This window comes from Enterobacter wuhouensis (assembly GCF_035835995.1).
Classification (GTDB): domain Bacteria; phylum Pseudomonadota; class Gammaproteobacteria; order Enterobacterales; family Enterobacteriaceae; genus Enterobacter; species Enterobacter wuhouensis.
The window spans coordinates 572404-1495149 of sequence record NZ_CP142124.1 but is presented as its reverse complement, the minus strand read 5'-3'; the positions used below and the strand labels follow the sequence as shown (position 1 = coordinate 1495149).

General features: G+C 56.5%; 839 protein-coding genes, 22 tRNA genes, 3 rRNA genes, 1 other RNA gene, 14 pseudogenes, 1 riboswitch and 2 other annotated features (2 of these 882 cut by a window edge). Of the genes and pseudogenes, 398 read left to right on the top strand and 481 right to left on the bottom strand.

Annotated elements, in window-relative coordinates; translation table 11 throughout:
- A protein-coding gene (locus VPX56_RS07155; protein ID WP_326470771.1) for a pyridoxal phosphatase crosses the window boundary here: on the top strand, nt 1-276 show its 3' end. The gene continues 543 nt to the left of window position 1, outside the view; 276 of the gene's 819 nt are visible here — the last part of the coding sequence; its start codon lies beyond the left edge, outside the window; it ends in the stop codon at nt 274-276.
- Here the strand turns inward: VPX56_RS07155 and modC are convergent, their stop codons facing one another.
- The 4 genes from modC to VPX56_RS07135 form a co-directional block, all read right to left on the bottom strand.
- On the bottom strand, nt 277-1335 hold the full coding sequence (gene modC, locus VPX56_RS07150; protein WP_326470769.1) for a molybdenum ABC transporter ATP-binding protein ModC: 1059 nt from the start codon (nt 1333-1335) through the stop codon (nt 277-279).
- 2 nt (nt 1336-1337) lie between these two features.
- Nucleotides 1338-2027 carry a molybdate ABC transporter permease subunit gene (gene modB / locus VPX56_RS07145; protein ID WP_131633007.1) on the bottom strand — a complete coding sequence of 230 codons (690 nt, stop codon included), beginning with the start codon at nt 2025-2027 and terminating at the stop codon, nt 1338-1340.
- Nucleotides 2027-2800 (bottom strand): molybdate ABC transporter substrate-binding protein, encoded by a 774-nt coding sequence (modA, locus tag VPX56_RS07140; RefSeq protein WP_326470766.1) that lies wholly within the window; start codon nt 2798-2800, stop codon nt 2027-2029. Before modA ends, modB begins: the two co-directional genes overlap by 1 nt.
- Nucleotides 2801-2978: 178 nt before the next feature.
- On the bottom strand, nt 2979-3128 hold the full coding sequence (locus VPX56_RS07135; protein WP_042321036.1) for an AcrZ family multidrug efflux pump-associated protein: 150 nt from the start codon (nt 3126-3128) through the stop codon (nt 2979-2981).
- Nucleotides 3129-3255: 127 nt separating this feature from the next.
- Here VPX56_RS07135 and modE point away from each other — a divergent pair, with 127 nt between their 5' ends.
- The 7 genes from modE (at nt 3256) to gpmA (ending at nt 11074) form a co-directional block, all read left to right on the top strand.
- Nucleotides 3256-4044: a molybdenum-dependent transcriptional regulator gene (gene modE, locus VPX56_RS07130; protein WP_326470764.1), complete on the top strand. Its 789-nt coding sequence runs from the start codon at nt 3256-3258 to the stop codon at nt 4042-4044.
- Nucleotides 4045-4111: 67 nt separating this feature from the next.
- On the top strand, nt 4112-5584 hold the full coding sequence (gene modF, locus VPX56_RS07125; protein ID WP_326470762.1) for a molybdate ABC transporter ATP-binding protein ModF: 1473 nt from the start codon (nt 4112-4114) through the stop codon (nt 5582-5584).
- Nucleotides 5585-5784: 200 nt separating this feature from the next.
- Complete coding sequence (gene galE, locus VPX56_RS07120; RefSeq protein ID WP_131633011.1) at nt 5785-6801, top strand: UDP-glucose 4-epimerase GalE; 1017 nt, start codon at nt 5785-5787, stop codon at nt 6799-6801.
- Nucleotides 6802-6810: 9 nt separating this feature from the next.
- Nucleotides 6811-7857, top strand: a complete 1047-nt coding sequence (galT, locus tag VPX56_RS07115) for a galactose-1-phosphate uridylyltransferase (protein WP_326470759.1) — start codon at nt 6811-6813, stop codon at nt 7855-7857.
- 3 nt (nt 7858-7860) lie between these two features.
- A complete protein-coding gene (gene galK / locus VPX56_RS07110) occupies nt 7861-9009 on the top strand; it encodes a galactokinase (protein WP_326470757.1) in 1149 nt (382 codons plus the stop codon).
- Nucleotides 9003-10046, top strand: a complete 1044-nt coding sequence (galM, locus tag VPX56_RS07105) for a galactose-1-epimerase (RefSeq protein ID WP_326470755.1) — start codon at nt 9003-9005, stop codon at nt 10044-10046. The genes galK and galM overlap by 7 nt, the downstream gene beginning before the upstream one ends.
- Before the next feature lie 275 nt (nt 10047-10321).
- Nucleotides 10322-11074, top strand: coding sequence for a 2,3-diphosphoglycerate-dependent phosphoglycerate mutase (gene gpmA, locus VPX56_RS07100; RefSeq protein WP_131633015.1), 753 nt, complete (start codon nt 10322-10324; stop codon nt 11072-11074).
- Nucleotides 11075-11135: 61 nt separating this feature from the next.
- Here gpmA and aroG read toward each other — a convergent pair whose 3' ends face one another.
- Complete coding sequence (aroG, locus tag VPX56_RS07095) at nt 11136-12188, bottom strand: 3-deoxy-7-phosphoheptulonate synthase AroG (RefSeq protein ID WP_326470752.1); 1053 nt, start codon at nt 12186-12188, stop codon at nt 11136-11138.
- A gap of 304 nt (nt 12189-12492) precedes the next feature.
- On the opposite strand from aroG, the gene VPX56_RS07090 reads away from it, so the two are divergent.
- Both VPX56_RS07090 and zitB read left to right on the top strand, forming a co-directional pair.
- The gene (locus VPX56_RS07090; RefSeq protein WP_263610588.1) at nt 12493-12873 is read left to right on the top strand and encodes a YbgS-like family protein; all 381 of its coding nucleotides are present in this window, start codon (nt 12493-12495) and stop codon (nt 12871-12873) included.
- A gap of 100 nt (nt 12874-12973) precedes the next feature.
- The gene (gene zitB / locus VPX56_RS07085; protein ID WP_326470750.1) at nt 12974-13912 is read left to right on the top strand and encodes a CDF family zinc transporter ZitB; all 939 of its coding nucleotides are present in this window, start codon (nt 12974-12976) and stop codon (nt 13910-13912) included.
- On the opposite strand, the gene pnuC is transcribed toward zitB, so the two are convergent.
- From pnuC to mngA, 20 genes are all read right to left on the bottom strand, one after another.
- Complete coding sequence (gene pnuC / locus VPX56_RS07080; protein WP_326470748.1) at nt 13909-14628, bottom strand: nicotinamide riboside transporter PnuC; 720 nt, start codon at nt 14626-14628, stop codon at nt 13909-13911. The genes zitB and pnuC overlap by 4 nt on opposite strands.
- A 22-nt stretch (nt 14629-14650) precedes the next feature.
- The gene (gene nadA / locus VPX56_RS07075) at nt 14651-15694 is read right to left on the bottom strand and encodes a quinolinate synthase NadA (protein WP_263610566.1); all 1044 of its coding nucleotides are present in this window, start codon (nt 15692-15694) and stop codon (nt 14651-14653) included.
- 233 nt (nt 15695-15927) lie between these two features.
- Nucleotides 15928-16003 (bottom strand) — tRNA-Lys (locus VPX56_RS07070).
- Between the two features lie 23 nt (nt 16004-16026).
- Nucleotides 16027-16102 (bottom strand) — tRNA-Lys (locus VPX56_RS07065).
- Nucleotides 16103-16248: 146 nt separating this feature from the next.
- Nucleotides 16249-16324: transfer RNA gene (locus VPX56_RS07060), tRNA-Lys, on the bottom strand.
- A gap of 3 nt (nt 16325-16327) precedes the next feature.
- Nucleotides 16328-16403 (bottom strand) — tRNA-Val (locus tag VPX56_RS07055).
- 27 nt (nt 16404-16430) lie between these two features.
- Nucleotides 16431-16506: transfer RNA gene (locus VPX56_RS07050), tRNA-Lys, on the bottom strand.
- 161 nt (nt 16507-16667) lie between these two features.
- Entirely contained in the window at nt 16668-17456 is a 789-nt protein-coding gene (gene cpoB, locus VPX56_RS07045; RefSeq protein ID WP_326470746.1) for a cell division protein CpoB, read from the bottom strand.
- Between the two features lie 9 nt (nt 17457-17465).
- Complete coding sequence (gene pal, locus VPX56_RS07040) at nt 17466-17987, bottom strand: peptidoglycan-associated lipoprotein Pal (RefSeq protein ID WP_003858578.1); 522 nt, start codon at nt 17985-17987, stop codon at nt 17466-17468.
- A gap of 35 nt (nt 17988-18022) precedes the next feature.
- A complete protein-coding gene (tolB, locus tag VPX56_RS07035; protein ID WP_131633022.1) occupies nt 18023-19315 on the bottom strand; it encodes a Tol-Pal system beta propeller repeat protein TolB in 1293 nt (430 codons plus the stop codon).
- A 129-nt stretch (nt 19316-19444) separates the two neighbouring features.
- Nucleotides 19445-20698 (bottom strand): cell envelope integrity protein TolA, encoded by a 1254-nt coding sequence (gene tolA, locus VPX56_RS07030; protein ID WP_326470744.1) that lies wholly within the window; start codon nt 20696-20698, stop codon nt 19445-19447.
- A 28-nt stretch (nt 20699-20726) separates the two neighbouring features.
- Entirely contained in the window at nt 20727-21155 is a 429-nt protein-coding gene (gene tolR, locus VPX56_RS07025) for a colicin uptake protein TolR (protein WP_003858589.1), read from the bottom strand.
- Nucleotides 21156-21158: 3 nt separating this feature from the next.
- Entirely contained in the window at nt 21159-21851 is a 693-nt protein-coding gene (gene tolQ / locus VPX56_RS07020; RefSeq protein WP_089598919.1) for a Tol-Pal system protein TolQ, read from the bottom strand.
- Nucleotides 21848-22252, bottom strand: coding sequence for a tol-pal system-associated acyl-CoA thioesterase (gene ybgC / locus VPX56_RS07015; protein ID WP_003858593.1), 405 nt, complete (start codon nt 22250-22252; stop codon nt 21848-21850). The genes tolQ and ybgC overlap by 4 nt, the downstream gene beginning before the upstream one ends.
- Before the next feature lie 148 nt (nt 22253-22400).
- Nucleotides 22401-22691 carry a cyd operon protein YbgE gene (gene ybgE, locus VPX56_RS07010; protein ID WP_119935039.1) on the bottom strand — a complete coding sequence of 97 codons (291 nt, stop codon included), beginning with the start codon at nt 22689-22691 and terminating at the stop codon, nt 22401-22403.
- Nucleotides 22691-22804 carry a cytochrome bd-I oxidase subunit CydX gene (cydX, locus tag VPX56_RS07005; protein WP_006177208.1) on the bottom strand — a complete coding sequence of 38 codons (114 nt, stop codon included), beginning with the start codon at nt 22802-22804 and terminating at the stop codon, nt 22691-22693. The genes ybgE and cydX overlap by 1 nt, the downstream gene beginning before the upstream one ends.
- Before the next feature lie 14 nt (nt 22805-22818).
- A complete protein-coding gene (gene cydB / locus VPX56_RS07000) occupies nt 22819-23958 on the bottom strand; it encodes a cytochrome d ubiquinol oxidase subunit II (RefSeq protein WP_131633024.1) in 1140 nt (379 codons plus the stop codon).
- 15 nt (nt 23959-23973) lie between these two features.
- Nucleotides 23974-25542, bottom strand: coding sequence for a cytochrome ubiquinol oxidase subunit I (gene cydA, locus VPX56_RS06995; RefSeq protein ID WP_131633025.1), 1569 nt, complete (start codon nt 25540-25542; stop codon nt 23974-23976).
- A 674-nt stretch (nt 25543-26216) separates the two neighbouring features.
- The gene (gene mngB, locus VPX56_RS06990) at nt 26217-28850 is read right to left on the bottom strand and encodes a mannosylglycerate hydrolase (protein ID WP_326470740.1); all 2634 of its coding nucleotides are present in this window, start codon (nt 28848-28850) and stop codon (nt 26217-26219) included.
- Nucleotides 28851-28870: 20 nt separating this feature from the next.
- Nucleotides 28871-30778 (bottom strand): PTS 2-O-a-mannosyl-D-glycerate transporter subunit IIABC, encoded by a 1908-nt coding sequence (gene mngA, locus VPX56_RS06985; RefSeq protein WP_326470738.1) that lies wholly within the window; start codon nt 30776-30778, stop codon nt 28871-28873.
- A 171-nt stretch (nt 30779-30949) separates the two neighbouring features.
- Between mngA and VPX56_RS06980 the strand changes: the two genes are divergently transcribed.
- Nucleotides 30950-31666, top strand: a complete 717-nt coding sequence (locus VPX56_RS06980; RefSeq protein WP_263610561.1) for a GntR family transcriptional regulator — start codon at nt 30950-30952, stop codon at nt 31664-31666.
- A gap of 83 nt (nt 31667-31749) precedes the next feature.
- On the opposite strand, the gene sucD is transcribed toward VPX56_RS06980, so the two are convergent.
- The 8 genes from sucD to sdhC form a co-directional block, all read right to left on the bottom strand.
- Entirely contained in the window at nt 31750-32619 is an 870-nt protein-coding gene (gene sucD, locus VPX56_RS06975) for a succinate--CoA ligase subunit alpha (protein ID WP_008501094.1), read from the bottom strand.
- Nucleotides 32619-33785 carry an ADP-forming succinate--CoA ligase subunit beta gene (gene sucC / locus VPX56_RS06970; protein WP_023310791.1) on the bottom strand — a complete coding sequence of 389 codons (1167 nt, stop codon included), beginning with the start codon at nt 33783-33785 and terminating at the stop codon, nt 32619-32621. Before sucC ends, sucD begins: the two co-directional genes overlap by 1 nt.
- 117 nt (nt 33786-33902) lie before the next feature.
- Entirely contained in the window at nt 33903-35123 is a 1221-nt protein-coding gene (odhB, locus tag VPX56_RS06965; RefSeq protein ID WP_025912846.1) for a 2-oxoglutarate dehydrogenase complex dihydrolipoyllysine-residue succinyltransferase, read from the bottom strand.
- Nucleotides 35124-35137: 14 nt separating this feature from the next.
- A complete protein-coding gene (sucA, locus tag VPX56_RS06960; protein WP_131633029.1) occupies nt 35138-37945 on the bottom strand; it encodes a 2-oxoglutarate dehydrogenase E1 component in 2808 nt (935 codons plus the stop codon).
- Between the two features lie 269 nt (nt 37946-38214).
- Nucleotides 38215-38931: a succinate dehydrogenase iron-sulfur subunit SdhB gene (gene sdhB, locus VPX56_RS06955; RefSeq protein ID WP_010428707.1), complete on the bottom strand. Its 717-nt coding sequence runs from the start codon at nt 38929-38931 to the stop codon at nt 38215-38217.
- A 15-nt stretch (nt 38932-38946) separates the two neighbouring features.
- On the bottom strand, nt 38947-40713 hold the full coding sequence (gene sdhA, locus VPX56_RS06950; RefSeq protein ID WP_131633030.1) for a succinate dehydrogenase flavoprotein subunit: 1767 nt from the start codon (nt 40711-40713) through the stop codon (nt 38947-38949).
- Nucleotides 40713-41060, bottom strand: coding sequence for a succinate dehydrogenase membrane anchor subunit (gene sdhD / locus VPX56_RS06945; RefSeq protein WP_008501088.1), 348 nt, complete (start codon nt 41058-41060; stop codon nt 40713-40715). Before sdhD ends, sdhA begins: the two co-directional genes overlap by 1 nt.
- Nucleotides 41054-41458, bottom strand: coding sequence for a succinate dehydrogenase cytochrome b556 subunit (sdhC, locus tag VPX56_RS06940; protein WP_020684965.1), 405 nt, complete (start codon nt 41456-41458; stop codon nt 41054-41056). The genes sdhD and sdhC overlap by 7 nt, the downstream gene beginning before the upstream one ends.
- Before the next feature lie 639 nt (nt 41459-42097).
- On the opposite strand from sdhC, the gene VPX56_RS06935 reads away from it, so the two are divergent.
- Nucleotides 42098-43381 (top strand): citrate synthase, encoded by a 1284-nt coding sequence (locus VPX56_RS06935; RefSeq protein ID WP_010428698.1) that lies wholly within the window; start codon nt 42098-42100, stop codon nt 43379-43381.
- A 99-nt stretch (nt 43382-43480) separates the two neighbouring features.
- Here the strand turns inward: VPX56_RS06935 and nei are convergent, their stop codons facing one another.
- The 7 genes from nei to VPX56_RS06900 form a co-directional block, all read right to left on the bottom strand.
- The gene (nei, locus tag VPX56_RS06930; protein ID WP_326470733.1) at nt 43481-44272 is read right to left on the bottom strand and encodes an endonuclease VIII; all 792 of its coding nucleotides are present in this window, start codon (nt 44270-44272) and stop codon (nt 43481-43483) included.
- A 21-nt stretch (nt 44273-44293) separates the two neighbouring features.
- Nucleotides 44294-45031: a 5-oxoprolinase subunit PxpA gene (pxpA, locus tag VPX56_RS06925; protein ID WP_326470731.1), complete on the bottom strand. Its 738-nt coding sequence runs from the start codon at nt 45029-45031 to the stop codon at nt 44294-44296.
- On the bottom strand, nt 45018-45950 hold the full coding sequence (pxpC, locus tag VPX56_RS06920) for a 5-oxoprolinase subunit PxpC (RefSeq protein WP_326470729.1): 933 nt from the start codon (nt 45948-45950) through the stop codon (nt 45018-45020). The genes pxpA and pxpC overlap by 14 nt, the downstream gene beginning before the upstream one ends.
- Complete coding sequence (pxpB, locus tag VPX56_RS06915) at nt 45944-46600, bottom strand: 5-oxoprolinase subunit PxpB (protein ID WP_326470727.1); 657 nt, start codon at nt 46598-46600, stop codon at nt 45944-45946. Before pxpB ends, pxpC begins: the two co-directional genes overlap by 7 nt.
- A 14-nt stretch (nt 46601-46614) precedes the next feature.
- Complete coding sequence (locus VPX56_RS06910) at nt 46615-47358, bottom strand: type 2 GTP cyclohydrolase I (protein ID WP_326471982.1); 744 nt, start codon at nt 47356-47358, stop codon at nt 46615-46617.
- 10 nt (nt 47359-47368) lie between these two features.
- The gene (phrB, locus tag VPX56_RS06905; protein ID WP_326470725.1) at nt 47369-48781 is read right to left on the bottom strand and encodes a deoxyribodipyrimidine photo-lyase; all 1413 of its coding nucleotides are present in this window, start codon (nt 48779-48781) and stop codon (nt 47369-47371) included.
- Nucleotides 48782-49382: 601 nt separating this feature from the next.
- Nucleotides 49383-49589, bottom strand: coding sequence for a YbfA family protein (locus VPX56_RS06900; protein ID WP_028019445.1), 207 nt, complete (start codon nt 49587-49589; stop codon nt 49383-49385).
- A 309-nt stretch (nt 49590-49898) separates the two neighbouring features.
- Here VPX56_RS06900 and kdpF point away from each other — a divergent pair, with 309 nt between their 5' ends.
- From kdpF to potE, 9 genes are all read left to right on the top strand, one after another.
- Nucleotides 49899-49988, top strand: coding sequence for a K(+)-transporting ATPase subunit F (kdpF, locus tag VPX56_RS06895; RefSeq protein WP_015386886.1), 90 nt, complete (start codon nt 49899-49901; stop codon nt 49986-49988).
- Entirely contained in the window at nt 49988-51667 is a 1680-nt protein-coding gene (gene kdpA, locus VPX56_RS06890; RefSeq protein ID WP_326470722.1) for a potassium-transporting ATPase subunit KdpA, read from the top strand. The genes kdpF and kdpA overlap by 1 nt, the downstream gene beginning before the upstream one ends.
- A gap of 17 nt (nt 51668-51684) precedes the next feature.
- Nucleotides 51685-53733: a potassium-transporting ATPase subunit KdpB gene (kdpB, locus tag VPX56_RS06885; RefSeq protein WP_131633038.1), complete on the top strand. Its 2049-nt coding sequence runs from the start codon at nt 51685-51687 to the stop codon at nt 53731-53733.
- A 12-nt stretch (nt 53734-53745) separates the two neighbouring features.
- Nucleotides 53746-54321, top strand: a complete 576-nt coding sequence (kdpC, locus tag VPX56_RS06880; protein WP_263610553.1) for a potassium-transporting ATPase subunit KdpC — start codon at nt 53746-53748, stop codon at nt 54319-54321.
- Nucleotides 54322-57009, top strand: coding sequence for a two-component system sensor histidine kinase KdpD (gene kdpD / locus VPX56_RS06875; protein WP_326470719.1), 2688 nt, complete (start codon nt 54322-54324; stop codon nt 57007-57009).
- A complete protein-coding gene (gene kdpE, locus VPX56_RS06870; protein ID WP_326470717.1) occupies nt 57006-57683 on the top strand; it encodes a two-component system response regulator KdpE in 678 nt (225 codons plus the stop codon). The genes kdpD and kdpE overlap by 4 nt, the downstream gene beginning before the upstream one ends.
- Nucleotides 57684-57961: 278 nt before the next feature.
- Nucleotides 57962-58066 (top strand): leader peptide SpeFL, encoded by a 105-nt coding sequence (gene speFL / locus VPX56_RS06865; protein ID WP_003858645.1) that lies wholly within the window; start codon nt 57962-57964, stop codon nt 58064-58066.
- A gap of 253 nt (nt 58067-58319) precedes the next feature.
- Entirely contained in the window at nt 58320-60518 is a 2199-nt protein-coding gene (speF, locus tag VPX56_RS06860) for an ornithine decarboxylase SpeF (protein ID WP_326470715.1), read from the top strand.
- On the top strand, nt 60515-61828 hold the full coding sequence (potE, locus tag VPX56_RS06855; RefSeq protein ID WP_326470713.1) for a putrescine-ornithine antiporter: 1314 nt from the start codon (nt 60515-60517) through the stop codon (nt 61826-61828). The genes speF and potE overlap by 4 nt, the downstream gene beginning before the upstream one ends.
- A 90-nt stretch (nt 61829-61918) precedes the next feature.
- Here the strand turns inward: potE and pgm are convergent, their stop codons facing one another.
- Both pgm and seqA read right to left on the bottom strand, forming a co-directional pair.
- The gene (gene pgm / locus VPX56_RS06850; RefSeq protein WP_326470711.1) at nt 61919-63559 is read right to left on the bottom strand and encodes a phosphoglucomutase (alpha-D-glucose-1,6-bisphosphate-dependent); all 1641 of its coding nucleotides are present in this window, start codon (nt 63557-63559) and stop codon (nt 61919-61921) included.
- Nucleotides 63560-63583: 24 nt separating this feature from the next.
- On the bottom strand, nt 63584-64132 hold the full coding sequence (seqA, locus tag VPX56_RS06845; RefSeq protein ID WP_326470709.1) for a replication initiation negative regulator SeqA: 549 nt from the start codon (nt 64130-64132) through the stop codon (nt 63584-63586).
- 183 nt (nt 64133-64315) lie between these two features.
- Here seqA and ybfF point away from each other — a divergent pair, with 183 nt between their 5' ends.
- The 4 genes from ybfF (at nt 64316) to fur (ending at nt 66929) form a co-directional block, all read left to right on the top strand.
- Nucleotides 64316-65089: an esterase gene (gene ybfF / locus VPX56_RS06840; RefSeq protein WP_131633046.1), complete on the top strand. Its 774-nt coding sequence runs from the start codon at nt 64316-64318 to the stop codon at nt 65087-65089.
- Nucleotides 65090-65217: 128 nt separating this feature from the next.
- Nucleotides 65218-65505 carry a LexA regulated protein gene (gene ybfE, locus VPX56_RS06835; RefSeq protein ID WP_131633047.1) on the top strand — a complete coding sequence of 96 codons (288 nt, stop codon included), beginning with the start codon at nt 65218-65220 and terminating at the stop codon, nt 65503-65505.
- Nucleotides 65506-65660: 155 nt separating this feature from the next.
- Nucleotides 65661-66191 carry a flavodoxin FldA gene (gene fldA, locus VPX56_RS06830; protein WP_003858653.1) on the top strand — a complete coding sequence of 177 codons (531 nt, stop codon included), beginning with the start codon at nt 65661-65663 and terminating at the stop codon, nt 66189-66191.
- 291 nt (nt 66192-66482) lie between these two features.
- Entirely contained in the window at nt 66483-66929 is a 447-nt protein-coding gene (gene fur / locus VPX56_RS06825) for a ferric iron uptake transcriptional regulator (protein ID WP_003858655.1), read from the top strand.
- 142 nt (nt 66930-67071) lie between these two features.
- Here fur and chiQ read toward each other — a convergent pair whose 3' ends face one another.
- From chiQ to nagE, 4 genes are all read right to left on the bottom strand, one after another.
- On the bottom strand, nt 67072-67398 hold the full coding sequence (chiQ, locus tag VPX56_RS06820) for a ChiQ/YbfN family lipoprotein (protein ID WP_131633409.1): 327 nt from the start codon (nt 67396-67398) through the stop codon (nt 67072-67074).
- A 47-nt stretch (nt 67399-67445) separates the two neighbouring features.
- Entirely contained in the window at nt 67446-68861 is a 1416-nt protein-coding gene (gene chiP / locus VPX56_RS06815; RefSeq protein ID WP_326470706.1) for a chitoporin ChiP, read from the bottom strand.
- Nucleotides 68862-69308: 447 nt separating this feature from the next.
- Nucleotides 69309-70976 (bottom strand): glutamine--tRNA ligase, encoded by a 1668-nt coding sequence (glnS, locus tag VPX56_RS06810; RefSeq protein ID WP_131633049.1) that lies wholly within the window; start codon nt 70974-70976, stop codon nt 69309-69311.
- A 169-nt stretch (nt 70977-71145) separates the two neighbouring features.
- Nucleotides 71146-73167, bottom strand: coding sequence for an N-acetylglucosamine-specific PTS transporter subunit IIBC (gene nagE / locus VPX56_RS06805; protein WP_326470704.1), 2022 nt, complete (start codon nt 73165-73167; stop codon nt 71146-71148).
- 328 nt (nt 73168-73495) lie between these two features.
- Between nagE and nagB the strand changes: the two genes are divergently transcribed.
- The 12 genes from nagB to VPX56_RS06745 all read left to right on the top strand — a co-directional run bounded on the left by nagB (nt 73496) and on the right by VPX56_RS06745 (nt 80368).
- Nucleotides 73496-74296 (top strand): glucosamine-6-phosphate deaminase, encoded by an 801-nt coding sequence (nagB, locus tag VPX56_RS06800; RefSeq protein ID WP_010428635.1) that lies wholly within the window; start codon nt 73496-73498, stop codon nt 74294-74296.
- A 56-nt stretch (nt 74297-74352) separates the two neighbouring features.
- On the top strand, nt 74353-75501 hold the full coding sequence (gene nagA, locus VPX56_RS06795) for an N-acetylglucosamine-6-phosphate deacetylase (RefSeq protein WP_326470701.1): 1149 nt from the start codon (nt 74353-74355) through the stop codon (nt 75499-75501).
- 8 nt (nt 75502-75509) lie between these two features.
- Nucleotides 75510-76730 carry a DNA-binding transcriptional regulator NagC gene (gene nagC, locus VPX56_RS06790; RefSeq protein ID WP_131633053.1) on the top strand — a complete coding sequence of 407 codons (1221 nt, stop codon included), beginning with the start codon at nt 75510-75512 and terminating at the stop codon, nt 76728-76730.
- A gap of 45 nt (nt 76731-76775) precedes the next feature.
- Nucleotides 76776-77528, top strand: coding sequence for a ribonucleotide monophosphatase NagD (gene nagD, locus VPX56_RS06785; protein ID WP_131633054.1), 753 nt, complete (start codon nt 76776-76778; stop codon nt 77526-77528).
- Nucleotides 77529-77777: 249 nt separating this feature from the next.
- Entirely contained in the window at nt 77778-79442 is a 1665-nt protein-coding gene (gene asnB / locus VPX56_RS06780) for an asparagine synthase B (RefSeq protein ID WP_326470698.1), read from the top strand.
- A gap of 227 nt (nt 79443-79669) precedes the next feature.
- A tRNA-Met gene (locus VPX56_RS06775) sits at nt 79670-79746 on the top strand.
- Nucleotides 79747-79754: 8 nt separating this feature from the next.
- Nucleotides 79755-79839, top strand: a tRNA-Leu gene (locus tag VPX56_RS06770).
- A gap of 23 nt (nt 79840-79862) precedes the next feature.
- Nucleotides 79863-79937, top strand: a tRNA-Gln gene (locus VPX56_RS06765).
- A gap of 32 nt (nt 79938-79969) precedes the next feature.
- Nucleotides 79970-80044 (top strand) — tRNA-Gln (locus VPX56_RS06760).
- A 17-nt stretch (nt 80045-80061) separates the two neighbouring features.
- A tRNA-Met gene (locus VPX56_RS06755) sits at nt 80062-80138 on the top strand.
- A gap of 44 nt (nt 80139-80182) precedes the next feature.
- Nucleotides 80183-80257 (top strand) — tRNA-Gln (locus VPX56_RS06750).
- A gap of 36 nt (nt 80258-80293) precedes the next feature.
- A tRNA-Gln gene (locus VPX56_RS06745) sits at nt 80294-80368 on the top strand.
- A 110-nt stretch (nt 80369-80478) separates the two neighbouring features.
- On the opposite strand, the gene ubiF is transcribed toward VPX56_RS06745, so the two are convergent.
- Complete coding sequence (gene ubiF / locus VPX56_RS06740; RefSeq protein ID WP_326470696.1) at nt 80479-81654, bottom strand: 3-demethoxyubiquinol 3-hydroxylase; 1176 nt, start codon at nt 81652-81654, stop codon at nt 80479-80481.
- A 135-nt stretch (nt 81655-81789) separates the two neighbouring features.
- On the opposite strand from ubiF, the gene miaB reads away from it, so the two are divergent.
- The 10 genes from miaB to rihA all read left to right on the top strand — a co-directional run bounded on the left by miaB (nt 81790) and on the right by rihA (nt 92055).
- Entirely contained in the window at nt 81790-83214 is a 1425-nt protein-coding gene (gene miaB, locus VPX56_RS06735) for a tRNA (N6-isopentenyl adenosine(37)-C2)-methylthiotransferase MiaB (RefSeq protein ID WP_263610541.1), read from the top strand.
- Between the two features lie 152 nt (nt 83215-83366).
- Nucleotides 83367-84413: a PhoH family protein gene (locus tag VPX56_RS06730; RefSeq protein WP_131633058.1), complete on the top strand. Its 1047-nt coding sequence runs from the start codon at nt 83367-83369 to the stop codon at nt 84411-84413.
- Nucleotides 84410-84877 (top strand): rRNA maturation RNase YbeY, encoded by a 468-nt coding sequence (gene ybeY, locus VPX56_RS06725; protein ID WP_131633059.1) that lies wholly within the window; start codon nt 84410-84412, stop codon nt 84875-84877. The genes VPX56_RS06730 and ybeY overlap by 4 nt, the downstream gene beginning before the upstream one ends.
- An 89-nt stretch (nt 84878-84966) precedes the next feature.
- Nucleotides 84967-85845, top strand: a complete 879-nt coding sequence (corC, locus tag VPX56_RS06720) for a CNNM family magnesium/cobalt transport protein CorC (protein WP_131633060.1) — start codon at nt 84967-84969, stop codon at nt 85843-85845.
- A 5-nt stretch (nt 85846-85850) separates the two neighbouring features.
- Complete coding sequence (gene lnt / locus VPX56_RS06715; protein WP_326470691.1) at nt 85851-87389, top strand: apolipoprotein N-acyltransferase; 1539 nt, start codon at nt 85851-85853, stop codon at nt 87387-87389.
- Nucleotides 87390-87791: 402 nt separating this feature from the next.
- Entirely contained in the window at nt 87792-88697 is a 906-nt protein-coding gene (locus VPX56_RS06710; protein ID WP_182274114.1) for an amino acid ABC transporter substrate-binding protein, read from the top strand.
- 156 nt (nt 88698-88853) lie between these two features.
- Nucleotides 88854-89594, top strand: coding sequence for a glutamate/aspartate ABC transporter permease GltJ (gltJ, locus tag VPX56_RS06705; protein WP_010428609.1), 741 nt, complete (start codon nt 88854-88856; stop codon nt 89592-89594).
- Nucleotides 89594-90268 (top strand): glutamate/aspartate ABC transporter permease GltK, encoded by a 675-nt coding sequence (gltK, locus tag VPX56_RS06700; RefSeq protein ID WP_131633063.1) that lies wholly within the window; start codon nt 89594-89596, stop codon nt 90266-90268. The genes gltJ and gltK overlap by 1 nt, the downstream gene beginning before the upstream one ends.
- Complete coding sequence (locus VPX56_RS06695) at nt 90268-90993, top strand: amino acid ABC transporter ATP-binding protein (RefSeq protein WP_131633064.1); 726 nt, start codon at nt 90268-90270, stop codon at nt 90991-90993. Before gltK ends, VPX56_RS06695 begins: the two co-directional genes overlap by 1 nt.
- Nucleotides 90994-91113: 120 nt before the next feature.
- Nucleotides 91114-92055 carry a pyrimidine-specific ribonucleoside hydrolase RihA gene (gene rihA / locus VPX56_RS06690; protein ID WP_326470685.1) on the top strand — a complete coding sequence of 314 codons (942 nt, stop codon included), beginning with the start codon at nt 91114-91116 and terminating at the stop codon, nt 92053-92055.
- A 52-nt stretch (nt 92056-92107) separates the two neighbouring features.
- Here rihA and VPX56_RS06685 read toward each other — a convergent pair whose 3' ends face one another.
- Complete coding sequence (locus tag VPX56_RS06685) at nt 92108-92590, bottom strand: zinc ribbon-containing protein (protein WP_131633410.1); 483 nt, start codon at nt 92588-92590, stop codon at nt 92108-92110.
- Between the two features lie 214 nt (nt 92591-92804).
- Here VPX56_RS06685 and leuS point away from each other — a divergent pair, with 214 nt between their 5' ends.
- From leuS to lipA, 14 genes are all read left to right on the top strand, one after another.
- Entirely contained in the window at nt 92805-95387 is a 2583-nt protein-coding gene (gene leuS, locus VPX56_RS06680; RefSeq protein ID WP_326470684.1) for a leucine--tRNA ligase, read from the top strand.
- Between the two features lie 14 nt (nt 95388-95401).
- On the top strand, nt 95402-95971 hold the full coding sequence (gene lptE / locus VPX56_RS06675; RefSeq protein WP_131633067.1) for an LPS assembly lipoprotein LptE: 570 nt from the start codon (nt 95402-95404) through the stop codon (nt 95969-95971).
- Nucleotides 95971-97002 (top strand): DNA polymerase III subunit delta, encoded by a 1032-nt coding sequence (holA, locus tag VPX56_RS06670; protein WP_131633068.1) that lies wholly within the window; start codon nt 95971-95973, stop codon nt 97000-97002. The genes lptE and holA overlap by 1 nt, the downstream gene beginning before the upstream one ends.
- Nucleotides 96995-97660, top strand: a complete 666-nt coding sequence (gene nadD / locus VPX56_RS06665) for a nicotinate-nucleotide adenylyltransferase (protein ID WP_263610537.1) — start codon at nt 96995-96997, stop codon at nt 97658-97660. The genes holA and nadD overlap by 8 nt, the downstream gene beginning before the upstream one ends.
- Before the next feature lie 270 nt (nt 97661-97930).
- Nucleotides 97931-98248, top strand: coding sequence for a ribosome silencing factor (rsfS, locus tag VPX56_RS06660; RefSeq protein ID WP_131633070.1), 318 nt, complete (start codon nt 97931-97933; stop codon nt 98246-98248).
- Between the two features lie 3 nt (nt 98249-98251).
- The gene (rlmH, locus tag VPX56_RS06655; protein WP_003858701.1) at nt 98252-98719 is read left to right on the top strand and encodes a 23S rRNA (pseudouridine(1915)-N(3))-methyltransferase RlmH; all 468 of its coding nucleotides are present in this window, start codon (nt 98252-98254) and stop codon (nt 98717-98719) included.
- Between the two features lie 28 nt (nt 98720-98747).
- Entirely contained in the window at nt 98748-100649 is a 1902-nt protein-coding gene (gene mrdA, locus VPX56_RS06650; protein WP_263610535.1) for a peptidoglycan DD-transpeptidase MrdA, read from the top strand.
- Nucleotides 100650-100651: 2 nt separating this feature from the next.
- A complete protein-coding gene (gene mrdB, locus VPX56_RS06645) occupies nt 100652-101764 on the top strand; it encodes a peptidoglycan glycosyltransferase MrdB (protein ID WP_131633072.1) in 1113 nt (370 codons plus the stop codon).
- Nucleotides 101765-101780: 16 nt separating this feature from the next.
- Nucleotides 101781-102887, top strand: coding sequence for an endolytic peptidoglycan transglycosylase RlpA (gene rlpA / locus VPX56_RS06640; protein ID WP_326470677.1), 1107 nt, complete (start codon nt 101781-101783; stop codon nt 102885-102887).
- A 138-nt stretch (nt 102888-103025) separates the two neighbouring features.
- Nucleotides 103026-104237, top strand: coding sequence for a D-alanyl-D-alanine carboxypeptidase DacA (gene dacA, locus VPX56_RS06635; protein WP_131633074.1), 1212 nt, complete (start codon nt 103026-103028; stop codon nt 104235-104237).
- A gap of 106 nt (nt 104238-104343) precedes the next feature.
- A complete protein-coding gene (gene ybeD / locus VPX56_RS06630; protein WP_006177135.1) occupies nt 104344-104607 on the top strand; it encodes a DUF493 family protein YbeD in 264 nt (87 codons plus the stop codon).
- A 94-nt stretch (nt 104608-104701) separates the two neighbouring features.
- Nucleotides 104702-105343 carry a lipoyl(octanoyl) transferase LipB gene (gene lipB / locus VPX56_RS06625; RefSeq protein ID WP_131633075.1) on the top strand — a complete coding sequence of 214 codons (642 nt, stop codon included), beginning with the start codon at nt 104702-104704 and terminating at the stop codon, nt 105341-105343.
- Between the two features lie 291 nt (nt 105344-105634).
- Complete coding sequence (locus VPX56_RS06620; protein WP_326470672.1) at nt 105635-106588, top strand: YbeF family transcriptional regulator; 954 nt, start codon at nt 105635-105637, stop codon at nt 106586-106588.
- Nucleotides 106589-106795: 207 nt separating this feature from the next.
- Nucleotides 106796-107761 carry a lipoyl synthase gene (gene lipA / locus VPX56_RS06615; protein WP_131633077.1) on the top strand — a complete coding sequence of 322 codons (966 nt, stop codon included), beginning with the start codon at nt 106796-106798 and terminating at the stop codon, nt 107759-107761.
- 82 nt (nt 107762-107843) lie between these two features.
- Here lipA and tatE read toward each other — a convergent pair whose 3' ends face one another.
- Nucleotides 107844-108047 carry a twin-arginine translocase subunit TatE gene (gene tatE, locus VPX56_RS06610; protein WP_014069320.1) on the bottom strand — a complete coding sequence of 68 codons (204 nt, stop codon included), beginning with the start codon at nt 108045-108047 and terminating at the stop codon, nt 107844-107846.
- 126 nt (nt 108048-108173) lie between these two features.
- Nucleotides 108174-108962, bottom strand: coding sequence for a deaminated glutathione amidase (locus VPX56_RS06605; protein ID WP_326470669.1), 789 nt, complete (start codon nt 108960-108962; stop codon nt 108174-108176).
- A gap of 67 nt (nt 108963-109029) precedes the next feature.
- Between VPX56_RS06605 and crcB the strand changes: the two genes are divergently transcribed.
- On the top strand, nt 109030-109413 hold the full coding sequence (gene crcB, locus VPX56_RS06600; protein ID WP_326470667.1) for a fluoride efflux transporter CrcB: 384 nt from the start codon (nt 109030-109032) through the stop codon (nt 109411-109413).
- 219 nt (nt 109414-109632) lie between these two features.
- Here crcB and cspE read toward each other — a convergent pair whose 3' ends face one another.
- The 7 genes from cspE to VPX56_RS06565 form a co-directional block, all read right to left on the bottom strand.
- A complete protein-coding gene (gene cspE, locus VPX56_RS06595) occupies nt 109633-109842 on the bottom strand; it encodes a transcription antiterminator/RNA stability regulator CspE (protein WP_002439184.1) in 210 nt (69 codons plus the stop codon).
- Nucleotides 109843-110032: 190 nt separating this feature from the next.
- Complete coding sequence (gene pagP, locus VPX56_RS06590) at nt 110033-110650, bottom strand: lipid IV(A) palmitoyltransferase PagP (protein WP_326470665.1); 618 nt, start codon at nt 110648-110650, stop codon at nt 110033-110035.
- Nucleotides 110651-110771: 121 nt separating this feature from the next.
- Entirely contained in the window at nt 110772-113888 is a 3117-nt protein-coding gene (locus VPX56_RS06585) for an efflux RND transporter permease subunit (RefSeq protein ID WP_326470663.1), read from the bottom strand.
- On the bottom strand, nt 113885-115090 hold the full coding sequence (locus VPX56_RS06580; protein ID WP_326470661.1) for an efflux RND transporter periplasmic adaptor subunit: 1206 nt from the start codon (nt 115088-115090) through the stop codon (nt 113885-113887). The genes VPX56_RS06585 and VPX56_RS06580 overlap by 4 nt, the downstream gene beginning before the upstream one ends.
- Entirely contained in the window at nt 115087-116343 is a 1257-nt protein-coding gene (locus VPX56_RS06575; RefSeq protein ID WP_326470659.1) for a TolC family protein, read from the bottom strand. The genes VPX56_RS06580 and VPX56_RS06575 overlap by 4 nt, the downstream gene beginning before the upstream one ends.
- Nucleotides 116344-116354: 11 nt before the next feature.
- Entirely contained in the window at nt 116355-116648 is a 294-nt protein-coding gene (locus VPX56_RS06570) for a copper-binding protein (RefSeq protein ID WP_263610527.1), read from the bottom strand.
- A gap of 55 nt (nt 116649-116703) precedes the next feature.
- The gene (locus tag VPX56_RS06565) at nt 116704-117105 is read right to left on the bottom strand and encodes a hypothetical protein (protein WP_263610526.1); all 402 of its coding nucleotides are present in this window, start codon (nt 117103-117105) and stop codon (nt 116704-116706) included.
- 346 nt (nt 117106-117451) lie between these two features.
- On the opposite strand from VPX56_RS06565, the gene dcuC reads away from it, so the two are divergent.
- From dcuC to ptsP, 7 genes are all read left to right on the top strand, one after another.
- Nucleotides 117452-118819, top strand: coding sequence for an anaerobic C4-dicarboxylate transporter DcuC (gene dcuC, locus VPX56_RS06560; protein ID WP_263610525.1), 1368 nt, complete (start codon nt 117452-117454; stop codon nt 118817-118819).
- Between the two features lie 94 nt (nt 118820-118913).
- Nucleotides 118914-119723: a ribonuclease I gene (gene rna, locus VPX56_RS06555; protein ID WP_326470657.1), complete on the top strand. Its 810-nt coding sequence runs from the start codon at nt 118914-118916 to the stop codon at nt 119721-119723.
- 171 nt (nt 119724-119894) lie between these two features.
- Nucleotides 119895-120218: a PTS fructose transporter subunit IIB gene (locus tag VPX56_RS06550; RefSeq protein ID WP_131633088.1), complete on the top strand. Its 324-nt coding sequence runs from the start codon at nt 119895-119897 to the stop codon at nt 120216-120218.
- Nucleotides 120219-120245: 27 nt separating this feature from the next.
- Nucleotides 120246-121496, top strand: coding sequence for a PTS fructose transporter subunit IIC (locus tag VPX56_RS06545; protein ID WP_326470655.1), 1251 nt, complete (start codon nt 120246-120248; stop codon nt 121494-121496).
- Between the two features lie 13 nt (nt 121497-121509).
- On the top strand, nt 121510-122595 hold the full coding sequence (gene ypdF, locus VPX56_RS06540) for an aminopeptidase (protein ID WP_326470653.1): 1086 nt from the start codon (nt 121510-121512) through the stop codon (nt 122593-122595).
- Complete coding sequence (gene ypdE / locus VPX56_RS06535) at nt 122595-123635, top strand: aminopeptidase (protein WP_131633091.1); 1041 nt, start codon at nt 122595-122597, stop codon at nt 123633-123635. Before ypdF ends, ypdE begins: the two co-directional genes overlap by 1 nt.
- A gap of 22 nt (nt 123636-123657) precedes the next feature.
- On the top strand, nt 123658-126153 hold the full coding sequence (ptsP, locus tag VPX56_RS06530; RefSeq protein ID WP_326470650.1) for a phosphoenolpyruvate--protein phosphotransferase: 2496 nt from the start codon (nt 123658-123660) through the stop codon (nt 126151-126153).
- Between the two features lie 3 nt (nt 126154-126156).
- Here the strand turns inward: ptsP and VPX56_RS06525 are convergent, their stop codons facing one another.
- The 3 genes from VPX56_RS06525 to VPX56_RS06515 all read right to left on the bottom strand — a co-directional run bounded on the left by VPX56_RS06525 (nt 126157) and on the right by VPX56_RS06515 (nt 128544).
- Complete coding sequence (locus VPX56_RS06525) at nt 126157-127002, bottom strand: helix-turn-helix transcriptional regulator (RefSeq protein ID WP_263610520.1); 846 nt, start codon at nt 127000-127002, stop codon at nt 126157-126159.
- 1 nt (nt 127003) lies between these two features.
- Nucleotides 127004-127624: a flavin reductase family protein gene (locus VPX56_RS06520; RefSeq protein ID WP_131633094.1), complete on the bottom strand. Its 621-nt coding sequence runs from the start codon at nt 127622-127624 to the stop codon at nt 127004-127006.
- 89 nt (nt 127625-127713) lie between these two features.
- The gene (locus VPX56_RS06515; protein ID WP_326470646.1) at nt 127714-128544 is read right to left on the bottom strand and encodes an alpha/beta fold hydrolase; all 831 of its coding nucleotides are present in this window, start codon (nt 128542-128544) and stop codon (nt 127714-127716) included.
- A gap of 254 nt (nt 128545-128798) precedes the next feature.
- Between VPX56_RS06515 and rnk the strand changes: the two genes are divergently transcribed.
- Both rnk and yldA read left to right on the top strand, forming a co-directional pair.
- Nucleotides 128799-129209 (top strand): nucleoside diphosphate kinase regulator, encoded by a 411-nt coding sequence (gene rnk / locus VPX56_RS06510; RefSeq protein ID WP_024907006.1) that lies wholly within the window; start codon nt 128799-128801, stop codon nt 129207-129209.
- Between the two features lie 71 nt (nt 129210-129280).
- Nucleotides 129281-129436 carry a small membrane protein YldA gene (gene yldA / locus VPX56_RS23010; RefSeq protein ID WP_396127631.1) on the top strand — a complete coding sequence of 52 codons (156 nt, stop codon included), beginning with the start codon at nt 129281-129283 and terminating at the stop codon, nt 129434-129436.
- Nucleotides 129437-129446: 10 nt separating this feature from the next.
- Here yldA and VPX56_RS06505 read toward each other — a convergent pair whose 3' ends face one another.
- Entirely contained in the window at nt 129447-130685 is a 1239-nt protein-coding gene (locus VPX56_RS06505) for a zinc-dependent alcohol dehydrogenase (protein WP_131633096.1), read from the bottom strand.
- 180 nt (nt 130686-130865) lie between these two features.
- Here VPX56_RS06505 and uspG point away from each other — a divergent pair, with 180 nt between their 5' ends.
- Complete coding sequence (gene uspG, locus VPX56_RS06500; RefSeq protein ID WP_131633097.1) at nt 130866-131294, top strand: universal stress protein UspG; 429 nt, start codon at nt 130866-130868, stop codon at nt 131292-131294.
- A gap of 39 nt (nt 131295-131333) precedes the next feature.
- On the opposite strand, the gene VPX56_RS06495 is transcribed toward uspG, so the two are convergent.
- The 6 genes from VPX56_RS06495 to ahpC all read right to left on the bottom strand — a co-directional run bounded on the left by VPX56_RS06495 (nt 131334) and on the right by ahpC (nt 138020).
- Entirely contained in the window at nt 131334-132101 is a 768-nt protein-coding gene (locus tag VPX56_RS06495) for a dimethyl sulfoxide reductase anchor subunit family protein (RefSeq protein ID WP_326470642.1), read from the bottom strand.
- Complete coding sequence (locus tag VPX56_RS06490; RefSeq protein ID WP_131633099.1) at nt 132101-132658, bottom strand: 4Fe-4S dicluster domain-containing protein; 558 nt, start codon at nt 132656-132658, stop codon at nt 132101-132103. The genes VPX56_RS06495 and VPX56_RS06490 overlap by 1 nt, the downstream gene beginning before the upstream one ends.
- On the bottom strand, nt 132655-134931 hold the full coding sequence (locus VPX56_RS06485) for a molybdopterin-dependent oxidoreductase (RefSeq protein ID WP_326470640.1): 2277 nt from the start codon (nt 134929-134931) through the stop codon (nt 132655-132657). Before VPX56_RS06485 ends, VPX56_RS06490 begins: the two co-directional genes overlap by 4 nt.
- Entirely contained in the window at nt 134928-135503 is a 576-nt protein-coding gene (locus VPX56_RS06480; RefSeq protein ID WP_326470638.1) for a TorD/DmsD family molecular chaperone, read from the bottom strand. Before VPX56_RS06480 ends, VPX56_RS06485 begins: the two co-directional genes overlap by 4 nt.
- 200 nt (nt 135504-135703) lie before the next feature.
- Nucleotides 135704-137269 carry an alkyl hydroperoxide reductase subunit F gene (ahpF, locus tag VPX56_RS06475; protein WP_326470636.1) on the bottom strand — a complete coding sequence of 522 codons (1566 nt, stop codon included), beginning with the start codon at nt 137267-137269 and terminating at the stop codon, nt 135704-135706.
- 187 nt (nt 137270-137456) lie between these two features.
- Nucleotides 137457-138020, bottom strand: coding sequence for an alkyl hydroperoxide reductase subunit C (gene ahpC / locus VPX56_RS06470; protein WP_010428492.1), 564 nt, complete (start codon nt 138018-138020; stop codon nt 137457-137459).
- Nucleotides 138021-138643: 623 nt separating this feature from the next.
- Here ahpC and citR point away from each other — a divergent pair.
- From citR to VPX56_RS06455, 3 genes are all read left to right on the top strand, one after another.
- Nucleotides 138644-139543: a DNA-binding transcriptional repressor CitR gene (citR, locus tag VPX56_RS06465; RefSeq protein ID WP_131633102.1), complete on the top strand. Its 900-nt coding sequence runs from the start codon at nt 138644-138646 to the stop codon at nt 139541-139543.
- A 166-nt stretch (nt 139544-139709) separates the two neighbouring features.
- Nucleotides 139710-140933: a phosphoadenosine phosphosulfate reductase gene (locus VPX56_RS06460; RefSeq protein ID WP_131633103.1), complete on the top strand. Its 1224-nt coding sequence runs from the start codon at nt 139710-139712 to the stop codon at nt 140931-140933.
- Nucleotides 140918-141544 (top strand): IbrB-like domain-containing protein, encoded by a 627-nt coding sequence (locus VPX56_RS06455; protein WP_131633104.1) that lies wholly within the window; start codon nt 140918-140920, stop codon nt 141542-141544. Before VPX56_RS06460 ends, VPX56_RS06455 begins: the two co-directional genes overlap by 16 nt.
- Here VPX56_RS06455 and VPX56_RS06450 read toward each other — a convergent pair whose 3' ends face one another.
- Complete coding sequence (locus VPX56_RS06450) at nt 141545-142705, bottom strand: pyridoxal phosphate-dependent aminotransferase (RefSeq protein ID WP_326470631.1); 1161 nt, start codon at nt 142703-142705, stop codon at nt 141545-141547.
- A 122-nt stretch (nt 142706-142827) separates the two neighbouring features.
- Here VPX56_RS06450 and VPX56_RS06445 point away from each other — a divergent pair, with 122 nt between their 5' ends.
- Genes VPX56_RS06445 through VPX56_RS06435 form a run of 3 tightly spaced genes read left to right on the top strand, consistent with a single transcriptional unit; the run spans nt 142828 to nt 144667 of the window.
- Nucleotides 142828-143442, top strand: a complete 615-nt coding sequence (locus VPX56_RS06445) for a methylthioribulose 1-phosphate dehydratase (protein WP_326470629.1) — start codon at nt 142828-142830, stop codon at nt 143440-143442.
- The gene (gene mtnC, locus VPX56_RS06440; protein ID WP_326470627.1) at nt 143439-144128 is read left to right on the top strand and encodes an acireductone synthase; all 690 of its coding nucleotides are present in this window, start codon (nt 143439-143441) and stop codon (nt 144126-144128) included. The genes VPX56_RS06445 and mtnC overlap by 4 nt, the downstream gene beginning before the upstream one ends.
- A complete protein-coding gene (locus VPX56_RS06435; protein ID WP_015571163.1) occupies nt 144125-144667 on the top strand; it encodes a 1,2-dihydroxy-3-keto-5-methylthiopentene dioxygenase in 543 nt (180 codons plus the stop codon). The genes mtnC and VPX56_RS06435 overlap by 4 nt, the downstream gene beginning before the upstream one ends.
- A 340-nt stretch (nt 144668-145007) precedes the next feature.
- Here VPX56_RS06435 and mtnA read toward each other — a convergent pair whose 3' ends face one another.
- Entirely contained in the window at nt 145008-146024 is a 1017-nt protein-coding gene (mtnA, locus tag VPX56_RS06430; RefSeq protein WP_326470625.1) for an S-methyl-5-thioribose-1-phosphate isomerase, read from the bottom strand.
- Nucleotides 146025-146127: 103 nt separating this feature from the next.
- Here mtnA and mtnK point away from each other — a divergent pair, with 103 nt between their 5' ends.
- Entirely contained in the window at nt 146128-147327 is a 1200-nt protein-coding gene (gene mtnK, locus VPX56_RS06425) for an S-methyl-5-thioribose kinase (RefSeq protein WP_326470623.1), read from the top strand.
- 52 nt (nt 147328-147379) lie between these two features.
- On the opposite strand, the gene VPX56_RS06420 is transcribed toward mtnK, so the two are convergent.
- The 4 genes from VPX56_RS06420 to VPX56_RS06405 all read right to left on the bottom strand — a co-directional run bounded on the left by VPX56_RS06420 (nt 147380) and on the right by VPX56_RS06405 (nt 152289).
- Nucleotides 147380-148621 (bottom strand): LVIVD repeat-containing protein, encoded by a 1242-nt coding sequence (locus VPX56_RS06420; protein ID WP_207389436.1) that lies wholly within the window; start codon nt 148619-148621, stop codon nt 147380-147382.
- 89 nt (nt 148622-148710) lie between these two features.
- On the bottom strand, nt 148711-149775 hold the full coding sequence (locus tag VPX56_RS06415) for a sugar ABC transporter substrate-binding protein (RefSeq protein WP_131633111.1): 1065 nt from the start codon (nt 149773-149775) through the stop codon (nt 148711-148713).
- 19 nt (nt 149776-149794) lie between these two features.
- The gene (locus VPX56_RS06410) at nt 149795-150790 is read right to left on the bottom strand and encodes an ABC transporter permease (RefSeq protein ID WP_326470620.1); all 996 of its coding nucleotides are present in this window, start codon (nt 150788-150790) and stop codon (nt 149795-149797) included.
- On the bottom strand, nt 150787-152289 hold the full coding sequence (locus tag VPX56_RS06405; RefSeq protein ID WP_326470618.1) for a sugar ABC transporter ATP-binding protein: 1503 nt from the start codon (nt 152287-152289) through the stop codon (nt 150787-150789). The genes VPX56_RS06410 and VPX56_RS06405 overlap by 4 nt, the downstream gene beginning before the upstream one ends.
- A 160-nt stretch (nt 152290-152449) precedes the next feature.
- On the opposite strand from VPX56_RS06405, the gene VPX56_RS06400 reads away from it, so the two are divergent.
- From VPX56_RS06400 to VPX56_RS06385, 4 genes are all read left to right on the top strand, one after another.
- Nucleotides 152450-153538 (top strand): oxidoreductase, encoded by a 1089-nt coding sequence (locus tag VPX56_RS06400; RefSeq protein ID WP_326470616.1) that lies wholly within the window; start codon nt 152450-152452, stop codon nt 153536-153538.
- 57 nt (nt 153539-153595) lie between these two features.
- On the top strand, nt 153596-154339 hold the full coding sequence (locus tag VPX56_RS06395) for an SDR family NAD(P)-dependent oxidoreductase (RefSeq protein ID WP_326470614.1): 744 nt from the start codon (nt 153596-153598) through the stop codon (nt 154337-154339).
- A 183-nt stretch (nt 154340-154522) separates the two neighbouring features.
- Complete coding sequence (locus VPX56_RS06390) at nt 154523-154828, top strand: type II toxin-antitoxin system RelE family toxin (protein WP_159513636.1); 306 nt, start codon at nt 154523-154525, stop codon at nt 154826-154828.
- On the top strand, nt 154800-155204 hold the full coding sequence (locus VPX56_RS06385) for a helix-turn-helix domain-containing protein (RefSeq protein ID WP_326470608.1): 405 nt from the start codon (nt 154800-154802) through the stop codon (nt 155202-155204). The genes VPX56_RS06390 and VPX56_RS06385 overlap by 29 nt, the downstream gene beginning before the upstream one ends.
- On the opposite strand, the gene VPX56_RS06380 is transcribed toward VPX56_RS06385, so the two are convergent.
- Both VPX56_RS06380 and cstA read right to left on the bottom strand, forming a co-directional pair.
- A complete protein-coding gene (locus VPX56_RS06380) occupies nt 155201-155398 on the bottom strand; it encodes a YbdD/YjiX family protein (protein ID WP_006809671.1) in 198 nt (65 codons plus the stop codon). The two genes, VPX56_RS06385 and VPX56_RS06380, sit on opposite strands and share 4 nt — an antisense overlap.
- Nucleotides 155399-155508: 110 nt before the next feature.
- Nucleotides 155509-157614 carry a pyruvate/proton symporter CstA gene (gene cstA, locus VPX56_RS06375; protein WP_131633117.1) on the bottom strand — a complete coding sequence of 702 codons (2106 nt, stop codon included), beginning with the start codon at nt 157612-157614 and terminating at the stop codon, nt 155509-155511.
- A gap of 268 nt (nt 157615-157882) precedes the next feature.
- Here cstA and VPX56_RS06370 point away from each other — a divergent pair, with 268 nt between their 5' ends.
- The 3 genes from VPX56_RS06370 to VPX56_RS06360 are packed head-to-tail and all read left to right on the top strand — an operon-like array spanning nt 157883 to nt 160192.
- The gene (locus tag VPX56_RS06370; protein ID WP_326470604.1) at nt 157883-158605 is read left to right on the top strand and encodes a nucleoside recognition domain-containing protein; all 723 of its coding nucleotides are present in this window, start codon (nt 157883-157885) and stop codon (nt 158603-158605) included.
- Nucleotides 158602-159066 (top strand): YjiG family protein, encoded by a 465-nt coding sequence (locus VPX56_RS06365; RefSeq protein WP_263610498.1) that lies wholly within the window; start codon nt 158602-158604, stop codon nt 159064-159066. The genes VPX56_RS06370 and VPX56_RS06365 overlap by 4 nt, the downstream gene beginning before the upstream one ends.
- A gap of 13 nt (nt 159067-159079) precedes the next feature.
- Nucleotides 159080-160192: a M20 family metallopeptidase gene (locus VPX56_RS06360; protein ID WP_326470600.1), complete on the top strand. Its 1113-nt coding sequence runs from the start codon at nt 159080-159082 to the stop codon at nt 160190-160192.
- Nucleotides 160193-160311: 119 nt separating this feature from the next.
- Here the strand turns inward: VPX56_RS06360 and entH are convergent, their stop codons facing one another.
- The 5 genes from entH to entC are packed head-to-tail and all read right to left on the bottom strand — an operon-like array spanning nt 160312 to nt 165139.
- On the bottom strand, nt 160312-160725 hold the full coding sequence (entH, locus tag VPX56_RS06355; RefSeq protein ID WP_326470599.1) for a proofreading thioesterase EntH: 414 nt from the start codon (nt 160723-160725) through the stop codon (nt 160312-160314).
- A gap of 1 nt (nt 160726) precedes the next feature.
- Nucleotides 160727-161479, bottom strand: coding sequence for a 2,3-dihydro-2,3-dihydroxybenzoate dehydrogenase EntA (gene entA, locus VPX56_RS06350; RefSeq protein WP_407655121.1), 753 nt, complete (start codon nt 161477-161479; stop codon nt 160727-160729).
- Nucleotides 161479-162333, bottom strand: a complete 855-nt coding sequence (locus VPX56_RS06345; protein WP_263610495.1) for an isochorismatase — start codon at nt 162331-162333, stop codon at nt 161479-161481. Before VPX56_RS06345 ends, entA begins: the two co-directional genes overlap by 1 nt.
- A 10-nt stretch (nt 162334-162343) precedes the next feature.
- Nucleotides 162344-163954 (bottom strand): (2,3-dihydroxybenzoyl)adenylate synthase EntE, encoded by a 1611-nt coding sequence (entE, locus tag VPX56_RS06340; protein ID WP_131633124.1) that lies wholly within the window; start codon nt 163952-163954, stop codon nt 162344-162346.
- Between the two features lie 9 nt (nt 163955-163963).
- On the bottom strand, nt 163964-165139 hold the full coding sequence (gene entC, locus VPX56_RS06335; protein WP_326470594.1) for an isochorismate synthase EntC: 1176 nt from the start codon (nt 165137-165139) through the stop codon (nt 163964-163966).
- Nucleotides 165140-165326: 187 nt separating this feature from the next.
- On the opposite strand from entC, the gene fepB reads away from it, so the two are divergent.
- A complete protein-coding gene (gene fepB / locus VPX56_RS06330; RefSeq protein WP_326470592.1) occupies nt 165327-166286 on the top strand; it encodes a Fe2+-enterobactin ABC transporter substrate-binding protein in 960 nt (319 codons plus the stop codon).
- A gap of 46 nt (nt 166287-166332) precedes the next feature.
- On the opposite strand, the gene entS is transcribed toward fepB, so the two are convergent.
- Nucleotides 166333-167580, bottom strand: a complete 1248-nt coding sequence (gene entS / locus VPX56_RS06325; protein ID WP_326470590.1) for an enterobactin transporter EntS — start codon at nt 167578-167580, stop codon at nt 166333-166335.
- A gap of 109 nt (nt 167581-167689) precedes the next feature.
- Here entS and fepD point away from each other — a divergent pair, with 109 nt between their 5' ends.
- From fepD to fepC, 3 genes are read left to right on the top strand one after another with little or no spacing between them, the layout of a single operon-like run.
- Nucleotides 167690-168694: a Fe(3+)-siderophore ABC transporter permease gene (fepD, locus tag VPX56_RS06320; RefSeq protein ID WP_326470588.1), complete on the top strand. Its 1005-nt coding sequence runs from the start codon at nt 167690-167692 to the stop codon at nt 168692-168694.
- Nucleotides 168694-169683 (top strand): iron-enterobactin ABC transporter permease, encoded by a 990-nt coding sequence (gene fepG / locus VPX56_RS06315; protein WP_326471976.1) that lies wholly within the window; start codon nt 168694-168696, stop codon nt 169681-169683. The genes fepD and fepG overlap by 1 nt, the downstream gene beginning before the upstream one ends.
- Nucleotides 169680-170480 (top strand): iron-enterobactin ABC transporter ATP-binding protein, encoded by an 801-nt coding sequence (gene fepC, locus VPX56_RS06310; RefSeq protein WP_326470586.1) that lies wholly within the window; start codon nt 169680-169682, stop codon nt 170478-170480. Before fepG ends, fepC begins: the two co-directional genes overlap by 4 nt.
- 94 nt (nt 170481-170574) lie before the next feature.
- Here fepC and entF read toward each other — a convergent pair whose 3' ends face one another.
- From entF to fes, 3 genes are read right to left on the bottom strand one after another with little or no spacing between them, the layout of a single operon-like run.
- A complete protein-coding gene (gene entF / locus VPX56_RS06305) occupies nt 170575-174432 on the bottom strand; it encodes an enterobactin non-ribosomal peptide synthetase EntF (RefSeq protein WP_326470584.1) in 3858 nt (1285 codons plus the stop codon).
- Nucleotides 174429-174641: an MbtH family protein gene (locus VPX56_RS06300; RefSeq protein WP_326470582.1), complete on the bottom strand. Its 213-nt coding sequence runs from the start codon at nt 174639-174641 to the stop codon at nt 174429-174431. Before VPX56_RS06300 ends, entF begins: the two co-directional genes overlap by 4 nt.
- A 10-nt stretch (nt 174642-174651) precedes the next feature.
- Entirely contained in the window at nt 174652-175854 is a 1203-nt protein-coding gene (fes, locus tag VPX56_RS06295; protein WP_326470580.1) for an enterochelin esterase, read from the bottom strand.
- Nucleotides 175855-176000: 146 nt separating this feature from the next.
- On the opposite strand from fes, the gene VPX56_RS06290 reads away from it, so the two are divergent.
- Together VPX56_RS06290 and entD are read left to right on the top strand one after the other, a co-directional pair.
- Nucleotides 176001-178250 (top strand): TonB-dependent siderophore receptor, encoded by a 2250-nt coding sequence (locus VPX56_RS06290; protein ID WP_131633133.1) that lies wholly within the window; start codon nt 176001-176003, stop codon nt 178248-178250.
- A 61-nt stretch (nt 178251-178311) separates the two neighbouring features.
- Nucleotides 178312-178983, top strand: coding sequence for an enterobactin synthase subunit EntD (gene entD / locus VPX56_RS06285; protein ID WP_326470577.1), 672 nt, complete (start codon nt 178312-178314; stop codon nt 178981-178983).
- On the opposite strand, the gene VPX56_RS06280 is transcribed toward entD, so the two are convergent.
- The 4 genes from VPX56_RS06280 to VPX56_RS06265 are packed head-to-tail and all read right to left on the bottom strand — an operon-like array spanning nt 178937 to nt 182338.
- Complete coding sequence (locus VPX56_RS06280; protein WP_131633135.1) at nt 178937-179776, bottom strand: metal ABC transporter permease; 840 nt, start codon at nt 179774-179776, stop codon at nt 178937-178939. The two genes, entD and VPX56_RS06280, sit on opposite strands and share 47 nt — an antisense overlap.
- Nucleotides 179773-180621 (bottom strand): iron/manganese ABC transporter permease subunit SitC, encoded by an 849-nt coding sequence (gene sitC, locus VPX56_RS06275; protein ID WP_326470575.1) that lies wholly within the window; start codon nt 180619-180621, stop codon nt 179773-179775. The genes VPX56_RS06280 and sitC overlap by 4 nt, the downstream gene beginning before the upstream one ends.
- Nucleotides 180618-181424 carry an iron/manganese ABC transporter ATP-binding protein SitB gene (gene sitB / locus VPX56_RS06270; protein WP_326470573.1) on the bottom strand — a complete coding sequence of 269 codons (807 nt, stop codon included), beginning with the start codon at nt 181422-181424 and terminating at the stop codon, nt 180618-180620. Before sitB ends, sitC begins: the two co-directional genes overlap by 4 nt.
- 2 nt (nt 181425-181426) lie before the next feature.
- The gene (locus VPX56_RS06265; protein ID WP_326470571.1) at nt 181427-182338 is read right to left on the bottom strand and encodes a metal ABC transporter substrate-binding protein; all 912 of its coding nucleotides are present in this window, start codon (nt 182336-182338) and stop codon (nt 181427-181429) included.
- A gap of 212 nt (nt 182339-182550) precedes the next feature.
- Here VPX56_RS06265 and VPX56_RS06260 point away from each other — a divergent pair, with 212 nt between their 5' ends.
- Genes VPX56_RS06260 through VPX56_RS06250 form a run of 3 tightly spaced genes read left to right on the top strand, consistent with a single transcriptional unit; the run spans nt 182551 to nt 183961 of the window.
- Nucleotides 182551-183111 carry a type IV secretion protein Rhs gene (locus VPX56_RS06260; protein ID WP_326470569.1) on the top strand — a complete coding sequence of 187 codons (561 nt, stop codon included), beginning with the start codon at nt 182551-182553 and terminating at the stop codon, nt 183109-183111.
- A complete protein-coding gene (locus tag VPX56_RS06255) occupies nt 183108-183464 on the top strand; it encodes a putative T6SS immunity periplasmic lipoprotein (protein WP_080327955.1) in 357 nt (118 codons plus the stop codon). Before VPX56_RS06260 ends, VPX56_RS06255 begins: the two co-directional genes overlap by 4 nt.
- The gene (locus VPX56_RS06250; protein WP_131633139.1) at nt 183464-183961 is read left to right on the top strand and encodes an Hcp family type VI secretion system effector; all 498 of its coding nucleotides are present in this window, start codon (nt 183464-183466) and stop codon (nt 183959-183961) included. Before VPX56_RS06255 ends, VPX56_RS06250 begins: the two co-directional genes overlap by 1 nt.
- 169 nt (nt 183962-184130) lie before the next feature.
- Here VPX56_RS06250 and betT read toward each other — a convergent pair whose 3' ends face one another.
- Nucleotides 184131-186164, bottom strand: a complete 2034-nt coding sequence (betT, locus tag VPX56_RS06245; RefSeq protein WP_326470566.1) for a choline BCCT transporter BetT — start codon at nt 186162-186164, stop codon at nt 184131-184133.
- A gap of 128 nt (nt 186165-186292) precedes the next feature.
- On the opposite strand from betT, the gene betI reads away from it, so the two are divergent.
- From betI to VPX56_RS06205, 8 genes are all read left to right on the top strand, one after another.
- A complete protein-coding gene (betI, locus tag VPX56_RS06240; RefSeq protein WP_238459114.1) occupies nt 186293-186880 on the top strand; it encodes a transcriptional regulator BetI in 588 nt (195 codons plus the stop codon).
- Between the two features lie 13 nt (nt 186881-186893).
- Nucleotides 186894-188366 (top strand): betaine-aldehyde dehydrogenase, encoded by a 1473-nt coding sequence (gene betB / locus VPX56_RS06235; protein WP_326470564.1) that lies wholly within the window; start codon nt 186894-186896, stop codon nt 188364-188366.
- A 13-nt stretch (nt 188367-188379) separates the two neighbouring features.
- Nucleotides 188380-190044 carry a choline dehydrogenase gene (gene betA, locus VPX56_RS06230; RefSeq protein ID WP_326470562.1) on the top strand — a complete coding sequence of 555 codons (1665 nt, stop codon included), beginning with the start codon at nt 188380-188382 and terminating at the stop codon, nt 190042-190044.
- 155 nt (nt 190045-190199) lie between these two features.
- Complete coding sequence (locus tag VPX56_RS06225; RefSeq protein WP_119935158.1) at nt 190200-190763, top strand: fasciclin domain-containing protein; 564 nt, start codon at nt 190200-190202, stop codon at nt 190761-190763.
- A 43-nt stretch (nt 190764-190806) separates the two neighbouring features.
- The gene (locus tag VPX56_RS06220; RefSeq protein ID WP_131633144.1) at nt 190807-191361 is read left to right on the top strand and encodes an RNA polymerase sigma factor; all 555 of its coding nucleotides are present in this window, start codon (nt 190807-190809) and stop codon (nt 191359-191361) included.
- Nucleotides 191358-192005, top strand: a complete 648-nt coding sequence (locus VPX56_RS06215; RefSeq protein WP_326471973.1) for an anti-sigma factor — start codon at nt 191358-191360, stop codon at nt 192003-192005. Before VPX56_RS06220 ends, VPX56_RS06215 begins: the two co-directional genes overlap by 4 nt.
- Nucleotides 192006-192320: 315 nt before the next feature.
- On the top strand, nt 192321-193061 hold the full coding sequence (locus tag VPX56_RS06210; RefSeq protein ID WP_326470558.1) for an SDR family oxidoreductase: 741 nt from the start codon (nt 192321-192323) through the stop codon (nt 193059-193061).
- Nucleotides 193062-193094: 33 nt separating this feature from the next.
- On the top strand, nt 193095-194789 hold the full coding sequence (locus VPX56_RS06205) for a thiamine pyrophosphate-binding protein (RefSeq protein ID WP_326470556.1): 1695 nt from the start codon (nt 193095-193097) through the stop codon (nt 194787-194789).
- Between the two features lie 34 nt (nt 194790-194823).
- Here VPX56_RS06205 and VPX56_RS06200 read toward each other — a convergent pair whose 3' ends face one another.
- The gene (locus tag VPX56_RS06200) at nt 194824-195522 is read right to left on the bottom strand and encodes a GNAT family N-acetyltransferase (protein WP_131633147.1); all 699 of its coding nucleotides are present in this window, start codon (nt 195520-195522) and stop codon (nt 194824-194826) included.
- Nucleotides 195523-195722: 200 nt separating this feature from the next.
- Here VPX56_RS06200 and VPX56_RS06195 point away from each other — a divergent pair, with 200 nt between their 5' ends.
- The 5 genes from VPX56_RS06195 to VPX56_RS06175 all read left to right on the top strand — a co-directional run bounded on the left by VPX56_RS06195 (nt 195723) and on the right by VPX56_RS06175 (nt 200797).
- Nucleotides 195723-197291 (top strand): ABC transporter substrate-binding protein, encoded by a 1569-nt coding sequence (locus tag VPX56_RS06195; RefSeq protein ID WP_326470528.1) that lies wholly within the window; start codon nt 195723-195725, stop codon nt 197289-197291.
- 139 nt (nt 197292-197430) lie between these two features.
- Entirely contained in the window at nt 197431-198444 is a 1014-nt protein-coding gene (locus VPX56_RS06190; protein WP_326470526.1) for an ABC transporter permease, read from the top strand.
- Nucleotides 198444-199277, top strand: a complete 834-nt coding sequence (locus VPX56_RS06185; RefSeq protein WP_326470524.1) for an ABC transporter permease — start codon at nt 198444-198446, stop codon at nt 199275-199277. The genes VPX56_RS06190 and VPX56_RS06185 overlap by 1 nt, the downstream gene beginning before the upstream one ends.
- A complete protein-coding gene (locus VPX56_RS06180; protein ID WP_326470522.1) occupies nt 199270-200106 on the top strand; it encodes an ABC transporter ATP-binding protein in 837 nt (278 codons plus the stop codon). Before VPX56_RS06185 ends, VPX56_RS06180 begins: the two co-directional genes overlap by 8 nt.
- The gene (locus tag VPX56_RS06175) at nt 200093-200797 is read left to right on the top strand and encodes an ABC transporter ATP-binding protein (RefSeq protein WP_326470520.1); all 705 of its coding nucleotides are present in this window, start codon (nt 200093-200095) and stop codon (nt 200795-200797) included. Before VPX56_RS06180 ends, VPX56_RS06175 begins: the two co-directional genes overlap by 14 nt.
- Before the next feature lie 69 nt (nt 200798-200866).
- Here the strand turns inward: VPX56_RS06175 and VPX56_RS06170 are convergent, their stop codons facing one another.
- The 4 genes from VPX56_RS06170 to budA form a co-directional block, all read right to left on the bottom strand.
- Nucleotides 200867-201340 carry a cold-shock protein gene (locus tag VPX56_RS06170; RefSeq protein WP_119935168.1) on the bottom strand — a complete coding sequence of 158 codons (474 nt, stop codon included), beginning with the start codon at nt 201338-201340 and terminating at the stop codon, nt 200867-200869.
- Nucleotides 201341-201471: 131 nt separating this feature from the next.
- On the bottom strand, nt 201472-202242 hold the full coding sequence (locus VPX56_RS06165) for a (S)-acetoin forming diacetyl reductase (protein ID WP_326470518.1): 771 nt from the start codon (nt 202240-202242) through the stop codon (nt 201472-201474).
- 20 nt (nt 202243-202262) lie between these two features.
- Nucleotides 202263-203897 (bottom strand): acetolactate synthase AlsS, encoded by a 1635-nt coding sequence (gene alsS, locus VPX56_RS06160; RefSeq protein WP_242673392.1) that lies wholly within the window; start codon nt 203895-203897, stop codon nt 202263-202265.
- A 57-nt stretch (nt 203898-203954) separates the two neighbouring features.
- On the bottom strand, nt 203955-204734 hold the full coding sequence (gene budA, locus VPX56_RS06155; RefSeq protein ID WP_326470516.1) for an acetolactate decarboxylase: 780 nt from the start codon (nt 204732-204734) through the stop codon (nt 203955-203957).
- Nucleotides 204735-204839: 105 nt separating this feature from the next.
- On the opposite strand from budA, the gene VPX56_RS06150 reads away from it, so the two are divergent.
- From VPX56_RS06150 to VPX56_RS06140, 3 genes are all read left to right on the top strand, one after another.
- The gene (locus tag VPX56_RS06150; protein WP_326470514.1) at nt 204840-205721 is read left to right on the top strand and encodes a LysR family transcriptional regulator; all 882 of its coding nucleotides are present in this window, start codon (nt 204840-204842) and stop codon (nt 205719-205721) included.
- Nucleotides 205722-205960: 239 nt separating this feature from the next.
- Nucleotides 205961-206416 carry a hypothetical protein gene (locus VPX56_RS06145; RefSeq protein ID WP_326470512.1) on the top strand — a complete coding sequence of 152 codons (456 nt, stop codon included), beginning with the start codon at nt 205961-205963 and terminating at the stop codon, nt 206414-206416.
- Nucleotides 206417-206675: 259 nt separating this feature from the next.
- A complete protein-coding gene (locus VPX56_RS06140; RefSeq protein ID WP_131633158.1) occupies nt 206676-207008 on the top strand; it encodes a nitroreductase in 333 nt (110 codons plus the stop codon).
- A gap of 135 nt (nt 207009-207143) precedes the next feature.
- Here VPX56_RS06140 and leuE read toward each other — a convergent pair whose 3' ends face one another.
- On the bottom strand, nt 207144-207788 hold the full coding sequence (gene leuE / locus VPX56_RS06135; protein ID WP_326470509.1) for a leucine efflux protein LeuE: 645 nt from the start codon (nt 207786-207788) through the stop codon (nt 207144-207146).
- A 169-nt stretch (nt 207789-207957) separates the two neighbouring features.
- Here leuE and VPX56_RS06130 point away from each other — a divergent pair.
- Nucleotides 207958-208044, top strand: a pseudogene (locus tag VPX56_RS06130) (AraC family transcriptional regulator); the annotation flags it as partial.
- Here VPX56_RS06130 and VPX56_RS06125 read toward each other — a convergent pair.
- Nucleotides 208041-208931 (bottom strand): oxidoreductase, encoded by an 891-nt coding sequence (locus VPX56_RS06125; protein ID WP_326471971.1) that lies wholly within the window; start codon nt 208929-208931, stop codon nt 208041-208043. The pseudogene VPX56_RS06130 and the gene VPX56_RS06125 overlap by 4 nt on opposite strands.
- Before the next feature lie 105 nt (nt 208932-209036).
- On the opposite strand from VPX56_RS06125, the gene VPX56_RS06120 reads away from it, so the two are divergent.
- Nucleotides 209037-210158 carry a YbdK family carboxylate-amine ligase gene (locus VPX56_RS06120; protein WP_131633161.1) on the top strand — a complete coding sequence of 374 codons (1122 nt, stop codon included), beginning with the start codon at nt 209037-209039 and terminating at the stop codon, nt 210156-210158.
- On the opposite strand, the gene VPX56_RS06115 is transcribed toward VPX56_RS06120, so the two are convergent.
- From VPX56_RS06115 to VPX56_RS06105, 3 genes are all read right to left on the bottom strand, one after another.
- Nucleotides 210088-213243 carry an efflux RND transporter permease subunit gene (locus VPX56_RS06115; protein ID WP_326470505.1) on the bottom strand — a complete coding sequence of 1052 codons (3156 nt, stop codon included), beginning with the start codon at nt 213241-213243 and terminating at the stop codon, nt 210088-210090. The two genes, VPX56_RS06120 and VPX56_RS06115, sit on opposite strands and share 71 nt — an antisense overlap.
- 9 nt (nt 213244-213252) lie before the next feature.
- Nucleotides 213253-214317, bottom strand: coding sequence for an efflux RND transporter periplasmic adaptor subunit (locus VPX56_RS06110; protein WP_326470503.1), 1065 nt, complete (start codon nt 214315-214317; stop codon nt 213253-213255).
- Between the two features lie 121 nt (nt 214318-214438).
- Nucleotides 214439-217147 (bottom strand): cation-transporting P-type ATPase, encoded by a 2709-nt coding sequence (locus VPX56_RS06105; RefSeq protein WP_326470501.1) that lies wholly within the window; start codon nt 217145-217147, stop codon nt 214439-214441.
- A gap of 488 nt (nt 217148-217635) precedes the next feature.
- Between VPX56_RS06105 and VPX56_RS06100 the strand changes: the two genes are divergently transcribed.
- Complete coding sequence (locus VPX56_RS06100) at nt 217636-217884, top strand: DUF1158 domain-containing protein (protein WP_010428319.1); 249 nt, start codon at nt 217636-217638, stop codon at nt 217882-217884.
- On the opposite strand, the gene VPX56_RS06095 is transcribed toward VPX56_RS06100, so the two are convergent.
- Nucleotides 217870-219438, bottom strand: coding sequence for an alpha/beta hydrolase-fold protein (locus tag VPX56_RS06095; protein ID WP_326470499.1), 1569 nt, complete (start codon nt 219436-219438; stop codon nt 217870-217872). The genes VPX56_RS06100 and VPX56_RS06095 overlap by 15 nt on opposite strands.
- Before the next feature lie 123 nt (nt 219439-219561).
- On the opposite strand from VPX56_RS06095, the gene VPX56_RS06090 reads away from it, so the two are divergent.
- Nucleotides 219562-221706, top strand: coding sequence for a TonB-dependent siderophore receptor (locus VPX56_RS06090; protein ID WP_326470497.1), 2145 nt, complete (start codon nt 219562-219564; stop codon nt 221704-221706).
- Between the two features lie 93 nt (nt 221707-221799).
- On the opposite strand, the gene VPX56_RS06085 is transcribed toward VPX56_RS06090, so the two are convergent.
- A complete protein-coding gene (locus VPX56_RS06085; protein WP_119935465.1) occupies nt 221800-222141 on the bottom strand; it encodes a RamA family antibiotic efflux transcriptional regulator in 342 nt (113 codons plus the stop codon).
- Nucleotides 222142-222173: 32 nt separating this feature from the next.
- Nucleotides 222174-223277, bottom strand: a complete 1104-nt coding sequence (locus tag VPX56_RS06080; RefSeq protein WP_131633167.1) for an MBL fold metallo-hydrolase — start codon at nt 223275-223277, stop codon at nt 222174-222176.
- Nucleotides 223278-223468: 191 nt separating this feature from the next.
- Between VPX56_RS06080 and VPX56_RS06075 the strand changes: the two genes are divergently transcribed.
- From VPX56_RS06075 to nfsB, 3 genes are all read left to right on the top strand, one after another.
- Nucleotides 223469-224059: a TetR/AcrR family transcriptional regulator gene (locus tag VPX56_RS06075; protein WP_131633168.1), complete on the top strand. Its 591-nt coding sequence runs from the start codon at nt 223469-223471 to the stop codon at nt 224057-224059.
- Nucleotides 224049-224417: an MmcQ/YjbR family DNA-binding protein gene (locus tag VPX56_RS06070; RefSeq protein WP_119935193.1), complete on the top strand. Its 369-nt coding sequence runs from the start codon at nt 224049-224051 to the stop codon at nt 224415-224417. The genes VPX56_RS06075 and VPX56_RS06070 overlap by 11 nt, the downstream gene beginning before the upstream one ends.
- A 120-nt stretch (nt 224418-224537) precedes the next feature.
- Nucleotides 224538-225191 carry an oxygen-insensitive NAD(P)H nitroreductase gene (nfsB, locus tag VPX56_RS06065; RefSeq protein ID WP_326470491.1) on the top strand — a complete coding sequence of 218 codons (654 nt, stop codon included), beginning with the start codon at nt 224538-224540 and terminating at the stop codon, nt 225189-225191.
- Between the two features lie 36 nt (nt 225192-225227).
- On the opposite strand, the gene VPX56_RS06060 is transcribed toward nfsB, so the two are convergent.
- From VPX56_RS06060 to VPX56_RS06045, 4 genes are all read right to left on the bottom strand, one after another.
- Nucleotides 225228-225515 (bottom strand): helix-turn-helix domain-containing protein, encoded by a 288-nt coding sequence (locus VPX56_RS06060; RefSeq protein ID WP_326470489.1) that lies wholly within the window; start codon nt 225513-225515, stop codon nt 225228-225230.
- Complete coding sequence (locus VPX56_RS06055) at nt 225496-225825, bottom strand: type II toxin-antitoxin system RelE/ParE family toxin (RefSeq protein WP_266178596.1); 330 nt, start codon at nt 225823-225825, stop codon at nt 225496-225498. Before VPX56_RS06055 ends, VPX56_RS06060 begins: the two co-directional genes overlap by 20 nt.
- 139 nt (nt 225826-225964) lie before the next feature.
- A complete protein-coding gene (locus tag VPX56_RS06050; protein ID WP_326471969.1) occupies nt 225965-226990 on the bottom strand; it encodes a DUF2157 domain-containing protein in 1026 nt (341 codons plus the stop codon).
- Nucleotides 226987-227856, bottom strand: coding sequence for a helix-turn-helix transcriptional regulator (locus tag VPX56_RS06045; protein ID WP_326470484.1), 870 nt, complete (start codon nt 227854-227856; stop codon nt 226987-226989). The genes VPX56_RS06050 and VPX56_RS06045 overlap by 4 nt, the downstream gene beginning before the upstream one ends.
- A 107-nt stretch (nt 227857-227963) precedes the next feature.
- Here VPX56_RS06045 and VPX56_RS06040 point away from each other — a divergent pair, with 107 nt between their 5' ends.
- Together VPX56_RS06040 and VPX56_RS06035 are read left to right on the top strand one after the other, a co-directional pair.
- Entirely contained in the window at nt 227964-229400 is a 1437-nt protein-coding gene (locus VPX56_RS06040) for an MFS transporter (RefSeq protein WP_326470482.1), read from the top strand.
- Nucleotides 229401-229465: 65 nt separating this feature from the next.
- Nucleotides 229466-230710: a mechanosensitive ion channel family protein gene (locus VPX56_RS06035; RefSeq protein ID WP_326470480.1), complete on the top strand. Its 1245-nt coding sequence runs from the start codon at nt 229466-229468 to the stop codon at nt 230708-230710.
- On the opposite strand, the gene VPX56_RS06030 is transcribed toward VPX56_RS06035, so the two are convergent.
- From VPX56_RS06030 to VPX56_RS05990, 9 genes are all read right to left on the bottom strand, one after another.
- A complete protein-coding gene (locus VPX56_RS06030; RefSeq protein ID WP_326470478.1) occupies nt 230711-231682 on the bottom strand; it encodes a LacI family DNA-binding transcriptional regulator in 972 nt (323 codons plus the stop codon).
- Nucleotides 231683-231757: 75 nt separating this feature from the next.
- Nucleotides 231758-232900 carry a Gfo/Idh/MocA family protein gene (locus VPX56_RS06025; RefSeq protein ID WP_131633177.1) on the bottom strand — a complete coding sequence of 381 codons (1143 nt, stop codon included), beginning with the start codon at nt 232898-232900 and terminating at the stop codon, nt 231758-231760.
- On the bottom strand, nt 232893-233918 hold the full coding sequence (locus VPX56_RS06020; protein WP_326470476.1) for a sugar phosphate isomerase/epimerase family protein: 1026 nt from the start codon (nt 233916-233918) through the stop codon (nt 232893-232895). The genes VPX56_RS06025 and VPX56_RS06020 overlap by 8 nt, the downstream gene beginning before the upstream one ends.
- Before the next feature lie 15 nt (nt 233919-233933).
- On the bottom strand, nt 233934-235172 hold the full coding sequence (locus VPX56_RS06015; RefSeq protein WP_326470474.1) for an MFS transporter: 1239 nt from the start codon (nt 235170-235172) through the stop codon (nt 233934-233936).
- Between the two features lie 255 nt (nt 235173-235427).
- Nucleotides 235428-236816 carry a phenylalanine transporter gene (pheP, locus tag VPX56_RS06010; protein WP_131633180.1) on the bottom strand — a complete coding sequence of 463 codons (1389 nt, stop codon included), beginning with the start codon at nt 236814-236816 and terminating at the stop codon, nt 235428-235430.
- Between the two features lie 104 nt (nt 236817-236920).
- Entirely contained in the window at nt 236921-239107 is a 2187-nt protein-coding gene (locus tag VPX56_RS06005; protein ID WP_326470470.1) for a TonB-dependent receptor, read from the bottom strand.
- Nucleotides 239108-239160: 53 nt separating this feature from the next.
- A complete protein-coding gene (locus VPX56_RS06000; RefSeq protein WP_326470469.1) occupies nt 239161-240237 on the bottom strand; it encodes a YncE family protein in 1077 nt (358 codons plus the stop codon).
- Between the two features lie 280 nt (nt 240238-240517).
- Nucleotides 240518-240982, bottom strand: a complete 465-nt coding sequence (locus VPX56_RS05995) for a hypothetical protein (RefSeq protein WP_263610951.1) — start codon at nt 240980-240982, stop codon at nt 240518-240520.
- Nucleotides 240969-241727, bottom strand: a complete 759-nt coding sequence (locus tag VPX56_RS05990; RefSeq protein ID WP_263610952.1) for a winged helix-turn-helix domain-containing protein — start codon at nt 241725-241727, stop codon at nt 240969-240971. The genes VPX56_RS05995 and VPX56_RS05990 overlap by 14 nt, the downstream gene beginning before the upstream one ends.
- Nucleotides 241728-242299: 572 nt before the next feature.
- Here VPX56_RS05990 and VPX56_RS05985 point away from each other — a divergent pair.
- The 3 genes from VPX56_RS05985 to VPX56_RS05975 all read left to right on the top strand — a co-directional run bounded on the left by VPX56_RS05985 (nt 242300) and on the right by VPX56_RS05975 (nt 245565).
- Entirely contained in the window at nt 242300-242740 is a 441-nt protein-coding gene (locus tag VPX56_RS05985; RefSeq protein ID WP_131633185.1) for a winged helix-turn-helix domain-containing protein, read from the top strand.
- A 132-nt stretch (nt 242741-242872) separates the two neighbouring features.
- On the top strand, nt 242873-244795 hold the full coding sequence (locus VPX56_RS05980; RefSeq protein WP_326470468.1) for a methyl-accepting chemotaxis protein: 1923 nt from the start codon (nt 242873-242875) through the stop codon (nt 244793-244795).
- Complete coding sequence (locus tag VPX56_RS05975) at nt 244795-245565, top strand: EAL domain-containing protein (RefSeq protein WP_131633187.1); 771 nt, start codon at nt 244795-244797, stop codon at nt 245563-245565. The genes VPX56_RS05980 and VPX56_RS05975 overlap by 1 nt, the downstream gene beginning before the upstream one ends.
- Before the next feature lie 45 nt (nt 245566-245610).
- Here VPX56_RS05975 and yahO read toward each other — a convergent pair whose 3' ends face one another.
- The 5 genes from yahO to VPX56_RS05950 all read right to left on the bottom strand — a co-directional run bounded on the left by yahO (nt 245611) and on the right by VPX56_RS05950 (nt 250089).
- Nucleotides 245611-245886: a DUF1471 family periplasmic protein YahO gene (yahO, locus tag VPX56_RS05970; protein WP_131633188.1), complete on the bottom strand. Its 276-nt coding sequence runs from the start codon at nt 245884-245886 to the stop codon at nt 245611-245613.
- A 140-nt stretch (nt 245887-246026) separates the two neighbouring features.
- Nucleotides 246027-247067 carry an ABC transporter ATP-binding protein gene (locus VPX56_RS05965; protein WP_131633189.1) on the bottom strand — a complete coding sequence of 347 codons (1041 nt, stop codon included), beginning with the start codon at nt 247065-247067 and terminating at the stop codon, nt 246027-246029.
- A gap of 1 nt (nt 247068) precedes the next feature.
- On the bottom strand, nt 247069-248643 hold the full coding sequence (locus tag VPX56_RS05960) for an ABC transporter permease (RefSeq protein ID WP_165500687.1): 1575 nt from the start codon (nt 248641-248643) through the stop codon (nt 247069-247071).
- 24 nt (nt 248644-248667) lie between these two features.
- Entirely contained in the window at nt 248668-249684 is a 1017-nt protein-coding gene (locus VPX56_RS05955; protein ID WP_326470467.1) for an iron ABC transporter substrate-binding protein, read from the bottom strand.
- Between the two features lie 328 nt (nt 249685-250012).
- A tRNA-Arg gene (locus VPX56_RS05950) sits at nt 250013-250089 on the bottom strand.
- A gap of 256 nt (nt 250090-250345) precedes the next feature.
- Here VPX56_RS05950 and VPX56_RS05945 point away from each other — a divergent pair.
- The 3 genes from VPX56_RS05945 (at nt 250346) to fimZ (ending at nt 253216) form a co-directional block, all read left to right on the top strand.
- On the top strand, nt 250346-251044 hold the full coding sequence (locus VPX56_RS05945; RefSeq protein WP_326470466.1) for an EAL domain-containing protein: 699 nt from the start codon (nt 250346-250348) through the stop codon (nt 251042-251044).
- A gap of 23 nt (nt 251045-251067) precedes the next feature.
- Nucleotides 251068-251784: a helix-turn-helix transcriptional regulator gene (locus VPX56_RS05940; RefSeq protein ID WP_326470465.1), complete on the top strand. Its 717-nt coding sequence runs from the start codon at nt 251068-251070 to the stop codon at nt 251782-251784.
- Nucleotides 251785-252583: 799 nt separating this feature from the next.
- Nucleotides 252584-253216 carry a fimbria biosynthesis transcriptional regulator FimZ gene (fimZ, locus tag VPX56_RS05935; protein WP_131633194.1) on the top strand — a complete coding sequence of 211 codons (633 nt, stop codon included), beginning with the start codon at nt 252584-252586 and terminating at the stop codon, nt 253214-253216.
- A gap of 51 nt (nt 253217-253267) precedes the next feature.
- Here the strand turns inward: fimZ and sfmF are convergent, their stop codons facing one another.
- The 6 genes from sfmF to fimA all read right to left on the bottom strand — a co-directional run bounded on the left by sfmF (nt 253268) and on the right by fimA (nt 259295).
- Complete coding sequence (sfmF, locus tag VPX56_RS05930) at nt 253268-253789, bottom strand: fimbria assembly protein (RefSeq protein ID WP_326470462.1); 522 nt, start codon at nt 253787-253789, stop codon at nt 253268-253270.
- A 9-nt stretch (nt 253790-253798) separates the two neighbouring features.
- Nucleotides 253799-254803, bottom strand: coding sequence for a type 1 fimbria D-mannose specific adhesin FimH (gene fimH, locus VPX56_RS05925; protein WP_326471967.1), 1005 nt, complete (start codon nt 254801-254803; stop codon nt 253799-253801).
- 13 nt (nt 254804-254816) lie between these two features.
- Nucleotides 254817-257378, bottom strand: a complete 2562-nt coding sequence (locus tag VPX56_RS05920) for a fimbrial biogenesis usher protein (protein WP_326470460.1) — start codon at nt 257376-257378, stop codon at nt 254817-254819.
- 14 nt (nt 257379-257392) lie between these two features.
- Complete coding sequence (gene fimC / locus VPX56_RS05915) at nt 257393-258085, bottom strand: type 1 fimbria chaperone FimC (RefSeq protein WP_131633198.1); 693 nt, start codon at nt 258083-258085, stop codon at nt 257393-257395.
- Between the two features lie 34 nt (nt 258086-258119).
- Nucleotides 258120-258662, bottom strand: a complete 543-nt coding sequence (gene fimI, locus VPX56_RS05910; RefSeq protein WP_131633199.1) for a type 1 fimbrial protein subunit FimI — start codon at nt 258660-258662, stop codon at nt 258120-258122.
- Nucleotides 258663-258731: 69 nt separating this feature from the next.
- Entirely contained in the window at nt 258732-259295 is a 564-nt protein-coding gene (fimA, locus tag VPX56_RS05905; protein WP_131633200.1) for a type 1 fimbrial major subunit FimA, read from the bottom strand.
- A gap of 310 nt (nt 259296-259605) precedes the next feature.
- On the opposite strand from fimA, the gene folD reads away from it, so the two are divergent.
- The 5 genes from folD to VPX56_RS05880 all read left to right on the top strand — a co-directional run bounded on the left by folD (nt 259606) and on the right by VPX56_RS05880 (nt 264119).
- Entirely contained in the window at nt 259606-260472 is an 867-nt protein-coding gene (gene folD / locus VPX56_RS05900; RefSeq protein WP_263610959.1) for a bifunctional methylenetetrahydrofolate dehydrogenase/methenyltetrahydrofolate cyclohydrolase FolD, read from the top strand.
- A gap of 1 nt (nt 260473) precedes the next feature.
- Nucleotides 260474-260686: a ribosome-associated protein YbcJ gene (ybcJ, locus tag VPX56_RS05895; protein WP_010428256.1), complete on the top strand. Its 213-nt coding sequence runs from the start codon at nt 260474-260476 to the stop codon at nt 260684-260686.
- A gap of 235 nt (nt 260687-260921) precedes the next feature.
- Nucleotides 260922-262421: a PTS transporter subunit EIIC gene (locus VPX56_RS05890; protein WP_263610960.1), complete on the top strand. Its 1500-nt coding sequence runs from the start codon at nt 260922-260924 to the stop codon at nt 262419-262421.
- Between the two features lie 83 nt (nt 262422-262504).
- Nucleotides 262505-263521, top strand: a complete 1017-nt coding sequence (malI, locus tag VPX56_RS05885) for a Mal regulon transcriptional regulator MalI (protein ID WP_131633203.1) — start codon at nt 262505-262507, stop codon at nt 263519-263521.
- A gap of 73 nt (nt 263522-263594) precedes the next feature.
- Nucleotides 263595-264119, top strand: coding sequence for a metal-dependent hydrolase (locus VPX56_RS05880; RefSeq protein ID WP_326470452.1), 525 nt, complete (start codon nt 263595-263597; stop codon nt 264117-264119).
- A 90-nt stretch (nt 264120-264209) separates the two neighbouring features.
- Here the strand turns inward: VPX56_RS05880 and cysS are convergent, their stop codons facing one another.
- Entirely contained in the window at nt 264210-265595 is a 1386-nt protein-coding gene (cysS, locus tag VPX56_RS05875; protein ID WP_326470450.1) for a cysteine--tRNA ligase, read from the bottom strand.
- 174 nt (nt 265596-265769) lie between these two features.
- On the opposite strand from cysS, the gene ppiB reads away from it, so the two are divergent.
- The 7 genes from ppiB (at nt 265770) to mnmH (ending at nt 270496) form a co-directional block, all read left to right on the top strand.
- On the top strand, nt 265770-266264 hold the full coding sequence (gene ppiB, locus VPX56_RS05870; protein WP_010428247.1) for a peptidylprolyl isomerase B: 495 nt from the start codon (nt 265770-265772) through the stop codon (nt 266262-266264).
- Nucleotides 266265-266267: 3 nt separating this feature from the next.
- Nucleotides 266268-266990 (top strand): UDP-2,3-diacylglucosamine diphosphatase, encoded by a 723-nt coding sequence (lpxH, locus tag VPX56_RS05865; protein WP_326470448.1) that lies wholly within the window; start codon nt 266268-266270, stop codon nt 266988-266990.
- A gap of 152 nt (nt 266991-267142) precedes the next feature.
- On the top strand, nt 267143-267352 hold the full coding sequence (locus VPX56_RS05860) for a YdgH/BhsA/McbA-like domain containing protein (protein ID WP_131633207.1): 210 nt from the start codon (nt 267143-267145) through the stop codon (nt 267350-267352).
- A gap of 68 nt (nt 267353-267420) precedes the next feature.
- Entirely contained in the window at nt 267421-267606 is a 186-nt protein-coding gene (locus VPX56_RS05855) for a hypothetical protein (protein ID WP_131633208.1), read from the top strand.
- A 160-nt stretch (nt 267607-267766) separates the two neighbouring features.
- Nucleotides 267767-268276, top strand: coding sequence for a 5-(carboxyamino)imidazole ribonucleotide mutase (gene purE / locus VPX56_RS05850; RefSeq protein WP_326470445.1), 510 nt, complete (start codon nt 267767-267769; stop codon nt 268274-268276).
- Nucleotides 268273-269340: a 5-(carboxyamino)imidazole ribonucleotide synthase gene (purK, locus tag VPX56_RS05845; RefSeq protein WP_326470443.1), complete on the top strand. Its 1068-nt coding sequence runs from the start codon at nt 268273-268275 to the stop codon at nt 269338-269340. Before purE ends, purK begins: the two co-directional genes overlap by 4 nt.
- A gap of 85 nt (nt 269341-269425) precedes the next feature.
- Complete coding sequence (gene mnmH, locus VPX56_RS05840) at nt 269426-270496, top strand: tRNA 2-selenouridine(34) synthase MnmH (RefSeq protein ID WP_326470441.1); 1071 nt, start codon at nt 269426-269428, stop codon at nt 270494-270496.
- A gap of 90 nt (nt 270497-270586) precedes the next feature.
- On the opposite strand, the gene VPX56_RS05835 is transcribed toward mnmH, so the two are convergent.
- The 3 genes from VPX56_RS05835 to ybbA all read right to left on the bottom strand — a co-directional run bounded on the left by VPX56_RS05835 (nt 270587) and on the right by ybbA (nt 275012).
- A complete protein-coding gene (locus VPX56_RS05835; RefSeq protein ID WP_131633212.1) occupies nt 270587-271732 on the bottom strand; it encodes a porin in 1146 nt (381 codons plus the stop codon).
- Between the two features lie 182 nt (nt 271733-271914).
- Nucleotides 271915-274329: a putative ABC transporter permease subunit YbbP gene (gene ybbP / locus VPX56_RS05830; protein WP_326470438.1), complete on the bottom strand. Its 2415-nt coding sequence runs from the start codon at nt 274327-274329 to the stop codon at nt 271915-271917.
- Complete coding sequence (gene ybbA / locus VPX56_RS05825) at nt 274326-275012, bottom strand: putative ABC transporter ATP-binding protein YbbA (protein WP_131633214.1); 687 nt, start codon at nt 275010-275012, stop codon at nt 274326-274328. The genes ybbP and ybbA overlap by 4 nt, the downstream gene beginning before the upstream one ends.
- Between ybbA and tesA the strand changes: the two genes are divergently transcribed.
- From tesA to VPX56_RS05810, 3 genes are read left to right on the top strand one after another with little or no spacing between them, the layout of a single operon-like run.
- Nucleotides 274983-275606, top strand: a complete 624-nt coding sequence (gene tesA / locus VPX56_RS05820; protein ID WP_326470436.1) for a multifunctional acyl-CoA thioesterase I/protease I/lysophospholipase L1 — start codon at nt 274983-274985, stop codon at nt 275604-275606. The two genes, ybbA and tesA, sit on opposite strands and share 30 nt — an antisense overlap.
- Nucleotides 275596-276405: an SDR family oxidoreductase gene (locus VPX56_RS05815; protein ID WP_165500688.1), complete on the top strand. Its 810-nt coding sequence runs from the start codon at nt 275596-275598 to the stop codon at nt 276403-276405. Before tesA ends, VPX56_RS05815 begins: the two co-directional genes overlap by 11 nt.
- Nucleotides 276406-276463: 58 nt before the next feature.
- Nucleotides 276464-277318 carry a co-chaperone YbbN gene (locus tag VPX56_RS05810; RefSeq protein WP_131633217.1) on the top strand — a complete coding sequence of 285 codons (855 nt, stop codon included), beginning with the start codon at nt 276464-276466 and terminating at the stop codon, nt 277316-277318.
- Between the two features lie 87 nt (nt 277319-277405).
- Here the strand turns inward: VPX56_RS05810 and fetB are convergent, their stop codons facing one another.
- Both fetB and fetA read right to left on the bottom strand, forming a co-directional pair.
- Nucleotides 277406-278188: an iron efflux ABC transporter permease subunit FetB gene (gene fetB, locus VPX56_RS05805; RefSeq protein ID WP_326470433.1), complete on the bottom strand. Its 783-nt coding sequence runs from the start codon at nt 278186-278188 to the stop codon at nt 277406-277408.
- On the bottom strand, nt 278181-278852 hold the full coding sequence (fetA, locus tag VPX56_RS05800; protein WP_131633219.1) for an iron efflux ABC transporter ATP-binding subunit FetA: 672 nt from the start codon (nt 278850-278852) through the stop codon (nt 278181-278183). Before fetA ends, fetB begins: the two co-directional genes overlap by 8 nt.
- Nucleotides 278853-279008: 156 nt before the next feature.
- Between fetA and VPX56_RS05795 the strand changes: the two genes are divergently transcribed.
- The 3 genes from VPX56_RS05795 (at nt 279009) to VPX56_RS05785 (ending at nt 281392) form a co-directional block, all read left to right on the top strand.
- Complete coding sequence (locus VPX56_RS05795; RefSeq protein ID WP_131633220.1) at nt 279009-279872, top strand: hypothetical protein; 864 nt, start codon at nt 279009-279011, stop codon at nt 279870-279872.
- A gap of 156 nt (nt 279873-280028) precedes the next feature.
- Complete coding sequence (locus VPX56_RS05790) at nt 280029-280943, top strand: SPFH domain-containing protein (protein WP_131633221.1); 915 nt, start codon at nt 280029-280031, stop codon at nt 280941-280943.
- On the top strand, nt 280940-281392 hold the full coding sequence (locus VPX56_RS05785) for an NfeD family protein (protein ID WP_131633222.1): 453 nt from the start codon (nt 280940-280942) through the stop codon (nt 281390-281392). Before VPX56_RS05790 ends, VPX56_RS05785 begins: the two co-directional genes overlap by 4 nt.
- On the opposite strand, the gene cueR is transcribed toward VPX56_RS05785, so the two are convergent.
- Nucleotides 281389-281799: a Cu(I)-responsive transcriptional regulator gene (gene cueR, locus VPX56_RS05780; protein WP_131633223.1), complete on the bottom strand. Its 411-nt coding sequence runs from the start codon at nt 281797-281799 to the stop codon at nt 281389-281391. The genes VPX56_RS05785 and cueR overlap by 4 nt on opposite strands.
- A 108-nt stretch (nt 281800-281907) precedes the next feature.
- Between cueR and copA the strand changes: the two genes are divergently transcribed.
- The 3 genes from copA (at nt 281908) to ybaK (ending at nt 286033) form a co-directional block, all read left to right on the top strand.
- Nucleotides 281908-284406, top strand: a complete 2499-nt coding sequence (gene copA / locus VPX56_RS05775; RefSeq protein ID WP_326470427.1) for a copper-exporting P-type ATPase CopA — start codon at nt 281908-281910, stop codon at nt 284404-284406.
- A gap of 153 nt (nt 284407-284559) precedes the next feature.
- Nucleotides 284560-285354 carry a TraB/GumN family protein gene (locus VPX56_RS05770; RefSeq protein ID WP_131633225.1) on the top strand — a complete coding sequence of 265 codons (795 nt, stop codon included), beginning with the start codon at nt 284560-284562 and terminating at the stop codon, nt 285352-285354.
- Nucleotides 285355-285553: 199 nt separating this feature from the next.
- On the top strand, nt 285554-286033 hold the full coding sequence (gene ybaK / locus VPX56_RS05765; protein WP_131633226.1) for a Cys-tRNA(Pro)/Cys-tRNA(Cys) deacylase YbaK: 480 nt from the start codon (nt 285554-285556) through the stop codon (nt 286031-286033).
- 96 nt (nt 286034-286129) lie between these two features.
- Here ybaK and ushA read toward each other — a convergent pair whose 3' ends face one another.
- Nucleotides 286130-287782 (bottom strand): bifunctional UDP-sugar hydrolase/5'-nucleotidase UshA, encoded by a 1653-nt coding sequence (gene ushA / locus VPX56_RS05760; protein ID WP_326471965.1) that lies wholly within the window; start codon nt 287780-287782, stop codon nt 286130-286132.
- A 164-nt stretch (nt 287783-287946) separates the two neighbouring features.
- Here ushA and VPX56_RS05755 point away from each other — a divergent pair, with 164 nt between their 5' ends.
- Together VPX56_RS05755 and ybaL are read left to right on the top strand one after the other, a co-directional pair.
- Nucleotides 287947-289167 carry an MFS transporter gene (locus tag VPX56_RS05755; RefSeq protein ID WP_326470422.1) on the top strand — a complete coding sequence of 407 codons (1221 nt, stop codon included), beginning with the start codon at nt 287947-287949 and terminating at the stop codon, nt 289165-289167.
- 232 nt (nt 289168-289399) lie between these two features.
- Entirely contained in the window at nt 289400-291076 is a 1677-nt protein-coding gene (gene ybaL, locus VPX56_RS05750) for a YbaL family putative K(+) efflux transporter (RefSeq protein WP_326470420.1), read from the top strand.
- An 80-nt stretch (nt 291077-291156) separates the two neighbouring features.
- Here the strand turns inward: ybaL and VPX56_RS05745 are convergent, their stop codons facing one another.
- The 9 genes from VPX56_RS05745 to VPX56_RS05705 all read right to left on the bottom strand — a co-directional run bounded on the left by VPX56_RS05745 (nt 291157) and on the right by VPX56_RS05705 (nt 300557).
- Complete coding sequence (locus VPX56_RS05745; protein ID WP_131633229.1) at nt 291157-292461, bottom strand: inosine/guanosine kinase; 1305 nt, start codon at nt 292459-292461, stop codon at nt 291157-291159.
- A gap of 62 nt (nt 292462-292523) precedes the next feature.
- Complete coding sequence (hemH, locus tag VPX56_RS05740; RefSeq protein ID WP_326470418.1) at nt 292524-293486, bottom strand: ferrochelatase; 963 nt, start codon at nt 293484-293486, stop codon at nt 292524-292526.
- A 124-nt stretch (nt 293487-293610) separates the two neighbouring features.
- Nucleotides 293611-294255: an adenylate kinase gene (gene adk / locus VPX56_RS05735; protein WP_259389109.1), complete on the bottom strand. Its 645-nt coding sequence runs from the start codon at nt 294253-294255 to the stop codon at nt 293611-293613.
- Between the two features lie 228 nt (nt 294256-294483).
- Complete coding sequence (htpG, locus tag VPX56_RS05730) at nt 294484-296358, bottom strand: molecular chaperone HtpG (RefSeq protein ID WP_263610809.1); 1875 nt, start codon at nt 296356-296358, stop codon at nt 294484-294486.
- Between the two features lie 110 nt (nt 296359-296468).
- Nucleotides 296469-297074, bottom strand: a complete 606-nt coding sequence (recR, locus tag VPX56_RS05725; protein ID WP_059346267.1) for a recombination mediator RecR — start codon at nt 297072-297074, stop codon at nt 296469-296471.
- Nucleotides 297074-297406 (bottom strand): YbaB/EbfC family nucleoid-associated protein, encoded by a 333-nt coding sequence (locus VPX56_RS05720; protein ID WP_003858972.1) that lies wholly within the window; start codon nt 297404-297406, stop codon nt 297074-297076. Before VPX56_RS05720 ends, recR begins: the two co-directional genes overlap by 1 nt.
- Before the next feature lie 53 nt (nt 297407-297459).
- Nucleotides 297460-299388, bottom strand: a complete 1929-nt coding sequence (gene dnaX / locus VPX56_RS05715; protein WP_326470415.1) for a DNA polymerase III subunit gamma/tau — start codon at nt 299386-299388, stop codon at nt 297460-297462.
- Nucleotides 298066-298130, bottom strand: a sequence feature (DnaX frameshifting element). Its footprint overlaps the gene before it by 65 nt.
- Before the next feature lie 88 nt (nt 299389-299476).
- Nucleotides 299477-300028, bottom strand: a complete 552-nt coding sequence (gene apt / locus VPX56_RS05710; RefSeq protein ID WP_000127359.1) for an adenine phosphoribosyltransferase — start codon at nt 300026-300028, stop codon at nt 299477-299479.
- Nucleotides 300029-300179: 151 nt separating this feature from the next.
- Entirely contained in the window at nt 300180-300557 is a 378-nt protein-coding gene (locus tag VPX56_RS05705) for a DUF454 family protein (RefSeq protein WP_263610808.1), read from the bottom strand.
- Between the two features lie 50 nt (nt 300558-300607).
- Here VPX56_RS05705 and priC point away from each other — a divergent pair, with 50 nt between their 5' ends.
- Both priC and rsmS read left to right on the top strand, forming a co-directional pair.
- Nucleotides 300608-301135 (top strand): primosomal replication protein N'', encoded by a 528-nt coding sequence (gene priC, locus VPX56_RS05700; RefSeq protein ID WP_131633234.1) that lies wholly within the window; start codon nt 300608-300610, stop codon nt 301133-301135.
- Between the two features lie 14 nt (nt 301136-301149).
- Nucleotides 301150-301323 carry a pleiotropic regulatory protein RsmS gene (rsmS, locus tag VPX56_RS05695; protein ID WP_131633235.1) on the top strand — a complete coding sequence of 58 codons (174 nt, stop codon included), beginning with the start codon at nt 301150-301152 and terminating at the stop codon, nt 301321-301323.
- 33 nt (nt 301324-301356) lie between these two features.
- On the opposite strand, the gene mscK is transcribed toward rsmS, so the two are convergent.
- Nucleotides 301357-304719: a mechanosensitive channel MscK gene (gene mscK / locus VPX56_RS05690; protein ID WP_263610806.1), complete on the bottom strand. Its 3363-nt coding sequence runs from the start codon at nt 304717-304719 to the stop codon at nt 301357-301359.
- Between the two features lie 99 nt (nt 304720-304818).
- The gene (acrR, locus tag VPX56_RS05685) at nt 304819-305472 is read right to left on the bottom strand and encodes a multidrug efflux transporter transcriptional repressor AcrR (RefSeq protein ID WP_326470409.1); all 654 of its coding nucleotides are present in this window, start codon (nt 305470-305472) and stop codon (nt 304819-304821) included.
- A 141-nt stretch (nt 305473-305613) separates the two neighbouring features.
- On the opposite strand from acrR, the gene acrA reads away from it, so the two are divergent.
- From acrA to VPX56_RS05655, 6 genes are all read left to right on the top strand, one after another.
- Nucleotides 305614-306807, top strand: a complete 1194-nt coding sequence (acrA, locus tag VPX56_RS05680; protein ID WP_326470407.1) for a multidrug efflux RND transporter periplasmic adaptor subunit AcrA — start codon at nt 305614-305616, stop codon at nt 306805-306807.
- A 22-nt stretch (nt 306808-306829) separates the two neighbouring features.
- Complete coding sequence (gene acrB, locus VPX56_RS05675; RefSeq protein WP_263610804.1) at nt 306830-309976, top strand: multidrug efflux RND transporter permease subunit AcrB; 3147 nt, start codon at nt 306830-306832, stop codon at nt 309974-309976.
- 502 nt (nt 309977-310478) lie between these two features.
- Nucleotides 310479-310853 (top strand): Hha toxicity modulator TomB, encoded by a 375-nt coding sequence (tomB, locus tag VPX56_RS05670; protein ID WP_008499288.1) that lies wholly within the window; start codon nt 310479-310481, stop codon nt 310851-310853.
- A gap of 27 nt (nt 310854-310880) precedes the next feature.
- Nucleotides 310881-311099 (top strand): HHA domain-containing protein, encoded by a 219-nt coding sequence (locus VPX56_RS05665; RefSeq protein WP_131633240.1) that lies wholly within the window; start codon nt 310881-310883, stop codon nt 311097-311099.
- A gap of 208 nt (nt 311100-311307) precedes the next feature.
- Nucleotides 311308-311859: a maltose O-acetyltransferase gene (maa, locus tag VPX56_RS05660; RefSeq protein ID WP_326470404.1), complete on the top strand. Its 552-nt coding sequence runs from the start codon at nt 311308-311310 to the stop codon at nt 311857-311859.
- Nucleotides 311860-311965: 106 nt separating this feature from the next.
- A complete protein-coding gene (locus tag VPX56_RS05655; RefSeq protein WP_326470402.1) occupies nt 311966-312433 on the top strand; it encodes a YlaC family protein in 468 nt (155 codons plus the stop codon).
- On the opposite strand, the gene pdxR (VPX56_RS05650) is transcribed toward VPX56_RS05655, so the two are convergent.
- The gene (gene pdxR / locus VPX56_RS05650) at nt 312405-313865 is read right to left on the bottom strand and encodes a MocR-like pyridoxine biosynthesis transcription factor PdxR (protein WP_326470400.1); all 1461 of its coding nucleotides are present in this window, start codon (nt 313863-313865) and stop codon (nt 312405-312407) included. The two genes, VPX56_RS05655 and pdxR (VPX56_RS05650), sit on opposite strands and share 29 nt — an antisense overlap.
- Before the next feature lie 100 nt (nt 313866-313965).
- Between pdxR (VPX56_RS05650) and VPX56_RS05645 the strand changes: the two genes are divergently transcribed.
- Nucleotides 313966-314676, top strand: a complete 711-nt coding sequence (locus VPX56_RS05645) for a GNAT family N-acetyltransferase (RefSeq protein WP_326470398.1) — start codon at nt 313966-313968, stop codon at nt 314674-314676.
- Here VPX56_RS05645 and ykgO read toward each other — a convergent pair.
- Together ykgO and VPX56_RS05635 are read right to left on the bottom strand one after the other, a co-directional pair.
- Nucleotides 314673-314813, bottom strand: coding sequence for a type B 50S ribosomal protein L36 (gene ykgO / locus VPX56_RS05640; protein ID WP_003859006.1), 141 nt, complete (start codon nt 314811-314813; stop codon nt 314673-314675). The two genes, VPX56_RS05645 and ykgO, sit on opposite strands and share 4 nt — an antisense overlap.
- 2 nt (nt 314814-314815) lie before the next feature.
- Nucleotides 314816-315076: a type B 50S ribosomal protein L31 gene (locus VPX56_RS05635; protein WP_131633245.1), complete on the bottom strand. Its 261-nt coding sequence runs from the start codon at nt 315074-315076 to the stop codon at nt 314816-314818.
- A gap of 232 nt (nt 315077-315308) precedes the next feature.
- On the opposite strand from VPX56_RS05635, the gene VPX56_RS05630 reads away from it, so the two are divergent.
- Nucleotides 315309-316874, top strand: coding sequence for an EAL domain-containing protein (locus tag VPX56_RS05630; protein ID WP_326470396.1), 1566 nt, complete (start codon nt 315309-315311; stop codon nt 316872-316874).
- 5 nt (nt 316875-316879) lie between these two features.
- Here the strand turns inward: VPX56_RS05630 and VPX56_RS05625 are convergent, their stop codons facing one another.
- The 3 genes from VPX56_RS05625 to yczE form a co-directional block, all read right to left on the bottom strand.
- Entirely contained in the window at nt 316880-319972 is a 3093-nt protein-coding gene (locus tag VPX56_RS05625) for a beta-galactosidase (RefSeq protein WP_326470394.1), read from the bottom strand.
- Between the two features lie 103 nt (nt 319973-320075).
- Nucleotides 320076-321146 carry a LacI family DNA-binding transcriptional regulator gene (locus VPX56_RS05620; protein ID WP_131633248.1) on the bottom strand — a complete coding sequence of 357 codons (1071 nt, stop codon included), beginning with the start codon at nt 321144-321146 and terminating at the stop codon, nt 320076-320078.
- Nucleotides 321147-321223: 77 nt separating this feature from the next.
- Complete coding sequence (yczE, locus tag VPX56_RS05615; RefSeq protein WP_326470392.1) at nt 321224-321835, bottom strand: membrane protein YczE; 612 nt, start codon at nt 321833-321835, stop codon at nt 321224-321226.
- Nucleotides 321836-321922: 87 nt separating this feature from the next.
- Here yczE and yczR point away from each other — a divergent pair, with 87 nt between their 5' ends.
- A complete protein-coding gene (gene yczR / locus VPX56_RS05610) occupies nt 321923-323344 on the top strand; it encodes a MocR-like transcription factor YczR (RefSeq protein ID WP_326470390.1) in 1422 nt (473 codons plus the stop codon).
- Between the two features lie 61 nt (nt 323345-323405).
- Here the strand turns inward: yczR and VPX56_RS05605 are convergent, their stop codons facing one another.
- The 3 genes from VPX56_RS05605 to ffs all read right to left on the bottom strand — a co-directional run bounded on the left by VPX56_RS05605 (nt 323406) and on the right by ffs (nt 324224).
- A complete protein-coding gene (locus VPX56_RS05605) occupies nt 323406-323621 on the bottom strand; it encodes a hypothetical protein (RefSeq protein ID WP_131633251.1) in 216 nt (71 codons plus the stop codon).
- Nucleotides 323618-323869: a hypothetical protein gene (locus tag VPX56_RS05600; RefSeq protein ID WP_326470387.1), complete on the bottom strand. Its 252-nt coding sequence runs from the start codon at nt 323867-323869 to the stop codon at nt 323618-323620. The genes VPX56_RS05605 and VPX56_RS05600 overlap by 4 nt, the downstream gene beginning before the upstream one ends.
- A gap of 258 nt (nt 323870-324127) precedes the next feature.
- An RNA gene (gene ffs, locus VPX56_RS05595) (signal recognition particle sRNA small type) lies at nt 324128-324224 on the bottom strand.
- A 166-nt stretch (nt 324225-324390) separates the two neighbouring features.
- Between ffs and VPX56_RS05590 the strand changes: the two are divergent.
- Nucleotides 324391-324705: pseudogene (locus tag VPX56_RS05590) on the top strand (MGMT family protein); the annotation flags it as partial.
- Between the two features lie 37 nt (nt 324706-324742).
- Here the strand turns inward: VPX56_RS05590 and VPX56_RS05585 are convergent.
- Nucleotides 324743-325270, bottom strand: a complete 528-nt coding sequence (locus VPX56_RS05585) for a YbaY family lipoprotein (RefSeq protein WP_131633254.1) — start codon at nt 325268-325270, stop codon at nt 324743-324745.
- 203 nt (nt 325271-325473) lie between these two features.
- On the opposite strand from VPX56_RS05585, the gene tesB reads away from it, so the two are divergent.
- A complete protein-coding gene (gene tesB, locus VPX56_RS05580) occupies nt 325474-326334 on the top strand; it encodes an acyl-CoA thioesterase II (RefSeq protein WP_326470386.1) in 861 nt (286 codons plus the stop codon).
- Between the two features lie 97 nt (nt 326335-326431).
- Here tesB and amtB read toward each other — a convergent pair whose 3' ends face one another.
- From amtB to VPX56_RS05555, 5 genes are all read right to left on the bottom strand, one after another.
- Nucleotides 326432-327718: an ammonium transporter AmtB gene (gene amtB, locus VPX56_RS05575; RefSeq protein WP_131633256.1), complete on the bottom strand. Its 1287-nt coding sequence runs from the start codon at nt 327716-327718 to the stop codon at nt 326432-326434.
- Nucleotides 327719-327753: 35 nt separating this feature from the next.
- A complete protein-coding gene (gene glnK, locus VPX56_RS05570) occupies nt 327754-328092 on the bottom strand; it encodes a P-II family nitrogen regulator (RefSeq protein WP_119935278.1) in 339 nt (112 codons plus the stop codon).
- 222 nt (nt 328093-328314) lie between these two features.
- Nucleotides 328315-330096 (bottom strand): SmdB family multidrug efflux ABC transporter permease/ATP-binding protein, encoded by a 1782-nt coding sequence (locus VPX56_RS05565; RefSeq protein WP_326470385.1) that lies wholly within the window; start codon nt 330094-330096, stop codon nt 328315-328317.
- On the bottom strand, nt 330089-331843 hold the full coding sequence (locus VPX56_RS05560) for a SmdA family multidrug ABC transporter permease/ATP-binding protein (RefSeq protein WP_263610795.1): 1755 nt from the start codon (nt 331841-331843) through the stop codon (nt 330089-330091). Before VPX56_RS05560 ends, VPX56_RS05565 begins: the two co-directional genes overlap by 8 nt.
- A gap of 30 nt (nt 331844-331873) precedes the next feature.
- Nucleotides 331874-332332, bottom strand: coding sequence for an Lrp/AsnC family transcriptional regulator (locus tag VPX56_RS05555; protein ID WP_131633259.1), 459 nt, complete (start codon nt 332330-332332; stop codon nt 331874-331876).
- 115 nt (nt 332333-332447) lie between these two features.
- On the opposite strand from VPX56_RS05555, the gene VPX56_RS05550 reads away from it, so the two are divergent.
- The gene (locus tag VPX56_RS05550) at nt 332448-333494 is read left to right on the top strand and encodes a PLP-dependent cysteine synthase family protein (protein WP_131633260.1); all 1047 of its coding nucleotides are present in this window, start codon (nt 332448-332450) and stop codon (nt 333492-333494) included.
- A 40-nt stretch (nt 333495-333534) separates the two neighbouring features.
- Here VPX56_RS05550 and cof read toward each other — a convergent pair whose 3' ends face one another.
- Nucleotides 333535-334353, bottom strand: coding sequence for an HMP-PP phosphatase (cof, locus tag VPX56_RS05545; RefSeq protein ID WP_326470380.1), 819 nt, complete (start codon nt 334351-334353; stop codon nt 333535-333537).
- A 101-nt stretch (nt 334354-334454) separates the two neighbouring features.
- Here cof and VPX56_RS05540 point away from each other — a divergent pair, with 101 nt between their 5' ends.
- Nucleotides 334455-336155, top strand: coding sequence for an SgrR family transcriptional regulator (locus VPX56_RS05540; protein ID WP_131633262.1), 1701 nt, complete (start codon nt 334455-334457; stop codon nt 336153-336155).
- Nucleotides 336156-336221: 66 nt separating this feature from the next.
- Complete coding sequence (gene queC / locus VPX56_RS05535) at nt 336222-336917, top strand: 7-cyano-7-deazaguanine synthase QueC (protein WP_326470377.1); 696 nt, start codon at nt 336222-336224, stop codon at nt 336915-336917.
- Between the two features lie 2 nt (nt 336918-336919).
- Here queC and VPX56_RS05530 read toward each other — a convergent pair whose 3' ends face one another.
- The 11 genes from VPX56_RS05530 to bolA form a co-directional block, all read right to left on the bottom strand.
- Nucleotides 336920-337249 carry a helix-turn-helix domain-containing transcriptional regulator gene (locus VPX56_RS05530; protein ID WP_263610792.1) on the bottom strand — a complete coding sequence of 110 codons (330 nt, stop codon included), beginning with the start codon at nt 337247-337249 and terminating at the stop codon, nt 336920-336922.
- Nucleotides 337221-337586 (bottom strand): type II toxin-antitoxin system RelE/ParE family toxin, encoded by a 366-nt coding sequence (locus VPX56_RS05525; RefSeq protein WP_326470375.1) that lies wholly within the window; start codon nt 337584-337586, stop codon nt 337221-337223. Before VPX56_RS05525 ends, VPX56_RS05530 begins: the two co-directional genes overlap by 29 nt.
- A gap of 48 nt (nt 337587-337634) precedes the next feature.
- Nucleotides 337635-338033 carry a YbgC/FadM family acyl-CoA thioesterase gene (locus tag VPX56_RS05520; RefSeq protein WP_326470373.1) on the bottom strand — a complete coding sequence of 133 codons (399 nt, stop codon included), beginning with the start codon at nt 338031-338033 and terminating at the stop codon, nt 337635-337637.
- Between the two features lie 99 nt (nt 338034-338132).
- Nucleotides 338133-338513 (bottom strand): helix-hairpin-helix domain-containing protein, encoded by a 381-nt coding sequence (locus VPX56_RS05515; RefSeq protein WP_326470371.1) that lies wholly within the window; start codon nt 338511-338513, stop codon nt 338133-338135.
- Between the two features lie 148 nt (nt 338514-338661).
- The gene (gene ppiD, locus VPX56_RS05510; RefSeq protein ID WP_131633265.1) at nt 338662-340533 is read right to left on the bottom strand and encodes a peptidylprolyl isomerase; all 1872 of its coding nucleotides are present in this window, start codon (nt 340531-340533) and stop codon (nt 338662-338664) included.
- 212 nt (nt 340534-340745) lie between these two features.
- Nucleotides 340746-341018: a nucleoid-associated protein HU-beta gene (gene hupB, locus VPX56_RS05505; protein ID WP_002444653.1), complete on the bottom strand. Its 273-nt coding sequence runs from the start codon at nt 341016-341018 to the stop codon at nt 340746-340748.
- A gap of 210 nt (nt 341019-341228) precedes the next feature.
- On the bottom strand, nt 341229-343583 hold the full coding sequence (gene lon, locus VPX56_RS05500) for an endopeptidase La (protein ID WP_089599338.1): 2355 nt from the start codon (nt 343581-343583) through the stop codon (nt 341229-341231).
- A 183-nt stretch (nt 343584-343766) separates the two neighbouring features.
- Nucleotides 343767-345041 carry an ATP-dependent protease ATP-binding subunit ClpX gene (gene clpX / locus VPX56_RS05495; protein ID WP_131633266.1) on the bottom strand — a complete coding sequence of 425 codons (1275 nt, stop codon included), beginning with the start codon at nt 345039-345041 and terminating at the stop codon, nt 343767-343769.
- 126 nt (nt 345042-345167) lie between these two features.
- Nucleotides 345168-345791 carry an ATP-dependent Clp endopeptidase proteolytic subunit ClpP gene (clpP, locus tag VPX56_RS05490; RefSeq protein WP_010428105.1) on the bottom strand — a complete coding sequence of 208 codons (624 nt, stop codon included), beginning with the start codon at nt 345789-345791 and terminating at the stop codon, nt 345168-345170.
- A gap of 260 nt (nt 345792-346051) precedes the next feature.
- Nucleotides 346052-347350, bottom strand: a complete 1299-nt coding sequence (gene tig / locus VPX56_RS05485) for a trigger factor (RefSeq protein WP_326470366.1) — start codon at nt 347348-347350, stop codon at nt 346052-346054.
- A 331-nt stretch (nt 347351-347681) separates the two neighbouring features.
- Nucleotides 347682-347999, bottom strand: coding sequence for a transcriptional regulator BolA (gene bolA / locus VPX56_RS05480; RefSeq protein WP_119935294.1), 318 nt, complete (start codon nt 347997-347999; stop codon nt 347682-347684).
- Nucleotides 348000-348304: 305 nt separating this feature from the next.
- Between bolA and VPX56_RS05475 the strand changes: the two genes are divergently transcribed.
- The 8 genes from VPX56_RS05475 (at nt 348305) to VPX56_RS05440 (ending at nt 357178) form a co-directional block, all read left to right on the top strand.
- The gene (locus VPX56_RS05475; RefSeq protein ID WP_263610789.1) at nt 348305-348883 is read left to right on the top strand and encodes a lipoprotein; all 579 of its coding nucleotides are present in this window, start codon (nt 348305-348307) and stop codon (nt 348881-348883) included.
- 45 nt (nt 348884-348928) lie between these two features.
- Nucleotides 348929-350404: a muropeptide MFS transporter AmpG gene (gene ampG / locus VPX56_RS05470; RefSeq protein ID WP_326470364.1), complete on the top strand. Its 1476-nt coding sequence runs from the start codon at nt 348929-348931 to the stop codon at nt 350402-350404.
- Nucleotides 350405-350881: 477 nt separating this feature from the next.
- Nucleotides 350882-351829 carry a cytochrome o ubiquinol oxidase subunit II gene (gene cyoA / locus VPX56_RS05465; protein WP_089600911.1) on the top strand — a complete coding sequence of 316 codons (948 nt, stop codon included), beginning with the start codon at nt 350882-350884 and terminating at the stop codon, nt 351827-351829.
- Nucleotides 351830-351845: 16 nt separating this feature from the next.
- A complete protein-coding gene (gene cyoB, locus VPX56_RS05460) occupies nt 351846-353837 on the top strand; it encodes a cytochrome o ubiquinol oxidase subunit I (protein WP_119935297.1) in 1992 nt (663 codons plus the stop codon).
- Nucleotides 353827-354441 (top strand): cytochrome o ubiquinol oxidase subunit III, encoded by a 615-nt coding sequence (locus VPX56_RS05455; protein ID WP_119935298.1) that lies wholly within the window; start codon nt 353827-353829, stop codon nt 354439-354441. The genes cyoB and VPX56_RS05455 overlap by 11 nt, the downstream gene beginning before the upstream one ends.
- Nucleotides 354441-354767, top strand: a complete 327-nt coding sequence (locus VPX56_RS05450; RefSeq protein ID WP_006809888.1) for a cytochrome o ubiquinol oxidase subunit IV — start codon at nt 354441-354443, stop codon at nt 354765-354767. Before VPX56_RS05455 ends, VPX56_RS05450 begins: the two co-directional genes overlap by 1 nt.
- A gap of 11 nt (nt 354768-354778) precedes the next feature.
- On the top strand, nt 354779-355666 hold the full coding sequence (gene cyoE / locus VPX56_RS05445) for a heme o synthase (protein ID WP_131633273.1): 888 nt from the start codon (nt 354779-354781) through the stop codon (nt 355664-355666).
- 150 nt (nt 355667-355816) lie between these two features.
- Entirely contained in the window at nt 355817-357178 is a 1362-nt protein-coding gene (locus VPX56_RS05440) for an MFS transporter (protein ID WP_131633274.1), read from the top strand.
- A 33-nt stretch (nt 357179-357211) separates the two neighbouring features.
- Here the strand turns inward: VPX56_RS05440 and VPX56_RS05435 are convergent, their stop codons facing one another.
- Nucleotides 357212-357703 (bottom strand): YajQ family cyclic di-GMP-binding protein, encoded by a 492-nt coding sequence (locus VPX56_RS05435; protein WP_042320808.1) that lies wholly within the window; start codon nt 357701-357703, stop codon nt 357212-357214.
- Nucleotides 357704-357827: 124 nt separating this feature from the next.
- Here VPX56_RS05435 and panE point away from each other — a divergent pair, with 124 nt between their 5' ends.
- Nucleotides 357828-358739 carry a 2-dehydropantoate 2-reductase gene (gene panE, locus VPX56_RS05430; protein WP_263610785.1) on the top strand — a complete coding sequence of 304 codons (912 nt, stop codon included), beginning with the start codon at nt 357828-357830 and terminating at the stop codon, nt 358737-358739.
- On the top strand, nt 358702-359292 hold the full coding sequence (yajL, locus tag VPX56_RS05425; protein ID WP_131633276.1) for a protein deglycase YajL: 591 nt from the start codon (nt 358702-358704) through the stop codon (nt 359290-359292). The genes panE and yajL overlap by 38 nt, the downstream gene beginning before the upstream one ends.
- A 67-nt stretch (nt 359293-359359) precedes the next feature.
- Here the strand turns inward: yajL and thiI are convergent, their stop codons facing one another.
- On the bottom strand, nt 359360-360808 hold the full coding sequence (gene thiI, locus VPX56_RS05420; protein WP_131633277.1) for a tRNA uracil 4-sulfurtransferase ThiI: 1449 nt from the start codon (nt 360806-360808) through the stop codon (nt 359360-359362).
- A gap of 178 nt (nt 360809-360986) precedes the next feature.
- Between thiI and xseB the strand changes: the two genes are divergently transcribed.
- Genes xseB through VPX56_RS05400 form a run of 4 tightly spaced genes read left to right on the top strand, consistent with a single transcriptional unit; the run spans nt 360987 to nt 365051 of the window.
- Nucleotides 360987-361229 (top strand): exodeoxyribonuclease VII small subunit, encoded by a 243-nt coding sequence (gene xseB, locus VPX56_RS05415; RefSeq protein WP_326470357.1) that lies wholly within the window; start codon nt 360987-360989, stop codon nt 361227-361229.
- On the top strand, nt 361230-362129 hold the full coding sequence (gene ispA, locus VPX56_RS05410) for a (2E,6E)-farnesyl diphosphate synthase (protein ID WP_326470355.1): 900 nt from the start codon (nt 361230-361232) through the stop codon (nt 362127-362129). It begins immediately after the preceding gene.
- A gap of 24 nt (nt 362130-362153) precedes the next feature.
- Nucleotides 362154-364016, top strand: coding sequence for a 1-deoxy-D-xylulose-5-phosphate synthase (gene dxs, locus VPX56_RS05405; RefSeq protein ID WP_263610783.1), 1863 nt, complete (start codon nt 362154-362156; stop codon nt 364014-364016).
- 60 nt (nt 364017-364076) lie between these two features.
- Complete coding sequence (locus VPX56_RS05400; protein WP_326470353.1) at nt 364077-365051, top strand: aldo/keto reductase; 975 nt, start codon at nt 364077-364079, stop codon at nt 365049-365051.
- A 100-nt stretch (nt 365052-365151) separates the two neighbouring features.
- Here the strand turns inward: VPX56_RS05400 and thiL are convergent, their stop codons facing one another.
- From thiL to nrdR, 5 genes are all read right to left on the bottom strand, one after another.
- Entirely contained in the window at nt 365152-366123 is a 972-nt protein-coding gene (gene thiL, locus VPX56_RS05395; RefSeq protein ID WP_326470352.1) for a thiamine-phosphate kinase, read from the bottom strand.
- A gap of 77 nt (nt 366124-366200) precedes the next feature.
- The gene (gene nusB, locus VPX56_RS05390) at nt 366201-366620 is read right to left on the bottom strand and encodes a transcription antitermination factor NusB (protein ID WP_131633282.1); all 420 of its coding nucleotides are present in this window, start codon (nt 366618-366620) and stop codon (nt 366201-366203) included.
- A gap of 21 nt (nt 366621-366641) precedes the next feature.
- Nucleotides 366642-367112: a 6,7-dimethyl-8-ribityllumazine synthase gene (gene ribH / locus VPX56_RS05385; protein WP_006176874.1), complete on the bottom strand. Its 471-nt coding sequence runs from the start codon at nt 367110-367112 to the stop codon at nt 366642-366644.
- Nucleotides 367113-367199: 87 nt separating this feature from the next.
- Entirely contained in the window at nt 367200-368303 is a 1104-nt protein-coding gene (gene ribD, locus VPX56_RS05380; RefSeq protein WP_326470348.1) for a bifunctional diaminohydroxyphosphoribosylaminopyrimidine deaminase/5-amino-6-(5-phosphoribosylamino)uracil reductase RibD, read from the bottom strand.
- A 4-nt stretch (nt 368304-368307) separates the two neighbouring features.
- Nucleotides 368308-368757 carry a transcriptional regulator NrdR gene (gene nrdR, locus VPX56_RS05375; protein ID WP_006176872.1) on the bottom strand — a complete coding sequence of 150 codons (450 nt, stop codon included), beginning with the start codon at nt 368755-368757 and terminating at the stop codon, nt 368308-368310.
- 152 nt (nt 368758-368909) lie between these two features.
- Between nrdR and VPX56_RS05370 the strand changes: the two genes are divergently transcribed.
- On the top strand, nt 368910-369449 hold the full coding sequence (locus VPX56_RS05370; RefSeq protein WP_326470346.1) for a SadB/YajI family lipoprotein: 540 nt from the start codon (nt 368910-368912) through the stop codon (nt 369447-369449).
- Between the two features lie 271 nt (nt 369450-369720).
- Entirely contained in the window at nt 369721-370599 is an 879-nt protein-coding gene (locus VPX56_RS05365; protein WP_131633285.1) for a nucleoside-specific channel-forming protein Tsx, read from the top strand.
- Nucleotides 370600-370709: 110 nt separating this feature from the next.
- On the opposite strand, the gene VPX56_RS05360 is transcribed toward VPX56_RS05365, so the two are convergent.
- The 7 genes from VPX56_RS05360 to queA all read right to left on the bottom strand — a co-directional run bounded on the left by VPX56_RS05360 (nt 370710) and on the right by queA (nt 377376).
- Nucleotides 370710-371390 carry a helix-turn-helix transcriptional regulator gene (locus VPX56_RS05360; protein WP_263610778.1) on the bottom strand — a complete coding sequence of 227 codons (681 nt, stop codon included), beginning with the start codon at nt 371388-371390 and terminating at the stop codon, nt 370710-370712.
- A gap of 14 nt (nt 371391-371404) precedes the next feature.
- Nucleotides 371405-371770, bottom strand: coding sequence for a VOC family protein (locus VPX56_RS05355; protein WP_263610777.1), 366 nt, complete (start codon nt 371768-371770; stop codon nt 371405-371407).
- Nucleotides 371771-371912: 142 nt separating this feature from the next.
- Nucleotides 371913-372884, bottom strand: coding sequence for a protein translocase subunit SecF (secF, locus tag VPX56_RS05350; RefSeq protein WP_131633288.1), 972 nt, complete (start codon nt 372882-372884; stop codon nt 371913-371915).
- A gap of 10 nt (nt 372885-372894) precedes the next feature.
- Nucleotides 372895-374742 (bottom strand): protein translocase subunit SecD, encoded by a 1848-nt coding sequence (gene secD, locus VPX56_RS05345; protein WP_131633289.1) that lies wholly within the window; start codon nt 374740-374742, stop codon nt 372895-372897.
- Nucleotides 374743-374769: 27 nt separating this feature from the next.
- A complete protein-coding gene (gene yajC, locus VPX56_RS05340) occupies nt 374770-375102 on the bottom strand; it encodes a preprotein translocase subunit YajC (RefSeq protein ID WP_003021544.1) in 333 nt (110 codons plus the stop codon).
- 22 nt (nt 375103-375124) lie between these two features.
- Nucleotides 375125-376252, bottom strand: a complete 1128-nt coding sequence (tgt, locus tag VPX56_RS05335) for a tRNA guanosine(34) transglycosylase Tgt (RefSeq protein ID WP_089599266.1) — start codon at nt 376250-376252, stop codon at nt 375125-375127.
- A 53-nt stretch (nt 376253-376305) separates the two neighbouring features.
- On the bottom strand, nt 376306-377376 hold the full coding sequence (queA, locus tag VPX56_RS05330) for a tRNA preQ1(34) S-adenosylmethionine ribosyltransferase-isomerase QueA (RefSeq protein WP_326470339.1): 1071 nt from the start codon (nt 377374-377376) through the stop codon (nt 376306-376308).
- A 92-nt stretch (nt 377377-377468) separates the two neighbouring features.
- Here queA and acpH point away from each other — a divergent pair, with 92 nt between their 5' ends.
- Together acpH and VPX56_RS05320 are read left to right on the top strand one after the other, a co-directional pair.
- Nucleotides 377469-378050, top strand: a complete 582-nt coding sequence (gene acpH / locus VPX56_RS05325; RefSeq protein WP_326470338.1) for an ACP phosphodiesterase — start codon at nt 377469-377471, stop codon at nt 378048-378050.
- A 127-nt stretch (nt 378051-378177) separates the two neighbouring features.
- Complete coding sequence (locus VPX56_RS05320; protein WP_131633292.1) at nt 378178-378780, top strand: peroxiredoxin; 603 nt, start codon at nt 378178-378180, stop codon at nt 378778-378780.
- A 55-nt stretch (nt 378781-378835) separates the two neighbouring features.
- On the opposite strand, the gene malZ is transcribed toward VPX56_RS05320, so the two are convergent.
- The 5 genes from malZ to phoB all read right to left on the bottom strand — a co-directional run bounded on the left by malZ (nt 378836) and on the right by phoB (nt 385983).
- Nucleotides 378836-380653, bottom strand: coding sequence for a maltodextrin glucosidase (gene malZ / locus VPX56_RS05315; protein WP_326470335.1), 1818 nt, complete (start codon nt 380651-380653; stop codon nt 378836-378838).
- Nucleotides 380654-380792: 139 nt separating this feature from the next.
- On the bottom strand, nt 380793-382166 hold the full coding sequence (proY, locus tag VPX56_RS05310; protein WP_131633294.1) for a proline-specific permease ProY: 1374 nt from the start codon (nt 382164-382166) through the stop codon (nt 380793-380795).
- Between the two features lie 81 nt (nt 382167-382247).
- On the bottom strand, nt 382248-383567 hold the full coding sequence (gene brnQ / locus VPX56_RS05305; RefSeq protein ID WP_263610772.1) for a branched-chain amino acid transporter carrier protein BrnQ: 1320 nt from the start codon (nt 383565-383567) through the stop codon (nt 382248-382250).
- A 409-nt stretch (nt 383568-383976) separates the two neighbouring features.
- On the bottom strand, nt 383977-385272 hold the full coding sequence (gene phoR, locus VPX56_RS05300; protein ID WP_131633297.1) for a phosphate regulon sensor histidine kinase PhoR: 1296 nt from the start codon (nt 385270-385272) through the stop codon (nt 383977-383979).
- A 21-nt stretch (nt 385273-385293) separates the two neighbouring features.
- Nucleotides 385294-385983, bottom strand: a complete 690-nt coding sequence (gene phoB, locus VPX56_RS05295) for a phosphate response regulator transcription factor PhoB (protein ID WP_003859122.1) — start codon at nt 385981-385983, stop codon at nt 385294-385296.
- A gap of 186 nt (nt 385984-386169) precedes the next feature.
- Between phoB and sbcD the strand changes: the two genes are divergently transcribed.
- Nucleotides 386170-387375 (top strand): exonuclease subunit SbcD, encoded by a 1206-nt coding sequence (sbcD, locus tag VPX56_RS05290; RefSeq protein ID WP_326470330.1) that lies wholly within the window; start codon nt 386170-386172, stop codon nt 387373-387375.
- A complete protein-coding gene (sbcC, locus tag VPX56_RS05285) occupies nt 387372-390503 on the top strand; it encodes an exonuclease subunit SbcC (RefSeq protein WP_326470328.1) in 3132 nt (1043 codons plus the stop codon). Before sbcD ends, sbcC begins: the two co-directional genes overlap by 4 nt.
- Nucleotides 390504-390682: 179 nt before the next feature.
- On the opposite strand, the gene mak is transcribed toward sbcC, so the two are convergent.
- A complete protein-coding gene (gene mak, locus VPX56_RS05280; RefSeq protein ID WP_326470326.1) occupies nt 390683-391588 on the bottom strand; it encodes a fructokinase in 906 nt (301 codons plus the stop codon).
- A gap of 123 nt (nt 391589-391711) precedes the next feature.
- Here mak and rdgC point away from each other — a divergent pair, with 123 nt between their 5' ends.
- Nucleotides 391712-392626 (top strand): recombination-associated protein RdgC, encoded by a 915-nt coding sequence (rdgC, locus tag VPX56_RS05275; RefSeq protein WP_263610768.1) that lies wholly within the window; start codon nt 391712-391714, stop codon nt 392624-392626.
- Between the two features lie 49 nt (nt 392627-392675).
- On the opposite strand, the gene ppnP is transcribed toward rdgC, so the two are convergent.
- The 5 genes from ppnP to VPX56_RS05250 form a co-directional block, all read right to left on the bottom strand.
- A complete protein-coding gene (ppnP, locus tag VPX56_RS05270; RefSeq protein WP_131633302.1) occupies nt 392676-392963 on the bottom strand; it encodes a pyrimidine/purine nucleoside phosphorylase in 288 nt (95 codons plus the stop codon).
- Nucleotides 392964-393034: 71 nt separating this feature from the next.
- Nucleotides 393035-393712 (bottom strand): AroM family protein, encoded by a 678-nt coding sequence (locus VPX56_RS05265; RefSeq protein ID WP_131633303.1) that lies wholly within the window; start codon nt 393710-393712, stop codon nt 393035-393037.
- 236 nt (nt 393713-393948) lie between these two features.
- Nucleotides 393949-394140: a protein YaiA gene (gene yaiA / locus VPX56_RS05260; protein ID WP_131633304.1), complete on the bottom strand. Its 192-nt coding sequence runs from the start codon at nt 394138-394140 to the stop codon at nt 393949-393951.
- A 44-nt stretch (nt 394141-394184) separates the two neighbouring features.
- On the bottom strand, nt 394185-394709 hold the full coding sequence (aroL, locus tag VPX56_RS05255) for a shikimate kinase AroL (RefSeq protein WP_263610767.1): 525 nt from the start codon (nt 394707-394709) through the stop codon (nt 394185-394187).
- Nucleotides 394710-394854: 145 nt separating this feature from the next.
- On the bottom strand, nt 394855-395313 hold the full coding sequence (locus VPX56_RS05250) for a YaiI/YqxD family protein (protein WP_131633306.1): 459 nt from the start codon (nt 395311-395313) through the stop codon (nt 394855-394857).
- Nucleotides 395314-395418: 105 nt separating this feature from the next.
- Between VPX56_RS05250 and proC the strand changes: the two genes are divergently transcribed.
- Nucleotides 395419-396228 (top strand): pyrroline-5-carboxylate reductase, encoded by an 810-nt coding sequence (proC, locus tag VPX56_RS05245; protein WP_131633307.1) that lies wholly within the window; start codon nt 395419-395421, stop codon nt 396226-396228.
- A 16-nt stretch (nt 396229-396244) separates the two neighbouring features.
- Here the strand turns inward: proC and adrA are convergent, their stop codons facing one another.
- The 6 genes from adrA to VPX56_RS05215 form a co-directional block, all read right to left on the bottom strand.
- A complete protein-coding gene (gene adrA / locus VPX56_RS05240) occupies nt 396245-397348 on the bottom strand; it encodes a diguanylate cyclase AdrA (protein WP_326470319.1) in 1104 nt (367 codons plus the stop codon).
- A 103-nt stretch (nt 397349-397451) separates the two neighbouring features.
- Nucleotides 397452-397772, bottom strand: coding sequence for a phosphate starvation-inducible protein PsiF (gene psiF / locus VPX56_RS05235; RefSeq protein ID WP_326470317.1), 321 nt, complete (start codon nt 397770-397772; stop codon nt 397452-397454).
- A gap of 92 nt (nt 397773-397864) precedes the next feature.
- Entirely contained in the window at nt 397865-399280 is a 1416-nt protein-coding gene (gene phoA / locus VPX56_RS05230; protein ID WP_326470315.1) for an alkaline phosphatase, read from the bottom strand.
- A 99-nt stretch (nt 399281-399379) separates the two neighbouring features.
- Nucleotides 399380-399640: an anti-adapter protein IraP gene (gene iraP / locus VPX56_RS05225; protein WP_131633311.1), complete on the bottom strand. Its 261-nt coding sequence runs from the start codon at nt 399638-399640 to the stop codon at nt 399380-399382.
- Nucleotides 399641-399851: 211 nt separating this feature from the next.
- On the bottom strand, nt 399852-401066 hold the full coding sequence (locus VPX56_RS05220; RefSeq protein ID WP_326470313.1) for a multidrug efflux MFS transporter: 1215 nt from the start codon (nt 401064-401066) through the stop codon (nt 399852-399854).
- A 170-nt stretch (nt 401067-401236) separates the two neighbouring features.
- On the bottom strand, nt 401237-401920 hold the full coding sequence (locus VPX56_RS05215) for an extensin-like domain-containing protein (protein WP_326470311.1): 684 nt from the start codon (nt 401918-401920) through the stop codon (nt 401237-401239).
- Nucleotides 401921-402021: 101 nt separating this feature from the next.
- On the opposite strand from VPX56_RS05215, the gene ddlA reads away from it, so the two are divergent.
- Nucleotides 402022-403122, top strand: coding sequence for a D-alanine--D-alanine ligase (gene ddlA / locus VPX56_RS05210; protein ID WP_326470309.1), 1101 nt, complete (start codon nt 402022-402024; stop codon nt 403120-403122).
- Here ddlA and VPX56_RS05205 read toward each other — a convergent pair.
- On the bottom strand, nt 403119-403346 hold the full coding sequence (locus VPX56_RS05205; protein ID WP_326470307.1) for a DUF2754 domain-containing protein: 228 nt from the start codon (nt 403344-403346) through the stop codon (nt 403119-403121). The genes ddlA and VPX56_RS05205 overlap by 4 nt on opposite strands.
- A 247-nt stretch (nt 403347-403593) precedes the next feature.
- Here VPX56_RS05205 and VPX56_RS05200 point away from each other — a divergent pair, with 247 nt between their 5' ends.
- A complete protein-coding gene (locus VPX56_RS05200) occupies nt 403594-403896 on the top strand; it encodes a YaiY family protein (RefSeq protein WP_131633316.1) in 303 nt (100 codons plus the stop codon).
- Here the strand turns inward: VPX56_RS05200 and VPX56_RS05195 are convergent.
- Complete coding sequence (locus tag VPX56_RS05195) at nt 403893-404990, bottom strand: DUF1615 domain-containing protein (protein WP_326470305.1); 1098 nt, start codon at nt 404988-404990, stop codon at nt 403893-403895. The genes VPX56_RS05200 and VPX56_RS05195 overlap by 4 nt on opposite strands.
- Nucleotides 404991-405004: 14 nt before the next feature.
- Nucleotides 405005-406225, bottom strand: a complete 1221-nt coding sequence (sbmA, locus tag VPX56_RS05190; RefSeq protein ID WP_131633318.1) for a peptide antibiotic transporter SbmA — start codon at nt 406223-406225, stop codon at nt 405005-405007.
- A 352-nt stretch (nt 406226-406577) separates the two neighbouring features.
- Between sbmA and ampH the strand changes: the two genes are divergently transcribed.
- Nucleotides 406578-407738: a D-alanyl-D-alanine-carboxypeptidase/endopeptidase AmpH gene (ampH, locus tag VPX56_RS05185; RefSeq protein WP_326470303.1), complete on the top strand. Its 1161-nt coding sequence runs from the start codon at nt 406578-406580 to the stop codon at nt 407736-407738.
- Nucleotides 407739-407740: 2 nt separating this feature from the next.
- Here the strand turns inward: ampH and VPX56_RS05180 are convergent, their stop codons facing one another.
- Together VPX56_RS05180 and VPX56_RS05175 are read right to left on the bottom strand one after the other, a co-directional pair.
- A complete protein-coding gene (locus VPX56_RS05180) occupies nt 407741-408364 on the bottom strand; it encodes a helix-turn-helix domain-containing protein (protein WP_131633320.1) in 624 nt (207 codons plus the stop codon).
- Nucleotides 408365-408451: 87 nt separating this feature from the next.
- Nucleotides 408452-411226, bottom strand: coding sequence for an autotransporter outer membrane beta-barrel domain-containing protein (locus VPX56_RS05175; protein ID WP_326470301.1), 2775 nt, complete (start codon nt 411224-411226; stop codon nt 408452-408454).
- A gap of 450 nt (nt 411227-411676) precedes the next feature.
- On the opposite strand from VPX56_RS05175, the gene hemB reads away from it, so the two are divergent.
- Complete coding sequence (hemB, locus tag VPX56_RS05170; protein WP_131633322.1) at nt 411677-412651, top strand: porphobilinogen synthase; 975 nt, start codon at nt 411677-411679, stop codon at nt 412649-412651.
- Between the two features lie 72 nt (nt 412652-412723).
- Nucleotides 412724-414448, top strand: a complete 1725-nt coding sequence (locus VPX56_RS05165) for a bifunctional ornithine lipid synthase OlsF (protein ID WP_326470298.1) — start codon at nt 412724-412726, stop codon at nt 414446-414448.
- 69 nt (nt 414449-414517) lie between these two features.
- Here VPX56_RS05165 and tauD read toward each other — a convergent pair whose 3' ends face one another.
- Genes tauD through tauA form a run of 4 tightly spaced genes read right to left on the bottom strand, consistent with a single transcriptional unit; the run spans nt 414518 to nt 417930 of the window.
- Nucleotides 414518-415369 (bottom strand): taurine dioxygenase, encoded by an 852-nt coding sequence (gene tauD, locus VPX56_RS05160; protein ID WP_326470296.1) that lies wholly within the window; start codon nt 415367-415369, stop codon nt 414518-414520.
- A complete protein-coding gene (tauC, locus tag VPX56_RS05155) occupies nt 415366-416193 on the bottom strand; it encodes a taurine ABC transporter permease TauC (protein ID WP_326470294.1) in 828 nt (275 codons plus the stop codon). The genes tauD and tauC overlap by 4 nt, the downstream gene beginning before the upstream one ends.
- Nucleotides 416190-416957 (bottom strand): taurine ABC transporter ATP-binding subunit, encoded by a 768-nt coding sequence (gene tauB / locus VPX56_RS05150; RefSeq protein ID WP_131633326.1) that lies wholly within the window; start codon nt 416955-416957, stop codon nt 416190-416192. The genes tauC and tauB overlap by 4 nt, the downstream gene beginning before the upstream one ends.
- A 10-nt stretch (nt 416958-416967) precedes the next feature.
- Nucleotides 416968-417930 carry a taurine ABC transporter substrate-binding protein gene (gene tauA / locus VPX56_RS05145; RefSeq protein ID WP_326470292.1) on the bottom strand — a complete coding sequence of 321 codons (963 nt, stop codon included), beginning with the start codon at nt 417928-417930 and terminating at the stop codon, nt 416968-416970.
- A gap of 240 nt (nt 417931-418170) precedes the next feature.
- On the opposite strand from tauA, the gene VPX56_RS05140 reads away from it, so the two are divergent.
- The 6 genes from VPX56_RS05140 (at nt 418171) to fbpC (ending at nt 425968) form a co-directional block, all read left to right on the top strand.
- The gene (locus tag VPX56_RS05140) at nt 418171-418800 is read left to right on the top strand and encodes a response regulator transcription factor (RefSeq protein ID WP_326470290.1); all 630 of its coding nucleotides are present in this window, start codon (nt 418171-418173) and stop codon (nt 418798-418800) included.
- The gene (locus VPX56_RS05135; protein WP_131633329.1) at nt 418800-420341 is read left to right on the top strand and encodes an MASE1 domain-containing sensor histidine kinase; all 1542 of its coding nucleotides are present in this window, start codon (nt 418800-418802) and stop codon (nt 420339-420341) included. Before VPX56_RS05140 ends, VPX56_RS05135 begins: the two co-directional genes overlap by 1 nt.
- An 85-nt stretch (nt 420342-420426) precedes the next feature.
- The gene (gene uhpC, locus VPX56_RS05130) at nt 420427-421728 is read left to right on the top strand and encodes an MFS transporter family glucose-6-phosphate receptor UhpC (protein WP_263610752.1); all 1302 of its coding nucleotides are present in this window, start codon (nt 420427-420429) and stop codon (nt 421726-421728) included.
- Nucleotides 421729-421741: 13 nt separating this feature from the next.
- Nucleotides 421742-422773, top strand: a complete 1032-nt coding sequence (locus VPX56_RS05125; protein ID WP_033487712.1) for an ABC transporter substrate-binding protein — start codon at nt 421742-421744, stop codon at nt 422771-422773.
- A gap of 65 nt (nt 422774-422838) precedes the next feature.
- A complete protein-coding gene (locus VPX56_RS05120) occupies nt 422839-424917 on the top strand; it encodes an ABC transporter permease (protein WP_131633331.1) in 2079 nt (692 codons plus the stop codon).
- 4 nt (nt 424918-424921) lie between these two features.
- Nucleotides 424922-425968 (top strand): ferric ABC transporter ATP-binding protein, encoded by a 1047-nt coding sequence (fbpC, locus tag VPX56_RS05115; RefSeq protein WP_326470284.1) that lies wholly within the window; start codon nt 424922-424924, stop codon nt 425966-425968.
- A gap of 98 nt (nt 425969-426066) precedes the next feature.
- On the opposite strand, the gene mmuM is transcribed toward fbpC, so the two are convergent.
- Nucleotides 426067-426999 carry a homocysteine S-methyltransferase gene (gene mmuM / locus VPX56_RS05110; protein ID WP_326470282.1) on the bottom strand — a complete coding sequence of 311 codons (933 nt, stop codon included), beginning with the start codon at nt 426997-426999 and terminating at the stop codon, nt 426067-426069.
- Complete coding sequence (mmuP, locus tag VPX56_RS05105) at nt 426986-428386, bottom strand: S-methylmethionine permease (protein ID WP_263611517.1); 1401 nt, start codon at nt 428384-428386, stop codon at nt 426986-426988. The genes mmuM and mmuP overlap by 14 nt, the downstream gene beginning before the upstream one ends.
- 166 nt (nt 428387-428552) lie before the next feature.
- Here mmuP and VPX56_RS05100 point away from each other — a divergent pair, with 166 nt between their 5' ends.
- Together VPX56_RS05100 and VPX56_RS05095 are read left to right on the top strand one after the other, a co-directional pair.
- Nucleotides 428553-429662 carry an AI-2E family transporter gene (locus VPX56_RS05100; protein ID WP_326470280.1) on the top strand — a complete coding sequence of 370 codons (1110 nt, stop codon included), beginning with the start codon at nt 428553-428555 and terminating at the stop codon, nt 429660-429662.
- Nucleotides 429663-429774: 112 nt separating this feature from the next.
- A complete protein-coding gene (locus tag VPX56_RS05095) occupies nt 429775-431559 on the top strand; it encodes a diguanylate cyclase (RefSeq protein ID WP_326470278.1) in 1785 nt (594 codons plus the stop codon).
- Nucleotides 431560-431587: 28 nt separating this feature from the next.
- Here VPX56_RS05095 and VPX56_RS05090 read toward each other — a convergent pair whose 3' ends face one another.
- Entirely contained in the window at nt 431588-432229 is a 642-nt protein-coding gene (locus tag VPX56_RS05090) for a hypothetical protein (RefSeq protein ID WP_326470276.1), read from the bottom strand.
- Between the two features lie 14 nt (nt 432230-432243).
- Nucleotides 432244-433002 carry a PDDEXK-like family protein gene (locus VPX56_RS05085; RefSeq protein WP_263611512.1) on the bottom strand — a complete coding sequence of 253 codons (759 nt, stop codon included), beginning with the start codon at nt 433000-433002 and terminating at the stop codon, nt 432244-432246.
- Nucleotides 433003-433356: 354 nt separating this feature from the next.
- On the opposite strand from VPX56_RS05085, the gene VPX56_RS05080 reads away from it, so the two are divergent.
- Nucleotides 433357-433614, top strand: coding sequence for a YjhX family toxin (locus VPX56_RS05080; RefSeq protein WP_326470274.1), 258 nt, complete (start codon nt 433357-433359; stop codon nt 433612-433614).
- Between the two features lie 9 nt (nt 433615-433623).
- Nucleotides 433624-434334 (top strand): SAM-dependent methyltransferase, encoded by a 711-nt coding sequence (locus VPX56_RS05075; RefSeq protein WP_326470272.1) that lies wholly within the window; start codon nt 433624-433626, stop codon nt 434332-434334.
- A gap of 94 nt (nt 434335-434428) precedes the next feature.
- Here the strand turns inward: VPX56_RS05075 and VPX56_RS05070 are convergent, their stop codons facing one another.
- The 3 genes from VPX56_RS05070 to VPX56_RS05060 all read right to left on the bottom strand — a co-directional run bounded on the left by VPX56_RS05070 (nt 434429) and on the right by VPX56_RS05060 (nt 438587).
- Nucleotides 434429-435049, bottom strand: coding sequence for a LysE family translocator (locus VPX56_RS05070; protein ID WP_131633343.1), 621 nt, complete (start codon nt 435047-435049; stop codon nt 434429-434431).
- 104 nt (nt 435050-435153) lie between these two features.
- A complete protein-coding gene (locus tag VPX56_RS05065; RefSeq protein WP_326470269.1) occupies nt 435154-438156 on the bottom strand; it encodes an autotransporter outer membrane beta-barrel domain-containing protein in 3003 nt (1000 codons plus the stop codon).
- Between the two features lie 116 nt (nt 438157-438272).
- On the bottom strand, nt 438273-438587 hold the full coding sequence (locus VPX56_RS05060) for a putative periplasmic lipoprotein (RefSeq protein ID WP_326470267.1): 315 nt from the start codon (nt 438585-438587) through the stop codon (nt 438273-438275).
- A gap of 175 nt (nt 438588-438762) precedes the next feature.
- Between VPX56_RS05060 and VPX56_RS05055 the strand changes: the two genes are divergently transcribed.
- From VPX56_RS05055 to VPX56_RS05045, 3 genes are read left to right on the top strand one after another with little or no spacing between them, the layout of a single operon-like run.
- Complete coding sequence (locus VPX56_RS05055; protein WP_131633346.1) at nt 438763-439395, top strand: response regulator transcription factor; 633 nt, start codon at nt 438763-438765, stop codon at nt 439393-439395.
- Nucleotides 439392-441179 carry a hybrid sensor histidine kinase/response regulator gene (locus VPX56_RS05050; RefSeq protein ID WP_326470265.1) on the top strand — a complete coding sequence of 596 codons (1788 nt, stop codon included), beginning with the start codon at nt 439392-439394 and terminating at the stop codon, nt 441177-441179. The genes VPX56_RS05055 and VPX56_RS05050 overlap by 4 nt, the downstream gene beginning before the upstream one ends.
- A gap of 30 nt (nt 441180-441209) precedes the next feature.
- The gene (locus VPX56_RS05045; protein ID WP_326470263.1) at nt 441210-442106 is read left to right on the top strand and encodes an alpha/beta hydrolase; all 897 of its coding nucleotides are present in this window, start codon (nt 441210-441212) and stop codon (nt 442104-442106) included.
- A gap of 24 nt (nt 442107-442130) precedes the next feature.
- On the opposite strand, the gene VPX56_RS05040 is transcribed toward VPX56_RS05045, so the two are convergent.
- On the bottom strand, nt 442131-442622 hold the full coding sequence (locus tag VPX56_RS05040; protein WP_326470261.1) for an Hcp family type VI secretion system effector: 492 nt from the start codon (nt 442620-442622) through the stop codon (nt 442131-442133).
- Nucleotides 442623-443451: 829 nt separating this feature from the next.
- A pseudogene (locus VPX56_RS05035) lies at nt 443452-443670 on the bottom strand (hypothetical protein); the annotation flags it as partial.
- A 168-nt stretch (nt 443671-443838) separates the two neighbouring features.
- Here VPX56_RS05035 and VPX56_RS23005 point away from each other — a divergent pair.
- On the top strand, nt 443839-444078 hold the full coding sequence (locus VPX56_RS23005) for a phage polarity suppression protein (protein ID WP_370968218.1): 240 nt from the start codon (nt 443839-443841) through the stop codon (nt 444076-444078).
- Nucleotides 444079-444200: 122 nt separating this feature from the next.
- On the opposite strand, the gene VPX56_RS05030 is transcribed toward VPX56_RS23005, so the two are convergent.
- The 5 genes and pseudogenes from VPX56_RS05030 to proB all read right to left on the bottom strand — a co-directional run bounded on the left by VPX56_RS05030 (nt 444201) and on the right by proB (nt 450428).
- Nucleotides 444201-446609, bottom strand: a complete 2409-nt coding sequence (locus VPX56_RS05030) for an SIR2 family protein (protein ID WP_326470259.1) — start codon at nt 446607-446609, stop codon at nt 444201-444203.
- Nucleotides 446610-446675: 66 nt separating this feature from the next.
- Nucleotides 446676-447693: pseudogene (locus VPX56_RS05025) on the bottom strand (tyrosine-type recombinase/integrase); the annotation flags it as partial.
- Between the two features lie 178 nt (nt 447694-447871).
- Nucleotides 447872-447947: transfer RNA gene (locus tag VPX56_RS05020), tRNA-Thr, on the bottom strand.
- Between the two features lie 112 nt (nt 447948-448059).
- Nucleotides 448060-449313 carry a glutamate-5-semialdehyde dehydrogenase gene (gene proA / locus VPX56_RS05015; RefSeq protein WP_326470257.1) on the bottom strand — a complete coding sequence of 418 codons (1254 nt, stop codon included), beginning with the start codon at nt 449311-449313 and terminating at the stop codon, nt 448060-448062.
- A gap of 11 nt (nt 449314-449324) precedes the next feature.
- Nucleotides 449325-450428 carry a glutamate 5-kinase gene (gene proB / locus VPX56_RS05010; protein WP_131633377.1) on the bottom strand — a complete coding sequence of 368 codons (1104 nt, stop codon included), beginning with the start codon at nt 450426-450428 and terminating at the stop codon, nt 449325-449327.
- Nucleotides 450429-450733: 305 nt separating this feature from the next.
- Here proB and phoE point away from each other — a divergent pair, with 305 nt between their 5' ends.
- Nucleotides 450734-451786, top strand: coding sequence for a phosphoporin PhoE (phoE, locus tag VPX56_RS05005; RefSeq protein ID WP_263611503.1), 1053 nt, complete (start codon nt 450734-450736; stop codon nt 451784-451786).
- A 111-nt stretch (nt 451787-451897) separates the two neighbouring features.
- Here phoE and crl read toward each other — a convergent pair whose 3' ends face one another.
- From crl to gpt, 3 genes are all read right to left on the bottom strand, one after another.
- Nucleotides 451898-452299, bottom strand: a complete 402-nt coding sequence (crl, locus tag VPX56_RS05000) for a sigma factor-binding protein Crl (RefSeq protein ID WP_131633379.1) — start codon at nt 452297-452299, stop codon at nt 451898-451900.
- 57 nt (nt 452300-452356) lie between these two features.
- On the bottom strand, nt 452357-453601 hold the full coding sequence (gene frsA / locus VPX56_RS04995) for an esterase FrsA (RefSeq protein ID WP_131633380.1): 1245 nt from the start codon (nt 453599-453601) through the stop codon (nt 452357-452359).
- A gap of 104 nt (nt 453602-453705) precedes the next feature.
- Nucleotides 453706-454164, bottom strand: coding sequence for a xanthine phosphoribosyltransferase (gpt, locus tag VPX56_RS04990; protein WP_326470252.1), 459 nt, complete (start codon nt 454162-454164; stop codon nt 453706-453708).
- Between the two features lie 261 nt (nt 454165-454425).
- Here gpt and pepD point away from each other — a divergent pair, with 261 nt between their 5' ends.
- Entirely contained in the window at nt 454426-455883 is a 1458-nt protein-coding gene (pepD, locus tag VPX56_RS04985; protein ID WP_326470250.1) for a cytosol nonspecific dipeptidase, read from the top strand.
- A 52-nt stretch (nt 455884-455935) separates the two neighbouring features.
- Here the strand turns inward: pepD and dinB are convergent, their stop codons facing one another.
- Nucleotides 455936-456994: a DNA polymerase IV gene (gene dinB / locus VPX56_RS04980; RefSeq protein ID WP_326470248.1), complete on the bottom strand. Its 1059-nt coding sequence runs from the start codon at nt 456992-456994 to the stop codon at nt 455936-455938.
- 158 nt (nt 456995-457152) lie between these two features.
- On the opposite strand from dinB, the gene VPX56_RS04975 reads away from it, so the two are divergent.
- On the top strand, nt 457153-458016 hold the full coding sequence (locus VPX56_RS04975) for a glycerophosphodiester phosphodiesterase family protein (protein WP_326470246.1): 864 nt from the start codon (nt 457153-457155) through the stop codon (nt 458014-458016).
- Nucleotides 458017-458047: 31 nt separating this feature from the next.
- On the opposite strand, the gene nqrM is transcribed toward VPX56_RS04975, so the two are convergent.
- The 7 genes from nqrM to VPX56_RS04940 are packed head-to-tail and all read right to left on the bottom strand — an operon-like array spanning nt 458048 to nt 464100.
- On the bottom strand, nt 458048-458263 hold the full coding sequence (nqrM, locus tag VPX56_RS04970; RefSeq protein ID WP_263611499.1) for a (Na+)-NQR maturation NqrM: 216 nt from the start codon (nt 458261-458263) through the stop codon (nt 458048-458050).
- Nucleotides 458263-459486, bottom strand: coding sequence for an NADH:ubiquinone reductase (Na(+)-transporting) subunit F (nqrF, locus tag VPX56_RS04965; RefSeq protein ID WP_326470243.1), 1224 nt, complete (start codon nt 459484-459486; stop codon nt 458263-458265). The genes nqrM and nqrF overlap by 1 nt, the downstream gene beginning before the upstream one ends.
- Before the next feature lie 10 nt (nt 459487-459496).
- A complete protein-coding gene (gene nqrE, locus VPX56_RS04960) occupies nt 459497-460093 on the bottom strand; it encodes an NADH:ubiquinone reductase (Na(+)-transporting) subunit E (RefSeq protein WP_063451768.1) in 597 nt (198 codons plus the stop codon).
- Between the two features lie 6 nt (nt 460094-460099).
- Nucleotides 460100-460738 carry an NADH:ubiquinone reductase (Na(+)-transporting) subunit D gene (locus VPX56_RS04955; protein WP_131633386.1) on the bottom strand — a complete coding sequence of 213 codons (639 nt, stop codon included), beginning with the start codon at nt 460736-460738 and terminating at the stop codon, nt 460100-460102.
- Nucleotides 460731-461525: a Na(+)-translocating NADH-quinone reductase subunit C gene (locus tag VPX56_RS04950; protein WP_326470238.1), complete on the bottom strand. Its 795-nt coding sequence runs from the start codon at nt 461523-461525 to the stop codon at nt 460731-460733. The genes VPX56_RS04955 and VPX56_RS04950 overlap by 8 nt, the downstream gene beginning before the upstream one ends.
- Nucleotides 461518-462753, bottom strand: coding sequence for an NADH:ubiquinone reductase (Na(+)-transporting) subunit B (locus VPX56_RS04945; RefSeq protein WP_131633388.1), 1236 nt, complete (start codon nt 462751-462753; stop codon nt 461518-461520). Before VPX56_RS04945 ends, VPX56_RS04950 begins: the two co-directional genes overlap by 8 nt.
- A gap of 3 nt (nt 462754-462756) precedes the next feature.
- A complete protein-coding gene (locus VPX56_RS04940) occupies nt 462757-464100 on the bottom strand; it encodes a Na(+)-translocating NADH-quinone reductase subunit A (protein ID WP_263611495.1) in 1344 nt (447 codons plus the stop codon).
- A gap of 299 nt (nt 464101-464399) precedes the next feature.
- Between VPX56_RS04940 and dpaA the strand changes: the two genes are divergently transcribed.
- Nucleotides 464400-465140, top strand: coding sequence for a peptidoglycan meso-diaminopimelic acid protein amidase (gene dpaA / locus VPX56_RS04935; RefSeq protein WP_326470235.1), 741 nt, complete (start codon nt 464400-464402; stop codon nt 465138-465140).
- On the opposite strand, the gene VPX56_RS04930 is transcribed toward dpaA, so the two are convergent.
- Complete coding sequence (locus VPX56_RS04930; protein ID WP_010427885.1) at nt 465111-465878, bottom strand: class II glutamine amidotransferase; 768 nt, start codon at nt 465876-465878, stop codon at nt 465111-465113. The genes dpaA and VPX56_RS04930 overlap by 30 nt on opposite strands.
- 48 nt (nt 465879-465926) lie before the next feature.
- Complete coding sequence (lpcA, locus tag VPX56_RS04925) at nt 465927-466505, bottom strand: D-sedoheptulose 7-phosphate isomerase (RefSeq protein ID WP_010427884.1); 579 nt, start codon at nt 466503-466505, stop codon at nt 465927-465929.
- A gap of 239 nt (nt 466506-466744) precedes the next feature.
- Between lpcA and fadE the strand changes: the two genes are divergently transcribed.
- The 3 genes from fadE to VPX56_RS04910 all read left to right on the top strand — a co-directional run bounded on the left by fadE (nt 466745) and on the right by VPX56_RS04910 (nt 470946).
- A complete protein-coding gene (gene fadE / locus VPX56_RS04920; RefSeq protein ID WP_326470232.1) occupies nt 466745-469189 on the top strand; it encodes an acyl-CoA dehydrogenase FadE in 2445 nt (814 codons plus the stop codon).
- Nucleotides 469190-469594: 405 nt separating this feature from the next.
- The gene (locus VPX56_RS04915) at nt 469595-470689 is read left to right on the top strand and encodes a DUF8093 domain-containing protein (RefSeq protein ID WP_326470230.1); all 1095 of its coding nucleotides are present in this window, start codon (nt 469595-469597) and stop codon (nt 470687-470689) included.
- Complete coding sequence (locus tag VPX56_RS04910; protein ID WP_248228459.1) at nt 470686-470946, top strand: MarR family transcriptional regulator; 261 nt, start codon at nt 470686-470688, stop codon at nt 470944-470946. The genes VPX56_RS04915 and VPX56_RS04910 overlap by 4 nt, the downstream gene beginning before the upstream one ends.
- A gap of 318 nt (nt 470947-471264) precedes the next feature.
- Here the strand turns inward: VPX56_RS04910 and VPX56_RS04905 are convergent.
- Nucleotides 471265-471513: pseudogene (locus VPX56_RS04905) on the bottom strand (Tn3 family transposase); the annotation flags it as partial.
- Between VPX56_RS04905 and VPX56_RS04900 the strand changes: the two are divergent.
- Nucleotides 471513-471665 (top strand): annotated as a pseudogene (locus tag VPX56_RS04900) (IS4 family transposase); the annotation flags it as partial. The pseudogenes VPX56_RS04905 and VPX56_RS04900 overlap by 1 nt on opposite strands.
- A 95-nt stretch (nt 471666-471760) precedes the next feature.
- The gene (locus VPX56_RS04895) at nt 471761-472531 is read left to right on the top strand and encodes an amidohydrolase (RefSeq protein ID WP_326470224.1); all 771 of its coding nucleotides are present in this window, start codon (nt 471761-471763) and stop codon (nt 472529-472531) included.
- Nucleotides 472532-472582: 51 nt separating this feature from the next.
- Here the strand turns inward: VPX56_RS04895 and VPX56_RS04890 are convergent, their stop codons facing one another.
- The 9 genes from VPX56_RS04890 to dnaQ form a co-directional block, all read right to left on the bottom strand.
- Nucleotides 472583-474184 carry a gamma-glutamyltransferase family protein gene (locus tag VPX56_RS04890; RefSeq protein ID WP_326471963.1) on the bottom strand — a complete coding sequence of 534 codons (1602 nt, stop codon included), beginning with the start codon at nt 474182-474184 and terminating at the stop codon, nt 472583-472585.
- Nucleotides 474185-474193: 9 nt separating this feature from the next.
- Nucleotides 474194-475069, bottom strand: coding sequence for an ABC transporter permease (locus VPX56_RS04885; RefSeq protein WP_048957588.1), 876 nt, complete (start codon nt 475067-475069; stop codon nt 474194-474196).
- Between the two features lie 2 nt (nt 475070-475071).
- Nucleotides 475072-476013 (bottom strand): ABC transporter permease, encoded by a 942-nt coding sequence (locus VPX56_RS04880; RefSeq protein ID WP_263611488.1) that lies wholly within the window; start codon nt 476011-476013, stop codon nt 475072-475074.
- Between the two features lie 18 nt (nt 476014-476031).
- The gene (locus tag VPX56_RS04875; RefSeq protein WP_326470219.1) at nt 476032-477546 is read right to left on the bottom strand and encodes an ABC transporter substrate-binding protein; all 1515 of its coding nucleotides are present in this window, start codon (nt 477544-477546) and stop codon (nt 476032-476034) included.
- Between the two features lie 2 nt (nt 477547-477548).
- Nucleotides 477549-478631, bottom strand: coding sequence for an ABC transporter ATP-binding protein (locus tag VPX56_RS04870; RefSeq protein ID WP_217480243.1), 1083 nt, complete (start codon nt 478629-478631; stop codon nt 477549-477551).
- Nucleotides 478628-479641: an ABC transporter ATP-binding protein gene (locus tag VPX56_RS04865; protein WP_326470214.1), complete on the bottom strand. Its 1014-nt coding sequence runs from the start codon at nt 479639-479641 to the stop codon at nt 478628-478630. The genes VPX56_RS04870 and VPX56_RS04865 overlap by 4 nt, the downstream gene beginning before the upstream one ends.
- A complete protein-coding gene (locus tag VPX56_RS04860; RefSeq protein ID WP_119935402.1) occupies nt 479638-480357 on the bottom strand; it encodes a FadR/GntR family transcriptional regulator in 720 nt (239 codons plus the stop codon). The genes VPX56_RS04865 and VPX56_RS04860 overlap by 4 nt, the downstream gene beginning before the upstream one ends.
- 386 nt (nt 480358-480743) lie before the next feature.
- A tRNA-Asp gene (locus VPX56_RS04855) sits at nt 480744-480820 on the bottom strand.
- Between the two features lie 131 nt (nt 480821-480951).
- Nucleotides 480952-481683 carry a DNA polymerase III subunit epsilon gene (gene dnaQ, locus VPX56_RS04850; protein ID WP_326470211.1) on the bottom strand — a complete coding sequence of 244 codons (732 nt, stop codon included), beginning with the start codon at nt 481681-481683 and terminating at the stop codon, nt 480952-480954.
- Nucleotides 481684-481747: 64 nt separating this feature from the next.
- Between dnaQ and rnhA the strand changes: the two genes are divergently transcribed.
- Complete coding sequence (gene rnhA, locus VPX56_RS04845; RefSeq protein WP_131633397.1) at nt 481748-482215, top strand: ribonuclease HI; 468 nt, start codon at nt 481748-481750, stop codon at nt 482213-482215.
- Here rnhA and VPX56_RS04840 read toward each other — a convergent pair whose 3' ends face one another.
- Nucleotides 482216-482932, bottom strand: coding sequence for a class I SAM-dependent methyltransferase (locus VPX56_RS04840; protein ID WP_326470209.1), 717 nt, complete (start codon nt 482930-482932; stop codon nt 482216-482218).
- Between the two features lie 32 nt (nt 482933-482964).
- On the opposite strand from VPX56_RS04840, the gene gloB reads away from it, so the two are divergent.
- Both gloB and mltD read left to right on the top strand, forming a co-directional pair.
- Complete coding sequence (gloB, locus tag VPX56_RS04835) at nt 482965-483723, top strand: hydroxyacylglutathione hydrolase (RefSeq protein WP_326470207.1); 759 nt, start codon at nt 482965-482967, stop codon at nt 483721-483723.
- Nucleotides 483724-483791: 68 nt separating this feature from the next.
- Nucleotides 483792-485156: a murein transglycosylase D gene (gene mltD, locus VPX56_RS04830; RefSeq protein WP_131633400.1), complete on the top strand. Its 1365-nt coding sequence runs from the start codon at nt 483792-483794 to the stop codon at nt 485154-485156.
- A 51-nt stretch (nt 485157-485207) separates the two neighbouring features.
- Here mltD and VPX56_RS04825 read toward each other — a convergent pair whose 3' ends face one another.
- The 3 genes from VPX56_RS04825 to VPX56_RS04815 all read right to left on the bottom strand — a co-directional run bounded on the left by VPX56_RS04825 (nt 485208) and on the right by VPX56_RS04815 (nt 488173).
- Nucleotides 485208-485981, bottom strand: coding sequence for a class I SAM-dependent methyltransferase (locus tag VPX56_RS04825; RefSeq protein WP_263611481.1), 774 nt, complete (start codon nt 485979-485981; stop codon nt 485208-485210).
- A gap of 78 nt (nt 485982-486059) precedes the next feature.
- Complete coding sequence (locus tag VPX56_RS04820) at nt 486060-486860, bottom strand: endonuclease/exonuclease/phosphatase family protein (protein ID WP_047653284.1); 801 nt, start codon at nt 486858-486860, stop codon at nt 486060-486062.
- A gap of 137 nt (nt 486861-486997) precedes the next feature.
- Nucleotides 486998-488173, bottom strand: a complete 1176-nt coding sequence (locus VPX56_RS04815; protein ID WP_326470204.1) for an MFS transporter — start codon at nt 488171-488173, stop codon at nt 486998-487000.
- Between the two features lie 104 nt (nt 488174-488277).
- On the opposite strand from VPX56_RS04815, the gene yafC reads away from it, so the two are divergent.
- Nucleotides 488278-489183, top strand: a complete 906-nt coding sequence (gene yafC / locus VPX56_RS04810; protein WP_263611479.1) for a DNA-binding transcriptional regulator YafC — start codon at nt 488278-488280, stop codon at nt 489181-489183.
- Between the two features lie 29 nt (nt 489184-489212).
- On the opposite strand, the gene dkgB is transcribed toward yafC, so the two are convergent.
- From dkgB to gmhB, 8 genes are all read right to left on the bottom strand, one after another.
- Nucleotides 489213-490016: a 2,5-didehydrogluconate reductase DkgB gene (dkgB, locus tag VPX56_RS04805; protein ID WP_326470202.1), complete on the bottom strand. Its 804-nt coding sequence runs from the start codon at nt 490014-490016 to the stop codon at nt 489213-489215.
- Between the two features lie 163 nt (nt 490017-490179).
- A tRNA-Asp gene (locus VPX56_RS04800) sits at nt 490180-490256 on the bottom strand.
- 55 nt (nt 490257-490311) lie between these two features.
- Nucleotides 490312-490427, bottom strand: a 5S ribosomal RNA gene (gene rrf, locus VPX56_RS04795).
- A gap of 71 nt (nt 490428-490498) precedes the next feature.
- Nucleotides 490499-493404, bottom strand: a 23S ribosomal RNA gene (locus VPX56_RS04790).
- Nucleotides 493405-493577: 173 nt separating this feature from the next.
- Nucleotides 493578-493653, bottom strand: a tRNA-Ala gene (locus VPX56_RS04785).
- A 109-nt stretch (nt 493654-493762) separates the two neighbouring features.
- A tRNA-Ile gene (locus tag VPX56_RS04780) sits at nt 493763-493839 on the bottom strand.
- Nucleotides 493840-493908: 69 nt separating this feature from the next.
- Nucleotides 493909-495448 (bottom strand): 16S ribosomal RNA (locus VPX56_RS04775).
- The 16S, 23S and 5S rRNA genes sit together here with 3 tRNA genes alongside, the layout of an rRNA operon.
- A gap of 369 nt (nt 495449-495817) precedes the next feature.
- Complete coding sequence (gene gmhB, locus VPX56_RS04770; RefSeq protein WP_131633858.1) at nt 495818-496384, bottom strand: D-glycero-beta-D-manno-heptose 1,7-bisphosphate 7-phosphatase; 567 nt, start codon at nt 496382-496384, stop codon at nt 495818-495820.
- A gap of 188 nt (nt 496385-496572) precedes the next feature.
- On the opposite strand from gmhB, the gene metN reads away from it, so the two are divergent.
- From metN to proS, 6 genes are all read left to right on the top strand, one after another.
- Nucleotides 496573-497604 (top strand): methionine ABC transporter ATP-binding protein MetN, encoded by a 1032-nt coding sequence (gene metN / locus VPX56_RS04765; protein ID WP_326470198.1) that lies wholly within the window; start codon nt 496573-496575, stop codon nt 497602-497604.
- The gene (locus VPX56_RS04760; RefSeq protein ID WP_008501881.1) at nt 497597-498250 is read left to right on the top strand and encodes a methionine ABC transporter permease MetI; all 654 of its coding nucleotides are present in this window, start codon (nt 497597-497599) and stop codon (nt 498248-498250) included. Before metN ends, VPX56_RS04760 begins: the two co-directional genes overlap by 8 nt.
- A 40-nt stretch (nt 498251-498290) precedes the next feature.
- Complete coding sequence (gene metQ, locus VPX56_RS04755; RefSeq protein WP_063145201.1) at nt 498291-499106, top strand: methionine ABC transporter substrate-binding lipoprotein MetQ; 816 nt, start codon at nt 498291-498293, stop codon at nt 499104-499106.
- Nucleotides 499107-499212: 106 nt separating this feature from the next.
- A complete protein-coding gene (rcsF, locus tag VPX56_RS04750; RefSeq protein ID WP_010426664.1) occupies nt 499213-499617 on the top strand; it encodes an Rcs stress response system protein RcsF in 405 nt (134 codons plus the stop codon).
- The gene (tsaA, locus tag VPX56_RS04745; RefSeq protein ID WP_326470194.1) at nt 499614-500321 is read left to right on the top strand and encodes a tRNA (N6-threonylcarbamoyladenosine(37)-N6)-methyltransferase TrmO; all 708 of its coding nucleotides are present in this window, start codon (nt 499614-499616) and stop codon (nt 500319-500321) included. The genes rcsF and tsaA overlap by 4 nt, the downstream gene beginning before the upstream one ends.
- A gap of 112 nt (nt 500322-500433) precedes the next feature.
- On the top strand, nt 500434-502152 hold the full coding sequence (proS, locus tag VPX56_RS04740) for a proline--tRNA ligase (protein WP_131633860.1): 1719 nt from the start codon (nt 500434-500436) through the stop codon (nt 502150-502152).
- 50 nt (nt 502153-502202) lie between these two features.
- Here the strand turns inward: proS and nlpE are convergent, their stop codons facing one another.
- From nlpE to VPX56_RS04725, 3 genes are read right to left on the bottom strand one after another with little or no spacing between them, the layout of a single operon-like run.
- Entirely contained in the window at nt 502203-502901 is a 699-nt protein-coding gene (gene nlpE / locus VPX56_RS04735; RefSeq protein WP_131633861.1) for an envelope stress response activation lipoprotein NlpE, read from the bottom strand.
- A 34-nt stretch (nt 502902-502935) separates the two neighbouring features.
- A complete protein-coding gene (gene arfB, locus VPX56_RS04730) occupies nt 502936-503358 on the bottom strand; it encodes an alternative ribosome rescue aminoacyl-tRNA hydrolase ArfB (RefSeq protein ID WP_131633862.1) in 423 nt (140 codons plus the stop codon).
- A complete protein-coding gene (locus VPX56_RS04725; protein WP_131633863.1) occupies nt 503355-503900 on the bottom strand; it encodes a YaeQ family protein in 546 nt (181 codons plus the stop codon). Before VPX56_RS04725 ends, arfB begins: the two co-directional genes overlap by 4 nt.
- 195 nt (nt 503901-504095) lie before the next feature.
- Between VPX56_RS04725 and VPX56_RS04720 the strand changes: the two genes are divergently transcribed.
- Nucleotides 504096-504296, top strand: a complete 201-nt coding sequence (locus tag VPX56_RS04720; RefSeq protein ID WP_008501889.1) for a YaeP family protein — start codon at nt 504096-504098, stop codon at nt 504294-504296.
- Nucleotides 504283-504543 carry a Rho-binding antiterminator gene (rof, locus tag VPX56_RS04715; RefSeq protein WP_006173581.1) on the top strand — a complete coding sequence of 87 codons (261 nt, stop codon included), beginning with the start codon at nt 504283-504285 and terminating at the stop codon, nt 504541-504543. The genes VPX56_RS04720 and rof overlap by 14 nt, the downstream gene beginning before the upstream one ends.
- Before the next feature lie 28 nt (nt 504544-504571).
- Here the strand turns inward: rof and tilS are convergent, their stop codons facing one another.
- The 20 genes from tilS to rpsB form a co-directional block, all read right to left on the bottom strand.
- Complete coding sequence (tilS, locus tag VPX56_RS04710; RefSeq protein WP_326470189.1) at nt 504572-505858, bottom strand: tRNA lysidine(34) synthetase TilS; 1287 nt, start codon at nt 505856-505858, stop codon at nt 504572-504574.
- A 58-nt stretch (nt 505859-505916) separates the two neighbouring features.
- The gene (locus VPX56_RS04705; protein ID WP_131633865.1) at nt 505917-506306 is read right to left on the bottom strand and encodes a VOC family protein; all 390 of its coding nucleotides are present in this window, start codon (nt 506304-506306) and stop codon (nt 505917-505919) included.
- Between the two features lie 65 nt (nt 506307-506371).
- Nucleotides 506372-508504, bottom strand: a complete 2133-nt coding sequence (locus VPX56_RS04700; protein WP_263610078.1) for a lysine decarboxylase LdcC — start codon at nt 508502-508504, stop codon at nt 506372-506374.
- A gap of 100 nt (nt 508505-508604) precedes the next feature.
- On the bottom strand, nt 508605-509564 hold the full coding sequence (gene accA, locus VPX56_RS04695) for an acetyl-CoA carboxylase carboxyl transferase subunit alpha (protein WP_131633867.1): 960 nt from the start codon (nt 509562-509564) through the stop codon (nt 508605-508607).
- Nucleotides 509565-509576: 12 nt separating this feature from the next.
- Nucleotides 509577-513059, bottom strand: a complete 3483-nt coding sequence (gene dnaE, locus VPX56_RS04690; protein ID WP_131633868.1) for a DNA polymerase III subunit alpha — start codon at nt 513057-513059, stop codon at nt 509577-509579.
- A gap of 38 nt (nt 513060-513097) precedes the next feature.
- Nucleotides 513098-513694, bottom strand: coding sequence for a ribonuclease HII (rnhB, locus tag VPX56_RS04685; RefSeq protein WP_263610076.1), 597 nt, complete (start codon nt 513692-513694; stop codon nt 513098-513100).
- Nucleotides 513691-514839 (bottom strand): lipid-A-disaccharide synthase, encoded by a 1149-nt coding sequence (lpxB, locus tag VPX56_RS04680; protein ID WP_263610075.1) that lies wholly within the window; start codon nt 514837-514839, stop codon nt 513691-513693. The genes rnhB and lpxB overlap by 4 nt, the downstream gene beginning before the upstream one ends.
- A complete protein-coding gene (gene lpxA, locus VPX56_RS04675) occupies nt 514839-515627 on the bottom strand; it encodes an acyl-ACP--UDP-N-acetylglucosamine O-acyltransferase (RefSeq protein WP_131633871.1) in 789 nt (262 codons plus the stop codon). Before lpxA ends, lpxB begins: the two co-directional genes overlap by 1 nt.
- A gap of 3 nt (nt 515628-515630) precedes the next feature.
- The gene (gene fabZ, locus VPX56_RS04670; protein WP_010426706.1) at nt 515631-516086 is read right to left on the bottom strand and encodes a 3-hydroxyacyl-ACP dehydratase FabZ; all 456 of its coding nucleotides are present in this window, start codon (nt 516084-516086) and stop codon (nt 515631-515633) included.
- A gap of 104 nt (nt 516087-516190) precedes the next feature.
- On the bottom strand, nt 516191-517216 hold the full coding sequence (gene lpxD, locus VPX56_RS04665; RefSeq protein WP_326470182.1) for a UDP-3-O-(3-hydroxymyristoyl)glucosamine N-acyltransferase: 1026 nt from the start codon (nt 517214-517216) through the stop codon (nt 516191-516193).
- 3 nt (nt 517217-517219) lie between these two features.
- The gene (gene skp, locus VPX56_RS04660; RefSeq protein ID WP_131633873.1) at nt 517220-517714 is read right to left on the bottom strand and encodes a molecular chaperone Skp; all 495 of its coding nucleotides are present in this window, start codon (nt 517712-517714) and stop codon (nt 517220-517222) included.
- A gap of 122 nt (nt 517715-517836) precedes the next feature.
- Nucleotides 517837-520269: an outer membrane protein assembly factor BamA gene (bamA, locus tag VPX56_RS04655; protein ID WP_131633874.1), complete on the bottom strand. Its 2433-nt coding sequence runs from the start codon at nt 520267-520269 to the stop codon at nt 517837-517839.
- 31 nt (nt 520270-520300) lie between these two features.
- Nucleotides 520301-521653 carry a sigma E protease regulator RseP gene (gene rseP / locus VPX56_RS04650; RefSeq protein ID WP_326470178.1) on the bottom strand — a complete coding sequence of 451 codons (1353 nt, stop codon included), beginning with the start codon at nt 521651-521653 and terminating at the stop codon, nt 520301-520303.
- An 11-nt stretch (nt 521654-521664) separates the two neighbouring features.
- Nucleotides 521665-522522, bottom strand: coding sequence for a phosphatidate cytidylyltransferase (gene cdsA / locus VPX56_RS04645; protein ID WP_326470176.1), 858 nt, complete (start codon nt 522520-522522; stop codon nt 521665-521667).
- Between the two features lie 12 nt (nt 522523-522534).
- The gene (ispU, locus tag VPX56_RS04640) at nt 522535-523293 is read right to left on the bottom strand and encodes a (2E,6E)-farnesyl-diphosphate-specific ditrans,polycis-undecaprenyl-diphosphate synthase (RefSeq protein WP_131633877.1); all 759 of its coding nucleotides are present in this window, start codon (nt 523291-523293) and stop codon (nt 522535-522537) included.
- Between the two features lie 186 nt (nt 523294-523479).
- The gene (ispC, locus tag VPX56_RS04635) at nt 523480-524679 is read right to left on the bottom strand and encodes a 1-deoxy-D-xylulose-5-phosphate reductoisomerase (protein ID WP_131633878.1); all 1200 of its coding nucleotides are present in this window, start codon (nt 524677-524679) and stop codon (nt 523480-523482) included.
- Between the two features lie 93 nt (nt 524680-524772).
- Entirely contained in the window at nt 524773-525330 is a 558-nt protein-coding gene (gene frr, locus VPX56_RS04630) for a ribosome recycling factor (RefSeq protein WP_131633879.1), read from the bottom strand.
- A gap of 167 nt (nt 525331-525497) precedes the next feature.
- On the bottom strand, nt 525498-526223 hold the full coding sequence (gene pyrH / locus VPX56_RS04625) for a UMP kinase (protein WP_131633880.1): 726 nt from the start codon (nt 526221-526223) through the stop codon (nt 525498-525500).
- Between the two features lie 150 nt (nt 526224-526373).
- On the bottom strand, nt 526374-527225 hold the full coding sequence (gene tsf, locus VPX56_RS04620; protein ID WP_028015579.1) for a translation elongation factor Ts: 852 nt from the start codon (nt 527223-527225) through the stop codon (nt 526374-526376).
- 117 nt (nt 527226-527342) lie between these two features.
- The gene (gene rpsB, locus VPX56_RS04615) at nt 527343-528068 is read right to left on the bottom strand and encodes a 30S ribosomal protein S2 (RefSeq protein WP_003856207.1); all 726 of its coding nucleotides are present in this window, start codon (nt 528066-528068) and stop codon (nt 527343-527345) included.
- Nucleotides 528069-528387: 319 nt separating this feature from the next.
- Here rpsB and map point away from each other — a divergent pair, with 319 nt between their 5' ends.
- From map to dapD, 3 genes are all read left to right on the top strand, one after another.
- Complete coding sequence (map, locus tag VPX56_RS04610) at nt 528388-529182, top strand: type I methionyl aminopeptidase (RefSeq protein WP_326470169.1); 795 nt, start codon at nt 528388-528390, stop codon at nt 529180-529182.
- A gap of 63 nt (nt 529183-529245) precedes the next feature.
- Entirely contained in the window at nt 529246-531921 is a 2676-nt protein-coding gene (gene glnD, locus VPX56_RS04605) for a bifunctional uridylyltransferase/uridylyl-removing protein GlnD (protein WP_131633881.1), read from the top strand.
- Between the two features lie 32 nt (nt 531922-531953).
- Nucleotides 531954-532778 carry a 2,3,4,5-tetrahydropyridine-2,6-dicarboxylate N-succinyltransferase gene (dapD, locus tag VPX56_RS04600; protein WP_008501915.1) on the top strand — a complete coding sequence of 275 codons (825 nt, stop codon included), beginning with the start codon at nt 531954-531956 and terminating at the stop codon, nt 532776-532778.
- 47 nt (nt 532779-532825) lie between these two features.
- Here dapD and VPX56_RS04595 read toward each other — a convergent pair whose 3' ends face one another.
- A complete protein-coding gene (locus VPX56_RS04595) occupies nt 532826-535114 on the bottom strand; it encodes an FdhF/YdeP family oxidoreductase (RefSeq protein WP_326470166.1) in 2289 nt (762 codons plus the stop codon).
- Between the two features lie 251 nt (nt 535115-535365).
- On the opposite strand from VPX56_RS04595, the gene VPX56_RS04590 reads away from it, so the two are divergent.
- The gene (locus VPX56_RS04590; protein ID WP_010426739.1) at nt 535366-535755 is read left to right on the top strand and encodes a DUF3461 family protein; all 390 of its coding nucleotides are present in this window, start codon (nt 535366-535368) and stop codon (nt 535753-535755) included.
- A 63-nt stretch (nt 535756-535818) separates the two neighbouring features.
- On the opposite strand, the gene cdaR is transcribed toward VPX56_RS04590, so the two are convergent.
- The 3 genes from cdaR to dgt all read right to left on the bottom strand — a co-directional run bounded on the left by cdaR (nt 535819) and on the right by dgt (nt 540217).
- Nucleotides 535819-536976: a DNA-binding transcriptional regulator CdaR gene (cdaR, locus tag VPX56_RS04585; RefSeq protein WP_326470163.1), complete on the bottom strand. Its 1158-nt coding sequence runs from the start codon at nt 536974-536976 to the stop codon at nt 535819-535821.
- A 154-nt stretch (nt 536977-537130) separates the two neighbouring features.
- Nucleotides 537131-538570 (bottom strand): serine endoprotease DegP, encoded by a 1440-nt coding sequence (gene degP, locus VPX56_RS04580; protein ID WP_131633884.1) that lies wholly within the window; start codon nt 538568-538570, stop codon nt 537131-537133.
- Between the two features lie 132 nt (nt 538571-538702).
- Nucleotides 538703-540217 (bottom strand): dGTPase, encoded by a 1515-nt coding sequence (gene dgt, locus VPX56_RS04575; RefSeq protein WP_131633885.1) that lies wholly within the window; start codon nt 540215-540217, stop codon nt 538703-538705.
- 82 nt (nt 540218-540299) lie between these two features.
- On the opposite strand from dgt, the gene mtnN reads away from it, so the two are divergent.
- From mtnN to VPX56_RS04560, 3 genes are read left to right on the top strand one after another with little or no spacing between them, the layout of a single operon-like run.
- The gene (gene mtnN, locus VPX56_RS04570; protein WP_326470161.1) at nt 540300-540998 is read left to right on the top strand and encodes a 5'-methylthioadenosine/S-adenosylhomocysteine nucleosidase; all 699 of its coding nucleotides are present in this window, start codon (nt 540300-540302) and stop codon (nt 540996-540998) included.
- Entirely contained in the window at nt 540991-541791 is an 801-nt protein-coding gene (gene btuF / locus VPX56_RS04565; RefSeq protein WP_326470159.1) for a vitamin B12 ABC transporter substrate-binding protein BtuF, read from the top strand. The genes mtnN and btuF overlap by 8 nt, the downstream gene beginning before the upstream one ends.
- A 30-nt stretch (nt 541792-541821) precedes the next feature.
- Nucleotides 541822-542439: a TRIC cation channel family protein gene (locus VPX56_RS04560; RefSeq protein WP_131633888.1), complete on the top strand. Its 618-nt coding sequence runs from the start codon at nt 541822-541824 to the stop codon at nt 542437-542439.
- A 92-nt stretch (nt 542440-542531) separates the two neighbouring features.
- Here the strand turns inward: VPX56_RS04560 and erpA are convergent, their stop codons facing one another.
- Entirely contained in the window at nt 542532-542879 is a 348-nt protein-coding gene (erpA, locus tag VPX56_RS04555; RefSeq protein ID WP_119938428.1) for an iron-sulfur cluster insertion protein ErpA, read from the bottom strand.
- Between the two features lie 86 nt (nt 542880-542965).
- The gene (gene clcA / locus VPX56_RS04550) at nt 542966-544366 is read right to left on the bottom strand and encodes a H(+)/Cl(-) exchange transporter ClcA (RefSeq protein WP_326471961.1); all 1401 of its coding nucleotides are present in this window, start codon (nt 544364-544366) and stop codon (nt 542966-542968) included.
- Nucleotides 544367-544544: 178 nt separating this feature from the next.
- Between clcA and hemL the strand changes: the two genes are divergently transcribed.
- The gene (gene hemL / locus VPX56_RS04545; protein WP_326470155.1) at nt 544545-545825 is read left to right on the top strand and encodes a glutamate-1-semialdehyde 2,1-aminomutase; all 1281 of its coding nucleotides are present in this window, start codon (nt 544545-544547) and stop codon (nt 545823-545825) included.
- A 93-nt stretch (nt 545826-545918) separates the two neighbouring features.
- Here the strand turns inward: hemL and fhuB are convergent, their stop codons facing one another.
- From fhuB to hrpB, 10 genes are all read right to left on the bottom strand, one after another.
- Nucleotides 545919-547901 (bottom strand): Fe(3+)-hydroxamate ABC transporter permease FhuB, encoded by a 1983-nt coding sequence (gene fhuB, locus VPX56_RS04540; RefSeq protein ID WP_326470153.1) that lies wholly within the window; start codon nt 547899-547901, stop codon nt 545919-545921.
- On the bottom strand, nt 547898-548785 hold the full coding sequence (fhuD, locus tag VPX56_RS04535) for a Fe(3+)-hydroxamate ABC transporter substrate-binding protein FhuD (protein ID WP_326470151.1): 888 nt from the start codon (nt 548783-548785) through the stop codon (nt 547898-547900). Before fhuD ends, fhuB begins: the two co-directional genes overlap by 4 nt.
- The gene (gene fhuC, locus VPX56_RS04530; RefSeq protein ID WP_326470149.1) at nt 548785-549582 is read right to left on the bottom strand and encodes a Fe3+-hydroxamate ABC transporter ATP-binding protein FhuC; all 798 of its coding nucleotides are present in this window, start codon (nt 549580-549582) and stop codon (nt 548785-548787) included. Before fhuC ends, fhuD begins: the two co-directional genes overlap by 1 nt.
- Before the next feature lie 50 nt (nt 549583-549632).
- The gene (gene fhuA, locus VPX56_RS04525; protein ID WP_326470147.1) at nt 549633-551882 is read right to left on the bottom strand and encodes a ferrichrome porin FhuA; all 2250 of its coding nucleotides are present in this window, start codon (nt 551880-551882) and stop codon (nt 549633-549635) included.
- Between the two features lie 205 nt (nt 551883-552087).
- Nucleotides 552088-553083, bottom strand: coding sequence for a fimbrial protein (locus VPX56_RS04520; protein WP_326470145.1), 996 nt, complete (start codon nt 553081-553083; stop codon nt 552088-552090).
- Complete coding sequence (locus tag VPX56_RS04515) at nt 553080-555557, bottom strand: fimbria/pilus outer membrane usher protein (protein ID WP_326470143.1); 2478 nt, start codon at nt 555555-555557, stop codon at nt 553080-553082. The genes VPX56_RS04520 and VPX56_RS04515 overlap by 4 nt, the downstream gene beginning before the upstream one ends.
- A gap of 20 nt (nt 555558-555577) precedes the next feature.
- Nucleotides 555578-556291 carry a fimbrial biogenesis chaperone gene (locus tag VPX56_RS04510; protein ID WP_326470141.1) on the bottom strand — a complete coding sequence of 238 codons (714 nt, stop codon included), beginning with the start codon at nt 556289-556291 and terminating at the stop codon, nt 555578-555580.
- Nucleotides 556292-556334: 43 nt separating this feature from the next.
- Nucleotides 556335-556943 carry a fimbrial protein gene (locus VPX56_RS04505; protein WP_407655115.1) on the bottom strand — a complete coding sequence of 203 codons (609 nt, stop codon included), beginning with the start codon at nt 556941-556943 and terminating at the stop codon, nt 556335-556337.
- Between the two features lie 309 nt (nt 556944-557252).
- Complete coding sequence (gene mrcB / locus VPX56_RS04500; RefSeq protein WP_131633897.1) at nt 557253-559778, bottom strand: bifunctional glycosyl transferase/transpeptidase; 2526 nt, start codon at nt 559776-559778, stop codon at nt 557253-557255.
- A gap of 154 nt (nt 559779-559932) precedes the next feature.
- Nucleotides 559933-562362 carry an ATP-dependent helicase HrpB gene (gene hrpB / locus VPX56_RS04495; protein WP_326470136.1) on the bottom strand — a complete coding sequence of 810 codons (2430 nt, stop codon included), beginning with the start codon at nt 562360-562362 and terminating at the stop codon, nt 559933-559935.
- A gap of 73 nt (nt 562363-562435) precedes the next feature.
- On the opposite strand from hrpB, the gene thpR reads away from it, so the two are divergent.
- The 16 genes from thpR to VPX56_RS04415 all read left to right on the top strand — a co-directional run bounded on the left by thpR (nt 562436) and on the right by VPX56_RS04415 (nt 576620).
- Entirely contained in the window at nt 562436-562990 is a 555-nt protein-coding gene (thpR, locus tag VPX56_RS04490; RefSeq protein WP_131633899.1) for an RNA 2',3'-cyclic phosphodiesterase, read from the top strand.
- Entirely contained in the window at nt 562980-563684 is a 705-nt protein-coding gene (sfsA, locus tag VPX56_RS04485) for a DNA/RNA nuclease SfsA (protein WP_131633900.1), read from the top strand. Before thpR ends, sfsA begins: the two co-directional genes overlap by 11 nt.
- Nucleotides 563685-563860: 176 nt before the next feature.
- Nucleotides 563861-564316 carry an RNA polymerase-binding protein DksA gene (gene dksA / locus VPX56_RS04480; RefSeq protein ID WP_001155232.1) on the top strand — a complete coding sequence of 152 codons (456 nt, stop codon included), beginning with the start codon at nt 563861-563863 and terminating at the stop codon, nt 564314-564316.
- A gap of 59 nt (nt 564317-564375) precedes the next feature.
- On the top strand, nt 564376-565266 hold the full coding sequence (gluQRS, locus tag VPX56_RS04475; RefSeq protein WP_263610056.1) for a tRNA glutamyl-Q(34) synthetase GluQRS: 891 nt from the start codon (nt 564376-564378) through the stop codon (nt 565264-565266).
- A gap of 43 nt (nt 565267-565309) precedes the next feature.
- A complete protein-coding gene (gene pcnB / locus VPX56_RS04470; RefSeq protein ID WP_131633902.1) occupies nt 565310-566707 on the top strand; it encodes a polynucleotide adenylyltransferase PcnB in 1398 nt (465 codons plus the stop codon).
- Complete coding sequence (folK, locus tag VPX56_RS04465) at nt 566704-567183, top strand: 2-amino-4-hydroxy-6-hydroxymethyldihydropteridine diphosphokinase (RefSeq protein WP_326470130.1); 480 nt, start codon at nt 566704-566706, stop codon at nt 567181-567183. The genes pcnB and folK overlap by 4 nt, the downstream gene beginning before the upstream one ends.
- A gap of 121 nt (nt 567184-567304) precedes the next feature.
- Nucleotides 567305-568096 (top strand): 3-methyl-2-oxobutanoate hydroxymethyltransferase, encoded by a 792-nt coding sequence (panB, locus tag VPX56_RS04460; RefSeq protein ID WP_131633904.1) that lies wholly within the window; start codon nt 567305-567307, stop codon nt 568094-568096.
- An 11-nt stretch (nt 568097-568107) separates the two neighbouring features.
- A complete protein-coding gene (panC, locus tag VPX56_RS04455; protein ID WP_131633905.1) occupies nt 568108-568959 on the top strand; it encodes a pantoate--beta-alanine ligase in 852 nt (283 codons plus the stop codon).
- A gap of 32 nt (nt 568960-568991) precedes the next feature.
- On the top strand, nt 568992-569372 hold the full coding sequence (gene panD, locus VPX56_RS04450; protein ID WP_263610053.1) for an aspartate 1-decarboxylase: 381 nt from the start codon (nt 568992-568994) through the stop codon (nt 569370-569372).
- 250 nt (nt 569373-569622) lie between these two features.
- Nucleotides 569623-570231, top strand: coding sequence for a fimbrial protein (locus tag VPX56_RS04445; protein ID WP_131633906.1), 609 nt, complete (start codon nt 569623-569625; stop codon nt 570229-570231).
- A gap of 73 nt (nt 570232-570304) precedes the next feature.
- The gene (locus VPX56_RS04440; protein WP_326470124.1) at nt 570305-571048 is read left to right on the top strand and encodes a fimbrial chaperone; all 744 of its coding nucleotides are present in this window, start codon (nt 570305-570307) and stop codon (nt 571046-571048) included.
- 79 nt (nt 571049-571127) lie between these two features.
- Nucleotides 571128-573725, top strand: coding sequence for an outer membrane usher protein (locus VPX56_RS04435; protein ID WP_263610051.1), 2598 nt, complete (start codon nt 571128-571130; stop codon nt 573723-573725).
- Nucleotides 573726-573753: 28 nt separating this feature from the next.
- Entirely contained in the window at nt 573754-574329 is a 576-nt protein-coding gene (locus VPX56_RS04430; protein WP_326470121.1) for a fimbrial protein, read from the top strand.
- A gap of 26 nt (nt 574330-574355) precedes the next feature.
- Entirely contained in the window at nt 574356-574919 is a 564-nt protein-coding gene (locus tag VPX56_RS04425; RefSeq protein ID WP_131633910.1) for a fimbrial protein, read from the top strand.
- Nucleotides 574920-574932: 13 nt separating this feature from the next.
- Nucleotides 574933-575541, top strand: a complete 609-nt coding sequence (locus VPX56_RS04420) for a fimbrial-like protein (protein ID WP_263610048.1) — start codon at nt 574933-574935, stop codon at nt 575539-575541.
- 8 nt (nt 575542-575549) lie between these two features.
- Nucleotides 575550-576620 carry a fimbrial protein StkG gene (locus VPX56_RS04415; RefSeq protein WP_326470119.1) on the top strand — a complete coding sequence of 357 codons (1071 nt, stop codon included), beginning with the start codon at nt 575550-575552 and terminating at the stop codon, nt 576618-576620.
- Between the two features lies 1 nt (nt 576621).
- Here VPX56_RS04415 and VPX56_RS04410 read toward each other — a convergent pair whose 3' ends face one another.
- The 4 genes from VPX56_RS04410 to VPX56_RS04395 all read right to left on the bottom strand — a co-directional run bounded on the left by VPX56_RS04410 (nt 576622) and on the right by VPX56_RS04395 (nt 580171).
- Nucleotides 576622-577869, bottom strand: a complete 1248-nt coding sequence (locus tag VPX56_RS04410; RefSeq protein WP_326470117.1) for a polysaccharide deacetylase family protein — start codon at nt 577867-577869, stop codon at nt 576622-576624.
- 63 nt (nt 577870-577932) lie between these two features.
- Complete coding sequence (locus tag VPX56_RS04405; RefSeq protein ID WP_131633914.1) at nt 577933-578373, bottom strand: PTS sugar transporter subunit IIA; 441 nt, start codon at nt 578371-578373, stop codon at nt 577933-577935.
- Between the two features lie 104 nt (nt 578374-578477).
- On the bottom strand, nt 578478-579248 hold the full coding sequence (locus tag VPX56_RS04400; protein ID WP_131633915.1) for an ABC transporter permease: 771 nt from the start codon (nt 579246-579248) through the stop codon (nt 578478-578480).
- A complete protein-coding gene (locus VPX56_RS04395; RefSeq protein ID WP_131633916.1) occupies nt 579245-580171 on the bottom strand; it encodes an ABC transporter ATP-binding protein in 927 nt (308 codons plus the stop codon). Before VPX56_RS04395 ends, VPX56_RS04400 begins: the two co-directional genes overlap by 4 nt.
- 107 nt (nt 580172-580278) lie before the next feature.
- Between VPX56_RS04395 and can the strand changes: the two genes are divergently transcribed.
- A complete protein-coding gene (can, locus tag VPX56_RS04390; RefSeq protein WP_131633917.1) occupies nt 580279-580941 on the top strand; it encodes a carbonate dehydratase in 663 nt (220 codons plus the stop codon).
- Nucleotides 580942-581028: 87 nt separating this feature from the next.
- Here can and hpt read toward each other — a convergent pair whose 3' ends face one another.
- Nucleotides 581029-581565: a hypoxanthine phosphoribosyltransferase gene (hpt, locus tag VPX56_RS04385; protein WP_165500707.1), complete on the bottom strand. Its 537-nt coding sequence runs from the start codon at nt 581563-581565 to the stop codon at nt 581029-581031.
- A gap of 207 nt (nt 581566-581772) precedes the next feature.
- On the opposite strand from hpt, the gene VPX56_RS04380 reads away from it, so the two are divergent.
- The gene (locus VPX56_RS04380; RefSeq protein ID WP_131633919.1) at nt 581773-584163 is read left to right on the top strand and encodes a glucose/quinate/shikimate family membrane-bound PQQ-dependent dehydrogenase; all 2391 of its coding nucleotides are present in this window, start codon (nt 581773-581775) and stop codon (nt 584161-584163) included.
- Between the two features lie 85 nt (nt 584164-584248).
- Here the strand turns inward: VPX56_RS04380 and cueO are convergent, their stop codons facing one another.
- On the bottom strand, nt 584249-585808 hold the full coding sequence (gene cueO, locus VPX56_RS04375; RefSeq protein ID WP_326470111.1) for a multicopper oxidase CueO: 1560 nt from the start codon (nt 585806-585808) through the stop codon (nt 584249-584251).
- A 145-nt stretch (nt 585809-585953) separates the two neighbouring features.
- On the opposite strand from cueO, the gene VPX56_RS04370 reads away from it, so the two are divergent.
- The 3 genes from VPX56_RS04370 (at nt 585954) to speD (ending at nt 588066) form a co-directional block, all read left to right on the top strand.
- Nucleotides 585954-586301 (top strand): YacC family pilotin-like protein, encoded by a 348-nt coding sequence (locus VPX56_RS04370; RefSeq protein WP_014882582.1) that lies wholly within the window; start codon nt 585954-585956, stop codon nt 586299-586301.
- A gap of 100 nt (nt 586302-586401) precedes the next feature.
- The gene (speE, locus tag VPX56_RS04365; RefSeq protein ID WP_131633921.1) at nt 586402-587271 is read left to right on the top strand and encodes a polyamine aminopropyltransferase; all 870 of its coding nucleotides are present in this window, start codon (nt 586402-586404) and stop codon (nt 587269-587271) included.
- Nucleotides 587272-588066: an adenosylmethionine decarboxylase gene (speD, locus tag VPX56_RS04360; RefSeq protein WP_263610042.1), complete on the top strand. Its 795-nt coding sequence runs from the start codon at nt 587272-587274 to the stop codon at nt 588064-588066.
- Between the two features lie 31 nt (nt 588067-588097).
- Here the strand turns inward: speD and yacL are convergent, their stop codons facing one another.
- Nucleotides 588098-588460 (bottom strand): protein YacL, encoded by a 363-nt coding sequence (yacL, locus tag VPX56_RS04355; RefSeq protein ID WP_126545086.1) that lies wholly within the window; start codon nt 588458-588460, stop codon nt 588098-588100.
- Nucleotides 588461-588645: 185 nt separating this feature from the next.
- Complete coding sequence (acnB, locus tag VPX56_RS04350) at nt 588646-591243, bottom strand: bifunctional aconitate hydratase 2/2-methylisocitrate dehydratase (RefSeq protein WP_131633923.1); 2598 nt, start codon at nt 591241-591243, stop codon at nt 588646-588648.
- Between the two features lie 896 nt (nt 591244-592139).
- Here acnB and VPX56_RS04345 point away from each other — a divergent pair.
- Together VPX56_RS04345 and VPX56_RS04340 are read left to right on the top strand one after the other, a co-directional pair.
- The gene (locus tag VPX56_RS04345; protein ID WP_326470104.1) at nt 592140-593660 is read left to right on the top strand and encodes a DUF3300 domain-containing protein; all 1521 of its coding nucleotides are present in this window, start codon (nt 592140-592142) and stop codon (nt 593658-593660) included.
- A gap of 10 nt (nt 593661-593670) precedes the next feature.
- Complete coding sequence (locus tag VPX56_RS04340) at nt 593671-594462, top strand: DUF2950 family protein (RefSeq protein WP_326470102.1); 792 nt, start codon at nt 593671-593673, stop codon at nt 594460-594462.
- 43 nt (nt 594463-594505) lie between these two features.
- Here VPX56_RS04340 and traT read toward each other — a convergent pair whose 3' ends face one another.
- The 5 genes from traT to pdhR form a co-directional block, all read right to left on the bottom strand.
- On the bottom strand, nt 594506-595237 hold the full coding sequence (gene traT / locus VPX56_RS04335) for a complement resistance protein TraT (protein WP_263610038.1): 732 nt from the start codon (nt 595235-595237) through the stop codon (nt 594506-594508).
- 195 nt (nt 595238-595432) lie between these two features.
- Complete coding sequence (gene lpdA, locus VPX56_RS04330; protein ID WP_119935509.1) at nt 595433-596857, bottom strand: dihydrolipoyl dehydrogenase; 1425 nt, start codon at nt 596855-596857, stop codon at nt 595433-595435.
- 175 nt (nt 596858-597032) lie between these two features.
- Complete coding sequence (aceF, locus tag VPX56_RS04325; protein ID WP_263610037.1) at nt 597033-598931, bottom strand: pyruvate dehydrogenase complex dihydrolipoyllysine-residue acetyltransferase; 1899 nt, start codon at nt 598929-598931, stop codon at nt 597033-597035.
- 14 nt (nt 598932-598945) lie between these two features.
- Nucleotides 598946-601609, bottom strand: a complete 2664-nt coding sequence (gene aceE / locus VPX56_RS04320) for a pyruvate dehydrogenase (acetyl-transferring), homodimeric type (protein WP_131633929.1) — start codon at nt 601607-601609, stop codon at nt 598946-598948.
- A 122-nt stretch (nt 601610-601731) separates the two neighbouring features.
- Nucleotides 601732-602496, bottom strand: a complete 765-nt coding sequence (gene pdhR, locus VPX56_RS04315) for a pyruvate dehydrogenase complex transcriptional repressor PdhR (protein ID WP_131633930.1) — start codon at nt 602494-602496, stop codon at nt 601732-601734.
- 537 nt (nt 602497-603033) lie between these two features.
- Between pdhR and aroP the strand changes: the two genes are divergently transcribed.
- The 3 genes from aroP (at nt 603034) to VPX56_RS04300 (ending at nt 606926) form a co-directional block, all read left to right on the top strand.
- Nucleotides 603034-604404 (top strand): aromatic amino acid transporter AroP, encoded by a 1371-nt coding sequence (gene aroP / locus VPX56_RS04310; RefSeq protein WP_131633931.1) that lies wholly within the window; start codon nt 603034-603036, stop codon nt 604402-604404.
- Nucleotides 604405-604567: 163 nt separating this feature from the next.
- Nucleotides 604568-605965, top strand: a complete 1398-nt coding sequence (locus VPX56_RS04305) for an MFS transporter (RefSeq protein ID WP_326470097.1) — start codon at nt 604568-604570, stop codon at nt 605963-605965.
- A gap of 10 nt (nt 605966-605975) precedes the next feature.
- Nucleotides 605976-606926, top strand: a complete 951-nt coding sequence (locus tag VPX56_RS04300; protein ID WP_326470095.1) for a glycoside hydrolase family 43 protein — start codon at nt 605976-605978, stop codon at nt 606924-606926.
- An 18-nt stretch (nt 606927-606944) separates the two neighbouring features.
- On the opposite strand, the gene ampE is transcribed toward VPX56_RS04300, so the two are convergent.
- Together ampE and ampD are read right to left on the bottom strand one after the other, a co-directional pair.
- Nucleotides 606945-607799 (bottom strand): beta-lactamase regulator AmpE, encoded by an 855-nt coding sequence (ampE, locus tag VPX56_RS04295; RefSeq protein WP_131633934.1) that lies wholly within the window; start codon nt 607797-607799, stop codon nt 606945-606947.
- A 9-nt stretch (nt 607800-607808) separates the two neighbouring features.
- Nucleotides 607809-608360 (bottom strand): 1,6-anhydro-N-acetylmuramyl-L-alanine amidase AmpD, encoded by a 552-nt coding sequence (ampD, locus tag VPX56_RS04290; protein ID WP_326470092.1) that lies wholly within the window; start codon nt 608358-608360, stop codon nt 607809-607811.
- A gap of 87 nt (nt 608361-608447) precedes the next feature.
- Here ampD and nadC point away from each other — a divergent pair, with 87 nt between their 5' ends.
- The 4 genes and pseudogenes from nadC (at nt 608448) to hofC (ending at nt 612520) form a co-directional block, all read left to right on the top strand.
- Nucleotides 608448-609341 (top strand): carboxylating nicotinate-nucleotide diphosphorylase, encoded by an 894-nt coding sequence (gene nadC, locus VPX56_RS04285; protein ID WP_131633936.1) that lies wholly within the window; start codon nt 608448-608450, stop codon nt 609339-609341.
- A gap of 174 nt (nt 609342-609515) precedes the next feature.
- Nucleotides 609516-609952, top strand: a pseudogene (ppdD, locus tag VPX56_RS04280) (prepilin peptidase-dependent pilin).
- An 11-nt stretch (nt 609953-609963) separates the two neighbouring features.
- Nucleotides 609964-611346, top strand: coding sequence for a type II secretion system protein GspE (gene gspE, locus VPX56_RS04275; protein ID WP_326470089.1), 1383 nt, complete (start codon nt 609964-609966; stop codon nt 611344-611346).
- Complete coding sequence (gene hofC / locus VPX56_RS04270; protein WP_326470088.1) at nt 611336-612520, top strand: protein transport protein HofC; 1185 nt, start codon at nt 611336-611338, stop codon at nt 612518-612520. The genes gspE and hofC overlap by 11 nt, the downstream gene beginning before the upstream one ends.
- A 43-nt stretch (nt 612521-612563) precedes the next feature.
- On the opposite strand, the gene VPX56_RS04265 is transcribed toward hofC, so the two are convergent.
- Entirely contained in the window at nt 612564-613607 is a 1044-nt protein-coding gene (locus VPX56_RS04265) for a GMP reductase (protein WP_263610032.1), read from the bottom strand.
- Between the two features lie 228 nt (nt 613608-613835).
- On the opposite strand from VPX56_RS04265, the gene coaE reads away from it, so the two are divergent.
- Genes coaE through yacG form a run of 3 tightly spaced genes read left to right on the top strand, consistent with a single transcriptional unit; the run spans nt 613836 to nt 615403 of the window.
- Complete coding sequence (gene coaE / locus VPX56_RS04260; RefSeq protein ID WP_326470085.1) at nt 613836-614456, top strand: dephospho-CoA kinase; 621 nt, start codon at nt 613836-613838, stop codon at nt 614454-614456.
- Entirely contained in the window at nt 614456-615199 is a 744-nt protein-coding gene (gene zapD, locus VPX56_RS04255) for a cell division protein ZapD (protein WP_131633942.1), read from the top strand. Before coaE ends, zapD begins: the two co-directional genes overlap by 1 nt.
- A gap of 9 nt (nt 615200-615208) precedes the next feature.
- Complete coding sequence (yacG, locus tag VPX56_RS04250) at nt 615209-615403, top strand: DNA gyrase inhibitor YacG (RefSeq protein ID WP_010426960.1); 195 nt, start codon at nt 615209-615211, stop codon at nt 615401-615403.
- Nucleotides 615404-615437: 34 nt separating this feature from the next.
- On the opposite strand, the gene mutT is transcribed toward yacG, so the two are convergent.
- The 23 genes from mutT to leuO all read right to left on the bottom strand — a co-directional run bounded on the left by mutT (nt 615438) and on the right by leuO (nt 642613).
- Nucleotides 615438-615830 carry an 8-oxo-dGTP diphosphatase MutT gene (gene mutT / locus VPX56_RS04245; RefSeq protein ID WP_326470080.1) on the bottom strand — a complete coding sequence of 131 codons (393 nt, stop codon included), beginning with the start codon at nt 615828-615830 and terminating at the stop codon, nt 615438-615440.
- A gap of 57 nt (nt 615831-615887) precedes the next feature.
- A complete protein-coding gene (gene secA / locus VPX56_RS04240; protein WP_326470078.1) occupies nt 615888-618593 on the bottom strand; it encodes a preprotein translocase subunit SecA in 2706 nt (901 codons plus the stop codon).
- Between the two features lie 59 nt (nt 618594-618652).
- Nucleotides 618653-619156: a secA translation cis-regulator SecM gene (secM, locus tag VPX56_RS04235; RefSeq protein WP_326471957.1), complete on the bottom strand. Its 504-nt coding sequence runs from the start codon at nt 619154-619156 to the stop codon at nt 618653-618655.
- Nucleotides 619157-619434: 278 nt separating this feature from the next.
- Nucleotides 619435-620352, bottom strand: coding sequence for a UDP-3-O-acyl-N-acetylglucosamine deacetylase (gene lpxC, locus VPX56_RS04230; protein WP_061099229.1), 918 nt, complete (start codon nt 620350-620352; stop codon nt 619435-619437).
- A gap of 101 nt (nt 620353-620453) precedes the next feature.
- Complete coding sequence (ftsZ, locus tag VPX56_RS04225) at nt 620454-621605, bottom strand: cell division protein FtsZ (protein ID WP_131633946.1); 1152 nt, start codon at nt 621603-621605, stop codon at nt 620454-620456.
- Nucleotides 621606-621666: 61 nt separating this feature from the next.
- Entirely contained in the window at nt 621667-622923 is a 1257-nt protein-coding gene (gene ftsA, locus VPX56_RS04220; RefSeq protein ID WP_010426970.1) for a cell division protein FtsA, read from the bottom strand.
- Nucleotides 622920-623762: a cell division protein FtsQ gene (ftsQ, locus tag VPX56_RS04215; RefSeq protein WP_131633947.1), complete on the bottom strand. Its 843-nt coding sequence runs from the start codon at nt 623760-623762 to the stop codon at nt 622920-622922. Before ftsQ ends, ftsA begins: the two co-directional genes overlap by 4 nt.
- 1 nt (nt 623763) lies before the next feature.
- Entirely contained in the window at nt 623764-624684 is a 921-nt protein-coding gene (locus tag VPX56_RS04210; RefSeq protein WP_131633948.1) for a D-alanine--D-alanine ligase, read from the bottom strand.
- The gene (gene murC, locus VPX56_RS04205) at nt 624677-626152 is read right to left on the bottom strand and encodes a UDP-N-acetylmuramate--L-alanine ligase (RefSeq protein WP_131633949.1); all 1476 of its coding nucleotides are present in this window, start codon (nt 626150-626152) and stop codon (nt 624677-624679) included. Before murC ends, VPX56_RS04210 begins: the two co-directional genes overlap by 8 nt.
- Nucleotides 626153-626210: 58 nt before the next feature.
- A complete protein-coding gene (gene murG, locus VPX56_RS04200; protein ID WP_131633950.1) occupies nt 626211-627275 on the bottom strand; it encodes an undecaprenyldiphospho-muramoylpentapeptide beta-N-acetylglucosaminyltransferase in 1065 nt (354 codons plus the stop codon).
- Complete coding sequence (ftsW, locus tag VPX56_RS04195; RefSeq protein WP_131633951.1) at nt 627272-628516, bottom strand: cell division protein FtsW; 1245 nt, start codon at nt 628514-628516, stop codon at nt 627272-627274. Before ftsW ends, murG begins: the two co-directional genes overlap by 4 nt.
- On the bottom strand, nt 628516-629832 hold the full coding sequence (gene murD / locus VPX56_RS04190; RefSeq protein WP_326470069.1) for a UDP-N-acetylmuramoyl-L-alanine--D-glutamate ligase: 1317 nt from the start codon (nt 629830-629832) through the stop codon (nt 628516-628518). The genes ftsW and murD overlap by 1 nt, the downstream gene beginning before the upstream one ends.
- Nucleotides 629833-629834: 2 nt before the next feature.
- On the bottom strand, nt 629835-630917 hold the full coding sequence (gene mraY, locus VPX56_RS04185; RefSeq protein ID WP_003856353.1) for a phospho-N-acetylmuramoyl-pentapeptide-transferase: 1083 nt from the start codon (nt 630915-630917) through the stop codon (nt 629835-629837).
- Nucleotides 630911-632269, bottom strand: a complete 1359-nt coding sequence (gene murF / locus VPX56_RS04180; protein ID WP_326470066.1) for a UDP-N-acetylmuramoyl-tripeptide--D-alanyl-D-alanine ligase — start codon at nt 632267-632269, stop codon at nt 630911-630913. Before murF ends, mraY begins: the two co-directional genes overlap by 7 nt.
- Nucleotides 632266-633753, bottom strand: coding sequence for a UDP-N-acetylmuramoyl-L-alanyl-D-glutamate--2,6-diaminopimelate ligase (gene murE / locus VPX56_RS04175; RefSeq protein ID WP_326470064.1), 1488 nt, complete (start codon nt 633751-633753; stop codon nt 632266-632268). The genes murF and murE overlap by 4 nt, the downstream gene beginning before the upstream one ends.
- Complete coding sequence (locus VPX56_RS04170) at nt 633740-635506, bottom strand: peptidoglycan glycosyltransferase FtsI (protein WP_119935539.1); 1767 nt, start codon at nt 635504-635506, stop codon at nt 633740-633742. Before VPX56_RS04170 ends, murE begins: the two co-directional genes overlap by 14 nt.
- Nucleotides 635507-635521: 15 nt before the next feature.
- Nucleotides 635522-635887: a cell division protein FtsL gene (gene ftsL, locus VPX56_RS04165; RefSeq protein WP_119935540.1), complete on the bottom strand. Its 366-nt coding sequence runs from the start codon at nt 635885-635887 to the stop codon at nt 635522-635524.
- Nucleotides 635884-636825: a 16S rRNA (cytosine(1402)-N(4))-methyltransferase RsmH gene (gene rsmH, locus VPX56_RS04160; protein ID WP_131633955.1), complete on the bottom strand. Its 942-nt coding sequence runs from the start codon at nt 636823-636825 to the stop codon at nt 635884-635886. The genes ftsL and rsmH overlap by 4 nt, the downstream gene beginning before the upstream one ends.
- Nucleotides 636826-636827: 2 nt before the next feature.
- A complete protein-coding gene (gene mraZ / locus VPX56_RS04155) occupies nt 636828-637286 on the bottom strand; it encodes a division/cell wall cluster transcriptional repressor MraZ (RefSeq protein WP_014882537.1) in 459 nt (152 codons plus the stop codon).
- 601 nt (nt 637287-637887) lie between these two features.
- Nucleotides 637888-638892 (bottom strand): catabolite repressor/activator, encoded by a 1005-nt coding sequence (cra, locus tag VPX56_RS04150; RefSeq protein ID WP_125914447.1) that lies wholly within the window; start codon nt 638890-638892, stop codon nt 637888-637890.
- A 179-nt stretch (nt 638893-639071) separates the two neighbouring features.
- Nucleotides 639072-639563 carry an acetolactate synthase small subunit gene (gene ilvN, locus VPX56_RS04145; protein ID WP_014068890.1) on the bottom strand — a complete coding sequence of 164 codons (492 nt, stop codon included), beginning with the start codon at nt 639561-639563 and terminating at the stop codon, nt 639072-639074.
- Nucleotide 639564: 1 nt separating this feature from the next.
- The gene (ilvI, locus tag VPX56_RS04140; protein WP_131633956.1) at nt 639565-641289 is read right to left on the bottom strand and encodes an acetolactate synthase 3 large subunit; all 1725 of its coding nucleotides are present in this window, start codon (nt 641287-641289) and stop codon (nt 639565-639567) included.
- Between the two features lie 379 nt (nt 641290-641668).
- Complete coding sequence (leuO, locus tag VPX56_RS04135; protein ID WP_131633957.1) at nt 641669-642613, bottom strand: transcriptional regulator LeuO; 945 nt, start codon at nt 642611-642613, stop codon at nt 641669-641671.
- 637 nt (nt 642614-643250) lie between these two features.
- Here leuO and leuL point away from each other — a divergent pair.
- The 5 genes from leuL to leuD all read left to right on the top strand — a co-directional run bounded on the left by leuL (nt 643251) and on the right by leuD (nt 648109).
- Nucleotides 643251-643337 (top strand): leu operon leader peptide, encoded by an 87-nt coding sequence (gene leuL, locus VPX56_RS23000; RefSeq protein WP_071786497.1) that lies wholly within the window; start codon nt 643251-643253, stop codon nt 643335-643337.
- Nucleotides 643338-643427: 90 nt separating this feature from the next.
- Entirely contained in the window at nt 643428-644999 is a 1572-nt protein-coding gene (gene leuA, locus VPX56_RS04130) for a 2-isopropylmalate synthase (protein ID WP_131633958.1), read from the top strand.
- Nucleotides 644999-646090 carry a 3-isopropylmalate dehydrogenase gene (gene leuB, locus VPX56_RS04125; protein WP_131633959.1) on the top strand — a complete coding sequence of 364 codons (1092 nt, stop codon included), beginning with the start codon at nt 644999-645001 and terminating at the stop codon, nt 646088-646090. The genes leuA and leuB overlap by 1 nt, the downstream gene beginning before the upstream one ends.
- A gap of 2 nt (nt 646091-646092) precedes the next feature.
- Entirely contained in the window at nt 646093-647493 is a 1401-nt protein-coding gene (gene leuC / locus VPX56_RS04120; RefSeq protein WP_131633960.1) for a 3-isopropylmalate dehydratase large subunit, read from the top strand.
- 10 nt (nt 647494-647503) lie between these two features.
- The gene (leuD, locus tag VPX56_RS04115) at nt 647504-648109 is read left to right on the top strand and encodes a 3-isopropylmalate dehydratase small subunit (RefSeq protein ID WP_131633961.1); all 606 of its coding nucleotides are present in this window, start codon (nt 647504-647506) and stop codon (nt 648107-648109) included.
- A 266-nt stretch (nt 648110-648375) separates the two neighbouring features.
- Here leuD and VPX56_RS04110 read toward each other — a convergent pair whose 3' ends face one another.
- Nucleotides 648376-649554 (bottom strand): sugar efflux transporter, encoded by a 1179-nt coding sequence (locus tag VPX56_RS04110; RefSeq protein ID WP_326470051.1) that lies wholly within the window; start codon nt 649552-649554, stop codon nt 648376-648378.
- A gap of 119 nt (nt 649555-649673) precedes the next feature.
- Entirely contained in the window at nt 649674-649826 is a 153-nt protein-coding gene (gene sgrT / locus VPX56_RS04105; RefSeq protein WP_131633964.1) for a glucose uptake inhibitor SgrT, read from the bottom strand.
- Between the two features lie 88 nt (nt 649827-649914).
- On the opposite strand from sgrT, the gene sgrR reads away from it, so the two are divergent.
- From sgrR to thiQ, 4 genes are all read left to right on the top strand, one after another.
- On the top strand, nt 649915-651570 hold the full coding sequence (sgrR, locus tag VPX56_RS04100; RefSeq protein ID WP_326470048.1) for an HTH-type transcriptional regulator SgrR: 1656 nt from the start codon (nt 649915-649917) through the stop codon (nt 651568-651570).
- A 36-nt stretch (nt 651571-651606) separates the two neighbouring features.
- Nucleotides 651607-651707, top strand: a riboswitch (TPP riboswitch).
- 31 nt (nt 651708-651738) lie between these two features.
- Entirely contained in the window at nt 651739-652722 is a 984-nt protein-coding gene (gene thiB / locus VPX56_RS04095) for a thiamine ABC transporter substrate binding subunit (protein WP_326470046.1), read from the top strand.
- Nucleotides 652698-654308 (top strand): thiamine/thiamine pyrophosphate ABC transporter permease ThiP, encoded by a 1611-nt coding sequence (gene thiP / locus VPX56_RS04090; protein WP_326470044.1) that lies wholly within the window; start codon nt 652698-652700, stop codon nt 654306-654308. Before thiB ends, thiP begins: the two co-directional genes overlap by 25 nt.
- Nucleotides 654292-654993, top strand: coding sequence for a thiamine ABC transporter ATP-binding protein ThiQ (gene thiQ, locus VPX56_RS04085; RefSeq protein ID WP_326470042.1), 702 nt, complete (start codon nt 654292-654294; stop codon nt 654991-654993). The genes thiP and thiQ overlap by 17 nt, the downstream gene beginning before the upstream one ends.
- Before the next feature lie 44 nt (nt 654994-655037).
- Here thiQ and VPX56_RS04080 read toward each other — a convergent pair whose 3' ends face one another.
- Entirely contained in the window at nt 655038-655805 is a 768-nt protein-coding gene (locus VPX56_RS04080; RefSeq protein ID WP_326470040.1) for a DedA family protein, read from the bottom strand.
- 118 nt (nt 655806-655923) lie between these two features.
- A complete protein-coding gene (gene araC, locus VPX56_RS04075; RefSeq protein ID WP_131633969.1) occupies nt 655924-656769 on the bottom strand; it encodes an arabinose operon transcriptional regulator AraC in 846 nt (281 codons plus the stop codon).
- A gap of 336 nt (nt 656770-657105) precedes the next feature.
- Here araC and araB point away from each other — a divergent pair, with 336 nt between their 5' ends.
- From araB to rluA, 6 genes are all read left to right on the top strand, one after another.
- The gene (gene araB, locus VPX56_RS04070) at nt 657106-658815 is read left to right on the top strand and encodes a ribulokinase (RefSeq protein ID WP_326470034.1); all 1710 of its coding nucleotides are present in this window, start codon (nt 657106-657108) and stop codon (nt 658813-658815) included.
- A 10-nt stretch (nt 658816-658825) separates the two neighbouring features.
- The gene (gene araA, locus VPX56_RS04065) at nt 658826-660328 is read left to right on the top strand and encodes an L-arabinose isomerase (RefSeq protein WP_326471955.1); all 1503 of its coding nucleotides are present in this window, start codon (nt 658826-658828) and stop codon (nt 660326-660328) included.
- 86 nt (nt 660329-660414) lie between these two features.
- Complete coding sequence (gene araD, locus VPX56_RS04060) at nt 660415-661110, top strand: L-ribulose-5-phosphate 4-epimerase (RefSeq protein WP_039260840.1); 696 nt, start codon at nt 660415-660417, stop codon at nt 661108-661110.
- A gap of 116 nt (nt 661111-661226) precedes the next feature.
- Nucleotides 661227-663584: a DNA polymerase II gene (polB, locus tag VPX56_RS04055; RefSeq protein ID WP_326470031.1), complete on the top strand. Its 2358-nt coding sequence runs from the start codon at nt 661227-661229 to the stop codon at nt 663582-663584.
- A gap of 128 nt (nt 663585-663712) precedes the next feature.
- Nucleotides 663713-666619: an RNA polymerase-associated protein RapA gene (gene rapA / locus VPX56_RS04050; RefSeq protein ID WP_263610011.1), complete on the top strand. Its 2907-nt coding sequence runs from the start codon at nt 663713-663715 to the stop codon at nt 666617-666619.
- Nucleotides 666620-666631: 12 nt separating this feature from the next.
- Entirely contained in the window at nt 666632-667291 is a 660-nt protein-coding gene (gene rluA / locus VPX56_RS04045) for a bifunctional tRNA pseudouridine(32) synthase/23S rRNA pseudouridine(746) synthase RluA (RefSeq protein WP_326470029.1), read from the top strand.
- Between the two features lie 31 nt (nt 667292-667322).
- Here rluA and djlA read toward each other — a convergent pair whose 3' ends face one another.
- On the bottom strand, nt 667323-668138 hold the full coding sequence (gene djlA / locus VPX56_RS04040) for a co-chaperone DjlA (protein WP_131633975.1): 816 nt from the start codon (nt 668136-668138) through the stop codon (nt 667323-667325).
- Nucleotides 668139-668376: 238 nt separating this feature from the next.
- Between djlA and lptD the strand changes: the two genes are divergently transcribed.
- From lptD to apaH, 6 genes are read left to right on the top strand one after another with little or no spacing between them, the layout of a single operon-like run.
- Nucleotides 668377-670755 carry an LPS assembly protein LptD gene (gene lptD / locus VPX56_RS04035; RefSeq protein WP_326470027.1) on the top strand — a complete coding sequence of 793 codons (2379 nt, stop codon included), beginning with the start codon at nt 668377-668379 and terminating at the stop codon, nt 670753-670755.
- Nucleotides 670756-670808: 53 nt separating this feature from the next.
- Complete coding sequence (surA, locus tag VPX56_RS04030) at nt 670809-672095, top strand: peptidylprolyl isomerase SurA (protein WP_131633977.1); 1287 nt, start codon at nt 670809-670811, stop codon at nt 672093-672095.
- Complete coding sequence (pdxA, locus tag VPX56_RS04025; RefSeq protein ID WP_407655108.1) at nt 672095-673081, top strand: 4-hydroxythreonine-4-phosphate dehydrogenase PdxA; 987 nt, start codon at nt 672095-672097, stop codon at nt 673079-673081. The genes surA and pdxA overlap by 1 nt, the downstream gene beginning before the upstream one ends.
- Complete coding sequence (gene rsmA / locus VPX56_RS04020; protein ID WP_131633979.1) at nt 673078-673899, top strand: 16S rRNA (adenine(1518)-N(6)/adenine(1519)-N(6))-dimethyltransferase RsmA; 822 nt, start codon at nt 673078-673080, stop codon at nt 673897-673899. Before pdxA ends, rsmA begins: the two co-directional genes overlap by 4 nt.
- A 3-nt stretch (nt 673900-673902) precedes the next feature.
- A complete protein-coding gene (gene apaG / locus VPX56_RS04015) occupies nt 673903-674280 on the top strand; it encodes a Co2+/Mg2+ efflux protein ApaG (RefSeq protein ID WP_131633980.1) in 378 nt (125 codons plus the stop codon).
- Nucleotides 674281-674284: 4 nt separating this feature from the next.
- Complete coding sequence (gene apaH, locus VPX56_RS04010) at nt 674285-675133, top strand: bis(5'-nucleosyl)-tetraphosphatase (symmetrical) ApaH (protein ID WP_131633981.1); 849 nt, start codon at nt 674285-674287, stop codon at nt 675131-675133.
- Nucleotides 675134-675168: 35 nt separating this feature from the next.
- Here the strand turns inward: apaH and folA are convergent, their stop codons facing one another.
- The 8 genes from folA to VPX56_RS03970 form a co-directional block, all read right to left on the bottom strand.
- Entirely contained in the window at nt 675169-675648 is a 480-nt protein-coding gene (folA, locus tag VPX56_RS04005; RefSeq protein WP_263610008.1) for a type 3 dihydrofolate reductase, read from the bottom strand.
- A gap of 114 nt (nt 675649-675762) precedes the next feature.
- On the bottom strand, nt 675763-677628 hold the full coding sequence (gene kefC / locus VPX56_RS04000; protein WP_263610007.1) for a glutathione-regulated potassium-efflux system protein KefC: 1866 nt from the start codon (nt 677626-677628) through the stop codon (nt 675763-675765).
- Nucleotides 677621-678151, bottom strand: a complete 531-nt coding sequence (gene kefF / locus VPX56_RS03995; RefSeq protein WP_131633984.1) for a glutathione-regulated potassium-efflux system oxidoreductase KefF — start codon at nt 678149-678151, stop codon at nt 677621-677623. The genes kefC and kefF overlap by 8 nt, the downstream gene beginning before the upstream one ends.
- 105 nt (nt 678152-678256) lie before the next feature.
- Entirely contained in the window at nt 678257-678490 is a 234-nt protein-coding gene (locus VPX56_RS03990; RefSeq protein ID WP_003856439.1) for a YgdI/YgdR family lipoprotein, read from the bottom strand.
- A gap of 188 nt (nt 678491-678678) precedes the next feature.
- Nucleotides 678679-681903, bottom strand: a complete 3225-nt coding sequence (carB, locus tag VPX56_RS03985) for a carbamoyl-phosphate synthase large subunit (RefSeq protein ID WP_039260850.1) — start codon at nt 681901-681903, stop codon at nt 678679-678681.
- A gap of 18 nt (nt 681904-681921) precedes the next feature.
- Nucleotides 681922-683070 (bottom strand): glutamine-hydrolyzing carbamoyl-phosphate synthase small subunit, encoded by a 1149-nt coding sequence (gene carA, locus VPX56_RS03980; protein WP_326470017.1) that lies wholly within the window; start codon nt 683068-683070, stop codon nt 681922-681924.
- Nucleotides 683071-683524: 454 nt separating this feature from the next.
- On the bottom strand, nt 683525-684346 hold the full coding sequence (dapB, locus tag VPX56_RS03975) for a 4-hydroxy-tetrahydrodipicolinate reductase (protein ID WP_326470015.1): 822 nt from the start codon (nt 684344-684346) through the stop codon (nt 683525-683527).
- Between the two features lie 132 nt (nt 684347-684478).
- Nucleotides 684479-685486 (bottom strand): LacI family DNA-binding transcriptional regulator, encoded by a 1008-nt coding sequence (locus VPX56_RS03970; RefSeq protein ID WP_248272753.1) that lies wholly within the window; start codon nt 685484-685486, stop codon nt 684479-684481.
- A gap of 187 nt (nt 685487-685673) precedes the next feature.
- Here VPX56_RS03970 and VPX56_RS03965 point away from each other — a divergent pair, with 187 nt between their 5' ends.
- The 5 genes from VPX56_RS03965 to VPX56_RS03945 are packed head-to-tail and all read left to right on the top strand — an operon-like array spanning nt 685674 to nt 689978.
- Nucleotides 685674-687416: a class I mannose-6-phosphate isomerase gene (locus tag VPX56_RS03965; RefSeq protein WP_326470010.1), complete on the top strand. Its 1743-nt coding sequence runs from the start codon at nt 685674-685676 to the stop codon at nt 687414-687416.
- A gap of 2 nt (nt 687417-687418) precedes the next feature.
- On the top strand, nt 687419-687847 hold the full coding sequence (locus tag VPX56_RS03960; RefSeq protein ID WP_131633990.1) for a PTS sugar transporter subunit IIA: 429 nt from the start codon (nt 687419-687421) through the stop codon (nt 687845-687847).
- A 10-nt stretch (nt 687848-687857) separates the two neighbouring features.
- On the top strand, nt 687858-688352 hold the full coding sequence (locus tag VPX56_RS03955) for a PTS sugar transporter subunit IIB (protein ID WP_131633991.1): 495 nt from the start codon (nt 687858-687860) through the stop codon (nt 688350-688352).
- Nucleotides 688353-688362: 10 nt separating this feature from the next.
- Complete coding sequence (locus tag VPX56_RS03950) at nt 688363-689160, top strand: PTS mannose/fructose/sorbose/N-acetylgalactosamine transporter subunit IIC (protein WP_131633992.1); 798 nt, start codon at nt 688363-688365, stop codon at nt 689158-689160.
- A complete protein-coding gene (locus tag VPX56_RS03945; protein WP_131633993.1) occupies nt 689160-689978 on the top strand; it encodes a PTS system mannose/fructose/sorbose family transporter subunit IID in 819 nt (272 codons plus the stop codon). The genes VPX56_RS03950 and VPX56_RS03945 overlap by 1 nt, the downstream gene beginning before the upstream one ends.
- A gap of 27 nt (nt 689979-690005) precedes the next feature.
- On the opposite strand, the gene VPX56_RS03940 is transcribed toward VPX56_RS03945, so the two are convergent.
- The 8 genes and pseudogenes from VPX56_RS03940 to VPX56_RS03905 form a co-directional block, all read right to left on the bottom strand.
- Nucleotides 690006-690776, bottom strand: coding sequence for a glucose-6-phosphate isomerase family protein (locus VPX56_RS03940; protein WP_248272758.1), 771 nt, complete (start codon nt 690774-690776; stop codon nt 690006-690008).
- Nucleotides 690769-691323, bottom strand: coding sequence for a glucose-6-phosphate isomerase family protein (locus VPX56_RS03935; RefSeq protein ID WP_326470001.1), 555 nt, complete (start codon nt 691321-691323; stop codon nt 690769-690771). The genes VPX56_RS03940 and VPX56_RS03935 overlap by 8 nt, the downstream gene beginning before the upstream one ends.
- Nucleotides 691324-691479: 156 nt before the next feature.
- Nucleotides 691480-692430: a 4-hydroxy-3-methylbut-2-enyl diphosphate reductase gene (ispH, locus tag VPX56_RS03930; RefSeq protein WP_017383814.1), complete on the bottom strand. Its 951-nt coding sequence runs from the start codon at nt 692428-692430 to the stop codon at nt 691480-691482.
- 1 nt (nt 692431) lies between these two features.
- A complete protein-coding gene (gene fkpB, locus VPX56_RS03925; RefSeq protein WP_131633996.1) occupies nt 692432-692881 on the bottom strand; it encodes an FKBP-type peptidyl-prolyl cis-trans isomerase in 450 nt (149 codons plus the stop codon).
- A gap of 122 nt (nt 692882-693003) precedes the next feature.
- Nucleotides 693004-693504 (bottom strand): signal peptidase II, encoded by a 501-nt coding sequence (lspA, locus tag VPX56_RS03920; protein WP_131633997.1) that lies wholly within the window; start codon nt 693502-693504, stop codon nt 693004-693006.
- Complete coding sequence (ileS, locus tag VPX56_RS03915) at nt 693504-696320, bottom strand: isoleucine--tRNA ligase (protein WP_131633998.1); 2817 nt, start codon at nt 696318-696320, stop codon at nt 693504-693506. The genes lspA and ileS overlap by 1 nt, the downstream gene beginning before the upstream one ends.
- Before the next feature lie 34 nt (nt 696321-696354).
- Nucleotides 696355-697293, bottom strand: a complete 939-nt coding sequence (gene ribF, locus VPX56_RS03910; RefSeq protein WP_326469997.1) for a bifunctional riboflavin kinase/FAD synthetase — start codon at nt 697291-697293, stop codon at nt 696355-696357.
- Nucleotides 697294-697300: 7 nt separating this feature from the next.
- A pseudogene (locus VPX56_RS03905) lies at nt 697301-697519 on the bottom strand (DUF2575 domain-containing protein).
- Nucleotides 697520-697620: 101 nt separating this feature from the next.
- Here VPX56_RS03905 and rpsT point away from each other — a divergent pair.
- Entirely contained in the window at nt 697621-697884 is a 264-nt protein-coding gene (rpsT, locus tag VPX56_RS03900; RefSeq protein ID WP_003856458.1) for a 30S ribosomal protein S20, read from the top strand.
- Between the two features lie 57 nt (nt 697885-697941).
- Here the strand turns inward: rpsT and nhaR are convergent, their stop codons facing one another.
- From nhaR to dnaK, 4 genes are all read right to left on the bottom strand, one after another.
- Nucleotides 697942-698841 carry a transcriptional activator NhaR gene (gene nhaR, locus VPX56_RS03895; RefSeq protein ID WP_131634000.1) on the bottom strand — a complete coding sequence of 300 codons (900 nt, stop codon included), beginning with the start codon at nt 698839-698841 and terminating at the stop codon, nt 697942-697944.
- A gap of 58 nt (nt 698842-698899) precedes the next feature.
- A complete protein-coding gene (nhaA, locus tag VPX56_RS03890; protein ID WP_131634001.1) occupies nt 698900-700075 on the bottom strand; it encodes a Na+/H+ antiporter NhaA in 1176 nt (391 codons plus the stop codon).
- A 174-nt stretch (nt 700076-700249) separates the two neighbouring features.
- Nucleotides 700250-701398, bottom strand: a complete 1149-nt coding sequence (gene dnaJ, locus VPX56_RS03885) for a molecular chaperone DnaJ (RefSeq protein ID WP_326469993.1) — start codon at nt 701396-701398, stop codon at nt 700250-700252.
- An 85-nt stretch (nt 701399-701483) separates the two neighbouring features.
- The gene (dnaK, locus tag VPX56_RS03880) at nt 701484-703397 is read right to left on the bottom strand and encodes a molecular chaperone DnaK (protein WP_326469991.1); all 1914 of its coding nucleotides are present in this window, start codon (nt 703395-703397) and stop codon (nt 701484-701486) included.
- Nucleotides 703398-703693: 296 nt separating this feature from the next.
- Here dnaK and satP point away from each other — a divergent pair, with 296 nt between their 5' ends.
- The 4 genes from satP to VPX56_RS03860 all read left to right on the top strand — a co-directional run bounded on the left by satP (nt 703694) and on the right by VPX56_RS03860 (nt 707495).
- Nucleotides 703694-704260, top strand: a complete 567-nt coding sequence (satP, locus tag VPX56_RS03875) for an acetate uptake transporter (RefSeq protein ID WP_131634004.1) — start codon at nt 703694-703696, stop codon at nt 704258-704260.
- 238 nt (nt 704261-704498) lie between these two features.
- On the top strand, nt 704499-705572 hold the full coding sequence (locus tag VPX56_RS03870) for a FecCD family ABC transporter permease (protein WP_263609994.1): 1074 nt from the start codon (nt 704499-704501) through the stop codon (nt 705570-705572).
- The gene (locus VPX56_RS03865) at nt 705569-706345 is read left to right on the top strand and encodes an ABC transporter ATP-binding protein (protein ID WP_326469988.1); all 777 of its coding nucleotides are present in this window, start codon (nt 705569-705571) and stop codon (nt 706343-706345) included. Before VPX56_RS03870 ends, VPX56_RS03865 begins: the two co-directional genes overlap by 4 nt.
- 19 nt (nt 706346-706364) lie before the next feature.
- Nucleotides 706365-707495, top strand: a complete 1131-nt coding sequence (locus VPX56_RS03860) for an ABC transporter substrate-binding protein (protein WP_326469986.1) — start codon at nt 706365-706367, stop codon at nt 707493-707495.
- 43 nt (nt 707496-707538) lie between these two features.
- On the opposite strand, the gene VPX56_RS03855 is transcribed toward VPX56_RS03860, so the two are convergent.
- From VPX56_RS03855 to tal, 3 genes are all read right to left on the bottom strand, one after another.
- A complete protein-coding gene (locus tag VPX56_RS03855; protein WP_326469984.1) occupies nt 707539-708828 on the bottom strand; it encodes an MFS transporter in 1290 nt (429 codons plus the stop codon).
- 122 nt (nt 708829-708950) lie between these two features.
- Nucleotides 708951-709538: a molybdopterin adenylyltransferase gene (gene mog, locus VPX56_RS03850; RefSeq protein ID WP_326469982.1), complete on the bottom strand. Its 588-nt coding sequence runs from the start codon at nt 709536-709538 to the stop codon at nt 708951-708953.
- Nucleotides 709539-709648: 110 nt separating this feature from the next.
- Nucleotides 709649-710602: a transaldolase gene (tal, locus tag VPX56_RS03845; protein ID WP_119935604.1), complete on the bottom strand. Its 954-nt coding sequence runs from the start codon at nt 710600-710602 to the stop codon at nt 709649-709651.
- A 262-nt stretch (nt 710603-710864) separates the two neighbouring features.
- Here tal and VPX56_RS03840 point away from each other — a divergent pair, with 262 nt between their 5' ends.
- Nucleotides 710865-712295, top strand: coding sequence for an alanine/glycine:cation symporter family protein (locus tag VPX56_RS03840; protein WP_131634010.1), 1431 nt, complete (start codon nt 710865-710867; stop codon nt 712293-712295).
- Between the two features lie 66 nt (nt 712296-712361).
- Nucleotides 712362-713135, top strand: coding sequence for a peroxide stress protein YaaA (yaaA, locus tag VPX56_RS03835; RefSeq protein ID WP_131634011.1), 774 nt, complete (start codon nt 712362-712364; stop codon nt 713133-713135).
- A gap of 32 nt (nt 713136-713167) precedes the next feature.
- On the opposite strand, the gene VPX56_RS03830 is transcribed toward yaaA, so the two are convergent.
- From VPX56_RS03830 to yjjY, 7 genes are all read right to left on the bottom strand, one after another.
- Nucleotides 713168-713470, bottom strand: coding sequence for a DUF2502 domain-containing protein (locus VPX56_RS03830; RefSeq protein WP_326469977.1), 303 nt, complete (start codon nt 713468-713470; stop codon nt 713168-713170).
- 290 nt (nt 713471-713760) lie between these two features.
- Nucleotides 713761-715047, bottom strand: coding sequence for a threonine synthase (thrC, locus tag VPX56_RS03825; protein WP_326469975.1), 1287 nt, complete (start codon nt 715045-715047; stop codon nt 713761-713763).
- 3 nt (nt 715048-715050) lie between these two features.
- Nucleotides 715051-715980: a homoserine kinase gene (gene thrB / locus VPX56_RS03820; RefSeq protein ID WP_131634014.1), complete on the bottom strand. Its 930-nt coding sequence runs from the start codon at nt 715978-715980 to the stop codon at nt 715051-715053.
- Between the two features lies 1 nt (nt 715981).
- Entirely contained in the window at nt 715982-718444 is a 2463-nt protein-coding gene (gene thrA / locus VPX56_RS03815; protein WP_326469973.1) for a bifunctional aspartate kinase/homoserine dehydrogenase I, read from the bottom strand.
- A gap of 24 nt (nt 718445-718468) precedes the next feature.
- Nucleotides 718469-718586, bottom strand: a sequence feature (Thr leader region).
- Nucleotides 718525-718593, bottom strand: coding sequence for a thr operon leader peptide (gene thrL / locus VPX56_RS03810; protein WP_072039575.1), 69 nt, complete (start codon nt 718591-718593; stop codon nt 718525-718527). (Overlaps the previous feature by 62 nt.)
- 211 nt (nt 718594-718804) lie before the next feature.
- Nucleotides 718805-719491, bottom strand: a complete 687-nt coding sequence (locus VPX56_RS03805) for a tRNA/rRNA methyltransferase (RefSeq protein ID WP_131634016.1) — start codon at nt 719489-719491, stop codon at nt 718805-718807.
- Nucleotides 719492-719890: 399 nt separating this feature from the next.
- Nucleotides 719891-720031: a YjjY family protein gene (gene yjjY / locus VPX56_RS03800; RefSeq protein ID WP_001541509.1), complete on the bottom strand. Its 141-nt coding sequence runs from the start codon at nt 720029-720031 to the stop codon at nt 719891-719893.
- 95 nt (nt 720032-720126) lie between these two features.
- Between yjjY and arcA (VPX56_RS03795) the strand changes: the two genes are divergently transcribed.
- Entirely contained in the window at nt 720127-720843 is a 717-nt protein-coding gene (gene arcA, locus VPX56_RS03795) for a two-component system response regulator ArcA (RefSeq protein ID WP_039078271.1), read from the top strand.
- Between the two features lie 46 nt (nt 720844-720889).
- On the opposite strand, the gene creD is transcribed toward arcA (VPX56_RS03795), so the two are convergent.
- The 4 genes and pseudogenes from creD to creA form a co-directional block, all read right to left on the bottom strand.
- Complete coding sequence (creD, locus tag VPX56_RS03790) at nt 720890-722242, bottom strand: cell envelope integrity protein CreD (RefSeq protein WP_326469967.1); 1353 nt, start codon at nt 722240-722242, stop codon at nt 720890-720892.
- A 56-nt stretch (nt 722243-722298) separates the two neighbouring features.
- A pseudogene (gene creC / locus VPX56_RS03785) lies at nt 722299-723723 on the bottom strand (two-component system sensor histidine kinase CreC).
- The gene (creB, locus tag VPX56_RS03780; protein WP_326469965.1) at nt 723723-724412 is read right to left on the bottom strand and encodes a two-component system response regulator CreB; all 690 of its coding nucleotides are present in this window, start codon (nt 724410-724412) and stop codon (nt 723723-723725) included. The pseudogene creC and the gene creB overlap by 1 nt, the downstream one beginning before the upstream one ends.
- Nucleotides 724413-724426: 14 nt before the next feature.
- Nucleotides 724427-724897 carry a protein CreA gene (gene creA, locus VPX56_RS03775; protein WP_032642647.1) on the bottom strand — a complete coding sequence of 157 codons (471 nt, stop codon included), beginning with the start codon at nt 724895-724897 and terminating at the stop codon, nt 724427-724429.
- Between the two features lie 211 nt (nt 724898-725108).
- Between creA and robA the strand changes: the two genes are divergently transcribed.
- Nucleotides 725109-725978 (top strand): MDR efflux pump AcrAB transcriptional activator RobA, encoded by an 870-nt coding sequence (robA, locus tag VPX56_RS03770; protein ID WP_131634020.1) that lies wholly within the window; start codon nt 725109-725111, stop codon nt 725976-725978.
- Here robA and gpmB read toward each other — a convergent pair.
- Nucleotides 725975-726622 (bottom strand): 2,3-diphosphoglycerate-dependent phosphoglycerate mutase GpmB, encoded by a 648-nt coding sequence (gene gpmB / locus VPX56_RS03765; protein ID WP_008502057.1) that lies wholly within the window; start codon nt 726620-726622, stop codon nt 725975-725977. The genes robA and gpmB overlap by 4 nt on opposite strands.
- Nucleotides 726623-726671: 49 nt before the next feature.
- On the opposite strand from gpmB, the gene yjjX reads away from it, so the two are divergent.
- Nucleotides 726672-727187 carry an inosine/xanthosine triphosphatase gene (yjjX, locus tag VPX56_RS03760; protein ID WP_131634021.1) on the top strand — a complete coding sequence of 172 codons (516 nt, stop codon included), beginning with the start codon at nt 726672-726674 and terminating at the stop codon, nt 727185-727187.
- A gap of 7 nt (nt 727188-727194) precedes the next feature.
- Here yjjX and trpR read toward each other — a convergent pair whose 3' ends face one another.
- Nucleotides 727195-727524: a trp operon repressor gene (gene trpR, locus VPX56_RS03755; protein ID WP_119935618.1), complete on the bottom strand. Its 330-nt coding sequence runs from the start codon at nt 727522-727524 to the stop codon at nt 727195-727197.
- A gap of 55 nt (nt 727525-727579) precedes the next feature.
- Entirely contained in the window at nt 727580-729517 is a 1938-nt protein-coding gene (gene sltY, locus VPX56_RS03750) for a murein transglycosylase (RefSeq protein WP_326469961.1), read from the bottom strand.
- Nucleotides 729518-729743: 226 nt separating this feature from the next.
- Here sltY and ettA point away from each other — a divergent pair, with 226 nt between their 5' ends.
- Nucleotides 729744-731411: an energy-dependent translational throttle protein EttA gene (gene ettA / locus VPX56_RS03745; RefSeq protein ID WP_131634023.1), complete on the top strand. Its 1668-nt coding sequence runs from the start codon at nt 729744-729746 to the stop codon at nt 731409-731411.
- Nucleotides 731412-731502: 91 nt separating this feature from the next.
- On the opposite strand, the gene VPX56_RS03740 is transcribed toward ettA, so the two are convergent.
- On the bottom strand, nt 731503-732402 hold the full coding sequence (locus VPX56_RS03740) for a LysR family transcriptional regulator (RefSeq protein ID WP_131634024.1): 900 nt from the start codon (nt 732400-732402) through the stop codon (nt 731503-731505).
- Nucleotides 732403-732510: 108 nt separating this feature from the next.
- Here VPX56_RS03740 and VPX56_RS03735 point away from each other — a divergent pair, with 108 nt between their 5' ends.
- On the top strand, nt 732511-733512 hold the full coding sequence (locus VPX56_RS03735; RefSeq protein ID WP_326469958.1) for a zinc-binding alcohol dehydrogenase family protein: 1002 nt from the start codon (nt 732511-732513) through the stop codon (nt 733510-733512).
- A gap of 99 nt (nt 733513-733611) precedes the next feature.
- On the opposite strand, the gene nadR is transcribed toward VPX56_RS03735, so the two are convergent.
- From nadR to serB, 3 genes are all read right to left on the bottom strand, one after another.
- A complete protein-coding gene (gene nadR / locus VPX56_RS03730; protein ID WP_131634026.1) occupies nt 733612-734844 on the bottom strand; it encodes a multifunctional transcriptional regulator/nicotinamide-nucleotide adenylyltransferase/ribosylnicotinamide kinase NadR in 1233 nt (410 codons plus the stop codon).
- Nucleotides 734845-734881: 37 nt separating this feature from the next.
- Entirely contained in the window at nt 734882-736267 is a 1386-nt protein-coding gene (gene radA / locus VPX56_RS03725; RefSeq protein ID WP_119935623.1) for a DNA repair protein RadA, read from the bottom strand.
- A 74-nt stretch (nt 736268-736341) separates the two neighbouring features.
- Nucleotides 736342-737310, bottom strand: coding sequence for a phosphoserine phosphatase (serB, locus tag VPX56_RS03720; protein WP_131634027.1), 969 nt, complete (start codon nt 737308-737310; stop codon nt 736342-736344).
- A gap of 117 nt (nt 737311-737427) precedes the next feature.
- Here serB and VPX56_RS03715 point away from each other — a divergent pair, with 117 nt between their 5' ends.
- From VPX56_RS03715 to VPX56_RS03685, 7 genes are all read left to right on the top strand, one after another.
- Nucleotides 737428-738072: a YtjB family periplasmic protein gene (locus VPX56_RS03715; protein WP_131634028.1), complete on the top strand. Its 645-nt coding sequence runs from the start codon at nt 737428-737430 to the stop codon at nt 738070-738072.
- A gap of 39 nt (nt 738073-738111) precedes the next feature.
- Complete coding sequence (lplA, locus tag VPX56_RS03710) at nt 738112-739128, top strand: lipoate--protein ligase (RefSeq protein WP_326469953.1); 1017 nt, start codon at nt 738112-738114, stop codon at nt 739126-739128.
- Between the two features lie 247 nt (nt 739129-739375).
- A complete protein-coding gene (locus VPX56_RS03705; protein ID WP_326469951.1) occupies nt 739376-740077 on the top strand; it encodes a DUF1120 domain-containing protein in 702 nt (233 codons plus the stop codon).
- A gap of 53 nt (nt 740078-740130) precedes the next feature.
- Nucleotides 740131-740814 (top strand): DUF1120 domain-containing protein, encoded by a 684-nt coding sequence (locus VPX56_RS03700; protein WP_131634031.1) that lies wholly within the window; start codon nt 740131-740133, stop codon nt 740812-740814.
- 77 nt (nt 740815-740891) lie between these two features.
- Nucleotides 740892-741599 (top strand): fimbria/pilus chaperone family protein, encoded by a 708-nt coding sequence (locus VPX56_RS03695; protein ID WP_263609972.1) that lies wholly within the window; start codon nt 740892-740894, stop codon nt 741597-741599.
- A 25-nt stretch (nt 741600-741624) separates the two neighbouring features.
- On the top strand, nt 741625-744045 hold the full coding sequence (locus VPX56_RS03690; protein ID WP_407655106.1) for a fimbrial biogenesis usher protein: 2421 nt from the start codon (nt 741625-741627) through the stop codon (nt 744043-744045).
- Nucleotides 744042-744614 carry a DUF1120 domain-containing protein gene (locus VPX56_RS03685; RefSeq protein ID WP_131634034.1) on the top strand — a complete coding sequence of 191 codons (573 nt, stop codon included), beginning with the start codon at nt 744042-744044 and terminating at the stop codon, nt 744612-744614. The genes VPX56_RS03690 and VPX56_RS03685 overlap by 4 nt, the downstream gene beginning before the upstream one ends.
- 38 nt (nt 744615-744652) lie before the next feature.
- On the opposite strand, the gene deoD is transcribed toward VPX56_RS03685, so the two are convergent.
- The 4 genes from deoD to deoC form a co-directional block, all read right to left on the bottom strand.
- The gene (deoD, locus tag VPX56_RS03680) at nt 744653-745375 is read right to left on the bottom strand and encodes a purine-nucleoside phosphorylase (RefSeq protein WP_010427122.1); all 723 of its coding nucleotides are present in this window, start codon (nt 745373-745375) and stop codon (nt 744653-744655) included.
- 124 nt (nt 745376-745499) lie between these two features.
- Complete coding sequence (deoB, locus tag VPX56_RS03675; RefSeq protein WP_120159178.1) at nt 745500-746723, bottom strand: phosphopentomutase; 1224 nt, start codon at nt 746721-746723, stop codon at nt 745500-745502.
- 53 nt (nt 746724-746776) lie between these two features.
- Nucleotides 746777-748099 (bottom strand): thymidine phosphorylase, encoded by a 1323-nt coding sequence (gene deoA, locus VPX56_RS03670; RefSeq protein WP_326469945.1) that lies wholly within the window; start codon nt 748097-748099, stop codon nt 746777-746779.
- A 100-nt stretch (nt 748100-748199) separates the two neighbouring features.
- Nucleotides 748200-748979: a deoxyribose-phosphate aldolase gene (deoC, locus tag VPX56_RS03665; RefSeq protein WP_326469943.1), complete on the bottom strand. Its 780-nt coding sequence runs from the start codon at nt 748977-748979 to the stop codon at nt 748200-748202.
- 261 nt (nt 748980-749240) lie between these two features.
- Between deoC and VPX56_RS03660 the strand changes: the two genes are divergently transcribed.
- Nucleotides 749241-750776 carry a YjjI family glycine radical enzyme gene (locus VPX56_RS03660; protein ID WP_326469940.1) on the top strand — a complete coding sequence of 512 codons (1536 nt, stop codon included), beginning with the start codon at nt 749241-749243 and terminating at the stop codon, nt 750774-750776.
- Nucleotides 750751-751611, top strand: a complete 861-nt coding sequence (locus VPX56_RS03655) for a YjjW family glycine radical enzyme activase (RefSeq protein WP_326469938.1) — start codon at nt 750751-750753, stop codon at nt 751609-751611. Before VPX56_RS03660 ends, VPX56_RS03655 begins: the two co-directional genes overlap by 26 nt.
- Here the strand turns inward: VPX56_RS03655 and VPX56_RS03650 are convergent.
- The 8 genes from VPX56_RS03650 to VPX56_RS03615 all read right to left on the bottom strand — a co-directional run bounded on the left by VPX56_RS03650 (nt 751606) and on the right by VPX56_RS03615 (nt 757975).
- Entirely contained in the window at nt 751606-752388 is a 783-nt protein-coding gene (locus tag VPX56_RS03650; protein WP_326469937.1) for a TatD family hydrolase, read from the bottom strand. The two genes, VPX56_RS03655 and VPX56_RS03650, sit on opposite strands and share 6 nt — an antisense overlap.
- Nucleotides 752385-753437: a patatin-like phospholipase family protein gene (locus VPX56_RS03645; RefSeq protein ID WP_263610088.1), complete on the bottom strand. Its 1053-nt coding sequence runs from the start codon at nt 753435-753437 to the stop codon at nt 752385-752387. Before VPX56_RS03645 ends, VPX56_RS03650 begins: the two co-directional genes overlap by 4 nt.
- A gap of 122 nt (nt 753438-753559) precedes the next feature.
- Nucleotides 753560-753721 (bottom strand): DUF1328 domain-containing protein, encoded by a 162-nt coding sequence (locus tag VPX56_RS03640; RefSeq protein ID WP_003856556.1) that lies wholly within the window; start codon nt 753719-753721, stop codon nt 753560-753562.
- 127 nt (nt 753722-753848) lie between these two features.
- Nucleotides 753849-754466, bottom strand: a complete 618-nt coding sequence (osmY, locus tag VPX56_RS03635) for a molecular chaperone OsmY (protein ID WP_131634041.1) — start codon at nt 754464-754466, stop codon at nt 753849-753851.
- Between the two features lie 304 nt (nt 754467-754770).
- On the bottom strand, nt 754771-756360 hold the full coding sequence (gene prfC, locus VPX56_RS03630) for a peptide chain release factor 3 (protein ID WP_131634042.1): 1590 nt from the start codon (nt 756358-756360) through the stop codon (nt 754771-754773).
- Nucleotides 756361-756451: 91 nt separating this feature from the next.
- Nucleotides 756452-757129, bottom strand: coding sequence for a pyrimidine 5'-nucleotidase (gene yjjG, locus VPX56_RS03625; RefSeq protein WP_131634043.1), 678 nt, complete (start codon nt 757127-757129; stop codon nt 756452-756454).
- Between the two features lie 20 nt (nt 757130-757149).
- Entirely contained in the window at nt 757150-757593 is a 444-nt protein-coding gene (rimI, locus tag VPX56_RS03620; RefSeq protein WP_326469932.1) for a ribosomal protein S18-alanine N-acetyltransferase, read from the bottom strand.
- Entirely contained in the window at nt 757562-757975 is a 414-nt protein-coding gene (locus tag VPX56_RS03615) for a DNA polymerase III subunit psi (protein WP_131634045.1), read from the bottom strand. The genes rimI and VPX56_RS03615 overlap by 32 nt, the downstream gene beginning before the upstream one ends.
- A 102-nt stretch (nt 757976-758077) precedes the next feature.
- Between VPX56_RS03615 and rsmC the strand changes: the two genes are divergently transcribed.
- From rsmC to VPX56_RS03595, 4 genes are all read left to right on the top strand, one after another.
- A complete protein-coding gene (rsmC, locus tag VPX56_RS03610) occupies nt 758078-759106 on the top strand; it encodes a 16S rRNA (guanine(1207)-N(2))-methyltransferase RsmC (RefSeq protein WP_131634046.1) in 1029 nt (342 codons plus the stop codon).
- Nucleotides 759107-759280: 174 nt separating this feature from the next.
- A tRNA-Leu gene (locus tag VPX56_RS03605) sits at nt 759281-759367 on the top strand.
- Nucleotides 759368-759395: 28 nt separating this feature from the next.
- Nucleotides 759396-759481 (top strand) — tRNA-Leu (locus tag VPX56_RS03600).
- 32 nt (nt 759482-759513) lie between these two features.
- Nucleotides 759514-759600: transfer RNA gene (locus VPX56_RS03595), tRNA-Leu, on the top strand.
- 51 nt (nt 759601-759651) lie between these two features.
- Here VPX56_RS03595 and VPX56_RS03590 read toward each other — a convergent pair.
- Nucleotides 759652-759921 (bottom strand): DUF1435 domain-containing protein, encoded by a 270-nt coding sequence (locus VPX56_RS03590; protein ID WP_326469928.1) that lies wholly within the window; start codon nt 759919-759921, stop codon nt 759652-759654.
- Between the two features lie 215 nt (nt 759922-760136).
- Here VPX56_RS03590 and VPX56_RS03585 point away from each other — a divergent pair, with 215 nt between their 5' ends.
- Nucleotides 760137-761201 carry a GGDEF domain-containing protein gene (locus VPX56_RS03585; RefSeq protein WP_131634048.1) on the top strand — a complete coding sequence of 355 codons (1065 nt, stop codon included), beginning with the start codon at nt 760137-760139 and terminating at the stop codon, nt 761199-761201.
- A 94-nt stretch (nt 761202-761295) separates the two neighbouring features.
- Entirely contained in the window at nt 761296-762084 is a 789-nt protein-coding gene (fhuF, locus tag VPX56_RS03580) for a siderophore-iron reductase FhuF (RefSeq protein ID WP_326469926.1), read from the top strand.
- A 140-nt stretch (nt 762085-762224) separates the two neighbouring features.
- Here the strand turns inward: fhuF and VPX56_RS03575 are convergent, their stop codons facing one another.
- Nucleotides 762225-763571, bottom strand: coding sequence for a PTS sugar transporter subunit IIC (locus VPX56_RS03575; RefSeq protein ID WP_131634050.1), 1347 nt, complete (start codon nt 763569-763571; stop codon nt 762225-762227).
- 328 nt (nt 763572-763899) lie between these two features.
- Here VPX56_RS03575 and VPX56_RS03570 point away from each other — a divergent pair, with 328 nt between their 5' ends.
- Complete coding sequence (locus VPX56_RS03570) at nt 763900-764358, top strand: YbaK/EbsC family protein (protein WP_131634051.1); 459 nt, start codon at nt 763900-763902, stop codon at nt 764356-764358.
- A 37-nt stretch (nt 764359-764395) separates the two neighbouring features.
- On the opposite strand, the gene bglJ is transcribed toward VPX56_RS03570, so the two are convergent.
- A complete protein-coding gene (gene bglJ, locus VPX56_RS03565) occupies nt 764396-765031 on the bottom strand; it encodes a DNA-binding transcriptional activator BglJ (RefSeq protein ID WP_131634230.1) in 636 nt (211 codons plus the stop codon).
- Nucleotides 765028-765765, bottom strand: coding sequence for a helix-turn-helix transcriptional regulator (locus VPX56_RS03560; protein WP_131634052.1), 738 nt, complete (start codon nt 765763-765765; stop codon nt 765028-765030). The genes bglJ and VPX56_RS03560 overlap by 4 nt, the downstream gene beginning before the upstream one ends.
- A gap of 409 nt (nt 765766-766174) precedes the next feature.
- On the opposite strand from VPX56_RS03560, the gene VPX56_RS03555 reads away from it, so the two are divergent.
- From VPX56_RS03555 to VPX56_RS03470, 18 genes are all read left to right on the top strand, one after another.
- A complete protein-coding gene (locus VPX56_RS03555; protein WP_131634053.1) occupies nt 766175-766951 on the top strand; it encodes a threonine/serine exporter family protein in 777 nt (258 codons plus the stop codon).
- A complete protein-coding gene (locus tag VPX56_RS03550; RefSeq protein WP_131634054.1) occupies nt 766942-767415 on the top strand; it encodes a threonine/serine exporter in 474 nt (157 codons plus the stop codon). Before VPX56_RS03555 ends, VPX56_RS03550 begins: the two co-directional genes overlap by 10 nt.
- A gap of 59 nt (nt 767416-767474) precedes the next feature.
- On the top strand, nt 767475-768116 hold the full coding sequence (locus tag VPX56_RS03545; RefSeq protein ID WP_326469920.1) for a TetR family transcriptional regulator: 642 nt from the start codon (nt 767475-767477) through the stop codon (nt 768114-768116).
- A 41-nt stretch (nt 768117-768157) separates the two neighbouring features.
- The gene (locus tag VPX56_RS03540; RefSeq protein WP_326469918.1) at nt 768158-768610 is read left to right on the top strand and encodes a MarR family winged helix-turn-helix transcriptional regulator; all 453 of its coding nucleotides are present in this window, start codon (nt 768158-768160) and stop codon (nt 768608-768610) included.
- A gap of 83 nt (nt 768611-768693) precedes the next feature.
- Nucleotides 768694-769122, top strand: coding sequence for an organic hydroperoxide resistance protein (locus VPX56_RS03535; RefSeq protein WP_119935649.1), 429 nt, complete (start codon nt 768694-768696; stop codon nt 769120-769122).
- Nucleotides 769123-769271: 149 nt separating this feature from the next.
- Nucleotides 769272-769817 carry a primosomal protein DnaT gene (gene dnaT / locus VPX56_RS03530; protein ID WP_326469916.1) on the top strand — a complete coding sequence of 182 codons (546 nt, stop codon included), beginning with the start codon at nt 769272-769274 and terminating at the stop codon, nt 769815-769817.
- Nucleotides 769814-770551 (top strand): replicative helicase loader DnaC, encoded by a 738-nt coding sequence (dnaC, locus tag VPX56_RS03525; RefSeq protein WP_131634058.1) that lies wholly within the window; start codon nt 769814-769816, stop codon nt 770549-770551. Before dnaT ends, dnaC begins: the two co-directional genes overlap by 4 nt.
- An 84-nt stretch (nt 770552-770635) precedes the next feature.
- A complete protein-coding gene (locus tag VPX56_RS03520; protein WP_131634231.1) occupies nt 770636-771118 on the top strand; it encodes a YjjA family protein in 483 nt (160 codons plus the stop codon).
- Nucleotides 771119-771387: 269 nt separating this feature from the next.
- The gene (opgB, locus tag VPX56_RS03515; protein WP_326469913.1) at nt 771388-773679 is read left to right on the top strand and encodes a phosphatidylglycerol--membrane-oligosaccharide glycerophosphotransferase; all 2292 of its coding nucleotides are present in this window, start codon (nt 771388-771390) and stop codon (nt 773677-773679) included.
- Nucleotides 773680-773860: 181 nt separating this feature from the next.
- Nucleotides 773861-774499 carry an EAL domain-containing protein gene (locus tag VPX56_RS03510; RefSeq protein ID WP_131634060.1) on the top strand — a complete coding sequence of 213 codons (639 nt, stop codon included), beginning with the start codon at nt 773861-773863 and terminating at the stop codon, nt 774497-774499.
- A complete protein-coding gene (locus VPX56_RS03505) occupies nt 774496-775044 on the top strand; it encodes a helix-turn-helix domain-containing protein (protein ID WP_326469911.1) in 549 nt (182 codons plus the stop codon). Before VPX56_RS03510 ends, VPX56_RS03505 begins: the two co-directional genes overlap by 4 nt.
- A gap of 23 nt (nt 775045-775067) precedes the next feature.
- A complete protein-coding gene (locus tag VPX56_RS03500; RefSeq protein ID WP_131634062.1) occupies nt 775068-775562 on the top strand; it encodes a Csu type fimbrial protein in 495 nt (164 codons plus the stop codon).
- Between the two features lie 2 nt (nt 775563-775564).
- Nucleotides 775565-776341, top strand: coding sequence for a fimbrial biogenesis chaperone (locus VPX56_RS03495; RefSeq protein WP_326469908.1), 777 nt, complete (start codon nt 775565-775567; stop codon nt 776339-776341).
- The gene (locus VPX56_RS03490; protein ID WP_326469906.1) at nt 776322-778553 is read left to right on the top strand and encodes a fimbria/pilus outer membrane usher protein; all 2232 of its coding nucleotides are present in this window, start codon (nt 776322-776324) and stop codon (nt 778551-778553) included. The genes VPX56_RS03495 and VPX56_RS03490 overlap by 20 nt, the downstream gene beginning before the upstream one ends.
- Nucleotides 778544-779497 carry a Csu type fimbrial protein gene (locus tag VPX56_RS03485; protein ID WP_326469904.1) on the top strand — a complete coding sequence of 318 codons (954 nt, stop codon included), beginning with the start codon at nt 778544-778546 and terminating at the stop codon, nt 779495-779497. The genes VPX56_RS03490 and VPX56_RS03485 overlap by 10 nt, the downstream gene beginning before the upstream one ends.
- Nucleotides 779498-779626: 129 nt before the next feature.
- The gene (locus VPX56_RS03480) at nt 779627-780370 is read left to right on the top strand and encodes a winged helix-turn-helix domain-containing protein (protein ID WP_131634066.1); all 744 of its coding nucleotides are present in this window, start codon (nt 779627-779629) and stop codon (nt 780368-780370) included.
- A 3-nt stretch (nt 780371-780373) separates the two neighbouring features.
- On the top strand, nt 780374-780847 hold the full coding sequence (locus tag VPX56_RS03475) for a hypothetical protein (RefSeq protein ID WP_131634067.1): 474 nt from the start codon (nt 780374-780376) through the stop codon (nt 780845-780847).
- 29 nt (nt 780848-780876) lie between these two features.
- Nucleotides 780877-781383 carry a GNAT family N-acetyltransferase gene (locus tag VPX56_RS03470; protein ID WP_263610087.1) on the top strand — a complete coding sequence of 169 codons (507 nt, stop codon included), beginning with the start codon at nt 780877-780879 and terminating at the stop codon, nt 781381-781383.
- 58 nt (nt 781384-781441) lie between these two features.
- On the opposite strand, the gene tsr is transcribed toward VPX56_RS03470, so the two are convergent.
- Entirely contained in the window at nt 781442-783106 is a 1665-nt protein-coding gene (gene tsr / locus VPX56_RS03465) for a methyl-accepting chemotaxis protein (RefSeq protein ID WP_131634068.1), read from the bottom strand.
- 84 nt (nt 783107-783190) lie between these two features.
- Nucleotides 783191-783631 carry a homoprotocatechuate degradation operon regulator HpaR gene (gene hpaR, locus VPX56_RS03460; protein ID WP_263609953.1) on the bottom strand — a complete coding sequence of 147 codons (441 nt, stop codon included), beginning with the start codon at nt 783629-783631 and terminating at the stop codon, nt 783191-783193.
- A gap of 270 nt (nt 783632-783901) precedes the next feature.
- Between hpaR and hpaG the strand changes: the two genes are divergently transcribed.
- The 15 genes from hpaG to VPX56_RS03385 all read left to right on the top strand — a co-directional run bounded on the left by hpaG (nt 783902) and on the right by VPX56_RS03385 (nt 799091).
- Nucleotides 783902-785179: a 4-hydroxyphenylacetate degradation bifunctional isomerase/decarboxylase gene (hpaG, locus tag VPX56_RS03455; protein ID WP_326469900.1), complete on the top strand. Its 1278-nt coding sequence runs from the start codon at nt 783902-783904 to the stop codon at nt 785177-785179.
- A complete protein-coding gene (gene hpaE, locus VPX56_RS03450) occupies nt 785176-786642 on the top strand; it encodes a 5-carboxymethyl-2-hydroxymuconate semialdehyde dehydrogenase (protein ID WP_326469898.1) in 1467 nt (488 codons plus the stop codon). Before hpaG ends, hpaE begins: the two co-directional genes overlap by 4 nt.
- Nucleotides 786643-786644: 2 nt before the next feature.
- Nucleotides 786645-787496, top strand: a complete 852-nt coding sequence (gene hpaD, locus VPX56_RS03445; RefSeq protein WP_326469896.1) for a 3,4-dihydroxyphenylacetate 2,3-dioxygenase — start codon at nt 786645-786647, stop codon at nt 787494-787496.
- Nucleotides 787497-787505: 9 nt separating this feature from the next.
- Nucleotides 787506-787886, top strand: coding sequence for a 5-carboxymethyl-2-hydroxymuconate Delta-isomerase (locus VPX56_RS03440; RefSeq protein WP_326469895.1), 381 nt, complete (start codon nt 787506-787508; stop codon nt 787884-787886).
- Nucleotides 787887-787993: 107 nt separating this feature from the next.
- Nucleotides 787994-788797: a 2-oxo-hept-4-ene-1,7-dioate hydratase gene (gene hpaH / locus VPX56_RS03435; protein WP_326469893.1), complete on the top strand. Its 804-nt coding sequence runs from the start codon at nt 787994-787996 to the stop codon at nt 788795-788797.
- Between the two features lie 10 nt (nt 788798-788807).
- A complete protein-coding gene (gene hpaI / locus VPX56_RS03430; RefSeq protein ID WP_326469891.1) occupies nt 788808-789605 on the top strand; it encodes a 4-hydroxy-2-oxoheptanedioate aldolase in 798 nt (265 codons plus the stop codon).
- A gap of 21 nt (nt 789606-789626) precedes the next feature.
- Nucleotides 789627-790973 (top strand): 4-hydroxyphenylacetate permease, encoded by a 1347-nt coding sequence (hpaX, locus tag VPX56_RS03425; protein WP_326469889.1) that lies wholly within the window; start codon nt 789627-789629, stop codon nt 790971-790973.
- Nucleotides 790945-791850, top strand: a complete 906-nt coding sequence (gene hpaA / locus VPX56_RS03420; RefSeq protein ID WP_326469887.1) for a 4-hydroxyphenylacetate catabolism regulatory protein HpaA — start codon at nt 790945-790947, stop codon at nt 791848-791850. Before hpaX ends, hpaA begins: the two co-directional genes overlap by 29 nt.
- Before the next feature lie 179 nt (nt 791851-792029).
- Nucleotides 792030-793592 (top strand): 4-hydroxyphenylacetate 3-monooxygenase, oxygenase component, encoded by a 1563-nt coding sequence (hpaB, locus tag VPX56_RS03415; RefSeq protein ID WP_014168483.1) that lies wholly within the window; start codon nt 792030-792032, stop codon nt 793590-793592.
- Nucleotides 793593-793609: 17 nt separating this feature from the next.
- A complete protein-coding gene (locus VPX56_RS03410) occupies nt 793610-794122 on the top strand; it encodes a 4-hydroxyphenylacetate 3-monooxygenase reductase subunit (RefSeq protein WP_326469886.1) in 513 nt (170 codons plus the stop codon).
- A gap of 121 nt (nt 794123-794243) precedes the next feature.
- Nucleotides 794244-794501: an HTH domain-containing protein gene (locus tag VPX56_RS03405; protein ID WP_326469884.1), complete on the top strand. Its 258-nt coding sequence runs from the start codon at nt 794244-794246 to the stop codon at nt 794499-794501.
- Nucleotides 794502-794718: 217 nt separating this feature from the next.
- The gene (locus tag VPX56_RS03400) at nt 794719-796872 is read left to right on the top strand and encodes a carbon starvation CstA family protein (protein ID WP_326469882.1); all 2154 of its coding nucleotides are present in this window, start codon (nt 794719-794721) and stop codon (nt 796870-796872) included.
- A 116-nt stretch (nt 796873-796988) separates the two neighbouring features.
- Entirely contained in the window at nt 796989-797192 is a 204-nt protein-coding gene (locus tag VPX56_RS03395) for a YbdD/YjiX family protein (protein WP_003856610.1), read from the top strand.
- A gap of 10 nt (nt 797193-797202) precedes the next feature.
- Nucleotides 797203-798156 carry a GTPase gene (gene yjiA / locus VPX56_RS03390; RefSeq protein WP_131634079.1) on the top strand — a complete coding sequence of 318 codons (954 nt, stop codon included), beginning with the start codon at nt 797203-797205 and terminating at the stop codon, nt 798154-798156.
- Between the two features lie 389 nt (nt 798157-798545).
- Complete coding sequence (locus tag VPX56_RS03385) at nt 798546-799091, top strand: YfaZ family outer membrane protein (RefSeq protein WP_326469880.1); 546 nt, start codon at nt 798546-798548, stop codon at nt 799089-799091.
- 150 nt (nt 799092-799241) lie between these two features.
- Here VPX56_RS03385 and VPX56_RS03380 read toward each other — a convergent pair whose 3' ends face one another.
- Complete coding sequence (locus tag VPX56_RS03380) at nt 799242-800612, bottom strand: NAD-dependent succinate-semialdehyde dehydrogenase (protein ID WP_263609943.1); 1371 nt, start codon at nt 800610-800612, stop codon at nt 799242-799244.
- Between the two features lie 156 nt (nt 800613-800768).
- On the opposite strand from VPX56_RS03380, the gene VPX56_RS03375 reads away from it, so the two are divergent.
- Together VPX56_RS03375 and VPX56_RS03370 are read left to right on the top strand one after the other, a co-directional pair.
- The gene (locus VPX56_RS03375) at nt 800769-801512 is read left to right on the top strand and encodes an AraC family transcriptional regulator (protein ID WP_326469878.1); all 744 of its coding nucleotides are present in this window, start codon (nt 800769-800771) and stop codon (nt 801510-801512) included.
- A gap of 47 nt (nt 801513-801559) precedes the next feature.
- On the top strand, nt 801560-802198 hold the full coding sequence (locus VPX56_RS03370) for a LysE family translocator (RefSeq protein ID WP_326469876.1): 639 nt from the start codon (nt 801560-801562) through the stop codon (nt 802196-802198).
- Between the two features lie 30 nt (nt 802199-802228).
- Here VPX56_RS03370 and VPX56_RS03365 read toward each other — a convergent pair whose 3' ends face one another.
- Together VPX56_RS03365 and VPX56_RS03360 are read right to left on the bottom strand one after the other, a co-directional pair.
- The gene (locus VPX56_RS03365) at nt 802229-802531 is read right to left on the bottom strand and encodes a BrnA antitoxin family protein (RefSeq protein ID WP_326469874.1); all 303 of its coding nucleotides are present in this window, start codon (nt 802529-802531) and stop codon (nt 802229-802231) included.
- Nucleotides 802518-802805 carry a BrnT family toxin gene (locus VPX56_RS03360; RefSeq protein ID WP_010427219.1) on the bottom strand — a complete coding sequence of 96 codons (288 nt, stop codon included), beginning with the start codon at nt 802803-802805 and terminating at the stop codon, nt 802518-802520. The genes VPX56_RS03365 and VPX56_RS03360 overlap by 14 nt, the downstream gene beginning before the upstream one ends.
- Nucleotides 802806-802975: 170 nt before the next feature.
- On the opposite strand from VPX56_RS03360, the gene VPX56_RS03355 reads away from it, so the two are divergent.
- Nucleotides 802976-804274 (top strand): DUF445 domain-containing protein, encoded by a 1299-nt coding sequence (locus VPX56_RS03355; RefSeq protein ID WP_326469871.1) that lies wholly within the window; start codon nt 802976-802978, stop codon nt 804272-804274.
- Here VPX56_RS03355 and VPX56_RS03350 read toward each other — a convergent pair.
- The 5 genes and pseudogenes from VPX56_RS03350 to VPX56_RS03330 form a co-directional block, all read right to left on the bottom strand.
- Nucleotides 804244-805320, bottom strand: a complete 1077-nt coding sequence (locus VPX56_RS03350; RefSeq protein ID WP_326469870.1) for a DUF2955 domain-containing protein — start codon at nt 805318-805320, stop codon at nt 804244-804246. The genes VPX56_RS03355 and VPX56_RS03350 overlap by 31 nt on opposite strands.
- A 4-nt stretch (nt 805321-805324) precedes the next feature.
- A complete protein-coding gene (locus VPX56_RS03345) occupies nt 805325-806392 on the bottom strand; it encodes an HlyD family secretion protein (RefSeq protein WP_131634087.1) in 1068 nt (355 codons plus the stop codon).
- The gene (locus VPX56_RS03340; RefSeq protein WP_326469868.1) at nt 806389-806859 is read right to left on the bottom strand and encodes a MarR family winged helix-turn-helix transcriptional regulator; all 471 of its coding nucleotides are present in this window, start codon (nt 806857-806859) and stop codon (nt 806389-806391) included. Before VPX56_RS03340 ends, VPX56_RS03345 begins: the two co-directional genes overlap by 4 nt.
- A gap of 277 nt (nt 806860-807136) precedes the next feature.
- A pseudogene (locus tag VPX56_RS03335) lies at nt 807137-807269 on the bottom strand (antibiotic biosynthesis monooxygenase family protein); the annotation flags it as partial.
- 206 nt (nt 807270-807475) lie between these two features.
- Nucleotides 807476-808891: an aldehyde dehydrogenase family protein gene (locus VPX56_RS03330; protein ID WP_326469866.1), complete on the bottom strand. Its 1416-nt coding sequence runs from the start codon at nt 808889-808891 to the stop codon at nt 807476-807478.
- Nucleotides 808892-808991: 100 nt separating this feature from the next.
- Here VPX56_RS03330 and VPX56_RS03325 point away from each other — a divergent pair, with 100 nt between their 5' ends.
- Entirely contained in the window at nt 808992-809894 is a 903-nt protein-coding gene (locus VPX56_RS03325) for a LysR family transcriptional regulator (protein WP_326469864.1), read from the top strand.
- Here VPX56_RS03325 and VPX56_RS03320 read toward each other — a convergent pair.
- Complete coding sequence (locus VPX56_RS03320) at nt 809881-810360, bottom strand: carboxymuconolactone decarboxylase family protein (protein WP_010427243.1); 480 nt, start codon at nt 810358-810360, stop codon at nt 809881-809883. The genes VPX56_RS03325 and VPX56_RS03320 overlap by 14 nt on opposite strands.
- 101 nt (nt 810361-810461) lie before the next feature.
- On the opposite strand from VPX56_RS03320, the gene pdxR (VPX56_RS03315) reads away from it, so the two are divergent.
- Nucleotides 810462-811850, top strand: coding sequence for a MocR-like pyridoxine biosynthesis transcription factor PdxR (gene pdxR / locus VPX56_RS03315; RefSeq protein WP_326469861.1), 1389 nt, complete (start codon nt 810462-810464; stop codon nt 811848-811850).
- A gap of 56 nt (nt 811851-811906) precedes the next feature.
- Here pdxR (VPX56_RS03315) and VPX56_RS03310 read toward each other — a convergent pair whose 3' ends face one another.
- The gene (locus VPX56_RS03310; protein ID WP_023334364.1) at nt 811907-812068 is read right to left on the bottom strand and encodes a DUF1127 domain-containing protein; all 162 of its coding nucleotides are present in this window, start codon (nt 812066-812068) and stop codon (nt 811907-811909) included.
- A gap of 176 nt (nt 812069-812244) precedes the next feature.
- On the opposite strand from VPX56_RS03310, the gene VPX56_RS03305 reads away from it, so the two are divergent.
- Nucleotides 812245-813660 (top strand): aminotransferase-like domain-containing protein, encoded by a 1416-nt coding sequence (locus VPX56_RS03305; protein ID WP_326469859.1) that lies wholly within the window; start codon nt 812245-812247, stop codon nt 813658-813660.
- A gap of 61 nt (nt 813661-813721) precedes the next feature.
- Here the strand turns inward: VPX56_RS03305 and foxA are convergent, their stop codons facing one another.
- From foxA to VPX56_RS03290, 3 genes are all read right to left on the bottom strand, one after another.
- Entirely contained in the window at nt 813722-815830 is a 2109-nt protein-coding gene (gene foxA / locus VPX56_RS03300; protein ID WP_326469857.1) for a ferrioxamine B receptor FoxA, read from the bottom strand.
- A gap of 121 nt (nt 815831-815951) precedes the next feature.
- Nucleotides 815952-816911, bottom strand: a complete 960-nt coding sequence (locus tag VPX56_RS03295; RefSeq protein ID WP_131634097.1) for a helix-turn-helix transcriptional regulator — start codon at nt 816909-816911, stop codon at nt 815952-815954.
- A gap of 201 nt (nt 816912-817112) precedes the next feature.
- On the bottom strand, nt 817113-817346 hold the full coding sequence (locus VPX56_RS03290; RefSeq protein WP_131634098.1) for a DUF2171 domain-containing protein: 234 nt from the start codon (nt 817344-817346) through the stop codon (nt 817113-817115).
- Nucleotides 817347-817565: 219 nt separating this feature from the next.
- Here VPX56_RS03290 and VPX56_RS03285 point away from each other — a divergent pair, with 219 nt between their 5' ends.
- Nucleotides 817566-817751 carry a hypothetical protein gene (locus VPX56_RS03285; RefSeq protein ID WP_010427252.1) on the top strand — a complete coding sequence of 62 codons (186 nt, stop codon included), beginning with the start codon at nt 817566-817568 and terminating at the stop codon, nt 817749-817751.
- A gap of 38 nt (nt 817752-817789) precedes the next feature.
- Here the strand turns inward: VPX56_RS03285 and VPX56_RS03280 are convergent, their stop codons facing one another.
- Both VPX56_RS03280 and VPX56_RS03275 read right to left on the bottom strand, forming a co-directional pair.
- Nucleotides 817790-818911 carry a ribosomal protein uL16 3-hydroxylase gene (locus tag VPX56_RS03280; protein WP_326469853.1) on the bottom strand — a complete coding sequence of 374 codons (1122 nt, stop codon included), beginning with the start codon at nt 818909-818911 and terminating at the stop codon, nt 817790-817792.
- A 135-nt stretch (nt 818912-819046) separates the two neighbouring features.
- Nucleotides 819047-819649: an ATP-dependent Clp protease proteolytic subunit gene (locus VPX56_RS03275; RefSeq protein ID WP_131634100.1), complete on the bottom strand. Its 603-nt coding sequence runs from the start codon at nt 819647-819649 to the stop codon at nt 819047-819049.
- Nucleotides 819650-819737: 88 nt separating this feature from the next.
- On the opposite strand from VPX56_RS03275, the gene VPX56_RS03270 reads away from it, so the two are divergent.
- Both VPX56_RS03270 and VPX56_RS03265 read left to right on the top strand, forming a co-directional pair.
- Nucleotides 819738-820124 (top strand): VOC family protein, encoded by a 387-nt coding sequence (locus VPX56_RS03270; protein ID WP_326469850.1) that lies wholly within the window; start codon nt 819738-819740, stop codon nt 820122-820124.
- A gap of 182 nt (nt 820125-820306) precedes the next feature.
- The gene (locus VPX56_RS03265; protein WP_326469848.1) at nt 820307-820924 is read left to right on the top strand and encodes a response regulator transcription factor; all 618 of its coding nucleotides are present in this window, start codon (nt 820307-820309) and stop codon (nt 820922-820924) included.
- A gap of 2 nt (nt 820925-820926) precedes the next feature.
- Here the strand turns inward: VPX56_RS03265 and VPX56_RS03260 are convergent, their stop codons facing one another.
- From VPX56_RS03260 to VPX56_RS03240, 5 genes are all read right to left on the bottom strand, one after another.
- Nucleotides 820927-826512: a trifunctional serine/threonine-protein kinase/ATP-binding protein/sensor histidine kinase gene (locus VPX56_RS03260; RefSeq protein WP_326469846.1), complete on the bottom strand. Its 5586-nt coding sequence runs from the start codon at nt 826510-826512 to the stop codon at nt 820927-820929.
- Nucleotides 826513-826521: 9 nt separating this feature from the next.
- Complete coding sequence (locus tag VPX56_RS03255) at nt 826522-826902, bottom strand: response regulator transcription factor (protein ID WP_131634104.1); 381 nt, start codon at nt 826900-826902, stop codon at nt 826522-826524.
- 23 nt (nt 826903-826925) lie between these two features.
- Nucleotides 826926-827186, bottom strand: a complete 261-nt coding sequence (locus VPX56_RS03250; protein WP_131634105.1) for a XapX domain-containing protein — start codon at nt 827184-827186, stop codon at nt 826926-826928.
- Entirely contained in the window at nt 827183-827404 is a 222-nt protein-coding gene (locus tag VPX56_RS03245) for a DUF1427 family protein (protein ID WP_326469844.1), read from the bottom strand. The genes VPX56_RS03250 and VPX56_RS03245 overlap by 4 nt, the downstream gene beginning before the upstream one ends.
- A gap of 61 nt (nt 827405-827465) precedes the next feature.
- Complete coding sequence (locus VPX56_RS03240; RefSeq protein WP_326469842.1) at nt 827466-828152, bottom strand: hydrolase; 687 nt, start codon at nt 828150-828152, stop codon at nt 827466-827468.
- Between the two features lie 220 nt (nt 828153-828372).
- Between VPX56_RS03240 and VPX56_RS03235 the strand changes: the two genes are divergently transcribed.
- The 6 genes and pseudogenes from VPX56_RS03235 to VPX56_RS03210 form a co-directional block, all read left to right on the top strand.
- Nucleotides 828373-830244 carry an amidohydrolase gene (locus VPX56_RS03235; RefSeq protein WP_326469840.1) on the top strand — a complete coding sequence of 624 codons (1872 nt, stop codon included), beginning with the start codon at nt 828373-828375 and terminating at the stop codon, nt 830242-830244.
- Nucleotides 830244-830651, top strand: coding sequence for a DoxX family protein (locus VPX56_RS03230; RefSeq protein ID WP_032643915.1), 408 nt, complete (start codon nt 830244-830246; stop codon nt 830649-830651). Before VPX56_RS03235 ends, VPX56_RS03230 begins: the two co-directional genes overlap by 1 nt.
- Nucleotides 830648-832267: an MFS transporter gene (locus VPX56_RS03225; RefSeq protein WP_326469838.1), complete on the top strand. Its 1620-nt coding sequence runs from the start codon at nt 830648-830650 to the stop codon at nt 832265-832267. The genes VPX56_RS03230 and VPX56_RS03225 overlap by 4 nt, the downstream gene beginning before the upstream one ends.
- 30 nt (nt 832268-832297) lie before the next feature.
- The gene (locus tag VPX56_RS03220) at nt 832298-833119 is read left to right on the top strand and encodes an alpha/beta fold hydrolase (protein WP_326469836.1); all 822 of its coding nucleotides are present in this window, start codon (nt 832298-832300) and stop codon (nt 833117-833119) included.
- A 125-nt stretch (nt 833120-833244) separates the two neighbouring features.
- The gene (locus VPX56_RS03215; RefSeq protein WP_326469834.1) at nt 833245-834486 is read left to right on the top strand and encodes a hypothetical protein; all 1242 of its coding nucleotides are present in this window, start codon (nt 833245-833247) and stop codon (nt 834484-834486) included.
- Between the two features lie 88 nt (nt 834487-834574).
- Nucleotides 834575-834775: pseudogene (locus VPX56_RS03210) on the top strand (alpha/beta fold hydrolase); the annotation flags it as partial.
- A gap of 92 nt (nt 834776-834867) precedes the next feature.
- On the opposite strand, the gene VPX56_RS03205 reads toward VPX56_RS03210, so the two are convergent.
- Entirely contained in the window at nt 834868-836265 is a 1398-nt protein-coding gene (locus VPX56_RS03205; protein ID WP_326469832.1) for an MFS transporter, read from the bottom strand.
- A gap of 50 nt (nt 836266-836315) precedes the next feature.
- The gene (locus VPX56_RS03200; RefSeq protein WP_326469830.1) at nt 836316-837404 is read right to left on the bottom strand and encodes a cellulase family glycosylhydrolase; all 1089 of its coding nucleotides are present in this window, start codon (nt 837402-837404) and stop codon (nt 836316-836318) included.
- A gap of 185 nt (nt 837405-837589) precedes the next feature.
- Here VPX56_RS03200 and VPX56_RS03195 point away from each other — a divergent pair, with 185 nt between their 5' ends.
- Nucleotides 837590-838597, top strand: a complete 1008-nt coding sequence (locus tag VPX56_RS03195) for a LacI family DNA-binding transcriptional regulator (protein ID WP_326469828.1) — start codon at nt 837590-837592, stop codon at nt 838595-838597.
- Here the strand turns inward: VPX56_RS03195 and fosA are convergent.
- Complete coding sequence (fosA, locus tag VPX56_RS03190; RefSeq protein ID WP_326469826.1) at nt 838583-839008, bottom strand: FosA/FosA2 family fosfomycin resistance glutathione transferase; 426 nt, start codon at nt 839006-839008, stop codon at nt 838583-838585. The two genes, VPX56_RS03195 and fosA, sit on opposite strands and share 15 nt — an antisense overlap.
- Nucleotides 839009-839207: 199 nt before the next feature.
- On the opposite strand from fosA, the gene trpS reads away from it, so the two are divergent.
- Nucleotides 839208-840209 (top strand): tryptophan--tRNA ligase, encoded by a 1002-nt coding sequence (gene trpS / locus VPX56_RS03185; RefSeq protein ID WP_326469825.1) that lies wholly within the window; start codon nt 839208-839210, stop codon nt 840207-840209.
- A gap of 43 nt (nt 840210-840252) precedes the next feature.
- Here trpS and VPX56_RS03180 read toward each other — a convergent pair whose 3' ends face one another.
- The 4 genes and pseudogenes from VPX56_RS03180 to VPX56_RS03165 form a co-directional block, all read right to left on the bottom strand.
- The gene (locus tag VPX56_RS03180; protein ID WP_326469824.1) at nt 840253-840708 is read right to left on the bottom strand and encodes a SymE family type I addiction module toxin; all 456 of its coding nucleotides are present in this window, start codon (nt 840706-840708) and stop codon (nt 840253-840255) included.
- A gap of 337 nt (nt 840709-841045) precedes the next feature.
- Nucleotides 841046-841123, bottom strand: a pseudogene (locus VPX56_RS03175) (type VI secretion system tube protein Hcp); the annotation flags it as partial.
- A gap of 1 nt (nt 841124) precedes the next feature.
- Nucleotides 841125-841643, bottom strand: coding sequence for a hypothetical protein (locus VPX56_RS03170; protein WP_326469823.1), 519 nt, complete (start codon nt 841641-841643; stop codon nt 841125-841127).
- Nucleotides 841624-842138: pseudogene (locus tag VPX56_RS03165) on the bottom strand (DUF2778 domain-containing protein). The gene VPX56_RS03170 and the pseudogene VPX56_RS03165 overlap by 20 nt, the downstream one beginning before the upstream one ends.
- A gap of 638 nt (nt 842139-842776) precedes the next feature.
- Between VPX56_RS03165 and VPX56_RS03160 the strand changes: the two are divergent.
- Together VPX56_RS03160 and VPX56_RS03155 are read left to right on the top strand one after the other, a co-directional pair.
- Nucleotides 842777-843790, top strand: a complete 1014-nt coding sequence (locus VPX56_RS03160) for an HNH endonuclease family protein (RefSeq protein WP_326469821.1) — start codon at nt 842777-842779, stop codon at nt 843788-843790.
- The gene (locus VPX56_RS03155; protein WP_326469819.1) at nt 843790-844407 is read left to right on the top strand and encodes a class I SAM-dependent methyltransferase; all 618 of its coding nucleotides are present in this window, start codon (nt 843790-843792) and stop codon (nt 844405-844407) included. Before VPX56_RS03160 ends, VPX56_RS03155 begins: the two co-directional genes overlap by 1 nt.
- Before the next feature lie 33 nt (nt 844408-844440).
- Here the strand turns inward: VPX56_RS03155 and VPX56_RS03150 are convergent, their stop codons facing one another.
- The 10 genes from VPX56_RS03150 to VPX56_RS03105 form a co-directional block, all read right to left on the bottom strand.
- Nucleotides 844441-846618, bottom strand: a complete 2178-nt coding sequence (locus VPX56_RS03150; protein WP_326469817.1) for a Z1 domain-containing protein — start codon at nt 846616-846618, stop codon at nt 844441-844443.
- A 6-nt stretch (nt 846619-846624) separates the two neighbouring features.
- Nucleotides 846625-848139, bottom strand: a complete 1515-nt coding sequence (locus VPX56_RS03145) for an ATP-binding protein (RefSeq protein ID WP_326469815.1) — start codon at nt 848137-848139, stop codon at nt 846625-846627.
- Nucleotides 848140-848159: 20 nt separating this feature from the next.
- On the bottom strand, nt 848160-849521 hold the full coding sequence (locus VPX56_RS03140) for a DNA cytosine methyltransferase (protein WP_326469813.1): 1362 nt from the start codon (nt 849519-849521) through the stop codon (nt 848160-848162).
- A gap of 556 nt (nt 849522-850077) precedes the next feature.
- On the bottom strand, nt 850078-851085 hold the full coding sequence (locus tag VPX56_RS03135) for a restriction endonuclease (RefSeq protein WP_004108748.1): 1008 nt from the start codon (nt 851083-851085) through the stop codon (nt 850078-850080).
- A 76-nt stretch (nt 851086-851161) separates the two neighbouring features.
- A complete protein-coding gene (locus VPX56_RS03130) occupies nt 851162-851992 on the bottom strand; it encodes a DUF4942 domain-containing protein (protein ID WP_326469811.1) in 831 nt (276 codons plus the stop codon).
- Between the two features lie 113 nt (nt 851993-852105).
- Entirely contained in the window at nt 852106-852426 is a 321-nt protein-coding gene (locus tag VPX56_RS03125; RefSeq protein ID WP_096982830.1) for a TA system toxin CbtA family protein, read from the bottom strand.
- Nucleotides 852427-852461: 35 nt separating this feature from the next.
- Nucleotides 852462-852785 (bottom strand): type IV toxin-antitoxin system YeeU family antitoxin, encoded by a 324-nt coding sequence (locus VPX56_RS03120; protein WP_096982829.1) that lies wholly within the window; start codon nt 852783-852785, stop codon nt 852462-852464.
- Nucleotides 852786-852797: 12 nt separating this feature from the next.
- Nucleotides 852798-853268: a RadC family protein gene (radC, locus tag VPX56_RS03115; RefSeq protein ID WP_326469808.1), complete on the bottom strand. Its 471-nt coding sequence runs from the start codon at nt 853266-853268 to the stop codon at nt 852798-852800.
- A 70-nt stretch (nt 853269-853338) separates the two neighbouring features.
- Entirely contained in the window at nt 853339-854160 is an 822-nt protein-coding gene (locus VPX56_RS03110; RefSeq protein WP_326469806.1) for a DUF932 domain-containing protein, read from the bottom strand.
- Nucleotides 854161-854308: 148 nt separating this feature from the next.
- Nucleotides 854309-855265, bottom strand: a complete 957-nt coding sequence (locus VPX56_RS03105) for a hypothetical protein (RefSeq protein WP_326469804.1) — start codon at nt 855263-855265, stop codon at nt 854309-854311.
- A 544-nt stretch (nt 855266-855809) separates the two neighbouring features.
- Between VPX56_RS03105 and VPX56_RS03100 the strand changes: the two genes are divergently transcribed.
- Together VPX56_RS03100 and VPX56_RS03095 are read left to right on the top strand one after the other, a co-directional pair.
- Nucleotides 855810-856457: a YagK/YfjJ domain-containing protein gene (locus VPX56_RS03100; RefSeq protein ID WP_326469802.1), complete on the top strand. Its 648-nt coding sequence runs from the start codon at nt 855810-855812 to the stop codon at nt 856455-856457.
- A gap of 94 nt (nt 856458-856551) precedes the next feature.
- Nucleotides 856552-856770: a helix-turn-helix transcriptional regulator gene (locus VPX56_RS03095; protein WP_326469801.1), complete on the top strand. Its 219-nt coding sequence runs from the start codon at nt 856552-856554 to the stop codon at nt 856768-856770.
- A 216-nt stretch (nt 856771-856986) separates the two neighbouring features.
- Here VPX56_RS03095 and VPX56_RS03090 read toward each other — a convergent pair whose 3' ends face one another.
- The 16 genes from VPX56_RS03090 to rraB all read right to left on the bottom strand — a co-directional run bounded on the left by VPX56_RS03090 (nt 856987) and on the right by rraB (nt 873627).
- Nucleotides 856987-857772, bottom strand: coding sequence for a hypothetical protein (locus tag VPX56_RS03090; RefSeq protein ID WP_326469799.1), 786 nt, complete (start codon nt 857770-857772; stop codon nt 856987-856989).
- 12 nt (nt 857773-857784) lie between these two features.
- Nucleotides 857785-858789, bottom strand: coding sequence for a GTPase family protein (locus VPX56_RS03085; protein ID WP_326469797.1), 1005 nt, complete (start codon nt 858787-858789; stop codon nt 857785-857787).
- 38 nt (nt 858790-858827) lie between these two features.
- Nucleotides 858828-859511, bottom strand: coding sequence for a WYL domain-containing protein (locus tag VPX56_RS03080; RefSeq protein ID WP_110146077.1), 684 nt, complete (start codon nt 859509-859511; stop codon nt 858828-858830).
- Nucleotides 859512-860086: 575 nt separating this feature from the next.
- Nucleotides 860087-860716, bottom strand: coding sequence for a hypothetical protein (locus VPX56_RS03075; protein WP_326469794.1), 630 nt, complete (start codon nt 860714-860716; stop codon nt 860087-860089).
- Nucleotides 860717-860773: 57 nt separating this feature from the next.
- Nucleotides 860774-861493, bottom strand: a complete 720-nt coding sequence (locus tag VPX56_RS03070) for a M48 family metallopeptidase (RefSeq protein ID WP_096982822.1) — start codon at nt 861491-861493, stop codon at nt 860774-860776.
- A gap of 18 nt (nt 861494-861511) precedes the next feature.
- The gene (locus VPX56_RS03065; protein ID WP_326469792.1) at nt 861512-864790 is read right to left on the bottom strand and encodes a type I restriction endonuclease subunit R; all 3279 of its coding nucleotides are present in this window, start codon (nt 864788-864790) and stop codon (nt 861512-861514) included.
- A complete protein-coding gene (locus VPX56_RS03060; RefSeq protein ID WP_326469790.1) occupies nt 864787-865833 on the bottom strand; it encodes a virulence RhuM family protein in 1047 nt (348 codons plus the stop codon). The genes VPX56_RS03065 and VPX56_RS03060 overlap by 4 nt, the downstream gene beginning before the upstream one ends.
- Entirely contained in the window at nt 865830-867092 is a 1263-nt protein-coding gene (locus VPX56_RS03055) for a restriction endonuclease subunit S (RefSeq protein WP_326469788.1), read from the bottom strand. The genes VPX56_RS03060 and VPX56_RS03055 overlap by 4 nt, the downstream gene beginning before the upstream one ends.
- A complete protein-coding gene (locus VPX56_RS03050) occupies nt 867082-868605 on the bottom strand; it encodes a type I restriction-modification system subunit M (RefSeq protein ID WP_326469786.1) in 1524 nt (507 codons plus the stop codon). The genes VPX56_RS03055 and VPX56_RS03050 overlap by 11 nt, the downstream gene beginning before the upstream one ends.
- Nucleotides 868606-868611: 6 nt before the next feature.
- Nucleotides 868612-869190 (bottom strand): restriction endonuclease subunit S, encoded by a 579-nt coding sequence (locus tag VPX56_RS03045; protein WP_326469784.1) that lies wholly within the window; start codon nt 869188-869190, stop codon nt 868612-868614.
- A 55-nt stretch (nt 869191-869245) separates the two neighbouring features.
- Nucleotides 869246-869512 carry a hypothetical protein gene (locus VPX56_RS03040; RefSeq protein ID WP_326469783.1) on the bottom strand — a complete coding sequence of 89 codons (267 nt, stop codon included), beginning with the start codon at nt 869510-869512 and terminating at the stop codon, nt 869246-869248.
- A 473-nt stretch (nt 869513-869985) separates the two neighbouring features.
- Nucleotides 869986-871245 carry a tyrosine-type recombinase/integrase gene (locus VPX56_RS03035; protein WP_326469781.1) on the bottom strand — a complete coding sequence of 420 codons (1260 nt, stop codon included), beginning with the start codon at nt 871243-871245 and terminating at the stop codon, nt 869986-869988.
- A 198-nt stretch (nt 871246-871443) separates the two neighbouring features.
- A tRNA-Leu gene (locus tag VPX56_RS03030) sits at nt 871444-871528 on the bottom strand.
- A gap of 106 nt (nt 871529-871634) precedes the next feature.
- Complete coding sequence (locus VPX56_RS03025) at nt 871635-872366, bottom strand: topoisomerase II (RefSeq protein WP_131634120.1); 732 nt, start codon at nt 872364-872366, stop codon at nt 871635-871637.
- A gap of 30 nt (nt 872367-872396) precedes the next feature.
- Nucleotides 872397-873155 carry a tRNA isopentenyl-2-thiomethyl-A-37 hydroxylase MiaE gene (gene miaE / locus VPX56_RS03020; protein ID WP_131634121.1) on the bottom strand — a complete coding sequence of 253 codons (759 nt, stop codon included), beginning with the start codon at nt 873153-873155 and terminating at the stop codon, nt 872397-872399.
- A gap of 46 nt (nt 873156-873201) precedes the next feature.
- Nucleotides 873202-873627 carry a ribonuclease E inhibitor RraB gene (gene rraB, locus VPX56_RS03015; protein ID WP_119935749.1) on the bottom strand — a complete coding sequence of 142 codons (426 nt, stop codon included), beginning with the start codon at nt 873625-873627 and terminating at the stop codon, nt 873202-873204.
- A 99-nt stretch (nt 873628-873726) separates the two neighbouring features.
- On the opposite strand from rraB, the gene argL reads away from it, so the two are divergent.
- From argL to xynR, 3 genes are all read left to right on the top strand, one after another.
- Nucleotides 873727-873822 carry a putative translational regulatory protein ArgL gene (gene argL / locus VPX56_RS03010; RefSeq protein ID WP_233606871.1) on the top strand — a complete coding sequence of 32 codons (96 nt, stop codon included), beginning with the start codon at nt 873727-873729 and terminating at the stop codon, nt 873820-873822.
- Nucleotides 873792-874796, top strand: coding sequence for an ornithine carbamoyltransferase (gene argF, locus VPX56_RS03005; RefSeq protein ID WP_023299201.1), 1005 nt, complete (start codon nt 873792-873794; stop codon nt 874794-874796). Before argL ends, argF (VPX56_RS03005) begins: the two co-directional genes overlap by 31 nt.
- A gap of 180 nt (nt 874797-874976) precedes the next feature.
- Entirely contained in the window at nt 874977-875738 is a 762-nt protein-coding gene (gene xynR, locus VPX56_RS03000; RefSeq protein WP_131634122.1) for a DNA-binding transcriptional repressor XynR, read from the top strand.
- Here xynR and VPX56_RS02995 read toward each other — a convergent pair.
- The 5 genes from VPX56_RS02995 to VPX56_RS02975 form a co-directional block, all read right to left on the bottom strand.
- Nucleotides 875723-877333, bottom strand: coding sequence for a glycoside hydrolase family 43 protein (locus VPX56_RS02995; RefSeq protein WP_326469775.1), 1611 nt, complete (start codon nt 877331-877333; stop codon nt 875723-875725). The genes xynR and VPX56_RS02995 overlap by 16 nt on opposite strands.
- 11 nt (nt 877334-877344) lie before the next feature.
- Nucleotides 877345-878727 carry an MFS transporter gene (locus tag VPX56_RS02990; protein WP_131634124.1) on the bottom strand — a complete coding sequence of 461 codons (1383 nt, stop codon included), beginning with the start codon at nt 878725-878727 and terminating at the stop codon, nt 877345-877347.
- Nucleotides 878728-878955: 228 nt separating this feature from the next.
- A complete protein-coding gene (gene yagF, locus VPX56_RS02985; protein ID WP_326469773.1) occupies nt 878956-880923 on the bottom strand; it encodes a xylonate dehydratase YagF in 1968 nt (655 codons plus the stop codon).
- Nucleotides 880924-880937: 14 nt separating this feature from the next.
- Complete coding sequence (yagE, locus tag VPX56_RS02980) at nt 880938-881846, bottom strand: 2-keto-3-deoxygluconate aldolase (RefSeq protein WP_326469771.1); 909 nt, start codon at nt 881844-881846, stop codon at nt 880938-880940.
- A gap of 236 nt (nt 881847-882082) precedes the next feature.
- Nucleotides 882083-882535, bottom strand: coding sequence for a YhcH/YjgK/YiaL family protein (locus tag VPX56_RS02975; RefSeq protein WP_326469769.1), 453 nt, complete (start codon nt 882533-882535; stop codon nt 882083-882085).
- 675 nt (nt 882536-883210) lie between these two features.
- Between VPX56_RS02975 and arcA (VPX56_RS02970) the strand changes: the two genes are divergently transcribed.
- The 5 genes from arcA (VPX56_RS02970) (at nt 883211) to VPX56_RS02950 (ending at nt 888494) form a co-directional block, all read left to right on the top strand.
- Nucleotides 883211-884431: an arginine deiminase gene (gene arcA, locus VPX56_RS02970; RefSeq protein WP_326469767.1), complete on the top strand. Its 1221-nt coding sequence runs from the start codon at nt 883211-883213 to the stop codon at nt 884429-884431.
- A gap of 10 nt (nt 884432-884441) precedes the next feature.
- Entirely contained in the window at nt 884442-885353 is a 912-nt protein-coding gene (locus VPX56_RS02965; protein ID WP_326469765.1) for a carbamate kinase, read from the top strand.
- A gap of 126 nt (nt 885354-885479) precedes the next feature.
- On the top strand, nt 885480-886484 hold the full coding sequence (gene argF, locus VPX56_RS02960) for an ornithine carbamoyltransferase (RefSeq protein ID WP_326469763.1): 1005 nt from the start codon (nt 885480-885482) through the stop codon (nt 886482-886484).
- A 46-nt stretch (nt 886485-886530) separates the two neighbouring features.
- Nucleotides 886531-887934 carry a YfcC family protein gene (locus tag VPX56_RS02955; protein WP_326469761.1) on the top strand — a complete coding sequence of 468 codons (1404 nt, stop codon included), beginning with the start codon at nt 886531-886533 and terminating at the stop codon, nt 887932-887934.
- Nucleotides 887935-888014: 80 nt separating this feature from the next.
- Nucleotides 888015-888494, top strand: a complete 480-nt coding sequence (locus VPX56_RS02950; RefSeq protein WP_003863366.1) for an arginine repressor — start codon at nt 888015-888017, stop codon at nt 888492-888494.
- A gap of 3 nt (nt 888495-888497) precedes the next feature.
- Here VPX56_RS02950 and VPX56_RS02945 read toward each other — a convergent pair.
- Nucleotides 888498-888615: pseudogene (locus tag VPX56_RS02945) on the bottom strand (hypothetical protein).
- Between VPX56_RS02945 and VPX56_RS02940 the strand changes: the two are divergent.
- The 5 genes from VPX56_RS02940 to gbpA all read left to right on the top strand — a co-directional run bounded on the left by VPX56_RS02940 (nt 888595) and on the right by gbpA (nt 892191).
- Nucleotides 888595-888699, top strand: a complete 105-nt coding sequence (locus VPX56_RS02940; protein ID WP_022646880.1) for a pyrBI operon leader peptide — start codon at nt 888595-888597, stop codon at nt 888697-888699. The pseudogene VPX56_RS02945 and the gene VPX56_RS02940 overlap by 21 nt on opposite strands.
- Nucleotides 888700-888733: 34 nt before the next feature.
- On the top strand, nt 888734-889666 hold the full coding sequence (gene pyrB / locus VPX56_RS02935; protein WP_131634131.1) for an aspartate carbamoyltransferase: 933 nt from the start codon (nt 888734-888736) through the stop codon (nt 889664-889666).
- A 12-nt stretch (nt 889667-889678) separates the two neighbouring features.
- The gene (gene pyrI, locus VPX56_RS02930) at nt 889679-890140 is read left to right on the top strand and encodes an aspartate carbamoyltransferase regulatory subunit (RefSeq protein ID WP_003863370.1); all 462 of its coding nucleotides are present in this window, start codon (nt 889679-889681) and stop codon (nt 890138-890140) included.
- A gap of 74 nt (nt 890141-890214) precedes the next feature.
- Nucleotides 890215-890601, top strand: coding sequence for a 2-iminobutanoate/2-iminopropanoate deaminase (ridA, locus tag VPX56_RS02925; protein ID WP_014882305.1), 387 nt, complete (start codon nt 890215-890217; stop codon nt 890599-890601).
- Nucleotides 890602-890739: 138 nt separating this feature from the next.
- The gene (gene gbpA / locus VPX56_RS02920; RefSeq protein WP_326469758.1) at nt 890740-892191 is read left to right on the top strand and encodes an N-acetylglucosamine-binding protein GbpA; all 1452 of its coding nucleotides are present in this window, start codon (nt 890740-890742) and stop codon (nt 892189-892191) included.
- An 83-nt stretch (nt 892192-892274) separates the two neighbouring features.
- Here the strand turns inward: gbpA and VPX56_RS02915 are convergent, their stop codons facing one another.
- Both VPX56_RS02915 and mgtA read right to left on the bottom strand, forming a co-directional pair.
- On the bottom strand, nt 892275-894659 hold the full coding sequence (locus VPX56_RS02915) for a beta-N-acetylhexosaminidase (RefSeq protein ID WP_326469756.1): 2385 nt from the start codon (nt 894657-894659) through the stop codon (nt 892275-892277).
- A 216-nt stretch (nt 894660-894875) separates the two neighbouring features.
- A complete protein-coding gene (mgtA, locus tag VPX56_RS02910) occupies nt 894876-897584 on the bottom strand; it encodes a magnesium-translocating P-type ATPase (protein WP_326469754.1) in 2709 nt (902 codons plus the stop codon).
- Between the two features lie 389 nt (nt 897585-897973).
- On the opposite strand from mgtA, the gene treR reads away from it, so the two are divergent.
- The 5 genes from treR to nrdG all read left to right on the top strand — a co-directional run bounded on the left by treR (nt 897974) and on the right by nrdG (nt 905280).
- Nucleotides 897974-898921, top strand: a complete 948-nt coding sequence (treR, locus tag VPX56_RS02905; protein WP_326469752.1) for a trehalose operon repressor TreR — start codon at nt 897974-897976, stop codon at nt 898919-898921.
- A gap of 128 nt (nt 898922-899049) precedes the next feature.
- Nucleotides 899050-900468, top strand: coding sequence for a PTS trehalose transporter subunit IIBC (gene treB / locus VPX56_RS02900; RefSeq protein WP_326471945.1), 1419 nt, complete (start codon nt 899050-899052; stop codon nt 900466-900468).
- 51 nt (nt 900469-900519) lie between these two features.
- Nucleotides 900520-902163: an alpha,alpha-phosphotrehalase gene (gene treC / locus VPX56_RS02895; protein WP_326469750.1), complete on the top strand. Its 1644-nt coding sequence runs from the start codon at nt 900520-900522 to the stop codon at nt 902161-902163.
- A 373-nt stretch (nt 902164-902536) separates the two neighbouring features.
- Nucleotides 902537-904675 (top strand): anaerobic ribonucleoside-triphosphate reductase, encoded by a 2139-nt coding sequence (nrdD, locus tag VPX56_RS02890; protein WP_326469748.1) that lies wholly within the window; start codon nt 902537-902539, stop codon nt 904673-904675.
- A gap of 140 nt (nt 904676-904815) precedes the next feature.
- A complete protein-coding gene (gene nrdG, locus VPX56_RS02885; protein WP_131634139.1) occupies nt 904816-905280 on the top strand; it encodes an anaerobic ribonucleoside-triphosphate reductase-activating protein in 465 nt (154 codons plus the stop codon).
- Between the two features lie 3 nt (nt 905281-905283).
- On the opposite strand, the gene VPX56_RS02880 is transcribed toward nrdG, so the two are convergent.
- The 12 genes from VPX56_RS02880 to VPX56_RS02825 form a co-directional block, all read right to left on the bottom strand.
- Entirely contained in the window at nt 905284-905568 is a 285-nt protein-coding gene (locus VPX56_RS02880) for a type II toxin-antitoxin system RelE family toxin (RefSeq protein ID WP_326469744.1), read from the bottom strand.
- Nucleotides 905558-905800: a type II toxin-antitoxin system RelB/DinJ family antitoxin gene (locus VPX56_RS02875; protein ID WP_131634141.1), complete on the bottom strand. Its 243-nt coding sequence runs from the start codon at nt 905798-905800 to the stop codon at nt 905558-905560. Before VPX56_RS02875 ends, VPX56_RS02880 begins: the two co-directional genes overlap by 11 nt.
- A 77-nt stretch (nt 905801-905877) precedes the next feature.
- On the bottom strand, nt 905878-907788 hold the full coding sequence (locus VPX56_RS02870) for a BglG family transcription antiterminator (RefSeq protein WP_326469740.1): 1911 nt from the start codon (nt 907786-907788) through the stop codon (nt 905878-905880).
- A 19-nt stretch (nt 907789-907807) separates the two neighbouring features.
- Nucleotides 907808-908944, bottom strand: coding sequence for a lactonase family protein (locus VPX56_RS02865; protein WP_326469738.1), 1137 nt, complete (start codon nt 908942-908944; stop codon nt 907808-907810).
- 124 nt (nt 908945-909068) lie between these two features.
- The gene (dagF, locus tag VPX56_RS02860; protein ID WP_326469737.1) at nt 909069-909809 is read right to left on the bottom strand and encodes a 2-dehydro-3-deoxy-phosphogluconate aldolase; all 741 of its coding nucleotides are present in this window, start codon (nt 909807-909809) and stop codon (nt 909069-909071) included.
- Nucleotides 909806-910924 carry a DgaE family pyridoxal phosphate-dependent ammonia lyase gene (locus VPX56_RS02855; protein ID WP_326469735.1) on the bottom strand — a complete coding sequence of 373 codons (1119 nt, stop codon included), beginning with the start codon at nt 910922-910924 and terminating at the stop codon, nt 909806-909808. Before VPX56_RS02855 ends, dagF begins: the two co-directional genes overlap by 4 nt.
- Complete coding sequence (locus tag VPX56_RS02850; RefSeq protein ID WP_326469733.1) at nt 910908-912041, bottom strand: amidohydrolase/deacetylase family metallohydrolase; 1134 nt, start codon at nt 912039-912041, stop codon at nt 910908-910910. The genes VPX56_RS02855 and VPX56_RS02850 overlap by 17 nt, the downstream gene beginning before the upstream one ends.
- A gap of 42 nt (nt 912042-912083) precedes the next feature.
- Nucleotides 912084-912725: a DUF4310 family protein gene (locus tag VPX56_RS02845; RefSeq protein WP_006179056.1), complete on the bottom strand. Its 642-nt coding sequence runs from the start codon at nt 912723-912725 to the stop codon at nt 912084-912086.
- A gap of 13 nt (nt 912726-912738) precedes the next feature.
- Entirely contained in the window at nt 912739-913515 is a 777-nt protein-coding gene (locus VPX56_RS02840) for a DUF4311 domain-containing protein (protein ID WP_263611407.1), read from the bottom strand.
- Nucleotides 913516-913537: 22 nt separating this feature from the next.
- Nucleotides 913538-913837: a DUF4312 family protein gene (locus VPX56_RS02835; RefSeq protein ID WP_023324060.1), complete on the bottom strand. Its 300-nt coding sequence runs from the start codon at nt 913835-913837 to the stop codon at nt 913538-913540.
- 2 nt (nt 913838-913839) lie between these two features.
- Entirely contained in the window at nt 913840-914202 is a 363-nt protein-coding gene (locus VPX56_RS02830) for an SFCGS family glycine-rich protein (protein ID WP_010427372.1), read from the bottom strand.
- Nucleotides 914203-914212: 10 nt separating this feature from the next.
- Complete coding sequence (locus VPX56_RS02825) at nt 914213-914551, bottom strand: glycine dehydrogenase (protein ID WP_108417867.1); 339 nt, start codon at nt 914549-914551, stop codon at nt 914213-914215.
- Between the two features lie 299 nt (nt 914552-914850).
- On the opposite strand from VPX56_RS02825, the gene VPX56_RS22995 reads away from it, so the two are divergent.
- On the top strand, nt 914851-915123 hold the full coding sequence (locus VPX56_RS22995) for a Hok/Gef family protein (RefSeq protein WP_333902812.1): 273 nt from the start codon (nt 914851-914853) through the stop codon (nt 915121-915123).
- A gap of 72 nt (nt 915124-915195) precedes the next feature.
- Here the strand turns inward: VPX56_RS22995 and cybC are convergent, their stop codons facing one another.
- Together cybC and pmbA are read right to left on the bottom strand one after the other, a co-directional pair.
- On the bottom strand, nt 915196-915582 hold the full coding sequence (cybC, locus tag VPX56_RS02820; protein ID WP_131634148.1) for a cytochrome b562: 387 nt from the start codon (nt 915580-915582) through the stop codon (nt 915196-915198).
- Between the two features lie 38 nt (nt 915583-915620).
- Nucleotides 915621-916973, bottom strand: a complete 1353-nt coding sequence (gene pmbA / locus VPX56_RS02815; RefSeq protein WP_326469728.1) for a metalloprotease PmbA — start codon at nt 916971-916973, stop codon at nt 915621-915623.
- Nucleotides 916974-917068: 95 nt separating this feature from the next.
- On the opposite strand from pmbA, the gene yjgA reads away from it, so the two are divergent.
- Nucleotides 917069-917620, top strand: coding sequence for a ribosome biogenesis factor YjgA (yjgA, locus tag VPX56_RS02810; protein ID WP_131634150.1), 552 nt, complete (start codon nt 917069-917071; stop codon nt 917618-917620).
- 104 nt (nt 917621-917724) lie between these two features.
- Here yjgA and mpl read toward each other — a convergent pair whose 3' ends face one another.
- Entirely contained in the window at nt 917725-919104 is a 1380-nt protein-coding gene (gene mpl / locus VPX56_RS02805) for a UDP-N-acetylmuramate:L-alanyl-gamma-D-glutamyl-meso-diaminopimelate ligase (protein WP_326469726.1), read from the bottom strand.
- Between the two features lie 198 nt (nt 919105-919302).
- On the opposite strand from mpl, the gene fbp reads away from it, so the two are divergent.
- Together fbp and VPX56_RS02795 are read left to right on the top strand one after the other, a co-directional pair.
- Nucleotides 919303-920301 (top strand): class 1 fructose-bisphosphatase, encoded by a 999-nt coding sequence (fbp, locus tag VPX56_RS02800; protein WP_131634153.1) that lies wholly within the window; start codon nt 919303-919305, stop codon nt 920299-920301.
- Nucleotides 920302-920452: 151 nt separating this feature from the next.
- Complete coding sequence (locus VPX56_RS02795; protein WP_326471943.1) at nt 920453-920809, top strand: helix-turn-helix domain-containing protein; 357 nt, start codon at nt 920453-920455, stop codon at nt 920807-920809.
- On the opposite strand, the gene VPX56_RS02790 is transcribed toward VPX56_RS02795, so the two are convergent.
- The gene (locus tag VPX56_RS02790) at nt 920781-922352 is read right to left on the bottom strand and encodes a methyl-accepting chemotaxis protein (protein ID WP_131634154.1); all 1572 of its coding nucleotides are present in this window, start codon (nt 922350-922352) and stop codon (nt 920781-920783) included. The two genes, VPX56_RS02795 and VPX56_RS02790, sit on opposite strands and share 29 nt — an antisense overlap.
- 93 nt (nt 922353-922445) lie before the next feature.
- Nucleotides 922446-922746, bottom strand: the 3' portion of a protein-coding gene (gene yjfF / locus VPX56_RS02785; protein ID WP_326469724.1) for a galactofuranose ABC transporter, permease protein YjfF. 701 nt of this gene lie beyond the right edge of the window; only the last 301 of its 1002 coding nucleotides appear in the window; the start codon falls outside the window, past its right edge; the stop codon is at nt 922446-922448.

Genomic DNA, 922746 nt, shown 5'->3' with positions numbered 1-922746 from the left:
GAGTGCGAGTGGTCCTGGCACGATCAGGTGGACATCGCCCGTAAAGGCAACAGCAAAGGCAAGCGCCTGACGCAGTTTGTGGAATCAAAAGGCTGGTCGATGCAGGATGTGGTCGCCTTTGGCGATAACTATAACGACATCAGCATGCTGGAAGCCGCCGGAACGGGCGTGGCGATGGGCAATGCTGATGACGCCGTGAAAGCACGCGCTAACGTGGTGATTGGCGATAACACCACCGACAGCATCGCGCAGTATATCTACACCCACCTGCTGTAATCAGGCGGTGATGGAGACGCTCTTGATTTGCGCGTAAAGCCACAGGCCGGGTTTGATGCCTAACTCATCCCTGGCCCACGGGCTGATGCGCGCCCAGAGCGTCCTGCTGCCGACCTCAAGCTTCACCTCTACCTGGCCGTTGTCATCAAAACACTCCGCCACTTTGGCGCGCAGGATATTTCGAATACTGGTTTGCAGCGGCGGCTGCAGCACCAGCGAAACATCCGATGCCTGAATGCGGATCCGCAGCGCGGACTGCAGCGGTTTGTCGATCTTATTGACCCAAAGATGCTGGTCGCCCAGCGCCAGGGCAGTCATCGCGTAGTGTGGATGGTGTTCCAGAACGCTCACTTTCAGAATGCTGCTCTGCTGTTCCCGGGGCAACCAGGGGTGCATTACGCTGCTGCCCCACACCTCCTCCAGATTGCCAAAGGCCTTGACGCTGCCCTCTTCCAGCACCAGCACCTTGTCGGCAAGATGGAGGATCTCATCCAGCGAATGGCTGACGTAGAGCATGGGTATATTGATTTCACGCGCCAGACGCTGCAGATACGGCAGCAGCTCGCGCTTTCGCGGGATATCCAGCGAGGCCAGCGGCTCGTCGAGCAACAGCAATTCCGGCGCGGTCAATATTGCCCTGCCGATCGCCACGCGCTGCTTCTCACCGCCCGAAAGCGAAGAAGGCAGCCTGTCGAGCAGCGGTTCAATGCCTAAAAGCGCCACCAGCTTATCAAACTGCGCAGCCATGCCTTTCGCCATCCCGTAGCGCAGGTTGCCGCGCACGCTGTAGTGCGGAAAAAGCCGCGCGTCCTGAAAGACATAGCCAATACGGCGCTTATCCGGCGAGAGATAAATCTTGTTCTCCACGTCATTTAAGACGCGGTTATTTAAGACGATCCGGCCCGACTGAGGGCGCGTCAGGCCGCTAATCGCATTGATTAGCGAGGTCTTCCCCGCGCCCGACACGCCGAAGATGGCGGTGATACCGCTCGCGGGCAGCGTCTCGTTAAGCGTGAGGGTATGCGTTCCCAGCGTCTGGATGAAGTTAAGCTCAAGCATGATTATTTCCCCATCCGCTCGCGGCTAAGACGCGCCAGCCACTCAGACACCAGCAGAGAAACCAGCGCCAGCACGATTGAGATGATGCACAGCCGCGCCGCAGCTCCTTCACCGCCCGGCGTTTGAATCAGGGTATACATTGCCGAGGGAATGGTTCGCGTCTCGCCGGGAATATTCGACACAAACGTGATTGTTGCGCCAAACTCGCCCAGCGAGCGGGCAAAGGCCAGCACCGTACCCACAATAATGCCGGGCAACGTCAGGGGTAGCGTGATGGTAAAAAAGACGCGCCAGCGCCCGGCGCCCAGAGTGCGGGCCGCCTGCTCAAGCCGGATATCGACGCCTTCCAGCGCCAGGCGGATCGCCCTGACCATCAGCGGGAAAGACATCACCGCCGCCGCCAGCACCGCCCCGCGCCAGCTAAACGCGAACGTCAGGCCAAACCAGTCGTAAAGCTTCTCGCCGATAAAACCGCGTCGTCCCATCGAAATGAGTAGCAGATAACCCACCACAACGGGCGGTAAAACCAGGGGAAGATGGAGAACACTGTCCAGCAGGGCTTTGCCCGGAAACTTACAGCGGACCAGTAGCCAGGCAAAGAAGATCCCGAAGGGTAAACTCAGCACCACTGCCAGGGAAGAGACTTTAAGGCTCAGCAGCACGGCCTGCCATTCAGGATCGGTCAATATCATCAGCGAGTCGTAAATCCATAACGTTTAAAGATTGCTGACGCTTCTGGCCCCTTCAGGTAGTCATAGAAGGCCGTCACGGTCGCATTTTTATGTCCATCAACAATCGCAGCAGGGTATTCCACTTTTTTATGGGAGTCTTCCGGGAAAGTACCCACCACCTTCACGCCCTTGCTGGCAACGGCGTCGGAGCCGTAAACAATCCCCAGCGGCGCTTCGCTGCGCTCGACCAGCGCCAGCGCGCCGCGAACGTCTTCCGCGGGAGCCAGTTTAGGTGAAAGCGTCTCCCAGGCGCCCAGCTTTTGCAGCGCCTCTTTTGCGTAAATGCCTGCCGGAACATGATCCGGATCGCCAACCGCCAGGCGGCCACCGCTTAACAGACGGGTCCAGTTTGTCGCTTTGTTGATGGTGATATCGCCCTGCGCGCTGGCCTTTGGTGCAACCACAACCAGGCTATTGCCGAGCAGCGTTTCGCGGGTTGTCGTATCAATCGATTTCTTCTCAACCGCGTAGTCCATCCACTTCTGATCGGCAGAGATAAACAGGTCAGCAGGTGCGCCCGCTTCAATCTGGCGTGCCAGCGTAGACGAAGAGGCGAAAGAGGAGACCACGTCCACTTTTTGCTCTTTCTTGTACGCCGCGGCGATATCCTGCATTGCGTTGGTCAGCGATGCCGCCGCAAAGACCGTAATTTTACCTTCGTCGGCCAGCGCGTGTCCGGTAAGGGAAAGCGTCAGCGTTGCGCCTGCGAAAAGGCGTACCCATGTACGTGCCATCTGTAGCTCCTGTGAGTTTCGTTATATACACACAAATATAACGACAACTCCGGGGATATCCTAGCGTTATATCGTACCGATTAATGAGTAAATCGACACAATGCTACAGATAATATCGGCGAGAGAGGGAAATACTTGAGAGCAAAACGCCCGGGCTAGCCGGGCGTTTTACGAGGAATCATTGCTGCTTTTTAGGCTGGTCTCTGTGACCAATGTTCGAAAAGACGTTGAACACTTCACCCAGGCCGTAGATGGCACCGAGGATGATGGCCATCACTACTGGTACCATGATTACCGCGAATACCAGACTTTTCAACAACTCTAACATGGTTTTCTCCAGTTATTGTGAATAGCGTATTCTACCCTGAAAAGTGAGAAAAACATCCCCTTTTGTGCGGTGCACTTTGCGCCCTGCACCATTTGGGTCACAATAGACTCTTTGCCAGGACACTGTTATGCAGGCCGAAATTCTCCTTACCTTACGACTTCAGCAGAAGCTTTTCGCCGATCCGCGACGTATCGCCCTGCTTAAACAAATAGAACAAACGGGCTCAATTAGCCAGGGGGCTAAAAACGCCGGCATCAGCTACAAAAGTGCCTGGGATGCCATCAACGAAATGAATACCCTGAGCGAACAAACGCTGGTTGACCGCGCCACGGGCGGCAAAGGCGGCGGCGGCGCGGTGCTTACCCGCTACGGGCAGCGTCTGATTCAGCTTTACGATCTGCTCGCTCAGATCCAGCAGAAGGCCTTTGACGTGCTGAGCGACGATGACAACCTCCCGCTGGACAGCCTGTTAGCCGCCATATCCCGCTTCTCGCTCCAGACGAGCGCGCGTAACCAGTGGTTTGGTACGGTAACGGCTCGCGACAATTCGCAGGTACAGCAGCATATCGACATCCTGCTGGCGGATGGCGCGACCCGCCTGAAAGCGGCGATTACCGCGCAAAGCGGGCAGCGCCTCGGGCTGGACGAAGGCAAAGAAGTGCTGGTCTTACTTAAAGCCCCGTGGGTCAGCATCACCCTTAATCCCGAGCGCGCTATAGATGCCGATAATCAGCTGCAGGGCGCAATCAGCCATATTGAACGCGGCGACGAGCAGTGTGAGGTATTGATGACGCTGCCGGACGGGCAGATGCTCTGCGCCACCGTCCCCGCAGCCCAGGCGACTGAACTAGAAGAAGGTGCTGAAGTTACCGCATATTTCAATGCAGACCGGGTGATTATCGCCACGTTGTGCTAAGCGCATTGACAATCGTGCCGACAGTGAGTATCCCTGACGTTAATTGCTGCAAAAAATGGGATAAATCATGTCATCATTGCATATTTCGCAAGGCACGTTTCGTCTTAGCGACACCCGCACGCTCACGCTTCCTGATTTAACACTGCGCGCGGGCGAAAGCTGGGCGTTTGTCGGCACTAACGGAAGCGGCAAGTCCGCGCTGGCGCGTGCCCTGGCCGGTGAGCTGACTCAGCTCAAAGGCGAACGCCATACCACCTTTACCCGCCTGACCCGCCTCTCGTTTGAACAGCTGCAAAAGCTGGTCAGCGACGAGTGGCAGCGCAACAACACCGATTTGCTTAGCCCCGGTGAAGAGGATACCGGCCGCACCACGGCAGAAATTATTCAGGACAGCGTCAACGATCCCGCCCGCTGCCAGCAGCTGGCAGCGCAGTTTGGCATTACCGCCCTTCTCGATCGGCGCTTTAAGTACCTCTCGACCGGCGAGACGCGCAAAACGCTTCTGTGCCAGGCACTGATGAGCGAGCCCGAGCTGCTGATCCTGGATGAACCTTTCGACGGACTGGACGTGCAGTCCCGCGCCCAGCTGGCAACCCTGCTCGGTTCGCTCAATCAGGAGGGATACACCATCGTGCTGGTGCTTAATCGCTTCGATGAAATTCCGGCGTTTGTGCAGAACGCGGGCGTGCTGGCGGACTGTAGTCTGACCGAAACCGGTGAAAAAGCGGCCTTGCTCAAGCAGGCGCTGATTGCCCAGCTCGCGCACAGCGAGAAGCTGGATGGCATCTCGCTTCCGGAACCCGATGCCCCGTCGGCGCGTCATGGGCTCGAGCCCCACCAGCCGCGCATAGTGCTACACGACGGCGTAGTGTCCTATGACGATCGTCCGATTCTCAATCACCTGAGCTGGACGGTTAACCCGGGTGAACACTGGCAGATTGTTGGCCCTAACGGCGCGGGTAAATCTACCCTGCTGAGCCTGATTACCGGCGATCATCCCCAGGGCTACAGTAACGATCTGACGCTGTTCGGCCGCCGTCGCGGCAGCGGCGAAACCATATGGGACATCAAAAAGCACATCGGCTACGTCAGCAGCAGCCTGCATCTGGATTACCGCGTCAGCACCACGGTACGCAACGTGATCCTCTCCGGCTATTTTGACTCTATCGGCATTTATCAGGCGGTATCGGACAAACAGCACAAGCTGGCCCAGCAGTGGCTGGATATCCTGGGCATAGATAGCCGGGTCGCCGATGCGCCGTTTCATAGCCTGTCGTGGGGACAGCAGCGGCTGGCGCTGATCGTGCGCGCGCTGGTGAAACACCCGACGCTGCTGATCCTGGATGAGCCGCTTCAGGGGCTGGACCCGCTTAACCGCCAGCTGATCCGCCGCTTCGTGGACGTGCTGATAGGCGAAGGCGAAACGCAGCTGCTTTTTGTGTCACACCACGCAGAAGACGCCCCTTCCTGCATCACCCACCGGCTTGAGTTTGTCCCGGACGGCGAAAGCTATCGCTACCTTCTGAGCAAGATTGACTAAACCCGGAGGGCGCTGCCCTCCTCTTTTCAGATAACCTGCAGCATTACATTCCTATCTCTTTGATTTAGAATGCCGCTATCGCTGCAAAAATGGCGAGTGAAAATCGGTGTAAACGATTCCACTATTTTATCCCATGTCACACTTTTCGCATCTCTGTTATGCTATGGTTAATTCATACCATAAGCCCAATGGAGCGAAATATGCGAGTTCTGGTAACAGGTGGTAGCGGTTACATTGGTAGTCATACCTGCGTGCAGCTACTGCAAAACGGCCATGATGTCATCATCCTCGACAACCTGTGCAATAGTAAGCGCAGCGTGCTGCCTGTGATTGAACGTCTTGGCGGTAAACAACCTACTTTCGTGGAAGGCGACATCCGCAATGAAGCGTTGATGACCGAAATCCTTCACGATCATGCGATCGATACCGTTATCCACTTCGCGGGCCTGAAAGCGGTCGGCGAATCGGTGGCAAAGCCGCTTGAGTATTACGATAACAACGTCAACGGCACGCTGCGTTTAATCTCCGCCATGCGCGCTGCCAACGTGAAAAACTTCATCTTCAGCTCATCCGCCACCGTCTATGGCGATCAGCCCAAAATCCCTTACGTTGAAAGCTTCCCGACCGGTACACCGCAAAGCCCGTATGGCAAAAGCAAGCTGATGGTGGAACAGATCCTGACCGATCTGCAAAAAGCCCAGCCGGAGTGGAGCATTGCGCTGCTGCGCTACTTCAACCCGGTCGGCGCCCATCCGTCGGGCGATATGGGCGAAGATCCGCAGGGTATTCCCAACAACCTGATGCCGTACATCGCGCAGGTGGCGGTAGGCCGCCGCGACTCGCTGGCGATTTTTGGCAACGACTATCCCACCGAAGACGGCACCGGCGTGCGCGACTATATCCACGTCATGGATCTGGCCGACGGCCACGTTGCGGCGATGCAGCAGCTGGCGGACAAACCGGGCGTGCATATCTACAACCTCGGCGCGGGTATCGGCAGCAGCGTGCTGGACGTCGTTAACGCGTTCAGCAAAGCCTGCGGTAAGCCGGTGAACTATCACTTCGCGCCGCGTCGCGATGGCGATCTGCCGGCGTACTGGGCTGATGCAACCAAAGCCGATAAAGAGCTTAACTGGCGTGTGACGCGCACGCTTGATGAAATGGCACAGGATACCTGGCACTGGCAGTCACGCCATCCGCAGGGCTATCCGGACTAAGGATCCGTCATGACGCAATTCAACCCCGTCGATCATCCGCACCGTCGGTTTAATCCGTTAAGCGGACAATGGATTTTGGTTTCCCCGCATCGCGCCAAGCGCCCCTGGCAGGGGGCGCAGGAGACGCCTGCAAAACAGACGCTGCCACAGCACGACCCGGACTGTTTCCTCTGTCCGGGCAACACGCGCGTTACCGGGGATAAAAACCCGGACTACAAGGGTACCTTCGTCTTCACCAACGATTTCGCCGCACTGATGACCGACACGCCGGATGCCCCACAAAGTGACGATCCGCTGATGCGCTGCGAAAGCGCGCGCGGTACCAGCCGCGTGATCTGCTTCTCGCCCGATCACAGCAAAACGCTGCCGGAGCTGAGCGTGGACGCGCTGAAAGAGGTCGTCAGCACCTGGCAGGCGCAAACCGCGGAGCTGGGCCAGACCTATCCGTGGGTGCAGGTATTCGAAAACAAAGGTGCGGCGATGGGCTGCTCTAACCCGCACCCGCACGGTCAGGTCTGGGCGAACAGCTTCCTGCCTAACGAAGCCGAGCGTGAAGACCGTCTGCAGAAAGCGTATTACACGGAAAACGGCTCGCCGATGCTGGTGGACTACACGCAGCGTGAATTGAAAGACGGCAGCCGTACCGTGGTGGAAACCGAACACTGGCTGGCGGTAGTGCCTTACTGGGCCGCGTGGCCGTTTGAAACGCTGCTGCTGCCGAAAGCGCACGTGCAGCGCATTACCGATCTCAGCGACGCGCAGCGTGACGACCTTGCCCTGGCGCTGAAAAAGCTGACCAGCCGCTATGACAATCTTTTTCAGTGCTCTTTCCCCTACTCTATGGGATGGCACGGCGCGCCGTTTAACGGCGAAGAGAATCAGCACTGGCAGCTGCACGCCCATTTCTATCCGCCGCTGCTGCGCTCTGCGACGGTGCGTAAATTTATGGTGGGCTACGAAATGCTGGCGGAAACCCAGCGTGACCTGACGGCAGAACAGGCTGCAGAACGTCTGCGTGCCGTTAGCGATGTCCATTACCGCGAATCAGGAGTCTAAAAAATGAGTCTGAAAGATAAAACACAATCCCTGTTTGCTGAAAAATTTGGCTACCCTGCCACCCACGTTATCCAGGCGCCCGGTCGCGTTAACCTGATCGGTGAACATACCGATTACAACGACGGCTTCGTGCTGCCGTGCGCCATCGATTATCAGACGGTCATCAGCTGCGCAAAGCGCGACGATCGCAAGGTGCGCGTCATTGCTGCCGATTACGACAGCCAAATTGACGAGTTTTCCCTCGATGCTCCGATTGTGACGCACGACAGCCAGCAGTGGTCCAACTACGTGCGCGGCGTGGTGAAGCACCTGCAGAAGCGAAACAAGAACTTTGGCGGTGCGGATTTAGTCATCAGCGGCAACGTGCCGCAGGGCGCGGGCCTGAGCTCCTCTGCATCACTTGAAGTGGCCGTGGGCACCGTCTTCCAGCAGCTTTATCATCTGCCGCTGGACGGGGCGCAAATCGCGCTGAACGGCCAGGAAGCGGAAAACCAGTTTGTGGGCTGCAACTGCGGCATCATGGATCAGCTGATCTCCGCGCTGGGCAAAAAAGAGCATGCGCTGTTAATTGACTGCCGCTCGCTGGGCACTAAGGCGGTTCCGCTGCCAAAAGGCGCGGCGGTCGTGATTATCAACAGCAACTTCAAACGCACTCTGGTAGGTAGCGAGTACAACACCCGCCGCGAGCAGTGTGAGACCGGCGCGCGCTTCTTCCAGCAGCCTGCCCTGCGTGACGTTTCGCTCGATGAGTTTAACAAGGTGGCGCACGAGCTGGACCCGGTCGTGGCGAAACGCGTTCGTCACATACTGACGGAGAATGCCCGTACCGTTGAAGCGGCAACTGCCCTCGCGGAAGGCGACCTGAAGCGCATGGGCGAGCTGATGGCGGAATCACACGCGTCCATGCGCGATGATTTTGAAATCACCGTTCCGCAGATCGACACCCTGGTAGAGATTGTCAAAGCGGCCATCGGCGATAAGGGCGGCGTGCGTATGACCGGCGGTGGCTTTGGCGGCTGCATCGTCGCGCTGGTCCCGGAAGAGCTGGTCCCTGCCGTTGAGGACGCCGTAGCGAAACAATACGAAGCCAAAACGGGTATCAAAGAAACCTTCTACGTCTGCAAAGCATCACAAGGAGCCGGACAGTGCTAAACGAAACGCCAACCCTGGCACCGGATGGTCTGCCGTATCGCCTGTTAACCCTGCGCAACAGTGCAGGGATGGTGGTGACGGTAATGGACTGGGGAGCTACCCTTCTTTCCGCCCGCATACCAATGCCGGACGGCACCGTGCGCGAGACCCTGCTCGGCTGCGCCTCGCCTGAGCAGTACGTCAATCAGTCCGCCTATCTGGGCGCGTCCGTTGGGCGCTATGCTAACCGCATCGCGAAGAGCCGTTTTGAGCTCGACGGCGTGCAGTACCCCCTGCTTCCAAGCCAGGGTGAGAACCAGCTGCACGGCGGCCCGGACGGGTTTGATAAACGCCGCTGGAAAATTGTGCGGCAAAATGACGCCGAAGCGCTGTTTTCTCTGGACTCACAGGATGGCGATCAGGGCTTCCCGGGCAATCTTGCCGCAACGGCGCGTTTTACCCTGACCGAAGATAACCGCATCGCCATTGAGTATCGCGCAACGGTTGATAAGCCGTGCCCGGTCAATCTGACCAACCACGCGTACTTCAACCTTGACGGCAACCAGTGCGACGTGCGTAACCACAGGCTGCAAATCCTTGCGGATGAGTATCTGCCGGTAGATGAGATGGGGATCCCCTATCAGGGGCTAAAATCGGTAATCGGCAACAGCTTTGATTTCCGTGAGGCAAAAACCATTGCCCGGGATTTCATGAGCGACGATGACCAGCGCAAGGTGAAAGGTTACGACCACGCATTTCTGCTGCAGGCCAAAGGTGATGTCACCCAACCCGCCGCACAGGTCTGGTCTGCAGATGAGAAGCTGCAGATGACGGTCTACACCACCGCGCCTGCCCTGCAGTTCTATTCGGGCAATTATCTCGGCGGAACAACGGCGCGCGAGCACGAGGAGTACAGCGACTGGCAAGGTCTGGCGCTGGAAAGCGAGTTCCTGCCCGACAGCCCGAATCACCCTGAATGGCCGCAGCCTGACTGCGTGCTGCGCCCCGGCGAAGAGTACGTGAGCGTCACAGAGTATCATTTCATTCCGCACGCTTAATGCCCGGCGGCGCTACGCCTGCACGGGCCTACGGGTAGGCCGGATAAGCAAAGCGCCATCCGGCAAATAACGCCAGCCCTCACATCGAGGGCTTTTTTCTGTTCGCCTTGCTGAAAATAGCGCCGATCGCAGACAAAATCATAACCCTGGATTCACAAGCACCTTACACTCAGAGACTATTTTCGCTATGGTTAGGGTTAAGCGTTGCTGCTGGCAGGTCCACGGCAATATAATGAGAATTGTTATCATTCAATAAAGCTTATGAGGAGTACGATATGGCTGTAACTAAGCTGGTTCTGGTGCGTCACGGCGAAAGCCAGTGGAACAACGAAAACCGCTTCACCGGTTGGTACGACGTTGATCTGTCCGAGAAAGGCGTAAGCGAAGCCAAAGCGGCAGGCAAACTGCTGAAGGATGAAGGCTTCACCTTTGATTTTGCTTACACCTCTGTGCTGAAACGTGCCATCCACACGCTGTGGAACGTGCTGGACGAGCTGGATCAGGCCTGGCTGCCGGTTGAAAAATCCTGGAAGCTGAACGAGCGCCACTACGGTGCGCTGCAGGGTCTGAACAAAGCGGAAACCGCTGAGAAATACGGCGACGAGCAGGTTAAGCAGTGGCGTCGCGGTTTTGCGGTGACCCCACCTGAACTGAGCAAAGATGACGAGCGCTATCCGGGCCACGATCCACGTTACGCAAAACTGACCGATGCCGAGCTGCCGCAGACTGAAAGCCTGGCGCTGACCATCGATCGCGTTGTGCCATACTGGAACGAAACCATTCTGCCACGCCTGAAAAGCGGTGAGCGCGTGATCATCGCCGCTCACGGTAACTCCCTGCGTGCGCTGGTAAAATACCTGGACAACATGGGTGAAGACGAGATCCTCGAACTGAACATCCCTACCGGCGTACCGCTGGTGTATGAGTTCGATGAAAACTTCAAACCGATCAAACACTACTACCTCGGTAACGCTGACGAAATCGCTGCTAAAGCAGCGGCTGTCGCGAACCAGGGTAAAGCGAAGTAATTTTCGCAAGGCATAAAAAAAGCGCGGAGCCTTCCGCGCTTTTTTATTTGTGCTGCAGGAGTTAGCCCCGGCGCGCTTTTACCGCGTTCGCCAGCTGGCGCAGGAGCGTATCGGTATCGTCCCAGCCGATGCAGGCATCCGTGACGCTCTTACCGTAAACCAGCGGCTCGCTGCCTTCCAGGTTCTGATTGCCTTCCACCAGGTGGCTCTCGATCATCACGCCAATCACCGCCTGCTCGCCGCCGGCGATCTGCTGGCAAACGTCCGCGCCCACTTCCATCTGCTTCTTAAACTGCTTGCTGGAGTTAGCGTGGCTGAAGTCGATCATCACCTGCGGTGACAGGCCCGCTTTTTCGAGGCCCGTTTTCACTTCGGCCACGTGTTTCGTGCTGTAATTCGGCTCTTTGCCGCCGCGCAGGATGATGTGGCAATCGCCGTTACCGCTGGTGTTAACAATCGCTGAGTGGCCCCATTTGGTCACAGAGAGGAAGCAGTGCGGCGCGCCCGCGGCGTTGATCGCGTCGATGGCGACTTTGATCGTACCGTCAGTGCCATTTTTAAAGCCAACCGGGCATGAAAGGCCGGAAGCCAGCTCGCGGTGAACCTGGGATTCCGTGGTACGCGCGCCAATTGCGCCCCAGCTCATCAGGTCGGCCAGATACTGCGGCGTGATCATATCCAGGAATTCGCCCGCGGCCGGAAGGCCGCTGTCATTGATTTCCAGCAGCAGCTTGCGCGCGATGCGCAGTCCGTCGTTGATCTGGAAGCTGTTGTCCATGTGCGGGTCGTTAATCAGCCCTTTCCAGCCCACCGTGGTACGCGGCTTTTCAAAGTAAACGCGCATTACGATTTCCAGCTCGTCTTTCAGCTCCTCGCGCAGGGTAAGCAGACGCGCTGCGTACTCTTTTGCCGCTGCGGGATCGTGAATAGAGCACGGGCCAATCACCACCAGAAGACGATCGTCGTTACCTTTGAGGATCTTGTGGATCGCTTTGCGGGCATGAGACACCGTATTTGCAGCATTTTCAGTGGCGGGGAATTTCTCAAGGAGTGCTACAGGAGGTAATAACTCATTGATCTCTTTAATGCGTAAATCGTCGTTCTGATAATTCATCTTCTTTCCAGCTCTGCCATATCTTTCGTAAGGAATGCAATCCTTTCAATCTATCTCGTCGGCCTGGAAGTGTAAACTGGCTTTTACACTTCGCGCAGATAATTCCTGGAATTGACCTAATAAACGCCACAAAATAGCGAAAAATGAGATCTGCTCTAGACTTTTTAATTGTAACAACCAACTTTTATTGCTTATACGCGATTCCATACTGACGTAAGTCAGAATGGTGGAATCTTTCGCCACTGCACGAGATGCACTGTTGGAAAATGTTATCCAGCATAACGACCAGAACAGGAGCACCATGATGAAAATGACGAAACTGGCCACACTCTTCCTGACAGCAACCCTTACCCTGGCAAGCGGCAGCGCCCTTGCGGCCGATTCGAGCGCTTCTGGCAGCAACGGCGATGCCAATGCCGCCGCAGAAGCGGGCCAGGTCGCTCCGGATGCCAAACAGAATATTGCCCCAAACAACGTTGATAACAACAACATCAACACCGGCAATACCAACACCGGTGGCACAATGCTGCATCCGAACGGGACCGATTCAGGGACGATGAATCACGATGGCATGACCACCGATGAAGTGCACAAAAACTCCATGTGTAAAGACGGTAAATGCCCGAACCCAAATGACAAAGTGGGTAACGATGCCGATACCAAAACGGACGGCACTACGCAGTAATCATAAGCTGCCGTGAAAAAAGGAGAGCCTGTGCTCTCCTTTTTTATTTAACTCATTAAAAACGCTACACTCAGGAGATCAATCAATCAGGGAATAAGATATGTCGCACTCGCATTCACACACCGCTACTCCCGGGGATGACAACGCAAAACGTCTGCTGCTGGCCTTTGGCGTCACCGCGACGTTTATGGTCATTGAGGTTATCGGGGGATTGGTGTCAGGCTCTCTGGCTCTGCTGGCTGACGCCGGGCATATGCTTACCGATGCCGCCGCCCTGCTTTTCGCATTATTAGCCGTGCAGTTCGCGCGTCGTCCACCCAATGCTCGTCACACGTTCGGCTGGCTCAGGCTCACTACGCTCGCCGCCTTCGTTAACGCTATCGCACTGGTCGCGATCACCATTCTTATCGTTTGGGAGGCTTTCCAGCGCTTCAGGCATCCGCAGCCCATAGCCGGATGGACGATGATGATAATCGCCATTGCCGGGCTGCTGGCCAACATTCTCGCCTTCTGGGTACTGCATCGCGGAAATAGCGAAAAGAACCTTAACGTGCGCGCAGCGGCGCTGCACGTTCTGGGAGATTTACTGGGCTCGGTTGGCGCAATAGTTGCGGCACTGATTATTCTCGGCACCGGCTGGACGCCCATCGATCCGATACTTTCGGTACTGGTGTCGTGCCTTGTGTTGCGCAGCGCCTGGCGTCTGTTGAAGGAGAGCGTCAATGAGCTGCTCGAAGGCGCGCCTGCGGCGCTGGATATCGGTGAACTGAAGCGTAACCTGTGCCGCTCCATACCGGAGGTGCGAAACGTTCACCACGTTCACGTCTGGCTGGTGGGGGAGAAACCGATCATGACGCTACACGCCCAGGTGATACCGCCCCACGATCACGATGCGCTGCTTGAACGTATCCGCCACTTTCTCGAACATCACTATGAGATTGCGCACGCAACCATCCAGATGGAGTATCAACCCTGTAACGGGCCAGACTGCCACCTGAGCGAGGCGCAGTCCGGCCATTCACATCATCATCACCATTAGCTGGAAAGCGCGCGAGAGCCACGCTCGCGCGCGCTGTTAATCCACATGCGGCTGCCGTTCAGGGCGATGAAGGTCAGGAGCAGATACTCCAGCGACATCGCATACACGCCCTGCAACGCAAAGATAACGACGCTGATGACGTTAATGATGACCCACAGCAGCCAGTTCTCAACGTACTTACGGGTCATGAGGACCATCGCCGCAATCGACAGCACCATCATGCAGGAATCCCAGAACGGGAAGGCATCTGGCTGAAGCTCAGGCATGGTCACGTTCAACCCGACAGCGGACATCACCGACACCGCAATGCGCGTCAGGAAGGCGAATACCGGGTTTATAAAGACGGTCATGAGTCCGATCGCAACCACACAGGCCGTTAGCCAGCCGATGGCCTTGGGCAAAGGCAGCCAGCGGATCTGCAGTTCCGTCTCCTGCTGACCGTTCTGCCGCGACCAGGCGTACCAGCCGTAAATATTTGCCGCGAAGAAAAACAGCTGCAAAAGCAGGCTGGCGTATAGCTGGATCTGGAAGAAGATGATTGCAAAGAGCGTAACGTTAATCAGTCCGAACGCGTAATTGCTGATTTTCTCAAGACTTGCCAGCCAGATACAGAGTAAGCCCGCCAGGGTGCCGACGGCCTCAATCCATGACAGGTCATAGCCACCTGCACCAATCGGTATATGAACCAGGATGTTCTGCGTGCTAAAAAAATCCATCTTTTCCCCAGAGCGTATTGAATTAAGTACGTAGTGTAGCCGCAAAATCCAGCATGCGGTTAAGCGGAATTAACGCCCCTTCGCGCAGGGCAGCATCCACGTGGATTTCATGCGCGGCGCCGCCGGTTTCTAACCCTTCAGCAATGGCCTTCAGCCCGTTCATCGCCATCCACGGACAGTGCGCGCAGCTGCGGCACGTCGCCCCCTCTCCTGCCGTTGGCGCTTCCAGGAGCTCTTTTTCCGGCACCGCCTGCTGCATCTTGTAGAAGATCCCGCGATCGGTCGCCACGATAAGCTGCTTGTGGGGTAGCGTTTTTGCCGCGTTGATAAGCTGGCTGGTTGAGCCGACCGCATCCGCCATATCGACAATCGACCGGGGTGATTCGGGGTGCACCAGAATAGCGGCGTCAGGGTAGAGCCCCTTCATCCGGGTCAGCGCCTGCGTTTTAAACTCATCGTGAACGATGCACGCCCCCTGCCAGCACAGCACATCCGCACCGGTCTGCTTTTGCACGTAGCTTCCCAGGTGGCGATCCGGCGCCCAGATGATTTTTTCTCCCAGGCTATCCAGGTGCTCAATCAACTCGACGGCAATGCTGGAGGTTACCACCCAGTCCGCACGCGCTTTTACCGCCGCAGAGGTATTGGCATAGACCACGACGGTGCGGTCGGGATGCGCATCGCAGAAGGCGGTGAACGCATCAATAGGGCAGCCAAGGTCGAGCGAACATTCGGCGTTGAGCGTCGGCATCAGGATGGTTTTTTCAGGGCTGAGAATTTTTGCCGTTTCCCCCATAAAACGCACGCCGGCAACCAGAAGCGTCGAAGCGGGATGCTTTGCCCCAAAGCGCGCCATCTCCAGCGAATCGGAAATGCATCCACCCGTCTCTTCCGCCAGCTGCTGAATTTCAGGATCGGTGTAATAATGCGCCACCATCACCGCATCGCGTTCTTTGAGAAGGCGCTTGATCTTCTCGCGGTAGAACTGCTTTTCATCCTGACTTAGCGGGACGGGTTTTGGCGGGAAGGGATAAATTGCGACTTCTGGATCAAACATCACACTCATTATGGCTTCTCGTTTTACTGGCTTAACAATATTGCCTTTCTTTTGCGCAACATAGCAAAACGGATGGCAATTGTGTTTTGTATACTAAACAAGATAGCGAACTTGAGGAAAAATGTCACCGGGATTAGGTGCGGATAGCATTTGTCGGGTGGCGGCTTCGCCTTACCCGACCTACAGGATGGGTTTCTGAACGCCAGATAGCAAAAAAGCGCCTTTAGGGCGCTTTTTTACATTGGTGGGTCGTGCAGGATTCGAACCTGCGACCAATTGATTAAAAGTCAACTGCTCTACCAACTGAGCTAACGACCCCTTGCGGGATTTTTTCTTCGAAGTGGTGGGTCGTGCAGGATTCGAACCTGCGACCAATTGATTAAAAGTCAACTGCTCTACCAACTGAGCTAACGACCCATTCGGGTGCTGACTTCGAAGATTTTTACTCGGTACCACCAGAAAGTGGTGGGTCGTGCAGGATGACTCGGCTTCGCCTCGCCCTTCGGGCCGTTGCTGAAGCAACGTTATCCTTCACGTTTAATATCTGAGTAAGATATTAAAATTGGTGGGTCGTGCAGGATTCGAACCTGCGACCAATTGATTAAAAGTCAACTGCTCTACCAACTGAGCTAACGACCCGAGTGGTGGGTGATGACGGGCTCGAACCGCCGACCCCCTCCGTGTAAAGGAGATGCTCTACCAACTGAGCTAATCACCCACTCTGTACTACTGGTTTTGCGTTAAGTGGTGGGTCGTGCAGGATTCGAACCTGCGACCAATTGATTAAAAGTCAACTGCTCTACCAACTGAGCTAACGACCCACTTTTACGCTGTTTTCACGTTGTTTGATATCCCGTGGCAACGGCGGCATATATTACTGATTTAAGAATTCTGCGCAACAAAAATTTCGATGAAGATCACTTAACTGCTTAGTAATCATGCTGCACGACCAGAAATAACACGATTTCTGGTCATGCGATAATCATCCCATCGAACTCAGACGTTTTTGCGCCTGTTTAGCACCTTCGGTGCCCGGGAATTTTGTGACCACCTGCTGATAGACCGCTTTGGCTTTCGCAGTGTCACCTTTGTCCTGCATGATTACGCCGACCTTAAACATCGCATCGGGCGCTTTTGGCGATTTAGGGTAATTTTTCACCACAGAGGCAAAATAAAACGCCGCATCGTCCTTTTTACCCTTGTTGTAATTCAGCTGACCAAGCCAGTAATTTGCATTTGGCTGGTAAGTGGAATCAGGGTATTTCTTCACGAAGTTCTGAAACGCAACGATAGCATCGTCCTGACGAGATTTGTCCTGCACCAGGGCAATGGCCGCGTTGTAGTCCGTATTCGCGTCACCGCTCTGTACAGGCGCTCCTGTCGAGGCAGAAGCATCAGCTGACGGCGCTGGCGTAGCTGCACCGCTCTGATCGCCCGCTGCTGGCTGTGCTGCCGCACCGCCGCTGCTCAGGCTATCCATCTGCTGTAGGATTTGCTTCTGACGCTCCACAACCTGGTTCAGCTGGTACTGGCTTTCCTGAATCTGACCGCGAAGAGAGTCAATATCGCTTTGATTGTCGGAAAGTTGTTGCTGAAGCTGGGTTAAAAGCTGGCTGTGAGCGTTAGAGATACGCTCGAGTTGAGTGACCCGGTCTTCTACCGAGCCTGAGCCGACACTACTGATTGGTGCCTGAGCAAAAGCGGCCCAGGGGGCCGCTATTCCAACCAGTAACGACAGACTCAACAGATGATGTCTGAAGTTACTGCTCATGCAATTCTCTTAGTAAACCAGTACGGCACGACGGTTTTTGGAGTAAGCCGCTTCGTCGTGACCCAGTACTGCAGGTTTTTCTTTACCGTAAGAAACGATGGAGATCTGGTCAGCAGAAACGCCTTTACCCTGCAGGTACATTTTAACGGCGTTAGCACGACGCTCACCCAGGGAGATGTTGTACTCTGGAGTACCACGTTCGTCCGCGTGACCTTCTACGGTGACTTTGTAAGACGGGTTGCTACGCAGGAAGTTAGCGTGAGCATCCAGCATCGCAGCGAAGTCAGAACGGATGTCGTATTTATCCAGATCGAAGTAAACGATGTTGTTCTGCTGCAGCTGCTGCATCTGAAGACGCGCTTGCTCTTCAGAAGACATGTTGCCATTGCCGTTCGCGTCCATACCGGTGCCGGCACCCATCATGCCTTCGCCGCTCTGGTCATTGCTTGCATTCTTGTTAGAAGAACACGCCGCGATTGCCATTACAGGCAGAGCGATCATCAGCCCCTTCAGCACTTTGTTCAGTTGCATTTCTAAGATTCCTTTAGTAATCAATTAATTATTATTTACAGATACGGCGACCAGGCAGGTGATTTTACCTGTCCATCAGTTGCCGGAATACGCGCTTTGAAACGCCCATCTGTAGAAACCAGATTCAGCACAGATCCCATCCCCTGAGAAGAGCTGTAGATTACCATAGTGCCGTTAGGTGCCAGACTTGGCGTTTCATCCAGGAACGTTGACGAGAGAACTTGCACGCCACCCGCTACCAGATCTTGTTTGGCAATGTGCTGCTGCCCACCGTTGGAGCTGACCATTACCATAAACTTACCGTCGCTGCTTACGTCTGCGTTCTGGTTCTGTGTACCTTCCCAGGAAATACGCTGCGCTGCACCGCCGTTAACATTAATTTTGTAGATTTGTGGACGGCCTGCCTGGTCAGAGGTAAAGGCCAGGTTCTGACTGTCCGGGAACCAGGTTGGTTCGGTGTTGTTGCTGCGACCATCCGTTACCTGACGGATCTGACCGGAACCAATATCCATCACGTAGAGGTTCAGGCTACCGGTTTTAGACAGTGCGAACGCCAGCTTGGAGCCGTCAGGAGAGAACGACGGTGCACCGTTGTGACGCGGGAACGAAGCAACCTGACGAACAGCACCGTTAGCCAGCGTCTGGATTACCAGCGCAGAACGACCGCTTTCAAAGGTCACGTAGGCCAGCTTAGAGCCGTCCGGAGACCAGGCTGGGGACATCAGCGGCTGAGAAGAACGCTTCACCAGGAACTGGTTGTAACCGTCGTAATCAGATACGCGCAGCTCGTAAGGGAACTGGCCGCCGTTGGTCTGCACCACGTAGGCGATGCGGGTACGGAACGCGCCCTTAATGCCGGTGAGCTTTTCAAATACCGCATCGCTGGCAGCGTGAGCCGCATAGCGCAGGTACTGTTTGGTGACCTTGTACGAGTTCTGAGCCAGAACCGTACCCGGCGCACCGCCGGTATCAACCAGCTGCCATGCAACGTTGAACGAACCGTCCGGATTAGGCGTAACCTGACCCACAACCACGGCATCAATACCCAACGCAGACCATGCGGCAGGCTGTACTTCCTGCGCGCTGCCCGGCTGCTGCGGCAGACGAGAACGATCCAACGGGTTGAATTTACCGCTGTTACGCAGGTCCGCCGCTACGATGCCGCCGGCATCTTCAGGCGCAGCGCCTGGGCCAGCCCACTGGAACGGAACAACACCGATTGGGCGCGCCGAGTCCACCCCCTGGGTGATCTCGATACGTACTTCTGCGTGCAGCACAGCTGCCCACAGCATTAAGAAACTAAATGCTACGCGTAATGCCTGCTTCATCATATCTCCCTTATCTGGGTAACCTTACCCACGATAATTTAGCAGAATGTTAACAAACCCAAATATACAAAACTACTTATCCCAATTACGACAATAGACTGTTTTTCATACTTCCGTAAGAAGAGATGATTACAGCTTAAAGTCCAGTTTGGCATCTTTTATCTTTTCGTAAACAGCCTCACTAGGCGGTTTAGGAATGTTCGCCGATCTTGCTGCAGCCAGCGCAGCCTGACAAAGCGCAGGATCGCCCCCTTCAGACGTCACGTTTTTCAACCTGCCGTCTGGCGCAAGGTTGATATGCAAGACGCATTGCTTGCCCTGATACAGGCCTGCGTCAAAGAGTCGGCTCTGAATCGCAACCTGGATCTGCTTCGCATAGGCGCTGATATCTGCACCAGTCGCACCACCGTTAGCACCGGACGTACCGCTGTCTTTCGACGGCTGGCCGCTACCTTTCGCTCCTCCGCCGGTTTTCGGCGCATTCTTACCTGAACTCAGGTCGCCCAGCAGATCGTCAACACCGGCGGCAGCGGCAGCTTTTTCAGCGGCAGCCGCCTTTTTGGCTGCGGCTTTTTCAGCAGCCGCTTTCTTATCGGCAGCAGCCTTCTCAGCTGCAGCTTTTTTGTCAGCGGCGGCTTTCTCCGCGGCAGCCGCTTTTTCCGCCGCAGCCTTCTCGGCAGCAGCCGCTTTCTTCGCAGCATCAGCAGCAGCTTTCTTCTCTGCTTCCTGAGCGGCTTTCTTCGCGGCTTCCGCTTCTGCTTTCTTCTGTGCATCGGCAGCGGCTTTTTTCGCGGCTTCCGCTTCGGCTTTCTTCTGCGCATCAGCAGCGGCTTTTTTCGCAGCTTCCGCTTCCGCTTTCTTCTGAGCATCGGCTGCGGCTTTTTTCGCCGCATCCGCCGCTAGCTTCGCCTGGGCATCAGCCTGCGCTTTTGCGTCCGCTGCTGCTTTAGCCGCCGCTTCTTCAGCCTGCTTTTGCTGTTCCTGCGCTTTCTTCGCGGCAGCTTCAGCCTGCTTCTGCTGTTCCGCCTGCTCTTTCGCCGCTTCCTGCGCCTGCAAACGTTCTTTCTCAAGCTGCTTCAGGCGTTCCTGCTCGGCGGCCTGCTTTTCACGCAGCTCTTCCGCTTGCTGTTGCGCCTGTTTTTCACGCTGCTCTTCAGCACGTTTGGCACTCGCCTGCTGCTGTTGCTGACGATTATAGTTCTGCACTACCGCACCGGGATCCACCATAACGGCGTCGATGGACGAACCACCGCCGCCGCCCGATGCATCAATGTGCTCGTCGAACGAACTCCAGATCAGCGCTGCAAAAAGAATAACGTGCAGCACTGCGGAGACGATTATCGCTCGCTTAAGCTTGTCGTTCTGTTCGGTTGCCTTTGACACTATCGGTTCCCAAAAACTACGCAGATGATCAAATAGGCTGAGTCATTAAGCCAACCGACTTAACGCCCGCGCTATGTAGCAAGTTCAGCGCTTTAATGATTTCATCGTAAGGTACGTCTTTCGCACCGCCGATTAAGAAGACCGTTTTCGGATTTGACTCCAGGCGACGTTGCGCTTCGGCAATAACCTGCTCAGGCGGCAGTTGATCCATACGATCTTTCTCTACCACCACGCTGTACTGCCCTACGCCGGAAACCTCAATGATGACCGGAGGATCGTCATTGGTGCTTACCGCCTGTGATTCAGTCGCATCCGGCAGATCCACTTCCACGCTCTGGGTAATGATGGGTGCCGTCGCCATAAAGATCAGCAGCAGTACCAACAGTACGTCCAGCAGCGGGACGATATTGATTTCGGACTTGAGCTCGCGACGACCTCGTCCACGCGATCTGGCCATGGTTTACCCCTTGTTGCTCTCGGTGCTGGTAAACGCCTGACGGTGCAGAATCGCAGTGAACTCTTCCATAAAGTTGTCGTAGTTCAGTTCCAGTTTGTTCACGCGCTGGTTCAGACGGTTATAAGCCATAACCGCCGGGATAGCGGCAAACAGACCGATAGCGGTCGCAATCAGTGCTTCTGCAATACCTGGCGCAACCATCTGCAACGTCGCCTGCTTCACCGCGCCAAGCGCGATAAAGGCGTGCATGATCCCCCAGACCGTACCAAACAGACCGATATACGGGCTGATGGAGCCGACGGTACCCAGGAAAGGAATGTGCGTCTCAAGAGTTTCCAGCTCACGATTCATGGAAATACGCATCGCACGCGACGCACCTTCAACGACCGCTTCTGGCGCATGGTTATTGGCGCGGTGCAAACGCGCAAACTCTTTGAAACCGCTATAGAAAATTTGTTCGGAGCCTGAGAGGTTATCACGGCGTCCCTGGCTTTCCTGATACAGACGAGAAAGTTCGATACCAGACCAGAACTTATCTTCAAACGCTTCGGCTTCACGGCCTGCCGCATTGAGGATACGAGTTCTCTGGATGATGATGGCCCAGGATGCGATAGAAAAACCAATCAAAATCAACATGATAAGTTTAACCAGAAGGCTTGCCTTCAGGAACAAATCAAGGATATTCATGTCAGTCACTGCTTAAACTCCGCGACAATAGACTTAGGAAGCGCACGAGGCTTCATTATGGTTGGATCAACACAGACAATCAGTACTTCAGCTGAGTTCAGTACGGTGTTCTCTGCATTGACTATCCGCTGCGTGAACACCAGTGAGGTCCCGCGCATTGATGTAATTTCAGTTTGGACTTCGAGCATATCGTCGAGTCTGGCAGGCGCAAAATACTCAAGCGTCATCTTGCGTACCACAAAGGCAACTCGCTCAGCCAACAGCACCTGTTGGCTAAAGTGATGATGGCGCAGCATCTCTGTGCGTGCCCGTTCATAAAAAGCAACGTAGCTGGCGTGGTAGACCACACCACCGGCATCGGTATCTTCGTAGTAGACACGAACCGGCCATCGAAACAGCGTTGTATTCACTTTACATCCCGGTAATACAAGAAAAGTTGGAGCTTTCAAACTTCGCTACTATACGCGCGGGAATGATGGTTTGGAATGGGAGAAAGTAAACGGAGAGTAAATTTTTATGGGCTCGGGTAAGCCCATAACGTCAACGGACATTTCTTATTCAGGAGAAGAAGAAAATCAAACCTGCGAGGAGTACGAGGTCGGCAATCAGCGGGCAAAAGATCCCCTGCCAGTGAAGCGCTTTCGGACGAAAGCCCACGCCGTGAATTACCCCAGCGCACACCGCCCACATAATGAGGAAGCCGTGCCAGATTTCCAGCTCGCTGGTCTTTGCCGCGAAGCGCGACGGATCCCAGAAGATACAGCCTGCCAGCAGTAATGCCATCACTAAAGAAAGCGCCCGTAACGGGCGCTTATCCATTACCGCATATAACGTTGCGATAATGTTCATTAGTGTTTTTCTTCACCTGCTTTAGACGCTTCAACGTGCTCAAGCGCCAGGGCAGTGATGACACCAAATGCACAAGCAAGAAGCGTCCCTAAAATCCATGCGAAATACCACATATTCAGCTCCTTACTTAATACAGTGAATGAGTGTTGCTTTCGATATCTTCTTTCGTGATACGACCGAACATCTTCCAGTAACACCAGGTGGTGTAGAGCAGGATAATCGGTACGAACACACAAGCAACATACGTCATCAGGTTCAGCGTCAGCTGGCTGGAGGTCGCATCCCACATCGTCAGGCTGGCATTCATCATGGTGCTTGACGGCATCACGAATGGGAACATGGCAATACCGGCCGTCAGAATGATGCACGCCAGGGTCAGTGAAGAGAACACGAACGCCAGAGCACCTTTTTCAAGACGAGACGTCAGCATGGTCAGCAGCGGCAGCAACACGCCCAGAGCCGGGATAGCCCACAGCGCAGGGGTATTGTTGAAGTTCACCATCCAGGCACCCGCCTGACGCGCCACTTCTTTGGTCAGCGGGTTAGACGGTGCGGCATGGTTAATCGCCGACGTAATCACGTAACCATCAATACCGTACACGACCCAGACACCGGCCAGTGCGAAGCAGACCAGCGTGACCAGAGCGGCAACCTGGGCGGTAGCGCGGGAACGCAGGTGAAGTTCGCCCACGGTACGCATCTGCAGATAGGTCGCGCCCTGAGTAATGATCATCGCGACGCTCACCACGCCCGCCAGCAGGCCAAACGGATTCAGCAGCTGGAAGAAGTTACCGGTGTAGTAAAGACGCATGTACTCGTCGATGTGGAACGGCACGCCCTGCAGCAGGTTACCGAACGCCACGCCAATCACCAGCGGTGGAACGAAGCTACCGATGAAGATGCCCCAGTCCCACATGTTGCGCCAGCGGGTGTCTTCAATCTTAGAGCGGTAGTCGAAACCAACCGGACGGAAGAATAAAGACGCCAGCACCAGAATCATCGCCACGTAGAAACCAGAGAACGCAGCCGCATAGACCATCGGCCAGGCGGCGAACAGCGCGCCGCCCGCGGTGATCAGCCACACCTGGTTACCGTCCCAGTGCGGGGCGATGGAGTTGATCATGATTCGACGCTCGGTGTCATTACGGCCGAGGAAACGGGTGAGCATGCCCACGCCCATGTCGAAACCATCCGTGACCGCAAAACCGATCAGCAGAATACCGACCAGCAGCCACCAGATAAAACGCAATACTTCATAATCGATCATTTGATGACTCCTGTCTTAGCGTGCCGGCTGAGTAGTCACGGTGGACTGCTCGTAGTGATAGCGACCGGTTTTCAGGCTGCTTGGGCCAAGGCGCGCGAACTTGAACATCAGGAACAGTTCAGCTACCAGGAACAGGGTGTACAGACCACAAATCAGCAGCATGGAGAAGATCAGATCGCCCGCCGTCAGGGATGAGTTCGCTACCGCGGTTGGCAGCACCTCACCGATCGCCCACGGCTGACGGCCATACTCCGCAACAAACCAGCCGGATTCAATGGCAATCCACGGCAGCGGGATACCGTACAGCGCCGTACGCAGCAGCCATTTCTTCTCACCGATACGGTTACGAATCACTGACCAGAAGGACGCCGCGATAATCAGCAGCATGATGATGCCGCAGCCCACCATGATGCGGAACGCGAAGTACAGAGGCGCAACGCGTGGAATAGAGTCTTTGGTTGCCATCTGAATCTGTGCTTCCGTCGCGTCGGAGACGTTCGGGGTATAGCGTTTCAGCAGCAGACCGTAGCCCAGGTCTTTCTTCACGTCGTTGAACTGGTCGCGAACGGCCTGGTCGGTTGAACCAGAGCGCAGCTGTTCCAGCAGCGAGTAAGCCTTCATCCCGTTACGGATACGCTCTTCGTGCTGCACCATCAGATCTTTCAGGCCAGTGACCTGCTTGTCGACGGAACGCGTCGCGATGATGCCCAGCGCGTAAGGGATTTGAATAGCGAAGCGGTTTTCCTGCGCATCCTGATCCGGAATACCGAACAGGGTAAAGGCAGCCGGAGCCGGTTGCGTTTCCCACTCGGCTTCAATCGCAGCCAGTTTGGTTTTCTGCACGTCGCCCATTTCGTAACCGGATTCATCACCCAGAACAATAACGGACAGAATCGCAGCCATACCGAAGCTTGCAGCGATAGCAAAGGAGCGTTTTGCAAAAGCGAAGTCGCGACCGCGCAGCATGTAGTAGGAGCTGATGCCCAGCACGAACATGGCGCCGCACACGTAGCCCGATGCCACGGTGTGAACGAATTTAACCTGTGCAACCGGGTTCAGGACCAGCTCGGCAAAGCTGACCATCTCCATACGCATGGTTTCGAAGTTGAAATCAGAGGCGATGGGGTTCTGCATCCAGCCGTTCGCGACCAGGATCCACAGCGCGGACAGGTTAGAGCCTAATGCGACCAGCCAGGTCACTGCCATATGCTGGACTTTGCCCAGACGGTCCCAGCCGAAGAAGAACAGACCTACAAAGGTGGATTCGAGGAAGAAGGCCATCAGACCTTCAATGGCCAGCGGCGCACCGAAGATATCCCCTACGTAGTGGGAATAGTAAGACCAGTTAGTCCCGAACTGGAACTCCATGGTTAAACCGGTAGCCACGCCCAGCGCGAAGTTGATACCAAACAACTTGCCCCAGAACTTGGTCATATCTTTATAAATCTGTTTGCCGGAGAGGACGTAAACCGTTTCCATGATCGCCAACAGGAACGCCATACCGAGCGTCAGTGGTACAAACAGGAAGTGGTACATCGCGGTCAAGGCAAACTGTAAGCGCGACAGTTCGACTATGTCTAACATTATGACTCCTTGCTCATCGCATGAAGACTCCGAGAGTGAACCCCGTCAGAAAGAGATTCACACGCATGCCCCAATACAAATTATTCGCATCCCTGTCGTCGTTATTACCCTTAGGGAGGATAAAAACGATGACGTCAGGTTACAAATACGTTAAAAAAAACCAAAATTGATCCCGTAAATATAATACGCTGCAAAACCCTTACAATAAACAGGTTTTTATTGAATCACATTTACGTTTTACGACGGTGATCAACTTATAGCAAAACTACCGCTTTTCGGCCATTTTGATCGGGGACAATTTAGCGCCTTTTGAAGGTTTTTTCCAAGGATTAAACATTGATTTAAATCAAAAACGGCTCTCAATGTTAACCATGTTTAATCATGGTGAGAATGGTAAAAACCATGTTAATGATATGTACATTTGGAGGTGTTGTTAGTTATCAATCGCAAGAGGAAATATAAACAGAAGTGATTTTATTTAACGCCCAAAGAAAAATGCCGGACTGGCCGGGTAAACATTTAATGATAGTCCCCTCACCCTCATTTTACGCGGGCAAACTGTACCTTGTGGAATTACTTTTATTTTACTTTTACGCCCCTTTAAATTAACACCACTGTGTGACTATTTAATGAAAAAAGGCTGCAGGGCCTACAGCCTTTTCTCTTGTCGTCGGTTATGAGTCGAACAAAATGCTAAACGTGCGCGACGCGCCCGGTTTGAACGCCCACATCATCCCCTGCACATTTTCCCCGGTTTTTATCTGCTCGTTCATGTCTGTTTCGCAGCACCGTCTTACGGACTGATTTATTGCTAACTGGGCATCATTCACACTGGTTATGGAAGGGTTAAACAGACGCAGGATCAGCTCATCGCGTTCTTCCGCCTTTTTGACTGCGCTGAGCACGCACCCCGTTGGCGAAAGAGAAAACAGGCTGTAGCTCAGTGGCGTCATGAACGTCGAACGATTGAGCTTCATCGCATCCCAGGGGATTTTGTTATAGCACTGCACCGGCGTTAACCATGACTTTGCCTGCTGCGCTACGCCGGCGCTTTCAGGCGTTCCGCTGAAGCTGTACAGGCTAAACCGACTGGTTAACGCCCCCCGCATCTGCGAATCAGGAACGGGCATTTTAATACCCGACGGTCTGCCGGGACGCAGGAGCAGATCTTCTTTCCCGAGCAGCCCAACGCCGCGAAGCAGGGTCAATGCAAAGGCTTTTTTGTCATCCCCCACTACTTCAAACTCACGCAGCCCCTCGGTGAACAGGGCGAGTCCGTTGCGTCTCTCCCGAAGGACGGCGTAGTTGAGCAAATTCCAGACGGGCACCGGCGCTTCTTTCCAGCCTTCCTCCTGCCAGATTTCCATTGCCTCATCCTGCACCGGACGGGTAATGGAACCAAACTGCGTATCCGCTAACACTTCCTGCGTGCTAAACGGCGTGGGGATCAGCACGCGAATGCGGTGGTCATCAGCCTGATTATCCAGGCGTACCTCCACGTCAATGCGTCTGCTGTTGTGGCTGAGCGTGACCGCAATCTCGGCACCGAGCGCGCCATTCTGCTGGCGGGCCGAGCGCTCGGTGAGGTTTGCCGGAACGGCCATGCGGTGACGGATAACCGCCCTGCTCTGCCAGCCCTCATGCGTGACCTCAACATCATGCTGCCCTTGTGCTGAAGTGAGTCTCCACTCTTCTCGCGAAGGCGAGTAGTCGTACTCGTCCCCGTCATCCGAGCTTTCCTCCATTTCCAGCACGCGGTCATAAATGAGCCCGGTCTCTTTATCCCGCAGGCGCAGCGTGCCGTCGGCGTTTAAATCAATCAGCCAGAAGGCATTTTCCAGCAGCGCGTCGGTCCCTTTTGCCGGAGCGAGCACGTTCCCGGCAACATGCGGCTCGATAAAGAGCGTGCGATAGCCCATCGACGGCAGGATCTGGCTGACCTGAATATCGAACTCCATAAAAGGTTCGTAGTTCCCGTAATGGACGATTTGTCGGTCAATCAAGCCAGGGTCAAGCTCGCGCGCGCCGCGAATGAAATACGGGATCTCGTTGCCTTTGTCATCCACCAAACGAAAACGGCTGGCGCGCAGACGGAGAGTCGTGTTGATGACCTCTTCCCGCGGCCAGGGCATCAGGTTGAACATCACCAGCTTATCGGCATCACTTTCCGGCATGTTGTCGACAATCTTGCGCATGTAGAAAGCGACCAGATTGTCAGCCATATCCTCAGCCAGCTCAAAGCGGGAGACAATTTCGCGATGCACCTTGTCGCTGCAGCAGCAGCCGATGCTGTCGTGCGCGTGGTTTTTCAGGATCTCTTTCCACATTTTTTCCAGCAGGCCGTGGTGATACTCAAAGCCCAGCGTCCAGGCGAGCGTCGCCAGCGGCTCGAGGAGGTTGACGATTTTATTTTCGATACGGGCATGGGCAATTTTGATATCCATCCGCGTGGAGCCAATCGTTCGGTGCACACGCATGTACTTCCCGTCGATAAACTCGCCTTTCAGCGTCGCCAGCGCCTCCCGATGGGCGTCGATATGGTCGAAGACCTCCTCAAAGCGGCTCATCACGAATTTTCGCTGCGGGTAGATTTCGCGAAGCTTATCCATCACCGCAAAAATGTTCTGCTGCAGCGGCATCTGGTCATGGCCGTTAGGCAGCAAAATTTCGTTAGTCACGGAGGCGCTTTCCAGCACCTCAAAGTAGCTGTCGAGGCGTTTACGCAGCCCGGCTTCATCCTCCGGTAAGTACTTACCAATCGCGTAGCCCAGCGGCAGCACCTGCGCCGTTACTTCACTGCCGTCCTGGCTCTGCCAGAGAAACTCGGTTTTATCTGTCCCGTGACGTTCCGAGCAGCCGCGCCAGAACATCGTGCGCGTAATGCCGAAACCGTTATAAATGTGTGGAAGCTGGCCGGACATACCAAACGAATCCGGCAGATAGCCAATTTTCATCGGCTCGCCGAACGCCATGCAGTCGCGAATGCCGTACATCAGGTTACGCACAATCGACTCGCCGGAGACAATCGTGGTATCCGTCTGCGTATACCAGGGACCAATAATGAGCTTTCCGGCCTGGACCAGCGCCTTCACGCGGGGGCGGTTTTCCGGTTTTACCGCAAAGTAGTCCTCCAGCACCGCCGTCTGGCCGTCGAGGACGTAGTATTTATATTCCTCGTCCTGTTCAAGGCGGGTGAGGATCTCCTCCATATTATTGACCAGGAGAATACGTGACGCTTCGGTGGTGAAGTACCACTCACGGTCCCAGTGCATATGCGGCGTGATATGAACGCGAGATACAGCTTTCATCTTCGTTTCCTGTGTGCGTGTTATGGCGTAACGTCTTCAGTGACGTACTTGCCGCGCTTAACGGCCTGACGTCGCCAGATAAGTAAAATGAGAGTGGAGATAGCGGTTCCCACCAGTGCCGCGCCAAACCAGCCGGCCGCAGCGATTGCGCCGCCCATTCCGGCGTGATGCAGTAAAAAGAGGGAGAAAATCCCTGCCCCTGGCGTAGATAGCCCTAACCCCATGGCACCGACAATCGCGCCCGTCGCCATCGAGCCGAGAACAAACGAGCCTATCACTCTCAGCGGATCTTCAATCGCCATCGGGATTGCCCCTTCGGTAATACCCGCCAGGCCAAGCAGCCACGTCGATTTGCCGGTTTCGATTTCAAACTGTTTGAAGAGATGCGGAGCCAGCATCGTCGAGGCGGTGACGGTAAAGGCCGACACCATTTTGACGGAAGCAAAGATCGCGTACGGACCATACACGCCATTCGCCATCGCCCCGAGACAGAACGCGTAGGCTGCCTTGTTTACCGGGCCACCTAAATCGAACGAACACATAAAACCAAGAATGACGCCCAGCAGCAGCGCGTTTGCCCCTGACAGCCCGTTAAGCCATGCCGTCAGCGCGTTGTTGATCCATGCCACCGGTTCGCCAATCACAAACAGCATCAGGCTGCCCGCCCCCAGCACGCCGATGACCGGATAGAGGTAATAGGTTAAAAATCCGTTGTAGCGGTTGTTGAGGCGAATATGGTTTTTTACCCAACGCATCAGGTAGCCGGCGATTAATCCGCCCGCGACGGCCCCCAGAAACCCCGAGCCGATCATGTTGGCGGCAAGACCGGCCGCAAAGCCCGGCGCCAGCGCGGGTTTGTCCGCCAGCGAGTAGGCGGTATAGGCCGCGAGCACCGGCACCATCAAAATGCCGAGCATGCCGCCGCCGAGCTTGCGGTACATCCACAGCCATGAATTTTCCTGATCGAAAAGATGCTGCAGGCCGAGTATCTGCGCCAGCAGTACCGACACGGCCAGCACCGTTCCTCCGGCGACGATCAGCGGCACCGCAAAGGAGATACCGCTTAAAAGCGCCTGCTTGAGCTCCGTTTTAACGCTCTTTCTCTCTCCCTGCACCGGCCGTTCATCGGGCGAGGACGGTAACGCCAGGGCACGCTCAATTAACGCTTCGGCATGACGCAGCGGTTCCGCCACCGGCACCGAAATAGCGGGGATACCGTTGAAACGTTCACCCTCCTTGATCGCCACTTCCGCCGCAAAAATACAGGCCCGCGCCGCCTTCAGCTGCTGCGGGGTGATGCGACCTTCAATGCCGTTCGCCCCCTGCTTTTCGACCACCACGTTGATACCCAGCCTGCGCCCTGCTTTTTCCAGGTATTCAGCGGCCATGTAGGTATGGGCAATACCGGCCGGACAGGCGGTGACGCAGACGACGGTTGGCGCATTTATCAGGGTTTTCACCGCGTCGTCCTGCGGAGCATCTTCAAGCGCCGCTAGCAGATCTTCCGCGCTGGTCGCCGCCATCACGCGGGCCCGGAGCGCGTCATCCGCCAGGCGAGACGTCAGCTCGGTCAACACCTGAATATGCGTCGATCCCGCTTCGGCGGGCGGAATGGCAAGCAGGACGATCAGCTCAACCTTCTCCGGGCCGTCCACCCCTTCCCACTCCAGCGGCTGGCTCAGCGTGGCAACGGCGAAGGCCGCTTCCGCCACCGCGCTCGATTTGCCATGCGGAACAGCCAGCCCTTCGCCCAGCGCGGTGGGCCCCAAAGATTCGCGATGAAAGACATCCGCTATAAACGCATCGCCGTCGGTAATTTTTCCCAGCGACGCGAGCCGCGCCGCGAGCTGGCGGATCGCCTCATCACGACTGGCATACTGCGCCTGCACACAAACCGCGCTGGGGTGGGTCAGGGTCGTCAGGTTCATCAAGATCCTCACACTTATGTTGTTATTGTCTGAGCGCGATTGTGGCAGACCAAAAAATACATTTATGTGATCACTTTCTCTTTATCTTATAATTTGTATTTAAATTGTATTATTTACAAATTATGAACGGCAGGCATAATTCCGTGAAAAGGTATTAGAAAGGCAGAGTTCATGGGCAACAAACCGATGTATCGGCAGATCGCCGACGCGCTTCGTGAAAAAATTAACGCCGGTGAGTTAAAACCCGGTGATGCGCTGCCGACGGAATCCAGCCTTCAGGAGGCGTTCAGCGTCAGCCGGGTAACGGTAAGGCAGGCGCTCAGGCTGCTCACGGAAGAACAGATTATCGAGAGCATCCAGGGCAGCGGCTCCTATGTCAAAGAGGAGCGCGTGAATTACGATATTTATCAGCTCACCGGCTTTTACGAGAAGCTGGCCGACCGGAACGTGGATACCCACAGCGACGTGCGCATTTTCGAGGTGCTGAAAGCCGACGTAAAACTGGCCGATAAATTAGCGATCGCGCCGGATGATAAAGTCTGGCACGTAAAACGCGTGCGCTTCATCAAGCAAAAGCCGGTGAACCTGGAGGAGACGTGGATGCCGCTGGCGATGTTCCCCGACCTTACCTGGGAAGTGATGGAAAATTCGAAATACCATTACGTTGAGCAGATTAAAAAGATGACGATCGATCGCAGCGAGCAGGAGCTTGCGCCGGTTATGCCATCGCAGGAGGCCATCGCCGCGCTGGCGCTCGATCCGACACGGCCGATTCTGGAGAAAGTGTCTCGCGGATTTTTGAAGGACGGGCGGGTGTTTGAATACAGCCGCAACGTCTTTAACAGCGACGACTATAAATTCACCCTCATCGCCAAACGCAGGCAATAAAAAAGGCCGCTATTCAGCGGCCAACCATGTCGAAACGGACATTTAGTTATATCAACGCTCCCCTTTCGGGGAGCAGAGAGGACTTACTTAATGATGGATTTCAGTGCTTCGCCGATATCCGCCAGGCTGCGAACGGTCTTCACGCCTGCGGCTTCCAGCGCTGCGAATTTCTCATCTGCCGTACCTTTACCGCCTGCGATAATCGCGCCTGCGTGACCCATACGCTTGCCTTTCGGCGCGGTCACGCCCGCGATATAACCCACAACCGGCTTGGTTACGTGTTCTTTGATGTAAGCAGCCGCTTCTTCTTCCGCGCTACCGCCGATCTCACCGATCATCACGATCGCTTCGGTCTGCGGATCTTCCTGGAACAGCTTCAGGATGTCGATGAAGTTAGAGCCCGGGATCGGGTCACCGCCGATGCCCACGCAGGTGGACTGGCCGAAGCCGTAGTCGGTGGTCTGCTTAACCGCTTCATAGGTCAGGGTACCGGAACGGGACACGATGCCCACCTTGCCCGGCTTGTGAATGTGGCCCGGCATGATGCCGATTTTACATTCGCCTGGGGTGATAACGCCCGGGCAGTTCGGGCCGATCATACGCACGCCGGCTTCGTCCAGCTTCACCTTCACGGTCAGCATATCCAGCGTCGGGATACCTTCGGTGATGGTGATGATCAGCTTGATGCCTGCGTCGATGGCTTCCAGAATGGAGTCTTTGCAGAACGGGGCCGGAACGTAGATCACGGTCGCGGTTGCGCCCGTCGCTTCTACCGCTTCACGCACGGTGTTGAACACCGGCAGGCCCAGGTGCGTGGTGCCGCCTTTACCTGGCGTTACGCCGCCAACCATCTGCGTACCGTAGGCAATCGCCTGTTCGGAGTGGAAAGTCCCCTGGCTACCGGTGAAGCCCTGGCAGATAACCTTGGTATCTTTATTAATTAAAACGGACATTATTTCCCCTCCACTGCGGCAACAACCTGCTGAGCTGCATCCGTCAGACTTTTCGCTGCAATAATATTCAGGCCGCTGTCAGCCAGTTTTTTCGCGCCGAGTTCAGCGTTGTTACCTTCCAGACGCACAACAACCGGAACGTTAACGCCCACTTCTTCAACCGCACCGATGATACCGTCTGCGATCAGGTCGCAACGCACGATACCGCCGAAGATGTTCACCAGAACCGCCTTCACGTTATCGTCAGAGAGGATGATTTTGAACGCTTCGGTTACGCGCTCTTTGGTTGCGCCACCGCCCACGTCGAGGAAGTTTGCTGGCTCACCGCCGTGCAGCTTAACGATGTCCATGGTGCCCATTGCCAGGCCCGCACCGTTAACCATGCAGCCGATGTTGCCATCCAGCGCCACGTAGTTCAGCTCCCACTGTGCAGCCTGCGCTTCACGCGGGTCTTCCTGAGACTGGTCGCGCATTTCGCGCAGATCGGACTGGCGGAACAGCGCGTTGCCGTCAGCGCCCAGCTTGCCGTCGAGGCAGATCAGGTCGCCCTGGGTGGTGATCACCAGCGGGTTGATCTCGATCAGCGCCAGATCGCGCTCCAGGAAGATGTTCGCCAGACCCATGAAGATCTTGGTGAACTGCTGAACCAGCTTGCCTTCCAGACCCAGCTTGAACGCCAGTTCGCGACCCTGGTAAGGCATTGGGCCCGCCAGCGGATCGATTGCTACTTTGTGGATCAGGTGCGGGGTCTCTTCCGCCACTTTTTCGATTTCCACGCCGCCTTCGGTAGACGCCATGAACACCACGCGACGGGAGCTACGGTCAACAACCGCGCCCAGGTACAGTTCTTTCGCGATGTCGGTCGCCGCTTCAACCAGGATCTGGTTTACCGGCTGGCCGTTTGCATCTGTCTGGTAGGTGACCAGGCGCTTGCCGAGCCAATGTTCAGCAAAGGCGCGGATTTCTTCTTTGCTCTTAACAACCTTCACACCGCCCGCTTTACCACGGCCACCAGCGTGAACCTGACATTTAACTACCCACGGGCCGGAACCGATTTTAGATGCGGCTTCTTCTGCTTCACGCGGGGTAGTACAGGCATAACCCACCGGAGCCGGTAAGCCATACCGGGCAAACAGCTGTTTGGCCTGATATTCATGTAAGTTCATGTGTTCTATCCATCCTTCAGGGTAATCGTTATCTTCAAACCTGTAGACCGGCGCGATCTGTGTGCCGGATGGCGCTACGCTTATCCGGCCTACAGGGCAGGTGATGCTAAATAGTTACTAGACGTCCAGCAGCAGACGCGTTGGATCTTCCAGCAGCTCTTTAATCGCGACCAGGAAGCCCACGGACTCGCGGCCGTCGATCAGGCGGTGATCGTAAGAGAGCGCCAGGTACATCATCGGCAGGATCTCCACTTTACCGTCTACCGCCATCGGGCGATCTTTAATGGCATGCATACCCAGGATCGCGCTCTGCGGCGGGTTAATGATCGGGGTAGACATCAGCGAGCCGAATACGCCGCCGTTGGTAATGGTAAAGTTACCGCCGGTCAGGTCGTCTACGGTCAGCTTGCCGTCGCGGCCTTTCACAGCCAGCTCTTTAATGTTTTTCTCGATGTCAGCCATACCCAGGGTATCCACATCGCGCAGAACCGGGGTCACCAGGCCGCGTGGAGTAGACACCGCCATGCTGACGTCGAAATAGTTGTGGTAAACCACGTCATCGCCGTCGATAGAGGCGTTCACTTCCGGGTAGCGTTTCAGCGCTTCAACCACCGCCTTCACGTAGAAGGACATAAAGCCCAGACGGATACCGTGACGTTTTTCAAACGCGTCACCGTACTGCTTACGCAGGTCCATGATTGGCTTCATGTTCACTTCGTTGAAGGTGGTCAGCATCGCGGTGGAGTTTTTCGCTTCCAGCAGACGCTCGGCCACGCGCTTGCGCAGGCGGGTCATCGGCACGCGTTTTTCGCTGCGGGCGCCCAGAGCAGGCTGCGCTGCCGGTGCCGCCGCAGGGGCTTTCGCTTCTGCCTGAGCAGGCGCTTTCGCCAGGTGCTTGTCGATGTCTTCGCGAGTCAGACGACCGCCCACGCCGGTGCCTTTGATGGCGGCCGGGTCAAGGCTGTGTTCAGCCAGCAGGCGACGGATCGCCGGGCTCAGCGCATCGTTTGTCTGCTCTTCCAGAGAGGCCTGCTGGCGCTGCGCTGGGGTAGACGCTTTTTCTTCAGACTTGGCGCTGGACTCTTTGCCCGCGCTGTTGCCTTCACGCAGGCGGCCCAGGATCTGACGAGAGGTGACGGTTGTACCTTCATCTTCCAGCACCGCGTCCAGAACGCCATCCGCCGAGGCCGGTACTTCCAGTACCACTTTGTCAGTTTCGATTTCTACCAGCACTTCATCGCGCTTTACGGCATCGCCCGGTTTTTTGTGCCAGGTGGCGACGGTCGCATCTGCTACGGACTCAGGCAGGTCGGGAACAAGAATATCTACGCTACTCATTATGTATCCTTTAATTAATCGACGTTCAGCGCGTCATTGACCAGATCTTGCTGCTGCTTCTGGTGAACGGACATATACCCTACCGCCGGAGAGGCGGAGGCCGGGCGACCTGCATAACGCAGGGCAGACCCAAATGGAATCACTTCACGGAAATGATGCTGGCTGCAGTACCATGCGCCCTGGTTGAGCGGCTCTTCCTGGCACCAGACAAAATCATGTACGTGAGCATACTGTTTCAGCACGTCCTGCATCGCCTGATGCGGGAACGGATAAAGCTGTTCGATACGCACGATGGCGACATCTTTCTGATCGTTCTTGCGGCGCTGTTCCAGCAGGTCGTAATAAACCTTACCAGAACACATTACAACGCGCTTAACGCCTTTCGGGTCCAGCTCGTCCACTTCGCCGATGGCCGGCAGGAAGGTGCCGTTAGCCAGCTCATCCAGGCTTGAAACCGCCAGCGGATGACGCAGCAGCGATTTCGGTGACATCACCACCAGCGGACGGCGCATACCGCGAAGCGCCTGACGACGCAGCATGTGGTACACCTGAGCCGGGGTAGACGGCACGCAGACCTGCATGTTCTGCTCGGCGCAAAGCTGCAGATAACGTTCCAGACGCGCGGAGGAGTGCTCCGGACCCTGCCCTTCGTAACCGTGCGGCAGCAGCATCACCAGGCCACACATACGGCCCCACTTCTGTTCGCCGGAGGAGATGAACTGGTCGATAACCACCTGCGCACCGTTGGCGAAGTCGCCGAACTGCGCTTCCCAGATGGTCAGGGTGCGCGGTTCAGCGGTGGCGTAACCGTATTCGAAGGCCAGCACCGCTTCTTCAGACAGCACGGAGTCCCAGACCTTGAACTGGCCCTGACCGTTGTGCACGTGCTGCAGCGGGGTATAGGTTGAACCGTTAGACTGGTTGTGAACCACCGCGTGACGGTGGAAGAAGGTGCCGCGGCCCGCATCCTCACCGGACAGACGAACGGGAATGCCCTCGTCAACCAGCGTTGCGTAAGCCAGGGTTTCCGCGCCGCCCCAGTCGAACAGCTTCTCGCCTGCCGCCATGGCCTGACGGTCGCCGTAGATTTTCGCTACGCGAGACTGCATTTCGATAGCGTCCGGTACGGTGCTGATGCGTTTAGCCAGCTCCTGCAGGCGCTTCATCTCAACCTTGTTCGGGTAGCTCTCATCCCACTCGTGGTTGAGGTACGGCGACCAGGTAAAGGAGTGCATGTTCATTGGGCGCAGCTCTTTCACTACGCACTCACCCGCGTCCAGCGCGTCGCGGTAAAGATTGACCAGCTCGGTCGCATCTTCCAGCGTCGCCACTTTTTCGCTTTCCAGCTTGTCAGCATAGATTTTACGCGGCGTCGGGTGCTTTTTGATTTTCTGATACATCAGCGGCTGGGTTGCGCTTGGCTCATCCGCTTCGTTGTGGCCGTGACGGCGATAGCAGAACAGGTCGATCAGCACGTCGCGTTTGAAGGTATTGCGGTAGTCCAGCGCCAGACGGGTGACGAAAGCAACGGCTTCCGGATCATCCGCGTTTACGTGGAAGATTGGCGCTTGCACCATTTTACCGATGTCGGTGCAGTACGGGGTTGAACGCGCGTCCAGCGGGTTAGAGGTGGTGAAGCCCACCTGGTTGTTGATCACGATGCGAACGGTACCGCCCACTTCGTAACCACGCGCTTTCGACATGTTCAGGGTTTCCTGAACCACGCCCTGGCCGGTAATGGCCGCATCACCGTGAATGGTGATTGGCAAGACTTTGTTGCTGCTCGGCTCGTCCAGACGATCCAGACGCGCACGAACGGAACCGATCACCACCGGGCTGACGATTTCCAGATGCGACGGGTTAAACGCCAGCGCCAGGTGAACCAGGCCGCCATCGGTTTCGATATCAGACGAGAAGCCCATGTGGTACTTCACGTCGCCGGTGCCGAGGTGTTCTTTATGCTTGCCCGCGAACTCGTCGAACAGGTCCTGCGGTTTTTTACCCAGCACGTTGACCAGCACGTTCAGACGACCGCGGTGCGCCATGCCCAGCACCACTTCACGGGTACCGCTGTTACCCGCATGGCGGATCAGCTCTTTCAGCATGGGCACTAATGCGTCGCCGCCTTCCAGCGAGAAGCGTTTTGCACCCGGGAATTTCGCACCCAGATAACGCTCAAGGCCTTCTGCTGCGGTCAGTTCGTTCAGGAAGCGTTTTTTCTCTTCCGTCGAGAAGTTGGCGTGACCCGCCACGGATTCGATACGCTGTTGGATCCAGCGTTTCTCTTCGGTGGAGGTAATGTGCATATATTCCGCGCCGATGGAGCCGCAGTAGGTCTGCTTGAGCGCGTCAATCAGCTCGCCCAGCTTCATCGTGTCTTTGCCGATAGCAAAAGAACCTACGTTAAAGCTTTCCTGGAAATCGGCCTCGGTCAGATCGTGATACGCCGGATCGAGATCCGCGACACGATCCTGCTGCCACAGTCCCAGCGGATCGAGATTTGCATGCTGGTGACCGCGGAAGCGATAAGCGTTGATAAGCTGCAGGACTTTAACCTGCTTCGCATTGGTGTCAGGGTCGGAAATCGCAGAAGAGTAACGTGAGGCATCCTTCGCCAGACGGCGGAAATAATCACGTGTTTTGGAGTGGAATTGATCCGGTTTGACTCCCGTGCCAGGCAACTCCTGGAACATGGAACGCCAGTTTGCGTCCACTGAGTCAGGATCGGTTAAGAAGTCTTCATAGAGCTGTTCAATCCAGCTCTGGTTTGCACCAGAAAGGAAAGAAGAGTCCAGCCAGGCTTTCATTGCGCCGTTCTGCATCGTGATCCCTTAAGCATTTTTATGCTTACTTTCGCCGTAGAAACTACCACGCACACCGCGTGTACGTGCCGGGGTTCACCTGCGAGCTCTTTTCATTTGGCCCGCGAAGGAACCTTTAGAAACTGTCTTAAGGGTTTCCCCTCACCCCGACCCTCTCCCGTGGGGAGAGGGGGAAGGTCGTCGGCAGTTTTTAAAGATTTCCTGCAATCTGTTCCCTCTCCCTTAGAGAGAGGGTTAGGGTGAGGGGAACAGCGCTCCCCTCTCACTACTTACGCACTGCGCTGCAGCAGCATCGACTTAATATGGCCGATAGCGCGCGTCGGGTTCAGCCCCTTAGGACATACACTGACGCAGTTCATGATGCTATGGCAGCGGAATACGCTGAAAGCGTCACTCAGTCCTTCCAGACGGTTATCGGTTTCGGTGTCGCGGCTATCGATCAGGAAGCGATAGGCAGCCAGCAGGCCGGCCGGGCCGATAAACTTGTCCGGGTTCCACCAGAACGACGGGCAGGACGTAGAACAACATGCGCAGAGAATACACTCGTACAGCCCATCGAGTTTTTCACGCTGCTCAGGAGACTGTAGGTGCTCACGAGCGGGTGGATTTTGCCCATTATTCAATAAGTAAGGCTTAATCTTCTCATATTGTGCATAGAATTGCCCCATGTCTACCACCAAATCACGCACGACCGGCAGGCCTGGCAGAGGACGGATAACAATTTTCTGACCAGGACGCTGTAGCGCCGAAATTGGCGTGATGCAGGCCAGACCGTTTTTGCCGTTCATGTTCACGCCGTCAGAGCCACAGACCCCTTCACGGCAGGAGCGGCGGAACGACAGCGTTGGATCTTTTTCCTTCAGCTGCATCAGGGCATCCAGCAGCATCATGTCGCGACCTTCTTCCGCTTCCAGGGTGTAATCCTGCATACGCGGAGCGTCGTCTACATCCGGGTTATAACGATAAACTGAGAATTCGAGTTTCATTGTCCTGTCTCCGCATTAATAAGTACGAATCTTCGGCGGGAACGCCGGACGCAGTTTCGGTTCCATGTTGACGCTACGACGCGTCATGGATTCCGACTCTGGCAGATACAGGGAATGGCACAGCCAGTTTTCGTCATCACGATCCGGGTAGTCGAAGCGGCTATGCGCGCCACGGCTCTCGGTACGGAAGTTTGCCGACACCGCAGTGGCGTAGGCGGTTTCCATCAGGTTATCCAGCTCCAGACACTCAACGCGCTGGGTGTTGAACTCGCTGGAGGTGTCGTCCAGACGGGCATTTTTCAGACGCTCGCGGATCGCTTTCAGCTGCTCAAGCCCTTTCGCCATCGCGTCACCTTCACGGAACACCGAGAAGTTGTGCTGCATACACTCCTGCAGCGCCTTGCGGATTTCCACCGGATCTTCGCCGTTACGGTTGCCGTTCCAGCGGTTGAGGCGCTCAAGGGAAGCGTCAATTTCTGCATCAGTTGCGTCCAGCAGGTCACCCTGCTCGGCAATGGATTCCTGCAGGTGCAGACCCACCGCGCGACCAAACACCACCAGGTCCAGCAGGGAGTTGCCGCCCAGACGGTTTGCGCCGTGTACGGATACGCAGGCAATTTCGCCTACCGCGAACAGGCCAGGAATAACCACGTCTTCGCCCTGCTCGTTCACGGTCAGCGCCTGACCGGTCACTTTGGTCGGAATACCGCCCATCATGTAGTGGCAGGTAGGGATAACCGGAATCGGCTCTTTCACCGGGTCGACGTGTGCAAAGGTGCGGGACAGCTCAAGGATGCCCGGCAGACGGGATTCCAGAACCTCTTTACCCAGGTGGTCAAGCTTCAGCTTGGCGTGTGGGCCCCACGGGCCGTCACAGCCGCGACCTTCACGGATTTCGATCATGATGGAACGCGCCACCACGTCACGACCCGCCAGGTCTTTCGCATTCGGGGCATAACGCTCCATGAAGCGCTCGCCGTGTTTGTTCAGCAGATAGCCGCCTTCACCGCGGCAGCCTTCCGTGACCAGAACGCCCGCACCGGCGATACCGGTTGGGTGGAACTGCCACATCTCCATATCCTGTACCGGCACGCCCGCGCGGATAGCCATACCGACGCCGTCACCGGTGTTGATGTGGGCGTTGGTGGTAGACTGATAGATACGGCCTGCGCCGCCGGTCGCCAGCACGGTTGCACGCGCTTTGAAGTAGACCACTTCACCGGTTTCGATGCACAGCGCGGTACAGCCGACGACGGCGCCATCGGCGTTTTTCACCAGATCCAGCGCGTACCACTCGGAGAAGATGGTGGTATGGTTTTTCAGGTTTTGCTGATACAGGGTGTGCAGCAGCGCGTGACCGGTACGGTCAGCCGCTGCCGCGGTACGCGCCGCCTGCTCGCCGCCGAAATCTTTCGACTGACCGCCAAACGGACGCTGATAGATGGTGCCATTTTCCAGACGGGAGAACGGCAGGCCCATATGGTCCAGCTCCAGAATCGCTTCCGGGCCGGTCTTACACATATATTCGATGGCGTCCTGGTCACCGATATAATCGGAACCTTTCACCGTATCGTACATGTGCCATTCCCAGTTATCTTCATGGGTGTTACCCAGCGCAACGGTAATACCGCCCTGCGCAGACACGGTGTGGGAACGGGTTGGGAAAACTTTAGAGAGCAGCGCACAGGTCTGGCCGCTCTGGGAAATTTGCAGCGCTGCGCGCATACCTGCGCCACCAGCACCAATCACAACAGCATCAAATTCTCTGACTGGCAGTTTCATTACACACCCCACACCACAACGAATCCATAAATAACGTAAACCACCAGTGCAACGACAATAGCCAGCTGCAGAGGAAGGCGAATCGCCAGCGGTTTAACGTAATCGGTCAACACCTGCCACATGCCGATCCAGGCATGAATAAGGATGGAGAACAGCGCCAGCAGGGTGAACACTTTGGTGAAGGCCGATCCGAAGAAACCGCTCCAGATCTCCCACGTCAGCGTGCCGCTGGTCGCGAAGAAACCGATCATATAGATGATGTAAAGGGTGAGAACGATGGCGGTAGCACGGACCAGGATGAAGTCATGTACGCCGTTGCGTCCTAATGCCGAGGCGTTGCTTACCATACGAGAACTCCTGCGAGAAGTGAAAGCACGACAGTAATCACAAATGAAATGTTAGCGGAGCGTTTCCCGGCTTCGAATGTCTCTTCCAGGTAGCCAAAGTCCATCAGCATATGGCGAACACCCACTACAACGTGGTACGCCAGCGCGGTCAGAATGCCCCACATGATAAATTTCACGAAGAAGCTGTTCATAATGGCGGAGGCCTGGAGGAATCCTTCAGGGGACGAGAGGCTGGTTCCCAGCAACCACAGCAGAATACCGACCGCCACAAACGTAATCACACCGGATACGCGGTGCAGAATGGACGCTATTGCTGTTACAGGGAACCGGATCGTTTTGAGATCCAGATTGACAGGTCTTTGTTTTTTCACATTTCTTATCATGAATAACGCCCACATGCTGTTCTTATTGTTTCCTTCCTCCGGACTGCGATGCGGGTCAAGCAGCGTTCCTTTTCTATAACTGCGCGTCATGCAAAACATTGCTTCCAAATGCTAAAACGACACGTTACAACGCTGGGTGGCTCGGGATTGCAGGGTGTTCCGGAGACCTGGCGGCAGTATAGGCCGTTCACAAAATCATTACAATTAACCTACATACAGTTTGTCGGGTTTTCTCTGGAACAGTGATCAGGGTCACGATAACAACATCTTTTTAATTTTTAATCATCTGATTTGACAAATGTTAAACAATATTGTTACAAACGTCATCAGAAAAGGCATATAATGCGCAAAAGTTATGAGGTCTCTCTTTCACCTGACAAATAGTTATGTAACAGTGTGATGGTATTGACCGAAGTTATCAGGACAGTTATTAGTGATATACAGGTTTGAATAATTCGGACTGCAAAAACGCTGATTTGCTGTTATTTCACTGATATTTCATCCGTTTACCTGCAAGGCGCCATAGCTCTGTACCCTGGTTTCTCCTCGTGAGCTGAGCGGTAAGCCAAATAACAATCTGGTAACGGTGATTAACAGCTGAAGGCAAATCCGGTGAACAGCAGTCTTAAGCATAAGGCGCTAAGGAGACCGTAAATGGCTGATACAAAGGCAAAGCTCACCCTGGGTGGTGACACTGCTATTGAACTGGATGTGCTAAAAGGCACGCTCGGTCAGGATGTTATTGATATCCGTACGCTGGGTTCCAAAGGAGTTTTCACCTTTGACCCTGGATTCACCTCTACCGCATCTTGCGAATCCAAAATCACCTACATTGACGGTGACGAAGGTATCCTGCTCCATCGCGGCTTCCCCATCGATCAGTTAGCCACCGAATCCAACTATCTGGAAGTGTGCTACATCCTGCTGAACGGCGAAAAGCCGACGCAGGCGCAGTACGATGAATTCAAAACCACCGTGACCCGTCACACCATGATCCATGAGCAGATTACCCGTCTGTTCCATGCGTTCCGCCGTGACTCTCACCCGATGGCGGTCATGTGCGGGATTACCGGCGCGCTGGCGGCGTTCTACCACGACTCCCTTGACGTGAATAACCCGCGCCACCGTGATATCGCGGCGTTCCGCCTGCTGTCCAAAATGCCGACCATGGCAGCGATGTGCTACAAATATTCCATCGGCCAGCCGTTCGTGTATCCGCGCAACGACCTCTCCTACGCCGGTAACTTCCTGCGCATGATGTTCTCCACGCCGTGCGAAGAGTACGAAGTGAACCCGGTGCTGGAACGCGCGATGGACCGTATCCTGATCCTGCACGCTGACCATGAACAGAACGCCTCTACCTCTACCGTCCGTACCGCGGGCTCTTCAGGCGCGAACCCGTTCGCCTGTATCGCTGCGGGCATCGCCTCCCTGTGGGGACCGGCGCACGGCGGCGCGAACGAAGCGGCACTGAAGATGCTGGAAGAGATCAGCACCGTTGAGCACATTCCTGAGTTCGTGCGTCGCGCGAAAGACAAGAATGACTCCTTCCGCCTGATGGGCTTCGGTCACCGTGTTTACAAAAACTACGACCCGCGCGCCACCGTCATGCGTGAGACCTGCCACGAAGTGCTGAAAGAGCTGGGCACCAAAGATGACCTGCTGGAAGTGGCGATGGAGCTGGAACACATCGCGCTGAACGACCCGTACTTCATCGAGAAGAAACTCTACCCGAACGTCGATTTCTACTCTGGCATTATTCTGAAAGCGATGGGCATTCCGTCTTCCATGTTCACCGTCATCTTCGCCATGGCCCGTACCGTAGGCTGGATTGCGCACTGGAACGAAATGCACAGCGAAGGCATGAAAATTGCCCGTCCTCGTCAGCTGTATACCGGCTACGAGCAGCGTGATTTTAAGTCTGATATTAAGCGCTAACAGGAGTTGGGTGCGGCCTGATGCCCTCACCCCGCCCCTCTCCCACAGGGAGAGGGAGAAAACCTTGAAAACGGTAACCCTTTGGTTACCGTTTTACTTTTATTTCTGGCAGTGTGGACACCAGTAAAAAGGTCGGGAAGAGAGCATAATCCTGTCGATAATCCCGCCGCACCGCTCGCATTTCTTTCCCGCCCGATGAAACACCTTAAAGCGAAACAGCGCCCCGTGATGCTTGTTCTCATCCACCAGGCCGCGCGTGTTGTACGACAGCCGCGGAATATCCAGCAGCGCGTGGGATAACGCCTCCAGCTGTTCATCGCTCAGCTGCGACGCTTTATGCTGAGGTGCCAGCCGGGCTTCCCAGAGGATCTCTACCCGCAGGTAGTTGCCCAGCCCGGCAAGAAAGGCCTGATCGAGAAATAAACCTGAAAACTGCCGGTTGCGGAATTTTGCCGATAACAGCCGGGCCTTCACGTCGCTCGCCGTCAGGCGCATGTCCAGCACGTCCGGACCTACCCGCTGCAAAAACGGGTGAGTGAGCAGTTGCTCCGGCGTTAACATTTCGATATCCGACGCACTGTAAAGCAGGATCGCTTTATCCGCCGTTTGCAGCCTGACGCGCAGCACGCGCGTGGTTTGCGGCTGCTCGTCCGCATCAACCACCCGCCAGACGCCGTAAAGCTGGTTATGGCTATATAACGTAAGGTTATGGGAAAAGTGCGTCAGCAAGGCCTTGCCGCGCGTTTCAATATGGGTCACCGTCTGCCCTACCAGCTGGGATTCAAACGGCTTCAGTTGAGGATAGGCAAACCAGACGTCCGTCAGGGGTTTGCCCTTTATCGCCGCCTCCAGGCTATCCGCCGCGCGGCGGATCTCCGGACCTTCAGGCATCTTTTCGTCCTTATTGTGATTTCAGGCGCTGACGCAAATACCCTGCTCCGCAAATGCCGCCCGCAGGCGGCGTGCGAACTGCAGCGCATGCTCGCCGTCGCCGTGTAAACAGACCGTTTCAGCCTTCACCGCCGCAGACGTGCCGTCAATCGCCGTGACGTGTCCAGAGCGAACCATCTCCAGCGTCTGCGCCAGCGCCTGCTCTTCATCGGTAATCAGCGCGCCCGGCTGCGTGCGGGGAACCAGACTGCCGTCAGGCTGATAGCCCCGATCGGCAAAGACTTCCTGCCGGGTGGTTAATCCCAGACGCTCTCCGGCGCGAATCAGTTCGCTCCCCGCCAGTCCGACCAGAATCAGCGCCGGATTGCAGTCCCGCACCGCGCGGGCGATGGCGTCCGCAAGCGCCGGATCTTTTGCCGCCTGGTTGTAAAGCATGCCGTGCGGCTTCACGTGGTGCAGCACGCCGTTCTCAGCGCGAACCATCGCGTCCAGCGCGCCAGTCTGGTAGAGCACCTGAGCGTAGACCGTCTCAGGCGGGAGATCCATCGACGTGCGGCCAAAGTTCTCCCGGTCAGGAAAGCTCGGATGAGCACCTATCGCGACGCCATTTTTGATGGCATTGCGCACGCTTGCGAGCATGGTATGCGCATCGCCCGCGTGGAATCCGCAGGCAATATTGACTGACGACACCAATGTCATCAGTTCCGCGTCGGCGGTGCCGCCCTCCCCCAGATCGGCATTCAAATCAATCTTTGCCATCGAGCCTCCACGCCAGCTGTTCGAGATAACGCTGCCGATCCTGTCGCGCCTTTAGCGCCTCCTCGAGCGAACACTGCACGAAGTGAATCGGCTGTCCGAGGGGAATTTGCGCGAGATGGTAGCGATCGGCTTCGATAATGCAGGCAATTCGCGGATAGCCGCCCGTTGTCTGCGCATCGTTCATCAGCACAATCGGCTGTCCGTTACCCGGCACCTGAATCACGCCGGGCAGCAAACCGTGGGAAAGCATTTCCCGATCCGTGGTGCGGCTCAGCGGCTGGCCCTGCAGACGGTAGCCCATGCGGTTACTTTGCGGGCTGATTTTCCACGGCGAGCGCCAGAAGGACTCCTTAGAGGCCTCGTCGAACTCATGATATTCCGGCCCGGGCAAGGCGCGGATGCGGTTTCCCCACAGCAGTTGCTTAACGCCCTGAGCCGTCGAGAAATGGCGCGCTGAGGGTTTGATTGCCAGCCGATCGCCGTCGCGCAGCAGGCGTCCTTCATGACCGCCTATTCCCGCTTTCTGGTCAGTGCTGGATGAGCCCAACACCTCCGGCACGTCAATACCGCCCGCAACCGCAAGATAGCTGCGCACCCCGTGCAGGGGGCGCTTGAGCGTCAGACGCTGCCCGGCTTTTGCCCGCAGCCGCCAGCCTGTCCACACCGCTTTGCCGTCCAGCGTGGCATCGCACCCTGCCCCGGTTAAGGCAAACCAGGTTTCCTGACTAAACTCCACCACGCACTGGCCCAGCGTAATTTCCAGCGCTGCCGTATTGCCGGGGTTGCCCACCAGCACGTTGGCGATTTCAAGCGCAGGACGGTCCAGCGCGCCGCAATAGCTCACGCCAGACTGGCGCATGCCAAAGCGACCGGCATCCTGCACGGAGGTGTAAAGCCCTGCGCGAATAAGCGTTAACATATCCCCTCCTTCTGCGGGATAAAGCGCAGCGTATCGCCAGGTCTAAGGAGGATTGGTGCATCCTGCCCCGGTTCAAATAACGGCGTGGACGTGTGCCCGATAAGCTGCCAGCCGCCCGGTGAGGCGAGCGGATAAATGCCGGTCTGTTCGCCGCCAATTGCCACCGTACCCGCAGGGACGCTCAGCCGGGGTTCAGCGCGTCGCGGCGTATGCAATCTGGATGATAAGCCGCCCAGATACGGGAATCCCGGCTGGAACCCCAGGAACCAGACCACGTAATCCACTGAGCTGTGCAACTCAACCACCTGTTTTTCCGTCAGGCCACAATGTTCAGCCACCACGCCCAGATCGGGCCCACTCGTTCCGCCATAGACAACCGGGATCTCAATGGTACGGGATTCCGGCTCCAGCGCCTCGCTCTCCTCCCACCAGCGCTGCAGACGTTCGATGGCGTCCAGCGCCAGCGTGTGCGGATTACGCAGCACCACGGTGACATTGTTCATTCCCGGAATGGCCTCAACCACTTCCGGAATATCGGCCAGACGCTGCGTCAGCCGCCAGATACGCTTCTGCGTAGCAAGCGTAACGGGCGGCTCCAGCTCCAGCACCACCGCGGTTTCCCCCAGAAGATAACAACGCGCTCGCTGCACTTAACTACCTCTCATCAGGCCGGGTTAGGGATATCGATAAAGGTCACGTCCAGATCGGTATTTTCCTTCAGCCATTCGCTGAGGGCACGAATACCGCCGCGCTCGGTAGCGTGATGACCCGCCGCGTAAAAATGCAGGCCCTGCTCGCGGGCGGAATGAACCGTCTGCTCGGAGACTTCACCGGTAATAAACGCATCCACGCCAAAGCGCGCGGCGCTGTCGATAAAGCCCTGGCCGCCCCCGGTACACCAGGCCACACGCTTCACGGTATCTGGCCCGGTGTCGCCGCACCACAGCGGACGACGCCCCAGGCGCGCTTCGATCCACGAGGCCAGCTCAAGTCCCGGCACCGGCATCGCCAGCTCGCCCCACGGCACCAGCGGCTCGATCTCGCCCATCACGGTAATACCGAGCAGCTGCGCCAGCTGCACGTTATTGCCCAGTTCCGGGTGCGCATCCAGCGGCAGGTGGTAACCGTACAGGTTGATGTCGTTCGCCAGCAGCGTTTTCAGGCGGTTACGCTTCATGCCGAGGATAATCGGCGATTCATTTTTCCAGAAATAACCGTGGTGAACGATGACCGCATCGGCCTCCTGACGTACGGCTTCGTCCAGCAGTGCCTGGCTTGCCGTCACGCCGGTGATAATTTTCTGCACCGCTTCACGGCCTTCGACCTGCAGGCCATTCGGACCGTAGTCGCTGAACGCGGAGACGTTGAGTTTGTCGTTTATCAGGCTTTCCAGTTCGCTGTTTTTCATCATCACTCTCTTATGCTTTGCGGGCGGCTTCGTACGCCGCCAGCGTGGCGACGCGCGCCTGTTTGTGGTCGACTATCGGGCGGGGATAATTGAGCGTTACGCCCTGCTTATCCGCCCATGCCCAGGGGTCGTGGATCGCTTTCGCGGGCACGTCCTGAAGCTCAGGCACCCACTGGCGAATAAACTCGCCGCCAGCGTCAAAGCGTTGCCCCTGGGTCGTCGGATTAAAAATCCGGAAATACGGCGCCGCATCGGTTCCGGTAGAGGCAGCCCACTGCCAGCCGCCGTTATTCGCCGCCAGATCGCCATCGATCAGCTGAGAAATAAAATAGCGCTCCCCGACGCGCCAGTCGATAAGCAGATCTTTTACCAGGAAGCTGGCGGTAATCATTCGCAGACGGTTGTGCATCCAGCCGGTTTCGTTGAGCTGGCGCATCGCGGCATCGACTATCGGGTAGCCCGTTTGCCCGGATTGCCAGGCTTTCAGCTGCCGGTCATTCGACAGCCACTTAACATTATCGGTCCAGCGAATGAAGGGACGATATTTACATAAATCAGGGTGATACGTCATCAGATGACGATAAAACTCGCGCCAGATAAGTTCATTCAGCCAGACAGCACCCGCCCCGCCGTCCAGCGCCTGCGGCTGCTCCGCCAGCAGACGATGCAAACACTGGCGCGGAGAGAGCGCGCCCAGCGCTAAGCAGGCTGATAAACGGCTTGTGCCTTCAATCGCGGGGAAATCCCGACGCGCTTCGTAGTCGGCCGCACCCTGCCTGCAGAACTGGCGCAGCTGGGCGATAGCCGCTTTCTCATTCGCGGGGAAAAGGGTTTCATCAAACGGCTCCTGGGGGTAATCAAACGTCAGCGCAGGCAGATCCGTAAGGGGCTTGCCCCGCCCGGCGGGTGCGGCAACGCACTCCGGCAGCGCCTCCTTAAGGCGTTTAATGAAGGCATTTTTGAACGGCGTGAAGACTTTATACATCTCGTGGTTGCCGGTCATGACGCTTCCCGGCGCCAGCATCACGCTGTCGTCAAACCCTTCGCAGACCACATCGTCCAGCATTTTCTCCAGCTGGCGGTCACGCTGCTGCTCGTTGTATTCGTACTGGTAGTTGTAGAAGAGATGCGTGACGTCGTGCTGCCGACACGTCTCCTGCACCGTCCCCAGCTGTGCCGCAAAATCCCCCACCTCTTTGTAGATCAGCGGAATGCCCTTCTCGGCGAGCGTTTGCTGCAAATCATTCAGGTGCGAGAGGAGATAAGCCGCCTGGCGCGGCGCCATATTATGCTGCTGCCACTGCTCGGGCGTAGCGATGAACAGGGCCAGTACGTTTGCATTTTTGTCGCGGCAGGCGGCCGCAAGGGCGATGTTGTCATGTACGCGCAGGTCCGCGCGAAACCAAACCAGATGGGTGGGCATAAAACTCCAGGCAATTGTCCATTATGTCCGTAAGGGCATGCCGTAAAAGGAAAAAGCATGCATTGAACTACTTTGCCATGAAGTGTAGACGGGATGAAATAAAAAAGGCCGCACGAGGCGGCCTTAACGCTACTTGTCCTGCGCTATCGTGGAAAATGCAACAAACGCGGTCGGTTCATCACTTTTTACAACGAATACGCTGGCGACAATGAACGCAATGCAAAAATAGCGTTTCATTATGCGGTCCCTGCAGCTAACCGCTCCACCGTTCACCACCGGTGATAAGTCGGTGGACACAAGCTCTGACGAGAGCCTGACTTACGGTTGTGGTAACACCTCTCCCGGGACCGGTGCCCATGTGCGAGATGGCGGAAAGGGACGCCGCATAATAGTTGGCCCAGGGGTAAAACGTCATCTACTGAAATGTGTTTTAAGAATATATTTAGGGCGTTATGGTTTAATTACTTAAGGACAGGAGATATTCTTGTAAGCCTCTGACGAGAGCCTGAAGTTCACCCAACGGACCGCGAATCCCGAGGGAAAAAAACCGCCACATTGCTGTTGGCGGTTTTTTTATTGCTGTGTGTAATCTTTCTTTTTTTTAGTAGAAATCGCAGGTCGCTTTCTCGGCCTGGTCCATCCATACCGGCTTCTCGCTGGTTTTCGCCCAGACGCGGTGCAGATAGCTGTAAAAACGTGCGCGATCTTTCCAGAACAGCATTACCGGCAGGGCCAGCACGCCAGCCACTACGGCGAAGGTGCGGCGCATGAAAACGATATGAGCCGGAAACTCTTTATAAAGATCCATAATTTTCTCCCCTATAGTTGGCCGGAAACGTCATCCGGAAAATGCAAAATCTGTGACCTGGCTAAAATAATATCGCTTTGTTTGTAATTTTACTACTCATCCGACCACTTATTTTCATCCATTTAGTGAATATTTACATTTCCGCCGTAACTAAGTTACAAAAAAGTTAACGATTTACATATCAATAGTTAAATTGTGGGCTTTGCCATTTTTATACTTTTTTTACACCCGCCCTTCTGATTTTTGCGAAATCTTTGCGCCATAAATCCTACCGTTAGCACAAATACAAATGTCACCCGGAGGTGGATTGTGAGTGCAGGTCTGATTACCGGCATCGTGCTGGTGTTCCTGTTATTGGGTTATCTGGTCTACGCCCTGATTAATGCGGAGGCATTCTGATGGCTGCTCAGGCGTTTTTGCTTATTGCCAGCTTTTTACTGGTGCTGTTTGTACTGGCAAGGCCGTTAGGCGCGGGGCTGGCGCGGATGATCAACAACGTGGCCTTACCTGGTACGGAACGTGTTGAAAAAGGGATCTGGCGCGTTCTGGGGACAAGCGATTCGGAGATGAACTGGCGTCAGTATCTGATGGCGATCCTGCTGCTGAACGTGGTTGGCCTGGTTGCCCTCTTTGCCATGCTGATGCTGCAGGGCGTTCTGCCGCTCAATCCCCAACAGCTTCCGGGCCTCTCCTGGCACCTGGCGCTGAACACGGCGGTGAGCTTCGTGAGCAACACCAACTGGCAGTCTTACGCCGGTGAAACCACGCTCAGCTACTTCAGCCAGATGGCCGGATTGACCGTGCAGAACTTCCTTTCTGCCGCGAGCGGGATCGCGGTGATCTTCGCCCTGACGCGCGCGTTTGCACGTCAGAACTTCAGCACGCTGGGCAACGCCTGGGTGGATTTAACCCGCATTACGCTGTGGGTCCTGCTTCCCATCGCGCTGCTTATTGCGCTGTTCTTTATCCAGCAGGGCACGCTGCAAAACCTGCTTCCTTACGCGCCGTACACCTCGCTTGAAGGGGCAAAACAGCTCCTGCCGATGGGGCCGGTGGCCTCGCAGGAAGCGATCAAGATGCTGGGTACCAACGGCGGCGGCTTCTTCAACGCCAACTCGTCGCATCCGTTTGAAAACCCAACTGCGCTCACTAATTTCGTCCAAATGCTGGCGATATTCCTGATCCCTACCGCGCTCTGCTTTGCCTTCGGCGACGTGGTTAACGACCGCCGTCAGGGGCGAACCCTGCTGTGGGCGATGTCATTCATCTTCGTCATCTGCGTCGCGCTGGTGATGTGGGCCGAATGGCACGGCAACGGCCACTTTATGCCGCTCGGCGCCAACAGCAGCATCAATATGGAAGGCAAAGAGAGCCGCTTCGGTATTCTTGCCAGCAGCCTGTATGCGGTGGTGACCACGGCAGCCTCCTGCGGGGCGGTGAACGCCATGCACGACTCCTTTACGGCGCTCGGCGGCATGATCCCGATGTGGCTGATGCAGATTGGCGAAGTGGTGTTTGGCGGGGTCGGTTCGGGCCTGTACGGCATGCTGCTGTTCGTTCTGCTGGCGGTGTTCATCGCCGGGCTGATGATTGGGCGCACGCCGGAATATCTGGGTAAAAAAATCGACGTGCGCGAAATGAAATTAACCGCGCTCGCGATTCTGGTTACCCCAGCCCTCGTGCTGCTCGGCACCGCGCTGGCGCTGATGACCGAGGCCGGACGCAGCGGCATCTTCAACCCCGGCATTCACGGCTTCAGCGAAGTGCTTTACGCCGTCTCGTCTGCCGCCAATAACAACGGCAGCGCCTTTGCGGGCCTGAGCGCCAACTCGCCGTTCTGGAACTGCCTGCTGGCGTTTTGCATGTTCGCTGGCCGCTTCGGCGTGATTATTCCCGTTATGGCTATCGCGGGCTCTCTGGTGAGTAAAAAAATCCAGCCGACCACCACCGGTACATTGCCCACCCACGGCGCGCTGTTTGTTGGCCTGCTGGTTGGCACCGTGCTGCTGGTGGGTGCTCTGACCTTTATCCCCGCCCTCGCGTTAGGCCCGGTCGCGGAAACCCTCTCTTTACGCTGATTTGCGGAGAATTTGACATGAGTCGTAAACAACTCGCCCTGCTCGAACCGACGTTAGTTCGTCAGGCGCTCATGGATGCGGTGAAAAAGCTAAGTCCGCGCGTTCAGTGGCACAACCCGGTGATGTTTATCGTCTGGATTGGGAGCGTGCTGACCACCGCACTGGCGATTGCCATGGGAACCGGCCACCTTTCAGGAAATGCGGCCTTTACCGGCGCCATCAGCCTGTGGCTGTGGTTCACCGTGCTGTTCGCTAACTTCGCCGAAGCGCTGGCAGAAGGCCGCAGCAAGGCCCAGGCCAACAGCCTGAAAGGGGTGAAAAAAACCGCATTTGCCCGCAAATTACGCGAACCAAAATACGGCGCGCAGATGGACCACGTTCCGGCAGATGAGCTGCGCAAAGGCGACGTGGTGCTGGTGGAAGCGGGTGACATTATCCCGTGCGACGGGGAAGTGATTGAAGGCGGCGCCTCGGTTGACGAGAGCGCCATCACCGGTGAATCCGCGCCGGTTATCCGCGAATCGGGCGGTGACTTTGCCTCCGTGACGGGCGGGACGCGCATTCTCTCCGACTGGCTGGTGATCCAGTGCAGCGTCAACCCGGGCGAAACCTTCCTCGACCGGATGATCGCCATGGTCGAAGGCGCACAGCGCCGCAAAACGCCGAACGAAATTGCCCTGACCATTCTGCTGGTCGCCCTCACCATCGTCTTCCTGCTGGCAACCGCGACCCTCTGGCCGTTCTCTGCGTATGGCGGCACGGCAGTCAGCACCACCGTACTGGTCGCCCTGCTGGTGTGCCTGATCCCCACCACCATCGGCGGCCTGCTGTCCGCCATCGGCGTGGCCGGGATGAGCCGTATGCTCGGTGCCAACGTGATCGCCACCAGCGGACGCGCCGTTGAGGCCGCGGGTGACGTCGACGTGCTGCTGCTCGATAAAACCGGGACCATCACGCTGGGCAACCGTCAGGCCTCTGACTTCTTACCGGCACCGGGCGTGGATGAAAAAACGCTGGCGGACGCGGCGCAACTGTCATCCCTTGCCGATGAAACCCCGGAAGGCCGCAGCATCGTGATTCTGGCGAAACAGCGCTTCAACCTGCGCCAGCGCGACGTGCAGAGCCTGCACGCGACCTTTGTACCGTTTACCGCCCAGACCCGCATGAGCGGTATTAACATTCAGGACCGGATGATCCGTAAAGGCTCCGTTGACGCCATCCGTCGCCATATTGAAGCCAATAACGGCCACTTCCCGCCCGAGGTGGACAAACTGGTCGAAAGCGTTGCCCGGCAGGGGGCCACGCCGCTGGTGGTGGCAGAAGGCTCGAACGTGCTGGGCGTTATAGCCCTGAAGGATATCGTCAAAGGCGGCATCAAGGAACGCTTTGCGCAGCTGCGCAAAATGGGCATCAAAACGGTGATGATCACCGGGGATAACCGCCTGACCGCAGCCGCCATCGCCGCCGAAGCGGGCGTGGACGATTTTCTCTCCGAGGCCACGCCGGAAGCCAAGCTGGCGCTGATCCGCCAGTATCAGGCGGAGGGCCGTCTGGTGGCGATGACGGGGGACGGTACCAACGATGCCCCTGCCCTGGCGCAGGCCGACGTGGCGGTGGCGATGAACTCAGGCACCCAGGCGGCAAAGGAGGCGGGCAACATGGTCGACCTCGACTCTAACCCGACCAAGCTGATTGAAGTGGTGCACATCGGGAAACAGATGCTGATGACGCGCGGCTCGCTGACCACGTTCAGCATCGCCAACGACGTGGCAAAGTATTTCGCCATCATTCCGGCGGCGTTTGCGGCAACCTATCCGCAGCTGAACGCGCTTAACGTGATGCACCTGCACTCTCCGTCATCGGCCATTCTCAGCGCGGTGATCTTTAACGCCCTGATCATTGTCTTTCTTATTCCGCTGGCGCTGAAAGGGGTGAGCTATAAGCCGCTGACGGCGGCCGCCATGCTGCGCCGCAACCTGTGGATTTACGGTCTGGGCGGGCTGGTTGTGCCCTTTATTGGTATTAAGGTTATCGACGTGCTCCTGACGCTGTTTGGGCTGGTCTAAAAGGTGAATCAAATGACGATGTTACGCCCCGCTATACTTCTGTTTATTCTACTGTCTCTTATTACCGGCGGGCTGTACCCGCTGGTGACGACGGCGCTCGGCCAGTGGTGGTTTCAGGACCAGGCCAACGGCTCGCTGATTATCCAGAACGGCGAAAACCGGGGCTCGCGCCTGATTGGGCAGAACTTTACGGACGCTCGCTACTTCCAGGGACGCCCTTCCGCCACTGCGGAAAGCCCGTATAATCCGATGGCATCGGGCGGCAGCAATCTGGCCGGCAGTAATCCTGAGCTGGATAAGGCCGTTGCGGAACGCGTTGCTACCCTGCGCGCCGCCAATCCGCAGGCCAGCCGCGAAGTACCTGTTGAACTGGTCACCGCCTCGGCCAGCGGGCTGGACTATAGCCTGACGCCGGAAGCCGTGGCATGGCAGATCCCGCGCGTGGCCGCAGCCCGCCAGCTGTCCGTCGAGCAGGTGAGCCAGCTGGTCGCCGAGCACACGCAAAAGCCGCTGGTCAGCTTCATCGGCATGCCGGTAGTGAACATTGTTGAGCTGAATCTGGCGCTGGACGCGCTAAGGAAAAACTAAATGACCGACGAGCCCATGCGCCCGGACCCGGACAGGCTGCTCGAACAGACGGCTGAAGCCCACCGCGGCAAACTGAAAATTTTCTTCGGCGCCTGCGCGGGCGTCGGGAAAACCTTCGCCATGCTGACGGAAGCCCAGCGGCTGCGGGCGCAGGGGCTTGATATTCTGATCGGCGTGGTGGAAACCCACGGACGGAAAGAGACGGCGGCGCTGCTGACGGGGCTTGCCACCCAGCCGCCCCGCCGCATCAGCCATCGCGGGAGGCTGGTGACAGAATTTGATTTGGATGCCGCCCTCGCCCGCCGCCCTGCCCTGATCCTGATGGACGAGCTGGCGCACAGCAATGCCCCAGGCTCGCGTCATCCGAAACGCTGGCAGGACGTGGAAGAGCTGCTGGACGCCGGCATCGACGTGTTCACCACCGTCAACGTTCAGCATCTCGAAAGCCTGAACGACGTGGTGAGCGGCGTGACCGGCATTCAGGTGCGGGAAACCGTCCCCGATCCGTTTTTTGATTCCGCCGACGAGGTGGTGCTGGTCGACCTTCCTCCCGACGACCTTCGCCAGCGCCTGCACGAAGGCAAAGTCTATATTGCAGGCCAGGCCGAGCGCGCCATCGAACATTTCTTCCGCAAAGGCAACCTGATTGCCCTGCGCGAACTCGCCCTGCGCCGTACCGCCGACCGGGTTGATGACCAGATGCGCGCCTGGCGCGACCTGCAGGGGCAAGAACGCGTCTGGCACACCCGCGACGCCATTCTGCTGTGCATCGGGCACGGCAGCGGCAATGAGAAGCTGATCCGCACCGCCGCGCGGCTTGCGGCGAAATTTGGCAGCGTCTGGCACGCGGTGTATGTCGAGACGCCGCAGCTTCACGCCCTGCCTGAAAATCAGCGTCGCGCTATCCTCGGCTCGCTGCGGCTGGCACAGGAGCTGGGTGCGGAAACCGCCACCCTGTCCGACTCTCAGGAAGATAAAGCTATACTGCGCTACGCCCGCGAGCATAACCTGGGGAAAATTGTCATAGGCCGCCGCCAGCATCGGCGCTGGTTTAGCCGCGAATCCTTTGCCGACAGGCTGGCCCGCCGCGCGCCGGATCTGGATCTGGTGATCGTGGCGCTGGATGACAAGCCCACGCCGTTACCCAACCGCGCGCCGGACGCCCGCGCCTTCGGCGATAAATGGCGGATTCAGATCCGCGGCTGCCTTGTCGCCGTCGTGCTCTGCGCCCTGATTACCGTCATTGCCAGCCAGTGGCTGATCGCCTTCGACGCCGCCAACCTGGTGATGATCTACCTGCTCGGCGTGGTGGTGGTGGCGCTCTTTTACGGACGTTGGCCGTCGGTGCTTGCGACGGTTATCAACGTGGTCAGTTTCGACCTTTTCTTCATTGCCCCGCGCGGGACCCTCGCCGTTTCCGACGTGCAGTACATTCTTACCTTTGGCGTCATGCTCACCGTCGGGCTGGTGATCGGGAACCTGACGGCGGGCGTTCGTTACCAGGCGCGTATCGCGCGCTATCGCGAGCAGCGCACGCGACATCTGTATGAGATGTCAAAATCGCTGGCGGTGGGCCGGACTCAGCAGGATATCGTGCAAACCAGCGAGCAGTTTATCCGTTCGACGTTTCACGCCAGTAACCTCATCCTGCTTCCGGACGAGCATGGCACGCTTCGTCCGCTCACCTCCGCCACGGGTATGACGCCCTGGGATGAAGCTATCGCGCGCTGGAGTTTTGATAAGGGATTACCGGCGGGTGCGGGAACCGACACCCTGCCCGGCGTGCCGTACCAAATATTGCCGCTGCGCAGCGCGGATAAAAATCAGGGGCTGGTCATCGTCGAACCAACCAATTTGCGCCAGCTGATGATCCCCGAGCAGCAGCGCCTGCTGGAAACCTTCACCCTGCTCGTCGCCAGCGCGCTGGAGCGGCTGGCGCTGACCGCCAGCGAAGAGCAGGCGCGGCTGGCAAGCGAGCGCGAGAGCATCCGAAATTCACTGCTGGCGGCGCTTTCTCACGACCTGCGCACCCCCCTCACCGTCCTGTTCGGGCAGTCGGAAATCCTGACGCTGGACCTCGCGGCTGAAGGGTCAAAACACGCAGTGCAGGCCAGCGAGATCCGCCAGCACGTGCTCAACACCACGCGCCTGGTGAATAATCTGCTCGATATGGCGCGCATTCAGTCCGGCGGGTTTAACCTCAAAAGAGAGTGGCTTACGCTTGAAGAAGTGGTGGGCAGCGCGTTGAAAATGCTCGAGCCGGGGCTGGGTGGCCGCCACATTGCGCTGAATATGCCTGACCCGCTGACGCTGATCCACGTTGATGGGCCGCTGTTTGAACGCGTGCTCATTAACCTGCTGGAAAATGCGGGCAAATATGCGGGCGCAAAGGCACAGATTGGCGTGAATGCCTCGGTGGACAATCAGGTGCTGCAGCTTGAAGTCTGGGATAACGGACCCGGCATTCCTGCAGGGCAAGAAAATGCAATCTTTGAAAAATTTGCGCGCGGTAATAAAGAGTCAGCTATTCCCGGCGTGGGGCTGGGGCTGGCAATTTGTCAGGCGATCGTCGAGGTGCACGGTGGCACCCTTTCAGCAGAAAACCGTCCGGAAGGCGGCGCGCGTTTTTGTGTTAAACTTCCACTCGATAACCCTCCAGAACTCGATGAATTACCAGAGGATTTGTGATTAACGTTCTGATTGTTGAAGATGAACTTGCTATTAGCCGATTTCTGCGCGCCGCGCTGGAAGGCGACGGCCTGCGCGTTCATGATGCGGGCACGCTTCAACGGGGATTAATTGAGGCCGCCACGCGCAAGCCGGACCTGGTGATCCTCGATTTAGGGCTACCGGACGGTGACGGCATTGATTTTATCCGTGAAGTTCGCCAGTGGAGCCAGATGCCGATTCTGGTTCTCTCCGCCCGAACTGAAGAGACGGATAAAATCGCGGCGCTGGACGCCGGGGCGGATGACTATCTGATCAAACCTTTTGGCATTGGCGAACTGCAGGCTCGCCTTCGCGTGGCGCTGCGCCGCCATAGCGCAACCGCGCCCGCTGATCCCACCTATGCGTTTGGGGATATCCGGGTTGATCTGGCCGCCCGGCGCATAATGCGCGGTGAAGATGAGATTCACCTCACGCCAATAGAATTTCGACTGCTCGCCGTGCTGCTCAATAACCACGGTAAGGTCCTCACCCAGCGCCAGCTGTTAAGTCAGGTGTGGGGACCCAATGCGGTGGAGCATAGTCACTATTTACGCATATATATGGGGCACCTTCGTCAGAAACTGGAAGTTGACCCCGCGCGCCCTCGTCATTTATTAACTGAAACCGGTATCGGTTATCGGTTTATGCTTTGAATAGTTATTCAAATTAACTCTTAAAATAACTTAAACCCTCCCGAAGCAATATTCAAAAATAATCAATCCGGTATTTCCTGAATTATTCCCGCACCTTTAAAACATTAATAATACAACCTGTTAACGCATAAACAACAAAACAGCATTTTGATCTGCATTATGCACTCATGGCGACTAATTATTTCTGAAATGATCGGTTAACGGTGATCTTCTTCACAGTTAATCATCCCTTCATGGATAAAATGACCATGCTTTCAATTACTGAAAGGAAATTAAGCATGGAAAACAACAATCGTTTAATGCCCCATATAAGGCGAACAACGCATATCATGATGTTTGCCCACCGTAACTGTTTTGACTTTCATCTCTTCAACGCCCGGTAGTCCTTCGACTTCTGGCGCACCCGCTCACAGGTTATCCTGAAATACGTTATTTAACAGGCAATTGCCTGTAGAGACGTGCGCTCATTTCTCTTGTTCCAGACGCATCCGCAGCCGGGCGGACTGGATTTTACTTAAAAAAAGCAATTAGCTGATTTTTTATCAGCGGCCTCACTTTGCTTTTTTTCCGGTGAATATCGATTTCTTTTTTTACGAGAAATCGAGGGACTCCTGTTTTCAAAATAAAGAGATAAAGATGAAAAATTTAAAAATCGCCGCCAGCCGTACCTGCCCTGATTGTTTTACGACTCACCGCGAGATAGTTGATGCCCGCGCGACTGACTATATTGACGTTGCCGCCGTCGTAATGGCCGTGAGCGATATTGCCGAAGGCGCTATAGAAGAATTAGAAGCCACCGGATTTGGTATTCCGGTTTTTATTGCCACCCACAAAGAGGAGATTGTCCCGGCGGATTATTTGCCGCGTATTCAGGGCGTTTTCGAGCACTCGGATACCAGCAATGAATTCTATGGACGCCAGCTGGAAGCCGCAGCCCAGAAGTACGAAACCCAGCTGCGGCCGCCTTTCTTCCGCGCCCTGGTCGATTACGTAAAGCAGGGCAACAGCGCCTTTGACTGCCCGGGTCATCAGGGCGGCCAGTTCTTTCGCCGCCACCCGGCCGGTAATCAGTTTGTCGATTTCTTTGGCGAAACGCTTTTCCGCTCGGACTTGTGTAATGCCGACGTGGCGATGGGGGATCTGCTGATCCATGAAGGCGCGCCATGCATCGCCCAGCAGCATGCGGCAAAAGTCTTTAACGCCGATAAGACCTACTTCGTGCTGAACGGCACCTCATCGTCAAACAAAGTGGTGCTTAACGCCCTGCTCACCCCGGGCGACCTGGTGCTGTTCGACCGTAACAACCACAAATCTAACCATCACGGTGCCCTCCTCCAGGCTGGCGCAACGCCGGTGTATCTGGAAACGGCGCGCAACCCGTACGGTTTCATCGGCGGGATTGACGCGCACTGCTTTGCGGAGAGCTATCTGCGCGAGCTGGTTTCGGAGGTTGCTTCAGGCCGCGCGCGCGACGTACGCCCGTTCCGCCTGGCGGTGATCCAGCTGGGTACCTACGACGGCACCATCTATAACGCCCGTCAGGTGGTGGATAAGATTGGCCATCTCTGTGACTACATCCTGTTTGACTCCGCCTGGGTGGGCTATGAGCAGTTTATTCCGATGATGGCCGACTGCTCGCCGCTGCTGCTGGAGCTGAACGAGAACGATCCGGGGATCCTGGTCACGCAATCGGTGCATAAACAGCAGGCCGGCTTCTCGCAGACCTCGCAAATCCATAAGAAAGACAGCCATATCAAAGGGCAACAGCGCTATGTCCCGCACAAGCGTCTTAACAACGCCTTTATGATGCACGCCTCCACCAGCCCGTTTTATCCGCTGTTCGCTGCGCTGGACATCAACGCCCGTATGCATGAGGGCCAAAGCGGCCGCAACATGTGGATGGACTGCGTGGTGAACGGTATCGAAGCGCGCAAGCTGATCCTGGAGAACTGCCGGTATCTGCGCCCCTTCGTGCCGGAAACGGTGGATGGCCGCCCGTGGGAAAGCTGGGACACGGCGGAAATTGCGACCGATCTGCGCTTCTTCCACTTCGTACCGGGTGAACGCTGGCACGCTTTTGAAGGCTACGCTGAGCATCAGTATTTTATCGACCCGTGCAAGCTGCTGCTGACCACGCCGGGCATCAACGCCCGCACCGGCGAATATGACGACTTCGGCGTGCCCGCCACGATCCTCGCCAACTTCCTGCGTGAAAACGGCATCGTGCCGGAGAAATGCGACCTCAACTCGATCCTGTTCCTGCTCACGCCTGCGGAGGACATGGGCAAACTGCAGCAGCTGGTGGCGCAGCTGGTGCGCTTCGAAAAGCTGCTTGAGAGCGATGTGCCGCTGAAGGAGGTTCTGCCCTCTCTCTACAAACAGCATCCGGAACGTTATGCGGATTACACCCTGCGCCAGATCTGTCAGGAGATGCATGACCTGTACGCCCGCAACAACGTGAAGCAGCTGCAAAAAGAGATGTTCCGCAAGTCCCACTTCCCGCGCGTGATGATGAGCCCGCAGGAGGCGAACTATGCGTATCTGCGCGGAGAGGTCGAGCTAGTCTCCCTGCGCGACGCGGAAGGCCGCATCGCCGCCGAAGGCGCGCTGCCTTACCCACCGGGAGTGCTGTGCGTGGTGCCTGGCGAAGTCTGGGGCGGTTCCGTGCTGCGCTACTTTGCCGCGCTGGAAGAAGGGATCAATCTTCTGCCGGGCTTTGCGCCGGAGCTGCAGGGCGTATACATCGAAGAGTGCGACGGTCGCAAACAGGTTCGCTGCTACGTGATCAAACAGCCCGCCGCTCAGCCTGCGCTGCTGAAAGGAGAAAAATTATGAGTAAGTCCAATAAGATGGGCGTAGTGCAGCTCACCATCCTCACCATGGTGAACATGATGGGGTCCGGGATTATCATGCTGCCAACCAAGCTGGCCGAAGTAGGGACCATTTCGATTATCTCCTGGCTGGTGACGGCGGTCGGCTCAATGGCGCTGGCGTGGGCATTCGCCAAGTGCGGGATGTTCAGCCGTAAGTCTGGCGGGATGGGCGGCTATGCCGAATACGCATTCGGCAAGTCGGGCAATTTTATGGCCAACTACACCTACGGCGTGTCGCTGCTGATCGCCAACGTGGCGATTGCCATCTCCGCGGTGGGCTACGGTACGGAGCTGTTTGGCGCCACGCTCAGCCCGGTACAGATTGGGCTGGCAACCATCGGCGTGCTGTGGATCTGCACCGTGGCAAACTTTGGCGGCGCGCGTATCACCGGGCAGCTCTCCAGCATCACCGTCTGGGGCGTGATTATTCCGGTTGTCGGTCTGTGCATCATCGGCTGGTTCTGGTTTAGCCCAACGCTGTACGCCAACTCCTGGAACCCGCACCACGTGCCGTTCTTTACCGCAGTAGGCTCTTCTATTGCCATGACGCTGTGGGCCTTCCTCGGGCTCGAATCCGCCTGCGCGAACGCGGAGGTGGTAGAGAATCCGGAGAAGAACGTGCCGATTGCGGTCCTCGGTGGCACGCTGGGCGCGGCGGTGATCTACATCGTCTCAACTAACGTGATTGCAGGCATCGTACCCAATATGGATCTGGCTAACTCCACGGCGCCGTTCGGGCTGGCCTTCGCGCAGATGTTCACGCCGGAAGTCGGGAAAGTGATTATGGGTCTGATGGTGATGTCCTGCTGCGGTTCCCTTCTCGGCTGGCAGTTCACCATCGCCCAGGTGTTCAAATCTTCGGCTGACGAAGGCTACTTCCCGAAAATCTTCTCCCGCGTGAGCAAATCTGACGCGCCGGTGCAGGGCATGCTGGCGATAGTCATCTTCCAGAGCGGCCTGTCGCTGATGACCATTAGCCCGTCGCTGAACAGCCAGTTCAACGTGCTGGTCAACCTGGCGGTGGTGACGAACATCATTCCGTATATTCTGTCGATGGCGGCGCTGGTGATCATCCAGAAGGTGGCGAAGGTTGATCCGCGCAAGGCGCGTGTGGCCAACATCGTGGCGCTGATAGGGGCAATCTACAGCTTCTATGCGCTCTACTCGTCCGGCCAGGAAGCGATGCTCTACGGCGCGATGGTGACCTTTATGGGCTGGACGCTGTACGGTCTGGTATCGCCGAGATTTGAATTGAAGAACAAGCATAGTTAAAAAAAAGCCCGGTGGCGCTAGCGCTTACCGGGCCTACGATCGTTGTTGTAGGCCGGGCAAACACTGTGCCGCCCGGCACACAAACCGCACTTACGCGTTTTTCAGCACTTCGCTGACAATCTCTACCGCTTCTTTTTCAATCTGCTGACGGTGCTCAGCGCCGAGGAAGCTTTCGCAATAGATTTTGTACGCATCTTCGGTACCGGATGGACGCGCGGCGAACCAGCCGTTTTCGGTCATCACTTTCAGACCGCCGATAGACGCACCGTTACCCGGCGCCGCCGTCAGACGCGCGGTGATCGGGTCGCCCGCCAGGGTGCTTGCGCTGACCATCTCCGGAGAGAGTTTGGACAGAGCGGCTTTCTGAGCAGAGGTCGCACCGGCCTGAATGCGGTTATAGCTTGGCGCACCAAAACGCTCCGCCAGCTCGTTGTAATGTTCCTGCGGGTTCTTACCGGTGACCGCGGTGATTTCCGCCGCCAGCAGGCACATGATGATGCCGTCTTTATCGGTTGACCACGGCGTGCCGTCGAAGCGCAGGAAGGACGCGCCCGCGCTCTCCTCACCGCCAAAGCCAAAGCTGCCGTCGTGAAGGCCGTCAACGAACCACTTGAAGCCCACCGGCACTTCTACCAGCTTGCGGCCCAGCGCCTCGACCACGCGGTCAATCATTGCGGAGGAGACCAGCGTTTTACCGACGGCTACCTCTTTGCCCCACTGCGGACGGTGCTGGAACAGGTAGTTAATCGCGACGGCCAGATAGTGGTTCGGGTTCATCAGCCCTGCCGGGGTGACGATGCCGTGACGGTCGTAATCCGGGTCGTTAGCAAACGCCAGATCGAATTTGTCGCGCAGCGCCAGCAGGCCCGCCATCGCGCACTCGGAGGAGCAGTCCATGCGGATCGCGCCGTCTTTGTCCAGGTGCATAAAGCGGAAGGTCTGATCGACGTGATCGTTCACGATGGTCAGATCCAGCTTGTAATGCTCGGCAATGCGTTTCCAGTATTCGATACCGGAGCCGCCCAGCGGATCCACGCCCAGCTTCAGGCCGGCTTTCTGGATGGCCGCCATATCGACGATTTCCGCCAGCCCTTCTACGAACGGCTGCACCAGATCCTGCTCTTTCACGTGACCGGACGCCATGGCGGCATCGAGAGAAATGCGCTTAACGCCTTTCAGATCGTTGGCTAACAGGGCGTTGGCGCGGTCTTCCACCACTTTGGTGACGTTGGTGTCTGCCGGGCCACCGTTAGGCGGGTTGTATTTAATGCCGCCGTCATCCGGCGGGTTGTGGGATGGCGTGATAACGATACCGTCAGCCAGCGCACCGCCTTTTTTGTTGTGCACCAGGATGGCGTTAGACACCGCAGGCGTTGGCGTGAAGCCGTTGTTCTCCTGAACAATCATGTCTACGCCGTTTGCCGCCAGCACTTCCAGCACGGAAATGAACGCCGGTTCAGACAGGGCGTGGGTATCTTTCCCCACGTAGCACGGACCGGTAACGCCATTTTTGGCGCGCTCTTCCGCGATAGCCTGGGCAATGGCCAGAATGTGCGGTTCGTTAAAGCTATGGCGCGCCGCGCTGCCGCGGTGACCTGATGTACCAAACTTCACTGCGTGTTCTGCGTTGCCCACGACCGGCTTCAGCACGTAATACTGGGAGGTCAGTTGAGCGACGTTAATCAAATCGCTTTGTTGTGCAGGTTGGCCTGCACGGCTGTGATTTGCCATTGCCTGGTCCTTCTGATGCAAGGGTTAAATTGTACCGCAAACCTTTTCAATCAATTCCGCCGGGAACTGCATAGACTGCATGATGTGTTCAACCATGCTGCACTTACGCCCCGTATTGGTATTGGTGATGACCCAGTACGGTGTGCCCGGGACATGCTTAGGTTTGGTTTGGTTGCCATTTTGCAGCAGCGTCTGCTCGTCGCCCGCGAAATAGACCCGCGTGCGGCCGTGCAGCGACTCGGTCGCTTCAGCAAACGCATTGTTATCCAGTGAATAAAGTGTAGACAGCACCAGCATGAAGCGATTAACCGCTTTTTTCTGCTCGGCGTATTCATCGGAGAGCAGCAGCTCGCGCATCGCGCGCACTTTATCTTTTACCTGCGCCGCGGCCGGTTTAGCTTGCGCGACAACGCTCGGCTGAGACACGACATCTTTAGCGACAGGGGTGACAGGCTGTGAGGCGGCGGAAATTTTAAGCATACGCCGTAAAATGTCGGACGCGCTCTCCCCGATATGCCGCGTTTGGCTGGCAATAAACTGATAGAGTTCGTCATCAACTTCGATTGTTTTCATCTTAATCCAGTGCGATATCTTATCTGAATACAAGTCGTTGGGATTATAGGGTCAAATCCCAACAGCGGATAGCGTCAAACCCGGTTGGCGGCAAAAGTCAGATTAAACTGGAACCTTGCAGCCGGGCGGCAGAATGGTCAACATGATACCCTAACCTGACATACGTAAAAAAAGAACTTTGCCATGAAATTGAATACCCGAGCGCAATCTGCACAATCGCCGAACAATAATCCTCCCATCGTACTGGTTCACGGGCTGTTTGGTAGCCTGGATAACCTGGGCGTGCTGGCGCGCGATCTGGTAACCGATCACGATATTTTACAGGTTGATATGCGCAATCACGGCCTTTCCGGGCGTTCCGACGAGATGACCTACGCGGCGATGGCGCAGGATCTGCTGGATACGCTGGATGCACATAACCTGAAGAAGGTAACGCCGATCGGGCATTCAATGGGAGGCAAAGCGGTAATGGCCCTGACGGCGCTTGCGCCGGAGCGTATCAACGGGCTGATTGTCATTGACGTCGCGCCTGTGGATTACAACGTCCGCCGTCACGATGAGATCTTCGCCGCCATTAATGCGGTCACAGAAGCGGGTGTCGCGACGCGCCAGCAGGCTGCCGCCGTGATGCGTGAGCATCTGGATGAGGAAGGGGTCGTGCAGTTCCTGCTGAAGTCGTTCGTCGACGGGCAATGGCGTTTTAACGTGCCGGTGCTCTGGGAGCAGTACAACAACATCGTGGGTTGGGAAAGCATTCCCGCCTGGCCGCACCCTACCCTGTTTATCCGCGGCGGGAACTCACCTTACGTCACCGACGCGTACCGTGACGCCCTGCTGGCACAATTCCCGCAGGCGCGCGCCCACGTTATCGCCGGTGCCGGACACTGGGTTCACGCCGAAAAGCCTGACGCCGTACTGCGTGCCATCCGTCGCTATCTCACTGATACAGCGAATTGATTAAAAAGACAGCGACTGGAAGTCTGCGGGCTTCCAGTCGTTGGCGTGCCGTTTTCGCTGATGTATGATGGCGCGCTTATCGCCCGGGCATTAGCAGGGCGGCGTGTTTCCCCCGAAGTCTCAGAATCATGGCCAAAGAACAAACGGACCGTACGACACTAGATCTGTTCGCGAATGAGCGTCGACCGGGACGACCGAAAACGAATCCGCTTTCGCGCGATGAACAGCTGCGTATTAATAAACGCAACCAGCTTAAACGCGATAAAAATCGTGGGCTTAAGCGTGTCGAACTGAAGCTCAATGCCGATGCCGTCGATGCACTGAATGAGCTGGCCGAGGCGCGTAACATCAGCCGCAGCGAGCTGATTGAAGAGATGTTAATCACCCAGCTTGAGACATTGCGCGGCAAGGCATAAGTCTGAAAATCTCCTTTATTACCCTTTTCATGTAGCACAGAGTGCAGTCCTGCGCGATAGCTGTTTCCGCAGGGTTGCCTGTTCTGCTATTATTGCCCTTATCCGTGGACAAATTGCGCCACCATACCATTAAGTTTCAAGAGGTTATTTTACTCATGGCAATCATCGGCATTTTCTTCGGCAGTGATACCGGCAATACCGAAAATATCGCAAAAAACATTCAAAAACAGCTCGGTAAAGACGTTGCCGATGTGCACGACATCGCCAAGAGCAGCAAAGAAGATCTCGAAGGCTATGACATCCTGCTGCTGGGCATTCCCACCTGGTACTACGGCGAAGCGCAGTGCGACTGGGATGATTTCTTCCCAACCCTGGAAGAAGTGGACTTCAACGGCAAGCTCGTTGCCCTGTTCGGCTGCGGCGATCAGGAAGACTATGCAGAGTACTTCTGCGACGCGCTGGGCACCATCCGCGACATCATTGAGCCGCGCGGTGCTGCTATCGTAGGCCACTGGCCGACGGCGGGTTACCACTTTGAAGCGTCCAAAGGCCTGGCGGATGACGACCACTTCGTGGGTCTGGCTATCGACGAAGATCGCCAGCCGGAACTCACCGCTGAGCGCGTTGAAAAATGGGTTAAGCAGGTTCGCGAAGAGCTGAACCTGGACGACATCCTTAACGCCTGATACTCCTGCGGCGCAGCTCCGGCTGCGCCCGTTTTCCAGGTAAAACCGATTAAATTAATTGCTACAAACTTTTAACTTTTTCGCTCAGACCTGTACAATATCCCCCTGGTAAAAAGTGGGTGCCATCGAACAAGTTTGTTGGTGATACCACGTTTTTATAAGCATACTTTGCTTGAGACTTGCAGTTTTCATTTAGGCATGGCAGTTCTATAATGAGACGCATTATCCCAAGTGCATTTTCTGTCACTTCTTCTTTAGAAGTGAATCGTTTAGCAACAGGACAGATTCCGCATGACTGACAACAATACCGCATTAAAGAAGGCTGGCCTGAAAGTAACGCTTCCTCGGTTAAAAATCCTTGAAGTGCTTCAGGGGCCAGACAATCACCATGTCAGTGCGGAAGACCTTTACAAGCGTCTTATCGACATGGGCGAAGAGATTGGGCTGGCAACCGTGTATCGTGTGCTGAACCAGTTCGATGACGCGGGCATTGTTACCCGTCATAATTTCGAAGGCGGTAAATCCGTTTTCGAACTGACCCAGCAGCACCACCACGATCACCTGATCTGCCTCGATTGTGGCAAGGTCATTGAATTCAGCGATGATTCAATCGAATCACGCCAGCGTGAAATCGCCGCGCGTCACGGCATCCGCCTGACCAACCACAGCCTGTACCTCTACGGTCACTGTGCAGAAGGCGATTGCCGCGAAAATGAACATGCGCACGACGCAAAATAAGTGAGTGTTCATACTCTGAGCCAGCCGTAAGGTTGGCTTTTTTTTGCCTGAAAAAAGCCCGGTGGCGCTGCGCTTACGGGGACTACGGGCTGTGACACCGTTGTAGGCCCCGTAAGCGCAGCGCCACCGGGCGTAAAGCAACTTATTTATTGTTATTGCGGATCTCGTCCCAGATCTTATCGCAACGCTTCGCTACGTCCTGATCGTTACCGGTTTTACGCGCCTGAATGCAGGCCTGATAATCCATTACGCGGACGTTCTCCTGCGTCGCGAACTGCTCATGCGCTTTCTCTTTCTTCAGCACGTTAAGCACGCTCTGACAGGCCTCGATTTTCTCCGGCGATCCTTGTGCAGTGTTGATGCAGGCGCTGTACGCCTCTTTAAGACGTGAATCCTCTTTCTGCGCCCGATCCTGCGCACACCCCACCAGCCCCGATGCCAGCAGCGCGACGATTACCATTTTTTTCATCATGTGCAGTCTCCATGTCGGCGGGACATAGCCCGCCGGCGCGTTCATCAGAAGATAGTGAATGGTGCGATAACCATGAATTTCACGTCACGCTCATCCTGGAAGATGTTGTTGTAGCCACCGCCATAGCTTGGCAGATCGGAATGGTTGTCATACTGCGTGAAGTGCAGCTTGAACATCGTGCCCTTGGCTCGACCATCCTGCAGTACATATGCTGCATCCAGGCTGTAGGCAGATTCTTTCAGGCGCTGGCTCTGATCGTAGATTGGTGCACTGCTTGGTTTTGCATCCCAGCCGTAAGCGTAGGAAGCGCCAACCGACCAGCCTGCGAGGTTCCAGTTTTTGAGATCGTACATCGCGCCGAAGAAGACCGCTTTTTCACCATTGGCGTTGAAGTCAGAGCGGTTATCCCACCAAATATCTAAGCGTCCGTTTGAGGAAGCGTAGGTTGGCGTCATGCGCTGCAGGAAGAAGCCCTGATTACCGTCTGCTTTAACCCAGGTACCTTCCAGACGAAGATCGACCTGGCCAATTTTGTAGCCAAAGGTTAAAGCCTGCAGCCAGGCCGTGCCGTCATATAAATCGTTGGCCAGCGCGACGTCATCGTTAGTCTTTAAGTTATTTTGCGCATCGGCTTTATCACGTGCGCCATAGAACTGATAGCTGGTTGAAAGCGGGCTGCCAGCGATATCAAATTTATACGATGCCTTAGCAAAATACTGATCCATATAGCCTTCAGCCTGACCAAACGCCGCTTCCAGGACAAGGTCATTTTTAAAGTCGTACTTCACACCCAAAGAGTGGAGATAATCCACTTTGGTTTTACGATCGCCCTGATAGAACTTGTCCATCTCGATGTGCCACGGCGCTTTGTACTCGTTGGTCCACATATAGGAGAAGCTCAGCGCGCCCGCATCGCCGTAGTCAAAATTCGCCCCGGCTTCTGCGCCCTGATAGGTGCCCGGCATAAAGCTCCAGTGCGGGGCTAACAGCGTCTGGCCGGTTGGCTGAATATAGCCCCCGCGCGCCCAGACCGGACCATATTTGAATTTCGCTGCGGCCTTGTACAGGCTGATACCGCTTTTATCGCCGGACCAGTCTTCTTTATAGGCTTTGTTGCTGGAGGAGAAGGCAATTTCGTTCGGGTGTGCGCTGTCGCCGTTTTCAGCCATTTCAATGGCCGTAAACGCGGCGATATCCAGACCAAACATATCGGCGACATAACCCGACTGGAAGTCCAGGTTGGCGTTCCAGGTGGAGTGAGAAAGGTTGGTTTTATATTTATCTTCTGTGACGTCTTTACGGTCACGCTCACGCTGCCAGTAATAAATACCGCCCGTGAGGGTAGAATCATCGATGAATCCTTCTGCCTTAGCTTCTGGGGTAATTACCAGGCTCGACATTGCCGTCACGCCGGCGATAGCCAGCGCCAGCGCACTACGTTTGCCACTGAACGTACGCATAGATTATTCCTCTTTGACGAATTAAAACGCCTAAAACGGCGAAAATATAAAAGACCTAATGGTCAGGGGTAGTTAGAAATACCCTCGAATTAACTACCGCCTTTAGGTTATTTTTCGCGACGCGAATTATCAATGCTTTTTAATAAGCAAAAGTCAGGATTATGACGAAGTGCACATAATTAGTAGTGCTTTGTAACATTTGCGGTGAAGCGAGGAATGACGGGATATAGCGAGATTTTTCAGGCAGTAACGCCGAAATTTTATGCCTATTTTTTGACCTTATGTAATTTGATAAATACACAAACTTTTTTTAGAAAAATAAGTAGCACCTCATTGACCTGTTTTTTGGGGAAATAGTATTTCAACAGTCCGTTAATGACATGATCGATAAATAAAAAAAACGCCGCTTACCGCGGCGTTTGTTTCTCATTGACCAGAGCAGCGATATTATTCGCCGATTTTAGCCCAGGTGTCACGCAGACCTACGGTACGGTTAAATACCGGTTTTTCTGCTGTGCTGTAGCGGCTGTCGAGACAGAAGTAACCTTCACGCTCGAACTGGAACGCTTTACCGGCTTCCGCGGCTTTCAGTGACGGTTCAGCGAAGCCCTGCTTGATAACCAGTGACTCAGGGTTAATGGTCGCCAGGAAGTCTTCTGCAGCACCTGGGTTAGGCACGCTGAACAGACGGTCGTACAGGCGGATTTCTACAGGCAGCGCATGCGTCGCGCTCACCCAGTGAATAACGCCCTTCACTTTACGACCATCAGCAGGATCTTTGCTCAGGGTCTCTGCATCGTAAGAGCAGAAGATGGTGGTGATGTTGCCTTCCGCATCTTTCTCCACGCGCTCGGCTTTGATTACGTATGCGTTACGCAGACGCACTTCTTTACCCATCACCAGACGCTTGTACTGCTTGTTCGCTTCCTCGCGGAAGTCAGCGCGATCGATCCAGATCTCGCCGCTGAACGGCACGTCGCGGGTGCCCATCTCCGGCTTGCTCGGATGGTTAGGCATAGACACCAGCTCGCTCTCGCCCTGCGGGTAGTTTTCGATTACCAGCTTAACCGGGTCGATAACCGCCATCGCGCGCGGAGCGTTTTCGTTCAGGTCTTCACGGATGCAGGACTCCAGTGAAGCGATCTCAATGGTGTTGTCCTGCTTGGTGACGCCGATACGTTTGCAGAACTCGCGGATAGACGCGGAGGTATAGCCGCGACGGCGCAGACCGGAGATGGTTGGCATACGCGGGTCATCCCAGCCTTCAACGTGCTTGTCGGTGACCAGCAGGTTCAGCTTGCGCTTGGACATCACGGTGTATTCCAGGTTCAGACGAGAGAACTCGTACTGACGTGGATGCACGGGAATGGTGATGTTGTCCAGCACCCAGTCGTACAGGCGGCGGTTGTCCTGGAACTCCAGCGTACACAGGGAGTGCGTAATGCCTTCCAGCGCATCGCTGATGCAGTGGGTGAAGTCGTACATCGGATAGATGCACCACTTGTTGCCGGTCTGGTGGTGTTCAGCAAACTTGATGCGGTACAGCACCGGATCGCGCATCACGATGAACGGAGACGCCATGTCGATTTTCGCACGCAGGCACGCTTTGCCTTCTTCGAAGCCGCCGGCACGCATTTTTTCAAACAGCGCCAGGTTCTCTTCCACGCTGCGATCGCGGAACGGGCTGTTTTTGCCCGGCGCGGTCAGCGTACCGCGATATTCACGGATTTCATCAGCAGACAGTTCGTCAACATACGCCAGACCTTTATTGATCAGTTCAACCGCGTAGGCGTACAGCTGATCGAAATAGTCAGAGGAGTAGCAGATATCGCCAGACCAGTTGAAGCCCAGCCATTGCACGTCGTTCTTGATGGACTCAACGTATTCGATGTCTTCTTTTACGGGGTTGGTGTCATCGAAACGCAGGTTGCACTGGCCCTGATAGTCTTGCGCAATACCAAAGTTCAGGCAGATAGATTTCGCATGCCCAATATGCAGGTAGCCGTTCGGCTCCGGCGGGAAACGGGTATGAATTGTGGTGTGCTTACCACTGGCCAGATCTTCATCGATGATCTGACGAATAAAGTTACTCGGGCGGGCTTCTGCCTCACTCATCGTGGATTCCTCAAAGCGTAAACAACGTATAACGGCATATGATCTTATAAGCCGGACGTAGTGACAACCCTTAAAACGTCTCTTGAGAAAATAATGGGGGCATTTGCTGCAAAAAAAAGCGGCGGAGGAAATCCCCCGCCGCTTAAGGCATGACTCTACTCAGGAGCGATTACTTGCCTTTAATCTCATACAGTGGCGTTTGGCCCGCAACAACCTGACCTTTTGCCTGAATAACCAGGCCGCTGAAGTCGTCGATGTTGCTGCACACGACCGGGCTGATCATGGAGCGCGCGTTGGCGTTCAGGAAGTCCAGATCCATTTCCAGAATCGGCTGGCCTGCCACCACTTCTGCACCCTCTTCCACCAGGCGAGTAAAGCCCTGACCGTTCAGCGCAACGGTATCAATACCCATATGGACAACGATCTCCGCGCCTTTCTCGGTTTCGAGGCAGAATGCGTGGTTGGTGTTGAAGATTTTAACGATGGTACCGGCAGCAGGAGACACAACGGTTTTATCCGTTGGCTTCACGGCCACGCCGTCACCGACCGCTTTGCTGGCGAAGGCTTCGTCTGGCACCTGCTCAATGGCAACCACGTCACCGGTGACCGGGGAAACCAGCGCGGCAATAGTCACGGCATTTGGCACAGCCTGCGGTTTTGCAGCGGCTGGTGCAGCAGCAGGTGCGGCAGAGGCTTCTGCTGCGGCGACCGGACCGGTGGTTTTCATGGCGTTAGCAATTTTCTCAGCCACGAAGCCGACGATAATCTGCACGCTGGTTTTGTTCAGGCGAATAACGCCGGAGGCACCCAGACGTTTTGCCAGCGCTTCGTTCACCAGAGAAGAGTCTTTCACGTTCAGACGCAGACGGGTGATACAGGCGTCGATACCGGTCAGGTTGTCAGATCCGCCTACTGCGGCGATGTACTGACGCGCCAGACCCGCAACATCCTGCTCTTTATCTGCGCTCACGTTCACGTCCTGACCATCCGCTTCGCTACCGGCAACCGCCAGTTCACGACCCGGAGTCATCAGGTTGAATTTAGTGATGGTGAAGCGGAACACCACGTAGTAGATAACGAAGAACACCAGACCCTGTGGGATCAGCATCCACCAGTGGGTCGCCAGCGGGTTACGGGACGACAGCACCATATCCACCAGACCGGCGCTGAAGCCGAAACCGGCAATCCACTGCATGCTTGCAGCGATGAACACGGAGATACCGGTCAGCACGGCGTGGATCACGTACAGCACTGGCGCAACGAACATGAAGGAGAATTCCAGCGGCTCGGTGATACCGGTGAAGAAGGCCGCGAACGCACCTGCCATCATGATACCCAGCACTTTCGCTTTGTTCTCTGGACGCGCGCAGTGGTAGATAGCCAGCGCTGCACCCGGCAGGCCGAACATCATGATTGGGAAGAAGCCTGCCTGATAACGACCGGTGATACCCACAACCGCTTTACCTGCTTCGATGGACTGTGCGCCACCCAGGAAGTTAGGAATATCGTTAATACCGGCAACGTCGAACCAGAACACGGAGTTCAGCGCGTGGTGCAGACCGACCGGGATCAGCAGGCGGTTGAAGAACGCGTACACGCCCGCACCGACGGAACCCAGCTTCTGGATGTGTTCACCGAAGTTCACCAGACCGTCGAAGATCACCGGCCAGATGTACATCAGGATGAACGCAACGAAGATCATCACGAAAGAGGTGAGGATCGGCACCAGACGACGGCCGCTGAAGAACGACAGCGCTTTCGGCAGCTCAACGCTGCTGAAGCGGTTGTACAGTTCCGCAGAGATAATACCGACGAGGATACCCACGAACTGGTTGCTGATCTTACCGAACGCGGCAGGCACCTGGTCCGCCGGGATCTTCTGGATCATGGAAACCGCAGCCGGGGAACAGAGCGTGGTCAGCACCAGGAAGCCCACGAAACCGGTCAGCGCCGCAGCACCGTCTTTGTCTTTGGACATACCGTAAGCCACACCAATGGCGAACAGCACGGACATGTTGTCGATGATGGCGGAACCAGACTTAATGAAGAACGCCGCTAACGCGTTGTCTCCACCCCAGCCTACCGGATCAATCCAGTAACCGACACCCATTAATATCGCTGCCGCTGGCAGCGTGGCAACCGGCACCATAAGCGCGCGGCCAACCTTTTGTAAATAACCTAGAATACTCACTTTCTTCCCCCTATGAGACCCCGTTTCAGGCACGTTCTCAGCTGTGTTTTTTATTGTGTCACTAACTATAAATACAGTTGATGATTCACTGGCATTGTGAGTGTGTGGAAAATTAATTCGTATCGCAAATTAAACACCCATTTTTTGTGATTTTTGTCACCAAATATCGTAATTAACCCTCCCTTTCACTGGCTAACAGCGAAAACTTATTTTATCATTCAAAAAATCAAGACGGATTGATCCGGCCTGAAAGGTTCCAGGTTACGCTAAAGTATCAGGCTGCAAGAATCATCCGCCCACGTTTCTACTTAAACTTTAGAGGTGAACAATGAGACTGATTCCCCTGGCAACAGCTGAACAAGTCGGTAAATGGGCTGCTCGTCATATCGTTAACCGCATTAACGCATTCAAACCAACTGCCGATCGTCCGTTCGTTCTCGGCCTTCCAACCGGCGGCACGCCGCTGACCGCCTATAAAGCACTGGTTGAGATGCACAAAGCAGGCCAGGTTAGCTTCAAGCACGTTGTGACCTTCAACATGGACGAATACGTCGGCCTGCCGAAGGAGCATCCGGAAAGCTACCATAGCTTCATGCACCGTAATTTCTTTGATCACGTTGATATTCCAGCTGAAAACATTAACCTGCTGAATGGTAACGCGCCTGATATTGACGCAGAATGCCGTCAGTACGAAGAAAAAATCCGTTCCTACGGTAAAATCCATCTGTTCATGGGCGGCGTGGGTAACGATGGTCACATCGCCTTTAACGAGCCGGCGTCTTCTCTGGCTTCCCGTACCCGCATTAAAACGCTGACCCATGACACCCGCGTGGCAAACTCCCGCTTCTTTGACGGCGACGTGAACCAGGTTCCAAAATACGCCCTGACCGTTGGCGTAGGCACCCTGCTGGATGCCGAAGAGGTGATGATTCTGGTGCTGGGCGGCGTGAAGGCGCAGGCGCTCCAGGCTGCCGTTGAAGGCAACGTTAACCACATGTGGACCATCAGCTGCCTGCAGCTGCACCCTAAAGCCGTCGTTGTGTGTGACGAACCGTCCACAATGGAGCTGAAGGTGAAAACGTTGAAATACTTCAACGAGCTGGAAGCAGAGAACATCAAAGGTCTGTAACTGAATAACCGCCTCTCAGTATAGAGGCGGTCGCTTTTTTTAAACCGGGGGTCGTTATGTACGCTTTAACCCACGGTCGGATTTATACCGGCCATGAAATTCTGGATGACCACGCGATTGTTATCGCGAATGGCCTGATTGAACGTGTTTGCCCGCTGGCCGAGCTGCCGCCGGAGATGGAACAGCGCTCACTCAATGGAGCAATAATCTCCCCCGGTTTTATCGACGTACAGCTTAACGGCTGCGGCGGCGTGCAGTTTAATGACACAGCCGATGCGGTGACGGTTGAAACGCTGGAGATCATGCAGAAAGCCAACGAGAAATCGGGCTGCACCAGCTATCTGCCCACGCTGATTACCAGCAGCGATGACCTGATGAAGCAGGGTATCCGCGTGATGCGCGAATATCTGGCGAAACATCCTAACCAGGCGCTGGGTCTGCACCTCGAAGGACCGTGGCTGAACATGGTCAAGAAAGGTACGCATAACCCGGACTACGTCCGCAAACCGGACGCTGAGCTGGTTGACTACATGTGTGCTAACGCCGATGTCATCACCAAAGTGACGCTTGCACCTGAAATGACCGGCACTGACGTTATCAGCAAGCTGGCTGCCGCCGGTATTGTAGTGTCAGCAGGTCACTCAAACGCCACGCTGAAAGAAGCCAAAGCGGGCTTCCGCGCAGGTATTACCTTTGCGACCCACCTTTATAACGCTATGCCGTATATTACGGGCCGCGAACCGGGTCTTGTCGGGGCAATTCTGGATGAGCCAGACGTTTACTGCGGCATTATCGCCGACGGCCTGCACGTCGATTACACCAACATCCGCAACGCCAAGCGCCTGAAGGGCGACAAGCTCTGTCTGGTGACAGATGCCACAGCGCCAGCAGGGGCAAATATTGAGCAGTTCATTTTTGCTGGTAAAACAATATACTACCGCAATGGACTCTGTGTGGATGAGAACGGCACGCTGAGCGGTTCTGCCCTGACGATGATTGAAGGGGTGCGTAACCTGGTCGAGCACTGCGGTATTGCCCTTGATGAAGTGCTGCGTATGGCAACGCTTTACCCGGCTCGCGCAATGGGCGTGGATAAACAGCTTGGCGGAATTGCACCGGGTATGGTTGCAAACCTGACGGCGTTCACACACGATTATAAAATTATTAAGACCATCGTTAATGGTAACGAGGTCGTCACTGAGTAAGTAAAAGTATGACACCAGGCGGACAAGCTCAAATCGGTAATGTCGATCTCGTTAAACAACTTAACAGCGCGGCAGTTTATCGCCTGATTGACTCACACGGGCCAATCTCACGCATTCAGATAGCCGAACAAAGCCAGCTTGCTCCCGCCAGCGTGACAAAAATAACGCGTCAGCTTATTGAGCGCGGCCTGATCAAAGAAGTCGATCAGCAGGCCTCCACCGGGGGGCGCCGCGCCATCTCCATCGTGACTGAAACCCGCAACTTTCAGGCCATTGGCGTCCGTCTTGGTCGTCATGACACCACCCTTACGCTCTACGATCTGAGCAGCAAAGCCATCGCCGAAGAGCACTATCCCCTGCCGGAACGCACCCAGGAGACGCTGGAACACGCGCTGCTGAACACCATCGAGCAGTTTATCGAGAGCTGTCAGCGCAAGATCCGCGAACTCATTGCTATCTCCGTGATTCTACCGGGCCTTGTCGACCCGGAAAGCGGCGTTATTCGCTATATGCCGCATATACAGGTGGAGAACTGGGGGCTGGTGGACGCGCTGGAAAAGCGCTTCAAGGTCACCTGCTTTGTGGGTCACGACATTCGCTCGCTGGCGCTGGCAGAGCACTACTTTGGTGCGAGCCAGGACTGCGAAGACTCTATTCTGGTGCGCGTTCACCGTGGTACGGGCGCGGGCATTATCTCCAACGGCCGCATTTTCATCGGCCGCAACGGCAACGTGGGCGAGATTGGCCACATTCAGGTGGAACCCCTCGGCGAGCGCTGCCACTGCGGCAACTTCGGCTGCCTTGAAACGGTAGCTGCCAACGCCGCCATCGAACACCGCGTTCGTCATCTGCTGGAACAAGGCTACCAAAGCCGCGTAACCCTGGACGACTGTAAGATCGGCGCCATCTGCAAGGCCGCCAATAAGGGCGATGCGCTGGCCTGCGAGGTTATCGAGCAGGTTGGGCGTCACCTGGGTAAAACCATCGCCATCGCCATCAACCTGTTCAACCCGCAGAAAGTGGTGATCGCCGGTGAAATTGTCGAAGCAGAAAAAGTCTTACTGCCCGCTATCGAAGGCTGCATCAATACCCAGGCGCTGAAGGCGTTTCGCCAGGGCTTACCGGTGGTGCGCTCTACGCTGGATCACCGCTCCGCGATCGGTGCTTTTGCCCTAGTAAAACGCGCCATGCTCAACGGTATTCTCCTGCAACATTTGCTGGAAAGTTGATCGGACCTTATAGTAACGCCTTCTTTTTTTGATGTCGGGAAGTCCATGACCATTAAGAATGTAATTTGTGATATCGACGGCGTGCTGATGCACGACAACGTTGCCGTGCCGGGTGCTGCGGAGTTTCTTTACCGCATCATCGACAAAGGAATGCCACTGGTTCTTCTCACGAACTACCCTTCCCAAACCGGTCAGGATCTGGCAAACCGCTTTGCCACCGCGGGCGTCAACGTCCCGGACAGCGTGTTTTATACCTCCGCAATGGCGACGGCAGATTTTCTGAAGCGTCAGGAAGGGAAAAAAGCCTACGTGGTCGGTGAAGGCGCGCTGATCCACGAACTGTATAAGGCAGGCTTTACCATTACCGACGTGAACCCGGACTTTGTGATCGTTGGCGAAACGCGCTCCTTTAACTGGGAGATGATGCATAAAGCCGCGTACTTTGTCGCCAGCGGCGCGCGTTTCATCGCCACCAACCCGGACACGCACGGCCGTGGGTTTTATCCGGCCTGCGGCGCGCTGTGCGCCGGCATCGAAAAAATCTCGGGCCGTAAGCCGTTTGTGGTCGGTAAGCCGAGCCCGTGGATCATCCGCGCCGCGCTGAACAAGATGCAGGCCCACTCCGAAGAAACCGTGATTGTCGGCGACAACCTGCGCACCGATATTCTGGCCGGTTTCCAGGCGGGTCTGGAAACCATTCTGGTGCTTTCCGGCGTCTCGCAAATTGATGACATTGACTCCATGCCCTTCCGCCCGAGCTGGATTTACCCCTCCGTCGACGAAATCGACATCATCTGATCCCAAACCACGCCTCAGGGCGTGGTTTTTCATTTTCAGCCCATAAAAATAAACACCCATCTAACGAAAGGTGCATTTTATTGCATAACCATCAATAAAAACGCTCATGACGTACTCTTTTTTCACTATTCAACAATCGCCATTGCACTTTTTTCGTTTTAGGCTGCAAAACCCTTGCGTGCCCTGCCCCTTTGCGGCATTTTCATAAGCAAGCAACATTACAAAGCAACAGGGTTAACGGAGAAGGTTATGTGTTCAATTTTTGGCGTACTGGATATTAAAACTGACGCGGGCGAACTGCGTAAAAAGGCACTCGAACTGTCCCGCCTGATGCGCCATCGCGGTCCGGACTGGTCCGGCGTTTACGCCAGCAATAAAGCGATTCTGGCTCACGAACGTCTGTCCATTGTTGACGTCAACGCCGGTGCACAGCCGCTGTATAACGAGAAAAAAACGCACGCGCTGGCCGTCAACGGTGAGATCTACAACCATCAGGCGCTGCGCGCCGAATACGGCGACCGCTACGCGTTCCAGACCGGTTCCGACTGTGAAGTGATCCTGGCGCTGTATCAGGAGAAAGGTCCGGAGTTCCTGGACGATCTGCAGGGCATGTTTGCCTTCGCCCTGTACGACAGCGAAAAAGACGCCTATCTGATTGGCCGCGACCACATCGGCATTATCCCGCTGTACATGGGCCACGATGAGCACGGCAACTTCTACGTTGCCTCCGAAATGAAAGCCCTGGTCCCGGTGTGCCGCACCATCAAAGAGTTCCCGGCGGGCAGCTACCTGTGGAGCAAAGACGGCGAGATCCGCCAGTACTACCAGCGCGACTGGTTCGACTATGACGCGGTGAAAGACAACGTGACTGACAAAGCCGAGCTGCGTCAGGCGCTGGAAGATTCCGTAAAAAGCCACCTGATGTCAGACGTGCCGTACGGCGTGCTGCTCTCCGGCGGGCTGGACTCCTCCGTGATCTCTGCGATCACCAAGAAGTTCGCCGCGCGTCGCGTGGAGGATCAGGAGCGCTCTGAAGCCTGGTGGCCGCAGCTGCACTCCTTCGCCGTGGGCCTGGAAGGCGCACCTGACCTGAAGGCCGCGCAGGAAGTGGCAAACCATCTCGGCACCGTGCACCATGAGATTCACTTCACCGTGCAGGAAGGCCTGGATGCGATCCGCGATGTGATCTATCACATTGAAACCTATGACGTGACCACCATCCGCGCCTCTACGCCGATGTACCTGATGTCGCGTAAGATCAAGGCGATGGGCATCAAGATGGTGCTCTCCGGTGAAGGTTCCGACGAAGTGTTTGGCGGCTATCTTTACTTCCATAAGGCGCCAAACGCCAAAGAGCTGCACGAAGAAACCGTGCGTAAGCTGCAGGCGCTGCATATGTTTGACTGCGCGCGTGCCAACAAAGCAATGTCCGCCTGGGGCGTGGAAGCGCGCGTGCCCTTCCTGGACAAGGCTTTCCTCGACGTGGCGATGCGCATTAACCCGCAGGATAAAATGTGCGGCAACGGCAAAATGGAAAAACATATCCTGCGCGAATGCTTCGAATCCTACCTGCCGGCAAGCGTTGCGTGGCGTCAGAAAGAGCAGTTCTCCGATGGCGTTGGTTACAGCTGGATCGACACCCTGAAAGAGGTAGCGGCAAAACAGGTTTCTGACCAACAGCTGGAAACCGCAAGCTTCCGCTTCCCGTACAACACGCCGGGTTCCAAAGAAGCGTATCTGTACCGCGAGATTTTCGAAGAGCTGTTCCCGGTTCCGAGTGCCGCGGAGTGTGTGCCGGGTGGCCCGTCCGTCGCCTGCTCTTCCGCCAAAGCCATTGAATGGGATGAATCGTTCAAATCCATGAACGATCCGTCAGGACGCGCGGTAGGCGTTCACCAGTCAGCCTATAAATAAGGTTCAGAATGCAATCAGGCCCTCCGGGGCCTGATTTTTTTTTGCCTCACTTTTCATCGCTTAAAACCGATTAATAACCAATAATTGTCGAATATTCGGCCTCGCTGTTCGCAACCTAACCAAACGATCGCATTCCGGCTATTTTCGTTGAAAAAGGTGTTGACGCTGCAAGGGTCTATACGCATAATGCGCCCCGCAACGCCGATAAGGTAACGCGAAAAAAAGATGGCTACGTAGCTCAGTTGGTTAGAGCACATCACTCATAATGATGGGGTCACAGGTTCGAATCCCGTCGTAGCCACCATCTTTTTTGCGGGAGTGGCGAAATTGGTAGACGCACCAGATTTAGGTTCTGGCGCCGCAAGGTGTGCGAGTTCAAGTCTCGCCTCCCGCACCATTCCCAGGTAAGCGTTGCACGGATGGGGTATCGCCAAGCGGTAAGGCACCGGTTTTTGATACCGGCATTCCCTGGTTCGAATCCAGGTACCCCAGCCATATTTCTTCGATTTTGCGGTTCTCCGCGGTATTGGGGTATCGCCAAGCGGTAAGGCACCGGTTTTTGATACCGGCATTCCCTGGTTCGAATCCAGGTACCCCAGCCATCGAAGATTGCAGTACTGGCTACGTAGCTCAGTTGGTTAGAGCACATCACTCATAATGATGGGGTCACAGGTTCGAATCCCGTCGTAGCCACCATATTAGTAATCTGTCGAATGTTTCGATAGACTAGAAAAAATTGTTGGGGTATCGCCAAGCGGTAAGGCTCTGGTTTCTGATACCAGCATTCCGAGGTTCGAATCCTCGTACCCCAGCCAATTTAAAAAGTCGTTAAGCAGTCTGTTTAACGCAATTGGGGTGTCGCCAAGCGGTAAGGCACTGGTTTCTGATACCAGCATTCCGGGGTTCGAATCCCTGCACCCCAGCCACTCAAGTAACAAAAAAGCCCGCTCTGCGGGCTTTTTTGTTTTTGTCGTTCAGAATAGTGCGGCCTGATGCCCTCACCCTGGCCCTCTCCCACGGGGAGAGGGAATAAAGATTAAAGTCCTAAGGCGTATTTCAGCGCCTGACGCTTCAAACCACCCGCACGCTCTGCCGCCATCAATCCAATATTACGCAAAATGCGCACCGGCCCCAGGTCGTTGCTGAATCCGGCGTAGAACAGATCCATCCCCGACTGCATGATGAAGTTATCCGCCATGCGCCGCGTCTGGTAGCGCTTCAGCACCTGATGGCTGGCCCAGGTTTCCGCATGGCCGCGCGCGTTGCTCAGCACGTCCAGTAAGGCGTCAACGTCACGGTATCCAAGATTTACGCCCTGCCCGGCCAGCGGGTGAATGGTGTGTGCCGCATCACCCACCAGCGCTAACCCCTCGCGGGCATACTGCAGGGCATGGCGGCGCGTGAGGGGAAATGCCCCAGCCGCAACCGGCGTGACGCGACCCAGGCGGCTCGGGAAATGCAGCATAATCTCACGCTGTAATTGTTCCATCGAAAGCCCCTGCAGCTGGCGAATGCGCGCCGGTTTGTCGTACCACACCAGCGACGCCCAGCTATCAAACAGCGGTAAAAACGCGTGCGGGCCGTTCGGGGTGAAGTGCTGCCAGGTGCTTTCGCCGGGCGCATTTTCAGACTGAACGGTGATCAGCATGCAGGACTGCTGATACTGCCAGGCGTGAACGCCAATTCCGGCCATCTGTCTGACCTGCGAGTTGGCGCCATCGGCTCCCACCACCAGCTTCACGGCCAGCTCGTCATCGTTGTCCAGCGTCAGAATATAGCCACCGTCATGACGATGCAGCGCCTTGAGCGAGGCAGGCACGCGCAGCGTCACCTTTGGATGCGCCTCCAGCGCCTGCCAGAGCGCGAGCTGGAGCACGTTATTCTCTACCATATAGCCCAGGCGCGGCAGCTTCAGCTCGGCGGCATCAAACGCGACGTGGGCATTTTCCCACTCCCAGGTTTCGAGGCGGCTATAGGGATGCGCACGCATCGCCAGCACCGCCTCCCAGACGCCCAGCCCGCGCAGCAGATCGACCGACGCCGCGCTGATGGCAGAAATGCGCACGTCAGGTTTGCTGGCAGGATCGAAGGCCGGCGGAGCAGCCTGTTCAATTACCGTTACCTCGAATCCCTGCTGTGCCAGCCCCAGCGCCAGCGCGCCGCCGACCATACCGCCGCCGACAACGGCAACTTCGGTGTGTTGGAGTGTCATGGTCATTTTTCCTTATTGGAGAATCCCTTAAGTTTACCGGATTTTTGTGGTCTTGAGACGCATAACCTTCACACTGGTCACAACCCCACCAAAGCATTACAATACGCGGCTTGCAATCCTGAGCTGAGCAAGTCGATGACTAAAAAACTCCATATAAAAACCTGGGGCTGTCAGATGAACGAATACGATTCATCCAAGATGGCCGATCTGCTGGATTCAACCCACGGATACCAGCTGACAGAAAACGTGAAAGAAGCGGACGTGCTGCTGCTTAACACCTGTTCGATCCGTGAAAAAGCGCAGGAAAAAGTCTTTCACGTATTAGGCCGCTGGAAGCTTCTCAAGCGTAAAAATCCGGACCTGATCATCGGCGTGGGCGGCTGCGTCGCGTCGCAGGAAGGTAAGCTGATCCGCCAGAGAGCCCCGTATGTGGACATTGTCTTTGGCCCTCAGACACTGCACCGCCTGCCTGAGATGATCAACAAGGTTCGCGGCAGCCGTAGCCCGGTCGTTGACGTCAGCTTCCCGGAGATCGAAAAGTTTGACCGTCTGCCAGAGCCGCGCGCCGATGGCCCGACCGCCTTCGTCTCCATCATGGAAGGCTGCAACAAATACTGTACTTACTGCGTGGTGCCTTACACCCGTGGTGAAGAGGTCAGCCGCCCGGCGGACGATATTCTGTTTGAAATCGCGCAGCTTGCCGCGCAGGGCGTTCGCGAAGTTAACCTGCTGGGCCAGAACGTTAACGCCTGGCGCGGTGAGAACTACGACGGCACCATCGGCAGCTTTGCCGAACTGCTGCGCCTGGTAGCCGCGATTGACGGTATCGACCGTATCCGCTTTACCACCAGCCATCCAATGGAGTTCACCGACGACATCATTGACGTGTACCGCGATACGCCAGAGCTGGTGAGCTTCCTGCACCTGCCGATTCAGTGCGGCTCCGACCGCGTGCTCAACCTTATGGGCCGCCCGCATACGGTGCTGGAGTACAAATCCACCATCCGCAAACTGCTTGCCGCGCGTCCGGATATTCAGATCAGCTCCGACTTTATCGTCGGCTTCCCTGGCGAAACCACCGACGACTTCGAACGCACCATGAAGCTCATCGGCGAGGTAAACTTCGACGTCAGCTACAGCTTCATCTTCTCTGCGCGTCCGGGAACCCCAGCCGCAGATATGGTTGACGATGTGCCGGAAGAAGAAAAAAAGCAGCGTCTGTATATTCTGCAGGAGCGCATCAACCAGCAGGCCAACGCCTGGAGCCGTCGGATGCTCGGAACCGTCCAGCGTATTCTGGTAGAAGGCACCTCGCGCAAGAGCATTATGGAACTGTCCGGTCGTACCGAGAACAACCGCGTGGTGAACTTTGAAGGCACGCCGGACCTGATCGGTAAATTCGTGGACGTCGAAATTGTCGACGTGCTGACCAACTCCCTGCGCGCGAAGCTGGTACGCACCGAGGACGAAATGGGCCTGCGAATTGCTGAATCGCCGGAATCCGTTATTTCTCGCACCCGCAAAGTCAACGATTCTGGCGTGGGCATTTACCAGCCGTAATCCTTCAGGCCTGCCTTTCCGGCAGGCCTTGTATTTCCTCTCATCGTCCCCAATATGCATAGCAATGCTTGCGCCTTTTTTCTCAGGCGTGAATACTTTCGGTATGACAGTTTTATGATGCCAGGCCTACAAAACACTCAAAGAGGAACGGTTTGAATATAGACACGCGTGAAATTAGCCTTGAGCCTGCAGACAACGCTCGCCTGCTGAGCCTGTGCGGGCCGTTTGATGACAACATCAAGCAACTGGAGCGACGTCTGGGTATCGAAATCAATCGTCGCGATAACCATTTCAAACTCACCGGACGCCCTATCTGCGTCAACGCGGCGGCGGATATCCTGCGCAGCCTGTATGTCGATACCGCCCCGATGCGCGGCGAGACCCAAGATATCGAGCCGGAACAAATTCACCTCGCCATTAAAGAAGCGCGCGTGCTTGAGCAGAGCGCGGAAAGCGTGCCGGACTACGGCAAGGCGATCAATATTAAGACCAAGCGTGGCGTGATTAAGCCGCGCACGCCGAACCAGGCGCAGTACATCGCCAACATCCTCGACCACGACATCACCTTCGGCGTGGGCCCGGCGGGTACGGGTAAAACCTATCTGGCGGTTGCCGCTGCGGTGGATGCCCTGGAGCGTCAGGACGTGCGTCGTATTCTGCTGACCCGCCCTGCCGTTGAAGCGGGTGAAAAGCTCGGCTTCCTGCCGGGCGATTTAAGTCAGAAAGTGGACCCGTATCTGCGTCCGCTCTACGACGCGCTGTTCGAAATGCTCGGCTTTGAGAAGGTTGAAAAGCTGATTGAGCGTAACGTGATCGAAGTTGCGCCGCTGGCCTACATGCGCGGGCGCACGCTTAACGACGCGTTTATCATTCTTGATGAGAGCCAGAACACCACCATCGAACAGATGAAGATGTTCCTGACGCGTATCGGCTTTAACTCAAAAGCGGTTATCACCGGCGACGTCACCCAGATCGACCTGCCGCGCAGCACCAAGTCTGGCCTGCGCCACGCTATCGAAGTGCTCGCTGAAGTCGACGAAATTAGCTTTAACTTCTTCCACAGCGAAGACGTGGTGCGCCACCCGGTGGTCGCGCGCATCGTTAACGCCTATGAAGCCTGGGAAGAGGCAGATCAAAAACGTAAGGCCGAACTGGCCGCGGAACGCAAGCGCGACGCGCAGGAGCAAGAGAATAAATGAGTCAGGCGATCCTCGATTTACAGCTGGCCTGTGAAGATAATTCCGGTCTGCCAGAAGAGGCACAGTTTCAGAAATGGCTGGATGCGGTTATCCCCCAGTTTCAGGAAGAATCAGAAGTCACGATTCGCCTGGTGGATGAAGCAGAAAGCCACGAGCTTAACCTGACCTACCGCGGGAAAGATAAGCCGACCAACGTGCTCTCTTTCCCGTTCGAAGCGCCGCCCGGGATTGAGATGCCGCTGCTGGGGGATCTGATCATCTGCCGTCAGGTGGTTGAACAGGAAGCGAAAGAGCAGCAGAAGCCGCTTGAGGCCCACTGGGCGCATATGGTGGTGCACGGCAGCCTGCACCTGCTGGGCTACGATCACATTGAAGATGACGAAGCGGAAGAGATGGAGTCCCTCGAGACAGAGATAATGCTTGCTCTGGGCTATGAGGATCCGTACATTGCCGAGAAAGAATAGTCAGTCTATTGACCGACTACCGTGCCGCCGCGTAAGGACATCACGCGGCGGCAAACGTTGAACTCACAAGAGAACCCTTAACAAACGCCATGAGCGACGACAATTCACACAGTAGCGACACGACAAACGGTAAAAAGGGATTTTTCTCCCTCATTCTGAACCAGCTTTTCCACGGCGAACCGAAAAACCGTGATGAACTGCTGGAGCTGATTCGTGATTCCGGGCAGAACGACCTTATCGACGAAGATACGCGCGAAATGCTCGAAGGGGTGATGGACATCGCCGACCAGCGCGTCCGCGATATTATGATCCCCCGCTCGCAGATGATTACCCTGAAACGTAACCAGACGCTGGACGAGTGCCTCGATGTGATCATCGAATCCGCCCACTCGCGTTTCCCGGTCATCAGCGAAGACAAAGATCACATCGAAGGGATTTTGATGGCCAAAGATCTGCTGCCGTTTATGCGCAGCGATGCCGAAGCCTTCAGCATGGAAAAAGTGTTACGCCAGGCGGTGGTTGTGCCGGAAAGCAAGCGTGTGGATCGGATGCTGAAAGAGTTTCGCTCTCAGCGCTACCACATGGCGATTGTTATTGATGAATTTGGCGGCGTGTCCGGTCTGGTCACGATCGAGGATATCCTTGAGCTGATCGTCGGCGAAATCGAAGACGAGTATGACGAAGAAGAAGATATCGACTTCCGTCAGCTCAGCCGCCACACCTGGACCGTGCGCGCGCTGGCCTCCATTGAGGACTTCAACGACGCTTTCGGCACCCACTTCAGCGATGAAGAGGTTGATACCATCGGCGGGCTGGTGATGCAGGCCTTTGGTCATCTTCCGGCGCGCGGTGAGACCGTTGACATCGACGGTTACCAATTCAAAGTCGCCATGGCCGACAGCCGACGTATTATTCAGGTTCACGTCAGAACACCGGACGACTCACCGGTGCCAAAACTGGAAGATTAATGTAAATGGCATTTGCCCCATTACTTGAACGCCAGCGCGTCCGTTTGCTGCTGGCGCTGTTGCTCGGAGCCAGCGGTACGCTGGCTTTTTCTCCTTATGACATCTGGCCCGCGGCCATTCTCTCCCTGATGGGGCTGCAGGGCCTGACCCTGAATCGTCGTCCGGTACAGGCTGCCGCCATCGGCTACTTCTGGGGGCTGGGGCTGTTTGGCTCAGGCATCAACTGGGTCTACGTCAGCATCGCGCAGTTTGGCGGCATGCCGGGGCCGGTTAACGTCTTCCTCGTTGTGCTGCTCGCGGCGTATCTCTCGCTCTATACCGGCCTGTTCGCCGGCATTCTCTCCCGCCTGTGGCCTAAAACCACCTGGCTGCGCGTGGCCATTGCCGCGCCGGTTGTCTGGCAAATTACCGAGTTCCTGCGCGGCTGGGTACTCACCGGCTTCCCGTGGCTGCAGTTCGGCTACAGCCAGATTGACGGCCCGCTGAAAGGGCTGGCACCGGTGATGGGCGTTGAAGCGATTAACTTCCTGCTGATGGTCGTGAGCGGCCTGCTGGTACTGGCGCTGGTGACGCGCTGCTGGAAGCCGCTGGCCGTGGCGCTGGTGCTGTTCGCCCTGCCCTTCCCGCTGCGCTATATCCAGTGGTATACCCTCGTTCCGGAACGCGCCATGCAGGTATCCATGGTGCAGGGCGATATCCCGCAGTCTATGAAGTGGGACGAAAAAGAGCTGTTGAATACGCTGAAGATCTACGCCAACGCCACCGAAAAGGTGATGGGTAAATCGCAGCTGATTATCTGGCCGGAGTCCGCTATTCCCGATCTGGAAATTAACCAGCAGCCGTTCCTCAACATGATGAACGACCTGCTGCTGGCGCGCGGCAGCACGCTGATCACCGGGATTGTTGACGCACGCCTGAATCAGCAGAACCGCTACGATACCTACAACACCATCATTACGCTCGGCAAGGATAGCGAATACAGCTACGGCTCCACCGACCGTTACAACAAGAACCACCTGGTGCCGTTCGGTGAATTCGTGCCGCTGGAGTCAATTCTTCGCCCGCTGGCACCGTTCTTTGACCTGCCGATGTCCTCATTCAGCCGCGGTCCGTACGTTCAGCCTCAGCTGCACGCCCACAACCTCGCCCTGACGGCGGCTATTTGCTACGAGATCATCCTCGGCGAGCAGGTGCGCGATAACTTCCGTCCGGATACCGACTTCCTGCTGACCATCTCTAATGATGCATGGTTTGGTAAGTCTATTGGCCCGTGGCAGCACTTCCAGATGGCGCGCATGCGTTCCCTGGAGCTGGCGCGTCCGCTGCTGCGCAGCACCAACAACGGCATCACCGCCGTGATTGGTCCGCAGGGTGAAATTCAGGCGATGATCCCGCAGTTTACCCGTGAGGTACTGACCACGAAAGTCACGCCAACCACGGGGCTGACGCCGTACGCCCGCACCGGGAACTGGCCGCTGTGGATTTTGACCGCACTGTTCGGCTTTGGCGCCGTGCTGATGAGCCTGCGTCAGCGTCGTAAATAACCTCACCTTCTGTTGCCGGGTCGCGCTGACGCTTACCCGGCCTACTTTCCCCTTGCTGTAGGTCGGGTAAGGCGTAGCCGCCACCCGACAATCCCTCCCAATTTTTAAATCTGGCACGCCTATTGCTTTGTTTATTCACGAAAACGCAGTTACGGCTTAACGTGCAACCTTGTCGCACCAGCGTAGTTCGTCGGTAGCACCGAAACGGTGCAACGAGAGATTATTGCCTCTGAATGGTGCGGCGCGCTTCGCAAAAATAAACAATAACGCAGCAAAATCTTTACATTAAGCCAGACTAAATGTTAACAAGCTTGCATAACACTGCACTCGCATCGCGCGAGATATAACAACATCACAATGGGTATCAATGCGTCACTGGCGCTGATAAGAAAGGAGTTGGGTATGCAATTACGTAAACTGGCCACAGCAATGCTGGTGATGGGGATGTCTGCAGGCGTCGTTCACGCTGAAGACGCTCCGGCAGCAGGAAGCACTCTCGACAAGATTGCCAAAAACGGCGTGATCGTGGTCGGCCACCGTGAATCTTCTGTCCCGTTCTCTTACTACGACAACACGCAAAAAGTCGTGGGCTATTCACAGGACTACTCCAACGCCATCGTTGAAGCTGTGAAGAAAAAGCTGAACAAACCTGACCTGCAGGTGAAGCTGATTCCAATCACCTCGCAGAACCGTATTCCCCTGCTGCAGAATGGCACTTTCGATTTTGAATGCGGTTCTACCACCAACAACCTCGAGCGTCAGAAACAGGCCGCCTTCTCCGACACGATCTTCGTGGTAGGGACGCGTCTGCTGACCAAGAAAGGCGGCGAGATTAAAGATTTTGCTGACCTGAAGGGTAAAGCCGTCGTTGTGACGTCGGGTACCACGTCTGAAGTGCTGCTGCATAAGCTAAACGACGAGAAGAAAATGGATATGCGCATCATCAGCGCGAAAGACCATGGCGACTCCTTCCGTACTCTGGAAAGCGGCCGTGCCGTCGCGTTTATGATGGATGATGCCCTGCTGGCAGGTGAACGTGCAAAAGCGAAGAAACCTGACAACTGGGAAATCGTCGGCACCGCGCAGTCTAAAGAGGCCTACGGCTGTATGCTGCGTAAAGATGACGCTGACTTCAAAAAGCTGATTGATGACACCATCGCGCAGGCGCAGACCTCCGGCGAAGCGGAAAAATGGTTCGACAAGTGGTTCAAGAACCCGATTCCACCCAAAAATCTCAACATGAACTTCGAACTGTCTGACGACATGAAAGCGCTGTTCAAATCACCAAACGATAAAGCTCTTAACTAATTAGAACGACAGGGGCGGGATCTCCTGCCCTCTCGATTGTCGGGAAGCATGGACAGACTATACGTTGAGTGGATCGTTCCCCACTCGGCGCGAAAAATGAGCTTCTCACCAATCTTCGAGGGTAGCGCTGCTACCCTTTTTTTTCTGGAGTTTATTATGTCAATTGACTGGAACTGGGGCATCTTTCTGCAACAAGCCCCGTTCGGCAACACCACCTATCTTGGCTGGCTGTGGAGCGGCTTTCAGGTTACCGTCGCGCTATCGATAACGGCGTGGATCATCGCGTTTCTTGTCGGATCGCTGTTCGGTATTCTGCGCACCGTCCCTAACCGCTTTCTTTCAACGCTCGGCACGCTTTATGTGGAACTGTTCCGTAACGTTCCGCTGATCGTGCAGTTCTTTACCTGGTATCTGGTCATTCCGGAACTGCTGCCGGAAAATATCGGCATGTGGTTCAAGGCGGAGCTTGACCCTAACGTCCAGTTCTTCGTCTCCTCCATGCTGTGTCTGGGGCTGTTCACCGCCGCGCGCGTCTGCGAGCAGGTGCGTGCCGCCATTCAGTCACTGCCGCGGGGGCAAAAGAATGCTGCGCTGGCGATGGGGCTGACGCTGCCGCAGGCCTACCGCTACGTGCTGCTGCCAAACGCGTATCGCGTTATCGTGCCGCCGATGACCTCAGAGATGATGAACCTGGTGAAAAACTCGGCCATCGCCTCGACGATTGGCCTGGTGGATATGGCCGCACAGGCGGGCAAGCTGCTGGATTATTCCGCCCATGCGTGGGAATCCTTCACGGCGATCACGCTCGCGTATGTTCTGATTAACGCTTTCATCATGTTGGTGATGAACCTGGTTGAACGCAAAATTCGCCTGCCGGGCAATCTGGGGGGCAAATAATGTACGAGTTTGACTGGAGTTCTATCGTTCCATCCCTGCCTTACCTGCTGGATGGCCTGGCGATCACCTTAAAGATCACCGTAATTGCCATCATCATCGGTATCGTCTGGGGCACCCTGCTGGCGGTCATGCGCCTGTCGAGCTTTAAGCCGCTCGCCTGGTTCGCCACCGCCTATGTCAACGTCTTCCGCTCCATCCCGCTGGTGATGGTGCTGCTGTGGTTTTACCTGATAGTGCCCGGTTTCCTGCAGAACGTGCTGGGGCTGTCGCCGAAAACCGATATCCGCCTGATCTCCGCCATGGTGGCGTTCTCGATGTTCGAGGCCGCGTACTATTCCGAGATTATCCGTGCGGGTATTCAGAGCATCTCACGCGGGCAGTCCAGCGCTGCGCTGGCGCTGGGGATGACCCACTGGCAATCCATGCAGCTTATTATTCTGCCGCAGGCGTTTCGCGCCATGGTTCCGCTCCTGCTGACCCAGGGCATCGTGCTGTTCCAGGATACTTCGCTGGTTTATGTCCTGAGCCTGGCAGACTTCTTCCGTACCGCGTCCACCATTGGCGAGCGTGATGGTACGCAGGTTGAGATGGTGCTCTTCGCGGGTGGAGTCTATTTTGTGATTAGTTTAAGCGCATCGCTGTTGGTCAGCTGGCTGAAGAAAAGGACTGTGTAATGATTTCCCTGAAAAATGTTTCTAAATGGTATGGGCACTTTCAGGTGCTGACCGACTGCTCCACCGAAGTGAAAAAAGGCGACGTGGTGGTGGTGTGTGGGCCCTCCGGCTCCGGTAAGTCGACGCTGATCAAAACCGTGAACGGCCTCGAGCCGGTGCAGCAGGGTGAGATCGTCGTCAACGGCACCAAAGTGAACGACAAGAAAACCAACCTGGCCCAGCTTCGCTCCCACGTCGGCATGGTGTTCCAGCATTTTGAGCTGTTCCCCCACCTCTCTATTATCGAGAACCTGACGCTGGCGCAGGTGAAAGTGCTTAAGCGCGATAAAAAAGCGGCGCGCGAGAAAGGCTTAAAGTTACTGGAACGCGTGGGGCTTTCGGCACATGCCAATAAGTTCCCGGCACAACTTTCCGGCGGACAGCAGCAGCGCGTGGCGATCGCCCGCGCGCTGTGTATGGATCCGGTGGCGATGCTATTTGATGAGCCAACGTCGGCACTCGATCCAGAGATGATCAACGAAGTGCTGGACGTGATGGTCGAGCTGGCGCACGAAGGGATGACCATGATGGTCGTAACCCACGAAATGGGCTTCGCCCGTAAAGTGGCCAACCGCGTCATCTTCATGGACGAAGGGAAAATTGTGGAAGACTCTCCGAAAGAAGAGTTCTTCGCCAACCCGAAATCCGACCGCGCCAAAGACTTCCTCGCCAAAATTCTGCATTAATCTTCCCGGTGCGCAATCTGCGGATTGCGCACTGCTTCACGCTTTCACACTCTGCTTCTCGTCGGCGTCACACTGCAGCGTTAACCTTGTCACAAAATAACGCTACGTATGGAGAACGCTATGGCACAGCCTATTATTCTCGATTGCGATCCGGGTCATGATGACGCGATCGCCCTCGTCCTCGCTCTTGCCTCCCCTGAACTCGACGTGAAAGCCGTCACCTCGTCCGCCGGAAACCAGACCCCTGAAAAAACCCTGCGCAACGTGCTGCGCATGCTCACGCTGCTCAAACGCACCGATATTCCTGTCGCCGGCGGGGCCGTGAAGCCGCTGATGCGCGAGCTGATCATTGCGGACAACGTCCACGGGGAAAGCGGGCTGGACGGTCCGGCACTGCCGGAGCCAGGCTTTGCGCCGCAACGCTGCACCGCCGTAGAGCTGATGGCAAAGGTGCTGCGTGAAAGCGCTGTACCCGTGACGCTGGTGGCGACAGGCCCGCAGACCAACGTTGCGCTGCTGCTTAACAGCCATCCGGAACTGCACGATAAAATCGCCCGTATCGTCATAATGGGCGGCTCAATGGGGCTGGGTAACTGGACCCCTGCGGCGGAGTTCAACATCTTTGTCGACCCGGAAGCGGCGGAGATCGTCTTTCAGTCAGGATTACCGATTGTGATGGCGGGACTGGATGTTACCCACCGCGCGCAGATTATGGCAGACGATATTGCGCGTTTCCGCGCCGTGGGTAACCCGGTTGCGACAACCGTGGCCGAACTGCTCGACTTCTTTATGGAGTATCACAAAGCCGAGAAGTGGGGCTTCCGCGGCGCGCCGCTGCACGATCCGTGCACCGTTGCCTGGCTGTTAAAACCGGAAATGTTCACCACGGTCGACCGCTGGCTTGGCGTGGAGACGCAGGGGAAATATACGCAGGGCATGACCGTGGTGGATTATTACTCGCTGACGGGGAATAAACCGAATACCACGGTGATGATGGACATCAATCGGGAAGCGTTTGTGGATTTGCTGGCGGAAAGGCTGGCTTATTATTCTGCGGCCTGATGCCCTCACCCCGGCCCTCTCCCACAGGGAGAGGGTGCAACCCACGCGTTACCTAGGGCTCAAACGGCCGGCGCTGGAACTGATCGTGCCCGCACTTCGGACACAGCGGCAGCACGTCCGGCGTGTAAACCGCAATGTGGTGATGGCACTTCTCGCACACCAGATTCCCCAGCCCAACCACCTCACCGCTGTGGTAGACCCCGTGGTGGTTCAAATCCTGGAACACCTCGCGCCACTCCAGCTGGGTTTTATCGGTGATATCCGCCAGCTCCTGCCACAGGCTCTCTTTGATGACCCGCATAAAGACGCTGTCGGCGACTTCATCCTGGCTCTCTTCGTAGCTGCGGGCAAACTCCTCCAGGTCGCGGCGTACCGCGCGCGTCACCTCTTCAATTTCGGTTCGCGTTAACTCACCCGTTTGCGCCACCCGCACGCGCGCCTGTTCAACCAGCGCATCGATATCGCGCTCGCCGTTACGCAGCCGTTCCGTCAGTGTCGCCACCAGTTCGCGGTAAAATTGAGCAACCTTGTTCATCATTTTGCCTCCCGGGTAAGTAACTATTTCTAATAATAGACCTTATTTCGCCGCCGCTTTGTCAGGTGAAGCACAGACCCGGTAAATTCCTGCAAAGTGCATTTGTGCGAAAGGCTGTTTTGACGCGGGCGTTTGGGCTATGCTATGCGGATCTGAATTACCACATCCATTGGCTACATTTGTAGCTGTATTGAAAACAGGACCACTGGCTGCCATGCAAGAGCAATACCGCCCGGAAGAGATAGAATCAAAAGTCCAGCAACACTGGGACGAGAAGCGCACCTTTGAAGTAACCGAAGACGAGAGCAAAGAGAAGTATTACTGCCTGTCGATGCTTCCCTATCCTTCTGGTCGACTACACATGGGCCACGTGCGTAACTACACCATCGGTGATGTGATTGCACGCTACCAGCGTATGCTGGGCAAAAACGTGCTGCAGCCAATCGGCTGGGATGCTTTCGGTCTGCCTGCGGAAGGCGCGGCGGTAAAAAACAATACCGCCCCGGCGCCGTGGACGTACGACAACATCGCGTACATGAAAAACCAGCTCAAAATGCTGGGCTTTGGCTATGACTGGAGCCGCGAGCTGGCAACCTGCACCCCGGAATACTACCGCTGGGAACAAAAATTCTTCACCGAGCTGTATAAAAAAGGCCTGGTGTACAAGAAGACCTCTGCCGTTAACTGGTGCCCGAACGACCAGACCGTGCTGGCGAACGAACAGGTTATCGACGGCTGCTGCTGGCGCTGCGACACCAAAGTTGAGCGTAAAGAGATCCCTCAGTGGTTTATCAAAATCACCGCCTACGCTGACGAACTGCTGCGCGATCTGGATAACCTGGATCACTGGCCTGACACCGTTAAGACCATGCAGCGCAACTGGATCGGACGTTCTGAAGGCGTAGAAATTACCTTCAACGTTGAGCACTACGACCAAACTCTGACCGTCTACACCACCCGTCCGGACACCTTCATGGGTGCGACCTACCTGGCCGTGGCCGCAGGTCACCCGCTGGCGCAGAAAGCAGCCGAAAACAATCCGGAGCTGGCGACCTTCATCGACGAATGCCGCAATACCAAAGTGGCCGAAGCCGACATGGCGACGATGGAGAAAAAAGGCGTGGATACCGGCTTTAAAGCGATCCACCCACTGACCGGCGAAGCCATCCCTGTCTGGGCGGCGAACTTCGTGCTGATGGAGTACGGTACGGGCGCGGTCATGGCCGTACCGGGCCACGATCAGCGCGACTATGAATTTGCGTCCAAATACGGCCTGAACATCAAGCCGGTGATCCTGAACGCCGACGGTTCTGAACCCGACCTGTCTGAGCAAGCGCTGACTGAAAAAGGCACCCTGTTCAACTCCGGTGAGTTCAGCGGCCTGAGCTTTGAAGAGGGCTTCAACGCCATTGCCGACAAGCTGGCCTCTCTGGGCGTCGGCGAGCGTAAGGTTAACTTCCGTCTGCGCGACTGGGGGGTTTCCCGCCAGCGTTACTGGGGTGCGCCAATCCCGATGGTGACTCTGGAAGACGGCACCGTGATGCCAACGCCAGAAGATCAGCTGCCGGTGATCCTGCCGGAAGACGTAGTCATGGACGGCATTACCAGCCCGATAAAAGCCGATCCTGAGTGGGCGAAGACCACCGTCAACGGCCAGCCTGCGCTGCGCGAAACTGACACCTTCGACACCTTTATGGAGTCCTCCTGGTACTACGCGCGCTATACCTGCCCGCAGTATCAGGAAGGCATGCTGGATTCCGATGCGGCAAACTACTGGCTGCCGGTAGACATCTACATTGGCGGTATCGAACACGCCATCATGCACCTGCTCTACTTCCGCTTCTTCCACAAGCTGATGCGTGATGCAGGCATGGTGAACTCTGACGAGCCGGCTAAGCAGCTGCTGTGTCAGGGAATGGTACTGGCGGATGCCTTCTATTACGTCGGCGAGAACGGCGAGCGTAACTGGGTTTCTCCGGTTGATGCGATTGTCGAGCGCGACGAGAAAGGCCGTATCGTTAAGGCGAAAGACGCTAAAGGTCATGAACTGGTTTACACCGGCATGAGCAAGATGTCCAAGTCCAAAAACAACGGCATCGACCCGCAGGTCATGGTTGAACGCTACGGCGCAGACACCGTACGTCTGTTCATGATGTTTGCTTCTCCGGCTGACATGACCCTTGAGTGGCAGGAATCCGGCGTGGAAGGCGCGAACCGCTTCCTGAAGCGCGTCTGGAAACTGGTTTATGAGCACACCTCTCAGGGCGAAGCTCCGGCCCTCAACGTGGCTGCACTGACTGAAGATCAGCAGGCCCTGCGTCGTGATGTTCATAAAACGATTGCAAAAGTCACCGATGATATTGGTCGTCGTCAGACCTTCAATACCGCAATTGCGGCTATTATGGAACTGATGAACAAGCTGGCGAAAGCACCGCAGGAAGGCGAGCAGGATCGTGCCTTAATGCGTGAAGCGCTGCTGGCCGTCGTTCGCATGCTGAACCCGTTCACTCCGCACGTTAGCTTTACCCTGTGGCAGGAGCTGAAAGGCGAAGGCAATATCGACAACGCGCCGTGGCCGGTCGCAGACGAAGCGGCAATGGTGGAAAACACCACGCTGGTCGTGGTACAGGTTAACGGCAAGGTGCGCGGTAAAATTACCGTGGCCGTAGATGCAAGCGAAGAGCAGGTTCGCGAACGCGCAGGCCAGGAACCGCTGGTTGCGAAATATCTTGAGGGCGTTACCCTACGTAAAGCGATCTACGTACCGGGTAAATTGCTGAATCTGGTCGTTGGCTAAGCGCGGGAGGAAACGTGCGACAACTGGCAACAATACTCTTATCTCTGGCGGTGCTTGTCACCGCTGGCTGCGGCTGGCACCTGCGCAACACCACGGCAGTGCCTGCCCAGATGAAAACGATGATTTTCGACTCATCGGATCCGAATGGCCCGCTCAGCCGTGCCATTCGTAATCAGCTGCGCCTGAACGGCGTTGAGCTTGTCGAGAAAGATACGCTGCGCCAGGATGTACCGTCTCTCCGTGTTCTGGGTATGACCCTGAGCAAAGATACGGCTTCTATCTTCCAGGACGGGCGTACCGCTGAGTACCAGATGGTCATGTCGGTTAACGCGGCAGTGCTAATCCCGGGTAAAGACATCTACCCAATCAGCACCAAAGTGTACCGTTCGTTCTTTGATAACCCGCAAACGGCTCTGGCGAAAGATGCCGAGCAGCAGATTATCATCAACGAAATGTACGACAAGGCTGCGGAACAGCTGATCCGCAAACTGCCGAGTATTGCCGCATCAACGAAGCAGGGCTCTGACATCATCGAAAAACCGGATGCCGATGCGTCTCCTGTTTCTACCTCCATGGGTAACTGATGATCAGGCTGTATCCTGAACAACTCCGCGCGCAGCTCAATGAAGGGCTGCGCGCGGCGTATCTGCTTCTCGGAAACGATCCGCTTTTACTTCAGGAAAGCCTTGATGCCGTTCGCCATGTGGCGGCGACTCAGGGCTTCGATGAACATCATACGTTCCAGTTGGATAACAGTACCGACTGGAATGCCCTCTTTTCGCTCTGCCAGGCGATGAGCCTGTTTGCGTCGCGCCAGACGATCCAGATCCTGCTTCCGGAAAATGGTCCTAACGCGGCTATCAATGAACAGCTTGCTACGCTGGTTAGCCTGTTGCACAGCGATCTGCTGCTGATTGTACGCGGCAACAAGCTCACCAAAGCGCAGGAAAACGCAGCATGGGTTACCCAGCTGGCGACTCACGCAGTGCTGGTTACCTGCCAGACGCCTGAACAGGCACACCTGCCAAAATGGGTCGCCGCGCGCGCAAAACAGCATAACCTGCAGCTGGATGACGCAGCGAATCAACTGCTTTGCTACTGCTATGAAGGCAACCTGCTGGCGCTGGCACAGGCGCTGGACAGGCTCTCCCTGCTGTGGCCTGACGGTAAACTGACCTTGCCGCGCGTGGAGCAGGCCGTAAATGATGCTGCGCACTTTACCCCTTTCCACTGGGTGGATGCCTTGCTGTCGGCTAAGAGCAAACGTGCCCTGCATATTTTGCAGCAGCTGCGGCTGGAAGGCAGTGAACCCGTCATTTTGCTGCGCACGCTGCAGCGCGAACTGCTGCTGCTGATCAATCTCAAACGTCAGTCGGCCACTACGCCGTTAAGATCGCTGTTTGATAAACACCGCGTATGGCAAAACCGCCGGGCGATGACCACTGAGGCAATCAACCGCCTGAGCCACGAGCAGCTTCGTCAGGCAATTCAATTGCTGATGCGCGCTGAGCTTACGTTAAAACAAGATTACGGCCAGTCAATCTGGGCGGAGCTGGAGAGCCTTTCACTTCTGCTCTGCCACAAGGCGCTGGCTGACGTATTTATCGATGGATAGTATGCATTCACTACAGGCGTTGTACGGCGGGACTTTCGATCCGGTCCACTACGGGCATCTTAAGCCCGTCGAAATACTGGCAAATTTAATTGGCCTGAAGCGCGTAACCATCATGCCTAATAATGTCCCGCCCCATCGCCCTCAGCCTGAAGCAACCAGCGAGCAGCGTAAAGAGATGCTCGCGCTGGCAATAGCGGATAAACCGCTCTTTAGCCTGGACGAGCGGGAACTGCGCCGCGATACCCCTTCGTGGACATCGCAAACATTGCAGGAGTGGCGGGCAGAGCAAGGGCCACACAGGCCGCTGGCCTTCATCATTGGCCAGGATTCGCTGCTTAACTTCCCCAGCTGGCACCAGTATGAAACCATTCTGGATAACAGCCACCTTCTCGTCTGCCGCCGCCCGGGCTATCCGTTAACCATGCGGGAAGAGCAGTATCAGGACTGGCTTGAGGCCCATCTGACCGACAATGTAGAAGATCTGCATACCCTGCCCGCCGGCAAGATTTATCTGGCGGAGACGCCGTGGTTTGATATTTCTGCGACCATTATTCGTGAGCGGCTGCAGAATGGGCTGGCCTGCGACGATCTGCTGCCATCCTCAGTGCTGGCGTATATTCACGAGCATGGGCTGTATCAGAAAAGCGCAGACGCATAGCCGGGCAGCACGAAATAGCGCCTTATTGATTATCCTGCCTTGACAGAGTAAGCCATACTGTTATCCTCCGCTGCCAGACTTTCCCGCCGTTCATTGCTTTACAGAAATTGTTTTACAAAAATGGCGATGCAATCTCAGGCGGAGGGTGGGATGATACCCGCCTTCAAAAGCCCGGCCGGCGACATTTGTCCCGACACTGGCGTCAGTTCAGGTATACTGTCTGGCCACAAATTCATAGTTGCACCATCTTATTCACCCCAGGGGGAAAACTTGCAGGGTAAAGCACTCCAGGATTTTGTTATCGACAAAATTGATGACCTGAAAGGTCAGGACATCATCGCTATCGACGTAAAGGGTAAATCCAGCATCACCGATTGCATGATTATTTGCACCGGGACATCCACTCGCCATGTAGTTTCTATCGCTAACCACGTGGTTCAGGAATCACGCGCTGCAGGGCTTTATCCGCTTGGCATGGAAGGCGAAGCCACGGCTGACTGGGTGGTAGTCGATCTCGGCGATGTGATTGTCCACGTCCTGCAGGAAGAGAGCCGTCGCCTGTATGAGCTGGAAAAACTCTGGGGTTAATGCGTGAAGTTGCAGCTGGTCGCCGTCGGCACAAAAATGCCGGACTGGGTACAAACCGGTTTTACCGAGTATCTGCGCCGTTTCCCGAAGGATATGCCGTTCGAACTGGTGGAGATCCCAGCAGGCAAGCGCGGCAAGAACGCGGATATTAAACGTATTCTCGATAAAGAGGGAGAGCTGATGCTGGCTGCCGCAGGCAAAAACCGCATCGTGACCCTCGATATTCCAGGAAAACCCTGGGATACGCCGCAGCTGGCGCACGAACTGGAGCGCTGGAAGCAGGATGGCCGTGACGTCAGTCTGTTGATTGGCGGGCCAGAGGGGCTATCCCCCGCCTGTAAAGCGGCAGCAGAACAAAGTTGGTCCCTCTCCGCGCTGACGCTTCCCCACCCGCTCGTTCGGGTTCTGGTGGCAGAAAGCCTCTATCGCGCGTGGAGCATTACTACCAACCACCCATATCACCGCGAGTAGTGAATGACCAGGGTAGATTAAGCAGCGGATGAAACTACAGAATTCTTTTCGCGACTATACGGCTGAGTCCGCGCTGTTTGTGCGCCGGGCGCTGGTCGCCTTTACGGGGATTTTGCTGCTGACCGGCGTGCTGATCGCCAACCTTTATAATCTGCAAATTGTCAGATTTACCGATTACCAGACGCGCTCGAACGAAAACCGTATCAAGCTGGTGCCTATCGCGCCCAGCCGCGGCATTATTTATGACCGCAACGGCACGCCGCTGGCGTTAAACCGCACCATCTACCAGATCGAGATGATGCCGGAGAAGGTCGACAGCGTGCAGGATACGCTGGAAGCGCTGAAGGGCGTTGTCGATCTCACCGACGACGATATCGCCGCCTTCAAGAAAGAACGCGCTCGTTCGCACCGCTTTACCTCTATTCCCGTTAAAACAAACCTGACCGAAGTGCAGGTGGCCCGCTTTGCCGTAAACCAGTACCGTTTCCCGGGCGTGGAAGTAAAGGGCTACAAGCGCCGCTTCTATCCTTACGGCTCTGCGCTGACGCACGTGATTGGCTACGTTTCCAAAATTAACGATAAAGACGTTGACCGCCTCGATAAGGACGGCAAGCTGGCGAACTACGCCGCGACGCACGATATCGGCAAGCTGGGCATTGAGCGCTATTACGAAGATGTCCTGCACGGACAAACCGGCTACGAAGAGGTTGAAGTCAACAACCGTGGCCGCGTGATCCGCCAGCTGAAAGAGGTTCCACCTCAGGCGGGACATGACGTCTATCTGACGCTCGATCTTAAGCTCCAGCAGTATATTGAAACCCTGCTGGCCGGCAGCCGCGCTGCCGTTGTGGTCACCGATCCGCGTACGGGCGGCATTCTGGCGATGGTATCCATGCCAAGTTACGACCCTAACCTCTTTGTCGACGGCATCTCCAGCAAGGACTATTCCGGCCTGCTTAACGATCCCAATACGCCGCTGGTAAACCGCGCAACCCAGGGCGTTTATCCTCCTGCATCGACGGTCAAACCTTATGTCGCCGTGTCTGCGTTAAGCGCAGGGGTGATCAACCGCAATACCAGCCTGTTTGACCCGGGCTGGTGGCAGCTGCCGGGCTCAGAAAAGCGTTATCGCGACTGGAAAAAATGGGGCCATGGCCATCTGAACGTGACCAAATCGCTGGAAGAGTCCGCGGATACCTTCTTCTATCAGGTCGCCTATGACATGGGGATTGACCGCCTGTCCGAGTGGATGAGTAAATTTGGCTACGGGCATTACACCGGGGTCGATCTCTCAGAAGAACGCTCAGGCAATATGCCCACCCGCGAATGGAAGCTCAAGCGCTTTAAAAAGCCGTGGTATCAGGGTGATACCATTCCGGTAGGTATCGGCCAGGGCTACTGGACCGCCACCCCGCTGCAGATGAACAAAGCCATGATGATCCTCATCAACGATGGCGTGGTAAAAGTGCCGCACCTGCTGCAGAGTACGGTTGAAGACGGTAAAAAAGTGCCGTGGATGCAGCCGCACGAAGCCCCGGTGGGCGATATTCATTCCGGCTTCTGGGAAATCGCTAAAGACGGGATGTACGGCGTAGCAAACCGCCCTAACGGGACGGCGCATAAATACTTTGCCGGTGCCCCTTACAAAGTGGCCGCCAAATCAGGTACCGCGCAGGTCTTCGGCCTGAAGGCAAACGAAACCTATAACGCACACAAAATTGCGGAACGTCTGCGTGACCACAAGCTCATGACGGCGTTTGCCCCTTATGATAACCCGCAGGTTGCGGTGGCGATGATCCTGGAAAACGGCGGTGCAGGTCCGGCTGTGGGTACCATCATGCGTCAAATCCTCGACCATATTATGCTGGGCGACAACAACACCGACCTGCCGGCAGAAAACCCGGCAGCCGCTGCGGCGGAGGACCAATAATCATGACGGATAATCCGAATAAAAAATCGCTGTGGGACAAAATCCACATCGACCCAGCCATGCTGCTGATCCTGCTGGCTTTGCTGGTCTACAGCGCTCTGGTTATCTGGAGCGCCAGCGGCCAGGACATCGGCATGATGGAGCGCAAGATTGGCCAGATTGCGATGGGCCTGGTCATTATGGTGGTCATGGCGCAAATCCCGCCGCGCGTCTACGAAGGCTGGGCGCCTTACCTCTACATATTTTGTATCGTGCTGCTGGTTGCGGTAGATGCCTTTGGTGCCATTTCCAAAGGTGCGCAGCGCTGGCTTGACCTGGGTATTGTCCGCTTCCAGCCGTCGGAAATTGCTAAAATTGCCGTGCCGCTGATGGTGGCGCGTTTTATCAACCGCGACGTCTGCCCGCCTTCGCTTAAAAATACCGCGATCGCGCTGGTGCTGATTTTCCTGCCAACCCTGCTGGTTGCGGCGCAGCCTGACCTTGGCACCTCGATTCTGATCGCGCTCTCCGGCCTGTTTGTGTTGTTCCTGTCGGGGCTGAGCTGGCGTCTGATTGGCATCGCCGTAGTGCTGGTTGCGGCCTTTATTCCCATCCTGTGGTTCTTCCTGATGCATGATTATCAGCGCCAGCGCGTGATGATGCTGCTCGATCCGGAAACCGATCCGCTGGGTGCGGGCTATCATATTATTCAGTCAAAAATTGCCATTGGCTCCGGCGGCCTGCGCGGTAAAGGCTGGCTACACGGCACGCAGTCTCAGCTGGAGTTCCTGCCAGAGCGCCATACGGACTTCATCTTTGCAGTGCTGGCGGAGGAACTGGGGCTGGTTGGCATCCTGATCCTGCTGGCGCTTTACGTGCTGCTGATCATGCGAGGGCTATGGATTGCCGCACGCGCGCAAACCACCTTTGGTCGCGTCATGGCCGGTGGATTGATGTTGATTTTATTCGTTTATGTCTTCGTAAATATTGGTATGGTGAGTGGTATTCTGCCGGTTGTAGGCGTACCGCTGCCGCTAGTGAGCTACGGAGGCTCGGCACTGATCGTGTTGATGGCCGGGTTTGGTATCGTGATGTCGATCCACACCCACAGAAAAATGTTGTCAAAAAGCGTATAAAAATAAGGGGATCGCAATGCGTAAGCAGTGGCTGGGGATCTGCATTGCAGCGAGTTTACTTGCTGCATGTACAAGTGATGATGGTCAGCAGCAGGCGACCGTTGCGCCGCCGCAGCCTGCGGTCTGTAATGGCCCAATCGTTGAGATTAGCGGTGCCGAACCGGTCTATGAACAGCCGAACGCAACGGCAAATCAGGATTACCAGCGCGACGGCAAAAGCTACAAAATCGTTCAGGACCCGTCCCGCTTCAGCCAGGCTGGCTTTGCCGCTATCTATGATGCGGAACCCGGCAGTAATCTGACCGCGTCTGGCGAAGCCTTCGACCCAACGCAGCTGACGGCTGCACATCCAACGCTGCCTATCCCGAGCTATGCCCGCATAACAAACCTGGCGAATGGCCGAATGATCGTGGTGAAAATTAACGATCGCGGCCCTTACGGTAACGATCGCGTGATTTCACTCTCTCGTGCGTCCGCCGATCGCCTGAACACCTCGAACAATACCAAGGTCCGTATCGACCCGATTATTGTGGCGCAGGATGGTTCGCTCTCCGGGCCAGGCACAGCCTGTACGACGGTGGCAAAACAGACTTACGCCCTCCCCGACCGCCCGAATCTGGACGGCGGAATGGGAAGCGTGTCTTCCCCGGCTGAGCCTGCTCAGCCCGGGGGAGAAATTCGCCCCATCAGCAACGACACCCTGCAAAGCGATGACAGCACGGGTGCTCCGGTAAAAAGTAGCGGCTTCCTGGGCGCGCCGACGACCTTAGCCTCGGGCGTGCTGGAAGGCAGCGAGCCAACGCCCGCTCCTGTAGCCACGCCGGTTACTCAGCCAGCGCCCGTAACGGCTCCGACTACCGCGCAAAGTGCGCCAGCGTCTGCTCCGGCCACCTCTGCGGGCGGCTTTGTGGTGCAGGTTGGCGCGGTGAGCGATCGGGCACGTGCGCAGCAGTATCAGCAGCGCTTGACCCAGCAGTTTGATGTCCCGGGCCGCGTTGAGCAAAACGGCGCGGTCTGGCGTATCCAGATGGGGCCGTTTGCCAGCAAATCGCAGGCAGTCGCCCTGCAGCAACGTTTGCAAAATGAAGCGAAATTGCAGTCATTTATCACTGTTGCGAAGTAATTAATCGGCGGTATCCGAATTGTCAATTTGTGTAACTTACATTCACAAAGTCGCACTGAAAGTCGGATGCCTGCCTGTATAGCTTTTGCTATAGTAAGGCACTTTTTTTAATTCCATCACGGATGTCGTAGTTCGACCATGAAGACCACTTTCTCTGCTCGTTTTGTGCAGCGCATCGCGCTCACCACGGCCCTTTGCGCGGCTGCACTCTCTGCAGCGCACGCGGATGACCTGAACATCAAGACCATGATCCCTGGCGTTCCGCAAATCGACGCGGAATCCTACATCCTGATCGATTACAACTCTGGCAAAGTTCTGGCTGAACAGAATGCCGATGCCCGTCGCGATCCGGCCAGCCTGACCAAAATGATGACCAGCTACGTTATCGGCCAGGCCATGAAGGCGGGTAAATTCAAAGAAACCGACCTGGTGACCATCGGTAACGATGCGTGGGCAACCGGTAACCCGGTGTTCAAGGGTTCATCGCTGATGTTCCTGAAGCCTGGCATGCAGGTACCCGTTTCTCAGCTGATCCGTGGTATCAACCTGCAGTCCGGTAACGATGCCTGCGTGGCAATGGCCGATTTCGCCGCGGGCAGCCAGGACGCGTTTGTTGGCCTGATGAACAGCTACGTTTCTGCGCTGGGCCTGAAAAACAGCCACTTCCAGACCGTACATGGCCTGGACGCAGACGGTCAGTACAGCTCCGCACGTGACATGGCCCTGATTGGTCAGGCCCTGATCCGTGATGTGCCAAACGAATACACTATCTACAAAGAAAAAGAGTTTACCTTCAACGGCATCCGTCAGACCAACCGTAACGGCCTGCTGTGGGATAACAGCCTGAACGTTGACGGTATCAAGACCGGCCATACCGATAAAGCGGGCTATAACCTGGTGGCTTCCGCCACTGAAGGCCAGATGCGCCTGATCTCCGCCGTGATGGGTGGTCGCACCTTCAAAGGCCGCGAAACCGAAAGTAAAAAACTGCTGACCTGGGGCTTCCGTTTCTTCGAAACCGTGAATCCGCTGAAAGCGGGGAAAGAGTTCGCCTCTGAGCCGGTCTGGTTCGGTAATAACGATCGTGCTTCGCTGGGCGTGGATAAGGACCTTTATCTCACCATTCCTCGTGGCCGCATGAAAGATCTGAAAGCGAGCTACGTGCTCAACACCACCGAGCTGCACGCACCGCTGCAGAAAAACCAGGTTGTGGGCACCATCAACTTCCAGCTGGATGGCAAAACCATCGACCAGCGCCCGCTCGTAGTCCTGGATGAAATTCCGGAAGGCAATTTCTTCGGCAAAATCATTGATTACATTAAATTGATGTTCCACCACTGGTTTGGCTAAAAATTGAACACTTGAAAGTGTGATTTTGATCCCCATATACTAAGTATCCTGATAACTCCCACCTGACGTGGGAGTTATTATTTTTTGACGTTACGCCGGAGCTGACATGAAAACCAAACTTAACGAACTGCTTGAATTCCCTACCTCATTTACTTACAAAGTGATGGGTCTGGCGAAACCTGAGCTGGTTGATCAGGTGGTTGAAGTGGTACAGCGCCATGCGCCGGGCGACTACTCTCCGTCAGTAAAACCAAGCAGCAAGGGCAACTACCACTCGGTTTCTATTACCATCACCGCGACTCACATTGAGCAGGTTGAGACGCTGTACGAAGAACTCGGCAATATCGAAATTGTTCGTATGGTGCTGTAGTCCCTCTGCGGTTACCCGGTTTACCGGGTAACCCGCCTCCCCGCTGTGATATACTCCCTCCCATCTTTTGTCCCTCGTCTTCGGAGACGTTGTTGTGTTCCAGGATAAAATTCTCGTCCGTCAACTCGGGCTTCAACCTTACGAGCCTGTCTCCCAGGCCATGCATGACTTCACCGATTCACGCGACGACACCACCCCCGATGAGATCTGGCTGGTTGAGCACCTTCCCGTGTTTACGCAGGGCCAGGCAGGGAAAGCCGAGCATTTATTGATGACGGGCGATATCCCGGTGATTCAGAGCGACCGTGGCGGGCAGGTGACGTATCACGGCCCCGGGCAGCAGGTGATGTACGTTTTGCTTAATCTGAAACGCCGTAAGCTGGGCGTACGCGAACTGGTTACCCTGCTGGAACAAACCGTGGTTAACACGCTGGGTGAATACGGTATAGAAGCCCATCCGCGTGCCGATGCGCCGGGCGTTTATGTTGGTGAAATGAAGATCTGTTCTTTAGGCCTGCGCATCCGTAAAGGCTGCTCGTTCCACGGGCTGGCATTGAATATAAATATGGATCTCACGCCGTTTCAGCGCATCAATCCTTGCGGCTATGCCGGAATGGAAATGACGCAAATGCGCCAGTGGGTTGAGACCGCTACGCCAGATAATATTCGTCCTGTACTTTTAAACAACTTTTTAGCGCTGCTTAACAATCCTTCCCACGAATATATCCCTGCTTAATACATCATACATCCTGGCTCGATTATTTGACGGGCCACTGCTTATTTGCCGCTTTTATACTTTACAATAATCCGCAGATTCTATATTTTCGAAGCGCCCGAATATTGGCGTTACATATTATTTACTCTACAGCCATTGCTGCCTGCAGAACCTATGTAACTTGCGTGATAATCACACAACTTTTTGTTTTTGATAAACAAGTGAAACACAACCAGCACTTTACGAATCTCTACAAGCATAATAAATAAATTCAACTATCATTCATACTATGAATGAATACGGAGTGAACGCGTGGAGTCTACTAATTTACCAGCCAAACGCCTGAATGAACCTGGTGGACAAGATAAGCCGCAAATTTTTCGGACTTTACGTAATATTGATCTCAATTTGCTGACTATTTTTGAGGCGGTATATGTCCACAAGGGTATCGTTAACGCTGCGAAAATTCTTAATCTCACGCCATCGGCAATTAGCCAGTCAATTCAAAAATTGCGCGCGATATTTCCTGACCCCTTATTCATTCGTAAGGGTCAGGGGGTTACGCCAACCGCCTACGCCACGCATCTTCACGAGTACATCAGCCAGGGGCTGGAATCGATCCTGGGGGCACTGGATCTAACCGGTAGCTATGACAAACAGCGGACCATCACCATTGGCACCTCCCCTTCTCTGGGGGTTCTGGTGATGCCGGCCATCTACCAGGCCATAAAACAGCATGCGCCGCAGCTGCTGATTCGCAACGTTCCCATAAATGAGCCGGAAACTCAGCTGGCGCAATTCCAGACCGACCTGATAATCGACAGCAATAGCTTCACTGCCAGAGCCTTAGGGCAGAATGTTCTCTATGCCGACCATCTGACACTCGTGTGTCGGCAGCAGCATCCAGCGTTCAGCGAACCTTTAACCCTGGAAAGCCTGCGCAAGTATGAGCATTCGTCGTTCATGACCGAGGGCCATGGGCAGAACCCGCAGCGTCAGCGTTTAGACGAACTCTTCCCTGAACGCCAGATCAGCTTTAGCAGTTACAATATGTTTACCGTAGCAGCCCTGATTGGCAGCAGCGACATGCTCTGCGTGATGCCTGTCCGCCTCTTCAATCTGCTGCGCAAATGCTGGCCGCTGCAAAGTATTCCGCTGAGCCAGCTCAATGCAGAAACGGTTGAAATATCCTTGCATTACAACAAGCTAAGCCTGCGCGACCCGGTGCTGGAAAACGTCATTAACGTCATCCGTCAGGCCTTCTGACAGCGACGTGCAGCATAAGCCCCTGCGCCATGCAGGGCAAAAGGCACAAAACAACAACTATTTTACAAATTGGCGACCCGGCAGGCTGCTTTATCGACCGTTTCAATGATATACTGCCTGTCGTTCGTTCAAAAATAGTTGATAATTACAACATTCCCTTGAATTGAAACGCTTTCCTTCGATATTCGCAACTGGAACACGCACGCTATGAGTAAACCCATTGTGATGGAACGCGGTGTTAAATACCGCGATGCCGATAAAATGGCCCTTATCCCGGTTAAAAACGTGGCAACAGAGCGCGAGGCGCTGTTAAGAAAACCGGAATGGATGAAAATTAAACTTCCGGCTGACTCTTCGCGTATCCAGGGGATCAAAGCGGCGATGCGCAAGAATGGCCTTCACTCCGTGTGTGAAGAAGCTTCTTGCCCGAACCTTGCTGAATGTTTTAACCACGGTACCGCGACGTTTATGATTTTGGGTGCCATCTGTACCCGCCGCTGTCCGTTCTGCGACGTTGCGCATGGCCGCCCCGTTGCGCCTGACGCGAACGAGCCGCTTAAGCTGGCCCAGACCATCGCCGACATGGCCCTGCGTTATGTCGTCATCACCTCCGTTGACCGTGATGACCTGCGCGACGGTGGAGCACAGCACTTTGCGGATTGCATTACCGCCATCCGTGAAAAAAGCCCAAGCATTAAGATTGAGACGCTGGTGCCTGACTTCCGCGGCCGTATGGACCGCGCGCTGGACATTCTGACCGCAACGCCGCCAGATGTGTTTAACCACAACCTTGAGAACGTGCCGCGTATCTATCGTCAGGTCCGTCCGGGCGCAGACTACAACTGGTCCCTGAAGCTGCTGGAGCGCTTTAAAGAAGCTCATCCGCATATTCCGACCAAGTCCGGCCTGATGGTTGGCCTCGGCGAAACGAATGCCGAAATTATCGAAGTGATGCGCGATCTGCGCCGCCACGGTGTGACCATGCTCACGCTGGGCCAGTATCTGCAGCCGAGCCGCCATCACCTGCCGGTACAGCGCTACGTCAGCCCGGATGAGTTCGATGAGATGAAAGCCGAGGCGATGGCGATGGGCTTCACCCACGCGGCCTGCGGTCCCTTCGTTCGCTCGTCTTACCATGCCGATATGCAGGCGAAAGGCGAAGAAGTTAAATAAACCTGTAATATCCTTTTACACTAATACAAAAAAACCGGCCTCATGTGCCGGTTTTTTTTTCGCAAGCCCGCAGGCATTGCCGTTACTCTTTGTGAGAAAGCTTCTCTGCAGGAACGTCATCCTCGGCGCTTTTCTTCGCAGCCGCATCATCGTCGTTCATCGCCTTCTTAAAGCCTTTAATGGCTGCACCCAGATCTCCACCCAGCGTGCGTAACTTCTTGGTACCAAACAGCAGGACGACCAGTGCGGCAACCACCAGCAGTTTGGTAATACTAATCTCACCCATAGATACCTTCTTTACATAAAACAGGCTGCATTCAGCCCCAAAAACCCGATCGTATTAACGGTCATTTGGCGCGTGCACACAATAGCAATCTGTAACGAGATGAATCAAGCATTGTTGAAAAAATCATCATAATAATTGCGGTGGCGCAAACCGCCGGTTACGAAGAACGGGTAATTGCTGGCGCGCAAGCGCAATTCTTTCTGAAATTATCTCCGCCATCAATAAAACCGGCGCTTCCGCCGCCGCCGCGACCGTCACGCCCAGCGGATCGACCACCCTGCTCTGGCCAATATTTTTATTTCCGCACTCGCCTGCCGCGACCACATAGCAGGTTGTATCCAGAGCCCGTGCGGCCAGCAGCGTTGCCCAGTGATGCTCCTTTAACGCCCCCCTGACCCAGGCGGCGGGTAAAACCAGAATATCCGCCCCCTGTAGCGCCAGGTTCAGTGCCAGCTCGGGGAAACGCAGGTCGTAGCAGGTCATCAATCCAATCCTGAACCCACACACGTCCAACAGCGGCGGAACGGCGTCTCCCGGATCAACGAGCCTTGATTCCTGAATACTGAATGCGTCATAGAGATGTAGCTTCGCATAGCTTGCGATAACTGCCCCCGCCCGCAGGACTACCAGCGTATTCACAGCTCGTCCTGGCGTAGAGGGTACATGAATAGTCAGAACGGTGGTCAGGGCATTCCCGGCACTCTCCTGACACAGCATGCGTATAAATGCCCCGTCAAGCGGCTGCGCTGACTTTACCGAGAGATCGGGCTCGTTGTCATTCCTCGCCAGAAGGGCTTCCGGGAGAACCAGTAAAGATGCGCCTTTCAGCCGTGCCTCCGCCATCAGGGAGATACATTTTTGCGCATTAACCTCCCAGTCGGGCGTCACCGCAAACTGCCCTACCGCAACATACATATTTGTCCCCTGGTTATAATCGGCGTTAAACTCGATGATCTTATAGATCAAATAGCAGGTATTTAGCGTGTTACAACTACTTATAGCCGTTTTTATCGGTGGGGGCACGGGTAGCGTTGCGCGATGGCTTTTAAGCATGCGGTTTAATCCCCTGCATCAGGCTATTCCGATGGGAACCCTGGCAGCAAACCTGATTGGCGCATTTATCATCGGCATGGGGCTCGCCTGGTTTAACCGTATGACCCATATTGACCCCATGTGGAAAGTCCTGATTACCACCGGTTTTTGCGGCGGCCTGACGACATTCTCAACCTTCTCTGCCGAAGTGGTTTTTCTGATTCAGGAAGGGCGAATCGGCTGGGCGCTGACCAACGTTGCGGTTAACATGCTCGGCTCTTTTGCGATGACGGGGATCGCATTTTGGCTATTTTCTTCCGCCAGTGCGCACTGACCATCGGGACGTTAATGTTGGCTTAATTTTTCTCTGTCACTCTGAGGGCAATACTGAACGAGGGTGACAGAATGAAAGAGAGCTTGATGAGTGCGGGAATGGTGTTGTTAAGCGTCCTGATTATCGCCAGCTTCCTGAAAATGTATCTGCTGGGTTGATTCAAAACGAAAAAAACCCGCTCAGTGAGCGGGTTTTGAAATTCTTGCTGACGCGTCTGAATTACAGAGCGATTACGTTAGCAGCAGAAGGGCCTTTGGCACCGTTAGTGATTTCAAACTCAACGCGCTGACCTTCAGCCAGGGTTTTGAAACCATTAGACTGGATTGCAGAGAAGTGTACGAACACATCTTTGCTGCCATCTTCAGGAGTAATGAAACCGAATCCTTTGGACTCATTAAACCACTTAACGTTACCTTTAATCTTAGACATCAAAATTACCTTTACATTAAAAAACGACACAAATGCTGTGTCGGGTATCAGTACACCAATTGCGGGACCTTTTGTCCAGCGGTTCTTTGATAAAAAGTGACAAAAGTCGCGTTAATTTTTGCCGGGCGTTTTTTATCCTATCGGTTTCAACGTCAGTGCATTTTTTCACCAACACGTCACGTTTTTTCAGTTAAAACTGAAAACGCATCCACGCGAAGTAAACGTTACCGTTGTTATAGGTTCCGGGTATGTAAGTCATCTGGAAAGTTGCCGGTCCATAGCCAATGGAGGCCAGCGGCAAGAGCACCGGAATCGGAATGTACTTCCAGTTATCGCGCGCGGTAAAGCCAGCGGTATAGCCCAGCCCCAGGCGGAAGTTATCGTCAGCCAGCGGCCGCCAGGTTTTCTCCCAGCCGTAACCGCCGATAGGCTCCCACTTATTGTATGAGTCCTTAAAGGCCATCAGATAGAGCCCGTGCCAGTTGCCCTTTTCATCCCAGCGAGACTGGCCAAAACCCGCGCCCCACGGACGTTCGTTATAGCGATCCGTTTTTTCTTTGTCGTACGCGAAACGCGCGTGCCAGGTTATGGCTGGAATATAGAGATCATAGTGTTCTGGCTCCTTCCAGGTTTGCGAAACATTGTCCGTAAAGGTAGAGAACCAGCCATTATCGGCCTCGTTACCTTCTGCCTGCGCAACAGAAGAGAAGGTTAACTGTCCAAAAATAAACAATAAAATGAGAAAAAATCTATTCCGTGCGATCACAATGCAATTACCATTCTTAGTATTCAAAGCAAAGTTTACCATAGAATACTTGAATGAAGTCTTAACAACATCAGCGTTATTCTTAATTAATGACGGGAGTTATGGGAATATTCCGATAGGTAACTTCCTGCACACCAAAATAAGCATATGCAGGAATGTACATTTAACGTTGATGTAACAATTTATACAGGGCGGGAATAACCAGCATCGACAGTAAGGGGGCCGTCACCATTCCACCGATCATCGGCGCAGCGATGCGTTGCATCACCTCAGAGCCGCTGCCGCCGCCCCACATGATGGGCAGCAGCCCCGCCATGATGGTTGCCACCGTCATCACTTTTGGACGCACGCGCAGCACCGCGCCCTCATGAATAGCCCGCATCAATACCGCATTTCCACCGTCAGGATCGCGACTTCGGTATTTATCCAGCGCATGATTTAGATAGAGAATCATAATTACGCCAAATTCCGCGGCAACACCAGAAAGAGCGATAAATCCTACCGCTCCCGCCACAGAGAGATTATATTCAAGCAGCCACAGCAGCCAGACTCCACCAATAAGAGCGAAGGGTAATGTCCCCATTATTATCAGGACATCCGTCACCCGCTTAAACGTCAGCCAAAGCAGCAGAAATATAATCATTAGCGTTAGCGGCAAAACTATTTTGAGCTTCGCCGTTGCGCGTTCGAGATATTCAAACTGACCGGACCAGGAGAGCGAAACGCCCTGGGGCAAAACCACATTTTCCGCTACCCGTGTTTGCATTTCATCCACGGCGGACTTCAGATCGCGTCCGCGCAAATCGACATAGATCCAGTTGGACAGGCGGGCGTTTTCACTTTTCAGCATCGGCGGCCCCTCGGTAACGACGATATCGGCCAGCTCTCCCAGCGCCACCTGGCTACCGTTCGCCGCAATCACCGGTAATACCCGCAGCTTGTCGACGTTATCGCGCAGATCGCGCGGGTAGCGCAGATTGATCGGGTAACGCTCGCGTCCGTTGAGCACCTCGCCAATGTTATCCCCACCCACCAGCGTCGAAACCATGCTCTGCAGTTCATCAACGGAAACGCCATAGCGGGCGGCCTTCTGCCTGTCGATTCGAATGTCGACGTAGCGCCCGCCCGCCAGCCTCTCCGCCAGCGCAGACGTCACGCCGGGAACGTGCTTCACCACCTGCTCAATTTGCTGCGCCACGCGCTCGATATCCGCAATATTATTGCCGTTCACCTTAATGCCTACCGGGCTTTTAATCCCGGTTGCGAGCATATCAAGACGGTTGCGAATAGGCGGAACCCAGACGTTAGCAATGCCGGGCAGCGATACCGTTTTATCCAGCTCCTCGACCAGCTTCTGCGGCGTCATGCCGGGCCGCCACTCCTCGCGAGGCTTAAAGTGGATGGTGGTCTCCAGCATGGTTAACGGCGCGGGATCGGTTGCCGACTCCGCGCGTCCGGCTTTACCAAACACGCTTGCTACCTCCGGAACGCTTTTGATTAGCCTGTCCGTTTGCTGCAACAGACGCGAGGCCTCCCGGGCAGAGATACCCGGCAAGGTAGACGGCATATACAGCAGATCCCCTTCGTCCAAAGGCGGCATGAATTCACTCCCCAGGCGGCTTAGCGGCCAGAGCGTGGCGAGTAAAAGCGCGAACGCCAGCACCAGGGTGGTTTTGGGGAAGGTCAGTACTTTATCCAGCAGCGGCTCATACAGGCGGATCAGCGCGCGGTTAATCGGATTGGCTTTCTCATCCGGGATTTTCCCGCGGATAAAATAGCCCATCAGCACGGGGACCAGGGTGATCCCAAGCCCCGCCGCCACGGCCATTGACCAGGTTTTGGTAAACGCCAGCGGCGAGAACATCCGCCCTTCCTGCGCTTCAAGCGAGAACACCGGGATAAACGACAGGGTGATAATCAGCAGGCTGCAAAAAAGTGCCGGCCCTACCTCTACCGCCGCACGCTCCGCCAGACGCCAGTACTCTCCCGACGCCGGCTCTTTGCCCGGATTATCATGCCGCCACTGCTCCAGCACCTTGTGCATGTTCTCAATCATCACAATCGCCGCATCCACCATCGCGCCGATGGCGATGGCAATACCGCCCAGCGACATAATGTTCGCGTTGATCCCCTGATAGTGCATCACCACGAATGCGCCCAGGATGCCCAGCGGGAGCGAAACGATCGCCATCAGAGCCGAGCGGAAATGAAACAGGAACAGCGCGCAGACCACCACCACCACGGCAAACTCTTCAAGCAGCTTGTGGGTCAGGGTTTTGACGGACGCCTCAATGAGCGTGGAGCGGTCATACACCGGGACAATCTCAACGCCCTGCGGCAGCGTTTTCCGTAACGCTTCCAGCTTCTCCTTCACTGCATGAATGGTCTCCTGAGCGTTCTGCCCGTAGCGCATCACGACGACGCCACCGGCGACCTCGCCTTCCCCGTTAAGCTCCGCGACGCCACGGCGGATTTCAGGGCCGAAGCCAATTGTCGCGACATCCTTGAGAAGGATGGGTACACCGTCGCGACTGGTGATAACCACGTTGCGGAAATCGTCCAGCGAGCGCAAATAGCCGGTGGTTCGCACCATATACTCCGCCTCGCCCATTTCCAGCAGCGCACCGCCGCTCTCCTTATTCGCTGCCTGAACGGCACCGGAAAGCTGGCCGTGGGTGATATTAAGCGCGCGCATCTTCGCGGGATCGGCCACAATCTGATACTGGCGCACCATGCCACCGATACTTGCCACTTCCGACACGTTAGGCACCGCCTTAAGCTCAAATTTCAGCGTCCAGTCCTGAATGGCCCGCAGATCCGCCAGGCTATGCTTGCCGCTGCGATCGACCAGGGCATACTCGTAAATCCAGCCCACGCCGGTAGCGTCCGGCCCCAGGGACACCTTAACGCCGGCAGGAAGCTGCGATTGCACCTGACTCAAATACTCCAGGACTCTGGAACGCGCCCAGTAGAGATCGGTGCCATCTTCAAACAGCACGTAGACGTAGGCATCCCCAAACATGGAAAAGCCGCGAACCGTTTTCGCGCCGGGCACCGAGAGCATGGAGGTCGTCAGCGGCCAGGTCACCTGATCCTCAATCACCTGTGGCGCTTTACCCGGATAGCTCGCCTTGACGATAACCTGCACGTCCGACAGATCGGGAAGCGCATCCAGCGGCGCACGCTGCACCGACCACACTCCCCAGCCGGCCATCACCAGCGCGACCAGGATCACCAGCAGTCGGTTTCGTAACGAAGCCCGAATAATAGCCGCAATCATGGCGTCACCTCCGGCATTACGCTCCGCAGGCTGGCTTCAGAGTCGATCAGGAACTGCCCGGAGGTCACAACGCTGTCGCCCTCTTTCAGCCCCGAGCGGATCTCCGTCCACCCCTGCGCCGTTAGCCCCGTCTCGACATTCACCGGATGGAAATAGCCGTCGCCCGTGGCAATAAGAAGACGTGAAGATCCCCCGCTATGAATCACCGCCTCTTCGGGCACGGCGAGCACGGGCGGACGTTTGGATTCTTCCGCACGGGCAACGGTGAGATACATTCCCGGTTTGAGCTTTTGCCCGGGATTCTCCAGCACCACGCGCGCTTTTAGCGTTCGGGTGGTCGTTTCCATCTGCGGCAACAGCTCGCTGACGGTGCCGTGGAACTGCTCGCCGGGCCAACTCTCGCTGGTAGCGACCATCTTATTGCCCACCGCAAGAGACTGTGCCTGCGTCTGGGGGTAATCAATGACCAGCCAGACGGGATCGAGGCTGGCGACCTCAAAAAGGGGCGCAGTTGCGGTAATTTGCGCACCTTCCCGCACGTCCAGCTTCACCACGTATCCCGCCTGAGCGGCACGAAGCGTCATTGCCGTTTGGGGCTTTCCGCTGCGCTCCAGCATTCTGATGACCTCTTCCGGCATAAACTGCAGCGCAAGCCGTTCGCGCGCCGCCTGCGTCAACCCGGCATCGCCAAGCTGGCGAACCGCCAGATACTCCTGCTGCGCCGTCGTCCACTGCGGTATCCACAGCTGCGCCAGCGGTTCCCCGGCTTTCACCTGCTGCTGAGGCGCGTTGACAAACAATTTCGTTACCACCCCGCTGGCCGGAGCCGAGACGACCGACACGCTGCGTTCGTCCGTGGATACCGTGGCAAAGGCCGAGAAAGGCGATACCAGCTGGCGCACCTGCGCCCTGGCCGTTTTCATCCCCAGATTTTGCTGCTGCTGCGTGCTGATGCTAACGCCAGCCGCGGCTTTCTCTTCATCGGCATAGCGCGGTACCAGATCCATATCCATAAAGGGCGATTTGCCCGGTTTATCGAATCGCTGTCCGGGCACCATGGGGTCGTACCAGTAAAGCACCTTGCGTTCAGCGGGTTGAGAAGGCGTTGCTGTTTGATGGGGCCGTTTCGTTCCCGCGTAGTAGCCACCGCCGGCGGCCACGATGACGGCGATCGCGACGGCCGTTAAGGTTGTTGTTTTCATTGGGCAAGCTCCTGCGGTATCAACCAGTTCACGGCGGCCCAGGTTCGCGCCATCTCGCGCTCGGCCTGATTGACCGCCAGCGCCGTGTCCAGCACGCCGCGGCGTGCCTCCAGCAGCGTCGAGAGATCTGACTGTCCGGAGCGATACTGTGCCGTCAGCACATCCAGCCGCTGGCGCTGTAAAGGCAACACCTCATCCCGCTGGCGCTGCCACAGGGTTTGTGCCGCCTGATACTGCGCCACCAGCGTCTGGACCTGCGCAACGTGCTCGCGCTTGAGGAGCGTGAGCTGGTCGACCGCCTGCATAGAGCGGGAAACATCGGCGGCATAATCCTTGTCCTGACGTCTGGACTGGAAAAGAGGCAGATCCACGCTGAACATCACCCCTGCCATATCGTCATAGCCTTCGGCACGGTGGGCGTAGAACACCTCGACATCCACGTCGGGGATCGCAGCCACTGCGGATTGAGCAGAACGGGCTTTCGCCGTCTCCGCCTCGCGGCGTGCCGCTTCCACTTCCGGATGCTGAGCAATGCCTTCCTCCAGCGTTATCTCCTCTGCCGGGAGCCGTTGATAGCGTGGTAACGGGCCGCGCACGTCTGAAATCGCTCGCCCCGTCAGCTGCAGGAGACGGCTTTGCGCCAGCCGTACGTCACGCTGTGCAAGCGTCTCTTTATCGCGCATGGCGCTCAGGGTCATCTGCAGCGCCAGCACGCTGTCCGGGTTCGAGCTGCCCGCGCCGACGCTCGCCTTCTGCACCCCGCGTTGACGCTCGGTTTCGCTGACCAGATTTTTAGCCGTGCCAAGCGCCTGCTGCGCGAGCGCCAAATCCAGCCATGCCTGAGCGGTATCGCGCTGAAGGGCGGCACGGATGGCCTCCGATTTCGCCAGCACCCCTCTCGCCTGCGCCTGTAAAGTCTGTGCCTTACGGTCCCGCTTTTCTGAACTGACGTAGCGTTGCATGACGCCAATCTTCTGCATGGTCATGCCTTCACGCGTCATGCGCCCGTCGTTATTGCCCTGTACAGGAACGTTTTCTATGCCGAACTTCAGCTTCGGATCGGGTAACTGCGTGGCGGAATCCGCCATTGCATCCAGCGCCTGCGCTTCGTTGCGGCTGGCAGATAGCTCCGCCGAATAGCGCTGTGCCTCGGTCAGGGTCTGTTCGAGCGTCCACGGCTCCGCCTGCACGGCGGAGCTGAGAAGGCCGAACAACACCCCACCGAGCCACAGGCTCAGTGTGTGTTGTTTCATGGCGTCCTCGCTTAGCGCTTTGGCGTCAGCGAGACGATCCGGAAGCCGTCACCTGCACGCTCAAGCGTGAAGGTCACCTCGTCACCCGGTTTCGCACCGTTCAGCTTTGCATCCGGGGATAAGGTGAACGGCATGGTCATCGGAGGCCATTTCAGTTCGGGTATGGCGTCGTGCTGGAGCATGACGGAACGATCGGAGACGGACTGAAGCACGCCGTGGCCCTGCCAGCTCTGGCTGGCCTGAACGGAAAAAGAAGCAACAGAAACGGACGCGCCGAACAGCGCGGAAAGGAATAAAGCACGCATGATAAAACTCCTGTTAAACGTTAATTGAATAAAAACAACGGATTAACAGGGTTATTTACTCTCTGAACCGGCAATAACGTATCGTTGCCGGCGGCCCTACTGCTGGAGGGGTTACTGACCACGCAGAATGGCTCGCGGAGGTGCATTCTGGTGAATTCAGGGTGAGGGTCATGGCGGCAGGGATCGCCACCAGCTGCGGTTGGGCAGGATCTTTTTGTGCCTGATCCGGCACGCAGTGTTTCTCACAAAGCGGTGAAGCATCAGCAGCGCTGTGAATCCCCGGCGTCGCCATCATATCCATATGCTGGATAGCGGCCACCTCGCCACGCACGTCGATGGTGCAGCTGTGAGACGCGACGGCAACCTGACTCTGGATCATCAGCCAGCCAAACGCCATCAAAAACATCAACAGATGCTTTTTGAGAAAGCGCAGGCGATAGGTCCAGCTGGCGTGCATAGTGGGATCGTCAGGTTGAAAAAAGTGGCGAGAGTATAGGCAGGCAAAAGAATGAATGAAAAGCGCTTTTAACGAGTTTTACGTTACATCTCCTTCCCGGGGAAAATCACCTCCAATGCATTAACAGTTGACTATCAATTTAATGACATATAATGGTGTCTTAGCGGGTCAATATCGATATGGCATAAATGTTAGTGCGGTGGCAAAAATATCGTCGATATCTCCTTTAGTAGTATCTTTATTGATTTTAATCAGCAAGGACTGGCCATTAATTCGGCACATTCTCACCCTTCTTTTATTTTATTGATTTTTTGTGCTCTCGGGCAGCAAGGATACAGGGGAAACCATGCTTACGTTTATCGAACTCCTTATCGGAGTCGTCGTCATCGTCGGTGTAGCACGCTACATCATTAAAGGATACTCGGCCACCGGAGTGTTATTTGTCGGCGGCTTAACGCTGCTGATCATTAGTGCCCTAATGGGCCATCCGGTTTTACCTGCCAGCGAAACCAGCACGGGCTATACCGCGACGGACATTGTTGAGTACATTAAAATTCTGCTCATGAGCCGCGGTGGCGATCTGGGCATGATGATTATGATGCTGTGTGGTTTTGCGGCCTATATGACCCATATCGGCGCGAACGATATGGTCGTGAAGCTGGCGTCCAAACCGCTGCAGTATATTAACTCCCCTTATCTGCTGATGGTTGCGGCCTATTTCCTCGCCTGCCTGATGTCTCTGGCCGTTTCATCGGCCACCGGTCTGGGCGTGCTGTTAATGGCGACCTTATTCCCGGTGATGGTTAACGTCGGCATCAGCCGCGGCGCGGCGGCGGCAATCTGTGCGTCCCCGGCGGCCATTATTCTTTCCCCGACGTCCGGTGACGTCGTGCTGGCTGCAAAGGCCGCTGAAATGTCGCTCATTGACTTCGCCTTTAAAACCACGCTGCCTATTTCCATTGTGGCTATCGTGGGAATGGGGATTACCCACTTCTTCTGGCAGCGCTACCTGGATAAAAAAGAGAACATCAGCCATGAGATGATGGACGTGAGCGAAATCACCACTACCGCGCCGGCGTTCTACTCTATTCTGCCCTTCACCCCTATTATCGGCGTGCTGATTTTCGACGGCAAATGGGGCCCGCAACTGCACATCATCACCATTCTGGTTATCTGCATGCTGCTGGCCGCGGTGCTGGAGTTTGTACGCGGTTTCAACACGCAAAAAGTGTTCTCTGGCCTGGAGGTCGCCTATCGCGGGATGGCCGATGCCTTCGCGGGCGTGGTCATGCTGCTGGTTGCCGCGGGCGTATTTGCGCAGGGCCTGAGCACCATTGGCTTTATCCAGAGCCTGATCTCCATCGCCACCTCGTTTGGTTCAGCCAGTATTATTCTGATGCTGGTCCTGGTGGTGCTGACCATGCTGGCGGCGATGACGACCGGTTCCGGTAACGCGCCGTTCTATGCGTTCGTGGAGATGATCCCGAAACTGGCGCACTCCTCCGGCATTAACCCGGCCTACCTCTCCATTCCGATGCTGCAGGCGTCCAACCTTGGCCGCACCATTTCTCCGGTATCTGGCGTGGTGGTTGCGGTTGCGGGGATGGCAAAAATCTCGCCGTTTGAAGTGGTTAAACGCACCTCGGTGCCTGTACTCGTCGGGCTGATCATCGTCATCATCGCCACGGAAGTGCTGGTTCCCGGCGCGGCCTAAGCGAAATTCCTGCTGTTCCAAAAGCGCCTGCGGGCGCTTTTTGTGCTTTAATAACTTCCAGAAATAAATCGCACCCCACCGATCAGGAAATCAAATGTTCAGGAAGGATATCGTTATCCCGTCTGGCGCAATGGCGCTTGCACTCTGTGTATTCTCCGCACAGGCAGACCCACTCAAGGCAACGCAATATGGCGATTTCGATCGCTACGTTCTGGCCCTTTCCTGGCAGACCGGTTTTTGCCAGAGCATGGTCGAACGCAATCGCAATGAACCTGACGAATGTCGTCTGCAAAAAGAGAGCAACACCAAAACTGATTTTTTGACCGTCCACGGACTGTGGCCGGGCCTGCCGAAATCTATCGCGGCGCGCGGCGTGGATGAACGCCGCTGGATGCGCTTTGGCTGCGCGACGCGCCCTGTCCCGTATATGCCGGAGGCGAAGGCCAGCCGTAAATGTTCTGCTGCCGAAACGGGGCTATCGCTGTCAGGAGCCGCAAAGCTCAACGGCGTCATGCCCGGGGCGGGTGGTAACTCGTGCCTCGAACGCTACGAATATGCCAAACACGGCGTCTGCTTCGGTTTTGATCCTGACGCTTACTTCGGCACCATGGTGCGTATGAACCAGGAAGTGAAAGCCAGCGCCGTGGGCCAGTTCCTTGCGGCAAACTACGGTAAAACCGTCAGCCGCAACGATTTTGACAACGCGGTGGCTAAGGCCTGGGGTAAAGATAACGTCAGAGCCGTTAAGCTCAGCTGCAGCGGTAATCCTGCTTATCTGACCGAAATGCAGATCTCCCTGAAAGCCGACACCATCAATAATCCGCTCTCTGCCGCATCCTTTGCGCCACAGCCTCATCCGGGCAACTGCGGTAAACGATTTACCGTCGATAAGGTCGGCTATTAACCCCCGCCGGGCACCCTTTGCCCGGCTTGTCATTCATTTCCGTTATATGACGATTCGCGTCACACTTCCGCACACCTGCATCATTTATCCAGCCATTGCATTATTTATCCGGTAAACACAATCGAAAACTCACCGCCATAATCGTTCCGTCACCTACAGGAGGAATTTCACATGGCTAAAAAATTGATTGCACTGTGCGCGTGCCCGATGGGCCTGGCGCATACCTTTATGGCCGCTCAGGCGCTGGAAGACGCTGCGGTTGAAGCAGGTTACGAGGTCAAAATTGAAACCCAGGGCGCGGACGGTATTCAGAATCGCCTGACGGCGCAGGATATTGCCGACGCCGACATCATTATCCACGCCATCGCCATTACGCCAGAAGATAACGAGCGCTTTGAAACGCGCGACGTCTACGAGATCACGCTTCAGGACGCCATTAAAAATGCGGCGGGCACCCTGAAAGAGATCGAAGAGATGATTGCAGCAGAACAATAATAATCCTCAACCTCAGGGGTTTTCGTCATGGCAATTAAAAAACGCAGTGCGGTTCGCCCGGAAAGTCACGAGGGCGACACGCTCGCAATCAAACCCGCGCCGGTCGCCGCGGGCGGTACCTTCTGGAAAGAGCTGCCCCAGCACATTATGTCGGGCATCTCCCGCATGGTGCCGACGCTCATTATGGGCGGGGTGATCCTCGCTATTTCACAGCTTATCGCTTACGTCTGGCTGGAAATCCCGCCGGATACCGGCATTATGGATGCGCTGAACTCGGGCAAATTCACCGGGTTTAACCTCTCCGTTCTGAAGTTCGGCTATCTGACGGAGTCCTTCGGCGGGCTGCTGTTTAGCTTTGCGATCCCGATGTTCTCGGCGTTTGTCGCCAACTCCATCGGCGGCAAGCTGGCCTTCCCGGCCGGATTTATTGGCGGCCTGGTCGCTACGCAGCCCACGCTGGTGCTGAACTTCGATCCTGAAAAACTGACCTGGCTTGCCACCAAACCGGTGCCTTCCACCTTTATAGGTGCGCTGATTATCGCTATTGCCGCTGGCTATCTGGTGAAATGGCTGAATGCCAAAATCAGCGTGCCGCAGTATCTGCTGGCCTTCAAAAGCACGTTTCTGATCCCGATTATCTCGGCCCTGTTCGTGATGCTGGCAATGTACTACGTCATCACCCCGATTGGCGGCTGGTTAAACGCCGGCATGCGCGCCCTGCTGCTTGCCGCAGGCCAGGCAGGCTCGATGATGTACGCTATCGGCATGGCCGCCGCGACGGCCATTGACCTCGGAGGCCCCATCAACAAGGCGGCGGGCTTTGTTGGGCTGGGATTAACCACCGACCACGTGCTGCCGATTACGTCACGCGCCGTCGCCATTGTCATCCCACCGATTGGTCTGGGGCTGGCAACGCTTATCGATCGCCGCCTGACCGGTAAACGCCTGTTTAGCCCGCAGCTTTATCCGCAGGGAAAAACCGCGATGTTCCTCGCCTTTATGGGCATCAGCGAAGGGGCGATCCCGTTCCTGCTGGAAAATCCGCTCGCAACGCTGCCTGCCTACATGATCGGCGCCATCGCCGGGGCGATGACCGCGACCGCGCTGGGCGCCGTGCAGTGGTTCCCTGAATCGGCCATCTGGGCCTGGCCGCTGGTGACCAATCTGGGTGCCTATATGCTGAGCATCCTGGTCGGCGCGGTGATTACGGCGCTGCTGGTGGTGACTATTCGGAACGCCCTGCACAAGCGCGGAAAACTCGCCATCAATACGCTGTAACGGAGTAAAAAAGATGGATTTACTGACAACGCTTCGCGGCTGGCTCACGGCAGAAAAACTGGACGGCGTTCTGATCGCATCGCGTCAGAACAAACAGCCGCATCTGGGCATTTCAACCGGGTCGGGCTACGTGCTGGTCACGAAAACCCGCGCGCATATCCTCGTCGATTTTCGCTACTACAACGATATCGCGTCGCGCGCGGCGGGCTACCAGATGCATCTGCTCGATGCCGCAAACCCGTTTACCGCGGTGGTGAACCGGATCGTTGCCGACGAAGGCCTCACCGCGCTGGGGTTTGAAGGCGAACACGTCAGCTGGCAAACGGGCTGCCGGTGGCGCGACACGCTGCATGCGACGCTTTGCGGTATCTCCCTCGACGCACTGCGGCAGATAAAAACGGCGGATGAAATTGCCCGCATTCGCGCGGCCTGCCGCATTGCCGACGGCGCGGCGCAGCATATCCGGCGCTTTATTCAGCCGGGCATGCGCGAGCGCGACGTCGCCGCCGAGCTGGAGTGGTTTATGAAGCTGCAGGGGGCGGACAAGCCCTCTTTCGACACCATCGTAGCCAGCGGGCCGCGCGGCGCACTGCCGCACGGTAAAGCCTCTGACAAAGTGATTGAGGCAGGCGAGCTGGTCACCCTCGATTTTGGCGCCCAACACCAGGGATACTGCTCGGACATGACGAGGACCTTCCTTGTCGCCGGGCAACAGCAGGCGCCTGAGGACCACCCGCTGTATGCGATCTACCAGATCGTGCTGGAGGCGCAGCTCGCTGCGATCCGGGCGATTCGCCCGGGCGTTCCGTGCCGTCAGGTGGATAGCGCCGCGCGCGAAATTATTGAACGCGCAGGCTATGGCCCGCAGTTTGGCCACAACACCGGCCACGCCATCGGCATTGATGTGCATGAAAATCCGCGCTTCTCGCCCACCGATACTACGCTGCTGCAGCCCGGTATGCTCTTGACCGTCGAACCGGGCATCTACCTTGACGGCGTGGGCGGCGTGCGGATTGAGGACGTCATTCTGGTGACGGAAACGGGCGCCGAGGTGCTTTACGACACCGATAAAACGCTGCTGCTGACGGGGGAACGCTGATGGACCATGAATTACTGCGCGCGCTGAGCGAAGCCGATGCCATTGCGGCGTCAGAGCAGGAGGTGCGCGATATCCTGATCGCGGAGGCACAGAAGTACCATAAAGAGGTGCAGTTTGACGGCCTCGGCTCAGTGCTCATCCGCGTGAACCAGAGCAGCGGGCCGAAGGTGATGGTTTGCGCCCACATGGATGAAGTCGGTTTTATGGTGCGCAGCGTGTCCCGGGAAGGCGCGATTGACGTTTTACCCATCGGCAACGTGCGCATGATGGCCCGCACGCTACAGCCCGTGCGCATCACCACGCGCGCCGGCGCTAAAATCCACGGCCTGCTGGATGGGGATGTTAAAGGCGATACCGTAGACAATCTGCGCGTCGACACGGGAGCGACCTCAGCGGAAGAGGTCTTTGCCAGCGGCATTGACGCAGGCGATCGCGTGACCTTCGATACGCCTTTTCACGCCCTTCCCCACGGCCGGGTGATGGGCAAAGCCTTCGACGACCGCCTGGGCTGTTACCTGCTGATTAGCCTGCTGCGCGAGATGCATCAGGCTCCGCTTGAGTGTGAACTGTGGCTGGTTGCCAGCTCCAGTGAAGAAGTGGGATTGCGCGGCGGACAGACCGCCACGCGAGCGATTAACCCCGATATTGCGCTGGTGCTGGATACCGCCTGCTGGTCAAAAAACTTTGATTACGGCAGCGCGAATCACCGGCAAATCGGCGCGGGGCCAATGCTGGTGCTGTATGACAAAACCCTTATCGCCCCGCCGAAACTCACCGCCTTCATCGAAAAAGTGGCGCGCCCGTTAGGCATCCCGCTGCAAAAAGATATGTTCAGCAACGGCGGTACGGACGGTGGCGCGGTGCATCTTTCCGGCACGGGCATCCCCACCGTGGTGCTCGGCCCCCCAACCCGGCACGGGCATTGCGCCGCGTCCATTGCCGATGAAAAAGACATTGAATACACCCATCAACTGCTTGTCGCGCTGGCGGCATGCATGAACCGTGAGACCGTGGCTCACCTGACGGACTTCAGGTGCTGATCTCACGCGGTAAGGAGAAAATATGCTTTCGATTGAGTTTTTCTGCCCGCTGCCCAACGGCCTGCACGCGCGGCCAGCCTGGGCGTTAAAGGAGCAGTGCAGCGCGTGGCGCAGCGATATTCGTTTTATCAATAAGCGGCTAAACACCCACGCGGACGGCAAAAGCTCGCTGGCGCTCATCAGCACCGGCACGCTGTTTAACGACAGCTGCGTGCTGGAAATCAGCGGCAGCGATGAAGAGCAGGCCAGACGCGCGCTTGATCAGTACCTCAGTTCAGAATTCATCGACAGCGACAGCATTCCCTCCGGCGATGCGCCGCACGTTGCGCATCCCCTTCCGCGTTCGCTCGTGCGGCTCAACCCGCAGCTACAGCACGGCATCACGCTGGCCAGCGGCATCGGCGCCGGTACGCTGCGCGGCTGGCAGAGCGACAACCTTCAGCGTTATCGCCAGCGTCCAGCCTCCCCGGAGGACATTACTCGCCTGGAGCACAGCCTTGCCACGCTTGCGGAGCAGCTTAACCATCGCCTGCGCGGGCTGGACGGCGAGAGCAAAACCATCATCAGCGCTCACCTGTCGCTGATTCAGGACGATGAGTTTGGGGAAAATATTCGCCGCCTGATCGACGAAGAGCGGCTTAGCCTGGCCGAGGCGATCATTCGCAACATGGAGCAGATCTGCAATAAGCTCTCGCTCTCGGCCAGCGATTACCTTCGCGAGCGCGTCAGCGACATCCGCGACATCAGCGAGCAGCTGTTGAGTATCACCTGGCCTGAGCTTCAGCCAACGTCGGCCTTCACCCTGGATACGCCCACCGTTCTGGTGGCGGAAGATTTAACCCCAAGCCAGTTCTTAAGCCTTGATACCCGCCATCTGAAAGGGATGGTGCTGGAGAAAACCGGGCGCACGTCGCATACGTTAATTCTCGCGCGCGCCGCGTCGATACCCGTACTGAGCGGCCTAAAGGTCGCCTCGCTGGAGCCGTACGCGGGCAAAAAGGTGATACTGGACGGCGTGTGCAGCGTACTGGTCACCGAGCCGGATGAGGCCGTTAATCATTATTACAGCGTAGCGCAGCGCCTTGCCGACAAACGCCATCAGCAGCAGATCAAAGACGCCGGGCTGCCGGCGCTGACCCGGGATAACGTGCCGGTAGATATTGCTGCCAATATCGGCAGCGCGCTGGAAGCCCCCGGCGCATTCGCCAGCGGCGCGCAGGGCGTGGGTCTGTTTCGAACCGAAATGCTCTATATGGATCGCGATACCGCGCCGGACGAGCAGGAACAGTTTGAAGCCTATCAGCAGGTTTTACTCTCCGCCGAGGGCAAACCCGTTATCTTCCGCACGATGGATATCGGCGGCGATAAGCAGATCCCGTATCTCAACATTCCGCAGGAAGAGAACCCGTTCCTCGGCTATCGCGCGGTACGCATTTACCCGGAGTTTGCCCATCTGTTTCGCACCCAGCTTCGCGCCATTTTGCGCGCGGGCGCCAGCGGCAACGCGCTTTTGATGATCCCGATGGTGCATAGCCTCGATCAGATTTTATGGGTCAAACAGGAGCTGCAGAAGGTTCGCGAGGCGCTAACGTCGCAAGGGCTACGCCATACCCCGCACCTGCCGCTGGGGATTATGGTCGAAGTGCCTTCGGTGTGCTTTATCATCGATCACTTCTGCGACGAGGTGGATTTCTTCAGCATCGGCTCGAACGACATGACCCAGTACCTGTACGCGGTCGACCGCAACAACCCGCGCGTGTCGCCGCTGTATAACCCGATTACGCCGTCGTTTTTACGCATGGTGCGCCAGATTGTCGACGCGGCCCATCGCCACGGAAAATGGGTTGGCATCTGCGGCGAGCTGGGCGGCGAGCGCCGCTATCTTCCTTTACTGCTGGGCCTGGGCATTGATGAGTTCAGCATGAGCGGGCCGCGCATTCCTGCGGTCAAGGCGCAGCTTCGCCAGCTGGAAAGCGATGCCTGTCGGACGCTGGCGGAGCAGGCCTGCGAATGCCGCAGCGCTGAGGAGATAGAAACGCTGCTGGCGGACTTCACGCCGGAAGAGCCGCCGCGCCCGCTGCTGGCGCTGGAAACCATCGTCTTTAACGAACCGCTCACGTCAAAAGAGCAGGTGCTCCAGTTTCTGTGCGGCAACCTGGCGATTCAGGGGCGCACCGAAAATCCGCTGGAGCTGGAGGAAGATGTCTGGCAGCGCGAAGAGATTGTTACCACCGCGGTCGGGTTTGGCGTCGCGATCCCGCACACCAAATCCCAGTGGATACGCCATTCCAGCATCAGCATCGCCCGTCTGGAAAAACCTATCGACTGGGAGTCAGAGATGGGTGAGGTCGAGCTGGTGATCATGCTGACGCTCGGCGCGCAGGAAGGGAATAACCACGTTAAGGTCTTCTCCCAGCTGGCGCGAAAGCTGGTGAACAAGGCGTTTCGGGAGGCGCTCTTCGCAGCAGACTCGCCGCAGGGCCTGCTTGACCTGCTGAATGCCGAAATCAGCTTCTGATCGCTACTGAAAACGCGCCCGGTATTCACCCGGCGTCAGCCCAAACTGGCGCCGGAACAGCCTGGAAAAATAGTCGCTGTCGGGATAGCCGCAGCGCTTCGCCACCTCGCCCACCGGCAGGTGGTATTTTTGCAGGATGGTGCGCGCTTTTCCCATTCGTACCCAGCGCACGTAATCGACAAAGCTCATCGTTCCATGCTGAGAAAACAAACGCGACAGATGGTTAGGCGAAATGTTAAATAACGCGGCGACGCCCTCGCGCGAAACGGGTTCCGCGTAGTTTTCCTGCAGCCAGCTGCAGATACTCTGATAGAGAAAATCCCCGCGAGACAGCCCCGGTTCAGGATGCAACCCGGCAACCTTGCGACACCAGTGCAGGAGGCTCAGCGCCAGCGGCTGAATGATATCCTGATCCTGCGCAGAGGCGCTCAGATGGGTCAGCGCCATCAGCATAGCGGCACACTCCCCCCGTTCGGGGTGCGGAAGCTCAACGTTCCGCTGGGGCTGTCCATTGCCGGGAGCCTGAAACGCCAGCCCCAGCCAGGACGGGGCAAAAACAATACTCAGCAGCATGACCGTTTTTTCAAACATCGGCACGTTTGCCGCCCGAGCGGGCAGAAACAGCATCTCTCCCTGACGAATCGCCTTTTGTTCAGGAATAAGCGCGTTGCCATAAACGCCGCGCAGCACCACGTCGAGCCGTGGCCACTCTGCGCGAAAACATCCGGCAGGCGCTGACGCAGGCGAGTGCGCGAACCAGACGCGCCCCAGCTGCTGCGGATTCAGCACCAGCCCGCTGAGCAGGTCTGCAAAAAACTGCCGATCGGCGGGAAGCCGGTTATCAATCATTTTATCCTCTGCGGGCATCCGGGCGAACCAGATCAAAGCGGTGGGTGTCGCTGATGCCGTAGTACGCCGTCGGTCCACCTGCCCGCAGAATCGGCTGCGCCTTCGCGGTTTGGTAAATCCCCTCTTCCAGCAGCGTGTCGGCAATATGGATCCCAATCACTTCCCCCAGCACCAGCCAGGTGTCGACAGGCGTGCCGTCAGCGCCCGTCAGCTGAATGCACTGCGACAGGCGGCACTCAAAGTTCACCGGGCTTTCCGCCACGCGCGGCGCGTTCACCAGCCTGCTGGCAGCCGGCGTTAATCCGGCAAAGGTAAACTCGTCCTCACCGTGGGGCAACGTAACGGAGGTTTCATTCATCGCCTCGGCTAAATCCCGCGTTGCCAGATTCCAGACAAACTCGCCGGTTTCGGTGATATTACGCACGCTGTCCTTCCAGCCGTTGCTGGAAAAACCGACGATCGGCGGACGATAGTTAAAGCAGTTAAAAAAGCTGTAGGGCGCCAGGTTTAGCTGCCCGTCTTTATCACAGGAGGAGATCCAGCCAATCGGACGCGGGCCGACAATGGCGTTCAGCGGGTCATGCGGCAGGCCGTGCCCCTGAGACGGTTGATAGAAGTACATTTGGCTCTCTCATTGGTGGGGCAGACGCGAAATGCGTTTCGCTCATCGCCCTGATTCAGGACGCTCAGCGTAACGCATTCCGCCAGAAATTAAGACTGAATAAATTTCAGCAAATCGTCATTAATCTGGTGCTTATGGGTCGTGCAAATGCCGTGCGAACCGCCGGCATACACTTTCAGCTCGGCATCAGGCAGGATCTCGGCCGCCACGCGCCCGCAGGTGTCGATCGGCACGATTTGATCGTCATCACCGTGGATCACCAGCGTTGGGATAGTCATCCTTTTCAGATCGTCACGCAGATCGGTTTCTGAGAAGGCTTTTACGCAGTCGTACAGCGCCTTGATGGAACCCTGCAGCCCCTGCTCAACGAAGCTTTCACGTACCGCCTTCGACTCTTTCGCGCCGGCGCGGTTATAGCCATAAAAGGCCGCGCTCAGCTCATAGAAGAAGGCTGCACGATCGTTCACCACTCCTTCCCGAATACCATCAAAGACCTCTTTCGGCACGCCGTTCGGATTGAAATCGGTTTTGATCATAATCGGCGTAACGGCACCAATCAGCGCGGCTTTTGCCACGCGCTGCGTTCCGTGGCGGCCAACGTAACGCGCCACTTCGCCGCCGCCCGTGGAATGGCCAACGTGTATGGCATCCTTAAGGTTAAGATGCTCGGTCAGCTCGGCGAGATCGTCAGCGTACTGATCCATATTATGCCCGTCCCACGGCTGCGCGGAGCGACCGTGCCCACGTCGGTCGTGCGCTATTACGCGAAATCCTTTTGACCCCAGAAACAACATTTGATCTTCAAAGGCATCTGCCGTCAGCGGCCAGCCGTGGCTGAACACCACCGGCTGCCCACTTCCCCAGTCCTTAAAATGCAAATAACTGCCGTCTTTCAAGGTAAGTTTGTCGTAATCGCTCATGAGATCTCCTGATAAGGAAGGCTGAATGCGGGTAGTCGCCGGATGAGGGCGCTTAAAAAGGATAATTCAAATTTGCGGAGCGTCACGTTTTTCGCCAAAAATTCATAAGACGGATGAATGTGACCGACATCACTTCAAACCTGGTCGCGCAATGAGTATCATCAGGGGAGTTAAACCCTCGCTGCCAGACGGCGAGGGTTTTCTTTTGGATTGGTTTCTGCGTTACACGCAGCATTAACGACATGGAGTAATAAATGTCCAGACCCACAATTATCATTAATGAACTCGACGCAGAACGCATTGACCGACTTCTGGAAAAAGCTGAATTCGCTTCGCTCCCGGTAGCCGACGCGCTGAACGAAGAACTCGACCGGGCGCAAATGTGCACGCCGGAAACCATGCCGCATGACGTGGTGACCATGAACAGCCAGGTCAAATTCCGCAACCTGACCACCGGGGAAGAGCTGACCCGCACGCTGGTCTATCCGGCGCAGATGACCGACAGCAGCGCGCAGCTTTCCGTACTGGCACCGGTAGGCGCAGCCCTGCTTGGCCTGCGCACGGGCGATACCATCCACTGGGAGCTACCGGGCGGCGCCTCGACCCATCTGGAAGTGCTTGAGCTGCTCTACCAGCCCGAAGCCGCAGGCGATTATCTCCGTTAATCCCTTCTGAACAAGCGCCCCCGCTTTGCACAGAGGATGCGCCTGCATCCTCTTTCCGCAATTTCACCCGAATGTCCTATATCACCCAAAATCCCCTTAATCCACGCTTAATCTGTTTTGGTGCCGCGGGGACGGTCATGGGTGAGATACTGAGTATCACACTAATTTTCATGTGTATTTTGGCGATTATCGTCGCGGCAGTGCTGTATCTCGAGCGTCACTGGTAGGCGTGCTACATCACACCACGCCGCCGGGAAAGGCGTTGACCAACCCCTTCACCTTCTGCTCCGCCGCCTCCGGACTTTCTGCACCGGGCACCAGGATCACCTTGCGGCACTCCTCTTCCCGCTTCTCAAAAATCCTGTAGGCGCGTTCGGCATCCGCCAGCGGCAGGTAATGCGTAACTATCTCCTCCGGGGTAAGCAACCCTTTTTCAATGAGCGGCAGCAGCTCGCCCAGCCACGCGTGAACGTGCGTCTGCCCCATCCTGAAGCTGAGTCCCTTATCAAACGCATCGCCGAACAGAAAACCGTGTATAAATCCGGCATAAACGCCGGGTACGCTCACCACGCCGCCGCGACGCACGGCAGCAATGCACTGGCGCAGCGCTTTACCGCTGCTCCCTTCAATTTTCAGGTTGCTGAGGATAGTTTCCGTGGTGCTGCCTTTGGCTTCAAACCCGACGGCGTCAATCACCGCATCCACGCCGCGCTGCCCCGCCGTCTGCTCGATAATTTTTTCCGCCGCGTCGTTGTCATCATCGAAGTTAATGGGGATTGCGCCATAGCGCTCCTGGGCAAAGCGCAGGCGGTACGGGTGATGGTCTATGACGAAAATCTGTTCTGCGCCGAGCAGCCGGGCGCAGGCTATGGTCAGCAAGCCGACCGGCCCCGCCCCGAAAACGGCGACGCTGGAGCCTTTTTCAATCTGCGCGTTTTTTGCCGCCTGCCAGGCGGTTGGCAAAATATCAGAGAGGAACAGCGCCTTGTCATCAGAGAGGAGCTGCGGCACCTTGAACGGCCCGACGTTCCCTTTCGGCACGCGGACGTACTCCGCCTGCCCGCCCGGCACGCCGCCGTAGAGATGGCTGTAGCCAAACAGCGCGGCCGGTGCCGGAATTTGCTTTTTATTCAGGGCCGCACCCTGCCCGGCGTTGGTTTTCTCGCAGGCGGCATACTGCTGCAGACGGCAAAAGAAGCAGTCCCCGCAGGCAATCACGAAGGGGATCACCACCCGATCGCCTTTCTGTAAATTCTTGACATCCCTTCCGCTTTCGACCACTTCACCCATGAATTCGTGGCCAAAAATATCGCCGTGCTCAACTTTGGGGATCTTGCCGCGATAGAGGTGCAAATCGGAACCGCAAATCGCCGTCGCGGTGACGCGCAGGATGATGTCATCGGGTTGTTCAATAACGGGATCGGGAACATTTTCGACGCGAACATGGTGTGGACCGTGGTACGTGAGTGCTTTCATGCAACCTCCGAAAGGATGTGAGCAGCTTCTAAAAGGGTAGCGTCCTCTGAAGGTCTGCCCTGAAATCGGGGCGTTTTGAGATTTATCCTGGCGAGATAAAAAAGTGCTGTTGAGGTTACAGAAACCGATAATATTTTATGTTTGAATGAATTCAGCGTTTATAAACAAGGAGAAACGGGTATGTATAAGACAATCATTATGCCGGTTGATGTTTTTGAAATGGAACTGAGCGACAAGGCCGTACGCCACGCCGAGTTTCTGGCGCAAGAAGACGGCGTTATTCATCTTTTGCACGTATTACCGGGTTCTGCCAGCCTGAGCCTGCACCGCTTTGCCGCCGACGTGCGTCGCTTCGAAGAGCATCTGCAGCACGAAGCCGAAACGCGCCTGCAAACCATGGTTGAGCACTTCAGCATTGATCCTGCCCGCATTAAAACCCACGTCCGGTTCGGCAGCGTGCGTGACGCCGTGAACGAACTGGCAGGCGAATTGAAGGCCGATGTCGTGGTTATCGGCTCGCGTAATCCGTCGATCACCACGCACCTGCTGGGATCTAACGCGTCGAGCGTGATCCGCCACACCCACATCCCGGTGATGGTCGTCCGCTAAATGCAGACAAAAAACCCCGCGCTCGCGGGGTTTTTCCTGTCAGTACAGGTGGCCAATATTCACGATAGTGCTGACGGTATCGCCGAAGAAGGTCAGGCGACCGAGCACCAGCCCCACCAGCAGGATCGCAAACAGCATTTTCTGTTTTGGCTGACGCATCAGCGTGAGCGCAAACCCTACCGCGCAGCACAGAAGGCTTCCGAGATACAGCGGCGAGCTTAGCCAGGCATGGGCGGTCATTTTCATGATGGTGCCGCCGCTCAGCCAGATAACCGGGGCGGCAATCATCAGCACCACCAGCGTGAGAATGCCCTGGCGCAGCGCGGCCGTGGCGGGCTTCAGCCCAATCAGCGGCGTGGCGGCGCAGCCCATTACCCAGACGGTCGCAAAGAACAGCATCATCGTCATGCCGTTGGCAATGGCCTGCATCGCAGGCGCCGCATAGGTCATTCCCTGCACGACCACCAGCAAAATGCCGAACAGAGAGGCCAGTAGCGCAGCCCCCTTATTGCTTTTGCTGAGAAACGCCAGGCCGATGGTGCCGCCATACAGCGTCGCGCCAAGAATTTCTCGGCTCAGCCATGCGTGCTTGAGGTTGATCAGCGCGTTATAGGCGTGCTCCGGATGCGCCAGATGGAGGATTGCCGCCACGGACGCCGCCCCCAGAATCAGCCCGGTAATCAGCCACTGAATACGGTTGCCGTGTACGTCACCGCGCAGCGTGCGCCAGGTGAGCAGCAGCGTCATCCCGACGGACAACTGGCTCAGCACGGTAAAAATAACCAGCGGAATTTCGTAATTTTCCATTATTTATCCCCCGGCTGTTTTGGCTGACGGGCCAGAATAAAGCGCGTGCCCGGATTGAGCTGCGGCATTTTCGGGAAACCCGGCGGATACTGCACGGCATTGTTCGGCAGCGGATCGGCATCCAGGTCAATAATGGTCAGCGCCCCGACCGGGCACGCATTTACGCAGGCAGGCGCCATGCCGACATCCAGACGCTCGTAACACATGCTGCACTTCTCGGCCTTTTTGGTTTCCTCGTTGAAGCGCGGCGCGCCGTAAGGGCAGTTGCGGATGCAGTTTTTGCAGCCGATGCAGCGTTCAGGGTTGTGCACCACGATGCCATCATCACGTTTGGTGTAGGCTTCTACCGGACACGCCGCGAGGCAGGCCGGATTTTCGCAGTGGTTACAGGCCAGCGAGAAAAATGCCCGCTCCTCGTGGGGATAAATTTCTTTATCCAGCGGGTAAACGTAGCGCCAGAAGCGATCCGGCTCAAGCTGGTTAAAGCTCTTGCAGGCCATCGCGCATCCACGGCAGCCGATACACTTGTCACTGTTCACTAAAAATGCGCGTCTCATGCGTCTGCTCCTTCATTCGCGATAAGGGCAATATCAACAAACTGGCTGTGGATCGCCGCGCCCGGCGCGCCGGTTGCCATCTTGCCCATATCGGCTGGCGTGTCTTTCACCACGTTCTGCACGTTGTGTTTGAGTTTGTTAAACCAGGATTCATACATCACCAGGAAATCTTCCGGTATGTTGGTGGTGATCTTCGCCCGCAGCGTCACCTCACCCGCTTCGTTAAATACCCGTACGGTCGCCAGATCGCGGATGCCCTTTTTCTGCGCCGCGGCAGGATGGATATACACAAACGGCTCGGGCCAGAAGACCTGCATCCAGTCAAGGTTCACAAACTGGGAGTGCAAACCGTACTGCAAATGCGGCGTGAAGAGGTGGAACGGCAGCTTGCCTTCTGCGGCCGGCAGATACTCCGGCAGCGCTTTGTGCCCGTTCTTTTCACACAGCTCAGAGAGGAACTCATATTTGCCCGATGGCGTTTTAAACTTGCGATCGTGCCAGGCGGCGGTGCTGACCATTTTTGCCTTGGCCGGGCCGTCAAGCAGATCGTCCCACGAGCGGATGCCGAACTGCTTCGCCATGCCGTCGTTAAATTCCAGATCCAGCCATGTTTTCTGGTCGATATCCTGCGGGAAGGTGCAGGCACCCGGCTCCATTTTATTGATGGTGCGCGAGAGCAGCGCGGCAATGTCCAGATCGCTCTTACACTCGTACATCGGCTTAATGGCCGGCTCGTTCACCGAGAGCCAGTAGTGCCAGTAAGAGGACGAGAGATCCCAATGTTCAAAGGTGGTGGTGACCGGCAGAACGATATCCGCATGCTGAACCGTCTCGTTGAAGAACTGATCGACACACACCACCATCTCTAGCTTGCTAAAGGCTTTTTCCATTTTGTTGCGGTCAAAGTCCTGCGCGAACGGGTTCTTGCAGGCCACCCACAGCATGCGGATTGGCGGATCGTTGGCGTCCAGAATACTCTGCGCGGTCTGGTTAAGGTTCAGCGCACGGTCGGCGTACTGGCTCTTTTCGCCGCTGTCGCTGACGAACTCGCCCACCGGACCGCCGGCCCCCTCCATCCCCACGGACCCCGCCGGTGGCTTCTGCGTCATTGCGTGATAGTTATAGCCCCAGGTCTGCAGATGGCCGTAGCGGGCTCCGCCCCCTTCCACGCCGATGTTGCCGGTCATGGCGACAAACGCATCAATGGCGCGCACGTTTGCCCCGCCGTTGACGTGGCGCTGCATCCCGTAGCCAATCCAGACGGTGGCGGGTTTCACGGCGGTGAACTCTTCCGCCAGCTGACGGATCACATCCGCCGACAGGCCGCAGATCCCCGCCGCCCACTCGACGGTAACGTGACTGCGCAGGTACTGTTCGAACTCGGGGTAGCCGTGGGAAAAGTTGTTCACAAACGCCTCGTCGACGCGCCCAATATCCAGCAGGTGGCGCGCCATCCCCAGCGCCAGCGCGCCGTCTGAGCCCGGGCGAACCCGCAGATAGAGGTCGGCCTTAGCGGCGGTTTGCGAGAACAGCGGGTCAATGACCACCACTTTCGCCCCTTTCTCACGCGCCTGGTAGATGTACTTCATGGAGTGCATGGAGCACCACGCCGGGTTAGCGCCCCAGAGGATGATGTATTTGGCTTTCACCATATCTTCCGGGTCGTTACACCACATGTCGCCCATATCGTAGTGCTGGGCATCAATCCCCGCAGGCCAGCACGGCGTACCCGCAAAGCGCGTGGTGTAGCCGAGGGAGGACATCATCCCCTCAACCGCATAGCTCATCACGCCGAGGTTGCCGGAATACTTCGACAGCGCGAGGCCAAGCATGGAGCCATCTTTCTTTTTGATCTCCAGCATCTTGCTGGCGATGCGCTGCATGGCCTCATCCCAGGAGATGCGACGCCATTTCCCGCTACCGCGCCCGTCCTGAATCATCGGGTATTTGATACGGTCAGGAGAATAAACGCGGCGCGGATAGGTCAGCCCTTTCACGCACGGCGCGCCGTGGGTGAATGTGGATTCGCTCGCACCGTCGACGAAGGCGATCACATCGTCTTTGACCCAGGTTTTTAAGCTGCAGGTGTCGTAGCAGTTACGCGGGCAGGCGTTGCGGAAAATTTTGTAGGTTTTCGGGTTAAACGGAATGGGCGGCTGCGCCATCGCACAGCGGGACGATAATAATCCACCGGGCAAGGCGGCGACGGTGCCTAACGCAATCAGCCCTTTTAAAAAGGAGCGCCTGTTTAGCTGCCCTTTATCAATGCTCATAATATTACTCTCGTTTTTAATTCATCAAACCAATTGGTTAATTGCAATGCGAGACGTTTAATTGCGGGTGTTGTCGCACGTTGATTTATTTTTTCAATAAAAGCAGGAAGCCATAATTCGAGATGCCCCGTCACAAATCGGGCGAGCGCGTCATGATAGTGCGGAGATGTGCGGGCATGCGCGCAGAGCATCACCGCCAGCTCAAGCTCAACGCTGATGTGATCGTCAGGCACCGCATTTTCATCGGTGACGACAAGCCCCATGCTCTGCAAAAACTCGCGCACGCTAAGCGTGGTAGCGCCCATCAACAGCGGCTCATCGCCCAGATAGACAGAGGCGTAAGGGGGCGCCAGCAGCGTCGCAGGCCCGACAAACAGCGCGTTGAAGTCATACTCAACCTCTAACGCCTCATCTTGCTGCAACGGTTCGCTATCCGCGCATAAATGGCGCAGGGAGATCTGTCGTGACGAAATATCTGCCGCGTTAAAAAAATCGCGAAGCATTAATCCATTTATTTCAAAAGGGGTTAACGCTTTATATATTGAAGTTGTGAATATATCTTTATCATTCATGTTAAATATAAATATCAATCAACAAAAAACGACGAGATATTATCAGCAGGCTTATTAATTTCTTTGATCGGAGCAGGCAATTACCGCAAGCAGTAGGCGGTGACGAAAATAATTGAGAGGAAAAAGAGTCTTAAAATAGGTATAAAAAAAGCCACCTCATAAAGAGGTGGCTGCTGCAGGTGTAGTCTTACTTTCTTTTATTATGCTGTTTTGGTGCGAATCAGGTAGTCAAACGAACTCAGTGACGCCTTCGCACCTTCGCCAGTGGCGATGATGATCTGTTTGTAAGGCACGGTCGTACAGTCACCCGCCGCAAACACGCCCTTCACGCTGGTTTCGCATTTGGCATCGATGATGATTTCGCCCATGCGGTTGCGCTCAATCGCGCCTTCCAGCCAGGTAGTATTTGGCAGCAGACCAATCTGCACGAAGATCCCCGCCAGCGCCACGCTGTGAACATCGCCGCTTACGCGGTCGCGGTATTCCAGACCGGTCACTTTGCTGCCGTCGCCCTTCACTTCCGTGGTCTGCGCGTTCAGCACGATATCGACGTTTTTCAGGCTGCGAACCTTATCCTGCAGAACCTGGTCGGCCTTCATTTCAGGTGCGAACTCCAGCAGGGTCACGTGTTCAACGATACCCGCCAGGTCGATAGCCGCTTCCACGCCGGAGTTACCGCCGCCGATCACCGCCACGCGCTTGCCTTTGAACAGCGGGCCGTCGCAGTGCGGGCAGTAGGTTACGCCTTTGGTGCGATACTGATCTTCACCCGGCACGTTCATGTTGCGCCATTTCGCGCCGGTCGCAATGATAATACTGCGCGCTTTCAGCACCGCGCCGGACGCGGTTTCAATCTGGTGTAAACCGCCTTCAACCGCAGCCGGAATCAGTTTGCTCGCGCTCTGGCTGTCGATGACGTCAACTTCATAGTCGCTAACGTGCGCCTTCAGGGCGCCGGCCAGCTTCTGGCCTTCGGTTTTCGGCACGGAGATGTAGTTTTCGATGTCCACGGTATCCAGCACCTGGCCGCCAAAGCGTTCGCCCATCAGGCCGGTACGAATGCCCTTACGCGCGGAGTAAACCGCCGCCGCCGCGCCCGCCGGGCCGGAACCGACGATCAGCACGTCGTAGGCTTCGCGTTTGTTCAGCTCTTCCGCCGCGCGTTTTTCTGCACCGGTATCCACTTTGGCAACGATTTCGGTCAGCGTCATGCGGCCCTGGCCGAACTCTTTGCCGTTCATGTAGACCGCCGGTACGCCCATCACGTTGCGATCGGTGATTTCGTTCTGGAAGGTGCCGCCGTCAATCGCCGTGTGCTTAATGCGCGGGTTCAGGACTGACATCAGGTTCAGCGCCTGCACCACGTCCGGGCAGTTGTGGCAGGAGAGCGAGTAATAGGTTTCAAACTCAAAATCGCCGTCGATATCGCGGATCTGCTCCAGCAGCGCCTGCGCTTCTTTTGACGGATGACCCCCGGTCCACAGCAGCGCCAGCACCAGCGAGGTAAATTCGTGACCCAGCGGAGAACCGGCAAAGCGCGGCCCCTGGTCAGAGCCTGGGTTAGTAATCAGGAAAGAAGGCTTGCGCACCGCCAGAGTATTGTCTTCCTTGAAGGTCACCTTCGGCGACAGCTCGGCGATCTCCGCCAGCAGTTCCTTGATCTCTGCCGATTTTGCGCTGTCATCCAGCGTGGCAATCAGCTCAACGGGTTTGGTCAGTTTCTCAAGGTAGGCCTTGAGCTGGGTTTTCATATTTGTGTCGAGCATTGTTCTTCCCTCTCTTAAGACGTCATCATGCAAGCTGCCTTATGCGGGCGGCCTGAATGCAACTTGCATCATGGTGCTGGAATGAAATGGGCGCGGGTGCGCCCATTGATTGCCGGGTGGTACTTCGCTTACCCGGCCTACGATACGGTAGGCCTGTGCAAGCGCAGCGCCGCCAGGCTTTGCAGACTTAGATCTTGCCGACCAGGTCCAGGGATGGAGCCAGCGTCGCTTCGCCTTCTTTCCATTTCGCCGGGCACACTTCGCCTGGGTGAGAAGCCACGTACTGAGCGGCTTTCACTTTACGCAGCAGGTCAGATGCGTCACGGCCGATACCTTCAGCGGTAACTTCGATAGCCTGGATAATACCCTGCGGGTCAACAACGAAGGTGGCACGGTCTGCCAGACCTTCATCTTCACGCATATTTTCGAAGTTACGGGTCAGGGCGCCAGTCGGGTCACCGATCATCGCGTATTTGATTTTCGCGATGGTTTCGGAGCTGCCGTGCCATGCTTTATGGGTGAAGTGGGTATCGGTAGAGACAGAGTAAACGTCTACGCCCAGCTTCTGCAGTTCATCGTAATGGTCAGCCACGTCGCCCAGTTCGGTCGGGCAAACGAAGGTGAAGTCAGCCGGATAGAAGAAGAAGACGCTCCAGCGGCCTTCGGTATCTTTCTCGGTAACTTCGATGAATTCACCGTTTTTGAACGCCTGGTTTTTGAAAGGTTTAATTTTAGTGTTAATCAAAGACATCTGTACTTCCTCCGTGTTTTCGTTGAGATGTAAGGTAACCAACTTTTTTCATCGGGGCTAATGCGTATGCTTTATCAAATCAATCAGCCAAACCTTACAACTTTAACAAGACAGCAAGATGAACCTTATTAAAGGGAACCAGAAAGTAAAAAGGCCGCCTCAACGGGCGGCCCTGATACCTGAATTCCCCGCAGGTACATTCAGTGCCAGCCGACGCTGGCGTTGCGTTGCGCTCTACAACCCTTTATATCAAGGCGGTAACAGCGTTTTGATTACACCATTCACGCGGACAATGAGCAATCCATAAGAGAGATAGTCCTGCCTATGGCTGTGATAGGTTTGATCGAACATGTTCTCAGATTGTTATAAATATAGTTCCGTGATGAATCACTCACCTTATATAAATGCCAATTGTCATTCAATTAATTCACTCCCTATTCAAAGATAAAATTATCTTAATCACCCTTGAAGTTTTGTTTCATTAATTTGATAGCGTGATATATTAAGGTGACTTAAAACTAAAATTAAGTGAGTTAACCACAGGGATTGTAAATGGTTAACTTCAATCTATAGTTATCAGTGATGTGATAACCACAGCAAACACGGCATCCTCAGGACGAAACATGGCAAACCTCTACGACCTTAAAAAATTCGATCTCAATCTGTTGGTCATTTTCGAGTGCATCTATCAGCATCTTAGCATCAGTAAGGCCGCCGAAACTCTGTATATCACCCCCTCTGCCGTGAGCCAGTCACTCCAGCGGTTGCGCGGTCAGCTTAACGATCCCCTGTTTATTCGCTCCGGAAAAGGGATTACCCCCACCACCGTGGGCGTTAACCTGCATCAGCATCTGGAACAGAACCTTAACCAGCTTGAGCAGACCATCAATATCATGCACAGCAGCGGTCTTAAAAAGAATTTTGTGATTTACTGTCCGCAGTTTATGAGCACAAAAATCATGCTCGGGCCGATGCTGCTGCTCATGAAAAAATACAACTATGAAATTGAATTACATGATGTTTTGCTCTCACCCGATTCCGCCGAGGATCTCCTGGCCTACCGAAAAGCCGACCTGGTCTTCTCTTTTTTGCCGCTGAACAGCCGTTCCATCGCCTGCAGCCTGTTCCATAAGCTGCCTTTCGCCCTGCTGTGCCGGGAAGATCACCCGCGCATCGGCCAAAACCCTACGCGTGAAGCGATCCTGAATGAGCATTTCACCGCCTATCTCAGCAACGAAACGAGCGTAAAGAACTATCAGGATAAAGCCGCGCACGCTTTACCTGAAAGAAATATTATCTTTCGCAGCGACTCCTTTATTTCGCTCCTGACGATGATCAGCTCAACCGATCTTCTCGGTTTAGCGCCCGTTCCCGCCTTTGAACAATACGGCGCAGCGCTGAATCTTCGGAAAATAGAAACGGATATACAGTTTCCCAGCATAGATATTTATATGATGTATAACCGCTCCGCATTAAACAGTTCGGCATTCTCGAGCTTTATTGAAGAAATAACCTTACCCTGACATTTACCCTGGCGCCTCTCACTTTCGGGGCCAGGATATTTGATTCATTCACCACGGTAATATATAAAATCTAACATCTTAATTGAGATTATTTATTGACTGAAATTATCCTCTCCCTAATATTGACAGTGTTGTATGGTCTTATTTACTCAGGAAGAGAGCGATCATGTCAATTTACAAGTATCCCCTCAATCAAAATGTCGTCCTCGCTGCTGAGGAGCGAATAGCCTGGACTCTGGATAATTTATCCCGGGTCTGCGTCTCATTTTCAGGCGGGAAAGATTCTACCGTCATGCTCCATCTTACGGCACTGCAGGCACGCAGGATGAAACGGAAAATAGACGTCTTATTCATCGACTGGGAAGCGCAATTTTCCTACACCATTTCGCACGTTGAGCGTATGCGTACGCTTTACGCTGATGTCATAGACCACTTCTGGTGGGTGGCGCTCCCCCTGACGACGCAGAACTCGCTCTCGCAATTCCAGCCGGAATGGCAATGCTGGGAGCCAAACACCGAATGGGTACGCCCTCCCCCGGAAGAGGCAATAACCGATCCCGCCTTCTTCCCCTTCTACCAGACGGGCATGAGCTTTGAGGATTTCGTTCGCTGCTTTTCCGACTGGTTTTCCTGCAATCGCCCCGCGGCCGTGCTGGTTGGCATCCGTGCCGACGAGTCGTACAACCGCTTTCTGGCTATCGCTTGCGCGCGCAAGCAGCGGTTTTCAGATGACAAGCCCTGGACCACCGTCGCGCCCGGCGGACATGCCTGGTATATCTACCCGCTGTACGACTGGAAAACCGCCGATATCTGGACCTGGTTTGCCAAAACGGGCCGATGCTATAACCCGCTCTACGACCTGATGTACCAGGCCGGGGTGCCCCCGCGCTATATGCGAATTTGTGAACCTTTTGGCCCGGAGCAGCGCCAGGGGCTGTGGCTCTATCACGTCGTGGAGCCCGAGCGCTGGGCCGCCATGTGTCAACGCGTCAGCGGCGTGCGCAGCGGCGGTATTTATGCCGGTCACGATAATCATTTTTATGGTCACAGGAAAATCCTGAAACCTAACCACCTGTGCTGGCGTGAATATGCCCTCCTGCTCCTCGACAGCATGCCGCAAAATACGGCTGAGCATTACCGCAATAAAATCGCGATTTATCTTCACTGGTATCAAAAAAAGGGGATGTCAGACATTCCTGATACGCAGGAAGGCGACATCGGTTCAAAAGATATCCCCTCCTGGCGACGTATTTGTAAGGTTTTACTCAATAACGACTACTGGTGTCGGGCGCTTTCGTTCAGCCCAAATAAGCCTAAACACTATCAGCGCTACAGCGAGCGGGTGAAAACAAAACGCAAGGAGTGGGGAATTTTATGCGACAACGACTAATCACCGAGATACAAAGCTATCTGCAGTCTCTTCCTGAGGATGAGCGAATTGACGCCATTAATGCGTTTCGCGAGGCGATACATGAAAACAGCCCTTTCCGCGATCAGCCTATCGACTGCGTAATGTGGATCAAACAAGACGATATTACGGCCAACGATTACAACCCCAATACGGTGGCGCCGCCGGAAAAACGGCTGCTGAGCAAGTCGCTGGAGCTAGATGGGTTCACCCAGCCCATTGTGGTGACCGAAAGCGAACCGCATCATTACGAAATCGTGGATGGTTTTCACCGGCATGAAATCGGCTCGAACCGTGCGGTATTAAAGCGCCAGCTCAAAGGGTATTTGCCCGTCACCTGTCTGCGCCGGGATCGGCAGGATAAACATAACCGCATGGCCGCTACCATTCGCCACAACCGCGCGCGCGGGCGGCATCAGATCAACGCCATGTCTGAGATCGTGCGCGAACTGGTGCAGCTCGGCTGGGACAACGAGAAGATAGGCAAAGAGCTTGGGATGGATAGCGACGAGGTGCTGCGCCTCAAGCAGATTAACGGCCTGCTGGAGCTGTTTGCAGACCGTCGTTACTCTGAAGCCTGGACGGTAAAATAATCAGAGCGTATTCAGACGCTCGGCCGCCGCCAGCAGCGTCGATTCCTGCTTCGCAAAGCACAGGCGAATCAGCCTGTGCGGGAAGGGATCGGCGCAGAACACCGACAGCGGAATGGCGGCCACGCCCACCTCTTTTGTCAGCCACTGGCAGAAGCTGACGTCGTCCAGATCGGAAATCGCGCTGTAGTCGGCCAGCAGGAAGTAGGTTCCTTCACAGGGTAAAATCTCCAGGCGGCTTTTGCTCAGCGCGTCCACAAACAGATCCCGGCGTTTTCGATAGAAGTCCGGCAGCTCGCGGTAGTGCTCCGGCTCGGCGCGCAGCATATCCGCCAGCGCCAGCTGGGCGGGCGTGTTCACGGCAAAGGTCAGGTACTGGTGCACCTTGCGAAGCTCGGCGCTAATGGCGGCCGGTGCCACGCAGTAGCCCACTTTCCAGCCGGTCATATGATAGGTCTTACCGAACGACGACACTGCAACCGCGCGCTCGCGAAGCTGCGGATGGGCCAGCACGCTGGCGTGGCCTTCCTCTGCAAAGCAGATGTGCTCATAGACTTCATCGCTCAGAACGTAAATTTCACGTTCGGCAATCGCCTGCCACAGCGCGGCGAAATCGGCCTTCTGCCACACCGTTGCGGACGGATTGTGCGGCGTATTCAGGATCACCAGCCGGGTTTTGTCGCTCAGCAGCGCGGCGAACGCCTGCCAGTCAGGACGAAAATGCGGTGGCTGGAGCGCCACGCGCTTCACCACGCCGCCGGAAAGCTCGATGGCTGGCGCGTAGCTGTCGTAGCTCGGATCAAAACAGATGACTTCATCGCCCGCACGCACCAGCGCGGTTATCGCTGCATACAGCGCTTCGGTTGCCCCTGCCGTCACCGTGATGTCGCTGTTCGCATCGGGCTTGAAGCCATACAGCTCGGCCGTTTTATCCGCAATGGCTTCACGCAGCGCCTGCACGCCCGTCATCGGCGCATACTGGTTCGCCCCCTGCGCCACGTGATACGCCAGACGCTCCTGCAGATAGGTCGGGCCGTCGAAATCCGGGAACCCCTGCGAGAGGTTAATGGCGTTGTGCTGCTGCGCCAGGGCGCTCATCTGCGTGAAGATAGTGGTGCCAAGATTGGGAAGTTTACTCTGCGGAATCAATGCGTTATTGCTCATTGTACTGTGCCTGCTTGTAATACTTATGTTGCTGACACTATAACACGATGTTAGTCTTTGGCAATCAAGACGCTTAGACGTCTATACCATATGAATATTCCTGGCCGCGAGGGTAAAAGGAAATGACAGACAACCTGCAACTCACACATCTGGTCGACGCCTGCCGCTGGATTGGCGCCAAAGGCTGGGCACCGGCCACCGGCGGCAACATGTCGGTGCGTCAGGACGAACGCCTGTGCTGGCTCAGCGAATCCGGTAAAGACAAAGGCAGCCTGACGACGGAAGATTTTCTACAGGTTGAAATCGCCACCAACCGCGCGCCGTCTGGTCGTAAGCCATCAGCCGAAACGGGGCTACACACCCTCATCTATCGCCTGTTCCCGGAGGCCAACGCCGTCCTGCACGTTCATACCGTCAACGCCACGGTGCTCTCGCGTCTGGTCAAAGAAGCCGAGCTCAACATCAGCGGCTTTGAGATGCAAAAATCCCTCACCGGACAGACCACGCATCTGGATACGATTTCCATCCCGGTCTTTGATAACGACCAGGATATTGACGCCCTCGCCTCCCGAATCGCCCATTACGCGCAGGAACGCCCGCTTAAATATGGTTTTCTTCTGCGCGGTCATGGCTTAACCTGCTGGGGACGCGACGTGGCCGAAGCCCGCCGTCATCTGGAAGGACTGGAATTCCTGTTTGAATGTGAAATGCGTTTACGACAACTGGAGAGAGTATGATTCGCGCAATTGTGACGGATATTGAAGGCACCACCAGCGATATTCGTTTTGTCCATGATGTTTTGTTCCCCTACGCGCGCGAGCGGCTGGCGGCCTTCGTGACCGCGCAGCAGTACGCCGAGCCGGTGAAATCCATTCTGGACAACCTGCGTGATGAAATCGGCAACCCGCACGCCGGTGCAGGCGAGCTTACCGACGCCCTGTTTGCCTTTATGGATGAAGACCGCAAATCCACCGCGCTGAAAGCCCTGCAGGGGATCGTCTGGCAAGACGGCTACGTGAACGGCGACTTTACCGGCCACCTCTACCCGGACGTACTGCCTGCGCTGGAAAAATGGAGGGCGCAAGGGATTGATCTCTATGTTTATTCCTCTGGCTCCGTTGCCGCGCAGAAACTGTTATTTGGCTACAGCGACGAAGGTGATATTACTCATCTGTTCAGCGGCTATTTTGATACCCACATCGGCGCCAAGCGCGAGGTGCAGTCTTATCAAAACATTGCGGCGCAAACGGGCATCGCCCCGTCGCAAATCCTGTTCCTGTCCGATATTCATCAGGAGCTGGACGCGGCTGAACAGGCAGGTTTTCGCACCCTGCAGCTGATTCGCGGCGATGATGACGGCGCAAGCCACCACCATCAGGTCCACCAGTTTGACGAGATTAATCCGGAGCAGATCCCTTCATGAGCGCATTGACCATTTATTCCGATAAAGACGCCAGTCAACACCAGTGGCACAGCACCGACGCCGCCGAGATCGCCCAGCAGCTCAACGCTAAAGGCGTGCGTTTTGAACGCTGGGCTGCGGATCGCGATTTAGGACACGATCCCGCGCCCGAAGCCGTGATCGAGGCGTATCAGCATGCGATCGACAAGCTGGTGGCGGAGAAAGGCTATCAGAGCTGGGACGTGATCAGCCTGCGCGCCGACAACCCGCAGAAAGAGGCGCTGCGCGCGAAGTTCCTGAACGAACACACCCACGGCGAAGACGAAGTGCGCTTCTTCGTAGAAGGCGCAGGGCTGTTTTGCCTGCACATTGGCGATGAGGTGTATCAGGTGCTGTGTGAGAAAAACGACCTGATTTCCGTTCCCGCGGGCACGCCGCACTGGTTTGATATGGGCTCAGAGCCGAACTTTACGGCGATCCGTATTTTCGATAACCCGGAAGGCTGGGTGGCCCAGTTTACGGGCGATGCAATCGCGGATGCGTATCCGCGCCTCGCTTGATGAGCCAGCACCGAACCGTCCCCTCGCCCCTCCGGGGAGAGGGTTAGGGTGAGGGGAAACAGCGTGTTGGTATTTCCTTTTCCAACCATGATTAAATGCTGGCGATAATCCTCTGTACATTAGCTCCAACCAACCTTGCCAGATGAGGAATACCAAAAAGAGAAATCTGTCTTCGACTTGATCAATGAATTCTCCCCCTCACCCCAGCCCTCTCCCTCAAGGGAGAGGGGGTTGAAGAGGCTTCACATACCTCAACACTTGCTCCAGTTTTAAGTCTGTTTCAGGATCGAGCGTCACGATATTGTCCTCTCAGGGGAATCCCTTACAAGGATAGCCGGACTCAGGCGAATTTCCCGTTTGCCACCGCTTCCGGCGTGACCACGCCCGTATCCAGCACCCAGCCGCTAATCAGCGAGGCAGGCGTGACGTCGAACGCCGGGTTATAGACCTTCGCGTCTTCCGGCGCCCACTGCACCGCGCCAAAGCTTCCGGCTACGCCCGTCACCTCGCTGGCGGCGCGCTGTTCAATCGGGATCGCGTCACCGTTCGGGCAGTCCGGATCGAGGGTCGTTTGCGGGGCGGCCACGTAGAACGGAATTCCGTGGAATTTCGCCAGCACCGCCAGAGAATAGGTGCCGATCTTGTTCGCCACGTCACCGTTGGCGGCAATGCGGTCTGCGCCAACCCACACGGCGTCCACTTCCCCTTTGGCCATCAGGCTGGCGGCCATGGAATCGGTAATCAGCCGATACGGCACGCCCAGCTCGCCAAGCTCCCATGCGGTCAGTCTACCGCCCTGCAGCAGCGGACGGGTTTCATCCACCCAGACGTTGCTGACGTTACCGTCCTGATGCGCGCGTGCAATCACGCCCAATGCGGTGCCGACGCCCGCCGTTGCCAGCCCGCCGGTGTTGCAGTGGGTCAGCAGGCGGCTGCCGGGCTTCACCAGCGCGCTGCCGGCTTTCGCAATCGCGTCGCAAAGCCGTTTGTCTTCGTCAATCAGGCGCAGCGCTTCGGCTACCAGCGCCGGAACATAATCTTCCTGCCACAGCGCAATCTTCATGCGGTCGAGATTGTTCATCAGGTTCACCGCCGTGGGGCGCGACGCGCGCAGGGTTTCCACCGCCGCCGCCAGCTCGTCGCGGCTTTTGCCGCTTTCTGCCAGCAGCGCCAGCAGCAGGCTTGCAGAAAGACCAATCAGCGGCGCGCCGCGCACCCGCAGGGCATGAATGTGCCCAACCAGCGCCTCGACCGTCGAAGCATCCAGCCAGCGCTTCTCCTGCGGAAGCGCCTGCTGGTCGAGAATAAAGAGCTGATTATCCGCCACCCGCAGGCTGGTCGTCTGTAATGTCTGCATGTCGTTAATTCCCTGTTGCGTTGTTGTAGCACATTGTGTCAGGATGAAATCCAGATGTATAGACGTCTACATGTCTTTATTAGCAAACCGTGAGGAACAGGCCATGTCGCAATACCGTACCTTTACCGCTCAGGACGCAGTGGAGTATGCCAGGCAGTTTGGCGGCCTTGATGACCCATCATCGCTGGTGGAGGCGCAGGAGGTAGGCGACGGCAACCTCAATCTGGTCTTTAAAATTTTCGACAGCGCGGACGTGAGCCGCATCATCGTCAAGCAGGCGCTGCCCTACGTGCGCTGCGTCGGGGAGTCCTGGCCGCTGACGCTGGACCGCGCCCGTCTTGAGGCGCAAACGCTGGTCGAGCACTACAAGCACAGCCCGCAGCACACCGTAAAAATCCACCACTTCGACCCGGAGCTGGCGGTAATGGTGATGGAAGATCTCTCCAGCCATCGCATCTGGCGCGGCGAGCTGATCAGCAATATTTACTACCCGCAGGCGGCGCAGCAGCTGGGCGAATACCTCGCGCACGCGCTGTTCCACACCAGCGATTTCTACCTGCACCCGCACGATAAAAAAGCGCAGGTGGCGCAGTTCATCAACCCGGAGATGTGCGAGATCACCGAAGATCTGTTCTTCAACGATCCGTACCAGATCCACGAGCGCAACAGCTACCCGGCCGAGCTGGAAAATGACGTAGCGGCCCTGCGCGACGACGCCCAGCTAAAAATTGCCGTGGCCTCCCTTAAGCACCGTTTCTTTTCTCAGGCTGAAGCCCTGCTGCACGGCGATATTCACAGCGGGTCGATTTTTGTGGCCGACGGCAGCCTGAAGGCCATCGACGCCGAGTTCGGCTATTTCGGGCCGATTGGCTTTGACCTCGGCACCGCCATCGGCAACCTGCTGCTGAACTTCTGCGGCCTGCCGGGGCATCTGGGCATTCGCGATGCCGCCGCCGCGCGCGAGCAGCGCCTGACCGATATTCAAGAACTCTGGAACACCTTCGCGGAACGCTTCCAGGCGCTGGCAAACGAAAAAGCCCGCGACGCCGCGCTTAGCGCACCGGGCTATGCCTCCGCGTTCCTGAAAAAGGTCTGGCATGACGCCATCGGGTTCTGCGGCACCGAGCTCATTCGCCGCAGCGTCGGGCTTTCCCACGTGGCGGATATCGACACCATTCAGGACGAGACGATGCGCCACGAATGCCTGCGCCATGCGATAACGCTCGGTAAAGCGCTGATCGTCATTGCCGACCGCATCGACAGCGCGGAAGAGCTGGTGGCACGAGTGCGACAGTACAGCTGATTTTCTCCCTCTCCCCGTGGGAGAGGGCCGGGGTGAGGGCATCAAACCGCACTTACCCCAAATACTCAATCACCGACAATCCACCGTTATAATCCGTGCTGTAAATAATCCCCTGCGCGTCCACAAACACGTCGCACGACTGGATCACCTGAGGGCGATTCGGCCGCGTGTCCATCATCCTCTCCGGTGCGGCGGGCACCAGCGCCCCCGTTTCCACCGGTCGATACGGATTGGAAATGTCATACGCGCGAACGCCCGCGTTCTGATAGGTCGCAAAAATTAGCGTCGAGCTGACGAAGCTCCCCGGCCGATTCTCATGCAGGTTGTGCGGGCCGAAATGCGCCCCTTTCGCCACGTAGTCGGTTTCATCCGGCTGCGGGAAGGTCGAGATGCTCACCGGGTTCGACGGCTCGCGGATATCAAACAGCCAGATGAGCTTCTCGCCGTCCTCCTGGTTATCCAGCACCGCTTCGTCCAGCACCACCAGCAAATCGCGGTCCGGCAGCGGCAGCGCGGTGTGCGTCCCGCCGCCAAACGGCGGGCTCCAGTTGCGGTGGCTAATGAGCTTCGGCCGGGTGCGGTCCTTCACGTCCAGCAGCGTCAGGCCGCCGTCGCGCCAGCTGCCGTAGGCGGTATCGCCAGCGATAATCGCGTGGTGCAGCGCGTAGCGTTTCCCTTCCGGCCAGTTCGGCCTCTCCCCTTCTGCCTGGTTCATCCCCGGCAGCCACCAGCGCCCCGCCACTTCGGGCTTGCGCGGGTCCGCAAGATCGATGGTCAGGAAGATGTAGTCGGTAAAGCCGTCGATCAGCGCTGAAACGTAGGCCCAGCGGCCACCGACGTACCAGATGCGGTGAATGCCGATGCCGCTCAGCGACAGAAAGCCGATTTCGCGCGGCCTGTCCGGCGTGGAGATATCAAACACGCGCAGCCCGGCGCTCCAGCCTTTGTCCTGCACGTCGCTGACGGTCTCCCCCACCTGGCGGGTGTAGTACACCTTCTCGTCGGCAAAGCGGGCATCGGCAAACAGATCCCGGGCGTTAATCACCAGCAGCAGGTCGTCATGCGCCTGCAGGTGCACGTTCCAGGTGCCGGGCGGCGCGGGCACGTAGCCTGCGGCCTTTGGGTTCTTCGGGTCGCGCACGTCGACAATCGAAAAGCCCTGCGACACCATATGGCCGATATACGCGAAGCCGCGGTGCACCATCAGCTGCACGCCGTCCGGACGACCGCCCTGGTCGCTATGGCCAATCAGCCGCATATTGCGGCTGTATTCTGGAGGGGGTAAAGAAGTCACCTTGAGCTCCTGTTGGTTTTCCCCCTCTCCCAAAGGGAGAGGGCCGGGGTGAGGGCATCAGGCCGCACCTGACGCCACCCGGCTTGGTTTTACTTGTTTTTCGCTTCCAGCGTCGCAAACCACGGCGCGATAAAATCTTCCGTCTGGCCCCAGCCAGGAATGATTTTTCCCAGAGACGCCACGTTCACCGGCCCCGGCTGGGCGGTCAGCAGCGCCTGCGGAATGGCGGCCGCTTTAAAATCGTAGGTTGCAGGCGTCGCTTCCCCGGCAATCTTGTTCGCCACCAGACGCACGTTCGTCGCGCCAATCAGCTTCGGATCCACCGCCACGCTCACCTTCCACGAACTGCCCGGTTCGCGCATCAGCTGCAGATCCTGGTTGGAGATGTCGATGCTGTAGAGCTTGATCTCGGTGCGGCCGTTCTCCTTCAGCGCCTTATACGCGCCCTGGCTGAAGGCGTCCCAGGTGCCCCAGATGGCGTCGATTTTGCCTTTCGGGTATTTCGCGAGGATCGCACCCACCTTGTTGGCGGTATCGCCCTGCACGTCAGAGGAGACGGCACCGATGGACTCCAGCTCTTTGATGTCCGGATACTGCTTTTGCAGCTCTTTATAGGCTGCCTGACGGCGCTCCATCGGCGGGAAGCCCGCGACCCACAGCTTGACGATATTGGCCTTGCCGTTGAAATCTTTCGCCAGCTGGCCGAAGGAGAGGTTCGTCAGGGAGGCATCGTCCTGCTGGGTGACGGTCACGCCCGGGATCTCGCCGTTAACGGCGGTATCAAAGACCGCGACTTTAATACCGGCATCCACCGCCTTCTTCACCAGCGCGGTGGAGTACGGATCGCGCCCCTGAGAGAGAATAATCCCGTCATATTTCTGGCTGATCGCCTGGTTCACGAAGTCCTGGAATTTAGCGTCATCCCCGTTGCTTAAAAAGGTGCTGACCTTAAAGCCGAGCTTTTTCCCTTCCTGAATCGCCCCGGCAACAAACTGCGTGGTGTTGTCGTCCGAGCCGAGGTTGCGGATCACCGCGATGCGGATCGGGCCGTCATGGTTCGCAATGGCCGCCGGAACCGGCGCGGGCGTAGCCGCGAAGCCTGGCAGAGCCGTGAGCAGTCCAAGTGCCACCAAAGAGAGTGCAATCTTTTTCATTTTTTATCCCGTTGTGTTGTCAGCGTTTTTGTATGTAGGTCATCGCCAGCGCCACTGCGAGCACCAGCCCTTTTATAATGTCCATGGCGTAATACGGCACGGAGAGCATCACCAGCCCGTTCGACAGCACGCCGAGGATCACCGCCCCGACGAGCGTACCCAGCGCGTTCGGTTTCCCGGAACCCGCCAGCGAGAAGCCGATCCACGCCGCCGCCACCGCATCCATCAGGTATCCGCCGCCCGCATTCACCTGCGACGAACCGATGCGCGACGCCAGCAAAATCCCGCCCAGGCCCGCCAGCAGCGAGGCAATCACGTAGGCCGCCACCTTGTAGCGCGTGGTGCGAATGCCGGAGAGGCGCGCCGCTTCGGGGTTGCCGCCGATGGCGTACATCCGGCGTCCGTGCGTGGTCAGCGACAGCCCCAGCTGCGCCAGCACGGTCACCACCAGCATGACGATCACGATGGTCGGCACCTGCCCCAGCAGGCTGAACGCCGCCGGAATGGTCCCTTCCGCCATATCGCCGCTCGGCAGCACCATGTTCTCGGTAATCGAGCCGCCGTAGCTGTAGGTCATCGCCACGCCCTGAATCACAAACAGGCTGGCAAGCGTCGCGAGCATGTCCGGAATGCGCAGGATGACGATCATGAAGGCGTTAAACAGCCCCACCAGCGTGCAGAGCGCCAGCGTAATCAGAATCGACTCGGTGGTACCAAAGCCGTGCCAGACGAAAAGCGAAATCACCAGCGCGTTCGCCAGCGAGGCGGTGGATCCGACAGAGAGATCGAACCCGCCGATGGTCAATGAAATCGACACGCCAATGGCAATCACCGTCACGATGGCAATCGAGCGCAGAATGTTGATGATGTTGTTCGGATCGAGGAAGCTGTCCGACGCCAGGCCAAACACGGCCACCAGCGCGACGACGGTTAACAGCATGCCCCACTTGTAGAGAAAATCGAAAATCTGCTGACGGCCAGACGCCGCCGCGGTCACTGAAAGGGCCTTGCTCACGACGCCGTTCCTCCGGTTGAATAATAAAGTAGTGTCTCTTCCCGGGCCTCGGCCCCGGCGATTTCCGCCACGATGCGCCCGTCCCACAGCACGCAAATGCGGTCGCACAGCCCGACCAGCTCGGCAAACTCGCCCGAGGCGTAAATCACCCCTTTGCCCTCGCGCGCCAGGCCGTCGATCAGTTGAAACAGGTCGGTTTTGGCCTTCACGTCCACCCCCTTGGTCGGCTCGTCGAATATCAGCACGCTGGCGTCATTGCGCAGCCATTTGCCGATGGCGACCTTCTGCTGGTTGCCGCCGGACAGGCGGCGCAGCACCTGCCCCGGCCCACGCGCGCGCACGCCGACGCGGGCGATGACCTCTTCCGCCCAGCGCCACGCCTGACGATGGCCAAACAGGCTCCAGCGCGAGAAGCTGTTATCCGCGCACACGGCAAGGTTCATGCTCACCGGCTCGTCGATAAAAATGCCCTCTTTGCGGCGCTCCTCCGGCACCAGCGCCAGACCACGCAGCACGGAGTCGGCCGGATCGCGCGGCTGCCAGGCCTGATGGTTCAGCTCGCCGCGCGCCACGAGGCTTTTGGTGGCGCCAAACAGCGCCTTGCAGAGTTCGGTTTTCCCCGCCCCCGCCAGCCCGGCAATCCCGAGAATTTCGCCTTTGCGCAGGTGCAGGGAGATATCTTTTAGCAGCGCGTCGTCGTGAAGCCCCTCAACGCGCAGCAGCGTTTCGTCGCCGTGCGGCGGTCGCGCGGGCGGATAGATATCGCTCAGCACGTGGCCGAGCATCTTCTCGACGATCGCTTCACCGCTAAGATCGGCCATCGGGCCGGTCTCGATCAGCTTGCCGTCACGCAGCACCGTTAAGGTGTCGCAGATGGCCTTCAGCTCGTGAATGCGGTGGGAGATAAACACCACGCCGATGCCCTGCTCTTTTAAACGTCTCACCACCGCAAACAGGCGCTCGCTCTCGTGCGCATCCAGCGGCGCGGTGGGCTCATCAAGAATCAAAAAACGGCAGTGGTGTGACAGGGCGCGTGCCAGCAAAATCTGCTGCTTTTCGGCCAGTGAACAGCTGTCGATGGAACGGCGAACGTCGAGTGAAACGTCGAGCTGCGCCAGCGCCTGCCTCGCCTGCTGGCGTACGGTGCGCCAGCTATAGCGGTGTCCCGGCTGCGCCAGCTGGTCGAGCATGATGTTTTCGGCAATGCTTAATCCCGGGATCAGCGCCACGTCCACCTCCTGCTGCACGAGGTGGATCCCCAGCCGTTTGGCGTCCAGCGGCTCGCGGATCGTCACCGGCTGGTTGTTAATGCTGATTTCACCCTCATAGTGGTCATGCGTGCCGCACAGCACCGCCATCAGGGTCGATTTCCCCGCGCCGTTGGCACCGGTCAGCGCATGTACGGATCCGCCGGTTAAGGTGAAATTCACGCGCGACAGCGCCTGAAAGCCGGAAAAGGCCAGGCTGATACCGCGCATCTCAAGGCGACTGGAAACCATCCGCGTAAATCCTTCATTACTCTTCTGATTTATCGAATTTTTCACAGCTCCGGTTGACTGACAACGACGGAAAAGGCATAAGATAAAGCGAAATATTATTAGCCATCCGGATGTCCAGACATAACATCGGGTTAGCGCTTGCTAAAAAAAGGACAACACCATGAGCAACACCGATATTCGCGTCGTGCCCGGCCCGGCGAACTACTTCTCTCATCCAGGCAGCCTTGCGCATCTGAATGAATTCTTCACCCCGGACCAGCTGTCCCGCGCGGTGTGGATCTTCGGCGAGCGCGCTATCGAGGGCGCGCGCCCCTTCCTGCCGGAGAGCTTTAACGCGCCGGGAGCGAAACATCTGCTGTTTAAAGGCCACTGCAGCGAGCACGACGTCACCCATCTGGTGAATGAGTCCGGCAGCAACGCCAGCGTGGTGATTGGCGTCGGCGGCGGCGCGGTGATGGATACCGTCAAGGCCGTGGCGCGCCGCTTAGGGGTACCGTTCGTGGGCATCCCCACTATCGCCGCCACCTGCGCGGCCTGGACGCCGCTCTCCGTCTGGTACAACGATGCCGGTCAGGCGCTGCAGTTCGAAATTTTCGACGACGCCAACTTCCTGGTGCTGGTGGAGCCGCAGATCGTCCTTAACGCCCCGGCGGAATATCTGCTGGCGGGCATCGGCGATACGCTGGCGAAGTGGTACGAAGCGGTGGTGTTGGCACCTGAGCCGGAGAACCTGCCGCTGACCGTGCGGCTGGGCATCAATGGCGCGCTGGCGATCCGAGACGTGCTGCTGGAGCGCAGCGAAGAGGCGCTGGCCGACCAGCAGCGCGGCGACCAGACGCAGGCATTTCGGGACGTGGTGGACGCGATTATCGCCGGCGGCGGGATGGTCGGCGGCCTGGGCGAACGCTATACGCGCGTGGCGGCAGCGCATGCGGTGCACAACGGCTTGACCGTGCTGCCGCAGACGGAAAAATACCTGCACGGCACCAAGGTAGCCTACGGCATTCTGGTGCAGAGCGCCCTGCTCGGCCAGGACGACGTGCTGGCGCAGCTGGTGGCGGCGTACCAGCGCTTTAACCTGCCGACCACGCTTCGCGAGCTGGACGTCGACATCAATAACCGGGAAGCGCTGGATAAGGTCATTGCCCACACCCTGCGCCCGGTGGAGTCGATTCACTATCTGCCGGTTGCGTTAACGCCTGAGGTTCTGCGCGCCGCGTTTGAGAAGGTGGAATCCTTCCGCCGTTAATTGCGCCGACCGTCTATACCTAATGATGATTCTCACCACTCTCGTAACGAGGTCATCATGCAGATCGATTTAACAGGTAAGAAGGCGCTGGTCACCGGCGCCAGCCGCGGGCTGGGTCGGGCTATTGCCCTGTCGCTGGCGCGCGCCGGTGCCGACGTGGTTATCACCTATGAAAAGTCCGCCGATAAAGCCCAGGCGGTCGCCGATGAAATTAAGGCGCTCGGGCGGCACGGCGAGGCGATTCAGGCCGACAGCGCCAGCGCGCAGGCCATTCAGGATGCCGTCACCCACGCGGCGCGTTCCCTTGGCGGGCTGGATATTCTGATCAACAACGCCGGAATTGCGCGCGGCGGCCCGCTAGAGTCCATGACGCTGGCGGATATTGACGCCCTTATCAACGTCAACATTCGCGGCGTGGTAATCGCCATTCAGGAAGCGCTGGTGCACATGTCCGACGGCGGGCGCATTATCAACATCGGCAGCTGTCTGGCGAACCGCGTGGCGCAGCCGGGGATCGCGGTTTACTCGATGACCAAATCTGCCCTTAACTCCCTCACCCGCGGGCTGGCGCGCGATTTAGGGCCGCGCGGCATTACCGTAAATCTGGTCCACCCCGGCCCCACCAACAGCGATATGAACCCGGAAGACGGCGAACAGGCTGACTCTCAGCGTCAGCTTATTGCGTTGGGTCATTACGGCCAGCCGGAAGACGTCGCGGCTGCGGTCACGTTTCTTGCCAGCCCGCTTGCCGGGCAAATCTCCGGAACCGGTCTGGACGTGGACGGCGGTTTGAACGCCTGATCGCATATTTCCTGCACGCCTCTGTCGCCCGACAGAGGCGTTTCCGAGCAGCCTCGAAGGTTTGCGTTTTGCCGCTTTCTCCCGTTTTTTCTCCGCTCTACAGTACCCCATAAGAAATTCGGAATTTATCTAATAGTCTTATTATTTCCTTATATTTTGTGTGGGCGTACAGTGGAGGTACGGATGAAGATTGTCTGGTCCAATGGTGCAAAGAAGGCGTTTTCAAAGATTGACGAGCGGTATCAGCGTCGCATTGAGGTAAAGCTTGCTGAGCTGGATGACCGCTCGGCTCCCCGGCCCGATATCAAAAAAATATCGGCGACAGAAGATCATTTCCGGCTACGCGTAGGCGATTACCGCATCATCTATACGCTTCGCGACGATCCCGATGACCATTGTTATGTTTTGGCCGTCAAGCGCAGAACTTCAACGACTTACCTGCATGAGGAGAGTGCCAACTATGGCTGTACAGCTAATCAAGGACGATAACGGGAAAACGCAGTACGTCGTTATTCCCTATCACGAATATTTTCGTATGCTCTTACAGATGGCAGAAATTGACGACGAAACCGACGACGATCTGGAGGATATTGAGGTCGAACACGACAGTCTGGATGACGTGGAATTGCCCGGAGAAGTGTGCAGCATCATGACCTGGCAGAACGTCAGCCTGCAGGCCGCGTGGCGTATACTGCGCGGCATGTCCCAGCAGGAGGTGGCGGAGAAACTCGGCATCAGTCAGTCCGCCGTATCACAGCTTGAAGCGCTGGACTCCCGTCCGCAAAAGCGCACCCGCGAAAAGCTGGCGGTAATCTACGGCTGCAAGCAGGAGCAGATCAGCCTCTATTTACCGAAAGAGGGTTAACAGCACTTCGCCCCGCCCTTGCCGCCGTAGCGGGCGTCCTGGCGGTCGCGGAAAAACTCTTCGTAGGTCATGGGCGTCTGGTCCGGATGGTTGACGCGCATATGCTCGACATAGTTGTCGTAGTCCGGCACGCCAATCATCATTTTGGCGGCCTGGCCCAGGTACTTACCTGCTTTGGAAAGGGTGTCGAACATAATCAGTTTCTCGTTTGTTTCCCCCTCACCCTAACCCTCTCCCCAAAGGGGAGAGGGAACTTACAACACCCTCTCCCCTTTGGGGAGAGGGCTGGGGTGAGGGGATTTGGTTAATGCGCCCCTTTGGCCTGGGTGACAATCTCTTCCAGGTTTTCAGGCATCGGCTCGTAGGGCGTCTCTTTCGCCGTTGGCTTGTCGACTTTCAACGCCGCCAGCGCGGTCTTGAGAGAATACAACGCCAGCACCACGACCACCACCATAAAGAAGATGGTCAGCCCGGCGTCCAGACGGTTGTTAAACACCAGCTGCGACAGCTGGGACTCGGTGTACTGCGCCGGGATCTTGCCGCTATCGATCATCGCCTGGAACTTGTTGGCGATTGCCAGGAAGCCCACCTTGTTGTCCGGGCTGAAGGCTTTCTGCCAGCCCGCCGTCAGGGTGCAAATCAGCAGCCATGCGGTTGGCACTAATGCCACCCAGGCGTAACGCTGGCGCTTCATCTTGAACAGCACCACCGCGCAGAGCATCAGCGCCATGCCCGCCAGCATCTGGTTGGCGATACCGAACAGCGGCCACAGGGTGTTGATCCCGCCCAGCGGATCGACCACGCCCTGATGCAGGAAGTATCCCCACGCCAGCACGCACAGCGCCGTTGCCAGCAGGTTAGCCGGGAGCGAGTCGGTGCGCTTCAGGTTCGGGGAGATCACCCCCAGCAGGTCCTGCAGCATAAAGCGCGCCGCACGGGTTCCCGCGTCCACCGCCGTCAGGATAAACAGCGCCTCAAACAGGATGGCGAAGTGATACCAGAACGACACGTCCATCAGCCCGCCCAGCGCGCCGTGCAGGATGTAGGCCATGCCCACCGCCAGCGTCGGTGCCCCGCCCGCACGGGAGATAATCGACTGCTCGCCCACCTCATTGGCAATGTGCGTTAGCGTTTCAGGGGTAATGGCAAAGCCCCAGCCGCTTACCACCTGCGCGGCAGACGCCACCACGTCAACGGTTCCGGCAGGGGCCAGCACCGCCATCGGGCTGTTCATCGCGAAGTACACGCCCGGGTCGATGATACAGGCCGAGACCAGCGCCATGATGGCGACGAAGGACTCCATCAGCATGCCGCCGTAGCCAATCAGGCAGGCCTGATTTTCATTCGCCAGCATCTTCGGCGTAGTGCCGGAGGCAATCAGCGCGTGGAAGCCGGACACCGCGCCGCAGGCGATGGTGATAAACAGGAACGGGAACAGGTTACCGGTCCAGACCGGGCCGGTGCCGTCGATGAATTTAGTCAGTGCGGGCATGGTCAGAGTCGGGCGCATGATCAGAATGCCGATAGCCAGCCCGACGATGGTGCCGATTTTCAGGAAAGTGGAGAGATAGTCGCGCGGAGCCAGCAGCAGCCACACCGGCAGCACCGCCGCCACAAAGCCGTAGCCCACCAGCATCCAGGTCAGCTGTACGCCGGTAAAGTCAAACCACGGTGCCCACGTCGGGCTTTCCGCCACCCAGCCGCCGGAGATAATGGCGAATACCAGGAACACCAGACCGATTACCGACACTTCACCGATGCGCCCCGGGCGCAGGTAGCGAATGTAGATCCCCATAAACAGCGCCAGCGGAATGGTGAAGGCCACGGTATAGGTTCCCCACGGGCTGTGGGTCAGCGCTTTCACCACGATCATCGCCAGCACCGCGAGGATGATCACCATGATCATAAAGGTCGCCACCAGCGCAATCACCCCGGCGGTTGCCCCCATCTCCTCTTTCACCAGCTCACCCAGCGAACGCCCGTCGCGGCGGGTCGAGACGAACAGCACCATAAAGTCCTGCACCGCCCCCGCCAGCACCACGCCGGCGAGGATCCAGATCATCCCCGGCAGGTAGCCCATCTGCGCCGCCAGCACCGGCCCCACCAGCGGGCCCGCCCCGGCAATCGCCGCGAAGTGGTGGCCGAACAGCACCTTTTTATCGGTCGGCACGTAGTCCAGCCCGTCGTTATGGCGCACGGCGGGCGTCATGCGCGTGCTATCAACCCCCAGGACGTTCTTCGCGATATAGCGACCATAAAAACGATAGGCGATCAGATAAATACAAACGGAGGCGACAACGATCCAGAGCGCGTTGATCTGTTCCCCCCGATTAAGGGCGATATAGCCCAGGGCAAAGGCTCCCACAACGGAGAGCCCTGCCCATGTAAGGTATTTCCCTGAGTTGTTCATAGTTGTTTTCCGCTGTAGTGAAACCGTGAGTTGTTACATTTTGTTTCTAGAACAACGGCGGAAATTTAACAACTTTGAAACGTAATTATGCGTGGTCAAACCAGACATTTACACCACAGTGTTAAGCCGATCACTTTCGCGCCGTCACCGGTCACACTTTTGCCTTTTTCATCCTGCCACCGCCTTACGGAATGATTTGTATCATTTTTTTTGGTTATAACCTCGCCAGAATGATCCTGCGCGATCGCGCGCTTACAAGGAAAAGGATATGAACAGTTCAGTACCTCAGGAGTATAAGGTCGGGCCCGGCGCGTACTTCGCCCTGGCGTTTGCAGCCGTTTTCTTCTCCGGCCTGTTGGGCGGAAAGGAGTGGTACGGCGTTTTTGATTTCACCACCCTCAACGGCGCGTTTGGCAAAGTGGTCAGTAAGGCCAGCCTGGATGATGGCATCCTGACGACCGCCAGCAGCGCCTTTCGCGGCACCGGCGGCAGCGGCGCGATGGACGGGTTTCTCTTCGCGCTCGGCTTAATTCCCGCGGTGATGTTCGCGCTGGGGATGATCAACGTGCTGGAGCACTACGGCGCCCTGCGTGCCGCCCGCAAGCTCTTAACCCCGCTGCTGCGCCCGCTGCTGGGCATTCCCGGCACCACCGGGCTGGCGCTGATCGGCAGCCTGCAAAGCACCGACGTGGGCGCGTCGCTGACCCGCAACCTGTCAGACGAAGGGCAAATAAGCGAAAAAGAGAAAGACGTGTTCGCCATGTTCCAGTTCTCCGCCGGGGCAATGATCACCAACTTTTTCTCCTCCGGCGCGATCCTCTTTACGCTGGTCGCCGTTGACGGCACCGCGGCGGTTCCCACGTCCATCGGAGCCTGTATTGCGGTGATGTTCATCATGAAGATTGTCGGCGCGAATATGCTGCGCCTGATCCTGACGTTTACGGGCAAAGAAGCCCCTGCGAAACAACCGGCAGAAGGAGACGCCGCATGAGTGCCCCACAGTCAAATCCCGTTATTACCGATGTCTTTGTCGAAGGCGCGCGCAAGGGCTGGGGCATTGCCACCGGCAGCACCCTGCCCAACGTGGTGATGGCGTTTATCATCATCAAAGCGCTGGAAATTACCGGCGCGCTGAAAGGGCTGGGCATGATCTTCGCCCCGCTGATGGGCCTGTTCGGCCTGCCGGGTGAGGCCGCCGCCGTGCTGATCGGCGGCTGGATGTCGATGGGCGGCGGGATCGGCGTCGCCATCGGCCTGTTTGATAAAGGCATTATTACCGGCGAGCACCTGGCGATCCTGGCACCCGCCATCTACCTGATGGGCTCGCAGGTGCAGTATCTGGGCCGCATTCTGGGCGTGATCGGCACCCGCGCCAAACGTATCCCGCTGATGATCGCCATCTCGGTAGTCAACGCGTTTTTAGCCATGCTGCTGATGCGCATTATTCTCTGAACAGGACGTGAACATGAATCTTGACCACTATATTGAAGAGCTGAAAACCCTGGTGAACGTGGACTGCGGCACCCAGACCATTGCGGGCGTTGCCGCCGTTGCGGGCATTATGCAGCAGCTCTGGCAGCGAGAGGGCTGGCACACCGAGCAGGTTAATCTGGGCGATAAGGTGGGCCCGGGCGTGTTCGTCTGCAATAAGCCGCAGGCGGAGCATTTTGACGTGCTGCTGGTCGGCCATCTCGATACCGTCTTTGCCCCCGGCACCGTCGCCGAGCGCCCGATGAGCGAGGATGATACCCGCCTGTATGGCCCCGGCGTGTCGGATATGAAGAGCGGACTTCTGAATATTTTGTGGGCGATGCGCGGGCTCGACGCCGCGGACAACGATCGTCTCGCGATAGCCGTGGCGATGAACCCGGACGAAGAGACCGGCTCGGTGCACTCCCACGAATGGATCGGCGAGCTGGCGAAGCGTTCCCGCTGCGTGCTGGTGTGTGAAGCCGCCCGCGCCGACGGTTCGCTGGTGAAAGCGCGTAAAGGGATGGCGGGCTATCACCTCACCTTCAGCGGCGTGGCGGCGCATGCGGGTAACGATCCGGAAAAAGGCCGCTCGGCAATTACCGCCCTGGCAAACAGCGTTATCGCCATTAATGCGCTAACCGACTGGGATCGCGGCACCACGCTCAACGTCGGGGTGATCCACGGCGGCAGCGCGGCAAACGTGGTGGCGGATAACGCCGTAGCCGAACTCGACGTGCGCTTCTGGGAAAACGACGAGTACGACCGGGTGAATCAGGCGCTGGAAGCGTTATGTGAAAACGGCTTTTTAGACGGCGTGACCACTACGCTTGCGCGGGTGAATCACAAGCCGGCGATGGCAGCCAGCGTTGCGACGCAGGCCCTGATGCAGCAGGTTGAAGCGGCAGGAAAAGCGGAGGGTATCGACATTACCTGGCAGGCGGTCGGCGGCGGCAGCGACGCCAACCACACCGCCGCGCTGGGCATCCCGACGCTCGACGGACTGGGCCCGATTGGCGCCGGGTTCCACAGCCCCGCGGAATGGCTGGATAAAGCGTCGATTGAGCCGAGAATTCGCTTGTTAAAGCGGATCGTCTCGACATTGTAAACGCCGGGTGGCGGCTTCGCCTTACCCGGCCTACACGTAATTTTGCACTAAACCGTCCCCTCTCCCTGTGGGAGAGGGTTAGGGTGAGGGTTAGGGTGAGGGCAACAAACCGCACAAAATCAACCCAGCACCATCGTACTCAACCGGCAGGTGCAGCACCGCCGCCCCTGCTCGTCGAACACCACAATCTCCCAGCTCTGGCTGGAGCGCCCGAGATGCAGCGGCTGGCACACGCCGCGCACCTTACCCTGCGACACCGCCCGGTGGTGCGTGGCGTTCAGCTCCGTGCCAACCACGTTCTGCCCGTCGCGGGTCATCAGAAAACCGGCCATCGATCCCAGCGTTTCCGCCAGCGCCGCCGACGCACCGCCGTGCAGCAGGCCAAACGGCTGATGGGTGCGGGCGTCCACCGGCATTTCGGCCTCGAGCGTCTCGTCCCCGAGGCGGGTATAGACGATGCCGAGATGCGCCACCAGGGTGTTCTCGCTGGTGGCGTTCAGCGCGTCGAGCGATAAATGACGTTTCCAGATCATCTTACGCCCCCAGCGTGGAGCCGCCGTCCACCACGATATCCTGCAGGGTGATATGGCTGGCGGCATCCGAAGCGAGGAACAGCACGGTGCTGGCAATCTCCTGCGGACGGGCAATCTTGCCGAGCGGAATGCCGAGCTTAAACTGCTCGCCAAAGCCGCGAATGCGCTGCTGCTCCGCATCGTCGCTTTTCCACAGGGTGCGCTGCATGTCGGTGTCCGTTGAGCCCGGCGACACCAGGTTACAGCGCACGCCGCTACCCGCCAGCTCCAGCCCGACGGTCAGGGCCAGGCTTTTCAGCGCCGCCTTCGACGCGCCGTAGGCGCTCATGCCGATGCGCGGCGTGTGCGCCGCGTCGGACGCCACGGTCACTATCGCCCCGCCCTGCTGACGGCGGAACTGGCCCATCGTCTGCTGGAACAGGTTGAACGCGCCGCCGACGTTGACCGCGAAGGTCTGCTGCCAGTCCTCCTGCGAGAGCTGGTCCGTCGCCCCCATGCGCAGAATGCCCGCCGCGTTGACCAGCACGTCCAGGCGCTCAAGCGTCGTCAGCGCACGCCCGCACACCTCCTGCACCTGCGCGGCGTTCGCCACGTCCAGCGTTTCGGTGGCGAACGGATAATCACCCAGCGGAAACGCCAGATCGAACCCGGTCACCTGCGCGCCCGCCTCCACAAACGCCAGCGCCGTCGCGTAGCCAATCCCCTTCCCCGCGCCCGTCACCCAGACGGTTTTGCCGGTAAAATCAAAACCCATCACTTCACCTCGCGGGAGAGCAGCGCCCACCAGGCGTCGATTGTTGGATTTTTGGCCAGCATAACGAAATCAATGTCGCCGTGCACCTTGCGCCAGCGGGCGGCCAGCGCCATCATGCGCACCGAATCCAGACCGTAGTCGATCAGGTTTTCGTCATCCATCGGCTCGTCGGACTCGTCCAGCAGCGGCAGGATCAGCTCGCGCAGCGCGGCTTTGGTTGCCGGAACGGACGGCAGCAGCTCGTCGGTCATCACCACGCGGCCCGAGCGTCCCGCTACGTAGTTCAGCGACATCAGGTGCTCGTCGCGGGTGAAATCCGCCAGCGCGTCGGCGATAAAGAACGGCTTGATGTCGCGCATAAACGCATCGGTGGCGGTGGTCATGCAGCCGATGTGGGCATACACGCCGGTAATCAGCAGCTGGTTGCGGCCCGTCTCCTTCAGCATCTGCTCGAGCGGCGAGCGATGAAACGCGCTGTAGCGCCACTTCACCAGCACCGTGTCGGCTTCGTCCGGCGTCAGTTCAGCGACGATACGCTGCTGCTCCGGCGAGCGGGTCAGGCCCGGCCCCCACATGTCGTTCAGCAGGGCGCGGTCTTCATCGCTCTGCTCTTTCGGCTGGGCGGTGTAGTACACCGGTATGTTGTGTTCTTTGCAGTAAGCGCGCAGTTTAGCGATGTTCGCCACCACCTGCTGCATCATCGCGCTATTTTCACCCCAGAAGTTCAGGAAGTACTCCTGCATATCGTGGATAAGCAGCGCCGCGCGCTCCGGCTCAAAGGCCCAGTTCACTTTATTGGTCGGCAGCTCTGCGGCGGTCGGCAGCGCGTAAGCGGTTAATTTTGGTATAGCCATACTCTGTTCCTCAGCCCCGGGCGCGTTCAGCGAGCCACAGGCGCAGCTGTTTCTTATCGACTTTGCCGACCGGCGTTAACGGAAGCGCATCCACGCTCTCCACGCGGTCCGGCAGCTTGAATTCGGCAACGCCCTGCTCGCGCAGGAAGCGGCGCACCTCGACCGCGCGCAGCGGCTGTTTCACCACCAGATACGCGCAGCTTTTTTCGCCCAGCAGGCTGTCCTCCATGCTCACCAGCGCGGCGTGGATCACCGACTCGTGGCGCAGCAGCAGGTTTTCGATCTCCTCGGCGGCGATCTTCTCCCCGCCGCGGTTGATCTGATCCTTCTCGCGCCCCTGCACGGTGATGTACCCCTGCTCGTCGATGGCGATCAGGTCGCCGGAGCAGTAAAAGCCGTCGGCATCAAAGGCGCTGGCGTTGTGTTCCGGGCTGTTAAAATAGCCGCGGAAGGTATAGGGCCCGCGCGTCATCAGACGCCCGACTTCGCCGCGCGGCAGCGGGTTACCGTGCTCGTCCGCCACCCACACTTCGTCGTCCGGGCACATCGGACGGCCCTGGGTGTTGATGATGCGTTCCGGCGCGTCGTCGAGCGCGGTGTAGTTCACCAGCCCTTCCGCCATGCCGAATACCTGCTGAAGCTGACAGCCGATTTCCGCCGGAATGCGCGCCGCGAGCGTGGCGGACAGGCGTGCACCGCCCACCTGCAGCAATTTCAGCGACGTAAGCTGACCGTTCCCCGCCCCTTCGGCAATCGCCTGCAGCCACAGGCTGACCGCCGGCGGTACCAGCGAGGTGACGTTAACCTGATGCTGTTCAATCAGCGGGAAGCAGAGCGTGGCGCTCGGGTCGTTCGCCAGCACCACGCAGCCCCCGGCGGTGAAGATGCCGAGCGATCCCGGCGAGCTCATGGCGTAGTTATGCGCCGCAGGCAGGGCGTTGAGGTAACGCGTTTCGGCGGTAATGCCGCAAATCTCGTTGCTGCGGCGGATGCTGTAGTCGTAATCGTTATGCGTGCGCGGGATCAGCTTCGGCGTGCCGGTGCTGCCGCCGGAAAGCTGGAAGAAGGCCACTTCGTCGGCGGGCGTCGGGTTCGGGATAAAGTTGTCGGCCGGACGCGCAATCGCCGTTTCCAGGGCGTGTTCGCCCCGATCGCCGCGCAGCAATACGACGCGGACCGAGCGGTGCTCATCCACAAAGGCGTTGAGGAAGTCATCGCCCGCGAACAGCGCGTGGTCGCGATCGGCAATCAGCACGGCGGGTTTGATCTGCGCGGCGTAGGCGTTCAGCTCGCTGCGCTGATGGCTAAAGAGCGCGTTGACCGGCGCCACGCCGATTTGCAGCAGCGCGAAGAAGGTGATGTAGAACTCGGCCACGTTGCCGAGCTGCACCAGCGCCGTCTCGCCGCGGTGCAGCCCCTGCGCCTGGAGGGCAGAGGCCAGGTTATTCACCGCCTGATTAAACGCGCGGTAGGTAATGTGCCGCTCGCCGTCGATAATCGCCACGGCATCGCTTTGCGCACGATCCGTCAGAATGTGCGTCAGCGGCAGATCCTGCCAGTAGCCTTTCTCACGGTAGCGGCGGGCAAATTCCTCAGGCCAGCGGGTAAAGGGGATGGTCATGAGTATTCCTTAGTGCAAACCAAAAACGTTGAGCATGGTGGAGAGCTTCACGCCGGTTTCGCGCCACTCGCCCACCGGCGAGGAGGCGGGGACAATGCCCGCGCCGGCAAACAGGCGCACGGTATTTTCGCGAAGACGCGCGCAGCGGATGGTCACCACCCATTCGCCGTTGCCTTCGCTGTCGCACCAGCCGACGATGCCGCCAAACAGCTCGCGGTCGAACGGCTCCAGCTCGGCAATCAGCTGTTTCGCCTCCTGATGCGGGAATCCGCTCAGGGCAGGCGTCGGGTGCAGGAGGCAGGCCAGGGTCAGGGCGTTTTCATTTTCACGCGCGTCACCTTCTACCGGCGTCGCCAGGTGCCACAGGGTCGGGGTGGTAATCAGCTGAGGAGAATCCGGCATGCTGAGATGGTGGCTGCGCGGTGCCAGAACGGCCTTCATCGCCTGGGTCACCAGGTCGTGCTCGTGACGGTCTTTTTCAGAGGCCAGCAGCTTGTTGCCCGCTTCTCTGTCCAGCACGTCGTCCGGCTGACGGCGCGCCGAGCCTGCCAGCGGCAGCGAGCTAAAGTGCGCGCCCTCTTTGCGCAGCAGCAGCTCCGGGCTTGCGCCCAGCAGCACGCCGCCGTCTTCCAGCGGCACGTGGAAGTTAAAGCTCGCCGGGTTCTGGGCGATCAGGCGCTCCATCAGCGCACCGCTGTCGAGGGTTTTGTCGGCCGCAATATCGATCAGGCGCGAGAGCACCACCTTGTTCACCTGCGGCGTGGCGGTCAGCGACGCGGCGCGGGCAACCATCTCTTCAAACACCGGCTGCGGTGGGATCTCGGTCCGTTTTTCCACGTTCAGCGCCTGCGCGGCGGAGAAATAGCGCGAGGACTGCTGGCGCGCCGGGCGAGAAAAGGTCTGCCAGCGCTGGGGGATAAACAGGGACGACGGTTTGCGGGTATCGAACGGAATAGCGCCCACCATCACCGGGTGGGCAATGCCGCTGGCCTTCGCGTTCTGGAAAGCCTGGGCTAATTTTTGCTGGAAGTTGCCGTTCGGATCGTCGCCGCCGACGGCGGACTCAGAGAAGCGGGCAAAACAGCCTGACGTGGTAAAACTGCGATAGGGCGACATAAAGAAAAAGCTGTCTGATTGCAGCGTGGTCGCGGTGTGCTGGGTGTCCTCAGCCAATGACGTATCCATATCATCCTCCTAAAATGATAAAAGCAGTAATAATGATTATCATTTATATTTTCGATGGCTAACCTAATCTCACAGCGCCCCGGTGTCAACCGCAGAGCAAACAACTTGTGCGACTAACGCTTGCATCCCTTCCCCGCAATCATGAAAATGAGAAGCATTAACTTCAATAAAAACAGGATGCCGCTCCGTGAAACTCCCTGCCGTTTGCCGTAATGCCCTTCTTTTAACAGGATTTTTTGTTTTAGGACTAACCTCAGCCACCGCCGCCGACTGGCCGCGTCAGGTGGCCGACAGCCGCGGCGTTCACACGCTTGAGAGCAAGCCGACGCGCATTGTCTCCACCAGCGTAACCTTAACCGGATCGCTGCTGGCGATTGACGCCCCGGTCGTCGCCAGCGGTGCCACCACGCCGAACAACCGCGTGGCGGATGCGCAGGGCTTTTTACGCCAGTGGGGAGATATCGCAAAACAGCGCAAGCTGGCCCGGCTGTACATCGGTGAGCCGAGCGCCGAAGCGGTCGCGGCCCAGATGCCGGACCTGATCCTCATCAGCGCCACCGGCGGAGATTCCGCGCTGGCGCTGTACGATCAGCTCTCCGCCATCGCCCCCACGCTTATCATTAACTACGACGACAAGAGCTGGCAGGAACTGCTGACGCAGCTGGGCACCCTCACCGGGCAGGAAAAACAGGCCGCCGGGCGCATTGCCGCGTTTGATAAACAGCTCGCGCAGGTGAAACAGCAGATGAAGCTGCCGCCGCAGCCGGTGAACGCCATCGTCTACACCGCTGCCGCGCACAGCGCCAACCTGTGGACCGCTGAATCCGCGCAGGGCAAGCTGCTGCACCAGCTGGGCTTTACGCTGGCGGAACTGCCCGCCGGGCTGCAGACCTCCAAAAGCCAGGGCAAACGCCACGACATTATTCAGCTGGGCGGGGAAAACCTGGCGACGGGGCTGAACGGCGAAGGGCTGTTCTTGTTTGCGGGCGACCAGAAAGACGTCGACGCGATTTACGCCAACCCGCTGCTGGCGCATTTGCCCGCCGTGCAGAACAAGCGCGTCTGGGCATTGGGAACCGAGACGTTCCGCCTGGATTATTACAGCGCGATGCTGGTGTTAGACAGATTGAGTGCGTTGTTTAAGTAGGCATTTCCCCTCCCTCTCCCTGTGGGAGAGGGCCGGGGTGAGGGCATCAGGCCGCACCGTCGGTCAACACACTCTCCTGCCTGAATCGGCGCAATTCTGCCAACGACAATAATAAAACCGCACCAATAATTGCCAGTACAAACCCGCTGCTGCTCGCCGAGGCCACCGGGGTCATTATCGCCCCCAGCCCGCCGAGGATCGCCGCGCCAATCGCATCGCCCGTCACGTTCTGCGCCGTCCACAGGCCGTTAATGCGCCCGAGCATCCCTTCCGGCGTCTGGGTCTGGATCAGGGTGTACTGCAACAGCGAGCTGATGGCGCTCAGCCAGCCGAAAATCACCAGGCACAACACGCCCAGCGCCCACACCGGCATCAGGCTGAAGAAGCCAATGGCGATAAACGACGCCAGCGTGGCAAGCAGCATAATCAATCCCGGACGCGCGCTCTGCGCCAGGTTGCCGCTGGTCAGCGCCCCGCACGCCGCGCCGAGCGGAATGGCGGCGTAGAGAATGCCAATCTCCGAGGCGCTCATCTGCCACTCACCCGCCAATGCCGGATAGAGCACGCGCACGGCGCTCGCCATCGTCAGCAGGCCGCCAAGCAGCGCAATGCCGCCAATCAGCGGGTTGCTGAACAGAAAGCGAATCGCGGCCATCAGCGATTTCAGCGGATGCTCGCGCGGCTGCGGCGGAGGCGGCAGCAGCGGCAGGCGCAGCAGCGTCAGGGTAGTGATAAAGGTCCCCGCCGCCGCCAGGCCGTAGTTCCACGCCACGTTGCCTGTTGCCAGCAGCAGGCCGCCCACCATCGGCGAAATCACCGACCCGAGGCGCACGGTGAGCATGGTGATCGCCCCCGCCTGCATCAGGTTCTCGCGCCCGACCAGCGCGGGCGTGGCCGCCAGCAGCGCCGTCACGCCCAGCGAGGCAAAGAAACCGTCCCACAGCCCCAGGGCATAAATCGCAATCAGCGACGGCTCCGGCAGCATCGCGTTCAGGCACAGCCCGATAAAGCCCACCCCGCAGGTGCCGCGCGCCAGCAGGATCAGCTTTTTACGCTCGTAGCGGTCCGCCAGCACGCCGCCCACCATCAGGCCGATAAACATCGCCCCGCCGGTTAAGGTGACGGATAGCCCCACCAGCCAGCTGGAGTGGGTCATGGTCTGGATTTGCACCGGCACGGCAACGCCGAGCAGGCCGAGGGATAAAATGGAGATAAAGCGGGCGATAAAGACGGCGCGAAACGCCGGGTGCGTTTTGAGGAGGCTGAGGTTGAGCAGCCAGGATTTTTGATTCATGACAAGGCCTTGAGGTATCGGTCTACCATTTCCATGGGCGCACATGCTAACATAGCCAAATAAGATAGATAACGATAATTACTATCATTATCACATCATGGACGTTGCTATGTCGTTTTCCTCTTCCGCGGTGCGCGCCGTTGCCGTGCCCGTTTTATTGCTGCTGTTGATCCTTGCGATTGCACTCAGTCTGCTGGTTGGCGCGAAGCCGCTGCCCGCGTCCGTTATTGTCGATGCGCTCTCCGGTACCTGCCAGAGCGCCGACTGCATCATCGTGCTCGACGCCCGCCTGCCCCGCACCCTTGCCGGACTGCTGGCGGGAGGCGCGCTCGGCCTTGCCGGAGCCCTGATGCAAACCCTCACCCGCAACCCGCTGGCCGACCCCGGCATTCTCGGCGTTAACTCCGGCGCCAGCTTTGCCATCGTGCTCGGCGCGGCGCTCTTCGGGTTGACGTCTCCGTCCGAGCAGCTGGTCATGGCCTTTTGCGGCGCGCTGGCCGCCTCGCTGGTCGTGGCCTTTACCGGCAGCCAGGGCGGCGGGCAGCTGAGTCCAGTCCGCCTGACGCTGGCGGGCGTGGCGCTCGCGGCGGTGCTGGAAGGCTTGTCCAACGGCATCGCCCTGCTCAATCCGGACGTTTACGACCAGCTGCGCTTCTGGCAGGCCGGATCGCTGGATATCCGCACCCTTGAAACCTTAAAAGTGGTGGTGGTTCCGGTCATCATCGCCGCCGCCGTGGCGCTGTTTTTAAGCCGGGCGCTCAACAGCCTGAGCCTCGGCAGCGACACCGCGACCGCCCTCGGCAACCGCGTGGCGCGCACGCAGCTGGTTGGTCTTTTGACCATCACGGTGCTGTGCGGCAGCGCGACCGCCGTGGTCGGCCCCATTGCCTTTATCGGCCTGATGATGCCGCACATGGCGCGCTGGCTGGTGGGGGCGGATCACCGCTGGTCGCTGCCGGTGACGCTGCTGGCCACCCCTGCCCTGCTGCTGTTTGCCGACGTGCTGGGCCGCCTGCTGGTTCCCGGCGAGCTGCGCGTCTCGGTGGTCAGCGCCTTTATCGGCGCGCCGGTGCTGATCTTCCTGGTACGCCGTAAACGCGGAGGTGGCGCATGATGGCCCCGTCCCGTCGTTTACTCACCAGCGTCTCCCTCCTTGTGCTCGCCATTGCACTGCTTACGGTCTGGAGCCTGCGCAGCGGCGCGGTGACGCTCGATTTTGCTCAGGTGTTTAACGCCCTGCTCGGCAGCGCGCCGCGCAATATCACCATGGTGGTGACCGAATGGCGGCTGCCGCGCGTGGCGATGGCGGTGCTCGTCGGCGCGGCGCTCGGCGCGAGCGGTGCGATATTCCAGTCGCTGATGCGCAATCCGCTCGGCAGCCCGGACGTGATGGGCCTCAACACCGGGGCCTGGAGCGGCGTGCTGGTGGCGATGGTGCTGTTTGGCCAGCACCTGACGGCGATTACCTTTACGGCAATGGCGGGCGGCATTCTGACGTCATTACTGATCTGGGCGCTGGCCTGGCGCAACGGCATCGACACCTTCCGCCTGATCATCATCGGGATCGGCATCCGCGCCATGCTGATGGCCTTTAATACCTGGCTTCTGCTACAGGCGTCGCTGGAAACCGCGCTCTCCGCCGGGCTGTGGTACGCCGGTTCCCTCAACGGCCTGACGTGGGGCAAAACCTGGCCCGCCGCGCCGCTGATTGTGCTGATGTTTATCGGCGCGCTGCTGCTGGTGCGGCGTATGCGCCTGCTGGAGATGGGCGACGACAGCGCCTGCGCGCTGGGCGTAAGCGTCGAGCGCTCGCGCCTGATGCTGATGCTGGTCGCCGTACTGCTGACCGCCGCCTCTACCGCTATCGCCGGGCCGATCTCGTTTATCGCCCTCGTGGCACCGCACATTGCCCGCCGTCTTAGCGGGACGGCGCGCTGGGGCTTAACCCAGGCGGCGCTGTGCGGCGCGCTGCTGCTGCTGGCCGCCGATCTCTGCGCCCAGCAGCTGTTTATGCCTTATCAACTGCCGGTGGGCGTAGTGACCGTCAGCCTCGGCGGGATTTACCTCATCGTCTTGCTCGTTCAGGAGTCACGCAAGAAATGACAGACACAACCACCCGCTTGCGCGGCGAAAACCTCACCCTCGGCTACGGCAAAAAAATCATTGCCCGTGATTTATCCGTCGCCATTCCGGACGGCCACTTCACGGCAATCATCGGGCCAAACGGCTGCGGCAAATCGACCCTGCTGCGCACCCTGAGCCGCCTGATGACGCCGTCTGAAGGCAGCGTGTTCCTCGACGGGGAGCAGATCCAGCGGTTCGCCAGCAAAGAGGTGGCGCGGCGCATCGGGCTACTGGCGCAGAACGCCACCACGCCGGGGGACATCACGGTGCAGGAGCTGGTCTCGCGCGGGCGCTATCCGCACCAGCCGCTGTTTACCCGCTGGCGCAAAGAGGACGACGAGGCGGTCAGCCGCGCGATGCAGGCGACGGGGATTACCGATCTGGCCCTGCAGAGCGTGGACACCCTTTCCGGCGGGCAGCGTCAGCGCGCGTGGATCGCGATGGTGCTGGCGCAGGAGACCTCGATCATGCTGCTGGATGAGCCGACGACCTGGCTCGACATCAGCCATCAGATTGACCTGCTGGAGCTGCTGAGCGAGCTCAACCGCACGCAGGGGTATACCCTGGCGGCGGTGCTGCACGACTTAAACCAGGCGTGCCGCTATGCGACGCATCTGATTGCCTTGCGAGACGGTGAGATTGTGGCGCAGGGCGCGCCGAAAGAGATTGTGACGCCGGAGTTGATCGAGCGGATCTACGGCATGCGCTGCATGATTATTGACGATCCGGTGGCGGGCACGCCGCTGGTTGTGCCGCTTGGCAAACGTGCGGTCTGATGTCCCCTCACCCTGACCCTCTCCCCAAAGGGGAGAGGGGACGATTACACCCTCTCCCCTTTGGGGAGAGGGCTGGGGTGAGGGGCTTTTGACCTTACCCCAATATCTCCTTCAACACCGGCCCTATCTTCTCAAACGCCTGCGGTGAAATGATATCCACGTGGGCGCAGTCCTGGCTGTACACCTCAAGCTCCGCCACCCACGGCGACCACGCAACCTGCGGATCCATCGTTCGCGTGCGCTCGGCGACGAACAGCGTCGCTTTGCCGTCAAACCTTGCGCTGTGCGCCGTGGTGAGCAACCGCACCGCGTCGGCGTAGTTACCTTCGATGGCGTTAAACAGCTCGCTGGAGCCCTGCCCCTGCTGAGCGGCGATAAACGCCTGACGCTCGCGCTCGATCTCCGCCAGCACCTCCGGATCGAGGCCGTTGGCCTCTTTCTCAGCCCAGTTTTGCGTTTCCGGCGGCCAGGTATCCAGCAGGCCAAGGAAGGCCACCTCCTCAGCCTGCTCGCTCAGACGGGCAGCAATCCCCTGCGCCAGCGTGCCGCCGAGGGAATAGCCGAACAGATAATACGGCCCCTGCGGCTGCTGCTTACGCAGCGTAGCCAGGTGGTGCTCAATCACCCCATCCAGATCCGCGCACTGCTGCATCGGCCCGTCGGGGCGCGGGGACTGAATGCCGGTAATCGACCAGCGCGGGCTGAGGTAGCGCGCAAGCACGCTAAACTGCCAGGCAAAGCCGGACGCCGGATGGAAGCAGAACAGCGTCGGGCCGTTACCTTCACGCAGCGGGAGAAGGGTTTCATACCCCAGCCGCTGCGCCTGCTCGTCGCTCATCTGCGAGTCCAGCAGCGCGCTGAGCTTGCTCACCGTCGAGGCGACCATAATCTGCCCCGGCGTCACCTTGCGGTCGAATGCGCGGCTTAGCTGCGCGGCCAGGCGCATCGCCAGCAGCGAGTGTCCGCCGAGGGCAAAGAAGTCGGCCTCAATATCGTTGACCTCGCAGCCCAGCAGGGCAGAAAACGCCTGCGCCACGGCGGATTCGGTTTCCGTCTCCGGCGCGCGGCCTGTGGTTTTGCTGGTCAACTCCGGCAGCGGCAGCGCCTTGCGGTCAAGCTTGCCGTTCGCGCTGAGCGGCAGCGCGCTGATTTGCAGCAGCACCACCGGCACCATGTGCGGCGGCAGCTGCGCTTTAAGGGATTCCAGCAGCGCGTCGCGGTCCAGCGGTAAGCCGGATTCAGAGACCACGTATCCCACCAGCTGGCGGGCATCGCCGCCGGTGGCCGCCGCCTGGTTGAACACGCAGGCGTGCGCCACGGCCTGGGCCACGTCCGGCAGCGACAGCATCGCCCGGTCGATTTCGCCCAGTTCGATGCGCTGGCCACGAATTTTCAGCTGATCGTCGCTGCGGCCGAGATATTCCACCGCGCCGTTGTCCAGCCAGCGGGCAACGTCGCCGGTGCGGTACATGCGCTCGCCGGGGGCAAACGGGTCGGCAATAAAGCGGCTGGCGGTAAGGTCCGGACGGCCCAGATACCCCTGCGCCAGCTGAATGCCGGTGAGATACAGATCCCCCGCCACGCCGAACGGCACCGGGCGCATCATCGCGTCCAGAATGCGCAGCCCCGTGTTCCACACCGGGAAGCCAATCGGCACGCTGTTGCCCTCCACCGCCGCCAGCTCGGGGCCAAACGCCGGATACCAGCTGACGTCCACCGCCGCTTCCGTTGGGCCATAAAGGTTGTGCAGCGGTGCACGGGTGAGCTGTTCCCACTCGCGGCACAGCTCGGTCGGCAGCGCTTCGCCGCTGCAGAACACCTGCTTAAGGGTGTTGCAGCACGCCGCGTTTTCCGGGGTCAGCGAGGCGACAAAGGCCGCCAGCATCGACGGCACGAAGTGGGTGGTGGTCACGCCGTACTGCGCAAAGAAGCTCTGCATCGCCTGCGGATCGCGGTGCGCGTCCGGCTCGGCCATCACCAGCTTCGCCCCGGCGATAAACGGCCACCAGAACTCCCACACCGACACGTCAAAGCTGCACGGCGTTTTCTGCGCCACCACGTCCGTCGCGTCCAGCGGGTAATGATCCTGCATCCACTTGAGACGGTTAACGATGGCGGTATGGCCGACCATGACCCCTTTCGGGCGGCCCGTCGAACCGGAGGTAAAGATGATGTACGCGGTCTGCTCCGGCGTCGCCAGCCGCAGCGGCTCAGCCTCCGCAGCCGGTAACAGTGTGTTGTAACTAAACGCCGTAATCGGCAGATCGCTGAAGCGCGGGAGCTGCTCGTCGGTGGTAATGAGCAGGGACGGCTTCGCGTCCTCCAGCATCATCCGCAGGCGGTCGTCCGGGTAGCCGGTGTCCAGCGGCAGCCACGCGGCACCCGCCTCGACGATGCCGTGCAGCGCCAGCGTCAGGAACACCGAGCGCGGGAGCGCCACCGCCACGCTGTCGCCCGGCTTAACGCCGCGCGCGCGCAGCAGGTTCGCCAGCGCGACGACCTGCTCGCGCATCTGACGATAGCTGAGCTCAATGTGCGCATCCGCCAGCGCGGGGGCGTCCGGCGTTTTGCTCGCCTGCTCCGCCACCAGCTCCGCAAGGGTGGTGGACGGCAGCGCCAGCCCGGTATCGTTGATGCGCGCCAGCTGGGCGTACTCCTGCTCAGAAACCGTTTCCACGTCGCCGCAGCGCAGGTCGGGGTTGGCCGCAAACTGCAGCAGCATCGCGTTCAGGCGCGCAACGTGGCGGGAAAGCGTCGCTTCGTCGTAGCGCTGTTTATTGGCGAGGATCTCAATGCTCAGGCCGCCCTGCTCGTCCGGGAACAGCGCCAGCTCCAGATCGTTCACCGGGCCGGTTGCCAGCGTGTGGGTGATGGCCTCCACGCCGTCGATATCCAGCTGATAATCGAACACCTTGACGTTCAGCACCGGGCCGAACAGCGCGTCTTCACCCGCGGCGCGCCCGCCGTCGCGCACAATCTGCTCGGCGTCGTAGCGCTGGTGACGGCGCATTTTTTTCAGCTGGTTCGCCAGGCGCAGCGCCAGCGCCGGCAGGCTCTCCTGCGGGTTAATATTCACCGCCAGCGGCAGCACGTTAAGCACCGGCCCCGTCGCGGTCAGCGCGGCGGACCCCATGCGGCGCATGAAGATAAACCCGGCGGCGTAGTCCAGCCGTCCGGTCAGGCGGCCCAGCCACAGCGCCACCAGCGCAAGGGCCAGATCGGTGCGCTGCGCCTGCCCTGCCGCCTGCACAAGCTGGCTGAAGGCGCGGCCGTCCATTGCAATTTTCAGGCGCAGGATATCGGTTGTTGCCGCGCGGCCCGGTAAAGGAGCAGCAGAAAGCGACACCGGAGAAGGAAGCTGCTTGCGCTGCTCCGCCCAGAAGGCACCGTCGCGCGCGTACGCCTCGCTGTCGCGATAGCGCTGATACTCTTCCACCACTTCCGAAAACGGGGTAAACGGGGAATCCGGCGTGTTCTCGCCGTTTTTCCAGGCTCGATAGATAGCGGCGATCTGGCGGGTAATCGCCGGGAAGCTGAAGCCATCCACCACCAGATGGTGATAGCGCTGATACCAGTACCAGCGGTTTTCCCCCACCTGAATCAGCTGGTGAAACGCCAGCGGCTGACCGCTGTCGACGCGCAGGTTCTGATTAAGATCGGCCTCCATCAGCGCCGCGGCAGCCGCATGGGAATCGACGCGAACGATGGACGGCTCCGGCAGCATCATGGACGCATCCACCCACTGCCACACCTCGCCGTTATCCTCAGCGAAGCGCATCCGCAGGGTATCGGCCTGCATCATGCCTTTAGCAATCGCTTTTGCCAGCAATGGCGCATCGATGTCGCCTTTCAGTTCGGTATAGTGCGCCACGCTCCAGGCGTTTGGCAGCGTGGAAAGCTGCTCCGCCATCCAGATACCCGGCTGGGCGGCGACAAGCGGAAGACGGTTCATGCTGCTTCCCCCGCAAAATGAGACGGTTCAAGCGTTTGCCAGTTTTCCGCCAGCCACTGCTGGCAGCCGTCCTGGGGCTGTGGCTCGCAGACTAAGCGCCAGCCTGCGGGCAGCTCGCACTGCTGCGGCCACAGGCTGTACTGCCCCTGGTCGTTACGCAAAATGGCGAACTGTCCCTGCGGATTATCGAAAGGATTGCTGAATTCCATACAGACTCCGTTAGTGAAAAAGCGGCTGCCAGAGGGCCATCAGCCCCTGCGTCAGCCCACCGCGCCAGCAAAGCGCATCGTGTCCGCCGTCAACCTGACGCCAGATAACCGGTTGCTGTGTGTGCTGTAGTTCGGCGTGAATCGCCTGATTTGCGCGAAAGATAAGCGGCTCGTTGCGCCCGGCCTCAAGGACGATGCGCAGCCCGCGTGCGGTTTTTTCACCCGCTTTAAGCTGCTCGATGAGCAGCCCGTCCTGCTGCGCGCCGCGGTGCGGCCACCAGTAGGAACCGGACTGGCTGAGCACGCAGCCAAAGCGCTGCGGCCAGTTGAGCCCTGCGTATAGCGCAGAAAGCCCGCCGAAGCTCTGTCCCGCCACGACGGTACGGTCGGCGCGGTCGCTGAACGGCGCGAGGTTTTTGACCTGCGGGAGAAGTTCTTCCTGCACCGCCAGCCAGAAATCGGGATTGCACGGCAGTTCGCGGCTGCGGTGCGCGGTATCAATCACGTCGATTAACACGTAGACCGCAGGCGGCAGTTTGCCTTCATGGGTGAGCGACGCCAGCGCGGGCCAGACGGGCATACTTTCGGCCCAGAACTGCCCGTCGAGCAGCACCGCAAGCGGGCGCTCGGGATCTTCATCACCGGTGGTAAAAATCCAGACGCGGCGACGGTTGCCCAGCCGCTCGCTGGTCCATTCGATGCAGACGGGCTTTTTGTATGGCGTATCCGGAGTGTTCCACCCCGGCTGTACCGGGGCCTCAGGCATTTCCAGCGCCGAGACGGCGTGACCGCGCCCGCCGCGCCAGCTCTGCGGATTCAGCGGGTCGGACACCGCGTGCGGCAAGAGTTTGCGCCAGCCTTCGCGCAGCGCCATGCGGTCCGGCCGCTCGCCTTCAAACACCGCGCTGGCAAAATCATTTTCGTTATCGGAGGGAATAAAACAGTAGCTGCCGCGCCATTCGGGGCTGAACTCGCCCTGCCACTGCCAGACGTCGGTATCCGGGATGCGTTCAAGGGACTGCGGACGCGCGTTTTGATGGTGATCGGTCACGCCGGTGATATAGAGCCAGACGCGCTTCACCGCCGACGTCGCCTGCGTTCCCGCCGGGTCCCGCCACCAGAAGGTGACGCGATAGCGCTCCTTCTCACGTTCCCATTCCGGCCCGCTTTTCGACTGCCACCACGCTTCACTTCCGGTTGTTAACGCCGTCACCCTTATAACCCCATGTTTAACAGTCTTTTTTGTTTCAGAGCAAATTTTATTGATAATATTATTGATAACTATTTGCATTTGCAATAGCGTAATGCCCGCGCTGTGGGAAGCGCGCTCATTAAATAACCATAAAAGCGGGACGTACAATGAATAAGAAGATTCACTCCCTGGCCTTGCTGGTCAACTTAGGGATTTACGGCGTCGCGCTGCCAGCGCTGGCAGACGACAACACCACCACCGCGCAGCACGAAGACACGATGGTGATCACCGCCGCCGAGCAGAACCTGCAGGCGCCGGGCGTGTCGACCATCACGGCCGATGAAATCCGTAAAAACCCGCCCGCTCGCGACGTGGCTGAAATCATCCGTACCATGCCGGGCGTTAACCTGACCGGTAACTCCACCAGCGGCCAGCGCGGCAACAACCGCCAGATCGACATCCGCGGCATGGGCCCGGAAAACACTCTTATTCTGATCGACGGCAAGCCGGTCACCAGCCGCAACTCCATCCGTCTGGGCTGGCGCGGCGAGCGCGACACCCGCGGCGATACCGGCTGGGTACCGCCGGAGATGATAGAGCGCATCGAAGTGATCCGTGGCCCGGCTGCGGCTCGCTACGGCAACGGTGCGGCAGGCGGCGTGGTCAATATCATCACGAAAAAATTCGACAACCAGTGGCACGGCTCCTGGAACACCTACCTGAACGCCCCGGAACACAAGGACGAAGGTTCCACCAAGCGCACCAACTTCAGCCTGAGCGGCCCGCTGGGCGGCGACTTCAGCTTCCGCATGTTCGGCAACCTGGATAAAACCCAGGCCGACGCGTGGGATATCAACCAGGGCCACCAGTCCGATCGTACCGGTGCCTACGCCGACACGCTGCCGGCTGGCCGCGAGGGTGTGGAAAACAAAGATATTAACGGCGTGGTGCGCTGGGACTTTGCGCCAATGCAGTCCCTCGAATTTGAAGCCGGCTACAGCCGACAGAACAACCTTTACGCGGGCGATACCCAGAACACCAACAACGACAACAGCTCCAACGGCCTGGTGAAGAAGAACTACGGTAAAGAGACTAACCGTATTTATCGTCAGAACTTTGCGGTGACATGGAACGGCGGCTGGGATAACGGTATCACCACCAGCAGCTGGGCGCAGTACGAGCACACCCGCAACTCCCGCCTGGGCGAAGGGCTGGCGGGCGGTCTGGAAGGATTGTTCAACAGCAATAAATTCACCGACACCGACCTAGCCGACGTGATGCTGCACAGTGAAATCAACCTGCCGATCGATTTCCTCGTCAACCAGAACCTGACGCTGGGCACCGAGTGGAACCAGCAGCGCATGAAGGATTCCACCTCCAATACCCAAACCCAGCAGGGCGGCGCCATCCCGGGCATGAGCGACGACCGCAGCCCGTACTCCTCGGCGGAGATTTTCTCCCTGTTCGCCGAGAACAACATGGAGCTGACCGACAGCACCATGCTGACCCCGGCGCTGCGCTTCGACCATCATACGATTGTGGGTAACAACTGGAGCCCGTCCCTGAACCTGTCGCAGGGTCTTGGCGATGACTTCACACTGAAGATGGGCATCGCGCGCGCTTATAAAGCCCCGAGCCTGTATCAGACCAACCCGAACTACCTGCTGTACAGCAAAGGCCAGGGCTGCTACGCCAGCTCCGACGGCGTGGGCTGCTACATGATGGGTAACGACGACCTGAAGGCCGAAACCAGCATTAACAAGGAGATTGGCCTGGAGTGGAAGCACGACGGCTGGCTGGCGGGCGTGACCTGGTTCCGCAACGACTATCGCGACAAGATTGAAGCGGGCTACGCGCCGATTGGCCAGACGTCTACCAGCAAGGTCACCACCGATATTTACCAGTGGGAAAACGTGCCGAAGGCCGTCGTTGAAGGTCTGGAAGGCTCCCTGAACGTGCCGGTCAGCGACACGATCAACTGGACCAACAACATCACCTACATGCTGCAGAGCAAGAACAAGGAGACCGGCGACCGTCTGTCAATCATTCCTGAGTACACGCTGAACTCTACCCTGAGCTGGCAGGTTCATCAGGACGTGTCGCTCCAGTCGACCTTCACCTGGTACGGCAAGCAGCAGCCGAAGAAGTACAACTACAAAGGTCAGCCTGTGACCGGGTCTGAGAAAGATGAAGTTAGCCCGTACAGCATCGTTGGCCTGAGCGCGACCTGGGACGTGACCAAAAACGTCAGCCTGACCGGCGGGATTGATAACGTCTTCGACAAGCGCCAGTGGCGCGCGGGTAATGCCCAGACCACGGGTAACACCACGACGGGCGCGTATATGTACGGTGCGGGTGCCTACACGTATAATGAACCGGGTCGTACCTGGTATATGAGCGTGAATACGCATTTTTAAGGCACTGAAGTCAATCCACCCTCTCCCCTACGGGGAGAGGTTCAGGGTGAGGGGGAAAACCATGCACACAGCCTACAGCACATTTTCCCTCGCAGGCCTCACCCTTCATCACATCACCTTCGACCCCGCCACCTTCAGCGACGCCGATCTTATCTGGCTCCCCCATCACGCGCAGCTATCGCACGCCGGGCGCAAACGCAAGGCTGACCACCTGGCAGGCCGCATCGCCGCCGCGCATGCATTACCTGACCACGCCGTCCCCGGGATCGGCCCCAGCGGCGAACCGATCTGGCCGGACGGTATCTCCGGCAGCATCACCCACAGCGGCACGCGGGCGATGGCCGTCGTCACGCAACACCCTGCGCTAATCGGCATCGATTGTGAAACGATCCTCCCCGAAAACGAAGCCCTGGAAATCAAAGACGGCATCATCGATGCGCAGGAAGAGGCCGTGCTTTCACGCTCCGGCTACCCGTTTGCCCTCGCCCTGACGCTGGTTTTCAGCGCCAAAGAGAGCCTGTTTAAGGCTCTCTTCCCGAAGGTGAAGTCATATATGGGATTTGACAGCGCCCGCATCACGATGCTCGATAAAGAGACGCTGATGCTGGCGCTGACCCGTCCGCTGACGGGGTTTGACGAAGGCACCGCCTTCACGCTTCACTGGCTACACAACGGCGATGGGGTTATCACCCTGCTGTCACGTTCTCCTGCCGACGGGCCTTCGCGCTGGTGACCGCAAACGTCACGATAAACACCGCTGCAAACAGCACCACAATGGTCGGCGCGGGCGCGCTGTCGAGATAAAACGACGCATACACGCCGCTCACCGACACGAGGGCTGAAACCGCTACCGCGACCAGCAGCGCCATGTGGAAGCGCCGGGTGATCAGCACCGCCACCGCGCCGGGCGCAATCAGCAGCGAGATCGACAGAATAATCCCCACCGCCTTCAATGTCGCCACGATGGTGAGCGAAACCATGCACAGCAGGCCGTAGTGCAGCCAGCGGGTGCGCAGGCCGCTCGCCTGCGCCTGCTGATAATCAAAGCAGAACAGCAGAAAGTCGCGCCACTTCAGGCCAATCACCAGCGCGATCAGCCCCGCCACGATCCCGCTTTGCAGAATATCCATCCCGTTAATGCCCAGCATATCGCCGAACAGAATGTGGTCGAGATGCACCTCGGGCTTGACGGCGATATAGAGGATCAGGCCCGCGCCGAACATGCCGGAAAAAACGATCCCCATGACCGTATCCTGCTTGATTCGGCTGTTATCCTTCAGGTATCCGGTGGCGATTGCGCAGAACAGCCCGGCCACAAACGCGCCCAGCGCCAGCGGCAGGCCCATCATCCACGCCAGCACGACGCCGGGGAACACCGCGTGGCTCATGGCGTCGCCCATCAGCGCCCAGCCTTTCAGCACCAGGAATACCGACAGCAGCGCGCAGGGCACGGCCACCAGGAGTGAAATCAGCAGCGCGTTGTTCATAAACGCAAACTGGAAGGGTTCAAGGAGCAGCGCCATCATGAGCGTGCCTCCCGCGCGCGGCGGCGGCTGGCGAGCAGCCCGTGCTTCGGCGCAAAGACCAACGCCAGCAGGAACAGCAGCGTCTGGGCGACCACGATAATGCCGCCGGTCGCGCCGTCCAGATAGTAGCTGGCCCACGCGCCGAGGAAGCTGGTGATGCTGCCAATGGCGACGGCAATCACCAGCAGGCGCGGAAAGCGGTCGGTGAGCAGCCACGCGGTCGCGCCGGGGGTGACCACCAGACAGATCACCAGAAACGCGCCGACGGTTTGCAGCGCCGCCACGGTGGAGACCGCCAGCAGGGTAAAGAAAAGAATCTTCAGGCGTTCAGGACGCAGGCCGATGGCGCGGGCGTGGTTCTCATCAAAAAAGGTCACCATCAGATCTTTCCATTTGAACAGCAGGATAACCATCGACACCACGCCGATAATCGCCAGCTGGACGATATCCTCCGGGGCGATAGCCAGAATATTGCCGAGCACGATGGTCTGAATATTCACCGAGGTCGGATTGAGCGAGACCATAAACAGCCCCAGCCCGAAAAAGGAGGAGAAGATCAGCCCGATGATGGCGTCCTCCTTCAGGCGGCTGCGCTGGTTGAGAAACAGCATACTGCCCGCCGCCAGCCCGCCCGAGAGGAACGCCCCCAGCGAGAACGGCAGCCCGAGCATGTAGGCTCCCGCCACGCCGGGCACGATGGAGTGCGACAGCGCATCGCCGATCAGCGACCAGCCTTTAAGCATCAGGTAGCAGGAGAGAAACGCGCACAGCCCGCCCACCATCGCCGAGACCCACATCGCGTTGAGCATGTACTCGTAGCCGAAGGGTTCCAGAAGCGCGTTCATTTGGCCTCCTGACGGTGCGTCACGAAGGGGCGCTCGTCGTCGGTAATAATGCGATCCTCCGAGCCGCTGAGCACCACGTGGCGCAGCACGCCGCTAAAGGCGCGCTCGAGATTTTCGGCGGTAAAGGTGGTTTCCGTCGGGCCGCTCGCCAGCACGGTGCCTTTGACCATCACCGTGTAATCGCAGAATTCCGTAACCGAGCCCAGATTGTGGGTCGAGACCAGCATCGTTTTGCCCTCGTCGCGCAGCTCTCGAAGCAGGCTGATGATCCTGGCTTCGGTTTTGACGTCCACGCCGGTAAACGGCTCGTCGAGCAGGATCACCTCACCCTGCGGGGCAATCGCCCGGGCCAGAAACACGCGCTTCTTCTGTCCGCCGGACAGCTCGCCAATCTGCCGATGGCGCAGCTCGAGCATATCCACGCGCTTCAGGGCGTCGGTCACGATTTGTCTGTCGCGATCTTTGGGCCGACGCAGAAACCCCATGTGCCCGTAGCGGCCCATCATCACCACGTCTTCGACCAGCACCGGAAACGACCAGTCAACCTCTTCCGACTGCGGCACGTAGGCGACCAGGTTCTGGCGCAGCGCCCGGTGAGGCGGTAGTCCGAGAATGGAGATAGTGCCGCTCGCCGCGCGCACGAAGCCCATCACCGCCTTGAACAGCGTGGACTTGCCGGAACCGTTCACCCCAACCAGGGCGGCAATCGATCCGCCCGGCACGCTGAACGACGCGTCGCGCAGCGCCGTGTGGCCGTTGCGGTAGGTCACGGTCACGTCTGAGACAACAATCCCCTCGTGCATGGTTACTCCTTCATGCCGTCACGGATGCCCTGCACCAGCGTGCGGGTGGTGACGTTCAGCAGATCGATATAGGTCGGCACCGGGCCGTTTTCCGCGCTCAGGGAGTCGACATACAGCACGCCGCCGTAGCGGGCGTCGGTTTCCCGCGCCACCTGCCGCGCGGGCTTATCGGAAACCGTGCTTTCGCTGAACACCGCCGGGATATGATGTTTTTTCACCAGGTCGATTACCTTGCGCACCTGCTGAGGCGTGCCCTGCTGATCGGCGTTGATCGGCCACAGGTAAAGCTCTTTCATCCCCAGATCCCGCGCAAGATAGGAGAAGGCACCTTCGCTGGTCACCATCCAGCGCTTGTCTTCGGGGATCTCCGCAACCTGCTTGCGCAGCGGTTCGAGAGTGGCGGTGATCGTCTGCTTGTAAGCTTCAGCGTTGCGCTGATACGTCTGCGCGTTGGCCGGATCGTACTTAATCAATGCGTCGCGGATGTTATCGACGTAAATCAGGGCGTTGTCCGGCGACATCCACGCGTGCGGGTTGGGCTTGCCGTTATACGGCCCTTCGCTAATCCCCATCGGCATAATGCCCCTGGTAACAATCACCTCCGGCACGCCGTTCAGGTGCTGATAAAAGCGCTGGAACCACAGCTCCAGATTCATGCCGTTCGCCAGGATCAGCTGCGCCTTCTGCGCGCGTTTGATATCACCCGGCGTGGGCTGGTACTCGTGAATTTCAGCGCCCGGCCTGGTAATGGACGTCACGTCTGCGGCCTCACCCGCCACATTTTTCGCCATATCCGCGATAACGGTAAAGGTGGTGATAACCTGAAACTTTTCAGCCGCCAGCGCGCCCGTAGTGGTCGCGGTCATGAGCAGCGCGCCGAGCAACAGACGCATAATTCCTTGCCGTGGGTGCATCGCAGAAGTCTCCTGAGGTGATTAAATTCAAAGCAAAATTAGCCCGTGCTATAAGGTATAGCACAGGCTATATTTAAATGAAAATGGTTATCATTAAAGTTGTGTCAATGAGCGCTGCCATCCGGGAGTTTTAGGAAAAGTGCGTTCTTTTTTCTCTGCCGCTCAGGCGTATGATTTACGGTCAATATCCATATTAAATAAAGGGAATTGACATGCCCGTTAACGAAAGGATTCATCCCACATCGGGAACCCCGATTAATCCGGGAGGGGTCCGACAGCTCACGATTGGTGAAATCGCCCTGGCGAAGACGCTTTACGGTTACAGCATTCGCTATCATCTGGTTTGGGTGCACAGGGAAAGCTATCTTCCTTTTAATTTGCAACCTGTAAATGTAGCGATGACTCCTAACGGGGAAATGTGGTTTAGAGAAGACACATATTCCCCAGATTTTTCATTAGAAAAATTGTTAGATAAAAAACACCTATTCATGCATGAAATGATGCACGTATGGCAAGCCCAAAAAAGGATGTTTGTCAGAACAAGGGGATTATTCTCTGGTATTGCTGATTACTACTATAGCTTAGATAAAGTAGATCTATTGCATTATGGATTAGAACAGCAAGCATCGATCGTAAGTGATTACTGGCTATTACAATTTTATGGCTTTGAAAAATATAAATTCCTGCCAAAATATCGGGATATTAATTCGAATGAACCCGTATATTCTCTGCTTCACAAATATAAAAACATTCTACAAGGATTCCCAGGATGAAAACTATAACGCTCATCTCACCATTATGTATTCTCCTGACGGGATGTCCTGGATGCCCCCCGTTGTCTCATCCCAGAGCTACTTTTATTGATGGAAACCATGTTTGCTTTAGTATTGATAAAAAAGATGTCGTGAACTATTACACCATTGATTCCAGCAAAGGTCCCGACATTACAACTATCACAAGTTCAGGAAGTAATAAACTCAGTTGGTCTTATCCTAATAGTTGCATAGATGTGAAATGGGAGTATGGCTATACGTATGTTATTAGCTACGGTTTAAATAATAAAAATTATCATCACGAATTCTTTATTGATAATGACGGACAGCTTACTCATTTAGGAGGGTTATAATGTCATTACCCGCTTACTTATTTCTCTACGATGAGAACGGAATGCTCATTCAGGGCGACTGTATGATGCCAGGCCGGGAAGGTGCTATCGAAATTATGAACAGCAGTTACGGCATAAGGCAGGCAGTAGACAGCCATACCGGGAATATGACTGGTACACGGCAGCATGGTCCGGTTACCGTGCATAAGGAATTAGATAAAGTGAGTCCTTATCTTGCCGTTGCCACCTGCGAGGGCAGACGCCTGCAAAAAGCCATTATCAAATATTATGAAATTGCTGAAGCGGGAGCAGAAAGAGAGATCTACACCATTACGCTTGATAGCGTGGTGATCTCATCTCTGGACTTCACGCATGTTTATTACCCCGGCAGCTCAGCGCCGAATATGCATGAAGTGGTTGGACTTAGATTCCGGGGCATACAGTGGAATTATGTGCAAGGCAATATTCTTTATGGCGACGCATGGATGAAACCCGCGCAGAAAGAAACAATCAAATGATAACTATAAATGAAGACGTGATTGCCCTTTAAACGCATTGCACAATGAATGCCTGATGGCGCTTCGCTTATCAGGCCTACGGTAAACCGATTTTGTAGGCCGGGTAAGGCATCGCCGCCACCCGGCTTGAGGGCAACGGCGATGCCTTTATACGTTTTCAGATTGAGTTTTACACATCCGGGAACATCACGCTGTTCCCCGGCGCTTCCCTGTGCAGGTGGATAAAGTTCAGGTGCCGCTCGTACTGGTCCAGAATGTCCGTAATCACCTGCTCCTTGCTGTAGTCCATCAAATCATTCCCCTGGCTTCCTTCCAGCAGGAAGGTCTCCAGCCGGTAGTAGGTCGACTTCCCGCTGCGCGCCCGGTAGGTAAAGCCGGGAACCGAATACTGCTGCGGCCAGATCTGATAGACAAAGTTCTGCTCGTCGCCCATGTGCACCAGCAGATCCAGGTGCCCCAGGTTCTCGCCCTCGTCCGGCGGCAGGTTTTTCAGCTCCACGTAGGCACCGCGCAGCTTCAGCTCCTGCGCCACCTCCTGCATTGCCGGGTAACACACCGTCTCCATCATCTGTCGGGTATAGCGCGTGCCGGGGTAGTTCATCAGGCGTGAGAGGCGTTTCTTCCAGCTCAGTCTGTCCTGCGCCCCCAGCGGCCGCGGCGCGGTGTCGCGGCTGGCGCTTTCGCGGCGGTAATCTTCTACCTTGAGCGATTTATACAGCCCGGCCATCACGAAGAAGATCACGAAGCTGAACGGCAGACCCATGATCACCGTGGTGTTCTGCAGCGCAGAGATACCGTTGGTCATCAGCATGCCGAGCGTCAGCAGGCCGATGGCGACGGACCAGAAGATGCGCAGCCAGTTCGGCGCGTCGCTGTTGATGTCCTTCAGCTTCGAGGTGAAGTTCCCCAACACCAGCGCGCCGGAATCCGCCGAGGTGACGTAGAACAGCAGGCCGGTGATGGTCGCCACCGAGGCGCTAAAGGTGAACGCCGGGTACTGCGCCAGCAGGCTGTAGAAGCCGCGCTCCGGGTGCGCCATCGCTTCCTGCGCGAAGGTTGCATTGCCATGAATGATCTCGTGCAGCGCGCTGTTTCCGAACACCGACAACCACAGCAGGGTAAAGGTGAACGGGATAATCAGCGTGCCCATCACAAACTGACGGATGGTGCGGCCACGCGAAATGCGCGCGAGGAACAGGCCGACAAACGGCGACCACGCCACCCACCACGCCCAGAAGAACAGCGTCCAGTTGTTCATCCACTCTACCGGGCGGTCAAAGGCGAAGCTGTTCAGCGTCATGCCCATAAAGCGGTTCACGTAGTCGCCCACGTTCAGCACCAAGGCATTGAGCAGGAACGAGGTGTCGCCCATAAACAGCACGAACAGGATCAGGCCCAGCGCCAGCGCCACGTTCAGCTCGGACAGCACGCGGATGCCTTTATCCACGCCCGACGTCACCGAGATGGTGGCGATAATGACGGAGAGCGCAATCAGCGCCGCCTTGGCCGCCATCGAATCCGGGATATCAAACAACACGCTCAGCCCGTAGTTGAGCTGCACCACGCCAATCCCGAGCGTCGTCGCAATACCGAAGATGGTGCCGATCACCGCCGCAATGTCGACGCTGTGGCCAATCGGGCCGTTAATCTTTTTACCGAAGATCGGGTAAAGCGCGGAGCGGATGGTGAGGGGCAAATTATAACGATAGCTAAAGTATCCGAGCGCCATGCCCATCAGGGCGTACATCGACCAGCCCGTCAGGCCGTAGTGGAACAGCGTCCAGACCATCGCCTGACGCGCGGCCTCCATCGTCTGCCCTGCCCCTTCCGGCGGCTGCATATACTGCGTGACCGGTTCCGCCACGGAGAAGAACATCAGGTCGATGCCGATGCCGGCGGCAAACAGCATTGCGGCCCAGCTCAGCAGGCTGAACTCCGGCTTGGACTGCTCCGGCCCGAGCTTCACCGAACCGAAGCGCGAGCAGGCAATGCAGACCACGAAGACAATATAGAGCGTCGCGGCCAGCAGATAGTACCAGCCGAAGGTCTTCGACACCCAGTTCAGGGTGCGCCCAATCCACTCGGCAGAAAAATCACGAAAGAAGATCGTCGTCAGGGAAAACAACAAAATCAGCCCGGCGGAAGTATAAAAAACGACCGGGTTGATTTTGTCTTTTTCTCTGTCCTGTGAAAGGTCTGTCATCCAGTATCCCCACTGTTTTTGTAACTATTGAAATCCAAAACCGCAACAATTAAGACACATTTTATATTGAACGTCCAATCAAAAACCGCTTTAATGTATTACCAACGCTGATGAATGGAGTGGCAAAAATGCCCAAAGTGGGGATGCAGCCGATCCGGCGCAGGCAGCTAATCGATGCCACGCTGGAAGCAATAAATGAGGTGGGTATGCATGACGCGACGATCGCGCAGATCGCCCGTCGGGCGGGCGTTTCCACGGGGATCATCAGCCACTACTTCAAAGACAAAAACGGTCTGCTGGAAGCGACCATGCGCGACATCACCGGCCAGCTTCGCGACGCGGTATTGAGCCGCCTGCACGCCCTGCCGGACGGCAGCGCGGAGCAGCGATTGCAGGCGATTGTCGGCGGCAATTTTGATGAAACCCAGACCAGCGGCGCGGCCATGAAGGCCTGGCTGGCCTTCTGGGCGAGCAGCATGCACCAGCCGATGCTCTACCGCCTGCAGCAGGTGAGCAGCCGCCGTCTGCTGTCGAATCTGGTGTACGAGTTTCGCCGCGAACTGCCGCGCGAGCAGGCCGAAGAGGCGGGCTACGGGCTGGCGGCGCTGATCGACGGGCTATGGCTGCGCGCCGCGCTGAGCGGAAAGCCGCTGGATAAAACCCTGGCGCAATCGCTCACCAGCCACTTTATCAGCCAGCATTTACCGACCGACTAACCGAGGAGGATTTATGTCCCGAATGGCAGAACAGCAGCTTTATATCAATGGTGGTTATACATCCGCCACCAGCGGTCGCACCTTCGAGACCATCAACCCGGCCAACGGTGACGTTCTGGCGACCGTACAGGCCGCCGGAAGAGAAGATGTCGATCGCGCCGTGGAGAGCGCAACACGCGGGCAAAAAATCTGGGCGGCGATGACCGCCATGGAGCGTTCGCGCATTCTGCGTCGCGCTGTCGATATCCTGCGCGAGCGCAACGACGAACTGGCGAAGCTGGAAACCCTCGACACCGGTAAAGCGTATTCCGAAACCTCAACCGTTGACATCGTCACCGGCGCGGATGTGCTGGAGTACTACGCAGGGCTGATCCCGGCGCTGGAAGGCAGCCAGATCCCGCTGCGTGAGACCTCATTCGTCTACACCCGCCGCGAGCCGCTGGGCGTGGTGGCGGGCATCGGCGCGTGGAACTACCCGATCCAGATCGCCCTGTGGAAATCGGCCCCGGCGCTGGCGGCGGGCAACGCGATGATCTTCAAGCCGAGCGAGGTCACCCCGCTCACCGCGCTCAAGCTCGCCGAGATCTACACCGAAGCCGGCCTGCCGGACGGCGTGTTTAACGTCCTGCCGGGCGTTGGCGCGGAGACCGGCCAGTTCCTGACCGAGCATCCAGGCATCGCCAAAGTCTCCTTTACCGGCGGCGTCGCCAGCGGCAAAAAGGTGATGGCCAACTCGGCGGCCTCGTCCCTGAAAGAGGTGACGATGGAGCTGGGCGGCAAATCTCCGCTGATCATTTTTGACGACGCGGATCTCGATCTCGCGGCAGACATCGCCATGATGGCGAACTTCTTCAGCTCCGGCCAGGTGTGCACCAACGGCACCCGCGTGTTCGTGCCCGCGAAATTTAAAGCCGCGTTTGAGCAGAAAATCGTTGAGAGCGTGGGCCGCATCCGCGCGGGCGATCTGTTCGATGAAACCACCAACTTCGGCCCGATGGTCAGCTTCCCGCACCGCGACAGCGTGCTGCGCTACATTGCCAAAGGCAAAGAGGAAGGCGCGCGCGTGCTGTGCGGCGGCGACGTGCTGAAGGGCGAAGGCTTTGACAGCGGCGCGTGGATCGCCCCGACCGTCTTCACCGACTGCACCGACGAGATGACCATCGTGCGCGAAGAGATCTTCGGCCCGGTGATGTCCATCCTCACCTACGAAACGGATGAAGAAGCCATTCGCCGCGCCAACGACACAGACTACGGTCTGGCGGCAGGCATCGTCACGGCCGACCTGAACCGCGCCCACGGCGCCATTCATCAGCTCGAAGCGGGCATCTGCTGGATCAACACCTGGGGTGAATCCGCCGCAGAGATGCCGGTTGGCGGCTACAAGCACTCCGGCATCGGCCGCGAGAACGGGGTGATGACGCTGCAGAGCTACACCCAGGTGAAGTCCATCCAGGTTGAGATGGGTAAATTCCAGTCCATATTTTAACCGGGAGGTTTATTTGCACTTTGACTACATCATTATCGGGGCCGGCTCTGCCGGCAACGTACTGGCAACGCGACTGACTGAAGATCCGAACACCACCGTGCTGCTACTTGAAGCGGGCGGGCCGGATTACCGCTTTGATTTCCGCACCCAGATGCCCGCCGCGCTGGCGTTCCCTTTGCAGGGCAAGCGTTACAACTGGGCGTATGAAACCGAGCCAGAGCCGTACATGAACAACCGCCGCATGGAGTGCGGGCGCGGCAAAGGGCTGGGCGGCTCGTCGCTGATCAACGGCATGTGCTACATCCGCGGTAACGCCATGGATCTGGACAACTGGGCTAAAGAGCCGGGTTTGGAGCACTGGAGCTACCTCAACTGCCTGCCCTACTACCGCAAGGCAGAGACGCGCGACGTGGGCCCGAACGACTACCACGGCGGAGACGGTCCGGTGAGCGTCACCACTTCCAAACCGGGCGTGAACCCGCTGTTTGAGGCGATGGTGGAAGCGGGCGTGCAGGCGGGCTACCCGCGCACCGACGATCTTAACGGCTATCAGCAGGAGGGCTTCGGCCCGATGGACCGCACGGTCACGCCGCAGGGCCGACGCGCCAGCACCGCACGCGGCTACCTGGACCAGGCCAAAAAGCGTCCGAACCTGACCATCCGCACCCACGCCATGACCGATCGCATCCTCTTCGAAGGCAAGCGCGCGGTGGGCGTCGAGTGGCTGGAAGGCGAAAGCACCATTCCATCCAAAGCGACGGCGAAGAAAGAGGTGCTGCTGTGCGCAGGCGCGATTGCCTCCCCGCAGATCCTGCAGCGCTCCGGCGTGGGCAATGCCGAGCTGCTGAAGCAGTTCGATATTCCGCTGGTGCATGATTTACCCGGCGTGGGCGAAAACCTGCAGGATCACCTGGAGATGTACCTTCAGTACGAATGCAAAGAGCCGGTTTCCCTCTACCCTGCCCTGCAGTGGTGGAACCAGCCGAAGATTGGCGCAGAGTGGCTGTTTGGCGGCACCGGCGTGGGCGCGAGCAACCACTTCGAAGCGGGTGGGTTTATCCGCAGCCGCGAAGAATTCGAGTGGCCGAACATCCAGTACCACTTCCTGCCGGTGGCGATTAACTACAACGGCTCGAACGCGGTAAAAGAGCACGGCTTCCAGTGCCACGTCGGCTCCATGCGTTCCCCGAGCCGCGGCCACGTGCGCATTACGTCACGCGATCCGCACCAGCATCCGGCGATCCTGTTCAACTATATGTCCCACGAGCAGGACTGGCAGGAGTTCCGCGACGCGATCCGCATCACCCGCGAGATCATGCACCAGCCGGCGTTGGACAAATACCGCGGGCGCGAGATCAGCCCGGGCATCGACTGCCAGACCGACGAACAGCTGGACGAGTTCGTGCGCAACCACGCCGAAACCGCCTTCCATCCGTGCGGCACCTGCAAGATGGGCTATGACGAGATGGCGGTGGTCGACGGCGAAGGTCGCGTTCACGGGCTGGAAGGGCTGCGCGTGGTGGATGCGTCAATTATGCCGCAGATCATCACCGGCAACCTGAACGCCACCACCATTATGATTGGCGAGAAGGTTGCCGACGCCATTCGCGGCCGCGAGCCGCTGGCGAAAAGCACGGCGGCGTATTATGTGGCGAACGGGGCACCGGTAAGGCGCTAAGTCATTTCCCCTCACCCTGACCCTCTCCCCAAAGGGGAGAGGGAATTCACTTGCCCGCCAAAAATTTATTTTCATTTCCCTGCATCCAGTTTCCCCCCTGCCCTCGTATGTGAGTATGTGAGCAACGCCTTTGCTCCTTAATCCGAGGATAAATGATGAAAAAGCTACTCAGTGTTGCATTGGTATCCAGCGCCTTGCTCTTCTGTGCAGGCGCATCAGCGGCCATGACGTCTGGCTCCGTAATGGTGGGCGGAGCGGAAATGTTCCCGAGCAAAAACATTGTTGAAAACGCCGTGAATTCAAAAGATCACACCACGCTGGTGGCGGCGGTCAAAGCGGCTGGCCTGGTGGATACCCTGCAGAGCAAAGGGCCCTTCACCGTTTTTGCGCCAACCGATGCGGCGTTTGCAAAATTGCCTGCGGGTACGGTCGACAATCTGGTGAAGCCGGAAAATAAAGCGCTGCTCACCAGTATTCTGACCTACCACGTGGTTGCGGGTAATTACGATATGAAAGCGCTTGAGCAGAAAATTAAGCAGGGCGGCGGCCACGCGGAGCTGAAAACCGTTAACGGGCAACCGCTGTGGATCATGAGCAACGGCCCGCACAATATTCAGCTCAAGGATGGTAAAGGCAACGTGGCGAACATCAGCACCTACGACGTCCATCAGAAAAATGGCGTGATCGACGTGATTGATACCGTCCTGATGCCTAAGTAGTTGTCTATACTTCGGAAGTGTGACGTTGCCTTCCGGGAAAAACATGGATAACGCGCTGGCTGAACAGCAGTTGAAATTAATGCAGGCGGTCGCAAACGGCGATCGCCGCGCATTTGAACAACTTTACCGCCTCACTTCGCCTCACCTGTTTGCCGTCGCGCTGCGCATGTTGCGCCATCGCGCCTGGGCAGAAGAGATCCTTCACGACTGTTTTGTCACCGTCTGGAGTAAAGCCGAAACCTATAACGCCACCCTGAGCTCCCCGATGACCTGGCTTACGCATATTGTTCGCAACCGCTGTATTGACTGGCTGCGCAGCGGGCAAACCCGGGCTGCCGCCCGTGAAGAGTCGTATTCGGAAGATATTCTGCTGAGCGAAAGCGATGAGCAGAATAACTGGCACGACGACGCGCAGGCAGCACGGCTCAGGCATTGTCTGGAACATTTGAGTCACGAACAGCGCCAGAGTATTACGCTCGCCTACTATCAGGGCATGTCCCACAGCGACATTGCCGACTGGCTCCAGCAGCCCGTGGGCTCGGTAAAAAGCTGGATCCGCCGCGCGATGGATCATCTTCGGGAGTGCGTGGGCCTATGAATGACAGCGAAAAACGCGATGACATGCTGGCTGCGGAATATGCCCTCGGCACCCTCCGCGGCGGGGCGCGGCTTCAGTTCCAGAAAAGGCTTGCCGCTGATCCCGGTCTGGCCGCCCGCGTGGCGTACTGGCAGGAAACGTTCAGCACGCTCGACAGCCATCTTGCGCCCGTTACCCCACCCGAGACGGTGTGGAAGCGGATCGCCCTCGATCTGCCGCCGAAAAAGCCTTTGCGCCAAAGCCGGCCTTATCTCGGCTGGATGGTCGCGGCCGGCATCGCCGCCGTTAGCGCGGTAGCATGGTATACCACCCGCACGCCGGAACTCGCACCGCTGATGGTGCTCAACGATGCCCAACAGCACGGGCAGTGGATTGTCAGTGCGGACGCCCGCCGCCAGTATCTGAGCATAACCCCTCTCAGACCCAACGCCGTCGCGGCGCAAAATAGCCTGCAGCTTTGGCTGATCCCTGCCGGTGAGGCCCCGATCTCCCTGGGCCTGCTGCATAACGCTGTACCGACGAGCGTTGTCCTGAAGAACGAAACCCTTACTCCTGACGCAATAATAGCCATAAGCCTCGAGCCCGAGGGGGGATCGCCCACCGGTCAACCCACCGGCCCCGTGCTCTACAGTGGCAAAATTTAATTCTCAGGCCCTGCTCGCAGGGCCGCAAGCGTCTTAATACACCTTTCGCCATGATACGAAAAGAGAGCATTTTCAAGGCCAAACCTTATTTCGATAATATTCACTTTTACATATAAGAATTAAATATTAGCACGACAATGAATTTAATTATTTAAAACGTTATTGACACTCTCTCCTGAACTCTATTAAGTTTAATCGAATGTCATTCCATTCAAAATATACAATATATCGCTTTAAGGATTAAAGAATCTGTCATTATTCTTTAATCCTTTCCTGCCTTTTATTTTTTGAATCACACAACAGTGAGATAAGATCATGAATAATAGTGCAAACAAGGTTATTGTTATCACCGGCGCCAGCAGCGGGATCGGCGAGGCTATTGCTCTGTATTTAGCGGATAAGGCATTTTCGCTGGTCCTGGTGGCGCGCCGCCTTGAGAGGATTAACGCCCTGGTGGATCGGATCATTCAGCAGGGCGGACAGGCGATTGCCGTTAAGGCCGACGTCACGCGCCAGGAAGAGGTGCAAAAGGCGATCGATGCTGCCGTCGCGGCATATCAGCGCGTGGACGTGCTGATAAACAACGCCGGTTTTATGGCCATCGCCCCCTTCAGCGAGCTAAAAACCGACGAGTGGGACCGGATGATTGATACCAATATCAAAGGCGTGCTGTACGGTATCGCGGCGGCATTTCCGGTGTTCCAGCTTCAGGGAAGCGGACACTTTATTAACGTTGCCTCCGTGGCGGGCATCAAGGTCCTTGCTCCCGGAGGCGTGGTGTACAGCGCCACGAAATTCGCGGTTCGCGCCCTGAGCGAAGGCCTTCGCCAGGAGGCGGGCAGGACCATCCGAACCACACTGATTTCTCCGGGCGCGGTCGAAAGCGAGCTGCAGTTCGGCAGCTCTGATGCCCCGAGCAAACAGTTCCTGCATGAATTTTATAAGCAGGCCATACCGGCAGACGCGATTGCCCGCGCCGTTTTATTTGCTATTGAACAACCCAACGACGTTGATGTGAATGAAATTATTGTCCGACCGACGCAGGAAGAATTTTAGCATGACTTAATTAATACTGAATGAGGTGTCATTATGATTAAATCATTAACGTCCTTATCAGATTTAAATATGCGCTCAGGTGCCGATATTCTCCTCGACGTGCTGGAGAGTGAAGGCGTGGAATATATATTTGGCAACCCCGGCACGACGGAACTTCCGCTGATTGACGCCCTGCTCCGGCATGAAAACATTCACTATATTCTGGCACTCCAGGAGAGCAGCGTGGTTGCCATTGCCGACGGCTATGCGAAAGCCTCCGGCAAAACCGGTTTTATCAATTTACATACCGCCAGCGGCCTCGGGCACGGCATGGGGAATTTAATCAACTCGCGGATCATGAAAACCCCGCTGGTTGTGACCGTCGGGCAGCAGGACACCCGGCACTACGTGCGCGATCCGCTTTTGTACGATGACATTGTCTCCATCGGTGCTCCGGTGGTGAAGTGGGCGCAGGAGGTCACCAGCGCGGATCAGCTCCCGGTTCTGGTGCGCCGCGCCTTTCATGCTGCCAGCTACCCTCCCGCGGGCCCGGTGCTGCTCTCCCTGCCGATGAACGTGATGGAGGAGCTCAGCGACGCCGGGATACAAACGGCCTCTAAGGTGAACTACCACACCGTGGCGGGCTCGCTGGACGAACTGGCGGAGGAGCTGAGCCAGGTTACGCCCGGCAGGATCATGATCGTGGCGGGAGATGAAGTACACACCAGCGGCTCAACGCAGGAGATAGTCCAGCTTGCGGAAGCGCTCGGCGCCCACGTCTACGGCTCCTCCTGGCCGTTGAATCTCCCCTTTCCCACACAGCACGCGCTCTGGCGCGGCAATATGCCCACCACCGCCTGCGAAATCGCCGGCATCGTCAATGGCTACGACGCGGTGTTTATCATCGGCGGCAGAAGCCTGATCACCATTTTGTACAGCGAAGGGGACGCGATCCCGGGTTCGTGCGCGGTATACCAGCTCTCCGCCGACATGAACGAGCTGGGCCGCACCTACGCGACGCGCCTCTCGGTAATGGGGGATATCAAACTCTCCCTGAAGGCACTGTTACCGAAGCTTGAGCAGCGCCGGGTGGCAAGCAAGTTGACGCATCAGCGCTTGCTCAAAGCGGCACGCGCTGAACGTGAAAAAGAGTGGCAGGAGCAGGAAGAACGGCTGGCAGCCGAGCGGCTGCGCCCGGCGATTTCGCCGATGGTCGCGGCCTACGAGGTGATAAAGTCCGTTCCGCCGGGCACCACGATTGTCGACGAGGCGATTGCAACGGCAAGGCACGTTCGCCGGGTGATCTCGGACCAGCAGCACCTGCGCTACTACTTTATGCGCGGCGGCGGGCTGGGCTGGGGTATGCCTGCGGCAGTCGGCCACTCGCTGGGGCTGGGCCGCGAGCCGGTAGTGTGCCTGATGGGCGACGGCGCGTCCCTGTATTCCCCGCAGGCGCTCTGGACGGCGGCACACGAACAGCTTCCCGTGACCTTTATCGTCATGAATAACCTGGAGTACAACGTTCTCAAAAACTTTATGAAGAGCCAGCCTACCTACAGTTCGACGACGCTGGGGCGCTTTATCGGAATGGATTTGGTTAACCCGCACATCGATTTTCAGTCGCTCGCCACCGCCATGGGCATTCGCTGCTGTCGGGTCACAGAGGCGGCGGACATCACCGCCGCGGTAACTCAGGGACTGCAGTCCGGCAAAACCAACTTAATTGAAATCGTGATTTCGGCAGATTAATCACAGAATTTCGCTGTACCCTACATAAACGTTCTTATAAACGAAAATCCTCAAGCCGCTTAACCTGCCGCCCTTCCCCGTCAAAATTCTCCGCCGCCAGCCAGGCGCGCAGCTCCGCATCGCGCTGCGGCCATTCGCCGTCGATAATAGAGAGCATATCGCTGTCGCGGTTGCGCCCTTTGCGCACAAGCTTCTGGCGAAGCCGCCCTTCCCAGACGAATCCCAGCCGCTCCGCCGCGCGGCGAGAGGCGGTGTTCATCGAATCGCACTTCCACTCCAGCCGACGGTACTTATGTTCGAAGGCATTTTTCAGCAGCAGCCACACCGCTTCGGTGCCGATGCGGGTGCCTTTCATCCTGCGCGACCAGGTGACGTGGCCGATTTCCACCGAGCCGAGAAAACGCTCGATCGCCATATAGCTCACCAGCCCGACCGCCTTTTCGGTCTGTACATCAATAACGGCGAAAGGCACCAGGTCATCATCCAGCACCTTTCCCAGCACCCAGTGCGCGGTGGCCTCCACGCTTTCCGGCTGGGTGCTGGCAAGCCACGTCCAGTCGCTGTCGTCCCCCAGCGCGTAGGCGTCAAACAGGTCTGCAGAGTGGCGGTCCGCATCCAGCGGCTCCAGACGACAATACTGGCCGGTCAGCGCCGTGCGGGTTAATACCTGCGCGCATTTCCAGTCGGGAACAATATCGTTAACGGTTTGACCATGATGGTTGATTTCGGGCACGGCGGTGACTCCCTGAAAGGTAAGGGATTTGTTATAGCAGGTTAAAAAGCGGACGAAAAGAGACGTGACTAATAACCAGGCCGAATGCGTTATACCCGGATGGCATAAGCAAAGCAGAATTTCGACTTTGAGGAAATCCTTAGTCAGCCTACCGTAGCGGAGCATAAAACAATCACAATATATTTTCTTCAGGGATCGCTATGACTAAAAAACTGCTGCCATTACTGGTGCTGGCTGCGCTCTCAAGCGCTGCCCACGCCGCTACTCCGCCCAACACGCTGGTTGTCGCCCAAGGCCTTGATGATATCGTGAGCCTCGACCCGGCCGAAGCCAACGAGCTTTCCAGCATCCAGACCGTGCCGAGCCTTTATCAGCGTCTGGTTCAGCCGGACCGCGATAATCCGGAAAAAATCACCCCAATTCTGGCAGAAAGCTGGGACGCGGACGCGGCAGCAAAAACCCTGACCATCAAACTCAAGCCCGATGCGAAATTCGCCTCCGGCAACCCGCTGCGCCCGGAAGACGTGATTTTCTCGTACACCCGCGCCGTGACGCTGAACAAATCTCCGGCGTTTATTCTCAACGTGCTGGGCTGGGACGCGAGCAACATCGCCAGCCAGCTGAAAAAGGTGGACGACCATACCCTCACGCTTCACTGGACGGCGGACGTCAGCCCGTCGGTGGCGCTGAATATCCTCTCCACGCCGATTGCCTCCATCGTCGATGAGAAGCAGGTTGCGGCAAACGTGAAGGATAACGACTTCGGCAACGCGTGGCTGAAAATGCACTCGGCGGGCAGCGGCGCGTTCAAAATGCGCGTCTATCAGCCGCATCAGGCCATCGTGCTGGAAGCCAACGAGTCAGCGCCCGGCGGCGCGCCGAAGCTCAAAAGCATCATCATTAAAAACGTTCCCGACCCGGCCTCCCGTCGCCTGCTGATCCAGCAGGGTGACGCGGACGTGGCGCGCGACCTGGGTGCAGACCAGATTAGCGCCCTGGACGGCAAGCCGGGCGCGAAGGTGCTGAGCATTCCGTCCGCCGAGCAAAACTATCTGGTGTTTAACACCGGCAACAGCGCCAACCCGCTGCTGAACAACCCGGCGTTCTGGGAAGCCTCGCGCTGGCTGGTGGACTATGAAGGCATCACCAAAGACCTGCTGAAAGGCCAGTACTTTGTACACCAGAGCTTCCTGCCGGTCGGGCTGCCGGGCGCGCTGGAAGATAATCCGTTCAAGTTTGACCCGGCAAAAGCGAAAGCGATCCTCGCCAAAGCGGGCATTAAGGACGCGCACTTCACGCTGGACGTGGAGAACAAGCCGCCGTTTATCACCATCGCCCAGTCGATGCAGGCGAGCTTTGCGCAGGGCGGCGTGAAGGTGGATCTGCTGCCCGCAGCGGGTAGCCAGGTGTACGCCCGCGTGCGCGCGAAACAGCATCAGGCGGCGATCCGTCTGTGGATCCCGGACTACTTCGACGCGCACTCCAACGCCAGCGCCTTCGCGTGGAACGACGGCAAATCCAGCACCGTGGCGGGGCTTAACGGCTGGAAAATTCCGGAGCTGAACAAGGCCACGCTGGCGGCGGTGGCCGAGCCGGATCCGGCGAAACGTCTGGATCTGTACAAGAAAATGCAGGAACAGCTGCAGCATAGCTCGCCGTACGTGTTCGTCGATCAGGGTAAAACCCAGATCGTGGTGCGCGATAACGTGAAGGGGTATCAGCAGGGGCTGAACGCGGATATGGTCTGGTACGACCGCGTCACGAAGTAGCCTTTCTCCCTCTCCCCGTGGGAGAGGGTTGGGGTGAGGGCAACATCGCGCAATAGAGTCGCCTGTTCCCCCTCACCCCCGCCCTCTCCCAAAGGGAGAGGGGGTCGTCCGTGCATATTTTCAGGATAACGATTTTCCCATGCCACATCTTTCCACCCGCGTGCTTCAGGGTCTGCTGACCCTGCTGCTCACGCTCTTCGGGCTGCTGCTCGTCACGTTTGCGCTCTCGGCGTTTTCACCTGTCGATCGCGTGCTGCAGATCGTGGGCGACCACGCCAGCCAGTCTACCTACGATCAGGTACGCCACCAGCTCGGGCTGGATCGGCCCCTGCCCGTGCAGTTCTGGCACTATCTGCAAAACCTCGCCCACGGTGATTTAGGCACGGCCAGCGCCACCGGGCAGCCGGTGCTGCAGGACTTACTCCACGCGTTCCCCGCTACGCAGGAGCTGGCCACGCTGGCGTTAATCATCGGGTCCGTCCTCGGCGTGATTGCCGGGGTGCTGTGCGCCCGCTACGCCGGCTCGCCGCTCGATTTAGCCATCAGAACCCTCACCCTGCTCGGCAACTCGGTGCCGATTTTCTGGCTCGGCCTGCTGATGCTGGCCCTGTTCTACGCGAAGCTGCAGTGGAGCGCGGGCCCCGGCAGGCTGGACGATATCTGGCAGTTTACCGTGGAACCGCGCACCGGCTTTGCGCTGATTGATACCTGGCTTTCCGGCGACCGCGAGGCGTTCCGCAACGCCATCAGCCACCTTGTGCTGCCGGTACTGCTGCTGGCCTATTACTCGCTGGCGAGCATCACGCGCCTGACGCGCTCCGCCTGCCTGAGCGAGATGAACAAAGAGTACATTCTGCTCGCCCGCGCCAAGGGTGCCGGGGAGATGACCATCCTGCTGCGCCACGTGCTGCCGAACATTCGCAGCACCCTGCTGACGGTGATTGCACTGGCCTACACCAGCATGCTGGAGGGCGCGGTGCTGACAGAAACCGTCTTCTCCTGGCCGGGCATCGGGCGCTATCTCACCACGGCCCTGTTCGCCGGAGACACCACCGCCATTATGGGCGGCACGCTGCTGATTGGCGTGAGCTTTGTGCTGATCAACAACCTTACCGACCTACTCGTGCGGGCAACCGATCCCAGGGTGCGCTAATGCCGTTTTATCTCTTCTTACGCCGCCTGCGCCGCTCCCCTGCCGCGTTTTGCGGGCTGAGTGCCATCGCGCTGCTGGTGCTTATCGCCCTGTTCGCGCCGTGGCTTGCGCCGCTTGACCCGAACTGGCAGGACGCCGCTGCGCGCCTGCAGGCACCCAATCACCAGCACTGGCTGGGCACCGACAGCTACGGGCGCGACCTGCTTTCGCGCCTGATTTACGGCACCCGTCCGGCGCTCGGGCTGGTGGCGCTGGTTACCGTTATCACCCTGCCCGCGGGGCTGCTGGTGGGGATTTTGTCCGGCTACTACGGCGGCTGGCTGGAGCGCATCTTGATGCGCTTTACCGACGTGGTAATGTCGATGCCGCGCCTGATCCTTGCCTTCGCGTTTGTGGCGATGCTTGGCCCGGGGCTGGTCAACGGCGCGCTGGCGCTGGCCTTAACCACCTGGCCCGCCTACGCGCGTCAGGCGCGGAGCGAGATCCAGCGCCTGCGCCACAGCGACTACCTCGCCGCCGCCGAGATGATGGGCATTCGTGGCCCGCGCCTGCTGGTCGGCCATATTCTGCCCCTGTGCCTGCCGTCCGCGATTGTGCGGCTGGCGCTGGACCTGGCGGGGATTATTCTGGCCGCCGCCGGGCTGGGCTTCCTCGGCCTTGGCGCGCGTCCGCCGATGGCCGAATGGGGCGCGATGATCGCCGACGGCATGCAGGTGATTTTCGACCAGTGGTGGATTGCCGCCATTCCGGGCGGGGCGATCCTGTTTGCCAGCCTGGCCTTTAACCTGCTGGGCGACGGCCTGCGCGACGTACTGGAGCCACAGCATGACTGAACAACGCGTTATCGTCGATGCGCTGAATATCGACTACCCCGCCGCGCGCGTGGTCAACAACCTGAGCTTCACGCTTGGCAACGAGCGGCTGGCGCTGGTGGGGGAATCCGGCTCGGGGAAATCGATGTCAGCCCGCGCCCTGATGGGGCTGGTGCGTAAACCCGGCATCGTGAGCGCCCGCCAGCTTAACGTGCTCGACAACGACCTGCTGACCCTGAGCACCCGCCGCTGGCAGGCGCTGCGCGGCAATGGCATTGCGATGGTCCTGCAGGACCCGCGCTACGCCCTGAATCCGGTAAAAAACGTCGCCGCCCAGCTTGATGAGGCATTAACGCTTCATCAGCGCCTGCCCCGCGCCGATCGCCTGGCGCGCATTCACGACGTCATCCGCGCCGTCGGGCTGAACGAGCAGGTACTCCAGCGCTACCCCGGCGAACTTTCGGGCGGCATGGGCCAGCGGGTGATGATCGCGATTGCGCTCATCAACAACCCGCAGGTGCTGATCGCCGACGAACCCACCTCCGCGCTGGACGCTCGCCTGCGCAACCAGATCCTCGAGCTGCTGGTGGAGCAGTGCGAGGCGCGGCAGATGGCGATGCTGCTGATCAGCCACGACCTGCCGCTGGTGGCGGAACACTGCGACCGCGTGCTGGTGATGTATCAGGGTGAAAAGGTAGACGAGATGGCGGCGAACCGGCTTTCGCAGGCGACGCACCCGTATACGCGCACCCTGTGGACCTGCCGACCCAATGCGGAAACCTACGGCCAGATGCTGCCGACGCTGGACCGCTCGCAGCCGTGGAAGGAGGCCGACAATGGCGCTCGTTGAAGTCAATCAGCTCCAGGTGAGCTTCGGAGAGAAAACGGCGGTGTCCGCCGCCAGCTTTGCCATCGAGCAAGGCGAAACCTTCAGCCTGATCGGTGAATCCGGCTGCGGGAAATCGACTATTCTGCGCGTGCTGGCGGGGCTGCAGCGCGAGTGGAACGGCCGCATTTCGATCCTGGGAGGCGCGCTGCGGCCAGGACGACGTTTTGAAGGCGAGCTTCGCCGCAACGTGCAGATGGTGTTTCAGGATCCGTGGGCGTCGCTGCACCCAAACCACACCGTTGAGCGCACCCTGTCGGAGCCGTTACACATCCACGGCGAAAAGCAGGTTCCTGAAAAGGTAGCGGATGCGCTGCGGCAGGTTGGTCTTTCAGCCGACGCGGGCAGGCGTTATCCGCATCAGCTTTCCGGCGGACAGCGCCAGCGCGTGGCCATTGCCCGGGCGCTGCTGCTGCGGCCTCAGCTTCTGCTGCTGGACGAGCCGACCTCGGCGCTGGATATGTCCGTGCAGGCGGAAATTCTCAATCTTTTGAACCGCCTGAAGGCCGAGCACGGCATGACCTATCTGCTGGTGAGCCACGATGCGGACGTGATTGCGCATATGTCTGACCGGGCAGCGTTTATGGCGCACGGGGAGATCCAGCGGGTGTTTGACCGTGAGGCGATGTTAAGGGGCGAGCACAGGATGGGGTAAACCGTGCGGCGGCGAGCGCCGCACGGGTTTCGTAGGCCGGGTAAGGCGTAGCCGCCACCCGGCAAAACGTTACTTCAGCAGCTTCACCGTGGCGTCGATGTCGATCTCGTCTTCGGTGAAGATCATCGTCGTATTCTGGAAGGTGGTGATCGCCAGCTTCTTCACCGAACGCGTTTCGCCCGGCTTTTTATCGGACTTCGGCTTGATGCTGTTCATCAGCAGCCCTACCGAAAGCACCGCGTTCTCTTTGTCGATTTTGGCATCAACCGGCTCTTCTTCGCTGAACACCACGAAGGATTTGATCGAGGTGAGCTTCACGCGCTCGCCCGCGATAAAGAGGTGCTTGCTTTCAGGGATCACCTTCACCGCATACGCGGAAAGGCCTTTGTTATTGGTGGTTGGCTCGAATGTCACCGCCGCATCTTTTTTAATCAGATCAGGGTTGGCGACCTTAATCACATGAAAATAGCGGTTGTCGCCGTTTTCATCTTTGATAAATCCAAAGCCTTTATCTTTAAACCACGTTGTGATTGTACCGTTCATCGCTGTTACCGCCTGTCAGATCTCTGAGACTAAAGTTTTGCAGCGCGCAGTGTAATGCACAATGGCTGAGGAGACAAAAAAAAGCCCCTGCAATCGTGCAGGGGAAAGTTCATGTCAGAGCTTATTAGAATTTAGTTAAACACCATCCCACCATCAATCAAGAGCGACTGGCCGGTCATGTAGTCGGAGTCCGGTCCGGCGAGGTATGAAACGCAGGCGGCCACGTCTTCAGGCTCGGACAGGCGGCCAAGCGTAATGCGTTTGGCAAAGGTTTCGGTTCCGTAGCCGAGCGGTTTACCCGCCGCCTCGGAGACCTGACGGTCGATTTCCGCCCACATCGGCGTTTTGACGATGCCCGGGCAGTAGGCGTTAACGGTGATCCCCAGCGGCGCGAGGTCCCGCGCGGCGGTCTGGGTTAAGCCGCGTACCGCGAACTTGCTGGAGCTGTAGACCGCCAGTTCAGGGTTGCCGGTGTGGCCCGCCTGGGAGCAGGCGTTGATGATCTTGCCGCCGTGCCCCTCTTTGCGAAAAGCGTCAATCGCGGCCTGAATGCCCCATATGACCCCCTTCACGTTGATGTTGTAAACCTTGTCGACAATCTCCGGCGTGATGGACTCGATAGGGGTAGACGGCGCGACCCCGGCGTTGTTGACGATGACGTTAAAGCCGCCCAGCGCGGTGCGGGCCTTCTCCACCGCCGCGAACACCTGGTCGCGGTCAGAGACGTCCACCTTCACGGCGACGGCCTTGCCGCCGCTGCGGATGATTTCATCGGCCACGCCCTTCGCCGTCTCCTCGTTGTAATCCGCGATGGCGACGGCAAAGCCGTCCTTCACCAGGCGAAGCGCGATCGCTTTACCAATCCCCTGGCCCGAGCCGGTTACGAGAGCTACTTTTTGCATGTCTCTGTCCTTATATTGATTCATAAAATCTGGCTGAGATGGAGCTGGCCCATCAGCAGCGGGTTATCGCTGTAGTCGACGGGAATAGCCACCACTGCCGGGCCGTCGACATCCATTGCCGCGCGCAGCGTCGGCTCAAGCGCGTCCGCGCTCTCCACGGCAAAGCCTTTCGCGCCGAAGGCGTCGGCATAGGCTTTGAAATCGACCGGGCCGAACTCCACGCCCGAAAGACGCTGGTATTTTTTCTCTTCCTGAATCGCCACCATGTTGTAGGCGTTATCCACCCAGATGATGTGCAGCACGTTGGCGTTGAGGCGCACCGCGGTTTCCAGCTCCATGCTCGACTGCAGGAAGCCGCCGTCGCCGGAGACCGATACCACCTTGCGGCCCGGGTTCACCAGCCACGCGCCAATCGCCCACGGCAGCGCAACGCCCATGGTCTGCTGACCGTTGGAGATCATCACCTGACGCGCGCGGAAGCTGTAGAGATAGCGGGCGATCCAGATGTGGAAGCTGCCCATGTCGACGGTGAGCGTCACGTCGCTGTTCACGATGTCCTGCATGGCGCGCACGATGCGCAGCGGATGCAGGGCAAACTGATTGAGCGAGGCGCCGCGGCGATCGAGGAGATCGCGCTGATGCTGGCGATCGACGAGGATCTCCGTGGCGCGCGGGCTGAGTTCCAGCTTATGGTCGATGCGGCTGGCGAGCTGATTCAGCGTTTCGGCGATGTCCCCCACCAGTTCGAGATCGGGAACATACCTGCGTTCCTCGTAGGCGGGCAGCACGTCGATATGCACCAGCGTCGCGTCGCCGCTGTTCCACATGGACGGCTCGTATTCCACCGGGCTGTAGCCGATGCAGATAATCAGATCCGCCAGGTGCAGCAGCCGGTCGCCCGCCTGGTTGTTGAACAGGCCGACGCGTCCGGCAAAGCGGGTGAAGTGCTCCTGATTCACCGCCCCGGCGGCCTGATAGGTGCTGGTGACCGGAATGCGGCTTTTCTCCAGCAGCGTGCGCAGCGCGGCGCTGTTCGCGGGCTGGCTCGCCATCAGGCCGAGTAAGATGACCGGGTTTTTAGCCTTTTCAATCAGCTTCGCCACGTCGTTAATGGCTGACTCTGGTGCCGGGCCCATCAGCGCCGGACCGCTGGCGGGCAAAATCGCGCCCGCGGTGGGCTGGTCGACAATATCCTGCGGCAGGCTGACGAACGAACTTCCCGGCCTGCCCTGTTCGGCGGCGCGAAAGGCGTTCGACACCACCTCGGCAATCGCCTCCGGTGAATTGACTTCAACGGCGTATTTCGTCACCGGGCTGAACATGGCGACGGTGTCCATGCTTTGGTGCACCAGCTTGGCTTTATCGGCGCGCTTCACCGCCCCGCCCAGCGCGACTACCGGGTCGCCCTCGCTGTTAGCCGTGGCAATGCCGGTGATGAGGTTGGAACAGCCCGGCCCGGAGGTGACCAGCGCCACCCCGGCCTTGCCGGTCAATCGCCCTACCGCCGCCGCCATGAACGCCGCGTTCGCCTCGTGACGCACGGGGATAATCTCGATGGAGGAGTCCAGCAGGGAGTCAAAGACCTTGTCGATTTTCGCGCCCGGAATGCCGAACACCTGCTTCACGCCCTGCGCTTCCAGCTGGGCAACGACCATATCGGCGCCGTGCGCCCACTGACGCGACTGTTTCTCACTGTTCACGGTGTTCTCCTGTTAGTTTTCGACGGAACGGATGGCCGCATCAAGGTTGCTGGGGTGAAGGTTGGCCTGTAAGAACGCGCTGTCGGCGGGCAGGTCAATCATCAGCTTGTGGATTTCACCGAAGGTGAGCCCGCCGCTCTCCAGCTGGTAGTCGAGCAGATGGCCCCCGCCCTGGCGGTCGTCGGTGATGAAATGCTCGTGATAGCCCGCCACGTTGATGCCCTGCATGTGCTGCGGCGTGCGGAACCCGACCAGCACGCCCTTGCGCTGGTTAAAGCGGAACACCGGCTGATCGTCCAGCACGTCGGTCATCGCGCGGTACGGCGGTTTCTGCCGCGGCACCGTGCGGGTGTGGGCGTGGCGGAAATTGCCGTCGATGCGCAGCGCGCAGAACAGATTGTCGGAGGGGATCTGCTGGTCGATGACGTCGTGGATCTGCTGGCGGCTGACCGGCCCGTCGAAGGTTTTGCGGTACTGCGGCTGGAACCAGGTCATTACCGCGAACGGCGTTTTCTGGTCCGGCTTCGCGGCCCGGGCGCTGCCGTCGGCGCGCAGCTGGTAGACCTGGCTGCTGAAGGCGATCATCTCGCCGTCCAGCTCGTTAAAGGTGCCAAGGCCAAAATCACCGTGCGAAAGCAGGTCGGCGATCGTGGTCTCCCCTTCGTACACGCCGCTTAGCAGGGCGCTCATGAGCGATGTCTGATAGATCACGCTGTCAGGATGCTGCGCGGAGAACCCCCGCAGGGTCTCGCACAGGCTGGCCTCACAGTCGCAGGCAGATGAATGCAGCATCGTGCTGGTCCTCTTCAACTTTATTTATAAAGGTTAAATAAATGTTGACCCGATTCAGCAGAGAGTTCCAATATAGAAACCATGCTGGTTTGAGACGTTTTTGATATGGAACTTCGATATCTGCGGTATTTTGTCGCCGTGGCACGCGAGCGACACTTCACGAAGGCGGCCAAAGCGCTGGGTATTTCACAGCCTCCTCTGAGTCAGCAGATCAAGCGGCTCGAAGAGGAAGTGGGCACGCCGCTGTTCAGGCGCCTGACGCGCGGCGTGGAGCTGACCGAGGCGGGAGAGACCTTCTACGAGGACGCCTGCAAGATCCTGGCGATGAGCGACGCCGCGCTGGAGAAGGCCCGGGGCATCGCGCGCGGGCTGAACGGCAGCCTGTCGATTGGCATCACCAGCTCCGACGCCTTTCATCCCAAAATCTTCACCCTGATCCGCCAGTATCAGGTGCAGAACATGGCGGTGCGGGTTCACCAGGTGGAAGCCAACATGTCGTCGCTGATGACGATGCTGGCGGAAGGCGAGCTGGATATCGCCTTTGTGCGGCTGCCTTGCGAAAGCAGCAAGGCATTTGACTTGAAAATCCTCGACCGGGAGCCGATGGTGGTGGCGCTGCATCGCGACCATCCGCTGGCAGAGTGTGATTCGCTGGCGCTGGAGCAGCTTCGGGATACGCCGGTGGTGCTGTTCCCGCAGGAGGTCGCGCCGGGGCTGTACGACCGCGTGTACGGCTGCTGCGAGCGGGCCGGGATTGACGTAAAACGCGCGCTGCAGTCGTCCCAGCTTTCATCTTCTTTGAGCATGGTCTCTGCGGGCGGCGGGTTCGCCCTGGTGCCGCAGTCGATGGCGGCCATTTCACAGCCGAATGTCACCTATCATGCGCTGAGCGCGCCAGCGCTTTATACCGATATCGCCATCTGCTGGCGACGATTTGAACGTTCGCGGACGGTGAAGCGGTTTTTGGCGATGATGAGCGAGGGGTAACGGCCGCGCCCGGTGGGTTTGGTTGGTGGTTGTTGTAGGCCGGGTAAGGCGTAGCCGCCGCCCGGCAATGCCCTTCTGGAAGCCGCCTCGCATACCTGCAAGCAACCTTATGTAATTCAGGGTTATCCCTTTTCATCCCTTCTTCGCGGTCGTAAAGTGCCTGCGTTGCGGCACATCCGCAGCCGGGCGTAGGAACCCGTTAGCATAACGTGACATTTCTTACTTAAAGAGGATGCTAAATGGCGACTATCCCTGAGTTTTCTTATGCGCTTTCTGAAGAAAGCGCCGTTCATCATCTCATCAACTTACCCGTTTCCGAATCTGCGGATCTCTTTGAACTGGCCGACGCCTGCACCGCGTATGTGAGCGTGCTGGTGGAAACTGACGACGCAGTGACATTTGCCACGCTCTGTAAGCGATTGCTGGAGGTGCTAAAGCGACTGCGTGAATGTTGCGATGCTGAACTCCCGCAGTATCTGGTTGAACAGCTGATTGCGGGGGAGAAGATCAACTCATGCGTGCCGGACTGCTGGCAGGAGACGACGCTGCAGGTGGACTATGCCGTGGCGTTAACGCTGGCAGTGATGGGCGGAACGCTGCCTGCAAGCGTGGCGAAAGAACTCACCGGGCTGCTGCATGATATGGTCTGGCTGCTGGCGGAGTTTGTGAAGGAGCCGTATATAACGGCGCACTGAGGAGGGTGATGGTAGGCCGGAATTCTGCTGGGTATGCAGCGGGGGTTTCGGCCTTGCGCAAGATGCAATATTGTTTGTTGAATGTCTGTGAAGCGCGAAAAGCGGGCATAATGTTGAACTTAAATAATGATCATTTACTAATCTTGGCGAAAACGGCCGTTAACCCTGACTAGTAAAGACAAGGCAAAATCACGCATCCGGTCGTCTGGTCAAAACATGATATCCTTCAGGATACTTACAACCTAAAAGGCGAGTCCGGATGGAAAAGACCTTCACTCCTGAACAAATTAACATTATCAATCGTGTTGTCTTCAGCCATATCGATAAAATGACTGAGGAAGTGGCTAACATAGTTGAAAAAACAGAGAAAGCCGCGCACCAAGAAATATCAGATTACGGCATAAATATGGCAGATTTTTATCCTGCCAATCAGCCATTTTTAATGATGACAATCGTACAGACATTGATAGACCGTGTGCATGGTGGGGACATGGCTCTTGCTCAAAAAATGATAACTATGGAAGCGAAAAGACTGAATGTCAGCGTAAGTGTTGAGGCGGATAAATCAGGGATATCGAGCATGAACGATTAAATTGCTAATCATGTCCGCTTTTGGCATGAAGTGGATCGCCTGACATACTGCGAGGTCTGCTACGAGCGAAAAGCGGACGTCCCATCCAGCGTAAGAACGTAAAAAAAACCGCCGTGAGGCGGTTTAGCTGTCTCGTTAGGAGGTTGCGCTTGCGAGTCGCGCTGCAAATCCAATGAAGAACATACCTACCAGCGCGTTTCCAATGGTTGATAATCTACGGTTGCCTTTCAAACGGCTTAGCAGATAAGAGCCGCAGAAAACGAGGAAACCGAAATAAACGAGAGTAATCGCGAACATTACTGCTGCAAGGATGATAAACGCCATCCAGGAATGTTCAGCCTGAACATTGATGAACTGAGCGAAGAAAGAGATATAGAACAGCAGCGTCTTTGGATTCAGTAGAGTAACAAGCATTCCACGCCCGATGATCCCCTTAGCATCAGCTGAAGATTTCTTTTCCTGACTCGTTTCGACAGTTGGCTTAAAGATAGCGCATATCGTCTGGACACCGAGATAGAAAAGATAGGCAGCACCTGCGTATTTGATGGCGTTAAACAAGGCTGGAGTTGAGCTTATGACTGCGGCAAGCCCACACCATGCCAGCAGAACCAGAAGTACGTCACTCATGAGAATGGAAAATATTGCAGCAAAGCCTCGTTTGATGCCGCTCGTAATGCTTGTTTTAATCACGAACATGGTCTCAGGGCCAGGAGCAAGAACTATCAGTGTCGCACCAAGCAGATACGTCCAGAAATTCACGATACCAAAATCAGCAAACATTTTTACTCCAGTTCTCTCGTTTTCATCGAGGCTATTCTAACGTAACCAGCGTTAATGAAAACACATCACGGCTGCTTTCTATCTATTCAGCCAATGTCCGCTCCTGGCACAGAGCGGACATTCATATTCATCTCACTTCCTCTCTATCGGCCCGCCGCCACTCTCAGGTATGAATACGTTTATCACCTTGTTTAGAAAAGCGATGGGCAGCACGCCCGCCCATTACTTTGCCGAACGGAAAAACATCGGACGTTAGCCCGGCCCCTCGCTCCCCGCCGCCAGCAGCGGCACCACCACATCGCTGATGGGCACCGCAATCCCGTGCCTGCGGCCGTAGCGCTGGATCACCCCGCTGCGGATATCCCACTCCATCGGGCGATCGGCCTGACGGTCGGCAAGGATCGACGTGCCTAAATCCACTGGCGCACGCTGGAAGTTCGCCAGAATCTCCTCAGCAACGTCATCGTCCAGCTTCGCCCCTTCGGCGCGGGCGACGGCAAGCCCCTCGCGCAGGTAGGCCAACGCAAGCTCGCTGATGTCCTCGCGCCTGAACATCCCTGCGCGGCGGTTGGCCAGCACCATCAGCCCGGCGACCGCGTTTTGCAGCAGCTTGCGCCAGGCAACGGTGGCGAAATCGGTTGAGAGTTCAACCGCGCAGCGCGTACCGTGAAGCGCCTCCACCACCCGCTGCGCGTGCGGTACGTCCGGCAGCGTCAGGCGCGGTTTGGCGCGCAGCCATACGGAGGCATCCGGCTCGCGCTGGGCCGGAAACCACACCACCGACGGCAGCACCGTTGCCCCATTAACCAAAGGCTCAAGCTGGGCTTTTTGCTCCACGCCGTTTTGCAGCGCGCAGACCACGGTATTTTCATCGCACAGCGCGCGCAGCCATCCGGCGCTGTCGGCATTTTGCGTCGTTTTTACCGCCACGAAAACGAGATCGACGGGGCGCGTAATGACGGACGGATCGGTCAATACCGGGCCGGGCACCACGGTTTCGCCCCCGTCGTGGCGCAGGCGTAACTCCGGATGCGCGGTGCGTCCGCACAGCAGCGGCGTGCGGCCCGCATCATGCAGTACCGCTGCAATGGTGGTACCAATCGCACCCGGTCCTATCAGCGCAATGGTTGGATAGTCAGACATCATTCACTCCCCTTTTGCTAAGCCTGCTAACAGTTATACCACCCTGAGACGAGCGCGCCACGCCCGTTGTCTATACTCAACACATAACAGCCAACGGAGTGCACCATGCCCCTACCCGACTTTAAATCCTCTGAACCCTACACCCTCGGCATCGAGCTCGAACTACAGGTGGTTAACCCGCCGGGCTACGACCTGAGCCAGGACTCCTCCGCGCTCATCGCCGCCGTCAAAGACGACATCAAAGGTGGCGAAGTCAAACACGACATCACCGAGAGCATGCTCGAAATCGCCACCGGCGTGTGCCAGACCATCGACCAGGCGGCGGCGCAGTTCTCGGTGATGCAGCAGAGCATCCTGCGCGCGTCGGCGGAGCAGCATATCCAGATCTGCGGCGGCGGGACGCACCCGTTCCAGAAGTGGCAGCGTCAGGAGGTGTGCGACGACGAGCGCTATAACGTCACGCTGGAGCGCTTTGGCTATCTGATTTTGCAGGCGACGGTGTTCGGCCAGCACGTGCACGTCGGCTGCCGGACCGGAGACGACGCGATTTATCTGCTGCACGGCCTGTCGCGCTTCGTGCCGCACTTTATCGCCCTGGCGGCCGCCTCGCCGTATATGCAGGGCACCGACACGAAGTTCTCCTCATCGCGGCTCAACATCTTCTCAGGCTTTCCGGATAACGGCCAGATGCCGTGGGTCAACAGCTGGCAGGAGTTCGAGGGGCTGTTCCGCCGCCTGAGTTCCACCAGCATGATCGACAGCATTAAGGATCTGCACTGGGACATCCGCCCCAGCCCGCACTTCGGCACCGTGGAGGTGCGGGTGATGGATACGCCGCTGACGCTCGGCCACGCGATTAACATCGCCGGGCTTATTCAGGCGACGTCGCATTGGCTGCTAACCACGCGGCCCTATAAGCATCAGGAAAAAGATTTTCTGCTGTACCGCTTTAACCGTTTTCAGGCGTGTCGCTACGGGCTGGAGGGGATCCTGACGGACGTGCACACCGGTGAGCACAAAACCGTGGCGGAAGACATTTCGTGGCTGCTGGAGCAGGTTGCGCCGTCGGCCGAGAAGCTCGGCGCGACGAGCGCGATCAATGAAATTGCCCTGCTGTTAAAGCAGGGCAAGAGCGAGGCGCAGCGCATGCGGGAGTTTATCGCCGACGGCGGCTCGCTGATTTCTCTGGTGCAGAAGCACTGCGAGCTGTGGGCGACGAGTCCGTAAGGCCGTGACCCCACTCGCGCAGGCGCTGGAACAGCACGAACAGCGCCGGGATAAACAGGATCCCTACCACGGTTGCCACCAGCATGCCGCTGAACACCGTGGTGCCGATGATGCGGCGGCTCTGGGCACCGGCCCCGGTTGCCAGCATCATGGGCAGGACGCCAATGATGAACGACACGGCGGTCATCATCACCGCGCGGAAGCGGCGCGAGGCCCCTTCCCTTGCGGCATCGACAATCGTCATCCCGTCCATGCGCCGCGCGCGGGCAAACTCCACGATAAGAATTGCGTTTTTAGCCGCTAGCGCGATCAGCAGCACCAGGCCTATCTGCACGTACACGTCGTTGGCGTAGCCCGCTAACCACAGCCAGACCAGCGCCCCGCCGATGGCGAACAGCACCGAGAGCATCACGCTCGCCGGGAGCGTCCAGCTCTCGTACTGGGCGACGAGGAACAGCCACGCCATCACCACCGCCGCCAGCACGATCCATATCGCCTGGTTGCCGGTCTGCTGCTCCTGATACGACATGCCGCTCCAGGCGTAGTCGTATCCCGCTGGCAGATTCTCCGCCAGAAGCTCGCCCATCGCCGCCATCGCGGTGCTGCTGCTCACCCCAGCCGCCGCCGAGCCGCTCACCGACACGGACGGGAACTGGTTGTACTGCTGCAGGAACGGCGCGCCGACGGTCGGCGTGATGGTGACGAGGTTGCTCAGGCGCACCCGCTCGCCGCTGTTGCTGCGCACGAACAGCTCGCTGATCTGCTCGGCGCGCTCGCGCCACTGCATCTCGTTCTGCATCACCACGTGGTAAACGCGGTTGTTGACGCTGAAATCCCCGGCGCGCGTGCCGCCAAAGGCGGTCTGCAGGCTGCTGAAGATGCGCGACACCGGCACATCGAGGCGCGCGGCACGCTCGCGGTCAACGGTCAGCGTCAGCTGCGGCACGTTGCTGCTCCAGGTGGTGAACACGCGGCTCAGCTGCGGATGCTGGTTGGCTTTCGCCAGCACCTCGCGCGTCACGCGCTCCAGCTCCGCCGGGCTCTGCCCCGCCTGCGCCTGAATGCGCAGGTCGAAGCCGGAGGCGTTGCCCAGCCCCGGCAGCGTCGGCGGCGCGAAGGTCATGATGGTTGCTTCCGGCAGAGCCAGCAGTTGGCGCTGCAGGGTGCCCATCACCTCGTCCAGCGGCGGGCGCTCGCTCCAGTCTTTGAGCATGATGGAGATAAACCCGCCGTTGGAGGCGCTGGTGCCGTTGAGGATGTTAAACCCGGACACCTGAATCACGTCCTCCACCGCCGGATTTTTGATTATTAATTCGCGCGCCGTGGTCATCACCGCCTCGGTGCGCTCCAGCGAGGCCGCTTCCGGCAGCTGGACGCTGGCGAAGAAGTAGCCCTGGTCTTCCTGCGGCAGGAAGCCTTTTGGCATCGACGTAAAGCTGAACGCCACCACCGCCGCCGCGCCCGAGGTAGCCAGCAGCGCCAGCCACGGGCGCTGGTTTAATACGTTCACGATGCGGGTGTAGAAACCGCGCGTGGCGTCCAGCCCGCGGTTAAAGGCGCGATAAACCGCGGCAGGTTTTTCCGGGCGCGGACGCAGCAGCATCGCGCACAGAGCGGGCGTCAGGGTGAGCGCCACCAGGCTTGAGAGCGTGACGGCGGTGGAGAGCGTCACCGCGAACTGGCGGTACAGCTCGCCGACAATCCCCGGCAGGAGCGCCACCGGCACAAACACCGCCAGCAGCACCAGCGTCGTCGCGATGACCGGCCCGGCGATCTGGCGCAACGCCAGCGCGGTCGCCGCCGTGCGGCTCTGCCCTTCCGCCATCAGCGTTTCGACGCTCTCCACCACCACGATGGCGTCATCCACCACCATGGTCAGCGCCAGAATAATGGCGAACAGGCTGAGGGTGTTGGCGGAGTAGCCGAGCGTGTAGAGCACCGCGAAGGTGCCCACCAGCGACACCGGAATGGCGAGCGCGACAATCAGCGTCGCGCGCCAGCTTTGCAGGAACAGGGAAACGACCACCACAACCGCCAGCATGGTGAGCGCCAGCGAGACGCCGATCTCTTTAATGGTGGCGGCAACAAAGGAGGTGGTGTCGAATTTCACCTCGTAGACCAGGTCGTCCGGGAAGCGCGTCGAGAGGCGCTCCAGCTCCGCGCGCACCGCATCGGCCACGCGCAGGGCGTTGGCGGACGGCGTCGGGTAGATGCCGAGGTAGGCGGAGTCGTGCCCGTTCAGCTGCGCGCCGGAACTGTAGCTGCGCGAGCCGAGCTCGATGGTGGCGACGTCCTTCAGGCGCACCAGCTGGCCCATCTCGCCCGCTCGGATAATGATGTCGGCAAAGTCTTCGGCCTGATTCAGGCGCCCCAGCCCGTTAATGGTCAGGGTCTGCTGCTGGCCGTTAAACACCGGCGGCGTGCCGACCTGGCCTGCCGCCCCCTGCACGTTCTGCTCGCGCAGCGCCTGCGCCACGTCGTCGGTGGTGACGTTAAGGGCGTTCATGCGGTCCGGACGCAGCCAGATGCGCATGCTGTAGTCGCGCGCGCCAAACATCTGCACCTGCCCGACGCCCGGCAGGCGGGACAGCGCCTCGCGCACCTGGGTGCTGGCGTAGTTGCTGACGAACAGCGGCGTGTGGGTGTTGTCCGGTGAGTAAAGGCTTACCCCCATCATCAGGTTGGTGGCGCGCTTGCGCACCTGCACGCCGTTTTGCTGCGCCTCGGTCGGGAGCTGCGCCACGGCCTGCGCCACGCGGTTCTGCACGTCGATGGCGGCAAGATCCGGATCGGTCCCCGCCGCAAAGGTGATGTTCAGGCTATACGTGCCTTCGTCCGAGCTGGTGGACTCCATATAGAGCATGTGATCCACGCCGTTCAGCTGGGTCTCCAGCGGCGTGGCTATCGCTTCTGCCACGTCAGCCGAGCTGGCGCCGGGCCATGACGCTGACACATTCACCACCGGCGGCGTGATCTGCGGGTACTGCTCTACGGGAATAATCCTCAGCGCGATGGCCCCCAGCAGGGTGATGACCAGCGCAATCACCATCGCGAAGCGCGGGCGTTTGATGAAAAACGTCAGCATGATGGCTCCTTAATTCAGTATCTGGACGGCGGCACCGGGCTGCACGCGCTGCGCGCCGTCAGTAATCGCTCGCTCACCGGGCTTCACGCCGGATGAAATCTGGAACTGCTGGCCAATCTGTCCGGCAACCTTCAGCGGACGCATTTCGGCTTTGCCGTCGGCATTAACCACCCAGGCAAAGAACCCTTCGCCGTTCTGCTGTACGGCAGCGGCGGGCAGGGTCAGGACAGGCTGCTCGCTGGTCGGGCGCAGGATCACGTTCACGTTACCGCCGGGCAGGAGCTGATGGCGCGGGTTGGCGAACTCGGCGCGCAGCATCACGCTGGCGGTGCGCGGGTCGATGCGGTTATCCACGGAGGTCAGTTCACCGCTGACGCGCTGGCCGTTGCTGTCGATAAGCGCCTGCCAGGCCTTTTTCATGGCGTTAATATCAGGATGCTGTCCGGCTTTGGTGGCAAAGGCTCCCTCTTCCAGCGCAAAGGCGATGCGGATGGGATCGAGCTGCACGACCTCCACCAGCACGCCGCTTGCGGGGTTGACCAGGCTGCCGACGTGGAAGTTGCTGTGCCCCACTCGCCCGTCAATCGGCGAGGTGATGCGGGTATAGCTCAGGGTGACGTTGCGGGTTTCGAGGCGGGCTTTCGCCTGCTCCAGCGCCGCGCTGGCGACGTCGCGCTGCATGCGGGCGTTATCCACGTCGTGACGGCTGATGGCGTTGCTGCTGCCCAGGCTTTCAAAGCGGGAAAGCTGCTGCTGCGCCTGGCGCAGCGTGGCTTCTGCACTTTTTACCTCGGCCTGCGCCAGACGCACCGCGGCGCGCGGCTCGGCATCGTCCAGCTCGAACAGCACATCGCCTTTTTTCACGTACTGTCCGTCGCGGAACGGGGCTTTGACGATTGCGCCTTCCGTACGCGCGCGCAGCTCAACGGTGTGGATAGCTTCAATGCGGCCCGGGATCTGGCGCTCGGCGGCGTGGGCGGTCTGCTCCACGGCGGCGACGCGAACGGGAATGGCGGCGGCGAAGGCGGGTTGCAGGGTGCAGGCGAGGAGCGCGAACAGGATTGGGAGTTTCATTAATAAGTACCTCAGTGTTTTCCCCTCACCCTAACCCTCTCCCCAAAGGGGAGAGGGAACTTGAACACCCTCTCCCCTTTGGGGAGAGGGCAGGGTGAGGGGTAAGGTTTTAAGGTTTTCGTTATGCAGCCTTACGGAACCTGCGGGTCAGTCGCTTCTCGATTTCGACGACGAAGAACATCACGCCCGCGACCGCCAGAGTCACAAACCAGTAGCGCAGCGGCAGCGCTTCGGTGCCGAACAGCATCTGCATAAACGGCAGGTAGATGATTGCCGCCTGGAGCAGGAACAGCACGCCCGTCACCAGCCAGATACCTTTGTTCGCCAGCAGGCCGCGGTTCAGGGAGAACCCGTCGGTGTTGCGGCAGTTAATCATGTACACCCACTGGGCGCAGACCAGCATCTGCAGCAGCACGGTGCGGATGAACTCCGCGCTGTGGCCGCGCGGGGCCAGCCAGGCTTCCAGCGCAAAGGCAGCAATCGCAATCATGGTGCCGACGAAGGCCACGCGCCACACGGCGTAGGCATCCATCACGTGCTGTCCGGTCTGACGCGGCGGACGGCGCATGATGTTGCGCTCGGCGGCCTCAAAGGCCAGGCCGAAGGAGAGCGTGGCGGAGGTGGCCATGTTCATCCACAGAATCAGCACCGGCGTCAGCGGAATAATGTTCCCCGCCAGCAGCGCAATCACAATCAGCAGCCCCTGCGCGAGGTTGGTAGGCATGATGAACAGAATGGTCTTCTTCAGGTTGTCGTAGACGCGACGCCCCTCTTTCACCGCGCTGGCGATGGTGGCGAAGTTATCGTCCGTCAGGACCATGTCCGCCGCCTCTTTGGTCACTTCCGTGCCCTTGATGCCCATCGCGATGCCCACGTCCGCCTGGCGCAGCGCCGGGGCGTCGTTCACGCCGTCACCGGTCATGCCGACGATTTCGCCTTTGTCCTGCAGCGCTTTCACCAGGCGCAGCTTATGCTCCGGGCTGGTGCGGGCGAAGATATCATACTTCACCGCGGCTTCCGCCAGCGCGGCGTCGTCCATCTTCTCCAGCTGGTAGCCGGTGACCGCCTGCTCGCTGTTGGTGATCCCCAGCATCTGGCCGATGCTCATCGCCGTCTGCGGGTGATCCCCGGTGATCATCTTCACGCGGATCCCCGCCTGCTGGCAGGCGTTAATCGCATCAATGGCTTCCGGACGCGGCGGATCCATCATCCCGGCGATGCCGAGGAAGATCAGTCCGTGGCTCAGGTCGTCGTGCGTCAGTTCCTTCTCGCCGTTTGCCGGCTTGAACGCCGCGGCAACCATGCGCAGCCCCTGACGCGCATAGCGCTCCATCTCGGCTTCCCAGTACGCGCGGTTGAAGGCTTCGGTGCCGTTGCGGGTCTGCTGCTGGGCGCACAGGGCGAAAATCACGTCCGGCGCGCCGGTGATCAGGATCTGCTCCTCACCGCCAATCTGGTAGTGGGTGCTCATGTACTTGTACTGCGAGTCGAACGGGATCTTGTTAATCAGCGTGGTCATGACCGGCGCAAGGTTAGCCTTCGCCGCCAGCACCTTCAGCGCGCCCTCGGTCGGCCCACCGGTAATGCCCCACAGGCCGCGCTCGTCCTGAATCATCTGGCTGTCGTTACACAGGTCGATGGTGCGCAGGTACTGCTCCAGCACGGTGCCCGGCTGGATCTGCACCGGCTCGTCGCTGCCTTCCAGGTAAATGTTGCCCACCGGCTCGTAGCTGTTGCCGTCCACGCGATAGCAGGTGTCGGCGGTGATGATGGCTTTGACCGTCATCTCGTTCATGGTCAGGGTGCCGGTCTTATCCGAGCACACCACGGTCATCGCGCCCAGGGTTTCAACCGTCGGCAGCTTGCGGATAATCGCCCGCTTGCGCGCCATCGCCTGCACGCCCAGTGAGAGGATGATGGAGATAATCGCCGGCAGACCTTCCGGCACGGAGGCCACCGCCAGGCTAATCAGGGAGAGCAGCAGCTCGCCCATTGGGATCTCGCGGAACACCAGGCTGAAAACAAACAGCGCGGCCATCATCGCCAGGATAATGGCGAAAATGGCTTTACCCAGCTTGTCCATCTGCACCAGCAGCGGCGTGCGGTGCTTTTCGATGCCCGCCATCATCTGGTTGATGTGGCCAAGCTCCGTATCCTTACCGGTCGCGGTGACCAGGCCGACGCCACCGCCCGCGCTCACGGTCGTCCCGGAGAAGACCATGTTGGTGCGGTCGCCCAGCGGCAGTTCGCCGCTCAGCGGATTTGTGTGCTTATCCACCACGGTGGATTCACCGGTCAGAATCGCCTCTTCCACGCGTAAATTATGCGCTTCGATTAAGCGCATATCCGCCGGAATACGATCTCCCGCGCGTAATACAATAATATCGCCCGGGACTATTTCAGTTGTGGGTATCGTTTCGTGGTTGCCGTTACGAATAACGCGCGCCTCGCTGGAGAGCATATTGCGAATACTCTTCAGCGATTTTTCCGCGTTGCTTTCCTGAATATGGCCAATTAAGGCATTGATGACCGCCACGCCGAGAATAACCAGCGTATCGACCCAGTGGCCCATCACCGCGGTTAATACGGCCGCTGCAAGCAAAACGTAAATCAGGACATCGTTAAAGTGCGCGAGAAAACGCAGCCAGCCCGGCTTGCCTTTTTTCTCCGGCAGGGCGTTCGGGCCATGCTTCTGCAAACGCGCCTGCGCCTCGGCGCGGTCCAGGCCGTTAGCCTGACTCTGCGCCTGAGCGAGCACCTGCTCTACGGTCTGCTGGTACGCCTGCCCGCCCGCGGGTGGCATATTCTGTGAGAAATTTTTTTTGGTCATGGTATTTTTCCTTCAATATCCGGTGGACGGAAGCCGGAATTCCCTTCTGGCTTTAATTAATTCAATTTTAATTCTTGCGGGTTAAATTGATCTAAAGCAATATAATGACAACGGAGTTATTCAAAACTGCTAAAAATTAATTCGATAAGATGATTTTTACAAAATATTTCTAAACCAACATTAAACAAGGAGACAGCATGTTTGGTATTTATCGCGGACGGCGCCTGGCGTTATACATTGTCGCAGCCATTGTTATTGCTACGTTAATTGGATACAGCACCTATACGTTTGTAAAATTATTTTCCTGATACAGACGTTTATTTACATAACGCGATATTAATTTAATCGACCGGCCAATATTATTCTTTTTTTAGTTATGAAATGCGGAATAAAGGCTATGTGATATTCAAATTCGTCGGCCGGATTGATATTGCTTTACGAAACAGGATGCCGGACAATGACATTTTTAACTGACGATTAACATTACGATGAAACACCCGTTAGAATCGCTGCTTACGGCCGGGGGCATTTTATTGCTGGCCCTGATCTCCTGCCTGCTGCTACCCGCGCCGTCGCTGGGTCTGGTGCTGGCGCAGAAGCTGATGACGACCTTCCACATGGTCGATCTTAACCAGCTTTACACCATTCTGTTCTGCCTGTGGTTTTTAGCGCTCGGCGCCATCGAATTCTTCATCCTGCGTTTCGTCTGGCGCCGCTGGTTTTCACTGGCGTCGTAGGCCGGTGAAATCACGCATGCCGTGGATCAGCGCTTCGCACCAGGCCGCGTAGTCGTGGCCGCTGGATGACGGACTGAAACTGACGCGATAGCCTTTCTCCCGCAATACCTGTTCAAATTCCTGGGTTGTGCGATAGATCCCCCCGCCCGGCCCCGCGGTTTCGAACTTCCCGGCCTGCAGCCAGAATCGCACCGGATACGGCGGCGACTGCTGATACTGGCGCGTCAGCCAGCCGTGGGCTTCCCCCTTCGGCGCCCACCAGTACGAGCCTGAAAGACTCAGCACGTTGCCAAACAGGCGCGGGTAGCGCAGCGCCACCCACGACGAGGCAATTCCCCCGTAGCTCGACCCCGCCAGCACCGTTTTCTGCCGCTGCATCGCAATGCCCTGCCCGCGCAGCCACGGCAGCAGCTCGTGCGCCATAAAGTCGGCGAAGTCCGGATTTGGCGGCAGCTCTTTGCCGCGTCGGGCGTGATCGAGGCTGTCGATAAACACCACGTTAATCGGAGGAAGATGATGGCGGGCGATAAGACCGTCCAGCACGTTGGCGAAGCGGTATTCATCCTGATAAATCTGCCCGTCGAAGAGGATGAGCGTCCAGCGCGCGGGCTGTGCGCCGCGCGGCTTGTAGACCATCACTTCGCGGGAATTGCCGAGGATCTTGCTCGCTATGTTCTGACGGCTCAGCGTGCCGTGCACCAGCGGCTGCGCCGTGGCCTGAACGGTGCAGTAGCGCGCGGGGCTGAGATCGAGCAATGAATAGCGGTTCCAGCGATCGGTTTTCTGTTCACCAAAGGACGTCGGGTTGAGCGGATCGGCCTGGGCGCTCACCAGGATCGCGCGCCGCTGGTCGCGTGGCGATCCGTCAATGACCGGCACGTCCGGCGCAAGCTTATACTGCATCACCGTATCGGCGGGCACCACGTAGCTGCGGAACCAGACGTCGCTTTTGCCCAGCCGGAAAAGCGGATCGTGATCCCCCGCCGGTGAGCCAAGAATAAAAACGTTATCCCGCGCGCCGCGCCACAGGAAGGTGACGCGCTTATGTTCTGCGTCTACCGGCTCCACCATCGGCGTTCCCTGCCGACTCTGCGCCTGCCAGAACGCGTTGGTACTCCCACCGGCAGCAATCTCTTTTGCCAGCGCCTGAAGCGTCGGGCTTTCAGGCGCCAGGATTTGTTCGCGCGATAAGGCGGAGGTCTCTTTCATTCGCCACTGAAAACGCCACGGCTTGCCCGCTTCACCGTGCAGCACCAGCGAGCTGCTTTGCTTCACCGGGAGGGCAAAAAGCAGCGTGTGTTCCCCGTCGGCGGGTCCATTCTCGACCAGCGTGCGAATGCGGCGGTTTTGCCCGTCCAGCAGGCGCGCATCGGTCACGCCGTTCAGCGTGGCGGATACGTAATTCTCGTCCAGCGGCGGAAGTAAAAAACAGACTTCACCGCTGGCATCAAACTTCCCCTGCACATCGCCCTGAAGGGAAGAGTGTTCGCACGTCGCCGCCACGGCGGGTAGCGCGCCTATCCCTAATAACAACCCACTCCATACCCTCTTCATTACCGCATGTTCCCCGACGAAATTTGTTAACAACGCTAATGCAAATGGTAATAATTTGCAATATCATCCAGACCGATTTACCGGTGTTTTTATGGCGATAGCAACCAAGGACGTTCAACAAAAATGTTTAAAAATAATAAGATAATGCAGCTCTGGCTGCTGAGCCTGACCGCGGCCAGCGTGACGGCTCAGGCAGAAACGAAAGAAGAAACCATCACGGTGACGCAAGGGACGAGTCAGGAGCCCACCGCGCCCGTGAAGGGGATTGTGGCGACAAAAACTCTCTCTGCGACCAAAACCAGCGCTGAGATCGTCAGGACGCCGCAGTCGGTGTCGGTGATCACCCGCGATCAGATGCAGATGCAGGACGTCACCTCCGTGTCGCAGGCGCTGCGCTACTCGGCGGGGGTGTTCACCGAGTATCGCGGATCGTCAAACCGTAACGACGAGGTGTTTGTGCGCGGCTTTAGCTATGTGCCGAAATTCCTCGACGGATTAAGCTTTGGCGCAACGGCCTCGTCACAGACGGGCACCATCGATCCGTGGCTACTGGAGCGCGTGGAGCTAGTGCGCGGCCCGGCGTCCGTGCTGTTTGGCCAGGTGAACCCGGGCGGGCTCATCAGCATGACCAGCAAGCGCCCGACCGCTGAATCCATCCATAACGTGCAGTTCCGCACCGGCAATAACGACCTCGCCGAAGGTGCATTTGACGTCGGCGGCAGGCTCAGCGACGACGGCCGCGTGCTGTATCGCGTGAACGGGATTGCCCGCACCCAGCATAATCAGGTAGATGATTACAAAGAGACGCGGATGGCGATTGCTCCGGCGATCACCTGGTACCCGAACGATCTGACCCGCTTTACCCTGCTCACCAGCTACCAGAAAGATCCGGACGCGGGCTACCGCAACTTCCTGCCCGCCTACGGCACGGTAAAAAGCGTCGACGGGAAGTACATCCCGCGCGACTTTAACGTCAGCGATCCGGATTATAATCAGTCCTGGCGCGAGCAGACGATGATTGGCTACGAGCTTGAACACCAGTTCGCCGATAACCTCACCTTCCGCCAGAACGCGCGTTACGCCACCATCAGGCAGAAATACCGGTATCTGGTCTACGCCACCAGCGCCGCCAACAGCTCGGTGCTAACGCGTCGCGCCCAGCACGAGGAGCGCACCACCAACGAATTTGGCCTCGACAACCAGCTGGAGTACCTGGCGAATACCGGTGAAGTCTCCCATACCCTGCTCGGCGGATTCGACTATAAAACCAGCAAAGATAAACAGCTGCTGGCGCGCGGGAGCGGCTCGCAGTATGACCTCGACTGGCGAAACCCGGTATACGGCGTAAACGTGGACGAAAGTACCTTTAAGGCCGCCACCGACGAACAGCAAAATCTCGACCAGATGGGGCTGTATCTGCAGGACCAGATGAGCTGGAACCGCTGGGAGTGGCTGGTTTCCGGGCGCTACGACTGGAGCGAAGTGCGCACCAATGACTTCACCGACGGCAGCTTTGCCCAGCAAAACGACAGCAAGTTCACCTGGCGTACCGGCCTGCTGTACGCGTTCGACTCTGGACTGTCGCCGTACGTCAGCTACAGCACCTCGTTTGAACCGAACCTGCAAACCAACCGCGCGCCGGGCGTGGGGCCGTTTAAGCCGACCACCGGCGAGCAGGCCGAGATTGGCCTGAAGTATCAGCCGGTCGATACCACCCTGATGACCCTGGCCCTGTACGATTTAACCCAGGACAACGTGGCGACCTACAACAGCGCCGAGGGCTGGTTTGAGAACGCGGGCAAGGTGCGTTCGAAGGGCGTTGAGGCAGAAATCCACTCTACACTGATGGACAACATCAACCTGATTGGCTCGTACACCTACACGGATGCGAAAACTAAAAGCACCACGGTCGCGGGGACCGAAGGCAAAACGCCTGCGCGTATTCCGGCGCATATGGCCTCGGCCTTCGCCAGCTATACCGTGCCCGGCGGCGCGCTCAAGAGCCTGACCGCGGGCGTGGGGATGCGCTACATCAGCACCAGCTACGGCGACGCAAAAAACACCTTCAAGGTGCCGTCGGTGGATCTGTATGACGCGATGGTCAGCTACGACCTGGGCGAGATGAGCCGCAGCCTGAAAGGGGCGAGCGTGCAATTCAACGTCAATAACGTGGCGGATACGAAGTATGTGGCATCGTGCGCAAGCGATACGGCGTGCTTCTACGGGATTGGCCGGACGGTGACGGCGACGGTGAATTACAGCTGGTAAACTGGGTGCGGTCTGGCCCCTCACCCTAACCCTCTCCCCTACGGGGAGAGGGGACGATTACACCCTCGCCCCTTTGGGGAGAGGGGATGTTTTTCAGTGCGCCCTACTGTGGTTCTCTTTACGGTACGCGCCCGGCGGCTGGTTGAAGGTGCGGGTAAATATGCGGGTAAACGTCTGCTGCGAGTCAAACCCGTAGCGCAGACAGATGTCGTACACGCGCTCGTCCGATTCACGCAGGTCGCGCGCCGCCAGCAGCAGCTTGCGCTCGCGAATATAGCGCCCCAGACTCTCCCCCTTGTACTGCATAAACAGCCGCTGCAGGTGCCACTTCGAATATCCCGCGTGGCGGGCAATCTCTTCGATGCGTAGCGGCTGATGTAGGTTGTCGTCAATCCACTCGACGATGGTGTCGATGACCTGAGCGGAAATAGTCATGCTGCTCTCCCCCTCTGCTTCTCGGTTAAACATTATTCCCACCACTCACGAAATTGTTGCGTGCTGTCGCCCACGCGAACCGGTTCGCCCAGCTCTGGCGTCAGCAACCGATAATTTTTGTCCTTGCTGGCCCGCGCCAGCTGGATCAGCGGATCGTTCCACGTGTGCTTCGCCAGCACGAAGCGCCCGTTGTGTCCCGGCACCACCGCTTTCGCGTTGAGATCCGCCGAGGCCTGCGCCGTTTCATCCGGCAGCATGTGGATGTACTTCCAGTCCTGGTCGTACTGACCGTTTTCCATGATGGCTAAATCCACTTCGCCAAACTGCTCGCCGATGGCCTTGAAGTGCGGGCCATAGCCGGAGTCACCGCTGTAATAGACCTTCTGCCCTGGCGTGACGAACATAAAGCTGCCCCACAGGGTCTGATTGCGCTTGATGCCGCGCCCGGAAAAGTGGCGCGCCGGCAGCACGTGCACCGTCAGTTCATCGCTAATGCGCACCGCCTGGTTCCAGTCCCGCTCGTCGATAATCTCCGGGTTCATGCCCCAGTAGCGCAGGTGGGAGCCCACGCCCAGCGGCGTGACTACGCGCTTCACCTTCGGCAGCAGCGCCCTGATGGTGGTGTAATCCAGATGATCGTAGTGATCGTGCGAGATAATCAGCAGGTCGATCTCCGGCATGCTCTCCGCATGCCACGGATACTCACCGGCAAAGGCCTTATTGAGGAACGAAAACGGCGCGGCGTAGTTGCCAAGCACCGGGTCGATCAGAATGCGTTTCCCCGCCAGCTGCATATACCATGACGAGTGGCCGAGCCACACCAGGGTATCCTGCTCCAGCGGCAGGCTCGCGAGATCGGTTTTCACCAGCGGCAGCGGCTGCGCCGGTCGTGCGTTTTCGGTTTTACGGGTCAGAAACTGCCACCACGCCACCAGCATATTTTGTTGACCGGTAAAGCCCGGCGTCGGCAGCGTATTGTGGAATGTCCCGTCGCGATACTGCGGGGAGGCTTCCACCTCGGAAAGCCGATCGCCCTGCGGGGGCTGGCCGAAACCGGCGTTCAGAACAAAAGGTAAACTGGCCGCTGAAGCAATAATCATGACAAACACCACGCAGATGAATAGAGGCTTTTTCATTTCCTGACCCGAATACGCGCCCCGTCCGATGGTTTACGCGGGTTAAGCTTGATTATGAGTGAGTAAGCACTCATTATTAGATACGATGAATATATCGTCAAGACGTTTTCGATCTTTGACATTCCGCGTTGCAGCAGTATGAACCGCATGCTTCAATACGCTTTTTTACAATTGACAAAGGGGAGAATTTAGTGGCACGTCCGAAGAGTGAAGATAAAAAACAGGCCTTACTGGAAGCAGCAACCGCTGCATTTGCGCAGTCGGGGATTGCCGCCTCAACGGCGCTCATTGCCCGTAACGCGGGCGTTGCCGAAGGCACCCTGTTTCGCTACTTTGCGACGAAAGACGATCTGCTGAATGCCCTCTACCTGCACCTGAAGCAGGATCTCTGCCAGGCGATGCTGTCTAATCTGGATCGCTCACTCACCCAGCCCAAAGAGCACACGCGTAACATCTGGAACAGCTATGTCGACTGGGGGATTAAAAACCCTCTCGCACACGCCGCCATTCGCCAGCTGGGCGTCAGTGAGAAGATCAACGCCGAGACGGAACAGGCCGTGAAGGATATGTTCCCGGAGCTGCACGAGCTGTGCCGCCGCTCGGTGCGTCAGGTGTTTATGTCCGACGAATTTAAAACCTTCGGCGATGCGATTTTCTTATCGCTGGCCGAAACGACGATGGAATTTGCCACTCGCGATCCGTCCCGGGCCGTCGATTTTAAAGCGCTGGGCTTTGAGGCCATGTGGCGCGGGCTGGCTCAGGAGGATAGCGATGGACGGTAAGTCCTTGCAGGAACACGCGAAACGCGTGGCGCTGGAACTGCCTTTTACGGAACACTGCTGGCCGTTTGGGCCCGAATACGACGTGTTTAAAGTGGGCGGGAAGATTTTTATGCTGATGGCGGTTGTACGCGGTCGCCCCCACGTCAGCCTGAAATCCGATCCTGAAAAATCGCTGTTGAATCAGCAGATTTACCGCGGCGTTGAACCGGGCTATCACCTGAATAAAAAGCACTGGATCTCACTCTACGGCACCGATGACATCACGCCTGAAGTGGTTACCGATTTCATCAATGACTCATGGAACCTGGTGGTCGATAAGCTGCCCAAAAAAGACCAAAAATGGATACGCCCGGCCTGATTGTTCGCCTGAGACGAACAGATTAACCGCTCGAATCGCACTTATCTTTTCCCGCTTCGCGCGGTAATCTGCTCACCTTTCGCGCCCGCGTACGGGCGAATTTCATCACCAGGAGTTGTTATGGATATCATTTCTGTCGCCCTGAAACGTCACTCGACCAAGGCGTTCGACCCAACCAAAAAACTGACCGCGGAAGAAGCGGAAAAAATCAAAACCCTGCTGCAGTACAGCCCGTCCAGCACCAACTCCCAGCCGTGGCACTTTATTGTCGCAAGCACCGAGGAAGGGAAAGCGCGCGTGGCGAAATCCGCTGCGGGCACTTACGTGTTCAACGAACGCAAAATGCTGGACGCCTCTCACGTGGTGGTGTTCTGCGCGAAAACCGCGCTGGACGATGCCTGGCTTGAGCGCGTGGTGGATCAGGAAGAGTCCGATGGCCGTTTCAACACGCCAGAAGCTAAAGCTGCCAACAATAAAGGCCGCCACTACTTCGCCGACATGCACCGCGTGGATCTGAAGGATGACGACCAGTGGATGGCGAAGCAGGTTTACCTGAACGTCGGCAACTTCCTGCTGGGCGTGGGCGCGATGGGTCTGGACGCGGTACCAATTGAAGGTTTCGACGCCGCTATTCTCGACGAAGAGTTTGGCCTGAAAGAGAAAGGCTTCACCAGCCTGGTGGTGGTGCCGGTTGGGCATCACAGCGTGGAAGATTTCAACGCCACGCTGCCGAAGTCTCGACTGCCGCTGAGTACGATTGTGACCGAGTGCTGATCCTTAGTGGCACGCTGGGTTCCGGCGTGCCTGTTTTCAGTAAAGCGTAATTTGCGGGTGTTTAACCCCGCACACCAGTGCATAACGCGTTAACGTATCAAGGCTCGCCCGGGTAATATTCGCTTCCATTCTTGATACGGTGGGTGCGCTGACGCCCATTCGCTCCGCCACCTGTGCGCGCGTAAGACCAGCATGGTCGCGCCATTGCGCCAGCATCTCTCGCAGGCGCTCCTTGCGCTCTTCTGCATCAAAAGAAGCCTGAACCTCTGAATCGCTTAACAGTTCCGCTCTGAGTGCATCCCAGTCAATAATCTTCTTGCTCATCCAACATCTCCTGTTGTCGTTTTAATGCCAGACGGAGTTCAGCTGAGGGCGTTTTTTGCGTCTTCTTAACAAATACACGCAAAAGAAAAATCGTCTTTTCCCGCTGGTAAACATAAATACCTCGGGTATGGATCAGCCCAACGGTCCTGATTTCAAACAGACCATGCGGCAATGGTTTGCTGTCAGGTTCCCGAAGAGCCGTCGGGTTTAAGCGCAATTTATCAAGCTGGCGAATTAGCTTCGCCTGCACCCCTGCAGGCAGTAAGAGAATCTCTTCCCTGACCGCCTCATGAACGATAAGTCTGAACACGGTATTTCATCCCTGATGATATTAGCACATAAGGCAATTTGCATTAAAGGCTAACATTGTTTTTAATGACTTACCTTACCTGCTTTTATCGGGTCATACCGGATCCGCAATAATTACCTGAAAGCGCCTCGCAAAAAATTTATTTCCCCGCATGCCAAATCTTCTCCGCATACCGCCCAATCACCGCCAGCGACGCCGCCAGGATCAGGAAGAACACCACCTTGTTCATCCCGTCCCAGAAGTATTCGAAGTAACGCGTATAGAGGTTAACGGCGAGGAACGTCAGGCCAAAACCGCGCAGCATCCCGTCGTCGGTTCTCAGGCTGATGTAAATGCAGAGCACCGCCGCCACGGCGAACAGCAGCGCCCACGGCAGGAGCGAGGCCTGCGTGACGCTGTACCAGCTGTCGATATCGTAATTGCCGAAAATCGACATGATCCACAGGGCCACAAACAGGTACGTCAGCCCCATGGCTTTGCTGGTGGCATAGAGATGCCGCACCTGCAGCACTGCACGCAACACCCGGCACAGCGCCAGCAGCGCGCCGCCGAAGAAGATAAACCGCACCGGGTAGTTCATCCCCAGCCAGTACGCGCCCCAGCCGGACATGTAGCCCGTCTCTGCGCCAAACCAGTTGCCGAGCGAAAGCAGGAAAAACAGCCACACCAGCCCCGAACGGCCAAAGAAGCCCACCAGCCCGTAGATCGCGCATCCGGCCAGGAACAGCGGCGCAACGTGACCGCTGCCGTTATCGAGCCGCTCGCCAAGCTGCCAGAGCGCGATGGCGGTAAAGAGCACGCCGAGGAACAGAATCGCCTCGGTACTGTAGTGCCACCGGGTTTCCCGCCGCTGTCGGCTGAATCCCCACAGGTAAAACAGCACCGCAATCACCGCAGGCAGGCCAATGCGGGCGAGAGAAGAGAAAGCGAAGAATTCGATGATGCGCGCCATCAGCTCGCTGTCGGAGAACAGGCTGCCAATGGCGATAATGACGCAGGCCAGCGCCGTCCAGAAGGCATAACGGCTGAGGCGCTGCCAGTCCATGGTGACGCGGCGTAAGGTTCCGGCAAGGCGCTGGTGCTCGTCGGCGGTTAATGCGCCCTCCTGCTCCCACTCGGTGAGCGCGCGGCGCAGGAGGCGTTCCTGTTTGCGGGTGACGTTCATTTTACCTGCTCCGCCAGCCATTCCATCGCCCTCTCCCCCGCTTCGTCCACCGGCAGATACACCAGCAGCCGCGACCCGTTTCGCGGCGCGGAGTACCAGTACATCTGCTGCAGCGTAAAATCCCCCAGTTCGGGATGGGTAAACAGCTTGAGCTGGTTCTCCACGCCGCGCACGTCGTTGCGCTGGTGCCACAGGGTTTTGAACTCTTCGGACACGGCAAAGAAGCGCGCAAGCTTCGCTTCCCACAGCGGGTCGCCCCGGTGCTCGGCCATCGCCGCGCGGAAGTAGGAGACAAATATCGGCAGCACGTCGTCGCGCCTGCCGAGACGCGCGCGCCACGCCGGATGGGTGAGGAACAGGTAAATACAGTTGCGGTCTTCCGGCGGGATCTCATTGAAATCGACGCCCATCAGGTGCCCGAAGCTGTCGTTCCACGCCACGATGTCGAAGTTCGGCTTCTGGATGCTGGCAGGCTTCGGCATCAGCGTGTCGAGCAGGCGGCGCGTGCCTTCGCTGATGCCCTCGCAGCAGACCGCCTGCGGCGCTTCGCCCGGCGGCAAACCGGCTAACACAAACAGGTGTCGGGCCTCGGTTGGGGTGCACTGCAAGGCTTTCGCCACAGCCGCCATCACCGCGCTGGACGGATTGACGTCCCTGCCCTGCTCAAGCCAGGTGTACCAGGTCACGCCCACGTCGGCCAGCATCGCCACCTCTTCGCGGCGCAGGCCCGGCGTGCGTCGGCGCCCGCTGCGCGGCAGGCCGAGACGCTGCGGATCGAGGCTTTCACGGCGGGCGCGCAAAAATGCGCCGAGCTGTTTTCGCGTGTCATCCTGAAGTGAGACGACGGGTTCAGACATCAAGGCCATAAATCCCCCTGCATGGTAGTGCCAGTACCAGTATAAGCAAGAACTGGTACCCGTTTATCAGATGGTTGATGCTACGACCATCTGATGAATGACGCAATGGAGATCCCATGAATACGTCAGTTGTTTCACCGGGCCGCGCTGGCCTGATATTGCTGTTAACAGGCCAGATGCTGCCGCTGATTGATACCTCAATCACCAACGTCGCGCTGGACTCCATCACCCACTCTTTACACGCCACGGCGACCGAACTGGAGCTGATCGTCGCGCTCTACGGCGTGGCCTTCGCCGTCTGCCTGGCGCTCGGCAGCAAGCTGGGGGATAACCTCGGCCGTCGTCGCCTGTTTATGTGGGGCGTGGCGAGCTTTGGCCTGGCCTCGCTGCTGTGCGGCATGGCGGGCAATATCGAACAGCTGCTGGCCGCGCGCATCGTTCAGGGCGCGGGCGCGGCGCTGATCGTGCCGCAAATTCTCGCGACGCTGCACGTGACGTTAAAAGGCACGGCGCACGCAAAAGCGATCAGCCTGTTCGGCGGCATCGGCGGGATTGCGTTCATCGTCGGCCAGATGGGCGGCGGCTGGCTGGTGTCGGCGGACATCGCCGGGCTGGGCTGGCGTAACGCCTTCTTCATCAACGTGCCGATTTGTCTGGTGGTGCTGGCGCTGAGCCGCCGCTACGTGCCGGAGACCCGCCGCGATACCCCGTCGCGCATCGACTGGCCGGGTACGGCTCTGCTGGCGATGATCCTCTGCTGCCTGCTGTTCCCGATGGCGCTCGGCCCGCAGTGGCACTGGTCATGGCCGCTGAAGGCTGCGCTGCTGGCCATTATTCCACTGGCATATTTAATGGTGCTGAACGCGCGTAAAAAAGAGCGTGAAGATGCGCACCCGCTGATCCCGCCGCGTCTGATGCAGCTCAGCAGCATCCGTTTTGGCGTGCTGATTGCGATGCTCTTTTTCAGCGTCTGGTCCGGGTTTATGTTCTGCATGGCGCTGACCATGCAGACCGGCCTTGGCATGGCGCCGTGGCAGTCCGGGAACAGCTTTATTGCCCTCGGAGTGACCTACTTTATCTCCGCGTGGTTCGCGCCGCGCCTGATTGCCCGCTACAGCACCAGCACCATTCTGCTCACCGGGCTGGCGATCCAGATTGTCGGCCTGCTGGCGCTGGTTGCCACCTTCCGCACGTGGGGGATGAACAACACCGCGCTGACGCTGGCACCAGCGACCGGGCTGGTCGGCTACGGGCAGGCGTTAATTGTGAACAGCTTCTACCGCATCGGGATGCGCGATATCAAGCCTGACGACGCGGGGGCCGCGAGCGCCATTCTCAGCACGCTGCAGCAGGCCGCGCTGGGGCTGGGTCCGGCCATTTTTGGCGCGATTCTGCTGCACGCGCTGCAAAACCATCACGGGGACTACACCCAGGCGGTTAACGTTTTCCTGCTGGTTGAAACCGCGATGATGGTCGCGCTGGCGCTGGCGACGCTGCGCATGCGCCATCGTCTCTGTTTACCGGTGGTAAAGGTTTGCCAGGCCACCAAATAAGCCCGTGAATTTGCATAATTAATCCGCAGCCGCCATTATGGGGCTGCATCAATACAGGAGACGTTATGCAGGAATTAATTGCTCAGGTTGAAGAGTTAGGGATTGAAATTAATCACACCACCTCTTTAGTGATTATCTTTGGTATTATTTTTCTTACCGCCATCATCGTTCATTTTATTCTGCACAAAATGGTGCTCCGCGCCTTTGAAAAGCGCGCGCGGGCAAGCAGCCATTTGTGGCTGCAGATCATTACCGAGAATAAATTATTTCGCCGCGTGGCCTTTACCCTGCAGGGGATAATCGTCAACGTTCAGGCGGTTCTGTGGCTGCAAAAAGGCAGCGAAGCGGCGGAAATACTCACTACCTGCGCGAAGCTGTGGGTAATGGTCTATGCCCTTCTCTCCTTCTTCTCGCTGCTGGACGTGATATTTAATCTGTCACAGAAAATGGCCACCGCGTCGCAGCTGCCGCTGAAGGGGATCTTCCAGGGCGTTAAGCTGGTCAGCGCCATCCTGGTGGGGATACTGATTATTTCCCTGCTGATCGGCCAGTCACCGGCGATCCTGATCAGCGGTCTGGGTGCGATGGCCGCCGTGCTGATGCTGGTCTTTAAAGATCCGATACTCGGCCTGGTGGCGGGCATTCAGCTTTCCGCCAACGACATGCTCAAGCTCGGCGACTGGCTGGAGATGCCGAAGTACGGCGCCAACGGCACGGTGACCGACATCGGCCTGACCACCGTCAAGGTGCGCAACTTCGATAACACCATCACCACCATTCCGACGTGGGCGCTGGTATCCGACGCCTTTATCAACTGGAGCGGCATGTCAGCCTCCGGCGGGCGACGCATTAAGCGCAGCCTGAATATCGACACCACCAGCATTCATTTTCTCGACGAGCAGGAGCAGCAGAAGCTGATACAGGCGAGGCTGCTGAAGCCGTATCTGGCCGCGCGACACGAGGAAATTACCCTCTGGAATCAGGAGAACGGTGAAGGGGAATCGGTATTAAACCTGCGCAAGATGACCAATATCGGCACCTTCCGCGCCTACCTGAATGAATATCTGCGCAACCACCCGCGCATTCGCAAAGATATGACGCTGATGGTGCGCCAGCTCGCGCCGGACGCTAACGGCCTGCCGATTGAAATATACGCCTTCACCAACACGGTGGTCTGGGCGGAATATGAGGAGATTCAGGCGGATATTTTCGACCATATATACGCGGTGGTGGATGAATTTGGTCTGCGCATTCACCAGTCCCCGACCGGGAACGATATTCGATCCCTGGCGGGCGCACTCGTTAAATAATCAGGTGCTGGCGCGGGAAATAAAGCGCCAGTCCATCATTACCCTTTCCGTGGGCGCGTCCGGGTTGTCGATTTTGTTCATTAACAGGTCGACCGCCTTGCGCCCGATATCCCGCGACGGCTGTTCAATGGTGGTGAGCGAAATCATGTCCGCCAGCTCCGTGCCGTCAAACCCCACGACCGCGATATCCTCCGGCACCCGCAGCCCCGCCTGCTGAATCGCGCGCAGCGCGCCTGCGGCCAGGGTATCGGACACCGCAAAGACCGCGTCCGGCGGGTTCTTTTTCAGCAGATTTTCCATCGCCGCCATCCCGGCGCGCGAGCTGAGATCGCTGGCGTATTCCACGGCCTGATAGTCCAGGTCCTTCAGGTGGATCACGCTCTTGTAGCCGCGCTCGCGCAGGCGGGCATATTTATAGCTGAGGTCGTGGTTAATCATCGCGATACGCGTGCGCCCGCTTTCGGCCAGCTGGCTGACGGCGTGCTGCGAGGCATCGACGTCGTTAATCCCCACGCAGGAGACCGCGCCCGCATCGGCGTATTCGGCGCACTGTACCCACGGCGCGGCACCAATCAGCGCGGCCAGTTCCGGCAGCTTCGAGAAGGCGTCCATGGTGATAATGCCGTCGACGATTTTGCCCGACAGCAGGCTTAAGCCCGAGCGGGAGCGCTCGATGTCCGAGCCGGAGTTGCATAGCAGGATGCGGTAGCCGTTTTTCTCCGCCTCTTCTTCAATGCCCTTCACCACCTCGGCGCAGAACGGGTTGGCGATGTTGGAGACCATTACCAGGATCATATAGCTGCGGGCGGTGCGCAGCTGGCGCGCCAGCAGGTTCGGCTGGTAGTTGCTCTCCTGGATCGCCTGCAGAACGCGCTCGCGGTTTTTCGCCTTCACGGTGTCGCTGTTGTTGAGCACGCGGGAGACCGTCGCCACGGAGACTCCGGCGAGCTGAGCGATTTTCTGAATAGACATAGCGACGACACATCCTGCGGTTAGCGTTTTGTGCAGGCTACCATAAAACGGTTGCCCGGCGAACCGGGCAACGCGTCAATACGCCACGCGCACCCAGCGCTGCTGCTGATGGCTTTTCACTATCGCATCAATGATATACATCACGTTCGCGCCGTCGTGGAAGGTCGCAAACGGCGGTTTATCCGCCATCGCCCCCGCCTGAACGGCGCGGTAGAACTGCGCCATCATATTTTTAAACGCGTCCGGCCAGCCTTCGATATGCCCACCGGGGAAGTGGGCGCTGTCGGCCACGTCAGGGTTCATCAGGCCCGGATCGTCGGTGAGCGTCTGGTTGGCCTGCGCGCGATGCCCGATCCACAGCCGCTGCGGGATCTCCTGATCCCACGCCACCGACCGCTCGCTGCCGTTGATCTCAAACGTCAGGCGATTTTTGCGCCCCGCGCTCACCTGCGAGACGCTAAAGCTGCCCCTGCTGCCGTCGTCGAAGCGGAACAGCACCGAGCCGAAGTCTTCGGTGGTGACCGGCCTGTCTTCATACTGCGCGTGCGCATCGTGGGTAAAAGTCTGATTGCCCGACACGCTGGCTTTGCGCGTCGGCCAGACGATGGCGAGATCGGCCATCACCTCGGTTATGCGTCGCCCGGTGACGAACTGCACCGTGTCGCACCAGTGGGAGCCGATATCCGCCACCGCGCGCGATGCGCCGCCGAGCGCGGCATCCACCCGCCAGTTGTAGTCGGTTTCCAGCAGCATCCAGTCCTGCAGGTAGCTGCCGTGCGCGGCGAACAGCCGCCCGACGCTGCCCGCGCGCATCATGCTCGCCGCCTGGCGCACCATCGCAAACTGGCGATAGACAAAGCTCACGCCGTGCACCACGCCTGCCTGCTCCGCCAGCGCCACCAGCTCGCGCGCCTCGTCCGGAGTCATGCACAGCGGCTTTTCGGAAAACACGTGCTTGCCCGCGCGCAGGATCTTGCGGTTAATTTCCGCGTGCAGATGGTTCGGCGTGCAGTTGTGCACCACGTGCAGATCGGGATGTGCGAGCAGTTCCTCCACGCTGCCGTACGCGTGCGGCACGTTAAGCTGGCGCGCTTTTTCTTGCGCCTGAGTAAGGGTTCCGTCGCACAGGGCAACCACCTGCACAAAACCTAGGCGCCTAAGCGCCTCGATATGCGCCGGGCCGATAAACCCGCTGCCGATAATCCCGACGTTAATCATGGCTGCCTCCCGCCGCGAAGTCGTCAAACGCGCGCCCGGAGACCGGGATGATATGGCGGCGGATAAACTCGCTGCCCTCACTGGCGCCGGCTTCGCCGTCCTTTAGGCAGCACTCCCACTCCAGCACCGCCCAGCCGTCGTAGTCGTACTGGGTCAGCCTGCTGAAAATGCCCTTAAAGTCGATCTGCCCGTCGCCGAGCGATCGGAAGCGCCCGGCGCGGTTGATCCACGGCTGGTAGCCGCCGTACGCGCCGCTGCGCCCGTTGGCCCTGAACTCGGCATCCTTCACGTGGAACGCCTTGATGCGCGCGTGGTAGATGTCGATAAAGGTCAGGTAGTCCATCTGCTGCAATAGCATATGGCTTGGGTCGAAGAGAATGTTGCAGCGCGGATGGTTATCCACCAGCGCCAGAAAACGCTCGAAGGTCACGCCGTCGTGCAGATCTTCCCCCGGATGCAGCTCAAAGCAGACGTCCACGCCCTGCTCGTCGAACGCATCCAGAATCGGCCGCCAGCGGTTTGCCAGCGCCTGAAACGCTTCCTGAAAACGCTGCTCGTTGTGCGGCGGCCACGGGTAGAAAAACGGCCACGCCAGCGAGCCGGAGAAGGTGGCGTGCGCTTTCAGGCCTAGTCTTGCTGAAGCCAACGCCGCCTGCTTCAGCTTCTCCGTCGCCCACGCCCGGCGCGCCGCATCGTTGCCGCGCACGGCGGCGGGCGCGAAGTGGTCAAACGCGTCGCTGTAGACCGGGTTTACCGCCACAAGCTGCCCCTCCAGATGGGTCGACAGCTCGCTGATGACCAGCCCGTGCGCGGCCAGCTTGCCGGTAATGTCATCACAGTAGCTCTGGCTCTCGGCCGCCTTCGCCACATCAAAAATGTGCGGATGGTTGCAGGGGATCTGCACCGCTTTATAGCCTTTCCCGGCTGCCCACCCGGCCAGCCCGTCGAGGGTGTTGAACGGCGCTTCTGCACCGATAAACTGCGACAGAAAAATACCGGGTCCTTTCATCGTCCTCATACCACCTCCTGAACGTTACGCCTTGTCATCGTCATACTTAAACGTGAGAAGGAAAATCAGCGCGATCGCCGCGGCAGCCACCGCCGGGATCCACCAGAATGTCACCCACGCCTGCGGCACGGTTTGCCCCGCCACCAGACGGTTATAGAGCGCGCCGGAAATCTGCGAGCCGAGCAGCATGCCGATGCCGTAGGTGAACATCACGATCATGCTCTGCGCCTGGCCCTTCACCTTTTCGCCGGCCACGCGGTCGGTATAGATAAAGCCCACCACAAAGAAGAAGTCATAGCACACGCCGTGCAGCAGGATGCCGATATAGAGCAGGAAGCGCCCCTCCTCGCTCACGCCCAGCGCGAACATGGCGTAACGCACGAACCACGCCAGCATGCCGATCAGCAGCATGTATTTCACGCCCAGGCGGCGGAACAGCAGCGGAATGACCAGCATGAAGAAGATCTCCGACATCTGCCCGAACGACATGGCGGTGCTGACGTCGGCAATGCCGGCATCCGCCAGGTATGAGGCGGTGTAGGCGTAATAGGTGCCGAGCGGAACGGAGATCAGCATCGCGCAGACGGAAAAGACGAAGAAGTGGCGGGTTTTGAGCAGCGCGAAGGCATCCGCGCAGAACAGATCGCGCACCTTCACCGGCAGCCCTATGGCCGGTGCTGGCGTGTGCGGGAGCGTCAGGCTGTAGATCGCCAGCAGCACGGAGCTGGCCGCCGCCACCTGGAAGATGGTCACGCTGGACGCCACGCCGGTCACGCCGATGAAAATGCCCGCCACGATCCAGCCGATGGTGCCAAACACGCGCACCACCGGGAAGGTCTTATCGACGTTCGCCAGGCTGTGAAACGCGATGTTGTTGGTCAACGCCAGCGTCGGCATGTAGCAGAGCGTGTAGCCAAACAGCAGGCCGATGAGCAATACGCCGTTTTCAGCCACGAGCGCCCCCGGTACGAACCAGAGGATGGCCGCGCCCGCCAGATGCATCACCGCCATCACCTTCTGCGAGGCGAAGAAGCGGTCCACCAGCATCCCGAGCACGAACGGCGAGAGGATAGACGCGATTGGCCCGGCGGAGAACGCGTCGCCAATCAGCAGAGACATATTGTGCTGGGTCATCACCAGGCCGAGCGTGACCGACCAGCTACCCCAGATAAAAAACTGCAGAAACATCATCAGCGACAGACGCGGAACCAGCATCCGGTGCTGTGCTATCGCCTTTCCACTACTTTCAGTTGTTAACACCATGATGAGCCTCACCCAGAAAAAGTAATCGATTACAAAACAGTTCAAATGAAAAGTAATCGATTACAAAATAAAGATCCTGTGGATCGAAACAGATTTGGGAGGGGGGTCACGATAAAGGTTGAGCTGGAGGTGATTTGGGATTTTGTAGGCCCGGTAAGCGTAGCGCCACCGGGCGTGAAGGCGGGTGCGGTCTGGTTTGGTGCGGCCTGGTGCCCTCACCCGGCCCTCTCCCACGGGGAGAGGGAGAAAACCGTGCTACTTTTTGCGCGAGAGCTTAAACGCCACGAACAGGAACACCACCCACACCGGCAGCAGCATCGCGGAAAGACGCATCTCATCCATGGTGCACATCAGCACCAGAATCAGCGCCAGGAAGGCGATGCAGATATAGTTCCCCGCCGGATAGAGGAGCGCTTTGAACTGCGTTTCGCGTCCCTTTCGGCGCATCGCCGCGCGGAAGCGCAGGTGCGCCAGGCAGATCATGATCCAGTTCAGCAGCAGCGTGGCGACAACCAGCGCCATCAGCAGGCCAAAGGCCTCTTTCGGCAGCAGGTAGTTAATCAGCACCACCAGCGAGGTTATGGCCCCGGAAAGCAGCAGCGAGTTGACCGGCACGCCGCGACGGCTGACGCGGGTCAGGAACTTCGGCGCGTTACCCTGCACGGAAAGACCAAACAGCATGCGGCTGTTGGAGTAGACGCCGCTGTTATAGACCGAGAGCGACGCCACGAGAATGACGAAGTTCAGCGCCGATGCGACCAGGTTGCTGTTCATGTCGTGGAAAATCATCACGAACGGGCTGCTGTCGGACTTTACTTCCACCCACGGATAGAGCGCCAGCAGGACCACCAGCGAACCGATGTAGAACAACAGGATACGGTATACCACCTGGTTGACCGCTTTCGGGATGCTTTTGTGCGGGTCGCGCGCTTCGGCCGCGGTGATCCCTATCAGCTCTAATCCGCCGAAGGAGAACATGATCACCGCCAGGGAGAGGATCAGCCCTTTCCAGCCGGTCGCCAGGAAGCCGCCATGCTGCCACAGGTTGTCGATGGTGGCGCGCTCGCCGCCGTTGCCGGAGAACAGCAGCCAGAGGCCAAAGCCGATCATGCCGATAATCGCCAGCACCTTAATCAGCGCAAACCAGAACTCGGTTTCGCCATACAGGCGCACGTTCACGAGGTTAACGGCGTTGATAATGATGAAGAAGGCCGCTGCCCAGATCCACGTTGGGACGTCCGGCAGCCAGTATTGCATATAGATGCCTGCGGCGGTCAGCTCCGCCATCCCCACCAGTACGAACATCACCCAGTAGTTCCAGCCGGACAGGAAGCCTGCGAACGGGCCCCAGTATTTATAGGCAAAGTGCGCGAACGAGCCTGACACCGGCTCTTCAACGACCATCTCGCCGAGCTGGCGCATGATCAGGAAGGCGATAATCCCCGCGATAGCGTAACCCAGCAGAACCGCCGGGCCGGCCATCTGAATGGCGGGGCCGATGCCGAGAAACAGCCCGGTACCAATGGCGCCGCCGAGGGCGATTAACTGAATATGTCGATTTTGCAAACCACGTTGCAGCGTCGGATTCTGATCCGACGAGGCTTCAGCGCTACCGTTGGCTGAAGCGGATGACGCGTCTTTCACGTCCTACCCCTGTCTCTTTTTTAGAAGGGGCACGTTTTAACACTTCATGCTGGTGGTAGCAAGGGATTGGGGCATCCCTGCCCCTGATAACGAGGGTGGAACGCTTAGAACTCGTAGCCAACCGAAACCTTAAAGGTGCGCGGTTCGCCCTGAGACAGGTAGGTGCCGGTATCGTCTACCGCCGCCCAGTAGTTTTCATCGGTTACGTTTTCGATGCCCGCGCGAAGGGTCATCTGATTTTGGTTGTGGTTCACGGCGAAGCGATAGCGCATGCCCAGATCCAGCGTGGTATAGCTGTCCAGCTTGTTGGTATTCGCCAGGTCAGCATATTGCGATCCCGAGTGGTTCACGCGCGCCGTTGCGGTCAGGCCATCAATAGGCTTGATGTCATATTCTGCGCCCAGCACAGCGTAGAAACTCGGCACGCCAATCGCATTGTTCCCCTGATTCACGCCGTTGTTCGTTTTGGTCAGCTCCGCCTGCAGCCAGGTCGCGCCAGCGTTAAGGCGCAAGCCCAGCATCGGCTCGCCGAAAACATTCAGCTCGACGCCACGGTTACGCTGCTCCGCATCCAGACCGTAGTGCTTGGTCTGACTGTCGAGAATAGCGGAGGGCATTTTGATTTCGAACAGCGCCAGTGAACCGCCCACGCGGCCAAAATCTGCCTTCACGCCCACTTCGTTCTGTTTAGAGTGAACGATACCGGTGCTCTGACCGTAGTTGGTGGCGGTGTTAGGCGCGGTTTTACCCGGCTGCAGCGCTTCGGTGTGGTTGGCGTAGAGTGAAACTTCATCCAGCACTTTGTAAACCACGCCGTAGGTTGGCATCCAGCGGCTGCCGTCAAAGGAGTCGCCTTTATTTTCCAGCCCGGTTTGTTTGTCATAACCGCGAATGACCACCTTTTGGTGGCGCGCGCCTGCGGTAAACAGCAGCGTGTCGTCCAGCACGCCCAGGGTATCGCTCAGCAGCCAGCCCTGCGTGCGGGTGCGGCCGCTGGTCAGCGGATCGCTATATTTCCCGCCGAGGCCGTTGAAGTTGGTGCTGTCAGGCGCGTTGACGCCCGTATTATGGTAGATGTTGGTATACGGATTATCCGCCGCAGCCGACATTTTCCAGGCGATTTTTTCGTTTTTGGTCATCGCCGAGTAACCGACGTTGACCTTATGCGACACAAAGCCCGTATCAAAGTTACCGCGAATCCCCGCCATTCCGCTGACGGAGTCGCTAATACGATTTGTGTCCAGGCGCGTCGCCGTCGCCGTGCCGTCTTTTTTCCACAGCTTAGCTCCGCTGTATAGCCCTTCTTCATGGGCGTGCTGCGCGCCAAGGCCGGTGTAGGCCGTCCAGCTGTCGGTAATATCGTATTCGCTGCGCCACATACCGAATTCGTTTTCGATATCGTTGTAAGCCCACTTCTGGGAATAGTTACGATCGTTTTTTGGCGGCTCAGGAATGAAATCAACGGCGGAGATATTTACTCCGGTTTCACTCCCGTGGAATGATTTCTTCTGATAGCCCACGTCCAGAGAGGTGCGGAAGCTGTCACTTTTATAGTCAAGCCCGGTGGAGAGCAGCGTAGTGCGGCGGCGATCGTTAGCAACCGGCGCTTCGCCTTCGCGATGCACCAGATTCACGCGCGCGCCAAACTGGTCATTGTCACCAAAGCGGCGTCCCGCATCCAGCGTGGTGCCAATCTGAGAATCGGACGTGTAGTCGACGCCCACCTTCGCCTGCGGGGTATCGCCGGCATGCTTAGGCTCAAGGTTGATCATCCCGCCAACGCCGGAGCTGGCCGCTCCGTTCATCAGGGCGTTGGCGCCTTTAAAGACCTCAATGCGATCGACCATCTGTGCATCCACCACCTGACGCGGCAGCACGCCGGACAGGCCGCCAAAGGTCATGTCGTCGCCGTCAAACTTCAGGCCGCGAATGCGGTAGGTTTCGGAGTTGTTGCCATAGCCCTGTACGTTCTGAACACCCGCGTCGTTCGCCAGAACGTCGGCAATGGTTCTCGCCTGCTGGTCTTCCACCAGCTTCGAGGTGTAGCTAATGATATTGAACGGGACGTCCATGGCGTTTTGCTGGCCGAGCATGCCCATGCGCCCGCCGTTCGCCACCTGTCCATCGAGGAAGGCCGGAACGAGCTGGTCGCCGCCGGGTTTGAAATCGTCGGCAGGTGCGGCCTGGACAACAAGGGTGTCCTCTTTTTTAGTCTCCGCCGCAAAGGCGGAGTGCGTAACCGCGCCAACGGCGAGCGCCAGCAGCGTTTTGTGCATTGTGGTGTTGTTCATACGTTACTCATGAAAAAAGCGCGCAAAAATGGCCCGTTGCCGGGCCTTAGAATTTAGTTAAGTGCGATGCGAACGACGCTGTCCGGCCCGTTAGTCGAGTGGTCTTTATTGAAAGCCTGCTTCACGGTGACGTAGAGCGTCTGGCCATCCGCCGACAGCAGCAGGCTGTTAGGATTCGGCGGCAGATCCCAGGTTTGCTTCACTGCATAGGAGGTAGCGTCCAGGCTCAGCAGTTTCCCGCTTTCGCGCTGGGTGATGTAAAGCTCGTTGCGTTTAGCGTTGAACTTCACCGCCAGCGAATCGCCCACATCCAGCTGTTTGATTACCTCCCCGGTATGGATATTCAGCACCAGCGTAGTTTTCGCCTTGGAGTTATCGGTGACGAACAGACGCCCGGTGGCGTTGTCTTCCGCCAGGTTCAGCAGCAGCGCAGGCTTGTCGCCCAGCGGCTTCCAGCGTTTTTCGATTTTGTTGCCGTGCGGGTTAATCACCAGGATCTCACCGCCGCCGTTCGCCGCATACAGACGATCGGTTTGCTCAGACCACAGCAGCCCGGTGACCCACTGGCCGGCATTCTTGATGGTTTTTTTCAGCTTCAGGGTTTCTGCGTCAACCACCCAAATCACGCCCGGATCGCCCACGCCGCCAACGTACAGCGTGCCTTCATGGAGCAAAATTTCACGCGCGCCAAACGGGAACCCCTCTTTGTTGCGCTCGGTGAACATCAGGCGTTTTTTGATTTTGCCGTCAGCCGTATTGATAGCGCTAATGCCGCCGTCCAGCGAGTTGGTGACGTAGAGCGTGTGCCCGTCCGGGGAGAGGGTCATCGCAAAGTTTTTCAGATCGGTATGGCTGCGGCCAATGGTTTTCAGCGTGGTGGGATCGAGCTTGTAGATCACCCCACCCTGCACATCCTTGAAGCCTTCAGCGCTGGCAACGAACAGCGCGTCGCCTTTCTGGTTCAGCACCATTTCGTACAGGCCGTCGGCGAGCTCGCGCTTGAGGACGCCGGTTTCTGCCGGAGCCGTTACGGTTTTCGGGACGTCAGGTGCGGGGGCGGCGTGCCGGGCAGCGCAGCCGGAAAGTGAAGCAGCGACGAGCAGCGCCAGCGCGGACAGTTTTTTGGTCATCAGGAACATCCTTTACCGTTTTAAAGAGAGTCAGGCGGGGATCTGCGTCGCATGCGGCTGCGATTATGATTGTGTTGGCAGGCTGTCAAGCCAGAGCAGGTTCCACCGTCATACCCAGTGTTCCGTGTGAGATCTGCTCACTGTTGATGCGGGAAATATCCGTCGGCGCCCGCAAACACTAAAGAGAATGAGAACTATACTCATTATCTTTGTATGATCAAGTGTAAATATGCCTAAGGCATTAAATTAAAAGGAGTGCGATGAAAAGGGGTATTCCCGCTCAGTCTTTGGTGCAGTAAAACGTGGGCGAATTACCAAAGCTAAAGAGGTAGCTGTGGGCGTTTACCGGCATAATTTGTATGCTGATGCCGCTGTCGCGATGGTGGAAGAAATCAGGAATATCATGGCGGAAAGGTTCGTCTTTTTTCGGCAGTTCATTCGTTTCGCTGGCGACCAGAATAACCCTGCCATCTTCATACCAGTAGTTAAAAGCGATTTTATTGCTGATGGTGACAGGCTGCTGGCCCGCCTCGGTATATTCCCCGGTGGTATCATAACTGCCGGTGCCATTATTAAAAGTAAAGGTCATAATGGAATCTACCCGCCAGTCATTGTCGACGATCGTTAAGTGACTTTCGCAGGTAAAATGATTTTTCTGGTAACTGAGATACCAGGCGTAAAGCAGTGGCGCAATAATCGCCAGGGTTATAACCAGCCAGCGCACAATCAGGCTATTCACTCTCATGATATTGCTCCCGATAGACAATGGCATCACATTGAGCGTCGTCATTGCTCAGTTTTTTATCGCATATCATCACCGAGGTGCCATTCTGAAAACGATTGAGCGTGATATAAGCCACGCCGCCCGAGCGGCACTGAATGGGATAACGCCCGTCACGGGCAATGAACGCACGCCGACTTCTCATTTCATCATGCCAGGATGAATACACTTCGCATCCCTTGATTTTACCCACGTATTGATAATCATCAAAACTCGCGCGCTGTCCCTCAAGCTGGAAATATAACACCGAGCAAGAGACGATAAACAGCAGTCCAGCCAGAAAATAGGCGATGAGTGAATAAGACGAAGCGTGACGTTGAGAAGGTATTTCGGCTGGCACAGGAACTGCCGAATCGATAAAGTCCTGGAGGGTGCCCGTTTCAATTTGCGCAATTGACTTAAAACCCTCTTTAGGCACCGTCTGTACAACATTTTCTGCCAGACCGGCGGTTTTTAACGCCTTACGGATTGAGGCGATGGTTTGATACAGCGCATTGGTGGTCACGACCGCGCCCTGTTTTTCCCATACTGCAGCAAACAGATAGCGTTGCGTGAGTACCTCTCCGTTATGTTCAAGCAGTTGCAGCAAGCACTCACTGACCGGGCCGTGCAGCAAGACCGCATGTTCCGGGTAGCCCGCAAGCGGGCCCAGCCGACGCTTATCTGGCTCAAACAACACGGAGCCATTAATCAGAAAGGCCGGCTTCATGGGGCACCTGCCGGTAAGGTACAAGGGTGAAATATATTCATCGTTGTTATATTACCGCGTCCGTATTCAGTTTCTGATTCAGGATTTTATTTTTATTTATCAACGCATTGACTTTTAAACAATGCGCTATCCTGCATTTTTAGTCCGCTCTGCGCCTCTATACGATCAGTATAAATCATTTAACTTCATTCCACTTTGTTGCTCAGACCTCGTAACGTGAGTGACATCGCAAAGGATTAACCTGACGTGCAAAAGCCAGCCCGCCAGGACAGGCAGATATGCTGATAGTTTTTAAAATTTTGCACTTTTATATTGAGGCATCGATCGCGTATTTAATTTTAAAACAAATGAAAGATAATCTGCGTTTGGGTAGTTTTTTGCGCTAAAAATACAGCTTACATCGACAAATACGCCATGAGCGCATGTTACATAGCCAGTTTCTCATAGCGCATAAGGATGCGTATTGGAAAGCATTGATAGCGGCAATATAATCCTCCACACAAAAGGTATGGATTATCTCAACGCTTATATGCAGGGTTGCTCCCTGGTTTAATTGAATATAGGTTTAAGACATGAGTTATCGTCTATATGGATTCATGATTGGTGATGAAATTCATTTCGACATTTCTAATCGCAGGCTATACCGACTCTCCGGGAGCCATACTGAAAAAAGCATAGCCTTTGCATCCATCTATTTTAACGAAACAATGCTGCGGCTTTTCCTTTATTTGTTGATGAATGGCAGAACGAAGCCCGTTTCAAAAGAGGAACTGTTTGAAGAGATATGGGAGGCTCACGACCTGAGCCCCTCAACCCAACGATTATGGCAGGTCCTGCACAATCTAAACAATAAACTCAGCCTGCTTGGACTGCCCGATGATTTCATCCGCAATATTAGAGGGCGCGGTTACATTATTAATTATCCGGACGTCATCCCGGTATATTACAGAATGAGCGAACTCCCGGCTCATTCCGTTAAAAAAGAGGAGAAGACAGATAGCCTGAGTGAGTGATGTCAACCCAGGTTTTGCCCTGAGCACGTCCGTGCGAGGGGCTTTTTTTTTATCTCATTTTCAACGCGTTTTATTACTCCGTTAGTGACGATAGCACTGTTTCTCGGCGATCGCCGAGACTGGAAAAAACCTATGAATATATTTAATCGTTTTAATAATTTAAAAGTCAGCAAGAAATTATTTTTCGGGTTTACTGCCGTACTGCTGGTGACGTCGGCTATTCTCGTTACGGGGTTACTTGGGCTGTACGACGTCCAGGATAAAGTCGATAAAAACGGTCATACCACCGATCTGTTTAACGCGCTTTCTGCCGTGCGCCTCAACCGCACCAGCTATCAGTACACGCTGGATCGGCAGTACCTGGACAAGACGAACGCCGCCGCCCAGCGCATGAAGGCAACGGTGACCGAGCTGGAAAAATTTGACTGGACCTCAGACGGGAAAAGCACCGTTGACGCCACCGGGCGCGCCGTGAACAGCTACGTTAAAACCCTGTCGTTATTTACCGCCGCGCTAAACGAAAAGAAAGAGAGCGAGGCGAAACTCAATACGCAGGGCCTGTGCGATAACTCAGAAATCGCCACCAGGCTGAGCCGTAACGCGACGCTGACGCCGGAGCAGGCACTGCTGGCGTCTCAGGTGGCGTTCATTATGAGCGATATCGACTCGCAGGTGTCTCTGTATAAGCAACACCCGACGGATGCGTTGCGCCAGGCGGTACTCGCGCGTCTCAGTACGGGAATTACCGACTCCGGTAAGCTGCTGCCGCTTTTGTCTGACGATGGGAAAGAATGGGTGCTCGAAGGCATTGAGGAGATGAAGCGCATCACAGCCGAGGTGGACAACTATAAAAACGCCTGGCAGCAGCAGGCCACGCTGTCGGAGGCGTTAACCGCTAATGCGGTTGCGCTGACGGACGCCATTCAGACCATGTTTACCCGACAGCAGCAAAAAGTGTTTGATACCGTGGACAGTATTCAGACGCAAATGAGCATTGTCGCCGCCATAGGTATCGTGCTGGGCATGCTGCTGGCGCTGGCGATCACCCGTTCGATAACTCGCCCGCTGAATGAAACGCTGCACGTTGCCGAGAATATTGCCCGGGGCGATTTGACCAGCACGCTCGCCAGCACTCGCCTTGACGAACTGGGCTTGCTGATGCGCGCCGTCTCCACCATGAATGACAATCTCAAGAAAATTATCCGCGAGGTGCATGACGGCGTGGAAAGCGTTGCCCGCTCGTCCTCGGAAATTGCCGCCGGGAATATGGATCTTTCAGCCAGAACGGAGCAGCAGTCTGCCGCCGTGGTGGAAACGGCCGCCAGCATGGAAGAGCTTACCTCGACCGTGGCGCTGAACGCGGAAAATGCCAACCATGCCCGACTGCTGGCGGATGAAGCGTCGCAGAACGCGACTGAAGGGAGCCAGATTTCACTGAAGGTGATCGATACCATGAAAAACGTGCGCAGCAGCTCGCACCGGATTTCAGAAATCACCACCGTCATTAACAGCATCGCGTTTCAGACCAACATTCTCGCGCTGAATGCCGCCGTTGAAGCCGCCCGCGCGGGCGATCAGGGGAAAGGCTTCGCCGTGGTCGCCGCCGAGGTGCGTACCCTGGCGCAGCGCAGCGCCCAGTCGGCAAAAGAGATTGAGAACCTGATCAACGAGTCCGTCGTGCATGTCGATACCGGTTTTAGCCTGGTGGAGAGCGCGGGTGATGCGATGACCAAAATCGAAACCTCCGTGGCGCAGGTCCGCGACATCATGAACGAAATCGCCGCCGCTACCGACGAACAGAGTCGCGGTATTTCCCAGATTGCGCAGGCGATGGCCGAAATGGACACCACCACCCAGCAAAACGCCGCGCTGGTGGAAGAATCCTCCGCGGCGGCAAGCTCGCTTGAGGATCAGGCCGTTCAGCTCGAAAACGTCGTCTCGATTTTCCGCGTCTCGAACGATCAAACCGCTCGCGTGCAAAAACGTCCGCAAAGCAGCGCTGCCGTCCTGAAGCACCCGTCGGCCAAAGAACCTAACGACTGGGTCAAATTCTGATGACGCGTCTTTTTACCCGTGCACCGGAAAAAACGCTGAGCAAGGCCATTGCTCAGCGCCAAATCCGGCCGGTCTATCAGCCCTTCTTCGACAGCCAGAAGGGCACTCTTGCAGGCATTGAAGTCCTGGCCAGATGGAGGCATCCGCTGTATGGCAACGTTGCGCCGGATACCTTTATCGCTCTGGCGGAAGAACGCAACCTCATCGCCCCGCTGACGCATCAGCTCATTCAACAGGTGATTGCCGATCTCGAGCACCACATCCATCTTTTCCCTGATGGCCTGTACATTAATCTTAACCTGAGCCCCTACAACTGCCTCGATCCGCGCTTTGAATCGGACACGGTTGAGCTTTTGCAAAAATTCGCCGACAGCCGCGTGCAGCTGGTTATTGAAATCACGGAGAGGCATCCGCTGCATTTCACCCCGCAGCTGAGCGAGTGGTTTGCCGTACTGCGAAAATCCGGTATTTCCGTTGCGCTGGACGACTTTGGTACGGGGTATTCGAACCTCTCCTATATTTACGCCCTGGAGCCTGAGTTCATCAAAATCGATAAACTGTTCGTTGGCCAAATCGGTGAAAATGGCGATACCCGTCTCGTGGACAGCCTGATCGCGCTCGCGAAGAATATGCATCTGAGGATTATTGCCGAGGGCGTCGAAACCCAATGCCAGGCCGACTATCTGCGCACGAAAGCGTGTGATTTTTTGCAGGGCTATCACCTGTGCAGGCCGGTTCCGATGAGGGAACTGATTGGGATGGCTGGCTAACAGAGGCTGGATAACCACCCCGCAATCGGGGTGGTTGTGAGGAGGTTATTTTTTCTTGTAAATATTGGCCGTACCGTGAATTTTATTGTTGGTGTTACCTGACGTCAGGACCAGCACATCGGCGCCTTCCTTGTCCGCTTTTTCAATCAGCTCTTTTTTGGCATCATCCACCGATACTTCACCCGAGGTGTTCACCGTACCGATTTTTGTATACTGAGATTCGACCTTCTCGAACTCACTTTTGGTCAGCAGCTCAGCCGCAAAGGTGCTGGTTGTAAACAGAAATACCGTTCCCAACAAAATAGCAGTCGTCTTTTTCATAACCTTTTTTCCTTGAGATTAATCAGCAACTACGTAAAACCTCACGACCCACTGTAAGGTTTAATGAGCATGGTAGAGGATCTCAGGAAATGCCATACGTTCAGGAAAATTCTTTTATAACAATCCGTTGTATAAAAATACTAACGAGCGTTAAGAATATTCAAAACGCGAACGTTGCCGATAACATCAATACGCACGGCCATGCCCGGACGCCAGGCTGCCTGGCTAACCGTTTTCAGGGCGATGGGTTCCTCCTGCCCGACAAGGGCCAGCGTGAGCGTGGAGAGATGACCGGTAAAATCCACATCAATAATGGATACAGGGCTGTCCTGCTGCGCACAGGCCGTCACCCGAAGTTGTTCAGGACGCATCATAATCCTGCCCTGACCCGCCGCATGCGCGTTGTCCGTCCGCACTTCGCCCAGGGCACAGAGCGCGCGTCCGTTAGAAAGCCGGGCGGGCAAGATGACCGCATCGCCAAGAAACAGTGCCGTCTCTTCATCCACAGGCTGGGTGTAAACCTCAAAGGGCGATCCTACCTGGGTAAATCGACCGGAACGCATCACGGCCACCTGCGTCGCAAAGGAGAGTGCCTCATTTTGATCGTGGGTAACCAGAATAGAGGCAACGCCCGCCTCCGCCAGCAGTTCGGCGGTGGCCTTGCGGGTCATCGCGCGCAGCCCCGTATCCAGGGCGGAAAAAGGTTCGTCGAGCAGCATCAGCGAGGGACGCTGCGCCAGCGCGCGGGCAAGCGCCACGCGCTGCTGCTGACCGCCGGAAATCTCGTGCGGCCAGTGCGCGGCAAGCTGCCTGTCCAGAGACACCCTCTCCATCAGCGCGTCCACGTGCTTACGCTTTTCGTGGCGGCTGCCCTCTAATCCCCAGGCGATGTTATCCGCCACGTTGAGGTGCGGGAACAGCGCTCCCTCCTGCGGAACAAAGCCGATGCCGCGCTGGTGAGCCGGGATAAAACTGTTTTCATCAAACAACGTTCGCCCCTGCATCACGATGCGCCCGGCGTCCGGCGTTTCAAACCCGGCAAGTATGCGCAGCAGCGTCGTTTTCCCCGAACCGGACGGCCCGACAATCGCCGTCCGGCTTCCCGGTGCAACGCTCAGGTTTACATTCTCCAGCACCTGAGCATCGGAAAACGATTTTGAAATGGACGTGAGTTCAAGCATGTCATAGCCCTGCAATTTTTTTAGACTGCACATAAAGAATGGCGGTGAGCGGTAAGGAGATGAGGATCATCAGCATTGCGTAAGGCGCAGCGGCCACGTAGTCGATCTCGCTGGTCAGGGCCCAGAAGCCGGTGGAGAGCGTGCGCGTGCCCAGCGGGGAGAGCAGAAGCGTGGCGGTCAACTCATTGCTGACGCCGAGGAATACCAGCGCCGCGCCCGCAGCGGCACCCGGTGCGGCCAGCCGCAGGGTAACGCTCCACAATGCTTTTCCCGGCGTGCTGCCAAGGCTGCGGGCTACGTTTTCCAGCTCCACAGGCGCCTGGGCGATCCCGGCCCGCAGGTTAATCAGCGCCCTGGGCATAAACATCAGCACATAGGCGAGGAACAGCGTGATTTCCGTCTGATAGATCGGACGGGCGTAATGGATCGTGACGGTGACCAGCGCGAGGGCGGTCACAATTCCCGGCAGAGAGCTGGTGATATAGATGCACCCTTCAAGCATGCGGAAGAGGCGGTGCGGATAGCGAACGCCGAGCCAGGCTATCGGGATCACGCAGGCCGTCGTCAGCAGCGCCCCGCCCACGCCCAGCATTAGCGTCTGGCGCAGCGAGTGCCAGAGATCGGCGCTCATCCAGATTTCCACGCCGCCAAGCCCTATCCAGCGGCACAGCACAATCAGGGGAACGCCCAGCGCCAGCATCACCAGCGACAGAAACATCACCTGGCTCAGTGCAGCAACAGCAGGCTTCAGCATCCAGCGCTTTTGCTCGCGGGCAGCTCCGGCACCGATTCGCGCATACCGCGCTTTGCCGCGCGTCACCCCTTCCAGCACCAGGATGGCCAGGCAGCACAACGCCAGCACGCCCGCGAGCATGTTCGCCGCCGGGCCGCTGAAGGTTGACTGGAACTGGTCATAAATTGCCGTGGTGAAGGTGTCAAAACGGATCATCACGTACAGGCCATATTCTGCCAGCAGATGCAGCGCCACCAGCAGCGCCCCGCCGCAGATCGCCAGCTTAAGCTGGGGTAAGACCACGCGGAAAAAGACCCGCCAGGGAGGTGTACCCAGCGAGGCGGCCACATCCTCAAGCGTCGGATCGAGGCGGCGTAGCACCGCCGCCACCGGCATGTAAATAAACGGATAGTAGGCTAACACGGAGAGAAACACGCCCGCGGAAAGACCGTGCAGGGAGGGAACTGCGCTCACCCAGGCATAGCTTTGTACAAACGCAGGGATCGCCAGCGGGGCTACCGCCAGCGCAGACCACATCCCCCGCCCGGCAAGCGTTGTGCGCTCCGTGAGCCAGGCAATCGCCACGCCCAGGACAATGCACAGCGGTACCGCAAGCGCCGTCAGCCACAGCGTGTTGCTCAGCAGCTCGGCAACACGCGGGCGGAACACCAGCGCCTGAATGTTCTCCCAGCCGGTCTCAATGCCAATGGCTACGATAAAACCCAAAGGCAGAAGCGCCAGTACTGAAAACAACGCGGCTAACATGACCATCGGCAGTGCAGGACGCCTGCGAACAGGCTTCCGTAATCTGCTTTTGCCGATATCGAGACTCAGACCAGACATAGGACGTTCACTTTACTCTCAGGATCACAGCAGGCCGGCCTTCGTCATCAGCTCGATAACTTTTTTACCGTTGAGCGTTGAAGGTTCAACTTTTGGCGCATCCAGATCCTTCAGAGGCACCAGCTTCGGATTCGAGACCGCGTTCACGCCCACCGCATATTCAAACGCGTTGTTGGTGCGCAGCTGCTCCTGGCCTTCTTTACCGGTGATGTACTTAACGAAGGCCTGAGCCTGTTCTTTATGTTTGCTGGATGCCATGACGCCGCCGCCAGAGAGGCTGACAAACGCGCCCGGGTCCTGATTTTTGAAGTAATAGAGCTGGGTATTTTTGCTGTTTTCACCCGTTTTGGATTGATCGACAAAACGGTAGTAGTGATAGATCACCCCGCCATCAATTTGTCCGGCATTCACCGCTTTCATCACGGTGCTGTTGCCTTTGTAGGCAACAAAGTTAGCCTTCATCGCTTTGAGCCAGTCCAGCGTCGCCTGCTCGCCTTTCAGCGCCAGCATTGCGCTGACGATTGCCTGGAAATCGGCACCGGACGGAGAAGCCGCCCAGCGGCCCTTCCACTCAGGCCTGGCCAGATCCATCAGCGATTTTGGCAGTTGCTGCTCGTTCAGTTTTTTCGGGTTATAGACAAACACCGTGCTGCGGGCAGCAATGCCAATCCAGCGGCCGTGTGCCGGACGATATCCCGGCGGGACCTGCTTTAAGGTATCCGCATCTAACGTTGCGAACAGTTTTGCATTATCAACTAATACCATCGACGGGGAGTTTTCCGTCAAAAATACATCCGCAGGAGACGCATCACCTTCCTGAACCAGCTGATTACCCAGCTCGCTGTCGTCGCCATTGCGTAAAGTCACTTTAATACCGGTCTCTTTTGTAAAACCGTCCACCCAGGACTTCACCAGATTTTCATGCTGCGCGTTATACACCACAATGCCTTCGTTGTTATCGGCGGCAACTGCTTGTGTTGAAAGGAAAATTGACGATGAAAGCAAGGCAAGCGAGAAACATGACAGCAGGCGAGAATGCATAGAAATATCCTTAATAGACCAATGTAAATAATAACGAATGGCTTAGCGGGTAAGGATTAAAGCATACAAAAACGCTAATGATAATTACTATCAATCCAGTTTAGATGTAAAAGTGTAAAATATCCCTGAAGATGAATTTGGTGTGATAAAAATCCAGAGTAAAATAAGTGAAAAATTAAAGATTAAGAAAACCTTAAGATGAAAATAATAATAATTTATTAGCGTTCTATTTATTAGTCGATTATTTAACGGGCTGCGTAAAGGTGCAACAAAAGCGTGGTTGTGACCAGGCCGAGACAGGTATATGAAGGGAAGCGAGCGGGTAGAATGGTACGCCCTGTAGGATTCGAACCTACGACCTACGGCTTAGAAGGCCGTTGCTCTATCCAACTGAGCTAAGGGCGCACGGAGAAGTAAAAACTTCGCGGTGGTGAAACGCCTGGAATTATACGGTCAATGACAGGTGAGTCAATGCCTTTTCCTTCTTCCGGGCTGATTACGGCTAGTCGATTGTAAATACGACTATTTTTTCGACATTCGGCGCGCGTGCTTCACCTCTTTCCCCGTTGCGAAAAAGCCTGGCCTCATTTAAGTAACGCCTGCTGTTAACCCCTGCATCCCGCGGTCACACTGGTGCGATGGCAAACAACAGGATACCGGCGTGACAGCGCAAAATCAGGCGTATACGCCCCCCCGTTTAAAACACGTTTCTCAGGACATCGTTGGCATAAAGCTGGAGCCTATCGTGGCGCTCTCCACCTTACGCAGGGTGGGCGTGGAAGTGCTCAGCGTGATGTCCCCGACGCAGCAAAGCGAGGACTTTTTTCGCAGGCAATCCGCCGGGCGGTTGTTTACGCTACTCGAGGCGCAGCGCGCGGCGCTAAAAAATAGCCCGGCCTGCAATAACCTTTTCATCAATTTGCCGATAACCGTACTGACCGTGCCGGAAAATTTTCAGCGATTGCTGCGGATGGATGGCGCACCGCTCAACATTGAGATTGTCGAACCTGCACAATTTTTGACGCTCACCGGTGCGCAGCAGCGTGAGGTCATCCAGCGGCTGAAGCGGCTCACTCTACAGGATCACCGCATCTGGCTGGATGACGTTGATGAAACGTTAGCGCAGCGCTTTTTATGCTATCGATTGCCCTTACACGGCATCAAAATCGATAAAGAAGCATTCTGGCGCTTGCGTAACACCCCCGCACTTGGACAGCTGGTTTCTCTTTGCGCTCAACTTGCCGGGAATGTGCTTATCGAAGGTATTGAAACTGAAAGGGATCTTGCCTGTGCGCAGCGGGCAGGCGCAGGACTCGGCCAGGGATATTACTGGCCATCCTGGACATGGCCGGAGAAGTAAGCAGCATCTCCAGGAGGGAAGCCATGCGAATGACCGTGCGCCGTTACCGGCGGCGTCGTACAGGAAGTGATGCTCTGGGATTCACCCACTCGCCGTTTGCTCCCCCCTTTTTCGACCGGCTTGAATTTTTAAGCCAGCCCAAAAACCTGGCCCGTAAAACGGATGCGCCGTATATCATCCTGGTCACGGAGGATCACTTCCTGCGCGCGGGATTTTTGAACGGGCAATTCCCTCTGAGCAGCTGTTGCGATTATCCCGCGCTGGACGTTGCCCTTAGCGCCCTGAACCAGTGGCCATCTTCCCGTCTGGTAGTGGATGTAGAGAGTCATAAAACGACGCTCATCGACAGGCTGGAGCAGCTGAGAAGGCACAGCCTCTACCCGCCTTTTCTTACGCCGCATCTGTTAATCAGGGCGGATGATTATGATACGCGCCTGTTCTGTAAAGCAGCCGGTCCTTTCCATGTTCTCGAGCGCCAGCTGACGGCCGCAACGCTTCAGCGTCGGCTTCTGGAAACCAGGCCGCCTCCAGGCGTACAGAAAGAGTGGTTCTCTCGGGCCGAGTGGCCCATTTTGCAGGAGATGTCGCGCGGGAAGTCTCTGCGTCAGATAGCGCTTATGCAAAATCGGCCTTACAGCCGCATTATTTATCGTCTCGGCTGCATTCTGACGAAGCTTGGTTTGAGTCATCGCCAGGAACTGCTCCATCTTCTTAACAATATCTCAGACTGCGCACGATAACTTACCCACTAACCTCTTAATTCCTAAAGACCTTTAAGAAATTGCCTATCAGCAATGTTGCTTTTATGTTTAATATTAACAATTCATTAAATTTTAAAACTATTCCTAATTCATCAACTTAAACCAAGCGAAATGTTTAAGAACAGGTAAATTCCAGCACTTTCCTCCATGTGTTAGAGGAATAGCGCTTCCGTTAACAGGATGATAATGATGCAAAAACAAGCAGCTTGTCAGCTTTGGTCAAGACGATAAAGTGACTGAAACAGCATATCCTGCTGCTTCATTTGGTTTTTTCCCGAAGGGCATTCCAGCGCTTTCCCGTAAAGGTTCGCCGCACTTTTCCGGCAAAGGCGTGCCCGCCCGGCCCCCTCTCCATGCCATAAATTTATTAACAACCAATTAACATTAAGCAATATATGTTATTTTTTGTTATTACATAAAGACGAAAGAATGCTGTAAATCGGATAGCAGGATAATTCCGCTAAAATTAAAATAATAGTCATTCAGATCCAGAAGATAATACAAAGCAATTAGTAGAAAATAATTTACAGGGTTTTCGGAGAAAACTTACACGGTATAATAAGACGTGTTTCAAATATGAATAAGAAAACGCTTTTTTGCCACCGTCAGCCAATTGAGCCATACGCGCTGAGGCACTGATTTTTCACTACGTAAACAAGGATGCTTTCGCTCTTTCCAGGGAAATACACCGTATAAGGATCTGCATATTTATCCTTCCGGCATTTCGTGAGTTTTACAAAACTCAGCATAACGCTTTTAACAATCTGAGGCATAAAAAATGAAACCGGCATCCGTTATCATTATGGACGAACACCCTATTGTCAGAATGTCGATAGAAGTCCTGCTACAGAAAAATAAAAATATCATCGTCAAACTCAAGTCTGGCGACAGCCATGAGGTGCTTGACTGTATCCGTAATCATACTATCGACCTGGTGATCCTTGACATTGAACTCACGGGCACCGATGGACTGGCATTACTCAAAAGAATCAGGAACTTAAATAAAGACATTAAGGTTCTGTTTCTCTCCTCTAAATCAGAGTCCTTCTACGCGGGCCGGGCGATTCGCGCAGGCGCAAATGGCTTTGTCAGCAAGCGAAAAGATCTGGGTGAAATCTACAACGCGGTAGAAATGATCCTGATGGGCTATTCTTTTTTCCCTTCAGAAACCCTGAATTTTATTAACCATCTGGGTTCCGGGAAAGGCGATGTGGTGGATATGCCATTATCGAATCGCGAGGTGACGGTATTGCGTTATCTGGCAAATGGATTATCAAATAAGGAGATTGCAGAACAGCTGCTATTAAGCAACAAAACCATTAGTGCGCATAAGTCCAATATTTATTCCAAGCTCGGCGTGCAAAGCATTGTCGAATTAATTGATTACGCAAAAGCGCACGAGCTGCTATAACCTGAATTCACTCCCCGCAACTTATGTGAGTTGCAGGGAGTGCGGTCAGCGCTAGTTATAATTAATCATGAAGGTGGCATCCGCGTCAGCCCGCCCGGGCTGAGGGTTGTCAGCCGTCGCGATATAATTGGCATAAAACGACAGTTCCGCGTTCCCCTGCGCATCCACCGTTACCGGCTGGCTGGCCTGCTGCAGAGCCAGACGCGTCTTATCGCCGTCAAGGATCTCAACGGCCACGTTATTAGCGTTACTGCCGTCATTCAGGGCCAATAGTCCGCTATCGCTTCCGTTTACCTTCCCCGAAAACGTTATGGAGGCCGACCCCGGCGGGCAGCCGGTAAGCTTCAGCGTAAAGGGCATGGGCTGCGTGCGGCTGCCCGCTGTGCGGAGCTGCTTCGTCGGCCAGGTTCCCAGTTTGACAACCTTGTCGCTATCGCTGCCCTCCGCCACGCAGGTAAAATCCACAATGTTGCCGTGCATCTCAATATTGATTTCGCCCAGCGCAGTCACCGCCTGCGCGCTGGCGTGAAGCATCCACAGCGTTGCCGCAAAAAATCGGAACCCGTTACGCATTCCCACTCCTTAATCGTAATCCACACGCAGATAGCCGCGTGACGTAAAGCGCCCCTCGGCAGGCTTGTTGCCCGTAATGCTCACCGGCCAGACCCGAATCGCCACCTGCGCCTGGGCGCTATCGTCCAGTCGGAACGGGATTTTGCTGGTCAGGTTGTTGGGCGTCAGCGGGACACCGTTTTCGTTAGCCACTACAAATCCCAGGTCCGCGTTATCAGAAACCAGCGCATTGCCGGACACTTTTTCCGCTTCAATGCGCATCGTCAGCAGGGCGTTTGCCTCCACGTTGGTGCATTTGATGGCGATGGTTTTGCTTTGCGGCGAGACTTTCTGCGGGCGGTTTCCTGCCCCAGCATCGCTGAACAACGACGCGCGAATGTCCCCAAAATCAAACTCCACGATCTGGCCGGCGTTTATCGCACAGCTTTGCGGCACCTGAATCGTCCCGCTGTAGCTGATGGTATAAACCGCCGTCGTCAGCGGATCGGAGCGGGTTGTGGTGACATACACCCGGAACATGGTCTGCTGCGGGATCACCACCATGTTGATAAACCGTCGCGTGACCCTCAGACGAAACACCAGCTTCGAATCCGTGACCGGGAAGGCCTTATTGTTCGGCACGTTCGGGTGCTGCCCCATCTGGATATAATCCGCGGGCGGATAAAACGTGCCCGCGAAATCATCGTGGATTTGCATTGCTCCATCGAGATAATCATTGAGCTTCACATACTTATAGCTGTCGATCACCGTGGTAATGGGCAGATCGGTCACGTAGCTACGCATGGTCGATTTGCCGCTCGTTCCTTTTGGACAAATGGCGTTTACCCCCACCAGGCCGGATTTTTGCGCCAGGGTGACGATCTGCCCGGGTTTGTTGTTCGAGCTGTCGAACACGTTCGAAAGATCGTAGGAAATGTCCTTCGCGGAACCCGTCGAATTTTGACAGACCGTCGCCCAGGCCGGCAGCGCGCTGCACAGCAAAGCCGCGCCGAATACGTTGCGAAAAAGAGTCATCATTGGTTTCCTGTTAGCGATCACAGCGTGCCCCCGCGAGGGTAATGGCCTGATTCTGGCTTTCAGGCGGGAGTTGGTACTTCGCGCGACACTGGGACTGCATGCCGTCGCCCCACTGGATAAGCAGCTCCCCGTCCAGCGGAAGCCCGCTGAGGTAGACCTGCCCGTCATCCCCTACCATGCTGGTGACGCCGCTCTGCGTTTCGCGTACCACCGCGCCAAACGGCACGGGCTGGTTACCGCGCATGACGGTCAGCAGGGCGCGAACGCCGATTCGGGTTTCAAAGCTCGCACGCACCAGCGCCCCTTTGGTGGGCACCACGCTGCTCACGTTGTTTTCGATATCGGTGTTGTTGCTCATGGAGTTGGTATCCAGCGCCACGCGGTTGTAGCGGTAGACGGTGGCGTACGGCATCACCGCGTAGCCCCGCCAGTCGGTTCTCACCCCGGTCTGGTTTTCGACGCTCACGCCCGTCGCCCCCGGCGCTTTGATCAGCACGTTGGTGTCGCCCAGCGGCTGGCTGAACGTCACGCCGTCTGAATGTCCCACCACGCCGCCGGAAAGCTGCCAGTTGAGATCGTGCTGGTCGCGGGCATAGTTGTAGCCTACGCCCAGCGTGCCGTAGGTGGCCTGCCAGTTGGCGCTCGCGCTACCGCTGGAGCCATTGCTGCTGGTATGCCCCTGGGTAACGCTGTAGCTCAGGTTACGATCCTCAAGCAACGTCCCGCTGACGCCGGTTTGCCAGCTGGAATCGCCCTCGCTGTTACGGCTGGCGGATGCGGTCGCGTAAGCTCTGTCGAGGGCGCTATCGCGACGATAGCCGCTGCGGGTAAACAGGCTGAACGGCACGGAGACGTTAAACGACGCGATCCTGTCCGTGCCGTCAATGCCCACGGCCTTGTTCCACGACCAGGATACGGAGTAGTTGATCCCCTGCACGCCGCCGGCATAGCCCAGCTGATACCAGACGTTCGATTCGCTGGTGCCCCAGTAGCTTTGCTGGCTCCCCGACACATACACAGAGCCGTAATCCCCCAGCGACTGCGAGATATTGAGCTGGAAGCGCCCTTTTTTGTTCCACGTCAGGTTGTGATAGCTCTGCACGTCCGGTACGCCGTCCTCGTCCTTGCTGTCGCCGTACTGGTAGCCTTCCATCGAGCGCCAGGCCACATCGTCCAGGGTGTAGAAGCCTTTCGTGGAGTAGCGGTAGCCAAGCAGCTGAAAGTTGGTGCCGAAGCTGTTGAGCGATTTTGCATAGAGAAAACGGAGCGACTGCCCTTCATGACGGCTGTCGTCCGCCAGCTGGCTGCGGGCGTGCGTGAGATCGAGCGAAACCGCCCCCCAGTCGCCCAGGTTTTTACCGGCACCGATAGCCAGCGCGGTATAGCGCGATGCCAGCTGCGTTCCCCCGTAGAGCGTATAGCCGTCGGGCAGGCCCGCAATCAGCGTTCCCTGCGTAAAGAACGGCGTATCCTGCTCGCTATTGCCGCTGCGGTAATCCCCCGCCACCAGGTCATACTTCCAGCGCCCTTCACGCTGCAGCAGCGGCACGGTGGAGTACGGCACGGTATAGCGCTGCTGGCTACCGTCTTTCTCTTCAACCGTGACGTCCAGGTCGCCGCTTGAGGAGGTCGGGTTCAGGTCGGTAATGGCAAAGGCGCCCGGCTGGACGTAGCTTTGATAGATAACGTAGCCGTTCTGGCGAACGACCACTTTGGCTGGCGTGCGGGCGATACCGCGCACGGTTGGCGCGTAGCCCTGCAGGCTGTCCGGGTACATGCTGTCGGAGGAATAAAGCCGCCCGCCGCGAAAGCCGAGGCTGTCGAACACGTCGTTACCGGTATTGCTGTCGCCCAATACCAGCTCGCTTTTCAGCGGAATCACGGTGCGCTCGGCCCAGGTGCCAATATTCTGCCATTGGCTGTGGCGCTGGCCGTTGCTTTCGGTGTAACGCCACGCGCCGTTGTTACGCAGGCGCCAGGCACCGTAGTTCAGCCCGCTCTGCAGGTTCAGATAGTAGCTGTCGTCGTCGCTGCCCCGGTTGCCGGTGAAGCTGTAGTTCACCAGCGCGGCCGGTATGCCCTCATCCCACTGTTCAGGAGGAATATAGCCCCGGGCGCTGTTCTGCATCGCCACCTGCGGCAGGCTGACGTTCAAACGCTGCGACGCAAAGTTGAATGCCGTTTCGCTGCCGGGGATGGCCGTCGTCAGCGGAACACAGGTATCGCCCTGCACGTTCGCCAGCTCCGGGAAGGCCGCAACGTTGACGCCAAAACGATCGAGCATCGCCCGCGTGATGCACGGCGACAGGCCGCCCGCCACCTGCGGGGTATTCTCAGCCTGTTCAAAGCGTACGTCCTGGGTCCCGATAAACTCGTCGTTACGCCAGATATCCACGCGATAAATGCCCGGCGCCTGCTGGTGCCCTTGTTCAAAACGCGACAAATCCGCCACGTTAGCGGTGTCATCGGATAAAAAGGCCGGGTTGAAGTAGCTTTCACCCCAGCCGGCGTGCGGCCAGAGCGTTGTCATCAGAGCCAGTGCAACCGGGCAGTAACGCCATTGAGTGTTCATCGCCCTGACTCTGCTCACAGATTTACGCTGCGCGTCGGCGTAATGGCACCATAATCATTCACGCTCTGCCAGGAGAGCGTGCCGCCCGCGGCTGCCGGAAGCACCTGCTGCGCCGAGTTTTTCGGTGCGACCATCAGGTTATCCAGCGCCTGAGCGCCCAGCTTCAGGTTGACCAGGGTGATGTAATACGGCGACGCGTTGCTGACCTTGAGATGGTTCCCGACGCGTTCAAAACGCAGCTGAGAGAGCGCCTCTTCCGGCGGCATCGCCAGGTTAGCCGGGCGAACAAACAGCTTGATGCGTGATAAAATGGCGAGCTGCAGGACGTTGTTTCCCTCCTGCTGCGATTTGCTTACCGACGGGATCGCCTTTACGTTCATGTAGAAGAGCGATTCGCGATCGGCGGGCAGCGCCGGGCCCGCATAAATAATACGCAGCGTGTTTTCGCTATCCGGCTCGCTGACGAACAGCGGCGGCGTTACCGCGAACGTTTTTTCTTTTTGCCCGCTGGCGTTTTCAATCCACGCGTTAATTAAGTAACGCTCTTTTTTATTGCTGTTGGTGATCGCCAGCGATGTCTGTTTAGCCTCTGCCGGATAAATAACGCGCGTGGCGCCCAGCGCAATTCCGCCGGAGGCATTTGCGCTTGCGGAAATCATCATCAAAATAAGCGATAAAATCAGACCTGGTTTAATTAGGATGTTCATCACAACCGTACCTTTATTAATGTGTTCGCAGGCGTTAGGGATAAATCAACGTAAACCAGACGTCCGACTGAATAGCGCCTGGCACGAGGTGTTCGGAAATTGCCCGGTATCGGGCGCTGAAATGAAACGCAAGCTCGCTGGTGTTAATCGGTAACCAGCTGACCGCCGTGGCGTTTGGGATAATCTGACGCTGCTGTTCGTCGAAAAGCGCCAGCCCCACCCCGCTGCTGACGGGCGTTTCGCCTGGCCGCGATGTCGCCAGGAAAACCTGCGGATCTTCTGCGGGGGTTACCCCCTGAAACTGAATACCCACGGTGCGCGAGACGTCGACGCTGCAGTCCAACAGCCGGACGGTAAACGGCACATTCACCGTGGAAAAACTGCCGACACCGGAAAACGCGTTGGTCCGATACTGCCCCATATCGATGCGCATACTTTGACTGTCAGGCGCCACGGCGCAGCCACCGTTGACCAGCTCGCCTCTGAGGTGAACCTTACCGCCGTCGATGACCACGGTATGTGCGTTTGCGGCAGGGGCAATCGCAAGGGTTAACAGTACAATCCCAATCCTTGTCATCCTTTGTTCCCGGCGTGAGCAATAAAAAGGCCTCCTCCCTGAGGCCAGCGACATCCCTGTGCGAAAGTCTTATTCGTATTTCATGACGAACGTTGCGTCTGCGTTCGCCTGACCTGGGGTGGTGGTCGCCGCGGTCGCTTTATAGCGCGCGGTGAAGTTCAGGGTGTTGGTCCCTTCGATCAGCGTCTGCGCAGCAGAGAAGGTGGCACCGTCCGGCGTCAGGACGCTGGATTTGCTGTCGAGGATCTCAATACCCACGCCTTTCGCGGTGTTGTCGTTGCTGCCGGAGCTAACGGCCAGCAGGGTTTTATCGGTCGCATCAATTTGACCGGTAAACGCAACGGCAGCGGTTTTCGCAACCAGCGGATCGCAATCGTTCAGTTCGATGGTGAACGGAATATTGGAGGTGGTGTCACCCACTTTGGTAAATTTCGCGGTACGGTACTGGCCGAGCTTAACGGTCTGCTCAGAAGAATCAGTATTTACTGAGCATGCCGCATTCACTAATTCACCTTTGAAATGCACGGTACCGCCATTTACGGAAACCGGCGTGGTGGTATCTTCTGCGTGAGCGGCACCCGCGACCAGGGCCAGAGAAGCAATTACGGTAGATGCAATATTGCTGAATTTCATGTCTATTCCTTTAAGATGTAAATAACCCTTCCCGTGAATTATCGGGAATAAGAAATATGTTCAATTGATAAATTGAAGGCTTATTTCGGAGGAGATAAAGTAGCCCATGAATGTATTTTAAAATATGTCAAAACGCTGTCATTTCGCCAGGTCACATCCTAATCAGGCCTAAGAAATTGACCATCACAAAACCAGGGGCTTCAGGGTCAGTTTTCGAAATCTCGCAAAGGGTGACTGACAGCGGCGCTCGCTTCTGACAAAATAAAGGCAATCCCCCCTTTTGAACGTTACAGACGGAATCTTCTCTCTGATGGCAGCAAAGATTATTGACGGTAAAACGATTGCGCAGCAGGTGCGCTCTGAGGTTGCGGAAAAAGTGAAGGCCCGTAGAGCGGCCGGAAAACGCGCCCCTGGGTTAGCTGTTGTGCTGGTTGGTAGCAACCCGGCATCGCAGATTTATGTCGGCAGCAAGCGCAAAGCGTGTGAAGAGGTGGGCTTCGTCTCCCGATCTTACGACCTGCCGGAAACCACCAGCGAGGCAGAACTGCTGGAACTTATTGACACTCTGAATGCCGATAAAGAGATCGACGGTATTCTGGTTCAGCTGCCGCTGCCTGCGGGCATCGACAACGTGAAGGTGCTGGAGCGTATTGCGCCGGACAAAGACGTCGACGGTTTCCACCCGTACAACGTGGGCCGCCTGTGCCAGCGCGCGCCGCGCCTGCGCCCGTGTACCCCGCGCGGGATCGTGACGCTGCTGGAGCGCTATAACATCGATACCTACGGCCTCAACGCCGTGGTCATTGGTGCCTCCAACATCGTCGGCCGCCCGATGAGCATGGAGCTGCTGCTGGCGGGCTGCACCACCACCGTGACCCACCGCTTCACCAAGAACCTGCGTCACCACGTCGAGAATGCGGACCTGCTGATCGTTGCGGTCGGTAAGCCGGGCTTTATTCCGGGCGAGTGGATCAAGGAAGGCGCGATTGTCGTGGACGTCGGGATTAACCGTCTGGAAAGCGGCAAAGTGGTCGGCGACGTGGTGTACGAGGATGCCGCCGCGCGCGCGTCTTACATCACTCCGGTTCCGGGCGGCGTAGGCCCGATGACCGTCGCAACATTAATTCAGAATACCTTGCAGGCGTGCGAGGAGTATCACGACGTAGAGGACGCGTAAGATGGCCACTTTTTCTTTAGGTAAACACCCGCACGTAGAGCTGTGCGACCTGCTCAAGCTGGAAGGCTGGAGCGAGAGCGGCGCGCAGGCAAAAATCGTTATCGCCGACGGGCGGGTAAAAGTCGACGGTGCGGTGGAAACCCGCAAGCGCTGCAAGATTGTCGCGGGCCAGACCGTGAGCTTTGAAGGTCAGAGCGTAACCGTTACGGCGTGAGCCGTCAGTTGCCCTCACCCTAACCCTCTCCCACAGGGAGAGGGGATAAAAAATTCCCCCACATCCATCACGGTTAATTATCGATCAACTTCAAACAATCACGCTTTCATCTGAAGAAATGTGAAATTTAAGTTGCGCGAAATTCATGCTTTCATCACGATAAGTAGAACGTTCTACTAAAACGTTCTACTTACAATAACAGCGCTAATAAAAGCGCTTCTCGGGGGAAGTCAGCATGAGTCTGATATCAGGGTTTGTTAAATCGCTGTCTAAGTTATCGATGATTGGTCGCGCCTTAATGCTGCCAATTTCACTGCTTCCCGCCGCGGGCCTGCTGCTGGCCTTCGGCGATAAGTTCCACCTGCCGCTGATGATGAACGCGGGCGGGGTTATTTTTGATAACCTGCCGATGCTGTTCGCCATTGGCTCCGCCGTCGGCCTGGCGTCGGAATCCGGCATCGCGGCGCTTTCTGCGGCGGTCTCGGTGTTTGTCACCAACATCACCATCAGCACCGTGTTAAGCATCACGCCGGAAATGGCCTCTCAGGGCGGGAAATACGCCATGGTGGTCGGTATCCCGACGCTGCAGATGGGCGTCTTTGGCGGCCTGATCTGCGGCATTCTCGCAGCCTGGTGCTACAACCGCTTCCACACCATGCAGCTGCCGGAATTCCTCGGCTTCTTCTCCGGCAAGCGTTTTGTAGCCATTGCGACGGCGTTCCTGTCGTTCCTGCTCGGCCTGCTGCTGCCGTACGTCTGGCAGCATATTCAGTCCGGTATCGACGCCCTTTCCGTGGTGGTGAATGGCGATAATCAGGCGGCCTCGACCTTTATCTTCGGTCTGGTGGAACGCGCGCTGATCCCGCTCGGCCTGCACCACATCTGGTATCCGTCCTTCTGGTATTCGTTCGGGGATTACACCACCCAGGCCGGCCAGGTGATCCACGGCGACCAGACCATCTGGTTCAAGATGCTGGAAGAAGGGGTGAAATCCTTCAGCAGCGACACCTACCAGAACGCCGGTAAGTTCATGCAGGGCGAGTTCCCGCTGATGCTGTTCGCGCTGCCCGCGGCGTGCCTGGCGATGTATCACGAAGCGCACACGAAGAATAAGAAAATCGCGGCCGGTATTCTGTTCTCTGCGGCGCTGACCTGCTTCCTGACGGGGATCACCGAGCCGGTAGAGTTCACCTTTATCTTCGTGGCCCCGATCCTTTACGTCTTTAACGCCATCATGGCGGGTCTGGCGTACATGACCATGTACCTGCTGCATGCGCATATCGCCAAGTCGTTCTCGGCGGGCTTTATCGACTACCTGTCGTTCGGGATCCTGCCGTCGTTTAACGGCTACCAGACCAACTTCCTGAGCGCCATTATCATCGGTATTCCAATGGCGCTGATTTACTACTTCACCTTCCGCTTCGTGATCCGTCGCTTCGACGTGAAAACGCCGGGACGCACTGAAGTGACCGCCAATGCAAACGATAAGTCCGATTCCGAACTTGCTACCGAAATCATCGGCCTGCTGGGCGGCGCGCAGAACATCGATTCCGTGGGTTCCTGCATCACCCGCCTGCGTCTGGAAGTGGCGAAGAGCGACGTGGTGGATAAAGACGGCCTCAACGGACTCGGCGCACGCGGCGTGGTCTTCGTGGGCGACAACGGTATTCAGGTGATTTTCGGTGCCAGAGCACAGTTTATCGCCCAGACCATGTCCACCATGATCGGCAAATAATAAGATGCCTGAACGACACGTCTCCTGTACGCTGGGCGACGTGTCTTATCTGGCTGATAATCGGTAAATTTCAGGGAGCGGTTTTGAAGAAAGTCAGCATCATTGATGTCGCAAAGCACGCGGGCGTCTCGGTTTCGACCGTGTCGCTGGTGCTACGCCAGAAAGGGAAAATCTCAGAGGCGACGATCGGGAAGGTCAATGCCGCCATCACGACGCTGGGCTATGTTCATAACGTCGCCGCTGCCAACCTCCGCGCCAACACCTCCAACCTCATCGGCCTGATCCTGCGCGACTTCAGCGACAGCTTTTCCATCAAGGTGATGGCGAGCATCGTTCAGGAGCTGGAAAAGCAGGGTTATATGGTTTTTCTCGGCCAGCCGCTGAACGACCGTGAACATCTGGAACGCACCCTGCTGTCGTTCAAGCAGCAGGGCGTCGCGGGCGTCATCTATCTTGCGTCTGACACCCGCAACGCAGCGTTGCCCCAGCAAATTCGCCAGTGCCCGCTGCCGCTGGTTGCGGTGTCTCAGTCTCTGCTGGATGAAAAATGCAACCTTGTGATGCGCGACAATCGCCAGGCAGCGAACCTCGCCGCGCGCTATTTGATCGAGCGCGGGCACCGCAACATCGCCTACATTGGCGGGCGCGAAGGCTGCCTGATCCGCGAGCAGCGCCTGCTCGGTTTTCGCAGCGCGATGACGCAGAACGGGCTGGTCCTGCGCGACGAATACTCCCCCGCCTGCAGCGACGACACGCAGGCCGCCGCGATGGCTACGCGCCAGCTGCTGGAGAAGAACAGCTCCATCACCGCCCTGCTCTGCCATTCGCCGGATGCGATGATCGGCTCTATTTCCGGCATTCATCAGGTGGGCCGCACCGTGGGAAAAGACGTGTTCCTGTCCCAGCAGGTCGCGCTGGTCGGTTTTGAAGATATGCTCCACGTTAACCTTACCTCCCCGTCCTTCACCTACGTATCATCGGCCAGCGACGAAACCGGGCGTCAGGCGGCGGGGCTGATTATCCGCAAGCTGAAAGAGCCGGATCTGCAAACCCAGCGCATTACCCTTTCCGGGCAGCTTATCGCGCGCGAGTCGGCGTAAATTCAGAATTTGGCGCAGGTTTGCTGGGGCGAATTCGCTGCTATATTTCCATGATTTGCCGGGAATAATTGCAATGCCTACCGTTATCACTCACGCCGCTGTACCTCTTTGCCTGGGCTTAGGCCTGGGAACTAAAGTCATCCCTCCCCGCCTGCTGTTTGCCGGCGTCGTGCTCGCGATGCTGCCGGACGCCGACGTGCTGGCGTTTAAATTTGGCGTCGCCTACGGCAATATTTTCGGCCATCGCGGTTTTACCCACTCCCTGCTGTTCGCCTTTGTGGTGCCGTTACTGTGCGTGCTGCTTGGCCGACGATGGTTCCGGGCCAGCCTGACGCGGTGCTGGCTGTTTTTAACCGTCTCGCTGCTGTCGCACAGCCTGCTGGATTCCGTTACCACCGGCGGAAAAGGCGTCGGCTGGCTGTGGCCGTGGTCGGATGAACGGTTCTTCGCGCCGTGGCAGGCGATCAAGGTCGCGCCGTTTGCGCTGTCGCGCTATGCAACGCCGTACGGGCATCAGGTCATTATCTCGGAACTGCTGTGGGTGTGGCTGCCGGGGGCAGTGCTGATGGGGTTGCTGTGGTGGAGGCGCGCGCGCTGATGCCCTCACCCCGGCCCTCTCCCACGGGGAGAGGGAGACAACCGAACGATCCCCTCTCCCTTAGGGAGAGGGTTAGGGTGAGGGTGGAAATTACTTACGGCGCCAGGTGGTCCCCTGCGGGCCGTCTTCCAGAATAATGCCCATCTCGGTCAGACGGTTACGCGCCGCATCCGCCGCCGCCCAGTCTTTCGCCTGACGCGCTTCCAGGCGCGCCTTAATCAGCGCTTCAATCTCCGCCACTTCGCCGTCGTCCGCCTGCGCGCCGCTCTGCAGGAACGCGTCCGGCTCTTGCTCCAGCAGGCCGAGCACGGAAGAGAGCTTGCGAAGATGGGACGCCAGCGCATTCGCCGCGGCCATATCCTCTGACTTCAGGCGGTTCACTTCGCGCGCCATGTCGAACAGCACGGAGTAGGCTTCCGGGGTGTTGAAGTCGTCGTTCATCACCTCAACGAAGCGCGCTTCAAACGCCTCCCCGCCCGCGGCAGGAACAGAGCTGTCGGTCCCGCGCAGCGCGGTGTACAGACGCTCCAGCGCCGAACGCGCCTGCTTCAGGTTCTCTTCGCTGTAGTTCAGCTGGCTGCGATAGTGGCCGGACATCAGGAAGTAACGCACGGTTTCCGCGTCGTAGTACTTCAGCACGTCGCGCACGGTGAAGAAGTTGCCCAGCGATTTGGACATCTTCTCGCGGTCAACCATCACCATCCCGGAGTGCATCCAGTAGTTCACGTACTCGCCGCCGTGGGCGCAGGTGGACTGCGCGATTTCGTTTTCGTGGTGCGGGAACATCAGGTCCGAACCGCCGCCGTGAATATCGAAGTGTTTGCCCAGCTGCTTGCAGTTCATCGCCGAACACTCAATATGCCAGCCTGGACGGCCTTCGCCCCACGGGGACGGCCAGCTTGGTTCGCCCGCTTTGGACATCTTCCACAGCACGAAGTCCATCGGGTTACGCTTCACGTCAACCACGTCTACGCGCGCGCCGGCCTGGAGCTGGTCCAGATCCTGACGGGAAAGCGCGCCGTAGGTGGGGTCCGTCGGCACCGAGAACATCACGTCGCCGTTATCCGCCACGTAGGCGTGACCGCGTTCGATCAGCTTCTCGGTGATCTCGATAATTTCATGAATATGGTGGGTCGCACGCGGCTCGCTGTCCGGGCGCAGAATATTCAGGGCGTCAAAATCTTTGTGCATTTCGACGATCATACGATCCACCAGCGCAACGAAGCTTTCGCCGTTTTCATTAGCGCGCTTGATGATTTTATCGTCGATATCGGTGATGTTGCGCACGTACTTCAGCGTATACCCCAGGAAGCGCAGGTAGCGGGATACCACGTCGAAGGCAACAAAGGTACGGCCATGGCCGATATGACAGAGATCGTAAACCGTAATACCACACACGTACATGCCGACTTCCCCAGCATGGATAGGTTTAAATTCCTCTTTTTGGCGCGTCATTGTATTAAAGATTTTTAACATCGAAGATTCCATGTAAACACGTGTGTGGACGAAAACCGGGTATTCTACCCGTAATTCAAACCCGAAGCAGCACACAATGCAAGGTGATCGCATCCTGTGGTTATGCTATAACAAGCCCCTATAGATGACCCGAACGCGGGTCGACGTACCACAATAACGGAACAGGATGCAAAAATGGTTACTTTCCACACTAATCATGGCGATATCGTAATCAAGACCTTTGATGACAAAGCGCCTGAAACAGTTAAAAACTTCCTGGACTACTGCCGCGAAGGTTTCTACAACAACACCATCTTCCACCGCGTGATCAACGGCTTTATGATCCAGGGCGGCGGTTTCGAACCTGGCATGAACCAGAAAGAGACCAAAGAAGCGATCAAAAACGAAGCGAATAACGGTCTGAAAAACACCCGCGGTACGCTGGCAATGGCCCGTACTCAGGCGCCTCACTCCGCAACCGCGCAGTTCTTCATCAACGTGGCTGACAACGACTTCCTGAACTTCTCCGGCGAAAGCCTGCAGGGTTGGGGCTACTGCGTATTCGCAGAAGTGGTTGAAGGTATGGACGTGGTTGACAAGATCAAAGCCGTCTCTACTGGCCGCAGCGGTATGCACCAGGACGTTCCTAAAGAAGACGTTGTGATTACAAGCGTGACCGTCAGCGAGTAATTCGTGGCGACACTCTTTATTGCGGATCTGCATCTGCAAACGGAAGAACCGGCGATTACCGCCGGTTTTCTGCGTTTTTTACGCGGTGAAGCGAAAAGCGCCGATGCGCTGTACATTCTGGGCGACCTGTTTGAAGCCTGGATTGGCGACGACGATCCTAATCCGCTGCACCGTGAAATGGCCGCCGCCATTAAGGCGCTGGTTGATTCCGGCGTCCCCTGCTACTTCATCCACGGCAACCGTGATTTCCTGATAGGCCAGCGCTACGCCCGCGAAAGCGGCATGACGCTGCTGCCGGAGGAACAGGTGCTCAACCTCTATGGCCGTAAGATACTGATCGTGCACGGCGATACGCTCTGCACCGACGATACCGGCTACCTGGCGTTTCGCGCCAAGGTCCATACACCGTGGATCCAGAGGCTGTTCCTGGCACTGCCGCTGTTTATCCGCAGCCGTATCGCCGCAAAAATGCGCGCGGGCAGCAAAGCCGCCAACAGCAGTAAATCCATGACCATCATGGACGTGAACCCGCAGGCGGTTGTCGACGTGATGGAAAAACATCGCGTCCAGTGGCTTATCCACGGGCATACCCATCGTCCTGACGTGCATTCCCTTATCGCCAACGGCGAACCCGCCCACCGCGTAGTGCTGGGCGCGTGGCACACTGAGGGGTCAATGGTCAAAGTCACGCCGCAGGGCGTTGAGCTGATCGCCTTTCCTTTCTAAATACCCCACCGCACTAAATGATCAAGCATATTCATTTTTTTTGAATGATATCGGCAAATTGTTTCGATTTTAATCACTCCGTGGTCGGTCTATTATTTATCACATCAGGGCAACACGCCCTATCCCAAACAAAACACTTAAGGAATACGACCATGAAATCTATCAAAACTTTCGTTGCAGTTGCGGCTCTCTCCCTGGTTTCTTTCGGTACTTTCGCACAGAGCATTAGCGCGACCGGTTCAACTCTCGACCGTGCAGAAGCGAAAATTGCTGCCCAGGCCGCTGAACAGGGTGCCTCTTACAAAATCACCAGCGCACAGTTCAACAACCGCGTACACATGACTGCAGAACTGACTAAATAAGAACACAGATTGCCGTGCCGCCAGTTGAGACTTGCGACAGCGACAAGACGATGAGGAAGGAACAGAGAATGAAAAAAATCAGCATCGTGAGCGCCCTGCTGTTAGCAGCTTTCGTGTCCACTGGCGCAATGGCGGCGGAGAATCGCTTCTCCATGCCCGAAGCAGGCTCAAATATGGACACCGGCATGGTGAATCATATTGACGTCAGCCACGCGTTCGACAAAGAAAACCTGACCGCAGGGGATCTTCAGTAAACGCCTAAAACAGACCGCCAAATGCGGTCTGTTTTGTTATGCATTCCCGCCCACAACGGCTCACCTTTTAACCGCGCAACCGTTTTCCTTGCCCGTATTACATGCTATTCTCTGTGCCCTCGAAAGCAGTGTGTTTCGCACCACAGGAGTTTTAAGACGCATGTCTTCCCGCAATAATCCGGCGCGTGTCGCCATCGTGATGGGGTCCAAAAGCGACTGGGCTACCATGCAGTTCACCGCCGAAATCTTTGAAATCCTGAATGTTCCGCACCACGTCGAAGTGGTCTCCGCGCACCGTACCCCCGACAAACTGTTTAGCTTCGCCGAACGCGCCGAAGAGAACGGTTACGAGGTGATTATTGCCGGTGCGGGCGGCGCAGCACACCTGCCGGGCATGATTGCCGCTAAAACCCTGGTGCCGGTTCTGGGCGTCCCGGTGCAAAGCGCCGCGCTAAGCGGCGTGGATAGCCTCTACTCTATCGTCCAGATGCCGCGCGGCATTCCTGTCGGCACGCTGGCAATTGGCAAAGCGGGTGCCGCAAACGCCGCCCTGCTGGCGGCGCAAATTCTGGCGACGCACGATAAAGCGTTGCGTCAGCGTCTGGCGGACTGGCGTAAAGCCCAGACCGACGAGGTGCTTGATAACCCTGACCCGCGGGGTGATGCATGAAGCAGGTATGCGTCCTCGGCAACGGCCAGCTAGGCCGGATGCTGCGTCAGGCCGGCGAGCCGCTGGGCATTGCCGTCTGGCCCGTCGGGCTGGACGCCGAGCCGGAAGCCGTGCCGTTCCACCAGAGCGTGATCACCGCCGAGATTGAACGCTGGCCGGAAACCGCGCTGACCCGCGAGCTGGCGCGCCATAACGCCTTCGTGAACCGCGACGTGTTCCCAATCATCGCCGACCGCCTGACGCAGAAACAGCTGTTCGACAAGCTCGGCCTGGCGACCGCGCCGTGGCAGCTCCTGTCCGACAAAAGCGAGTGGAATGACGTCTTCGCCATGCTGGGCGAGCTGGCGATCGTGAAGCGTCGCGTGGGCGGCTATGACGGCCGCGGGCAGTGGCGCCTGCGCGCCGATGAAACTGCAGAGCTGCCGGACGACTGCTACGGCGAGTGCATCGTTGAGCAGGGCATAAACTTCAGCGGCGAAGTGTCGCTGGTTGGCGCGCGCGGGCACGACGGGCACACCGTGTTTTATCCGCTGACGCACAACCTGCATCAGGACGGCATTCTGCGCACCAGCGTCGCCTTCCCCCACGCAAATGCTGACCAGCAGGCGCAGGCGGAAGAGATGCTCTCAGCCATCATGCACGAGCTGGGCTATGTCGGCGTGATGGCGATGGAGTGCTTCACCACCCCGTCCGGCCTGCTGATTAACGAGCTGGCGCCGCGCGTGCACAACAGCGGCCACTGGACGCAAAACGGCGCGTCCATCAGCCAGTTTGAGCTGCACCTGCGCGCGATCGTCGATCTCCCTCTGCCGCAGCCGGTCGTCAACAGCCCGTCGGTGATGATCAACCTGATCGGCACCGATCTGAACTATGACTGGCTGAAGCTGCCGCTGGTGCATCTGCACTGGTATGACAAAGAGGTGCGCGCGGGGCGTAAAGTGGGTCACCTGAACCTGAACGACGCCGATACGGACCGCCTGAGCGCCACGCTGGAAGCGATCGTCCCGCTGCTGCCGCCGGAGTATGCGAGCGGCATCGTCTGGGCACAATCAAAGCTAAAATAGCTCTCCCTCCGCCGGGGAGTTGATATTCCCCCTCCCCGGCGTAAAATCCCCGCCCATTGCTGCTCAGTTTTCTTCTGGAAAAACCATGAACGATGGAACGGACTATCGCGCGATCCTCGCGTCGGATACCCCTTTGATCGACGTTCGCGCGCCGATCGAATTCGCCCAGGGCGCGATGCCTGCGGCTATCAACCTGCCCTTAATGAACGACGACGAACGCGCCGCCGTCGGCACCTGCTATAAGCGTCAGGGACCGGACGCCGCGCTGGCGCTCGGCCATAGCCTGGTGAACGGCGACACGCGCAGCGCGCGCATCAGCGCCTGGCGGGAAGCCAGCCTTGCTCATCCTGAGGGCTATCTCTGCTGCGCGCGCGGCGGCCAGCGTTCGCACATCTCACAGGCGTGGCTGAAAGAGGCGGGCGTCGAGTACCCGCTGATCCGCGGCGGCTATAAGGCCCTGCGTCAGACGGCCATTCAGGTGACGGTCGAGCAGTCACAAAAGCCGATGGTGCTTATCGGCGGCTGCACCGGAAACGGTAAAACGCTGCTGGTGAAGCAGCACGCTCAGGGCATCGATCTGGAAGGGCTGGCGCACCATCGCGGCTCATCGTTTGGCCGCACGCTGACGCCGCAGCTTTCCCAGGCGAGCTTTGAAAATCATCTTGCCGTCGAGCTGCTGAAAAAAGACGCCGCGCGCTGGGTGCTGGAAGACGAGGGCCGGATGATTGGATCTAATCACCTGCCGGAGTGCCTGCGCGACCGCATGGTTGACGCCCCTATCGTGGTCGTCGACGATCCGTTTGACGTCCGTCTTGAGCGCCTGCGCGAAGAGTATTTCGACCATATGTGGGCCGATTTTTCTGCCGCCTACGGTGAAGACGCGGGCTGGAAAGAGTACAGCGAGTACCTGCATCACGGCCTGTTCGCCATCCGCCGCCGTCTGGGGCTGCAGCGCTTTGCGGAATTCACCGCGCTGTTAGACTCCGCGCTGCTGGAACAGCAACGATCCGGCAGCACCGACGCACACTTCAGCTGGCTTGCGCCGCTGCTGAAGGACTATTACGACCCGATGTACGGCTATCAGCTGGAGAAAAAAGCGGAGAAGATTGTGTATCGCGGGACGTTCGAAGAAATTGCCGAGTGGCTTAATCGCTGAAAAAAGCCGGGTGGCGGCTACGCCTTACCCGGCCTACATGTTCTACCCGTCTGTTCCCTCTCCCTTTCAGGGAGAGGGTTAGGGTGAGGGTTAGAAATCGTAGCGCAGACGCACCAGGTTCATGTCGCCCAGATCGTCGGTGCTGGAGGTGAACACGTGTTCGTAATCCACGCGGAAACCGTAATCCAGCTGGAAGCTGATACCCACGCCGTTGTCGATGCGCTGGTAGTTACGACCGTTCACGTACTCGATGCGATCGCCCATGAAGTAAGGCTGGATAGACTTAACCGCATACTGACCAATTGGGAATTTATACCCTGCGAAGTACTCGATACCCCATGCATCACCGGCAAAGTAGTTGTTGGTCGATACTTTTTTGGTGGTCATGAAGTTCTGGTACCAGCCGCCGCCGGCAGAGAAGGTCCAGTTGTCCGGCGTCCAGCTCAGTGCGGTACCCAGGATGTTCTGGTCGTAGGTTTTGCTGTCGCCGTTTTCCGGGTTACGCATGTCTGCACGGGTATAGTTCCACGCAGCGCCCCAGGTCAGATCGGTGGTCAGGTGGTAATCCAGACCCAGCGAGCCGCCGCCTTTACGCTTGTAGCGCAGGCCGTTGCCCGGCAGGTATTCACTGTCTTCAAACAGGTAAGATGCGTAGATGTCTGCATCGCCCACGGTTTTCTTATATTTCAGCATCTGGCGTGAACGATAAGAACCGTCGTAGTCACCGTTAATCCCGTTACCCGGCGCCTGACCAATCATGTCATAGTCCCAGATATCGGTTTTCACGCCAACCACATCATAGTAAACGCTGTTTTGTTGACCGAAGGTCAGCGTACCCCAGGTATCGCTCTTCAGGCCGGTGTACAGCATACGGCGAGAGGTGTTGTTCGCACCTTCTGCGTAGTGGTTGTCCCAGTCGAACAGCGCAGGAATATTCACGCCCAGCTCGTAGTAGCTGATCCAGCTGATGTCATCAAACAGGTAGTAATCTGCTGCAAAACGGAAGCGGGTGCCGCCGTCGAAGCCGTTACGCTTGTAGGAGCCTTTGTCGCCGTCGCCGGTCATCATGTTGAACTGAGGACGGATGCTGCCGCCAACGGTGAAGTTCAGGCGGCTCAGCGGATCGCCCGCCTGAGGATCTTGTTTCAGAACGGTGATTTCCGCTTGCGTTGCGAAGGACGTTAATGCCACTGCCGCGCCGATCGTTGCCGCCAGCGCTGATTTTTTTATAGTCATTATTTTTCCTTGATAGACACGCTGCTAAATATTTAGCAGGTGAATATTAACTGGAAATAATCTGGCTGTGTGGGCGGGTTTTTAATGATTTGTGCTACTAACGCTTGTGGTATTACCGTTTTGTGCTACTAAGTGATTACGCACCAGCATATAAACCGGTGCGTAATCATCACGGACGTAAATTAACTTACAAACTGTCGGAACAGCGCTTTACCTTTTAAAAGCCGCGTTCCGAGCCAGCCGCCGCACAGCGACAACAGCACCGCGCCGCACGCCGGCAGCGTGATCCACAGCCGCCAGTCCGGCTCCCACGGGAAGTCAAAGACTTTGGTCTGCAGCACCGCCAGCGCCGTCTCCGCACCAATGGCCGCCACCAGGCCGGCCACCAGCCCTAGCAGGGCAAATTCGCTCCAGAGCGTGGCGCGCAGCAGGCGCTTTCCTGCCCCCAGCGTGCGGTAAACCACCAGCTCCTGATGGCGCTGACGCATGCCAACCTGCACCTGCGCCAGCAGCAGCAGTACGCCGCAGATCGTCACCAGCACCACCATCACCTCCAGGGCACGGCTTACCTGATCGAGCACCTGACCCACCTGCTTCAGGATCGCGCCGATGTCCAGCAGGCTCACCGTCGGGAATTCTCGGTTAAGCTGGGTCAGCATGCCGTTGCCGTTCTCCCAGCGGAAGCTGGTCAGCCAGCTCTGCGGTTGCCCGTCCAGCGCCCCTGCCGGGAAGATGAAGAAGAAGTTTGGCCGCAGGCTTTCCCAGTCCACCTTGCGCAGGCTGGTCACCTTCGCGCTGAAATCCTGCGTGTCGCCGGTAAAGGTCACGCTGTCCCCGAGCCTCACGTTCAGGCGCTTCGCCAGCCCCTCCTCCATCGACACTTCACCCGCTTTGGGTGGCCAGGTTCCGGCGGTGATCGGGTTGTGGTCAGGGCGCTTATCCTGCCAGGTCAGGTTCAGCTCGCGGTTAAGCGATTCGTCTTTATTTCCGTCCGTCGACTGCCCGTTAATCTGCGTCAGGCGCGCGCGAACGATGGGATAGAACGACTCCGGAATAACGTGGTGCTCCGACAGGAAGCCCTTCAGCGGCGTGACCTGTTCCGGGGCAATGTTGATCAGGAAGTAGTTCGGGCTTTCCGGCGGAAGCTGCTGCTGCCAGCGATCGAGCAGATCGCCGCGCAGCACCAGCAGCAGGGCCAGCAGCATAAACGACAGCGAAAACGCCGAAAGCTGGCTGAGCGTGGACCACGGCTGGTGCAGCAGGCGGTTCACCGCCAGCCTCACCGGCAGCGATTTGACCGTCAGCTTTCTCACCACGTTGAGCAGCAGCCAGCCCACCACGCCGCACAGCAGCGCCAGCACCACGGCCCCCGCCAGCACGGCCCACAGCAGCGTGCTGCCGCCCATCAGCCAGGCCAGCAGCCCGACCGCCACGGCGATAATCACCGGCAGATAAAACTTCAGCGGCCAGACGCTGGCAACCACGTCACGGCGCAGCACGCGCAGCGGCTGCGTTGCCAGCAGCAGCCGGTACGGGCGTAGCCCTACCAGCAGCGAAATCACCGTCATCGCGCCGATTGCCCATAGCCACGGCCAGAGGCTGGCGGGAGGAAGCGCTGCGGGCAGAACCGGCTTTAGCAGCACCATCAGCAGCTTCTCAAACAGCAGCCCGATAGCCCCGCCGGTAACGGCAGACAGCGCCAGCACCATCAGCCACTGGCCGACGATCAGCCTGCGCAGCTGCGCCCGGCCCGCGCCGAGGGTTTTGAGGATTGCCACCAGGTCGTAGCGGCTGCGGCAGTAGTGCCCCATCGCCACGGCAACCGCCGCGACCGCCAGCAGCAAGGTTAACAGCGCCGACAGCAGCAGGAACTGCTGGGAACGCTCAAGGGATTTGCCGAGCGCCCCTTCGTCCTGCTCCAGCCCGTACCAGCGGTGTTCCGGCTTGAGCTGCGGCAGGAGCCATTTTTCATACGCATCAAGCTGCGCGGGCGTACCGCCAAACTTATAGCGCCAGGTGACGCGGCTCCCCGGCTGCACGGCGTTGGTTTTTGCCACGTCAGCGGTATTCATCAGCAGGCGTGGCGCAAGCTGGAACGGGTTGAAGCCCGAGTCGGGTTCCTGAACCACCTCCCCGGCAATTATCAGCGTGGCGTCACCCACGTCGATGCTGTCGCCGGTTTTCAGGTTCAGCAACGCCATCAGGCGCGGCGCCAGCAGCACCGTGCCGGATGTCGGCTTCAGGCCCGCCGGGCTGGTCTGAAGCTCCCCGTACATCGGGTAGACATCATCGACGGCTTTCACGCTCGCCAGCTGCGGCGTGTCGCCCGCAAAGGTCATGGTCTGGAACGTAATCTGCTCGCCGACCTTCAGCCCCATCCGGCGGGCCTCATCTATCCAGCCGGGCGGAACGGCGCGCGAGCTTTGCAGCGTCCTGTCCCCCGCCATAAATTCACGGCTCTGCTGGCTGAGGCCTTTCTCCATGCGGTCGCTGACGCTGCCGAGCGCCAGCACGCAGGCCACCGCCAGGCTTAGCGCCAGCCATACAATCAGCAGCGAGGGCGAGCGCCATTCGCGCCAGAACCAGCGTGCGATCATGCTTCCTCCTGCAATTCACCGTTCACCAGGCGCAGGCGTCGGTCACAGCGGGCGGCGAGCTGCGGATCGTGGGTGACCAGAACCAGCGTCGTGCCGTGCTCGCGGTTGAGGGAAAACAGCAGATCGGCAATTTTATCCCCGGTCTTACGATCGAGATTGCCGGTGGGCTCATCGGCGAATAACACTTCAGGCCGGCCGTTGAACGCGCGCGCCAGCGCCACGCGCTGCTGCTCGCCGCCGGAAAGCTGGGCCGGAAGATGGTTGAGGCGTTTGCCCAGCCCCAGCTGTTCCAGCAGCGCTTTCGCGTGATCGCGGCTTTCACGGGTGTTTTCCCCGCGCAGAAGCCCCGGCAGCTCGACGTTTTCCAGCGCGTTCAGGGTGGGGATGAGCATAAAGGACTGAAAGACAAAACCGATATGCCGGGCGCGCAGCGCGGCGCGCGCCTCTTCATCAAGCTGGTGCAGCGGTTGGCCGACAAGGTTGACTTCGCCACTGCTGCCGTCGTCCAGGCCGGCCAGAATCGCCAGCAGCGTGGACTTACCGGAACCGGATTCGCCAATCAGCGCGATGGTTTCGGCGCGTTTGACAACGAGTTCAACTCCGGTAAGGATGGAAAGCTCGTGTTCCCCCTGACCGACGGACTTCTTAAGACGATGAACTTCAACACTGTTTTCCGCTGGCATTTGCCCTTCCTGTTTATGATTCTGTTGACCTTCCGCGCGGCGGCAGCGGACACGTTACTGGTTCTGGGCGACAGCCTGAGCGCGGGCTATCGCATGGCGGCCAATGCGGCCTGGCCGGCCCTGCTAAATGACAAATGGCAGACGCAAACCGCTGTCGTCAACGGCAGCATCAGCGGCGATACGTCGCAGCAAGGCTTATCGCGCCTTCCCGCCTTACTCAAGCAGCATCAGCCGCGCTGGGTGCTGGTGGAGCTGGGCGGTAATGATGGCCTGCGCGGCTTCCAGCCTCAGCAAACGGAGCAGACGCTGCGCACCATTTTGCAGGACATTAAGGCGGCCAATGCCCAGCCGCTGCTGATGCAAATTCGCCTGCCCGCCAACTACGGTCGTCGGTATAATGAGGCCTTTAGCGCGATTTACCCTAAGCTTGCCAAAGAGTTTGATATTCCGCTGCTGCCATTTTTCATGGAAGAGGTCTATCTCAAACCCCAATGGATGCAAGACGATGGTATTCACCCCAATCGCGATGCACAGCCGTTTATTGCCGACTGGATGGCAACACGGTTAGCCCCTTTAGTTAAACATGACTCCTGATTACGTGGAGATCCTGACAGGTAAAGTTATGCAAAAATCGGTCTTAATAACAGGATGTTCCAGCGGAATTGGCCTTGAGAGCGCGCTTGAATTAAAACGTCAGGGATTTTGGGTACTGGCGGCCTGCCGCAAACCCGAAGACGTCGACCGCATGAACGGGATGGGCCTTAAGGGCATCCTGCTCGATCTGGATTCGCCCGAAAGCGTTGAACGCGCCGCCGACGAGGTGATTACCCTGACCGGCAACCGCCTGTACGGCCTGTTTAATAATGCCGGCTACGGCGTTTATGGCCCGCTGGAGACAATTTCACGCGAGCAGCTGGAGCAGCAGTTCTCCGCTAACTTCTTCGGCGTGCATCAGCTGACCATGCGCCTGCTCCCGGCGATGGTGCCGCACGGTGAAGGACGCATTGTGATGACCTCCTCGGTGATGGGGCTGATTTCTACCCCAGGTCGCGGCGCCTATGCCGCCAGCAAATATGCGCTGGAAGCCTGGTCAGACGCCCTGCGCATGGAGTTACGCCATAGCGGCATCAGGGTGAGCCTGATTGAACCCGGCCCCATCCGCACCCGCTTTACCGATAACGTGAACCAGACGCAGTCTGACAAACCGGTCGAGAACCCCGGCATTGCCGCACGTTTTACCCTCGGACCTGACGCGGTTGTCGCCAAAGTGCGCCATGCTTTTGAGAGCGATAAACCCAAAATGCGCTATCCGGTCACGCTGGTTACCCATGCCGTCGGCTGGCTAAAACGCCTGCTGCCGGGCCGGGTGATGGACAAAATTTTACACGGCTGAGTTGAAGCGCCGTCGCTCACCCCCATGTAAAGATCAAACTGATAAAAGAGAATTCCGCATGTCCGTACAGAATATCGTCAATATCACTGAAGCTAACCTGCAGCAGACGCTCGAACAGTCAATGACTAAGCCGGTGCTGTTCTACTTCTGGTCTGAGCGCAGCCAGCACTGCCTGCAGCTGACGCCGGTACTGGAAAGCCTGGCCGCGCAGTATAACGGTCAGTTCATACTGGCGAAGCTGGACTGTGACGCCGAGCCCATGGTGGCCTCTCAGTTTGGCCTGCGCGCTATCCCAACGGTGTACCTGTTCCAGAACGGTCAGCCTGTGGATGGCTTCCAGGGGCCGCAGCCGGAAGAGGCGATCCGCGCCCTGCTGGATAAAGTGCTGCCGCGTGAAGAGGAGCTGAAAGCGCAGGAAGCCATGGCGCTGATGCAGGAAGGCAAATATGACGAGGCGCTGCCGCTGCTGAAAGACGCGTGGCAGCTGTCGAATCAGGATAGCCAGATTGGCCTGCTGCTGGCGGAAACGCAGATCGCCCTGCACCGTTCAGAAGATGCAGAAGCCGTGCTGAAAACCATTCCGATGCAGGATCAGGACACCCGCTATCAGGGCCTGGTGGCGCAGATTGAACTGCTGAAACAGGCGGCGGACACTCCGGAGATCCAGCAGCTTCAGCAGCAGGTTGCCGACAACCCGACGGATGCCGCACTGGCAAGCCAGCTGGCGCTGCAGCTGCATCAGGTGGGGCGTAACGAAGAAGCGCTGGCGCTGCTGTTCAGCCATCTGCAAAAAGACCTCGCCGCCGCAGACGGCCAGGCGCGCAAGATGTTCCAGGAGATCCTGGCCGCGCTGGGCACCGGTGACGCGCTGGCCTCGAAGTATCGCCGTCAGCTTTACGCGTTGTTATATTGATGCACTTTGCCCGGTGGCGGCTTCGCCTTACCGGGCCTACAAAAGCACGAATCGTAGGCCGGGCAAACGCAGTGCCGCCCGGCACAATCACCGCACGTTTTTCAACTGCGTCACCACCAGCTGGTGACGCGAGTTGTAAAACTTCCGGTAGGTTAAATAGCAGGCAATAATTGTCGACAGGCTGGCCGTAGAGAGCAGCATAAAGGTCACCATGATCTGATACTTAATCGCTTTCACCGGATCGATACCGGCAAAAATCAGCCCCGACATCATCCCCGGCAAGCTCACCAGCCCTACCGTTTTCGCCGAATCCACCGTTGGGATCAGCGACGAACGGATGCTTTCGCGGATCAGCCGCGCAGAGGCCACCTTCGGCGTTGCCCCAAGGCTCAGCTTCTCCTGCAGCTGCTGCTGTTCGCTGCTAAATCGCTGCCCCAGATTGTTGTAGCACAGCCCCACGGCCACCATCGCGTTGCCGGCGATCATCCCGGAGATCGGAATCACCTGCATCGGGGTAAATTCAATAGAGCCCGAGAGAACCAGCACAGCCAGCGTAAGCGCCGTTCCGGTGGTGATGGCAATAAACGATGAAACGAATGCTTTATCGATGTATTTACTGCGCTTCTGCGCGTTCCAGGCCGCATTGAAGCAGATAAAGAGCACCATCAGCAGCGTTAGCACCGCATGGTTGACGTTGAAAATATACTTGAGCACATAGCCAACGATGATGAGCTGGATTACCGCGCGGCAGATGCTCCACAGGATATCTTTCTCCAGCCCCAGCTTTTCCCGGTAGCTCACCACGATTGCGACCAATACCAGCACCATCGACAGCGCCAGCGATTCGTTAGTTATATTATGTTCACCCACGGTGTGCCTCCTGCATTTTCCCACCCTGCGGCGCCAGCCTGATGACATCATCCGCATGGGTAATTTCATTTGCGTCGTGCGTCACCCACAGCACAGCGATGTTCTGCTCCCGCGCGTAGCGATGAATGATGTCGTTAACGTTGCGTTTATTGTCGTCGTCCAGCGCGCTGGTGATCTCGTCGAGGAGCAGCACCTTCGGCAGAAACTGCAGGTTGCGGATCAGCGACACGCGCTGTTTTTCTCCGCCCGACAGCTCGTGAATGGATTTGGTGAGCGTTTCCTGGGGCAGGCCAAAGCGGGCGAGATCGGCAATGAACGCTTCCGGCTCCGGCGTTTTTTCGCGGATCTGCCACGGGAAAATCAGGTTGTCGTAAACCGTCTCGCCAAACAGGGAAGGCGTTTGCACACAGTAGGAGACCTGCTGGCGATAGCGTTCCGGCGAAAGCGTCGCGATATCTTTTCCTTCAAACATAATGGTGCCTTCCGTCGGGCTGAGCAGCGAGGCCACAATCTTCAGTAACGTGCTTTTACCGCAGCCCGAGGGGCCCGTGATGAGTTTGAATTCACCCGGTGAGAGGCTTATATCCACGTGCTGAAGGATGATATTACCACCGACATGAAAGCCAACGTCCTTAGCCTGCAAGAGCTTCGTTTTATTGTTCATCTCTGTTCCCTTTTAACGCATCACTTATTGAACACATTTTACAGTTTATCTTTACAGTTTACAGTGTGACCACGCTGGCAGTTCCGCACCCAGGGTTTAGAACCTTCGTTAAAGTGGTGTTAAACTCTGCGCGCAGCACAATAAGGAAGTACCAGAATGTCTAATAATCACACTTTTTATGAGTTTTCCGCGCTTGAACCCGGGGTAAAAACAATAGACCAGCTTCTTGCGGCTATTGCTTCTGAATCTGTTACGGCATTTGTCTTTGGCGGAGAGCTGGTCAGGTTCGTCAACGGTCTGCTGAAGATGAAACCCGTTATCCAGCTTAAAAATTGCCGTTTTGCCTTTGATAATGGCGCTCGCTTTGTTGAAGTTGATAGCAAAGGGAATGTTAAAGAGTTTGAACCAGGGCAAGTTCCGGCCTGGTTTCAGGATCCGGGTGAGTTTGCCCGAGGCCAATGGTTAGTTAACCATGACTTTGCCGATCTGGTCACGCCAGAGTTCATTCATGCTTTTATCGAACGTTTCCCTGACGTAAAGAAAAGACGCGAGCATGCAAATCTCCTCTTTGACCTGCAGCTCGGCAAGATGTCAGCGGCAGCAGCGCAGCCGGTGCACAAAAGAAGCGGAAATATTCAGGGGAAAACAACCAAACCCCGCGTTACGGACCTTCAGTCTTTCGAACTCTTCGGTCAATTCTATAGCCGACTGAAAGAGGCCGTAAACGCCGATCGTTTCCCGACCCTGCAGGTCCTGACCGGCTACGAATCAATGAATGAAGCCCCTACATCGCTCAAAGGAGCGGTCCGTACCTGGTTTAAGGGCATTACAGGCCAGCTTCCCCCCAACAATAAGCGCGTGGGCGCGGGCAATTCGGCGCTCTTTTGTGCGCCAATCCGGGAACAGCTGCAGCACGTAGATGAAATCGGGCTTGAGGCATACTACCAAAGTCTCTCTAAAGCGATTGCGGACGCCGGTGAAGATACGCTTATTGCAGACTTTACCTTCCATTATAAATAACCTTTTTTCCTGCCCCGCTTTCTGCGGGGCTGCTTATTTCCCGAGAGTCTGTTTCCCACCTCTTTACAGGGGCGAATTTCCCCCCAATAGCCGATATACTTACGGCTAACAAACACGCGGATTTTCTTATCACAGCATGCAAAACAGGAGGTTTTTATGCTCATCGTTATTCCTGTCCTTATTTTCGTCGCGCTGGTCATCGTGGGCGCGGGTGTCAAAATTGTCCCGCAGGGCTATCAGTGGACCGTAGAGCGTTTCGGTCGATACACCAACACGCTGCAGCCGGGATTAAGCCTGATCGTGCCGTTCATGGACAGAATTGGTCGCAAGATCAACATGATGGAACAGGTACTGGATATCCCTTCTCAGGAAATTATCTCCAAGGACAACGCCAACGTTACCATCGACGCGGTCTGCTTTATTCAGGTCATCGATGCGCCAAAAGCGGCCTATGAGGTGAGCAACCTCGAGCTGGCCATCGTCAACCTCACCATGACCAATATTCGAACGGTGCTCGGCTCGATGGAGCTGGACGAGATGCTTTCCCAGCGCGACAGCATTAACACCCGCCTGCTGCACATTGTCGATGAAGCGACGAATCCGTGGGGGATCAAGGTCACCCGCATTGAGATCCGCGACGTGCGTCCGCCGGCGGAGCTGATCGCCTCCATGAACGCCCAGATGAAGGCCGAGCGAACCAAGCGTGCCTATATTCTGGAAGCCGAAGGGGTGCGTCAGGCCGAGATCCTCAAGGCAGAAGGTGAAAAGCAGTCGCAGATCCTGAAGGCAGAGGGCGATCGTCAGTCCGCATTCTTACAGGCCGAAGCGCGTGAACGTTCAGCCGAGGCGGAAGCCCGCGCCACCCAGATGGTCTCCGAGGCGATTGCCGCCGGTGATATCCAGGCCGTGAACTACTTTGTCGCGCAAAAATATACCGACGCGCTGAAAGAGATCGGCTCTGCGAACAACAGCAAAGTGGTGATGATGCCGCTGGAGGCCAGCAGCCTGATGGGCTCCATCGCGGGCATTGCGGAATTAATCAAAGACAGCGGGAACGAGCGCAAAAAATGATTGAGCTGATCGTTGCACATCCTCATGCCTTCTGGCTAAGCCTCGGCGGCTTATTGCTGGCGGCGGAGATGCTGGGCGGCAACGGCTACCTGCTGTGGAGCGGTATCGCCGCAGTGATTACCGGGCTTCTGGTCTGGATCCTGCCGCTGGAGTGGGCGTGGCAGGGCGCGCTGTTTGCCGTCCTGACGCTGGTGGCGGCGTGGCTCTGGTGGCGCTGGCTGAACAAACGGGTTAAGGAACAGACGCCCGCAGACGCACACCTTAACCAGCGCGGACAGCAGATCGTCGGCAAGCGCTTTACGCTGGATACTACGCTGGTCAACGGGCGCGGGCACATGCGCGTGGGCGACAGCTCGTGGCCCGTCGTGGCTGACGACAACCTCAGCGCCGGAACGCAGGTTGAAGTCATTGCGGTGGAAGGCATTACCCTGCGGGTTAAGGCCTGTTAAGCATGCGCCTTACGGTGACAGCAGCCAGAAAGGTTGTCGATAATCGGGCAATCGGCGCTGTCATCTCCCGGACATGATGCCGCCAGCCCCAGGAGCTGCTCGCGCATCGCCTGTAGTTCGACAATGTGGCGTTCGATCTCCGCCACTTTTTCCAGCGTGCGCTTTTTCACGTCGGCGCTGTGGCGCTTCGGATCGTTGAACAGGTTAACCAGCTCGCCGCACTCTTCCAGATTAAACCCCACCTGCCTTGCCTGGCGCAGAAGCGTCAGTTCATCAAGATGCAGCTGCGTGTAGCTGCGGTAGCCGTTTTCGCTGCGCAGCGGCGGCGTGACCAGCCCTTTCTCTTCATAAAAGCGAATAGCTTTGCTGGTTAACCCGGTTTTTTTCGCAACATCACTGATATTCACATTTCCCCCTTGACCTTCCCCTTGATGGAAGGTTTAACCTTCATAACAGTTAGCGAAAAGCGTTACTCCGGTCAACTACTGACCAGTTCATTATACGGGAGTTTTGTTATGTCTCACACTATAGACCTGACGCTGGACGGCCTCTCCTGCGGCCACTGTGTCAAACGCGTTAAAGAAAGCCTGGAACAGCGCCCTGACGTTGAAAGCGCTGACGTGACTATCGATCGTGCCGCCGTGACCGGCAGCGCCAGCGCCGACGCGCTGATCGATACCATCAAGCAGGCCGGTTACGGGGCGGAGTTAAGCCACCCAAAGGCTAAACCGCTGGCAGAGTCATCATCCCCGTCGGAAGCGCTGACAGCGGCCACTCCTGAGCTTCCGGCAGCGGATGACATTGACGACAGCCAACAGCTGCTGATCAACGGCATGAGCTGCGCCAGCTGCGTCTCCCGGGTACAAAACGCCTTGCAGGCCGTACCGGGCGTCGCGCAGGCACGGGTCAATCTTGCGGAGCGCACCGCGCTGGTGATGGGCAGTGCCTCCGCCGCAGATTTAGTGCAGGCGGTTGAGAAAGCGGGCTACGGGGCGGAGGCCATCGAAGATGATGCCAAACGCCGCGAGCGCCAGCAGGAAACGGCTATCGCCACCATGAAGCGCTTCCGCTGGCAGGCGATCGTCGCCCTGCTGGTCGGTATCCCTGTGATGGTGTGGGGCATGATTGGCGACAACATGATGGTCACCGACGACAACCGCACGCTGTGGCTGGCAATTGGCGTCATTACGCTGGCGGTGATGGTCTTTGCCGGCGGGCATTTCTATACCAGCGCCTGGAAGAGCCTGAAAAACCGCACCGCGACGATGGACACCCTGGTGGCGCTCGGAACGGGCGCGGCGTGGCTCTATTCCATGAGCGTGAACGTCTGGCCCCAGTGGTTCCCGATGGAGGCGCGGCACCTCTACTATGAAGCGAGCGCGATGATTATCGGCCTGATTAACCTGGGCCATATGCTGGAAGCCCGCGCCCGTCAGCGCTCCTCGAAAGCGCTGGAAAGATTGCTCGATTTAACCCCGCCGACGGCCCGCGTGGTCACGGACGAGGGGGAGAAAAGCGTCCCGCTGGCGGACGTCCAGCCCGGCATGACGCTGCGCCTGACGACGGGCGACCGCGTTCCGGTTGACGGTAAGATAACCCAGGGCGAAGCCTGGCTGGATGAAGCGATGCTGACCGGCGAGCCTATCCCTCAGCAGAAATCAGACGGCGACGCCGTTCATGCCGGTACGGTGGTGCAGGACGGCAGCGTGCTGTTTACCGCCAGCGCCGTCGGCAGCCACACGACGCTGTCGCGTATCATCCGCATGGTGCGCCAGGCGCAGAGCAGCAAGCCGGAGATCGGCCAGCTCGCCGATAAAATCTCCGCTATTTTTGTTCCCGTCGTGGTCTGTATCGCCCTGCTGAGCGCGGCCATCTGGTATTTCTTCGGCCCGGCACCGCAGATTGTCTACACCCTGGTGATTGCCACCACGGTGCTGATTATCGCCTGTCCGTGTGCCCTTGGCCTGGCGACGCCGATGTCGATTATCTCCGGGGTAGGCCGCGCGGCCGAATTTGGCGTACTGGTGCGGGATGCCGACGCGCTGCAGCGGGCCAGCACCCTCGACACGCTGTTGTTTGATAAAACGGGTACGCTGACCGAAGGCAAACCGCAGGTCGTGGCGGTGCACGCTCTCGACTTCTCTGAGGCTGACGCGCTGCGCCTTGCCGCCGCGCTGGAGCAAGGGTCCAGCCACCCGCTGGCCCGCGCCATTCTTGACAAAGCCAGTGAAGTGACTCTGCCGCAGGTGAGCAACTTCCGCACCCTGCACGGGCTCGGCGTCAGCGGTGAAGCCGAGGGCCACACGCTGCTGCTGGGCAATCAGGCGCTGCTGAATGAAAACGGTGTTGATACCTCGGCGCTTGAACACGAGCTGAACGCTCAGGCCTCGCAGGGCGCTACGCCGGTTCTGCTCGCCGTTGACGGCAAAGCCGCCGCGCTGCTGGCCGTTCGCGACCCGCTTAGACAGGACAGCGTTGATGCGTTGAAACGCCTGCATCGCGCGGGCTATCGCCTGGTGATGCTGACCGGGGATAACCCCACTACCGCCAACGCCATTGCCAAAGAGGCGGGCATTGATGAAGTGATCGCTGGCGTGCTGCCGGATGGCAAAGCCGACGCTATCAAGAACCTGCAAAGCCAGGGTCGTCAGGTGGCGATGATCGGCGACGGGATCAACGACGCCCCGGCGCTGGCGCAGGCTGAGGTGGGTATTGCCATGGGCGGCGGGAGCGATGTGGCCATTGAAACGGCGGCCATTACCCTGATGCGCCACAGCCTGATGGGCGTTGCGGATGCGCTGGCCATTTCGAAAGCCACGTTGCGCAACATGAAGCAGAACCTGCTGGGGGCGTTCATCTACAACGCGTTTGGCATCCCCATTGCCGCCGGGATTTTGTGGCCGCTGACCGGCACGCTGCTGAACCCGGTAGTCGCGGGGGCCGCGATGGCGCTCTCCTCCATCACCGTGGTGAGCAACGCCAACCGTCTGCTGCGGTTTAAACCGAAAGCGTAGAATGCCAGAAGTAGGCCGGGTAAGCGCAGCGCCACCCGGCTTTTTTTGCCTGATGGCGCTGCGATTATCAGGCCTACGAAACCTGACGGCGTTCGCCTATTGCGCCCCCCTTCCCCACGCGCTAGCATGAACCTTTCCGGTCATGGAGCGCGTATGAGCCTGTTTAATCGTATAAAAGCGTCGTTTCGCGCCCTTTTCCCTCGCCGCTATACCTGGCCCGGTATGGATATTTCGCTACCCGGTGGACAGCATCTCCATCTGGTCGGCAGCATCCATATGGGCACGCAGGATATGTCTCCCCTGCCACCCGGCCTGGTAAAACGCCTGAAGAGCGCCGATGCGCTGGTCGTCGAAGCGGATATCTCAGGTCACGACTCGCCCTTTGCCGGGCTTGAAAGCGATCGTCCTCTGGCCGAGCGGCTGAATGAGCAGCAGTTCACCGAGCTGACGCGCCTCGCCGATGAGGTTGGCGTGTCCCTCTCCATGCTGGATACTCTGCCGCTCTGGCAGATTGCGATGGTGTTACAGGCCACGCAGGCGCAGCGTCTTGGCTTGCGCGGCGATTACGGCATCGATTACCAGCTGTTGAATGCGGCGAGGGCGCGCAGCATGCCCATCATCGAGCTGGAAGGCACCGATAGCCAGATAGCCCTGCTTCGCCAGCTTCCCGACGACGGCCTGATGCTGCTGGATGACACGCTGACCCACTGGCACACCAACGCGCGGCTGCTGCAAACCATGATCGGCTGGTGGCTGAATGCCCCGCCGACGGACGGTAAGCTGGCGCTACCGTCGACGTTCAGTGAATCGTTGTATGACGTGCTGATGAACGAGCGCAACAAAGCCTGGCGAGAGACGCTGCACGCTCTGCCTGCTGGATATTACGTTGTGGCCGTTGGCGCGTTACATTTGTACGGAGAAGGGAATTTGCCGTCGCTGCTGAAATAAAAAAATGGCCAATATTTCTATTGGCCCGTCAAAGAGGAATTTCATCGTTTTTATTATGCCGAAGGAGACCTTCGGTTGAGCCGATTGTCGCTCAAAGTGACCATCACTGCCAATACTATTGCGCAAGATGGTGCTATTTTTTAGACAAACGTCAGGCGTATGCTGTTGGCATGAATTGTCTGTCGCAAGAAGGGTAGCTATGACTCCCGCCGTTAAATTACTCGAAAAAAACAACATTTCCTTCCGGATCCACACTTACGATCACGATCCGAATGAAACCAACTTTGGTGACGAAGTGGTGCGCAAGCTGGGGCTAAACGCCGATCGGGTCTACAAAACGCTGCTGGTGGCGGTAAACGGGGATATGAAGCATCTCGCCGTCGCGGTCACGCCCGTTGCCGGGCAGTTGGATCTGAAAAAGGTCGCGAAAGCGCTGGGAGCAAAAAAGGTCGATATGGCCGATCCGATGGTTGCGCAACGCACCACCGGGTATCTGGTCGGCGGCATCAGCCCGCTCGGGCAGAAAAAACGCCTGCCGACGCTGATCGATGCGCCTTCACAGGAGTTTGAGACGATCTATATTTCGGGCGGCAAGCGCGGGCTGGATATTGAGCTGGCCGCAGACGATCTGGCGGAAATGCTGGACGCGAAATTTGCGGATATTGCGCGCCGGGAGTAAAAGAAAAGCCGGGTGGCGGCTACGCCTTACCCGGCCTACATTTTGCACCCGTAGGCCCGGTAAGCGCAGCGCCACCGGGCAAAACAACAACCCGCACTACTGCCAGCTCACCTCACCCTTCGGCTCATAGGCATTCACGTCAATCGGTGAATTCTGCTGGATATACTGTTTCAGCACTTCCGCGTCGATAAAGCCGGTATTCACATAGCCCGGTTTGTTATCGATATGCGGATAACCGTCGCCGCCGGTGGCGTTAAAGCTTAACGTTGCCAGACGGTACGTTTTAGCCGGGTCAACCGGTTCGCCCTTGATCTTCAGATCGTTAAGCTTGCCCTCTTTTGCGTTAAAGCTAACGTTGGCAAACTGCGGATAGGCACCCGAGTCCGGCTTCATCTGCGCGACGGCGGTGAGGTACTCAATAACCTCTTTACCGCTCATGTCCGCATACACCACCACGTTGCCGAACGGCTGCACCTTGAGCACGTCCTTGTAGGTGATGTTCCCGCCTTCGATGGAATCACGAATGCCGCCGCCGCTCATCACGCCAAAGTCCGCACCGGTGCGCGCCATTTGCGCCGCCAGCACCAGGTGGCCCATATTGGTCTGCACGAAGCGCACCTTGCTGCGATCCCCTTCCAGTCTACCGTTCAGCGTCCCGATCTTCACGTCCAGCTGGGCCTTGCCCTTGCTCTGGAACGGCGTCAGCAGGGAGAGCATCTGCTGATTCTCAGGGATCTCAGGCGTGTAAAGTACGCGCTCGCTTTTCCCGTCCGGGTAGGTCACTTTCTTCTTCAGGTTGACCGGAATAAGCTGATAGTGCACCAGCTTCATCTCGCCGTTGCGGAACTCGAAATCGGCACGGCCGACGTATTTCCCCCACTCGTGGGCCTGGACAATCCAGATACCGTTCTGACGATCCGGCGCGCACGGCGTGCCAGGCACGTAATCCACCTGCTTTTTATTCTCAGACGCCATGCACACCGGATCTTGTGAGTGACCGCCCACAATCATCGCCAGCGAGCCTGCCGGCAGGCTGCGCGCCATCTCCACGTCTCCCGGCGCGTTGGAGCCGTGCTCGCCGTTATCGTAGTGGCCCATATGGGTAGTGGCGATAATCACGTCCGGCTTTTCGTTCTGCTGCAATTCCTGGATCACCAGCTTCGCTTCGTCTGCCGGTTTGCGGAATTCGATATCGGTAAAGAATTCAGGGTTGCCAATTTTTGCCGTGTCGTCGGTGGTTAAACCAATGACCGCAATTTTGAGGTCCTGACGCTTAAACAGCGCCCATGGCTTAAACAGACGCTCCCCGGTGCTTTTTTGATAAATATTGGCGGAGAGGAACGGGAATTTGGACCACTTTTCCTGCTGGCGCAGCACGCTCAGCGGGTTGTCGAACTCATGGTTGCCAACGGCCATCGCGTCATAGCCAATTAAGTTCATACCGCGAAAGTCAGGCTCGGCATCCTGCAAATCGGATTCCGGCACGCCGGTATTAATATCGCCTCCGGACAGCATCAGCACGCTGCCGCCTTCTGCGGCGACCTCTTTGCGAATACCGTCCACCAGCGTTTTTTGCGCCGACAGCCCATATTCACCGTATTCACTGCGCCAGAAATGGCCGTGGTGATCGTTGGTATGCAGAATGGTGATTTTATAGGTTTTATCTTTTTCATACGCCTGCGCAGGTGAACTCATCATCCCCCAGGCCGCTATCAACGCCAGCGCGACGCCACGCTTCATTAACTTCATCATCTCTCTCCCTGACCAATAGACAAACGCAAAAATTACAGTGACTCACAAGAATAGACAAATATGTTTTCAGAATTGCGACTTTCTTCAAATGTCGCGGACGGGTATGTTAGTTGGATAATAATTACACCCTGCATTTCTAATAACAAAACGACGTGGTATTTATGGCAATCAGTGAATCAACCCAGCCCGTTTCGGGCGCTCCGGCGTCGCCGCCAAAATCGCGCACCTCATTTAAAGTATTAGGCGCAATCAGTCTGTCTCACCTGCTCAACGACATGATCCAGTCGCTGATCCTGGCAATTTACCCGCTGCTGCAGTCTGAGTTCTCGTTAACCTTCGTGCAGATCGGGATGATCACCCTGACCTTCCAGCTGGCCTCCTCGCTGCTGCAGCCGGTGGTGGGCTACTGGACGGACAAATACCCGATGCCGTGGTCGCTGCCGATTGGCATGTGCTTTACCCTAAGCGGGCTGGTGCTGCTGGCAATGGCGGGCAGCTTTGAAGCGGTGCTGGTCGCCGCCGCGCTGGTGGGAACGGGTTCGTCGGTGTTCCACCCGGAGTCGTCACGCGTGGCGCGCATGGCCTCCGGCGGACAGCACGGGCTGGCGCAGTCCCTGTTCCAGGTGGGCGGTAACTTCGGTAGCTCCCTCGGCCCGCTGCTGGCGGCGGTGATCATCGCCCCGTACGGTAAAGGCAACGTGGCGTGGTTTGTGCTGGCCGCCCTGCTGGCGATCGTGGTGCTGGCGCAGATCAGCCGCTGGTACGCTGCGCAGCACCGCGTGAATAAGGGCAAACCTGTAGCGAAGGTTATCAATCCCCTTCCCCGCAACAAGGTTATCCTGGCCGTAAGCGTGCTCCTGGTGCTGATATTCTCGAAATATTTCTATATGGTGAGCATCAGCAGCTATTACACCTTTTACCTGATGCAAAAATTCGGATTATCGGTACAAAACGCCCAGTTTCACCTGTTTGCCTTCCTCTTTGCGGTGGCGGCAGGCACGGTTATTGGCGGGCCAGTGGGCGATAAAATTGGGCGTAAATATGTCATTTGGGGCTCGATCCTCGGCGTAGCGCCGTTTACCCTCATTTTGCCGTACGCAACCCTTGAATGGACGGGGATTTTAACCGTTATCATTGGTTTCATCCTCGCGTCTGCCTTCTCGGCTATCCTGGTCTACGCGCAGGAGCTGCTGCCCGGGCGTATCGGTATGGTTTCCGGCCTCTTTTTCGGTTTTGCCTTCGGTATGGGTGGCCTTGGCGCCGCGGTGTTGGGGATGGTTGCGGACCACACCAGCATTTTCCTGGTCTATAAAATCTGTGCTTTCCTGCCACTTCTGGGGATGTTGACCATATTCCTGCCTGACAACCGTCACAAAGCATGATTTACAGGCCGCCAAAGTTAAACTTTGGCGGCCCCTCCCCCTCATACCATAAGGGTTTCGTCTTCTTACCCTTGCCGATTTTGTCATATCCTGCTTTTTTGCATCCATATTGCCGTTTTATTCAAACTTCAACAATTATTCATAAACATAAGCCTGAAAATTGTCATAAACTATTAATCGGCTTTTTGGTATTCACACCAAAAATGGAACACTCACCGCGAAAGGAGACGGAATGCACCACGCCACACCGCTTATCACCACCATTGTTGGTGGACTTGTGCTTGCTTTTATCCTTGGCATGATTGCCAACAAACTGCGTATTTCTCCTCTTGTCGGCTATTTGTTAGCGGGTGTTCTGGCGGGTCCTTTCACGCCGGGTTTCGTGGCGGATACCAAACTGGCTCCTGAACTGGCGGAATTGGGCGTGATTCTGCTGATGTTTGGCGTGGGCCTGCATTTTTCCCTTAAGGACCTGATGGCGGTAAAGTCGATCGCCATACCGGGTGCGATCGCCCAGATAGGGGTGGCGACGCTGCTGGGGATGGCGCTTTCAGCGATGCTGGGCTGGTCACTGATGACCGGCATCGTGTTTGGGCTGTGTCTTTCAACCGCCAGTACCGTGGTGCTGCTGCGCGCGCTTGAAGAGAGACAGCTGATAGACAGCCAGCGAGGACAAATCGCGATTGGCTGGCTGATAGTTGAAGATCTGGTGATGGTGTTGACGCTGGTTCTGCTGCCTGCCGTCGCCGGCATGATGGAAAAAAACAACGTCGGCTTTGCCTCGCTGGCGCTTGACATGAGTATCACCATCGGTAAAGTCGTGGCCTTTATCGCCATCATGATGCTGGTGGGTCGCCGCCTGGTGCCGTGGATCATGTCCCGCAGCGCGGCGACGGGCTCCCGCGAGCTGTTTACGCTCTCCGTTCTTGCTCTGGCGCTGGGCATCGCCTTTGGCGCCGTTGAGCTGTTCGATGTTTCCTTCGCGCTGGGCGCGTTCTTTGCCGGGATGGTGCTGAACGAGTCCGAGCTAAGCCACCGCGCCGCGCACGACACCCTGCCGCTGCGCGACGCGTTCGCCGTGCTGTTCTTTGTCTCCGTCGGAATGCTGTTTGACCCGATGGTGCTGATCCATCAGCCGCTGGCGGTGCTGGGCACGCTGGCGATCATCATCTTTGGTAAATCGGCGGCGGCCTTCTTCCTGGTGCGTATGTTCGGCCACTCGCCGCGTACGGCGCTGACTATCGCCGCCAGCCTGGCACAGATTGGTGAGTTCGCGTTTATCCTGGCGGGCCTGGGTATGGCGCTGAATCTGCTCCCTCAGGCCGGACAAAACCTGGTGCTGGCGGGGGCGATCCTCTCCATCATGCTAAACCCGGTGCTGTTTGCCCTGCTGGAAAAATACCTCGATAAAACCGAAACGCTCGAAGAGCTGACGCTGGAAGAGGCGACGGAGGAAGAGAAGCAGATCCCGGTGGATATCTGCAACCACGCGCTGCTGGTCGGCTTTGGCCGCGTGGGGAGCCTGCTCGGTGAGAAGCTGATGGCGCAGGGCATTCCGCTGGTGGTGATAGAAACATCGCGCACCCGCGTCGACGAGCTTCGCGAGCGCGGCATTCGCGCGGTGCTGGGTAATGCAGCGAACGAAGAGATTATGAATCTTGCACACCTCGACTGCGCCCGCTGGCTGCTGCTGACCATCCCGAACGGCTATGAAGCCGGTGAGATTGTGGCTTCCGCGCGCGAGAAATGTCCAACGATTGAGATTATCGCCCGGGCGCACTATGACGACGAGGTGGAGTACATTACCGAGCGCGGCGCGAATCAGGTGGTAATGGGCGAGCGTGAGATTGCGAATACTATGCTGACGCTGCTGGAGAAACCGCCGGTTGAAGAGGCGGTGACGGGTTAATTTTGGTGCGGCCTGGTCCCCTCACCCCAGCCCTCTCCCCATAGGGGAGAGGGTTAGGGTGAGGGGTTTTCTTTTAGCAATCAACGATCCCAATACGCCTCTTCGAGGCTGTCTTCCCGTTCCGGCAGGCCACGCGTTAAGCGCGGGGAGTGCTGGTTCAGCACCTGATAGCTCACGCGGTTCGCGTACTTACATACCTGCGCCAGCGACGAATAGGTCAGCCAGCTAAACGTGTGCTTGCTGGAGTTCGGCACGTTGGTTTTGTGGTAGGCATTGGCGGTGATGTCGTGCAGCAGCGCCGCCAGCGCGCCGTCGCCCGCGCCGTTGGTGTTCATGATCTTCTCCGGCCCGCCCATGTATGGCGCGATGTGGGAGTAAATGCGCAGCGGGTTGGTGCAGTCTTTATGGCGCATACCGCGGCTGAACTCGTACTGGTTGAACTCGGCAATCGCCCCCGGCAGCAGCGGATGCTGGGTTTTGCGCTTGCTCTCTTCTTCCGTGAAGCCCGCCATATACAGGCCCACCGGCCCGGCGGTGCAGAGCACCAGATCCACCCAGTCCAGCGCTTTATCGGACGCCAGGAGCGGATCGCTTTCGCCGGTCAGCGCTTCGGCCTCTTCTTCGTTCATCGCCAGAATCGAAACGTGCTCCTTCAGGAAGGCCTGCCACCACTCCGGGTTATCGGCGATAACAAATTTGGTGCCCAGCGTCAGGACAACGGGTACGTCATATTTTTTCGCATACTCAATCGCCTTCATGGTCGCTTCCGGCATCGGCTCGCCCGGCTTGCAGCGCACCAGATAGGAGGTCAGCACCAGCGCAGAGGCGCCCGCGATCACCGCTTCCGGGATGCTCTCGGCGCGCAGCTTGTTCATATGGCCCGGGCTGATGGCAAAGGTACGCTCGCCGGACTCACCGATCAGCGTAAAGCAGCGGCCAATCGGCCCGTCGACGCCCTGCAGGTAGTTCAGATCGGTACGGCTGGAGGTGTTGCAGAGATAGCGGTAGGCGTAGCCGCCGATTTCGATATTGCTGCACATCACGCCCAGCAGCACCGAGCGGTCGTCTGCCAGCACGGAGTAGTTGTGCATGGTATTGCCGATGGTGCCACCGGCGAACTGATGGGTAATCAGGTTTTCGCGCACCAGCTCCTGATACAGCGCTTCGGCAACGTCGTCCTCAATCACCAGCGAATGCCCGGCGCTCAGACCGTAACGCGCGACAAACGCATCGTCCACTTTGGCTTCAATATCCACCAGCGTCTGGTCGATACCCACCACCCACGCGGCGCTGGTTTCGTTTTCCGGCTGGATTTGCTGCAGGAGCGGATCGCGAGCGTTGACGGGGAAGTAGTGTTTAGATTTACGTTTACCGGGAAATTTCATGGTCTGAACTGTGCAAGGATTATGGGCCGGGAATGGTAGCACAAACCCGGCCTCAAGCGCGATCAGCGGCTTTTCGTCACCAGCGAGACCATCATGTCGATATGCTCAGGGGAGTCGTTAAGTGCCGGAATGTACTCGTACTTTGTTCCGCCCGCCTCGAGGAAGAACTCTTTATTTTGTACGGCAATTTCTTCCAGCGTTTCCAGGCAGTCTGCCGAGAAGCCCGGCGACATGACCTGAATATGCTTCACGCCCTTCTCGCCCAGCATTTTGAGGGTTTCGTCAGTATACGGCGTGAGCCATGGCTCGCGGCCAAAGCGAGACTGGAAGGTCATCATCACCTTCTCCGGCGGCAGTCCAAGGGCAGAGACCAGCTCGCGCGTGGTATCGCGGCAGCGCTGCGGGTAGTCGTCACCTTCATTGGCGAAACGCTGCGGAATGCCGTGATAGGAGAGCAGGAGCAGATCCGGCTCGCCGTGCTTTTCAAACGACGCGCGCGCGCTGCTGGCGAGCGCCTTGATGTACAGATCGTTATCCGCGTAGTCGCGAATAAAGGTCACCGCAGGAATGCGGCGTCGCGTCTTCAGAATACGCGCCAGCTCGTCCCACACGGCAGCCACCGTGGAGCACGAATACTGTGGATAGAGCGCCAGCACCACGATGTGGTCAACGCCCTGCGCGAGCAGGTTTTCCACCGCGCTTTCCAGCGAAGGTTTACCGTAGCTCATGCCGAGCGCGACGGGCATATCAGGCAGGCGGGCAGCCAGCGCTTTTTCCTGGCGGCGGCTGTACACCATCAGCGGCGAGCCCTCTTCCATCCAGACGGACTGGTAGAGTTTTGCCACGCGCGGAGAACGAATCGGCAGAATGACGCCACGCAGCAGCGGCCACCACAGCAGTCTCGGGGTATCCACAACGCGCGTGTCGCTTAAAAATTGTCGCAGGTAGCGTTTTACCGCGTCTGGAGTGGGTGCTTCTGGAGTGCCCAGATTGGCAAGCAGGATGCCGGTTTTCGCCTGACTCATTCACGCCTCTTAACCATTTGATAGGTTGTCAATTGTAGCGGAAATGCGTTTAAACGGAACCAATTGCAGTGAAAGGAAAAATGAGAATTTTTCTCACCCGGAGAAACCGGGTGAGAAGAGTGCATTAGCCGAGGATTTTTTCCAGCTCTGCACGTACGTCAGCCACGGCCTGGGTGCCGTCAACTTTGGCGTATTTGGTGTTACCCGCCTGCGCTTCTTTGGAGTAGTAGCCGATCAGCGGCGCGGTCATCTGATGGTATTCCACCAGGCGCTTACGCACGGTCTCTTCCTGATCGTCTTTACGGGTGGTCAGCTCTTCGCCGGTCACGTCGTCTTTGCCTTCAACCTTAGGCGGGTTGAATTTGATGTGGTAAACGCGGCCTGAGGCAGCGTGTACGCGACGGCCAACGATACGGTCAACGATCAGCTCGTCCGGCACGTCGAACTCCAGAACGTAGTCCACGTTGATGCCCGCTTCTTTCATGGCGTCAGCCTGAGGAATGGTGCGCGGGAAACCGTCCAGCAGGAAACCGTTGCGGCAATCTTCCTGAGTGATGCGTTCTTTTACCAGGGCGATAACCAGCTCGTCAGTCACCAGCTTGCCCGCGTCCATGATGTCCTTCGCCTGTTTGCCCAGCTCGGAGCCAGATTTCACAGCGGCACGCAGCATGTCACCGGTAGAGATTTGCGGAATACCGTATTTCTCCATGATGAACTGAGCCTGAGTTCCTTTACCCGCGCCCGGAGCGCCAAGCAGAATAATACGCATTGCGAAAATCCCCTCAAATGTCGTTTCAATTTTTCAAAAGCGCTAAACAATACCACCAGAACGGGCGTGGCTCAAGGAAGGCGGGGAGGCTGAAACGGTTAAGGGGGGAGATAATTTGGGTTAGTGCGGTTGGTTCCCCCTCACCCTAACCCTCTCCCCAAAGGGGAGAGGGAATTTGAATACCCTCTCCCCTTTGGGGAGAGGGCAGGGTGAGGGGCAGGTGTTTAGTTACGCCAGCAGCAGCGCATTCACACGCTTAATGAACAGGTTAGGATCTTCCAGCGTGCCGCGCTCGGCCAGCAGGGACTGATCCAGCAGCAGCTCAACCCACTCGGCGAAGCGGGCTTCGTCCTGGGTATCCGCCGCGCGTTTCACCAGCGGGTGATCCGGGTTCAGCTCGAAGATATATTTCACTTCCGGCATCGCCTGGCCCGCCGCCGCGAACAGCTTCGCCATCTGGGTGCCCATTTCGTCGGCATCGGTGGTGACAATCGCCGGCGTATCGGTCAGACGGTGCGTGAAGCGCACCTCTTTCACGCGCTCGCCCAGCAGGGTTTTCACACGCTCAACGAACGGCTCCAGCGCCTTCTCGGCCTCTTTCGCGCTTTCGTCCACTTCGTCCGCCAGCTTGTCGATGGACTCGTCGGCTTTGGCAACGGACTGGAAGGATTTACCGTCGAACTCGGTCAGGTAGTTCATCATCCACTCGTCGATGCGGTCAGAAAGCAGCAGCACTTCGATGCCTTTCTTACGCAGCAGCTCCAGGTGCGGGCTGCTCTTCGCCGCCGCGTAACTGTCGGCGGTGATGTAGTAGATCTTCTCCTGCCCTTCTTTCATGCGGGAGACGTACTCTTCCAGCGACACGGTCTGCGCGGAGGAGTCGGTATGCGTAGAGGCAAAGCGCAGCAGCCTGGCGATGGTTTCGACGTTCGCGGTGTCTTCTGCCGGGCCTTCTTTCAGCACCAGGCCGAACTGTTTCCAGAAGGTCTGATATTTTTCCGCATCGTCTTTCGCCAGTTTTTCCAGCATCTGCAGCGTACGCTTGGTCAGCGCGTTGCGCAGGTTGCGGGTCACCGTGCTGTCCTGCAGAATTTCACGCGAAACGTTCAGCGGCAGATCGTTGGAGTCGATCAGGCCGCGGGTGAAGCGCAGGTAGTTCGGCATGAACTGCTCGGCGTCGTCCATGATGAACACGCGCTGCACGTACAGCTTCAGGCCGTGCTTGTGATCGCGGTTCCACATGTCCCACGGCGCCTGCGCCGGGATGTACAGCAGACTGGTGTACTCCTGCTTTCCTTCCACGCGATTGTGGCTCCAGGTCAGCGGGTCGGTAAAGTCGTGGGCAATGTGCTTATAGAATTCGTTGTATTCGTCGTCTTTAATTTCAGACTTGTTGCGCGTCCACAGCGCCTGCGCCTTGTTGATTTTCTCCCAGGAGACAACGGTTTCACCGTCCTGTTCTTCCTGTTTTTCAATCTCAACCGGCAGCGCGATGTGGTCGGAATATTTGCTGATGATGGAGCGCACTCGCCAGTCGTTCAGGAAATCGTCTTCGCCTTCACGCAGGTGCAGGGTGATCTCAGTGCCGCGATCCGCTTTGGTGATGTCGTCAACGGTGTACTCGCCTTCCCCTTTGGACTCCCAGAACACGCCGTTCTCGGCGCTGTCGCCCGCCGCGCGGGTGCGCACGGTGACCTTATCCGCCACGATGAACGCCGAGTAGAAGCCCACGCCGAACTGGCCGATCAGCTGGCTGTCTTTCGCCTGGTCAGAGCCCATGGACTCGAGGAACGCTTTGGTGCCGGATTTGGCGATGGTCCCGAGGTGGTCGATCACCTCGTCGCGGTTCATCCCGATGCCGTTATCGGCGATGGTCAGGGTGCGGTTCTCTTTATTGAACGAGACGCGCACGCGCAGCTCGCCGTCGCCTTCGTACAGATCCGGGTTGGACAGCGCGCGGAAGCGCAGCTTGTCCGCCGCGTCCGAGGCGTTGGAAATCAGCTCACGCAGAAAGATTTCTTTGTTGGAATACAGGGAATGGATCATCAGGTGCAGAAGCTGTTTTACTTCTGACTGGAAACCACGGGTTTCTTGTCCTTTCATCTAAGTCGACCTCAACAATGCCATTTAATGGGGTTGTAAAACGTTGAGTGAGAGATGGGGATAAGGGGGGAGATTTTCAAGCGGAGGCCACGAATGCAGCCTCCGTTTGGTCAGAAAACAATCTTATGACGCCCGGCCAGCGAGTGCGACAGCGTGGTGCCGTCGACCATTTCCAGCTCGCCGCCCACCGGCACGCCGTGGGCGATGCGGCTGGCGTCAACGCCGTACTGCGAGCACAGTTCAGCGATATAGTTGGCGGTTGCCTCCCCTTCCACCGTCGGGTTGGTGGCGAGGATAACCTCTTTGATGGTCTCGGACTCAAGACGCTGTTCAAGGCGGTCAAGACCGATATCATCCGGGCCGATGCCGTCGAGCGGGGAAAGATGCCCCATCAGCACGAAGTAGCGGCCGGAAAACTGCCCGGTTTGCTCAATGGCGTAGATGTCCGCCGGACTCTCTACCACGCAAATCTGGCCGTTTTCCTGACGGCGCGGGTTCGTGCAGATGTTACACACGTCCTGCTCGGTAAAGGTACGGCAGTCCGCACAGTGACCAATTTCTGACATGGCGCGGGTCAGAGCCTGCGCCAGGCGCATCCCGCCGCTGCGGTCGCGCTGTAATAGCGTAAACGCCATGCGCTGCGCCGACTTCGGGCCAACGCCCGGCAGGCAGCGCAGTGCTTCCATTAACTGCGTGAGCAGCGGACTGGTTTGCATCAGAATGGCATCTTAAAGCCCGGCGGCAGCTGCATACCGCTGGAAACAGAGGCCATTTTCTCTTTCTGGGTTTCGTCGATACGGCGCGCGGCATCGTTAAACGCGGCGGCAACCAGATCTTCCAGCATCTCTTTGTCGTCTTCGAGCAGGCTTGGGTCGATTTCCACGCGGCGGCAGTTGTGCGCACCGTTGATGGTCACTTTCACCAGGCCGGCACCGGATTCACCCGTGACTTCCAGCTGAGCGATCTCTTCCTGCATCTTCTGCATTTTTTCCTGCATCTGCTGAGCCTGCTTCATCAGGCCACCCAGACCGCCTTTTCCACCGAACATAGGCTTCTCTCTCTTTCACGTTTAAGGATTACAACCGTAAGTCAGACTCACGATCAAAGGGGGCGAATACTCTCTTCATCCAGATCGGCGTCGAAGAACCGGCGCAGGGTCTGAATGTTGTTATCCGCAATAATCGACTCGCGCGCCTGCGCGAGCTTCTCTTCATAAATAGCCTGACGCCATTCCAGCGGCGTGCGCACTGCGGGATTATCATCTTCAATGATAGTCAATTCAACCGGCGTACCCTGCAATGCGGTGAGCGCCTCCGCCAGCGCCTTTTGCGCGCCCGGGGAGTTCAGGTGCCGTTGGCCAGGCCGCAGGTGCAGACGCACCTGGTTGCCGTCCTGCTCTTTCCAGGCGTTCAGCGCGACCTGCTCCACCAGCTTCGGCAGCTGCAGTTTGCTGACCTCGGCGGCCCAGGCGTCGCGCTCGATTGATTCTTCAGCCAGCTTCGCGGCAAGCTCCGGCGTTTTTTCGTGCTCCAGCGCCTTTTTCAGGGCTTTTGGCGTGGCGACCTCTTCCTTCACCGTTTCGATGATGGTGGTCGCCTTCCAGCGGTAGGCCTCTTCTTTCGCCGGGGCTTTTTGCTCGAGCGCGGACGGTGCCGGGCGCGACTGTACGCGCTCCGTTACCGAAGCCAGTCGTTCAAGCGCGGCGTTGTTAACCGGCCGCGCTCTTGCAGGCGCTGCCGGTTCACTCTTTTTTGGTTTGGTTGCTCCCTGCGCACGCTGCAGCTGGCTGCGTGCGGCAAGCACCGAACTGGTGGCATCCGACAGCGGCACATTTTGCTGCGGCGGCGGTGTCGTCTGCGGCGGCACCTGCTGCGGCGACATCACCGCCGTGGGCGCGACCGGCGCGAAGGACTGTCGCGGCACTTCCGGTTCGGGCAGCGGCATGCGCGGGTGGAACGCCAGCGCGCGCAGCAGCGTCATTTCAACGCCCATGCGGCGATCCGGCGCGAACGGCAGCTCTTTGCGGCCAATCAGCAGCGTCTGGTAGTAAAGCTGAACGTCGGCAGGCGGCACGGTGCGGGCAAGTTCACGCATCCGCTGCTCAATGGCGGCCATATCCGCGCCGATGGCCGACGGAGAAAGCTGCAGCATCGCCACGCGGTGCAGCAGGCTGAGCATTTCAACCAGCAGCGCTTCCCACTCCACGCCTCGGGCGGCGGCGGCGTCAACCTGCGACATCACGCGTTCACCGTTGGCGGCAATCATCGCTTCGATAAGCGACAGCGCCTGATCGTCATCCAGCGTGCCGAGCATGGTGCTGACCGCGTCGGTGGAGAGCCTGCCGTCACCGCTGGCAATCGCCTGATCGGTCAGGCTTAGCGCATCACGCAGGCTGCCGTCCGCCGCGCGGGCCAGCAGTTGCAGGGCGCGCGGTTCGTGGACGATCTTCTCTTCATCAAGAATGTGTTCCAACTGAGCGCGGATCTGCTCAACGTCCAGCGCCTTCAGGTGGAACTGCAGGCAGCGCGACAGGATGGTGACCGGCAGCTTTTGCGGATCGGTGGTCGCCAGCAGGAACTTCACGTGCGCGGGCGGCTCTTCCAGCGTTTTCAGCAGGGCGTTGAAGCTGTGGCGCGACAGCATGTGCACTTCATCGATCAGGTAGACCTTGAAGCGGCCGCGCGCCGGGGCGTACTGCACGTTATCGAGCAGATCGCGGGTGTCTTCCACTTTGGTGCGCGAGGCGGCATCGATTTCGATCAGGTCGACAAAACGCCCCTGCTCGATCTCCCGGCAGTTATCGCACACGCCGCACGGCGTGGCGGTGATCCCGGTTTCGCAGTTGAGACCTTTTGCCAGCAAACGGGCAATAGAGGTCTTACCGACGCCGCGGGTGCCGGAGAAAAGATAGGCGTGATGGATGCGACCTAGCGACAAGCCGTTCGCCAGGGCCGTCAGCACATGTTCCTGACCGACAACGTCAGCAAAGGTTTGTGGTCGCCATTTACGGGCTAACACCTGATAACTCATGGGCAGGCTCTGCAACGCTGGAAGGTGAATTTATGGGGGGGAATGCTATCACAACCTCACTCATTGAGCGAGGTTGTGAGGAACGGGATTAATGACCCGGGAATGGCACCAGGCTGTAGCTGGTAATACCCTGTTTTTCCAGGCGCTGTTCGCCGCCCAGATCGAACAGGTTGATGATGAATGCCGCGTCGGTCACTTCACCACCCAGACGACGGATCAGCTTCACGGTCGCTTCAATGGTGCCGCCGGTCGCCAGCAGATCGTCCACCACCAGCACTTTGTCGCCTGGCTTGATGGCATCCACGTGGATTTCCAGCTGATCGGTGCCGTATTCCAGCTCGTAGCTCTCTGCGATGGTTTCACGCGGCAGCTTGCGCGGCTTACGCACCGGCACAAAACCCACGCCCATCGCCAGCGCAACCGGTGCGCCGAACAGGAAGCCACGGGCTTCGGTACCTACTACTTTGGTGATCCCGGCGTTTTTATAACGCTCGACCAGCAGTTCAATGCTGAGCGCGTACGCTTTCGGGTCTTCCAGCAAGCTGGTGACATCACGGAAAAGAATGCCAGGCTTTGGATAGTCCTGGATGCTTTTGATGCTGTTTTTCAGATATTCAAGCTGCTGTGCAGTTGCGGTCATCGGTTTGTGCCTAAATGAAACAGTGTTACTCACAGCGCGCAACGAGTCGGCCAAGGCAACAATTGTTTAACCTTTGACCAGGCGCACCTGTGCTCGAAAACGGTCGAATTTACTGGCTGCGCGTGATAATTGCAACAGCCATGATGAGGCTTCAGTGCTTTTGTTGCTTTTCATCAACCACGGGGATCCGCCACATAAAGAAAAGCAGACAGGTCAGGATCGCCAGCAGCAGAATACGCACCCACATCATTTTCACCAGCCATAATGAAATAGCGAAGGTGATGAGGATCGCGGCGATCGCGCGCGGCTTCGCGCCGGGCGGCATGGCGCGGTGTTTTTGCCAGTGGCGCAGATAGCCGCCAAACCACGAGCGGTAGAGCAGCCAGTGGTGAAAACGCGGCGACGAGCGGGCGAAGCACCAGGCCGCCAGCAGGATAAACGGCGTGGTCGGCAGTAAGGGCAAAACAACGCCCAGCGTGCCCAGCACTACCGCAAGCCAGCCAATGATGATTAAAATAGTACGCTGCATAATGCGAATCGTTATCAAACTGAACGGCTACTTTACCACTGGAGAGCGTTTTGAAAACAGCCCTGCTTCTTGAGACGCTACAAAATCAGCTGACGACGCTGCGCGCCAAGGCCACGCCGCTGATGGGACACGCCACGCTGAAGCCGCGCTTTGATCGACAGCTTTTTCGTACCCGCAGCACGTTAATTCAGGATTATCTTGCTGAGGCGCAAACGAATCTTGATGAGTTGCGCCACGCGGTAGAGGCGGAACAGCAGGAGCAGGTCGCCTGGCTTGCGGAACACCTCACCGAGCAGATCACCGCCCTGCACCGTGAAATCGCCGCCTGGCCGCTGCGCGCCTGGGACAGCCCCGCGCCGGGCCTCGGCAAATGGCAGCGCAAGCGGCTGGAGAACCAGGAGTTTGAGCGCCGTCTGTTTGAGATGAAGCGCGAGCGCGAGACGCGGCTTAACGCCGCCGAAACGCTTGAAGAACAGCAGCTATTGATGCGCGAAATAACCGCGCTTGAAGGGCGCATCGTCCGCTGTCGTCAGGCGCTGGACGAGATTGAACGCGTCATTGAACGGTTGACCCGTTAACAGGAGCCACACAGATGTCACTGGAAAATGCACCCGACGAGGTCAAGCTGGCCGTCGATTTGATTATGCTGCTGGAGAACCATGAGCTCCCGGCGGAGACGGTGCTGAAGGCGCTGGAGATTGTTAAGCGGGATTTTGAGGGGAAACTTCCCCCTCACCCTGCCCTCTCCCCTGAGGGGAGAGGGTAAAAAACAGCCCGCACCAGATTATTCTCTCTCCCTTCAGGTGAGAGGGTTAGGGTGAGGAGTCGGATCGTCACCCTTAATCTCGCGCTTCACTTCCGTATGCTCTTCACCTTTTTCGTTACGCAGGTGAACCTCAAGCTGGTTGAAGGCGATATTAATGTCGTTTTCACGGCACAGGCGATCGATCGCGCGGTTAAGTTCGTCGACGGTGTAGCTGCGATCGCGCAGCTCGCGCACGTACAGACGCAGCTCGTGATCGAGCGTGCTCGGCCCGAAGGTGGTGAAGAACACCGCTGGCGCCGGGTCGTGCATCACTTTCGGATGGTCAGACGCCGCCTTCAGCAGCACCTCTTTCACTTTGTCCAGATCGGAGCCATAGGCTACGCCGAGGCGGATCACCACGCGGGTGGTGGTATCCGAGAGCGACCAGTTGATCAGGCGCTCGGTCACGAACGCTTTGTTCGGGATGATCACCTCTTTGCGATCGAAGTCGGTGATGGTGGTCGCACGGATGCGGATCTTGCTGACGGTTCCTGAGAAGGTGCCGATGGTGACGGTATCGCCAATGCGCACCGGACGCTCGAACAGGATGATCAGGCCGGAAACAAAGTTACCGAAGATCTCCTGCAGGCCGAAACCAAGACCGACCGAGAGGGCGGCGGCCAGCCACTGCAGCTTATCCCACGAGACGCCCAGCGAGCCAAAGACCGTCATCGCGCCGACGATAATGATCACATAGTTCAGAATGGTGGTGATGGCGTACGACGCGCCCTGTCGAAGGTTCAGGCGGGACAGCACCAGCACTTCCAGCAGGCCCGGGAGGTTGCGGATCAGCGCCCACGCGACCACCAGCGAGACCAGCGCAAAGAGCAGGCTGCCCATGGTCACGCTTTTCATCACCGTGGCGCCCGCCTCGGTGCCGCTGTACTGCCAGAGCGTGACGCTATCGAGATAGGCAAATACGGTGATCAAATCAGACCAGATGGCCCAGAACATCACCCCGAACAGCGCCACCATCACCAGCATGGTAATACGCATCGTTTGCTGGTTGACCTGCTCCAGAGCGATGGTCGGCTCTTCCTGCGGCTCTGCGCCTTCTGCCCCCTCCTTCACCTGATGCTGACGACGCGCAATAGCACGGCGGTAGGCGATACGGCGCGCCGCCACGCTCAAGCCGCGCAGCACGGTCTGGAACAGCAGGTTCCAGACGATTACCAGATAGACCGTTTCGATCCAGCGGCCCGACAGGCGCAGGGTGGTATAGAAGTAACCCGTTGCGGTCAGCACCATCAGCGCCAGCGGTATGATCGCAAGCACGGTTACGGTAACCAGGCGAAGATTGTGGGACTCCTTATCGCGCCAGCTGTCGCGGCACATCGGCCACATCAGGACGGCAATCAGCAGCAGGTTCAGCATAATCACCAGCTGCCCCAGCACGTCATCCATCAGGTGCAGCGGGGAAAGCTCGGCCACAACCGACCAGAAGTGCAGCGGCAGCAGCGCCAGGCTGATGCGCACAATCTGGCGACGCCAATGGCTGGTGAGCTGCTCCGGCATGTTGAAGTGACGCACCGCCACGCCGTCTTTTTCCAGCACTTTCCAGCACAGGCCAAATACCAGCCAGAACAGCGCCAGTTTTTTGCTGAACGCCCACAGCAGATCGCTGATATTAAGCTGCATCGTCAGCAGGATCAGCCCGGCAGCCAGAATGAGCAGGCAGACCGGCAGGGCGCGGATCAGGTCAATCAGGATTGCCTTCGGCGTGTGCAGCTGGCTGTCGTTTCGCAGCTGCCCCACTTCGGAGGCCAGCTTCGCCTGGTATTTCTTGAGCCAGCCCAGGCGCCAGCGGATTAAGCCAGCAATCAGCAGCAGCGGCAATCCCGCCAGGAAGGCAATCATCACCGCGGGCCAGGCTTTCTCCCAGTTGACGGTGATTTTCATGCTCTTGATTTGCGCTTTCAGCGCTTCCGGGAAGGATTTGATCCAGTCCCAGTCCATCGGCTTGTTGCTGTTCACCCAAAAAATCTGCTGGGTCAGAATCTCCTGCAGGCTTTTCGAGACGCTCACCAGCTGCTGCTGGTTAATCTGCAGGTTGATGGCCATCATCAGCTGATTGCCCAGCTGCTTGTTGAGCTGGTCGAGCAGCTCGCGGCGCATATCCACCACCTGCAGCAGCGCGTCGTGTACTTCCGGATTCACCTCGGCGGAGTGGCCCTCTTCCACCTTAGCGACAAAGCTATCGCTCTGGAAAAGCGCATCGCGCTGCTGGTTGACGTCGAACTGTTCCAGACGTAAATCGGCGATGCGGTTGGTCATGTCCTCCAGCTCGTCGGCGGACGGCAGCGTCTGCTGCTGCTGGTAGAGAATTCGCGAGAGCAGGAGGCTGCCTTTCAGCACCGCAATCTGCTCTTTAATGTTACGTTCCGCCTGCAGGGCGCGATCCAGCCAGTTTTTGACCTGGATGTTCTGCTGCACCAGCGAGTTACCGCTTTCCGTGGCCTGAATCAGGCGCTGGCTCAGCTGATGGTTAACGTCCAGCTCCTGCTTCACCAGCGGGTTGGCCTGAATGCGGGCGGTTTCATCCGGCGAGACGGCTTCCTGCGCCGTTTTTTCCGTCAGCGTCAGGCGCTTGCTGTTGACCGCTTCCTGAAGAAGCTGAAGCTGATGCTCCAGGCGGTTAATGTTTGCGGTGACGTAGTCGCGCTGTTTTTGCAGCGTATCCTGCAGCACCGTATTCCCTTCCAGGCTTTTACGCTGCTGTTCAATTTGCGCATTGAGTAAGGATTGCTGAACCAGCAGCAGGGTCTGCTGCGTCGGACGTAATGCGCCTTCGCCAACCGTCGTGCCGTTCAGGCGGTTGCGGACCTGCTGAAGCTGTTGAGACGCAGCATACATCGCGTTCTGCACGCGCTCCGGCTGGGTTTGCAGCGAAACCAGCTGGCTGTTGTAGGTGGCGAGATCGGACTGCGCGGTTTGCAGATCGTCGAGCAGTTGTGCCACGCGTGACTCCAGCTGACGCAGCGAAAGCGTCGCGAGCGTTTTGCGGGTTTCATCGTCATTATCGACGTCGCTCAGGGCAGACAGCGCCTCTGTCGCCTTGCGCATGTTTTCCGGCGCCTGTGCGACTTTCTGACGCAGCGCCGCGGTTTCTGCTTTGACGCGCTCGATTTTATCAATCGACTCCAGCGTTTGGGTCAGATCCTGCTGGATGAGTTTATCCTGCGGCGTGAGGTCTTTTTGTTTGTTCAGCGTGTCGAGCTGGGACTGAACGTCGGTACGCGTGGGGATATCATTGCTGTTATCGGCGCGAGCCCACGTAAGCGGCGCGGTGACAAAGAAAAACAGCGTCGCGAAAAGAAATGCAAGAACAGGATGTTGCGAGCGATTGGTGTGCAGCATAGTCGTGAATGATGTCAGAAGATGACCGAAAATAGTCCGGCACGCAGAATATCACGCCCGTTGAAAGCGGGATAGCGCGAAGATTCTTATCTGAGCTAATTAAGCGCTGAGCGTCGGGGCATCGCTGCGCAGCGTCGGACAGAACTGGCACATCTCGAGCAGAATCGCGACGTAGCTGCGCGCTTCCTGTTTAAGGTCAAAGGATTCCGGCGCGAAAAGCCAGTTTTCCATCAGCCCCGAAATATAGCTTCGCAGCAGAATAGCCGCCCGGCGGGTGAGTAAATTGGCGGGCAGCATGTTTGCCTGCATGCACTGATTGAGCGTCTGCTCAATGCGGTCGTAGCTCTCCAGACACAGGCTGCGCTGCGCCTGCTGGACGACGGCCATTTCGCCAACGAACTCGCATTTATGAAAAATTATTTCCATCATTAACCGGCGACGTTCTTCAACTACCGTTGCTTCAAGGATATATACTAATATTTCTCTTAATACTGAGAGTGGATCGTCAGGGAATTTTGCCCGATACTCAGTCTCAAGATCGCTAATGCTGGACTCTGAAAGTTGCCAGATTTCACCGAACAGATCTGACTTGTCTTTAAAATGCCAGTAAATCGCTCCCCGCGTGACGCCCGCGGCCTGAGCAATCTGCGCCAGTGAGGTTGAGGACACACCCTGCTGAGAAAACAAACGCATTGCCACATCCAGAATGTGTTGTCGGGTTTCAAGCGCTTGTTGTTTGGTTTTTCGTGCCATACGTCAGTGAATTTACAGGAGTCAGATTTACATACATTTATGAATGTATGTACCATAGCATGACGATAATATAAACGCAGCAATGGGTTTTTAGACTCAGGACCATTGATCAATTTGAAATCGGACACTCGAGGTTTACATATGAACAAAAACAGAGGGTTAACGCCTCTGGCGGTCGTTCTGATGCTCTCAGGCAGCTTAGCGCTTACAGGATGTGACGACAAACAGGCTCAACAGGGAGCTCAGCAGGTGCCAGAAGTTGGCGTGGTGACGCTCAAATCCGAACCTCTGCAGATGACAACAGAACTGCCAGGCCGCACCAGCGCATACCGCATTGCGGAAGTTCGTCCTCAGGTAAACGGCATTATCCTGAAACGTAACTTCACCGAAGGCGGTGATGTGAAAGCCGGTGAGTCTCTGTATCAGATTGATCCAGCAACCTATCAGGCGTCTTATGAAAGCGCTAAAGGCGACCTGGCGAAAGCCGACGCTGCAGCAAAAATCGCCCAGCTGACCGTGAATCGCTACAAAAAACTGCTCGGCACGAAATACATCAGTCAACAGGATTACGATACTGCCCTGGCAGATGCACAGCAGGCTAACGCCGCCGTTGTGGCCGCCAAAGCGGCTGTTGAAACCGCGCGTATCAACCTGGCCTATACCAAAGTGACCTCACCTATCAGCGGTCGTATTGGTAAATCTTCCGTGACGGAAGGGGCGCTGGTACAGAACGGCCAAACGAACGCGCTGGCCACCGTGCAGCAGCTTGATCCGATCTACGTTGACGTGACGCAGTCCAGCAACGATTTCCTGCGCCTTCAGCAAGAGCTGGCAAACGGCACGCTGAAGCAGGAAAACGGCAAAGCCAAAGTTGAGCTTGTGACTAACGACGGTATCAAGTTCCCGCAGGCAGGCACACTGGAATTTTCTGATGTGACCGTCGATCAGACCACGGGGTCTATCACCTTACGTGCGATTTTCCCGAACCCGGATAAAACGCTGCTGCCGGGGATGTTCGTTCGCGCGCGTCTGGAAGAAGGGACTAACCCAACCGCAATTCTGGTCCCTCAGCAGGGTGTGACCCGTACGCCACGCGGCGATGCGAGCGCGCTGGTTGTGGGCGCAGATGACAAAGTCGAAACGCGCAATATCACCGCAACGCAGGCGATTGGCGATAAGTGGCTGGTGACGGAAGGTCTGAAAGATGGCGATCGCGTGATTATTACTGGTTTGCAAAAAGTTCGTCCTGGCGCGCAGGTCAAAGCACAGGAAGTGAAATCTGACGAGAAACAACACGCTTCGGCCGCTGGCCAGTCAGAACAAACCAAGTCTTAACTTAAACAGGAGCCGTTAAGACATGCCTAATTTCTTTATCGATCGCCCCATATTTGCGTGGGTGATCGCCATAATTATCATGCTAGCTGGGGGACTTGCGATCCTGAAGCTGCCCGTCGCGCAATATCCAACGATTGCGCCACCGGCGGTGACGATCTCCGCAACCTACCCGGGGGCTGATGCAAAAACGGTGCAGGATACCGTTACGCAGGTTATCGAACAGAACATGAACGGTATCGATAACCTGATGTACATGTCCTCAAACAGTGACTCAACCGGTACGGTTCAGATCACCCTGACCTTCCAGTCTGGTACGGATGCTGACATCGCGCAGGTTCAGGTGCAGAACAAACTGCAGCTGGCCATGCCGCTCCTGCCGCAGGAAGTACAACAGCAGGGCGTGAGCGTCGAGAAATCGTCAAGCAGCTTCCTGATGGTTGTCGGCGTTATCAACACCAACGGCACCATGACCCAGGAGGATATTTCCGACTACGTGGGCGCCAACATGAAGGACGCCATCAGCCGTACCTCCGGTGTGGGTGACGTTCAGTTGTTCGGTTCCCAGTACGCAATGCGTATCTGGATGGACCCAAACAAGCTGAACAACTTCCAGCTGACGCCGGTTGACGTGATCAGCGCCATTAAAGCGCAGAACGCCCAGGTTGCAGCCGGTCAGTTAGGCGGTACGCCGCCGGTCAAAGGCCAGCAGCTTAACGCCTCGATCATCGCGCAGACGCGTCTGACGTCCGCCGATGAGTTCAGCAAAATTCTGCTGAAGGTGAATCAGGACGGTTCGCAGGTTCGCCTGCGCGACGTGGCTAAGGTTGAGCTGGGCGGTGAGAACTATGACATCATCGCGAAGTTTAACGGTAAACCGGCTTCCGGTCTGGGTATCAAACTGGCAACGGGCGCTAACGCCCTGGACACCGCCACGGCGATCCGCGCAGAGCTGAAGAAGATGGAACCGTTCTTCCCGTCAGGTCTGAAAATCGTTTACCCGTATGACACTACGCCGTTCGTTAAAATCTCGATTCACGAAGTGGTCAAAACGCTGGTTGAGGCGATCATTCTCGTCTTCCTGGTGATGTACCTGTTCCTGCAGAACTTCCGCGCGACGCTGATCCCAACCATCGCCGTGCCGGTCGTACTGCTCGGGACCTTCGCGATCCTGTCGATATTCGGCTACTCGATAAACACCCTGACGATGTTCGGGATGGTGCTCGCCATCGGCCTGCTGGTGGATGACGCCATCGTGGTGGTCGAGAACGTCGAGCGCGTAATGGCGGAAGAAGGGCTCCCGCCGAAGGAAGCGACCCGTAAATCAATGGGTCAGATCCAGGGCGCGCTGGTCGGTATCGCGATGGTCCTGTCTGCGGTATTTATCCCGATGGCCTTCTTCGGCGGGTCTACCGGTGCGATTTACCGCCAGTTCTCCATCACCATCGTTTCGGCAATGGCCCTGTCGGTGCTGGTGGCGCTGATCCTGACGCCTGCCCTGTGTGCAACCATGCTGAAACCGATTCAGAAAGGTGGCCACGGCGAGCATAAAGGGTTCTTCGGCTGGTTTAACCGCATGTTTGATAAGAGCACGCACCATTACACCGACAGCGTGGGCAATATCCTGCGCAGTACCGGTCGTTACCTGCTGCTCTACATCATCATCGTGGTGGGCATGGCTTACCTGTTCGTTCGTCTGCCAAGCTCGTTCCTGCCGGATGAAGACCAGGGCGTGTTCCTGACCATGGCGCAGCTGCCTGCGGGTGCATCGCAAGAACGTACCCAGAAAGTGCTGGATGAAGTGACTGACTACTACCTCACCAAAGAGAAAGCCAACGTTGAATCCGTGTTTGCGGTTAACGGCTTTGGCTTTGCGGGTCGTGGTCAGAACACCGGTATCGCCTTCGTTTCTCTGAAAGACTGGGCGGATCGTCCGGGCGATGAGAACAAAGTTGAAGCGATTACTGGCCGTGCGATGGGCACCTTCTCGCAGATTAAAGACGCGATGGTCTTCGCCTTTAACCTGCCAGCGATTGTTGAGCTGGGTACGGCAACGGGCTTTGACTTCCAGCTGATCGACCAGGGCGGTCTGGGTCATGAAAAACTGACGCAGGCGCGTAACCAGCTGTTTGGTGAAGTGGCGAAACACCCTGACCTGCTGGTCGGCGTGCGTCCTAACGGTCTGGAAGATACCCCGCAGTACAAGATCGATATCGACCAGGAAAAAGCACAGGCGCTGGGCGTTTCCATTAGCGACATCAACACCACGCTGGGCGCAGCCTGGGGCGGTAGCTACGTTAACGACTTCATCGACCGCGGTCGCGTGAAGAAAGTGTACGTGATGTCCGAAGCGGAATACCGCATGTTGCCGAACGATATCAATTCCTGGTACGTTCGCGGCAGCAACGGCCAGATGGTACCGTTCTCCGCCTTCTCAACCTCGCGCTGGGAATACGGTTCACCGCGTCTGGAACGCTATAACGGTCTGCCTTCCATGGAAATTCTGGGCCAGGCCGCACCGGGCCGCAGTACCGGTGAAGCCATGAACCTGATGGAAGAGCTGGCCGGTAAACTGCCGGCGGGGATCGGCTATGACTGGACGGGCATGTCCTACCAGGAACGTCTGTCCGGTAACCAGGCCCCTGCCCTGTACGCCATTTCACTGATTGTGGTGTTCCTGTGTCTGGCGGCGCTGTACGAGAGCTGGTCGATTCCGTTCTCCGTTATGCTGGTGGTGCCGCTGGGGGTTATCGGTGCGCTCCTTGCCGCAACGTTCCGTGGACTGACCAACGACGTTTACTTCCAGGTGGGCCTGCTGACCACCATTGGCCTGTCGGCGAAGAACGCGATACTTATCGTGGAATTCGCCAAAGATCTGATGGAGAAAGAAGGCAAAGGTCTGATTGAGGCGACGCTGGACGCCGTGCGTATGCGTCTGCGTCCAATCCTGATGACGTCTCTGGCGTTTATCCTCGGCGTTATGCCGCTGGTTATCAGCTCTGGTGCGGGTTCCGGCGCCCAGAACGCGGTAGGTACAGGGGTAATGGGTGGTATGGTCACCGCGACCGTGCTCGCCATCTTCTTTGTACCGGTGTTCTTCGTGGTGGTTCGCCGCCGCTTTAGCCGTAAGAGTGAAGATATTGAGCATAATCACTCGGTAGAACATCACTGATACCGGTTTCATCCTATAAAAAGGCCGCATTTGCGGCCTTTTTCATTTTAATGAGAAAATCATAAATTACGCTTATTGTTGTTCTCTTTATTTACGGCCATTGTATTTAGACATACCATAATTAATGGATAAGCTAATCAACGAACTCATCCTTTTTTTAATTTCATTTCTTCCGGTAACATATTAGGAATATTCCTAATAAGCCGTTCTATTGAAAGAGAAATCCGAATCTGGACTTCATCTGAAGGTTAATGCTAACTCAATGAAACGTAAGGATGACGTAAAAAAACAAGGATGAGTGAAGATAAAATTGTCTGATTCAGGATCGCCATTTGCGTAAAGGCTCGCAAACTGACGTTTTAATTGTAATTTTTCGTAATAGCGCGGTGAAATCTTGATCAGAGTGGCTTATAGTTAGGTTTATCAGGAACACAGCACCCGTGTGGCTAAGTAAGTTGTATCCATCCCGACATTGATGTTCGGTGACAAAAGGGGATGCGCTATGGACGAGTACTCGCCAAAAAGGCATGATATCGCGCAGTTGAAATTTCTCTGCGAATCCTTGTACCATGACTGCCTTGCTAATCTTGATGAAAGCAATCATGGCTGGGTGAATGACCCAACCTCTGCCATCAATCTACAGTTAAATGAGCTGATTGAGCATATCGCAACCTTCGCACTTAATTATAAAATTAAGTATAATGAAGATAATAAGCTGATTGAGCAAATTGACGAATACCTGGATGACACCTTTATGTTGTTCAGCAGTTACGGCATTAACGCACAGGATTTGCAGAAATGGCGTAAATCGGGAAATCGTCTATTTCGCTGTTTTGTCAACGTGAGCAGAGCTAACCCGGTTAGCCTTTCCTGTTAAAATTATTACAATTACTAAGGTGAATTTATGTCTGAAAAACCACTCACAAAAATCGATTATTTAATGCGCTTGCGACGCTGTCAGTCTATTGACACGCTTGAACGTGTCATTGAGAAGAATAAATACGAGCTTTCCGATAATGAACTGGCTGTATTTTATTCAGCGGCTGATCATCGGCTTGCTGAGCTCACAATGAATAAACTTTATGACAAAATACCCTCTTCCGTGTGGAAATTTGTCCGTTAATGTTCGAAGCGTCTCTTTAGAGGTTCTGCACCACTTTCTAAGCTGAATTCACCTTTCGAATTACGATCCCTGTGCGTACGCCAGGTCCCCGTGTAAAAAGTGCTCATCAGCAACAATGTTGTGACTGTAGTCACATCAGCTTTTCGGGAACGTTCCCTTTCTGGTCAATCCCCTTTACGCTGTGGTAAGTGTATCCAGAGAGGTTCCCATGAGTACTGAAAAACAGAAGATGATTGCAGGCGAACATTATCGCCCGGGTGATGAGACGCTAAGGGCCGACCGAATGCGTGCGAGACATCAGGTTCACCGCTATAACCATACCGCCCCCGATGAAAAAATCGAGCGCCAGACGATCCTGGCCGACCTGCTGGGGCAAAGTGAAGGGGCATATATTGAGCCCAGCTTCCGCTGTGATTACGGCTATAACATTTACCTCGGCAAAGACTTCTACGCCAACTTCGATTGCGTGATGCTGGATGTCTGCCCCATTCATATCGGCGACAACTGCATGCTCGCGCCCGGCGTACATATTTATACCGCGACCCATCCGCTGGATGCAGGCGAGCGGAACAGCGGCGTTGAATTTGGCAAACCCGTGACCATTGGCAATAACGTCTGGATTGGCGGGCGGGCCGTCATTAACCCTGGCGTAACCCTGGGTGACAATGTGGTCGTGGCGTCCGGAGCGGTAGTAACAAAAGATGTCCCTGCCAACGCGGTGGTCGGTGGTAATCCGGCGAAAATTATTAAAATGCTGTAGCTGAACTGTTATGGTCTTTCAGGGCACAACTGTTACTTTTTTCAGCCTGGTGGCTCCCCTAAAATAGGCAGATCCCCTGTATTTTCAACATTCATGAAGGTAAAAAATGACCGAGATACAGCGCCTGCTTACCGCCATCATCGACGATCTTAACATTCGCGAAAAGCGCGACAATCGCCCGCGCTTTAGCATTAGCTTTATCCGCAAACATCCGGGGCTGTTTGTCGCCATGTACGCGGCCTGGCTGGCAACGCTTGTGGTGATGCTAACATCCGAAACCCTGGTGGACTCCGTGTGGCTGCTCGTTGTGCTGTTTGTGGTATTTAACGCGTTCTTCTTTTTCGACGTCAACCCACGCTATCGCTATGAAGATATCGACGTACTTGATTTCCGGGTCTGCTATAACGGCGAATGGTATAACACCCGCTATGTGCCATCGGAATTAATCGACAGCATCATGCATTCCCCGGCAGTAGAGACAGGCCTCAAAGAGAAACTGCAGAAAATGGTTTCAACAAAAGGCGATCTCTCCTTCTATGATGTCTTTACCCTTTCCCGCCCTGCTGCAGCGTAATTAACCTCTGTATGCGCCGGATACCCGGCGCGAATTGTGACGCGGAAGTATTACCGTAGCCCAATACAAGACCCGTTTGCCCCTGCCGGGCATCAAGGTAGTACCCGCTCAACGCGGCGGGAGCAAGCTGATACGCCCTCGCCTGCTGGACAAGCCGCCGATCGTCGATGCCCTCAATCGACACCGTAAGATGCATTCCCCCTTCACCCGCCAGAATGCGGTGCGCCGTGGCCAGCTCCGCGTCCAGCGCCTCGCGTAGCTGCAGATAGCGTTTACGATAGAGTCGACACATGGCGGCAAGATGGCGAGCGTAGTGCCCTTCTTCAATAAACAGCGCGAGGGTTCGCTGTTCTGCACGGTGACCGCCGCGCAATAACGCGCCGATGGCAGGGAGAGCCGCTTTCGCCAGGGCGGGAGGAAGCACCATAAAACCGATTCTGAGTGACGGAAAAAGCGTTTTGCTGAAGGTGCCGAGATAAACCACAGGCGCATTGTTCACCATTCCCAGCATCGCCGGGACGGGTTCGCCGGTATAGCGAAACTCGCTGTCGTAATCATCTTCAATAATCCAGGCGTTGTGCCGCTGGGCCAGCTCCAGCAGTGCCAGACGCCGCCGCGCGCTGAGCACGCTTCCGTACGGAAACTGATGCGAAGGCGAGGTGAAAATAAACGAAGGGGGCGGTGCCTGTTGCCCTTCCCAGCAGATCCCTTCTTCATCAACCGGCATACCTGCCATCGTCAGGCCTGCTTTTGCAAATGCGCTTTTTGCCCCGGCATACCCAGGATCTTCTACCCATACAACATCGCCCGGTTCACTCAGCAGCATCGTGCACAGGTTAACCCCTTCGAGTGCGCCTTCGGTAATCACTATCTGACTCGCGTCGCAATCAATACCGCGTGATATCGCAAGATGGCGGGCGATAGCCGATCGTAACGACGGTTCTCCAGCCGGATCGCCGTAGCCTAAAAGTGCACTGCCCTCCTCGCGCAGCACGCGATCGTAAAGGCGGCGCCACAGCGGGAGAGGAAAATAATTGATGGCGGGCGTGCCCGGCGTAAAGGCCGGAACGGGTGTATCTCTGGCAACGGGAGCGGGAAGCTGCGCGACGCGTCTGGCAAGCGTGACGGCGGGCTCAGGTAAATCCAGGGCAACGTCACGCTGCGCCAGCTGCGCCACCCGCGTTCCCTGACGGCTGCGCAGGAGATATCCTTCAAGCGTAAGCTGCTCCAGCGCTGCGTTGACGGTGTTTCGGGACAGGGAGAGCTGCTGAGCCAGGGTACGCGAGCCGGACAGCCTGCTGCCGGGCTGCAATCTCCCACACAAGATAGACTCCCGCAGCGCCAGATAGAGCGCACGCTGCAGGGTTTCTTCGCCGCGTTTTTTCAGCGCTGCACTCACTAAAGTATAAAAATCGTCGCCCGGAATATTCATCCATTCTCCTCGTGGTACCAACAAAACATAGCGCGTTGGTTCTTTTTAAGGAACCAGTTATTCACTAGCCTAAAGCTCTTTCACTATCAAGGAGATGAAGATGAATACGTTTAACCAGTTTGGGCAGCCCGTAGGCGACGCGCTTGTCGACTGGCAGCCACGACCGTACCCTTCCCGGGCAACGCTTCAGGGTCAGTACTGCCGGCTGGAACCGCTGCGGGTGGAACACGCCGATGCGCTGTTTTCCGCTTATTCCCTTGCTGCAGACACGCGAAGCTGGACGTGGCTGCTGCGTGAGCCCGATGCGACCGCAGCCGAATTTACCGGGTGGGTTGAAAGCGTGTGCGCGCTATCGGATCCAATGCATTTCACCGTTATCGATAATCAGACGCAGGCCCCGGTGGGCACGCTGGCGCTGATGCGCATCGATCCCAAAAATGGCGTCGTGGAGGTGGGGCACGTGCATTTCTCCCCGCTCCTCAGCCGCACGCCGATGTCAACGGAAGCTCAATACCTGCTGATGAAGTACGTGTTTGATACCCTGGGCTATCGACGCTACGAATGGAAGTGCAACAGCCTGAACGAGCCTTCCCGCAGGGCGGCGCTGCGGTTGGGCTTTCAGTTTGAAGGGCGCTTTCGCCAGGCGCTGGTCGTCAAAGGCCACAACCGGGACACCGACTGGTTTTCGATCGTGGACAACGAATGGCCGGCGCTGGCGAGCGCGTTTGAAAACTGGCTTGCCATCGGCAATTTCACGCCCGATGGCAAGCAGAGAAGATCCCTGGAAAGCTGGCGAGAACAACGCGCTTAGCGTCTTTTTTTACGTCCCTGAACCGCCTTAAAGCGCGGGTTAGATTTGCAGATCACGTACAAACGCCCTTTGCGTTTGACGATCTGGCAGTCCGGATGACGCTGTTTGGCACTGCGAAGTGAGTTAAGCACCTGCATGATTAACCTCGCTTCGCATTAAGAAAGCCGCCAAAACGCTTGCGGAAGCGCGCTGCGCTGCCGTCTGTCGAGAACGTTTTTTGCTTACCGGTATAAAACGGGTGCGATTTTGAAGAAACCTCGATGGTGATATACGGGAAGGTTTCACCGTCGAGTTCAATTTCGCGGTCGGTCTTGATGGTTGAGCCGACCTTAAAGTATTCATTGGCACTGGTGTCGTGAAACACAACGGTGCGATAGGCTGGATGGATATCAGGTTTCATCGCTGTCTTCTCATGTTTTGTTATAACATAACAAAATAATATCCGAGCCTCGCCGCAAAAACAACCCCTGATAATGCGCTACCACTCCGACAAGATTTTGTGATTTACCAACACCAGGCTGAAATCAATGACCGTCGCGTGCTATAACTATATCATTTCGCGGTAAAATCTTTCTCCTCAGGCGATCACACTCAGTGCTACTGCAACGGGCATATGAGAAGGAAACAGCAGCATGAAAACCCGACATCTGGTCAGCCTGGTGACAGGCATATTGATCTTTTCTGTGCTGATACCGATTTGCCTCAGTATCTGGCTGGCGCATCGCCAGGCGGAAAAACAGTTCGTTGATGCGCTGGAAAACTACGCCTCCCGCGTGATGCTTCGGGCAGACAAAGTCGTGGGACAGGCAAAAGATGCCCTTACGCAGCTGCAAACAATCACCTATCTGCCCTGCAGTCAGATGCACCTGCGAGAGCTGCGCCGGCTCACGTTCTCATATCGCTATGTGCAGGAAGTGATTTACGTCGACAACCTCAAACCCGTCTGCTCCTCGCTGGAGCAGGTCAGCCACGCCGGGCCTTTTCCGCCTCCCATGCGCGTGACCTCTGACGGCTACAGCGCCTGGATCACCACGCAAAACGATCTGGGCTTTAATCACTACATGGCCGTTTTGGGTAAAGCACACTATCTGGTGATGATTGACCCTGAATCGCTGGTCGATGTCATTCCCTTTGGCTCTATGCGCACCGATGCTGCGCTAATCGGTCATGGCAATAATATTATTTTCGCGAGGAGCGATTCGCTTAACCCCCACATCCGTCAACTTCTGGAAACCCAGAGCCTGACGCAACTGCAGTACAAAGGTTCAATGTACATTGCAAAGTCGGTGTCCGACCTGGGATATACCGTGGTGGCATGGGCCGCGCTGAAACCGCTGGAAGAGAGCTGGCATAAGCAGCTCTTTTTCTGGCTTCCCTTTGGCATGCTGGTTAGCCTGCTTGCCGCCCTGTTTTTGATCCGCATATTGCGCCGCATCCAGTCGCCCAAAAACCGACTGCAGGACGCCATAAACGGGCGCGATATTGTGGTGCACTATCAGCCCATTGTGGCGCTGTGCAGCGGTAAGATCGTGGGGGCCGAGGCGCTGGCGCGCTGGCCGCAGCCAGACGGAAGCAGCTTGTCACCCGATATTTTTGTGCCGCTGGCAGAGCAGACTGGCCTTATTTCACCGTTAACCCAGCTCATCGTGGAAAAAGTGTTCGAAGATATGGGGCACTGGCTGCATCACCATCCGGATCAGCATATTTCCATTAATCTCGCGTCCGACGATCTGACCTCCGGCAAGCTGCCACCTTTGCTTCATAACCTGCTGAACAAATGGGAAGTCCATCCTGGACAAATTGCCCTTGAGCTTACCGAACGCGGTTTTGCCGATCCCAAAGTGAGCGCCCCCGCCATAGCCGCATTCCGCCGCTCGGGGCACCCTGTATATATTGATGATTTCGGGACCGGCTATTCCAGCCTGAGCTATCTGCAGGATCTGGACGTCGACACGCTAAAAATAGACAAATCTTTTGTGGATGCGCTGGAGTACAAAAACGTCACGCCGCACATTATTGAAATGGCGAAATCACTCAAGCTGGCGATGGTTGCCGAGGGCATTGAAACCCAGGGCCAGCTCGACTGGCTGCATCGTCACGGCGTGCAGTATGGTCAGGGCTGGTACTATAGTAAGGCGCTGCCGAAGGTGGAATTCGTGCTCTGGGCCGAACACAACCTTGAGCAGCACGTTACTTGAGTCAGTTACTCCGGCCGTTGCCGCCAGGTAACGCGATAGCGTAGCTGGCGCTTTTGCAGGATGAACTCAGGCGAAACGCTCGGACTCCACGAATCATCGCCGCCCACGCCCATATGAAACGCATCGAGATTGAGCCAGCATCCCGGCTCCTCACGAAGCTTGTGATGGTGCGTGACCTCACGCAGCTGCTGCTGGCCGTAGCGGCTCAGGGAGAAATGGAAATGTCCCTGCAGCTGATGCGGGCCAAACTCAAGCTCGCGGGTATCGCAGCGCAGGCCATTATCCGTCGGGAAGATATAAGGCGTATGCATCTCTTCCAGCGGTAACTCCCAGCGCCCCTGCTGCGCGGCCAGCTTTCTGTCCGGATAGTTTTCCAGCGGCCCCGCCCCCAGCCAGCGCACCGTGTCCGGCGCCTGGGCGAGATGTACGCTCAGGCCAATGCGCGCCGGTTCGGGGATATCGGAGGCAACCTGCACCTCGACGTCGGCATGCAGCGCGCCCTGCGCGTCAACCCGCCAGACCTTACGGCTCAGGAACAGCGCCTTGCCGCGATGCTCCCAGACGTGCTGCGTCGTTACCACCGCGCCGTCCGCATGCTGGTTCCCTTCACACAGCAGCATGCGCGAGGTTAAATCATACATCCCCGCCGCCTTCCAGCGTTCAACCCATGCATTCGGGTCGATTCGCGTTACCTCGCTCACGCCAATATCATTATCCAGCGGGGCGCGGGTAAAGCTATCCACCAGCGGTGAGAGCAAGGTTTCAACGCCATTGCGCCACCACTGCGTCAGGTTTCCTGAGGCACAATCGAACGTCCAGCGCTGATGCTGATGCGTTATCTCCAGAACGCCCTCTTTATGCGCTAAAACTGGCGTCTCGCCCGTCTCTTCGCGGGCGGCAACGTACAGCGGTGCGGGAAGCGGCCACTGATCCCAGGCGCAGCGATGATTGGCTGGTGACCACGCCGTCGCCTCCGGCTGAAGCACCTCAACATTCAGCCAGACCTCGCCCGGCTCGGCCGCGAGTTCGGGCAGCGGGATCTCCAGACGCTGCGCGCCCTGCGGTGCAATAGACAGCGTCAGGTCGCTCGATACCAGCGCTTTCCCGTCGCGGGTTATTGACCATTTCAGCAGCTCGTTGTCGGTCTGGCGGAACAGATAATCGCTCTGCACCTCCACAACCAGCGGAGAGGTGCTGACCAGCGTAAAGGTGAAGAACTGCTGGGCGCGCTGCGCTTCGTATAGTGCCGGATGCGGCGTGCGGTCGGGGAACACCAGCCCGTTAAGGCAGAACTGTCGGTCATTGGGCGTATCACCAAAATCCCCCCCGTAGGCCCAGAAAGGATTGCCCTTCTCATCTTTCTTCGTCAGCGCCTGATCGACCCAGTCCCAGACAAACCCACCCTGCAGGCGCGGGTGGCTGCGAAATGCCTGCCAGTATTTAGCGAATCCGCCGAAGCTGTTTCCCATCGCATGGGCGTATTCGCAGAGGATCAGCGGACGCGTTTCATCCGGCATGCCGATCCACTTCTTAATAGACCATTTCGGCACGGCCGGGAACGGCTGATCCCAATCGACGCGGGCGTACATCGGGCAGACGATATCGGTGGCGGTGCTATCTGCCCCGCCGCCTTCGTACTGCACCGGACGCGTAGGATCGGTGGTTTTCAGCCAGCGGTAGAGCGCATCGTGATTCGCGCCGTGCCCGGACTCATTCCCCAGCGACCAGATAACGATCGACGGATGGTTGCGGTCGCGCAGCACCATGCGGGTAACGCGCTCGCTCATGGCGGGCAGCCAGCGGGGATCGTCCGAAAGGCGGCTCATTGGAACCATGCCGTGCGTTTCGATATTGGCTTCATCGACAACGTACAGCCCGTAGCGATCGCAAAGGGTGTACCACAGGGGATGGTTCGGGTAGTGAGAGCAGCGGACGGCGTTAAAGTTGTGCTGCTTCATCAGTTCGATGTCGCGACGCATGGTTGCTTCGTCCATCACCTGACCGTTTTCCGGGTGATGCTCATGGCGGTTCACCCCGCGGATGAGCAGGGGTTTACCGTTGAGCTTCAGCAGGCCGTTGCTGATTTCAACGCGGCGGAAGCCAACGTCGCAGGCTTCAACCTCCAGCGTATTCCCCTCCCCGTCCAGCAGCGCGATCGTCAGGCGATACAGCTCCGGCGCTTCAGCGCTCCACAGTGCGGGAGCGGCAACGGGTAGCGATACCGTCAAGCGCTCTGCCCAGCTTCCCCGCTCATCCACCGCGTCGGAGCCGGGACGCTGGGTGGCGCTGGCGCATTTTTCGCCGTTACGCCAGAGGGTAAAGGCCACTTCGCACTCGCTAAATTTCGCGCCCGCCAGCGCCACATCGACGTTCAGCGTCGCGCGATCTAATTCAGTATTCAGACGGGTTACGACGTGATAATCGGCGATCTGCGTTTCCGGCTTATGCAGAAGCGTTACGTCGCGGAAAATGCCGCTCATGCGCCACATATCCTGGTCTTCCAGATAGCTCCCGTCACACCAGCGCAAGACCATTACCGCCAGGCGGTTTTCGCCCGGGCGCAGAACGGCAGAGAGATCGAACTCGGCGGGCAGTCGGCTATCCTGCGAATAGCCTATCCACTGGCCGTTGCACCACAGGTGAAACGCCGAATTTACGCCGTCGAACACGATGCGGGTTTGCCCGCTCTGCAGCCAGGCCTCGTCCATCTCAAATGTGAGCGAGTAACAACCGGTAGGATTTTCTGCCGGAACAAAAGGCGGATTGACGGCAATGGGATAGGTCACGTTCGTGTAGATGGGGGTATCGAAGCCCTGCATCTGCCAGTTTGACGGAACAGGCATCGCAACCGCGTCAGCGTTATCCTCCGCGAGCCATGCCTGCGGAACGTGCTCAGGTGCGGTATAGAAGCTAAAGCGCCACGCCCCGTTAAGAGAGCGTCGGCTGACCGAGCCGGCATCCTCTCTGGCTAAGATTTCATTTCGCCAGCTATGAAACGGCGCATGCGCTGCCAGGCGGTTCCACTGCGTTACGCCAGGGTTTTCCCAGTCCCGGCGAGCCAGAATTGCGCTGAGAGTCAGCGGTGATGTATCAGACATGTTTACCTCGTTGCGAAGCGCTCACAATTTTAGTCAACATGCCCTGGTAATGTATGGCGGTAAAGTGTCCGATCGCAACGTAGCGAGTCAGATCACAAAAGCATTACTCCCGCGCGATTTTCTCTGCCAGAAGCGTCAGAGCCTTCAACTGCCGGGCAAGATCGTCACGATCGGCTCGATCGGCTGCACGAGGCGCGCTGGAATGCCGTGCGATTAAGGTCACGGGCAGCTGCATTTGCCAGCCGTTTTTCTCCTGCGTGGGCGCCAATAGCCATTCCACGCTTCGCTCGCCCGCCTCGCGGAAGGCCTGACGAACGGTCGTAAGGGGAGGAGAAAACCAGGCGCTGTCGGCGGTATCATCAAACCCGACAATAGAAATATGCCCCGGCACCGCAATCCCTTTTTCGGCGCAGGCACGCATTACGCCAAGCGCCATTTGGTCATTCGCCACCAGAATCGCGTCGGGCAACTGCGCGCCCGATAACAGCTGATGGGCTTTTTCATATCCGGAGGCCGCACTCCACTCCCCGTAGGCCACCGCTACGGGCTCAAGCCCGGACTGCGCCAGCGAGGCTTTCCAGCCCGCCAGGCGCGCGCGCGCAGAGACGGAACTTTCTGGCCCGCTCAGGAGAGCAATACGCCGATGCCCCAGGGAGAGAAGATGTTCAGCCCCCAGGCTGGCCCCCTGCCCGGCATTAAACACCAGGCTGTTGACCCGCGCAGAAGGAGAAACATCCAGGAACAGCACCGGTACGGACGCAGCCAGCGTTTTGAGCTGTTCGGCAAGCGGATCGTCCAGCGGGACGTTGACCAGCAGTGCGTCCACGCGCTGCGCCAGCAGCTCCTGGATGGCGGCCTGGCACTGCTGCGGATGTTCCACCATCGAAATGAGCACGCTCGCCCCCTGCTCCAGCGCGCGGGATTTTACGGCAGAGGCTATTTGCGAAGGCGCATGCAGCGCCAGATCGGTGGTGATCAGCCCCAGGGTACGCGTACGTTTTCCCGCCAGCTGCTGTGCGCCACGGTTAGGGACGTAGTGCAGCTCGGCCATCGCCCGCTGCACCTTTTCCCGCGTGCGGGCGGAGACATGCTCCGCATCGTTAATCACGCGGGAAACGGTCTGGTAAGAAACCCCCGCAAGGAGGGCGACATCATAAAGGGTGATCGCTTTCATGCATTCCGGCTTCGCGTCGAGAGGGTCCACTATTGTGGCATAGCGTTACCCTTAAAGCATGTGAGCGCTTCGCAAAATTAAACAATCTGCTCCGGCTGAGGAATGTTATCTACGCGCGGCTTCTGCCGGAACCACGGCAGGCAGAGCTGAATCATAGGGCCAATGGTCAGGGCATACACCACGGTGCCTACGCCAAACGTTCCGCCAAGAATACAGCCGATAATTAACACGCTCACCTCGATCCCGGTTCGCACGCTGCGAATCGACCAGCCAAGACGCGCATGGATCCCTGTCATCAGGCCATCTCGCGGCCCGGCACCAAAGCCCGCGCCAATATACATACCCGTTGCAATTGCATTCACCACAATGCCGGACAGCAGCAGGGTGATGCGTATCGGTAGCGAAGTCAGCTCGGGGATCAGCGCCATCGAAGCATCCGCCGCGAGGCCGATACAGATTACGTTACTGATAGTGCCAAGCCCCGGCATTTGACGAAGCGGTATCCACAGCAGCAGCACCGCCGCCCCGGTCAAAATAATCACCGTACCGATACTCATCCCCAGCTGCAGTGCCACCCCAAGGTGAAAAACGTCCCACGGATCGACACCGAGATCCGAGCGAATAAACATTGCGGTGGACAGGCCGTAAAGCCCCAGACCGACGTAAAGCTGTACCAGACGACGTAGCATTTTTTATCTTCTCCGAATAACCAGACTTTCATCCTGAACCAAAATGGCATTATGATTAATGTCCAGTTTTGAAATAGTGGACTGCACATGTCATCACGTCGTTTCGGAAGCCAGTCTCTGGTCCGCCTGTTAGGCCACTGGCAGCAGCCCTCGTCGCGTACCCCGCTCTGGCGTCAGCTGGCTGACGGATTACGTCTGTTAATTCTTGACGGCAGGCTGGCGCTTAGCACGCGGCTGCCGGGCGAACGGGAGCTGGCCACTGCGCTGGACGTGAGCAGGACAACCATCGGCAGCGCGCTGGCCCATCTGCGGGAGGAGGGATACCTCGAGAGCCGACACGGCAGCGGCTCACGCGTGATTTTGCCGGATACCCGCGCCATACCCACCCTGTCAGCCGCCAGCGCGGCGCTGGATCTCTCGACTGCCGCGCTCAATGCCGGACCCGAAATCCACCAGGCCTACACCCATGCGCTCGCGACCATTCCGCAGCACCTTACCCTGACGGGGTACGATCAGCTTGGGCTGTTGGCACTGCGCGAAGCTATTGCCGCCCGCTATACCGCGCGAGGGCTGCCGACCCAGGCAGATGAAGTGATGGTAGTAAACGGTGCAGTGAGCGGCTTTGCGCTGGTGCTGCGGATGATGACCGGCCCGGGCGATCGCGTCGTGGTTGATTATCCTACCTATCCGCTGGCGATCGCCGCTATCCAGGGGGCGCAATGTCGGCCCGTGGGCGTTTCGCTGCCGGATAAGGGCTGGGATACGGATGGCTTCGCGGCAACGCTTGCCCAGACGGCCCCCCGCCTGGCGTACCTGATGCCGGATTTCCACAATCCAACAGGGCGCTGTATGGACCGCGCCACCCGTCAGGCCATAACCGATATTGCTGCGCAGACACGCACCACGCTGGTTGTCGATGAAACGATGGTGGATTTGTGGTTTGACGCGCCGCCGCCGCCGCCGCTGGCCTCCTTTAACCCGGGGGCAAACGTGATTACGCTCGGCTCCGCCGGAAAAAGCTTCTGGGGAGGACTTCGCCTCGGATGGATCCGCGCCAACTCGCGCACCATCGCAGCGCTGACCCAGACCCGCGATACCCTTGATTTGGGCTCGCCAATACTGGAACAGCTGGCAACACAGTGGCTGATTGAAAATAGCGATTCCTTCCTGCCCGCGCGCCGAAAAATGCTGAAGGCACACCGCAGCCGGTGTCGCGAGCTGCTGCAAAAGCACTTCCCTGAATGGCGATTTCAGGAGGCCGAAGGCGGGCTTTCCTACTGGATAGAGCTGCCCGGCATGCATGCGACGCAGCTGGCCGCACGTGCCGAAACGCTGGGGATAAATCTGGGAACGGGCACGCGGTTTGGTCTTTCCGGTGCGTTTGATCGCTACTTACGCATGCCCTTCACGCTCGACCCGGATCGGCTTGAAGAAGCGCTGCTAAGAATTAAACCGCTTTGGCTGGCGCTAAATAAAAGCACGCCATCAATTAAGCGCAGCCTGGTATAATGTAAATAATAAAAACTGCTGACTGTAATGCATGCAGTCAGCAGTTTTCACCGGCCAGGATTTAGTGCTGCGGAGGAATAGGGAAACCTTTCAGCGAAATAACAAAACTTTCACCCTCTTTCTTTATTTTTGCGCCGGTGTCACACCAGTCAGACGCAATACGAAAGAACTCATCGCTTCCTACATTCCAGCCGAGACGTACATGCTTGACGTAGCCTGAGCGTAACAGATCGCAGGCCTCTTTGTAGTCACAGGCAGTTGACGGTTGTTGTTTCATTTTCTCTTCTTCAGAAGTTTGCGTAGTGCTTTGATTTCTTTAGGAGTAAATGGATTTACACTCTCTTCTTCCGTATGCTGATTATCAATATCCTCTTCCGATACTCCCGCCTCTTCTACTGCTTCAAATCCCAGCAGCAGCAGTTTTTCTGTCGTCACGCTTAAATTCTCGTTATTCACTTCCGCGTAGTGGCGAAGTCTTTCTTTCAGCGCTTCATCAATTTTAACGTTTAGTACCGCAGTAGCCATGATTGTTACTTCCCTTCGGAATAAGTTCTTTATTTAATACACGAAGTTATCCGCCTAAGCCAGATCTATATTTTTTGCTTATGACGGAAAAAAGACACCCAATAATAAAATGACAGTCTATTATTACAGGTTTATGACAGTAATATTTCAAATAAATGAAAGATATATTACGCAGACTATTAAATACCCTTTATATAATAAAGGCTATTTTAACTGGCGGTAGAGTAAGGGGATCATGGAGGCTGAAATGGGTGGGGGCCCTGCCAGCTACATCCCGGCACACACGTCGTCTGCCCTGGCTGCTTCCTTCCGGACCTGACCTGGTGAACAGAGTAGCGTTGCGGGAGAACCAACAGGGCCCCCATTGAGAGCGTTGTTAACCAACGCGCTGGCGCATTATCGCTATGCCGCCCTGTAATTGCAAGCCGCAGGCGTCCGAATGCTGGTTTATTGCGCAAACAGGCGCAGTAATCAGTAAGAACCTAGTTTAACATGGCTGTCCAGACAATCCCACAGGCATAGATATGGACGAACACGACACCTTTCCACAGCGTGTATGGCAAATCGTGGCCTCAATCCCGGAAGGCTATATCACAACCTATGGCGACGTTGCCCGTCTTGCCGGTTCTCCCCGTGCCGCGCGCCAGGTCGGCGGCGTACTGAAGCGGCTTCCGGAGGGAAGCACCTTACCGTGGCATCGCGTGGTGAATCGTCACGGCGCGATTTCGCTCACCGGGCCGGATCTTCAGCGCCAGCGTCAGGCGTTGCTTTCCGAGGGGATACAGGTGTCAGGGTCGGGGCAGATAGATTTGCAGAAGTACCGCTGGGTGTACTGATTGACACCCTCTCCCGCAGGAGAGGGTTTAGCCTTAATTACAGCTGGGTAGGCGGCGTAGGGACAGCCGGCTGGTTCGCTTGTGGCGCAACCGGGAGTGCCGTTTGCGTTACCGGCACCAGGTTCAGGTCGACTTTGGTTCCACCGTTGTTAACGGCTTCCTGCACGGTATCGGTGATAAAGACCAGCTTATCGTTGATCGTTACCGCCGCGCTCAGCAGGATACGCGCGTTTGGCTGCACGTCTGATGGGTTATACGGCAACACGAAGCTGAACGGTGCCTGTTTACCCTCTGTACGCACCGCACGCTGCGCCAGAACCTTAGACGGCGCGTCCGCCAGCGAGGCGTCAGACAGGGTTACCGTTAATACCGCATCCGGCGGTAAGGCAACTTTCTGCTTGATCCAGATAGTACCGGACACATTTGGCTGCTGAATGGACTGCTGTGAAAGTGTATTTATCCCGTTAGGATCTGCAGCGGGCACGGGCACCTGAGCGCTTTTACCGGCGCAAGCAGAGAGCGCTACCGCAATTGCTATACCACTTAGCATTGGCACGAGTTTCATTGAAGTCTCCTTATCATCAATGCACCAGCGGGATCGATCCCATCCGATGTCGTTTCATTCACATAACGTAAACAAGTGTGGCACAAATCACTGATTAATGCCTAATTTCGAGCCGATATTCAGACTATTCTACCCATCGGACCACTTTCATTTCTGCGTTATACTCTGCGTATCTTTCGCCACGGCGTTTATTGAGGACGACTATGAGTCAAGCACTGAACAATCTGCTGACATTACTGAATCTGGAAAAAATAGAGGAAGGACTCTATCGCGGGCAGAGCGAAGATTTAGGCTTACGCCAGGTTTTCGGTGGACAGGTGGTAGGACAAGCGCTGTACGCGGCCAAGGAAACCGTCCCGACAGACCGTCTGGTGCACTCCTTTCACAGCTATTTCTTACGCCCTGGCGACAGTGCAAAGCCGATTGTGTACGACGTTGAGGTTTTACGTGACGGCAACAGCTTTAGCGCCCGTCGCGTGGCGGCCGTTCAGAACGGCAAACCCATCTTTTACATGACCGCCTCGTTCCAGGCGCCAGAGCCGGGTTATGAGCATCAGAAAGAGATGCTACCCGCCCCGTCGCCGGACGATCTTCAGTCTGAGACGGACATTGCCCGCGCGCTCGCGCATTTATTGCCGCCGCAGGTTAAAGAGAAGTTTCTCTGCGATAAGCCGCTGGAAATCCGCCCTGTCGAATTCCATAACCCGATGAAAGGCCACACCGCTGAACCCAAGCGTCAGGTCTGGATGCGAGCCAATGGCACCGTGCCGGAAGATCTTCGCGTACATCAGTACCTGCTGGGCTACGCGTCTGATTTCAACTTCCTGCCGGTTGCGCTACAGCCGCACGGCGTTGGGTTCCTGGAGAAAGGGATGCAGGTCGCAACCATTGACCACTCCATGTGGTTCCACCGTCCATTTGATATGAATGAATGGCTGCTCTACAGCGTGGAGAGCACGTCAGCGTCGAGCGCTCGCGGGTTTGTGCGTGGGGAGTTTTATACGCAGGATGGCGTGCTGGTGGCTTCTACAGTGCAGGAAGGGGTGATGCGTAATCGAGGGTGATCTTGTGCGGCCTGATGCCCTCACCCTGGCCCTCTCCCACGGGGAGAGGGAATAAACACTAAAATCGGCAACCTCTCGGTTGCCGTTTTGCTGTCTGTTAGGCGTTATAGGCATTCTCGCCGTGGCTGTTCACATCCAGACCTTCGCGTTCCTGCTCTTCCGGTACGCGCAGCCCGACGGTCATGTCCGCCAGCTTGTAGCCGATGAAGGCGACAACCGCAGACCACACAACGGTGATGGCAATACTTTCCAGCTGTACCAGCACCTGATGAACCATCGTCACGCCTTCTGCATACCCCACGCCGCCCAGAGATTTCGCGGCAAAGATACCGGTCATTATACAGCCGACGATGCCGCACACGCCGTGGACGCCAAACACGTCGCATGGGTCGTCAACGCGCAGAATACGCTTCAGTGCGGTCACGCCCCACAGGCCGGCAAGACCCGCCACCAGCCCCACCAGAAGCGCACCGCCGACGCCCACGTAGCCACACGCAGGGGTAATACCGACCAGCCCAGCAATCGCGCCGGAACAGGCACCCAGCAGAGACGGCTTACCGCGCACGGCCCACTCGCCAAACACCCAGGAGAGGATCGCACCTGCCGTCGCGACAACGGTGTTCACGAAGGCCAGCGCGGCGATTTCGTTAGCCGAACTTGCAGACCCGGCGTTGAAGCCGAACCAGCCAAAGTAGAGGATAGCCGTACCGGTAAAGACCATCGGCAGGTTGTGCGGCTTAAACGCCTCTTTCCCAAAGCCCACGCGTTTGCCAATCAGGTACGCGCCCACCAGACCCGCAACCGCGGCGTTGATGTGGACAACGGTCCCGCCCGCAAAGTCCATCGCACCGTGAGACGCCAGCAAACCGCCGCCCCAGACCATGTGCGCAATCGGCACGTAGGAGAGCGTCAGCCAGACCACCACGAAAATCAGCACCGCAGAGAAACGAATACGCTCCGCCAGCGCGCCGACAATCAGGCCCACGGTAATACAGGCGAATGAGCCCTGGAACGCAACGTGAATATACTGATAGAAGGACCCCATCAGCGCGGTCAGCTCAATATTCTTCAGCATCGCCCAGTTGAAGCTGCCGAAGAAGGCGTTACCTTCGCCGAAGGCCAGCGAGTAACCGTAAACCACCCACAGCACGCACACCAGCGCGAACGTCACGGCAACCTGCGTTAGCATAGAGAGCACGTTTTTACCGCGGATCAGGCCGCCGTAAAACAGCGCAATGCCCGGAATAGTCATGAACAGCACCAGCGCGGTGCAGATCATCATAAATGCGTTATCGGCTTTGTCTGCCACAGCAGGGGCAGCCATGGCCAGGCCCGGCAGCAGCGCCAGCGACCCCAGACCCGTTTTGATTGTTGCTATCTTCATTTTCTCGATCCCTATCACTGTGTGCCAGGCGTTATTTACAGTGCCGCTTCGTCGGATTCGCCGGTACGGATGCGAATGACGCGCTGCAGTTCAGCAACGAAAATTTTGCCGTCGCCAATTTTGCCGGTGTAGGCCGCTTTGCTGATGATGTCGATGACTTCATCGAGCTGATCGTCCGCAATCGCGACATCAATTTTTACTTTTGGCAGGAAGTTAACGCTGTATTCCGCCCCGCGATAAAGCTCGGCATGCCCCTTCTGACGACCAAAGCCTTTCACTTCGGTAACAGTCAGTCCCTGAATACCCATAGAGGACAGTGCTTCACGCACGTCTTCGAGTTTGAATGGTTTAATTACCACCGTAACCAGCTTCATAGATCCCCTCCAGTCAGAATTCGGTAATGGCCGCAGCTAACACGAAAGGGATACTGCAAGGGATGTGCCAGAATTGAAAACAGAGGGAAAGCGCGTGTGAAGTCGCCTGATACGGCGCAAAGTAAACGACTGATGAAAAAAAACGCACCATGACGGTGCAGGGTGCGTTTCAGTTTTGCACCAACAGCTTTGGCTGTTAGCGCGTTGCCTGCTTTTGGTGCATCAGGCGCTAAGCGACTCTTCTTCGCGCGCGCTGGCGGCCAGCTCTTCGCCCGCAAGCTGTAGTTGATACATCTGCCAGTAGCGCCCCTTCGCCTCCAGAAGCTCTCGGTGCGTACCGCGCTCTACGGCCTGCCCGCGGTGCAGCACCAGAATGGTATCCGCCTCGACAATCGTTGAAAGACGATGGGCAATGACCACCAGCGTCGTATGGTCACGCACGGCGGCCAGCGCCTGCTGGATAGCCTGCTCGGTGCCCGAATCGATACTGGCCGTGGCTTCATCCAGAATTAGCACCTGCGGCGTTTCGATCAGCACGCGCGCCAGCGCCAGAAGCTGCTTTTGCCCAACGGAGAGGTTATTCCCCTGTTCACCCAGCTTCGTGTTGATCCCGTCGCTAAACCCGCGCGCCAGCTCTGCCAGCTGGACCTTTTCAAGCACGTCCCAGACCTGCTCATGGGTATAAGGCCGCCCCAGCGTCACGTTAGCGTAGAAGGTATCCGCCAGCACAACCGGGTCCTGCTGCACCATCGCGACGCCCTTACGCAACACGTTATGGCTGAGTGACGCAAGCGAACGGCCGTCCAGGCGGATCTCGCCCTGAGTTAAGGGGTAATATCCCATAAGCAGGCTGGCCAGCGTACTTTTGCCACTGCCGGTATGCCCAACCAGCGCGACAAAGCCGCGCGACGGAACGTCCAGGTTGATGTCCTTCAGCACCAGCTGGTCGTCGCGGTAGGCAAAGGAGACATTATCAAAAGCAATTGCCCCGCTTTGCAGCGGGCGGTCGTCGTTGCCGTAGGTCTGACGCGGTCTGTCCATTAATTCAAATACGCGTTCGCCTGCCACCACGGCCTGCTGCAGCATGGATTGCTGGGTAGTGAGTTCAATCAGCGGTTCATTAAGACGCCCAAGATAGCTGATAAAGGCATACAGGACCCCGACCTCAATAGTGCCGCGCGTTGTCAGGCCAAACATCATCAGCAGGCCGCAGAGCACCAGCGCCGAGAAAAGACTCAGCAGCGGGCGCAGGAGGAAACCGTCCAGGCGCAGCGTCTGCATACGCGCCATATAGTGAGAACGGCTGGCCTCGCCCATCCGCTCGCCAAAGCGCGCCTGCTGGCGGAACTGCTGGATCACGCTCATGCCGTTAATCACTTCGTTGAAGCCATCGTTGATGTCGGCGAGGTAGGCGCGCACGCGACGCACAATCGGCGTGCTGTAGCGTTGATAGATAACCATCACGATCAGCACCGCCGGGAAGATGGCGATCGCCACCAGCGCCATGCGCCAGTCGAGGCTAAACATCGCTACCAGCATCGCGCCAATCAGCGCCGCGCTGCGTAATACGGTAGCGACAACCGTGACGTACAGATCGCGGATCACTTCGGTATCGTTGGTGACGCGAGAGATCACCTGCCCGACAGGCTGAGTATCAAACTCGCTGAGCGGCTGGCGCAGCGCGGCGTCCATGACGTCCGTACGCAGCTGCTGAACAACGCCCACGGCTGCACGGTTAAACAGCAGCGACTGGGCATAGTGCAGCCCCGCCGCAGTCAGCTGTAGTCCCACATAGGCCACGCCCAGCCCAGCCACCAGCCCCAGCGGCAGATAGCTTTTTGCGACCATGTTATCGATGAAATAGCTGATAAGCAGCGGGCCGCTAACCTCCGCAACCGCCGCAATCCACAGCAAAAGCACGGCGATGGACAGCGGTTTACGCCACGGAGAGCCGTAGGCAAGCAGACGCTTCAGCGTCGGCCACATCGTTCCGAGCTTACGCATGGGTGACCTCCTCATCCAGCGCCGCCTCAAGCTGCTGATAGCGGTACATATCCCGGTACCAGCCAGCCTGCTCCGCCAGCCGATCGTGCTGACCGCGCTGGGCAATGTGTCCGTGCTGCAGTACGAGGATCTCACTGGCCTCCGTCAATGCCGACAGGCGGTGAGCGCTGATGATGACCGTGCGCCCTTCGCCCCACTGGCGCAGGTTGTGCAGTATTTGATGCTCGGTGCGGCCATCGACGGCGGAGAGCGCATCATCCAGAATCAGGATTTCAGCGTTCAGCAGCAGCGCGCGGGCAATAGAAATTCGCTGTTTTTGTCCGCCGGAGAGCATCACGCCGCGTTCGCCGACCTCCGTTTCATAGCCCTGCGGCAGGCGCAAAATATCGTCATGAACGCTGGCTAAGCGCGCGACGTGTTCAATCTCTTCCTGCGTGGCGGCAGGGTGGCCGAGGGCAATATTGTTGGCGATGGTATCTGAGAATAAGAACGGCGTCTGGCTGACGACCGCCAGGCGGCTGCGCCAGCCGTCCAGCTGCAGGCTCGTCAGGGGACGATCGTGGAAACGAATGTCGCCCTGCGTCACGTCAAAATGGCGCTGGAGCAGCGACAGAATAGTGCTTTTTCCCGATCCCGTTGGGCCACAGATGCCCAGCATCTGGCCGGGCTGCAGCGTAAAGCTCACGTTTTCGATCACCGGATGTTCCGTCTGCGGATAGCTAAATGACCGGATATCAGCCTTCACCACCCCGCGTCCTTCGGGCACCGGCTCACTGCCGTCATTCACGACCGGCGCTTCGGCCAGCATGGAGCGAATGCGGCTGTAGGCGGCGCTGCCGCGCTCGACAATGTTGAACATCCACGCCAGGGCCAGCATCGGCCAAATCATCAGTCCCAGATACATCGCAAAGCTGGTTAACTGACCGAGCGTCATCGAGCCCTGCACCACCATCCAGCTGCCACCGCCGATCGCCAGCATGTTTGCCATGCCGATGGCGATATAGATCGTTGGATCGAAGCGGGCATCAATACGCGCCACGCGCATATTTTTCGCCCCGGTATCGGCCGCATCGGCGGCAAACAGCGCGGACTGGCGATCCTCCAGACCAAAGGCTTTGATCATGCGGATGCTGGTCATGCTCTCCTGGGTGCGATCGTTGAGCGATGAAAACGCCGCCTGCGCCAGCTTGAAGCGCTCGTGCAGCTTTTCACCGTAGCGGTTGATCGCCAGCGCCATTATTGGCATCGGCAGCAGCGCCAGGAGGGTTAACTGCCAGCTGATTTGGGTCGACATGACGATCAGTACCGCGCAGCCCATCACCAGTGAATCCACCAGCGTCAGCACCCCTTCCCCGGCGGCAAAGACCACGCGGTCTACGTCGTTGGTGGCGCGGGCGATGAGATCCCCGGTGCGATGGCGAAGGTAAAACTCCGGATGCTGGCGGCTCAGCTGGCGATAAAAATCTTCGCGCAGCTCAACGGCCAGCTGATAGGACGCACCGAATAAGAGCACGCGCCAGACGTAGCGCAGCAGGTAGACAATCACCGCGGTCAGCACCAGCGTGCCAACCCACATCATCACCCGTGCGGTGGTGTAATGCTGTTCCGTAACGCCATCCACGACGTATCCCACCACTTTCGGCGGGATCAGCTGCAGAATGGCAATAATGATAAGCAGGCATACGGCGCCGAGATAGCGTTGCCACTCCCGACGAAAGTACCAGCTTAATTGGGCAAATAATCGCACGAAGTTTGTTCCTGAAGGTATTTGACGACGTTATTCAATGGGTAGCGCGGTGGTGTATTTAATCTGTTCCATCGCAAAGCTCGAGGTGACGTCCGACAGGCCCGGTACGCTGTTGACGAGCCGCTTGTAAAAATCATCGTAGCGCTTCATGTCAGCGACCTGGACGCGCATCAGGTAGTCATACTCTCCGGCCATACGCCAGAAACCCAGAACCTCCGGCATGTCCGAAACCTGCGTCACGAACCGGCAATACCAGTCGCTGCTGTGATGCTGCGTTTTTATCAGAACAAAGGCGGTCAGTCCAAGCCCCAGTTTTTCGGGATCTAACAACGCGACGCGCCCCAGCAGAATGCCGTCATCTTCCAGTTTCTTGAGGCGTTTCCAGCACGGTGTGGTGGTCAGATTAACGGCATCTGCCAACGCCTGCAAAGAGAGGGTGCAGTCGCTTTGCAGCAATGAAAGCAGCTTGCGGTCAATTTTATCTAGCATACCCACCTCACAGAGAAAATTTTTCTCCCTTCATTCTATTTTAAAGGCAAGATAGCAACAATTTTTTCTGTGCTTTTCGCTATGCTGGGCACAAAATGACAAATGGATACATACGATGAATAGCACCTGGGTTAAACATGCCATCAGCGAAATCAATGCCGACTACCAGCGCTCGGCAGACACCCATTTAATCCGCCTGACGTTGCCCGGGTTTGCGGGCATTCAGCTGTACCTGAAGGATGAAAGCACTCATCCAACCGGCAGCCTGAAGCATCGTCTGGCGCGCTCGCTGTTCCTGTACGGTTTATGTAACGGCTGGATTAAAGAAGGCACCACCATCATTGAGTCCTCATCCGGTTCAACGGCGGTGTCAGAAGCCTACTTTGCCCGCCTGCTTGGCCTGCCGTTCATCGCCGTGATGCCCTCCTGCACCGCAAAACGCAAAATCGAACAGATCGAATTTTACGGCGGACGCTGCCACTTTGTTGAAAGCGCCTGCGAAATCTACGCCGCCTCTGAAATGCTGGCGCGCGAGCTGAACGGCCACTATATGGACCAGTTCACCTTCGCGGAACGCGCCACCGACTGGCGCGGCAATAACAACATTGCCGACAGTATTTTCCGCCAGATGACCCACGAGCCGCACCCGGTGCCCGCGTATGTTGTGATGAGTGCAGGTACGGGCGGCACGTCGGCCACTATCGGGCGCTATATCCGCTGTCAGGGCTATGATACCCAGCTGATGGTGGTTGACCCGCAGAACTCCGTGTTCCTCGACTACTGGCAAAGCCGTGATGCCGCTCTGCGCAGCCCCGTGGGTAGCAAAATCGAAGGCATCGGTCGTCCGCGCGTGGAGCCGTCGTTCATTCCTGACGTGGTCGATGAAATGCTGCGCGTGCCGGACGCAGCCAGCGTGGCCACCGCGCACTGGCTGGAGACGCAGCTCGGCCGCAAGGTGGGCGCCTCGACGGGCACCAACATGTGGGGCGCACTGCAGCTTGCCGCCCGCATGCGCGAAGAGGGCCGCACCGGTTCCATCGTCACGCTGCTGTGCGACAGCGGCGAGCGCTACCTCGACACCTATTACAATGCGGAGTGGGTGCAGGCGAATATCGGCGACATCGCGCCGTGGAAAGCGCAGATTGTCGAGCTGGTGAAATAAAAAAAGCCAGGCCGAAGCCTGGCTTGCTGGAAGGGTCTCACTATTCGGGGGAATACGGGAGGTTGTTTTTGTCCAGCCAATGCGTCAAAAAATGGGACACCGCTTCGTTACGGCAGTGGCCAATAACCGGCAGGTGAGGAAGCTCTGCAATCAGCTGCGGCATCGCATTCCCCATTATCAGACCGCGACCCACGCTGTCCAGCATCTCGCGGTCGTTCATGGCGTCGCCAAACGCCATACAGTCCTGCATCGTTAAGCCCAGGTGGTCGCTCAGGACCGCCAGGGCAGATCCTTTGTTACAGCCGACCGGCAGCACTTCCAGACAATCTACCGCCGAGAAGGTCAGGTGCGCCCGGTCGCCCAGCGCCTCATTGAGCTGAATGCGCAGGCGGCAGAGATCGTCATGATCGCCACAGAAGCAGATCTTAGTCACCGCGTGGGCGGGGATCCGCCGCAGATCGATAAGCTGATATTTAAAGCCGCTGTATACGTGCGCGTGCAGCAAATCGGGAATTTCACGACCGGTAAACCAGCCTTCGTCATTGAACACGTGAATGCTGGCCTGCGTGTCCCAGGTGCTGTGCAGCACGATATCCGCCACTTCCGGGTTAAGATCCTGACGATGCAGCACATCGCCTTCAACGGAGTGTATCCGCGTGCCGTTTCCTGTGATCAAAAACGCATCAAGTGAAAATGCCCCTAATAGATGGCGCATCTCCAGCACGTGGCGACCGGTGGCAAACGTCAGGGTCACATCGCGTTCATGCAGGCGCTTCAGCGTGCTCAGGGTATTCTCCCCTAAACGGTGATCCGGCATTAACAGCGTGCCGTCCATATCAAATGCAGCGAGCCTGGCCATGATTACTCCCGAAATGTGATGCGATTAACTTGTGCATCAGTATTGCGTGAGATATACGGAAGTAATAGTGAATAGATGATAATAATTGTTCCGGGTTTATCATGCGCCAGCTCAACCGTCTTAAACAGTATCAACGCCTGTGGCAACCTTCAGAAGGCGCGCAACAGCAGGCCACCGTTAGCGAACTTGCCAGCCGCTGCTTTTGCAGCGAACGGCACGTTCGCACCCTGCTGCGTCAGGCTCAGGAGGCGGGCTGGCTAAGCTGGCGCGCGCAGTCCGGGCGCGGTAAGCGCGGGGAGCTGACGTTCCACGTCACCCCTGAATCATTGCGTAATGCCATGATGGAAGAGGCGCTCAAAAGCGGACAACAGCATAACGCCCTGGAACTGGCGCAGCTGGCGCCTGATGAGCTGCGCTTGCTGCTCCATCCTTACATGGGCGGGCTTTGGCAAAACGATACGCCAACGCTGCGTATTCCCTACTACCGTTCGCTGGAGCCGCTTCATCCCGGCTTTTTGCCCGGTCGGGCAGAGCAGCATCTGGCGGGGCATGTCTTTTCCGGGCTGACGCGTTTCCACGGTAACAGCAACGAACCGACGGGCGATCTGGCGCATCACTGGGAAGTGTCGGACGAGGGGCTACGCTGGCATTTTTATATCCGCTCTACGCTTCACTGGCATAGCGGCGATAAAATCGAGACGGAGCAGCTGCAGCGGAGTCTGACAACGCTGCAGGCACTGCCTGCCTTACGTAAACTCTTTCAGAGCGTATTGCGCATTGAGGTCACGCATCCGCAGTGCCTGACCTTTACCCTGCATCAGCCTGATTACTGGCTGGCGCACCGGCTGGCGGCCTACTCCAGCGGCCTCGCCCATCCCGACCAGCCCATGACGGGCAGCGGCCCTTTCAAACTGAGCGTGTTCGATCCCGACCTGGTGCGCCTTGAAAGCCATGAGCAGTACCACCTTAGCCATCCACTTTTGAAGGCCATTGAGTTTTGGATCACGCCGACGCTCTTTGACTACGGGCTGGGAACAAGCTGTCGTCATCCGGTGCAAATTGCCATCGGCGAGCCGGACGAGCTGGAAAGCCTGCGCCTGGTGAGCAACAGCACCAGTCTCGGCTTCTGCTATCTCACCCTGAAGCAGAGCGCGCGGCTGAATGAAATGCAGGCGCGACGGTTGATTAATATCATTCACCTGTCGGCGCTTCTGCATACGCTGCCGCTAAACGAAGGGTTGATTACGCCAACGGAGGAGTTGCTTCCCGGCTGGTCTATACCCCAATGGCCAGACTTGACAGAGGTTGCCCTGCCTGAAAAATTAACGCTGATTTACCATCTCCCCGTTGAGCTGCACACCATGGCGGGCCAGCTAAAACAGTACCTTGCACAGCAGGGCTGCGATCTGACGGTTATCTTTCACGATGCCAAAACCTGGGACGGGTGCCTGCGCCTGGCGGAGGCAGACATCATGATGGGTGACAGGCTGATTGGCGAAGCGCCAGAGTACACGCTTGAGCAGTGGCTCCGCTGCGATACGCTCTGGCCGCACCTGCTCAGTGCGCCGCAATATGCCCATCTGCAGGCCACCCTGGATGCGGTACAGACGCAGGCCGATGAGCAGGCTCGACATGCCGGGCTGAAAGCTATTTTCAATCAGCTTATGGAAAACGCGGTGCTGACGCCGCTGTTTAACTATCAATATCAAATCAGCGCCCCGCCGGGCGTAAACGGCATTCGACTCAATACCCGCGGCTGGTTTGATTTTACCGAAGCCTGGCTTCCAGCCCCCAAATCGTGAAGAAGCTGGTCGACGCTGGAGTGAGGCGGTAACATGACGTTTTTACCGTAACTGTCGAGATGATTTATGAAACGTGCCGTCGTCGTGTTCAGCGGAGGACAAGATTCCACTACCTGCCTGGTTCAGGCCCTTCATCAGTATGATGAGGTTCACTGCGTGACGTTTGACTACGGTCAGCGCCACCGCGCTGAAATCGACGTCGCCCGCGAACTGGCCCTGAAACTGAGCGCGCGCGCGCACAAGGTGCTAGACGTGACGCTGCTAAATGAACTGGCCGTCAGCAGCCTCACGCGCGACAGCATTCCCGTACCGGACTACGAGCCCGACGCCAGCGGCATTCCCAATACCTTCGTGCCGGGACGCAATATTCTGTTCCTGACCCTGACGGCCATTTATGCCTATCAGGTGAAAGCCGAAGCGGTGATCACGGGCGTGTGTGAAACCGATTTTTCCGGCTATCCTGACTGTCGCGATGAGTTCGTAAAAGCGCTGAATCACGCGGTTAATCTGGGAATGGCGAAAGAGACGCGCTTTGAAACCCCGCTGATGTGGCTGGATAAAGCGGAAACCTGGGCGCTGGCAGACTACTGGGGCAAGCTGGATTTGGTGCGCAGCGAAACCCTGACCTGCTACAACGGCATTAAAGGCGACGGTTGCGGCCAGTGCGCGGCATGTAATCTGCGTGCGAACGGGCTGAACCACTATCTTGCCGATAAAGTCGGCGTGATGGCCGCGATGCAGAAAAAAACCGGGCTTAAATAGGGCTACTTGACCGTGCTGTCGAAAAGTTTTACACCGGCAGCACGGGTGACTTTCATCAGCGTTGTCAGCGTTGGGTTGCCGTTGTCTGATAAGGTCCGGTATAGCTGCTGACGGGACAGACCGGCTTTGGCAGCGATTACCCCTATGCCGCCGCGGGATTCGATAACACGTCTTAACGCGATTAAGTATGCAGGGATCCCCTGATCTTCATAAATCTCATCCAGGGCAACCTGCAGATATAGCTGAGCGTAAGAAGGGTTTTCACGAAGCATTTTTACGACGGCTTCATCATGGCTGACGGAACTAGAAAATTTTCGTTGGCTCTTGCTCATCCGGTTTATCCTTTTGATGGTCTTTCCAGTAATCTATTGCCAGCTTCACATCAGTCTTTTGACTCTTTTTGTCACCGCCGATCAGCAACAACAGGATCTTCCGATGTTGTACCGCAAAATAGATTCGATAGCCGGGACCACAATCCATTTTCAATTCCCAGATCCCCTCTCTGAGATATCGGTAATCGCCGAAATTCCCTTTCTCAGCACGGTCAATTCGTAGAAGGATCCGAAACGCTAACTCCGGATCCTTTCGCTTCATCTTCGCTACCCACTCCTCAAACGGTACTTTTCCGTCAGGGGTCCGATAACGTTCAACAACGTAGTCCCTGTCCATTATTCTATCCCTGAAAAATCCTTCTGTCTTTTATAAAAGACAAACTTTCTACGCGATCATCAGCTCCAGCTTTTCTCGCAGCTCCCCTTCCAGCGGCAGCGCTTTCTGAGTTTTAAGATCAATGCAGACAAAGGTAATCAGCGCATCGGCTACCACCTGCCCTTCAGGATCCAGCGTCACAACCTGGCTTAACACGCCGCTCTTGCCGTTTAGCTGCTGAACCTGGCTGGTGACGATCAGCACATCTCCCAGCACTGCCGGACGACGGTAGTTGATGTTGATGTTGACGACCACGAACGCAATATTGTGCGCGGTCAGCCACTGAAAGCTCTCGCTGTTTTCCAGCCCGTCCCAGCGCGCTTCTTCGAGAAACTCAAGATAGCGGGCGTTGTTCACGTGCTGATAAACGTCGAGGTGGAAACCGCGTACTTTGATTTTTGTCTGCATAGCGCAATAGCCTTAACTGTTATTGTAGGGTGAGAGGTCATAACTGGTATGACCTCTTTATCCTGGCAAAAAATTGCCGCAGTGCAAGAAAATGCGTAATTACAACGTCAGGTGTGAGAGGTTGCGCTCAACCAGCGCGCTGCCCATACCGGGAACCTGCTTGAGATCGTCGAGGGTTTTAAAGGGACCGTACTCCTCGCGGTAGCTGACGATAGCCTGAGCTTTTTTCAGCCCCACGCCGTTCATTGCGCGGGCGAGATCGTCTGCAGACGCCGAATTGATGCTGACGCGCGTACCGTCGTCATCGGTTTTTTTAGCGACGTCGGTAGCCTTCGTCTGCTCTGCAACCTGCGCAGTTGAGTGGGTTTGGCTCTGCGAGGCCTGCGTTTTAGCGGCAGGCGCTGCCGCGAGCGCGCCGACGCTCATCCCGGTAGCGGCAATGGTCAGCGTAATTAACAGTGCTTTGATTCCACGTTTCATGCTGTTATCTCCTTGTTTGTTGACAGCCACGTCACGATAGCCGCAAGGAAAAACAGGCACAAACAGCAGATTGCAGAAATGGAAAAGGCCGCGAAAGCGGCCTTTAGTTTTTGCAGAGCGTTACGAAAATCTGCGAGCAGATCCGTAATTATTGCTGCTGAGTCACCACGTCACCCAGCTTAATTTTGGCTTCTTTACGCAGGTTGCTCATCATCGCTTCGAAGGCAATCTGGGCATTGTTCTGGGTGATCCCCTGAACCATCGCTTTCTTCTGCTCTTCCGGCATGGTGCCCGCCTTCACGTCGTCCAGCGCCAGCAGAACCACATTACCCTGCACGTCGGTCGTGGTGCCGTAGGTCGGCTTGTCCTTCGCTGGAAGGCTCAGACCAAACGCGGCCTGGCTGATAGGGTCCTGACCGGTACGGCTCAGCGTTTTGGCTTCACCGAAGCTCAGGCCAGCCGCTTTCAGCGCGTCATTTTTACCGGCTTTCAGATCCACCAGGATCTTCTCGGCATCCATTTTCGCCTGCTGTTCAGCTTTGTTGTGCTTAACCTGCGCCACAACCCGATCTTTCACCTCCGCCAGCGGTTTGACCGCTTCCGGTTTGTGCTCGCTGACGCGCAGAACAAATGCACGGTCACCGTCCACGGTAATGATGTCAGAGTTGCTGCCCGGCGTGCCGTTCTCGCCGACCAGCCCGCCGTTGAAGATGGCGTCAGAAACCGGTTTGAAGTTCAGCTCTTCCGGCAGGTTGTCGTGACCAAACCAGCCGGTTTCAACCGCTTTAACGCCCGCCGCCTGCTCTGCGCCTGCCAGCGATTCGTTGTCGTTGCTCGCGGCATCGCTTACCTTCTGCTGCAGCGCATAGAAGGCGTCCAGGGCTTTCTCTTGCTTCACTTTCGCCGCGATATCATCACGAACGTCAGCCAGCGGCTTGGTTTTTGCTGCCTGAACATCGTCCAGACGCGCCACCAGGTAGCCTACGGAGGATTTGATCACCCCAGACAGCTGGCCTTTTTCCTTGAGGCCTGCGTTTTTCAGCTCTTCCGGGGTCGTCGCGTCTTCCAGCCAGCCCATATCACCACCATTTTTCGCAGAGATGATGTCGGTAGACTTGGTTTTCGCTACGGTCGCAAAATCTGCGCCCTTGTTCAGCTCGTCCAGCGCCGCTTTGGCATCGGCTTCAGTTTTGGTCTGAATCACGCTGTAGCGGTTACGCTGCGGCTGAGTGAACTGATCCTGATGCTGATCGTAGTATGACTGGATGTCCGCGTCAGAGGCCGTTTCCTGCAGCGCAGCAGCGTCGAGCTTGATATAGCTCACGCGGAACTGCTCAGGCGCAACGAAGGTGTTTTTGTTCTGCTCGTAGTACGCGTTAACCTCAGCGTCGCTGACCTGCTGTTTTGCCGCCAGCGCATTGACGTCGATGGTCGCTTCACGCACGACACGCTGCTGAGATACCAGCGCGGCCAGTTCGTCAGTTTCACCCTTGAGCATGAAGTCGGTGCCCACAACGGCGTTGATGAGCTGCTGAGTGGTCAGCTGGTTACGCAGCGCCTGCGCGTACTGATCGGCGGTCATGCCCATCTGGTTCACGATGCTGTTGTAACGGGCGTTGTCGAATTTACCGTTAGACTGGAAGGCCTGGGTAGAAAAAATGGCTTTTTTAACCTGTTCGTCGCTGATGCCCAAACCTAAGTTTTTAGCATACTGGTCCAGCAGAGCCTCATCGATAAGGCGGTTGAGCGTTTGCTGACGCAGGGTCTTCATATACCCTTCATTCCCCGCCAGCTCAGAGAACTGGTCGCCCAGCTGCTGCTGCATACGATTACGTTCACCCGCGAAAGCATTCTCGAACTGCCCACGGCTGATTTCCTGGCCATTCACTTTTGCGGCATAGTTGGCGCCAGCGCCGATAAGGTAACTGCTCACGCCGGTCAAAATGAACGACACGATAATGATACCGAAAATGATCTTGAGCACGAGACTGTTAGCAGCCGTGCGTAAGCTGTCCATCATGGTGTAACAACACTCCGCTGTAGGTGACTGGTTACCTGACGCTGACGGAAAATCCTGACCGTCGCGCGTAAAGGCGTATTGTGACAAGAAAACAGGGCAATTGTCAGCCCACAACTCGCATAAACTCGCACAAATCAGGTCTGGACAAACAAAAAAGGCACATCAAATGATGCGCCCTTGTACTTTTCGGCTTCCCTGAAGCGGGAAAGCAATCAGTTTACTGCGTCTTTCAGCGCTTTACCTGCACGGAAACCAGGCACTTTAGCAGCAGCAATGGTGATCTCTTTACCGGTCTGAGGGTTGCGGCCAGTACGGGCAGCACGCTCTTTAACAGCAAAAGTACCGAAGCCTACCAGTGCAACGTCGTCCCCAGCCTGCAGAGATTCAGTAACAGAAGCAATTAATGCATCTAACGCACGTCCAGCTGCAGCTTTAGAAATATCAGCACCCGCAGCAATTTTGTCAATCAGTTGAGATTTATTCACTGTTCTCTTCCTCTCTTTATAATTTATATCGCGCCTGAATCCTTCACAACGCGACCGCGCAGCAGTTATATCAGGCCTGCCATGACCTTACAACACCCGTTGTTGATGGCTAGCCCAATCAGCAATCTAAATTAGCTATACAAAAAAAGGCTGGCAAGTCCGAAATGACTTACCAACCTTGTTTTTATTGACGCTCTTTGCGCGAGGTCACTATTTTGCGGTTACAACCTGCATTCCGGAGGGTTCATTTTGCAGTGCGAGACTAAGAACTTCCTCAATGCGCTTAACCGGATGGATCTGCAGATCGGCAATCACGTTGTCCGGAATCTCTTCCAGATCGCGTTTATTCTCGTAAGGAATCAATACGGTTTTGATCCCACCACGATGTGCCGCCAGCAGTTTTTCTTTTAATCCACCGATTGGCAGAACCTGACCACGCAGCGTAATTTCACCGGTCATTGCGACATCGGCACGCACCGGGTTCCCTGTCAGGCAGGAAACCAGAGCGGTACACATCGCAATACCTGCGCTCGGGCCATCTTTCGGCGTCGCCCCTTCCGGAACGTGCACGTGGATGTCGCGTTTTTCGTAGAAATCTGCGTTGATGCCCAGTTTTTCTGCACGCGCGCGCACCACGGTCAGCGCCGCCTGAATGGACTCCTGCATCACTTCGCCCAGCGAGCCGGTGTAGGTCAGCTTGCCTTTGCCCGGCACGCAGGCGGTTTCGATGGTCAGCAGATCGCCGCCCACTTCCGTCCATGCCAGACCGGTGACCTGGCCTACGCGGTTTTCGTTGTCGGCACGACCGTAGTCGAAGCGCTGAACGCCGAGGTAAGCATGCAGGTTATCGCCGTTAATCACGATGTGTTTCAGGCTCTTATCCAGCAGCAGCTGTTTAACCGCCTTACGGCACAGTTTAGAGATTTCACGCTCAAGGCTACGCACGCCCGCTTCACGGGTGTAGTAGCGGATGATGCCAACGATCGCGCTGTCCTCAACGGTCAGCTCGTTCGCTTTCAGCGCGTTACGCTCAATCTGCTTCGGCAGCAGGTGCTGCTTAGCGATGTTCAGCTTCTCGTCTTCGGTATAGCCCGAGAGACGGATCACTTCCATACGGTCCAGCAGCGGCGCCGGAATGTTCATGGAGTTGGAGGTAGCCACGAACATCACGTCGCTCAGATCGTAGTCCACTTCCAGGTAGTGATCGCTGAACGCCACGTTCTGTTCTGGATCAAGCACTTCCAGCAGTGCAGACGCAGGGTCTCCACGCATGTCCGACGACATCTTGTCGATCTCATCGAGCAGGAACAGCGGGTTTTTAACGCCCACTTTCGCCATTTTCTGGATCAGTTTACCCGGCATAGAACCGATGTAGGTACGGCGGTGACCGCGGATTTCCGCTTCATCGCGTACGCCACCCAGCGCCATACGGATATATTTACGTCCGGTCGCTTTAGCGATGGACTGACCCAGAGAGGTTTTACCCACCCCTGGCGGCCCCACCAGACACAGGATTGGGCCTTTAATTTTGTTCACACGGCTTTGTACCGCGAGGTACTCAAGAATGCGGTCTTTCACGCGCTCCAGGCCGTAGTGGTCGGTATCCAGGATTTCCTGCGCCTGACGCAGGTCTTTTTTGACCTTGCTGCGGGCGTTCCACGGAACCTGCACCATCCACTCAATGTAGCCGCGCACGACGGTCGCTTCAGCCGACATCGGAGACATCATTTTCAGCTTCTGCAGTTCTGCTTCGGCTTTCTCTTTTGCCTCTTTCGGCATCTTCGCCGCGTCGATCTTACGCTTCAGCGCTTCGTTTTCGTCCGGCGCGTCGTCCATCTCGCCTAGCTCTTTCTGAATGGCCTTCATTTGCTCATTCAGATAGTACTCGCGCTGCGATTTCTCCATCTGCTTTTTCACGCGGTTGCGAATGCGTTTCTCAACCTGCAGCAGATCGATTTCTGACTCCATCATCGCCATCAGGTATTCCAGACGTTCATTCACGTCGGACATTTCCAGCACGGACTGTTTGTCAGCCAGCTTCAGCGGCATGTGTGCGGCGATGGTGTCCGCCAGACGCGCAGGATCGTCGATGCTGTTCAGCGACGTCAGCACTTCCGGTGGGATTTTCTTGTTCAGCTTGATATAGCCTTCAAACTGGCTAATCGCGGTGCGCACCAGCACTTCCTGCTCGCGCTCATCAAGCTCAGGCGAATCAAGGTACTCTGCCTTCGCAGAGAAGTGCTCGCCATCGTCTGACAAAGTGGTAATACGCGCACGCTGCAGGCCTTCTACCAGCACCTTCACGGTGCCGTCAGGCAGCTTCAGCATCTGCAAAATAGAGGCCACGGTCCCGACGGTGAAAAGATCGTTTACACCCGGCTCATCCGTTGATGCTTCTTTCTGCGCCACCAACATGATTTTTTTATCATGATCCATGGCGGCTTCGAGGCAACGGATAGATTTTTCCCGCCCTACAAATAAGGGTATGACCATGTGCGGATAAACCACCACATCGCGCAACGGCAATACGGGGATTTCAATGCGTTCAGAACGCTCAGGATTCATAGAGCTCTCTCTTAGTTTAGTGTCCGCCAGGTAAACTGGTCATGTAACTGTGCTTCACACAACCATTAACATGTAACCAGTATATGGGGATGTTTCCCACACATTCAACGCCATGAATACGGAAAAAGTAAAGGGGAGATAAAATCCCCCCTTTTTGATTAACTGCTTGTATGATTTGGTGAATTATTCGCCAGATGCCTGCTGGGCTTCTGGTTTACCGTAAATCAACAGCGGCTTAGTCTGACCGCCAATAACGGATTCGTCGATAACCACTTTCTCAACATCTTCCATCGACGGCAGATCGTACATGGTATCAAGCAGTGCCGCTTCAACGATTGAACGCAGACCACGCGCGCCGGTTTTGCGGATCATCGCTTTCTTCGCGATGGCATCCAGCGCTTCGTCGCGGAATTCCAGCTCAACGCCTTCCAGATTGAACAGCGCCTGATACTGCTTGGTCAGCGCATTTTTCGGCTCTTTCAGAATCTGGATGAGCGCATCTTCGCTCAGTTCGTTCAGCGTCGCCACAACCGGCAGACGACCGATGAACTCAGGAATCAGACCAAACTTGATCAGATCTTCCGGTTCAACCTGCGACAGCAGCTGGCCTTCGTTCGGCTTTTCAGACGTGGATTTCACCGTTGCGCCGAAACCAATGCCGGAGCCGGTTTCAACACGGTGAGAAATCACCTTATCCAGGCCTGCAAACGCACCGCCACAGATGAACAGGATCTTGGAGGTATCAACCTGCAGGAACTCCTGCTGCGGATGCTTACGGCCACCCTGTGGCGGCACCGCCGCAACGGTACCTTCAATCAGCTTCAGCAGCGCCTGCTGCACGCCTTCACCCGACACGTCACGGGTAATGGACGGGTTGTCAGACTTACGGGAGATTTTGTCGATTTCATCGATGTAAACAATCCCGCGCTGCGCCTTCTGCACGTCGTAATCGCACTTCTGCAGCAGTTTTTGAATGATGTTTTCAACGTCTTCACCCACATAACCGGCTTCGGTCAGGGTGGTGGCATCCGCCATGGTGAACGGAACATCCAGCAGGCGCGCCAGGGTTTCAGCCAGCAGCGTTTTACCGGAGCCGGTTGGCCCGATCAGCAGAATGTTACTTTTGCCCAGTTCGACGCCGTTACTGGTATCGCCGTTACGCAGACGTTTGTAGTGGTTATATACCGCCACCGCCAGCACCTTCTTCGCCTGCTCCTGACCGATGACATAGTCGTCAAGGTGATGACGAATTTCATGCGGTGTCGGCAACGCGCTACGCTCACGGTGCGGGGCAACTTCTTTAATCTCTTCGCGAATGATGTCGTTACATAAATCGACACACTCGTCGCAGATATACACGGACGGCCCGGCAATCAGTTTACGCACTTCATGCTGGCTTTTGCCGCAAAAAGAGCAGTACAGCAGTTTGCCCGAACCATCTTTGCGTTTATCTGTCATGAGTCCAAACCTCTTTTTAAGTTCTTTGTGCCGCACATGACGACGCAAATGCCATTCTCAGACGCAAGCTGCTCTCGGCAGAATGCCGCCCTACCTTAGTATAGCGGCACACTCGCGTCGCGGGCATCAATTACGATGGGTCAAAACGGAGTCGACCAGGCCGTACTCAACTGCCTCTGGAGCTGAGAGGAAGCGATCGCGTTCAGTATCGCGCTCGATCTGCTCGAGAGGTTGACCCGTATGCTGCGCCATAAGTTCATTCATGCGCGCTTTTACTTTCAGAATTTCTCGGGCGTGGATTTCGATATCCGTCGCCTGGCCCTGGTAACCACCCAGCGGCTGGTGAATCATCACGCGGGAATTTGGCAGGCAGAAACGCTTGCCTTTCGCCCCTGCGGTTAACAGGAATGCCCCCATGGATGCGGCCTGTCCCATACAGATGGTGCTCACATCCGGCTTGATGAATTGCATGGTGTCGTAAATGGACATACCTGCCGTGATCACGCCGCCCGGCGAGTTAATGTACAGGTAAATGTCTTTTTCCGGGTTTTCCGCTTCCAGAAACAGCATCTGCGCCACGATCAGGTTAGCCATGTGGTCTTCCACCTGGCCGGTCAGAAAGATAACGCGTTCCTTGAGCAGACGGGAATAGATATCAAAAGAACGCTCACCGCGTGAGGTCTGTTCAATAACCATTGGCACCAGAGCCATATGGGGTGCAAAGTTATCTCGTTCGCCACTGTATGACATTTCCGTCTCCTGGATCAAAATTGAAAACACCTGCTGCACTGATTGTAACCTTATGGACGGATTATCAGCCAGTCTCATTCATCGGGATTACATACTTATGGGGTTCACATTGCCCTATTTCAAGCATAACAATCTTTTGTTGTTACGCTAACACTGAAAGGGCGTTTTAGCACTCTTCCTGGGCTATTGGTGTGATAAAAAAAACCCGTCGCCGGAGGGCAACGGGTTTTCTGTTCAAACTTTAAACCGTTGGGGCGAAATTACGCCTGCTGGTTCATCAGTTCGTTGAAAGAGGTCGCTTTTTCGGACACTTTAGCTTTCGCCAGTACCGCTTCAACAGCCTGCTCTTCCAGTGCGACGTTGCGCATGTTGTCCATCAGCTCTTTGTTCTTACCGTAGAACTCAACAACTTCTGATGGATCTTCGTACGCAGAAGCCATCTCTTCGATCAGGCCTTTAACGCGCTCTTCGTCAGCTTTCAGCTCGTGGGTACGAATGACTTCGCCCAGCAGCAGGCCAACAACAACGCGGCGTTTAGCCTGCTCTTCGAACAGCTCGCGCGGCAGCTCCATCGCCTGCTGCTGGTTGCCACCGAAACGCTGTGCAGCCTGACGGCGCAGAACTTCGATTTCGCTGTCAATCAGTGCAGCCGGGACGTCGATCTCGTTCGCTTTCACCAGGCCGTCGATCGCCTGAGATTTAACACGATTGCGCACAGCACCGTTCAGCTCGCGTTCCATGTTCTTACGCACTTCGGTACGCAGGCCCGCAACAGAACCATCTTCCACGCCGAAACGCTTGATGAATTCTTCAGTCAGTTCTGGCAGTTCGCGCTCTTCCACTTTCTTCAGGTTGATAACGAACTTCGCTGCTTTCCCTTTCAGGTTTTCAGCGTGGTATTCTTCAGGGAAGGTCACGTCGATGGTGAACTCTTCACCCGCTTTGTGGCCTTTGATACCGTCTTCGAAGCCTGGGATCATACGACCCTGGCCCATTGCCAGTACGAAGTCAGACGCTTTGCCGCCTTCGAACTCTTCGCCGTCTACAGAACCGGTGAAGTCGATGGTGACACGGTCTTCAGCGTCAACTGCGCCTTCTTTCTCTTTCCAGTTCGCCTGCTGCTTGCGCAGGGTGTCCAGCATGCCGTCAACGTCTTCGTCAGTCACGGAAACGATCGGTTTTTCAACTTCGATAGATTCCAGACCTTTCAGCTCGACTTCCGGGTACACTTCAAACTCTACGGAGTAGGTGAAGTCTTCGCCCAGTTTGTATTCGCCTGGAACGTAGTTTGGCGCACCGGCCGGATTGATTTTTTCTTTGATGATCGCATCGATAAAGTTGCGGCTCATCAGTTCACCCAGCACATCCTGACGCACGGAAGCGCCATAACGCTGAGCAACAACATTCATTGGTACTTTGCCCTTGCGGAAGCCGTCAATACGTACTTTTTTTGCTACGTTGACCAGCTCGCTTTTCACAGCAGTTTCGATGCTGTCAGCAGCGATAGTAATCGTTACACGGCGGCCAAGGCCTTGAGTGGTTTCAACTGAAACTTGCATCTTGTTACCTCAAAAAAATCACAGTGCTCGGTCAACTCTGAATCTGTCTGTGTTTACCGGGATGCTCTCTTAGTGCAGATTCACATTCCCTGTCGCCAGAATCATCCCGAAGACATTCAATAAGACGCGGCATTATAGCGGCATCACTTAGGTGAGTCGAGAACGGTTGGGGCATGTTGCTGCGGCTTTTTTCACACTTTAAGGCTATTTTTAGCCTTAAAATCGCACCATCCGCTCAAAACTCAGACAAAACAAAACGGCCCGTAGGCCGTTTTGACGAAATCTCTATGCAACATACTGGAAAAACTCCGGCAGTTGCAAATCCGATTTTTCAGGCTAAGGTGCCTGCACCGCGACAGGGCGGTGAGGCGACTACCGTATCCTGCAAGCCTTCCCACTCCTTAATGGTGTAGGTATGCAATGCCAGCGCATGTACGGTCGTGGAGAGTTCTTCCGACAGGGTGCTGTAGATCATGCGATGTCGGTTCAGGAAGCGTTCTCCCTGAAAACGATCGCTGACCAGAACCACTTTAAAGTGGCTTTCAGAACCCGCCGGCACGTTATGACGATAGCTTTCGTCGACAACTTCGAGGAACACAGGGTCGAACGCTGCCCTTAATTTATCTTCTATCTGCTCACGTATCATCATGAAATTACTCCTCCGACAACGCCAGGATGTCACCCATCCCTTTAAATGTTAGCCGCTTTTACCGTTTCCATTACATCAACACAACAAATATTTAGCTTTCGTCCGATTTTCTCATTCAAACGAATGAAGTTCACTGTGAGGCTCATACGTTTTGTCATTCACAGGTAGAGAAAAGCGGTGAGATGGTCAGATTTCAGACAAGGCGATGAATTTACATGCGTTGACCACTTCCCCTGGCCGTTGGCGATGTTATGATGACGGCAATTTTTCTCTTTATATGCTTACGATTCGTTGAGAACCTGAAAATGTTAAAAAAACTCTTCTTTCCGTTGGTAGCGATTTTTATGCTGGCAGGCTGTGCCACCCCGCCAACCACCATTGATGTTTCACCAAAAATCACCCTGCCTCAGCAGGACCCGAGCCTGATGGGCGTGACCGTTAGCATCAACGGTGCCGATCAGCGCCAGGATCAGGCGCTGGCAAAAGTCACCCGCGACAACCAGCAGGTTACCCTGACCGCGTCCCGCGACCTGCGCTTCCTGCTGCAGGAAGTGCTCGAGAAGCAAATGACCTCCCGCGGCTATATGGTTGGCCCAAGCGGTGCGGTTGATCTGCAGATCATCGTCAACAACCTGTACGCAGACGTTTCCCAGGGTAACGTGCGCTACAACATCTCTACCAAAGCGGATATTGCCATCATCGCCACCGCGAAGAATGGCAACAAGATGAACAAAAACTACCGTGCGAGCTACTCCGTTGAAGGCGCATTCCAGGCCTCTAACAAAAATATCGCCGACGCGGTTAACAGCGTGCTGACCGACACCATTGCAGATATGGCGCAGGACACCAGCATCCACGACTTCATCAAGCAGAACGCGCGCTAATCCCGCTGACTGACCCGGTGCTTAGCCGGGTCAGTTTTATAAAACATGTCCAGTCATTACTTACGCATTTTCCAGCAACCGAAATCAGCCATCCTGCTGATCCTCGGCTTCGCCTCCGGTTTACCCCTCGCGCTCACCTCCGGTACGCTGCAGGCGTGGATGACCGTCGAGAATATCGATCTCAAAACCATCGGCTTCTTCTCGCTCGTCGGCCAGGCTTACGTCTTTAAGTTCCTGTGGTCGCCGGTGATGGACCGCTACACGCCGCCGTTCCTCGGCCGGCGTCGCGGCTGGCTAGTGATAACTCAGCTTCTGCTGCTCGTGGCGATTGCCGCGATGGGCTTCCTCGAGCCGTCAACGCAGCTGCGCTGGATGGCGGCGCTTGCGGTGGTGATTGCCTTCTGTTCCGCTTCGCAGGACATTGTTTTTGATGCCTGGAAGACGGACGTGCTGCCCGCTGACGAACGCGGCGCGGGTGCTGCAATCAGCGTTCTCGGCTACCGTTTGGGCATGCTGGTTTCCGGCGGCCTGGCGCTGTGGCTGGCCGACCGCTATCTCGGCTGGCAGGGCATGTACTGGCTGATGGCCGCATTCTTGATCCCCTGCATTATTGCCACCCTGCTTGCGCCTGAACCGAGCGATGTGATCCCGGTGCCGCGCTCGCTGGAACAGGCCGTTGCCGAACCGCTGCGCGACTTCTTTGGCCGCAACAACGCGTGGCTCATTCTGCTTTTGATCGTCCTCTATAAGCTGGGCGACGCGTTTGCCATGAGCCTGACCACCACCTTCCTGATTCGCGGCGTTGGGTTTGACGCCGGTGAAGTGGGCGTGGTGAACAAAACGCTGGGGCTGTTTGCCACCATCATCGGGGCGCTCTACGGCGGGGTGTTGATGCAGCGCCTGACGCTGTTCCGCGCCCTGCTGATCTTCGGCATTTTACAAGGGGCATCGAACGCGGGTTACTGGCTGCTGTCGATTACCGACAAGCATATGATCAGCATGGCGACCGCGGTGTTCTTCGAAAACCTCTGCGGCGGGATGGGAACCGCAGCCTTCGTGGCCCTGCTGATGACCCTGTGCAACAAATCGTTTTCCGCCACGCAGTTTGCCCTGCTCTCGGCGCTCTCCGCCGTTGGCCGCGTTTACGTCGGCCCCATTGCCGGCTGGTTTGTTGAGGCCCACGGCTGGCCGACGTTTTATCTCTTCTCGGTGGTCGCCGCCGTGCCGGGAATTTTATTACTGCTGGTGTGTCGCCAGACGCTGGAATATACCCAGCGAACAGAGCACTTTATGCCGCGCACCGAATATTCTCGCGCCTACCGCTTTGCATTGCGGCTGTTGATGGTGGGCTGTTTTGCGCTGGTACTTTGGCTGGCGGTGCTGATTATCAATGCGACGACCGGGCTGTCGCTACCGTTCGAAGCCCTTCTTTTAGACGCGGGCGCGCTGCTGGCGATTGCCGGGATTCTGATCGGTGGACTGCTCGACTTCCTTGCGCTGCGTAAAACCCAGCTGACCTGAAGGTATAAACGAAAGGTTATTTCCCGTTGTAATCACGAGGCGTAATTATAACGGTGAAATAACCGGCAGCGGCAAAAAAAATATTTGTTGTTTTGTGCGGGATAGAATTTGGAAATTATTGGAGCTAATTCCAAAACGCTATTTTTCATTAAACGATTCAGCTTTTGAAAGATTGAATTTTCGTTTTTTAAATGTCTTTTTATTGATAATTAATTGTTAATTTTTTGTATATTTTTGATAATGGTTATACCAATTGCCCCTTTTAGGGTATGCTTGGAGGTTCGTTCGTTATAAAGCCCATGTCATGCGGCTTCCGTCTTAAAAAACGACATAATTTGCAACACTTGTGACATGTGCGGCAGAACCCGGTAACACCTTCCTGACACAGCCCTAATGATGTTTACAGTAATGTAACCTTCCCGTAAAATGCCCCCACACTTTAAACGCCACCAGACTCCGTGGAATTGAGGTCGTTAAATGAGACTCGGGAAATACAATAAAAGTTTGGGATGGTTGTCATTATTCGCGGGCACTGTATTACTCAGTGGCTGCGATTCTGCACTACTAGACCCCAAAGGACAGATTGGACTGGAACAACGTTCGTTGATTCTGACGGCATTTGGCCTGATGATGATTGTGGTTATTCCAGCCATTTTGATGGCTGTTGGTTTCGCCTGGAAGTATCGTGCGAGCAATAAAGATGCGAAGTATAGCCCTAACTGGTCACACTCCAATAAAGTGGAAGCTGTGGTCTGGACGGTGCCTATCCTGATCATCCTGTTCCTTGCCGTATTGACCTGGAAAACCACTCACGCGCTTGAGCCTAGCAAACCGCTGGTTCACGATGAGAAACCTATTACCATTGAAGTGGTCTCCATGGACTGGAAATGGTTCTTCATCTATCCGGAACAGGGCATTGCTACCGTGAATGAGATCGCCTTCCCGGCGAACACTCCGGTTCAGTTCAAAGTGACCTCCAACTCCGTAATGAACTCCTTCTTCATCCCGCGTCTGGGCAGCCAGATCTACGCGATGGCCGGTATGCAGACTAATCTGCACCTGATCGCCAATGAAGCAGGCACCTACGACGGTATCTCCGCCAGCTATAGTGGCCCGGGCTTCTCGGGTATGAAGTTCAAAGCTATCGCTACGCCAGACCGTGCCGCATTCGACCAGTGGGTTGAAAAAGCGAAGCAGTCTACTAACACCATGTCTGACATGGCGGCGTTCGAAAAAGTGGCTACGCCTAGCGAATACAACAAGGTGGAGTACTTCTCTAATGTGAAACCTGATTTGTTCAAAGACGTTATTGGCAAATTTATGGATCACGGCAAGAGCATGGACATGACCCAGCCTGAAGGTGAGCACAGCGCACACGAAGGTATGGAAGGTATGGACATGAGCCACGCGGAAACCGCTCACTAAGGGGCCGAGGAAGAAAATGTTCGGAAAATTGACACTGGATGCAGTGCCGTATCACGAACCGATTATCGTGATTACGGTGGCTGCAATTATCATCGGTGGCGCAGCCTTACTGGGCTTGATCACTTACTTCGGTAAGTGGAGCTACCTGTGGAATGAGTGGCTGACTTCGGTTGACCACAAAAAACTCGGTATCATGTACTGCATCGTCGGTATCGTCATGTTAATTCGTGGCTTTGCGGATGCGATCATGATGCGTAGCCAGCAGGCGCTCGCCTCGGCGGGTGAAGCCGGCTTCCTGCCGCCGCACCACTACGATCAGATCTTTACCGCCCACGGCGTAATCATGATCTTCTTCGTGGCGATGCCGCTGGTTATCGGTCTGATGAACGTTGTCGTACCGCTGCAAATCGGCGCGCGCGACGTGGCGTTCCCGTTCCTGAACAACCTGAGCTTCTGGTTCACGGTTGTCGGCGTTATCCTGGTTAACCTGTCGCTGGGCGTGGGCGAATTTGCTCAGACCGGCTGGCTGGCCTACCCGCCGCTTTCGGGAATTGAGTACAGTCCTGGCGTAGGCGTCGATTACTGGATTTGGGCGCTTCAGCTCTCCGGTGTCGGTACTACCCTGACCGGTATCAACTTCTTCGTGACCATTATCAAGATGCGTGCCCCTGGCATGACCATGTTCAAGATGCCGGTATTTACCTGGGCATCTCTGTGCGCCAACATCCTGATTATTGCTTCATTCCCAATTCTGACCGTCACCGTCGCGCTGCTGACCCTGGACCGCTACCTGGGCACCCATTTCTTCACGAATGATATGGGTGGCAACATGATGATGTACATCAACCTGATTTGGGCCTGGGGTCACCCGGAAGTGTACATCCTGGTTCTGCCTGTGTTCGGCGTGTTCTCCGAAATCGCGGCAACCTTCTCGCGTAAGCGTCTGTTTGGTTACACCTCGCTGGTGTGGGCAACCGTCTGTATTACCGTTCTGTCGTTCATCGTTTGGCTGCACCACTTCTTCACCATGGGTGCGGGCGCGAACGTAAACGCCTTCTTCGGTATTACCACCATGATTATCGCGATCCCTACCGGGGTTAAGATCTTCAACTGGCTGTTCACCATGTACCAGGGCCGTATCGTGTTCCACTCAGCGATGCTGTGGACCATCGGCTTCATCGTGACCTTCTCCGTAGGTGGGATGACCGGCGTACTGCTGGCAGTACCGGGTGCTGACTTCGTTCTTCACAACAGCCTGTTCCTGATTGCGCACTTCCATAACGTTATCATCGGTGGCGTGGTCTTCGGCTGCTTCGCTGGCGTAACCTACTGGTGGCCAAAAGCGTTCGGCTTCACGCTGAACGAAAAATGGGGTAAACGCGCGTTCTGGTTCTGGATCATCGGCTTCTTCGTGGCGTTTATGCCGCTGTACGTGCTGGGCTTCATGGGTATGACCCGTCGCCTGAGCCAGCAGATCGATCCGCAGTTCCACCCAATGCTGATGGTTGCAGCCGGCGGTGCAGTGCTGATTGCCTGTGGTATCGCGTCTCAGCTGATTCAGTTCTACGTGTCTATTCGCGACCGCGACCAGAACCGTGACCTGACCGGTGACCCATGGGGTGGCCGTACGCTGGAGTGGGCGACCTCTTCTCCGCCTCCGTTCTATAACTTCGCCGTTGTGCCGCAGATCCATGAACGCGACGCATTCTGGGAAATGAAAGAAAAAGGTGAAGCGTACAAGCAACCTGCTCATTACGAAGAGATCCACATGCCGAAAAACAGCGGCGCGGGCATCGTGATTGCCGCATTCGCAACGGTATTTGGTTTCGCAATGATCTGGCACATCTGGTGGATGGCGATTGTTGGCTTCGCCGGCATCGTAATCAGCTGGATTGTGAAGAGCTTTGACGAGGACGTGGACTACTACGTACCAGTCCGTGAAGTTGAAAAGCTGGAAAATCAGCATTTCGACGAGATTTCTAAAGCGGGGCTGAAAAATGGCAACTGATACTCTGGCGCACTCAACTGCCCACGCGCATGAGCATGCGCACCACGATACCGGGCCGATGAAAGTCTTCGGTTTCTGGATCTACCTGATGAGCGACTGCATTCTGTTCTGCTGTCTGTTCGCAACCTATGCCGTTCTGGTGAACGGCACAGCGGGCGGCCCGGCCGGCAAGGACATTTTTGAGCTGCCGTTCGTTCTGGTTGAAACCGCACTGCTGCTGTTCAGCTCCATCACCTACGGCATGGCGGCTATCGCCATGTACAAAAACAACAAGAGCCAGGTTGTTTCCTGGCTGGCGTTGACCTGGCTGTTTGGTGCTGGATTTATCGGGATGGAAATCTATGAATTCCATCACCTGATCATGGAAGGTTTCGGTCCGGATCGCAGTGGCTTCCTGTCCGCGTTCTTCGCGCTGGTCGGAACCCACGGTCTGCACGTGACCTCTGGTCTGATCTGGATGGCGGTACTGATGTTCCAGGTACACCGTCGCGGCCTGACCAATACTAACCGTACCCGTATCATGTGCCTGAGCCTGTTCTGGCACTTCCTGGACGTGGTATGGATCTGTGTGTTCTCTGTTGTCTATCTGATGGGGGCGATGTAATGAGTCATTCTAACGATCATGGCGCTTCCCACGGCAGCGTAAAAACCTACATGACAGGTTTCATCCTGTCGATCATCCTGACGGTCATTCCGTTCTGGATGGTGATGAACGGTTCTGCATCTAAGCCGGTTATCCTGGGCGCAATCCTGGTGACCGCGGTGATTCAGATTCTGGTGCATCTGGTTTGCTTCCTGCACATGAACACCAAGTCCGATGAAGGCTGGAATATGACGGCCTTTATCTTTACCGTGATTATCATCGCTATCCTGGTAGTCGGTTCCATCTGGATTATGTGGAACCTTAACTACAACATGATGGTTCACTAAGAGCGGCGAGTATGTTTAAGCAATACCTGCAAGTAACGAAACCAGGCATCATCTTTGGCAACCTGATCTCCGTGATCGGAGGGTTCCTGCTGGCCTCTAAGGGCAGCATTGATTACACCCTCTTTATCTACACGCTGGTCGGTGTGTCCCTGGTTGTTGCGTCCGGTTGTGTATTTAATAACTACATCGACATGGATATCGACAAGAAGATGGAAAGGACCAAAAATCGGGTGCTGGTGAAAGGCCTGATCGCCCCTTCCGTCTCGCTGGTGTACGCCACCTTGCTGGGTATTGCTGGCTTTATGCTCCTGTGGTTTGGCGCTAACCCGCTGGCCTGCTGGCTGGGGGTAATGGGGTTCGTGGTGTATGTGGGCGTCTACAGCCTGTATATGAAACGTCACTCCGTCTACGGTACGCTGATTGGTTCACTCTCCGGCGCTGCGCCGCCGGTGATTGGCTACTGCGCCGTCACGAACGAGTTCGACAGCGGTGCGCTGATCCTGCTGGCTATCTTTAGCCTGTGGCAGATGCCGCACTCCTATGCCATCGCGATTTTCCGCTTCAAGGATTATCAGGCAGCGAACATCCCGGTTCTGCCGGTCGTGAAGGGCATTTCGGTTGCCAAGAACCACATCACGCTGTACATCATCGCCTTTGCCGTGGCAACGCTGATGCTCTCTCTGGGCGGTTACGCCGGATATAAATATCTGGTCGTGGCGGCTGCGGTGAGCGTCTGGTGGCTCGGTATGGCGCTGCGCGGTTACAAGGTGGAAGATGACAAGGTTTGGGCGCGCAAGCTGTTTGTGTTCTCGATTGTTGCCATCACCTCGCTGTCCGTGATGATGTCCGTGGATTTCATGGTGCCAGATTCACATAGCCTGCTGACGTACGTCTGGTAAGTCAAAACAGGTAAATAAAGGGGTGCTTCGGCACCCTTTTTTTATTCACTGAATCTATTAATCACGCATGTAATATTTGTTAAATAACCCTTTATTTACCCCGCCCCTTCCCCGCACTACACTATGGCCTGCTTTTGAACTGAGGTGGTAATGAACGATTATAAAATGACGCCGGGCGAGCTACGCGCGACCTGGGGCTTAGGGACTGTCTTCTCGCTACGGATGCTTGGCATGTTTATGGTCCTGCCTGTTCTGACCACGTACGGCATGGCGCTGCAGGGGGCCAGCGAGGCGTTGATTGGCCTGGCGATTGGGATCTATGGTTTAGCCCAGGCGGTATTCCAGATCCCCTTTGGCCTGCTTTCGGATCGCGTTGGCCGTAAGCCGCTGATCGTCGGCGGTCTGCTGATTTTTGTACTTGGCAGCGTCATTGCCGCCCTCTCCCACTCCATCTGGGGCATTATTTTAGGCCGCGCCCTGCAGGGTTCCGGCGCGATTGCCGCCGCCGTGATGGCGCTACTGTCAGACCTCACCCGCGAGCAGAACCGCACCAAGGCAATGGCCTTCATCGGCGTCAGCTTTGGCGTGACGTTTGCAATTGCAATGGTGCTCGGGCCAATTATTACCCACAAGCTTGGCCTGCACGCCCTCTTCTGGATGATTGCCGCGCTGGCGACCGTTGGGATCGCGCTTACGCTCTGGGTGGTCCCGGACAGCAAAAACCACGTGCTCAACCGTGAATCCGGCATGGTGAAGGGCTGCTTCAGCAAGGTGCTCGTTGAGCCACGACTGCTCAAGCTAAACTTCGGCATCATGTGCCTGCACATTCTGCTGATGTCGACCTTTGTCGCCCTGCCCGGCCAGCTTGCCGCCGCGGGCTTCCCCGCCGCCGAGCACTGGAAAATCTATCTGGTGACGATGCTGATCTCCTTCGTCTCCGTGGTGCCGTTTATTATCTACGCCGAAGTGAAGCGCAAAATGAAGCGCGTTTTCGTGGGCTGCGTGGCGCTCCTGCTGATTGCCGAAATTGTGCTGTGGGGCTCCGGCCCGCACTTCTGGGAGCTGGTCATCGGCGTGCAGATCTTCTTCCTGGCCTTTAACCTGATGGAAGCCCTGCTGCCGTCGCTTATCAGCAAGGAATCCCCGGCGGGCTACAAAGGCACGGCGATGGGCATTTACTCCACCAGCCAGTTCCTCGGCGTGGCCATTGGCGGCTCGCTCGGCGGCTGGGTGGACGGCCTGTTTGATTCGCAAACCGTGTTTCTGGCGGGGGCGCTGCTGGCGATGGTCTGGCTGCTGGTTGCCAGCAGCATGAAGGAACCGCGCTACGTAAGCAGCCTGCGCGTAGAAATCCCGGATAGCGTAGATATTAACGATGCGCTGAAACAGCGTCTTGAAGCAACGGAGGGCGTCAGTGAAGTGCTCATCGCCCCGGAAGAGCGCAGCGCCTATGTCAAAATTGACAGCAAGGTAACCAACCGCTTCGAGGTTGAGCAGGCCCTGAAAGCTTAAAAAAAAGCCCGGTTGAAACCGGGCTTTTTGGTCTTAATCGCGGAAGTTTTTGAACTGGAACGGCTGTCCCAAATCGCCGCCGCGGATCAGCGCCATCACGCCCTGCAGATCGTCACGCGATTTGCCCGTCACGCGGATCTCTTCGCCCTGGATCTGCGCCTGAACCTTCAGCTTGCTGTCCTTGATGAGCTTAACGATTTTCTTCTGAACCGCGCTCTCAATGCCCTGCTTCAGTTTGGCTTCGACGAACCAGGTTTTACCGCTGTGGACGAACTCTTCCGGCACATCCAGTGAAGTACCTTCAATGCCGCGCTTCAGCAGCTTAGCGCGCAGAATATCGAGCAGCTGGTTGACCTGGAAATCTGACTCGCTCAGCACCTTGATGGTCTTATTTGCGTCATTCAGCTCAAAGGTCGCCTCAACGCCACGGAAATCGAAACGTGACTCAACTTCACGGCTTGCGTTGTCCACGCCGTTACGCACTTCCTGGATATCAACTTCGGAAACAATATCGAAAGATGGCATCTTTTCTTCTCCCTTCATTTTTGTTGCGTTGCATAATACCCGCAACGAGGCATAACGAGAAGCTTAGCTGACGGCGCTATACTTAGGCCGTAACACCTGGCGCAGTTGCAGGTGAGGAGGAACGATGAAAATTACAGTGCTCGGATGCGGAGCCCTGGGTCAGCTATGGCTGACCGCGCTGTGCAAACACGGACACGAGGTACAGGGCTGGCTGCGCGTGCCCCAGCCCTATTGCAGTGTAAACCTGATTGGTGAAGACGGAAGTATCTTTAACGAATCCCTGACCGCGAACGATCCTGACTTCCTGGCGCAAAGCGACCTGCTGCTGGTGACGCTCAAGGCGTGGCAGGTTTCCGATGCGGTAAAAACGCTGGCCGCGCAGCTCCCCCCTGGATCGCCGATTCTATTGCTGCATAACGGCATGGGGACCATTGACGAACTGAAAAGTATCCCTCAGCCGCTGCTGATGGCGACGACCACCCACGCCGCGCGCCGCGATGGCACTATCATCGTCCATGTTGCCAGCGGGGTGACGCATATCGGCCCTGCCCGCGAGCAGGACGGTGACTACAGCTATCTGGCGGACGTTCTGCAAAAGGTGCTGCCGGACGTGGCATGGCATAACAACATTCGCCCGCAGCTATGGCGCAAGCTGGCGGTGAACTGCGTCATTAACCCGCTGACGGCGCTCCGGGACTGCCCGAACGGGGAGCTAAAAAACGCCCCGCAGGAGATTGCCACGCTGTGCGAGGAAGTCGCGTCGGTCATCGAGCGCGAAGGCCTGCACACCTCCGCAGATGATTTACGCTATTATGTCGAACAGGTGATTGATAGTACGGCGGAAAATATCTCCTCCATGTTGCAGGACGTGAGGGCGTTACGCCATACGGAGATCGACTACATTACCGGCTATCTGCTCAAACGCGCCCGCGCGCACGGCGTTGCCGTACCGGAAAACGCCCGCCTGTATGACCTGGTTAAACGTAAGGAGAATGAGTATGAGCGCGTCAGCTCTGGTATGCCTCGCCCCTGGTAGCGAAGAGATGGAAGCCGTCACCACTATCGATTTGATGGTGCGCGGCGGCATCACGGTCACCACCGCCAGCGTCGCCAGCGACGGTAATCTTGCGATCGCCTGTTCACGCGGGGTGAAGATCCTGGCGGACGCACCGCTCGTTCAGGTGGCTGACGGCGATTACGACATCATCGTCCTGCCCGGCGGCTTAAAAGGCGCGGAATGTTTTCGCGACAGCCCGCTGTTGGTTGAAACCGTGCGTCAGTTCCATCTGTCTGGCCGCATCGTCGCAACGATCTGCGCCGCCGCCGGCACGGTCCTGATTCCTCACGATATCTTCCCCATCGGCAACATGACCGGCTTCCCGGGGCTTAAGGATACGATCCCCGAAGAACATTGGGTGGATAAACGCGTCGTCTGGGACCCGCGCGTCAACCTGCTGACCAGCCAGGGGCCGGGCACCGCGATTGATTTTGGCTTAAAGATTATTGACCTGCTGGTCGGGCGTGAAAAAGCGTATGAAGTCGCGTCGTCGCTGGTGATGCCGGCGGGAATTTATAATTATTACGAATAGGTGTTCTCCCTCTCCCCGTGGGAGAGGGCCGGGGTGAGGGCATCAGGCCGCACTCCCCGGCTAGAAGCTACGGGCGATACACCTTCACATTCGCAAAGCCCTGCTCGCGCAGATACAGCGCCTGCAGGCGGCTCATCACCCCGCGCTCACACCACAGCAGATACGTTTTGCTCTGGTCGAGATCGCCAAACTTGGTGCTCAGCTTGTAGAACGGCAGAGAAACCACGTCCACGCCTTCCACCTTAAGCGGCTTGTCATCCTGCTCGTCAATGGAGCGGATATCCAGAATCGCATCGTTAGCGCCGAAACCGCTCACGGTTTCAACTTCAACGACTTCCTGCTCGGTCTGCTGGGCAATCTCGCGGATATCAATGTTGGACGCTTCCGCGACCACTTTTTCCAGGATAGCAAAATCGAAGTTCTCTTCTTCGGCTTCGATCTTCGCCTTCACCGCCTTGACGGTTGGGCTTTTCGAGATCACGCCGCAGTATTCCGGCATGGTACGGGCAAAATCTTCGGTGCCAATTTCGCGCGCCAGATCGATGATGTGCTCTTTGTCGTGGGAAATCAGCGGACGCAGGATCAGCGTATCGGACACGTTGTCGATAAGACGCAGGTTGGTCAGCGTCTGGCTGGAGACCTGGCCCAGCGCTTCGCCGGTAACCAGCGCCTGTACGCCGTAACGCTCGGCCACTTTAGACGCCGCGCGCACCATCATGCGCTTCAGCACCACGCCCATCTGGCCGTCATCCACTTTTTCGAGGATCTCGCCAACGACAGGCTCGAAGTTAATCGCCACAAAACGCACGCGGTGTGAACTGCCGAAGCGGTTCCACAGGTAATGCGCCACCTGACGTACGCCGATTTCGTGCGCCGCGCCGCCCAGGTTGAAGAAGCAGTAGTGTACGCGACAGCCGCGACGCATCAGCATATAGCTGGAGACGCCGGAGTCGAAGCCGCCGGAGATCAGCGACAGCACGTCTTCCTGGGTGCCGATCGGGAAGCCGCCGATACCTTCGTAACGGCCTTTTACCAGCAGCAGGCGATCGTTTTCGATCTCCAGATTAACGGTCACGTCCGGGTTGGTCAGACGCACGCGCGCCGTCTCGACGTGCTGGTTCAGACCGCCGCCCACGTAGCGCTCGACTTCGATAGAGCTGAACTCGTGCTTACCGCGACGCTTCACGCGCACGCAGAAGGTTTTGCCTTCGATCTGGTCGCGGTACTGCACCAGCGCCTTCTCAAAGATGTCGTGCATATCGCTGAACGGGACGTCTTCCACTTCCAGAATATGGTGGATACCCGGAATGCGGGTCAGCGCGTCGCGAATATCAAGACGTTTGTTTTCGTCTTTGGCGCGCACTTCTACGTGGTCCCAGTGACGCACCACGGCAAGGGTTTCGTCGTAGTGCTTTAATACGTTACGAATGTTCCCGGTGAGAATTTTAATAAAGCGCAAACGCACAGACTGGCTTTTGATGGTGATTTCAGGGAACAATTTAATGATAAACTTCATGGCGGCAATGTTTCTTAGGCAAGCCTGTAACGGCTTGTAGTGGAAAATAATACAGCAGCCCACACCCGTGGCTGCATCCAGGCGCGCAAGTATACCACCAACGCGCCGCCCGCGTTATTTGATAATTGCCCTGAGTCCGTTACCATGTAGGGGCGAAGAATATAAGAGTCAATTCACTATGCCGAAGAAGAACGACGTACCGGCCAGTTTCGAAACTGCGCTGAGTGAACTGGAGCAAATTGTTACCCGTCTTGAGAGCGGCGATCTCCCGCTGGAAGAGGCGCTCAACGAATTCGAGCGTGGCGTACAGCTGGCGCGCCAGGGGCAGGTCAAACTGCAGCAGGCCGAGCAGCGCGTGCAAATCCTGCTTTCCGACAGCGAAGACGCGAAAACCACGCCATTCACACCGGACGCCGAGTAAATGGATTTTGCCAACGAGCTTGAGGCGCGCGTCGTGCGCGCCAACGACGCCCTGCGCCGTTTTATTGCGCCACAGCCTTTTCAGAACACTCCGCTGGTTGAAGCTATGCACTATGGCGCACTCTTGGGTGGAAAGCGCCTGCGCCCGTTCCTTGTGTACGCTACGGGCAACATGTTTGGTATCAGCGATAACACGCTGGACGCCCCGGCCGCTGCGGTTGAGTGCATCCACGCCTATTCGCTGATCCACGACGATCTCCCGGCGATGGACGACGACGATCTGCGTCGCGGTCAGCCAACCTGCCACATTAAGTTTGGCGAGGCGAACGCCATTCTTGCGGGCGACGCGCTGCAGACGCTGGCATTCTCGATTTTAAGCGATGCGCCGATGGTGGAAGTGAGTGACCGCGACCGCCTGGCGATGGTTTCTGAGCTTGCCATAGCGAGCGGTGTGGCCGGCATGTGCGGTGGTCAGGCGCTGGATTTAGAGGCGGAAGGTCGTCAGGTTAATCTGGAACAGCTGGAGCGCATTCACCGTCATAAAACGGGCGCGCTCATTCGTGCAGCCGTTCGCCTGGGCGCGCTGAGCGCGGGTGAACAAGGGCGCAAAGCCCTGCCGATTCTGGACAGATACGCAGAAAGTATCGGTCTGGCATTCCAGGTTCAGGATGACATTCTGGATGTGGTGGGCGATACTGCAACATTGGGTAAACGTCAGGGTGCGGACCAGCAGCTTGGCAAAAGTACCTACCCCGCCCTGCTGGGCCTTGAGCAAGCCCAACGTAAAGCCCGGGATCTGATTGAAGATGCCCGCCAGTCGCTGAATCAGCTGGCCGCGCAATCGCTGGATACCTCGGCACTGGAAGCGCTAGCGGACTACATAATCCAGCGTGATAAATAAATAACCTATCTCGATGAGCCTTTGATGAGTTTTGATATTGCCAAATACCCGACACTGGCGTTAGTAGACTCCACCCAGGAGTTACGTCTGTTGCCGAAAGAGAGCCTGCCGAAGCTGTGCGACGAGCTGCGTCGCTACCTGCTCGACAGCGTTAGCCGCTCCAGCGGCCATTTCGCCTCCGGGCTTGGCACGGTTGAGCTGACCGTGGCGCTGCATTACGTCTATAACACGCCGTTCGATCAGCTCATCTGGGATGTAGGCCACCAGGCCTACCCGCACAAAATTCTGACCGGGCGTCGCGATAAAATAGGCACTATTCGCCAGAAAGGCGGCCTGCACCCGTTCCCGTGGCGCGGCGAGAGCGAGTATGACGTCCTGAGCGTCGGCCACTCTTCCACCTCTATTTCTGCGGGTATCGGTATTGCCGTTGCCGCAGAGAAAGAGAACAAGCAGCGCCGCACCGTCTGCGTGATTGGCGACGGTGCCATCACCGCTGGGATGGCCTTTGAAGCCATGAACCATGCGGGCGATATCAAGCCGGACATGCTGGTTGTTCTCAACGATAACGAGATGTCGATCTCCGAGAACGTGGGCGCGCTGAATAATCATCTTGCGCAGCTGCTTTCCGGCAAGCTCTACTCCACCCTGCGCGAAGGCGGTAAAAAGGTCTTCTCCGGCGTACCGCCTATTAAAGAGCTGCTCAAGCGTACCGAAGAACACATCAAAGGCATGGTGGTACCGGGCACCCTGTTTGAAGAGCTGGGCTTTAACTACATCGGCCCGGTAGACGGCCATGACGTGCTGGGGCTGGTGACGACACTCAAGAACATGCGCGACCTGAAAGGCCCGCAGTTCCTGCACATCATGACTAAAAAAGGGCGTGGTTACGAACCGGCGGAAAAAGATCCAATCACCTTCCACGCGGTTCCAAAATTCGACCCGACCAGCGGCTGTCTGCCGAAAAGCAGCGGCGGCATGCCGAGCTATTCAAAAATCTTTGGCGACTGGCTGTGCGAAACGGCGGCCAAAGACAACAAGCTGATGGCGGTAACGCCTGCCATGCGTGAAGGCTCCGGCATGGTGGAGTTCTCCAAAAAATACCCTGACCAGTATTTTGACGTGGCGATTGCCGAGCAGCATGCGGTGACGTTCGCGGCAGGGCTGGCGATTGGCGGCTACAAGCCGGTGGTGGCGATTTACTCCACCTTCCTGCAGCGCGCCTACGACCAGGTGATCCACGACGTCGCTATCCAGAAGCTGCCGGTGCTCTTTGCTATCGATCGCGCGGGCATCGTCGGGGCCGACGGCCAGACGCACCAGGGCGCGTTTGACCTGTCATTCCTGCGCTGTATCCCGGACATGGTTGTCATGACGCCGAGCGACGAGAACGAATGCCGCCAGATGCTGTTCACCGGCTACCACTACCAGGACGGCCCGAGCGCCGTGCGCTACCCGCGTGGGAACGCGGTAGGCGTTGAGCTGGCTCCGCTGGAAAAACTTCAGATTGGTAAAGGTCTGGTGAAACGTCGCGGTGAAAAGGTGGCGATCCTGAACTTCGGCACGTTAATGCCGGAAGCTGCCAGCGTTGCCGAAACGCTGAACGCCACGCTGGTGGACATGCGCTTCGTGAAACCGCTGGATGAATCCCTGATCCTCAGCATGGCGGAAGATCATGACGTGCTGGTGACGCTGGAAGAGAACGCTATCATGGGCGGCGCAGGCAGCGGCGTGAACGAGGTGCTGATGGCAAATCGCAAAATGATCCCAGTGCTGAATCTCGGTCTGCCCGATCATTTCATTCCGCAGGGCACGCAGGACGAGGCCCGGGCGGCTATTGGCCTGGACGCGGCCGGTATCGAAGCCAAAATCCGCGCCTGGCTGGCATAATCCCCCCTTTTCCGCTCCTGCTATGCTTAAACCTAATGTTTAAAACAGCAGGAGCGGATCGTGCAATACACTACATTTGGAAAAACTGACCTTAAGGTTTCCCGACTTTGCCTGGGCTGTATGACCTTCGGCGAACCTGACCGGGGCAAGCACGCCTGGACGCTGCCGGAAGAGAGCAGCCGCCCCATCATCAAGCGCGCCCTCGACGGCGGCATTAACTTCTTCGATACCGCCAACAGCTACTCCGACGGCAGCAGCGAGGAGATCGTGGGCCGCGCCCTGCGCGACTTTACCCGCCGCGAGGACGTGGTCGTTGCTACCAAGGTGTACCACCAGGTTGGCGATTTGACTGAAGGTCTTTCCCGCGCGCAGATCCTGCGCTCCATCGATGACAGCCTTCGCCGCCTGAACATGGATTACGTCGACCTGCTGCAGATCCACCGCTGGGACTACAACACCCCAATTGAAGAGACGCTGGAAGCCCTGAACGACGTGGTAAAAATGGGGAAAGCGCGTTATATCGGCGCATCGTCCATGCATGCCTCGCAGTTTGCGCAGGCGCTTGAACTGCAGGCGCAGCACGGCTGGGCGCGCTTTGTCAGCATGCAGGATCACTACAACCTGATCTACCGCGAAGAAGAACGCGAGATGCTGCCGCTGTGCTATCAGGAAGGCGTGGCGGTGATCCCGTGGAGCCCGCTGGCGCGAGGCCGCTTGACCCGCCCGTGGGGCGAAACCACCGCCCGCTCGGTGTCGGACGAGTTTGGCAAAACGCTGTATGAGGGAACGGAAGGCAGCGATGCGCTGATTGCCGAGCGTCTGGCAGGCATCGCCGACGATACCGGCGCGACGCGCGCTCAGGTGGCGCTGGCGTGGCTGCTGAGCAAGCGCGGGGTTGCGGCACCGATTATCGGCACGTCGCGTGAGGAACAGCTGGATGAGTTGCTGAGTGCGGTTGATATTACGCTAACGCCGGAGCAGATTGCCGAGCTGGAGACGCCGTATCAGCAGCATCCGGTGGTAGGGTTTAAGTAAACGCTTGCCGGGTGACGGCTTCGCCTTACCCGGCCTACGATCGCACCTATTTGTATGCCGGGTAAGCGCAGCGCCACCCGGCAATACAGCGCGCACAAACTCACGCGAAGTGATCGTAGCCTTTCCAGTCGAGCGTAACCGGCGCGCCGTCTTTCACAAACTTCAGCCCTTCACTCTCCGGCATAATCTGCCCGATGCAGGTAAACCGTGCGCCAAGATGGGCCAACGCCACGTCCAGCGTTCCACGGTTCAGCTCAGGAACGGTAAAGCACAGTTCGTAATCTTCTCCGCCGGAAAGCGCCCATTCCAGAGCGCGATCGGGATCAACGTGGCGCAAAAGCTGATCTGAGAGAGGAAACGTATCGAGATCGATGCGTGCGCCCACGCCGCTGGCCTTCAGGATATGACCGAGGTCTGAGATCAGCCCGTCAGAGAGATCGATAGCCGAGCTGGCGCGATCGCGCAGCGCCTGTCCGTGCAGAATGCGCGGCGTTGGGCGCAGATGGCGCTTCACCAGATACGCCGCATCCTTCGCATCTTCAACCTGCAGACGCTTCTGCAGAATAGCCAGCCCAGCCGCGCTGTCGCCCGGCGTGCCGGTCACGTAGATCCAGTCGCCCGGTTTTGCGCCCGAGCGCTTCAGCGCGCGGCCAACCGGGACATAGCCGTGGATCGCCAGCGTCATCGACAGCGGCCCGGCGGTGGTATCGCCGCCAATCAGCTGCATATCGTAGTAGTTAAGCTGGTCAAACAGCGCGTCGCTGAAGGCCTCAAGCCAGGCTTCATCGACATTCGGTAGGGTCAGGGCCAGGGTTAACCACGCGGGATCGGCCCCCATCGCCGCCAGATCGCTCACGTTCACCGCCAGCGCCTTGTAGGCCAGATCGGCAGGATCGATATCCGCCAGGAAATGACGCCCGCACACCAGGGTGTCGGTGCTGATTGCCAGCGTCTGTTTTTCAGGAATATTGAGAAGTGCACAGTCATCGCCAATGCCGGTTTCAACATCAAGACGAGAGGTTCTGACACGGTCGAAATAACGGGCAATCAGGGAGAATTCGCCGCATGCCATACGTTATGCCTCAGCAAATTAAATAAAAAAACCGGAGCCGCACCGCCGGCAGGCAGCGCAAGACTCCGGTTAGCGGATCACTTTTTGCGGGGACGGATCGCAGGTGCGGCTTTATCCAGCACGCCGTTCACAAACTTGTGGCTGTCTTCAGCGCCGAAGGTTTTCGCCAGTTCGATCGCTTCGTTGATGGCCACTTTGTACGGCACATCGTCACGTTTAGACAGTTCAAACAGCGCAATACGCAACACTGCTTTTTCCACCTGGCCCAGCTCTTCGAGCAGGCGAGACAGGTATGGCTTCATCAGACCATCGAGATACGCGCTATTAGTCGCCACTCCCGACAGCAGTTCACGGAAGTACAGGACGTCAACGTCTTTAACGTCCTGTTCTGACAGGAACTGGTATTCAACATCAGCGATGTCGTTCTGGGACAACTGCCAGGAGTAAAGCGCCTGAACGGCACATTCACGGGCGCGGCGACGAGCAGCAGGTTTCACGGAATTCCCCTTACAAAAAAATCAGGCCTTAATGGCTTTCAATACATTGATCATTTCAAGCGCGGTCAGTGCAGCTTCTGCGCCTTTGTTGCCGGCTTTGGTGCCAGCGCGTTCGATAGCTTGTTCAATACTTTCGGTAGTCAGCACGCCAAACGCGACAGGAATTTCAGCATCCTGCGCAACGTGTGCCAGACCGTTGCTTGCACCGCCCGCAACGTATTCGAAGTGGGCAGTGCCGCCACGAATAACCGTACCCAGCGCAATTACCGCGTCATATTTACCGGTTTTTGCCAGCGCGCCCGCTGCCAGAGGCAGTTCGTAAGCACCTGGAACCCAAACAACGGTGATATTGTCATCTTTAACCTGGCCGATACGTTTCAGGGCGTCGATGGCACCTTCCAGCAGGCTGTCGTTGATGAAGTTGTTGAAACGCGCAATGGTGATGGCGACGCGAGCGTCCGGGGTAGCTACAGCAGCTTCAATAATGTTCATACTCTTCCTTTACGGGTTCATTTGGCCCCGCAGGGGGGCGGATTTTATCATAATACTTTGCGCACTGCTTCCCTATTTCAGGAGCAATTACGCTGTCGTTAAATGGAGGCAGACATCCGGACCTACCGGACGAATCTCGCTGAATTTGAGCTGTGGTGCGTCGGCCAGTTTTTCAAGGCCGGGCAGCACAAACAGGCCGTGCGCATCGTTGCCTAACAGTTTAGGCGCAACGTAAACGAGAAGCTCGTCCACCAGCCCCGCCTGAAGCAGCGCACCGGCCAGCGTGGGTCCGGCTTCTACCCAGATACTGTTCACCTGCTGCTTGCCGAGCAACATCATCAGCACCACGAGATCCAGATGGCCGTTGTGTTCTGGCACCATGATGCTGCGCACGCCTTCCGGCCATTCGCGCGTATCTTCCCGGGTGCGGGCAATCCAGGTTTCGCCGGGCTGCTGCACGATCCGGTGCTCGGGCGTCACGCGGTTCTGGCTATCGATAATAATACGCAGCGGCTGGCGCAGGTTTTCCTGCGGATAGAGCGCCTGGGTATCGGCACTCAGCTCGTCCCAGCGTACGGTCATCGCCGGATCGTCAGCAAGAACGGTTTCACTGCTGGTGAGGATAGCATGACTTTGCGCACGCAGACGTTGCACATCGCGCCTTGCCTGCGGGGAGGTGATCCACTGGCTTTCACCGCTTGCCATTGCCGTACGACCGTCCAGCGAGGCGCCAAGCTTGAGCTGAATATACGGGAAACCGGTGCGCATACGCTTCAGGAATCCTTTATTAATTGCTTCGGCGTCCTGCATCATCAGGCCGTGGCTGACGTCGATCCCTTCCTGCTGCAGGCGGTACAGGCCACGCCCGGCCACCTGAGGATTCGGGTCCTGCATCGAGGCGACCACGCGCGATACGCCTGCGGCAATTAGCGCTTCACAGCACGGTGGCGTGCGCCCGTGGTGGCTGCAGGGCTCCAGCGTGACGTAGGCCGTCGCGCCGCGCGCCTTCTCGCCCGCCATGCGCAACGCGTGCACTTCGGCATGCGGCTCGCCCGCGCGATGGTGATAACCCTCGCCCACAATCTCGCCATCTTTAACAATGACGCACCCGACGTTCGGGTTAGGGTGGGTCGTAAAACGTCCGCGCTGCGCCAGCTTCATGGCTCGCGCCATATAAATCTCATCCTGCATGAGCTTAGTCCTGTAAGCGGGCGATCTCTTCGCCAAACTCTTTGATATCTTCGAAGCTGCGGTACACAGAGGCGAAGCGGATATAGGCGACTTTATCGAGCTTTTTCAGCTGCTCCATCACCAGGTTGCCGATCATTTTGCTCGGCACCTCGCGCTCCCCTAAACCGCGGAGATGGGATTTAATATGGTTTAACGCCATTTCGACGTCGTCCGCACTGACCGGCCGTTTTTCCAGGGCCTTGAGCATTCCGCTGCGCAGCTTCTCTTCGTTAAACGGCTCGCGCACGTCGTTGCTTTTTACCACGCGAGGCATCACCAGCTCGGCGACTTCAAAGGTCGTGAAACGCTCGTTGCACACCAGACACTGCCGACGGCGGCGTACGGAGGACCCTTCGCCCACCAGGCGAGAGTCGATGACTTTGGTATCCACAGCGGAGCAGAATGGGCAATGCATACGGTATCCCTGTTATCCGGTTAACTGACTTTCATTTTACCCTGATCTGGCCTGACAACAAAGGAAGAGCTTTTTGAGACAAAGGATCTATGTCTTTCATTGCGAGGCTGGCTACCATAACGAAGATCCGTTATTTCAAGGAAATAAACGCAATGACAAGACGTTACCTGAAAATTTTGCTGGTGGGGAGCCTCTTCACCCTTAGCGCCTGCGCACAGCAGACCGAAGTTCGCCAGATGAAACAAAGCGTGAACACGCTGAATACGGCGATGGACAAGCTGAACAAAGAAACCGTCAAGATTACCCAGCAAAATGCGCTGAATGCGAAGTCCAGCAGCGGGGTGTACCTCCTGCCCGGTGCCAATACGCCTGCACGCCTCAACAGCCAGATCGGCACCTTAAAGATGTCCCTGGTGAATGTTGCAGCGAACGCGGATGGTACTCGCGCAACATTACGCATTCAGGGGGAATCGAACGATCCCCTGCCCGCCTTTAGCGGCACCGTAGAGTGGGGGCAGATTCAGGGCACGACGGAGAATTACCAGGAAGTGAACGTGAAGAACCAGCTGTTCACCGCTCCGGCGAGCACGCTTGCGCCGAGCGACGTTGATATCCCGGTTCAACTGAGCGGCCTAACGCTGGACCAGCTGGGCTTTATTCGCATCCACGATATTCAGCCCGCCGCGCAGTAATTTCCCTCCTTCTTAGCGGAGTGCAATGTCACTCCGCTAACATTTACATCCCGCAAAGATTGGCAACATAAATGATTGCCGTTACAATCCCCGCCGTTTAAAGTACGCAAACGTGAACGCAATCGATTACGTGCATGAGAGATATGTGAAACAACACATATTTTTGTGAGCAGGGATTCCTATAATAGGCTCCGCAGAAACACGAAATATTTTGATACGCAAATCGCGCATTTTTCACTCCCGGAAGGGAATTTCAATCAGTGGCATGATTATGAAAAAAACATTACTCGCAGCCGGTGCAGTACTGGCACTTTCCACCTCCTTCACTGTTAACGCAGCGGAAAACGATAAACCACAATACCTCTCCGACTGGTGGCACCAGAGCGTTAACGTGGTAGGCAGCTACCACACCCGTTTCGGACCTCAGATCCGCAACGATACCTACCTGGAATACGAAGCGTTCGCCAAGAAAGACTGGTTTGATTTCTATGGCTATATGGATGCACCGGTCTTCTTCGGCGGTAACACCGATGCGAAAGGTATCTGGAACCACGGTTCCCCGCTGTTCATGGAAATCGAACCGCGCTTCTCCATCGATAAGCTGACCGGTGCAGACCTGAGCTTTGGTCCGTTTAAAGAGTGGTATTTCGCCAACAACTACATCTACGACATGGGCCGTAACAAGTCCGGTCGTCAGAGCACCTGGTATATGGGTCTGGGTACCGACATCGACACCGGCCTGCCGATGAGCCTGTCCATGAACGTGTACGCGAAATACCAGTGGCAGAACTACGGTGCTGAGAACGAAAACGACTGGGACGGCTACCGTTTCAAAGTGAAGTACTTTGTGCCAATCACCCAGCTGTGGGGCGGTAACCTGAGCTACATCGGCTTCACCAACTTTGACTGGGGTTCAGACCTGGGCGACAAGAGTGCTTACGCAGAGAACGGCATCAAGCAGCGTACCAACGACTCTATCGCCTCAAGCCATATCCTGGCGCTGAACTACGATCACTGGCACTACTCTGTCGTCGCGCGTTACTGGCACAACGGCGGCCAGTGGAATGACGATGCCGACCTGAGCTGGATGAAAGAAAACGTCCGTTCTACCGGTTGGGGTGGTTACCTGGTGGTGGGTTATAACTTCTAACCTTGTGGTTGGTGCCGGGTGGCGGCTACGCCTTACCCGGCCTACAAAACCTGTAGGCCCGTGCAAGCGCAGCGCCGCCGGGCAAAAAAGCCAGCTCAAAAGCTGGCTTTTTACTGCTTAACCTTCCGCAAAAAATCCGCCAAAGACCTGTCCGCACTCTCGCTGAAGCGTCTTTCCGTCAATGCGATATTCAAACACCTGTCGAGCCGGAAGCAGCGGTAGTCATCGCGCCGTTCACACCATGCGGCCAGCAGCCAGTGCTCGCCCCAGAAGAACAGCCCCAGCGGCTGAACCTCGCGCTTTGAGAGCTGCCCGGCTTCATCACGATAATGCAGCGCCAGCACGCGCTGGGCGGATATCGCCTGATGGATCACATCAAACCCGCTGCGCGAATGCGGCTGAAGCGCAATGTCCGGCGCGTAGATCCGCGTCTGCTCAGCCTTGCGCCTGCTTTCCTCCGGCAGTATTGCCAGCACCTTCTCCTGGGCAGACTCCAGCTCGCGCGACAGCGATTCGCCTCCCCAGGTTTTAAGCAGGCGAATTGCGACAATCAGCGCCTCAGACTCTTTATTGGTCAGCATCAGCGGCGGTAAATCAAAGCCCGACATCAGCCGATATCCGCTTCCCGCCTCGCCCTCTACCGGCACGCCAGAGAGAGACAGGTCGCGGATATCGCGGTAGACCGTGCGCTCCGACACGCCAAGCCTCTCCGCCAGATGCGCTGCCGTTGTCAGACGCCTGCCCCGCAGGATCTGCACAATCTGAAACAAACGGTCAGCGCGTCGGGTCATGTATGAATCCGCTCTCAGGCAGGTTGATGGAGGCCGACGCGGTTACCTTCGCAGTCGGTAAACAAAGCGATAGTACCAATGCCGTTTGGCAATTCAAGCGGGCCAAACACGCACTCACCGCCCGCCGAGGCGATTCGATCGAGCGTGGCCGCCAGACTGTCAGTATGCAGGTAAATAATAGCGCCCTGCGTTGAAGGCGTAATACCGTCAAATTTTGCCAGCGCGCCGCCGGTCGCCGGATCTTCGTGCGGGAAAATCGCCAGCTCTGCAACGTCCATTTTCTCGCGACGAAGCGTAACCTGCATCACCGGCTCGTAAAACGTAATGGCGCGATCCATATCAGCGACCGGAATTTCAAACCAGTTAATCACACTTTTCATACGTCCTCCTGCCTGTTGTTTGGGTTCAGAAGGAGTCTACGACAGGGCTCCTGACAGCATACTGTCAGGAGTGTTTGTCAGGAGCAGGCAAAAAAAATCCCGGTCAATAGACCGGGATTTCGATAACGCTTCTGACGATGTCTTACGGCAGAATTGACGGCTGATCCGCCCCTTCTTTTTCGACTTTCTGCTGGAGCAAATGCTCGCGCTTCATGCCGAGTTTCAGTGCCAGTGCGGACGCCACGTAGATGGACGACGCCGTACCGATAGACACACCAATCAGCATGGTCAGCGAGAAGCCTTCCAGTACCGGGCCACCGAAGAGGAACAGCATCAGGATAACCATCAAGGTGGTACCCGATGTGATCAACGTACGGTGCAGCGTCTGGGTCAACGACACGTTGAAGATTTCGTACGGTGTACCGCGACGGATCTTACGGAAGTTTTCACGAATACGGTCAGATACCACGATACTGTCGTTCAGTGAGTAACCGATAACGGACATCAGGGATGCCACAATTGTCAGGTCAATCTCAATGTGGAACAGAGACAGTATGCCCATGGTGATCACCACGTCGTGCGCCAGCGCGATAACCACGCCTGCCGCCAGTCGCCACTCAAAGCGGAAACCGACATAAATCAGGATGGAGATCAGCGCCACCATCAGCGCCATTGCACCGGTCTGCGCCAGGTCCGCACCCACGCTCGGGCCGACGAACTCAATACGCTTAACCGTTGCATCCTGGCTGGTCGTTTCGTTAATAACCTGTACGACCTTGCTGCCCAGCTCCTGGCTGCCGTTAGCATCGTGCACCGGCGGCATACGCACCATGATGTCACGGCTGCTGCCGAAGTTCTGCAGCAGCGGCTCTTCGAAGCCCGCTTTCTGCAGAGACAGACGCATTTCGTCCATATCGACCGGTTTTTCCAGGGTAATTTCAATCACCGTACCACCGGTGAAATCGAGCCCCCAGTTAAAGCCCTTCACGCCCATAATGACGATGGACAGAATCAGCAGAAAACCTGAAATGCCGAAGGCCCAGTAGTCCCAGCGCATAAAGTCCCAGACTTTACGGCCATGGTTCAATTGTTCAACAGTATATTCCTGTGCCACAACGCACTCCTCAGATAGACAGCTTTTTGACGCGCTTGCCGCCGTACAGCAGGTTCACGATGGCACGGGTGCCGACAATAGCGGTAAACATCGACGTTGCGACACCGATACCGGTAGTAATCGCAAAGCCTTTGATCGCGCCAGTACCCACTGCATACAGGATAAGAACCTTAATCAGTGTTGTTACGTTCGCATCGAAGATGGAGCTGAACGCGCCTTTATAGCCTTCTTCAATCGCCTGCTGCACAGAACGACCGTTGCTCAGCTCTTCTTTAATACGTTCGTTTATCAGTACGTTGGCGTCGACCGCCACCGCAAGGGTAAGCACGATACCCGCAATACCCGGCATGGTTAGCGTCGCCCCCGGCAGCAGGGACATGATGCCGATAATCAGCACCAGGTTCGCCACCAGCGCAGAGGTCGCAATCAGACCAAACTTCTTGTAGAAGAAGATCATGAAGAGGATGGACACCACCAGGCCGGCCAGACACGCTTCCAGACCCTGTTTGATGTTCTGCATACCCAGGGTTGGACCGATGGTACGTTCTTCAACAATCTGAATCGGCGCAATCAGCGCACCGGCACGCAGCAGCAGCGAGAGCTGACGCGCTTCGTTCGGGTTGCTGATACCGGTGATGCGGAAGCTGTTACCCAGACGAGACTGGATGTTGGCGATGTTAATCACCTCTTCCTCTTTCACCAGCACCGCACGACCGTTGGCATCTTTCTTACCGCTGTCTTTGTACTCCACGAACAGGGTCGCCATCGGTTTGCCGATGTTGTCCTTGGTGAAGTTAGACATGATGTTACCGCCCGCGCTATCCAGCGAGATGTTAACCTGCGGCTGGTTGTACTCATCCTGGCTTGAAGTGGAGTCGGTGATGTGGTCACCGGTCAGGATCACGCGTTTGTACAGCACAACCGGCTGACCTTCGCGGGTCTGTTTCACTTCGGAGTCGCCCGGGATACGGCCAGAGGCGGCAGCGGACTGATCGACGTTGGAGTTAACCAGACGGAATTCCAGGGTTGCAGTCGCGCCCAGAATCTCTTTCGCACGCGCGGTATCCTGGATACCCGGCAGTTCCACCACGATACGGTCAGCACCCTGACGCTGTACCAGCGGCTCGGCCACGCCCAGCTGGTTTACACGGTTACGCAGAATGTTGATGTTCTGCTGAACGGCGTATTCACGCGCTTCGCTCAGACGCGCATCCGTCATCACCGCACGCAGCTGGTTGCTGCCCTGAGAGGTGATCACCAGATCGCGGTGACGCTGAGACAGATAGGTCACAGCCTGGTCACGCGCCGCGCTGTCGCGGAAGGTGATGCTCATGCCGTAGTTATCTTCTTTGCGCACGGTAGTGTACGCGATGCCTTTGTCGCGCAGATCGCTGCGCAGGCTGTCGATATTCTGTTCCTGCAGCTTGCCGAGCGCGGTATCCATATCCACTTCCATCAGGAAGTGAACGCCACCACGCAGGTCAAGACCGAGTTTCATTGGCTCTGCGTTCAGCGCAGCCAGCCAACGTGGGGTTGCAGGAGCAAGGTTAAGCGCCACGACGTATTTATCACCCAGCACGCCCATCAGCGCTTCACGGGCGCGGAGCTGCGTGTCGGTGGTGTCGAAGCGAGCAAGAATTGCGCCCTCTTCCAGTGCCACAGACTTAGCGGTAATTTTTTCTTCTTGTAACGTTTTCTGGACCTGGATCAGCGTTTGCTCACTGGCGGCGACACCGCGCGCGCCAGTGATTTGAACGGCCGGATCCTCACCATACAGGTTGGGAAGCGCGTACAGCAGGCCGACGATAATCACGACGACCAGCATGATGTACTTCCACAAAGGATAACGGTTTAACACGGCAGTTCCCTTTGGGAAAAGTTGGGATTACAGCGCCTTCATGGTGCCTTTCGGCAGAACGGCAGCTACGAAGTCACGTTTGATAACCACTTCAGTGGTATCGTTCAGAGCGATAGCAATGTAGCCGCTTTCAGCTACTTTGGTCACGCGACCGACCAGGCCACCGTTGGTCAGCACTTCATCGCCTTTCGCAATGGAGTTCATCAGGTTTTTGTGCTCTTTGGTGCGCTTCTGCTGTGGACGCAGGATCATGAAGTAGAAGATCAGACCGAACACAACCAGCATCAGAATCAGAGACATTGGGCTGCCCTGCGCTGGAGCGCCTGTTGCTGCTACCGCATCAGAAATAAAAAAGCTCATTCAAATTCCCTCATTATTAAAATTAATCAACGTTCAAAGGTGGGACATCCCGGCCCTGACGTTGGTAGAAATCAGTCACGAAGCTCTCTAATTTACCCTCTTCGATAGCCTTACGTAAACCAGCCATTAAGCGCTGATAATAACGAAGATTATGAATGGTATTGAGACGCGCGCCCAAAATCTCGTTGCAACGATCGAGATGATGCAAATACGCGCGGGAATAATTGCGACAGGTATAGCAATCGCACTCGGAATCGAGCGGGCTGGTGTCACTCTTATGCTTCGCGTTACGGATTTTTACCACGCCGTCGGTCACGAACAGATGGCCGTTACGCGCGTTACGGGTTGGCATCACGCAGTCGAACATATCAATGCCGCGACGAACGCCTTCCACCAGGTCTTCTGGTTTCCCCACACCCATCAGGTATCGTGGTTTGTCCGCCGGGATTTGCGGGCAGACATGCTCCAGAATGCGGTGCATATCTTCCTTCGGCTCACCCACAGCCAAACCGCCGACAGCGTAGCCATCAAAGCCTATCTCTACCAGACCTTTAACGGAGATATCGCGTAAATCTTCGTAAACGCTGCCCTGGATGATGCCGAACAGCGCATTTTTGTTCTGTAAGGAGTCAAAACGGTCGCGGCTACGCTGAGCCCAGCGCAGGGACATCTCCATGGAACGTTTGGCGTAATCCCAGTCCGCCGGGTACGGCGTGCATTCGTCGAAGATCATCACGATGTCGGAGCCGAGATCGTACTGAATCTCCATCGATTTTTCCGGATCGAGGAAAATCGGATCGCCGTTGATCGGGTTACGGAAGTGAACGCCCTTTTCGGTGATCTTACGAATATCGCCCAGGCTGAAGACCTGGAAGCCGCCGGAGTCGGTCAGGATGGGGCCTTTCCACTGCATGAAGTCGTGCAGGTCGCCGTGGAGCTTCATGATCTCCTGACCCGGACGCAGCCACAGGTGGAAGGTGTTGCCGAGGATAATCTGTGCGCCAGTGGCTTCAACTTCTTCCGGCGTCATCCCTTTTACGGTGCCGTAGGTGCCCACAGGCATAAACGCGGGGGTTTCTACCACGCCGCGATCAAACACCAGGCGACCGCGACGCGCGCGGCCATCGGTGGTATCGAGTTCAAATTTCATTTTTTCTCCGACGTCAGAAAAACAGTCCAACGTTGTAAAACGGTGCCGCGGAGTTATTCCCCGACACGCTCATTCAAAGCCAGCGGATTGTACGTGATAAACATCGCGTCCCCGTAGCTAAAAAAGCGATATTTTTGTTCTACCGCAGACTTGTAGGCGTTCATCGTATGCTGATAACCCGCAAAGGCGGAAACCAGCATAATCAGCGTCGATTCAGGCAGATGGAAGTTGGTCACCAGCGCGTCAATCACTTTGTACTGATAGCCCGGGTAGATAAAGATCTGCGTATCGCCAAAGAACGGCTCGATTAAATCCGTTTTCGCGGCCTGCGCGGCGCTCTCAAGCGAGCGCACGGACGTGGTCCCGACGGCAATCACGCGGCTGCCGCGGCCTTTTGCCGCCAGCACCGCATCCACGACCTCCTGCGGCACTTCGGCGTATTCAGAGTGCATGATGTGGTCTTCGATGCTGTCCACGCGCACGGGCTGGAAGGTCCCTGCGCCGACGTGCAGCGTCACGAACGCCATCTCAATGCCTTTGGCGCGCAGTTTTTCCAGCAGCGGCTCGTCAAAGTGCAGGCCCGCAGTCGGTGCCGCCACCGCGCCAGGCTTCTGGCTGTAGACGGTCTGGTACAGCTCGCGGTCGGCCTCTTCGTCCGGGCGCTCAATGTACGGCGGCAGCGGCATGTGGCCGATGGCGTTCAGGATATCGAGCACCGTACGCTCGTCGTTGAATTCCACCTCGAACAGCGCGTCGTGACGTGCGGTCATGGTCGCCTTAATGCTCTCGTCATCGCCCAGCAGCAGTTCGGCACCCGGCTTCGGCGCCTTGGAGGCGCGAATATGTGCCAGAATACGCTTATCATCGAGCATACGTTCGACCAGCACTTCAATCTTGCCGCCGCTGGCTTTACGGCCAAACAGGCGCGCCGGGATCACGCGGGTATTGTTAAAGACCAGCAGATCGCCAGGGTTGAGCTTATCGAGCAAATCGGTGAAAGTACCGTGCGTCAGCTCGCCCGTAGGCCCGTCCAGTGACAGCAAGCGACAGCTGCTGCGCTCAGGCATGGGATAGTGAGCAATCAGGGATTCGGGTAGTTCAAAGGAGAAATCGGCGACGCGCATGACGTATACTCGTGACTTAAAAACAGGCGGCATAGTCTAGTGCTCACACCCTTTTGCTGCAACAACTAGCCGCTTCCGGACAAATAAAACGCATGAATTTTCTCGCTCACCTGCATCTCGCTCACCTCGCCGACAGCTCACTTTCGGGCAATTTGCTGGCCGATTTTGTACGCGGTAACCCCGCGGAGGACTATTCCCCCGAGGTTGTCGACGGGATTTTTATGCACCGCCGCATCGACGTGTTGACCGATAACCTGCCGGAGGTGACGGAGGCTAAAGCCTGGTTCCGCCCCGAAACGCGCCGCGTTGCGCCGATCACGCTCGATGTAATGTGGGATCATTTTCTGTCGCGCCACTGGGAACAGCTGTCGCCGGAGATGCCCTTGCCGGATTTTGTGCGCTATGCCCGCCAGCAGGTGTCGATCATCCTGCCCGACTCGCCGCCGCGCTTTGTGAATCTGAACAACTATCTCTGGTCCGAACGCTGGCTGGAGCGCTACCGCGAGATGGATTTCATTCAGAACGTGTTGAACGGGATGGCGAGCCGTCGCCCGCGTCTGGACGCGCTGCGCGACTCCTGGTATGACCTGGACGAACATTACGATGCGCTGGAAACGCGATTCTGGCAGTTTTATCCGCGCATGATGGCGCAGGCGAAAAACAAACAGCTGTGACTCTATTTATATTGATAGGTGAAATCTTATTGAACGATTGTCGCCACCTCTTTGTCTTATTCCCGAACACTCTCTATACTGGCCCGCGTTGCGTTCCAAATAACCTTAGTATCTACAGGAGAATCATATGGTTCTGGTAACTCGTCCGGCTCCGGATTTTACAGCTGCAGCAGTTCTGGGCAACGGTGAAATCGTTGAAAACTTCAACTTCAAACAGCACACCAACGGTAAAGCGACCGTTCTGTTCTTCTGGCCAATGGACTTCACTTTCGTTTGCCCGTCCGAGCTGATCGCGTTCGACAAACGTTACGAAGAATTCCAGAAGCGTGGCGTAGAAGTTGTTGGCGTCTCCTTCGACTCTGAATTTGTACACAACGCATGGCGTAACACCCCTGTCGACAACGGCGGCATCGGTGCGGTGAAATACGCGATGGTTGCGGACATCAAACGCGAAATCCAGCAGGCTTACGGTATCGAACATCCGGACGCTGGCGTTGCGCTGCGCGGTTCCTTCCTGATCGACGCAAACGGCATCGTACGTCACCAGGTAGTGAACGATCTGCCGCTGGGTCGTAACATCGACGAAATGCTGCGCATGGTTGACGCGCTGCAGTTCCACGAAGAGCACGGTGAAGTGTGCCCGGCTCAGTGGGAAAAAGGTAAAGAAGGTATGAACGCGTCTCCAGACGGCGTGGCTAAATACCTGTCCGAGAACGTATCCAGCCTGTAATCGGCACGGTTTACGAAAAAGGCCCGCTTATGCGGGCCTTTTTGTTTGTTGCCGATCAGTTCCCGAACCAGACGGAGGCGGAAATAGCGGGTAACGAGAGTATCCCTTCCTGAATCGTGCCCTTGCCCTCCTTCAGCTGCCACGCCTTCACGTTGAGCAGCGGCGAGTCGTCCAGCACCACTTCACAGGCCTCACCCCGATTTATCGCCACCAGCACGCGCTGCTGGTTGTAGACGCGGGCAAACACCACCACGTTGTCGTGGGCATAAACCACCTGGCAGCCGCCGTAGCGCAAAGCCTGATTCTGCTTGCGCAGCGTAGCCATGCGCTGATACAGGCTGAACAGCACCTTGTCCTGCTTCTCTGGCTCCCACGGGAAGGTTTTGCGGCAGAACGGATCGTTATTCCCATCCAGCCCCACTTCGTCTCCATAATAGATGCACGGCACGCCCGGCCAGGTGAAGAGCCAGGTCACCGCCAGCGGCAGACGCGCCACATCCTTGCCGAGCAGGGATTTAAAGCGCGCGGTGTCGTGGCTATCGAGCTGGTTAAACATCCGCAGCTGCTGCTGGTGCGACAGGCCGGCCCGGTAGTTGTCCATCCACGCCATGCAGGTTTCAGCGTCGATATGATTGGGATCGTAAGAAATGTCGGTGTTAGCGAGGAATCCCCACAGCGGGAAGGTAAACCCGCGATAGTTCATCGACGCATCCTCCGCATCGTTCTGCAGCCACTGCCGAGCGTCGCCGAAGTGCTCGCCAAAGACAAACGCCTCCGGCTGAGCCTGTTTTGCGGAACGGGTGATGCCCGCAACGTGCTGAAGATTGTTTCGCGCCCCGCCCGCTTCGCCGAGCATATGCACCACGTCCAGACGCCAGCCGTCCATGTTCCACGGCGCACTCAGCCAGTGGCGCACAATGCTGTCCTCCCCGCCGTAAATTTCATTCACGAGCGTGGGTGACTGGAAATCGAGCTTTGGCAGGCTGGCATAGCCGAGCCAGTCGAGCGCGCGCCCCTCGTCGTTGAAGCTGTACCAGTCGCGCTGCGGCGAGTCCGGGTTATGGCACGCGCCCCCCATCGACTGGTTATGGCGATCAAACCAGGCGTGAGAGTCGCCGCTGTGGTTAAACACGCCATCCAGTATCAGGCGCATGCCCGCATTTTTGGTGTTCGCACGCAGGCGCAGCAGCGCCTCATCGCCGCCAAACTGTTCGTCAACGTGGCGATAATCCTGAGTATCGTATTTGTGCACGCTTGGCGCTTTAAATACCGGGTTCAGGTACAGCGCCGTCACGCCGAGCGTTTTCAGGTAGGGAAGTTTTTCGCTGATGCCGTCGAGATCGCCGCCGTAAAAGGTTGAGCCACCGGCCTGGGCGGTCACCGGTTCATCCCATTTTTTCAGGATGACGTCATGACCGGCCGCATGGTGGTAATAGACCTTGTCCTGAGCGGCAGTGCGTTTTTCGCTGCGCGCAAAGCGGTCCGGGAAAATCTGGTAAAACACCTGGTCGTTAACCCACTGCGGCCCATTGTCCGGGAAGTCGACGGCAAATTGCTCCAGCCGCGCAGGGGGAAACCGGCTGAACCCCTGCGGGGTAAACCACAGCTGACGGTTGTTCCACAGCAGCTTGAAGCCGTAACGGCGGCGCGGCTGCCCGCTGCGCAGGTCGATATTCGCCCGCCACGCCGTCACGCCCGGCTGCGGCTGGCTGCGCTGTTTATGCATCTTGAGCGACGTTTCTTCATTATCGATTTCGGCGCGGAGCGTCACGCGTTCAGGCTGATTTTCCCCCGCCAGCCAGAGCGTGATCACAAGGTTGTCTTTGTTTTGCTTAACAAACGGGGCAACCGGAAGGTGCCAGGCATTTAACATCACGAATCCCCTTTGATGAAATTGACGTCACCTTGCCACAGGGTGGTTAAGGATAGCTCATCACGTTCGGGATTATTGGGGGAGGAGAAAGGAGGATGAGGCAAAATTCCCTCTCCCACAGGGAGAGGGAGAAAAAAGATTACTGCGCTTCTGCCAGCTGACGGTCGCGACGGCGCTTAAACATCCAGCCCACCAGCAGCAGGACGATCCACGCGAAGCCCACGTACAGAGAGATACGGGTATCCGGATGGTAGCCAATCAGGCCAATAATAAAGACCAGGAAGATCAGGCCGACGATGGTCGTCGGCACGCCGCCCGGCACTTTGAACTTCAGCGCTTTGGCCTCTTCCGGCGACAGACGGCGGCGGAACGCAATTTGCGAAAGCAGGATCATGATCCACACCCACACCGTCGCGAAGGTCGCCAGGGACGCAATCACCAGGAAGACGTTCTCCGGCATGATGTAGTTCAGGTAGACCGAGAACAGCAGCGCCACGGTCATCACCACGACCGTCACCCACGGCGTTCCGCGGCGTGAGGTTTTGGCAAACACCTTAGGCGCGCTGCCCTGCTCCGCCATGCCGTGCAGCATACGGCCTACGCCGAACACGTCGCTGTTGATCGCGGAAAGCGACGCGGTCAGCACCACAAAGTTCAGAATGCTGGCGGCAAAGGCGATGCCCATATGCTGGAAGGTCAGTACAAACGGGCTGCCGTTGGTGCCGACCTGGTTCCACGGGTAGATGGACATGATCACGAACAGCGTCCCCACGTAGAACACCAGAATGCGCATCGGCACGGAGTTAATGGCGCGCGGAATGGATTTCTCCGGGTCTTTCGCTTCACCGGCGGTAATGCCGATGATCTCGATGCCGCCGTAGGCGAACATTACCATCTGCAGCGACATCACCATGCCGAGCCAGCCGTTGCTGAAGAAGCCGCCGTTGCTCCACAGGTTATGGATGCCGGTCGGCTGGCCGCCGTTACCGATGCCCCAGATGATGATGCCGAAACCGGCGAGGATCATGATGATAATGGTCGCGACCTTGAAGAACGAGAACCAGAACTCCAGCTCACCAAACACCTTCACGCTCATCAGGTTGACGGCGCAGATGATCAGCACCACGCTCAGCACCCATATCCAGTGCGGCACCGCCGGGAACCACACGCCCATATAAATCCCAAACGCGGTCACGTCGGCAATCGCCACTATCAGGATTTCAAAGCAGTAGGTCCAGCCGGTGATAAAGCCGGCCAGCGGGCCCAGGTTTTCCTGCGCATAGCGGGAGAAAGAGCTGGCGGACGGGTTATGAACCGACATCTCACCCAGCGCGCGCATGATGATATAGGCCGCCACGCCGCCGATAATATAGGCCAGCAGCACGCTTGGACCGGCCATTTTGATGGCATCTGCCGAGCCATAAAAAAGGCCGGTACCGATAGCAGAGCCCAGCGCCATAAAGCGGATGTGGCGCGTGCTTAGCCCACGTTTAAGTTTGTTAGTGCTTTCCATTTAAATCTTGCCATTCAACACGAAAAAAACAAAAAACCACGGGGCCTTAAGCCCCGTGGTTAAACAGTTTGCTGCCGTTGATTAATGGGCGTTCGATGCAACCTCACGCCCTGCAGCACGGTCCCAGATAATCGCCAGAACCAGCGCAACAACGGTAGGCATCAGCCAGGCCAGGCCCTGCTCGGAGAGCGGCAGACGCTGTGTCCAGGCGGGCAGGATTTCTGCGAAGGCCGATGCTTTAATTCCGTCAAGGATACCAAAAATCAGGCTAATGAACATGGCTGGCGCAATAATTCGCGACGCGTTGTTCCACCATGGACGGGTAAAGCTCAGCACCACCAGCACGATGCACGGCGGATAGATGGCCGTCAGCACCGGAATAGAGACCTGGATCAGGTGGCTCAGACCGAGGTTCGACACCGCCATAGAGAAGATGCCGAGGATAAACACCAGCGTGCGGTAAGAGAGCGGCAGATACTGGGCAAAGAACTCTGCGCAAGCGCAGGTCAGGCCAACCGCCGTCACCAGACACGCCAGGAAGATCAGCACGGCCAGCAGCATACTGCCCGCACCGCCAAAGGTGTGCTGAACGTAAGCGTGCAGGATAGCCGCACCGTTCGCATTCTGGTCAACCAGCGTTGCGCTATCAGAGCCCAGGCGGAACAGCGCCAGATACAGGAGCGTCAGGCCAACACCGGCCATCAGGCCAGCCCAGATGGTATAGCGGGTCAGCAGGCGCGCTTCGGTCACGCCGCGAGAACGCGCGGCGTTAACGATAACGATACCAAACACCATCGCGCCCAGCGTATCCATGGTCAGGTAGCCGTTAACGAAGCCGTTAGAGAAGGCCGCGTTCTGGTACGCATCCATCGCCGTGCTGATAGGACCGGCTGGCCAGACGATAGCGGCAACCGCCAGCACGATCAGCGCGACGATTTTCAGTGGAGCCAGGAAGTTACCCACGGTATCCAGCAGCTTGCCAGGATAGAGGGAAACCAGAATCACGATCGCGAAGTACACCAGGCTGTAGATAAACAGCGGCATCGCGCCGTCACCCGTTAGCGGAGCGATCCCCACTTCGAAGGAGACGGTCGCCGTGCGCGGAGTCGCAAACAGCGGGCCAACGGCCAGATAGCAGACGGTCGCCAGCAGAACGCCAGCCACTTTGCCAATCGGGGTGCTGAGACTGTCCACGCCGCCGCCGACTTTCGCCAGCGCAACAACGGTGAGGACCGGCAGGCCCACGGCAGTAATCAGGAAACCAAACGCGGCGGTCCAGACGTGTTCACCCGCCTGTAAGCCAACCATTGGAGGGAAAATGATGTTACCTGCGCCAACGAACAGCGCAAATGTCATAAAGCCCAGCGCGATGATGTCACGCGATTTTAAGTGATGGGTCATAAAACCTTACTGCCTGTGGATGTGGTGTTGAAAACGTTGAGAATTTCGCCATCCCTCGCGGGACAATACAGCGGAAAATTTACTCAATTTCAGCGGGATATGCTCCCGTCCTGGCGTGGCGAAGAATAGTTTTTCGATTTACCACGCAAATACAGTCGGTCTGACAGTATATGGGGGGCAATTTAAACGCTTATAACGTTTAAAGGCAAGGAGGGATCGTAAAACCAGAACAATATGCCAGCATGAAAATACAGACCAGCATAATACGCCAGTTATAAGAAAAACGCATGGCTAATCATGCGAACAAAAAAGCATCAACCGTATAAAATTCACTCGCGTTTCGCTTGACCGCAAAGCAAACAGGCCAGCGTGCGCTGGCCTGTGGAAAGGTAAAATGACACGCCTGCCGTCAGGCGATCTTTTTGGCAATTAATCGTTCCGGGATGACGAAGCTAAAGCGGGTTCCCTTCCCCACCGTGCTCTGTATATCAAGACGGCTTTCATGGTGGTTCACGGCATGTTTCACAATCGCCAGCCCCAGGCCACTCCCTCCTGTCTGCCGGGATCGCGCTTTATCCACACGGTAAAAGCGCTCGGTCAGGCGTGGAATATGCTCTGGGGAAATGCCCGGCCCGTTGTCCTCAACGCTAAATTCCGCGCCCGTCGACGTATGCTGCCAGCGCACCCGAATATGCGTCCCTTCCGGCGTATGGTTCACCGCGTTATACACCAGATTGGAGACAGCGCTGCGCAACTCATCTTCGCTGCCAAGCACCTTGAGACTGTTATCAACCTCAAAGGTAAGCTCGTGTTTTTTATGGCTGAGCGTCTGCGCTTCACGCTCAACAACCCGCAGCATCATCGGCACGTCGATGGTGTCAGTCAGCGCGAGCGAAGGCGCTGCCTCAATTTTCGAAAGCGTAAGCAGCTGCTTAACCAACCCTTCCATCCGGTGCGTTTGCTCACGCATGGTGTGCAGCGCTTTCTCGCGCGGCGCCCCTTCCAGCGTTTGCTCCTGCATCATCTCCAGGTAGCCCTGAAGCACCGTCAGCGGCGTGCGCAGCTCGTGGCTAACGTTGGCAAAGAAGTTACGCCGCGCCCCTTCCAGCTGGTGCATCTGGGTTACATCGCGCGCCACCATCAGCCACTGCCGATCGCTGTAGGGCATCACGCGAATTTCCAGGTGCCGGCCATTATTGAGCTTCAGATTGTGCGGGCGGGTAAAGTCACGCTTTTTCAGATACAGCGTGAACTCCGGATAGCGCAGAAGGTTGAGGATGTTCTGTCCGTTATCGTCCGGCCAGCGCAGGCCAAGAAGCTGCTGTGCCAGGCCGTTACACCAGAAGATGGTCCCTTCTTCTGTGGTCAGAATGACCGCATCCGGCAGCGACTCCGCGCCGCTGCGGAAACGCTTGATCAGGCTTCCCAGCTCGCGGCGGCGCTTTTTATTACGCATCTGCATCTGGTGCAGACCGTATAAGAGCGGCTCCCAGCTCCCGCTTCCCGGCGGAGGCGTCATACTTCTGTCAACCCACAGCCACCAGGAAAGGCGCAGCAGGTTCCAGAAATGCCAGATCAGTAATCCCGTAACCGATGCCAGCAAAAACCAGGGCAGATGTCCAAGAAAGGCCCCCAGAATGAAGGCCGGAATACAGCATAAGATCAGTTCAAAGACGAGCCTTTTCCATGACAGACGTTCCAGCACGCGTCACACTCCTGTCATTGTTCAGAAACGGGTTGAGAAACGATAACCCGTGCCGCGGACCGTCTGCACCATGCGATCGTGGCCGCTCAGTTCCAGCGCTTTACGCAGGCGGCGAATATGGACGTCAACCGTCCGGTCTTCGACATAGACGTTAGTCCCCCAGACGTTATTCAGCAACTGCTCGCGGCTGTAGACGCGTTCCGGATGGGTCATGAAGAAGTGCAGAAGTTTAAATTCGGTAGGCCCCATATCGAGGGGATTTTCGCCCGTCATCACCCGGTGTGAGGTGGGGTCAAGGCTCAGGCCCTGCATCTCGATCACCTCTTCCACCGCCATCGGGGAAATGCGGCGCATCACGGCTTTGATGCGGGCGACCAGCTCTTTCGGGGAGAACGGCTTGGTGATGTAATCGTCCGCGCCGGTTTCCAGACCGCGCACGCGATCTTCCTCTTCACCGCGCGCCGTGAGCATCACCACCGGAATATCGCGGGTCATCGCTTCACGCTTGATGTGTTTGATGAACTGCAGACCAGAGCCGCCGGGCAACATCCAGTCCAGCAGAATCAGGTCGGGCCAGGGTTCATTCAGCTGGTTCACCGCGCTGTCATAATCTTCCGCTTCAACCGGCTGGAAGCCATTTTGTTCGAGCACGAAGCACACCATTTCACGAATTGGAGCTTCATCTTCTACGACCAGAATACGTCTCGCCATACTTTGCCCTGTCTTATCTTATTAAGTTACAAGTTTGTAATGCGGCGTCATTATGCGTCAGATTTATGACAGATTTATGAAAAACAGTACCACTATAAATGGCAAACTGTTGTTTTATTACAGCGGTTATTTTCCGCCCCCTGAAAGTTTATAATCCCCTCCACCATTTTTTGCCACGGATCTGTTATGCGCATACTTCACACCTCGGACTGGCATCTGGGTCAAAACTTTTACAGCAAAAGCCGCGCTGCTGAGCATGAAGCGTTCCTGAACTGGCTGCTGGACACGGCCCAGTCTCGCGAGGTTGACGCGATTATCGTGGCGGGTGACATCTTTGATACCGGCTCGCCGCCGAGCTATGCGCGCGAGCTTTATAACCGCTTCGTGGTGAATCTGCAGCAAACGGGCTGTCATCTGGTTATTGTTGCTGGCAACCACGACTCCGTGGCGACGCTCAATGAGTCGCGCGACATTCTGGCCTTTCTCAATACTACCGTGGTCGCCAGCGCCGGACACGCGCCGCAGATCCTGAAAAAACGCGACGGCACGCCGGGTGCGGTGCTGTGCCCAGTTCCCTTCCTGCGCCCGCGCGATATCGTGCAAAGCCAGGCGGGACTGTCCGGCGGCGAAAAACAACAGCATCTGTTACAGGCCATCACCGACTATTATCACCAGCAGCATGCCGATGCCTGCGCCCTGCGAGGCGACCAGCCGATTCCGGTGATTGCGACCGGGCATCTCACCACCGTCGGGGCCAGTAAAAGTGACGCCGTACGTGACATCTATATCGGTACGCTGGACGCCTTTCCGGCGCAAAACTTTCCGGCCGCCGACTATATCGCGCTCGGGCACATTCATCGGGCGCAAATCATCGGCGGCTGCGAGCACATTCGCTACTGCGGATCGCCTGTCTCGCTCAGCTTTGATGAAACCGGCAAAGCAAAATCCGTGCACCTGGTGAGCTTTAGCGAGGGCAAACTCAGCGCCGTTGAGACGCTGGAGGTGCCCGTCACCCAGCCGCTGGCGGTGCTAAAAGGCGATCTGGCGGCCATCACTGAGCAGCTCGAACAGTGGCGTGGTGCCGAGCAGGTTCCGCCCGTCTGGCTGGATATCGAAATCACGACCGACGACTACCTGCACGATATGCAGCGGAAAATTCAGGCGCTGACGGAAGACCTCCCCGTGGAGGTTTTACTGGTGCGCCGCAGCCGGGAACAGCGCGAGAAAATTCTGTTAAGCGCACAGCGTGAAACGCTTAGCGAGCTCAGCGTTGAAGAGGTATTTGAGCGTCGGCTATCCCAGGAAGAGATTGACGACGTGAAGCGCAAAAGGCTTACCGAGCTCTTTGCGCTTACCCTGCACGCGCTCAATGACGAGGAAGAAAACGCATGAAAATTCTGAGCCTGCGTCTGAAGAACCTCAACTCACTCAAGGGCGAGTGGAAGATCGACTTTACCGCCGAGCCCTTTGCCAGCAACGGTCTGTTTGCCATCACCGGCGCGACCGGGGCAGGTAAAACCACCCTGCTCGACGCCATCTGTCTGGCGCTTTATCACGAAACGCCGCGTCTGCAGAAGGTGTCGCAGGCGCAAAACGACCTAATGACGCGCGACACCGCCGAGTGCCTGGCGGAAGTGGAATTTGAGGTAAAAGGCGTTGCCTATCGCGCCTTCTGGAGCCAGAACCGCGCCCGCAACCAGCCGGACGGGAACTTACAAGCACCGCGCGTAGAGTTGGCGCGCTGCGAAGACGGCAAGATCCTGGCCGACAAGGTCACGGATAAACTGGAGCAAATCGCGACGCTCACCGGGCTGGACTACGGCCGCTTTACCCGCTCAATGCTGCTCTCACAGGGACAGTTTGCCGCCTTCCTTAATGCCAGGCCGAGCGATCGCGCCGAGCTGCTGGAAGAGCTGACCGGCACCGAGATCTACGGCCAGATTTCCGCCATGGTGTTTGAAAAACACAAAGCCGCACGCAGCGTGCTTGAAAAGTGCGAGGCGCAGGCGGCGGGCGTCGTGCTGTTGAGCGAAGAGCAACAGCAGCAGTTACAGCAAAGTTTGCAGGCACTTACTGACGAAGAGAAAACCCTGCTGGTTCAGCAGCAAAACCAACAGAAAGATTTTCAGTGGCTTACGCGCCATGATGAGCTCGTGCTTGAGCAACAGCGCGTCTCCGCGATGCAGCAGCAGGCGCAGCAGGCGCTGACGAACGCTGCGCCAGAACTGGCAAAGCTCCAGCTCGCTCTGCCCGCTGCCCAGCTTCGACCGCTTTGGGAGCACCATCAGGGGCAAACCGCGCGTCTGACGCAAACCCAGCAGCGAATTATCGAAGTAAATACTCGCTTACAGGCCAAAACCGCACTGCGCGCGCGGATCCGTCATACCGCCCAGCGGAATCATGAGCAGCTTCAGACCGAACTGACGGCGCTGGCGCAGTGGCTGGCGGAGCACGAGCGCTATCGCCTGCTGGGGCAGGAGATTGCCGGCTGGCGCGCCCAGCTCTCGCAGCTTAATCGCGATAAAACGCAGTTAGCCTCGCTTGCTGCGCGGATGAGTGAATTACGCAACAGGCTGGCCGAGATGCCGGAAAATGCGCTGACGCTGACGGCGGATGAGGTCAACGCGGCCATGGAGCAGCAGTCCCGGTCACGCACGCTGCGCCAGCGGCTAACGTCGCTGCATGCCCGCTATCAGCCGCTGCAAAAGCGCCTGCGCCAGAGCGGTGAAAGCGTGCAGAAGGCCCAGGCCGATCAAAATAAACTCAATGAAACGCTGGCGCTGCGCCGCCAGCAGTACAAAGAGAAACACCAGCACTATCTGGACCTGAAGGCCCTGTGCGAAAGCGAAGCGACGATTAAAAAGCTGGAGAACTACCGTTCGCAGCTTGAGGCAGGCAAACCCTGTCCGCTGTGCGGCTCCAGCGAGCACCCCGCCGTTGAGCAATACCAGTCGCTTGAGCTGACGGATAACCAGCGCCGCCGTGATGCCCTGGAAAAAGAGGTCGCCGCGCTTAAAGAGGAAGGCCTGCTGGTGCTGGGACAGGTTAATGCCCTGACTCAGCAGATCCAGCGCGAGACGGACGAAGCGCAGACTCTCTCTCAGGAAGAGCAAGCACTCACTAAAGAGTGGATGGAAGCCTGCGCTTCCCTGAACATCGCGTTGAATATTCAGGAAGATATCACGCCGTGGATGAACGAGCAGGAACAGTACGAGCGTCAGCTTTATCAGCTCAGCCAACGTCTCACCCTGCAAAACCAGTTAAATGAGCAGGAAGCGCAGGAGCGACAGTATCAGCAGCAGCTGACGAACGCTCGCCAGGCGCTGGAACACACCCTGCTCTCGCTATCGCTTAACGTACCTGAAGACGGTAATGAAGCCGCCTGGCTGCACGCCCGCGAAGCGGAATTTGCGCAGTGGCAGGAGAAACAAACGCAGCACGGCGTGCTTCTGGAACGCATAAACGCATTGAAGCCGCTGCTCGACACGCTTCCGGAAACGCGCGGCGAAGAGGCCGAACCGGCCATTCCGGACGGCTGGCGCGACGTGCACGACGAATGCGTGTCGCTACAGAGCCAGCTCACCGCGCAGCATCAGCAGGAAACGCTGGAGCAAGAGCGGCTGCAGCAGTCGCAGACGCAGTTCACCGCGGCGCTCTCGGCGAGCTGCTTTGCCGATCGGGACGCGTTCCTTGCCGCGCTGCTGGATGACGACGCAATTCGCCACCTCGAACAGCTTAAACAATCGCTGGAAAACCAGATACAGCAGGCCGCGGCCCTTTCCGGCCAGGCTAATCAGCAGCTGCAGGCGCATCAGGCACAGCGTCCGCACACGCTGGAGGCCGATCTGCATACCCTGCAAAGCCAGCTGCAGCAGCTGGCACAGCGGCTTCGGGAGAACACCACTCGCCAGGGTGAGATCCGCCAGCAGCTGAAGCAGGACAGCGATAACCGTCTGCATCAGCAGGCGCTTATGCAGCAAATCGAAGACGCCACCCGCCAGGCCGAGGACTGGGGCTATCTGAATTCGCTGATTGGCTCCAGCACCGGCGATCGATTCCGTAAATTTGCCCAGGGGCTGACGCTCGACAATCTGGTGTGGCTCGCCAACCAGCAGCTTAACCGCCTGCATGGCCGTTATCTGCTGCAGCGTAAGGTCAGCGACGCGCTGGAGCTGGAGGTGGTCGATACCTGGCAGGCGGATGCGGTACGCGACACCCGCACGCTTTCAGGCGGCGAGAGTTTCCTGGTGAGCCTGGCGCTGGCGCTGGCCCTTTCCGATCTGGTGAGCCATAAAACGCGGATTGATTCCCTGTTCCTGGATGAGGGTTTTGGCACGCTCGACAGCGAAACGCTGGATACGGCGCTGGATGCGCTCGACGCGCTGAACGCCACCGGGAAAACCATCGGTGTTATCAGCCACGTTGAGGCGATGAAAGAGCGCATTCCGGTGCAGATTAAGGTGAAGAAAATTAACGGGCTGGGGTACAGCAGGCTGGATAAGGAGTTTGCGGTGGGGTGAATGGTGGGAGGGTGCGGTCTGATGCCCTCACCCTGACCCTCTCCCACAGGGAGAGGGTACAAACATCAAAAACAGCAACATACGTTGCTGTTTTGCTTTTACCTTGCCTCACCCTGGCCCTCTCCCACGGGGAGAGGGTACAAACATTAAAAACGGCAACGCAAGTTGCCGTTTTGCGTTTATTCCGGCCATAACCACGCTGCGCCGCGCACGCCGCTGGAATCCCCGTGCACCGCTTTGCGGATCGGGGTTTCGCACTCGCCGCCAAAGACCCACTGCGTCACCAGGTTTGGCACCGTGGCGTACAGCCGGTCAACGTTGCTCATCCCACCGCCGAGCACAATCACGTCCGGATCGAGAATGTTCACCACGTGCGCCAGGGATTTCGCCAGCCGCATTTCGTAGCGGCTAAGGGCCAGCTCGGCGACCGGGTCCTGTTCTTCGACCAGGCGCATGATTTCGTTGCCCTTGAGCGGCTGGCCGCTCAGACGGTGGTAGTCGGTGGCAAAGCCGGTGCCGGAGATAAACGTCTCGATACAGCCCTGCTTTCCGCAGTAGCACGGCACTTCCGCGCGGTATTTAAGCTCATCTTCATCCATCCACGGCAGCGGGTTGTGCCCCCACTCGCCAGCGGTGCCGTTACCGCCAATGTGGGCGCGTCCGCCGAAGGCCACGCCCGCGCCGCAGCCGGTGCCGATTATCACCGCAAAAACGGTCTGCGCCCCTGCCGCCGCACCGTCGATGGCTTCCGATACCGCCAGGCAGTTAGCGTCGTTGGCAAGACGCACGTCGCGGTTCAGGCGTTTGCTTAAATCCTTATCAAACGGCTGACCGTTCAGCCAGGTGGAGTTGGCGTTTTTTACCACGCCGGTATAGGGAGAAATCGAGCCGGGAATGCCCATTCCGACGGTACCCGTCTGCCCCGTCGCCTGCTCTGCCATCTCAACAAGCCGGGCAATGGTCTCGATAGTCTGGTGATAATCATCGCGCGGCGTGGGCAGGCGGTGGCGGAACAGCTGCTCTCCCCGCTCGCTCAGCGCAATGACTTCTGTTTTGGTGCCGCCCAAATCAATCCCAATACGCACAAGACTCTCCTCATTATTTTGATTATCAACAGAGTAGAAGCACGCTTCCCGATTAGCAATGCAAGCGATGCGACAATTCGTTATCATGCCCGCTGATTTAACGACAAGGCCGTGGAAATTATCATGCTGTGGTTCAAAAATTTGATGGTTTACCGTCTCAGCCGCGACGTTTCGCTGCGCGCTGAAGAGATGGAAAAACAGTTAGCCGCCTATAGCTTTTCCCCTTGCGGTAGCCAGGATATGGCGAAAACCGGCTGGGTTCCGCCAATGGGTTCACAAAGCGATGCACTGACCCACGCCAGCAGCACGGGTCAAATCATCGTTTGCGCCCGCAAGGAAGAGAAAATCCTGCCAACGCCTGTGGTTAAGCAGGCGCTTGAGGCGAAAATCTTCAAGCTGGAAGCAGAGCAGGGCCGTAAACTGAAGAAGACGGAAAAAGACTCTCTGAAGGATGAAGTGCTGCACTCGCTGCTGCCGCGCGCCTTTAGCCGCTTCAGCCAGACCATGATGTGGATCGACACCGTCAACGGGCTGATCATGGTGGACTGCGCCAGCGCCAAGAAAGCAGAAGATACGCTGGCCCTGCTGCGCAAGAGCCTCGGTTCTTTACCGGTGGTACCGCTGGCGCTGGAAACGCCGATTGAGCTGACCCTGACCGAATGGGTGCGCAGCGGAACGGCAGCGCAGGGCTTCCAGATCCTCGACGAAGCGGAGCTGAAAGCGTTGCTGGAAGACGGCGGCGTGATCCGTGCGAAGAAGCAGGATCTGGTCAGCGATGAGATCGCCGTGCACATTGAAGCGGGCAAGGTGGTCACGAAACTGGCGCTCGACTGGCAGCAGCGTATTCAGTTCGTGATGTGCGACGACGGCTCCGTGAAGCGTCTGAAATTCTGCGACGAGCTGCGCGATCAGAACGAAGATATCGATCGGGAAGATTATGCCCAGCGCTTTGACGCGGACTTTATCCTGATGACCGGGGAGCTGGCAGCGTTGATCGAGAGCCTGGTAGAAGGGCTTGGCGGCGAAGCGCAGAGATAACAGGCAAAGCGTAGGCCGGGTAAGCGTTGGTGCCACCCGGCTTATTTTTTTATTTCAGGTAGCGGCACAGATAAGAGGTAGGCTCAGCAACCTGCAGATGGAATTCGCTGTGAGCCGGGACGTTGAACACCTGACCGGCAGCGTAAACCGTCCATTCCGTTTCACCCGGCAGCAAGACGTTCAGCGCACCGCTGACGACCGTCATCTCTTCAGCTTCCGCGGTGCCAAAGGTGTATTCCCCTTCAGCCATCACGCCAACGCTGGCGCGGCCAGTGCTGCTGCTGGTAAAACCGATGGATTTCACTTTACCGGAAAAGTATTCGTTACTTTGAAGCATGAACTGGCCCTTATATTTATAGATAAAAATCCACTATAGGGGCCATGCTCATGACCTGTCACGCAAAATCATTACACCAGCAGCTCTGATGCCAGACGCGCCATCAAAACATTCGACAGCAGCACCGGAACATCAAGCGCCTTTTGCAGTAAATCACGATGACGCTGATGGAAACCTAGGCAGTCGAGGATAAGTACGTCCGCGCCTCTGTCCAACAGCTCCTGTCCCGCCGCGATCAGCGCTGCTTCGCTATCCCAGACGGGATTGGCCAGCGCGTAGAGCGGCGTTTTTTCCAGTACCTGCCATTTAGCCGCCTGATTATCGAGAAGTTCCTCAATAGGAACAATCACGCCCACCTGATGACCATCAACAATCGAGGCCACCAGCGGGGGAATAATCCGCATCGGCTCCAGCAGTATCGAGGTTCGTGCAATGAGTCCCTTAATCGGAGCGGTACTCATCAGTAAAATTACGTCATACCCTTGATTATCGAGGACTTCTATTACCCCCTGAAGCGAGCGCTCGATTTTCTGGCGCGATACATGCGCCAGTTTACCGTCACTTAATAACGTCGGTAGGGGATCCTCCCCCTCTTCTAAAGCGTAGTCTTCCATGACCTCTTCCCGACTCATCTTGCCCAACAGGCTAAGATGCGTGATCTGTTGTTCAGAGACATGCTCCGTCAGGAGCGGTAACACTTCGCTTACAGGGACCACACCAATAGTGAGGATCGCCAACGTCGCCTTCATTTTGATCGCCTTCCATTACTACCCCAGCCTTCACACAGGTACAGGCTCACTACGCTGCACAGTTCATTTTTCCAACAAAACAGCACCAATCGTAGCAGGCGATCCCGACATTGAAATGTAAAGATCGCAGGACCCTTTCGAATCCGCCTGTAATAACTAAATATTAACTCCTGCTTAACATTACCGGTGAGTTAAAAGTGTGATTTAAGCACGGTTGTAACGAAATCAGATTTTTATCAGGACTTTTCAGGATCCTCATAGCGCCGCTTAGCGTCCAGCGCTTCCTGCTCGGTTTCGTGTTCGCTGATCAGCGAATCTGGTTTGGGGTGATCTGCACGCAGCTGATACCAGGTGACGGTTTGATCGGCATTACCTTTTTCGACGGTAACAATACGCGCTTCACGCGGATAGGGAGGTCTGGTTGGCATAGCTCATCCTTTTTAAGTGTCTGAGCTATGAGTATAGACGGCAGCTAGCTGGCGCAAGCCAAACGGAGGGCGGTAATAATCTGAATAACCACTTCTTTGGGCGGCGCGGATGCATCCACGACGTGATGAGCCGCCTCGCGGTATAACGCATCGCGCTCCGCCAGCACTTCACTCACCTCTTCGCTGAGCGGCTTCGCGGTCAGCGCAGGGCGTTGCCCCTCTTCCGGAAACGCTTCAAGGCGCCCAACCAGGGTAGCAACCGGGGCGCAGAGGTAAATGACGATCCCTTTTTCACGCATAAAGTGGCGATTATAGTCCGCGAGAATGATACCGCCTCCGGTCGCAATCACGGTGGACGGTGCAGTCACCGCCTCCAGCGTGGCCGTTTCGCGCGCGCGAAAGCTCTCCCATCCCTCGTTTTCGACGATCCCGGCGATGCTTTGACCCGCATTTTCCTGCAGCCAGTGGTCGGTATCGACAAACTGACTGTCGCATGCGCGCGCCAGCTCCGTGCCAACGGTGGTTTTCCCACAGCCGCGAGGGCCAACTAAGAAGATGGGTGGGTTCATAACCAGGTGTTTCCCCTTGATGCCGGAAGGCTGAAGACTGTAAAGAAATGATTGCAGAAGATGTTGCGTTTACTTTACTGCAAAGCGGTACGGGATGACAACCCTGTGGAGGCCACACTGTACCACAAATTGACAATGGTTATCATTACGCCGTGCGTCGCTTGACTTCAAGCAGCCATTTATCCAGCTCGGCGGCGAACTGCTGGCGATCGCGCTGCGACAGGCTGTCGGGCCCGCCGGTCTGGACGCCGCTGGCGCGCATCGTATCCATAAAATCGCGCATCGTGAGTTTCTCCCGGATGGTCGACGGCGAATATCGCTCACCGCGCGGGTTAAGCGCTGCCGCCCCTTTCTCCAGCACTTCCGCAGCGAGAGGAATATCGGCCGTAATCACGAGATCGTCGGCGCTGCAAAGTCGGACAATTTCGTTATCCGCCACGTCAAACCCGGCAGGAACCCGCAGGGAACGAATGAACTTCGACGGCGGGACGCGAATATTCTGGTTCGCCACCAGCGTAAGCGGCATCTGCACGCGATCCGCCGCGCGGAACAGAATCTCTTTAATCACATTCGGACAGGCGTCCGCATCAACCCAAATGGCCATATTGGCTCCCCGGTTTAGCAATGATGGCTATTGTCGCCTGCTTTTCGTTGTTAAGCTATAACCCTATCAATCAGCGATAACAACGCATAATAACGGAGAGACGTGATGGAGAAGAAAATCGGGTTTATCGGCTGCGGCAACATGGGTAAAGCCATCCTGGGCGGCCTGATCGCCAGCGGGCAGGTCCTGCCTGGACAGATTTGGGTCTACACCCCGTCCCCGGACAAAGTTGCCGCACTGCGTGACGAATACGGCATCAACGCGGCAGAAAGCGCGCAGGAAGTTGCCCAGGTCGCGGATATCGTCTTTGGCGCCGTTAAGCCGAACATCATGATCAAGGTATTGAGCGAGATCACCTCCAGCCTGAATAAAGAGACGCTGGTGGTATCGATAGCCGCAGGCGTGACCCTGGACCAGCTGGCGCGCGCCCTCGGCCATGACCGTAAAATCGTGCGTGCGATGCCAAACACGCCGTCACTGGTTAACGCCGGGATGACCTCCGTCACGCCTAACGCGCTGGTCACGTCAGAGGACGTGGCGGACGTGCTGAATATTTTCCGCTGCTTCGGCGAAGCGGAGGTGATTGCCGAGTCGATGATCCATCCGGTTGTCGGGGTGAGCGGCTCTGCTCCCGCGTATGTCTTTATGTTCATCGAAGCAATGGCCGATGCCGCCGTGCTCGGCGGGATGCCGCGCGCGCAGGCGTACAAGTTCGCCGCACAGGCCGTCATGGGCTCCGCCAAAATGGTGCTGGAAACCGGTAAGCATCCGGGTGAGCTGAAAGATATGGTCTGCTCGCCGGGCGGAACCACCATTGAAGCCGTGCGCGTGCTGGAAGAGCGAGGATTCCGCGCGGCGGTAATCGAAGCCATGACCAAGTGCATGGAAAAATCAGAGACGTTAAGCAAGTCCTGATCGCGATAGTCGGGCGTCAGGCGGCCACTTCAGTGCGGCCTCGCCCGGCATTTTTGGCTTTATACAGCGCGACGTCTGCCGCCTTCAGCCACTCCCGGTAGTGACCAAAATGTTCGCCCCACGGGGCCACGCCAACGCTGATACGCAGCCGCTCCGCGGGTGCGCACGGCAGGGATAATTTTTTCAGCCGCTCGTGAACGCGCGACATCGCGGCAATTGCATGTTCAGCAGGCGTACCGGACATGATGATCGCGAACTCATCCCCGCCAAAACGGCCGATACAGTCCCCTGAGCGCAGCGTCATCTGCAGCTGTCGGGTGATGGCGATAATCGCTTCATCCCCGACGTCATGTCCCCAGGTGTCGTTAATGCTTTTGAAGTGATCGATATCGATCAGCAAAATCGTTGTCTGGCGATGGCTGCGGCGACACTTTTCATATTCATCACGCAGCAGCGTCTCCCAGTGGCGTCGGTTATAGACCCCGGTCATGCCGTCCCGGGTGCTCATCTGCTCCAGCTGCCGCCTGTTTTCTACCAGCCGGATTGCCGTCCGATGGCTTACCCAGGCAAACAGCACGGGATAAAACATAAAAATGGGCAGCGTCAGCCACCACTCCAGGAGGCCCGGGGAAAGCGTTACCACGCTGTCGGTGAGCTGTAATGACGCCAGGGCGGACACAGACGTCATTACCATCCCCGCGAAAAACAAGCGGCAGCCGCCCGCCCCCATCATATTCATGCCTATCATCATGATCAGCGCGGCCGTGGAAAGCGCGTTTCCCCCCATCAGGCCAATCCACACGCCGGCAATGACGGCATCAGCCTTCAGGTTCATACGTTCCCGATGATGCGGATCGGGCGCACGAGAGGCAATCTGCCAGGCAAGATGGGGCCAGACAAACGCCCAGCCAACCAGAAATAGCCACCAGCCGCCGGGCAGAAAATGCGTCACCAGCACGTCGGCAATGGGGAAAAACATGCCCGCCAGCCCGACCACTCGCGCCAGCCGCATGCGCCGGGCAAACTGGATGCCGGTGCGGTGTGCGTCATCCTGAGAAAGGTTTTGCTGCCACTCTTCCCGAATGCTCTCTTTATTGTAAAAATTTTCGTCATTCATCATGTTTTGGGAATATTCTGAAACATTTTCCCAAATTATAGAGAGGGGGCTTTCGGGGGAAGTATGAAATTTCGGGTGAGCCAGGAGAGCGGCTCACCCGATAGGACTACGCCTGTTTTTTCAGGCAAGCGCTCATAAACTTGCTGCGATCGTCGCCCTTCAGCATCTGCTGCGTGGCCTGAGCGTTACATTCGCGCATTTTCTGCTGCTGCGGCGTCAGGCTTTTCTCGCCCGGTTTAGATGCCCCATTTTTCAGGCAATCACTCATGTAGGTCTTGCGGGCATCGCCCTTCAGGGTTTGCGCCGTCGCCTGCTGATTACAGGTCGTCATACGCTGCTGTTGAGGGGTAAGGGTCCTCTCTGCTGCGTTCGCCGAGGCCATCAGGAACACGCCCGAGAGTAGGGTAACCAGAATTGTTGTTTTCATTGCACCATCCTTTATGTGAAGTTCCACGTTAAGTCTGGTTCGTTACGGGGAAAAAACCACCCGGCGGTTACGCTTTCCGCCGGGCGTTTTGCTTATTTCAGATTGAGCGCCGCTTTCATGGTGTAGAACAGATCCGTTTGATCCGTCAGCCCCACCACGTTCGCCGCATGCGGGCCGTAGGCCGCGATACGCAGCTGCGTGCCCGTGTGCTCCATAGACTCTTCTTCCGAGTTGCCATAGCTCATCACCATTACCGCACCGTCTTTAGTGTTCAGCGCCTGAGTGAGCCCAGGTGCTTTGGTATCGGACGGGATAATCTGGCTGGCGTGCGCATGGTCGGCGGTGACGACCACGAGGGTATTCCCGTCTTTCTTCGCAAATTCCAGCGCCTTTTGCACGGCTTCGTCCAGATCGACGGTTTCACCAATCTGGCCGCACGGGTTTGCCGCATGGTCTTGCTTGTCGATTGACGCGCCTTCGACCTGCAGGAAGAATCCTTTTTCGCTCTTGCTGAGCAGAGAGATGGCCTTATCCGTCATTGCCGCCAGGGTTGGCACGCTGCTGTCCCGTTTCGGATTGGGTGTACAGGTTACCGCGGGCTTATCCAGGCTGCCGTGGTAAGAGGCTTTCGGCCCTTCCCAGCGCACCGGCATGTTGCCGTCAGAGAAAAGGCCCAGCAGCGGTTTATCCTGGTTCGCCTCGGCTATCGCAGCCAGAGAGGACGCATCGCTTACCATCTGATAACCGCGAGCCTGCGCCTGCTCGCGCAGGGTTTTGCCCTGCCATTCGCCCGCCGTCGCCGTCTCTGAGAAGGTTTTTGCCCCGCCGCCCAGGGTGACGTCAGCACGCGTATTCAGCAGCTGCTCGGTAATCGACCCTTTGCCGCCTTTTTCCAGCGCGTTGGTCGGGCATTTTTCACTAGTGACGGACGGGCCGTAGCACTTTCGCGACGTCACGTGGGACACCAGCGCAGCCGGCGTCGCATCCTGAAGTTCAGCGGTAGAGACGTTGCCGGTTGCCAGCCCCGCCGCTTTTGCCATCTCCAGGATGGTTTGATGATCTTTTTCGTGGATGTCTACGCCCAGCGCGCCGTTATAGGTCTTCACGCCGGTTGACCACGCCGTTGCAGACGCCGCGGAATCCGTTACGTAATCCGGCTTTCCGGTTTTTTTATCCAGCGCATAATGGGTATATTGTCCGGTCAGCGGTAATGCATCGATGCCTTTAAAAAATCCGCCCGCGCCTTCTGCATAATTTCGCGCTGCCGTAATTTCTGAATCACCCATGCCGTCGCCGATCAGCAGAATTATATTTTTAGCCGGTTTGTCATTCAGCGAGGCGCGAATAGCTGCAGTCTGATCTTCTGACAGACGGCGTGCGCCACCAGGCTGAGTGATATCGCCCTGTGCGGCACGATTATCCAGCACGCGGGTATTCGTCGTTTCAGCCTGAATAGCAGGGGCAAATAACAGGGGGAGTAGTGCGATGAAAAGTGCGCTCTGTTTCAATTTATTTTCTCCATGTACAAATACATAAAAATAAAAACAGAGCGACTATAGGCAACCCGCATGACATTTCAATGACAGACCGTCACGTCCTGTGACAGCCTAGCTGCGGGGATGCCTTAAAAGCTTCTTTACGTATTGCTGGAGCATTTCAGCATCGCGAGCGGGGACCTGTGAATCAGGCCTGGCACCTTCCAGCGCGCCTTCGATGCTTTCAATCAGCGACTGCTGATCGTTTTCAGCCATTCGTCTGAGGAGCGCCGTCACAACAATTTCCAGCGCCTCGACCTGGGCGACCAACTCTTTTGACTCTTCTTCCTTTTGTGCAAGCTTGATCAGCAACTCAGCAATGAGATTTTTCATCGTGCTATTTCCTTATGGGATTTTCCATGAAATTAGCATTCTCATTGTTCAATGCAAAGAGAAGAAAAGTATTATCTTATGCAAAAGTGACATCGCTGCCAAAATAGATATTCAGGCCTGCGAGCGAAACGTTTTTCTATAAAAAAACAGCCGCATTTTGTTATATAAAAATGCGGCAGCCATAAGAATATATAATGTATATCGCGGCGAATTAGCGTGCTCCCTTCGCCTCGGCAATTTGTCTGCGACGACGCAGGGCAATTGCCAGCTGGATAATATTAAGCAACACCACGACGGCCGTCGCGGCAAATACCCAGCGGAAACCCGCCATAGCGGAAACAGAAGCACCAATAAGCGGACCGGCAACATTGCCTAAATACATAAAGGACTGGTTATACCCAAAAATACGTCCCGTCACCCGATCGCTGGAATACTTCACCAGCAGGGTCTGCACCGCGGGCAGCATTGCCCCATCGGCAAAGCCCAGCAGGAAGCGCAGCACGCCAAGCTGAAGCGGCGTAGTGACGAATGACATGGCGAAAAAGAGGAGTACCGCAAAAATCAGCGTGGCCATCAGGATGCGCGCCGTGCCAATTCTGTCGCCCAGCTTGCCCAGGCGCGGCGCGGAGATCAGCGCCGACACGCCGGGCACCGCTGCAATCATCCCGGCAAGAAACGCTATGTTGTTGCTGTCAGGCGCCATCGACTTAATAAACAGCGCCAGAATCGGGCCGACTGAGCCGTTGCAGAGCTGGATCACCATGGTGGTGACAAACAGGCTGATCATCAGGCCGGGATAGGGCAGCGAGGCAAACACCGCCTTTCCGCTCAGGCGTTCGGATTTACTGACGATTTGCCGGCCCCCTTCTTTGATCAGAAAGAGCGTGACCAGGAAACTGACCACCAGCAGTATTGCCGTGATAAAAAACACCGCGCGCAGGCCGACATGGTCGGCCAGGAAGCCGCCCAGCAGCGGGCCGCCGATCACGCCGCTGATCTGTGCCGTGGAGAGCGTGCTTAAGGCCCAGCCGCTTCGCTCACGCGGCACCTGCGAGGCCACCAGCGCCATCGCGTTAGGGATATACCCGGAGGTTAACCCCATAATGGCGCGGAGGATAAACAGCTGCCAGACGTTGGTGGCAAAGGCCTGCAGCAAAATAGCTATCGCCATTCCCAGCGAAGCCCGCAGCAGCATCAGCTTGCGCCCTTTGCGATCCGCCAGGCTGCCCCACATCGGCGACACGATGGCGGACACCAGAAACGTCACGCTGAACGTCAAGCCGGACCACATTGAGAGTGCTTCATGGGACGTGACGCCCAGCTGCGACACGTACAGCGGCAGGAAGGGTAAAATCTGGCTGATGGCCAGGCCGGTAAAGAAGCAGCCGAACCAGACCGAGATGAGGTTTACTTTCCAGGATTCCATAAACGACACAATCTTCATTTTTAGGCGAATTCGCCTACAGATTAGCAAGTTACGTTCGCTCGCGTAGTGCCTGAGATGCGCCTTCGCTGACTTTGGTGTTTTATCTTCCCAGTCATCATATTTGTGAAACAAGTCACAATTCAACCCGCCACTGGCGGAAGATTATGCTTTTATCGACAGAGCCCGAAGCCGCGCATGCCTAAATGAAAGTGATTGGCATGCGCCGCGTTATAGTCTGGCCCCAGGCCGTTGCCATAATAGCCGCAGCTTGCGGCAAGCAGGGCCTGAAGCCAGGGCTGCGTTTTCGCTGACGTCCAGCCCTTCAGTACCGTCACGCGTTCGCCGCCGGCCAGCCGAAAGGCACTAATGTCCAGCGCCTCGGCGGAGGCGTGTTCGCTTCGTCGCGCATCCGCGCGATGGTAAATATTACGGCAGGCAAAGCTTCCCAGATGATCGATGCGCGTTAGCTCGCGCCCCATCAGGGTTTTGGTCAGCCGCCTGGCCTGCTGGCTAACAAACAGCGCCGAGCTGAGCGCCAGCGGGCAGCTGGCCAGAAAGCTGCTGCTCAGGCTGACGGGCCCAAAGTCGCGAACGCGAACCACGTTAGCGAGCGGGCACGCTCCGGCACTGTCGGCAACGGGCTGCGTGCGAATAAGCTTACGTTGATTGGCCTGAGACAGCAGCGCCCCGCACGCCTCTGGCGTTAAGCGCCGAAGCTTATACTGCGTAATTTTACCGGGCGGATCGTCAAGGGTAAGCGGTGTGAAAGGGTTGTAGTAAGACGGCAGCCAGCGATAACCCACTGTTGCGGCAGCGACAATAACGCAAACGGTCAGTAATTTTTTTCCTTTCACCTTCCCCTCCTGGCACACCAAAACATTATGGCAGAAGGCCGCGAATCCCGCCGGGCATCGTGGTATGTTATTGGCTTTTCGTCAGACTGGAAGAGAGTGAGATGGCAAAGCAGCGCGTAGGGATTGTCTTTGGGGGCAAATCAGCAGAGCACGAGGTTTCATTGCAATCGGCTAAAAATATCGTTGATGCAATTGATAAGAACCGTTTTGACGTCGTGCTGCTGGGCATTGATAAACAAGGCCAGTGGCACGTTAACGATGCCAGCCAGTATCTGTTAAACGCCGACGATCCGGCGCACATCGCCCTCAACCCTTCTGAAACCAGCGTCGCGACGGTGCCGGGCGTGCTTCAGGGTCAGTTTATCGATGCCGGTAGCGCGCGCACGCTTGCTCAGATCGACGTTATCTTCCCTATTGTTCACGGCACGCTGGGCGAGGACGGTTCTCTGCAGGGCATGCTGCGCATGGCTAACCTGCCGTTTGTGGGTTCCGACGTACTGGGATCGGCCGCCTGCATGGACAAAGACGTCACCAAACGCCTGCTGCGCGATGCCGGGCTGAATATTGCGCCGTTTGTCACCCTTACGCGCGCAAATCGTGATAAGCATAGTTTCGCGCAAATCTCGGCCCAGCTGGGCCTGCCGCTGTTCGTGAAACCCGCTAACCAGGGCTCCTCCGTCGGCGTCAGCAAAGTCACCACCGAAGCGCAATTTACCGACGCCGTGCGTCTGGCTTTTGAATTTGACCATAAGGTGGTGGTTGAGCAGGGTATCAAGGGCCGTGAAATTGAGTGCGCCGTATTAGGTAACGATTTTCCGCAGGCAAGCACCTGCGGTGAAGTGGTGTTAAACAGCGATTTCTACTCTTACGACACCAAATACATTGACGATAAAGGCGCGCAGGTTGTCGTACCCGCCGCGCTCGATCATGACGTGAACGATAAGATCCGCGCGATCGCGGTTGAGGCCTATCAGGCGCTCGGGTGCAGCGGCATGGCGCGCGTGGATGTGTTCCTGACGCCGGACAATGAGGTAGTGATCAACGAAATCAACACGCTGCCCGGCTTTACGAATATCAGCATGTATCCAAAACTGTGGCAGGCGAGCGGGATTAGCTACCCTGAGCTTATCACCCGCCTGATCGAGCTGGCGCTTGAGCGCCATGCCGCAGACCGCGCGCTGAAAAGCTCGGTTAACGGTTAATCGACTTTCTCTACACCCTCCGCTGTCGCCTCTTCAGGGCGGCGGCGGATAATAAATCCTGCCAGCCAGAAGCTTATCACCCAGGTCACCAGCCCAACGGCGTAGGTTTGCCAGCCTTTCGCTTCAAAACCCAACAGCCCGACAACGCCGTTAAGAATAAAAATCAGCCCAATAGCAAAGGCATAGTAATGCCAGTCACGGCGTAGTTTAGACGTGAGCTTCATGACAACTCCGGCAGGGAAAAGAGACATCCTCTCACAGTTTTATCGCCAGGTCTGTGGCGCATGCGGAAATTCTGAAACGCGACGCAATTTCACTTAAGTAACAAAATTGTGATGTGCTGCAGAAATCGACAATCCAGGAGTAATCCCTGGAGAAAATTACCACGATTCTGATATTGACAAATGCTATGACCTGTCACACTTCACCTGTAAGACGCGTATGAGCAGAGTGACATTTCGGGAGGTCTTTATGGCTGATTTTACATTGTCGAAACCGATTTTTGGCGGCAAACAACCTAGAACCTCTACGGCGGGTAATATTGCCTATGCCCTGTTTGTCCTGTTCTGCTTCTGGGCCGGTTCCCAGCTCCTTAATATGCTGGTCCATGCGCCGGGCGTTTATGAACACCTGATGCAGGTGCAGGATAGCGGACGCCCCCGCGTAGAGATTGGCTTTGGCGTTAGCACCCTGTTTGGCCTGATCCCGTTCCTTACCGGCTGTACGATCCTGGGCGTTGTCGCGCTAGTACTGCGCTGGCGTCGCCGCCACTAAAGCCCCATACAGCGAGCCCGACGATCGTCCACGCGCTTAGCGAACCACGCCGTGGTCAGGTTACGCGTGATCTTCGGGCTTTCCAGCTGAATTCCCGGCAGGATTGCCCGCGGTAACGCTTTCCCGCTTTTTTGCTCAGCTAACGCAAACACCTTCTTGTACAAATCCGTTTTCTCGAACGCCAGGCTATCACCCTTCTCCAGCTGCCGACGAATATCGCTGTCGCTCATATCAAGCTTTGCCCCAAGCTTACGCACCGCACGCTCGGTGCTCCCCGCCTCGCTGCTGCCGTAGGCAATCAGATCGCCATCCAGCGCCAGCTTCACGCCGCTTGCACGACTGACCGCACTCTGGAAGGCCGCGTTACGGCTTGCGTACCAGCCGGCGTTGAAGTCCGCAAAGCGGTACAGCGGCTCATCATAGTTCGCCGGATAGTTCAGAAGGTGGTAGGTGCCAAACCACAGGCCGCCGCGCAGAGAGAAGACTTCCTGGCGCACGGTGCCGTCGATTTTCCACGGGTAGCCGTCGGTGTGTTTCTCCGCGAAGGCGATGCTAACCTGCATCGGCCCACCGGTGTGAACAGGGTTAAGCGAGCCAAACAGCTTCTGCCCCATCGGCACCATGTCGATGAAATCATCAAAGATGGCGCTGAGCTGTTTCTCCGTTTTTACCGTATCCAGCCGTTCGCTGTAGGTTTTGCCGTTTGGCGAAGGGATCTTCAGCGCGGTGTGGACCAGGAATACCGGGATATGCATCGATTCCGCGCGGCGGTCGATCTCCTTCCAGGCAATCTTATTCAGCCCCGGCACGGCAGGGTCCGACTGGTACATCGACTCCTGCTGCGCGACCGCCAGCACCGAGCAGATATTCTCCTCGGTGGGGGCAATCTTCTGGCTTTCAAAGGTTTTAGCCAGCGCGTCTGCCCACGCGCTGCGATCCTTCACGGTGGAGGGCATTTTTTGCCGCACAACGCTTGCCACATCGACCGGTTTCTCACCTTTCTTGAGCGGCGCAGCGCCTTTTTCAGCACATCCCACCAGCACAAAAGCGGCCAGCAGGGACAACGGTAAGACGCGCGGTACGGCAAAGGACATAGCAACTCCCTGTATTAACTGAATGTATTGGTCACTTCCTGCAGGTCTTTATCGTCCAGCTCACGCTCGAAGCTGCGTAAACGTTTGTAGATAGACATCAGCTCCACCAGCGTCGTCCACGAGCTGATCAGATACTGGAACGAGCCGCGAACCTGACCAAAGACGTTAGTGATCTGCGTCATCAGACCCAGCGTAATGGTACCCGCAACGATAGACGGGAACAGCAGGAACAAACCGAAAACGTTATCCACCTGCAGGTACAGAATACGCGCGATGTTAAAATACATGTAGTGGAAATAGAGGCGGAAATAGTTACGACGCACCGCGCCGAACAGCTCGCGAACGGTTGGCGGCGACGCGCGGTTAGCATCATCTTCCCCGTACACCAGCTCTTTACGATACGCCGCTTCGACGCGCTGATTTTTAAACTCCAGGCCCGGCAGCTTAATCCCGACAACCGCCAGCAGCCCCGTCCCCATCAGCGACCAGACAATCGCGGCAATCACCAGGCCATACGGCAGATGGCCAATAATCGGCAGCTCCGGAACGTGCGCAGAAAGCGTGACCAGCACGGGCAGGAAGGCAATCAGCGTCATAATGGCGTTGATGAAGCTCGTGCCCATATCTTCAAGGGTAGAGGCAAAACGCATGGTGTCTTCCTGCACACGCTGTGCGGCGCCTTCGATATGGCGCAGGTGCTGCCAGTGCGCCATATAATGTTCGTTCATGGCGGTGCGCCAGCGGAACACGTAGTGGCTGACGAAAAAGTTATTCATTACGCCAATCACAACAGCGATAAGGGCGATGCCGAGGAAGACGCCCACTTCCTGATAGAACTGATTAATGGTCACCTTGTGCGGCGCGCTCAGCGCGGTCTGGATCAGATCGTAGAACGGAGCATACCAGGCGTTCACCGCCACCCCGACTTCCACCAGGAACCAGGTGACAAAAATGATCAGCGACGTGCCCAGAATCGACCAGTACTGCCAGCGGTGCGGCGAATAGACAAACCAGAACAGCGCGAACAGCCCCACGCATACCGTGTAGTAGGCGTAAAACAGCAAATAGCTCAGCGACCAGAAACGTGCCGCGCTAATCGGCACGTCGCCCGTAGCGCCCGCGATACGCATTAGCCACGCGCCGCCGCCAGCCTGCCAGAAAATGACGGCAATCAGTGCCCAAATAAATGCCGACAGGAAAAATGGCCCCGGCTTTGGGAAAAAAGACTTAAACATTATGCTTCCTTCTTGTTGTTATGGCTGTTGCTGTGCTCAACACATCACCACACGAAAACCTGCCCCGGACCAGCCTCCCGGACCGGGCAAAAAAGTCAGACCTGAGGGTTTATTATTAGTTCGCTTTCCATTTTTCGAGAATTGTTTCGGTGCGTTACATCGGGCTTCGCGAAAAAGGCCTCTATCATAAGCCCGATGTCACAAAATGGGAGATGGGTCGCAGGTAAATTATTCATATTTACCCATGGTTACGTTTTTCTCGCTATCGTTATGCAATTCGGCCCATTGCGCGGCTCCGATTAGTAGTATAAATACCCCTTACTCACCTTATTGACTTGATGGATGCTTTTCGTTGAAACGTTGTCTGCTCTCTTTCGCCGCGCTGTGTGCGGTGAGCTTCTCCACCGCCCAGGCAGCACAGCCGCTGACGGCCCCGGTTTTGGCCTCTGATATCGCCGATCGCTACGCGAACCTCATCTATTACGGGAGTGGCGCAACGGGAATGGCGATGGTGGTTATCGACGGTAACCAGCGCGTTTTTCGCAGCTTCGGTGAAACGCGTCCGGGAAATAACATTCACCCACAGCTGGATTCGGTGATCCGTATCGCCTCCATTACCAAGCTGATGACCAGCGAACTGCTGGTGAAGCTGCTCGACCAGGGCGTGGTGAAGCTCGACGATCCGCTGAGTAAATATGCACCGCCTGGCGCTCGGGTGCCGACGTACCAGGGGACGCCGATCCGGCTCGTCAACCTCGCAACCCATACCAGCGCCCTTCCGCGCGAACAGCCTGGCGGCGCGGCCCATCGCCCCGTCTTTGTCTGGCCAACCCGGGAACAGCGCTGGAATTACCTGAGCACCGCCACGCTGAAATCCGCGCCGGGCTCGCAGGCCACGTATTCTAATCTGGCGTTTGACCTGCTGGCCGACGCCCTGTCTACGGCCTCCGGCAAGCCGTATACCAGGCTGTTCGAAGAGCAGATCGCCCGCCCGCTGGGTATGAAAGACACCACGTTTACCCCTTCTCCGGATCAGTGCGCCCGCCTGATGGTGGCCGAGAAAGGGGCCAGCCCGTGTAACAACACTCTCGCCGCCGTCGGCAGCGGCGGCGTGTACTCCACGCCCGGCGACATGATGCGCTGGATGCAGCAGTTCCTCTCGTCAGATTTCTACGCGCGCAGCAGCCAGGCCGATCGTATGCAGACGCTGATTTACCAGCGCACCCAGCTGCACCGCGTCATCGGTATGGATGTACCCGGTAAAGCCGATGCGCTTGGCATGGGCTGGGTGTATATGGCACCAAAAGAGGGCCGTCCGGGTATTATTCAGAAAACGGGCGGGGGCGGCGGGTTCATCACCTATATGGCAATGATCCCGCAGTCCAACGTCGGGGCGTTTGTGGTCGTCACCCGCTCGCCGAACACGCGTTTCGTCAATATGAGTGACGGGATTAATAACCTGGTTGCTGAGCTGAGCGCCAACAAAGCGCAGGTGCTCACGGCATCGAATTAGGGTTAATAGTCAGTGGGCAAACGGTTGATGCTGACCAGTTTGCCCCGGCTCATATTGATGTAATTTCCCTGCCGTAGGGCAGCCAGAACCTCCGCGACCACCGAGCGCGAAATACGCGTGCTGCGCTGAATATGATTCATAACACCAATTTTTGACCGTAGCGTATCATCCCATTCGGCCATATTTAGCAGCATCGCCCTTATTTGGCTGTAGGAATTATTTCCAACCAGCTGAATATCGCGCTTCCCCAGAATATGGTTAATCCAGGACAGCCAGCAAAAAGCCTCCTGCCAGAGGGACTTTTGTTGAATAAGCTGCCGCGACATTGAGGCAGGTAAATAAAATCCGCTGCAGGAAGTGTGTGCCGTCATCTGATATTCCTGATGACTGTCATTCATCCAGGCGCTCAGGCCGTAAATATAGGGTGCCTTCGCAATCCCCACGAGGAGCTCATCTGATTTACGATGAATAGCGATAATGCCGGTTTGTATCACAAAGGTATAAGGTTCATCACTATTGCCGGGTGATATGACATTCTGTGGCAAGGTTTTAAATGGCGTACTGGCTGCTTCCAGACACTGTACGAGCCGGCTTAATTCAGAAAGTGGTTTCGCATCGACGTTCATGCAGACCTCAAGTCATCTGTATATGTCGGTTCTTTATTATTTTTTACGTAATATAAGAAAGCGGGGGAATTCCCCCGCTTTTATCTTTTACCAGGTATATTTCACACCCAGATTTGCACCCCAGTTCTGGTCAACGTCGCCGCCGCCGAGATAGGTTGCATCAGTGTAGGCACTGAAGTTTTTCGTGAAGCTGAACTGCGTGCCCAGACCCACGCGAACCGCAGAGCCTTCAACGCCGTTATCAATGCTGTCACCGTTAATGTCGGCGCTGTTATCAGCATCGTCATACACGTAGGCCAGCTTGAAGTAAGGCGTCAACGCCTGATCGCCGCCGTAGTTGAAGGTATAACCCGCATCCACGCCCAGCTCGTAGCGCAGGCTGTCGTAAGACTGCCCATCGATACGCATGTCGTTACTCAGACGGTAGTCATCCCCGGACTGGAACAGACCGGACACCGCCGCATAAGGAGTGACGTAGCCAGACAGGTTTGGTTTCCAGTCGTAGCCCAGCTTCATGCCAAAGCCCACTGCGTCGGTTGTGGTGTTGCCATCCACATACTGACTGTTGCTCATGTTTGCAGAGAGATCGCTGTTGAAGCGGGTATAGCTCAGGGAACTGTCGAGGAAGACATCGTTCGCAAACGCCGCAGAGGCGTAGATCATTGCGGTCTGGCTATCCTGATCGACCTGACCGGTGCGATCGCTGATATCACCCTTCGCGAAGCCTGCCGCACCGCCGACAACCCACTTAGCATTGTTGCCGTCAATACGGGTATCGACACCGACCATGATGCCGCTCACGTCCTGATCGTAACTCACGTCGCCATTATCGGCGTCGAAGTTACCGCCGAAGTAGCTTACCCACGCCCCGCCGTTATCCGCCAGGCCATGACGGCTGTTGGTCAGACGCGTGCCAACGGTATCCTGCTGCAGGTTCCAGATGTTGGTATTGGCAGAAGGAATGCTCAGCGCCATGTTGGCAGAGTCGGTCAGCTCTTTCTGCTGCAGAACAACGGTGTCACCCTTCTGCTGCGCCTGATAGGTATATGCCCCTAAATCAGCTTTGTTCGCGGCGGTAAAGCTGGCAGCGGTATCCGCGTTGTTATCATAAACGCGGATAATCTCTTTGTTTTTGTAATCAGCAACGGAGCCGGCACCGGTCGCATCGTCGATAAGCACCTTGTAGTTGCCCGCAACGTCACCGTTTACCGACAGATGACCGTCAGAGTTCAGAGCAACAACGCCGTAATCGTAATCGGCCTTGCTCTTGTCATTGGTGATATACCGCGCGTTGTTCAGATCGCTGTTCAGCACGTAATCGCGGCTGGCAACGTTCAGGACGCCGCCGTCGGTCAGGACCATGCTGTGGGTATCGACCTGGCCCAGACCCAGCGCCAGCTCGGCACCGTTGTCCACGGTAATGGTATTCGCATACAGCTCGGCTGTTTCTTCGGTCAGCGCCGCACGGCTATCGCTGTCGAGATACAGGCTGTCTGTTGCGACCGCGCCACTGTCGCCAATATTCAGCGATGACGCATTGGTCAGGGTAATGGAGTCCGCCAGCAGGCCCGAGTTTTCAACGTTCACCTGGGACTGATTATTCACCGTCAGGGTGTCGATGTTAGATACTTTGCGGGTATCCCACTCGGAGCCATTGTTCAGGGCAACATTGAACAGGCCGCTCTGATAGACCTCTTCACCCGCCACGTGGCCGTTGGTGTCGAAAGTGGAGTCAGGCCAGATGCTGTTTGGCGACAAGGTTCTCCAGTCAACGTCGCTGTAGCCCTCACCGTACATCTGCGCGGTGCTGATGGCCTCAACGCTGGACTGTGCCGCGCCTACCCACTTGCTGCCGTTGGTCAGGGTGACGTCCAGCTTATCCGTATCATCCCAGCCGTTGGTGGTTGGGTTGTATACGCCGTCGTCGGTGGTATCCGTTGCCGGATCGCCATTGACGTAGAAGTTGTTATCGAAGGTACTGGAGAAGAGGATATCGCCGGTCACGGTGGAGTGATCGAACGTGGCGGTCGTCTGCATTGCGTTATCAGACGCGCCGGCAGCCACGATCAGCGCCGCGTCATCCGCCGCGGTGGCATTGGTTTCGCCGTAATCGCTCGGCTTCGCCGTTTGACCGTAGAAGCCGCTGGTGCCCAGATCGCTGTATGCGCCGGAGGTCAGCACGGAGTCTTTCACCACCAGCGTGTCGGTAAAGACGTTGGTATTGTTAGCAACGCCCTCAACACCGTCGTACGGAGTATTATCCAGCTCCTGATAACCCTGCGTCAGCGTAATACCCGCCACGTGGGAGTTATTCTGGATAACAATATCAGACTCCACATCCAGCGTAATCGCGTTACCCAGAGCATAGGTATCCTGATAATGGGTTTCGGTGGTGTCGCCATTCACAACGTCATAAGCATAATGCTCATAGGCGTCGTTAATGGTGCTGTTATCGACCGTCAGACTAAAACGATCGTACTGAGAATGCGTGGTGCCATCCGTATCCACGCCATCGGAGCAGGTCGACGTCATGCATTTTGACGTAATCATGCCGTTAACGGTGCTGTTGGAAATCGTCAGCGCATTTGCCCGGCCATTGACGCCGTCATCCAGATAGTACGTTGAAATAACGCCGTTTACCGTTGATTTATTGATCACCGGGTAAATATCACCATCGTGGGTGGCATCTGAGTAATCCCAGTCTGCGTAGCCATAATACCAGGGGGCCGTCGCGGTATTATCATATCCAAATGTATTATACGTGGTGCCGGAAATATCCTTCGCATTGGCCTGAGAAGCGATAGCCAGGGTGCAGGCTAATGCAAGTTGAGATACAACCAGTTTCTTTTTCCATGTTTGCATTGGGTCATCCCTCCTCAGGGACGTAAGCAAGTTTGTCCATCAAATAATGTTGCAACGTTTAATTGCGGAAGGAATTATGCATTTTCAATTCGAAAAGGTTCAATGAATGATTCCATTAAGTCCGTATCCAGACAAATAATACCGAAAAAACCAAGAAACATTAGCCACCCAATACAAATATTATAAAAACAGAAACTTAAAATTCTCTACCATCATCACGATAAATATAATAGAAATAAATAGATCATTTTAATCTATATATTCCATGCAATCTAAAAACCCCACCAATATTACTGCCGGGTATAAATTTAAATCTCGCCACAGTATATAAGGGTTTAAAAAGAGATAACCTGGGATATTGCACAAACTCAAAATGCCCACTTTAGTAAAACACCCTGCCGTGCTTTCAGGTACACTAGCCCTCTTTGTTCCACAAACGTCAGGCATACCATGACCGATTTAATTGCACGTCCCCGTCGCCTGCGCAAGTCACCTGCACTGCGCGCTATGTTTGAAGAGACAACACTGACCTTAAACGATCTGGTGTTGCCGATTTTTGTTGAAGAAGAGATCGATGACTACAAAGCCATTGATGCCATGCCGGGCGTGATGCGCATCCCGGAAAAGCATCTGGCGCGTGAGATCGAACGCATTGCCAACGCGGGCATCCGCTCGGTGATGACCTTCGGGATCTCCCACCACACCGATGCCACCGGCAGCGATGCGTGGAAAGAAGACGGCCTGGTTGCCCGCATGTCGCGCATCTGTAAAGAGACCGTGCCGGAGATGATCGTCATGTCCGACACCTGTTTCTGCGAATACACCTCTCACGGCCACTGCGGCGTGCTGTGCGATCGCGGCGTGGATAACGACGCCACCCTGTTAAACCTCGGCAAGCAGGCCGTTGTTGCCGCTGCTGCAGGTGCGGATTTCATCGCGCCGTCTGCCGCAATGGACGGGCAGGTTCAGGCGATTCGTCAGGCGCTGGACGCGGCGGGCTTTACCGATACCGCCATCATGTCCTACTCCACCAAATTCGCCTCCTCCTTCTACGGCCCGTTCCGTGAAGCCGCAGGCACGGCGCTGAAAGGCGACCGTAAAACCTATCAGATGAACCCGCTGAACCGTCGCGAAGCCATTCGTGAGTCTCTGCTGGATGAAGCCCAGGGCGCAGACTGCCTGATGGTGAAACCGGCTGGCGCGTATCTCGACATCCTGCGCGACATCCGCGAGCGTACCGAGCTGCCGCTGGGCGCGTATCAGGTGAGCGGTGAGTACGCGATGATCAAATTCGCCGCGCAGGCGGGTGCGATTGACGAAGAGAAAGTGATCCTTGAAAGCCTGGGGGCGATCAAACGCGCGGGCGCGGATCTGATCTTCAGCTACTTCGCGCTGGATCTGGCCGAGAAAAAAATCCTCCGCTAATCTTCACCAAACTGCAATACAACCGACATCTGCTCCTTCTACTGTCTTCGCAAGACGGCAGGAGGAGTAACCATGTTTAGTCTCGACAGCGTTCTCGACGATCTTTGGCCCCAGGCGAGGCCCGCCCCTTGGCAAAAAAATCTGTTAAAAAGACTGTTCTACGAAGAAGAATTCCAGCAGTTTGCCGCAACCCACCGCCACCTGAAGGGGCTGGATATGGTGGAGAACGTTCTGGAACACCTCGATATTCTCTGCACCGTTTCAACCCGCGATCTCGAACACATCCCCGAACATGGCCCGCTGGTCATTATTGCCAACCATCCCACCGGAACCCTTGACGGGCTGGCGCTGATGTACGCCGTATCGCGCGTGCGCCGCGATATCAAAGTCGTCACTAACCGCATGTTGACCCACCTCGAACCACTCAGCTCGCTGTTTATTCCGGTGGACAACATGGGCGGCAGGACCGCCAAAGCGTCGCTGGTGCAGATGGAGCAGCATCTGCAAAGCGCGGGCGTGCTGATCTTCTTCCCGGCGGGAGAAGTGTCGCGCCCGACGCGCCAAGGGATACGCGATAAAAAATGGCATTCGGGCTTTATCAAACTCGCCGGCAAGCTGCGCGTGCCGCTGCTGCCGGTGCATATTCAGGCGCGCAACAGCCTGCTCTTTTACGCCAGCACGCTGGTGTCGCCTACGCTGCCCCTGCTGCTGCTCATGCAGCAGATGTTCCGCCGCCGCCATAGCCAGCTGCCGATTAAAATCGGCCAGCAAATTGCCTGGAACAGCTGGTTTAGCGCCACGCTTTCGTCGCGCGAGATGGCCGAACGGTGCCGTCAGCACGTGATACGTCTTGGCAAGGGATTGCCCGGCGTCTTCAAAACCCAGTGCGCCATCGCCCGCCCGGAAGATCGCGCCACGCTGAAGCGCGAGCTGGCGCAGGCGGAATGCCTGGGCAAAACCGGCGACGGCAAAGCCATCTACCTGTGGCAACGCAACGGGCAGGAAGAGGCTCCCGTGCTGCGAGAGCTGGGGCGCCTGCGTGAGATTGCGTTTCGCGCCGTGGAGGAAGGCAGCGGCAAGCGCCGGGACACCGACCGCTATGATGATGACTATCTGCACCTGATCCTCTGGGATGACGACGATCTGGAGATCGTCGGCGCGTATCGCTTTATGCCGACCGCCCGGCAGGTGGAAAAGCGTGGCGTCGAGGGGCTGTACAGCTACAGCCTGTTCCGTTACGACGACAAAATGCAGGACGTGCTTGAGCACGGCATTGAGCTGGGGCGCAGCTTTATTCAGCCGCGCTACTGGGGGCGTCGCGGTCTGGACTATTTATGGTCCGGCATTGGGGCTTACCTGGCGCGTTATCCGCACTATCGCTACCTGTTTGGGCCGGTCTCCATTTCCGGCGGCTTACCGCCTGCCGCGCGGGATCTGCTGGTGGCATTTTACCGCCTGTGGTTTCCGGCGACGCATCCGTTAGCCGCGTCGCGCCAGCCGTATCCCGCATCGCTGCCGGACGTGCTGGCGCAGTTTGGCGGCGTGGATTACGTCGACGATCTGACGAAGCTGAAGTTCCTGCTCGGCAATCTGGGCTGCGGCATTCCGCCTCTCTACAAGCAGTATTCCGAACTGTGCGAGCCCGGCGGGGTGCAGTTTATCGATTTCGGCAGCGACCCGGCGTTTAACAACTGCGTCGACGGGCTGGTGCTGGTGGATTTGTGTTACCTGAAGGCGAACCGCTACCAGCGGTATATTGAGGCGCATTTAAGACCCTCACCCCAGCCCTCTCCCTAACAGGGAGAGGGTGAAAACCGCACCGGGCAGTCCCCTCGCCCCTTTGGGGAGAGGGTTAGGGTGAGGGGATCAAGGCGCACGATAGAACGGCTTATCCCCCAGAATCGTCGCCCGCTGCATAATCCTTCGCTGCGGCAGATAGTCCGCATTGGCATAGTGCTGCGTCACGCGGTTATCCCAAATCGCCAGGTCGTTCTCCTGCCAGCGCCAGCGCACCTGAAACTCCGGCTTGGTGATATGCGCGAACAGGAAGCCCAGCAGCGCCTCGCTCTCTTTCTCGGACACGTCCACAATGCGCGTGGTGAACCCTTCGTTCACAAACAGCGCCTGCTTGCCCGTGACCGGATGGGTGCGCACCACCGGGTGCAGGAGCGGAGGATGTTTCGCCACAGCTTCCTGCCAGCGCTGATGTTCCTCTTCATTCTTGCGGTACTTGTATTCCTGGAATGATTTTTTGAAGTCGTGCTCCGCCCGCAGCCCGCTCAGCAGCGTCCGGAACGGCGCGGAGAGCGCCTCAAAGGCCGCAATGCCGCTGGCCCACAGCGTGTCCCCGCCGGTTTCCGGCAGCAGCTTCGCCGCCAGAATCGCCCCGGCGGGCGGCGTCTCGATAAAGGTTACGTCGGTGTGCCAGTTGTCGTTATCCGGCGGGTTATCGTTGTGGGTGTCCAGAACGATGATCTCCTCCACCCCTTCCGCATGCGGATAGACGGGGTGGATATGCAGATCGCCAAAGCGCAGGGCCAGCGCGCGCTGCTGCTGCGGGGTGATTGCCTGCTCGCGCAGGAACACCACCTGATGGCGCAGCACCGCGTGGTACAGCTGCTCGAACTGGTTATCGCTCAGCGGACGGGTCACATCCAGGCCCGACACCTGCGCGCCAATGTACGGCCCCAGCGGGGTAATGGTCAGACGTTCACTCATTGTATTTCTCCATGCCAGGGCGTCAGGCGGCGCTGTAGCGCGCGCAGCCCCAGTTCTAATCCAAAGGCGATCGCGGCGATCACCGCGATCCCTGCCAGCACCACGTCAGTCGCCAGGAACTCCCCCGCCGACTGCACCATAAACCCAAGGCCGCGCGTGGCCGCAATCAGCTCCGCCGCCACCAGCGTGGACCAGCCCACGCCGAGGCCGATGCGCAGCCCGGTTAAAATTTCCGGCAGCGCGCCGGGTAAAATCACGAACAGCAGCACCTGCGTGCGGCTGGCGCCCAGCGACTGCGCCGCACGAATGCGTACCTGCTGGGCGCTCTTCACGCCCGCCAGCGCCGACATGGCCACCGGGGCAAAAATCGCCAGATAAATCAGCAGGATTTTGGAGGTCTCGCCGATGCCGAACCAGATCACCATCAGCGGCAGATAGGCCAGCGGCGGCACCGGGCGGTACAGCTCAATCAGCGGGTCGAGAATGCCGCGCACCGTCGGGCTTAAGCCCATCGCGATGCCGACCGGAACACCGATCACCACCGCTGCCAGCAGCGCCACCAGAATGCGCGCCAGGCTTGCACCTAAGTGCTGCCAGAGCGTGGCATCCATAAAGCCCTGCGGCCCGGCAATGGTAATGAGTTTGGCCAGCACCTGTCCCGGCGGCGGCAGAAACAGCGGGCTGACCCACTGCTGGGCAGCAACCGCCCACCACACAGCCAGCAGCACCAGCAGCGTACCAACGCTCAACGTGATTTGGCGCGAGAAAGGCCAGCGCAGCGCCAGACGCGTGCGGCGCGTTTTTTCACTGAAGACGATGCTCATGAGAAGGCCTCCCGTTGTTCAAACACGCGGCTTAAGACGTATTCACGCTGTTCGATAAACAGCGGATCGGATTTGATGCTGCGCACCGGCTCCCCCGCCACGTAGCGACGGGCAAATTCGAGCGGCAGCCGTTCAAGCACGCGGCCCGGCCCCGGCGACAGCAGCACCAGCTCGGTTGCCATAAACACTGCCTCTTCGATGTCGTGCGTAATCAGCAGCACCTGCTTGCCCGTTTCATGCCACAGGCGCAGCAGCAGGGTTTGCATCTGCTCGCGGGTGAAGGCATCCAGCGCCCCGAACGGCTCGTCCAGCAGCAACAGCTGCGGATTGGCTGCCAGCGCGCGGGCGATCCCGACGCGCTGGCGCTGTCCGCCGGAAAGCTGCCAGATAAAGCGCTTTTCCGCCCCTTCCAGCCCGACCTTTTTCAGCATCTCCCGCGCCGTCGCCAGCCGCTGCTCACGGCCAACGCCGGCGAGCTGCAGGCCAAACGCCACGTTTTCCTGCACGTTTCGCCACGGCAGCAGCCCTTCGTTCTGAAAGACCACGCCGCGCTCGGCGCCGGGGCCTTCCACCTTTTTGCCTTCCAGTTGAATAGCGCCATGCTGATAAGGGACAAACCCGGCGATCAGATTCAGCAGCGTGGTTTTTCCGCACCCTGACGGGCCCAGCACGACCAGCAGCTCGCCGCTGTCCAGCGTCAGGTTAATGTCCTCCAGCGCGGGCTTACCACCGTAATCGGCGTACAGGTTCGTAATATTCAGCATGGCGGACTCCTTATTTCACAAAGCGATCGGTGACGTACTGGCTGTAATCCGCCGACACCGCAGGCACTTTGCCCTGCTCTTTCAGGAAGGTGGCGGTATCCACAATCGCTTTATTCACCGGCCCGGTCAGCTGCTGCACCTGCTGCGCGGGCGTCAGGTAGGTATTACCCTTCACCAGCCCCGGCACGTCCGCTTCAGGCACGCCGCTCAGGCGAGACAGTTTTTCCAGGTTGGCGGGCTGCTTCAGCCATTCGTCCGGATTGCTGATGTACGGCTGCTGGGCGTCAATCGCGCTTTTCGCGAAGGCCTTCACCACCTCAGGGTGTTTCTCGGCAAAGTCTTTGCGCACGACCCACACGTCGAGGGTCGGTGCGCCCCACTGGCCCACTTTTTCGGAGTCGGTCAGCACGGTACCGTCCTTTTCCAGCTCGTTCACGGCCGGTGCCCAGACGTAGGCGCCGTCGATGTCGCCGCGCTGCCAGGCGGCAATAATCGCCGGCGGCTGCAGGTTAAGGATTTGCACCTGGCCCGGCTTGATGCCCCAGTGCTTAAGGGCCGCCAGCAGGCTGTAATGGGTCGTTGAAATGAACGGCACGGCGATGCGCTTGCCGATCAGATCTTCCGGTTTGGTGATGGTTTTCTTCACCACCAGCGCTTCGGAGTTGCCGAGCTGGGACGCCAGCAGGAAAACTTCAATCGGCACCTGCTGGCTGGCCGCCACCGCCAGCGGGCTTGAGCCGAGGTTGCCAATCTGCACGTCGCCGGAGGCCAGCGCCCGCACGATGGCCGCGCCGCTGTCGAACTTGCGCCAGTCGACGTTCGCCCCGCTCTCTTTGGCGAAGGTGTTGTCCGCCTGCGCGACTTTCGCCGGTTCCGCAGAGGTTTGATACGCGACGGTGACGTCCACCGCCTGCGCCTGAAATGCCCACAGCGCCAGCGTGCCGAGTAATGTGATCCGCGATGAAATTGCCATAGTGCCTGCTCCCCTTGTTGTTATGAGGGCAGTATTTCCGGCGCGGGAATTTTGATAAAGGAATAAAAATGAATCGCTCATAACGATTCGTTTTTAGATAAAAAGCGGCAAAGGATAGTTAAAAAGTGGGTTGGACCTTTATTGCAATTTTGTTACATCGGTTACATAACCGCAGCCGCAGGATTGCCAGCCCGCCGGCAACGGGCATCATAGGTCAACGAATGAGCAAAAGGTGTCGAGATGATTAAAGTGGTGCTGGTGGACGACCACGTGGTGGTACGTTCCGGTTTCGCCCAGCTGTTAAGTCTGGAAGACGATCTTGTGGTTGAGGGCCAGTTTAGCAGCGCCGCCGAGGCGTGGCCCGTACTGTCGCGCACCGATATCGACGTGGCGGTGATGGACGTCGCGATGCCGGACGAAAACGGTCTTAGCCTGCTCAAGCGCCTGCGCCTGCAGCGGCCAACGTTTCGCGCCATCATCCTGAGCATCTACGACACCCCGGCCTTTGTGCAAAGCGCCCTCGATGCGGGCGCCAGCGGCTATCTGACCAAGCGCTGCGGCCCGGAGGAGCTGGTGCAGGCCGTGCGGTCCGTCGGCATGGGCGGACATTACCTGTGTGCCGATGCGGTAAAAGCCCTGCGCGGCGGCGAGCCGATGCCCAACGTGCTTGAGGCGCTCACCCCGCGCGAGCGCGAAGTGTTTGAGCTGCTGGTGAAAGGAGAAAGCGTGAAGGAAATCGCCTATACGCTTTCGCTGAGCCACAAGACGGTACACGTCCACCGTGCCAACGTGCTGGGCAAGCTCCAGTGCAACAGCACCATCGATCTGGTGCATTTCGCGCTGGATAACCAGCTGCTGACGGGCCACTGATGCGGTGCGCAGTCCGGCATCTAATCCTTTCTCTGTTCATTATGCTAGCCTGGGGCACCGGCTGGCTGATGCTGTGGACGCTGAGCTTCTACCTTACCCACAACGGCCAGCAGGCGGTGCTGTTTCTGCCTCAGGGGGTGTGGCTGGCGCTGATGATTTTACTTTCCCGCCGCTTCTGGCCCGCGTTAGTGCTTTCCCCCCTTGCCGCCATTCTGTGGCTGCACGGTGAGCAACTCCTCACACGCTATCTGATGCTGGCCGTGCCGCTTATCGGCATCGTCAGCGCCTGGCTGGCGCAGCGCTACTGGCACCGCTTCCCGCTCTACTGGCAGCGGCTGTCGATCCTGATCGCGGCGGTGACGGTAAATGCCCTGCTGCAAACCCTGATTCTGTCGCCCTTTCTCGACAGCCCGGCCACGCTGCTATTGCTTGGCTCCTTTACCGGCGGCGTGCTCCTGACGCCGTTCGTCTATCTGGTATTCGAATTTTTACGCCAGCAGCATCGCTACCACCTGCTGGGGCTGGATACCAGCAATCCTCCGCTGCGCACCTCGCTGATCGTCTGGTGCAGCCTGTTTTTTATTATCGGCATAGGCACGCAGATGGTGCTCTCCCCGGCGCTGGAGCGGCTGCTGCTGATTATCGTGTTCCTGCCCAACGTGGTGATGGCGTGGAAATTCGGCTGGCAGGGAGGTGTCCTTTCCGGGCTGCTCGGCAGCATGATGATCACCATTGCCCGCCAGGTAGGCGTCGGGTTTAGCGACCTTCTGGAACTGGAAATTTTTCTCTCTACCCAGTCGCTGCTGGGGATTGGCCTGGGGATCGCCATCAGCCGCCAGCAGCATCTGGCGATGAACCTTGAGCGCTATCGCCATCGGCTTGAGAACGAGCTTCAGGCCAGACGGGCGCTGGCGGAAAAACTGATCCATTCCGAAGAGGACACCCGCAAGCAGCTGGCCCGCGAGCTTCACGACGAAATCGGCCAGAACATCACCGCCATCCAGATCCAGTCCCAGCTGGTGAAGCGGGCGGGCGATACGCCGCTCGCCATTGAGGCCGCCGGGCAGATCAACGATCTCGCAAGGCGTATTCACCGCTCCACGCGTCAGCTGCTGCGCCAGCTTCGCCCGCCGGTGCTCGACGAGCTGTCGCTCCAGGAGGCCCTGCACCACCTGGTCAACGAGTTTGCCTTTGCTGAACGCGGGATCCGCTGCCGCTTTGACTACCGGCTACCCACGCCGCCGGAGAGCGAAACGCTGGTCTTTACCCTGTATCGCCTGCTTCAGGAGCTGCTCAACAACGTTTGCAAACACGCCAACGCCAGCGAAGTCACGATCCTCCTCTGCCAGCGGCACGCGCGGCTCCACCTTGAGGTGCGCGATAACGGCAGCGGCATCAGCCCTCAGCAGCAGCCCGGCTTCGGCATTCAGGGCATGCGCGAGCGCGTCTCCGCCCTCGGCGGCGAGCTGACGCTGGAATCCCACGCCGGGACGCGCGTAATTGTTAACCTGCCCACAAATTTGCAACAAACGCACCTCTAGCCAGGAAAAAGTCTTAGCCACACCAGACTTTGTCTCATCCCATTTACGCCGCGCTTGCCTACAGTCATCTCAAACGGAGAACGCCATGCACGCACTGTCTGCTGAAGAGGTTTCACAACGTTACCGGGCGCTGCGCCCCAGGCTGCTCCTTTGTATGGCGATTGGCTACGCCGCGTTTTACCTGACGCGAAAAAGCCTGAACTACGTCTTACCCGCGCTACAGCTGGATTTGGGGCTGAGCAAGGGCGATATCGGGCTTATCGGGTCGCTGTTTTATCTCAGCTACGGACTGTCCAAATTCGCCGCCGGGCTCTGGCACGACAGCCATGGACAGCGCGCGTTTATGGGCATCGGGCTGCTGGCGACGGGCGTGCTGAACGTGCTGTTCAGCTTTAGCGATTCGTTCCCGCTGCTGCTGTTTATCTGGACGCTGAACGGCTTCTTTCAGGGCTGGGGCTGGCCGCCCTGCGCCAGACTGCTGACCCACTGGTATTCGCGCAACGAGCGCGGCTTCTGGTGGGGCTGCTGGAATACCTCCATCAACATGGGTGGCGCGATTATTCCATTGATTTGCGCCGTTGCCGCCCAACGCTGGGGCTGGCAGGCGGCGATGCTGACACCGGGGATCATCAGCATCGTGCTCGGCCTGTGGCTGACCACACAACTGCGGGGTACACCGCAGGAAGAGGGTCTGCCCACGGTCGGGGAGTGGCGGAGCGATCCGCTGGAGCTGCGCCAGCAGCAGCAAAGCCCGCCGATGGGGCTGTGGCAGATGTTGCGTACCACCATGCTGCAAAACCCGATGATCTGGCTGCTCGGGGCGTCGTATGTGCTGGTGTATCTCATCCGAATCGCCCTGAACGACTGGGGCAATATCTGGCTGGCGGAGAGCCACGGCGTAAATCTTCTCAGCGCCAACGCCACGGTCATGCTGTTTGAAGTGGGCGGATTGCTGGGCGCGCTGTTTGCCGGTTGGGGATCGGATCTGCTGTTCAGCGGCCAGCGCGCGCCGATGATTTTGCTGTTCACGCTTGGGCTGATGGTGTCGGTCGCCGCCCTGTGGCTGGCGCCGGTTCACCACTACGCCCTGCTGGCGATGTGCTTTTTTACGGTGGGATTTTTCGTTTTTGGTCCGCAGATGCTCATTGGCCTTGCCGCCGTTGAGTGCGGACACAAGCAGGCGGCAGGCTCGATTACCGGCTTTCTCGGCGTATTTGCCTATCTGGGCGCCTCGCTGGCCGGGTGGCCGCTGTCGCAGGTAATTGAACGCTACGGCTGGTCCGGGATGTTCAGCCTACTGTCGATAGCCGCCGTCCTGATGGGTTTATTACTGATGCCATTGCTGATGGCGGGCATCACCGCTTCTCGCAGTCACATAACGTCATAAAAAGGGCTGAATAATGAAAACAACGCTTCTCTCTACCCTCATTGCTTCCGGGATCGCGCTGGCCACCTTAACCGGTGCAGCGCAGGCTAAAGGCCGTCTGGTAGTGTACTGCAGCGCCACCAACGAAATGTGCGAAGTCGAAACCAAAGCGTTCGGCGAAAAGTACGATGTCAAAACCTCGTTTATCCGCAACGGCTCCGGCAGCACGCTGGCGAAGGTGGATGCCGAGAAGAAAAACCCGCAGGCTGACGTCTGGTACGGCGGCACGCTGGACCCGCAGTCCCAGGCCGGTGAGATGGGGCTGCTCCAGCCCTATAAATCGAAAAACCTGGAGCAGATCATGGAGAAATTCCGCGATCCGGCCAAGGTGAAAGGCAACCTCTCCTCCGCGGTCTACGTCGGGATCTTAGGCTTTGGCGTCAACACCCAGCGCCTGAAGGAGAAGAACCTGCCGGTACCAAAATGCTGGAAGGATCTGACCAAACCGGAATACAAGGGCGAGATCCAGATCGCCGATCCGCAAAGCTCCGGCACCGCCTATACCGCGCTGGCGACCTTCGTCCAGCTGTGGGGTGAAGATCAGGCCTTCGACTACCTGAAACAGCTCAACGGCAACGTCTCCCAGTACACCAAATCCGGCATTGCCCCAGCGCGTAACGCCGCGCGCGGTGAAACCGCCATCGGCATCGGCTTCCTCCACGACTACTCGCTGGAAAAAGAGCAGGGTGCGCCGCTGGAGCTGATCTCTCCGTGCGAAGGCACCGGGTATGAAATTGGCGGCGTGAGCATTCTGAAGGGCGCGCGCAACGAAGAGAACGCGAAGCTGTTCGTGGACTGGGTGCTCTCAAAAGAGGCGCAGGAGCTGGCGTGGAAGAAGGGTAAATCCTATCAAATCCTCACCAACACCACGGCGGAAACCTCGCCGAACTCGCTCAAGCTCGATGACCTGAAGCTCATCAGCTATGACATGGACAAGTACGGCTCCACCGACGTACGTAAAGCGTTGATCAATAAATGGGTCAGCGACGTGAAGATGGGTAAATAAGCCCGCGAACAGTGGTTATCGCCCGGCGGTATTCATCCGCCGGGCATCCAACACCCGGAAAACTTATGTCACAGACACTTGCTCTTCATCCCGCCAAAAAACGGGATGCGGTATTCCTGTGGGTTTTACTCGGCTGGCTGGCCTTTGCCCTGCTGCCGAGCTGGAGCCTTGATTACGGCCTGCTGGAGTCTACCGGGGATGAGATCCTCGACGCCTACGGCTGGTCCCATTTCAACGTTAGCTGGCTGTGGTACCTGCTGCCGAGCCTGCTGCTGGTGCGCCCGTTTAACGAAGCGAAGCGCGAGCAGCGCAGCCGTCACTACCTCGATGCGGGCTGGGCGCTGCTGTGCATGGCGTTCGTGGTCATCAGCGCCACAGTGGAAGGACGCGGTTTAGGCTATGCCACTATCGTGCTGTTTGTGGCGCTCGGGGCGATCATGACCCTGGCCCTGACTCGTCTGGAGTGGCTGGGAGGCGACCGCTTTGTGATTGGCTCGCTGATTACCATCGTCGCGCTGATCGGCATTTTTATCGTCTGGCCGAGCATCGCCATCTTTATTCCGATGTTCACCAACGACGCTGGCGAATTCGCCCCGCTGGCCTTCATGAGCGTGCTGTCGCAGGCGCACATTATCCAGGTCATCATCAACTCGATTCTGCTGTCGATTGCCGTGGGGATCGGCTGCACCTTCTTTGGCCTGGTGCTGGCGATATACACCACGCGCATCGCCCGGCGCAGCGCCATCATTGGCCGTATCTTCTCGATTCTTCCCATCGTTACTCCGCCGTTCGTGGTGGGCCTGGGCGTCACGCTGATGATGGGGCGCTCCGGCTATATTACCGAGCTGATGGTGGACTGGTTTGGGTTAACCAATACCAACTGGCTGTACGGCTTCACCGGCATCTGGCTGGCGCAGGTGCTGGCCTTCACGCCGATGGCCTTTATGATCCTCGACGGCGCGATCAAAACCATTCATCCGTCGCTGGAAGAGGCGTCGTACACCCTGCGCGCCAGCCGCTGGCAGACCTTCAACGGCGTCTTTGTTCCGCTGCTGAAGCCGGCGCTGGCAAATGCGTTTTTAATCGTGATTGTGCAGTCGCTGGCCGACTTCAGTAACCCGCTGGTGCTGGGCGGGAACTTCGACGTGCTGGCCACGCAGATCTACTTCTACATTACCGGCTCGCAGCTGGACTATCAGGCGGCAAGCACCCTCGGGGCCTTCCTGCTGCTGTTCTCGCTGCTGGTGTTCTGCATCCAGTACATGTGGATCGGCAAGCGCTCCTATGTGACGGTGTCCGGTAAATCGTACCGCGGCGACGTTCAGCCGCTGCCGGTGACGCTGGTGTGGAGCGTGATCGCACTGCTGGCGGTGTGGATCGCCTTTAACGCCCTGCTCTACGGCAGCATTTTCTACGGCAGCTTTACCGTCAACTGGGGCGTGGATTACACCCTGACGCTGGATAACTTTATCAAGCTGTTCGGCCAGGGCATGAGCGACGGCGCATGGCCTTCGCTGCTCGATACCCTGCTCTACGCCGGGATCGCCGCGCCGATCACCGCCGCCTTCGGCCTGCTGATCGCCTGGGTTGTGGTGCGCCAGCAGTTTAAGGGCAAAAAGACCATCGAGTTCACCACCATGCTGTGCTTTGCCGTGCCGGGCACCGTGGCGGGCGTGTCGTACATTCTGGCCTTTAACAGCGCGCCGGTGTACCTCACGGGCACCGCGGCCATCGTGATTATCTCGATGGTGATGCGCAACGTGCCGGTCGGCATTCGCGCCGGCATCGCGGGCTTAGGGCAGATCGACAAGTCGCTGGACGAGGCCTCGCTGAGCCTGCGTGCCGGGAGCCTGCGCACCATCACACACATCCTGCTGCCGCTGCTGAGGCCCGCCATTTTGTCGGCGCTCATCTACAGCTTTGTGCGTGCCATTACCACCGTCAGCGCCATTGTGTTCCTCGTCACGCCGGATACCCGCGTGGCAACGGCCTACATTCTGAACCGCGTGGAAGACGGCGAATACGGCGTGGCGATTGCCTACGGCTCGATCCTGATTGTGGTCATGCTGGCGATCATTTTCCTCTTTGACTGGCTGATCGGCGAGGCGCGTATCTCCCGTTCAAAAGCCAAAAACCAGGCGTAACACTATGACTGAGAAACATTTCGTTGAACTGCGCAACGTGACCAAGCGCTTTGGCGCGAACACGGTGATTGAAAACATCAACCTGGCGATCCCGCAGGGACAAATGGTGACGCTGCTCGGCCCGTCCGGCTGCGGTAAAACCACCGTGCTGCGTCTGGTCGCGGGGCTGGAAAAACCAACCGAAGGACAGATTTACATCGACGGCGAGGACGTGACCCACCGCTCCATTCAGCAGCGCGATATCTGCATGGTGTTCCAGTCCTACGCCCTCTTCCCGCATATGTCGCTGGGCGAGAACGTGGGCTACGGTCTGAAGATGCTGGGCGTGTCGCGCGCTGAGATAAAAACGCGGGTTAAAGAAGCCCTGGCGATGGTGGATCTTGACGGGTTTGAGGACCGCTACGTAGACCAGATTTCCGGCGGCCAGCAGCAGCGCGTGGCGCTGGCCCGCGCCCTGATCCTCAAGCCAAAAGTATTGCTGTTCGATGAGCCGCTGAGCAACCTCGACGCCAACCTCAGACGCAGCATGCGCGACAAAATTCGCGAGCTGCAAAAGCAGTTCAACATCACCTCGCTGTACGTGACGCACGATCAAAGCGAGGCGTTTGCGGTATCCGATACCGTGCTGGTGATGAACAAGGGCAACATCATGCAGATTGGCTCGCCGCAGGATCTCTATCGCCAGCCGGCCTCTCGCTTTATGGCGAGCTTTATGGGGGATGCCAACCTGTTCCCGGCCCGCTTCAGCGAGGATGTTGTCGAGATCTACGGCTACCGTCTGCCGCGCCCGCTGCACTTTGCCACGCAGGGCGAAGGCACCGTCGGCGTGCGTCCGGAGGCAATTACGCTGAGCCAGCGCGGGGAAGAGAGCCAGCGCTGCACTATCCGCCACGTCGCCTACATGGGGCCGCAGTATGAGGTGATTGTCGACTGGCACGGCCAGGAGATTTTACTGCAGGTGAACGCCACCCGGCTGCAGCCGGACGTGGGCGATGCGTACTATCTGGAGATCCACCCGTACGGGATGTTTGTATTGGCTGAGGCTGCGTGATGTGTGCCGGGCGGCGCTGCGCTTGCCCGGCCTACGGTTCGTGCATGTTGTTGTATTTTGTAGGCCGGGTAAGGCGCAGCCGCCACCCGGCAAAAGACTCAGCGCTGCGCGTTAAGCTCCGCAATGTCCTTCGGCGTGGTGCGACAGCACCCGCCAATCAGCTTCGCCCCTGCCGCTAACCACTGCGGCAAATACCCCGCCAGCGTCTCGCACGCTTCGCCGTGATGGTGCCAGGTTTTGCTCACCGCGTCGTAATGCTCGCCCGAGTTCGGATAGACCACCAGCGGCAGCGCCGTCAGGCTTTGCAGGTATTTCAACGCCGCGGTGGTGTTTTCCAGCGCGATACAGTTGATGCCCAGCGCCACAATCTGCGGATAGTTTGCCAGCACGCTGACCACCTCACGCAGCGGCGTACCGTCGCTCAGGTGCTCGCTGTCGTGCAGGGTAAACGAGAACCACGCTCGGGCGCGGGGATACTCGGCCAGCAGCGCGGCCAGCGCTTTGATCTCCGCAAAGGACGGCAGGGTTTCGCAGGCCAGCAGGTCTGCCCCCGCGTCCAGCAGCGCCTCCACGCGCGGACGGTGGAATTCCGTGAATTCGTCAGCGCTACGCACGTAGTCACCGCGGTACTCAGAGCCATCCGCCAGATACGCTCCGTAAGGCCCCACGGAACCCGCCACCAGCAGCGTGTCCGCGTGCGGGTTTTCGGCCAGGTACGCTTCGCGCGCCTTACGCGCCAGCTCGACGCTTTTACCAATCAGCGCACGGGATTGCGCGTCGTCCAGCCCGCGCGCGGCAAAGCCCGCAGGCGTGGCCTGATAGCTGGCGGTGATCGCAACCTGCGCCCCGGCACGGTAGTAGTCAAGATGCACTTCGCGGATAAGCTCCGGGTTTTCTACCAGCACTTTGGCAGACCAGAGGCTGTCTGCAAGGTTACAGCCGCGCGCTTCCAGCTCCGTTGCCATCGCGCCGTCCAGCACCATAAACGGCTGCGTTTCAAGGAGGGCGGTAAGCGGATTATTCTGCGACATGTTCAGGCTCCTGCGTTGTCAGATGTCGGGTCAGGTAGTAGGCACCATAACACAGGGCGACAAAGGGCAGCCCGCAATAAAGCGCAATGCGCTGGCTCGGATCAAACCACAGGCCGACGCAGGCCACCACGCAGAGGATAAAGCCCAGCACCGGCACAACCGGATACCACGGCGCACGGTACTGCAGCGCAGAAAGCGGCTGGCCGGACTGCAGATGGCGACGACGGAACATAAAATGCGACGCGCAGATGCTGATCCACACCGCCACCACCGCGAAACCGGAAATCGCCGACAGCGCGACAAACACCGTGTCCGGCGCGACAACGCTGGAGAACAGCGCCAGCACGCCGCCGAGCATGGAAACGGACAGCGCCGTCAGCGGTACGCCGTTTTTATTGACGCGGGCGAAGCAGCGCGGCAGCGTTTTCTCGTTAGAGAGCGACCACAGCATCCGGCCCGAGGCGTACAGCCCGGAGTTCGCCGCCGAGAGGATCGCCGTCAGGATCACAAAGTTAAAGATATCCGCCGCGTAAGGAATGCCGACCTTTTCAAATACCAGCACGAACGGGCTTTTTTCCACCCCAGCCTGCTGCATCGGGATCAGCGCCGCCAGCACAAACACCGTGCCGATAAAGAAGATAATCAGGCGCGCAATGGTGGTGCGGATCGCCACCGGAATCACCCTGTGCGGGTTCTCCGTTTCACCCGCCGCGATGCCGATCAGCTCGGTGCCGGAGAAGGCAAAGTTCACCGCCACCATGGTCATCAGAATAGGCAGGCCGCCGTGCGGGAACCAGCCCTCGGCGGTGATGTTGCTCAAGCCCGGCGCGGGGGAACCGTCCTGCATCGGGATAAACCCGAAGATCGCCGCGCCGCCGAGGATAATAAAGGCGATGATGGTGATCACTTTGACCAGCGAGAACCAGAACTCCCCTTCGGCAAAGAAGCGCGTCGAGATAACGTTGAGGCCGAAAATCACCGCGCAGAACACCACGCACCACGCCCAGACGGGCACCTGCGGGAACCAGTACTGCATGCAGAACCCGGCGGCGGTGAAGCTCGACCCGAGCGCCACCGTCCAGGTCAGCCAGTAAAGCCACGCCACGGTGTAGCCCGTCGCCGGGCCCAGGTAGCGGGCGGCGTAGACGTGAAACGCGCCGGTCTCCGGCATCGCTACGGAAAGCTCGCCCAGACACTGCATCACCAGCCAGACCACCAGCGCGCCAATCAGATACGCCAGCAGCGTGCCCGCCGCGCCGGTGGTGGAAATGATGTATCCGGTATTGAAGAATAACCCTGTACCAATCACGCCGCCCAGCGAGAGCATAATCAGGTGGCGCGTTTTCATGGTGCGCTTTAGCTGCCCATTTTCGTGTTCTGTTTGCATATTACCTTCTAAACGTATGGACATCTAAACATCCAAAGAAGGTGTTATACCGTGATTGTTAATAAAAAGCTAGCCAACCGGGCACGTCGCGCCACCCGCACATTTATTGGTAAATCCTCAAATCAGTTCTATAGTCGTCACAGTTTATTCGTTACCAGGACTCACTATGCGCTTTAATGGACTGACCAAAGGTTTCTTCATTTTTATTCTCGCCCTCGTCACCTGGGCCTTCTTTGACGTGCTGTCGCCCTATTTCTCCGCGATACTGTGGGCCGCAATCCTGACCATCATCTTTAACCCGGTGAAAAATAAGCTGCGTACGGCGCTGGGCGAGCGCAACGGGCTAGCGTCGTTCCTGACGCTCTGCATCATCTGCCTGATCGTGTTTATCCCCTTGATGGTGATCCTCTCCTCGCTCGCCATCGAGCTGAACGTGGTGTACACCAAGCTGCAGCAGAACAATACCCAGTTCCCGGAAGTGGTCGCCGGAATATTTAACCGCCTGCCCGACTGGGCAACCGGCTTCCTGGCCGATCACAACCTCACCAACGCCCAGCAGATCCAGAAAAAGCTCTCGGATGTGGCGCTGCAGGGCGGTCAGTATCTGGCGGGCAGCGCGTTCCTGATTGGTAAGGGTACGTTCGGTTTTGCCATCAGCTTCGGCATCATGCTCTATCTGCTGTTCTTCCTGCTGAAGGACGGGCCGTATCTGGTGCGTCAGATCCTCGATTCTCTGCCGCTGTCCGACTTCGCCAAGCAGCACCTGTTCGCCAAGTTCGTCGGCGTGTCCCGCGCGACGGTAAAAGGTACGGCAGTAGTCGCCGTGGTGCAGGGGACGCTCGGCGGCATCGCGTTCGCGATTGTCGGCATTGACGGCAGCGTGCTCTGGGGCGCGCTGATGGCGTTCCTCTCGCTGGTGCCTGCGGTTGGCTCCGCTATCGTCTGGGTTCCGGCGGCCATCTTCCTGTTCGCTACCCACCAGCTGTGGCAAGGGCTGTTTATCGTCGGCTTCTTCGTCATTATCGTTGGGCTGGTGGATAACATCCTGCGCCCTCTGCTGGTCGGCAAAGACACCAAAATGCCGGACTACCTGATTCTGATCTCGACCCTTGGCGGGATGGAGCTGTACGGGATTAACGGTTTTGTCATTGGTCCGCTGATTGCCGCGCTGTTTATCGCCTGCTGGAACCTGTTCTCAGGCCGCGACCACGAAGGCAACGCCGAAGAGCTGGATGCCGATTTCATCGAAGAGGGGAAAAATCCGCCGGATTTGTGACGCTCCCCTTTCAGGAAGGCGGCCTCGTGCCGCCTTTTTTTTCACGCGAAATCAAACATTTTCTATAATTTGAAAAACGCTCCCCCACTTATGCCGCAGAAGGACCCCACAGGTGCGAATCGCCACGATAACCAACTGGGCCTACGGTGCCACGGTGTGCCTGACCATCGCCTCCGGCATCGTGATGCTGATGGCCTCCCACGCAGACAACGTTGAGCGCCAGGCCGTTAAGCAACGGCAGGTGTTCGATCAGCTGACGGAAGATGTAGAAACAGATGCCTGGATGCTCTCTGATTTGGCACGCCTGTTCGTTATCAAAAAAGAACCTTCTGTTCTGGAAGAGTATCAGCAGAAAGAGAGCGAACTAAAGAACGTTGAACATCGTCTGGCGCAGCTAAAAGATAACGGCGCATCGGGCGAAGAGCTGTTGCTGCTCCAGGATGGATTAAACATCATTAATGAACTGCAGGACGAGCAGAAAACCGCACTGAGCAGTATGGCACGAGGTGAAGAGCAACAGGCCGTTGCCCTGCTTTATGGCACCTATTATGAGCAAGAGCTCGAACGCGCGCAGATGCAGATCGACCATTTCCGCCAGATACTCGACAAACGCGTCATCGCCGACGTGCAGGCTGCCACGAAAACCTCGAAAAACCTGCGAACAGCCTCTGAGATCATGGTCGGCCTGACCGCCCTGCTCTTTCTGTTCGTCATGGGCTTTATTCTCAAACGACGCGTACTTCATCCGGTCGTCCGGCTGAGCGACGTAGTTCATCGTCTGGCCTCGCAGGATTACGCCGTCGAAACTCCAAACTTCACCCAGATCGACGAAATTGGCGATATGGCGCAGGCCATTCGTATCTTCCGTGAAAACGGCCTGGCGCGGCAGCGGCTGGAAAAAGAGCGCGATGCCGACTGGGCGATCCGCGAACTGCTGGCGCGAATGACCCAGCGACTGCAGGGCTGCGAAAACTTCGCCGACGTGATCAACGTGGCCGAGCTGTTCGCCCCCAATATTGCACCCGGCATCTCGGGGCGCTTGTATATTATCGATCGCGAGGCGTGGGAGATGCGCTGCGCGGCTGAATGGCTCTCGCCGGAAGGAGAGAAAAAACCGTTTCACCCTGACGCGTGCTGGGCCGTTCGTCGTGGACAAAGCCATCCGCCGGTCAGCGGTGAACCGGATATCGCGTGCTATCACCTGCCTGAATCGCAAAATCATCGAACGCTCTGCGTGCCCCTGATTGCCCAGGGCGAAGCCATCGGCCTGCTCTCCTTCCAGAACATTACGCCTGAAACCGCGCCGTCCCGCGCCTATCTGGAACTGATGGCCGAGGCGCTGGGTCTGGCGCTGGCCAACCAGCGGCTGCGCGATGCCCTGCTGGAAAAAGCCCTCTTCGACCCGCTCACCGGCTTGCGTAACCGCCATCATCTGGAAGACACGCTGCGCACGCAGATGAAGCAGGCCATACGCAACGAGGAGCCGGTAAGCTGCCTGATGATCGATATCGACCACTTCAAAAGCATTAATGACCGCTTTGGTCATGAGGCTGGGGATCAGGTGATTAAAAGCGTCGCAACCATTATTCAGCGGGCGGTACATGATAACGGACTGGCCTTCCGCTACGGCGGCGAAGAGTTTCTGGCGCTGCTCACCGGCGCGGATGAGGACGCAGCGCATGCCTGCGCAACGGAGATTTACAACGGCGTGCATGCGCTATCGCTCCGCTACGGGCTGTCTGAGATTGGGCCGGTGGACGTCTCGATCGGTATCGCCTGCTATCCAGAGCACGCCCAGAGCGACAACCTGCTGCGCGCGGCGGACGTGGCGCTGTACCGGGCGAAAGAGCTGGGACGTTCGCGGATTGTGAGTTTTGGGATGCTGGAGGCGGGCTAGCGCGTTGCCGGGCGTAACCCGGCATGACTTACTGGGGGACTTCAAGCGGACACAGGATTTGATCAATAAGCGGCATCGCACTTCTTAATGTTTCAAGAACGGTATTAAGCGGTTCAAATACTGGATGTTCCACTGGAAATGCACCGTATTCCAGCCAGCACTCTGAGAGCTGGGCGATATTAAGGAACAGGGGAAGGAAGAAATTCCCTTTACCCTGATCTTCAAATCCGAACGCAGCGAGTTTGTCTCGCGCTGCACGCGAACGTTCTTCCTGGGCGTAATTTTTTAAATTACGCACGCCGCCATATGCGCTGCCGTTAATCGCCAGACGAAATCCGAATGCAGTTGTCTCAGTCGCACAGCGGGTTAATACGGCTAGCAGGTAATCATTCTCCTTGCAGGGAGTCTGGTGGTTTTCAAACCAGCATTTGTAATGATCTTCTCCTATACACCACGAGGCTGGAGCTATCCAGAGAACGTCTTTGGCTTCGATGTCAGATTTCCCAAGAAAAGCGTTAGACTGAATAAATTGCGTGACGCATTGATCAAACCCCTTCCAGAACGCTGGGGCGACAACCGTTTCAAACACCACTGCCGCCTGGTTAAACATGCTCAGCTGTGAAAGCAGCATCGCTCCGGCTTTACGTTCTTCCTCGTTGTAATAACTCATCCATTTTTCCTTCGTTACAATTTGCGTATGTGGTCAATAAAATGAAGTGCTGCGCACGCAGCCATCAGCCTGGAGGGAGAAACTGGCTGAGAGGAAATGATGTCCTGATAAGGGGCCGAGACGGCGGCGCGCAATGCGTTTGAAAGCCTGCGCCAGGATATGGCCGGAACCTGTTCGGGAAGAGCATCCGGCCCGGCCGTTAGCGATGCGCCACCGTGCACGGTCAGAAATACCACCGCCCACTTTCGTGCTCCGGCTCTGGCAGCGGCCTCCTCGCAGTAGCGCTGCATCTGTTCCTCCTGCTCCCCCGCGCGAATCTTTACCTCAATGAGCAGGAAAAATGCATCGGTATCGATTTCAATATCAACCCGGTTGCGGCTGTCTCCGCTCGGATTTTTTTCCACTTCAATCCGGCAATAGCGCTGATATCCCAAAGGAAAATCGGCACGCTTGGCGTTGATCAGTTGCAAAAGCGCATGAAGCGGGGCTCTGCCAAAGCCATGGCTTTCCCGAGGATCAAGTAGCCAGGCCAGCAACGCTGAATTACGCACTTCGTTGTGACCTATTCCAGCGGCCTCCCAGGGATTGAAGCCTATCGTAGCGTAATGTAGCGACTGAAGCGGTTGTTCAAGCTGCGCCAAAAAGCGCGCCAGGGCTGTTGTTGATGGAAATGAGGCTGGCGAAGATCTACTATTCCTGATTGTCAGGTTTTTAGGCCAGTTTTCGAAAAAATCCTCGAGGCGAGCGGTAAGAGTGGCTGTCGCTGTCTCCATATTGCATTAATTCCCTTTGCTGTAAATCTACCTTTATAACGGCATCCCAATGAAAAAATTGAGCTTTATCTAACGTTCTTCCCGCTATATATACGACTATACGTGGCCTGCCGGGACGATCGGGGTCACAGTTTTCACAGCTTCCCATTCCCCTACATAAACCAGGTGTTATTATTCACCACGTAAATACCTTTCAACTCTCACCGAGGCTTTGATGCTGGAGAATGTAATCATCTGATAATCAGTTTCCCGCCCTTTTCAGGACGGACTGGTTATCGCTGCGCCTAAACCTTACGCACGCACCTGCTGGTGTGGGCTCGTTTTTACGCATGATGATTAAACAGGTTTTCCGGTATGAATTTATCCCGTCAGGAACAACGTACCTTACACGTTCTCGCAAAAGGTGGACGTATTGCGCACGTCCGCGACAGCGCTGGCCGCGTCACCTCCGTTGAATGCTATACCCGCGAAGGGATGCTCCTCAGCGACTGCACGCTCGCCGTTTTTAAAAAACTCCGCACCAAGAAGCTGATCCGTTCGGTGAACGGCCAGCCTTACCGCATCAACACCTCCGGGCTGAACAACGTTCGCGCCCAGCTGGATAATCGCTAAGGAGCAGTGATGAATACACCTTATACAGACAGCTACGATCGCGCTTTTTTACTCGACACCATGATGGGTCCAAACGCCATGCGGCTAACCGAGGAGCTGGTGGCACAGCTTCCGATAACACCGGGTATGCGCATTCTGGATCTCGGCTGCGGAAAGGGGATCTCCTCTATCCTTCTCGCAGAGAAATACGGTGCGACGGTCTTTGCCGCCGACCTGTGGATCGCCCCCACCGAGAACGCAGAGCGGTTCACCGCGCTGGGGCTGGCCGGGAAAATTTTCCCGCTTCTGGTAGATGCAACAAAAGAGATCCCCTTTGCGCATGACTACTTCGACCTGATCGTGAGCGTGGACGCGTACCAGTATTTCGGTAGCAACGACACCATGCTGGCTACGCTCCTGCCGTACCTCAAACCCGGCGGGCATTTTGCCGCTGCGGTTCCCGGATTTATCGGCGACTACAGCGAAGACAATCTGCCGGAGGTCGTGAAGCCTTTCTGGACGCCCGAGTGGTACTTTTACCCGCTTCACTGGTGGAAAGCGCTTTGGGAGAAAGAGCCGGGTATTACGCTAACCACGGTACGCGAAATGGACACATGCCAGCAGGCGTGGGACGAGTTTATGGCGTGTGAGATCGCGCAGGAGATGATGGTGCCGATCATGGACGCCGGTGCCGGAGCGTATTTTAATATGATTCAGCTTATCGCCCAAAAACGGGAGTAACCTTTGCCCGGCGGCGCTGCGCTTGCACGGGCCTACAATGAACGGCGTATTATTGCCGCATGTAGGCCGGGTAAGCGCAGCGCCACCCGGCAGTTCATCGCTTGCTCATCGCCAGCTTTGCGGCAAACAGCAGGAACACGACGCCGGTTGTTCGGTCCATCCACTTCACCACGGCAGGCTTTTTCAGCACATCCGCAGCATATCCCGTCGCAATAATCAGCGTGAGTGACCAGAGCGTGCCGATCAGCACATGAATCCCGACCAGCAAAAACGTCCAGGCAAAAGGCGAATGTCCTGCGGGAATAAACTGCGGGAGAAACGAAACGTAAAAGATGCCCATTTTAGGGTTCAGGACATTCCCTAACATGCCGCGCAAAAAACCGTTGCCGCTGCGGGCACGGCCTTCTGCTGAGAGGGAAAACTGCTGCCGCGGGCGAAGCAACAGCTGGAGGCCTAGCCAGCACAGATACGCTGCACCACACCACTTTAGCAGCGAGTACGCGACTTCAGAGACGGCCAGCAGCGCGCCCAGACCAAACGCCACTACTGCCCCCCAGATAAAGCAGCCGGTATCAATCCCCAGCGCGACGTGTATGGCTTTTTTACTGCCATCAGCGGCGGCGGTTCGCAGGATTAAGGCTGTGTCGAGGCCGGGGGTGAGCGTCAGAAGCGTGGCAGCGAAGGTGAATGCAAGAAGGGCATCGGTGACGGACATGCTGTTTCTCCGAAAACGCAAAGCGTAATGGGAAGTTAACAATACCGCAACAAAAAAAGACCCGCATCAAGCGGGTCTGTCTGTTTACGAGCATGAATTCAGGTTCAGAACGACCAGCGCAGATTCGCGTTAACCGCGTTGACGCGGGTATCCGCACCATATTGTCCCTGATAGCCCACGTCCAGCGTCGCAGCCCGAGACAGCTGTACGCTCACGCCGATATCGCCCACCATCACGTCCTCATCGACGGCCTGACCCTGAGTAATGAACGCGTCGCTGCCCGCAAACGCCATGCGCGATGAGGTGTTCTTATCGCCGTAGGCGTGCTGCCAGCCCAACGAACCGTAGAGGTTAACGTTCTTCGGTAGCTCGGTCACGCCGCGCACCCCGAGGGTGGAGTAGAAGGTGTTCATCGTGTCGTTACGCACGCTCAGCGCGGCGGCACCGCCGTCTTCCCTGAAGCTGTCGGTATGCAGTCGGATGTACGATAAATTAGCGAACGGCTCGATATTCATATCCGGCTGGCCGAAACGGTAGCCCGCCTCGGTGAACGCCAGCAGCGAGTTGGCGTCGTAATCCGACTTCAGCCGATCCGAGAAGCCGCTGAAATCAACATTGCGCTCGCCTTCGATCTTGTGCCAGGTGTAGCCCAGCGCGCCGCGAAGGGAGAACGCATCCTGTTGTCCAGCCGCATACAGGCCAAGGTGGTAGTTGTCGGTATCCGTTGAGGAACGACGGCTGTCGACGTCGTAATCACCGCGGCTGTAGCCGAAGTAGCCACCGACACGCACGCTATGGTCCGCCAGCTTGCGATCCGCCCCCAGCAGGAAGCCGGTGGTGTTGCCGTCCAGCTTGCCCACGTTACCGTCGCCGCTGTTTCGGCTCCAGGAGCTGAAGGTCTGGCCCCAAACGCCGTTGTTTTGCGGCTCCGGCTGCTGCACCAGCGACATCGCTAACGGGGATATTGCCAGGCTGTCGTTATCGAACGCGCGCTGCATGCGCTGGTTTAACACGTTAAACACCTGCGTGCTGCCGGCGATCAGGTTGGACTGCATCGACGGATAAACTTCACCGGACAGCTGGTTAAACGCCTCTCGCGCTTCCGGCGCGCTCAGCGCCAGCAGGGAGTTGTACAGCGCCAGCGACGGGCCGCTTTGCGTCAGCGTGGAGAGCGCGCCGGCGGTATTCCACTGGTTGCTGCTTTTGGCCACGGTCTGGAAAATCCCCGGCTTGCCGCTACCCGGATTTTCACCGCCCGGGTTCTCTCCACCAGGATTCTCACCGCCCGGATTCTCACCGCCGGGGTTTTCTCCGCCCGGATTTTCGCCACCAGGGTTCTCGCCGCCGATCTCTTTCTGCGCGATGGTCAGATCGACGGCGTTATTGCCCTGCTTGAGCGCCACGTCCAGGAAGGCGGATTTTGAAATCGCCCCCGCGAACTGGCCGTCAATTCCCCCGTCAGAGGTTAAAATGCGGTAGCTTTGGCCCGTTTTGTAGCTGGTTTGCGGATCGAGCGCGGTGACCTGAACTTTGGCCCGATCGCTGATGGTAGTTTTGCCCGAGACGAGCAGCCGATCGCTGCTGCCATCACCCGCAATATCAACGTCATAGAAGGATTCGCCGATAAAGTTCAGGTAACGTTTCAGGGTGAGCGTGCCAATGCCGCCATCGCCGGGCGAAATATGGCCGCCGGACAGGATCTCGGTCTGGCCGAGCGTGCCGTTGCCGCCCAGCGTACCGCCGGCCTTGATTGACGCAGCGCTGCTGTAACCCTGCCCGTTGTTAACGTCGGAGCCCGCCGTCGCGTTGAGGATCAGCGTACCGCCGTTCTCGGCGCTAAGGGTCTGAACATCAAAGATATCGTCTTCAGGCTGAGTGTTGATATTGCTGGCAATAATGACTTTGCCACCGCGCGCGGTCACGTTCGCCTGCAGTGCTGAAAGATCGCCGTTCAGCGTTGTCTGCCCGGCGGTATTGATCACCTCACCTTCACCGCTCATCGTGTTGCTAAACACGTAGTTAGCGTCGGTATGGTTAAAGTAGACATAGCTGCCGAACAGCCCGCCCCGCAGGCTGATTGCCGTCTTCGCATCGATGGTGCCCGCGCCGCCCGCCGCGCCCAGCGTCGGTTCGGTCAGGCCGGTTCCGGTATCCATATTGCCGCGGCTGCCGATTATCAGCGCGCCGCGGTTCGAGCCGGAGCTGGTCGTGCCTAAGACCAGCTCATTGCTGCCCGCGGAAAATGCACCGCCGTCAATGACCGACAGCACGCCGTTGCCATAGTCGCCCACGTTCACGCTGCTGGCGCTGGTAAAGCGCGAGTCTTTCCCGGCAATAACCAGTTCGGCGGTTTTACCTGCCCCGGAGACGCCCGCCACCTGCACGTTAGCAACCTTTACCGCCCCGCCGTTCAGCACGTCCATATCGCCATACAGCGTCAGCGTACGGCCAACGTTCCACTGCGAACCGGCACCGGTGACGGTGGCTTTGGGGCTCAGCGCGTCGGCTTCACCCGGCCCGGTACCATTGCCGATGCGCGCGTCGTAGGCTGTGCTGAGCACCGCGCCATCTTCAATCGCCAGCGTGGAGCGTGCCCCCAGATCGGTGCCGACGCTGAGAAAATTACTGGTCACGCGCGAGCCGCTGCCCGTGGCGATAAGGTGGCTGTCGTAGCCGCGGGTGGTGCCGACCACGATCTCCTTCGCGCTGGCCAGCGCGCCCTCTTCGACCCGCAGGGTGCCGAGGCCAAGATTCAGGTCGCCGCGCAGGACATACTGGTCGTTCACCGCGTTAAGCTCGGCATTGGGTCCACGGACCGTGACCAGGCTTTCATAAATTTGGCCGTTGAACAGTCGGCCAATATTGATGTTATAGGCGGTGATTTTACCATTATCGATCAGCAGGTTTCCGCGCTGGTTACGTCCAACGTAAACATCTCCGGTGTAGCCCAGCGTTTCGGTAATACGCGAGTCGCCGTCAAAAATTGCATCGGCTGCGCGGGCGAAATCGGCAGGTGAAAGCAGTAGCAGCGGCGCGGAAAATAACGCGAGGTAAAGTCTGGAAAGCGGTGTCTTAACCGCTAAAGAAGGCGATGTAGAGTTATTCACGGGCTATCTCCGTACTCATTAGCGTGATGTCAGGAAAATCGTTTTTATATGAAAACTCAGAGACGTCAGAAAATGTAAAAGGCGTTATTTATCTACGCCTTTTGATGTGAAGTTATTTATTTGTGTGTGACGACGGGTGTACAGGTTGGCGCGCTCAGCGTCGGTGCCGATCCTAAAATCCCCGGCATCATCATTGACGAGCAATCAAAAATCCGCCCTTTTTCCGTCGTCGCGCGATAAGAGAGATTTTGTCCGCCGAGTGCATCAGGCTGGGCGCCATTAACGTTGGTTACGGTTATTTCATCGGACGAGCCCAGGCCCAGCATTTTAGCGGTTTCCGCCTGCAGCAGCGGAATAGCCTGATCTGTTTTCAGCGTGGAACAACCGGCCAGCATCATTGTAGCGGTTAAAACGATAAGCGTTCTTTTCATAAATTATCCTTTATATCCAACCAGTTAATATCTCTGATTGTATTTATGTTTTCTATCACCCAAATGTGCGATTAATATATTTCCCTTTCCTATTCGAAAAAACCCTCCTAAAGTAGGGTGGGTAGATAATAATTCATCCGTACTCTTAGTTATGCGAAGGTGAAAGGAGATTCCTTTGGGGCAGAATTATGCGTTGGTCGTTGATGACCATCCATTGGTAGCAAGCGGCATCGCCAATTTTCTGATTACGCATTGCCGATTTAAGCAGGCGTGCGTGGTGACGAATGAGGATGATTGCTACCGTCAAATTAGGGATAATGGCCCGCCGCGCTTGCTGGTAATCGATTTTTGGCTTTCGTCCGGCACGGCGTTGAAATTACTGAAAGAAGTGAAACAGCTTTACCCACAGGTACGACTCCTGGTGGTCAGCGGAGATGATAACAACGATATCTGGCAAAAAGTTCACGCCTCCGGAGGGCATGGTTTCGTATTGAAAAGCGAGCCGCCTGAAATATTCTCACGGGCCGTTTTCGCACTTACTGATAATCTCACCTGGTTTCCCGAGGGGAACGATTTATCCGTAAAGGCGAATAACGAGAAGTTAAGTAAATTTAACTTAACGCCGCGACAAATTGACGTGTTAAATATGATTATGCGCGGCCTGCCAAATAAACGAATTGCCGCACAGCTTTCAATTTCTGAGCCCACGGTCAAAGAACACATTAGCAATATCCTTAAAAAGATAGGCGTTAATAGTCGGGTAGAAGCCATCACCCTTCTGCATGGCAAGCGGGAACCGTCGGAATGAGGTTTTTCCAGAGCTTACAGAACGAAGGGATCTCTCCGCCCGCGCAGATCCGTTTGCTAAACAATACTTTTCTGCGGCTGGTGTTCAGCTTCAGCGCCGTGCCTTTTGTCGGCATTCCTTTCGCCATCTGGATAAATTTGCTGGGCGACGATCTTGGCCCAACCCTTACCTGGATAATCATTTACCTGCTATGTGCCGTGGCGATCCGAATATTGCACCGACGCTACCGGCGCGAAGCGAAAGAGCAGGATGAAGAGGACGTCCTGCGCCGCTGGCTTCCACGCATAAATAAGATCGCTCTTATTCACGGGCTGGGGATTTCATCCCTCTATTTAATTACCCCGCAGACGCAGAACTTTGACTTTTTCCTGCTCCTGAATATCAGTATTGCCGCTATCGTCGCCGCCAACGCGACGCATCTGACGCCGGTCATCAGCACCTTTACGCGCTTTTTCTTCGCCTCCTGGGGCGTACTGAACCTCGGCATCATCTGGCGGCTGGACGATCTGATGTTCATCGTGCTGATGCTGAACCTGCTGTACGGCTTCGCCATTTATCGCCATGCGTTAACGTCGCATGCGTTCTTCATTCAGCAAGCGCTGCTTGAAGAGCAAAGCTCACGCCTGGCAGAACAGTTCCGACAGGCCAAAGAGGAAGCGGAGCAGGCGCTGCTGGATAAAAACCAGTTCCTGACGACAGCCAGCCACGACCTGCGCCAGCCGGTACACGCCATGGGTTTTCTGATCGAAGCGATTATCCACCGAAACCGGGACGACAGCCTGACCCCCCAGCTCCTTGACCTGCAGCAGAGCGTCCGCTCGGTGCATTTGATGTTCAATTCCCTGCTCGATCTCAGCAAGATTGAATCCGGGAATGTGCTCACCGCCCCGACCAAAGTGGACATTGGCGCCCTGCTCGACTCGGTGATCACGCTGTTTCGCGAAGAGGCCAACAGCCGCGCCCTGCGGCTGCGCATGTGGCGGCCTAAACGCCGCATCTACGTGATGGGCGATCCGCTGCTGGTGCGACAATCCATGATCAACCTGGTTCAAAACGCCCTTCGCTATACGCAGCAGGGCGGCGTGCTGGTCGCCATCCGGCCGCGCGGCGGCGATTGCCTTGTTGAGGTGTGGGACACGGGCGTCGGCATCGCCGACGACGAGAAAGGCAAAATTTTCTCGCCCTACTATCGGCCCGAGCTGGCATGGAAGATCGACAGCGCCGGACACGGGCTAGGCCTGGCGGTGGTTGCCCGCTGCGCCAGGATGATGAAGGTGAAGTACGGGATGCAGTCCATTGAGGGCAAAGGTTCACGATTCTGGATGCGCTTCACCCGCTATGCTGGCGAAGACGTCTCGCAGGATTCCCCGCCCGCCTGTGACAATACCGCCCCGCCGGTACGCTATGCTCCGCTGCACGGCTCCTGTCTGGTCGTCGATGACGACCCGCTGGTGACGTCCGCCTGGGAGAGCCTGATGAGCATCTGGGGAATCAACGTGCGCTGTGCGGCCTCCGCTGAAGAGGCGTTCGCCATCATCGACGACGGCTTCACGCCGTTCGCCGTGCTGTGCGACCAGCGCCTGCGATCCGGTGAGAGCGGCTTCGACATCCTGAAAGCGCTTTTTGAACGCCTGCCGGACATGAGCGGCGCGATGGTCAGCGGCGAGTTTAACTCGCCGGTTCTGCTGGAGGCGGAGCAGGAGGGATACATGGTGCTGCGCAAGCCGCTGGAGCCGGCTAAACTGCATGCGCTGCTGACGCAGTGGTGTGGGTGTCGTGGATAAAAATGTCGCTATGCCATTCCCGGGAGGACAATGAACCGCCGTCATTTTCTGCTAGGCCTTGCTGCGGCAACGGCAACAGCCCGATTTTCCTTTGCCTCTGACACGCCGGATGCAGGGGTAGAGACCGCGCTGTGGAAAGGTGTTCCGCCGGGCGGCGGTGGGCCTAAAGGATCGCGCATGTATACATCTTCTGGTGCGTTGCACACTATCTCGATACCGAGCCTGAGTATGCTCGCCCCCTCCTCACCTAACGGACGCGCGGTGTTAATTGCAGCCGGGGGAGGTTATAAGCGTATACAAAACCGTAAAGAGGCCATTCCCGCCGCACGGTGGTTGAACGCGCGCGGATTTACCGCGTATATCCTGAACTATCGCCTGCCCGCCGAAGGCTGGAACGATGGAAATCTGGTGGCACTGCAGGATGCCCAGCGCGCGTTGCGGATTATTCGCCAGCGAGAAAAACACGTTAGCGTGTTGGGATTTTCTGCAGGTGGGCACCTGATGGGCATGACGGCCACACGATTTGACTATCGCTCGTATCCTGCGCGGGATGAGATTGATAAATTAAGTGCCAAACCTGACGGTGCAGCGCTGATTTATCCGGTGATTACCCTTCAAAAACCTTACACCCATACCTCTACGCACAGAATTCTGGTGGGACCGCACGCGTCTGCGGCAGAGGAGTATGCAGGGTCGGTGCAGAATTACGTCACAACTACTACACCACCGTGTTTTATCGTACAGGCAGAAGACGACCCGCTTTCCGATCCCCACAATTCGTTGATTATGGCTGAGGCGTGCAGGGAGCATGGCGTCCCGGTTGAGATGCATAGGTATCCGACGGGCGGACATGGTTTTGGGATGGGGAAGCGGGGAACGGAGACGGTGGACTGGCCAGACGAGTATGGAAGATGGCTGAGGGGGTGATGGTGATGGTCCCCCCTTTTATATTCAGGCGGTGTGTCGCTCATTCCATGCATCTGCAAACTGGATGTTGCCGTCTACGATACGCCACGTGATTTTTTCATATTGCATACTGACGCTTTCAACATGATTCATCTTATAGTTGCCTGGCATTTTGACGTTGGCAACCCCGCAGTTAACGCCAGTGATCTTCACATTTTCCATCATGACCGTGTAGTAACTCACTTCCTGACCAGCGTCATTTATGTGATAAAACTTAACTTCTGCGCTTTTCAGCGTCTGGCCAGTCGCAGCAGCGCGGTATAAATAGGGCGTGGAGCTATCAACCTCTTTTTCAATCATCATTGATGAGTGCTGGCGTGTACCGGTTATTTTTCCACTCATGCTATCCACGGGGAGATTAATCCCGTGGCTAAGGCCAATGATTTCTATGCTACCTTCACGATCTTTAACATCAACGGAGCCTTTTATATCAGCGCCACCGTCGTCTTTTAGCCACATATAGGGAGGGGTTGGCATTTTATTTCCTCATATATTTTATTGATTTCATAATAAAAAGATATACTATTGTCGTCACAAAAAATGCAACGACAATATCAACGTCATCGAATAAATCATATAGTGTCTCAATATTATCTTCCCCATATATTACTTCACTCCACTGGGATGCCACCTCAATATTAAGAAAGTGCTCTGCCTTAGGCATAAGACCATAGCAAAGAATAAAGCATATTATGTACAGAATTTTTTACCTGTACGAAGGACAAATGTTTTTATAGCCATTTGCTACGACCTCAATCCATCCTTGAGCCAGTAAGGATTTCATATCAGGAGCTAAATGAGTGTAGAGAAAATGCAATCAAGCCAGCAATGTTTACAGGTAATTTTAAGATTATATAAGCATCATTATTGGTTGATTTACTTAAAATTAATTAAAAAAAGAAAAAGATGTACAAGAAAGATAAAGGTTCAGAAAACGTGATGCTGGGATAAGGTGTGGGTTTGATATAATGCTTTTAATTAAATGATTCGATAATCGCTACCAACACAACAACACAATAAACTGAATTAATTAAAATTTCGATAAATAAGACTATACACATCGGCAATAACGTCCATTTTTTGAATCTAATCCTAACTAAGAAAAAGTTTTTTGCGTTTAACTGTTTACCTCGAACAATTATAATATTATGTCATTCAGTTAGGTTGTAATGAGTTGGTGTAGAGTGAATAGTCCACTTTTATCAAAGTGATTTTTGCTCATTCTGGATGTATAGGATCAAGCGATGCGCAGGGGGATAAAAAGTTTTTATAGATTTTGCTGATCACTCTGTTGACCTCTGGTTTTTTATAAAAACCTGTAAGTGATACACGGTGAAAAGAAGGTGAAGGGTGAATTGTTCATCCTGTGCCACTTAGGCAGCCAGTCGACGTAGCTTTCCTCTTTCAGCGATCGATTGTTCTGTATCCCCTGCTTTGTGTGCCACTTTTCATAATCAGGGCCGTACTTTTTCAGCATAATGGGCAGCTTCAGCTCGAACATTTTTAGCCTGAACACGTTCCTGTATTCTCAATCGGCTCCATGGCTTTCTGCAGTTACCCGGCTAGGAACTGATCACCACGCTGGCACTTCAGCTGACAGATTATAACGAACAGCTTTCCGCAGTAAAACAGAGCGCCATGCCGTACCCGGTAGATTATCTGCATGAGGCCCTATAAGCCTGGCTAGACGCAGATGAAAATTATTTATTCCGCTAAGGTAAGAGATATTTTAACGATCATCCGATACAGGCCAGACACGGCCTCGCGGGATGCTAATCGCGAGAAACTCACTCCCGGTAGAGGACCTGATTTACGCCCACCTAAGTACAGAGCAGGCCGCACTGTAGCACGCAATAATCCCCCGAATATTCCCTTTTTTTTCGAAATCAGCCATGTATCCTTAAGGTGCATGGCTTTTCTTGCAAATTTCTGAATCTTATTTCCCACCACTACGCCAGAAACGGCGCGACCTGTGCCGATTAATACACCTGCATAAAAACGGCCGTATGAAGCGGGCAGGAGAGGTGGGGAGAGCATTGCACTCCCCTAATATATTTAAAGATTTGGATTGTTTTTGAAAAACTGCCCTATTGTAGATTTAAAATTGACCATAACTGGATGTTCTTTATTCCTAAGTTGAGAAATTGTTTTAAAATATTTAGCATCAAACAACCTTAAAATCTCTGCGATAACTTTCTTCGTTTCAAGATCAATTGTTGCCTGATTATCTCTTGCATAGTATACAAAACTGCAAGCAACCCGGAATGGATAATGTCTATTGTTTTGATTTATAATTAAATTAGATGCAAATCTCAATCTTTCAATAATCTCTTTTGTATTGTCAACAAGATTAGCGGTTTCAATAACTAAACGTGCATACTGACAGTTAACCCAATCAAAATTATAACGACGATCTTTTGCTAAGGAAATGGTTGTTTCAATGTATGTCTTAGCATCATCATATTCTTTAATTGAAAGTTTTGCTATTGCGAATTGCAACCAGAAATGATGATTCCTACTATTATCAGAGTATAATCGCACCCTATCATAAAAATCATTTATAGTCACACAATTTTTTTCTCCAAACAACTTAAGCTGATTTGAAAAAACATTAATATCTTTCATTAAGTCATAATACTTTCTTTCATAAGAAGAGTATTGATTTAACTTTCCATAGAATTCAACTAAAAATTTTAGAAATTCATTTGGATTGGTTTCCACCTTAGCAGCTAAAATATGTTTAGCTAACACTGGGTTTTTTAAAACAACTAATCCTTGTGAGTTTTTTTCTAGTATTTGAGATGTTGTTTCATCCTTTAAATACTTAACTTTATCTATTCCCCTAGCAGAAGTTAGAGTTTGGATATCTATACTATCAAACTCGTAACCTAAATATGAGGCTATAGAACAAGCGAGCAAGCATTCTTCAAGCTCACTATCCTTTCGCACTTTACTTAATAACTCATTTATCCTTTCGGTAATTTGAGGCGCTTTTAAAATATCAGCTAAAATAAGAGAAATTTCTCTTCGGCAATTTTTAGCCAGATAATCAAATTTTTGTTTTTCATTCAAATTTGAACGTTCACCAAAAAGACCATTTGCCCCCATAATATTAATTACTGCAGTCAATTCTTCTTTGGTCAGGTAATTAACATCCACTTCAAAACTTGACCATCCGAGATCATCTAAATTTTCGACATATATCTCTTGCAGTTCAGTCCTACATGTAAGAATGATTTTGATATTATCGGTATTCATTGCTCCGAGCAACTGAAGAGTGGGAATATATCGATGGTAGTTTTCGATAATCAAAACGGGTCTTTTTTCTTTCTTTAAATTCTCTATCTCTGCAGATGTAATATCCTTGCTATTATTCAATGAGAATACTGTATAACCGAGAGACGTAAGGTGCTCCATAGCTCCCAAACAAAACATCGATTTGCCGTTTGCTAATTTTGAGTGGACAACCACGCAAGAGTATCTTTTTAAATCATGATCTAGATCTTTTATTTTTCTCCGGAAAATATAATAATTTGAATTTCCAGATAATATAGAATCTTTTATAGCAGATTGCTTCTCACTACCATACAAGAAAAGAGAAATAATATCTTTTGTTGTAACACTTGAGTCTGGTATAACTGAATCGTAACGATGTACATTTTCATATCTAAATTCTGACTTTACATCACCCAATACATTTAATGTATTTTCTAACCCATTTAAAAAACCAGCCACACCAATCTTCAGTATACTTCCATATTTGCTTAGTTTTTTTTGTAGACTTAAAGATGGTTTTTCTTCTGTTATGAAAACACATTTACGGTTAATTTCAGGATTTTCGACTAAAATTTTCTCAATATCAAGATCGTACAAAGAGTAACCTATAAAAAATACACGATCACACTCTCTCAAATCTGCGTTGAAAACAGTCTTCCATTTACTATTAGTAAACATTTGCGTCAAATAACTAGTTTCAGTCAACTTAAATTCACTATCAAACTTACTTAACTCCATCTTTTCTACGAAACCATTTAAATGAATACACGATATTTCTCCAGGTATCATTAGAGATGGCTCATCGTTTATTAACAAAGAATGGATGTTTACTTTTTGTTCCCTAAAAGTTTGCTCAATTAAATCATCATAGTTTGTGGTATAAAACCTTCGCCACTTCATTTTCGCTAATACTGAATAGTCAACGTTAGTAGTTTTAACTCTAAATGTATCAGATATTATTTTAAAAAGAGCTTCTTTACCAAACTCATCGATATAATCTTCTGAGGCCTGTTTAAGTTGGGGGCGTTCCTCATCATAATCTAATTTATCTTGGAGTTGTGTAGCTAATTTATCTGCACTAGGAAATCTTTCGTCTGCAGCATTTTTTGCTTCATAACTAAATCCCGCCCCCAAGAAGAGGAAACAGTTTCCCTTTAATGCATCATAGTAAATTTGTTCAAGTTCCATATCAAGTCCTGTTTACAAAAGTGTTAGAGTGCCATTCCATCATATTACGTTTTAAGAAAGATATTAAGCATGATTATACTTACCTATAATCACGTTTTTATCAATGTGACCTAGCTGGGTCTCTGTCTGACCCGACTCAAAGCCCTTATCGTATAAAATTGTTCATTAAGTATGCCAAAACTCATGCCCGGTTAATCGCCCAGCATAACCGATACATTTGATAACACGATTTATACTTGCTTCACTCATCGTTTTGTTCGGATCATCCCGCCCCGGAAAAACATAACGATAGTTAACAGTACCAGTCATTATCTTGAGCTCTTTGAGTAAATCTAACGCTTTATTGGATAATGGCACAAGATATGCCCTCCGCATTTTCATCCTTTTAGCGTGAATTTTCTAAAGAGCGTTATCCAGATCAAATTCTGCCCACAATGCAGCACGTTATATTATGTTTCTTACTCCCACAATCATAAGTAATTTAATGCAATCTGGACAAGATTACTCCCTATTTTACTATCTAAGGAGTGCATAAAATTGGGTATCCATCAGCTCTTAGGAACGGGAAATGATTGGATTGATGTACTTTGAGGGCGCAAGAGAGATCCGCTGCAGGGTTAAACTCAGCTCTTCCGGGGGCTATAGCATAGCGAAAAACCACTGAATAACTCTTCTGAACTCTCCACATTTTTTCTAACGCACAACATTTCTCAATTTTTAGCATTAGACTAATCAGTTCTAGCGGTTTAATTTCGCAGACTGGCCTTGTACTTACACACCTAACGCCATTGACTAACTTATCAAACGCGCTCTCAGATGCCGTTTGCAAAGCAATCTTCTGCTCTTTTCGAACCCCACTAGGTTTTTCCTGCGGCAATCAGTTTTCGGGCACCGTCACGACGCTCCTGAGCATCGGCCAGTCTGATCGTCGGATAAACATCAAGCGAGATCATTTTAGGCTTACCGGCAAAACAATAGCGGAATAGCCAACTCTGCTGCCATTAGGTTCTATTATCAGCGAGAGCCCTAGCTCGTCTCTAAGTGTATAGACTTTTGCTTCAAGCTTAGCGCGGCGAATCTTCATATCACTTAAAGGAACGTGTACAGGAATCCAAGACCGAACAGGAACATATACACAATCCTAAACACATTCCGTATCGGATTCTACTGGATGGTTACGGACAACGATGGACAAAAAATCAGTAAAATCTTTATAAATCAAGGTTATTATGGATGAATACGGACGTTTGGGGAAGTTGAAATGGTGCCGATAATAGGAGTCGAACCTACGACCTTCGCATTACGAATGCGCTGCTCTACCAACTGAGCTATATCGGCACTGAGAGGCCGGTTACGAGCGTAACCACGGGGCAAAAGGTTAGATCTAACCGGGTGATGCGTCAATGCCCTTTTGATTCAAACGGCTATTTTTGCATCACCCGCGTTTTATTTACGCACGAATCGTATCGTCGCCGAAGCCGATCCACTTGTAGGTGGTCAGTGCTTCCAGCCCCATCGGACCGCGCGCGTGCAGTTTTTGCGTGCTGACCGCCACTTCTGCTCCCAGACCGAACTGTCCGCCGTCGGTGAAGCGGGTGGAGGCGTTCACGTACACTGCGGATGAATCCACTTCGTTCACGAAGCGATCGGCATTGCGAAGGGTACGCGTCAAAATCGCGTCAGAGTGCTGCGTGCCGTGTTCACGAATGTGCGCAATAGCGTCATCGAGATCGGCAACCACCTTCACGTTCAAGTCCAGCGACAGGAATTCATCGTCATACTGCTCGGCTTTTACGGGAACCACGTTTGCCGGGCCGTCCTGAAGCAGCGCGAGCGCGTTGGCATCAGCATGCAGCGTCACGCCGCTCTCCGCCATCTGCTTGCTCAGCGCAGGCAGGAAGGCGTTCGCGATGCCCTGATGCACCAGCAGCGTTTCTACCGTATTGCAGGTGCTCGGACGCTGGGTTTTGGCGTTCACGATAATCTTCAGCGCCGGTTCAATCTCAGCGGTGTCATCCACCACGATATGGCACACGCCGATTCCGCCGGTGATCACCGGTATCGTCGACTGTTCGCGGCACAGCTTGTGCAGGCCTGCGCCGCCGCGTGGGATCAGCATGTCGATATATTTGTCCATGCGCAGCATCTCGTTCACCAGCGCACGGTCGGGGCTTTCAATCGCCTGCACGGCGCCCGCAGGCAGACCACACTCTTCCAGCGCCTGCTGGATGACGTTCACCGTCGCGGCGTTGGTACGCCATGTCTCTTTCCCACCGCGCAGAATGGCAGCGTTGCCGGTTTTCAGGCACAGGGAGGCGACGTCAACGGTCACGTTTGGACGCGCTTCGTAAATGACGCCAATCACGCCGAGCGGCACGCGGCGACGCTCCAGACGTAAGCCGCTGTCGAGCAGCCCACCGTCAATCACCTGCCCTACCGGGTCAGCGAGGCTGCAGACCTGACGAACATCGTCGGCAATGCCTTTCAGGCGCGCAGGATTCAGCGCCAGACGGTCAAGCATCGCTTCGCTCAGGCCGTTGCGGCGGGCTTCCAGCAGATCCTGCTCGTTGGCGAGCAGGATCTGCTCGGACTGTGATTCCAGATAATCAGCGATTTTTTCCAGCACGCGGTTTTTCTCACGGCTGGAAAGGAGCGCCAGTTTGTAAGAGGCGGCCTTCGCGGCGGCGCCCATTTGTTCCAGCATGTTCTGGCTCCTTAACGAATAATCATGTCATCGCGATGCACGGCAACCGGGCCGTACTCATAGCCCAGAATGGCGTCGATTTGCTGCGAGTGATGGCCCGCGATGCGGCGCAGCGCGTCGCTGTTATAGCGGCTCACGCCGTGGGCAATGTCGCGACCTTCAAGGTTACGGATGCGAATCACTTCACCACGCGAGAAGTTGCCTGTCACGCTTTTAATTCCTTTTGGAAGTAATGAGCTTCCTCTTTCCAGAATTGCGGCGGTGGCGCCTTCGTCCACGGTGAGCTCGCCTGCCGGAGGCGCACCGAAAATCCAGCGCTTGCGGTTTTCCAGCGGGGATTCCTGGGCGTGGAAGCGCGTGCCCACAGAGATGCCTTCCATCACGTCGCCAATCACGCCCGGGCGGCTGCCCGCCGCAATGATGGTGTCGATGCCGGCGCGGCAGGCTACGTCTGCAGCCTGCAGCTTGGTGCCCATGCCGCCGGTGCCGAGGCCAGAAACGCTGTCGCCCGCGACGGCGCGCAGCGCATCGTCAATGCCGTGAACGTCGGTAATCAGTTCCGCTTCAGGGTTGGAGCGCGGATCGGCGGTGAACAGCCCCTGCTGGTCGGTGAGGAGCAGTAATTTATCCGCACCCGCCAGAATGGCCGCCAGCGCGGAGAGATTGTCGTTGTCGCCCACTTTGATTTCAGCGGTGGCGACGGCATCGTTCTCGTTAATTACCGGAACAATGTTGTTGTCGAGCAGCGCACGCAGCGTATCGCGCGCGTTCAGGAAGCGCTCTCTGTCTTCCATGTCCGCGCGCGTCAGCAGCATCTGCCCGACGTGAATGCCATAGATGGAGAACAGCTGTTCCCAGAGTTGAATGAGCCGGCTTTGTCCCACGGCGGCCAGCAGCTGCTTGGAGGCGATCGTCGCGGGGAGTTCTGGGTAGCCCAGATGTTCACGCCCGGCGGCAATCGCCCCGGAGGTCACGATAACAATACGATGCCCTGCGGCATGCAGCTGAGCGCACTGGCGTACAAGCTCAACAATGTGGGCGCGATTTAGGCGGCGCGATCCGCCTGTTAACACACTGGTACCGAGTTTTACCACCAGCGTCTGGCTATCACTCATGATTCTCTGCCGTTCAACAATAAGGGAAAATGATGTTAATCAGACGTTTTAACAGGTGTGAGCCTCGTTGCCAACTGCCTTAACGGTTCGCGAAACACTTTGTTGCGCGGGATCAGGAAGCGTAGCGGCAGACGTTGACACTTTTATTACCGAAATAATAAATCACAGTTTTTTAAAATTATTCTTAGATTGTCATAAAACTTTCATTCCAGAACGATAAAACCCTTCCTGTTTTTTCACGGGACTTAAGCATGAGCTTATCGTCCAGCGAATTTTTAGCGCGTATATAACACTCAGGATTGAAAATGAAAAAGAGTACTCTGGCATTAGTGGTAATGGGCGTGGTGGCTTCCGCATCTGTTCACGCAGCTGAAGTTTATAATAAAAACGGGAATAAACTGGACGTGTACGGCAAAGTTAAAGCAATGCACTACATCAGTGATGATGATTCTAAAGACGGTGACCAGACTTACGTGCGTTTTGGCTTTAAAGGCGAAACGCAGATTAACGATCGGCTGACCGGCTATGGCCGTTGGGAAGCGGAGTTTTCCGGCAACAAGGCCGAGAGCGACTCCTCACAGAAAACCCGTCTCGCGTTTGCGGGTCTGAAACTCAAAGATTTTGGCTCCCTGGACTACGGTCGTAACCTGGGCGCACTGTATGACGTTGAAGCCTGGACCGATATGTTCCCGGAATTCGGCGGCGACTCTTCCGCGCAGACCGATAACTTCATGACCAAGCGTTCCACCGGCCTGGCGACCTACCGTAACACTGACTTCTTCGGCGCTATCGACGGTCTTGACATGACCCTGCAGTACCAGGGTAAAAACGAAAACCGCGACGCCAAAAAACAGAACGGCGACGGTTTTGGTACTTCTCTGACCTATGATTTCGGCGGCAGCGATTTCGCTATCAGTGGCGCATACACCAACTCTGATCGCACCAACGACCAGAACCTGCTGGCACGCGGTGAAGGCAAGAAAGCGGAAGCCTGGGCAACCGGTCTGAAATATGACGCGAACGATGTTTACCTAGCGGCAATGTATTCTGAAACCCGTAATATGACCCCAATTTCAGGTGGTTTTGCAAATAAAGCGCAGAACTTCGAAGTGGTAGCGCAATATCAGTTTGACTTTGGCCTGCGTCCATCCCTGGGCTACGTTCAGTCCAAAGGCAAGGATATCGAAGGTATCGGTGATGAAGATCTCGTGAAATACATCGACGTGGGCGCGACCTATTATTTCAACAAAAATATGTCTGCGTTTGTTGATTATAAAATTAACCAGATCGATGACGATAATAAGCTGGGCGTGAGCAGCGATGACATCGTCGCGCTGGGTGTGACGTACCAGTTCTAATCGTATGGAAATAAAAAAACCGGCTCGATGCCGGTTTTTTTTATTGTCGCGGATAAATGCGGTCTGGTGCCCTCACCCCGGCCCTCTCCCACGGGGAGAGGGAGAAGACCATCAGGCCGTCAGCTTAACCGCTTCGCTGGAAAAGTCATCCGCCGGTTCCAGCTTCAGATCCAGCGTTGCCAGCAAGGCGGTTGCCTTGCCGAGGTACTCTTTCAGCGTATGCTCCAGGCGGTCGATCACTTCCTGATCTTTGATCGGTGCAGCTTGCCAGTTCCCGTCTTTATTGAACAGGCCAAACTGGTAGCTATAGGTAAAGCGTTTTTCCTGTGCTTCCATTTCCATCCACCAGCCCCAAAACTCACGTTTTTCAGGTGCTGGCTTCACGTTGACGCAAACAGCCAGGCAGTCGAAAAAAAAGCGATTCTCTTCACACTGCTCTTCTCGAATATACGGGCCAAGAGCCATGAACTTCTTAATCAGTCTACTTTTCGGGTGTCCACTCGGTAACGTCATTGCGATCTCCTTTTGTGAAGCCACTGTTTTACCAAACCATCAAAATTTAGCAAACTATTAACACAATCTCTGAGCGATCCAGCGGGTAATCTCCCGTAACGCCTTGTCAAAATTCTGATACACCGGGCTGAACGGTACTTCGAGCAGTTTGCCATCCGCAGATGACGAAGTGATTAAGCGCGATTCTTCCTCCGGACTGAAAGGATCGTTTTTCCAGAAGCCTGACAGCATTGGCGTCGGGCACCGGCGCCCCAGCAACCCCTGGGTTTTTAACGAGTAACGGTTAAGTTCAATACGCAGCGCTTCGTCTGATGCATCATGCATGCCAAGGCGGCTCGCCAGCACGTCCAGGTACATTTCCGGCACGCTCCCCTGGCGGGCCGGATCGCTGAGCAGGGCATGTACCACCGGGCCAAGACAGGCCACCGCTTTCAGGCGGGATGACTCAAGGTAAGCCAGACGCACCGCGACGTTTGCACCGAAGCGGAAACCAAACGCCGCCACGCGGGTGTGGTCGACCCAGGGGATATTTTCCAGCGCTTTTAGCGCATGCTGGTGCAGCAGGCTCGAATCCTGAGTCAGCTTCCACTTCGACGAGAAGCCAATAGAAGGCATGTCGAGCGTCAGCATCGCGATCCCTTTTGGTGCGAAGTAGCGCTCATACAGGCTGTAATAGTCAATCTGCAGCGAATCCAGCCCACCGCACATCAGCACCGTCGGGAACGGGCCGTCGCCTTCAGGCATATGCAGGAACCCGGTGACGGGTGCACCGCCCGGTATCGTGAACTCAAGCTCGCGCATCTGGCCCGGCAGACGCTGCGCCGCCTCTTCATAGGCACGATTTGCCAGCGCCTGAGCCTGCTCTGCCAGTTCGTCCCCTTTCAGATGCGGGTAAGCAGCAATGGCGTAAAGATTGGCCGCATGCAGCCAGTGCTTCCCGCTAATCGCAGCATCTTCTTCCTGGCTAGCTTTCTGCTGCCAGAGCATCGCCTGCTTCGACCATTCGTAAATCCAGTTTCCGCCGCGATAGCCCACCACCGTATCGTAAAGTTCGCTGTCGGTCCGTTCAGATTCGCTCATGACGATACGCGCCTGCACGTCGAGGATTTCACGCGGATCGATTCCGCGCCAGATCCACATCAGGCGGTTAATCATACGATACCAGTGGGGCACGTTTTTGCCGTCTAACGCTGACTGCACGGAAGGCATGATGCCAGGGTTAAACCGACGCACCAGCGTCGACGTTTCAGGGTGCTTGAAACGGGGTTTGAAGAGAGTCTCGGTGAGATTCGCCTGCGTCATTGCGTTGCCTCCATGGATACGTCAGATGAAGACTATTGTAACGCGCTGCAGGCTAAAAAGAACAACGCCCGGCATAGCCGGGCGTGTAAAGTTACGTACTGGTATTAGCGGCCTGAAATAGGCGGTACGAAGACCACGCCCATATCCCATGGCTGTTCAATCCAGGTATCCTGCGGGATATCAATCACGTAATCGTCAACCAGTGGGCGACCAGCAGGTTTGGCGAAGATCGTGACGAAGTGCGCTTTTGGATACATTTCGCGGATAGCCACCGCGGTGCCGCCGGTATCCACAAGGTCATCAATTACGATGAAGCCTTCACCGTCGCCTTCCGCGCGCTTCAGCACGGTCAGCTCACGCTGGTTGTCGTGGTCATAGCTGGAGATACATACGGTATCGACATGACGAATACCCAGCTCACGAGCCAGCAACGCCCCCGGTACCAGACCGCCACGGCTAACGGTAATAATGCCTTTCCACTGTTCGGAAGGCATCAGACGCGCAGCCAGTTTGCGTGCGTGAATCTGCAACATGTCCCAGGTGACGACGTATTTTTCGCTCATGTGAAGTGTCCCAGCCTGTTTATATACGGCTTAAAAAGTGTTCGAGGGGGAAATAGGTTGCGCGAGATTATAGAGATCTGACGCACTAAAAACCAGTGTTTAGCGCCCTGAGCCTGAGTTTTTACATGCTTTATGCTACCCGCCGCCGGAGAAAGTGGTATTCTCAGAGGCATCTCGCAAGCCTGTCTTGTGGTAACTATTAACCTGCTAACCCTGTGACCTGCAACACTGTTTTGCAGCGCCTCGACAAGGAGACTTATCGTGTCTGAACTGTCTCAGTTATCTCCACAGCCCCTGTGGGATATTTTTGCCAAAATCTGCTCTATTCCGCACCCTTCCTATCACGAAGAACAGCTCGCCGAACACATTATGGGTTGGGCAAAAGAAAAGGGCCTGCACGCCGAGCGCGACCAGGTTGGCAACATTCTGATCCGTAAACCTGCCACCGCAGGCATGGAAAACCGCAAAGCGGTTGTCCTGCAGGCGCACCTGGACATGGTTCCGCAGAAAAACAACGATACCGTTCACGACTTCACCAAAGATCCTATCCAGCCGTACATCGACGGCGAGTGGGTGAAAGCGCGCGGCACGACCCTGGGCGCGGACAACGGCATCGGCATGGCTTCTGCCCTGGCGGTGCTGGCGGACGACGGCGTTGAGCACGGTCCGCTGGAAGTGCTTCTGACTATGACCGAAGAAGCGGGCATGGACGGCGCGTTCGGTCTGCAGGCGAACTGGCTGCAGGCGGATATCCTGATCAACACCGACTCCGAAGAAGAAGGTGAGATCTACATGGGCTGCGCGGGCGGGATTGACTTCATCTCTACCCTGCCGCTGTCCCGTGAAGCCATTCCTGCTGGCTTCGAGACCTTCAAGCTGACGCTGAAAGGGCTGAAGGGCGGCCACTCCGGCGGCGATATTCACTTAGGCTTGGGCAACGCCAACAAGCTGCTGGCACGATTCCTGGCTGGCCACGCGGCCGAGCTGGATCTGCGTCTGGTAGACTTCAACGGCGGCACCCTGCGCAACGCGATCCCGCGCGAAGCCTTCGCCACCGTTGCCGTGCCTGCGGCAAAAGCGGACGAGCTGAAAAAACTCTCCAGCGTTTATCTCGACATCCTGAAAAACGAGCTGTCTGAGAAAGAGAAAAACCTGACCGTCGTGCTGGAATCCGTCTCCACGGATAAAGCGGCGCTGACCGCGCAGTCTCGCGACAGCTTTGTTCAGCTGCTGAACGCGACGCCAAACGGCGTAATCCGCAACTCTGACGTCGCTAAAGGCGTGGTCGAAACCTCGCTGAACGTGGGCGTGGTCACCATGGCTGACGACAGCGCAGAGATCATCTGCCTGATCCGTTCCCTGATCGACAGCGGTAAAGAGTACGTGGTGAGCATGCTGGAATCTCTGGGCACGCTGGCGGGCGCGAAAACGTCTGCAAAAGGCAGCTACCCGGGCTGGCAGCCGGATGCAACCTCTCCGGTCATGGCGCTGGTGCGCGAGACTTACCAGCGTCTGTTCAACAGCACGCCGAACATTCAGGTTATCCACGCGGGTCTGGAATGTGGTCTGTTCAAGAAGCCGTATCCGGACATGGACATGGTTTCTATCGGGCCAACCATTACCGGTCCGCACTCGCCGGATGAGCAGGTTCATATCGAAAGCGTCGGTCACTACTGGACGCTGCTGACTGAACTGCTGAAGGCGATCCCGGTTAAGTAATGCCCTCACCCCAGCCCTCTCCCTGTGGGAGAGGGTGAACTCACCCACTTTTTTACAATCCCAATACCAGCTGTCGCTCCAGCTGCGGATCCAGCAGCGTGACGTGTAATCCCACCAGCCTGACCCCTCGCCCGCCTCGTCTTTCTTCCCACGCTTTTTTCGCCGTCGCAATAAGATCGTCTTTATTCAGACGCGGCCAGACGTGTTCCTGCGTGGTCTGCTGGAAGTCGTTGAATTTTAATTTGATACCCTGACGGGCAATGAGAAGGTCCGGCTTCACCTTGATTAAGCGTCGTTCCAGCTCAGGGTAAAGCTGTTCCGTGATAATGGTTTCGCAGTCCGCCCAGTCATGAATGTCTTCGATGAGGGTTCGCTCAACCCCAACGGACTTCCGCAGCCGTTCGTTGTTAACGTCACGATCGTCAATGCCCTGGCTGCGCTCCCACAGCACGCGGCCAAACTTCCCAAACCGCTTGAGCAGCATGGCGAGATCGCTTCGCTGCACGTCTTCGCAGGTGCGTAACCCCATGCTTTCAAGCTTTGCGGCGGAGACTTTACCCACCCCGGGAATTTTGCCAAGCGGCAGCGTTTTTAAGAATGCAGGCACCTCATCCGGCGTAATGACGTACTGGCCGTTGGGCTTATTTAAATCGGAGGCGATTTTGGCGAGAAACTTCACCGGCGCCACACCCGCAGACGCCGTCAGATTCAGCTCGTTGAAAATCGTCTGGCGGATCTCCTGCGCCATCAGCGTGGCGGAGCCGTGGCAGTGCACGCTGTCGGTCACATCAAGATAGGCTTCGTCCAGAGACAGCGGTTCAATCAGGGAAGTGTAACGAGAAAAAATCTCACGAATATGCACGGAGGCTTCTTTGTAGGCCTCGAAGCGGCCAGGTAAAAGCGTGAGATGGGGGCAGAGTTTCAGCGCCGTCGCCGTCGGCATCGCGCTGCGCACGCCAAATTTGCGCGCGGGATAGTTGGCGGTGCTGATCACACCACGCTGAACGCGGCTGCCGCCAATGGCGATGGGAATATCCCGCAGCGCCGGGTTGTCACGCATCTCCACTGCGGCAAAAAAGCAGTCCATATCGACATGGATTATTTTGCGCATCGGTCACACCACACATGTATTTATATACAGTATAACAAAAGGCGAAAAATGCGTCAGCTGTTTTCATGTCTCACATTTGTCATAAAAAGATGTTACATATAATCAAAATAAAACCTTTATATACATATACTTAATAAATAAATGGAGAATATTTATTCATGAAGAAAATCATTTCGTTCTCATTATTTTTCCTGGCGAGCGCAGCATTAGCCAATCCGGAGATCGTTGCGCACCGAGGCGGCACTGCCGATGCGCCTGAAAATACCCTTCCGGCAATCAAGCTGGCGCTTGAGAACCAGGCGCATGTGATTTGGGTTACCGTTCAGTTAAGCCGGGATGGGGTTCCGGTGCTGTATCGCCCAAGCGACCTGAAAGCGTTAACCAATCAGCAAGGAAAGGTGTCGCAGTATTCATTTGCGGAGCTGGCTAAGATGGATACCAGCGTCAAGTGGAAGGATAAGGGACTGCCGGAAAACCTGCTTCATACTTCGATACCTACGCTGAAATCGGTGCTGACGACCTGGCCCGATACGCGATTTTTTATTGATATCAAATCCCCTGATGCCGATCCGAGCATGATGGGTAAGCGGCTGCTTGACGTATTGAAAGAAACCAACAGTCTGAATCGGGTCCGCATCTATTCAACAGAAGATCGTTACCTGGAAGCATTACCCGCCGAAATCCCTCGCTTTGTTACCCGCAGCGAAACGCGCACGCGTCTGGCCAATATTTCGTTAAGCCACGAATGCCTTCCACCCTCCCAAAAAATGAATGATTACTGGTACGGACTGGAGTTGAACAGAAAGGTCGAAGTGGTCGAGAAATTTACCTTAGGTGAAGGCATCTCCCCTGCAACCTTAACCTGGGATAAAGAAGCCGTTGATTGCTTCCGCTCCCAGGGCAATGCGCATTTGATTTTTATCGGCGTGAACACTGATGAAGATTATCAGAAAGCCAGGGCGTTGGGTGCCGAAGGGGTACTGGTGGATTCACCCGCGAAAGCGAAAAGCTGGGCAAAATAAGCAACAAAGGCCGCAGGACGCGGCCTTTCTATTAGATAATTCTATTTTGCTGACGCTGCTGCTCGCGTGCCATTTTTTTCCTGCGGGCATCGCAGGGCTCCGGGCAGTCGCAGACCTTCTCCATCCCAATAGAAGAGATACCGCCGCAGCTGCCCTGGATGCTTTTGCGCTTAACGATCCAGCCTAACGACATGCCGAACACCACCAGCACAAACGCCACAAAGGTTGCCAGAAACGTCAGCATCATCAGCCTCCAAAATCATCGAGCATGATGTTCTCGTCTTCCACGCCGAGATCTTTAAGCATCTTAATCACGGCGGCGTTCATCATCGGCGGTCCACACATATAGAATTCGCAGTCTTCTGGCGCCGGGTGCTGCTTGAGGTAGTTTTCGTACAGCACGTTGTGGATGAAGCCCGTATAGCCCGTCCAGTTATCTTCCGGCTGCGGATCGGAGAGCGCCACGTGGAAGGTAAAATTCGGATTCTCACGCGCCAGCTGTTCAAATTCATCGTCATAGAACATTTCGCGCAGCGAGCGCGCGCCGTACCAGAAGCTGATTTTACGCTTGCTGCCAAGCCTTTTGAGCTGGTCAAAAATGTGCGATCGCATCGGGGCCATACCGGCGCCGCCGCCGATAAAGACCATTTCCGCGTCGGTATCTTTGGCAAAGAATTCGCCGAACGGGCCGGAGATCGTTACTTTGTCGCCAGGCTTGAGGGACCAGATATACGATGACATCACGCCCGGTGGCGCATCCGGCACGTTAGGCGGCGGTGTGGCGATACGCACGTTGAGCATGATAATGCCCTTCTCTTCCGGGTAGTTAGCCATTGAGTAAGCGCGCAGCGTCGGCTCTTTCACGTCTGAGACAAAGCGGAAAAGATTAAATTTATCCCAGTCCGCCCGGTATTCATCCGGCACGTCGAAATCCGCGTAGGCCACGGTATGCTCAGGACACTCAATCTGAATATACCCGCCCGCACGGAACGGAACGCTCTCCCCTTCAGGAACGCGCAGCTTGAGCTCTTTAATGAAGGTGGCTTTGTTATCGTTAGAGATAACCTCGCACGCCCATTTTTTGACGCCGAAAATCTCTTCCGGCAGCTCAATCTTCATGTTCTGACGCACCGCAACCTGGCAGGCCAGACGGCATCCCTCTTTTGCGTCGCGCTTCGTGATATGCGCCAGCTCGGTTGGCAGGATATCACCGCCACCCTCTTTTACTTTTACGCGGCACTGTCCGCATGACCCGCCGCCGCCGCAGGCTGAGGAGACAAATATCCCGCTGCCGGAGAGCGTATTAAGCAGCTTGTCTCCGGCCGGAGCGCGGATCTGATTTTGCGGTTCATCGTTGATATCAATAATGACATCGCCGGAATTCACCAGCTTTGCGCGCGCGGCCAGGATTAGCCCCGACAGCACCAGTACAATCAGCGTGAACATCACCACGCCAAGAATGATTTCCATTAGTTAGCCCTTATAGCTGCACACCGGAGAAGGACATAAAACCTAATGCCATCAGCCCGGTGGTGATAAAGGTGATCCCTAAGCCGCGCAGACCCGCGGGCACGTTGGCGTATTTCATTTTTTCGCGTATCCCCGCCATGGTGACAATCGCCAGCATCCAGCCGATGCCAGAGCCAAAGCCATAGACGACGGATTCACTGAAGTTGTAATCGCGTTGAACCATAAACGAGACGCCGCCAAAGATGGCGCAGTTCACCGCGATCAGCGGCAGGAAGATCCCCAGCGCGTTGTAGAGCGACGGGAAATACTTGTCGAGGATCATCTCAAGTATCTGCACCAGGGCGGCAATCACACCAATAAAGGTGATGAAGTTCAGGAAGCTAAGATCAACGCCCTCCACCAGCGCGCCGTCTCGCAGAACGTAATTGAACACCAGGTTATTGATAGGCACGGAAAGCCCGAGCACGACCGTCACCGCCACGCCCAGACCAAATGCCGTCGACACCTTTTTGGATACCGCGAGGAAGGTACACATGCCCAGGAAGAACGCGAGCGCCATGTTTTCAACAAACACCGCGCGCACAAATAAACTCAGGTAATGAGCCATTGTCGGTTACTCCTTTTCCTGCTGCTCAGGCTTCAACGTACGAATCAGCCAGATCAGCAAACCGATAATGAAAAATGCGCTTGGCGCCAGCAGGAACAGACCGTTTGGCAGATACCAGCCGCCGTTCTGCACCGTATCCAGCACCGGGATGCCAAACAGCTTGCCGCTGCCAATCAGCTCGCGCAGGAAGCCTACCGTCAGCAGGATCACGCCGTAACCGAGGCCGTTGCCGATACCGTCCATAAAGCTCGCCAGCGGCGGCATCTTCATGGCATAGGCTTCCGCCCGCCCCATCACAATACAGTTGGTGATGATCAGGCCAACGAACACCGAAAGCTGTTTTGAGGTTTCGTAGGCAAACGCGCGCAGCAGCTGATCCACCACGATCACCAGCGAGGCGATGATCGCCATCTGCACGATGATCCTCACGCTGTTCGGGATGTGGTGGCGGATCATGGAGATAAACATGCTGGAAAACGCTGTAACCAGCGTTACCGCCAGCGTCATCACGACCGCCGTCTCCAGCTTGGTTGTTACCGCCAGCGCCGAGCATACGCCCAGCACCTGCAGAGTTATCGGGTTATTGGCTAACAGTGGGCCAATGAGCACCTTTTTGACTTCTTTCAGTTCACCCGCATCAGCCATTGTTTAGCGCTCCTTCACGTACGTTTTTCAGGAAAGGACCAAAGCCCAGCTCGCCCATCCAGAAGTCAAAACTGTGCTGCACCCCGTTAGAGGTGAGCGTTGCCCCTGAAAGTCCGTCTACGGCGTAGTCGTCGCCCGGACGCGCGGCCCCTTTCATCACCCTTAACGCGGGCTGGCCGTTGTCGTCGAGCACCTTCTTGCCGACAAACTGCGCACGCCAGTTAGGGTTTTCCACTTCGCCACCCAGTCCAGGGGTTTCACCCTGGTCATAATACGTAATGCCTTTGACCGTACGGCCGTCGGTATCCAGCGCCACGAAGGCGTACATCATCGACCATAGCCCGTTGCCGTAGATGGGCAAAACCACCTCCTGCACGCGCTTCTGTTCGTCGCGGACTAGGTAGATCTCCGCGAAATTACTGCGGCGCTTAATCCCCGCAGGATCCTGTGATGCATCCAGCACGGTGCTCATCTGCGGATCTTTTAGCGCCTGCGCCTGGTTATATTTCGCAGGGTCTTTCTCCAGCAGTTCACCGGTTTTTAAATCCACCAGCCGTGCGGAGATGCGTTCGGCAAACACGTCTGCAACGTCATCCTTCGTCATGCCTTCCTGCATCAGCCCGGCGACGGCGAGGATATTGCGCTGTTTATCCAGCGCGCGCTGTTCCTGCTGCAGCGGCTTTAACCCCACGGCAGAGCCCGCCACCACGATAGAACAGACCAGGCAAAGCACCAGCACCACCAGCAGCGTTTTGCCGATGCTGTCGTTCGATTTAATTTCAGCCACGCGCCTTCCTCCGCTTAATGTTGGCACGCACAACCAGATAGTCGAACAGCGGCGCAAACAGGTTGGCAAATAAAATGGCCAACATCATCCCTTCCGGATACGCCGGGTTGACCACGCGAATTAATACGCACATCACGCCAATGAGCACCCCGTAGCTCCATTTACCTTTATCGGTAAACGAGGCTGAGACCGGGTCAGTCGCCATAAACATCATGCCGAAGGCGAAGCCGCCGAGAACCAGATGCCAGTACCAGGGCATGGAGAACATCGGGTTGGTATCTGAACCAATGAGGTTGAACAGCGTGGCGGTGAGCACCATGCCCACCATAACGCCTGCCACGATGCGCCAGGAGGCCACGCGCCCAAACAGAATGATCGCGCCGCCAATCAAGATCATCAGCGTAGAAACTTCCCCGATGGAGCCAGGGATGTTGCCAATAAAGGCGTCAAACCAGGTCACAGGCTGGCCCGTCGCGTTGTTCACCAGCGTTTCGCCGCCGTGGGCCGCCCACTGCGAAAGCGGCGTTGCGCCTGAGAAGCCGTCCGCTGCCGTCCACACAAGGTCCCCGGAGATCTGCGCCGGATACGCAAAGAACAGGAAGGCACGCCCCGCCAGCGCCGGGTTGAGGAAGTTACGCCCGGTGCCGCCGAAGATCTCTTTAGCAATCACCACGCCAAAGCTGATCCCCATCGCCGCCTGCCAGAGCGGCAGCGTCGGTGGGACAATCAGCGCAAACAGAATCGAGGTGACAAAAAAGCCTTCGTTGATCTCATGCTTGCGAATGATGGCGAACAGCACTTCCCAGAAGCCGCCCACGATAAAGACGGTGATGTAGATCGGCAGGAAGAAGACCGCACCCAGCGTCATCATGCTTATCCAGCCCGCATCGGCGCTAAAGCTTACGCCCAGGGACTGCGCCAGACGATAGTGCCAGTCAGACTGAATCACCTGCGCCAGCTGCTGCGCATCGTACATATGGTGCAGCGCCGGAATGGTCTGCAGGCCGACGTTGTACATGCCCCAGAACATGGCCGGGAAGACCGCAAACCAGACCAGAATCATCATTCGCTTCAGGTCGATGGCGTCGCGAACGTGTGCCGCCCCTTTCGTCACCAGCCCCGGCGTGTAGAAGATCGTCGTTGTCGCTTCATAGAGCGGGTAATACTTCTTCAGTTTGCCTTCGGTAAAGTGCGGCTCAATTTTTTCAAAGAGGTGTTTTAAGCCCATCGGTTATCCTTCCTGCTCAATGCGGGTTAACACCTCGCGCAATACCGGTCCGTATTCGTATTTCCCCGGACAGACATAGGTACAGAGCGCCAGATCTTCTTCGTCCAGCTCAAGGCAGCCCAGCGCCTGCGCGCCGTCGGTATCTCCTGCCAGCAGATCGCGCAGCAGGACGGTCGGCAGAATATCCAGCGGCATCACGCGCTCGTAGTTGCCAATGGGAACCATGGCGCGCTCGCCGCCGTGCGTGCTGGTGGAAAAGTTAAAGAGCTTATGGCGCAGGAAGTGCCCAAGCGTGGTGCGGGTCACGGAGTATTTTTCAGCACCCGGCAAAACCCAGCCGAAGAGCTCTTTCTCGCGTCCTTCCTGAACGACGCTGACCTGAAGATGGAAGCGCCCCAGGTAAGCCTGCGGGCCAACAGCCTGGCGTCCACCGAGTACCGAGCCGGAAATCAGGCGGTTTTCACCTTCTTTTGTTTCACCGACCAGGAGTTCATTGATGTCTGCCCCCAGCAGCGTACGCACCAGACGCGGGTTTGCAGCCTGCGGTCCGCCAATGGCAACGACGCGCTCGGTGCACAATTCGCCGGTCGTAAAAAGCTTTCCGATGGCAATCACGTCCTGGTAATTAAGATGCCAGACCTGTTTCGTCAGGCTCACCGGTTCAAGGAAGTGAATGTGGGTGCCAGCCAGCCCCGCCGGATGCGGGCCGGCGAAGGCGTTAAAGGTAACTTGCCCCTGAGGATGGCCGCCGAGCTTGCCGCCGCTCGCCTGACAGACGTGTATTTTCCCTGCCGTCAGGCGCGTTAGCACCGTTAGCCCGGCATCAAAAGCCGCGCGCTGCGCCAGAATGACAGGCTCAGGATCGACACAGAGCGGATTCGTGTCGATAGCCGTAACGAAGATGGCGGCAGGTAACTCGCCGGGAACGGGTGTCTTGCTAAAGGGGCGCGTGCGAAATGCCGTCCACAAGCCGGAGTCCAGCAACTGCGCCTGCACGGTATCCCGGCTGAGCGTCGCGATGTCCGCCACATCGAAACGGGCAAACTCGCGCTGCTCATCGCCTTCAATGCGGATAACAACCGATTGAAGAACGCGGCGTTCACCACGGTTGATTGCCGCTACGGTGCCGCAGGCAGGTGCGGTAAACATGACGCCGGGATTTTTTTTATCCTCGAAGAGCGCCTGTCCTTTAACGACGCGATCGCCCTCCTGTACCAGCATTGAAGGGCGCATTCCCATGTAATCGTTACCTAAAAGAGCAACATGGCAAATGCTTGCGCCCGTCGAAACGTGCTGTTCAGGCACGCCGGCGATCGGCAGGTCTAGTCCTTTTCTGATTTTAAACATGTGGTTAGCAAGTTTCCATGAACAACAATCCAGAGGAGGTGAAGTTTACCATTTCACTCTCTTTCCGGGCAGGGAAACCGCCGTTGCAGACACCGAAATGCGAGCCATTACGCAAAGTTCCTGGAGTCAAGGCAATTTGGATCGGTTATAAAGTAAAACTAATGTGTAAACCCAAAGGTTGGCTCTTGCGAAAATCTTTATCGGTGCTAATGTGAGCGCTCCTGTCCAGATTTATCTGATTTCGGGTCTCTTTTGCCGTCCTGGCAAGTTGGTCATAGTTTTATCAAGGAACTCGTAGTATGCGTAAAATCGCATTGTTCATTGCGATGCTTCTGATTCCGTGTGTGTCGTTTGCCGGGCTGCTCAGCAGCAGCAGCTCCACCACGCCGATCAGCAAAGAATATAAGCAACAGTTAATGGGATCGCCGGTTTATATTCAAATCTTCAAGGAAGAGCGCACACTCGACCTGTTTGTGAAAATGGGTGAGACATATCAGCTGCTCGACAGCTATAAAATATGTAACTACTCCGGCGGGCTGGGGCCAAAACAGCGCCAGGGCGACTTCAAAAGCCCGGAAGGGTTTTACAACGTTCAGCGTAGCCAGTTAAAACCTGACAGCCGCTTCTATAAAGCGATTAACATCGGCTTTCCGAATGCCTTTGACCGCGCCCATGGCTATGAAGGTAAATACCTGATGATCCACGGTGCCTGCGTGTCTGTCGGCTGTTACGCGATGACGGACTCGGGTATTGATGAGATCTTCCAGTTTGTGACCGGCGCGCTGGTATTCGGCCAGCCTAACGTACAGGTCAGCATCTATCCGTTCCGCATGACCGATGCCAACATGGCGCGTCACAAGTACTCGTACTACGCGGATTTCTGGAAACAGCTGAAGCCGGGCTATGACTACTTTGAGCAGACCCACAAGCCGCCAGTCGTCTCTATCGTCGATGGTCGTTACGTGGTCAGCAAGCCGCTGAGCCACGAAGTCGTCCACCCGCAGCTGGCGTCAAATTACACGGTCCCCGAGACAAAATAACACCCACTCGCCTGGCATAATCTTTTGCCAGGTTTCGTTGCCCGTCAGCGGCTGCGTTGCAATGACTGTGACCACATCGTTCGGTGTGGTCTCTTTCTGAAAGTCTATTTCCACATCCTGATCCAGCAGCGTCGCAACGCCAAACGGCGCACGACGCGTGATCCAGAACAGATTCGTCGAACAGAACGCCATCACATAGCGCCCGTCAGAGAGCAGCATGTTGAACACGCCTTTTTCACGCAGTTCAGACGCCAGCGTCGCGATGTATTTGAATACGGCGGCCATGTTGCCCGGCGTGCGGGGATAGCGCTCCGTCAGCTTGTGCAGCAGCCAGCAGAAGGCTTTTTCGCTGTCCGTTTCGCCTACCGGGCGGAAATTGCCCGTCTCCAGTGATTTATAGCCCGTAAGCTGCCCGTTGTGCGCATAGGTCCAGTTACGGCCCCATAGTTCACGGGTAAACGGATGGGTATTCTCCAGCGCCACTTCGCCACGGTTTGCCTGACGAATGTGGGCGATCACCGAGCGGGACTTGATGGGGTAGTCCTGCACCAGTTTGGCAATCGGTGAATTAAAGCTGGGCTGCGGATCTTTGAACGTGCGACACCCTTTGCCTTCGTAGAAGGTGATCCCCCAGCCGTCTTTATGCGGCCCGGTTCCCCCGCCGCGCTGAACCAGCCCGGTGAAGCTAAAGCAGATATCGGTTGGCACATTGGCGCTCATCCCGAGCAGTTCGCACATAAAACACCTCCACAACAGCGGGGGGCACCGGTGCCCCCCAGCGAAGTCTTACTTAACCATCTCTTTTTCGATCAGTTGAATCAGGATGTGGATCACTTTGATGTGAATTTCCTGAATGCGGTCAGCGTAACCGAAGTGGGGAACGCGAATTTCAACGTCCGCCGTACCGTCCATCTTACCGCCATCTTTACCGGTCAGGGTGATGACTTTCATCCCTTTTTCACGCGCGGCGGCGATCGCTTTGATCACGTTGCCGGAGTTGCCGGAGGTAGAAATCCCCAGCAGCACGTCGCCTTCGCGGCCTACCGCCTCAACGTAGCGGGAGAAGATGTGGTCGTAACCGAAGTCGTTGCCTACGCAGGAGATGTGGCTCACGTCGGAAATCGCAATCGCCGGGTAGCCCGGGCGGTTTTCGCGATAGCGTCCGGTCAGTTCTTCTGCGAAGTGCATCGCGTCACAGTGGGAACCGCCGTTACCGCAGGAGAGCACTTTGCCACCGGCTTTAAAGCTGTCGGCCAGCAGGACCGCTGCGCGCTGAATAGCGTGAATATTGGCATCATCTTTCAGAAAGTTCGCCAGCGTTTCCGCCGCTTCGTTCAGTTCGTTACGAATAAGATCCTGGTACATGAGGATAATCCTTCAGTATTGATGAAATAACTCAGTGGAGTGTACCGGATAGCGGGAAAAGCGAGAAGCTAAAGCCATGCGAATCGTCCGGCGTTTTGATTTTTCGTGCCGACTAAAACGCGAACAATGTGAACCAGGTTGTAATTATTTTGTAAACACATTGCTAAAGGAATTCACATCAACTACAACCATATCATCACAAGTGGTCAGACCTCCTACAAGCAAGGGAGCTTTTCTTTATGATGATTTTGAGCATTCTCGCAACCGTTATTCTGCTCGGTGTGCTGTTCTATCACCGCGTAAGTTTATTTCTGAGCAGCCTGATTCTTCTGGCATGGACGGCAGCGCTTGGCGTCGCAGGCCTTTGGAATATCTGGCTTTTAATCCCTCTTGCCATCATTCTTCTGCCGTTTAACCTGACCCCGATGCGCAAGGCAATGATTTCCGCGCCGGTGTTCAGAGGCTTCCGCAAGGTGATGCCGCCGATGTCGCGCACCGAGAAAGAAGCGATTGATGCAGGCACCACCTGGTGGGAAGGCGACCTGTTCCAGGGCAACCCGGACTGGAAAAAGCTGCACAACTATCCGCAGCCGCGTCTTACCGCTGAAGAACAGGCCTTCATTGACGGTCCGGTGGAAGAAGCGTGCCGCATGGCAAACGACTTTGCCATCACCCATGAAATGGCCGATCTGCCGCCAGAGCTGTGGGCTTACCTGAAAGAGCATCGCTTCTTCGCGATGATCATCAAGAAAGAGTACGGCGGCCTCGAATTCTCCGCTTACGCTCAGGCTCGCGTGCTGCAAAAGCTGGCGGGCGTCTCCGGGATCCTGGCGATTACCGTTGGCGTGCCTAACTCCTTAGGCCCGGGCGAACTGCTGCAGCACTACGGTACTGAAGAGCAGAAAGATCACTACCTGCCGCGTCTGGCACGCGGTCAGGAAATTCCTTGCTTCGCGCTGACCAGCCCGGAAGCAGGCTCCGATGCAGGCGCGATCCCGGATACCGGCGTGGTCTGCATGGGCGAATGGCAGGGCGAACAGGTGCTGGGCATGCGCCTGACCTGGAATAAGCGTTATATCACCCTGGCGCCTATCGCCACCGTGCTGGGTCTGGCCTTTAAGCTCTCTGACCCGGAAAAACTGCTGGGCGGTGAAGAAGATTTGGGCATTACCTGCGCGCTGATCCCAACCTCTACCCCAGGCGTTGAAATTGGTCGCCGTCACTTCCCGCTGAACGTGCCGTTCCAGAACGGTCCAACCCGCGGCCAGGATATCTTTGTGCCGATTGACTACATCATCGGCGGTCCGAAAATGGCCGGTCAGGGCTGGCGTATGCTGGTGGAATGTCTGTCGGTGGGCCGCGGCATTACCCTGCCGTCGAACTCAACCGGCGGTCTGAAGTCGGTCGCGATGGGGATTGGCGCGTACGCCCACATCCGCCGTCAGTTCAAAATCTCCATCGGCAAGATGGAAGGTATCGAAGAACCGCTGGCGCGTATCGCGGGCAATGCCTACGTGATGGACGCCGCTGCGTCGCTGATTACCTACGGCATCATGCTGGGCGAAAAACCGGCCGTGCTATCGGCGATTGTGAAGTACCACTGTACCCACCGCGCGCAGCAGTCGATCATTGACGCGATGGATATCGCAGGCGGCAAAGGCATTATGCTCGGCGAAGGCAACTTCCTGGCGCGCGGCTATCAGGGCGCACCGATTGCTATCACCGTGGAAGGGGCAAACATCCTGACCCGCAGCATGATGATCTTCGGTCAGGGCGCGATTCGCTGCCATCCGTACGTGCTGGAAGAGATGGCTGCCGCGCAGAACAACGACGTGGATGCCTTCGACAAGCTGCTGTTCAAACATATCGGTCACGTGGGCAGCAACAAGGTTCGCAGCTTCTGGCTGGGCCTGACGCGCGGTCTTACCAGCGCGACGCCGACCGGCGATGCGACCAAACGTTACTACCAGCATCTGAACCGACTGAGCGCCAACCTGGCCCTGCTGTCTGACGTTTCCATGGCGGTGCTGGGCGGCAGCCTGAAGCGTCGCGAGCGTATCTCTGCCCGCCTGGGCGACGTGCTGAGCCAGATCTTCCTGGCCTCGGCGGTCCTGAAGCGCTACGACGACGAAGGCCGTCAGGAAGCGGATCTGCCGCTGGTGCACTGGGGCGTTCAGGATGCGATGTATCAGGCGGAGCAGGCGATTGACGACCTGCTCGCGAACTTCCCGAACCGCTTCGTGGCGGGCGCTCTGCGCGCGGTGATCTTCCCGACCGGTCGTCACCATCTGGCGCCGTCTGACAAGCTGGATCATAAAGTGGCGAAGATCCTGCAGGTACCGAGCGCAACCCGCTCCCGTATCGGCCGCGGTCAGTATCTTGAGCCAACGCTACACAACCCGGTGGGCCTGCTGGAAGAGGCGCTGCTGGACGTGATGGCTGCCGATCCGATTCACCAGAAGATCTGTAAGCAGCTGGGTAAAAACCTGCCGTTTACCCGTCTGGACGAACTGGCAAAACAGGCGCTGGCCGGTGGTATTATCAATAAAGATGAAGCCGCTCTGCTGGTGAAAGCCGAAGAAAGTCGTCTGCGCAGCATTAACGTGGATGATTTCGAACCGGAAGAGCTGGCGACGCAGCCGGTAAAGCTGCCGGAGAAGCACCGCAAACCTGAAGCGGCGTAACGCGTTTCGCTTGTACAAACCCCGCCTCGCGCGCAATGCCGATCAGTTAAGGATCAGTTGACCGATCCTTAAACTACGGCACTATAACGGCTTCCACCACAGGGAGCCGTTTTCTTATGCCACATATCAACGATCTGCTCGATTTCAGTGACCACCCTCTTATGCCGCCGCCATCTGCCCAGATGTTTGTCGAACACCTTCCCGCAGAGTGGATACAACACTGTCTGACTTATCTGGGGTAACCAATGATCGGCACGCCAGCAGCTGCGTGGAGCCATTCTTGATGGGGTACACCTGGAAAACGGAGCCCAAAATTTCCGATCTCCAAACTGCCCCCGAATGGTTGATTAACAAGCAGAAAGAGCGGAGAATCCATACAGGACACATGGATGAAAAGGACGTCTGATGTTCAGATTGTACACGCTGTGGGAACTCGAACGGGAGCTCTCTCCCGAAGATTTCCAGCATATTCTGACACCGGAAGCGGCACTGGAAAAAGCGACTGTAAGCTATGACTTGGACTACCGAAACTACACGTCACCACCAGTAAATGAGGTTCCCAGACAGAGGGACGGTTTTAACAACAAACCCTATCAGCGAACGGGTTACGACCCGGTTTATGATGATCTGGAAATAAACCTGATGGAGGGCTGGGTTATCGGTCTGGATACAGACGAAGACTGGGACGAAACGGTAAACCCTTTCCACATCGAAACCGGTGGTGAGCTGATTTTTAATAATGCAGATCCGTTCTGCTGGATTGTCAGTGATTTTCAGCGCGCTTTTCGACATGCCATCAATAACCAGAACGGTAGAAAACCCGCACCAACCGTGAAGTTCCGCACTTCCGGAGAACCCGTGCAGCACGCTCAGGCGGGCAAAGTAATCAACAGCAAAATAGCTGGAGGATTGATGGCCGGCGGAGGTGTGTACAACGGCAACATAGAGGGATTCCATCAGGCCGCACAGCAGCTAGGCGGCGACACGTTAGCTGGTTACGATCAAGTCATGGATAACAAAGGACTGATCATTGCTGGCGTATCTGTCGTGGCAGGGCTGACGATGGGCAGGATGCGGTTCCCAGAACTGGAAGAGCTTGAGCATTTCGGGGCGAGAGGGGCTGCATCGGGAAGAACGTTTGATCCCGAACTGGCAGGTGGACCGATCGAAAATCTGACGACGGATGGGGTGAATGTCACTCATGAAGGGATCGCAACCGTAGAAAAACATATATCACGATTCGACCACGACCCTGCTAACGATGTGATGATTGGTAGGCTAAAAAACATTGCAAAAGGTGATCTTCCCCCCGAACAAGTAGATCTAAATTACTACACACACGAATGCAGAGAATTCCAACGTTATTGCAATTTAGGTTGGGAATCAGGTGAACCTGAAGGGCCTGCTAGCTATGATCTATGGAACAATGCACACACAGCAACGTTAGAAGATTTTAAACTTAAAGACGGTGACCTATTCCACCCGGACGCACTGAAATGACGATCACGAAGACAGAAATTAACGTACTAAAAGTCATGTCTGAAAAAGACATGGATTGGAGCTGGATAATTCTAGACCGCGCACTTTCTATGAAAGGAATCCCCGGATTTGGCAACGTAGCGAGAATTGTCACTAATTTAGTCGAACATGGTTTAGTCGATGTAATTTACAACGAAGAAACAAAGCACTCTCGTTATAGAGTGTCAGAAAATGGGTTTAAAACACTCAAAGAACTGGACCTGACAGAACACGATTAAACATAACATCTGTTATCAGCACCGCCAGATCACCACTGGCGGCGTTTCCGGGGTCTGACGTGCTACAGTCGTGGCTGGTAAACCGCAAAACCACTGGCAACGCACCTGATAAATTTTAACCCTCTGCATATCTATGCAGCTAGGTGAATCACCGCCAGTTTCGTCGAAAAATGGCACTGAAAGTGCCGTTTCCGGCAAGTTACCGCGTTATTGATGACCCTGAGCGCTGCTTCTGTTTTTGCTCCATCTCCAGCGTTTTCTGATGTCGAACAGTCCATTCATGTTGGGGTCCGCCTGGAATCCGGAAATTATCCTACGTTAAGCCTGTTTTTTGTACAGACTACTATCCACTGATAGTAACGTACGGTACTTACCCTGTCCCAGCTTGAGGTTTGTTCGCCAGACGTGATCCCCGCTGAGATTTATGTGCTCCCATCCTGGCAGGGACAGATGCGCAATAAGCTGTTCATTTAGCGGGAGTCCTTTTCGCCTCAGAGAATCTATGGCTCTTTCTATATATATAGTATTCCATAGTGAGATCGTCGCAGTCAGCAATGTCAGACCACTCACCGGGGACAATCCCGCAACGACCGGAGCATCTGCGGGGAAATCTGGAAGCGTTGTTCATCACAAAACGCCCCCGACCATCAAGGCCGATGGCGGTTAAGATGTCAAAAACCCTCTTTCCGGTGGACACCCATGCCGCTCCGCTTAAGTGAACGGCATTGCGCCTCGCGCGGGGTTTTTTATTGCCACATTTTCCCGTAATGACGTGCTACAGTGTCAAAAAGCGGTCGTTTGAGGAGCCTGTATCGTGCCTGGTTTGAAGATTTCGATTTTGCAGCAACCTTTAGTGTGGATGGATGGCCCTGCCAACCTGCGCCACTTCGATCGTCAACTGGAAGAGATTACCGGGCGCGACGTGATTGTCCTGCCGGAGATGTTCACGACCGGCTTCGCCATGGAAGCGGCTAAACAGTCGATGCCGCAGGAGGAAGTGGTGGCGTGGATGCATGCCAAAGCGCAGCAGACCAACGCGCTGATTGCCGGTAGTGCGGCGCTGCAAACCGAGCGCGGGCCCGTGAACCGATTCCTGCTGGTGGAGCCGGAAGGGAAAGTGCATTTTTACGATAAACGCCACCTGTTCCGCATGGCGGATGAGCATCATCACTATGAGGCGGGTCACGAGCGCGTGGTGTTTGAGTGGCGCGGCTGGCGCATTTTGCCGCTGGTCTGCTACGACCTGCGCTTCCCGGTGTGGTCGCGCAACCGCAACGATTACGACCTGGCGCTGTACGTGGCCAACTGGCCTGCGCCGCGCTCCCTGCACTGGCAGGCGCTGCTGGCGGCGCGCGCGATTGAGAACCAGGCGTATGTGGTGGGCTGTAACCGCGTGGGAACCGACGGCAACGGGCATCACTACCGCGGCGACAGCCGGGTGGTGAACCCGCAGGGCGAGATTATCGCCACCGCCGAGCCGCACCAGGCGAAACGCATTGATGCCGAGCTGTCGTTGACGGCGCTGAAGGAGTACCGGGAGAAGTTTCCGGCGTGGCAGGATGCGGATCCGTTTAGCATTGGGTGAAATTATCCCCTCACCCCGCCCCTCTCCCAAAGGGAGAGGGAGGTTAAAACATTAACTCACCAACGCCTGCCCGTCTTTGCGGCTTTCCGTCGCGGCAACGTAGTGCCCTTCCGGCATACGGTAAATCACCTGCGCCCCGCCGAAGTTGTAATCCTGCAGCGGGTCTTCCACCACGATCTGATGCCCGCGCTCGCGCAGTGCGGCGATCGTATTGCGATCGAACGTCGATTCGACGATCACCTCCCTGCCCTGCACCACGCGCCAGCGCGGGGCGTCAATCGCCGCCTGCGGGTTTTGCCCGTGCAGCATAATGCGCAGCGCCATCTGCATGTGCCCCTGCGCCTGCATCGGGCCGCCCATCACGCCAAAGGACATCAGCGGCTGCCCGTTGCCGTCCATCGCAAAGCCCGGAATGATGGTGTGGAACGGGCGCTTGCTGCCCGCCAGCGCGTTCGGGTGATTGGGATCCAGCACAAACCCGCAGCCCCGGTTTTGCAGGCTGATCCCCGTATCCGGCACCACGATGCCTGAACCGAAACCCATAAAGTTGGACTGAATAAAGGAGATCATCATTCCGCTGGAATCTGCGGCGCTGAGGTAAACCGTGCCGCTCTGCGTCGGTGAACCGTAGACAAAATCGGAAGCCTTATCGCGATCGATAAGCGCGGCGCGCGACTTGAGGTAATGGTCGCTCAGCAGCTCTTTCGCCGCGAACTCCATGTGTTCTTCATCCGCCACGTAGCGGTCGAGATCCGCCAGCGCCAGCTTCATCGCCTCGATGGAGAGATGCAGCCCCTGCACGGAATCCGGGTGATGCTGCTCAATGCCGCACTGCTCTAGAATGCCGAGCGCAATCAGCGTGGCGATCCCCTGGCCGTTCGGCGGCAGCTCCTGCACCGACCCGCCCGCGAAGTCGCGCGACAGCAGCTCCACCCAGTCAACGCGGTGGTTTGCCAGGTCCTCTTCGGTCAGGTGCGCGCCGTGTTCTTTAGCGAAGGCGGCAATTTTCTGCGCCAGCTCGCCGCGGTAAAACGCGTCGCCGTTGGTTTTGGCAATCAGCTCCAGCGAGTTCGCCTGCGCCGGGTTACGGAAGATCTCCCCAACGCGCGGGGCGCGGCCTTCCGGCGCAAAGCAGGCGCTAAAGCCAGGCTGATCTTTCAGCTTGTTATAGCCGCGCTGCCAGAGATGGCCGATCAGCGGGGAGACCGGGAAACCGTTGCGCGCATAGTCAATGGCAGGCTGCGCCAGCGTGGTCAGCGGCAGCGTGCCGAAGCGTTCCGCCAGCGCCACCCAGCCGGATACCGCACCCGGTACGGTCACCGCGTCCCAGCCGATTTCCGGCACCGCGGTTTTACCGGCAAAGAGATCTGCATGCCAGCTGGCCGGCGAGCGGCCGGACGCGTTCAGACCGTGAAGCTTTTCACCGTCCCAGACGATGGCAAAGGCGTCGCTGCCGATCCCGTTGCCGGTCGGCTCAACCACCGTCAGCGCCATCGCAGTGGCAATGGCCGCATCAACGGCGTTACCGCCCAGCTGCAGCATTTTCATGCCCGCCTGCGCCGCCAGCGGCTGCGACGTCGCAACGGCGTTATGGCCCAGCATCGGCGGGCGTCGTGAATCGTAACCGGACGTAAAATCAAGCGCTTTGGTCATCATGACTCCTTAGTCGTGGCGCGGATCGAGCGCATCGCGCAGCCCGTCGCCAAGTAAATTAAAGCCCTGCACGGCAAGGAAAATCGCCACGCCGGGGAACACGGACATCCACGGCGCCTGCTCAAGAAACCCTTTCGCGGTGTTGAGCATGGAGCCCCAGGAGGGGTTGGGCGGCTGCTGTCCCAGCCCTAAAAACGACAGGCTGGCTTCGGCGATAATCGCCGAGGCAATGGCCAGCGTGGCCTGCACGAGGATCGGCGACATGACGTTAGGCAGGACGTATTTAATGATGATCCAGCGATCCGGCAGGCCAATCGCCCGCGCGCCGTCGATGTACTCTTCGTTGCGAATGGCGATCACCTGCCCGCGCGTCAGGCGGGCGAAGATCGGCATCGCCGAAAGACCGATGGCGATCATCGCGTTGGTCAGGCTCGGGCCTAAAAATGCCCCCAGCGCGATCGCCATGATCAGGAACGGACAGGCCAGCAGCGCCTCGATAAACCGCGAGATAACCCCGTCCCACATCTTCTGGAAGTAGCCCGCCACCAGCCCCAGCGGCACGCCGATGACCACCGCGATAACGACCGACATACAGCCCGCCATCAGCGAGGTGCGCGCCCCCCAGATAATGCGGGATAAAATGTCGCGCCCCAGCTCGTCGGTGCCGAACCAGTACATCGCCGACGGCGCTTTGCGCACCGCCAGGAAGTTGGCCTTAACCGGGTCGAACGGGGCAATCCACGGCGCGAGAAGCGCCACCAGCACAAAGAAGCCCACCACCACCGCGCCAATCACCGCGCTTTTGTTGGCGAGGAATTTCTTCAGCACCCGGTTCTGCGCGCGCGGCAGCGCGGGGGCAACGGTTTGCGTTGTCAGTTCCGCCATGGTTAACCTCGCATTTTCGGGTTGATAAGGACGTAGAGCACGTCGGCCAGCAGGTTGAGCATCAGAAAGCCAATCGCCACGATCAGCACCACGCCCTGCACCACCGCGTAGTCACGGTTGAATACCGAGTCGACGATCATCTTGCCGAAGCCCGGAATGGTGAAGACCTGCTCTGTCAGCACCGCGCCGCCCAGCAGCTCGCCGAACAGCAGCGTGGTGAGGGTGATGACCGGCACCAGCGCGTTGCGAAACGCGTGCTTCAGGATCACCGCCTTCGGCAGCAGCCCTTTCGCCCGCGCGGTGCGGATGTAATCCGCCTTTAGCACCGCAATCATCGAGGCGCGGGTGTGGCGCATCAGCGTTGCCGCGAGGCCGGTTCCGAGCACGGACGCGGGCAGCAGCAGCGTGCGCAGGTTCTGGATTGGATCTTCACTGAACGGCACGTAGCCGGACGCGGGTAGCCACTGCAGATTCACCGAGAAGACCAGAATCAGCAGAATCCCCAGCCAGAAGTGCGGGATCGAGATCCCCGAGATCGCCACGAAGTTCGCCCCGTGATCGACCCAGCTGTTTTTGTTCACCGCCGCGAGGATCCCCATGCTGATGCCAAAAGCCAGCGCGATAATCATCGCCAGCAGCGACAGCTCCAGCGTGACCGGCAGCTTGCTGGCGATCAGCTGCGTCACCGGCTCGTGGGTGCGTAAGGAGACGCCCAGATCGCCCTGCAGCGCCCGCGTCAGCCAGTTGAAGTACTGCACCGGGATGGGCGCGTCGAGGTTCAGCTCCGCGCGCAGCTGGGCAATGACCGCCGGGTCGCGCTCCTCCCCGGCCATGGCGATCAGCGGATCGCCGGGCAGCAGCTTTTGCAGCCCGAACACCATCATGCTCACCAGCAATAGCGTCGGGACGGCCAGCAGCAGACGTTTGCAAATCAGTTCCAGCATGGGTTCTCCTTAGGACGTTTATTTCGCCAGCGATAGGCCAGCCAGACGCACGATGCCGTCCGGATACGGCTTAAAGCCCTGCACGCTTTTGTTCAGGCCAAAAATGCGCGGCTCAAAGTAGAGGTAGGCAATCGGCATGTCGGTCTGCAGCTGTTTCACCACCTTGTCGTACAGCGGCTGGCGTGCGGCCTGATCTGTGCTCTGGCGCGCCTGGGTCAGCCATTCATCAACCTGCGCGTTGCTGTAGCGGCCGTCGTTCAGGGTGCCTTTGCTGTTGATAAAGCCGTAGATGCTGCCGTCCGGGTCCGGGCGGCCCGACCAGCCGGAGAAGCTCAGCTGGTAGTCACCGCTCTGCTGGCGATCCAGCAGCGTGGCGAATTCGGTCATCTGCAGGTTCAGGTTAAATCCGGCCTCAGCGACCATCGCCTGCAATACCTGACCCACCTGCTGCGAGGTTGGGTTGTTCGGCACCAGCAGGTTGACGGTCAGCGGCGCGGTGATACCGGCGGCTTTCAGCAGCGCTTTTGCCTTGTCAACGTCACGCGGCGGCACCGGCAGGTTGACGTGATACGGGCTGACCGGTGAAAACGCCTGGTTGGCCGGGGTGTAGAGCCCCTCAAAGACCACCTGGTTTAACGCATCGCGGTCGATGGCCTGTGAAAACGCCTCGCGCACGCGGGCGTCCTTGAACGGATCGTTCGCCGGCACCTTGCCGTTGTTGATGTTGAAGGTGATGCCCTGATAGCCCAGGCCGGTTACCTTCGCCAGCGCCAGCTTGCTGTCGGCTTCCACGGTTTTAACGTCGCTGGCGGCGATGCCTTCGGTCAGATCGAGATCGCCCGCGCGCAGGTTCGCGAGGCGCACGGAGGCATCCGGGATCGGCAGATAGATAATCTTGTCAAAGTGGTAGGCGTCTTTGTTCCAGTAGTTGTCAAAGCGCGTCAGAACGATACGGTCCTGCGACACGCGGCTGTCGAACTTGTATGGGCCGGAACAGATCGGGTGAGCGGCAAAGTCAGGCTTTTTCGCCGCCTCCGGGGCCATCATCGCGCCCGCGCGGTCAGTGAGCTGCATCAGCAGCGCGGCATCGGGCGTTTTCAGGCGCAGCGCAATCTGCATCGGGCCGGTGACCTCGACCGATTCAACGGAGGAGATCTCGCTTTTACGCAGGGAGCCTTTGAGGGTCAGAGCGCGGTCGAGGTTGTATTTTGCGGCGGCGGCATCGAATTTCTCGCCGTCGTGGAAGGTGACGCCGTCGCGCAGATCCATTGTCAGCGTTTTGCCGTCATCGCTCCAGGCCCAGGATTTAGCCAGACCCGGTACGACCTTCAGGTGCTCGTCGACGTCCACCAGCCTGTCGCACAGGGAGGCAAAGACGAAGCGGCCATAGTAGGTGCGCGCCAGATGCGGGTCGAGCATGTCCGGGTCTGCGCCCAGACCGATTCGCAGCACGCTTTCAGAATGGGCGGGCAGCGCCGCGCCAAGCAACATAACACTTCCCAGTACGGTCAAAAGAGAATTACGCATTGTCATTATCATGAGTTCCTTGAAGGAAGGGACGAGTGAGTGGCCGCGTGTTCAAACAGCGCGCGGCGGCGCAGAAAAGCGGCGGATGGCGGTGCGATCTGGATAACGCTGCGATCGCGGTTGATCTCCTGCCAGCGGTGGCAGGCAACCTGACGTCCGCCGTCGAGGACCTGATTAATCGGCTCAACCTGGCGGCATTCATCGGTAACGTACGGACAGCGGGTATGGAAACGGCAGCCGGACGGCGGGCTGGCCGGGTTGGGCAGATCCCCCTGCAGCAGCGGCGCGTCGCGCTCAACCCCCGGCTGCATCTGCGGTGCAGACGCGATCAATGCCTGGGTGTAGGGGTGCAGCGGCGCGTCAAAAATCTCATCCACGGTGGCAAGCTCGACGATTTGCCCAAGGTACATGACCGCCACGCGGTCGCTCATGTGGCGGATCACCGCCAGGCCGTGGGCGACAATCACCATCGTTAGCCCAAGCTGGTGCTTCAGGCTTTCCAGCAGGTTGACCACCTGCGCCTGAACGGAGACATCCAGCGCGGATACCGGCTCGTCGCCCAGCAGCAGCTTCGGCCCGGAAGCCAGCGCGCGCGCGATGCCGATACGCTGGCGCTGCCCGCCGGAAAACTCGTGCGGATAGCGCCCGGCCCAGGCGGCAGGCAGGCCAACGGTTTTGAGCAGCTCGGCGACGCGGTACTGGCGGTCCGCTTTTTTCATGTTCTGATGCAGCCACAGCGGCTCACCGACGATCTGCTCCACCGTCATGCGCGGGTTCAGCGAGGCAAAGGGGTCCTGAAAGATGATCTGCAGCTCGCGGCGGAGCTGGTTCAGGCGAGCGCCCGAGGCGTCGGTGATCTCCTCCCCCTGATAAAACACGCGCCCTTCGCTGGCGGCCAGCAGGCGCAGCAGCAGGCGGCCGAGGGTGGATTTCCCGGAGCCGGACTCGCCGACAATCGCCAGCGTTTCGCCCGGCATGACGGCAAGCGAAACGCGGTCGACCGCCGTGACAAAACGGGCCGGGGAAAAGAGTTTTTTCGGGCCGGGGAAGCGCTTGCTCAGGTCGCGGGCTTCAAGAATGGGCGTGGTCATGCGGTCTCTCCCAGGGCAATGTGGTGTTCGAGCGGCACGCGGAAGCAGGCGACCTGATGGCCGGTGCCGAGGGTGTTGAGCTGTGGTTTTTCAGCGTGACAGCGCGTCTGCGCAAACGGACAGCGGGTGGCAAAGCGGCAGCCTTCAGGCATGGATTCCGGCAGCGGTACCGCGCCGGGAATGGTTGAAAGTTGGCCTTTGCGTGCGCCAAGGGACGGGATCGAGCCCATCAGGCCGATGGTGTACGGGTGCTGCGGATCGGCAAAAATTGCCTCTACGCTTCCCTGCTCAACCACCTGTCCGGCATACATCACCGCTACCTGCTGCGCCACTTCGGCCACCACGCCTAAATCGTGGGTGATCATCAGCACCGCCGTTCCGGTTTCCTCTTTTAAGGTATTCAGCAGGGAGAGGATTTGCGCCTGAATAGTGACGTCGAGCGCTGTAGTCGGCTCATCGGCAATCAGCAGTTTGGGATGGTTAATCAGCGCCATGGCAATCATCACGCGCTGGCGCATACCGCCGGAAAGCTGATGCGGGTAAGCCTTAAGGCGCATCTCTGCCGCCGGGATTTGCACCTTTTCCAGGATTTGCAGCGCGACGCTCATCGCCTCTGCACGCGAGACGTTCTGATGGCGTATGACCGCTTCGCCAAGCTGATCGCCCAGCGTAAACGCCGGATTGAGCGAGGTCATGGGCTCCTGGAATATCATCGCCAGCTCGCTGCCGCGCAGGTCAGCGTATTCCCGCGGCGAGAGCTTGCGCAGGTCATGGCGGCGAAACTGCATCTCACCGCTGACAATCTGCGCGCTGGCAGGCAGTAAGCCCATCAGCGCTAACGAGGTGATACTTTTTCCACAGCCGGATTCGCCCACCAGCGCCAGCGTTTCGCCCGCTTTAACCGTCAGCGAAATACCGTCCAGCACGCTGACCGGGGAGCCCGCGAATTTAACGTTGAGGTTTTGCAGCCGCAGTACGGGCGTAGCGTCCTTAAAGGGTATCGTCGTCATAGCGTGGAGTCGTCCTCAAGGTGAATAGCCTGAATCAGGGCGGTTTGCAGCGTGAGCAGGTGTTCCCGCATCGCGGCGGCGGCTTCATTGGGCTGGCGATGAATAATCGCGGACATGATTTTGTGGTGGTGGTCGTTATAGCTGTCGACACGTTCAGGGGTTCGTGCAAGCTCGCGCAAATGCTGCCAGCTCGGCTCGCGCCGTACGGCGTCAATGGCATCAAACAGCCCGAGCATCAGGCGGTTGCCTGCGGCCTCGGCAATGGCACGGTGAAAAGCGCTATCCCATAATTCATTAAGGTCGCGGTCGTCCGGGCTGACCTTGTCAATGCGTTCCAGCATGCGCTGCATAAGCGCGAGGTTTTCCCTGGTGGCACGCAGTGCCGCAAGCCGGGCCAGGCCGGGTTCGAGCTGTAAACGAGCTTCCATCACTTCCAGAAGGTTGGTTTGCTGAACCAATCCCTGAAGGGCCAGCGGTTCAACGGGAGCTGCCGGGCCAATAAAGGTCCCTTTGCCCTGCTTACGCCAGATTCGCCCTTCTTCTTCCAGCACGTCCAGCGCACGACGGACTTCACGCCGCCCTACGCCGAGAGTGTCCGACAGCTCACGTTCAGTGGGCAGCGGAATGCCTGGTGTTGACTCGTGCTGATTGATTAGCCCGCGCAGCTGCTCAAGCGCGGTGCTGGAATTTGCCAGAAACCGTGACGGTTTTTCCATATTGGTTCGCTCGCTATCATCATTACTTTATTTTTATTAACGATAAGTTATTGATATGACGTGCAACTTATCGTGCTAATGATTAAGCAATAAACGAACCAATAGCGCATTGGTTCAGGAGCTTTTTGGAAAATGGCCGGTAACTGGATGATTTTCTATGAATTATTTTTACATAATTATTACAAATCGAGGTCGTGCCGGGAGGGAGATGTGGACGTAATGCACAAAATGAGTGCAAATAACGCACTAAAAACGTGCATTTGTTAATTAAATGCACTGTGTTTATTAACTTTTTGTTAACCAATGAAAGTGCTGAGGCGGGTAATCTTTTTCAGCGATAAAACGACGAAGGCCTGAATCATTTCTGATTCAGGCCTTCTGAATAGTGGCGGAACGGACGGGACTCGAACCCGCGACCCCCTGCGTGACAGGCAGGTATTCTAACCGACTGAACTACCGCTCCACTGTTCCCGTTTGGGGAACGAGGCGAATATTACGGTCTGCCTCTGAACTCGTCAACGCTTTTTCTTAGCTTTTGAATCGTTTGCTGCAAAAATCACCCAAGCGGTGAATTTACAGGCATTCTCACGCTATTTAAGCGCGCCACATGCAGCTGCCACCTTTCTTCTGAACCAAATCGAGACGCGATTCATGATTCAGAAGTTCTTCATCGCTGGCTAAAATAACCCGCAGGCGGCTAGCCTGACGCACAACGCGCTGAATGCCCGCTTCTCCCTGCGTCTGCTGCGATTCATTCTCCGTACTGAACTTCATCGACGTCTGCCCCCCAGTCATGGTCAGGTAGACATCGGCCAGGATCTGGGCATCGAGCAGTGCGCCGTGCAGCGTTCGCTTGGTGTTGTCTATTTCATAGCGTGAACAAAGAGCATCGAGGCTGTTACGCTTGCCGGGAAACATTTTCCTTGCCAGCGCCAGGCTGTCTGTCACCTTGCAGAAGGTATTCGTCTTCGGGATATCACGATTGAGCTTGCTGAATTCATAATCCATAAAGCCGATATCGAACGAGGCGTTATGGATGACGAGCTCGGCGCCCTTAATATATTCCAGGAACTCGTCCGCCACGTCTGCAAAAGTCGGCTTATCCAGCAAGAACTCATCGGCAATACCGTGAACGCCGAACGCTTCCGGATCCACCAGCCGATCGGGCTTGAGGTAAACGTGGAAGTTGTTCCCTGTCAGACGACGGTTCACGACTTCAACGGCACCGATCTCGATGATCTTGTGCCCTTCGTAGTGCGCGCCAATTTGGTTCATACCGGTGGTTTCGGTATCAAGAACAATCTGGCGAGTAATTGCAGTGCTCATAGCGGTCATTTATGTCAGACTTATCGTTTAACTGAACGTTCAAATTACAGGAAGTCTACCAGAGATGCGTAAACAGGTAGAAATTTTCACCGATGGATCTTGTCTTGGCAACCCGGGACCTGGCGGCTATGGCGCCATTATGCGTTACCGCGAGCACGAAAAAACCTTTAGCGAAGGCTATTTCCTGACCACCAACAACCGCATGGAACTGATGGCCGCCATCGTGGCGCTGGAAGCCTTAAAAGAACACTGTGACGTGGTGCTGAGCACTGACAGCCAGTACGTGCGCCAGGGCATTACCCAGTGGATTCACAACTGGAAAAAACGCGGCTGGAAGACGGCTGAAAAGAAGCCGGTCAAGAACGTCGACCTCTGGAAACGCCTTGATGCGGCGCTGGGCCAGCACGAAATAAAATGGGAATGGGTGAAAGGCCATGCTGGTCACCCCGAAAACGAACGCTGTGACGAACTTGCGCGCGCGGCTGCGTCAAATCCCGCTCATGAAGATACTGGGTATCAACCAGAATCCTGATCAGGGTTTTCGATACTGACGCGTTGCGCCAACGGTCTGGCGGATCTGCGATTTAGATTTGCTCTGCTTCATCGGGTTGAGCGTAAGAGGGATTGTCCGCTTACGCGCGACGATAAACTGCATGCAGCCTAACGCTGGGAGATGGGTGCTAAGCACAACGCCGCCCTTTCTTGCCCAGGGCAATACCTGAAAACCGCCGTAGCCGAGCACTTCAAAGTTCAGCAGTGAAAGCCAGTCGAGCTGGCGCATCATCGTAAACATCCGGCTGTCATAGGGTGGCGTGTGGCGTAACACGGGGACGAGCTTTCGTAATCCCATCAGACTTAACGGATTGAACCCACTAATCACCAGCCAGCCATCATCAATCAGCACGCGATCGGCTTCGCGTAACAAACGATGCGGATCGCTACACCAGGGTAAGGTGTGTGCGAGCAGGCAGGCATCAATCGATTTTTCAGCAAAGGGGAGATGCAGGGGATCGGCTTTCACCTGAACCGGTGCACCATCGAGAGAGACATTAACCTGATGTGAGATAGCGCAGCTTTCGGTATTGATTTCCGCACTGAGATTGCCAATCTTAAGCAGGTGAAAGCCATACATTTTTGCGAGCCACGGCTTGAGCTGTTGCTCTAACGCCTCGCGATAGTATTCACCCCAGGGCAGTTCCGCCCAACGTTCCGGTGCTGTGACAGTCTGAGGTATCCTTGCCGGTTTCATAAACGCACCCGCCACGCTATAAGAGGTAATGTATGAATCTTATCAGTATTTCTGCTTTCCAGGACAATTACATCTGGGTTTTGGTCGATGACGCGCGCCGATGCATCATTGTCGATCCCGGAGAATCTGCCCCGGTTCTACGTGCCATCAATGAGAACGGCTGGCAGCCAGAGGCCATACTCCTCACCCATCATCATAACGATCACGTTGGTGGAGTATCCGAACTGCGCGCCCGGTTTCCGCATCTTGTGGTATACGGGCCAGCAGAAACACAAGATAAAGGTACAACGCAAGTAGTCGAAGAAGGCGAAAATATCCTCATACTGGGGTGGGAATTTTTCGTATTTGCTACACCAGGTCACACTTCGGGACATCTCTGTTTCTACAGTAAACCTTATCTATTTTGCGGCGACACGCTGTTTTCTGGCGGCTGCGGCAGACTCTTTGAGGGTACACCTGAACAAATGTATCAGTCTTTACAAAAGATTAATGCGCTACCCGAGGATACGCTTATATGTTGCGCACATGAGTATACTTTAGGGAATATGAAGTTTGCCGTCAGCGTTTTACCAGACGATCGTGCTATTCAGGATTACTATCAGGAAGTGAAGGAGTTACGTGCAAAAAACCAAAAAACACTACCCGTAATTCTGAAAAACGAGCGGAGAATAAATTTATTTTTACGAACTGATGATGTTGATTTAATTAATAAAATTAACCAAGAAACAAATTTGCAACAACCAGAACAGCGATTTGCATGGTTAAGGTCAAAGAAAGATAACTTCAGATAAATGCGGGTTGCCTTTTCAAAATTTCGCCGTTATCATCGCTCGTCTTTTAAGCAACTATTGACACACACATGAAGGCAAAAGCGATATTACTCGCCTCTGTCCTGCTTGTAGGTTGCCAGTCGCAGACTGGCAACAACGTACAACAGCACGCACAGAGCCTTTCTGCAGCTGGTCAAGGGGAAGCAGGGAAGTTTACAAGTTCGGCGCGGTGGATGGACGATGGAACATCATTTGCGCAGGAACAGGACTTGTGGGCCTCTATTGGCGACGAGCTAAAGATGGGAATTCCGGAAAATACCCGGATTCGCGAACAGAAACAGAAGTATTTGAGGAATAAGAGCTATCTCCACGATGTAACGTTACGGGCAGAGCCGTATATGTACTGGATAGCCGGGCAAGTTAAGAAACGTAACATGCCTATGGAGCTGGTACTCCTACCCATAGTGGAGAGCGCTTTTGACCCACACGCAACGTCTGGCGCCAATGCCGCAGGCATCTGGCAGATCATTCCGAGCACAGGGCGCAATTATGGTTTGAAACAGACCCGCAGCTACGATGCGCGTCGTGATGTTGTCGCTTCAACGACAGCCGCTCTCGACATGATGCAACGTCTGAACAAGATGTTTGACGGCGACTGGTTGTTAACTGTCGCGGCGTATAACAGCGGCGAAGGTCGTGTAATGAAGGCAATGAAAGCAAACAAAGCGCGTGGTAAGTCCACCGATTTTTGGTCGCTCTCACTGCCTCAAGAAACGAAAATTTACGTACCGAAGATGCTGGCCTTGAGCGATATTCTCAAGAACAGTAAGCGTTACGGTGTACAACTGCCAACACCAGACGAAAGTCGTGCACTGGCGCGCGTTCGCCTCAGCAGCCCGGTTGATATTCAACAGGTTGCCGATATGACGGGTATGTCGGTAAGTAAATTGAAAACCTTTAATGCAGGTGTTAAAGGCTCAACTCTGGGAGCAACTGGCCCACGGTATGTGATGGTTCCGCAGAAACATGCAGAGCAGTTACGCGAGTCTTTAGCTTCGGGTGAAATTGCCGCCGTTCAGTCAACGCTGATCGCGGATGCTTCATCAGTCAGCAGCCGCAGCTATAAGGTTCGTTCAGGCGATACGCTTTCGGGCATTGCATCACGTCTTGGCGTGAATTCAAAAGATCTGCAGCAGTGGAACAACCTGCGCGGCTCAAGTCTGAAAGTGGGTCAAACTCTGACGGTTGGTGCAGGTAGCAGCGCACAGCGTCTCGCCAAAAACAGCGATAGCATTACCTATCGCGTGCGTAAAGGTGATTCGCTGTCCAGTATCGCTAAACGACACGGCGTGAACATCAAAGATGTGATGCGCTGGAACAACGATACTGACAATCTGCAACCAGGCGACCAGCTCACGCTGTTTGTGAAAAACAGCGCTACGCCAGACTCCTGATTACACGATCTCGGATAAAAAGGCACCGATTCCCCCGGTGCCTTTTTTGTTTTACCCTGCTTTTTGCGCTTCGGCCATGATCGTATCGCTGGTAAACGATCCATCTTCCTGCAGTTCAAAGTAGGCCTTCACCTCCGCAGAAGCACTCTCCTGATACATCCGAATGGCCTGACTTAAGGCTTCAGGCGTGCGCATACGCGCAATCCACGAACTGAATTCCAGCGGCAGCCGGTCTGTTATCAATGAGCGCGAAATCAAACCGGCTTCGGTGATAAACGACAACCACTCCCCGCTGGAATAATTTTGTACATGGGACGTATCGCGCAGAGCTTCTACCGTCTGCAGCCAGATATTACGAACCGGATGCCCCGGAGACATCACGTCCATGATGATGAAAATCCCCCCCGGCTTGAGTACACGCTTCACTTCCCGCAATGCCTGCCCCACATCATGCCAATGGTGTGCGGAGTAGCGACTGATGACAACGTCAAAGGATGCATCCTCAAAGGGTAAGGATTCGGCGTAGCCCTGACGGGTGGTGACGTTGCTCAGCCCTTTGGCTTTTGCGGCCTCAGCTACCACCTCCAGCATCTGGCTGGATAAATCATATGCCGTGACCTGAGACACCTGCTGCGCGGCGGTAAAGCTGGCGTGCCCTGCCCCACAGCCTAAATCCAGCGCCTTTGCCTGAGGGAATGCCTTCAGACGCTCCCCCAGACGAACCAGATCATTGCCAGAAGCATGCACGGCGCTGCTCAGATAGGCGCTTGCCTGAGAGCCAAACTGTTTTTCTACGTTGTCATGATGGGAATGTGTTGTTGTCATCTTACTGTCCTTTTGTTGTTTAAAAAAATAAAGGGCAGCTCCCGCACAGGCCTGCCCCACGGCAGACCTGACACACCATTATTTATCAGGTTTGCCGGGACTGAATTCAACTAGTAGAGGATTGTGATCGGAGGCGCGCGTCACCAGAACGGAGGCGTCGTGCACGCTCAAACCACGATAGAAGACGAAATCGAGAGGACGGCCAAAGGCCTTTTTGCGTTGGTCATCGCTGAAGCGGACCTCACGCAGCGACATTTCGCGTGCAAAGCGATACAGCGCATTCATACGCGGACGGCTCCAGGCGTTGAAGTCTCCCGCCATAATGATGGGCCCGCTGTGATGGGCAATCTGATCGCCAATAGGCAGTAACTGCTTGCTATACACATCGACGCCGAGGCTGAAGTTCACCGCGTGGATGTTCACCACCATCAGCATGCGGGTGTCCGGAAGCGGATAGACGGTTACCAGCGCCGATTTAGCCAGACGCAGGATAGGCTCTCGCTCACGCAGAGGGCAGCAATAAACCGGATGCGCGGCGGAAAGCGTCATCACACCGGAGGGGTGCTGCGGCAAGACAAATGCCGGCACCTGATCGGCGGCGAGGTAGTTAGTTGTTGCAAACCGAACCAATTCAGGCGTCGTTTGCGCCTCCTGCAGCAGTACCAGATGGGCATCTTTGCCAAAATTCTTGAGCACGGATAACCACTCCGCGCGCTGCTGTTTAAAGATATTCCACACCAGGACCCGAATTTTGTCATCGCTGCTTAACGGCGTACCGGCGGGCAATGCCTGGCTAATGCTCGCAAATGACCCCGGAGGCATAATTCTCTCCGCGGGCATTCCGGCAACATAACGCATGGCATAGGTATTCTTTCGCACTTTTGGAAACAACCTCTATAACGTGAACCAGCCCGGAAAACGGACTGGTTCTAATGTTATAGGGACTTTAGGTCACACTTTCAACGCAATTTCTCAGAAAGCGCTTTCCAGTTTTGTAAGCAAGCACTTACTGATATTTATCCGAGCGCCACGCGAGCAGGTTTATCAAGACGTCCACTCAGGCCAATCAGCAGGAAGGCAGCAAGAACAATCGCAGCACCAATCCATGGCGTTTGGGTCAGGCCAAAGTGTTCAACAGTTTGTCCGCCGATAATGGAGCCGATCGCAATACCAATGTTAAACGCGGCAATATTCAAACCCGATGCCACGTCCACCGCGTTCGGCGTGTACTGCTCGGCTTTCTGCACCACGTAGACCTGTAGCCCCGGCACGTTACCAAAGGCAAAGATCCCCATCGCCAGAACGGTGACCAGCGCAGCATATTGCATGGATGCCGTGAACTGGAAGATCAATAGCAGAACGACCAGTGCCGCAAAGATGAACTTCAAAGCAGGTACTGCGCCATGTTTATCAGCAAGCTTGCCGCCCCAGATATTACCGATTGCGACTGAGATACCGTAGCCGAGCAAAATCCAGCTCACGGCACTGGGGGAGAAGCCCGCCAGGTCTTGCATCATCGGCGCCAGGAAGGTGAAAGCGGTGAACACGCCGCCATAGCCCAGCGCGGTAACGGCATAGATGAGCAGCAGGCGCGGATGTGTCAGTACCTTTATCTGATCGCTCAGGCTTGCGTTCGCCCGGCCCGGAATATTTGATGGCACCAACAGCATACTGGCGACCAGCGCAATCACGCCCAGAAGAGATACGGCGAGGAAGGTTTCACGCCAGCCGAAGTGCTGTCCGATAAATGTTCCCAAAGGCACGCCGGTAACCAGCGCGACAGTTAATCCACCAAACATAATTGCAATGGCTGACGCCGCTTTCTCTTTAGGCACCAGGCTTGTTGCAATGGTTGAACCGATGGAGAAGAACACGCCGTGCGCGAGGCCGGTGAGCAGTCGGGCAATAACCAGAGTCGTGTAATCCGGCGCCTGCCAGGCCAGAAGGTTGCCAGCGGTAAAAAGCACCATCAGGGCAATCAGCAGTTGTTTACGGGGGAAACGCCCGGTCAGCGCCGTCAATACTGGCGCACCGACGGCGACGCCCAATGCGTAGATTGACACCAGTAGTCCGGCCGAGGGCAACGAAATAGCAAGTTGATGAGCGATGGTAGGAACCAGTCCTACAATAACGAACTCGGTCGTGCCTATCGCAAAGGCACTGATCGTGAGGGCAAGTAGCGCCAGTGGCATAAAATACTCCGTCTCTTCAGGATTAAGATGACAGGAAGTATGCGCCGGTGGTTAAATAACAAAAATGGTCAAAATATCAATTGAATTTTGCGGATGAGGCAACAATGAAAGCAACATCGGAAGAGCTGACAATCTTTGTCGCCGTCGTCGAAAGCGGCAGCTTTAGCCGTGCAGCCGAACAGCTGGGGCAAGCTAACTCGGCTATAAGCCGCTCGGTGAAAAAACTTGAGATGAAGCTTGGGGTGAGCCTCCTCAACCGAACAACGCGCCAGCTGAGCCTGACGGAAGAAGGAGAGCGCTATTTTAGACGCGTGCAGTCTGTTCTGCAGGAGATGGCGGCGGCTGAAACCGAGATTATGGAATCCCGCAGTACGCCGCGGGGGCTTCTGCGTATCGATGCAGCCACCCCTGTCGTGCTGCACTTTCTGATGCCGTTGATTAAACCTTTCCGCGAACGTTATCCTGAGATGACGCTCTCGCTGGTTTCCTCTGAGACATTTATCAATCTTATTGAACGAAAGGTCGACGTCGCCATCCGGGCGGGAACCTTAACGGACTCAAGCCTGCGCGCCCGTCCGCTGTTCACCAGCTACCGTAAAATAATCGCGTCGCCAGAGTATATCGCTGAACATGGGAAACCGGAGACGGTGGAAGATCTTAAGCAGCACCTGTGTCTGGGCTTTACAGAGCCCGTCTCGCTGAATACCTGGCCTGTAGCCTGCCATGACGGCCAGCTTCATGAAATCAGCTGCGGACTATCATCCAACAGCGGGGAAACGCTGAAGCAGCTGTGTCTTACAGGGAATGGTATCGCCTGCTTATCGGATTACATGATTGATAAGGAGATTGCACGCGGTGAACTTGTGGAGCTGATGGCCGATAAGCGCCTGCCGGTTGAGATGCCTTTTAGTGCGGTCTATTACAGTGACAGAGCGGTCAGCACGCGCATACGCGCCTTTATCGACTTCCTGAGCGAACATATAAAAACAGCTCCGAAAGGAGCTGTGTGAGGGTTTTGGGTACAGAGGGAGGGAGAGTATTAATCCCAGTCTGGCGCTAACCCTTCCGGGCTCACCAGGCGATCGTTGCAATCCAGGGCGGCGATCGCTTTTTTGTCTTCTTCGTCCAGCTTGAGATCCATCGCGAGCAGGTTGCTTGCCAGGTTTTCACGCCTGGTTGAGGACGGGATCACGGCATAACCTTCACCGATCGCCCATGCCAGAATAACCTGCGCAGCAGTGGCGTTGTGTTTCTCTGCAATGCGAATAATCACCTCATCCTTCAACGCCTTACCGTAGGCCAGCGTCATGTAAGAGGTAATGTGGATACCGTGCTGTTTGGCCCAGTCCACCACTTTGCGGTTTTGCAGGTACGGTGACAGTTCAATCTGGTTGGTGGCAATGTTTTCTGCACCCACAGCCGCAATCGCTCTTTCCATCAGCGGGATAGTGAAGTTGGAGATCCCAATTTCACGGGTTAATCCCTCTTTCTTCGCTTCGAGCAGCGCCTGCATGAACTCTTCTACAGAGACTGCATCATTGGGTGATGGCCAGTGGATCAGCGTCAGATCCACGTAGTCTGTACGCAGTTTCTTCAAACTTTCTTTCAGGCTCGGGATCAGCTTATCTTTGCTGAGGTTCTCAATCCAGATTTTCGTGGTGATGAAAAGCTCGTTTCGCGACACACCGCTTTCTTCGATGGCCTGACCGACGGCAGCTTCATTATCGTAAATCTGTGCCGTATCAACGGTACGATAGCCCAGCTCAAGCGCAGTTTTTACGGATGCGATAACAACGTCGTCTTTCAGGCGGAAGGTGCCCAGACCAAATGCAGGGATAGCCATATGATTCCTCTTTAATAATCGTGTTCGTAAGCTGAGGAAGATTATGGCTGGTGCGGTTATGCAGAAAAAGAGCGTAAAACGCAGAGGATTTTTGCTTATTTAGCAAAAATGATGCAGCAGATAAGAAAAAAGCCCTGAGCGTTAGCTCAGGGCTTTTAATAAGTGGCGGAACGGACGGGACTCGAACCCGCGACCCCCTGCGTGACAGGCAGGTATTCTAACCGACTGAACTACCGCTCCACCGAAGACTTCTGTAACCACCGGATTTATGCACCGGCTTACTACTTAATTTGATGCCTGGCAGTTCCCTACTCTCACATGGGGAGACCCCACACTACCATCGGCGCTACGGCGTTTCACTTCTGAGTTCGGCATGGGGTCAGGTGGGACCACCGCGCTAAAGCCGCCAGGCAAATTCTGTTAATCTGTATCAAAGCTGAAAATCGTCTCTGTCTCGTTCGCCGAAACAGCTTCGGCGTTGTAAGGTTAAGCCTCACGGTTCATTAGTATCGGTTAGCTCAACGCATCGCTGCGCTTACACACCCGACCTATCAACGTCGTAGTCTTCAACGTTCCTTCAGGACTCTCAAGGAGTCAGGGAGAACTCATCTCGGGGCAAGTTTCGTGCTTAGATGCTTTCAGCACTTATCTCTTCCGCATTTAGCTACCGGGCAATGCCATTGGCATGACAACCCGAACACCAGTGATGCGTCCACTCCGGTCCTCTCGTACTAGGAGCAGCCCCCCTCAATTCTCCAGCGCCCACGGCAGATAGGGACCGAACTGTCTCACGACGTTCTAAACCCAGCTCGCGTACCACTTTAAATGGCGAACAGCCATACCCTTGGGACCTACTTCAGCCCCAGGATGTGATGAGCCGACATCGAGGTGCCAAACACCGCCGTCGATATGAACTCTTGGGCGGTATCAGCCTGTTATCCCCGGAGTACCTTTTATCCGTTGAGCGATGGCCCTTCCATTCAGAACCACCGGATCACTATGACCTGCTTTCGCACCTGCTCGAGCCGTCACTCTCGCAGTCAAGCTAGCTTATGCCATTGCACTAACCTCCTGATGTCCGACCAGGATTAGCTAACCTTCGTGCTCCTCCGTTACTCTTTGGGAGGAGACCGCCCCAGTCAAACTACCCACCAGACACTGTCCGCAACCCGGATTACGGGTCTACGTTAGAACACCAGCCATTAAAGGGTGGTATTTCAAGGACGGCTCCACGCAGACTGGCGTCCACGCTTCAAAGCCTCCCACCTATCCTACACATCAAGGACCAGTGTTCAGTGTCAAGCTATAGTAAAGGTTCACGGGGTCTTTCCGTCTTGCCGCGGGTACACTGCATCTTCACAGCGAGTTCAATTTCACTGAGTCTCGGGTGGAGACAGCCTGGCCATCATTACGCCATTCGTGCAGGTCGGAACTTACCCGACAAGGAATTTCGCTACCTTAGGACCGTTATAGTTACGGCCGCCGTTTACCGGGGCTTCGATCAAGAGCTTCGCGTTGCCGCTAACCCCATCAATTAACCTTCCGGCACCGGGCAGGCGTCACACCGTATACGTCCACTTTCGTGTTTGCACAGTGCTGTGTTTTTAATAAACAGTTGCAGCCAGCTGGTATCTTCGACTGATTTCAGCTCCACCCGCAGGGGCTTCACCTACATATCAGCGTGCCTTCTCCCGAAGTTACGGCACCATTTTGCCTAGTTCCTTCACCCGAGTTCTCTCAAGCGCCTTGGTATTCTCTACCTGACCACCTGTGTCGGTTTGGGGTACGATTTCGTGTTACCTGATGCTTAGAGGCTTTTCCTGGAAGCAGGGCATTTGTTACTTCAGCACCGTAGTGCCTCGTCATCACACCTCAGCGTTAATAAACGACCGGATTTACCTAATCGTTCCGCCTACATGCTTAAACCGGGACAACCGTCGCCCGGCTAACATAGCCTTCTCCGTCCCCCCTTCGCAGTAACACCAAGTACAGGAATATTAACCTGTTTCCCATCGACTACGCCTTTCGGCCTCGCCTTAGGGGTCGACTCACCCTGCCCCGATTAACGTTGGACAGGAACCCTTGGTCTTCCGGCGTGCGGGCTTTTCACCCGCATTATCGTTACTTATGTCAGCATTCGCACTTCTGATACCTCCAGCAGCCCTCACAGGCCACCTTCAACGGCTTACAGAACGCTCCCCTACCCAACAACGCATACGCGTCGCTGCCGCAGCTTCGGTGCATGGTTTAGCCCCGTTACATCTTCCGCGCAGGCCGACTCGACCAGTGAGCTATTACGCTTTCTTTAAATGATGGCTGCTTCTAAGCCAACATCCTGGCTGTCTGTGCCTTCCCACATCGTTTCCCACTTAACCATGACTTTGGGACCTTAGCTGGCGGTCTGGGTTGTTTCCCTCTTCACGACGGACGTTAGCACCCGCCGTGTGTCTCCCGTGATAACATTCTTCGGTATTCGTAGTTTGCATCGGGTTGGTAAGCCGGGATGGCCCCCTAGCCGAAACAGTGCTCTACCCCCGAAGATGAGTTCACGAGGCGCTACCTAAATAGCTTTCGGGGAGAACCAGCTATCTCCCGGTTTGATTGGCCTTTCACCCCCAGCCACAAGTCATCCGCTAATTTTTCAACATTAGTCGGTTCGGTCCTCCAGTTAGTGTTACCCAACCTTCAACCTGCCCATGGCTAGATCACCGGGTTTCGGGTCTATACCCTGCAACTTAACGCCCAGTTAAGACTCGGTTTCCCTTCGGCTCCCCTATACGGTTAACCTTGCTACAGAATATAAGTCGCTGACCCATTATACAAAAGGTACGCAGTCACCCCATAAAGAGGCTCCCACTGCTTGTACGTACACGGTTTCAGGTTCTTTTTCACTCCCCTCGCCGGGGTTCTTTTCGCCTTTCCCTCACGGTACTGGTTCACTATCGGTCAGTCAGGAGTATTTAGCCTTGGAGGATGGTCCCCCCATATTCAGACAGGATACCACGTGTCCCGCCCTACTCTTCGAGTTCACAGCATGTGTGCTTTCGTGTACGGGAGTATCACCCTGTACCCTGCGACTTTCCAGACGCTTCCACTAACACACAAGCTGATTCAGACTCTGGGCTGCTCCCCGTTCGCTCGCCGCTACTGGGGGAATCTCGGTTGATTTCTTTTCCTCGGGGTACTTAGATGTTTCAGTTCCCCCGGTTCGCCTCGTTAACCTATGTATTCAGTTAACGATAGTGTGTCGGAACACACTGGGTTTCCCCATTCGGACATCGCCGGGTCAAAGGTTCATATCACCTCGCCGGCGCTTTTCGCAGATTAGCACGTCCTTCATCGCCTCTGACTGCCAGGGCATCCACCGTGTACGCTTAGTCGCTTAACCTCACAACCCGAAGATGTTTCACTTCATGATTGCGAAAATTTGAGAGACTCGAACACACCATTAAGGTGTGTCGTTTCAATTTTCAGCTTGATCCAGATTTTTAAAGAGCAAAACTTCGCAGTGCACCTTTTCAGGTTCACTCTGAAGTTTTCTTGTATTTCGCAGTAAAAGGATGGTGGAGCTATGCGGGATCGAACCGCAGACCTCCTGCGTGCAAGGCAGGCGCTCTCCCAGCTGAGCTATAACCCCATCGTATACACTAATCTCTGTACCGGTAATGCTTTCTGAGACAAGGCGTGGAATAACGAAGCATACTGAAGTATGCGAGTTGTTCCGCAACGCAGTATCAGGAAGCATTTGGTAGGCCTGAGTGGACTTGAACCACCGACCTCACCCTTATCAGGGGTGCGCTCTAACCACCTGAGCTACAAGCCTGCAGAGATTTTTACTGCTATTTTTCATCAGACAATCTGTGTGAGCACTACAAAGGCAGGTTCTTTAAGGTAAGGAGGTGATCCAACCGCAGGTTCCCCTACGGTTACCTTGTTACGACTTCACCCCAGTCATGAATCACAAAGTGGTAAGCGCCCTCCCGAAGGTTAAGCTACCTACTTCTTTTGCAACCCACTCCCATGGTGTGACGGGCGGTGTGTACAAGGCCCGGGAACGTATTCACCGTAGCATTCTGATCTACGATTACTAGCGATTCCGACTTCATGGAGTCGAGTTGCAGACTCCAATCCGGACTACGACGCACTTTATGAGGTCCGCTTGCTCTCGCGAGGTCGCTTCTCTTTGTATGCGCCATTGTAGCACGTGTGTAGCCCTACTCGTAAGGGCCATGATGACTTGACGTCATCCCCACCTTCCTCCAGTTTATCACTGGCAGTCTCCTTTGAGTTCCCGGCCTAACCGCTGGCAACAAAGGATAAGGGTTGCGCTCGTTGCGGGACTTAACCCAACATTTCACAACACGAGCTGACGACAGCCATGCAGCACCTGTCTCAGAGTTCCCGAAGGCACCAAAGCATCTCTGCTAAGTTCTCTGGATGTCAAGAGTAGGTAAGGTTCTTCGCGTTGCATCGAATTAAACCACATGCTCCACCGCTTGTGCGGGCCCCCGTCAATTCATTTGAGTTTTAACCTTGCGGCCGTACTCCCCAGGCGGTCGACTTAACGCGTTAGCTCCGGAAGCCACGCCTCAAGGGCACAACCTCCAAGTCGACATCGTTTACGGCGTGGACTACCAGGGTATCTAATCCTGTTTGCTCCCCACGCTTTCGCACCTGAGCGTCAGTCTTTGTCCAGGGGGCCGCCTTCGCCACCGGTATTCCTCCAGATCTCTACGCATTTCACCGCTACACCTGGAATTCTACCCCCCTCTACAAGACTCTAGCCTGCCAGTTTCGAATGCAGTTCCCAGGTTGAGCCCGGGGATTTCACATCCGACTTGACAGACCGCCTGCGTGCGCTTTACGCCCAGTAATTCCGATTAACGCTTGCACCCTCCGTATTACCGCGGCTGCTGGCACGGAGTTAGCCGGTGCTTCTTCTGCGAGTAACGTCAATTGCTGAGGTTATTAACCTCAACACCTTCCTCCTCGCTGAAAGTACTTTACAACCCGAAGGCCTTCTTCATACACGCGGCATGGCTGCATCAGGCTTGCGCCCATTGTGCAATATTCCCCACTGCTGCCTCCCGTAGGAGTCTGGACCGTGTCTCAGTTCCAGTGTGGCTGGTCATCCTCTCAGACCAGCTAGGGATCGTCGCCTAGGTGAGCCGTTACCCCACCTACTAGCTAATCCCATCTGGGCACATCTGATGGCAAGAGGCCCGAAGGTCCCCCTCTTTGGTCTTGCGACGTTATGCGGTATTAGCTACCGTTTCCAGTAGTTATCCCCCTCCATCAGGCAGTTTCCCAGACATTACTCACCCGTCCGCCGCTCGTCACCCGAGAGCAAGCTCTCTGTGCTACCGCTCGACTTGCATGTGTTAGGCCTGCCGCCAGCGTTCAATCTGAGCCATGATCAAACTCTTCAATTTAAGTTTGATGCTCGTGAATTAAACTTCGTAATGAATTACGTATGTTCACTCAGAGACTTGGTATTCATTTTTCGTCTTGCGACGTTAAGAATCCATGTCACTTTGAGTGCCCACACAGATTGTCTGATAAATTGTTAAAGAGCAGTGCAACGCGGCTTTCGCTCACCGTTGCGAGGTGGCGTATATTACGCTTTCCTCTTTCAGAGTCAACCCGTTATTTCAGGATTTTTTCTCTTCAACCGAACCGTTTGTTGTGTGAAGTGATTCACATGTTCCGTGTCGATGGAGGCGCATTATAGGGGGCCGCCGAGGAATGACAAGCGGAAAAATGCATTTTTATTTCAACCGCTCATCTTTTCACCAAAAAGGCTATTTTTGGTGCTTTTTAATCTCTTTTGGCAGTTCAGCCAGACTATTAATCACCCAATCCGCTGCATTTTCTGCTTCTGGCGTTACGGGTTTACCGGTGCGAACTAATATTTTGGTTCCTACGCCAGCTGCTGCTGCTGCCTGCATATCTTCCAGTTTATCGCCCACCATATAAGAAGCAGCCATATCAATCTGCAGGAACTCCTGCGCAGAGATGAACATCCCTGGATGTGGCTTACGGCAGTCACACGTCTGGCGATACTCTTCTACTGTTCCCTGTGGGTGATGCGGGCAATAGTAGATACCATCAAGATCCACACCGCGATCGGCCAGCGACCAGTCCATCCATTCCGTCAGCGTCTCAAACTGGGCTTCGGTAAATTTCCCACGTGCAATGCCGGACTGGTTCGTCACGACCACCAGCGCATAACCCATCTCTTTCAGCTGGCGCATGGCATCTATTGCGCCCTCGATAAACTCGAACTCATCAATCTCATGGACGTAACCATGATCCACATTAATAGTGCCATCACGATCGAGAAAAATTGCGGGTACTGATTTTGCCACCGGTTTGCTCCTGAAAAAGGCATGTTCGGCTAGTATCTCATGAATCGCAGCGCAATAAAGTGCTCATCACACAGAGTTGGATTGATTTAGACGTCTGGATGCCTTAACATCCGTTTTGTTTACGGTCATCACCCGTATCTGGCAGAACAAAATGCCACGGCTAACTTACATACGATAAAAATAATCTAATGATTAAACTTTCCAATATCACCAAAGTGTTCCAGCAGGGGAACCGAACCATTCAGGCGCTGAACAACGTCAGCCTGCATGTTCCTGCTGGTCAAATTTATGGCGTCATTGGCGCATCGGGTGCAGGTAAAAGTACGCTGATCCGTTGTGTTAACCTGCTTGAGCGCCCAACCCAGGGCAGCGTAGAGGTAGGCGGTCAGGAACTGACCGCCCTCTCAGAAAAAGAACTGACCAAAGCGCGCCGCCAGATTGGCATGATCTTCCAGCACTTTAACCTGCTGGCGTCCCGCACCGTGTTCGGCAACGTCGCGCTGCCGCTGGAGCTGGACAACACGCCTAAAGAAGAAGTGAAGCGTCGCGTCACCGAACTGCTCGACCTCGTGGGTCTGGGCGACAAACATGATAGCTACCCGGCGAACCTGTCCGGTGGGCAGAAACAGCGCGTGGCGATTGCCCGTGCGCTGGCAAGCAATCCTAAAGTACTGCTGTGTGATGAAGCGACCAGCGCACTGGATCCGGCAACCACGCGTTCTATTCTCGAGCTGTTGAAAGACATTAACCGTCGCCTGGGCCTGACGATCCTCCTTATTACGCACGAGATGGATGTGGTGAAACGCATCTGCGACTGCGTGGCGGTCATTAGCAACGGTGAGCTGATCGAACAGGACACGGTAAGCGAAGTGTTCTCGCATCCGAAAACGCCCCTGGCGCAGCAGTTTATTCAATCCACGCTGCATCTGGATATTCCGGAAGATTATCTGGAGCGCCTGAAAACAGAAGCGGCAGCAGACAGCGTTCCGATGCTGCGCATGGAGTTTACCGGCCAGTCCGTCGATGCCCCGCTGCTATCCGAAACCGCGCGTCGCTTTAACGTGAACAACAATATCATTAGCGCGCAGATGGATTACGCCGGCGGCGTGAAGTTCGGCATCATGCTGACGGAAATGCACGGCACACTGGAAGAAACCCAGGCGGCAATTGCCTGGCTGCAAGAACATCACGTAAAAGTAGAGGTACTGGGTTATGTCTGAGCCGATGATTTGGCTGCTGGTTCGCGGCGTTTGGGAAACGCTGGCAATGACCTTCGTATCAGGTTTCTTTGGTTTTGTGATTGGACTGCCGGTGGGCGTGCTGCTGTACGTCACGCGTCCGGGTCAAATCATTGAGAACGCGAAGCTGTACCGCACGCTCTCCGCGCTGGTGAATATCTTCCGCTCGATCCCGTTCATTATCCTGCTGGTATGGATGATTCCGTTTACTCGCGTGATTGTCGGCACATCCATTGGACTGCAGGCGGCTATCGTTCCGCTAACCGTAGGCGCTGCGCCGTTTATCGCCCGCATGGTGGAAAACGCCCTGCTGGAGATCCCAACCGGTCTGATTGAAGCCTCTCGCGCAATGGGCGCAACGCCAATGCAGATTGTGCGCAAAGTTCTGCTGCCTGAAGCGCTGCCGGGCCTGGTGAATGCCGCAACCATTACGCTCATCACGCTGGTTGGTTATTCCGCGATGGGTGGCGCAGTGGGCGCTGGCGGTTTAGGCCAGATTGGCTACCAGTACGGCTATATTGGTTATAACGCTACCGTAATGAACACCGTTCTGGTATTGCTGGTTGTTCTGGTTTACTTAATCCAATTCTCTGGCGATCGCATCGTCCGGGCTGTTACTCACAAATAACGTTACACACAACACAAACTCGACGAGTTAAGGATATAACATGGCGTTTAAATTAAAGACCTTTGCAGCGGTAGGCGCGCTGATCGGCTCTCTGGCACTGGTGGGTTGCGGTCAGGACGAAAAAGACCCAAACCATATTAAAGTGGGCGTTATCGTGGGTGCGGAACAGCAGGTTGCTGAAGTGGCACAGAAAGTTGCTAAAGAGAAATACGGTCTGGACGTTGAGCTGGTCACCTTTAACGATTACGTTCTGCCGAACGAAGCGCTGAGCAAAGGCGATATCGACGCTAACGCCTTCCAGCATAAACCCTACCTTGACCAGCAGATCAAAGATCGCGGCTACAAGCTGGTTGGCGTGGGTAACACCTTTGTTTACCCAATCGCCGGTTACTCCAAGAAGATCAAATCTCTGGATGAACTACAGCCTGGCTCACAGGTCGCCATTCCTAACGACCCAACCAACCTCGGCCGTTCCCTGCTGCTTCTGCAGAAAGTGGGCCTGATTAAGCTGAAAGACGGCGTGGGTCTGCTGCCAACCGTTCTGGACGTTACCGAGAATCCGAAAAATCTGAAATTGGTTGAGCTGGAAGCACCACAGCTGCCGCGTTCTCTGGACGATGCACAGATTGCTCTGGCGGTTATCAACACCACCTATGCGAGCCAGATTGGCTTGACCCCTGCTAAAGACGGCATCTTCGTTGAGGACAAAGACTCCCCGTACGTTAACCTGATCGTGACCCGCGAAGACAACAAAGACGCAGAGAACGTGAAGAAGTTCGTTCAGGCTTATCAGTCTGACGAAGTTTACCAGGAAGCCAACAAAGTGTTTAACGGCGGCGCTGTTAAAGGCTGGTAATCTCACCGCAGTGTAATATCATCAAGACGGGCTTATGCCCGTCTTGTCATTTGTGCAGGCAACTGATTCAATATCTGACGTTTTGATTATCCACTGAGGAACTATTATGCGTGCTTTACCGATCTGTCTTTTAGCACTGATGCTGAGCGGCTGTTCCATGCTAAGCAGATCTCCTGTTGAACCTGTTCAAAGCACTGCAACCCCGCCAAAAGCGGAGCCAGCAAAACCGAAAGCGCCTCGTCCTGCGCCGGTACGTATTATTACTAAAGCCGACGATCTCGTGGGCAAGCCATTCCGTGAACTGGGTGAAGTGAGCGGCGAATCCTGTCAGGCAACGAATCAGGACTCTCCACCCAACATCCCAACGGCACGCAAGCGTATGCAGATTAACGCTTCAAAAATGAAAGCCAACGCGGTGCTGCTGCACAGCTGTGAAGTCACCAGCGGTACGCCGGGCTGCTACCGTCAGGCGGTTTGCATCGGTTCCGCGCTTAACATCACGGCGAAATGAGTTCATTTCAGTTCGGGCAGATAGGCGTTATCCGCTCACCTTATAAAGAGAAGTTCGCCGTACCGCGCCAGCCTGGACTCGTGACAAGCCGCGGTGGTGAGCTTCACTTAATCGCGCCATACAATCAGGCAGATGCGGTACGCGGGCTCGAGGCGTTCAGCCATTTATGGGTTGTGTTTGTGTTTCACCAGACCATGGAAGGAGGCTGGCGTCCTACCGTGCGCCCTCCTCGTCTGGGCGGCAACACAAGAATGGGCGTGTTTGCGACCCGCTCAACCTTCCGCCCAAACCCGGTCGGAATGTCGCTGGTCGAACTGAAAGGCATACGCTGTCAGAAGGATCGGGTGATCCTAGAGCTAGGTAGCCTTGACCTGGTTGACGGCACGCCGGTTATCGACATTAAGCCGTATCTGCCTTTTGCCGAAGCGCTCCCCGATGCCCGCGCCAGCTATGCGCAGGACGCACCGCTGGCGGATATGCCCGTTAACTTCACGCCAGAGATAGCGGCCCAGCTCGGCCCGCTGGAAAAACGCTATCCCCGCCTTCGGGACTTTATCGTTGAGGTGCTGGCTCAGGATCCCCGCCCCGCCTACCGTAAAGAAGAGGAAGCCGGGAAAACCTACGCCGTCTGGCTGTTGGATTTTAACGTTCGCTGGCGCGTGACTGAGGCAGGTTTTGAAGTGTTTGCTCTGGAACCCAGGTAATTTTAACCTCCTCTCTTTTGGCATCTTTGCCACACTGGTAAACTAAACCACTTTTTTTGTGTCAGGCTGGCGTTTCAGCCTGTTCCAATCGTCGAAACGGAAACGTAACAACATGCGTACTAGCCATTATATGCTCTCCACTCTGAAGGAGACACCTGCCGACGCCGAGGTGATCAGCCACCAGCTGATGCTGCGCGCCGGGATGATCCGCAAGCTGGCCTCCGGGTTATACACCTGGCTGCCGACCGGCGTGCGCGTCCTGAAAAAAGTCGAAAACATCGTGCGTGAAGAGATGAACAACGCCGGTGCCATCGAGGTGTTAATGCCGGTCGTTCAGCCTTCTGAACTGTGGCAGGAGAGCGGTCGCTGGGAGCAATATGGTCCAGAACTTCTGCGCATTGCCGATCGTGGCGATCGTCCGTTTGTCCTCGGCCCAACGCATGAAGAAGTCATTACCGATCTGATCCGTAATGAGCTGAGCTCATACAAACAGCTGCCGCTGAACTTCTTCCAGATCCAGACCAAGTTCCGTGACGAAGTGCGTCCTCGCTTTGGCGTGATGCGTTCTCGCGAGTTCCTGATGAAAGACGCCTATTCTTTCCATACCTCTCAGGAATCGCTGCAAGAGACTTACGATGCGATGTACGCGGCTTACAGCAAAATCTTCTCCCGCATGGGTCTGGATTTCCGCGCCGTGCAGGCTGATACCGGCTCTATCGGCGGTAGCGCATCCCACGAATTCCAGGTGCTGGCACAGAGCGGCGAAGACGATGTGATCTTCTCTGACACCTCTGATTACGCTGCGAACATCGAATTTGCAGAAGCGCTGGCACCAAAAGAACCTCGTGCGGCTGCAACCGAAGAGATGACGCTGGTTGATACGCCAAACGCAAAAACCATCGCCGAGCTGGTTGAACAGTTCAACCTGCCGATTGAGAAAACGGTGAAAACCCTGCTGGTGAAATCCACAGAAGGCAGCGCATTCCCGCTGGTTGCTCTGCTGGTGCGTGGCGATCACGAACTGAACGAAGTCAAGGCAGAAAAGCTGCCGCAGGTTGCCAGCCCGCTGACGTTTGCCACCGAAGCTGAGATCCGCGCCGTTGTAAACGCAGGCCCGGGTTCACTGGGCCCGGTTAACATGCCAATCCCTGTGGTGGTTGACCGCACTGTTGCCGCGATGAGTGATTTCTCTGCCGGCGCGAACATCGACGGTAAACACTACTTCGGCATCAACTGGGATCGCGACGTGGCGACGCCAGAAGTGGCAGATATCCGTAACGTGGTCGCAGGCGATCCAAGCCCGGACGGCCAGGGTACGCTGATGATCAAACGCGGTATCGAAGTGGGCCACATCTTCCAGCTGGGCGATAAATACTCACGCGCGATGAACGCTGCCGTTCAGGGTGAAGACGGTCGCAATCAGGTTCTGACCATGGGCTGTTACGGTATCGGGGTAACGCGCGTTGTGGCTGCCGCTATCGAGCAGAACTACGACGAGCGCGGCATCGTTTGGCCGGATAACATCGCACCGTTCCAGGTGGCTATTCTGCCAATGAACATGCACAAGTCATACCGCGTGCAGGAGCTGGCGGAAAAACTTTACGCTGAACTGCGTGCAAAAGGCATCGACGTGCTGATGGATGACCGTAAAGAGCGCCCGGGCGTTATGTTTGCCGATATGGAACTGATCGGTATTCCGCACACCGTTGTCATCGGCGACCGTAACCTGGATAGCGACGAGATTGAGTACAAATACCGTCGCAGCGGCGAGAAGCAGATGATCAAGACTGGCGACATTCTTGATTACCTCGTGAACGCCATCAAGGGTTAAGAAACAAAAAACCCCGCTCCGGCGGGGTTTTTTAATGGCTCAACGCTGGCTTATTTGCTGTTACAGTCTTTGCCCGCAGCAAACTTCGCGTCTTTGTCAGCCACCAGCGTTTTCACCATCTCACCGCTGTCTGGGTTCGGCTCCAGCGTAAAGTGACCGTCAACCGTCAGCAATACCGGCTTGCTGTCATTGCCCCGCGCGACGGCGTAATCGCGTTCAAGCTGCGCATTGTTCGCCACGCTAACTTTCTTGCCGGTTGCACAGTCGGTAAAGATGGCCGCATCCGCCATGTAGAAATACATGCCGCGCATTGCCATAGGCGTTGAAGGCAGCGCTGCTTTAACCGGTGCCAGGGTGTAGTTGAACTGGGACTCAATCGGATTACCTTCACGATCGAGCATCTCCATCCCTTCACCTTTGGCGCGGAAATAGGTTTTATCCCCCGTCGTGTCCGTCAACACCAGCTTTTCAGCCGTGCGTGCCCAGGTTCCATATGTGGCATAGGACGACGGTTCTTTCGCCCCTTGATAGCGCTGGTTCATTACCCAGGTGCCATCTTTTTGCAGGAACAGCGATGTTTCGATACCTTCGCAGTCTGCGCAAGGCAATACGCCGCGCCAGCTCTGCTGCATCGGTTTCAACTCTTCCGTTTGTGTAGGCTGTAAAACCTGCGTTTCCGAACGGTTGTTACAGCCAAAAAGCGCAAACAGCGTGCTTACTGCAAGCGCTGAAAATAATGCTTTTTTCACAATGAATTCCTTATGAAAAGTGTGTTCCCTTTCGTCACTCTGTCGGGCGACGAACTTTACCGCGTAGTGCTTTCACTGTGGATTTTTGCGCCTTTGACGACAGCCGACGCTCTTTTGATGCGCGCGTTGGCCGCGTAGCCCGACGGCTTTTTTGCACTGCCGTTAATTCTTTTATCATCGCCACCAGACGAGCAATCGCCGCTTCCCGGTTGAGCTCCTGGCTGCGGTACTCTTGCGCTTTAATCACAATGACGCCATCACTGGTGATCAGGTGATGGCTGGCCGCAAGCAGACTTTCTTTATAATACTCTGGCAGGCTGGAGGCCCGAATGTCAAAGCGCAAATGGATGGCCGTTGACGCCTTGTTCACGTGCTGCCCACCCGCCCCCTGAGCACGGATCGCGGTTATCTCCAGCTCATTGTCAGGAATGCTCACGCTTCGGGACACAACAATCATGACGCGGGCTGCCACGCCGTCAGATGGATTTCCAGATTATTCTGAGAATCCGAGAGCCAGATCGCGCCATCCTGAATCGTCGCCTGCAGAACCATCGTTCGCCCCGCAAACTCACTCAGCTGGTCCAGCTGCTCGTCATCCAGATACCAGACGGTGAGGTTTTTAAACTGCCCGCATTTGCTCTTGCTTTGCTGCCACCAAATCTCCGCAGCGCGCTGATTATACGCGAATAACGCCACTTCTGCGGCCTGGGTGCACGCCTTTTTAACCCTGCGCTCGTCCGGCAGACCGAGTTCGATCCACAGATCAATACCCAGGTGATCGTTACGCAGCCAGGCTTCAGGCTCGTCCTCTGCGCTCAGCCCACGGGTAAACTGCAGGCGCTCGTCGGCATACTTAATCCACGCCAGCAGGCGCAGCATCATGCGTTCCTGCGTTTCAGACGGATGACGCGCCAGCGTCAATGACGCATCCAGAAACTGGTTGCGGTCCAGGTCAGCCACGTTGACCACCGCTTTATAAATTGTCGCTTTCAGCGCCATGAGAGAACTCCATTCGAATCAGGCGCTCATTGTAGCGAAAACAGCGGCAAAAGGCTGTTACTGGTGATGAATACCCTTCAATCAAGGCTCTGATATTGCTTAAATGAGTATGGTATAGTCACCTTGCTAAACCGAGTTTATCTTCGTAGGCTTAATGATATCTCACAGTAAGTCAGTGCGCTGGCGGGAGGGGATGTGAATAATTATTGTGAGTTAATTCGCAAACGGTATGCGGAAATCGCCAGCGGCGATCTGGGGTACGTTCCGGACGCGTTGGGCTGTGTATTGAAAGTGCTTAATGAAGTGGCCTCCGATGAGAGCCTTTCAGAATCGGTCAGGGAAAAAGCAGCGTATGCTGCGGCGAATTTACTGGTGAGCGATTATGTCGATGAATGAAACTTATCAACCCATCAATTGTGATGACTATGACAACCTCGAACTCGCCTGCCAGCATCATTTGATACTGACGCTGGAGCTAAAAGATGGCGAAGTGCTAAAGGCGAAAGCCAGCGACCTGGTTTCGCGTAAGAACGTGGAATACCTGGTTGTGGAGGATGCGGGGGCTACACGTGAACTGCGCCTCGACAAGATAGCCAGCTTCAGCCACCCGGAAATCGGCACCGTCGTGGTGAGCGAATCCTGATGATATCAACGGGCAGCCCTGCTGCCCGTTACGCCTTCCACTCAAAACAAACTCCCTTATCTGTCCATCCCTCTTGCGTAATGAACACACCGGCAGCCGCAACCAGCGTCTCACCGTAAAACAGCAGCGGCGTGGTATCGCGCAGCCAGGGCGGGACATTATGCTCCTGCCAGATTTTCTTGAGCTTCCTTCCGCCATTGCGCCCAACAATATGCAGCAAACCACCGGCCTTAAAGCGCACTGTGACCGGCTCATCCGGTTCTGGCAGACGCACGTGACCCGCATTCGTCAGGGATACGCTGCCCGCGCCGTGGGGCAATACTAGCGCGTGCTCCACCGAGGGCCAGTTGAGCACAACGTCAGAAAGCGACGAACGAGATTTTATCCACCACAGTTTTCCCTGATAGCGCCTGACCTCATAGCCGTTCAGATGGACGCTCGGTGTGGCATCGTCTCGCGCCTGAGCCACTTCATCCCAGATCCTGCTCAGCATCGCTCGCGACGGCATAACGGCATGACGTGAGGCCAGCCAGCGGCGTAACAGCGCAGCACGGCGCACCGCGCTCATCGCTTCCAGCGGCGCAATAGCAAGGGCACCTTCAGCAGACGTTAACCCTGCAAGCTCTTCACTGAGAAGTTCATCCAGCAGGCTTTCCTGTTCGGCACAGAGCGTAGCGCTCCGGGCCGTCGCTTCTGTAAAGTGTCCCCAGCGCTCGGTCAGCAGGGGCATCACGCGCAGACGAAGGAAGTTACGGTCGTAGCTGTCGTCCTGGTTACTCTCATCCTCAATCCAGCTCAGCCGATATTCGCGCGCCCAGGCTTCCAGAGAAGCGCGCGTTTCACCCAGCAGCGGGCGGATTAATTCGGTTCCGGCAAACGCCGCGCGCTCGGGCATGGCGGATAAGCCCGCCGGGCCGCTTCCCCGCTTCAGCGCAAGCAAAAAGGTTTCACACTGATCGTCCAGATGCTGCGCCGTCACCAGCGCTTCGCCGGGCAGCAGTGAACGAGCAAAAGCGGCATAGCGGGCCTTGCGCGCCTGCGCCTCAACGCCCAGCCCCTCCTCCACCAGCATCACCCGTTCAACGTTCAGCGGGATTTCCCACAAAGCACAGAGCGCTTCGCAGTGCGCCACCCAGGCATCGGCATGAGGGCTTAACCCGTGATGAACATGCATCGCCCGAAGCCGTACGTCAGGTTCTCGATCGCGCCAACGCTTAAGGCGGTGGAGAAGAACGGTGGAATCCAGGCCACCGCTAAATCCCACCAGCAGCTGGCGGTACGGTGAAACGGCTTGTGCGATAGCAGATGAGGTCATAGGAACTTACACATAAAAAATGCCCGAACTGAGCGGGCATTATCACACAGGATGGGCATTACTGCTGGTAAAGCTCCAGCGGCAGGCCGTCCGGATCGTTGAAAAAGGTAAAGCGCTTGTCGGTAAACGGATCGACGCGGATCGCTTCGCACGCCACGCCGTGAGATTCCAGATGTTTGACCGCGCTATCCAGATCGTCAACGCTAAAGGCCAGATGGCGCAGGCCGCAGGCTTCGGGGCGAGACGGGCGCGCAGGCGGGAAAGGAAAAGAGAATAGCTCAATCACATATTGCCCGTTGAGCGCCAGGTCCCCTTTCCAGGAGTCACGCTCCTCGCGGTAGGCCTCGCTTAGCAGCGTAAAGCCAAGAATATCGCAGTAGAACGCCTTGCTCTGCGCGTAATCGGTGGCAATGATCGCAATATGATGAACAGCTTTTAAACCCAGCATAGCTTCTCCTTTTTATGATGCCTGAACGTTACAACCGAAAACCCGAGCCTGGCAAGCGGTCACGCTTATTTTAGGACTCGCACCCAGTACACGCCCTGTTCATCGCGCTTCGCACCGTGGATATCCGTCTCAAAGCCCGGATAGTGACGCCCCACGGAACAGAGCATCAGCAGAAAATCGAGCACCGCCCTGCTCTCTTCGGCGATCATCTCGCCCGGCATCAGCAGCGGTACGCCTGGCGGATAGGGCAGGATCATATTGGCCGACACGCGTCCGACCAGGTTTTCCAGCTCGATGGTATCCACCTCACCCTTCACCTGGCGCTGCCAGGCCTTATGCGGCGTCAGCTTCATTTCAGGCAGCACGTCAAACGCCTGCAGCATCAGGCGCGGCAGATCGTGCTGGCGGATCAGCTTGTGGATGCCCTGCGCCAGATCCTGAATGCGCATATTGCGGTAGAAGTCAGGATCTTCTGCATAGAGATCCGGGAGCATGTTCTTCACCCGCAGGTTCAGATCGTAAGCGCGCTTAAACTCCATCAGGCCGCGCAGCAGCCCCATTGCGCGGGTTTTGTCGATCCCGATGCTGAACAGGAACAATAAATTATAGGGGCCGGTCTTTTCCACCACCACGCCGCGCTCATCCAGGAACTTCGCCACCAGCGCGGCGGGGATCCCTTCATCGCCCATTACGCCCTGCTCGTCCATACCCGGCGTCAGGATCGTCACTTTTACCGGATCGAGGAACATATGATCTGCATCCGCATCGCGGAAGCCGTGCCAGCTTTCACCCGGTGCGACCGGCCAGCACTCCGCCTCGTCAATATCTTCCGGCTGCCAGATATCAAAGAACCAGCCGTCCGCCTCATCTTTTAACCGTTGAACCTCCTTACGGAAATGCAGCGCGCGTTCCACCGAACGGTTAATCAGGCGTTTGCCCGGGTTACCGCGCAGCATCGCCGCTGCCGTCTCGATGGAGGCCACCAGCGGATAGCTCGGTGAGGTGGTGGTGTGCATCATAAAGGCTTCGTTGAAGGTATCTTCGTCGTACTCGCCCTTAACGTGAATTAGCGAGGCCTGCGAAAACGCGGCCAGCATCTTGTGCGTCGACTGCGTTTCGAAGAACACTTTACCGGGCACGCGCTCGCCGCTCATGCCGCTTTTCCCTTCATAAATTGGATGGAAATTGGTGTACGGCACCCACGCGGAATCAAAATGGATCGACGGCACGTCCAGCGTCTGCTTAATCCAGTTCGTGTTGTAGAGCAGCCCGTCGTAGGTCGAGTTGGTGATCACGGAGTGGACGGGCCAGCTCGCGCCGGGTATCGCTGCGACCTTACGCTCGATGGCGTCATGCGTAAACTCACGGCGCGGAATGCCACCAAGAATGCCCAGCGCATTACGCGTCGGTGACAGCCAGAGCGGGACGACGTCACTCATCATTAACAGATGCGCCAGCGATTTATGGCAGTTACGGTCGATGAGCAGCGTGCTTCCCGCCGGTGCGGCATACATCCCGACAATTTTATTTGATGTCGAGGTACCGTTGGTCACCATGTAGCTCTGCTCGGCGCCGAAAGTGCGGGCAATATATTCTTCCGCCTCCAGGTGCGGGCCGGTATGGTCAAGCAATGACCCTAGCTCAGTGACCGATATCGACACGTCCGCTTTGAGGGTGTTGCCACCGAAAAAATCATAGAACAGGCAGCCTACGGGGCTTTTTTGATAGGCCGTTCCCGCCATATGGCCCGGCGTACAGAAGGTATATTTGCCTTCCTTCACGTAGGTAAACAGCGCGCGGGTAAACGGCGGCGTAATGTTATCGAGATACTCGCCGGTGTATTGCTGAATGCGGCTCGCAATATCGTCCGCCACGCCAAGCGAATATTCAAAGAACCACAGCGCCATCCGCATATCATTGGCGCTGACGTCCATGGTCGAGTGGGTATTGATAAACGCGTACAGCGGGAGATATTCGTTCAGCTTGTTGATCTCGCTGCACAGCTCCAGGTCGTATTCATCCCAGTCAAAGATCACGCCGCAAATACGCGGGTTATGCTCGATGAACTTCAGCAGGTCGGCGCTGTTGTGCGGCCAGATCAGCTGATATCCGCGGGACTGCAGGGCTTGCTCCAGCTCCTTGATGGGCTCGTCTTTATAAAAGACGCCGTGTGGCCCCATGATGGCAATGATGTTCATGGCGTACCTCCTTAAAAAACATTAGCTAAGCATAGCCAGGGTAAACCGCAGGTATAAAAAAAGCCGCAACAATGTGCGGCTTTTCAGATAATTGTGACGCTTACGCGTAACCGTAGGTCATCAGACGCTGATAGCGACGGTTGAGCAGGTCTTCTTTGCTCAGCACGTCCAGGTCTGCCAGGTCCGCCAGCAGCTGCGCTTTCAGGGACGCGGCCATCACTTCCGGCTTACGGTGCGCACCGCCCAGCGGCTCTGGGATGATGGAGTCGATCAGCTTAAGCTCTTTCAGGCGTGGCGCAATGATGCCCATGGCTTCAGCAGCCAGCGGCGCTTTGTCTGCGCTTTTCCACAGAATGGACGCACAGCCTTCCGGAGAGATAACGGAATAGGTGCTGTACTGCAGCATATTCACTTTATCACCCACGCCAATGGCCAGCGCACCGCCGGAGCCACCTTCACCGATAACGGTACAGATGACCGGCACGCTCAGGCGAGACATTTCACGCAGGTTGCGTGCAATGGCTTCAGACTGACCGCGCTCTTCCGCGCCCACGCCAGGGTATGCACCCGGGGTGTCAATGAAGGTGATGATTGGCATGTTGAAACGCTCAGCCATCTCCATCAGACGCAGGGCTTTACGGTAGCCTTCTGGTGCCGGCATACCAAAGTTGCGACGGATTTTCTCTTTGGTTTCACGGCCTTTCTGATGACCAATGATCATCACAGGACGTCCGTCGAGGCGTGCGATACCGCCAACGATAGCTTTATCGTCAGCGTAAGCGCGATCGCCTGCCAGTTCGTCAAATTCATCAAACGCCAGGCGGACATAATCCAGGGTGTACGGGCGCTGTGGGTGACGCGCCAGCTGGGCTACCTGCCATGCGCCGAGATCGGCAAAGATTTTGCGCGTCAGTTCTACGCTTTTTTCGCGCAGACGATGCACTTCTTCGTCGATGTTAATATCCAGTTTTTCATCCTGACGGCTAACTGCTGTCAGAGAATCGATTTTCGCTTCCAGCTCAGCAATCGGCTGTTCGAAATCAAGGAAATTCAGACTCATAGTATTCCTGTATTAGTCAAACTCCAGTTCCACCTGCTCCGAACCAATGAGGCCACGCAGATCGTTAAGTAAACGATCGCTCGGAGAGACACGCCACGTTGCACCAAAGCGCAACCGCGCACGTGCATCCGCCCTCTGATAGTAGAGATGTACTGGAATGGTCCCCGAGCGGTGGGGTTCCAGAGACTGACGGAGTCGGTTTAAAAGCTGGTCATCAATTTGCCTGTCCGTCAGCGAGATAGCAAGCCCGCGAGCATATTTTTCACGGGCTTCGTCAATGTCCATCACTTCGCGGGCGGTCATTTTAAGCCCCCCGCTGAAGTCATCAAAGCTGACCTGTCCGCTGACGATAAGTATGCGGTCTTTTTCCAGCAATTGCTGGTATTTATCCAGCGCGTCGGTGAACAACATCACCTCCAGACGCCCGGAACGGTCATCCAGCGTACAGATGCCGATACGATTGCCGCGCTTGGTGACCATTACCCTTGCAGCAATCACGAGCCCCGCAGCCGTGGTGATTTTACCACGATCTGTCGGATGCATGTCTTTTAGCCTGTTGCCGCCGACATAGCGCTCAATTTCTTTAATATACTGGTTGATCGGGTGCCCCGTCAGGTACAAGCCTAACGTTTCACGTTCCCCATCCAGCACAACCTGTTCTGGCCAGGGTTGGCAGTTTGAGTATGACTGCTCAATCTGCTCTGGCTCTTCTGCCAGTACGCCAAACATATCCGCCTGGCCGATGGCTTCCGCTTTTGCGTGCTGATCCGCCGCTTTTAATGCATCGCCAAGCGAGTTCATCAGCGCGGCACGGTGCGGCCCCAGCCTGTCGAACGCCCCGGACATGATCAGTTTTTCGAGCACGCGGCGGTTCAGTTTTTTGGTATCCGTACGGGCGCAAAGATCGAACAGCTCGCGGAAGTAACCGCCGTTGTTACGCGCCTCGATGATCGCCTCGATCGGGCCTTCACCCACGCCTTTGATCGCGCCGATACCGTAAACAATTTCCCCGTGTTCATTAACGTGGAAATGATACAGACCCGAGTTAATATCCGGCGGCAGGATTTTAAGCCCCATACGCCAGCACTCGTCCACCAGGCCAACCACCTTCTCGGTATTGTCCATATCGGCGGTCATTACCGCCGCCATAAATTCTGCAGGATAGTGCGCCTTCAGCCAAAGCGTTTGATATGAAACCAACGCGTAGGCAGCGGAGTGGGATTTGTTGAATCCGTACCCGGCGAATTTTTCGACCAGGTCAAAGATTTTAATCGCCAGTTCGCCATCAATACCGTTTTTTCTCGCGCCTTCTTCGAAGGTGCCGCGCTGCTTGGCCATCTCTTCCGGCTTTTTCTTACCCATCGCACGACGCAGCATGTCCGCGCCGCCAAGGGTGTAGCCAGAGAGCACCTGGGCAATCTGCATAACCTGTTCCTGGTACAGGATGATGCCGTAGGTAGGCTCCAGTACCGGCTTCAGGCATTCGTGCTGCCACTGAACGTCCGGGTAAGAAATCTCTTCGCGCCCGTGCTTACGGTCGATAAAGTTATCTACCATCCCCGACTGCAGCGGGCCCGGACGGAACAGGGCCACCAGCGCGATCATATCTTCGAAGCAGTCGGGCTGCAGACGCTTAATCAAATCTTTCATGCCGCGGGATTCAAGCTGGAAGACGGCCGTCGTCTCCGAGCGCTGCAGCATGTCGAAACTTTTCTTGTCATCCAGCGGGATGGCGGCAATGTCTATAGGCTCAAGGCCCTGCTTCTCCCGGCGCGGGTTGATCATCTTCAGCGCCCAGTCGATGATCGTCAGCGTACGCAGGCCGAGGAAGTCAAACTTCACCAGCCCGGCGTATTCCACGTCGTTCTTATCAAACTGAGTAACCGGGTGCTCACCCGCTTCGTCGCAGTAGAGCGGTGCGAAGTCGGTAATTTTGGTCGGCGCGATAACCACGCCCCCCGCATGCTTACCGGCGTTACGCGTGACGCCTTCCAGCTTGCGCGCCATGTCGATCAGCGCTTTAACTTCTTCGTCGGCTTCGTAGATTTCCGGCAGCTGTGGTTCGGCTTCAAACGCTTTTGCCAGCGTCATGCCCGGATCGGGCGGCACCAGCTTAGAGATGCGATCGACAAACCCGTACGGGTGGCCCAGCACGCGCCCCACGTCACGGATAACCGCCTTGGCCGCCATCGTACCGAAGGTAATGATCTGCGATACCGCGTCACGACCGTACATGTCCGCCACGTGCTCGATCACCTGGTCGCGTTTCTCCATGCAGAAGTCGACGTCGAAGTCGGGCATGGAAACACGTTCCGGGTTGAGGAAACGTTCGAACAGCAGGTCAAACTCCAGCGGGTCGAGGTCGGTAATTTTAAGCGCATAGGCCACAAGCGATCCCGCACCGGAACCACGGCCCGGGCCTACCGGCACGCCGTTATCTTTCGACCACTGGATAAACTCCATCACGATCAGGAAGTAGCCCGGGAAGCCCATCTGGTTGATAACCTGCAGCTCAATATCCAGACGTTCATCGTAAGGCGGGCGCTTCTCTTTGCGAACCGCTTCGTCCGGGAAGAGGAATTCAAGACGCTCTTCCAGGCCCTCCTTCGATTTTACGACCAGGAAATCTTCCGTGGTCATGTCGCCCGTCGGGAACTGCGGCAGGAAATATTCGCCCAGACGCACGGTCACGTTGCAGCGTTTGGCGATCTCAACGCTGTTTTCCAGCGCTTCCGGAATGTCGGAGAAGAGTTCACACATCTCATCTTCGCTGCGCATATACTGCTGCGAGGAGTAGTTGCGCGGACGTTTGGGATCGTCGAGGGTAAAGCCGTCGTGGATCGCAACGCGAATTTCATGCGCGTCAAAGTCGCCCGGTTCGAGGAAACGCACGTCGTTGGTCGCCACAACGGGCAGGCCGCGCTCTTCCGCCAGAGCGACCGCCGCATGCAGATAGCTCTCTTCGTCGGCGCGTCCGGTACGGATCAGCTCCAGATAGTAGCGATCCGGAAAATATTCTTCATAGAACGAGACGCACTGATCCACCAGCGCGCTGTTGCCACGCATCAGGCTTTTGCCTACGTCGCCCATACGACCGCCGGAAATCAGCAGCAGCCCTTCGTTCAGCTCTGCCAGCCAGTCGCGGTCGATCCACGGGCCAAGTGCGCCGTAGCCGCGCTGGTACGCCTTTGAAATCAGCAGAGTGAGATTCTGGTAACCCGTGTTGTTCATTGCCAGCACGGAAATCTGGGTCATTTCATCGCCGAGCACGTCGCTCTGCACGTGAAAATCCGCACCGACGATAGGTTTTATACCCGCGCCATGCGCCGTTCCGTAAAACTTCACCAGGCCACACAGGTTGGTAAAATCGGTGATCGCCAGCGCAGGCATGCCAAGCGAGGCCGCCTTTTTCACCAGCGGCCCGGTCTTCGCCAGCCCATCAATCATGGAGTAGTCGCTATGCACCCGCAGGTGTACGAAACGTGGTTCAGCCATCTTCAGATTCCGCGTTACTTAATTGCTTGCGTCTTGATTCAGGACACCAGTCCCAGCGCACGTTTCACCGGGCCAAAACTGCGTCGGTGATGTTCAGTTGCGCCATGTTCAGCCAGCTTTTCCAGGTGGAAAGCGGTTGGATATCCCTTGTGCTGGGCGAAACCATACGCAGGATAAGTGAGGTCAAGCGCGGCCATTTCGGCGTCGCGCGTCACTTTGGCAATGATAGACGCCGCGCTGATTTCGGCAACCCGGCTGTCACCTTTCACAACCGCCATTGAAGGCATCGGGAGCGGTGGGCAACGATTACCGTCAATCAGCACATATTCAGGCACAATCCTGAGCCCGGCAACGGCGCGCTGCATCGCCAGCATGGTGGCATGAAGGATGTTCAGCTCGTCGATCTCATGCGGCTCGGCGCGCCCCAGACTCCAGGCCAACGCATTTTCTGTGATTTCGTCAAACAGCGCCAGCCGGCGTTTTTCAGACAATTTTTTAGAGTCATTTAACCCGATAATCGGGCGCGCAGGATCGAGTATCACCGCAGCAGTGACCACTGCGCCGACCAACGGACCGCGCCCTACTTCATCCACGCCCGCCACGAGGTGCGTATGTGGATAAACAAATTCCATCATTTTGCTAACTCCAGCACCGCGTCAGCCGCCTGCTCATCGGCATTACAGCGGATCTGCTGGTGCAGTTCGCGGAAGGTATCGTGCATCTGGTGGCTGGTCTTGCCGTTGGCAATCAGGGGCAGCAGCGCATCGGCTAACGCCTGCGGCTGACACTCATCCTGCAAGAGTTCCTTCACCAGCTCGCGCCCGGCAAGCAGGTTGGGCAGTGAAACATAGTCCGTTTTCACCAAACGTTTTGCCAGCCAGAAGGTGAACGGCTTCATACGATAGCCCACCACCATCGGGCATTTCGCCAGCATACACTCCAGGGCTGCCGTGCCGGAGGCCAGCAGTGCAGCATCGCTCGCGACCATTGCCTCACGACCCTTCCCGTCCAGAAGATGAACATGCAGATCTGGCGCTACTTCGGCTTTTATACGTTCAAACTGCTCGCGGCGTTTGGGATTAACCAGCGGGACGACCACTTCAAGGTCCGGATAGGTCTGGCGAAGAATTTGTGCTGTTTTCAGGAAATCAGCGCTGAGCATTTCAACTTCTGCACCGCGGCTTCCCGGCAGCAGGGCCAGGCAGTGCGCATCATGGGAAATTCCCAGCACGTCGCGGGCCGCGTTTTTATCCGGGTCCAGCGGCATAGCATCCGCCATGGTATGGCCGATAAAGCGGCATGGAACGTTAAATCTGTCGTAAAACGCTTTTTCAAAAGGCAAGAACGCCAGCACCAGATTGGTTGATCGTCCAATTTTGAAAACGCGTTTCTGTCGCCACGCCCAGACGGACGGACTGACATAGTGGATGGTTTTAATTCCCTGTTTTTTCAAATTCCCTTCAAGGGTAATGTTGAAATCAGGCGCATCGATCCCAACAAACACGTCGGGTTTAAGATCGGTAAAACGGCGGGTGAGATCGGCACGAATATGCAGCAGGCGGCGTAAGCGCCCCAGCACCTCAACGATGCCCATCACGGCCAGCTCTTCCATTTCGTACCAGGCTTCACAGCCCTCGGCCTGCATCAACGGACCCGCCACGCCAACGAAACGGGCGTTAGGTACGCGTGCCTTGAGCGCACGGATAAGACCTGCACCAAGAATATCGCCGGAGGTTTCTCCGGCGACCAGGGCTATCGTAAGCGGACGACTGTCGACCATTAACGAATCAGACCCCTTGTTGAACGGTCAAAGAACTCCATGAACGCGTTCACTTCCGGGTGCTTATTCGCCAGCTCGGCAATTTCCGGCTTCGCCTCTTCCAGCGTTTTACCGCTACGGTACAACTGCTTGTACGCGTTGCGGATCGCTGTAATCGCTTCGCGGCTAAAGCCACGACGCTTGAGGCCTTCGATGTTCACGCCAAACGGCGTGGCATGGTTGCCCTGCGCAATCACGTAAGGTGGGACGTCCTGCGCCACACCTGAGCACCCACCGACCATCACGTGTGCACCAATGATGCAGAACTGATGGACTGCGGTCATGCCGCCAATAATTGCGAAATCATCAACCGATACGTGTCCTGCCAGCGTTGCGTTGTTGGCAAGAATACAGCGGTCACCTACGGTACAGTCATGCGCGATATGCGCATTAACCATAAACAGGTTATCGCTGCCCACCTTCGTCAACCCACCACCCTGTACTGTTCCACGATGAATGGTGACGCTTTCGCGAATACGGTTACGATCGCCAATTTCCAGACGGGTCGACTCACCAGCATATTTCAGATCCTGGTTAACTTCGCCGATGGAGGCGAACTGATAGATCTCGTTATTGCAGCCAATGGTCGTGTGACCATTCACCACAACGTGAGATTTCAGTACTGTACCCTCACCAATTTCGACATGGGGTCCAACAATACAGAACGGGCCAACGTGGACGTTAGCACCAATGATGGCACCGGTTTCCACGATGGCAGTAGGATGAATAAAGGCAGATTTATCAATCACGTATCAGGACTCCCGGCTACGAGCACACATCATCGTCGCTTCGCAAACAACTTTGCCGTCAACCAGCGCTACGCCTTTGAAGCGAGTCAGGCCACGACGCGTTTTTTCAAAAGTGACTTCCATGATCATCTGATCACCAGGTACGACTGGGCGCTTAAAGCGTGCTTCATCAATACCTGCGAAGTAATACAGTTCACCCGGCTCCAGTTTACCAACGCTTTTAAACGCCAGAATACCGGTAGCTTGAGCCATCGCTTCCAGGATCAACACACCCGGGAAGATTGGCTTACCAGGGAAGTGTCCCTGGAAGAACGGCTCGTTAACGGAGACATTTTTCACTGCGCGCAGAAAACGACCTTCTTCAAAATCCAGCACACGATCTACCAGTAAGAACGGGTAGCGATGCGGCAGAAGTTCTAAAATCTCTTCAATATGCAGAGTATGAGTGTCAGTAGTCAAAATACTCTTCCTGTCTAATGTACTAAGTAGCAATAATAACACGGCCTGCCGGTTTATAAAAAAGCCGACAGGCCGGGAAAATTAGCGTTAAAACGGATGAACGCTTAGTCTTGTTGATCGATCTTGCGCTCAATCGCTTTGAGGCGCTTGCTCATATCATCAATATTCATCACCAGAGCAGCTGTTTTACGCCATACCTTGTTCGGTTGCAGCGGAATACCAGAGGAATAGACGCCTGGTTCAGTGATAGGACGCATTACCATGCCCATACCTGTCACCGTCACTTTGTCGCATATTTCCATATGGCCATTGATCACGCTGGCACCACCAATCATGCAGTAGCGGCCAATTTTCAGGCTACCAGCCATGATCACGCCCCCCGCAACCGCGGTATTGTCGCCAATCACAACGTTATGTGCAATCTGGCACTGATTATCAATGATAACACCATTGCCGATCACGGTATCGTCAAGCGCACCACGGTCAATCGTGGTACAGGCGCCGATCTCGACACGATCGCCAATAATCACGCGACCAAGCTGCGGGATCTTCACCCAGTTACCACGATCGTTAGCGTAGCCAAAACCGTCCGAACCAATCACTGTGCTGGACTGAATGAGGCAATTTTCGCCGATGTCGACTTCATGGTAAACGGAGACGTTAGCCCATAAACGGGTGCCCGCACCGATTTTGGTATTTTTGCCAACGAAGCAGCCCGGGCCAATGACAACGTTATCGCTCAGAACAACGCCGGACTCGATAACGACGTTAGCGCCGATCGCTACGTTACTACCCAGCGTCGCCGTCGCATCGATTGCTGCGCTGGCAGCAATGTTCTGCGCCGGCTGCGGCGTGGTATCAAGAATTTGAGCCATACGTGCATACGTCAGGTAGGGATTTTTCACTACCAATGCAGCGCTTGCGGCAAACGGAATATCGTCCTGCGTCAGAACAACAGCTGACGCCTGGCATTGAGCCAGATGTTCACGGTACTTAGGGCTTACCATGAAGGTAATGTTGCCAGCTTTAGCCGATTGCATGGACGCAACAGCGGTGATGACGATATCGCCATCACCGTGTAATTCTGCATCCAACTGCTGAGCTAAATCAGCCAGTCGAATTGAAGGCATTACTTATTTAACCTGTTTCAGAACATCAGCGGTGATGTCTTTAACATCGCTGCTGTTGAAAGCCACGGCGTTCGCATCAACAACCAGATCGATGCTCTGATCGGCAGCAACTGCTTTAACAGCAGACTGAATGCGAGTCACCAGCTTGCCGCGCTCTTCGTTAGAACGACGCTGACGATCCTGCTCAAACGCCTGTGCTTTCTGGGAGAAGGTCTGGCGCTGAGCCATAACGTCTTTTTCCAGTTTGCTACGATCGCTCGCTTTCATGGTAGAACCATCACGCTGCAGACGCTGCATTTTAGACTGAAGATCGCCTTCCATACGTTGCAGTTCGCCAGCACGGCCTTTGAATTCGTTTTCCAGAGTCGCAGAAACACCTGTTTTCTGTGCAACCTGCTGGAACAAATTACCCATGTTGACGATTGCAATTTTGTCTGCTGCCTGAGCAGAGGTTGCCATCGCTAAACCGAGACCTGCAGCTAATAACCACTTTTTCACAATTAACTCCTTACCATCCCATTGGCACCCGGAGGTGCCGTTCTTTGCGTGGCAAGGCGACCGTTTGACCGATCGCCGGTTGTCAGCGCTACACTGCCAACGCATTCCATTGCTGCGGATTATTACCAGGTTTTACCAATGTTAAACTGGAATTGCTCCGCTTTGTCTCCATCGTATTTCTTAAACGGCTGGGCGTAGGAGAAGACCAACGGCCCCAGCGGTGACATCCATTGTAATGCGATACCCGCAGACATGCGAATATTGCTCGGATCGCTGTAGTCTGGAATACCTGCCGCGCGCGTCTGGGCAGTATTCTCCCAGTTGGTATCCCAAACGGTACCCGCATCCACGAAGAACGAGGTACGCACAGAGTTCGCATACTTGTCGCTGATAAACGGCGTAGGCGTGATGAACTCCAGGCTGGCAACACCCATGGCGTTACCGCCTACTGCATCATCTGAGCTACAGACGTTGGCATTGCCCGCGCCATCTTTCGCTGGTTTGTCGCAGTTATCCGAGTCGTTCCCGCCGTAATACGCTGCTTTCGGACCAATGTTGTTGGACTGGAAGCCACGCACGGTGCTTGAACCACCGGCGTAGAAGTTTTCATAGAACGGCAGTTCTTTGCCACCTAAACCATCGCCATAGCCCCAACGGGTGCGACCCAGAACAACCCATTTATGGTCGTCATCAATTGGGAAGTAGGACGCGGTATCCAGCGTCACCTTGTAGAACTCGTTATCGGAACCCGGTACGGTCACTTTACCGTTCAGGTTGACGCGAGAACCTTCCGTTGGGAAGTAACCACGGTCAAGGCGGTTATACGTCCAGCCGTAGTTGAAGGTGAAGTCATCCGCCGCAAATCCGTTGTTATCACCGCTTTTGCTGGTTGACTGGCCGATGGAGTCCAGATAACGCCACATCGCCACCTGCGGTTGCATGTTAGACAGGTCGTTATGCACGTAGCCCAAACCTGCACGCAGGGTGTTGTATTCGTTGATCGGGAAGCCAAGCGTTCCGTCTACACCATAACTTTTGTTGGTATAGGAGGACAGATCCGCGTCGTCTGCTTTAAAGTCGTTATAGAAGATACGACCGCCCAGGCTTACACCGTCAACGGTGAAGTATGGGTTAGTCACAGAGAACTCAGAGTAGGTCTGGTAGTCGTTCTTAGTACCGTTAATCCCTACAGAGTATCCCGTACCCAGCCAGTTATCCTGCTGAACGCCGACCTGGAAGCTCACGCCACTTTCAGTACCGTAGCCCACGCCGAAGTTGAAGCTACCGGTGTTACGCTCTTTAACCTTATAGACGACGTCAACCTGGTCCGGTCTGCCCGGCACGCGCTGAGTATCGGTATCAACGGTTTCGAAGTAACCCAGACGGTTCAGGCGCTCTTTACCCTGGTCTACCAGGTCGCTGCCCAACCACGCCCCTTCCATCTGGCGCATTTCGCGACGCAGAACGGAATCTTTAGAGGTGTCGTTACCTTCAAAGCGGATCTTACGCACGTAGAAACGGTTACCCGCGTCAACGTTGACGTGAAGCTTAACGGTTTTATCCGCGTCGTTGATTTCAGGCTGAGTCTGAACGCGCGGATAAGCGTAACCATAACGGCCAAGCAGCTTCTTAATGCTGTCTTCCATTTTGGTAACTTTAGAACCGCTATACAGATCGCCCGGCTGAATTTTGGTCAGCGATTCGATTTCTGCAGAATGCCCCGCCAGGTTTCCACTCACTTCAACACCCGAAAGCTTGTACTGATCGCCTTCCGTGATGTTAATCGTAATGTAGATCCCTTTCTTGTCCGGAGTCAGACTGACCTGAGTCGAGTCGATGTTGAATCGAGCATAACCGCGGTCCAGATAGTAGCTGCGCAGGGTTTCAAGATCGCCCGCCAGCTTCTGTTTCTGGTATTTACGATCGCCGACAACGTTCCACCACGGCACTTCGTCGCGCAGCTGGAAGGTAGAGATCAGTTCATCGGTGCTGAACGCGTGGTTACCCACGATGTTGATCTGTTGGATCTTCGCAGAAACACCTTCCTGGAAGACCAGCTTAAGGTCAACACGGTTACGCGGCAGCGGAGTAACAACCGCCTTCACGCTGGCGCTGTACTTACCGACGCTGTAGTAGAAGTCTTCCAGACCTTTTTCAATATCTGAAAGGGTTGTGCGATCCAGGGATTCACCCACGCGAACGCCAGATGCTTCAAGGTTTTGCTTGAGCATGTCATCTTTCACCGACTTGTTACCGGAGAAAGTGATACTGGCAATCGTTGGACGTTCTTTTACCTGGACCAGTAACGTATCACCATCGCGCAGCACGCGAACGTCCTCAAAGTTGCCAGTGGCAAACAGAGCACGGATGGTGTTACTGATGTCATCATCATTAACCGTATCGCCGGGGCGCACAGGCATACTGAGGAGGGCCGCACCAACGGCGACACGCTGAAGGCCTTCGAAATGAATATCTTTCACTACGAACCCGTCAGCACCGTATACGGTGGCGCTGCTAAACAGCAGCGACGCTATGAGCAACTTTTTCATCGCCATCGTTATTATGCGTTCTTCCTAACTAACTCTCTTACAACCGAGAGAAATCATTGAAAAGTGCAAGCCCCATTAACAGCACCAGCAAAATCGAGCCAATGCGATAACTAAAGTCTTGAACTCGCTCGGATACCGGTCCGCCTTTTAGCTTTTCAATCGCTAAAAACAGCAGATGCCCCCCGTCTAAAACGGGAAGCGGGAAGAGGTTGATTATCCCCAGGTTCACGCTAATGAGCGCAAGGAACATGAGATAGTAAATCACCCCGAATTCCGCTGACATCCCAGCCCCTTGGGCAATTGAAATTGGCCCACTGAGGTTGTTCAGTTTCACATCACCGGTTATCAATTTCCCCAACATGTTGACCGTAAGCTTCATCAGTTGCCATGTTTTATCCGTGGCTTCAAGGATGGCGCTAAACGGCCCATACTGGCGTATTGTCTTGTACTCATCTGGCAGCGGGATCACTTTCGGCACGACGCCGGCGAACCCTTCTGCCTTTTTGCCACCCGATTTGCTATCCGGGATCAGCGTTAACGAAAGTGGACTCCCCTGCCTTTCCACTTCCAGCGCAAGCGAAGTGCCAGGATTATCGCGCACCAGAGTAACAAAGGTCATCCACTGTGTTAATGGTTGACCATCGACTTTAACGATCCTGTCGCCCGCTTGCAAACCCGCTTTGCTCGCTGCCGAATTGACCTGTACTTCAGCCAGGACCGGCTCAATCTGCGCGCCGCGTGGCCGAATGCCCAGAGCGGAGACGGGATCTTCTTTGTCTGGCTCGAAACGCCAGTGGCGTAAATCCAGCACTTTTTCCTGCCGCTGGTCAGATCCAAAAGGCGATACGCTGACGGTCGTCTGCTCATCGCCAATTTTCGCCACCAGTTGCAATCGCACGGCATCCCAATCAGGGGTTTCGATGCCATCAATCGCTTTAAGTTCCATTCCCGGCGTAATTTGCGCACTGGCCGCGATAGAACCGGAGGTAATTTCGCCGACAACCGGGCGCACGCCAGGGACACCGATGATAAACACCAGCCAGTAGGCGAAGATAGCGAAGATGAAATTGGCTACCGGACCGGCAGCGATGATGGCAGCACGTTGTCCAACGGTTTTGTTGTTAAACGCGCTGTGTCGGAGTTCTGGGGCGACAGGCTCGACGCGTTCGTCGAGCATTTTGACATAGCCGCCCAACGGGATAAGGGCAATGACAAACTCAGTGCCGTGGCGATCGGTGCGCTTCCAGAGCGATTTACCAAAGCCGATGGAAAATCGCTCCACGCGCACGCCACAGCGGCGAGCAACCCAGAAATGGCCAAATTCATGCACGGTAATCAGTACACCCAGTGCAACTACGAACGCCGCCAGATTCCAGAGAATGCTCAGCATAAAACCTTCCGTTAAATCGTCCCGAATACCAGTAAAAGCAGGCAAGCAAACACAGGAACAGCCGCTGTCAGGCTGTCAATGCGATCCAGTATCCCGCCATGACCTGGAATCAGATGACCACTGTCCTTAATTCCGGCTTCGCGCTTAAACATACTTTCGGTTAAATCACCGAGTACCGAAGCCAGAGCAGCAAAAATTGAGCATACCAGCAGCGTGGACGGAGCCACTTCCAGATTCGCCCAGACGCCGTAGCCCCAGGAGATAATCGCTGCTGTAAACAAGCCGCCGATGAATCCTTGCCAGGTTTTGCCCGGAGAAACTTTCGGCGCCAATTTATGCTTGCCGAACAGTTTACCAAACATATAGGCACCAGAGTCAGCCCCCCAGACAAGAATCATCACATAAAGCAGCCAAAGCGCGCCGCTGTAATGGTTTTCGTCATAGTGCCAGGCGCGCAGTGCGACCATACCCCAGAAAAAAGGAATAATTGTGAGCAGGCCAAAAATAAGGCGCAGCACTTTAGAATTACGCCATAGCGCCGCAGATCCTGGATAAAAAAGCACCAGCACGAGAGCAGTAATCCACCAAACCAACGATATCCACAGGGAACCCGCCACCAGCGGCTGATGAATATCGTGGTGATATTCAGGCAAGGTAAACAACATCAGGGCCAATATGAAGCCACAGAGCACCGCCAGCCAAACGCGCTGCGTGCGGGAGGTAAAACCGCTAAATTGTCCCCATTCCCACGCGGCGAGCATACACACCACCAGCGTGACAATAGCGAATCCCACTGGAGGCAGTAAAAACAGCGCCGCAATGACAATGGGTATTAATACAAAAGCGGAAATCAGGCGATACTTCAGCAAAAGCTACCCCCATCAGGCTTTGTCGCCACCAGGCTCGGTGCCGCCGAAACGACGCTCTCGATTGGCAAAGGCATGCAGCGCACCTTCAAAGTCTTGTTCATCAAAATCGGGCCAAAGAACATCAGTAAAGTAAAGTTCGGCATAGGCGATTTGCCAAAGCAAAAAGTTACTTATGCGGTGTTCTCCCCCTGTCCTAATTACCAAATCCACAGGTGCCAGTTCATTCATGCAGATTTGCTGACTCAGCGCCTCTTCATCAATTTGGTCGGGTCTCAACAGCCCTTCCTGAACCTGCTCGGCCAGATGCCGAACGCCCTGGATAATATCCCAACGTCCACCGTAATTCGCCGCGATATTGAGCGTCAGACCGGTATTATTTTCGGTCAGCGCTTCTGCTTTGCGAATCCGTTCCTGCAAACGTGAGTTGAAACGACTGGTTTCGCCAATGATACGCAGGCGGACGTTGTGGCGGTGCAGGCTTTTTACTTCGCTGTCGAGCGCCCACACAAACAGTTCCATCAACGCAGTCACTTCCTGCGGTGGTCGATTCCAGTTTTCACTGCTAAAAGCATAGAGCGTTAACGCATCAATGCCGTTATTGGCGGCAAAAGAAACGGCGCGGCGAACGGACTTCGCCCCCGCTTTATGCCCAAAGGCTCGTATCTTCCCTTGTCTTTTCGCCCAGCGGCCGTTGCCATCCATGATGATTGCTACATGACGACAGCCATGCGCTGGCAAGTTTTCGCTTATTGGTTGATTCGCAGACAACATAACGCGTTTTTTGTCCCTGAAAAGGATTTAACGGTACTCAGGAATACTGAAGCCTATACATAAAAAAGCCGTGTCAAACCACGGCTTACCTGACCACGTAAAGTCAAATACCTGCGATCAGGTGGCGCAGACTATATCACCGAAGCCCTACGCTAACAAATAGCACAACCACTAGTGCTTGCTTTATCACCAGCTTGCGAGATGTGTCACCTGCTTACGCGCAATACTGCGAGCCTGTTGATCCACCGCCAGCACCTCTTCCACGCTCTGTGGTTCACGCAAATCCATCATCTCGAGTACCGACAAATTCATTGTCGCAATATCGGTAAAACGAATCCGCTGATTCAGAAATGCCTCTACGGTTATCTCATTAGCTGCATTGAGTGCTGTGGTTGCCGCCTGCCCTTGATCGAAGGCATTCATTGCAAGCTTCAGACACGGATAGCGGTCGTAGTCAGGCTCGCTAAACGTCAATGAACTCAGCTTGCAAAAATCGAGTGGTTTCACTCCGGATTGCACACGGTTTGGCCACGCCATTGAGTGTGCAATTGGCGTACGCATATCCGGTTCGCCCAGCTGCGCCAGTACGCTGCCATCCTGATAGCGCACCATAGAGTGAATCACCGACTGCGGGTGGATCAGCACTTCCATCTGCTTCGCTGATGCATTGAACAGCCAGCGTGCTTCAATGTATTCCAGACCTTTGTTCATCATGGTGGCAGAATCAACGGAAATCTTACGTCCCATCGACCAGTTCGGATGACGGCACGCCTGGTCTGGCGTCATTGCGCTCAGTTCAGACAGTGGCGTTTCGCGGAACGGGCCACCAGACCCGGTAAGCAGAATCGACACGACGCCATTCTGCTCCAGGTCAGCGTACCCCAGGTTCTGTTGAAAAGGTTGCGGCAAACTCTGAAAAATGGCGTTGTGTTCGCTGTCGACCGGCAAAAGACGCGCCCCGCGCTGCTTAACCGCCTCCATAAACAGGCGCCCGCAGGTCACGAGCGACTCTTTATTCGCCAGCAGGACATCTTTACCGGCATCAATAGCGGCAAGCGTCGGCAGAAGCCCTGCCGCCCCGACGATTGCCGCCATCACCTGATCAACCTCATCCAACGCCGCCATGTCGCAGGCCGCCTGCTGGCCGCTGAGCACCTCGGTGCGGCTGCCCGATTCCTGCAGCAGCGCTTTCACCTGACGGGCGCTCTCTTCGTCATCCATCACCGCATAGCGGGGCGTAAACTCCAGACACTGCTCGACCATGCGCTGCACGTTCTTACCGGCTACCAGCGCCGTCACGGTATAGCGTTCAGGATTATGGCGAACTACGTCTAGAGTGCTGCAACCGATTGAACCCGTTGAGCCGAGGAGAGTTAAATGCTTCATGAGATGCCCGAAAAGTTAGATCAGCTAAAAGCAAAACGCCGCCAGCAAGACATAACGTCTCTCTGAACGGCGTTTATCAGTGTACGACAGAAATCAGAACTGCATCAGTTCCGCTTCTTTATCTGCCAGCGCCGCATCAATTTTCTTGATCGCCGCGTCAGTCATCTTCTGCACGTCGTCCTGGGAACGACGGTCATCATCTTCACTGATCTCTTTTTCTTTCAGCAGTGCTTTCACTTTGTCGTTCGCGTCGCGGCGCACGTTACGTACGGAAACACGACCTTGCTCAGCTTCGCCACGCACCACTTTGATCAGGTCTTTACGACGCTCTTCGGTCAGCGCAGGCAGCGGAACGCGAATGTCAGCGCCCGCAGAGCTTGGGTTCAGGCCCAGGTCAGAAGCCATGATCGCTTTCTCAACAGCCGGGCTCATAGAACGATCGAATACGTTGATTTTCAGCGTACGGGTATCTTCTACGGTAACGCTCGCCAGCTGACGCAGCGGAGTTGGCGTGCCGTAGTACTCTACGATGATGCCATCCAGCAGGCTTGGGGAAGCGCGGCCAGTACGAATTTTGCTGATTTGGGTTTTGAACGCTTCAACGCATTTTTCCATGCGTACTTCAGCATCTTTTCTGATGTCGTTAATCACGTTACGAATCCTTGAAAACTTGTCTCAGGCAGACTATCCGCCAGCACAGCGCTACAGGTGTGCTAAGTATAGTCGCGTTTAATTCATGACAGCGCCAAAGGCGCGTCCAGGTAAGATACCACTACAAAGTAAAGCGGAATCTTACCTGTATTTATCGTCGACGGAAATTATTCCGTGATCAAAGTGCCTTCTTTTTCACCCATGACCACGCGACGCAGTGCGCCTGGCTTGTTCATATTGAAGACACGGATCGGCAGTTTGTGGTCGCGAGCCAGCGTGAAGGCGGCAAGATCCATGACTTTCAGCTCTTTATCCAGCACTTCGCCGTAGCTCAGCTGATCGTACATGGTGGCTGAAGGATCTTTTGCCGGATCGGCAGTAAACACGCCGTCCACTTTGGTCGCTTTCAGAACCACATCGGCTTCGATCTCGATACCGCGCAGGCAGGCAGCGGAATCGGTGGTAAAGAACGGGTTACCCGTACCGGCGGAGAGGATCACCACGCGGTTGTTACGCAGCAGGCTGATTGCTTCTGCCCAGCTGTAGTTGTCGCACACGCCATTCAGAGGAATAGCGGACATCAGGCGCGCGTTCACATAGGCACGGTGCAGCGCATCACGCATTGCCAGGCCGTTCATCACGGTGGCCAGCATCCCCATGTGGTCGCCCACAACGCGGTTCATCCCCGCTTTCGCCAGACCAGCACCACGGAAAAGGTTGCCGCCGCCAATAACTACGCCAACCTGAATACCCAGTTCGACCAGTTCTTTGATTTCCTGTGCCATGCGATCAAGGATGCTTGCGTCAATACCGAAGCCTTCCGATCCCTGCAGCGCTTCGCCACTCAGCTTAAGCAGAATGCGTTTGTACACGGGTTTTGCATTGGTAGCCATGTTTCTTTCCTGAGACTGTCAACGATTAAGATGGGGGTTAATTCTGGCGACATGATATGTCGCAAATCAGCACAGCGATACAGGAGCCTGTCTGATTTCGTATGACGGGTGACAAAAAGAAGCCGCCCTCAGGCGGCTCCTTTTCAATCATTAAGACTGCTTGGACATTGCAGCAACTTCTGCTGCGAAGTCAGTCTCAACTTTCTCGATGCCTTCGCCCACTTCGAAGCGGATGAAGCCAGTTACGTCAGCGTTGTGCTCTTTCAGCAGCTGAGCAACAGACTTGCTTGGATCCATAACGAAAGGCTGGCCAGTCAGAGAAACTTCGCCGGTGAATTTCTTCATGCGGCCTTCAACCATTTTCTCTGCGATCTCTTTTGGCTTACCAGACTGCATCGCGATGTCCAGCTGTACCTGGTACTCTTTCTCTACCACTTCAGCAGACACGTCTTCTGGCTTAACGAATTCTGGCTTGCTTGCAGCGATGTGCATTGCCAGCTGTTTAACCAGCTCTTCGTCAGCGCCTTTAGCCGCAACCAGAACACCGATACGTGCGCCGTGCTGGTAAGAACCCAGTACTTCGCCTTCCAGGGAAGATACGCGACGGATGTTGATGTTCTCACCGATTTTAGCAACCAGCGCAACACGTTCTTCTTCGAACTGTGCTTTCAGCACTTCAACGTCAGTGATTTTGCCCGCAACAGCTGCGTCCAGAACTTTGTTAGCAAATGCCTGGAAACCACCATCTTTAGCAACGAAGTCAGTCTGGCAGTTAACTTCCAGAATGATGCCGTAGGTGCCGTCGATTTTGGTGATGATCACGCCGTCAGCAGCAACGTTGCCTGCTTTTTTAGCTGCTTTGATCGCACCGGATTTACGCATGTTTTCGATTGCCAGCTCGATGTCGCCGTTCGCTTCAGTCAGCGCTTTTTTGCAATCCATCATGCCTGCGCCAGTACGCTCGCGCAGCTCTTTTACCAGGGATGCGGTAATTTCAGCCATTCTTAAATCCTCGGGAGATGTGAACTGCCCGGCCATAAGCCAAACAGTATAAATTGAAAAAAGGGGCCGATAATTGGCCCCTATTCATACACGGTACTAATAAGGGGTGAAACCTTATTATTCAGCTTCTACGAAGCTTTCTTCCGCCTGAGAAGCCAGATCCTGGGAACGGCCTTCACGTACGGTAGCAGCTACAGCGCTCAGGTACAGGCTAACAGCACGGATTGCATCGTCGTTACCCGGGATAACGAAGTCAACGCCGTCCGGATCGGAGTTGGTATCAACGATAGCGAATACTGGGATGCCCAGGTTGTTAGCTTCTTTGATTGCGATGTGCTCGTGGTCTGCATCGATTACGAACAGCGCGTCTGGCAGGCCGCCCATATCTTTGATACCGCCCAGGCTGTTTTCCAGCTTGTCCAGTTCACGAGTGCGCATCAGCGCTTCTTTCTTGGTCAGCTTGTCGAAAGTACCGTCCTGAGACTGAGTTTCCAGATCTTTCAGGCGTTTGATTGACTGACGAACGGTTTTCCAGTTGGTCAGCATGCCGCCCAACCAGCGATGGTTCACGAAGAACTGGTCGCAGCTGTTAGCAGCATCTTTCACAGCTTCGCTTGCAGCGCGCTTAGTACCAACGAACAGAATCTTACCTTTACGGGAAGAGATCTTGTTCAGCTCAGCCAGGGCTTCGTTGAACATTGGTACAGTTTTCTCAAGGTTGATGATGTGAACTTTGTTACGCGCGCCGAAGATGAAAGGCTTCATTTTCGGGTTCCAGTAACGGGTCTGGTGACCAAAGTGAACACCAGCCTTGAGCATGTCGCGCATGGAAACAGTTGCCATGTTTAAAACCTCTATATTAAAAGTTGGGGTTATGCCTCCACGTATCCCATATTACCGACCCCAAAGGGCACCCCGGAATATGTGCCGATACGTGTGTGTTGTTACACAAAGTGAGATTTGTCGCTTCCGTCCAGCCTGTGTATCTGAAATGGATCGGAAGTCCGGCGCGCTTTATACCACAAAACACGACCAGAAACCAACAGTTGTTGGCGGAGTGTGCTGTTAATGATTCTCAATTTGGCACGGGGTGCGCCTGACTGATACCATTGACAACACAGACTAGTATTGTCGAAAAATTCGACACCGATGGACAGATTACATGGCTATCTCTATTAAGACACCTGAAGAAATTGAAAAGATGCGCGTCGCCGGTCGTCTGGCCGCTGAAGTGCTGGAAATGATCGAGCCGTTCGTCAAACCGGGCGTCAGCACCGGCGAGCTGGATCGTATCTGTAATGACTACATCGTCAACGAGCAGCACGCGGTCTCCGCCTGCCTCGGCTACCACGGCTTCCCGAAGTCCGTCTGCATCTCTATTAATGAAGTGGTGTGCCACGGTATTCCGGACGACGCAAAGCTGCTGAAAGATGGCGACATCGTGAACATCGACGTGACCGTCATTAAAGATGAGTACCACGGCGACACCTCTAAGATGTTCATCGTGGGCAAACCAACCATTCTGGGCGAGCGCCTGTGCAAAATGACGCAAGAGAGCCTCTATCTGGCGCTGAAGATGGTTAAGCCGGGCATCCGCCTGCGCACTATCGGCGCGGCTATCCAGAAGTTTGTGGAAGCGGAAGGTTTCTCCGTGGTACGTGAATACTGCGGTCACGGCATTGGCCGCGTCTTCCACGAAGAGCCGCAGGTTCTGCACTACGATGCGGATGACGGCGGCGTGGTGCTGCAGAAAGGCATGACCTTCACTATCGAGCCGATGGTCAACTCCGGCGATTACCGTATTCGCACCATGAAAGACGGCTGGACGGTGAAAACCAAAGACAGAAGCTTGTCTGCGCAGTATGAGCATACTATTGTGGTAACAGACAACGGCTGCGAAATTATGACGTTGCGCAAGGATGACACCATCCCGGCGATACTGACGAACATTGAGTGATAAAAGAGCCGGCAAATGCCGGCTTTTTTAATGGCGATAGCTTTTTCTTATGGGTGGCGCACGATGAGTAATCTTTTACCCGAACAGTATGCTAACACAGCTCTTCCCACCCTCCCCGACCAGCCCGACAACCCGGGCGTCTGGCCGCCGCACGAGCTAAAGTGTGCCGACATCAAAGCGCACATGGACGTCTTCCAGCGCTGGCTGGGAAGCGCGTTTGACGCGGGTATTTCTGCCGAGCAGCTCATCGAAGCGCGCACCGAATTTATCGACCAGCTGCTGCAGCGCCTGTGGATTGACTACGGCTTCGGGCAGATTAGCGACGTAGCGCTGGTTGCCGTCGGGGGCTATGGCCGCGGCGAGCTGCACCCGCTTTCCGATATCGACCTGCTGATCTTAAGCCGCAAAAAGCTGCCGGACGAGCAGGCGCAGAAAATCGGCGAGCTGCTGACCCTGCTCTGGGACGTGAAGCTGGAAGTCGGCCACAGCGTGCGCACCCTGGAAGAGTGTCTGCTGGAAGGGCTATCCGATCTGACCGTCGCCACCAACCTGATTGAAACCCGTCTGCTGATCGGCGACGTCGCGTTGTTCCTGGAACTGCAAAAGCACATCTTCAGCGACGGCTTCTGGCCGTCAGAAAAATTCTTTGCCGCCAAGGTCGAAGAACAGAATCAGCGCCACCAGCGCTACCACGGCACCAGCTATAACCTCGAGCCTGATATCAAAAGCAGCCCGGGCGGCCTGCGCGACATCCACACCCTGCAGTGGGTCGCCCGTCGCCACTTTGGCGCCACCTCGATGGACGAAATGGTCGGCTTCGGCTTCTTAACCGAGGCCGAGCGTAACGAACTTAACGAATGCCTGCACCTGCTGTGGCGCATCCGTTTCGCCCTGCATCTGGAAGTGACCCGCTACGACAACCGCCTGCTGTTTGACCGTCAGCTGAGCGTTGCCCAGCGCCTGAACTATCAGGGTGAAGGCAACGAGCCGGTTGAGCACATGATGAAGGATTTCTTCCGCGTCACCCGCCGGGTGACCGAGCTGAACCAAATGCTGCTGCAGCTGTTCGACGAAGCGATTCTGGCGCTGACGGCGGACGAAAAGCCGCGTCCCATTGATGACGAATTCCAGCTGCGCGGCACGCTCATCGATCTGCGCGATGAAACGCTGTTCATACGCGAGCCGGAGGCGATCCTGCGGATGTTCTATACCATGGTGCGCAACAGCACCATCACCGGGATCTACTCCACCACCCTGCGCCACCTGCGCCATGCGCGCCGCCACCTGAAGCAGCCCTTGTGTTACATCCCGGAAGCGCGCTCGCTGTTCCTGAGCATGCTGCGCCATCCGGGCGCGGTCAGCCGCGGCCTGCTGCCGATGCACCGCCACAGCGTGCTGTGGGCCTATATGCCGCAGTGGTCGCATATCGTCGGCCAGATGCAGTTCGATCTTTTCCATGCCTACACCGTGGATGAGCACACCATCCGCGTGATGCTCAAGCTGGAAAGCTTTGCGAAGGAAGAGACGCGCTCCCGCCATCCGCTGTGCGTTGAGCTGTGGCCGCGTCTGGCCCATCCTGAGCTGATCCTGATCGCCGCCCTGTTCCACGACATCGCCAAGGGCCGCGGGGGCGATCACTCGGTGCTGGGCGCTCAGGACGTCCTGAAATTTGCCGAGCTGCACGGGCTGAACTCGCGCGAAACGCAGCTGGTGGCCTGGCTGGTCCGCCACCACCTGCTGATGTCGGTCACCGCCCAGCGCCGCGATATTCAGGATCCGGAAGTCATCAAGCAGTTCGCCGAAGAGGTGCAGACGGAAAATCGCCTGCGCTATCTGGTCTGCCTGACGGTTGCCGATATCTGCGCCACCAACGAAACCCTGTGGAACAGCTGGAAGCAGAGCCTGCTGCGCGAGCTGTACTTCGCCACCGAAAAACAGCTGCGCCGCGGGATGCAAAATACCCCGGACATGCGCGAACGCGTGCGCCATCATCAGCTCCAGGCGCTGGCGCTGCTGCGGATGGATAACATTGACGAAGAGGCGCTGCATCAGATCTGGGCGCGCTGTCGCGCCAACTACTTTGTGCGCCACAGCCCAAACCAGCTCGCCTGGCACGCCCGGCATCTGCTGAAGCATGACTTATCGAAACCGATGATCCTGCTCAGCCCCCAGGCCACGCGCGGCGGGACGGAGATCTTCATCTGGAGCCCGGATCGCGCCTATCTGTTTGCCGCCGTCTGCGCCGAGCTGGACAGGCGTAACCTGAGCGTTCACGACGCGCAGATTTTCACCACCCGCGACGGCATGGCGATGGACACCTTTATCGTGCTGGAGCCGGACGGCAGCCCGCTGTCGTCGGACAGGCATGAAGGAATACGCTTTGGTCTGGAGCAGGCGATCACCCAGCACAGCTGGCAGCCGCCGCAGCCGCGTCGACAGCCGTCAAAATTGCGCCACTTTACCGTCGATACCGAGGTCAATTTCCTGCCGACCCATACCGACCGTAAATCGTTCCTGGAGCTGATCGCGCTCGACCAGCCGGGACTGCTTGCCCGCGTCGGCCAGGTTTTTGCCGATCTGGGAATTTCGCTTCATGGCGCCCGAATTACAACCATTGGCGAGCGAGTAGAAGATTTATTTATAATCGCGACGGCGGACCGGCGTGCCCTTAATAATGACCTGCAGCTTGAAGTGCAACAACGGTTGACAGCAGCCCTCAATCCAAACGATAAAGGGTGACGTGTTTTTTAGTGAAATGGAAAGAGTAAACAATGCAGCAGTTACAGAACGTTATTGAGTCCGCTTTTGAGCGTCGCGCCGAGATCACCCCGGCAAATGTGGATACCGTTACGCGTGAAGCGGTAAACCAGGTTATTTCCCTGCTGGATTCCGGCGCGCTGCGCGTGGCAGAAAAAATCGACGGTCAGTGGGTCACTCATCAATGGCTGAAGAAAGCCGTGCTGCTCTCTTTCCGCATTAACGATAACCAGGTTATCGACGGAGCAGAAAGCCGCTACTTCGATAAAGTGCCGATGAAATTCGCCGACTACGACGAAGCGCGCTTCCAGAAAGAAGGTTTCCGCGTCGTGCCGCCTGCGGCAGTTCGCCAGGGCGCATTCATCGCACGCAACACCGTGCTGATGCCATCCTACGTGAACATCGGCGCCTACGTTGACGAAGGCACTATGGTGGACACCTGGGCAACCGTCGGCTCTTGCGCGCAGATCGGTAAAAACGTTCACCTGTCCGGCGGCGTCGGCATCGGCGGCGTACTGGAGCCACTGCAGGCTAATCCAACCATCATCGAAGACAACTGCTTCATCGGCGCGCGCTCCGAAGTGGTTGAAGGCGTGATCGTGGAAGAAGGCTCCGTGATCTCCATGGGCGTTTACATCGGCCAGAGCACCCGCATTTACGATCGCGAAACCGGTGAAGTTCACTACGGTCGCGTGCCAGCGGGTTCCGTGGTGGTTTCCGGCAACCTGCCGTCGAAAGATGGCAAATACAGCCTGTACTGCGCGGTTATCGTGAAGAAAGTGGATGCGAAAACCCGTGGCAAAGTCGGTATCAACGAACTGCTGCGTACCATCGACTAATGTCGGTATCGCAATAAAAAACCCGCCTTCTGGCGGGTTTTGTTTTTCTACGCTCTGGTGATGACAACCGGCACGCTTTTGTAGGCGGGCGTCAGGCTTTCGGCGTCAACCGCATCCAGCGACAGCAGCACGTTCGCCTCCGGCAGGTACGCGCCGATCGATCCGGCAGCCATGCTGTAGATTACCACCGTCAGACCCCGCATTTCCCGCCCTTCGGCAGGCTGGCCGTTATCCTCCAGCGCCTGCACGTTAACCACATCGCCCTGCACCAGCCCGCGCGATCTGGCCTCCGTCTCGCTCAGGAAAACCACGTCCCGGCGACCGGTGATGCCGCGATAGCGATCGTCCATGCCATAGATCGTGGTGTTGTACTGATCGTGGCTGCGCAGCGATGCCAGGATCAGCGCATCAGAGGGCTGATGCAGGCGATCGACGGCGGCAAGACGCCCAACCACAAAGTTCGCTTTGCCGTTCGGCGTATGCCACTCCCGACGTGAAGCCGGGGTATCCATTCGGAAGCCGCCGGGCTCAGCGATGCGGGCATTGTATCCGGCAAACGCCGGGATCGCCGCTTCAATCGCCTCGCGGATCAGCGCATAGTTACCGCTCATCTCCTCCCAGTTCACCGGGGAGTGAGGCAGCGTGGCGCGCGCCATTTCCGCCACAATCGCGGGCTCTGATTTCAGCCAGCGTGAAGCCGGCTTCAGGCCGCCGCAGGAGGCATGAACCATCGACATCGCATCTTCGACGGTGACGGACTGAATGCCCGTGGCCTGAAGATCCCGCTCGGTTCTCCCCAGCGCGGGCAGCAGGTAGTTATGCTTCGCCAGCAGCAGGTGCGATCGGTTGAGTTTGGTGGCGATATGAACCTGCATATCCAGCGTTTTCATTGCGGCAAAGGTGCGCTGCGGTTCCGGCATCGCCACCGCCAGATTACCGCCCATACAGATCAGCGCTCTGGCGTCACCGCGTTCGATGGCGCGAATGCTCTCGACGCTCGAACGGCCATGCTGACGCGAAACCTTAATAGCAAAACGATCTTCGAGGCGCTGTAAAAAATCGTCGGGTGCGGCTTCGTTAATCCCAACCGAGCGATCGCCCTGCACGTTGGAGTGGCCCCGCAGGGGGCAGATCCCCGCGCCGGGCTTGCCTATATTGCCCTTCAGCAGCAGCAGGTTCACCAGCTGCTGAACGTTTTCGGTGCCGTTTTTATGCTGGGTGATCCCCAACCCATAGCAGACGATGGTCGCGCGGGATTTGCTATAGCTGTCGGCCAGGTCTTCCATCTGGCCGTGCGTCAGCCCGCTTTCCTTCTCCAGCTCTGCCCATTTGCACTGGCGTAAATCTTCATACAGCGCCGAATAACCGGCGGTATGTTCAGCGATAAACGCGTGATCGAGACACGAAGGCTGGTCGAGCAAAATCCGTGCTTCATCCATCTCGATCAGGGCCTTCATGATCCCTTTGAGCAGCGCCGAATCGCCGCCCATTTTAACCTGGTAATAGCGGCTGCTCAGCGTCGTTGCCTGCCCGGAGAACATCTCTTTCGGGCTTTGCGGGAAGCTAAAGCGCTCAAGCCCGCGCTCCGCAAGCGGATTGATGGAGATAATTTTCCCGCCGCGTTTAGCCACCTCCCGCAGCGTGGTCAGCATACGTGGATGGTTAGTGCCCGGGTTGTGCCCGATGCAAATAACCAGATCGCAGCGTTCGAAATCGTCCAGCGCCACCGTCCCTTTGCCAAGGCCGATGGCGCGCGTCAGACCAACGCTGGTCGGCCCGTGGCACATGTTGGAACAGTCCGGGAAGTTATTGCTGCCGTATTCGCGTGCGAAAAGCTGGTATAAAAAGGCCGCTTCATTGGAGGTACGCCCGGAGGTATAAAATTCTACCTGTTCCGGGGAATCGTAGCTGCGCAGGCGTTCGCCGATTTCCCGAAAGGCGACATCCCACTCTACCGCCTGCCAGCGGTCCGTTGCGGCTTCATACTTCATGGGATGGGTCAGACGACCCACGTTTTCCAGTTCGTAATCGCTGTAGCGCCACAGCGTGGAAACCGGATGGCGACTAAAAAATTCAGGTGAGGCTTTTTTGCTGGTGGTTTCCCAGGAGACGGCCTTGACGCCGTTTTCGCACAGCTCCATCGGCGCGCGGTGGCCGGGGTCTGGCCATGCGCAGCCGGGGCAGTCAAAGCCCGAGACCTGGTTCATCTTAAACATGGCGATAATATCGCGGGCGACAGCCCGTTGCGAAAATACCGACGCGGTGACGGCTTTTACTGCGCCCCAGCCTCCTGCCGGGCCCTGATAGCCATTGATACCTGCAACACCTTTTTTCATTGCGACTGCTTATTTACCGACAATTATTTATGGCGGCTACGGTAGCAATTTCATTCTCATATTGATTTCCTCTTGACGGGGTAGCCAAAAACTACAATAAACGAGTTAGGCTTATGCTCCTTGCTTGCGCGCCGACAGGCGAAAATGGAGTACCGTTTTTCAAGGATGCTCTCGCTTTTTGCATCTGAGGGTAGCGGAAAAGGATTTTTTCGTTAATTATTCAAAGGTTATGTTGAGATAAGGGTACCGCTATGTACGATAATCTGAAAAGTCTGGGCATTACCAATCCTGATGAAATCGATCGCTACAGTCTGCGTCAGGAAGCCAATAACGATATTCTAAAAATCTATTTTCATAAGGACAAAGGAGAGTTTTTCGCCAAAAGCGTGAAGTTTAAATATCCACGCCAGCGTAAGACCGTCGTCGCCGATGGCATCGGTCAGGGTTACAAAGAAGTCCAGGAAATCAGCCCTAACCTGCGCTATGTGATCGATGAACTCGATCAGATCTGCCAGCGCGACCGTACCGAAGTCGATCTCAAACGTAAGATCCTCGATGACCTGCGTCATCTGGAAAGCGTTGTGACCAACAAGATCAGCGAGATTGAAGCGGATCTTGAGAAGTTAACTCGCAACAAATAAGCCGTTTTATCGCCCGGTGGCGCTACGCTTACCGGGCCTACTTGTACTTGTCGGCCGGGTGCCTCACCTCTGCTCGTCTAACTGAAGCGCCACGTACAGCAGCAGCCTGTCGTCAAAGTTTCCCAAATCCAGCCCCGTCAGCTCCGAGATTCGGTTAAGCCGATATTCCAGCGTATTGCGATGAATAAACAGCGCTTTCGACGTCGCCAGCGGCTGGACGTTATGGCGGAACCAGGCCTGTAGCGTGCGGCGCAGCAGGCCGTTGTTATCCATTGCTTTCAAACGAACCAGCGGACGCGCCAACTCGTTGGCCTGCCAGCCGCCGCGCAGGCTGTCGAGCAGCACCGGCAGCATCAGATCCTGGTAGAAATAGCTGCGGCTTTCCGGCATGCGCTGTTTGCCCACCATCATGGTGGTACGCGCGGTACGCCAGGAGCGGGCAATGCTGCCCGGCCCGGTAAAATAGTTGCCCAGCGCAACGCGAAAACGCAGCTGACCGTTCTCTTTCATGCGCGCGATGAGCTGATCCACGCGGCGGCGATGATCTTCTGCATCCCAGCGGCCAAAGGAATTGAGCGCCGGTTTGAGCACCACCATTTCCGTCAGAGAAACGATCGCCACCAGATTATCGCGCTCCGGCGTCGCCAGCGCATTTTGCAGCTGCTGCAGCTCGGCCATCGCGCTGTCCACGCCAAGCTGGCCGCTATCCACTTCAATGACGGCGACCACGCGCGGCTGGTTCAGATCGATGCCCAGGCGCTGCGCCCACTCGCTCAGTGCGGGCGTATGCTCCTCGGCCTGAATAAGATTCATGACCAGCTCTTCGCGCAGGCGGCTGTCCTGCGCCAGCAGATGCATCAGCCGCGACTGTTCGAGCATCATCTCGGCGGTCATGCAGACCAGTTCGCCGTATTTGCGCAGGGATTCCGGCTCGCCGGTCAGGCCGATCACGCCGACAATTTCCCCTTCGAGGCGTAAAGGCAGGTTAATCCCCTGACGCACGCCGTGCAGGTGCTTTGCGACCGCATCGTCAATATCCACCACCCGCCCCTGGGACAGCACCAGCAGCGCGCCTTCGTGCAATTCCCCAATGCGTTCACGATCGCCGCTGCCAATAATGCGCCCACGAGCATCCATTACGTTGATATTGGTATCGATGATGCGCATGGTGCGCGCTACGATATCCTGCGCCATTTTGGTATCAAGATGCCAGCCAGCCATGTAACCCTCCTGTGAGCAGAGCTCAAGCATAGGGGAGTTCAGCAGCGGTCGCATTGTGCGAATGCACAAAGTCTGAGGGAGAAGTATGGACTTGTGGAAAGGGTCACAGAAAAGAGAAAAGCCCCTGCGGACAACCCGCAGGGGCCTGGGAGGATTACTGCATCAGCAGATAAATAGAGGTATCACCACGCTGAATGTTCAACGCCAGCACGGTAGGCTTGCTGTCGAGGATCTTGCGCAGCTCAGCGATGTTTTTCACCGGCTGCTGGTTTGCACCCATGATCACATCACCTTTTTTCAGGCCGATACGGGCAGCCGGTGAATTCGCTTTCACGTTGTTCACCACCACGCCTTTATCTGCCCCTTTGTTACTCATCTCCGCACCTTCAATACCGCTGAAGATGGTGCTGGAGTCCACCTGATTCTGGCTGCTCTGCTGCAGCTCCAGGCTCACGTTAACCGGCTTACCGTCACGCAGCAGGCCGAGAGTCACTTTGCTGCCAATCGGCATTGAACCTACTTCAGCACGCAGCGCGGCAAAGCTGCTGATTGGCTTACCGTTCAGGGAGGTGATCACATCACCCGCCTTAATACCCGCTTTTGCCGCAGAAGAGTTCGGCATCACCTGGCTGACGAAGGCCCCGCGCTGGGCGTCAACTTTCATCGCTTTCGCCAGTTCGGAGTTCAGCTCAGTCCCCATAATGCCCAGCTCACCGCGTTTCACCTGGCCATACTGCACCATCTGCGCGGTCAGGTTTTTCACCATGTTGCTCGGGATAGCAAAACCGATACCGATGTTGCCGCCGTCCGGTGCCAGGATTGCGGTGTTGATACCGATCAGCTCGCCGTTCAGGTTCACCAGCGCACCGCCGGAGTTACCGCGGTTGATCGCCGCATCCGTCTGGATAAAGTTTTCGTAGTTTTCCGCGTTCAGGCCGCTGCGCCCCAGCGCAGAAACGATGCCGGAGGTCACGGTTTCGCCCAGACCAAACGGGTTACCAATGGCAACGGTGTAGTCGCCCACGCGCAGCGCGTCAGAATCGGCAAGCTTAATCGCCGTCAGGTTTTTCGGATCCTGGATCTGGATCAGCGCGATATCGGAGCGTGGATCTTTACCCACTACTTTTGCATCAAATTTACGACCATCGCTCAGCTGAACCTTAATGGTGCTGGCGTTATCGACTACGTGGTTATTGGTCACAACATAGCCTTTTGCGGCATCAATGATGACACCCGAGCCCAGCGCCATGAATTTTTGCTGCTGGCCGCCACCGCCCTGGCCGTCATCGCCTGCGCCACCGCCCTGGCAGAACGGAGAGCTCTGGAATGGCGAACCGTCCTGGCAGAACGGCGAGTTGTCGCCAAAGAACTGCTGGAAATTACGCGGCATACGCGGCGTATTGACGGTCGTGCTGCCCTCAACGTTAATACTCACCACCGATGGCATCACTTTTTCGAGCATCGGTGCCAGGCTTGGCATCTGCTGCGCGGTTGCTGCCGACGACGCCGTCTCGGCTGCAGTAGCAGTCAGAGGGGACAGCGCTAAACCTAAACTCAGAGCCAGTGCACTCATTGCTAATGTGGTTTTTTTCATGTTTCTCAATCTCGATTTACCCGATAACGCAAAATTGCTGTGTAACTCAGATTCGTTTTATACCGCTTAGTTCCGGGATTAAGTTTATGGAAAAAGTAAAAATTTATTGGTCGTCTTTACAAAACTCCGGGATTATTCCACGGCCATAAGCTTGCGGTATTCATCCCAGGCATACAAATCCGTCATGCCGCTGATATAGTCCTGGATAAGACGACAGCGATAATAATATTCCATCACCGGCCATTGTGCAGCGTGCCTGTCCAGCTTACCGACCGCTTCAACGTATGCCAGACGATGGCGGGTAGACAGTTTCTGGAAAAGCCGGGATTCAATTGGCAACCGCCGCACGCGTTCGTTAGCGACCAGATCGCTAAACTCCTCCACGGATAGCTGCAGCAGCGGGCTGTAAATCTCCAGCAAGCCGCTGATAACCCTGTACCCCTGCAGTTCCAGCTGTTCGACATCCGGGTGGCTGAACACGTGCCGCATAGCGACGTGTTTATAAAGCTCAAGCAGCTGGCTAAAGCTGCTGTCATCTTCCAGCAGCGCATGGTTGAATTCACCGCTGAACACCATCGGCAAATTATCAATAAAACGCGAGGCCGCGTAGGGCACGAGTTTATTTAATGTGTTGACCCGCAAATACATAAAGAACTGATCTTCAGTGCTGCGGCTTAATGAATTTGAGCGCGATTTTTCCCAGGCATTTTCGACGACCTGAGCAAACAGAGAACCTTTTTCATGCTTGCCCCAGGCATCATAAAGATGCTGATAAAGTTCCTCGACGCTGAATATTCTTTTCTCGACGGCATCTTCCAGGTCGGCCACGCAATAGGAAATATCGTCGGCGGCTTCCATTATCCACGTCAGTGGAAATCGGCCATGGGGCGCCAGCGAAAGTTCTTTACGCAGCCTTTCAATATAGGCTTCTTCAGAGAGGTAATAGCCCGGCTTTTTCATTAAATAGCTGTGCGAGGCAGGCGTTTCACCCATCCACCAGGCAGGTCGCGTGTATTTCAGGATACAGCCCACCTGCGCCCAGGTCAGGTTCATACGCATCAGAGAGTGCACCAGCCGGATGCCCTGCGCGTTGCCTTCAAAATGACAGAGATCCTGACGCACCTTACGCCGCAGTTCGTTTAACCCCTCTTCGCCTTCCCGCAGGCGCAAATCACGCACCGTACAGCGGTCGTCGCTGAGCGGCTGGCTCTTCGCATCCGTAGGGAAAAGCCGCTGCTTGAACCAGTCATTGATCGCCGCCTCGCCAAAATGCCCGAACGGCGGGTTGCCGATGTCATGCATCAGGCAGGCCATTTCAACGATGCTTTCAAAAGGCCCCGTCAGCTCGTCGAGGCCATAGGTTTCCAGCAATCGCTGCTCTTTGAGCCGGCTTAAAATCTCTTTCGCAATGTAGCGTCCAACCTGCTGAACTTCCATTGAATGGGTCAGGCGCGTGCGTACCGCGGCGTTACGCTCAAGCGGGAAGACCTGAGTCTTTTGCTGTAAACGGCGGATAGCCGGCGAGTTGATAATGCGCCCACGATCGCTTTCGAAAATTCGCAGGATCTCATGTTCACTCTTCTCGCCCTGCGGCGAACGAAACCGTCGGTGCCAGTTAATTTTGGTTCGAAAATCGATTGGTGACATGTGCTCCCCCGCGTGAGAATGCGTTTCCCCTTAACCGCATGATAGACTATGCATCTTAACAAGGCACATCGCGAGTAAATCTATGAAAATCGGCATTATTGGTGCAATGGAAGAAGAAGTTACGCTCCTGCGTGACAAAATTGAGAACCGTCAGACCCTCTCTCTTGGTGGTTGCGAGATCTATACCGGCCAAATGAACGGCGTTGACGTTGCTCTGCTGAAATCTGGCATCGGTAAAGTTGCTGCTGCGCTGGGTGCGACCCTGCTGCTTGAGCGCTGCAAACCGGACGTCATCATCAATACCGGCTCAGCGGGTGGCCTGGCGCCGACGCTGAAGGTGGGTGATATCGTGGTTTCTGACGAAGCGCGCTACCACGATGCAGACGTGACCGCGTTCGGTTACGAATACGGCCAGCTTCCGGGCTGCCCGGCCGGGTTTAAAGCGGACGATGCGCTCGTTGCGGCAGCAGAAACCTGCATCGCCGAACTGAACCTCAACGCGGTACGCGGCCTGATCGTCAGCGGCGATGCGTTTATTAACGGCTCCGTTGGCCTTGCGAAAATCCGTCACAACTTCCCGCAGGCGGTGGCCGTTGAGATGGAAGCGACCGCGATCGCTCACGTTTGCCATAACTTCAGCGTTCCGTTCGTGGTCGTTCGCGCGATCTCCGACGTGGCCGATCAGCAGTCTCACCTGAGCTTTGACGAGTTCCTGGCCGTTGCTGCAAAACAGTCCACCGTGATGGTGGAACGCCTGGTGCAGAATCTGGCGCGTGGCTAAAGATACGCTAAGGGCGCTTGCTGCCCTGCTTCTGCTCGCACCGGCGTGGCTATTCGCCGCGCCGCGTGTGATTACCCTCTCCCCCGCTAACACCGAGCTGGCTTTCGCCGCCGGGATCGTGCCGGTGGGGGTCAGCAGTTTTTCAGACTACCCGCCCCAGGCCGCCGGTATTGAACAAGTGTCGACATGGCAAGGGATGAATCTTGAGCGCATTGTGGCGCTTAAGCCTGACCTCGTGCTGGCCTGGCGTGGTGGAAACGCCGAGCGTCAGGTCAATCAGCTCACCTCCCTGGGTATCAGGGTGATGTGGGTAGACGCCGTGAGCATCGAGCAGGTCGCTCAGGCCCTTCGCGCGCTGGCGCCTTATAGCCCAACGCCGAAGAAAGCCGAAGCCGAGGCCGATCGGATGCTCAGCGACTACTCGGCGCTGAAAAATAAATACGACACCTCCAGCAAAAAGCGCGTCTTCCTGCAGTTTGGCAGCCAACCGCTGTTCACCACCGGGCAAGGCTCTATACAGAATCAGGTCCTGGAGATTTGCGGGGGCGAAAATATCTTCGCTGCCAGCCGCGTGCCGTGGCCGCAGGTCAGCCGGGAACAGGTTCTGGCTCGCCAGCCGCAGGCCATTGTCGTGGTCGGAAGTGCGAGCGAGATTCCTAAAATTGAACAATTCTGGCAAGGCCAGCTCAACATTCCGGTGATCCCACTCAACGGTGACTGGTTTGAACGCGCCAGCCCGCGTATTATCCTCGCCGCAAAACAACTCTGTGCCGCACTGGCGGAGAGTCACTAAAACATAAACACCCCGTTCGAGGATTTAACGATGCTCGTGTATTGGCTGGATATTCTTGGCACAGCCGTTTTTGCTATCTCCGGCGTTTTGCTCGCCGGAAAACTACGCATGGACCCGTTTGGCGTGCTGGTGCTTGGCGTTGTCACGGCGGTGGGCGGTGGAACGATCCGCGATATGGCGCTGGCCAACGGCCCGGTATTTTGGGTTAAAGATCCGACAGACCTGGTCGTCGCGATGGTCACCTGTATGTTAACCATTGCATTAGTTCGCCAGCCCCGCAGATTGCCGAAATGGGTGCTGCCGGTGCTGGATGCCGTCGGTCTGGCGGTGTTTGTGGGGATTGGGGTGAACAAAGCCTTTAATGCTGGCACCGGCCCCATGGTGGCGATTTGTATGGGCGTGCTGACCGGCGTGGGCGGCGGGATTATTCGTGACATTCTGGCGCGCGAAGTGCCGATGATCCTGCGCACCGAAATTTACGCAACGGCCTGTATCGTTGGCGGAATTGTCCACGCCACGGCGTACTACACCTTTGCGGTCCCGCTTGAGAACGCTGCGATGCTGGGGATGGTCGTTACGCTGGTGATTCGCTTAGCGGCGATACGCTGGCACCTTAAGCTGCCGACGTTTGCGCTGGATGACAGGTAAACGCAAAACGGTAACCGCAAGGTTACCGTTTTTAGTCTTTTCTCCCTCTCCCTGTGGGAGAGGGCCGGGGTGAGGGCATCAGCCCGCACCTCTTAGATGCTGAACGAAGAACCACACCCGCAGGTGCTTGTCGCATTCGGGTTGGTCACCACGAAGCGCGAACCTTCCAGACCTTCGGTGTAATCAACCGCGCCGCCCACCAGATATTGCAGGCTCATCGGGTCAACCACCAGCGCGACGCCCTGCTTCTCGATAGTCATATCGCCGTCGTTGATCTGGTCGTCAAAGGTAAAGCCATACTGGAAGCCGCTGCAGCCGCCACCGGTAATATAAACACGCAGTTTCAGATCCGGATTGTCTTCATCGGCAATCAGGACTTTCACTTTTTTGGCTGCTGCTTCGGTAAATTCGAGCGGCACTGCTACGACGTCATCACTCATTTTATGCTCCCATGAATACTGCTTACTGCAATTGGGCAAAAATCACCCAATTCTTTTTTTCATTATCTAATACCCTGGTAATTCATTCAAGTATTCCGCGACGCGGCCTGCTCAGCCTCCTGCTTCGCCAGGGTACGGGCAAGAATGGTGGAGTATAGCGGTTTTCCACCCAGGAATTGGGCTAATAGTGTCGCGCCAAGGCAGGTAATGATCATTGGCAATATGAGCTGATAATTGTCGGTCATCTCAAGAACCAGCACAATGCCGGTTAACGGGGCGCGCAGGGAGGCCGCCAGCAGCGCCCCCATACCGGCAACGGCGAATGTTCCCGCCTCAAGATGGTACGCCGGGAATCCTGCGGCGGCGGCCATGCCGAACGCCGTTCCCAGCAAAGTACCGAGCGCCAGCATTGGCGCAAAAATGCCGCCCGGCGCACCGGAAGAGAAACAAAGAACCGTGGTGATCACCCGCGAAATAAAGAGGAACAGCAGCAGACCGACGCTAAAATTTCCCGCAGCGGCAATAGGGATCAGCCCGAAGCCGCCGCCCGTTGCGTTGGGTTCTATCAGGCCGATGATGCCGCATACCCCACCCAGCAAGCCGCCCACCAGCACCCATTTGTTTGTCTTCCCGCCGTGAATGCGCTGGAACATATCCTGAGTGCGAATGATGAAGGTATTAAAAAGCGGGCCAACGATGCCAAAAATCATGCCGAGGATCAGATACAGCCACAGCGTATTCACCGGCGCATTGGTGAGTTTCCCTACCTCAATCACCGCGCCTTCGCCGTTGAAAATGCGAAAAACGATGCTCGACATAATCACGCCGGTAAACACCGCCTTAATGGAGATCAGGTTATAGCGAAACTGGGCGCGCATCTCTTCGATGATAAACAGGATGCCCGCCAGCGGCGCGTTGAACGCCGCGGAAAGCCCGGCTGCGGCCCCCGTTGCCAGCAGCGTATGGCGCGCTTCGGCGCTGCGCATCCGAAACAGATCGCCCACCATGCGCCCGACGTTCCCGCCAAGCTGAACCGTTGGCCCCTCTCGTCCGAGCACCATCCCCGCCCCCAGGGTGCCCATGCCGCCAATAAACTTCACAGGAATGACCCGCCACCAGCGCACCGGACGCAGCTCTTCAAGCGCGCCTTCAATTTCCGGGATACCCGAACCACCGGCCTCTGGCGCAAACTTGCGCACCAGAAAATAGCCCACCATCGCCAGCAGGGCCGATAAGCCGAATGCCCAAATCCACACCAGCCATTTGCTTTCTGCATACCCGGCAATTGTACCTATGCGCCAGTTGATCACGGCATTCACCGCTTTTTCAAAGGCGACACCGACCAGACCCGCAAGGATACCGACCACGGCGGCGGCCATCAGGATCGCCAGCGGCGTTTTGTCGCGATTAAGCAGTCGCCGGATGCTGATACGGTGCTGCGCGCGCGCAAACTGTTGTTGTTCAAAAGAGGGAGATTCTGCTTTCATTGCCTGTTCTTTTTTCGTCATACAAATCGCCGCAAGGAGTTTACCAGAGACCATCGCCACGTATCCTGAAAAATCCTTAACATTTGTTTATGCATTAAGGAGGCAAAAATTTCATAACGTACGGCGGATCCCTTAGAATAGTGCGCTTAATCATTTTATACGAACCAGGAACGACGCCATGAGCAAGTCTGAAAACCTCTACAGTGCAGCCCGCGAGCTAATTCCAGGCGGCGTGAACTCTCCCGTTCGCGCCTTTACCGGCGTAGGCGGAACGCCGCTGTTTATCGAACGTGCTGACGGCGCGTACCTGTTTGATGTCGACGGCAAAGCCTACATCGATTACGTCGGCTCCTGGGGCCCTATGGTGCTGGGTCATAACCATCCGGCGATCCGCAATGCGGTCATCGAAGCCGCCCAGCGTGGCCTGAGCTTCGGTGCGCCAACCGAGATGGAAGTCAAAATGGCGGAGCTGGTGACCGAACTGGTACCGACCATGGACATGGTGCGCATGGTGAACTCCGGGACCGAAGCGACCATGAGCGCCATTCGCCTGGCGCGCGGCTTTACCGGCCGCGACAAAATCATCAAATTCGAAGGCTGCTATCACGGCCATGCGGATTGCCTGCTGGTTAAAGCCGGTTCCGGCGCGCTGACCCTCGGCCAGCCGAACTCACCGGGCGTGCCTGCGGATTTTGCCAAACACACCCTGACCTGCACCTATAACGATCTCAGCACCGTTCGTGCGGCGTTCGAGCAGTATCCGCAGGAAATTGCCTGCATCATCGTTGAGCCGGTCGCGGGCAACATGAACTGCATCCCACCGCAGCCAGACTTCCTGCCGGGCCTGCGCGCCCTGTGCGATGAGTTCGGCGCGCTGCTGATCATCGACGAAGTAATGACCGGCTTCCGCGTGGCGCTGGCTGGGGCACAGTCGTACTACGGCGTTGAGCCGGACCTGACCTGCCTCGGCAAAATCATCGGCGGCGGTATGCCCGTCGGCGCGTTCGGCGGTCGTAAGGATGTGATGGAAGCTCTGGCGCCTACCGGCCCGGTTTACCAGGCGGGTACGCTCTCCGGTAACCCGATCGCGATGGCCGCAGGTTTCGCCTGTCTGACCGAAGTGGCGCAGCCGGGTATTCATGCAACCCTGACCGACCTGACCTCGCAGCTGGCAAACGGTCTGCTGGAAGCGGCAGAAGAAGCCGGTATTCCGCTGGTAGTTAACCACGTGGGCGGCATGTTCGGGATTTTCTTCACCGATGCGAAAACCGTGACCTGCTATCAGGACGTGGTGAAGTGCGACGTTGAACGCTTCAAGCGCTTCTTCCACCTGATGCTGGAGGAAGGCGTGTATCTGGCACCGTCCGCGTTCGAAGCGGGCTTTATGTCCGTGGCGCACAGCAAAGACGATATCAACAACACCATCGACGCGGCGCGCAAGGTGTTTGCGAAGCTCTAAGATGTGCGGCTTGATGCCCTCACCCCAACCCTCTCCCACGGGGAGAGGGAGCAAACATTAAAACGGCAATCTAAGGATTGCCGTTTACTTTTATTACCGGCTCTGCTTTCTCAACAGATAAATAAAGTACGGCGCACCGATAAAGGTCGACAGCAGACCCGCCGGGATCTGATACGGGAACAGCACCATCCTTCCGCACCAGTCGGCAAAGACCAGGATCAGCCCCCCCGTCAGGGCGGACATGACGATATGCGGCAGGGTCCGACGGAAGCCCATCATTCTGGCAATATGCGGAGCCATTAATCCCACAAAGCTCAGCGGGCCGATGGTCATGGTTGCCGTAGCCGTCAGGCACGCCGCCAGCAGCAGAAGCGCCACGCGCGTTGGCGTTAACGCCATCCCGACCGCACGCGCGGTTTCACCGCCCAGCGGCAGAATCGTCATCCAGCGGCGGCACAGCGGAACCATCGCCAGCAGGACAATCATGACGATCCCGGTATGCACAACCTGGCTTCCGGTCGCGCCGTAGGTAGAGCCTGAGATCCAGGTCAGGATCTGCGCCATGCGCGGGTCCCCGCTCGCTTGCAGCATCATCAGCAGCATGGTGAATGCGGTGCTGAGCGCCATCCCTGCCAGCAGCATACGGTGCGGCGAAAAGCCACCACGACCGGAGGCAATCAGGATAATCAGCAGCGTCACGGCCGCACCAATACTCCCGGCAGGCATCAGCCAGCCAAAGGCATTTCCCGGCACCAGGAACAGCATCAGCACCACGCCAAAGGCCGCACCGGAGCTGATCCCCAGCACTTCCGGGCTTGCCATCGGGTTACCGGTCAGGCGCTGGATAATACAGCCCGCCACTGCCAGCATCACCCCCGCGATCAGCGCAGAGAAAATACGCGGCCAGCGCCACTGCAGCAGTTCATGGAGTAAATCACCCGTCGCCCAGTGCCAGCCCGTTGCGTCACGCCCTAAAGAGAGCGCCGCAAAGGATGCGATAATCAGCACCGCCAGCCCGGCCAGGCTGAACCACAGCACGGACTGACGCTCGGCGTAAACCTTGTCGCCCGCATCCATCGCCGGTGCGCTGATGCTGCGCAGACGCGGCAGTAGCCACAGCAGCAGCGGGGCACCGATAAGCGCTGTCACCGACCCGGTGGAAACCTCCATCCAGACGCGTGCCAGCCAGAGAATGATCTGATCGGAGAGCCAGAGGATCAGCGCGCCAATCAGCGGCGCCAGCATCAGACGCGTCAGCAGGCGGCGTGCCCCGAGCATTTTCGCCAACAGCGGCGCGAACAGGCCGATAAAGCCAATGATGCCCACCGCGTTAACCAGCAGCGCACTTAGCACAATCGCCAGCGTTAATGCGGCAAGGCGAGCCAGCGACAGTGCCAGCCCCAGGTTACGCGCCACGCCGTCGTCCAGCCCCATTAAGGTCAGCGGACGCAGCAGTAACAACGTCAGCACCACGCCGCCAATCAGCTGCGGCCACAGGCGCTGCACCACGCTCCAGTCGGTCTGGGTGAGCGTACCGGTGCTCCACAGGAACATGCTTTGCAGCTGATCGTGATGGAACAGCACCAGCAGTTGGTTAATGGCCCCGCAGTAGAGGCTGACCACCAGCCCCGCCAGAATCAAGGTAACCGGAGAAAGACGTTTCCCCCACGCCACGCCAAAGACCAGCGCACCCACCACGCAGGCGCCTGCAAGCGCGGCAAACTGCGAGGTTAACGCCCCCGGCAGCGCCCACAGCGTAGTGATGGTGATCCCGAGCTGCGCACCGGTCGCGACGCCGAGCGTCGTCGGCTCGGCCAGCGGGTTACGCAGGACCTGCTGGAACAGAACGCCCACCAGCCCTAATCCGGCACCGACCAGGAGCGAGATCGCCAGGCGCGGCAGCAGGCTGTAGTGGAACAGCATTTGCTGAATATTGTCGATATCCGGCACGGCAAGCGCGGCACGCCACTGCCCTGGCGGTAACGCCGTCGACAGGTTGAACCCGCTTAACGCCAGCGCGGCGAGAAATAAAAGGACCAGCAGCAGCGCCGGGAAGCGGGCAATACGCGTATTCATGCTTTGCCTCCCAGGGCGTTATCCAGCACGCGGGCAAAGTGCATGGCCGACAGCGTCGCGCCGTAGAACCACACCGCCGGCGCGCGCAGGAAGCGCTGCTCGCGCACGAACGGCATCGCCTGCCAGAGCGGGGTTGCCATCAGCGCCTGCATATCGCGCTCGTTGCCATGATCGAAGCACAGCACGTCGACGTCACGAAACGACGCCAGGCGGTCAATCCCGACGGCGGTGCTGCCCCAGAAGGTCATTTCCCCTTCCCAGGCATTGCGAATACCAAAGCTGTCCAGCACTTCCTGGAACAGACAGTTTTTGCCGAAGACCAGCATATGGCGGGCGTCCAGCAGCGTCACCATCAGCAGCGGGCGGTCACCGCGGTTGGTAAAGCGCGGCTTCAGGGAGGCGATCAGCGCGTCGAATTCGGCGAGATGCCGTTTCGCCTCGGCTTCCCGGTTCAGAAACTGCGCCATCTCGTTGATGGAGTTTTTCGCCATCGTCAGCGGTTTTTTCCCGTCGCTGAAGGAGAACCCGCGGCCGGGGGCAATCTTCGCCATGGTCTCTTCCGACGGGCCATAGCCCGCAGACCAGAACAAAAATGACGGCTTCATTTGCGTCAAAAGCTCGAGGTTTGGCTCCGTACGCAGGCCGATGTCGATCACCGAGTCCGGCAGCTTCGGCTCGTTCACCCACAGGTTGTAGTTTGGAATATCCGCCACGCCGTACGGCGTGATGCCCAGCGCCAGCATCAGCTCCACCGGCAGCCATTCCAGCGCCACAATACGGTGCGGATCGATTGCGGCAGCGCGCGCCGCGTTCATTTTTAACAGCAGCGGAGAGAGCGCCATGGCCGTCAGCAGGCGGCGGCGGCTAATCATTGAGTCCAGCATCAGTACACAAAGCTCACCGGTGCAGCCCCGGCAGGGTGAGGCAAAATACCCATAGGAATACCGTAGATGTGCTCCAGCGTTTCGCTGCGCATCAGCTCAGCTGGCGTACCCTGGGCAATCATCTCCCCCCCGCGCAGCGCGACGAGGTAGTCGCAGTAGCGTGCGGCCATGTTGATATCGTGCAGCACCGCAATCACCGTCAGGCCGCGCTGCTGGCTTAAACGATGCACCAGCGCCAGCACGTCAACCTGATGGGCAATATCCAGCGCGGAGGTCGGCTCATCCAGCAGCAGACAGCGGCTGTCCTGCGCCACCAGCATCGCTATCCACGCGCGCTGGCGTTCGCCGCCGGAGAGGCTATCTACCAGGCGGTGCGCCAGCGGCTTTAGCCCGACCAGCGCAATCGCCTCTTCCACTTTCTCTCTGTCGGCCACGCCGAAGCGCCCCAGCGCCCCGTGCCACGGATAACGCCCAATCGCCACTAGCTCACGCACCGTCATCCCTTCCGCCTGCGGCAGCTGCTGCGGCAGGTACGCCACTTTGCGGGCAAAGGCTTTACTGTTCCAGTTCTCAAGCGGTTGGTCATCTAGCATAATATCGCCTTCTGACGGCGGCTGATGGCGCCCCAGCATTTTCAGCAACGTGGATTTACCGGAACCGTTGTGGCCAATCAGGCCCGTGACTTTACCTGCGGGGAAGGTCAAAGAGAGCGGATGCAGCAGGGTGCGCCCGGGTACGCGGAAGGAGAGATGGTTGAGCGTGAAAGTGGTGTCGGAGTGGATCTTATTATCCTGCATGTCAGCCAACTTAAATAAAAAGGGCACGGCGAACCGTGCCCAAAGAGAGATTAGAAGCGGAATGTCGCGGTAGCAACAACCTGACGTTCAGCACCCCAGAAGCATCCGTAGGTGTTGAAGCAGCTCGCAACGTATTCACGATCGAACAGGTTGTTCACGTGAAGCGCGACGTTTGAGCCTGCCATGCCTACGCGCGCCAGATCGTATCTGACCAGCGCATCCACCAGGGTATAGCTGCCCACGGTGAAGGAGTTCGCCGGGTCGCCTTTGCTGGAGCCGGTATAACGGACGCCAGTACCCAGCGTCAGGCCAGACAGTGGGCCATCAAACATCGTGTAATCCCCCCACACGGATGCCATATGCTTAGGCACCTGCGCAGGCGTGTTACCTTTGTAGTTGGTGTCGGTGGTGTATTCAGCATCGGTATAGGTATAGGAACCCACAACGTTGACGCTCGCAGACAGCGCCGCTTTCGCTTCCAGCTCTACGCCACGAGCACGGATCTCACCGCCTTCAACCGACCAGAATGAGCCCGCAGGGTCAGCCATCAGGTTGTTGGTTTTGGTCAGCTGATATACCGCACCGGTGATAACGATCGGACGATCGCTCGGCACGTATTTCACGCCCGCTTCATACTGCTTGCCTTTTGACGGTGCGAAAATGTTGCCGCTCGCCCCGGTCTGAGAAGCGGGTTCAAAGGACTCGCTGTAGCTGAAGTAAGGCGTTACTCCGTTGTCGAACAGGTAGTTTACGCCGCCACGCCAGGTGAACTGCTTGTCATCACGTTTAGCCGTGGTGTTATATACGCGGTTGTACGAGTCCTGATCGGCCCAGTCATAACGACCGCCCAGAGTGACCAACACCTTATCCCACTGCGCCTGATCCTGAACGTACAGGCCGGTCTGCTTCTGGCGGTTGAGGATTTGATACGCGCCAGAGTTTGCCGGATCTTTTGATCCAAAATCAAAGTTGCTGTTAACCGGATGATAGAGATCCAGCAGCGGCACAGAGTCGTCGTAACCGAACCAGGAGTTGATGTCATTACGCATACGCATAAAGTCAACGCCGGTCAGCAGGATATGATCCACCTGGCCGGTCGCAAATTTGCTTTGCAGCTGGGTATCAACGGTGAAGTTCTGCAGTTTCTCATTATCGACAACGTATTTACGTGCCAGATAATGGCCTTTATCCGCTGGCGCTAAGGCCGCACACTGTTTACTGCCGACGTTCGCCGGGTCGGTGCAGACGCCATAACCGTAAACGCTGTTTTGCGAGGTTTTGTTCTCTGCAAAGCGCAGGTTCTGACGCACGGTAAAGGTATCGTTAAATTCGTGGTCGAAGCTATACCCCACCATTTTCTGGTTACGGGAGTAGGTGTTGTTCTTCGCACCTTCGTTGAAGTCAGTCGGGAGACGATCGCCGTTTGGCAGGGGATCAACGGTTCCCTCTTTTGGCAACCAGCCGTAATAGCCCGTTTCAGGCTCGTTCTGGAAGTAGGAGAGGAACGTGAAGGTGGTTTTATCATCCGGACGCCAGGAGAAAGACGGCGCGATGGCATAACGCTGTTCCCCTTTGTCCTGCTGCTGCGCATTGTTGGAACGCGCAACGCCGGTCAGGCGGTAAGAGTAAACACCGTCATCATCGATGGCATCGCTAAAGTCAAAGCCGGTCTGGAACAGGCTGTCGGTACCGACTTTGAACTGGATCTCTTTCAGCGGCTCGGTGGTTGGGCGCTTACTTACCATGTTGAGCAAGCCACCCGGGCTGCTTTTTCCGTACAGAACGGAAACCGGACCACGCATGATTTCGGCGCGCTCCAGCATATAAGGGTCAATCACCGCGTCGTTATAGAAGTTGCCCTGCATCTTCATACCGTCGAGGTAGTTATTCTGACTCTGGCCGTCGGCAGCAAAGCCGCGAATGACGAGATAGTCATAGGTATTTGACGCACCGCGAGTACCTACCGCCACACCCGGGGTGTAGCTCAGCGCTTCTTTAACAGAGCGTGGCTGATGCAGCGCCATCTCTTCGGCGGTGACCACAGAAATAGACTGTGGAACCTTCTGAATCGGGGTGTCCGTTTTGGTCCCGGTCGCGGATTGTCTTGCGGCGATAGTCGCGGCAGGTCCCCAGGCACTTTCCTGTGCAGCCGGTGCGGCGGTAACGGTAATGGTTTCTTCTTTATTAGGGGTTTCGGCTGCGTGAGCAAAAGCAGACATGCCGGCAACCGCTGTGGCGACGACGACCGCGATTTTCCGCAGCGACGTGTTAATTGGCTGAGCAGTATTGGAAAGCGCCATGATGGATCTCTGATGGAAAAGTGAATGATAACGTAAACGAGAATTATTATTATGACCGCAGAATAATATGCGAAACGCTGGCTGCATAGCAAGCAGTAAGCGGCCCTACAAGATTTAAGGGTTTAAGAATTAATCAGATGAAAATAGAGGGTTAATGAAGTTAGGGAAATGATCGCGAAAGCCCGTCGAAACGGGCCTCAGGGACTTAACGGTAGAAGAGTTCAAATGTGGCGACGGCATCCACCTTACCGGCTTTTACCTCTCCCGTTTTGATGTAGCGGGCTTTGAGAGGGATCTCGACCGGAACTTTATTCTGGGTGCTGGTTATCGCCGTATAGCTTTGGTCGAACTGCAGCACCGTATTATTCTTGTCCAGGATTTGAATGCCTACACCGCCTGCGGCGTTGTCTCCGGTAGCAACCTTGAGCACGTTCCCGTCCGTCACGCCAGTTGACCCGGTGCTGGTGAATTGATAATCAATTTTTGTTCCGGCGGAACAGTCGGTGATATCAATTTTGAAGCTATCGTCGGTCAGGATATCCGAATACCCCCCGCTGAAATCCTGCGAGTTGACCGTTTTCAACGGCACGTAGATATTTTTATCCACCAGGTTGCAGGTGTTGGTGGTGATGCGCACGCTTGTCGGGGAAAAACGGATTTCACCAATCACGTCATCGTCATAGGTTTCACGCGAGGTTAACAGCGACGTATTAAGCTCGCCCTCTTCGACCTGGCCGATAACAATCAGCTGCGCGGCGGCACGATAATTATAGTTCGTTGAAAAGCTTCGAATCATGCCAACGTAGATACTCGGCCTGATAAGGTCTTCTTCATTATAGTTGGGGGATTGGGTTGTGGACGCCGCAACGCGAATGCCTATTCCCGCCACGTTCGTTTTATATACCCCGGGTAAGATATCTTCACGGGCGTCGGCGTCGCTTAATGAAAGGTAGCCTTTGTTCACCTGAACAGAGTTGCCATCGCAGCTTTGCGTAATATCACCTGATTCCACGCTGGCGTCATAAATGATGGTGCCAACCGGCACATCCGGCTCGAGCTGGATAACGGCGGGAATGTTAAAGGTGACAACCCCGCCGTTTCCTCCTCCTCCCGTAAACGTACAGGAGGCGAAAGCCGGTAGTGAAAACAGCATGATGACGCCAGCCATCGCGCCGATAAGCGTTTCTCTGCAAAGTTTCATTGGCAGTTCACCGTCATTTTCAAAATACTTGCCGGGCGCGAGGCCGGTAAATTCCCCGTCCAGGCGCACTGTTGATCGCTCCCCTCCCCCCATTGCACGCTCAGGGAAAGCGCGTCGTGCAGGCCGGTGAGCCAGACTTCGCCATCATCACCGACGATAGCCGTTGCGCTTTCCTGCGTGACAATCGCACCGAACGGCACCGGTTTGCCGTGGTACAGCAGAGTGATAAGCGCGCGTTGCCCTACCCGCGCATCGAAGTTGGCAGAGACCGCCGCGCCTTTGGTTGGCACGAAATCCTGGGTGGCAGCAGCGATTTCAATATCCTCACGATCCTGCGTGTTTACCGTAATGCCATTCTTGCGGTAGGCGGTTAGCGAAGGGACGATTGCGTTACCAAAACGGTCGGTGTAGATCCCTCGCCCGTTCTGGACCTTGACGTTATCGCCCTCTTTGATATGCACAATAGCGAAGGCGTCGCGCACCGGTTGACCCAGGGTGACGCCATGCTCATGGGCAACGATTGAACCCTGAGCGCTGTAGTTCCACTGACGGTTATCGCCCCCGTAGCTGTAGCCCATCCCCACGTCACCGGACGATCCGCGGTAGCGTCCGGACAGGCTGCCGCCGTAGCCGGTATTCTGATTGGCGTAGGTCTGCTGGAGGTTATAGCTAAGGTTGTTGTTCTCCAGCGCCGTGCCGCCAATCCCCACCTGATGTGAAACAAATCCGCCGCTGGCGGTGTTCGCGCTGTAGGTTGCCCAGGAGTTCGGGAGCCACTGAGAGAGAGGAATGTTAACCATCAGCGCCATCTGCCTGTCGCTGTCAGCGTCGGGCGTGCGGGTCAGGTTATAGCTTACCGACCAGGTGTTCCCGCGCCAGCTGGAACTGAGGCCCGCGCTGACGCTGCGTTCGTGACCAGCCATGTTCCAGTAGTCCTGCTGATAGGTGTTAAGGTATGCCGAGCCCCAGTCGGAAATACGCTGGGAAAGGTTCACCTGCATACGGCTGCGGCGGTTATTGGTGCGGCGATAGGTATAAATACCGTCGTCTATGGCGTCATCGCGCCGATCGATAGCCTCCTGGAAGGTATAAAACCCTGCCGTGGAGTAGCGGTAGCTGGCAAGCGTGACGTTAGTGTCGGTATCCGGAATATCCTTCGAATACTGCGCGCGCCACGACAGCCCGCTGGCGTCATCTCGTCCGTCATCAAAAGCCGTGCGGGCGGCGGTAACATCCATGGATGCCGAACCGAAGCGACCAAGATCGGCCCCCACACCCGCCAGCATCGCGTGATAAAGCGATGCCCCGAGCGCACCGGTATAGGCCGTTACGCCATACGGCAGACCGTAGATCGCCGTTCCCTGCACAAAGGCTGGCTCATCCTCACCTTCATTCCCGCGATAGCGTCCTGCCGCCAGCGAGTACTTAAACGCCCCTTCGCGCTGTAGCACCGGCACCGAGGCGCTGGCCTGAATGAAGCTATGCTCGCTGCCGTCGGCCTCTTCTACCGTCACCTCCAGATCCGCGCCGGAGGTGACCTGGCTTAAATCGCGGATCTCAAAAGGCCCCGGCGAGACGTTGCTTTGGTAAATGGTATAACCGTTTTGCTTGATGGTGACCTTCGCATCGCTGTTCGCGATACCGCGCACAACGGGAGCAAACCCCTGCTGGCTGGTGGGCAGCATGGAGGTATCCGTCTCCAGCTTCACGCCGGTCATTTGCACGCTGTCGAACAGCTCGCCGTTCGTGTACGTCTGCCCCATCTCAAGCTGGCTTTTCAGGGTTTTAATATCGCGCTGCAGCGTGCTGGCGATGGCATCCCAACCGGCGTTGTCGCTCCAGGTACTGTTATTACGCAGCCGCCACGCGCCGAGGTTGATCCCTGAGTCGAGGCCAAGCCACGAAGAGGAGGTTTTGCCGGCGCTATAGTGCTGTTGAGAGCCGCTGAGCTGGTAGCTTGTCCAGGCGGCGGGGGCACCGTCATCCCAGAATTTTGGACTGATAGCGCCAGCCGCGGCCTGGTCACGGTAAATCTGGGGGATCACCAGCCTGAGCGTCTGATTATCCTGATCGTAATCGTATCGGGCATTCTCGATAAAATGGGAGATGTCGTCGATTTTCGCCGAATCCTCCAGGTCTTTCATATCCGGGATCGTGTCGACTTTTACGCCTAGCTCGCGCAGATCCGCCTTGGTCAACTCAGGCAGCAGGCGCTGCTTATCATCAGACAGCACCCAGCTCAGCGTCCGCTTATCGACAACATCCCGATCCCACATCACGGTCGTCATATAGTTTCCGGGAAGCAGGCCGTTGTCATTGATGAAGTTTTTAAGCGTTGAGGTGTTTTCCAGCGGCGTATCCATCTCCAGGATACGCAGGTTGAATTCGTCATCTGCACTTGCAGGCTGGATCATGGCTAGCAACGCCAGCGCGATCCCATTCAGAGCCTGCTTGTGAAATGGAGATGACGACATAAGATCCCAACATGGTGTGTTTAAAGAGCCTGCTTGCGCTGAGGAGTTTGTGCGCCGAAATCACTGATAGCGGTCCAGGTCACCGGCCCGTTTGCCGGTTTAGGCAGCGTAAAATTCTGCTCGCTGAAAGGCGCTACCATCATTGAAATGGCGCCCGGCGTGGTTTTTGTCTCAACCACCGGGACATTTTTTCCGCCAACGGCCAGCTCGCCGAAGGAGACGTAAAACGGCGTGGGGTTCTTCGCAATGAGCCTGTCCCCCTGACGGCGGAACGTGATTTTTTCGTAGGCCTGCAGGGCATCAGCCTCTTTCAAATCTGCAGGACGCCAGAAAAGCTTCAGACGCGTTTTCATTGCGAATTGCAGCGTATTCTTGTCCTTCAGTTCGGACGATAACGCCGAGACCGATTTCACGTTCGCCAGAAACAGGGACTCACGATCTGCGGGCAAGCTTTTCTTATCGCCGGTAAAAATAATGTGTAAAAGGGTCTGACGGTTTTCCTGCAACTTATAGACGGGCGGCGTAATAATGAAAGGCGCTTTTGCGTCGTTGGGATAACTCACCCAACTTTGTACCAGGTAACGCGTATGAGGATCTTTATTTTTCAGCGCAATTTGAACTTCAGATTTATTCGACGGGTAAATAATTCTCGTACCGCCGAGCACCACGTTTGCTTGCGCTGAGCAGCAAGAAATAAGTAAACAACCAAATAACAATTTAGATAAATAATTCATACAGCGTTCCAGAAGGCAGCCCTTTCAGGCTGCCGATAATGCATTAGCGATAAACAACCTCGAATGTTGCAGATGAGGAATAATGACCTGCAGTCGGTTTGGTATCACCCACCTGAATAACCTTCGCGGTGTAGTTAAAGACAGATGCCGCAGCACCCGTTGCATCGTTCGCAACATCGGTCCCTGCGTCCGGTACCGAGCCGTCAAAGACCACGTCGCCTTTCGAGCCGTTGTCGTTGCTGACGATGATACCCACGTTGGTCGCATTGCCTGCGCCGGTGAGATCGTTCTGCAGGCGTTTAGAGGCAGCATCCGTCGTGGAACCACTGAACTTAAGGTTCAGCTTAGCGATCAGCGGGTCACATTTTTTCACTTCAATCTTAAAGGCCCTGGACGTGCCGACCTGACCGTCAGTACCAAAGTCTGAGGGATAGGTGTCTGCAAAAGTGACGGTGGAGCTATTCGTCCCCGTGCCATCAACATTAATCTCGCAGGTATCCGCCACGATTTTTCCGGCGAAATTTACCGTGCCGGAATCATTCGCGGCAAAGACCGGCAGAGACAGAGCCGCCAGGAAGCTTCCGGCCAGTAAAGATGTAAAAATAGATTTATTCATAACAATATCCTTATATTTGTTTATGTCGGCATCCATTCCAGGCAAAGATAACTTTCGCCAGAATGCGCAATAAAGTGGGAGATCGCTTACCTCAAGAACGCCTATTAATAAGGAAGTTCTGTAAGAGAAGTGAATTCGCGGAGAGGATTACATCAGATTATTCTTCAATGTGTCCAGCGTGCTCACGGACGAAATAATTTCACTACCTAGCAACCCCATGATTGCTATGAAAAAAACAACACCTTAATAATACTTAATTTGTAATGTACAAAAATTAAAATAATTCAAAATGTAAATACAAAAAAGCCGCTTTATGATAAAGCGGCTTTTTATCCAGGAAACTAATTAATTCCCGCCGAACATGTCCTTAATCCAGCCAGCCACGCCGTCGCTATCTTTCTTCTCATTCTGCTGCTGCGGCTGTTGCTGCTGCGGCTGCTGAGGTTGAGAAGACTGCTCAAACGGGTTGCCCGTTGGCTGCTCAGGCTGGCTCTGCTGACAGAGCGAATCCGGGTTGGTCGTCCAGACCGGCAGAGAACGCATTCCGCCGCCGCAGACGAAGTTACCGGAATCATCCACGCCCATATCGACGATATCTTCCGGCGCCACCAGATTCAGCGGAACCGGAGACTGATTTGCCAGATAACGCTGGTAAATCGACATCGCCCCGCTCGCACCGTACAGCTTGGTTGGCTGGTTGTTGTCGCGGCCTACCCAGGTAATCACCACCTCGCGGCCATCAATACCGGCGAACCAGGTATCAACGTTATTGTTGGTGGTGCCTGTTTTACCCGCAAGGTGCAGACCAGGGTATTTAGCCCCCAGCTGACGGCCTGTACCGCGCTGAACAACCTGCTGCATCGTCCACAGCGTCATATACGCCGCCTGTGCCGGAACGGCGCGTTCCGCCTGCGGGAAGCTCTGATACAGCACGGAACCGTCTTCAGCGATGACCGAGCGCAGCGCAGAGAGCTGCGCGCGGTTACCGCCGCTGGCGATGGTCTGGAACGCCTGCGCCACTTCGATTGGCGTCAGGTTAAGCGCACCCAGGATCATTGCCGGTACCGGATGAAGCTGATCTTTTGGTACGCCGAGCTTCTGCCAGGTATCAACAATCGCCGGCAGGCCGAGCGCCATACCGAGATTAACCGTCGGTACGTTCATGGAGCGGGTCAACGCGTCCACCAGCATGACCTGGCCGCTGAACTGCTTGTCATCGTTCTGCGGAGACCACACCTGGCCGTTAGGCTGGCGCAGGGAGATTGGCGCATCGGCGATCCAGGTATTCAGACGATACTGATTCGGCTGGCTCAGCGCGGTGAGATAGGTCGCCGGTTTTGCCAGGGAACCAATCGAACGACGCGCCTGCATTGCACGGTTGTAGCCCGCAAACTGCGGCTCAGCGCCGCCGACCATCGCGCGGACTTCACCGGTGTTACGGTCAACCACCACCATCGCCGTTTCAAGATCGCTCAGCTTGCGCTGTTTCTTCAGGACCGGAATACCTTCCACCGCGGCTTTTTCAGCGGCATCCTGCGCCACGGAGTCGAAGGTAGTAAAGATCTTCACGCCGGAGAGATCTTTGACCTTATCTCCGAGCTTAGACTGCAGCTCCTGACGCACCATCTGCATAAACGCTGGCTGCGGAGAGATCACGCCGCCGCGCGGCTGAACGCCCAGCGGACGCGCGCTCAGCATGTCGTACAGTTCCTGATCAATCACCTGCTGCTGTTGCAGCAGGCGCAGCACCAGGTTACGACGCTCCAGCGCCAGCTTCGGGTTACGCCACGGGTTGTAGATGGACGCCCCTTTCACCATGCCCACCAGCAGCGCCTGCTGGTCCAGACTCAGCTCTTCTACCGGACGGCCAAAGTAGTACAGGCTCGCCAGCGGGAAGCCGCGGATCTCGTTATCGCCGCTTTGACCGAGGTATACCTCGTTCATGTACAGCTCAAGGATACGATCCTTGCTGTAGCGCGCATCCATCAGCACAGCCATGTACGCTTCGTTGGCTTTACGCCAGTAAGAGCGCTCGCTGGAGAGGAACAGGTTCTTCACCAGCTGCTGGGTGAGCGTACTCGCCCCCTGCACCGTGCGACCGGCGGTCAGGTTTGCCAGCACCGCACGACCAATGGAGTAGAGGCTGATGCCGTCGTGCTCGTAGAAATGGCGGTCTTCGGTCGCCAGCAGCGTGTCCACCAGCAGATCCGGGAAGCCGTTACGCGCCACGAACAGGCGCTGTTCGCCATTCGCTGACGACAGCATGGTGATCAGGCGCGGATCGAGACGGAAGAAACCGAACTGACGGTTGTTGTCCATGTTCTCGATCGTTTCCAGACGATCGCCATCAAAGGTCAGACGCGCGCGCACCTGCCCCTCTTTGCTGTCCGGGAAGTCGAACGGACGGCGGATCATCTCGATGCTTTTCGCCTGCACCGTAAACTCGCCCGGACGCGTCATTTTGGTTACCTGACGGTACTGGGTTGCCTCGAGCAGCTTCACCATCTCGTTCTTGCTGATCGACATATCCGGCTCAAGGTTCACCATGCGGCCATACACGGCCGCCGGCAGCTGCCAGACTTTCCCGTCGATACGGCTGCGGATCTTCTGATCCAGATAGACACCGTAAATCGCCATCAGCACAACAAAAACAATGAACAGCTTCAGCAGCAGCCAGAACCAGCCGCGCTTGCCCCGAGGCTTACGCCCTTTGCCTTTCCCTTTACGCGGCATCGGTTCTTCATCCTCATAATCGTCTTCATAGTCATCGTCATAATCCTCATCTCTGAGGCGACGACGGCTCACTTTTTCCTTCGCCGGACGCGCGGGTTTTCCCTTACGTCCTATTGGCTCGCGGTCATTCCCCGCCATGCTTTTTCTCCGCAACATTCAGGCGCAAAGGCCAGATTCTCTTTTCTTCCACATCACCGTGAAAGAAGAAATCTCTCAAAATTATTTTCTCCCTCTCCCCGTGGGAGAGGGTCGGGGTGAGGGCATCAGGCCGCACTCCCCTCTTTCCCCTAACTTACGAATACTTCTTCGTCCGCCTCGTCGGCGCGGTATTCGCCGGATCGTCCGGCCAGACGTGTTTGGGATACCGCCCCTTCATCTCTTTTTGCACGTCCCGGTAGCTTCCCGCCCAGAACGCCCCCAGATCGCGGGTGATCTGCAGCGGACGATGCGCGGGCGATAACAGCTCAAGCACCAGCGGCACCCGCCCTTCAGCGATGGACGGGGTGGTTGCTTCGCCAAACATCTCCTGCATGCGTACTGCCAGCGCAGGAGGATTATCCTCATGATAACGAATGGCAATCCGGCTTCCGGTCGGCACAGTGTAATGCCCAGGCAGTTCACTATCCAGACGTTGACGCAATGACCAGTCCAGTAAATTCTGTAACGCGACCTTAACATTAAGCGCCTTAAGCGCCCGCAGCGAATGTACGCCGCCCATCTGCGGCAGCAGCCAGCGCTCAAGCGAGTCCAGCAGCGTTTCATCATCCACGGCAGGCCAGGCGTGTTCCGGCAGCCACTTCGCCGCGCAGTGCAGGCGGATTCGATACTGCTCGGCCTCCGGCGTCCAGCTCAGGACGCTCAGACCTTTTTCCCGGATGCCGTTCAGCATCGCCTGGTGCAACTCCTCTTCCGACGGCTTTGCCAGCGGCTTCGTCCCGATCGTCAGTTTACCAATCTGGCTACGCCGAAACGCCTTCAGCGTACCCTGGGCATCATCCCACTCCACGATGTCCGATTGCTGAAGCAGCTGCGGGCAGTCGTGCGTCAGGGCGTCAATGTCCACGGCAATCGCCTGCAAAATTCGCGCGTCCGGGGAGTGGCTCCCCTGTAGCAAGAGCGGCGCGATCAGCCATTCACGTCGCGTGAGCGCATCATCGCTGTCCAGCATCGCCCCCATGCCGTTTGCCAGCTGGTAGCGCCCGTCAAGCCCACGGCGACGTGCAATCCTGTCGGGGAAAGCCAGCGCCAGCAGGGAGGCAATCTTATCGCTGTCAGGTGAACCGCCCCGGCTGTTCAGACGTTTGCACAGCTGCTGCGCCCGCTGCTGCCAGTTTCCCTGATTGCGCGCAAACGCCTGTCCCAGATCGCTGCTGCCACCGCGCGGCGGCTCCTCAAGAATAGCCGCCAGTTTTGCCGCCGTGGCAATTTCATCTTCTCCATGCGCGGCCACCAGCATCGCCGCCAGACGCGGATCGTTGCCCAGCGCCGCCATTTTCTGGCCGCGCGCCGTCAGACGCTCGCCTTCCAGTGCGCCAAGCTGGGTCAGCAAGGTGCGCGCGGCAGCGAGGTTCACGGCAGGCGGAGGATTAAGCCAGGTGAGCTGTTCAGGATCCGGGCAGCCCCACTGCAGCAGATCCATCACCAGCCCGGAGAGGTCGCTTTGTAAAATCTCCGGCGTGCTTTGTACAGCCGCACGTTCAGCCTGGTCTGCGCCGATCAAATGCAAACAGATGCCCGGCTCCAGACGCCCCGCACGGCCCGCACGCTGCACCATCGACGCCTGGCTGATACGCTGCGTAAGCAGTTTAGTCAGTCCGGTGCGGGGGTCAAAGCTTGCCACCCTTTCCTGCGCGCTATCCACCACCAGGCGAATGCCTTCAATGGTCAAACTGGTTTCAGCAATGTTGGTTGCCAGCACCACCTTCCGCTGCCCCGCCGGGGCGGGAAGAATCGCTTTACGCTGCTCCGTCAGCGACAGCGCGCCGTACAGTGGGCAAAGCACCACATCGCCGGTCACGCGTGCGGCCAGCTGATCCTGCACGCGCTGGATTTCACCCACGCCGGGCAAGAACAACAATAGCGAACCGGGCTCCTGACGGAGCAGTTCCGCCGTCGCGATGGCAACCGCTTCATCAAAGCGCTGGTGAGCGGGAAGCGTCTGATAGCGCCGCTCGACCGGAAACGCCCGCCCTTCTGAGGAAATAACAGGCGCATCAGGCAAGGCCTGCTGCAGGCGCGCATTGTCGAGCGTGGCGGACATAATGAGCAGACGCAGATCGTCCCGCAGCCCCTGCTGAACGTCCAGCAGCAGCGCCAGCGCCAGATCGGCCTGCAGGCTGCGCTCGTGGAACTCATCCAGGATCACCAGCCCGACGCCCGTCAGCTCCGGGTCGTTTTGCAGCATGCGGGTCAGTATGCCTTCTGTTACCACTTCAAGCCGCGTGGACGGCCCGACGCAGGTTTCGGCGCGCATCCGATATCCCACCGTCTCGCCCGGTTTTTCATCCAGCAGTTCCGCCAGACGCTGGGCCACGTTACGTGCGGCTAGCCTGCGCGGCTCCAGCAGGATGATTTTTCCGGGGATATTTCCCTGTTTCAGGATCTGCAGCGGCAGCCAGGTCGATTTACCGGCTCCCGTGGGCGCGTTGAGCAAAACCTGCGGGGCAACGTGTAAGGCAGCGAGCAGCTCGGGAAGGACGACGGCGACCGGCAATGAGGACACTAACAGCTCCAGAGGGTTAACATTAGTCGGCGTACATTGTAGCATCGGCGGATATCATTACCGAGTCCCCCGTATGTCTGAGTCAAAACGGCTGTTTTTCGCCATTGAGTTGCCAGCCCCCGTACAGCGGCAAATCGTTCGCTGGCGCGCTGAACACTTCCCGCCAGAAGCGGGCCGTCCCGTTGCGGCGGCGAATCTGCACCTGACGCTGGCCTTTCTTGGCGACGTTAGCGCCGACAAGCAGCGCGCGTTAGCTGCAATGGCCGGACGTATTGCCCAGCCGGAATTTACCCTGCATCTTGACGATGCCGGGCAGTGGCTGCGCTCACGCGTGCTTTGGCTGGGTACGCGCCAGCCGCCACGCGGATTGCTCCAGCTGGCGAATATGCTCCGGGCGCAGGCGGCCCGCAGCGGCTGTTACCAGAGCCCGCAGCCCTTTCACCCGCATATCACCCTGCTGCGCGATGCGGGACACGCCGTTGCCATCCCCGCGCCCGGCTTTCACTGGGCTTTTCCGGTCAACGAATTTTCGCTTTACGAATCAGCGTTTGCGCGAGGCCGCACGCGATACACGCCGATCCAGCGCTGGACGCTGGGCAACCCTGAAAGGAATTCTGATGAAGTTTAGTCCCGCTTTACAACACGCCACGCTGATCCAACGCTATAAACGCTTCCTTGCCGACGTCATCACGCCCGACGGCGAACAGCTGACGCTGCACTGCCCCAACACCGGTGCAATGACCGGTTGCGCGACGCCGGGTGACAGGGTCTGGTATTCCACATCAGAAAATACTAAACGCAAATATCCGCATACCTGGGAAATGACCGAAACGCAGCAAGGGGCATTTATTTGTGTCAACACATTGCGTGCAAACCAATTAGTGAAGGAAGCGCTGATTAATGATGGCCTCCCTGAACTGGTGGGCTACAGCACGTTAAAAAGTGAAGTGAAATATGGCGATGAAAGCAGCAGAATTGACTTTATGTTACAGGCGGAAGACCGTCCTGAGTGCTATATTGAAGTCAAATCAGTGACGTTAGCGGAACAGGAAAAGGGGTACTTTCCGGATGCGGTAACGCTACGTGGCCAGAAGCATCTGCGAGAGTTGATGAGTGTTGCGGCGGCGGGCAAACGCGCGGTGTTGCTGTTTGCGGTTTTGCATTCGGCGATTGAACGATTTTCCCCCGCCCGTCATATCGATCCTAAATACGCACAATTGTTGAATGAGGCACAAAAGCAGGGGGTGGAGGTTTTCGCGTATAAAGCGGAACTTTCTGCCGATAATATGACTCTGAGATCCTCTCTTCCCATTGTCTTATAAGGGATTAGACGATTGACGAATAAGTGTTCTGGCCGCGTGCGCAAATACGCTTTTCCTCACAGGCTTGTCAAGTGTTACGTTTAGATAATTGCCATACGGAAAAGCATCTGCTATTTATAGCGACCTGATTTTTCCCCCAACACGGGGATCGATAGTGCGTGTTAAGGAGAAGCAACATGCAAGAAGGGCAAAACCGTAAAACATCGTCCCTGAGTATTCTCGCCATCGCTGGGGTGGAGCCGTATCAAGAGAAGCCGGGCGAAGAGTATATGAACGAAGCCCAGCTGTCGCACTTCAAGCGTATTCTTGAAGCATGGCGTAATCAACTTAGGGATGAAGTCGATCGCACCGTTACACATATGCAGGATGAAGCTGCAAACTTCCCGGACCCGGTAGACCGTGCCGCTCAGGAAGAAGAATTCAGCCTCGAACTGCGTAACCGTGACCGCGAGCGCAAGCTGATTAAAAAGATCGAGAAAACGCTGAAAAAGGTCGAGGACGAAGATTTTGGCTACTGCGAATCCTGCGGCGTTGAAATCGGTATTCGTCGTCTGGAAGCGCGTCCAACAGCCGATCTGTGCATCGACTGTAAAACGCTGGCAGAAATCCGCGAAAAACAGATGGCCGGCTAATACCCGCGCCGTCTATACACTACAAAGGCGGGAGTCTCTCCCGCCTTGTTACAGTGACTATGTCTGAATCTCACTATATCGGGCGCTTTGCGCCATCTCCTTCCGGTGAACTACACTTCGGCTCATTAATAGCCGCCCTCGGCAGCTACCTGCAGGCTCGCGCCCGTCAGGGTAAATGGCTCGTTCGTATTGAAGATATTGATCCTCCTCGTGAAGTTCCCGGTGCGGCAGAAACCATTCTGCGTCAGCTGGAACATTACGGCCTTCACTGGGACGGCGAAGTGCTTTGGCAGTCAAAGCGTCATGAGGCTTATCGGGAACGTCTGGCCTGGCTTCGCGCTCAAGGGCTTTCCTATAACTGCACCTGCACCCGCGCGCGCATACAAAGCGTGGGGGGCGTTTATGACGGCCACTGCCGCACGCTTAACCATCCCGCGGAAAATGCCGCCGTGCGCTTATTGCAGCGCGCCCCGGTGACGCGCTTCACCGACCTGCTGTCCGGTGAGATTCAGGCGGACGAACGTCTGGCGCGTGAGGATTTTATCATCCATCGACGCGACGGCCTGTTCGCCTATAACCTGGCCGTGGTGGTGGACGATCATTTTCAGGGCGTCACGGAAATTGTGCGCGGGGCAGACCTGGTCGAACCGACCGTGCGGCAAATATCGCTTTATCAGCAGCTTGGCTGGACGGCGCCGGATTACATTCATCTACCGCTGGCGGTCAATGAACAGGGTAATAAGCTGTCGAAACAGAATCATGCGCCAGCCCTGCCAGACGGCGATCCGCGCCCCGTTTTGATCGACGCGCTGCGATTTCTCAACCAGAATGTAAACAGCGAATGGCAGGATCTTCGCACTGATGAACTGCTCGATTTGGCGGTCGCCAACTGGACCCTCAGCGCGGTGCCGAAAATCCAGCATTCTCAAATGCGTTGCGCTGAGCTATGATTAGCCGCTTTTTTTCATAACAAAACACACTACGAGGTGTACCATTTTTACCCGAGTCGCTAATTTTTGCCGTAAGGTGCTAAGCCGCGAAGAGAGCATGGCGAACGACGCTATTGCGCAAAACCGCATGTCGGTTATTCCGCGTGAGCAGCACAATATTTCCCGCAAAGATATCAGTGAAAATGCCCTCAAGGTGCTCTATCGTCTGAATAAAGCAGGCTACGAGGCCTATCTCGTCGGCGGTGGGGTGCGTGATTTACTGCTGGGCAAAAAACCAAAAGATTTCGACGTGACGACCAGCGCCACGCCTGACCAGGTACGTAAGTTATTCCGTAACTGCCGTCTTGTTGGCCGTCGTTTCCGCCTTGCGCACGTCATGTTTGGGCCGGAAATCATCGAGGTGGCGACGTTCCGTGGCCATCACGAAGCGGGCGTATCCGATCGCACGACGTCTCAGCAGGGCCAGAACGGCATGCTGCTGCGTGACAATATCTTCGGCTCTATCGAAGAAGATGCCCAGCGTCGCGATTTTACCATCAACAGCCTTTACTACAGCGTGGCGGATTTCACCGTGCGTGATTACGTAGGGGGAATGCAGGACCTGAAAGATGGCCTCATCCGCCTGATCGGCACGCCGGAAACACGCTACCGCGAAGATCCCGTGCGCATGCTGCGCGCCGTGCGTTTCGCCGCCAAGCTGAACATGCGCATCAGCCCGGAGACGGCAGAGCCGATCCCGCGCCTGGCTACGCTTATCAACGACGTGCCTCCAGCCCGTCTGTTTGAAGAGTCGCTGAAGCTGCTGCAGGCCGGTTACGGGTTCGAAACCTACAAACTGCTGCGCGAATACAATCTGTTCCAGCCGCTGTTCCCGACCATTACGCGCTATTTCACCGAAAACGGCGATAGCCCGATGGAGCGCATGATTGCGCAGGTGCTGAAGAATACCGATACCCGCATCCACAACGATCTGCGCGTGAACCCGGCCTTCCTGTTTGCCGCCATGTTCTGGTATCCGCTTTTAGAAGCTGCCCAGCGAATTGCTCAGGAGAGCGGTCTGGCCTATTACGACGCGTTCGCGCTTGCCGCAAACGACGTGCTGGACGAAGGCTGCCGCACGCTGGCTATTCCTAAACGTATTACCACGCTGGTGCGCGATATCTGGCAGCTTCAGCTGCGCATGTCGCGTCGTCAGGGTAAACGCGCCTGGAAGCTGATGGAACATCCTAAGTTCCGCGCCGCATTCGATCTGCTCTCTCTGCGTGCTGAAATCGAAAAGAACCAGGAGCTGCAGCGTCTGGCGCAGTGGTGGGGTGAGTTTCAGGCCTCCGCACCCCCTGAGCAAAAAGGTATGCTGACCAACCTGGATGAAGAGCCAGAACCGCGTCGCCGCCATCGTCGCCCGCGTAAACGCGCGCCGCGCCGTGAAGGTACTGCGTGACCCTCGCCTATATCGCCCTCGGCAGCAATCTAGCCTCTCCTCTGGAGCAGGTGAACGCTGCCGTTCAGGCGCTGGGGGCGATCCCGCAAAGTCGGATCGTGGCAGCGTCCTCATTCTACCGTACGCCGCCGCTGGGGCCTCAGGATCAGCCAGATTACCTGAACGCCACCGTGGTCCTGGAAACGGCTCTGGATGCCGAAGCGCTGCTGGATAATACCCAGCGTATTGAGCTGCAGCAGGGTCGCGTTCGCAAAGCCGAACGCTGGGGGCCGCGCACGCTCGACCTCGACATTATGCTGTTTGGCAATGAGGTGATTAATACCGATCGCCTGACCGTTCCCCACTACGACATGAAAAACCGCGGGTTTATGCTCTGGCCGCTGTTTGAGGTCGCCCCCGATCTTATCTTCCCTGACGGCAGCTCGCTGAAGTCTGTTCTTGACGATCTCGGCGCGGAAAAACCGGCCCGCTGGTAACCCAATTTCCTTATCGGTTAACCATCAAATATTTGTGGTTAATCGATTGCCTAAAATCATTGTTCCCTCGAATGTTACTGTTAGAATGCGCAAAGATTCGCTTAGGCCATCAGGAAACAGTATGAAACCAACCACCATCTCCTTACTGCAGAAATGCAAACAGGAAAACAAACGCTTCGCCACCATCACGGCGTATGACTACAGCTTCGCCAAGCTGTTTGCCGAAGAAGGTATCAACGTCATGCTGGTCGGGGATTCGTTAGGGATGACGGTACAAGGACATGATTCCACTCTGCCAGTGACGGTTGAGGATATCGCTTACCACACGCGAGCGGTTCGTCGCGGTGCCCCCGCCTGCCTGCTTCTTTCCGATCTGCCGTTTATGGCGTACGCCACGCCAGAACAAGCCTTTGAAAATGCCGCTGCCGTGATGCGCGCCGGTGCCAATATGGTCAAAATCGAAGGCGGCGCCTGGCTGGTTGAGACCGTGAAAATGCTCACCGAGCGTGCCGTACCCGTTTGCGGACATTTAGGCCTCACGCCGCAGTCCGTGAACATCTTTGGCGGCTATAAGGTACAGGGGCGCGGTGATGCTGCGCAGACGCTGTTTGACGATGCCGTTGCGCTGGAAGCCGCTGGCGCGCAGCTGCTGGTGCTGGAGTGCGTGCCGGTTGAGCTGGCTAAACGCATCACCGACGCGCTGTCGATTCCGGTTATCGGCATTGGCGCAGGCAACGTTACCGATGGCCAAATCCTGGTGATGCACGACGCCTTTGGCATTACCGGCGGGCATATCCCGAAGTTTGCCAAAAATTTCCTGACAGAAGCAGGCGACATGCGTGCTGCTGTGCGGCAGTATATTGCCGAGGTTGAGTCCGGCGTCTATCCGGGCGAAGAACACAGTTTCCATTAAGGAGTCTTGTTGTGCTAATCATTGAAACCCTGCCGCTGCTGCGCCAGCACATCCGTCGCGCACGTCAGGAAGGTAAACGTATCGCACTGGTCCCGACCATGGGCAATCTGCATGACGGCCATATGAAGCTCGTCGATGAAGCGAGAGCGCGTGCTGATATCGTGGTGGTCAGTATCTTCGTTAACCCCATGCAGTTTGACCGCGCGGACGACCTGGCGCGCTACCCGCGTACGCTGCAGGAAGATTGCGAGAAGCTCAAAAAACGCCACGCGGATATTGTTTTCTCTCCGGCACCCGCGGACGTGTACCCGCAGGGAACGGAAGACGCCACCTACGTTGACGTCCCGGGCATCTCAACGATGCTCGAAGGCGCAAGCCGTCCGGGCCATTTCCGCGGCGTATCCACCATCGTCAGCAAGCTGTTTAACCTGGTGCAGCCAGACGTTGCCTGTTTCGGCGAGAAAGATTTCCAGCAGCTGGCGCTGATTCGCAAGATGGTCGCCGATATGGGTTACGACATCGAGATTGTCGGCGTGCCGATTGTGCGTGCCAAAGACGGTCTGGCGCTCAGCTCCCGTAACGGCTACCTGACCGCCGATCAGCGTAAAATCGCCCCTGCCCTAAGCAAAGTGATGAACACCATGGCTGAACAGCTGCTGGCGAAAGAGTTGACCGCCGAAGAGATCATCGCCCTCGCCGAGCAGGCGCTGAACGATAAAGGCCTTCGCGCTGACGACGTTCAAATTCGGGATGCCGACACGCTCCTGGCGCTTTCAGAAGCCAGTAAACGTGCGGTTATTCTGGTGGCGGCATGGCTCGGCCAGGCCCGCCTTATCGACAACAAAGTGGTTGAGCTGGCGTAGTTTTTCTACCCGGAAGATTAAAGGTAAACGTAATGATTCGCAAAATGCTGCAAGGTAAGCTTCACCGTGTGACCGTCACTCAGGCCGACCTGCATTACGAAGGCTCCTGCGCGATCGACCAGGATTTTCTCGACGCGGCGGGTATTCTCGAAAACGAAGCGATTGATATCTGGAACGTGAACAACGGCAAACGCTTCTCCACCTACGCGATTGCCGCCGAGCGCGGGTCTAAAATCATCTCCGTTAACGGCGCTGCTGCGCACTGCGCGGACGTTGGGGATATCGTAATTATCGCCAGCTTTGTGATGATGTCCGACGAAGAAGCGCGCCGCTGGCAGCCAAAGGTCGCCTACTTTGAAGGCGATAATGAAATGAAGCGCACTGCGAAGGCTATTCCAGTTCAGGTGGCTTGATCGTTAATATGTCCTGACCCATTTATTTATATTCACTTAATAAATGGGTCAATAAAGTATTATAACAATATTAAATACCCTCGTTACAAAATCTGATTACTACCTTTAAATTAACTTAAATATGCATTAAGTTAATATCATGCATTCGCTGTATATTTTAAAAGTCAAACCCCATAGAATCCGCTGCGAAATTTAATTTTCAAAAAGAAAGATTTTGTATTTACTTGTTTCTATCAATATGGATATTAAAATGACTTTTAAGAAATATGGTTTGGCAATTGCAATGGCAACGGTTCTGGCAGCAGGTTCTGCTGCAGCAGCGGATTCTGATACCGGTACTGTTACTTTCCACGGCATGGTAAGCAACAACACCTGCCAGGTTTCCCTTGACCAGAAAATCGATCAAAGCGGTAACGACTTTGACGTAACTCTTGACACCGTTTTCGTAAAAGATTTCGCGAATGCTCTGGGTACCACCAGCACTCTGGGCGAGAAGAAATTCTCCCTGTCCCTGACCGGTTGCGATACCGACACCGTTAAGAAAGCGTCTGCTCAGTTCGCTTCATGGGCGGGTTCTTCTTCTACTGAAGGTGGCCTGCTGGTTCCACCAAGCAACGCTCAGGGCTCTGCCAAGAACGTTAACCTGGTACTGTCAAACGACGGCAACTCTGCTACCGATCTGGTAAAAATTGATCAGACTAACAACACTCAGAAAGCAACCATCGACGCCACCAGCGGTGCAGGCAACCTGTACTACCGCGTAGCCTATACCCAGGGTCAGGGTTGGGATGCTGCGGCTAACCCAGTATCCGCGGGTACCGTGCAGGCACAAGTTGCCTTCACCATGATTTACGAATAAGAACGCGTAAATTTTAAGTCAACGCCCCCTTTTTATGCGGGGCGTTTGTAAAATTCCAAAAGGAAGTGGAAAAATGACAAATTCTTCAATCACTAAGGGTTTCACGACCTTATTGCTCGTCACATCTCTTTTTACTGCGTTTAATGCATGCGCAGATATTGTTATCTCGGGTACGCGTATCGTTTATCCTCAGTCGTCTAAAGACGTGGTTGTTAACCTTGATAACCATGGTAATAAGCCACTTCTGGTGCAAACCTGGTTGGACGATGGCCGCGACGGTGTTAACCCGCAGGAACTTAAGCTCCCGTTTATAATTACGCCACCCGTTTCACGTATTGATCCCAAAAAGGGTCAGTCCGTACGTATAACCTATACGGGTACGCCATTGCCACAGGATCGCGAATCCCTTTTCTGGTTTAACGTTCTTGAGATTCCGCCGAAATCAAAAGCTGAATCAAAAGAGAATCTGAACCAGCTGCAATTGGCATTTAGAACGCGTATAAAATTCTTTTTCCGTCCTGAGGGCTTAAAAGGCACGCCGGGCGATGCTGCAGAAAAACTGACCTGGACGCAGAAAAAAGAAGGTAATACTGTGCAGCTGGTTGCACATAATAACTCACCTTACAACGTGTCTGTTTCTCAGGTTAAAATTAAGTCCAGCCAGAAAACATTTGAGGCTGTTCATCAGTCAGTACAACCGTTTAGCGAGGCCGCTATGGTGGTCAAAGGTTTATCTTCTGCAGTAAATGGTGATGTCGAATATGACACCATCAATGATTATGGTGGAACAGATCATCATAAAGCTGCAGTGAAATAACCGTACATCCTTAATAAAAAATAACTGATAGCATTAACTCTGTGGATATAACTATCCTCACTGATTAAGTGGATGTACCATGATATTTCGACGCTCACTGTTATGCCTCGCTATTAGCGCGGCATTACCTTTCTGTGTTTACGCAGAAAATTCAACATCTGTAGATGATCTACCCGATAATGAAGAAACCATCGAATTTAACGAACAGTTTCTTTTGAGTGGTAGTACCAATATTGATATTAATCGGTTCGCGAATGGTAACCCGGTGATGCCCGGCGTATATCGCACAAAGATCAATCTGAACGGTAAACTAAAATCTACCGTTGAGGTGACATTTAAAGATAATGGGACACCTCGTGCAGCACCATGCGTGACCAAACTGCTTTTGGCACAATCGGGAGTCGACACCAGTACGCTGGATTCAGAACTGGACGACGATGATAATACGACGTGTATTGACATCAAAAAGTCTTTCCCTCATGCCTCGGTCAGCTATGACAGTGGCAAACAGGCGTTAGATCTTAATTTTCCGCAAATCTATGTGCTTAAACGTCCCACGGGTTACGTTGATCCTTCGCTATGGGATAACGGTATTCCGGCTGCGCTTATTTCATACGATACAAATGCATGGCGTAGCGAAAGTAACGGCAGCACATCAGAAAGCGCCTACATGGGCTTACGCTACGGCCTCAATATGGGACCATGGCGCCTCCGTTCACGCGGAAACCTAAACTGGGATCAGGATAACGGCACGAAATATTCAAGTCAGGATATCTATCTCCAGCGTGATATTACAAAGCTGGGCGCTCAGTTCGTTTTAGGTGACTCCTATACGCGTGGCGAAGCGTTTAACTCAATGAGCCTGCGTGGTACACGCATGTACAGTGACGACCGCATGTTGCCTATGGGGTCAACGGGTTATGCACCTGTCATTCGCGGCGTCGCAAACAGCAACGCGAAAGTCAGCATTATGCAGAGCGGCAATAAAATTTATGAAACATCGGTGCCTCCGGGTTCATTTGAAATTAATGATCTCAGTACAACCGGTTACGGCAATGATTTGCTGGTCACCATAGAAGAAGCTGACGGCAGCAAGCGCTCCTTTACCGTACCATTCTCATCCGTTACGCAAATGCTTCGTCCGGGTGCATCACGCTGGGACGTTGGCGTTGGTGAGCTCAAAGATGATTCGTTGCTGGATGCACCTAAAGTCGGTTACGGCACGCTTTATTACGGCCTGAATAATACCTTTACAGGTTACGTCGGCGCTCAGTTTACCGATATGGACTTTTACGCCGGAATTTTAGGTCTGGCGATGAATACCCAAATTGGTGCTTTTGCAGTTGATGCTACCCAATCACATGCTGAAATTGAGGGTCTCGATACTCTTAGCGGTCAAAGTTATCGCGTAACCTATAGCAAAATGATTGAGGCTACAAATACCTCGTTTAACGTTGCAGCCTATCGTTTCTCGACGGAAGACTATCTTAGCCTTACCGATGCGGCCCAGCTTCGTGACAGTATTACCCGGCAAAAATATTCAAACCGCAGCTATGACTCAAACGAAGAGCTTTATGCAGACTATCAGCGTACCAAAAATCAGGTGCAAATTAGTCTTAACCAGCCGCTAAACGCCGGGGAAAATAGTTTCGGCTCTATCTATGTCAGCGGTACGTGGCAGGATTACTGGAACGCCACAGGTTCTACATCCAACTATAACATTGGATATAACAACAGTTTTACCTACGGCAGCTATAGCCTGTCGTTGCAGCGTACTTATGACCAGACTGGGAAAAAAGACGACAGCGTTTATTTAAGCCTTAGCATACCGCTGAACGCATTCTCGCACGATGGCTCACGCTCTGGCGGTTTCTCTAACATTAATATGGGACTACGTTCAGATCTGAAAGGCGGTACGAGTTTTAACACATCGGCAGGTGGAAACACGCAAGATAATAAGATGAGTTATTCCGTAAGCGCAGCATCCAATAGCGGAAACTACGGCAATCTAAATCAGATAAGCGGTTACGGTTCGTATAACAGCGAATATGGCCCACTCGGCTTATCCGCCACCTATGGCGATGACAATAGCAAACAGTACTCAGCCTCCTATAGCGGCGGCATGGTTCTCCATTCTGGCGGTATTGCGTTTGCACCTGGCAGTATTGGTGACAACGATGCGCTGGCATTGGTTAAAGCAAGCGGCGCTAAAGGCGCGGGTATAGGTTTCGGCAACAGTGAAATTGGCGACTCCGGTTACGGTATTTTGCCTTATATGTCGGCCTATCGTGAAAACCGCGTTTATTTAGATATTAGCACTCTCGAAAGTGACGTTGAAATTAAAAACACCAGCGAGATTACGGTTCCTCGAAGCGGTTCCGTCGTACTGGTTAATTTCGAAACGGATGAAGGCCGTTCGTTAATACTGGAACTCCAGCGTACTGACAAAGGGTTTATTCCTTTGGGTGCCGATGTGTTAAACGAAAAAAATGAATCTGTTGGCACCGTGGGACAAGCCGGGCAGGCCTATATCCGCGGCGTTGAAGATCAGGGTGTGCTGCATATTGTCTGGGGAAATGAAAAGGGCAGCAGATGTGACGTTCATTATCAGGTATTACCTAATGCTCAAAAAGTAGGACTTACTACGGTACTCAATAACCAGCAGTGCCAGATGTAATTATTCAGGAAAATAGATGAGAGTAAGCATGAAAAAAAATATTTTTAGCCTGTCGATCGTTGCCATGGCGACGCTGGCTTTATCTGGCTCGGCGCTGGCCGAAGCCACAGATCTCAACGTCAACTTCACTGCCAATATTCGCGAAACCACCTGCGATATGAAACTGGTTGGTGGTACGGGCTCCGACAATCAACAGACGCTGACGATTGGTGATAATGGCCAGGTGCGTCTTACCGATGTCAGAGCTGGGACAGCAACCGCTAATTTCAAAATCGTGTTGGTGGAATGCCCGTCTTCCTTAAAATCGTTAAAAACTACGGTTAAAGGCACTAAATCAGGCTATATCCCATCAGCGCTGATTAACCAAATTAACGCTAGTGCAGGTGGTGCAGATTATGCGGGTATCAATATTGCAAGAGCATCTGCTCCCGATGCGCCATTTGTCGTTAACTCAACTAACGATGCCGAGCGCCTGGTATGGACCGCCGCAGAACTCCAGAGTAAAGAAGTTCCTTTAGTCGCCAAAATGCTTGAAACCCAAACGAACAGAATGTCTATTGGCGAATTCAAGGCTGTAGCGACTTTTGAGTTCAGTTACGAGTGATTGGTGCAGGAAACCGGAGCAATATTATGAAATTTAAACCAACCTTTATCGCCTTCTCCTTTTCAACCCTGCTGTGTTCTGGAATGGCGAATGCGGCAATTACCGGCACCAGCAGTGTCGAAATGACCTTTCAAACAACAGTCACGGCAGGCACCTGTACCGCTAAAGTCCTTAATAATGCAGGTACAGCAGCCACTGAAATTGCATTCGGTGACGTATACAAATCTGATCTGGTGAATAAAACCCGCGTCGAGCCGCTGAAAATCTCTCTTACCAACTGTTCTGGCGTATCCAAAGCAACGGTATCAGCTGCGAAGGGTTCAGGTGGTGCGTGTACTGGCACAGCTGCAAACGGAGATTCCTATTCGGGAGGCTTAGCAACAGGCTTTGAAATCTGGTCCGGCGTTGTTGATACAGGTCTTCTAATGAGCTGTAACACGCCGCCAGCCGCCCAGGAAGTTACCATCACTGACGGCACCGGTGAGTTCCCGATGAATTCACGTATTGTGATTGGTAAGGACAAAACTATCTCTGATGTAGGAACCGGCGCTGTTACCGCACCAATAACGTTTACCATCGCGTATCAGTAATTCAGGAATCATTATGCAACTATCACCGTTTACTTTACGCCAGCCCGGTCTGATGTTGCTTATCGGACTGGCTGGTAGCATCCTGCCTGGTGTATGCCAGGCAAGTTCAGGTGTGAACATGAACCTGACCGCGAACATTGTTAATAATACCTGCCGGTTAACCGTTGAAAACGGCGGAGAGATTTATTTACCGACCGTAGCTCGAGGCTGGTTTTATAACAATGACAAGAGCGATCGCTTATCGCCAACCGATGATGCAGCCGGTACACCTTTCACAATCCACGTAGACAATTGCTTCGCGGGTGATGGAGATGACACAAGCCTCAGCCAACTAAAATTTAGCTTTACACCTAAGGCAGGCTTCTGGAGCAATCACAATCAGGTGTTCAAAAACGAGGCTACTGTTGGCGCAGCTTCAAATGTGGGGATTGTTATCTTTTCAGACGATTTCCATACTAACGTTTTGAACAGCGACGGCAGTTCTAAAGTTATTTATGATGTCAGTGGAAGTGGTGACAATTATATAAAGGATTATGGATTTTACGCGCGTTATCAGAACACAGGTATCGTTTCCGGCGGTATTGTAGTTAGTAGCGTTCTGGTCGACGTAAGCTACGAATAAAAGGATTTATGATGAATAAAAAAATCTATGCTTTAGCCATAGTAATGTTGGGAATCTCCGGGTTTTCACATGCTGCAATGGAATGTAAATTTGACAGTAATGATACACTGCAAATAATGTCCCTTGGTGTTCAACCTGTTATAACACCCCTCCCCGTTGGAACAGTTACCACGCCTGTTCAGATCAGTAGCACCATTATTCTGGAGACGACCCCTGCGTTAAAATCGCATTGCGCGGTGGGTAACGACGGTGAAAACGTCTATCAGATGACCAATAGTGCTATGCTGGAAGGCAACATAGATGGCAAAGCCACGTTTCGCACCAACATCGCCGGGATTGTCTACACGCTGGCCTTTTATCCAGATGGTAACGCCGTGACAGCGTGGTTCCCGTTCAACCCAAATGGATTTTATCTCACCGGCGACACTCACGATAATGAAGGTGCGGTAGACGGTAAAACGTGGCATGTTCGTATGGAATTCTGGCAAACGAATGGGTTCACGGGTGTGCCTGCTGACGAAGATTTTTTAACTGCATCCACTGGGCCGATCGGTCAAATAATTTTGGGTAATCCTGATGGAACCACAACGGAAGACCATCCGCGTCCGCTGGTTAATATGTCCGAAATGTCGTTTAGTATTCCGTTGAATCGCCCGACCTGCGCGATGCGTGCACCCTCCAATGTCGACCTCGGAGACTGGTTCGCAGCAGATGTTGAAAATGGGAACACCACGGCAGTAGAGTTTAAAATTTCTGGAACATGCATAAATACAACCGAAGTCTGGACGACATTGACTTCCGCATATACCACCACGGATAAAGGTTATTTTACCAACTCTCTGCAGGGTAGCGGCGTGACCGCTGCTGGTGGGGTAGGCGTGCTGTTAACGATGCCAGGTAACACTTCTCACATTAAGGCTGACAGCTATAAATTGCTTCTGGCCCATTCCGATTCGTTCGGCCCAGAAACGCATATGATTGACAAAACCTTTACGGCTCAACTGGTCAAAGTCGGCACTGACCCTGTCACCGTGGGTAGCTTTGGTAACAACATCACTTTCCAGATCACCTACGACTAACCTACCCCTGCGGCTGATTGCTGATCAGCCGCGACATCGTCTCCAGCGAATCCGTTCTTAAAATATACAGGCGCTTCAGTAAGAACGGATTATCCCCCGGCTTCACCTTCCCTTTCACCGTCGTCACCGCCAGATGAAAACCGGCATCATTCGCCGCCTTTATCGCTTTATTATCGTATCCACCAAACGGATAAGAGACATACAGCACGCGCGGATTAAACTGCGCCAGCGCGCGCCGCGAGCGTTCGAAATCAAACAGGATCACGTGATAGCTTCGGCTCAGCAAGATCGGATGCTTATACCCGTCAACGCGATGTAGGAAATGCGTGTGAGACTGAATGTCGAACACATCCTGAATGCCCTTAATCTCCTTAACGCTCATAAACTGCAGCGATTTTGGATCCCACTTCTGGGGATGCCCTTTAATGCGGGAGGAGATAATAAACGCCGTAGCGTTGAAGCCGTACTCTTTCAAGACAGGGTAAGCGTAGCGGCTGACGGACTTCAGGCCGTCGTCAAAGGTAATCACCACCGATTTCGCCGGCAGGTTCATTTTGTTACGCACGTACCCTTCGAGCTGGTACATCGTCAGCGTGGTATAGCCCTGGTCGCGTAGCCAGGCCATCTGGTTGTTGAATGCGCGGACGCTGGTGGTCGTGGAAGTATGGCGAAAACGGGTGTTCTCTTCATCCCGCAAAATATGATGGTAGGTCAGGACCGGAAGTCCATTATCTTCCTGCGCATCCAGGCTGCTGATCCACGCCAGACGATTGCCGATGCGGATCTGATACCAGGTCTGGTTCAGACGGTCTTTGAGCTTGTTCAGAATCGGATAGCGGAGGTTAGAACTTAACGTACCAAACGGCGCGCTCCCGCTGGTGGGGGCGTTATACACCGGCGTGTCTTTCCAGGTGATCAGGTTTTGGTTGCTGAGCGGCTTATTAAGATCGCCAAGGCTGTCCTCAACGCGCTGCTTGCCCTGCACCTCTTCGAGATGCCCTTTATCGATAAATCCCGTGCCAAACCCAAAACGAAACTCGTAGTAGTCAGCAGAGGTTGGCACGACGGCCAGGATCTGCCCTGCCCTGACGTTCCCCACGTTCACGACTGCGTTTCCTACCTGCGCCCAGATGGCCGCATCTTCGGTGGTTTGCATATACCGGGCGGGAAGCCCTTGCTGGCTGATGAGGCTTGCAGATGCGCCGCCGGAAATCAGCAGCAACAGCAGGAAAATAACGCGCATGAACATGGGATATAAATCGATACAGGAAATCAGTCGCCATTGTAGCAAAAGCGACATCAATACCAATGTTTAATTCTTATACAGATCATGGAGCAGAACGAAAGGTGGGTTTTTCTGTTGCTGGTGCCACAGGCTGCTGACGCCCGGAACCTGCATATCAACGAGAGTATTGCGAAACTCAGCGCTGGTTAAGGTCTCGCGTTGGGGGTACATCGCTTCCAGCAGCGCATAGTTGATGCCCGAGATCACCTCGCAGTTTTCGTGCTTGTGGCTCAGCAGCGCGGCGGAACGGTAAGGCGCGGCGCCGGATTTATCGGTCAGAAAGATAACGCCATCGCCGGTGTCGGTTTCATGCAGCGCATCGCACATCATGCGGCTGAGCATATTGGTGCTTAAACCGCGCCAGTAGTTCACCGCGCGGCACTGCGGCAGCGGCCCAAATCTGGCTTCCAGCTTATCCAGCATGTCCTGCGCATGTTCATCGTGGCAGGTGATAACCCATCCAAGCATAGCTCTCTCTCCTTAGCAGGCGAGTAGTTTAGCGGAGTGAAGGTTAGCTTACGGTGATAACTGTCAAAAAAGTGCCCGGCAACAGGACGTCACCGGGCGGAAAATCAGCTGCGTAAACCACGCCCGCGCTGGATCAGATACCAGCACAGCAGGTAGAAGGCGATGATAAACACCACCAGCACCGCCACCGTGGTGAACAGGGGCACATCGGTAATGCCGAGGAAGCCAAAGCGGAAGCCGCTGATCATGTAGACAATGGGGTTCAGGTGCGACAGCGCCTGCCAAAACGGCGGCAGCAGCGTCAGGGAGTAGAACACCCCGCCCAGATAGGTCAGCGGCGTCAGCACGAAGGTCGGGATCAGGCTGATGTCATCGAACGTTTTGGCAAACACCGCGTTCAGCAGGCCCGCCAGCGAAAACAGGATCGCGGTGAGCAATAACGTCAGCGCGACAAACAGCCACGAATGGACCTGGAACGGCACGAAGAACAGCGAAATCGCCGTCACCAGAATGCCTACGCACAAACCGCGCGCCACGCCGCCGCCGACATAGCCCGCGATAATGACGTGCGTCGGCACCGGGGCAACCAGCAGCTCTTCAATGTTACGCTGGAATTTGGCGCTAAAGAACGACGACGCCACGTTGGCATAGGCGTTGGTGATCACCGCCATCATGATCAGACCCGGCACGATAAATTGCATGTAGGTAAAGCCGTGCATCTCACCAATCCGGGAACCAATCAGGTTGCCGAAGATGATGAAGTAGAGCGTCATGGTGATCACCGGCGGCACCAGGGTTTGCACCCAGATGCGCATAAAGCGGTTAATCTCTTTCGCCCAGATGCTTTTCAGCGCCACCCAGAAAAGATGCGTCATGCCTTGTCTCCTTGTTTTTCATGTACCAGCGAGACAAACAGCTCTTCCAGTCGGTTCGCTTTGTTACGCATACTTAAGACCTGAATCCCCTGCGCGCTCAGCTGTGAGAAGACGCTGTTAACGCCCTGCTCGCGCAGCACTTCCACCTCAAGCGTCGAGGTATCGACCAGACGATAGTTGTACCCTTCCAGCTTCGGCAGCGCGCTTTTCGCCGCCAGATCGAGGATGAAGGTTTCTGACTTCAGCTTGGAGAGCAGATTTTTCATCGAGGTATTTTCCACCAGCTCGCCGTGCTGAATGATGCCGATGTTGCGGCACAGCATCTCAGCCTCTTCAAGATAGTGGGTGGTCAGGATGATGGTGGTGCCTTTATCGTTCAGATCCTTCAGGAAGCCCCACATAGATCGACGCAGTTCGATATCCACGCCCGCGGTTGGTTCATCGAGGATCAGCAATTTTGGCTCGTGCATCAGCGCACGGGCGATCATCAGGCGGCGCTTCATCCCGCCGGATAACATCCGCGCACGTTCGTTACGTTTTTCCCAAAGATCGAGCTGCTTGAGGTATTTTTCGCTGCGTTCAAGCGCCTCTTTACGTTCAACGCCGTAGTAACCCGCCTGGTTAACTACGATCTGCTGCACCGTCTCGAACGGGTTAAAGTTGAACTCCTGCGGCACCAGCCCCAGCTGGCGCTTGGCGTTGACCACATCTTTTTGCAGGTCGTAGCCAAACACGCTTACCCGGCCAGACGTCTTGTTAACCAGGGAACTGATAATCCCGATTGTAGTGGATTTCCCTGCCCCGTTCGGCCCCAGAAGCGCGTAGAAATCACCGGCCTCTACTTTGAGATCTATCCCGCGCAGCGCCTGAACGCCGCCCGGATAGGTTTTTTTAAGCTGCTCAAGCTCAAGTGCAATCGCCATGAATTAAACTTACCTATAGTTCTGACACACGTTGTGTGGTTTCATTAAAAGTCGGGTTACCCTATAGTAGCGCAACGCAATTACTTGGTTACAGGCCGTTAACGTCCATGAATGACATAGATACACTCATCAGCAACAATGCACTATGGTCAAAGATGCTGGTTGAAGAAGACCCCGGATTTTTCGGGAAACTGGCGCAAGCGCAGAACCCGCGCTTTCTATGGATTGGATGTTCCGATAGCCGCGTACCGGCAGAACGCCTGACCGGTCTTGAGCCTGGCGAACTCTTTGTTCACCGTAACGTTGCCAACCTTGTCATTCATACCGATCTCAACTGCCTTTCTGTCGTTCAGTATGCCGTTGACGTGCTGGAAGTCGAGCACATCATCATTTGCGGACACTACGGCTGCGGCGGCGTACAGGCGGCGGTCGAAAACCCGGAGCTGGGGTTAATCGATAACTGGCTGCTACACATCCGCGATATCTGGTTCAAACATAGCTCACTGCTGGGCGAAATGCCGCAGGAGCGTCGAATGGACACGCTGTGCGAGCTGAACGTGATGGAGCAGGTGTATAACCTGGGCCACTCTACCATCATGCAATCGGCGTGGAAGCGCGGGCAGAAAGTGTCGGTCCACGGCTGGGCGTACGGTATTCACGATGGCCTGCTGCGCAATCTGGAAGTGACCGCCACCAACCGCGAAACGCTGGAGCAGCGTTACCGTTCAGGCATTGCCAACCTCAAGCTAAAGCATATGAACCATAAATAACCGAAGCCGGGTGGCGGCTGCGCCTTACCCGGCCTACAGGTGTGCTCTATGTAGGCCCGGTAAGCGCAGCGCCACCGGGCAAAGACACTACTCGTCCAGAATCACTACTTTTCCGACATACGGCAGATGACGATAACGCTGCGCGTAATCAATGCCGTAGCCGACGACGAATTCGTCCGGAATCGAGAAGCCCACGAACTCCACCGGCACCTGCACTTCACGGCGCTCTGGCTTATCCAGCAGGGTGCAAATCGCCAGCGATTTAGGCTGACGCAGGCTCAGGATCTCGCGCACTTTAGAGAGCGTGTTGCCGGAGTCGATGATGTCCTCCACGATCAACACATCTTTGCCACGAATATCTTCATCCAGATCTTTCAGGATTTTCACATCACGGGTTGTGGACATGCCGCTGCCGTAGCTGGAGGCGGTCATAAAGTCGACCTCATGGGACACCTGCACTTCACGGCACAGGTCTGCCATGAACATGAAAGAGCCACGCAACAGACCAACCAGCACCATTTCGCTACCGCTGTCCTTGTAATGTTCGGTGATTTGACGACCCAGTTCGGCGATACGCGCTTTGATCTCGGCTTCCGGGATCATCACTTCAACAGTATGTTTCATATTACTAACCATATGATTTTAATGAAAATCTCTCAATGCAGGTGAATGTATTTCCGGCATCGATACGCAAGCCAGCCATTATAACAGCAAATGGATAACCCTGGCGTATGAGTTATAAAAAGCAAATTTTGTGATTCCGATCACACTTGTTAATACCTATAATTAGTTGCTAGCAAATAATTAACAAAACTGACGAGTACACTTTCTATGGCTGAAACAAAAACTAAGCAGCCGCGTTTACTGGTGACATTAACAGCCGCGTTCGCAGCCTTCTGCGCGCTGTATTTGTTGATCGGTGGCGTCTGGCTGGTCGCTTTAGGCGGCTCCTGGTACTACCCGATTGCGGGTCTGGTTATGGTTGCCGTAACCGTTCTGCTGTTGCGTAGAAAACAATCCGCGCTGTGGCTGTATGCCGCTCTCCTCCTTGCCACTATGATCTGGGGCGTCTGGGAAGTCGGGTTCGACTTCTGGGCACTGACGCCTCGCAGCGACATCCTGGTCTTCTTTGGCATCTGGCTGATCCTGCCGTTCGTCTGGCGTCGCCTGATCGTGCCGTCCAGCGGTGCTGTTGCGGGCCTGGTTGTGGCCCTGCTGATAACCGGCGGCATTCTGACCTGGGCCGGTTTTAACGACCCGCAGGAGATCAACGGTACGCTGAACGCAGAATCCACGCCAGCTGCAGCTATCTCTCAGGTAGCGGACGGCGACTGGCCTGCGTATGGTCGTAATCAGGAAGGTCAACGCTACTCTCCGCTGAAGCAGATCAACGCGGACAACGTTAAAAACCTGAAGGAAGCCTGGGTATTCCGCACCGGCGACCTGAAAATGCCGAACGATCCGGGCGAGCTGACTAACGAAGTGACGCCGATTAAGGTTGGCGACATGCTTTATCTGTGTACGGCGCACCAGCGTCTGTTCGCGCTCGACGCGGCCACCGGTAAAGAGAAATGGCACTTCGATCCACAGCTGAACTCCAACCCGTCCTTCCAGCACGTCACCTGCCGCGGCGTCTCTTACCACGAAGCGCGCGCCGATAATGCCAGCCCGGAAGTCATCGCCGACTGCCCTCGCCGCATTATGCTGCCGGTGAACGATGGACGTCTGTTCGCAATTAACGCCGAAACGGGCAAGCTGTGCGAAACCTTTGCCAACAAAGGTATCCTGAACCTGCAGACCAACATGCCGGACACCACGCCGGGTCTGTATGAGCCAACCTCACCGCCAATCATCACCGATAAAACCATCGTGATTGCCGGTTCGGTAACGGATAACTTCTCCACGCGTGAAACCTCCGGCGTTATCCGTGGTTTCGACGTAAACACCGGTAAACTGCTGTGGGCCTTTGACCCGGGCGCGAAAGATCCAAACGCGATCCCGTCGGACGAGCACACCTTTACCTTTAACTCGCCAAACTCCTGGGCACCGGCCGCGTATGACGCGAAGCTGGACCTGGTCTACCTGCCGATGGGCGTGACCACCCCGGATATCTGGGGCGGTAACCGTACGCCGGAGCAGGAGCGTTACGCGAGCGCTATCGTGGCGCTGAACGCGACCACCGGCAAGCTGGCGTGGAGCTATCAGACCGTACACCACGATCTGTGGGATATGGATATGCCGTCCCAGCCGACGCTGGCGGACATTACCGTTGACGGCAAAACCGTTCCGGTGATTTACGCTCCGGCCAAGACGGGCAACATCTTCGTGCTGGATCGCAGCAACGGTAAGCTGGTTGTGCCTGCACCGGAAAAACCGGTTCCGCAGGGTGCTGCAAAAGGCGACTACGTCAGCAAAACGCAGCCGTTCTCTGACCTGAGCTTCCGTCCGAAGAAAGACCTCAGCGGTGCAGACATGTGGGGTGCCACCATGTTTGACCAGCTGGTGTGCCGCGTGATGTTCCACCAGCTGCGCTACGAAGGCATCTTCACGCCGCCGTCAGAGCAGGGCACGCTGGTCTTCCCGGGTAACCTGGGGATGTTCGAGTGGGGCGGTATCTCCGTCGACCCTAACCGTCAGGTGGCGATTGCTAACCCGATGGCGCTGCCGTTCGTTTCCCGCCTGATCCCGCGCGGTCCCGGCAACCCAATGGAGCAGCCGAAAGACGCGAAAGGCAGCGGTACCGAAGCCGGCATCCAGCCGCAGTACGGCGTTCCGTATGGCGTGACGCTGAACCCGTTCCTGTCTCCGTTTGGTCTGCCGTGTAAACAGCCTGCCTGGGGTTACATCTCCGGTCTGGATCTGAAAACCAACCAGATCGTGTGGAAAAAACGTATTGGTACGCCACAGGACAGCATGCCGTTCCCGATGCCGGTTCCGGTGCCGTTCAATATGGGTATGCCTATGCTGGGTGGCCCAATCTCCACCGCCGGTAACGTGCTGTTCATCGCGGCAACCGCAGATAACTACCTGCGCGCGTACAACATGACCAACGGAGAGAAACTGTGGCAGGGCCGTCTGCCGGCCGGTGGACAGGCCACGCCGATGACCTATGAAGTGAATGGCAAGCAGTACGTTGTCATCTCTGCGGGTGGTCACGGTTCGTTTGGCACGAAGATGGGCGACTACATCGTCGCGTATGCGTTGCCTGACGAAAACAAGTAACTGAAAAGCCCGGTGGCGCTGCGCTTACCGGGCCTACGGGTGCCCTATGTAGGCCGGGTAAGGCGAAGCCGCCACCCGGCTTTTTTTATACGGTAAAACCCAGCATCATCCCCGTATCCTCATGCTCCAGCAGATGGCAGTGCGCCATGTAGGCAAACTCCTTCGGCGCGTCGTGGTCAAACTTCACCAGCACCTCGCTGACGCCGCCTTCCACCCTCACCGTGTCCTTCCAGCCCGCGCGGTGCGCATCCGGCGCTTTGCCGTTCTCAGAAAGAATGCGGAACTGGGTGCCGTGAATATGGAACGGGTGCAGCATCATGTCGCCCTCGCCTGAAATGACCCAGCGTTCGAACTGCCCCTTCGCGGCGGCAAACATCGGCGTGTTCATATCGAAAGCTTTACCGTTGATCCGGTTGGCGTTGTGGAAATCAAAGCCGTGACCGCCGTGATCCATACCGCCCATTTTGCCGTGGTCCATATTCATATGGCCCATCATTTGCCCGTGGTGCATCCCCGCCATGGCCTGGTTGCCGTATTTTTTCATCAGCGCCTGCATACCCATCATGTCGAGCATCGGGTCCATGGAAAGCTGCAGCTTGCGCTGCGTGAGTCCGTCAAGCGCAGGCAAAGCGGGAAGCGTGGTTAATGTGTCAGGCAGCGTGCCGGAAGCGGTCACCAGTAAAGGCTGAATACGCAGCACCGGATGCGGTTTATCGAACGGCGCAACGGCCATCCCCATCTGGCTGACCGGCAGGGCCACAAGGTCAAACGGCTTGCCGTCGCTGATGTCCACCAGCACCTCGAAGCGTTCGCCCATCAGCATCGGCAGCTCGCTCACCTTCACCGGCTCCGGCAGCAGGCCGCCGTCGCTCGCCACCACGTAGAGCGGGCGTTTGTCGCTGGCGGCAAAGTTCAGGGAGCGGGCATTACAGCCGTTAAGCAGACGCAGGCGCAGCCAGCCCTTCGGCGCGGCGTGCTGCGGATAGATCGCGCCGTTGGTCAGCAGCGTATCGCCAAACCAGCCTACCGCCGCACTCATCACGTCCAGCTGATAGTCAATTTGCCCGTCAGCGTTGAATTTCTTGTCCTGCACAATCACTGGAACATCGTCGATGCCCCACTGTTTCGGCAGGCGCAGCAGGCGGCTTTCGTCATCTTCAATCAGCACCAGTCCCGCCAGACCCATCGCCACCTGATGGCCCGTTTTGCCATGCTGATGCGGGTGGAACCAGCAGGTCGCCGCGCGCTGGTCCGGCGTGAAGGTCACGCTGCGTTTGCCGCCGGGTTTAATCACGCCCTGCGGACCGCCGTCTACCTCGCCCGGCACTTCCAGGCCGTGCCAGTGCAGCGTGGTCTCGTCGGCAAGCGTGTTATGAATATCCACCGTCACCGCTTTCCCTTTGCGCAGCTGAAGCGCCGGGCCGAGAAGGTTACCGTTATAGCCCCATGTTGTGGCGGTATTGGCCCCAAAAGTCGTTTTACCGGCCTGCACAACGAGCTGAATGCGGCTCCGGGCGTCTGCGGTGAGCAGATCGGGGATGGGTAAGGCGGGTCGGTCGGCCGCAAAGGCCGCGCGGCTCCACAGCGGTAGTGCGCTGGCAACACCCAGCGCAACGGAATATTTTAAAAATTCACGACGTTGCATGTTCATTTCCTTATTTCCAGGCGGCGATCTTTTGAGCATAAACCCTCCCCTTACCGGAAGGTCAAGCACGGCGGCAATAATAAAGATCGTCGGCCTGGCATCAAGTATGCTAACGTTAATTTTCCGTGATGCAGTGGTAGAAACAATGAAGACGTTTTTCAGGACAATTTTGTTCGGCAGCCTGATGGCTATGTGCGCGAACAGCTATGCGCTAAGTGAAAATGAAGCGGAAGATATGGCTGATTTGACGGCAGTTTTTGTATTCCTGAAAAATGATTGTGGCTACCAGAATTTACCCAACGGGCAGATTCGCCGCGCACTGGTCTTTTTTGCCCAGCAGAACCAATGGGATCTCAGCAACTACGACAGCTTCGACATGAAGGCGCTCGGTGAAGACAGCTATCGCGACTTAAGCGGTATTGGCATCCCCACTGCAAAAAAATGCAAAGCGCTGGCACGCGATTCACTCAGCCTGCTCGCCTACGTGAAGTAACCTTCCCGACGCCCTTGTTGACCCTTTAACCGCTTCGGCGGTGATGTGTTGTGCCCCTTCTGCTGGATGTCATAGATGTTAAAGAAGGAGATGACAGCCCATGACCGAAAAAACGGTATGGCAAGAAACGCTGCATGACCAGTTTGGTCAGTATTTTGCCGTTGATAACGTGCTTTATCATGAGAAAACCGATCATCAGGATCTGATAATCTTCGAGAACGCCGCCTTTGGCCGCGTGATGGCGCTGGACGGCGTGGTGCAAACCACCGAGCGCGACGAGTTTATCTATCACGAAATGATGACCCACGTCCCGCTGCTGGCCCACGGCCACGCGAAGCACGTGCTGATCATCGGCGGCGGCGACGGCGCGATGCTGCGCGAAGTCTCTCGCCACCAAAGCGTCGAAACCATCACCATGGTGGAAATTGACGCGGGCGTGGTCTCGTTCTGCCGCCAGTACCTGCCGAACCACAACGCCGGCAGCTATGACGATCCGCGCTTCAATCTCGTTATCGACGATGGCGTCAATTTCGTCAACCAGACCGCACAAACCTTCGATGTGATTATCTCTGACTGCACCGATCCCATCGGCCCGGGCGCGTCGCTGTTTACGTCATCATTCTACGAGGGCTGTAAGCGCTGCCTGAATCCCGGCGGGATCTTCGTCGCGCAAAACGGGGTCTGCTTCCTGCAGCAGGATGAAGCCCTCGACAGCCACCGCAAGCTGAGCACCTACTTTGGCGACGTCAGCTTCTACCAGGCCGCGATCCCGACCTATTACGGCGGTATCATGACCTTTGCCTGGGCGAGCGACAACGAGGTGCTTCGCCACCTCTCGACCGAAATCATTCAGGCGCGCTTCCACCAGGCCGGCCTTAAATGTCGCTATTACAACCCGGCCGTGCATACCGCCGCGTTTGCCCTGCCGCAGTATCTGCAAGACGCACTGTCCTCAAAGGGGGTGAGCTAATTGAAAAAGCTGAAACTGCATGGCTTTAACAACCTGACGAAAAGCCTGAGTTTTTGTATTTACGATATCTGCTACGTCAAAACGGCAGAAGAACGCGATGGCTACATCGCCTATATCGATGAACTCTACAACGCCAACCGCCTGACGGAGATCCTGTCAGAAACCTGCTCGATCATCGGCGCCAATATTCTGAATATTGCCCGTCAGGACTATGAGCCACAGGGCGCGAGCGTCACCATTCTGGTGAGCGAAGAGCCGGTCGATCCGAAGCTTATCGATAAAACCGAGCATCCGGGCCCGCTGCCGGAAGTGGTGGTCGCCCATCTGGATAAAAGCCATATCTGCGTGCACACCTATCCGGAGAGCCACCCGGAAGGCGGGCTGTGTACGTTCCGCGCCGACATCGAGGTGTCGACCTGCGGCGTTATCTCGCCGCTGAACGCGCTGAACTATTTAATCCACCAGCTGGAATCCGATATCGTCACGATTGATTATCGCGTGCGCGGTTTTACCCGCGATATCAACGGCATGAAGCATTTCATCGATCACGAAATCAACTCCATCCAGAACTTTATGTCTGAGGACATGAAATCGCTGTACGACATGATGGACGTGAACGTGTACCAGGAGAACATCTTCCACACCAAGATGCTGCTCAAGGAATTCGACCTGAAGCACTACATGTTCCATACCAAACCGGAAGATCTGAGCGAAGAAGAGCGTAAGGCCATCACGGACCTGCTCTGGAAAGAGATGCGCGAAATCTACTACGGCCGAAATATTCCGGTCGTGTAAAAGCAAACCGGAGCAGGGATGCTCCGGTCTGTTATTTCTGTTTCATAAAATCGCGGTATGCGTTCACTACCTGAAGGAAGTCTTCCACGCCGCACATCGACAGGCTCTCTTCGTCGTAGTAGCTCATCCCCTCTTCCATCTCGTCACCTGAAAACTCAAGCTGATTGGCCCGGACCATCACCTCTTCGCCGTCCATCCACAGCGTGTATTCATGCCCGGCGCGCTGCCAGGAGCGCTCACTGCCTTTCACCGTATCTGCCGCCTGTTCAACTTCATCAAGAAGCGCAAGATTCTCTTTCACCTCTTCGTTAAACCAGTGTCCTACGGCTTCGTGGCCCATCGACATACGCACTTTCACCACTCCGGTGATGTCGCGCAGAAATTCGTAATCCATAGCGTTTTCCTCTGCAAAGCCATTAGGGTAATTATCGCAGCAGCGAGGAAGAAAAAAAGCGTGAGAGGTGGGAGGAATGAAAATAAAAAAATGTCCCCTCACCCCCAGCCCCTCTCCCCAAAGGGGCGAGGGGGGTTATATGCCCTCTCCCCTTTGGGGAGAGGGCCAGGGTGAGGGGTCGTTTTTTATACTGCCGTCTGGAAGATCACCCCGTCAGCCTTCTCGGTGTACTGAGAGAGCTGGTCGAAGTTCAGATAGCGATAGGTATCCACCGCGGTCTTATCCACCTGAGCCACAAAGGTCTGGTACTCTTCCGGCGTTGGCAGTTTGCCAATCAGCGCCGCAACCGCCGCCAGCTCCGCAGAGGCCAGGAAGACGTTCGCACCGGTACCTAAACGGTTCGGGAAGTTACGGGTTGAGGTGGACACCACCGTCGCACCGTCGGCCACGCGCGCCTGGTTGCCCATGCACAGGGAACAGCCAGGGATTTCAATACGCGCACCGCTCTTACCAAACACGCTGTAGTAGCCCTCTTCGGTCAGCTGAGCCGCATCCATACGGGTTGGCGGCGCCACCCACAGGCGGGTTGGCAGCTGGCCCTTATGGGTATCCAGCAGCTTACCGGCCGCGCGGAAGTGGCCGATGTTGGTCATGCAGGAACCGATGAACACTTCGTCGATCTTCTCACCCTGCACCGCAGACAGCGGACGCGCGTCGTCCGGATCGTTCGGCGCACACAGGATTGGCTCTTTGATGTCCGCCAGATCGATGTCGATCACCGCCGCGTATTCTGCGTCGGCGTCGGCTTCCAGCAGCTGCGGGTCCGCCAGCCATTTTTCCATGCCCTGGATACGACGCTCCAGCGTACGACGGTCGCCGTAGCCTTCCGCAATCATCCACTTCAGCAGCACGATGTTGGAGGTCAGGTACTCTTCAATCGGCGCCTGGTTGAGCTTGATGGTACAGCCCGCAGCAGAACGCTCGGCGGAGGCATCGGTCAGCTCGAACGCCTGCTCTACCTTCAGATCCGGCAGACCTTCAATCTCCAGAATGCGGCCAGAGAAGATGTTTTTCTTGCCCTTCTTCTCAACGGTCAGCAGGCCCTGTTTAATCGCATACAGCGGGATCGCGTGAACCAGGTCGCGCAGGGTAATGCCCGGCTGCATTTTGCCTTTGAAGCGCACCAGCACCGATTCCGGCATATCCAGCGGCATCACGCCGGTCGCGGCAGCAAACGCCACCAGACCGGAGCCCGCCGGGAAAGAAATACCGATTGGGAAGCGGGTGTGAGAGTCACCGCCGGTACCCACGGTATCCGGCAGCAGCATACGGTTCAGCCAGGAGTGGATGACGCCGTCACCCGGACGCAGAGAGACGCCGCCGCGGTTCATGATGAAGTCAGGTAGCGTGTGGTGCGTGGTCACGTCAACCGGCTTCGGATACGCCGCCGTGTGGCAGAAGGACTGCATTACCAGGTCAGAGGAGAAGCCCAGGCACGCCAGGTCTTTCAGCTCATCACGGGTCATTGGACCGGTGGTATCCTGAGAGCCCACGGAGGTCATCTTAGGCTCGCAGTACGCGCCCGGACGAATACCGGCGACGCCGCACGCGCGGCCCACCATTTTCTGCGCCAGCGAGTAACCGCGGCTGCTCTCCGCCACGTCTTTCGCCTGACGGAACACGTCGGAGTGCGGCAGACCCAGCGCTTCACGCGCTTTGGTGGTCAGGCCACGGCCGATGATCAGCGGGATACGGCCACCGGCGCGCACTTCGTCGATCAGCACGTCGGTTTTCAGCTCGAAGCTTGCCAGCAGCTCGTTGGTTTCGTGGTTGCGCACTTCGCCTTTGAACGGGTAAACGTCAATCACGTCGCCCATGTTCAGGTTGGATACATCCACCTCGATCGGCAGCGCGCCCGCATCTTCCATGGTGTTGAAGAAGATAGGGGCAATTTTGCCGCCCAGGCACAGGCCACCGCCGCGCTTGTTCGGCACGTGAGGGATGTCGTCGCCCATGAACCACAGCACGGAGTTGGTTGCGGACTTACGGGAAGAACCGGTACCCACAACGTCGCCCACGTAGGCCAGCGGGTAACCTTTTTTCTGCAGGGCTTCGATCTGTTTGATCGGGCCAACGCTGCCCGGCTGATCCGGCTCGATACCTTCACGGGCGTTTTTCAGCATCGCCAGCGCGTGCAGAGGGATATCCGGGCGAGACCACGCGTCCGGCGCCGGAGAGAGGTCATCGGTGTTGGTTTCACCGGTCACTTTGAAGACGGTAACGGTAATTTTTTCAGCCAGCTCAGGACGGTTCAGGAACCATTCGGCATCTGCCCACGCCTGCATCACCTGCTTCGCGTAAGCGTTGCCCGCTTTGGCTTTCTCTTCTACATCGTAGAAGTTATCGAACATCAGCAGCGTTGTAGAGAGCGCTTTAGCGGCAATTGGCGCCAGCTTTTCATTGTCCAGCGCGTCAATCAGCGGATGAATGTTGTAACCACCCTGCATGGTGCCGAGCAGTTCAATCGCTTTTTCAGGAGTAACCAGCGGGGAGGTGGCTTCGCCTTTGGCGATAGCGGCAAGGAATCCGGCTTTAACGTAGGCAGCTTCATCTACGCCAGGCGGTACGCGGTTGATCAACAGATCTAACAGGAATTCTTCTTCGCCCTTAGGCGGGTTCTTCAGCAGCTCGACGAGCGCGGCCATTTGGGTTGCATCTAAAGGTTTGGGTACAATTCCCTCGGCGGCACGTTCTGCTACGTGCTTACGGTATTCTTCTAGCACGACGGTTCTCCTCGCTCTCATTGTCATATGCGGCCGGCGTTCTCTTCACGCTCCTGTGAGACAGCAGTTTGTAGGGTAAATGCCCGATACCGCGTCGGGCAGCATAGCAGGATTTCTGCACAGTGTTAATCCGTTTACAAAAAAGCAACATTAAATAATTTGCTGAATCGTTAAGGATGGTATAGCGCGGGGACGAGGCAAATTTAAGGTACAAAAAAACCGCCTGATAGCGGTTAATTTGTTGCCTTACGGTGGTAGCACACCGGGCTGGCAGTTTTGCGGCAAAACCCCAACTCAGCGAATTTTGCTCTCCATCCTATCGACTTGCAAGGTGATTTTTTTATTCTGCGCAGCGCCTTCCCATTTTGGATGAAAGCTTATGTAAATGCATTTTTACCCTTCTTAAGATCCTTTGAAACTACTACTCTTTTTCTCGGCCTGCTTCGCTGGTGTAGCAACCAGTCACCGGGCCCGGGAGCAGTTCCGTAACCTACGTGGCAAAACCCCAATTTGCCTGGTTCTGCCTTTCCCGGTGGAGAATGAACCCGCGTAGCCTGTACAGGAACGCACGCAATGGAGATGCGAATCACTGCGCTGATCATTGTGACCGGTTTACTGCTAACCGCACTGCACGGTGGCTGGAACATATCCGACATCACGGTGCTGTTTGTTGTTAACCTCGGCAACTAGCTGCTGGCCGCTCGCAAGAGCGGCCTTCTGAATGTCCTACGGCTTTTCGGCCAGCAGGTATAATTGTGTAATAAATGCACACACTCTTTATCCGGACGCACCGGGTCGTTTCCCAAGAAAAGTCAAAACTGTAATACACGGGTGAATAATACTCGCGGCAACAAGAACGCCTCACGGCACAGCGCCTGTCTCGTTGGAGTCATTTTATGAAGTTGCCCTTTAAGCCACATCTGCTGGTCCTTCTCTGCAGTGCCGGTCTGTTTGCCGCCTCAGGCGTTATGCTCGTTAAAAGTCGCGCAACGCTACCCGCAGCACCTGCCCCCGTCGCACAACAGCCGGTCGTCGCCCAACCCGCGCCTGTCGTCACGCCTGTTTACTCTGCCGCGCAGATCGATCAGTGGGTCGCCCCTGTCGCGCTCTATCCGGATGCGCTGCTGTCGCAAATATTAATGGCCTCGACCTACCCGTCTAACGTCATTCAGGCGGCGCAGTGGTCAAAAGATAATCCCAAAATGCAGGGCGATGCCGCTATCCAGGCCGTTGCGGGCCAGCCGTGGGATCCAAGCGTGAAGTCGCTGGTTGCCTTCCCTCAGCTGATGTCGCTGATGGGGGAAAACCCGCCGTGGGTACAAAATCTTGGCGATGCCTTTCTCGCGCAGCCAAAAGATGTGATGGATTCGGTCCAACGTCTGCGCTTGCTGGCGCAGCAAACCGGAGCGCTCAAGTCCACGCCGCAGCAGACGGTGACCACCGAAACTAAACCCGAACCGGCTAAAGCTGCCGCCAGCGAATCGACCACCGCCACCGCAAGCCCAACGGTGATCAAAATCGAATCCGCCGATCCGCAGGTGATATACGTCCCCACCTATAATCCGAACGCGGTTTACGGGACATGGCCAAACACGGCCTACCCGCCAACCTATCTTCCCCCTTCGCCCGGGGAGCAGTTTGGCAACAGCTTCGTCAAGGGCTTAGGCTTCAGCCTGGGCGTGGCGACCACCTATGCCATCTTTAGCAATATTGACTGGGATGATGATGATGACTGGGATCATCACCATCACGACGACGACTGGGATCATCACGGTGGCTATAATCGCAACGGCGATAACAACATCAATATTAACGTTAATAATTTCAATAAAATCAGCGGTCAGCATCTTACTGACGCTAACCTCACCTGGCAGCACAACCCGGCCAATCGTGAAGGGGTCCCGTATCCAAATGCTCAGCTGAATAATCGCTTCCACTCTACAAATACGGCAACCGGGCTGAGCGCGACGCAGCAAAAACCCGTCAACCGCGACAGCCAGCGTCAGGCCGCTCTGAGCCAGATGGAGAAATCGACCGGAAAAACATTCCCACAGACGGCACGTCCCGGCACCAAAGATGCCCAGCGTCTGGCCTCAGGCCAGCAGCTCAGGCAAATTTCCCAGCGCAACAACTACCGCGGTTACGACACCAGACCGCAGACGGCGAAGCGGAGCACCGCGCAGCAGCGAGAAAACCGCCAGACCACTGAGAAACGGATAGCGCAACCGGTACAGCAGCGGAATATCCAGCAGCGAACCAGCCGGGCCAACGCGCTAAGCGGCAACGACAGCCGCTCAGCCAGCTGGCAAGCGCAGCAGCAGCGGGGCGTTCAGAGCCGACAGCTGTCAGCCCGTAATCAGCAGCCTCGGCAGGTCGGTGCTGGCCGCGCCGAACACCGCGAATTCCGTCCTCGTTAAGGGAACCGACATGAAAAGTAAACTGCTCAGTGGAATGGTGTTATTCATGGTCTCAGCCGCCGCGATGGCCCAGCAATCCTTTAGCACGCCAGAGAAGGCGACCGATGCGCTGGTCAGCGCCATCAGCACTCAAAATGAAACCGCGATGAATAGCCTGCTTGGAGAAAACTGGCGCGATTTTCTGCCGCCAGAGGGGTTCGATCCTGATGCCGTCGATCGCTTCCTGCGTGACTGGAAGGTTCGTCATAACACCGTTATCGATGGCGATACGGCCCACCTCGTTGTCGGTGACGGGGGCTGGCAGCTGCCTGTGCCGGTAATCAAAGTCGCCTCCGGCTGGCAATTTGTCATCAGGGAAGCCGCTGAGGAGATCCTGACGCGCGAAATCGGACGCAATGAACTCGCGGCTATTGAAGCCCTGCACGCCTATGTTGACGCCCAGCAACGCTATTTCGCGATGAACCAGAAGTATGCGCAGAAGATTGTCAGCTCAGACGGAAAAAAGGATGGCCTCTACTGGCCTGCGCAACCCGGTGAAGCCCCTAGCCCGCTTGGTCCGGCGTTCAGTCCGCAAGAACCCGGTACGGGCTATCACGGGTACAGGTTCCGCATCCTGCCGGAGAGCAACGGCTTTGCAATGGTCGCCTGGCCCGTCACATACGGGCAAACGGGCGTCATGAGCTTCGTAATTAATCAGAGCGACAGGGTATACCAGAGCGATCTCGGCAGCGATTCAGGGCATAAAGCAAATGCGCTCACCGCGTACCGGCCGGATAAAAGCTGGCAACCTGTCGCCCCATAAGGCAGGCAGGCCGGGTCAGGCGAAGCCGCGCCCGGCTGTTTTCTTAAAGAATGTTGGCGACAGACTTCGCCAGCTGCGCTTCCAGAACCGGTTTCGCCTCTTCGAACTTCAGGTTCACCTTGTTGGCATTAGACACCACGCGGGTCTGATACTTCGCGCGATCGCCCTGCTCGCTGCTGGTCTGCAGCTTCACGCCGGAGGTCCCCTGACGCAGTGCTGCAATATTATCAGTCGTCACTTTCGCTTTGCTACGCTCGGAGATCTGCAGGTCGGTGACCATGGTGTAGTTCACGTCTTCCACCATTGCGTCAGCCGCCATGCCGATCAGACCGGCCGCCAGGCCCACGCCCAGCGCTGCGCCGGAAGAGTTGCTGTTGTAAGCCGTGATGCCAGCGCCCAGCGCAGCGCCCACGGCGGCACCTTCATACCCGGTTTTCAGGTAGCCCTGCGCTTCACGCAGATCCATTTTGTCGGCTTTGAGAACGTTAGCCTGTACCCAGTAATAGGCACCGTCAGGTGAGCTGGTGACTTTATAGCCCTTCGCCGTCAGGTCGTTGGCCAGCAGGGTCTGCAGGTTGCTCATGTCCTTATCGGAGGTGTTTTTAACCTGAATATAGACAGTTTTCTCATTAGAAGGCTCAAGCCAGACGGTTTCGCTCATCTGGGTTTTCACCTCCAGATTACGTTTCTTCACCGCCGTTGTTACCGCCCCGCACCCTGTCAGCGTCATCGCTGCTGCCACTAAGCCAATCACCGCAACTTTCTTCAAAGACATACCTTTTCCTTTTTTCGTGTAATAAAGAGCCCAGAACCTCAAAACCGCGCGGCCAGTAGCCACACAATGGAGAAAAAGGTATCGGCAGATGAAAGGAATTTTTTAGTGGAAATATCAATGAGATGACTACCAGATCGGGTAGTTTTCAGGCAAAAAAAAACGCCTCCGAAGAGGCGTCTGGTAAGCAGAAGAAACTTATTTCTTCTTCGCTTTGGCGTTTGGCAGGTCGGTGATGCTACCTTCGAACACTTCTGCCGCCAGGCCCACGGACTCGTGCAGAGTCGGGTGAGCGTGGATGGTCAGCGCGATGTCTTCCGCATCGCAGCCCATTTCGATAGCCAGACCGATTTCACCCAGCAGCTCGCCGCCGTTGGTACCGACAATCGCACCACCGATCACGCGGTGAGTCTCTTTGTCGAAGATCAGTTTGGTCACGCCATCTGCGCAATCGGAAGCGATAGCACGGCCAGAAGCAGCCCACGGGAAGGTGGCGGTTTCGTAGCTGATGCCTTTCTCTTTCGCTTCTTTCTCGGTCAGACCCACCCAGGCAACTTCTGGCTCGGTGTAGGCGATTGATGGGATCACCTTCGGATCGAAGTAGTGCTTCATGCCGGCGATAACTTCGGCGGCAACGTGACCTTCGTGAACACCTTTGTGCGCCAGCATTGGCTGACCGACGATATCGCCGATAGCAAAGATGTGCGGCACGTTGGTGCGCAGCTGCTTGTCAACGCGGATGAAGCCACGGTCGTCCACTTCCACGCCAGCTGCGCCAGCGTTGAGGTTTTTACCGTTCGGCACGCGGCCGATTGCTACCAGCACGGCGTCGTAACGCTGCGCTTCAGCAGGGGCTTTTTTGCCTTCCATGGAAACGTAAATACCGTCTTCTTTCGCTTCAACGGCAGTCACTTTGGTTTCCAGCATCAGGTTGAATTTCTTGCTGATGCGCTTGGTGAAGACCTTAACGATGTCTTTGTCTGCCGCCGGGATAACCTGGTCGAACATTTCAACCACGTCGATCTCTGAACCCAGCGCATGGTACACGGTACCCATTTCCAGACCGATGATACCGCCGCCCATAACCAGCAGACGCTTCGGCACTTCTTTCAGCTCCAGCGCATCGGTGGAATCCCACACCCGTGGATCTTCATGTGGAATGAATGGCAGTTCAATTGGGCGAGAGCCTGCCGCGATGATCGCGTTGTCGAAGTTGATCACGGTTTTGCCGTTTTCGCCTTCCACTTCCAGGGTGTTCGCGCCGGTGAATTTACCCAGACCGTTTACCACTTTCACTTTACGGCCTTTGGCCATACCCGCCAGACCGCCGGTCAGCTGAGTGATAACTTTCTCTTTCCAGGTACGAATTTTGTCGATATCGGTTTTCGGCTCGCCGAAGACGATACCGTGGTCAGCCAGCGCTTTGGCTTCTTCGATAACTTTCGCTACGTGCAGCAGCGCTTTAGAAGGGATACAGCCGACGTTCAGACAAACACCGCCGAGGGTGCTGTAACGTTCTACGATGACGGTTTCCAGACCTAAATCCGCTGCGCGGAACGCTGCGGAGTAACCTGCCGGGCCTGCCCCAAGTACTACGACCTGAGTTTTGATTTCTGTGCTCATCATGACCTCTTAATTTATACCCGTCGTCCACCGGGTCGTTCTATCCGCTCGTATTTTACAAAATTGTTAACAATTTTGAAACAACAAACGGCTCACGAATTATCGCTTTCGCCAATAACCTCACAAACCTCATGAGCTTATCAGAAAAAAGCCGGCCGATTGGCCGGCTTTTCGATTACATCACCAGGCGGCGAATGTCGCTCAGGGTGTTGTTGATGATGGTGATAAAGCGCGCACCATCAGCACCGTCGATCACGCGGTGGTCGAAGGACAGAGAGATTGGCATCATCAGACGCGGCACGAACTCTTTGCCATTCCACACCGGCTCCATCGCGGACTTGGACACACCGAGGATCGCCACTTCCGGCGCGTTCACAATCGGCGCGAAGTGGGTGGTACCCAGGCCGCCGATGCTGGAGATAGTGAAGCAGCCGCCCTGCATTTCGCCGGCAGTCAGCTTACCATCACGCGCTTTCTTGGAGATGGTGGTCAGTTCACGGGACAGCTCGGTAATGCTCTTCTTGTTCACGTCTTTGAAGACCGGAACAACCAGACCATTTGGCGTATCAACCGCAACACCGATGTTGATGTATTTCTTCAGCGTCAGCTTCTGGCCGTCTTCGGACAGGGAGCTGTTGAAGCGTGGCATCTGTTCCAGAGCCGCAGCAACCGCTTTCATGATGAAGACCACTGGGGTGAATTTCACGTCCAGTTTGCGCTTCTCAGCTTCGGCGTTCTGCTGTTTACGGAACGCTTCCAGATCGGTGATATCGGTCTTATCGAAGTGCGTAACGTGCGGGATCATTACCCAGTTACGGCTCAGGTTAGCACCAGAGATTTTCTGGATGCGGCCCAGCTCCACTTCTTCGATTTCGCCGAACTTGCTGAAGTCGACTTTCGGCCATGGCAGCATGCCCGGGATACCGCCACCGGCGGCTGCAGCTGGTGCAGCTTCGGCGCGTTTCACCGCGTCTTTCACGTAGGTCTGAACGTCTTCGCGCAGGATACGACCCTTACGGCCGGTTCCTTTCACTTTCGCCAGGTTCACACCGAATTCGCGCGCCAGGCGACGAATCAGCGGGGTCGCGTGGACGTAAGCGTCATTTTCAGCGAACTCAGATTTTTCTGCTTTAGCAGCAGGGGCAGCGGCTGGTTTAGCAGCCTGAGCCGGTGCAGCAGCCGGTGCTGGAGCAGCCGCGGCAGCCGGTGCTGCGGCAGGCGCAGCGCCTTCCACTTCGAAGACCATGATCAGAGAGCCGGTAGACACTTTGTCGCCGGTGCTGATTTTGATCTCTTTAACGGTACCCGCGAACGGCGCAGGGACTTCCATGGAAGCCTTGTCGCCTTCAACGGTGATCAGCGACTGTTCAGCGGCAACTTTGTCGCCCACTTTCACCATCACTTCGGTGACTTCAACTTCGTCACCGCCGATGTCCGGTACGTTAACGTCTTTCGCGCCGCCAGCCGCTGCTGGTGCAGCAGCCGGAGCCGGAGCAGCGGCCTGTGCTGGCGCGGCAGCAGGTGCAGCACCCGCCACTTCGAAGATCATGATAAGCGACCCGGTAGACACTTTGTCGCCGGTGTTGATCTTGATCTCTTTAACGGTACCGGCGAACGGAGCCGGCACTTCCATAGAGGCTTTGTCGCCTTCTACGGTGATCAGTGACTGCTCGGCCGCAACGGTGTCGCCCACTTTCACCAGGATTTCAGTGACTTCAACTTCGTCACCGCCGATGTCAGGCACGTTGACTTCTTTCGCTGCCGCGGCAGCTGCTGGAGCAGCGGCGGCCGGAGCGGCTTCTTTCTTCTCTTCCTGCGCAGGTGCAGCAGCTGCTGCACCGTCGGCGGAATCGAAAATCATGATCAGTTTGCCGGTCTCGGTTTTATCGCCAACAGAGACTTTGATCTCTTTAACGATGCCAGCCTGAGGAGACGGGACTTCCATAGAGGCTTTGTCGCCTTCTACGGTGATCAGCGACTGTTCAGCTTCAACCTTGTCGCCTACTTTGACCAGGATCTCGGTGATTTCAACTTCATCAGCCCCGATGTCCGGTACATTGATTTCGATAGCCATTATTCTTTTACCTCTTACGCCAGACGCGGGTTAACTTTTTCTGCATCGATGTTGAATTTGGTGATTGCGTCCGCAACCACTTTCTTATCGATTTCGCCACGTTTAGCCAGTTCGCCCAGTGCTGCTACAACCACGTAAGAAGCATCAACTTCGAAGTGGTGACGCAGGTTTTCGCGGCTGTCAGAACGACCGAAGCCGTCGGTACCCAGAACGCGATAATCATCAGCTGGAACGTAAGTACGAACCTGCTCAGCGAACAGTTTCATATAGTCAGTAGACGCCACCGCTGGCGCGTCGTTCATCACCTGAGCGATGTACGGAACGCGCGGGGTTTCCATTGGGTGCAGCATGTTCCAGCGCTCACAGTCCTGGCCATCACGCGCCAGCTCAGTGAAGGAGGTCACAGAGTACACGTCGGAACCCACGCCGTAGTCTTTCGCCAGGATCTGCGCTGCTTCACGTACGTGACGCAGGATAGAGCCGGAGCCCAGCAGCTGAACTTTACCTTTGCTACCTTCGAGGGTTTCGAGTTTGTAGATACCTTTACGGATACCTTCCTCGGCACCTGCTGGCATTGCCGGCATGTGGTAGTTTTCGTTCAGGGTGGTGATGTAGTAGTAAATGTTCTCTTGCGCTTCACCGTACATGCGGGTCAGACCGTCATGCATGATGACTGCCACTTCGTACGCGTAAGACGGGTCGTAAGAGATACAGTTAGGGATAGTCAGAGACTGAATGTGGCTGTGGCCATCTTCGTGCTGCAGACCTTCACCGTTCAGGGTCGTACGACCGGAAGTACCACCTACCAGGAAGCCGCGAGCCTGCTGGTCGCCAGCCTGCCAGCACAGGTCACCGATACGCTGGAACCCGAACATGGAGTAGTAAATGTAGAACGGGATCATCGGCAGGTTGTTGGTGCTGTAAGAGGTCGCAGCAGCCAGCCAGGATGCGCCTGCGCCCAGCTCGTTGATACCTTCCTGCAGGATCTGACCTTTCTCGTCTTCTTTGTAGTATGCAACCTGCTCACGGTCCTGCGGGGTATACTGCTGGCCGTTCGGGCTGTAGATACCGATCTGACGGAACAGACCTTCCATACCGAAAGTACGCGCTTCGTCGGCAATGATTGGAACCAGACGATCTTTGATCGACTTGTTCTTCAGCATCACGTTCAGGGCACGAACGAAGGCGATAGTGGTAGAGATCTCTTTGTTCTGCTCTTCCAGCAGCTGAGAGAAGTCTTCCAGCGCAGGCAGTTCCAGCTTCTCGGTGAAGTTTGGCTGACGAGCTGGCAGGTAGCCTTTCAGCGCCTGACGACGTTCGTGCAGGTACTTGTGCTCTTCAGAACCTTCCGGGAAGGTGATGTAAGACAGGTTTTCTACCTGCTCATCGGTCACTGGAACGTTGAAACGGTCGCGGATATAACGCACGCCGTCCATGTTCATTTTCTTAACCTGGTGAGCGATGTTTTTACCTTCTGCGGTATCACCCATGCCGTAACCTTTAATGGTATGGGCCAGGATTACGGTCGCTTTACCTTTGGTTTCCTGCGCTTTTTTCAGTGCAGCGTAGACTTTCTTCGGATCGTGACCACCGCGGTTCAGGGCCCAGATCTGCTCGTCAGTCCAGTCTGCAACCAGCGCTGCGGTTTCAGGATATTTGCCGAAGAAGTGCTCACGAACGTAGGCACCGTCTTTGGATTTGAAGGTCTGGTAGTCACCGTCAACGGTTTCGTTCATCAGCTGGATCAGCTTACCGCTGGTGTCTTTACGCAGCAGCTCGTCCCAACGACCGCCCCACATGACCTTGATCACGTTCCAGCCAGCACCTGCGAAGATGCCTTCCAGTTCGTTGATGATCTTGCCGTTGCCGGTTACCGGACCATCCAGACGCTGCAGGTTACAGTTGATGATGAAGCACAGGTTGTCCAGCTTCTCACGGGTGGCGATGGTGATCGCACCTTTGGATTCTGGCTCATCCATTTCGCCGTCGCCCAGGAAGGCGTAAACGGTCTGCTCGGAGGTGTCTTTCAGACCACGGTGTTCCAGGTATTTCAGGAATTTAGCCTGATAGATCGCACCGATTGGGCCCAGACCCATAGATACGGTCGGGAACTGCCAGAATTCAGGCATCAGTTTAGGGTGCGGATAAGAAGACAGACCTTTACCGTGAACTTCCTGACGGAAGTTGTTCATCTGCTCTTCAGTCAGACGACCTTCCAGGAAGGCACGTGCATAGATGCCCGGAGAGATGTGGCCCTGGAAGTACACCAGGTCGCCGCCGTCTTTCTCGTTCGCTGCACGGAAGAAGTGGTTGAAGCACACTTCGTAAACGGTTGCAGAAGACTGGAAGGACGCCATGTGGCCACCCAGTTCCAGGTCTTTTTTGGATGCGCGCAGAACGGTCATGATGGCGTTCCAGCGGATTGCAGAACGGATACGACGTTCCAGATCCAGATTGCCCGGGTATTCCGGTTCGTCTTCGACGGCAATCGTGTTTACGTAGTTGTTAGCCCCTGCACCTGCAGCCACTTTCACGCCGCCTTTGCGCGCTTCTGAAAGCAGCTGATCAATCAGATACTGAGCGCGCTCAACACCTTCTTCACGGATGACCGATTCGATCGCCTGTAGCCAGTCGCGAGTTTCGATCGGATCCACGTCATTTTGGAGACGTTCTGACATGGGGGTATTCCTTATCTATCTAATACGTTGATTTGTCTGGAACCTGTCCCATTGTATTTTCGCCAGAAAACACAATAAGACAGGTTCTGCGTTTAGTTGCCGCGCTCTAAAATTTCTGGCGCTTAATCCTTTCGTTGCTGTATGCGGCGTAATGAACGTTCGCGACGCGATTGTTCACGGCTGCGGTCCAGCAAGATTTCCTCAATGAAAGCCAGATGGCGGTGCGACGCTTCGCGCGCCTGCTCCGGTTCCCCGGCCATTATCGCCTCGAATACTCGGGTGCGATGGTTGCTTACCAGCGGGAGCATGTCCCTACGGGCATACAACAATTCAAAATTCTGACGAACGTTCTGGGCCAGCATGGGCTCCATGCAGCGTAGCAGATGGAGGAGCACCACGTTGTGCGCCGCTTCGGTGACGGCAATTTGATACTGGACAACGGCGCTGGATTCGGCGTCTAAATCGCCGGACTGCTGTGCCCGTTCAATGGCCTGATGCAGCTCGCGGATACGCACGCGATCTTCATCATTGCTGCGAAGGGCGGCGTAATAGGCCGCGATACCTTCAAGCGCGTGACGGGTCTCAAGCAGATCAAACTGGGATTCTGGGTGGTCAGAGAGAAGTTCTACCAGCGGGTCGCTGAAGCTCTGCCACAGGCTGTTTTGCACAAAGGTTCCGCCGCCCTGGCGACGAAGCAGCAAGCCCTTTGCTTCGAGGCGTTGAATCGCCTCACGCAGAGAGGGGCGTGAAACGTCGAACTGTTTTGCCAGCTCGCGTTCTGGCGGGAGTTTCTCGCCCGGGCGCAGTGTCCCTTCGAGGATTAAAAACTCCAGCTGCTGCTCAATCACATCAGATAGTTTTGGTTGGCGAATTTTGCTGTAGGCCATATTCCCTGTCTTACGCCTTTTTGCCCGGAGTCAATTGGTCTTACCAATTTCAAGTTCGTATCGCTAAAGTAACAAAGTATTCACCTTCTGTCCATATTGGTTTTGATTGAAATCAGTAAACCCTGCACATTTTAACAACCTTACAGAAATAACGTTTCAGAAATGTAACTTTGCACAAATGAGTTGATTACTACCAAAGAGGCAGTTTTAACCTTAATGAAACGAGGGTTTTTGCAATCTGAAGCGATTCAACATGGCAAATCATGAAAATTCGCCCACTTATGGAGCATTTCTATTCTATAGGTTGGGAAAGGACGCGTTAGCGGGGCAATTTACAAATGCTCTCTTTTTATTCAAGTCGTCATCGACCCTTCATAAAGCAGGTGCATTCACAGGCGCTTACCACTATTCTTGCGCTTACGGAAGTCATCTCCGCTTTTTTCGGTCTCGTTAACCGTAAAGAATTAAATACAGAATATGGACTTTCATAATTACACACGCATAGCGTGAACATAACAACCACACACGAGGTTTCACATGGAAGCTCAACAGCATGGCGATCAGCTAAAGCGCGGCCTTAAAAACCGCCACATACAGCTCATCGCACTGGGCGGCGCTATTGGTACCGGCCTGTTTCTGGGCAGCGCATCCGTTATCCAGTCAGCCGGTCCCGGCATTATTTTGGGTTACGCGATTGCCGGTTTTATTGCGTTTCTGATTATGCGCCAGTTAGGTGAAATGGTTGTAGAAGAGCCTGTAGCAGGCTCATTCAGCCACTTTGCCTATAAGTACTGGGGCAGCTTTGCCGGTTTCGCATCGGGCTGGAACTACTGGGTGCTGTACGTTCTGGTTGCCATGGCCGAACTGACGGCCGTCGGTAAATACATCCAGTTCTGGTATCCGGAGATCCCCACCTGGGCGTCCGCCGCGGCCTTCTTCGTCCTGATCAACGCCATCAACCTCACCAACGTAAAGGTGTTCGGTGAGATGGAATTTTGGTTCGCCATCATTAAGGTGGTTGCCGTTGTGGCGATGATCCTCTTCGGCGGCTGGCTGCTGTTCAGCGGCAACGGCGGCCCGCAGGCCACCGTGCGCAACCTCTGGGAACAGGGCGGATTCCTGCCTCACGGCATGACCGGCCTGGTAATGATGATGGCCATCATCATGTTCTCCTTCGGTGGTCTTGAGCTGGTGGGGATTACCGCCGCGGAAGCCGATAATCCGGAGCAGAGTATCCCGAAAGCGACTAACCAGGTTATCTACCGCATCCTGATCTTCTACGTGGGCTCGCTGGCCGTGCTGCTCTCCCTGCTGCCGTGGACCCGCGTGACCGCCGACACCAGCCCGTTTGTTCTTATCTTCCACGAGCTGGGCGACACCTTTGTGGCAAACGCACTCAACGTGGTTGTTCTGACCGCGGCGCTGTCTGTTTATAACAGCTGCGTATACTGCAACAGCCGCATGCTGTTCGGTCTGGCTCAGCAGGGTAACGCCCCGAAAGCGCTGCTCAACGTCGACAAACGCGGCGTGCCGGTGAACACCATTATTGTGTCTGCAGTGGTTACGGCGCTGTGCGTGCTGATTAACTACCTGGCGCCGGAATCGGCCTTCGGCCTGCTGATGGCGCTGGTGGTCTCTGCCCTGGTGATCAACTGGGCGATGATCAGCCTGGCGCACATCAAGTTCCGCCGCGCCAAGCAGCAGCAGGGCGTGACTACCCGCTTCCCTGCCCTGCTTTATCCGCTGGGTAACTGGGTGTGCCTGGTGTTCATGGCGGCCGTACTGGTCATTATGCTTATCACCCCAGGCATGGCGATTTCCGTTTACCTGATCCCGGTCTGGATTGCGATCCTGGGCGTGGGCTATATGGTTAAGCAGAAAAATGCCAAAACGGTGAAAGCACATTAATCCTCATCACGCTGCACCCGATTTGCGGGTGCAGCGTGATGTTACCTTCCTCACAAATTCTCCCCTACAGCCATTTCATCCATATCACCGCCTTTATCCTGCAACGCATATATTCCTTTGCCAGCAAATAATTCTCTCCATACCGAAACCCGGAGAGCTGTCGATGGATAACAACAAACTGTCAGTAAAAGAAAAGATCGGCTATGGCATGGGCGACGCGGGATGCAACATCATCTTCGGCGCCATCATGTTGTTTGTTAACTATTTTTATACGGATATTTTTGGTCTGGCACCTGCGCTCGTGGGCGTGCTGCTGCTGTCGGTTCGCGTCATTGACGCCGTAACGGACCCGATCATGGGTGCCATTGCCGACCGTACCCGCAGTAAATATGGCCGATTTCGTCCATGGCTGCTGTGGATCGCCTTCCCCTACGCGCTGTTCAGCATCCTGATGTTCACCACGCCAGACTGGAGCTATAACAGCAAAGTTATCTATGCCTTCGTCACCTACTTCCTGCTGTCGCTGACCTATACGGCGATCAACATCCCTTACTGCTCGCTGGGCGGCGTGATCACCAACGACCCGAAAGAGCGCGTCGCCTGCCAGTCGTATCGCTTCGTGCTGGTCGGTATCGCCACGCTGCTGCTCTCATTAACGCTGCTGCCGATGGCCGACTGGTTCGGGGGTGATAACAAAGCCAAAGGCTACCAGATGGCGATGACCGTGCTGGCGCTGATTGGAACCTGCATGTTCCTGTTCTGCTTCGCGACCGTGCGCGAGCGCGTGCGCCCGGCGGTACAGACCCACGACGAGCTGAAAAACGATCTCAAAGACGTGTGGAAAAATGACCAGTGGGTACGCATTCTGCTGTTAACGCTCTGCAACGTCTGCCCCGGATTTATCCGCATGGCGGCCACCATGTATTACGTCACCTGGGTGATGGGCCAGAGCACCCACTTCGCCACGCTGTTTATCAGCCTGGGCGTCGTCGGCATGATGCTCGGCAGCGTGCTGGCAAAAGTGCTGACCGACCGCTGGTGCAAGCTGAAGGTGTTCTTCTGGACCAACATCGTGCTGGCGATTTTCTCAACCGCCTTTTATTTCTTCGATCCGAAAGCCACCGTCACCATCGTGGTGCTCTATTTCCTGCTGAACATCCTGCACCAGATCCCGTCTCCGCTGCACTGGTCGCTGATGGCCGACGTGGACGACTACGGCGAGTGGAAAACCGGCAAGCGCATTACGGGGATCAGCTTCTCCGGCAACATCTTCTTCCTGAAGCTGGGGCTGGCGATTGCCGGAGCCATGGTCGGCTTCCTGCTCTCCTGGTACGGTTACGACGCCGGAGCAAAAGCGCAAAGCGCCGACGCCATCAACGGCATCGTGCTGCTGTTCACCGTCATTCCCGGCGTGGGTTATTTGATTACTGCGGGCGTGGTACGTCTGCTGAAGGTGGACCGTGAAACCATGAAGCAGATCCAGTCCGATCTGGAAAAGCGTCGCAACAACTACCGCGAGCTGAACGACTATCAGGAACTCAAAGCCGCAGAGACAAAATAAGGAGAGCCGAATGCATCAGTGGCCAAACCCGTTTATCGAACAACGTGCCGACCCCTACATTTTACGCCATGAGGGGCAGTACTATTTTATCGCCTCCGTGCCGCAGTACGACAGGCTGGCGATCCGCCGCGCAGAATCGCTGGAAGGCTTACGTAATGCAGAAGAAGTGGTGGTCTGGCGTAAACCCGAGAGCGGCCCGATGAGCCAGCTGATTTGGGCGCCGGAACTGCACCACATCGACGGCAAGTGGTACATCTATTTTGCCGCCACGCATACGCAGGCGCTCGACAGACTCGGGATGTTCCAGCACCGCATGTTTGCGCTGGAATGTGCAGACAGCGATCCGCTTACCGGTAAGTGGGTCGAGAAAGGTCAGATCGAAACGCCGTTTGACACCTTCGCGCTGGACGCCACCACCTTCATTCATCAGGGCAGGCGCTGGTATCTGTGGGCGCAAAAGGCCCCGAATATCTCCGGCAACTCCAATCTCTATCTGTGTGAAATGGAAAACCCGTGGACGCTGAAAGGCGCGCCGGTGATGCTCAGCAAGCCGGAGTATGACTGGGAGTGCCGCGGTTTTTGGGTGAACGAAGGCCCGGCGGTACTGTTCCATGGCGACAAGCTGTTTATCAGCTACTCCGCCAGCGCTACCGACGAAAATTACTGCATGGGGCTACTGTGGATAGACATGAATGCCGATCCGCAAAACCCGGTAAACTGGCATAAATCGTCGCGCCCGGTGTTTGTCACCAGCTATGAAAATCGCCAGTACGGCCCGGGCCACAACAGCTTTACGCAGACGCCGGAAGGGGAAGATGTGCTGGTGTATCACGCGCGTAATTACACCAAAATTGAGGGCGATCCGCTGTACGATCCGAATCGCCATACGCGTCTGAAGCTTGTCCGCTGGGATGAAAACGGGATGCCTGATTTTGGCATCCCGCCTGCCGATACGCTTTAACCGCTGCGGCGCGCTGGCCTATACCAGCGTGCCGTAAATGGTCAGCAAGGCCACGATAACCACCACCACAAACGACGTTTTCTTCGCCATTGAAACAGCCGCCTTCGGCGTTTCAATCTTATCGGTATGCGGTTCGCGCGCCAGCGAGAACTGCGCCAGACGCGTTAGCACCTGATATTGCGAGGTGTGGCGATCGCCCAAAGAGGCAAACCACGCGGGCAGCGCTTTTTCACCGTGGCCGATCAGCGCGTACACTACGCCCACCAGGCGCACCGGCAGCCAGTCAAGCACGTGCAGAATGGCATCAATGCCGGACAGCAAGCGCTCGTGCGGCGTCAGGTAACGGGCGAGCCAGGTCTGCCAGGCGCGCAGGAACGCATACCCCATCAGCAGTACCGGCCCCCACGGGCCGCCCACCACAAACCAGAACAGCGGCGCGAGGTAGTAGCGGAAGTTAATCCACAGCAGCGCGTTTTGCAGCTCGCGCAGGAATTCCCGCTCGTCGCAGTCCGGCGGCACGCCGTGGATCATCGTCAGCTCGCTCGCCATGGCCCCGCGGGCGTGGGCATCGTCACGGGACGCCGCTTTCAGGTAAGCGTGATAGTGCAAACGCACCTTGCCCGCGCCGATGCACAGCACGCCGAGCAGGATCCACACCACCAGCAGCGGCACGTTGAAAAAGAGTCCGTACAGCGCGCGCAGCAGCAGGAAGGTTATCACCATCACGCCTGCCATCATCAGCAGCGTACGCAGCATAGAGAAATGCTTAATGCGGCGGAAAAACACCTCCAGCCGATGGTCTAATTGCCAGTGTTCACCGAGCTTGAACAGGCGTTCGGCGATGATAACCAGCAGCATGGTAAACAACGTCATGTTATCTCCTTATTCTGACGACGCGGTAAGCATGGCGTGAAACCGTGACCAGTCGAATGCCGGGCCAGGATCGGTTTTTCTTTCGGGGGCGATATCGCTGTGCCCCGTAATATTCTCAGCAACGGCGGGATAAAGCTTTATCAGCGCCTGGGTAACGGCGACCAGTGCCCGATACTGCGCATCGGTGTAAGGCGTTAGATCCGTTCCTTCAAGTTCAATGCCAATGGAAAAATCGTTGCAGCGCTCGCGCCCCTGATACATCGACACGCCGGCATGCCAGGCGCGCTTATCAAAAGGAACATACTGAACCACTTCACCGTCACGGCGTATAAGGCAGTGCGCCGACACGCGCAGATGCGCGATTTCAGCAAAGAAAGGATGGGCAGTGGGATCTATGGTTCCCGTGAATAACGCATCGATCCACGGACCGCCAAACTCCCCGGGCGGGAGACTGATATTATGAACAACCAGCAGTGTGGGCTTTTCATCCTCCGGGCGGCAGTCATGGTGCGGCGAGGGCACACGCCGCGCATCCACCAGCCATCCGTTTTCTAACAACATGCTGGAACTCCTTCTGTATGGTGCTATTACTCGGTTCAGAGTAGCATGTTTCAATATTATGATTCGTTACCAATTTGGAGTTTTATCATGCCGCCTCGCCGCTACAACCCCGACCACCGACGTGACGCGCTTCTGGAACGTATTAACATGGATATCCCGGCAAGCGTTGCCCATGCTTTGAAAGAAGACCTGGGCGGTGACGTTAATGCCGACAACGATATTACCGCGCAATTGTTGCCGAAAGAGACGCGCTCGCATGCGGTAATTATTACGCGTGAAGACGGCGTGTTCTGCGGAAAACGTTGGGTAGAAGAGGTCTTCACCCAGCTGGCGGGCGACGAGGTGCAGATAACCTGGCGCGTCGACGACGGCGACGCTATCACAGCAAATCAGCCGCTGTTCGAGCTGGACGGCCCCGCCCGCGTGCTGCTCACCGGCGAGCGTACCGCGCTGAACTTCGTGCAGACGTTGTCTGGCGTGGCAAGTGAAGTGCGCCGCTACGTCGACCTGCTGGCCGGCACCCGCACGCAGCTGCTGGACACCCGTAAAACGCTTCCGGGCCTGCGTACCGCCCTGAAATACGCGGTGCTGTGCGGCGGCGGCGCAAACCATCGTCTGGGATTATCCGACGCCTTCCTGATCAAAGAGAACCACATTATTGCTTCTGGCTCCGTGCGCCAGGCGGTGGAGAAAGCCTTCTGGCTGCACCCTGACGTCCCGGTTGAAGTGGAAGTCGAAAGCCTGGAAGAGCTGGAGCAGGCCATCAAGGCCGGTGCCGACATCATCATGCTGGATAACTTCGAAACGGAGCAGATGCGCGAGGCGGTCAGGCTGACCAATGGGCAGGCTCAGCTGGAGGTATCCGGCAATGTGACGTTTGAAACCATTCGTGAATTTGCACAAACCGGCGTTGATTACATCTCCGTCGGCGCCCTGACCAAGCACGTGCGCGCCCTCGACCTCTCGATGCGCTTCAAATAACGCTATCTCCCCTCTCCGCCCGGAGAGGGGAATTTCAGCCCCGCTCGCAGATTTGATGTCCTGCACTGCAACCCCGCAATAAATCCCTGAAAACCGCTTCACGATTCTATTTTTGCCCCTCGTGCCTGCCGCCTCTCGCTGCCAGAGTAGCGCCACGTAAACCGAGGAGCAGTTATGAACAGACAACAAGGATTCACACTCATTGAGCTGATGGTCGTCATCGGCATTATTGCCATCCTGAGCGCCATTGGCGTACCCGCCTACCAGAACTACCTGCGAAAAGCGGCATTGACGATATGCTGCAAACCTTCATTCCCTATCGCACGGCTATAGAACTTTGCGCCCTGGATCACGGCGGCGTAGCGAGCTGTGACGGCGGCAGTAACGGTATTCCTTCTCCAACAACCACGCGATATGTCTCAGGAATGAGCGTGACACAAGGCGTTGTAACCCTGACTGGCCAGGAGAGCCTCAACGGGCTTGTGGTGGTCATGACGCCACAGTGGAACGACGGCAACGGCATGACGGGCTGGACGCGCAGCTGCAATATCAGCAACGACAGCGCGCTCAAGCAGGCCTGCGAAGACGTCTTCCGCTTTAACGATATCTGACGGGAGGCACGATGAATTCAGAACAACTTGTCGCCCTGTGCCAGCGCCATCACTCCCTGCTGCTCACCAGCGATACCGACATGATTAGCATCGCCGTGGCGGGCAAGCCCTCATCGGAACTGATGGAAGCCCTGCGCTTCGCCACTCAAAAGCGTATTGATATTGAGTGCTGGAGTGCCGAACGCATGGAAAAACATCGGCAGATGGCAATGCAAACGCATTTGCCGGTTGTAACGGCGGCACATTCAGCGGTGGATATCCTCAATCACACGCTGCAGCAGGCGATAAACCAGCGCGCATCGGACATCCACATTGAACCAATGGAACACGCCTGTCAGATCCGCTTGCGTGTTGACGGCGTGCTTTGCCCTCAGCCCCCGCTTACCGCCGCGCTGGCAGCAACGCTCAGCGCCCGCTTAAAAGTACTAGGGAATCTGGATATTGCCGAACGCCGCCTACCGCAGGACGGACAGTTTACGGTGGAGCTGGCAAACGAATCCGTCTCCTTTCGCATCGCGACACTCCCGTGCAGCGGCGGGGAGAAGATTGTTCTGCGCCTGCTCCATCAGGTTCAACAGGCGCTGGAACCCGCAAAGCTGGGGATGAGCCCCGAGCAGCTGAGCCGTTTTACCGAGGTACTCCATCAGCCGCAGGGGTTGATTCTGGTAACAGGGCCGACGGGCAGCGGTAAAACCGTCACGCTCTACAGCGCGCTGCAGGCCCGCAATACGCCTGACGTTAATATCTGCAGCGTGGAAGATCCGATTGAGATCCCGCTTGCCGGACTGAACCAGACGCAGATCAATCCCCGATCGGGATTAACCTTCCAGAGCGTGCTGCGGGCGCTGCTTCGTCAGGATCCCGATATCATTATGGTGGGCGAAATCCGCGACGGCGAAACGGCAGAGATTGCTATTAACGCTGCGCAGACCGGGCATCTGGTGTTGTCGACCCTGCATACCAATTCGACGGCTGAAACATTGATTCGCCTGCAGCAAATGGGCGTGGCACGCTGGATGATCTCCTCTGCGCTTTCAATGGTCATCGCCCAAAGGCTGGTGCGCCGCCTGTGCCCACACTGCCGACAGGAAACCCAGGAGCGAAGGGAGTTGCCGCATTCGGTCTGGCCCCGCCGGCTTCCACGCTGGCAACCTGCAGGCTGCGACCGCTGCTATCACGGGTTTTATGGTCGCGTGGCCATTTTTGAAGTGCTCACCATCGACAACCCCCTCCGGCAGGCCATCGCCAGTGGGGCAAGTATCGAAGTGATAGAAGACAGCGCCCGCCAGGCTGGAATGACCTCACTGTTTGAACATGGCTGCATGGCCGTTGAGCAAGGGCTCACCACGCTTGAAGAGTTGCTGCGCGTACTGGGCATGCCCGATGGCTGCTAATCAACTCTGGCGCTGGCGCGCGCTATCCGCCGAAGGAGATTCGCTGTCCGGAACGCTCTGGGCTACCGATCGGGAAGCGGCCTTTGCCGGACTGATGCTTAAAGGCCTTCACCCTATTATGCTCAACCGCTGTTCACCGCAGCGGCGCTGGCGGCCCGAGCACTGCTACGAAATGTTTCGCCAGCTCGCCACGCTGCTGCAGGCTGGCCTGACGTTATCTCACAGCCTGCAGATGCTGGCGGAGCAGCATCCGATGAAGCAGTGGCAGGCATTGCTGCAACGCTTTTCCGACGACCTTAGCGAAGGATGTGCCTTCTCGGAGGCGCTGAAGAAGTGGCCGAATGTGTTCAGCCCGCTCTATGTTTCAATGGTTAAAACCGGCGAGCTGACGGGGAATCTTGAGGCGTGCTGCCGCCAGCTGGCAGAACAACAAAAGTCCCAGCTGCTGCTTGGTGCGAAGGTGAAAAAAGCGCTGCGCTATCCGGCGATCATCCTGACGCTGGCCATCCTCGTGGTGCTGGCAATGGTCACGCTGGTGCTGCCGGAATTCGCGGCTATCTACAAAACCTTTAACACCCCACTCCCCCTGTTGACGCAGATGGTCATGGGGTTGGCGTCATTCCTTCAGTCGTACGGCTTAGCGCTTTTCGCTGCGCTGCTTGTTCCGATTGCCGTGATATACCGTCAGCGGCAGCACCCCCGCTGGCAGCGTCTCCTGCTGCACGTGCCGGTTACAGGAGCGCTGGCAAGGGGGCAAATGCTGGGGCGTATCTTCACCGTGTTATCACTAACGCAGCATGCAGGTATTGCCTTTTTACAGGGGCTGGCGAGCGCAGAAGAGACCGTCGACAGCCCATACTGGCAAGGAATACTCCAAAAGATCAGAGAGGATATTGAAAAGGGCTTACCCGTCTGGTCATCCTTCCAGAAGGCGGCAGTCTTTACGCCGCTTTGTATCCAGCTGATTAGAACAGGAGAAATCTCGGGGGCGCTGGATATCATGCTGGAGAATCTTGCTCGTCACCACACAGAGCAAACCTTTCAGCAGGCCGATAGCCTGGCGGCGCTTCTGGAGCCCTTACTGTTGATTGTGACGGGCGCGATCGTTGGCACTCTGGTTGTCGCCATGTATCTGCCAATTTTTCATCTGGGGGATGCGATGAGTGCGGGATAGTGCTGAATAGTGCTGGCGCACGGGCGTGCGCCAGCAAGAGCCATTACAGGCTATTGAATACGCGGTTTTCCTGCTCCTGAACGCGGATAAACGTTGTGCGTTTCGTCAGCTCTTTCAGGCGAGATGCGCCAACGTAGGTGCAGGCGGAGCGCAAGCCGCCGAGAACGTCACGCGCCGTATTTTCGACCGGGCCGCGCAGCGGCAGCTTCACGGTTTTACCTTCGGCCGCGCGGTATTTTGCCACGCCACCCACGTGACGCGTCATCGCGGATTCAGAGCTCATGCCGTAGAACAGCATAAATTTCTCGCCGTTCTCCTCAACCACGGTGCCGCCGCTCTCTTCGTGACCGGCCAGCATACCGCCGAGCATCACGAAGTCTGCGCCGCCGCCAAAGGCTTTCGCAACATCGCCCGGCATGGTGCAACCGCCATCGCTGATGATCTGACCGCCCAGACCATGCGCCGCATCGGCACACTCAATCACGGCGGACAGCTGCGGATAACCAACGCCTGTTTTCACGCGCGTGGTGCATACTGAGCCCGGGCCAATCCCTACCTTCACGATATCTGCACCGGACAGAATCAGCTCTTCACACATTTCCCCGGTCACCACGTTGCCCGCAATGATGGTTTTGGTCGGCCAGGCTTCGCGCGCCTTGCTGACGAACTGCACAAAGTGCTCGGAATAACCATTCGCCACGTCAATGCAGACAAAGCTCAGCGCCGGGTTAGCGTTCAGGATCTGTTTGGTTTTCTCGAAATCCGCATCGGATGTGCCGGTTGACACCATCACGTGCTTCACCACGTCTGCAGATGCAGAGGCGATAAACGCGTTCCACTCTTCCGGCGTGTAGTGTTTGTGCACAGCGGTAAGCACATCAAATTTCGCCAGCGCGGTTGCCATCTCGAAGGTCCCGACGGTATCCATGTTAGCGGCGATGATCGGCACGCCAGACCAGGTCTGACCGGAATGTTTAAAGGTGAATTGACGTTCGAGTTCAACGTCTGAGCGACTTTTCAGTGTAGAGCGTTTAGGGCGGATAAGAACGTCTTTGAAACCTAACTTCAGATCTTCTTCGATACGCATGTGCGGATTCCTGGGGTTAGAGGCAAATTTATTAAAAGCACAACTCCAGTGACGCTATCATACGCACTAAAACCTGCTCCGCAAGACTGCGAAATTCTCTTTTTTTACGCTACAATCCTATAAATTTACCTGGTAAAAAGCAGGTAATGAGAGCTAAACATTTGTGGACGCATGTTTAAATTTTAAGCAACTGATTTTACTAATGAATAATTCCCAGGATTTGATTTAATGGGGTATATCGTCGCATTAACCGGCGGCATCGGTAGTGGTAAAAGTACCGTTGCGGACGCGTTTTCTCGTCTGGGCATCACGATTATTGATGCCGATATCATTGCCCGTCAGGTGGTAGAGCCAGATTCACCCGCACTGCAGGCCATCGAGACGCATTTTGGTCAGCTAATCCTCAACGCGGACGGCACGCTCAATCGCCGTCAGCTTCGCGAATGCATTTTTTCTGATTCTGCTGAAAAGGTCTGGCTTAATGCCCTGCTCCACCCCATTATCCATCAGGAAACTCAGCGTCAGATTGCCGCCGCGCGCTCGCCTTATGTACTCTGGGTGGTTCCGCTGCTGTTAGAAAATCAGCTGCAGAATAAAGCCGATAGGGTTTTGGTCATTGATGTTGCCCCCGAAACGCAGATCCAGCGGACCGTGGCGCGCGACCATGTCTCACGTGAACATGCAGAACAGATCCTAGCCGCACAGGCCACGCGCGCTCAGCGCCTTGCCGTTGCGGATGATGTTATTGATAATAACGGCGCACCAGATGCGATCGCATCGGATGTTGCCCGTCTGCACGAGCAGTATCTGACGCTCGCCGCGCAGGCCGTTGCACAGGAAAAACCATAATGTCGACCCATATCCTTTTTGAGCACCCGCTTAACGAAAAAATGCGTACCTGGCTGCGCATCGAGTTTCTTATTCAACAGCTTTCGCAGCAGCTGCCCGTCAACGACCACGCCGCTGCACTGCATTTTTTCCGCAACGTTGGCGACCTGCTGGATGTGATTGAACGTGGTGATGTTCGCACTGAATTGCTGAAAGAACTGGAACGCCAGCAGCGTAAGCTGCAGGCCTGGACAGAGGTGCCGGGCGTTGACCAAAGCCGCATCGATTCGCTGCGTCAGCAGTTGAAAAACAGCAGCACGGTTCTGATGGCAGCTCCGCGAGTCGGGCAATTTTTGCGCGAAGACCGTCTGATCGGCCTGGTGCGCCAGCGTCTCAGTATTCCTGGCGGCTGCTGCAGCTTCGATCTGCCAACCCTTCACATGTGGCTGCATATGCCACAGGCTCAGCGCGACGCGCAGGTGAACAGCTGGATGGCAAGCCTGGAGCCGATGAACCAGACGCTTACGCTGATCCTCGATCTGATCCGTAACTCAGCTCCGTTCCGCAAACAAACCAGCCTGAATGGTTTCTATCAGGACAACGGTGACGATGCCGATCTGCTGCGTCTTAACCTGTCCCTTGGTGAACAGCTTTACCCGCAAATCTCCGGGCATAAGAGCCGCTTTGCGATTCGCTTTATGCCGCTGGACAGCGAGAATGGCACCGTGCCGGAACGCCTCGATTTTGAACTGGCCTGTTGTTAAGGAGTGCCGATGTCTGACGTAACCACCGTAAACTGCCCAACCTGCGGCAAAACCGTCGTCTGGGGCGAAGTAAGTCCGTTTCGCCCATTCTGCTGTAAACGCTGCCAGCTCATTGACCTGGGCGAATGGGCGGCGGAAGAGAAACGTATACCGAGCGAAGGCGATCTCTCGGACAGCGATGACTGGAGCGAAGAGCAGCGTTAGTGTTTAAAACCTGCTGGCGCTTCGCCTGGCAGGCCTACGGTTTGCCCGTCAGCCGGGAAATGACGGGCGCATTTGCCGGAGGGAATTTTTCGGCATCACTCGCATGAAGTGAAACCCAGCCGCCCGGCTGCCCCTCTCTTCCCCAGGGTTCACCTTCCCAGCTTTCCACTAGCCAGAACCACAGCGTAATGTGACGATCCGGAAACTGGTATTCCAGCTTATCGAACAGCGTTGCACCAAGCGGGATGATACCCACCTCTTCCTGAAGTTCACGAACCAGCGCCTGTTCCGGCGTTTCACCTGCTTCGATTTTCCCGCCAGGGAACTCCCACTTGTTCGCCATATGGGCGTCGGCGGCGCGTTGCGTAATGAAGATTTGGTTCTGCGGATTGCGAATAATCCCGACGGCGATTTGCAGTGTTTTCATATTGTCACGTCCATAAAAAAGGCGCAGATTTCTGCGCCTTTTCGATTTGTTAACGTTTTAGCTCAGACGGCCGTGGCACGCCTTGTATTTTTTACCGGATCCGCATGGGCAGGGATCGTTACGCCCTACTTTACGATCGCCAGCCTGCGCGGCAATCGCCTCTGCAGCTTCGCTTTCGTCGGTCTGGTGGCTCAGCTGTTGCATCTGCGCCAGACGCTCAGCTTCTTCACGACGCTGCTGCTCCATCGCTTCCACTTCTTCCGGCATACGTACCTGAACTTTGCTCAGGGTGCTGATCACTTCATACTTCAGCGATTCCAGCATAGCAGCAAACATGGAGAAGGATTCACGCTTGTACTCCTGCTTCGGATCTTTCTGCGCATAGCCGCGCAGGTGGATACCCTGACGCAGGTAGTCCATCGCTGCCAGGTGCTCTTTCCACAGGGAATCGAGCGTCTGCAGCATGACGCCTTTTTCGAAGTGACGCATCATCTCTGCGCCAACGACCTCTTCCTTACGCTTGTAGACTTCCAGCGCGTTTTCGAAGATACGCTCACGCAGGGTTTCTTCGTGCAGCTCGGGCTCTTTGTCCAGCCACTCTTTGATTGGCAGATCGAGGTCGAAGTCGTTTTTCAGACGTTCCTGCAGGCCTTCGATATCCCACATTTCTTCCAGTGACTGCGGAGGAATATGCGCATCGATAGTGGCTTTGAACACGTCCTCGCGGATGCTGTTGATGGTTTCGCTTACGTCAGACACGTCCAGCAGTTCGTTACGCTGGGTGTAGATCGCGCGACGCTGATCGTTAGCTACGTCATCATATTCCAGCAGCTGCTTACGAATATCGAAGTTGCGGCTTTCCACTTTACGCTGTGCGTTAGCAATCGCCTTGGTGACCCACGGGTGCTCAATAGCTTCGCCTGGCTTCATACCCAGCTTACGCATCATGCCGGAAACGCGGTCAGAGGCGAAAATACGCATCAGCGCATCTTCCATAGACAGGTAGAAGCGGGAAGAACCGGCATCACCCTGACGACCCGCACGGCCGCGCAGCTGGTTATCGATACGACGTGATTCGTGGCGCTCGGTACCAATGATGTGCAGACCACCGGATGCCAGAACGGCGTCGTGGCGAACCTGCCAGTCAGCTTTGATCTGCGCGATCTGCTCTGGAGTTGGGTTTTCCAGCTCGGCGACTTCCGCCTGCCAGCTGCCGCCCAGCATAATATCGGTACCACGACCCGCCATGTTGGTCGCGATGGTCACCGCGCCCGGATAGCCCGCCTGCGCAACGATATCTGCTTCTTTGGCGTGGAACTTGGCGTTCAGAACGTTGTGCTTGATGCCCGCTTTGGTCAGCTCGTGAGAAACCACTTCGGATTTCTCAATGGAGATAGTACCCACCAGCACCGGCTGGCCTGCCGCGGTGCGATCGCGAATGTCCTCAATGATCGCCTGAATTTTTTCCGCTTCGGTCATGTAGACCAGATCCGGCATATCCTTACGGATCATCGGGCGGTTGGTTGGAACAACTACGGTATCCAGTTTGTAAATAGAGCTGAATTCAAACGCTTCGGTATCGGCAGTACCGGTCATCCCTGCCAGCTTCTCGTACAGGCGGAAGTAGTTCTGGAAGGTGATGGATGCCAGCGTCTGGTTTTCGTTTTGAATATCAACGCCTTCTTTGGCCTCAACCGCCTGGTGTAGGCCATCTGACCAGCGACGCCCCTGCATGGTACGGCCGGTGTGTTCATCAACGATGATAACTTCACCGTCCTTCACGATGTAGTCAACGTCGCGGGTGAACAGCGCGTGAGCGCGCAGCGCTGCCGTTACGTGGTGCATCAGCATAATGTTGCTCGGGGAGTAAAGTGACTCACCCTCTTCCATGATGCCCTGAGCCACCAGCAGTTCTTCAATCTGAACTAGGCCGCGTTCGGTCAGGTTTACCTGGCGCGCTTTTTCATCAACGGAGAAGTGGCCTTCGCCCTGGAAGGTGTCGGAGTCTTCTTTCTCCTGGCGCAGCAGGTGAGGAATGATTTTGTCGACTTTACGATACATCTCGGAGCTGTCTTCAGCCGGGCCGGAGATAATCAGCGGGGTACGCGCTTCATCGATCAGGATGGAGTCCACCTCATCCACCAGCGCATAGTGCAGCTTACGCTGAACGCGTTCTTCTGGGCTGAACGCCATGTTGTCGCGCAGGTAGTCGAAGCCGTATTCGTTGTTGGTACCGTAGGTGATGTCCGCGTTATAGGCTTCTCGCTTGGCGGGCGCCGGCAGGCCGGACATGTTAATACCCACGGTCATGCCGAGGAATTCGAACAGTGGACGGTTGTTTTCGGCGTCACGCTGCGCCAGATAGTCGTTGACGGTAACGACGTGAACGCCTTTACCGGTCAGGGCGTTCAGGTACGCCGGCAGCGTTGCGGTCAGGGTTTTACCTTCACCGGTACGCATTTCCGCGATGCAGCGCTCGTTGAGCACCATGCCGCCCAGCAGCTGCACGTCGAAGTGGCGCATGCCGAAGACGCGCTTGCTCGCTTCACGCACAACGGCAAAGGCTTCCGGGATCAGGCTTTCTAAGGTTTCGCCTTTTTCCAGACGCGCACGGAACTCCGCGGTTTTGGCCTTCAGCTCGTCATCAGACAGCTTCTCCATCGCGGGTTCCATACCGTTGATGACGGTGACGGCTTTACGCATGCGGCGCAGGGTACGATCGTTACGACTACCAAAAACTTTGGTTAATAATTTGATTAGCATAATAAATTCTCAAACGCCCCAGATGGGCAGATAAATTAAGGTATTGAAAAAGCGTTAATTTAGCTGAGGCGTTGTGGCCCGGCACGGATGCCGTGGACCTGGCTAATCCATGTCGAAATCGAGAAGGATGCGGGGGAGACAAACGCTGCTGGCGCTGTCTGGCGGACCGTGACAGGCGGCTGGCTATCCTGGGTAAGCAGCGCGTTGAGCGTATCCAGCAGGGCAAGGTGCTGCGCCTGAACCGGCAGCGTCTCTTCGGCTGCAGGCATGGCCTGCGGCGCCATGGCAAAGGACAGATGGCGAATAACCGTGCGGATAGCGTGCTGGTGCCAGTAATCAACCGAGAAGTTAGGACGGCGGTTGGCTTCAAGCAGTGCGAGGTTAGTAAAGTTAACCCGCGTGGTGAGATCGTGTTTGGACGTGGAGGTCTTTGTCGGAGCCGCGGCTTCGGCATTATTGCTGAGCGCAGGCAAGCCGAGGCTCGCCGCGACCATCCCCAATAAGAGATGCGGCCAGAAGTAACGTCTGCCAAATTGTCGCCAGCGCGTCAGTATTCCGCTCACTTGCTCCACCACATAAGCCAGCCTGTGCAGGCTGAGTTCAGATATTCTTTTTAGCGCCCAGATATTACCACTAAAGCCAATGTACATCAGCAGGAATGACGTAGTGCAGCAGGGAAAAACGGTCAAGAATGCAGCTAACGCACAGATTTTCTTCGCATGACAGGCAACAGGAGGCGCAGGGACAAACTAATGAAGGATAGAAATAAAAACGACTGGCCTGCCTGGTCGGAGAGAGTACCAGGTTAACCAGTCGATTTTTTACGAAACGGCTTGAACCGTTACGCCAGAACCATAGTCGGTGCTTTGAAGGCCAGCGGCAGTTCAGCTTCGTCTTCGAAGGTCACATATTCCCAGGCTTCCTGTTTTGCCAGGACGGCCTGCAACAGTTTGTTGTTCAGCGCATGACCGGATTTAAACGCGGTAAATGCACCAATGATGTTGTGACCACACATGAAGAGGTCGCCGATGGCATCCAGCATTTTGTGACGAACGAATTCATCTTCAAAACGCAGACCGTCTTCGTTCAGTACGCGATAATCGTCAACAACGATGGCACAATCGAAGCTGCCGCCCAGGCACAGGCCGCGGGACTGCAGATATTCGATATCACGCATAAAGCCGAAAGTACGAGCACGGCTGATCTGGCGCATAAACGCATCAGCAGAGAAGTTCATCGCATAGCGCTGGGTGCTTGCATCAATCGCAGGATGGTTAAAGTCGATGGTAAAGTCCAACGAGAAACCATTGTACGGTTTGAATTCAGCCCATTTGTCGCCATCTTCGACGCGAACGGTCTCTTTGATACGAACAAATTTCTTCGCGCAGTTCAGTTCTTCGATGCCGGCATCCAGCAACAGATAAACGAACGGAGCAGCACTACCGTCCATGATCGGGATTTCTGGCGCATCGACTTCAACAATGATGTTGTCGATACCCAGACCCGCCAGGGCGGCGTTCAGGTGCTCTACGGTAGAAATCCGCACGTCATGCTCATTCACCAGACAAGTACAGAGCATAGTATCACGCACAGATTTGGCATCGGCCGGAAAATCTACCGGTGGATTCAAGTCGGTGCGACGATAGATGACCCCGGTATTGGCCGGCGCAGGGCGTAACGTCAGTGTGACTTTCTTGCCGGTATGCAAACCGACGCCAGTCGCCTGAACGATACGTTTAAGTGTCCTTTGTTTGATCATCGTATAATCTCGCCAAATTAACTATCCAACCGAGAGTGTATATCACTAACGGTGGGCCAGTTTAGCACAAAGAGCGCAAATCCCCAAATTCCAGCCAATTCTTAGTCAGCTTGCTTACGCAGGAACGCTGGGATGTCCAGATAATCTGGCTCTTTCGCCGTTTGCGGAGTGGTATCGTTAACCACTTTCGCGGCTGGTTTCTGCTCTTGAGTCAGCGGAGCCATACCGTGCTGCTGGTAACGATCCATCACCGGCTGCTGAGTCTGCTTGTTGGTCACCAGGGTGATCTCAGGACGCTTGTCCATACCGATACCGGTGGCAACAACAGTAACGCGCAGTTCGTCGTTCATTTCCGGGTCAAGAGAAGTACCGATTACCACGGTCGCGTTGTCGGAAGCGAACGCACGGATGGTGTTACCCACGGTTTCGAACTCATCCAGACGCAGGTCAAAGCCAGCGGTAATGTTGACCAGCACGCCGCGCGCACCGGACAGATCGATATCTTCCAGCAGTGGGGAAGAGATCGCCATTTCAGCCGCTTCTTCCGCACGGTCTTCACCGCTTGCCACGCCAGAGCCCATCATCGCATAGCCCATTTCGGACATCACGGTGCGAACGTCAGCAAAGTCGACGTTCATCAGGCCAGGACGGGTAATCAGTTCAGCGATACCCTGAACCGCGCCTTTCAGCACGTCGTTTGCTGCGCCAAAAGCGTCAAGCAGGGAGATACCGCGACCCAGAACTTTCAGCAGTTTGTCGTTCGGGATGGTAATCAGAGAGTCCACATGCTTGGACAGCTCGGTGATGCCCTGCTCCGCGAATGCCATACGCTTCTTGCCTTCGAAGTTGAAAGGCTTGGTCACGACAGCAACGGTCAGGATACCTAAATCTTTTGCCACTTCAGCCACAACAGGCGCTGCACCGGTACCCGTACCGCCGCCCATGCCTGCTGCGATGAAGACCATGTCCGCACCTTCCAGTGCAGCGCGCAGGGCTTCACGATCTTCTTCAGCCGCGTTGCGACCGACTTCCGGGTTAGCCCCAGCGCCCAGCCCTTTGGTGATGCCACCGCCGATCTGGATAGTCTGGCCTACCGCGGTTTTACGCAGTGCCTGCGCATCGGTGTTGACTGCAAAGAATTCAACGCCTTCAATGCGCTCGCGCACCATATGCTCTACGGCGTTACCGCCGCCGCCACCGACGCCGATGACTTTAATCACCGCGTCGTTGGTTAATTCCATTGGTTCAAACATAGTTTCTCTCCGTTGTGCCTGTCGCCCGAGACCGCTAATTCTCTCCGGTCTCTTAAAAAAATTAAAACTCTTTTCGCAACCAGGTGTTCAGTCGTTTGACCCACGACCCCACCGAGACGCGTTTTTCCACTTCTGCTTCACCACTCAAATGGGACTCTTTCCCGTAGTGCAGCAGGCCCACGGCCGTTGAATAGTACGGCTCCTGAGCGTAATCCGTTAAACCGGTAATATTCAGCGGCGCACCAATACGCACCTGCGTATGGAACACGCGCTGAGCGCAGGCCGCAAGACCTTCAATTTGCGCTGCCCCGCCGGTTAATACAATCCCCGCCGCAAGATGATGTTTAACGCCCTGCTGGCGAAGCTGCTCCTGCAACTGCAAAATCTCTTCGTTAACCAGGTTGAGCAGCTCGGTATAGCGCGGCTCAATCACCTCTGCCAACGTCTGGCGCTGCAGGCTGCGCGGCGGACGACCGCCTACGCTCGGCACTTCAACGCTCTCATCTTTACCGACGATAGAACCCAGTGCACAACCGTGGCGCACTTTGATCGCCTCTGCATCGCTCGGTGGCGTACCAAAGGCGTAGGCAATATCGCTGGTCACAACGTTCCCTGCATAAGGGATCACTTTGGTGTGGCGCAGCGCACCGCCGGTATACACGGCCATGTCCATTGTACCACCACCAATATCGACCACACAGACGCCCAGTTCACGTTCATCTTCGGTCAGCACGGAATAACTCGCGGCCAGACCGGCGAAAATAAGTTGGTCAACTTTCAGGCCACAACGTTCAACGGCTTTAACGATGTTCTTCGCCATATCGTTGTGACATGTGATCAGGTGCACTTTTGCCTGCATACGCACGCCCGAAAGACCTACCGGGTTTTTGATCCCTTCCTGGTAGTCGATGGCGTATTCCTGCGGGATCACGTGCAGTACGCGATGCTCGTCACGAACGCGCACGGACTTCGCCGTATGCACAACGTTTTCAACGTCTTCCTGCGTCACTTCTTCTTCTGAAATCGGCACCATACCGATTTCGTTCTGGCAGCTGATGTGCTTGCCAGAAAGGGCCAGATAGACAGAGGAAATCTGGCAATCTGCCATCAGTTCAGCCTGATCGATGGCGCGCTGTACGCATTTCACCACCGACTCAAGGTCGTTTACCCCACCTTTATCCATACCACGGGACGGGCAGCTGCCCACGCCAATGATATTGACCATACCGTCGGGCAGAACTTCCCCTACTAAAGCGGCAACCTTCGCGGTGCCAATCTCCAGTCCAACTACCAGTTTTCTGTCCGTCGCCTTGATCATTGTTGTTCTGCCTGTACCTGTGCCTGATTCTGTTGCTGATTAGGTTCCTCGACCGGAGCCGGCGCCCAACCGACTGCTGCGCCTGAGTCATAGCGCAAATCAACGTAGCTTATCCGTTTGCCGTCCGTCTGCGCCTGCTGCTGTAAAACCGGGTAAAGTTCTACAAAACGCGCCAGACGTTTCATTGTGTCGCCGCGGCCAAGGTTGAGCTTAATGCCATTCGTTAACGTCAGTTGCCAGGAGCGGCGCGCCGTCATCGCGGCATCTTTTAACGTAAAGCGGTTCTTGGCCAGCACCTGCCCCATATCGCGAAAACCCTGTAACACTTCATTTTCGCTGCCTTCAGGGCCATACAACATCGGTAAATTTTGCTTGTTGACGCGATCGCTTGGGACGCTGAAGGAATTTCCGTCCACGTCTACCATGTGCTGATCATTCCAACGCGCAATGGGCACATATTCAACCAGATGAATCTTCAATTCATCAGGCCATTGCTTTCTTACGCTCGCCTGTTTTATCCACGGCAGACGTTCAATCTGGCTCTGGATAATATTGACGTCCTGCGTCATAAAGGTGCCAGGCGAACCCAGGGCCAGAATGGACTGGCGAATATCATCGTTACGCGTGTAGTGACGCTCGCCGGTCACCACCAGCTTAGAGAGCGGTAAACGCTGCGCGTCTTCCATCCAGCCCAGCACCATCCAGCCGCTGATAAACACGGTGCACAGCACCCCGAGCAGGAAAATAATCCCTGCAAGACGCGTTCCATTACTCCGGCGTGAAGACGAATACTCTTCCTCTTCTTCGCGGTTGCGCGTGTTCAATGCAGCCTGAGACATATCAGCCCGCCTGGTCCAGAATACGTACGACTAACTGCGAGAAGCTCATTCCCGCCTGACGCGCCGCCATCGGCACAAGGCTGTGGCTGGTCATGCCAGGGGACGTATTTGCTTCCAGCAGGTAAAATTGCCCATCACCGTCGAGCATCACATCAATGCGTCCCCAGCCGCGGCATCCCAGAACATTCCAGGCTTTAAGCACCAGGGACTGTAAATCTGCTTCACGTTCTGCTTCAAGACCACTTGGGCAGAAATATTGCGTCTCATCAGAGAGATACTTCGCCTCATAATCATAGAAGACTCCGGCGGGTTGGATGCGAATTGACGGTAAAATTTCTTCGCCAAGCATCGCGACGGTAAATTCCGGCCCGCTGAGCCATTTTTCAATCAGAACTTCTTCATCATGTTGAAATGCCAGCGCTAAGGCAGAGGACAAATCCCCTGCTTTATCGACTTTAGACATTCCCACGCTCGAGCCTTCGCGGCTCGGCTTAACAATAACCGGCAAGCCCAGTGCAGCAATGCGTGTATTAACGCTGTCTGACAGGCCCAATTCAAATTCACGGCGCGTCAATGCAACCCATGGCGCAACGGGCAAGCCTGCCCCCTGCCACAGCAGTTTGCTGCGCAGTTTATCCATGGAGATGGCGGACGCCATTACACCGCTGCCGGTGTACGGCATGCCGATTAAATCCAGCAGCCCCTGCAGCGTGCCGTCTTCACCGCCGCGACCGTGCAGCGCGATAAAGACTTTATCGAAGCCCATCGCTTTCAGCTGCGTCACATCGACCTCTTTCGGATCGACCGGGTGCGCATCCACGCCGCCTTCACGCAGGCCCGCCAGCACGGCTGCGCCTGAGTTCAGGGAAACCTCGCGCTCGGCGGAGGTGCCGCCAAACAGGACAGCAATCTTATCAGCCATGACGCTCGTCCTCCTGAGTTTGCGGCTTCAGTTTGATTTCGGCTAAGGTACGGGCGATTTTGCCGATATTTCCCGCACCCTGAATCAGAATCAGATCGTTACCGGTCAGCACCGGGGCAAGAATTTCCGCCGCCTGTGCCGGGTCCGAAACCAGAATAGGGTCCACTTTACCGCGTCCGCGGATGGTGCGACACAGAGAACGGCTGTCAGCGCCCGGAATCGGCGTTTCGCCCGCGGAATAAACGTCCAGCATCAGCAGCGTATCGACCTGAGACAGCACGCTGGCGAAATCGTCATACAGATCGCGGGTACGGGTGTAGCGGTGCGGCTGGAAGATCATCACCAGGTTTTTATCCGGCCAGCCCGCGCGTGCCGCTTTGATGGTCGCATCCACTTCCGTTGGGTGGTGGCCGTAATCGTCCACCAGCATGGCGGTGCCCGCCTTGCCGTTAACGTCATCCAGCGGAAACTCACCGAGGAAGTCGAAGCGGCGGCCCGTGCCCTGGAAGCTTTCCAGCGCGCGCAGGATCGCCTCGTCTTCAATGCCTTCTTCTGTGGCTACAGCCACCGCCGCCGCCGCGTTCAGGGCGTTATGACGGCCCGGCGCGTTCAGCGTAACCTGCAGCAGCTCTTTGTCCTGGCGCGCCAGGGTGAAATGCCCTTGCGCCCCAACCTGCTTGTACTCTTCCACGCGCACGTCAGCGTCTTCGCTAAAGCCATAGGTGGTAATCTGACGCCCGACGCGCGGCAGTAGCTCGCGGATCACCGGGTCGTCGACGCACATTACCGCACGTCCATAAAACGGCAGATTGTGCAGGAAATTAATAAACGTCTGCTTTAAATTTTCGAAGTCACCCTGGTAGGTATCCATATGGTCGGCTTCGATGTTGGTGACAATCGCCACCATCGGCTGCAGGTGCAAGAACGACGCATCGCTCTCATCCGCTTCCGCAATCAAATAACGGCTGTGTCCAAGGCGCGCGTGCACGCCGGCGGCTTTTACCAGGCCACCGTTGACGAACGTCGGATCCAGTCCGGCTTCCGCATAAATGCTGGATACCATTGCCGTGGTCGTGGTTTTACCGTGCGTGCCCGCAACCGCGATGCCGTGACGGAAACGCATCAGCTCCGCCAGCATCTCAGCGCGGCGGATCACCGGAATACGCGCCTCATGGGCGGCAACAATTTCCGGGTTTTCAGAGGAGATGGCGCTGGACACCACCACCACGCTCGCATCGCGCACGTTTTCCGGGCGATGGTTGAAATAGATAGTCGCCCCAAGCGACGCTAGCTGCTGCGTAACAGGGTTTGGCGCCAGATCGGAACCGCTGATCTGATAACCTTCGTTAGCTAACACTTCGGCAATACCGCCCATGCCAGCACCGCCGATGCCGACAAAGTGAATGTGCCGGACGCGACGCATCTCGGGCACGATAGAACGCAGTTTCGCCAGTTGTTGTGTATTCATTCTCTAAACGCCATCGACTACTTAAAAAATTCGTGCAGCGCAACACGCGCTGCGAGGGTTAAGCCTGGGCTGCCAGGCTCACTTCTTTTGCCACCCGCTCCGTCGCATCCGGGATGGCGATCGCGCGCGCGCGCTGTGCCATCTCCAGCAAGGCGTTTCTATCCCAGCCCGCCAGGGTGGTGGCGACCGCATCGGCGGTAAACTGTGGCTGCTCAAAAATCTTCGCGGCGCCGGCTTTTTCAAGCGGCAGCGCATTCCAGTACTGCTGTCTGTCCTTGTGCTGGAACGGCACAAACAGCGCCGGTAAACCGGCAGCGGCGATTTCGCTCACCGTTAACGCGCCGGAGCGGCAAACCACAACATCGGCCCAGGCATAGGCGGCGGCCATGTCGTCAATAAATTCGGTCACTTTATGCTGCGGCTGCCCCGCCTCGGCGTAAGCCTGCTCAACGGCCTGCTGAGCGCCTTTACCGCTTTGATGCCAGATGGTCACGGCATCGCCCAGCCTTGCGGCCACCTGCGGCATCGTCTGGTTCAGGATACGTGCGCCCTGTGAACCGCCGACAACCAGCACGCGAACCGGACCTTCACGGCCATTCAGGCGCGCATCCGGCAACGGCAGTGCCAACACATCTACACGTACAGGGTTCCCCACAACGTCCGCTTTTGGGAACGCACCTGGGAAGGCCTGCATCACTTTGGTGGCAATTTTCGCCAGCCATTTGTTGGTCAGGCCGGCAATGCCGTTCTGCTCATGGAGCACAACGGGAATACCCAGCGACCACGCCGCCAGCCCGCCGGGGCCAGACACATACCCGCCCATCCCCAGCACCACGTCTGGCTTAAACTGCTTCATGATGGTGCGGGCCTGACGCCAGGCGTTAAAAATGCGCACGGGCGCTAAAAGCTGCGCCTTGATGCCTTTGCCACGAAGGCCAGAAATACGAATAAAGTCGATCTCAATACCGTGCTTCGGCACCAGATCGGCCTCCATGCGGTCTGCGGTTCCCAGCCAGCGTACCTGCCAGCCCTGATCCATTAAATGGTGCGCAACCGCCAGCCCCGGGAACACGTGTCCGCCGGTACCGCCTGCCATCACCATTAACCGCTTCGGTTGATTCATCGTGAACCTCGTGTAAACGCCTGGGCTTTCTCCAGACGCGTCTCATAATCTATACGCAACAAAAACATGATGGCCGTCGACATAATCAACAGGCTCGAACCACCATAACTGATTAACGGCAACGTCAGGCCCTTGGTCGGCAGCATACCCGCTGCGGCCCCGACGTTAACCAATGCCTGGAAGCTAAACCAGATACCAATTGAACAGGCTAGGAAACCTGAGAAGCGGTGATCGATCTCCAGCGCTTTACGGCCAATCGACATGGCGCGGAAAGCGACGAAGAATACCATTAAAAGCGCCAATACCACACCGATATAACCCAGTTCTTCCCCAATAATGGAGAAGATGAAGTCGGTGTGCGCCTCGGGTAAATACTCCAGTTTTTGCACCGAGTTGCCCAGGCCTTGCCCCCAGACTTCGCCGCGGCCAAACGCCATCAGCGACTGCGTCAGCTGATAGCCGCTGCCGAACGGGTCTTCCCACGGGTTCCAGAACGAGGTCACGCGGCGGATACGGTAAGGCTCGGCGAGGATCAGCAGCACAACCGCGGAAATCCCCATCCCGATGATGGCGATGAACTGCCACAGCTTGGCACCCGCCAGGAACAGCATCGCCAGCGTGGTCACAAACAGTACGACTACGGTGCCGAGGTCAGGCTGCGCCAGCAGTAAGACCGCCAGTACCAGGATAACGCCCATCGGCTTTAAGAAGCCGCGAAGGTTGTTACGCACCTCGTCGACTTTACGCACCAGATAGTTAGCCAGATAGCAGAACAGGGAGAGTTTGGTGAACTCTGCAGGCTGAATACGCAGCGGGCCAAAGGCAATCCAGCGCGATGCCCCGTTAACGGAGCTACCCACAACCAGCACGATCAGCAGCATGATGATCGAGGCGATCAGCATGGCCGTACTGTGCCGCTGCCAGAAGGCCATCGGCAGACGCAAGGTCACCAGCGCGAGGCAGAACGCCAGGATGATGTACAGCCCGTCACGCTTGGCGAACAGGAAGGGATCGTTTGCCAGCCGTTGTCCAACGGGCATGGAGGCCGAGGTCACCATGATAAAGCCGATCGCTGCAAGCCCGAGCGTGAGCCAGAACAGCATGCGGTCGTACATGATCAGGCTATCGGAATCTTTATCCCGCGAAGCCATCACCCAGCCTTTCAGCGCCGCAAACAGCCACACCAGAATTCCAAATCCTGGCAGGCGCGGCATTTTCAGGCGAGGGAGAGATAAACGCATCAGCCTAACTCCTTCGCCAGGCGAGTAAAGACATCACCACGCTGTTCGAAATTCTTAAACTGATCGAGGCTGGCACAGGCAGGGGAAAGCAGCACCATGTCGCCAGGCTTCACGCGCGGCGCAATGGAACGCATTGCCTGCTCCAGGGTTTCAGTTTGCTCGGCAATCTCTGGACGTAGCGCGGCCAGTTGACTACCGTCACGGCCAAAGCAGTACAGGCGGACGTTATCCCCGGCGAGATACTGTTTCAGGGAGGAGAAATCAGCCGATTTGCCGTCACCGCCGAGAAGGAGGTGCAGCGTGCCATCCACGTGCAGGCCGTTCAGTGCCGCCTCCGTGCTTCCCACGTTGGTGGCTTTGGAATCGTTGATCCAGCGCACGCCGTTGTGCTCCAGCGCCAGCTGGAAGCGGTGCGCCAGGCCAGTATAGGTCGTTAGCGCCTTCAGGCTGGACGAGCGCGGCAGCCCAACGGCATCCGCCAGCGCCAGCGCGGCCAGCGCGTTGGTGTAGTTATGCTGGCCGGAAAGCTTCATCTCTTTCACGTTCAGCACTTTCTCGCCCTTCACGCGCAGCCAGGTTTCGCCCAGCTGGCGGTTCAAATGATAGTCACCCATGGTGATACCAAAGCTGATGCAGCGCTCGTCCGCGCCGCGCACCGGCATGGTCAGCGCGTCATCCGCATTGACCACGCAGATTTTGGCATTTTCGTAAACGCGCAGCTTTGCGGCGCGATACTGCTGCAGGCCAAACGGGTAGCGGTCCATATGATCTTCGGTCACGTTCAGGATCGTTGCGGCGGCGGCGTGCAGGCTGTAGGTGGTTTCAAGCTGGAAGCTGGAGAGTTCCAGCACGTACAGCTCACAGCCCTTATCCAGCAGCATCAGGGCTGGCAGACCAATATTGCCGCCAACACCGACGTTTTTACCCGCTGCTTTTGCCATCTCGCCGACAAGCGTAGTGACCGTGCTTTTTCCGTTTGAACCGGTAATGGCAATAATCGGAGCCTGCGCTTCGCGGCAGAACAGTTCGATATCACCGACAATTTCAACGCCCGCATCCGCAGCAGCGCTCAGAGAAGGATGCGCCAGCGCCATGCCCGGGCTGGCAACGATCAGATCGGCTGCCAGCAGCCAGTCATCATTCAGACCACCAAGGTGGCGTTCAACCTGTTCCGGCAGTTTGTCCAGACCCGGCGGAGAGACACGCGTATCCATCACGCGCGGCGTGACGCCGCGCGCAAGGAAAAAGTCCACGCAGGAAAGGCCGGTCAGGCCCAACCCGATGATAACGACTTTTTTGCCCTGGTAATCTGCCATGATTAACGTACCTTCAGCGTTGCCAGGCCAATCAGCACCAGCATCAGCGAAATAATCCAGAAGCGCACGATGACGCGCGGTTCCGGCCAGCCTTTCAGTTCATAGTGATGGTGAATCGGCGCCATACGGAAGATGCGCTGACCGCGCAGCTTGAACGAACCGACCTGAAGGATGACCGACAGGGTTTCAACCACAAATACGCCGCCCATGATCACCAGCAGGAACTCCTGGCGCAGCAGCACGGCAATAATGCCCAGCGCGCCACCGAGCGCCAGAGAACCGACGTCACCCATAAAGACCTGAGCCGGATAGGTGTTGAACCACAGGAAACCGAGGCCCGCTCCGACAATCGCCGTACAGACGATCACCAGCTCGCCCGCATGACGCAGGTACGGAATATGCAGGTAATTCGCAAAGTTCATGTTACCGGTCGCCCATGCGACTAGCGCAAACCCGCCCGCGACGAAGACGGTCGGCATAATCGCCAGGCCGTCCAGACCGTCGGTCAGGTTAACGGCGTTGCCGGTACCAACAATCACAAAGTAGGCCAGAAGGATGTAGAACAGCCCCAGCTGCGGCATCACGTCTTTGAAGAACGGCACCACCAGCTCGGTGGCTGGCGTGTCTTTTCCTGCCAGATACAGCGCAAAGGCCACGCCCAGCGCGATCACCGACATCCAGAAATACTTCCAGCGGGCGATCAGACCCTTGGTGTCTTTACGCACCACTTTGCGATAGTCATCGACAAAACCGATGATCCCGTACCCCACCAGAACCGTCAGAACGCACCAGACGTAAGGGTTGGACGGATACGCCCACAGCAGCACGGAAACGACAATAGCGGTCAGGATCATAATCCCGCCCATGGTTGGCGTACCGCGCTTGCTGAAGTGCGATTCCGGACCGTCGTTACGTACAACCTGACCAAAAGAGAGTTTTTGCAGACGGGCAATCATGCGCGGGCCCATCCACAGGGAGATGAACAGCGCAGTCAGCAGGCTGACGATGGCGCGAAACGTCAGATAGGAAAAGACGTTAAAGCCTGAATAATATTTGACCAAATGTTCGGCCAGCCAAACTAACATGTCCCGCTCTCCTGTAATGCGTGCACAACTTCTTCCATGGCGGCACTACGTGAACCTTTCACAAGCACAGTCACAATTTGTTTTTCTGTAATCAACGCCTTAAGACGCTCAATCAATGCGGCTTTATCGGCAAAATGTTCGCCAACGCCGCTCGCCTGGCTAATTGCCTGGCTCAGCGTTCCTGCGCTCAGCACGCGGTCAATTCCCGCCGCTTTCGCCGCTTCGCCAACCTGGATATGGCAGTCTTCGCTTTCATCGCCCAGCTCCGCCATATCACCGACCACCATCACGCGGTAGCCCGGCATTTCAGACAGTACCTGCGCCGCCGCCGTCATCGAGCCAACGTTGGCGTTGTAGGAATCGTCCAGCAGCAGCTTGTTCTCCGCCAGCTGGATCGGGAACAGGCGTCCGGGAACGGCTTTCAAGTTTGCCAGACCCGTTTTAATCGCTTCATGAGACGCGCCGACCGCCGTGGACAACGCCGCCGCCGCAAGGGCATTGGCGATGTTATGGCGACCCGGCAGCGGCAGCAGCACATCCACGCCACCCGTTGGGGTGTTGAGGGTGAACTCCGTTCCGTGCGACGTCACATGGATATGGGTGGCGGTAAAGTCACTGTTGGCCGCATTCGGCGAGAAGCGCCAGGTCTTACGCGACCCAATGATGCTCTGCCAGTTCAGCCAGTCGTTGTTATCGGCATTCATAATGGCAATGCCGTCAGCCGGTAAGCCGGTGTAGATCTCACCTTTGGCTTTCGCCACGCCTTCCAGCGACCCGAAACCTTCGAGGTGCGCGGCGGCAAGGTTATTCACCAGCGCCGCCTCCGGACGCGTCAGGCTCACGGTCCAGGCTATTTCACCCTGATGGTTCGCGCCCAGTTCAATCACGGCAAACTCATGCTCTTTGGTCAGGCGGAGTAATGTCATCGGCACGCCAACGTCATTATTTAGGTTGCCCGCGGTATAAAGCGTGTTGCCACACTGGCTGAGGATAGACGCCGTCATCTCTTTTACGGACGTTTTACCGGATGAACCGGTCAGCGCTACGACGCGCGTTGGAACCTGCTGGCGTACCCATGCCGCCAGTTCACCGAATGCCAGACGGGTATCGCTCACCACAATCTGCGGCAGATCGATATCGAGCTTGCGGCTGACTAACAGCGCGCCGGCACCGTTCTCTTTGGCCTGCTCTGCAAAATCATGCGCGTCAAAGCGCTCGCCTTTCAGCGCCACAAACAGGCAACCCGCTGTGACTTTGCGGGTATCCGTCGTTACGGCGTCGATCGTCAGATCCTGACCGTGCAGCGCGCCGTTCAGGATGGCAGCGGCCTGGGCTAGCGTAAGGCTAATCATGCCACCACTCCCAGCAGCCGTGCTGCCGTTACGCGATCCGAGTAGTCCAGGCGGCGGTTGCCCACGATCTGATAATCTTCATGGCCTTTACCCGCCAGCAGAACCACATCGTTCTCCCGCGCCTGCATGATGGCGTTAGTCACCGCTTCTGCACGGCCTTCGACCACGCGCGCGCGGCCGGCGTCAAGCATACCCGCCAGAATATCGTTGATGATGGCGCGCGGCTCTTCGGTGCGCGGGTTATCATCTGTCACCACCGGAATATCCGCGAACTGCTCGGCAATAGCGCCCATCAGCGGACGTTTGCCCTTGTCGCGATCGCCGCCGCAGCCAAACACGCACCAGAGCTTACCGGCGCAGTGCAGGCGAGCCGCTTCCAGCGCTTTTTCCAGCGCGTCCGGCGTGTGGGCGTAATCGACGACAACAGTCGGTTTGCCCGGTGCGCTGAACACTTCCATACGGCCACAAACCGGCTGCAGACGCTCAGCGGTGTCCAGCAGTTCGGCCATTGGATAGCCCAGCGCCAGCAGCGTCGCCAGCGCCAGCAGCAGGTTGCTGACGTTGAAGGCGCCCATCAGGCGGCTTTCAAGTTCACCGTCGCCCCATGAGGAAGCAAAGCGGATCGTTGCCCCGCTGTCGTGATAGTTCACCTCAACCGCCTTCAGCCAGCGGCCGTGGCAGTTCGGGTTAATGTGGTTTTCCATCGATACGGCAACCGCATCCGGCAGCTTCGCCAGCCAGCGACGTCCAACTTCATCGTCTGCGTTAACGATCGCCTGTCCGTGATGGTGGGTGGAGTAGAGCAGCCATTTCGCGGCTTCGTAGTGCTCCATATCGCCATGATAATCAAGATGATCGCGGCTCAGGTTAGTGAACACCGACGCGGCAAACTTCAGCGCCGCTACGCGGTGCTGTACCAGCCCGTGGGAAGAAACTTCCATTGCGGCGAAGGTCGCTCCCTGCTCTGCCAGACCGGCCAGCACGTGCTGTACATCTACCGCCGAGCCGGTGGTGTTTTCCGTCGGGCTCACTTTACCCAGCAGACCGTTACCCACGGTACCCATCACCGCGCCGGTTTCACCCAGCAGCTGCGCCCACTGCGCCATCAGCTGCGTGGTGGTGGTTTTACCGTTAGTGCCCGTCACGCCCACCAGACGCAGCTGGTCGGACGGCTCGTGATAAAAACGCCCTGCCAGTGCAGAGAGACGTTCATTCAGATGGCTGAGATAGATAACCGGCACGCCGTGCATTTCACGCACTTCGCCGTCTGTTGCCTCATCTTTGGCCTCAGCAATAATGGCAGCAACACCTTGCGCAATCGCCTGCGGGATATAACGACGCCCGTCCGCCTGATGACCCAACACCGCCACGAAGAGATCGCCAGACGCAGCCACGCGGCTGTCCAGCACCATCTCTCGCAGTGCTCGCTCCGGTGCGTTTGGCACCCACGGAGCGAGAAGGTCGCGCAAATTACGATCTGCCACCTGTACCCTCGCCTTGATTAGTTACAAATTCACTTTTATCGCCCGTCGCCAGCGCATCCGGTTCGATGTTCATGGTGCGTAACACGCCGCCCATGATGGCCCCGAACACAGGCGCGGAGACGGCGCCGCCGTAGTATTTACCCGCCTGTGGATCGTTAATGACGACCACCAGCGCAAAACGCGGATTGCTTGCAGGCGCAACGCCTGCGGTATAGGCAATGTACTTGTTGATGTAGCGGCCATCGGGCCCCACTTTTTTCGCCGTACCGGTTTTAATGGCGATGCGATAGCCTTTAATCGCCGCCTTCACGCCGCCGCCGCCCGGCAGCGCCACGCTTTCCATCATGTGTACAACGGTACGTACGATAGATTCCGGGAAGATTCGCTCGCCCGGCACTGGTGGATCAACTTTGGTAATCGACAGCGGACGATAGACGCCATAGCTACCAATCGTTGCGTAGACTCGCGCTAACTGTAACGGGGTTACCATTAGCCCATAGCCGAAAGAGAAGGTGGCCCTCTCTATGTCAGACCACCGTTGTTTTTGAGGATATAAGCCACTGCGTTCTCCGACCAACCCCAAATTGGTCGCTTTTCCCAGTCCAAAACGTGAGTAAGTCTCTACTAACGCTGAGGACGGCATCGCTAACGCCAGCTTGGAAACACCGACGTTACTCGACTTCTGTAAGACCCCGGTCAGGGTCAGTTCGCTGTAACGCGCCACGTCTTTGATTTCATGGCCGTTAATGCGGTAAGGAATCGTATTCAGAACGGTACTTTCATTGACGATGCCGCGCTGGAGCGCGGTCATCACCACCATCGGTTTTACGGTAGAGCCCGGTTCAAACACGTCGGTGATGGTACGGTTACGCATCACATCCTTCTGCGTCCCGGTGAGATTGTTTGGGTTGTAGGACGGGCTGTTGGCCATCGCCAGCACTTCACCCGTGCTGACATCGACCAACACGGCACTGCCCGATTCCGCCTTGTTAAAGGCTACGGCGTTGTTCAGCTCGCGGTAAACCAGCGCCTGTAAGCGCTCATCGATACTCAGCGCAAGGTTGTGTGCGGCCTGGCTGTCCGTTGAGGAAATATCCTCGATTACGCGACCATAGCGGTCTTTACGCACAATGCGCTCGCCGGGCTGGCCGGTGAGCCATTTATCAAAGCTTTTTTCAACGCCTTCAATCCCCTGACTGTCGACGTTGGTGAAACCAATGAGGTGAGCGGTTACTTCGCCGGAAGGATAATAACGGCGCGATTCCTCACGCAGGTGAATCCCAGGCAGCTTCAATTTTTTGATGTAGTCCGCCATGTCAGGGTTCACCTGACGCGCCAGATAGATAAAGCGCCCTCTCGGGTTCGCATTCACGCGTGAGGCTAACTGGTCCAGCGGCATCTTCAGCGCATCCGCAAGCGCCTTCCAACGGTTATCGAGCGTGATACCTCCGGCGTCGTGCAGCTCTTTCGGATCGGCCCAGATCGCCTTCACCGGCACGCTCACCGCCAGAGGGCGGCCAGAACGGTCGGTGATCATGCCACGGGAAGTCGACACTTCCTGCACGCGCAGGGAGCGCATATCCCCCTGACGGACCAGCATGTCAGGGGCGATGATTTGCAGCCACGCCACGCGACCCAGCAGGAAACCCAGCGCCAGTAAAATGCAGCCGCAAAGCAACGCAAAACGCCAACTGACAAAGTTGGCCTGTTCTTCCTGACGTTTTGGTTTTAGCGTCTTTGCCGCTGCTTTCATGCGTCGCGTTTTCCCTTATTTTTGTACTACGATATTTTCCTGCGAAGGATCAACATGCTGCAGCTGCAGCTTTTCCGTTGCGATCCGTTCAACCCGGCTGTGATCGCCGAGCGCGTTTTCTTCAAGGATCAGATTGCGCCATTCAATATCCAGCGCATCGCGTTCCAGTACCATCTGCTCGCGTTGCGCAGTTAATAAACGGGTATGGTGGGCCGTCGTAACGACCGTAATAGCCGTGACAATGATGCAAATGAACAAGCAGAGTGGCAGCTTCCCAAACCGCAAAAGATCGTCACCGATCACGCCAGGCAAGGCATGGCGCTCGTTGCTTCCTAACGAATCCTTAACTTTGCTTAGGGTCTCTGTCACTCTGCCGATCATGCGTTCGTCCTTTCTGCTACACGCAGCACTGAACTACGGGCACGTGGATTCTCTGCCACCTCTTCTTCGCCCGGCATCAACTTGCCTAGTGCTCGCAGCTGACGGCCACCCAGTTTTCTGAGCTGTTCTTCCGTCATCGGCAGCCCCGCAGGAACCTGCGGACCGCGGCTCTGCTCGCGCATAAAGCGTTTCACAATGCGGTCTTCCAGCGAATGGAAGCTGATGATGGACAACCGCCCTCCCGGGGCCAGCACGCCGAGCGAGCTTTTTAGCGCCAGCTCTATTTCCTCCAGTTCACTGTTTACCCAAATGCGAATCGCCTGGAAGGTACGCGTCGCGGGGTGTTTGTGCTTATCCTTCACCGGCGTAGCCGCGGCAATCACCTCGGCCAGCTCTTTGGTGCGGGTCATCGGATCGATACGGTTACGCTCAACGATAGCGCGCGCAATGCGTTTACCGAAACGTTCTTCGCCAAAGGTTTTGATCACCCAGGCAATATCGGCTTCGTCAGCGGTCTGCAGCCATTCTGCGGCAGACTGGCCGCGCGTTGGGTCCATGCGCATATCCAGCGGGCCGTCGCGCATAAAGGAGAAGCCGCGCTCGGCATCATCAAGCTGGGGTGAAGAGACGCCAAGATCGAGAAGAATCCCGTCGATCTTGCCCGTAAGATCGCGCTCGGCAACGTAGTCCGCGAGCGCAGAGAAAGGTCCATGCACGATGGAAAAGCGTGGGTCATCGATGGTTTGCGCAACGGCAATCGCCTGCGGGTCACGATCGATTGCCAGCAGACGCCCTTCCTCTCCAAGCTGAGAGAGGATGAGACGCGAGTGGCCACCGCGACCAAAAGTGCCATCAATGTAGATGCCGTCCGGACGAATATTCAGGCCGTTGACGGCCTCATCCAGCAGCACCGTTGTATGTTTATAATTTTCCATCATATTTATAGAGACAAGTCCTGCAGCCGTTCCGATAATGTTGCGGAATCGGACTGCTCAGCGTCGATATCTTCCTTGACCTGTTGATACCAGGTCGTTTCATCCCACAGTTCAAACTTGTTGAACTGCCCGACCAGCATCACTTCTTTGGTCAGACCGGCATGTTGCCGCAACACGGGCGCAATCAGTAATCGCCCTGCGCTATCCATCTGACATTCACTGGCATGTCCCAATAACAACCGCTGTACGCGGCGTTCCTGCGGGTTCATGCTCGACAGTCGCGACAGCTTTTGCTCAATAATTTCCCATTCGGGTAAAGGGTAAAGCAGCAGGCAGGGGGAGTTGATGTCAATGGTGCAAACCATTTGACCTGAAGCGTTCTCGATCAGCTGGTCGCGGTATCGGGTTGGTACCGATAAACGCCCTTTGCTGTCGAGATTGACTAACGTTGCTCCACGGAACATGCCAGCCTCACCCCTCCTCACCACTTTAACCCACAAATTCCCACCTAAAGGAGTTTACGGAGCGAGGGAAAAGCTTGTCAAGCCAGGACTCTCTCTATATGAAGCCGAAAGGGCGCTATTTACAGAGATAAACAGACCTGGTTAATAACTGCACAACTGGCGAGGCAAAATTAACGTTATGAATATTTGTAAGAAAAAAACCGAATATGCACACTAGCGTTAAGGCTCACTCAATATCATCGCAAGGAAATATAAAGTGTCAGTTTGCGACGCGGGCGGCATTTTAAGACATATTCTCCGGGGATGACAGCGCCAGATGCATCGAGGCACTGCGCGAGCAGGCTCTCTTGCCCGCAAGCCAGCTGCAATGGTGGAAAAACGTCTGAATATTCATCGACCGAAGGGTGTTTGTAACAAAATAAGACAGAAGCGGTGTTTAAAAATCGTATAAATGTTCTTTAAAAGGCGATTTAAAAGCCTTAACGAATTAAGAAAAATAGCAGGGTAGGATCCTTAAAGAATTATCCTAATTTTTATACGGGAATGATTTCTGCAAATTATTTTAGCGAAACGGGGCTGTTTGCACTGCCCCGCTCATTCATTAATGCCGGCTCAAAATGCCGCGGCGGTAGAGATTTCGTTTGATGCGGGTTAGCCCAGGCTTCGGTTTACGTGGCTCATCCAGGCTTGCCAGAACAATCTCCAGCACGCGTTCAGCCACATCGCGGTGGCGCTGAGCCACTGCCAGCACCGGGCACTGCAGGAAGTCGAGCAGTTCATTATCACCAAAGGTTGCGATGGCCAAATCGGAGGGCAGCTGTCCGTCGCGACGCAGCGTAACATCCATCACTCCCTGCAGCAGGGCAAACGACGTGGTGAACAGCGCCTGCGGCATCGGGTGCGTTTCCAGCCATTTTTCGAACAGCTGCGCGGCAGCTTCACGCTCATAGCTGTTGGCATAGAGATAGTGAACGTCGCGCGGATCGTCCTTCCAGGCGGTGCGGAACCCTTGTTCACGCAGGAAGCTCACGGAAAGCTCCGGCAATGCCCCAAGGTACAGCACCGTTTCAGCCGGGAAAGTTCTCAGCTCCGCCGCCAGCATCTCGGCATCATCCTGATCGGCGCCCACGACGCTGGTAAAATGCTCTCTGTCCAGGGCGCGGTCCAGCGCAACGATAGGGAACGGATCGTTGGCCCAGCGTTGATAGAACGGGTGCTCTGGCGGCAACGAGGTTGAAACGATGATGGCATCAACCTGACGCTGCAGAAGATGCTCAATACAGCGCATTTCGTTATCAGGCTGATCTTCCGAACAGGCGATCAGCAGCTGATAGCCCCGCTGGCGGGCCTGACGCTCAAGGTAGTTGGCGATACGGGTATAGCTGGTATTTTCCAGGTCTGGGATCACCAGGCCAATAGAGCGGGTGCGCCCGGCACGTAAACCGGCTGCGACAGCATTTGGATGGTAGTTATGTTCACGAACCACCGCCATGACTTTTTCAACGGTCTTATCGCTGACGCGGTACTGCTTCGCTTTACCGTTAATCACATAGCTCGCCGTTGTTCGTGACACGCCGGCTAGCCGAGCGATTTCATCCAGTTTCACAATTGCCCCTTAAAAAAAGTAAAGAGTCCATGGCCCTGTCAAGGTTATGGTTAAATCTTTTAACATCTAATCGCAGAATAGTCACCGCGGCAATCGCTTTTATCTGCATTCGCGTTGGTTTGTGCAAAAAAAAGCCCGGCTTTGGTGACCGGGCAGAAAGAGGCGAACCTTTTTGACAGCTAACGCATGATCTTTTCGCCGCGCGACAGGCCAACAATCCCCGAGCGCGCAACCTCAACAATTTTTGCCACATCCCGCACCGACGCCAGGAAAGCGTCCAGCTTGTCACTCGTCCCCGCCAGCTGAACCGTATATATAGAAGGCGTAACGTCGATGATCTGCCCACGGAAGATATCCGTATTGCGTTTCACCTCTTCACGGCCATATCCGCTCGCCTGAATTTTTACCAGCATGACTTCACGCTCAACGTAGGCGCCCTGCCCCAGCTCGCTCACGCGCAGCACATCGACCAGCTTGTGCAGCTGCTTTTCAATCTGCTCGAGCACTTTGGCGTCGCCGACGGTTTGGATGGTCATGCGTGACAGCGTGGGATCGTCAGTCGGAGCAACGGTAAGGCTTTCTATGTTGTAGCCACGCTGTGCGAAAAGTCCAATGACGCGGGACAATGCGCCAGACTCGTTTTCCAGTAATACCGATAATATCCGGCGCATATCAGGTTCTCTCCGTTTTGCTTAACCACATTTCGTCCATACCACCCCCGCGAATATGCATCGGGTAAACGTGCTCCGTGCCGTCGACGATGACGTCCATGAACACAAGGCGGTTGTTCTTCACGTGCTCAAGCGCTTCGCCAAGCTTCGCTTCAAGCTCTGCCGGATCGCTCACCCGCATGCCGATATGGCCGTAGGATTCCGCCAGGCGTACAAAGTCCGGGAGGGAATTCATGTACGACTGAGAGTGACGGCCAGAATAAATCATATCCTGCCACTGCTTCACCATCCCGAGATAGCCGTTGTTCAGGTTCAGCACCAGTACCGGCAGCTCATACTGCAGCGCCGTAGACAGCTCCTGAATATTCATCTGAATACTGCCATCCCCCGTCACGCAGACCACGGTTTCATCCGGCAGCGCCAGCTTCACCCCCAGCGCAGCGGGCAGGCCAAAGCCCATCGTGCCCAAGCCGCCCGAGTTGATCCAGTGACGCGGTTTATCAAAGGGATAGTAAAGGGCTGCAAACATCTGGTGCTGCCCCACGTCAGACGTCACATAGGCATCGCCTCCCGTCAGGCGCCAGATCGTTTCGATCACCGCCTGCGGCTTAATATGTTCACTTTGCGTATCGTATCTAAGGCACTGCCGCGCGCGCCACAGTTCGATCTGCTGCCACCAGTCGCGAATGTCGTCCAGCGGCTGTGCCGTGGTTTCCTGCGTCAGCAGATCCAGCATTTGGTCCAGAACCTGTCGGGCATCTCCGACGATCGGCACATCTGCCGGCACCGTTTTAGAAATTGAGGTCGGATCGATATCAATGTGCAGCACGGTAGCGTTCGGGCAGTACTTTGCCAGGTTGTTGGTCGTGCGATCGTCAAAGCGCACGCCGACGGCAAAGATCGCATCGGCGTTGTGCATCGTCATGTTGGCTTCATAGGTGCCGTGCATGCCTAGCATCCCCAGCGCCTGTCGATGCGTGGCGGGGAACGCCCCTAACCCCATCAGCGACGAGGCGACAGGAAGATTGAGCTTTTCGATCAGCTCACGGAGCTGCGTTTCACACGCTGCGTTAACCGCACCGCCGCCAACGTAGACAACCGGTTTTTTGGCCGCCATAAGCGTTTGCAGCGCTCGCTTAATCTGGCCTTTGTGCCCCTGCGTCGTCGGGTTATAGGAGCGCATGCTCACTGCTTCCGGCCAGACGTACGGCAACTTGTTAGCCGGATTGAGAATATCTTTTGGCAGATCCACCACCACCGGCCCGGGACGGCCGCTTGCCGCCAGCCAGAAGGCCTTTTTCAAAACGGTTGGAATGTCTTCGGTTTGTTTGACCAGGAAACTGTGCTTAACCACCGGGCGCGAAATCCCGACCATGTCGCACTCCTGGAAGGCATCGTAACCAATCAGGGAGGTGGCAACCTGCCCGGAGAGAATGACCAGCGGGATAGAGTCCATATACGCCGTCGCAATCCCGGTAATGGCATTCGTTGCCCCCGGCCCGGAGGTGACCAGCACAACGCCCACCTCACCCGTTGCACGCGCTAATCCGTCAGCCATATGCACCGCCGCCTGCTCGTGACGTACCAGCACATGGTCTATGCCACCCACGGTATGAAGCGCATCATAAATATCGAGGACTGCGCCTCCAGGATAGCCGAACACCTGCTTCACGCCCTGATCGATAAGCGACCGGACGACCATTTCCGCGCCAGACAACATCTCCATGCTTTGCCTCCAGGCATTTTGCTATAGACGGACAGCAGAATTCATTTCCACACCGTCTTACGATTAGGCTAAGCCAATCTTATATTTTGCAGAGTGATCGTTACCTTAACCGCTCGTTATGAGGCAGGCAATTGGCAAACCAGGCGGGACAAACGGCCGTCAAAGCAGAAAAAACAGGCATTGAGAGAGGATATGGTGAATTCCTCTGAGATAAAGGATGGAGAGAATAAATCATCGCTTAAAAACGGCATGATTCAGGAAATCATCTATTTTTAAGCGTGCGGCAGCCGCCAAAAAAAATCCACACAGAATAAAATTTTACTATCAATGAAAATAACAGGACAAACCGCACGTGGTGATGCGATTTATCCTGACTTCCTTATCGGCGGCAAACGCTAATAAGTAATTCTTCCATCCATTGATGACCTTTATCACGGCCGGCCGCTTCGTGCCAGGAAAGATAGCAGGTACGGCTGTTTAGCTTGAGTGGCAAAGGCATAATCTGCAGATCCAGCTGCTCTGCGAATTCTTCTGCCAGCCAGCGCGGCGCAATCGCCACCAGCTGAGTCTGGGAGACAACGTTCAGCACGCTGACCATGGCCATCCCCTGATACGCAACGCTCGCTTGTTTATCCGGCGTGTCATACCAGGGCAGGCTGAATGACGCATATCTATCGAGCGCAACAACAGCGTGCTGTTCGTTATAAACATCGCTTTCACGCAGAGGGGAATTCAGACGCGGGTGTTTTTTACTGGCAACTAACACCATTTCATCTTTAAACAGCGGTACGCAGGAAAACTCCGGACGGCGAAACTCTTCATACCCCAGGACAAACTCTGTTTCCTGATAGCGAAGCTGATGCTCTGTATTCTGATTAAGTGATGATTTAAATACCAGATGAATATTTGGCGCAATCTCTTCAACTTTGTTGTAAATAATTGACGTCAGATAATTATCCAGAGGGCTGCATACGCACAGATGGAATATGCGCTCGCTGCTTAAGGGCTCAAAACCGGATCCAGGCAGCTCATTCTGCACCAGCTGCAGCGCCTGACGAACGGAGCCAAAGAGCTGGAACGCACGGGCGGTAGGCTGAATACCTCTGCCATAGCGAACGAATAACTCGTCATTAAACATAACCTTAAGGCGAGCCACTGCGTTACTGACGGCAGGCTGAGACATGCCAAGCGACTGTGCTGCACGCGTAATATTCTGTTCCTGCATCACCGCATCGAATACGGTTAACAGATTGAGATCCACTGTACGTAATTGCGGTTTAACCCCATCATAGGTTTGAGGTTGATTAATATTATTTTCTGGCATTCTTGACTCCACTGTCACGCTAAACTCCCTTTGCCAAGGTACAGTAATAAGTTCGAAAAATATGATTTACCATGCATATACGACCAGCGAAAGAGAATTGTTTAAAATTCGGAAAATATAAAGGAAGCCCCATCAAAAGATTAGATTATCAAACATCATTGATGAGGCATTCGAAAACAGATTAATTGATATCAATAACATTAGGGGTAGCATGAAACCATAATCCAGACGAATAGACAATCACCCTCTGGTTAATCATGGCTTAAGTATTATTAAATTATTAACTGCGCCGCCCTAATAGTAGTTAACAATTTTTTATCATGGCGTTATTCCCACTCAGCCCAAAACCATTCACCCCATGTATAAATAAGTGAAATAAAAGGCATTTTATTCCTCTCTTCGATAATGCAGTAAATATGTAGAATTGCTATTAAATATGTTTAAATCATTCAGAAAGCAAATCGCCAGTCCAAAAATAGACAATTAAAATGGTCATGAGATTGAAAACCAGCACAATAAGCTAAAGTAAACCGACTGGCGAAACGGGCGATAGTGTACGTTTTCGCCCTCAGGGGTTGACATAGATTGTCGTATCCAGTACCACTAAAAGCATATTGAATTTAACGGAGCACGATTCATGACACGCACCATTCGTTTCACCGGTCTACTACTACTAAACGCATCCACTGTGCGCGGTAGGCTGGCGGGCGAAATTCAGCGTTGAATCGTCACCAGTAAGACTAAAACCCGCGCCACTGCGCGGGTTTTTTTATGCTCGTAGCAAGGCGCCCTAAGACTGACAAGGACCTAACACATGAGCCAGCAAGTCATTATTTTCGATACCACCTTACGTGACGGTGAACAGGCATTACAGGCGAGCCTGAGTGTTAAAGAGAAACTGCAGATCGCGCTGGCTCTGGAACGCATGGGTGTCGACGTGATGGAGGTGGGCTTCCCCGTCTCGTCTCCGGGTGATTTCGAATCCGTACAGACCATCGCGCGTACCATTAAAAACAGCCGCGTATGTGGCCTGGCGCGCTGCGTTGAGAAAGATATCGACGTTGCAGCCGAGTCGCTGAAGGTGGCCGAAGCCTTCCGTATCCATACCTTTATAGCAACCTCGCCAATGCACATCGCCACCAAGCTGCGCAGCACGCTGGACGAGGTTATCGAACGCGCGGTGTACATGGTCAAGCGCGCGCGTAACTATACGGATGACGTTGAATTCTCCTGTGAAGATGCGGGCCGTACGCCAATCGAAGACCTGGCGCGCGTGGTTGAAGCCGCCATCAACGCGGGCGCTAAAACTATCAACATCCCGGACACCGTCGGCTACACCATGCCGTTTGAGTTCTCCAACATCATTACCGGCCTGTATGACCGCGTGCCAAATATTGATAAAGCGATTATCTCTGTGCATACCCACGACGACCTGGGTCTGGCCGTAGGCAACGCCATCGCCGCCGTTCACGCCGGCGCGCGTCAGGTTGAAGGGGCAATGAACGGGATCGGTGAGCGCGCCGGTAACTGCTCGCTGGAAGAAGTGATCATGGCGATCAAGGTGCGCAAAGACATCATGAACGTGAATACGCGCATCAATCACAACGAAATCTGGCGCACAAGCCAGACCGTCAGCCAGATCTGCAACATGCCTATTCCCGCCAACAAGGCGATTGTCGGCACCGGCGCGTTCGCACACTCCTCCGGTATTCACCAGGATGGCGTCATTAAGAACCGTGAAAACTATGAAATCATGACCCCGGAATCCATCGGCCTGAACCAGGTGCAGCTGAACCTGACCTCTCGCTCTGGCCGTGCCGCAGTGAAGCACCGTATGGAAGAGATGGGCTACAAGGACAGCGATTACAACATGGATCAGCTGTACGACGCCTTCCTGCAGCTGGCCGATAAAAAAGGCCAGGTGTTCGACTACGACCTGGAAGCGCTGGCGTTCATCAACAAACAGCAGGAAGAACCGGAGCATTTCCGCCTGGATTACTTCAGCGTGCAGTCCGGCTCCAGCGACATCGCCACCGCATCGGTCAAACTGGCCTGCGGTGACGACATTAAAGCCGAAGCGGCAAACGGTAATGGCCCCGTCGATGCCATCTATCAGGCGATTAACCGCGTCACCGAGTATGACGTTGAGCTGGTTAAATATGACCTGACGGCCAAAGGCCATGGCAAAAACGCGCTGGGCCAGGTTGATATCGTCGTCAACTACAACGGCCGCCGTTTCCACGGCGTGGGTCTGGCGACCGACATCGTCGAATCTTCTGCCAAAGCGATGGTGCATGTCCTGAACAACATCTGGCGCGCCGCCGAAGTCGAAAAAGAGTTGCAACGCAAAGCTCAGAATAAAGAGAACAACAAGGAAACCGTGTAATGTCGAAGAATTACCATATTGCTGTGTTGCCGGGCGACGGTATTGGTCCGGAAGTGATGGCACAGGCGCTGAAAGTACTGGAAGCCGTTCGCGCGCGTTTTGCGATGAAAATTACCACCAGCCATTACGATGTGGGCGGCGTGGCTATCGATAACCACGGCACGCCATTGCCGAAAGCGACCGTTGAAGGCTGCGAAAACGCCGATGCCGTGCTGTTTGGCTCCGTGGGCGGCCCGAAGTGGGAACACCTGCCGCCGGCTGAGCAGCCTGAGCGCGGCGCGCTGCTGCCGCTGCGTAAACACTTCAAGCTGTTCAGCAACCTGCGTCCGGCGAAGCTGTATCAGGGCCTGGAAGAGTTCTGCCCGCTGCGTGCGGATATCGCCGCTAACGGTTTCGACATTCTCTGCGTACGCGAGCTGACCGGCGGGATCTACTTCGGTCAGCCAAAAGGGCGCGAAGGCAGCGGACAACACGAGAAAGCGTTCGACACCGAGGTGTATCACCGCTTCGAAATTGAACGTATTGCCCACATCGCGTTTGAATCTGCGCGCAAGCGCCGCCACAAGGTGACGTCCATTGATAAGGCGAACGTGCTGCAGTCATCCATTCTGTGGCGCGAAATCGTCGGTGAAATTGCGAAACAGTACCCGGACGTTGAGCTGTCGCACATGTACATCGATAACGCGACGATGCAGCTGATTAAAGATCCGTCCCAGTTTGACGTCCTGCTGTGCTCCAACCTGTTCGGCGATATTTTGTCAGACGAGTGCGCGATGATCACCGGCTCCATGGGCATGCTGCCCTCCGCCAGCCTGAATGAAGAAGGCTTTGGCCTGTATGAGCCTGCGGGCGGCTCCGCGCCGGACATCGCGGGAAAAAACATTGCCAACCCGATTGCGCAGATCCTCTCTCTGGCCCTGCTGCTGCGCTACAGCCTGGATGCAGGCGACGCGGCAACCGCAATTGAACACGCGATTAACCGCGCGTTAGAAGAAGGCATCCGTACCGGCGATTTAGCGCGCGGCACGGCGGCAGTCAGTACTGATGAAATGGGCGACATCATTGCCCGCTATGTCGCTGAAGGGGTGTAATCATGGCGAAGACGTTATATGAAAAGTTGTTTGACGCGCACGTTGTCTACGAGGCGCCAAACGAAACCCCGCTGTTGTACATCGACCGCCATCTGGTGCATGAGGTGACCTCCCCGCAGGCATTCGACGGGCTGCGCGCGCACAGGCGCCCGGTACGTCAGCCGGGTAAAACCTTCGCGACGATGGATCACAACGTCTCGACCCAGACCAAAGACATCAATGCGTCCGGCGAGATGGCGCGCATTCAGATGCAGGAGCTGATTAAGAACTGCAACGAGTTCGGCGTTGAGCTGTACGACCTGAACCACCCTTATCAGGGCATCGTTCACGTGATGGGGCCAGAACAGGGGATTACCCTGCCGGGCATGACCATCGTGTGCGGTGACTCCCATACCGCGACCCACGGCGCGTTTGGCGCGCTGGCGTTCGGCATCGGCACGTCTGAAGTAGAGCACGTACTGGCGACGCAGACCCTCAAGCAGGGCCGCGCCAAAACCATGAAGATTGAAGTGAAGGGCAAAGCCGCGCCGGGCATCACGGCGAAAGATATCGTGCTGGCGATCATCGGCAAAACCGGCAGCGCCGGCGGCACCGGCCACGTTGTGGAGTTCTGCGGCGAAGCCATTCAGGCGCTGAGCATGGAGGGGCGTATGACCCTGTGCAACATGGCCATCGAAATGGGGGCAAAAGCCGGTCTGGTCGCCCCGGACGAAACTACCTTCAACTACGTGAAGGGCCGCCTGCACGCGCCAAAAGAGCAGAATTATGTCGATGCCGTTGAATACTGGAAGACCCTGAAAACCGATGACGGTGCAACTTTTGATACCGTTGTCACCCTGCAGGCAGAAGAGATTGCGCCGCAGGTGACCTGGGGAACCAACCCAGGCCAGGTGATTTCCGTCAACGACAGCATCCCCGATCCAACCTCTTTCGCCGATCCGGTTGAGCGTGCAAGCGCTGAAAAAGCGCTGGCCTACATGGGCCTGAAGCCTGGCGTTCCGTTGACGGATGTCGCCATCGATAAAGTCTTTATCGGTTCATGCACCAACTCGCGTATCGAAGATTTACGCGCGGCGGCAGAGATCGCCAAAGGCCGCAAAGTGGCGCCGGGCGTGCAGGCGCTGGTGGTGCCTGGCTCCGGCCCGGTGAAAGCCCAGGCAGAAGCCGAAGGTCTGGATAAGATCTTTATCGAAGCAGGCTTCGAATGGCGCTTGCCGGGCTGCTCCATGTGCCTGGCCATGAACAACGACCGCCTGAATCCGGGCGAGCGCTGCGCCTCCACCAGCAACCGTAACTTTGAAGGCCGCCAGGGCCGCGGTGGGCGTACCCATCTGGTCAGCCCGGCAATGGCCGCCGCCGCGGCAGTCACCGGCCATTTCGCCGATATCCGCAGCCTGAAATAAGGAGACAATCATGGCAGAGAAATTTACCCAACATACGGGCCGGGTTGTCCCACTCGACGCCGCTAACGTCGATACCGATGCGATCATCCCAAAGCAGTTTTTGCAGAAAGTAACGCGCACGGGATTTGGTGCGCACCTGTTTAATGACTGGCGTTTCCTGGACGATAAGGGCGAAGTACCCAACCCGGAATTCGTTCTGAACTTCCCGGAATACAAAGGCGCGTCGATTTTACTGGCGCGAGAAAACTTTGGCTGCGGCTCGTCGCGTGAACACGCTCCCTGGGCGCTGACCGACTACGGTTTTAAGGTGGTTATCGCGCCGAGCTTCGCGGATATCTTCTACGGCAACAGCTTCAACAACCAGCTGCTGCCGGTGACGCTGAGCGATGCGCAGGTCGATGAGCTGTTTGCGCTTGTACAGGCGAATCCGGGCATTTCGTTTGAGGTAGATCTGGAAGCGGAAGTGGTGAAAGCCGGTGATAAGACCTACAGCTTCAGCATTGATGCCTTCCGCCGCCACTGCATGCTGAACGGTCTGGACAGCATCGGCCTGACGCTCCAGCACGAAGACGCTATCTCAGCATACGAGAAAAAACAGCCTGCGTTTATGGGCTAAAGGCAATGGCCCGCAGGGTGCGGGCCATTGATTTGACTACGTTTTGGCATTCCAGCCTCCTTATTGCTTTTCGGCAATGAAGAGACTCACCTCGCAATGATCGTTGTGAAGTTTGTCTCCCCATCAGTTTTTTGATGTGGGACTCTCCACTGTTTGCCTCTTGCGAAAGCCTGAGGCAAACAGCCTCAAGCACCCGCCACGCACTCTATGCGCCTTCTTCGTTCCCGTCAGAAAGTCGTTTCATTTCGTGAAGCCGCCTTCCAGAATTAAACATCCTTAACCCGGCAGGTCAGCCCAAGCGTAACCACCGAAATCGCCGCAATCATCCAGTACACCGAGGCATGGCCATAGCTTTGCGACAGCGCGCCCTGAATCACGCCGGCAAGGATGACGCCCGTAGAAATGCTGTTGGTGAAAAGCGTGGTCGCGGAGCCCGCTCGCCCCGGCATTAAGTCCTGAAACCAGAGCATGCCTATCCCGGCAACGATCCCGATAAACACCGCGTTAAACAGCTGCAATGCCAGCAGCGCCTCCCGCGAATGGAATAGGATCAGCCCCGCGTAGAACAGCACCCCGGCAGCCACTGCAACGATCATCATCCGGCGTTTTCCAAAGCGCTTCACGTAATACCCGGCCAGGATCATCGCCGGAATTTCCAGCCCGGCGGCGGTGCCCATCAGGACCCCCGCGAGCTTGTCCGGTAAACCCAGATCGCTGCTGATCCACAGCGGCATATCGATGATGTACATGGTGTTGCAGGTCCACATCAGCGTGGAGGCGATAAACAGCATGCGGACGTTCTTATCCTGCCAGCCGCTCACCTGAGTGATGGGCTTATCCGTCGTCTGTTCAACGCGCGCCACCGACGGCAGCACAAAGGCAATGAGCGCCAGGCTGATGACAAAGATCCCCGCCGCAATGGAAAACATGGTCGTAAAGCCATAATTCAGCGCGAGCATAAAGGCCAGCGGCGGCCCGATGACCCACGCCAGCGAGAGCTGCGCGCGCATCACCGAGCTGAACATCACCACTTCCCGCGCCGAGCTATCGGCATATTCGCGAGCCAGCGCGAACAGCTGCGGCATGGCGGTATTCGCGAGAGAGGCCAGCAGCACGCCGCAGGTGATCAGCGTCAGGTAATGACGATTGAAGGCAAAGAGCAGCGCGTTGCCCACGGCCATGGCGCAGCAAAAGAGGATCAGCCTGCGGCGATCGCCCCGGGCGTCGGAGCGTTTTGCCAGCCACAGGCTGACCAGAATCCCGGCAATGGCGTTGACGGTATAAAACAACCCGACCCAAAACGGCTGCGCCCCCACCTCGCGGCTGAGGAACAGGCTCAGCGTCGGCGCCTGAAGCGCGCCCGCCACGCCCATCATAAAGGCGACCAGCATAAAAGCAGCATACACGCCGTTCAGGCGTCGCCCCATCGTCATCAACCACAGCATGCGCAAGTCCTTGTGAAAGCGAATCGAAATTGGGTGAATAATAAACGAAAAAAGCCAGCAAAAACATTTTGCTGGCGGGTGATTAGCACCAATACTCAGTCACACATGATCGAGGCGAGTTAGCGAGAAGAGGTCGGTTTCGTAACGTCCCACTGCATCAATTCTTCTAACGTTTTCAGCCGCTGCTCTGCACACTGGCGGGCCAGCCAGGACGTTCCCTTTGTCGCTGAAAAGTACTGCTGATAAAACTGACGTGCGGTAGACCTCTTCATAATTAACCTCCTCGCTTCATCGAGAAGAATTATTGGCCTAATATAGGGATTAATAAATTGCTGGTTTTTTGTGAGGAGTTCCCCTTTTATGCCTTCCGGTCGTCTGCAACAACAGTTTATCCGCCTCTGGCAGTGCTGTGAGGGGCAATCGCAAGAGACCACGCTGAACGAGCTGGCCGATCTGCTCAGCTGTTCGCGTCGCCACATGCGCACGCTGCTCAACACCATGCAGCAGCAGGGCTGGCTGAACTGGGAGGCTGAGGCGGGACGCGGCAAACGCTCGCGCCTGACCTTCCTTTATACCGGCCTGGCGCTGCAGCAGCAGCGTGCGGAAGATCTGCTGGAGCAGGATCGCATCGATCAGCTGGTACAGCTGGTGGGCGATAAGGCGGCCGTGCGCCAGATGCTGGTTTCCCATCTCGGACGCAGCTTTCGTCAGGGCCGACATATCCTGCGGGTACTCTACTATCGCCCAATGAAAAATTTGTTGCCCGGCACGGCCTTACGCCGCTCAGAAACCCACATGGCCCGGCAAATCTTCAGCGGCCTGACGCGCATAAATGAGGAAAACGGGGAACTGGAAGCGGATATCGCCCACCACTGGCAGCAGCTTTCCCCGCTTCACTGGCGCTTCTTCTTACGCCCCGGCATCCATTTTCACCACGGCCGCGAGCTGGAAATGCACGACGTCATCGCCTCTCTGGAACGCGTCCGCAAGCTCCCGCTCTACTCCCATATCTCCCGCGTCCACTCCCCCACGGCCTGGACGCTGGATATCGAGTTGTCGCAGCAGGATAAGTGGCTTCCCTGGCTGCTGGGCTATGTGCCGTCAATGATTCTGCCCGGCGAATGGGAATCGCTGAACAATTTTGCCAGCCAGCCGATTGGCACCGGCCCCTACGCCGTCTCCCGCAATAACAGCAACCAGCTGAAAATCCGCGCGTTCGACGACTACTTTGGCTATCGGGCGCTGATCGACGAAGTGAACGTGTGGGTATTACCGGATCTCAATGAAGACCTGAGTTGCGGGCTGACGCTGGAAGGCCCCACCACGGGAGAAAAAGCCGTGGAGAGTCGCCTGGAGGAGGGATGCTATTATCTCCTGTTTGACCGCCGCACCCACCGTGGGGCAAATCAGGCCGTCCGCAAGTGGATCAGCCACGTGTTATCCCCTTCCAATCTGATCTACCATGCGGAAGAGCAGTACCAGACATACTGGTTCCCGGCGTACGGCCTGCTCCCTCGCTGGCACCACGCCCGCCCGACGCGCAGTGATAAACCCGCCGGGCTGGAGTCCATCACCCTGACCTACTACCGCGAGCACGTGGAGCACCGCTTTATCGCCAGAATCATGGGCAAACTGTTAGCAGCCGAGGGCGTTAAGCTGGAGATCCATGAAGTCGACTACGATGAATGGCATCGCGGCGATATCACCAGCGATATCTGGCTGAACAGCGCCAACTTCACCCTGCCGCTCGATTTCTCACTCTTTTCCCATCTGTATGAAGTCCCCCTGATCCAGCACTGCATCGACCGGGACTGGCATGAGGACGCCGCCGAATGGCGTGCAGGCGAGATGAACCTTGCCACCTGGTGCCAGCAGCTGCTGGCCGAGCAGGCGATCGTGCCGCTGATCCACCACTGGCTGATGATTCAGGGCCAGCGCAGCATGCGCGGCCTGCGGATGAATACCCTGGGCTGGTTTGATTTCAAATCCGCCTGGTTTGCACCGCCGGAGCCATAACGCTTTCGTAATATTCACCAAATCATTACAATAGCGCCGTTCTCAACGGGGTGCTGCATCACTGATGTGCGCTGAGATAATACCCGTCGAACCTGATCCGGATAACGCCGGCGAAGGGATTTGAGGCTGTCTCTCAAAATCCTTTGCCACTCAACCTTGAGGTGCAAAGTGTTAAAAAATGTTCTCCCCCTGCTGGCGCTATTTGCGCTGCCTGCTTTTGCGAAGCCCGTCCTGACGGTCTACACCTACGACTCCTTCTCTGCCGACTGGGGGCCTGGCCCGGTAGTCAAAAAAGCCTTCGAAGCCGACTGTAACTGCGAGCTGAAGTTCGTGGCGCTGGAGGACGGCGTGTCGCTGCTCAACCGTCTTCGCATGGAAGGCAAAAACAGCAAGGCCGACGTGGTGCTCGGGCTGGATAACAACCTGCTGGAAGCCGCCACGCAAACCAGGCTGTTTGCCAAAAGCGGCGTTGCGGCAGATGCCGTTAACGTGCCGGGCGGCTGGAAGAACGACACCTTTGTGCCGTTCGACTACGGCTACTTTGCGTTTGTTTACGACAAAAACAAGCTGAAAAACCCGCCGAAGAGCCTGAAAGAGCTGGTGGAAAGTGACCAGAAATGGCGCGTGATTTACGAAGATCCGCGCACCAGCACGCCGGGCCTGGGCCTGCTGCTGTGGATGCAAAAGGTCTACGGGGATAAAGCCCCCGAAGCGTGGCAGAAGCTGGCCGCCAAAACCGTCACCGTGACCAAGGGCTGGAGCGAAGCCTACGGCCTGTTCCTGAAAGGCGAAAGCGACCTGGTGCTGAGCTACACCACCTCTCCGGCCTACCACATCATCGCCGAGAAGAAAGATAACTACGCGGCGGCGAATTTTGCTGAGGGTCACTACCTTCAGGTGGAAGTGGCAGCGCGTACCGCCGCCAGCAAGCAGCCGGAACTGGCCGAGAAGTTCCTGAAATTTATGGTTTCACCGGCGTTCCAGAACGCCATTCCGACGGGCAACTGGATGTATCCGGTCACTAACGTTGCCCTGCCCGCAGGTTTCGAGCAGTTGACCAAACCTACAGCCTCGCTGGAGTTTACGCCGCAACAGGTTGCCGCGCAGCGTGCCGCATGGGTAAGTGAATGGCAACGCGCCGTCAGCCGCTGATCCCCGGCTGGTTAATTCCCGGGCTTATGGCCGCCATCCTGATGGTGGCGGTCAGCCTGGGGGCTTTTCTCGCGCTGTGGCTCAACGCGCCGGAGAGCGATCTGCTCGCGCTCTGGCACGACAGCTATCTCTGGCACGTTATCCGGTTCTCCTTCTGGCAGGCTTTTCTCTCCGCGCTGCTGTCGACGATCCCGGCCATCTTCCTCGCGAGAGCGCTGTACCGCAGACGTTTTCCCGGCCGGCAGGCGCTGCTGCGCCTGTGCGCGATGACGCTGATCCTGCCGGTGCTGGTGGCGGTATTTGGCATCCTGAGCGTGTATGGCCGTCAGGGCTGGCTGGCCACACTCTTTGCATCTTTAGGCCTGGAGTGGACCTTCTCTCCCTACGGCCTGAAGGGCATTCTGCTGGCGCACGTCTTTTTCAATATGCCGATGGCGACGCGGCTCTTTTTGCAGGCGCTGGAGAATATTCCGGGCGAACAGCGTCAGGTTGCCGCCCAGCTCGGCATGCGCGGCTGGTCATTCTTCCGCTTTGTTGAATGGCCGTGGCTGCGCCGTCAGATCCCGCCCGTGGCGGCATTAATCTTCATGCTCTGCTTCGCCAGCTTTGCCACCGTGCTGTCACTCGGCGGCGGGCCGCAGGCCACCACCATCGAGCTGGCGATCTTTCAGGCGCTGAGTTACGACTACGATCCGGGCCGCGCCGCGCTGCTGGCGATGGTGCAGATGGCGTGCTGTCTTGTGCTGGTGCTCCTGAGCCAGCGCCTGAGCAAAGCCATTTCTCCCGGCAGTAACCAGATAGCGGGCTGGCGCGATCCGCAGGACAGCCTGCACAGCCGCATCACCGATTTTATCCTTATCGCGCTGGCGCTCCTGCTTCTGCTGCCGCCGCTTCTGGCCGTTGTCGTCGACGGTCTGAACCTCAATCTTGTTTCCGTATTGCAACAGCCCGTGCTCTGGCAGGCGACGTGGACCTCGGTACGCATCGCGCTGGCCGCCGGGCTGCTGTGCGTCATACTGACCATGATGCTGCTCTGGAGCAGCCGTGAACTCTACGCGCGTCAGGCTCGTAAGGCCGGGCAAATGCTGGAGCTGACGGGCATGCTGATCCTGGCGATGCCGGGCATCGTGCTGGCGACGGGCTTCTTTTTACTGTTCAACAGCACCATTGGCCTGCCGGAAAGCGCCGACGGCATCGTGATTTTTACCAACGCCCTGATGGCCATCCCTTACGCGCTCAAGGTGCTGGAAAACCCGATGCGCGACGTGAACAGCCGCTACGGTTTGCTCTGTCAGTCGCTGGGGATGCAGGGCTGGCAGCGGCTGAAGGTGGTGGAACTCCGCGCCCTTAAACGACCGCTGGCGCAGGCGCTGGCCTTCGCCTGCGTGCTGTCGATAGGGGATTTTGGCGTCGTGGCGCTGTTCGGCAATGAAGACTTCCGCACGCTGCCGTTCTGGCTTTATCAGCAAATTGGCTCCTACCGCAGCCAGGATGGAGCCGTCACGGCACTCTTACTGCTGCTGCTGTGCTTTGCGTTATTTACCGTTATCGAAAAACTACCGGGGCGTGATGTTAGAACTGACTGATGTAACCTGGCTCTACCAGCATCTGCCGATGCGCTTTACGCTCTCCGTGCGTCAGGGGGAGATGATTGCCGTGCTTGGCCCAAGCGGCGCGGGGAAAAGTACGCTGCTCAATTTGATCGCCGGTTTTTTGCAACCGGCAAGCGGAACGATCGTGATTGAGAACCGTGACCATACCCGCACCCCGCCGGCAAAGCGCCCTGTTTCAATGCTGTTTCAGGAAAACAACCTGTTTACCCACCTGACGGTACGGCAAAACATCGCGCTGGGAATGCATCCGGGACTCAGGCTGAACGACGCCCAGCGACACAAGCTGGAGCTGATTGCCGGGCAAATGGGGATCGCTGAGTTTATCGACAGGCTACCGGGCGAACTGTCCGGCGGCCAGCGTCAGCGCGTGGCGCTGGCGCGCTGTCTGGTGCGCGAGCAGCCCGTTCTGCTGCTGGATGAACCCTTCTCTGCGCTCGATCCCGCGCTGCGCCAGGAGATGCTGACCCTGGTGCAGGATGTCTGCCAGCGTCAGCAGCTCACAATGCTGATGGTGTCGCACAGCATTGAGGACGCAGCCCGCATCGCGCCGCGATCGGTGGTGATCGCGGAGGGGCGTATTTTGTGGGATGGTGAAACAGAAGAACTGCTGAGTGGTAAGGCGGGAGCGTCTTCGCTGTTGGGCATTCGTGCTGTCTGATGCCCTCACCCTGACCCTCTCCCACGGGGAGAGGGAAAAAGTCCTTAACGGCTGACCACTTTTAATAAAATCTCGCCGTATACCGGCATCAGCGGGTGACGAATCAGCGCGACCAGGGCTACCACGGCCACACCCAGCGTCAGCGGGGCCAGCCAGAGCAGGCGCGTGCGCGGGAGATAGCGCGTCAGGCGGTCGACGCTGGCTTTTGCGCTGCGCCACAGGCGCCAGCAGAGCCAGACCGCCAGCCACAGCAGCACCGCCGTTCCCAGAAGCAGCCATTTAAACTCGCCGCTTTGCATTCCGTCAGGAATATCGATGGCCGCACCGGCCAGAATACCCGGCAGGAAGTAGAACGGCGGCCAGAAGACGCAGCCGATAATGTTCGGCACCACGAACTTCGCAACGGGCAGATCCAGCATCCCGGCCACCATTGGCACCAGCGGACGCGTTGGCCCGACAAAGCGGCCGACAAGAATGGTAAACATGCTGTGCTGATGCAGCGCGTGCTCGGTTTTATCCAGCAAGGCTTTGTTCTTTTTCATAAACGACCAGCGGTGCAGCGGCTTCTTAAAGCGCCAGCCCAGCCAGAAGGAGATCCAGTCGCCCAGCAGGCAGCCGACAATACCGGCCAGCCACGCCTGCCAGAAATTAACTTCACCGCTGCCAATCAGCGCGCCAAGCCCCGCCATCATCACGGTGCCGGGCAGGATCAGCCCAACCAGCGCCAGCGATTCCAGAAACGCCACCAGCGCCACGGCGATGAGCGAGTACATAACGGACTGGGTGATAAAATGTTCCAGCAATGCCTGCATAACTATTCCGGTCAGAAAACGAATCAGCGATTCTGCTTAGCGCCCTGCACCGCGTCAAGGCATCAATTGTCTGAATAGTTTACAGGATGCTCCTGAAGTTCACCTGAATGTTTACCGTTTATTCACATCCCGCGCGGAATTCGCTGGGGCTGGCGCCGGTGCATTTTTTAAAGACGCGAGAGAAATAGAGCTGATCCTCAAAGCCCACGTTACGGCCCACGGTGGCAATGGGCATCCGGGTGGTGCTGAGCAGCAGCTTCGCCTGGCTAATGCGCTGATCCTCGCGCCAGCTCAGCACGCTCACCCCAAGCTGCTGGCGGAACAGGTGCGATAGCCGGGACGGTGAAAGGCAGACGTGCTGCGCGACGCTGGCAATATCAAACTGGCTGTCAGACAGGTGATCGCTGATGTACTGGCAGGCATCGCGCACGCGGTTATCCAGAGGCGGGTTAAGCGATTCGTTAATCGCCTCCATGCGGCGCAGCAGCACCTGCTCAAGCAGGTTAATCGCCAGCAGTTCGGCGTAGCGCCCGCCAGCCTGCCCGGCCTCGATAATCTGGGCAAACAGCTCGCGAAACTGCGACAGATGCGCCTCATCCGGACGGTAAAAACCGGTATGGGCAAAGATCGCTGGCCACGACAGCCACTCCTGCCAGTAGGCGCGCGGGCGGAAGTAGACCCACTGGTGATACCACTCTTTGGCATCAGGGTGGCGCCCGTAGTGGTGGATCTCTCCCGGCGGGAACAGCAGCATATCGCCGGGGCGGCAAACAAACTGCTGGTCACCGTTTTTGATGATCCCTTCTCCGCGCACGGTGAGATTCAAAATAAAACCCTTCATCCCCAGCGGACGATCGACGTAAAAATCGAGGTATCCCTCAGCCTCGATAGGGGTCAGACCCGCCACCAGATGGGCGTTAAACGAATAGCCCGGCAGGAGGGGATCGTTTTGCGTTTCGGCCATAGATTCAGTTCTCCCGGCGCTCCCGAAGGAAACCATTTGTCCATATCGTTAAAAGCAGTATAAAAATGGCCTGCGAAACGCACCAAAAAGCCTCGCGCCTCTTTTACGTCCGCCATGTTTCAGCCTTCGCCCCTGATTTCTCCGCCATCGCTGGCAGATAAGCAGTAACAAAAGTGTCTATAAGTGCGGCAGAAATGTCCACATTGAATATTTGCACGGCGTCACACTTTCAATCGTAACAGCAATTTAATCCATAAGATTAGCGGATCCTGCCTGACGATTTTCGCCCCCAGTCTCTAATGTTCTCCCATACCTGTTTTTTGATGGAGCAACACCATGGCAATTGCGATTGGCCTCGATTTTGGCAGCGACTCGGTTCGCGCGCTGGCAGTGGACTGTACGACCGGCCTGGAGATAGCAACCAGCGTTGAGTGGTATCCGCGCTGGCAAGAGGGGCGCTATTGCGATGCGCCAAACAACCAGTTCCGCCACCACCCGCGTGACTACATTGAATCAATGGAAGCGGCAATCAAAACCGTGCTGGCAGACCTCAGCGGCGAACAGCGCGCAGAGATTGTCGGCATTGGCGTCGACAGCACCGGCTCAACGCCAGCCCCGGTCGATGCAGAAGGCCGCGTGCTGGCGCTGCGCCCGGAGTTCGCCGACAACCCGAACGCCATGTTCGTGCTGTGGAAAGACCATACCGCCGTGGAAGAGGCTGAAGCCATCACCCGCCTGTGCCATCAGCCGGGCAAAACCGACTATTCGCGCTACATCGGCGGCATATACTCCAGCGAGTGGTTCTGGGCGAAAATTCTGCACGTCACCCGCGCGGACGCTTCGGTCGCGCAGGCTGCGGCATCGTGGATTGAGCTGTGCGACTGGGTGCCAGCCCTGCTCTCCGGCACCACGCGCCCGCAGGACATCCGCCGCGGCCGCTGCAGCGCCGGGCATAAATCGTTATGGCATGAAAGCTGGGGCGGCCTGCCTCCAGCCGCGTTCTTCGATGAGCTCGACCCGATTATCAACAAGAGCCTGAAATACCCGCTGTTTACCGACACCTTCACCGCCGATATTCCGGTCGGCACCCTCTGCGAAGAGTGGGCAAAACGCCTGGGGCTTCCGCAGAACGTGGCCATCTCCGGCGGGGCATTCGACTGCCATATGGGCGCCGTGGGCGCGGGCGCTCAGCCCAATACCCTGGTGAAAGTTATCGGCACGTCTACCTGCGACATCCTGACGGCGGATAAAGCTACCGTCGGCGACCGCGCGGTAAAAGGCATCTGCGGCCAGGTGGACGGCAGCGTGGTGCCGGACTTTATCGGCCTTGAAGCCGGTCAGTCCGCGTTTGGCGATATCTACGCCTGGTTTGGCCGCGTGCTGGGCTGGCCGCTGGATCGGCTGGCGGCAGCGCACCCTGAACTGAAAGCCCAGATTGCCGAGAGCAAAAAGCAGCTTCTGCCGCAGCTCACCGAAGCCTGGGCGAAAAATCCGTCTCTCGATCACCTCCCGGTGGTGCTGGACTGGTTTAACGGCCGCCGCACGCCGTTCGCCAATCAGCGCCTGAAAGGGGTGATCGCGGATCTCAACCTGGCAACCGACGCCCCTGCGCTGTTCGGCGGCCTGATTGCCGCTACCGCCTTCGGCGCGCGCGCCATTATGGAGTGCTTCACCGAGCAGGGCATCGACGTGAACAACGTGATGGCGCTGGGCGGCATCGCCCGTAAAAACCCGGTGATCATGCAGGCCTGCTGCGACGTGCTGAACCGTCCGCTGCAGATTGTGGCCTCCGATCAGTGCTGCGCGCTGGGCGCGGCGATTTTCGCCGCCGTGGCCGCAGGCGTTCACGCCGACATCCCGACCGCGCAGCAGCATATGGCGAGCGCCGTCGAAAATACCCTTCAGCCGCGCGCCCAGCAGGCGCAACGCTTCGAACAGCTTTATCAGCGCTACCAGCAATGGGCAAAAAGCGCCGAGCTTCACTATCTCCCTGTCGCCGCCCCGGCCAAAAGCACCGCGGACACTACGGCAACCCTGACACATTAAGGACACGATGATGACCATTTTTAATAACTATGAAGTGTGGTTTGTGATTGGCAGCCAGCATCTGTACGGGCCGGAAGCGCTGCAGCAGGTGACGAAACACGCGGAGCACGTGGTTAACGCGCTGAACGCGGAAGCTAAACTGCCGTGCAGGCTGGTGCTAAAACCGCTGGGCACCACGCCGGACGAAATTACCCACATCTGCCGCGACGCCAACTACGACGATAAATGCGCCGGTCTGGTGGTGTGGCTGCACACCTTCTCGCCAGCAAAAATGTGGATCAACGGCCTGTCTATCCTCAACAAACCGCTGCTGCAGTTCCATACCCAGTTCAACGCCTCCCTGCCGTGGGAGAGCATCGACATGGACTTTATGAACCTGAACCAGACCGCGCACGGCGGCCGCGAGTTCGGCTTCATCGGCGCGCGTATGCGTCAGCAGCACGCGGTGGTCACCGGCCACTGGCAGGACGGCAAGGCGCAACAACGTATCGGCTCCTGGATGCGTCAGGCCGTCTCTAAGCAGGATACCCGCCACCTGAAAGTGGTGCGTTTCGGCGACAACATGCGTGAAGTGGCGGTCACCGACGGCGATAAAGTCGCCGCGCAGATCAAGTTCGGCTTCTCCGTAAATACCTGGGCCGTGGGCGACCTGGTGCAGGTGGTGAATGAAATCAGCGATGGCGACGTGAGCGCGCTGGTGGACGAGTACGAAAGCAGCTACCGCCTGACTCCTGCGGCACAAATCAACGGCGACAAGCGACAGAACGTGCTGGACGCGGCGCGCATCGAGCTGGGCATGAAGCGCTTCCTCGAACAGGGCGGCTTCCACGCCTTTACTACCACCTTTGAAGACCTCCACGGCCTGAAACAGCTGCCGGGCCTGGCGGTACAACGTCTGATGCAGCAGGGCTACGGCTTTGCGGGCGAGGGCGACTGGAAAACTGCCGCTCTGCTTCGCATCATGAAGGTGATGTCGACCGGTCTGCAGGGCGGCACCTCCTTTATGGAGGACTACACCTACCACTTCGAAAACGGCAACGACCTGGTGCTCGGCTCCCACATGCTGGAAGTGTGCCCGACGATCGCCGTGGAAGAGAAACCGATCCTCGACGTGCAGTATCTCGGCATCGGCGGCAAAGCCGATCCGGCACGCCTGATCTTCAACACCCGTACGGGCCCGGCCATCAACGCCAGCCTGATCGACCTCGGCGATCGTTTCCGCCTGCTGGTGAACTGCGTCGATGCGGTTGAAACGCCGCATTCCCTGCCGAAACTGCCGGTCGCCAACGCCCTGTGGAAAGCGCAGCCAGACCTGCCAACCGCGTCCGAAGCCTGGATTGTGGCCGGTGGCGCGCACCACACGGTATTCAGCCACGCGCTGGATCTGAACGATATGCGTCAGTTCGCCGAGCTGCACGATATCGAGCTGACCGTCATTGATAACGAGACCCGCCTGCCTGCGTTCAAAGACGCGCTGCGCTGGAACGAAGTCTATTACGGTTCAAAACGCTAAGCCCTGAATGCCCGGTGGCACTGCGTTTACCGGGCCTACGATCCTGTAGGCCGGATAAGCGAAGCGCCATCCGGCAGGAGACAACTATGTTAGACGATCTCAAACGTCAGGTGCTCGAAGCTAACCTGGCGCTGCCGAAACATAATCTGGTGACCCTGACCTGGGGCAACGTCAGCGCCGTTGACCGGGAAAAAGGCGTGTTCGTGATTAAGCCTTCCGGCGTGGATTACACGGTGATGACCGCAGACGATATGGTCGTTGTCAGCCTCGAGACCGGCGAAGTGGTCGAAGGTAAGAAAAAACCGTCCTCCGATACGCCGACTCACCGCTTGCTCTACCGGTCATTCCCGACCATCGGCGGGATTGTGCATACCCATTCGCGCCACGCGACCATCTGGGCACAGGCGGGCCAGTCCATACCGGCGACCGGCACCACCCACGCGGACTACTTCTACGGCACCATTCCCTGCACGCGCCTGATGACCGATGCGGAGATTAACGGTGAGTACGAGTGGGAAACGGGTAACGTGATTGTTGAAACCTTCGAAAAACAGGGTATCGACGCGGCGCAAATGCCCGGCGTGCTGGTGCACTCCCACGGCCCGTTCGCCTGGGGGAAAAACGCGGAAGACGCGGTGCATAACGCGATTGTGCTCGAAGAGGTCGCCTATATGGGGATCTTCTGCCGACAGCTGGCACCGCAGCTGCCGGACATGCAGCAGACCCTGCTCGATAAGCATTACCTGCGCAAGCACGGCGCGAAGGCGTATTACGGGCAGTAGCCTGTAGGCCGGATAAGCGCAGCGTCATCCGGCAAAACAGGCACTGTATAAAACCCCAGCAAACACCCCTTAACCAGGCTATAATCAGGCCTGGTTTTGTTTTCTGGGATAACGGCGTGGCGCAGGCGCAAGAAGGCTTTTTACTGACCCGACACTGGCGGGATACCCCTCAGGGCACCGAGGTCGCGTTCTGGCTGGCGACGAACAACGGCCCGCTGCACGTTACGCTGCCGCCGCAGGAATCCGTGGCCTTTATTCCTGAAGCCCACGTCGAGAAGGTGAAACAGCTGCTGCGCGGCGAAAACGGCTGGCGTCTCACCCCGCTTGAACTGAAAGATTTCCACCGCCAGCCGGTTTACGGCCTCTACTGCCGCGCCCATCGTCAATTAATGCGCTACGAAAAGCTGCTCCGCGAAGCGGGCGTGACGCTTTACGAAGCGGATATCCGCCCACCGGAACGCTTTCTGATGGAGCGGTTCATTACCGCCCCCGTCTGGGTTGACGGCACCGCGCATAGCGGCAGCCTGGTGAACGCACGCCTGAAGCCTAACCCTCACTATCGCCCGCCGCTGAAGTGGGTCTCTCTGGATATTGAAACCACCCGCCACGGCGAGCTTTACTGCATTGGGCTTGAAGGCTGCGGGCAGCGGGTTGTCTATATGCTCGGGCCGCCGAATGGCGATGCGTCCGCGCTGGATTTCCGGCTTGAGTATGTCAACAGCCGTCCGCAGCTGCTGGAGAAGCTTAACCAGTGGTTTGCCGAGCACGATCCCGATGTGCTGATCGGCTGGAACGTGGTGCAGTTCGACCTGCGCGTGCTGCAAAAGCACGCCGAGCGCTACCGTATCCCGCTGATGCTGGGGCGCGGAAATACCGAGCTGGAGTGGCGCGAGCACGGTTTTAAGAACGGCGTTTTCTTTGCGCAGGCCAACGGACGCCTGATTATCGACGGCATCGAGGCGCTAAAGTCCGCCTTCTGGAACTTTTCCTCGTTCTCGCTCGAAGCCGTGTCTCAGGAGCTGCTCGGCGAGGGCAAATCCATCGACAACCCGTGGGACAGAATGGATGAGATCGACCGTCGCTTTAACGAAGACAAACCGGCGCTGGCAACCTATAACCTGAAAGACTGCGAGCTGGTCACGCGGATATTCCACAAAACCGAGATCATGCCGTTCCTGCTGGAGCGCGCGACGGTGAATGGCCTGGCGGCCGACAGGCACGGTGGTTCGGTTGCCGCCTTCGGCCATCTGTATATTCCCCGGATGCACCGCGCAGGCTACGTCGCCCCCAACCTCGGCGACGTGCCGCCGCAGGCCAGCCCCGGCGGATATGTCATGGACTCCCGCCCGGGGCTTTACGACTCGGTGCTGGTGCTGGACTATAAAAGCCTGTATCCGTCGATTATCCGCACCTTTTTGATTGACCCCGTCGGGCTGATTGAGGGCATGGCGCAGCCGGATGACGAACGCAGTACCGAGGGCTTCCTCGGGGCGCGCTTCTCGCGCGAGAAACACTGCCTGCCGGAGATTGTGGGCAACATCTGGCACGGCCGCGAAGAGGCGAAACGCCAGGGAAACAAGCCGCTTTCACAGGCGCTGAAGATCATCATGAATGCCTTCTACGGCGTGCTGGGCACCAGCGCCTGCCGCTTCTTCGATCCGCGTCTGGCGTCATCCATTACCATGCGCGGGCACGAGATTATGCGCCAGACGAAAGCGCTAATTGAATCCCGGGGCTATGACGTCATCTACGGCGACACGGACTCCACCTTCGTGTGGCTGAAAGGCGCGCATTCAGAAGAGGACGCAGCGAAGATCGGCAAAGCGCTGGTGGCGTTTGTGAACGACTGGTGGCGTGAGAATTTGCAAAAAGAGCGGTTAACAAGCGCGCTGGAGCTGGAGTTTGAAACGCATTTCGCCCGCTTTTTAATGCCTACCATTCGCGGGACCGATCAGGGCAGCAAGAAGCGCTACGCCGGGCTGATCCAGGAAGGCGACAAGCAGCGGATGGTCTTTAAAGGGCTGGAGACGGTACGCACAGACTGGACGCCGCTGGCGCAGCAGTTCCAGCAGACGCTCTACCTGCGGGTGTTCCGCAATGAGCCGTATCAGGACTACATCCGCGAAACCATCGCCAGCCTGATGGCGGGCGAACTTGACGCGCAGCTGGTGTATCGCAAGCGCCTGCGCCGCCCTTTGGCAGAGTACCAGCGCAACGTGCCCCCTCATGTGCGCGCCGCGCGTCTGGCGGACGAAGAGAACGTACGGCGGGGGCGCGCCCAGCAGTATCAAAACCGGGGTTCCATCAAGTATGTCTGGACCACCAGCGGCCCGGAACCGGTTGATTACCAGCAGTCGCCGCTTGATTACGATCACTATCTGACGCGTCAGCTTCAGCCGGTTGCGGAGGGAATTTTACCCTTCATCGACGATGATTTTGCTACACTAGTGACAGGACAGCTTGGCCTATTTTGACGCGTGACGAAATGGCTGCCATCCAGTACCATAGCGCCCTTTCCATTCCCGGACCCATTTTTCGATGACCGTCTTTTTTGACGGGGGTCGAACTATTGCCTGCAATTAAAGATTAGAGCCGAACAACTATGCCTTTTACACTTGGTCAACGCTGGATCAGCGATACAGAAAGCGAACTTGGATTAGGAACCGTCGTAGCAATCGATACGCGTATGGTTACCCTCCTCTTCCCTGCCACCGGTGAAAACCGTCTGTACGCTCGCAATGACTCCCCTGTTACCCGCGTGATGTTCAATCCGGGCGACACCGTGACCAGCCATGACGGCTGGCAGCTCAAGATTGAAGACGTAAAAGAAGAGAATGGACTGCTCGCCTACATCGGGACTCGCCTGGACACTGACGAGGCCAACGTTATCCTGCGCGAAGTGCTGCTCGACAGCAAGCTGGTCTTCAGCAAGCCGCAGGATCGCCTGTTTGCCGGGCAAATCGACCGTATGGATCGTTTCTCCCTGCGCTACCGCGCGCGCAAGTTCCAGAGTGAACAGTACCGTATGCCGTGGAGCGGCCTGCGCGGCCAGCGCACCAGCCTGATCCCCCACCAGCTGAACATCGCCCATGACGTGGGCCGTCGCCATGCGCCGCGCGTCCTGCTGGCTGACGAAGTGGGTCTGGGTAAAACCATCGAAGCGGGCATGATCCTGCATCAACAGCTGCTTTCCGGCGCCGCCGAGCGCGTGCTGATTGTTGTTCCAGAAACGCTGCAGCACCAGTGGCTGGTTGAGATGCTGCGCCGCTTTAACCTGCGTTTTGCCCTCTTTGACGACGAACGCTATGCGGAAGCGCAGCACGACGCGGACAACCCGTTTGAAACCGAACAGCTGGTGATCTGCTCGCTGGACTTCGTGCGCCGCAGCAAGCAGCGCCTGGAGCACCTGTGCGACGCCGAATGGGACATTATGGTGGTCGACGAAGCGCACCACCTGGTCTGGAGCGAAGACGCGCCAAGCCGTGAATATATGGCTATCGAACAGCTTGCCGAGCGCGTGCCCGGCGTCCTGCTGCTGACCGCAACGCCTGAACAGCTGGGTCTGGAAAGCCACTTTGCCCGTCTGCGCCTGCTCGATCCAAACCGTTTCCACGACTTTGCGCAGTTCGTTGAAGAACAGAATAACTACCGTCCGGTCGCGGATGCCGTTGCGCTGCTGCTGGCGGGCAACCGCCTCTCTAACGACGAGCTGAACACCCTGAGCGATCTGATTGGTGAGCAGGATATCGAACCTCTGCTGCATGCCGCCAACAGCGACAGCGACGACGCAGGATCCGCGCGTAAAGAGCTTATCGACATGCTGATGGATCGCCACGGCACCAGCCGCGTGCTGTTCCGAAACACCCGTAACGGCGTCAAAGGCTTCCCGAAACGCGAGCTGCACACCATCAGGCTGCCGCTGCCGACCCAGTATCAGACGGCAATCAAGGTTTCCGGCATTATGGGCGCGCGTAAAACGGCAGAAGAGCGCGCGCGTGACATGCTCTACCCGGAACAGATTTATCAGGAATTCGAAGGCGATACCGGCACCTGGTGGAACTTCGATCCGCGCGTTGAGTGGCTGATGGGCTATCTGACCGCACACCGTTCGCAAAAAGTGCTGGTGATCTGCGCCAAAGCCGCCACCGCGCTGCAGCTGGAGCAGGTTCTGCGCGAGCGGGAAGGCATTCGCGCCGCCGTGTTCCACGAAGGCATGTCGATCATCGAGCGCGACCGTGCGGCCGCCTGGTTTGGTGAAGAAGACAGCGGCGCGCAGGTGCTGCTGTGCTCTGAAATCGGCTCTGAAGGCCGCAACTTCCAGTTTGCCAGCAACCTGGTGATGTTCGATCTGCCGTTTAACCCGGACCTGCTGGAGCAGCGTATCGGCCGTCTGGACCGTATCGGTCAGGCGCATGATATTCAGATCCACGTTCCGTATCTGGAAAAAACCGCCCAGTCCGTACTGGTGCGCTGGTTCCACGAGGGTCTGGACGCGTTTGAGCACACCTGCCCGACCGGGCGCGCCATTTACGATCGGGTTCATAGCGACCTGATCGGCTACCTGGCTGCGCCGGAAAATACTGACGGCTTTGACGACCTGATCAAATCCTGCCGCGAGCAGCACGACGCGCTGAAGGCTCAGCTGGAACAGGGCCGCGACCGCCTGCTGGAGATCCACTCCAACGGCGGTGAAAAAGCGCAGGCGCTGGCCGAGAGCATTGAAGAACAAGATGATGACACCAGCCTGATCGGCTTCTCCATGAACCTGTTCGACATCGTTGGGATCAACCAGGACGATCGCGGCGAAAATCTGATCGTCCTCACGCCGTCCGATCATATGCTGGTTCCGGATTTCCCGGGCCTGCCGGAGGACGGTTGCACCATCACCTTTGAACGTGATGTGGCGCTGTCCCGCGAAGACGCCCAGTTCATCACCTGGGAACACCCGCTGATCCGCAACGGTCTGGATCTGATCCTCTCCGGCGATACCGGCAGCAGCACCATTTCTCTGCTGAAGAACAAGGCGCTTCCGGTCGGTACGCTGCTGGTTGAACTGATCTACGTTGTGGAGGCGCAGGCGCCGAAGCAGCTTCAGCTCACCCGCTTCCTGCCGCCAACGCCGGTGCGTCTGCTGCTGGACAAAAACGGCACGAACCTGGCAGGACAGGTGGAGTTCGAAAGCTTCAACCGTCAGCTGAGCGCGGTTAACCGCCATACCGGCAGCAAGCTGGTCAACGCCGTTCAGCAGGACGTGCACGCGATTCTGCAGCTGGGCGAAACGCAGGTTGAAAAAGCGGCCCGCGCGCTGATTGACGCGGCGCGTACCGAAGCCGACGACAAACTTTCAGCCGAGCTGTCCCGTCTGGAAGCGTTAAAAGCGGTGAACCCGAACATCCGTGACGACGAGCTGGCTGCGATTGAGAGCAATCGTCAGCAGGTGATGGAAAGCCTGGATCAGGCGAGCTGGCGTCTGGACGCCCTGCGTCTTATCGTTGTGACGCATCAGTAAACGGAGCGCAAGATGGTGATGGAGCCCTACAATCCCCCTCAGGATCCCTGGCTGGTCATTCTGTATCAGGATGAGCACATTATGGTGGTCAACAAGCCGAGCGGCCTGTTGTCCGTTCCGGGGCGTCTGGATGAGCACAAGGACAGCGTGATGACGCGCATTCAGCGCGATTATCCGCATGCTGAGTCCGTTCATCGCCTGGACATGGCCACCAGCGGCGTGATTGTGGTGGCGCTGCATAAAGAAGCAGAACGCGAACTGAAGCGCCAGTTCCGCGAGCGCGAGCCGAAAAAGCAGTACGTCGCGCGCGTCTGGGGCCATCCGGCCCCCGCGGAAGGGCTGGTGGATTTACCGCTGATCTGCGACTGGCCGAACCGACCCAAGCAGAAGGTCTGCTATGAAACCGGCAAAGCGGCGCAAACCGAGTATGAAGTGCTGGAGTACGCGCCGGATAACACCGCGCGCGTTCTGCTCAAGCCGATTACCGGACGCTCGCACCAGCTGCGCGTGCATATGCTCGCCCTGGGCCATCCGATCCTCGGCGATCGGTTTTACGCCCCGCCTGAAGCGCTGGCCTTAGCGCCACGTCTGCAGCTCCACGCGCAGACGCTCACCATTACCCATCCGGTCTTTGGTAACGCGATGACCTTTAAAGCTCCGGTAGACTTCTAAAAAAATGGCCCGACATCGTCGGGCCATTTTTCTATTTAAAACCTTTCTGCTCTTTTATGAGCTCGTACGCTTTCTGAATTTCCTGCGCTTTTTGCTTCGCCATTTCCATCATTTCTGGCGGTAAGCCTTTCGCGACCAGCTTGTCCGGGTGGTGTTCACTCATTAATTTACGGTAGGCACGCTTGATGGTTGTCGCATCGTCCGTTGGCTTCACGCCCAGGACGTTACAGGCATCTTCCAGCGTTGGACCGCGCTGCGCCTGCTGCCAGCCGCCGCCGGAGGATTGCTGCTGATAGCCGCCGCCAAACTGCGCGCCGCCCTGCATCATGCGCAGGAACTGGTCGAACTGCATGCGGGAGATCCCCAACTCTTCAGCAATGACGTATAAAACGTCCCGCTCATTGGGATGAAGAGAGCCATCGGCAAAGGCCGCCTGAATCTGGATTTCCAGAAACATCCGAATTAAATCAAAGCGCCCGAAGCAGATGCTGCGGAACTGACGCATTTTTTCGCGCAGCGGATAGTTATCCGCTTTGCCGATACGAAACGCATTTTGTGCGGCCAGGCGGGAATCGCCGTGCAGATTCATGCGATCCATAAAGATGCTGGCAACCTGAATATCGGCTTCCGTCACGCGCCCTTTGGATTTGGTTAAGTGCCCCATGACCTCAAAGGTGGTCGAGAAAAAGAGTGACTGACGTTCGCGCTGGTTGGCAAACCAGGCCATTTTGCGGCTGCGCGCCTTATCAAACATGTGCCCAATAATAAGCCCAAGTACGATCCCCCAAAACCCGGCACCCATTACGATGGCGAACGCAACGCCGATTATTTTACCCCAATACTGCATATACTCCCCGGATAGTCATGTTCCTGGTCGACGCAACGCCATAATCACTGTGTTCAAGCCACGGTCAATTGAAGGACATCGCCTATAATTTGCTTTATCATACTCGTCATTCGATAGCGAGCCTAACACTTGGCGCGCAAACGGGCAGGATTAACGCTGGTACTGCGCTGATGAGTAAGATAGTCTCTGAGCGTTTGTAAGCCGTAGCCACTGATGACGGAACAATAAAATACAACGTATGAAAAAACGTATCCCCACCCTCCTGGCCACAATGATTGGTGCCGCTCTGTACAGTCAGCAGGGGCTGGCAGCCGATCTCGCCTCGCAGTGTATGCTTGGCGTCCCAAGCTACGATCGCCCACTGGTTCAGGGCGATACGAATAGCTTGCCGGTAACCATTACTGCCGATAGCTCTAAAGGCACCTATCCGGACAACGCGACGTTCACGGGCAACGTCGATATTAACCAAGGCAATAGCCGCCTGCGTGCCGATGAAGTGCAATTGCACCAGAAGCAGCCGGAAGGTGCGGTCGAACCGGTACGTACGGTGGATGCACTGGGTAATGTGCATTACGACGACAACCAGGTCATCCTGAAAGGTCCGAAAGCCTGGTCAAACCTGAATACGAAAGATACCAACGTCTGGAAAGGTGATTACCAGATGGTGGGACGTCAGGGGCGTGGTGATGCCGACCTGATGAAACAGCGCGGTGAAAACCGCTACACGATTCTTGAAAACGGTACCTTCACCTCCTGTCTGCCGGGGTCGAATACCTGGAGCGTAGTCGGGAGTGAAGTGATTCATGACCGTGAAGAGCAGGTTGCAGAGATCTGGAACGCGCGCTTCAAGCTCGGCCCGGTACCTGTTTTCTATAGCCCGTATTTACAGCTTCCCGTGGGCGACAAACGTCGTTCCGGCTTCCTGATCCCCAATGCCAAATACAGCACCACGAACTATTTTGAGTTCTACCTGCCGTATTACTGGAACATCGCGCCCAACATGGACGCCACGATCACGCCGCACTATATCCACAAGCGCGGTAATATCATGTGGGAGAACGAGTTCCGTTACCTGACTAAAGCGGGTACGGGCTTAATGGAGCTGGATTACCTGCCGTCAGATAACGTTTATAAAGACGATACGACAAATAACCCATCCGGCGACGATCGTCACCGTTGGTTATTCTACTGGCGTCATGCCGGGGTGATGGATCAGGTCTGGCGCTTTAACGTCGACTACACCAAGGTCAGTGACTCCACCTATTTCAACGACTTTGATTCCAAATACGGTTCAAGTACCGACGGCTACGCGACGCAGAAATTCAGTGCTGGCTATGCCATCCAGAACTTTAACGCCACGGTGTCCACCAAACAGTTCCAGGTCTTCAGCAACCAGACCAACAGTACCTATGGTGCTGAACCGCAGCTGGACGTTAACTGGTATCAAAACGATGTGGGGCCATTCGATACCCGCGTTTACGCACAGGCCGTACATTTCGTGAATACCAACTCCGATATGCCGGAAGCGACGCGTCTTCATATCGAGCCGACGATCAACCTGCCGTGGTCAAACGACTGGGCGAGCCTGAACACCGAAGCCAAGCTGATGGCAACCCACTATCAGCAGAAGAATGTTGATAGCTATAACACCAGCAATGACGCACGCCTTGAAGAGTCCGTAAATCGTACCCTGCCGCAGTTTAAAATGGACGGCAAGCTGATCTTTGAGCGCGATATGGGGCTGCTGGCTGATGGCTATACTCAGACCCTCGAGCCGCGGATGCAGTATCTGTACGTACCGTATCGCGATCAGAGCAACATCAACAACTACGACTCCTCGCTGCTGCAGTCTGACTATAGCGGCCTGTTCCGCGACCGTACCTACGGTGGTCTTGACCGTATTGCTTCTGCAAACCAGCTCACTACCGGCGTGACCACGCGTGTATATGATGATGCCTCAGTTGAACGTTTTAACGTTTCTGTTGGTCAAATCTACTATTTCACGGAATCACGTACGGGAGATGAGCAAAATTTACAGTGGGAAGATAACGATAAGACAGGTTCTGTCGTTTGGGCCGGTGATACCTACTGGCGTATGACGGACCGCTGGGGTCTGCGCGGCGGCGTGCAGTATGACACCCGCCTGGATAACATCGCGAACAGTAGCGCCACTATCGAATACCGTCGTGATGAAGACCGACTGGTTCAGCTGAATTATCGTTATGCCAGCCCTGAATATATTCAGGCTACGCTGCCAAAAAACAACAACGATAAGACCTGGACTCAGGAACAGTATAAAGACGGTATCTCGCAGGTGGGTGCCGTTGCGAGCTGGCCGATTGCCGATCGCTGGTCAATCGTCGGGGCGTATTACTTCGATACCAACGCCAATAAAGCGGCAGACCAAATGGTGGGGCTGCAATATAACTCCTGCTGTTATGCGTTGCGCGTCGGTTACGAACGCAAGCTTAACGGCTGGGATACCAAAAACAATCAAAGCGAATACGATAACGTGATTGGCTTTAACTTCGAGCTTCGCGGCCTGAGCTCCAACTACGGTCTGGGTACGCAGAAAATGCTGCGTTCAAACATTCTGCCGTACCGTAGCTCATTGTAATGTGCTTGATTTACAACGTAATCCGCTCTGCGGTTAATTGAAATGGAAAAAGTATGAAGAACTGGAAAACGCTGCTGCTCGGTGTCGCTATGGTTGCGAATACCAGCTTCGCCGCACCCCAGGTTGTTGATAAAGTCGCCGCTGTGGTTAACAACGGCGTTGTGCTTGAAAGCGACGTTGACGGTCTGATGAAATCTGTGAAGCTCAACTCGGACCAGGCAGGTCAGCAACTTCCGGATGACGCTACGCTGCGCCATCAGATCCTGGAGCGTCTGATCATGGATCAGATCGTTCTGCAGATGGGTCAGAAAATGGGTGTGAAGGTCACTGACGAACAGCTCGATCAGGCAATCGCCAACATCGCCAAGCAAAACAACATGAGCATGGATCAGATGCGCAGTCGTCTGGCTTATGATGGCATTAGCTACCCAACCTACCGCAATCAGATCCGTAAAGAGATGCTGATTTCGGAAGTGCGCAACAATGAAGTGCGTCGCCGCGTGACGATCCTGCCGCAGGAAGTGGACGCGCTGGCAAAACAGGTGGGCACCCAGAACGATGCCAGCACGGAGCTGAACCTGAGCCACATCCTGATCCCACTGCCGGAAAACCCAACCTCCGATCAGGCTGCAGAAGCGGAAAGCCAGGCGCGTTCTATCGTTGAACAGGCGCGTAACGGCGGTGACTTCGGCAAGCTCGCCATCACGTACTCTGCAGACCAGCAGGCGCTGAAGGGCGGCCAGATGGGCTGGGGACGCATTCAGGAACTGCCTTCTCTCTTCGCTCAGGCGCTGAGCACCGCGAAGAAAGGCGATATCGTAGGGCCAATCCGTTCAGGCGTCGGCTTCCACATTCTGAAGGTGAACGATCTGCGTGGTCAGAGCCAGAATATTTCCGTGACGGAAGTGCATGCTCGCCACATTCTGCTGAAACCATCACCGATCATGACCGACGATCAGGCCCGGGTTAAGCTGCAGCAAATTGCGGCCGACATTAAGAGCGGTAAAACCACCTTCGACAAAGCGGCTAAAGAGTTCTCTCAGGACCCAGGCTCTGCTAATCAGGGCGGCGATCTCGGCTGGGCTGCAGCGGATATCTACGATCCGGCGTTCCGCGATGCGTTAATGAAGCTGAACAAAGGCCAGATGAGCGCGCCGGTACACTCCTCCTTTGGCTGGCACCTGATTGAGCTGATGGATACCCGCAACGTGGATAAAACCGACGCGGCGCAGAAAGACAGAGCCTACCGTATGCTGTTTAACCGTAAATTCTCTGAAGAAGCGGCAACCTGGATGCAGGAACAACGCGCCAGCGCTTACGTGAAAATACTGAGCAACTGATGAAACAGCATCGCGTTGTGATCACTCCCGGCGAACCCGCCGGGATTGGGCCAGACCTTGTTGTCCAGCTCGCCCAGCGCAGCTGGCCCGTTGAGCTGGTCATCTGCGCTGATGCAACGCTGTTACAGGACCGGGCAACATTGCTCGGTCTGCCTTTAACGCTCCTCCCTTATGTTGAAGGCCAGCAGCCCGCGCCACAGCAGGCCGGCACCCTCACCCTTCTTTCGGTCCCACTTCGTACGCCCGTTGTACCAGGCCAGCTCAGCGCTGAAAACGGCAACTATGTTGTCGAGACGCTGGCGCGCGCGTGCGACGGCTGCCTGAACGGTGAGTTTGCCGCGCTGATCACCGGCCCGGTGCATAAAGGCGTTATCAACGACGCCGGCATCCCGTTTACCGGACACACCGAATTCTTTGAAGAGCGCTCGCACAGCCCGAAAGTGGTGATGATGCTGGCCACCGAGGAGATGCGCGTCGCGCTGGTGACAACCCATCTGCCGATCAAAGCCATTCCTGATGCCATCACCCCTGAGCTCCTTCGCGAGATCATCGGGATTTTGCATCACGACCTGCAGACCAAATTTGGGATACCGCAGCCGCACGTGCTGGTCTGCGGCCTGAATCCGCACGCCGGGGAAGGCGGACACATGGGCACCGAAGAGATCGACACCATCATTCCGGTGCTTGAGGAGATGCGAGCGAAGGGGATGAACCTCAGCGGGCCGCTGCCTGCGGATACCCTTTTCCAGCCTAAATACCTGGATAATGCCGACGCCGTGCTCGCGATGTACCACGATCAGGGCCTGCCCGTGCTAAAATACCAGGGCTTTGGCCGCGGCGTGAATATCACCCTCGGTTTACCCTTTATTCGAACGTCCGTTGACCACGGTACTGCGCTGGATCTGGCAGGCCAGGGGAAAGCGGATGTCGGCAGTTTTATTACGGCGCTTAATCTCGCCATCAAAATGATTGTTAATACTCAATGACTAATCGAGTCCATCAGGGCCACTTAGCCCGTAAACGCTTCGGGCAGAACTTCCTCAACGATCAGTTTGTGATCGAAAGCATTGTCTCGGCTATTAATCCGCAGAAAGGTCAGGCGATGGTCGAAATCGGCCCGGGTCTTGCCGCGCTGACCGAACCCGTCGGCGAACGTCTTGACGAACTGACGGTTATCGAGCTCGACCGCGATCTCGCGGCACGTCTGCAAACGCACCCGTTCCTCGGGCCGAAGCTGACGATTTATCAGCAGGATGCGATGACCATGAACTTTGGCGAACTGTCAGAGAAAATGGGCCAGCCGCTGCGCGTATTCGGTAACTTGCCGTATAACATCTCCACCCCGCTGATGTTCCACCTGTTTAGCTATACTGATGCCATTGCCGACATGCACTTCATGCTGCAGAAAGAGGTGGTTAACCGTCTGGTTGCAGGGCCGAACAGTAAAGCGTATGGTCGTTTAAGCGTGATGGCGCAGTATTTCTGCAACGTGATCCCGGTACTTGAAGTGCCGCCGTCAGCGTTCACGCCGCCACCGAAAGTAGACTCTGCGGTTGTGCGCCTCGTGCCGCACAAGGTGAAGCCATACCCGGTCAAAGAGCTGCGCGTACTGAGCCGTATCACAACAGAAGCGTTTAACCAGCGCCGTAAAACGATCCGCAACAGCCTGAGCAATTCGTTTACCGTTGAGGTACTAGCCGAGCTGGGGATCGACCCGGCCATGCGTGCGGAGAATATTTCCGTCGAGCAGTACTGCAAGCTGGCTAATTACATCAGCGAAAATGCCCCGCCGAAGGAGAGTTAAGCCATGATTGATTCGCCCCGCGTCTGTGTCCATGTGCAAAGCATTTATGTTGAATCGCAATCCTCACCGGATGAAGAACGTTATGTCTTCGCGTACACCGTGACCATTCGCAACCTGGGGCGGATGCCTGTGCAGCTGCTGGGGCGTTACTGGCTTATCACCAACGGCAATGGCCGCGAAATCGAAGTCCAGGGTGAGGGTGTGGTGGGTGAACAACCGCACATTGATCCTGGCGAAGAGTATCAGTACACCAGCGGCGCGGTGATTGAAACGCCAATGGGTACCATGCAGGGCCATTATGAAATGGTCGACGTCGATGGCAACGCGTTCCGCGTTGCTATTCCTGTGTTCCGTCTCGCCGTAACCACACTCATCCATTAATCCCATGTCTACATATCTGATTGGCGACGTTCACGGTTGCTACGATGAACTGATCGCATTGTTAAAGCAGGTCGACTTTACTCCAGGCCAGGATACGCTCTGGCTGACGGGGGATTTAGTCGCGCGCGGTCCCGGCTCGCTGGACGTGCTGCGATTCGTCAAATCACTCGGCGACAGCGTACGCATGGTGCTGGGCAATCACGACCTGCATCTGCTGGCGGTCTTCGCCGGGATCAGCCGTAACAAGCCAAAGGACAGGCTCTCGCCCTTGCTGGAAGCGCCGGATGCCGACGATCTGATCAACTGGCTGCGCCGACAGCCGCTTTTGCAGGTTGATGAAGAGAAAAAGCTGGTCATGGCACATGCCGGGATCACGCCGCAATGGGATTTGGAGACGGCAAAAACCTGCGCGCGCGACGTCGAGGCGGTGCTGGCGAGCGACTCCTATCCTTTCTTCCTCGATGCCATGTACGGCGATATGCCGAACCACTGGAGCGAGGATCTCAGCGGCCTGGCGCGCCTGCGTTTTATCACTAACGCCTTTACGCGCATGCGTTTCTGCTTCCCCAACGGACAGCTGGATATGTATTCGAAGGAGACGCCTGAAAGCGCGCCCGCACCGCTCAAACCGTGGTTTGCCATTCCTGGGCCGGTGACAAACGAGTACAGCGTCGTATTTGGCCACTGGGCTGCGCTTGAAGGTAAAGGCACGCCAGAAGGGATCTACGGACTGGATACCGGCTGCTGCTGGGGCGGGGATTTGACCTGCTTACGTTGGGAAGATAAAGCGTACTTCGTGCAGCCGTCCAATCGACAGCTGGACTTAGGGGAAGGTGAGGCCGTCGCCTCCTGACGCATTCCCCTCACCGCAGGGTGAGGGGAAATAGCTTAACGACGTTCCAGAATCTCGAAGCAGTAGCTGTGCGAGTTCTGCGCGTCGGCATCGTGGAATTCGCTGAACACCGACTCCCACTCGTCCGGATCGTAATCCGGGAAATGGGTATCCCCTTCCACTTCCGCATCAATGTGCGTCAGATACAGCTTCTGCGCTTTCGGCAGGAACTGCTCATACACACGACCACCGCCGATCACCATGATCTCTTCGGCGTCACCGCAGGCGGCGATCGCGTCGTCCACGGACTTAACCCACTGAACGCGATCGTCAGTGCCCGGCTGGCTACTGATAACGATATTCTTACGGCCCGGCAATGGACGACCAATCGACTCCCAGGTCAGGCGGCCCATCACTACCGGCTTGTTTAACGTTGTACGTTTAAACCATGCGAGATCGGCAGGCAGGTTCCACGGCATGGCGTTTTCCATACCGATAACGCGGTCTACCGCCAGCGCTGCAATCAGACTGATCATTGAAAATTTCCCGGATGCAAAAAATTGCCGCCACTATACGGAAAGCTTAATCTTTCGTCGACTGGCGGCAGGGTAAAGAAACAGAAATTTTTTATTATTGCTGGCAACTCCACTTCACGCGGAAGGTTTACTCTCCGGTTCGTCTTCAGGATTGCCGGTATGCTTGCCCTCATCCGTGCCCTGCCAGCCGTGACGCTGGACCAGCGACAGGTGGTTGCGATCCTCATTAATGATTTCCGTCAGCATCGCGCTGGTGCGTTTAAACACCGCCGCGCGCTCCGACGCCGTGCTGCTCGCCATCGCCACCATCTCTTCGACCATGTCGGTGTTAAAGCGGCGGAACAGGTCGGCACGCTCGCGCGCTTCATACGCTCCCAGCCCCAGGCTTTCCAGCGCCATGCGGCCAGACTTCAGCGCGCCTTCGAACGTTTCACGCTCCGGTGCCGCAACGCCCGCCTGACGCAGCTGGATATAATGATCCACATCGCGCGCGCGGGAGATGATGGTCAGATTCGGGAAGTGCGCTTTCACCAGCTCCACCATCTGCAGGCTGGTTTGCGGATCGTCGATGGCGTTAATCAGCACCTCGGCTTTGGCCGCCCCGGCAGATTCCAGCAGATCGACGCGGGTCGCATCGCCGTAGAACACCTTCATGTCGAATTTACGCAGGGTATCCACGTGGTCAGGATCGTGATCGAGGATGACCATCTTCACACCGCTGGAGAGCAGTAATCGCCCAACGATCTGCCCGTATCGCCCAAAACCGGCAACGATGACGCGCGGCTGCTCCTCGTCGATCTCATCCGCCTCGCGCTCCTGGCCGCTACCCGATTTCTCCAGACGCGTCAGCACCACCAGCAGGATCGGCGTAGCGGCCATCGACAATGCCACGGCCAGCGTCAGCGCCTTCGCCCACTCCGGATCGAGCACGTTCGCCATCTGCGCCGCACCAAAGACGACGAAGGCGAACTCGCTCCCCTGCCCCAGCAGCACGGCGAACCAGCGGCGCTGTTTATTCGGTACTTTAAGCGGGCGGGCAATCAGCCACAGCATCGCCATTTTAATAACCAGGAAGCCCACCAGCAGGATAACAATCCGCAGCGGATGCGTAACCAGCGTGCCGAAGTCGACGGACATCCCGACGCCGATGAAAAACAGCCCCAGCAGTAATCCTTTAAACGGCTCGATATCGCTTTCCAGCGCGTGGCGGTATTCAGAGCTTGCCAGAAGAACGCCTGCCAGGAAGGCGCCCATCGCCATCGACAGCCCGGCCTCTTCCAGCAGAAGGCCAAAGCCAAACACCAGGAACAGAGCAACGGCGCTGAACACTTCGCGCAGGCCAGAGCGCGCAACAAACCGCAGCAGCGGACGGGTCACGTAGCGGCCCAGGAGAATAACTAACGCCAGCGCGCCAGCCACCTTAAGCGCCGACAGCGCGAATGCGCCTAACGTAGTGGAAGAGCCGCTTGCCGCCAGCAGCGGGATCATCGCCACCAGCGGAATGGCGGCAATATCCTGGAAAAGCAGTACGGAGAACGCGCTGCGCCCCATCTGAGAGACGGTCAGGTTGCGTTCGTTCATCGCCTGCATGGCAATGGCCGTTGAGGAAAGGGCGAGCGTCATGCCGATAAGCTCGGCTACCTTCCACTCCATTCCCAGCAGGATACAGAAGCCGCCCAGCAGCAGGCCGCAGGCCAGCATCTGCAGCGCACCGCCGCCGAACACCGAGGCGCGAAGCTTCCACAGCCTCTGCGGATCAAGCTCAAGACCAATGACAAACAGCATCAGCACAACGCCGATTTCCGCAAAATGCAGTATCGCTTCGGCATCGGTCACCAGGCGAAGGCCCCAGGGGCCAATCACGCATCCGGCAATCAGATAGCCAAGCACCGAGCCCAGCCCAAGGCGAACCGCCACGGGCACAATCAGCGCCGCCGCGCCGAGATAAATCAGCGCCTGTATCAGCGTATGGCTATCCATTGTGCGTCTCCTGCCACTCAAGTAAGCGTTGTTTGTAGTGGCGAGCCTGCGCCTGCAGCGTTTCATCGTCGCAGACAAAGGTACAGTGCATCGCAAAAGGCGGCAGCCAGTTCAGGCCACAGTAGAGCGCCGTCGCCTGGAGCGGCTGCGCCAGCACGTCAAAGCCGGGGAACGAACCAATATCGAAATGGCTTTCACCGCCGCCGGTGGTCACGGCCCACATCAGGCTTTTGCCCTGCAGCGCTTTGCCGTTGTGGCCATACGCCCAGCCGTGAGAAAAGACCTTATCGATCCACAGCTTGAGGAGCGGGGGCGTGCTGTACCACTGCATCGGGTGCTGCCAGATAATCAGATCGGCACGGGAAAGCGCCTCCTGTTCGGCGGCGATATCGATATTAAAATCGGGATAGAGTTGATAGAGGGAACGTATCTCTACGTTATCGAGCGTCCTTACCTGCTCAAGCATCCGCTTATTCGCATGCGAGTGCTGCGGATACGGGTGCGCATAAATTATCAGAATCATTAATTAGCCTGTTGTTTTACTGCTTTCTTTTACCAAAAGAGTGTAGTCAGTAATTCAGCAGGCTAATAGTGAATATTATTGACGGGCTAACGTCATAAATCTGAACTAGTTATCGAGTTCGCCCATTGATTTAACCTGGTCACGGTTAATCTGCTCGGTTTGGCCGGTTTCGGCATTTTTATAGGACACCAGGCCGGTGTCATCATCTACCTGCGGCTTGCCGTCGGTGACAATGGTCTTACCATCGGTGGTTTTTACGGCCTGATTAGATGAACAGCCCGCAACGGTAAACATTGCAGTGGCAGCCAGAACGGAAGCGATCAGTAGTTTATTTTGCATGGTGTTTTCCCCTGCTCTCAGTTGAATTTGGTTATCTACCTAACCATTTTAGGCTAACTGACTGAAAGCGGATGGAAAACCAGAAGGTTCCGAAGAAGGGAAAGGAAAACGTAGGGCGGGTAAGCGAAGCGCCACCCGCCATTTGCCCGGCGGCGCTGCCGCCTGCCGGGCCTACGTGATAAAGCAGATTATTTGCTGATTTGCGCGTGCATTTCCTGGACCGAAATCACCTTCTCGGTGGCATCCGCGTTCAGCGCCATGGCCGTTGCGAAACCGCCGTTCAGGGTGGTGTCGTAGTGCACTTTGTACTGCAGTGCGCTGCGGCGAATCAGCTTGGAGTCTTCAATCGCCTGGCGGCCTGCGGTGGTGTTGATGATGTAGGTGTATTCGCCATTCTTGATGCGGTCCTGAATGTGCGGACGACCCTCATGCACCTTGTTCACCAGGCGCGGGTTGATGCCGGCTTCGCCCAGCACAATCGCCGTACCGTGGGTTGCATCCAGCTCGAAGCCCTGTTTCAGCAGCTTGGCGGCCAGGTCAACCACGCGCTCTTTGTCGCCTTCGCGAACGGAGAGCAGCGCACGGCCCGATTTTCTCATGGTGGAGCTGCTGCCCAGCTGCGCCTTCGCGAACGCTTCTGCGAAGGTGCGGCCCACGCCCATCACTTCCCCGGTAGAGCGCATTTCTGGCCCTAACAGCGGGTCAACGCCCGGGAATTTGTTGAACGGCAGCACCACTTCTTTCACCGAGTAGTACGGTGGAATGATCTCTTTGGTCACGCCCTGCTGCGCCAGCGTCTGGCCCGCCATCACGCGCGCCGCCACTTTCGCCAGCGGAACGCCGGTGGCTTTGGAGACGAACGGTACGGTACGCGCCGCGCGCGGGTTCACTTCAATCAGGTAGACTTCGTTGTCCTTCACCGCGAACTGGACGTTCATCAGGCCGCGAACCTGCAGCTCGAAGGCCAGCTTCTGCACCTGCTGGCGCATCACGTCCTGGATCTCCTGGCTCAGGGTGTACGCGGGCAGAGAACAGGCGGAGTCACCGGAGTGCACGCCTGCCTGCTCGATGTGCTCCATGATGCCGCCAATCAGCACCATTTCGCCGTCGCAGATGGCGTCAACGTCCACTTCCACCGCGTCGTCGAGGAAGCGGTCGAGCAGCACTGGCGCATCGTTCGACACGCTCACCGCGGTCTGGAAGTAGCGGCGCAGGTCGGCTTCGTCATAAACGATTTCCATCGCGCGGCCGCCCAGCACGTAGGAAGGACGCACCACCAGCGGGTAGCCAATCTCTTTCGCCTTCTCAACGGCCATTTCGATGGCGGTAACGGTGGCGTTCGCCGGCTGTTTCAGCTTCAGACGGTCAACCGCCTGCTGGAAACGCTCACGGTCTTCCGCACGGTCAATCGCGTCCGGGCTGGTGCCGATAACCGGCACGCCTGCCGCTTCCAGCGCGCGCGCCAGCTTCAGCGGGGTCTGGCCGCCGTACTGCACGATAACGCCTTTTGGCTTCTCGATGCGCACGATTTCCAGCACGTCTTCCAGCGTCACCGGCTCGAAGTAGAGGCGGTCAGAGGTGTCGTAGTCGGTCGATACGGTTTCCGGGTTACAGTTGACCATGATGGTCTCGTAACCGTCTTCACGCAGCGCCAGGGAGGCGTGTACGCAGCAGTAGTCGAACTCGATGCCCTGGCCGATACGGTTTGGACCGCCGCCCAGCACCATAATCTTGTCGCGGTCGACGGACGGGTTGGCTTCGCACTCGTCTTCATAGGTGGAGTACATGTAGGCGGTGTCGGTGGAGAACTCTGCCGCACAGGTGTCCACGCGCTTGTAGACCGGGTGCAGGTCGTACTGGTCGCGCAGCTTGCGGATTTCCGCTTCACGCACGCCCGCCAGCTTAGCCAGACGCGCATCGGCGAAGCCTTTACGCTTCAGCACGCGCAGGAAGTCAGCGTCCAGGCCGTTGATGCCCAGCTCCGCGACCTGCTCTTCCAGACGCACCAGCTCTTCAATCTGCACCAGGAACCAGCGGTCGATGTTGGTCAGGTTGAACACGCCGTCGACGGACAGGCCCGCACGGAAGGCATCGGCGATGTACCAGATACGCTCTGCGCCCGCGTCCTTCAGCTCGCGACGAATTTTCGTCAGCGCTTCCGGGTCGTCCAGGCTCACTTTCGGGTCGAAGCCGGTCGCGCCCACTTCGAGGCCGCGCAGCGCTTTCTGCAGGGATTCCTGCTGCGTGCGGCCAATCGCCATTACTTCACCGACGGATTTCATCTGGGTGGTCAGACGGTCGTTCGCGCCCGCGAATTTCTCGAAGTTGAAGCGAGGAATTTTGGTCACAACGTAGTCGATGGACGGCTCGAAGGACGCAGGGGTGCGGCCACCGGTGATGTCGTTCATCAGCTCGTCGAGGGTGTAGCCCACCGCCAGCTTCGCCGCCACTTTCGCAATCGGGAAGCCGGTCGCTTTAGAAGCCAGCGCGGAGGAACGGGACACGCGCGGGTTCATTTCGATAACAATCAGACGGCCGGTTTTCGGGTTCACGGAGAACTGCACGTTAGAACCGCCGGTTTCCACGCCGATCTCACGCAGTACCGCCATCGAGGCGTTACGCATGATTTGATACTCTTTGTCGGTCAGGGTCTGGGCTGGCGCAACGGTGATGGAGTCGCCGGTGTGGATACCCATCGCATCGAAGTTTTCGATGGAGCAGACGATGATGCAGTTGTCGTTTTTATCACGCACCACCTCCATCTCGTACTCTTTCCAGCCAATCAGCGATTCATCAATCAGCAGCTCTTTGGTTGGGGAGAGATCCAGACCGCGCTCGCAAATCTCTTCGAACTCTTCGCGGTTGTAGGCGATACCGCCGCCGGTGCCGCCCATGGTGAACGATGGACGGATGATGCACGGATAGCCCACGTCAGCCGCGACGGCCAGCGCTTCTTCCATATTGTGTGCGATACCGGAACGCGCGGTGTCGAGGCCGATTTTCTTCATCGCCACGTCGAAGCGGCGACGGTCTTCTGCTTTATCAATCGCGTCGGCGGTCGCACCAATCATGGTCACGCCGAACTCTTCCAGCACGCCCTGACGCTCCAGCTCCAGCGCGCAGTTCAGCGCCGTCTGGCCGCCCATGGTTGGCAGTACCGCGTCCGGACGCTCTTTCTCGATGATTTTACGCACCACTTCCCAGTGAATCGGCTCGATGTAGGTCGCATCAGCCATTTCCGGGTCGGTCATGATGGTCGCCGGGTTGGAGTTGACCAGGATTACGCGGTAACCCTCTTCACGCAGGGCTTTACACGCCTGTGCGCCGGAGTAGTCGAATTCGCAGGCCTGGCCGATAACAATCGGGCCAGCGCCGAGGATCAGGATGCTTTTTATGTCTGTACGTTTTGGCATTGTCTTCTCAGCTCCTGATTATTTAGCGGTCTTACGGTATTGCTCGATAAGTTCGATGAAGTGATCGAACAGCGGTGCGGCATCGTGCGGGCCCGGGCTGGCTTCAGGGTGCCCCTGGAAGCTGAACGCTGGCTTGTCGGTGCGATGGATGCCCTGCAGGGTGCCGTCGAACAGCGACTTGTGCGTCACGCGCAGGTTAGCCGGCATGGACGCTTCGTCCACGGCAAAACCGTGGTTCTGCGCGGTGATCATCACCATGTTGTTATCGATGTCTTTCACCGGGTGGTTACCACCGTGGTGACCAAACTTCATCTTAACGGTGTTCGCACCGCTCGCCAGCGCCAGAAGCTGATGGCCGAGGCAGATGCCGAATACCGGGATGTCGGTTTCCAGGAAGGACTTGGTGGCGGCGATGGCGTAATCGCACGGCGCCGGGTCGCCAGGACCGTTAGAGAGGAAGATGCCGTCCGGATTCATCTTCAGCACCTCTTCAGCAGACGTTTGCGCCGGAACCACCGTCAGGCGGCAGCCGCGGTCAACCAGCATGCGCAGGATGTTGCGCTTGGCGCCGAAATCGTAGGCCACCACGTGGAACGGCAGCTCGCTCTCTTTTTTCGCTTCCGGCAGGTCGCCTTCCAGCGTCCAGCTCCCCTGCGTCCAGCCGTAGGCTTCCGCGGTGGTCACTTCTTTCGCCAGGTCCATGCCGTTCAGGCCCGGGAAAGCTTTCGCTTTTTCCAGCGCCAGGGCCGCATCCAGGTTATCACCCGCGATGATGCAGCCGTTTTGTGCACCCTTCTCGCGCAGCAGGCGCGTCAGCTTACGGGTATCGATATCGGCAATCGCCACGATGTTATGGCGCTTCAGGTAGGAAGAGAGGTCTTCGGTATTGCGGAAGTTGCTGGCAATCAGCGGCAGGTCGCGAATGACCAGGCCTTGCGCATGTACCTGAGAGGATTCTTCGTCAGCCGCATTGGTGCCGACATTGCCGATATGAGGATAGGTAAGAGTAACGATTTGGCGAGAATAGGAAGGATCAGTGAGGATTTCTTGATAACCGGTCATTGAAGTATTGAAAACGACTTCCCCAACCGCCGAACCCGTTGCCCCTATGGCCCGACCGATAAACTGGGTTCCGTCTTCCAGAACCAATAGCGCTGACTTAATCAAAACACCCTCCAGAGAATATTCACTCACTTTATTTGCATATTAATTCATAACCACATCATGAATCAATGCAAATGTGTTGCCAGCGGATTTTTGGCAAACGGCGGCATTCTGGGGATTTGGTGGGTAAAAGTCAACTCAAAACGGATATTTTGTTTATTCTTTTGCGAGACTGACGGCCTGAATGGAGATTAAGCGGCAAAAAGATCAGGTAAATCACTATAGAAACCGCTTGCGCGACAAGTTTAGTGAAAATCCAGGCGTGAGAACACTAAAAAGTAGACCAGATGGTCAAAATTTACATTACCGCAACACAAAAACCGAGAAAGAAATGCAGTTTTAGGCGTTATTTACTATTTTTTAAGTGAAGAGGATAAAATAAAAGGGCAATAAAATATTGCCCTATGCAATCAATATATTACGACTGCAATAACCACATCACGATGGGTAATAAATCTTACAGATTGTTAAGATCGAGTACGTCTCGCATATCAAAAAGTCCATTACGCTTGTCTTTAAGCCACAGCGCGGAACGTACTGCACCGTTTGCGAAGGTCATGCGGCTGGAGGCTTTATGCGTGATCTCCACGCGTTCGCCAATATCGGCGAACATCGCGGTATGTTCGCCGACGATGTCACCTGCACGAACGGTAGCAAAACCAATGGTGCCCGGGACGCGCTCGCCGGTGTGGCCTTCGCGGGAATAGACCGCAATGTCTTTTAAATCTTTATCCATTGCATAAGCAATCGCTTCGCCCATCGCCAGCGCGGTGCCGGATGGGGCGTCAACTTTATAACGATGGTGCGCTTCAACGATCTCAATGTCGGTATAGTCGCCCATGACTTTCGCCGCCTTCTCAAGCAGCTTCAGCATCACGTTAACGCCCACGCTAAAGTTTGCCGCGAAGACGATGGCAATCTCACCGGACGCATCCTGAATGGCCTGTTTACCGGCATCATCGAAACCGGTGGTGCCGATGACCATCCCTTTGCCGTGCTGACGGCAAAAGGCCAGGTGATTCAGCGTGCCTTCCGGGCGCGTAAAATCAATGAATACGTCAAAATCCTCTTTTACCGCGTCCAGGCTGCTTTGCACGGTTACGCCCATCTGGCCTGCGCCCGCAAGCTCACCCGCATCGGTACCCAGAAGCGATGAGCCTTCGCGCTCCAGCGCCGCGCCGAGCGCCACGCCATCCATCTGTAGCGCCGCCTGAATCAGCTGACGGCCCATACGTCCACCCGCGCCCGCAATGGCGACGCGGATCTGTGCATCATGCATAGTTATTCTCTTACGTTAAAATGATGTAAATCGTTTTCAGATTAACCAGCCTTCGCTGCGGCTGCCACTGAAAACGCCGATAATTAGAATTTAATGATAAACAGGGAGAGATATCAGTTAAAGACATGATCGTCAGCGAAAACCGCATGATTCCCGCACCACCAGCGCAGGCGGCAGGATGATCCGTTTAGGGGGTTCGTCGTTGCCCTGTATGCGGCTGTACAGTAACTCCCCGGCTTTGCGGCCAATCTCTTTTGCCGCCACCGATACGGTGGTTAACGCGGGCTGCACCAGCGCCGCTTCGGTAATGTCGTCAAAGCCGACCAGCGCAAAATCACGCCCCGGCTCGCGGCCCAGCTTGCGAAGGCTTTGCATCACCCCCAGCGCCACAATATCCTGATAGCAAATCGCCGCGCCGATCTCCGGATGCTCCAGGAGCAGCGCCTCCGCCACGCGCGCGCCGTCGCTTTGGCTGGCCTGCGAGGTTCTGATCCAGGCAGGATTCGGCGTGACGCCGTACTCCAGCAGCTTGCTGGTAAAGCCGCCGATACGCTGCGCCCGCGAGCCTGAGTTTTGGCTTCCTCCGATGAACGCAATGTGCCGATGCCCCATTCTGAGCAGATGCTCGGTCGCCATCTGCGTGCCCAGGAAATTGTCCGTTCCGACAAAATCAAAATCCGGATCGTTCAGCGGGCGCACGACCATGATAGCGGGAATGTTGCGCCGCTTCAGCCCGTCAAAAAAGGCCTGTGGCGTTTCGCGGGCCGCGCACAGCACCATGCCGCCGACGTTATTGCGCATCAGCGAATCGACGAATTTTTGCTGCCGCTCTGCGGATTCCTCGCTATTTGCCAGAAAAAGCAGGAGCTCATGGCGCTCCATTTCATGGCTGAGCCCCGCCGTCATCTCACCGTAAAACGGGTTGGTGATATCGTGTAATAGCAGCCCGACCTGGTTACTGCTGCGATTGCGCAAATTGGCCGCCGTCTGGTTGTAGACATAGCCCGACTCGTCCAGCGCCCTGAGCACGCGTTCACGCGTGCTTTGCGAAATACGGCCTTTGTTGCAAAGCACCATAGAGACCGTCGCCGTTGACACGCCGGCGCGTTTCGCGACATCGGCCAGAGTAATTCCCGTCATATTGCCTCCTTAGTCACCCCTACAGATTAATCGAATAACCTATTTTTTGCATTTTTCCCTGTGAGACTCTTCACACTACCGCCGCCGATCCCGATTTGATTGCCATTTATGGCGGGTTAATCGCGTTAACCACTCTTCTCAAATTCGGTTAATCGAATAACCTTAAATAACGAATACGGAGGATATAATGACCACTTACGACAAATTCCCCACGGTGACGATTCAAGGCTTTGACGACAGCGCATGGCAGGGATGGGAGGCGATTACCCGCATCCTTGCTGCAAAAACCCAGCAGCGCGGCCGCACTGTCCTGGTGATTGATTGCTATCCCGGCGTGCGCATGACCGAACTTGAAGAGAACGTGCTGCCGCGGTTACGCCCGGCGCTGACGATCAACGTTGAGCAGGCGCGACAGGATGAGCGCGCCATTCATGAGATGCTGGCGCGCAACCTCACCGACGACCGCGTCTTTGGCGTACTCTCCTGCCACCAGCTCGGTGAATTTTTCGATTCCGCGCGCTTAGAGGCCCTGCAGAATCAGGTGCATCAGTGCCCTGAGGGGCTGATTGTGATTTACGGTCCCGGCGCGGCGCTTGTCCACCCCGGTGATGTGCTGGCGTATGCCGATCTGCCGCGCTGGGAGATCCAGCAGCGCATGCGCAGCGGCGAGATGGGAAACTGGGGCGCAGAGAATCAGCAGGAAGACATGCTCCGCCGCTACAAGCGCGCCTTTTTTGTCGAATGGCGCGTCTTCGATCGCCACAAAACGCCGCTGCTCAGGCGCGCCGATTTTTTACTGGATACCACCCGAGCGGACCAGCCGGCGATGGTCAGCGGTGAAGCCCTGCGGGCGGGGCTTGAGCAGACGACAACGCGGCCTTTCCGCGTGGTGCCCTTTTTCGATCCCGGCGTCTGGGGCGGCCAATGGATGAAACAGCAATTCGATCTCGATCCCTCTGCACCCAACTACGCATGGTGTTTCGACTGCGTGCCCGAGGAGAACAGCCTGTTACTGCGTTTTGGCGCAGTGCGGATCGAGATCCCCTCTCAGGATCTGGTCCTGCTTGAACCTCGCGCTCTGCTGGGCGAGAAAGTTCACGCGCGTTTCGGCGCAGAGTTCCCGATCCGCTTTGATTTCCTCGATACCATTGGTGGGCAAAATCTGAGCTTCCAGGTCCATCCGATTACGGAATACATCCAGCAGCAGTTTGGAATGCACTACACCCAGGATGAGAGCTATTACATTCTGGAAGCCGAGCCGGATGCCGTGGTCTACCTGGGCACCAAAACCGGCACCGAACCTCAGGTCATGATGGACGATCTCCGGCGCGCGGGGCGGGGTGAAAAAGCGTTTGATGATGCCCGCTTCGTGAATCAGATCCCGGCGAAAAAGCACGACCATTTCCTGATCCCCGCCGGTACGGTGCACTGCTCCGGCGCGGGAACCATGGTGCTGGAGATCAGCGCCACGCCGTATATCTTCACCTTCAAGCTGTGGGACTGGGGCCGTCTGGGCCTGGACGGCCTGCCGCGTCCGGTCCATCTGGAGCACGGCGAAAAGGTGATTGACTGGCAGCGCGATACCCAATGGGTGCATCAGCATCTGGTGAATCAGTTCGAACCGATCGCGGAAGGCAACTGCTGGCGCGAAGAACGCACCGGCCTGCACGAGCGTGAATTTATCGAAACTCGCCGCCACTGGTTTAGCGAACCCGTCGTGCACCATACCGAAGGCGGCGTGAACGTATTGAATCTGGTGGAGGGCAGCGAAGCGATTGTCGATAGCCCAACCGGGGCGTTTGAGCCGTTTATCGTCCATTACGCCGAAACCTTCATCATTCCGGCATCCGTGGGGGAATACCGCATTTCACCGTCAGCCAACGCTTCCGGGCAGGCGCTGGCGACCATCAAAGCCTGGGTAAGGAGCTAGCGATGATTCATTTTCTTGTTGCCACCCACGGCCCATTAGCCGCCGCGCTGCTGGAAAGCGGCCGGATGGTGTACGGCGATCTGCCCGGCGTTCACGCCGTGTGCCTGACGGAACAGGCGGGAATTGAGGGCTTCCGGCGCGACTTCAGCGCCGCGCTAGACGCGGCAGGCGTTAACGCCGACGGCGTGCTGGTGCTGTGCGATATGCAAAGCGGCACGCCGTGGAACGTGGCCTGTGAGGCCGCGTTTAATCCGCGCACGCAGCCGCCGGTCGCGGTGGTGGCGGGGGTCAACTTCCCGATGCTGCTGCAAACCGACGAGGTGATGGCGGCACGGGATGTTCATCATGCTGCCGCGCACATTATCGAACTCACTCTGCCGACGCTGGTACAGGCGAAGCCGGTAGATTCTGCACAGACAGACGACTTTTAAGGAGCCGCATATGAGTATTTCTTTTGTTCGCATCGACGACCGCGTGATCCACGGGCAGCTCATCACACGCTGGGCCAAGGAGCTGCCCTGCGACGGCATCGTAGCCATTGACGATGCCGTCGCGGCCGACCCGCTGCTGTCATCGGTCATGAAGGGGGCCGTCTCAGATACCAAAGTGTGGCTGTTCGATACGGCCACCGCGATCGAAAAACTGCCAAAAGTGATCGCCAGCGAGAAGCGTTATTTTGTGATCGGCAAATCTCCGATCACGCTGCAGCGCATTGAACAGGCCGGCATTAGCCTGAAAAACAGCAACGGCAAAATCAACGTGGGGCCGATGAGCGCTCGCGCCAACACCACCACTATCGGCCCGAATCAGTCGGTCACCCAGGATGAAGCGGCGGCATTCGACTGGCTGAGCGAACACGGACACGCGATCGAATTCCGCCTGGTGCCCGATGCCAGTTTTTACACCTGGCAGGACGCCAGACAAAAGCTGAAATAAGGAGCAGACAATGATTATCGAAGCGTCTTTAATTGGCCTGCTGTGTTATCTGGGCGCGCTCAGCAGCCCGTGGCTTTTAGGGCTGACCGGCGGCTGGTATCTCCTCTCCCGACCGCTGATTTCCGGGATGCTGGTTGGCCTGATCCTGGGCGATATCAAGACCGGTATCATGATTGGCGTGGCGGTGCAGGCGGTCTATATCGCGATGGTCACCCCCGGCGGCTCGATGCCCGCAGATTTAAACTTCGTGGCGTATCCGGCCATTGCGCTGGGGATACTTTCCGGTAAAGGACCGGAGGTTGCCGTCGCGCTGGCGGCAACCATCGGTATCGCCGGAACGATTCTCTTCAATGCCATGATGGTGCTGAACTCGTTCTGGAACCATCGGGCGGATGTGGCCCTGGAGAACGGCGACGAGCGCGGGATCTACCTCAACAGCGCCATCTGGCCGCAGGCGATGAACTTCGTGCTGCGCTTTGTGCCTACCTTTATCGCCGTCTTTTTTGGCGCGCAGTACATCAGCGGCTTTATGGACAGCCTGCCGCACGTCGTGCTGTCCACCATGAACGTGCTGGGCGGCATTTTGCCCGCCGTCGGTATTGCCATCCTGCTTAAGCAGATCATCAAAAGCTATACCATGCTCATCTACTTTCTGGTGGGCTTCGTCTGCATCGTTTTCCTGAAGCTCAATATGGTTGCGCTGGTGATCGTGGGCGCCCTGCTGGCGCTGATCCATTACAACTATAAACCCGAAGCACCGCAGGCCGTGACTTCAGCACCCGTACCCGACGACGAGGATGAATTCTGATGGAAGAACGTAAACTCACCCGCAAGGATCTGCGCCGCTGCTGGCGGGCGTGGATGATGCACAACCTCTCCTCAATGAGCTTTGAGCGTCTGGAATCCTTCGGCTTTTGCCTGAGCATGCTGCCGGTGGCAAAAAAGCTCTATCCCGACGCGGCTCAGCGCACCGAGATGCTGCGCCGCCACGCGTCGTTCTACAACACCGAGCCACAGATTGGCGCGATTGTTAACGGTATGGCGCTGGGGCTGGAAGAGAAGAAAGCCAACGGCGAGCCAATTGATGGGGAAACCATAAACACCCTGAAGGTGGGCCTGATGGGGCCGATCGCCGGGATCGGCGATTCGATGATCCCCGGCATGCTGATCCCGATCCTCCTCAGCATTGGGATGGCGCTGGCGGCTGGCGGTAATATCCTCGGCCCGCTGTTTTATACCGTCGCGTGGCTCGCCATTATTCTCCCCGGCTCCTGGTTCCTGTTCCTTAAGGGCTACCAGATGGGCTCAGGCTCCGTTGAGATGCTCGTCAGCAGCAAATCCACCCGGCTGCGGGAAGCGCTTTCGCTGCTGGGCGTTTTCGTCATGGGCGGCGTGGCGGCCAGCTACGTGAAGCTGGGAACCGGGCTGGAGTTCATCACCCGCGATGGGGTTAACATTCACGTGCAGCAGATGCTGGACGGTATTTTCCCACAGCTGCTTCCGCTGGCCGTGGTGCTGGGGACATGGTATCTGATGGCAAAACGCGGCGTATCGCCGGTAAAAGCGATGGTATTGCTGCTCATACTCGCCGCGCTTGGCGTAGCGTCCGGGTTGTTTGCCGGATAAGAGAACCGGGGCAATGCCCCGGTTTTTTTATGGATGGAAGTTAACCCACAGCTCCGCCGTTTTATCCGGACGTGAGATAAACTGGAAGCGCGCCGGATCGTCGATGAACTGCTGATAAACAGGCGCATCGGTAATGCCGAACTCCGGATAGCTCCTCGGCGTGATCATCTGCAATCGCCCCGGCCTGTAGTGGCTGTTGTGCTGCCAGACAATATGATCGCCCTGAACTAAGGGATACCAGGCCAGACCTTTTCGCGCGCGAACGGCGTCATACTCGAAGCCGTATTCACGATCGCACCACGCGCCAAAGGTCAGCGGCTCGCTGGGCGAGGCGGAAATCGTCGCGTGCCCCCATCCCGGAGGAACCAGCACTTTCTCACCCGGCCCCGCGAGCACCGCAAAACAGCGTCCCGGATCGTCGTCGACATACTCCTGCATGTAGATAATCGCTTTACCCTGCCAGATTTCATACAGCTCAGGCGGCGACCATCCGCTGTGCTGGCTGATGCGGTGAACATGGCCCTGGCTGCGGACCGGCTCATCGCCGAGCGTGCCGGCGGCGTAGGTCACCACGCCAAAGAGCAGCATCCGCTTTTCAAGCTCTTGCCTGTCCGACAGGCGCGCCACGTCCATTGCGATGGCGTACACCTGCTCCGGCCCTTCGCAATCCGGGTTGCGCAGCGACGGACGGATCTGATCCAGCGTTCTGATCTCCGGCATCGGCCCGGTAACGTCTTCTCCGTAGCTAAAACCGAGCGGCTGGTGGGTAATGGTCATGTCGAGGCCGTAGTTAATCATGGCGCACCTCGATACCCTGACCGGCGGCAAAGACCCGCAGGACGAAGCCTTCCGCCAGCGCCGCGTAGTCGTGTCCCGCGATGCTCGACCAGACGGCAAGGGAGGAGAGCGTCTCGCTGCCGGTGTTAATCAAGCGATGCGCCGTAAAAGGCGGAATATTATGCACTGAGCCCGCCGTCACCTGCTCCAGACGCGCGTCGCCCGCCTCCGTCTGCAGCAGCAGCAAGCCCACGCCGCGCAGGCCAAAATAGATTTCCCCCTGTTCGCGACGCGCGTGGAAGTGGCCGCGCGTCATAAAGAACTCATCGCCCACGCGCCCTGCATGCAGGTGGGTGACGCCGACGAAAAGCGCCCCCTCACCCACCGGGGAGCCCAGGACGTCAACGTCATACACGCTTTGTTGTGGATCGCCGCACTTCCACGCCTCGCTATTCGCGAAGATGCCGGGAAGATCGGCAAGACGGGTCGTTTTGCGGATAAGAGGCCCGCCGGCTAGCGCGCCGGTAGCCCATGCCACCTGAGGTGGTAGAAAGATGTCTGGATTCATTTCAGTCTCCGGCCCGAGGAGAACAGCAACATTATTCTGGCAGATTAAACGATTAACCTGCGGATAAAGCGCGTAATGTTGATGGTGAATCACAGTTAACCAGAAACAAAAATGCCGGAAGCTTTCGCGACCGGCATTTTCCCGACAATAAGAAAATTATTCTACTTCGCGGGCATCAATGCGCAGCTCTTTCGGGACTTCAAAAACGATGTTCTCTTCGCGTCCTTCCAGCGGCACCGCTTCGCCGCCGCCCAGCTCCTGCAGGCGGGCAATGACGTTCTGCACCAGGATGTCCGGGGCGGAAGCGCCTGCGGTCACGCCAACGCAGGCCGCATTTTTGACCCACGCTTCCTGAATATCCGTCGCGTCGTCAATCAGGAACGCCGCTTTCCCCATACGCTGCGCCAGTTCGGCCAGGCGGTTGGAGTTAGAGGAGTTTTTGGAGCCGACCACCAGCACCACGTCCGCCTGCTCGGCCAGCGCACGCACGGCTTCCTGACGGTTAGTGGTGGCGTAGCAGATGTCATCCTTACGCGGCCCGACGATTTTCGGGAAGCGCTGGCGCAGTGCATCGATCACGTCGGAGGTGTCGTCCACGGAGAGCGTCGTCTGGGTCATAAACGACAGACGCGCTTCGTTTTTTACGTCCAGCGTAAAGACATCTTCCGGCGATTCAACCAGGTACATGCCCCCTTCCGGGTTGCTGTACTGGCCCATGGTACCTTCAACTTCAGGATGGCCCGCATGGCCGATCAGAATCGACTCTTCACCGCGACGGCTGGCGCGCGCCACTTCCATATGCACTTTCGTGACGAGTGGACAGGTGGCATCAAACACCGTCAGATCGCGGCTTTTCGCTTCGTTGCGCACCGCCTGAGAAACGCCGTGCGCGGAGAAGATCAGGATCGCGCCGTCAGGCACTTCGCTGATTTGCTCGATGAAGATCGCGCCGCGCTCGCGCAGGCTGTCCACCACGTAGCGGTTATGCACCACCTCGTGACGCACGTAAATCGGCGCGCCGTAGATTTCCAGCGCGTTTTCAACAATGCTGATAGCGCGGTCTACACCGGCGCAAAAGCCGCGCGGGTTAGCCAACAGGATCTGCATTTCAGGCCTCCAGTGCCGGATCGATCTCCAGCACTTCTACGTCAAAATGAACGGTACGCCCGGCAAGCGGATGGTTGAAGTCGACGGTGATGGAGTCGCCGTTGATTTCGCGGATCACGCCAGGCATTTCGCTGCCGTCCATAGCGGTAAAGAGCATAATTGCCCCAACCTCCGGTTCGCCCGCATCCATAAACTCACGGCGCGAGAAGTACTGTACAAGGTCCGGGCTTGGCACGCCAAACGCCGCATCCGGCTCCAGCGAAAAAACTTTTTTCTCGCCCTCTTTCAGGCCAAGAAGCTGCTGCTCAAGACCTTCAGACAGGGAGGTGTCGCCAAGACGAAACAGGGCCGGTTTGCCGTTATTGCGGGTGGATTCAGCCGTGGAGCCGTCATCCAGCTTCAGCGTGAAGTGAACGAGAACCGCGCTGTTGCTCTGTACGGATTTAGACATGCAAATTGCTCGCTTGTTTTGGGTCACCTGTTGCCCGGTGGCGCTGCGCTTACCGGGCCTACGGGACGGGAGGCCACAAATTCTGTAGGCCGGGTAAGCGCAGCGCCACCCGGCATTGACAATTAAGCCTGCTCTTTCGCGGCGGGTTTCGGCAAGAAGCCTTCCAGCACGATTAACGCCGCGCCGATGCAAATTGCGCTATCGGCCAGGTTAAAGGTGGCGAAGTGCCAGTCGCCGACGTAGAAGTCGATCATATCGACCACAAAGCCGTGCCACAGGCGGTCAAACAGGTTGCCCAGCGCGCCGCCAATGATCAGCGCGTAGGCGATATTATTCAGCTTTTGCGTGGCCTTCGAGCGGTACATCATCACCGCCAAGATCACGCAGATACCGAGCGCGATACCGGCAAAGAACCAGCGCTGCCAGCCACCGCTGTCGGCAAGGAAGCTAAACGCCGCGCCGTAGTTGCGCGCATAGTGCAGGTTAAGCGACGGGAACAGCGAAACCGTCTCCCCCAGAGCGAAGTTCTGGAGGATCAGGAACTTGCTGCCCAGATCGATAATCAGCACCACCACAACCAGCCACAGCCAGCGCAGTCCTGTTGAACAGAGAGATTTACTCATCAGGCAAACTTACGTTTTTCGCCGTCACCGGCGACGTTGCTTACACAGCGTCCGCAGATGTCTGCGTGTTCCGCCACCTGACCGACATCGGTAGTGTAATGCCAGCAGCGCGGGCATTTCTCACCGTCGGCCTTGCTCAGCGCGACTTTCAGTCCTTTGAGCAGTTCGCTCTGCTGAGCATCAGCAGAAGCCTCGGCATAATCCGCAACTTTCGCACCAGAGGTCAACAGGACAAATCGCAATTCATCGCCCAGCGCGGTCAGTTTGGCCGCCAGCTCAGGTTCGGCGTACAGGGTCACTGCCGCTTCCAGAGAGCCGCCGACCTTCTTGTCAGCACGCGCCTGCTCGATAACCTTGTTCACTTCGCCGCGCACCTTCAGCAGCTCGTCCCAGAAGGCATCGTTCATCGCTTCGGTGCTGGAGAGATCGAACAGGCCTTCGTACCACTCGCCGGTGAAGACATACTTCTCACGGTCGCCCGGCAGATAGCCCCAGATTTCATCCGCGGTGAAGGACATGATCGGCGCCATCCAGCGCACCAGCGCTTCTGCGATGTGGAACAGCGCGGTCTGGCAGCTACGACGCGCAACGCTGTCCGCTTTCGCGGTGTACTGGCGGTCTTTGATGATGTCGAGGTAGAAGGAGCCCATCTCGATGGAGCAGAAGCGCATCAGGCGCTGCACCACTTCGTGGAAGTCGTAAGACTCGTAGGCTTTCAGGATATCTTCCTGCGCCGCTTTCGCGCAGCCTACCGCCCAGCGGTCCAGCACGACCATCTCTTCCGGCTTCACCATGTCTTTCACCGGATCGAAACCGTTCAGGTTCGCCAGCAGGAAGCGCGCGGTGTTACGGATACGACGATAGCTGTCGGCGGCGCGCTTCAGGATCTCGTCAGACACCGCCATTTCGCCGGTGTAGTCGGTGGATGCTACCCACAGACGCAGAATGTCCGCGCCCAGCTTGTTCATCACGTCCTGCGGAGAAACGGTGTTACCGATGGACTTGGACATCTTACGGCCCTGGCCATCCACGGTGAAGCCGTGGGTCAGTACCTGACGGTAAGGCGCTTTGCCCTTCATGGCGGTGGAGATCATCAGGGATGACATGAACCAGCCGCGGTGTTGGTCAGAGCCTTCCAGATACATGTCGGCAGCGTGACCGGCAAACTCCGGACGCACGTCAACCACGGAGGAGTGGGTAGATCCGGAGTCGAACCACACGTCCAGGGTATCCGGCACTTTCTCGTAGCTGTCCGCGTCAGCGCCCAGGATGTCGCGGGCGTCGAGATCCCACCACGCCTGAATGCCGTCAACTTCAACGCGCTTCGCCACTTCTTCCATCAGTTCCAGGGTGTTCGGGTGCAGCTCCTGCGTCTCTTTATGCACGAACAGAGACATCGGCACGCCCCATGTACGCTGACGTGAGATACACCAGTCAGGACGGTTGGCCACCATGGATTCGATACGCGCCTGGCCCCAGTCAGGGATCCACTGCACGCCTTTGATCTCTTTCAGAGACTGCTCGCGCAGGCCTTTCTGATCCATGCTGACGAACCACTGCGGGGTCGCACGGAAGATGATCGGCGACTTGTGGCGCCAGCAGCACGGATAGCTGTGCTGCATTTTTTCAACGTGCAGCAGCGCGCCGCTGGTGCGCAGCATGTCGACGATGATGTCGTTCGCTTTGAAGACGTTGATACCGTCCAGCGCCGGGTAGGTGCCAGGCAGGTAAGAGCCGTCCGGGCCAACCGGGTTGGCGATTTCCAGACCGTACTTCAGGCTGATGCTGTAGTCGTCAGGGCCGTGGCCACCGGCGGTATGCACCGCACCGGTACCCGCATCCAGCGTCACGTGGTCGCCCAGGATCGCCGGAACGTCGAAGTCCAGGAACGGGTGCTTGAAGCGCATCAGCTCCAGCGCGTCGCCTTTCACGGTGCCGAGCACGGTGTAGTCGGCGATGTGCGCGCGCTTCAGCACGCTTTCAACCAGATCTTTCGCCAGGATAACCGCCTGACCTTCAACCTGAACCAGCGCGTATTCGAACTCACCGGACAGGGAGATCGCGCGGTTGGCTGGCAGGGTCCACGGGGTAGTGGTCCAGATCACCAGAGAGATCGGGCCGTTTACCGAGGAGACGCCAAATTTGGCTTTCACCGCATCCTGATCGACGGCATGGAACGCCACGTCGATGGACGGAGAGGTTTTGTCGTAATACTCCACTTCCGCTTCTGCCAGCGCAGAGCGGCAGTCCACGCACCAGTGCACCGGCTTCGCGCCTTTGTGCAGGTGGCCGTTGCCGATGATTTTACCCAGCGCACGGATGATGTTGGCTTCGGTTTTGAAGTCCATCGTCAGGTACGGGTGCGACCAGTCGCCCAGCACGCCCAGACGGATGAAGTCAGCGCGCTGACCGTCAACCTGGGTGGCTGCGTATTCGCGGCACTTCGCACGGAACTCAGCGGCGGTGAACTTCTCACCCGGCTTGCCGAACTCCTGCTCCACTTTCAGCTCGATTGGCAGACCGTGGCAGTCCCAGCCCGGAACGTAAGGCGAGTCAAAGCCCGTGAGACCTTTGGACTTCACGATAATGTCTTTGAGAATCTTGTTAACCGAGTGACCAATATGAATGCTGCCATTCGCATATGGAGGGCCATCATGCAGAATGAAGGTTTTTTTGCCTTTTTTGGCTGCACGAATGATGCCGTACAGGTCATCATCGGTCCAACGCGCCAGCATTCCCGGTTCGCGCTTGGCGAGATCGCCGCGCATCGGGAACCCTGTTTCCGGCAAATTCAGGGTTGATTTATAGTCACTCATCAGATTCTCGGTTCCGTATTTATCACGTAGGCATTTAAGCCGGGTTTGATAGCCCAAAAAAGTCGCGGGCCGTTAATTCATCTCGCGCGATTTGCGCTTTTAATTCATCCAGCGAACCAAATCGCTGCTCGTTGCGTATCTTTTTACGCAGTATTACATCTATATGGCGACCGTAGAGGTCCATTACAACGTCCAGCAGGTGCACTTCTAGCTGTTGACGCACACCGGCGACGGTAGGACGCGTGCCAATGTTGGCGACGCCGTAAAACGGTTTATCGCCCAGCCCTGCCACTTCCACCGCATATACCCCTTTAACCGGGGAGACCTGACGACGCAGCGGGATATTCGCCGTCGGGAAACCCATCGTGCGGCCCAGCGCATCGCCGTGGACCACGCGGCCAGAGATGGTGAACGGATGCCCCAGCAGGTTTTCTGCCGTATCCAGATCGTCATCGGCCAGCGCCTGACGTACCGCCGTGCTGCTGACGCGCACGCCGCCTTCACAGAAGGTCATCGCGCTGGTGACGTCAAAGCCGTACTCCAGACCAGCCTTCTGTAATAGCAAGAAATCGCCCTGACGACCAGCGCCAAAGCGGAAATCATCCCCCACGGCAAGAAACTGCACGCCAAGACGCTTCACCAGCAGGTCACTGACGAAATTTTGTGCTGTCAGCGCGGCAAAGCGGCGATCGAAACGCACACACAAAACGTACTCCACGCCGGACTCGGCCAGATAGCGCAACTTCTCGCGCAGGCGAGTCAGACGGGCGGGAGATTTTTCGCCCGCAAACAGCTCAAGCGGCTGCGGCTCAAAAATCATCACCACAACGGGCAGGCCACGCGCCTCCCCTTCTTTACGCAATCCCTGCAACAGCGCCTGATGACCACGATGCACGCCGTCGAAATTACCAATGGTCAGCACGCACCCGTGTGGGGCTTTGCTGAGATTATGTATGCCGCGTATCAGCTTCATGTCTGGCTCAAAACAGTGAAAATCGCCAAAGTATACCTTGTACAGCGGTTAAGGTTAACCGGCGATTGTTCACGCAAAACAGAAAGCCGTAATGATTTCATCATGCTGACCTTTCACAGCAAAAAAATCTGTCCGCGAACTGCGATTTTTATGCCGAAAGGCTGTATTCACGCAAGACAAGCTGGTAGAATCCTGCGCCATCACTACGTAACGTAGCGTCGCTAATTAACGGCGCTTATTTGCACAAATCCATTGACAAAAGAGGGCAAAGAGGGCATATTCCTCGGCCTTTGAATTGTCCACATAGATCATATTTGGGAGTTGGACTTGGCTAATATCAAATCAGCTAAGAAACGTGCCGTACAGTCTGAGAAGGCTCGTAAGCACAACGCAAGCCGTCGCTCTATGATGCGTACTTTCATCAAGAAAGTATACGCAGCAATCGAAGCTGGCGACAAAGCTGCAGCGCAGAACGCATTTAACGAAATGCAACCAATCGTGGATCGTCAGGCTGCTAAAGGTCTGATCCACAAAAACAAAGCAGCGCGTCATAAAGCAAACCTGACCGCGCAGATCAACAAACTGGCTTAATCGCTACTTGTTGTTGCTTGTTTAAAGAACCCGCTTAACGCGGGTTTTTTTATGCCTTCAGATTGCCGGTGGCGTAAACAGCGCCGAGTAGTCGCGGTTGCAGATTCGCTGCACCGCCGGATGCTGAATCATTCGCTCAGCAAATATAGCGTGATACTCCTCCATCACGTTATCCACCCTGCCAATCTCGGTAATCCTCGGGTCTGAATAGAGATCGTGCGCGTAAAGCGTCGGCGCAACGAAGATGGCGTTATGCGCTTCGCCAAAGGCTTTCATCAGCGCCGCGTCGTCAAACTCGCCGAGAATTTCCACATTCAGCCCCTGGGAGTTAAACCAGTTCAGCAGCTTGCGCCCCAGCATCGAGCGCCTTCCCGGCACCAGCAGGCGGCGTTCTTCCAGGCAGGCCGGGAACGGTTTTTCCGGCGGCGGGTTAATACACCAGAAGCTGACGCCGCATTCGCCAATCTTCACCGAGAACAACCCCTCCTGCTGCGTGGAGTCGATTGGGCAGTCCGAAATAATCATGTCCAGCTTGTGCTGGCTCAGCTGTTCCAGCAGCATTTCGTGGGTAGATTCAAAGCAGCGCAGATGGATTTGCTCATCTTCAACCACCGCGGCATCCAGCACGCCGCTCACCAGCCGTTTTGACAGCGCATCCGCCACGCCCACGTCAAAGAGCAGGTTTGACTCTTTGCGATAGTTAACGATATCCAGCATCTCCTGGCTCAGGGTGAACATCTTGTCCGCGTAGCGGAACACCAGTTCGCCCAGCTCGCTTGGCTCAATGCCGCGCCCTTTGCGTTTAAACAGCTTTCCCTGCAGGCGCTCTTCCAGCGCCTTGATTTGCCCGGTGATCGTCTGTGGCGTCAGGTAGAGCGCCTCTGCCGCTCCCACCACCGAGCCCTGTTTATAGACGTGCCAGAAGTAGTACAGATGGTTGTAATTCAAATGAGACATCGCGTCTTCTCTCCCTGAGTGTGTTTCGGGAGAAGGCTCCCCTCCTCCCGGTATCCCGTTATGCCTGGACGGCCTGTCCTGACAATTTCACCTTCAACAAGGTATAACCGATTACCGCGGCCAGTAATGACCCGATAAGGATGCCGAGTTTTGCCCAGACGATAAGCTCAGGCGCATGCGCGCCAAACGCCAGCGTCGAGATGAAGATCGACATCGTAAATCCGATTCCGCAGAGCACCCCCACCGCCATAATCTGCTTAAAGGTGGTGCCATGCGGCAATGACGCCAGCTTCAGCTTCAGCGCCAGCCAGCAGAACAGGCTAATCCCCAGCGGCTTGCCGATGAACAGACCCGCGACGATCCCCAGCGGTAATACGGACGTCAGCCCGTCCAGCGTCACGCCGCTCAGCGACACGCCCGCGTTGGCAAAGGCAAACAGCGGCAGGATCATAAAGGCGACCCACGGATGAAGCACATGCTCCAGCTGTTTGGCTGGCGACTTGCCGTCCTGCGGCTTAAGCGGCACGAAGAAGCCCACGATCACGCCGGCAAGCGTCGCGTGTACCCCCGATTTCAGCACCGCCGTCCACAGGATCATGCCCACCAGCACGTATATTCCGATGCGGCGCACGTTGAGAATATTCAGCAACGCCAGCACGGCGATGGCGCCAGCCGCCACGCTCAACGACAGGATCGACAGTTCGCTGGTGTAGAACAGCGCGATAATCACGATAGCGCCCAGGTCATCAATGATCGCCAGCGCCATCAGGAAAATTTTCAGCGCCACCGGTACGCGGTTGCCCAGCAAGGCCAACACCCCGAGGGCAAAGGCGATATCGGTTGCCGCCGGGATAGCCCAGCCGTGGCGCGCCACCGGGTCCTGCCAGGTAAATGCCAGGAACAGCAGCGCCGGAACAACCATTCCCCCCAGAGCGGCAATCACCGGGAACGCCGCGCGCTGGCGGCTGGCAAGCGAGCCCAGCACCAGCTCACGCTTAACCTCAAGCCCTACCAGCAGGAAGAACACGGCCATCAGCGCATCGTTGATCCACAGCAGCATGTTCTTGTTAATTTCAAGCAGACCGACTTTCAGCTCAACGGGCGTTTCCAGAAACGCGTGATAAAGCTCACGGGTCAACCCTGAGTTAGCCAGCACCATCGCGGCGGCGGCGGCGATAATCAGGATCACGCCACCGGACGCCTCACTGCTAAAGAAACGGTGTAGTAATTTCACTTAAGTTCTCTCTTATACCAACAATACCTCGATAAAACCATAATACCAAGCCATATAGCTCGGCAAAAACAGATTAATATTGAGTATAGATTCAGTTTTACCGAGCAATACCCACAAATAGAAAAAGCCCGGAATCGCTTCCGGGCTTTTGAAGAATGAAAGTCAGCTAACGGATTAGCGAGTCAAATCATCGAAGAATTTTTTGACGCCGTCGAAGAAGCTTTTGGAGCGCGGGCTGTTTTTCTCACCCGTCGGGCCACCAAAACTCTCCTGCAGCTCTTTCAGCAGCTGTTTCTGCTTGTCGTTCAGGCCAACCGGCGTTTCTACCACGACACGGCACAGCAGATCGCCCTGCGCGCCACCGCGAACGGACTTAACGCCTTTACCGCGCATGCGGAACAGCTTGCCGGTCTGGGTTTCGCCAGGTACCTTCAGGTTTACGCGACCATCCAGCGTGGGCACCTCGATTTCACCACCGAGCGCGGCCATAGCAAAGTTAATCGGCACTTCGCAGTACAGGTTATTGCCTTCGCGCTCGAAGATAGCGTGCTGCTTAACCTGAACCTGAACGTACAGATCGCCAGCCGGTGCGCCGTGCTCGCCCGCTTCACCTTCACCTGCCAGACGGATGCGGTCGCCCGTATCGACGCCTGCCGGGATTTTAACGGACAGGGTTTTGGTTTTCTCAACGCGACCGTGACCGTGGCACTTGTTGCACGGATCTTTAATCAGCGTGCCGCGACCGTGACAGTGTGGACAGGCCTGCTGCACCGCGAAGAAGCCCTGGCGCATCTGCACCTGGCCGGCCCCGTGACAGGTTGGACAGGTTTGCGGCTGGGTTCCCGCTTTCGCGCCGCTGCCGTGGCACACGTCGCACTCTTCCAGCGTCGGGATGCGGATCTCTTTGGTGACGCCGCGAACGGCCTCTTCCAGCGTAAGATCCATGTTGTAGCGCAGGTCTGCGCCGCGCGCCGCGCGCTGACGACCGCGGCCACCGCCGAAGATGTCGCCAAACACGTCGCCAAAGATATCGCTGAAATCAGCGCCGCCGCCGCCAAAGCCGCCGCCACCGAATCCACCGCCGCCCATGCCGCCCTGTTCAAAGGCTGCATGACCATACTGGTCATAGGCCGCACGTTTTTGTGCATCGGTGAGGATTTCGTAGGCTTCTTTGATCTCTTTAAATTTGGCTTCGGCCTCTTTATCACCCTGATTGCGATCCGGGTGATATTTCATGGCCAGGCGCTTATACGCCTTTTTGATTTCACGCTCTTCCGCTGTTTTGGAAACGCCTAAAATCTCGTAATAGTCTTGCTTCGCCATTTTATTTTATCTGCCCCTAACATGCGTGCACGGGCGGAGAGGAAACCTCTTCGCCCGTGCCAGTAATTACCCGTTCAAAGGGCGATTATTTTTTGTCTTTCACTTCTTCGAACTCAGCGTCAACAACATCGTCGTCTTTCGCGTTGTTCGCAGAGGCATCAGCGCCCGCCTGCTGCTGCGCGTGCTGCTGCTGAGCGATTTCCATCAGCTTCTGAGAAGCCTGCGCCAGCTCCTGCATCTTCGCTTCGATGTCCGCTTTATCTTCGCCTTTCAGAGAAGATTCCAGCGCGCTCAGTGCTGCTTCGATAGCCGTTTTGTCTTCCGCTGGCAGCTGTTCGCCGGCTTCTTCAACCTGCTTACGGGTGCTGTGCAGCAGATGGTCGCCCTGGTTACGGGTCTGAACCAGCTCTTCGAACTTACGGTCGGATTCCGCGTTAGCTTCGGCATCGCGAACCATTTTTTCAATTTCTGCTTCGTTCAGGCCAGAAGATGCCTTGATGGTGATCTTCTGCTCTTTACCGCTGTTTTTGTCTTTTGCAGACACGTGCAGGATTCCGTCAGCATCGATGTCGAAGGTCACTTCGATCTGCGGCATGCCGCGCGGTGCCGGGTTGATACCGTCCAGGTTGAACTGACCCAGAGATTTGTTATCCGCCGCACGCTTACGCTCACCCTGAATCACATGGATGGTTACCGCAGACTGGTTGTCTTCAGCGGTAGAGAACACCTGGCTGTGTTTCGTCGGGATGGTGGTGTTTTTGTTGATGAGCGCAGTCATCACACCGCCCATGGTTTCGATACCCAGAGACAGCGGGGTAACGTCCAGCAGCAGTACGTCTTTCACTTCACCGGTCAGTACGCCACCCTGAACCGCAGCACCGATGGCAACCGCTTCGTCCGGGTTAACGTCTTTACGTGGCTCTTTACCAAAGAACTCAGCCACTTTCTTCTGAACCATTGGCATACGGGTCTGACCACCGACCAGGATAACGTCCTGGATATCGGATACGGACAGGCCAGCGTCCTGCAGAGCAACTTTCAGCGGCTCGATAGAACGGTTCACCAGGTCTTCTACCAGGCTTTCCAGTTTCGCACGGGTCACTTTGATGTTCATGTGTTTAGGACCGGTCGCGTCTGCGGTGATGTACGGCAGGTTCACGTCGGTCTGCTGAGCGGAAGACAGTTCGATCTTCGCTTTCTCAGCGGCTTCTTTCAGGCGCTGCATAGCCAGCGGGTCGTTACGCAGGTCAATGCCCTGATCTTTCTTGAACTCATCAACGAGGTAGTTGATCAGACGGGTATCGAAGTCTTCACCACCCAGGTGGGTATCACCGTTGGTTGCCAGAACTTCGAAGGTTTTTTCGCCGTCAACTTCGTCGATTTCGATCACAGAGATATCGAAGGTACCACCACCGAGGTCGTAAACCGCGATAGTACGGTTGCCGACTTCTTTATCCAGACCGTAAGCCAGCGCGGCTGCGGTTGGTTCGTTGATGATACGTTTGACTTCCAGACCTGCGATACGGCCAGCATCTTTGGTTGCCTGACGCTGAGCATCGTTGAAGTACGCAGGAACGGTGATAACCGCTTCAGTTACCGGCTCACCCAGGTAATCTTCAGCCGTTTTCTTCATTTTCTTCAGCACTTCTGCAGAAATCTGCGGTGGTGCAGTTTTGGTGCCTTTCACATCAAGCCATGCATCGCCGTTATCTGCCGCGATGATTTTGTAAGGCATGAAAGAAACGTCACGCTGAACTTCTTCGTCCTGGAAGCGGCGGCCAATCAGGCGTTTAATCGCAAACAGGGTGTTTTGCGGGTTTGTCACTGCCTGACGTTTAGCCGGCTGACCAACCAGAGTTTCACCATCCTGGGTATAGGCAATGATAGAAGGCGTGGTGCGATCGCCCTCGGCGTTCTCCAGCACACGTGCGGTAGTGCCATCCATAATCGCTACACAAGAGTTGGTAGTACCCAGGTCGATACCAATAATTTTACCCATCTAAACGTCTCCACTAAAAATTCAGTCAACATGTGGTTGTGTACCTGTAATAAGGGCAGAACGTGCTTTTTCAACTGCCCAGATTTGATTTTTTCAGGTCCACACACTGCGGTTGCTTACAAGATGGGGTCGCAACGGCATCCATCAAGGGGGGAGGGATAAAAAAATTTTTAATTTCACCCTGATGAGATCATAGACGGCATGGATTGCGCCCATTATTATGCCGCGCCCCGTCAGGGAGAATTGACGCGGGTTTAACCATTTCACCATATTAATGATGATTTTTTTGAGGACTTATGGGCAACACTAAGTTGGCTAATCCGGCTCCGCTGGGCCTGATGGGTTTTGGCATGACCACTATCCTGCTGAACCTGCACAACATCGGGATGTTCCCGATGGACGGCATCATCCTGGCGATGGGCATTTTTTACGGCGGTATCGCGCAAATCTTCGCGGGCCTGCTGGAATATAAGAAAGGCAACACCTTCGGCCTCACCGCCTTTACCTCTTACGGCTCGTTCTGGCTGACCCTGGTTGCCATTCTGCTGCTGCCTAAGATGGGTCTGGCCGACGCGGCTAACGCACACTTCCTGGGCGTCTACCTGGGCCTGTGGGGCGTCTTCACCCTGTTCATGTTCTTCGGCACCCTGAAGGCTAACCGCGCGCTGCAGTTCGTCTTCCTGAGCCTGACCGTGCTGTTCGCCCTGCTGGCGATTGGCCACCTGGCGGATAACGAAGGCATTGTTCACGTAGCAGGCTGGATTGGTCTGGTGTGTGGCGCAAGCGCTATCTACCTGGCAATGGGTGAAGTGCTGAACGAGCAGTTTGGCCGCACCGTCCTGCCGATTGGTGAAAAACACTGATTGCCCTCTCGACGTGCCTGCCCGCGCAGGCACGTCTCTCCATTCGGATCCGATTACTTTTCCGCCAGAACTCAAACAATCTGTCAATGAAGTTGCCACAGCCTCACTATTGAATTGATAAGCATTATCACTTCAAATATCTTTGCCCGGTAACTCCCGGATATTGGACATCATGCAGCGCTCTCCACAGGAACGGTGGGAGGTACCACGATTCTGTTGTGTTGCATAAGGTTATCCAATGACTTCCAGCCTTGCCGCCAGGGTAAAGCCTGACGAATCTACCGTTGCTTCCCATTACCGCCGGGTCATCCTGCGCCGTTACGCTCTCGCGGGGGGAATACTGGTATTGATCCTCTGCTCCCTGCTCCTCGACTTTACTCTCGGGCCGTCCGGCATCTCCGTTTCTACGCTCTGGCACACGCTGATCAATTCGGCCTCCGCCGACGCGGGCACGCGCGTCATCGTCTGGGATATTCGCCTGCCGTTTGCCCTGATGGCCGTCGCCGTCGGCGTGGCGCTGGGGCTGGCGGGCGCAGAAATGCAGACCATCCTGAACAACCCGCTCGCCAGCCCGTTTACGCTGGGCGTGTCGTCCGCAGCCTCCTTTGGCGCCGCGCTGGCGATTGTGCTGGGGCTGGGCATTCCCGGCATCGACGATAAATGGTTTATTCCCGCGAATGCTTTTATCTTTGCGCTGCTGGCCTGCTTTATCCTCGACGGCATCAGCCGCTGGACCCGCGTGGCTACGTCAGGCGTCGTTCTCTTCGGCATCGCGCTGGTCTTTACCTTCAACGCCCTGATTTCCATTCTGCAGTTCGTCGCCAGCGAGGATACCCTGCAGGGGCTGGTCTTCTGGACGATGGGCAGCCTGGCCCGCGCCTCGTGGGATAAGCTGGCGATCCTGGCCGTCGCCCTGTTGATTATCGTGCCGCTGTCGCTGAAAAATGCCTGGAAGCTGACCGCGCTGCGCCTGGGGGAAGATCGTGCCGTCAGCTTCGGCATCAACGTGAAAAAGCTGCGCATGACCACGCTGCTGCGCATCAGCATTATCTCGGCCCTGACGGTGGCCTTCGTCGGCCCGGTTGGCTTTATCGGCCTGGTTGCGCCGCATATCTCACGCATGATGTTCGGGGAGGACCACCGGTTTTACCTGCCCGGCAGCATGCTGATCGGCGCGCTGGTGCTCTCGCTGGCCTCCGTATTTTCCAAGAACATTGTTCCCGGCGTCATTATTCCGGTGGGCATTGTGACGTCGCTGGTTGGCGTGCCGTTCTTCCTCAGCATCATTATCCGCAACCGGGGGAACGTATGACCGACGGCCTGCTCGTACGCGATCTCCACACCGGCTATCGCAAGAAGAAGATCATCAGTGGCTTAACGACGCCGCTGCTGCCGCGCGGAAAAATTACCGCGCTGCTGGGGCCAAACGGTTCGGGTAAATCCACCCTGCTGCGCGCCCTTGCAGATCTTAATCCCGCCGAGGGGGCGCTGCTGCTCAACGGCGACGACCTGATGACGCTGCCGTCGGCGAAGCGGGCGCAAAAGGTGGTGTATCTGCCGCAGTCCCTGCCGCAGGGCGTGCATCTTCATGCCCTTGAGTCGGTCATCGTCGCCCGCCGGGCAAGCGGCAGCACGCGTACGCATAACGTGGAACAGGAAGCGTACGCCATTCTCGAAAAGCTGGGCGTTGCCCACCTGGCGATGAGCTTCCTCGACCAGCTCTCCGGCGGCCAGAAGCAGCTGATTGGCCTTGCGCAGTCGCTTATCCGCGAGCCGGACCTGCTGCTGCTGGACGAGCCGTTAAGCGCCCTCGATCTCAACTATCAGTTCCACGTAATGGATATCGTTGCCCGCGAAACGCAGCTGCGAAACATCGTCACCGTGGTGGTGATCCACGACATCAACATTGCCCTGCGCCATGCGAACTACGCCATGATGCTCAAAAGCGGGGAGCTGATTGCCAGCGGGCTGCCGGGAGAAGTGGTGAATTCCGCCAATCTGGCTACGGTGTACGGCGTGGATGGCCGGGTTGAATACTGTTCCCGTGGGCTACCGCACGTGGTGGTCGACGGGTTAACGCCATAAAAAAGAAGACGGGGAAAACATGACGCTGAAAAAACGAATCGCTGCCGGCCTGGCCCTGGTATTTATGCCTCTGCTGGCGCTGGCGCAGAACTGGCCGGTCACGGTAAAGGATCTGGACAACCGCACGGTGACTATCGAGCACGCGCCGACGCGCATCATCCTGCAGGACGGGCGCGATATCTTCACCCTCGCCCTGCTGGAGCGTGATAACCCGTTCGCCCACGTGGTGGCGTGGAACAACCTGCCGAAAAAACAGGACACTGAAACCTGGAACGTGCTGAAGCGTAAATGGCCGGAAGCAGAAAAGATCCTCGACATGAAGTTTTCCGACCAGGGAAACGTCGATCTCGAAACGGTGATCTCCCGCCAGCCTGACCTGATGATCGCCCAGCTTCGTGCCAAACCGTCGCTGGTGCAAACCGGCGTACTGGCAAAGCTCGAGGCGCTGCATATCCCGGTTGTCTTCGTGGATTACGAACTGCATCCGGTCCAGAACACGCTCCCAAGTATTGCCCTGCTGGGCAAGGTCATGGGCCAGACGGATCGCGCGCAGGCCTATATCGATTTCTATCAACGGCGTCTGGATACAATCCACCAGCGTCTGGCGAACGTCAGCAAGAAGCCGCTGGTGTTTATCGAACCAATAGCCGGCGTTGGTGGCCTGGATAACGGCTGCTGCTTTACCCACGCCCGTAACGGCTGGGGCGGGCTGGTCGAGGCGGCAGGCGGGAACAACATAGGCTCGCAGCTGCTGCCGGGCGCAGCCGGGAATATCTCGGTCGAGAAAATTATCTCAATGAACCCGGATTACTACCTGATGACCGGGTCTAAGCGTCCGGGTAAAGGTACGGCGGTGATCCCATTCGGCTATAACGTCCCGGCAGGCGACGTGGCGGCAGCGTTTAATGCCCTGCTGGCGCGTCAGGGGGTGGCCAGCATTCCGGCAGTCGCAAAAGGCCATACCGGGGCGCTGTATCATCACTTCTACAACAACCCGTACAACATCATCGCCATTGAGGCGCTGAGCAAAATCTTCTATCCAACGCAGTTTGAGGACGTTGACCCGCAGGCGGATTACCACACCCTAATCACCCGCTTCACCGCGATCCCGGATGACAACATTATCCTGAGCTATACCCCTTCGCACTAGACGATAGGCCGGGCGGCGGCTTCGCCTGACCCGGCCCGTTCGGTTATCCCGCTATCGCCGCTGCTTCAACCGGTTTCTGACGCAGCCAGATGCCCAGCACCAGCCCCATCAGCGACAGCGCCAGCACGTACCAGGCCGGAGCCATCGGCGACACGCCCATCAGCACGGTGACGGCAATCGGGGTGAGTCCGCCGAAGATGGCATAAGAGACGTTGTATGAAAACGAGATGCCGGTGAAACGCACCTCCGGCGGAAACGCGCGCACCATGACGAACGGCACCGCGCCGACCACGCCGACGCACAGCCCCACCACGCCATACAGCAGGAACAGCTGCTCCGGGTGGCTGCCCACCAGATGGTAGAACGCCCAGCTCGACGCGGCCAGCAGCAGGCTGCCGACGATGAAGGTCAGGCTTGCGCCGATTCGATCAACGGCCAGCCCGGCGGCCAGACAGCCGAAGCAGAGCATAATCGTGGCGATACTGTTCGCCTGCAGCGTGACCGCAGGGGCGAAACCGTACTGCTTCTGCAGCCAGACCGGCGACATCAGGATCACCACGACAATACCTGCCGAAAGCAGCCAGGTAAGCAGCATCGAGATCGCCACGGCGCTCCTGTGGCGCACCACCACCGCTTTCACCGGCAGCTCCTGCGCCAGCGCCTTGCGCTGCTGCATTTCGATGAAGATCGGCGTTTCCTGCAGCCAGCGGCGCAGGTACATCGCCACCAGGCCAAACGCCCCGCCCAGCAGGAACGGCAGGCGCCAGCCCCACTCGTGCACCGCCTGCTGCGTCATGCTGGTATTCACGAGAGTCGCGACGACTGAACCTAGCAGAATGCCAATGGTCAGCCCGGCGGTTAAGGTGCCGCAGGCGATACCAATGCGGCGCGCCGGAACGTGCTCGGCCACGAAAACCCATGCGCCGGGTACTTCGCCGCCAATCGCCGCGCCCTGCAGAAGGCGCATCAACAGCAACAGCAGCGGGGCAACGATGCCTATTGAGGCGTAGGTGGGCAGCAGGCCGATGGCCAGCGTCGGCACGGCCATCAGCAGAATGCTCAGGGTAAACATCTTCTTACGCCCGACCAGATCGCCGAAGTGGGCCATCACGATGCCGCCCAGCGGACGCGCCAGATACCCGGCGGCAAAAATGCCGAAGGTTTGCACCTGGCGCAGCCATTCCGGAATATCCGCCGGGAAGAAGAGTTCCCCCACCACGGCGGCAAAGAACACGAAGATGATGAAGTCGTAGAACTCCAGCGCGCCGCCCAGAGCGGCGAGCGTGAGGGTTTTATAATCCTGTTGATTCAGAGGTCGGGCGTTATGTGACATAGCGAACCATTATGCGTTGGTTGTGGATTTATTTTTACAGCAATCGTAAAGAAAAAATTACTATACCGTAAAAGTGTTATCCCGCCATCGCCGCTTCAGCTAATGTCACATAAACGTTATTTTCAGGAGATTGTTTCGCGACGCGCGCTTTTGGGACGAAATGCTGCTACGACCTTGTCATCCGTTTCCACATACGGCCCGTCAAGAAGCTGTATACAATACGGTACACTTGCAAAGATCCCATGCACAATCACGCTACCGTCTTCCGCTTTTAGCCCTTCCAGGGTCTCTTTGATCGACTTCGGCTGGCCCGGCAGGTTCAGGATCAACGCCTGTTTGCGGATAACGCCGACCTGGCGAGAAAGAATGGCGGTTGGAACAAAGTGTAGGCTGATCTGACGCATCTGCTCGCCAAAGCCCGGCATTTCGCGGTCGGCCACGGCCAGCGTTGCATCCGGGGTTACGTCGCGGCGCGCGGGCCCGGTTCCGCCGGTAGTGAGCACCAGGTGACAGCTCATCTCATCCACCAGCTCGCACAGCGTCTGCTCGATAATGGGCTGTTCGTCGGGGATTAAGCGGGTCTGGATTTCAAAAGGGGTTGTCAGCGCACTGCCCAGCCATGCTTCAAGAGCGGGGATGCCTTTATCCTGATAAACACCGCTGGAGGCGCGGTCAGAGATCGACACTAAGCCGATACGTAAGGTATTCATAGCCATTCCATTCAAAAAGTACTGATTAAAGGGAATGATACACGCAGAGGGGAGTTTCAGACAGCGTACGAAAGAAGTAGCGTGACCGGGAACCCGGCCACGCAGAATGATTACAGCAGGTCGCCGATCATTTTTTCCAGTTTGCCCTGGTCAACAGCAAACTTGCGGATACCGTCCGCCAGCTTGTCTACGGCCATTGGATCCTGGTTGTGCTGCCACAGGAACTCGGATTCAGTGATGCGCTCTGGACGCGCTTTCACTTCACCGGTGTAGGACAGTTTACGCTCAAGCGCGCCTTCGCTTTCTGCCAGCTCTTTCAGCAGCGCAGGGGCGATGGTCAGACGGTCGCAGCCAGCCAGCTCGATGATTTCACCGACGTTACGGAAGCTTGCGCCCATAACCACGGTCTCATAGCCGTGCTGTTTGTAGTATTCGTAGATTTCGGTCACAGAAACCACGCCTGGATCTTCAGCCGGTGCGTACTCTTTCTTGTCGGTGTTGGCTTTGTACCAGTCCAGAATACGGCCCACGAACGGAGAAATCAGGTATACGCCCGCTTCTGCACATGCGCGCGCCTGCGCGAAGGAGAACAGCAGGGTCAGGTTACAGTTGATACCGTCTTTTTCCAGCTGCTCTGCAGCGCGAATGCCCTGCCAGGTGGACGCCAGTTTGATCAGGATGCGGTCGTTGCTGATGCCAGCATCGTTGTACATTTTGATCAGACGTTTTGCTTTAGCGATAGACGCGTCGGTGTCGTAGGAGAGACGTGCATCAACTTCGGTAGAGATACGGCCAGGAACCAGCTTCAGGATTTCCAGACCGATGTTCACTGCCAGTTTGTCAGTGGCATCCACAACCTGCTGCGCGCGGTCGTTGCTCTGCGCTTTCGCCCAGGTCACAGCGTCGTCAATCAGTTTGCGATACTCAGGGATCTGCGCGGCGTTAAGGATCAGAGAAGGGTTGGTTGTGGCATCCTGCGGCTGATACAACTTCATTGCCGCGATATCTCCGGTGTCAGCTACGACAGTGGTGAACTGACGAAGGGAGGTCAATTTATCCGTCATGATAGTGTTTCTCTTTTAACGTGCCCTGGATAATTCACGCTACCGACAGCATGCCTGCAGCGGAAAAATGACAGGTTTACTTGTTAGGGGGATGTAACCGGTCTGCCCTGATGATAACACGAGTGAGGGGCAGCGCAACCGCAGACAGTGCCCTAAGGCAGAGTATGATAAACTCGGAATATTAACAGGTAGCTAAGTACCCGCATGCTCAATCAGTGGTAGCGCTTACATATTCATATTGGCATCAACAAGAGGAATGTTAATGCCTGATTTCTTTTCGTTTATTAGCGAAATCCTTTGGGGTTCCATCATGATATATCTGCTTCTGGGAGCAGGTATATGGTTTACGCTGCGCAGCGGTTTTATCCAGTTTCGCTACATCCGCAAATTTGGCAGAAGTCTGAAAAACAGCGTCACGCCGCAGCCGGGCGGGTTGACGTCATTTCAGGCGCTCTGTACCAGCCTGGCAGCACGCGTCGGCAGCGGCAATCTGGCGGGCGTTGCGCTGGCGATTGGCGCGGGCGGTCCTGGGGCAGTGTTCTGGATGTGGGCCACGGCGATCATCGGCATGGCGACCTCTTTTGCCGAATGCTCGCTCGCACAGCTCTACAAAGAGAAAGATAAACACGGCCAGTTCCGCGGCGGCCCGGCCTGGTATATGTCTCGCGGGCTGGGGATGCGCTGGATGGGCGTTCTGTTCTCGATCTTTTTACTTGTCGCCTACGGCCTTATTTTCAACACCGTGCAGGCTAACTCCGTGGCGCACGCGCTGCGCTACGCCTTTGCCTGTCCAGAGTGGTTAACCGGCGCCGTTTTAGCCCTCTTCATCCTGCTCACCATTTCCACCGGCCTTAAAGGCGTTGCCCGGCTGATGCAGTGGATGGTTCCGGTGATGGCGATACTGTGGGTCGGGGCCAGCCTGTTCGTGACCGCACAGCACATCGACCAGGTGCCTGCGGTGATTGCGACCATCTTCAAGAGTGCGTTTGGCTGGCGCGAAGCGGCATCCGGAGCGCTGGGCTATACCCTGAGCCAGGCGCTCACGGCAGGTTTTCAGCGGGGCATGTTCTCCAATGAAGCGGGCATGGGCTCAACCCCAAATGCCGCGGCCGCCGCCGCGTCGTGGCCTCCGCATCCGGCAGCGCAAGGCATTGTGCAGATGATTGGCGTCTTTACCGATACCATCGTGATCTGCTCCGCCAGCGCGATGATTGTCCTGCTGGCAGGCCCCGTTCCATACGCGTCGGAAGCCGTCGGAATACAGCTTGTTCAGCAGGCGCTGGTCAACCTGGCCGGCGGATGGGGGGCGGGGTTTGTCTCGCTTATCGTGATGTTGTTCGCCTTCAGCTCAATCGTTGTGAACTACATCTATGCCGAAAACAACCTTATCTTCCTGAAGCTCGACTCGCGGCATACCCTCAGGCTCCTGCGTCTGGGGGTGATCCTGATGGTAATGGCTGGTTCATTGCTCAGCATGCCGCTGGTCTGGCAGCTGGCGGATGTGGCTATGGCATTGATGGCCATCACAAACCTGACGGCCATTTTGCTGCTCTCGCCTGTCGTTACCCTTATCGCACGGGATTATCTTCGCCAGCGGAAGCTCGGCGTTCAGCCGGTGTTTGATCCCTCGCGCTATCCTGACATTGAAGCGCAAATTGCCCCCGGCTCCTGGGATGATTTGCCGCGGCAATAGCAGCTATCGATCAATTCAGGGCGATTTTTTGCTAAAGTCGCTCTAAATTTCCTGCAAGGACTGGATATGCTGATTCTGATTTCACCTGCAAAAACGCTCGACTACCAGAGCCCGCTCGCCACCGAGCGCTATACCCAGCCCGAACTGCTGGACTATTCCCAACAGCTGATCCACGAAGCGCGTAAGCTCTCCGCGCCGCAAATCGCCTCGCTGATGAGCATCAGCGACAAGCTCGCCGATCTCAACGCGACGCGCTTCCACGACTGGCATCCTGACTTCACGCCGGACAACGCGCGCCAGGCGCTTCTGGCGTTTAAGGGCGATGTCTATACCGGCCTGCAGGCTGAGACGTTTAGCGAAGCCGATTTCGACTTTGCCCAGCAGCATCTGCGCATGCTCTCAGGCCTGTACGGCGTACTGCGCCCGCTGGATCTGATGCAGCCGTATCGTCTGGAGATGGGCATCCGCCTGGAAAATGCCAAAGGCAAAGACCTGTACCATTTCTGGGGCGATATCATTACCGATAAGCTGAACGCCGCGCTGCGCGCCCAGGGCGATAACGTGGTGATTAACCTGGCCTCCGATGAATATTACAAATCCGTGAAGCCGAAAAAGCTGGAGGCGGAGATCATCAAGCCCGTGTTCCTCGACGAGAAGAACGGCAAGTTCAAGGTGATCAGCTTCTACGCCAAGAAAGCGCGCGGCCTGATGAGCCGCTACATCATTCAAAACCGCCTGACGAAGCCGGAGCAACTGACCGGTTTTAACACCGACGGCTATTTTTTTGACGAGGCGTCGTCAGGCAAAGGCGAGCTGGTCTTTAAGCGCCACGAGCAGTAAAAACAAACCCCGCCAGCTGGCGGGGTTTTGCATTAATGGTGCTTCCTGTCCGGGCCACGATCGTCACGGTGGTCATCGTGGTGATGGTCATCATGGCGATTGTCATGCTTACGATGCTCATCATGCGGACGCCAGTGGTTATCGCGCCAGTCATAATGCGCCTTCCACCAGTCGTGGTCGCGCCAGCGGCCGCCGTCCCAGTAGTGCCCGTTATTGTCCCGATCGCCAATCTGCAGTTTTACCGCAGGCACGAGGGTGATTTCGGATGCCTGTACCGCCATGGGAGCGACCAGCATCAGTGAAAGCGCGATGAGTGCAGGTTTCAGTTTAGACATAGGTGACTCCTTATTCTTCTTGCCCAACGTGGGCCGATGTAAGGAGAGTACGTGAAGGGAACGGGGGATGTTATTCTCTGCAATCCTAAACGCTAAGTGACCGCATTTATTGGGAATTCCTGCTTTTTTCCTGCTTTATTTCTCCTTAATTTCTCCATAAAAAAGCCGGGTGGCGCTGCGCTTACCCGGCCTACAATTGGTACCGTTATTGCCGGGTGACGCTGCGCTTACCCGGCCTACGTTCTGAGCCGTTGTAGGTCGGGTAAGGCGTAGCCGCCACCCGACAACAATCACGCTCGAGTCATCATCAACTTACGCAGCGCGGCAAAGTCCGCCGGAAGCTCATGCGACAGCAGCGGCAGGTCCGCACGGTCCGCCAGCTCTTTCGGCAGCGGCAGCGTTTCGCCCAGGATCGCTTCTACGCTCTCTTTGAACTTCGCCGGATGCGCGGTGCCCAGGAACAGGCCATATTCACCCGGGTTAAGCTGGTCGCGCAGCGCGCGGTAGGCAATCGCCGCGTGCGGCTCGGAGGTGTACCCCACGGCCTTCAGCTCGCGCATGGTGGCTTTGGTAGTTTCGTCCGTCACCGCGGCGTAGCCCAGATCGCCCAGACGCCAGATCTTACGACGGAACAGCTCTTCCACGCGCGGCCAGTTGTTCGGCTGTGATACATCCATTGCGTTAGAGAGCGTCGCCTGCGTGGCGTTCGGCGCCCATTTGCCGTCTTTCAGGAAGCGCGGCACGGTGTCGTTGGCGTTGGTGGCGGCGATAAAGCGCTTCACCGGCAGACCCAGGGATTTCGCCAGCAGGCCCGCTGTCAGGTCACCGAAGTTACCGCTCGGCACGGAGATCACCAGCTGGTTGCGCGCTTCCTGCGGCAGCTGCGCCACCGCCTCGAAGTAGTAGCAAATCTGCGCCAGCAGACGGCTGATGTTGATGGAGTTGGCAGAGTTCAGACCCAGCGCCACCTTCAGCTCTTCGTCGTCGAAGGCCTGCTTGACCAGCGCCTGGCAGGCATCGAAATCGCCGTCGATCGCCACGGTTTCAATATTGCCGCCGAGGGTGCAGAACAGCTTTTCCTGCAGCGGGCTGATTTTGCCTTTCGGGTAGAGGATCACCACGCGGATGTTTTTCAGTCCGTAGAACGCGTGCGCCACCGCCGCACCGGTATCCCCGGACGTTGCGGTCAGGATGGTCACCGGCTTGTCGCCGCTGATGTGGGTCAGCATCTGCGCCATAAAGCGGCCGCCGAAGTCCTTGAACGCCAGCGTCGGGCCGTGGAACAGCTCCAGACAGCCAATATCCGGCTCAACCTGCTTCACCGGGGCCGGGAACGCAAATGCCGCGCGCACGCGCGCTTCCAGCAGCTCTTGCGGGATTTCGTCGCCGATAAACGCCGACAGAATTTTGGCGCTGCGGGTGACAAAGTCCTGCTTCAGCAGCGCGTCGACGTCGGTCAGCGGGAATTCCGGCAGATCGTGCGGGAAGAATAGCCCCTGATTTTTGCCCAGTCCCTGCGTTACCGCCTGCGCGAAGCTGACCTGCTCGTTATGATCTTTAAGGTTGTAGAGTTTCATTAATTATCCCAGTACTCGTGCGCCAGCCGTGTCCAGACGGCAAATATGAACAAAGCCTTCCTGATTTTGCAGGTAGTGTTTAGAGAGCCAGTCCGCCACGCGCTGCGCGGTATCCGGCTTGTCGCACAGGGCGAACAGCGTCGGGCCGGAGCCGGAGATGCCGCACGCCTGCGCGCCGATATCCATCGAGGCCTGTCGCGCCTCGTTAAAACCGGGCAGCAGCTTCGTGCGGTACGGCTCGGCAATGACGTCTTTCATCAGCTTCGCCGCCAGCTGCGGCTGTCGGGTGTAGCAGGCGTGGATGAAGCCCGCCAGGTGACGCCCGTGGGCGATACAGTCCTGACGACGATACTGCGCGGGCAGGATCGCACGCGCTTCTGCGGTAGAGACCTTAATGCCCGGATAGGCCAGCACCCACAGCCACTCATCAAACCCTGGCACCTGCTGGCTGATGATGCCATTTTCTTCGATCATCAGCTGCATGCCGCCGAGGAAGCACGGCGCCACGTTGTCATAATGAATGCTGCCGGAGATGCGCCCTTCCAGCTCGCCCATCAGCCCCAGCAGACGACTGTTGTTCAGCGGCTTGCCGCAGTGCTCGTTCATCGCCACCAGCGCGGCGACCACGGAACAAGCGCTGGAGCCCAGGCCCGAGCCAATCGGCATACTTTTTTCCAGCGTCATGGCGACCGGCACGTTTTTGCCGATCTCCTGACAGAAGCGTTCCCAGCACTGATAAACGATATTTTCGCGCGGGTCGGCCGGCAGCTTGCTGGCGAAGCGGCCCACGTTGTTCAGGCTGAAGCTCTCTGCGGCTTCAACCGTGACCGTATCGCCCAGCAGCGAGCCATCCACCGGCGTGACCGCCGCGCCCAGCACGTCAAATCCGACGCTCATATTGGCGCTGGAAGCCGGGGCATAAACTTTGACCATGTTAAACTCCTAACTTCCATGACAGGGTACGCAGCAGATCGGCAAACACGCCCGCCGCCGTAACATCGTTCCCTGCGCCATAGCCGCGAAGCACCAGCGGCAATGGCTGATAATAGTGGCTGTAGAACGCCAGAGCATTCTCGCCGTTTTTCACTTTATACAGCGGATCGTTGCCGTCCACTTCGGCAATCTTCACCCGGCATACGCCATCTTCTTCAATGTTGCCAACATAGCGCAAAACCTTACCTTCATCACGGGCTTTCGCCACGCGTGCGGCAAAGGCATCGTCGAGCTGCGGCAAGTTCGCCATAAAGGCAGTCACATCGCCGCCATCATCAAACTCTGCTGGCAATACGGGTTCAATCACGATATCGGAAAGCTCCAGCTCGCGTCCGGTTTCACGGACAAGGATCAGCAGCTTGCGCGCCACGTCCATACCGGAGAGATCGTCGCGCGGGTCCGGCTCGGTATAGCCCAGCTCGCGCGCGGCGCGGGTGGCTTCCGACAGGCTCATCCCCTCGTCCAGCTTGCCGAAGATAAACGACAGCGAACCAGAGAGAATGCCGGAGAAACGCTGCAGCTCGTCGCCCGCGTTGAGCAGGTTTTGCAGGTTTTCGATCACCGGCAGGCCTGCGCCGACGTTGGTATCGTACAGGAACTTGCGGCGCGACTTGCTCGCCGCCAGGCGCAGCTGGTGGTAGTAATCCATCGACGAGGTGTTGGCCTTTTTGTTCGGCGTCACCACGTGAAATCCTTCGCGCAGGAAGTCGGCGTACTGGTCTGCCACCGCCTGGTTCGAGGTACAGTCTACAATCACCGGATTAAGCAGGTGATACTCTTTCACCAGACGGATCAGGCGGCCCAGGTTGAACGGCTCTTTCGCCTCGTTCATCTCGGCCTGCCAGTTTTCCAGGTTCAGCCCGTGAACGTTGGTCAGCAGCGCCTTTGAATTCGCGATGCCGCAGACGCGCAGGTCGATATGCTTCTTCTTGAGCCACTCCTGCTGGCGCTTCACCTGCTCCAGCAGCGCGCCGCCCACGCCGCCGACGCCAATCAGGAACAGCTCGATGACCTGGTCGGTGTTGAACAGCATCTGGTGAACCACGCGCACGCCGGTGGTGGCATCGTCGTTATCCACCACCACGGAGATGGAACGTTCAGACGAGCCCTGGGCAATCGCCACGATGTTGATATTGGCGCGCGCCAGCGCGGCAAAGAATTTAGCGGAGATGCCGCGCAGGGTGCGCATACCGTCACCGACGACGGAGATCACCGCCAGCCGCTCCTGAATGTAAAGCGGCTCCAGCAGCTCTTCTTTCAGCTCCAGGTAGAACTCTTCCTCCAGCGCGCGGCGGGCGCGCAGGCAGTCAGCCTGGGGCACGCAGAAGCTGATGCTGTATTCAGAAGAAGACTGGGTGATCAGCACTACCGAGATACCGTTGCGGGACATGGCCGCAAAGACGCGCGCCGCCATACCGACCATGCCCTTCATTCCCGGACCGGAGACGCTGAACATCGCCATGTTGTTCAGGTTGGAAATACCTTTTACCGGCAGACCATCCTCATCGGAGCAGGCGCCAATCAGCGTGCCCGGCGCCTGCGGGTTACCGGTATTTTTAATCAGGCACGGGATCTGGAACTGGGCAATCGGGGAGATGGTACGCGGGTGAAGCACTTTAGCGCCGAAATAGGAAAGCTCCATCGCTTCCTGATACGACATCGACTTCAGCAGCCTGGCGTCCGGCACCTGGCGCGGGTCGCAGGTATAAACGCCGTCGACGTCGGTCCAGATCTCGCAGCAGTCTGCGCGCAAGCAGGCGGCCAGCACGGCGGCGGAGTAGTCGGAGCCGTTACGGCCCAGCACCACCAATTCGCCCTTCTCGTTTCCGGCGGTGAAGCCCGCCATCAGGATCATGTGGTCAGACGGAATTTTGCTCGCGGCAATGCGGCGGGTTGACTCGGCAATATCAACGGTGGATTCGAGGTAGTGGCCCACCGCCAGCAGTTTTTCAACCGGGTCGATGACGGTCACGCTATGGCCGCGCGCTTCCAGCACGCCCGCCATGATGGCGATGGAGAGTTTTTCGCCGCGGCAAATCAGCGCCGCGTTGATGCTGTCCGGGCACTGCCCCAGCAGGCTGATGCCGTGCAGAACGTGTTTGATTTGGGCAAATTCTTGCTCCACGAAAGCTTTAAGCTGCGCATGCGGGAAGCCGGGCAGCGCCTCCGCCAGCCCCTGCAGCAGGTCTGCGAAGATACGCTCGGCGTCGCTAATGTTCGGGAGGGCATCCTGGCCACCGATGGTTTTTTCAATCATCGCCACCAGATGGTTGGTAATTTTTGCCGGGGCAGAGAGCACGGTTGCAACCTGCCCCTGCCTGGCGTTGCTTTCCAGGATATCGGCAACACGCAGAAAACGTTCTGCATTTGCCACTGATGTACCGCCGAACTTCAACACTCGCATGGTTCTACCTCGTTTCCTTTAGCCGAAAAAAAAGCCCGCACTGTCTGGGTGCGGGCTTTTTTTTGTTTTTCCTGTACGCGTCAGCCCGCATCGTTACCTGTGGTAATGATGGTGGTTGTAGTAATGGTGGTGATGCTGATGCGTTTCATGGATGTTGTGTACTCTGTCATTATTATCTGTCTGTGCTGTATCCTTTTAGGGTTAAAGGATCGGACACCTTAAGTCAACGAATTTTTAATTTGATCACAATTCGGATGACTCTCACGTCCCGCTGCCGTCGGATTTATTTTCATCCAAATCCCCCATAAGCAACACTTGATAACAGACACTTCCGCCACACTAAAAACATATGGCAGCATTTTACTCGGCCAATTTTTTTTCAATATCGTGCAGCAATCGGTGCAGCATTGCCGTGTCGCGTTGCTCGAGTCGCCCCAAACGCTGCTGCAGCCAGTCCACCATCTTTCGATCGTCAGCGACGCCCAGCTGCGCCAGCAGATTTTCCACGCGCGCACGAAGCGCGGCCAGCTGGTTTTCATCGGTACCCGTAATAGCGGGCTGTGGAATTTGCATTAAGGATGCTAATTGATAGCAATACACCATGACCGCTTGGCCTAAATTCAGCGACGGGTAATCCGCCACCATTGGCGCGCCGGTGAGAACGTCTGCCAGCTCCAGCTCTTCGTTGGTCAGCCCGGAATCTTCACGACCAAACACAAGGGCGGCGTTCTCCAGCCACTGGCTTTTTTCTTCCAGCATCGGCACCAGTTCTGCGGGCGTGGCGTAGTAATGGAACTTCGCCCGGCTGCGCGCCGTGGTCGCAACGGTAAACGAAACGTCATGCAGCGCGTCAGCAAGCGTGCTGTAAGTCGTTATATTATCAAGAATATCTCCCGAACCGTGTGCCACCCAACGGGCCGCGGGCTCCAGATGCGCAGTGCTGTCCACGATACGCAAATCGGTAAAACCCATGGTCTTCATGGCACGCGCCGCCGCGCCTATATTTTCAGCTCTTGCTGGCGCTACCAGCACAATCGACAGATGCATTTATGCTCTCTTTTTAATCAGTTAGCGGATAAAAACGTGATGCGCTTCAACATATTACGCAGCACGAATTTACAAAATTGCAACACAAATCACCGAAATAGCGTTTCATAACAAATTAAAGACGCTAAACTATTTTGTGGGTGAACAATCAGTTAGAATGTTAACAGAAGCCTATTATCCCTATGTTTTACAATGATAATGGCCGTGTGAATACTCTTTGATAATTGGATTCGTATTGTTTATCAATCAATGTCCGCAACTAGTTGGTTTATTGAAAAATTGTGACAAAGGCTAGCATTCGGCTACGATGATTTCATCAAACTGTTAACGTGCTACAATTGAACTTGATATATGTCAACGAAGCGTAGTTTTATTGGGTGTCCGGTGTCACTTAGCCTGTTATGTTGCTGTTAAAATGGTTAGGATGACAGCCGTTTTTGACACTGTCGGGTCCAAAGGGAAAGTACCCACGACCAAGCTAATGATGTTGTTGACGTTGATGGAAAGTGCATCAAGAACGCAATTACGTACTTTAGTCACGTTAGGCCGGTCATGTTAATTTGCGACATGCATCAGGCAGGTCAGGGACTTTTGTACTTCCTGTTTCGATTTAGTTGGCAATTTAGGTAGCAAACATGCAGACCCCGCACATTCTTATCGTTGAAGACGAGTTGGTAACACGCAACACGTTAAAGAGCATTTTCGAAGCAGAAGGCTACGATGTCTTTGAAGCGACCGATGGCGCAGAGATGCATCAGATCCTTTCTGAAAATGATATCAACCTGGTCATTATGGATATCAACCTGCCGGGCAAAAACGGCCTTCTTCTGGCGCGCGAGCTGCGTGAACAGGCGAACGTGGCGTTGATGTTCCTGACGGGCCGTGACAATGAGGTTGATAAAATTCTTGGTCTGGAAATCGGTGCGGATGACTACATCACCAAACCGTTCAATCCTCGCGAGTTAACCATTCGTGCACGCAACCTGCTGTCCCGTACCATGAATCTGGGTACGATCAGCGAAGAGCGCCGTAGCGTAGACAGCTACAAGTTCAACGGTTGGGAACTTGATATCAATAGCCGTTCGCTGATTAGCCCGAACGGTGAGCAGTATAAACTGCCGCGCAGTGAATTCCGCGCGATGCTGCACTTCTGCGAAAACCCGGGCAAAATTCAGTCCCGTGCAGAGCTGCTGAAGAAAATGACCGGTCGCGAGCTTAAGCCTCATGACCGTACCGTAGACGTGACTATCCGTCGTATTCGTAAGCACTTCGAATCTACGCCTGATACCCCGGAAATCATCGCCACAATTCACGGCGAAGGCTATCGTTTCTGCGGTGACCTGCAGGAGTAATCCCGCAGTCTACGCATTAAAAAACGGCGCATTTGCGCCGTTTTTTTTATTTCCAGATCCGCATCGTATCGTCATCTGGTGCTGCGGGTGGCTCAGGTCGCTTCGGCTGAGAGAGCGAGTACCAGTCGAAATGACGGGTCAGGTACATGACGGCGAACAGCGCCAGCGCGAGAACCGCTGACCCCAACAGCAGCGCGCTGTCCTCCGAGCGCAGCAGGAACCACATCACTACGTCCAGCCCCAGCAAGGCCAGCACAAACATCCCGCTGCGCTTCCAGCTTTTCAGCACGGCCTGCAGGTACATTCCGTTCATCGCTGCGCCCACCAGGCTTGCAACAACCCAGGCTGGCGTAAACCCGACGTGTTCAGACAGCGCCAACAGCACCAGATAGAACAAGACCAGCGACAGCCCCACCAGCAGATACTGCATCGGGTGAAGGCGTAATCCGGTTAAGGTTTCGAAGACAAAGAAGGCCATAAACGTCAGCGCAATCAGCAAAATGGCGTACTTGATCGCACGGTCAGTCAGCTGATACTGATCGGCGGGCGTGGCGACCGTGACGCTAAAGGCCGGGAGTCCCTCCCACTCCGGCGACTCCTTGTCGTAGAACCAGCTCTCAAGGTTATTCGCAAACCAGCTGCTCTGCCAGTTTGCCTGGAAACCAGACTCGCCTATCTGATGCTTAACAGGGAGGTAATCGCCCATAAAGCCCGGATGCGGCCAGTTGCTGTTAAGCGTCATTTCGCTATTACGCCCTACCGGTACCACCGCAAAACTGCCCGTTCCCGCCAGACTGAGGGACATCTCAAGCGCAAACGTTTTGGCTTCCAGCGCTTTGTCGGTCAGCGGGATGTGGATCCCAGCAAGCGCCCCGTAGACGCCTGAACCGGGTTCCACGCTTAGCGTCTCACCATTGATTTTAGAGATACTGACCGTGCCAATACCCCGCGCGTCGCCAACGCCCGTCACGATAAACGGCTGCCCCGCCGTTATCGTTTCCCCTTTCAGCTGCTTCAGCTTGTCGGTATTAAACTGCGCTTTTATCTTAAGATCAGTGTTCCAGATTTGCCTGTCGTAGATGCCAATACTGCGGGACTCCACGCGCTGGTTCCCTTCCACAACCAGAGATTCCGGCAGAATGAAATGCATATAGCTTTTCTTGTATTCGACCTTCTTTTCGTCCTCTATCTTGTAAAAGATCTCCGTCACGGGAATGGCAATCAGCGGGCCGACCAGCTTTTGCGGTCCGCTGGTGCTCTGGCGAAGCGTATTTTCGACATCGTTACGATAGCTTTCACGCTCTGATATGAGGTTACTGACCATAAACAGCGGGACTAACAGCAGCAGGATGCACCCCAGCAGGGTGCTTACTTTCCAGAACAGGGGGGATTTCATCATTACGTCTCCTTTGTGATGAGGAGAGCGTAACCAGGCTGTGTGGGGTGAGTTTGAAGTTATGTGAAGTGACGGTGAAGTGTCAGCGTGGCCATCACGCCGCCTTCATCACGATTACGCAATATGATCTCTCCCTGATGCAGACGCGCCACCTCCTGAACAAACGCCAGCCCGAGTCCGCTGCTCTTCAATCCGTTCTCGCGCGGCAGGGAATAAAAGCGTTCAAAAATACGCTCCAGCGCGTAATCCGGGATCCCGCTTCCGCTGTCGGTGACGATGAGCTGTATCTTCCCCTGCTCTTCCCGGGCCGCCAGTTCAATGGTGCCACCCTGCGGCGTAAAGTCGATAGCGTTATCCAGCAAATTACCGAGCGCCTGTTCGAGCAGGTCGGGATCGCCTTCAACATGAAGCGAAGCGGGCTGGAGGGTCAGCCCAATCTCTTTTGCCGCCAGCAGCGCCGAGCGCGCGTCGGCAAGCCGCGTAAACAGCAGATCGACGCCCACAGCCTGAGGCGTAATCTCGACCCGATTTTCAAGCCGCGCCTGGGTGAGCAGTTTTTCAACCAGCGACTGCATACGCGCGTTTTGCACCAGAATATTCTCGATAAACCGCGCGGCCACCTGCGGCGGCGGCTGCTCGGCGAGAATTTCCGCCGCGCCGCGTATGGCGGCGATGGGGCTTTTCAGCTCGTGGGTCAGCGCATGGACATAGTGTTCAATGTAGTTTTTCCCTTCCAGGCGAATGCGCATATTCTCCAGCGCTAGGGCCAGCTTGTGCAGTTCGCTGCTGCCAGGATTAGGCAGCGGGAGAGGCGTATCCGTGGTCACCTAGTCGGCATAGCGCGATAACGTCGCGATAGATCGGTTGATCCACCAGGCCACAACGAGGCCAATCAGCAGGGCAATGCCGAGCAGCGCTCCGCCTGCCCACAGGATCCGCCGCTCGCTGCGATGGATAACCGGTGCCATCGCGCTGTTAGGTTTCCCAACAGACAGCACGCCGATAATCTTGCCCTGCTCCACAACCGGCGCGGCAACATACATCACCGTGCTTTCCGGATCGTCGGGATGGCTCTGGGTACTGCGCGCGCCGTATTCGCCGCGAAGCGTCAGCCAGACATCGTTCCAGCGCGAGTAATCTTGCCCCACGGCCAGACCGGCGGAATCAAACACCACTCTGCCCTGCGCATCGGTCATGTAGACGTGATACTCGTTACGCACTTTATGAATGCCGCCGATATTGGCGCGGAAAGGGCGCTGATGAAGCCGTGAAAAGGCCTGCGCCAGTTTGCCCTGCTGCGCATTGCCCGAAAGGAGATCCTCACGACCGACTTCGGCGAGTAAGGTCGCGGTATCGATTAACGTGCCCTCGGTTGCTCTGCGCACGCCGGGCTTGACTTCCTGAACAAAGATCGACAGCACAAACCACGCGGCAACGGCCACGATCAGGAAGTATCCCAGCAATAGCCGCATCCCAATGCGCATCAGTAAAGGCCCAGACTGTAGCCCATGCCGCGATGGGTGCTGATGGGCGACAGTTCCTCGTTCACCGCCCGCAGCTTGGCGCGCAGGGTTTTGATGTGGGTGTCCACGGTGCGATCGAAACTTTCGCCGTTTTCACCCCACACCTTGTCCATGAGCTGCTGACGAGAAAAGACCCGCCCTGGCGCCTGTAACAAGGTTTTGAGCAGCAAGAATTCGTAGCGGGTCAAGGGCAACGCTTCACCGTACCAGCTTATACGCGCGGCAGGCTCGTTCAGTTCAAACTGCCCGATACGCAACGTTTCTGCTGGCGCGGCGGATTTTTGCATGCGCCGTAAAATCGTCCTTACCCGGGCGCAGACTTCACGAGGGGAGAAAGGTTTCGCAACGTAGTCATCAGCGCCCATTTCAAGGCCGAGGAGTTTATCCACTTCATCACTGCGCGCCGTCAGAAACAGTACGGGCAGTGAGGGATGCTGCGCCAGCAGCTGGCGGCAAAGCTCAAAGCCGCTGATGTCCGGCAGCCCGACGTCCAGAATGGCGAGCGCCGGAGCCTGTCGCCGCGCCGCCTCCAGCACGGGTAAACCGCGTTCAAACGCCTTTACCGCAAATCCTTCCTGCTGAAGCATGTAGATCAGCGTATCGGCGATACTGGTTTCGTCTTCAACCAGCCAGACCACAGGTTGTTGCATGGTTCATCCCTGAATTAATGCCAAGGCATAATCGGCACCGCGCTGATCGCGTTTTTCGGCGAGCCTTCCACCACTTTGTCAGAATAGGCAAGGTAAGCCAGCGTGTTGCGCTTCGCATCGTAAAAACGCACCACCTGCAGCTTCTTAAACACCAGCGAGGTCCGTTTCTGGAATACCACGTCGCCCTGCGCTTTGCCGTTTTTGATTTTATCGCTCAATTCAACCGGCCCTACCTGCTGGCAGGAGATCGCCGCATCGGAAGTGTCTTCCGCCAGTCCCAGTCCGCCTTTGATACCGCCCGTTTTCGCGCGGCTTACGTAGCAGGTGACGTTTTTCACATCCGGATCGTCGAAGGCTTCCACCACGATTTTGTGGTCAGGGCCGAACATTTTAAACACGGTATCGACGGAGCCAATCTGTTCCGCCTGCGCTGCGCGCCCTACCATCAACATCAACGCGGTGAAGATCAAAGTCTTGTATTTCATATTGTTACCATTCTTTAAAATTACACTGAGCGATTATTCAACACTTTAGACAAAAATGTAGCAAGATCACAGGATTAGAATATATTGGCCGATAATGTGCTCCAAAAAGCATTAATGCGCAAAAAAAACACTGAATGCTAAAACATCAAAAAGTGCTATTATCCGCTAACCTGTTATCAGGCACCTGCTGTTTTAAGGATGAGGATAGTATATGGATCAGGCTGGAATTATTCGCGACCTGCTAACCTGGCTGGAAGGTCATCTCGACCAGCCTTTGTCACTGGATAATGTGGCGGCTAAAGCAGGCTATTCCAAGTGGCATCTGCAAAGGATGTTCAAAGATGTTACCGGTCATGCTATCGGTGCCTATATTCGCGCACGCCGTTTATCAAAGTCTGCCGTGGCCCTGCGCCTGACCGCGCGCCCGATTCTGGATATTGCCCTGCAGTACCGCTTCGATTCGCAGCAAACCTTCACGCGCGCCTTTAAAAAACAGTTCTCGTTGACGCCAGCGCTCTATCGCCGCTCGCCAGACTGGAGCTCCTTTGGCATGCGCCCGCCGCTGCGTCTGGGCGAGTTCGCCATGCCGAAATACGAAATGGTCACCCTGCCGGAAACCCATCTGATCGGCACAACCCAGAGCTACTCCTGCTCTCTGGAGCAGATTTCTGAGTTCCGTCATCAGATGCGCGTCCAGTTCTGGCGCGATTTCCTGAGCCATGCTCCGGCGATCCCGCCGATCCTTTATGGCCTGAACGAAACGCGCCCTAGCCACGAAAAAGACGACGAGCAGGAGGTGTTTTATACCACCGCGCTCACGCCAGAGATGGCGAACGGCTACATTCAGGGTTCTAAACCGGTTGTGCTGGAAGGCGGCGAGTACGTGATGTTCTCGTATGAAGGGCTGGGAACGGGCGTTCAGGACTTTATCCTGACCGTTTACGGGACCTGCATGCCAATGCTGAATCTGAATCGCCGTAAAGGTCAGGATATTGAGCGCTACTACCCGGCAAGCAATGTCAAACCGGAAGAAGGCCCAATCGATCTGCGTATGGAATTTTTGATTCCGGTACGTCGTTAACGCTGCAGTTCGTCAAGCGCAGGGGCATCGAGATGCGAAATGTCCCCTGCCATCTCCACCACCCATCCCGACGCCAGCCACGCGCTTTCCTGATAATCAATCCGGGAAATCGAGCAGTTGCGCAGGCGCAAGCGGCGTTCAGCGTAAGCCGGTAGTCCCAGGATAGTGCTTACCAGGCAGCCCAGCGCGATTCCGTGGCTCACCAGCAGCGGGCGACTCCCAGCCGGCAGCTTCAGGCATTCCGCCAGTGCGGCATGCATACGCACGCTCAGCTCCTGCATGGATTCGCCTTCAGGAATACGGCCATCTTCGGTGCCGTTCACCAGCGTGCGGCGCCAGCCCTCTTCCGTTTCCGTCAGCGTGTCGATATGGCGCTTTTCCAGCACGCCCATATCCAGCTCGCGCAGGCGCGGCTCAAGCATGACGTCGCAGCCGCAGGCATCTGCGATAATGCGCGCCGTCTGCTGCGTGCGACCTAAATCGCTGGTGATAACGTGCGTAATGCCCAGCGTTCTGGCGCGTTCTGCCACCTGCCACGCTTGCTGCACGCCCTTTTCAGTAAGGGGACTGTCTGACTGGCCTTGAATACGTCGCTCGGCGTTCCACTGCGTTTCACCGTGGCGAACAAGGTATACCTGTAACATGCTTTTTTTCCGTTATACTGCGATGAGTTTTTTTGAATCGAGCTTAATTATGCACCATGTTGTCTCTGCTACCACTAATCCTGCCAAAATTCAGGCAATTCTAAGGGCATTTGAAGAGATCTTCGGCGAAGGATCCTGCCATATTGACGCCGTCGGCGTCGAGAGTGGCGTACCTGAACAGCCGTTCGGAAGCGAGGAAACGCGCGCTGGCGCACGGAATCGCGTGGCAAATGCAAAAGCCGCGGCCCCGAACGCTGACTTCTGGGTGGCTATTGAAGCGGGCATCGACGAAGGGGCCACTTTTAGCTGGGTGGTGATCGAAAGCCGCGAGCAGCGGGGTGAGGCTCGCTCGGCGACCCTGCCGCTGCCGGAGATCATTCTGGACAAAGTGCGCGAAGGTGAAGCGCTGGGGCCGGTGATGTCGCAGTACACCGGCATTGATGAGATTGGCCGCAAAGAAGGGGCAATCGGCGTCTTTACCGCGGGCGCTCTGACGCGCTCAAGCGTGTATCACCAGGCGGTGATCCTGGCGTTAAGCCCGTTCCATAACGCGATTTATCGTTGAGCCATCGTCATCCGGCGTTTTTCAACAATACCGCTTCCAGCCACTGGCGCAGCTCAACCGGCGCAGACTTCAGGCTGTTCGATCCGCGGGTGATGGTCGCGATGCCCGCGCCGAGCTCGTTTTTCAGCTCGCGCTGGCTCATCTCGCCGCGCAACAATTCTTCAATAATCCGCACGCGCGTGCCCAGCGCTTCGCGCTCGTCGGGCGTCAGCATCAGCTGCAAAAGCGGCAAATGCAGATCCTTATCGTATGACTGGCGGAGCAACTCCACAAAACGAAGCCACTCCTGATTGCGTTGTTCGGCCATCGCCGAGGAATACGGGGAATGCTGGGTCATGTTATGCTGCCTCTTGTACTCATTAGCGAGTACAGCATAACACAACCCACCGCGATCAGTAACGCTTCTGCCACTCGGCATCGCTCATCAGCGTATCTTTCTCTCCCATGAAGTAACGATAGTACGCATCATATGCCAGCACGTTCTTCACATATCCGCGCGTTTCCGAGAACGGAATGCTCTCAACAAACGCTACGGCATCAATACGTCCGGCGCTGTTGCCAAGCCAGGTACGCACGCGTCCGGGGCCAGCGTTATACGCCGCCGAGGAGAAGATGCGGTTATTGCCGAACTGCTGATAAACGTACTGCAGGTAGCTGGTGCCGATGTTGATGTTGGTATCCGGATCTAACAGCTGTGACGGACTGCTGTAGCCCGGGATGTTAAACATCTTCACCGTGTGCGTCGCCGTTCCGGGCATGATTTGCATCAGGCCGCTGGCTCCCACCGGGGATCGCACCTTCGGGTTCCAGGCGCTCTCCTGGCGGGCAATCGCCATCGCATAGCTTTTTGGAATATCCTTCCCGCTGGTGTAACGATCGAACAGATCTTTGTACGCCAGCGGGAAGCGCTCTTCGAGATGATCCCAGAGCTTGCCTGAGATCGTCGCCTGCACGCTCAGATCCCACCAGTGATTATCAAACGCATAGCGCGCCAGCTGGGCCTTCTCGTTCGTCGTGCGGCTGGTCACCAGGTTCGCCCACTCGCTGCGCGCGGTGTTATCCATATTCCAGTACATCAGCTCGCGCACGCGCGCCATTTCCGGCCCCTGCGTCAGCGCAGGATCGGCGTTGGCGGGCGCTTTGTCGATGCGGAAGGTGTACTCCTCGCCCAGACGCTGCGCCGCCACCATCGGGTAGAATCCGCGCTGCTGCATCAGAGAATGGAGGATATCTTTCGCTTCATCGTCACGCCCGCGCTCCAGCAGCAGATCGGCCTGCCAGTAGCGCCATTCGTCTTTCTCTTTGGCATCCATCGGCAGACGCGCAAGCCAGGTATTCAGTCCGCGACGATCGCCGGTGCCCAGCGCCATCCGCACGCGACGCTCCACGATTGAGGTAGAGTTAGAACGCATAATCGCGTCATCACGCCAGCGGGCCTGCTCGTCGGTAACGTCCGTGCCCATCAATCGCCACGCTACCGTATCGCGCAGCTCCTGAGTTTGCTCTTCGTTAAGCTGCTGCGCCTGCACCAGCTGAGGGATCATCAGCCGCGCGTTTTCGACATCGTCACGCGCCACGCTGGTAAAGGCGACCGCCGCCATCTGGCGGGTAAAATCGGTAGCCCCCGTTGAACGGGCAAACGTCAGGACTGAATTAGGATCGTTAGCCAGACCGATAACCGCCGTAGAAATGGTCTGGTAATCCGGCGGCATCTGCCCCGCGAGCGCGGTGACCAGGCGGGTATTTCCGGCCTTCATCGCCAGGCGAATACGCTCAAGATAGGCCAGCGGGTCCTGTTTGCCGGACGCGCGCCATGCGCCGAACAGCGAGTCACAGGCGTTAGGCTGACTTTTGCCCGTCAGCCACAGATCTTTCGCGCCCGCCCAGGCTTCGTCCTGCTGTCCGGTTGCCCATTTGGCGTAGTAGTAATTGCACTGCGCTTCCGTGGTGCCAGGCTTTTCCGGGCTAAACGCCAGCAGCCCGCGCCAGTCTTCACGACGCGCCAGCTCGTTCACAAAGCGAGACTTCAGGTTACGCGCGGGCGGCAGGGTCGGGTTCGCCTGAATAAAGTTATTCACGGTGACCGTCGGCTGGTTCATCAGATCGTCGGTGATCTGGCGATACTCCAGATACGGATACAGCGGATAGTCCTTCAGCGTCGGCATCAGCGCCTGCACGGTGTCCATCTGCTTATTGTCCCACGCCTGTTTGATTTGGGCGTAGCGGTTACGTTGTTCATCCAGTGAATCGGCATGCACCGCCTGGCTTACCGCCATTACGCATACGCTGGCAGCCAGCAGACGCCAGACCACCCGTTTGGCTTTTTCCACAAGCTCTTCCTCATTGTTTTTCGTTAGTTGCGGCGTCTTGCCACGTCAAAGTCGTATCAACTTATGCTAACCAGGCATCCTGCAACGCGCCACGTTATGGACACTTTTTTACCTTTCCTGCGCGTTTTAACACTCCCGACGTTCCTGGCTGGGATTAGGGCGTGAAAAAGGCTACACTTCGAGGCTGAATTCCACACTCATCATGATAAAAGAGGCGAAGTCCAACGTGGCTCAATTCGTTTATACCATGCATCGTGTCGGCAAAGTGGTTCCGCCGAAACGTCATATTCTTAAAAATATCTCGCTGAGCTTCTTCCCGGGCGCAAAAATCGGTGTTCTGGGTCTCAACGGTGCCGGTAAGTCCACCCTGCTGCGCATCATGGCCGGCATCGATACAGACATCGAAGGTGAAGCCCGCCCGCAGCCCGGCATCAAGATTGGTTACCTGCCGCAGGAACCTCAGCTGAACCCGGAGCACACCGTTCGCGAATCCGTTGAAGAAGCGGTTGCCGAAGTGGTTAACGCGCTGAAAGGTCTGGATGAAGTGTACGCGAAGTACGCCGAGCCGGATGCGGACTTCGACAAGCTGGCCGCGCAGCAGGGCAAATTTGAAGAGATCATCCAGGCGCACGACGGTCACAACCTGAACGTGCAGCTGGAGCGCGCGGCGGATGCCCTGCGCCTGCCGGACTGGGATGCCAAAGTTGAGAAGCTCTCCGGGGGTGAACGCCGCCGCGTGGCGCTGTGCCGCCTGCTGCTGGAAAAACCAGACATGCTGCTGCTCGACGAACCAACCAACCACCTGGATGCAGAATCTGTCGCCTGGCTGGAGCGCTTCCTGCACGACTTCGAAGGCACCGTTGTGGCGATTACCCACGACCGTTACTTCCTCGACAACGTGGCAGGCTGGATCCTGGAGCTGGACCGCGGCGAAGGCATTCCGTGGGAAGGCAACTACTCCTCCTGGCTGGAGCAGAAAGATCAGCGTCTGGCGCAGGAAGCTTCTCAGGAAGCGGCCCGTCGCAAGTCTATCGAGAAAGAGCTGGAGTGGGTGCGTCAGGGCGCGAAGGGCCGTCAGTCTAAGGGCAAAGCCCGTCTGGCGCGCTTCGAAGAGCTGAACAACACCGAATACCAGAAACGTAACGAAACCAACGAACTGTTTATTCCGCCTGGAGCCCGTCTGGGTGACAAAGTGGTTGAAGTCAGCAATCTGCGTAAATCCTACGGCGACCGCCTGCTGATCGACGACCTGAGCTTCTCCGTACCGAAAGGGGCTATCGTCGGGATCATCGGTCCGAACGGCGCGGGTAAATCGACCCTGTTCCGCATGATGTCCGGTCAGGAACAGCCTGACAGCGGCTCTATCACCCTGGGTGAAACCGTGAAGCTGGCCTCCGTTGACCAGTTCCGTGACGCGATGGACAACAGCAAAACCGTGTGGGAAGAAGTCTCCGGCGGTCTGGATATCATGCGTATCGGCAACACCGAGATGCCAAGCCGCGCCTACGTTGGCCGCTTTAACTTCAAAGGCACCGACCAGGGCAAACGCGTGGGCGAGCTGTCCGGCGGCGAACGCGGTCGTCTGCACCTGGCGAAGCTGCTGCAGGTGGGCGGTAACGTTCTGCTGCTCGATGAACCAACAAACGACCTGGATATCGAAACCCTGCGCGCGCTGGAAAACGCCCTGCTGGAGTTCCCGGGCTGCGCGATGGTTATCTCGCACGACCGCTGGTTCCTGGACCGTATCGCGACCCACATCCTGGACTACCAGGACGAAGGTAAAGTGGAGTTCTTCGAAGGTAACTTTACCGAATACGAAGAGTACAAGAAACGCACGCTGGGCGCTGACGCGCTGGAGCCGAAGCGTATTAAGTACAAGCGTATTTCGAAATAAAAGCAAAACGGCAACTTCGGTTGCCGTTTTTTATGTTTGTACCCTCTCCCCGTGGGAGAGGGCCAGGGTGAGGGCATCAGGCCGCACACAATCACCCACCCACGTAATACCGCTTCACCTCATCAAACTGCATCGCAAACTCGATATAGCTCATCAGCGCAGGTGAATTCAGCTTGCGGCTTGGGTACGCCAGCCACAGGTCGTTGCCTTCGACGTTCCATTCCGGCAGCACCTGAACCAGCGCCCCCTTTTCGATCTTATCTTCCACCAGGAACGCTGGCAGCAGCGTGATCCCCGCGCCGGCAATCGCACATTCGCGGGCGTATACCAGATTATCGGTCATGTGGGCGTTATCCGGCAGGTAGCGATAATCCTCGCTTTCGCTTCGCAGAAGCCACTCCGACCACGCCCGGTGTGTAATGCAGCGGTGCTCCACCAACTGACGGGGATGGACTAACGGCTCCCGGCGAGCCAGATAGTCCGGCGAGGCCAGCATGTAGCGCGGGCAGTGCCCGATCATGCGGCCAATCAGGGAGGAGTCCTGCGGCTTGCCGGTTCGCAGCGCCACGTCAAAGCCGGACTCGACAAGATCCACCACGTCGTCAGAGATCGACACATCCAGCGACACGTCGGGATAGCGAAGCTGGAACTCGGCGTTCAGATGCGCCAGCAGCGTTGCGCCAATCCCCGCCGGACAGGTGATCCGCAGCCGCCCGCTGGGGTTTTCGCGCAGGCGCTGGATGGCGTACTCCGCCCGCTCGCTGGCCGCCAGCATCTCGCGGCAGTGCACCAGATAGTGCTCGCCCGCAAACGTCAGGCTGATCCTGCGCGTGGTGCGGTTCAGCAGGCGAATGCCCACCTGCTGCTCCAGCTGGCTAATCCGCTGGCTGACGCTGGATTTAGGCAGCTCCGCCTTCTGCGCCGCCGCGGTAAAGCTGCCCATCTCGGCCACTAGCGCGAACAGCGCCATATCCTGAAGCTGTTTAAACATGATTGTTCATCCTGTACGAACGCTGCGTTCTTGATTGTCCATCTTATCACGCAGCTGTCCACTTTATAGACTAGCCTCAACAAAACGCATTCCATTGAGGAGCACACCATGTCTGTTAAAGCCATTGCCGTTAACCCAGCGAACCCCGCCGCTTTCATTGAGATCGATTTACCGATGCCGCAGCCCGGCGAGCAGGATCTGCTCGTGGAGGTGAAGGCCGTTTCCATAAATCCTGTCGATACCAAAGTCCATGCGGGCATTGCCAAAAACGGGCTGAACGATCCGCGCGTGCTCGGGTGGGATGCCAGCGGGATCGTGAAGGCCGTGGGGTCTGGCGTCACCGGGTTCAAACCCGGCGACGAAGTCTGGTACGCGGGCGATATCACCCGCTCGGGAAGCAACACCACGCATCAGCTGATCGATGCGCGGATTGTCGGGCGTAAGCCTGCCAGCCTCGGCTGGGCGGCTGCCGCTGCACTGCCCTTAACCGCCCTCACCGCGTGGGAAGGCCTGTTTGAACGGCTGAACATTCAGGATGCCGGATCGGACAAAACGCTGCTGATCGTTGGCGGCGCGGGCGGCGTCGGATCGCTGGCGATCCCGTTTGCGAAGCACAACAGTAAGGTCACGGTGATCGCTACCGCCTCGCGGGAAGATTCCGCACAGTGGTGTCGCGATCGCGGTGCGGACCGCGTCGTCAACTACCGCGATCTGAAAGGCGAGCTCTCGAAACAGGGGCTGACCTTTGTGGATTATATTTTCATCCTCAACGATACCGACGGGCACTGGGATGCGGTCAGCGAACTGATTGCGCCGCAGGGGCATATCTGCTCAATTGTTGAGAATGAACATCCGCTGAATCAGGACAAGCTGAAGTCTAAATCCGCCGCCCTGCACTGGGAATTTATGTACACCCGCAGCATGTACCAGACGGCGGATATGGCACGCCAGGGGGAGATCCTCAATGAGGTGGCCAAGCTGGTGGATAACGGCGTGGTGGAAAGCTCGCTCAGCGAAACGCTGCACGGGCTGAGCGTGGAAAGCATTACCGAGGCGCACCGCAAAGTGCTGGAAGGGCATATGCGGGGGAAAGTGGTGGTTGAGTATTGAGTGGCTTGTTCCCCTCACCCCGGCCCTCTCCCAAAGGGAGAGGGAGGTTAACGTCCCCTCTCCCCTGTGGGGAGAGGGTTAGGGTGAGGGGTAAGTCTTTTACCCCTGCTCCCCCATCATCTCCTTCACCAGCTCGACGCAGCGCAGGAAGCGGGAGTCGTAGTCAGACTCCTCCACGTGGACAAACTCAACGTTGTTCTCGTTCAGCATCTCCACCAGCATGGACTGAAACTCTTTTCTGTTGACGGAGCTGCCGAGGCTGCGCATGCCGTCGGCCACCCACGGCGTGTTGTTTTCCAGCAGGATCACCAGGTCAAAGCGGTATTCGTCAATCAGCGCCTGCACGAACGGGTGCTCTCGCCCCTCGTACTTTTTACAGAACGCCTGGGTGGTGACGAAATCGGTGTCGATAAACGCCACCTTGTTGGCATATTTCACTGCAAAATCAATGTACTGCGCATGGCCGAGCGCGATTTTATCATAATCAGAATACTGTAGCGCCATCTCATCGCCGCCCAGGTGGGATAAGACGTAATCGCGCCCGTACTCCCACGCGCTGGTGGTGTTGAAGATATTCGCCAGCTTGTTAACCAGCGTTGATTTTCCGCTCGATTCGCCGCCCAGAATCGCCACCGTGCGCACAAAGAACGGCTTCACTTCCGTCGGAATGTAATCCCAGTAGCGGGACGGGTTTTCGCGGATCTGCGCCCCGCTGATGTTCATGAAGGTGCGTTTCGGATCGATCAGCACCGTCTCGATGCCCAGATGCTCGCGGAACTGCGGCGCGTCGGACTCTTCAGAGGTGTAGATCCAGTTCGGGGCAATGCCCTTCTCTTCCATAAACGCCTTCACGCCGTTGCTCCATACGTCCCAGCCGTGCGGATACGGCTCCATGCCCTCTTCGTTGAAGGCATGAATGCGAATGTTTTTCTGATACTTAAAGGTCTGGAGCAGCCAGCGCAGGCGGTCCGGCACCGTCGGCTGCTGCGACATGGCGCTGTCCTCGAACAGCTGACGGTCACGCGTTTCGTCGTAGCCCATGATGATGTGCAGTTCGTCAACCTGGCTACAGGCGCGCTGGATCAGATAGATATGCCCGGTATGCAGCGGGTAAAACTTGCCGAACACCACGCCGATGTTCTTTTGCATACGCGGGAATTCCAGCCCCAGAAAGCGGTGCAGCGCTTCCAGCTTCTGCGCGCTGGGGCTTTTGATTTTGGCGTTCAGCAGCTGGCTTAAGTAGCCTTTGGTCATGCCGCTGGCATCCGCCACCTGCTGCAGCGTGCAGCCCTTCTGGCGGATTGCGGTCTTGAGATAGTCAAATGATGACATAAATTACGGTGCCTCCTGCAAAATCAAATTTACGTAATTATAAGTCGTCAAAGACATTTAACGCATCCGCGAGTTTTTTCACGCCGAAGACCTTCATCCCTTCCGGGATTTTTTTCGGCACGTTGGCGGCTGGGACAATGGCACGACGGAAGCCGTGTTTCGCCGCCTCGGAGATACGCTCCTGGCCGCTCGGCACCGGACGGATCTCCCCGGCCAGCCCTACTTCGCCAAAGACCACCAGATCCTGCGGCAGCGGCCTGTCGCGCAGGCTGGAGACCATCGCCAGCAGCAGCGCCAGGTCTGCGCTGGTTTCCGAGACTTTCACGCCGCCGACCACGTTAACGAAGACGTCCTGATCCGCCATCTGCAGGCCGCCGTGACGGTGCAGCACCGCCAGCAGGATCGCCAGACGGTTCTGCTCCAGGCCGACCGCCACGCGCCGCGGGTTGCCCATCATCGACACGTCCACCAGCGCCTGAATTTCGACAAGCAGCGGGCGCGTCCCTTCCCACAGCACCATCACCGAGCTGCCGGAGGTGACTTCGTCGCCGCGGCTCAGGAAGATGGCCGACGGGTTGCTGACTTCCCGCAGCCCCTGCTCGGTCATGGCAAACACGCCCAGCTCGTTTACCGCACCAAAGCGGTTCTTGTGGCTGCGCAGGGTGCGGAAGCGAGAGTCGGCATCACCGTCGAGCATCACGGAGCAGTCGATACAGTGTTCAAGCACCTTCGGCCCGGCCAGCGAGCCGTCTTTGGTCACGTGGCCGACCATCACAATCGCCACGCCGCGCGTTTTGGCAAAGCGCGTGAGGTAGGCAGCCGTTTCGCGCACCTGCGCCACGCTGCCCGGCGAGGACTGAATGTCCGCCATGTGCATCACCTGGATGGAGTCGATCACCATCAGCTTCGGCTGCTCTTCTTCGGCAATCATGCAGATCTGCTCGATGCTGGTTTCAGAGAGCATGTTCAGGTTGCCGGTCGGCAGGCCCAGGCGGTGCGCGCGCATCGCCACCTGCTGCAGCGACTCTTCGCCCGTGACGTACAGGGTTTTCATCTGTTCGGCGAGCTTGCACAGCGTTTGCAGCAGCAGGGTCGATTTACCCGCGCCCGGGTTACCGCCGATCAGAATGGCGCTGCCCGGCACCACGCCGCCGCCGAGCACGCGGTCGAACTCTTTGAAGCCGGTGGAGAAGCGCGGCAGCTCTTCGAGGCTGATGTCCGAGAGCTTTTGCACTTTCGACACGCCGGCGTTACCCGCGTAGCCGCTCAGGCGCTCGTTACGGGCCACGCTCGGCGAAGCCGCCACACCACGCACTTCGGTGATGGTGTTCCAGGCATGACAGGCGCTGCATTGCCCCTGCCAGCGCGGATAATCCGCACCACATTCATTACAGACAAATGCGCGTTTTGGAGCTTTCGCCACGGTTTACCTCGTTATATCTGTGCGGCCTGCGCGCCGGGTGGCGCTAACGCTTACCCGGCCTACAAAGCAGACCGTTATTTCTGATTAATGCTGCCGGAGAGAATGCAGAACACCCCCATCAGGTCAGCGTGACGGATAGTCACTTCCGTCTTTTCATTTACTTTTGGCTTGGCGTGATAGGCAATGCCAAGACCAGCAACCTTGATCATCGGCAGATCGTTGGCACCGTCGCCGATGGCCACGGTCTGCGCCGCCGGAATGTCATATTTTCCCGCCAGGCGCGTCAGGGTATTGGCCTTGTACTGCGCGTCGACGATGTCACCGATCACCTGCCCGGTCAGCTTGCCGTCCATAATCTCCAGCTCGTTTGCCACTACGGTGGTCAGACGCAGCTTGTCGCGCAGGTAGTCGGCAAAGAAGGTGAACCCGCCGGAGGCAATCGCCACTTTCCAGCCGAGCGTCTCCAGCTTCAGCACCAGCTGCGTCAGCCCCGGCATCAGCGGCAGCTCGTCGCGCACCTGGCGCAGAATGTTCGCATCGGCCCCCTTCAGGGTTGCCACGCGCTGCCTCAGGCTGGCGGTGAAGTCCAGCTCGCCGCGCATCGCACGCTCGGTGACTTCCGCCACCAGCTCGCCGCTACCCGCCAGTTTGGCGATTTCGTCGATGCACTCGATCTGGATGGCGGTAGAATCCATGTCCATCACCAGCAGGCCCGGCGTTTTCAGGTGCGGAATTTTACCAAGCGGCGCAACGTCCAGCCCGGCGTCGTGCGCCAGTCGCGTCGCGCGCTGGGTCAGGGAACCGGCCAGGCGAATGACCTGATAATCTTCCACGCACCAGGCCGCCACAATGACCATCGCCGCACCCAGTTTAGTTTGGTATTGGGTGAGACGCTGCTTGTCCAGACCGCGTCCGTACAGCAGCCAGCCGCTACGGCCAGCGTGGTAATCCAGAGGCATCACCTCATCGCCACTTAATGAGAGCGGCAATCCTGGCCATAAAGAGACATCCGTTGGCAGGTCGCACCAGGTAATGTTCGGCATTGAAGCTCCTGTAAATTCGTTCGCGCCGGAAGGTTCCAGAGGGAAAATAACGCATGAGGCTACCCTGTAACCATCACTTCTGGCAACATTAAGCCGTAAATTTTCAGCAGGTGGAATATGGCTCGCGCAAAACTGAAATTCCGGCTACATCGCGCCGTGATTGTCCTTTCCTGTCTCGCACTATTGGTCGCGCTGATGCAAGGGGCATCATGGTTTAGCCAGAACCATCAACGGCAACGAAACCCGCAGTTTGAAGAGCTGGCCCGCACGCTGGCGCGTCAGGTGACGCTCAACGTCGCCCCGTCCATGCGTAACGAAACGCCCGATGACAAGCGCATAGGCCAGGTCTTACGCCTGTTAACGGAGAACAGCCGCATTCTGGACGCAGGCGTCTACGACGAAAAAGGCGATCTGATTGCCCGCGCGGGCGAGCACGTTGACGTGCGCGACAGGCTGGCGCTGGACGGCAAAAAAGCCGGGGGCTATTTCAACCAGCAAATTGTCGAACCTATTCAGGGAAAGAATGGCCCACTGGGCTACCTGCGCCTGACGCTCGACACCCACACCCTGCCGACCGAAGCCAAACAGGTGGATAACACCACCAATATTCTGCGCCTGATGCTGCTGCTCTCGCTGGCGATTGGCGTCGTGCTGGCACGTACCCTGCTCCAGGGCAAGCGCACCCGCTGGCAGCAGTCGCCGTTCCTGCTCACCGCCAGCAGGTCGGTTCCCGAAGACGAAGAGAGCGAGAAGAAAGAATAGTGATAAAGTAGGCGAACGATTCGGAAAAGGAACTCTGCCATGACGACGTTACGCCTGCTTATCTCTGACTCTTACGATCCCTGGTTCAATCTCGCGGTGGAAGAGTGCATCTTCCGCCAGATGCCCGCCACCCAGCGCGTTTTGTTTCTGTGGCGCAATGCCGATACGGTGGTGATTGGCCGCGCGCAAAATCCGTGGAAAGAGTGCAACACGCGGCGCATGGAAGAGGACAACGTCCGCCTTGCGCGCCGCAGCAGCGGCGGGGGCGCGGTATTCCACGACCTCGGCAATACCTGCTTCACCTTTATGGCGGGCAAACCGGAGTACGACAAAACTATCTCAACATCCATCGTCCTCAACGCGCTGAATTCGCTCGGCGTGACGGCGGAGGCGTCCGGGCGTAACGACCTGGTGGTGAAAACCCCCGAGGGCGACCGGAAGGTCTCCGGCTCCGCCTACCGCGAAACGATGGATCGCGGCTTCCACCACGGCACCCTGCTGCTGAACGCCGACCTGAGCCGTCTGGCGAACTACCTCAACCCGGACAAGAAAAAGCTGCAGGCCAAGGGGATCACCTCCGTGCGCGGGCGCGTGGCGAATCTGGTTGAACTGCTGCCGGGAATTACCCACGAGCAGATTTGCGATGCGATCCGTGACGCATTCTTTGAACATTACGGCGAGCGCGTCGACGCGGAAGTCATCTCCCCGGATAACACCCCGGACCTGCCCAACTTCGCGGAAACCTTTGCCCGCCAGAGCAGCTGGGAGTGGAACTTCGGCCAGGCGCCTGCGTTTTCCCATCTGCTGGATGAGCGTTTTACATGGGGCGGCGTGGAGCTGCACTTTGACGTCGAGAAAGGCCATATCACCCGCACGCAGGTGTTTACGGACAGCCTGAACCCGGCGCCGCTGGAGGCGCTGGCGGCACGTTTGCAGGGCTGCCTGTATCGGGCGGATATGCTGCAGCAAGAATGCGATGCGCTGATCGGCGATTTCCCCGAGCAGGAAAAGGAGCTGCGGGAATTATCACAGTGGATAATAACTGCGGTTCAGTAATACCTGATATCCCACTAAAGCCTGCGAAACGGCTTTGGTGGGGTAAATATATTCAGTAAATTTAATTTACATTTAATAACAGCCATACTATTAACTTTATCATTCCATTATTTATTTAGCTCTTCTGAAAACACGCTGCAAATAATCTAAATAGACGTATTCATCACCCGAAACGAAAATACAGACTCGCAAGATAATATTAATTATCCCTTCCGCGATTACTTCACATTTTCGTTAAGGATTAACGATGAAAAAGTTATTAGTTGCAACAACCGTTGCTATGGCACTTTCTGCAACAGCGCACGCTGCAGATTCTACCGCACAGTTAAAAGTTCAGGGTGTCCTGACTAACGACGCCTGTACCCCATCCATGAGCGGTGGTGTTACCATTGATTTTGGTACCTATTTTGTTGATACGCTGTCTTCAACAGCAACAAACCAGCTAGGCCACAAAGACACCACGCTCTCCATTACATGTTCCTCACCCACCAAGGTGTCATGGACTATTGAAGATAACGTAGGTGGTGCCGCCAACATTGATATCCTCAGTGCTGGCTTCAGCGGCGGCAACGTTTACAGTGGCTCCGAGCCTAACCATTTTGGCGTAGGTAAAACCGCAGGGGGCGTCAATATCGGTGCCTATGCCGTTTCGATCAACAAAAATGCGTCAACAGCCGATGGCACTACGCAAAAGGTCATTGAATCAATCAATACTAATACAGATGCCCTTGAGGGATGGTCGAAGTTCTTTGATGCCACAGTATTTGATTATGCCCAAACTGATGAGCAGTACACTCTTTCTCAGATCACGCCGGTGCAGCCTATCGCTTTTACCAACGCCGTCTTCCCGCTGCGCATCGCGCTCGCGGTAGAAAAAACATCCACCCTGGCGATTACTGACGATACCCCAATCGCCGGCCAGGCAACCATTACGCTTCACTACCTGTAATCCCTTTTGTGCCCCTGATATTGGCGCGATGAATTAACCGTTAAGGAACAACGATGAAAAAGATTTTACTTGCCAGTGCCGTCGCGATGGCGCTGACCGCCGCAGGCGCGAACGCAGCCTCTACCGCTGTACTGAAAGTGACCGGCCTGCTCTCTGTTGAAGCCTGCACCCCGACCCTGAGCGGCGGCGGCGTAGTGGACTACGGCCGTATCCACCTGTCTGAACTGTCTGCCACCACCGACAACCAGCTGGGCACCAAAGACATCTCCCTGACCATCAATTGCCCGGACGCCGGTGCGAAAGCGGGCTGGACCATTACCGATGACAGCGCGGCGTCTCGCGCTACTGGCGTGACCATCACTAACGGCGATGCCGCAAACGGTTCAGTAAGCAGCGCAGACCAGTCTTACGGCGTGGGTCTGGCAGGCGACGTGAAAATCGGTGCCTATTCTGTCTTCACCGACATTGCTAACGTCACCGCTGACGGCGTGAAGGTCGATCCAATCTCCGGTGCGGCCACCGCGCCGACCTGGGCTAAATCTACCACCGGTATCATCAAAAACGGCAATGCCGAAATGATGACCGTGGCGACCACCGGTACCACTGCGCCACTGGCTTACACCACTGCAGTATTCCCGCTGAAGGTTTCTCTGGCGATTGAAGACACCACTACGCTGGCCATTACGGATGATACCAATCTGTCAGGCCAGGCAACGATCACCGTGAAATATATCTAATTATCACCGCGATAATGAATGAACCAGGCCTCCTTTTATTGAGGAGGCCTTTTTATCAGGTTAAAGGAATAATCTCGATGTCTGTATCATCCTCTCTTTGCAAACTGGCGCTTGCCGCCCCATTCCTGTTTTCTGCCCTCGTAACGCAGGCGAATGCCGCGGGCATGGTGCCGGAAACCACGCTGCTGGTCGTTGATGAGTCCACCCACAGCGGCGTGATGAACGTCAAAAACACCGATAACGGCCCTGCGCTGCTGTACACCACCATTATCGATCTGCCCGATGACACCGGCATCAAGCTGGACGTGACCCAGCCGGTCGTTCGCGTCGAGCCGGGCCAGCAGCAGCAGCTGCGCTTTATTATGCAGAACCCGCAGCCGCTCACGGTTGAGCATCTCAAACGCGTGACGTTTGAAGGCATTCCGCCAAAAAACACCGATAAAAACATGAAGATTGGCTTCAACATGCGCCAGGATCTGCCGGTGCTCATCCGCCCTAAAAATCTGCCCGTTGTCACCGATGCCTGGAAGCTGCTGACCTGGTCCGGTAGCGGCCAGAACATCAAAGTGAAAAACCCGTCCGCCTATGTGGTTCGCCTGGCGCAAAACGTCACCTTCCTGCCGTCCAATACCGCCGGGAAGCTGCAGAAAACCTACATCCTGCCGGGCCAGACGCTGGACGTCAGCGTGGCGAAAGGGATTGCCGGCGATAAATCCGTGCGTTTCTATCCAGCCAGCCGCTACGGCATTAACGTTCCGGACTTCACCGCACCGCTGGGTCAATAACAATAAATATAATGAGAGTTAATGCGTGAACAGCCTGAACCTTGCCTCTTTGATTCGAGCAGCGCTTTACTGCTCGCTGACAGTTTCAATTATCCCCGGCTCGCCGTTGATGGCCAGGGAAGTGACCTTTGATACGGATATTCTTGCCACGCGCGGGATCAGTAAAAACCTGGCGGAGTACTTTTCCGAAGCGCCGCGTTTTCTTCCTGGAAGACATACCGTTTCAGTCAAAATCAACGGCGTGGACAAAGGATCTCTGGCAGTGCTTTTTGGGGATAAGGGTCAGGTGTGTGCCGATGAGGACTTTATCAGCGCCACGGGCTTAATGCCCTTGCGCATCGGCAAGAATGAATCCTGCCACGATTTGCTCGCGGATTATCCCTCTGCCGTCATTAACGCCATGCCCGGCAGCGAATCGCTGGAGCTTTATTTACCGGCAGAGGCGCTGGACAACGGTTTTCTGACCCCGCAAAACTTCATTAAGGGCGGTACGGCCGGGCTGTTCAACTACAACCTGTTCAGCAGCCGCAGTGAATTTAGCGGTTCTGAGAGCCAGGATTATACCCAGGCCAACCTCGAAGCCGGGTTAAACATCGCTGAGTGGGCGGTGCGTAGCCGCTATATGATCACCGACGACAACGGGGAATATCGTTCAGACAGCCTGTATACCTACGGTGAACACGTGTTCCAGTCACAGAAGGTTCGCGCGCAGGTCGGGCAAATTAACGTTCAGTCTCCGCTTTTTGGCGGCGCGGCCATCAACGGCGTACAGTTTATTCCCGAACAGGGTTTAGCGCAGGATACGCCGGGCGTTACCGTTAAGGGACTCGCGCGGGGCAACCAGGCGCGCGTTGAGGTCCGCCAGTCGGGTCAGCTGATTTACTCCACGCTGGTCAACGCGGGGCCGTTCAACCTCGAAAACGTGCCCGTGGTCCGCAGCAATGCCAACCTCGACGTCAGCGTGGTGGAGACCGACAACTCCATTACCCGCTTTACCGTGCCGTCCTCTTCGTTCAACTTCCAGGTATCGCGCCCGGTGGGCCTGGCGATGTCGCTGGGTCGCGTTCGCGAAGTCGACAGCGATTACTCCATGCCCTGGGTCTACAACGTTTCCGACGGCTGGCGTCTCGACAGAGACTGGATCACCACCGCATCCGGCGTGCTCGCCCAGGACTACCAGGCTGTCGGGGGCATGCTGCAGTGGCTCCCGGCTGAACGCATGACGCTTTCCGGCTCGCTGCTGGGCAGCAAGGCAAACTACGGCGAATCGCAGCAGGGGGCGAAGGGAGAGTTGAGCGCCGGCATGTCGATACCGGGCAACCTGAACGTCAGCCTCAGCGCAGCGAAATACAGCACCGGCTATCGCGAACTGACGGAAGCTCTTGTCGACGACTTTGACGGCTATCAGAGCAGCTACAGCGCGAACCTGAGCTGGAGCAATAATATGCTCGGCACCTTCTCTCTGGGCTATTACGGCTATCAGGCAACCAATGACAGCGATGATACCCGCAGCGTGATCGTCTCCTGGGGACAGTCATTCAAGTACATGAATATCTCTGCCAACTGGCAGCACGCGGTCAACCAGCAGTCGGACGACGATGACAGCACGCTGAACGACGATGATATGTTTTACGTCAACGTCAGCTTCCCGCTGGGATCGCAGCGCGTGGGTGCGTATATGCGCAGCCAGGGTGAGAAGACCAACTATGGCCTGCAAAATAGCGGTTCGCTGGGCCAGGACACAAACTACTATATCTCTGCCGATCGTGACGACCAGAGCCACGAAAACAGCTTCAACGGCAATATTAATACCAACCTGCATTATACCCAGCTCGGCATTGGCGCAGGCTCCAGCGGCAGCGACCAGCGCAACTACAGTGCAACGCTCTCCGGCGGGATCGCCGCGCATGGACATGGCCTGACCTTCTCGCCATACGAGGTGAAAGAGACCTTCGGTATCGCTCGTCTGAGTGAACCCGAGAGCGGCATTGAAATCTCCACGCCTCAGGGTCGCGTCTGGACCGACCGCTGGGGTCAGGCCGTCGTGCCTGAAATGACGGAGTGGCGGAAGTCACGTATCGAAGTGAACGCCAATACCTTACCGAAGAGCATGGACCTGGCTAACGGGATCAAAAATATCTCGGCAGCCCACGCCGCCTTCAAAGAGCTGGACTTTGAAGTGCTTAACACCCGCCGCGTGATGCTGGAAGTGAAACAGGCTGACGGCAGCTGGTTACCGAAAGGCACCAGTATTGTGGATGAGAAAAACAACTATCTGGTCAGCACCGTCGATGACGGGCGCATTTTCATTTCCGATATGTCGAAAAGCCCGACGCTGTACGCCGTGGATGACAACATGCAGCGCCTGTGTCGCATTAAATACACGCTGAGCGACCAGCAGGACAAAGACGCGTTCTATGAAATGGCGAAAGGAGTTTGCCAATGAGATCCCGAGGTAAGTATCTGCTGATTGCAGTAGCAGCCCTATCTTCACTTTCAACCCACGTAGCCCTGGCGGATGATGAATGCCAGCTCTCCTTTACCACGAGCGGCATTAGCTTTGGCCTGCTGAAGCAGAATGACGTCGTGGAGGCCAAAAAAGGCTGGAACCAGATGCCGTCCAGGGAGATCAACGTCAACGTTAACTGCCAGGATAGCCAGCCTGTCGCCCTGTTTATCCAGGGCCGCGCAGGGGAAAAAGGCCGCTTCTATTTTGGTGATAACAGCGGTTTGGCGGTGCGCGTGAGCAATATGGTGGTGGACGGAAAAAGCTACGCGTTCTCCAAAACGGTCGATCGCACCCATTTCACCCCGAGCGGAGAGAGTCAGGAAAGCCTGTTGCTGCGTAATAACGATGGGATCATTGCCGTCGATAACCAGGCTCCGGTAAGCGGTAGCCATATGAGCTTCACCATGAAATTGACGCCCGTCCTTAACGATAGGCAATTTTCATACTCAACGGATATCACCACGCTTGAAAGCGATCTGATGTGGGAAGTGTTAACGCAGCAGTAAGAAGATGCCGGGCTGCGAACGCCGCCCGGCAGAAAAGATTACTCTTTATCGCCCAGCAGAACGGATTCCAGCGCGATTTTGATCATGTCGTTGAAGGTGGTCTGACGCTCGGCAGCGGTGGTCTGCTCGTGAGTACGGATGTGGTCAGACACGGTGCAGATGGTCAGCGCTTTCGCACCAAACTCAGCCGCCACGCCGTAGATACCTGCCGCTTCCATTTCCACGCCCAGGATGCCGTATTTTTCCATCACGTCGAACATCTCGCCGCCGTCCGGTGCATAGAACAGGTCAGCAGAGAAGATGTTACCCACGCGCGCTTCAACGCCCAGCGCTTTTGCCGCGTCAACCGCGTCACGCACCATGCCGAAGTCAGCAATTGCCGCGAAGTCATGGTCTTTGAAACGCATGCGGTTCACTTTGGAATCGGTGCAGGCACCCATGCCGATAACGATATCGCGCAGCTTAACGTCCATGCGCACCGCGCCGCAGGAGCCCACGCGGATGATTTTCTTCACGCCGAAATCGGTGATCAGCTCTTTGGTGTAGATGGAGCAGGATGGGATACCCATGCCGTGGCCCATAACGGAGATTTTGCGGCCTTTATAGGTACCGGTGAAGCCCAGCATGCCGCGAACGTTGTTCACTTCACGCACGTCTTCCAGGAAGGTTTCAGCAATGTGCTTCGCGCGCAGCGGGTCGCCAGGCATCAATACGACGTCAGCGAAATCACCCATTTCTGCATTAATGTGAGGAGTTGCCATCTTCAGTTCCTTTTCATTTGAATTTTTTTGCCCGGTGGCGCGCAGCGATCCGGGCCTACATTCTGTTCTCCCTCTCCCTGTGGGAGAGGGCCGGGGTGAGGGCATCAGGCCGCACCCAATCCGTTTAGAACATGGCCTTGCCATATTCCATGTCAGACGTACCAAAGTATTTCGCAATGGTCTGGCCGATATCCGCGAAGGTTTCACGGTGCCCCAGCGAGCCCGGCTTCACTTTCGGGCCGTACACCAGCACCGGAATGTGCTCGCGGGTGTGGTCGGTACCGGTCCAGCTTGGGTCACAGCCGTGGTCCGCGGTCAGGATCAGAATGTCATCTTCCCCCACCAGCTCCATCAGCTCCGGCAGGCGGCGGTCAAACAGCTCCAGGCCGGCGGCATAGCCCGCGATATCGCGACGGTGACCCCAGGAGGAGTCGAAGTCCACGAAGTTGGTGAAAACAATGGTCTTGTCACCCGCTTCCTTCATCTCTTTGATGGTGGCGTCGAACAGCGCGTCCAGACCGGTGGCTTTCACTTTTTTGGTGATGCCGCAGTTGGCGTAGATGTCCGCGATTTTACCCACGGAAACCACGTGGCCGTCTTTCTCTTCTACCAGCTTCTGCAGCACGGTTGGCGCCGGTGGCTCAACGGCCAGATCGTGACGGTTGCCGGTGCGCTGGAAGTTACCCGCTTTGTCGCCGATAAACGGACGCGCGATCACGCGGCCAATGTTGTAGCCGCCTTCGGTCAGCTCTTCACGGGCGATTTCGCACAGCTCATAAAGTTTATCCAGGCCGTAGGTCTCTTCATGGCAGGCAATCTGGAACACGGAGTCGGCAGAGGTGTAGAAAATCGGCTTGCCGGTTTTCATGTGCTCTTCACCGAGCTCGTCCAGGATCACGGTACCGGAAGAGTGGCAGTTGCCGAGATAGCCCGGCAGGTTGGCACGCTTCACCAGCTTGTCCAGCAGCTCCTGTGGGAAGCTGTTCTCATGATCCGAGAAGTAGCCCCAGTCGAACAGAACCGGCACACCGGCGATTTCCCAGTGCCCAGACGGGGTATCTTTACCGGAAGAGAGCTCGTGCGCCCAGGCGTATGCGCCCACCACTTCCGCGTTGCCGTCCATACCGGCTGCGATTTTACCGGTAGAACCTTCATGCGCTTTCACCAGCCCGAGGCGGGTCAGGTTTGGCAGGGTCAGAGGACCTTTACGACCGTTGTCCGCTTCGCCTTTAGCGCAGGCTTCCGCGATGTGACCCATGGTATCGGAACCCACGTCACCAAAACGATCCGCATCTTCAGTTGCGCCGATGCCGAATGAGTCCAGCACCATAATAAATGCACGTTTCATAATTGTTCTCCGTACGTAGTGCTTCAAAAAATAGCGATCAGATCAGTATACCGTTATTCAGTGATACGGCGATAGACAGTCGGTGTGGTTTCCGGTGCTTTATCGTCAAGCTTAATTGCCGCTTTTACCGCTTTCGCCGCGTCCTGCCAGCTGGCTTCGTCTTTCGCGTGGATCACCGCCAGCGGACGTTGGCCGTCAACGCTGTCGCCCAGGCGGGTCATATCGGTAAAGCCAACGCTGTAATCAATGGTGTCCGATGCCTGACGGCGACCGCCGCCCATAGACACGACCGCCATGCCGAGCGCGCGGGTGTCCATTGCCGAAACAAAGCCTTCGGTATCCGCATAGACCGCTTTGCTGAGCATCGCGGTCGGCAGGTATTTGGCGTAGTTTTCAACGAAGTCGGTCGGGCCTTTCTGCGCGGCCACCATGCGGCCAAAGATCTCCGCCGCTTTGCCGTTGTCCAGCACCGCCTGCAGCTTCGCGCGCGCTTCTGCATCGTCTTTGGCCAGCTTGCCGGAGATTAACATCTCAACGCACAGCGCCATGGTGACGTCAAACAGGCGCGGGTTACGGTATTCACCCGTCAGGAACTGGACCGCTTCGCGCACTTCGACGGCGTTACCGGCGCTGGAGGCCAGCACCTGGTTCATGTCGGTGAGCAGCGCGGTAGTGCGCACGCCCCCGCCGTTGGAGACGCCAACGATCGCTTCGGCAAGCGCAGCAGAAAGTTCATAGGTTGGCATAAACGCGCCGCTGCCGACCTTCACGTCCATCACCAGCGCGTCCAGGCCTTCTGCCAGTTTTTTGGCAAGGATCGAGGCGGTAATCAGCGGGATGGAGTCAACGGTGGCGGTAATGTCGCGCGTCGCGTAGAAACGCTTGTCTGCCGGAGCAAGAGAGCTGGTTTGGCCGATAATCGCCACGCCAACGTCTTTAATAATGTCGCGGAAGCGGCCGTCATCCGGGAAGATATCGAAGCCCGGAATGGCTTCCAGCTTGTCGAGCGTACCGCCGGTGTGGCCCAGGCCGCGTCCGGAGATCATCGGAACGTAACCGCCGCAGGCCGCCACCATCGGGCCGAGCATCAGGGAGGTCACGTCGCCCACGCCGCCGGTGGAGTGTTTATCCACAATCGGGCCGTTAAGGTTGAGGCTTTTCCAGTCCAGAACGGTTCCTGAATCTCGCATCGCCATGGTCAGCGACACGCGCTCGGGCATCGACATATCGTGGAAGAAAATGGTCATCGCCAGAGCCGCAATCTGCCCTTCAGAGACGGTGTTATCACGAATGCCGTTGATAAAGAAGCGGATCTCTTCGTCGCTTAATGCATGACCATCACGTTTTTTACGAATAATTTCTTGTGCGAGAAACACGGTAACCCCCATGAGGAATCGGGTGAATGGCGGCGGGTACGGTTTACCCGACCACGATCCGGTAGGCCGGGTAAGCGTAGCGCCACCCGGCAATTCAAACTTAGTAGCTGCTTGCGCTCTTACCGTCGCCGTGGCCCAGCGCCTTCAGCAGGCTGGCCAGCAGGCTGGACGCGCCGAAGCGGTAGTGACGGGAATCGGCCCAGTCTGCGCCAAACAGCTCGTCGGCAATCGCCAGGAACTGCTGCGCGTCTTCAGCGGTACGCACGCCGCCCGCAGGCTTAAAGCCAACGGTTTTGGATACGCCCATGTCGCGGATCACTTCCATCATGATGCGCGCGCTTTCCGGGGTGGCGTTAACCGGCACTTTACCGGTAGAGGTTTTGATGAAATCCGCACCGGCTTTGATGGAGATTTCAGACGCCTTACGAATCAGCGCCTCTTCTTTCAGCTCGCCGGTTTCGACGATCACTTTAAGCAGCACGTTTGCCGCCGCACACGCGTCTTTACAGGCTTTCACCAGGTCAAAACCGACCTGCTCGTTGCCGGCAATCAGCGCGCGATACGGGAATACCACGTCAACTTCATCAGCGCCGTAGGCAATCGCCGCGCGGGTTTCTGCCAGCGCGATGTCGATATCGTCATTGCCGTGCGGGAAGTTGGTCACGGTGGCAATGCGCACGTCCGGCGTGCCCTGCGCGTTCAGCGTTTTGCGGGCAATAGGGATAAAGCGCGGGTAGATACAGACGGCGGCGGTGTTACCCACCGGCGTTTTCGCCTGGTGGCACAGGGCGATGACTTTCTCATTGGTGTCGTCATCGTTCAGGGTAGTCAGGTCCATCAGCTTCAACGCGCGCAGGCTGCTTGCAGTTAAGTCGGTCATAACATTCTCCAACGGCAGTGCCGTATAAATTTACCTTGCGGGTCTGTGAGTATTCTAACATTCACCCGCATCCACACTTCGACATTCATCACAGTTAATGAAAACTGCGTACAAATTTGCATTACTGTAATGAGATCTTCTTCAAACTTTAGCGCGTAAATTGCTGGCTAAAGCAGCGATACCCCCTGTCGGATCAAAAGCCCCGGCAGGCTGGCTTCCTACAATTCACTGACCATCCGCAGAACCATCAAGGAAGCGAACATGCCCGACGCCCTGCAACAACGTTGCCAGCACATTGTGACAAGCCCGGTATTAACCCCGGAGCAAAAACGTCATTTTCTGGCGCTGGAAGCGGAAAATAATCTGCCCTATCCCACGCTGCCATCGGCTGCCCGCGCCGCGCTGGACGAGGGCTTTATCTGCGATATGTTCGAAGGCCATGCGCCTTACAAGCCGCGCTACGTACTGCCGGATTACGCAAAATTCCTGGCTAACGGTTCAGAATGGCTGGAGCTGGAAGGGGCAAACGATCTCGACGATGCCCTCTCGCTGTTAACCATCCTCTACCATCATGTTCCGTCCGTCACATCGATGCCCGTGTATCTGGGCCAGCTCGATGCGATACTGCAACCGTATGTTAGAATTCTAACACAGGAAGAGATCGATAGCCGAATAAAACGTTTCTGGCGCTACCTCGACCGCACGCTGCCGGATGCCTTTATGCACGCCAATATCGGCCCGGCAGACACGCCGGTCACGCGCGCCATTCTGCGCGCTGATGCGGAGCTGAAGCAGGTCGCACCGAATTTGACCTTTATCTACGATCCTGAAATCACACCGGATGATTTGCTGCTTGAGGTGGCTAAAAATATTTGCGAATGCAGCAAACCGCATATTTCTAATGGCCCGATGAATGATAAAATTTTCACAAAAGGTCGTTACGGCGTGGTGAGCTGTTACAACTCACTGCCGCTGGCAGGCGGTGGCAGCACCCTGGTTCGCCTCAACCTGAAGGCGATTGCTGAACACAGCGCCTCCGTTGAAGATTTCTTTACCCGCACGTTGCCGCACTACTGCGAGCAGCAAATGGCCATCATCGATGCACGCTGCGATTTTCTGTATGAGCAATCTGGATTCTTTGAGAATAGCTTCCTGGTGAAAGAGGGGTTGATTGAGGCAGATCGTTTTGTGCCGATGTTTGGCATGTACGGCCTGTCCGAAGCGGTAAACACGCTCTGTGACAAGAGCGGAATGAAAGCACGCTACGGCAAGGACGAGCAGGCCAACGCCCTGGGCTATCGCATCAGCGAACGGCTCGCGGCGTTTGTGGAGAACACGCCGGTTAAACACGGCTGGAAAAAACGCGCGATGCTCCATGCGCAGTCGGGGATCAGTTCGGATTCGGGCACCACGCCGGGCGCGCGGCTGCCTTACGGCGACGAGCCCGATCCGATTACCCATCTGCTGGCCGTTGCGCCACACCACAAACACTATCACTCCGGGATCAGCGACATCCTGACGCTGGAAGAGACGGTAAAACGTAACCCGCAGGCCGTGGTGCAGCTGTGCCTGGGCGCCTTTAGCGCCGGTATGCGTGAATTCACCGCCAACGTGGCGGGCAACGATCTGGTGCGCGTCACCGGATACATGGTGCGACTGTCGGATCTTGAGAAGTATCGGGAGGCCGGATCGCGCACCAACACCACCTGGCTGGGAGAGGAAGCCGCACGCAATACCCGCATTCTGGAACGTCAGCCGCGCGTGATAAGCCATGAACAGCAGATGCGCTTTAGTTAGTCAGGTTATCCCCTTCTCCTGCGTGGACGGGCCGGGCAGCCGCCTGGCGCTGTTCCTGCAGGGGTGCAACCTGCGCTGCAAAACCTGCCACAACCCGTGGACGATCGGTCGCTGCAACGACTGCGGCGACTGCGTGCCCCACTGCCCGCACGATGCGCTGAACATTCAGGCCGGGCGGGTCTGGTGGCAGGAGAGCCAGTGTCAGCAGTGCGACACCTGCCTGCACCTGTGCCCGCAGCAGGCCACGCCGATGGCGCATCGCTTTAGCGTGGAGGAGATCCTCGCGCAGATCCGCAAAGCCGCTCCGTTTATCGAGGGCGTTACCGTCAGCGGCGGCGAAGCCACCACGCAGCTGCCGTTTGTGATCGCCCTTTTTACGGCGATCAAAGCCGATCCCGCTCTGCGCCACTTAACCTGTCTGGTAGACAGCAACGGTCTGCTGGGTGAAACCGGCTGGCAAAAGCTTCTGCCGGTACTGGACGGGGCGATGCTGGATCTGAAAGCCTGGGGAAACGAACATCACCGCTTCCTGACCGGGCGCGAAAACCCGCAGATTAAGCAGAGCATCCGCTGGCTGGCGCAGCATCAGCGGTTAACCGAGCTGCGGCTGCTGGTGATCCCCGAGCAGTGCGATTATCTGGAACATATCGAAGCATTGACCACGTTTATCCACTCCCTGGGCAACGTACCGGTACGCATCAACGCGTTTCACGCGCACGGCGTTTACGGAGTGGCGGCATCATGGCGCAGCGCCACGCCGGGGGACGTTGAACCCCTGGCTGAAGCGCTGGAAAAGCAGAAGATTAGGGCGATCCGCCCGGCGCTTTATCTATAGCGCGATGCCAAATACCGAACGGGTGTTTTCAAGTAGCGCATCGGCAATCACCTCTTCAGGCTCCTTACGCAGTTCACAAAGGGTGGTAAATACGCGCGCCGCCTGTTCCGGACGATTAGGCTGCCCCTGAAAGCCGTTGAGCGGCATGTCGGGGGCATCGGTTTCCAGTAGCAGCGCCGACAGCGGCAGCTGCGCCATCACGTCCCGGGTTTTACTGGCGCGCGGATAGGTGATGGTGCCACCGACGCCAATCTTATAGCCCAGATCGATAAAACGCTGCGCCTGCTGTAGGCTGCCGGAAAAACCGTGCACCACGCCCCTGCGCGGCAGATCGGCACGCTTCAGGTGCATCGCCAGCTTGTCGTGCGTGCGCCTTGAGTGGAGGATCACCGGCAGATCGCGGCGCTTTGCCAGCCTGAGCTGCGCGTCGAGGATCGTCTGCTGGCGCTCAAACTGGGGATCATCACGATAGAGATCGAGCCCGATCTCGCCGATGGCCACCAGCTTGTTTCCTGCCGTTTGCACAACTGCGTCCAGCCTGTCGATATGCTCGTCCAGATGGTGTTCAATCACAATTGGATGCAGGCCCAGCGCGGCATACAGCGCATCATGGCGGCGGGCAAGCGCCAGCACGCGATCGAAGTATGCGGCTTCAACTGCGGGCACAATTATCGCCTGAACGCCGGCGTCTGCTGCGCGGGCGATGCTTTGCAGCTCATCTCCGGTAAACGGCGGAAAATCAAAGTGGCAGTGGGTGTCGACAAAACGGTACGTCACGCCAGATCCTCGTTATCCAGTGGCGCATCATTCGCCTGCGGAATGTCGACCAGCGGCATCGCCAGCGCGTCATTCGCCACAATAGCAGGGGGAGTGATAATTCGCTTATGTCGGTGAAGGGGCGGTTGCTCAGCCAGCATTTTCCCCACCGTCGCGAGGAAATAGCGTCCGCACAGCCGTCCTGTTTTGTAGTCCATGCGCAGCGCCGGCAGGCGGCTGCCCAGCGCCATGCTAACCAGCGGCTTAGGCGGATAAATTTCGAAGATGCGCAGCTTGCCCGGCGGTTTTTCAATAAATTGCTGCATCGCACCGTAGGTCGATTCATGCAGCTTCGCAATATTCACCAGCGGCTGCAGGCTGCTATCGCCCAGCCAGCGCTCCATGCGCTTAAACCACTGCGGGGTGTAATACATTTGCGAGGGCACGGTGCGGATCACGACGATGGTTTTCGCCCCGCGTCGCGCGGCTTCCTGTACCGGTACGGCGTCGCTGATACCGCCGTCCAGGTAGCTAATCCCGTCCAGCAGCGCGCCGGTGCGATAAAAACCGGGAATGGCGCTGGAGGCGCGAATGATGTCGAGCCAGTTCTCTTTCTGCGGCGAAAAATAGCCCGGAGAGTAGTCATCGCCCCGGCTGGCGCACATCCAGAACTCTTTTCCGCTATCAAACAGACGTGCCGCGGTGTCCATCGCCAGCGGCATCTGGCTGGCGGTGGACTCCAGCAGCCAGTCGAGATCGATCAGGTTTCCGCCGCGCACAAAACGCACCGGATTGAAAAATTCCTTCGACGTCGTGTAGCGCATTATGACCTTGCGGGCATAGCCGGGCTGATTACAGACGTAAGCGGACAGATTCTGAGCACCTGCAGAGGTGCCAAAGTAGAGGTTGAAAGGGTTAAACTGCGCGCGCATAAATTCGTCCAGCACGCCGGCCGTAAAAATGCCGCGCTGCCCGCCGCCTTCACACACCAGCGCAAGCTGCCCTGCGTGAAACGGTTTCAACGCCAGCGGCGCAATATTACCGAGCGTAACGGGAATTCGCTGCCCCACCTCTGCCTTCCTGTTTTCGTTATTCTGTTCAGACACAGTAACGCACTCCGGCACTGAGACTCAAACAAGAAAAAGCCAGTCACAAGGACTGGCTTTACTTTGTTTATGAAATATTGCGTTTGCTACGGACGGCGTCGACCCGTAAACAGGCTGACCAGGAACAGGATAATACCGACGACGAAGACAATTTTTGCTGCCCAGGCCGCTGTACCTGCCAATCCACCAAAGCCCAATGCGGCGGCAATTAACGCGATAACCAGAAATATAATGCCCCAACGAAACATAAGCCTCTCCTTTACCATAGTTAATGTCGGCCGCTAAACGTGAGCGCTCAGGCGACTCACCGGCGTCATTCCAGTGTCGTTCTTATTTCGCCCGCTGGCCTCAGCCAGACGGGCGAATTGTGTTGATTTACTTCGCTTTCAGGTCGTTTTTGACGCTTTTGACGCCATCAATGGCTTTCGCGATGGTTTCAGCACGTTCAATTTGCGCCTGGGAATCTACCGTACCGGAAAGCTGAACCACACCGTCGGTGGTTTCCACTTTCACTTTTCGTGAAGGTACGATGTCATCTGCTAAGAGTTTAGCTTTGATTTCGCTGGTGGTTGCCGCATCCCCGGCATAACCTTTCACAGAGGAGTCTTTAGCATCACGGACGTGCAGTTTGTCGCTCACGTCGGTTACGCCTTCGACACCCTTGGCCACCTTCACTGCCTGTTCAGCCTGAGCCTGGCTTTCAACGAAACCACTCAGGGTGACAACTTTCTTATCGGTTTTAACGGAAATATCGGTGCTCTTGATGGCTTCATCATCCACCAGCGCGGCTTTCACTTTTGCTGTGATTGAGCTGTCATCCATGAAATTACCGACTTTATTCATAGAGCTATCGATTTTTTCCCCTGCGGTATCAGCAGTGGACTGCGCTTTATCCATGGTGCTGGTTTCCGCCAGGGCAGAACCACTTACCAGGACGCTACCCAATGTCACAGCCAGCAGAGTTTTAGAAATCTTCAGTCTTGTCATATTCATCGATGTATTCCTGTGTTTTGCCCGTTATTCGGGCGACAAACTTCCCTTATTGCTAGTTTTATATGTTGCGAATAAACACACGGGCGAAATGGAGAACGTTGAGTCATGCATTGAACAGTTAATTCATCCGTGCCCGGTGCTAAACACTGAGTTAAATATAGATCACTCTCACAGCGCCGCTTTCAAAATTGGGCAAAAAACGCGCGAATGGCATGAAATTGCGATGAATTAAGAACATTCCGCAAGGGATTAATAAGACAGGAATTAAAGACGAGCACGGCGGCAGCCGTGCTCTGAGGGGGGATTAGTGCTCGCGGGTTTTACGGAACTGAACGTCAGGATAACGTTCCTGCGTCAGGTTCAGGTTCACCATGGTTGGGGCGATATAGGTCAGGTTATCGCCGCCATCCAGCGCCAGCTGGATCTCGTTCTTACGCTTAAATTCTTCGAATTTCTTCACGTCAGAACATTCAACCCAGCGCGCCGTTGCCACGTTTACGGATTCGTAAATCGCTTCAACGTTGTACTCGCTCTTCAGGCGCGCAACCACCACGTCGAACTGCAGCACACCGACCGCGCCCACGATCAGGTCGTTGTTCGCGATTGGGCGGAACACCTGCACGGCGCCCTCTTCTGAGAGCTGAACCAGGCCTTTCAGCAGCTGCTTCTGCTTCAGCGGGTCGCGCAGGCGAATGCGACGGAACAGTTCCGGCGCGAAGTTCGGGATGCCGGTGAACTTCATCATTTCGCCCTGGGTGAAGGTATCGCCAATCTGGATAGTACCGTGGTTATGCAGGCCGATGATGTCGCCCGGATAGGCCTCTTCAACGTGCGAACGGTCGCCCGCCATAAAGGTCAGCGCGTCGGAGATGACAACGTCTTTCCCGATACGGACCTGGCGCAGCTTCATGCCCTTCTCATATTTACCGGACACCACGCGCATGAACGCTACGCGGTCGCGGTGTTTCGGGTCCATGTTGGCCTGAATTTTAAAGACGAAGCCGGTGAACTTCTCTTCCTGCGCTTCAACTTCGCGGGTGTCGGTTTTGCGCGGCATTGGGCGCGGCGCCCACTCCACCAGACCGTCGAGCATATGGTCAACGCCAAAGTTACCCAGCGCGGTACCGAAGAACACCGGCGTAATTTCGCCCGCCAGGAACAGCTCTTTATCGAACTCGTGGGACGCACCTTTCACCAGCTCCAGCTCGTCGCGCAGCTGCGCGGCCAGCTCTTCACCAACCGCAGCGTCCAGCTCAGGGTTGTCCAGGCCTTTTACCACGCGGACTTCCTGAATGGTGTGGCCCTTACCGGTCTGATACAGGTAGGTTTCGTCTTTATAGAGGTGGTAAACGCCTTTAAACAGCTTGCCGCAGCCGATCGGCCAGGTGATTGGCGCACAGGCGATCTTCAGCTCGCTTTCAACTTCGTCCATCACTTCCATCGGATCGCGGATGTCACGGTCGAGTTTGTTCATAAAGGTGAGGATCGGCGTGTCGCGCAGACGGGTAACTTCCATCAGCTTACGGGTCCGGTCTTCTACACCTTTCGCGGCGTCGATCACCATCAGGCAGCAGTCCACCGCCGTCAGGGTACGGTAGGTATCTTCGGAGAAGTCTTCGTGGCCCGGGGTGTCCAGCAGGTTCACCAGGCAGTCGTGATACGGGAACTGCATCACGGAGGTGGTAATCGAAATACCACGCTGCTTTTCCATCTCCATCCAGTCAGATTTTGCGTGCTGGCTGGAGCCACGGCCCTTAACGGTACCGGCAGTCTGGATCGCCTGTCCGAACAGCAGCACCTTCTCGGTGATGGTCGTTTTACCGGCATCCGGGTGCGAGATAATGGCAAAAGTGCGGCGCTTGGCCACCTCCTGCAGATAAGGAGACAACGTCATAATTAAATCTTCTTTTATAAGCGCGGCAGCACGCCACGCATCATGGAATACGAAATTGCGGCTATTTTACCCATCAACGGGGGGCAGGCAATCATTGTTTACACAGGAGCTGCTCCAGTTCGCTTAATGACGAGACGGTCCAGGTCGGCTCGATGCCTTCCGGCTGCACGCGGCCGTGCGCATTTAACCAGACGGTCGACAGACCGGACCTGATGCCGCCAAGAATATCGGACTCTGCGGTATCCCCTACCATCAGCACGCGGTCGCGGTCAGGGTTGCCGGCCTTCGCCAGCGCGTAATCAAAAATACGCGGGTCCGGCTTCGGCACGCCCACCTCTTCGGAGATCACCAGCGCGTCAAAATGATCCCGCAGGCCGGTGCGCTCGAGGCGGATCTGCTGCAGCGCGGTAAAGCCGTTGGTGATAATCCCGAGCTTCGCCTTGCCTTTAAGTGAATCCAGCAGGGAAACTGCGCCAGGCAATGGCGCGCAGATATCCGCCATGGCGTTCAGGAAGGCATCGTTCAGCGCCCCCGGGCTCACGTTCAGGCGTTCGGCCCACACGTCGAAGCGCTGGTGCTGCAGTTGTAACGCGGTGATGGCCCCATTCTGGTAATCCACCCACAGCGGCTTGTTCACCGCCTGATAGTCCTGAAAATCTTCAGCGGTGAAGGTCACGCTATAGTCGAGAAACATCCGCTGTAGGCCGCCGAATGAGTCAAACGTAAACAGCGTTTCGTCGGCATCAAAGAAAATCCAGTCCCATTTCATCGTTACAACCTTATTATTTGTTATCCAATCGGCAGAGCCATAATGATGGCGTCTTCACGTCCCTCTGCGGTGGGGTAGTAGTTACGGCGGATTGTCGCCTCGTTAAAGCCTAAGCTTTCATAGAGCGCGATGGCGGCGACGTTCGACGCGCGCACCTCCAGCCACAGGGTGAAAACGTCACGGGTTTCGAGCGCCCGAATGAGGTGCTCGAGCAGTTCTCTCCCCAGCCCACGGCGCTGAAACGCAGGATCAACCGCAATGTTAAACAGCGTCGCTTCATCAAGAACGACCTGGGTAATCGCAAACGCCGCCATTTTGCCATCGACGTCCAGGCGGTAGTTCAGATACCGTTCGCCCTGGTTGCTGGCGAAGGTTTTTTCGCTCCACGGAAAGGCGTGGGCGCGTTTTTCAATCTCGAATGCCGTCGTCAGATCAGGCGTCGTGAGGGAAGAAATCGTGTTCATATTCGCAGATTTGTTGCCATAGCGCGCGACGCGCGTTTGGGTCGGCCTTCAGTTCGTCAAGCGCTGGCGAGGAGATTTGGCTCCCCTGCAGAGAGGTCGCGTCCGTCTCACCCAAACGCCAGCTGTTGCAGCGGCTGTCAGGGGGAAGCATCGCCACCCGATCTGGTGTTAGCGGTAAAACCTGATCGGACGTCAGCTTCAGGCTGCGAAGGACATCACCGATAAGGGGTTCATTCAGGGCAGGCATTTCCTCCGCCACCATCACCAGACGCACGTGCGCTGGGATGGAGATGGCGATTTCGCCCTGCAACGCCGTCGGGCGACGCAAGGCCCACTGGGTAATGCCCAGCTGCTGCAACTGCCAGTCTCGTCGGGATGTCATAGGGAAAACTCCTGTCTCTCAGGCGCGCAAATATAGCAAATGTGTCGAAAGTGCGCCATCTACCTACTATAATCCCCGCCTGAGTTTATTGAGGAACAATTCATGTCTGCATTTACCCCGGCAAGTGAAGTCTTGCTGCGCCACAGTGATGATTTCGAACAAAGCCGTATTCTGTTTGCCGGAGATATGCAGGATGACCTGCCTGCGCGTTTCGACTGTGCTGAAAGCCGTGCCCACACCCAGTATTATCACCACTGGCAGGTGCTGAGCCGCCAGATGGGCGAGCGCGCGCGCTTTAGCCTGGTGGCGGAGCAGAGCGATGTTGCCGACTGCGATACGCTGATCTACTACTGGCCGAAGAACAAGCCGGAAGCGCAGTTCCAGCTGATGAACCTGCTTTCCCTGCTGCCGGTCGGCTGCGATATCTTCGTGGTCGGTGAGAACCGCAGCGGCGTGCGCAGTGCAGAACAGATGCTGGAAGACTACGCGCCGCTAAACAAAGTCGACAGCGCCCGCCGCTGTGGCCTGTACCACGGTCGTCTGGAAAAACAGGCAACCTTCGATGCCGAAGCCTTCTGGGGCGAGTATGAGCTTGACGGCCTGACCATCAAAACCCTGCCGGGCGTGTTCAGCCGCGACTATCTGGACGTGGGAAGCAAGCTGCTGTTATCTACCCTGACGCCGCACACTAAGGGCAAGGTGCTGGACGTGGGCTGCGGCGCGGGCGTGCTGTCAACGGTGCTTGCCAGCCATTCGCCTAAAGTGCGTTTAACCTTGTGTGACGTCAGCGCCCCGGCGGTGGAAGCCAGCCGCGCAACGCTCGCCGCAAACGGCATTGAAGGCGACGTGGTTGCCAGCAACGTCTTCTCCGACGTCACCGGGCGCTTCGACATGATCATCTCCAACCCGCCGTTCCACGACGGTATGGAAACCAGTCTGGAAGCGGCACAAACGCTGATCCGTGGCGCAACCCGTCACCTTAACAGCGGCGGCGAGCTGCGTATCGTCGCGAACGCCTTCCTGGCCTACCCGAAAGTGCTGGATGAAACCTTCGGCTTCCACGAGGTGATCGCCCAGACTGGCCGTTTCAAAGTGTACCGCACCGTGATGACGCGTCAGGCGAAGAAATAATTCGCCATGTAATGCAGGCCGGATAAGCGCCAGCGCCATCCGGCAAGCAGGCGTTTCAGTTCCGGCCATTTTTGCAGCAATCAATAAAACGTGCGCACTTTTCTGTTGACGTAAAGCTGAAAACATCTAGAATGCGCCTCCGTGGTTACGATACTTTTACAGTGTCGATGGTATGCGAAGGTGGCGGAATTGGTAGACGCGCTAGCTTCAGGTGTTAGTGTCCTTACGGATGTGGGGGTTCGAGTCCCCCCCCTCGCACCATAAATCACGTTGATATTGCTCGCACTGGGCGAAGGTGGCGGAATTGGTAGACGCGCTAGCTTCAGGTGTTAGTGTCCTTAGGATGTGGGGGTTCGAGTCCCCCCCCTCGCACCAACGAGGCGATATCAAAATAGTAAGATGACTGTGCGAAGGTGGCGGAATTGGTAGACGCGCTAGCTTCAGGTGTTAGTGTCCTTACGGATGTGGGGGTTCGAGTCCCCCCCCTCGCACCAATTATCTTGCTTCTCTCCTGTCGTTTTCCTGTAGTGCCTCATTTTTCCCTGTTACTTCAAACTCATCACTATCACCAGTATTCCGCTGACCAGCGCGACGCATGATGGCAATAACACAAAATGCCGCAACTGCTTATGCCAAATCATCGCAGACGTCACCAGCAATCCTGACACAATGATGGCTTTCCAGATATCGATAGAGAGATCGGCAAACATCAGACCGCCAAGTATTGCCCCCGGCAGTAATACCCCCCAACCACTTCCCAGCGCCCTGTGCAACATGATCCGCCCTTTCAAAACGATAATGATAACCAATATCATATGATATTAATTATCATTTGTCAGCTCGCACCGTTAAAATCCCGCGACCTTTACCTTTCCCATAATGACAGCAAATGTGTAAGGTGATAAATTGCTCACCTGTTAACTTCCTATAAAGTTTATCTGATAATTACAATTCAATTTTTTTGCTTTCACTATCCCAGAACAACACCTATTTATCTGTTTTAATTAAATATTATTAAAAAAGCACGAATATGACATCACAATCCTGGCGGTCTTTGGTCAATAGCAAATATCAATTATCTTTACGTTTATTTCTTTTTCTGAACGCAATATCTGCGCTGTTCTCGGTAACAAACCCGCTCTATTCTGTGCGCGTATTATCTGTTCCGCTGTTTGCCGTGTTTACGCTCAGTGCGGGCCTGCTCATCTGGCACGGAAAGGACGGCACGCGAAAAATAAATATTCCCATCGTTTCGGCCATCTTCGGTATTTTATGGGCCTGGCAGATCGCCTCTAAATTCTCGTTAATTACTCACGATCGGGCGACATATTTGAACATGGCGCTGTTGACGGTGCTCTTTATTGGTTCGCTGGCGTTTGCCAGCAATATCAAAGCCTTCACGCTGCATTCACTGCCTGCATTTATTGTTTGCCTGTGGCTCGGCGATCCGGATAGCTGGTTAAGGATGATTTACTCTTTTGCGCTTCCCGTGGTGGCGATTGGCATTCATCACGTCCTGCAAAGACGCAACGACCGGTTCGCACAGGAGCTGCTCTCCCGCCTGCTGGAAGAACGAGAAACGCTTACCGACCTCAGCATGATGGACCCGCTTACCGGCCTTTATAATCGCCGCGGCCTGCAGAGTCGGCTGGATAACCTGCCGACGGTGGAGAACGGCGAGCACTTTGTGCTGCTGCTGGATATCGACCATTTCAAAGCGTACAACGACCACTACGGCCATATGATGGGGGATCAGGCGTTGATTCGCGTCTCTGCCGCCATTCGGGATGCCGTCCGTTCGCGTGATATCGTTGCGCGCTTCGGCGGCGAAGAGTTTATGGTGCTGCTGACGAATATCTCGCTTGAACATGCCCGCCAGACCGCGGAGCAGATCCGGCAGAAAGTGTATGATTTGAAAATCCCGCATATGTTCAACGAAAGCGTCGCGACCAACGTCACCATCAGCATCGGCATCGCGATTTACGAGGGTGACGACGTTGAGCGCGCGCTGGAAAAAGCTGATAAAGCCCTCTACGAAGCGAAGCATATGGGACGCAACAGCATCCTGCTCAGCGACGAATTGCAGGCGATATAAACGCAGCGTCATGCATCAGGGACAAAAGGCTTGCTATCGAAATGAGCAATAGTTAGGATTGGCAATCATTATCATTTAGATTTCTATCCAAACTATGGCCACACGTACCGTACAAGCCGTTGAACCTCTCCTCTGGCGAGCCAGTCTCTCCACCGGGAACGTTACGCTTGCGGACGCCATTCGCGACAAGATTGCAGAAACCCGAGCCCATCTGCTGGATTTTATCAAGCTTGATGAAGCTCACCCGCACGCTGCGATGACGCTTTCCCAATGGCAGCGTTCTACAGAACTGCAGTCGCTGCTGGCCACCTATTCAGACCATATCTATCGCAACCAGCCGAATCTTGCGCGGGAAAATAAACCGCTGATCTCGCTTTGGGCACAGTGGTATATCGGCTTGATGGTTCCTCCCCTCATGCTGGCCTTGTTAACCCAGGACAGCATGCTGGATCTCTCGCCGGATTATTTTCACGTCGAATTTCATGAAACCGGGCGTGCAGCCTGCTTCTGGATTGACTTACACGAAGACCGGGACGCCAGCCTGCTTTCTGCTCAGGAGCGTATGGAGCGACTCGTTACCCACGCGCTGGTTCCCGTAGTTGACGCGCTGGAAGCGACGGGAGAGATAAACGGTAAGCTTATCTGGAGCAATACCGGATATTTGATCCACTGGTATCTGACGGAGATGAAACCGCTGCTGGGCGATGAGAAGGTTGATGCGCTACGACAGTCCTGTTTCTTCGCAAAACAGCTTTCGGATGGGCGGGATAACCCCTTATTCCGTACCGTCGTCCCGCGTGACGGCCTTCTGGTGCGCCGTACCTGCTGTCAGCGCTATCGCCTGCCGGACGTGCAGCAGTGCGGGGATTGCACGCTGAAGTAGTGCCGTTAATTGCCCGGTGGCGCTTCGCTTACCGGGCCTACAAACACTGGCCCGGCCTGATGCCCTCACCCTGTCCCTCTCCTACAGGGAGAGAGAACAAACACTAAAAACGGCAACATGAGTTGCCGTTTTGCTTTTACCTAGGCTACCTGCTGATTTTCCTCTTCCGCGTTACGCTGCGCTTCTTCCGCTTCCTGCTCCAGCAGCTGCTTCTCGTACACTTTAAAGAACGGGAAGTAGATTATTGCCGACACGCAGGCCAGAACCACCACCAGAATAGCCGCACGGAAATCCCAGCCCAGCGCCCACGCTGCGCCTATTGGAGCCGGTGCCGTCCACGGCACAACGGAGATCACGCGACCAATCAGATCCAGCTTCATCACTCCCCATGCCAGCACGGCGTTAACCATTGGCGCCAGCAGGAACGGAATAAAGAATACCGGGTTCATTACAATCGGCGTACCAAAGATGACGGGTTCGTTGATGTTAAAGAAGCTTGGTACCACGCTCAGACGGCCTATCGAACGCAGATGAGCAGAGCGGCTGCGCAGGTAGCAGATCACCAGCCCCATTGTCGCCCCCGAACCACCGATAACAATGAAGAATGTCCAGAATGCTTCCATAAAGATGTGCGGCAGCGGCTGGCTGGCAGCCAGCGCGGTCTGGTTTGCGCCGAGGTTAGTCAGCCAGAACATCTGCAGCATGCCGGAGACAATTGCCGCCCCGTGGATCCCCGCGAACCACAGCAAATGACCAATCAGCACGGCCAGCAGGATCGCAGGCAGCGAGTCCGCCGCGGATACCAGTGGTTTGAATACCGACATAATCGCCTGCGGGATCAGCATGCCAAACTGAGACTGAATCAGCAGGCTCAGCGGATAAAGCGTCAACACCACCACTAGTACCGGGATCAGCAGATCAAAAGAGTTTTTGATCATCGGCGGAACCTGGTCCGGCAGCCGAATACCGATGTTGTGCGCTTTCAGAAAACGCATCATCTCTACGCAATAGATCGCAACCAAAATCGCGGTAAAGATCCCCGTCCCGCCCAGGCTGTCTACCGGCAAAGCGCCTTTTGTTTTCGGCGCGGCGACCAGCAGAAATGCCATCAGCGACAGCATGGCGCACATGAAGGGATCGAGCTGATGCGACTTCACATAATGTTTGCCAAGGTTATAGGCGATAGCCGCACAAATATAAATGGACATGATGCCCATCGTCATATCAAACGGCGTCAGGATCTGGCCCTCAAATTGCTTCGCCATATCCAGCCAGGCGCGGGCAAAGCCCCAGGTAGTATCGGGCGAGAAAGGAGGGTAAGCAAACACCAACAGGAACGAGCCCACAATCATAAACGGCATCGCGGAGATGAACCCATCGCGGATTGCCATAACATGACGCTGGGAGGAGATCCGCCCGGCAATCGGGCTGACGTAATTCTCAACAAAACGAAATATCAGATTAAACGCAGCATGGTTGGCAGACATAGCAGATCTCCTGTCAGACGTTCGTTACAGGCGTTTTCACGCCACACGTTGTTCCATAAATCAGCTTCACAACCTTGCTGGCTCGTGTACCAGCGGTACTGCTCAGACGGAATGGTTTCATAATTTGCTCTTATTATTGGATACAGGGGACGTTACGTACTCAGTATTAATCGGCGCATCACGCTCTGCAACCGGTTACTGTAACCGGTTTCTGTGAATGTGAAGGCGATCCAGAAATCGGCGGAGCGGGATATTTGTTACCGAAGAGATATTTACAGAGCATAATTTCTTATGACAGATTACGCAGGATATTTGTCAGGAGGAAACAATGAGTTTGCAGTCTGTACAGCAGTTTTTTACCGACAACGCGCCGGACATTGAAATTATTGAGCTTAGTCAGAGTACCGCAACCGTTGCGCTGGCCGCTGCCGCTCATTGCGTTGAGCCAGGGCAAATAGCAAAGACGCTGTCACTTAAGGTCAAAAATGAGGTTATCCTGGTGGTCGCGAAGGGCGATGCGCGTCTGGATAACAAAAAACTGAAAGATACCTTTGGTGCAAAAGCCCGCATGCTGAGCAGCGATGAGGTAGTGACCATTACCGGCCATCCTGTCGGCGGCGTCTGCCCGTTCGGACTGGAAAACCCGCTTTCGGTATTTTGCGACATCTCTCTGAAACAGTACGCTGAGGTGCTGCCTGCAGCAGGCGCCATTCACAGTGCCGTTCGCATTTCACCGGATCGGATGGCGGAGCTGACGTCCGCCAGGTGGGTTGATGTCTGTATTTGATTGAAGCGCCAGACCTGGCTGGCGCATCAACGCGAGGCTAGAGGAATGCTGGCGTGCTTAACAAGGGAGCACGCGACTCTCTTGTCGGAAGGTGCGTAATAATATCCGCCGCGTCGAGTAGCCCGACGTCAGAATTTACCCCCAGTTTGACCATCGCATTAAACTTATGTGCCCGGATAGTCTTAATGTTACGCTCAAGCTGTGCGGCAATTTCGGGGATGGAGTAGCCCGAAGACATATAACGCAATATCGCCCGCTCTGTGGGGCTTAACATCCTGTTCTGGTTCACATACAGATGGTTCAGCATATTGTCGTTTATTCGAAGCGTCTCACTCAGCAATGCCACCATCTCTTCCTGTAAGTGATCAAGCGACACCGATTTACTGATAATGCCGTGCAGGCGCGAAGGCGAAAGATGGCTTATCAGCCGCGCTTCCACTTCATCAGACGCCAACACAATGCGCTGAATATCCCCATGCGTAAATGCCAGGTCTCGCAGGTAGGCCAAACAGTTTCTCCGTTCCTGACGCGAATCGGACAGTGAATAGATCACCGAGAAAAACGAGATGTGAGGAAGTACCGCCTTGAAGCTATCGAACTGAGTAAACAGGTGCAGCTTGTAATGACTCAGCTTTGGCATAGCAAAGAGGTGCTGCAGCCCTACGGCACTCATAGCGCAATTTTCGATGACGGCGATATGTCTTGTTGAATCGGTTTTTTCCATTCCTCGTACTCTCCATAGGCTGAGATTAAGCTCAGTTCTCTCATTCCCTGTGTACTGCTGATCCAGGCATACATATCGGCATTACTTCGTAGCGATAACCGGCGCATCGCGCTGTTTTTTTGCGCACTGATCGTTTTGTTGCTCTTCTTAAGCAAGGTGGCAATTTGGTTAATTCCCCACCCTTTACCCAGCAGGCGCAACACCTTGCGTTCGGACTGGGTGAGCGCAATAAAATGCTCGCTCTCATCCTCAGAATTTTGGGGCTCTGGCTGCAGTAACGTCTGGCTGATACGCTCAGCCCGCTCGCTCCCTGCGCGAATAGCGTTAATCACGCCTTCTATCGGCTCCATATCCGAAAGTAACGTACTTTCCGGGCGCATGAGTAGCTCAACGGCAATGGGATAAAGGGGGCGAGAAACTAAAAATATCCAGTGAATATCACGGTATTGGTTCAATAAACCATAATACTCTTCGAGCGTGCCCCGCGGGTTCCGGTAATCACCAGAAACATCCGCAATGATTACCTCAGCGCGGCGCAGCTGAAGCAAGGTTAACTCTTGTAACGAGCGGCAATAGCTCAATTCAAACTCAGGAAAATGGCGCGACATAACACCACCCAACCCGTTTTGCATAACGGGTATCCTGCTGATCACCACTCCGTGTTTACCATTCGCTGGCAACATAGACCCTCCGTGTCCATTTTTAATTTATTCAGTAGCCTTCTAATACTTCAAGGCGTAATGTGTTTTTGTCCCTGGGAGTAAACCGATTAATTCAAGCTGAAAATAAGATTATTTAATGATTTAAGAATCGCCCAAAACAGGTTTAATATCTCATAAAGGACAATTAATTTTAATTCAAACTACCTTAAAAGAATGAAAATATAAATTTAGAAAAACTTAATAAAAATTATATATATTTAGAACTTAAAAATTCACAAGGTTGATAATTAAAAAGGCTATCACCGCCAGCCAGGCTGCTGCTGTTTGCACAAATCTTGATCTGACCCAGAGCAACGGACACCGGACTTTGTGTTAAAAGTAAACATTACGGGCCATCAGGCAAGCCATCCATCTTCTTTCAGGGCAAGACATGCAGGCAGAACGGTCAATGCAGCGTGCAGCAACGCGGCTATGTATTCAGTGCGGGCTTTTTCTGCTCCAGCATGGGGCCGAAAGCGCGCTCGTCGAAGAGCTTTCTACACGGCTGGGGCTGGCGCTGGGTATGGATAGCGTCGAAAGCGCCATCTCATCAAACGCCATTGTGCTGACCACGATTAAAGAGGGCCAGTGCCTGACCTCCACGCGCAAGAATCACGATCGTGGCATCAATATGCACGTAGTGACCGAGGTGCAACATATTGTCATTCTGGCCGAACATAAACTTCTCGACCTCAAAGAAATTGAAAAGCGCTTCAATCAAATCAAACCATTGCGCTATCCGCGCTGGCTGGTCGTGCTTATGGTGGGGCTGTCGTGCGCCTGCTTTTGCAAGCTCAATCAGGGCGGCTGGGACGGTGCTGTCATTACCTTTTTCGCCAGCAGCATCGCCATGTATGTTCGCCAGATGCTGACGCACCGACAGCTGCACCCGCAGATCAACTTCTGTATTACCGCCTTTGTGGCGACCACGGTTTCTGGCCTGCTCTTGCGCCTGCCGCAGTTTGCCAATACGCCAACCGTGGCCATGGCCGCCAGCGTGCTCCTGCTTGTGCCGGGCTTCCCGCTGATTAACGCCGTTGCCGACATGTTCAAAGGGCACATCAACACCGGGCTGGCGCGCTGGGCGATTGCTAGCCTGCTGACGCTGGCGACCTGTATCGGCGTGGTTATGGCGATGACGCTGTGGGGGTTACGCGGATGGGCATAGTGGAATTTCTGTTTGCACTGGCGCAGGACATGGCTCTGGCCGCCATTCCCGCCGTCGGTTTTGCGATGGTCTTCAACGTGCCGCAGCGCGCGCTTCCGTGGTGTGCTCTGCTGGGCGCGATTGGCCACGGATCGCGAATGGTCATGATGACCGCCGGCTTTAACATCGAATGGTCGACATTCATGGCCTCCATGCTGGTCGGGAGTATTGGCATCCAGTGGTCGCGCTGGTATCTGGCGCATCCAAAGGTGTTTACCGTCGCCGCCGTTATTCCCATGTTTCCGGGGATCTCAGCCTATACGGCGATGATTTCCGCAGTGAAAATCAGCCATTTCGGCTACAGTGAGCCGCAAATGATCCTCCTGCTGAGCAATTTTTTAAAAGCCTCATCCATTGTCGGCGCGCTCTCTATCGGGCTGTCGATCCCCGGCTTATGGTTATACCGTAAACGCCCGCGCGTTTGATATTTAACGACGCCGGGGATAATCTCCCCCATTCCGTTTGGTGACGATAAGGAAAGGATGTGGCTAACCCTGGCAGCGAACTCCCCGACCACAATGAAGGCTCCAGCCTGAAAGAGAGCATTTTCCAGAGCGCTATCGCCCTGTTTGCCGAATACGGGCTGAACGGCGCGCGCATGGAGCAAATAGCCGAGAAAGCAGGCACCACCAAACGGATGGTGGTGTACCACTTTAAGAATAAAGAAAACCTCTATCTGCTGGCGCTGGAGTATGTGTATACCCAAATCCGCGCCAGTGAAAAACAGCTAAGCCTGGCAGGAATGCCGCCCGTCGAAGCGCTGGTGCATCTGGTGGAAGCCACGTTTGACTACCACGCCGATCACCCTGACTACATCCGCATCATCTGCATGGAGAACATGCAGCGCGGCCGCTTTATGCAGCAGTCCAGCTATCTGCGCCAGGTGAACCGCAGCGCGCTTGAACTGCTCGAAGATATCCTGCAGCGTGGGAAAGAAAAACAGCTGTTTAACCAAACGGTGGATGCCCGCGATCTCCACCGCCTGATCAGCAGCTTTAGCTTCCACTACGTGGCCAACAGCTACACCTTTACGCTGCTGTTTGAAGAGGGTGCGGATGAGCAGGCGCAACGTCAGCACTACCGGAAAATGGCGGTCCAGGTGGCACTCCGCTACACCTGCCCATAAAATAGCTTGCAATTATATCGTGCGCTATCTATATTCAATCCATGAACGCAAAAACAAACGACACCAACGCGGCGCTTCTGCTGGATAACCAGCTCTGTTTTGCCCTCTACTCGGCAAACCTGGCCCTTAACAAGCTTTACCGGCAGCTGCTGGCACCCCTCAACCTGACCTACCCGCAATACCTGGTCATGCTGGTGCTGTGGGAGCAGGATGACGTGACGGTGTCGGACATTGGTGAACGGCTGTTTCTGGACTCCGCCACGCTGACGCCGCTGTTAAAGCGTCTTGAAAGCGCAGGGCTGATCGCCCGCCACCGCTCCCGTAAGGACGAACGTCAGGTCGCGGTCACCCTTACCGATGCGGGGCGTGCCCTTCAGCAGCAGGCGACGGGCATTCCGCACGCCGTGGGATGTGCAGCCCAGTGCGATACCGACACGATGCTGGCACTCAAGCAGCAGCTCGAACACTTGCGTCACCAGCTTCACCGCGCGTAAAGCTATACTTTACGCGTTATTATTATCCATAAACATCGCGCGCTATTTAATAGCACACATAAATGTAAGATGAGGAACCTGCCATGTCTTTAGAAAAAGTTGTTTACACCGCCAAAGCAAAAGCAACCGGAGGCCGTGATGGCCGCGCCACCTCTTCCGATGGCGTACTGGACGTTAAGCTGGGCGTGCCGAAAGAGATGGGCGGCATGGGTGGCGACGTCACCAACCCGGAACAGCTGTTTGCTGCCGGCTACTCCGCCTGCTTCCTGGGTGCCATGAAGTTTGTGGCGGCTCGCGACAAATTCTCCCTGCCAAAAGACGCGTTTATCGAAGGCGAAGTGGGTATCGGCCCGCTGCCAACCGGTTTTGGTATCGAAGCGAAGCTGAACATTCACGTGGAAGGGATGGACGCAGCCGAAGCGAAAAAGCTGGTGGATGCGGCACACATCGTTTGCCCGTACTCCAACGCCACCCGCGGCAATATCGACGTGACGCTGAACATCATCGCGTGATAAATGCCTGATGGCGCTGTGCTTATGAGGCCTACAATTGTAGCCCCGGTAAGCGCAGCGTCACCGGGGAAATCCCCTCCATTCCCTCCTCCTCTCTGTGCTACCATAAGCCGATATCACGCCCGTAGTAACCCAGTAGAGAAAGCATTATGTCCTCCAGAATCCTGACCACCAGCATTGCTGGCATTGATGCCTTTATGCGCGACCCTCGCGGTGTGTTGACCCACGCCGAAGGCGGTACGCTCGCGGTATTTGCCGACAACGCGCCGGCGTTTTACGCGATCACGCCCGAGCGTCTGGCACAGCTTCTGGATATCGAGGCGCGGCTGTCGCGTCCGGCAAGCGACGTCACGCTGGATAACCAGTTCTTTGACGAGCCGAGTAGCGCGCCCGTCGCCGTGCCAATGGGCAAATTCCCGATGTACGCAGGCTGGCAGCCGGACGCCGATTTCCAGCGCCAGGCGGCGCTGTGGGGCATTGCGCTCGCGCAGCCGGTCACCCCCGAAGAGCTGGCGGCCTTCACCGCTTACTGGCAGGCGGAAGGGAAAGTGTTCCACCACGTTCAGTGGCAGCAAAAGCTCGCGCGCAGCATTCAAATCAACCGCGCCAGCAACAACGGCCAGCCCAAGCGCGATATCAACGCGTTTTCAGAACCGGATAAACAGATCCCTAACGGATTCCGAGGTGCGAAATGAAAAACGTCGGCGACCTGATGAAACGTCTGCAAAAAATGATGCCAGCCAACGTGAAGCCAGCGTTCACTACCGGTGAGGAGCTGCTGGCGTGGCAAAAAGAACAGGGCGAGATCCGTGCCGCCGCCCTTGCCCGTGAAAACCGGGCGATGAAAATGCAGCGCACCTTTAACCGTTCGGGCATTCGGCCGCTGCATCAGAACTGTTCCTTCGACAACTATAGGGTCGAATCACAGGGACAGATGAACGCCCTCAGCCAGGCCCGCCAGTACGTAGATGAGTTCGACGGCAATATCGCCAGCTTTATCTTCAGCGGCAAGCCCGGCACCGGCAAAAACCACCTCGCAGCCGCTATCTGCAACGAGCTGCTCCTGCGCGGAAAATCGGTGTTGATCATCACCGTGGCCGATATCATGTCCGCCATGAAAGACACCTTCAGCAACCGCGAAACCAGCGAAGAACAGCTGCTTAACGACCTGAGCAACGTTGACCTGCTGGTCATCGACGAGATCGGCGTGCAGACCGAATCCCGCTACGAAAAAGTGATCATCAACCAGATCGTCGATCGGCGCTCCTCGTCGAAACGCCCCACCGGCATGCTGACGAACCACAATATCGACGAGATGACCCGTCTGCTGGGAGAGCGCGTGATGGATCGCATGAAGCTCGGCAACAGCCTGTACGTTATCTTCGACTGGGACAGCTATCGCAGCCGCGTCACCGGCAAAGAGTATTAAGAAAGTTCCAGGAATCGCGCGCGGCGCGGAGGTATATACTGGAACCACTTCCGGCCCAAAACGGACCTTATTGAGTAAGTCATGATGAAAAAACAGTTACTTATCAGCACACTTTTCGGCGCACTGCTGGCAACCAGCGCGGCACAGGCGGCCTCCTGGCAGGAGTCGCTTTCCAGCGCAGCAAGCGAATTAACCAAAGAGAGCGGCAGTTCTCAGGGTGGGCTGTCGGCTTCCTCCCTTACCAGCCTGCTGGGTAACAGCTCCCAGAGCCTGAGCGCGGGCACAATGAACAACGCGGCGGGCATTCTGGAATACTGCGCGAAGCAGAAGCTGGCCTCCGTGACCGATACCCAAAACATCAAAAATCAGGTGCTGGGTAAGCTGGGTCTGGATACGCAGGAACAAAAAGCGGACACCAACTACATGGACGGTATTCAGGGCCTGCTCAACGCGCAAAATGGCCAGCAGCTTAACCTGAGCACGCTCGGTAACTCCTCTCTGGCGAAACAGGTGAAAACCAAAGCCTGCGATCTGGTGCTGAAACAAGGCGTTAATTTCCTCTCCTGATCCTCCCCATTTTTTGCCACAACACGCCGCGTTTATTGCGATAGTCTTGCAACGCGGCGTGAGAGGCGTGTTTTACCCCCCTGCCACCCTCTCAGCCTGTGCATGCCAGGATGCGACCGCCTTCAAAAAATCGATTTTATAAACCAAATCCTAACAACTGCACACTTTCGTGACGCTAAAATTGCAGCTAAACGACATCGCCATTACATTGTGTTACCCAAAAAATAATCAGTAGCCAGCTAACCGTCTGGCGTCATGAGGATATGCTGTTGTCAGAATTAATGTCCCTTATCCTTTTTCTGGCTTCCATCGGCGTTTACGCCTGGAAAGCCGGCCGTAACACCTGGTGGTTTGTCGCCACGCTGGTGGTACTCGGCATTTTTATTGTTTTAAACATTACCCTGTACGCCAGCGATTACTTCACCGGAGACGGTATTAACGATGCGGTGCTCTATACCCTCACCAACAGCCTGACGGGTGCAGGAGTTAGTAAGTACATACTTCCTGGCCTGGGACTTGTCGTGGCGCTGGTCGCTATTTTTGGCACGCTTGCCTGGGTGCTACGCCGCCGCCGTCATCATCCGCATCATCATGGCTACAGCCTGCTGGCGCTGTTCCTGGCGCTGGCGTCCGTTGATGCCAGCCCTGCATTCCATCAGATCACCGAGCTGGTCAAATCCCAGTCCCGCGATGGCGATCCGGACTTCGTGGCGTACTACAAAGAGCCGGCGAAGAAGATAGACAACCCGAAGCTCAACCTGGTCTATATCTACGGCGAGAGCCTGGAGCGCACCTATTTTGATAGCGATGCTTTCCCGAACCTGACGCCCGATCTCGGCGCGCTGAAAGACCAGGGTCTCGACTTTAGCAAGACCATGCAGTTACCGGGTACCGATTACACCATCGCCGGCATGGTCGCCTCCCAGTGCGGTATCCCGCTGTTCGCGCCGTTTGAAGGCAACGCATCGGCGTCGATGTCGAGCTTCTTCCCGCAGAATATCTGCCTCGGCGATATCCTGAAAAACTCCGGCTACGAAAACTACTTTATGCAGGGCGCAAACCTGCGCTTTGCCGGCAAAGATGTGTTCCTGAAATCCCATGGATTTGACCATCTTTACGGCTCGGAAGAGTTAAAAACCACGGTTGCAGACCCCGCGTATCGTAACGACTGGGGCTTCTACGACGATACCGTGCTGGATGAAACCTGGAAAAAATTTGAAGAGCTGTCCCGCGCGGGCAAGCGTTTCTCCCTCTTTGCCCTGACCGTCGATACCCACCATCCGGACGGATTCGTCTCGCGCACCTGTAAGCGCAAAAACTACGACATCAAAGGTAAAAGCAATAAATCCTTCAGCGCCGTGACCTGCAGTCAGGAGCATATCGCCGCGCTCATTGAGAAAATCAAAGCCTCGCCGTATTTCAAAAACACGGTGATTGTCGTCTCGTCTGACCATCTGGCGATGAAAAACAGCGCCTGGGATGAACTAAACAAACTGGATCGCAGCAATCTGTTCTTCGTCATGCGCGGCGACAAGCCCCAGCAGGAGGTCATTGCCACCAAGCGTAACTCGATGGATAACGGCGCAACGGTGCTGGATATTCTGGGGGGCGACAACTTTATTGGCCTTGGCCGCAGCACGCTGTCAGGGCAGTCCCTGTCGGAGGTGTTCCTCAACATGAAGGAGAAAATCCTCGCGTGGAAGCCGGACATCATCCGCCTGTGGAACTTCCCGAAAGAGATGAAGGATTTCACCATCGATCGGGATAAAAACACGATCGCCTTCTCCGGCAGCCATTTCCGCCTGCCGCTGCTGCTGCGCGTATCCGACAACCGCGTCGAACCCCTGCCAGAGAGTGAATACTCTGCCCCGCTGCGCTTCCAGCTGGCCGATTTCGCCCCGCGCGATAACTTTGTCTGGATCGACAAGTGCTACAAAATGGGCCAGCTCTGGTCGCAGCCGCTGTCGCTCTCAACCGACTGGTGCGTCTCTCAGGGCCAGCTCGGCGGGGAACAGACCGTTCAGCACGTCGACAGCGCGCAGTGGAAGGGTAAAACCGCGTTTAAGGATACGGTTATCGACACCGCTCGCTACCAGCGCAACGTCGATCTGCTGAAAATCGTCGACAACGATATCCGCTACAAGGCCGACAGCTTCATCTTCAACGTGGCCGGCGCGCCGGAAGAGGTTAAGCAGTTTAGCGGCATCTCTCGTCCTGAGTCCTGGGGACGCTGGTCGAACGCGCAGCTGGGTAACGAGGTGAAAATTGAGTACGCCCACCCTCTGCCGGAAAAATTCGATCTGGTGATCACCGCCAGGGCCTATGGGCCAAACGCCAACCGGCCTATTCCGGTACGCGTCGGTGATAAAGAGCAGACGCTGACGCTCGGAAACGACGTCTCCACCACCACGCTGCATTTCGATAACCCGTCGCGCAGCAATACCCTGGTGATTGTGCCGCCCGATCCGCAGTCTACCAACGAAGGTAATATTCTCGGTCACTCCCCGCGCCAGCTTGGCATCGGCATGGTCGAAATCAAAATCGTTAACAGCGAAAGCTAATCCCTCTCCGCCCGGCGTCCTGCCGGGCGAATTTTATAAAATATATAAACCTTTAATTCATTTATAAACCAGATTAAATCACCATATTTAATCTGGTTTTATCTATAAATATTCTTAATGAAGCCAAAAAAGTAGGGTGTGATCCCGACAAATATTCTACGAGGTCACACGCAGTTCCATCATGTTAACGGGTTATAAATTCGAATCTATCCGGGCACTACACACGGAGCATGTTATTGCCTGGGAGATGCTCTCTACGGCAAAACCCCACGTCAATCTGGAGCACTACTTCGGCGCGATGTCTTTTTCTCAGCGAAAGCAGCACTTTTTTTCTCAGCTTCGTCATGCCATGTCATGCCGGGAGAACGGTAAATACTATCTGAACACCACCTCCGAACTGCTGCTGGAAGAGGACTTCATCGACAGGCTGATGATGGAAACGCCGCGCCCGGAGGATCTGGCGATTGAGCTGACCGACCTCGAGGAAATTGTCCAGCTCAGCCACGAACAAACCCGCGAGCTGCGCCTGCGGATTGCCTCTCTGCGCCAGCGCAAAATCGAGGTATGGGCCGATGACGTCTACGAAGCCATTCTGCCGAAGCTGCTGGCCTGCCGGTTTCTGTTCAACGGCATCAAGATCGACAAACACACCTTCTGGTCCGGACGAACGGAGCAAGAGCGTTTTCTGCAGCTCGCCCGCAACTGCAAAAAGCTTGCCGGCAAGGTGCTGATTGAAGGCATTGAAACCTTTGGCGACTACGCGCTGGCGCGGGCAAGCGTAGCCGATTACGGACAGGGTTACTTATGGAACAAGCAATGAATAGCTCCCTCAGCCGCGCCCAATTTCACATCATCATCCTGAGCGAAAACGCCTTTTTGTGGCTTGGCCTGAAAACGCTTATCGCGATGATGATGACGCCGCGCCCCGATATTTTTTGGATCAACAGCGTCAGCCCGGAAACGCTTTTACGCTTGCGCGAGCAGGTGATGAGAGATACCGCCGACAACAGCTGGCTGATATTCACCGACGAGCGCCGCATCAATGACGTTAGCGTTTACCTTCCCGCCGGGCGCGTCAGGATACTGGCCGACAACCTGTCAATTATTCAGCTCAGCCAGCGGTTACGTCAGGCGGACTTCAGCAACGACGGCCTTCCCGATGCCACGCTGACGCGCCAGGAGCTGCGGGTCTGCACGCTGCTTAGCAAAGGCATCAGCCTGGTGCGTATCGCGCAGCTGCTGAATAAATCCCCGAAAACGATTTACACCCACAAGCGTAACGCGATGAGCAAATTCCATTGCCACAACCTGGCGGAATTTCACCGCAAAATCTGCCTGCTGGAACAGCAGTCGTTCTATCTCTGATTTGTCATTCTGGAAATAAGATCATGAAATTACTCCCCACGCTTTTTACCGGTGCTCTTGTTCTGCTTCCCGTTACCGCCATGTCCGCAGAAACCGCGACGGCAACCATGCATGTAACGCTGGAAGTGGTGAAGTCCTGTACGCTGAAGGCCAACGATTTGAGCTTCTCACGCCACAGCTCTGATGAAGCGGGTGAAATTCAGGCCAGCACGCAGCTCAACGTCACCTGCACCAACGGCACGCCTTTTACCCTCTCTGCCTACAGCAGCGATAACAGCGACAGCGGGACCTTCTGGCTGAAACCTGAGAACAACGGCTCTGGCGCGCAGAGCATTGCGTGGAAACTTTACGCCGACGAGAACAAGCAGACCCAGGTGACCAACAGCCAGGGCCTCACCGGCACCGGTAACGGCCAGGAGCAGAGCGAAACCCTGTATGGCGTGATAGAGGCCGGCGCGCTTGCCGCCGCGCAGGCCGGGACGTACACCGACGACGTTACGCTGAATCTGGTCTATTAATCATGCGTCGGCCTTATCTTCTTCCCCTTCTTTGGCTGTTGGCCTTGCTGCTGCTCTCGCGCTATACCCTGGGGGCTACGCTGCAGGTTGCCCCCGTCACTCTGGATCTGGAGAGCAATCAGCGGGCCACGGCGCTCTATCTCACTAACAGTGGCGATACCCCCATCCACGCGCAGATCCGCGTCTATGACTGGACGCAGGCCAACGGTAAAGATGTTCTGACGCCGACAGATGAGATCGTCAGCAGCCCGGCAATGACGGCGCTTGCCCCAGGCCAGCAGCAGCTGATCCGCATTATTGTTCTGCAGCCCGGCGCGCGTCAGCAGGAGCAAAGCTACCGCCTGGTCATTGATGAGCTGCCCTCCCATAACGCGCAAACCCGCGAGCGTAACGCGGTGCATTTCCTCCTGCGCTACTCCATCCCGGTGTTTATTGCCGGCACGCAGCGTGACGCCAGCAGCGACGGCGATCTGAACTGCGAACAGCTGACAACGCCTGGGGCAATTCAGTGTTACAACGCGGGAGAACAGCATGTTCGTCTCAGTAACGTACAGGCTCTGACCGCCGATGGGCAGGTTGCAGAAACCGTGAAAGGACTGGCGGGATATGTACTGCCGGGACAGAAATATCTCCTCCCGCTCGGGCAGCACGCGCGCCGTACGCTCAGCTCGCTGCGCGTTTATCTCAATGAAAACCGTCATGCCAGCCAGATTTCCCTGCATCCTGCCACTGCTCGCCGTTCTGCTCTGGATGCCGCTCATGCTAACGGCCCGCGCTGAGCCTGCCGAAGCCTCCACGCAGTGGCTGGCCATTACCGTCAATCACTCACCGCGCGACGGGCTGTGGGCCTGTCGCGTGGAGGGTGATGCCCTGTGGGTGACACGCCGCGATGCGAAAACGCTGGGGCTGCGTACCGCGAAAGGACGCAGTGAATGGGTGAATCTCTCTGCCCAGCCGGGGCTGCAGGTCAGCCTTGATACGCTCGCCCAGCAGGTTGTTATCACCGCTACCGTAAGGGCGCTCGACGGCCAGCAGCATCTGGTCAGTGAAGCGCCGGTGCAGCAGCACCGCTATCCTCAGGCGAAGGCGATTGGCGCCGTAAGCCTTGCGTACTCTCTTTATGCCCGCGATAGCCCCGGCCAGAAGCAGGCCAGCGCGTTCACCACGCTTACCGCATCCGGCGCGCTGCCGGGCATCCTGAGCAGCAGTTTTTCCAGCCGCGCAGGGAACGAGATCGGCTCAGAGCAATCAAGCCACACGCGTCTTGAAACGCGCTGGGAGTGGGATTATCCGTCATCACTCATGAGCCTGGCGCTGGGCGACAGCGTGACCACCGGCACAGGCTGGAGCCGCCAGGTGCGCTTCGGCGGGCTTCATCTTGCACGTAATTTTCAGCTCAACCCGCAGCTCAACACCGCCCCCCGCACGCAGTACAGCGACAGCGCGGTTCTCCCCTCAACGGTCGATCTCTATATTGACGGCTTAAAGCAGAGCAGCCAGCGCGTCACGCCAGGCGAATACCGGCTCGATACCCTGCCCACCTTTACCGGCAGCGGACAGGCGCAGGTGGTTATCACGGACATCAATGGACAGCGCCGCACCGTACAGCTCGATCTGTACGGGGCTCCGGACATGCTGGCGGAAGGTCTGAGCAGCGGCTCGCTGGATATCGGCTGGATGCGGCAAAACTATGCCGTTCGCTCGGAGGATTACGCCGCATCGCCGATGGCCGATGCAGGCTGGCGATACGGCGTAAACAATCGCTTAACGCTGGCGCTGCACGCGGAGCAGCAGCGAAAAATGCATAACGGAGGCATGGGCGTGGATTGGCTGATCTCGCCTCAACTGGGGGTTGTCAGCCAGCACCTTGCGTTCAGCGACAGCCCGTACGGCAGCGGCGTGAAATGGGGGCTGGGCTGGCAGTGGAACGGCGGCGGCACCGGCCTTTCTGCCAGCACGGTGCGCACGGACGCCGCCTTTGCCGATAACGCCCGCATGAGCGGCACCCTGCCCGCCCGCCGCAGCGATTCCCTGTGGGTGAGCCACTCGTTTAGCCATTTTGGCTCGCTGGGCGCAGGCTGGGTGCAACAAAATATTCAGGGCAGCAGGCAGCGCTACCTCAATGCCTCCTGGTCCGCAACGCTGCCGGCACAGCTCTCCGCCACGCTGAGCTATACCCGTTCGCTATCCGACTCCTCGCACAGCGTACAGCTGATGTTCTCTGTTCCCTTTGGCCACCGGGATACCGTCTCGGTGCAGGCAAGTCAGGACACGCAGCGGCTGGACTATCGTCATCAACCGGACGACCAGACCGGCGGCTGGTCCTGGCAAATGGGGAAACGCGCCGGCAACGATGATGGAAAATATGCCGACGTCGGCCACCTGAGCCGCTACGGCGAATGGCACGTGGGGCTGGAGCGCGGAAGAAACCTGAACAGCCAGTACGCGTCCGGAGAAGGCAGCCTGACGCTGCTGGACCACACCGTCCACGCCCTGCGCTACAGCGAGCAGGGTCTGGCGCTGGTTTCCACCCGCGGCACGGGGCATATCCCGGTGCTGCTCGAAAATCGCCCGGCGGGGGAAACCGACGAAGACGGTTATCTGCTACTGACCGATCTGCCTCGCTATCACAACAATAAGGTCACCATCGATCCTCTGGCGCTCCCGGCAGATGTCATGACGCCCGTTACCGACATCTACGCCAGGCCGGGAACAGCAACCGCCGTGAAGGTCGATTTCGACGTGCACCGTGCGGTCGCGGTCCAGGCAAGGCTGGTCGATGAGCAACACCAACCGGTCGAAATGGGGAGTCAGGTGTCCACCTCAGGCGGCACCACGATCGTCGGCCGCGACGGCTTTATCTGGCTGGAAGATCCGCCTCTGCCCGGCGAACTGGTCGTGAGAACTTCCGCAGGCGAGTGCCGCGTGAGCCTTCCGTCACGCCCTTCAGACGCCGCCACCGTCAATATCGGAGAACGGATGTGTCATTAAGAATACTGTTATGGATTGGCATCCTGCAGCCGCTTAACGCGCTGGCGCTCAGCTGCTGGATGACGTCAGGTGCCAGCATCAATTTCGGCACGCTGACGGCCGGCGAAGCGGCGACCACCAATACCAAAGTAAAATTTAGCTGCCAGGCGGATTACGGGACCACGCAATACATCAACGTATGCCTGAGCAGCGTTGAAAGCTCACCGTTCAAAATGATGTCGACGGGCGATGAGGAGGGCAAACAATACGCTCTGCTTTTTCGCATCTTCAACGCCTTTGAGCACGCCCAGGAGCTGAATGCCCCCGCCAGCGGCAACCTGATGCAGCAAACGCTCGTGGCCGCCAGCAACGCCACCGTGAGCGGGAGCTTTCCGCTGCTCGCCACCATTCCCGCCGGACAAAGCCAGCTGCCTGCCCGCAGCTATTTCAAATACAACATGGACTTACGCATCTCCTGGCGGAGCGCAGCCTCTCAGGAGGCGCTGCAAAGCTGCTCGGACGGCTCGGCCGATGGCGAACAGACCCAGGGCGCCAGCCGAGCCGAAGCCACGCTGAACGACGGCTGCTTTATTCAACGCGTGACCCCGCTCAACTTCGGGACGCTCAGCAGCACCAGCACGCGCAGCGCCACGCGATCCACGGCGACATTATCCGCACGCTGCCCTGCCGGCACCGCCTTTGCGCTCGGGATGAGCAGCGGAACGCATGCCAGCGGCACCCAGCGGCAGGTCTGCAATAGCGAAGGACAATGTCTGCGCTATGGGCTTTGGCAGGATGCCGCTGCGACAAGACGCTGGGGCGATCGCAGCAGCGGCGACGCCCTCAATGTTTCAAACACCGACGGCGGAACGCAAAGCTATACCATTTATGGAGAGGTGCCTGCCCAGCCCCTGACCGGGACAGGGGAATTCATTGACGACGTGATTGTTACGCTCACTTATTAATCGTTCAAAAGCCAAACTGGATCAATGTTATCGGTAACAATGCGGATAAAATAACATTCTTACCTCATAAACGGCGCGGTATCCCCCCGCCGTTTGTATTTCATTTTCTCTGTCTGCCTTAAACACGCTATGAAATTCCTGCTTGCTGAAGCCCTTGTCTACAACGACGAAGACGGTTCGATTTCACTTGTCGATGCGCCTGACGTTGAGCCCCAGGTGCTCACGACCACCGCCAACAGCATTATGAAACTGCTGGTGAAACGGCATGGTAACGTCGTTGAACGTGAAGCCTTCCTGCGCGAAGTATGGGATGAGCGTGGCCTGCAGGGTTCCAATAACTCGCTCAATCAGTACATCAGCATCCTGCGTAAAATACTGGCAGGCCTGGTGCCGGAGACGCCGTTTATCGTCACCGTGCCCAAAATGGGGTTTATGCTGAGTGCCGATATAACGGTGCAGCCTCAGCCCGATCGGCAGGAACGCGAGGCATCGGGCAAAACACCCCGGCGCTATCAATCAGCGCTGCTGTTTTGCGGCGGATTCACCGTCCTGGTGGTGGCGCTGTGCGTCTGGATGTTGGTGATAAAGCAACATCAGCAGCATGCGGAAATGCACCTGCTCACCCACATCGGCGAATGCCCGGTCTATACCTTTTCCCCGCTGGCGGACGTGTTCCACAGCAAGGCCATTGCGCTGGCGCAGGCAATCCAGCGCGATGGCAATCTGCCCTGCCTGAAAAACTCAATTTTTTACCTCCATATACAGAACACGCTGTTCTACGGCCACGAAGGGCGGCTGGTTCTTTCCCAGTGTTCCCTGACGAAAGAGAACAAAGCCAGCACCTGCCGCACGCTTTACTACTACGAATGGTGATTCATGACGCGTAAAAAAATGGGGCTGATTGTCGCCTTCAACCTGATAGTGATTGTCCTCGCGGTGCTGTGGTCTCGCTATACGGCCCCCCTATCCGTCACCTGCGAGGGTAGCCTGACCTTCGCCGATCGGCGTGATGACAATAACTTCAACTTCGAGGGGGAAATCGTGATGCGCTTTCACCCCGACGGCAGCGGTTATTTAACGCTCAACGGCAATGTCCTTAACGCCCAACGGGACTGGGATGTTTCCCGTCAGGAAACCTTTCGCTGGCGGCACATGCACGACACGCTTTATGAAATCACCATTACCGGGATCGAGCGGTTCAGCCATGATGCATTGCCTAAAGGCGTATTTGAAAAGTACGTCGCAGGATTAACGCTCGGACAAAAACGGCTGCTCACCGTTGAACGCACGCCGGAAGAGGCGATGGTGCTCGGCAACTTCTACTCACCGCTGCTGATCTGCTCGGAATAATCGTGGCGAGTCGCGCTATACTTCCCGCCATGAAAATCCTTATCCACCCTACTGCAGGGCATGACGTTGGCATGTTGCCGGCTATCGAACGCGCGGCAGGCCAGCGCTTTCGTGACGATCGCGCGCTGGCCTGGCTGGCCGACGGTGAAACCATGTCGACTGAACGTCATCTCGGCTACGTCGATACGGGGCTCAGCTGGACTGCGTTCGCGGACGGACAGCCGGTGGGATTTATCCTCGCAGAGGTTCATCCATCATCGCTGTTTATCGTTGAACTGTCGGTGCATCTGGACTGGCAGGGCAACGGCATAGGACGCCAGCTCATCGCCCGCGCGGCCGAGCATGCCCGCATGAGAGGACTCCGCTCGCTCACGTTGACGACGTTCCGTGACGTGCCGTGGAATGCGCCGTTTTATGCGCGACTTGGGTTTGAAGAGGTGACGGCGCTAACGCCTGAACTGCGCCAGAAAAGAGAGGAAGAGGCCGCGCACGGTTTAGCGTATGACTCCCGCTGCGCCATGCGGCTGCCTCTGTAATATCCATAATAACGTAGGCCGGGTAAGGCGTAGCCGCCACCCGGCACAGCGCGCAGGATTAGAAGGTTTCCCAGTTCTCGCCCGCGTCGGTGGCTGCCGCTTTCCGCGACATCACCGGGCTAACAACGGTCTTCGCCGAGGCGAACTCGCGCGCTTTCATCTGCTCCTGCTGAATGCGGAACACCGCAACCGCCTGGGTCAGACGGCTCGCCTGCTCTTCCAGCGCCGCCGCCGCCGCCGCAGACTCCTCCACCAGCGAGGCGTTCTGCTGGGTCACGCGATCCATCTCGGCCACCGCCAGACCCACCTGGTCGATACCGCGGCTCTGCTCGTCAGACGCAGAGGCGATTTCACCCATAATATCGGTCACGCGGGTCACCGCATTCACGATTTCCCCCATGGTTTCACCGGCGCTCTCAACCAGCGTCGACCCGATTTCCACGCGCCCCACGGAGTCTTCAATCAGGCTCTTAATCTCGCGTGCCGCCTGGGCGCTGCGCTGCGCCAGGTTACGGACTTCGCCTGCCACAACGGCAAAGCCACGACCCTGCTCGCCCGCACGCGCCGCTTCGACCGCCGCGTTCAGTGCCAGAATGTTGGTCTGGAAGGCAATGCCGTCGATTACGCTGATAATGTCAGCAATTTTCTGCGAACTGCCGGCGATGTCGCGCATGGTCTGCACCACGTTATCCACCACCTTGCCGCCCTTCTGCGCGGTTTCAGACGCGCTCAGCGCCAGGTTGCTCGCCTGACGGGCGTTCTCGGCGTTCTGCTTAACGGTTGCGGTCAGCTGTTCCATGCTGGCAGCCGTCTCTTCCAGAGAAGCGGCCTGCTGCTCGGTACGGGAAGAGAGGTCGTTGTTGCCCATCGAGATTTCGCTCGCGCCGCTGTAGATTGCGTTCGCGCCGTTACGCACGTCGCCGACGGTACGCACCAGCTCGCCCTGCATATGGCGCAGAGAATCCGCCAGCTCGCCCATCTCGTTAGAACCTTCCACGTCGATGCGCTTCACCAGATCGCCGCTGGCGATATGACGAATGCTGTCAATCAGGCGGTTCAGCGGCGAAATCAGCGCCTGCTTAATGCCCAGCCAGACGGCGACGATCACCACCAGCACGGCAATCAGCACGCTAATCAGCACCCAGATAGCCTGAGTGTACGAGCTGTTGCTGTCTTTAACCGCCGTTTCGTACAGCTTGTCGTTCTGCTGCAGGTAGCTCACGTACTGCTTCTCAAAGCCGTCCTGATAGCTCTGGGTCGGCTGGTCGAAGAAGGCGTTGATTTTACCTGCGCCCAGCAGCTGGATCAGCTCCGCCAGCGCGCCGTGGTAGATATCGTAGTTACGCTTGATCTCCATCGCGGCGGCATCGCTTTGGCGCGGGTCGCGCGGCAGGGCTTCGTAATCCGCCCAGTTTTTTTCCGCCTGCTTCAGGGAGGCAGACGCAATCTGCATCAGATCGGAAACGGTCGCGCCGCTGCCAATGTTGCTCTGATCCATCATGTAGCGGATGCCCGCGCGGTTCAGGGTGTTACGGGTTTGCAGCAGCGCGACCCAGCTGCCGTTGAGCGTAGATTGTTGCTGGCGAATGGTTTGCAGGACGGTGAAATTCTCTTTGTCATGCTTGAGCGCATTAAAGAAAAGACCACCGGATGTGAGTTGTAAAAGGCCAAAAATAGCTAAAACCAGCAATAAGCTGGTGACAATCTTGATACGGTTTAACATGTTTTCTCTTTCCTTCAGACAGATAAAGAATTTTCGGCCTGGAAAGGGAAAACTTTACGAAAATCATCCTGGAATTTGTGGTTTTTACTCTTCTTCCCGCGCTGCGTTATGCCGGTTTCCGAGTTCAATAAACTCTTGCAGCAGCGCCGTCAGCTGCTTCATCTTCTCCGGCGTGTACTCTGCCTCGATTTGCTGATAGGCCTCTTCCACCTGCGCCTGGGCATGCTCATACAACGTATTACCCTCTTTGGTCAGCGACACGTACAGCTTGCGCTGGTCGTTGACCGGCTTTAAGCGCAGCACCAGGCCATCGCGCTCCATGCGCGTGAGAATACCGGTCAGGCTCGGGCGCAAAATACAGGTCCGGAACGCCAGATCGTGAAAATCCATCGACGGATTTTCGGCCAGCACGCGCACGATGCGCCACTGCTGCTCGGTGAGGTTATGGCGCTTCACGATAGGTCGGAAGTACGACATCGCCGCTTCCCGCGCCTGCAGCAGCGCAATGGTTAATGAGTCATGCATAGCCTCTCCCCTTCACATCATTAACAAGTAAACAATCAATAAAAGATGCTTTTATAAACAACACGTTTTCCACCAAAAAGTCTAACAGAAACCACTCAATATTTTTAACACGCTGTTTTATAACGTTATTAATAACATAATGTAAATTTATTGTTATTCATATCACAAATTTTTCACTTCTGATTGCGAAACGAACAGTAAAAGCATAAAACCAGATCATTAACATATTAATGAAATCAATATCGGGCCGTTGACCTGAGGAGTATGTGAATGAAAGGTACCGTTTTTGCGGTGGCGCTAAACCACCAGAGCCAGCGAGAAGCCTGGGCCGAGGCGTTTGAAAAAGCCCCCTACAACACGCCGCCGAAAACAGCCGTGTGGTTTATCAAGCCGCATAACACGGTGATCCGCACGGGCGAGCCGATCCCCTTCCCGCAGGGGGAAACGGTGCTGAGCGGTGCGACGGTAGCGCTGGTCGTCGGCAAAAAAGCCAGCAAAGTCAGCGCAGAAAATGCGGCGGACTACATCGCCGGATATGCGCTGGCCAACGAGGTGAGCCTGCCGGAAGAGAGCTTCTACCGCCCGGCCATCAAGGCCAAATGCCGGGACGGATTTTGCCCCCTCGGCGAACGGGTCGCCGTTGATAGCGTGGCTAACCTGACCATCATCACCGAGATCAACGGCCGCGAAGCGGACCACTGGAACACGGCCGATCTTCAGCGCAGCGCCGCCGAACTGCTGAGCGCCCTGAGCGAGTTCGCCACCCTCAATCCCGGCGATGCGATATTGCTCGGCACGCCGCACAGCCGCGTCGAGATCCGCCCGGGCGATCGCGTGCGTATTCTGGCGGCAGGCTTCCCGCCGCTGGAAAACCCGGTGGTGGACGAGCGCGACGTCACTGTTGCGCACGGCACGCCGCCGCACGCCACGCTGTTTGCCCTCGGCCTGAACTATGCCGATCACGCCAGCGAGCTGGACTTCAAGCCGCCCACCGAGCCGCTGGTATTTATCAAAGCGCCGAACACCTTCAACGGCGACGGCCAGACGTCGGTGCGCCCGAACAATATCGAATACATGCATTACGAAGCGGAGCTGGTGGTGGTCATCGGCAAAACCGCGCGTAAGGTCAGCGAAGCCGAGGCGATGGACTATGTTGCGGGCTATACGGTGTGCAACGACTACGCCATCCGCGACTACCTGGAAAACTACTACCGCCCGAATCTGCGGGTCAAAAGCCGCGACGGATTAACGCCCATCAGCCCGAACGTCGTGCCGAAAGAAGCTATTCCCGACCCGCACAACCTTCGCCTTCGCACCTTCGTCAACGGCGAGCTGCGCCAGGAAGGCACCACGGCGGATCTGATCTTCAGCATCCCGTACCTGATTGCGTACCTGAGCGATTTTATGACCCTGCAGCCGGGCGACATGATTGCCACCGGCACGCCGAAGGGGCTGTCCGACGTGGTGCCGGGCGATGAGGTGGTGGTGGAAGTGGAGGGCGTGGGACGCCTGGTGAACCGAATTGTCAGCGAGGAGACTGCAAAATGAAAAAGATTAACCACTGGATCAACGGTAAAAACGTCGCCGGAAGCGAGTACTTCCACACCACCAACCCGGCCTCCGGCGAGGTATTAGCGGAAGTCGCCTCCGGCGGTGAAGCTGAAATTCACCAGGCCGTCGCCGCCGCCAAAGAGGCGTTCCCGAAATGGGCCAACCTGCCGATGAAGGAGCGCGCGCGCCTGATGCGTCGTCTGGGCGATCTGATCGACCAGAACGTGCCGGAAATTGCGGCCATGGAAACCGCCGATACCGGCCTGCCGATCCACCAGACCAAAAACGTGCTCATTCCGCGCGCCTCGCACAACTTCGAGTTCTTCGCCGAGGTGTGCCAGCAGATGAACGGCAAAACCTACCCGGTCGACGACAAGATGCTCAACTACACCCTGGTGCAGCCGGTGGGCGTCTGCGCGCTGGTGTCGCCGTGGAACGTGCCGTTCATGACCGCCACCTGGAAGGTCGCGCCGTGCCTGGCGCTCGGCAACACCGCGGTGCTGAAGATGTCTGAACTCTCCCCGCTGACCGCCGACCGCCTGGGCGAGCTGGCGCTGGAGGCGGGCATTCCGGCGGGCGTGCTGAACGTGGTGCAGGGCTACGGCGCGACGGCGGGCGACGCGCTGGTGCGCCATCACGACGTGCGCGCCGTCTCCTTCACCGGCGGCACCGCCACCGGGCGCAACATCATGAAAAACGCCGGGCTGAAGAAGTACTCCATGGAGCTGGGCGGCAAATCCCCGGTGCTGATTTTTGAAGATGCCGACATCGAGCGCGCGCTGGACGCCGCCCTGTTCACCATCTTCTCCATCAACGGCGAGCGCTGCACCGCGGGCTCGCGCATCTTTATCCAGCAGAGCATCTACCCGGAATTCGTCAAGCGCTTTGCCGAGCGCGCCAACCGCCTGCGCGTGGGCGACCCGACCGATCCGAACACCCAGATTGGCGCGCTGATCAGCCAACAGCACTGGGAGAAGGTTTCCGGCTACATCCGCCTCGGCCTTGAAGAGGGTGCAACCCTGCTGGCGGGCGGCCCGGACAAACCGACCGATCTGCCTGCGCACCTGAAGGGCGGTAACTTCCTGCGACCAACCGTGCTGGCGGACGTCGACAACCGCATGCGCGTGGCGCAGGAGGAGATCTTCGGGCCGGTGGCCTGCCTGCTGCCGTTTAAGGACGAAGCGGAAGGCCTGCGCCTGGCCAACGACGTCGAGTACGGCCTGGCGTCCTATATCTGGACCCAGGACGTCAGCAAGGTGCTGCGCCTGGCGCGCAGCATCGAGGCGGGCATGGTGTTCGTCAACACCCAGAACGTGCGCGACCTGCGCCAGCCGTTTGGCGGCGTGAAGGCCTCCGGCACCGGCCGCGAGGGCGGCGAGTACAGCTTCGAAGTGTTCGCGGAGATGAAGAACGTCTGCATCTCCATGGGCGACCATCCTATTCCAAAGTGGGGAGTCTGATCATGGGTAAATTAGCGTTAGCGGCAAAAATCACGCACGTTCCGTCGATGTACCTCTCCGAGCTGCCGGGGAAAAACCACGGCTGCCGCCAGTCGGCCATCGACGGGCATAAAGAGATCAGCAAGCGCTGCCGCGAGCTGGGCGTGGACACCATCATCGTGTTCGACACCCACTGGCTGGTGAACAGCGCGTACCACATCAACTGTGCGGACCATTTTGCGGGCGTCTACACCAGCAACGAGCTGCCGCACTTTATCCGCGACATGACCTACGACTACGACGGCAACCCGGAACTCGGCCAGCTGATCGCCGACGAAGCGGTGAAGCTGGGCGTGCGCGCCAAAGCGCACAACATCCCGAGCCTCAAGCTGGAGTACGGCACGCTGGTGCCGATGCGCTACATGAACGCGGATAAGCACTTCAAGGTGATCTCCATCTCGGCGTTCTGCACGGTTCACGACTTTGCCGACAGCCGCAGGCTGGGCGAGGCCATCGTCAGCGCGATCGAAAAATACGACGGCACCGTGGCGGTGCTCGCCAGCGGTTCGCTGTCGCACCGCTTTATCGACGACCAGCGCGCGGAGAAAGGGATGAACAGCTACACCCGCGAGTTCGACCGTCAGATGGACGAGCGCGTGGTGAAGCTGTGGCGCGAGGGCCAGTTCAAAGAGTTTTGCAGCATGCTGCCGGAGTACGCCGACTACTGCTACGGTGAGGGCAACATGCACGACACGGTGATGCTGCTGGGGATGCTCGGCTGGGACCAGTACGACGGCAAGGTGGAGTTTCTCACCGAGCTGTTCGCCAGCTCCGGCACCGGCCAGGTTAACGCCGTTTTCCCGCTGCCCGCGTAAGGAGCCACCGTGCCGCACTTTATTGCTGAATGTACCGACAACATCCGCGAGCAGGCCGACCTGCCGGGGCTGTTCGCCAAAGTCAACGAAGCGCTCGCCGCCACGGGCATCTTCCCCATCGGCGGTATCCGCAGCCGCGCCCACTGGCTGGACACCTGGCAGATGGCCGACGGCAGGCACGATTACGCCTTTGTGCATATGACGCTGAAGATTGGTTCCGGGCGCAGCCTGGAGAGCCGGGAAGCCGTGGGGGAGATGCTGTTTGCGCTGATCAAAACTCACTTTGCGGAGCTGATGGCCGCCCGCTATCTGGCGCTGTCGTTCGAGCTCGACGAGCTGCACCCGACGCTCAATTACAAACAAAACAACGTGCACACATTGTTTAAGTAGCCGTTTGCTCGCCCGGTGGCGCTGCGCTTACCGGGCCTACAACGGCTCCGAACGTAGGCCGGGTAAGCGCAGCGCCACCCGGCAACAGCCGCACAAAGGATATCGCCATGCTCGACAAACGTACCCATACCCTGATCGCCCATCGTCTGCATCAGGCGGAACAATCCCGGGAGCAGATCCGCGCGATCTCGCTGGAGTACCCGGAGATCACCATTGAAGACGCCTACGCCGTCCAGCGCGAATGGGTGAGCCTGAAGATCGCCGAAGGCCGCGTGCTGAAGGGCCACAAGATCGGCCTCACCTCCAAAGCGATGCAGGCCAGCTCCCAGATAAGCGAGCCGGACTACGGCGCGCTGCTGGACGACATGTTCTTCCACGACGGCAGCGACATCCCCGTCGATCGCTTTATCGTTCCGCGCATCGAAGTGGAGCTGGCCTTCGTGCTGGCGAAGCCGCTGCGCGGCCCGAACTGCACCATCTTCGACGTCTACAACGCCACGGATTACGTCATCCCCGCGCTGGAGCTGATCGACGCCCGCTGCCACAACGTTGACCCGGAAACCCAGCGCCCGCGCAAGGTGTTCGACACCATCTCCGATAACGCCGCCAACGCGGGGGTGATCCTCGGCGGTCGTCCGATTAAGCCCGACGCGCTGGATCTGCGCTGGATCTCCGCCCTGCTCTACCGCAATGGGGTGATTGAAGAGACCGGCGTTGCCGCAGGCGTGCTTAACCACCCGGCGAACGGCGTGGCGTGGCTGGCGAACAAGCTGGCGCCGTACGACGTGCAGCTTGAGCCGGGGCAGATCATTCTCGGCGGCTCCTTTACCCGCCCGGTGCCCGCCAGCAGAGGCGACACCTTCCACGTCGACTACGGCAGCATGGGCTCCATCAGCTGCCGCTTTGTGTAAGGAGACCACCATGCAAAACGCATTCAAAGCGGCGCTGAAGGCGGGCCGTCCGCAAATCGGTTTATGGCTGGGGCTGACCAGCAGCTACAGCGCAGAGCTGCTGGCCGGAGCAGGATTCGACTGGCTGCTGATCGACGGCGAGCACGCGCCGAACAGCGTGCAGACCGTCTTAACCCAATTACAGGCCATCGCGCCTTATCCCAGCCAGCCGGTGGTGCGCCCGTCGTGGAACGATCCGGTGCAGATTAAGCAGCTGCTGGACGTGGGGGCGCAAACCCTGCTGGTGCCGATGGTGCAAAACGCCGACGAAGCGCGGCTGGCGGTACGTTCCACCCGCTACCCGCCTGCGGGCATTCGCGGCGTCGGCAGCGCCCTGGCGCGCGCCTCGCGCTGGAACCGCATTCCGGACTACCTCCAACAGGCCAACGACGCCATGTGCGTGCTGGTGCAAATTGAAACCCGCGAAGCGCTAAAAAACCTGCCGCAGATCCTGGACGTGGAAGGCGTCGACGGCGTGTTTATCGGCCCGGCGGATCTGAGCGCCGACATGGGCTTTGCCGGCAATCCGCAGCACCCGGAGGTGCAGGCCGCCATCGAGCAGGCGATCGCGCAGATACGCGCCGCCGGTAAAGCGCCCGGCATCCTAATGGCGAACGAGCCGCTGGCAAAACGCTACCTTGAGCTTGGCGCGCTGTTTGTCGCCGTCGGCGTCGACACCACCCTGCTCGCCCGCGGCGCGGAGGCGCTGGCGGCACGCTTTATCGAACAGCCGGCTACGTCAGTGAATAACAATAAATCCGTCTACTAAACGTAAGATCTGGAGCGCACCATGACGACCTCTACCCTGCAAGATAATAAAGCTGTAGAAAATCGCGTTATCAACAAGCTGTTCCGACGCCTGATCGTGTTTCTCTTCATCCTGTTTGTCTTTTCGTTTCTCGATCGCATCAACATCGGCTTTGCCGGGCTGACGATGGGTAAAGATCTGGGCCTTACGTCGACCATGTTTGGCCTGGCCGCGACGCTGTTTTACGTCACCTACGTGCTGTGCGGGATCCCGAGCAACATCATGCTGGCGAAGATCGGCGCGCGGCGCTGGATCGCCGGGATCATGGTGGTGTGGGGCATCGCCTCCACCTGCACCATGTTCGCCACCAGCCCGCACACGCTCTACGTCCTGCGCATGCTGGTCGGCATTGCCGAAGCCGGCTTCCTGCCGGGGATCCTGGTCTATCTGACCTGGTGGTTCCCGGCCTATCACCGCGCCCGCGCCAACGCGCTGTTTATGATCGCCATGCCGGTGACCATGATGCTCGGCTCGATCCTCTCCGGGTACATTCTGGCGATGGACGGGCTGTGGAACCTGAAGGGCTGGCAGTGGCTGTTCCTGCTGGAGGGGCTGCCGTCGGTGGTGCTGGGCGTGGTGACATGGTTTTACCTCAACGACACGCCGGATCAGGCTACCTGGCTGGACGACGACGAAAAGCAGGCGCTGAAAACGATGATCGCCCGCGAGCAGGAGGTCGCCATTGCCCAATCCGTCACGCCGCGCTCGACGCTGCGCGAAGTGCTGACCCCGGCGGTGCTGCTCTACACGCTGGCCTACTTCTGCCTGACCAACACGCTCAGCGCCATCAACATCTGGACGCCGCAGATCCTGCAAAGCTTCAACACGGGAAGCAGCAATATCGTCATCGGCCTGCTGGCGGCGATCCCGCAGTTTTGCACCATTCTTGGGATGATCTGGTGGAGCCGCCGCTCCGACAGGCTGAAAGAGCGAAAAAAGCACACCATCCTGCCGTACCTGTTCGCCGCGGCGGGATGGATGCTGGCCTCGGCCACCGATCACAGCCTGATCCAGCTGCTTGGCATCATTATGGCCTCAACCGGATCCTTTACCGCCATGGCCATATTCTGGACCACGCCGGATCGGGTGATTAGCCTGCAGTCCCGCGCGGTGGCGCTGGCGGTGATCAACGCCATCGGCAACGTCGGATCCGCCGTCAGCCCATTGCTGATCGGGATCCTGCGCGACGCGACCGGCAGCTTTAGCTCCGGACTGTGGTTTGTGGCCGGGCTGCTGGTGGTCGGCGCGCTGGTGCTGACGCGCATTCCGATGACGCAGCGGGATCAACAGAGGAACGATCATGTGCCAGAGCCCCATCGCCAACATTGATATCAGCAAGGAGTACGACGAAAGTCTGGGTACCGACGATGTGCACTACCAGTCGTTCGCCCGCATGGCGGCCTTTTTTGGCCGCGACATGCAGGCGCATCGTCACGACCAGTATTTTCAGATGCACTTTCTCGATACCGGACAGATTGAACTCCAGCTCGACGATCACCGCTACTCGGTGCAGGCCCCGCTGTTCGTCCTCACGCCGCCGTCGGTGCCGCACGCGTTTATTACCGAATCCGACAGCGACGGACACGTGCTGACGGTGCGCGAGGATCTGATCTGGCCGCTGCTCGAGGTACTCTACCCCGGTACGCGGGAAGCGTTTGGCCTGCCGGGGATCTGCCTCTCGCTGGCCGACAGGCCGGACGAGCTGGCGGCGCTGAAGCACTACTGGCAGCTGATTGCCCGGGAATCCACGGAGCAGCTGCCGGGGCGCGAGCACACGCTGGTCCTGCTGGCGCAGGCGGTCTTTACCCTGCTGCTGCGCAACGCGAAGCTCGACGACCACGCTTCCGGCGGCATGCGCGGCGAGCTGAAGCTGTTCCAGCGCTTTACCCAGCTGATAGATGCCCACTACCACCAGCACTGGACGGTGCCGGAATACGCCAGCGAGCTGCACCTGACCGAATCCCGCCTGACCGATATCTGCCGCCGCTTCGCCAACCGCCCGCCGAAGCGGCTGATCTTCGACCGCCAGCTTCGCGAAGCCAGGCGGCTGCTGCTCTTCTCCGACAGCGCGGTGAGCGAGATTGCCTGGCAGCTGGGGTTTAAGGATCCGGCCTATTTTGCCCGGTTTTTTAACCGCTTAGTGGGGTGCTCGCCGAGCGCGTATCGGGCGCAGAAAGTACCGGTGAAACCTTACCCCTCACCCTAACCCTCTCCCCATAGGGGAGAGGGTTAGGGTGAGGGGACAACGATCACAAATCCCAATCCCGCCCGAAAAGTACCCGCCGTTGTCCCAATCGTCCCTTCACGTTACGCCCCTCGCAGGCTTCAATTAAACAACAAAAACAAAACATAAGTTTAACAATACTATTCCGATACGAGGTCCCTATGAAGCCTGAAGATTTCCGCGCTGATGCCAAACGTCCGTTAACCGGCGAAGAGTATTTAAAGAGCCTGCAGGACGGCCGTGAGATTTATATCTACGGCGAGCGCGTCAAAGACGTCACCACCCATCCGGCGTTTCGCAACGCGGCGGCCTCCATCGCGCAGATGTACGACGCGCTGCACAAGCCGGACATGCAGGACACCCTCTGCTGGGGCACCGACACCGGCAGCGGCGGCTATACCCATAAGTTCTTCCGCGTGGCGAAAAGCGCCGATGACCTGCGCCAGCAGCGCGACGCCATCGCCGAGTGGTCGCGCCTGAGCTACGGCTGGATGGGCCGCACGCCGGACTACAAAGCCGCATTCGGCTGCGCGCTCGGCGCTAACCCGGCCTTCTACGGCCAGTTCGAACAGAACGCCCGCAACTGGTACACCCGCATTCAGGAAACCGGCCTGTACTTCAACCACGCCATCGTTAACCCGCCGATCGACCGCCACAAGCCGGCGGACGAGGTGAAAGACGTCTACATCAAGCTGGAGAAAGAGACCGACGCCGGGATCATCGTCAGCGGTGCGAAAGTGGTGGCAACCAACTCGGCGCTGACCCACTACAACATGATCGGCTTTGGCTCCGCGCAGGTGATGGGCGAAAACCCGGACTTTGCGCTGATGTTCGTCGCGCCGATGGATGCCGAAGGCGTGAAGCTGATCTCCCGCGCCTCTTACGAGATGGTGGCAGGCGCAACCGGATCCCCGTACGACTACCCGCTCTCCAGCCGCTTCGACGAGAACGACGCGATCCTGGTGATGGACCACGTGCTGATCCCCTGGGAAAACGTGCTGATCTACCGCGATTTCGACCGCTGCCGCCGCTGGACGATGGAGGGCGGCTTTGCGCGGATGTACCCGCTGCAGGCCTGCGTGCGCCTGGCGGTGAAGCTCGACTTCATCACCGCCCTGCTGAAGAAATCCCTGGAGTGCACCGGCACCCTGGAGTTCCGCGGCGTGCAGGCGGATCTCGGGGAAGTGGTGGCCTGGCGCAACATGTTCTGGGCGCTGAGCGACTCCATGTGTTCCGAAGCCACGCCGTGGGTCAACGGCGCGTACCTGCCGGATCACGCCGCGCTGCAAACCTACCGCGTGATGGCCCCGATGGCCTACGCCAAGATCAAGAACATCATCGAGCGTAACGTGACGTCCGGTCTGATCTACCTGCCGTCCAGCGCCCGCGACCTGAACAACCCGCAGATCGACCAGTATCTGGCGAAGTACGTGCGCGGCTCGAACGGTATGGATCACGTCGAACGCATCAAGATCTTGAAGCTGATGTGGGACGCCATCGGCAGCGAGTTTGGCGGCCGTCACGAGCTGTACGAAATCAACTACTCCGGCAGCCAGGATGAGATCCGCCTGCAGTGTCTGCGCCAGGCGCAAAGCTCCGGCAACATGGACAAGATGATGGCGATGGTCGACCGCTGCATGTCCGAATACGACCAGCACGGCTGGACGGTGCCGCACCTGCACAACAACAGCGATATCAACATGCTCGACAAGCTGCTGAAATAGCGCAGCGGGAGGTTGCAATGCATTCAGATGAACAACGCCTGCGTTTTCGCGACGCGATGAGCAGCCTGTCGGCTGCGGTTAATGTGGTCACCACCGAGGGCGAGGCGGGCCGCTGCGGTATCACCGCCACCGCCGTCTGTTCGGTGACGGATACACCGCCTTCGCTGATGGTCTGCATCAACGCCAACAGCGCCATGAATCCGGTCTTTCAGGGCAACGGCAGGCTGTGCGTGAACGTGCTGAACCACGAGCAGGAGATTATGGCCCGCCACTTCGCCGGGATGACCGGCATGGCCATGGAGGAGCGGTTTACCCTCTCCTGCTGGCAGAAAGGGCCGCTGGCGCAGCCGGTGCTGAAAGGCGCGCTGGCAAGCCTGGAGGGCGAGATAAGTCAGGTGCAGGCCATCGGCACGCATCTCGTCTATCTTGTTGAAATTAAAAACATCATCCTCAGTGAAGAGGGCCACGGCCTGATCTATTTTAAACGCCGCTTCCACCCGGTAGTCATGGAGATGGAGGCCGCGATTTAATCCCCCGGCGTAAAAAAACGCTAAGGTTTCCGCAAAAGTACGCCGTTAACTATCCATAAGATAAATTTTCCGGGGCGGCAGGCGCTTATCGCCAGCCGCCCCCTTAACGCTGGAAAGTCTTATGGCTCCTTCATCCCGTAGCCGCTCGGCTGAACGTCTGGTTGACATTATTATTGCCCTGCACCGCGACGGAAACGTTACTCGTAGCGATCTGATGCAAAAATTTGGCATTACCGAACGTACGGTTTACCGCGATTTACAGGCGCTCTCCCCGATTATCGAACACGACGGCAAAGGGCAGTATCAGCTGCTTCCGGCCTATCAGCAAAATCGCTGCACGCATTGTCATGAAGTGAACGGCGAAGCCGCACAAGAGTAGATTATCCTTAGTGATCTCAATCACATATTTTTCTCCGCTGGCGGCGAGCCTTAACCACTCGCCCTCGCTTTTGACCGCTCACGCATCGCTTTCAACCACTCACCCATTTACCGTACTTTACGCGCGCAAAGATCTGGCACGATCCCCCCAGCATTAATCAATACCTCCTCACAACAAACCCTGACCCCTTTTTCTTACATAAAAAACCAGGTCTATTATGGATACTAAAAAACTACTGAAGCACGTGCCCTGGGCATTACTCGGGATCCTCGGCGCTTTCTGTCTGGCGGTTGTCGCATTACGCCGGGGCGAACACGTAAGCGCCCTGTGGATCGTGGTCGCGTCGGTTTCCGTCTATCTTGTGGCTTATCGCTACTACAGCCTGTACATCGCGCAGAAGGTCATGAAGCTCGACCCGACGCGCGCCACCCCGGCGGTCATTAACAATGACGGCCTGAACTACGTGCCAACCAACCGCTACGTGCTGTTCGGCCACCACTTTGCCGCGATCGCAGGCGCTGGCCCGCTGGTCGGCCCGGTGCTGGCCGCGCAGATGGGCTACCTGCCGGGTACCCTGTGGCTGCTCGCCGGCGTGGTGCTGGCGGGTGCGGTGCAGGACTTTATGGTGCTGTTTATCTCTTCTCGCCGTAACGGCGCCTCTCTGGGTGAGATGGTCAAAGAAGAGATGGGCCGCGTGCCGGGGACTATCGCGCTGTTCGGCTGCTTCCTGATTATGATCATCATCCTCGCGGTGCTGGCCCTGATCGTGGTGAAAGCGCTGGCCGAAAGCCCGTGGGGTGTCTTCACCGTCTGCTCAACCGTGCCGATTGCGCTGTTCATGGGTATCTACATGCGCTTTATCCGTCCGGGCCGCGTGGGTGAAGTGTCGGTCATCGGTATCGTGCTGCTGGTTGCCTCCATCTACTTCGGCGGCGTGATTGCGCACGACCCGTACTGGGGCCCGGCGCTGACCTTCAAGGACACCACCATCACCTTCGCGCTGATTGGCTATGCGTTTATCTCCGCGCTGCTGCCGGTGTGGCTGATTCTGGCCCCGCGCGACTACCTGGCGACCTTCCTTAAAATCGGCGTTATCGTCGGTCTGGCGATCGGTATCCTGGTGATTAACCCGGATCTGAAAATGCCTGCGGTCACGCAGTACATCGACGGCACCGGCCCGCTGTGGAAAGGCGCGCTGTTCCCGTTCCTGTTTATCACCATCGCCTGCGGCGCGGTCTCTGGCTTCCACGCCCTGATTGCGTCCGGTACCACGCCTAAGCTGCTGGCGAACGAGAAAGACGCGCGTCTGATCGGCTACGGCGCAATGCTGATGGAGTCCTTCGTGGCGATCATGGCGCTGGTGGCAGCCTCCATCATCGAGCCGGGCCTGTACTTCGCGATGAACACCCCGCCTGCTGGCCTCGGCATTACCATGCCGAACCTGCACGAGATGGGCGGTGACAACGCGGCGCTGATAATGGCGCAGCTGAAGGACGCGAGCGCACACGCCGCGGCGACCGTCAGCTCCTGGGGCTTCGTGATTTCGCCTGAGCAGATCATGCAGACCGCGAAAGACATCGGCGAACCGTCCGTGCTGAACCGCGCAGGTGGTGCTCCTACGCTGGCCGTCGGTATCGCACACGTGTTCCACAAAGTGCTGCCGTGGGCGGACATGGGCTTCTGGTACCACTTCGGTATTCTGTTCGAAGCGCTGTTCATCCTGACCGCGCTGGACGCCGGTACCCGTGCGGGCCGCTTCATGCTGCAAGATTTGCTCGGTAACTTCGTGCCGTTCCTGAAGAAAACTGATTCACTGGTCGCCGGTATTCTGGGTACTGCGGGCTGCGTCGGCCTGTGGGGCTACCTGCTGTATCAGGGCGTTGTTGACCCGCTGGGCGGCGTGAAGAGCCTGTGGCCGCTGTTCGGTATCTCTAACCAGATGCTCGCAGCCGTTGCTTTGGTGCTCGGTACCGTGGTCCTCGTGAAGATGAAACGCACCAAATACATCTGGGTAACGGTTGTTCCTGCGCTGTGGCTGCTGCTCTGCACCACCTGGGCGCTTGGCCTGAAGCTGTTCAGCGCCAACCCGCAGCTGGAAGGCTTCTTCTTCATGGCTAACCAGTACAAAGAGAAGATTGCCGCAGGCGGCGGGGATCTGACCGCGCAGCAGATTGCCAACATGAACCATATCGTGGTGAACAACTACACCAACGCGGGTCTGAGCATTCTGTTCCTGGTGGTGGTGTACAGCATCATCTTCTACGGTATCAAAACCTGGATGAACGTGCGCAACGCCGACGGGCGTACGGATAAAGAAACCCCGTACGTGCCGGTGCCGGAAGGCGGCGTGAAGACCTCTTCTCACCATTAATTCACAAACATCCCCTCACCCTAACCCTCTCCCCAAAGGGGAGAGGGGACGATTCCACCCTCTCCCCTTTGGGGAGAGGGTCGGGGTGAGGGGTGCTTTTTTGTCTGGAACCCACAATGTTTGGTAACTTAGGCGAAGCAAAAAAATACCTCGGTCAGGCGGCGAAAATGCTGATTGGCATTCCGGACTATGACAACTACGTTGAGCATATGAAGACCAACCATCCGGATAAGCCGTACATGACCTACACCGAATTCTTCCGCGAGCGTCAGGAAGCGCGCTACGGCGGAAGTGGAGAAGGCGGCGTCCGCTGCTGCTAAAGGAGAGACCATGACCCCGATTGCCGTTACCCTGCTGACCGGTTTTCTCGGCGCAGGCAAAACCACCCTGCTGCGCCATATCCTGAATGAACAGCACGGCTTCAAAATCGCCGTCATCGAAAACGAGTTCGGCGAAGTCTCCGTTGACGACCAGCTGATAGGCGATCGCGCCACCCAGATCAAAACCCTCACCAACGGCTGCATCTGCTGCACCCGCTCTAACGAATTAGAAGACGCCCTGCTGGACCTGCTCGACAGCCGCGATCGCGGCGAGATCGACTTTGACCGTCTGGTGATTGAGTGCACCGGCATGGCCGACCCCGGCCCGATTATTCAAACCTTTTTCTCTCACGAGATCCTCTGCCAGCGCTACCTGCTGGACGGCGTGATTGCTCTGGTAGACGCGGTACACGCCGACGAGCAGATGAACCAGTTCACCATCGCCCAGTCTCAGGTGGGCTACGCCGACCGCATCCTGCTCACCAAAACCGACGTGGCCGGTGAGAGCGAAAAACTTCGCGAGCGCCTGACGCGCATTAACGCGCGCGCGCCGATTTACACCGTGACGCACGGCGATATCGATCTGTCTCAGCTGTTCAACACCAGCGGCTTTATGCTGGAAGAGAACGTCACCGCGAAACCGCGCTTTCACTTTATGGCGGATAAGCAAAACGACGTGGCGTCGATTGTGGTGGATCTGGACTACCCGGTGGACATCAGCGAGGTATCGCGCGTGATGGAGAACCTGCTGCTGTCGTTTGCCGACAGGCTGTTGCGCTACAAGGGCATGCTGTGGATCGACGGCGAGCCAAACCGCCTGCTGTTCCAGGGCGTGCAGCGCCTGTACAGCGCCGACTGGGACAGGCCGTGGGGCGATGAAACGCCACGCAGCGTGATGGTGTTTATTGGTTTAGAACTGCCGGAAGAGGAAATTCGGGCGGCGTTTGCAGGGTTACGTAAATAGCGGCATGTCCCGTTAACCCCCACGCTGAGGAAAAGGGTTAACGGGAACGTTTAGAAAGTTCGGGACTGCGTATAAATTAAACATAAAAATGTAAACTTAGGTATTTATCCATTTCAACAGAAACATTTTTGGAAATTATTAGAAATACAATTAATGCGTTTCAAATCACTATTTCTTCCCCCGTTCAGCGTCCGTTTAGATAAAAATTAAACTCAATCTAAACATAAAAGCATTACGTATTGACGTCATGTTGCCCCAACTCCGCCATAACAATCAAAAGCAAAATCATTAACAAAATCAGCATAAAACCGCGACCACCGTCACATTTGCAGTCATAAACATCGCTTGTTAAGGTGTCCTCAGATTAATTTGATGACGAGGAAATACTCATGAAAAAGCTCAACGTTCTTATCCTTTCCGCTCTGACCGTAGTTTCTGGCTCCGCACTGGCAATGGGCGGCAGCATTGAGCAGGGTAAAAACTTTACTAACCTGAACGTGGAAATGGGTAAATCCTCTTCCGGCCTGTACACCGAAGGTAACTGGCTCAAAAACACCGATGACGGCACCCAGACCGGTGGCGTTGGCGCAGGTTACAACCTGGAAGTGGGCCCGGTGATGCTGAACGCTGGCGCGAAAGCTATCTACATCGGCCCTAAGAAAGGCGATAACGGCGTGGCGTTCCCAATCGGTGGCGGCGTGAACGTGGCCCTGACCGACAGCATTAACGTCTTCGGCGAAGGCTATGTTGCACCAGACGGCCTGAACAACAGCGTGAAAAACTACGTTGAAGCGAACGGCGGCGTAAGCTGGTCACCAATCAAGCCGGTTACGCTGAAAGTGGGCTACCGCCACGTGAGCGTTGACGGCAAAGACGGCCGTCCTAACCACACCCTGATTGACGGCGCATACTTCGGTGGCGGCGTGAGCTTCTAAGCCAGTACTTCGCCCGGCGGCGCTACGCACGGGCCTACAGTGAACAGTGCAATCTGCTGATACTGTTGCACATTGTAGGCCGGGTAAGCGCAGCGCCACCCGGCAAGAAAGGGTCATGGAAACCTGCCAACCGGCAGGTTTTTTTACTGCTTACTGACGCACGACTACCAGCTTCTGGTTCACAAACTCTTTGATCCCCAGATCCGACAGCTCGCGCCCGTAACCGGAGCGCTTCACGCCGCCAAACGGCAGCTCCGCAGCGGTATCGGTCAGCCAGTTGATGTAGACCATGCCGGTTTCAATGCGCGACGCCATTTTCTTCGCCCGCTCGATATCCTGACTGAACACCGCGCCGCCCAGGCCGTAGTGGGAATCGTTAGCCAGCGCGACCGCTTCGTCATCGCTTTTCACCACGTAAACCTGCGCGACCGGACCGAAGAACTCCTCGAAGTACGCCGGGTTATCGCGCGAGATATGCGTCAGGATCGTCGGCTCAAAGAAGCTGCCGTCACGCTGAACCGGCTTGCCGCCATGGTGCAGCTTCGCGCCATTTTTCACCGCCTCGTTAACCTGCTTAGTCAGCGTCTCGAGCGCATCTTTGGATGACAGCGGCCCCAGCGTGGTGGTTTCATCCAGCGGATCGCCAATTTTCACCTGCTTAAACGCCTCGGTGAATTTACTCAGGAACGCGTCTGCGATCTTCTCGTGCAGGATAAAGCGCTTCGCCGCCGTACAAACCTGCCCGGCGTTGTTGAGCCGCGCGTTAACGCCGATCTTCACGGCTTTATCCAGGTCGGCATCGTCCAGCACCACGAACACGTCGTTACCGCCCAGTTCAAGCGTAGATTTCTTGATGTGCTTCGCGGCCTGCGCCGCGACCACGCTACCCGCTTTCTCGGAACCGGTCAGTGCCGCCCCCTGCACGCGATCGTCGGCAATAATATTCGCCACCTGATCGGAGGAGATAAACAGGTTGGTCCACGCCCCTTCCGGCGCGCCCGCCTCGCGCACCAGGTGCGCAAAGGTTTCGGCACAGTGCGGCACGATGCTGGCGTGCTTGGCAATTACCGGGTTCCCCGCCGCCAGGTTCGGCGCGAGCACGCGCATCAGCTGATAGTAAGGGAAGTTCCACGGCTCGACGGCCATCAGCACGCCGATAGGATGGTGCTCAACCCAGGCTTCACCGAGTTCAGATTCGTATTTCACCGGCGCCAGGAACTGCTTCGCGTTGTCGGCGTAATAGCGGGCGATCTGCGCGCACAGTTTTACCTCGCCACGGCTCTGCTCAATGAGCTTACCCATCTCCTGACTGGCGATTTTTGCCAGATCCTCCACGCGCTCGTCGATCAGGTCGGCGAGCTTATGCAGCACCGGCAGGCGCTGGTTAATGTCGCCTTTCGCCCAGTCCGAATGGTAAAGCGCATCGGCCGCCTTGAGCGCCGCTTCGATATCCGCATCGGTATGTGAGGGGTATTCTTTGATGAGCTGGTTAGTGGCAGGATTTACTGTCTGATAAGCCATGTCGAATCTCCTTAATTTACCGCTTAGGGTATTAAGGGTAGTCACTCTGACTGGCTATGGACGTAAAGTTGGGTATATCCAGACGGTTCTTAGCGAGACGCTGTCGGGATACCCACCGGGATGGTATAAAAAACGTAGCTCATAAAAGGATACCCTATGCCCGATACCCGCCTCGTTCGTCAGACGTTCAACCGCGTGCCCGGCCTCGAACTGCGCAGCACGTGGCAGAGCACGCAGGCGTATAAGCGTCATAGCCATGCGCAAGTGTCGATCGGCGCGATTATGGAGGGGAGTACGCGGTGCGTGTGCGGTGGGCAGGAATATCTGCTGACGCCGGGCGACATCATTGCGATCCCCGCGCACGTCCCGCACAGCTGTAACCCGGTGGCCGGGCAGCCCCGCAGCTACCATATGCTCTACATCGACACTGACCTTCCCCTCGGGCAGCTGGTCATTCGTAACGCATCACTCTTTAAGCGCTATCTGGATGTTGTTGAAAACATGTCATCAAAGGCGCTGAACGCGTTGCTGTCAGCAATTCCTTCGAATGGAGAAGACAGGCAGAGACTACGTCCAATCAGCCAGCAGCTGCAGCAGGCGATTTTGCAGGATCTTGCCGCGCCGCCCACGCTGGACGCCCTGGCCCGGCAATTTTCCCTGCGTAAAGAGACGCTGATCCGCACCTTCAAGCAGGACACCGGCCTAACGCCAGGGCGTTTCCTCAACGTCTCCCGCGTGGAATATGCCAAAGCGCGCCTGCGTGCCGGAGATGAGATCGCCGACGTCGGCTACCAGAGCGGGTTTGCCGACCAGAGCCATTTCCACAAAACCTTTGTGAGCTACACCGCAGCTACGCCCCGCCAGTACGCGACCGGCCGATCAATATCAGACAATAAATAGGTTCTGGAACACCGTAAGCTGACCTCCGTTTTTATTCAGAGGTCGCTATGGAACTGTTCTTCCCCTCCGCATTTCTCGCCCTGGCGCTGGCGCATTTTGTTGCCCTGCTGAGCCCGGGTCCCGATTTTTTCTTGCTGGTAGGCTACGCCGCACGCTACCGCCTGCGCGGCAGCGCCGGGCTGTGCGTAGGGATTGCCGCAGGCAACGGGCTGTACATTTTGCTGGTGATTGCGGGATGGAGCGCGCTGCGCCAGTTTGCGTGGCTGTTCACGTTGATTGAGCTCTCCGGCGCGCTGTACCTGCTCTGGATTGGCTCGCACCTGGTGCGCAGCCGACCTCAGGCGCTGGCGCTGAATGAAACCCACCAGCGCTTTCCTTCGCTGCGTAAGCAGATCCTGCTGGGGCTCGGCTCGGCGCTGCTTAATCCGAAGAATGCCCTGTTCTATCTGGCGCTGATGACGGCGCTGCTGGGGCCGGACGTGACGCTGCTTCAACAGGCGACCTGCGGCGTCTGGATGGTGATGGTGGTGCTGGTGTGGGATCTGGCGCTGGTGTCGCTGATGGGGCTGCGAGCGGTTCAACAGAAGCTTAGCCGTTCGCTGTGGCGGATTGAGCGCACGGCGGGAGTGGTGCTGATGGGGTTTGGCGTGTGGGTGGTGTGGCGGTTGGTGGAAATTATACGCTGAGATAGCGGGCAGCCTAACGCCGCCCATTGCTTATTTTTTGTTTTGATCGCGCAGCATTGCTTCACGCAAAATGGCATTGAGCCTCGTCTGATAACCTTTTCCAGGCCGTTTAAGCCACTCCATCACGTCAGCGTCGATACGTACAGATGCCTGAGTTTTGAGTGGTCGATAGAACTTCCCTCGCACCGCCCCTGACCACTGTTCATCCCCTGCGGCAGGGATATCGCTATAATCAATCTCTGCTTCCGATTTTTCGGCGAGTGCTTTGAGCTCAGCCTCACGACGAGCACTAACCTCAAGCGCACTACCGCGTTTATGTTTAACCATGCTCATAACGGCTCCTCTCTTTACGGTCCGCCTTTCGTGCGCTAATGATTCGAATGACTTCGTCACCACTTTCAAAACGTACCGTGTGTGCGACCATAATGACAATTAGACCATGTACAAGGCCAATGGTCTGCCAACGGAACTCTCCATTTTCATGACGATCCTGCAGAGATAAATGGTAAGGATCGTCAAACACCAGAACTGCCTCTTCAAAGCGGATCCCATGCTTAATGAGATTACTTTTCGCTTTGTTGGTATCCCATTCAAACTCCGTTGGCATAGTTTACCCTTCCCTTATTGTATATACAAAAAAGCATATACAAAACGTTCGTAAATTGAACCAGTCGACATCATTCAATTTCATTTTCTGAAGGCGCATTCCAGAAGCTGAAATGCAGAGGCCCTTCTCCTTCTTTGCACTTTCCCCCCACAACCCTCTATCCTTAACCCATGGAAAAACATACCGAACTCAAACGCGCCAAGCTGCTGGCGCTGTCGCTGCTGCTGATTGCCGTCGCGGCGTTTATCACCACGCTCTTCCTGCCGCAGACCTTCTGGGTGCGCGGCGTGAAGGCCATTGCCGAGGCGGCGATGGTCGGCGCGCTGGCGGACTGGTTTGCCGTCGTCGCGCTGTTTCGCCGGGTGCCCATCCCGTTTATCGCGCGCCATACGGCGATCATCCCGCGCAATAAAGACCGGATTGGCGACAATCTTGGCCAGTTCGTGCAGGAAAAGTTCCTCGATACGCAATCCCTTGTCGCGCTGATCCGCCGCTACGAGCCGGCGCAGATGATTGGCACCTGGTTCAGCAAGCCCGACAACGCCCAGCGGGTCGGGCAGCATCTGATTCAGGTGATGAGCGGTTTTCTGGAACTCACCGACGACGGGCGCATACAGCGCCTGCTCAAACGCGCGGTGCATAAGGCCATCGACAAGGTTGATTTCACCGAAACCAGCGCCGTCATGCTGGAGAGCATGACCAAAAACAACCGCCATCAGGTGCTGCTGGATGCGATCATCAGCCGTCTGATTACGCTAATTCAGCGTGAAAGCACGCGGGAGTTTATCTCTGACCAGATCGTCCACTGGCTCAAGACCGAACACCCGCGCAAGGCGATGGTGCTGCCCACCGAATGGCTGGGCGACCAGAGCGCGGAGATGGTCTCGAACGCGGTGAATACGCTGCTGGACGATATCACCCACGACCGCACGCACCAGATCCGTCAGGCGTTTGACCGCGCCACGCTGAAGCTTATCGACAACCTGAAAAACGATCCGGAGATGGCGGCCAAAGCCGATAACATCAAGCACTATCTGAAGAATGACGACGCGTTTAACCGCTATCTGGGCGAGATGTGGGCCGACCTGCGCCAGTGGCTGAAGGCCGATATGCACAGCGAGGACTCGCGCGTGAAGCAGCGTATCGCTAATGCCGGCCAGTGGTTTGGTGAAACCCTGACGAACGACACGAACCTGCAGGCCTCGCTGAACGAGCATCTGGAGCAGGCCGCGCACCGCGTCGCGCCGGATTTTGCCGCTTTCCTGACCCGCCACATCAGCGACACGGTGAAAAGCTGGAACGCCAAAGATATGTCCCGCCAGATTGAGCTTAACATCGGCAAAGATCTGCAGTTCATTCGCGTCAACGGCACGCTGGTCGGCGGGACGATTGGCCTGATCCTGTTTTTACTCTCACAGCTGCCCGCCGTGCTGGCGCATTACTCCGCTTTTGGCGGCGCGATGACGTAGCGCGTTGTTTCGAAGCGGTTCAGGATCAGGTGCACCAGAAACACCATCGTCAGCGTCGCCACCAGCGCAACGGTGACGGAGGTGATGCGGTACAGATCGCTGAACACCAGATCGCTGTCCGGGTGCATGTTCTGGCCGAACATAATGCCGATGGTGGTAATACTGGCGAAGCCTACGCCTGCCCCGACCTTTTCCATCACGTGTAAACGCGCCCCAAACGCCAGACCGAGGCCAATCAGCGGCATCATCAGCAGCATATGGCTGCTGTGGTCGTAGAGGACGAGCTGCACGATGAGGATGTAAATACAGCCCAGCACCACGCCCACCACGCGCCAGATGGAGCTCATCACCGAGCCGCGATAGTGCATCGGGAACAGGATCAAAATGCCCGCCATCAGCGCCGAGAGCGAGTCGCTTAAATCGCTAATCTGAAAAATGACGAAAATCATCGTCGCGACGGTGCCGGAGAGCAGCGACTCGTGTCGCACGCGGGCATCGTCTTTCTCGATCAGCGGCGGCGGCCTGCGCGGCTCAACGTCCGGCAGCAGGTAGTTCATCAGCGCGCTCAGGCATACCGCCATCACGCTCGCTTCGATGTTGGAGAATAAAAGCGTGTGCCAGTTAGTGGTGGGATAGCTCATAAAGTTGAGCATCACGCTCTGGCAGACCACGCCCATTGAGCCAAACAGGAACAGCGGCCCCTTGCTCATAAAGCGAAAACGCATCACGTACAGGGCGAACACCACCAGCGTCATGATGACCGGCCATTGCGAAAGATAGCCGATGATGAGCACCATTTCGACGCAGTTGAGCGAGGCGCTAAAGATAAACTGCTTCGCCACGTGTCGGTTAAAGACCGGCACCAGCGAAAGGAGCATGATCGGGTAGACGACAAAAAACACGCCGTAGCTGGTGTTGTAGAAGCTGGAGATGCTGAGCGCGATCATCCCGGCAAAGACGATGCGCAGGGTCTGGCGAAAGTCATTTGCCGTATAGACGATGTTGCCATGCGGGGTAAAGACCCGCGCCAGGGTGCTAATAGACATCGAACTAATAAACATAGTGAAGCAGGCTCACCAGGTGGATCTGCATCCCGGAGAAGAAGCGCGCAAACGGTCCTTCGCTGTTGTAGAGCTGCACGGTGGCGCGCGCGCCGGTCGGCAGATGCTTCGGCAGCGCCTCGTCCAGCGCGACGTGAATGCGCATACGCTGGGCGTCGCGCACCCAGCGGTTGGAGGTTTCCGGCTCGGAGAGTTGACCGTTAACCGCTTCCTGCCCGGCGAGTATCCCCGCGTCGCTGCTGGTTACGTGGGCGCGGAACACCCGCCCCGGGAAGGCGTCAAAAACCACGGCGGCGTCGGTGCCCTGATGGGTATGGCGCAGGCTTTTTTCGCGGAAATCGGCCACGATATCGGTCTGGTTGTTCACCAGCGCCAGCGCGGCCGAGCCGGAAGTGGCGTAAAAGCCCGGGCTAAGCTGCAGATTACTCACCGTGCCGTCGGCTTCGGCATAAACCTTCGTCCAGCCGAGGTTCAGCTCGGCCTCATCCAGCGCGTTACGGTATTTTTGCAGCGTGACGTTGCGGTGCTCGTCCCGCTCGCCGCGCTGAATGCGCAGGTTATGGATGTTGGCCTGAAGTGAGCTAACGGACTGTTCGCTGCTCTGCCAGGTGGTGCGGACCTTATCCAAATCTGACTGGGAGACGTTCTGCAGCGTGCTCAGCTTCTGGTAACGGTCAAAGGTGACTTTGTCGTTACGCGCCGTCAGCACGGCGGTTTTCAGGCTGGCCTGCGCGGAGGCGATCTGCGCGTCCAGCTGATCGTTGGAGAGCCGAGCCTGCTCAAGCGCGATGTGCGCGGCTTCGACCTTATTGCGAAACGGCGTGTCGTCGAGTTCAAACAGCAGATCGCCTTTCTTGACCTGGCTGTTGTTGTGCACGTGGACGGCCGCCACGTAGCCGGAAACGCGCGCGGACACCGGGGTCACCACGCGCATCACGGTGGAGTCCGGCGTCAGCGGGATCCAGATATCCGCGACGATAAAGTAGACAAACATCAGCAGGAAAGAGGCAATACTTACCCTTACCCAGCGGGCAAACTTTTGTTCAGGAGTCATTATTTTTCGGTCTTGTTATCTTCTTCGCGGATTGTCCGCAAATTGCAGGCGATTTGATTCAGCGTGGCGCTGAAAATGTCGATATGTTCCGGCGCGATGTTTTGCGATACGCGAGCCTGAAAGTTCTCAATAACCTGGGTGAGCGTTTTAAGAACGGTTTTACCCTCAGGCGTCAGCGTCAACAGCCGGATGCGCTTGTCATAAGGCGATACGGCGCGCAGCAGGTAACCCTGCTTTTCCAGCTGCGTCAGGGTTCGCATCAGCGGCGGCAGTTCAATGCCCTGCACCTCCGCCAGCTCGCTCACCGAGACGTTATCCCCAAGCTGTTGAAGCTGCATCATCACCGTCCAGCTCGACTGGGTTAACCCGGTATCGAGAATGGCGTCGTCGATCACCGCGCGCCACTGGCGCACGACCATCGCCATCCGCATGCCCATCGGCCTGCGGCAGAACAGATCTTCTTCACTCATGGGGAGTCCTCTCGTATTACGCCATCACGATAATAGTTATCAGGATAAGTATCAAGAAACGAGAGGCGAAAGAGCAGGAATTGCGAAAACGATGTTCTCCCTCTCCCGAGAGGGTTCCCCCCAAAATAATGTCTGCACGGACGACCCCCTCTCCCTTGAGGGAGAGGGCGGGGGTGAGGGGGAACATACGACTCCGGCGGTCATTCCGTTCACTTTATGTTCCTTGCTACTCTGTAACGATATGACCGGTGAACGTGCCCGGGCCTGGTGATCTCTGCTTCCAGGGGGGGACGGCCTCTTCATCCCGCCACCAGGATTTTGCCGTCGGTCGTCAGGCTCTGAAAACGTTCGATATCAATAAAGCCGTCGATGTCCGCCAGCAGAGGCTTGAGTTCTGCGGCGAGCTGCAGGTAACGCGCCTAATGCGCGGGCGCGGCTTTGGCTTCGAAAATGACTGCAATCATGGGTGTCTCTCCGTTGTGAGGGTGAGGAGAGAATGCAGGCTGGAAAAGCACAATGCTTCGGTAAGGAGCGAAGTGTTGTGCCGGATGGCGCTGCGCTTATCCGGCCTACGGGCTCCTGTAGGCCCGGTAAGCGCAGCGCCACCGGGCGGGTCTTAACCCAGAATCGACCGCGGCTCCATAAACGCCCGAATCCCCCACTCGCCCATCTCGCGCCCCACGCCGGAGTGCTTAAACCCGCCGAACGGCGCTTTCGGTTCATGGGCAAGCGTGTTCACCAGCACCCGGCCTGCAACAATCTGCTGCGCCACGCGGCGCGCGCGGTCCGCATCGCCGCCCAGCACCATCGCGCTCAGGCCGTACTCTGTGTCGTTGGCAATGGCAATCGCCTCCGCCTCGTCACGATAGGGGATTACGCACAGCACCGGGCCGAAGATCTCTTCACGGGCAATCGTCATCTGATTGTTAACGTCTACAAACAGCGTCGGGCGCACAAACCAGCCGTCCCGGGTGCCTTCTGGTCGCCCTTCGCCGCCCGCCAGCAGGCGCGCGCCCTCTTCGCTTCCTTTGCGGATATAGCCCTGCACCCGCAGCCACTGCTTTTCGCTGACCATCGGGCCGACGTCCGTTGCGCTATCGCGCGGGTCGCCGGATTTGACCGCCGCCACGGCCTGCGCCAGCGCGGTTTCGATCTCCGCCTTACGCGCCTGCGGCACCAGAATGCGCGTTCCGGCCACGCACGCCTGCCCGCTGTTCATAAACCCGGCCTGAATCACCAGCGGGATCGCCTGCGCCAGATCCACATCATCCAGCAGGATCGTCGGCGATTTGCCGCCCAGCTCCAGGGTCACGCGCTTAAAGCTCTCCGCCGCGTTGCGCAGGATCGCCCTGCCGGTATTGGTCGAGCCGGTAAAGGAGATTTTTGCCACGTCCGGATGGCGGCTGAGGGTTTCTCCTACCGTGTCGCCGCGCCCGGTGACGATGTTAAACACGCCCGGCGGCAGGGCGGCATCGCGCAGCGCTTCGGTGACAATCCGGGTTTGCAGGGCGCTCATTTCGCTCGGCTTGATGACTGCCGTACAGCCCGCCGCCAGTGCGGCCGCCAGCTTGCCGCAGATAAATCCCGCGTCGCTGTTCCACGGCGTAATCAGCCCCGCTACGCCGAGCGGCGTCATCTGCACCCTGGCTGCGCCTGCGGGGGTGACGAATGCAAACGCCTCCAGCGCCTCAATGGCCTGGGCAATCACCTCCGCCGGATAGCTTGCCATCCACGCCGAGCGCGAGGCGGGCGCGCCGTACTCTTCAATGACCGCCTCCAGCAGATCGTCGTGGCGAGCGGCCACGGCGACGTGCATACGTTTTAGCGCCGCGATGCGTTCCTGCTTTGTGGTCTGCGACCACGCCGGAAACGCCGCTTTTGCCGCCGCAACGGCGCGCTCTGCGTCAACCTCATCCGCCAGGCGAACCTGGCCGATGACCCGCGCCGTCGCCGGGTTGTACAAATCAAACCACTCGGTACCGTGCGGGGTAACAAATTCGCCGTTAATAAAGATCTGTTCGATGGTGTGCATATAAACCTCCTCAGGCTGTGTGAACACAGTCTGGCACGGCTTCTCCGTTGCGATAATCCACGCTATGCTGCAAGGGTTGTTTCGATTTTTAGGATAATCTATGCATCGTTCAGGTCTGACAGAGCTGGAAGTGGTGATGGCGGTGGTGCGTCGCGGCAGCTTTCGCGGTGCGGCGCAGGAGCTGGGCATGTCCGCCACGGCGGTCAGCAACGCCATCGCCGGGCTGGAGAGCCGCCTTGATACCCGCCTCTTTAACCGCACCACCCGCAGCGTGGCGCTCACCGACGCCGGACAACGCTACGTGGCGCGTATCGGCCCGGCCCTGCAGGAGATCCGTCTCGCCAGCGAGGAGATCCACGGCGACGCCGGGGAACTTACCGGCACGCTGCGTCTGAACGTGCCGAATCATATCGGCACCCTGTTTCTGGACCAACTGCTGATCGACTTTATGATCCGCTACCCGAAGATGCGCGTAGAGACCGTCAGCGAAGCGCGAATGATCGACATCGTCGCGGAAGGCTATGACGCCGGGATCCGCCTTGAGGAGTCCGTGCCGCAGGACATGATCGCCGTGCCGCTGACCGGCGAGATCCGCCAGCTCGTCACCGCCACGCCGGAATATTTTTCGCGTCACGGCATTCCGCAGACGCCGGACGATCTGCTCTCGCATCAGGGGATCGGCATGCGCATGGCCCACGGCGGGATCTACCGCTGGGAGCTGTCGCGTCGCGGGGAGACGTACGCGCTGGCCGTGCCGCCGCGCTTTGCGACGTCCGATCTTTTCGCGTCAATTCGGGCCGTGAAGGCGGGTTTAGGAGTGGGGTTTTTACCGGAACTCTATATTCAGGACGAGCTGAAAAGCGGGGAACTGGTGAGCGTCTTAGATGACTGGACGCAGCCGTTTGCCGGGCTGCGCCTGTATTACCCAGGGCATCGCCACGTCCCGCCGGGACTGCGGGCGCTGGTGGCGACGATCCGCGAGCGCGGAATTATTCCAGGTTAGCCTTGTTCAGCCCGTAAGCCGCATCCAGCGATCCCGGCTCCATGCGGGAGGTGATCCCCAGACGGTTCCAGGCGTTGATCGCCACGATGGCGAAGTTTAGCTCTGAAATCTCGACGTCCGAGAAGTGCTCCGCCACGCTGCGGTACAGCGCGTCGCTCACGCCGTGAACCCCAATCTGCGTCAGCGCTTCGGTGAAGGCCAGCGCGGCTTTCTCGCGGGCGCTGAACAGCGGAGACTCGCGCCAGGCCGCCAGATGGTACAGGCGCAGCTCACGCTCCCCGGCGATTTTGGCCTCTTTCGAGTGCATGTCCAGGCAGAAGGTACAGCCGTTCAGCTGCGACACGCGAATGTCGATCAGGTGCTTCAGCGCCGGGTCGATGGAGGTTTTTGCCACTTCCATGCTCAGGGCGGACAGGGCGTTGGCGAGGGCAGGTGTAGCTTTGTGGTGGTTAACGCGAGTGCTCATTGTCTTTCCTCTTTTTGTGCGGCATGTGTCATGCGATGAGGCAAATCTACGCCGTTAATGACATAGTAAAAAGATACAAAATCACCAAAATGAGGTAGGACATGAAGCTCGGCTATCACGAGATCTATTCTCGCTATCGCGATTACATCACGCGCGGCGTGCTGAAGCCGGGCGACAGGGTGCCCGCCATCCGCGTGCTGGCCGAAGAGCTGAAGGTGGCGCGTAAAACCGTCGAAACGGCCTACGCCATCCTGACGGGCGAAGGGTATCTGGTGAGCCAGGGCGCGCGCGGCACGCGGGTGAATCCGGATCTTCTGCTGCCCGCCAAAAATGCGCCTGCGGAACAGCCCACCGGCACGCTGCCAGAATCGCTCATCAGCCAGCGCGAGCGGGCGGGATTTCTGCGCCCCGGCATTCCCTCGCTCGACAGTTTTCCCTATAAAAAATGGCTGCTGCTGGCGGGCCAGGCAACGCGCGCCATGCGTCAGGAGGAGATGCTCAACCCGCCCGTTCTGGGCTGGTATCCGCTGCGCGAGGCGATTGCCCGCTATCTCAATATCTCGCGCGGGCTCTCCTGCAGCGCCGAGCAGATCTTAATCACCAGCGGCTACAGCGGCAGCCTGCGGCTGATCCTCGATACCCTCGCCAGCCGCAGCGACAAGGTGGTGTTTGAAGATCCTGGCTACTTTATGGGACAGCAGCTTCTCAAGCGGATCGTGCCGCGGCTGCACACCGTGCCCGTCGATCGCTCTGGCGTTGATACCGAATACCTGCTGCGCAACCATCGCGACGCCCGCTTTGCTATCGTCACGCCGTCGCACCAGAGCCCGCTGGCGGTCACCCTCTCGCTGCCGCGCAAGCAGCAGCTGCTCGACTGGGCCTCGCAGCACGAGGCCTGGATCGTCGAGGACGACTACGACGGCGAATTTCACTACACCCGCAAGGTGCTGCCGTCGCTGAAAAGCCTCGACCAGCACGACCGGGTGATCTTTATGGGCACCTTCAGCAAAACCATCATGCCGTCGCTGCGGATGGGCTATATCGTGATGCCCGCCAGCACCGTTGAGGCGTTCACCGACTGCGCGGACATCGTCGCCAGCGGCCAGCCGGTGCTGACGCAGAAGATCCTCACCGCGTTCCTCAACGAGGGGCATTTTTTCCGCCATCTCAAGAAAATGCGAGCCCTGTACCAGACCCGCCGCAACTGGATGATTGCCGCCCTGCGCGAGGTGTATGGCGATCTGTTTTTCACCGAGCAAAACGACGGCGGGATGCATGTTGTGGCGTTTCTCACGAAGGGAAGCTGCGACCGGGAGATTGCGCACTGCTGGCAGGCGCAGCAGCTGCAGGTGAACGCACTTTCTGAATGGTATCGCGGGTCGGGCAAACGCTACGGGCTGGTGATGGGCTATAACAACGTGCGGTCGTATCAGGAGGCGGTGGATTTGCTGGAAAGGCCGAAACGGCAGACGCTTGCGCTGTTGAGCTGAAATCGCCGGGTGGCGGCTGCGCCTTACCCGGCCTACGTTCTGCGGTGCATTGCCGCCTACACGTCATACCGCGACAACCCCACATCCTTGAGCTGCTCGTCGCTCATCTGGCTCAATATGCGGCGGGTGCGGTTGATGCGATACCAGTTGCAGATCGTTTTGCCGATCCAGACAAACACGACGAACGGACGTTTTGAACGGTTCTCATAGAATTCCACGATGCTCTCCTCACTGTGCCAGTGGGGATATCATCGTGGAAATCGGCTCGTACAATACAGATTCAAAAACAACTTTTGTTTAACATACAGATCCGCTAAAACAGTAACTGCATGGCAATTTTTGCGGCAATCTGTACTGGTTTACTAATCTGTATGGTGAAAACAAAGGATACAGCATGACGCGCTACCAACATCTGGCCAATCTTCTGGCGGAACGCATTGAACAAGGGCTGTATCGCAGCGGCGAACGTTTGCCGTCGGTGCGTACGCTGAGCCAGGAGCACGGCGTGAGCATCAGCACCATACAGCAGGCCTACCATATTCTCGAAAACCTCCAGCTGATCACGCCTCAGCCGCGCTCCGGCTATTTTGTCTCTCAGCGCAAGGCCCAGCCGCCCGTTCCGGCCATGACGCGCCCGGTGCAGCGCCCCGTGGACGTCACCCAGTGGGATGAAGTGATGATGCTGCTGGACGCCCGCGCTGACAAAGAGATGATCTCCTTTGGCGGCGGATCGCCGGACGTTAACCAGCCGAGCCTGAAGCCGCTGTGGCGAGAGATGAGCCGCATTGCACAGCATAATCCGGCTGAAATGCTGAGCTATGACGTGCTCGACGGGCGCCTGGAGCTGCGCGAGCAGATCGCCCGCCTGATGCTCGACGGCGGTTCAACGGTGGCGGCGAACGAGATTGTCATCACCAACGGATGCCACGGCGCGCTGTCGATCGCCCTGCTCTCGGTGTGTAAACCCGGGGACATCGTGGCGGTGGAGTCGCCGTCGTTTCACGGCACCATGCAGATGCTGCGCGGGTTCGACATCAAGGCCATCGAGATCCCAACCGATCCTGAAACCGGGATCAGCATCGAGGCATTAGAGCTGGCGCTGGAGCAGTGGCCGATCAAGGCGGTGATCCTGGTGCCGAACTGCAATAACCCGCTCGGTTTTATCATGCCGGAAGCGCGCAAGAAGCAGGTGCTTGCGCTGGCCCAGCGGCACGATATCGTCATCGTTGAGGATGACATTTACGGCGAGCTGGCGGCAGAGTACCCGCGCCCGCGCACCATTCACTCGATGGACATAGATGGCCGCGTGATCCTCTGCAGCTCGTTTACCAAAACCGTGGCGCCGGGCCTGCGCGTCGGCTGGATTGTGCCGGGGCGCTATTACGACCGCGTGATGCACATGAAGTATGCCGCGGGCGGGTTTAACGTGCCGGGCACGCAGATGGCGGTAGCGGCGTTTGTGCGCGACGGCCATTACCATCGCCACGTGCGTCGCATGCGCCAGATTTATCAGCAGAATATGGAAACCTACACCTGCTGGGTGCGGCAGTATTTTCCGGCGGAGATTTGCGTCACGCGTCCGCAGGGCAGCTTCCTGCTGTGGATTGAGCTGCCGGAGAAGGTGGACATGGTGTGCGTCAGCAAACAGCTGTGCCGGCTGAAGATCCAGGCGGCGGCCGGGTCGCTGTTTTCCGCTTCCGGGAAGTACCGCAACTGCCTGCGGATCAACGTGGCGCTGCCGCCGACCGAGAAGAACCGCGAGGCGTTGAGAAAGATGGGCGAAGCGATTGTGATTGCGATGGAGGAGTAGTGCGTTTTTTGCCCTCACCCCAACCCTCTCCCACAGGGAGAGGGTGGAAATCGTCAACGACTCAGAACTTCCACGAAACGCTGCCCACAATGCTGCGTTCTGCACCGAAGTAGCAGTAGGAGAGCGAGTTACACGCCGCCACGTAGCTCTTGTCCGTCAGGTTATTGACGTTCAGCTGCGCGCTTACGCCCGTCAGGCCCAACTTCGACAGGTCATAGCCCACCACCATATCCACCAGCGTGTACGACGGTAGCGTATGGGTATTCTGGCGATCGCTGGTGATGCCGTTTACGTAGCGCACGCCGGAGCCAACGGTCAGGCCGTCCAGCGGGCCGGTTTTGACGTCGTAGCTCAGCCAGCCGCTGGCCATGTTACGCGGGGCATAGACGGCGCGCTTGCCCTCTTCCTCCGGGCTGCTCTTCTTGTAGCGAATGTCCGTATAGGTGTACGCCGCCTGCAGGCGCAGGCTGTCGGTCAGCTGACCAATCGCCTCCAGCTCTACGCCTTCGGACTCGATTTCACCGATGGAACGGTACGGATCGGTCGGTTCCTCTTTGGTGGCGATGTTCTTCTGGTTAATGCGGAACACCGAGGCGCTGAACTGGCTGTTCATCCCCTCCGGCTCATACTTCACGCCCGCTTCCCACTGTTTGCCCTTCATCGGGTCCAGAATATTGCCCTTCTCGTCGGCAAAGCTGGTCGGCGTAAAGGCGGTAGAGTAGCTCACGTACGGCGCGACGCCGTTATCAAACAGGTACAACAGTGCCGCGCGGCTGCTGAAGTTGTTCTTATCCAGATCGCTGCGGGTGTGGTTGAAGTTGTCGACGTTAGACACGCTCACCTGGTCGTAACGCCCGCCCAGCGTCAGGCGCCAGCGGTCAATGGACATCTGATCCTGCAGGTAGTAGCCGGTCTGGCGCAGCTTGTGTTTTTCCTTGCTGTACTGGGTGATGTAGTCCGGCTTCGCGCCGTACACCGGGTGGAAGGCGTCTATCGGCGGGAAGCCGCCGTAGTAGCCCTTCACATTGTTGCTGCGATCCTGATAGTCCATGCCGATCAGCACGCGGTGGTTTACCACTCCGGTGTCGAAGCTGCCGTCGACCTGGTTATCCAGGGTGATGGCGTTCATCTTCTCGTCAGAGCCGGAATAGCCGCGGTTGAGTTCAGTTTCATTCAGCCAGCCCGCGGCATACACCTGGTTCAGCTCCACTTTGGTGTGCAGGTAGCGAAGCTTCTGGCGCACCGACCAGCCGCTGTCGAACATATGCTCGACGTTATAGCCCACCATGTTTTCGCGACGATCGTATTTGTCGTAATCATCCTCCCCTTCATAGAAGGTATTGGAGATTTTCTTACCGTAGTGCGGATCTACCGTGCCGTCGTACGGCAGGCCGGAGTGGCTACCGCCTTCCGGATCGCGGTGCAGATAGGCCATCAGCTCCAGGCGGGTGTTATCGGTGATGCGCCAGGTCAGGCTCGGCATCAGGGCGTAACGCTCTTCCTTCAGCGGATCGAACTGTGAATCAGCGTAACGGGTCATCCCGCTCAGGCGCACCGCCACGCGGTCGTTATCGTCCACCGGCCCGGTGACGTCGAACATCGCCCCGCGCTGGTTATTGTTCCCGGCGAAAAGCTTGATCTCCCCGCCCGGATCGAACGACGGCTTGCGGGAGGTGAGCGCCACAATCCCGCCAGGCGACGAGCGCCCGTAGAGCACGGAGGCCGGGCCGCGCACCACCTCAATGTTGTCGAGGAACCACGGATCGACCACCAGCGAACTGTGGGAGTTGGTGTCGCCCATCATCTTCAGGCCGTCGAGGTAAACGTTATCCAGGCTACCGTCGGAGAAGCCGCGCAGAACGATATAGTCGAAGCGGTTAGAGGCACCAATCTGGTTGCTATACACGCCCGGCGTGTAGCTCACGGCCTGACGCACGCTGGTTGCGCCCTGCTCTTCGAACTGCTCGCGGGTGACGATAGAAACGGACTGCGGGGTTTCGATATCCGGCGTTTCAAGCTTGGTGGCGGCAGACTGCATCTGCGACGTGACCACCACGGTATCTGTTTTCTGCGCATCCTGCGCCATCAAAGGAAAAGCGACGCTACCGGTAACCCATCCCACCAGCAGTGCCAGACGCGATTTAGCAAACATGATCCTCTCCAAAGGCATTTCTAATTGTTAATAAGAATTATTACCTTTTTGATGCAGCAAACGGCTATGCGCGCCGCCAGGATATGTATGCGCAATGCCAAACCGCACGAATCACGTTCGCGCGGCGACAGAAATTACGTTAGCGGGTTTTACGTACGTCGCCGGGTGAAAGACCGTAATGACGACGAAAGGCGGTGGCGAAGTTCGTGGCGTGCTGATACCCGCTCATCCACGCGGCCTGCTGTACGCTGTGGCCTTCCAGCAGGTAGCGGCGCGCCAGCGCAAGGCGACAGTCGCGAAGGTAATCAAACAGCGTGCAGCCGTAGCGCTGGCGGAATTTGCTGCGCAGGCTGCTCTGACTCATTGCCGCCACGGCTGCAAGCTGCGCCAGCGTGTGATCCTGCTCCGGCGACTGCTCCAGCATACAGCGCACGCGCTCCAGGCGCGCATGTTCAGGCCGCGTTGGCCCGTTTTGCTGGAGATGGTCCAGGCCATGCCCCAGAAGCTGGTACATCAGCCCTTCCAGCAGCAGCTTGCGGGAAAGCGGGCTTAATCCCTGCCGTTGCGCGTGCTGAATTCCCGACAGGACGCATCCCGGCACCTGCCAGACGGACGCAGGAGGGTTCAGGGTCGCCCACTCCTGAAGCAGCGATTCCAGCAGGCTTTCACGCCGGGCATCGTTCGGGTAAACGCCGAACGAGAGCGTTTTCAGGGTGCTGTCGGCGTCATGACGGGCGTTCATCACCTGCTCCTCGCTCAGACGCGAGCTGAACGCCATGCCGGAGCGCACCGCGTACTCGCTGCCGTTGAGCATTAACGTCACGCATCCTTCGAGCACCACCAGCATATAGAGCGGGCTGTTATGGCGAGAGGTGGTTTCATAGGGCTGCAAAACGCGAACGTCTGAGTGGGTGAGCGAAATGCCGGAAGAGAGCATCATCTCCTCCACATCGCCGTGCAGCACCGGGCTGCCGATGGCCTGGGCATCCACAAGCTGCGGGAAGCGGTAGTCGATACCGTAGCGCTCGCCAAAGCCAATGAAGTCTTCGACGCAAAAGAGGCGTCGGGTGGACGTATTTCGGTGTGCAGACTGGGTCATAGTGGCATGTGCGTGGGCGGATAAGTGAGAAAGATTACCATTACGGTGGGGCAAAGGCTATGCCAGCGCGAAAGATTGCGGGGAAGAGGGGGCCGCACCGCTTCGAGTAAATAAGCGAAGCGTTATTTATCCATGCAGAAATAAAATAACAAGCTCCAGCCTGTGCCGGAGCCGTATATTATTTCAGGATGCAGTAAAGCACTATGCTTCCTGCCACTCAGCAAAAACCTCTTTATGGTTTTTGGTCAGGATGACTTTATTATCATCCACTTTATCGACCCAGCCGAGCGGAATATAGTGGTGTTTACCACCTGATTCCGGATCGCTTTTAGCAAGCTTGATACGTTCACCATCCAGATGATCCACAACACCGACGTGCGTTCCGCAGCTGGCTACAACCTGAGTGTGATCCTTAATTGCGCTTTTATCTACCATAATCATTCTCCTGTTTCGGTTATTTGGCTGTTGCACGGAATTAACTGTAGCGCATAAATTCCGATTTCAGGCGCTTATTATCATTTTGAAACATCATTGACAGGATCGCATATTATGTCTATTTAGCGCAGAGGCGAAAAAATAAGAATTAGATGAATTATTATCGACGGATTATTTATCTTTCATAATTAAACTATCGCAACCAACGAGGAGGTATTTATGACGATTCGCAATAATCGGACAGAAATTTCGCTGGCTCTTGGTGAGGCGGTTTTAGACATCGTGCAAAAGGGCCATGAGGTATCGCGAGAAAACCTGGCGCAGGCCATGAAAATCAAGGCGGAGAAAGAGCGCGACGATGAGCGGCTCCTGAACTACTGGAAGGCCTGTAATATGCTGGTTTGAATGAAGCGGCGTTTGGCCAGGCTAAACGCCGCCACCTGTTACTCGTCGAAGAACCAGTATCCCTGGTTAATCAGTCCGGTCAGCTCTTCAACAAAGGCCGGATTATCCAGCGCCTCGCCCAGCTCTGCCTGGCCCAGCTCGGTGTAACGGCACAGCGCATCCGCCGCGTTTGCATCTACGGTTTCCAGCTGCTCGCTGTTGATGAAGAAGCTGCCGTTGACGTTCAGCACGCGCAGGCCGCTCAGGCGCGACAGCGTCTCACCGCCCTGCAGCGCATCCAGCACCTCTTCCGGCGCATACGGCGGCTCGGCGGCAGCGATGTCCAGCTCGTGGCGCGGGGTTGAAACAAAGCTGCCGAACCATTTAGTGAAATCATCCGGCCTGCCGATCATGGCGATCATCATCTGGCGAATACGATCCAGCTCGTACTGCTCCACGCGGCCAGGATGCTCGCGACAGGTGAGATCCGGATCGCTGTAGTGCTCGCCGCCCAGGTCGTTTTCCAGCGCGTAATCGGCGAAGCTGCTGATCAGGTCGCGGCCGTTCGGCCCGCGGAAGCCCACGGAGTAGTTAAGCGCGGTTTCATGAGTAAAGCCGTCGTGCGGGAATCCAGGCGGAATGTAGAGGATATCGCCCGGGGCAAGATCTTCGTCGATGATCGGCTCAAACGGATCGACGTGCAGCAGCGCCGGGTGCGGGCAGAACTGACGCATCGGCAGCTTATCGCCCACGCGCCAGCGGCGGCTCCCCATCCCCTGAATGATAAACACGTCGTACTGATCGATATGCGGACCCACGCCGCCCCCGGGCACGGAGAAGGAGATCATCAGGTCGTCGAGACGCCAGTCCGGCAGGACGCGGAACGGACGCACCAGCTCCGCCGCCGGCATATGCCAGTGGTTTACCGCCTGCGCCAGCAGCGACCAGCCGGTTTCACCCAAATTGTCGAAATGCTCAAACGGACCATTGCTGGCCTGCCATTTTCCGTTGGAGTGGCTCACCAGACGGCTATCGACTTCCGGCTCCATCGCCAGCCCTGCCAGCTCGTCCGGGGTAATAGGATCGACAAAATTCGGGAAGGCATTTTTCAGCACTACGGGTTTTTTTTGCCAGTATTTTTCAAGAAATTCCGGCCAGTTCAGGTTCAGTTGATACGCCATGGTAAGCACCAGTGAGAGGGTAAACAGGCGCGATTATAGGCAAGAAAGCAGAGGGGGAACTTGTCATGGGTCAAACCAGCACGCGTAGGTCGGGTAAGGCGAAGCCGCCACCCGACACCTACGCGCGGCTAAAAATTAATCCAGCTTCAGCTCGTCATAGTGGGTAATCAGCTTGCCCACGATGCCGTAGTCCAGCGCTTCTGCCGGAGACATCCAGAAGTTGCGATCGGTATCTTTTTTCACTTTTTCCAGCGGCTGGCCGGTGGCGTCAGCGATCAGCTTGTTCACGCGATCCAGCATGCGGATGATCTCGCGCGCTTCGATTTCGATATCCGTCGCCTGACCGCGCACGCCGCCCAGCGGCTGGTGGATCATAAAGCGGGTGTTCGGCAGGGAGTAACGGTGCTCTTTTTTCGCCGCCAGGAAGATGGTGATCCCGGCGCTTGCCACCCAGCCGGTGCCGATAACGTGCACTTCCGGACGAATAAATTTGATGAAGTCGTGGATGGTATCGCCCGCTTCCACGTGGCCGCCCTGGCTGTTGATGTACAGCTTGATCGGATCGTTGCTGACGCTCTGCAGCAGGATCATCTGGGTGATGACCTTCTGGGCCAGCTCCTGGTTGATCTCACCGGAGATCACAATCGAACGCGATTCCAGCAGTTTTTGCTGCAGAGCGCCCGCGCCGGTTGTCCCTTCCGCTTTATCCTTGTCGCTTTCTTTCAGTGTGTAGTGCATTGTTATTTCCTCAGCTTGTCGCGCTCAAAACCAGAGTGTAGCCTGTTTTACCGGTGAAAGTCCTCACGGACACATAACGAGGGAACTTATGAAAATTGCACACGTCGCGCTCTGGACCCGCAGGCTGGAAGCTCAGGTTGCGTTCTGGACAACCGTTTTTGGCGGGCAGAGTAACGAACGCTACGTCAGTAAAAATCGGCCGGGATTTGCATCGCACTTTATTACGCTTGAGGGCGGGCCGACCATTGAACTGATGACGGTTCCGGATCTGCCCGACGCGCCCGCGCATCCGGAGTTTGTGGGCTGGGCGCATATCGCCATTGATGTTGGCAGCAGGGCCAGGGTAGACAGCATGGCGGAGCAGGCGCGCGCAGGCGACACGCTGCTCAGCGCCCCGCGCATGACCGGCGATGGCTTTTATGAAGCGGTGATTGCCGATCCGGACGGCAACCGGGTTGAGCTTGTCGGTGCATAAAAACAGCGTTTCGTTACTAACCAATCCGCCACATATTCATTACACTTTAATATCATTTTCATATTGGTAAATGATAATGATAACTAATGTGTTAGTATGAATGCGCAGTGCAAACAGTCCCTTACGGTTATAAGGGGCTGCTTTTCCTCTCGATTTTTTACCGATCACACACCGGGGCGTGAATGGAACACATTGTTTATGTGGTTGATGACGATGACGCTGTCAGGCACTCCGTAATCGGTCTGCTGGAGTCTTCAGACCTGCACGCCATCGGGTTTTCATCGGCAGAAACGTTCCTTCAGCACCGCTTCGAAGATCTGCCCTCCTGCGTGATCCTCGATATGCAGATGCCCGCCATCAGCGGCTTTGATGTGGCAGATGCCCTGAAGGCCAGCGGGCGAGAGATACCCATTATCTTTCTTACCGGCCACGGCACCATCCCGATGTCCGTTCGGGCGATTAAGGGCGGTGCCTACGAATTCCTCACCAAACCCGTTGAATCCAGTGCCTTAATTGATTCCATTGAATCAGCGCTGAAGCTGGCGCAAAGCAATGCGGCTCAGTTTAAGGAGCATTACGCCCTGAAGCAGCGCCATATGTCTCTTACCCCGCGCGAGCATGAAGTGCTCCAGCTGGCGATTAGCGGCCTGTTGAACAAGCAGATCGCCGCCGAGCTGGGCGTGAGCGAAATTACGGTTAAGGTGCACCGCCGCCGCGTGATGGACAAAATGCAGGTGCGCTCCGTGGCCGAGCTGGTCAGGGCCGTTGAGCGCCTGACCAAAAGCCAGCCGGTGGATTAACCTCAGCTTTCCTGCTCGGCCAGCGGCAACGCAAAGGCAAAGACGGTGCCGTAAGGATCGCCGCGGCGGGCGGACAGCCTGCCCCGATGGCGTTCGATAATGCTGGCGCTGATGGTCAGCCCCATCCCCATGCCCTGCGCTTTGGTCGAGTAGAACGAATCAAAAATGCGCTCGGTAAGCTCAGGTTCAATGCCGCTGCCGGTGTCCGCAATCTCGAAAATCACTTTATTATCAACGCAGTTAGCGGTGGATATCGTGATGCAGCATGGACGATCCGTCACCTCCGCCATCGCCTCCACCGCGTTCATCACAAGGTTGAGCAGCACCTGCTGGATCTGCACGCTGTCGCCGGTGATAAAGCTGTTCCGGGCATGCAACAGATAATCAACGCTTATATGTCGCTGCTCCAGCTCGCTGCGCGAGAGGGTGATGATGTGATGGATCAGGTAGTGCAGATCGATGCGCGTAAAGGTCGGATCCTGCTTGCGCGTCAGAGACTGAATGCTGCGAATAATCTCCCCCGCCCGCTCGCCTTCCGCGGCGATCTCCTCCAGGCCTTCGCACACCTTATCCAGCCGGGCGGGCTCCCGGTTGAGCCAGCGCAGGCTTGCCCCGGCGTTAGAGACAATCGACATCAGCGGCTGGTTGATCTCGTGGGCGATGGATGAGGTGAGCTGGCCAACGGTAGTCGCCCTCGACACCCGGGCCAGATCCGCCTGCGCCACCCGCATGGCATCCTCCGCCGCCCGCTGGCTGGTGATGTCGGTGATGATCCCGTAATACTCGTTCACCTCGCTGCCGACGCCGACCGGATCGCCGATCCCCAGAATGTAGCGCACGGAGCCGTCGGTGCGGGTTATGCGGAACTCCGCCCGCATGGAAAGCCCGTCGCGCACGCTCTGGTTGACGAGAGCGCTGATCCGGGCGTAATCGTCCTGATGCACAAAGGTCAGAAATTCCGCCATGGAGATCATCTTTTGCTGTTCAGGCAGGCCGAGGATGCGGGCGTACTCTTCGGACATAAACATCAGATCCTGCACCAGCTCCCAGCGCCAGCTGCCGGTGTGGCTGATCTGCTCGCCCAGCATCAGCGAGGTCTGGCTGGCGCGCAGCTCTTTCTCCACGCGCCTGCGCTGGATGTTCTCCGCCAGCAGTTCCGCATACAGGCGCGCCGTCTCCAGCGAAACCGCAGCCTGCGCGCCCAGGAGGCTCACCACCCGCGAGTCCTCGGCGGTAAAAACCTCCGGCATCAGGCGGTTTTCCAGATACAGCACGCCCACCAGCCGCGCCTGCTTGAACATCGGGACGCACATCACGGCGGCGCCGGACGTCACCAGATAGGGGTCCTGGCTGAACGGATGAAACTCCTCCGGCTTGCCGGTGCGGATCTCCTGCCCGGTGCGGATCACCGCCGCCAGCACGGACAGCGGCATGTCGGTAGCCATCGGCGCGTCTTTGAGGATACGCACCCGCACGCCTTCGGCGCTGGTCCAGGCGCTGGCCTCGATCTCCGGAATAAGGTTGTCATTGACGCGCAGCAGCAGGCCGCGCTGCGCCCCGGCGCGTTCGAGCAGGAGCGTCATCAGGTTTTCAATCAGGCGTTCCAGGTTAATTTCTTCCGACAGCGCACGCGACGCTTTGATCACGCTCTGCAGGTCGCGGATCACCTCGTTCTGAGCATAGGCCACCGTGTCGTAGCCGCTGGCCTGCCCGGCGGCCAGAAGGTGCGGGAAATCCTGCTCCAGCTGGCGCACTTTGGCCTGCGCGCCCGCGCGGCCCCAGGCGGCAATCGACCCGCGAAAATGGGCGTCCGAGGCGGTCGGGTAGCCGCAGGCCAGCGAGAAGCGCCCCGCCAGCTCGTGTGCCAGGGCGTTGATGGGATTAAACCCGCCCTCGCGCGACAGCCGCACCGCCTTTTCATACTGCTCCAGCGCGATGCTGTTCATGCCGTCCAGACGAACGATTTCGGCGTAAATCAGTGCCTCTTTATCGGCGAACGTGCCCGGATTAACGCGCGCCCAGAGGGCAATTTTGTCGTAGTGGAAATGAATGCTGCGGCGGTAATCCGCCGAGAAGGTTTCCGGCGTCAGCTGCCGCGAGAGCGCCAGCGCGCTGTAGAGATGGTAATCCAGCAGGTGAATATGGCCCGGCGCGGACCACGCGTACCAGCCCGCCATCTCCAGATCCGCCTGCGCGTCCGCATACTCGCCGCAGGTAAAGTGCGCCATCCCGCGATAGAGCCAGTACCAGAACAACATGGTCGAGGTCTGCTCGGGCGCCTGCTCCGGCGGCGCGGGCAGCAGATCCTCCGGCAGCGCCTGCGCGGCGCTCCAGGTGCCGATCGCAGGGGTGCGCAAAAACTCCACGTAGCGCCGCTGGATCTGCAGGACGGTTTCAATGTCCTGGAAGTGCGTTTTGCGCACGAAGGCCAGCCCGCGCTCGATGCTGGTCAGCACGCCGTCCAGGTGATCGCCCCGGGAGAGGAAGTTGATGATCTGATGGCAGGCGGCAAAGCAGGCCATCGTCATGTCGCCGTGGGTCACCGCCGAGGTGAAGCAGGCTTTCGCGCACTCGATGGTGTACGACAGCGGCTGGGTCCAGACGCTGAGCTGGTCAAGCGGCAGCAGCGTTTTGGCTTCATAGGCACCGTAGCCGTGACGGTTCACCAGCTCGCGGGCCAGCGTGCCGTACTCAAACCCCAGACGGTACTCGCCGTAACGGTGACCAATCAGCACGCCAAACCAGGCCATAGCGGTAGTGGACGCGCCCGTAATGCCGCGATCGAGCGTCAGGTGCATCATCCGGCAAAGCAGCAGGAAGTGCAGGCGCGGGCAGGTAAAGCTGGCGAAAATGCTGGCGCTGTAGAGCAGATTCATCACCGCTTCGGTCTCAGCGCTCTCCATGACCGTCAACCGGGCGAACGGGTTCTGCGCCGCATCGCCCGTGCGGGTGCAGAACTGCTGCCAGGCCTCGTCGCACTCGGCGTTTTCCGGATAGCGGCTGATCTGGATGCCAAACACGCCCAGCCAGCAGAGCGCCGCTTCCAGCGCCAGCCGGATATCCGACTGGCGCATATAGACCTCCGCCAGCAGGTTAGCCGCCAGCGCTTTTTCCGTCAGCCCGCCCGGCGAGCCGAGAATGGCGTCGCACAGCTCGCGCGTGCGCTCAAGATGGCCCAGCGCGAACTCGCACCCCGCCTCTTCGATATCGAGAATAAAATCAGACACCGCGCCGGCATTGCCCAGCGCTCTGGCGGTCTGGATATAGCCGAGCGCCGACGCGTAGTCCCCGGTGCGCCTGGCGCGTCGCGCGGCGAGCAGGCTCAGCTCGCGGAACATCTGGCGCTGCGGCGCAGGCTGAATGCAGTCCAGCGCAGCGGTAACGTGGTGCACGGCGCGGAACAGCAGCTCGTTGCCCGCCGCCTGACGCGCGGCATCGGCCAGCAGGCGGGCAGTCGTCAGGTGCAGATGGCTCTTTTCAGCCGGGTCCAGCAGCGCAAAGGCCGCTTCCTGCACCCTGTCGTGGGTGAAAGCGTACTCTTTTTCCGTCAGCACAATCAGCTGCGCGATCACCGCCGGGTGCAGCGCATAGCGGATTTCCGCCACCGACACGCCCACCACGCGGCACATCATCTCCAGCTCCCCCGTGCAGCCCAGGCAGGCGATGCTGCCCAGCAGGCGGCGCGTCTCTTCGGGCATCTCCTTGAGCTGCTCAAGCACCAGGGTGACCACGTTCTCGGTGTAGTGCCGGGCGCGGATGGCCTGCAGATCGTACTGCCATTTGTCCTGGTATTTGCTATGCACCACCAGCCCGTCGTCGACGATGCGGCGGAAAAACTCATGCACAAACAGCGGGTTGCCGCCGGTCTTTTCATGGATAAGGGTAGCAAGATCGGCGGTGCTGGCGCTGCGGACATGGAAGATGCTGCCCAGCCAGCGCGCCACGGCCTTCACCGTAAGCGGCTGCGGGATAATGGTGGTCGCGTTCTGCGCCGAATCCGGCAGGCTCGCCAGCTGCTTTTGCAGGAAAGCGTCAGAGAGCGAGCCGATATCCCGGTGGGCCACCACCACCAGCAGCGGGATCGCGCCGCAGGTGACCAGCAGGTGTTTTAGCGTTTGCAGGCTAGCGGCATCAATCCACTGAATATCATCCAGCAGGAGCACCAGCGGCGCGCCCTGGGTGGCAAAGGTTCTGACCAGCGCCAGCATCATGTGGCTAAAGCGCGCCCGCGCGTCGATGGAAAACGTATCCGCAGAGAGGCGCGGCTTGCTCTCCACGAGTAAATTCAGCTCCGGCACCAGGCTGACGGCCAGCTCCTCGTAGCCCTCAAGGGCGCGGGTCAGGCGGATTTTCCACTTCGTCACCTCCTCCGCCGGCAGGCCAAGCAGGTGCAGCGTCAGGGAACGAAACGCCGAGCTCAGCACGCCGTAGGGCAACGAGGATGAAAACTGATCGACCTTCCCCACCGCCAGCAGCACCTTGCGCTGCTGAAGCGCCTTTAGCGCGGTGGCGATGACGGAGGATTTGCCGATCCCCGAGGGGCCGCCAATGATGACCAGCTCCGGCACGCCGTTCTGCCCGACGCGTTCGAACGCGGCAAGGGCTTCATTGGCCTGCGGATGGGCGGCAAACAGCGCATCCGCCAGATGAATGGCCGGGGAACGGTCCTGCTGGCCGGGAATAAAGCGGGCAATCTCGCCTTCGGCGGTCAGCGTCGCCTGGCAGCGCCGGAGATCGGCAATCAGGCCATCGACCGTCTGATAACGGTTCTCCGGGCTCTTCTCCAGCAGCTTGAGGATTATCGTCGAAAGCATTTCCGGCACGTCCGGGCGTACCTGCCCCGGGGCAAGCGGCTCGGAGGCAATGTGATAGTGCGCCCAGTGGGTCTGGTCGTCTGCGCTCCGTTCAAACGGCAGACGCCCGGTGAGAAGCTCGTACAGCACCATACCAAGGCTGTAGAGATCGCTGCGGCCATCCACGGCGCGCCGGGTGCGGGTGGTGTGTTCCGGCGACATATAGGCAGGCGTCCCGCCCGCGACCGCAAGCCGGGTCAGGGAGAAGGCCTCGGAGGTGCTGCTGGAGAGGCCAAAGCTGCCCAGGCGGCAGGTGGCGTCGTGATGCACAAAAATATTGCCGGGCTTGATGTCGCCGTGAATGAGGTTCTGCAGGTGCATCTGGCGCAGGGGAACGCAGATGCGGATTGCCAGCTCGATAAAGCGAGAGATGCCGGAGATCGCCTTGCCCGCCCGGCGCGCCAGCAGCTCAAAGGAGAACGGGGCATAGACCAGCGCGAAGCGTCCGCGGTACTGGGTTGAGGCCACGGCCCGAATCGCCCAGCCGTCGTGAAGCCGATCGCGCAGGGCAAACTCGTTTTTCAGCAGCCGGGTGGCCCGCTCCTCTTCTTCATCGCTGACCGCGGTGGCAATAATAAACGAACCGCCGGACTGGGGATGCCGCCCGTTCATCCAGGCGATGCCGCCCTCCTGCGCCAGCACGGTAAAAATCACATCCTCTTTCAGTACAAAGGCCCGCCCGTCGTGAAGATCCCCACGGGCAGGCCAAAATGCAGGCGACGCTTGTTCGTTCATCCGCGATCCTTATTGTCGGCGGGCCAGCTCCCGCTGAATGTGATCCAGCAGAATATCGATGTTAATAGGCTTACGCAAAAATGCAGCGGCGCCCAGGCTGAGAGCGTACCGCTGCATATTTTCATCAGCATGACCGGATATGAAGAGTATTGGCGGCGGCGGCACGGCCAGCAAGCGCAGCTTCTCAAGCAGCTCAATGCCGTTCATGCCGCGCAGCTTGATGTCGGCGATCACCAGCGCGGCGTCGGACAGCGCGAGAGGATGGCTCAAAAACACCTCTGCCGAATCAAAGGTATCGGTCGTATACCCTTCCGACTGCAGCAGGTTACTCAGCCCGCTGCGGACAGAACGTTCGTCATCAATGATGGCAATGCGCCACGGCAGCGTCATGCTGTCTTTCCTCAAACAAAGCGTTACGCGTCGCGGCTTTCCTTCGCGGGCGCAGGGGGCGCAGTCCCGCTGATTTTCGGCACGCATTCGTGGCGAAACCAGGCCAGGGTAAGCGGTTCACGGCTCAATAGACGACGCCCGATGGGGATCAGCTGTTCTCCCACCAGCATGCCGAACAGGCCAAGCAGCGCGACCACCGGCGGGGCCGGTGAATGGACGTCGAGCAGGGCGTAAATTACCCCAGCAGCCACGCCGCATACCAGCGAAATTATCCAGGCCTTCATGATGACGCACCCAAAGGGGGCTGCGCCTGCGGAACCGTCACCTGCACGCTGGCGGCGGCGTCGCGGGACATCAGATGGCGCATCGCCTGGTCGCCCGCCAGCATGCCCAGCAGGCCAATCAGCGCCAGCGCCGGCGGCGCGGGGGAGCGCACCTTCAGCACGGCATACATCAGGCCGATCAGCACGCCTGCCGCGAGGGATATCAACCCTGTACTCATTGTGAACTCCAGAGAAAGAGGCAGCGGCGAGCCGGATGAGGGACCAGCCCGCCAGCGGAACTTAGCGAGCCGGGACCGGCGCTAAGGTGCGGTGCTCGCTCTTCTGGCGAGACGGCGCTTTGTGCACCATGGTGTAGGCGTAATCCACGCCCATGCCGTACGCGCCGGAGTGCTCGCGCACGATGTCCATCACCGCGGTGTAGGTCTCTTTACGCGCCCAGTCGCGCTGCCACTCCAGCATCACCTGCTGCCAGGTCACCGGGATCACGCCCGCCTGGATCATGCGCTGCATCGCGAAGTCGTGGGCTTCTTTAGAGGTGCCGCCGGACGCGTCCGCCACCATATAAATTTCGTAGTCGCCTTCCAGCATCGCGCACAGGGCAAAGCTGTTGTTGCACACTTCGGTCCACAGGCCGGCAACCACCACCTTCTTCTTGCCGTTGGCCTGCAGCGCGTCGCGCACCTTCTGGTCGTCCCAGGAGTTCATGGAGGTACGCTCCAGGATGTCCTGGCCCGGGAACACGTCCAGCAGCTCCGGATAGGTATTGCCGGAGAAGCTTTCGGTCTCAACGGTAGTGATGATGGTCGGGATGTTGAATACTTTTGCCGCTTTCGCCAGCGCCACGGTGTTGTTTTTCAGCACCTGGCGGTCAATCGACTGCACGCCAAACGCCATCTGAGGCTGGTGGTCGATGAAGATTACCTGACAGTTCGCAGGGGTTAAGACTTCGAGCTTTGAAGAGGTCATAAGATTATCCAGTGAGGTTAAAGGTTAAAATCGCCGTGAAGAGCACGCCGATAAAATCGCATTCATCCTATGACCCGCGCCGCCCGGGCGTAATTATCTCTTCGTATAGTTAACCTTAGGTATAGTTATACTTTGGTATACCTATCCTATTGTATAACTGGATCTTTGCCGAAACCGGTTCCCATAATCCTGACCATTCCCCTCTCAGTCTGGAGCAGTTATGGTTACCCTCGGTAAAGCCGATCTTATTCTGGTTAACGGCCAGTTTCACACCGTCGATCGCGAGAACCCTCTCGCGGAAGCCGTTGCCGTGCGCGACGGAAAATTTCTGGAAGTGGGTACCGTCGCCGAGGTGATGCAACACCACTGCGACGGCACCAAGGTGGTCGACTTAAAAGGCCACACCGCCATCCCCGGCCTGAACGACTCGCACCTGCACCTGATCCGCGGCGGGCTGAACTACAACCTCGAGCTGCGCTGGGAAGGCGTGCCGTCCCTGGCCGACGCCCTGCGGATGCTGAAAGAGCAGGCCCTGCGCACGCCGTCGCCCCAGTGGGTGCGCGTGGTGGGCGGCTGGACCGAGTTCCAGTTTGCCGAGCGCCGCATGCCGACCCTCGATGAAATCAACGACGCCGCGCCGGACACCCCGGTCTTCATCCTGCACCTGTACGACCGCGCCCTGCTCAACCGCGCCGCGCTGAAGGTGGTCGGCTACACCAAAGACACGCCGAACCCGCCGGGCGGCGAGATCCAGCGCGACGCCAACGGTAACCCAACCGGGATGCTGATTGCCCGTCCGAACGCCATGATACTCTACGCCACGCTGGCCAAAGGGCCGAAGCTGCCGCTGGAGCAGCAGGTCAACTCCACGCGCCAGTTCATGCGCGAGCTGAACCGCCTGGGGCTGACCAGCGCCATCGACGCGGGCGGCGGCTTCCAGAACTACCCGGAAGATTACGAGGTGATTGCCGAGCTGCACGAGAAAAAGCAGATGACCATCCGCATCGCCTACAACCTGTTTACCCAGCGTCCGGGCCACGAGCTGGAAGACTTTGAAAAATGGACCGACATGCTCACGCCGGGCCAGGGCAGCGACTTCTTCCGCCACAACGGCGCGGGCGAGATGCTGGTCTTCTCCGCCGCCGATTTTGAAGATTTCCTCGAACCGCGCCCGGACCTCGCGCCGGGCATGGAGGACGAGCTGGAGCGCGTGGTGCGCCATCTGGTGGAGCACCGCTGGCCGTTCCGCCTGCACGCCACCTACAACGAATCCATCAGCCGCATGCTGGACGTTTTCGAGAAGGTGAACCGCGACATACCGTTCAACGGCCTGCACTGGTTCTTCGACCATGCGGAAACCGTTACCCAGGCCAACATCGACCGCATCAAAGCACTGGGCGGCGGCATTGCCGTCCAGCACCGCATGGCCTTCCAGGGGGAATACTTTGCCGAGCGCTACGGCATCGAAGCTACCCGCCACACGCCGCCGGTGGCGAAAATGCTCGAGACCGGCGTGCCGGTGGGCTTAGGGACGGACGCCACCCGCGTGGCGAGCTACAACCCGTGGACCGCGCTCTACTGGCTGGTCTCCGGCCGCACCGTCGGCGGGATGCAGATGTACGACCATAGCGCCCGCCTGGATCGCGATACCGCCCTGATGCTCTGGACCCAGGGCAGCGCGTGGTTCTCCAGCGAGCAGAACCAGAAGGGGCAAATCAAGGTCGGCCAGCTCGCCGATCTGGCCGTGCTCAGCAAAGACTACTTCCGCGTGCCGGAAGAGGAGATCAAGGGCATCGAGTCCGTCCTGACGGTGGTCAATGGCGACATCGTCTATGCCGCAGGCAGCTTTGGCCCGCTTTCTCCGCCTGCCATTCCGGTTCTGCCCGAGTGGTCCCCGGTGGTGAAGGTGCCAGGCCACTACCGCAGCGCGCCGCCGCAGGCCGCACGCGTCGGCATGAGCCCTATCCACCACTGCAGCGGCCCGTGCGGGGTTCACAGCCACCAGCATGATCTCGCCCGCACGTCAGAGATGCCGGTGTCCGACGATAACGCTTTCTGGGGGGCGCTGGGCTGCAGCTGCTTTGCATTCTGATGAAAAACACCACTATGCCGCCCCGGGTCGACCTGGGGCTGTTCTTCCTGCGCCTGACCGGCAGCCTGCTGCTGCTGTACGTGCACGGCCTGCCGAAGGTGCTGCACTTCAGCGAAGAGCTGACGCGCATTGAAGATCCGTTCGGCTTCGGGCCTTACGCCAGCCTGATCCCGGCGATTGTCGCCGAGGTGGTTTGTCCGCTGTTTATCATTGCGGGCGTGTACACCCGCCTGGCGTGCCTGCCGATTATCGCCGTGCTGCTGGTGGCGATGCTGGCGGTCCACCCGAACTGGTCGATTGCCGAAGGGCAGTTTGGCTGGCTGCTGCTGATTATCTTCACCACCCTCGCCCTCACCGGGCCGGGCCAGTGGCGGCTGCAGCGTAAGGCAGCGGAGAGGTTCGCATGACCCAGGTTAACGACGTTCGCGACGCACACGTCGAGACGACGCCCGCATCGACGGTTTCGCCCTGGCAGCCGCTGAGCCAGCCGGTGTTCCGCATGCTGTGGATCGCCACGGTAGTCTCTAACGTCGGCTCATGGATGAGCGACGTCGGCATCAACTGGAGCATGCTGACCCTGAGCGCCGATCCTTTGGATATCGCGCTGGTGCAGGCGGCCAGCAGCCTGCCGATGTTCCTCTTCGCCCTGCCGTCGGGGGTGATGGCGGACATCGTCGATCGACGTAAATACCTGCTCTTCTCCCAGCTGTGGGTGTTCATCGCCGCCGCCGGGCTGACGGTGCTCTCCTTCACCGGACACGTTACCCCCGCCGTTCTGCTGGTGGCGACGTTTTTGCTGAGCGTGGGCGCGGCGATGAGCTCGCCGCCGTTCCAGGCCGTGGTGCCCGATCTGGTGAGCAAGCCGGCGCTGGGCGCCGCCGTGGCGCTGAACTCGCTCGGGGTGAACATCAGCCGGGCGATTGGCCCCGCGCTGGGCGGTTTCCTGCTGTCGCTCGCCGGGCCGTGGATGGTGTTTGCCCTGAACGCACTGTCCGTGGTCGGCGTGGCGTGGGTGCTGTGGCGCTGGCGTCCGGCGCCGTCCATTCAGCGTCTGCCGCCGGAGCACTTCTTCTCTGCGGTGCGCTCCGGGATTCGCTACGTTCACGCCGCGCCGGTGCTGCGCAACGTGCTGGTGCGCACCGTGGCCTTCTTCGTTTTCGGCAGCGCGGGCTGGGCGCTTCTGCCGCTGGTGGCGCGCCGCGAGCTGGGCTTAGGCCCTGCGGGCTACGGCGTGATGCTGGCGTGCATTGGCCTGGGGGCGATTGCCGGGGCGATCCTGCTGCCGCGCCTGCGCCAGCGGCTGGACGCCGACCGCCTGATGGTGGCCGCCAGCCTGACCTTTGCCCTCACCATGCTGGCGCTGGCGTTCGTGCGCCACGTCTGGCTGCTTAACCTGTTTGAGTTCTTCACCGGCTTCGCGTGGATTGCGGTGCTCTCCACCCTCAACCTCGGCGCGCAGCGCAGCGCCGCCCGCTGGGTGAAGGCCCGCGCGCTGGCGGTTTACCTGACGGTGTTCTTCGGATCGATGACCGCGGGCAGCGCCATCTGGGGGCAGATCGCTTCCCGCTTCGGCACCCCGACCTCGCTGGTGGTCGCCACGCTGGGGATGGTGCTGGCGAGCGCTACCGTGTTCCGCTGGAAGCTGGAGAAAGATCCTGATTTAAATCTCGACCTGAGCGGCCAGCCGCTGGACGGCGTGGAGATTGACCTGCCGAACGAGCGCGGCCCGGTGCTGGTGTCGCACGAGTACATCATCGACCCGCAGAACACGAAGGCCTTCCTCGAGGCGGTCCACGAACTGCGCCGGGTGCGCCGTCGCGCCGGGGCGATGAGCTGGGCGGTGTACGAGGATATTGAGCGCCCCGGCCTGTTTATCGAGACCTTCCTGATGGGCTCCTGGATCGAGCATCTGCGCCAGCAGGAGCGCCACACCATGAATGACCTCCTGCTGCAGAGCCGCGTTCTGGCTTTTCATCAGGGCACAACATCACCGGCTATTCGCTACCTGGTCGCGCCGGTATAACCATAACCATCACCTGCACAGGAACACACTATGGCAACGTTTAAGGCAAAAGACGGCACGCAGATTTACTACAAAGATTGCGGCGCGGGCAAACCGGTTCTCTTCAGCCACGGCTGGCCGCTGGACGGCGACATGTGGGACAGCCAGCTGAACTATCTGGCCGAGCGCGGCTTCCGCGCCATCGCCTTTGACCGTCGCGGCTTTGGCCGCTCGGATCAGCCGTGGAACGGCTACGACTACAACACCTTTGCGTCCGACATCAACGACCTGATTACCACGCTGGACCTGCAGGACGTGACGCTGGTGGGCTTCTCCATGGGCGGCGGCGACGTGACCCGCTACATCAACAACTACGGCAGCGCACGCGTTGCCGGCCTGGCGCTGCTGGGCGCGGTGACGCCGATCTTCGGTAAATCCGACAGCTACCCGCAGGGTGTGGATCAGAGCGTGTTCGACGGCATTCGCGACGGACTGCGTAAAGATCGCGCCCAGTTCATCAGCGACTTCGCGACGCCGTTCTACGGCATCAACGCCGGGCAGACCGTCTCTGCCGGTGCCCTGACCCAGACGCTGAACATCGCCCTGCTGGCGTCGCTGAAGGGCACCATCGACTGCGTGACCGCGTTCGGCGAAACCGACTTCCGCCCGGATATGGCGAAAATCGACGTGCCGACGCTGGTGATCCACGGCAGCAACGACCAGATCGTGCCGTTTGAAACCACCGGCAAGCTGGCGGCAGAGATGATCAAAAACGCCACGCTGAAGGTGTACGACAACGCGCCGCACGGCTTCGCGCTGACCCACCAGGACCAGCTCAACGAAGATCTGCTGGCGTTTGTGAAGTCGCTGTAAGTTCCCGAGGCTGACGCCAGAAGGCGTCAGCCTGAATATGCACTTCCGGGCATACCAAATTTGAGCGTAGAACTTCCTCTCCCTTGTGACTAGTATTCCTTCATTTCAAAGGGAGACTACATAAGATGAATATCCAGTTTCATAAGCGGCTAACTCGAAAGTTTATCATCGCTATTTTAACATCCTCTTCATTTGTCACAGCCTGTACATTTAGCGTTATATGGTTCTATCTTGCGAATATTGACCGGCTTGATATTTTATATGATGCGTTGAGCGTGAGTAGCGCAGTAGGAATAATATTTGGGTTTACCCTTGTCTCACTACTTGGCTTCAGCCTTGTCATTTTTATCTCATCTTTCCTTGCTTACTTAATTTACACCGCACATGAGAAAGAGTTTGTTAAATACGAAGGTTTGACACATAGCTTTACCTCAGTCTGTTTTGGTAATAGCGTTGTAATGTGCGTTGTGCTTATCGGAGCGTTCTGCTTACAATTTTTTCTGCATGTAAATGGTTTTATCGTTCTTGCCTTAGCGATAGCCATAATACTGGCCGCATCGTATGGCTTATGCTACAAGCTTATGTTCAACGTTCAGTCATATAAGGATGTTGATGATACGCGTGATGTAAAATATTTACAGAAAAACGCCGTCAGGAACTGGCTGCCTCTGTTATTGATTGCCCCTGCTTTTACACAAATCTTCCCACTCATTTTTATCGCGGGTCAGCTAGATTTTAACGAAGAAAGTAATACATTCTTACAGGTTATCATTTTCCTTGCACTCTCGGTCGCGATGATTATTGTGGGTATCTTCCCAGGAATGATCCTGATAAACGAAAAGAAAAATAAAAATTTATTGCAAATAATCATTTATACACTAATCATTATTCCTGTCAGCATGCTTGTCCTGACAATGATTTTCCGCCCCCCCCCCAATATGATCATTAACATGACCATGAACCTTTCCGGCATTAGCGACTGGCGCACACATCAATATTACATAGATACTCACACTCACCCGCCAGCGATGTTTGATGGTTTAACATGGAACACACGTTACTATAAAGATATCCCTTCGAGATTCTTTATCACCGGCGTAAACATTTTCTCGCTTGGAAACATTCAGCTTATTTGCCCTACGCAAATCAATCATGCCAGATCGCTGAGCCTGAAAACTACGCCAGACAACTTTGACGAATATGACCTTCGCATAAAACGGTTAAAAAACACCGCTATGAAATGTATCCCGTTTAAGAAGGATGAGATACACCAATGGGATTCGCCTTTAGCTGAGCCTGTTTATTTTCAGAAAATTAAATCTACCGGTGATAGCCTCTTATTAAAGTTGCTTCATGATATTAAGTAGCTTTTTTAAGAAACGCCCGCAACGCGGGCGCTACTTAATCAATTCACCGTAAGCGGAGGCTCATGCTTCTGCCCGGGCTCACCGGATTATGGCCATAATCGACGTGCCGACACTGGTGATCCACGGCAGCAACGACCAGATCGTGCCGTTTGAAAGCACCGGCAAGCTGGCGGCAGAGATGATCAAAAACGCCACGCTGAAGGTGTACGACAACGCGCCGCACGGCTTCGCGCTGACCCACCAGGACCAGCTCAACGAAGATCTGCTGGCGTTTGTGAAGTCGCTGTAAGTCATTACGCGAAGCCTGATGGCGCTTCGCTTATCAGGCCTACATGCCCCGTGCGATTTGTGGATGCACGGGGTTTTGTTGGCCTGTGCGATTTATTGACTCACGGGGTTTTGTAGGCCGGGTAAGGCGCAGCCGCCACCCGGCGCTTTCGCTGACGCGTTCCGCTCCGCCAGCAGCCGACAAATCTCCGCGTGCTTCTCCTCGGTAAAGGTAAAGCGCGACATAAACACGATGCGGATCAGCGACCCTATCGCCGGCAGCAGGCAGATCCCGAAGAACAGCCCCGACAGCACGCCTTCGCTCTGAACTTGCGCCTGCGGCACGTAGCCAATCATCGTCAGAAACACGCCGATTAACCCGCCGCCCACCGCCACCGACATCTTGCCGGTAAAGGTCTGCCCGGAGAAGGTGATCGCCGCGCAGCGCTTGTTCGTGTGGTACTCCGCGTACTCGATGGTGTCGGCAATCATCGACGAGGTGAGGATGTTGGTCATCATCACGAACAGCGTGCTCAGGCCGAGCAGAATAAACAGCATCGTCACCTGCTGATACCCGACAAACCACATCACCACGCGCACCGCCACGTCCAGCCCGCAGAGGATCATAAACAGCTTCCGCTTCTGCATCCGCCGCGTCAGCATCGGCGCGACCAGGCACAGCACCGCCGCCACGATCCCCATCACGCCAATTGCCATCTGAAGGCTGCCGTCACCCAGGTTGTTGATAAAGAAGTAGATATACAGCCCGCCCGCCACGTTGTGGAACACGCAGAAGAAGAACGACAGCAGGACGATAAACAGCGGCTTGTTCTGGCGCAGGTTGTGGAAGGTGTCGCGGATGGTCACCTTTTCCGGGCTCGGCGGCACGCGCTCTTTGATCTGCATAAAGCCGTTGAGCATCAGCGGCAGGCCCACCAGCATCATCACCAGCGCCGCCATAAAGTAGCCTTTATCGTTGCTGTACTGGGCGAAGAACGCCGCCAGCTTCGGGAAGAAAATGTTGGCGCAGGCAATCCCGGCGTTCACCCCGAGCATCGCCGCCGTCACCGCGCGGGTGCGCTGGGCGGAGTCGTTGGTCATCACCGACGACATCGACCAGAACGGGATATCGGAGATGGCGTACAGCGTCCCCCACAGGATATACGTCACCCCGGCGTAGAGGATTTTGGTGGTCATGTCCGCTTCGATTTTATAGAACGACAGCAGCGTGACGCCGGTGATCAGCAAAGGCGCGATCAGCAAAAAGTGGCGAAATTTGCCGAACCGGCTGTTAATGGTGTCCATTATGCTGGCAAACAGCGGATCGTGAACCGCGTCCCACGCGCGGGCAATCAGGAAGATGGTGCTCGCCGCCAGCGCCGAGATCCCCAGCACGTCGGTGTAAAAATAGTTAATAAACGAACCCACTAAACCAAAGCTAAAACACTGACCTAAACCATAGCCAAAATAAGACCACAACTCGCGAGACGGTATTTTCATTGTCGTTGCCATTGTTAAATGCCTGCCTGGTTGCCCGGCGGTGGTCCGCCGGGTCGATATTATTAGCCCTGAACTTGCGGGGCGATCTTGCGCAGCTGCTGCATTAATGCGATTTCACGGCGTGAGAACGGGATGCCGTTCTCCTCAAACACGTCGTGGAACCAGAGGCGGCAGTAGTCCATGGACTCCTTCATCACCACCGGCCACGGCAGCCACGTCTGGGTTTTGCCGCGCACCAGCCCCCACTGGTACGGCGCGACCTTCGCCGCGTACATCAGCGGGAGCTGCTCTTCAATGGTGCTGCCCACGTGGCGCGCCAGCCATTCGGTGCAGAACAGCGGGCGGCCGAGCGTTTGCAGCTGCTGGATAATCGCCGTCATGCGCCCGGTGTGGGTGTAGGCGTGGAAGCTCACCACGTCCGAGAGCGCCAGCGCGGTCTGGTCCAGCGGATGCTGGAAGAACGTCTCGCCCTCCTCTTCCGGCGGCAGACGCCACGCGCAGACGGTGAGCGGCTGGGTCGGATCTTCTTCACGCACCCACTGGAATGCGAGCTTCATCAGCGCGTGCGCGCAGGTCTCCAGCTTCGCGTCGTACTGCACCTCCTGCGTGCCGGTCGCGAAAATGCCGCGGTTGCCCGGCTCGTTATAGAGATCCCACAGCAGCACGCGCTTATCCTCGCGGAACTGGCGGACAACGTCGCGGATATAGAGTTCAATGTGCGGCCAGCTTTCGGGATCGCACACCCTGTCGCGCCCCGGGCTCGCTGCCGCCTGGCTGTTGTGCTTGCCCGGTACGGGCGGCTTTTGCGGGCCGAGGTACGGCTCGTCGCCGGAGAAGCCGCAGTCGTCCATCAGGGTCAGCATGGTGCTGAAACCATGACCGTCGGCAATCGTCAAAAAGCGGTCGATGCGCGCCATCAGCCCGTCGCGGTCGTGCTCCCAGACGATAAACGGCAGGTTGATGCGCAGGGTGTTGTAGCCCGCGTCCGCCGCCCAGCCCAGCTCGCGCTCGATGGTGGCGGCATCGAAGGTCTCTTCCTGCCAGATATCGGTCCAGTTCACCGCCGTCGACGGCAGATAGTTAAACCCGCACAGCCAGCCTTTTTGCTCGTACCACGCCTGTGCCTGCTCCCTGCTCCACTGCTCTTTCATTACGCGTCCTCTTACTGATAATATTTAGCTAATAAATATTAGTTGCGGGATAAATGCGCAAATCACGGCGTTTAGAAAAGCGATGCCCCTCACAAAGTTCACGCTTCGATGAATGAGAAACGTGATCGACGGCGCTAAAGCGTGCGGTTAGGGTATGATGCGAATTCGCGAAAGGGAGAGGACGGATGAAGCGAAAAACGAAAGTGACGATGAACGATATTGCGCGGGCGGCGGGCGTGTCGCAGGCGACGGTATCGCTGGTGCTTAACCAGTCCCGCAACATCAAGCTCAGCGACGACACCCGCCAGCGGGTGATTAACATCGCTACCGAGCTCGGCTACGACCGCCTCCCCGCCGTCCACGCCCCGCGCAACCAGGAGGAGATCGCCCTGCTGGTCAGCTCCATGCAGAGCTTCGACCCGTTTATCGACGCCATCAGCCAGGCGCGGGAAGCCGCGTGGCGCAACGAGACCCTGCTCACCGTCTACGACTACGGCGACGACATCGAGCTGGCCCTGAACATCATCCGCCAGCTGGAGAAGCGCAACTGCATCGGGATTATTCTCGCGTCTCCGGTCACCACGCTGGTGGACATGACGGCATTCCAGGACTGCACCCGCATCCCGCTGGTGCTGCTCAACCAGCGCGACCCCGGCTCGCCGCTGCTGCCGTCGTTTATCCCGGACGACTACGCCAACGCCTTTCAGGTCACTAAACACCTCATCGCCTGCGGGGCCACGCGCATCGCCCACATCACCGGGGAGAGCTGGATGGAGGCCTCGCGCCAGCGTCTGGCGGGCTACCAGGCGGCATTACAGCAGGCCGGACTCGCGTGCGACGACGGCCTGGTGCGCCAGACCAACTGGCAGTTCAGCGAGTCCTTTACTGCGACGACCTCTCTGCTGGAACTGGCCGAGCGCCCGGACGCCATCTTCTGCGCCAGCGACTGGCTGGCGATTGGCTGCTATCAGGCGCTGGCGGTTAACGGCGTGCGCATCCCGCAGGACATGCTGCTGGCGGGCTACGACGACCAGAAGATCTCCGAGCAGCTCACCCCGCCGCTGACCAGTATCCAGTTGCCCTACAGCGAGCTGGGACGGCTGGCGGTGGAGTACCTGTGCAATCAGGAAGATGCCGCCACGCACGTGACGCTGGCGGGCAGGCTGAAGGTGCGCGCCTCAAGCCTCGTCTGAGGTAAACACCATGCCCGCGTAGGGCTTCTCGCGACACGCCGCCAGCCGCGCGGCGAGGCTGCCCACGTGCAGCTCCAGCTTGTGCCCGTCCGGGTCGAGAAAATAGAACGATGCCCCCTCGCTTTTGTTCTGCTTCCAGACGGTGACGCCCGCCTGCTCCAGTTTGTTCGAGAACGGTTCAAAATCCTCTTCCGCCACGGTAAACGCGTAGTGGGTGTAGTCGCTCTCCTGCGGCGGCACATACTGGCGCACCTCGTCGTACGACAGGCAGACCCACAGATCGCCACAGGTGAGATAGGCCCCGGTATTCCAGCGGGCGTGCAGCGTCAGCCCCAGCAGCTCGTGCCAGAAGGTGACGCTTTTTTGCAGGTCGCTGACCGCGAGGGTCAGATGGTTGAGTGATTGCAGCATGACGTGCCCTTTTGTTTTTCGCGCCGGACGTGATACGGTAAAGAGATGAACATAAACCACGCCGTGCTCACCGTAAACCGCTGGTGGCTGCCTTCTTAAAGGCGGCACGGAGTAGTTTTTCCCATTTTCATATAGCCGCCGAAAGGCGGCTTTCACATTTCTAAGACCCCTTTCGGCAACTGCACATTAAGGAGTCTTTATGAACGCCCCCACCATCCTCACCGGCGACCGCCCAACCGGCCCGCTGCACCTCGGCCACTTCGTCGGATCGCTGCGCCAGCGCGTGGCGCTCCAGCAGACGCACAGCCAGTTTGTGCTGATTGCCGACCTGCAGGGGCTGACCGACAACGGCAGCAACCCGCAGAAGATCCGCGACAACATCCCCGAAGTGCTGGCCGACTACCTCGCCGCAGGCATCGACCCTAACCTGACCACGATCTGCCTGCAGTCTGCCCTGCCCGCCCTCGCCGAGCTGACGATGCTGTATATGAACATCGTCACCGTCGCCCGCGTGGAGCGTAACCCGACGGTGAAAAACGAGATTGCGCAGAAGGGCTTCGCCCGCTCGCTGCCGGTCGGGTTTATGGCCTACCCCATCAGCCAGGCGGCGGACATCACCGCGTTTAAGGCCGAGTGCGTGCCCGTCGGCGACGACCAGCTGCCGATGATTGAGCAGACCAAAGAGATTGTGCACAAGATGAACAGCCTGCTGCCCGTTCCGGTGCTGCGCCACTGTAAGGCGATGCTGAGCGACACCAGCCGCCTGCCCGGCATCGACGGCAGCGCCAAGATGTCGAAATCACTGGGCAACACGCTGCACCTTTCGGCCAGCGAAGAGACCATTCATCGCGCGGTCAGCGCCATGTACACCGACCCGAACCACCTGAAGGTCTGCGACCCGGGACAGATTGAGGGGAACGTGGTGTTTACGTACCTGGACGCGTTTCATCCGGACAAGGAGAAAGTGGCGGCAATGAAGGTGCACTATCAGGCGGGCGGGCTGGGTGACCGGGCGTGCAAGAACGAGCTTGAAGCGTGCCTGCAGGAGCTGATTGCGCCGATGCGGGAGCGGAGGGCGATGTATATGCGTGACAGGGGCGAGTTGATGGCGATGCTGAAGCGCGGGACCGAACGGGCGCAGGGGGTGACGCAGGCGACGTTGAGGGAGGTGAAGGTGGGGCTGGGGGTGCCGGTGTTTTGAGAGTGATATAGATAACAATCCCGGCGCAGGGCCGGGATATTTATCAGGCGTTACGCTTAATTACCGGAATATCGCCGGTGTCATTTAATGCTCCCGGAAATGTTTTTAACCACTGTGCGACTTTCTGCTTATTTATATTCACCACGCTCATACCTTCCAGGCATCCCCATAATTCTCTTGTATGCTGTGGCGTAATCACAATGCAATCTTTCATGGCGCGGATTTTCACGGGCATGCCGTTGATAAAGCCCGCACGGGTTAACCAGTCGCCACCCAGCAGCAGGTATTTCATGTCTATGCGTGCATAGAGTTCGCAGCAGGCTGCACTGTCCTGCGGCGTTTCCGCGCGGGGATGGACGGGCGCCGCGTTGGGCTGGTTGCCGTGAAGACGGCGGGCGCTGTTTTTGCGTACCAGCTCGCGGTTTTCAATCACGCCGGTGAAAGCGTCTGATTCTGTTTTGCAAACAGTAAACTCTGGCTTAAAATTCGTCGCAGCCATATACAACTCCTTACTAGTTGGTTGTGGTTAGCGGTATGGGGGTGTTGCAGCACCTTCATATCGCGAATTCTCTCTTTAGATATTACTTGATACTTCCTTCGCCGTTCGGCGTAATTTCTGGTGCTCATTATACAGAGCTGAATATAAATACAGCGGTTTGGGTGGGGTAAATTTGGAATTTGCGAGGGAGATTCAGGAAAAGGGTTGGGTCAGGGAAATTACGCAGCGAGGACTATCAGAATATAAGGTGAGCGCCCGCATGGCCCTCAGAGCAACCATTCGCCGATCTGCGGGCTGGCAATGAGTCGTTTTATTATCAAGTTCGGAGAACGACTGAGCGATCCTGAACGTCTACAGCTCCTTTAATGTCTGCGCCGCCATCGTCCTTAAGCCACATGTAAGCCGGAATAGGCATTTTACAAACTCCTTTTAGTTGTGATTTTTTTCGTGATGAACCAGTAGCAAACAATCGTTAAGAGCAACTGAAAGCCCACAATCGCCGCCAATGTGAAATTTGAATACGTTTGATCTGGGAATAAAGACTGATAAGGCAGCAAGCGAAATAACGCCCAAAACAGGAAGGTAAACCCGAAGATTTTAGCTAACCGTCGCAATGTGGAACTGAACCACTCTCTGGGGATGCCTGCTGGACTAACTTTGTGTGTCGCGCCACTGTACGCCGTGGTAATGGCGCTCATGACAGGTACGCTGATTAATATATTGATTAAGATGCTAAAATAGTCGTCTAACGATTCCCAAACTTCTAAATCAGGTTCACCCAAAATGAAGCGGGTAAACTTATCGGCGCTCTGGAAATCAAAAAGCCCCGTAATAGAATTAACTAATCCATCATACGGAACCATTGCAGCAACGATCAGCACAACAACAGCGAACAGCACTATCTTGATGAATAAACTAAGGGCATGTTTTGCCATTGGAGATCACCTCAATCGTGCCGTATGCCTGTAGCTTCCTCATGCAAGGAACATCTATTCTTTGGCTTCTCAACAGAGCATTACGCAACATGGCAAATCAGAATCATGTGGGAGAGTGATACAACCTTCTGATAGTACGCCTGGATGCAAACGGAAATTGCCACGCTGAACGCTCTCAATCCATGTGTAATCGTCGATCCCCCAATCATCACGCCATAATGCGAACCATTCAGAATGTTTGAACGTTGCACCATTGGCGAAGTGATTATAAATGTCTTTTCCCACTGTGTTTAGCTGTGACTTGAGTCCACCTTGAGGGCGGTCAACAATCCAGTATTTACCCGCTGGTACTGGCCCCTCTTTGGGGATCATTCCACATGCTCCACGATTACGGTAAGCACCATTACCAGAGAAAGCTAAAAACGTGCCTATACCCGGAAACGATAACGGAGAGTAGTACGCATCATTAATTACGAACTTTCCATGTAGAGCCATAGATAACCCTTTTATCTATAATGATTTGTTGGCTTATCGTACTCCTGCGCAATCGGACATAAGAAGGTTTTCTTCCGAGAGACCTCTGATTTTCAGACAATAGCCCGTTGGTGGTAAGACAACGTGTAAGGCCGTTAGGCGGTAACATCAGAGGTGTGTCAGGAAGCAAAGTTTATCAAGTTGACCATGTACCCTCAGGGGCGAGACCGAACCGCTGGCAGAGTGACCTGCTCCCTGATGTTAGTAATGTCTTCATAAGCCACATGAGGACATCCCCATGAAGAGGCGTTTTTCCGTCTGGCGTAATTACTGCTGCCTATTATACAGAACTGAATATAAATACAGCGGTTTTGCGATAGGTAAATTTGGGAAATACGAGGGGGATTCAGGGAATGGGTTTGGGGGATACTGGTAAATCGCTGGCTTGAAAATCAGTCTTATTTTCCTCATCCAGAAATCTATTCATTCGCTAAATTGCCTTAGACGACAAATTCATCGCATCCAGCCCTTCTTCTCAGATCCCACAAAAATTCATCAAACCTATAGATTAACGATTTACATCACCCTGGTTTTGTTATGTGATCCTGTTACAGGCTTTAGTAACGCCCTGCCCAGCCAACCGTAACAGGACTTCATCGATGGAATTTTATCAGGCCGATCCGACGCTTGAGAACTACTGGCGTGGTGTGATCCTCTTTGGAAGGAACGTCGCATCTTACAAATTTGCGCTGGCGTCAGCATTGTATGAAGTGGATAAGACAGGCAGCGATTTGATAACACTCGACCAGCTTGCCGTGCCGTTCAGCCGTTATCTTTGCGAGCACCTGAAGCATGCGCCAAAACAGATCACCTCCCGCAGCAGCCAATTTCTGGAAACCTGCCTGAAGTTCAACCGAGGTGAAATCACCCACGCCCAGCTCATTGAAGCGACGGTACGCCTGGGCTTTAACAACGTAATCGATGCCTTTCATTACGTGAACCAGGGCGAGATCGATAAACGTTTTTTCCTTGATGAGCGCAAAACCCACAACGGGATCCGCCTGACGGATAACTTCTATTTACTGGGCGAACGCCTGCAGTATAAAAACCTCGCCTTTGAAACCAATGCCCGCTGGAACCTGGTGGAACAGGCCTGGTCGATGGGGATTTCACGTAATCTTGTGGGCGTGGAGTTCGACGAAGATAATCAGCTGCTGTTCACAAGGGTGAATGCGCGTCGCGTAGACATCACCAGCTGCCGCGACAGCCTGAATGGTTACCAGAAAGGACGATGCTTTTACTGCTTTAAACCCATCAGTCTGGTACCGGGCGACGCAGAACTGGCGGACGTCGACCACTTTATTCCCTGGGCTGCCCGCCATGAAGTGAGCAATATTAACGGGGTATGGAACTTAGTGCTGGCCTGTCGGTGCTGTAACCGTGGTACCGAAGGCAAATCTGCACGCATTCCCGACCTCAGGCTCCTGCAGCGGTTACACACCCGCAATGAGTATTTTATTCAGAGCAAACTGCCGTTACATGAGACGATTGTTCTACAGACAGGGCAACGTCCTGAAGCACGGAAAAGCTTTCTTCAGCGTAACTGGCAGGCCGCGCTGGACAAACTTATCCATACCTGGAAACCCAACGCGGAAGGCGAGGCAACGTTTTAATGACACTTCACTACTATCAGAACCACGCACAAGATTTCTTCGATGGCACGGTCAATGTCGATATGACCTCGCTCTACGAGGCCTTCACCCAGCATCTGCCTCATGGTGCCCAGGTTCTGGATGCGGGCTGCGGTTCAGGCCGGGACGCAAAAGCCTTTCATGATATGGGTTATCAGGTGGATGCTTTTGATGCCTCTTCCGCGATGGTGGAGCTGGCAAAGCAACATACCGGGTTACCCGTGCAGTTGATGACGTTTTCAGAGATCGACGGTAAAGCGCAGTACGATGGGATCTGGTGCTGTGCCTCTTTGCTACATGTCCCCTCTTCTGAGTTGCCTGAAGTGATGCAGAAGCTTGCGGATGCGCTTAAGCCTGGCGGCGTCTGGTACGTGTCCTTTAAGTATGGCAACGGTGAGCGGGTGCAGGGTGAAAGACGGTTTACGGACCTAAACGAAATGGAATTGCAAAGATTACTTAATCATATGAGTGAAATAGATATTTTTTCGTTATGGATTACGAAAGATAATCGGCCAGACCGACATGAAATTTGGTTTAATGGAATTCTGAAAAAGAAAATAGAGCGACAAGAATCTTATCAAGAGAATGATAAAAAATGAAGGGCTTCTGTTACAGAGCCCTTGGAAAAAAAATTAATTATGATTTTGCACAAGAACAGAACATGCTAATCTTTTAGGGATCCATACTGCTACGACTGGTACGTCACTAATCATTCTTTGATTATCCATTTTTAAGTCAATGTAATGAATCTGTACACTTACTCTTAGAGGATCTTTTATCATTGCATCTCCAAGATAAATTTCGCCACGGCGTGAAGACTCAACGGGATAAGCCCCTTGGAACAAATAGGAATTTATTTTGCGAATTCTTCGTTCATTAGGGCTCATCCTATAAACAATACAACTCTCAGTAATATCATTTTCTATTGCTTTTGCTAAATGTAATAACATTGCAGTGTTTGTTTGAGAATCGTTACTCCCAGTTACTCGCAGTTTAATGAGCAAGTTTTCATATAAATCTTTTAAAAGAACGTTATCACAAACTAAATGCTTCTGGGTCTTAGTGCGTTCATTATGCCCCACATCCGAAACAAAAGATAAATGACTTAAAAACTCTGCTGTAGTCTCCCTATTATCACTAACTATGTTATTCGAGGGAAACATTAATTTTGGCATAATCCATTTATCAGAAAATTTTGTATGCATGTAATCAAATTCGAGAACACTATCCCTACAAGGTTTTAAATCCAAATCTAAAAGAAAAGCCCTTTTCCATGAGTCTAATGGTTTATTTTGCAACTCTACAATCTTAAGCTGCTTCCTAATATCTTCTTCATGTGTGACGTAATTTCTAAATGCTTCAAGTGTGCTTTGTTCTAAATAAACCCTGCAGAAGCCTAAATAATTTTTCTTGTAACCAAAAAATCTTGCTCTTTGTTGGATAGTATCAGCATTTCCAACACCGACCCCCCTCGGCATGTATGTTACAGTCAACCCTTCAACTGTAAACCCTCTATCAACTGCGATCCCCCCCACCAAAATCCATCCATAATTATGCTGCCAATCAATTGCTGGAGTTTTGTTTTTTCTGGAGTTTACTTCAACAATTTGAGTACTTTTAAAAGCAATACCGAAGGAATTAGCCACCTGTTCAAAGGGCGGTAAACATGTTGTTTCTTTCAAGTGGTTATAGGATTTTCTAAATTCATTTAAAAGGTCTATTTTATCTAAATCGCTATCTGGTAATGCTAAACAGGTTTGCCATTCATCAAATATACTCCGTACCCATCCATAAAATTCTTTATGCTGGGCTGTTAAATGCGATGGATGGACAAGCATAGAACGATTACCTGTATTACCCGACTCCTTAATGCCTACAGCTACTCCCAACATAAATATACGCAGAGCATCAAGTAGAGATGATGGAGGATAAGTTAAGGGATTATCTTTAGTTGGAACTTCATTTGAAGGAATAAGTTTTATATACGAAGAGTTTCTGTCAAAAAAATCTCGGCCACCAATATAAGCATCTCCTGGTTCTAATACTTTTACAAAATTTGGTGATAAAGAATCTATAATATTAATTAATAACGGAGCTTGAGGAGTTGCGGTATATTGTAAATAAGTATGATTCGGTAGAGCGTTTCTAAGCCTTATCAAACAACTATATGTTGCACTTTCCTCACCTTGTGATGCTTCTGTATTTAAACTTACTTGATCTGCCTCATCATCAATGATCAGGACTGATGTACCATTTAGATCTAATGCTTCAAAAATTTCAGCTAATTTTTTTATTCGTGTATGATTTTTCAAGACCGTAATAAGAATAGTTTTCTTATAGATTGCATCGGTTGATGAGTCCTTAGATATGGAAAGGGTATTCCGAATCATCTGTCCATCAGAATCTAAAGATGTCGGATTTTCCAGTTGTACCCACCTACGGCCTCTATTTACATCATTTAAACCTAAGTCCTTTTTTAATCTATTAGAAGATTGTGCAAGTAACGGATTTGACGTACCAGCTATAACTATTACTATATGAAATCCATTATCCCTTGCAAGCGCTGCAACAGTTTCAAACGACATTGTTTTTCCGCTTTGCACATAACCAACCACCAGTCCAGTTTCAAAACCATTTTCTACTTGAGGCGGAACCCCACGTGACAGAATCGAAATAGCATCTTCTAATAATTTATTTTTTGCTTCATCTGGCATCCCGCTCTGTCCGAGAAAGTCTCCTGTTTCTTCACCCGACTTTGGCGTCCAATTTATCCCATTACTATTGAATGTAATTTTAGTTTCTAAGCTCATTTATATTCACCTTTTAGAAAATACATTACGTAATATCTCATTTACATTTCTACGAATAGTACCAGCTTTGCTAACGCCACAATCCCTAGCTAAAACTTCTGCGATGGCCAATGCTGCTCCTAAACGAAATACAGCTTCTGATACATCTCCATCTTTCTGCGCAAATTGGATCATCAAGGGGTGAGACATAGACATGCGAATATGTAATCGCCTGATTTCATCGCCTATCCTCCCAGTGTCACTTAATGCCAGCCACTCACTACTGGAAAACTCATTAGATATTTCAATACATACTGACCATTTCTGATCTCGGAATGAAATGTCAAAAATCTTATTCATTATTTGAGATTTACATACAACAGTCTCAACTGGAGCATCAACTAAATCAGAATCGAGTATATTAGGTATTGACAATGGCAATCCTATCTTCATTTCTTCAACTGAACTAGACACTGCTTTTTCAATGATAGAAAATAATTTACTATTATTACCTCTAACTCTATATCCTTCAGCTTGACGCAACAAAGGCAAATCATCACTATCTAATTTATCTCTTAGGATTTCGAGAAAAGTTTGCTCGAACTCACCCCACCTAAAACCATCTTTAGTATGGCTGACATCTATACCATCAATGTGAAACTCACCGAACAATCGCTGAAATCTATAACTATTTGAATTTCCGAAAATATAGGATGGACGATAAGTTTCATCAGCGCTTCCTTGTATAACTCGTCCTCTTCTTAAAAGTGAGAATCCCGCTTCACTAGTATTACCCATGGCCCTAATCGCAGCAAAACCATTAACTTTAAAATTTTCACCGAAAGTAAAACTAATATTTTTTCGCCACTCAAGAGATATTTCATCAGTACTTTTAAAATAGGGCGCATTAAGTATTTTAGGCTCTTTAAAAGTTAATTCCTCACCATTAACCTTTAATATCAAAACCTTATCCCTAATAAATTCTCTATATATACCTGCTAGATGTCTTTTAATTTTAAAGATAGTACGCTTAACAGGTGTATGAAAAACATCATTCAAAATAATTTCTGTGAAATGTTGTTCATTAAGTCCTGACGCCTCTTCTATAACAATTTCATAGGCATCATCTGCAATCATATTATCAATATCAAAATATATTGTTCTTATTATAGGTTCACCTATAACAGATGTGCGCACTTCCCATTTTGGTGAAAACCAGCAGGCTGCGCTTTTCATTCCCATACCAAACTCAGATAATCCTGTGTTATCTGGAGGTATGGATGCTGGCTTGAAAGCTCGAGGAAAATCCTCTATTGAAATACCAAAAGCATTATCTTTAATTGATATTCTTGCAGGTTGAGTTGCATCAATTTGAATATCTACAGTGAGCGTCTTCTGTACATTTGTTCGAGGGTTCGCTAAAAAACTTTGCAAAGCATTATCTACGAACTCTCCGATGGCAAACCAAGGTTTATAATTGAGATGTCGCAAAACTGCCAATATACTAATCCCTGGCCGCACATCTACTTTCGAAAGTGCCATAAAAATCTCCTTAAAATGGCTTAATTATTGGCAACACAACCACTTTCTAAAATATTAACTTGAATAATATCTTTTTCATCTTTAAACGCATCTAATAATGCACTTGCAACCCACTCAACAACTTTTGTATTTACTGCATTTCCCAAAGCCTGAAATGCTTGAGTAGGGCTTTCTGGCAATTTCAGTAACTCATCAAGACTTTGGAGTTTTGCGCATTCACGGGGGGTCATATAACGTTTTTGCCATGCAATAATAGGGACTTGGGTATCAGTCATCGCAATCAAGCTCGGAGCAGTTGTTCTTCTTTTGACTCTCACTCCAGACGCCCTAAATTGAAGGACATATTTCCAAATATCTCTCTCTTCGCCATGCACATTCCACTCAAGCTTTTGAAGACTTGAAGGAAACCTCAAAATATCAGGTAACCATTGATCAATCCAATCTTTATTATCATTATAAAATTGCCTGTTTTGCCTGATATAGTTTTTTTTCCACTTAGGAAATTCAAATTCTTCTGTTCGAGCATGACTCGGTAATAATTTCCAGCGATCATCAATATTTCTTTTCAGGCCAATTTTACAACCATGGCTCGCTCTAAAGCCTTTTAATCCTTCTTTTCCTAAGCGAACCTTCCTTGCATAAGGGGTTTCATTTTCGAAAGGATAAGTTGCTCCCCACTCCATTGACCATAGAGGAAAAGAAGGTATCTCAACTTCAGGAGGGCATAGTTCTAAGAACTTACTCCAAACATTTAAGCAATCGATAACTTGAGGAGATAACGATTTTGCATTAACCGGGTTATCATCTAAAATACTATCTATTGAAGTAACTAAATTCGAAGTTTCCGGCCATCTAAAATTTTCAAGGGGCAACAATGATCCAACGATATATATACGTTCACGAATCTGTGGGATGCCAAAATGATGCGGTGAAAGTTTTGCGGCATCAATATTATAGCCAAGACCTTCCTTACCAAGAAACTGTTGGATTTTTATCCATGTTTTCCCCTCATCATGTTTCAAAAGATTGGGGACATTCTCTAAAATAAAAAACTTAGGACGCTTATGTTTTAATATTTCAACTACGTTGAAAAATAAACCTCCTTGTTTTGTACATTCGAAGCCTAACTGATCACCAGCTTTAGAAAAAGGCTGACATGGAAATCCAGCGGTTAATACATCATGATCAGGTATATTTTCAAGAGGAACTTTTGTAATGTCACCTTGTGGTCTAATCCCAAAATTTTCTACGTATAGGTTCTGTAGTGGCTCCTTCCACTCCACAGCAAAACGACAAACGCCACCTAATCGTTTTAACGCAAGATGAAAACCTCCCAGACCTGCAAATAAGTCTATGAAAGTAAAGTTTTTTTTAGTTTCCATATAAGTAATCTCAAAAAGCAAAATTCTGTCTATGTATATTCAAGCATACTAATGGCTGTATATAAACACATACTTTGGTGATAGTTTTGTATAGTTTAGAATCGCGTCAACAGAATTTTACAGTTCGATTCACAAGTATGATGTTTAATCGCTTGAATTGTATAATAACCATTCATTTTCCACCATACACATCATGCTCCTCAAATCTCACTCGGTTCAAAATGACATAGTTACCGAGGAAGTTAGACCCGGTAATGTAATCCTATCAGTAAGAAGATTTAGTTAGGCCAAGCGATATAGTGGGGACGATCTTGCAAAGGCTAGATTTCAGACACAAAAAAAGCCACCCTTAGGTAGCTAATTATTGCATCTTTTGGTGCGAAGGCCGGACTCGAATTTCACACATAATAGACTGATATCAATGTATTTTAAAATCAGGAATAAATCTTTATACCCGCACTTGTACCCACAAGCTAAGATCCGTACAAAAAATAGACATTACAAGTGGGTATAAAGCCACACCAGTAGAACACCGATATGGCTATCAAAGCAAGATTCAGGCAGGCAGGAAAGTTTTCTTCAAAGGCACCAAAAGTTTAGTCTCGATATCAACTTGTTCGTAGTTCTCAATAAGCGCACGGACGAGATCATCAAGTGTCCAGAGCGTCAGTGGTATTGTTGAACGGTCGGCTTCATATCGAGCATCTTTCGTAAAACCCCCTGTACTAACATAAAGCCCGCGATCGTCTTTATGGCGACCGCCGATAAAGCTGCGTATCTGTTGGCTTCCCATCTGTTCCCTGCGGTGCTTTACTTCTACGATGATACGCGGATTTTCAAAACCGAACCCATCAGGTGAAGCAATGATGTCTTTACCCCGATCGGCTCCCGCAGGAGAGACCTGCGTTTTATAGCCCATACTGCGTAAAACTCCGGCAACAAGATTTTGCATCTCATCCCAGTCAAGAGAGTTGATACGATCTTTGATACCCTCAAACGCCAGCATTTCCATATCGCGAAGCGGATCAGAAACAACCTCATCTTCATCCATCGCAATTGGATTCTGAGTAATTACATCTGCAGTGGGTTTCTTATCCTGCAAAAGCTCTTCTAGCGCATATTCCGGAAGCTGGAAAACCGTCAGCGTAGAACCCAATGTGTTTTTGGTAGCAACAGACAGTCGATCGCGATCAATTTCTTGAGTATTCCATTTAACCTGCCGAGCGATACCCATCCCCTCTTCCACCCATTCAGGATGATACTGGAAGTCTGAAGTAACTTTGCCTAGCAAATAAGTACGGTTGGCTGGCGAATAGGTAATAACCCAATCACCCTTTTGGATCTCATTCACAAAACGCCAGACCTGCGATGCACCAGAACGGGCTGTTCCCAGCTTTGTTAAGGGATCTGCCTCCTGGTATAAGGCGAGTAACTGGGCTCGGGACAGGCCGGGTTTGACTAATGGAGCCAGCTGAGACCAACCGATACCTACAATTTGCTTATCGCGAAAATCGTCATAGAGCTTGCCGCCGTCACCGCGGATCATCCACATTCTGTTGCCCATACCCGTCCCTTCATTAGGAAAATAAATTAAGCTGGATCATAAGCTTGTTCGCCGTAGGCGTCAAAACTCTCCAAAACTACTTCGCTAACATTCCTGGGTAGTGTTTAGCGATAATATCATTCATCCTCTCGACCAAATCCAGGCGCTTGAAAGTCAAGTGCGCAGTGCCCTTCTGAAAGTAGCGAATACGGAAGAACTCATCTTCATAAACACCCTTATCCGGGTTATCTCGAATATGCGCCATCAACCGAGTAGTTATATCGCTACGGTTGTCAGGTATTGATTTACCACTCAGTAAAAACAGCATTCGCTCCAAGTCAGCCAACTGATCCCTCCGCCAACCCCAGTTCAGACTAAATCCCCAGCGATTGTGGCTCACCAGATTATTGATGATGATCTTCTTACCAAAGCTGCAGGGACTATTGGTTTTATAATCCCACGACAGGCCTTTGAAGACGTTAATGATCCCGCGCTCAAAGACTTCCATTTTGTTCAGATGTAACTGTTCAAAAGTACTGAGAATGTTCGCCTCACTGATAGCAGGAAGATCGCCCTCCTCCAGGTTCTTATGCCACTGGTCGCGAGCCTGCGTATCCATTAAGGCCATCATGCCGGACTTCAGCATCAAATCGCGCCAGATACTACTGTCGATATTGCGGGTGACGGCAGGCATCGCTTTATCAGCCTTCTCAGTCAGCCAACTATCGTAGCGGTGCCCTGGCTTCATCGCCCAGTCTTGCGCTGTACCACCGCCAATTTCTGAGGTTAACCCTGAAATGGCATCAAGCTGCTGAATGAGCTGTTCGATCTGTTTCAGGGCGGTATCTCGGCCTGTGACAACGCGCTCGATACTAGTCGAAAGGATGAGTTCATTGTGCTCCGTTAATACATCGGGTTCTGTTTGCATCGTTAATCGTCCATTAAAGCAAACACGCCTGCCGGGAGTGGCAGGCGCATTATGCGATGAATACAAAAGGTGGGAAGTTCAGAGGTAAAAATCAGGAATGAGGCTCGAAGAATTCAGGTATTTATTAATCCGGTAGCTCGCCTGGCTCTGAGAATATCGGTGGCGGTCAGGAATGGTGTTTGCTCTTGCCAAGTGAATCCCTTACGGTCAGTGCGTACCAGTTCATAGCGTTCCACCAGGAAATTCACTGCATCAGCAAGTGCAATACCAGCTTCAATATGCTCTTGGATGGCCGCCTCGTCATGGAATGGCGTATCGTTAAGCGTCAGGCCGTAATGATGCTCCAGCAGATACGTTAAAAGTTGCTGCCACACTTGCACGGGCGACAGGTGTGGCGAAACCGGCACCGTGGCCGGTACAGTTGAAATGTGCATGGATAGAATCCTGAAAAAGAAGAAGAGAGAAGGTGTTACGGGGTTGGATAAATAGAAATGTAAACGTAACCGCAGCTACCACGGGTATCAGCTATGCAGGTTAAACCCGTAAGATGAATTTTCACCTGATGTTGCTGCTGTGGATTTAGCTCACCGAACCGCAGCATTGCTTCCAATTGACCTATAAACAGCGGGAAATTCTGATCCAGTTTCTGCAGTTGCTCCGGGCTAAAGCTCCCCGTCAAACCAGCCCTGTCAGCAAGGTAATGCAGACGCTTGCCCTCCTGTACCAGCCTTGCGCCAAAGCGGGGGATGATATCGCTTTGTAGACCCCATTCATGAGGTGGTGTGATTGACATGAAAATCTCCGTTTAAAGCAAACCCTGCTCAGCAAAAGAAACCACGTCATTCCCAACAACCAAATGATCCAGCACTCGCACTTCTACCAGTGCTAACGCTTTCACTATCCGCTGAGTGATGTGTTTGTCCTGCTGACTGATTTCTGTCGTACCTGACGGATGGTTATGCGCCAGAATTACCGCAGCGGCATTGTGTTTCAGAGCCAATTTAACCACTTCGCGGGGATGCACTTCGGTATGGCTAAGTGTGCCGGTAAACAGTGTTTCGCATCCCAGCAGGCAGTGCTGATTGTCGAGATACATCACGATAAAAACTTCACGCTCCTGATGAGCCATCTGTAATTGCAGCCAGGTCTTAGTGAAGCTGGTGGAGTTAAATGGCTCACTCGGTTGACGCTGATATTTCTCCAGCAGGCGTAATGCCCGACGAATGACGCGTTGCTCGTTTGCAGGAAATACCGGGGATAAATTGAATACAGACATATTTGCTCCTTAAAACAAAAAGCCTCGCCGGTTTATTGGCAAGGCCTGGGGGAAGGGATAATAAAAAGGTTCATGAAGCAAACTGCAGCATATTCTCAGCCATCACCCACAGAGCACGGTTGAGCTTTACATCACCGTCGATACCTTTAACGGCGCGAGTATGGGCGCGTTTACCTTTGGTGGTTCGTCCAGACAGACCGCCTTTAATCAGGTTTTCCTGAATGCGCTGATAAGTGGTCCACAGGTCGTTACTCTCATCCTGCCAGCGGCGTGGGGATAGGATTTGCGATTCCGTCACCGGCTGATGCTCTTCACCAAAACGATAGATTAAAGCTGCTTTCGCCATCGCCTGCTGTGCAGGTGGCGGTAACATTAGCGACTGCATGGCATCGCGTTTCTCTTCTACGCGATCAAAAATCCCCAGCACTTCGTAAGCTCCTTCAACGACTTTCTCCACCACGTTGCCTTTGTGTGGCACACGTACCTCTCCAAAACTCTCACCGCAAATTAGTCCATTCTGGCAAACCGATCTGAATAACCCCGGTAGCATCTGGTATGAGCTGGAGCCGTCGTGGCTATTAAGCAGTATAATTTCAGGCACCTGCTTGCCAGTGATCTGTCCTTCACGACGCAGACGTAGCATGTGCTTAGTATGTTCGCGTTTGCTCTGGTCTCGGACTCTAGTCTGGCACGCAAAGAAAGGGTGAAAGCCTTCACGTTGCAGGTTATCAAGCAGGGTAATGGTCGGAATGTATGTGTACCTATCGCTGCGGGATTCATGCTTTTCTTCGCTGAATACACTCGGCACATAATGCGCCAGTTCATCGCGGGTTAGCGGGCGGTCGCGTCGAATGAGATTGGCCGCACCGAAGCGGCTGGCTAAACGTGTCATTATTAGTTCCTTATTGAGATATGAAAAAAGACCATGCCTCAGAGTGAGGCATGGTCTTTTCTGAAAGTGAACGGTGAAAAAAGATTGTGTTAAATTCGGGTGAGATCACACGGATAATACAGAGATAAAAACGACTGTAATTTAAATATTACCAGCCAGCATTCTGCTTCCTGATAGCCCGGTTGAGCGTGTCCAAATCTTGTATAGTTTTTTCTTTTACTGTATAGGTGGTTCCATTCGGGTCAATAGTGACTGATTTCGGAAAATGATCCTTTATGATTTTAACCGTTGATGGGTGACTAAAAAATCGATATTTGAGACCTGTGCTGCTAATAAAGTCTCCCTCTGATGGGGTAGCCAGTTCATCTGGTGATTGCGGCTCATACAAAACCCCGACAAAAAAACCGCCCCCGCGCATGCCCTCCAGCCCATTAATATACAACTGGTGTGAATGTTTTTTTCTGTTCCATCCATTTTTGGCCATGTCATGAAATGTTCTGTACTTAATGTTGTTCAGATCGAACAAAAGCGCTTCATCGTCGTTTGATCTTTTAGTATGTACAGGAATCACCTTGCATGAATAATCAATTTTCACTTCGAGGCCATCAGCGGTGTGCTGTCTATATTTTATTGTTACCTTTCCGATGAAAAATAAAAATAACGCCGGTTTGAATTCACTATTATTAGGGACATGAAGTTTTGTCTGTAGGTATGCAATTACTCTTCTGAGTATATCCCTCTTGTTTATCGCTTCCGCAGGCTTTGGCACGTCACTAAACATGATGTAAGGAAGCGTTTCAATAAAACTATCTCTTTGAAACAAACGATGAAACGCATCGGTTGCTCCCCTGACTATTCCATCTATAGTCAAATTATTGATTTCAAAACCTGCATTGAAAACCTTTTCCGGCACCAGATTTTTATTCGCCACCAGTTTACCTGAAGGTAAAAGTGAATCGTTTTCCATCCTGTACTTCAAGGCATCCAAAATCATGTCCTGAATCACAGCTGAACTACTACTACCCGTTCTCTTCGCCAGACCCACTATCATCTGATGAAGTTCAGGATAGGAAAGGTTAACCGTTATCCTTTTTTTACTTACCATCACACATTCCTTATAAGGTGCAGCATTTTTTAGATTTTAACAGTGCTGCACCTTTTTAAAAACTGCTTTAAATCAAAGAAGTATTCCATGCAAAAGCAACCGCTTTTGGCAATACCCGGCATGGTGAAATGAGTGACAGTAAAATGTTCATCCGCAAACCAGAGCAAGAAATAGCCCCATAGTCAGCGTGCCGGGATAACTTAAGAGTGGTTTTAGACCGAATGAAGGGGAGTAATAACAGCCAGAAACCCGATACCGCAGGGGTATACGAGGTGACAGGTGGCGATATCAGTGATTCTTTACTGCCGGTACCAATTATATGTTTATTGTTGCTCTCTACAGTATGAACAGAACCTTACAGATACAGGGTATACAGAGAATCATCGGGAAGGGGGTATAGCACCGTCAGGAAAGGGAGTTTGCTACCATCAGAGGCTAAAGCCAGTAATAGTGTGAGGCAGTGTTTTCTTTGCTCGTCCTGTACCTGCATTAAAAGTTACTGAGGCACTCATGGATATATCACCCAAAGCATGAGAGCCCGGAAATGATACGCAAAGAAAGTAACCGCGAGAAGAATGCCTACCATATGCAGCGTCTGGAAGACCTGACAGCCTTCGTAATGAATAAGCATGCCCGTGTATTAGCCTTCGGGCTGGATTTATACCTGCCGCAGCATAACCAGCATAAAGGTCACGAATCTGCGGTGATAACCCGTTTTATTGCCTCACTGAAAGCGCAGATTGCCGCTTATATGAATAAACGCAGCAGGGAAGGTAAACGCATATACCCTTGCCCGGTGTATTACGCATGGGCCAGAGAGTTCGGTGAGATTAATGGCAACAAGCATTATCACCTGGTGCTGCTGGTTAACCGTGAAGTGTTCACAGGCATGATGTTAAAAATGGATCTTGATGGGAAGGCAAGAGGTTTTTTGCTGATGATGTCTGTCAAAGCATGGTTCCACGCTTTGAAGCTAAGAAACGGAACAAAGGAGAACGTTCGTTTTTGGCTGGCGGGGGTGTTTGAGTTAAACCGCAGAGAAGGAACTGATACTCCGGATTATAAGAATTACCTGACGAGGATCTGCTATATCGCTAAAAAACGCTCCAAAGAAAATGACGACGGTGAGCGTAATTTTGGCTGTAGCCAGTTTAAGGCCAAAGCGAAAAGTAATTTATTACCGGAGAAGTGATTGTAATGACGGAGCACGCAACATGACCTTAAATCAACAGGTTAGTTCTGCGGCTCCTGTCTTTTACCCACTCAAAGACAGAAGGACAATCGTCATGAACAATCTTCCGACTCCCGACAACGACCTGATGAATGACAGGCTGGTGGATATGGTCTTCATCACCACCTTCACGGGCTTAACCGATAAGTGGTTCTACAAGCTGATTAAGGATGGTCTGTTCCCGAGACCCATCAAGTTTGGCCGCAGTTCCCGCTGGCGGGAAAGTGAAGTCAGGCACTGGCTGACAGAACGTATTGAAGAATCCCGCCAGTAATGTCCCTGAGGCCACCTCCACACGGCTTATCCGTAAACTTTAACCAACTACGCACTATGTCAGTAATACGTCTGGCAGGGCTGTTGCTGCACGTTATTTTCTAAGTAATGCTGTGGTAATGAAATGAATGGCATTTCAGCAGGGTTAAACATAATTAAAAGGGGGAGAAGTGTCGGATTATTGCCACTCTATCCCCCAGGCTAACCACAGGTAAATTTAATGATTAAAGGTCCAGCTACCGGATTCGGTAACAATAGTGGCTTCGATAATACGGTCACATTTCATATATTTGAACGTGGCCACATCACCGAATTGATATTTGGCTGGCAGAGTTCTGTTACCAACGCTCTCCATTTTACAGTTCCCCCGGTTAACCCGAATGGATTTCAGTACCATGTTGTCATCAGTGATAGTGAGCTGAATAACGCCATATTTAGTTTTCCAGCCTTCATTGCTGACGGCGCTGCCAAACTGCACTTTAAACGGTGGCGTCGTGGATTGCTGTACCTGCTGTTGCTGAGAGGATGCAGGTTTATTAGCCTGCTGGCTACCCACGCCATTAATACCGTTCTGAAGGAGGCTCCTGGAAACGCTAATCGTACCCGGTTTGCAGGATACCGTGCTGGTTTCCTGCCCAAGTGAATTCATGGCCGTGTAATAAGCATCGCCTGTACCATCATATTCCGAATAATTGACAGCAACAGCGCCTTCGATATCGTCACTTTCTCCGCGCAGCGTGAAAGAAGCGGTTCCCGCCTCTGATTTAGCGATGACAGTTTGCTTCGCCTCACCGGAAGGAATGTCCAGTTTAATGACTGAACCTCCCTCTTCGGAATCACCACCGGGCTTTTCAAAACTGATATAAACAGTATGACTGGCATGACTAAGCGTCATTTGCTCGCCGTTTTCAAGCATGCATTGCAAGTCGTAGCCTCCGTCTGCATGAGCAGACTGGGTAGCAAATAACGCTATAAACAATGCAGGAATAATCAGTGGTCTCATTACATATTTTCCTTATCCAAAAAAATGGTCCCAGACATTACCCGCCCACTCAATGACTTTATCCTTACCCTTACGGGCAAGCTCTTTGACGGGCTTTGGTAACGGAACGGAATCAATAACGTCGTCAAGTATCCCGGAGATCACGCTGGCAAAGCCGCCTTTCGCCTCCGTCTTTACGTCATCGGTTTTGTACTCTTCCTTAAACTGCGAGGCTGTGCTGCTTTTAGCCCGATCGGGCAAAGCACGGATCATCGTTTCGACCAGACGAAGGATGTTGTAGCCCTCATCGGCGGAAATGGGGATAACCGGATAGTGCGTAAAGCCAAATCGTTCAGTAATGTAGGCTTCTTTCTTTTCGATGTTGATACGCTGTGCCGGGGACGGCTGATGCAGGTGTGTATCCCACTCCCGGAAGGGCTCGATTTTATCCACCTGGTTTAGGACGAACAAAACGCGCTCCCCCCCACCGGCAGGGAGCAGGACATTGTTGTAGAAATGCTCATCCGCAGAAAAGGCCCGATCGTCGCCTTTTATCACCCAGAGGATGAGATCCAGAGAGGGAAGCAAAGTGCGGTATAAATCTTCATACTCTTTATCCCGCCGGGCATTCTCACCGACGCCAGGGATATCAATTATTTTCAGCGAACGTTTACCGAAGCGTATGCGCAGCTCCTGAGCCTCCCGTGTACAGGCCTCAACGTCGCTGACCGCACACACCTCTCCCTGAAACAACGCATTACACACGCTGCTCTTTCCGGAACCGGTTTTTCCCATAACGCCAATCACGGGTTCATAATCGATAGCTTCACTGATTTTGTTAACCAGGTTTTCCCGCAGTGACTGAGGGAAAACATCGAGAATATCCCTAATGTCAGGTATGAGCGGCGTGCTGTCGGCTTTTATCGCATTGCTATCATTAAACATATTGCCCCATACCCCTGAAATCCCCTCTTCTCTTCTGGTTATGCCATTAGCATCAGTAATCATCCGCCCTTCCCCCTTTACCGGGTCATCCATAAAGGTCTCCTTGCTTATGTTGAAATGAACGTTGCCAGTTACTCTCTGAAGGTGTGAATAACGTCGCTGATGAAACGAAAGTGAGGAAGAGCCGAAATAAACTCCTCACTGGCGGTGAGCGCATCAAGTTCAGGCTTTCTGCGAAAAGAGGTGTCAAGTACAGTCACAGCGTTAACGTCTTCCATGCGAAACACCTGTAGCTTTCTCGCTCGAGTAGCCACAAGAAACCAGTTTCTGGACTGGAAGATCAGGCGGCGAGGAGCCACTCCTTCGTAGCTCTTACCATTGACTAATAGCGTGACGGCCCGGTAGTCACGGATAGCTTCAGCCAGCTCCAGAAAACAGGTGGTCTGCGTGATTGGCGATGGCAGCCCTCCATGCCCGATTAGACATGGAGAGCCACCAGAGCTGCTGGTAATCAGCCGGATTAGTCTGCGGTTCTGAGCCGGAATGATCCCCGAAATGCCAGAGTTGAGGATAAACGCAAAGGTATTGGGTAAATGCTCTCGACCCGTTCGCCGCATAAGTCGATAGCAGCCACTGGAATGTTCAAGATCCAGATGGATTAGACGCTGCTGAAAATCCCGCTGTAGAGTGCGCTCTGAAACACCAAACTCATTTGCCAGCACTTTCAACTCTAAGGATTGACCAGCCAACAATCGGCTGATAATGACCGATAACCTGACGGACAGGCGGTCATAATGATCATGTTGTGTTTTCATGGTGAGAACAGTCCTGAACTCCCAAAATAACCAGATATTGATATGGGAGATTATGACGTACTGGTTCGACACGTTATGTCGTACCAAAGGGCGGTGGATTGAAAAAATGGTGGGGGTAACTGCAGCTACCTAACATTATGAAATGTAAGTTAATTGGTTGATTCCAATGCGGAGGTATCATCAAAAAAACGACACAACCTGTCGCATTCCGCATTGTAAGAAAGAGAATATCTGCTGCTCACGAAAATGATTTAGTTCTGAAAATAGTTATAAACCAAATAAATATCCGTGCAGTGATAACGTGTACCATTCGCGTGGAAATGATACAACCGTGTAGAACTATCACGAGTTGCGGTTACTGGACTTAGATACCTGGTCTGGGCGGGGGATTGCCTTCAGCGGTATCCTCACTGGTAAAAGGATATGAAAAACCGCTGTTTCATCAGGTCGCTTATTTTCCTGAGGATCAGTTCATTGCTCGCAGTCATGCGCTTTCCTTCCTGCCTGATTATCTAACCGAATGCTAGTAGTTAAATTTAACTGAAATAATTATATTTATCAGAGAAATAACCTCATCACCTTTTCCCTAAGGAAGGTAAACCGCCGGAGACAACAATCCTGCGTCCGCCAATGTATTGGTCCATGATGTCTCGAGAAGTGGCATTTCTGGTTTTTTTACCCTTTGCCGTTACTTTCTTTTTTTTGCTAGATTTGCTTTTTGCAGCAAGTCTTTTCTTGGCATGGGCAAGCAGAATGAGCCGCCCTGACATCAAACTCTGTCTGGAAGTATCCGCCGCATCATAGCCATTCACGATGGTCACTATTTCTTTTTCAATTTCAGATAACGTTTTTTCAGTAACAAATTTCTCTACTACAGCGGAGTATTTTTTATCTAGCGGTTGAGTTATCGCCCATTGATAGGAAATTGTCGTTACACTGTTTTTCTTTGAAGGATTACTACTGATGGGAGAAGAGCTTGGTCTTTCTGAATGGGCTTTATTTATATGCTTTTCTAATCTTTTTGCGTCCTTGAAAGAGACGTTACATACTGGACATTTGCAGGTTTGACGGGCAATAAGCGGTGCCTCAGCTACCGGCTTAGCAAGATGAGGTGCCATCTTCCAGCCATGATTGGTTAGCAAATGACTGGACAGCACCGTCACCTCGACTGCGGTATTACACAGAGCACATATGATTTTTTCCATATTCTCCTCCCTCAAGCGATGGATGCTGCAGGATTGAAGCATCGCACGCCATTATGTTTAGCTTGTCATTATCATCCCAGCCATCCCATCCAAACGCTTCTTGGTCTTCTCCCAGTCAGGCATTACCTGCCCCATGAGCCGGTAGAAGCGTTCGCTATGGTTATGCTCGGCCAGATGGCAGAGTTCATGCAAGATAACGTAATCGATACACTCACGCGGGGCCTTTACCAGATTGGGATTCAGGGTCACCCTTCCATTGGGGGAACAACTTCCCCACTGAGTCTGCATGGTAAGAATGCGCAATGGCGGTGAGTCACTGACCCATAACGCTTGCTCCAGCATAGCGTTCAGCCTCTTGGCGAAGACTTCGCGGGCTCGAGCCTTATACCAGTCAGTCAGCAACTGCAGAACCTTTTCAGCGCTCTTATGGCGTAAGGTGACTTCCAGCTTGCCACGCAACATTTTTACGCCCTGTGCCTCAGAGGGAGCCACTATCACCTTAAGCATGTACTGTTTGCCCAGGTAATAGTGACTCTCACCGCTGATATACTGTCGTGGAGTTATATATTCCAGCTGCTTACGGAAGTCCCGTAGCTGCTGATAGATCCAGCGCCCACGCTTTTCAACGGCATTCAGAACCTGTTGGTCATCGGTATCCTGCGGCGCGGATACTACAACCCGACAGTCAGGGTGAACTTTTATCAGAATGCGCCCATTCACCAACGGTCGGGGTTTACACTCGAAAGTAATGCGTTCATCACCGTAAATGAAGCTCATTGCTCTTTCACACACAATTTAGACTCCGCTCAGCCCTACGCGGGTAATCTGGACGATCATTTCCACAATCTTTTTCGCCTGATCCATTCCGCCACCTATTGCCTTACATTCTTTAAACATCATCGGTAGAAGCTTCTTGCGAATATCAGCCTCGATATTTTGCGGATTGATCGAGTTCTCAACCACTGAGATATCAACAGCCTGGTCTACTTCAAAAGCAAGCTTCACCCACTTATCGATAACCTGAGAATCGGTAATGGTAAAAACCTCCGGCAGTACTTTTTTGTACACGCCGAAGTAAGCCTGTGCATGGTGATTACCAGCAAATACGTCGGGTATTTCGTTCAGCCGCCGTTCCTGTACTTGCTCCTCAAACTCACGAAATAGCATGTACTGCTTGAGAGGGTGATCAAACAGTTTTTCCGCCTCTTCAATAGCCAGACGCAGTAACTTCGAGAAGGCTTCCTGAGCATAAGGATCATCACGTAAATCCTGCTCAATCATGCGGGTTACGCGGGTTTTGATAATATCCGTTTCGTTGCGAGTTTTATCCTCGCTCCACTCTTCGGGCCGTTGTCCCATTTTGCTGACTTCATACACTCCATCAGGCTCGCGGACTTCTACGCCAACAACGTGTTTATCCAGCAGCTTTTTAACCTGTTCAGTGTACTGATCATAATCTACTGTCTCACCAGCATCCTGCTTCACCAGCTGGCGCAAGCTGGTAAATTGCCTCAGCGTCTCTTTGTAGTGCTGGCGATCATCTTCGCTGAAACTCTTATCCTCAAAGAAGGTAGCTGACTGCAACGCCACTTTCAGGCAGCTGGCAAACTGCGTGAGTGCCTCATAAAAGTCCTCACGGACTTTAAGATGCACATCAACCATTTCGCCATGCTTTTCTTCCGTGCGCGGCACCAGCACCTGACGGAGCTGCTCAATATCGTTTTTGTTTTTTACACCTGCGAAAATCGCCCACAGATTTTTATACAGCTGGGGAAGGCGCTTGTACTCCGTACTCATCTGGCCGTACAGCCCCACCAGATCGTCAATATCAAACCCGCCCTGCGTGCGTGATGCCAACTTTTGGTAATCCTCAATGGTGGTATCCAACTCTTTGAGGATGCCCCGATAATCGATTAACAGACCAAATTTTTTCTTAGGATGAAGGCGGTTAACACGGGCTATGGCCTGAATCAGGTTATGCCCCTTAAGAGGCTTATCGATGTAAAGCACGGCGTTTTTGGGTTCATCAAATCCGGTAAGTAACTTATCGACCACAATAAGTAGCTTCAGCGAATCATCTTTATCAAAACGCTCAATGACATTACGCGTGTAAACCTGCTCATCCTGAGAGCCGACGTTATCCTGCCACCATTTGGTCACATCAGGGATACCAGATTCATCCACCTCGGTATTCCCTTCACGCGTGTCAGGCGAACTGATCACCACGGCAGACTCAAACAGCCCGGCTTCATCAAGATACTTTTTGTATTTGATCGCTGCTGCTTTACTGTCACAGGCGAGTTGCCCCTTCAAGCCATCGTCGATGTTTTTGACAAAATGGTTGGCGATATCCAGTGCAATAAGGTGGATGCGATCGTCAGCATTATAGACCTGCCCTTTATTAGCAAACTTACGCTTCAAGTCGGCTTTTTGTTTTTCCGTTAATCCTTCGGTGATACGGTCAAACCAGCTATCTATCGCTCGTTCATTCACGTTCAGCTCGGGCGGGCGCTCCTCGTAGAGAAGTGGAGTGACGGTCTTGTCCTCCACCGCACGCTGCATGGTGTAAGCATGAACGATGGGACCAAATTTATTCGTGGTCTTATCATCTTTCAGCAACGGCGTACCGGTGAAAGCAACAAAGGCTGCGTTGGGTAGAGCCAGCTTCATACGTTGATGACTCTCACCGCCATGGCTACGGTGGCCTTCATCAATCAGCACAATGATATCGGGACTGGTATTCACACACTCGGGCAGGCGGGTGGCCGTGTTAAATTTCTGAATCAACGAGAAGAGAATGCGCTCAGTACCCTTGCCTATTTGTTCGGCCAGACGTTTGCCAGAGGTGGCGATGGCATCGGTTTTATCCCTTTTACCGGCCAGTTCTCCGGTTGAGATAAAGGTGCGACTGAGCTGGTTTTCCAAATCGACGCGATCGGTCACAACGACGATGCGGCACTGCTTGAGAGTTTCACTCAGAATCAGCGCTTTGCTCAGGAAAACCATCGTCAGTGACTTACCTGAACCTGTGGTATGCCAGATAACCCCACCGTTGCGGCTGCCATCAGGGTTCTTCGTTTCGATACGCTGTAGCAGCCGTTTGATACTGAATACCTGCTGATATCGGGCAATGACCTTACCGGCTTTCTTATCAAACAGCGTGAAGAAGCGAACCATATCCAGCAGGCGCTCGGGTAACAGCAGACTGATAAGCAGCTGGTCCTGGCCCGTTATAGCCAAATCACCTGCTACAATCAGATTTTGATACCATTCCAGGCAGGCAACCGGACGGTGGCTGAAGATTGAATCAATCTGCTGTGCTGTGAGCTTGCGGTTTTTGATGGCAAGCATCTCCAAGTCGGAGATATCTTCTTCCCGCCATGTCGCCCAAAATTTGGTCGGTGTTCCGCAAGTACCGTAACGCCCATCATGGCCGTTTATCGACAGTAAGATCTGGCTGTAGGCAAACAGTCGCGGAATTTCATCATGACGCTGGTTACGCAGGCTTTGGGAGATCCCTTCATCAATAGTCGGTCCTTTTTTAGCGTTGCCGTCCGGACGCTTAGCCTCGATAACGACCAGCGGAATACCATTCACAAAGCAGACAATATCGGGCCTGCGCGCCTCAATGCCGTTAGCACGTGTCACGCTGAACTCTTCGGTGAAAACAAAGCTGTTGTTCTGCGGGTTGTTCCAGTCGATTAGCGAGATAGTCGGGTTCGCCCGTTTGCCATCGATAAATTCCGTCACGGAGATGCCGTACAACAGATGGTTGTACAAGTGCTCATTGGCGGTAATCACCCCCTGGTTTAATGCCGGGCTGTTAACTTCGGCAATCAGGCTATCAATCGCTTTGTCAGAAATGGCATGCTCTTTACCGGCAAAGATAAACGTCCTCTTGGCTAACTGTTCACGCAAAATCTGGTTCAAGACCACCTGATCTGCCTTGCCTGCTCGCGCAAACAAGGCTTGCTGAGGTGAAATATAGGTCCAGCCTAAATTACTCAAGAGAGCCAGCGCCGGGAGCTTGGCGCTGTACTCTTCCTGGAATTTTGGCGCGATTTGCATGCTCATGATGTTCCCTTATCTTTATCGGCTTTCCAGTTCAGTAGCTCGGTAATATCCTTTTCACCCTCGGCCTCTTTTAACAAACGCCGCTGCTCTGCAAATCGTGCATATTCACCCTGAGCTTTTTCATCTGCCATTTTCTTACTGACAGTGCCCCCGCCCTGGAGCACATGACGGTCGTTGAACTGCAAGAACTGATCCAGTTTCTCCTGCCAGTCCTGCAAAAAGACCTGCTGGCGGCGCAGTGCCTGATCTTCGGCATAGTCCAGCCACATATTCACCACACGGTTCAGCTCACTGACCTCTTTCTGGGTCAGGTAGTTTTTAGCGACTGTGACATCGCCTTTTCGCACGTCATTGCCTTTATAGCTGGTGAGCCCCATATGAGGTTGGCTGGCATCTGCCCGCTGGTGGATTAGCTCAGCGGCTGTACGCCCGGTGCAGGCAAAGTGCAGCTTATTCTGGATGGTTTGAAAGAAAAGAGTCGTCTCTTTAAGAGACGGCTGGTAGTCAGCGGCCAGCGCGAAAATTTCCCGTACCCGCAGATAGACTCGCCGCTCGCTGGCACGAATATCGCGGATGCGTTCCAGCATCTCGTCAAAGTAGTCGGGAACAACAGAAGAGCCGACGGGCGGATTCTTCAATCGCTCGTCATCCATCACAAACCCTTTAATCAGGTATTCCTGCAGGGTTTGCGTAGCCCACTGACGGAACTGAGTCCCCCGGACTGAGCGAACGCGATAGCCTACGGCCAATATGGCTTCAAGGCTGTAGTGCTCTATCTCTCTGGAAACCTGACGTTTTCCTTCCTGGCGAACTATCCGGAATTTCCGGATAGTTGAATTTTGACCAAGTTCGCCTTCTGAAAAGATGTTGATCAGGTGCTCGTTAATGGTGCGCACATCTTTATCATATAGCTCAGCCATGGATGCCTGAGTAAGCCAAAGCGTATCTGACTGAAAGCGGCACTCAACGCGTGCACGACCATCTTCGCTTTGGAACAGCAGGAATTCACCTGCTGGTGGTTGAGGTAAGTTATTATCAGTCATGCGGCGTCCACCTTAACCCGGCGTTTACCGGTGAGCAGTTGCTGCATCAGGGCTTTTTTTTCTTGTTTTAAATATTCTAGTTTCTTCTGAATTACAGCAATTTCTGAACTTGCAACCTTGATAGTTAAAGCAATTTTATCTTGTTCGTCTCGCGAGGGGAGTGGTACATGAATCATACTGAACTCTTTCCAACGCAGGCTGCCTCGTCTGTCGACAGATGCGTTAGTTGCAGCACTGAAAATTTGACGATAATGCTCCGTTTTCAACAACGCATACAGATACTCATTATTCACTTTTTTATCATTAGCCTTAAACACCACGTATATAGGACTAACCAGTCCAAAATCATATAGTGTTTGGAGACCGATTGAACCTTCTTCTATATGATTAGATGGGAATCCAAAAGCCCCAAAAGGAATTACGCGATATCCAGATGTGTCATCGCTATATACTTTTTTCTTAAAATATCTTAATGAATCGACAAAACCATCGTATTTTGAGCAAGATAGTACAGGATAATCATTAGCAGAGTTATTCCTCTCTGAAACTTGGTAGCAGATATCTTTGAGTGCAACGTAATCCCAATCGGATGGAAGTTTCCCATACTTAGTATTTTTGTATGTGCAATCCTTGTTTTTTTTAAGAAAACGTCTCTTCCCAATAAGTATTTGCTGCATAAGTGCATTTTTCTGCCTCTGACTGTTTATTAGCAATTTTTCAGTAGTGGCGATCGCCTTATCCCAAGCAGAAAGGATTTGAGCTATTTTCTTTTGCTCTCCGAACGGAGGAATAATAAGAGGTATCTTTTCTAAAGATGCTTTATTTAACTTGTACCGGCCAGCCCCCTGACGAGATAAAAAACTAAATATGTCACGGTGCATAAAGTAATAATAAAACCACTCCCGAGTCGCTATACTCGTCCCCTCAATGATATGAGCATGATTATTAACTGTGCACCTACCATCAATTAGTTGAGTCATTGATTGATTTTCATATTTTAGAAAATGGTCACCGTCCTCACCAATTAAAGCATAGCTTCCATCTTGCTCATAAGAGTCTATATATCCTTGGATTTTTGTAGGACCAAAATAAGGGTATTTTCCAACATTCTTAGCTCGCACATCCTCACTGATAGGCTTACGCAGATTATTCTTAATAGAGAATACCCTACCAACATAAGAAAATACCCAACCACTTGGAACCATTTTTATTCGTGCTTGCATTAACTCCAAATCTGAGTGAGCAGATTTATTCACCATAACCCAACTCCTCCAGATATTTTGCCATTTCCACTTCTAGTGCCGCAAATTGTGTTTGCAATTGCTTGCGCTCAGTGTGGATCGCCATCAGGTCAATCTCCTCCTCTTCTTCAAAGGTATCGACATAACGAGGGATATTTAGATTGTAATCGTTGTCACGAATCTCTTGTAGACTAGCGAGATAAGCGTATTTATCGACGTTATCACCCTCGCGATAGGTTTTAACGATTGTGACAATATTCTCCGGGCTTAGCTGGTTCTGGTTTTTACCCGCCTTAAACTCACGACTGGCGTCGATAAACAACACGTTATCGTCCACTTTACTCTTTTTAAATATCAGGATTGCCGCAGGTATACCTGTACCGAAAAACAACTTTTCTGGCAAACCAATCACCGCATCGAGAAGATTTTCGTCTATCAGCTTCTGACGGATTCTACCTTCGCTAGAACCACGGAATAGTACACCGTGGGGAACCACAACGCCCATGCGTCCAGTTTTCGGCTTCATAGTTTCGATCATATGCAGGATAAACGCATAGTCGCCCTTAGTCTTAGGCGGCAGACCGCGGCGGAACCGACCAAAATGATCATCAGATACATCATCAATTCCCCACTTCTCCAGTGAGAAAGGTGGGTTAGCGGTAACCACATCAAACAGCATCAGATTGGCATTTTTATCGAGCAATTTGGGGTTGCGGATCGTGTCACCCCATTCGATTTTATGGTTATCCTCGCCGTGCAGAAACATGTTCATTTTAGCCAGCGACCAGGTTGAACCTATTGCTTCCTGTCCGTAAAGCTCATAGTTCTTGCTATGGTGCTGTTGAGCCACCCACTTACCACACTTCATCAGTAGTGAAGCAGAACCACAGGTTGGATCGCAGATAGATTCCCCTGGCTGTGGGTCAAGCAACTCCGCAAGCAGATCTGACACTTCAGGTGGCGTGTAGTACTCACCTGCTTTCTGGCCGCTGTTAGCAGCGAATCTACCGATTAAGTATTCGTAAGCATTACCAATTACATCCAGACCGCCAACGCGGCTTGGTTTTAAATTCAACTCAGGGTCAGTAAAGTCTTCAAGCAACTGCTTAAGAATAGAATTCTTTTGTTTTTCTTCGCCCAACTTGTCAGTGTTAAAAGAAATGTCCTGGAACACGCTTTTGCCGCCATCTTTGAGCTTAGTTCCATTGGCTTCCTCGATTGCGTGCAATGCCTGATCGATGCGTTCACCGTTACCTGGCTCATTGCGACGAGCATAAAGTGCATAAAAGCTGGCATTGCGCGGAAGCACAAAGCGTTCATTCTTCATCATCTCTTCAATCAGCTCTGGTTCATCGCCATACTGGGCTTTGTAGCCATCATAGTGATCCTGCCAGACATCCGAGATGTACTTCAGAAACAGCATAGTAAGAATGAAATCTTTGTAAGTATCAGGGCTGATGGTGCCACGGAAAGTGTCACATACGCCCCATAGCACGCGGTTGATGCGGTCTTGATCGATCATATTGCTCATAACAAGTTAATCCTTAAGTAATTTTTGCAAAATACCAAGCTCAAGCTGATGGCGATTTTCCTGTAACTTATTGATAAGTTCATCTTCTTTCTGCCATATACGTTGGAGCCCGATAAGCTGTAATTGAGTTTCAAGGGGGGGAACCGGGATAGCGACATCCAGCAACGCTGATTTAGTTATTAACTGAATGTTGGTGCCACTCCGATGAAACCATTGCTGAATCATCGGATGGTTTAACAACCAGCACAGGTATTCGGGGACAATCTCACGCTCTTGTCTTCTGAGGCTAACAATCAGGAACTGGCTGGTAGCAACCACAGGAACCTCGCCACGATAGACAACTGCCAGATTACGATTCCCTCTGGCCGCAACGACAATCTCCCCCTGTTCAAGAAATGGGGGAGCGATTCGTTGTTCCCATACAACAGTAGGTAGTGCTTTGTGATCGAACTGCCAGTCCTGATCGAGGTCTTTAATCTGTAACAGACGCACATCTCCTTCAGGGTCAGGCGTGATTGCTCCCCTCAGAGTGTGGCCTGAACGGATGCTTGCAATTTGGCCTAACTGTTTTAAAGATGTTGGCATACGGGCCCCTGATTCATTGCACCATCCCTGGTGCATCTATTCTTAAGCGTGGCGATTATAAATTTTTTTTAAGCCATTGAGATATCTTGTCAGAAAGCCCATACCACGCACCGTCTCCCCGCAAACCAGTGACGAGTAAACCATCATCGTTATCCATAACGGCTTTGAGATAATCGCGAACTTGAGTTGCCGTTTGCTCGGTGACAATAATCCAGGTTGATTCCAGAGGATGACACCAGGTCCCATAAGACTTGATGCGCTCAATGAGCGGGGCATAATCTTTCTGCTTTCGCAGATCGTAAGAAATTTGATAAGCTGACATAGATTTGATCTCCTAATTTAGACGTTTGGGTTTGAGTCAACGCGACAGATTGCAGTCTGTCGCACCTCATCACTCAAATCTGTAGATCGTGTACAGAGTTAAAAGTGATTTGGTAAAGCTATGATTGAGCAAAAAGATCAGAATGTAAACTAAAAAATAATGCAGTAGCAGGTCTACAGAGAAGCGGCATCGTAATTTAGGTGCAAAAAAACCGTTCTCTCGCGACTCAACTAACTGATTTTAAATAAATTAAAAAAACCAAAGAAGAATGAAATATGCGCAAATATTTTTAAAGGCTGCGCACTTTTATGCAATTTTGTTAAATAATATGTGTAATATCACTCAAAATTGACGCAAGTTTATCTCATACACGTGCTCCATCTCCCTTCTTACCTCCAGATAGAGCGCATATTTATACATGCCACAAATGGCTTTCCGTTTGGTGGACACCAAATCGTTCTCGTTTGCTAAATTTACTCAGTCTTCAACTTAGCAAAGTCAAACGGACTAATTGATTTTTCTCGATTAATATCCAGATAATCAGCCCACCACTGCAACATTAGCCTCCTCTCCCCCAGATGCTCTGCCTTATGAATGTAAGCCGCTCGCACAGAGTTACGTTCCTGATGACTCATCTGACGCTCTACTGCATCCCTCGACCACAATCCCGACTCAATCAACGAACTACACGCCATTGTCCTGAAACCATGCCCACACACTTCCGTTTTCGTGTCATAGCCCATCACTCGCAAAGCCTTGTTCACCGTATTCTCACTTAGGGGTTTACGTGGATCGTGATCACCAACAAAAATCAGCTCTCGATTCCCACTCATGCTTTTGATCTTTTCCAAAATGGCTAAGGCTTGCCGCGACAAAGGAACAAGATGAGGAGTCCGCATCTTTGAACCGCGCTGAGAATGTTTAACACCTTCCAGCGGTTCACGTTCACCTGGAATCGTCCACATGGCAGTATCAAAATCTACTTCTGACCAGCGGGCAAAACGCAGCTCGCTTGAACGGATGAAAACCAACAAAGTGAGTTCAACCGCCAGTCGGGTTAGCAGTCTTCCAGAATAATGATCGATGCGATGAAGTAATTCAGGTATACGGTTAAGCTCCAAAGCCGCACGATGCTGCCGTTTAGCTGTGGCGACCGCTCCAGCGATCTCTTGTGCGGGGTTGTAATCGATTAAACCACTTTGTACAGCAAACCTCATAATCGCGGTAGTACGCTGCTGTAAACGGGCGGCGACTTCAAGGCGTCCGGATGACTCGACTGCTTTGATGGGTACAAGTAGGTCTCGCGTTTTCAGTTCTGCAATGTTCCGCTTACCAATGACAGCAAAGAGATTATCTTCGAGGCTTTTCAATACACGAGCACTATGTGATGCAGACCATTTCTGATTACTGGCATGCCAGTCTCTGGCGACTACTTCAAACGTTATCGCTTCTTGCTCTTGTTCTACCTTAACAGCTTTCTTGTTCTCACTGGGATCGACGCCATTCGCTAATAGCTTACGGGCCTCATCCCTGCGAGCTCTGGCATCTGCCAATGACACTTCAGGGTATTTCCCCAGCGCCAGCATCTTCTCTTTACCACCAAAGCGATAACGTAGCCGCCAGTATTTGGAGCCGTTAGGGTGAACCAGCAAAACCATGCCTTCACCGTCAGTTAGTTTGTAGGCTTTTGCTTCAGGCTTTGCCGAACGAACCTTCACATCACTCAGAGCCATGATGAGTATCCTTTCAAGGGTTCTGTGTGGGTACAAACATTATCGAACCGGGATATACCCGCAGTTGTACCCGCATCAGTAAGTTGATGTAGATTGAATCAGGTTGACTTAGGTTGAGTGAAAAAGCGAGGAAAGCCTTGCGGATACTGGATTTCAGGCACAAAAAAAGACGTCCGTTGACGTCTATTGATGTTCCGATGGTGCCGAAGGCCGGACTCGAACCGGCACGTATTTCTACGGTTGATTTTGAATCAACTGCGTCTACCGATTTCGCCACTTCGGCACTGAAGGGGATGCGGAAACGTTGTGGATTATACCTGTCGCGCGCCGCCATGCAAGCGACGACGCGCTAAACCCGCGCTAAGTGCCCAAAAAACCAGCGCCCTTCGTCACTCCAGCTCAGACACCGCCAGACGAATCACCCCCGCCGCCTTCTGCTCCGGCAGCTTCAGCACCTTCGCCCACATGTCCTGCACCATATCGCAGGAGAGCTTCTCTTTGCCCACCGCGTTCTCCGGCATCTGCAGCAGCTGGATGTCCTCGCCGTATTTATCCGCCAGCGCCTTCATAATCGGGCGGACGGTCGTCACGGCGGCCTCACGCTCGGCCGGAGTCACATTGTGGCTGTTTTTGCCATACGCCGCGCGCATCATGTCGGCGTCGGCCTGCATGCGCCGCGCCATCATCTGTTTATCCAGCACCCGCACCGGGTTAACGCCGCCCTTCACCGCCGGGTAGAGGAAGCGGAAGCAGGCGTCGTCGCTCACCTTCTGGATGGCGGCTGTCTGCTCCATGTTGGCCTTCATATAATCCACCACGTTGGCGTCCGGGGCGTGCTGCAGGCGCGACATCTGCAGGCTCAAAATCTGCGGCTGGATGACGTCGATGATGTGCTGTTCAGACTCGCCCATCTTCTGCATGGTGAGGATCTGTTCGCGGATGCGCTGCTGGAACGCGGGTTCCTGCTCTTTAATCACCTGCCAGGCGGGCATCGCGTTGAGGGTGGTATCAAGCTGCTGTTCGGGGGTTTGCTGCATGCGCTGCTTGTCGAAGTACACCCAGAACGCCACGGCGGCAGCCGCAATGACGACAATCACAATACGGGTCCACGTTTTATTCATCTCGCATCCTTATCCTTGAGTTATGCCGGTTTACACCGGCACGCCGCTGTGGAAGCGAAACTCGTTGTCCGGTGTCGAGATAAGTGTGGCTTCAATTTCGCCAAAAAGCTGTATGCGCGGTGAGATATCGTCGTCGCTCACCTGCTGGGCCAGCGTCAGGTAGTCCTGATAATGGCGAGCTTCCGAGCGCAGCAGCGAGAGATAAAACTTCTGCAGGTCGTCGTCGAGGTACGGGGCCAGCGCGGCGAAGCGTTCGCAGGAGCGGGCTTCGATGTAGGCGCCGCAGATGAGCTTGTCGATCAGCGTCAGCGGTTCGTGGGTGCGCACTGCCTTCAGCATCCCTTTAGCGTAGCGGCTGGCGGTGATTTTGACGTACGGAATGTCGCGGGCCAGCATCGCCTCGCGCACCTGCCAGAAGTGGTGCAGCTCCTCTTTAATCAGCAGCACCATGCTGTCGATGAGCGCCTGGCCCCACGGGTCGTCGGTTTTGGGCATCACGCTTTTGCCAATCTGCCTGTGCAGGGCGATGAAGTCCGGCTCCGGGCCGTCGCGGAAGGTGAACTGTTCGTAGGGTTTGAGCCAGTCGAGCAGCGCGTCGGCACCGCTTTCGTCGGCGACGTATTTGCGCACGAGTAATAACGCGGTCTGGGCGGCCTTGAGCTCGCACACCATGTGGTCGGTGAGCAGCAGCGGCAGGTTCGCCGGGTCGCGGGCTTTATCAATCCATGCTTGCGGGGTCGGGCACTGGAGGAAGTTGAGTACGGGGGCGAGTATCTGCGGGTAATCCATGGTTCTGCCTTAAAAAAGCGGTGGCGCGCGCCACCGCCTGAAACGCTTAGTGACGCACGCCGTCGTCGTCTTCGTCGATGAAATCTTCGTCGTCGCCTTCTTCGCCGTCTTCACCGTTCGGATCTTCGAAGTAGGTTCCCCAGCCGTCGTATTCCACTTCAAACTTCTCGGCCAGGTTCATCAGCTGTTCAACCTGCGCGTCAATAAGTTCCGCCTTCAGCGCGCCTTCGCTCAGGATATCGCAGCAGATGACGGTGTCGCCCTCTTCCACTTCCAGCTCTTCCGGCTCGGTCACTTCGTAACCCAGCTTGAAGGCTTCCACGGCCATTTTTTCCAGCGCGTCGAAATCGTCGGCAGAGAAATGGTGCTCGATGGTGTACAGCGCGTCCGGATCGCTACCGTCTTCCAGCAGTTCTTCAATAATCAGACGCGTCTCTTCGCGTTGCTCTTCCAGGTGTTCCGGGTTTGCCATGGCTCATTCCTCTTTAAAGTGCGGCAGATACTTCTATTTTCACACACGGACGTGTTTGCCTCCACCTTTGTAAGAAAGAATTGTGAAACGGGGTTGCAAATGAATAATTACACATATAAAGTGAATTTTAATTCAATAAGTGGCATTAGCCATGCGAGGATAAAATGTCCGATTTGTACAAGAAACACTTTCTGAAACTGCTCGATTTTACCCCTGCACAGTTCACTTCTCTGCTGACCCTTGCCGCACAGCTCAAAGCCGATAAAAAAAATGGAAAGGAAGTACAGAAGCTTACCGGTAAAAACATCGCGCTCATCTTCGAAAAAGACTCGACCCGTACACGTTGCTCTTTCGAAGTTGCCGCATTTGACCAGGGCGCACGCGTCACCTATTTAGGGCCGAGCGGCAGCCAGATTGGGCATAAAGAGTCAATTAAGGACACCGCACGGGTTCTCGGGCGGATGTACGACGGCATTCAGTATCGCGGTCACGGCCAGGAAGTGGTCGAGACGCTGGCGCAGTATGCGGGCGTGCCGGTGTGGAACGGGCTGACCAACGAGTTCCATCCGACCCAGCTGCTGGCGGACCTGCTGACCATGCAGGAGCACCTGCCGGGCAAGGCGTTTAACGAGATGACGCTGGTCTACGCGGGTGACGCGCGCAACAACATGGGCAACTCGATGCTGGAAGCGGCGGCGCTGACCGGGCTGGATCTGCGCCTGGTGGCCCCGAAAGCCTGCTGGCCGGAAGAGAGCCTGGTGGCGGAGTGCAGCGCGCTGGCGGAGAAGCACGGCGGGAAGATCACGCTGACGGAAGACGTGGCGGCGGGCGTTAAGGGCGCGGACTTTATCTATACCGACGTCTGGGTGTCGATGGGCGAAGCCAAAGAGAAGTGGGCGGAGCGGATTGCGCTGCTGCGCGGGTATCAGGTGAACGCGCAGATGATGGCGCTGACCGGCAACCCAAACGTGAAGTTCCTGCACTGTCTGCCGGCGTTCCATGACGACCAGACCACGCTCGGCAAGCAGATGGCGAAGGAGTTCGACCTGCACGGCGGGATGGAGGTGACGGACGAGGTGTTTGAGTCGGCGGCGAGCATCGTGTTCGACCAGGCGGAAAACCGGATGCATACGATTAAGGCGGTGATGGTGGCGACGCTTGGGGAGTGATTTAATCCTCTGCGGTCTGGTGCCCTCACCCCGGCCCTCTCCCACAGGGAGAGGGAGAACACCTAACCCGTAGGCCCGTGCAAGCGAAGCGCCGCCGAGCAAACCGGCTCCATTTCATTGATTTTTCACCCCGAAAAAGGTACGTTTTCGCCTTAATTCCAGCGTGGACATGCCAGCATTATGCCGATTATTCAGTCTGTTGAACGTGCCTTGCAGATCCTCGACCTGTTCAACGAGCAGGCCACCGAGCTTAAGATCACCGACATCAGCAAACTGATGGGGCTGAGCAAGAGTACCCTCCACTCGCTGCTGAAAACCCTGCAGCTTCACGGCTATATCGATCAGAACCCGGAAAACGGTAAGTATCGCCTCGGCATGAAGCTGGTCGAGCGCGGCCATTTTGTCGTGGGCTCCATCGATATTCGCCAAAAGGCAAAAGGCTGGCTGACGGAGCTGTCCCAGCGGACCGGGCAAACCACCCATCTGGGGATCCTGGACGGGCGTGAAGGGGTCTATATCGAGAAGATTGAAGGCAAGCTGGCCGCCATCGCCTATTCGCGCATCGGCCGCCGCCTGCCGGTTCACGCCACCGCTATCGGCAAGGTGCTGATTGCCTGGCTGGGCGAGGCCGAGCTGAACGCCCTGCTGGAGGGCTATCAGTACACCACCTTTACGCCCGCCACCCTCGCGTCTCGCGAAGCGTTAATGAGCGCCCTGACGCAGACCCGCGAGCAGGGTTACGCCCTGGATAGCGAAGAGAACGAGCAGGGCGTGCGCTGCGTTGCGGTGCCGGTGTGGAACCACGAGTCCCGCGTCATCGCCGCCCTGAGCCTCTCGACCTTGACCTCCCGCGTGGACGATGCGGAGCTGGCTAATTTCCGCGAGCAGCTTCAGCAGGCCGGGCTCGCGCTCTCACGCGCCCTGGGCTATGCCGGCTCGTAGGTGAAGTAGTCGAAGTCCGCGTGGCAGCCGTCGCCGCTGATGTCCTCGCAGTGCAGCCCCACAAACGCGCCGGTGAAGAAGCCGCGCCCGCCGACGTAGTCATCCGACAGCTTCCACGCCTCATAGGTTACCGGCACGTCGTGCCACGTCTCGCCGTCGAACGAGTAGCTGTAGCGGTAGACCAGCGTATCCACGTCCACCCGCAGCCAGACGCTCTCCGCGCTCTCCGGCACCGGAATCGGCTGCTCGTGCAGCGGCCACGACGGCACGTTGTGGTCGAGCTGAATAACCTTGATGGTTCTGCCCTGCCCCTCCTCGTAGTCCACAAAGCAGTAGCTCCAGTTTTTGCTGTTGTAGTAGCAGGTCAGCCCCGCGCTCTGCTGGAAGTGGACCGGCGAAAACTGCATCCGCGTCTCTGAGCGGAAGGCGAAGTGCTGCCAGCGTCGCGCCACGGTCGACTGGGTAAAGGTCGAGTTGAGGGAGTCGTTGCCGTAGAGCCGTAAATAGCCCGGGCGCGCGGTGAACGAGCCGAGGGTGTCGTCGAACGGAATGCGCAGGGTCTGCAGCTCCGGGTCAAGCGAACTGGCGTCGAAATCGTCCCGCCAGCTGCTCTGAACGGCAGCGGGCTGCTCGGCCACCTGCGGGCCTTTCACGGTCAGCTGCGCGTGCTTGCCGCCTTCCACGTACGGCCAGCCGTCGCGCCACTCAATGCGGGCGATGCCGGTCTCGCGCCCCAGCGGGCAGTAGCCGCGCCCGCCGGAGGCCAGCAGCGGCACGCGGGGCAGGCGCAGCGGGCGGCTGGTGAGGTAGGCCATGTACCACTCTCCGGTGTGGGTCTGCAGCAGCGAGCCGTGTCCGCTCTTCTGCAGCGGGTTCTCCGGCAGGTGCCAGCTGGTCATCATCGTCACGTCCGGGTGCAGCTCGTACGGCCCGTCAATATTTTTGGAACGCAGCACCACAACCGCGTGCTCGTAGCTGGTGCCGCCCTCGGCCACCATCAGGTAGTACCATCCCGCGTGGCGATACAGGTGCGCCCCCTCGGTGTAGCAGAGCGGCGTGCCGGTAAATAGCGTTTTGCGCTCGGGCGAGAGGGTGCCGGTCTGCGGGTCAAACGCCTGCAACACGATGGTGTTGTGCGGGTTACTGTGGTGGCGCGGCCCCCACGGGCGGTAGATATAGTACTTGCGGCCATCGTCGTCGTGAAACAGGGACGGGTCAAACCCGCCGTTGCCCATCGGGATCGGCTCGCTCCACGGCCCCTCGATGGAGGGTGCGGTGACGAGGTAGTTACGGCCGTTTTTCCACGGCGAGTCGACAATCTTCACGTCGGTGTAGAGCAGCCAGAATTTGCCGTCGGCGTAGCTCAGGCACGGCGCCCAAATGCCGCCGGAGTCCGGGTTGCCCTTCATGTCCAGCATCGACACGCGGTCCAGCGGCGTGCTGACCAGCGACCAGTTTTTCAGGTCGCGGGAGTGGTAGATGCGCACGCCCGGGAACCACTCGAAGGTCGAGGTGGCGATGTAGTAGTCCTCGCCCTGGCGGCACAGGGACGGGTCCGGGTTGAAGCCGGTGAGTATCGGGTTAGTGATTTCCATATTGCCTCCGGTTAATGGGATGCGGCTGTCGCGGCGTCGGGAACGGCCTCGCCCTGCGCCGCGCGGTGCTTGATCAGCTGCTGGCTGATGGCCTCCACGCGGGCGTCGGTGAGCTTATAAAACGACAGCATGATGAACATGCCCGCATAGAGCACCACGGGCACCACGCAGAACAGAATTTTGATGGTGGTCAGCACCTCGACCGGCTGCACGCTGCTGCTGGCGGAATAGTTCACGTACGCGAGGATCCAGCCCACCACCGCCCCGCCAATCGCCAGGCCAATCTTCAGGCTGAACAGGTAGGTGGAGAACACCAGCCCGTCGAGGCGGCGACCGCTGCGGCTCTCCTCGTAATCCACCACGTCAGAGGCCATCAGCCACTGAAGCGGCGTGGTGGTGTTAAAGACGAACAGGAACAGGATGTTGAGGGCAAAAATGAGCGCGATGTGCTCGGCCGGGGTGATGAAAATCAGCAGGCTGATCAGCGAGTAGGCGACGATGATCCACTTGAAGGCGGTGACGCGGTCGAAGCGGCCCAGCAGGCGGGAGGAGCAGAGCGAACCGAACATGGTAGCAAGGCTACCGTAGAGTAAGAACTGGGTCGCCATCTCCGGGTGATCCATCACGTATTTCACGAAGTAGAGCGTCGCCCCGCCGCGCACCACGTTGGAGCAGGTCGCCATCATCTTGAACGCGCACATGATCCGCCACTGGCTATTGCCCAGCAGCAGCTTAAGATCTTTCGCCACCGACGAGCCCGGCTGCACCTCAAAGGCGTAGCGCTCTTTGGTGGTGAAGAAGCAGACGTAAAGCAGCACCACGCCGCTCAGCCCGAGCACGCACATGGCGCCGAAATAGCCCACCTGCTCGTCCCCTTTGCCGATGATGCTGACCAGCGGCAGCGCGATGCCGCTGATGGCAAGCGAGCCCGCCGCCGCGAGGAAGAAACGCCACGACTGCAGGGCGTGACGCTCTTTCGGGTCGGCGGTAATGACGCCCGGCATGGCGCAGTACGGCACGTTAACGAAGGTGTAGACCAGGGTCAGGAGAATGTAGGTCACGCAGGCGTAGATGATTTTGCCCTGCGCGGAGAAGTCCGGCGTGTAGAAGGTCAGCACGCAGACGATGCCAAACGGGATGGCACCCCACAGCAGAAACGGGCGGAACTGGCCGTGCCGCGTGCGGGTGCGGTCTACCAGCAGCCCCATCAGCGGGTCGGTGACGGCGTCGAGCACGCGGGAGACCAAAAACAGCGTGCCCATAATCCCCGCCGACAGGCCGAAGACGTCGGTGTAGAAGTAGGCCAGCAGGAACATCGTGGCCTGCCAGACGAAGCCGCAGGCGGTGTCACCGAGCCCGTAGCCAATTTTGTCTTTCATGGTTAATTGCGTCATCAGAATTACACCCTTATGTAGTGTGCTGAATTTACAACGTCGTGTTACAGGAGTGTAATGAGCTGTTCAATTAACCAGCAATGGTCATATCTTATTTCCGAATTACGTTATTTTGCTTTTGTGACACGGCACGATATATCACAACATATTGTTTATATTGATAAATTAAAGAAACGCGAAAGCCGTCCGCGGAATATTTTCCGCAGACGGTTTTATCTCTGAAAATAATTAAATGCCGAGCGATTTTTTACCGGCGTTAATTACCTCAATGATTTTATCGGTGTCATAAATACAGCCTTTCCAGGTGCCGCCGCTTACCGACTGCAGTGCTGCCCACAGCCGGGTGTCGTCCGGCAAAAAGTCGTGGGCGTGCAGGTCCGGATGCGTCTGCCGCCGCGCCAGCTCGCGCGCGCCTTCCTCAGGCGTCAGCGGGTTGTCCGCCGTGCCGATGAAGTTCACGCTGCCTGTTAACGTCAGGCGGTCGACGGCAATCTCGATGATGTCGTTATCGCGCAGCTTGCCAATCGGCCCGCCCGCCAGCGCCTCCGGCGACACGTGGCCGAAGCAGGCGCCCGTCGACACGCCCGAGAAGCGCGCATCGGTGATTAACGATACCGTTTTGCCCCACGAAATATGCTTCAGCGCGGAGGTGAGCTGGTAGGTCTCTTCCATGCCGGTGCCGGACGGCCCGCCGCCGATCACCACCATGATATCGCCCTGCGCAATCTCTTCCCGCTTGATGGCCTTGATCGCCTGCGCTTCCGAGACAAACACCCGCACCCGGCCGGTGTGGCGGTAAACGCCATCTTCGCCCACCACCGACGGGTCGATCGCCGTGGCCTTGATCACCGAACCTTCCGGCGCGATGTTGCCCGTCGGGAAGCAGACCGTCGAGGTCAGCCCTTTCGCTTTCGCCTTCTCCGGCAGCAGGATCACGTCATCCGGATCCACGCCGTCCTGCTCGCGCAGGCACTGGCGGAAGCGTGCCCGGCGCTCGGATGCCTGCCACCAGTCGAGGTTCTCGCCCACCGTCTGGCCGGTGACGGTCATGGCGTCCAGATGCAGCAGGCCGAGGTCGCGCAGGTGGAGCATCACCTCCGGCACGCCGCCCGCGAGGAACGCGCGCACGGTCGGGTGATAGTCCGGGCCGTTGGGCAGCACGCTGACCAGACGCGGCACTTTACGGTTGACGCGCGTCCAGTGCTCAACGTCCGGGATCGTGCAGCCCGCCGCGTGGGCGATGGCCGGAATGTGCAGCAGCAAATTGGTGGAGCCGCCGAACGCCGCGTGGATCACCATCGCGTTTTCGATGGCTTTGTCGGTGAGGATATCGCGCGTGGTGATGCCGCGGTTATCCAGCTCGCTCACCGCCCGCGCCGACTGTCGGGCGATCTCCAGCCACACCGCCTGCCCGGACGGGGCCAGCGCGGAGTGCGGCAGCGCCAGACCCAGCGCTTCCGCGACCACCTGCGAGGTGCCCGCCGTGCCGAGGAACTGACACCCGCCGCCCGGCGAGGCGCAGGCGCGACAGCCCAGCTCGGCGGCCTCCTGCAGGGAGAGTTCGTGGTTGGCAAAGCGTGCGCCGATGGTCTGGACCTTGCCAGCGTCTTCCCCCACGGTCGGCGGCAGCGTCGCCCCGCCCGGCACCAGAATGGTCGGCAGGTCGTGCATTGCGGCCAGCGCAATCATGGTGGCGGGCAGCCCTTTATCGCAGGTTGCCACGCCGATCACCGCCCGGCGCGTCGGCAGGGAGCGGATCAGGCGGCGAAACACGATCGCCGCGTCGTTGCGGTACGGCAGGGAGTCGAACATGCCGTGCGTGCCCTGCGAGCGTCCGTCGCACGGATCGCTGACGAAGGCCGCAAACGGGATCCCGCCGTTGCGGGTAATCTCCTTCGCCGCCGCCTGCATCTGCATGCCGATCTCCCAGTGCCCGGTGTGGTAGCCCAGCGCGACCGGGCGTCCGTCACCGGCGCGGATGCCGCCCTGGGTGCCGATGATCAGCACCTCTTTGCCAGTGAGCTTGTTAGCGTCCCAGCCCATCCCGGCGTTCTGCGTCATGCCGAACAGGTTGCCGCTGGGGGATTCCATCAGCATCTGCGGGGTCAGCGGCAGCGCGCCCTGCGGCCCCGCCGCGTGGGTGATCACCGCATAAAACGCGTCGTCCTGCGGGGTGAAAATTTTCTCAATGGTCATCGTTATCGTCCGGCTCAGCAGAGCTTGAGCTGTTGCAGCAGGGTTTTCAGCTGCGCCCTGCGCGGCTCGTCCAGCGGCGAGGCGGGCGGCAGCACGTGCGTGGAGATCGGGCGACCACAAAGCACGATCGCCTCTTTAATGACGTTCACAAACGGCGTATCCAGCTGATACATCTGCGGAATTTGCAGCAAGGTCTGATGATACCCGGCCGCTTTCGCCACGTCCCCGTCGCGCCAGGCTTTCAGAAGATTTACCGACACCTGCGGGGCAAAGTTGCCGCTCGCCGAGATCGCCCCGTCGCCGCCGAGCAGCAGGGTATTAAAGAGGTGATCGTCGTAGCCGCAGAGTACGGTGAAGTGCGGATGAGCGCCTTTGACGGTATGGATCATGCTGCGCAGGTGGGCGACGGAGTCGATGGTGTCTTTGATGCCGATAATGTTGCTGCGCGAGTCGGCGAGGGTTTTCACCAGCGTCGGTGTCAGATCCTGCCCGGTCAGCGCCGGGAAGTTATAGAGCATCACCGGCAGCGTAACGCTGTCGGCCACCTGCTCGAAATAGCGGATCAGGTTCGCTTCCGACACTTTCCAGTAGTAGGGGTTAATCACCACGATGCCGTCCGCGCCCGCCTGCTGCGCGTGCTGGCTGAGTTCAATAGTTTCCCGGGCGTTGGTGCCGCCGGTGCCGATCAGCACCGGCACGCGACGATCGACGTGATCGATAGCAAAGCGGGCAATGGTTTTACGCTCTTCGGCGCCTAGCTGGGAGAACTCGCCGCCGCTGCCCAGGAAGAACAGGCCGTCAACGCCTGCTTTGATGAGATCGTCGATTAGCGCGGCGGTGCCCTGCTTATCGAGCTGGCCATCGGCGGTAAAGATGGTGGAGACAGGGGGAATGATTCCCGTGAACAACGCGAACTGCGGCATAAGATCTCCTTGCTGAATCATTTTGTTCTACATTATAGAACAGCGTTCATTAATTTAACGATCATACTATGACGCAGAAAATGGGCAGGTAAATGGGAAGGGAAGAAGGAGTGTGGGAAATTTAAGCTGGATCACATATTGCCCCTCACCCCGGCCCTCTCCCCAAAGGGGCGAGGGGGAAAAGATGGCTCAGTGCAGTTCCCTCTCCCCTTTGGGGAGAGGGTTAGGGTGAGGGGTTACTCCATTAACATCTTAACCACCACTTTCCTGACCTTAGCAGGCGCCCCTACCGCGCACAGCGGCTTATGCACTTCACCCGGCCAGAACACCACAAAATCCCCTTCGCTCAGCACCACGGTTTTCTCCTGCTCACCTTCCGGCAGGAACGCGATGTCTTTGTCCGCCAGCCAGTCGGTGTCCGGCGCGCCGTGCGGCAGGGTGCTGAAGGTCATCCCTTCCTGGCCCTTCATCACGATCTGAATATCCAGATAGCGCGCGTGGTACTCGGCGCGGCGCTCGGCGAACGGCTGGGTCATGTCTTCGGAGACCAGATAAAACAGGCTGTTGCCGTTGATGTCGTGCTTGCCCAGCGGCGTGGCGTCGGTGACGTTCGCTTTAACGTGCTCAATGGCTTGGCGCAGATCGTCAGGCAGCCAGGACTGCAGATGGTGGATGTTGCCGATAATCATGTTTTAACCCTCAATATAAAACAATGTTTCATTTTCATCTTTTATACGAGAATCCCGGCTGCCATACCAGCCCTTTTTGGACGAGGTTTGCGCGAGCGCATGTTTATCGGAAAAGGTGTTAATTTGCTGTTAACCCTGCCCAGGCAATTATGCAGGGGTTATGCATAACCTCGATCAGCGCTTATCGCACGGCTGTTCTAACCTCTTGATCATGCTCTCTAATTAACAAAACCCGTTGCCGCCTCACACTTTACTGTTTTGATAATTTGCTCTAAAAAACCATAATTATTTATTGATTTTTCTTAAGTCAAAAATAGTTAATTACGTTAATTGCATAGCCATTCTCATACATAATATTTATCATTTAAAATCAGCCACATAACAACTTATTTCAAAAGATTAAAATCTACAAAATAATAACAACCTCAAATAATGCCACCGGATCCTGCTTAGCTATTCACCCCTCGATAATATGAAATTAATCATTATCTGATTCGAATCATGCAAATGAAAACAAACCCCTTAATATCCTGTTTCGCGTGAGCAGCATCACAATACGGATTATTTAACTGCCTAGTATGAATCACGAAATCAATTGAGCTTAGCCGCCATGCAATTAAATACATTACATGGCGCATGCCCTTTTTATTCTGAAAAACAGTTAAAGGAATAATTATGGAAAAGCATTACGTCGGTTCTGAAATTGGTCAATTGCGTAGCGTTATGCTGCACCGCCCAAATTTAAGTCTTAAACGTTTAACCCCGTCAAACTGTCAGGAGCTGTTATTTGATGACGTGCTCTCGGTTGAGCGGGCGGGCGAGGAGCATGACATCTTCGCAAACACGCTGCGCGAGCAGGGTGTGGAAGTCCTGCTGTTAACCGACCTCCTGACACAAACGCTTGATATTGCAGAGGCAAAATCCTGGCTGCTGGAAACGCAAATCTCCGACTATCGCCTCGGGCCGACCTTTGCCGGCGACGTGCGCGGCTGGCTGGCGGATATGCCGCACCGCGAACTGGCACGCAGGCTGAGCGGCGGATTAACCTACGGCGAAATTCCGGCGGCCATTAAAAATATGGTGGTGGATACCCATACGGCGAATGATTTTATTATGAAGCCGCTGCCGAACCATTTATTTACCCGCGACACCTCGTGCTGGATTTATAACGGCGTCTCTATTAACCCTATGGCGAAACCGGCCCGTCAGCGTGAAACCAATAACCTGCGGGCAATATATCGCTGGCACCCGGCGTTTGCCGACGGTGATTTTATTAAGTATTTCGGCGACGAGAATATTAATTACGACCACGCCACCTTAGAGGGCGGCGACGTATTAGTGATTGGCCGAGGGGCGGTACTGATCGGCATGTCCGAGCGCACGACGCCGCAGGGCGTGGAGTTTCTCGCCAACAGCCTGTTCAAACACCGCCAGGCCGAGCGCGTGATCGCCGTTGAGCTGCCGAAACACCGCTCCTGCATGCACCTCGACACCGTCATGACCCACATCGACGTGGACACCTTCTCCGTCTACCCGGAAGTGGTGCGTAAGGACGCCCAGTGCTGGACGCTCACCCCGGACGGGCGCGGCGGCCTGCAGCGCACCCAGGAAACCGACCTGCTGCACGCCATCGAGAAAGCGCTCGGCATTAGCCAGGTGCGCCTGATCACCACCGGCGGCGACGCCTTTGAAGCGGAACGCGAGCAGTGGAACGACGCCAACAACGTGCTGACCATTCGCCCGGGCGTGGTGATCGGCTACGAGCGCAACGTCTGGACCAACGAGAAGTACGACAAAGCGGGCATCACCGTGCTGCCCATCCCCGGTGATGAACTCGGACGCGGCCGCGGCGGCGCGCGCTGCATGAGCTGCCCGCTTGAACGCGACGGAATTTAAAGGAGCCATCATGGAACGAAAACCCACTTTGGTTGTGGCGCTTGGCGGCAACGCGCTGCTCAAGCGCGGCGAGCCGCTGGAAGCGGAGATCCAGCGCCAGAACATCGAGCAGGCCGCCCGCACCATCGCCGGATTAACGGAGCAGTGGCGCGTGGTGCTGGTGCACGGCAACGGCCCGCAGGTCGGGCTGCTGGCGCTGCAGAACAGCGCCTACGACAAAGTGACGCCCTACCCGCTGGACGTTCTCGGCGCCGAAAGCCAGGGAATGATCGGCTACATGCTCCAGCAGGCGCTGAAAAACAATCTGCCCCAGCGCGAGGTGAGCGTCCTGCTCACGCAGGTGGAAGTGGACCCCGCCGACCCGGCATTCAGCAACCCGACCAAGTACATCGGCCCGGTTTACAGCGAAGCCCAGGCGAAAGCGCTGGCCGCAGAAAAAGGCTGGGTGTTTAAGGCCGACGGGCGCTACGTCCGCCGCGTGGTGCCGTCGCCTCAGCCGAAGCGCATCGTCGAGCGCGACGCCATCACGGCGCTTATTCAGCGCGACCATCTGGTGATCTGCAACGGCGGCGGCGGCGTGCCGGTGGTGGAGAACGCCAACGGCTATCGCGGGATTGAGGCGGTGATCGACAAAGACCTCTCCGCCGCCCTGCTGGCGAGGCAAATCGAGGCCGACGCCCTGCTGATCCTGACCGATGCCGACGCGGTGTACCTCGACTGGGGCAAGCCGACCCAGCGCCCGCTGGCGCAGGTAACGCCGGAGCTGCTCAAAGGCATGCAGTTCGACGCCGGATCGATGGGGCCGAAAGTGGCCGCCTGCCGCGAGTTTGTTGAGGCCTGCGGCGGCATTGCCGGGATCGGCGCGCTGGCCGACGGCGCGGAGATCCTGGCGGGCGAGAAAGGCACGTTGATTCGTAACTAACCCCCCTCCCCTCACCCTAACCCTCTCCCCAAAGGGGAGAGGGGACGATTACACCCTCTCCCCTTTGGGGAGAGGGCTGGGGTGAGGGGTAAGGTTTTAGACACTAATTTTAAAAAGGATTTACCCATGACCATCAACCTGAAAAACCGCAACTTCCTGAAACTGCTGGACTACACCCCGGCGGAGATCCAGTACCTGATCGACCTCGCCATCGAGCTGAAGGCCGCCAAAAAGGCCGGGCGCGAAAAGCAAACCCTGGTCGGGAAAAACATCGCCCTGATCTTTGAAAAAACCTCCACCCGCACCCGCTGCGCCTTCGAAGTGGGCGCGTTCGACCAGGGCGCGCAGGTCACCTACCTCGGCCCAAGCGGATCGCAGATTGGCCATAAAGAGTCGATGAAGGACACCGCCCGCGTATTAGGCCGTATGTATGACGGCATCGAATACCGCGGCTACGGCCAGGCTATCGTCGAAGAGCTGGGCGAGTACGCGGGCGTGCCGGTGTGGAACGGCCTGACCGACGAGTTCCACCCCACGCAAATCCTCGCCGACCTGATGACCATGCTGGAACATTCGCCGGGCAAAACCCTGCCGGAGCTGAGCTTTGCCTACCTCGGCGACGCGCGTAACAACATGGGCAACTCGCTGATGGTCGGCGCGGCCAAGATGGGCATGGATATCCGCCTCGTCGCGCCGAAATCCTTCTGGCCGGAAGCCGGGCTGGTTGAGCAGTGCCGCGCCATCGCCAAAGAGACGGGCGCGCGCATCACCCTCACCGACAATGTCGAAGAAGGCGTGCGGGGCACCGATTTCCTCTACACCGACGTGTGGGTCTCCATGGGCGAGCCGAAGGAGGCCTGGGCCGAGCGCGTCAGCCTGATGAAGCCGTATCAGATTAACGCGGAAGTGATGAAGGCCACCGGCAACCCGAACGTCAAATTTATGCACTGCCTGCCGGCGTTCCACAACGAGCACACCAAAGTGGGCCGCGAGATCGAGATGGCGTACGGCCTGAAGGGGCTGGAGGTGACGGAAGAGGTCTTCGAATCACCGAACTCCATCGTCTTCGACGAAGCAGAGAACCGCATGCACACCATTAAAGCGGTCATGGTGGCGACACTCGGCGACTAATCACCGCCCGGCGCGCCGCGGGGTGCGCCGGGTTCAGGAGAACATCATGGGCAAGTTCAAGTTTCCCTCCGCTTACACCATTCTCTTTTTTCTGATTGCCGTCGTGGCCGTGCTGACGTGGATTGTGCCGGCCGGGCAGTACCATATGGCGATGAACGAGGCGCTCGGCAAAGAAGTCCCGGTTGCCGGAACCTACGCGCACGTCGCGGCGCATCCGCAGGGGCTGGTTTCGGTGCTGATGGCGCCGATTGCCGGACTGTACGATCCGGAGTCCGGCCAGGCCGGGGCGATCGACGTGGCACTGTTTATCCTGATCATCGGGGGCTTTCTCGGGATCGTCACCAAAACCGGCGCGATTGACGCCGGGATCGAACGCGTCACCACTCGCCTGCTCGGCCGCGAGGAGTGGATGATCCCGATCCTGATGGCGCTGTTTGCCGCAGGCGGCACCATCTACGGCATGGCCGAAGAGTCGCTGCCGTTTTACACACTGCTTGTTCCGGTGATGCTGGCGGCGCGGTTCGATCCGGTTGTTGCCGCCTCCACCGTGCTGCTCGGGGCGGGGATCGGCACCCTCGGTTCCACCATCAACCCGTTCGCCACGGTGATCGCCGCCAACGCTGCGGGGATCCCTTTTACTAACGGCATCATCTTGCGCGTGGCGCTGCTGGTCATCGGCTGGATCATCTGCGTGGCGTGGGTGATGCGCTACGCCCGTAAGGTACGCAAGGATCCGTCGCTCTCCATCGTTGCGGATAAGCAGGAGGAGAACCTCGCCCACTTCCTCGGCAACAGGGGCGAGCAGTCGCTGGAATTTACCCCGGTGCGCAAGCTCATCCTGGTGATTTTCGCGCTTGCCTTCGCGGTGATGATCTACGGCGTGGCGGTGCTGGGCTGGTGGATGGCGGAGATCTCGGCGGTGTTTCTCGCCAGCGCCATCATCGTCGGCCTGATCGCCCGCATGAGCGAAGAGGAGCTGACGTCGACGTTTATCAACGGCGCGCGAGATTTGCTGGGCGTCGCGCTGATTATCGGCATCGCGCGCGGTATCGTAGTGATCATGGATAAGGGCATGATTACCCACACCATTTTGCACAGCGCCGAGGGGATGGTCACCGGGTTGTCGACGGTGGCATTCATCAACGTGATGTACTGGCTGGAGGTGGTGCTGTCGTTTCTTGTGCCTTCTTCGTCCGGCCTGGCCGTTCTGACGATGCCGATCATGGCACCGCTTGCCGATTTCGCTAACGTCAACCGCGACCTGGTGGTTACGGCTTACCAGTCGGCGTCCGGTATCGTTAACCTGATCACCCCCACCTCTGCCGTCGTGATGGGCGGGCTGGCTATTGCCCGCGTGCCCTACGTGCGCTATCTGAAATGGGTGGCGCCGCTGCTGGGTATTCTAACGGTGGTGATTATGGTGGCGTTAAGCCTGGGTGCCCTGTTGTAATTTGCCGGATGGCGCTGCGCTTATCCGGCCTACGGATCGGTGCGGTGCCACCGGTTATTTCGGGAACTGATATGGGAACTATGATGGATTACGAAGAGTACTCTCCCAAAGAGCAACTACAGCTAACGGTCTGCCAGCGTCTGATCGCGGAAAAGAGCTATCTCTCTCAGGAGGAGATCCGCCGGGACTTGCAGGAGCGTGGTTTTGAGACCATCAGCCAGTCCACCGTTTCACGCCTGCTTAAATTGCTCGGTGTCATAAAAATTCGAAATGCCAAAGGGCTAAAGATTTATTCGCTGAATCCACAGCTGCGCCCTGCCCCCGATGCCGCGCGCACCGTCTCCGAAATGGTGGTGAGCGTGGAGCACAATAGCGAATTTATCCTTATCCATACGGTTGCCGGATATGGCCGCGCGGTGGCGCGTATTCTGGATTACCACCAGTTGCCGGAAATTTTAGGCGTGGTTGCCGGAAGCAGTATCGTCTGGGTCGCCCCCCGCGTCGTAAAGCGCACCGCGCTGGTGCATAAGCAAATTAATTATTTACTCAGAACGCATTAATATTCATAAAGAACCGTTTGCATTGAGTAAAGCGTGCATTAAATCGCTTGATCCGAAAAGCGAGCTGCGTATAATGCCCGACAATTTGCCGGGAGGAAGCATGGTCAAGCGTGTACGACATAACGTCTTACCGCGTCTGAAATCAGACGCTGGCCTGCCGTTTTTCTTCCCGTTGCTAAACCTATTCCCAGAGCCCCTCATTTGAGGGGCTTTTTTTTGCCCGGCGTCAGGAGATAAACATGAATCCGCTTTATCAAAAACACATCATTTCCATAAACGACCTCAGCCGCGAAGAGCTGGAACTGGTTCTGGAAACCGCGGCAAAACTGAAGGCCAATCCGCAACCGGAGCTGCTGAAGCACAAGGTGATTGCGAGCTGCTTCTTCGAAGCCTCGACCCGCACCCGCCTCTCCTTTGAGACCTCCATGCATCGCCTGGGCGCGAGCGTGGTGGGCTTCTCGGACAGCAGCAACACGTCGCTGGGTAAAAAAGGCGAGACCCTGGCGGATACCATTTCGGTTATCAGCACCTACGTCGACGCGATTGTGATGCGTCATCCGCAGGAGGGCGCGGCACGCCTGGCGACCGAGTTTTCCGGCGGCATTCCGGTACTGAACGCCGGTGACGGTGCCAACCAGCACCCGACGCAGACCCTGCTCGATCTCTTCACCATTCAGGAGACGCAGGGCCAGCTTGAGAACCTGAACATCGCCATGGTTGGCGACCTGAAGTACGGCCGCACCGTCCACTCCCTGACCCAGGCGCTGGCGAAATTTAACGGCAACCGCTTCTTCTTCATCGCGCCTGACGCACTGGCGATGCCGCAGTACATTCTCGACATGCTGGATGAGAAAGGCATCGCGTGGAGCCTGCACGCCAGCATCGAAGAGGTGGTGGGCAACGTGGATATTCTCTACATGACCCGCGTGCAGAAAGAGCGTCTTGACCCGTCCGAGTACGCCAACGTGAAGGCGCAGTTCGTGCTGCGCGCCAGCGACCTCGAGGGCGCGCGCGACAACATGAAGGTGCTGCACCCGCTGCCGCGCATCGATGAGATCCACACCGACGTGGATAAAACGCCGCACGCCTGGTACTTCCAGCAGGCCGGAAACGGCATCTTCGCCCGCCAGGCGTTACTGGCACTGGTTCTGAATCGCGAATTGGCACTGTAAGGGGAAACGACAATGACACACGATAACAAACTCCAGGTTGAAGCCATCAAGCGTGGCACCGTGATTGACCACATCCCTGCGCAGGTGGGCTTTAAGCTGCTGACGCTGTTCAAACTGACCGAAACCGACCAGCGCATCACCATCGGCCTGAACCTGCCGTCGGGCGAGATGGGCCGCAAAGACCTGATCAAAATCGAGAATACCTTCCTGACCGACGAGCAGGTCAACCAGCTGTCGCTGTACGCGCCGGACGCCACGGTTAACCGCATCGACGATTACGACGTGGTGGGTAAATCGCGCCCGAGCCTGCCGGATCGTATTGAAAGCGTGCTGGTCTGCCCGAACAGCAACTGCATCAGCCACGCCGAGCCGGTTTCATCCAGTTTTGCAGTGAAAAAACGCGCCAACGACATCGCGCTCAAATGCAAATACTGCGAAAAAGAGTTTTCTCATTATGTGGTGCTGGCCAACTAATTGAGGTTGGTAAAGGATCCCGGCCTCCCTATAATGGCCGGGACTCTTAAATCAGCTGTTATTCTGGAGAAATCATGACCAAAGTACTCGCGACGGAAAATGCACCAGCGGCTATCGGCCCATACGTTCAGGGCGTTGATCTGGGCAGCATGATCATCACTTCGGGCCAGATCCCGGTGAACCCAAAAACCGGTGAAGTGCCGGCCGACGTGGCGGCGCAGGCGCGTCAGTCGCTGGAAAACGTGCAGGCTATCGTTGAATCTGCAGGCCTGAAAGTGGGCGATATCGTGAAAACCACCGTGTTCGTGAAAGATCTGAACGACTTCGCGACCGTTAACGCCACTTACGAAGCCTTCTTCACCGAGCACAACGCCACCTTCCCGGCGCGCTCCTGCGTGGAAGTGGCGCGTCTGCCTAAAGACGTGAAAATTGAAATCGAAGCGATTGCCGTACGTCGCTAATTTATTTCAATAAAGAAAAGGCAGCTCGGGCTGCCTTTTTTATTTCGAACACTTTTACCCTCTGTATAAAATGACACATAGCCCGGTCCATTATTAGACTCTCCTCGCCTTGTAATATTCTCTAATAACGGATGAGTAATGAAACTGTCAAAAATTGCACTTGCCGTCGCAACGTTAACCGTTGCGTCTTCCGCACTTGCTCACGGATATATTGAATCACCAGCCAGCCGCGCTTATATGTGCAAACTGGGCCAGAATATTGATTGTGGTTCCGTCCAGTACGAACCACAGAGCGTGGAAAAAACCTCTGGCTTCCCGACCGGCGCACTGCCACCGGACGGCCAGCTCGCCAGCGCAGGCATCTCCCAGTATTCTCAGCTGGATAAGCAAAGCCTGAACGCGTGGACCAAAACCCCAATGACGGCGGGCCCACATGAATTCGTCTGGCACCATACCGCGCCACATAAAACCGTTAACTGGCGTTATTATATTACCAAACAAAACTGGGATCCAAATAAGCCACTGTCTCGCGACCAGTTTGAATTAACGCCGTTCTGTACCATCAACGGAAATAGCCAGGCACCGGCGGTTACCCAGCCAATGAACTGTAATGTTCCTGAGCGTACCGGCTACCAGGTTATTTACGGCGTATGGGAAATTGCAGACACCACAAATAGTTTCTATCAGGCCATTGACGTTGATTTCGGTAACGGCGGCAACGTTACGCCAGACGAAACGCCTGCCGTTGTTTCCCAGTGGAGCAAAACCCTGAGCGGCCAGATCGCGGGTAATAACCTGAACGCGGGCGATAAGGTGATTGCACGCTTCTTCGATGCTAACGGCGAAGTGACCTCCATGCGTACCGAAATGACCATCGGCTCCGCCGAGCAGGGCGACGCTAACCAGTGGTCTTACGATCTGGCGCAGAAAATCAATACCGCCCAGAGCGACGTGCGCGTCGGCGTGAAGGATGAAGCAGGTGAGATTAGCCCTGTTCACGGCGCGAACAGCGTCTTCGTGAAAGACGGCAGCACGCTGCAGTCCGTCGCGATTTCGTATGAAGAGCAGAAGGCGGAAGTGAACGAAACGATCGCCGTTACCGATCTGCAGTACAGCAAAATCGAGCACGGCAACGCGACCGTGACCTTCCACGTGAACACCAAAGGTGACGTGAACGTGGAAGCTCACGTGATGAACCACCACGGTGCGGAAAAAGGCTACCTGAAGCAGGACATGAACAACGCCAACCAGGACGTGACCATGACCCTGAATGACGTGACCCCTGGCCACCACATGCTGAAATACTACGCGACCAATAAAGACGGCACCATGTTCGCCCAGGACGTGCTGAACCTGATGCTGGAAGGCGATGCAGCGGCAGACAGCACCGGTCACCACGACTTCACCTTCCCGAACAATATCGCGTCCTACAAGGCAGGTACCGTAGTGCTGCAGCCTAAAGACGGTAAGACCTACGAATGTAAGCCTTTCCCGTACAGCGGCTACTGCGTGCAGTACAGCCCAACCGCCAACCAGTATGAGCCAGGCGTTGGCGCACACTGGAAAGAGGCGTGGGTGTTGAAGAACTAGTCCCCTCACCCCGGCCCTCTCCCCAAAGGGGAGAGGGTGTTAAAGTCCCCTCTCCCCTTTGGGGAGAGGGTTAGGGTGAGGGGTTACTGATTCCGCGTCGCCCTAAGCAGCGTCTCCAGCGGATACACCGCCGCAATCACCACCTCGTCCTGAATCTTCGCCGCGTTATCAAGCTCGCTCTGAATCGATGCGATCTCTTTATCATCCAGCGTGCCCTGGCGCGCCACCAGATCCGTCAGCCTCAGGCCAATTGCAGCCAGCTTATCCACCTCCTGAATCACCGGCTTAATGGCCTTCAGCTGATAGCTGTTTTCGCTTAACGCCAGCGCGTCGCTGGTATTGTTCTGCCAGCGGTTAAAGACGTGACGCAGCGCGTCGGCGCTTTCGGTGTCTTCCGCGTCGCTCACCAGACGGTCGACCCATTTGTTCATCTGCCGCACGGTGGTGCTTTCGGCGTTCAGCGCATCAGCGAACCGGTTAAGCGGCTCGAACTGATGATAATTCCCCGCCTGGAATTTGAGGTGCTGACGGGTGTAATACTGCGCCGGCTCTACCGCCTGCGCGAGGATCTGCAGCGGCAGGGTATCGGCATTGTTAGCAAGGCGCGTGAACTGCACCTGCTGTTGCGTATGCTGCTGCAGCCCGACCGAGACCGTCGTCCAGCTGTCCATCGCCTGCAGGCGGGTGTACATATTGTCGACATCGTTGACGTCCTTCGCCGACCATAAGCGCTCCGCCACCGCAAAGGCGCGCGGCCACAGGCGGATATCCAGCACCGGCGCGACAACGTTTTCCGCCCATAGCGCCGCTTCGCCGCCGAGCAGGTTGGCCTCATTCGCCGTATCCGGCACCACCGGCGGCGTGCCTTTTGGCACCGCGTCCAGACGCGTGCCGCTGATGGGGTAGCGGGCATTGCCCACCAGGAAATAGCCGCTCAGCCTGTCGTTATCAACGGAAACCACCGGGCGCGTCTCGCCCATCCAGGTGTCGACGGTAAACGTGACCTGATTGTCGTCGCGCCATTCAATATCCTGCACCGCCCGGCGGGATTTCCCGGCAAAATCAATAAACCCGCGCCAGCCGGCATCGCCTTTTACCAGCGTGAAGCTCCCTTCGACCGGCTTGCCCTTCAGGCGCGGCATGGAGAAGGCCCAGCTCTGAGTGCTGTCGGTGTCTGCAATCACATCCACGCCGTTCAGCCCCTGCGGAACAATTTCGTTCCGGTAGTGGTAGGCGGTGGATTGCGGCTGGTCGAGATAGAAGCCCGTCGAGAGAATCCCTTTGTAGCCGTTCTGCGCCACCTGCCCCAGCGCGTCCTGCCCCTGCCAGGACTGGATCAGAATGCTTTTCGGCAGGTCGGGATGGTAGATCTCGTCCCAGCCGACCATCTGCCGGTGGTGTTTCTCGAGGATCGTCTCCAGCTTGCGGTTGAAATACGCCTGCAGGGCGTGGCTGTCCGCCAGTTTGTTATCGCGCATAAACGTCTGGATCGCCGCGTTCGCTTTCCACTGGCTGTCGTCCACCTCGTCGCCGCCGATGTGCAGATACGGATCGGGGAAGATCGCCGCCAGTTCGCTGACCATCGCGTCGGCAAAGGCGTAGGTTGCGTCTTTTGTCGGATCCAGCACCGGCTTCAGCACGCCCCAGTGGCGCTCCATTGCGTACGGCCCCGGCGCGCTCATCAGCTCCGGATAGGCCACGGCAATCGCCGAGGCGTGGCCCGGCATGTCGATTTCCGGCACCACGCGAATACCGCGCTCGGTGGCGTAACGAACCACCTCGCGCATCTGTTCAGGCGTGTAAAACAGCCCGTCGCTGGCAAGCTGCGTCAGCTTAGGGTAGCGCGTCGAGCTGAAGCGCCAGCCCTGATCGTCGTTTAAGTGCCAGTGCAGGACGTTCAGCTTCGCCGCGGCCATGCCGTCTATCTGGCGCTTGATATCGGGCAGCGGGATAAAGTGGCGCGCCGAATCGAGCAGCAGCCCGCGCCACGGGAAGCGCGGCGAATCCTCGATGGAAACCCACGGAACAGAGGTATTCTCGACGCCGTTTTGCATCAGCTGGAGCAATGTTTCCATGGCGCGCAGCGCGCCGAAGCGGGTGTTGGCGGAGATATCGACGCCGTTGGCGTCCACCGTGAGCTTATAGCTTTCATCGCTGTCCGGCAGCGGCTGCGGCTTGACCTTTTTGGCGATGGCGATGCGGATTGTCGGTTTGTCTGGCTTTTCAGCCTGCGGCTGCAGCGTCCAGCCGGTTTGCAGGGCGATGCGCTGGCGCAGGCGGTTGACCGCGTCGCCCAGATCGTCACCGCTGACGCTGACGGAGATTTTATTGTCGATAACCAGCGCGCCCTGGGTTGTCGGGCGTTCAACCTTTGCAGGCCAGGGCATTAAGGGGAGATCGCCTGCCGGAGCGGCAAAAGCAGATGTGCCGAGCATAAGCCCGGCGGTTAAGAGGCTGTACCGTAACATGAATGTTCCTTATTTGACGGGCCGAAAAAAGGCAAAACATTCTGTTAACATGCGCTCAATTTGTCGTCAAGCGTTTGCGCCGACGGAGATCACAGGTTGTTGAATTTGGGAGGAAAGCCAGTCCCCTCACCCCGGCCCTCTCCCCAAAGGGGCGAGGGGGTAATCATTCCCTCTCCCTTCCAGGGAGAGGGTTAGGGTTAGGGTGAGGGTAAAAAATTACTGCCACCCATACCGACGCGCATAAATGCCTTTCACCATCTGCGTCAGCACCATATAACCCGCGAGGATCGTCACCAGCCACGGGAAGTAGCTCAGCGGCAGCGCCTGCAACTGCAGGTAGCTCGCCAGCGGCGAGAACGGCAGCGCGATACCCAGCGCCATCACAATCCCGGTCATGATGATCAGCGGCCACGCGGCGCGGCTCTGGATGAACGGAATGCGGCGGGTGCGGATCATATGCACAATCAGCGTCTGTGACAGCAGCCCCACCACGAACCAGCCGGACTGGAACAGCGTCTGATGTTCTGGCGTGTTGGCGTGGAACACAAACCACATCAGGCAGAAGGTCAAAATGTCGAAAATGGAACTGATCGGCCCAAAGAACAGCATAAAGCGGCCCAGATCGGCGGGGTTCCAGCGCTGCGGCTTCTGGATCTGCTCGTCGTCCACGTTATCAAACGGGATCGCTACCTGAGACACGTCGTACATCAGGTTCTGGATCAGCAGGTGCAGCGGCAGCATCGGCAGGAACGGCAGGAACGCGCTCGCCACCAGCACGCTGAAGACGTTACCGAAGTTAGAGCTGGCGGTCATTTTGATGTACTTCAGCATGTTGGCAAAGGTGCGGCGTCCTTCGATCACGCCCTTCTCCAGCACCATCAGGCTCTTTTCCAGCAGGATGATATCCGCCGCTTCACGGGCGATATCCACGGCACCGTCCACGGAGATACCGATATCCGCCGCACGCAGGGCGGGCGCGTCGTTGATGCCGTCGCCCATAAAGCCCACCACGTGCCCCTCGCGACGCAGCAGCGTGACGATGCGCTCTTTGTGCATCGGCGTCAGGCGCGCAAACAATGTGGTGTGCAGGGCGAGTTTCGCCAGCTCGTCGTCGGAGAGGTGCTCAATGTCGCTCCCCACCACCACGTCGCCCGCGTCCAGCCCCACTTCGTGGCACACCTTAGCGGCCACCAGCTCGCTGTCGCCGGTGAGGATTTTGACGGTAATGCCGCTCGCTTTTAACGCTTTGAGCGCCGGAGCGGTAGTCTCCTTCGGCGGATCGAGGAATGCGATATAACCTTCAAGGATCAAATCGGATTCATCGATACGCTGATAGTCACCTTCACGCGCGGGCAGCATTTTGCTGGCTACCGCGACTACGCGCAGCCCCTGACGATTCAGGTTGTCGGTGACGCGCTTGATGCGACGCAGCATGGTGTCGTCCAGCGGCACGATATCGCCGTTATAACGCACCTGGCTGGAAACATTCAGGATCTCCTGCAGCGCGCCTTTGCAGATCAGCTGATGGACGTCCTGCTGCTCGCTCACCACCACCGACATGCGGCGGCGCTCGAAGTCGAACGGAATTTCGTCCACCTTCTGCCAGCGTCCGGAGAGCGTGCGGGCAGATTCCTCATCCACCCCTTCCAGCACCGCGACGTCGAGCAGGTTTTTCAGCCCGGTCTGGTAGTGGCTGTTCAGCCACGCGCTGTGCAGCACGCGCTCGCTGGTTTTGCCGGAGATATCGGTGTGGTTCTCCAGCACGATTTTATCCTGCGTCAGGGTGCCGGTTTTATCAGTGCAGAGAATGTCCATCGCGCCGAAGTTCTGAATAGCATCAAGATGTTTGACGATCACCTTTTGCTTCGAGAGCTTGACCGCGCCGCGCGCCAGCGTGGAGGTGACAATCATCGGCAGCATTTCCGGCGTTAAGCCAACGGCCACGGAGAGGGCAAACAGCGCCGCTTCCCACCAGTCGCCCTTGGTGTAGCCGTTGATCAGCAGGACGATCGGCGTCATGACCATCATAAAGCGGATCAGCAGCATGCTGACGCGGCCAATGCCTTTCTGGAAAGCGTTAGGCTCGCTCTCCTGCTCCGTCACGCGCCCGGCAAGCTGACCAAACCAGGTGTTGCCGCCCGTGGCGGTCACAATTGCCTGCGCCGTGCCGCTGACCACCGTGGTGCCCATAAAGCACAGGGTGTCGCATTCGAGGGGGTTCATCTGCTGCGGGTCGCGGCTGCGCGCCACCTTTTCAACGGGCAGGGATTCCCCGGTCAGCGACGCCTGCGCCACGAACAGGTCGCGCGCCTGGATAATGCGTAAATCCGCCGGGATCATGTCCCCCGCGGCCAGCTTCACCAGATCGCCCGGCACCAGCTGGTCGATAGGCAGCTCCACCCAGGCATTTTCACCGAGGTCGTTAATCACGCGTGAAACGGTTGCCGTATTGCTGACCATCGCCTTCAGGGCGTCTGCCGCTCTGGTAGAGCGGGCTTCCTGAATGAAGTTCAGCAGCGTGGAGATGCCGACCATCAGGGCAATCACGCCCGCGGCAAACAGATCTTCCGTCGCGTAAGAGATAAGCCCCAGCACGGTCAGCAGCAGGTTGAACGGGTTACGGTAGCAGAGCCAGAGGTGTACCCACCATGGTGCCGGTTTTTGCGCCGGGATTTGATTGTCGCCATGCACGGCGCGGATTTTTTCCACTTCGGACGCGTTTAGCCCTTCCGGGTGTCCGCCGAACGCGCGCCAGACTTCATTTTCATCCATCGCCGCCACGTTCAGGCAGCGTTCGGTCAGGGAGGCTGGGATCGCCGTGCCCGCCATGTTTTTAGCATTTGGCAGCGGGTCGCGCTGGACAAGACGATGTGGCAGATGGCGGCTGAGCTGGGCAAGCAGCTGCCGGGTGATATTTTTCAGCATAGTCATTCCCCCGCATCCGCAAAGGCGGACGCAGTCTTTCTGCAGGCGCGGCAATGCCGTACCTGTCAGGCACTTAACTTTTCAAGCAGGAACGTTTAAGACGTTACTGCCTCACGCCGGTGAGACAGCAACAGGGCTGGCTTACCGGATAGAAGGTTTTCTCCCGTTCAGGAGAGGTGTGGGATCGGGATCCATGTCGCCTCCGGTAAGTAAAAAAGTAGGGTGTCGCCGCGCAGTATAAGGATTTAACCATACCGTTTGTGGCTAATCGGGCGGTATTATAACCCCACGCAAATAAACCGAACGTAAACCAGACTTTGCCCATAGCGAAATTGCACAAGGCTATTAGGCTCAATTGACCATTTTATCGTTGTTACAGGGAATACAGCATGCAGAACCGCCTTACGATTAAAGACATCGCGCGTTTAAGCGGCGTGGGGAAATCCACCGTGTCGCGCGTGCTGAATAACGAGAGCGGTGTCAGCGAGCGCACGCGCGAGCGCGTCGAGGCGGTGATGAATCAGCACGGTTTTTCCCCTTCCCGCTCCGCGCGCGCCATGCGTGGGCAGAGCGACAAAGTGGTCGCCATTATCGTTTCGCGTCTGGATTCCCTCTCGGAAAACCTTGCCGTGCAGACCATGCTCCCTGCGTTTTATGAGCAGGGATATGACCCGATCATGATGGAGAGCCAGTTCTCGACGCAGATGGTGGAAGAGCATCTCGGCATGCTCCAGCGCCGCAACATCGACGGCGTGGTGCTGTTTGGTTTTACCGGCATAAAAGACGAGATGCTCAAACCCTGGCAACCGTCGCTGGTGCTGCTGGCGCGCGATGCCCCCGGTTTTGCCTCCGTCTGTTACGACGACGAGGGGGCGATTATTACCCTGATGCAGCGCCTGTATGAAAAAGGCCATCGCCACATCAGCTATCTGGGCGTGCCGCACGCGGATGTCACCACCGGCAAGCGTCGCCATGAGGCGTATCTGAGCTTTTGCAAAGAGCATAACCTTTCTGCCGTAGCCTCCCTGCCGGGGCTGGGCATGAAGCAGGGCTATGAGCAGGTCGCCAGCGTATTGACCCCTCAGACCACCGCGCTGCTGTGCGCAACGGATACCCTGGCGCTGGGGGCCTGCAAATATTTGCAGGAGCAGCGCATCGACGATTTGCAGATCGCGAGCGTCGGCAGCACGCCGCTGATGAAGTTCCTGCACCCGGAAATCATCACCGTCGATCCGGGCTACGCCGAATCCGGCAGACAGGCCGCTGCGCAGCTGATCGAGCAGATTAACGGGCGCGCTGAGCCTCGTCAGATCGTTATTCCTGCCCACCTTTCATAAACCCCGCTATACGGTTTATTGTGATCTTCGCCTAATTTCGGGAACGTTCCCATTTTCGCCGTTACGCTGAAGGAGTAGGCTTGCGCTCAGGTCATTACCCCCTTCACCATCAGTCATGAGGTTTCATGATGAGTAAAGTTAAACAAGAAGATATCGATCGGCTGATCGTCCTGGTCGGCGGGCGCGAGAACATCGCCACCGTCAGCCACTGCATTACCCGCCTGCGCTTTGTGCTTAACGATCCGGCCAAAGCCAATCCCAAGGCCATCGAAGAGCTGAAGATGGTTAAAGGCTGCTTCACCAACGCCGGTCAGTTTCAGGTGGTGATTGGTACCGAAGTGGGCGATTACTATCAGGCTCTGCTGGCGACTACCGGGCACTCTTCTGCTGATAAAGAGCAGGCGAAGAAGGCCGCGCGCCAGAACATGAAGTGGCACGAGCAGCTGATTTCCCACTTCGCGGAGATCTTCTTCCCGCTGCTGCCGGCGCTGATCAGCGGGGGCTTAATCTTAGGCTTCCGTAACGTCATCGGCGATGTGCCGATGAGCGACGGCAAAACGCTGGCGCAAATGTACCCGGCGCTGCAAAGCATCTACGACTTCCTGTGGCTGATTGGCGAAGCGATCTTCTTCTATCTGCCGGTCGGGATTTGCTGGTCTGCGGTACGCAAGATGGGCGGGACGCCGATTCTCGGTATCGTGCTGGGCGTCACCCTGGTCTCTCCGCAGTTAATGAACGCTTACTTACTTGGGCAGCAGGTGCCTGAGGTGTGGAACTTCGGCCTGTTTACCATCGCCAAGGTGGGCTATCAGGCGCAGGTTATTCCGGCGCTGCTGGCCGGTCTGGCGCTGGGCTTTATTGAAACCCGCCTGAAGCGCATCGTGCCGGATTATCTCTATCTGGTGGTGGTGCCGGTTTGCTCGCTGATCCTGGCGGTATTCCTGGCGCACGCCTTTATCGGTCCGTTTGGCCGCATGATTGGCGACGGCGTGGCCTTCGCGGTGCGCCATCTGATGACCGGCAGCTTCGCGCCAGTCGGTGCCGCGCTGTTCGGCTTCCTGTACGCCCCGCTGGTGATCACCGGCGTGCACCAGACCACGCTGGCGATCGACATGCAGATGATCCAAAGCCTCGGCGGCACGCCGGTCTGGCCGATTATCGCCCTGTCTAACATTGCGCAGGCCTCTGCGGTGACCGGCATCATCATCGTCAGCCGCAAGCATAACGAGCGTGAGATCTCCGTTCCGGCGGCCATCTCTGCCTACCTCGGCGTCACCGAACCGGCGATGTACGGCATTAACCTGAAGTACCGCTTCCCGATGCTCTGCGCGATGATCGGCTCCGGTCTGGCGGGCTTGCTGTGCGGCCTCTACGGCGTGATGGCGAACGGCATTGGCGTCGGCGGCCTGCCGGGCATTCTCTCTATCCAGCCCGCTTTCTGGCAGGTGTTTGCGCTGGCGATGGCTATCGCGATTATCATTCCAATGGCGCTCACCACCGTGGTTTATCAGCGTAAGTTCCGTCAGGGCACGCTGCAGATTGTTTAACTTCTTCTTTCGGGGCGCAGTTGCGCCCCTTCGCATTTGCAGGAACACACTATGAATACCCTTCCTCACTGGTGGCAGAACGGCGTCATCTATCAGATTTACCCGAAGAGTTTCCAGGACACTACCGGGCGCGGCACCGGCGATCTGCGCGGCGTGACGCAGCGCCTGGACTACCTGAAAACCCTCGGCATCGACGCCATCTGGCTGACGCCGTTTTACATCTCCCCGCAGGTGGATAACGGCTACGACGTGGCGAATTACACCGCCATCGACCCGGCCTACGGCACGCTGGATGACTTCGACGAGCTGGTTGCCGAGGCGCACGCGCGCGGCATTCGCATCGTGCTGGATATGGTGTTCAACCACACCTCGACCCAGCACGCCTGGTTCCGCGAGTCGCTGAACAAAGCGAGTCCGTACCGCCAGTTTTACATCTGGCGCGACGGCACGCCGGAGCAGCTGCCCAACAACTGGCGCTCCAAGTTTGGCGGCAACGCCTGGCGCTGGCACGCCGAGAGCGAACAGTATTATCTGCACCTGTTTGCGCCAGAGCAGGCCGATCTCAACTGGGAAAACCCGGAGGTGCGCGCCGAGCTGAAAAAGGTGTGCGAATTCTGGGCCGATCGCGGCGTGGACGGCCTGCGTCTGGACGTGATTAACCTGGTTTCAAAAGATCAGGATTTCCCGGACGACAATATTGGCGATGGCCGCCGCTTCTATACCGACGGGCCGCGCATCCATGAATATCTGCAGGAGATGAGCCGCGACGTCTTTACGCCGCGCAGCCTGATGACGGTGGGCGAAATGTCCTCGACCTCGCTGGAAAACTGCCAGCAGTACGCGTCGCTCGACGGCAGCGAGCTGTCGATGACCTTTAACTTCCACCACCTGAAGGTGGACTACCCCGGCGGCGAAAAGTGGACGAAGGCGAAGCCGGACTTCGTGGCGCTGAAAACGCTGTTTACCCACTGGCAGCAGGGGATGCACAACAAGGCGTGGAACGCGCTGTTCTGGTGTAACCACGACCAGCCGCGCATCGTGTCGCGCTTTGGTGACGAAGGGGAACACCGCGTAGCCGCCGCGAAAATGCTCGGCATGGTGCTGCACGGGATGCAGGGCACGCCGTATATTTATCAGGGTGAAGAGCTGGGCATGACCAACCCGCACTTTAGCCGTATCACCGACTATCGCGACGTAGAAAGCCTGAACATGTTCGCCGAACTGCGGGCAAACGGTCGCGATCCGGACGAATTGCTGGCGATCCTGGCAAGCAAGTCCCGCGATAATGGCCGCACGCCGATGCAGTGGGACGCGTCGCACAACGCGGGCTTTACCGAGGGCGAGCCGTGGATTGGCGTCTGTGATAACTACGAAACCGTGAACGCCCGCGCGGCGCTCGACGACCCGGACTCGGTGTTTTACACCTACCAGTCGCTGATTCGCCTGCGTAAAACCCTGCCGGTACTGACGTGGGGGGATTATCAGGATCTGCTGCCCGAGCACCCTTCTCTGTGGTGCTATCGTCGCCAGTGGCAGGGGCAAACCCTGATTGTGGTAGCAAACCTGAGCAGCGAAATTCTGGCCTGGCCGTCAGACGTTCTGAGCGGCGACGCGCAGGTGGTAATGAGTAACTATCCGACACCACAAGCCACCTCGCTTCGCCCGTTTGAAGCCGTCTGGTGGCGACAGGCGTAATTTCTGGCCGGGCGTCATCCACCGCCCGGCTTATTTTACTGTTTTTGTTGAATAATTAATCAGATTTTTCTCACGCGTATTTACAATCGCTGAAGCGCCCGCCGTTTGTACTCTCGTCTTTTTACTTTGTCCTGAATCAAAAAAAACGCAAACATGTTTGATGCAAATCACTATATGTAGCACTTAAAATGCATCCCGACCCAACATATTGTATTTATCGTCTACTATTCCAACAACAAGACGGCGACGACGCTGGCCGGAATTGTGGATAACAGGCGTTGGGAACGAGGGAAGTCTCTGGCCTGGTTGGCAATACGCCCGGTGCATACTTTTCTACCTCTGTGGATAACCTGTTTTTAAAAATGGAGTGATCATGACACCGCATGTGATGAAACGTGATGGCTGTAAAGTGCCGTTTAAATCAGAGCGCATCCAGGAAGCCATTCTGCGTGCAGCTAAAGCAGCGGGAGTCGATGACGCAGATTACTGCGCCACCGTCGCAGAAGTCGTTAGCAGCCAGATGAATGAACGCAGCCAGGTCGATATCAACGAGATCCAGACCGCCGTTGAGAACCAGCTGATGTCGGGCCCCTACAAGCAGCTGGCGCGTGCCTATATTGAGTACCGCCACGATCGCGACGTCCAGCGCGAGAAGCGCGGCCGCCTGAACCAGGAAATTCGTGGCCTGGTGGAGCAGACAAACTCGTCGCTGCTCAACGAAAACGCCAATAAAGACAGCAAAGTGATCCCGACCCAGCGCGATCTGCTGGCCGGTATCGTGGCGAAACACTATGCCCGTCAGCATCTGCTGCCGCGCGACGTGGTGTCTGCGCACGAGCGCGGTGAAATCCACTATCACGATCTCGACTACTCGCCGTTTTTCCCAATGTTCAACTGCATGCTCATCGACCTGAAGGGCATGTTGACCCACGGCTTTAAGATGGGTAACGCCGAGATTGAACCGCCTAAGTCGATCTCCACCGCCACCGCCGTCACCGCGCAAATTATCGCTCAGGTCGCGAGCCACATTTACGGCGGCACTACCATCAACCGCATTGATGAAGTGCTGGCCCCGTTCGTGACGGCAAGCTTTAACAAGCATCGTAAAACGGCCGAAGAGTGGCAGATCCCGGACGCGGACGGCTATGCCCATTCCCGCACAGAAAAAGAGTGCTACGACGCCTTCCAGTCTCTGGAATACGAAGTGAACACGCTGCACACCGCCAACGGCCAGACGCCGTTTGTGACCTTCGGTTTTGGTTTGGGCACCAGCTGGGAATCACGCCTGATCCAGCAGTCCATCCTGCGCAACCGTATTTCCGGCCTCGGCAAGAACCGCAAAACGGCGGTGTTCCCGAAGCTGGTGTTCGCCATCCGCGACGGCCTGAACCACAAGTTTGGCGATCCGAACTACGACATCAAACAGCTGGCGCTGGAGTGCGCGAGCAAGCGCATGTATCCGGACATCCTGAACTACGATCAGGTGGTCAAAGTGACCGGTTCGTTTAAAACGCCTATGGGCTGCCGCAGCTTCCTCGGCGTGTACGAAGATGAAAACGGCGAGCAGATCCACGACGGGCGCAACAACCTGGGCGTCATCAGCCTGAACCTGCCGCGCATCGCGCTGGAGGCGAAAGGTAATGAAGCTGAATTCTGGACGCTGCTGGATGAGCGGTTACAGCTGGCGCGTAAGGCGCTGATGACCCGCATTGCCCGTCTGGAAGGAGTGAAGGCCCGCGTCGCGCCCATCCTCTATATGGAAGGGGCCTGCGGCGTGCGTCTGAAAGCGGACGATGACGTGTCCGAGATCTTCAAAAACGGCCGCGCGTCGATTTCGCTGGGCTATATCGGCATTCACGAAACCATCAACGCGCTGTTTGGCGACAAGCACGTGTACGACAGCGAAGCCCTGCGTGAAAAAGGCGTGGCGATTGTTCAGCGCCTGCGCGACGCGGTTGACCAGTGGAAAGACGAAACCGGCTACGGCTTTAGCCTCTACAGCACGCCAAGCGAGAACCTGTGCGACCGCTTCTGCCGCCTTGACGCCGCCGAGTTCGGCATCGTGGAAGGCGTGACCGACAAAGGTTACTACACCAACAGCTTCCACCTCGACGTGGAGAAAAAGGTGAACCCGTACGACAAGATCGACTTCGAAGCGGCGTATCCGCCGATCGCCAGCGGTGGGTTCATCTGCTACGGCGAGTATCCGAACATCCAGCACAACCTGAAGGCGCTGGAAGACGTGTGGGATTACAGCTATCAGCACGTGCCGTATTACGGAACCAACACGCCAATCGACGAGTGCTACGAGTGCGGCTTTACCGGTGAGTTCGAGTGTACGAGCAAAGGCTTCACCTGCCCGAAATGCGGCAACCACGACGCGGCCCGCGTCTCCGTGACCCGTCGCGTCTGCGGTTATCTCGGCAGCCCGGACGCGCGCCCGTTTAACGCCGGCAAGCAGGAAGAGGTGAAGCGCCGCGTGAAGCATTTGGGGAATGAGCAGATCGGGTAAGTTCTGCGCAGGTTTTCCCCCTCACCCTACCCCTCTCCCTCAAGGGAGAGGGAACCGATCGAGCACATTGCTAAGCCTGACTCCGGTTTTCTCCCTCTCCCCGTGGGAGAGGGCCGGGGTGAGGGCATCAGGTTAACGCTATGAATTATCACCAGTACTACCCCGTCGACATCGTCAACGGCCCCGGCACCCGCTGCACCCTGTTTGTTTCAGGCTGCGTTCACGAATGCCCCGGCTGCTACAACAAAAGCACCTGGCGCCTGAACTCCGGCATGCCTTTTACCGCCGAGATGGAAGACCGAATCATCAACGACCTGAACGACACGCGCATTCACCGTCAGGGGATCTCACTTTCCGGCGGCGACCCCCTGCACCCGCAAAACGTGCCGGATATCATGAAGCTGGTAAAACGCATTCGCCGCGAGTGCGTGGGAAAAGATATCTGGGTCTGGACAGGCTATAAGCTGGATGAGCTGAACGCACAGCAAAGGGAAGTGGTCGATCTGATTAACGTCCTGGTCGACGGCAAGTTCGTGCAGGATTTAAAAGACCCGGCGCTGATCTGGCGCGGCAGCAGCAACCAGGTTGTGCATCATCTGCGGTGATCGTTAGAGCCGTTTGTTAGCATCATGATAAACGGCTGATTTCTCTCTCTTACCGATAGCGATAACAAATACCGTTACAACGTTGTCCTGAACCTGATAGACCAAACGATAACCCTGCGCTCTGAGTTTTATTTTGTAGCAATCAGGTAGACCATGAAGGCGGGCCGATTCGACCCTGGGGTTCACCAACACGTCCGCTAGTTTCTTCTTAAACTGGTCTTTTACAGTCTCCCCCAACTTGCTCCATTCCTTTAACGCCCTCGGGTCAAATTCCAGTTCATAAGTCATCCAGACTAACCTTAATTCCCTTTTGCGGATTCGCCAGTCGCTCCCGGACTGCCTGTACCAGTTCATCTTCACTGTCGCTAATGGTGACCGTTTTCACCGGCATACGTCCCGTCTCCGCGACGTACTGAAACAGTAATCGCACGGCTTCCGTTGGGGTGATATTGAGTTTTTCCAGCACGGCATAAGCCTCGTTTTTGAGTTTGTCATCCAGACGGACGTTTAGCGTGGCCATTATGCCTCCAGCAAAATCGAATGTGTAATGCAGTTTAGCATTACATTCGCATTACATCGAATTCTGGATAACGCCTCTCAAAACCGACTCAAACTCTCCATCGCCACCGCCTTAAACTCGGCAAAATCTCCGCAGCTACACAGCCGCGACATCGCGCGCTCGCGCAGGAAGGTGACGAAAATATCGTAAATCGCCATCGCCTCTTCGTATTCGCTTTTGCTGATGGCGAGCAGGAAGATGACGTGCGCGGTTGCGTCTCCCCACTGAATACCCTGCGGCGCCAGCACCGTGTAGACCACCGTTTTCTGCGCCAGCAGGCCGAGGGAGTGCGGCAGCGCAATGCCGTCGCCGAGCATGGTGCTGACGATGGCCTCACGCTCGATAACCGAATCCAGAAACTCCGCCCCGACGTAGCCTTCTCCTTCAAGCTGCTCGCACAGCTCGCGGAACAGCGTTTGCTGGTCAACGGGCGTGTCGATGATACGGAAATGGGCGGCGTCGAAGTATTTATCCAGCATCCACGGGCGGGTGCGGTCCACCAGCACCAGCTTGCCGATCTGCTCCAGCTGATAGTCGGTCGGGAACGGGGCGATCATTACCACCGGCTTAGACTTTTCGCTCACGCGGGCGGTGGATATGACAAAGTCTTCGCCGATGGATTCGGTCAGCTCGTACTCACGCAGGGTGAGCGTGCGCGTGACCTCGATCTGCGGGTATTTACGCTGCAGCACCGCCTCGATCATGCGCACCATCGCGTTACCGGCGTCGCACACCAGCAGCACGCGCGGCTGGCGCTGGTAGCCAATGTTGTAGTGGCGCTCCAGCCCGACGCCAATATGCAGCACCAGGAAGCCAATCTCGTTTTCGCTGATCACATACGGCGTGTATTTGCCCCAGCTCGACACCGCCGCCAGGGTCATATCCCAGGCCATCGGGTAGTGCTGCTTAATGTTATCCAGCAGCGGGTTGGGGATCATGATTTGATACCGCACGCGGGTGATCATGGTCTTGATGTGCGTGAGCAGGTCCGCGTGCAGCTGCTCGTCGCTGAGCAGGTTGTAGTTATAGTGGGTGTTGATGTAGCGCAGGATGTAGTTGACCAGCGCCTCGTCGTCGTCAGCGTTAATGGCGCTCGGGGCAATCTCCTGGATCTGCCGCGCCGCAATGTGCACGCAGAGCCAGCTCTCCTCCGAAGGTGAAAGCGCTTTGCCCGCCAGCTGCTGGATAGTGACGGCGATATCCTTCGCCGCCTCGCGCACGTTCTCCTCCACGTCTTCGGCGTGGAATTCCGGCAGCGGATAGCCCTCGCTGATGCGCCGCACCGACACCGCGCAGTACAGGCGCAGGAACAGCTCGCCTTCATCGGTCAGGCGGATGTGGTGGCGCGTCAGCGCGTCGTGCAGCACGGGCACCATCTGTTCCGCTACGCCCGCATTCAGCGCAACGTCAGTCACCAGCGGGTTCAGGCTATCCTGCTGCGCCAGCTCCCAGAGAAGATCGGTGAGACAGGCCCGGGTCGCCATCTCGCTGCCAAACAGCTTCATGCCGTGGCGCGGGCGGGTTTCCAGCGTCAGGTGATAGCGATGGAACCACTCGCGGACCTCCACCATGTCGCTTTGCAGCGTGGCGCGGCTGACGAACCACTCGTCCGCCAGATCTTCCAGCTTGAGAGAGAATGCGGAAGTGAGAAAACGCACCACCAGATAATGCACGCGCTCGGGCCCGGTTCGGGGAATGCGCAGCGCGCGGGGGTGGGATGCCTGCAGCTGCTGATAACGTTCAGCGTCGTCGATTTTGAGCTGATAGCCGTTGCCGCGGCTCAGAATAAACTGCGCGCCGTGGCTTGCCAGCAGCGCGTTCAGGGCGGTGATATCGGCACGGACGGTTCGCGTGGAGACCGACAGCCGCTGCGCCAGCTCGTCCTGCGGCAGCGTCTCGTTTTGCAACAGGTCGAAAAGTTGCGCTAAACGTTGGTTCGGGAATCGCACGTCGTTGTCCTCTTACGGCTTAGGGTGAAATGACCATCTGGGATGGACTGCCGACCGGGGTATAGTCCGGCTCGAAGCTGAGTTTGCCGTCCTGCGCCACGCGGAAACGGGTAATGTTGTCGCTGCGCTGGTTCATGACGTACAGCCAGCGCCCCTGCTTATCAAGCGTCAGGGTGCGCGGGTAATCCCCCCGCGTCCACACGTCGTCCCGATGGGTCAGCGTGCCATCCGCCGTTACGGTAAAGTGCGCGATGCTGTTATGCAAACGGTTCGCCACATACAGCTGCTTGCCGTCGGCGCTTAACGCCAGCCCCGCGGCAAAACTGGTGCCTTTGTAACCTTCCGGCAGCGCGGAAACCGTTTTGCCCTCTTGCAGCGTGCCGTTTGCCGTCACGGCATAATGGGTCAGCGTAGACGCCTCTTCGTTAATCAGCCACAGGGCATCGCCTTTTGGCGTAAAGACAAAGTGGCGCGGCCCGGCGCCTTTTGAGGAAGCGCTGATAAACGGCGGATCGTTCGGGGTTAGCTTCCCTGTTCGATCGTCAAAACGGTACTGGTAGAGGCGATCCAGCCCCAGATCGGTGGAAAACACGTATTTCCCGCTCGGATCGGCGGCGATCATGTGCGCATGTGGGCCGTTATGATCGCTGATGGCAAAGCTGCCCTCCGCTGCCGCTTCTGGCTTAGCCGCACCCGGTTCACCCCGATCCTGATGCTGATCCGAGGCGTCACCCAGGCTGCCGTCTGCGCTGACGGGCAAAACGGCAATCGATCCGCTGACGTAGTTCGCCACCAGCAGGTGCTTGCCGTTCGGCGTCAGGGAAAGATACACCGGCCCCGCACCGCCGGACGCCACCTGATTCAGCTCGCTCAGCGCGCCGTTATCCCCCACCCGCAGCGCCTGCACCACGCCCTGCTCCACTTCGCTTGCCAGATACAGCGTTTTGCCGTCGTGAGAGGCGGCCAGCTGCGCGGCGTTGGGCAGCTTGCTCACCAGCGTTTTATTCGCCAGCGCGCCGCTTTGCGGATCGACGGTAAAGCGGTACAGCCCTTCACCGTTGGGGTTGTAGGTGCCTACCCAGGCGTACTGGGTTTGAGCGACGGCAGTGGTGGCAAGCAGAGAGAGTGAAGCGACGAGCAGGTTACGGGTGTGCATGGCGGCTCCTTCGGGTGTGTGCGGTGTTTACCCCCTCACCCTAACCCTCTCCCCATAGGGGAGAGGGGACGATTACACCCTCTCCCCTATGGGGAGAGGGCTGGGGTGAGGGGTGTTGTTATTGCTACTTAACCAGCTTCTTCGTCATCGCAAGCAGCGTACGCACGTCTTCCGGGCGCGTATCGCCGCTGGCTTTGTCGATAATCGAGCTGTAGATATGCGGGATGATTTTGCTCACGCCCGCGTCGAGGGCGATCTGCAGGATCTCCTCATAGTTTTCCAGATCGATACCTCCGGTCGGCTCGAGCCAGAAGTCGTGACGGGCGCAGGCTTCCGCCACCGCTTTGTACTCGTCACGGCACTTCAGGCCACCCATCGGGAAGTATTTGATGGAGCTGCCGCCGAAATCCTTCAGCAGGGCAATCGCGGTTTCAACCGATACGATGCCGTCCGGGGCCGTGCTGCTCAGCGGGCCGGTGGAGATTTTGACCATCCCGACGGTGCCGGTCGGCGAGACCAGACCGTTAACCACCGATTCATTCTGCCCCAGCAGCGCGCGGCTGGTGGCCACGCCGGTGAACACCTGGTTGACGTGCTGCGGCTGGACCTGACGGGAAATTTCACTCACCATCGCCGACTGGTTCGGATCGCCCGCGCCCAGCCCAACGGAGAGCGCGTTATCAATCAGCGCGGCATATTCACGCATATCGGCAACGGCGCTCGCCACGTCCGGGTAATTTTTGGAGAGCACGCCCACCAGCACGTGACCTTCCGCCGCCTCGTAAATGGCGCTGGCGTTGGCTTTCGATCCTGCCAGCACGTTCAGGCAGACGCGGTCACGGTAAAAATTGGGGGTCAGTTTCATGCTTTTTTCTCCTGTCCTAATACTTCGCTAATGCGGCGGTATACGATGTTCAGCTGGTCAGCATTCACGCTTCGCACGTCCGCTTCGATAATCCCTTCGTTGGCCTTGTAGCCACGGAAGTAAATGGCGTATTCACCCAGCTTCAGCTTCGCCACCAGATCGCCGGTGCCGACGCCGGTTGTCGCTTCGTCAAACTTAATCTCGGTGCGCGCGATGTCGCGTCCGGCGCTGTCCCAGACCACGCGCGCGGTGACGCCGTTCAGGGTGTTGAGCGCGTCGATAAACTGCGTCATCTTCGCCACCATCTCGGCCCCGCTCTCTTTGGTCGCCGTCAGGTAGTGTTCGATGGCGCAGGTCAGGCCAAGGATCCCCTCTTTACCCACCTTCATCGCGCGACCAATGCCCGCCGTCTGGCGCTTCACCCACTCCACGTATTGGGTTTTGCCGATCACCAAGCCACTGGTTGGCCCTTCGATCGCCTTCGCGCCGCTGTAGATCACCAGATCCGCGCCGGAGCGGTAGTAGGCGTGCAGATCTTCTTCCGCCGCCGCATCAACGATCAGCGGGAGATCGTGCTTGCGCGCCACGACCGCCGCCTGCTCGACGCTGAGCATGCTTTTCTGCACGCAGTGGTGCGATTTGATGTAGAGGATCGCCGCCGTGCGCGGAGTGATCGCCGCCGCCAGCTGATCGGCAGAGCATTCGTTGGCGTAGCCCGCCTCCACCAGCTTACCGCCGCCCAGCGCGACCATGGTGCCCACCGGCGCGCCAAAGTTCACGTTGTGGCCTTTCGGCAGGACGATTTCGTTATTCTCGATTGGAGTGACGTGCAGGTTTTCGAGCAGCCAGTCGCTGTCTTTCACCAGCACCGCCGCCACGGACTGGGCAATGCCCGCCGACGCGCAGGAGACGACCGTTGCCCCTTCCACATCCAGAAGCTTCGCGATGTATTCCCCGGTTTTGTTGACCAGATCCTTCATCTCGAAATAGTGATTCATGCCGTCCATCGCCGCCTGCACCACTTCCGGGCGCGGCGTGGAAACGCCCAGCGCCGTCATGCGGCCGGAGGTGTTGATAACCTGCTTTAAGTTGTACTTCTCATAAATCGAAGACATGTTCCGTGCTCCCTTGTTCGGTCATGTAGCCCTTGCCCGCGCGGATCGCGGCAAGCGGCACCAGAATGTGTTCAGCCTGCAGGCTGTCGTTTTCAGCATCCGTCAGCACCGTCGGCTGGCGTTTAATCGTGAACAGCGTCAGGTCGGCGTCGAGGCCAGGCTGGATGCGGCCCTTGCGCGTCAGGCGCAGGCCGTCAGCGGCGTTCGCGGTCACGCAGTCAATCACCTGCGGCAATGACATGCCGATGGCGAGGAATTTCGACATCACGCTTGCCAGCGAGCCCACCGGGCCGTTAATGCGGTTGCGGCAGTAGATATCCGAGCTGATGGTGTGCGGCAGAATGCCCATCGCGATGGCGCGTTTCGCCACCTCAAAGCTGAAGCTCGCCGTACCGTGCCCCACGTCCAGGCGCACGCCGCGCTTCAGGGCAGAGGTGATGGAGGCGCGCAGCTCGCCGGATGGCGTCAGAATGCGGTTTGGCTTGCCGTTGTAGCAGTGGGTGATGATGTCGCCTGAACTGAGCAGTTCGGCAATTTCGTCGAGGTTCGGCGGGTTGTTGCCAATGTGCACCATCAGCGGCAGGTCGCCGTTCTCTTTCTGGATGGCTTTCGCGCGCTCCAGCGGCGTAATGCCGTTTTCACCGACCACGCTGCTGCTCATGCGCGCCTTCAGGCCGACGATAAAATCGGGGTGGCGCTTCACCGCCTGCGTCACCGCGTCGGCATCAATATTCGCCATATTGGCCAGCTCGTTCTGGGCAATCAGCCCCACGCGGGAGATGTTCAGCAGGGCAAACACCTCGGTGGAGGCTCTGCGGGTGATGTCGTAGAAATCGTCCACGTCGTCGGCGCCGGTGCTGCCCGCGTCCACCACGGAGGTCACGCCGGTGGCAATGCCGACGCTGTCGGGTTCGTCGTGGTAAATCGGGGAGTTCGGGTAGCAGTGAACGTGGGAGTCAATCCAGCCTGCGCTGACGAACACGTCGCCGTTCAGCTCGACCGTTTTACGAGCGGGAGCATCAATCTCGCCCAGCGCCGCGATTTTCCCGTCCTGAATGGCGATATCGGTCAGGGTATCGTCGGCAAGGCGCGCACGGCGCAGGAGTAAATCAAACATGAGGATCTCCTGATAAGGCGGGCGCCTGAGCGCCCGCGGGTATTAAAGGGCGACCGGGAACAGCCAGCCCAACAGCATTGCACCGAGGATCGCACCGCCGGTAATCGGCTTCTGCCAGATGTAGAACAGCAGCGCGCCCAGCAGGGAACCGACGCCAATCGGGATGGAGGCGGTCATGGCGCTGAGGATAATCAACGGCCCGAGGAAGCGGCCGGAGGCGTTACCCGCGCCCATCATCACGTCTGCACCGTAGGTGGAGTTGCTCTGGTTGATGGTGAACTTACGCGCCAGGATGATGACGTAGCCAATCGCCAGACCAATCACCAGGCCGGTGATCAGCGCGGCAATGAAGTTGGTCACCGGGAACATGATGCCCGCGCCCAGCAGCAGCGCTGGAACGCCGAGGCCCACGCCGGTCTGGATGGCTCCGCCGATATCAAGAATACCGACCAGCGACCCTTCGATAATACGGGCGAACAGGAAGCTCGCACCGAACGCCGCGACCGCGCCGTAGACGCCGGTATCCATTCCCGCTTTCAGCATCGCCACGAAGGCCACTTCGTTAAACGCGCCGATGCCGTAGAGGTAGTACATGTGCGTCCCGGCGAAGACGCCGGAGGAGAGCAGGCCAACGAAGATCGGGAACGACCAGTCGGCATACCAAAAACCTTTATTCTGTTCCATTTAGAGGCTCCTGTTATTTACCGCTGAGCGAGTTGTGGATCATGTCGAGCCAGTTCGGCACCGTCAGATGGAAGGATTCGATCATCTTCATGTCGAAGCCGCGGAAGAAGCCGCTCAGCACGAACAGGGCGACAATGGCCGCCATCATCACCTTGGTGACGTGGTTCCAGCCGCTCTCTTCGACGCCTTTACCGATCAGGATACCCAGCACCAGGCCCGGTACGGCGTTACCCATGATCAGCTGCGCTGCGCCGCCGAACACGGTGGCCCAGAAGCCGGATTTTTTACCCGCGTCGATGGCCGCCAGCCAGAAGATCACCGGCATCACGGTGTTGACCAGCAGGTTCGCGGCAGGCACCAGCACCTTCACGGCGGTGACCTGAAGCGCAGCCGGAACGGAGGAGGCGGTCAGGTTCAGGAAGGTCACGACGATCATGCCGATCGCGCCGCAGGCAATTGCCATTTTGCGGGGATCGTGCAGCGTTTCGCCGACGTTACGGTTTTTGATCATCAGTGCAGCAGCACCCCAGTTCGGGATGATGCGGTGGTCAACGTCCTGTGTGAAGGCACCTGCGGCCACGGAAGAGGCCCAGGCGTTAAAGAAGAAGCCTAACCCAAAGGAGAAGTGAGACGCCGGATCGCCTTCGCAGGAGTTCAGCTCCCCCAACGTACGAAACGCGCCCATACCCTGAGTGGTAGGCGCATGAAACATGCGTGCAGCCCCGGCTCCCACACCGACGCCAACGAGGCCGCCAATGATGAGCGATTTTATTAATATAATTAAGAACATCAGTCTGCCCTTTTATGAATAATCAGCGTTGCGTGACGAAATCCACCTGGTCAAGATTGATGGCGGTCACGTTGACGGTCACATCCAGCTCCACGCTGTAGGTGCGTCTTTCCCGGCGCAGAAAGAAGAACAGAAACGCTTCTTTTCGCACCGCTTCTTGCGCCTGAACAACCTGCACATCCTGTGGCTCAATACGCAGTAAGATATGCGGTGACGTTTTCATCACCGCGGCCTGAACGTGGTTGAGCGCGTCGGCAAAGGCGCGCGCTTTGGCGTCACCTTTGCCCTTCACTCTCACCGTGGTTGTGAACTGTTCTTTCATGCTTATGCGCCGTATTTCTTCTGCCACGCCTGCACCAGACGCTCGCCCAGCTCTTCTTTATCCATAAAGCCAAAGCCCAGCACGTTGCAGCCTTCGTTGATGGCGGTCACGCCCTCTTCCACGGAACGCATCCCGTATTTGGCCTTGTAGCCATATTTGGTTTGGGCCGTGATGGCACCCGCGCCGCCGCTGCCGCAGAAGGAGATGCCGAAGGTAGCGTTTTCCGCTTTCATCATGTCGCCCAGCTTCATATCCGCCGCCATGCCCGGTACAACCACCGCGCGTCCACCTGCTTTTTCCACACCGGCAGCCACTTTCTGACCTTTGCCCAGGCGATCGCCAATCACGACTGTAATCTGTTCCATGTGTTGCTCCTTAAAGGTTGTCTTTCGCGACTTCGAAGTGAACGGAGAGCAGCCAGGCTTCTTCATCTGGAAGATTGCCAAACTGCGCTACCACTTCACGGGCGAGTTGCATTGAATCGGGTGAAATTTCGTCGAACAGCTCCGCTTCAACCTCCGGCAGCGGCTCGCCGGTCACGGACCGGTGCGCCATCGCGCGAACGTGGGAGGTCAGCATCTGCTCCTGCACTGCATTAGGGATGATGTCGTGTCTGGCCAGCAGGGCATAAACCTGCTGCAGCATGGTGTTCGCGAGCTGCTCTGTTTGCTCCGCCTGTTCCCCAACGTCGTTCATTACCGCTCCGTTAATCACTGGTCTTACCCCGTTAATGGCTCTGGAATAAAACTAACGTTGCAGGGGAATTGTTTGTAGCGAGTTGTTTTCCACTTCGAAGTGGAAAGGCGAGCCGCAGCAGTGATCTGTGCCACATAAATGCGGTGAATCTGGATAAACCGCTGTATTTACGTGATGAATATCACGCTATTCAGCGGCAATGAACAGGCAAGCAGAGTCGAAAAGTTTCCGAGCAGGCTCGTAGAAATGTGACGTGGATAAGGTTTTCTTATGGGGATTCGCTAGAGTGGCTGCGGGTGCTTGAGACTGACCGTCTCATGCATGGGACGGAAAGTGGAAAGCCCCTACCTGAATTTAAATCAGGGCGGGGCCGTAAACGACACGTCCAACCGTGGAGTTCGCTACCTCGCCCGCTTTACAGCAAGGAGGCATCCATGAAACGCCAAAACCCAGGCACTGGAGTTTTGATGATTATTGCTTTGACAATAATCATCTTAACGCTGGTGACGCGGAAAACACTGTGCGAGATCAGTTTTCGAAACGATTCTTTTGCAGTGACAGCGAGGATGGATTGTCGCTCCGGTAAGTAGGGAGCAAGCATGCGCGGGGGTACAGAGCGTGCCCCCGCACACGGAGAAAGGACGTACAGCTCAGGCACCCAATTAACGATATTTTTTGTGGTAGGTGTTGCGCGTAGCCACGAACTGGTCGGCTGCTGCCTGGGCTTCCTTCACTTTGCCTTCGTTAGCCAGCTTCAGCGCGCCGTCGATCTGGCCAACCAGCACGTCAAAGCCGTGGCGATAGTCCTTCATCTCGGCGCTGTCTGCCGCTTTGCTTTCCAGCTTCGGCGGGGTCGCTTTTTGCGCGTCCAGCGCCGCTTCACGCATCTTCGTCAATGCGTCTTTCATCTCCGCCGCATTGTCGGTTTTTTGCACTACCTTCAGGTTTTCACTGAGGATGTCCATGTTGTCTTCAAGATCGGCGGCAAACGCAGACGAGCCAAGAACCAGCGTTGAAGCTGCGACGATCGCTAACAGGTGTTTACGCATTGCTCACTTCCTTTTTTATTATTAACAAAACGCTAAATCTATTGTCCGGCGATTTTCATCTCCGGAAGTAACACAGAACCACACTGTATATTGCTACGTGTTTCAATATCGTTACCGACCGTAACGATGTTGCGCCACATGTCCTTCAGGTTGCCAGCGATGGTGATTTCGCTCACCGGATACTGAATTTCGCCGTTTTCTACCCAGAAGCCCGCCGCACCGCGCGAGTAGTCGCCCGTGATGCCGCTTACGCCTTGGCCCATCAGTTCCGTGACGACCAGGCCGGTGCCCATCTCTTTCAGCATCTGCTCGAAGTTCAGGCCCTGCCCTTCAATGCGCCAGTTGTGAATGCCGCCCGCGTGTCCGGTGCTTTTCAGCCCCAGCTTGCGCGCAGAGTAGTTGGTCAGCAGCCACTGGGTCAGAATACCGTCTTTGATGATATCGCGACGTTCGGTGCGCACGCCTTCGCTGTCGAACGGCGTGGAGGCCAGCCCTTTCAGCAGGTGCGGATGCTCTTCAATGGTCAGCCATTCCGGCAAGATCTGCTTGCCCAGCGAGTCGAGCAGGAAGGTCGATTTACGGTACACCGAGCCGCCCGCAATCGCGCCGACCAGATGGCCAAACAGGCCGGTCGCCACTTCGTTGGCAAAAATGACCGGGGCCTTCATGGTGGAGAGTTTGCGCGGCGACAGGCGGGACAGCGTGCGCTCGGCGCACTCTTTACCCACCCACTCAGGAGACTGCAAATCCCCCAGCGCGCGCCCAATGGTGTACGCGTAGTCACGCTCCATGTCGCCGTTCTCTTCGGCGATCACGCAGCTGGAGAGCGAGTGGCGCGTTGAGCAGTAGCCCTGCAGCATGCCGTGGCTGTTGCCGAAGACTTTGATGCCGTAGTGGCTGTTAAAGCTGCCGCCTTCGGTATTGGTGATGCGCTTATCGGCCTGCAGGGAAGCCTGCTCGGCGCGCGCGGCGAGTTCAATGGCTTCATCCGGCGTCACTTCCGCCGGGTGGAAAAGATCGAGATCCGGGGCATCGAAGGCCAGCAGATCTTTATCCGCTACGCCCGCGTAAGGGTCCGGGGAGGTGTAACGGGCGATATCCAGCGCCGCCTGCACCGTACGGGCAATGGCATCCGGGCTGAGATCGGTGGATGACGCGCTGCCTTTGCGATTCTGGTGATACACCGTGATCCCAAGCGCGCCATCGCTGTTGAATTCTACGTTCTCCACTTCACCATAGCGGGTGCTCACGCTGATGCCGGTGGTTTTGCTGACCGCCACTTCGGCGCCATCTGATTTTTCTGAAGCAAGCATCAGCGCGGTGGAGACGGCTTCTTCCAGAATCTTACGCTGCGCTTCAACTTGTGAGGTTACTTTCATCGCAAATGCCATACTGTAAGAGAGAGTTAACTGAAGTCTAACAGAGAACCGTTTTTCAGTGCGCGTCTTAACTGGTAACATTAGCCTCTTTTTTTAAGGAGCCTGACATGACTAAGCAGCCCGAAGACTGGCTCGACGACGTTCCCGGTGATGACATCGAAGACGAAGATGATGAGATCATCTGGGTCAGTAAAAGTGAAATTAAACGTGACGCCGAAGAGTTAAAACAGCTTGGCGCAGAAATGGTAGAACTGGGTAAAAACGCGCTGGACAAGATCCCGCTCGACCAGGATCTGCGTGATGCCATTGAACTGGCACAGAAAATCAAAAAAGAAGGCCGTCGTCGCCAGCTTCAGCTCATCGGGAAAATGCTGCGTCAGCGCGACGTTGATCCGATCCGCCAGGCGCTGGACAAGCTGAAAAACCGCCACAACCAGCAGGTTGCGTTTTTCCATAAGCTTGAGCAGATCCGCGATCGTCTGATTGAAGAAGGCGATGATGCCGTACCTGAAGTGCTGAACCTGTGGCCGGATGCCGACCGCCAGCAGCTGCGTTCATTGATCCGCAACGCGAAGAAAGAGAAAGAAGGGAATAAGCCGCCGAAGTCCGCGCGCCTGATTTTCCAGTATCTGCGCGAGCTGTCTGAGAACGAAGAGTAATATCGAACCGCCTGTTCCCCTCACCCCGGCCCTCTCCCCAGAGGGGCGAGGGAGAAAACACGGGAAAGTAGGCCCGGTAAGCGCAAGCGCCACCGGGCTTTTTTTTACTCTGCGGCGGCCGCTTCCGCTTTCTTCGCCAGACCGTCCAGCAGCTTCTGATGGATGCCACCGAACCCGCCGTTGCTCATCACCAGAATGTGGTCGCCAGGCTGTGCGGCTTTCACCACCATATCCGCTAAGACATCCACGTCCGCACTCCAGTACGCAGGCTGAATGCAGGCGTCGGCGACTTCCGCCACCTGCCACGGAATATGCTGCGGCTGCAGCAGGAAGACCTCGTCGGCACGTCCTAACGACGGCGCGAGATCGTCTTTGCAGATGCCCATTTTCATGGTGTTAGATCGCGGCTCCAGCACCGCAAGAATGCGCGCAGTGCCGCCCACTTTACCGCGCAGGGCGGCAAGCGTGGCCAGAATAGCCGTTGGGTGGTGCGCGAAATCGTCATACACGGTAACGCCGTGGGCTTCACCGCGCAGCTCCAGGCGACGACGGGCGTTAATGAACGAGCCCAGCGCATTGGCCGCATCCGCAGGCAGCACGCCCACGTGACGCGCGGCGGCAATCGCCATCAGGCCGTTGTGCATGTTGTGCTCGCCCACCAGGCCCCACTTCACCTCACCCACTTTCTCGCCGTCGAGCAGCACTTCCCACTCGGAGGCATCCGCGTTGAGTTTTTTCGCCTGCCAGTGGCCCTGCTCGCCCACCAGCTCCTGCTCGCTCCAGCAGCCCATCGCCATCGTCTGCTTCAGGTTGATGTCATTCTCCGGCAGGATGATGCGGCCCTGACCCGGCACGATGCGGACCAGGTGGTGGAACTGTTTCTGGATGGCTTTCAGGTCGTCAAAGATATCCGCATGATCGAACTCAAGATTGTTGAGGATCAGCGTGCGCGGGCAGTAATGGACGAACTTGGAGCGTTTGTCGAAGAACGCGCAGTCGTACTCGTCGGCTTCGATCACGAAGAACGGGCTATCGCCCAGGCGTGCAGAAACGTCGAAATTCCCCGGGACGCCGCCGATCACAAAGCCCGGCTTGTAGCCGCAGGCTTCGAGGATCCAGGTTGCCATCCCGGCAGTGGTGGTTTTGCCGTGCGTGCCGGCTACGGCAACAACCCAGCGGTCGCGCAGGACGAAATCATGCAGCCACTGGGGGCCAGACATGAACGGAATATTACGTTCCAGCACCGCTTCAACGCACGGATTACCGCGGGTCATGGCGTTACCGATAATCACCAGATCCGGCTGTGGATCAAGCTGGCTGGCATCGTATCCCTGAATAAGAGAGATACCCTGCTTCTCCAGAAGCGTGCTCATCGGCGGATACACATTGGCGTCCGAACCTGTCACCTCATGGCCAAGAGAACGCGCCAGCATTGCCAGCCCGCCCATGAAAGTGCCACAAATCCCCAATATATGAATGCGCATACGTCACTATCCTTCTTCAATGTGGCGCACATTTTACTCACATGTCAGCGGCAGTAAAACGCATTTCAGGAAATTCCGTATCCTGCTGGCGCGATTCACCTCTGCGCTAATATTTGAATGTTTGTTAAGATTGTTGGGCTTTAGTCGTTTTAGTGAACATACGATCGCTCTACTCACATAAGATGCAGGGAAAGTGTTATGAAAACGTTAGGTGAATTTATTGTCGAAAAGCAGCACGAGTTCTCTCATGCTACCGGTGAACTCACTGCTTTGCTGTCGGCAATAAAGCTGGGCGCTAAGATCATCCACCGCGATATCAACAAGGCCGGACTGGTCGATATCCTGGGTGCCAGCGGTGCCGAGAACGTTCAGGGCGAGGTTCAACAGAAGCTCGACCTGTTCGCAAATGAAAAACTGAAAGCTGCACTGCGCGCGCGCGACATCGTTGCGGGTATCGCCTCGGAAGAAGAAGATGAAATCGTCGTTTTCGAAGGGTGCGAACACGCAAAATACGTTGTTCTGATGGACCCTCTCGACGGCTCCTCCAATATCGACGTTAACGTCTCTGTCGGTACCATTTTCTCCATCTACCGTCGCGTCACGCCGGTTGGCACACCGGTGACGGAAGAAGATTTCCTCCAGCCGGGCAGCAAGCAGGTTGCGGCGGGCTATGTGGTGTATGGTTCCTCCACCATGCTGGTCTACACGACCGGCTGCGGCGTTCACGCCTTTACCTACGATCCGTCGCTGGGCGTTTTCTGCCTGAGCCAGGAACGTATGCGCTTCCCGCAGAAGGGCAACACTTACTCCATTAACGAAGGTAACTACATCCGCTTCCCGAACGGCGTGAAGAAGTACATCAAATTCTGCCAGGAAGAAGATAAAGCCACGCAGCGCCCGTACACCTCGCGCTACATCGGCTCTCTGGTTGCTGACTTCCACCGCAACCTGCTGAAGGGCGGCATTTACCTCTACCCAAGCACCGCCAGCCACCCGGACGGTAAGCTGCGTCTGCTGTATGAATGCAACCCAATGGCGTTCCTGGCCGAGCAGGCGGGCGGCAAGGCGAGCGACGGTAAAGAGCGTATCCTGGACATCGTGCCGGAAAGCCTGCACCAGCGTCGTTCGTTCTTCGTGGGCAACGACCATATGGTTGAAGATGTTGAACGTCTGATCCGCGAGTATCCGGACGCGTAACGCACCTTTCAGGGGAGCCACTTCGGCTCCCCAACTCATTTATATATTTTACCGTATAAGTGTTTATAAAAAACGCGCTTTAACATTCATCACTGCTCCTGCATTATTTCCATAACAGTTTGACCGTTATTTCATGGAGCATCACGTCGTGATAAATAATTATTCTCGTGCCAATACCGGCATTGATTTAAATCTTATTCCTGTTTTTATTGAAGTGGTCCGCTGCGGCAGCATGGCGAAGGCGTCGGTACGCCTGGAGATGTCTCGCCCGGCGGTGAGCCTGGCGTTAAAGCGGTTTAATCAGCTGTTTGATGAGCCGCTGTTTTTCCGTAAAGGTTTATTTCTTGAACCGACCGAGAAAGCTTTAGCGCTCACCCGTTCTCTGGAAATATTAATCGGTAATATTCACGATAATATGCGTGAAGCGAATTCAGGGAAAAATAAAACCCTGGCACAGCCTGTACCAGGGCCGGAGATATTTATCCCGCAGTCTGAACCGTCAGCTTAAATGATGACATGGCTTCCATCAGCTCCCGCGACTGCTCTTCCAGCGAGCGCGTCGCGGCGGAAGATTGCTGAACCAGCGCCGCGTTTTGCTGCGCGGTTTCATCCATCTGGTTCACCGCAATATTCACCTGCTCAATACCGCGGCTCTGCTCCTGGGACGCGGTCGCAATTTCGCGCATCAGCCTGGTCATACGCATCACTTCCGTTGCAATTTCGTCCATCGTTTCGCCAGCCTGCTGCGCCAGCTCGCTGCCCTCATTCACGTGGGTTTGCGAATCGCTAATAAGCGAACGGATCTCTTTTGCGGCATCGGCGCTGCGGCTGGCCAGGTTACGTACTTCACCCGCCACAACGGCAAAACCGCGCCCCTGCTCGCCCGCGCGCGCCGCTTCCACGGAGGCGTTAAGCGCCAGAATATTGGTCTGGAACGCAATGCCGTCAATCACGCTCAGGATGTCGGCGATACGCGCCGAGCTGCCTGAGATATCGCGCATTTTCTCAATCACGTAGCAGACCATTTCGCTGCCGTGGTCGGCAGTATCTGACACCGATTTCGCCATCTGGTGCGCTTGCTCCGCGTTATCGGCATTGAGCTTCACCGTGGCGGTAATCTCTTCCATGCTGGCTGCCGTCTGCTCCAGCGACGTCGCGTTGGATTCCGTGCGTTGGGCAAGGTGCATGTTCCCCGCCGTCAGCTCGCGGCTGCCGACATCAATTTGCGAGCTGGCATCGCGCACGCGCAAAACCGAGCCCATCAGCGACTGGCGCATCTCTTCAATGGCCGCGTTCAGGCGGTTAAATTCCTGGCTGGCCGGGGCGTTCAGCGTGTGGGTTAAATCGCCTGATGCCACGTGCTCAAGCTGGGAAATCGATGCCGAGAGCGGCTTGAGGAGCATGTGACGCAGCACCAGCCAGGCCAGGACGATAATCCCCGCCGTCAGCAGCGCCGCCACGACGATCAGGATCAGCACCCGCGTTTTGCTCGCCTGCACCGCGCTAACTTCCGCTTTCCCGCGCGCTTCGCTCCACGCCTGGAACGCCTGCATGTCGTTGTCAAACTGCTTCGCTACCGGGATCAGCGTATTCTCCAGCAGATCGTAATAACCGTCGGCGCTCTGGTCGTTAAGCGCTTTCAGCATCGGGTTGATCCCCTGCTGGTTATACGCCGCCAGACTCTTCGCCACGTTATCCAGCAGCTTTTGTCCCTGCTCGTCAGCCACGCCGCCGTCGATCACGCCCTTCAGCGTTTTCTGAGCCAACGCGACTTCCTGATTGATGTTTTTTACCGATTTGGATGCATCGTCCAGCAGACCGATTTCCATCATCCTGACGGCCTGGCCCGCCTCATTGCGCGCGCGCAGGATCAGCGTATAGCCAGAGTTAAGCTGCACCATCTGCTCACCCTGAAGGTGGTTGATGCGCTGGAGCGAGCTGGAACTCTGCGTGAGGGCATAAATGCCGATGCCGCTGACAATCAGCAGCAGAAGGGTCATAACGGCCAGTAAAGAGAGCAAGCCGGTACGAATCGATAGCGTTTTAAGCATGATGTTATTTCCGGTAGCGAGATATTTCTTGGCGTAAAAGAAGAGTATCGGCTGCTACCGGAAAATGTTTAGTCTTTAAGCAAATTCATAGTGTTATAGCTTTGTTGCTGACGTGCTCACGCGCGTAACAGGCGAGCTTTGGCGGTTCTCCCAGAGCACCGTCAGGCCGCGCTGCAGGGCGATAAAGATAAACAGCAGAACGCCGATGGCGATCTTTGTCCACCACGAGCTGAGCGTGCCGTCGAAGTTAATGTAGGTCTGAATCAGCCCCTGGATCGCTACGCCGAACAGCGTGCCCAGCACCGTTCCCACGCCCCCGCTGAGCAGCGTGCCGCCAATCACGACGGAGGCAATCGCGTCCAGCTCCACCCCCACGCCCGCCAGCGCGTAACCG

Bases quoted from the DNA above. Each gene is read 5' to 3' on its own strand.
- modC (WP_326470769.1), bottom strand. From the start codon at position 1,335: ATGCTTGAGCTTAACTTCATCCAGACGCTGGGAACGCATACCCTCACG.
- modB (WP_131633007.1), bottom strand. From the start codon at position 2,027: ATGATATTGACCGATCCTGAATGGCAGGCCGTGCTGCTGAGCCTTAAA.
- modA (WP_326470766.1), bottom strand. From the start codon at position 2,800: ATGGCACGTACATGGGTACGCCTTTTCGCAGGCGCAACGCTGACGCTT.
- VPX56_RS07135 (WP_042321036.1), bottom strand. From the start codon at position 3,128: ATGTTAGAGTTGTTGAAAAGTCTGGTATTCGCGGTAATCATGGTACCA.
- modE (WP_326470764.1), top strand. From the start codon at position 3,256: ATGCAGGCCGAAATTCTCCTTACCTTACGACTTCAGCAGAAGCTTTTC.
- modF (WP_326470762.1), top strand. From the start codon at position 4,112: ATGTCATCATTGCATATTTCGCAAGGCACGTTTCGTCTTAGCGACACC.
- galE (WP_131633011.1), top strand. From the start codon at position 5,785: ATGCGAGTTCTGGTAACAGGTGGTAGCGGTTACATTGGTAGTCATACC.
- galT (WP_326470759.1), top strand. From the start codon at position 6,811: ATGACGCAATTCAACCCCGTCGATCATCCGCACCGTCGGTTTAATCCG.
- galK (WP_326470757.1), top strand. From the start codon at position 7,861: ATGAGTCTGAAAGATAAAACACAATCCCTGTTTGCTGAAAAATTTGGC.
- gpmA (WP_131633015.1), top strand. From the start codon at position 10,322: ATGGCTGTAACTAAGCTGGTTCTGGTGCGTCACGGCGAAAGCCAGTGG.
- aroG (WP_326470752.1), bottom strand. From the start codon at position 12,188: ATGAATTATCAGAACGACGATTTACGCATTAAAGAGATCAATGAGTTA.
- VPX56_RS07090 (WP_263610588.1), top strand. From the start codon at position 12,493: ATGAAAATGACGAAACTGGCCACACTCTTCCTGACAGCAACCCTTACC.
- zitB (WP_326470750.1), top strand. From the start codon at position 12,974: ATGTCGCACTCGCATTCACACACCGCTACTCCCGGGGATGACAACGCA.
- pnuC (WP_326470748.1), bottom strand. From the start codon at position 14,628: ATGGATTTTTTTAGCACGCAGAACATCCTGGTTCATATACCGATTGGT.
- nadA (WP_263610566.1), bottom strand. From the start codon at position 15,694: ATGAGTGTGATGTTTGATCCAGAAGTCGCAATTTATCCCTTCCCGCCA.
- cpoB (WP_326470746.1), bottom strand. From the start codon at position 17,456: ATGAGCAGTAACTTCAGACATCATCTGTTGAGTCTGTCGTTACTGGTT.
- pal (WP_003858578.1), bottom strand. From the start codon at position 17,987: ATGCAACTGAACAAAGTGCTGAAGGGGCTGATGATCGCTCTGCCTGTA.
- tolB (WP_131633022.1), bottom strand. From the start codon at position 19,315: ATGAAGCAGGCATTACGCGTAGCATTTAGTTTCTTAATGCTGTGGGCA.
- tolR (WP_003858589.1), bottom strand. From the start codon at position 21,155: ATGGCCAGATCGCGTGGACGAGGTCGTCGCGAGCTCAAGTCCGAAATC.
- ybgE (WP_119935039.1), bottom strand. From the start codon at position 22,691: ATGAACATTATCGCAACGTTATATGCGGTAATGGATAAGCGCCCGTTA.
- cydX (WP_006177208.1), bottom strand. From the start codon at position 22,804: ATGTGGTATTTCGCATGGATTTTAGGGACGCTTCTTGCTTGTGCATTT.
- cydB (WP_131633024.1), bottom strand. From the start codon at position 23,958: ATGATCGATTATGAAGTATTGCGTTTTATCTGGTGGCTGCTGGTCGGT.
- cydA (WP_131633025.1), bottom strand. From the start codon at position 25,542: ATGTTAGACATAGTCGAACTGTCGCGCTTACAGTTTGCCTTGACCGCG.
- mngB (WP_326470740.1), bottom strand. From the start codon at position 28,850: ATGAAAGCTGTATCTCGCGTTCATATCACGCCGCATATGCACTGGGAC.
- mngA (WP_326470738.1), bottom strand. From the start codon at position 30,778: ATGAACCTGACGACCCTGACCCACCCCAGCGCGGTTTGTGTGCAGGCG.
- VPX56_RS06980 (WP_263610561.1), top strand. From the start codon at position 30,950: ATGGGCAACAAACCGATGTATCGGCAGATCGCCGACGCGCTTCGTGAA.
- sucD (WP_008501094.1), bottom strand. From the start codon at position 32,619: ATGTCCGTTTTAATTAATAAAGATACCAAGGTTATCTGCCAGGGCTTC.
- sucC (WP_023310791.1), bottom strand. From the start codon at position 33,785: ATGAACTTACATGAATATCAGGCCAAACAGCTGTTTGCCCGGTATGGC.
- odhB (WP_025912846.1), bottom strand. From the start codon at position 35,123: ATGAGTAGCGTAGATATTCTTGTTCCCGACCTGCCTGAGTCCGTAGCA.
- sucA (WP_131633029.1), bottom strand. From the start codon at position 37,945: ATGCAGAACGGCGCAATGAAAGCCTGGCTGGACTCTTCTTTCCTTTCT.
- sdhB (WP_010428707.1), bottom strand. From the start codon at position 38,931: ATGAAACTCGAATTCTCAGTTTATCGTTATAACCCGGATGTAGACGAC.
- sdhA (WP_131633030.1), bottom strand. From the start codon at position 40,713: ATGAAACTGCCAGTCAGAGAATTTGATGCTGTTGTGATTGGTGCTGGT.
- sdhD (WP_008501088.1), bottom strand. From the start codon at position 41,060: ATGGTAAGCAACGCCTCGGCATTAGGACGCAACGGCGTACATGACTTC.
- sdhC (WP_020684965.1), bottom strand. From the start codon at position 41,458: ATGTGGGCGTTATTCATGATAAGAAATGTGAAAAAACAAAGACCTGTC.
- VPX56_RS06935 (WP_010428698.1), top strand. From the start codon at position 42,098: ATGGCTGATACAAAGGCAAAGCTCACCCTGGGTGGTGACACTGCTATT.
- nei (WP_326470733.1), bottom strand. From the start codon at position 44,272: ATGCCTGAAGGTCCGGAGATCCGCCGCGCGGCGGATAGCCTGGAGGCG.
- pxpA (WP_326470731.1), bottom strand. From the start codon at position 45,031: ATGGCAAAGATTGATTTGAATGCCGATCTGGGGGAGGGCGGCACCGCC.
- pxpC (WP_326470729.1), bottom strand. From the start codon at position 45,950: ATGTTAACGCTTATTCGCGCAGGGCTTTACACCTCCGTGCAGGATGCC.
- VPX56_RS06910 (WP_326471982.1), bottom strand. From the start codon at position 47,358: ATGAAAAACAGCGAACTGGAAAGCCTGATAAACGACAAACTCAACGTC.
- phrB (WP_326470725.1), bottom strand. From the start codon at position 48,781: ATGCCCACCCATCTGGTTTGGTTTCGCGCGGACCTGCGCGTACATGAC.
- VPX56_RS06900 (WP_028019445.1), bottom strand. From the start codon at position 49,589: ATGGATCTTTATAAAGAGTTTCCGGCTCATATCGTTTTCATGCGCCGC.
- kdpA (WP_326470722.1), top strand. From the start codon at position 49,988: ATGGCTGCTCAGGCGTTTTTGCTTATTGCCAGCTTTTTACTGGTGCTG.
- kdpB (WP_131633038.1), top strand. From the start codon at position 51,685: ATGAGTCGTAAACAACTCGCCCTGCTCGAACCGACGTTAGTTCGTCAG.
- kdpC (WP_263610553.1), top strand. From the start codon at position 53,746: ATGACGATGTTACGCCCCGCTATACTTCTGTTTATTCTACTGTCTCTT.
- kdpD (WP_326470719.1), top strand. From the start codon at position 54,322: ATGACCGACGAGCCCATGCGCCCGGACCCGGACAGGCTGCTCGAACAG.
- speFL (WP_003858645.1), top strand. From the start codon at position 57,962: ATGGAAAACAACAATCGTTTAATGCCCCATATAAGGCGAACAACGCAT.
- speF (WP_326470715.1), top strand. From the start codon at position 58,320: ATGAAAAATTTAAAAATCGCCGCCAGCCGTACCTGCCCTGATTGTTTT.
- potE (WP_326470713.1), top strand. From the start codon at position 60,515: ATGAGTAAGTCCAATAAGATGGGCGTAGTGCAGCTCACCATCCTCACC.
- pgm (WP_326470711.1), bottom strand. From the start codon at position 63,559: ATGGCAAATCACAGCCGTGCAGGCCAACCTGCACAACAAAGCGATTTG.
- seqA (WP_326470709.1), bottom strand. From the start codon at position 64,132: ATGAAAACAATCGAAGTTGATGACGAACTCTATCAGTTTATTGCCAGC.
- ybfF (WP_131633046.1), top strand. From the start codon at position 64,316: ATGAAATTGAATACCCGAGCGCAATCTGCACAATCGCCGAACAATAAT.
- ybfE (WP_131633047.1), top strand. From the start codon at position 65,218: ATGGCCAAAGAACAAACGGACCGTACGACACTAGATCTGTTCGCGAAT.
- fldA (WP_003858653.1), top strand. From the start codon at position 65,661: ATGGCAATCATCGGCATTTTCTTCGGCAGTGATACCGGCAATACCGAA.
- fur (WP_003858655.1), top strand. From the start codon at position 66,483: ATGACTGACAACAATACCGCATTAAAGAAGGCTGGCCTGAAAGTAACG.
- chiQ (WP_131633409.1), bottom strand. From the start codon at position 67,398: ATGAAAAAAATGGTAATCGTCGCGCTGCTGGCATCGGGGCTGGTGGGG.
- chiP (WP_326470706.1), bottom strand. From the start codon at position 68,861: ATGCGTACGTTCAGTGGCAAACGTAGTGCGCTGGCGCTGGCTATCGCC.
- glnS (WP_131633049.1), bottom strand. From the start codon at position 70,976: ATGAGTGAGGCAGAAGCCCGCCCGAGTAACTTTATTCGTCAGATCATC.
- nagB (WP_010428635.1), top strand. From the start codon at position 73,496: ATGAGACTGATTCCCCTGGCAACAGCTGAACAAGTCGGTAAATGGGCT.
- nagA (WP_326470701.1), top strand. From the start codon at position 74,353: ATGTACGCTTTAACCCACGGTCGGATTTATACCGGCCATGAAATTCTG.
- nagC (WP_131633053.1), top strand. From the start codon at position 75,510: ATGACACCAGGCGGACAAGCTCAAATCGGTAATGTCGATCTCGTTAAA.
- nagD (WP_131633054.1), top strand. From the start codon at position 76,776: ATGACCATTAAGAATGTAATTTGTGATATCGACGGCGTGCTGATGCAC.
- asnB (WP_326470698.1), top strand. From the start codon at position 77,778: ATGTGTTCAATTTTTGGCGTACTGGATATTAAAACTGACGCGGGCGAA.
- ubiF (WP_326470696.1), bottom strand. From the start codon at position 81,654: ATGACACTCCAACACACCGAAGTTGCCGTTGTCGGCGGCGGTATGGTC.
- miaB (WP_263610541.1), top strand. From the start codon at position 81,790: ATGACTAAAAAACTCCATATAAAAACCTGGGGCTGTCAGATGAACGAA.
- ybeY (WP_131633059.1), top strand. From the start codon at position 84,410: ATGAGTCAGGCGATCCTCGATTTACAGCTGGCCTGTGAAGATAATTCC.
- corC (WP_131633060.1), top strand. From the start codon at position 84,967: ATGAGCGACGACAATTCACACAGTAGCGACACGACAAACGGTAAAAAG.
- lnt (WP_326470691.1), top strand. From the start codon at position 85,851: ATGGCATTTGCCCCATTACTTGAACGCCAGCGCGTCCGTTTGCTGCTG.
- VPX56_RS06710 (WP_182274114.1), top strand. From the start codon at position 87,792: ATGCAATTACGTAAACTGGCCACAGCAATGCTGGTGATGGGGATGTCT.
- gltJ (WP_010428609.1), top strand. From the start codon at position 88,854: ATGTCAATTGACTGGAACTGGGGCATCTTTCTGCAACAAGCCCCGTTC.
- gltK (WP_131633063.1), top strand. From the start codon at position 89,594: ATGTACGAGTTTGACTGGAGTTCTATCGTTCCATCCCTGCCTTACCTG.
- VPX56_RS06695 (WP_131633064.1), top strand. From the start codon at position 90,268: ATGATTTCCCTGAAAAATGTTTCTAAATGGTATGGGCACTTTCAGGTG.
- rihA (WP_326470685.1), top strand. From the start codon at position 91,114: ATGGCACAGCCTATTATTCTCGATTGCGATCCGGGTCATGATGACGCG.
- VPX56_RS06685 (WP_131633410.1), bottom strand. From the start codon at position 92,590: ATGAACAAGGTTGCTCAATTTTACCGCGAACTGGTGGCGACACTGACG.
- leuS (WP_326470684.1), top strand. From the start codon at position 92,805: ATGCAAGAGCAATACCGCCCGGAAGAGATAGAATCAAAAGTCCAGCAA.
- holA (WP_131633068.1), top strand. From the start codon at position 95,971: ATGATCAGGCTGTATCCTGAACAACTCCGCGCGCAGCTCAATGAAGGG.
- nadD (WP_263610537.1), top strand. From the start codon at position 96,995: ATGGATAGTATGCATTCACTACAGGCGTTGTACGGCGGGACTTTCGAT.
- mrdA (WP_263610535.1), top strand. From the start codon at position 98,748: ATGAAACTACAGAATTCTTTTCGCGACTATACGGCTGAGTCCGCGCTG.
- mrdB (WP_131633072.1), top strand. From the start codon at position 100,652: ATGACGGATAATCCGAATAAAAAATCGCTGTGGGACAAAATCCACATC.
- rlpA (WP_326470677.1), top strand. From the start codon at position 101,781: ATGCGTAAGCAGTGGCTGGGGATCTGCATTGCAGCGAGTTTACTTGCT.
- dacA (WP_131633074.1), top strand. From the start codon at position 103,026: ATGAAGACCACTTTCTCTGCTCGTTTTGTGCAGCGCATCGCGCTCACC.
- ybeD (WP_006177135.1), top strand. From the start codon at position 104,344: ATGAAAACCAAACTTAACGAACTGCTTGAATTCCCTACCTCATTTACT.
- lipA (WP_131633077.1), top strand. From the start codon at position 106,796: ATGAGTAAACCCATTGTGATGGAACGCGGTGTTAAATACCGCGATGCC.
- tatE (WP_014069320.1), bottom strand. From the start codon at position 108,047: ATGGGTGAGATTAGTATTACCAAACTGCTGGTGGTTGCCGCACTGGTC.
- VPX56_RS06605 (WP_326470669.1), bottom strand. From the start codon at position 108,962: ATGTATGTTGCGGTAGGGCAGTTTGCGGTGACGCCCGACTGGGAGGTT.
- cspE (WP_002439184.1), bottom strand. From the start codon at position 109,842: ATGTCTAAGATTAAAGGTAACGTTAAGTGGTTTAATGAGTCCAAAGGA.
- pagP (WP_326470665.1), bottom strand. From the start codon at position 110,650: ATGGTAAACTTTGCTTTGAATACTAAGAATGGTAATTGCATTGTGATC.
- VPX56_RS06585 (WP_326470663.1), bottom strand. From the start codon at position 113,888: ATGATTGCGGCTATTATTCGGGCTTCGTTACGAAACCGACTGCTGGTG.
- VPX56_RS06580 (WP_326470661.1), bottom strand. From the start codon at position 115,090: ATGAAAACAACAACCTTAACGGCCGTCGCGATCGCCGTCATCGTGGCC.
- VPX56_RS06575 (WP_326470659.1), bottom strand. From the start codon at position 116,343: ATGAAACAACACACACTGAGCCTGTGGCTCGGTGGGGTGTTGTTCGGC.
- VPX56_RS06570 (WP_263610527.1), bottom strand. From the start codon at position 116,648: ATGCGTGCTTTATTCCTTTCCGCGCTGTTCGGCGCGTCCGTTTCTGTT.
- VPX56_RS06565 (WP_263610526.1), bottom strand. From the start codon at position 117,105: ATGCACGCCAGCTGGACCTATCGCCTGCGCTTTCTCAAAAAGCATCTG.
- dcuC (WP_263610525.1), top strand. From the start codon at position 117,452: ATGCTTACGTTTATCGAACTCCTTATCGGAGTCGTCGTCATCGTCGGT.
- rna (WP_326470657.1), top strand. From the start codon at position 118,914: ATGTTCAGGAAGGATATCGTTATCCCGTCTGGCGCAATGGCGCTTGCA.
- VPX56_RS06550 (WP_131633088.1), top strand. From the start codon at position 119,895: ATGGCTAAAAAATTGATTGCACTGTGCGCGTGCCCGATGGGCCTGGCG.
- VPX56_RS06545 (WP_326470655.1), top strand. From the start codon at position 120,246: ATGGCAATTAAAAAACGCAGTGCGGTTCGCCCGGAAAGTCACGAGGGC.
- ypdF (WP_326470653.1), top strand. From the start codon at position 121,510: ATGGATTTACTGACAACGCTTCGCGGCTGGCTCACGGCAGAAAAACTG.
- ypdE (WP_131633091.1), top strand. From the start codon at position 122,595: ATGGACCATGAATTACTGCGCGCGCTGAGCGAAGCCGATGCCATTGCG.
- ptsP (WP_326470650.1), top strand. From the start codon at position 123,658: ATGCTTTCGATTGAGTTTTTCTGCCCGCTGCCCAACGGCCTGCACGCG.
- VPX56_RS06525 (WP_263610520.1), bottom strand. From the start codon at position 127,002: ATGATTGATAACCGGCTTCCCGCCGATCGGCAGTTTTTTGCAGACCTG.
- VPX56_RS06520 (WP_131633094.1), bottom strand. From the start codon at position 127,624: ATGTACTTCTATCAACCGTCTCAGGGGCACGGCCTGCCGCATGACCCG.
- VPX56_RS06515 (WP_326470646.1), bottom strand. From the start codon at position 128,544: ATGAGCGATTACGACAAACTTACCTTGAAAGACGGCAGTTATTTGCAT.
- rnk (WP_024907006.1), top strand. From the start codon at position 128,799: ATGTCCAGACCCACAATTATCATTAATGAACTCGACGCAGAACGCATT.
- yldA (WP_396127631.1), top strand. From the start codon at position 129,281: ATGTCCTATATCACCCAAAATCCCCTTAATCCACGCTTAATCTGTTTT.
- VPX56_RS06505 (WP_131633096.1), bottom strand. From the start codon at position 130,685: ATGAAAGCACTCACGTACCACGGTCCACACCATGTTCGCGTCGAAAAT.
- uspG (WP_131633097.1), top strand. From the start codon at position 130,866: ATGTATAAGACAATCATTATGCCGGTTGATGTTTTTGAAATGGAACTG.
- VPX56_RS06495 (WP_326470642.1), bottom strand. From the start codon at position 132,101: ATGGAAAATTACGAAATTCCGCTGGTTATTTTTACCGTGCTGAGCCAG.
- VPX56_RS06490 (WP_131633099.1), bottom strand. From the start codon at position 132,658: ATGAGACGCGCATTTTTAGTGAACAGTGACAAGTGTATCGGCTGCCGT.
- VPX56_RS06485 (WP_326470640.1), bottom strand. From the start codon at position 134,931: ATGAGCATTGATAAAGGGCAGCTAAACAGGCGCTCCTTTTTAAAAGGG.
- VPX56_RS06480 (WP_326470638.1), bottom strand. From the start codon at position 135,503: ATGAATGATAAAGATATATTCACAACTTCAATATATAAAGCGTTAACC.
- ahpF (WP_326470636.1), bottom strand. From the start codon at position 137,269: ATGCTCGACACAAATATGAAAACCCAGCTCAAGGCCTACCTTGAGAAA.
- ahpC (WP_010428492.1), bottom strand. From the start codon at position 138,020: ATGTCTTTGATTAACACTAAAATTAAACCTTTCAAAAACCAGGCGTTC.
- citR (WP_131633102.1), top strand. From the start codon at position 138,644: ATGGCAAACCTCTACGACCTTAAAAAATTCGATCTCAATCTGTTGGTC.
- VPX56_RS06460 (WP_131633103.1), top strand. From the start codon at position 139,710: ATGTCAATTTACAAGTATCCCCTCAATCAAAATGTCGTCCTCGCTGCT.
- VPX56_RS06455 (WP_131633104.1), top strand. From the start codon at position 140,918: ATGCGACAACGACTAATCACCGAGATACAAAGCTATCTGCAGTCTCTT.
- VPX56_RS06450 (WP_326470631.1), bottom strand. From the start codon at position 142,705: ATGAGCAATAACGCATTGATTCCGCAGAGTAAACTTCCCAATCTTGGC.
- VPX56_RS06445 (WP_326470629.1), top strand. From the start codon at position 142,828: ATGACAGACAACCTGCAACTCACACATCTGGTCGACGCCTGCCGCTGG.
- mtnC (WP_326470627.1), top strand. From the start codon at position 143,439: ATGATTCGCGCAATTGTGACGGATATTGAAGGCACCACCAGCGATATT.
- VPX56_RS06435 (WP_015571163.1), top strand. From the start codon at position 144,125: ATGAGCGCATTGACCATTTATTCCGATAAAGACGCCAGTCAACACCAG.
- mtnA (WP_326470625.1), bottom strand. From the start codon at position 146,024: ATGCAGACATTACAGACGACCAGCCTGCGGGTGGCGGATAATCAGCTC.
- mtnK (WP_326470623.1), top strand. From the start codon at position 146,128: ATGTCGCAATACCGTACCTTTACCGCTCAGGACGCAGTGGAGTATGCC.
- VPX56_RS06415 (WP_131633111.1), bottom strand. From the start codon at position 149,775: ATGAAAAAGATTGCACTCTCTTTGGTGGCACTTGGACTGCTCACGGCT.
- VPX56_RS06405 (WP_326470618.1), bottom strand. From the start codon at position 152,289: ATGGTTTCCAGTCGCCTTGAGATGCGCGGTATCAGCCTGGCCTTTTCC.
- VPX56_RS06400 (WP_326470616.1), top strand. From the start codon at position 152,450: ATGAGCAACACCGATATTCGCGTCGTGCCCGGCCCGGCGAACTACTTC.
- VPX56_RS06395 (WP_326470614.1), top strand. From the start codon at position 153,596: ATGCAGATCGATTTAACAGGTAAGAAGGCGCTGGTCACCGGCGCCAGC.
- VPX56_RS06390 (WP_159513636.1), top strand. From the start codon at position 154,523: ATGAAGATTGTCTGGTCCAATGGTGCAAAGAAGGCGTTTTCAAAGATT.
- VPX56_RS06385 (WP_326470608.1), top strand. From the start codon at position 154,800: ATGGCTGTACAGCTAATCAAGGACGATAACGGGAAAACGCAGTACGTC.
- VPX56_RS06380 (WP_006809671.1), bottom strand. From the start codon at position 155,398: ATGTTCGACACCCTTTCCAAAGCAGGTAAGTACCTGGGCCAGGCCGCC.
- cstA (WP_131633117.1), bottom strand. From the start codon at position 157,614: ATGAACAACTCAGGGAAATACCTTACATGGGCAGGGCTCTCCGTTGTG.
- VPX56_RS06370 (WP_326470604.1), top strand. From the start codon at position 157,883: ATGAACAGTTCAGTACCTCAGGAGTATAAGGTCGGGCCCGGCGCGTAC.
- VPX56_RS06365 (WP_263610498.1), top strand. From the start codon at position 158,602: ATGAGTGCCCCACAGTCAAATCCCGTTATTACCGATGTCTTTGTCGAA.
- VPX56_RS06360 (WP_326470600.1), top strand. From the start codon at position 159,080: ATGAATCTTGACCACTATATTGAAGAGCTGAAAACCCTGGTGAACGTG.
- entH (WP_326470599.1), bottom strand. From the start codon at position 160,725: ATGATCTGGAAACGTCATTTATCGCTCGACGCGCTGAACGCCACCAGC.
- entA (WP_407655121.1), bottom strand. From the start codon at position 161,479: ATGGGTTTTGATTTTACCGGCAAAACCGTCTGGGTGACGGGCGCGGGG.
- VPX56_RS06345 (WP_263610495.1), bottom strand. From the start codon at position 162,333: ATGGCTATACCAAAATTAACCGCTTACGCGCTGCCGACCGCCGCAGAG.
- entE (WP_131633124.1), bottom strand. From the start codon at position 163,954: ATGACCATCCCCTTTACCCGCTGGCCTGAGGAATTTGCCCGCCGCTAC.
- entC (WP_326470594.1), bottom strand. From the start codon at position 165,139: ATGGATACGTCATTGGCTGAGGACACCCAGCACACCGCGACCACGCTG.
- entS (WP_326470590.1), bottom strand. From the start codon at position 167,580: ATGAATCAAAAATCCTGGCTGCTCAACCTCAGCCTCCTCAAAACGCAC.
- fepD (WP_326470588.1), top strand. From the start codon at position 167,690: ATGTCGTTTTCCTCTTCCGCGGTGCGCGCCGTTGCCGTGCCCGTTTTA.
- fepG (WP_326471976.1), top strand. From the start codon at position 168,694: ATGGCCCCGTCCCGTCGTTTACTCACCAGCGTCTCCCTCCTTGTGCTC.
- fepC (WP_326470586.1), top strand. From the start codon at position 169,680: ATGACAGACACAACCACCCGCTTGCGCGGCGAAAACCTCACCCTCGGC.
- entF (WP_326470584.1), bottom strand. From the start codon at position 174,432: ATGAACCGTCTTCCGCTTGTCGCCGCCCAGCCGGGTATCTGGATGGCG.
- VPX56_RS06300 (WP_326470582.1), bottom strand. From the start codon at position 174,641: ATGGAATTCAGCAATCCTTTCGATAATCCGCAGGGACAGTTCGCCATT.
- VPX56_RS06290 (WP_131633133.1), top strand. From the start codon at position 176,001: ATGAATAAGAAGATTCACTCCCTGGCCTTGCTGGTCAACTTAGGGATT.
- entD (WP_326470577.1), top strand. From the start codon at position 178,312: ATGCACACAGCCTACAGCACATTTTCCCTCGCAGGCCTCACCCTTCAT.
- VPX56_RS06280 (WP_131633135.1), bottom strand. From the start codon at position 179,776: ATGATGGCGCTGCTCCTTGAACCCTTCCAGTTTGCGTTTATGAACAAC.
- sitC (WP_326470575.1), bottom strand. From the start codon at position 180,621: ATGAACGCGCTTCTGGAACCCTTCGGCTACGAGTACATGCTCAACGCG.
- sitB (WP_326470573.1), bottom strand. From the start codon at position 181,424: ATGCACGAGGGGATTGTTGTCTCAGACGTGACCGTGACCTACCGCAAC.
- VPX56_RS06265 (WP_326470571.1), bottom strand. From the start codon at position 182,338: ATGCACCCACGGCAAGGAATTATGCGTCTGTTGCTCGGCGCGCTGCTC.
- VPX56_RS06260 (WP_326470569.1), top strand. From the start codon at position 182,551: ATGCCCGTTAACGAAAGGATTCATCCCACATCGGGAACCCCGATTAAT.
- VPX56_RS06255 (WP_080327955.1), top strand. From the start codon at position 183,108: ATGAAAACTATAACGCTCATCTCACCATTATGTATTCTCCTGACGGGA.
- VPX56_RS06250 (WP_131633139.1), top strand. From the start codon at position 183,464: ATGTCATTACCCGCTTACTTATTTCTCTACGATGAGAACGGAATGCTC.
- betT (WP_326470566.1), bottom strand. From the start codon at position 186,164: ATGACAGACCTTTCACAGGACAGAGAAAAAGACAAAATCAACCCGGTC.
- betI (WP_238459114.1), top strand. From the start codon at position 186,293: ATGCCCAAAGTGGGGATGCAGCCGATCCGGCGCAGGCAGCTAATCGAT.
- betB (WP_326470564.1), top strand. From the start codon at position 186,894: ATGTCCCGAATGGCAGAACAGCAGCTTTATATCAATGGTGGTTATACA.
- VPX56_RS06225 (WP_119935158.1), top strand. From the start codon at position 190,200: ATGAAAAAGCTACTCAGTGTTGCATTGGTATCCAGCGCCTTGCTCTTC.
- VPX56_RS06220 (WP_131633144.1), top strand. From the start codon at position 190,807: ATGGATAACGCGCTGGCTGAACAGCAGTTGAAATTAATGCAGGCGGTC.
- VPX56_RS06215 (WP_326471973.1), top strand. From the start codon at position 191,358: ATGAATGACAGCGAAAAACGCGATGACATGCTGGCTGCGGAATATGCC.
- VPX56_RS06210 (WP_326470558.1), top strand. From the start codon at position 192,321: ATGAATAATAGTGCAAACAAGGTTATTGTTATCACCGGCGCCAGCAGC.
- VPX56_RS06205 (WP_326470556.1), top strand. From the start codon at position 193,095: ATGATTAAATCATTAACGTCCTTATCAGATTTAAATATGCGCTCAGGT.
- VPX56_RS06195 (WP_326470528.1), top strand. From the start codon at position 195,723: ATGACTAAAAAACTGCTGCCATTACTGGTGCTGGCTGCGCTCTCAAGC.
- VPX56_RS06190 (WP_326470526.1), top strand. From the start codon at position 197,431: ATGCCACATCTTTCCACCCGCGTGCTTCAGGGTCTGCTGACCCTGCTG.
- VPX56_RS06185 (WP_326470524.1), top strand. From the start codon at position 198,444: ATGCCGTTTTATCTCTTCTTACGCCGCCTGCGCCGCTCCCCTGCCGCG.
- VPX56_RS06180 (WP_326470522.1), top strand. From the start codon at position 199,270: ATGACTGAACAACGCGTTATCGTCGATGCGCTGAATATCGACTACCCC.
- VPX56_RS06175 (WP_326470520.1), top strand. From the start codon at position 200,093: ATGGCGCTCGTTGAAGTCAATCAGCTCCAGGTGAGCTTCGGAGAGAAA.
- VPX56_RS06170 (WP_119935168.1), bottom strand. From the start codon at position 201,340: ATGAACGGTACAATCACAACGTGGTTTAAAGATAAAGGCTTTGGATTT.
- VPX56_RS06165 (WP_326470518.1), bottom strand. From the start codon at position 202,242: ATGCAAAAAGTAGCTCTCGTAACCGGCTCGGGCCAGGGGATTGGTAAA.
- alsS (WP_242673392.1), bottom strand. From the start codon at position 203,897: ATGGTCGTTGCCCAGCTGGAAGCGCAGGGCGTGAAGCAGGTGTTCGGC.
- budA (WP_326470516.1), bottom strand. From the start codon at position 204,734: ATGCTGCATTCATCTGCCTGCGACTGTGAGGCCAGCCTGTGCGAGACC.
- VPX56_RS06150 (WP_326470514.1), top strand. From the start codon at position 204,840: ATGGAACTTCGATATCTGCGGTATTTTGTCGCCGTGGCACGCGAGCGA.
- VPX56_RS06145 (WP_326470512.1), top strand. From the start codon at position 205,961: ATGGCGACTATCCCTGAGTTTTCTTATGCGCTTTCTGAAGAAAGCGCC.
- VPX56_RS06140 (WP_131633158.1), top strand. From the start codon at position 206,676: ATGGAAAAGACCTTCACTCCTGAACAAATTAACATTATCAATCGTGTT.
- leuE (WP_326470509.1), bottom strand. From the start codon at position 207,788: ATGTTTGCTGATTTTGGTATCGTGAATTTCTGGACGTATCTGCTTGGT.
- VPX56_RS06125 (WP_326471971.1), bottom strand. From the start codon at position 208,931: ATGTCTGACTATCCAACCATTGCGCTGATAGGACCGGGTGCGATTGGT.
- VPX56_RS06120 (WP_131633161.1), top strand. From the start codon at position 209,037: ATGCCCCTACCCGACTTTAAATCCTCTGAACCCTACACCCTCGGCATC.
- VPX56_RS06115 (WP_326470505.1), bottom strand. From the start codon at position 213,243: ATGCTGACGTTTTTCATCAAACGCCCGCGCTTCGCGATGGTGATTGCG.
- VPX56_RS06110 (WP_326470503.1), bottom strand. From the start codon at position 214,317: ATGAAACTCCCAATCCTGTTCGCGCTCCTCGCCTGCACCCTGCAACCC.
- VPX56_RS06105 (WP_326470501.1), bottom strand. From the start codon at position 217,147: ATGACCAAAAAAAATTTCTCACAGAATATGCCACCCGCGGGCGGGCAG.
- VPX56_RS06100 (WP_010428319.1), top strand. From the start codon at position 217,636: ATGAAACACCCGTTAGAATCGCTGCTTACGGCCGGGGGCATTTTATTG.
- VPX56_RS06095 (WP_326470499.1), bottom strand. From the start codon at position 219,438: ATGAAGAGGGTATGGAGTGGGTTGTTATTAGGGATAGGCGCGCTACCC.
- VPX56_RS06090 (WP_326470497.1), top strand. From the start codon at position 219,562: ATGTTTAAAAATAATAAGATAATGCAGCTCTGGCTGCTGAGCCTGACC.
- VPX56_RS06085 (WP_119935465.1), bottom strand. From the start codon at position 222,141: ATGACTATTTCCGCTCAGGTCATCGACACCATCGTCGAGTGGATTGAC.
- VPX56_RS06080 (WP_131633167.1), bottom strand. From the start codon at position 223,277: ATGAAAAAGCCTCTATTCATCTGCGTGGTGTTTGTCATGATTATTGCT.
- VPX56_RS06070 (WP_119935193.1), top strand. From the start codon at position 224,049: ATGGACGGTAAGTCCTTGCAGGAACACGCGAAACGCGTGGCGCTGGAA.
- nfsB (WP_326470491.1), top strand. From the start codon at position 224,538: ATGGATATCATTTCTGTCGCCCTGAAACGTCACTCGACCAAGGCGTTC.
- VPX56_RS06060 (WP_326470489.1), bottom strand. From the start codon at position 225,515: ATGAGCAAGAAGATTATTGACTGGGATGCACTCAGAGCGGAACTGTTA.
- VPX56_RS06050 (WP_326471969.1), bottom strand. From the start codon at position 226,990: ATGAACGTCACCCGCAAACAGGAACGCCTCCTGCGCCGCGCGCTCACC.
- VPX56_RS06045 (WP_326470484.1), bottom strand. From the start codon at position 227,856: ATGGCCTTGATGTCTGAACCCGTCGTCTCACTTCAGGATGACACGCGA.
- VPX56_RS06040 (WP_326470482.1), top strand. From the start codon at position 227,964: ATGAATACGTCAGTTGTTTCACCGGGCCGCGCTGGCCTGATATTGCTG.
- VPX56_RS06035 (WP_326470480.1), top strand. From the start codon at position 229,466: ATGCAGGAATTAATTGCTCAGGTTGAAGAGTTAGGGATTGAAATTAAT.
- VPX56_RS06030 (WP_326470478.1), bottom strand. From the start codon at position 231,682: ATGTCTATTCAGAAAATCGCTCAGCTCGCCGGAGTCTCCGTGGCGACG.
- VPX56_RS06025 (WP_131633177.1), bottom strand. From the start codon at position 232,900: ATGATTAACGTCGGGATTATCGGCAGCGGGTTTATCGGCCCGGCGCAT.
- VPX56_RS06020 (WP_326470476.1), bottom strand. From the start codon at position 233,918: ATGAGGACGATGAAAGGACCCGGTATTTTTCTGTCGCAGTTTATCGGT.
- VPX56_RS06015 (WP_326470474.1), bottom strand. From the start codon at position 235,172: ATGGTGTTAACAACTGAAAGTAGTGGAAAGGCGATAGCACAGCACCGG.
- VPX56_RS06005 (WP_326470470.1), bottom strand. From the start codon at position 239,107: ATGAACAACACCACAATGCACAAAACGCTGCTGGCGCTCGCCGTTGGC.
- VPX56_RS06000 (WP_326470469.1), bottom strand. From the start codon at position 240,237: ATGACCAAAAAACTGTCCGCGCTGGCGCTGCTCGTCGCTGCTTCACTT.
- VPX56_RS05995 (WP_263610951.1), bottom strand. From the start codon at position 240,982: ATGAGAGTGAATAGCCTGATTGTGCGCTGGCTGGTTATAACCCTGGCG.
- VPX56_RS05990 (WP_263610952.1), bottom strand. From the start codon at position 241,727: ATGAAGCCGGCCTTTCTGATTAATGGCTCCGTGTTGTTTGAGCCAGAT.
- VPX56_RS05985 (WP_131633185.1), top strand. From the start codon at position 242,300: ATGAGTTATCGTCTATATGGATTCATGATTGGTGATGAAATTCATTTC.
- VPX56_RS05980 (WP_326470468.1), top strand. From the start codon at position 242,873: ATGAATATATTTAATCGTTTTAATAATTTAAAAGTCAGCAAGAAATTA.
- VPX56_RS05975 (WP_131633187.1), top strand. From the start codon at position 244,795: ATGACGCGTCTTTTTACCCGTGCACCGGAAAAAACGCTGAGCAAGGCC.
- yahO (WP_131633188.1), bottom strand. From the start codon at position 245,886: ATGAAAAAGACGACTGCTATTTTGTTGGGAACGGTATTTCTGTTTACA.
- VPX56_RS05965 (WP_131633189.1), bottom strand. From the start codon at position 247,067: ATGCTTGAACTCACGTCCATTTCAAAATCGTTTTCCGATGCTCAGGTG.
- VPX56_RS05960 (WP_165500687.1), bottom strand. From the start codon at position 248,643: ATGTCTGGTCTGAGTCTCGATATCGGCAAAAGCAGATTACGGAAGCCT.
- VPX56_RS05955 (WP_326470467.1), bottom strand. From the start codon at position 249,684: ATGCATTCTCGCCTGCTGTCATGTTTCTCGCTTGCCTTGCTTTCATCG.
- VPX56_RS05940 (WP_326470465.1), top strand. From the start codon at position 251,068: ATGCGAATGACCGTGCGCCGTTACCGGCGGCGTCGTACAGGAAGTGAT.
- fimZ (WP_131633194.1), top strand. From the start codon at position 252,584: ATGAAACCGGCATCCGTTATCATTATGGACGAACACCCTATTGTCAGA.
- sfmF (WP_326470462.1), bottom strand. From the start codon at position 253,789: ATGCGTAACGGGTTCCGATTTTTTGCGGCAACGCTGTGGATGCTTCAC.
- fimH (WP_326471967.1), bottom strand. From the start codon at position 254,803: ATGACTCTTTTTCGCAACGTATTCGGCGCGGCTTTGCTGTGCAGCGCG.
- VPX56_RS05920 (WP_326470460.1), bottom strand. From the start codon at position 257,378: ATGAACACTCAATGGCGTTACTGCCCGGTTGCACTGGCTCTGATGACA.
- fimC (WP_131633198.1), bottom strand. From the start codon at position 258,085: ATGAACATCCTAATTAAACCAGGTCTGATTTTATCGCTTATTTTGATG.
- fimI (WP_131633199.1), bottom strand. From the start codon at position 258,662: ATGACAAGGATTGGGATTGTACTGTTAACCCTTGCGATTGCCCCTGCC.
- fimA (WP_131633200.1), bottom strand. From the start codon at position 259,295: ATGAAATTCAGCAATATTGCATCTACCGTAATTGCTTCTCTGGCCCTG.
- folD (WP_263610959.1), top strand. From the start codon at position 259,606: ATGGCAGCAAAGATTATTGACGGTAAAACGATTGCGCAGCAGGTGCGC.
- ybcJ (WP_010428256.1), top strand. From the start codon at position 260,474: ATGGCCACTTTTTCTTTAGGTAAACACCCGCACGTAGAGCTGTGCGAC.
- VPX56_RS05890 (WP_263610960.1), top strand. From the start codon at position 260,922: ATGAGTCTGATATCAGGGTTTGTTAAATCGCTGTCTAAGTTATCGATG.
- VPX56_RS05880 (WP_326470452.1), top strand. From the start codon at position 263,595: ATGCCTACCGTTATCACTCACGCCGCTGTACCTCTTTGCCTGGGCTTA.
- cysS (WP_326470450.1), bottom strand. From the start codon at position 265,595: ATGTTAAAAATCTTTAATACAATGACGCGCCAAAAAGAGGAATTTAAA.
- ppiB (WP_010428247.1), top strand. From the start codon at position 265,770: ATGGTTACTTTCCACACTAATCATGGCGATATCGTAATCAAGACCTTT.
- VPX56_RS05860 (WP_131633207.1), top strand. From the start codon at position 267,143: ATGAAATCTATCAAAACTTTCGTTGCAGTTGCGGCTCTCTCCCTGGTT.
- VPX56_RS05855 (WP_131633208.1), top strand. From the start codon at position 267,421: ATGAAAAAAATCAGCATCGTGAGCGCCCTGCTGTTAGCAGCTTTCGTG.
- purE (WP_326470445.1), top strand. From the start codon at position 267,767: ATGTCTTCCCGCAATAATCCGGCGCGTGTCGCCATCGTGATGGGGTCC.
- purK (WP_326470443.1), top strand. From the start codon at position 268,273: ATGAAGCAGGTATGCGTCCTCGGCAACGGCCAGCTAGGCCGGATGCTG.
- mnmH (WP_326470441.1), top strand. From the start codon at position 269,426: ATGAACGATGGAACGGACTATCGCGCGATCCTCGCGTCGGATACCCCT.
- VPX56_RS05835 (WP_131633212.1), bottom strand. From the start codon at position 271,732: ATGACTATAAAAAAATCAGCGCTGGCGGCAACGATCGGCGCGGCAGTG.
- ybbP (WP_326470438.1), bottom strand. From the start codon at position 274,329: ATGATCGCACGCTGGTTCTGGCGCGAATGGCGCTCGCCCTCGCTGCTG.
- tesA (WP_326470436.1), top strand. From the start codon at position 274,983: ATGAACTTCAACACTGTTTTCCGCTGGCATTTGCCCTTCCTGTTTATG.
- ybbA (WP_131633214.1), bottom strand. From the start codon at position 275,012: ATGCCAGCGGAAAACAGTGTTGAAGTTCATCGTCTTAAGAAGTCCGTC.
- VPX56_RS05815 (WP_165500688.1), top strand. From the start codon at position 275,596: ATGACTCCTGATTACGTGGAGATCCTGACAGGTAAAGTTATGCAAAAA.
- VPX56_RS05810 (WP_131633217.1), top strand. From the start codon at position 276,464: ATGTCCGTACAGAATATCGTCAATATCACTGAAGCTAACCTGCAGCAG.
- fetA (WP_131633219.1), bottom strand. From the start codon at position 278,852: ATGAACAATAAAACGAAGCTCTTGCAGGCTAAGGACGTTGGCTTTCAT.
- VPX56_RS05795 (WP_131633220.1), top strand. From the start codon at position 279,009: ATGTCTAATAATCACACTTTTTATGAGTTTTCCGCGCTTGAACCCGGG.
- VPX56_RS05790 (WP_131633221.1), top strand. From the start codon at position 280,029: ATGCTCATCGTTATTCCTGTCCTTATTTTCGTCGCGCTGGTCATCGTG.
- VPX56_RS05785 (WP_131633222.1), top strand. From the start codon at position 280,940: ATGATTGAGCTGATCGTTGCACATCCTCATGCCTTCTGGCTAAGCCTC.
- copA (WP_326470427.1), top strand. From the start codon at position 281,908: ATGTCTCACACTATAGACCTGACGCTGGACGGCCTCTCCTGCGGCCAC.
- VPX56_RS05770 (WP_131633225.1), top strand. From the start codon at position 284,560: ATGAGCCTGTTTAATCGTATAAAAGCGTCGTTTCGCGCCCTTTTCCCT.
- ybaK (WP_131633226.1), top strand. From the start codon at position 285,554: ATGACTCCCGCCGTTAAATTACTCGAAAAAAACAACATTTCCTTCCGG.
- ushA (WP_326471965.1), bottom strand. From the start codon at position 287,782: ATGAAGTTAATGAAGCGTGGCGTCGCGCTGGCGTTGATAGCGGCCTGG.
- VPX56_RS05755 (WP_326470422.1), top strand. From the start codon at position 287,947: ATGGCAATCAGTGAATCAACCCAGCCCGTTTCGGGCGCTCCGGCGTCG.
- ybaL (WP_326470420.1), top strand. From the start codon at position 289,400: ATGCACCACGCCACACCGCTTATCACCACCATTGTTGGTGGACTTGTG.
- VPX56_RS05745 (WP_131633229.1), bottom strand. From the start codon at position 292,461: ATGAAATTTCCCGGTAAACGTAAATCTAAACACTACTTCCCCGTCAAC.
- hemH (WP_326470418.1), bottom strand. From the start codon at position 293,486: ATGAGTCAGGCGAAAACCGGCATCCTGCTTGCCAATCTGGGCACTCCA.
- adk (WP_259389109.1), bottom strand. From the start codon at position 294,255: ATGCGTATTATTCTGCTTGGCGCTCCGGGCGCGGGTAAAGGAACTCAG.
- htpG (WP_263610809.1), bottom strand. From the start codon at position 296,358: ATGAAAGGACAAGAAACCCGTGGTTTCCAGTCAGAAGTAAAACAGCTT.
- recR (WP_059346267.1), bottom strand. From the start codon at position 297,074: ATGCAAACCAGTCCGCTGCTCACGCAGTTAATGGAAGCACTGCGCTGC.
- VPX56_RS05720 (WP_003858972.1), bottom strand. From the start codon at position 297,406: ATGTTCGGTGGAAAAGGCGGTCTGGGTGGCCTGATGAAGCAGGCTCAG.
- dnaX (WP_326470415.1), bottom strand. From the start codon at position 299,388: ATGAGTTATCAGGTGTTAGCCCGTAAATGGCGACCACAAACCTTTGCT.
- apt (WP_000127359.1), bottom strand. From the start codon at position 300,028: ATGACCGCAACTGCACAGCAGCTTGAATATCTGAAAAACAGCATCAAA.
- VPX56_RS05705 (WP_263610808.1), bottom strand. From the start codon at position 300,557: ATGCAGCGTACTATTTTAATCATCATTGGCTGGCTTGCGGTAGTGCTG.
- rsmS (WP_131633235.1), top strand. From the start codon at position 301,150: ATGTCACTGGAAAATGCACCCGACGAGGTCAAGCTGGCCGTCGATTTG.
- mscK (WP_263610806.1), bottom strand. From the start codon at position 304,719: ATGCTGCACACCAATCGCTCGCAACATCCTGTTCTTGCATTTCTTTTC.
- acrR (WP_326470409.1), bottom strand. From the start codon at position 305,472: ATGGCACGAAAAACCAAACAACAAGCGCTTGAAACCCGACAACACATT.
- acrA (WP_326470407.1), top strand. From the start codon at position 305,614: ATGAACAAAAACAGAGGGTTAACGCCTCTGGCGGTCGTTCTGATGCTC.
- acrB (WP_263610804.1), top strand. From the start codon at position 306,830: ATGCCTAATTTCTTTATCGATCGCCCCATATTTGCGTGGGTGATCGCC.
- tomB (WP_008499288.1), top strand. From the start codon at position 310,479: ATGGACGAGTACTCGCCAAAAAGGCATGATATCGCGCAGTTGAAATTT.
- VPX56_RS05665 (WP_131633240.1), top strand. From the start codon at position 310,881: ATGTCTGAAAAACCACTCACAAAAATCGATTATTTAATGCGCTTGCGA.
- maa (WP_326470404.1), top strand. From the start codon at position 311,308: ATGAGTACTGAAAAACAGAAGATGATTGCAGGCGAACATTATCGCCCG.
- VPX56_RS05655 (WP_326470402.1), top strand. From the start codon at position 311,966: ATGACCGAGATACAGCGCCTGCTTACCGCCATCATCGACGATCTTAAC.
- pdxR (WP_326470400.1), bottom strand. From the start codon at position 313,865: ATGAATATTCCGGGCGACGATTTTTATACTTTAGTGAGTGCAGCGCTG.
- VPX56_RS05645 (WP_326470398.1), top strand. From the start codon at position 313,966: ATGAATACGTTTAACCAGTTTGGGCAGCCCGTAGGCGACGCGCTTGTC.
- ykgO (WP_003859006.1), bottom strand. From the start codon at position 314,813: ATGCAGGTGCTTAACTCACTTCGCAGTGCCAAACAGCGTCATCCGGAC.
- VPX56_RS05635 (WP_131633245.1), bottom strand. From the start codon at position 315,076: ATGAAACCTGATATCCATCCAGCCTATCGCACCGTTGTGTTTCACGAC.
- VPX56_RS05630 (WP_326470396.1), top strand. From the start codon at position 315,309: ATGAAAACCCGACATCTGGTCAGCCTGGTGACAGGCATATTGATCTTT.
- VPX56_RS05625 (WP_326470394.1), bottom strand. From the start codon at position 319,972: ATGTCTGATACATCACCGCTGACTCTCAGCGCAATTCTGGCTCGCCGG.
- VPX56_RS05620 (WP_131633248.1), bottom strand. From the start codon at position 321,146: ATGAAAGCGATCACCCTTTATGATGTCGCCCTCCTTGCGGGGGTTTCT.
- yczE (WP_326470392.1), bottom strand. From the start codon at position 321,835: ATGCTACGTCGTCTGGTACAGCTTTACGTCGGTCTGGGGCTTTACGGC.
- yczR (WP_326470390.1), top strand. From the start codon at position 321,923: ATGTCATCACGTCGTTTCGGAAGCCAGTCTCTGGTCCGCCTGTTAGGC.
- VPX56_RS05605 (WP_131633251.1), bottom strand. From the start codon at position 323,621: ATGAAACAACAACCGTCAACTGCCTGTGACTACAAAGAGGCCTGCGAT.
- VPX56_RS05600 (WP_326470387.1), bottom strand. From the start codon at position 323,869: ATGGCTACTGCGGTACTAAACGTTAAAATTGATGAAGCGCTGAAAGAA.
- VPX56_RS05585 (WP_131633254.1), bottom strand. From the start codon at position 325,270: ATGAAACTCGTGCCAATGCTAAGTGGTATAGCAATTGCGGTAGCGCTC.
- tesB (WP_326470386.1), top strand. From the start codon at position 325,474: ATGAGTCAAGCACTGAACAATCTGCTGACATTACTGAATCTGGAAAAA.
- amtB (WP_131633256.1), bottom strand. From the start codon at position 327,718: ATGAAGATAGCAACAATCAAAACGGGTCTGGGGTCGCTGGCGCTGCTG.
- glnK (WP_119935278.1), bottom strand. From the start codon at position 328,092: ATGAAGCTGGTTACGGTGGTAATTAAACCATTCAAACTCGAAGACGTG.
- VPX56_RS05565 (WP_326470385.1), bottom strand. From the start codon at position 330,096: ATGCGTAAGCTCGGAACGATGTGGCCGACGCTGAAGCGTCTGCTTGCC.
- VPX56_RS05555 (WP_131633259.1), bottom strand. From the start codon at position 332,332: ATGCTAGATAAAATTGACCGCAAGCTGCTTTCATTGCTGCAAAGCGAC.
- VPX56_RS05550 (WP_131633260.1), top strand. From the start codon at position 332,448: ATGAATAGCACCTGGGTTAAACATGCCATCAGCGAAATCAATGCCGAC.
- cof (WP_326470380.1), bottom strand. From the start codon at position 334,353: ATGGCCAGGCTCGCTGCATTTGATATGGACGGCACGCTGTTAATGCCG.
- VPX56_RS05540 (WP_131633262.1), top strand. From the start codon at position 334,455: ATGCGCCAGCTCAACCGTCTTAAACAGTATCAACGCCTGTGGCAACCT.
- queC (WP_326470377.1), top strand. From the start codon at position 336,222: ATGAAACGTGCCGTCGTCGTGTTCAGCGGAGGACAAGATTCCACTACC.
- VPX56_RS05530 (WP_263610792.1), bottom strand. From the start codon at position 337,249: ATGAGCAAGAGCCAACGAAAATTTTCTAGTTCCGTCAGCCATGATGAA.
- VPX56_RS05525 (WP_326470375.1), bottom strand. From the start codon at position 337,586: ATGGACAGGGACTACGTTGTTGAACGTTATCGGACCCCTGACGGAAAA.
- VPX56_RS05520 (WP_326470373.1), bottom strand. From the start codon at position 338,033: ATGCAGACAAAAATCAAAGTACGCGGTTTCCACCTCGACGTTTATCAG.
- VPX56_RS05515 (WP_326470371.1), bottom strand. From the start codon at position 338,513: ATGAAACGTGGAATCAAAGCACTGTTAATTACGCTGACCATTGCCGCT.
- ppiD (WP_131633265.1), bottom strand. From the start codon at position 340,533: ATGATGGACAGCTTACGCACGGCTGCTAACAGTCTCGTGCTCAAGATC.
- lon (WP_089599338.1), bottom strand. From the start codon at position 343,583: ATGAATCCTGAGCGTTCTGAACGCATTGAAATCCCCGTATTGCCGTTG.
- clpX (WP_131633266.1), bottom strand. From the start codon at position 345,041: ATGACAGATAAACGCAAAGATGGTTCGGGCAAACTGCTGTACTGCTCT.
- clpP (WP_010428105.1), bottom strand. From the start codon at position 345,791: ATGTCATACAGTGGCGAACGAGATAACTTTGCACCCCATATGGCTCTG.
- tig (WP_326470366.1), bottom strand. From the start codon at position 347,350: ATGCAAGTTTCAGTTGAAACCACTCAAGGCCTTGGCCGCCGTGTAACG.
- bolA (WP_119935294.1), bottom strand. From the start codon at position 347,999: ATGATGATACGTGAGCAGATAGAAGATAAATTAAGGGCAGCGTTCGAC.
- VPX56_RS05475 (WP_263610789.1), top strand. From the start codon at position 348,305: ATGTTAAAAAAACTCTTCTTTCCGTTGGTAGCGATTTTTATGCTGGCA.
- ampG (WP_326470364.1), top strand. From the start codon at position 348,929: ATGTCCAGTCATTACTTACGCATTTTCCAGCAACCGAAATCAGCCATC.
- cyoA (WP_089600911.1), top strand. From the start codon at position 350,882: ATGAGACTCGGGAAATACAATAAAAGTTTGGGATGGTTGTCATTATTC.
- cyoB (WP_119935297.1), top strand. From the start codon at position 351,846: ATGTTCGGAAAATTGACACTGGATGCAGTGCCGTATCACGAACCGATT.
- VPX56_RS05455 (WP_119935298.1), top strand. From the start codon at position 353,827: ATGGCAACTGATACTCTGGCGCACTCAACTGCCCACGCGCATGAGCAT.
- VPX56_RS05450 (WP_006809888.1), top strand. From the start codon at position 354,441: ATGAGTCATTCTAACGATCATGGCGCTTCCCACGGCAGCGTAAAAACC.
- cyoE (WP_131633273.1), top strand. From the start codon at position 354,779: ATGTTTAAGCAATACCTGCAAGTAACGAAACCAGGCATCATCTTTGGC.
- VPX56_RS05440 (WP_131633274.1), top strand. From the start codon at position 355,817: ATGAACGATTATAAAATGACGCCGGGCGAGCTACGCGCGACCTGGGGC.
- VPX56_RS05435 (WP_042320808.1), bottom strand. From the start codon at position 357,703: ATGCCATCTTTCGATATTGTTTCCGAAGTTGATATCCAGGAAGTGCGT.
- panE (WP_263610785.1), top strand. From the start codon at position 357,828: ATGAAAATTACAGTGCTCGGATGCGGAGCCCTGGGTCAGCTATGGCTG.
- yajL (WP_131633276.1), top strand. From the start codon at position 358,702: ATGAGCGCGTCAGCTCTGGTATGCCTCGCCCCTGGTAGCGAAGAGATG.
- thiI (WP_131633277.1), bottom strand. From the start codon at position 360,808: ATGAAGTTTATCATTAAATTGTTCCCTGAAATCACCATCAAAAGCCAG.
- xseB (WP_326470357.1), top strand. From the start codon at position 360,987: ATGCCGAAGAAGAACGACGTACCGGCCAGTTTCGAAACTGCGCTGAGT.
- ispA (WP_326470355.1), top strand. From the start codon at position 361,230: ATGGATTTTGCCAACGAGCTTGAGGCGCGCGTCGTGCGCGCCAACGAC.
- dxs (WP_263610783.1), top strand. From the start codon at position 362,154: ATGAGTTTTGATATTGCCAAATACCCGACACTGGCGTTAGTAGACTCC.
- thiL (WP_326470352.1), bottom strand. From the start codon at position 366,123: ATGGCATGCGGCGAATTCTCCCTGATTGCCCGTTATTTCGACCGTGTC.
- ribH (WP_006176874.1), bottom strand. From the start codon at position 367,112: ATGAACATTATTGAAGCTGCTGTAGCTACCCCGGACGCTCGCGTCGCC.
- ribD (WP_326470348.1), bottom strand. From the start codon at position 368,303: ATGCAGGATGAGATTTATATGGCGCGAGCCATGAAGCTGGCGCAGCGC.
- nrdR (WP_006176872.1), bottom strand. From the start codon at position 368,757: ATGCATTGCCCATTCTGCTCCGCTGTGGATACCAAAGTCATCGACTCT.
- VPX56_RS05370 (WP_326470346.1), top strand. From the start codon at position 368,910: ATGACAAGACGTTACCTGAAAATTTTGCTGGTGGGGAGCCTCTTCACC.
- VPX56_RS05365 (WP_131633285.1), top strand. From the start codon at position 369,721: ATGAAAAAAACATTACTCGCAGCCGGTGCAGTACTGGCACTTTCCACC.
- VPX56_RS05360 (WP_263610778.1), bottom strand. From the start codon at position 371,390: ATGACCCGACGCGCTGACCGTTTGTTTCAGATTGTGCAGATCCTGCGG.
- VPX56_RS05355 (WP_263610777.1), bottom strand. From the start codon at position 371,770: ATGAAAAGTGTGATTAACTGGTTTGAAATTCCGGTCGCTGATATGGAT.
- yajC (WP_003021544.1), bottom strand. From the start codon at position 375,102: ATGAGCTTTTTTATTTCTGATGCGGTAGCAGCAACAGGCGCTCCAGCG.
- tgt (WP_089599266.1), bottom strand. From the start codon at position 376,252: ATGAAATTTGAACTCGATACCACCGATGGCCGCGCGCGTCGCGGTCGC.
- queA (WP_326470339.1), bottom strand. From the start codon at position 377,376: ATGCGCGTCGCCGATTTCTCCTTTGAACTACCCGAATCCCTGATTGCT.
- acpH (WP_326470338.1), top strand. From the start codon at position 377,469: ATGAATTTTCTCGCTCACCTGCATCTCGCTCACCTCGCCGACAGCTCA.
- VPX56_RS05320 (WP_131633292.1), top strand. From the start codon at position 378,178: ATGGTTCTGGTAACTCGTCCGGCTCCGGATTTTACAGCTGCAGCAGTT.
- malZ (WP_326470335.1), bottom strand. From the start codon at position 380,653: ATGTTAAATGCCTGGCACCTTCCGGTTGCCCCGTTTGTTAAGCAAAAC.
- proY (WP_131633294.1), bottom strand. From the start codon at position 382,166: ATGGAAAGCACTAACAAACTTAAACGTGGGCTAAGCACGCGCCACATC.
- brnQ (WP_263610772.1), bottom strand. From the start codon at position 383,567: ATGACCCATCACTTAAAATCGCGTGACATCATCGCGCTGGGCTTTATG.
- phoB (WP_003859122.1), bottom strand. From the start codon at position 385,983: ATGGCGAGACGTATTCTGGTCGTAGAAGATGAAGCTCCAATTCGTGAA.
- sbcD (WP_326470330.1), top strand. From the start codon at position 386,170: ATGCGCATACTTCACACCTCGGACTGGCATCTGGGTCAAAACTTTTAC.
- sbcC (WP_326470328.1), top strand. From the start codon at position 387,372: ATGAAAATTCTGAGCCTGCGTCTGAAGAACCTCAACTCACTCAAGGGC.
- rdgC (WP_263610768.1), top strand. From the start codon at position 391,712: ATGCTGTGGTTCAAAAATTTGATGGTTTACCGTCTCAGCCGCGACGTT.
- ppnP (WP_131633302.1), bottom strand. From the start codon at position 392,963: ATGCTTCAAAGTAACGAATACTTTTCCGGTAAAGTGAAATCCATCGGT.
- VPX56_RS05265 (WP_131633303.1), bottom strand. From the start codon at position 393,712: ATGAAGGCGACGTTGGCGATCCTCACTATTGGTGTGGTCCCTGTAAGC.
- yaiA (WP_131633304.1), bottom strand. From the start codon at position 394,140: ATGCCAACCAGACCTCCCTATCCGCGTGAAGCGCGTATTGTTACCGTC.
- aroL (WP_263610767.1), bottom strand. From the start codon at position 394,709: ATGAACCCACCCATCTTCTTAGTTGGCCCTCGCGGCTGTGGGAAAACC.
- VPX56_RS05250 (WP_131633306.1), bottom strand. From the start codon at position 395,313: ATGGCCATTTGGGTTGATGCGGACGCCTGTCCGAATGTGATTAAAGAG.
- proC (WP_131633307.1), top strand. From the start codon at position 395,419: ATGGAGAAGAAAATCGGGTTTATCGGCTGCGGCAACATGGGTAAAGCC.
- adrA (WP_326470319.1), bottom strand. From the start codon at position 397,348: ATGATGAATGACGAAAATTTTTACAATAAAGAGAGCATTCGGGAAGAG.
- psiF (WP_326470317.1), bottom strand. From the start codon at position 397,772: ATGAAAACAACAATTCTGGTTACCCTACTCTCGGGCGTGTTCCTGATG.
- iraP (WP_131633311.1), bottom strand. From the start codon at position 399,640: ATGAAAAATCTCATTGCTGAGTTGCTGATCAAGCTTGCACAAAAGGAA.
- VPX56_RS05220 (WP_326470313.1), bottom strand. From the start codon at position 401,066: ATGGAATCCTGGAAAGTAAACCTCATCTCGGTCTGGTTCGGCTGCTTC.
- ddlA (WP_326470309.1), top strand. From the start codon at position 402,022: ATGGCAAAGCAGCGCGTAGGGATTGTCTTTGGGGGCAAATCAGCAGAG.
- VPX56_RS05205 (WP_326470307.1), bottom strand. From the start codon at position 403,346: ATGAAGCTCACGTCTAAACTACGCCGTGACTGGCATTACTATGCCTTT.
- VPX56_RS05200 (WP_131633316.1), top strand. From the start codon at position 403,594: ATGGCTGATTTTACATTGTCGAAACCGATTTTTGGCGGCAAACAACCT.
- VPX56_RS05195 (WP_326470305.1), bottom strand. From the start codon at position 404,990: ATGTCCTTTGCCGTACCGCGCGTCTTACCGTTGTCCCTGCTGGCCGCT.
- sbmA (WP_131633318.1), bottom strand. From the start codon at position 406,225: ATGTTTAAGTCTTTTTTCCCAAAGCCGGGGCCATTTTTCCTGTCGGCA.
- VPX56_RS05180 (WP_131633320.1), bottom strand. From the start codon at position 408,364: ATGAACGTCGATGCGAAACCACTTTCTGAATTAAGCCGGCTCGTACAG.
- VPX56_RS05175 (WP_326470301.1), bottom strand. From the start codon at position 411,226: ATGCAAACATGGAAAAAGAAACTGGTTGTATCTCAACTTGCATTAGCC.
- hemB (WP_131633322.1), top strand. From the start codon at position 411,677: ATGACCGATTTAATTGCACGTCCCCGTCGCCTGCGCAAGTCACCTGCA.
- VPX56_RS05165 (WP_326470298.1), top strand. From the start codon at position 412,724: ATGTTTAGTCTCGACAGCGTTCTCGACGATCTTTGGCCCCAGGCGAGG.
- tauD (WP_326470296.1), bottom strand. From the start codon at position 415,369: ATGAGTGAACGTCTGACCATTACCCCGCTGGGGCCGTACATTGGCGCG.
- tauC (WP_326470294.1), bottom strand. From the start codon at position 416,193: ATGAGCATCGTCTTCAGTGAAAAAACGCGCCGCACGCGTCTGGCGCTG.
- tauB (WP_131633326.1), bottom strand. From the start codon at position 416,957: ATGCTGAATATTACGAACCTGTACGCCGATTACGGTGGTAAGCCCGCG.
- tauA (WP_326470292.1), bottom strand. From the start codon at position 417,930: ATGGCAATTTCATCGCGGATCACATTACTCGGCACGCTGGCGCTGTGG.
- VPX56_RS05140 (WP_326470290.1), top strand. From the start codon at position 418,171: ATGATTAAAGTGGTGCTGGTGGACGACCACGTGGTGGTACGTTCCGGT.
- VPX56_RS05135 (WP_131633329.1), top strand. From the start codon at position 418,800: ATGCGGTGCGCAGTCCGGCATCTAATCCTTTCTCTGTTCATTATGCTA.
- uhpC (WP_263610752.1), top strand. From the start codon at position 420,427: ATGCACGCACTGTCTGCTGAAGAGGTTTCACAACGTTACCGGGCGCTG.
- VPX56_RS05125 (WP_033487712.1), top strand. From the start codon at position 421,742: ATGAAAACAACGCTTCTCTCTACCCTCATTGCTTCCGGGATCGCGCTG.
- VPX56_RS05120 (WP_131633331.1), top strand. From the start codon at position 422,839: ATGTCACAGACACTTGCTCTTCATCCCGCCAAAAAACGGGATGCGGTA.
- fbpC (WP_326470284.1), top strand. From the start codon at position 424,922: ATGACTGAGAAACATTTCGTTGAACTGCGCAACGTGACCAAGCGCTTT.
- mmuM (WP_326470282.1), bottom strand. From the start codon at position 426,999: ATGTCGCAGAATAATCCGCTTACCGCCCTCCTTGAAACGCAGCCGTTT.
- mmuP (WP_263611517.1), bottom strand. From the start codon at position 428,386: ATGCAAACAGAACACGAAAATGGGCAGCTAAAGCGCACCATGAAAACG.
- VPX56_RS05100 (WP_326470280.1), top strand. From the start codon at position 428,553: ATGCGCTTTAATGGACTGACCAAAGGTTTCTTCATTTTTATTCTCGCC.
- VPX56_RS05090 (WP_326470276.1), bottom strand. From the start codon at position 432,229: ATGAGTTATTACAACGAGGAAGAACGTAAAGCCGGAGCGATGCTGCTT.
- VPX56_RS05085 (WP_263611512.1), bottom strand. From the start codon at position 433,002: ATGGAGACAGCGACAGCCACTCTTACCGCTCGCCTCGAGGATTTTTTC.
- VPX56_RS05080 (WP_326470274.1), top strand. From the start codon at position 433,357: ATGAATTTATCCCGTCAGGAACAACGTACCTTACACGTTCTCGCAAAA.
- VPX56_RS05075 (WP_326470272.1), top strand. From the start codon at position 433,624: ATGAATACACCTTATACAGACAGCTACGATCGCGCTTTTTTACTCGAC.
- VPX56_RS05070 (WP_131633343.1), bottom strand. From the start codon at position 435,049: ATGTCCGTCACCGATGCCCTTCTTGCATTCACCTTCGCTGCCACGCTT.
- VPX56_RS05060 (WP_326470267.1), bottom strand. From the start codon at position 438,587: ATGAAAAGAACGCTTATCGTTTTAACCGCTACAATGATGCTGGCCGGT.
- VPX56_RS05050 (WP_326470265.1), top strand. From the start codon at position 439,392: ATGAGGTTTTTCCAGAGCTTACAGAACGAAGGGATCTCTCCGCCCGCG.
- VPX56_RS05045 (WP_326470263.1), top strand. From the start codon at position 441,210: ATGAACCGCCGTCATTTTCTGCTAGGCCTTGCTGCGGCAACGGCAACA.
- VPX56_RS05040 (WP_326470261.1), bottom strand. From the start codon at position 442,622: ATGCCAACCCCTCCCTATATGTGGCTAAAAGACGACGGTGGCGCTGAT.
- VPX56_RS23005 (WP_370968218.1), top strand. From the start codon at position 443,839: ATGAAAATTATTTATTCCGCTAAGGTAAGAGATATTTTAACGATCATC.
- VPX56_RS05030 (WP_326470259.1), bottom strand. From the start codon at position 446,609: ATGGAACTTGAACAAATTTACTATGATGCATTAAAGGGAAACTGTTTC.
- proA (WP_326470257.1), bottom strand. From the start codon at position 449,313: ATGCTGGAACAAATGGGCGCCGCCGCGAAGGCCGCCTCTTACAAACTG.
- proB (WP_131633377.1), bottom strand. From the start codon at position 450,428: ATGAGTGATAGCCAGACGCTGGTGGTAAAACTCGGTACCAGTGTGTTA.
- phoE (WP_263611503.1), top strand. From the start codon at position 450,734: ATGAAAAAGAGTACTCTGGCATTAGTGGTAATGGGCGTGGTGGCTTCC.
- crl (WP_131633379.1), bottom strand. From the start codon at position 452,299: ATGACGTTACCGAGTGGACACCCGAAAAGTAGACTGATTAAGAAGTTC.
- frsA (WP_131633380.1), bottom strand. From the start codon at position 453,601: ATGACGCAGGCGAATCTCACCGAGACTCTCTTCAAACCCCGTTTCAAG.
- gpt (WP_326470252.1), bottom strand. From the start codon at position 454,164: ATGAGCGAAAAATACGTCGTCACCTGGGACATGTTGCAGATTCACGCA.
- dinB (WP_326470248.1), bottom strand. From the start codon at position 456,994: ATGCGCAAAATAATCCATGTCGATATGGACTGCTTTTTTGCCGCAGTG.
- VPX56_RS04975 (WP_326470246.1), top strand. From the start codon at position 457,153: ATGAAGAAAATCATTTCGTTCTCATTATTTTTCCTGGCGAGCGCAGCA.
- nqrM (WP_263611499.1), bottom strand. From the start codon at position 458,263: ATGATGCTGACGTTTCTGGCAACCTTTGTGGCGTTTGTGCTGGTGGTG.
- nqrF (WP_326470243.1), bottom strand. From the start codon at position 459,486: ATGGAAATCATTCTTGGCGTGGTGATGTTCACGCTGATTGTACTGGTG.
- nqrE (WP_063451768.1), bottom strand. From the start codon at position 460,093: ATGGCTCATTACCTGAGTTTATTTGTGCGCGCGGTGTTTGTTGAAAAC.
- VPX56_RS04955 (WP_131633386.1), bottom strand. From the start codon at position 460,738: ATGGCTGATGCGGGTGAACTGAAAGAAGTCAAAAAGGTGCTCATTGGC.
- VPX56_RS04945 (WP_131633388.1), bottom strand. From the start codon at position 462,753: ATGGGCTTAAAACACCTCTTTGAAAAAATTGAGCCGCACTTTACCGAA.
- VPX56_RS04940 (WP_263611495.1), bottom strand. From the start codon at position 464,100: ATGTTTAAAATCAGAAAAGGACTAGACCTGCCGATCGCCGGCGTGCCT.
- dpaA (WP_326470235.1), top strand. From the start codon at position 464,400: ATGCGTAAAATCGCATTGTTCATTGCGATGCTTCTGATTCCGTGTGTG.
- VPX56_RS04930 (WP_010427885.1), bottom strand. From the start codon at position 465,878: ATGTGCGAACTGCTCGGGATGAGCGCCAATGTGCCAACCGATATCTGC.
- lpcA (WP_010427884.1), bottom strand. From the start codon at position 466,505: ATGTACCAGGATCTTATTCGTAACGAACTGAACGAAGCGGCGGAAACG.
- fadE (WP_326470232.1), top strand. From the start codon at position 466,745: ATGATGATTTTGAGCATTCTCGCAACCGTTATTCTGCTCGGTGTGCTG.
- VPX56_RS04915 (WP_326470230.1), top strand. From the start codon at position 469,595: ATGTTCAGATTGTACACGCTGTGGGAACTCGAACGGGAGCTCTCTCCC.
- VPX56_RS04910 (WP_248228459.1), top strand. From the start codon at position 470,686: ATGACGATCACGAAGACAGAAATTAACGTACTAAAAGTCATGTCTGAA.
- VPX56_RS04890 (WP_326471963.1), bottom strand. From the start codon at position 474,184: ATGACCAAAGCGCTTGATTTTACGTCCGGTTACGATTCACGACGCCCG.
- VPX56_RS04885 (WP_048957588.1), bottom strand. From the start codon at position 475,069: ATGGCGGAACTGACAACGCAAACCGTTGCCCCCGCGCTGCCGCGCGCG.
- VPX56_RS04880 (WP_263611488.1), bottom strand. From the start codon at position 476,013: ATGCTGGAACTGATTTGCAAACGTCTGCTGCTGGCCGTCCCGACGCTA.
- VPX56_RS04875 (WP_326470219.1), bottom strand. From the start codon at position 477,546: ATGACAATGCGTAATTCTCTTTTGACCGTACTGGGAAGTGTTATGTTG.
- VPX56_RS04870 (WP_217480243.1), bottom strand. From the start codon at position 478,631: ATGACCACGCCCATTCTTGAAGCCCGCGACCTGAGCAAGCGCTTCCCC.
- VPX56_RS04865 (WP_326470214.1), bottom strand. From the start codon at position 479,641: ATGACGACGATACCCTTTAAGGACGCTACGCCCGTACTGCGGCTGCAA.
- VPX56_RS04860 (WP_119935402.1), bottom strand. From the start codon at position 480,357: ATGGAAAAACCGTCACGGTTTCTGGCAAATTCCAGCACCGCGCTTGAG.
- dnaQ (WP_326470211.1), bottom strand. From the start codon at position 481,683: ATGAGCACTGCAATTACTCGCCAGATTGTTCTTGATACCGAAACCACC.
- rnhA (WP_131633397.1), top strand. From the start codon at position 481,748: ATGCGTAAACAGGTAGAAATTTTCACCGATGGATCTTGTCTTGGCAAC.
- VPX56_RS04840 (WP_326470209.1), bottom strand. From the start codon at position 482,932: ATGAAACCGGCAAGGATACCTCAGACTGTCACAGCACCGGAACGTTGG.
- gloB (WP_326470207.1), top strand. From the start codon at position 482,965: ATGAATCTTATCAGTATTTCTGCTTTCCAGGACAATTACATCTGGGTT.
- mltD (WP_131633400.1), top strand. From the start codon at position 483,792: ATGAAGGCAAAAGCGATATTACTCGCCTCTGTCCTGCTTGTAGGTTGC.
- VPX56_RS04825 (WP_263611481.1), bottom strand. From the start codon at position 485,981: ATGACAACAACACATTCCCATCATGACAACGTAGAAAAACAGTTTGGC.
- VPX56_RS04815 (WP_326470204.1), bottom strand. From the start codon at position 488,173: ATGCCACTGGCGCTACTTGCCCTCACGATCAGTGCCTTTGCGATAGGC.
- yafC (WP_263611479.1), top strand. From the start codon at position 488,278: ATGAAAGCAACATCGGAAGAGCTGACAATCTTTGTCGCCGTCGTCGAA.
- dkgB (WP_326470202.1), bottom strand. From the start codon at position 490,016: ATGGCTATCCCTGCATTTGGTCTGGGCACCTTCCGCCTGAAAGACGAC.
- metN (WP_326470198.1), top strand. From the start codon at position 496,573: ATGATTAAACTTTCCAATATCACCAAAGTGTTCCAGCAGGGGAACCGA.
- VPX56_RS04760 (WP_008501881.1), top strand. From the start codon at position 497,597: ATGTCTGAGCCGATGATTTGGCTGCTGGTTCGCGGCGTTTGGGAAACG.
- metQ (WP_063145201.1), top strand. From the start codon at position 498,291: ATGGCGTTTAAATTAAAGACCTTTGCAGCGGTAGGCGCGCTGATCGGC.
- rcsF (WP_010426664.1), top strand. From the start codon at position 499,213: ATGCGTGCTTTACCGATCTGTCTTTTAGCACTGATGCTGAGCGGCTGT.
- tsaA (WP_326470194.1), top strand. From the start codon at position 499,614: ATGAGTTCATTTCAGTTCGGGCAGATAGGCGTTATCCGCTCACCTTAT.
- proS (WP_131633860.1), top strand. From the start codon at position 500,434: ATGCGTACTAGCCATTATATGCTCTCCACTCTGAAGGAGACACCTGCC.
- arfB (WP_131633862.1), bottom strand. From the start codon at position 503,358: ATGATTGTTGTGTCCCGAAGCGTGAGCATTCCTGACAATGAGCTGGAG.
- VPX56_RS04725 (WP_131633863.1), bottom strand. From the start codon at position 503,900: ATGGCGCTGAAAGCGACAATTTATAAAGCGGTGGTCAACGTGGCTGAC.
- rof (WP_006173581.1), top strand. From the start codon at position 504,283: ATGTCGATGAATGAAACTTATCAACCCATCAATTGTGATGACTATGAC.
- tilS (WP_326470189.1), bottom strand. From the start codon at position 505,858: ATGACCTCATCTGCTATCGCACAAGCCGTTTCACCGTACCGCCAGCTG.
- VPX56_RS04705 (WP_131633865.1), bottom strand. From the start codon at position 506,306: ATGCTGGGTTTAAAAGCTGTTCATCATATTGCGATCATTGCCACCGAT.
- VPX56_RS04700 (WP_263610078.1), bottom strand. From the start codon at position 508,504: ATGAACATCATTGCCATCATGGGGCCACACGGCGTCTTTTATAAAGAC.
- accA (WP_131633867.1), bottom strand. From the start codon at position 509,564: ATGAGTCTGAATTTCCTTGATTTCGAACAGCCGATTGCTGAGCTGGAA.
- dnaE (WP_131633868.1), bottom strand. From the start codon at position 513,059: ATGGCTGAACCACGTTTCGTACACCTGCGGGTGCATAGCGACTACTCC.
- rnhB (WP_263610076.1), bottom strand. From the start codon at position 513,694: ATGATGGAATTTGTTTATCCACATACGCACCTCGTGGCGGGCGTGGAT.
- lpxB (WP_263610075.1), bottom strand. From the start codon at position 514,839: ATGGTCGACAGTCGTCCGCTTACGATAGCCCTGGTCGCCGGAGAAACC.
- lpxD (WP_326470182.1), bottom strand. From the start codon at position 517,216: ATGCCTTCAATTCGACTGGCTGATTTAGCTCAGCAGTTGGATGCAGAA.
- bamA (WP_131633874.1), bottom strand. From the start codon at position 520,269: ATGGCGATGAAAAAGTTGCTCATAGCGTCGCTGCTGTTTAGCAGCGCC.
- rseP (WP_326470178.1), bottom strand. From the start codon at position 521,653: ATGCTGAGCATTCTCTGGAATCTGGCGGCGTTCGTAGTTGCACTGGGT.
- ispU (WP_131633877.1), bottom strand. From the start codon at position 523,293: ATGTTGTCTGCGAATCAACCAATAAGCGAAAACTTGCCAGCGCATGGC.
- ispC (WP_131633878.1), bottom strand. From the start codon at position 524,679: ATGAAGCATTTAACTCTCCTCGGCTCAACGGGTTCAATCGGTTGCAGC.
- pyrH (WP_131633880.1), bottom strand. From the start codon at position 526,223: ATGGCTACCAATGCAAAACCCGTGTACAAACGCATTCTGCTTAAGCTG.
- tsf (WP_028015579.1), bottom strand. From the start codon at position 527,225: ATGGCTGAAATTACCGCATCCCTGGTAAAAGAGCTGCGCGAGCGTACT.
- rpsB (WP_003856207.1), bottom strand. From the start codon at position 528,068: ATGGCAACTGTTTCCATGCGCGACATGCTCAAGGCTGGTGTTCACTTT.
- map (WP_326470169.1), top strand. From the start codon at position 528,388: ATGGCTATCTCTATTAAGACACCTGAAGAAATTGAAAAGATGCGCGTC.
- glnD (WP_131633881.1), top strand. From the start codon at position 529,246: ATGAGTAATCTTTTACCCGAACAGTATGCTAACACAGCTCTTCCCACC.
- dapD (WP_008501915.1), top strand. From the start codon at position 531,954: ATGCAGCAGTTACAGAACGTTATTGAGTCCGCTTTTGAGCGTCGCGCC.
- VPX56_RS04595 (WP_326470166.1), bottom strand. From the start codon at position 535,114: ATGAAAAAAGGTGTTGCAGGTATCAATGGCTATCAGGGCCCGGCAGGA.
- VPX56_RS04590 (WP_010426739.1), top strand. From the start codon at position 535,366: ATGTACGATAATCTGAAAAGTCTGGGCATTACCAATCCTGATGAAATC.
- cdaR (WP_326470163.1), bottom strand. From the start codon at position 536,976: ATGGCTGGCTGGCATCTTGATACCAAAATGGCGCAGGATATCGTAGCG.
- degP (WP_131633884.1), bottom strand. From the start codon at position 538,570: ATGAAAAAAACCACATTAGCAATGAGTGCACTGGCTCTGAGTTTAGGT.
- dgt (WP_131633885.1), bottom strand. From the start codon at position 540,217: ATGTCACCAATCGATTTTCGAACCAAAATTAACTGGCACCGACGGTTT.
- mtnN (WP_326470161.1), top strand. From the start codon at position 540,300: ATGAAAATCGGCATTATTGGTGCAATGGAAGAAGAAGTTACGCTCCTG.
- VPX56_RS04560 (WP_131633888.1), top strand. From the start codon at position 541,822: ATGCTCGTGTATTGGCTGGATATTCTTGGCACAGCCGTTTTTGCTATC.
- erpA (WP_119938428.1), bottom strand. From the start codon at position 542,879: ATGAGTGATGACGTCGTAGCAGTGCCGCTCGAATTTACCGAAGCAGCA.
- clcA (WP_326471961.1), bottom strand. From the start codon at position 544,366: ATGAAAGCAGAATCTCCCTCTTTTGAACAACAACAGTTTGCGCGCGCG.
- hemL (WP_326470155.1), top strand. From the start codon at position 544,545: ATGAGCAAGTCTGAAAACCTCTACAGTGCAGCCCGCGAGCTAATTCCA.
- fhuB (WP_326470153.1), bottom strand. From the start codon at position 547,901: ATGAATACGCGTATTGCCCGCTTCCCGGCGCTGCTGCTGGTCCTTTTA.
- fhuD (WP_326470151.1), bottom strand. From the start codon at position 548,785: ATGCTGGACTCAATGATTAGCCGCCGCCGCCTGCTGACGGCCATGGCG.
- fhuC (WP_326470149.1), bottom strand. From the start codon at position 549,582: ATGCAGGATAATAAGATCCACTCCGACACCACTTTCACGCTCAACCAT.
- fhuA (WP_326470147.1), bottom strand. From the start codon at position 551,882: ATGGCGCTTTCCAATACTGCTCAGCCAATTAACACGTCGCTGCGGAAA.
- VPX56_RS04520 (WP_326470145.1), bottom strand. From the start codon at position 553,083: ATGAAACTTTGCAGAGAAACGCTTATCGGCGCGATGGCTGGCGTCATC.
- VPX56_RS04515 (WP_326470143.1), bottom strand. From the start codon at position 555,557: ATGTCGTCATCTCCATTTCACAAGCAGGCTCTGAATGGGATCGCGCTG.
- VPX56_RS04510 (WP_326470141.1), bottom strand. From the start codon at position 556,291: ATGAATTATTTATCTAAATTGTTATTTGGTTGTTTACTTATTTCTTGC.
- VPX56_RS04505 (WP_407655115.1), bottom strand. From the start codon at position 556,943: ATGGATGCCGACATAAACAAATATAAGGATATTGTTATGAATAAATCT.
- mrcB (WP_131633897.1), bottom strand. From the start codon at position 559,778: ATGGCGGGGAATGACCGCGAGCCAATAGGACGTAAGGGAAAACCCGCG.
- thpR (WP_131633899.1), top strand. From the start codon at position 562,436: ATGTCTGAGTCAAAACGGCTGTTTTTCGCCATTGAGTTGCCAGCCCCC.
- sfsA (WP_131633900.1), top strand. From the start codon at position 562,980: ATGAAGTTTAGTCCCGCTTTACAACACGCCACGCTGATCCAACGCTAT.
- dksA (WP_001155232.1), top strand. From the start codon at position 563,861: ATGCAAGAAGGGCAAAACCGTAAAACATCGTCCCTGAGTATTCTCGCC.
- gluQRS (WP_263610056.1), top strand. From the start codon at position 564,376: ATGTCTGAATCTCACTATATCGGGCGCTTTGCGCCATCTCCTTCCGGT.
- panB (WP_131633904.1), top strand. From the start codon at position 567,305: ATGAAACCAACCACCATCTCCTTACTGCAGAAATGCAAACAGGAAAAC.
- panD (WP_263610053.1), top strand. From the start codon at position 568,992: ATGATTCGCAAAATGCTGCAAGGTAAGCTTCACCGTGTGACCGTCACT.
- VPX56_RS04445 (WP_131633906.1), top strand. From the start codon at position 569,623: ATGACTTTTAAGAAATATGGTTTGGCAATTGCAATGGCAACGGTTCTG.
- VPX56_RS04440 (WP_326470124.1), top strand. From the start codon at position 570,305: ATGACAAATTCTTCAATCACTAAGGGTTTCACGACCTTATTGCTCGTC.
- VPX56_RS04435 (WP_263610051.1), top strand. From the start codon at position 571,128: ATGATATTTCGACGCTCACTGTTATGCCTCGCTATTAGCGCGGCATTA.
- VPX56_RS04430 (WP_326470121.1), top strand. From the start codon at position 573,754: ATGAAAAAAAATATTTTTAGCCTGTCGATCGTTGCCATGGCGACGCTG.
- VPX56_RS04425 (WP_131633910.1), top strand. From the start codon at position 574,356: ATGAAATTTAAACCAACCTTTATCGCCTTCTCCTTTTCAACCCTGCTG.
- VPX56_RS04420 (WP_263610048.1), top strand. From the start codon at position 574,933: ATGCAACTATCACCGTTTACTTTACGCCAGCCCGGTCTGATGTTGCTT.
- VPX56_RS04415 (WP_326470119.1), top strand. From the start codon at position 575,550: ATGATGAATAAAAAAATCTATGCTTTAGCCATAGTAATGTTGGGAATC.
- VPX56_RS04410 (WP_326470117.1), bottom strand. From the start codon at position 577,869: ATGTTCATGCGCGTTATTTTCCTGCTGTTGCTGCTGATTTCCGGCGGC.
- VPX56_RS04405 (WP_131633914.1), bottom strand. From the start codon at position 578,373: ATGCTTGGATGGGTTATCACCTGCCACGATGAACATGCGCAGGACATG.
- VPX56_RS04400 (WP_131633915.1), bottom strand. From the start codon at position 579,248: ATGACGCATCTTTTCTGGGTGGCGCTGAAAAGCATCTGGGCGAAAGAG.
- VPX56_RS04395 (WP_131633916.1), bottom strand. From the start codon at position 580,171: ATGGCGATTGCACTTGAGCTTGAGCAGCTTAAAAAAACCTATCCGGGC.
- can (WP_131633917.1), top strand. From the start codon at position 580,279: ATGAATGACATAGATACACTCATCAGCAACAATGCACTATGGTCAAAG.
- hpt (WP_165500707.1), bottom strand. From the start codon at position 581,565: ATGAAACATACTGTTGAAGTGATGATCCCGGAAGCCGAGATCAAAGCG.
- VPX56_RS04380 (WP_131633919.1), top strand. From the start codon at position 581,773: ATGGCTGAAACAAAAACTAAGCAGCCGCGTTTACTGGTGACATTAACA.
- cueO (WP_326470111.1), bottom strand. From the start codon at position 585,808: ATGCAACGTCGTGAATTTTTAAAATATTCCGTTGCGCTGGGTGTTGCC.
- VPX56_RS04370 (WP_014882582.1), top strand. From the start codon at position 585,954: ATGAAGACGTTTTTCAGGACAATTTTGTTCGGCAGCCTGATGGCTATG.
- speE (WP_131633921.1), top strand. From the start codon at position 586,402: ATGACCGAAAAAACGGTATGGCAAGAAACGCTGCATGACCAGTTTGGT.
- yacL (WP_126545086.1), bottom strand. From the start codon at position 588,460: ATGGATTACGAATTTCTGCGCGACATCACCGGAGTGGTGAAAGTGCGT.
- VPX56_RS04345 (WP_326470104.1), top strand. From the start codon at position 592,140: ATGAAGTTGCCCTTTAAGCCACATCTGCTGGTCCTTCTCTGCAGTGCC.
- VPX56_RS04340 (WP_326470102.1), top strand. From the start codon at position 593,671: ATGAAAAGTAAACTGCTCAGTGGAATGGTGTTATTCATGGTCTCAGCC.
- traT (WP_263610038.1), bottom strand. From the start codon at position 595,237: ATGTCTTTGAAGAAAGTTGCGGTGATTGGCTTAGTGGCAGCAGCGATG.
- lpdA (WP_119935509.1), bottom strand. From the start codon at position 596,857: ATGAGCACAGAAATCAAAACTCAGGTCGTAGTACTTGGGGCAGGCCCG.
- aceF (WP_263610037.1), bottom strand. From the start codon at position 598,931: ATGGCTATCGAAATCAATGTACCGGACATCGGGGCTGATGAAGTTGAA.
- aceE (WP_131633929.1), bottom strand. From the start codon at position 601,609: ATGTCAGAACGTCTCCAAAATGACGTGGATCCGATCGAAACTCGCGAC.
- pdhR (WP_131633930.1), bottom strand. From the start codon at position 602,496: ATGGCCTACAGCAAAATTCGCCAACCAAAACTATCTGATGTGATTGAG.
- aroP (WP_131633931.1), top strand. From the start codon at position 603,034: ATGGAAGCTCAACAGCATGGCGATCAGCTAAAGCGCGGCCTTAAAAAC.
- VPX56_RS04305 (WP_326470097.1), top strand. From the start codon at position 604,568: ATGGATAACAACAAACTGTCAGTAAAAGAAAAGATCGGCTATGGCATG.
- VPX56_RS04300 (WP_326470095.1), top strand. From the start codon at position 605,976: ATGCATCAGTGGCCAAACCCGTTTATCGAACAACGTGCCGACCCCTAC.
- ampE (WP_131633934.1), bottom strand. From the start codon at position 607,799: ATGACGTTGTTTACCATGCTGCTGGTTATCATCGCCGAACGCCTGTTC.
- ampD (WP_326470092.1), bottom strand. From the start codon at position 608,360: ATGTTGTTAGAAAACGGATGGCTGGTGGATGCGCGGCGTGTGCCCTCG.
- nadC (WP_131633936.1), top strand. From the start codon at position 608,448: ATGCCGCCTCGCCGCTACAACCCCGACCACCGACGTGACGCGCTTCTG.
- gspE (WP_326470089.1), top strand. From the start codon at position 609,964: ATGAATTCAGAACAACTTGTCGCCCTGTGCCAGCGCCATCACTCCCTG.
- hofC (WP_326470088.1), top strand. From the start codon at position 611,336: ATGGCTGCTAATCAACTCTGGCGCTGGCGCGCGCTATCCGCCGAAGGA.
- VPX56_RS04265 (WP_263610032.1), bottom strand. From the start codon at position 613,607: ATGCGTATCGAAGAAGATCTGAAGTTAGGTTTCAAAGACGTTCTTATC.
- coaE (WP_326470085.1), top strand. From the start codon at position 613,836: ATGGGGTATATCGTCGCATTAACCGGCGGCATCGGTAGTGGTAAAAGT.
- zapD (WP_131633942.1), top strand. From the start codon at position 614,456: ATGTCGACCCATATCCTTTTTGAGCACCCGCTTAACGAAAAAATGCGT.
- yacG (WP_010426960.1), top strand. From the start codon at position 615,209: ATGTCTGACGTAACCACCGTAAACTGCCCAACCTGCGGCAAAACCGTC.
- mutT (WP_326470080.1), bottom strand. From the start codon at position 615,830: ATGAAAACACTGCAAATCGCCGTCGGGATTATTCGCAATCCGCAGAAC.
- secA (WP_326470078.1), bottom strand. From the start codon at position 618,593: ATGCTAATCAAATTATTAACCAAAGTTTTTGGTAGTCGTAACGATCGT.
- lpxC (WP_061099229.1), bottom strand. From the start codon at position 620,352: ATGATCAAACAAAGGACACTTAAACGTATCGTTCAGGCGACTGGCGTC.
- ftsZ (WP_131633946.1), bottom strand. From the start codon at position 621,605: ATGTTTGAACCAATGGAATTAACCAACGACGCGGTGATTAAAGTCATC.
- ftsA (WP_010426970.1), bottom strand. From the start codon at position 622,923: ATGATCAAGGCGACGGACAGAAAACTGGTAGTTGGACTGGAGATTGGC.
- ftsQ (WP_131633947.1), bottom strand. From the start codon at position 623,762: ATGTCTCAGGCTGCATTGAACACGCGCAACCGCGAAGAAGAGGAAGAG.
- VPX56_RS04210 (WP_131633948.1), bottom strand. From the start codon at position 624,684: ATGGCTGATAAGATTGCTGTCCTGTTTGGCGGCACCTCCGCCGAGCGC.
- murC (WP_131633949.1), bottom strand. From the start codon at position 626,152: ATGAATACACAACAACTGGCGAAACTGCGTTCTATCGTGCCCGAGATG.
- murG (WP_131633950.1), bottom strand. From the start codon at position 627,275: ATGAATCAACCGAAGCGGTTAATGGTGATGGCAGGCGGTACCGGCGGA.
- ftsW (WP_131633951.1), bottom strand. From the start codon at position 628,516: ATGCGTTTATCTCTCCCTCGCCTGAAAATGCCGCGCCTGCCAGGATTT.
- murD (WP_326470069.1), bottom strand. From the start codon at position 629,832: ATGGCAGATTACCAGGGCAAAAAAGTCGTTATCATCGGGTTGGGCCTG.
- mraY (WP_003856353.1), bottom strand. From the start codon at position 630,917: ATGTTAGTTTGGCTGGCCGAACATTTGGTCAAATATTATTCAGGCTTT.
- murF (WP_326470066.1), bottom strand. From the start codon at position 632,269: ATGATTAGCCTTACGCTAGCCCAGGCCGCTGCCATCCTGAACGGCGCG.
- VPX56_RS04170 (WP_119935539.1), bottom strand. From the start codon at position 635,506: ATGAAAGCAGCGGCAAAGACGCTAAAACCAAAACGTCAGGAAGAACAG.
- ftsL (WP_119935540.1), bottom strand. From the start codon at position 635,887: ATGATCGGCAGAGTGACAGAGACCCTAAGCAAAGTTAAGGATTCGTTA.
- rsmH (WP_131633955.1), bottom strand. From the start codon at position 636,825: ATGATGGAAAATTATAAACATACAACGGTGCTGCTGGATGAGGCCGTC.
- mraZ (WP_014882537.1), bottom strand. From the start codon at position 637,286: ATGTTCCGTGGAGCAACGTTAGTCAATCTCGACAGCAAAGGGCGTTTA.
- ilvN (WP_014068890.1), bottom strand. From the start codon at position 639,563: ATGCGCCGGATATTATCGGTATTACTGGAAAACGAGTCTGGCGCATTG.
- ilvI (WP_131633956.1), bottom strand. From the start codon at position 641,289: ATGGAGATGTTGTCTGGCGCGGAAATGGTCGTCCGGTCGCTTATCGAT.
- leuO (WP_131633957.1), bottom strand. From the start codon at position 642,613: ATGCCAGAAAATAATATTAATCAACCTCAAACCTATGATGGGGTTAAA.
- leuL (WP_071786497.1), top strand. From the start codon at position 643,251: ATGACACGCACCATTCGTTTCACCGGTCTACTACTACTAAACGCATCC.
- leuA (WP_131633958.1), top strand. From the start codon at position 643,428: ATGAGCCAGCAAGTCATTATTTTCGATACCACCTTACGTGACGGTGAA.
- leuB (WP_131633959.1), top strand. From the start codon at position 644,999: ATGTCGAAGAATTACCATATTGCTGTGTTGCCGGGCGACGGTATTGGT.
- leuC (WP_131633960.1), top strand. From the start codon at position 646,093: ATGGCGAAGACGTTATATGAAAAGTTGTTTGACGCGCACGTTGTCTAC.
- leuD (WP_131633961.1), top strand. From the start codon at position 647,504: ATGGCAGAGAAATTTACCCAACATACGGGCCGGGTTGTCCCACTCGAC.
- VPX56_RS04110 (WP_326470051.1), bottom strand. From the start codon at position 649,554: ATGCTGTGGTTGATGACGATGGGGCGACGCCTGAACGGCGTGTATGCT.
- sgrT (WP_131633964.1), bottom strand. From the start codon at position 649,826: ATGAAGAGGTCTACCGCACGTCAGTTTTATCAGCAGTACTTTTCAGCG.
- sgrR (WP_326470048.1), top strand. From the start codon at position 649,915: ATGCCTTCCGGTCGTCTGCAACAACAGTTTATCCGCCTCTGGCAGTGC.
- thiP (WP_326470044.1), top strand. From the start codon at position 652,698: ATGGCAACGCGCCGTCAGCCGCTGATCCCCGGCTGGTTAATTCCCGGG.
- thiQ (WP_326470042.1), top strand. From the start codon at position 654,292: ATGTTAGAACTGACTGATGTAACCTGGCTCTACCAGCATCTGCCGATG.
- VPX56_RS04080 (WP_326470040.1), bottom strand. From the start codon at position 655,805: ATGCAGGCATTGCTGGAACATTTTATCACCCAGTCCGTTATGTACTCG.
- araC (WP_131633969.1), bottom strand. From the start codon at position 656,769: ATGGCCGAAACGCAAAACGATCCCCTCCTGCCGGGCTATTCGTTTAAC.
- araB (WP_326470034.1), top strand. From the start codon at position 657,106: ATGGCAATTGCGATTGGCCTCGATTTTGGCAGCGACTCGGTTCGCGCG.
- araA (WP_326471955.1), top strand. From the start codon at position 658,826: ATGACCATTTTTAATAACTATGAAGTGTGGTTTGTGATTGGCAGCCAG.
- araD (WP_039260840.1), top strand. From the start codon at position 660,415: ATGTTAGACGATCTCAAACGTCAGGTGCTCGAAGCTAACCTGGCGCTG.
- rapA (WP_263610011.1), top strand. From the start codon at position 663,713: ATGCCTTTTACACTTGGTCAACGCTGGATCAGCGATACAGAAAGCGAA.
- rluA (WP_326470029.1), top strand. From the start codon at position 666,632: ATGGTGATGGAGCCCTACAATCCCCCTCAGGATCCCTGGCTGGTCATT.
- djlA (WP_131633975.1), bottom strand. From the start codon at position 668,138: ATGCAGTATTGGGGTAAAATAATCGGCGTTGCGTTCGCCATCGTAATG.
- lptD (WP_326470027.1), top strand. From the start codon at position 668,377: ATGAAAAAACGTATCCCCACCCTCCTGGCCACAATGATTGGTGCCGCT.
- surA (WP_131633977.1), top strand. From the start codon at position 670,809: ATGAAGAACTGGAAAACGCTGCTGCTCGGTGTCGCTATGGTTGCGAAT.
- pdxA (WP_407655108.1), top strand. From the start codon at position 672,095: ATGAAACAGCATCGCGTTGTGATCACTCCCGGCGAACCCGCCGGGATT.
- rsmA (WP_131633979.1), top strand. From the start codon at position 673,078: ATGACTAATCGAGTCCATCAGGGCCACTTAGCCCGTAAACGCTTCGGG.
- apaG (WP_131633980.1), top strand. From the start codon at position 673,903: ATGATTGATTCGCCCCGCGTCTGTGTCCATGTGCAAAGCATTTATGTT.
- apaH (WP_131633981.1), top strand. From the start codon at position 674,285: ATGTCTACATATCTGATTGGCGACGTTCACGGTTGCTACGATGAACTG.
- folA (WP_263610008.1), bottom strand. From the start codon at position 675,648: ATGATCAGTCTGATTGCAGCGCTGGCGGTAGACCGCGTTATCGGTATG.
- kefC (WP_263610007.1), bottom strand. From the start codon at position 677,628: ATGGATAGCCATACGCTGATACAGGCGCTGATTTATCTCGGCGCGGCG.
- kefF (WP_131633984.1), bottom strand. From the start codon at position 678,151: ATGATTCTGATAATTTATGCGCACCCGTATCCGCAGCACTCGCATGCG.
- VPX56_RS03990 (WP_003856439.1), bottom strand. From the start codon at position 678,490: ATGCAAAATAAACTACTGATCGCTTCCGTTCTGGCTGCCACTGCAATG.
- carB (WP_039260850.1), bottom strand. From the start codon at position 681,903: ATGCCAAAACGTACAGACATAAAAAGCATCCTGATCCTCGGCGCTGGC.
- dapB (WP_326470015.1), bottom strand. From the start codon at position 684,346: ATGCATGATGCACAGATCCGCGTCGCCATTGCGGGCGCGGGTGGACGT.
- VPX56_RS03970 (WP_248272753.1), bottom strand. From the start codon at position 685,486: ATGACGGGAATTACTCTGGCCGATGTCGCGAAACGCGCCGGCGTGTCA.
- VPX56_RS03965 (WP_326470010.1), top strand. From the start codon at position 685,674: ATGACCACTTACGACAAATTCCCCACGGTGACGATTCAAGGCTTTGAC.
- VPX56_RS03960 (WP_131633990.1), top strand. From the start codon at position 687,419: ATGATTCATTTTCTTGTTGCCACCCACGGCCCATTAGCCGCCGCGCTG.
- VPX56_RS03955 (WP_131633991.1), top strand. From the start codon at position 687,858: ATGAGTATTTCTTTTGTTCGCATCGACGACCGCGTGATCCACGGGCAG.
- VPX56_RS03950 (WP_131633992.1), top strand. From the start codon at position 688,363: ATGATTATCGAAGCGTCTTTAATTGGCCTGCTGTGTTATCTGGGCGCG.
- VPX56_RS03945 (WP_131633993.1), top strand. From the start codon at position 689,160: ATGGAAGAACGTAAACTCACCCGCAAGGATCTGCGCCGCTGCTGGCGG.
- VPX56_RS03940 (WP_248272758.1), bottom strand. From the start codon at position 690,776: ATGATTAACTACGGCCTCGACATGACCATTACCCACCAGCCGCTCGGT.
- VPX56_RS03935 (WP_326470001.1), bottom strand. From the start codon at position 691,323: ATGAATCCAGACATCTTTCTACCACCTCAGGTGGCATGGGCTACCGGC.
- ispH (WP_017383814.1), bottom strand. From the start codon at position 692,430: ATGCAGATCCTGTTGGCTAACCCGCGCGGCTTTTGCGCCGGTGTAGAC.
- fkpB (WP_131633996.1), bottom strand. From the start codon at position 692,881: ATGTCTAAATCCGTACAGAGCAACAGCGCGGTTCTCGTTCACTTCACG.
- lspA (WP_131633997.1), bottom strand. From the start codon at position 693,504: ATGAGTAAATCTCTCTGTTCAACAGGACTGCGCTGGCTGTGGCTGGTT.
- ileS (WP_131633998.1), bottom strand. From the start codon at position 696,320: ATGAGTGACTATAAATCAACCCTGAATTTGCCGGAAACAGGGTTCCCG.
- ribF (WP_326469997.1), bottom strand. From the start codon at position 697,293: ATGAAGCTGATACGCGGCATACATAATCTCAGCAAAGCCCCACACGGG.
- nhaR (WP_131634000.1), bottom strand. From the start codon at position 698,841: ATGTCTCATTTGAATTACAACCATCTGTACTACTTCTGGCACGTCTAT.
- dnaJ (WP_326469993.1), bottom strand. From the start codon at position 701,398: ATGGCGAAGCAAGACTATTACGAGATTTTAGGCGTTTCCAAAACAGCG.
- dnaK (WP_326469991.1), bottom strand. From the start codon at position 703,397: ATGGGTAAAATTATTGGTATCGACCTGGGTACTACCAACTCTTGTGTA.
- satP (WP_131634004.1), top strand. From the start codon at position 703,694: ATGGGCAACACTAAGTTGGCTAATCCGGCTCCGCTGGGCCTGATGGGT.
- VPX56_RS03870 (WP_263609994.1), top strand. From the start codon at position 704,499: ATGACTTCCAGCCTTGCCGCCAGGGTAAAGCCTGACGAATCTACCGTT.
- VPX56_RS03865 (WP_326469988.1), top strand. From the start codon at position 705,569: ATGACCGACGGCCTGCTCGTACGCGATCTCCACACCGGCTATCGCAAG.
- VPX56_RS03860 (WP_326469986.1), top strand. From the start codon at position 706,365: ATGACGCTGAAAAAACGAATCGCTGCCGGCCTGGCCCTGGTATTTATG.
- VPX56_RS03855 (WP_326469984.1), bottom strand. From the start codon at position 708,828: ATGTCACATAACGCCCGACCTCTGAATCAACAGGATTATAAAACCCTC.
- mog (WP_326469982.1), bottom strand. From the start codon at position 709,538: ATGAATACCTTACGTATCGGCTTAGTGTCGATCTCTGACCGCGCCTCC.
- tal (WP_119935604.1), bottom strand. From the start codon at position 710,602: ATGACGGATAAATTGACCTCCCTTCGTCAGTTCACCACTGTCGTAGCT.
- VPX56_RS03840 (WP_131634010.1), top strand. From the start codon at position 710,865: ATGCCTGATTTCTTTTCGTTTATTAGCGAAATCCTTTGGGGTTCCATC.
- yaaA (WP_131634011.1), top strand. From the start codon at position 712,362: ATGCTGATTCTGATTTCACCTGCAAAAACGCTCGACTACCAGAGCCCG.
- VPX56_RS03830 (WP_326469977.1), bottom strand. From the start codon at position 713,470: ATGTCTAAACTGAAACCTGCACTCATCGCGCTTTCACTGATGCTGGTC.
- thrC (WP_326469975.1), bottom strand. From the start codon at position 715,047: ATGAAACTCTACAACCTTAAAGATCATAACGAGCAGGTCAGCTTCGCG.
- thrB (WP_131634014.1), bottom strand. From the start codon at position 715,980: ATGGTCAAAGTTTATGCCCCGGCTTCCAGCGCCAATATGAGCGTCGGA.
- thrA (WP_326469973.1), bottom strand. From the start codon at position 718,444: ATGCGAGTGTTGAAGTTCGGCGGTACATCAGTGGCAAATGCAGAACGT.
- VPX56_RS03805 (WP_131634016.1), bottom strand. From the start codon at position 719,491: ATGCATCTGTCGATTGTGCTGGTAGCGCCAGCAAGAGCTGAAAATATA.
- arcA (WP_039078271.1), top strand. From the start codon at position 720,127: ATGCAGACCCCGCACATTCTTATCGTTGAAGACGAGTTGGTAACACGC.
- creD (WP_326469967.1), bottom strand. From the start codon at position 722,242: ATGATGAAATCCCCCCTGTTCTGGAAAGTAAGCACCCTGCTGGGGTGC.
- creB (WP_326469965.1), bottom strand. From the start codon at position 724,412: ATGCAACAACCTGTGGTCTGGCTGGTTGAAGACGAAACCAGTATCGCC.
- creA (WP_032642647.1), bottom strand. From the start codon at position 724,897: ATGAAATACAAGACTTTGATCTTCACCGCGTTGATGTTGATGGTAGGG.
- robA (WP_131634020.1), top strand. From the start codon at position 725,109: ATGGATCAGGCTGGAATTATTCGCGACCTGCTAACCTGGCTGGAAGGT.
- gpmB (WP_008502057.1), bottom strand. From the start codon at position 726,622: ATGTTACAGGTATACCTTGTTCGCCACGGTGAAACGCAGTGGAACGCC.
- yjjX (WP_131634021.1), top strand. From the start codon at position 726,672: ATGCACCATGTTGTCTCTGCTACCACTAATCCTGCCAAAATTCAGGCA.
- trpR (WP_119935618.1), bottom strand. From the start codon at position 727,524: ATGACCCAGCATTCCCCGTATTCCTCGGCGATGGCCGAACAACGCAAT.
- VPX56_RS03740 (WP_131634024.1), bottom strand. From the start codon at position 732,402: ATGTTTAAACAGCTTCAGGATATGGCGCTGTTCGCGCTAGTGGCCGAG.
- VPX56_RS03735 (WP_326469958.1), top strand. From the start codon at position 732,511: ATGTCTGTTAAAGCCATTGCCGTTAACCCAGCGAACCCCGCCGCTTTC.
- nadR (WP_131634026.1), bottom strand. From the start codon at position 734,844: ATGTCATCATTTGACTATCTCAAGACCGCAATCCGCCAGAAGGGCTGC.
- serB (WP_131634027.1), bottom strand. From the start codon at position 737,310: ATGCCGAACATTACCTGGTGCGACCTGCCAACGGATGTCTCTTTATGG.
- VPX56_RS03715 (WP_131634028.1), top strand. From the start codon at position 737,428: ATGGCTCGCGCAAAACTGAAATTCCGGCTACATCGCGCCGTGATTGTC.
- lplA (WP_326469953.1), top strand. From the start codon at position 738,112: ATGACGACGTTACGCCTGCTTATCTCTGACTCTTACGATCCCTGGTTC.
- VPX56_RS03705 (WP_326469951.1), top strand. From the start codon at position 739,376: ATGAAAAAGTTATTAGTTGCAACAACCGTTGCTATGGCACTTTCTGCA.
- VPX56_RS03700 (WP_131634031.1), top strand. From the start codon at position 740,131: ATGAAAAAGATTTTACTTGCCAGTGCCGTCGCGATGGCGCTGACCGCC.
- VPX56_RS03695 (WP_263609972.1), top strand. From the start codon at position 740,892: ATGTCTGTATCATCCTCTCTTTGCAAACTGGCGCTTGCCGCCCCATTC.
- VPX56_RS03685 (WP_131634034.1), top strand. From the start codon at position 744,042: ATGAGATCCCGAGGTAAGTATCTGCTGATTGCAGTAGCAGCCCTATCT.
- deoD (WP_010427122.1), bottom strand. From the start codon at position 745,375: ATGGCAACTCCTCACATTAATGCAGAAATGGGTGATTTCGCTGACGTC.
- deoB (WP_120159178.1), bottom strand. From the start codon at position 746,723: ATGAAACGTGCATTTATTATGGTGCTGGACTCATTCGGCATCGGCGCA.
- deoC (WP_326469943.1), bottom strand. From the start codon at position 748,979: ATGACCGACTTAACTGCAAGCAGCCTGCGCGCGTTGAAGCTGATGGAC.
- VPX56_RS03660 (WP_326469940.1), top strand. From the start codon at position 749,241: ATGCCCGACGCCCTGCAACAACGTTGCCAGCACATTGTGACAAGCCCG.
- VPX56_RS03655 (WP_326469938.1), top strand. From the start codon at position 750,751: ATGAACAGCAGATGCGCTTTAGTTAGTCAGGTTATCCCCTTCTCCTGC.
- VPX56_RS03640 (WP_003856556.1), bottom strand. From the start codon at position 753,721: ATGTTTCGTTGGGGCATTATATTTCTGGTTATCGCGTTAATTGCCGCC.
- osmY (WP_131634041.1), bottom strand. From the start codon at position 754,466: ATGAATATGACAAGACTGAAGATTTCTAAAACTCTGCTGGCTGTGACA.
- prfC (WP_131634042.1), bottom strand. From the start codon at position 756,360: ATGACGTTGTCTCCTTATCTGCAGGAGGTGGCCAAGCGCCGCACTTTT.
- yjjG (WP_131634043.1), bottom strand. From the start codon at position 757,129: ATGAAATGGGACTGGATTTTCTTTGATGCCGACGAAACGCTGTTTACG.
- rimI (WP_326469932.1), bottom strand. From the start codon at position 757,593: ATGAACACGATTTCTTCCCTCACGACGCCTGATCTGACGACGGCATTC.
- VPX56_RS03615 (WP_131634045.1), bottom strand. From the start codon at position 757,975: ATGACATCCCGACGAGACTGGCAGTTGCAGCAGCTGGGCATTACCCAG.
- rsmC (WP_131634046.1), top strand. From the start codon at position 758,078: ATGTCTGCATTTACCCCGGCAAGTGAAGTCTTGCTGCGCCACAGTGAT.
- VPX56_RS03590 (WP_326469928.1), bottom strand. From the start codon at position 759,921: ATGATATTGGTTATCATTATCGTTTTGAAAGGGCGGATCATGTTGCAC.
- VPX56_RS03585 (WP_131634048.1), top strand. From the start codon at position 760,137: ATGACATCACAATCCTGGCGGTCTTTGGTCAATAGCAAATATCAATTA.
- fhuF (WP_326469926.1), top strand. From the start codon at position 761,296: ATGGCCACACGTACCGTACAAGCCGTTGAACCTCTCCTCTGGCGAGCC.
- VPX56_RS03575 (WP_131634050.1), bottom strand. From the start codon at position 763,571: ATGTCTGCCAACCATGCTGCGTTTAATCTGATATTTCGTTTTGTTGAG.
- VPX56_RS03570 (WP_131634051.1), top strand. From the start codon at position 763,900: ATGAGTTTGCAGTCTGTACAGCAGTTTTTTACCGACAACGCGCCGGAC.
- bglJ (WP_131634230.1), bottom strand. From the start codon at position 765,031: ATGAGTGCCGTAGGGCTGCAGCACCTCTTTGCTATGCCAAAGCTGAGT.
- VPX56_RS03560 (WP_131634052.1), bottom strand. From the start codon at position 765,765: ATGTTGCCAGCGAATGGTAAACACGGAGTGGTGATCAGCAGGATACCC.
- VPX56_RS03555 (WP_131634053.1), top strand. From the start codon at position 766,175: ATGCAGGCAGAACGGTCAATGCAGCGTGCAGCAACGCGGCTATGTATT.
- VPX56_RS03550 (WP_131634054.1), top strand. From the start codon at position 766,942: ATGGGCATAGTGGAATTTCTGTTTGCACTGGCGCAGGACATGGCTCTG.
- VPX56_RS03540 (WP_326469918.1), top strand. From the start codon at position 768,158: ATGAACGCAAAAACAAACGACACCAACGCGGCGCTTCTGCTGGATAAC.
- VPX56_RS03535 (WP_119935649.1), top strand. From the start codon at position 768,694: ATGTCTTTAGAAAAAGTTGTTTACACCGCCAAAGCAAAAGCAACCGGA.
- dnaT (WP_326469916.1), top strand. From the start codon at position 769,272: ATGTCCTCCAGAATCCTGACCACCAGCATTGCTGGCATTGATGCCTTT.
- dnaC (WP_131634058.1), top strand. From the start codon at position 769,814: ATGAAAAACGTCGGCGACCTGATGAAACGTCTGCAAAAAATGATGCCA.
- VPX56_RS03520 (WP_131634231.1), top strand. From the start codon at position 770,636: ATGAAAAAACAGTTACTTATCAGCACACTTTTCGGCGCACTGCTGGCA.
- VPX56_RS03510 (WP_131634060.1), top strand. From the start codon at position 773,861: ATGTTAACGGGTTATAAATTCGAATCTATCCGGGCACTACACACGGAG.
- VPX56_RS03505 (WP_326469911.1), top strand. From the start codon at position 774,496: ATGAATAGCTCCCTCAGCCGCGCCCAATTTCACATCATCATCCTGAGC.
- VPX56_RS03500 (WP_131634062.1), top strand. From the start codon at position 775,068: ATGAAATTACTCCCCACGCTTTTTACCGGTGCTCTTGTTCTGCTTCCC.
- VPX56_RS03495 (WP_326469908.1), top strand. From the start codon at position 775,565: ATGCGTCGGCCTTATCTTCTTCCCCTTCTTTGGCTGTTGGCCTTGCTG.
- VPX56_RS03490 (WP_326469906.1), top strand. From the start codon at position 776,322: ATGCTAACGGCCCGCGCTGAGCCTGCCGAAGCCTCCACGCAGTGGCTG.
- VPX56_RS03480 (WP_131634066.1), top strand. From the start codon at position 779,627: ATGAAATTCCTGCTTGCTGAAGCCCTTGTCTACAACGACGAAGACGGT.
- VPX56_RS03475 (WP_131634067.1), top strand. From the start codon at position 780,374: ATGACGCGTAAAAAAATGGGGCTGATTGTCGCCTTCAACCTGATAGTG.
- VPX56_RS03470 (WP_263610087.1), top strand. From the start codon at position 780,877: ATGAAAATCCTTATCCACCCTACTGCAGGGCATGACGTTGGCATGTTG.
- tsr (WP_131634068.1), bottom strand. From the start codon at position 783,106: ATGTTAAACCGTATCAAGATTGTCACCAGCTTATTGCTGGTTTTAGCT.
- hpaR (WP_263609953.1), bottom strand. From the start codon at position 783,631: ATGCATGACTCATTAACCATTGCGCTGCTGCAGGCGCGGGAAGCGGCG.
- hpaG (WP_326469900.1), top strand. From the start codon at position 783,902: ATGAAAGGTACCGTTTTTGCGGTGGCGCTAAACCACCAGAGCCAGCGA.
- hpaE (WP_326469898.1), top strand. From the start codon at position 785,176: ATGAAAAAGATTAACCACTGGATCAACGGTAAAAACGTCGCCGGAAGC.
- hpaD (WP_326469896.1), top strand. From the start codon at position 786,645: ATGGGTAAATTAGCGTTAGCGGCAAAAATCACGCACGTTCCGTCGATG.
- hpaH (WP_326469893.1), top strand. From the start codon at position 787,994: ATGCTCGACAAACGTACCCATACCCTGATCGCCCATCGTCTGCATCAG.
- hpaI (WP_326469891.1), top strand. From the start codon at position 788,808: ATGCAAAACGCATTCAAAGCGGCGCTGAAGGCGGGCCGTCCGCAAATC.
- hpaX (WP_326469889.1), top strand. From the start codon at position 789,627: ATGACGACCTCTACCCTGCAAGATAATAAAGCTGTAGAAAATCGCGTT.
- hpaA (WP_326469887.1), top strand. From the start codon at position 790,945: ATGTGCCAGAGCCCCATCGCCAACATTGATATCAGCAAGGAGTACGAC.
- hpaB (WP_014168483.1), top strand. From the start codon at position 792,030: ATGAAGCCTGAAGATTTCCGCGCTGATGCCAAACGTCCGTTAACCGGC.
- VPX56_RS03410 (WP_326469886.1), top strand. From the start codon at position 793,610: ATGCATTCAGATGAACAACGCCTGCGTTTTCGCGACGCGATGAGCAGC.
- VPX56_RS03405 (WP_326469884.1), top strand. From the start codon at position 794,244: ATGGCTCCTTCATCCCGTAGCCGCTCGGCTGAACGTCTGGTTGACATT.
- VPX56_RS03400 (WP_326469882.1), top strand. From the start codon at position 794,719: ATGGATACTAAAAAACTACTGAAGCACGTGCCCTGGGCATTACTCGGG.
- VPX56_RS03395 (WP_003856610.1), top strand. From the start codon at position 796,989: ATGTTTGGTAACTTAGGCGAAGCAAAAAAATACCTCGGTCAGGCGGCG.
- yjiA (WP_131634079.1), top strand. From the start codon at position 797,203: ATGACCCCGATTGCCGTTACCCTGCTGACCGGTTTTCTCGGCGCAGGC.
- VPX56_RS03385 (WP_326469880.1), top strand. From the start codon at position 798,546: ATGAAAAAGCTCAACGTTCTTATCCTTTCCGCTCTGACCGTAGTTTCT.
- VPX56_RS03380 (WP_263609943.1), bottom strand. From the start codon at position 800,612: ATGGCTTATCAGACAGTAAATCCTGCCACTAACCAGCTCATCAAAGAA.
- VPX56_RS03375 (WP_326469878.1), top strand. From the start codon at position 800,769: ATGCCCGATACCCGCCTCGTTCGTCAGACGTTCAACCGCGTGCCCGGC.
- VPX56_RS03370 (WP_326469876.1), top strand. From the start codon at position 801,560: ATGGAACTGTTCTTCCCCTCCGCATTTCTCGCCCTGGCGCTGGCGCAT.
- VPX56_RS03365 (WP_326469874.1), bottom strand. From the start codon at position 802,531: ATGAGCATGGTTAAACATAAACGCGGTAGTGCGCTTGAGGTTAGTGCT.
- VPX56_RS03360 (WP_010427219.1), bottom strand. From the start codon at position 802,805: ATGCCAACGGAGTTTGAATGGGATACCAACAAAGCGAAAAGTAATCTC.
- VPX56_RS03355 (WP_326469871.1), top strand. From the start codon at position 802,976: ATGGAAAAACATACCGAACTCAAACGCGCCAAGCTGCTGGCGCTGTCG.
- VPX56_RS03350 (WP_326469870.1), bottom strand. From the start codon at position 805,320: ATGTCTATTAGCACCCTGGCGCGGGTCTTTACCCCGCATGGCAACATC.
- VPX56_RS03340 (WP_326469868.1), bottom strand. From the start codon at position 806,859: ATGAGTGAAGAAGATCTGTTCTGCCGCAGGCCGATGGGCATGCGGATG.
- VPX56_RS03330 (WP_326469866.1), bottom strand. From the start codon at position 808,891: ATGCACACCATCGAACAGATCTTTATTAACGGCGAATTTGTTACCCCG.
- VPX56_RS03325 (WP_326469864.1), top strand. From the start codon at position 808,992: ATGCATCGTTCAGGTCTGACAGAGCTGGAAGTGGTGATGGCGGTGGTG.
- VPX56_RS03320 (WP_010427243.1), bottom strand. From the start codon at position 810,360: ATGAGCACTCGCGTTAACCACCACAAAGCTACACCTGCCCTCGCCAAC.
- pdxR (WP_326469861.1), top strand. From the start codon at position 810,462: ATGAAGCTCGGCTATCACGAGATCTATTCTCGCTATCGCGATTACATC.
- VPX56_RS03305 (WP_326469859.1), top strand. From the start codon at position 812,245: ATGACGCGCTACCAACATCTGGCCAATCTTCTGGCGGAACGCATTGAA.
- foxA (WP_326469857.1), bottom strand. From the start codon at position 815,830: ATGCCTTTGGAGAGGATCATGTTTGCTAAATCGCGTCTGGCACTGCTG.
- VPX56_RS03295 (WP_131634097.1), bottom strand. From the start codon at position 816,911: ATGACCCAGTCTGCACACCGAAATACGTCCACCCGACGCCTCTTTTGC.
- VPX56_RS03290 (WP_131634098.1), bottom strand. From the start codon at position 817,346: ATGGTAGATAAAAGCGCAATTAAGGATCACACTCAGGTTGTAGCCAGC.
- VPX56_RS03285 (WP_010427252.1), top strand. From the start codon at position 817,566: ATGACGATTCGCAATAATCGGACAGAAATTTCGCTGGCTCTTGGTGAG.
- VPX56_RS03280 (WP_326469853.1), bottom strand. From the start codon at position 818,911: ATGGCGTATCAACTGAACCTGAACTGGCCGGAATTTCTTGAAAAATAC.
- VPX56_RS03275 (WP_131634100.1), bottom strand. From the start codon at position 819,649: ATGCACTACACACTGAAAGAAAGCGACAAGGATAAAGCGGAAGGGACA.
- VPX56_RS03270 (WP_326469850.1), top strand. From the start codon at position 819,738: ATGAAAATTGCACACGTCGCGCTCTGGACCCGCAGGCTGGAAGCTCAG.
- VPX56_RS03265 (WP_326469848.1), top strand. From the start codon at position 820,307: ATGGAACACATTGTTTATGTGGTTGATGACGATGACGCTGTCAGGCAC.
- VPX56_RS03260 (WP_326469846.1), bottom strand. From the start codon at position 826,512: ATGAACGAACAAGCGTCGCCTGCATTTTGGCCTGCCCGTGGGGATCTT.
- VPX56_RS03255 (WP_131634104.1), bottom strand. From the start codon at position 826,902: ATGACGCTGCCGTGGCGCATTGCCATCATTGATGACGAACGTTCTGTC.
- VPX56_RS03250 (WP_131634105.1), bottom strand. From the start codon at position 827,186: ATGAAGGCCTGGATAATTTCGCTGGTATGCGGCGTGGCTGCTGGGGTA.
- VPX56_RS03245 (WP_326469844.1), bottom strand. From the start codon at position 827,404: ATGAGTACAGGGTTGATATCCCTCGCGGCAGGCGTGCTGATCGGCCTG.
- VPX56_RS03240 (WP_326469842.1), bottom strand. From the start codon at position 828,152: ATGACCTCTTCAAAGCTCGAAGTCTTAACCCCTGCGAACTGTCAGGTA.
- VPX56_RS03235 (WP_326469840.1), top strand. From the start codon at position 828,373: ATGGTTACCCTCGGTAAAGCCGATCTTATTCTGGTTAACGGCCAGTTT.
- VPX56_RS03230 (WP_032643915.1), top strand. From the start codon at position 830,244: ATGAAAAACACCACTATGCCGCCCCGGGTCGACCTGGGGCTGTTCTTC.
- VPX56_RS03225 (WP_326469838.1), top strand. From the start codon at position 830,648: ATGACCCAGGTTAACGACGTTCGCGACGCACACGTCGAGACGACGCCC.
- VPX56_RS03220 (WP_326469836.1), top strand. From the start codon at position 832,298: ATGGCAACGTTTAAGGCAAAAGACGGCACGCAGATTTACTACAAAGAT.
- VPX56_RS03215 (WP_326469834.1), top strand. From the start codon at position 833,245: ATGAATATCCAGTTTCATAAGCGGCTAACTCGAAAGTTTATCATCGCT.
- VPX56_RS03205 (WP_326469832.1), bottom strand. From the start codon at position 836,265: ATGGCAACGACAATGAAAATACCGTCTCGCGAGTTGTGGTCTTATTTT.
- VPX56_RS03200 (WP_326469830.1), bottom strand. From the start codon at position 837,404: ATGAAAGAGCAGTGGAGCAGGGAGCAGGCACAGGCGTGGTACGAGCAA.
- VPX56_RS03195 (WP_326469828.1), top strand. From the start codon at position 837,590: ATGAAGCGAAAAACGAAAGTGACGATGAACGATATTGCGCGGGCGGCG.
- fosA (WP_326469826.1), bottom strand. From the start codon at position 839,008: ATGCTGCAATCACTCAACCATCTGACCCTCGCGGTCAGCGACCTGCAA.
- trpS (WP_326469825.1), top strand. From the start codon at position 839,208: ATGAACGCCCCCACCATCCTCACCGGCGACCGCCCAACCGGCCCGCTG.
- VPX56_RS03180 (WP_326469824.1), bottom strand. From the start codon at position 840,708: ATGGCTGCGACGAATTTTAAGCCAGAGTTTACTGTTTGCAAAACAGAA.
- VPX56_RS03170 (WP_326469823.1), bottom strand. From the start codon at position 841,643: ATGGCAAAACATGCCCTTAGTTTATTCATCAAGATAGTGCTGTTCGCT.
- VPX56_RS03160 (WP_326469821.1), top strand. From the start codon at position 842,777: ATGGAATTTTATCAGGCCGATCCGACGCTTGAGAACTACTGGCGTGGT.
- VPX56_RS03155 (WP_326469819.1), top strand. From the start codon at position 843,790: ATGACACTTCACTACTATCAGAACCACGCACAAGATTTCTTCGATGGC.
- VPX56_RS03150 (WP_326469817.1), bottom strand. From the start codon at position 846,618: ATGAGCTTAGAAACTAAAATTACATTCAATAGTAATGGGATAAATTGG.
- VPX56_RS03145 (WP_326469815.1), bottom strand. From the start codon at position 848,139: ATGGCACTTTCGAAAGTAGATGTGCGGCCAGGGATTAGTATATTGGCA.
- VPX56_RS03140 (WP_326469813.1), bottom strand. From the start codon at position 849,521: ATGGAAACTAAAAAAAACTTTACTTTCATAGACTTATTTGCAGGTCTG.
- VPX56_RS03135 (WP_004108748.1), bottom strand. From the start codon at position 851,085: ATGGGCAACAGAATGTGGATGATCCGCGGTGACGGCGGCAAGCTCTAT.
- VPX56_RS03130 (WP_326469811.1), bottom strand. From the start codon at position 851,992: ATGCAAACAGAACCCGATGTATTAACGGAGCACAATGAACTCATCCTT.
- VPX56_RS03125 (WP_096982830.1), bottom strand. From the start codon at position 852,426: ATGCACATTTCAACTGTACCGGCCACGGTGCCGGTTTCGCCACACCTG.
- VPX56_RS03120 (WP_096982829.1), bottom strand. From the start codon at position 852,785: ATGTCAATCACACCACCTCATGAATGGGGTCTACAAAGCGATATCATC.
- radC (WP_326469808.1), bottom strand. From the start codon at position 853,268: ATGTCTGTATTCAATTTATCCCCGGTATTTCCTGCAAACGAGCAACGC.
- VPX56_RS03110 (WP_326469806.1), bottom strand. From the start codon at position 854,160: ATGACACGTTTAGCCAGCCGCTTCGGTGCGGCCAATCTCATTCGACGC.
- VPX56_RS03105 (WP_326469804.1), bottom strand. From the start codon at position 855,265: ATGGTAAGTAAAAAAAGGATAACGGTTAACCTTTCCTATCCTGAACTT.
- VPX56_RS03100 (WP_326469802.1), top strand. From the start codon at position 855,810: ATGATACGCAAAGAAAGTAACCGCGAGAAGAATGCCTACCATATGCAG.
- VPX56_RS03095 (WP_326469801.1), top strand. From the start codon at position 856,552: ATGAACAATCTTCCGACTCCCGACAACGACCTGATGAATGACAGGCTG.
- VPX56_RS03090 (WP_326469799.1), bottom strand. From the start codon at position 857,772: ATGAGACCACTGATTATTCCTGCATTGTTTATAGCGTTATTTGCTACC.
- VPX56_RS03085 (WP_326469797.1), bottom strand. From the start codon at position 858,789: ATGGATGACCCGGTAAAGGGGGAAGGGCGGATGATTACTGATGCTAAT.
- VPX56_RS03080 (WP_110146077.1), bottom strand. From the start codon at position 859,511: ATGAAAACACAACATGATCATTATGACCGCCTGTCCGTCAGGTTATCG.
- VPX56_RS03075 (WP_326469794.1), bottom strand. From the start codon at position 860,716: ATGGAAAAAATCATATGTGCTCTGTGTAATACCGCAGTCGAGGTGACG.
- VPX56_RS03070 (WP_096982822.1), bottom strand. From the start codon at position 861,493: ATGAGCTTCATTTACGGTGATGAACGCATTACTTTCGAGTGTAAACCC.
- VPX56_RS03065 (WP_326469792.1), bottom strand. From the start codon at position 864,790: ATGAGCATGCAAATCGCGCCAAAATTCCAGGAAGAGTACAGCGCCAAG.
- VPX56_RS03060 (WP_326469790.1), bottom strand. From the start codon at position 865,833: ATGACTGATAATAACTTACCTCAACCACCAGCAGGTGAATTCCTGCTG.
- VPX56_RS03055 (WP_326469788.1), bottom strand. From the start codon at position 867,092: ATGGTGAATAAATCTGCTCACTCAGATTTGGAGTTAATGCAAGCACGA.
- VPX56_RS03050 (WP_326469786.1), bottom strand. From the start codon at position 868,605: ATGAGCAATATGATCGATCAAGACCGCATCAACCGCGTGCTATGGGGC.
- VPX56_RS03045 (WP_326469784.1), bottom strand. From the start codon at position 869,190: ATGCCAACATCTTTAAAACAGTTAGGCCAAATTGCAAGCATCCGTTCA.
- VPX56_RS03040 (WP_326469783.1), bottom strand. From the start codon at position 869,512: ATGTCAGCTTATCAAATTTCTTACGATCTGCGAAAGCAGAAAGATTAT.
- VPX56_RS03035 (WP_326469781.1), bottom strand. From the start codon at position 871,245: ATGGCTCTGAGTGATGTGAAGGTTCGTTCGGCAAAGCCTGAAGCAAAA.
- VPX56_RS03025 (WP_131634120.1), bottom strand. From the start codon at position 872,366: ATGAATAAAACGTGGACCCGTATTGTGATTGTCGTCATTGCGGCTGCC.
- miaE (WP_131634121.1), bottom strand. From the start codon at position 873,155: ATGGATTACCCGCAGATACTCGCCCCCGTACTCAACTTCCTCCAGTGC.
- rraB (WP_119935749.1), bottom strand. From the start codon at position 873,627: ATGGCAAACCCGGAACACCTGGAAGAGCAACGCGAAGAGACGCGTCTG.
- argL (WP_233606871.1), top strand. From the start codon at position 873,727: ATGAATAATTACACATATAAAGTGAATTTTAATTCAATAAGTGGCATT.
- argF (WP_023299201.1), top strand. From the start codon at position 873,792: ATGTCCGATTTGTACAAGAAACACTTTCTGAAACTGCTCGATTTTACC.
- xynR (WP_131634122.1), top strand. From the start codon at position 874,977: ATGCCGATTATTCAGTCTGTTGAACGTGCCTTGCAGATCCTCGACCTG.
- VPX56_RS02995 (WP_326469775.1), bottom strand. From the start codon at position 877,333: ATGGAAATCACTAACCCGATACTCACCGGCTTCAACCCGGACCCGTCC.
- VPX56_RS02990 (WP_131634124.1), bottom strand. From the start codon at position 878,727: ATGACGCAATTAACCATGAAAGACAAAATTGGCTACGGGCTCGGTGAC.
- yagF (WP_326469773.1), bottom strand. From the start codon at position 880,923: ATGACCATTGAGAAAATTTTCACCCCGCAGGACGACGCGTTTTATGCG.
- yagE (WP_326469771.1), bottom strand. From the start codon at position 881,846: ATGCCGCAGTTCGCGTTGTTCACGGGAATCATTCCCCCTGTCTCCACC.
- VPX56_RS02975 (WP_326469769.1), bottom strand. From the start codon at position 882,535: ATGATTATCGGCAACATCCACCATCTGCAGTCCTGGCTGCCTGACGAT.
- arcA (WP_326469767.1), top strand. From the start codon at position 883,211: ATGGAAAAGCATTACGTCGGTTCTGAAATTGGTCAATTGCGTAGCGTT.
- VPX56_RS02965 (WP_326469765.1), top strand. From the start codon at position 884,442: ATGGAACGAAAACCCACTTTGGTTGTGGCGCTTGGCGGCAACGCGCTG.
- argF (WP_326469763.1), top strand. From the start codon at position 885,480: ATGACCATCAACCTGAAAAACCGCAACTTCCTGAAACTGCTGGACTAC.
- VPX56_RS02955 (WP_326469761.1), top strand. From the start codon at position 886,531: ATGGGCAAGTTCAAGTTTCCCTCCGCTTACACCATTCTCTTTTTTCTG.
- VPX56_RS02950 (WP_003863366.1), top strand. From the start codon at position 888,015: ATGATGGATTACGAAGAGTACTCTCCCAAAGAGCAACTACAGCTAACG.
- VPX56_RS02940 (WP_022646880.1), top strand. From the start codon at position 888,595: ATGGTCAAGCGTGTACGACATAACGTCTTACCGCGTCTGAAATCAGAC.
- pyrB (WP_131634131.1), top strand. From the start codon at position 888,734: ATGAATCCGCTTTATCAAAAACACATCATTTCCATAAACGACCTCAGC.
- pyrI (WP_003863370.1), top strand. From the start codon at position 889,679: ATGACACACGATAACAAACTCCAGGTTGAAGCCATCAAGCGTGGCACC.
- ridA (WP_014882305.1), top strand. From the start codon at position 890,215: ATGACCAAAGTACTCGCGACGGAAAATGCACCAGCGGCTATCGGCCCA.
- gbpA (WP_326469758.1), top strand. From the start codon at position 890,740: ATGAAACTGTCAAAAATTGCACTTGCCGTCGCAACGTTAACCGTTGCG.
- VPX56_RS02915 (WP_326469756.1), bottom strand. From the start codon at position 894,659: ATGTTACGGTACAGCCTCTTAACCGCCGGGCTTATGCTCGGCACATCT.
- mgtA (WP_326469754.1), bottom strand. From the start codon at position 897,584: ATGCTGAAAAATATCACCCGGCAGCTGCTTGCCCAGCTCAGCCGCCAT.
- treR (WP_326469752.1), top strand. From the start codon at position 897,974: ATGCAGAACCGCCTTACGATTAAAGACATCGCGCGTTTAAGCGGCGTG.
- treB (WP_326471945.1), top strand. From the start codon at position 899,050: ATGAGTAAAGTTAAACAAGAAGATATCGATCGGCTGATCGTCCTGGTC.
- treC (WP_326469750.1), top strand. From the start codon at position 900,520: ATGAATACCCTTCCTCACTGGTGGCAGAACGGCGTCATCTATCAGATT.
- nrdD (WP_326469748.1), top strand. From the start codon at position 902,537: ATGACACCGCATGTGATGAAACGTGATGGCTGTAAAGTGCCGTTTAAA.
- nrdG (WP_131634139.1), top strand. From the start codon at position 904,816: ATGAATTATCACCAGTACTACCCCGTCGACATCGTCAACGGCCCCGGC.
- VPX56_RS02880 (WP_326469744.1), bottom strand. From the start codon at position 905,568: ATGACTTATGAACTGGAATTTGACCCGAGGGCGTTAAAGGAATGGAGC.
- VPX56_RS02875 (WP_131634141.1), bottom strand. From the start codon at position 905,800: ATGGCCACGCTAAACGTCCGTCTGGATGACAAACTCAAAAACGAGGCT.
- VPX56_RS02865 (WP_326469738.1), bottom strand. From the start codon at position 908,944: ATGCACACCCGTAACCTGCTCGTCGCTTCACTCTCTCTGCTTGCCACC.
- dagF (WP_326469737.1), bottom strand. From the start codon at position 909,809: ATGAAACTGACCCCCAATTTTTACCGTGACCGCGTCTGCCTGAACGTG.
- VPX56_RS02855 (WP_326469735.1), bottom strand. From the start codon at position 910,924: ATGTCTTCGATTTATGAGAAGTACAACTTAAAGCAGGTTATCAACACC.
- VPX56_RS02850 (WP_326469733.1), bottom strand. From the start codon at position 912,041: ATGTTTGATTTACTCCTGCGCCGTGCGCGCCTTGCCGACGATACCCTG.
- VPX56_RS02845 (WP_006179056.1), bottom strand. From the start codon at position 912,725: ATGGAACAGAATAAAGGTTTTTGGTATGCCGACTGGTCGTTCCCGATC.
- VPX56_RS02840 (WP_263611407.1), bottom strand. From the start codon at position 913,515: ATGTTCTTAATTATATTAATAAAATCGCTCATCATTGGCGGCCTCGTT.
- VPX56_RS02835 (WP_023324060.1), bottom strand. From the start codon at position 913,837: ATGAAAGAACAGTTCACAACCACGGTGAGAGTGAAGGGCAAAGGTGAC.
- VPX56_RS02830 (WP_010427372.1), bottom strand. From the start codon at position 914,202: ATGGAACAGATTACAGTCGTGATTGGCGATCGCCTGGGCAAAGGTCAG.
- VPX56_RS22995 (WP_333902812.1), top strand. From the start codon at position 914,851: ATGCATGGGACGGAAAGTGGAAAGCCCCTACCTGAATTTAAATCAGGG.
- cybC (WP_131634148.1), bottom strand. From the start codon at position 915,582: ATGCGTAAACACCTGTTAGCGATCGTCGCAGCTTCAACGCTGGTTCTT.
- pmbA (WP_326469728.1), bottom strand. From the start codon at position 916,973: ATGGCATTTGCGATGAAAGTAACCTCACAAGTTGAAGCGCAGCGTAAG.
- yjgA (WP_131634150.1), top strand. From the start codon at position 917,069: ATGACTAAGCAGCCCGAAGACTGGCTCGACGACGTTCCCGGTGATGAC.
- mpl (WP_326469726.1), bottom strand. From the start codon at position 919,104: ATGCGCATTCATATATTGGGGATTTGTGGCACTTTCATGGGCGGGCTG.
- fbp (WP_131634153.1), top strand. From the start codon at position 919,303: ATGAAAACGTTAGGTGAATTTATTGTCGAAAAGCAGCACGAGTTCTCT.
- VPX56_RS02790 (WP_131634154.1), bottom strand. From the start codon at position 922,352: ATGCTTAAAACGCTATCGATTCGTACCGGCTTGCTCTCTTTACTGGCC.